This window comes from Streptomyces sp. NBC_00038 (assembly GCF_026343635.1).
GTDB lineage: Bacteria > Actinomycetota > Actinomycetes > Streptomycetales > Streptomycetaceae > Streptomyces.
The window spans coordinates 2,234,136-3,149,741 of record NZ_JAPELQ010000001.1 but is presented as its reverse complement, the minus strand read 5'-3'; the positions used below and the strand labels follow the sequence as shown (position 1 = coordinate 3,149,741).

At 70.3% G+C, this 915,606-nt stretch carries 800 protein-coding genes, 2 tRNA genes, 3 rRNA genes, 8 pseudogenes and 3 riboswitches (2 of these 816 running past the window's edge); of the genes and pseudogenes, 462 read left to right on the top strand and 351 right to left on the bottom strand.

Going from position 1 to position 915,606, the window contains the following annotated elements; all coding sequences use genetic code 11:
• The 4 genes in view from OG219_RS14420 to OG219_RS14405 are tightly spaced (at most 41 nt apart) and all read left to right on the top strand, a layout consistent with a single transcriptional unit that may run on beyond the window.
• Positions 1–234, top strand: the end of a protein-coding gene (locus OG219_RS14420; protein WP_266826552.1) for a sugar phosphate nucleotidyltransferase. The gene continues 480 nt to the left of window position 1, outside the view; 234 of the gene's 714 nt are visible here — the last part of the coding sequence; its start codon lies beyond the left edge, outside the window; it ends in the stop codon at positions 232–234.
• A gap of 9 nt (positions 235–243) precedes the next feature.
• Positions 244–1,158: an NAD(P)-dependent oxidoreductase gene (locus OG219_RS14415; protein ID WP_266826550.1), complete on the top strand. Its 915-nt coding sequence runs from the start codon at positions 244–246 to the stop codon at positions 1,156–1,158.
• Positions 1,155–1,850: a spherulation-specific family 4 protein gene (locus tag OG219_RS14410; protein WP_266826548.1), complete on the top strand. Its 696-nt coding sequence runs from the start codon at positions 1,155–1,157 to the stop codon at positions 1,848–1,850. The genes OG219_RS14415 and OG219_RS14410 overlap by 4 nt, the downstream gene beginning before the upstream one ends.
• A 41-nt stretch (positions 1,851–1,891) precedes the next feature.
• Positions 1,892–2,644: an endo alpha-1,4 polygalactosaminidase gene (locus OG219_RS14405; RefSeq protein ID WP_266836093.1), complete on the top strand. Its 753-nt coding sequence runs from the start codon at positions 1,892–1,894 to the stop codon at positions 2,642–2,644.
• Positions 2,645–2,734: 90 nt separating this feature from the next.
• Here OG219_RS14405 and OG219_RS14400 read toward each other — a convergent pair whose 3' ends face one another.
• The 6 genes from OG219_RS14400 to OG219_RS14375 form a co-directional block, all read right to left on the bottom strand.
• The gene (locus OG219_RS14400; RefSeq protein ID WP_266826546.1) at positions 2,735–4,180 is read right to left on the bottom strand and encodes an MFS transporter; all 1,446 of its coding nucleotides are present in this window, start codon (positions 4,178–4,180) and stop codon (positions 2,735–2,737) included.
• Positions 4,181–4,354: 174 nt separating this feature from the next.
• Positions 4,355–4,786, bottom strand: coding sequence for a heme-binding protein (locus OG219_RS14395; RefSeq protein ID WP_266826544.1), 432 nt, complete (start codon positions 4,784–4,786; stop codon positions 4,355–4,357).
• The gene (locus OG219_RS14390) at positions 4,783–6,390 is read right to left on the bottom strand and encodes a DHA2 family efflux MFS transporter permease subunit (RefSeq protein ID WP_266826542.1); all 1,608 of its coding nucleotides are present in this window, start codon (positions 6,388–6,390) and stop codon (positions 4,783–4,785) included. The genes OG219_RS14395 and OG219_RS14390 overlap by 4 nt, the downstream gene beginning before the upstream one ends.
• Positions 6,387–6,971 (bottom strand): NADPH-dependent FMN reductase, encoded by a 585-nt coding sequence (locus tag OG219_RS14385; protein ID WP_266826540.1) that lies wholly within the window; start codon positions 6,969–6,971, stop codon positions 6,387–6,389. The genes OG219_RS14390 and OG219_RS14385 overlap by 4 nt, the downstream gene beginning before the upstream one ends.
• A 137-nt stretch (positions 6,972–7,108) precedes the next feature.
• Positions 7,109–8,056 (bottom strand): fumarylacetoacetate hydrolase family protein, encoded by a 948-nt coding sequence (locus OG219_RS14380; protein ID WP_266826538.1) that lies wholly within the window; start codon positions 8,054–8,056, stop codon positions 7,109–7,111.
• A 618-nt stretch (positions 8,057–8,674) separates the two neighbouring features.
• The gene (locus tag OG219_RS14375; protein ID WP_266826536.1) at positions 8,675–9,526 is read right to left on the bottom strand and encodes a hypothetical protein; all 852 of its coding nucleotides are present in this window, start codon (positions 9,524–9,526) and stop codon (positions 8,675–8,677) included.
• A gap of 249 nt (positions 9,527–9,775) precedes the next feature.
• Between OG219_RS14375 and OG219_RS14370 the strand changes: the two genes are divergently transcribed.
• The 3 genes from OG219_RS14370 to OG219_RS14360 all read left to right on the top strand — a co-directional run bounded on the left by OG219_RS14370 (position 9,776) and on the right by OG219_RS14360 (position 13,300).
• Positions 9,776–10,534 carry an SDR family NAD(P)-dependent oxidoreductase gene (locus OG219_RS14370; protein ID WP_266826534.1) on the top strand — a complete coding sequence of 253 codons (759 nt, stop codon included), beginning with the start codon at positions 9,776–9,778 and terminating at the stop codon, positions 10,532–10,534.
• A 139-nt stretch (positions 10,535–10,673) separates the two neighbouring features.
• A complete protein-coding gene (locus tag OG219_RS14365) occupies positions 10,674–11,510 on the top strand; it encodes a FadR/GntR family transcriptional regulator (protein ID WP_266826532.1) in 837 nt (278 codons plus the stop codon).
• Between the two features lie 194 nt (positions 11,511–11,704).
• The gene (locus OG219_RS14360) at positions 11,705–13,300 is read left to right on the top strand and encodes a thiamine pyrophosphate-dependent enzyme (RefSeq protein ID WP_266826530.1); all 1,596 of its coding nucleotides are present in this window, start codon (positions 11,705–11,707) and stop codon (positions 13,298–13,300) included.
• Here OG219_RS14360 and OG219_RS14355 read toward each other — a convergent pair.
• Positions 13,290–13,643: a MazG-like family protein gene (locus OG219_RS14355; protein ID WP_266826528.1), complete on the bottom strand. Its 354-nt coding sequence runs from the start codon at positions 13,641–13,643 to the stop codon at positions 13,290–13,292. The two genes, OG219_RS14360 and OG219_RS14355, sit on opposite strands and share 11 nt — an antisense overlap.
• A 59-nt stretch (positions 13,644–13,702) precedes the next feature.
• Positions 13,703–14,275 (bottom strand): DoxX family protein, encoded by a 573-nt coding sequence (locus OG219_RS14350; protein ID WP_266826526.1) that lies wholly within the window; start codon positions 14,273–14,275, stop codon positions 13,703–13,705.
• A gap of 172 nt (positions 14,276–14,447) precedes the next feature.
• On the opposite strand from OG219_RS14350, the gene OG219_RS14345 reads away from it, so the two are divergent.
• Together OG219_RS14345 and OG219_RS14340 are read left to right on the top strand one after the other, a co-directional pair.
• Complete coding sequence (locus OG219_RS14345; RefSeq protein WP_266826524.1) at positions 14,448–14,774, top strand: nuclear transport factor 2 family protein; 327 nt, start codon at positions 14,448–14,450, stop codon at positions 14,772–14,774.
• 60 nt (positions 14,775–14,834) lie between these two features.
• Positions 14,835–15,839: an aldo/keto reductase gene (locus tag OG219_RS14340; protein ID WP_266826522.1), complete on the top strand. Its 1,005-nt coding sequence runs from the start codon at positions 14,835–14,837 to the stop codon at positions 15,837–15,839.
• 30 nt (positions 15,840–15,869) lie between these two features.
• Here OG219_RS14340 and OG219_RS14335 read toward each other — a convergent pair whose 3' ends face one another.
• Both OG219_RS14335 and OG219_RS14330 read right to left on the bottom strand, forming a co-directional pair.
• On the bottom strand, positions 15,870–16,592 hold the full coding sequence (locus tag OG219_RS14335; protein WP_266826520.1) for an ABC transporter ATP-binding protein: 723 nt from the start codon (positions 16,590–16,592) through the stop codon (positions 15,870–15,872).
• A 129-nt stretch (positions 16,593–16,721) separates the two neighbouring features.
• On the bottom strand, positions 16,722–18,176 hold the full coding sequence (locus OG219_RS14330) for an ABC transporter permease (RefSeq protein WP_266826518.1): 1,455 nt from the start codon (positions 18,174–18,176) through the stop codon (positions 16,722–16,724).
• A gap of 429 nt (positions 18,177–18,605) precedes the next feature.
• On the opposite strand from OG219_RS14330, the gene OG219_RS14325 reads away from it, so the two are divergent.
• Positions 18,606–19,754, top strand: coding sequence for a D-alanyl-D-alanine carboxypeptidase family protein (locus OG219_RS14325; protein WP_266826516.1), 1,149 nt, complete (start codon positions 18,606–18,608; stop codon positions 19,752–19,754).
• A gap of 291 nt (positions 19,755–20,045) precedes the next feature.
• Here OG219_RS14325 and OG219_RS14320 read toward each other — a convergent pair whose 3' ends face one another.
• On the bottom strand, positions 20,046–20,804 hold the full coding sequence (locus tag OG219_RS14320; protein ID WP_266826514.1) for an SDR family oxidoreductase: 759 nt from the start codon (positions 20,802–20,804) through the stop codon (positions 20,046–20,048).
• A gap of 145 nt (positions 20,805–20,949) precedes the next feature.
• Between OG219_RS14320 and OG219_RS14315 the strand changes: the two genes are divergently transcribed.
• Positions 20,950–22,596, top strand: coding sequence for an alkaline phosphatase (locus OG219_RS14315; protein ID WP_266826512.1), 1,647 nt, complete (start codon positions 20,950–20,952; stop codon positions 22,594–22,596).
• 7 nt (positions 22,597–22,603) lie between these two features.
• Here OG219_RS14315 and OG219_RS14310 read toward each other — a convergent pair whose 3' ends face one another.
• Complete coding sequence (locus OG219_RS14310; RefSeq protein WP_266826511.1) at positions 22,604–23,605, bottom strand: Gfo/Idh/MocA family protein; 1,002 nt, start codon at positions 23,603–23,605, stop codon at positions 22,604–22,606.
• A 92-nt stretch (positions 23,606–23,697) separates the two neighbouring features.
• Between OG219_RS14310 and OG219_RS14305 the strand changes: the two genes are divergently transcribed.
• The 3 genes from OG219_RS14305 to OG219_RS14295 all read left to right on the top strand — a co-directional run bounded on the left by OG219_RS14305 (position 23,698) and on the right by OG219_RS14295 (position 27,395).
• Positions 23,698–25,005: a multidrug effflux MFS transporter gene (locus tag OG219_RS14305; protein WP_266826509.1), complete on the top strand. Its 1,308-nt coding sequence runs from the start codon at positions 23,698–23,700 to the stop codon at positions 25,003–25,005.
• Positions 24,978–26,150: a serine hydrolase gene (locus OG219_RS14300; protein ID WP_266836092.1), complete on the top strand. Its 1,173-nt coding sequence runs from the start codon at positions 24,978–24,980 to the stop codon at positions 26,148–26,150. The genes OG219_RS14305 and OG219_RS14300 overlap by 28 nt, the downstream gene beginning before the upstream one ends.
• Positions 26,151–26,414: 264 nt before the next feature.
• Positions 26,415–27,395, top strand: coding sequence for a small ribosomal subunit Rsm22 family protein (locus OG219_RS14295; RefSeq protein WP_266826507.1), 981 nt, complete (start codon positions 26,415–26,417; stop codon positions 27,393–27,395).
• Here OG219_RS14295 and OG219_RS14290 read toward each other — a convergent pair.
• Positions 27,392–27,586 (bottom strand): DUF6243 family protein, encoded by a 195-nt coding sequence (locus OG219_RS14290; protein ID WP_266826505.1) that lies wholly within the window; start codon positions 27,584–27,586, stop codon positions 27,392–27,394. The genes OG219_RS14295 and OG219_RS14290 overlap by 4 nt on opposite strands.
• Positions 27,587–27,687: 101 nt before the next feature.
• On the opposite strand from OG219_RS14290, the gene OG219_RS14285 reads away from it, so the two are divergent.
• Positions 27,688–28,356: a TetR/AcrR family transcriptional regulator gene (locus OG219_RS14285; RefSeq protein ID WP_266826503.1), complete on the top strand. Its 669-nt coding sequence runs from the start codon at positions 27,688–27,690 to the stop codon at positions 28,354–28,356.
• Between the two features lie 171 nt (positions 28,357–28,527).
• A complete protein-coding gene (locus OG219_RS14280; protein ID WP_266826501.1) occupies positions 28,528–29,256 on the top strand; it encodes a bifunctional DNA primase/polymerase in 729 nt (242 codons plus the stop codon).
• 14 nt (positions 29,257–29,270) lie between these two features.
• On the opposite strand, the gene OG219_RS14275 is transcribed toward OG219_RS14280, so the two are convergent.
• The 5 genes from OG219_RS14275 to OG219_RS14255 all read right to left on the bottom strand — a co-directional run bounded on the left by OG219_RS14275 (position 29,271) and on the right by OG219_RS14255 (position 34,807).
• On the bottom strand, positions 29,271–30,293 hold the full coding sequence (locus OG219_RS14275; protein WP_266826499.1) for a hypothetical protein: 1,023 nt from the start codon (positions 30,291–30,293) through the stop codon (positions 29,271–29,273).
• Complete coding sequence (gene efeU, locus OG219_RS14270) at positions 30,241–31,131, bottom strand: iron uptake transporter permease EfeU (protein WP_266826497.1); 891 nt, start codon at positions 31,129–31,131, stop codon at positions 30,241–30,243. The genes OG219_RS14275 and efeU overlap by 53 nt, the downstream gene beginning before the upstream one ends.
• Positions 31,132–31,133: 2 nt before the next feature.
• Positions 31,134–32,402, bottom strand: coding sequence for an iron uptake transporter deferrochelatase/peroxidase subunit (gene efeB, locus OG219_RS14265; RefSeq protein WP_266826495.1), 1,269 nt, complete (start codon positions 32,400–32,402; stop codon positions 31,134–31,136).
• Positions 32,403–32,415: 13 nt separating this feature from the next.
• On the bottom strand, positions 32,416–33,558 hold the full coding sequence (gene efeO / locus OG219_RS14260; RefSeq protein ID WP_266826493.1) for an iron uptake system protein EfeO: 1,143 nt from the start codon (positions 33,556–33,558) through the stop codon (positions 32,416–32,418).
• Between the two features lie 217 nt (positions 33,559–33,775).
• Positions 33,776–34,807 (bottom strand): hemin ABC transporter substrate-binding protein, encoded by a 1,032-nt coding sequence (locus OG219_RS14255; protein ID WP_266826491.1) that lies wholly within the window; start codon positions 34,805–34,807, stop codon positions 33,776–33,778.
• Between the two features lie 199 nt (positions 34,808–35,006).
• On the opposite strand from OG219_RS14255, the gene OG219_RS14250 reads away from it, so the two are divergent.
• From OG219_RS14250 to OG219_RS14235, 4 genes are all read left to right on the top strand, one after another.
• Complete coding sequence (locus OG219_RS14250; protein ID WP_266826489.1) at positions 35,007–36,440, top strand: HtaA domain-containing protein; 1,434 nt, start codon at positions 35,007–35,009, stop codon at positions 36,438–36,440.
• 55 nt (positions 36,441–36,495) lie between these two features.
• The gene (locus tag OG219_RS14245; RefSeq protein WP_266826487.1) at positions 36,496–37,986 is read left to right on the top strand and encodes an HtaA domain-containing protein; all 1,491 of its coding nucleotides are present in this window, start codon (positions 36,496–36,498) and stop codon (positions 37,984–37,986) included.
• Between the two features lie 110 nt (positions 37,987–38,096).
• Positions 38,097–38,669: a hypothetical protein gene (locus OG219_RS14240; protein WP_266836091.1), complete on the top strand. Its 573-nt coding sequence runs from the start codon at positions 38,097–38,099 to the stop codon at positions 38,667–38,669.
• A 52-nt stretch (positions 38,670–38,721) separates the two neighbouring features.
• The gene (locus OG219_RS14235) at positions 38,722–39,369 is read left to right on the top strand and encodes a PhzF family phenazine biosynthesis protein (RefSeq protein ID WP_266826485.1); all 648 of its coding nucleotides are present in this window, start codon (positions 38,722–38,724) and stop codon (positions 39,367–39,369) included.
• A gap of 255 nt (positions 39,370–39,624) precedes the next feature.
• On the opposite strand, the gene OG219_RS14230 is transcribed toward OG219_RS14235, so the two are convergent.
• Positions 39,625–40,284, bottom strand: coding sequence for a heme oxygenase (biliverdin-producing) (locus OG219_RS14230; protein ID WP_266826483.1), 660 nt, complete (start codon positions 40,282–40,284; stop codon positions 39,625–39,627).
• Between the two features lie 204 nt (positions 40,285–40,488).
• Positions 40,489–41,346, bottom strand: a complete 858-nt coding sequence (gene map / locus OG219_RS14225; RefSeq protein ID WP_266826481.1) for a type I methionyl aminopeptidase — start codon at positions 41,344–41,346, stop codon at positions 40,489–40,491.
• A gap of 58 nt (positions 41,347–41,404) precedes the next feature.
• Here map and OG219_RS14220 point away from each other — a divergent pair, with 58 nt between their 5' ends.
• On the top strand, positions 41,405–41,641 hold the full coding sequence (locus tag OG219_RS14220) for a hypothetical protein (RefSeq protein ID WP_266826479.1): 237 nt from the start codon (positions 41,405–41,407) through the stop codon (positions 41,639–41,641).
• 246 nt (positions 41,642–41,887) lie between these two features.
• Here the strand turns inward: OG219_RS14220 and OG219_RS14215 are convergent, their stop codons facing one another.
• A complete protein-coding gene (locus OG219_RS14215; protein ID WP_266826477.1) occupies positions 41,888–42,490 on the bottom strand; it encodes a hypothetical protein in 603 nt (200 codons plus the stop codon).
• Between the two features lie 100 nt (positions 42,491–42,590).
• Between OG219_RS14215 and OG219_RS14210 the strand changes: the two genes are divergently transcribed.
• Genes OG219_RS14210 through OG219_RS14200 form a run of 3 tightly spaced genes read left to right on the top strand, consistent with a single transcriptional unit; the run spans position 42,591 to position 44,699 of the window.
• Positions 42,591–43,688 (top strand): exo-alpha-sialidase, encoded by a 1,098-nt coding sequence (locus tag OG219_RS14210; RefSeq protein ID WP_266826475.1) that lies wholly within the window; start codon positions 42,591–42,593, stop codon positions 43,686–43,688.
• Positions 43,689–43,725: 37 nt separating this feature from the next.
• Positions 43,726–44,454: an NADPH-dependent F420 reductase gene (gene npdG / locus OG219_RS14205; protein ID WP_266826474.1), complete on the top strand. Its 729-nt coding sequence runs from the start codon at positions 43,726–43,728 to the stop codon at positions 44,452–44,454.
• A 56-nt stretch (positions 44,455–44,510) separates the two neighbouring features.
• Positions 44,511–44,699: a hypothetical protein gene (locus OG219_RS14200; RefSeq protein WP_266826472.1), complete on the top strand. Its 189-nt coding sequence runs from the start codon at positions 44,511–44,513 to the stop codon at positions 44,697–44,699.
• Positions 44,700–44,718: 19 nt separating this feature from the next.
• Here OG219_RS14200 and OG219_RS14195 read toward each other — a convergent pair whose 3' ends face one another.
• Entirely contained in the window at positions 44,719–45,519 is an 801-nt protein-coding gene (locus OG219_RS14195) for a site-2 protease family protein (protein ID WP_266826470.1), read from the bottom strand.
• Positions 45,520–45,740: 221 nt separating this feature from the next.
• Between OG219_RS14195 and OG219_RS14190 the strand changes: the two genes are divergently transcribed.
• Positions 45,741–49,010: a BTAD domain-containing putative transcriptional regulator gene (locus OG219_RS14190; RefSeq protein ID WP_266826468.1), complete on the top strand. Its 3,270-nt coding sequence runs from the start codon at positions 45,741–45,743 to the stop codon at positions 49,008–49,010.
• A gap of 38 nt (positions 49,011–49,048) precedes the next feature.
• Here OG219_RS14190 and OG219_RS14185 read toward each other — a convergent pair whose 3' ends face one another.
• The 3 genes from OG219_RS14185 to OG219_RS14175 form a co-directional block, all read right to left on the bottom strand.
• Positions 49,049–49,873, bottom strand: coding sequence for an ABC transporter permease (locus OG219_RS14185; protein ID WP_266826466.1), 825 nt, complete (start codon positions 49,871–49,873; stop codon positions 49,049–49,051).
• Positions 49,870–50,895: an ATP-binding cassette domain-containing protein gene (locus OG219_RS14180; protein WP_266826463.1), complete on the bottom strand. Its 1,026-nt coding sequence runs from the start codon at positions 50,893–50,895 to the stop codon at positions 49,870–49,872. The genes OG219_RS14185 and OG219_RS14180 overlap by 4 nt, the downstream gene beginning before the upstream one ends.
• A 90-nt stretch (positions 50,896–50,985) precedes the next feature.
• On the bottom strand, positions 50,986–51,915 hold the full coding sequence (locus OG219_RS14175) for a sulfurtransferase (protein ID WP_266826461.1): 930 nt from the start codon (positions 51,913–51,915) through the stop codon (positions 50,986–50,988).
• A gap of 458 nt (positions 51,916–52,373) precedes the next feature.
• On the opposite strand from OG219_RS14175, the gene OG219_RS14170 reads away from it, so the two are divergent.
• The 5 genes from OG219_RS14170 to OG219_RS14150 all read left to right on the top strand — a co-directional run bounded on the left by OG219_RS14170 (position 52,374) and on the right by OG219_RS14150 (position 57,107).
• Positions 52,374–53,309 (top strand): ABC transporter substrate-binding protein, encoded by a 936-nt coding sequence (locus OG219_RS14170; protein ID WP_266826459.1) that lies wholly within the window; start codon positions 52,374–52,376, stop codon positions 53,307–53,309.
• Positions 53,310–53,438: 129 nt separating this feature from the next.
• Positions 53,439–54,476, top strand: coding sequence for an ABC transporter substrate-binding protein (locus tag OG219_RS14165; protein WP_266826458.1), 1,038 nt, complete (start codon positions 53,439–53,441; stop codon positions 54,474–54,476).
• On the top strand, positions 54,473–55,246 hold the full coding sequence (locus OG219_RS14160; protein ID WP_266826456.1) for an ABC transporter permease: 774 nt from the start codon (positions 54,473–54,475) through the stop codon (positions 55,244–55,246). The genes OG219_RS14165 and OG219_RS14160 overlap by 4 nt, the downstream gene beginning before the upstream one ends.
• Positions 55,243–56,037: an ABC transporter ATP-binding protein gene (locus OG219_RS14155; protein ID WP_266826454.1), complete on the top strand. Its 795-nt coding sequence runs from the start codon at positions 55,243–55,245 to the stop codon at positions 56,035–56,037. Before OG219_RS14160 ends, OG219_RS14155 begins: the two co-directional genes overlap by 4 nt.
• On the top strand, positions 56,034–57,107 hold the full coding sequence (locus tag OG219_RS14150) for a phosphotransferase enzyme family protein (RefSeq protein WP_266826452.1): 1,074 nt from the start codon (positions 56,034–56,036) through the stop codon (positions 57,105–57,107). Before OG219_RS14155 ends, OG219_RS14150 begins: the two co-directional genes overlap by 4 nt.
• Before the next feature lie 90 nt (positions 57,108–57,197).
• Here the strand turns inward: OG219_RS14150 and panB are convergent, their stop codons facing one another.
• The gene (gene panB, locus OG219_RS14145) at positions 57,198–58,085 is read right to left on the bottom strand and encodes a 3-methyl-2-oxobutanoate hydroxymethyltransferase (RefSeq protein WP_266826450.1); all 888 of its coding nucleotides are present in this window, start codon (positions 58,083–58,085) and stop codon (positions 57,198–57,200) included.
• 207 nt (positions 58,086–58,292) lie between these two features.
• Here panB and OG219_RS14140 point away from each other — a divergent pair, with 207 nt between their 5' ends.
• The 4 genes from OG219_RS14140 to OG219_RS14125 all read left to right on the top strand — a co-directional run bounded on the left by OG219_RS14140 (position 58,293) and on the right by OG219_RS14125 (position 63,197).
• Complete coding sequence (locus tag OG219_RS14140) at positions 58,293–59,885, top strand: MFS transporter (RefSeq protein WP_266826448.1); 1,593 nt, start codon at positions 58,293–58,295, stop codon at positions 59,883–59,885.
• A gap of 57 nt (positions 59,886–59,942) precedes the next feature.
• A complete protein-coding gene (locus OG219_RS14135; RefSeq protein ID WP_266826447.1) occupies positions 59,943–60,563 on the top strand; it encodes a TetR/AcrR family transcriptional regulator in 621 nt (206 codons plus the stop codon).
• Positions 60,564–60,793: 230 nt separating this feature from the next.
• The gene (locus OG219_RS14130; protein ID WP_266826446.1) at positions 60,794–61,831 is read left to right on the top strand and encodes an endonuclease/exonuclease/phosphatase family protein; all 1,038 of its coding nucleotides are present in this window, start codon (positions 60,794–60,796) and stop codon (positions 61,829–61,831) included.
• 145 nt (positions 61,832–61,976) lie between these two features.
• Positions 61,977–63,197 carry an MFS transporter gene (locus tag OG219_RS14125; protein ID WP_266826444.1) on the top strand — a complete coding sequence of 407 codons (1,221 nt, stop codon included), beginning with the start codon at positions 61,977–61,979 and terminating at the stop codon, positions 63,195–63,197.
• A 100-nt stretch (positions 63,198–63,297) separates the two neighbouring features.
• Here the strand turns inward: OG219_RS14125 and OG219_RS14120 are convergent, their stop codons facing one another.
• The 4 genes from OG219_RS14120 to OG219_RS14105 form a co-directional block, all read right to left on the bottom strand.
• Positions 63,298–65,334, bottom strand: coding sequence for an NAD(+) synthase (locus OG219_RS14120; RefSeq protein WP_266826442.1), 2,037 nt, complete (start codon positions 65,332–65,334; stop codon positions 63,298–63,300).
• A 120-nt stretch (positions 65,335–65,454) separates the two neighbouring features.
• Complete coding sequence (locus tag OG219_RS14115; protein WP_266826440.1) at positions 65,455–67,395, bottom strand: protease pro-enzyme activation domain-containing protein; 1,941 nt, start codon at positions 67,393–67,395, stop codon at positions 65,455–65,457.
• Positions 67,396–67,818: 423 nt separating this feature from the next.
• Complete coding sequence (locus OG219_RS14110; protein WP_266826438.1) at positions 67,819–68,442, bottom strand: DUF305 domain-containing protein; 624 nt, start codon at positions 68,440–68,442, stop codon at positions 67,819–67,821.
• A gap of 5 nt (positions 68,443–68,447) precedes the next feature.
• A complete protein-coding gene (locus OG219_RS14105) occupies positions 68,448–69,113 on the bottom strand; it encodes a DUF3105 domain-containing protein (protein ID WP_266826436.1) in 666 nt (221 codons plus the stop codon).
• Between the two features lie 300 nt (positions 69,114–69,413).
• Between OG219_RS14105 and OG219_RS14100 the strand changes: the two genes are divergently transcribed.
• Positions 69,414–70,775, top strand: coding sequence for a glutamine synthetase family protein (locus tag OG219_RS14100; RefSeq protein WP_266826434.1), 1,362 nt, complete (start codon positions 69,414–69,416; stop codon positions 70,773–70,775).
• A gap of 65 nt (positions 70,776–70,840) precedes the next feature.
• Here the strand turns inward: OG219_RS14100 and OG219_RS14095 are convergent, their stop codons facing one another.
• From OG219_RS14095 to OG219_RS14080, 4 genes are all read right to left on the bottom strand, one after another.
• Positions 70,841–71,668 (bottom strand): aminoglycoside N(3)-acetyltransferase, encoded by an 828-nt coding sequence (locus OG219_RS14095; protein WP_266826432.1) that lies wholly within the window; start codon positions 71,666–71,668, stop codon positions 70,841–70,843.
• 77 nt (positions 71,669–71,745) lie between these two features.
• Positions 71,746–72,186: a VOC family protein gene (locus OG219_RS14090; protein WP_266826430.1), complete on the bottom strand. Its 441-nt coding sequence runs from the start codon at positions 72,184–72,186 to the stop codon at positions 71,746–71,748.
• Positions 72,187–72,241: 55 nt separating this feature from the next.
• Positions 72,242–72,769, bottom strand: coding sequence for a pyridoxamine 5'-phosphate oxidase family protein (locus tag OG219_RS14085; protein WP_266826428.1), 528 nt, complete (start codon positions 72,767–72,769; stop codon positions 72,242–72,244).
• A gap of 99 nt (positions 72,770–72,868) precedes the next feature.
• Positions 72,869–73,612 (bottom strand): response regulator transcription factor, encoded by a 744-nt coding sequence (locus OG219_RS14080; protein WP_266826426.1) that lies wholly within the window; start codon positions 73,610–73,612, stop codon positions 72,869–72,871.
• A 209-nt stretch (positions 73,613–73,821) separates the two neighbouring features.
• Here OG219_RS14080 and OG219_RS14075 point away from each other — a divergent pair, with 209 nt between their 5' ends.
• The gene (locus OG219_RS14075) at positions 73,822–74,739 is read left to right on the top strand and encodes a hypothetical protein (protein ID WP_266826424.1); all 918 of its coding nucleotides are present in this window, start codon (positions 73,822–73,824) and stop codon (positions 74,737–74,739) included.
• An 88-nt stretch (positions 74,740–74,827) separates the two neighbouring features.
• Positions 74,828–77,830: a bifunctional [glutamine synthetase] adenylyltransferase/[glutamine synthetase]-adenylyl-L-tyrosine phosphorylase gene (locus OG219_RS14070; RefSeq protein WP_266826422.1), complete on the top strand. Its 3,003-nt coding sequence runs from the start codon at positions 74,828–74,830 to the stop codon at positions 77,828–77,830.
• A 75-nt stretch (positions 77,831–77,905) separates the two neighbouring features.
• On the opposite strand, the gene OG219_RS14065 is transcribed toward OG219_RS14070, so the two are convergent.
• Positions 77,906–78,907: a DMT family transporter gene (locus OG219_RS14065; RefSeq protein ID WP_266826420.1), complete on the bottom strand. Its 1,002-nt coding sequence runs from the start codon at positions 78,905–78,907 to the stop codon at positions 77,906–77,908.
• A gap of 71 nt (positions 78,908–78,978) precedes the next feature.
• Between OG219_RS14065 and OG219_RS14060 the strand changes: the two genes are divergently transcribed.
• Positions 78,979–79,902, top strand: a complete 924-nt coding sequence (locus OG219_RS14060; protein WP_266826418.1) for a LysR family transcriptional regulator — start codon at positions 78,979–78,981, stop codon at positions 79,900–79,902.
• Here OG219_RS14060 and OG219_RS14055 read toward each other — a convergent pair.
• Both OG219_RS14055 and OG219_RS14050 read right to left on the bottom strand, forming a co-directional pair.
• Complete coding sequence (locus tag OG219_RS14055; RefSeq protein ID WP_266826416.1) at positions 79,878–80,738, bottom strand: phosphatase PAP2 family protein; 861 nt, start codon at positions 80,736–80,738, stop codon at positions 79,878–79,880. The genes OG219_RS14060 and OG219_RS14055 overlap by 25 nt on opposite strands.
• 110 nt (positions 80,739–80,848) lie before the next feature.
• Positions 80,849–81,883, bottom strand: a complete 1,035-nt coding sequence (locus OG219_RS14050) for a LacI family DNA-binding transcriptional regulator (protein WP_266826414.1) — start codon at positions 81,881–81,883, stop codon at positions 80,849–80,851.
• Between the two features lie 478 nt (positions 81,884–82,361).
• Between OG219_RS14050 and OG219_RS14045 the strand changes: the two genes are divergently transcribed.
• The 4 genes from OG219_RS14045 to OG219_RS14030 all read left to right on the top strand — a co-directional run bounded on the left by OG219_RS14045 (position 82,362) and on the right by OG219_RS14030 (position 87,519).
• Positions 82,362–83,633 carry an extracellular solute-binding protein gene (locus OG219_RS14045; RefSeq protein ID WP_266826412.1) on the top strand — a complete coding sequence of 424 codons (1,272 nt, stop codon included), beginning with the start codon at positions 82,362–82,364 and terminating at the stop codon, positions 83,631–83,633.
• A 99-nt stretch (positions 83,634–83,732) separates the two neighbouring features.
• Positions 83,733–84,737, top strand: coding sequence for a carbohydrate ABC transporter permease (locus OG219_RS14040; protein WP_266826410.1), 1,005 nt, complete (start codon positions 83,733–83,735; stop codon positions 84,735–84,737).
• A 13-nt stretch (positions 84,738–84,750) separates the two neighbouring features.
• Positions 84,751–85,662 carry a sugar ABC transporter permease gene (locus tag OG219_RS14035; RefSeq protein WP_266826408.1) on the top strand — a complete coding sequence of 304 codons (912 nt, stop codon included), beginning with the start codon at positions 84,751–84,753 and terminating at the stop codon, positions 85,660–85,662.
• Between the two features lie 174 nt (positions 85,663–85,836).
• Positions 85,837–87,519: a glycoside hydrolase family 13 protein gene (locus OG219_RS14030; RefSeq protein WP_266826407.1), complete on the top strand. Its 1,683-nt coding sequence runs from the start codon at positions 85,837–85,839 to the stop codon at positions 87,517–87,519.
• Positions 87,520–87,578: 59 nt separating this feature from the next.
• Here OG219_RS14030 and OG219_RS14025 read toward each other — a convergent pair whose 3' ends face one another.
• Entirely contained in the window at positions 87,579–89,627 is a 2,049-nt protein-coding gene (locus OG219_RS14025; protein WP_266826406.1) for a carbohydrate-binding module family 20 domain-containing protein, read from the bottom strand.
• 192 nt (positions 89,628–89,819) lie between these two features.
• Between OG219_RS14025 and OG219_RS14020 the strand changes: the two genes are divergently transcribed.
• The 4 genes from OG219_RS14020 to OG219_RS14005 all read left to right on the top strand — a co-directional run bounded on the left by OG219_RS14020 (position 89,820) and on the right by OG219_RS14005 (position 98,917).
• Positions 89,820–91,202: an alpha-amylase family protein gene (locus OG219_RS14020; protein ID WP_266826404.1), complete on the top strand. Its 1,383-nt coding sequence runs from the start codon at positions 89,820–89,822 to the stop codon at positions 91,200–91,202.
• A 206-nt stretch (positions 91,203–91,408) separates the two neighbouring features.
• A complete protein-coding gene (gene pulA / locus OG219_RS14015) occupies positions 91,409–96,829 on the top strand; it encodes a pullulanase-type alpha-1,6-glucosidase (RefSeq protein ID WP_266826402.1) in 5,421 nt (1,806 codons plus the stop codon).
• Positions 96,830–96,900: 71 nt separating this feature from the next.
• Positions 96,901–98,520 (top strand): fused response regulator/phosphatase, encoded by a 1,620-nt coding sequence (locus tag OG219_RS14010; RefSeq protein WP_266826400.1) that lies wholly within the window; start codon positions 96,901–96,903, stop codon positions 98,518–98,520.
• 28 nt (positions 98,521–98,548) lie between these two features.
• Positions 98,549–98,917, top strand: a complete 369-nt coding sequence (locus tag OG219_RS14005; protein ID WP_266826399.1) for a 5-carboxymethyl-2-hydroxymuconate Delta-isomerase — start codon at positions 98,549–98,551, stop codon at positions 98,915–98,917.
• A gap of 6 nt (positions 98,918–98,923) precedes the next feature.
• Here OG219_RS14005 and OG219_RS14000 read toward each other — a convergent pair whose 3' ends face one another.
• From OG219_RS14000 to OG219_RS13985, 4 genes are all read right to left on the bottom strand, one after another.
• Positions 98,924–99,625 carry a TetR/AcrR family transcriptional regulator gene (locus tag OG219_RS14000; protein WP_266826397.1) on the bottom strand — a complete coding sequence of 234 codons (702 nt, stop codon included), beginning with the start codon at positions 99,623–99,625 and terminating at the stop codon, positions 98,924–98,926.
• Positions 99,626–99,681: 56 nt separating this feature from the next.
• Positions 99,682–100,704 carry a PDR/VanB family oxidoreductase gene (locus tag OG219_RS13995; protein ID WP_266826395.1) on the bottom strand — a complete coding sequence of 341 codons (1,023 nt, stop codon included), beginning with the start codon at positions 100,702–100,704 and terminating at the stop codon, positions 99,682–99,684.
• Positions 100,704–101,618, bottom strand: coding sequence for a metal-dependent hydrolase (locus tag OG219_RS13990; protein ID WP_266826393.1), 915 nt, complete (start codon positions 101,616–101,618; stop codon positions 100,704–100,706). The genes OG219_RS13995 and OG219_RS13990 overlap by 1 nt, the downstream gene beginning before the upstream one ends.
• Positions 101,619–101,706: 88 nt before the next feature.
• Positions 101,707–103,638 (bottom strand): hypothetical protein, encoded by a 1,932-nt coding sequence (locus OG219_RS13985; protein WP_266826391.1) that lies wholly within the window; start codon positions 103,636–103,638, stop codon positions 101,707–101,709.
• 314 nt (positions 103,639–103,952) lie between these two features.
• Between OG219_RS13985 and OG219_RS13980 the strand changes: the two genes are divergently transcribed.
• Complete coding sequence (locus OG219_RS13980; protein ID WP_266826389.1) at positions 103,953–104,390, top strand: hypothetical protein; 438 nt, start codon at positions 103,953–103,955, stop codon at positions 104,388–104,390.
• Positions 104,391–104,475: 85 nt separating this feature from the next.
• Here OG219_RS13980 and OG219_RS13975 read toward each other — a convergent pair whose 3' ends face one another.
• The 8 genes from OG219_RS13975 to OG219_RS13940 all read right to left on the bottom strand — a co-directional run bounded on the left by OG219_RS13975 (position 104,476) and on the right by OG219_RS13940 (position 113,151).
• Positions 104,476–106,041, bottom strand: coding sequence for a DUF1996 domain-containing protein (locus OG219_RS13975; protein ID WP_266826387.1), 1,566 nt, complete (start codon positions 106,039–106,041; stop codon positions 104,476–104,478).
• A 248-nt stretch (positions 106,042–106,289) separates the two neighbouring features.
• Positions 106,290–106,946: a response regulator transcription factor gene (locus OG219_RS13970; RefSeq protein WP_266826385.1), complete on the bottom strand. Its 657-nt coding sequence runs from the start codon at positions 106,944–106,946 to the stop codon at positions 106,290–106,292.
• Positions 106,931–108,202, bottom strand: coding sequence for a sensor histidine kinase (locus tag OG219_RS13965; RefSeq protein WP_266826383.1), 1,272 nt, complete (start codon positions 108,200–108,202; stop codon positions 106,931–106,933). Before OG219_RS13965 ends, OG219_RS13970 begins: the two co-directional genes overlap by 16 nt.
• Positions 108,203–108,504: 302 nt before the next feature.
• Positions 108,505–109,488, bottom strand: a complete 984-nt coding sequence (locus OG219_RS13960; protein ID WP_266836090.1) for an NAD-dependent epimerase/dehydratase family protein — start codon at positions 109,486–109,488, stop codon at positions 108,505–108,507.
• Between the two features lie 133 nt (positions 109,489–109,621).
• Positions 109,622–110,209: a winged helix-turn-helix domain-containing protein gene (locus OG219_RS13955; protein WP_266826381.1), complete on the bottom strand. Its 588-nt coding sequence runs from the start codon at positions 110,207–110,209 to the stop codon at positions 109,622–109,624.
• A gap of 391 nt (positions 110,210–110,600) precedes the next feature.
• Positions 110,601–111,629: a glutamine synthetase gene (gene glnII / locus OG219_RS13950; RefSeq protein ID WP_266826379.1), complete on the bottom strand. Its 1,029-nt coding sequence runs from the start codon at positions 111,627–111,629 to the stop codon at positions 110,601–110,603.
• Between the two features lie 366 nt (positions 111,630–111,995).
• Positions 111,996–112,667 (bottom strand): hypothetical protein, encoded by a 672-nt coding sequence (locus tag OG219_RS13945; protein WP_266826377.1) that lies wholly within the window; start codon positions 112,665–112,667, stop codon positions 111,996–111,998.
• A 124-nt stretch (positions 112,668–112,791) separates the two neighbouring features.
• Positions 112,792–113,151: an arsenate reductase family protein gene (locus OG219_RS13940; RefSeq protein WP_266826375.1), complete on the bottom strand. Its 360-nt coding sequence runs from the start codon at positions 113,149–113,151 to the stop codon at positions 112,792–112,794.
• Positions 113,152–113,399: 248 nt separating this feature from the next.
• Between OG219_RS13940 and OG219_RS13935 the strand changes: the two genes are divergently transcribed.
• On the top strand, positions 113,400–113,708 hold the full coding sequence (locus OG219_RS13935; RefSeq protein WP_266826373.1) for a hypothetical protein: 309 nt from the start codon (positions 113,400–113,402) through the stop codon (positions 113,706–113,708).
• Positions 113,709–113,761: 53 nt separating this feature from the next.
• Here OG219_RS13935 and OG219_RS13930 read toward each other — a convergent pair whose 3' ends face one another.
• Entirely contained in the window at positions 113,762–114,958 is a 1,197-nt protein-coding gene (locus tag OG219_RS13930; RefSeq protein ID WP_266826371.1) for a winged helix DNA-binding domain-containing protein, read from the bottom strand.
• A gap of 165 nt (positions 114,959–115,123) precedes the next feature.
• On the opposite strand from OG219_RS13930, the gene OG219_RS13925 reads away from it, so the two are divergent.
• The 3 genes from OG219_RS13925 (at position 115,124) to OG219_RS13915 (ending at position 117,655) form a co-directional block, all read left to right on the top strand.
• Entirely contained in the window at positions 115,124–115,651 is a 528-nt protein-coding gene (locus OG219_RS13925; RefSeq protein WP_266826369.1) for a hypothetical protein, read from the top strand.
• Positions 115,648–117,015, top strand: coding sequence for a DUF2252 domain-containing protein (locus OG219_RS13920; protein ID WP_266826367.1), 1,368 nt, complete (start codon positions 115,648–115,650; stop codon positions 117,013–117,015). Before OG219_RS13925 ends, OG219_RS13920 begins: the two co-directional genes overlap by 4 nt.
• Before the next feature lie 328 nt (positions 117,016–117,343).
• Positions 117,344–117,655: a hypothetical protein gene (locus OG219_RS13915; protein WP_266826365.1), complete on the top strand. Its 312-nt coding sequence runs from the start codon at positions 117,344–117,346 to the stop codon at positions 117,653–117,655.
• Between the two features lie 15 nt (positions 117,656–117,670).
• Here the strand turns inward: OG219_RS13915 and OG219_RS13910 are convergent, their stop codons facing one another.
• From OG219_RS13910 to glnA, 4 genes are all read right to left on the bottom strand, one after another.
• Positions 117,671–118,255 carry a hypothetical protein gene (locus tag OG219_RS13910; RefSeq protein ID WP_266826363.1) on the bottom strand — a complete coding sequence of 195 codons (585 nt, stop codon included), beginning with the start codon at positions 118,253–118,255 and terminating at the stop codon, positions 117,671–117,673.
• Positions 118,256–118,257: 2 nt separating this feature from the next.
• Positions 118,258–119,178: a zinc metalloprotease HtpX gene (htpX, locus tag OG219_RS13905; protein WP_266836089.1), complete on the bottom strand. Its 921-nt coding sequence runs from the start codon at positions 119,176–119,178 to the stop codon at positions 118,258–118,260.
• Between the two features lie 150 nt (positions 119,179–119,328).
• Positions 119,329–119,817 (bottom strand): hypothetical protein, encoded by a 489-nt coding sequence (locus OG219_RS13900; protein WP_266826361.1) that lies wholly within the window; start codon positions 119,815–119,817, stop codon positions 119,329–119,331.
• 140 nt (positions 119,818–119,957) lie between these two features.
• On the bottom strand, positions 119,958–121,367 hold the full coding sequence (gene glnA / locus OG219_RS13895) for a type I glutamate--ammonia ligase (RefSeq protein ID WP_266826359.1): 1,410 nt from the start codon (positions 121,365–121,367) through the stop codon (positions 119,958–119,960).
• 199 nt (positions 121,368–121,566) lie between these two features.
• On the opposite strand from glnA, the gene OG219_RS13890 reads away from it, so the two are divergent.
• The 3 genes from OG219_RS13890 to OG219_RS13880 all read left to right on the top strand — a co-directional run bounded on the left by OG219_RS13890 (position 121,567) and on the right by OG219_RS13880 (position 124,161).
• Entirely contained in the window at positions 121,567–122,034 is a 468-nt protein-coding gene (locus OG219_RS13890; RefSeq protein WP_266826357.1) for an RDD family protein, read from the top strand.
• A 140-nt stretch (positions 122,035–122,174) separates the two neighbouring features.
• Positions 122,175–123,344, top strand: a complete 1,170-nt coding sequence (locus OG219_RS13885) for an acyl-CoA dehydrogenase family protein (protein ID WP_266826355.1) — start codon at positions 122,175–122,177, stop codon at positions 123,342–123,344.
• Positions 123,345–123,660: 316 nt separating this feature from the next.
• The gene (locus tag OG219_RS13880) at positions 123,661–124,161 is read left to right on the top strand and encodes a flavin reductase family protein (RefSeq protein WP_266836088.1); all 501 of its coding nucleotides are present in this window, start codon (positions 123,661–123,663) and stop codon (positions 124,159–124,161) included.
• A 91-nt stretch (positions 124,162–124,252) separates the two neighbouring features.
• Here the strand turns inward: OG219_RS13880 and OG219_RS13875 are convergent, their stop codons facing one another.
• The 4 genes from OG219_RS13875 to lipB form a co-directional block, all read right to left on the bottom strand.
• Positions 124,253–124,954, bottom strand: a complete 702-nt coding sequence (locus OG219_RS13875; RefSeq protein ID WP_266826353.1) for a DUF4191 domain-containing protein — start codon at positions 124,952–124,954, stop codon at positions 124,253–124,255.
• A 66-nt stretch (positions 124,955–125,020) separates the two neighbouring features.
• A complete protein-coding gene (locus OG219_RS13870) occupies positions 125,021–125,218 on the bottom strand; it encodes a hypothetical protein (RefSeq protein WP_266464918.1) in 198 nt (65 codons plus the stop codon).
• A gap of 336 nt (positions 125,219–125,554) precedes the next feature.
• On the bottom strand, positions 125,555–126,520 hold the full coding sequence (lipA, locus tag OG219_RS13865; RefSeq protein WP_266826351.1) for a lipoyl synthase: 966 nt from the start codon (positions 126,518–126,520) through the stop codon (positions 125,555–125,557).
• 107 nt (positions 126,521–126,627) lie between these two features.
• A complete protein-coding gene (gene lipB, locus OG219_RS13860) occupies positions 126,628–127,425 on the bottom strand; it encodes a lipoyl(octanoyl) transferase LipB (protein WP_266826349.1) in 798 nt (265 codons plus the stop codon).
• 286 nt (positions 127,426–127,711) lie between these two features.
• Here lipB and OG219_RS13855 point away from each other — a divergent pair, with 286 nt between their 5' ends.
• Positions 127,712–129,151 carry a regulator gene (locus tag OG219_RS13855; RefSeq protein ID WP_266826348.1) on the top strand — a complete coding sequence of 480 codons (1,440 nt, stop codon included), beginning with the start codon at positions 127,712–127,714 and terminating at the stop codon, positions 129,149–129,151.
• A 3-nt stretch (positions 129,152–129,154) separates the two neighbouring features.
• Here the strand turns inward: OG219_RS13855 and OG219_RS13850 are convergent, their stop codons facing one another.
• Positions 129,155–130,525, bottom strand: coding sequence for an NAD(P)/FAD-dependent oxidoreductase (locus OG219_RS13850; protein WP_266826347.1), 1,371 nt, complete (start codon positions 130,523–130,525; stop codon positions 129,155–129,157).
• Between the two features lie 346 nt (positions 130,526–130,871).
• Complete coding sequence (locus OG219_RS13845; protein ID WP_266826345.1) at positions 130,872–131,633, bottom strand: peptidoglycan recognition protein; 762 nt, start codon at positions 131,631–131,633, stop codon at positions 130,872–130,874.
• 340 nt (positions 131,634–131,973) lie between these two features.
• On the opposite strand from OG219_RS13845, the gene OG219_RS13840 reads away from it, so the two are divergent.
• Together OG219_RS13840 and OG219_RS13835 are read left to right on the top strand one after the other, a co-directional pair.
• Entirely contained in the window at positions 131,974–133,158 is a 1,185-nt protein-coding gene (locus tag OG219_RS13840; protein ID WP_266826343.1) for a MarP family serine protease, read from the top strand.
• Positions 133,159–133,255: 97 nt separating this feature from the next.
• Positions 133,256–133,930, top strand: coding sequence for a TetR/AcrR family transcriptional regulator (locus OG219_RS13835; protein WP_266826341.1), 675 nt, complete (start codon positions 133,256–133,258; stop codon positions 133,928–133,930).
• Positions 133,931–134,009: 79 nt separating this feature from the next.
• Here the strand turns inward: OG219_RS13835 and OG219_RS13830 are convergent, their stop codons facing one another.
• On the bottom strand, positions 134,010–134,498 hold the full coding sequence (locus OG219_RS13830) for a GNAT family N-acetyltransferase (RefSeq protein WP_266826339.1): 489 nt from the start codon (positions 134,496–134,498) through the stop codon (positions 134,010–134,012).
• Between the two features lie 67 nt (positions 134,499–134,565).
• Between OG219_RS13830 and OG219_RS13825 the strand changes: the two genes are divergently transcribed.
• Positions 134,566–135,483 (top strand): TIGR01777 family oxidoreductase, encoded by a 918-nt coding sequence (locus OG219_RS13825; RefSeq protein ID WP_266826337.1) that lies wholly within the window; start codon positions 134,566–134,568, stop codon positions 135,481–135,483.
• Positions 135,484–135,649: 166 nt separating this feature from the next.
• On the opposite strand, the gene OG219_RS13820 is transcribed toward OG219_RS13825, so the two are convergent.
• On the bottom strand, positions 135,650–136,846 hold the full coding sequence (locus OG219_RS13820) for a M20 family metallopeptidase (protein ID WP_266826335.1): 1,197 nt from the start codon (positions 136,844–136,846) through the stop codon (positions 135,650–135,652).
• Positions 136,847–137,040: 194 nt separating this feature from the next.
• On the opposite strand from OG219_RS13820, the gene OG219_RS13815 reads away from it, so the two are divergent.
• The gene (locus OG219_RS13815) at positions 137,041–137,274 is read left to right on the top strand and encodes a hypothetical protein (RefSeq protein WP_266464949.1); all 234 of its coding nucleotides are present in this window, start codon (positions 137,041–137,043) and stop codon (positions 137,272–137,274) included.
• A 26-nt stretch (positions 137,275–137,300) separates the two neighbouring features.
• Here the strand turns inward: OG219_RS13815 and OG219_RS13810 are convergent, their stop codons facing one another.
• The 4 genes from OG219_RS13810 to OG219_RS13795 form a co-directional block, all read right to left on the bottom strand.
• Positions 137,301–137,819: a DUF4240 domain-containing protein gene (locus tag OG219_RS13810; RefSeq protein ID WP_266836087.1), complete on the bottom strand. Its 519-nt coding sequence runs from the start codon at positions 137,817–137,819 to the stop codon at positions 137,301–137,303.
• Positions 137,820–138,117: 298 nt separating this feature from the next.
• The gene (locus OG219_RS13805) at positions 138,118–139,089 is read right to left on the bottom strand and encodes a YafY family protein (protein WP_266826333.1); all 972 of its coding nucleotides are present in this window, start codon (positions 139,087–139,089) and stop codon (positions 138,118–138,120) included.
• A gap of 103 nt (positions 139,090–139,192) precedes the next feature.
• Positions 139,193–141,895, bottom strand: a complete 2,703-nt coding sequence (gene aceE / locus OG219_RS13800) for a pyruvate dehydrogenase (acetyl-transferring), homodimeric type (protein WP_266826331.1) — start codon at positions 141,893–141,895, stop codon at positions 139,193–139,195.
• A gap of 294 nt (positions 141,896–142,189) precedes the next feature.
• A complete protein-coding gene (locus OG219_RS13795; RefSeq protein WP_266826329.1) occupies positions 142,190–142,813 on the bottom strand; it encodes a GntR family transcriptional regulator in 624 nt (207 codons plus the stop codon).
• 279 nt (positions 142,814–143,092) lie between these two features.
• On the opposite strand from OG219_RS13795, the gene OG219_RS13790 reads away from it, so the two are divergent.
• Positions 143,093–143,758, top strand: coding sequence for a hypothetical protein (locus OG219_RS13790; protein WP_266826327.1), 666 nt, complete (start codon positions 143,093–143,095; stop codon positions 143,756–143,758).
• Positions 143,759–143,814: 56 nt separating this feature from the next.
• Here the strand turns inward: OG219_RS13790 and sucB are convergent, their stop codons facing one another.
• The 3 genes from sucB to OG219_RS13775 all read right to left on the bottom strand — a co-directional run bounded on the left by sucB (position 143,815) and on the right by OG219_RS13775 (position 148,955).
• On the bottom strand, positions 143,815–145,623 hold the full coding sequence (gene sucB, locus OG219_RS13785; protein WP_266826325.1) for a 2-oxoglutarate dehydrogenase, E2 component, dihydrolipoamide succinyltransferase: 1,809 nt from the start codon (positions 145,621–145,623) through the stop codon (positions 143,815–143,817).
• A gap of 106 nt (positions 145,624–145,729) precedes the next feature.
• Positions 145,730–147,118 carry a dihydrolipoyl dehydrogenase gene (gene lpdA / locus OG219_RS13780; protein WP_266464970.1) on the bottom strand — a complete coding sequence of 463 codons (1,389 nt, stop codon included), beginning with the start codon at positions 147,116–147,118 and terminating at the stop codon, positions 145,730–145,732.
• Positions 147,119–147,413: 295 nt separating this feature from the next.
• Positions 147,414–148,955, bottom strand: coding sequence for a leucyl aminopeptidase (locus OG219_RS13775; RefSeq protein WP_266826323.1), 1,542 nt, complete (start codon positions 148,953–148,955; stop codon positions 147,414–147,416).
• 390 nt (positions 148,956–149,345) lie between these two features.
• Between OG219_RS13775 and OG219_RS13770 the strand changes: the two genes are divergently transcribed.
• The 4 genes from OG219_RS13770 (at position 149,346) to OG219_RS13755 (ending at position 155,508) form a co-directional block, all read left to right on the top strand.
• Complete coding sequence (locus OG219_RS13770; protein WP_266826321.1) at positions 149,346–151,364, top strand: hypothetical protein; 2,019 nt, start codon at positions 149,346–149,348, stop codon at positions 151,362–151,364.
• 120 nt (positions 151,365–151,484) lie between these two features.
• A complete protein-coding gene (pelF, locus tag OG219_RS13765; RefSeq protein ID WP_266826319.1) occupies positions 151,485–153,005 on the top strand; it encodes a GT4 family glycosyltransferase PelF in 1,521 nt (506 codons plus the stop codon).
• On the top strand, positions 153,002–154,837 hold the full coding sequence (locus OG219_RS13760; protein ID WP_266826317.1) for a hypothetical protein: 1,836 nt from the start codon (positions 153,002–153,004) through the stop codon (positions 154,835–154,837). The genes pelF and OG219_RS13760 overlap by 4 nt, the downstream gene beginning before the upstream one ends.
• Positions 154,834–155,508: a spherulation-specific family 4 protein gene (locus OG219_RS13755; RefSeq protein WP_266826315.1), complete on the top strand. Its 675-nt coding sequence runs from the start codon at positions 154,834–154,836 to the stop codon at positions 155,506–155,508. The genes OG219_RS13760 and OG219_RS13755 overlap by 4 nt, the downstream gene beginning before the upstream one ends.
• A 7-nt stretch (positions 155,509–155,515) precedes the next feature.
• On the opposite strand, the gene OG219_RS13750 is transcribed toward OG219_RS13755, so the two are convergent.
• Positions 155,516–156,298, bottom strand: coding sequence for an adenosylcobinamide-GDP ribazoletransferase (locus OG219_RS13750; RefSeq protein ID WP_266826313.1), 783 nt, complete (start codon positions 156,296–156,298; stop codon positions 155,516–155,518).
• Between the two features lie 71 nt (positions 156,299–156,369).
• Between OG219_RS13750 and OG219_RS13745 the strand changes: the two genes are divergently transcribed.
• A complete protein-coding gene (locus OG219_RS13745; RefSeq protein WP_266826311.1) occupies positions 156,370–157,137 on the top strand; it encodes a hypothetical protein in 768 nt (255 codons plus the stop codon).
• Here the strand turns inward: OG219_RS13745 and OG219_RS13740 are convergent.
• From OG219_RS13740 to cobT, 3 genes are all read right to left on the bottom strand, one after another.
• Positions 157,074–157,775 (bottom strand): hypothetical protein, encoded by a 702-nt coding sequence (locus tag OG219_RS13740; RefSeq protein WP_266826309.1) that lies wholly within the window; start codon positions 157,773–157,775, stop codon positions 157,074–157,076. The genes OG219_RS13745 and OG219_RS13740 overlap by 64 nt on opposite strands.
• 38 nt (positions 157,776–157,813) lie before the next feature.
• The gene (locus OG219_RS13735) at positions 157,814–159,571 is read right to left on the bottom strand and encodes a phosphatidylglycerol lysyltransferase domain-containing protein (RefSeq protein ID WP_266826307.1); all 1,758 of its coding nucleotides are present in this window, start codon (positions 159,569–159,571) and stop codon (positions 157,814–157,816) included.
• 203 nt (positions 159,572–159,774) lie between these two features.
• Positions 159,775–160,929, bottom strand: coding sequence for a nicotinate-nucleotide--dimethylbenzimidazole phosphoribosyltransferase (gene cobT / locus OG219_RS13730; protein ID WP_266826305.1), 1,155 nt, complete (start codon positions 160,927–160,929; stop codon positions 159,775–159,777).
• 155 nt (positions 160,930–161,084) lie between these two features.
• Here cobT and OG219_RS13725 point away from each other — a divergent pair, with 155 nt between their 5' ends.
• On the top strand, positions 161,085–162,158 hold the full coding sequence (locus tag OG219_RS13725) for a class I SAM-dependent methyltransferase (protein WP_266826303.1): 1,074 nt from the start codon (positions 161,085–161,087) through the stop codon (positions 162,156–162,158).
• A gap of 134 nt (positions 162,159–162,292) precedes the next feature.
• On the opposite strand, the gene OG219_RS13720 is transcribed toward OG219_RS13725, so the two are convergent.
• Positions 162,293–163,495: a bifunctional adenosylcobinamide kinase/adenosylcobinamide-phosphate guanylyltransferase gene (locus tag OG219_RS13720; RefSeq protein ID WP_266826301.1), complete on the bottom strand. Its 1,203-nt coding sequence runs from the start codon at positions 163,493–163,495 to the stop codon at positions 162,293–162,295.
• 113 nt (positions 163,496–163,608) lie between these two features.
• Between OG219_RS13720 and OG219_RS13715 the strand changes: the two genes are divergently transcribed.
• Complete coding sequence (locus OG219_RS13715) at positions 163,609–163,824, top strand: hypothetical protein (RefSeq protein ID WP_266826299.1); 216 nt, start codon at positions 163,609–163,611, stop codon at positions 163,822–163,824.
• A 121-nt stretch (positions 163,825–163,945) separates the two neighbouring features.
• On the opposite strand, the gene OG219_RS13710 is transcribed toward OG219_RS13715, so the two are convergent.
• The 3 genes from OG219_RS13710 to OG219_RS13700 form a co-directional block, all read right to left on the bottom strand.
• On the bottom strand, positions 163,946–165,016 hold the full coding sequence (locus OG219_RS13710) for a S1C family serine protease (protein WP_266826298.1): 1,071 nt from the start codon (positions 165,014–165,016) through the stop codon (positions 163,946–163,948).
• A gap of 59 nt (positions 165,017–165,075) precedes the next feature.
• A complete protein-coding gene (locus tag OG219_RS13705) occupies positions 165,076–165,777 on the bottom strand; it encodes a bifunctional 2-polyprenyl-6-hydroxyphenol methylase/3-demethylubiquinol 3-O-methyltransferase UbiG (RefSeq protein ID WP_266836086.1) in 702 nt (233 codons plus the stop codon).
• Between the two features lie 83 nt (positions 165,778–165,860).
• A complete protein-coding gene (locus tag OG219_RS13700; RefSeq protein WP_266826297.1) occupies positions 165,861–166,487 on the bottom strand; it encodes a DUF3043 domain-containing protein in 627 nt (208 codons plus the stop codon).
• 309 nt (positions 166,488–166,796) lie between these two features.
• Here OG219_RS13700 and OG219_RS13695 point away from each other — a divergent pair, with 309 nt between their 5' ends.
• The 7 genes from OG219_RS13695 to OG219_RS13665 all read left to right on the top strand — a co-directional run bounded on the left by OG219_RS13695 (position 166,797) and on the right by OG219_RS13665 (position 175,629).
• Positions 166,797–167,591 (top strand): PspA/IM30 family protein, encoded by a 795-nt coding sequence (locus OG219_RS13695; RefSeq protein WP_266826295.1) that lies wholly within the window; start codon positions 166,797–166,799, stop codon positions 167,589–167,591.
• A gap of 21 nt (positions 167,592–167,612) precedes the next feature.
• On the top strand, positions 167,613–167,891 hold the full coding sequence (locus tag OG219_RS13690) for a hypothetical protein (protein ID WP_266826293.1): 279 nt from the start codon (positions 167,613–167,615) through the stop codon (positions 167,889–167,891).
• Between the two features lie 238 nt (positions 167,892–168,129).
• Positions 168,130–169,359, top strand: coding sequence for a sensor histidine kinase (locus tag OG219_RS13685; protein ID WP_266826291.1), 1,230 nt, complete (start codon positions 168,130–168,132; stop codon positions 169,357–169,359).
• Positions 169,356–170,039 carry a response regulator transcription factor gene (locus OG219_RS13680; RefSeq protein ID WP_266465025.1) on the top strand — a complete coding sequence of 228 codons (684 nt, stop codon included), beginning with the start codon at positions 169,356–169,358 and terminating at the stop codon, positions 170,037–170,039. Before OG219_RS13685 ends, OG219_RS13680 begins: the two co-directional genes overlap by 4 nt.
• Before the next feature lie 168 nt (positions 170,040–170,207).
• Positions 170,208–173,348: an efflux RND transporter permease subunit gene (locus OG219_RS13675; protein WP_266826289.1), complete on the top strand. Its 3,141-nt coding sequence runs from the start codon at positions 170,208–170,210 to the stop codon at positions 173,346–173,348.
• A gap of 227 nt (positions 173,349–173,575) precedes the next feature.
• Complete coding sequence (locus tag OG219_RS13670) at positions 173,576–174,691, top strand: glycoside hydrolase family 19 protein (RefSeq protein WP_266826287.1); 1,116 nt, start codon at positions 173,576–173,578, stop codon at positions 174,689–174,691.
• A 119-nt stretch (positions 174,692–174,810) separates the two neighbouring features.
• Positions 174,811–175,629, top strand: coding sequence for an NPP1 family protein (locus OG219_RS13665; protein ID WP_266826285.1), 819 nt, complete (start codon positions 174,811–174,813; stop codon positions 175,627–175,629).
• Positions 175,630–175,691: 62 nt separating this feature from the next.
• Here OG219_RS13665 and nadA read toward each other — a convergent pair whose 3' ends face one another.
• On the bottom strand, positions 175,692–176,876 hold the full coding sequence (gene nadA / locus OG219_RS13660) for a quinolinate synthase NadA (RefSeq protein ID WP_266826283.1): 1,185 nt from the start codon (positions 176,874–176,876) through the stop codon (positions 175,692–175,694).
• Between the two features lie 340 nt (positions 176,877–177,216).
• Between nadA and OG219_RS13655 the strand changes: the two genes are divergently transcribed.
• On the top strand, positions 177,217–177,573 hold the full coding sequence (locus OG219_RS13655) for an iron-sulfur cluster assembly accessory protein (protein WP_266465040.1): 357 nt from the start codon (positions 177,217–177,219) through the stop codon (positions 177,571–177,573).
• Between the two features lie 138 nt (positions 177,574–177,711).
• On the opposite strand, the gene OG219_RS13650 is transcribed toward OG219_RS13655, so the two are convergent.
• Positions 177,712–179,271 carry a hypothetical protein gene (locus OG219_RS13650; protein WP_266826280.1) on the bottom strand — a complete coding sequence of 520 codons (1,560 nt, stop codon included), beginning with the start codon at positions 179,269–179,271 and terminating at the stop codon, positions 177,712–177,714.
• Between the two features lie 179 nt (positions 179,272–179,450).
• Positions 179,451–179,660: a hypothetical protein gene (locus tag OG219_RS13645; RefSeq protein WP_266826279.1), complete on the bottom strand. Its 210-nt coding sequence runs from the start codon at positions 179,658–179,660 to the stop codon at positions 179,451–179,453.
• 146 nt (positions 179,661–179,806) lie between these two features.
• Here OG219_RS13645 and OG219_RS13640 point away from each other — a divergent pair, with 146 nt between their 5' ends.
• Positions 179,807–180,781: a carbohydrate kinase family protein gene (locus OG219_RS13640; protein WP_266826277.1), complete on the top strand. Its 975-nt coding sequence runs from the start codon at positions 179,807–179,809 to the stop codon at positions 180,779–180,781.
• Here OG219_RS13640 and OG219_RS13635 read toward each other — a convergent pair whose 3' ends face one another.
• Complete coding sequence (locus tag OG219_RS13635; protein ID WP_266826275.1) at positions 180,782–182,164, bottom strand: cysteine desulfurase/sulfurtransferase TusA family protein; 1,383 nt, start codon at positions 182,162–182,164, stop codon at positions 180,782–180,784.
• Positions 182,165–182,504: 340 nt separating this feature from the next.
• On the opposite strand from OG219_RS13635, the gene coxB reads away from it, so the two are divergent.
• From coxB to OG219_RS13615, 4 genes are all read left to right on the top strand, one after another.
• Positions 182,505–183,464, top strand: a complete 960-nt coding sequence (gene coxB, locus OG219_RS13630; RefSeq protein ID WP_266826273.1) for a cytochrome c oxidase subunit II — start codon at positions 182,505–182,507, stop codon at positions 183,462–183,464.
• Positions 183,461–185,200 carry a cytochrome c oxidase subunit I gene (ctaD, locus tag OG219_RS13625; protein WP_266826271.1) on the top strand — a complete coding sequence of 580 codons (1,740 nt, stop codon included), beginning with the start codon at positions 183,461–183,463 and terminating at the stop codon, positions 185,198–185,200. The genes coxB and ctaD (OG219_RS13625) overlap by 4 nt, the downstream gene beginning before the upstream one ends.
• A complete protein-coding gene (locus OG219_RS13620) occupies positions 185,197–185,595 on the top strand; it encodes a cytochrome c oxidase subunit 4 (protein ID WP_266826269.1) in 399 nt (132 codons plus the stop codon). Before ctaD (OG219_RS13625) ends, OG219_RS13620 begins: the two co-directional genes overlap by 4 nt.
• Before the next feature lie 129 nt (positions 185,596–185,724).
• Positions 185,725–186,987 (top strand): Ig-like domain-containing protein, encoded by a 1,263-nt coding sequence (locus OG219_RS13615; RefSeq protein ID WP_266826267.1) that lies wholly within the window; start codon positions 185,725–185,727, stop codon positions 186,985–186,987.
• A gap of 23 nt (positions 186,988–187,010) precedes the next feature.
• Here the strand turns inward: OG219_RS13615 and OG219_RS13610 are convergent, their stop codons facing one another.
• Complete coding sequence (locus OG219_RS13610) at positions 187,011–187,412, bottom strand: hypothetical protein (protein ID WP_266465069.1); 402 nt, start codon at positions 187,410–187,412, stop codon at positions 187,011–187,013.
• Positions 187,413–187,599: 187 nt separating this feature from the next.
• Between OG219_RS13610 and OG219_RS13605 the strand changes: the two genes are divergently transcribed.
• From OG219_RS13605 to OG219_RS13575, 7 genes are all read left to right on the top strand, one after another.
• Complete coding sequence (locus OG219_RS13605; protein WP_266465072.1) at positions 187,600–188,220, top strand: heme-copper oxidase subunit III; 621 nt, start codon at positions 187,600–187,602, stop codon at positions 188,218–188,220.
• Positions 188,221–188,285: 65 nt separating this feature from the next.
• Positions 188,286–189,092: a c-type cytochrome gene (locus tag OG219_RS13600; protein ID WP_266826264.1), complete on the top strand. Its 807-nt coding sequence runs from the start codon at positions 188,286–188,288 to the stop codon at positions 189,090–189,092.
• Entirely contained in the window at positions 189,092–190,159 is a 1,068-nt protein-coding gene (locus OG219_RS13595) for a ubiquinol-cytochrome c reductase iron-sulfur subunit (RefSeq protein ID WP_266826262.1), read from the top strand. The genes OG219_RS13600 and OG219_RS13595 overlap by 1 nt, the downstream gene beginning before the upstream one ends.
• On the top strand, positions 190,156–191,802 hold the full coding sequence (locus tag OG219_RS13590) for a cytochrome bc complex cytochrome b subunit (RefSeq protein WP_266826260.1): 1,647 nt from the start codon (positions 190,156–190,158) through the stop codon (positions 191,800–191,802). The genes OG219_RS13595 and OG219_RS13590 overlap by 4 nt, the downstream gene beginning before the upstream one ends.
• Positions 191,803–191,956: 154 nt before the next feature.
• A complete protein-coding gene (gene trpD, locus OG219_RS13585; RefSeq protein WP_266826258.1) occupies positions 191,957–193,021 on the top strand; it encodes an anthranilate phosphoribosyltransferase in 1,065 nt (354 codons plus the stop codon).
• Positions 193,022–193,146: 125 nt separating this feature from the next.
• Positions 193,147–193,263: riboswitch (SAM riboswitch) on the top strand.
• 187 nt (positions 193,264–193,450) lie between these two features.
• On the top strand, positions 193,451–194,812 hold the full coding sequence (locus OG219_RS13580) for an aminotransferase class V-fold PLP-dependent enzyme (RefSeq protein ID WP_266826256.1): 1,362 nt from the start codon (positions 193,451–193,453) through the stop codon (positions 194,810–194,812).
• A gap of 70 nt (positions 194,813–194,882) precedes the next feature.
• Positions 194,883–197,024: a PQQ-binding-like beta-propeller repeat protein gene (locus tag OG219_RS13575; protein ID WP_266826254.1), complete on the top strand. Its 2,142-nt coding sequence runs from the start codon at positions 194,883–194,885 to the stop codon at positions 197,022–197,024.
• Between the two features lie 13 nt (positions 197,025–197,037).
• Here OG219_RS13575 and OG219_RS13570 read toward each other — a convergent pair whose 3' ends face one another.
• Both OG219_RS13570 and OG219_RS13565 read right to left on the bottom strand, forming a co-directional pair.
• Complete coding sequence (locus tag OG219_RS13570) at positions 197,038–197,319, bottom strand: Lrp/AsnC family transcriptional regulator (RefSeq protein WP_266826252.1); 282 nt, start codon at positions 197,317–197,319, stop codon at positions 197,038–197,040.
• On the bottom strand, positions 197,316–198,047 hold the full coding sequence (locus OG219_RS13565; protein WP_266826250.1) for a rhomboid family intramembrane serine protease: 732 nt from the start codon (positions 198,045–198,047) through the stop codon (positions 197,316–197,318). The genes OG219_RS13570 and OG219_RS13565 overlap by 4 nt, the downstream gene beginning before the upstream one ends.
• A gap of 159 nt (positions 198,048–198,206) precedes the next feature.
• On the opposite strand from OG219_RS13565, the gene OG219_RS13560 reads away from it, so the two are divergent.
• The 5 genes from OG219_RS13560 (at position 198,207) to OG219_RS13540 (ending at position 203,656) form a co-directional block, all read left to right on the top strand.
• Entirely contained in the window at positions 198,207–198,446 is a 240-nt protein-coding gene (locus tag OG219_RS13560) for a hypothetical protein (RefSeq protein WP_266465096.1), read from the top strand.
• Positions 198,447–198,478: 32 nt separating this feature from the next.
• The gene (locus OG219_RS13555) at positions 198,479–199,828 is read left to right on the top strand and encodes an NYN domain-containing protein (RefSeq protein WP_266826248.1); all 1,350 of its coding nucleotides are present in this window, start codon (positions 198,479–198,481) and stop codon (positions 199,826–199,828) included.
• A 329-nt stretch (positions 199,829–200,157) separates the two neighbouring features.
• Positions 200,158–201,189, top strand: coding sequence for an NlpC/P60 family protein (locus tag OG219_RS13550; protein ID WP_266826246.1), 1,032 nt, complete (start codon positions 200,158–200,160; stop codon positions 201,187–201,189).
• Positions 201,190–201,405: 216 nt separating this feature from the next.
• Positions 201,406–202,428 carry an NlpC/P60 family protein gene (locus OG219_RS13545; protein ID WP_266826244.1) on the top strand — a complete coding sequence of 341 codons (1,023 nt, stop codon included), beginning with the start codon at positions 201,406–201,408 and terminating at the stop codon, positions 202,426–202,428.
• A 31-nt stretch (positions 202,429–202,459) separates the two neighbouring features.
• On the top strand, positions 202,460–203,656 hold the full coding sequence (locus OG219_RS13540; RefSeq protein ID WP_266826243.1) for a hypothetical protein: 1,197 nt from the start codon (positions 202,460–202,462) through the stop codon (positions 203,654–203,656).
• Positions 203,657–203,668: 12 nt separating this feature from the next.
• Here OG219_RS13540 and OG219_RS13535 read toward each other — a convergent pair whose 3' ends face one another.
• Positions 203,669–204,193: a PadR family transcriptional regulator gene (locus OG219_RS13535; RefSeq protein ID WP_266826241.1), complete on the bottom strand. Its 525-nt coding sequence runs from the start codon at positions 204,191–204,193 to the stop codon at positions 203,669–203,671.
• A gap of 116 nt (positions 204,194–204,309) precedes the next feature.
• On the opposite strand from OG219_RS13535, the gene OG219_RS13530 reads away from it, so the two are divergent.
• Positions 204,310–205,617, top strand: a complete 1,308-nt coding sequence (locus OG219_RS13530) for an MATE family efflux transporter (protein WP_266826239.1) — start codon at positions 204,310–204,312, stop codon at positions 205,615–205,617.
• On the opposite strand, the gene OG219_RS13525 is transcribed toward OG219_RS13530, so the two are convergent.
• Positions 205,581–206,774: a glycosyltransferase family 87 protein gene (locus OG219_RS13525; RefSeq protein WP_266826237.1), complete on the bottom strand. Its 1,194-nt coding sequence runs from the start codon at positions 206,772–206,774 to the stop codon at positions 205,581–205,583. The two genes, OG219_RS13530 and OG219_RS13525, sit on opposite strands and share 37 nt — an antisense overlap.
• A gap of 191 nt (positions 206,775–206,965) precedes the next feature.
• Here OG219_RS13525 and OG219_RS13520 point away from each other — a divergent pair, with 191 nt between their 5' ends.
• Positions 206,966–208,108: a glycosyltransferase family 4 protein gene (locus OG219_RS13520; protein WP_266826235.1), complete on the top strand. Its 1,143-nt coding sequence runs from the start codon at positions 206,966–206,968 to the stop codon at positions 208,106–208,108.
• A 180-nt stretch (positions 208,109–208,288) separates the two neighbouring features.
• On the opposite strand, the gene OG219_RS13515 is transcribed toward OG219_RS13520, so the two are convergent.
• Positions 208,289–210,085 (bottom strand): long-chain fatty acid--CoA ligase, encoded by a 1,797-nt coding sequence (locus OG219_RS13515; RefSeq protein ID WP_266826233.1) that lies wholly within the window; start codon positions 210,083–210,085, stop codon positions 208,289–208,291.
• A gap of 339 nt (positions 210,086–210,424) precedes the next feature.
• Here OG219_RS13515 and OG219_RS13510 point away from each other — a divergent pair, with 339 nt between their 5' ends.
• The 5 genes from OG219_RS13510 (at position 210,425) to OG219_RS13490 (ending at position 214,683) form a co-directional block, all read left to right on the top strand.
• Positions 210,425–211,180 carry a metallophosphoesterase gene (locus OG219_RS13510; protein WP_266836085.1) on the top strand — a complete coding sequence of 252 codons (756 nt, stop codon included), beginning with the start codon at positions 210,425–210,427 and terminating at the stop codon, positions 211,178–211,180.
• 123 nt (positions 211,181–211,303) lie between these two features.
• Entirely contained in the window at positions 211,304–211,744 is a 441-nt protein-coding gene (locus OG219_RS13505) for an SRPBCC family protein (RefSeq protein ID WP_266826231.1), read from the top strand.
• 226 nt (positions 211,745–211,970) lie between these two features.
• Entirely contained in the window at positions 211,971–213,143 is a 1,173-nt protein-coding gene (locus tag OG219_RS13500; RefSeq protein WP_266826229.1) for an ArsA family ATPase, read from the top strand.
• A gap of 58 nt (positions 213,144–213,201) precedes the next feature.
• Complete coding sequence (locus OG219_RS13495) at positions 213,202–213,675, top strand: DUF5304 domain-containing protein (RefSeq protein ID WP_266826227.1); 474 nt, start codon at positions 213,202–213,204, stop codon at positions 213,673–213,675.
• 54 nt (positions 213,676–213,729) lie between these two features.
• Positions 213,730–214,683, top strand: coding sequence for an ROK family glucokinase (locus tag OG219_RS13490; RefSeq protein WP_266826225.1), 954 nt, complete (start codon positions 213,730–213,732; stop codon positions 214,681–214,683).
• 80 nt (positions 214,684–214,763) lie between these two features.
• Here the strand turns inward: OG219_RS13490 and OG219_RS13485 are convergent, their stop codons facing one another.
• The 3 genes from OG219_RS13485 to OG219_RS13475 form a co-directional block, all read right to left on the bottom strand.
• Positions 214,764–215,534: an endonuclease/exonuclease/phosphatase family protein gene (locus OG219_RS13485; RefSeq protein WP_266826223.1), complete on the bottom strand. Its 771-nt coding sequence runs from the start codon at positions 215,532–215,534 to the stop codon at positions 214,764–214,766.
• 75 nt (positions 215,535–215,609) lie between these two features.
• Positions 215,610–216,236, bottom strand: a complete 627-nt coding sequence (locus OG219_RS13480) for a hypothetical protein (RefSeq protein ID WP_266826221.1) — start codon at positions 216,234–216,236, stop codon at positions 215,610–215,612.
• Complete coding sequence (locus OG219_RS13475; RefSeq protein ID WP_266826219.1) at positions 216,229–217,038, bottom strand: carboxylesterase; 810 nt, start codon at positions 217,036–217,038, stop codon at positions 216,229–216,231. Before OG219_RS13475 ends, OG219_RS13480 begins: the two co-directional genes overlap by 8 nt.
• A 175-nt stretch (positions 217,039–217,213) precedes the next feature.
• On the opposite strand from OG219_RS13475, the gene OG219_RS13470 reads away from it, so the two are divergent.
• The 5 genes from OG219_RS13470 (at position 217,214) to OG219_RS13450 (ending at position 222,261) form a co-directional block, all read left to right on the top strand.
• Entirely contained in the window at positions 217,214–218,008 is a 795-nt protein-coding gene (locus OG219_RS13470; protein ID WP_266826217.1) for a 1-acyl-sn-glycerol-3-phosphate acyltransferase, read from the top strand.
• A gap of 31 nt (positions 218,009–218,039) precedes the next feature.
• On the top strand, positions 218,040–219,311 hold the full coding sequence (locus tag OG219_RS13465; RefSeq protein WP_266826215.1) for a MacS family sensor histidine kinase: 1,272 nt from the start codon (positions 218,040–218,042) through the stop codon (positions 219,309–219,311).
• Positions 219,308–219,988, top strand: coding sequence for a response regulator transcription factor (locus tag OG219_RS13460; protein ID WP_266826213.1), 681 nt, complete (start codon positions 219,308–219,310; stop codon positions 219,986–219,988). The genes OG219_RS13465 and OG219_RS13460 overlap by 4 nt, the downstream gene beginning before the upstream one ends.
• A gap of 143 nt (positions 219,989–220,131) precedes the next feature.
• On the top strand, positions 220,132–221,160 hold the full coding sequence (locus OG219_RS13455) for a 6-phosphofructokinase (protein WP_266826211.1): 1,029 nt from the start codon (positions 220,132–220,134) through the stop codon (positions 221,158–221,160).
• A gap of 105 nt (positions 221,161–221,265) precedes the next feature.
• Positions 221,266–222,261 (top strand): 2-hydroxyacid dehydrogenase, encoded by a 996-nt coding sequence (locus OG219_RS13450; protein ID WP_266826209.1) that lies wholly within the window; start codon positions 221,266–221,268, stop codon positions 222,259–222,261.
• Here the strand turns inward: OG219_RS13450 and OG219_RS13445 are convergent.
• Both OG219_RS13445 and OG219_RS48250 read right to left on the bottom strand, forming a co-directional pair.
• A complete protein-coding gene (locus OG219_RS13445) occupies positions 222,213–224,093 on the bottom strand; it encodes an anthranilate synthase family protein (RefSeq protein ID WP_266826207.1) in 1,881 nt (626 codons plus the stop codon). The two genes, OG219_RS13450 and OG219_RS13445, sit on opposite strands and share 49 nt — an antisense overlap.
• Positions 224,094–224,210: 117 nt before the next feature.
• Positions 224,211–224,267: a trp operon leader peptide gene (locus OG219_RS48250; protein WP_078625594.1), complete on the bottom strand. Its 57-nt coding sequence runs from the start codon at positions 224,265–224,267 to the stop codon at positions 224,211–224,213.
• Positions 224,268–224,590: 323 nt separating this feature from the next.
• Here OG219_RS48250 and OG219_RS13440 point away from each other — a divergent pair, with 323 nt between their 5' ends.
• From OG219_RS13440 to OG219_RS13430, 3 genes are all read left to right on the top strand, one after another.
• Complete coding sequence (locus OG219_RS13440; RefSeq protein ID WP_266826205.1) at positions 224,591–225,604, top strand: glycoside hydrolase domain-containing protein; 1,014 nt, start codon at positions 224,591–224,593, stop codon at positions 225,602–225,604.
• 135 nt (positions 225,605–225,739) lie between these two features.
• Positions 225,740–227,095 carry a class II 3-deoxy-7-phosphoheptulonate synthase gene (locus OG219_RS13435; RefSeq protein ID WP_266465179.1) on the top strand — a complete coding sequence of 452 codons (1,356 nt, stop codon included), beginning with the start codon at positions 225,740–225,742 and terminating at the stop codon, positions 227,093–227,095.
• A 171-nt stretch (positions 227,096–227,266) separates the two neighbouring features.
• A complete protein-coding gene (locus tag OG219_RS13430) occupies positions 227,267–227,509 on the top strand; it encodes a bacterioferritin-associated ferredoxin (protein ID WP_266826203.1) in 243 nt (80 codons plus the stop codon).
• A 7-nt stretch (positions 227,510–227,516) separates the two neighbouring features.
• Here the strand turns inward: OG219_RS13430 and bfr are convergent, their stop codons facing one another.
• The gene (gene bfr, locus OG219_RS13425; protein ID WP_266826201.1) at positions 227,517–227,996 is read right to left on the bottom strand and encodes a bacterioferritin; all 480 of its coding nucleotides are present in this window, start codon (positions 227,994–227,996) and stop codon (positions 227,517–227,519) included.
• Positions 227,997–228,152: 156 nt separating this feature from the next.
• On the opposite strand from bfr, the gene OG219_RS13420 reads away from it, so the two are divergent.
• Entirely contained in the window at positions 228,153–228,785 is a 633-nt protein-coding gene (locus OG219_RS13420) for a sulfite oxidase-like oxidoreductase (RefSeq protein WP_266465188.1), read from the top strand.
• Between the two features lie 29 nt (positions 228,786–228,814).
• Here OG219_RS13420 and OG219_RS13415 read toward each other — a convergent pair whose 3' ends face one another.
• From OG219_RS13415 to thiO, 6 genes are all read right to left on the bottom strand, one after another.
• Positions 228,815–229,306 (bottom strand): DUF4396 domain-containing protein, encoded by a 492-nt coding sequence (locus tag OG219_RS13415; RefSeq protein ID WP_266826198.1) that lies wholly within the window; start codon positions 229,304–229,306, stop codon positions 228,815–228,817.
• 69 nt (positions 229,307–229,375) lie between these two features.
• A complete protein-coding gene (locus OG219_RS13410; protein WP_266826196.1) occupies positions 229,376–230,251 on the bottom strand; it encodes a deoxyribonuclease IV in 876 nt (291 codons plus the stop codon).
• Between the two features lie 85 nt (positions 230,252–230,336).
• Positions 230,337–232,292: a Stk1 family PASTA domain-containing Ser/Thr kinase gene (gene pknB, locus OG219_RS13405; RefSeq protein WP_266826195.1), complete on the bottom strand. Its 1,956-nt coding sequence runs from the start codon at positions 232,290–232,292 to the stop codon at positions 230,337–230,339.
• 249 nt (positions 232,293–232,541) lie between these two features.
• On the bottom strand, positions 232,542–233,336 hold the full coding sequence (locus OG219_RS13400; protein WP_266826193.1) for a thiazole synthase: 795 nt from the start codon (positions 233,334–233,336) through the stop codon (positions 232,542–232,544).
• Between the two features lie 3 nt (positions 233,337–233,339).
• The gene (gene thiS / locus OG219_RS13395) at positions 233,340–233,552 is read right to left on the bottom strand and encodes a sulfur carrier protein ThiS (protein WP_266826191.1); all 213 of its coding nucleotides are present in this window, start codon (positions 233,550–233,552) and stop codon (positions 233,340–233,342) included.
• On the bottom strand, positions 233,549–234,763 hold the full coding sequence (gene thiO, locus OG219_RS13390; protein WP_266826189.1) for a glycine oxidase ThiO: 1,215 nt from the start codon (positions 234,761–234,763) through the stop codon (positions 233,549–233,551). The genes thiS and thiO overlap by 4 nt, the downstream gene beginning before the upstream one ends.
• Positions 234,761–234,874: riboswitch (TPP riboswitch) on the bottom strand. (Overlaps the previous gene by 3 nt.)
• Positions 234,875–235,057: 183 nt before the next feature.
• Here thiO and OG219_RS13385 point away from each other — a divergent pair.
• The 5 genes from OG219_RS13385 to OG219_RS13365 all read left to right on the top strand — a co-directional run bounded on the left by OG219_RS13385 (position 235,058) and on the right by OG219_RS13365 (position 239,620).
• Positions 235,058–236,284, top strand: coding sequence for an NAD(P)/FAD-dependent oxidoreductase (locus OG219_RS13385; protein WP_266826187.1), 1,227 nt, complete (start codon positions 235,058–235,060; stop codon positions 236,282–236,284).
• A gap of 111 nt (positions 236,285–236,395) precedes the next feature.
• Positions 236,396–236,761 carry an Rv2175c family DNA-binding protein gene (locus tag OG219_RS13380; protein ID WP_266465206.1) on the top strand — a complete coding sequence of 122 codons (366 nt, stop codon included), beginning with the start codon at positions 236,396–236,398 and terminating at the stop codon, positions 236,759–236,761.
• Between the two features lie 91 nt (positions 236,762–236,852).
• Entirely contained in the window at positions 236,853–237,515 is a 663-nt protein-coding gene (gene thiE, locus OG219_RS13375; protein WP_266826185.1) for a thiamine phosphate synthase, read from the top strand.
• 156 nt (positions 237,516–237,671) lie between these two features.
• Entirely contained in the window at positions 237,672–238,595 is a 924-nt protein-coding gene (gene metF, locus OG219_RS13370; protein ID WP_266826183.1) for a methylenetetrahydrofolate reductase [NAD(P)H], read from the top strand.
• 56 nt (positions 238,596–238,651) lie between these two features.
• Positions 238,652–239,620, top strand: a complete 969-nt coding sequence (locus OG219_RS13365; RefSeq protein ID WP_266826181.1) for a hypothetical protein — start codon at positions 238,652–238,654, stop codon at positions 239,618–239,620.
• A gap of 54 nt (positions 239,621–239,674) precedes the next feature.
• Here OG219_RS13365 and OG219_RS13360 read toward each other — a convergent pair whose 3' ends face one another.
• The 5 genes from OG219_RS13360 to OG219_RS13340 all read right to left on the bottom strand — a co-directional run bounded on the left by OG219_RS13360 (position 239,675) and on the right by OG219_RS13340 (position 245,799).
• Entirely contained in the window at positions 239,675–241,183 is a 1,509-nt protein-coding gene (locus OG219_RS13360) for an NAD(P)/FAD-dependent oxidoreductase (RefSeq protein WP_266826179.1), read from the bottom strand.
• Between the two features lie 57 nt (positions 241,184–241,240).
• On the bottom strand, positions 241,241–241,855 hold the full coding sequence (locus OG219_RS13355; RefSeq protein ID WP_266826177.1) for a DUF4126 domain-containing protein: 615 nt from the start codon (positions 241,853–241,855) through the stop codon (positions 241,241–241,243).
• Between the two features lie 377 nt (positions 241,856–242,232).
• Complete coding sequence (locus OG219_RS13350; protein ID WP_266826175.1) at positions 242,233–242,862, bottom strand: TetR/AcrR family transcriptional regulator; 630 nt, start codon at positions 242,860–242,862, stop codon at positions 242,233–242,235.
• 35 nt (positions 242,863–242,897) lie between these two features.
• A complete protein-coding gene (locus tag OG219_RS13345) occupies positions 242,898–244,982 on the bottom strand; it encodes a YhgE/Pip domain-containing protein (protein ID WP_266826173.1) in 2,085 nt (694 codons plus the stop codon).
• The gene (locus OG219_RS13340) at positions 244,954–245,799 is read right to left on the bottom strand and encodes an ATP-binding cassette domain-containing protein (RefSeq protein WP_266826171.1); all 846 of its coding nucleotides are present in this window, start codon (positions 245,797–245,799) and stop codon (positions 244,954–244,956) included. Before OG219_RS13340 ends, OG219_RS13345 begins: the two co-directional genes overlap by 29 nt.
• A gap of 150 nt (positions 245,800–245,949) precedes the next feature.
• Here OG219_RS13340 and OG219_RS13335 point away from each other — a divergent pair, with 150 nt between their 5' ends.
• From OG219_RS13335 to OG219_RS13325, 3 genes are all read left to right on the top strand, one after another.
• Positions 245,950–246,489: an SAV_6107 family HEPN domain-containing protein gene (locus OG219_RS13335; protein WP_266826169.1), complete on the top strand. Its 540-nt coding sequence runs from the start codon at positions 245,950–245,952 to the stop codon at positions 246,487–246,489.
• A 210-nt stretch (positions 246,490–246,699) separates the two neighbouring features.
• Entirely contained in the window at positions 246,700–247,470 is a 771-nt protein-coding gene (locus OG219_RS13330; protein ID WP_266826167.1) for a methyltransferase, read from the top strand.
• Positions 247,471–247,745: 275 nt separating this feature from the next.
• Positions 247,746–248,144, top strand: coding sequence for a DUF3040 domain-containing protein (locus tag OG219_RS13325; RefSeq protein WP_266465234.1), 399 nt, complete (start codon positions 247,746–247,748; stop codon positions 248,142–248,144).
• Between the two features lie 352 nt (positions 248,145–248,496).
• Here OG219_RS13325 and OG219_RS13320 read toward each other — a convergent pair whose 3' ends face one another.
• From OG219_RS13320 to OG219_RS13305, 4 genes are all read right to left on the bottom strand, one after another.
• A complete protein-coding gene (locus OG219_RS13320; RefSeq protein ID WP_266826165.1) occupies positions 248,497–250,890 on the bottom strand; it encodes a DUF3488 and transglutaminase-like domain-containing protein in 2,394 nt (797 codons plus the stop codon).
• Positions 250,887–252,251, bottom strand: a complete 1,365-nt coding sequence (locus OG219_RS13315; RefSeq protein ID WP_266826163.1) for a DUF58 domain-containing protein — start codon at positions 252,249–252,251, stop codon at positions 250,887–250,889. Before OG219_RS13315 ends, OG219_RS13320 begins: the two co-directional genes overlap by 4 nt.
• On the bottom strand, positions 252,248–253,288 hold the full coding sequence (locus OG219_RS13310; protein WP_266826161.1) for a MoxR family ATPase: 1,041 nt from the start codon (positions 253,286–253,288) through the stop codon (positions 252,248–252,250). Before OG219_RS13310 ends, OG219_RS13315 begins: the two co-directional genes overlap by 4 nt.
• Positions 253,289–253,549: 261 nt before the next feature.
• On the bottom strand, positions 253,550–254,098 hold the full coding sequence (locus OG219_RS13305) for a carbonic anhydrase (protein ID WP_266826159.1): 549 nt from the start codon (positions 254,096–254,098) through the stop codon (positions 253,550–253,552).
• A 422-nt stretch (positions 254,099–254,520) separates the two neighbouring features.
• On the opposite strand from OG219_RS13305, the gene rsmH reads away from it, so the two are divergent.
• From rsmH to OG219_RS13225, 16 genes are all read left to right on the top strand, one after another.
• Positions 254,521–255,477 (top strand): 16S rRNA (cytosine(1402)-N(4))-methyltransferase RsmH, encoded by a 957-nt coding sequence (gene rsmH / locus OG219_RS13300; RefSeq protein ID WP_266826157.1) that lies wholly within the window; start codon positions 254,521–254,523, stop codon positions 255,475–255,477.
• 276 nt (positions 255,478–255,753) lie between these two features.
• Positions 255,754–256,299 (top strand): septum formation initiator family protein, encoded by a 546-nt coding sequence (locus OG219_RS13295; protein WP_266826155.1) that lies wholly within the window; start codon positions 255,754–255,756, stop codon positions 256,297–256,299.
• Between the two features lie 5 nt (positions 256,300–256,304).
• Entirely contained in the window at positions 256,305–258,257 is a 1,953-nt protein-coding gene (locus OG219_RS13290) for a penicillin-binding protein 2 (RefSeq protein WP_323183273.1), read from the top strand.
• Between the two features lie 187 nt (positions 258,258–258,444).
• On the top strand, positions 258,445–259,968 hold the full coding sequence (locus tag OG219_RS13285; protein ID WP_266836084.1) for a UDP-N-acetylmuramoyl-L-alanyl-D-glutamate--2,6-diaminopimelate ligase: 1,524 nt from the start codon (positions 258,445–258,447) through the stop codon (positions 259,966–259,968).
• Positions 259,969–259,972: 4 nt separating this feature from the next.
• Complete coding sequence (gene murF / locus OG219_RS13280; RefSeq protein WP_266826151.1) at positions 259,973–261,379, top strand: UDP-N-acetylmuramoyl-tripeptide--D-alanyl-D-alanine ligase; 1,407 nt, start codon at positions 259,973–259,975, stop codon at positions 261,377–261,379.
• The gene (mraY, locus tag OG219_RS13275) at positions 261,376–262,449 is read left to right on the top strand and encodes a phospho-N-acetylmuramoyl-pentapeptide-transferase (protein WP_266826149.1); all 1,074 of its coding nucleotides are present in this window, start codon (positions 261,376–261,378) and stop codon (positions 262,447–262,449) included. The genes murF and mraY overlap by 4 nt, the downstream gene beginning before the upstream one ends.
• The gene (gene murD, locus OG219_RS13270) at positions 262,431–263,858 is read left to right on the top strand and encodes a UDP-N-acetylmuramoyl-L-alanine--D-glutamate ligase (RefSeq protein ID WP_266826147.1); all 1,428 of its coding nucleotides are present in this window, start codon (positions 262,431–262,433) and stop codon (positions 263,856–263,858) included. Before mraY ends, murD begins: the two co-directional genes overlap by 19 nt.
• Before the next feature lie 146 nt (positions 263,859–264,004).
• Positions 264,005–265,369 carry a putative lipid II flippase FtsW gene (gene ftsW / locus OG219_RS13265; protein ID WP_266826145.1) on the top strand — a complete coding sequence of 455 codons (1,365 nt, stop codon included), beginning with the start codon at positions 264,005–264,007 and terminating at the stop codon, positions 265,367–265,369.
• A gap of 6 nt (positions 265,370–265,375) precedes the next feature.
• The gene (gene murG, locus OG219_RS13260) at positions 265,376–266,467 is read left to right on the top strand and encodes an undecaprenyldiphospho-muramoylpentapeptide beta-N-acetylglucosaminyltransferase (RefSeq protein WP_266826143.1); all 1,092 of its coding nucleotides are present in this window, start codon (positions 265,376–265,378) and stop codon (positions 266,465–266,467) included.
• 25 nt (positions 266,468–266,492) lie between these two features.
• Complete coding sequence (locus OG219_RS13255) at positions 266,493–267,278, top strand: cell division protein FtsQ/DivIB (RefSeq protein ID WP_266826141.1); 786 nt, start codon at positions 266,493–266,495, stop codon at positions 267,276–267,278.
• 275 nt (positions 267,279–267,553) lie between these two features.
• Positions 267,554–268,744: a cell division protein FtsZ gene (gene ftsZ / locus OG219_RS13250; protein ID WP_266465270.1), complete on the top strand. Its 1,191-nt coding sequence runs from the start codon at positions 267,554–267,556 to the stop codon at positions 268,742–268,744.
• Positions 268,741–269,478, top strand: coding sequence for a peptidoglycan editing factor PgeF (pgeF, locus tag OG219_RS13245; RefSeq protein WP_266826139.1), 738 nt, complete (start codon positions 268,741–268,743; stop codon positions 269,476–269,478). The genes ftsZ and pgeF overlap by 4 nt, the downstream gene beginning before the upstream one ends.
• A complete protein-coding gene (locus tag OG219_RS13240; protein ID WP_266826137.1) occupies positions 269,478–270,203 on the top strand; it encodes a YggS family pyridoxal phosphate-dependent enzyme in 726 nt (241 codons plus the stop codon). The genes pgeF and OG219_RS13240 overlap by 1 nt, the downstream gene beginning before the upstream one ends.
• A 130-nt stretch (positions 270,204–270,333) precedes the next feature.
• On the top strand, positions 270,334–270,975 hold the full coding sequence (locus tag OG219_RS13235; RefSeq protein WP_266826135.1) for a cell division protein SepF: 642 nt from the start codon (positions 270,334–270,336) through the stop codon (positions 270,973–270,975).
• A 62-nt stretch (positions 270,976–271,037) separates the two neighbouring features.
• Positions 271,038–271,322, top strand: coding sequence for a YggT family protein (locus OG219_RS13230; protein WP_028803186.1), 285 nt, complete (start codon positions 271,038–271,040; stop codon positions 271,320–271,322).
• Positions 271,323–271,368: 46 nt separating this feature from the next.
• Positions 271,369–272,562, top strand: coding sequence for a DivIVA domain-containing protein (locus tag OG219_RS13225; protein WP_266826133.1), 1,194 nt, complete (start codon positions 271,369–271,371; stop codon positions 272,560–272,562).
• Between the two features lie 377 nt (positions 272,563–272,939).
• Here OG219_RS13225 and ileS read toward each other — a convergent pair whose 3' ends face one another.
• A complete protein-coding gene (ileS, locus tag OG219_RS13220) occupies positions 272,940–276,083 on the bottom strand; it encodes an isoleucine--tRNA ligase (protein WP_266826131.1) in 3,144 nt (1,047 codons plus the stop codon).
• 606 nt (positions 276,084–276,689) lie between these two features.
• Between ileS and OG219_RS13215 the strand changes: the two genes are divergently transcribed.
• The 5 genes from OG219_RS13215 (at position 276,690) to OG219_RS13195 (ending at position 281,655) form a co-directional block, all read left to right on the top strand.
• Positions 276,690–277,724 carry a TraR/DksA C4-type zinc finger protein gene (locus tag OG219_RS13215; RefSeq protein WP_266826129.1) on the top strand — a complete coding sequence of 345 codons (1,035 nt, stop codon included), beginning with the start codon at positions 276,690–276,692 and terminating at the stop codon, positions 277,722–277,724.
• 88 nt (positions 277,725–277,812) lie between these two features.
• On the top strand, positions 277,813–278,472 hold the full coding sequence (gene lspA / locus OG219_RS13210; RefSeq protein ID WP_266826127.1) for a signal peptidase II: 660 nt from the start codon (positions 277,813–277,815) through the stop codon (positions 278,470–278,472).
• Between the two features lie 88 nt (positions 278,473–278,560).
• Positions 278,561–279,505: an RluA family pseudouridine synthase gene (locus OG219_RS13205; RefSeq protein WP_266465290.1), complete on the top strand. Its 945-nt coding sequence runs from the start codon at positions 278,561–278,563 to the stop codon at positions 279,503–279,505.
• A complete protein-coding gene (locus OG219_RS13200) occupies positions 279,502–279,969 on the top strand; it encodes a GNAT family N-acetyltransferase (protein WP_266826124.1) in 468 nt (155 codons plus the stop codon). The genes OG219_RS13205 and OG219_RS13200 overlap by 4 nt, the downstream gene beginning before the upstream one ends.
• A 99-nt stretch (positions 279,970–280,068) precedes the next feature.
• Positions 280,069–281,655 (top strand): Na+/H+ antiporter, encoded by a 1,587-nt coding sequence (locus tag OG219_RS13195; protein ID WP_266826122.1) that lies wholly within the window; start codon positions 280,069–280,071, stop codon positions 281,653–281,655.
• Positions 281,656–281,862: 207 nt separating this feature from the next.
• On the opposite strand, the gene OG219_RS13190 is transcribed toward OG219_RS13195, so the two are convergent.
• Complete coding sequence (locus OG219_RS13190; protein WP_266826120.1) at positions 281,863–282,981, bottom strand: mechanosensitive ion channel family protein; 1,119 nt, start codon at positions 282,979–282,981, stop codon at positions 281,863–281,865.
• Positions 282,982–283,113: 132 nt separating this feature from the next.
• Between OG219_RS13190 and OG219_RS13185 the strand changes: the two genes are divergently transcribed.
• Complete coding sequence (locus OG219_RS13185; protein ID WP_266826118.1) at positions 283,114–283,683, top strand: dienelactone hydrolase family protein; 570 nt, start codon at positions 283,114–283,116, stop codon at positions 283,681–283,683.
• A gap of 30 nt (positions 283,684–283,713) precedes the next feature.
• On the opposite strand, the gene OG219_RS13180 is transcribed toward OG219_RS13185, so the two are convergent.
• The 4 genes from OG219_RS13180 to OG219_RS13165 all read right to left on the bottom strand — a co-directional run bounded on the left by OG219_RS13180 (position 283,714) and on the right by OG219_RS13165 (position 288,539).
• A complete protein-coding gene (locus tag OG219_RS13180) occupies positions 283,714–285,384 on the bottom strand; it encodes an alkaline phosphatase (protein ID WP_266826116.1) in 1,671 nt (556 codons plus the stop codon).
• A gap of 162 nt (positions 285,385–285,546) precedes the next feature.
• On the bottom strand, positions 285,547–286,359 hold the full coding sequence (locus OG219_RS13175) for a thioredoxin domain-containing protein (RefSeq protein WP_266826114.1): 813 nt from the start codon (positions 286,357–286,359) through the stop codon (positions 285,547–285,549).
• A 94-nt stretch (positions 286,360–286,453) separates the two neighbouring features.
• Positions 286,454–287,143, bottom strand: a complete 690-nt coding sequence (locus tag OG219_RS13170) for a hypothetical protein (protein ID WP_266826112.1) — start codon at positions 287,141–287,143, stop codon at positions 286,454–286,456.
• Between the two features lie 67 nt (positions 287,144–287,210).
• On the bottom strand, positions 287,211–288,539 hold the full coding sequence (locus OG219_RS13165) for a DUF2252 domain-containing protein (RefSeq protein WP_266826110.1): 1,329 nt from the start codon (positions 288,537–288,539) through the stop codon (positions 287,211–287,213).
• 247 nt (positions 288,540–288,786) lie between these two features.
• On the opposite strand from OG219_RS13165, the gene dnaE reads away from it, so the two are divergent.
• Complete coding sequence (gene dnaE / locus OG219_RS13160; protein WP_266826108.1) at positions 288,787–292,323, top strand: DNA polymerase III subunit alpha; 3,537 nt, start codon at positions 288,787–288,789, stop codon at positions 292,321–292,323.
• A gap of 112 nt (positions 292,324–292,435) precedes the next feature.
• Here the strand turns inward: dnaE and OG219_RS13155 are convergent, their stop codons facing one another.
• Positions 292,436–292,615, bottom strand: a complete 180-nt coding sequence (locus OG219_RS13155) for a hypothetical protein (RefSeq protein ID WP_266826106.1) — start codon at positions 292,613–292,615, stop codon at positions 292,436–292,438.
• A gap of 224 nt (positions 292,616–292,839) precedes the next feature.
• Here OG219_RS13155 and OG219_RS13150 point away from each other — a divergent pair, with 224 nt between their 5' ends.
• The 4 genes from OG219_RS13150 to OG219_RS13135 all read left to right on the top strand — a co-directional run bounded on the left by OG219_RS13150 (position 292,840) and on the right by OG219_RS13135 (position 296,754).
• The gene (locus OG219_RS13150) at positions 292,840–294,057 is read left to right on the top strand and encodes an NYN domain-containing protein (RefSeq protein ID WP_266826104.1); all 1,218 of its coding nucleotides are present in this window, start codon (positions 292,840–292,842) and stop codon (positions 294,055–294,057) included.
• A 52-nt stretch (positions 294,058–294,109) separates the two neighbouring features.
• On the top strand, positions 294,110–295,135 hold the full coding sequence (locus OG219_RS13145) for an ABC transporter ATP-binding protein (protein ID WP_266826102.1): 1,026 nt from the start codon (positions 294,110–294,112) through the stop codon (positions 295,133–295,135).
• A 106-nt stretch (positions 295,136–295,241) separates the two neighbouring features.
• Complete coding sequence (locus OG219_RS13140) at positions 295,242–296,063, top strand: ABC transporter permease (RefSeq protein ID WP_266826100.1); 822 nt, start codon at positions 295,242–295,244, stop codon at positions 296,061–296,063.
• A 34-nt stretch (positions 296,064–296,097) separates the two neighbouring features.
• The gene (locus OG219_RS13135; protein WP_266826098.1) at positions 296,098–296,754 is read left to right on the top strand and encodes an AAA family ATPase; all 657 of its coding nucleotides are present in this window, start codon (positions 296,098–296,100) and stop codon (positions 296,752–296,754) included.
• Between the two features lie 253 nt (positions 296,755–297,007).
• Here OG219_RS13135 and ybaK read toward each other — a convergent pair whose 3' ends face one another.
• The 4 genes from ybaK to OG219_RS13115 form a co-directional block, all read right to left on the bottom strand.
• A complete protein-coding gene (gene ybaK, locus OG219_RS13130) occupies positions 297,008–297,508 on the bottom strand; it encodes a Cys-tRNA(Pro) deacylase (RefSeq protein WP_266826096.1) in 501 nt (166 codons plus the stop codon).
• A gap of 17 nt (positions 297,509–297,525) precedes the next feature.
• Positions 297,526–298,266 carry an LON peptidase substrate-binding domain-containing protein gene (locus tag OG219_RS13125; protein ID WP_266826094.1) on the bottom strand — a complete coding sequence of 247 codons (741 nt, stop codon included), beginning with the start codon at positions 298,264–298,266 and terminating at the stop codon, positions 297,526–297,528.
• An 11-nt stretch (positions 298,267–298,277) separates the two neighbouring features.
• The gene (locus OG219_RS13120; protein WP_266826092.1) at positions 298,278–299,297 is read right to left on the bottom strand and encodes a hypothetical protein; all 1,020 of its coding nucleotides are present in this window, start codon (positions 299,295–299,297) and stop codon (positions 298,278–298,280) included.
• Positions 299,298–299,492: 195 nt separating this feature from the next.
• Complete coding sequence (locus OG219_RS13115) at positions 299,493–301,073, bottom strand: oxidoreductase (RefSeq protein WP_266826090.1); 1,581 nt, start codon at positions 301,071–301,073, stop codon at positions 299,493–299,495.
• A gap of 181 nt (positions 301,074–301,254) precedes the next feature.
• Between OG219_RS13115 and hisD the strand changes: the two genes are divergently transcribed.
• From hisD to OG219_RS13065, 10 genes are all read left to right on the top strand, one after another.
• Positions 301,255–302,577, top strand: coding sequence for a histidinol dehydrogenase (hisD, locus tag OG219_RS13110; RefSeq protein WP_266826088.1), 1,323 nt, complete (start codon positions 301,255–301,257; stop codon positions 302,575–302,577).
• A complete protein-coding gene (locus OG219_RS13105; RefSeq protein WP_266826086.1) occupies positions 302,574–303,680 on the top strand; it encodes a histidinol-phosphate transaminase in 1,107 nt (368 codons plus the stop codon). The genes hisD and OG219_RS13105 overlap by 4 nt, the downstream gene beginning before the upstream one ends.
• On the top strand, positions 303,677–304,270 hold the full coding sequence (hisB, locus tag OG219_RS13100) for an imidazoleglycerol-phosphate dehydratase HisB (protein ID WP_055612125.1): 594 nt from the start codon (positions 303,677–303,679) through the stop codon (positions 304,268–304,270). The genes OG219_RS13105 and hisB overlap by 4 nt, the downstream gene beginning before the upstream one ends.
• A 4-nt stretch (positions 304,271–304,274) precedes the next feature.
• Positions 304,275–304,439, top strand: a complete 165-nt coding sequence (locus tag OG219_RS13095; protein WP_266826084.1) for a hypothetical protein — start codon at positions 304,275–304,277, stop codon at positions 304,437–304,439.
• Positions 304,430–305,077 (top strand): imidazole glycerol phosphate synthase subunit HisH, encoded by a 648-nt coding sequence (gene hisH / locus OG219_RS13090; protein ID WP_266826082.1) that lies wholly within the window; start codon positions 304,430–304,432, stop codon positions 305,075–305,077. The genes OG219_RS13095 and hisH overlap by 10 nt, the downstream gene beginning before the upstream one ends.
• Entirely contained in the window at positions 305,077–305,832 is a 756-nt protein-coding gene (priA, locus tag OG219_RS13085; protein ID WP_266826080.1) for a bifunctional 1-(5-phosphoribosyl)-5-((5-phosphoribosylamino)methylideneamino)imidazole-4-carboxamide isomerase/phosphoribosylanthranilate isomerase PriA, read from the top strand. Before hisH ends, priA begins: the two co-directional genes overlap by 1 nt.
• Positions 305,829–306,227 carry a RidA family protein gene (locus OG219_RS13080; protein ID WP_266826078.1) on the top strand — a complete coding sequence of 133 codons (399 nt, stop codon included), beginning with the start codon at positions 305,829–305,831 and terminating at the stop codon, positions 306,225–306,227. Before priA ends, OG219_RS13080 begins: the two co-directional genes overlap by 4 nt.
• A complete protein-coding gene (gene hisF / locus OG219_RS13075) occupies positions 306,224–306,979 on the top strand; it encodes an imidazole glycerol phosphate synthase subunit HisF (protein WP_266826076.1) in 756 nt (251 codons plus the stop codon). The genes OG219_RS13080 and hisF overlap by 4 nt, the downstream gene beginning before the upstream one ends.
• A 145-nt stretch (positions 306,980–307,124) precedes the next feature.
• Complete coding sequence (locus OG219_RS13070; RefSeq protein ID WP_266826074.1) at positions 307,125–307,712, top strand: transcriptional regulator; 588 nt, start codon at positions 307,125–307,127, stop codon at positions 307,710–307,712.
• A 13-nt stretch (positions 307,713–307,725) separates the two neighbouring features.
• Complete coding sequence (locus tag OG219_RS13065) at positions 307,726–308,988, top strand: MFS transporter (RefSeq protein ID WP_266826072.1); 1,263 nt, start codon at positions 307,726–307,728, stop codon at positions 308,986–308,988.
• A gap of 40 nt (positions 308,989–309,028) precedes the next feature.
• Here the strand turns inward: OG219_RS13065 and OG219_RS13060 are convergent, their stop codons facing one another.
• Positions 309,029–309,664 carry a TIGR03085 family metal-binding protein gene (locus tag OG219_RS13060; RefSeq protein ID WP_266826070.1) on the bottom strand — a complete coding sequence of 212 codons (636 nt, stop codon included), beginning with the start codon at positions 309,662–309,664 and terminating at the stop codon, positions 309,029–309,031.
• A 120-nt stretch (positions 309,665–309,784) separates the two neighbouring features.
• Between OG219_RS13060 and hisI the strand changes: the two genes are divergently transcribed.
• The 11 genes from hisI to lgt all read left to right on the top strand — a co-directional run bounded on the left by hisI (position 309,785) and on the right by lgt (position 319,065).
• Complete coding sequence (gene hisI, locus OG219_RS13055) at positions 309,785–310,189, top strand: phosphoribosyl-AMP cyclohydrolase (RefSeq protein WP_266826068.1); 405 nt, start codon at positions 309,785–309,787, stop codon at positions 310,187–310,189.
• Positions 310,190–310,200: 11 nt separating this feature from the next.
• The gene (locus tag OG219_RS13050; RefSeq protein WP_266826066.1) at positions 310,201–311,679 is read left to right on the top strand and encodes an anthranilate synthase component I; all 1,479 of its coding nucleotides are present in this window, start codon (positions 310,201–310,203) and stop codon (positions 311,677–311,679) included.
• A gap of 52 nt (positions 311,680–311,731) precedes the next feature.
• On the top strand, positions 311,732–312,385 hold the full coding sequence (locus OG219_RS13045; RefSeq protein WP_266826064.1) for a TIGR02234 family membrane protein: 654 nt from the start codon (positions 311,732–311,734) through the stop codon (positions 312,383–312,385).
• 181 nt (positions 312,386–312,566) lie between these two features.
• Positions 312,567–312,812: an HGxxPAAW family protein gene (locus tag OG219_RS13040; RefSeq protein ID WP_266826062.1), complete on the top strand. Its 246-nt coding sequence runs from the start codon at positions 312,567–312,569 to the stop codon at positions 312,810–312,812.
• A 91-nt stretch (positions 312,813–312,903) separates the two neighbouring features.
• The gene (locus OG219_RS13035) at positions 312,904–313,359 is read left to right on the top strand and encodes a DUF2752 domain-containing protein (protein ID WP_266826060.1); all 456 of its coding nucleotides are present in this window, start codon (positions 312,904–312,906) and stop codon (positions 313,357–313,359) included.
• 175 nt (positions 313,360–313,534) lie between these two features.
• A complete protein-coding gene (gene trpC, locus OG219_RS13030) occupies positions 313,535–314,344 on the top strand; it encodes an indole-3-glycerol phosphate synthase TrpC (RefSeq protein ID WP_266826058.1) in 810 nt (269 codons plus the stop codon).
• 76 nt (positions 314,345–314,420) lie between these two features.
• Complete coding sequence (gene trpM, locus OG219_RS13025) at positions 314,421–314,603, top strand: tryptophan biosynthesis modulator TrpM (RefSeq protein WP_266836083.1); 183 nt, start codon at positions 314,421–314,423, stop codon at positions 314,601–314,603.
• Between the two features lie 361 nt (positions 314,604–314,964).
• On the top strand, positions 314,965–316,251 hold the full coding sequence (trpB, locus tag OG219_RS13020) for a tryptophan synthase subunit beta (protein WP_266826056.1): 1,287 nt from the start codon (positions 314,965–314,967) through the stop codon (positions 316,249–316,251).
• Positions 316,248–317,063 (top strand): tryptophan synthase subunit alpha, encoded by an 816-nt coding sequence (gene trpA, locus OG219_RS13015; protein WP_266826054.1) that lies wholly within the window; start codon positions 316,248–316,250, stop codon positions 317,061–317,063. The genes trpB and trpA overlap by 4 nt, the downstream gene beginning before the upstream one ends.
• Positions 317,064–317,165: 102 nt before the next feature.
• The gene (locus OG219_RS13010) at positions 317,166–317,942 is read left to right on the top strand and encodes a thioredoxin domain-containing protein (RefSeq protein WP_266826052.1); all 777 of its coding nucleotides are present in this window, start codon (positions 317,166–317,168) and stop codon (positions 317,940–317,942) included.
• Positions 317,943–318,060: 118 nt separating this feature from the next.
• The gene (lgt, locus tag OG219_RS13005) at positions 318,061–319,065 is read left to right on the top strand and encodes a prolipoprotein diacylglyceryl transferase (RefSeq protein WP_266826050.1); all 1,005 of its coding nucleotides are present in this window, start codon (positions 318,061–318,063) and stop codon (positions 319,063–319,065) included.
• A 180-nt stretch (positions 319,066–319,245) separates the two neighbouring features.
• On the opposite strand, the gene OG219_RS13000 is transcribed toward lgt, so the two are convergent.
• From OG219_RS13000 to OG219_RS12970, 7 genes are all read right to left on the bottom strand, one after another.
• Positions 319,246–320,085, bottom strand: coding sequence for a CoA ester lyase (locus OG219_RS13000; protein ID WP_266826048.1), 840 nt, complete (start codon positions 320,083–320,085; stop codon positions 319,246–319,248).
• Positions 320,082–321,284, bottom strand: coding sequence for a CaiB/BaiF CoA-transferase family protein (locus OG219_RS12995; RefSeq protein WP_266826046.1), 1,203 nt, complete (start codon positions 321,282–321,284; stop codon positions 320,082–320,084). The genes OG219_RS13000 and OG219_RS12995 overlap by 4 nt, the downstream gene beginning before the upstream one ends.
• Positions 321,281–322,186, bottom strand: coding sequence for a ribokinase (gene rbsK, locus OG219_RS12990; RefSeq protein ID WP_266826044.1), 906 nt, complete (start codon positions 322,184–322,186; stop codon positions 321,281–321,283). Before rbsK ends, OG219_RS12995 begins: the two co-directional genes overlap by 4 nt.
• Positions 322,183–323,634, bottom strand: a complete 1,452-nt coding sequence (locus OG219_RS12985; protein ID WP_266826042.1) for an ADP-ribosylglycohydrolase family protein — start codon at positions 323,632–323,634, stop codon at positions 322,183–322,185. Before OG219_RS12985 ends, rbsK begins: the two co-directional genes overlap by 4 nt.
• A complete protein-coding gene (locus tag OG219_RS12980; protein WP_266826040.1) occupies positions 323,631–324,785 on the bottom strand; it encodes an ADP-ribosylglycohydrolase family protein in 1,155 nt (384 codons plus the stop codon). Before OG219_RS12980 ends, OG219_RS12985 begins: the two co-directional genes overlap by 4 nt.
• Before the next feature lie 7 nt (positions 324,786–324,792).
• Complete coding sequence (locus tag OG219_RS12975) at positions 324,793–325,896, bottom strand: ADP-ribosylglycohydrolase family protein (protein ID WP_266836082.1); 1,104 nt, start codon at positions 325,894–325,896, stop codon at positions 324,793–324,795.
• Positions 325,897–326,498: 602 nt separating this feature from the next.
• Positions 326,499–327,737 carry an ADP-ribosylglycohydrolase family protein gene (locus OG219_RS12970; protein WP_266826038.1) on the bottom strand — a complete coding sequence of 413 codons (1,239 nt, stop codon included), beginning with the start codon at positions 327,735–327,737 and terminating at the stop codon, positions 326,499–326,501.
• Between the two features lie 300 nt (positions 327,738–328,037).
• On the opposite strand from OG219_RS12970, the gene OG219_RS12965 reads away from it, so the two are divergent.
• From OG219_RS12965 to OG219_RS12955, 3 genes are all read left to right on the top strand, one after another.
• Positions 328,038–328,769 carry a VIT1/CCC1 transporter family protein gene (locus tag OG219_RS12965; RefSeq protein WP_266826036.1) on the top strand — a complete coding sequence of 244 codons (732 nt, stop codon included), beginning with the start codon at positions 328,038–328,040 and terminating at the stop codon, positions 328,767–328,769.
• 368 nt (positions 328,770–329,137) lie between these two features.
• On the top strand, positions 329,138–333,742 hold the full coding sequence (gene gltB, locus OG219_RS12960) for a glutamate synthase large subunit (protein ID WP_266826034.1): 4,605 nt from the start codon (positions 329,138–329,140) through the stop codon (positions 333,740–333,742).
• Positions 333,735–335,195, top strand: a complete 1,461-nt coding sequence (locus OG219_RS12955; RefSeq protein ID WP_266826032.1) for a glutamate synthase subunit beta — start codon at positions 333,735–333,737, stop codon at positions 335,193–335,195. Before gltB ends, OG219_RS12955 begins: the two co-directional genes overlap by 8 nt.
• A 132-nt stretch (positions 335,196–335,327) precedes the next feature.
• Here the strand turns inward: OG219_RS12955 and OG219_RS12950 are convergent, their stop codons facing one another.
• Both OG219_RS12950 and OG219_RS12945 read right to left on the bottom strand, forming a co-directional pair.
• Entirely contained in the window at positions 335,328–336,218 is an 891-nt protein-coding gene (locus OG219_RS12950; protein WP_266826030.1) for a chitosanase, read from the bottom strand.
• Between the two features lie 22 nt (positions 336,219–336,240).
• On the bottom strand, positions 336,241–337,161 hold the full coding sequence (locus tag OG219_RS12945; protein ID WP_266826028.1) for a rhomboid family intramembrane serine protease: 921 nt from the start codon (positions 337,159–337,161) through the stop codon (positions 336,241–336,243).
• 186 nt (positions 337,162–337,347) lie between these two features.
• Here OG219_RS12945 and OG219_RS12940 point away from each other — a divergent pair, with 186 nt between their 5' ends.
• Genes OG219_RS12940 through OG219_RS12930 form a run of 3 tightly spaced genes read left to right on the top strand, consistent with a single transcriptional unit; the run spans position 337,348 to position 340,298 of the window.
• Positions 337,348–338,067, top strand: a complete 720-nt coding sequence (locus OG219_RS12940) for a VWA domain-containing protein (RefSeq protein WP_266826026.1) — start codon at positions 337,348–337,350, stop codon at positions 338,065–338,067.
• Positions 338,064–338,621, top strand: a complete 558-nt coding sequence (locus tag OG219_RS12935) for a HutD family protein (RefSeq protein WP_266826024.1) — start codon at positions 338,064–338,066, stop codon at positions 338,619–338,621. Before OG219_RS12940 ends, OG219_RS12935 begins: the two co-directional genes overlap by 4 nt.
• 60 nt (positions 338,622–338,681) lie before the next feature.
• On the top strand, positions 338,682–340,298 hold the full coding sequence (locus OG219_RS12930; protein WP_266826022.1) for a cytochrome bc complex cytochrome b subunit: 1,617 nt from the start codon (positions 338,682–338,684) through the stop codon (positions 340,296–340,298).
• Here the strand turns inward: OG219_RS12930 and OG219_RS12925 are convergent.
• Together OG219_RS12925 and OG219_RS12920 are read right to left on the bottom strand one after the other, a co-directional pair.
• Complete coding sequence (locus OG219_RS12925) at positions 340,273–341,313, bottom strand: acyl-CoA dehydrogenase family protein (protein WP_266826020.1); 1,041 nt, start codon at positions 341,311–341,313, stop codon at positions 340,273–340,275. The genes OG219_RS12930 and OG219_RS12925 overlap by 26 nt on opposite strands.
• The gene (locus tag OG219_RS12920) at positions 341,313–342,458 is read right to left on the bottom strand and encodes an acyl-CoA dehydrogenase family protein (protein ID WP_266826019.1); all 1,146 of its coding nucleotides are present in this window, start codon (positions 342,456–342,458) and stop codon (positions 341,313–341,315) included. The genes OG219_RS12925 and OG219_RS12920 overlap by 1 nt, the downstream gene beginning before the upstream one ends.
• A gap of 86 nt (positions 342,459–342,544) precedes the next feature.
• Between OG219_RS12920 and OG219_RS12915 the strand changes: the two genes are divergently transcribed.
• From OG219_RS12915 to OG219_RS12905, 3 genes are read left to right on the top strand one after another with little or no spacing between them, the layout of a single operon-like run.
• Positions 342,545–343,336 carry an SDR family oxidoreductase gene (locus OG219_RS12915; protein ID WP_266826017.1) on the top strand — a complete coding sequence of 264 codons (792 nt, stop codon included), beginning with the start codon at positions 342,545–342,547 and terminating at the stop codon, positions 343,334–343,336.
• Between the two features lie 54 nt (positions 343,337–343,390).
• Complete coding sequence (locus OG219_RS12910) at positions 343,391–344,002, top strand: TetR/AcrR family transcriptional regulator (RefSeq protein WP_266465462.1); 612 nt, start codon at positions 343,391–343,393, stop codon at positions 344,000–344,002.
• 46 nt (positions 344,003–344,048) lie between these two features.
• Positions 344,049–345,206 carry an acetyl-CoA C-acetyltransferase gene (locus OG219_RS12905; protein ID WP_266826014.1) on the top strand — a complete coding sequence of 386 codons (1,158 nt, stop codon included), beginning with the start codon at positions 344,049–344,051 and terminating at the stop codon, positions 345,204–345,206.
• Here the strand turns inward: OG219_RS12905 and OG219_RS12900 are convergent.
• From OG219_RS12900 to OG219_RS12885, 4 genes are read right to left on the bottom strand one after another with little or no spacing between them, the layout of a single operon-like run.
• A complete protein-coding gene (locus OG219_RS12900) occupies positions 345,190–346,248 on the bottom strand; it encodes a nitronate monooxygenase family protein (RefSeq protein ID WP_266826012.1) in 1,059 nt (352 codons plus the stop codon). The genes OG219_RS12905 and OG219_RS12900 overlap by 17 nt on opposite strands.
• Complete coding sequence (locus tag OG219_RS12895; protein WP_266826010.1) at positions 346,248–347,078, bottom strand: CoA-transferase subunit beta; 831 nt, start codon at positions 347,076–347,078, stop codon at positions 346,248–346,250. The genes OG219_RS12900 and OG219_RS12895 overlap by 1 nt, the downstream gene beginning before the upstream one ends.
• The gene (locus OG219_RS12890) at positions 347,075–347,941 is read right to left on the bottom strand and encodes a CoA transferase subunit A (RefSeq protein ID WP_266826008.1); all 867 of its coding nucleotides are present in this window, start codon (positions 347,939–347,941) and stop codon (positions 347,075–347,077) included. Before OG219_RS12890 ends, OG219_RS12895 begins: the two co-directional genes overlap by 4 nt.
• Entirely contained in the window at positions 347,938–348,690 is a 753-nt protein-coding gene (locus OG219_RS12885; protein WP_266826006.1) for an enoyl-CoA hydratase family protein, read from the bottom strand. The genes OG219_RS12890 and OG219_RS12885 overlap by 4 nt, the downstream gene beginning before the upstream one ends.
• Positions 348,691–348,792: 102 nt before the next feature.
• On the opposite strand from OG219_RS12885, the gene OG219_RS12880 reads away from it, so the two are divergent.
• Together OG219_RS12880 and OG219_RS12875 are read left to right on the top strand one after the other, a co-directional pair.
• Positions 348,793–349,533, top strand: coding sequence for an SDR family oxidoreductase (locus OG219_RS12880; RefSeq protein ID WP_266836081.1), 741 nt, complete (start codon positions 348,793–348,795; stop codon positions 349,531–349,533).
• An 11-nt stretch (positions 349,534–349,544) separates the two neighbouring features.
• The gene (locus OG219_RS12875; RefSeq protein ID WP_266826004.1) at positions 349,545–350,465 is read left to right on the top strand and encodes an SDR family oxidoreductase; all 921 of its coding nucleotides are present in this window, start codon (positions 349,545–349,547) and stop codon (positions 350,463–350,465) included.
• 375 nt (positions 350,466–350,840) lie between these two features.
• On the opposite strand, the gene OG219_RS12870 is transcribed toward OG219_RS12875, so the two are convergent.
• Positions 350,841–351,566 (bottom strand): ankyrin repeat domain-containing protein, encoded by a 726-nt coding sequence (locus tag OG219_RS12870; protein ID WP_266826002.1) that lies wholly within the window; start codon positions 351,564–351,566, stop codon positions 350,841–350,843.
• Positions 351,567–351,644: 78 nt separating this feature from the next.
• Positions 351,645–352,541, bottom strand: coding sequence for a hypothetical protein (locus OG219_RS12865; RefSeq protein WP_266826000.1), 897 nt, complete (start codon positions 352,539–352,541; stop codon positions 351,645–351,647).
• 275 nt (positions 352,542–352,816) lie between these two features.
• Between OG219_RS12865 and OG219_RS12860 the strand changes: the two genes are divergently transcribed.
• Together OG219_RS12860 and OG219_RS12855 are read left to right on the top strand one after the other, a co-directional pair.
• A complete protein-coding gene (locus tag OG219_RS12860) occupies positions 352,817–353,599 on the top strand; it encodes a trypsin-like serine protease (RefSeq protein WP_266836080.1) in 783 nt (260 codons plus the stop codon).
• 290 nt (positions 353,600–353,889) lie between these two features.
• Positions 353,890–356,949, top strand: coding sequence for an endo-alpha-N-acetylgalactosaminidase family protein (locus OG219_RS12855; RefSeq protein WP_266825998.1), 3,060 nt, complete (start codon positions 353,890–353,892; stop codon positions 356,947–356,949).
• Here the strand turns inward: OG219_RS12855 and OG219_RS12850 are convergent.
• A complete protein-coding gene (locus tag OG219_RS12850; RefSeq protein WP_266825996.1) occupies positions 356,835–358,661 on the bottom strand; it encodes a beta-galactosidase family protein in 1,827 nt (608 codons plus the stop codon). The genes OG219_RS12855 and OG219_RS12850 overlap by 115 nt on opposite strands.
• A 96-nt stretch (positions 358,662–358,757) precedes the next feature.
• On the opposite strand from OG219_RS12850, the gene OG219_RS12845 reads away from it, so the two are divergent.
• The 8 genes from OG219_RS12845 to OG219_RS12810 all read left to right on the top strand — a co-directional run bounded on the left by OG219_RS12845 (position 358,758) and on the right by OG219_RS12810 (position 368,457).
• Positions 358,758–359,642 carry an AraC family transcriptional regulator gene (locus OG219_RS12845; protein WP_266825994.1) on the top strand — a complete coding sequence of 295 codons (885 nt, stop codon included), beginning with the start codon at positions 358,758–358,760 and terminating at the stop codon, positions 359,640–359,642.
• A gap of 54 nt (positions 359,643–359,696) precedes the next feature.
• Positions 359,697–360,065 (top strand): chorismate mutase, encoded by a 369-nt coding sequence (locus OG219_RS12840; protein ID WP_266825992.1) that lies wholly within the window; start codon positions 359,697–359,699, stop codon positions 360,063–360,065.
• Between the two features lie 139 nt (positions 360,066–360,204).
• Positions 360,205–360,735: a two-component system response regulator gene (locus OG219_RS12835; RefSeq protein ID WP_266825990.1), complete on the top strand. Its 531-nt coding sequence runs from the start codon at positions 360,205–360,207 to the stop codon at positions 360,733–360,735.
• Positions 360,736–360,833: 98 nt separating this feature from the next.
• Positions 360,834–363,326: an aminopeptidase N gene (gene pepN / locus OG219_RS12830; protein ID WP_266825988.1), complete on the top strand. Its 2,493-nt coding sequence runs from the start codon at positions 360,834–360,836 to the stop codon at positions 363,324–363,326.
• A 102-nt stretch (positions 363,327–363,428) separates the two neighbouring features.
• Entirely contained in the window at positions 363,429–364,262 is an 834-nt protein-coding gene (locus OG219_RS12825) for an NAD(P)H-binding protein (protein WP_266825986.1), read from the top strand.
• 223 nt (positions 364,263–364,485) lie between these two features.
• On the top strand, positions 364,486–365,841 hold the full coding sequence (locus OG219_RS12820; protein WP_266825984.1) for an aminotransferase class V-fold PLP-dependent enzyme: 1,356 nt from the start codon (positions 364,486–364,488) through the stop codon (positions 365,839–365,841).
• Entirely contained in the window at positions 365,838–367,256 is a 1,419-nt protein-coding gene (locus OG219_RS12815; protein ID WP_266825982.1) for a lysine N(6)-hydroxylase/L-ornithine N(5)-oxygenase family protein, read from the top strand. Before OG219_RS12820 ends, OG219_RS12815 begins: the two co-directional genes overlap by 4 nt.
• Positions 367,257–367,308: 52 nt before the next feature.
• Positions 367,309–368,457, top strand: a complete 1,149-nt coding sequence (locus OG219_RS12810; protein WP_266825980.1) for a GDSL-type esterase/lipase family protein — start codon at positions 367,309–367,311, stop codon at positions 368,455–368,457.
• 350 nt (positions 368,458–368,807) lie between these two features.
• Here the strand turns inward: OG219_RS12810 and OG219_RS12805 are convergent, their stop codons facing one another.
• Positions 368,808–370,613, bottom strand: coding sequence for a 5'-nucleotidase C-terminal domain-containing protein (locus tag OG219_RS12805; RefSeq protein ID WP_266825978.1), 1,806 nt, complete (start codon positions 370,611–370,613; stop codon positions 368,808–368,810).
• Positions 370,614–370,750: 137 nt separating this feature from the next.
• Here OG219_RS12805 and OG219_RS12800 point away from each other — a divergent pair, with 137 nt between their 5' ends.
• Together OG219_RS12800 and pyk are read left to right on the top strand one after the other, a co-directional pair.
• Positions 370,751–371,467 (top strand): SIMPL domain-containing protein, encoded by a 717-nt coding sequence (locus OG219_RS12800; protein ID WP_266825976.1) that lies wholly within the window; start codon positions 370,751–370,753, stop codon positions 371,465–371,467.
• A 175-nt stretch (positions 371,468–371,642) separates the two neighbouring features.
• Complete coding sequence (gene pyk / locus OG219_RS12795) at positions 371,643–373,079, top strand: pyruvate kinase (RefSeq protein WP_266825974.1); 1,437 nt, start codon at positions 371,643–371,645, stop codon at positions 373,077–373,079.
• Between the two features lie 56 nt (positions 373,080–373,135).
• On the opposite strand, the gene OG219_RS12790 is transcribed toward pyk, so the two are convergent.
• Positions 373,136–373,218: transfer RNA gene (locus OG219_RS12790), tRNA-Leu, on the bottom strand.
• Positions 373,219–373,317: 99 nt separating this feature from the next.
• Here OG219_RS12790 and OG219_RS12785 point away from each other — a divergent pair.
• Positions 373,318–373,974 carry an ANTAR domain-containing response regulator gene (locus tag OG219_RS12785; RefSeq protein WP_266465514.1) on the top strand — a complete coding sequence of 219 codons (657 nt, stop codon included), beginning with the start codon at positions 373,318–373,320 and terminating at the stop codon, positions 373,972–373,974.
• 75 nt (positions 373,975–374,049) lie between these two features.
• Here the strand turns inward: OG219_RS12785 and OG219_RS12780 are convergent, their stop codons facing one another.
• From OG219_RS12780 to OG219_RS12750, 7 genes are all read right to left on the bottom strand, one after another.
• On the bottom strand, positions 374,050–374,766 hold the full coding sequence (locus OG219_RS12780; RefSeq protein WP_266825971.1) for an ABC transporter ATP-binding protein: 717 nt from the start codon (positions 374,764–374,766) through the stop codon (positions 374,050–374,052).
• Entirely contained in the window at positions 374,763–375,674 is a 912-nt protein-coding gene (locus tag OG219_RS12775; protein ID WP_266825970.1) for an ABC transporter ATP-binding protein, read from the bottom strand. The genes OG219_RS12780 and OG219_RS12775 overlap by 4 nt, the downstream gene beginning before the upstream one ends.
• A gap of 5 nt (positions 375,675–375,679) precedes the next feature.
• Positions 375,680–377,506, bottom strand: coding sequence for a branched-chain amino acid ABC transporter permease (locus tag OG219_RS12770; RefSeq protein WP_266825969.1), 1,827 nt, complete (start codon positions 377,504–377,506; stop codon positions 375,680–375,682).
• A gap of 5 nt (positions 377,507–377,511) precedes the next feature.
• Entirely contained in the window at positions 377,512–378,444 is a 933-nt protein-coding gene (locus tag OG219_RS12765) for a branched-chain amino acid ABC transporter permease (protein WP_266825968.1), read from the bottom strand.
• A gap of 121 nt (positions 378,445–378,565) precedes the next feature.
• The gene (locus OG219_RS12760) at positions 378,566–379,795 is read right to left on the bottom strand and encodes a branched-chain amino acid ABC transporter substrate-binding protein (RefSeq protein WP_266825966.1); all 1,230 of its coding nucleotides are present in this window, start codon (positions 379,793–379,795) and stop codon (positions 378,566–378,568) included.
• 281 nt (positions 379,796–380,076) lie between these two features.
• Positions 380,077–380,709, bottom strand: coding sequence for a Tat pathway signal sequence domain protein (locus tag OG219_RS12755; RefSeq protein ID WP_266825964.1), 633 nt, complete (start codon positions 380,707–380,709; stop codon positions 380,077–380,079).
• Positions 380,706–381,149: a hypothetical protein gene (locus OG219_RS12750; RefSeq protein WP_266825962.1), complete on the bottom strand. Its 444-nt coding sequence runs from the start codon at positions 381,147–381,149 to the stop codon at positions 380,706–380,708. The genes OG219_RS12755 and OG219_RS12750 overlap by 4 nt, the downstream gene beginning before the upstream one ends.
• A gap of 72 nt (positions 381,150–381,221) precedes the next feature.
• Here OG219_RS12750 and OG219_RS12745 point away from each other — a divergent pair, with 72 nt between their 5' ends.
• A complete protein-coding gene (locus OG219_RS12745; RefSeq protein WP_266825960.1) occupies positions 381,222–381,923 on the top strand; it encodes a ceramidase domain-containing protein in 702 nt (233 codons plus the stop codon).
• Between the two features lie 46 nt (positions 381,924–381,969).
• On the opposite strand, the gene OG219_RS12740 is transcribed toward OG219_RS12745, so the two are convergent.
• Complete coding sequence (locus OG219_RS12740; protein ID WP_266825958.1) at positions 381,970–382,431, bottom strand: PaaI family thioesterase; 462 nt, start codon at positions 382,429–382,431, stop codon at positions 381,970–381,972.
• A gap of 78 nt (positions 382,432–382,509) precedes the next feature.
• A complete protein-coding gene (locus OG219_RS12735; RefSeq protein ID WP_266825956.1) occupies positions 382,510–384,789 on the bottom strand; it encodes an FdhF/YdeP family oxidoreductase in 2,280 nt (759 codons plus the stop codon).
• A 145-nt stretch (positions 384,790–384,934) separates the two neighbouring features.
• Here OG219_RS12735 and polA point away from each other — a divergent pair, with 145 nt between their 5' ends.
• Entirely contained in the window at positions 384,935–387,661 is a 2,727-nt protein-coding gene (gene polA, locus OG219_RS12730; protein ID WP_266825954.1) for a DNA polymerase I, read from the top strand.
• 281 nt (positions 387,662–387,942) lie between these two features.
• On the top strand, positions 387,943–388,923 hold the full coding sequence (locus OG219_RS12725; protein ID WP_266825952.1) for a serine hydrolase: 981 nt from the start codon (positions 387,943–387,945) through the stop codon (positions 388,921–388,923).
• On the opposite strand, the gene OG219_RS12720 is transcribed toward OG219_RS12725, so the two are convergent.
• Positions 388,844–389,698 (bottom strand): DUF4184 family protein, encoded by an 855-nt coding sequence (locus OG219_RS12720; protein ID WP_266825950.1) that lies wholly within the window; start codon positions 389,696–389,698, stop codon positions 388,844–388,846. The genes OG219_RS12725 and OG219_RS12720 overlap by 80 nt on opposite strands.
• 352 nt (positions 389,699–390,050) lie before the next feature.
• Here OG219_RS12720 and OG219_RS12715 point away from each other — a divergent pair, with 352 nt between their 5' ends.
• The 3 genes from OG219_RS12715 to OG219_RS12705 all read left to right on the top strand — a co-directional run bounded on the left by OG219_RS12715 (position 390,051) and on the right by OG219_RS12705 (position 393,075).
• Complete coding sequence (locus OG219_RS12715) at positions 390,051–391,772, top strand: lytic transglycosylase domain-containing protein (protein WP_266825948.1); 1,722 nt, start codon at positions 390,051–390,053, stop codon at positions 391,770–391,772.
• A 155-nt stretch (positions 391,773–391,927) separates the two neighbouring features.
• On the top strand, positions 391,928–392,062 hold the full coding sequence (locus tag OG219_RS12710) for an SPW_0924 family protein (protein ID WP_266825946.1): 135 nt from the start codon (positions 391,928–391,930) through the stop codon (positions 392,060–392,062).
• 20 nt (positions 392,063–392,082) lie between these two features.
• Positions 392,083–393,075, top strand: a complete 993-nt coding sequence (locus OG219_RS12705; protein WP_266825944.1) for a DUF3068 domain-containing protein — start codon at positions 392,083–392,085, stop codon at positions 393,073–393,075.
• Here the strand turns inward: OG219_RS12705 and hrpB are convergent.
• The gene (gene hrpB / locus OG219_RS12700) at positions 393,065–395,581 is read right to left on the bottom strand and encodes an ATP-dependent helicase HrpB (protein ID WP_266825942.1); all 2,517 of its coding nucleotides are present in this window, start codon (positions 395,579–395,581) and stop codon (positions 393,065–393,067) included. The two genes, OG219_RS12705 and hrpB, sit on opposite strands and share 11 nt — an antisense overlap.
• 4 nt (positions 395,582–395,585) lie before the next feature.
• A complete protein-coding gene (locus OG219_RS12695; RefSeq protein WP_266825940.1) occupies positions 395,586–396,428 on the bottom strand; it encodes a class I SAM-dependent methyltransferase in 843 nt (280 codons plus the stop codon).
• Positions 396,429–396,784: 356 nt separating this feature from the next.
• Between OG219_RS12695 and rpsA the strand changes: the two genes are divergently transcribed.
• From rpsA to OG219_RS12665, 6 genes are all read left to right on the top strand, one after another.
• Positions 396,785–398,287: a 30S ribosomal protein S1 gene (rpsA, locus tag OG219_RS12690; RefSeq protein ID WP_266825938.1), complete on the top strand. Its 1,503-nt coding sequence runs from the start codon at positions 396,785–396,787 to the stop codon at positions 398,285–398,287.
• Positions 398,288–398,497: 210 nt separating this feature from the next.
• Complete coding sequence (locus tag OG219_RS12685) at positions 398,498–400,105, top strand: FAD-dependent oxidoreductase (protein WP_266825936.1); 1,608 nt, start codon at positions 398,498–398,500, stop codon at positions 400,103–400,105.
• A 155-nt stretch (positions 400,106–400,260) separates the two neighbouring features.
• Positions 400,261–401,199, top strand: a complete 939-nt coding sequence (locus OG219_RS12680) for a PAC2 family protein (protein WP_266825934.1) — start codon at positions 400,261–400,263, stop codon at positions 401,197–401,199.
• 55 nt (positions 401,200–401,254) lie between these two features.
• Positions 401,255–401,860 (top strand): dephospho-CoA kinase, encoded by a 606-nt coding sequence (coaE, locus tag OG219_RS12675; protein WP_266825932.1) that lies wholly within the window; start codon positions 401,255–401,257, stop codon positions 401,858–401,860.
• Entirely contained in the window at positions 401,821–402,258 is a 438-nt protein-coding gene (locus OG219_RS12670) for a DUF3592 domain-containing protein (protein WP_266825930.1), read from the top strand. The genes coaE and OG219_RS12670 overlap by 40 nt, the downstream gene beginning before the upstream one ends.
• A gap of 217 nt (positions 402,259–402,475) precedes the next feature.
• Positions 402,476–402,856, top strand: coding sequence for a tetratricopeptide repeat protein (locus tag OG219_RS12665; protein WP_266465581.1), 381 nt, complete (start codon positions 402,476–402,478; stop codon positions 402,854–402,856).
• Positions 402,857–402,887: 31 nt separating this feature from the next.
• On the opposite strand, the gene OG219_RS12660 is transcribed toward OG219_RS12665, so the two are convergent.
• On the bottom strand, positions 402,888–403,154 hold the full coding sequence (locus tag OG219_RS12660) for a DUF6343 family protein (protein ID WP_266825928.1): 267 nt from the start codon (positions 403,152–403,154) through the stop codon (positions 402,888–402,890).
• Positions 403,155–403,240: 86 nt separating this feature from the next.
• Between OG219_RS12660 and OG219_RS12655 the strand changes: the two genes are divergently transcribed.
• The 3 genes from OG219_RS12655 (at position 403,241) to OG219_RS12645 (ending at position 405,660) form a co-directional block, all read left to right on the top strand.
• The gene (locus tag OG219_RS12655) at positions 403,241–404,239 is read left to right on the top strand and encodes an acyltransferase domain-containing protein (RefSeq protein ID WP_266825926.1); all 999 of its coding nucleotides are present in this window, start codon (positions 403,241–403,243) and stop codon (positions 404,237–404,239) included.
• 74 nt (positions 404,240–404,313) lie between these two features.
• Complete coding sequence (locus OG219_RS12650) at positions 404,314–404,991, top strand: bifunctional 2-polyprenyl-6-hydroxyphenol methylase/3-demethylubiquinol 3-O-methyltransferase UbiG (protein ID WP_266825924.1); 678 nt, start codon at positions 404,314–404,316, stop codon at positions 404,989–404,991.
• A gap of 213 nt (positions 404,992–405,204) precedes the next feature.
• On the top strand, positions 405,205–405,660 hold the full coding sequence (locus tag OG219_RS12645) for a DoxX family protein (RefSeq protein ID WP_266825922.1): 456 nt from the start codon (positions 405,205–405,207) through the stop codon (positions 405,658–405,660).
• A 127-nt stretch (positions 405,661–405,787) separates the two neighbouring features.
• On the opposite strand, the gene OG219_RS12640 is transcribed toward OG219_RS12645, so the two are convergent.
• Positions 405,788–406,324, bottom strand: a complete 537-nt coding sequence (locus OG219_RS12640) for an RNA-binding S4 domain-containing protein (protein WP_266825920.1) — start codon at positions 406,322–406,324, stop codon at positions 405,788–405,790.
• A gap of 170 nt (positions 406,325–406,494) precedes the next feature.
• On the opposite strand from OG219_RS12640, the gene OG219_RS12635 reads away from it, so the two are divergent.
• Genes OG219_RS12635 through OG219_RS12625 form a run of 3 tightly spaced genes read left to right on the top strand, consistent with a single transcriptional unit; the run spans position 406,495 to position 410,168 of the window.
• A complete protein-coding gene (locus OG219_RS12635; protein WP_266825918.1) occupies positions 406,495–407,862 on the top strand; it encodes a M20/M25/M40 family metallo-hydrolase in 1,368 nt (455 codons plus the stop codon).
• Complete coding sequence (locus OG219_RS12630; RefSeq protein WP_266825916.1) at positions 407,859–409,388, top strand: YfcC family protein; 1,530 nt, start codon at positions 407,859–407,861, stop codon at positions 409,386–409,388. Before OG219_RS12635 ends, OG219_RS12630 begins: the two co-directional genes overlap by 4 nt.
• A 33-nt stretch (positions 409,389–409,421) precedes the next feature.
• Positions 409,422–410,168, top strand: coding sequence for a uracil-DNA glycosylase (locus OG219_RS12625; protein WP_266825914.1), 747 nt, complete (start codon positions 409,422–409,424; stop codon positions 410,166–410,168).
• A gap of 48 nt (positions 410,169–410,216) precedes the next feature.
• On the opposite strand, the gene OG219_RS12620 is transcribed toward OG219_RS12625, so the two are convergent.
• Positions 410,217–410,864 carry a GntR family transcriptional regulator gene (locus OG219_RS12620; RefSeq protein ID WP_266825912.1) on the bottom strand — a complete coding sequence of 216 codons (648 nt, stop codon included), beginning with the start codon at positions 410,862–410,864 and terminating at the stop codon, positions 410,217–410,219.
• A 205-nt stretch (positions 410,865–411,069) separates the two neighbouring features.
• Here OG219_RS12620 and OG219_RS12615 point away from each other — a divergent pair, with 205 nt between their 5' ends.
• From OG219_RS12615 to OG219_RS12605, 3 genes are all read left to right on the top strand, one after another.
• Positions 411,070–412,542, top strand: a complete 1,473-nt coding sequence (locus tag OG219_RS12615; RefSeq protein ID WP_266825910.1) for an NCS1 family nucleobase:cation symporter-1 — start codon at positions 411,070–411,072, stop codon at positions 412,540–412,542.
• A 2-nt stretch (positions 412,543–412,544) separates the two neighbouring features.
• Positions 412,545–413,312 (top strand): aspartate/glutamate racemase family protein, encoded by a 768-nt coding sequence (locus tag OG219_RS12610; protein WP_266825908.1) that lies wholly within the window; start codon positions 412,545–412,547, stop codon positions 413,310–413,312.
• Between the two features lie 103 nt (positions 413,313–413,415).
• Positions 413,416–414,360, top strand: a complete 945-nt coding sequence (locus OG219_RS12605; RefSeq protein ID WP_266825906.1) for a glycoside hydrolase family 6 protein — start codon at positions 413,416–413,418, stop codon at positions 414,358–414,360.
• Here OG219_RS12605 and OG219_RS12600 read toward each other — a convergent pair.
• Both OG219_RS12600 and OG219_RS12595 read right to left on the bottom strand, forming a co-directional pair.
• A complete protein-coding gene (locus OG219_RS12600) occupies positions 414,357–414,776 on the bottom strand; it encodes a RidA family protein (RefSeq protein WP_266825904.1) in 420 nt (139 codons plus the stop codon). The two genes, OG219_RS12605 and OG219_RS12600, sit on opposite strands and share 4 nt — an antisense overlap.
• Positions 414,777–414,973: 197 nt before the next feature.
• Positions 414,974–416,116, bottom strand: a complete 1,143-nt coding sequence (locus tag OG219_RS12595) for an asparaginase (RefSeq protein ID WP_266825902.1) — start codon at positions 416,114–416,116, stop codon at positions 414,974–414,976.
• A 251-nt stretch (positions 416,117–416,367) separates the two neighbouring features.
• Between OG219_RS12595 and OG219_RS12590 the strand changes: the two genes are divergently transcribed.
• The 6 genes from OG219_RS12590 (at position 416,368) to OG219_RS12565 (ending at position 423,454) form a co-directional block, all read left to right on the top strand.
• Positions 416,368–417,528, top strand: coding sequence for a peptidoglycan recognition family protein (locus tag OG219_RS12590; RefSeq protein ID WP_266825900.1), 1,161 nt, complete (start codon positions 416,368–416,370; stop codon positions 417,526–417,528).
• A 192-nt stretch (positions 417,529–417,720) separates the two neighbouring features.
• Positions 417,721–419,592, top strand: coding sequence for an FUSC family protein (locus OG219_RS12585; protein WP_266825898.1), 1,872 nt, complete (start codon positions 417,721–417,723; stop codon positions 419,590–419,592).
• A 94-nt stretch (positions 419,593–419,686) separates the two neighbouring features.
• Positions 419,687–421,078, top strand: coding sequence for an amidohydrolase (locus OG219_RS12580; protein ID WP_266825896.1), 1,392 nt, complete (start codon positions 419,687–419,689; stop codon positions 421,076–421,078).
• A 65-nt stretch (positions 421,079–421,143) separates the two neighbouring features.
• Positions 421,144–422,328, top strand: coding sequence for a cytochrome P450 (locus tag OG219_RS12575; RefSeq protein ID WP_266825894.1), 1,185 nt, complete (start codon positions 421,144–421,146; stop codon positions 422,326–422,328).
• A 97-nt stretch (positions 422,329–422,425) separates the two neighbouring features.
• Complete coding sequence (locus tag OG219_RS12570) at positions 422,426–423,112, top strand: DUF899 domain-containing protein (protein WP_266825892.1); 687 nt, start codon at positions 422,426–422,428, stop codon at positions 423,110–423,112.
• 168 nt (positions 423,113–423,280) lie between these two features.
• Positions 423,281–423,454: a hypothetical protein gene (locus OG219_RS12565; RefSeq protein WP_266465633.1), complete on the top strand. Its 174-nt coding sequence runs from the start codon at positions 423,281–423,283 to the stop codon at positions 423,452–423,454.
• A gap of 21 nt (positions 423,455–423,475) precedes the next feature.
• On the opposite strand, the gene OG219_RS12560 is transcribed toward OG219_RS12565, so the two are convergent.
• The 3 genes from OG219_RS12560 to OG219_RS12550 all read right to left on the bottom strand — a co-directional run bounded on the left by OG219_RS12560 (position 423,476) and on the right by OG219_RS12550 (position 426,770).
• Complete coding sequence (locus tag OG219_RS12560; protein WP_266836079.1) at positions 423,476–425,338, bottom strand: ABC transporter ATP-binding protein; 1,863 nt, start codon at positions 425,336–425,338, stop codon at positions 423,476–423,478.
• Positions 425,339–425,655: 317 nt separating this feature from the next.
• Positions 425,656–426,120, bottom strand: coding sequence for a hypothetical protein (locus tag OG219_RS12555; RefSeq protein ID WP_266825890.1), 465 nt, complete (start codon positions 426,118–426,120; stop codon positions 425,656–425,658).
• Positions 426,099–426,770, bottom strand: coding sequence for an ATP-binding protein (locus OG219_RS12550; protein ID WP_266825888.1), 672 nt, complete (start codon positions 426,768–426,770; stop codon positions 426,099–426,101). Before OG219_RS12550 ends, OG219_RS12555 begins: the two co-directional genes overlap by 22 nt.
• Before the next feature lie 201 nt (positions 426,771–426,971).
• Here OG219_RS12550 and OG219_RS12545 point away from each other — a divergent pair, with 201 nt between their 5' ends.
• Together OG219_RS12545 and OG219_RS12540 are read left to right on the top strand one after the other, a co-directional pair.
• Entirely contained in the window at positions 426,972–427,832 is an 861-nt protein-coding gene (locus OG219_RS12545) for a helix-turn-helix transcriptional regulator (RefSeq protein ID WP_266825886.1), read from the top strand.
• Complete coding sequence (locus OG219_RS12540) at positions 427,833–428,096, top strand: DUF397 domain-containing protein (protein ID WP_266825884.1); 264 nt, start codon at positions 427,833–427,835, stop codon at positions 428,094–428,096.
• A gap of 142 nt (positions 428,097–428,238) precedes the next feature.
• Here the strand turns inward: OG219_RS12540 and OG219_RS12535 are convergent, their stop codons facing one another.
• The 4 genes from OG219_RS12535 to OG219_RS12520 all read right to left on the bottom strand — a co-directional run bounded on the left by OG219_RS12535 (position 428,239) and on the right by OG219_RS12520 (position 434,137).
• A complete protein-coding gene (locus tag OG219_RS12535; protein WP_323183272.1) occupies positions 428,239–429,096 on the bottom strand; it encodes a tyrosine-protein phosphatase in 858 nt (285 codons plus the stop codon).
• A 29-nt stretch (positions 429,097–429,125) separates the two neighbouring features.
• Positions 429,126–430,085, bottom strand: coding sequence for a hypothetical protein (locus OG219_RS12530; protein ID WP_266825882.1), 960 nt, complete (start codon positions 430,083–430,085; stop codon positions 429,126–429,128).
• Positions 430,082–432,493, bottom strand: coding sequence for a PEP/pyruvate-binding domain-containing protein (locus tag OG219_RS12525; protein ID WP_266825880.1), 2,412 nt, complete (start codon positions 432,491–432,493; stop codon positions 430,082–430,084). The genes OG219_RS12530 and OG219_RS12525 overlap by 4 nt, the downstream gene beginning before the upstream one ends.
• A gap of 234 nt (positions 432,494–432,727) precedes the next feature.
• Positions 432,728–434,137, bottom strand: a complete 1,410-nt coding sequence (locus tag OG219_RS12520; protein ID WP_266825878.1) for a PLP-dependent aminotransferase family protein — start codon at positions 434,135–434,137, stop codon at positions 432,728–432,730.
• Between the two features lie 47 nt (positions 434,138–434,184).
• Between OG219_RS12520 and OG219_RS12515 the strand changes: the two genes are divergently transcribed.
• Positions 434,185–434,697: a carboxymuconolactone decarboxylase family protein gene (locus OG219_RS12515; protein ID WP_266825876.1), complete on the top strand. Its 513-nt coding sequence runs from the start codon at positions 434,185–434,187 to the stop codon at positions 434,695–434,697.
• Between the two features lie 35 nt (positions 434,698–434,732).
• Here the strand turns inward: OG219_RS12515 and OG219_RS12510 are convergent, their stop codons facing one another.
• The 3 genes and pseudogenes from OG219_RS12510 to OG219_RS12500 all read right to left on the bottom strand — a co-directional run bounded on the left by OG219_RS12510 (position 434,733) and on the right by OG219_RS12500 (position 438,108).
• On the bottom strand, positions 434,733–436,223 hold the full coding sequence (locus tag OG219_RS12510) for a glutamate synthase subunit beta (protein ID WP_266825874.1): 1,491 nt from the start codon (positions 436,221–436,223) through the stop codon (positions 434,733–434,735).
• 147 nt (positions 436,224–436,370) lie between these two features.
• Entirely contained in the window at positions 436,371–436,850 is a 480-nt protein-coding gene (locus OG219_RS12505; protein WP_266825872.1) for a DUF1772 domain-containing protein, read from the bottom strand.
• A 555-nt stretch (positions 436,851–437,405) separates the two neighbouring features.
• Positions 437,406–438,108 (bottom strand): annotated as a pseudogene (locus OG219_RS12500) (DUF2293 domain-containing protein).
• Between the two features lie 171 nt (positions 438,109–438,279).
• Here OG219_RS12500 and OG219_RS12495 point away from each other — a divergent pair.
• The 3 genes from OG219_RS12495 to OG219_RS12485 all read left to right on the top strand — a co-directional run bounded on the left by OG219_RS12495 (position 438,280) and on the right by OG219_RS12485 (position 439,957).
• Positions 438,280–438,921 carry a uridine kinase gene (locus OG219_RS12495; protein ID WP_266825870.1) on the top strand — a complete coding sequence of 214 codons (642 nt, stop codon included), beginning with the start codon at positions 438,280–438,282 and terminating at the stop codon, positions 438,919–438,921.
• A gap of 59 nt (positions 438,922–438,980) precedes the next feature.
• Positions 438,981–439,376, top strand: a complete 396-nt coding sequence (locus OG219_RS12490; RefSeq protein ID WP_266825868.1) for a PPOX class F420-dependent oxidoreductase — start codon at positions 438,981–438,983, stop codon at positions 439,374–439,376.
• 152 nt (positions 439,377–439,528) lie between these two features.
• Positions 439,529–439,957 (top strand): CBS domain-containing protein, encoded by a 429-nt coding sequence (locus OG219_RS12485; RefSeq protein ID WP_266825866.1) that lies wholly within the window; start codon positions 439,529–439,531, stop codon positions 439,955–439,957.
• A 60-nt stretch (positions 439,958–440,017) separates the two neighbouring features.
• Here the strand turns inward: OG219_RS12485 and corA are convergent, their stop codons facing one another.
• Positions 440,018–441,145, bottom strand: coding sequence for a magnesium/cobalt transporter CorA (gene corA / locus OG219_RS12480; protein ID WP_266825864.1), 1,128 nt, complete (start codon positions 441,143–441,145; stop codon positions 440,018–440,020).
• Between the two features lie 200 nt (positions 441,146–441,345).
• Between corA and OG219_RS12475 the strand changes: the two genes are divergently transcribed.
• The gene (locus tag OG219_RS12475) at positions 441,346–442,140 is read left to right on the top strand and encodes a class I SAM-dependent methyltransferase (RefSeq protein WP_266825862.1); all 795 of its coding nucleotides are present in this window, start codon (positions 441,346–441,348) and stop codon (positions 442,138–442,140) included.
• A 52-nt stretch (positions 442,141–442,192) separates the two neighbouring features.
• On the opposite strand, the gene OG219_RS12470 is transcribed toward OG219_RS12475, so the two are convergent.
• The gene (locus OG219_RS12470; protein WP_266825860.1) at positions 442,193–443,140 is read right to left on the bottom strand and encodes a carbohydrate kinase family protein; all 948 of its coding nucleotides are present in this window, start codon (positions 443,138–443,140) and stop codon (positions 442,193–442,195) included.
• Positions 443,137–444,081: a pseudouridine-5'-phosphate glycosidase gene (locus tag OG219_RS12465; RefSeq protein ID WP_266825858.1), complete on the bottom strand. Its 945-nt coding sequence runs from the start codon at positions 444,079–444,081 to the stop codon at positions 443,137–443,139. The genes OG219_RS12470 and OG219_RS12465 overlap by 4 nt, the downstream gene beginning before the upstream one ends.
• A 65-nt stretch (positions 444,082–444,146) precedes the next feature.
• On the opposite strand from OG219_RS12465, the gene OG219_RS12460 reads away from it, so the two are divergent.
• Positions 444,147–444,575 (top strand): VOC family protein, encoded by a 429-nt coding sequence (locus OG219_RS12460; protein ID WP_266825856.1) that lies wholly within the window; start codon positions 444,147–444,149, stop codon positions 444,573–444,575.
• 45 nt (positions 444,576–444,620) lie between these two features.
• Here OG219_RS12460 and fdhA read toward each other — a convergent pair whose 3' ends face one another.
• On the bottom strand, positions 444,621–445,847 hold the full coding sequence (gene fdhA, locus OG219_RS12455; RefSeq protein ID WP_266825854.1) for a formaldehyde dehydrogenase, glutathione-independent: 1,227 nt from the start codon (positions 445,845–445,847) through the stop codon (positions 444,621–444,623).
• A gap of 147 nt (positions 445,848–445,994) precedes the next feature.
• Here fdhA and OG219_RS12450 point away from each other — a divergent pair, with 147 nt between their 5' ends.
• Positions 445,995–446,357 carry a cupin domain-containing protein gene (locus OG219_RS12450; protein ID WP_266465697.1) on the top strand — a complete coding sequence of 121 codons (363 nt, stop codon included), beginning with the start codon at positions 445,995–445,997 and terminating at the stop codon, positions 446,355–446,357.
• Between the two features lie 90 nt (positions 446,358–446,447).
• On the opposite strand, the gene OG219_RS12445 is transcribed toward OG219_RS12450, so the two are convergent.
• Positions 446,448–447,002: a methylated-DNA--[protein]-cysteine S-methyltransferase gene (locus OG219_RS12445; protein WP_266825851.1), complete on the bottom strand. Its 555-nt coding sequence runs from the start codon at positions 447,000–447,002 to the stop codon at positions 446,448–446,450.
• A 292-nt stretch (positions 447,003–447,294) separates the two neighbouring features.
• On the opposite strand from OG219_RS12445, the gene OG219_RS12440 reads away from it, so the two are divergent.
• From OG219_RS12440 to OG219_RS12410, 7 genes are all read left to right on the top strand, one after another.
• On the top strand, positions 447,295–448,161 hold the full coding sequence (locus tag OG219_RS12440; protein ID WP_266825849.1) for an MHYT domain-containing protein: 867 nt from the start codon (positions 447,295–447,297) through the stop codon (positions 448,159–448,161).
• Positions 448,162–448,201: 40 nt separating this feature from the next.
• Positions 448,202–450,331 carry an excinuclease ABC subunit UvrB gene (uvrB, locus tag OG219_RS12435; protein WP_266825847.1) on the top strand — a complete coding sequence of 710 codons (2,130 nt, stop codon included), beginning with the start codon at positions 448,202–448,204 and terminating at the stop codon, positions 450,329–450,331.
• A gap of 159 nt (positions 450,332–450,490) precedes the next feature.
• A complete protein-coding gene (locus OG219_RS12430; RefSeq protein ID WP_266825845.1) occupies positions 450,491–451,105 on the top strand; it encodes a TerD family protein in 615 nt (204 codons plus the stop codon).
• Positions 451,106–451,150: 45 nt separating this feature from the next.
• Positions 451,151–453,178, top strand: a complete 2,028-nt coding sequence (locus OG219_RS12425) for a TerD family protein (RefSeq protein WP_266825843.1) — start codon at positions 451,151–451,153, stop codon at positions 453,176–453,178.
• Positions 453,179–453,463: 285 nt separating this feature from the next.
• Entirely contained in the window at positions 453,464–454,453 is a 990-nt protein-coding gene (locus tag OG219_RS12420; protein WP_266825841.1) for a TerC family protein, read from the top strand.
• A 128-nt stretch (positions 454,454–454,581) separates the two neighbouring features.
• On the top strand, positions 454,582–454,884 hold the full coding sequence (locus tag OG219_RS12415) for a hypothetical protein (protein ID WP_266825839.1): 303 nt from the start codon (positions 454,582–454,584) through the stop codon (positions 454,882–454,884).
• Positions 454,885–454,956: 72 nt separating this feature from the next.
• Positions 454,957–456,057, top strand: a complete 1,101-nt coding sequence (locus OG219_RS12410) for a calcium:proton antiporter (protein WP_266825837.1) — start codon at positions 454,957–454,959, stop codon at positions 456,055–456,057.
• Positions 456,058–456,122: 65 nt separating this feature from the next.
• Here OG219_RS12410 and OG219_RS12405 read toward each other — a convergent pair whose 3' ends face one another.
• Positions 456,123–457,424 (bottom strand): MFS transporter, encoded by a 1,302-nt coding sequence (locus OG219_RS12405; protein ID WP_266825835.1) that lies wholly within the window; start codon positions 457,422–457,424, stop codon positions 456,123–456,125.
• A 60-nt stretch (positions 457,425–457,484) separates the two neighbouring features.
• The gene (locus OG219_RS12400) at positions 457,485–458,531 is read right to left on the bottom strand and encodes a S66 peptidase family protein (protein WP_266825833.1); all 1,047 of its coding nucleotides are present in this window, start codon (positions 458,529–458,531) and stop codon (positions 457,485–457,487) included.
• 102 nt (positions 458,532–458,633) lie between these two features.
• Between OG219_RS12400 and aroQ the strand changes: the two genes are divergently transcribed.
• Positions 458,634–459,107 carry a type II 3-dehydroquinate dehydratase gene (gene aroQ / locus OG219_RS12395; protein WP_266825831.1) on the top strand — a complete coding sequence of 158 codons (474 nt, stop codon included), beginning with the start codon at positions 458,634–458,636 and terminating at the stop codon, positions 459,105–459,107.
• Between the two features lie 53 nt (positions 459,108–459,160).
• Here the strand turns inward: aroQ and OG219_RS12390 are convergent, their stop codons facing one another.
• The 5 genes from OG219_RS12390 to OG219_RS12370 form a co-directional block, all read right to left on the bottom strand.
• The gene (locus OG219_RS12390; protein WP_266825829.1) at positions 459,161–459,913 is read right to left on the bottom strand and encodes an amino acid ABC transporter ATP-binding protein; all 753 of its coding nucleotides are present in this window, start codon (positions 459,911–459,913) and stop codon (positions 459,161–459,163) included.
• Positions 459,910–460,812 (bottom strand): amino acid ABC transporter permease, encoded by a 903-nt coding sequence (locus tag OG219_RS12385; RefSeq protein ID WP_266825827.1) that lies wholly within the window; start codon positions 460,810–460,812, stop codon positions 459,910–459,912. Before OG219_RS12385 ends, OG219_RS12390 begins: the two co-directional genes overlap by 4 nt.
• The gene (locus tag OG219_RS12380; protein WP_266825825.1) at positions 460,809–461,687 is read right to left on the bottom strand and encodes an ABC transporter substrate-binding protein; all 879 of its coding nucleotides are present in this window, start codon (positions 461,685–461,687) and stop codon (positions 460,809–460,811) included. Before OG219_RS12380 ends, OG219_RS12385 begins: the two co-directional genes overlap by 4 nt.
• A 437-nt stretch (positions 461,688–462,124) precedes the next feature.
• A complete protein-coding gene (locus tag OG219_RS12375; RefSeq protein WP_266825823.1) occupies positions 462,125–462,781 on the bottom strand; it encodes an MBL fold metallo-hydrolase in 657 nt (218 codons plus the stop codon).
• 9 nt (positions 462,782–462,790) lie between these two features.
• Positions 462,791–463,477 carry a maleylpyruvate isomerase family mycothiol-dependent enzyme gene (locus OG219_RS12370; protein WP_266825821.1) on the bottom strand — a complete coding sequence of 229 codons (687 nt, stop codon included), beginning with the start codon at positions 463,475–463,477 and terminating at the stop codon, positions 462,791–462,793.
• A gap of 223 nt (positions 463,478–463,700) precedes the next feature.
• On the opposite strand from OG219_RS12370, the gene uvrA reads away from it, so the two are divergent.
• Complete coding sequence (uvrA, locus tag OG219_RS12365) at positions 463,701–466,772, top strand: excinuclease ABC subunit UvrA (RefSeq protein WP_266825819.1); 3,072 nt, start codon at positions 463,701–463,703, stop codon at positions 466,770–466,772.
• A gap of 61 nt (positions 466,773–466,833) precedes the next feature.
• Here uvrA and OG219_RS12360 read toward each other — a convergent pair whose 3' ends face one another.
• On the bottom strand, positions 466,834–467,403 hold the full coding sequence (locus OG219_RS12360) for a YceI family protein (protein ID WP_266825817.1): 570 nt from the start codon (positions 467,401–467,403) through the stop codon (positions 466,834–466,836).
• 100 nt (positions 467,404–467,503) lie between these two features.
• On the opposite strand from OG219_RS12360, the gene OG219_RS12355 reads away from it, so the two are divergent.
• Complete coding sequence (locus OG219_RS12355; protein WP_266825815.1) at positions 467,504–468,358, top strand: helix-turn-helix domain-containing protein; 855 nt, start codon at positions 467,504–467,506, stop codon at positions 468,356–468,358.
• Between the two features lie 11 nt (positions 468,359–468,369).
• Here OG219_RS12355 and OG219_RS12350 read toward each other — a convergent pair whose 3' ends face one another.
• The 4 genes from OG219_RS12350 to OG219_RS12335 form a co-directional block, all read right to left on the bottom strand.
• Entirely contained in the window at positions 468,370–469,278 is a 909-nt protein-coding gene (locus OG219_RS12350) for a carbohydrate kinase (RefSeq protein WP_266825813.1), read from the bottom strand.
• Positions 469,275–470,420, bottom strand: coding sequence for a LacI family DNA-binding transcriptional regulator (locus tag OG219_RS12345; protein ID WP_266825811.1), 1,146 nt, complete (start codon positions 470,418–470,420; stop codon positions 469,275–469,277). Before OG219_RS12345 ends, OG219_RS12350 begins: the two co-directional genes overlap by 4 nt.
• A gap of 164 nt (positions 470,421–470,584) precedes the next feature.
• Positions 470,585–471,532 carry a hypothetical protein gene (locus OG219_RS12340; RefSeq protein WP_266825809.1) on the bottom strand — a complete coding sequence of 316 codons (948 nt, stop codon included), beginning with the start codon at positions 471,530–471,532 and terminating at the stop codon, positions 470,585–470,587.
• Between the two features lie 284 nt (positions 471,533–471,816).
• Positions 471,817–472,173, bottom strand: a complete 357-nt coding sequence (locus tag OG219_RS12335; RefSeq protein ID WP_266825807.1) for a response regulator transcription factor — start codon at positions 472,171–472,173, stop codon at positions 471,817–471,819.
• Positions 472,174–472,345: 172 nt separating this feature from the next.
• On the opposite strand from OG219_RS12335, the gene OG219_RS12330 reads away from it, so the two are divergent.
• Both OG219_RS12330 and OG219_RS12325 read left to right on the top strand, forming a co-directional pair.
• Entirely contained in the window at positions 472,346–473,716 is a 1,371-nt protein-coding gene (locus OG219_RS12330) for a sugar ABC transporter substrate-binding protein (protein WP_266836077.1), read from the top strand.
• Complete coding sequence (locus OG219_RS12325; RefSeq protein WP_266825805.1) at positions 473,713–476,472, top strand: nitrate- and nitrite sensing domain-containing protein; 2,760 nt, start codon at positions 473,713–473,715, stop codon at positions 476,470–476,472. The genes OG219_RS12330 and OG219_RS12325 overlap by 4 nt, the downstream gene beginning before the upstream one ends.
• 30 nt (positions 476,473–476,502) lie before the next feature.
• Here the strand turns inward: OG219_RS12325 and OG219_RS12320 are convergent, their stop codons facing one another.
• Entirely contained in the window at positions 476,503–476,691 is a 189-nt protein-coding gene (locus OG219_RS12320) for a hypothetical protein (protein WP_266825803.1), read from the bottom strand.
• A 189-nt stretch (positions 476,692–476,880) separates the two neighbouring features.
• Here OG219_RS12320 and OG219_RS12315 point away from each other — a divergent pair, with 189 nt between their 5' ends.
• The 13 genes from OG219_RS12315 (at position 476,881) to pgi (ending at position 493,291) form a co-directional block, all read left to right on the top strand.
• On the top strand, positions 476,881–477,552 hold the full coding sequence (locus OG219_RS12315) for a response regulator transcription factor (RefSeq protein WP_266825801.1): 672 nt from the start codon (positions 476,881–476,883) through the stop codon (positions 477,550–477,552).
• A 77-nt stretch (positions 477,553–477,629) separates the two neighbouring features.
• Positions 477,630–479,675, top strand: a complete 2,046-nt coding sequence (uvrC, locus tag OG219_RS12310; protein ID WP_266825799.1) for an excinuclease ABC subunit UvrC — start codon at positions 477,630–477,632, stop codon at positions 479,673–479,675.
• A complete protein-coding gene (gene rapZ / locus OG219_RS12305) occupies positions 479,672–480,700 on the top strand; it encodes an RNase adapter RapZ (RefSeq protein ID WP_266825797.1) in 1,029 nt (342 codons plus the stop codon). Before uvrC ends, rapZ begins: the two co-directional genes overlap by 4 nt.
• Complete coding sequence (yvcK, locus tag OG219_RS12300; protein ID WP_266825795.1) at positions 480,697–481,767, top strand: uridine diphosphate-N-acetylglucosamine-binding protein YvcK; 1,071 nt, start codon at positions 480,697–480,699, stop codon at positions 481,765–481,767. Before rapZ ends, yvcK begins: the two co-directional genes overlap by 4 nt.
• Entirely contained in the window at positions 481,758–482,747 is a 990-nt protein-coding gene (gene whiA, locus OG219_RS12295; RefSeq protein ID WP_266825793.1) for a DNA-binding protein WhiA, read from the top strand. Before yvcK ends, whiA begins: the two co-directional genes overlap by 10 nt.
• Before the next feature lie 185 nt (positions 482,748–482,932).
• Positions 482,933–485,884 (top strand): M14 family metallopeptidase, encoded by a 2,952-nt coding sequence (locus OG219_RS12290; RefSeq protein WP_266825791.1) that lies wholly within the window; start codon positions 482,933–482,935, stop codon positions 485,882–485,884.
• A gap of 191 nt (positions 485,885–486,075) precedes the next feature.
• Positions 486,076–487,086 carry a type I glyceraldehyde-3-phosphate dehydrogenase gene (gene gap, locus OG219_RS12285; RefSeq protein WP_266825789.1) on the top strand — a complete coding sequence of 337 codons (1,011 nt, stop codon included), beginning with the start codon at positions 486,076–486,078 and terminating at the stop codon, positions 487,084–487,086.
• Positions 487,087–487,213: 127 nt separating this feature from the next.
• Positions 487,214–488,425, top strand: a complete 1,212-nt coding sequence (gene pgk / locus OG219_RS12280) for a phosphoglycerate kinase (protein ID WP_266825787.1) — start codon at positions 487,214–487,216, stop codon at positions 488,423–488,425.
• Between the two features lie 5 nt (positions 488,426–488,430).
• Entirely contained in the window at positions 488,431–489,207 is a 777-nt protein-coding gene (tpiA, locus tag OG219_RS12275) for a triose-phosphate isomerase (protein WP_266825785.1), read from the top strand.
• Between the two features lie 125 nt (positions 489,208–489,332).
• The gene (secG, locus tag OG219_RS12270; protein WP_266465805.1) at positions 489,333–489,563 is read left to right on the top strand and encodes a preprotein translocase subunit SecG; all 231 of its coding nucleotides are present in this window, start codon (positions 489,333–489,335) and stop codon (positions 489,561–489,563) included.
• A gap of 242 nt (positions 489,564–489,805) precedes the next feature.
• Positions 489,806–490,141, top strand: coding sequence for an RNA polymerase-binding protein RbpA (locus tag OG219_RS12265; RefSeq protein WP_003957010.1), 336 nt, complete (start codon positions 489,806–489,808; stop codon positions 490,139–490,141).
• 156 nt (positions 490,142–490,297) lie between these two features.
• Positions 490,298–491,566: an MFS transporter gene (locus OG219_RS12260; RefSeq protein WP_266825782.1), complete on the top strand. Its 1,269-nt coding sequence runs from the start codon at positions 490,298–490,300 to the stop codon at positions 491,564–491,566.
• Positions 491,567–491,638: 72 nt separating this feature from the next.
• Entirely contained in the window at positions 491,639–493,291 is a 1,653-nt protein-coding gene (gene pgi, locus OG219_RS12255) for a glucose-6-phosphate isomerase (protein ID WP_266825780.1), read from the top strand.
• A gap of 253 nt (positions 493,292–493,544) precedes the next feature.
• Here the strand turns inward: pgi and pgl are convergent, their stop codons facing one another.
• The 5 genes from pgl to tkt are packed head-to-tail and all read right to left on the bottom strand — an operon-like array spanning position 493,545 to position 500,189.
• Entirely contained in the window at positions 493,545–494,327 is a 783-nt protein-coding gene (gene pgl, locus OG219_RS12250) for a 6-phosphogluconolactonase (RefSeq protein WP_266465811.1), read from the bottom strand.
• Positions 494,324–495,400 carry a glucose-6-phosphate dehydrogenase assembly protein OpcA gene (gene opcA, locus OG219_RS12245; RefSeq protein WP_266825778.1) on the bottom strand — a complete coding sequence of 359 codons (1,077 nt, stop codon included), beginning with the start codon at positions 495,398–495,400 and terminating at the stop codon, positions 494,324–494,326. Before opcA ends, pgl begins: the two co-directional genes overlap by 4 nt.
• On the bottom strand, positions 495,397–496,920 hold the full coding sequence (gene zwf, locus OG219_RS12240; RefSeq protein WP_266825776.1) for a glucose-6-phosphate dehydrogenase: 1,524 nt from the start codon (positions 496,918–496,920) through the stop codon (positions 495,397–495,399). Before zwf ends, opcA begins: the two co-directional genes overlap by 4 nt.
• Before the next feature lie 4 nt (positions 496,921–496,924).
• The gene (tal, locus tag OG219_RS12235; protein ID WP_266825774.1) at positions 496,925–498,067 is read right to left on the bottom strand and encodes a transaldolase; all 1,143 of its coding nucleotides are present in this window, start codon (positions 498,065–498,067) and stop codon (positions 496,925–496,927) included.
• A 34-nt stretch (positions 498,068–498,101) separates the two neighbouring features.
• The gene (tkt, locus tag OG219_RS12230) at positions 498,102–500,189 is read right to left on the bottom strand and encodes a transketolase (RefSeq protein WP_266825772.1); all 2,088 of its coding nucleotides are present in this window, start codon (positions 500,187–500,189) and stop codon (positions 498,102–498,104) included.
• Between the two features lie 377 nt (positions 500,190–500,566).
• Here tkt and OG219_RS12225 point away from each other — a divergent pair, with 377 nt between their 5' ends.
• The 3 genes from OG219_RS12225 to OG219_RS12215 all read left to right on the top strand — a co-directional run bounded on the left by OG219_RS12225 (position 500,567) and on the right by OG219_RS12215 (position 503,227).
• Positions 500,567–501,520: a heme o synthase gene (locus OG219_RS12225; protein ID WP_266836076.1), complete on the top strand. Its 954-nt coding sequence runs from the start codon at positions 500,567–500,569 to the stop codon at positions 501,518–501,520.
• Between the two features lie 120 nt (positions 501,521–501,640).
• A complete protein-coding gene (locus OG219_RS12220) occupies positions 501,641–501,997 on the top strand; it encodes a hypothetical protein (protein WP_266825770.1) in 357 nt (118 codons plus the stop codon).
• A gap of 123 nt (positions 501,998–502,120) precedes the next feature.
• Entirely contained in the window at positions 502,121–503,227 is a 1,107-nt protein-coding gene (locus OG219_RS12215) for an amidohydrolase family protein (RefSeq protein WP_266825768.1), read from the top strand.
• A gap of 157 nt (positions 503,228–503,384) precedes the next feature.
• On the opposite strand, the gene OG219_RS12210 is transcribed toward OG219_RS12215, so the two are convergent.
• Both OG219_RS12210 and OG219_RS12205 read right to left on the bottom strand, forming a co-directional pair.
• A complete protein-coding gene (locus OG219_RS12210) occupies positions 503,385–504,392 on the bottom strand; it encodes a heme A synthase (protein ID WP_266825766.1) in 1,008 nt (335 codons plus the stop codon).
• Between the two features lie 84 nt (positions 504,393–504,476).
• A complete protein-coding gene (locus OG219_RS12205; protein WP_266825764.1) occupies positions 504,477–506,921 on the bottom strand; it encodes a hypothetical protein in 2,445 nt (814 codons plus the stop codon).
• 424 nt (positions 506,922–507,345) lie between these two features.
• On the opposite strand from OG219_RS12205, the gene OG219_RS12200 reads away from it, so the two are divergent.
• Entirely contained in the window at positions 507,346–508,680 is a 1,335-nt protein-coding gene (locus OG219_RS12200; protein WP_266825762.1) for a glycosyltransferase family 4 protein, read from the top strand.
• Here OG219_RS12200 and OG219_RS12195 read toward each other — a convergent pair.
• From OG219_RS12195 to OG219_RS12180, 4 genes are all read right to left on the bottom strand, one after another.
• Positions 508,596–510,698: a glycogen debranching N-terminal domain-containing protein gene (locus OG219_RS12195; RefSeq protein ID WP_266825760.1), complete on the bottom strand. Its 2,103-nt coding sequence runs from the start codon at positions 510,696–510,698 to the stop codon at positions 508,596–508,598. The two genes, OG219_RS12200 and OG219_RS12195, sit on opposite strands and share 85 nt — an antisense overlap.
• Positions 510,699–510,775: 77 nt before the next feature.
• Positions 510,776–511,552 (bottom strand): ABC transporter permease, encoded by a 777-nt coding sequence (locus OG219_RS12190; RefSeq protein ID WP_266825758.1) that lies wholly within the window; start codon positions 511,550–511,552, stop codon positions 510,776–510,778.
• Entirely contained in the window at positions 511,549–512,472 is a 924-nt protein-coding gene (locus OG219_RS12185) for an ABC transporter ATP-binding protein (RefSeq protein WP_266825756.1), read from the bottom strand. The genes OG219_RS12190 and OG219_RS12185 overlap by 4 nt, the downstream gene beginning before the upstream one ends.
• Before the next feature lie 11 nt (positions 512,473–512,483).
• Complete coding sequence (locus OG219_RS12180) at positions 512,484–513,320, bottom strand: aminoglycoside N(3)-acetyltransferase (RefSeq protein ID WP_266825754.1); 837 nt, start codon at positions 513,318–513,320, stop codon at positions 512,484–512,486.
• A 160-nt stretch (positions 513,321–513,480) separates the two neighbouring features.
• Here OG219_RS12180 and OG219_RS12175 point away from each other — a divergent pair, with 160 nt between their 5' ends.
• From OG219_RS12175 to OG219_RS12140, 8 genes are read left to right on the top strand one after another with little or no spacing between them, the layout of a single operon-like run.
• Complete coding sequence (locus tag OG219_RS12175; RefSeq protein WP_266825752.1) at positions 513,481–514,212, top strand: metalloregulator ArsR/SmtB family transcription factor; 732 nt, start codon at positions 513,481–513,483, stop codon at positions 514,210–514,212.
• The gene (gene sufB, locus OG219_RS12170; protein ID WP_266825750.1) at positions 514,209–515,633 is read left to right on the top strand and encodes a Fe-S cluster assembly protein SufB; all 1,425 of its coding nucleotides are present in this window, start codon (positions 514,209–514,211) and stop codon (positions 515,631–515,633) included. The genes OG219_RS12175 and sufB overlap by 4 nt, the downstream gene beginning before the upstream one ends.
• Before the next feature lie 58 nt (positions 515,634–515,691).
• Complete coding sequence (gene sufD, locus OG219_RS12165; RefSeq protein ID WP_266825748.1) at positions 515,692–516,873, top strand: Fe-S cluster assembly protein SufD; 1,182 nt, start codon at positions 515,692–515,694, stop codon at positions 516,871–516,873.
• Entirely contained in the window at positions 516,873–517,193 is a 321-nt protein-coding gene (locus tag OG219_RS12160) for a bifunctional 3-phenylpropionate/cinnamic acid dioxygenase ferredoxin subunit (RefSeq protein WP_266825746.1), read from the top strand. The genes sufD and OG219_RS12160 overlap by 1 nt, the downstream gene beginning before the upstream one ends.
• A 7-nt stretch (positions 517,194–517,200) precedes the next feature.
• The gene (sufC, locus tag OG219_RS12155; RefSeq protein ID WP_266825743.1) at positions 517,201–517,965 is read left to right on the top strand and encodes a Fe-S cluster assembly ATPase SufC; all 765 of its coding nucleotides are present in this window, start codon (positions 517,201–517,203) and stop codon (positions 517,963–517,965) included.
• A complete protein-coding gene (locus OG219_RS12150; RefSeq protein WP_266465916.1) occupies positions 517,962–519,218 on the top strand; it encodes a cysteine desulfurase in 1,257 nt (418 codons plus the stop codon). Before sufC ends, OG219_RS12150 begins: the two co-directional genes overlap by 4 nt.
• A gap of 15 nt (positions 519,219–519,233) precedes the next feature.
• Positions 519,234–519,701, top strand: a complete 468-nt coding sequence (sufU, locus tag OG219_RS12145) for a Fe-S cluster assembly sulfur transfer protein SufU (RefSeq protein ID WP_266825741.1) — start codon at positions 519,234–519,236, stop codon at positions 519,699–519,701.
• Entirely contained in the window at positions 519,698–520,030 is a 333-nt protein-coding gene (locus tag OG219_RS12140) for a metal-sulfur cluster assembly factor (RefSeq protein WP_030039960.1), read from the top strand. Before sufU ends, OG219_RS12140 begins: the two co-directional genes overlap by 4 nt.
• Before the next feature lie 103 nt (positions 520,031–520,133).
• Here OG219_RS12140 and OG219_RS12135 read toward each other — a convergent pair whose 3' ends face one another.
• Entirely contained in the window at positions 520,134–521,105 is a 972-nt protein-coding gene (locus OG219_RS12135) for an AbfB domain-containing protein (protein ID WP_266825739.1), read from the bottom strand.
• A 314-nt stretch (positions 521,106–521,419) separates the two neighbouring features.
• On the opposite strand from OG219_RS12135, the gene OG219_RS12130 reads away from it, so the two are divergent.
• Positions 521,420–522,427, top strand: coding sequence for a sulfotransferase (locus OG219_RS12130; RefSeq protein WP_266825737.1), 1,008 nt, complete (start codon positions 521,420–521,422; stop codon positions 522,425–522,427).
• A gap of 3 nt (positions 522,428–522,430) precedes the next feature.
• Here OG219_RS12130 and OG219_RS12125 read toward each other — a convergent pair whose 3' ends face one another.
• Entirely contained in the window at positions 522,431–524,230 is a 1,800-nt protein-coding gene (locus OG219_RS12125; protein WP_266825735.1) for an endonuclease/exonuclease/phosphatase family protein, read from the bottom strand.
• Between the two features lie 288 nt (positions 524,231–524,518).
• Between OG219_RS12125 and OG219_RS12120 the strand changes: the two genes are divergently transcribed.
• The 8 genes from OG219_RS12120 to OG219_RS12085 all read left to right on the top strand — a co-directional run bounded on the left by OG219_RS12120 (position 524,519) and on the right by OG219_RS12085 (position 530,422).
• Positions 524,519–524,839 (top strand): multidrug efflux SMR transporter, encoded by a 321-nt coding sequence (locus OG219_RS12120; RefSeq protein ID WP_266825733.1) that lies wholly within the window; start codon positions 524,519–524,521, stop codon positions 524,837–524,839.
• Positions 524,839–525,384, top strand: coding sequence for a TetR/AcrR family transcriptional regulator (locus OG219_RS12115; protein WP_266825731.1), 546 nt, complete (start codon positions 524,839–524,841; stop codon positions 525,382–525,384). The genes OG219_RS12120 and OG219_RS12115 overlap by 1 nt, the downstream gene beginning before the upstream one ends.
• Before the next feature lie 89 nt (positions 525,385–525,473).
• Positions 525,474–526,070 carry an RNA polymerase sigma factor gene (locus tag OG219_RS12110; protein WP_266836075.1) on the top strand — a complete coding sequence of 199 codons (597 nt, stop codon included), beginning with the start codon at positions 525,474–525,476 and terminating at the stop codon, positions 526,068–526,070.
• 2 nt (positions 526,071–526,072) lie between these two features.
• A complete protein-coding gene (locus OG219_RS12105) occupies positions 526,073–526,975 on the top strand; it encodes a CU044_5270 family protein (protein ID WP_266825729.1) in 903 nt (300 codons plus the stop codon).
• Between the two features lie 79 nt (positions 526,976–527,054).
• Positions 527,055–528,044: a 2,3,4,5-tetrahydropyridine-2,6-dicarboxylate N-succinyltransferase gene (dapD, locus tag OG219_RS12100; RefSeq protein WP_266825727.1), complete on the top strand. Its 990-nt coding sequence runs from the start codon at positions 527,055–527,057 to the stop codon at positions 528,042–528,044.
• A gap of 195 nt (positions 528,045–528,239) precedes the next feature.
• The gene (locus OG219_RS12095) at positions 528,240–528,464 is read left to right on the top strand and encodes a hypothetical protein (RefSeq protein WP_266825725.1); all 225 of its coding nucleotides are present in this window, start codon (positions 528,240–528,242) and stop codon (positions 528,462–528,464) included.
• Between the two features lie 177 nt (positions 528,465–528,641).
• Positions 528,642–529,205 (top strand): SigE family RNA polymerase sigma factor, encoded by a 564-nt coding sequence (locus tag OG219_RS12090; protein ID WP_266836074.1) that lies wholly within the window; start codon positions 528,642–528,644, stop codon positions 529,203–529,205.
• Complete coding sequence (locus OG219_RS12085) at positions 529,202–530,422, top strand: WD40 repeat domain-containing protein (RefSeq protein WP_266825723.1); 1,221 nt, start codon at positions 529,202–529,204, stop codon at positions 530,420–530,422. The genes OG219_RS12090 and OG219_RS12085 overlap by 4 nt, the downstream gene beginning before the upstream one ends.
• On the opposite strand, the gene dapA is transcribed toward OG219_RS12085, so the two are convergent.
• Positions 530,423–531,325 carry a 4-hydroxy-tetrahydrodipicolinate synthase gene (dapA, locus tag OG219_RS12080; RefSeq protein ID WP_266825721.1) on the bottom strand — a complete coding sequence of 301 codons (903 nt, stop codon included), beginning with the start codon at positions 531,323–531,325 and terminating at the stop codon, positions 530,423–530,425.
• 171 nt (positions 531,326–531,496) lie between these two features.
• Here dapA and OG219_RS12075 point away from each other — a divergent pair, with 171 nt between their 5' ends.
• The 4 genes from OG219_RS12075 (at position 531,497) to OG219_RS12060 (ending at position 533,831) form a co-directional block, all read left to right on the top strand.
• Positions 531,497–531,631 (top strand): hypothetical protein, encoded by a 135-nt coding sequence (locus OG219_RS12075; RefSeq protein ID WP_266825719.1) that lies wholly within the window; start codon positions 531,497–531,499, stop codon positions 531,629–531,631.
• A complete protein-coding gene (locus OG219_RS12070) occupies positions 531,628–532,314 on the top strand; it encodes a hypothetical protein (RefSeq protein WP_266825717.1) in 687 nt (228 codons plus the stop codon). Before OG219_RS12075 ends, OG219_RS12070 begins: the two co-directional genes overlap by 4 nt.
• Before the next feature lie 126 nt (positions 532,315–532,440).
• The gene (locus OG219_RS12065) at positions 532,441–533,088 is read left to right on the top strand and encodes a helix-turn-helix domain-containing protein (protein WP_266825715.1); all 648 of its coding nucleotides are present in this window, start codon (positions 532,441–532,443) and stop codon (positions 533,086–533,088) included.
• 5 nt (positions 533,089–533,093) lie between these two features.
• Positions 533,094–533,831 carry an SRPBCC domain-containing protein gene (locus OG219_RS12060; protein ID WP_266825713.1) on the top strand — a complete coding sequence of 246 codons (738 nt, stop codon included), beginning with the start codon at positions 533,094–533,096 and terminating at the stop codon, positions 533,829–533,831.
• 75 nt (positions 533,832–533,906) lie between these two features.
• Here OG219_RS12060 and OG219_RS12055 read toward each other — a convergent pair whose 3' ends face one another.
• Positions 533,907–535,733: an endonuclease/exonuclease/phosphatase family protein gene (locus OG219_RS12055; RefSeq protein WP_266825711.1), complete on the bottom strand. Its 1,827-nt coding sequence runs from the start codon at positions 535,731–535,733 to the stop codon at positions 533,907–533,909.
• 364 nt (positions 535,734–536,097) lie between these two features.
• Between OG219_RS12055 and OG219_RS12050 the strand changes: the two genes are divergently transcribed.
• The 5 genes from OG219_RS12050 (at position 536,098) to OG219_RS12030 (ending at position 543,244) form a co-directional block, all read left to right on the top strand.
• Positions 536,098–537,531, top strand: coding sequence for a hypothetical protein (locus OG219_RS12050; protein WP_266825709.1), 1,434 nt, complete (start codon positions 536,098–536,100; stop codon positions 537,529–537,531).
• Between the two features lie 347 nt (positions 537,532–537,878).
• Positions 537,879–539,342, top strand: a complete 1,464-nt coding sequence (locus OG219_RS12045; RefSeq protein WP_266825707.1) for an alkaline phosphatase PhoX — start codon at positions 537,879–537,881, stop codon at positions 539,340–539,342.
• A 493-nt stretch (positions 539,343–539,835) separates the two neighbouring features.
• The gene (locus OG219_RS12040) at positions 539,836–541,425 is read left to right on the top strand and encodes a TROVE domain-containing protein (protein WP_266825705.1); all 1,590 of its coding nucleotides are present in this window, start codon (positions 539,836–539,838) and stop codon (positions 541,423–541,425) included.
• Positions 541,426–541,560: 135 nt separating this feature from the next.
• On the top strand, positions 541,561–542,202 hold the full coding sequence (locus OG219_RS12035; RefSeq protein WP_266825703.1) for a GntR family transcriptional regulator: 642 nt from the start codon (positions 541,561–541,563) through the stop codon (positions 542,200–542,202).
• Positions 542,203–542,227: 25 nt separating this feature from the next.
• Positions 542,228–543,244, top strand: a complete 1,017-nt coding sequence (locus OG219_RS12030) for a 1-aminocyclopropane-1-carboxylate deaminase (RefSeq protein WP_266825701.1) — start codon at positions 542,228–542,230, stop codon at positions 543,242–543,244.
• Here OG219_RS12030 and OG219_RS12025 read toward each other — a convergent pair.
• The gene (locus OG219_RS12025; protein ID WP_266825699.1) at positions 543,241–544,695 is read right to left on the bottom strand and encodes an MFS transporter; all 1,455 of its coding nucleotides are present in this window, start codon (positions 544,693–544,695) and stop codon (positions 543,241–543,243) included. The genes OG219_RS12030 and OG219_RS12025 overlap by 4 nt on opposite strands.
• A 137-nt stretch (positions 544,696–544,832) precedes the next feature.
• Here OG219_RS12025 and OG219_RS12020 point away from each other — a divergent pair, with 137 nt between their 5' ends.
• On the top strand, positions 544,833–545,399 hold the full coding sequence (locus tag OG219_RS12020) for a TetR/AcrR family transcriptional regulator (protein ID WP_266825697.1): 567 nt from the start codon (positions 544,833–544,835) through the stop codon (positions 545,397–545,399).
• 232 nt (positions 545,400–545,631) lie between these two features.
• On the opposite strand, the gene OG219_RS12015 is transcribed toward OG219_RS12020, so the two are convergent.
• The 7 genes from OG219_RS12015 to OG219_RS11985 form a co-directional block, all read right to left on the bottom strand.
• A complete protein-coding gene (locus OG219_RS12015; protein WP_266836073.1) occupies positions 545,632–546,825 on the bottom strand; it encodes a TerD family protein in 1,194 nt (397 codons plus the stop codon).
• A gap of 85 nt (positions 546,826–546,910) precedes the next feature.
• Positions 546,911–547,900 (bottom strand): zinc-dependent alcohol dehydrogenase family protein, encoded by a 990-nt coding sequence (locus OG219_RS12010; protein ID WP_266825695.1) that lies wholly within the window; start codon positions 547,898–547,900, stop codon positions 546,911–546,913.
• Entirely contained in the window at positions 547,897–548,754 is an 858-nt protein-coding gene (locus OG219_RS12005; protein WP_266825693.1) for a carbohydrate ABC transporter permease, read from the bottom strand. Before OG219_RS12005 ends, OG219_RS12010 begins: the two co-directional genes overlap by 4 nt.
• The gene (locus tag OG219_RS12000) at positions 548,751–549,695 is read right to left on the bottom strand and encodes a carbohydrate ABC transporter permease (protein ID WP_266825691.1); all 945 of its coding nucleotides are present in this window, start codon (positions 549,693–549,695) and stop codon (positions 548,751–548,753) included. The genes OG219_RS12005 and OG219_RS12000 overlap by 4 nt, the downstream gene beginning before the upstream one ends.
• Positions 549,692–551,062, bottom strand: coding sequence for a sugar ABC transporter substrate-binding protein (locus OG219_RS11995; RefSeq protein ID WP_266825689.1), 1,371 nt, complete (start codon positions 551,060–551,062; stop codon positions 549,692–549,694). Before OG219_RS11995 ends, OG219_RS12000 begins: the two co-directional genes overlap by 4 nt.
• A 111-nt stretch (positions 551,063–551,173) precedes the next feature.
• Complete coding sequence (locus OG219_RS11990; protein WP_266825687.1) at positions 551,174–551,944, bottom strand: DeoR/GlpR family DNA-binding transcription regulator; 771 nt, start codon at positions 551,942–551,944, stop codon at positions 551,174–551,176.
• Between the two features lie 292 nt (positions 551,945–552,236).
• Positions 552,237–553,046, bottom strand: a complete 810-nt coding sequence (locus OG219_RS11985; RefSeq protein WP_266825685.1) for an NAD(P)-dependent oxidoreductase — start codon at positions 553,044–553,046, stop codon at positions 552,237–552,239.
• Positions 553,047–553,349: 303 nt separating this feature from the next.
• On the opposite strand from OG219_RS11985, the gene OG219_RS11980 reads away from it, so the two are divergent.
• The gene (locus OG219_RS11980; RefSeq protein WP_266825683.1) at positions 553,350–554,291 is read left to right on the top strand and encodes a 5-dehydro-4-deoxyglucarate dehydratase; all 942 of its coding nucleotides are present in this window, start codon (positions 553,350–553,352) and stop codon (positions 554,289–554,291) included.
• Positions 554,288–555,454, top strand: coding sequence for a hypothetical protein (locus tag OG219_RS11975; protein WP_266825681.1), 1,167 nt, complete (start codon positions 554,288–554,290; stop codon positions 555,452–555,454). Before OG219_RS11980 ends, OG219_RS11975 begins: the two co-directional genes overlap by 4 nt.
• Here the strand turns inward: OG219_RS11975 and OG219_RS11970 are convergent.
• Both OG219_RS11970 and OG219_RS11965 read right to left on the bottom strand, forming a co-directional pair.
• Positions 555,430–556,626: an MFS transporter gene (locus OG219_RS11970; RefSeq protein WP_266825679.1), complete on the bottom strand. Its 1,197-nt coding sequence runs from the start codon at positions 556,624–556,626 to the stop codon at positions 555,430–555,432. The genes OG219_RS11975 and OG219_RS11970 overlap by 25 nt on opposite strands.
• 63 nt (positions 556,627–556,689) lie before the next feature.
• Entirely contained in the window at positions 556,690–557,658 is a 969-nt protein-coding gene (locus OG219_RS11965; protein ID WP_266825677.1) for an NAD(P)-dependent alcohol dehydrogenase, read from the bottom strand.
• Between the two features lie 162 nt (positions 557,659–557,820).
• Here OG219_RS11965 and OG219_RS11960 point away from each other — a divergent pair.
• Positions 557,821–558,401, top strand: a pseudogene (locus tag OG219_RS11960) (TIGR03086 family metal-binding protein).
• A gap of 21 nt (positions 558,402–558,422) precedes the next feature.
• On the opposite strand, the gene OG219_RS11955 reads toward OG219_RS11960, so the two are convergent.
• Positions 558,423–559,898: a short-chain fatty acid transporter gene (locus tag OG219_RS11955; RefSeq protein WP_266825675.1), complete on the bottom strand. Its 1,476-nt coding sequence runs from the start codon at positions 559,896–559,898 to the stop codon at positions 558,423–558,425.
• Positions 559,899–560,154: 256 nt separating this feature from the next.
• On the opposite strand from OG219_RS11955, the gene OG219_RS11950 reads away from it, so the two are divergent.
• The 16 genes and pseudogenes from OG219_RS11950 (at position 560,155) to OG219_RS11870 (ending at position 578,751) form a co-directional block, all read left to right on the top strand.
• A complete protein-coding gene (locus OG219_RS11950) occupies positions 560,155–560,859 on the top strand; it encodes a GntR family transcriptional regulator (RefSeq protein ID WP_266825673.1) in 705 nt (234 codons plus the stop codon).
• Positions 560,856–561,764 carry a dihydrodipicolinate synthase family protein gene (locus tag OG219_RS11945; RefSeq protein ID WP_266825671.1) on the top strand — a complete coding sequence of 303 codons (909 nt, stop codon included), beginning with the start codon at positions 560,856–560,858 and terminating at the stop codon, positions 561,762–561,764. Before OG219_RS11950 ends, OG219_RS11945 begins: the two co-directional genes overlap by 4 nt.
• Positions 561,752–563,482, top strand: coding sequence for an L-arabinonate dehydratase (gene araD / locus OG219_RS11940; protein ID WP_266825669.1), 1,731 nt, complete (start codon positions 561,752–561,754; stop codon positions 563,480–563,482). Before OG219_RS11945 ends, araD begins: the two co-directional genes overlap by 13 nt.
• 101 nt (positions 563,483–563,583) lie before the next feature.
• Positions 563,584–564,522, top strand: coding sequence for a carbohydrate ABC transporter permease (locus OG219_RS11935; protein ID WP_266825667.1), 939 nt, complete (start codon positions 563,584–563,586; stop codon positions 564,520–564,522).
• A complete protein-coding gene (locus tag OG219_RS11930; RefSeq protein ID WP_266836072.1) occupies positions 564,522–565,415 on the top strand; it encodes a carbohydrate ABC transporter permease in 894 nt (297 codons plus the stop codon). Before OG219_RS11935 ends, OG219_RS11930 begins: the two co-directional genes overlap by 1 nt.
• Positions 565,412–566,572, top strand: a complete 1,161-nt coding sequence (locus OG219_RS11925) for a Gfo/Idh/MocA family protein (protein WP_266825665.1) — start codon at positions 565,412–565,414, stop codon at positions 566,570–566,572. The genes OG219_RS11930 and OG219_RS11925 overlap by 4 nt, the downstream gene beginning before the upstream one ends.
• Entirely contained in the window at positions 566,569–567,420 is an 852-nt protein-coding gene (locus OG219_RS11920; RefSeq protein WP_266825663.1) for a PmoA family protein, read from the top strand. The genes OG219_RS11925 and OG219_RS11920 overlap by 4 nt, the downstream gene beginning before the upstream one ends.
• Positions 567,420–568,952 carry a glycoside hydrolase 43 family protein gene (locus OG219_RS11915; RefSeq protein ID WP_266825661.1) on the top strand — a complete coding sequence of 511 codons (1,533 nt, stop codon included), beginning with the start codon at positions 567,420–567,422 and terminating at the stop codon, positions 568,950–568,952. The genes OG219_RS11920 and OG219_RS11915 overlap by 1 nt, the downstream gene beginning before the upstream one ends.
• A gap of 40 nt (positions 568,953–568,992) precedes the next feature.
• Complete coding sequence (locus tag OG219_RS11910; protein ID WP_266825659.1) at positions 568,993–570,996, top strand: pectinesterase family protein; 2,004 nt, start codon at positions 568,993–568,995, stop codon at positions 570,994–570,996.
• 44 nt (positions 570,997–571,040) lie between these two features.
• A complete protein-coding gene (locus tag OG219_RS11905) occupies positions 571,041–572,393 on the top strand; it encodes a sugar ABC transporter substrate-binding protein (protein WP_266825657.1) in 1,353 nt (450 codons plus the stop codon).
• A 764-nt stretch (positions 572,394–573,157) separates the two neighbouring features.
• Positions 573,158–573,292: pseudogene (locus OG219_RS11895) on the top strand (rhamnogalacturonan acetylesterase); the annotation flags it as partial.
• A 31-nt stretch (positions 573,293–573,323) separates the two neighbouring features.
• A complete protein-coding gene (locus OG219_RS11890; RefSeq protein ID WP_266825655.1) occupies positions 573,324–574,634 on the top strand; it encodes a polysaccharide lyase family 1 protein in 1,311 nt (436 codons plus the stop codon).
• A gap of 2 nt (positions 574,635–574,636) precedes the next feature.
• Positions 574,637–575,743: pseudogene (locus OG219_RS11885) on the top strand (pectinesterase family protein); the annotation flags it as partial.
• A 12-nt stretch (positions 575,744–575,755) separates the two neighbouring features.
• Positions 575,756–576,682: pseudogene (locus tag OG219_RS11880) on the top strand (pectinesterase family protein); the annotation flags it as partial.
• Positions 576,683–576,742: 60 nt separating this feature from the next.
• Positions 576,743–577,855 (top strand): chondroitinase-B domain-containing protein, encoded by a 1,113-nt coding sequence (locus OG219_RS11875; protein WP_266825653.1) that lies wholly within the window; start codon positions 576,743–576,745, stop codon positions 577,853–577,855.
• Positions 577,856–577,956: 101 nt separating this feature from the next.
• Positions 577,957–578,751, top strand: coding sequence for an HAD family acid phosphatase (locus OG219_RS11870; RefSeq protein ID WP_266825651.1), 795 nt, complete (start codon positions 577,957–577,959; stop codon positions 578,749–578,751).
• On the opposite strand, the gene OG219_RS11865 is transcribed toward OG219_RS11870, so the two are convergent.
• Positions 578,748–580,958 carry a family 43 glycosylhydrolase gene (locus OG219_RS11865; protein WP_266825649.1) on the bottom strand — a complete coding sequence of 737 codons (2,211 nt, stop codon included), beginning with the start codon at positions 580,956–580,958 and terminating at the stop codon, positions 578,748–578,750. The two genes, OG219_RS11870 and OG219_RS11865, sit on opposite strands and share 4 nt — an antisense overlap.
• 237 nt (positions 580,959–581,195) lie before the next feature.
• Between OG219_RS11865 and OG219_RS11860 the strand changes: the two genes are divergently transcribed.
• A complete protein-coding gene (locus tag OG219_RS11860) occupies positions 581,196–582,353 on the top strand; it encodes a right-handed parallel beta-helix repeat-containing protein (RefSeq protein WP_266825647.1) in 1,158 nt (385 codons plus the stop codon).
• Positions 582,354–582,512: 159 nt separating this feature from the next.
• On the opposite strand, the gene OG219_RS11855 is transcribed toward OG219_RS11860, so the two are convergent.
• The 3 genes from OG219_RS11855 to OG219_RS11845 all read right to left on the bottom strand — a co-directional run bounded on the left by OG219_RS11855 (position 582,513) and on the right by OG219_RS11845 (position 585,783).
• Positions 582,513–584,195 carry a rhamnogalacturonan lyase B N-terminal domain-containing protein gene (locus OG219_RS11855; RefSeq protein ID WP_266825645.1) on the bottom strand — a complete coding sequence of 561 codons (1,683 nt, stop codon included), beginning with the start codon at positions 584,193–584,195 and terminating at the stop codon, positions 582,513–582,515.
• A 164-nt stretch (positions 584,196–584,359) separates the two neighbouring features.
• Complete coding sequence (locus OG219_RS11850) at positions 584,360–585,220, bottom strand: hypothetical protein (RefSeq protein WP_266825643.1); 861 nt, start codon at positions 585,218–585,220, stop codon at positions 584,360–584,362.
• Positions 585,217–585,783: a SigE family RNA polymerase sigma factor gene (locus tag OG219_RS11845; protein WP_266825641.1), complete on the bottom strand. Its 567-nt coding sequence runs from the start codon at positions 585,781–585,783 to the stop codon at positions 585,217–585,219. The genes OG219_RS11850 and OG219_RS11845 overlap by 4 nt, the downstream gene beginning before the upstream one ends.
• A gap of 256 nt (positions 585,784–586,039) precedes the next feature.
• Between OG219_RS11845 and OG219_RS11840 the strand changes: the two genes are divergently transcribed.
• Entirely contained in the window at positions 586,040–587,491 is a 1,452-nt protein-coding gene (locus OG219_RS11840) for an NCS2 family permease (protein WP_266825639.1), read from the top strand.
• Between the two features lie 81 nt (positions 587,492–587,572).
• On the opposite strand, the gene OG219_RS11835 is transcribed toward OG219_RS11840, so the two are convergent.
• Both OG219_RS11835 and OG219_RS11830 read right to left on the bottom strand, forming a co-directional pair.
• On the bottom strand, positions 587,573–589,021 hold the full coding sequence (locus OG219_RS11835) for a penicillin-binding protein 2 (RefSeq protein ID WP_266825637.1): 1,449 nt from the start codon (positions 589,019–589,021) through the stop codon (positions 587,573–587,575).
• Positions 589,022–589,122: 101 nt separating this feature from the next.
• Positions 589,123–589,896, bottom strand: coding sequence for an IclR family transcriptional regulator (locus OG219_RS11830; RefSeq protein WP_266466091.1), 774 nt, complete (start codon positions 589,894–589,896; stop codon positions 589,123–589,125).
• Between the two features lie 132 nt (positions 589,897–590,028).
• Between OG219_RS11830 and OG219_RS11825 the strand changes: the two genes are divergently transcribed.
• Positions 590,029–591,558 (top strand): aldehyde dehydrogenase (NADP(+)), encoded by a 1,530-nt coding sequence (locus tag OG219_RS11825; RefSeq protein WP_266825635.1) that lies wholly within the window; start codon positions 590,029–590,031, stop codon positions 591,556–591,558.
• Between the two features lie 48 nt (positions 591,559–591,606).
• Complete coding sequence (locus OG219_RS11820; protein WP_266825633.1) at positions 591,607–592,215, top strand: DUF1349 domain-containing protein; 609 nt, start codon at positions 591,607–591,609, stop codon at positions 592,213–592,215.
• A gap of 196 nt (positions 592,216–592,411) precedes the next feature.
• On the opposite strand, the gene OG219_RS11815 is transcribed toward OG219_RS11820, so the two are convergent.
• Complete coding sequence (locus tag OG219_RS11815; RefSeq protein ID WP_266825631.1) at positions 592,412–593,791, bottom strand: MFS transporter; 1,380 nt, start codon at positions 593,789–593,791, stop codon at positions 592,412–592,414.
• Positions 593,792–593,963: 172 nt separating this feature from the next.
• Here OG219_RS11815 and OG219_RS11810 point away from each other — a divergent pair, with 172 nt between their 5' ends.
• The 6 genes from OG219_RS11810 to OG219_RS11785 all read left to right on the top strand — a co-directional run bounded on the left by OG219_RS11810 (position 593,964) and on the right by OG219_RS11785 (position 599,120).
• Positions 593,964–594,902, top strand: coding sequence for a GlxA family transcriptional regulator (locus OG219_RS11810; protein WP_266836071.1), 939 nt, complete (start codon positions 593,964–593,966; stop codon positions 594,900–594,902).
• Positions 594,902–595,402 (top strand): GNAT family N-acetyltransferase, encoded by a 501-nt coding sequence (locus tag OG219_RS11805; RefSeq protein ID WP_266836070.1) that lies wholly within the window; start codon positions 594,902–594,904, stop codon positions 595,400–595,402. The genes OG219_RS11810 and OG219_RS11805 overlap by 1 nt, the downstream gene beginning before the upstream one ends.
• 75 nt (positions 595,403–595,477) lie before the next feature.
• Complete coding sequence (locus OG219_RS11800) at positions 595,478–596,197, top strand: DsbA family oxidoreductase (RefSeq protein ID WP_266825629.1); 720 nt, start codon at positions 595,478–595,480, stop codon at positions 596,195–596,197.
• 60 nt (positions 596,198–596,257) lie between these two features.
• Complete coding sequence (locus OG219_RS11795; RefSeq protein WP_266825627.1) at positions 596,258–597,343, top strand: aminotransferase class V-fold PLP-dependent enzyme; 1,086 nt, start codon at positions 596,258–596,260, stop codon at positions 597,341–597,343.
• A 54-nt stretch (positions 597,344–597,397) separates the two neighbouring features.
• Positions 597,398–597,994, top strand: coding sequence for an RNA polymerase sigma factor (locus tag OG219_RS11790; RefSeq protein WP_266466118.1), 597 nt, complete (start codon positions 597,398–597,400; stop codon positions 597,992–597,994).
• A 103-nt stretch (positions 597,995–598,097) separates the two neighbouring features.
• Positions 598,098–599,120: a maleylpyruvate isomerase family mycothiol-dependent enzyme gene (locus OG219_RS11785; protein ID WP_266825625.1), complete on the top strand. Its 1,023-nt coding sequence runs from the start codon at positions 598,098–598,100 to the stop codon at positions 599,118–599,120.
• 33 nt (positions 599,121–599,153) lie between these two features.
• On the opposite strand, the gene thpD is transcribed toward OG219_RS11785, so the two are convergent.
• The 5 genes from thpD to OG219_RS11760 form a co-directional block, all read right to left on the bottom strand.
• Positions 599,154–600,041 carry an ectoine hydroxylase gene (gene thpD / locus OG219_RS11780; RefSeq protein ID WP_266825623.1) on the bottom strand — a complete coding sequence of 296 codons (888 nt, stop codon included), beginning with the start codon at positions 600,039–600,041 and terminating at the stop codon, positions 599,154–599,156.
• Between the two features lie 5 nt (positions 600,042–600,046).
• On the bottom strand, positions 600,047–600,451 hold the full coding sequence (locus OG219_RS11775; protein ID WP_266825621.1) for an ectoine synthase: 405 nt from the start codon (positions 600,449–600,451) through the stop codon (positions 600,047–600,049).
• 54 nt (positions 600,452–600,505) lie between these two features.
• Positions 600,506–601,780, bottom strand: coding sequence for a diaminobutyrate--2-oxoglutarate transaminase (gene ectB, locus OG219_RS11770; protein ID WP_266825619.1), 1,275 nt, complete (start codon positions 601,778–601,780; stop codon positions 600,506–600,508).
• Between the two features lie 88 nt (positions 601,781–601,868).
• Positions 601,869–602,408, bottom strand: a complete 540-nt coding sequence (gene ectA, locus OG219_RS11765) for a diaminobutyrate acetyltransferase (protein WP_266825618.1) — start codon at positions 602,406–602,408, stop codon at positions 601,869–601,871.
• Positions 602,409–602,831: 423 nt separating this feature from the next.
• The gene (locus OG219_RS11760) at positions 602,832–603,932 is read right to left on the bottom strand and encodes an alanine--glyoxylate aminotransferase family protein (protein WP_266836069.1); all 1,101 of its coding nucleotides are present in this window, start codon (positions 603,930–603,932) and stop codon (positions 602,832–602,834) included.
• 193 nt (positions 603,933–604,125) lie between these two features.
• Here OG219_RS11760 and OG219_RS11755 point away from each other — a divergent pair, with 193 nt between their 5' ends.
• The 5 genes from OG219_RS11755 to OG219_RS11735 all read left to right on the top strand — a co-directional run bounded on the left by OG219_RS11755 (position 604,126) and on the right by OG219_RS11735 (position 608,439).
• On the top strand, positions 604,126–604,968 hold the full coding sequence (locus OG219_RS11755; protein ID WP_266825617.1) for an ABC transporter substrate-binding protein: 843 nt from the start codon (positions 604,126–604,128) through the stop codon (positions 604,966–604,968).
• Positions 604,965–605,798, top strand: coding sequence for an amino acid ABC transporter permease (locus OG219_RS11750; protein WP_266825616.1), 834 nt, complete (start codon positions 604,965–604,967; stop codon positions 605,796–605,798). Before OG219_RS11755 ends, OG219_RS11750 begins: the two co-directional genes overlap by 4 nt.
• A complete protein-coding gene (locus tag OG219_RS11745) occupies positions 605,795–606,607 on the top strand; it encodes an amino acid ABC transporter ATP-binding protein (RefSeq protein ID WP_266825615.1) in 813 nt (270 codons plus the stop codon). The genes OG219_RS11750 and OG219_RS11745 overlap by 4 nt, the downstream gene beginning before the upstream one ends.
• Positions 606,608–606,617: 10 nt before the next feature.
• Positions 606,618–607,709, top strand: coding sequence for an amidohydrolase family protein (locus tag OG219_RS11740; RefSeq protein WP_266825613.1), 1,092 nt, complete (start codon positions 606,618–606,620; stop codon positions 607,707–607,709).
• 70 nt (positions 607,710–607,779) lie between these two features.
• Positions 607,780–608,439, top strand: a complete 660-nt coding sequence (locus OG219_RS11735; protein WP_266825611.1) for a hypothetical protein — start codon at positions 607,780–607,782, stop codon at positions 608,437–608,439.
• Between the two features lie 79 nt (positions 608,440–608,518).
• On the opposite strand, the gene OG219_RS11730 is transcribed toward OG219_RS11735, so the two are convergent.
• Positions 608,519–615,481: a polymorphic toxin-type HINT domain-containing protein gene (locus OG219_RS11730; protein WP_266825609.1), complete on the bottom strand. Its 6,963-nt coding sequence runs from the start codon at positions 615,479–615,481 to the stop codon at positions 608,519–608,521.
• Between the two features lie 382 nt (positions 615,482–615,863).
• On the opposite strand from OG219_RS11730, the gene OG219_RS11725 reads away from it, so the two are divergent.
• Positions 615,864–616,769, top strand: coding sequence for an SCO1860 family LAETG-anchored protein (locus OG219_RS11725; RefSeq protein ID WP_266825607.1), 906 nt, complete (start codon positions 615,864–615,866; stop codon positions 616,767–616,769).
• A 253-nt stretch (positions 616,770–617,022) separates the two neighbouring features.
• On the opposite strand, the gene cobC is transcribed toward OG219_RS11725, so the two are convergent.
• The 6 genes from cobC to cobM are packed head-to-tail and all read right to left on the bottom strand — an operon-like array spanning position 617,023 to position 623,526.
• On the bottom strand, positions 617,023–618,114 hold the full coding sequence (gene cobC / locus OG219_RS11720) for an Rv2231c family pyridoxal phosphate-dependent protein CobC (protein WP_266836068.1): 1,092 nt from the start codon (positions 618,112–618,114) through the stop codon (positions 617,023–617,025).
• On the bottom strand, positions 618,092–619,030 hold the full coding sequence (locus OG219_RS11715; protein ID WP_266825605.1) for a sirohydrochlorin chelatase: 939 nt from the start codon (positions 619,028–619,030) through the stop codon (positions 618,092–618,094). Before OG219_RS11715 ends, cobC begins: the two co-directional genes overlap by 23 nt.
• Complete coding sequence (locus OG219_RS11710; RefSeq protein ID WP_266836067.1) at positions 619,027–619,629, bottom strand: precorrin-8X methylmutase; 603 nt, start codon at positions 619,627–619,629, stop codon at positions 619,027–619,029. Before OG219_RS11710 ends, OG219_RS11715 begins: the two co-directional genes overlap by 4 nt.
• 14 nt (positions 619,630–619,643) lie before the next feature.
• On the bottom strand, positions 619,644–621,389 hold the full coding sequence (cobJ, locus tag OG219_RS11705) for a precorrin-3B C(17)-methyltransferase (RefSeq protein WP_266825603.1): 1,746 nt from the start codon (positions 621,387–621,389) through the stop codon (positions 619,644–619,646).
• The gene (cbiE, locus tag OG219_RS11700) at positions 621,386–622,645 is read right to left on the bottom strand and encodes a precorrin-6y C5,15-methyltransferase (decarboxylating) subunit CbiE (RefSeq protein WP_266836066.1); all 1,260 of its coding nucleotides are present in this window, start codon (positions 622,643–622,645) and stop codon (positions 621,386–621,388) included. The genes cobJ and cbiE overlap by 4 nt, the downstream gene beginning before the upstream one ends.
• Positions 622,646–622,665: 20 nt before the next feature.
• Positions 622,666–623,526 carry a precorrin-4 C(11)-methyltransferase gene (gene cobM, locus OG219_RS11695; protein WP_266825601.1) on the bottom strand — a complete coding sequence of 287 codons (861 nt, stop codon included), beginning with the start codon at positions 623,524–623,526 and terminating at the stop codon, positions 622,666–622,668.
• A gap of 159 nt (positions 623,527–623,685) precedes the next feature.
• Between cobM and OG219_RS11690 the strand changes: the two genes are divergently transcribed.
• Entirely contained in the window at positions 623,686–624,414 is a 729-nt protein-coding gene (locus tag OG219_RS11690) for a ZIP family metal transporter (RefSeq protein ID WP_266825599.1), read from the top strand.
• Between the two features lie 17 nt (positions 624,415–624,431).
• Here OG219_RS11690 and cobI read toward each other — a convergent pair whose 3' ends face one another.
• Genes cobI through OG219_RS11655 form a run of 7 tightly spaced genes read right to left on the bottom strand, consistent with a single transcriptional unit; the run spans position 624,432 to position 635,294 of the window.
• Positions 624,432–625,163: a precorrin-2 C(20)-methyltransferase gene (cobI, locus tag OG219_RS11685; RefSeq protein ID WP_266825597.1), complete on the bottom strand. Its 732-nt coding sequence runs from the start codon at positions 625,161–625,163 to the stop codon at positions 624,432–624,434.
• Positions 625,160–626,605, bottom strand: a complete 1,446-nt coding sequence (locus OG219_RS11680) for a cobyrinate a,c-diamide synthase (protein ID WP_266825595.1) — start codon at positions 626,603–626,605, stop codon at positions 625,160–625,162. The genes cobI and OG219_RS11680 overlap by 4 nt, the downstream gene beginning before the upstream one ends.
• Positions 626,599–627,198: a cob(I)yrinic acid a,c-diamide adenosyltransferase gene (gene cobO, locus OG219_RS11675; protein WP_266825593.1), complete on the bottom strand. Its 600-nt coding sequence runs from the start codon at positions 627,196–627,198 to the stop codon at positions 626,599–626,601. The genes OG219_RS11680 and cobO overlap by 7 nt, the downstream gene beginning before the upstream one ends.
• Complete coding sequence (locus OG219_RS11670) at positions 627,198–629,195, bottom strand: putative cobaltochelatase (RefSeq protein WP_266825591.1); 1,998 nt, start codon at positions 629,193–629,195, stop codon at positions 627,198–627,200. Before OG219_RS11670 ends, cobO begins: the two co-directional genes overlap by 1 nt.
• Positions 629,192–632,845 carry a cobaltochelatase subunit CobN gene (gene cobN, locus OG219_RS11665; RefSeq protein ID WP_266825589.1) on the bottom strand — a complete coding sequence of 1,218 codons (3,654 nt, stop codon included), beginning with the start codon at positions 632,843–632,845 and terminating at the stop codon, positions 629,192–629,194. Before cobN ends, OG219_RS11670 begins: the two co-directional genes overlap by 4 nt.
• Positions 632,842–634,353, bottom strand: coding sequence for a cobyric acid synthase (locus tag OG219_RS11660; RefSeq protein WP_266825587.1), 1,512 nt, complete (start codon positions 634,351–634,353; stop codon positions 632,842–632,844). Before OG219_RS11660 ends, cobN begins: the two co-directional genes overlap by 4 nt.
• Positions 634,350–635,294 (bottom strand): cobalamin biosynthesis protein, encoded by a 945-nt coding sequence (locus OG219_RS11655; protein ID WP_266825585.1) that lies wholly within the window; start codon positions 635,292–635,294, stop codon positions 634,350–634,352. Before OG219_RS11655 ends, OG219_RS11660 begins: the two co-directional genes overlap by 4 nt.
• Positions 635,295–635,393: 99 nt before the next feature.
• Positions 635,394–635,536, bottom strand: a riboswitch (cobalamin riboswitch).
• Between the two features lie 271 nt (positions 635,537–635,807).
• Between OG219_RS11655 and OG219_RS11650 the strand changes: the two genes are divergently transcribed.
• Positions 635,808–636,032: a DUF397 domain-containing protein gene (locus OG219_RS11650; RefSeq protein ID WP_266825583.1), complete on the top strand. Its 225-nt coding sequence runs from the start codon at positions 635,808–635,810 to the stop codon at positions 636,030–636,032.
• A 252-nt stretch (positions 636,033–636,284) separates the two neighbouring features.
• Here OG219_RS11650 and OG219_RS11645 read toward each other — a convergent pair whose 3' ends face one another.
• The 5 genes from OG219_RS11645 to OG219_RS11625 all read right to left on the bottom strand — a co-directional run bounded on the left by OG219_RS11645 (position 636,285) and on the right by OG219_RS11625 (position 640,465).
• Positions 636,285–636,902 (bottom strand): hypothetical protein, encoded by a 618-nt coding sequence (locus OG219_RS11645; protein WP_266825581.1) that lies wholly within the window; start codon positions 636,900–636,902, stop codon positions 636,285–636,287.
• A gap of 43 nt (positions 636,903–636,945) precedes the next feature.
• Positions 636,946–637,800 carry a helix-turn-helix transcriptional regulator gene (locus tag OG219_RS11640; protein WP_266825579.1) on the bottom strand — a complete coding sequence of 285 codons (855 nt, stop codon included), beginning with the start codon at positions 637,798–637,800 and terminating at the stop codon, positions 636,946–636,948.
• A gap of 253 nt (positions 637,801–638,053) precedes the next feature.
• A complete protein-coding gene (locus OG219_RS11635) occupies positions 638,054–638,275 on the bottom strand; it encodes a hypothetical protein (protein ID WP_266466195.1) in 222 nt (73 codons plus the stop codon).
• 12 nt (positions 638,276–638,287) lie between these two features.
• Positions 638,288–639,520, bottom strand: a complete 1,233-nt coding sequence (locus tag OG219_RS11630; RefSeq protein WP_266825576.1) for an inorganic phosphate transporter — start codon at positions 639,518–639,520, stop codon at positions 638,288–638,290.
• Positions 639,521–639,721: 201 nt separating this feature from the next.
• Positions 639,722–640,465 carry a lysozyme gene (locus OG219_RS11625; RefSeq protein WP_266825574.1) on the bottom strand — a complete coding sequence of 248 codons (744 nt, stop codon included), beginning with the start codon at positions 640,463–640,465 and terminating at the stop codon, positions 639,722–639,724.
• Between the two features lie 197 nt (positions 640,466–640,662).
• Here OG219_RS11625 and OG219_RS11620 point away from each other — a divergent pair, with 197 nt between their 5' ends.
• From OG219_RS11620 to OG219_RS11610, 3 genes are all read left to right on the top strand, one after another.
• The gene (locus OG219_RS11620; protein ID WP_266825572.1) at positions 640,663–641,394 is read left to right on the top strand and encodes a class II aldolase/adducin family protein; all 732 of its coding nucleotides are present in this window, start codon (positions 640,663–640,665) and stop codon (positions 641,392–641,394) included.
• Between the two features lie 497 nt (positions 641,395–641,891).
• On the top strand, positions 641,892–643,019 hold the full coding sequence (locus OG219_RS11615) for a S9 family peptidase (RefSeq protein WP_266825570.1): 1,128 nt from the start codon (positions 641,892–641,894) through the stop codon (positions 643,017–643,019).
• A gap of 145 nt (positions 643,020–643,164) precedes the next feature.
• Positions 643,165–644,565, top strand: a complete 1,401-nt coding sequence (locus OG219_RS11610; protein ID WP_266825568.1) for a hypothetical protein — start codon at positions 643,165–643,167, stop codon at positions 644,563–644,565.
• Positions 644,566–644,595: 30 nt separating this feature from the next.
• Here OG219_RS11610 and OG219_RS11605 read toward each other — a convergent pair whose 3' ends face one another.
• Both OG219_RS11605 and OG219_RS11600 read right to left on the bottom strand, forming a co-directional pair.
• The gene (locus OG219_RS11605) at positions 644,596–645,009 is read right to left on the bottom strand and encodes a VOC family protein (RefSeq protein ID WP_266825566.1); all 414 of its coding nucleotides are present in this window, start codon (positions 645,007–645,009) and stop codon (positions 644,596–644,598) included.
• A 95-nt stretch (positions 645,010–645,104) separates the two neighbouring features.
• A complete protein-coding gene (locus OG219_RS11600) occupies positions 645,105–645,995 on the bottom strand; it encodes a neutral zinc metallopeptidase (RefSeq protein ID WP_266825564.1) in 891 nt (296 codons plus the stop codon).
• Positions 645,996–646,184: 189 nt separating this feature from the next.
• On the opposite strand from OG219_RS11600, the gene OG219_RS11595 reads away from it, so the two are divergent.
• The 4 genes from OG219_RS11595 to OG219_RS11580 all read left to right on the top strand — a co-directional run bounded on the left by OG219_RS11595 (position 646,185) and on the right by OG219_RS11580 (position 650,296).
• Positions 646,185–647,078 carry a hypothetical protein gene (locus OG219_RS11595; RefSeq protein WP_266825562.1) on the top strand — a complete coding sequence of 298 codons (894 nt, stop codon included), beginning with the start codon at positions 646,185–646,187 and terminating at the stop codon, positions 647,076–647,078.
• 91 nt (positions 647,079–647,169) lie between these two features.
• Positions 647,170–648,768: an ABC-F family ATP-binding cassette domain-containing protein gene (locus tag OG219_RS11590; RefSeq protein ID WP_266825560.1), complete on the top strand. Its 1,599-nt coding sequence runs from the start codon at positions 647,170–647,172 to the stop codon at positions 648,766–648,768.
• 383 nt (positions 648,769–649,151) lie between these two features.
• Positions 649,152–649,373: a helix-turn-helix domain-containing protein gene (locus tag OG219_RS11585; RefSeq protein WP_006123601.1), complete on the top strand. Its 222-nt coding sequence runs from the start codon at positions 649,152–649,154 to the stop codon at positions 649,371–649,373.
• A gap of 131 nt (positions 649,374–649,504) precedes the next feature.
• Positions 649,505–650,296 carry an enoyl-CoA hydratase/isomerase family protein gene (locus OG219_RS11580; protein ID WP_266825558.1) on the top strand — a complete coding sequence of 264 codons (792 nt, stop codon included), beginning with the start codon at positions 649,505–649,507 and terminating at the stop codon, positions 650,294–650,296.
• A 68-nt stretch (positions 650,297–650,364) separates the two neighbouring features.
• On the opposite strand, the gene OG219_RS11575 is transcribed toward OG219_RS11580, so the two are convergent.
• Complete coding sequence (locus tag OG219_RS11575; protein WP_266825556.1) at positions 650,365–651,087, bottom strand: nucleopolyhedrovirus P10 family protein; 723 nt, start codon at positions 651,085–651,087, stop codon at positions 650,365–650,367.
• Between the two features lie 87 nt (positions 651,088–651,174).
• On the opposite strand from OG219_RS11575, the gene OG219_RS11570 reads away from it, so the two are divergent.
• The 5 genes from OG219_RS11570 to amaP all read left to right on the top strand — a co-directional run bounded on the left by OG219_RS11570 (position 651,175) and on the right by amaP (position 653,584).
• The gene (locus OG219_RS11570; protein WP_266825554.1) at positions 651,175–651,657 is read left to right on the top strand and encodes an Asp23/Gls24 family envelope stress response protein; all 483 of its coding nucleotides are present in this window, start codon (positions 651,175–651,177) and stop codon (positions 651,655–651,657) included.
• 96 nt (positions 651,658–651,753) lie between these two features.
• The gene (locus OG219_RS11565) at positions 651,754–651,939 is read left to right on the top strand and encodes a hypothetical protein (RefSeq protein WP_266466246.1); all 186 of its coding nucleotides are present in this window, start codon (positions 651,754–651,756) and stop codon (positions 651,937–651,939) included.
• 3 nt (positions 651,940–651,942) lie between these two features.
• Entirely contained in the window at positions 651,943–652,326 is a 384-nt protein-coding gene (locus tag OG219_RS11560) for an Asp23/Gls24 family envelope stress response protein (RefSeq protein WP_266825552.1), read from the top strand.
• Positions 652,323–653,000 (top strand): DUF6286 domain-containing protein, encoded by a 678-nt coding sequence (locus OG219_RS11555; RefSeq protein WP_266825550.1) that lies wholly within the window; start codon positions 652,323–652,325, stop codon positions 652,998–653,000. The genes OG219_RS11560 and OG219_RS11555 overlap by 4 nt, the downstream gene beginning before the upstream one ends.
• A 5-nt stretch (positions 653,001–653,005) precedes the next feature.
• Entirely contained in the window at positions 653,006–653,584 is a 579-nt protein-coding gene (gene amaP / locus OG219_RS11550) for an alkaline shock response membrane anchor protein AmaP (RefSeq protein WP_266825548.1), read from the top strand.
• Between the two features lie 18 nt (positions 653,585–653,602).
• On the opposite strand, the gene OG219_RS11545 is transcribed toward amaP, so the two are convergent.
• The 5 genes from OG219_RS11545 to OG219_RS11525 all read right to left on the bottom strand — a co-directional run bounded on the left by OG219_RS11545 (position 653,603) and on the right by OG219_RS11525 (position 658,422).
• On the bottom strand, positions 653,603–654,358 hold the full coding sequence (locus OG219_RS11545; RefSeq protein WP_266825547.1) for an SDR family oxidoreductase: 756 nt from the start codon (positions 654,356–654,358) through the stop codon (positions 653,603–653,605).
• A 5-nt stretch (positions 654,359–654,363) separates the two neighbouring features.
• Positions 654,364–656,148: a glycoside hydrolase family 15 protein gene (locus tag OG219_RS11540; RefSeq protein WP_266825545.1), complete on the bottom strand. Its 1,785-nt coding sequence runs from the start codon at positions 656,146–656,148 to the stop codon at positions 654,364–654,366.
• Between the two features lie 92 nt (positions 656,149–656,240).
• On the bottom strand, positions 656,241–657,032 hold the full coding sequence (locus tag OG219_RS11535; protein WP_266825543.1) for an SURF1 family protein: 792 nt from the start codon (positions 657,030–657,032) through the stop codon (positions 656,241–656,243).
• Positions 657,033–657,115: 83 nt separating this feature from the next.
• The gene (locus OG219_RS11530) at positions 657,116–657,349 is read right to left on the bottom strand and encodes a hypothetical protein (RefSeq protein ID WP_266825541.1); all 234 of its coding nucleotides are present in this window, start codon (positions 657,347–657,349) and stop codon (positions 657,116–657,118) included.
• A gap of 89 nt (positions 657,350–657,438) precedes the next feature.
• Complete coding sequence (locus OG219_RS11525) at positions 657,439–658,422, bottom strand: DEDDh family exonuclease (protein WP_266825539.1); 984 nt, start codon at positions 658,420–658,422, stop codon at positions 657,439–657,441.
• Positions 658,423–658,671: 249 nt separating this feature from the next.
• On the opposite strand from OG219_RS11525, the gene OG219_RS11520 reads away from it, so the two are divergent.
• The 8 genes from OG219_RS11520 (at position 658,672) to OG219_RS11485 (ending at position 666,373) form a co-directional block, all read left to right on the top strand.
• The gene (locus OG219_RS11520) at positions 658,672–659,469 is read left to right on the top strand and encodes an acetoacetate decarboxylase family protein (RefSeq protein WP_266825537.1); all 798 of its coding nucleotides are present in this window, start codon (positions 658,672–658,674) and stop codon (positions 659,467–659,469) included.
• Positions 659,469–660,353, top strand: a complete 885-nt coding sequence (locus OG219_RS11515; RefSeq protein WP_266825535.1) for an SDR family NAD(P)-dependent oxidoreductase — start codon at positions 659,469–659,471, stop codon at positions 660,351–660,353. The genes OG219_RS11520 and OG219_RS11515 overlap by 1 nt, the downstream gene beginning before the upstream one ends.
• Positions 660,354–660,363: 10 nt before the next feature.
• Entirely contained in the window at positions 660,364–661,650 is a 1,287-nt protein-coding gene (locus OG219_RS11510) for an amidohydrolase family protein (protein WP_266825533.1), read from the top strand.
• Entirely contained in the window at positions 661,647–662,873 is a 1,227-nt protein-coding gene (locus tag OG219_RS11505) for an amidohydrolase family protein (RefSeq protein ID WP_266825531.1), read from the top strand. Before OG219_RS11510 ends, OG219_RS11505 begins: the two co-directional genes overlap by 4 nt.
• Positions 662,874–662,919: 46 nt before the next feature.
• Positions 662,920–663,618 (top strand): VIT family protein, encoded by a 699-nt coding sequence (locus tag OG219_RS11500; RefSeq protein WP_266825529.1) that lies wholly within the window; start codon positions 662,920–662,922, stop codon positions 663,616–663,618.
• 130 nt (positions 663,619–663,748) lie between these two features.
• Positions 663,749–664,621 (top strand): sterol desaturase family protein, encoded by an 873-nt coding sequence (locus OG219_RS11495; RefSeq protein ID WP_266825527.1) that lies wholly within the window; start codon positions 663,749–663,751, stop codon positions 664,619–664,621.
• A complete protein-coding gene (locus OG219_RS11490) occupies positions 664,618–665,289 on the top strand; it encodes a lysoplasmalogenase (RefSeq protein WP_266825525.1) in 672 nt (223 codons plus the stop codon). The genes OG219_RS11495 and OG219_RS11490 overlap by 4 nt, the downstream gene beginning before the upstream one ends.
• 40 nt (positions 665,290–665,329) lie before the next feature.
• The gene (locus tag OG219_RS11485) at positions 665,330–666,373 is read left to right on the top strand and encodes a zinc-dependent alcohol dehydrogenase family protein (protein WP_266825523.1); all 1,044 of its coding nucleotides are present in this window, start codon (positions 665,330–665,332) and stop codon (positions 666,371–666,373) included.
• Positions 666,374–666,425: 52 nt separating this feature from the next.
• Here the strand turns inward: OG219_RS11485 and OG219_RS11480 are convergent, their stop codons facing one another.
• Together OG219_RS11480 and OG219_RS11475 are read right to left on the bottom strand one after the other, a co-directional pair.
• A complete protein-coding gene (locus tag OG219_RS11480; RefSeq protein WP_266836065.1) occupies positions 666,426–667,436 on the bottom strand; it encodes a CopD family protein in 1,011 nt (336 codons plus the stop codon).
• A 136-nt stretch (positions 667,437–667,572) separates the two neighbouring features.
• Complete coding sequence (locus tag OG219_RS11475) at positions 667,573–668,955, bottom strand: CoA transferase (RefSeq protein ID WP_266825521.1); 1,383 nt, start codon at positions 668,953–668,955, stop codon at positions 667,573–667,575.
• A gap of 484 nt (positions 668,956–669,439) precedes the next feature.
• On the opposite strand from OG219_RS11475, the gene OG219_RS11470 reads away from it, so the two are divergent.
• Together OG219_RS11470 and OG219_RS11465 are read left to right on the top strand one after the other, a co-directional pair.
• Positions 669,440–670,492 carry a peptidase M10 gene (locus OG219_RS11470; protein ID WP_266825519.1) on the top strand — a complete coding sequence of 351 codons (1,053 nt, stop codon included), beginning with the start codon at positions 669,440–669,442 and terminating at the stop codon, positions 670,490–670,492.
• Positions 670,493–670,567: 75 nt separating this feature from the next.
• The gene (locus OG219_RS11465) at positions 670,568–670,909 is read left to right on the top strand and encodes a DUF6281 family protein (RefSeq protein WP_266836064.1); all 342 of its coding nucleotides are present in this window, start codon (positions 670,568–670,570) and stop codon (positions 670,907–670,909) included.
• A gap of 56 nt (positions 670,910–670,965) precedes the next feature.
• On the opposite strand, the gene OG219_RS11460 is transcribed toward OG219_RS11465, so the two are convergent.
• On the bottom strand, positions 670,966–672,492 hold the full coding sequence (locus OG219_RS11460; RefSeq protein WP_266825517.1) for a S8 family serine peptidase: 1,527 nt from the start codon (positions 672,490–672,492) through the stop codon (positions 670,966–670,968).
• Positions 672,493–672,870: 378 nt separating this feature from the next.
• Here OG219_RS11460 and OG219_RS11455 point away from each other — a divergent pair, with 378 nt between their 5' ends.
• From OG219_RS11455 to moaA, 3 genes are all read left to right on the top strand, one after another.
• A complete protein-coding gene (locus OG219_RS11455; protein WP_266466317.1) occupies positions 672,871–673,227 on the top strand; it encodes a DUF485 domain-containing protein in 357 nt (118 codons plus the stop codon).
• Positions 673,224–674,843 carry a cation acetate symporter gene (locus OG219_RS11450; RefSeq protein ID WP_266825515.1) on the top strand — a complete coding sequence of 540 codons (1,620 nt, stop codon included), beginning with the start codon at positions 673,224–673,226 and terminating at the stop codon, positions 674,841–674,843. The genes OG219_RS11455 and OG219_RS11450 overlap by 4 nt, the downstream gene beginning before the upstream one ends.
• Positions 674,844–674,990: 147 nt before the next feature.
• Positions 674,991–675,980 carry a GTP 3',8-cyclase MoaA gene (gene moaA, locus OG219_RS11445; RefSeq protein ID WP_266825513.1) on the top strand — a complete coding sequence of 330 codons (990 nt, stop codon included), beginning with the start codon at positions 674,991–674,993 and terminating at the stop codon, positions 675,978–675,980.
• On the opposite strand, the gene OG219_RS11440 is transcribed toward moaA, so the two are convergent.
• Positions 675,977–676,225 carry a hypothetical protein gene (locus OG219_RS11440; protein WP_266825511.1) on the bottom strand — a complete coding sequence of 83 codons (249 nt, stop codon included), beginning with the start codon at positions 676,223–676,225 and terminating at the stop codon, positions 675,977–675,979. The genes moaA and OG219_RS11440 overlap by 4 nt on opposite strands.
• 267 nt (positions 676,226–676,492) lie before the next feature.
• Complete coding sequence (locus tag OG219_RS11435; RefSeq protein ID WP_266836063.1) at positions 676,493–676,879, bottom strand: DUF3099 domain-containing protein; 387 nt, start codon at positions 676,877–676,879, stop codon at positions 676,493–676,495.
• Positions 676,880–677,124: 245 nt separating this feature from the next.
• Between OG219_RS11435 and OG219_RS11430 the strand changes: the two genes are divergently transcribed.
• Positions 677,125–677,400, top strand: coding sequence for a GlsB/YeaQ/YmgE family stress response membrane protein (locus OG219_RS11430; RefSeq protein WP_266825509.1), 276 nt, complete (start codon positions 677,125–677,127; stop codon positions 677,398–677,400).
• Positions 677,401–677,469: 69 nt separating this feature from the next.
• Here OG219_RS11430 and tyrS read toward each other — a convergent pair whose 3' ends face one another.
• Genes tyrS through OG219_RS11415 form a run of 3 tightly spaced genes read right to left on the bottom strand, consistent with a single transcriptional unit; the run spans position 677,470 to position 681,703 of the window.
• Positions 677,470–678,738 (bottom strand): tyrosine--tRNA ligase, encoded by a 1,269-nt coding sequence (gene tyrS, locus OG219_RS11425; protein ID WP_266825507.1) that lies wholly within the window; start codon positions 678,736–678,738, stop codon positions 677,470–677,472.
• A 44-nt stretch (positions 678,739–678,782) separates the two neighbouring features.
• On the bottom strand, positions 678,783–680,183 hold the full coding sequence (locus OG219_RS11420; RefSeq protein ID WP_266825505.1) for a metallopeptidase TldD-related protein: 1,401 nt from the start codon (positions 680,181–680,183) through the stop codon (positions 678,783–678,785).
• A complete protein-coding gene (locus OG219_RS11415; RefSeq protein WP_266825503.1) occupies positions 680,180–681,703 on the bottom strand; it encodes a TldD/PmbA family protein in 1,524 nt (507 codons plus the stop codon). Before OG219_RS11415 ends, OG219_RS11420 begins: the two co-directional genes overlap by 4 nt.
• Positions 681,704–682,013: 310 nt before the next feature.
• Between OG219_RS11415 and fabG the strand changes: the two genes are divergently transcribed.
• The 3 genes from fabG (at position 682,014) to OG219_RS11400 (ending at position 684,041) form a co-directional block, all read left to right on the top strand.
• On the top strand, positions 682,014–682,733 hold the full coding sequence (fabG, locus tag OG219_RS11410; protein ID WP_266825501.1) for a 3-oxoacyl-[acyl-carrier-protein] reductase: 720 nt from the start codon (positions 682,014–682,016) through the stop codon (positions 682,731–682,733).
• Between the two features lie 5 nt (positions 682,734–682,738).
• A complete protein-coding gene (fabI, locus tag OG219_RS11405; RefSeq protein WP_266825499.1) occupies positions 682,739–683,506 on the top strand; it encodes an enoyl-ACP reductase FabI in 768 nt (255 codons plus the stop codon).
• 190 nt (positions 683,507–683,696) lie between these two features.
• Positions 683,697–684,041, top strand: a complete 345-nt coding sequence (locus OG219_RS11400) for a hypothetical protein (RefSeq protein WP_266825497.1) — start codon at positions 683,697–683,699, stop codon at positions 684,039–684,041.
• Here OG219_RS11400 and OG219_RS11395 read toward each other — a convergent pair.
• Complete coding sequence (locus OG219_RS11395) at positions 684,025–684,732, bottom strand: FadR/GntR family transcriptional regulator (protein ID WP_266825495.1); 708 nt, start codon at positions 684,730–684,732, stop codon at positions 684,025–684,027. The two genes, OG219_RS11400 and OG219_RS11395, sit on opposite strands and share 17 nt — an antisense overlap.
• Before the next feature lie 88 nt (positions 684,733–684,820).
• Between OG219_RS11395 and OG219_RS11390 the strand changes: the two genes are divergently transcribed.
• The 4 genes from OG219_RS11390 (at position 684,821) to OG219_RS11375 (ending at position 688,057) form a co-directional block, all read left to right on the top strand.
• On the top strand, positions 684,821–686,278 hold the full coding sequence (locus OG219_RS11390) for an MFS transporter (protein WP_266825493.1): 1,458 nt from the start codon (positions 684,821–684,823) through the stop codon (positions 686,276–686,278).
• 114 nt (positions 686,279–686,392) lie between these two features.
• Positions 686,393–686,509: an SGM_5486 family transporter-associated protein gene (locus OG219_RS11385; RefSeq protein WP_266825491.1), complete on the top strand. Its 117-nt coding sequence runs from the start codon at positions 686,393–686,395 to the stop codon at positions 686,507–686,509.
• 206 nt (positions 686,510–686,715) lie between these two features.
• Positions 686,716–686,931, top strand: coding sequence for a hypothetical protein (locus OG219_RS11380; protein ID WP_266825489.1), 216 nt, complete (start codon positions 686,716–686,718; stop codon positions 686,929–686,931).
• 607 nt (positions 686,932–687,538) lie between these two features.
• Positions 687,539–688,057, top strand: coding sequence for a histidine phosphatase family protein (locus OG219_RS11375; protein ID WP_266825487.1), 519 nt, complete (start codon positions 687,539–687,541; stop codon positions 688,055–688,057).
• A 105-nt stretch (positions 688,058–688,162) separates the two neighbouring features.
• On the opposite strand, the gene serB is transcribed toward OG219_RS11375, so the two are convergent.
• Complete coding sequence (gene serB, locus OG219_RS11370) at positions 688,163–689,374, bottom strand: phosphoserine phosphatase SerB (RefSeq protein ID WP_266825485.1); 1,212 nt, start codon at positions 689,372–689,374, stop codon at positions 688,163–688,165.
• A 160-nt stretch (positions 689,375–689,534) separates the two neighbouring features.
• A complete protein-coding gene (locus OG219_RS11365; RefSeq protein ID WP_266825483.1) occupies positions 689,535–691,301 on the bottom strand; it encodes a streptophobe family protein in 1,767 nt (588 codons plus the stop codon).
• A gap of 240 nt (positions 691,302–691,541) precedes the next feature.
• Between OG219_RS11365 and OG219_RS11360 the strand changes: the two genes are divergently transcribed.
• Positions 691,542–694,034 (top strand): FHA domain-containing protein, encoded by a 2,493-nt coding sequence (locus OG219_RS11360; protein WP_266825481.1) that lies wholly within the window; start codon positions 691,542–691,544, stop codon positions 694,032–694,034.
• Positions 694,035–694,114: 80 nt separating this feature from the next.
• Here OG219_RS11360 and OG219_RS11355 read toward each other — a convergent pair whose 3' ends face one another.
• The 3 genes from OG219_RS11355 to OG219_RS11345 all read right to left on the bottom strand — a co-directional run bounded on the left by OG219_RS11355 (position 694,115) and on the right by OG219_RS11345 (position 696,980).
• A complete protein-coding gene (locus tag OG219_RS11355; protein ID WP_266825479.1) occupies positions 694,115–694,867 on the bottom strand; it encodes a transglycosylase SLT domain-containing protein in 753 nt (250 codons plus the stop codon).
• A gap of 299 nt (positions 694,868–695,166) precedes the next feature.
• Positions 695,167–696,288 carry an S-adenosylmethionine:tRNA ribosyltransferase-isomerase gene (locus OG219_RS11350; RefSeq protein ID WP_266825477.1) on the bottom strand — a complete coding sequence of 374 codons (1,122 nt, stop codon included), beginning with the start codon at positions 696,286–696,288 and terminating at the stop codon, positions 695,167–695,169.
• A complete protein-coding gene (locus OG219_RS11345) occupies positions 696,285–696,980 on the bottom strand; it encodes an SDR family oxidoreductase (RefSeq protein WP_266825476.1) in 696 nt (231 codons plus the stop codon). The genes OG219_RS11350 and OG219_RS11345 overlap by 4 nt, the downstream gene beginning before the upstream one ends.
• Before the next feature lie 189 nt (positions 696,981–697,169).
• Between OG219_RS11345 and OG219_RS11340 the strand changes: the two genes are divergently transcribed.
• The 4 genes from OG219_RS11340 (at position 697,170) to OG219_RS11325 (ending at position 699,778) form a co-directional block, all read left to right on the top strand.
• Positions 697,170–698,315, top strand: a complete 1,146-nt coding sequence (locus OG219_RS11340) for a GAF domain-containing sensor histidine kinase (RefSeq protein WP_266825475.1) — start codon at positions 697,170–697,172, stop codon at positions 698,313–698,315.
• Entirely contained in the window at positions 698,308–698,949 is a 642-nt protein-coding gene (locus tag OG219_RS11335) for a response regulator transcription factor (RefSeq protein ID WP_266466379.1), read from the top strand. The genes OG219_RS11340 and OG219_RS11335 overlap by 8 nt, the downstream gene beginning before the upstream one ends.
• Positions 698,950–699,094: 145 nt before the next feature.
• Entirely contained in the window at positions 699,095–699,343 is a 249-nt protein-coding gene (chpE, locus tag OG219_RS11330; protein WP_266466382.1) for a chaplin ChpE, read from the top strand.
• 195 nt (positions 699,344–699,538) lie between these two features.
• Positions 699,539–699,778 carry a chaplin gene (locus OG219_RS11325; protein ID WP_266825472.1) on the top strand — a complete coding sequence of 80 codons (240 nt, stop codon included), beginning with the start codon at positions 699,539–699,541 and terminating at the stop codon, positions 699,776–699,778.
• A gap of 224 nt (positions 699,779–700,002) precedes the next feature.
• Here the strand turns inward: OG219_RS11325 and OG219_RS11320 are convergent, their stop codons facing one another.
• On the bottom strand, positions 700,003–700,791 hold the full coding sequence (locus OG219_RS11320; protein WP_266825470.1) for a hypothetical protein: 789 nt from the start codon (positions 700,789–700,791) through the stop codon (positions 700,003–700,005).
• A gap of 121 nt (positions 700,792–700,912) precedes the next feature.
• Between OG219_RS11320 and OG219_RS11315 the strand changes: the two genes are divergently transcribed.
• The 3 genes from OG219_RS11315 to OG219_RS11305 all read left to right on the top strand — a co-directional run bounded on the left by OG219_RS11315 (position 700,913) and on the right by OG219_RS11305 (position 703,298).
• Complete coding sequence (locus OG219_RS11315; protein WP_266825468.1) at positions 700,913–701,704, top strand: ABC transporter ATP-binding protein; 792 nt, start codon at positions 700,913–700,915, stop codon at positions 701,702–701,704.
• Positions 701,705–701,797: 93 nt separating this feature from the next.
• Positions 701,798–702,232, top strand: a complete 435-nt coding sequence (locus OG219_RS11310; protein WP_266825466.1) for an NfeD family protein — start codon at positions 701,798–701,800, stop codon at positions 702,230–702,232.
• A 130-nt stretch (positions 702,233–702,362) separates the two neighbouring features.
• On the top strand, positions 702,363–703,298 hold the full coding sequence (locus OG219_RS11305; protein ID WP_266825464.1) for an SPFH domain-containing protein: 936 nt from the start codon (positions 702,363–702,365) through the stop codon (positions 703,296–703,298).
• 69 nt (positions 703,299–703,367) lie between these two features.
• Here OG219_RS11305 and OG219_RS11300 read toward each other — a convergent pair whose 3' ends face one another.
• The 3 genes from OG219_RS11300 to OG219_RS11290 form a co-directional block, all read right to left on the bottom strand.
• A complete protein-coding gene (locus OG219_RS11300; RefSeq protein ID WP_266825462.1) occupies positions 703,368–703,874 on the bottom strand; it encodes an HNH endonuclease in 507 nt (168 codons plus the stop codon).
• 145 nt (positions 703,875–704,019) lie between these two features.
• Positions 704,020–704,559: a YbhB/YbcL family Raf kinase inhibitor-like protein gene (locus OG219_RS11295; RefSeq protein ID WP_266825460.1), complete on the bottom strand. Its 540-nt coding sequence runs from the start codon at positions 704,557–704,559 to the stop codon at positions 704,020–704,022.
• A gap of 41 nt (positions 704,560–704,600) precedes the next feature.
• Positions 704,601–705,383: a sporulation protein gene (locus OG219_RS11290; RefSeq protein ID WP_266825458.1), complete on the bottom strand. Its 783-nt coding sequence runs from the start codon at positions 705,381–705,383 to the stop codon at positions 704,601–704,603.
• Positions 705,384–705,551: 168 nt separating this feature from the next.
• On the opposite strand from OG219_RS11290, the gene OG219_RS11285 reads away from it, so the two are divergent.
• The 6 genes and pseudogenes from OG219_RS11285 (at position 705,552) to OG219_RS11260 (ending at position 714,386) form a co-directional block, all read left to right on the top strand.
• On the top strand, positions 705,552–706,193 hold the full coding sequence (locus OG219_RS11285; protein WP_266825456.1) for a DNA-3-methyladenine glycosylase: 642 nt from the start codon (positions 705,552–705,554) through the stop codon (positions 706,191–706,193).
• Between the two features lie 556 nt (positions 706,194–706,749).
• A 16S ribosomal RNA gene (locus OG219_RS11280) occupies positions 706,750–708,277 on the top strand.
• 322 nt (positions 708,278–708,599) lie between these two features.
• A 23S ribosomal RNA gene (locus OG219_RS11275) occupies positions 708,600–711,722 on the top strand.
• Positions 711,723–711,860: 138 nt separating this feature from the next.
• A 5S ribosomal RNA gene (rrf, locus tag OG219_RS11270) occupies positions 711,861–711,977 on the top strand.
• Together the 16S, 23S and 5S rRNA genes form the textbook arrangement of a ribosomal RNA operon.
• A gap of 174 nt (positions 711,978–712,151) precedes the next feature.
• A pseudogene (locus OG219_RS11265) lies at positions 712,152–713,150 on the top strand (hypothetical protein); the annotation flags it as partial.
• Positions 713,151–713,567: 417 nt separating this feature from the next.
• Positions 713,568–714,386, top strand: coding sequence for a hypothetical protein (locus OG219_RS11260; RefSeq protein WP_266836062.1), 819 nt, complete (start codon positions 713,568–713,570; stop codon positions 714,384–714,386).
• 64 nt (positions 714,387–714,450) lie between these two features.
• Here OG219_RS11260 and OG219_RS11255 read toward each other — a convergent pair whose 3' ends face one another.
• Positions 714,451–715,740, bottom strand: coding sequence for a DUF1015 domain-containing protein (locus OG219_RS11255; RefSeq protein WP_266825454.1), 1,290 nt, complete (start codon positions 715,738–715,740; stop codon positions 714,451–714,453).
• Between the two features lie 72 nt (positions 715,741–715,812).
• Between OG219_RS11255 and OG219_RS11250 the strand changes: the two genes are divergently transcribed.
• The 4 genes from OG219_RS11250 to OG219_RS11235 all read left to right on the top strand — a co-directional run bounded on the left by OG219_RS11250 (position 715,813) and on the right by OG219_RS11235 (position 720,004).
• Positions 715,813–716,841: an HAD hydrolase-like protein gene (locus OG219_RS11250; protein ID WP_266825452.1), complete on the top strand. Its 1,029-nt coding sequence runs from the start codon at positions 715,813–715,815 to the stop codon at positions 716,839–716,841.
• A gap of 159 nt (positions 716,842–717,000) precedes the next feature.
• Positions 717,001–718,044, top strand: a complete 1,044-nt coding sequence (locus OG219_RS11245) for an iron ABC transporter permease (protein ID WP_266825450.1) — start codon at positions 717,001–717,003, stop codon at positions 718,042–718,044.
• Entirely contained in the window at positions 718,041–719,123 is a 1,083-nt protein-coding gene (locus OG219_RS11240; protein WP_266825448.1) for an iron chelate uptake ABC transporter family permease subunit, read from the top strand. The genes OG219_RS11245 and OG219_RS11240 overlap by 4 nt, the downstream gene beginning before the upstream one ends.
• Positions 719,120–720,004: an ABC transporter ATP-binding protein gene (locus OG219_RS11235; protein WP_266825446.1), complete on the top strand. Its 885-nt coding sequence runs from the start codon at positions 719,120–719,122 to the stop codon at positions 720,002–720,004. The genes OG219_RS11240 and OG219_RS11235 overlap by 4 nt, the downstream gene beginning before the upstream one ends.
• Before the next feature lie 12 nt (positions 720,005–720,016).
• Here the strand turns inward: OG219_RS11235 and OG219_RS11230 are convergent, their stop codons facing one another.
• Complete coding sequence (locus tag OG219_RS11230) at positions 720,017–720,364, bottom strand: SCP2 sterol-binding domain-containing protein (RefSeq protein WP_266825444.1); 348 nt, start codon at positions 720,362–720,364, stop codon at positions 720,017–720,019.
• Positions 720,365–720,406: 42 nt separating this feature from the next.
• On the opposite strand from OG219_RS11230, the gene OG219_RS11225 reads away from it, so the two are divergent.
• The 6 genes from OG219_RS11225 (at position 720,407) to OG219_RS11200 (ending at position 726,865) form a co-directional block, all read left to right on the top strand.
• Positions 720,407–720,712, top strand: a complete 306-nt coding sequence (locus OG219_RS11225; RefSeq protein WP_266825442.1) for a hypothetical protein — start codon at positions 720,407–720,409, stop codon at positions 720,710–720,712.
• 7 nt (positions 720,713–720,719) lie between these two features.
• Positions 720,720–721,535, top strand: a complete 816-nt coding sequence (locus OG219_RS11220) for a TlyA family RNA methyltransferase (RefSeq protein WP_266466428.1) — start codon at positions 720,720–720,722, stop codon at positions 721,533–721,535.
• Entirely contained in the window at positions 721,532–722,437 is a 906-nt protein-coding gene (locus OG219_RS11215) for an NAD kinase (RefSeq protein WP_266825440.1), read from the top strand. Before OG219_RS11220 ends, OG219_RS11215 begins: the two co-directional genes overlap by 4 nt.
• Before the next feature lie 138 nt (positions 722,438–722,575).
• A complete protein-coding gene (gene recN, locus OG219_RS11210; protein WP_266825438.1) occupies positions 722,576–724,306 on the top strand; it encodes a DNA repair protein RecN in 1,731 nt (576 codons plus the stop codon).
• A gap of 187 nt (positions 724,307–724,493) precedes the next feature.
• Entirely contained in the window at positions 724,494–725,252 is a 759-nt protein-coding gene (locus OG219_RS11205) for a hypothetical protein (RefSeq protein ID WP_266825436.1), read from the top strand.
• 476 nt (positions 725,253–725,728) lie between these two features.
• Entirely contained in the window at positions 725,729–726,865 is a 1,137-nt protein-coding gene (locus OG219_RS11200; protein ID WP_266825434.1) for a glycosyltransferase family 4 protein, read from the top strand.
• Positions 726,866–726,895: 30 nt separating this feature from the next.
• Here the strand turns inward: OG219_RS11200 and OG219_RS11195 are convergent, their stop codons facing one another.
• The 3 genes from OG219_RS11195 to OG219_RS11185 all read right to left on the bottom strand — a co-directional run bounded on the left by OG219_RS11195 (position 726,896) and on the right by OG219_RS11185 (position 731,906).
• Entirely contained in the window at positions 726,896–728,524 is a 1,629-nt protein-coding gene (locus OG219_RS11195) for a PucR family transcriptional regulator (RefSeq protein WP_266825432.1), read from the bottom strand.
• A 73-nt stretch (positions 728,525–728,597) separates the two neighbouring features.
• On the bottom strand, positions 728,598–729,983 hold the full coding sequence (locus tag OG219_RS11190; RefSeq protein ID WP_266825430.1) for an FAD-binding oxidoreductase: 1,386 nt from the start codon (positions 729,981–729,983) through the stop codon (positions 728,598–728,600).
• A 120-nt stretch (positions 729,984–730,103) separates the two neighbouring features.
• Positions 730,104–731,906 (bottom strand): glycoside hydrolase family 15 protein, encoded by a 1,803-nt coding sequence (locus OG219_RS11185; protein WP_266836061.1) that lies wholly within the window; start codon positions 731,904–731,906, stop codon positions 730,104–730,106.
• Positions 731,907–732,390: 484 nt separating this feature from the next.
• On the opposite strand from OG219_RS11185, the gene OG219_RS11180 reads away from it, so the two are divergent.
• The 15 genes from OG219_RS11180 (at position 732,391) to OG219_RS11110 (ending at position 749,232) form a co-directional block, all read left to right on the top strand.
• Positions 732,391–734,058 carry a CTP synthase gene (locus OG219_RS11180; RefSeq protein WP_266825428.1) on the top strand — a complete coding sequence of 556 codons (1,668 nt, stop codon included), beginning with the start codon at positions 732,391–732,393 and terminating at the stop codon, positions 734,056–734,058.
• Positions 734,059–734,185: 127 nt separating this feature from the next.
• The gene (locus OG219_RS11175) at positions 734,186–734,812 is read left to right on the top strand and encodes an NUDIX hydrolase (RefSeq protein WP_266825425.1); all 627 of its coding nucleotides are present in this window, start codon (positions 734,186–734,188) and stop codon (positions 734,810–734,812) included.
• A 182-nt stretch (positions 734,813–734,994) separates the two neighbouring features.
• Positions 734,995–737,076 (top strand): tetratricopeptide repeat protein, encoded by a 2,082-nt coding sequence (locus OG219_RS11170; protein ID WP_266825423.1) that lies wholly within the window; start codon positions 734,995–734,997, stop codon positions 737,074–737,076.
• A 172-nt stretch (positions 737,077–737,248) separates the two neighbouring features.
• Positions 737,249–738,364, top strand: a complete 1,116-nt coding sequence (ald, locus tag OG219_RS11165) for an alanine dehydrogenase (protein WP_266836060.1) — start codon at positions 737,249–737,251, stop codon at positions 738,362–738,364.
• Between the two features lie 389 nt (positions 738,365–738,753).
• Entirely contained in the window at positions 738,754–739,881 is a 1,128-nt protein-coding gene (locus OG219_RS11160; protein ID WP_266825421.1) for a ParA family protein, read from the top strand.
• Positions 739,866–740,441, top strand: a complete 576-nt coding sequence (locus OG219_RS11155; protein ID WP_266825419.1) for a hypothetical protein — start codon at positions 739,866–739,868, stop codon at positions 740,439–740,441. Before OG219_RS11160 ends, OG219_RS11155 begins: the two co-directional genes overlap by 16 nt.
• 19 nt (positions 740,442–740,460) lie before the next feature.
• Complete coding sequence (locus tag OG219_RS11150; protein ID WP_266825417.1) at positions 740,461–741,540, top strand: ScpA family protein; 1,080 nt, start codon at positions 740,461–740,463, stop codon at positions 741,538–741,540.
• Positions 741,537–742,193 carry an SMC-Scp complex subunit ScpB gene (scpB, locus tag OG219_RS11145; protein WP_266825415.1) on the top strand — a complete coding sequence of 219 codons (657 nt, stop codon included), beginning with the start codon at positions 741,537–741,539 and terminating at the stop codon, positions 742,191–742,193. The genes OG219_RS11150 and scpB overlap by 4 nt, the downstream gene beginning before the upstream one ends.
• The gene (locus OG219_RS11140) at positions 742,193–743,437 is read left to right on the top strand and encodes a pseudouridine synthase (protein WP_266825413.1); all 1,245 of its coding nucleotides are present in this window, start codon (positions 742,193–742,195) and stop codon (positions 743,435–743,437) included. Before scpB ends, OG219_RS11140 begins: the two co-directional genes overlap by 1 nt.
• 109 nt (positions 743,438–743,546) lie before the next feature.
• Entirely contained in the window at positions 743,547–744,506 is a 960-nt protein-coding gene (locus OG219_RS11135) for a sigma-70 family RNA polymerase sigma factor (protein WP_266825411.1), read from the top strand.
• Positions 744,503–745,111 carry a TIGR03086 family metal-binding protein gene (locus OG219_RS11130; protein ID WP_266825409.1) on the top strand — a complete coding sequence of 203 codons (609 nt, stop codon included), beginning with the start codon at positions 744,503–744,505 and terminating at the stop codon, positions 745,109–745,111. Before OG219_RS11135 ends, OG219_RS11130 begins: the two co-directional genes overlap by 4 nt.
• A 31-nt stretch (positions 745,112–745,142) precedes the next feature.
• A complete protein-coding gene (locus tag OG219_RS11125) occupies positions 745,143–746,579 on the top strand; it encodes an MFS transporter (RefSeq protein WP_266825407.1) in 1,437 nt (478 codons plus the stop codon).
• Positions 746,580–746,659: 80 nt separating this feature from the next.
• Complete coding sequence (locus tag OG219_RS11120) at positions 746,660–747,418, top strand: NUDIX domain-containing protein (protein WP_266825405.1); 759 nt, start codon at positions 746,660–746,662, stop codon at positions 747,416–747,418.
• Entirely contained in the window at positions 747,415–748,437 is a 1,023-nt protein-coding gene (locus OG219_RS11115) for an ADP-ribosylglycohydrolase family protein (RefSeq protein WP_266825403.1), read from the top strand. The genes OG219_RS11120 and OG219_RS11115 overlap by 4 nt, the downstream gene beginning before the upstream one ends.
• Positions 748,438–748,440: 3 nt before the next feature.
• A complete protein-coding gene (locus OG219_RS11110) occupies positions 748,441–749,232 on the top strand; it encodes a nucleotidyltransferase domain-containing protein (protein ID WP_266825401.1) in 792 nt (263 codons plus the stop codon).
• On the opposite strand, the gene OG219_RS11105 is transcribed toward OG219_RS11110, so the two are convergent.
• The 4 genes from OG219_RS11105 to OG219_RS11090 are packed head-to-tail and all read right to left on the bottom strand — an operon-like array spanning position 749,116 to position 751,645.
• A complete protein-coding gene (locus tag OG219_RS11105) occupies positions 749,116–749,901 on the bottom strand; it encodes a nucleotidyltransferase domain-containing protein (RefSeq protein WP_266825399.1) in 786 nt (261 codons plus the stop codon). The two genes, OG219_RS11110 and OG219_RS11105, sit on opposite strands and share 117 nt — an antisense overlap.
• A gap of 22 nt (positions 749,902–749,923) precedes the next feature.
• Entirely contained in the window at positions 749,924–750,334 is a 411-nt protein-coding gene (locus tag OG219_RS11100) for a Rieske (2Fe-2S) protein (RefSeq protein WP_266825397.1), read from the bottom strand.
• Positions 750,331–750,915, bottom strand: a complete 585-nt coding sequence (locus OG219_RS11095) for a DUF6529 family protein (protein WP_266825395.1) — start codon at positions 750,913–750,915, stop codon at positions 750,331–750,333. Before OG219_RS11095 ends, OG219_RS11100 begins: the two co-directional genes overlap by 4 nt.
• Before the next feature lie 46 nt (positions 750,916–750,961).
• The gene (locus OG219_RS11090) at positions 750,962–751,645 is read right to left on the bottom strand and encodes a hypothetical protein (RefSeq protein WP_266836059.1); all 684 of its coding nucleotides are present in this window, start codon (positions 751,643–751,645) and stop codon (positions 750,962–750,964) included.
• 187 nt (positions 751,646–751,832) lie between these two features.
• On the opposite strand from OG219_RS11090, the gene OG219_RS11085 reads away from it, so the two are divergent.
• The 6 genes from OG219_RS11085 (at position 751,833) to der (ending at position 756,884) form a co-directional block, all read left to right on the top strand.
• A complete protein-coding gene (locus OG219_RS11085) occupies positions 751,833–752,264 on the top strand; it encodes a YidB family protein (RefSeq protein WP_266825393.1) in 432 nt (143 codons plus the stop codon).
• Positions 752,265–752,382: 118 nt separating this feature from the next.
• Complete coding sequence (gene aroH / locus OG219_RS11080; RefSeq protein WP_266825391.1) at positions 752,383–752,745, top strand: chorismate mutase; 363 nt, start codon at positions 752,383–752,385, stop codon at positions 752,743–752,745.
• Entirely contained in the window at positions 752,742–753,827 is a 1,086-nt protein-coding gene (locus tag OG219_RS11075; RefSeq protein ID WP_266825389.1) for a prephenate dehydrogenase, read from the top strand. Before aroH ends, OG219_RS11075 begins: the two co-directional genes overlap by 4 nt.
• 135 nt (positions 753,828–753,962) lie before the next feature.
• Positions 753,963–754,658, top strand: a complete 696-nt coding sequence (cmk, locus tag OG219_RS11070; RefSeq protein WP_266825387.1) for a (d)CMP kinase — start codon at positions 753,963–753,965, stop codon at positions 754,656–754,658.
• On the top strand, positions 754,655–755,332 hold the full coding sequence (locus tag OG219_RS11065; RefSeq protein WP_266825385.1) for a 1-acyl-sn-glycerol-3-phosphate acyltransferase: 678 nt from the start codon (positions 754,655–754,657) through the stop codon (positions 755,330–755,332). The genes cmk and OG219_RS11065 overlap by 4 nt, the downstream gene beginning before the upstream one ends.
• Positions 755,333–755,408: 76 nt before the next feature.
• A complete protein-coding gene (der, locus tag OG219_RS11060; RefSeq protein ID WP_266825383.1) occupies positions 755,409–756,884 on the top strand; it encodes a ribosome biogenesis GTPase Der in 1,476 nt (491 codons plus the stop codon).
• A 62-nt stretch (positions 756,885–756,946) separates the two neighbouring features.
• Here the strand turns inward: der and OG219_RS11055 are convergent, their stop codons facing one another.
• A complete protein-coding gene (locus OG219_RS11055; protein WP_266825381.1) occupies positions 756,947–757,312 on the bottom strand; it encodes a hypothetical protein in 366 nt (121 codons plus the stop codon).
• A 74-nt stretch (positions 757,313–757,386) separates the two neighbouring features.
• Positions 757,387–758,160: a hypothetical protein gene (locus OG219_RS11050; RefSeq protein WP_266825379.1), complete on the bottom strand. Its 774-nt coding sequence runs from the start codon at positions 758,158–758,160 to the stop codon at positions 757,387–757,389.
• A 533-nt stretch (positions 758,161–758,693) separates the two neighbouring features.
• Here OG219_RS11050 and OG219_RS11045 point away from each other — a divergent pair.
• Together OG219_RS11045 and OG219_RS11040 are read left to right on the top strand one after the other, a co-directional pair.
• Positions 758,694–759,356: a transglycosylase family protein gene (locus tag OG219_RS11045; RefSeq protein ID WP_266825377.1), complete on the top strand. Its 663-nt coding sequence runs from the start codon at positions 758,694–758,696 to the stop codon at positions 759,354–759,356.
• 121 nt (positions 759,357–759,477) lie between these two features.
• Entirely contained in the window at positions 759,478–760,140 is a 663-nt protein-coding gene (locus OG219_RS11040; protein WP_266825375.1) for a transglycosylase family protein, read from the top strand.
• On the opposite strand, the gene OG219_RS11035 is transcribed toward OG219_RS11040, so the two are convergent.
• Genes OG219_RS11035 through OG219_RS11025 form a run of 3 tightly spaced genes read right to left on the bottom strand, consistent with a single transcriptional unit; the run spans position 760,037 to position 764,639 of the window.
• Complete coding sequence (locus OG219_RS11035) at positions 760,037–760,762, bottom strand: ABC transporter ATP-binding protein (protein WP_266825373.1); 726 nt, start codon at positions 760,760–760,762, stop codon at positions 760,037–760,039. The genes OG219_RS11040 and OG219_RS11035 overlap by 104 nt on opposite strands.
• A complete protein-coding gene (locus OG219_RS11030) occupies positions 760,759–764,157 on the bottom strand; it encodes an ATP-binding cassette domain-containing protein (protein WP_266825371.1) in 3,399 nt (1,132 codons plus the stop codon). Before OG219_RS11030 ends, OG219_RS11035 begins: the two co-directional genes overlap by 4 nt.
• Positions 764,157–764,639: a hypothetical protein gene (locus OG219_RS11025; RefSeq protein WP_266466545.1), complete on the bottom strand. Its 483-nt coding sequence runs from the start codon at positions 764,637–764,639 to the stop codon at positions 764,157–764,159. Before OG219_RS11025 ends, OG219_RS11030 begins: the two co-directional genes overlap by 1 nt.
• A gap of 136 nt (positions 764,640–764,775) precedes the next feature.
• Here OG219_RS11025 and OG219_RS11020 point away from each other — a divergent pair, with 136 nt between their 5' ends.
• From OG219_RS11020 to OG219_RS11010, 3 genes are all read left to right on the top strand, one after another.
• On the top strand, positions 764,776–765,312 hold the full coding sequence (locus tag OG219_RS11020) for a hypothetical protein (RefSeq protein WP_266825369.1): 537 nt from the start codon (positions 764,776–764,778) through the stop codon (positions 765,310–765,312).
• On the top strand, positions 765,287–766,573 hold the full coding sequence (locus OG219_RS11015; RefSeq protein WP_266825367.1) for an ABC transporter substrate-binding protein: 1,287 nt from the start codon (positions 765,287–765,289) through the stop codon (positions 766,571–766,573). Before OG219_RS11020 ends, OG219_RS11015 begins: the two co-directional genes overlap by 26 nt.
• A gap of 281 nt (positions 766,574–766,854) precedes the next feature.
• On the top strand, positions 766,855–767,901 hold the full coding sequence (locus tag OG219_RS11010; protein ID WP_266825365.1) for a YafY family protein: 1,047 nt from the start codon (positions 766,855–766,857) through the stop codon (positions 767,899–767,901).
• On the opposite strand, the pseudogene ctaD (OG219_RS11005) reads toward OG219_RS11010, so the two are convergent.
• Positions 767,813–769,471 (bottom strand): annotated as a pseudogene (gene ctaD / locus OG219_RS11005) (cytochrome c oxidase subunit I); the annotation flags it as partial. The gene OG219_RS11010 and the pseudogene ctaD (OG219_RS11005) sit on opposite strands and share 89 nt — an antisense overlap.
• 401 nt (positions 769,472–769,872) lie before the next feature.
• On the opposite strand from ctaD (OG219_RS11005), the gene OG219_RS11000 reads away from it, so the two are divergent.
• A complete protein-coding gene (locus OG219_RS11000) occupies positions 769,873–770,088 on the top strand; it encodes an I78 family peptidase inhibitor (RefSeq protein WP_266825363.1) in 216 nt (71 codons plus the stop codon).
• 106 nt (positions 770,089–770,194) lie between these two features.
• On the opposite strand, the gene OG219_RS10995 is transcribed toward OG219_RS11000, so the two are convergent.
• Positions 770,195–771,223 carry a phosphatase PAP2 family protein gene (locus tag OG219_RS10995; protein WP_266825361.1) on the bottom strand — a complete coding sequence of 343 codons (1,029 nt, stop codon included), beginning with the start codon at positions 771,221–771,223 and terminating at the stop codon, positions 770,195–770,197.
• Positions 771,224–771,462: 239 nt separating this feature from the next.
• Positions 771,463–772,668 (bottom strand): glycosyltransferase family 39 protein, encoded by a 1,206-nt coding sequence (locus OG219_RS10990; RefSeq protein ID WP_266825359.1) that lies wholly within the window; start codon positions 772,666–772,668, stop codon positions 771,463–771,465.
• Positions 772,669–772,958: 290 nt separating this feature from the next.
• Between OG219_RS10990 and OG219_RS10985 the strand changes: the two genes are divergently transcribed.
• A complete protein-coding gene (locus OG219_RS10985; RefSeq protein ID WP_266825357.1) occupies positions 772,959–774,566 on the top strand; it encodes an MFS transporter in 1,608 nt (535 codons plus the stop codon).
• Between the two features lie 179 nt (positions 774,567–774,745).
• Complete coding sequence (locus tag OG219_RS10980) at positions 774,746–775,936, top strand: acyl-CoA dehydrogenase family protein (RefSeq protein ID WP_266825355.1); 1,191 nt, start codon at positions 774,746–774,748, stop codon at positions 775,934–775,936.
• Between the two features lie 65 nt (positions 775,937–776,001).
• Here OG219_RS10980 and OG219_RS10975 read toward each other — a convergent pair whose 3' ends face one another.
• Entirely contained in the window at positions 776,002–776,442 is a 441-nt protein-coding gene (locus tag OG219_RS10975; RefSeq protein ID WP_266825353.1) for a cell division protein SepF, read from the bottom strand.
• A gap of 290 nt (positions 776,443–776,732) precedes the next feature.
• On the opposite strand from OG219_RS10975, the gene OG219_RS10970 reads away from it, so the two are divergent.
• Positions 776,733–777,923, top strand: coding sequence for a DUF5685 family protein (locus OG219_RS10970; RefSeq protein ID WP_266825351.1), 1,191 nt, complete (start codon positions 776,733–776,735; stop codon positions 777,921–777,923).
• 42 nt (positions 777,924–777,965) lie between these two features.
• On the opposite strand, the gene OG219_RS10965 is transcribed toward OG219_RS10970, so the two are convergent.
• Positions 777,966–778,928, bottom strand: coding sequence for an ABC transporter substrate-binding protein (locus OG219_RS10965; RefSeq protein WP_266825349.1), 963 nt, complete (start codon positions 778,926–778,928; stop codon positions 777,966–777,968).
• 513 nt (positions 778,929–779,441) lie between these two features.
• Between OG219_RS10965 and OG219_RS10960 the strand changes: the two genes are divergently transcribed.
• The 11 genes from OG219_RS10960 (at position 779,442) to OG219_RS10910 (ending at position 791,846) form a co-directional block, all read left to right on the top strand.
• On the top strand, positions 779,442–780,287 hold the full coding sequence (locus tag OG219_RS10960) for an amino acid ABC transporter permease (protein WP_266825347.1): 846 nt from the start codon (positions 779,442–779,444) through the stop codon (positions 780,285–780,287).
• Complete coding sequence (locus tag OG219_RS10955) at positions 780,284–782,092, top strand: FAD/NAD(P)-binding domain-containing protein (protein ID WP_266825345.1); 1,809 nt, start codon at positions 780,284–780,286, stop codon at positions 782,090–782,092. The genes OG219_RS10960 and OG219_RS10955 overlap by 4 nt, the downstream gene beginning before the upstream one ends.
• 67 nt (positions 782,093–782,159) lie before the next feature.
• Positions 782,160–783,041, top strand: coding sequence for an amino acid ABC transporter permease (locus OG219_RS10950; RefSeq protein ID WP_266825343.1), 882 nt, complete (start codon positions 782,160–782,162; stop codon positions 783,039–783,041).
• A 20-nt stretch (positions 783,042–783,061) separates the two neighbouring features.
• Positions 783,062–783,814, top strand: coding sequence for an amino acid ABC transporter ATP-binding protein (locus OG219_RS10945; RefSeq protein ID WP_266836058.1), 753 nt, complete (start codon positions 783,062–783,064; stop codon positions 783,812–783,814).
• A 58-nt stretch (positions 783,815–783,872) separates the two neighbouring features.
• Positions 783,873–784,850, top strand: a complete 978-nt coding sequence (locus OG219_RS10940; RefSeq protein WP_266825341.1) for an ABC transporter substrate-binding protein — start codon at positions 783,873–783,875, stop codon at positions 784,848–784,850.
• Between the two features lie 79 nt (positions 784,851–784,929).
• Complete coding sequence (locus tag OG219_RS10935; RefSeq protein ID WP_266825339.1) at positions 784,930–786,009, top strand: LLM class flavin-dependent oxidoreductase; 1,080 nt, start codon at positions 784,930–784,932, stop codon at positions 786,007–786,009.
• A complete protein-coding gene (locus OG219_RS10930) occupies positions 786,006–787,304 on the top strand; it encodes an NtaA/DmoA family FMN-dependent monooxygenase (RefSeq protein ID WP_266825337.1) in 1,299 nt (432 codons plus the stop codon). Before OG219_RS10935 ends, OG219_RS10930 begins: the two co-directional genes overlap by 4 nt.
• Positions 787,305–787,308: 4 nt before the next feature.
• Positions 787,309–788,091 (top strand): DUF1684 domain-containing protein, encoded by a 783-nt coding sequence (locus OG219_RS10925; protein ID WP_266825335.1) that lies wholly within the window; start codon positions 787,309–787,311, stop codon positions 788,089–788,091.
• Between the two features lie 440 nt (positions 788,092–788,531).
• The gene (locus tag OG219_RS10920; RefSeq protein ID WP_266825333.1) at positions 788,532–789,434 is read left to right on the top strand and encodes a S1 family peptidase; all 903 of its coding nucleotides are present in this window, start codon (positions 788,532–788,534) and stop codon (positions 789,432–789,434) included.
• Positions 789,435–789,613: 179 nt separating this feature from the next.
• Positions 789,614–790,462: a slipin family protein gene (locus OG219_RS10915; RefSeq protein ID WP_266825331.1), complete on the top strand. Its 849-nt coding sequence runs from the start codon at positions 789,614–789,616 to the stop codon at positions 790,460–790,462.
• Positions 790,463–790,763: 301 nt separating this feature from the next.
• Positions 790,764–791,846: a S1 family peptidase gene (locus tag OG219_RS10910; protein WP_266825329.1), complete on the top strand. Its 1,083-nt coding sequence runs from the start codon at positions 790,764–790,766 to the stop codon at positions 791,844–791,846.
• Between the two features lie 157 nt (positions 791,847–792,003).
• Here the strand turns inward: OG219_RS10910 and OG219_RS10905 are convergent, their stop codons facing one another.
• The 3 genes from OG219_RS10905 to OG219_RS10895 form a co-directional block, all read right to left on the bottom strand.
• Positions 792,004–792,987 carry a hypothetical protein gene (locus tag OG219_RS10905; protein ID WP_266825327.1) on the bottom strand — a complete coding sequence of 328 codons (984 nt, stop codon included), beginning with the start codon at positions 792,985–792,987 and terminating at the stop codon, positions 792,004–792,006.
• Entirely contained in the window at positions 792,984–796,448 is a 3,465-nt protein-coding gene (locus OG219_RS10900) for a DNA polymerase III subunit alpha (protein WP_266825325.1), read from the bottom strand. The genes OG219_RS10905 and OG219_RS10900 overlap by 4 nt, the downstream gene beginning before the upstream one ends.
• Before the next feature lie 225 nt (positions 796,449–796,673).
• On the bottom strand, positions 796,674–798,581 hold the full coding sequence (locus OG219_RS10895) for a PASTA domain-containing protein (protein WP_266825323.1): 1,908 nt from the start codon (positions 798,579–798,581) through the stop codon (positions 796,674–796,676).
• Positions 798,582–798,980: 399 nt separating this feature from the next.
• Here OG219_RS10895 and OG219_RS10890 point away from each other — a divergent pair.
• From OG219_RS10890 to OG219_RS10875, 4 genes and pseudogenes are all read left to right on the top strand, one after another.
• A pseudogene (locus OG219_RS10890) lies at positions 798,981–799,195 on the top strand (fumarylacetoacetase); the annotation flags it as partial.
• A 7-nt stretch (positions 799,196–799,202) separates the two neighbouring features.
• Positions 799,203–800,786 carry a bifunctional 3-(3-hydroxy-phenyl)propionate/3-hydroxycinnamic acid hydroxylase gene (locus OG219_RS10885; RefSeq protein WP_266825321.1) on the top strand — a complete coding sequence of 528 codons (1,584 nt, stop codon included), beginning with the start codon at positions 799,203–799,205 and terminating at the stop codon, positions 800,784–800,786.
• A gap of 231 nt (positions 800,787–801,017) precedes the next feature.
• Positions 801,018–801,935, top strand: coding sequence for an alpha/beta fold hydrolase (locus OG219_RS10880; protein WP_266825319.1), 918 nt, complete (start codon positions 801,018–801,020; stop codon positions 801,933–801,935).
• 91 nt (positions 801,936–802,026) lie between these two features.
• Positions 802,027–802,662: a TetR/AcrR family transcriptional regulator gene (locus OG219_RS10875; protein ID WP_266825317.1), complete on the top strand. Its 636-nt coding sequence runs from the start codon at positions 802,027–802,029 to the stop codon at positions 802,660–802,662.
• A 95-nt stretch (positions 802,663–802,757) separates the two neighbouring features.
• Here OG219_RS10875 and pknB (OG219_RS10870) read toward each other — a convergent pair whose 3' ends face one another.
• The 6 genes from pknB (OG219_RS10870) to OG219_RS10845 all read right to left on the bottom strand — a co-directional run bounded on the left by pknB (OG219_RS10870) (position 802,758) and on the right by OG219_RS10845 (position 810,427).
• Positions 802,758–804,740, bottom strand: coding sequence for a Stk1 family PASTA domain-containing Ser/Thr kinase (gene pknB / locus OG219_RS10870; RefSeq protein ID WP_266825315.1), 1,983 nt, complete (start codon positions 804,738–804,740; stop codon positions 802,758–802,760).
• A gap of 207 nt (positions 804,741–804,947) precedes the next feature.
• Entirely contained in the window at positions 804,948–805,583 is a 636-nt protein-coding gene (locus OG219_RS10865; RefSeq protein WP_266825313.1) for a TetR family transcriptional regulator, read from the bottom strand.
• 215 nt (positions 805,584–805,798) lie between these two features.
• Complete coding sequence (locus tag OG219_RS10860) at positions 805,799–806,152, bottom strand: DoxX family protein (RefSeq protein ID WP_266825311.1); 354 nt, start codon at positions 806,150–806,152, stop codon at positions 805,799–805,801.
• Positions 806,149–808,122 (bottom strand): acetoacetate--CoA ligase, encoded by a 1,974-nt coding sequence (locus OG219_RS10855; RefSeq protein ID WP_266825309.1) that lies wholly within the window; start codon positions 808,120–808,122, stop codon positions 806,149–806,151. The genes OG219_RS10860 and OG219_RS10855 overlap by 4 nt, the downstream gene beginning before the upstream one ends.
• 179 nt (positions 808,123–808,301) lie before the next feature.
• On the bottom strand, positions 808,302–809,252 hold the full coding sequence (locus OG219_RS10850; protein WP_266825308.1) for a fumarylacetoacetate hydrolase family protein: 951 nt from the start codon (positions 809,250–809,252) through the stop codon (positions 808,302–808,304).
• A 29-nt stretch (positions 809,253–809,281) separates the two neighbouring features.
• The gene (locus OG219_RS10845; protein ID WP_266825307.1) at positions 809,282–810,427 is read right to left on the bottom strand and encodes a VOC family protein; all 1,146 of its coding nucleotides are present in this window, start codon (positions 810,425–810,427) and stop codon (positions 809,282–809,284) included.
• Here OG219_RS10845 and OG219_RS10840 point away from each other — a divergent pair.
• A complete protein-coding gene (locus OG219_RS10840; protein WP_266825306.1) occupies positions 810,426–810,569 on the top strand; it encodes a hypothetical protein in 144 nt (47 codons plus the stop codon). The two genes, OG219_RS10845 and OG219_RS10840, sit on opposite strands and share 2 nt — an antisense overlap.
• 15 nt (positions 810,570–810,584) lie before the next feature.
• On the opposite strand, the gene OG219_RS10835 is transcribed toward OG219_RS10840, so the two are convergent.
• Together OG219_RS10835 and OG219_RS10830 are read right to left on the bottom strand one after the other, a co-directional pair.
• Positions 810,585–811,370, bottom strand: coding sequence for a DUF2993 domain-containing protein (locus OG219_RS10835; RefSeq protein WP_266825304.1), 786 nt, complete (start codon positions 811,368–811,370; stop codon positions 810,585–810,587).
• A gap of 103 nt (positions 811,371–811,473) precedes the next feature.
• Positions 811,474–812,112 carry a TetR/AcrR family transcriptional regulator gene (locus OG219_RS10830; RefSeq protein ID WP_266825302.1) on the bottom strand — a complete coding sequence of 213 codons (639 nt, stop codon included), beginning with the start codon at positions 812,110–812,112 and terminating at the stop codon, positions 811,474–811,476.
• A 190-nt stretch (positions 812,113–812,302) separates the two neighbouring features.
• Between OG219_RS10830 and OG219_RS10825 the strand changes: the two genes are divergently transcribed.
• Positions 812,303–813,919 (top strand): MFS transporter, encoded by a 1,617-nt coding sequence (locus OG219_RS10825; protein WP_266825300.1) that lies wholly within the window; start codon positions 812,303–812,305, stop codon positions 813,917–813,919.
• Positions 813,920–813,996: 77 nt separating this feature from the next.
• On the opposite strand, the gene OG219_RS10820 is transcribed toward OG219_RS10825, so the two are convergent.
• The gene (locus tag OG219_RS10820) at positions 813,997–814,371 is read right to left on the bottom strand and encodes a cupin domain-containing protein (RefSeq protein ID WP_266825298.1); all 375 of its coding nucleotides are present in this window, start codon (positions 814,369–814,371) and stop codon (positions 813,997–813,999) included.
• A gap of 100 nt (positions 814,372–814,471) precedes the next feature.
• Between OG219_RS10820 and OG219_RS10815 the strand changes: the two genes are divergently transcribed.
• Both OG219_RS10815 and OG219_RS10810 read left to right on the top strand, forming a co-directional pair.
• The gene (locus tag OG219_RS10815) at positions 814,472–814,918 is read left to right on the top strand and encodes a MarR family winged helix-turn-helix transcriptional regulator (protein ID WP_266825296.1); all 447 of its coding nucleotides are present in this window, start codon (positions 814,472–814,474) and stop codon (positions 814,916–814,918) included.
• A 173-nt stretch (positions 814,919–815,091) separates the two neighbouring features.
• The gene (locus OG219_RS10810; RefSeq protein ID WP_266825294.1) at positions 815,092–815,985 is read left to right on the top strand and encodes a triacylglycerol lipase; all 894 of its coding nucleotides are present in this window, start codon (positions 815,092–815,094) and stop codon (positions 815,983–815,985) included.
• Between the two features lie 52 nt (positions 815,986–816,037).
• On the opposite strand, the gene OG219_RS10805 is transcribed toward OG219_RS10810, so the two are convergent.
• Complete coding sequence (locus OG219_RS10805) at positions 816,038–817,069, bottom strand: lytic polysaccharide monooxygenase (RefSeq protein ID WP_266836057.1); 1,032 nt, start codon at positions 817,067–817,069, stop codon at positions 816,038–816,040.
• Positions 817,070–817,292: 223 nt separating this feature from the next.
• Here OG219_RS10805 and OG219_RS10800 point away from each other — a divergent pair, with 223 nt between their 5' ends.
• Positions 817,293–817,742, top strand: coding sequence for a GNAT family N-acetyltransferase (locus OG219_RS10800; RefSeq protein WP_266825292.1), 450 nt, complete (start codon positions 817,293–817,295; stop codon positions 817,740–817,742).
• 40 nt (positions 817,743–817,782) lie between these two features.
• On the opposite strand, the gene OG219_RS10795 is transcribed toward OG219_RS10800, so the two are convergent.
• Positions 817,783–817,917, bottom strand: coding sequence for a hypothetical protein (locus OG219_RS10795; RefSeq protein WP_266825290.1), 135 nt, complete (start codon positions 817,915–817,917; stop codon positions 817,783–817,785).
• 137 nt (positions 817,918–818,054) lie between these two features.
• Here OG219_RS10795 and OG219_RS10790 point away from each other — a divergent pair, with 137 nt between their 5' ends.
• Positions 818,055–818,678, top strand: a complete 624-nt coding sequence (locus tag OG219_RS10790; protein ID WP_266825288.1) for a bifunctional 2-polyprenyl-6-hydroxyphenol methylase/3-demethylubiquinol 3-O-methyltransferase UbiG — start codon at positions 818,055–818,057, stop codon at positions 818,676–818,678.
• A gap of 12 nt (positions 818,679–818,690) precedes the next feature.
• Here OG219_RS10790 and OG219_RS10785 read toward each other — a convergent pair whose 3' ends face one another.
• Together OG219_RS10785 and OG219_RS10780 are read right to left on the bottom strand one after the other, a co-directional pair.
• Complete coding sequence (locus OG219_RS10785; RefSeq protein ID WP_266825286.1) at positions 818,691–819,209, bottom strand: DUF402 domain-containing protein; 519 nt, start codon at positions 819,207–819,209, stop codon at positions 818,691–818,693.
• A complete protein-coding gene (locus OG219_RS10780) occupies positions 819,190–820,119 on the bottom strand; it encodes a GNAT family N-acetyltransferase (RefSeq protein WP_266825284.1) in 930 nt (309 codons plus the stop codon). The genes OG219_RS10785 and OG219_RS10780 overlap by 20 nt, the downstream gene beginning before the upstream one ends.
• Before the next feature lie 71 nt (positions 820,120–820,190).
• On the opposite strand from OG219_RS10780, the gene OG219_RS10775 reads away from it, so the two are divergent.
• A complete protein-coding gene (locus OG219_RS10775) occupies positions 820,191–820,559 on the top strand; it encodes a GntR family transcriptional regulator (protein WP_266825282.1) in 369 nt (122 codons plus the stop codon).
• Positions 820,560–820,721: 162 nt separating this feature from the next.
• On the opposite strand, the gene OG219_RS10770 is transcribed toward OG219_RS10775, so the two are convergent.
• Positions 820,722–821,816 carry a DUF5925 domain-containing protein gene (locus tag OG219_RS10770; RefSeq protein ID WP_266825280.1) on the bottom strand — a complete coding sequence of 365 codons (1,095 nt, stop codon included), beginning with the start codon at positions 821,814–821,816 and terminating at the stop codon, positions 820,722–820,724.
• 217 nt (positions 821,817–822,033) lie between these two features.
• Here OG219_RS10770 and OG219_RS10765 point away from each other — a divergent pair, with 217 nt between their 5' ends.
• Entirely contained in the window at positions 822,034–823,449 is a 1,416-nt protein-coding gene (locus OG219_RS10765; RefSeq protein ID WP_266825278.1) for a xylan 1,4-beta-xylosidase, read from the top strand.
• 33 nt (positions 823,450–823,482) lie between these two features.
• Here OG219_RS10765 and OG219_RS10760 read toward each other — a convergent pair whose 3' ends face one another.
• The 7 genes from OG219_RS10760 to OG219_RS10730 all read right to left on the bottom strand — a co-directional run bounded on the left by OG219_RS10760 (position 823,483) and on the right by OG219_RS10730 (position 833,234).
• Positions 823,483–827,325, bottom strand: coding sequence for a lipopolysaccharide biosynthesis protein (locus OG219_RS10760; RefSeq protein WP_266825276.1), 3,843 nt, complete (start codon positions 827,323–827,325; stop codon positions 823,483–823,485).
• Positions 827,318–828,115, bottom strand: a complete 798-nt coding sequence (locus OG219_RS10755) for a polysaccharide deacetylase family protein (RefSeq protein ID WP_266825274.1) — start codon at positions 828,113–828,115, stop codon at positions 827,318–827,320. The genes OG219_RS10760 and OG219_RS10755 overlap by 8 nt, the downstream gene beginning before the upstream one ends.
• Entirely contained in the window at positions 828,112–829,137 is a 1,026-nt protein-coding gene (locus OG219_RS10750) for a glycosyltransferase family 2 protein (protein WP_266825272.1), read from the bottom strand. The genes OG219_RS10755 and OG219_RS10750 overlap by 4 nt, the downstream gene beginning before the upstream one ends.
• Positions 829,134–829,952 carry a glycosyltransferase family 2 protein gene (locus tag OG219_RS10745; RefSeq protein ID WP_266825270.1) on the bottom strand — a complete coding sequence of 273 codons (819 nt, stop codon included), beginning with the start codon at positions 829,950–829,952 and terminating at the stop codon, positions 829,134–829,136. Before OG219_RS10745 ends, OG219_RS10750 begins: the two co-directional genes overlap by 4 nt.
• Positions 829,953–830,324: 372 nt before the next feature.
• Positions 830,325–831,419 carry a GNAT family N-acetyltransferase gene (locus OG219_RS10740; RefSeq protein ID WP_266836056.1) on the bottom strand — a complete coding sequence of 365 codons (1,095 nt, stop codon included), beginning with the start codon at positions 831,417–831,419 and terminating at the stop codon, positions 830,325–830,327.
• 1 nt (position 831,420) lies between these two features.
• Complete coding sequence (locus OG219_RS10735) at positions 831,421–831,849, bottom strand: hypothetical protein (RefSeq protein WP_266825268.1); 429 nt, start codon at positions 831,847–831,849, stop codon at positions 831,421–831,423.
• Positions 831,850–832,025: 176 nt separating this feature from the next.
• The gene (locus tag OG219_RS10730) at positions 832,026–833,234 is read right to left on the bottom strand and encodes a S8 family peptidase (RefSeq protein ID WP_266825266.1); all 1,209 of its coding nucleotides are present in this window, start codon (positions 833,232–833,234) and stop codon (positions 832,026–832,028) included.
• Between the two features lie 309 nt (positions 833,235–833,543).
• On the opposite strand from OG219_RS10730, the gene OG219_RS10725 reads away from it, so the two are divergent.
• Entirely contained in the window at positions 833,544–834,353 is an 810-nt protein-coding gene (locus OG219_RS10725) for an SGNH/GDSL hydrolase family protein (RefSeq protein ID WP_266825264.1), read from the top strand.
• Positions 834,354–834,389: 36 nt separating this feature from the next.
• Here the strand turns inward: OG219_RS10725 and OG219_RS10720 are convergent, their stop codons facing one another.
• The 4 genes from OG219_RS10720 to OG219_RS10705 form a co-directional block, all read right to left on the bottom strand.
• Positions 834,390–836,021, bottom strand: coding sequence for a serine/threonine-protein kinase (locus tag OG219_RS10720; RefSeq protein WP_266825262.1), 1,632 nt, complete (start codon positions 836,019–836,021; stop codon positions 834,390–834,392).
• A 57-nt stretch (positions 836,022–836,078) separates the two neighbouring features.
• Positions 836,079–837,809, bottom strand: coding sequence for a sulfite exporter TauE/SafE family protein (locus OG219_RS10715; protein ID WP_266825260.1), 1,731 nt, complete (start codon positions 837,807–837,809; stop codon positions 836,079–836,081).
• Positions 837,806–839,665, bottom strand: a complete 1,860-nt coding sequence (locus OG219_RS10710) for a lipopolysaccharide assembly protein LapB (RefSeq protein ID WP_266825258.1) — start codon at positions 839,663–839,665, stop codon at positions 837,806–837,808. Before OG219_RS10710 ends, OG219_RS10715 begins: the two co-directional genes overlap by 4 nt.
• A gap of 175 nt (positions 839,666–839,840) precedes the next feature.
• Complete coding sequence (locus tag OG219_RS10705; protein ID WP_266825256.1) at positions 839,841–841,373, bottom strand: DUF4331 domain-containing protein; 1,533 nt, start codon at positions 841,371–841,373, stop codon at positions 839,841–839,843.
• Positions 841,374–841,646: 273 nt separating this feature from the next.
• Here OG219_RS10705 and OG219_RS10700 point away from each other — a divergent pair, with 273 nt between their 5' ends.
• The 3 genes from OG219_RS10700 to OG219_RS10690 all read left to right on the top strand — a co-directional run bounded on the left by OG219_RS10700 (position 841,647) and on the right by OG219_RS10690 (position 843,359).
• Positions 841,647–842,189, top strand: a complete 543-nt coding sequence (locus OG219_RS10700; protein WP_266466700.1) for a sigma-70 family RNA polymerase sigma factor — start codon at positions 841,647–841,649, stop codon at positions 842,187–842,189.
• Positions 842,186–842,974: an anti-sigma factor gene (locus tag OG219_RS10695; protein WP_266825254.1), complete on the top strand. Its 789-nt coding sequence runs from the start codon at positions 842,186–842,188 to the stop codon at positions 842,972–842,974. The genes OG219_RS10700 and OG219_RS10695 overlap by 4 nt, the downstream gene beginning before the upstream one ends.
• Positions 842,975–843,089: 115 nt before the next feature.
• Positions 843,090–843,359, top strand: a complete 270-nt coding sequence (locus OG219_RS10690; RefSeq protein WP_266825252.1) for a hypothetical protein — start codon at positions 843,090–843,092, stop codon at positions 843,357–843,359.
• 642 nt (positions 843,360–844,001) lie between these two features.
• Here the strand turns inward: OG219_RS10690 and OG219_RS10685 are convergent.
• The 3 genes from OG219_RS10685 to OG219_RS10675 form a co-directional block, all read right to left on the bottom strand.
• Positions 844,002–845,210, bottom strand: coding sequence for a CaiB/BaiF CoA-transferase family protein (locus tag OG219_RS10685; RefSeq protein ID WP_266825250.1), 1,209 nt, complete (start codon positions 845,208–845,210; stop codon positions 844,002–844,004).
• An 87-nt stretch (positions 845,211–845,297) separates the two neighbouring features.
• On the bottom strand, positions 845,298–846,080 hold the full coding sequence (locus tag OG219_RS10680) for an ABC transporter permease (RefSeq protein ID WP_266825248.1): 783 nt from the start codon (positions 846,078–846,080) through the stop codon (positions 845,298–845,300).
• On the bottom strand, positions 846,077–847,081 hold the full coding sequence (locus OG219_RS10675; protein WP_266825246.1) for an ATP-binding cassette domain-containing protein: 1,005 nt from the start codon (positions 847,079–847,081) through the stop codon (positions 846,077–846,079). The genes OG219_RS10680 and OG219_RS10675 overlap by 4 nt, the downstream gene beginning before the upstream one ends.
• A 64-nt stretch (positions 847,082–847,145) precedes the next feature.
• Between OG219_RS10675 and OG219_RS10670 the strand changes: the two genes are divergently transcribed.
• Positions 847,146–847,868 (top strand): TetR/AcrR family transcriptional regulator, encoded by a 723-nt coding sequence (locus tag OG219_RS10670; RefSeq protein WP_266825244.1) that lies wholly within the window; start codon positions 847,146–847,148, stop codon positions 847,866–847,868.
• Between the two features lie 93 nt (positions 847,869–847,961).
• Here the strand turns inward: OG219_RS10670 and OG219_RS10665 are convergent, their stop codons facing one another.
• The 3 genes from OG219_RS10665 to hmgA form a co-directional block, all read right to left on the bottom strand.
• Entirely contained in the window at positions 847,962–849,146 is a 1,185-nt protein-coding gene (locus OG219_RS10665; RefSeq protein ID WP_266825242.1) for a type ISP restriction/modification enzyme, read from the bottom strand.
• Between the two features lie 24 nt (positions 849,147–849,170).
• Positions 849,171–849,920 (bottom strand): GntR family transcriptional regulator, encoded by a 750-nt coding sequence (locus OG219_RS10660; protein ID WP_266825240.1) that lies wholly within the window; start codon positions 849,918–849,920, stop codon positions 849,171–849,173.
• 105 nt (positions 849,921–850,025) lie between these two features.
• Complete coding sequence (gene hmgA, locus OG219_RS10655; protein ID WP_266825238.1) at positions 850,026–851,342, bottom strand: homogentisate 1,2-dioxygenase; 1,317 nt, start codon at positions 851,340–851,342, stop codon at positions 850,026–850,028.
• Positions 851,343–851,492: 150 nt separating this feature from the next.
• Here hmgA and OG219_RS10650 point away from each other — a divergent pair, with 150 nt between their 5' ends.
• The 9 genes from OG219_RS10650 to OG219_RS10610 all read left to right on the top strand — a co-directional run bounded on the left by OG219_RS10650 (position 851,493) and on the right by OG219_RS10610 (position 862,125).
• Entirely contained in the window at positions 851,493–852,098 is a 606-nt protein-coding gene (locus tag OG219_RS10650) for a hypothetical protein (protein WP_266825236.1), read from the top strand.
• A complete protein-coding gene (locus OG219_RS10645) occupies positions 852,095–852,724 on the top strand; it encodes a TetR/AcrR family transcriptional regulator (RefSeq protein WP_266825235.1) in 630 nt (209 codons plus the stop codon). Before OG219_RS10650 ends, OG219_RS10645 begins: the two co-directional genes overlap by 4 nt.
• Before the next feature lie 179 nt (positions 852,725–852,903).
• On the top strand, positions 852,904–855,162 hold the full coding sequence (locus OG219_RS10640) for a molybdopterin oxidoreductase family protein (protein WP_266825233.1): 2,259 nt from the start codon (positions 852,904–852,906) through the stop codon (positions 855,160–855,162).
• A 135-nt stretch (positions 855,163–855,297) separates the two neighbouring features.
• Positions 855,298–856,734: a CitMHS family transporter gene (locus OG219_RS10635; protein ID WP_266825231.1), complete on the top strand. Its 1,437-nt coding sequence runs from the start codon at positions 855,298–855,300 to the stop codon at positions 856,732–856,734.
• Positions 856,735–856,773: 39 nt separating this feature from the next.
• Positions 856,774–858,006: an MFS transporter gene (locus OG219_RS10630; protein ID WP_266825229.1), complete on the top strand. Its 1,233-nt coding sequence runs from the start codon at positions 856,774–856,776 to the stop codon at positions 858,004–858,006.
• Positions 858,007–858,108: 102 nt separating this feature from the next.
• A complete protein-coding gene (locus OG219_RS10625) occupies positions 858,109–858,717 on the top strand; it encodes a hypothetical protein (RefSeq protein ID WP_266825227.1) in 609 nt (202 codons plus the stop codon).
• Entirely contained in the window at positions 858,704–859,522 is an 819-nt protein-coding gene (locus OG219_RS10620; protein WP_266825225.1) for a class F sortase, read from the top strand. Before OG219_RS10625 ends, OG219_RS10620 begins: the two co-directional genes overlap by 14 nt.
• Positions 859,523–859,636: 114 nt before the next feature.
• Entirely contained in the window at positions 859,637–861,025 is a 1,389-nt protein-coding gene (locus OG219_RS10615; protein ID WP_266825223.1) for an aldehyde dehydrogenase family protein, read from the top strand.
• A gap of 17 nt (positions 861,026–861,042) precedes the next feature.
• On the top strand, positions 861,043–862,125 hold the full coding sequence (locus OG219_RS10610; RefSeq protein WP_266825221.1) for a Zn-dependent alcohol dehydrogenase: 1,083 nt from the start codon (positions 861,043–861,045) through the stop codon (positions 862,123–862,125).
• Between the two features lie 144 nt (positions 862,126–862,269).
• Here OG219_RS10610 and OG219_RS10605 read toward each other — a convergent pair whose 3' ends face one another.
• The 3 genes from OG219_RS10605 to OG219_RS10595 form a co-directional block, all read right to left on the bottom strand.
• Positions 862,270–863,202: a DMT family transporter gene (locus OG219_RS10605; protein WP_266836055.1), complete on the bottom strand. Its 933-nt coding sequence runs from the start codon at positions 863,200–863,202 to the stop codon at positions 862,270–862,272.
• A gap of 83 nt (positions 863,203–863,285) precedes the next feature.
• Complete coding sequence (locus OG219_RS10600) at positions 863,286–864,011, bottom strand: helix-turn-helix transcriptional regulator (RefSeq protein WP_266825219.1); 726 nt, start codon at positions 864,009–864,011, stop codon at positions 863,286–863,288.
• Positions 864,012–864,300: 289 nt separating this feature from the next.
• Positions 864,301–864,942, bottom strand: a complete 642-nt coding sequence (locus OG219_RS10595) for a TetR/AcrR family transcriptional regulator (RefSeq protein WP_266825218.1) — start codon at positions 864,940–864,942, stop codon at positions 864,301–864,303.
• Positions 864,943–865,009: 67 nt separating this feature from the next.
• Between OG219_RS10595 and OG219_RS10590 the strand changes: the two genes are divergently transcribed.
• The 3 genes from OG219_RS10590 (at position 865,010) to OG219_RS10580 (ending at position 867,292) form a co-directional block, all read left to right on the top strand.
• Positions 865,010–866,161, top strand: a complete 1,152-nt coding sequence (locus OG219_RS10590; RefSeq protein WP_266825216.1) for an acyl-CoA dehydrogenase family protein — start codon at positions 865,010–865,012, stop codon at positions 866,159–866,161.
• A gap of 134 nt (positions 866,162–866,295) precedes the next feature.
• Complete coding sequence (locus OG219_RS10585) at positions 866,296–866,583, top strand: YiaA/YiaB family inner membrane protein (RefSeq protein WP_266825214.1); 288 nt, start codon at positions 866,296–866,298, stop codon at positions 866,581–866,583.
• Positions 866,584–866,665: 82 nt separating this feature from the next.
• Positions 866,666–867,292, top strand: coding sequence for a TetR/AcrR family transcriptional regulator (locus OG219_RS10580; RefSeq protein WP_266825212.1), 627 nt, complete (start codon positions 866,666–866,668; stop codon positions 867,290–867,292).
• A 24-nt stretch (positions 867,293–867,316) separates the two neighbouring features.
• On the opposite strand, the gene OG219_RS10575 is transcribed toward OG219_RS10580, so the two are convergent.
• On the bottom strand, positions 867,317–867,778 hold the full coding sequence (locus OG219_RS10575) for a MaoC family dehydratase (RefSeq protein WP_266825210.1): 462 nt from the start codon (positions 867,776–867,778) through the stop codon (positions 867,317–867,319).
• A gap of 107 nt (positions 867,779–867,885) precedes the next feature.
• Here OG219_RS10575 and soxR point away from each other — a divergent pair, with 107 nt between their 5' ends.
• Positions 867,886–868,416: a redox-sensitive transcriptional activator SoxR gene (gene soxR, locus OG219_RS10570; protein WP_266825208.1), complete on the top strand. Its 531-nt coding sequence runs from the start codon at positions 867,886–867,888 to the stop codon at positions 868,414–868,416.
• A gap of 46 nt (positions 868,417–868,462) precedes the next feature.
• Here the strand turns inward: soxR and OG219_RS10565 are convergent, their stop codons facing one another.
• The 3 genes from OG219_RS10565 to OG219_RS10555 form a co-directional block, all read right to left on the bottom strand.
• Positions 868,463–869,530: an RNA ligase (ATP) gene (locus OG219_RS10565; RefSeq protein WP_266825206.1), complete on the bottom strand. Its 1,068-nt coding sequence runs from the start codon at positions 869,528–869,530 to the stop codon at positions 868,463–868,465.
• Positions 869,531–869,650: 120 nt separating this feature from the next.
• Entirely contained in the window at positions 869,651–870,370 is a 720-nt protein-coding gene (locus OG219_RS10560; RefSeq protein WP_266836054.1) for a 3-keto-5-aminohexanoate cleavage protein, read from the bottom strand.
• 120 nt (positions 870,371–870,490) lie between these two features.
• On the bottom strand, positions 870,491–871,096 hold the full coding sequence (locus tag OG219_RS10555) for a hypothetical protein (RefSeq protein WP_266825204.1): 606 nt from the start codon (positions 871,094–871,096) through the stop codon (positions 870,491–870,493).
• A gap of 331 nt (positions 871,097–871,427) precedes the next feature.
• Here OG219_RS10555 and OG219_RS10550 point away from each other — a divergent pair, with 331 nt between their 5' ends.
• Positions 871,428–874,223 carry a penicillin acylase family protein gene (locus tag OG219_RS10550; RefSeq protein ID WP_266825202.1) on the top strand — a complete coding sequence of 932 codons (2,796 nt, stop codon included), beginning with the start codon at positions 871,428–871,430 and terminating at the stop codon, positions 874,221–874,223.
• 188 nt (positions 874,224–874,411) lie between these two features.
• Here the strand turns inward: OG219_RS10550 and OG219_RS10545 are convergent, their stop codons facing one another.
• Both OG219_RS10545 and OG219_RS10540 read right to left on the bottom strand, forming a co-directional pair.
• Positions 874,412–875,740, bottom strand: a complete 1,329-nt coding sequence (locus tag OG219_RS10545) for a serine-threonine protein kinase (RefSeq protein ID WP_266825200.1) — start codon at positions 875,738–875,740, stop codon at positions 874,412–874,414.
• Positions 875,741–875,835: 95 nt separating this feature from the next.
• Positions 875,836–877,068, bottom strand: a complete 1,233-nt coding sequence (locus tag OG219_RS10540; RefSeq protein ID WP_266825198.1) for a DUF1343 domain-containing protein — start codon at positions 877,066–877,068, stop codon at positions 875,836–875,838.
• A gap of 226 nt (positions 877,069–877,294) precedes the next feature.
• Between OG219_RS10540 and OG219_RS10535 the strand changes: the two genes are divergently transcribed.
• Genes OG219_RS10535 through OG219_RS10525 form a run of 3 tightly spaced genes read left to right on the top strand, consistent with a single transcriptional unit; the run spans position 877,295 to position 880,351 of the window.
• A complete protein-coding gene (locus OG219_RS10535) occupies positions 877,295–878,059 on the top strand; it encodes an SDR family oxidoreductase (RefSeq protein ID WP_266825196.1) in 765 nt (254 codons plus the stop codon).
• Entirely contained in the window at positions 878,056–879,723 is a 1,668-nt protein-coding gene (locus tag OG219_RS10530; RefSeq protein ID WP_266825194.1) for a class I adenylate-forming enzyme family protein, read from the top strand. The genes OG219_RS10535 and OG219_RS10530 overlap by 4 nt, the downstream gene beginning before the upstream one ends.
• 34 nt (positions 879,724–879,757) lie before the next feature.
• Positions 879,758–880,351 (top strand): TetR/AcrR family transcriptional regulator, encoded by a 594-nt coding sequence (locus OG219_RS10525; RefSeq protein ID WP_266466797.1) that lies wholly within the window; start codon positions 879,758–879,760, stop codon positions 880,349–880,351.
• 36 nt (positions 880,352–880,387) lie between these two features.
• On the opposite strand, the gene OG219_RS10520 is transcribed toward OG219_RS10525, so the two are convergent.
• The gene (locus OG219_RS10520; RefSeq protein WP_266825191.1) at positions 880,388–881,104 is read right to left on the bottom strand and encodes a response regulator transcription factor; all 717 of its coding nucleotides are present in this window, start codon (positions 881,102–881,104) and stop codon (positions 880,388–880,390) included.
• 57 nt (positions 881,105–881,161) lie between these two features.
• The gene (locus OG219_RS10515) at positions 881,162–883,156 is read right to left on the bottom strand and encodes a sensor histidine kinase (protein ID WP_266825189.1); all 1,995 of its coding nucleotides are present in this window, start codon (positions 883,154–883,156) and stop codon (positions 881,162–881,164) included.
• 177 nt (positions 883,157–883,333) lie between these two features.
• On the opposite strand from OG219_RS10515, the gene OG219_RS10510 reads away from it, so the two are divergent.
• Positions 883,334–883,906 carry a hypothetical protein gene (locus tag OG219_RS10510; protein WP_266825187.1) on the top strand — a complete coding sequence of 191 codons (573 nt, stop codon included), beginning with the start codon at positions 883,334–883,336 and terminating at the stop codon, positions 883,904–883,906.
• A gap of 91 nt (positions 883,907–883,997) precedes the next feature.
• On the opposite strand, the gene OG219_RS10505 is transcribed toward OG219_RS10510, so the two are convergent.
• The 5 genes from OG219_RS10505 to OG219_RS10485 form a co-directional block, all read right to left on the bottom strand.
• On the bottom strand, positions 883,998–885,221 hold the full coding sequence (locus OG219_RS10505; protein WP_266825185.1) for an acyl-CoA dehydrogenase family protein: 1,224 nt from the start codon (positions 885,219–885,221) through the stop codon (positions 883,998–884,000).
• A gap of 6 nt (positions 885,222–885,227) precedes the next feature.
• A complete protein-coding gene (locus OG219_RS10500) occupies positions 885,228–886,250 on the bottom strand; it encodes a phosphotransferase family protein (protein WP_266825183.1) in 1,023 nt (340 codons plus the stop codon).
• A gap of 163 nt (positions 886,251–886,413) precedes the next feature.
• Positions 886,414–886,710: a hypothetical protein gene (locus OG219_RS10495; protein WP_266825181.1), complete on the bottom strand. Its 297-nt coding sequence runs from the start codon at positions 886,708–886,710 to the stop codon at positions 886,414–886,416.
• Between the two features lie 148 nt (positions 886,711–886,858).
• Entirely contained in the window at positions 886,859–887,191 is a 333-nt protein-coding gene (locus OG219_RS10490; protein WP_266825179.1) for a DUF202 domain-containing protein, read from the bottom strand.
• On the bottom strand, positions 887,188–887,580 hold the full coding sequence (locus OG219_RS10485) for a YidH family protein (RefSeq protein WP_266466824.1): 393 nt from the start codon (positions 887,578–887,580) through the stop codon (positions 887,188–887,190). The genes OG219_RS10490 and OG219_RS10485 overlap by 4 nt, the downstream gene beginning before the upstream one ends.
• Before the next feature lie 52 nt (positions 887,581–887,632).
• Here OG219_RS10485 and OG219_RS10480 point away from each other — a divergent pair, with 52 nt between their 5' ends.
• Positions 887,633–888,424, top strand: a complete 792-nt coding sequence (locus tag OG219_RS10480) for a hypothetical protein (protein ID WP_266825177.1) — start codon at positions 887,633–887,635, stop codon at positions 888,422–888,424.
• Here OG219_RS10480 and OG219_RS10475 read toward each other — a convergent pair.
• Together OG219_RS10475 and OG219_RS10470 are read right to left on the bottom strand one after the other, a co-directional pair.
• Positions 888,399–888,914: an NUDIX hydrolase gene (locus OG219_RS10475; RefSeq protein ID WP_266825175.1), complete on the bottom strand. Its 516-nt coding sequence runs from the start codon at positions 888,912–888,914 to the stop codon at positions 888,399–888,401. The genes OG219_RS10480 and OG219_RS10475 overlap by 26 nt on opposite strands.
• Positions 888,915–888,995: 81 nt before the next feature.
• On the bottom strand, positions 888,996–889,889 hold the full coding sequence (locus OG219_RS10470) for a DMT family transporter (protein WP_266825173.1): 894 nt from the start codon (positions 889,887–889,889) through the stop codon (positions 888,996–888,998).
• Positions 889,890–890,208: 319 nt separating this feature from the next.
• Between OG219_RS10470 and OG219_RS10465 the strand changes: the two genes are divergently transcribed.
• The 5 genes from OG219_RS10465 (at position 890,209) to OG219_RS10445 (ending at position 896,106) form a co-directional block, all read left to right on the top strand.
• Complete coding sequence (locus tag OG219_RS10465) at positions 890,209–891,864, top strand: FAD-binding dehydrogenase (protein WP_266825171.1); 1,656 nt, start codon at positions 890,209–890,211, stop codon at positions 891,862–891,864.
• A gap of 185 nt (positions 891,865–892,049) precedes the next feature.
• Positions 892,050–892,994, top strand: a complete 945-nt coding sequence (locus tag OG219_RS10460; protein ID WP_266825169.1) for a hypothetical protein — start codon at positions 892,050–892,052, stop codon at positions 892,992–892,994.
• Between the two features lie 52 nt (positions 892,995–893,046).
• The gene (locus OG219_RS10455) at positions 893,047–894,621 is read left to right on the top strand and encodes an APC family permease (protein WP_266825167.1); all 1,575 of its coding nucleotides are present in this window, start codon (positions 893,047–893,049) and stop codon (positions 894,619–894,621) included.
• Between the two features lie 101 nt (positions 894,622–894,722).
• A complete protein-coding gene (locus tag OG219_RS10450) occupies positions 894,723–895,496 on the top strand; it encodes a molybdopterin-dependent oxidoreductase (RefSeq protein WP_266825165.1) in 774 nt (257 codons plus the stop codon).
• A complete protein-coding gene (locus OG219_RS10445; protein ID WP_266825163.1) occupies positions 895,480–896,106 on the top strand; it encodes a cytochrome b/b6 domain-containing protein in 627 nt (208 codons plus the stop codon). The genes OG219_RS10450 and OG219_RS10445 overlap by 17 nt, the downstream gene beginning before the upstream one ends.
• Positions 896,107–896,108: 2 nt before the next feature.
• On the opposite strand, the gene OG219_RS10440 is transcribed toward OG219_RS10445, so the two are convergent.
• From OG219_RS10440 to OG219_RS10420, 5 genes are all read right to left on the bottom strand, one after another.
• Positions 896,109–896,771: a hypothetical protein gene (locus tag OG219_RS10440; RefSeq protein WP_266825161.1), complete on the bottom strand. Its 663-nt coding sequence runs from the start codon at positions 896,769–896,771 to the stop codon at positions 896,109–896,111.
• Between the two features lie 594 nt (positions 896,772–897,365).
• Entirely contained in the window at positions 897,366–898,391 is a 1,026-nt protein-coding gene (locus OG219_RS10435) for an L-idonate 5-dehydrogenase (RefSeq protein ID WP_266825159.1), read from the bottom strand.
• Between the two features lie 14 nt (positions 898,392–898,405).
• Positions 898,406–899,164 carry an SDR family oxidoreductase gene (locus tag OG219_RS10430; RefSeq protein WP_266825157.1) on the bottom strand — a complete coding sequence of 253 codons (759 nt, stop codon included), beginning with the start codon at positions 899,162–899,164 and terminating at the stop codon, positions 898,406–898,408.
• A gap of 10 nt (positions 899,165–899,174) precedes the next feature.
• On the bottom strand, positions 899,175–900,572 hold the full coding sequence (locus tag OG219_RS10425) for a gluconate:H+ symporter (protein WP_266825155.1): 1,398 nt from the start codon (positions 900,570–900,572) through the stop codon (positions 899,175–899,177).
• A gap of 36 nt (positions 900,573–900,608) precedes the next feature.
• Positions 900,609–901,136, bottom strand: coding sequence for a gluconokinase (locus OG219_RS10420; RefSeq protein ID WP_266825152.1), 528 nt, complete (start codon positions 901,134–901,136; stop codon positions 900,609–900,611).
• A gap of 148 nt (positions 901,137–901,284) precedes the next feature.
• On the opposite strand from OG219_RS10420, the gene OG219_RS10415 reads away from it, so the two are divergent.
• Entirely contained in the window at positions 901,285–901,986 is a 702-nt protein-coding gene (locus OG219_RS10415; protein WP_266825150.1) for a FadR/GntR family transcriptional regulator, read from the top strand.
• Between the two features lie 12 nt (positions 901,987–901,998).
• Here the strand turns inward: OG219_RS10415 and OG219_RS10410 are convergent, their stop codons facing one another.
• The 3 genes from OG219_RS10410 to OG219_RS10400 all read right to left on the bottom strand — a co-directional run bounded on the left by OG219_RS10410 (position 901,999) and on the right by OG219_RS10400 (position 907,733).
• Entirely contained in the window at positions 901,999–902,373 is a 375-nt protein-coding gene (locus OG219_RS10410; RefSeq protein WP_266825148.1) for a YchJ family protein, read from the bottom strand.
• 24 nt (positions 902,374–902,397) lie between these two features.
• The gene (locus tag OG219_RS10405) at positions 902,398–903,780 is read right to left on the bottom strand and encodes a M1 family metallopeptidase (protein WP_266825146.1); all 1,383 of its coding nucleotides are present in this window, start codon (positions 903,778–903,780) and stop codon (positions 902,398–902,400) included.
• 77 nt (positions 903,781–903,857) lie between these two features.
• Positions 903,858–907,733, bottom strand: a complete 3,876-nt coding sequence (locus tag OG219_RS10400; protein WP_266825144.1) for a Pls/PosA family non-ribosomal peptide synthetase — start codon at positions 907,731–907,733, stop codon at positions 903,858–903,860.
• Positions 907,734–908,306: 573 nt separating this feature from the next.
• Here OG219_RS10400 and OG219_RS10395 point away from each other — a divergent pair.
• On the top strand, positions 908,307–909,488 hold the full coding sequence (locus tag OG219_RS10395) for a N(5)-(carboxyethyl)ornithine synthase (RefSeq protein ID WP_266825143.1): 1,182 nt from the start codon (positions 908,307–908,309) through the stop codon (positions 909,486–909,488).
• An 83-nt stretch (positions 909,489–909,571) separates the two neighbouring features.
• On the opposite strand, the gene OG219_RS10390 is transcribed toward OG219_RS10395, so the two are convergent.
• Positions 909,572–909,659, bottom strand: a tRNA-Leu gene (locus OG219_RS10390).
• Positions 909,660–909,846: 187 nt separating this feature from the next.
• Here OG219_RS10390 and OG219_RS10385 point away from each other — a divergent pair.
• From OG219_RS10385 to OG219_RS10375, 3 genes are all read left to right on the top strand, one after another.
• Positions 909,847–911,172, top strand: a complete 1,326-nt coding sequence (locus OG219_RS10385; protein WP_266825142.1) for a M20/M25/M40 family metallo-hydrolase — start codon at positions 909,847–909,849, stop codon at positions 911,170–911,172.
• Between the two features lie 177 nt (positions 911,173–911,349).
• Complete coding sequence (gene chpH, locus OG219_RS10380; RefSeq protein WP_266466891.1) at positions 911,350–911,583, top strand: chaplin ChpH; 234 nt, start codon at positions 911,350–911,352, stop codon at positions 911,581–911,583.
• 151 nt (positions 911,584–911,734) lie between these two features.
• Complete coding sequence (locus OG219_RS10375) at positions 911,735–912,544, top strand: chaplin (protein WP_266825139.1); 810 nt, start codon at positions 911,735–911,737, stop codon at positions 912,542–912,544.
• Positions 912,545–912,644: 100 nt separating this feature from the next.
• Here the strand turns inward: OG219_RS10375 and OG219_RS10370 are convergent, their stop codons facing one another.
• Positions 912,645–912,833, bottom strand: coding sequence for a DUF5703 family protein (locus tag OG219_RS10370; protein ID WP_266466894.1), 189 nt, complete (start codon positions 912,831–912,833; stop codon positions 912,645–912,647).
• A 47-nt stretch (positions 912,834–912,880) separates the two neighbouring features.
• On the opposite strand from OG219_RS10370, the gene OG219_RS10365 reads away from it, so the two are divergent.
• The gene (locus OG219_RS10365) at positions 912,881–913,570 is read left to right on the top strand and encodes a hypothetical protein (protein WP_266466897.1); all 690 of its coding nucleotides are present in this window, start codon (positions 912,881–912,883) and stop codon (positions 913,568–913,570) included.
• 67 nt (positions 913,571–913,637) lie between these two features.
• Here OG219_RS10365 and OG219_RS10360 read toward each other — a convergent pair whose 3' ends face one another.
• Positions 913,638–915,606 carry the 3' portion of a helix-hairpin-helix domain-containing protein gene (locus OG219_RS10360; RefSeq protein ID WP_266825137.1) on the bottom strand. 260 nt of this gene lie beyond the right edge of the window, so 1,969 of the gene's 2,229 nt are visible here — the last part of the coding sequence; the start codon falls outside the window, past its right edge; it ends in the stop codon at positions 913,638–913,640.

Genomic DNA, 915,606 nt, shown 5'->3' with positions numbered 1-915,606 from the left:
GACTACCGGGTCTCCATGGGCGTCTACGGACTCACCCGCGACACTCTCAACGGGTACACCCCCGGGCTGCCGCTCGGCTTCGACGAACTGGTCCTGGACCTGCTCAAGGCCGAAACCCCGCCCGCCGCCTACGAGTTCGACGGCTACTGGCTCGACATAGGCCGCCCGGACGACTACGACAGGGCCAACGCGGAGTTCACCACGCGCCGCCCCGCCCTGCTCAAGGGAGTGTGACCCGGCATCATGCGCATCCTCGTCCTGGGCTCCACCGGATTCCTCGGCGGCCACGTCGCCGGGCAGCTGCGCACCCTCGCGGGTGTGCGGGTGCTCGGCGGCGGCCGCTCGGTGAACCCCGGTCTGCCCGTGAACCTCCCCGTGGACCTCGCCGCCATCTCCGTCGCCGGACTCGCACGGTCCCTGCGGGCCCTCGCCCCGGACACCGTCGTCAACTGTGCGGGCGCCGTCGGCGGTGACCCCGTACGCATGGCCGAGACCAACGCCCGCGGGCCCGCCGTACTGTGCGAGGCGCTGCGGGAGGCGGCCCCCGGCGCCCGTCTGGTCCACCTGGGATCGGCCGCCGAGTACGGGCCGACGCCCGCCGGGGAGACGCTCACCGAGAGTTCGCCGGTCAGCCCGCAGGGCACCTACGGGGCGACCAAGCTGGCCGGGTCGTACGCGGTGACGGAAGCCGGAGATACCGGCCTGGACACCGTCGTCCTGCGGGTGTTCAACCCGGTCGGCCCCGGCGCGCCCGCCGCCAGTCTGTCGGGACGGCTCGCGGAGGAACTGCGGCGCGCGGGGACCGACGGCACGGTCCGGGTCGGCGACCTGTCGGCGTACCGCGACTTCGTCGACGTACGGGATGTGGCGCGGGCCGCCGTGCTCGCGGCCACCGGCCCCGGCCCCCTGCCACCCGTCCTCAACATCGGCAGCGGCACGGCCACTTGCGCCCGGGACCTTGCTCAGGAGCTGGCGCGGGCCGCCGGATTCCAGGGCCGGATCGAGGAACGCGGCGCCGGATCGCAGCGGTCGTCGGCCGTGTCCTGGCAGCGGGCGGACGTGACCGCCGCCGCGGACGCCCTCGGCTGGCGGCCCGAACTGACACTGACCGACTCGCTCACCGGCCTGTGGGCCGAGCACACCCGGGTTCCGGCGTGACGGACCCGGCGACGGTCCCCGGCCGGGGCGGGCTGCTCGTCCCGCTCTACGTCCACCCCGCCGTGGACCCGGCCGCCTGGCGCGCCCTGATCCGCGCCGGTCCACAGGTCTACGGCGTCGTCCTCAACGTCGCCGACGGACCCGGCGCCAGCCCCGACCCGGCCTTCGTCGAGGCGGTCGCGCAGCTGCGCGAGGCGGACGTGCGGGTGTTCGGATACGTGGACACGGCATACGGCGACCGGTCGGTCCGCGCGCTCGTCGGCGACCTGCGCAGGTACCGCCGCTGGTACGACACCGACGGCGCCTTCCTCGACCGCACCGCCTCCGGCACCGGGCCGCTGCGCCACTACCGCCGGCTGGTGCGCGCCGCCCGGGTCTGCGGCTCCCGCACCGTCGTCCTCAACCCGGGCGTCCATCCGGACCCGGGCTACGCCGAGTTCGCCGACCTCCTCGTCACCTTCGAGGGCACCTGGAAGACGTACCGCCACGCCGATTTCACGGTGCCCGCCTGGACCGGCGCCCATCCGCCCGACCGCTTCTGCCACTTGGTGTACGGCGTTCCGGACGGGCTCTGCGATGTCGCTGCGCGCACCGCCCGGATGCGCGGGGCCGGCGTGCACTGCGCCGTCCCGGGCAGCGGCGCGAACCCGTGGAGCGGCCTGCCGCCGAGCTTGGAGAGGGAAGCGTCTTGAGGCACGCCGCACGGCCGGGATCCGCAACCGCCCTTGCCCTCATGGTCCTTGCCCTGCTCCTCGCGGGCTGCACCACCAACACCCCAGCCAAGTCCGGCCGTTGGCAGCCGCGCCCCGGCACCGCCTGGCAATGGCAGCTCAGTGGCCGGATCGACACCTCCGTACAGGTCCCGGTGTACGACATCGACGGCTACGAGAACAGCGCGGCCGTGGTCGAGCGCCTGCACGCCGACGGACGCAAGGTGATCTGCTACATCAACGCCGGTGCCTGGGAGGACTTCCGCCCCGACCACAAGGCCTTCCCCGCCGCCGTGCTCGGCAAGGGCAACGGCTGGGACGGCGAGCGGTGGCTCGACATCCGCCAACTCGACGTGCTGCGCCCCATCATGGCCAAGCGCATGGACATGTGCCGGGACAAGGGCTTCGACGCCGTCGAGCCGGACCTCCTGGACGGCTACACCAACAAGACCGGCTTTCCCCTCACCGCCGCGGACCAGCTCGCGTACAACCGCATGATCGCGGACCTGGCACACGAACGGGGCCTGGCCGTCGGGCTGAAGAACGACCTGGAGCAGATCCCGCAGCTGGTCGGGGACTTCGACTTCGCCGTCAACGAGCAGTGCGCGGAGTACGACGAGTGCGCGTCGCTCACACCGTTCGTCAAGGCACGCAAGGCGGTCTTCCATGTGGAGTACGAGGTGTCCACGGGGAAGTTCTGTCCCACCGCCGAGCGGCTGGGCCTCGACTCGATGCTGAAGCGGCTCTCGCTGGACGCGTGGCGGCGGGCGTGCTGAGCCCGAAGTGACTTCCTGTGAACGCCTCTTGAGGATCACCGTCACCTGGCCATCTCGACCTCTTCCTCCTCCACCACGCCCGGCGTGCCGTCACGCCTGCCGAGCGTGAAGCCCGGCAGTGCCACGAGGAAGGCGACGGCGGCCAGGGCGGCCGCGCCGATGAGGCCGGTCTGCGCGGCGGCGGCCCAGTCGCCGTGCGTGGCGGCGATCCGGCTGAAGAGCAGGGAGGTCGCCAGCGCCGTCCCGAGCGAGGTGCCGATCTTCATGCCGGTCTGGTAGACCCCGGCCGCGGTGCTGCCCTCCTTGCGCGGTACACGGTGCAGGGCGAGGGTCTGGTTGGCCGCGATGACGCAACCGGCGCCGCAGCCGGCCACCAGGAGCGGTCCGGCGAGCAGCAGCCCCATGGGCGTGCCCGGAGCCGGAGGAACCGCCGACCACCAGGGCCGTGGCGGCCAGCCCGACGGCGGTCACGGCGGTACCGCCGATCACCAGCGGGGGGCCGACGCGGTGCACGATACGGCCGCTGATCACGCCGCAGACCGCCGAACCGACGGTGAAGGCCACGATGGACAGCGCCGCGTGCAGCGCCGTGTAGCCAAGGCCCTGTTGGAGGAACTGGGTCAGGACGATGAAGATGCCCGTGAACCCGCCGTACAGCGAAGCCGCGACCAGCGTGCCCACCCAGTAGTGGCGCTCACGGAACAGGTTCAGGTCGACCAGCGGCTGCCGGCCCTGCCGTGCGACGGCGCGCTCCCGCAGGACGAAGACGACGAGGAGCGCGAGGCCGGTCCACGTCAGCCACCACCGGCGGTCGACCCAGTCCCCGCTCTGCAGCAGGGGCAGCATCACGGCCGTGACGGCGAGACCGAGGACCAGGACACCGACCAGGTCGAGCGTGCGGCGCGCCTCCACACGGTGGCCTTGCGGCAGCAGACGCAGGGCGAGGAAGAGGACGACGACGTCCAGCGGGATGAACGCGAAGAAGACCCAGCGCCAGCCCTCGCCCGTGCCGAAGACATGCAGGATGACGCCGCCGAGAAGCGGGCCGATCGCGGTCGACAGGCTCACCGTCGCGCCGTAGTAGCCGAAGGCGCGGCCCCGTTCGCGCGCCGGGTACATCTGGTGCAGCAGTCCGACGACCTGGGGGGCGACCAGTCCGGCGGCGACACCCCTGGCGAGCCGTGCCGCGTCCAGCCACACGGCGTCGGGCGCCACTCCGCACAGCACGCCGGTGACGATGAACAGCACCATCCCGATGACGAAGATCTTTCGCCGGCCGAACTCGTCCCCGAGGCGGCCCGCCGGGACCAGCATCAGGCCGAAGGTCAGCGTGTATCCGGCGAGCGACCAGGTGACGTCGGCGGGCGTCAGGTGCAGATGCTCCTCCATCGAGGGCAGCGCGACGGTCACGATGCTCACGTCGAGGAGGGTCAGGAAGGCGGCGGCTATGCAGATGAGCAGGGCCTGTGCGCGTCGCCTGGGGGTGAGATCGGGCGGGGTGGGTATCGCGGTTGTCGCGAGGTCTTCAGGCGTCATTGCCATGGTGCACCTCAGTTTCCCATCGGCTGTCCGTGCGGGCATTTCGATGCCGTGCGGGGCGCGCGGGGCGCCCCACGGGGAATGCGGCTCCTTGCTGGAGTACATCCGTGTCCGGTGGTGCTGACCGGGATCCGCCCCGTCCCGGGGGCGGATCCCGGCCGTCCGGCGCGGTCAGCCCGCGTCGGCCACCAGGCCGGCCTGTTCCACTCCGAAGACTGCGACGAGCTCGTCGTTCTCGGGCCGCTCTCCGCTGACGCCCACCGCGCCGAGCAGCTCGCCCTCCTTGTCCCTGATGAGCACACCGCCCCGGGAGGAGGCGATGCGGCCCTCGGAGATCGAGGCCAGGGCGGCGAAGAAGGCGGGGTCGCGGGTCGCGTGCCGCGCTCCGGCCGCGCCGCCCGAGCCGGTGCCGAGGCAGCCCCATGCCTTGGCGTGCGCGATCTGCGGGCGCAGGATGCCCGCGCCGTCCTCCCGCTTGACGACCTGGGGGTGGCCTCCCGGGTCGAGCACGGTGATCGTCAGGGGGCGCAGTCCCAGGTCGCGCGCGTGGCTCAGCGCGGCGTCGACGATCTCGGATGCCTGGGTCAGACTCAGACCGGTCATGGCTGTGGATCCTCTGCTTTCTGGCTGTTCTGGCTGTACTTGGTGTTCTTGGTGTTCTGGGTGTGCGGGGTGGTGGTGGCCGATGGAGCGGGTGAGGCCAGGGGGTCTCCTTCGTGGTGGGGTCGATGCTTGCGCCGGCCGGTCCGGGGAGGCGGGATCGTGCTCGCCGCGTCGGCGTCGCTGACCCGCGTGGCCGCGTACAGGCCCAGCAGGTTGAGCGCGGCGGCGGTGAGGAAGGCGGCGCGGTAGCCGGACATGTCCGGGGCGCTTCCGGTGCCGGACGCGCCGCCCGTGGCCGACACCAGGACGGTGGTGGCCACCGCGACTCCTGCCGCGCCGCCGATCCTGCGGCCGACGTTGAAGAGGGTCGAGGCCCGGCCGGAGGACGACGAGGTGACCGTGGCGAAGGACGCGGACTGGGTGCCCACGAACACCTGGCCGACGGAGAGGCCCATGGCGAAGAGCAGCAGCCGGACCCACCACAGACCGGTGTCCGTGTGCCACAGGCTCATCAGCGCGATGGTCGTACTCGTGCCGGCCGCGCCCAGCATCAGATGCCTGCGGGGGCGCAGCCTGCGGTAGAGCAGCCGGCTGGCGAGCTGTGAGCCGGTGACCACGCCCACGGCCTCGGCGAAAATGGTCAGTCCGGCGGCCAGCGGGGTCATTCCCCGCTCGTCCTGGAGGTAGAGCGTGACCGTGAACAAGGTGCCGAGGAAGGCCACCGACTGCACGGTCATCACCGCGGTACCGGACGCGAACAGACGGTCCGACAGCAGCCGTACGTCCATCATCGGGGACTCCTTGCGGAGTTCGACGACGATCATCGCGGCGATCAGGACGACGCCCAAGGCCACGCAGGCGGCGATCGGGGCCGTGGTCCAGCCCCGCTCGGGCCCCTCCGAGACGCCGTACATCAGCAGGCCGAGTCCGGACGCCGCGAGCAGGAACCCGGTCAGGTCGAAGCGCTCGGTGGGCCGGGCGGGCTCGTTGCGCAGGTACAGCACGCCGAACACGACCGCGAAGACGCCGACCGGCACATTGACGTAGAAGATCGCCCGCCAGGAGACCTCGGTGACCAGCAGGCCGCCGACCACCGGGCCGAGGGTGGGCGCGAGGCCGTTGGCGATGCTCAGGATCGCCGAGGCCCGCACCCGTTCCCCGGGGGCGAAGGCGCGCAGCAGCATCGCCATGCCGACCGAGGCGAGCATGCCGCCGCCCGCGCCCTGCAGGACACGGAACGCGACCAGTTCACCGATGCTCGTCGCCATCCCGCACAGCGCCGAGCCGGCGGTGAAGACGGCGACGGCGGTCAGCAGGGTGCGCTTGCCGCCGAAGCGGTCGCCGAGCCAGCCGGAGGCCGGGACGAAGACGGCCAGGCTCACCAGGTAGGAGATCGAGACCGTGTCGACGGCGGTGGACGGCACGGAGAAGGCGCGGCCGATCGACGGGAGCGCGACGTTGACGATGGTCATGTCCAGCGTGCTCAGGAAGAGCCCGGCCACGTAGACGACGCCGACCGCCACCTTCTGGCTGACGACGATCCGGGGGACGCGCCGCCCGTCCGGAACGTCACCGGCGGGCACCGCGACCGGGTCCCCGCTCACCCGACCGGGTCGCCGAGCCGGGCCGCGGAGAGCGTGACGGTCAGCTGGAGCAGCTCGTCCAGCATGGCCGACGCGTCCGCGTCCAGCCCGGGGGAGGATTCGAGGGTCCCACCTGCGGTCATCGCCGTCCGGATGGACGGGATGTGCACGGAGTGCGAGAGCGGCATCATCTTCAGCGCGGACACGACCGGGATCAGCGCGGTGACGGCTCTGGCACCGCCGGAGACACCGCCGTAGGCGACGAACGCGACCGGCTTGCCCGCCCACTCCTTCGCCAGGAAGTCGAGGGCGTTCTTGGTCGCCGCGTTGTAGCTGTGGTTGTACTCGGGGACGACGAACACATAGGCGTCGGCGGCGCGTACGGTCTCGCTCCAGCGCCGGGTGTGGTCGTGGTCGTACCGGCCGCGCTGCGGGGGGCGCGGCTCGTCGAGCAGCGGCAGGCCGACCTCGGCGAGGTCGACGAACTCTATGCCGAAGCCCTCGTGGCGGACCGCCAGGTCGTGGAACCAGGTGCCGACGGCGTGGCCGCGGCGGCCCGGGCGGGTGCTGCCGACGATGATCTGCAGGTGTGGTGCGGGCATGACCGACCTCCGGTGGCTCAGTGGGTGAGTGGCTCAGCCGCTCAGCCGCTCAGGCGCTCAGCGGCTCAGCGGCTCAGTGGTTGAGTGCCTCAGTGCCTCAGTGCCTCAGTGCCTCAGTGGGTGAGTGGCTGAGCCACTCAGTCGTCGAGGACGACTTTGTTCTCGATGACTCCGAGTCCTTCGACCTCTCCTCGGAGCACGTCGCCCGGTCGTACGAGGCCGTGGCGGAGCGGCGTTCCGGTCGAGAGCACGTCGCCGGGCACCAGGGTGAGCGCGGCGGTGAGCCAGGCCAGTTGCTCGGGAACGGAATGGAACATCTCGGCGGTGCTGCCGTCCTGTCGCAGCTCGCCGTTGATCCAGGAGCGGATGCGCACGTCGTGCGGGTCGGGGATCTCGTCGGCCGTGACGAACCAGGGCCCGGTGATCCCGTACGTGTCGAAACCCTGGGCGCGGTCCAGGCGGTTGCTGTCCAGCTCGGAGACGTCCCGCGAGCCCGTGTCGCAGAAGCCGACGTAACCGGCCACGGCCCGCATGGCGTTCTCGGGGGTGAGCCGGCGCGAGCGGCGGCCGATGACGACGGCCAGCTCCACCTCCGGGTCGACCCTCTCGGAGATGACCGGACACCGGAGCTCGTCGTGCGGTCCCGCCAGCGAGCCGATGGCCTTGAGGAAACCCCGGAGCGCCGGCTTCGGCTTGTCCTGGGAGCCGGGCGGCTCGTCCTCGGGCCGCCGGCGCGGGTAGTTGACCTGCACGCACCAGATGGTCTGCGGCCGTCCGACCGCCGGGCCGAGACGCCCGGCCTCGTCGGACCAGAGGCAGTCCTCGTGCAGCTCCCCGGTGTCGGCGTGGTCGACGGCCCACTCGAACACCGCCCGGACCGCGGTGAGTTCGGGATCCGCCTGGAGGAGCGCGGGCAGGTCACCGGGTACGTCGAGGCGGGAGCGGGCCAGGGCGTCGTCCCGGTGGACGCCCAGGGTCTCCAGCCGTCGTACGAACGCGGCCTGGACGTCGATGAGTTGGTGCGGGATGACTTCGGCGAAGCAGAGCCGGTCGCCGAAGGGGGTCCGCCGGGTGGCGATTTTCACAGGAGGGGGCTTTCTGTGAGTGCGGGTTGGAGGGGCGGTGGGGTGGGGGCTCCGGTCTGCCGGGTGACCGTCGGTCGGGAATCGGGGTAAGGGGCTTCCCGAGGTGCTGTTCGTTCCGGTGGTTGCCCTGCGAGGGCTGTCTGCCGGGGTGAACGGCCCACCGGGGCGGCAGTCGGCTTCCGGGGGAGGCCGCCCGTCAGGGGGCCCGGGGACCCGGCCATGACCCGGCAGGGACACCGCCGTCGACGACGGCCCGTCCGGCGGTCGCCCCGCCACCGGAACGCCGACCGACCGGAGCGCCGATCCAGCCCGGCGCGAGGCCCGCGCCGCGTCAGCCTCGCCCGCCGACGAACCGTGGGCGGCGGCAGGCGTCGCCGTACGGCTCCGACCGGCCGATACAGGCGTACGTCGATGATCAGCCCGTATCGGCGTACGGCCAGGAGCGACCGTGTCGGCGAGGAGCCACCGTGTCGGCGGGGACGACCGGTGTCGCCCTGGAGCCACCGTTCCGGCCCAGGGCAAGCCCGGCCGAAGACGGCGTACGGCAACCGCTCCCGTCCAGGAGCCGACCGTGCCGCCCCGCCGCCCCGCTAGGCCCGTGTCGGCGCACGGCCGTGCTCAGCCGTCGGCGGCGTCCTTGGCGTTCTCGAACCGGATGCCGCCGTCGGTGAGGGAGGTGACGAACTTGTCGTCGTCGGGCTCGACGGGCTGCTGGATCGGGGGGAGGCCGATGGTGAACAGGATCAGTTCCTCGGTGGCCGCGAAGCGGACCTTCTCCCCGGGGTCGGCGTCCACCGCACCCAGCTTGCTGACGGCGGTGTCCTCGATGGTGCCCGCGCCCGAGAGGACGACCGTCAGGCGGCGGGCGTCCTCGCTCTGCGAGACCCATTCGGCGCCGGCGTCGATCTTGAGGAACTCGATCCAGAACTGCCGCTCGGTGTAGGTGCCGATGGGCTTGTGCTTGACGCCGGTCCAGCCGGTCACCGGGAGCCAGTTGTAGTGGTCCGGGTTGCTGATCACGACGCCGTTGTAGCGCGGCTTGGGGAACCGCTGCTCGCGTACCGCGCGCTGTTCGGCCTGGGCCTCCTTGTTGTCGGGGCCGCGGCCGCGGCCGGCGCCCATGCCGAGCGCGGAGGCGCCGCCGAACTGCAGGACGAGCTGGAGTTGCTTGGGGTCGGTCAGCGGGTCGTCCTGGGGGCCGTAGGTCTGGCCCTCGGGGAAGTAGCCGACCTCGCCCTCGCGCAGGATGCCCTGCTCGCCCAGGTTCATGTCGCCGACCAGCGGCAGGCGGATCTGCTCGAAGGTGTGGCAGTGCCGGGGCATCAGGAAGTCGGCTTCCTGACGGCCCAGGATGTAGCGGTAGTTGTCCATGGGCTTGCTCCGGTCGCCCATGAGCAGGTAGTTGAACGAGACCGTCCCGCGGGGGTGGTCCATCTTGTACGCGTTCTCGTCGAACGGTGCGATCTTCATCGCGGTCCTCCGTAATCCGATGCGAGCCCGTGCGCGGCCGGTGCGTGTGGGGCGGCTTCGCGCCGATGGGCTGATGACTGTGTCCGTGACCGTCCGGGTCCTTCGGCGCTTCCGCGGGTCCCACCGCGGCGCGCTTTCCAGGTGACATCCGTTCGTCACTACAACCAAGAAACCTTCTTGGTAGGTTTGTGTCAAGGTAGGTGATGAGCTTTTCCTCGAATCGAGGGAACGAACCCGAAGGAGTGGGCCGTGGCCGAGCTTGATCTGAAGGGGACCGTCACCGTGGTGACCGGGGCTTCGAGCGGGATAGGCGCTGCCGTGGCGCGCGTCCTGGCGGCGCGGGGCTCGGCCGTCGCGCTGGTGGCCCGGCGCGAGGACCGGCTCGCCGCGCTGGCCGCGGAGCTGACCGCGGCGGGAGGGCGGGCGCTGTCGGTGCCGGCCGACGTGACCGACGCGGAACAGGCCCGCGCGGCGGTGGAGTGCGCCGTGGAGGCGTGGGGGCGGCTCGACATCCTCGTCAACAACGCCGGCGTGCCCCAGCGGGGCCCGCTGATGGACTCCTCGCCCGCGGAGTTCGACCGGGTGGTGGGTGTGAACCTGCTGGGCAACATGTACTGCGCGCACGCCGCCCTGCCGCACCTGGTCGAGGCGGCCGCCGGTGAGCCCCGTCGGGTCGCCGACCTGGTCAACGTCAGCTCGGTGGCAGGGCGCGTCGTCCACAAGACCACGGGCGTGTACAACGCGAGCAAGTACGGGCTCAACGCGTACACCGAGGCGCTGCGCCAGGAGGTGGCGGGCCGCCGGGTCCGCGTCTCGGTCCTTGAACCGTCCGCGGTGGAGACCGAGCTGTTCCCGCCGCGGGTCCGGCAGGAACTCGCGAGCAGGATAGGGACCTACGAACGCCTGAGCGCCATGGACGTCGCCGACGCCGTCGAGTACGTCGTGACTCGCCCCGCGCATGCCGCGGTGAGTGAATTGCTCATCCGCCCCAGCGAGTCGGAGCGCTGAACGATCGGAGCGCTGAACGAGCTGTGAAAGCCTTGAATTCAACCTACCTAGTAGGTTAGCTTTCTTGTTGGATGGGCCATCGAGGTCCCGGGCCATGGAGGTTCGGGGGACGAGGTCCAGAAACCCCCTTGGGAGTGTCATGTCCGTGCCTCATACCCCCGCGAAGATCTACCGCGGCCGGGTGGCCGACCAGATCGTCGAGGACCTCCGCGAGCAGATCCTCACCGGCGCCCTGCCGGACGGCGCGCGGCTGCCCTCCGAACGGGAGCTGGCCGCGTCGTACGACGTCAGCGCCCCCACCATCCGCGAGGCGATCCGCGTACTGACAGCGATGGGTCTGGTCACCACCCGCAACGGCAGCCGGGCGACGGTCAACGCGCAGGGCGACACCCTGCTCGCCGTGTCCATCGCCTCCGTCGTGCAGTTCGAGAAGGTCGGCGCCCGTGAGGTGATGGGCCTGCTCGCCGTGCTCAACGCGTACGCCGCCGAACTCGCCGCCGAGCACGCCTCGGACGAGGAGATCGCCGGGTTGCGGGCCGCGGCCGAGGCCGAGGCGAGTGCGACGGGCGAGGGCGTGGAGCGGTCCGCCGCCGCGCTCCAGCACTTCTTCGCCACGCTCGCCGAGATCTCCCACAATCCGCTGCTCGCCGCGCTGAGCCGGTTCATCACCGAGGTGCAGGTCGGGCTCGCGGTCAAGCTGTCCGCCAGCAGGGGCGGGGACTGGGGGCAGATCGCGGGCGCCCTCCAGCCCGAGCGGGTGAAGATCGTGGACGCCATCGCCGGCCGTGATCCCGCCGTCGCCGCTGCCACGGTGCGCAAATACCACCGGCGTGTGGTCGAGCGGATGATCTCCGTCCGCAAGGGGGAGGAGTCCGCCGGAACCGAGGCCGGCGCCACCGAGGCCCTGACCGCGTGGCTGCGGGCCAACGTGGGGCTGGGCGGCCAGGTCGCGAACCGAAGGAGCACCTTGTCGTGACGCGAGCGGTGGAGACGAGCGCGGTGCCGGAGGCAGAGGTCGAGGCAGAGGCAGAGGCGGAGGCGAGTGTGGTCGAGGCGAGCACGGCTGGGACAAGTGCCGTTGGCGCGCCGGCGGTTGGCACGCGTGCCGTTGGTACGACGGCGGTTGGTGCGAGTGCCGTTGGAGCGACTGCCGTTGAGGCAGACACCCCCGTGACCCGCACCGTCCGTGACGCCGCCTTCGACGTGCTGCGTCTGCACGGGCTGACCACCCTCTTCGCCAATCCGGGCTCGACGGAGGTGTCCCTGCTCACCGACCTGCCCGAGGACCTGGAGTTCGTACTCGCCCTGCACGAGGGCTCGGTGGTGGGCGCGGCCACCGGCTGGGCGCTGGCGCGCGAGGAGCCCGCGCTGGTGCTGCTGCACACGACGGCGGGCCTCGGCAACGCGGTGGGCGCGCTGGCCACCGCCCGCGTCAACCGGGCACCCCTCGTGGTTCTCGTGGGCCAGCAGGACCGCAGGCACCTCGCCCAGGAGCCGTTCCTCGCCGGGCAGTTGCACGGCCTGGCCGGCGACTACCCGGTCCGGGTGGAGTCGCCGGTACGCGCCCAGGACGTGCCCGGCGCCATCGGCCGGGCCGTGCACGCCGCCCGCGAGGGGAAGGGGCCCGCGCTGGTCCTCGTACCCATGAACGACTGGGCGGAGCCGGCCGAGGACCTGCCGGTTCCCGCGCCGGCCGTGCTGCGCCGGGCGGCGTCGGCGGACGCGTCGGTCGTCGCCGAGGTCGCCGCGCTGCTGGCCGGGGCCACCGCGCCGGCCCTCGTCGTCGGAGCGGGCGCGGACAGCGACGGGACCTGGACCGCGCTCGGCTCCCTCGCCGAGCGGCTCGACTGCCCGGTGTGGCAGGAGCCCTTCGGGGCGCGGGCCGGATTCCCGCAGGACCACCGGCTGTTCGCCGGACACCTGCCCGCCGACCGCCCGCGACTGCGCGCCACGCTCGCCCCGTACGACCTGGTGCTCTGCGTGGGCGCGCCGTTCCTGCGCCAATACCCGTACACGCCGGGGGAGTTGACCGGCTCCCGGGTGGTCGTCGTCACCGAGGACCCGGCCGAGGCGCACCGCGCTCCCGCCGAACTCGCGGTGGTCGCCGCGCTGCCGGACTTCTGCGACCGGCTCGCCCGCCGCACCCCGCCCAGGCCGCCGATATCGGAGCCGGCCGCGCGTACTCCGCATCCCGAACCACCCGCCCCCGGGGAGCGGTTGAGTCCCACCCACGTACTCGCGGCGCTCGCACAGCGCGTGCCCGCCGACACCGTGATCGTGGAGGAGACCCCCTCCTCCCGCCCCGACCTGCACGCCCTGCTGCCCGCCCGACGGCCGCTCGGCTTCCTCAGCGCCGCCATGGGGGGACTCGGCTTCGCGATGCCGGCCGCGATCGGGGTGCGCATGGGACAGCCGCGCCGCCCGGTGGTCGCCGTCGTCGGCGACGGATCCTCGCTCTACCAGATCCAGTCCCTGTGGACCGCCGCCCACTACGGCGTCGGCGCCGTCTTCGTCGTCCTCGCCAACGGCCGCTACGCGGTGATGGACCGGCTCGCGGACCAGCAGGGCGGCAAGCCGCCGTGGCCCGCCTTCGAGGAGGTCGACGTGGCCGGCCTCGCCGAGTCCCTCGGCTGCCCGGTCCGCCGGATCGACACCTACCCGGACCTGTGCGAGACGCTCGACGCGCTGTGCCCCACGCTGGCCGACCGCACGGAACCCCTCGTCATCGAGGTCGCGGTCTCCGCGGACGGCGAGTTCAGGCCCTGACGTCCGCCGACGACGGGCCGAGCGAGCGTTCCTCGACACCGGCCAGGTGCATGGTGAACACCTCGCGGGCGTCCGGAGCCAGGGTGCGCAGGGCGACCAGGGCGGTGATCGCGACGTCGCAGAGTTCGGACCGTACGTCGTCCCAGGTGTGGCTCGTGCCCTTGCGGGGGTTCTGGCCGGTCGCGCCGATCACCGCCTGCGCGACCTCGCCGACCTCCTCGGAGAGTTTCAGCATGCGCAGGAGGAGCAACTCCCGTCCGGTGTGCGCCTGGTTGGCGTCCAGCCAGGCGTACAGCCGGTCGATCGTGTCCCAGACGTCGTCTTCGTGAGCGCGGTCAGCCATGGGAGCAGCCTCCCATCCCCGGGACCGCGGCCGGATGCCCAATCGTCGGCCGGGGGTGCCTACTCGTCCACTTGCTGGCTGAACGCCTCCTCGTCGAACAGCGACTCCTGCTCGCCCTCAGCCAGCTTCCGCACCCGCTGGTTCCGCGCCCCCACGACCACCGCAGTGACCGCAGCCGTCACGCCAAGGGCCGTCGGTACCATCCAGCCGCGGTTCACCGCGTGCCCCAGCGCATGGTCGAGGGAGAGCCGGCCGGGACCGGTCACGGCGAGGCCCGCCGCCGTCAGGCCGAGGCTCGCCGCGTACTCGTAGCCGCCGCCCATGGCGAAGAACCCGTTCGGCGCATGCACCGCCGCCGCGCCCGCCATCGCGCCGGCCGCCGCCGCCCCGGCGGCGGGTGTCGCGAGGCCCAGTGCCAGCAGCACGCCTCCGCCCGCCTCGGAGAGGCCTGCCGCCGTCGCGCTCGCCTTTCCCGGCGCGTAGCCCATGGACTCCATGGCCGCCCCGGTGCCTTCGAGCCCGCCCCCGCCGAACCAGCCGAACAGCTTCTGCGCCCCGTGTGCGGCCAGCACGCCGCCCGTGCCCAGACGGAGCAGCAGCAGCCCCAGATCGCGTCGGTCGAAACAAGTCACGGTGACTCCCGGAACGGACGGAGTGAACAGACGGAGGGAACGGATGGAGCGAAGGTACGGAGTGAACAGACGGACTGCAGGGACTTCCACCGTCGCACCGATCACCCCACCCGACGCGCCCGCGCGGCCGTTCGGGTGGCGGGCCCGCGAGAGCGGTGTGACTCTGGCTGGCATGACGATTCAGGTAGCCAAACTCAGCGACCCGGCCGTCCGGGCGTTCGTCACCGCTGTGAACGCCCACGACCGCGACGCCTTCCAAGCACTTCTCGCCCCCGGCGCCACCATGTCCGACGACGGCTCCGACCGTGACCTCGCCGACTGGACCGACCGGGAGATCTTCTCCTCCCACGGCCACATGGACGTCGACAACGAGTCCAAGGGCGGCCTCTCCCTCATCGCCCACTACAGCAACGACACCTGGGGCGAGATGAAGACGAAGTGGAGCTTCACGGTCGACGACGGAGGCAGGATCTCCCGGTTCGAAACAGGCCAGGCCTGAAGCACCTTCCCGGAAAAGGCCTTGCCTTCGTGTGCACTCCAACTCCTAGCGTCCGGAGGCATGGAGACCACCGAGCACACCAACGGGACCAGGACACTGGGCCGCAGCGGCATCGAAGTGAGCGCCCTCGGCTTCGGCTGCTGGGCCATCGGCGGCGAATGGGCGACCTCCGACGGGCAGCCCCTGGGCTGGGGCAAGGTCGACGACGAGGAGTCCGTACGGGCGGTTCGCCGCGCCCTCGACCTCGGCGTGACGTTCTTCGACACCGCCGACGCGTACGGCACCGGGCACAGCGAGCGGGTACTCGCGCGCGCCCTCGGCAAGCGCCGCTCCGACGTGGTCGTCGCCACCAAGTGGGGCAACCTGATCGACGAGGAGCGCCGCATCGCCCTCGGCAGCGACGACTCCCCGGCGTACGCCCGCCGCGCGCTGACCGCCTCACTGCGCCGCCTGGACACCGACTACGTCGACCTGTACCAGCTGCACATCTCCGACGCCGACCCGGACCGTGCGGCGCAACTCCGCGACACCTGCGAGGAGTTCGTACGCGAGGGGCTCGTCCGCGCCTACGCCTGGAGCACCGACGACCCCGAGCGCGCGGCCGTCTTCGCGGCGGGCGAGCACTGTGCGGCCGTACAGCACCGCCTGAACATCCTCCAGGACGCACCCGAACTCCTGGCGCTCTGCGAGGAGTCGGACCTCGCGAGCATCAACCGCAGTCCCCTCGCGATGGGTCTGCTGACCGGGAAGCACGCGGCGGGGCGCGCCCTGGAGGCGGGGGACATCCGCAACGCGCCGCCCGCCTGGCTGCCGGGCTTCACCGAGAGCGCCGGCGCCGACCCTCAGTGGCTGGCCAGGGTCGACGCCCTCAGGTCCATCCTCACCAGCAACGGCCGTACGCTCGCGCAGGGCGCGCTGGCCTGGCTGTGGGCGCGCAGCCCGCGCACCGTCCCGATCCCCGGGTTCCGCTCGGTCGCCCAGGCCGAGGAGAACGCGGGCGCGATCGCGAAAGGGCCGCTCACCGCCGGGCAGTTGACCGAGGTCGACCGCGTTCTGGGACGGTGAGCGGCCCTCCGAAGGCCCTGCCGTACGGGGCTACTGGGCGAACTGCTGAGGGGCGGGGGCGCGGCGCACCGCGCCACCGCTCTGCTCCTTCAACGTGATCTGACCCTTCTTGATGGTCGCGAGGCGGGGCGCGCGGCGGGCGATGGACGAGTCGTGGGTGACCATGATGAAGGTCAGCCCGTACTCGTGCCACAGGCCTTCGAGCAGGCCCATGATGTCGTCGCGGGTGCCCTCGTCGAGGTTGCCGGTCGGCTCGTCGGCGAGGAGCACCTTCGGCTTCTTGACCAGGGCGCGCGCGATGGCGACACGCTGCTGCTGGCCGCCGGACAGCTCGGACGGGGCGTGCGTGAGGCGGTCGCCGAGGGCGACCGAGGCCAGCGCCTCGGCGGCCCGCTCGCGCCGCTCCTTGGGCTTCACACCGAGCGGCACGAGCGCGGTCTCGACGTTCTCCTGCGCGGTCAGCGTCGGGATGAGGTTGAACGACTGGAAGATGATGCCGATCTTCTCGGCGCGCAGCCGGGTCAGCTTGGCCTCGCTGATCTCGGCGAGGTTCACGCCGTCCAGTTCGACGCTGCCGGAGGAGGGGCGGTCAAGACCGCCGATCATCTGCAGCAGCGTCGACTTGCCGCCGCCCGTGGGGCCCTGGATGACGAGCTGGTCGCCGTCCTCGATGGTGAGGTCGATGCCACGCAGCGCCTCCACCGTCTCCTTGCCCCGCGTGTAGCGCTTGGTGACGCCAGTGAGCTTGTACATGAGTTCTCCGAAGATGAAGCAGGCAGGTGAAGAAGGAAAGGGGGGTGGGGCGCCGCGACCCGGGGGGAACGGACGCGGCGCCCCAGCTCAAGGGGTGTCCGGCCCGAAGACCGGTTGCCCGAGGGCGTGTTACTGGACGCTGCGCAGCGCGTCCGCCGGGCGCATCCGGGAGGCGCGCCAGCCGCCCATCGCACCGGCGATCAGACCGCCCGCGATGGCCAGGCCCGCCGCCAGCGCGATGGTCGTCATCGAGACCGGAGCGGAGAGCGCGATGTCCATGGTGTTGGACGCCGCCTGCTGGGCGCCAGGGCCGCCGCCGCCCATACGGCCGCCGCCACCCGCGCTCGCCGTGGAACCGAGCTCCGCGGTCAGCGTCGGGCTGATCGCCGTCACCGTGTACGCCGCGGCGAGACCGATGCCGATGCCGAGCGCGCCGCCGATCAGACCGTTCACGATGGACTCGCCGACGACCTGCCGGGTGACCTTGCGGGACGGCCAGCCGAGCGCCTTGAGGGTGCCGAACTCACGCACCCGGCGGGAGACGGCGGAGGAGGTGAGCAGCGCCGCCACCAGGAACGCGGCGATGAGCACCGCGATGGACAGCCACTTGCCCACGCTGGTCGCGAGGTTGGAGGCCGTGGACAGCGAACCCGAGACGGTGTCCGCGAGGTCGGCGGAGGTGGTGACCGTCGTACCCGAGATGTTCTTCTGGATGGTCGCCTTGACCGTGTCGATCTGCTTCGAGTCGGTCGCCGTGACGTAGATCGTGGTGACCTGGTCGGCCGAGTCGCCGAGCGTCTGCGCCTGCTTCAGCGGCAGGTAGACGTCGGTGGTCGACTCGCTGCTGTCGGGCGTCGCGATGCCGATGATGTCGTACTTGGTGTCGGAGATCGTGATCGTCTTGGCGATCGTGAGCTCGTTCTCCTTGGCGTACGAGGCGCTGACCACCGCGACCTTCGAGTTGGTCTGCGCGGTCGTGAACGTCGTGCCCGTGGTGATCTTCGACGTGGCGAGCGGGCCGAGGTCCTGGTTGGTGACGTCGACGCCCGCGACGGTGTACGAGTTCACGTCGAAGTTGGCGCCGCCGCCCTGCACGCGCGGCTGGCCGGTGGACTGGCCGCCCTGGCCGCCGCCCTGACCCTGACCGGAGGGCGCGGCGGACTCCGCCGTGCCCTGGGTGAAGGAGCCGTCGACCTTGGTGACGTTCAGGCTCAGCGCGCCGACCGCGCTCGCCACGCCCGACTGCTTGGCGACGTCGGTGACGAGCGAGGCCTTCAAGGCCTGCCCGCCCTGCGTCATCACGCGGTCCGAGCTCTGGGTGTCGTCGCTGTCGGAGCCCGCGTCGAACTCGAACCGGGGCCTGCCCGACTCGCTGTCCGTGGGCGCTGCCTGTGCCTTGGTGACCGTCATGTCGGTGCCGAGTCCGTACAGCGACGTCAGGACCTTGTCCTGGGCCTGCTGCATGCCGGCCGACACCGAGTTGACGGTGATGACCAGCGCGATACCGAGCGCCAGACCCAGGGCGATGACCAGGGCCGCCTTCTTGCGCCGGCTCAGCTCACGCTTGAGATAGATGCCAAACATCCCGTTCCTCAAAGGTTCTTGGCGCCCGCTGTGGGCGCGGCCACAAGCTATGGAGAAAGCTTTGAGTCGGCCTGAGTAAGGGATGTGTAAGAGCTGAGAAAGTGAGGCCCGTTATAAATGTTCCATCAGACAGCTGATTCCTAAGTTCCCTAGGGCTTAATGCCAGGTAGTGCCTGTTGAGTGGGTTCTTGGTGAAGAACAGCGGGCCCGCCCGGTGCGTATCTCCCGGTGGGACGGTGGATGGGCGTACGGGGCGGGTCCGCACTCTTTCCACCTGGGCACGCGCCCTATTCACATGGTGCGGCGTGCCGCCGCTGCCGCGTCCCCGCCCGCCGCCTTCGCGGGCTTTGCGGTTTCTTTGGAAGCGCAGTGGATTTCCTTTGTCACCCCGCCGTGCGGTGTCACAGACTGCCTTTGTACGGTCCCGGGATGCGTGATTCCACCCGGCTCTCCCGTCGTGCCGCCCTCGGCCTTGCCGCAGCCGCCGTCCCGCTGGCCGCCGCCGCACCCGCTTCGGCGGCCACCACGATCGGCGGTGAGCGGCTCGCCCGCACCGGCGTCCAGGTGAGCGGCGCCTCGGGCCTGCCCAGGGGCCTCACCGCCCGCTCCTGGCTCGTCGCCGACCACGACAGCGGCGAGGTGCTCGCCTCGTACAACGCGCACCGGCGCCTCGCACCCGCGTCCACCCTGAAGATGCTGTTCGCGGACACGGTCCTGGAGAGGTTCGAGCGGACCGAGAAGCACACGGTGACCGCCGCCGACCTGGCGGGGATTCCCTCGGGCTCCAGCCTCGTCGGCATACAGGCCGGAACCACGTACACCGTCGAGGAGTTGTGGCTCGGCGTCTTCCTGCGCTCGGGCAACGACGCGGTGCACGTGCTCAGTCACATGAACGGCGGTCTCGACGAGACGGTCGCGCAGATGCAGGCCAAAGCCGAGGATCTGCAGGCCCTGGACACCAAGGTGGTCAGCCCCGACGGCTTCGACCACGAGGGCCAGCTGTCCTCCGCGTACGACCTGACGCTCTTCGCCCGGCACGGCCTCGCCGGCGCCGACTTCCGCGGCTACTGCTCGACGAAAACCGCCGACTTCCCGGCCGGTGGCAAGAAGACCTTCCAGATCCAGAACACCGACCGCTTGCTGACGGGCGCGGACGGCGTGGCGGCGTACGACGGCCTGATCGGTGTCAAGAACGGTTACACGAGCAACGCGGGCAACACCTTCACCGGCGCGGCGACCCGCGACGGGCGGACCCTCCTCGTCACCGTGCTGCACCCGGAGAGCGGCGGCAGCGGCGTCTACGAGGAGACGGCCGCGCTGCTCGACTGGGGGTTCGGGAAAGGGGCCGGCGCCAAGCCCGTGGGCACGCTGGTCGAACCGCTCAGCGAGGGCGGCGGCGCGAGCGCGACGCCCACGCGGCAGGGGGCGGCCGGTGCTTCCGCTTCCAGTAAGGCGGAGCAGTCCTCGTGGGGGATGGCGGGTGGGGCCGGGGGAGCCGTCGTGCTGCTCGCGGGCGCGCTCGCCATGCGTATGCGCAGTCGCGGACGCGGTTCCGGGGGCGGCAGCCATCGCCGCTGACGGACGCGGAGGGTTCCTTTGTGGAGCAGCCGTCCGCGGACCGGTGCATACCCCGCGGTCCCGCGCGAGGTCCGCCCCCATCCCGGGCCGCGGACGGCTGCTCCTCCCCCCTCGGTATGGTCCGTGGTGTACACCGTGGCCGTACCGAAGTCTCGTGCTCCAAGTGTGAAGCTCTGATGGAGGAGATGTTGAGCATAAGCCCGCTACCGGGCTTTATGGTCCGGAGGTTCAGCTTCCGTTTGTGCAAGTTGAGGAGTTGACGAGGCGGGTGCGCGGCGAGGGGTGGACTTTTCAGCCACGTCCCACGTACGGCATCGCCGTCGCAAGCACCGTCGCGAACTGCACGTTCGCCTCCAGGGGCAGCTCCGCCATGTGCCGCACCGTGCGCGCCACATCGGCGACGTCCATCACCGGTTCGACCGCCGTCTCCCCGCTCGCCTGCAGGGTTCCGGTTCGCATGCGCTCGGTCATGTCGGTCGCCGCGTTGCCGATGTCGATCTGACCGCAGGCGATCCGGTACGGACGCCCGTCCAGGGACAGCGACTTGGTCAGGCCGGTCAGCGCGTGCTTGGTCGCCGTGTACGCGACCGAGTGCGGACGGGGCGTGTGCGCGGAGATCGAGCCGTTGTTGATGATCCGGCCGCCCTGCGGGTCCTGCTCCTTCATCCGCCGGTACGCCGCCTGCGCGCACAGGAACGCGCCGTTGAGGTTGGTGTCCACGACGTGCCTCCAGGCCTCGTACGGCAGCTCCTCGAACGGGACGCCGCCGGGGCCGAACGTACCGGCGTTGTTGAAGAGCAGGTCGAGCCGCCCGAAGCGGTCGTGTACGGCCGCGAAGAGGGCGTCGACGTCCTCGGGGCGTGAGACATCGGTCCGTACGGCGATCGAGGGCCCCTCGGGGGCGAGGGCGGCCGTCTCCTCCAGGGTCCCTGGCCGGCGTCCGGCGAGCGCCACCGACCAGCCGGTGCGCAGCAGTTCCACCGCCACCGCGCGACCGATGCCGGAGCCCGCTCCGGTGACCACCGCGATCTTCGTTTGCATGGCATTCATGGCCCCGCAGCGTACGTGAGGCTTTGAGCGGGGTCCGCCTTGCGGAACTCATCCGTCCGCCATCTGACTGTTGTGTACGCGCCAATCCCGCGTCGATCCCGGCCACTCCAATGACAGGCACCACAACTGTCAGGGGAGGGCCAAGATGACACCCGCAGCCCACAAGCATCCGTCTCCGCACGCCCCCGAACTCCGCGCCGTCGCCCGTCACATCGGCCGCCGCCGCTTCCTCACCGCCACCGGCGCGGCCGCCGCACTCGCCTTCGCCGTCAACCTGCCGACCGCGGGCGTGGCGAGCGCCGCCGAACTCGACGCGGCGAAGATCACCGAAGACCCCTTCACGCTCGGCGTCGCCTCGGGCGACCCGCAGCCCGGCTCCGTCCTCCTGTGGACGCGCCTCGCCCCGGTGCCGTACCAGGCCGACGGCGGTCTGCCCGCCGAACGCGTCACCGTGCAGTGGGAGTTGGCCCACGACGACCGCTTCCGCCGGATCGTCAGACGCGGCACGGCCACCGCACACCCCGAGTTCGACCACACCGTGCACGTCGAGGTCGGCCACCTCGCCGCCGACCGGGTCTTCTACTACCGCTTCAAGACGGGCAGTTGGATCAGCGAGACCGGCCGTACCCGCACCGTGCCCGCCACCCACGCCCAGGTGTCAGGGCTCAAGTTCGCCGCCGTCTCCTGCCAGGCCTACACGGACGGCTACTTCACCGCGTACGGCCATCTCGCCGAGGACGACGTCGACGTGGTCTTCCACCTCGGCGACTACCTGTACGAGTACGCGGTCAACTCCGTCGGCGGCTACCGCAACTACACCGACCGGGTGCTCCCCGACCTCTTCAACCACGAGACCGTGAACCTGGAGGACTACCGCCTGCAGTACGCCCTCTACAAGTCCGACCCGGATCTGCGCGCCGCGCACGCCGCGCACCCCTTCGTCGTCACCTGGGACGACCACGAGACCGAGAACAACTACGCCGACGACATCCCCGAGAACGACGTACCGCCGGAGGAGTTCCTGCTGCGCCGCGCCGCCGCCTACCGCGCGTACTGGGAGAACCAGCCGCTGCGCCGCCCGCAGCAGCCGGAAGGCCCCGACATGCAGCTCTACCGGCGGCTGAACTGGGGCCGGCTCGCCCAGTTCGACATCCTCGACACCCGGCAGTACCGCTCCGACCAGGCGTACGGCGACGGCCTCGACCTCCCCGGCCCCGAGATCGACGACCCGGCGCGCACGATGACCGGCGAGACGCAGGAGCGGTGGCTCCTTGACGGCTGGCGCGGCTCACGGGCCCTGTGGAACGTCGTGCCGCAGCAGGTGAACTTCGCGCAGCGCAAGCTCGACCTCACGCACCCGGCGCGGCTGTCGATGGACTCGTGGGACGGCTACCGGGCCTCGCGCCGCCGGATCCTCGACGGGGCCAAGGCGGCCGGGATCGAGAACCTGATGGTCCTCACCGGTGACGTGCACGTCGCGTACGCCTACGACATCAAGGACGACTTCGACGACCCCGCGTCCAGCACCCTCGGCACGGAGATCGTCGCCACGTCGATCTCCAGCGGCCGGGACGGCGCCGACAAGCCCTCGACCTGGGACACTTACACGGGAGCCAACCCGCACATGAAGCTCTACAACGGGCGGCGCGGCTATGTGACGGTCGAGCTGGGGCGGGAGATCGCGCGGGCCGACTTCAAGACGGTGAACGCCGTGACGACGCCGGGCGCTCCGATCACGACGGCGGCGTCGTTCGTGACGGAGGTGGGCGACCAGGGGCTGAAGCCGGCCTGAGGTCCCGCTAGTTGACCTCGCCCGGATAGCGGACGCCGATGCGGTCCCGGATCGTGTCGAGCGTCCGCATCACGGCGAGGGTGCCGTCGAGGGGGACCAGAGGGGACTCGGTCTCGCCGGCGCGCAGGGCTCGCATGACCTCGGCGGCCTCGTGCCTGAGGCTGTTGCGGGGGCCGTGCGTCGGTCCTGCCGTGAACTCCTCGGGCTCGCGGCCGTCGCGGTGCAGGACGAAACGGTCCGCGAAGAAGAAACCGTCGGGGATGTCGATGCGGCCCTCGGAGCCGGTGACCGAGGCGGCGACGGGCGTGCCGCCGTGAATGGAGCAGTGCACCGAAGCGAGAGCGCCGCTCTCCCAGGAGAGCAGTGCACCCGTCTGGAGATCGACGCCCTCGTCGGAGAGCACCGCTCTCGCGGAGATGTCCGAGGGCTCCCCGAGCAGCAGCTGCGCGAACGACACCGGGTAGACACCGAGATCGAGAAGCGCGCCGCCACCCTGCGCCGGGTCACGCAACCGGTGCGAGGGCGGGAACGGCCCCGCCAGCCCGAAGTCGGCCTGCACGGTGCGCACCTCACCGATCACACCGTCGTCGACGAGCGCCTTGAGCCGCCGGACCACCGGATTGCAGTACATCCACATGGCCTCCATCAGGAACCGGTCGTGCCGCCGCGCGAGCGCGACCAGCTCCTCCGCCTCGCCCGAGTTCAGCGTGAACGCCTTCTCGCACAGCACATGGCGCCCCGCCTCCAGACACATCCCGGCCGCGGCCCGGTGCGCCGAGTGCGGAGTGGCGACGTACACGATGTCGACGTCCTCGTCCTCGGCGAGCGACGCCCAGTCCCCGTACGCCTTCGGAATCCCGAACCGTTCCGCGAACGCCTTCGCCGAGGCGTCCGTCCGCGAGGCCACGGCCACCACCTCGGCGTCCGCCATGTCCACCAGATCCGCCGTGAACGCCGCGGCGATCCCACCCGTCGCCAGAATCCCCCACCGCACGCGATCCACTGCCATCCCCGGTCCCTCGCTCTGTGACCTCTGTGACCCCGAACACTCTGTTCGAACTGAGAGCATAGGTGGCGGATTACTCGGAGAGGGAGGGGCACATGCCCGAGCGTGGCCGTACCACGCGGGACCAGGACAGCGCGGAGGACGCCATAGAGACGGTGGCAGCCGTATCGCCGGGCGTACGGGACACCGCCGCCCTCCGCCGCACCGGACTCCTCGTCACCCTGCTCCTCGGCGGGCTCGCCGCCACGCCCCCGCTCGCGATGGACATGTACCTCCCGGCGCTGCCGGAGGTCACGAACTCCCTGCACGCCCCCGCCGCGACCGTGCAGCTCACCCTCACCGCCTGCCTCGCGGGCATGGCGTTCGGGCAGCTGGTCGTCGGCCCGATGAGCGACAGGTGGGGACGGCGCAGACCACTGCTCGTGGGCCTGCTCATCTACATCGTCGCCACCGCCCTCTGCGCCGTCGCCCCGAACATCGAGACCCTCGTCGCCTTCCGCCTCGCCCAGGGCCTCGCGGGCGCGGCCGGAATCGTCATCGCGCGGGCGGTCGTACGCGATCTGTACGACGGCATGGAGATGGCCCGCTTCTTCTCCACGCTCATGCTGATCTCCGGCGTCGCCCCGATCATCGCGCCGCTCATCGGCGGGCAGGTCCTGCGCGTCACCGACTGGCGCGGTGTGTTCGTGGTCCTCACGGTGGTCGGCATCGCGCTGACCGCGGTCGTCTGGTTCCGGCTGCCGGAGACCCTCGCGCCCGGTGAGCGGCACAGCGGCGGTGTGGGAGAGGCGCTGCGCGCGATGCGCGGACTGCTCGCCGACCGGATCTTCGCGGGCTACATGCTCACCGGCGGATTCACCTTCGCCGCGCTGTTCGCGTACATATCCGCCTCGCCCTTCGTCATCCAGGAGATCTACGGCGCCTCCCCGCAGACCTTCAGCCTGCTCTTCGGCCTCAACTCCGTCGGCCTGGTGATCGTCGGCCAGATCAACGGCAAGATCCTGGTCGGCCGGGTCGGTCTCGACAAGGTCCTCGCCGTCGGCCTCGCGGTCATCACGCTCGCCGCCGCCGCGCTGCTGCTGATGTCCACCGGCGTCCTCGGCGAGGCCGGGCTCGTTCCGGTCGCCGCCGCGCTGTTCGTGCTGATGTCCGCGATGGGCGTGGCCCTGCCCAACACCCAGGCACTCGCGCTGATGCGCGTCCGGCACGCCGCGGGTTCCGCTTCCGCGCTCCTGGGCACCTCCTCCTTCCTCGTCGGCGCGATCGCCTCACCCCTCGTCGGCATCGCCGGGGAGCGCACCGCCGTCCCGATGGCCGTCGTCCAACTGGCCGCAGTACTGGTGGCGGCCGCCTGCTTCGTGGGACTGTGCCGTCCCTGGCAGGGAAGACGCACATCGGACTGAAAGGCGGCGGACAGCTGAGCGCACCGAGACTGCGCATCGACTCACCGGAACGGGCCGGGCTCGACCCCGGAGAACTGAAGCACCTCGTACGGGAGGTCCACGCCCTCACGGGCGGGGCGGACCCCTGGGCCGCGGGCGCCGTACTGGTCGCCGGGCGCGGCCCGGTCATCGCCGTCGAGGAGGCCGCGGGGTGGGCGGTCCGCTACGCCTCCTACGACGAGGAGACGGACACGGGGGTCGAACTGCCGCCCGGGGCACGGGTTCCCATGACCGCCCGCACCCCCTTCGACCTCGCCTCCCTCACCAAGCTGTTCACGGCGGTCGCCGCGGTGCAGCAGCTGGAGCGGGGCACGCTCGGCATCGACGCGCGGGTCGGCGCGTATCTGCCGGACTTCCGGGCGGCCGCCGAACACGGCATCACCGTACGGCAGTTGCTCACCCACACCTCAGGGCTGCGGCCCGAACTCCCGCTGTACGACTGCCCGGACGACCGGGCGCGGCTCGAGATGCTCCGTGCGGAGGCGCCGGTGTCGGAGCCGGGGGAGTACGTCTACTCGGACGTGAACCTGCTCCTCCTCCAGTACGTCCTGGAGCGCACCACCGGGCGCACGCTCGACGTCCTCGTGCGTGACGGGATCACCCGGCCGCTCGGGATGACGGCCACCCGGTTCGGGCCGTGTCCGGGGGCGGCCGCGACGGAGGACCAGCGGTGGCCGTGGGCCAGGGTCGACCGGGGCATGCTCCGCGGTGTGGTCCACGACGAGAACGCCTGGGCCCTCGGGGGTGTGGCCGGTCACGCCGGCCTCTTCTCCACCGGCCGCGACCTCGCCGTCTTCTGCCGCACCCTCCTCGCGGGCGGCTCCTACGGCCCCGCCCGCATCCTCGGCCCCGACTTCGTCGAACTCATGCTCACCCCACCCGGCCTCGGCTTCGCCCTCGACCAGGCCTGGTTCATGGGGGCTCTCGCGGGGCGCGGTGCGGCGGGGCACACGGGGTTCACGGGGACGTCGCTGGTGCTGGATCCGGCGACGGACACGTTCGCGGTGCTGCTGGCGAATACGGTGCATCCTCGGCGCCGGGCCGCCGACAATGCGCCGAGGGCGGCGGTGGGGACTCGGGTGGCGCGGGCGGTGCGGGGGACTTGAGGGTTTTTTCGCCCCCTCCGCCCCTACCCGTCCCTTGCTCCCTGGGGGCTGCCGCCCCCAGACCCCCGCATCGCGCTGACGCGCTCGTCCTCAAACGCCGGACGGGCTAAAAGATCTCTAGCTCCGGCCGGGGAAAGTTTCAGCCCCTCCGGCGTTTGAGGAGCGGGGTCTGGGGCGGAGCCCCAGGAACAGGGACGGGTAGGGGCGGAGGGGGCGAAAACCCACCCCACCCCAGCCCCCACCCCCCAACCGTAGAATCACGACGTGAACGCCGCCGAAACCCTCCGCACCGCCCTGGCCGGCCTCCTCGACGGCCTCCCCCCGAAGGCGGCCACGCAGGCGGTCGACCGGCTGATCGCGAACTACCGGGGCGAGACCCCGACCCACACCCCGATCCTCCGCGACCGCGAGGACGTGGTCGCGTACGCCGCGTACCGGATGCCCGCGACGTTCGAGGCGGTACGCACGGCACTGGACGAGTTCGCGGACACGGCCCCGGACTGGGCGCCGAACAGCCACGTGGACGTAGGCGGCGGCACCGGCGCGGCGACCTGGGCGGTGAACGCCACCTGGGAGGGCACCCGCCCGGTGACGGTCCTCGACTGGGCCGAACCGGCGCTCGCACTGGGCCGGGAAATCGCCGCGGCGAACCCGGAGCTGAAGGCCGCCGAGTGGCACCGCTCTCGTATCGGAGCAGCGCTCACCATCGAGAGCACTGATCTCGTCACCGTCTCCTACGTTCTCGGCGAGCTGACCGACGCCGACCGCGCCTCCGTGGTCGACGCCGCCGCGTCCGCCGCGCAGGCCGTCGTGATCATCGAGCCCGGCACCCCCGGCGGCTACGCCCGCGTCATCGAGGCCCGCGACCGCTTGATCGACGCCGGGTTCCGGATCGCCGCGCCCTGTCCGCACAGCGCGGGCTGCCCCATCGTCCCCGGCGAGGACTGGTGCCACTTCTCGGCCCGCGTCAGCCGTTCCTCCCTGCACCGCCAGGTCAAGGGCGGCTCCCTGCCGTACGAGGACGAGAAGTTCAGCTATGTCGCCGCGACCCGCTTCCCGCCGGTCCCGGCCCCCTCCCGTATCGTCCGCAGGCCCCAGATCCGCAAGGGCCAGGTGCTCCTGGACCTGTGCGAGCCCGACGAGTCCCTGCGCCGGGACACGGTGACCAAGCGCCACGGCCTGCTGTACAGGGCGGCCCGCGACGCGGCCTGGGGCGACGCCTGGCCGCCGCCCCAGGGGGACTAACTCCGTTCCTCCTCCGCGTGGCCTTCCGTACGGCCCTCCTGCAGCCTGCGCAGCAGCTCCCGCTTCTGGCTCTGCGGATCCTGGCCCCCGCCGACCCGCTTGCCCCGGCCCCCGCCGCGCAGCGCCTTGCGGCCCAGGTTGCTGCGGGTTCCGCCGACGCCCAGCATGTTTCCGTTTCCGCCTCGGCTCATCCCGGGTCTCCCTCCGGATCACAACGAGACGGTTCGTCTCGTTCGATGCTTACCACTGTCCGGCGAGACGCAACGTCTTGTCAACCTGATAAATTCGCCCCATGGTCCAGACGCCCGGTCAGAAGTCCACCCCGTCCTCGGGTAAGCCCACCCCCGACTCCACCCGCCGCAGCGAGAAGTCCCGCCGCGCGATCTACGACGCCGCCCTCGCCCTCGTCGGCGAGGTCGGCTACCCGAAGACCACCATCGAGGGCATCGCGGCCCGCGCCGGTGTCGGCAAGCAGACGATCTACCGCTGGTGGTCTTCGAAGGCCGAGGTGCTCCTGGAGGCGTTCATCGACCTGAGCGCCCAGGCGGCGGAGGCCGCGGCCCGGCCCGAGATCCTGGGGGAGCAGGCGGCGTACGAGATCCCGGACACCGGCGATCTGGAGGCCGACCTCAAGCTGGTCCTGCGCGCCACCGTCGACGAGCTCCTCGACCCCAAGTTCGAGATCCCCTCGCGTGCGCTGGCCGCCGAGGGCGTCGTCAACAAGGAGGTGGGCGTCGAGTTCGTGACCAAGCTCCTCGAACCCCAGCTCCAGCTGTACGTGAAGCGGCTGCGCTCAGCCCAGGACGCCGGCCAGGTGCGCCAGGACATCGACCCGCGCATCGCCCTGGAACTCTTCGTCTCCCCGCTCGCCCAGCGCTGGCTCCAGTACACCGGGCCGATCACCTACGACTACACGGACGCCCTCGTCGACTACGCCCTCCACGGCCTCGCCCCGCGCTGAGCGGCCACCGGGACGGCGAGATAAATCACACCAAAGCATGCAAACAAGCCTGATTCCGGCCGAGAGCGCATCGCCCCCACCTACCCCGGATGTCAGCTCTGGCCACCCGGGGCGCAGGATGGTGGGACCATAGGGCAAGACGTGGGGAACTAGGGCTAGGCGAGGCGATACATGAGCGCAGAGTTCGGCAGCCGCTCCGGCGCGCAGGGCAGGATCTCCCAGTGGCTGCGTGGCCGCCGCCCCAAGGAGACCGCCAGTGACGGCAGCGGGCGTGAGGCCCTGCTGCTCGCCGCTGCCGCCGCCGGGCTGCCGCTCGCGCAGGCCGCGTACCCCTCCGGGTACCGGTGCTCCTGTGACCGCGTCGGTTGTCCCACCCCCGCGCGCCACCCCATCTCCTTCGCCTGGCAGACCCAGTCCACGACCGACCGCGCCCAGATCGAGCGGTGGGCCCGGCATCAGCCGCAGGCCAACTTCATCACCGCGACCGGCATGGTGCACGACGTCCTCGACGTGCCGCTGGACGCGGGGCGCGAGGCGCTGGAGCGGCTGCTCGCCTCCGGTATCGAGGTGGGACCCGTCGCCCAGTCCGGCGCCGACCGCATGCTCTTCTTCACGGCCACCCGCGGTACGCCCGAGGACGAGGACGAGTGGTGGCCCTGCGAGCTGGACTGCCACCCCGAGACGATGGACGAGCACCCGGGGCTGCGCTGGCACTGCCGCGGCTCGTACGTCCTGGTGCCGCCCGCCCAGCTCCCCGGTGACCTGACGGTCGACTGGGTACGGGGCCCCGAGCATCCCCTGCCGGATCCGCTCACCATCCTCGAAATCCTGACCGACGCCTGCGCCCGCTACGCCGGGGACGGCTCGGAGCAGCTGGCGGCCTGGCCCCACCGGGGCTGAACCGCTCGCCTCCGCTACTCGCCCTTCGCCCCAGTCAGCCCCTGCACCCGGCTCAGGAACTCCACCTGCTGGTCCCCCGACCCCTTCGCCGGGTCGAGGACCGCCTCGTTGGCGACGAACTCCAGGGTGAGGGACTGCTTCACCTCGCCCGTCATCAGGGCCTTGATGTTCGCGTCGGTGACGTTGATGTCGACGCCCTGAGCGGCGGTCTGCTTCTCGAAGTGGCGGGTGGTGAAGAAGACCAGCGCGCCGCCGTCCTTGGTGCGCAGCCCGACGGGCGCGTAGTCACCGGAGTTGAGCGGCTCGTCGACGTACTGCCGGGCGAGGCCCGGCTTGCTCTCGTTCTTCTCGCGCAGGGCCCGCAGCTCCGAGGTGTAGGCGCCGGGCGCGAAGGTGTCGCCGCCGCTCGCCAGATAGGTCGCGTACGCCTGGCCCAGCTTGTCCGGCTCGACCGCGAGGGCCGCGTCGTCCGCGGTGACCGGCTGCGCCCAGCCGTCCGCGTCCTTCTCGAACTCCGGTATGCCGTCGGCGGCGAGGACGGTCAGATACGAGGCCTCCCACACGTCGCTCGCGCTGCCCCGGGTGAACACGACCAGCCAACGGGTGTCGTCCGAGCCCTTGTTGGAGTCGGTGTCGGCCAGGAACCAGCGCGGCCAGCCCGCCTTCTCGGGGATGGTGAACTTCGCGTCGGTCAGCTCCAGCGGAGAGTGCGCCGCGTTGCCTTGCGGGCTGTTCTTCTGCCCGGCCTCCAGCTTCGCGCCGTCGATGTCGGCGAGCGGGCCTGTGACGTAGCCGGCGTCCAGCGAGCGGTCGTACGCCTTGTCCGCCTCGTTGTACGCCGTGGTGAAGTCCTCGAGCGCGCGGGCGGCCTCCGCCTGGGTCGCCGCCGGCACGATCTCCCGCTCCCCGTGCACCACCATGCAGCCACTCGCCGTCAAGGACAGAACGGTCACCGCGCCCGTCGCCAGGGCGAATTGGCCGCGACTACGAAGCCTTCGAATGGTGCGATCCCCGCGAACCCTGCGATCCCTGCTCATCAGGCGTCTTCACCTTCCCCTTCCCGGAGGCGAACCCTACCGGGGCGAGGAAAATCGCGAGAGTCGGGATCAGGTACAGCGCCCACACCGTGACCTGGAGGACGGTCGGATCGGGCTGGAAGTTGAAAACGCCCTTGAGGAGGGTGCCGTACCAACTGTCCGGCGGGATGGCGCCGCTGATGTCGAACGCCTTGTTCGTCAGGCCCGGCAGGAAGTCGGCCTCCTGGAGGTCGTGGAAGCCGTACGCCAGCACGCCCGCGGCGACCACGACCAGCATGCCGCCGGTCCAGGTGAAGAACTTGGCCAGGTTGATGCGCAGCGCGCCCCGGTAGAACAGCCAGCCGAGCAGCACCGCCGTGGCGAGGCCGAGCAGCGCGCCGAGCAGCGGCTTGAAGGTGCCGTCCTCGGAACCGGCCGCGTGCACCGACGTCCACACGAACAGCGAGGTCTCCAGGCCCTCCCGGCCGACCGCCAGGAACGCGGTGGCCACCAGTGCCCCGGTGCCCATCAGCAGCGCGGAGTCCAGCTTGCCGTGCAGCTCCGCCTTCAGATGCCGGGCTGTGCGCCGCATCCAGAAGACCATCCAGGTCACCAGGCCCACGGCGACGATCGACAGCGAACCGCCGAGCAGCTCCTGTGCCTTGAACGTCATCTCCTGCGAGCCGTACTCCAGGGCGAAGCCGAAGCCGAGCGAGATCAGCACCGCGACGGTGATGCCGATCCAGATCGGCCGCAGCGCTTCGCGGTGCTCGGTCTTGACGAGATAGGCCACCAGGATGCAGACGACGAGGCTGGCTTCGAGCCCCTCGCGCAGGCCGATCAGGTAGTTCGCGAACACGGCTACGCCTCCTTGGAGAACAGCGTCCGGCCCCACCAGTCGTCCTTGTCCCGGACGCCCGGTGGGATCGCGAAGACCGCCGAACCCACGTGCTGGATGTACTCGTTGAGCGGGTCGATGGCCAGGCTGCGCTGCACCGGGATGAAGCCGGTGCGCACATCGCGCTGGTATGCGAGGAAGAACAGGCCCGCGTCGAGGCGGCCCAGGCCGTCCGTGCCGTCGGTGAAGGAGTAGCCGCGGCGCAGCAGCGTCGCCCCGTCGTTGGAGTCGGGGTGCGCGAGCCGTACGTGCGCGTCGGGCTTCATCGCCTTCAGGAACGGCTCGTCGCGCTCCTTCGCCTTGCCGACGGGGGCGCCCTCGCCCTTGTCGCGGCCGAAGATGTCCTCCTGCTCCTGGAGCGGAGTGCGGTCCCAGGTCTCGACGTTCATCCGGATGCGCCGGGCGACGAGGTACGAACCCCCGGCCATCCAGGCCGAGTTCTTGTCGACGTCCTTCTCGTCCACCCACACGAACTTCTGCAGCCGGTCGGTCTCCGTCCCCGCGATGTTGCGGGTGCCGTCCTTGAAGCCCATGAGGTTACGAGGGGTCTGCGCTTCCGGCGTCGTCGAGGAGGTCTTACCGAAGCCCAGCTGGGACCAGCGCATGACGACCTTGCCGAAGCCGATCCGGGCGAGGTTGCGGATCGCGTGCACCGCGACCTGCGGGTCGTCGGCGCAGGCCTGGACGCACAGATCGCCGCCGCTGCGGTTCCTGTCGAGGTTGTCGCCCGCGAACTTCGGCAGGTCGACGAGGGCCTCCGGCCGTAGGCCCGCCAGGTCGAACTTCTCGAACAGGGACGGCCCGAAGCCGATGGTGAGGGTCAGCCGCGAGGGTTTGAGGCCCAGCGCCTCACCGGTGTCGTCCGGCGGCGCCTCGGCCAGACCGCCGTACGCCCCCTCGCCGACCGCCTGCCCGGCGGTGACCCGCCGCGCCGCCTCGGTCCAGTCCTTCAGCAGCTGGACGAACGCGGCGCGGTCGTCCGTCTTCACGTCGAACGCGGCGAAGTGCAGCCGGTCCTGCACCGGCGTCGCGATGCCCGCCTGATTCGCTCCGTGGAAGGCGATCGCGGCGCCCGACTCGGCGGCCGCCGGATCCACGTCGCTTCCCGTACGGGTCATGGCCACCGCACCACCGGCCGCGGCGGCACCGAGCGCGAGCCCGGCACCGCCCCAGCCGATCAGCGAACGCCTTGAGGGCGAGGGGCCGTTGGTGGTCTCCGTGGTGTCCGTCATGGGTGAGCCTCGCTTACTTCACGACGGCGGCGGCGAGCTTGGACAGGGGCTCGGCGAGCGCGTTGACCGCGTCCGAGAGCTCCTTGCGGTCGGCGTCGCCGACCTTGTCGTACGAGGTGAACTCGTAGGAGGTCTTGTCCTCGCGGTACTGGTCGAGCAGCGCGTTCAGCGCCGCGAACTGCTTGTCGAGTTCCTTCGTCAGCGCCGCGTCGTTCTCGGCGGCGACCGGCTTCAGGAGGTTGTACGACTCCTCCGCGCCCTCGACATTGGCCTTGAAGTCGACCAGGTCGGTGTGCGAGTAGCGCTCCTCCTCGCCGGTGACCTTGCCGGTGGCGACCTCGTCGAGCAGCTCCTTGGCGCCGTTGGCCATGGAGGTCGGGGTGATGTCGGCCTTGCCGACGCGCTTCTGCCAGTCGGTCAGGTCGGTGACCAGCTGGGCGGCGAGGGTCTTGTCCTCGTCGGTGATCTTCTTGTCCTGCCAGAGGGCCTTCTCCAGGCGGTGCCAGCCGGTCCACTCCTGGCCGTCCTCGAGGCCGTCGGCGCGGAAGTCGACCTTCGGGTCGATGTCACCGAAGGACTCGGCGACCGGCTCGGTGCGCTCCCAGCCGATGCGCGAGGGCGCGTACGCCGCCTTCGCGGCCTCCAGGTCGCCGTCCTTGACGGCGTCGGTGAACACCTTGACCTTGGGCAGCGTCTCGTCGGCCTGCGCCTGCGCGTACTTGCGGTAGGCGGCGACGGCCTTGTCGAGCCGCGGGTCGCGCTTGGCGACGGTGCCGCCGGTGGCCTTGACGTCCTGGCGGATGCCGTCGCCCTTCATGCCGGGCTTGCAGGCGATCGTGTAGTCGCCGGCCTTCACCTCGGCGGTGACCGTCTGCTTGGTGCCCGGGCCGATGTTCTCACGCTCGGTGACGATCCGGTCGTCCGGGAAGAGGAGGTAGATCTCGGTCACCTTGGAGCCCTTGTTCTCCACGGCGATCTCGACGTGCCCGGCGGGGAACTCCTTCTTGGAGACCTCGCACTTGGAGTCGGTGGCGGTCACTTCGATGAGGTTGTCATCGCTGGAGGAGGCATCGCTCTTCTCGGTGCAGCCCGTGACGGCGGTCAGGGCCGCCGCGACGGCGACGGCGGTGGCGACGGAGAGACGGACGGGGCGCATACGGGCTCCAAGGCGAGGGCACAGCGGGTCACAGGAAGTGCATAGATCCAGGTGAGGCCGACCTAACTTATCTGAGGCTTACCTGAGTGATACCCGCCCGTCCAGTGATTCAGCTCTCATGGACGGTGTATGGGCTCGGCTTGATCACGGTGGCTCAATCCGCACCCCATGGAACGGTAAAGAGCGGGTCAAAAGCCGCGGACTGTCAACCGGATTGTCAACTCCCATCCCCGTAGAGCTGCTTCACGATCGACTTCAGCACCTGGTCCGTGCGCGGCCCGTAGTTGAGGAGCACCCCGTCCTCGACCGACACGACCCGGCGCTCCATCCCGGCCGGGGTCTGCGCGACGCCGGGGATCTTGACGAGGCCGTCGACGCCGCCGACCGATTCGAGCCCCTTGGTCATCACGAGGATCGCGTCGGGGGCCGCCTGGGCCAGGGCCTCGGTGGTGATGGCCGTGAAGTCCTTCTCAAGACCCGCCTCGGCGCCCGCGTCGACCGCTCCGGCCGCTTCGAGCAGCGAGGTGGCTCCCGATCCCCTGCCGCCGATGAGATACACCGAGGCCGAGCCGCGGAGGTAGAGGAAGGCGACGCGCGGATGCTCCTCGCGGGTCGGAATCTCCTTGCGTACGGCGGCGATCCGGTCCTCCGAGCGCTGGGTGAGCCGCTTCCCGTCGGCCGGTACGCCGAGGGCGTCGGCCACCGTCTGGATGCGCGGGCCCACATCGTCCAGGCCCTGCGCCGGGGCGACGACGAGGACCGGGATGCCCGCGTCGCGGATCTGCTCCATGGCCTCGTCGGGCCCGGTGGTCGTCTCGGCGAGGACGAGGTCCGGCCTCAGGGAGAGCACGCTCTCCGCGGAGACGTCGTGGTTGCGGGTGACGACCGGCAGCTTCTCCGCCTGGTCGAAGGTGGCGGTGATGTCACGGGCGACGACCCGGTCGCCGAGCCCGAGCGTGAAGACGATCTCGCTGAGGCTGCCGGAGAGCGGGACGATCCGGTCGGCGGCGCGGACCGTCACCTTCTCGCCGTCGGACGAGCTCACGGTGACGGGCAGTTGGGGCTTCGCGGGGTCCGTCAGGGGTTCGACGCGGTTGGCGGAGGCGGCGGATCCCTTCGCGGATTCCTTCGTGGACGCCTCGCTCCCGGTCGAGCCCCCGCAGCCGGTCGCGGCCGTCAGAAGGGCGAGCGCGGACAGCAGGGCGCCCGCCATTCGTGTGCGCCGACGACGCACGGTCCCGTCCTTCATCCTCGTCCATCCATGCTCGTCCATCCATCCTCTCGGTCCGCTTCCGGTCGCTTTGGACCGCTTCCGGTCGCTGCCGGTTACGGCCGGCCGCTTTCAGTCGCTTCGGCCTCTTCCGACATCTGCCAGGGATAGCTTAGGTTAGCCTTACCTTTCCAGCCATGAGTGGCCGGTTACCGACCGCCGAACCCGGAGGACATCCATGCCCGTGCGCCTGAGGGCCCCGATCACCGCGGTGTGCGTGGCCGCGCTCGGAGCTCTGCTGGGGGCGCTGCTCCCCGCCACCGCCGCGCACGCCGCCGGCCGCAGCGTGCAGGGCGGGCGGCTCGACTGGGGCATCAAGTCCTCCTTCCAGAGCTATGTCACCGGGCCCATCGCCCAGGGGAGTTACTCCCTCACCGGCGGCGCCGCCACGGTCGGCAGCAGCCAGTTCCGCTTCCACTCGGCGACGGGCACCTACGACGCCGCCACCGGCGCCTTCTCCTCCTCCTTCTCCGGCGGGGTCCACTTCGTCGGGCACAAGGAGGACGACGGCACCTACCAGCTCGACCTCACCATCAGCCGCCCCACCGTCCGCATCTCCGGCGGCAGCGGCACCCTCTACGTCGACATCACCAGCAAGGCGAAGGGCACCGGGACGGTCACGACGTCCTCACAGGTGCCCTTCGCCTCCCTCTCCCTCGGCGGGATCGACATGAAGGGCGGCGGCAACTCCGTACAGCTCAACAGCCTTCCCGCCACGCTGACTTCACAGGGCGCGCAGTCCTTCGCCGGGTACTACACGGCCGGTACCGCGCTCGATCCGGTGAGCCTGTCCGCGGACGTACAGCCGGCGGCCACGCCGAAGGCGTCGAGCACGCCCACACCCACGCCCACGAAGTCCTCCGCGAAGAAGGAGACTTCGGGCGCGATCGCGAACGGCGCCGTCGACTGGGGCGTGCGCCGCACCTTCCGCGAGTACGTCACCGGGGACATCGCCCAGGGCAAGTGGACCCTGTCCTCGGGAGCCCAGGACGGCGGCGCCCTCTTCCGCTTCGCCGGCGGTGAGGGGACGTACAAGAAGGACGACCGCTCGCTGGAGGCGGAGTTCGAGGGCGCGGTGCGCTTCAGCGGCGAACAGGGTCTCGACCTGAAGCTGAGCGGCGTCCGGGTAGCCGTCGAGGACGCCAAGGGCACCCTCTATGCCGATGTGACCAGCGAGGACTTCACCGGCAAGAAGGTTCCGCTCGTCACCTTCACGGCAAAGGACTTCACCCCGAAGAACGACCTCGTCGAGCTGACCGAGGCGCCCACCAAGCTCACCGCCAAGGGCGCGAAGGCCTTCGGCGGGATGTACCAGGCGGGCACCGAGATGGACCCCCTCTCGCTCGCCGTCGCCCTCACCGACGCCTCGGCCCTGCCCGCGCTGCCCGACTTGGGCAGCTCGGCCACCGGGAGCGCGACCCCCTCGGCGCCGGAGACGGCCGCCGAAGCCAAGACCGACACGACCGAGGCCGCCGCGGACACCTCCGACGGCGCACCGGTCCTGCCCATCGGCCTCGCGGCCGGCGCCCTGCTGGTGGCGGGCGCGGCCTACGCGATCGCCGTCCGCAGGCGCCGTGGCCGCCAGGCCCCCGCAGTCCCTGACGAGGACTGAACCCCATTGCACCGTCCGCCACTCGGCGGACCACCCATCGAGGAGAACCACCTTCATGTCCGTCAGAGCCCGCCGCCCTCTCGCCCTCGCCGCAGCCGTCGCCACGGCCGCCGCACTGGGTGCCACCGTGCTCGCCACCGCCGGCGCGCCCACCGCCGCGGCTGCCGAAACCCCGCTCAGCGGCTACGAGTTGACGTGGGGCATCAAGCAGTCGTACCGCACGTACGTGACCACCTACGCGGCGGGCACCTTCACGGCGACGGACGGCGCCACGCAGGCCGCGGACAACGGCGCGTTCACCTTCGTCGACGGCACCGGCACCTACGACACCACGGCGCACACGCTCGACCTCGGCTTCAAGGGCAGCCTGAACATCGTCTCCCAGGCACACGGCTTCGACATCACCCTGTCCGACGTGAAGTTCGACAGCGCCACCACCGAGATCACCGCCGACGTGACGAAGACGACCACCTCGGCGACGGGCGCGACGCCGGTCACGACGAAGTCGGAGGACGCGCCGCTCGCCACGGTGACGGTCACCCGCGACATGAAGGACATGGCGACCAAGCTGACGGCTGAGGCGGCGGACATCCTCGGCAGCGCGTCCTACGCGGACGCGGCCGGGGACCCGCTGACGCTGGTGCAGAAGACGACGTCGCAGTCGCCGGACCCGGACCCGTCCGACTCGACTTCCCCGTCCCCGTCGAACTCCGACTCGACCTCTCCGTCGCCGTCGAACTCCGAGTCCGCTTCCGGGAGCGCGTCGCCGTCCCCGTCGGCGTCCGCATCGCAGACCCCGACCGCGGGCGAGATCACCGACGGCACGCTCGGCTGGGGCGTGAAGGAGTCCTTCCGTACGTACGTCGTGAGCGGCGTCGCCCAGGGCGAGATCACCGCGTCCGGCGGTGCGACCCAGGCCACCGGCAACGGCGTCTTCACCTTCGTGGACGGCACCGGCACCTACGACACCGACGCCGACACCCTCTCCGCCTCCTTCGAGGGCGCGGTGAACTTCAAGGGCCATGAGGACAACGGCACTTACGGCCTCGACCTCACCCTCAGCGACCTCAAGGCGGAGCTCGACGGCGGCACCGGCGAACTGACCGCCGACGTCGAAAGCCTCGGCGAGAAGTCCGAGGACGTCGTCCTCGCGAAGCTCAAGGCTCCGTCGGCCCAGCTGACGGTCGAGGACGACGTGATCGAGCTCGACGACGTCACGGCCACCCTGACGGACGCGGGCGCGGAGGCGTTCGGCGGCTTCTACACGACAGGCACCGAACTCGACCCGGTGGACCTGGCCGTGGCCGTCGACGAGGACGCCCAACTGCCGGGCGGCGACGACGAGTCGACCCCCAGTGCCTCGGCCACGTCCACCACCACGGGCGGCACCGGCACGACCGGCTCCACGACCGGCGGCGACACCGGTTCGCTCGCCTCGACCGGTTCCGACGTCCCGGCCGGAGCACTCGGCGCCGCCGCCGCGGTGACCGTCGCGGCGGGTGCGGGCGTGGTCCTCGCGGTACGCAGGCGCCGTACGGTGTCGTAGTCCCGCATCCATATCCATAGGCGCGACTGATGCAACAGCCCGCCCCAGCCCTGGCCGGCCGCTCGTCGGCGGTTCCGTGGGCCAGGGCGGGCTGAGACGCTCTGTGCGTGATGGAGCGAGCCGGTGAGTCGCGGGGCGAGGTTGTCAGCCCGGGGAAATACGCGCGTATCGAGAGGGAGCGAAGGTTCCTGCTGGCGGGGCCTCCCGCTCCTTCGTCGGTCACCGCCACGCGGGTGATCACGGACCGGTACCTGGTGGGGACGCGTCTGCGTCTGAGACGGGCCGAGCGTCCGGACATCGGCGGCTGCGAACTCAAACTCACCCAGAAGGTTCCCGCCGGTCAACTGGGCGCCGTCCAGGGGCTGATTACGAACACCTACCTGTCCCCGGCCGAGTACGACCTGCTCGCCTCGCTGCCCGCCGCGGTGCTGTCCAAGACGCGGTTCAGCGTGCCTCCCTTGGGAGTTGACGTCTTCGAGGGCCCGCTACGGGGCCTGGTTCTGGCGGAGGCTGAGTTCACCGGCGACGGGGAGGCACTCGGCTTCGTGCCTCCCCCGGAGTGCGTGGCCGAGGTCACGGACGATGCCCGCTTCACCGGCGGGAGGCTTGTCGGGACTTCTCGGGAGCGGCTTTTGGCGTGGCTGGGCGAGTTCGGAATCCGTCCATGCGCTCCTCAATGGTGAGGGGACGGGGGAGGGGGCGGGCTCCTTGTACGAGTGGTGTTTGAATGCCGGAGTGACTGATTACGACGTGCTGCGGGTCTTCTGCGGGCCCGGCGGGCGATACGGCAACGAGCTCGGGGTCGTCCGTGAGGGTTCCGTCATGCCGGACGTCGAGGAGCGGCAGGCGTTCGCCGCGAAGCTCGGGTTCAGCGAGACGGTGTTCGTGGACGACCCCGAGCGCGGGGTCATCGACATCTACACGCCCACCCTGCGGCTGCCGTTCGCCGGGCATCCGTGCGTCGGCGCGGGCTGGCTGCTCGATGTGCCCGAACTCGTCACGCCCGCCGGGGTGGTGGGGGTCCGGCTGGACGGTGAGTTCAGCTGGATCGAGGCTCGGGCCGAGTGGGCACCGGCGCGTACGGTGCGGCGGTACGACTCCGCCGCCGAGGTCGACGCGCTGCCCGTGCCGCCGTCCGGGGAGTGGATCTACGCCTGGGCGTGGGAGGACGAGGCCGCGGGGCGGGTGCGGGCGCGGGCGTTTCCCGGCCGGGACGACGGGATCGTCGAGGACGAGGCGACGGGGGCGGCGGCGCTGCTCCTTACGGCTCGGCTGGGGCGGGCGCTCAACATCGCCCAGGGGGCCGGGTCCCAGATACTTACGGCGCCGCAGCCGGGGGGATGGGTTGAGGTGGGGGGTCGGGTGCGGTTGGTGCGGGGGTGAGGGAGGGGTGTTTTTCGCCCCCGCCGCCCCTACCCGTCCCATCCGTTCCTGGGGGCTCCGCCCCCAGACCCCCGATCGCCCGAAGGGCTCGTCCTCAAACGCCGGACGGGCTGAAGACTCTCCGGCTCGGGCAGGATTTTCAGCCCCTCCGGCGTTTGAGGAGCGGGGTCTGGGGCGGAGCCCCAGAAGGATGGGACGGGTAGGGGCGGCGGGGGCGAAAGATCCCCGGCCCGGGCTCAAGGAAGGGTCATGCCCTCACGCCGTCAGCGGGAACTCTTCCCCCAGTGCTCGGAAGACCGCCGTGTTCAGGGCGAACGCCCGCTTGCACTCCGTCACGATCCGCTGCTTCTCCAGGTCGTCGGCGTGGATGCCGTCCAGGAGTTCGCGGTAGGTGCGCTTGAAGGCGGCGGGGTTGGTGATGTCCTCGAAGACGTAGAACCGCACGCCGTCGCCCTTGCGGGCGAAGCCCCAGGTCTGTTCTGCCTTGCCGCGGATGATCTGGCCGCCGGAGAGGTCGCCGAGGTAACGGGTGTAGTGGTGGGCGATGTAGCCGCCGGGCCAGGTGCGGGAGCACTCCGCGACGCGGGCCGCGTAGGCCTGGGTCGCGGGCAGGGCGGTGAGGGTCGCCTGCCAGTCGGGGCCCCGGAGGTGGGCGAGGTCGGCCTCCAGCGCGGTGCGGCGCATCAGTTCACGCTGGATGAAGGGCCCGGCCAGCGGGTCGGACGCCAGCTTGCCGGCGTCCGCCTCCAACGCCTCGTACACGAACCACAGTTGCTCGGTGTAGCGCGCGTACGCCTCGACCCCGAGCCTGCCGCCGAGCAGGTCGCTCATGAACGTCGAGGTCTCCGCCTCCGTGTGCTGCTCGTGCGAGGCGGTGCGGATGAGCGTCGAGAACGCTGTACCCGACGAGTTCATGGTGGACCTCCGGTGGTGAGGACAAGGCGACAGCCAGTCGGATTTTCTATGGTTAGCCTTACCTAAGTCAACTGGTTCCCGACGTCCTGTCGGTAAAAACGTACCCCGAATCCCGTCCGGGCCCACATGGAACAGCCCGCCCTGTGGACAGGGCGGGCTGAGGGCGGGCTGGTTGCCGCTCGGAAACTACGGAAACTAGGGAAATTACGGCAGGGTGAGGATCTCGGCGCCACTGTCGGTGACGACCAGCGTGTGCTCGAACTGCGCCGTCCGCTTCCGGTCCTTCGTGACGACCGTCCAGCCGTCGTCCCACATGTCGTACTCGTGCGTACCGAGCGTGAGCATCGGCTCGATCGTGAAGGTCATCCCGGGCTGGATGACGGTCGTCGCATGAGGGCTGTCGTAGTGCGGAATGATCAGACCGGAGTGGAAGGAGGAGTTGATCCCGTGCCCCGTGAAGTCCCGGACCACCCCGTACCCGAACCGCTTCGCGTACGACTCGATGACGCGCCCGATGATGTTGATCTGGCGGCCGGGCCTGACCGCCTTGATGGCGCGGTTGAGCGACTCTTGGGTCCGCTCGACGAGCAGCCGGCTCTCCTCGTCGACGTCACCGACGAGGTAGGTGGCGTTGTTGTCGCCGTGGACCCCGCCGATGTACGCCGTCACGTCGAGGTTGATGATGTCGCCGTCGCGCAGCACCGTGGAGTCGGGGATGCCGTGGCAGATGACCTCGTTGACGGAGGTGCACAACGACTTGGGGAAGGCCCGGTAGCCGAGGGTCGAGGGGTAGGCCCCGTGGTCGCACATGTAGGCGTGCGCGACCCGGTCCAGCTCGTCCGTCGTCACACCGGGTGCGATGAGCTTCGCGGCCTCGGCCATCGCCCGTGCGGCGATCCGCCCGGCGAGCCGCATCGCCTCGATCGTCTCGGGCGTCTGCACCTCCGGACCGGTGTACGGCGTGGGCGCGGGCTTGCCCACGTACTCCGGGCGCCTGATGTTTCCCGGGACGGGACGGGTGGGAGAGAGCTCCCCTGGTACGAGCAGCGACTGGCCAGACATGCCAGCGAGTCTAACCAGCGGGCGTGGGGGACCATGTCCGTGGCGAAAGGAGCCGGTCATGGCCCTCTTCAAGAAGCGCACCGTCGGCAAGCCCGGCGAGTGGTACTACTGCCTGGAACACAAGAAGGTCGAGGAAGGCCCCGACTGCCCGGGCAAGGACCGTTTCGGTCCCTACACCTCACGGGCGGAGGCCCAGCGCGCGATGGAGATCGCCCGGGAACGCAACCTCGAATGGGAGACGGACCCGAAGTGGCACGACGCGAAGGGCGCGGCGCCGGGGCCTGAGGAGGACTGAGGCCGCGGGTGGCACGTGCGGGGCGGGGTCCCGGTGTCCCCGTCGGAGGCGCCGCGAGCTACCTGCCGAACGCGCCGCGAGCTGTCCGCCGAACGCGGCGCGAGCTGTCCGCCGAAGGCGGCGAGGAGAGGCGAGTCGGGCGGGTGGGCGGGAAAGGTCTTTCGACGGTGCCCGCCGCAGGCGGTCAGGAAGACCGAGTCGGGTGGGCGGGCGGGCAAAAACCGCGAAGCGGCAAGCCCCCCCCGCTCACCACCGCACAGCCGGCGGATCCGTCAACTGATCCGCAAGCCGGGACAGCCGGTCCCGAATCCGCCGCCGCCCCCGCGGAGAAGGCAACGCATTCTCCCCAACCCCCGCACTCACAAGATGCTGAACCGTATCGAGGTCGAGCTCGGGCCCACCCGGCACGACCAGCACCTCATGAGCCAACGCCGGCAGCTCACCACCCCCCGCGGACAGCGCAAGCACAGTCGCCCCGGCCCGCCGAGCATCATGAACCCGCTCAAGCAGCGGACCCCCCGGCACCCCGGGCGACACGACAAGCAACGTCTCCCCACGCCGAGCGGCCTCGATACGCCCCAGCCCCACCGCAAGGTGGGCGGGCCCGGCCGCCCGCACCGCATGCCGCACCAGCGTCGGCGAAAGCTCCGGCGTCCCCGACCACGCCGCCTCGTCGACCAGATGCGCGGCGAGATGCCACGGCTCGTACTCCTCCGTGCCCACCAGCAGCAACCCGCCCCCGTACGACACCACGGACCCCCGCAGCACCCCGGCGAACCGCCGCGTGGCCCCCAACCACTCGGTCCCGGCAAGCACTTCACGCAACAACGCGACCCGTACGGCGTCCATGGAGACGGATCCTGCCGCAACCAGCCACTCGTGACCCGGAGTTCATGACGAATTCACCCGAGTTGGGGAGGGCGCCGATTCAAGCAGCAAGGAGAAACACATGACGAACAACGCGGCCACCGAGGAAATCGAGACGTCCGTTCCCTTCACGGCAGGCCAGGAAGGCTACGCGAGCTTCCGTATCCCGGCCGTCGTCGCCACCGGCTCCGGGACCCTGCTCGCCTTCTGCGAGGGCAGGGTCGGTTCCCGGGACGACTTCGGGAACATCGACATCGTGCTGAAGCGGTCCACGGACGGCGGCCGCACCTGGGGCCCGTTGCAGGTCGCCGCCGAGAACGGCGAGCACCTCTCGGGCAACCCCGCCCCCGTCGTCCTGGACACCGGCCGCGTCCTGCTCGTCCATGTCCGCAACACGGCCCTCGCCACCGAGGACGCCATCCGCCGCGGCAAGCTGTCGGCCGCCGACGGCCGCCGTGTCTGGGTCCAGCACAGCGACGACGAAGGCCTCACCTGGTCGAGGCCCGCGGACATCACCGCGCAGACGAAGAAGGACACCTGGCGGTGGTACGCCACCACGCCGGGCCATGCCCTCCAGCTGACCTCCGGCCGGGTCGTCGTCCCCGCCAACCACTCCCTCCCGCCGAAGGGCACGGACAACGGCACCGAGGGCAAGTACAACGGCGGCCACTGCCTGCTGAGCGACGACGGCGGCCTGACCTGGCGCATCGGATACGTGGACGACGACCCGAACGGCTACATCAACGCGAACGAGACCACCGCCGCCGAACTCCCCGACGGACGCGTCTACTTCAACACCCGCAACCACGCCACCGCCCCCGGCACCCGCGCCGACGCCCACTCCCGCGACGGCGGCGAGACCCTGGTCAAACCCTTCCGCCCGCAGGCCGGCCTCACCGCCCCCGTCGTCCAGGGCAGCGTGCTCCAGCTCCGCGACCCCGACCTGCTCCTCTACTCCAGCCCCGCCGCCCCCGGTTACCGCGCCCTGATGACCGTGCGCGCCTCCATCGACGGCGGCATCACCTGGCGCCCCGCGCACACGGTCGACGGACTGCCCGCCGGGTACTCCGACCTCGTACGCGTCGACACCACGACCGTCGGACTCCTCTACGAGACGGGCGACTTCGGCGCGTACGAGACGATCACCTTCCGCCGTATCCCCGTGACGGCTCTCACCTGACGCCCACCCGTCGGACCGGCGCACGTAAAGTCGGCCCATGACCTCTACTGACAGCGCACCGAACGCCGTACCGAACGCCGCTCAGAAGGCCCCCGCCAAGGACCCCTGGGACCTCCCCGACGTGTCCGGGCTCGTCGTCGGCGTACTCGGCGGCACCGGTCCCCAGGGCAAGGGCCTCGCCTACCGGCTCGCCAAGGCCGGCCAGAAGGTGATCATCGGGTCCCGGGCCGCGGACCGCGCGCAGAGCGCCGCCGAGGAGCTCGGGTACGGCGTGGAGGGTGCCGACAACGCCGAGTGCGCGCGGCGCAGCGACATCGTGATCGTCGCGGTGCCGTGGGAGGGGCATGGCAAGACGCTGGAGTCCCTGCGCGAGGAGCTGGCCGGCAAGCTCGTCGTCGACTGCGTCAACCCGCTCGGCTTCGACAAGAAGGGCGCGTACGCGCTGAAGCCGGAGGAGGGCAGCGCCGCCGAGCAGGCCGCCGCCCTGCTGCCGGACTCGCGGGTCGCCGCGGCCTTCCACCACCTCTCCGCCGTGCTCCTCCAGGACCCGGAGATCGCGGAGATCGACACCGACGTGATGGTCCTCGGCGAGGAGCGGGCCGACGTGGAGATCGTGCAGGCGCTCGCCGGACGCATCCCCGGCATGCGCGGCGTCTTCTCCGGGCGGCTGCGCAACGCCCACCAGGTCGAGTCCCTGGTCGCCAACCTGATCTCGGTGAACCGGCGCTACAAGGCCCACGCGGGCCTGCGGGTGACGGACGTCTGAGCCGCGTGGGGGACACTGGTGGCAAGCAGTGTCCCCCCGACAGGAGCCGATGTCCCATGCCCCGCCTCGCCGTCTACGCCCTCGCCGTCTGTCTGCTCTCCGTCGCCGCGGCCGTGGTCTCCTTCGTCCAGGGCAGCCTGCTGGGGATCGTGTGGGTGCTGATGGCCGGACTGTCGTCGAACATGACGTGGTACTACGCCCGGCGCGGCAGGACGCGTGGCGACTCCGGATCCGTCACGAGCTGACGGTTCACGAGCTGACGGCTCACCGGTCGACGGTGCAGTACTCGTTGACGTCGCCCCAGAAGCGGTACAGGTTCTGGCCGCAGTAGCGATCGACGTCGTCGATGCCCAGGCCGCCCAGGATCCAGTAGATAGCGTCGAAGAACGCGGCGTTCACCTGCGGGATGAACAGCACCCCGAACACGGCGAGCAGGCCGAACGGCGCGAACGGCTCCACCTGGCGGCGGATGTTGTGCGACAGCCAGGGCTCGATCACGCCGTAGCCGTCCAGGCCCGGCACCGGCAGGAAGTTCAGGATCGCCGCCGTGACCTGGAGCAGCGCGAGGAACGCCAGCGCGTAGCGGAACGGGCCCGGCACCCCGTCCAGGGCGTCCAGCCAGAACGGGGCCGTGCAGACGATCGCGAACAGGACGTTGGTCAACGGGCCCGCCGCCGAGATCAGACTGTGCCTCCAGCGACCCTTGATCCGGCTCCGCTCGATGAAGACCGCACCGCCCGGCAGACCGATCCCGCCCATGATCACGAAGATGACGGGCAGCACGATGCTGAGCAGTGCGTGCGTATAGGCGAGCGGGTTGAGCGTCAGATAGCCCTTCGCCCCGATCGAGATGTCCCCGCTGTGCAGGGCGGTGCGCGCGTGCGCGTACTCGTGCAGACAGAGCGAGACGATCCACGCGGCCGTCACGAACAGGAACGCGGCCAGTCCGGGCTGCTCGGCGAACCCGGTCCAGGTCGCCCAGCCGGTCACCGCCGTCACAGCCACGATCCCGATGAAGACGGGGCTGATCCTCCGGTCACTGCGGCGGGTCGCTGCGGTGGTCATGGGGCTCCCTGGACTGATACGCATGAGCTCGGCCTGCCCGACCGTACCGGGCGCGTTCGGAAAACGTCTCGCGATCGTCCATTGGTTCCGGGGAGGGTGGGGGGATGGGGCCCTGGCAGGTGTTCCCGTACGAAGGACCGGGCCGTCCGGTGCCATGACCAGGCCGGCCTCCTGGTCGAAACCCCTGTGCCCGATCCCCGCCCCTGACGCCACCGGAGACAATGGACCCCGTGCGCTACCGCATCCTCGGCACCACCCAGGCACTCCGCCCCGACGGCACGCCCGTCCCGGTCGGCGGGGCGCGGCTGCGTGCCCTGCTGACTGTGCTTGCGCTGCGGCCCGGGCGGACCGTGCCGGTGTCCGTCCTGGTCGACGAGGTGTGGGACGGGGAGCCGCCCGCGGACGCATCCGCGGCGGTGCAGGCGCTGGTCGGGCGGCTGCGCAGGGCGCTCGGCGCGGGCGCGGTGGACTCGGTGGACGGCGGCTACCGGCTCACCGCGGGCGCGGACGACATCGACCTGCACCGGTTCGAACGGCTGGCCGGTGAGGGAGCCCGCGCGCTGGCCGACGGCGACCCCGCGAAGGCGGCCGTCGTCCTCGACGACGCCCTCGGGCTGTGGCACGGCCCGGCCCTCGCCGACCTCCCGGACCGCACCGCCGAGTCGGCCCGCTGGGAGACCCGCCGCCTCGACGCCCGCCGCGCCCGCTTCACCGCGGCCCTCGCCCTCGGCGACGCCGAACGGTCACTGCCCGAACTCACCGCCCTCTGCGACAGCCACCCCCTCGACGAGCCCCTCCAGGCCCTGCGCCTGCGCGCCCTGCGCGACGTGGGCCGCCCGGCGGAGGCCCTGGCCGCGTACGAGTCCGTACGACAGCTCCTGGCCGACCGCCTCGGCTCGGACCCGGGCCCCGAACTGCGCGCCCTGCACGCCCAGTTGCTGGACCCGGCGCACACGAGCACCCCCACCTCGCAACCCGCCCGCCCCGGCAACCTCCGCGCCCGTCTCACCTCCTTCGTCGGCCGCGAGGCCGACATCGACACCATCCGGGGCGATCTCGCGGCGGCACGGCTCGTGACGCTGCTCGGGCCCGGCGGGGCGGGGAAGACCAGGCTGTCGCAGGAGGCGGCGGAGACCGTGGCCGACGCGGCGCGGGACGGGGTGTGGCTCGCCGAACTCGCTCCGGTGGACGACCCGAAGGCCGTCCCCGAGGCCGTGCTCACCGCCGTCGGCGCCCGCGAGACCGTGCTGCGCGGCGCCGGCGCCGAGGAGATGCGGGCCGTCTCCGAGCGCCACGACGACCCCCTCAACCGGCTCGCCGAGCACTGCGCCAAGCGCCGCATGCTGCTCATCCTCGACAACTGCGAGCACGTCGTGGACGCCGCCGCACACCTCGTCGAGGAGCTCCTCGAGCGCTGCCCCGGACTGACGGTGCTCGCCACCAGCCGTGAACCCCTCGGCGTACCGGGGGAGTTGCTGCGCCCCGTGGAGCCGCTGCCCGAACCCGTCGCGCTGCGGCTGCTCGCCGACCGCGGGGCGGCGGCCAGGCCGGGATTCCGGATCGACGCCGATGACGAGACCGCTGCGGCCGCCGCCGAGATCTGCCTGCGCCTGGACGGACTGCCGCTCGCCATCGAACTCGCCGCGGCCCGGCTGCGGATGCTCACCCCGCGGCAGATCGCCGACCGCCTCGACGACCGGTTCCGCCTGCTGACCTCGGGTGCCCGCACGGTGCTGCCGCGGCAGCAGACGCTGCGCGCCGTCGTGGACTGGTCCTGGGATCTGCTCGACGAGGACGAACGCGACGTACTGCGGCGGCTGTCCGTGTTCGCGGGCGGCTGCGATCTCGCCGCCGCCGAGGCGGTCTGCGGACCCGCCGCACTGGAGTCGCTGGGTTCCCTTGTCGACAAGTCCCTTGTCGTGGCCGCCCCTTCGGCCGACGGAGGGATGCGCTACCGGCTCCTGGAAACCGTCGCCGAGTACGCGGGCGAGCGCCTCGACGAGTCCGGCGACCGCCCGCCCGCCGAGCGCGCCCACCTCACCTACTACCGCGAACTCGCCCGCACCACCGACCCCGTGCTGCGCGGACACGGCCAGGCCGCGGCGATCGCGCTCCTTGAACGCGAGTACGAGAACCTGCGCACCGCCCTGCGGCACTCCGTGGCCGAACGCGACGAGCAAGAGGCCATCTGCCTGGTCCTGTCGCTGAACTGGTACTGGCAGATGCGCGACCAGCGCATCGAGGCCCGCACCTGGTCCGCCGAGGTCATGGCCCTCTTCCCCGACCCGTTCGCACCGCCCGTGCGCCAGGCCGCCCCGCTGTACGAGAGCTGCACGGCCGATCCGCCGCCGCTGCGCCCCGAGGTCCTGGAAGAGGCACGGCGGGGCGTGCACCTCGTCCATCTCGCCGGTATGGACATGGACTTGGCCACCTGGCAGTCCCCGGACGGCCAGGAAAGGCTGCGCATCATCGCCGAGACCTACCGGCCTGGCCTCCCGCAGACCTGCCGAAGCCCCGGCAGCCTCTGGTTCTACGCCGTCCTGCTCACCGGTGACATGGACCGGATGCGCTCCGTCATCGACGTGACCATCACCGCGTGCCAGGAGCTCGGCCTCGAATGGGAACTCGCCGTCGCCCTCCAGATGCGCGCCAACGTCCTCGCCAACCGCGCCGACTGGGCGGGCGACGCGGCCCGTGACGCCGACCAGGCGCTGGAGATCTTCGGCCGCATCGGCGATGCCTGGGGTGCCGCCGAGGCACTCTCGGCGCGCGGTGAGGCCCGTGAGCGCAAGGGCGAGTACGGGCCTGCCGCCGCGGACTACGCGGAGGCGAAGGCGTACGCCGAACGGCTCGGCGCCCGCTCCCAGGAGGCGGTGCTGAGCGTCCGCCTCGGCAGCATGTTCATCGAGCTGGGCGAGCCCGAGCGGGGCGAGCGGATGCTGCGCGAGGTGCTGGCGCAGGGCCAGGGAGCCGTCAACGAGGCCATGCCCGCGGGCCGGCTCTTCCTCACCATGTGGCTCGGCCGCACCGGCCGGATCGACGAGGGACGTGAGCAACTACGCCTGCTCCGTGATGAGTTCGCGGCCAGCTCGTTCGTCATCTTCGACGGGTACGTGATCGGCATCGAAGCCTGGCTGGACGCGATCGACGGACGGTACGCGGAAGCCCGGGACAAGGCGCGGCTGGCCCTGGAGCGGTCCGTGGACCCGCTGTCGCGGATGGTCGCGCCGAACCTGATCTCCGCACACCTGACCACCGCCGTCATCGCCCTCACCGGCCTGTACGGCGCAGACCGCGCCCGCGACGCGGCCCGACTCCTGGGCGCCGCCGACCACTTCCTGCCGCCGGGCCACTTCGCGGCCCCGGCCGAGGACGAGATGCGCACCAGGGCGGAGGCCGGCCTGCGGGCCCTGCTCGACGACGCGGCGTACGAGGCCGCGTACGCCGAAGGCGGCGGGCTCTCCATGGAGGAGGCCGCCGCCCTCATCTGACGCGGACCGGACCGGGCCCTCGCTCCGACTGCCCAACGTCAGCTCTTGGTACGGAACTTGTGGATGGCGATCGGCGCCATCACCAGCGTGAGCACCGCCGTCCAGCCGAGGGTCACCCACAGGTCGTGCGTGACCGGGCCGCCCACCATCAGACCGCGCGTGGTGTCCGCGAGCGAGGACAGCGGGTTGTAGTCGGTGAAGTTCTGCAGCCAGCCGGGCATCGTCTGCGTCGGGGAGAAGATGGACGACCCGAACTGCAGGGGCATCAGGACCAGGAAGCCCATGGCCTGCACGGACTGGGCGTTCTTCATCGTCACACCGAGGACCAGGAAGATCCACATCAGGGACGAGCCGAAGAGGGCGGAGAGCCCCACGGAGGCGAACAGGCCCGGCCAGTTCGTGATGTCGAAGCCCACGAGTACGCCGACGACCATGAGGATCGCCGTCGCGACGAGCATCCGCATCAGCTCGACCACGATCTTGGCGAAGAGCACGGAGCCCTGGCCGATCGGCAGGGTGCGGAAGCGGTCCATCACCCCCTTCTGGAAGTCCTCGTTGAAGCCGGTGCCGACGGCCATCGCGATGTTCATGCAGGTCATAGCCATCAGACCGGGCACCACGTACTGCACGTACTGGTCCTGGCCGCCGCCCAGCGACTGACCGATGGAGCCGCCGAAGACGTACACGAAGAGCAGGGTGAAGACGACCGGCATCAGGATGGCGTCGAACATCGACTCCGGGTCCTGACGGATCCACAGCAGGTTGCGGCGGACCAGGGCGCCGATGTGCCGCGCGTGCGCGCGCGGGGTGATGCGGGCCTCGTCCTTCACGGCGAGGGGGGCATCGATGACGGCGGTACTCATGCGGAGACCTCCTCGTAGGCGCGGGCCGGGGTGCTGTCCTGCGGGGCACTGGCCTTGTGGCCGGTGAGGGACAGGAACACCTCGTCCAGACTGGGCAGTTCGGTGCTGATCGAGGCGATGGTGATGCCGCGCGCGGTGACCGCGCCGACCACGGCGGTGAGCTGCTCGTCGCTGAGGATCGGGACCAGGACGGTGCCGCTCTCGATGTCCACGGCGGAGGTGGCGAGGCCGGTGAGGCCCAGCTCGTCGAGCATCCCGGCCAGCGGGCGCAGCTCCAGCGGGTCCACCGGGCGGACCCGCAGCGTACGGCCGCCGACCTTCGCCTTCAGCTCGTCGACCCGGCCGCTGGCGATGACCTTGCCGTGGTCGATGACCGTCAGCTCGGAGGCCAGTTGCTCGGCCTCCTCCATGTACTGGGTGGTGAGCAGCACGGTGGCGCCGTCGGCGACCATCCGCTTGACCTCCAGCCACACCTCGTTGCGGGTGCGCGGGTCGAGGCCGGTCGTCGGCTCGTCCAGGTACAGCACGGCAGGGCTGCCGATCATGGATGCGGCGAGGTCGAGGCGGCGGCGCATACCACCGGAGTACGTCGCCGCCGGGCGCTTGGCGGCCTCGGTGAGCGAGAAGCGCTCGAGCAGCTCGTCGGCACGCCTGCGGGCGTCCTTGCGGGGCAGATCGAGCAGCCGCCCGATCATGTAGAGGTTCTCCCAGCCGGAGAGCTTCTCGTCGACCGCGGCGTACTGGCCGGTGAGCCCTATCACGCGGCGCAGCTGCCGGGGCTGCTTCAGCACGTCGTAACCGGCGACCGTCGCCCGACCGGAGTCGGGGGTGATGAGGGTGGACAGGATGCGGACGAGGGTGGTCTTGCCGGCGCCGTTGGGCCCGAGCACACCGCGGACGGTGCCCTCGTGCACGTCCAGGTCCACACCGTCCAGCGCCTTGGTCTCGCCGTAGTGCTTGACCAGCCCCCGTACGCTGACGGCGGCCCTGCCGCCTGTGGGGTTGTTGTCGATTCGCGTCATGACCATCAAGGTGCCAGCCGCCACCGACAAACCACCTACAGCTCGCCTACAGCCGCCTACACGCCACCGACACCACGGTGTCCTCCCAGGTCAGCCCTGTTGTACGAGGGGCCGCGCGGGGTCGGCCGACCACTCCTCCAGGGAGCCGTCGTACAGCGTGACGTCGTCCCGGCCGAGCAGTGTCAGCGCGAGGGCGGCGCCGGCCGCCGAGATTCCGCCGCCGCAGTACAGGACGACGGGGGAGGCGGCGTCGTCGAGCACCGCCCCGACGCGCGCGGCGAGTTCGGCGCGCGGCAGGAACCGTCCCGCCTCGTCGAGCAGCCCCCGCCCGGGCAGGTTCAGGCTGCCGGGGATGTGCCCGCGCCGCGAGTACCGGGTCGGCGCGCTGCCGTCGAACCCGGACTCCGGAAGCGCGCAGACGAGGGTGCCGGGCCGCTCGCCGCGCAGGACGGCGTCGACGTCGGGGAGAGCGGCCCAGGCGTGGGGGAGGGGGACGGGCGTGAGAGGTCCCGCCGCTGCCGGAGCGGGCTCCTCCTGCTCGCCGAGGACCGGCCGTCCGGCCGCCTCCCAGGCCTGCAGACCTCCGTCGAGTACCGCCGCCGGCACGGAGATCGCCCGCAGCATCCACCACAGCCGGGCCGCCCAGATGCCGCCCCCGCTGTCGTACGCGACGACCTCGCTGCCGTCCCGCACACCGAGCCGTTGCAGCGCGGCGGCCAGCGCCTCCGGTGCGGGAACCGCGAAGTGGTACGGCGCCTCGTGGTCCGAGAGCTCGCCCGTGAGGTCCGCGTGGCGGGAGCCCGGGATGTGCCGCTCGGCCCACTGGGCGTGGCCGCTGCCGGAGCTGTAATCCCCGTCGTGGCCCGGCGACGGAAGCAGCGCGGTGGCGTCGAGGACGACCAGCCGGGGGTCGTCGAGACGGGCCGCGAGCCAGGCGTCGTCGACCAGCGGTCCGGGAAGCAGCGGTCCGGGGAGAGGGAGTCCGGGCAGCGGGAGTCCGGAAAGCGGGGCGTCGGTCATGGCGGGGATGCTAACCCGAGGGCATGTGCGGAGCACGCCTGAGCTGGGACATCTCGCTGGCTGGGCAGATCGGTCCCACATGGTGGATCACGCTTGCGCAGGCATGGATGCCGGGGGTTATGGTTTCGGCCATCTACGCGGGAGCCCCTACCCGGTTGGGCTGAGAGGGCGTCTGGGATCCGAGTCGGCGTTGTCCGGCGACGATCCCCATGGGAACGCCGACCGCACCACTTGAGCCTCGGAGACCACTGCCCGATCCCGGTCGGATCGGACGACGGCCTCCGTGCCCCGCGTAGGAGTACCGCATGTCCTCAGCAGTCGAGCAGCAGTGTCCCCCGGCGCCCGCCGCGGCGGCCCGCTCCTGTTGTTGACCCACGCGGTCTCCCCCTCCCCTCCTTCTTTCCCCACCAGGCCCGCACTCCCGAGTGCCGCCCTGCCGTCCGCGGAGTTGTCTGCCGATGTCGCACGTCCGAGTCATGCTCGACTACTTCCACCCCTGGCCGAATTCCGCCGGTCTGTACGTCGCCCGGGACCGCGGCTGGTACCGCGAGGCCGGCCTCGACGTGGAACTCGCCGTCCAGGATCCGGGACGCGGTGACACCCTGGAGTACCTGACCCGCGGCGAGGTGGACTTCGGCATCTTCCCGCCGAACCGCCTCCTCGCCCGCCGCGCCGCTGACGGCTCACCACTGCTCGGCGTCGCCGCCGTCAACCACCGTGCCCTGGAAGCGATCCAGACCGCCCGCTCGACCGGGATCACCCGCCCCCGCGACCTCTCCGGCCGCCGCCTCGCCTACAACCCGACTCCCCGCGGCCGCGCCATGGTCCGCCACCTCGTCGCAGCCGACGGCGGCGACCCGGACACCGTGATCACCGTCGACGCCGGCTACCGCGAACTCACCGTCGACGACATAGCGGCCGGCGAAGCCGACGCCACCTTCGGCAACTACTGGTCCTGGGACGCCCTCCGCGGCGACCTGCCCGAGACCGATCGGCTGACCTGGCCGGTCGACGAGATCGGCGCCCCCCGATACCACAGCTACCTCCTCGGCACGAGCGAAGCCTTCGCCGAAGCCCGCCCGGACCTGGTGCGCGCTTTCCTGTCCGCCACCGCCCGCGGCTACGCGGCCGCGGCGGCCGAACAGGACCGCACCCGCGCCCTGTTGGAGCGCGTGATCCCCTACTTCTCCCGCCCCCTGATCGCCCGCTCCCTCGCCCTGGTCGCCCCGACCTGGACCGGCGCCGACGACCGGTGGGGCGTGATCGACGAGACCCGCATGGGCCCGTACGCCGACTGGCTCGCCCGGCACGGCGCCATCGCGCACGCCCGCGACTGGGCGTCCTCGTACACCAACGACCTGCTCGAAGCCCATGCCCCGGCGGCCGCCAAGTGACCTGCCAGGCAAGGGATCTGACGAGGCGTATGGCCGTGGACCTGATGCGGGTCAGCAGCGCGCTGTGTCGGGCGTGAGCAACACCGCCACGTCCCCGTCATCGCCGCGCCGCCCCCTTCGAGGATCCCCATGAGACGCCGTACGTCCGCCCTGCTCGCCATATCCACCACCGCCGCCCTCGCCCTGACCGGCTGCGCCTCGGGCGACTCCACGTCCGCCGCCGCCGAGGACGGCACCACCACGGTCACCCTCGCCCTGGACTGGACCCCCAACACCAACCACACCGGGATCTACGTCGCCCAGCAGAAGGGCTGGTTCAAGGACGCCGGCATCGACCTGAAGATCGTGCCGTACGGCACGACCGCGCCCGAGACGCTGGTCGCCAACCACAAGGCGGACTTCGGCATCTCCTACCAGGAGGGCGTCACCACCGCGCGCGCCGCGGGCCAGGACATCAAGTCGGTGTACGCCGTCACCCAGAAGACGAACGTCACGGTCTCCGTACGCGCCGACCGCGACGACATCACGTCCCCCAAGGACCTGGACGGCAAGACGTACGCGGGGTTCGGCGCCCCCTACGAGAAGGCCCTGCTCCAGAAGGTCATCCAGGCGGACGGCGGCAAGGGCGACTTCAAGCAGATCACGCTCAACACCTCGGCGTACGCGGCCCTTTACGCGGGCAAGGCCGACTTCGCGATGCCGATGCCGACCTGGGAGGGCCTGGAGGCCAAGGAGACGGGCAAGCCGCTCAAGTACTTCGCGCTCGCCGACTACGGAGTCCCGGCGATCTACTCGACCCTCATCGCCTCCTCCGGCCAGTACCTGAAGGACAACCCGGAGATCGCCAAGAAGTTCCTCGCCGCGGTCGACAAGGGCTACGAGTACGCCGCCGATAGCCCGGACCAGGCCGCCGACCTGCTCATCGCGGCCAACAAGAGCACGCTCACCAACACCCAACTGGTCAAGGAGAGCGAGCAGTTGCTCGCCAAGGAGTACTACCGGGCCAAGGACGGCACCATCGGCACCCAGAGCGCCGAGCGCTGGCAGGACTTCGCCGACTTCGACTTCAAGTCCGGCCTGCTGACCGACGCGAACGGCAAGAAGCTCACCAAGGCCCCCGACGCCTCGGAGTTCTTCACCAACGACTATCTCCCGGCCGCCCGGTGAGAGCGGCACTGCGTGCCGTCTGGCCACCCCTCCTCGTCCTCGCCGTCGTGGTCGGCGGCTGGCAGACGTACGTCACCGCCGCCGGCGTCGACCCGACGGTGCTGCCCAGCCCCGACCGCGTACTGAACCAGGGCTGGGCCAACCGCACCGACCTGTGGGACCAGACCCTGCCCACCCTCCAGGAGACCCTGCTCGGCTTCGCGCTCTCCTTCGCCGCCGCCTGGCTGGTCGCCGTGATCCTGGACTTCTCGGCCGCGGCCCGCCGGGGCCTGTACCCACTCCTGGTCGCCTCGCAGACCATCCCGATCGTCGCCGTGGCGCCCCTGCTGATCATCTGGTTCGGCTTCGGGCTGCTGCCGAAGATGCTGGTCGTGACCCTGACGACGTTCTTCCCGCTCGCCGCCAACCTGGCGGCGGGCTTCGCGTCCACCGACCGCGACGCCATGCGCCTGCTGCGCTCGCTCGGCACCGGCCGCTGGCGCGCCTTCCGGCTCGTCCGCGTCCCGAGCGCGCTGCCGCACTTCTTCACCGGGCTGCGCGTCAGCATCACCTACGCCGTCGTGGGCGCCGTCTTCGCCGAGTACGCGGGCGCCGAGAAGGGCCTCGGCATCTACATGCAGGCACAGAAGAGCGCGTTCCGCACGGACCTCGTCTTCGCGGCGGTCGTGGTCACCGCCCTGCTGAGCATCGCCCTGTTCCGGGCGACCTATCTGCTGCAACGGCTCGTCCTGCCCTGGGAACGGACGCTGCTGAAGGAAGGCCGGACATGAGTCTCCAAGTACGAGGAGGTCTCCAAGTACAAAGTGCCGGAAAGGCGTTCGGGCCACTCGAAGTGCTGCGCGACCTCGAACTCACCGTGGAACCAGGCGAGTTCGCAGCCGTCATCGGCCCGAGCGGCAGCGGCAAGAGCACCCTGTTCAACCTGATCTCCGGCCTGGACACGCCCACTTCGGGCGAGATCCTCATCGACGGCGCCCCCGCGTCCGTGGCCTCCGGCAAGGTCGCGTACATGCCCCAGAAGGACCTGCTGTTCCCCTGGCGCACGGTGCTCGACAACACCGCGCTCGGCCTGGAGGCCCAGGGCGTACGGAAGAAGGAGGCGCGGCGCCGGGCGGGCGAGCTCTTCGAGGCCTTCGGACTCGACGGCTTCCAGTCCTCCTACCCCTTCCAGCTCAGCGGCGGCATGCGCCAGCGCGCGGCCCTGCTGCGCACCGTCGTCCTGGAGCGCCCCGTACTGCTGCTCGACGAGCCGTTCGGCGCGCTCGACTCCCTCACCCGCACCGAGATGCAGCTGTGGCTGGCCGACATGTGGCAGCGCTACCGCTGGACCGTCGTCCTCGTCACCCACGACATCCGCGAGGCCGTCCTGCTCGCCGACACCGTGCACGTCCTCTCGCCACGCCCGGCTACTGTCGTCGAGCGTGTCGAGGTGCCACGCTCGGGCCCGCGCGGCCTGGAGGCCCTGACCGAACCGGAGTTCGCGGCGACCGAGCGGCACCTGTTCGACGCGCTGAGCGGCCGGCCGAACAAGATTGAGCAGGACAAGGTGGTGACCGGATGAGCGGCCTGCTGGCCCACGGCATGGGCACCGACCCCGTCGCCCCCGACTGGCCGCCGCTCACCGACGCCGAGGTCGAGGCCGTCGTCGGCCCCGCGCGGGTGCTGTGGCGCAGCCCGCGCCCGCTGTCCGCAGCCGCCCTCGTCGACCGTGGCGGACGGCGGCTGTTCGTGAAACGCCACCACCGCGACGTACGCACCCTCGAAGGCCTGGCCGAGGAACACGCCTTCCTGCGCTACCTGCGCGAGCGGGGCGCGCCGGTCGTCGAGGTGCTGGGCGCCGAGGCGCGCGGGGAGTGGGTGTACGAGGTCCACTCGGCCGGGACCGGGACGGACCTGTACCGGGACGCGCTGTCCTGGTCGCCCTTCGTCTCCGTACGTCATGCCCGTGCCGCCGGTGCCGCACTGGCCCAACTGCACCTGGCCGCAGAGGGGTTCGAGGCCCCACGCCGCCGCACGCAGCACCTGGTCTCCTCCTTCACCGTGTTCGCGGCGGTCGACCCCGAGGCCGCCCTGGAGGCCTACGCGGCCGGGCGCCCGGCGCTCGCCGCCGCGTTGGCGCGCCGCCCCTGGCGGGACGACCTGCGCGAGGTCCATCTCCCCTTCTACGAGCGCCTGTTGCCCTACCTCAGCCGTCTCGCCCCGCTCTGGACCCACAACGACTGGCACGCCTCGAACCTGCTGTGGGACACGGCGTCCGGCGAGGTGTCCACCGTCCTCGACTTCGGCCTCAGCGACCGCACGACCGCCGTCCACGACCTGGCCACCGCCATCGAGCGCAACACGGTGCAGTGGCTGGACCCGTCCCGCCCGGTCCGCTTCGAGGACGTGGATGCACTCCTCGACGGCTACACGTCGGTACGCCCGCTCAGCGCGGTCGAGTCGGCCGCCCTGCCCGAACTGCTGCCCCTCGTGCACGCCGAGTTCGCGCTCTCCGAGATGGGCTATTTCCACGGGGTGACCCGGTCCGCGGAGAACACGGCGCTGGCGTACGAGTACTTCGTGGGGCATACGCGGTGGTTCGCGGGGGAGGACGGGGCGCTGCTGCTGAAGAGGGTGCGCGAGCGCGTGTAGAAACGGCGACGACCCGTCGACGGGGGAAGTTCGACGGGTCGCCTCGTTGCCGCAGTGGCTCGGTGGACCTCGCAAGGCCCTTACTTGATCTCAGTGCACGGAGTGCTCGTCCAGCGGGAACGTTCCGCCGATGACGTCGTCGGCGAACGCCTTCGCCGCGTTGCCCATGACCTCGCGCAGGTTGGCGTACTTCTTGACGAACTTCGGCATCTTGCCGCCGGTCAGCCCGAGCATGTCGGTCCAGACGAGGACCTGCGCGTCCGTCTCCGGGCCCGCGCCGATGCCGACCGTCGGGATGTGCAGGGTGCGGGTGACCTCGGCGGCCAGCTCGGCCGGGACCAGCTCCAGGACGACGGCGAACGCGCCCGCGTCCTGGACCGCCTTGGCGTCGCGCAGCAGCTGGTTGGCCGCCTCCTCGCCGCGGCCCTGCACGCGGTAGCCCATGGAGTTCACGGACTGCGGGGTCAGCCCGATGTGGGCCATGACGGGGATGCCCGACTCCACGAGGAGCTCGATCTGGCGGTGCGAGCGCTCGCCGCCCTCCAGCTTCACCGCGCCGACCCCGGCCTCCTTGACGAGGCGGGTGGCCGAGCGCAGCGCCTGGACCGGTCCCTCCTGGTAGGAGCCGAAGGGCAGGTCGGCGACGATCAGGGCGCGCGAGGTGCCCCGTACGACCGCGGCCGACAGCATGGTCATCTCGTCCATGGTGACGGGCACGGTGGTCTCGTACCCGAGGTGGCAGTTGCCCGCCGAGTCGCCGACGAGCATGACCGGGATGCCGGCCTCGTCGAAGACGGACGCGGTCATCGCGTCGTACGCCGTGAGCATGGGCCACTTCTCGCCGCGCTCCTTGGCGGCGGTGATGTCGCGCACCGTGATACGTCGGGTGCTCTTGCCCCCGTACAGCGCCTTGCTGCTGTCGGTGGACGGGCGCACACCCTCCGTGGGCTGCTCGGCGGCAGCCGAAAGCTGCGTCATCGCAACGGCTCCTTCTGTCATCTCGAGGCGCCCTGACGGCGTCCCCGGATCACCTCCATGGTGGCACCTCGTGCCAATCGCGGCTAGACCGGGCCCCAGACCCACCCGGGGGGTCTCATCCCTGCGACCTAGGTCTCTTCGCAAGGTCTCCGTAAAGCATTTTCGATACGAGACGGTGCCGTATCGAATATCGCTAGGCTGTGCCGCATGACAACTTCCGCTCCCGCTACCGAACGACACGTGTCCGAGGCGGTGCACAAGCGCCGCTGGGCCATCCTCGGCGTGCTCATGTTGAGCCTGCTGATCGTGGTGCTCGACAACTCGATCCTGAACGTCGCGATCAAGACGATCTCGACCCCCGAGCCCGTCGGCCTCGGCGCCACCCAGGGCGAGCTGGAGTGGGCCATCAACGCCTACACGCTCGTCTTCGCCGGACTGCTCTTCACCGCGGGCCTCCTCGGCGACCGGCTCGGCCGCAAGAAGATGCTGCTCGCCGGTCTCGCCGTGTTCGGCATAGGTTCGGCCCTGGCCGCCGAGTCCGGCTCGCCGGTCCAGCTCATCGTGTTCCGCGCGGTGATGGGCTTCGGCGCCGCGTTCGTGATGCCCGCCACCCTCTCCGTCCTGATGAACGTCTTCGAGCGCGACGAGCAGCCCAAGGCCATCGGCATCTGGGCCGGCGGCGTCGGCCTCGCCATCGCGATCGGCCCGATCACCGGCGGCGTACTCCTGGACCACTTCTGGTGGGGCTCGGTCTTCCTGGTCAACGTCCCGATCGTGATCATCGCGATCGCCCTGATGATCTGGCTGGTTCCCGACTCACGTGACCCGAACCCCGGCCGTGTCGACCCGATCGGCGTCGTCCTGTCCGTCGTCGGCCTCGTCCTGCTGGTCTACGGCATCATCAAGGGCGGCGAGCTGGCCGACTTCACCGATCCGACGGTCCTCCTGACCATCGCGGCCGGACTCGCGGTACTGATCGCCTTCGTCGTGTTCGAGAAGCGCAGCGACCACCCGTCCATCGATGTCACCTACTTCAAGAACAAGGTCTTCTCGGCCGCGATGTCCGCCATCGCGCTCGTGTTCTTCGCGCTGATGGGTGTGACCTTCTTCTCGGTCTTCTACACGCAGAGCGTGCGGGGCTACTCGCCGCTCCAGACCGGTCTGTTGATGCTGCCGCTCGCCGTCGCCCAGCTCATCTTCGCGCCGCGCGCCCGCCTCGTCGTCGACCGGTTCGGCAACAAGGCCACCTGCACGGCGGGGCTGCTGATCATCGCCGCGATGCTGGCCGCGTTCGCCACGCTGGAGGCGGACACGCCGATCTGGATCCTGGAAGTCATCTTCTTCTTCATGGGCACCGGTATGGCGCACATCATGACCCCGACCAGTGTCGTGATCATGCAGGCCCTGCCGCGCGAGAAGGCGGGCTCCGCGTCCGCCCTCAGCAACACCTTCCGCCAGGTCGGCGGCGCACTCGGCATCGCCGTCCTCGGCTCCGTCCTCTCCGCGGCCTACCGCAGCGGCATCGAGGACAAGCTCTCCCTGGTCCCTGCCGGCCTCCGCGACGCCGCCGGCGGGTCCATCGAGGCCACCCTCGGTGTGGCCGCCCGGCTCGGCCCCGAGGGCAAGGCCCTGATCACCCCCGCCAACGACGCCTTCCTGCACGCCATGCACGTCACCGCCCTGTGCGGCGCGGGTGTCGCCGTCATCGGCGCGTTGGTCGTGTTCCTGTTCCTGCCGGGCCGGACTCCCGCGCCGCAGGAGGGCGAGAAGGAGGTGGAGTTGGTGAAGGCGGAGCACTGACCAGCCGCGTACACCAGGGAGAATCACCCCAGGTCCGACAGAGAAACGGAGTTCGACGTGAGCCTCGCCGGCAGCCAGGACAGGCAAGAGGGCCCCCCGAGGGGACGCCCCCGCAGCGAGGCCGTGGAACGCTCCATCCTCGAAGGCGTGATGAAACTCCTGGAGGAGGGCGTGCCCCTCGGCGAGGTCTCCATCGAGCGCGTCGCCCGCACCGCGGGCGTCGGCAAGGCGACCATCTACCGCCGCTGGAGCGGCAAGGAGGAACTCTTCGTCGACGTCCTGCGCGCCGCCGAGCCCCCGGACCCGGAACTCCCCGGCACCTCGATGCGCGACGACCTCGTCGTCCTCCTGGAGTCGCTGCGTCTTCGTGCCCTGGCCAACCGCTCGTCGGCGATCCTGCACAACGTCTACGTCCAGATGAAGAGCAGCCCCAAGCTCTGGAGCGCGTACCACACGACCGTCATCCACCCCAGGCGCCGGATGGGCCAGGAAGTCCTGCGCCGCGGACAGGAGAACGGCCAGCTCCGTGCCGACACCGACATCGAACTGCTCTACGACATGTTCGTCGGCCCCATGCTCGTACGCACCGTGATGCACCCCGAGTCCGCACTCCCCGAGGACCTCGCGGAGCAGATCGTCGACAGGGTGTTGGAGGGACTGCGCCCCGCCAAGCCGTAGCCGCCGAGGCGACCGCTCACGCCACTCTGCGCACATGTTTTCTGACGGGCCGAATGTGCCGGTTTCGTCACAGGGGAGGCGTTCCACCTCCGCATTCGGAACTCCGGAAGCGAAGTTGTACGTCCTCGTGCCCGTACGGCCGTCATGGGACGGCAGGAACGACACGGATCATCCCCTAGGGTCGTAGCCGCGGGGCAGTCGGTGTGCACGGCAAGTTGTGAGGCGACGGTATGGCGCAGGCGTATATGACGGAGACGGGCAGCGGCGGCCAGGGGCCCGACCGCAGAGGGTCCCGGCTTCGGCGCCTGCTCGACGGCTGGCGCGGCGACCGCGGCATCTGGCGCCGCGGTCTGATCCTCGCCGCGCTCGCGGCGATCCTCTCGCTGGTGATGGTGCTGCACTCGCGGATCCCGAACGTGATCGGAAACCTCGGCAGCCTCACGGAGACCTTCCTGCCCTGGTTCGGGCTCGCCGTGCCGGTCCTGCTGATCCTCGCCTTCGTACGGAAGTCGGCGACCGCCCTGATCGCCGTGCTGCTGCCCGCGATCGTCTGGCTGAACATCTTCGGCGGGCTCCTCACCGACAAGACCGGCAGCGGCGGCAACCTGACCCTCGCCACGCACAACGTCAACGCGGACAACCCGGACCCGTCCGGCACCGCCGCCGACGTGGCCGCGTCGGGCGCCGACGTCCTGGCCCTCGAAGAGCTGACGGCCACCGCGGTCCCGACGTACGAGAAGGCGCTCGCGTCGACGTACAAGTACCACTCGGTGGAGGGCACCGTCGGACTGTGGAGCAAGTACCCGCTGACCGGTGTCGAGCCCGTGGACATCAAGCTGGGCTGGACCCGTGCGATGCGCGCGACGGTGGCGACGCCGGAGGGTCCGATCGCCGTGTACGTCGCCCACCTGCCCTCGGTACGGGTGAAGCTGGAGGCCGGGTTCACCGCCCGCCAGCGTGACAAGAGCGCCGACGCGCTGGGCGAGGCGATCGCCGCCGAGCCGATCAAGCTGGTCGCGCTGCTCGGCGACCTCAACGGCACGATGAACGACCGCGCCCTGAACGCCGTCACCGCGCAGATGCGCTCCACGCAGGGCGCGGCGGGCAGCGGCTTCGGCTTCAGCTGGCCCGCGTCGTTCCCGATGGCCCGGATCGACCAGATCATGGTCAAGGGGATCGAGCCGGTGACCTCGTGGACCCTGCCCGAGACCGGCAGCGACCACCTTCCGATCGCCGCCCGCGTGAAGATCTCGGCAACCGGGTCTTAACCTCCTGGAATACTGGGCCTGAGAGGCTTTGTTCCACAGATGAACTTACGCGTCCCGTGCACATCGGTGTGCACGGGCGCAGCCCTGCGCGCACGTACGTCCCCACGCACCGCCGCGCGCCCGCAATTCCCTTGAAAGGCCCCTCATGCCTCTGGCCCTGCTCGCCCTCGCCGTGGGCGCCTTCGGCATCGGCACCACCGAGTTCGTGATGATGGGCCTGCTGCCCGACGTCGCGGACGACCTGCACATATCGATCCCCACCGCCGGCCACCTGGTCTCCGCCTACGCGCTCGGCGTGGTCATCGGCGCCCCGCTCCTGGCCGCGGCCACCGCGCGCGTGTCCCGCCGCAAGGTCCTGATCGGCCTCATGCTCCTCTTCGTCGCCGGCAACGCGCTCTCCGCCCTCGCCCCCGACTACCACTGGCTCATGGCAGCCCGTTTCCTCAGCGGCCTGCCGCACGGCGCCTTCTTCGGCGTCGGCGCAGTCGTCGCCACCAGCCTGGTGGCCCCCGAACGCAAGGCACGCTCCGTCTCGCTGATGTTCCTGGGCCTGACGGTCGCGAACGTCGTGGGTGTACCGGCCGCGACCCTCATGGGCCAGCACATGGGCTGGCGCTCCACCTTCCTCGGCGTCAGTGTGATCGGCCTCCTGGCCGTGGTGTCACTGGCGCTCCTCGTCCCTCGCGACAGCACTCACGGGCCCGCCGCGGGCCTGCGCGGCGAACTTGCCGCCCTGCGTTCGCTCCCGGTCTGGCTGGCCCTCGGCACGACGGTCGCCGGCTTCGGCGCGCTGTTCGCCGCGTACAGCTACATCACACCGATGCTGACGGACGCCGCCGGGTACGCCGACTCGAGCGTGACCCTGCTCCTTGCGCTGTTCGGTGTCGGCGCCACGGCGGGCAACCTGCTGGGCGGGCGTCTGGCGGACCGGTCGATGCGGGGCACGCTCTTCGGCGGCCTGGTCTCGCTCGCGGCGGTCCTGGCACTGTTCCCGGTACTGATGGCGACGGCGTGGAGCGCCGCGCTCGCAGTGGTCCTGCTCGGCACGGCGGCGTTCGTGACCAGTTCGCCGCTGCTGCTGATGGTGATGGAGAAGGCGTCGTCGGCCCCGTCCCTCGCCTCCTCGGCCAACCAGGCCGCGTTCAACCTGGCCAACGCCGGGGGCGCGTGGATCGGGGGGCTCGCGCTCGCAGCGGGCCTCGGCGTGACGTCCCCGGCGGTCGTGGGCGCGGGGCTGGCCGTGCTGGGGCTGGGAGTTGCCGGGGTGGCCTACGTGGTGGACAAGCGGGGCCCGGTGTCAGTGGGCGGCCGGGAGCGTGTGGTGGCCTCGCATGTGCCGGAGCACGCGGAGTCGGTGCACCACTGAGCGTTTCTTCGCCCCCGCCGCCCCTACCCGTCCCGTCCTCGGGGGCTCCGCCCCCGAACCCCCGCTCCTCAAACGCCGGAGGGGCTGGATTGTCCCCGGCCTAGTCGAAGCGGGCAAGATCCCGCAGCCAGACCGTCGCCGAACTGTCCGACGGTGCTCGCCAGTCGCCTCGCGGTGACAGCGAACCGCCCGCCGAGACCTTCGGCCCGTTCGGCATGGCCGAGCGCTTGAACTGCGCGAACGCGAAGAAGCGACGGCAGAACACCTCCAGCCACTGCCGGATCTCCGGCAGGTCGTACGCCACTCGCTTGGCCTCGGGGAAGCCCGGCGGCCAGGCGCCGGCGTCCGCGTCGTGCCAGGCGTGCCAGGCCAGGAAGGCGATCTTCGACGGCCGGAAGCCGTAGCGCAGCACATGGAACAGGGTGAAGTCGTGCAGCGCGTACGGGCCGATCTTCGACTCGGTGGACTGCATCTCCTCACCCGGTACGAGTTCCGGGCTGATCTCGGTGTCGAGGATCGCGGCGAGGATCTTGCCCGCCTCCTCGCCGAACTGGTCGCTGCCGATGACCCAGCGGATCAGATGCTGGATCAGCGTCTTCGGCACTCCCGAGTTGACGTTGTAGTGGCTCATCTGGTCGCCCACGCCGTACGTGGACCAGCCGAGCGCCAGCTCCGAGAGGTCACCGGTGCCGAGCACGATGCCGCCGCGCTGGTTGGCGAGCCGGAACAGGTAGTCGGTGCGCAGTCCTGCCTGGACGTTCTCGAAGGTGACGTCGTACACCGGCTCGCCGGAGGCGAACGGGTGGCCCATCTCCTTCAGCATCAGCCGGGCGGTCGGCGTGATGTCCAGCTCGGCCGCGGTGACGCCGAGGGCGGCCATCAGCCTGTGCGCGTTGTCCTTGGTGTGGTCGCTGGTGGCGAAGCCGGGCAGCGTCCAGGCCAGGATGTCGCTGCGCGGACGCCCCGCCCGGTCCATCGCACGGGCGGCGACGATCAGCGCGTGCGTGGAGTCGAGCCCGCCGGAGACCCCGATGACCACTTTCGCGCCACCGATCGACGCGAGCCGCTGCTGCAGGCCGGCGACCTGGATGTTGTACGCCTCGTAGCAGTCCAGGGCCAGCCGGTCGGGGTCCGCGGGCACGAACGGGAAGCGCTCGATACGCCGCCGCAGGCCCAAGTCACCGGTGGGCGGGTCGAGTTCGAACGAAACCGTCCGGAAGTCGGCCGTACGGGCGCCATGCGTGCGCCGGTTGTCGTCGAAGGTGCCCATCCGCTGCCGCTCCTGCCGCAGCAGGTCGAGGTCGACGTCGGCGACGGCGAACTGGTCGTCGAGCGGGAAGCGGTCGGACTCGGCCAGCAGCACCCCGTTCTCGTAGATCAGGGTCTGGCCGTCCCAGGACAGGTCGGTGGTCGACTCGCCAAGACCGGCCGCCGCGTAGACGTACGCGGCGAGGCAGCGCGCGGACGCCGAGCGGCACAACAGCTTGCGGTCCTCGGCGCGGCCGACGGTGATCGGGCTGCCGGAGAGGTTGGCGAGGACGGTCGCACCGGCCAGGGCCGCCTCGGCGCTCGGCGGCACCGGCACCCACATGTCCTCGCAGATCTCCGTGTGCAGCACCAGCCCTGCCACGTCGTCCGCCGCGAACAGCAGGTCCACGCCGAACGGCACCGACTCCCCGCCGACCCGGATCGTGCCGCCGCGCTCACCGTCGCCCGAGGCGATCTGCCGGCGCTCGTAGAACTCCCGGTAGTTCGGCGGGTACGACTTGGGCACGACACCGAGGACCCGGCCGCGGTGCACGACCACCGCGCAGTTGTAGACCCGGTCGCGGTGGCGCAGCGGGGCACCGACGAGCAGCACCGGCAGCAGCTGGGCCGATCCCGCCACTACGTCCCGGAGCGCCTCCTCGACCTGGTCGAGCAGCGCGTCCTGGAGGAGCAGGTCCTCGATCGAGTAGCCGCACAGCACCATCTCCGGGAAGACGGCGACGGCCACGCCCTCGTCGGCGCATCTGCGCGCGTGGCGCAGGACCGCCTCGGCGTTGGCGTGCGGGTCCGTGATGACGGTGTGGCCCGTACAGGCGGCGACGCGTGCGAAGCCGTGCTGATAGGGCGACCGGAAGTTCAGTGGAGGCACGAGGATCAGTGTAATCGTCAGAGCGACGCGATGGGGTGGCGGGCGCCGGGCGGCACCTCGCGCCCCCTGGACGTACGCCCGCCCCCGACGAGACCTCCGTCGGGGGCGGGCGCGTGGACCTCAGCGGCGGCGGAACGACTGGACGTAGCCGCTCGCGGGCGTACCCACCCCGGTGACGTCGTCGTACCCCTTCACAGCGTGAAGCGAGCTGTCCTTGCCAAGGCTGCGAACAGACGTGGTGAGCCCGTCCGTCGCGTCATATCCGTTGACGAAGTCGACGCGTGCCACGGCGAGCCCGGCCCCCGTGGGGTTGTCCGTGACGTCGTGGTACGCCTTCGAGCCGTACTTGGCGTAGATCGCCGGGTTGGCGAAGCCGATCGACTTACCGCCCCGAGCCTGCTGGGCCAGCGCCTGGACACCCGCGATCACCGGCGCGGCGAGCGAGGTGCCGCCGATCCGGTACTCGCTGTAGGCCTGCGACCCGTCCGGCTGGGTCTGCGTCTGGCCGACCTTGAATCCGGTGTTGGGATCGGCGACCGCAGAGATGTCCGGCACGGTACGCATGGCCGCCGTACCGTTCGCCTTGGCAAGCGAGTCCGGGACGACACCCTTCTGGTAGAAGGGCTGCGACACGGTCTTGCTGGTGCCGCCACCCGCGCCGGAGGTGAACGCACCCGGGAAGTCCGTCCAACTCTTCCCATCCGCCGACAACACGGCCCGCTCGGTGCCCCAGCCGGTCTCGAACTGATACTTGTCACCCTTGCCGACCGCCAGCGAGGTACCGCCGACAGCCGTCACCCACGCCGAGTTGGCCGGGGTGTCGACCTGCTTCGTACCGGTGTTGGCGACCTCGTCGCCGTTGTCGCCGGAGGAGAAGTAGAAGCCGATGCCCTCGACCGCGCCGAACTGGAAGACCTGGTCGTAGGCGGCCGCGATGTCGGGCGTCTCGTTGGCCTCGATGTCGCCCCAGGAGTTGGAGACGATGTCGGCCAGGTGCCCGTCGACGATCTTGTTGAGCGAGTCGAGCAGATCGTCGTCGTAGCAGGAGGCGGCACCCACATAGGTGATGCTCGCGCCGGGCGCGACCGCGTGCACGGCCTCGACGTCGAGGGTTTCCTCGCCGTACCAGCCCGCGGCCCCGCACTCCTCGGTCTTCGTGTAGTGGCTGGGCAGCACCTGGCGCAACTGACCGCTGCTGTACGCCGCGTCGCCGTGCTTCTTGGCATAGGTGGCGGCGTCGTACGCGATGGTCGGCGAGGCGTACGCGTCGGTGATGGCGACCCGCACCCCCTTGCCGGTGCTAGTGCCCGCCCCGTAGGCGGCGCGCAACTGCTTGCCGGTGTAGCCCTGGACGGCGTACGGGATCTTCGTGCCGTACGCGTCCGGCAGCGTGCTCGCGATGTTCGAGCCGTAGTACGAGGAGAACGGCCCGGCGTTGTTGAACACGGCGTCCGGCGGCGGAAGGGTGTCGCTGTGCGTCGCCTTGTGCGGGGCGTTGTCCAGGCCGGTGACGGTCAGGACGGCGCCGTCCAGGGCGGCCGGCGCGGAGGCCGTCTTCGACGGCGCACGGTAAGTCTTCGTGCCCTTGGCGTAGTTGTGCAGCTGGGTGTCGAACGCCTTCTCGGCATCGGCGACATCACCCGTCACGGAGACGTAGTGCTGCGTGGAGCCGGTGACCTTCAGACCCGCCGACTTCAGCCACGAAGTCACCGCGGCGACCTGCGCCTCGGTCGCGCCGAAGCGATTCTGCGCCTGCGTGGCGCTGAGGTAACTCCCGTACGAGGCCGACTCCGGGTCGGACACGGCCTTGGCGTACGCGGCCAGACCGGAGGCGTCCCGGCCGGCGAGGTAGACCCGGGCGGAGACCTGGGAACCGTCGGCCGTGGCGCCCTTGTCCGCCTTGGCCGTCGCCCAGGTGGGCTTCGTACCCGCGAGGGTGTCCCGGCTCGGACCGTCCGCCGCCTGGGCCACGGGTATGCCGAACGCCAGCGCCCCGGCGAGCAGGGGCAGTGTCGCTGCCATGCTCACCCCGGCGCGCAGCACTGCGCGGTTGGATCTCATAAAACCCCCTGCGATGTGGTTCGTCGCATGTAGTGGTCGGTTCGGTGATCCGCACAGACCCCTGCGCCACATGGGTGCACAGGGAATGGATCACGCGATGGAGGCCACTCTGACGATGAACCGTCCATGCCAGGGAAATGAACAGCCCAAGGAAACCCCAAGTGGCCACTTCCGACGGACATTTGGGACGGCACGCAACACGAACCACCAAAACTGACGATCTGTCAGCGAATGCCGGAGGGAGGCACAGCCCGCAGCCGAAGACGCACGGGAGGGGCCGGGGGCCGGTACATCACAAGCCCGTCGCGTACGTTCGCGTCACCGGACGCTCCCTACTCGCCCAAGGTCTGATCCGGCGGCGACGGGCGGATGTACCGGCCCCCGGCCCCGCCCCCCCCACAAACCCCAGGCACCCGGCCGGGACTACGCCCCCCGAGCCTCCAGCATCCCCGCCATAAGGTCGATCTCGGACTGCTGCGCCTCCACCATCCCCGTGGCCAGCCTCCGCTCCACCCCGACCTCACACTTCTCCACACACCCCTCGGCCATGTGGATCCCACCCTTGTGATGAGAGGTCATCAACCGCAGATAGAAGACCTCGGCCGCCTCACCGCTCAGCGTGTCGAGCTTCTCCAGCTCGGTATTGGTCGCCATGCCGGGCATCAGCGCCCCGTCCTCACCGGAGACCATCCCGTCCATGCCCATCCACGCCATGGGCCCGTCCGAAGACACCTTCGGCAGCTCCCACAGATCGAGCCAGCCCAGCAGCATGCCCCGCTGGTTGGCCTGCGTCTGCGCGATGTCGTACGCGAGGCGCCGTACCTCCACGTTCTTGGTGCGGTCCCGCACGATGTACGACATCTCGACGGCCTGCTGATGATGAACCGCCATGTCCCGGGCGAACCCCGCGTCGGCGGAATCGGCAGCGGGAACGACGACCGCCGAGTCGCCACTGCCCCCCACCCCGTCAGCGACCGCATACGTGATCGCCCCGGCCGCGACGAGCACCGCCGCCGCGGCCCCCGAGATCCAGCCGATCTGTTTCATCCGGTTCACTGGGACAGTCCGCCGGTGCACGCGGCACCCGGCTCCGGCGTCTGCTCGCCCTGCACGAAGGACTCGAGGAACTTGTCGACGTTGGCGTCGGTCGCGCTGGTCACGGTGCGCTGCTTGCCCCACGCACTGAGCATGATCGGGTCCGCCTGGTCCTCGACGGGACTCATCAGTGTGTACGGGGTCTTCTTGACCTTCTCCGCGAGAGCCTTCACGTCGGCGTCCGCGGCCTTGCTGTTGTACGTCACCCAGACCGCGCCATGTTCCAGGGAGTGCACGGCGTTCATGTTGTCGACCGCCTTGGTGTAGACGTCGCCGTTGCAGTTCATCCAGACCGCGTTGTGGTCACCGCCGACGGGGGGCTCCATCGGGTAGTCCACGGTCTTGGTGACGTGCGTCTGGGAAAGCTTCTCGCTCCAGGTTTTCACCCCGTCGGAGCCCGTGGTGAAGCGCCCCGAGGCCGCCTTGGAGTCGCCGGCGGTGTCGTCCTTGTCGGACTGCGACTGGACGAGGACGACACCACCGACGACGAGCCCGGCGACGACGACCACACTGGCGCCGATCACGAGGATCCGGTTGCGACGCTCGCGGGACTGCTCGGCGCGGCGCATCTCCTCTATGCGGGCCTTGCGCGAGGCGCTGCTCGTGTTCTTCGCGGAACCCATGGCGAGTCCTTATACGTGGGGGACGGTCGGGACAGCTGATCGTAGTGGGACAGGGGCCGCCCATTACAGATGAGCCCCCGAGCAGGCACTATGGGCATCAGAGCAGAACCAGAGCGGGATTCGGCAGAGGTTCGGAGTGGGACACCTGCCGTATGCGAGGCGTTCACACCGAGGTCGGCCGGCCGATCAAGGTCGGCAACGCGCATGAAATGCTGTTGTGGTGGGATGCTCAGGTGCCCCGACCGTCCCCGAGGCGTGGGAGCAGGCGGCCTGACCAGCAAGGATGGGTGGAAGCGGAAGATGGACAAGCAGCAGGAGTTCGTGCTCCGGACACTGGAGGAGCGTGACATCCGGTTCGTACGCCTGTGGTTCACGGACGTACTCGGCTTCCTCAAGTCGGTGGCCGTGGCCCCGGCAGAGCTGGAACAGGCCTTCGACGAGGGCATCGGCTTCGACGGCTCGGCGATCGAGGGCTTCGCCCGCGTATACGAATCGGACATGATCGCCAAGCCGGACCCCTCGACCTTCCAGGTCCTGCCGTGGCGCGCGGAGGCCCCGGGCACGGCCCGGATGTTCTGCGACATCCTGATGCCGGACGGCTCCCCGTCCTTCGCGGACCCGCGCTACGTCCTCAAGCGCACCCTCACGAAGACCTCCGACCTGGGCTTCACGTTCTACACCCACCCGGAGATCGAGTTCTTCCTGCTGAAGGACCGCCCGCTGGACGGTACGCGGCCCACCCCCGCGGACAACTCCGGCTACTTCGACCACACCCCGCAGAACGTCGGCATGGACTTCCGCCGTCAGGCGATCACCATGCTGGAGTCGATGGGCATCTCCGTCGAGTTCTCGCACCACGAGGGCGCGCCGGGCCAGCAGGAGATCGACCTGCGGTACGCCGACGCGCTGTCCACGGCGGACAACATCATGACGTTCCGCCTGGTCATGAAGCAGGTCGCGCTGGAGCAGGGCATTCAGGCCACCTTCATGCCGAAGCCGTTCTCAGAGCACCCCGGCTCGGGCATGCACACGCACCTCTCGCTCTTCGAGGGCGACCGCAACGCGTTCTACGAGTCCGGCTCGGAGTACCAGCTCTCCAAGGTCGGCCGCTCCTTCATCGCGGGCCTGCTGAAGCACGCCGCGGAGATCTCCGCGGTCACCAACCAGTGGGTCAACTCCTACAAGCGCATCTGGGGCGGCTCGGAGCGCACCGCGGGCGCCGGCGGCGAGGCCCCCTCGTACATCTGCTGGGGCCACAACAACCGCTCCGCCCTGGTCCGCGTCCCGATGTACAAGCCCGGCAAGACGGGCTCGGCACGGGTCGAGGTCCGCTCCATCGACTCGGGCGCGAACCCGTACCTGGCGTACGCGATGCTCCTCGCCGCCGGCCTCAAGGGCATCGAAGAGGGCTACGAGCTCCCCCCGGGCGCCGACGACGACGTCTGGGCCCTCTCCGACGCCGAACGCCGCGCCATGGGCATCGAGCCCCTGCCCCAGAACCTCGGCGAGGCCCTGACCCTCATGGAACGCAGCGAACTGGTCGCCGAAACCCTGGGCGAACACGTCTTCGACTTCTTCCTCCGCAACAAGCGCCAGGAGTGGGAGGAGTACCGCTCCGAGGTGACGGCGTTCGAGCTGCGGAAGAACCTGCCGGTGCTGTAAGCAGCTTTGACACGACACGTAGGGCCGACGGCAGCGAACCGTCGGCCCTACGGCGTCTCCCAGAACTAGCGGCCGACGACCCGATGCCCGGGAAACCACCCCTGCGCGAAATCAACCGCGTCCACGAACCCCGCCACCCGGCACTGAGCCGCCCCCACCGTGCCGACCCGCACGGCCGCCTCCGCGCCCAACCCCGCGCCCTCGAACTCCGCCCCCAGCGCCCCGAAATCGCTGTCGTCCAAGGCGACATCGTCGTACTCCCACCACTGGCGCCGGCCGTCGCGGCGGACCACGCACCTGTAGGTCCGATGGGGAGGGGAGTCGACTCGGTACTCGCCGAGATGGAAGGCGGTGCACCTGTTGAAGCCGACGCCGATGAGCAGGATCTGTGCGCGCAGCTCGTACAGCTGGGCCAGAGGTGAGCTCTCGCCCAGGAGGCAGTCGGGGCGATGGCCGGCGGTGATCTTCGCGGCGTGGGGGCCGAGGGCGGAAAAGGAGGTCTGGGGGTGGGCGCTGCGCAGGGAGTGTGGATGGAGTCGGGTGGTCTCGGCCAGGATTCCCACGTCGGTCGACGGGGTGGTCGCCGGGTCGAAGGGTGGCATGTTGTCCCGGAAGGTGGTTCGGGCCTCGTCGCTCAGGCCGCGGACCCGTTCCAGGTGGGCGGTTGACGTGGACGAGTTGTCCGAGGTGAACGCGGGAACGACGACGGTGCCGTCAGGACCGAGCACGCGCCGCAGCGCGCGGAGCACGGTGGCCGCTCCTCCCTCGACCTTTCCGAGGGAGCGCAGGGAGGAGTGCACCAGCAGAACGCCCCCCTCGCCGATTCCCAGCTCGGTGAGCTGGTGAGCGAGCTGTGACTCAGTGAGTGCGGGCCCGCTGGAAACTGCGCTCAAGGTTCGTCGTCCCCTCCGCCGCAAAGCCGCGGCGCCAAGGCACCGCGGCTTTCCCGCGTCGTGTTGCTGCTGGTGAACTACTGCCGCTGCGCGGCCAGTTCACCGAGCAGCGTGTGCAGAGGCTTGGCCGCCCGCTGCCGGTACTCCTGGATCGCCCAGCCGTTGCCGTCCGGGTCCTTGAAGTACATGAATGTGGCGCCGTCCTCCGGCGAGAAGGCCTGCGGCTCGCTGACGTCGAGACCCCGCTCCCTCAGCTCCTCGTACGCCACCTTGGCGTCCTCCACACACAGCTGCATACCGTGGTACGTCCCCGGCTGCGGCGTCCCCGTCGGGATCGGGAGGCCGTCGATGAGCGCGATGGAACATCCGGACCCGGGCGGCGTCAGCTGCACGATCCGCACGCCCTCCATCACCTCTCGGTCGAGGTCCACGTGGAAACCGACCTTGTCCCGGTAGAACTCCTTGGCCCGGTCCACGTCGGTGACCGGCAGCATGATCACTTCGAGGGTCATGTCCATGGGACGACTCCTTTGTCGTACGACGTCATGTGCTGGATCTACTGCATCTGCTGCATCACTCGAACCGCCAGCGCGTCTGGCTGAACGGCTCCCCCTTACCGAACCCGAAAGCGGTGCGGGGCGCCACAGCGAAGACAAGAGCGGGGCCGCCCTCTCCCTGGAACGTGCCCTGGAACTCGGCATCCTCCCGTACCTCGAAATGCCACTCGGGGCCGTACTTCTCCTCCCACGCCTTGGCCAGGCCGCGCAGCCGGGCGTGGTCCGTGACGCGGACCGCCTCGCCCTCGACGACGAGGTCGTAGCCCTCGGCCCAGGTGTTGGTGCCCGTGGTGAGGACGACCTGCGGATTCCCGGCGAGGTTGAGGGCCTTGCGCTCCTGCGCGCCGGTGGCGAAGTGCAGCGCCCCGTCCTGCCAGACGCCGATCAGCGGCGTCACATGCGGTCGCCCGTCCGGCCGTACCGTCGACAACCAGTACAGCTCGGCCGCGGTCAGCCGCGCCACGGCCTCCGGCCAGGGGGTCGCCGCCGCTCCGGGGCTGCCGTAGCGCGGGTCGATCTCGGTCTGCGGTGCCACATCGGACATGGCTCTCCTCCTTGGAACGACATGGTCCCTTCAGAGGAGAGACCTCGCACGACAGCGGGATTCATCGGTGCCCGTGCGCGAACCTCCGGGCCGCTCGGCTCAGGGCGTCTCTTGTTCCGGGAACACCCGGGCCAGCGCAGCCGTCCGGCTGGACACCCCGAGACGGCTGAAGGCGTTCTCCAGGTGCTTGCGGACGGTGCTGGGCGAGACGGAGAGCTGTTCGGCGATCTGCCGGGTGTTCAGTCCGAGGGCGAGGCAGCGCAGGACATCGAGTTCGCGGTGGGTGAGGCGGACCGGGGGGCGGCGTCTGCGGGCCGCCTCTCGGTAGAGCTCGTACACGTGCGGCGCCATCAGTTGCAGTGTGAGCATTTCGCGGTCTGTGAACGGCTTCGGGGCCTCGCGGAAGAACTGGAAGACGCGCGTGCGGTTCGGGGCGGTGGGCAGGGTGATGGTCGCGATGCTCTTCATCGGAGCGATGAACTCGGTGTAGATCGCCAGGCCCGTCAGCCGGCGCACCGACATGAAGTCCGTCAGCTGTGTGGTCTCGGGGCTGCTGTGCGGCCGCGAGACCTGTAGGCACTGCAGATGCTGGTGGCGCCAGCGCCAGTAGCCGTCCACCAAGTCCTCGCCCGGGTCGTCCGGGTCGGTGTCCTGCTGGCTGAAGCAGAGCCGGGTCGGGATGTCTATCTCCGAGAAGCTGGCCGAGTCGGCGTCGACGAGCCGTTGCAGACCGAAGAGCAGGGACCTCGGGGGCACGTCGTCCGAGAGACCCTGCCGGGCCTCGTCCAGGACGTCCGCCATGCGCCGCAGATGGGCCTCGGCCGTCGGTCCGGTTGCTGACATGGCGGCCTCCCGGGGCCGGTCTTCGCCTGCTGCGAATGTACGCCTCCGGGGTGCCCCGGCGGGCCGGAGATTCGTCAAATGCCGAATGGGCTACGGACGTTGGCGGGCGCAGTCTCGACACAGACGGTCGTTCGGCCGTCGGGGGATCCAGAGACCCAGAGGCACCCATGCGTTCTCACCTGCGCACTCATGCTGTGCGCATTCATGCTGTGCGTACTCACCGACACGACAACCCGCACGGCGATTCGCACGACAACCCGCACCCTCCGCTGCGCCACCCCGCGACCCTCGTCGGCGCCGCCGCCGCCCTGGTCGCCGCTCTGCTGGGCACGGGGTGCGACCCGGCGCCCGGCGCCGCGGCCGCCTCCGAGGCGAAGGGAGCCGGTGCGGCGTTCTCCGCCGTGCGCTTCGCGGTCGACGCGCGCGGCGGCATCCAGGTTTCCGGGGCTTCCCGGACGGCCGTCGCGCCGGCGGGCACGCACGTGGTGTCCGCGGGCCGCGCACACCCCTTCGCCCGGCCCGCCGGCAAGCTGCTGGTCGTGCTGCGGCACTGGCCTCAGGCGGTGACGGAACGGGCCTCCCGAGCGGGGGCGAGGGCACCCGAGCTGCTGCCCCCGGAAGAGGTCCAGGCCGAGACGGGATTCCTCGTCGACACGGCGCAGTGGGTGCGAGCCGATCTCGACGGCCACCCCTTGCAGTGGCTCCGCCGCGACACGATCCGCATCGACACCACCAACGCCGCCTCCGGTGACCTCGCCCGGCTCACGCTGTCCGCACCGCACGGGGGTCGGCCCGGGCAGCCCGCACCGCCACCGAGCGGCCCCGCGTGCGTGGACCTGGACCAGCGGACCAACCGCAATGTGGTGCTCCCGGCGGTCGAGGCGGGCGCTCCCGTCACGGACGTACTGGCGAGCCTGCGGACGCAGTGCCTCAAGGTCCAGTACGCCTCGCACTCCGGCGGTGCGCGACCCGGCACCGTACGACAGATCCTGGTTCCGCTCACCGGGCAGCCGCTCGCCGTGGCCGTCGCACCGCCTCCCGACGGCATCGACGTCCCGGGCCGCACCCCCGGCAGCACGGTGCGGGTGGACCCGGGCCGTCCGGCGACGATCGTGGTGGCCCGCTGAACGCCCCCTGCTGCGCTCCCGGCGCTCGTACCGGGCTCTCCGGTTACGCTCAAGGTCGTACGACCTTGATCCGACGGGAGGGCCGAGGATGACGGCGCCGGGGCGCAGGAGCAGTACCTTCACGCGGCTGCTGCGGCACGGTTTCACCGATCCGTCGGGCGCCGAGCGGCTTCTGGAGAGTGTCGAGCTGGCGCCGATAAAGGCCGATCCGGTGCTCCTCGACGCGCTGGGGGCCACCGCCGACCCGGATCTGGCGCTGCTCGGGCTCGTACGACTCGTCGAGGCGCAGGACGGGCGCCCGGAGCGGCATGAACTGCTCGACACGCTCATCGCGGCGAAGCCGCTGCGGGACCGGCTGCTCGGTGTGCTCGGCGCCTCCGCGGCACTCGGTGACCATCTCGCCCGGCACCCGCACGACTGGCAGGCGCTCGTGACGTACGAGCCGCAGGACCTGCATCCCGGGGTGGAGGAGTTCGAGCGGGGGCTCGCCGAGGCGGACGACCCCGTCACGCTGCGCGTCGCCTACCGGCGCTGCCTGCTCTCCATCGCCGCGCGTGACGTGTGCGGCACGACCGATCTCGCGCAGACGGCCGCCGAGCTCGCCGATCTCGCGACGGCGACCCTGCGTGCCGCGCTCGCCATCGCCCGGGCCGCCGCGCCCGACGACGCCGCGCTGTGCCGGCTCGCAGTCGTCGCGATGGGCAAGTGCGGTGGCCACGAGCTCAATTACGTGTCCGACGTCGATGTGATCTTTGTGGGGGAGGCGGTGGAGGGAGCCGATGAGGGCAAGGCGATCCAGGCCGCCACCCGGCTTGCCTCGCATCTGATGCGGATCTGCTCCGAGACCACTGTCGAGGGCAGTATCTGGCCCGTCGACGCGAACCTGCGGCCCGAGGGCAGGAACGGGCCGCTCGTACGGACGCTCAGCAGCCACCTCGCGTACTACCAGCGCTGGGCCAAGACCTGGGAGTTCCAGGCGCTCCTCAAGGCGCGGCCGGTGGCAGGCGACCTCGTGCTCGGCGAGAGCTACGTCGCCACGCTCGCGCCCCTCGTCTGGCACGCCGCCGAGCGCGCGAACTTCGTTCCCGACGTGCAGAAGATGCGGCGCAGGGTGGTGGAGAACATCCCCGTCGCCGAGGTCGATCGTGAGCTGAAGCTCGGGCCGGGAGGCTTGCGGGATGTCGAATTCGCCGTGCAGCTGCTGCAGTTGGTGCACGGGCGGGCCGATACGTCGCTGAGGAGTGGGACCACCCTTGACGCGCTGAAGGCGCTGGCCGCCGGTGGGTATGTGGGTCGTGCCGACGCCGTGCAGCTCGACGAGGCGTATCGGTTTCTGCGGTCCATGGAGCACCGGATACAGCTTTATCGGCTGCGCCGGACCCACCTCGTGCCCGAGGAGGACGCCGATCTGCGGCGCATCGGGCGGTCGTTGGGCCTGCGCGCCGATCCCGTCGTCGAGCTGAACCGCGAGTGGAAGCGGCACGCTGCCGTCGTACGTCGGCTGCACGAGAAGCTCTTCTACCGGCCGCTGCTCGATGCCGTCGCCCAACTCGCCCCCGGCGAGACCCGGTTGAGCGCCGACGCGGCTCGGGAGCGGCTGGTCGCGCTCGGGTACGCCGATCCGGCGGCGGCGCTTCGGCATCTGGAGGCGCTGGCTTCCGGGGTGTCCCGCAAGGCCGCGATCCAGCGGACGTTGCTGCCTGTGCTGCTGGGGTGGTTCGCGGATTCCGCCGACCCGGACGCGGGCCTGCTCAACTTCCGCAAGGTGTCGGACGCGTTGGGCAAGACCCCTTGGTATCTGCGGCTGTTGAGGGACGAGGGTGCCGCCGCCGAGAATCTGGCGCGCGTGCTGTCCGCCGGGCGGCTCGCGCCCGATCTGCTGATGCGTGCCCCCGAGGCCGTCGCCCTGCTCGGCGACGGGGACGGGGGCCGGGGTGGGCTCGAACCGCGGACCCGTGCCCATCTGGAGCAGGAGATCCTCGCGGCGGTGGGGCGGGCCGCCGGGGGTGAGCAGGCGGTCACGGCGGCGCGTGGGGTGAGGCGGCGGGAACTGTTCCGTATCTCCGCCGCCGACATCGTTGCCTCGTACGGCACCGAGGAGAATCCTGCCGTCGCCGACCAGGGGGCGCTGGTGGATCTGGTTGGTGGTGCGGTCTCCGATCTGACTGCTGCGACTCTTGCCGGGACGCTGCGGGCCGTCGTGCGGGACGGGTGGGGGGAGACCCTTCCTACTCGGTTCGCCGTCATCGGCATGGGGCGGTTCGGGGGGCATGAGCTGGGCTACGGGTCCGATGCCGATGTGCTGTTCGTGCATGAGCCCCGGGACGGTGTTGACGAGCAGGAGGCGTCTCGGGCCGCCAATGGTGTTGTTTCCGAGATGCGGCGGCTGCTTCAGATTCCGAGTGCGGATCCGGCGTTGATGATCGATGCGGATCTGCGGCCGGAGGGGAAGTCCGGGCCGCTTGTGCGGACGCTCAATTCTTATGAGGCGTACTACCGGCGCTGGTCGCTGGTGTGGGAGTCGCAGGCCTTGCTGCGGGCCGAAGTCGTTGCCGGTGACGCGGACTTGGGGCGGCGGTTCATCGAGCTGATCGATCCTCTGCGGTATCCGGCGGAGGGGCTCGGGGACGATGCCGTACGGGAGATTCGGCGGCTCAAGGCCCGGATGGAGTCGGAGCGGTTGCCGCGGGGGGCGGATCCGACGCTGCACACCAAGCTGGGGCGGGGTGGGTTGTCCGACGTCGAGTGGACTGTGCAGTTGCTGCAGCTTCGGCATGGGTGGGTGGAGCCGGGGTTGCGGACCACCCGGACTCGGGAGGGTCTTGCTGCGGCTTGTGCTGCGGGGCTCCTTGCCGGAGAGGATGCGGGGATTCTGGATGAGGCTTGGGTGTTGGCTACGCGGGTGCGGAACGCGGTGATGCTGGTGCGGGGGCGGGCCGGGGATACGTTTCCGTCCGATGGGCGGGAACTTGCCGCCGTGGGGCGGTACTTGGGGTATGGGCCCGGGCATGTGGGGGACATGCTCGACGACTATCGGCGGATTACTCGGCGGGCTCGGGCGCTGGTGGATGAACTGTTCTACGGGGCGTGAGTCTCGGCCCGGGCGCCTTGGGGTTCGGTGGGGGGTCGGGGCCGGGGGCCGGTACATCCGCCCGTCGCCGCCGGATCAGACCTTGGGTGAGTAGGGGAGCGTCCGGTGACGCGAACGTACGCGACGGGCTTGTGATGTACCGGCCCCCGGCCCCTTCCGTGCGTTCGCGGCTGCGGGTGCGTCGGGGGTCGCTGCTTGCTCTGGTCGTTTCGGGTTTTTGCGGGACATGGCTACGCCTGTCAGGACTATGGCCATGCCTGTGATTACTCGTAGGCCTATTTGTTCGTCCAGGATCAGGGCGCCCAGGGCTATTGAGACGACTGGGAGCAGGTAGCCGACTGTTGCTGCGCTGGTGGGGCCCTCTTCGGCGATCATGCGGTAGTTGAGGTAGAAGGTGATGCCTGTGCCGAAGATGCCCAGGATGGTGATGGAGAGCAGGGCTGTGGCGTCTGCGTTGGTCACCGTGCCTGCTGTGGGGAGGGCCAGGGTGCTCCAGGCTGTGGCGGTTAGGAGTTGGGCTGCCGATACGGCCAAGGGGGCGCCGTGGGTGGTGAGGTGGCGGGCCATGTATGCGAAGGCGATTGCGTAGCTTGCGGCGGCTGCCAGCAGGGCCCCGGCTCCCCAGCTGGTCAGGCCTTCCTGGTTCCAGGGGGCGAAGATCAGGAGTACGCCGGCGAAGCCCAGGAAGAGGCCGGTCAGGCGTAGGGGGTGGAGGCCTCGGTCCGTGCCGACGGAGAGGCCGATGACTAGGGACCAGAGGGGGGTTGTTGCGTTCAGGACGCCTGCTATGCCGGAGTCGACGGTCTGCTCGCCTATTGCGAAGAGGGCGAAGGGGATGGCGTTGCAGAGCAGGGCCGCGACGGCCAGGTGGGTCCAGAGTTTGCGGGTGCGGGGGAGGTGTTGTTTGGCCCTGTGGGCCAGGAACAGGAGTACTGCTGTGCCCAGGGCGCAGCGCGTGATCGTGATGTGGGCGGGGGACAGGCCGTGGTTCAGGGCCAGTTTGATCCAGAGGAAGCCCGAGCCCCAGAGGAGAGCGAGGGTGGCCATGCGGAGGGAGGACGCGAGGTGGCGTGGCATGCGTTTACGGTCCAGTAATTTACTTGTGAGGACAAGTGAAGGGTTTTGCATGCACTGTTAAGCTGTGCTGCATGCTTGATGTGAGGCGTATGCAGGTTCTGTCAGCTGTGGTGGGGTGTGGGTCCGTTACCGCTGCCGCGGCTGATCTCGGGTACACGCCGTCTGCCATCAGCCAGGCGATCGCCGCTCTGGAGAAGCAGGCCGGGGTCGAGCTTTTGGAGCGGGTCGGGCGTGGTGTGCGGCCTACCGCGGCGGGGGTGTTGCTTTCCGAGTACGCCGATGTCATCGGGCGGCAGGTGGCCGAGGCGGAGACCGCTCTCGGGGATCTGCGGGCCGGGCGTACGGGGCGGCTCGCGGTGCGCTACTTCGCCACGGCGGGGGCCTCGCTGGTGGCTCCTGCCATTGCCCGGTTCCGGGGCGAACATCCTGGTGTGCAGGTCGAGTTGAAGCTCGTCGATCCCGAGGATCCGCTGCCCGACGTGAAGGAGGGGCGGGCCGACCTCGCGCTCGTCGTGCGGCCGCCCGATGACTCCGGCGGGCCCGAAGGCGTACGGCTGGAGCGGCTGCTGGATGATCCCTACCGTGCCGTCCTGCCCAAGGGGCACCGGCTCGCAGGGAAGCGTGCACTGGAGCTGGCGGAGCTCGCTGATGAGCCCTGGGTCGGGAGTGAGTGGCCGGGGTCCTGTCTTGATGCTCAGCTCGACGCTTGTGCCGTGGCCGGGTTCCGGCCCCGCTTCGTGGTCGAGAGTGAGGACTATGTGACCGCTCAGGGGTTTGTGGCGGCTGGGTTGGGGGTTTCGCTCATTCCCCGGCTCGGGCTGGGGGGTCTCCATCCGGATGTTGTCATCCGTGAGGTGCGTGATCCTGAGCCTCGGCGGGCTATTTATGTGGCGGTGCGGGAGACGGCTCCTGAGCAGCCTGCGCTGCGGGGGCTGATCGACTGCTTGCGGGAGGCGGCCCGCCTGTCGAGTCAGGCTTTGATCGGCAGCAGCTGAGCTCCGCGTGTTCCCGGCACCCATCGGGGCAGCGCGTATGGCAGTGCGCCGTACCAGAGCCTTGCCACCGTGAAGCCGAAGGCCAGGCAGAGCATGCCGCCGACCGCGTCGAGCCAGAAGTGGTTGGCCGTGGCGACGATGACCACCAGGGTCGCCGTCGGGTAGAGGAGGCCCAGGATGCGGGCCCAGGGGGTGGAGGCCAGGGCGAAGATCGTGAGGCCGCACCACAGGGACCAGCCGATGTGCATGGACGGCATCGCGGCGTACTGGTTGGACATGTGCTTCAGGTCGCCGGAGGCCATCGAGCCCCAGGTCTGGTGGACCAGGACCGTGTCGACGAAGCTGCCGCCGTTCATCAGGCGGGGCGGCGCGAGCGGGTAGAAGTAGTAGCCGACGAGGGCCACCGCGGTGGTGGCGAAGAGGGCGAGGCGCGTTGCCGCGTAACGGCCGGGGTGCCAGTGGTACAGCCACACCAGAACACCCAGCGTCACCACGAAGTGCAGCGTCGCGTAGTAGTAGTTCATGCCGATGATCAACCATGTCACCGAGTTCACGGCGTGGTTGAGGGACTCCTCGAAGGCGATGCCGAGTTGGTGCTCCGCATGCCAGATCCAGTCCGCGTTGCGCAGGGCTTGTCCCCGCTGCTCCGGAACCGCGTTCCGGATCAGTGAATACGTCCAGTAACTCACCGCAATGAGCAGGATCTCGAACCAGAGGCGGGGGCGACGCGGGGTCCGCAACCTGCGCAGGAAACGCTGCCCCGCTTTCTCCTCCGCGACGGGCTGTGGAGGGGCCTGCTCCCGGCCTTCCAGTGTCGTCACGGTTGTCTCACCCATAGACACAGAGTCTGCCAGAAAAGCCTTCCCCCACCGATCATCCCTTGGTCGGGTCCCGGTCGCATGTTCTACGACGAGAGGAGGCCGACCGTGCTCCTTCTCAGGGAGGATTACGGGCGGTTTCGGTCCCCAGGTGCCGAAGCGGTCGAACCGCGCACCACCAGCTCCGGCATGAACACGAACTCACTGTGCGGCGCGGGCGTCCCGCCGATCTCCTCCAGCAACGTCCGTACCGCCGCCTGTCCCATGGCGGGCACCGGCTTGCGGACCGTCGTGAGCGGCGGGTCGGTGAAGGCTATGAGCGGGGAGTCGTCGAAGCCGACGACCGAGACGTCCTTCGGGACGTCCAGACCGCGCTGACGTGCCGCCCTTATCGCGCCGAGCGCCATCATGTCGCTCGCGCACACCACGGCCGTACAACCGCGGTCCATGAGTGCGGAGGCCGCTGCCTGGCCGCCCTCCAGCGTGTACAGCGAGTGCTGGACCAGTCGCTCCTCGATGTCGGCGGGCAGCAGCCCCAACTGCTCCTGCATCGTGCGTATGAAGCCCTCGATCTTGCGCTGCACCGGCACGAACCGCTTGGGGCCGAGCGCGAGTCCGATGCTGGTGTGGCCGAGCGAGACGAGGTGGGTGACGGCCAGGGCCATCGCCGCGCGGTCGTCCGGCGAGATGAACGGCGCCTGGACCTTCGGCGAGAAACCGTCCACGAGGACGAAGGGGACGCCCTGGGCGCGCAACTGGTCGTAACGCTGCATGTCCGCGGAGGTGTCGGCGTGCAGGCCCGAGACGAAGATGATGCCGGCGACGCCCCGGTCCACCAGCATCTCCGTCAGCTCGTCCTCGGTGGAGCCGCCCGGGGTCTGGGTCGCGAGGACCGGTGTGTAGCCCTGCCGTGTCAGCGCCTGGCCGATGACCTGCGCCAGGGCGGGGAATATGGGGTTCTCCAGCTCCGGCGTGATCAGGCCCACCAGGCCCTCGCTGCGCTGCCGCAGACGTACGGGGCGCTCGTAGCCCAGCACGTCGAGCGCGGCCAGGACGGTCTGGCGGGTGGTCGCGGCGACGCCCGGCTTCCCGTTCAGGACGCGGCTGACAGTCGCCTCACTGACCCCCGCCTGGGCTGCGATGTCGGCAAGCCGTGTGGTCACAGGATTGGACTGTACCGGCCGGGTCTCACCTTGCCCACCAACCAGACGCCGTGTGCGGGCGGTTGAACGGCCCGCTCCGGGCTGCTGCGTCATCGCGCTCCCTCGTGTAGTGGTCGGCTCGGCGTCCCGGGCGTGCGCCGCGGGAAAGGGTGGCCAGGGGGTGGCTCCTGCAAGGCGCTGACGGGGTGATGATCCTCGCACCCGGCAGGTGTGGCAAGAGCTTGCAGAGTCTTGCACAGGGGGTCGCATGTCTGCTGAGCGGCCTTGTACAGGGGTTTCGGGCCTCTGGGGTGGAGGTCACGGGCACGTAACTCTCGGCAGTCCTTGCACTTTTTTGCTGCAAGGTCTTTCGCGTCGCTTACAACGCTGTTACGTTCACGTCGCCCGGCGGACGCAACGGCGCAGTCGGCAAGTCGGCAAGGGGAGCGGGCGGGACCGCTGCCTCAACCACTCGGGCTTTCACCCTCAAGGAGATCTCATGCGGCGTGGCATAGCGGCCACCGCGCTGGTGGCGTCCATCGCCCTCGCGGCGACGGCCTGCGGCGGCAGTGACAGCGGCAGCGACAAGTCGGACGGCCCCACCACCATCACCTGGTGGGACACCTCCAACGCCACCAATGAGGCGCCGACGTACCAGGCCTTGGTCAAGGAATTCGAGAAGGCCAACACCGACGTCAAGGTCAAGTACGTCAACGTGCCCTTCGACCAGGCGCAGAACAAGTTCGACACAGCCGCCGGTGCCAGTGGCGCCCCGGACGTGCTGCGTTCCGAGGTCGGCTGGACCCCGGCGTTCGCCAAGAAGGGCTACTTCCTGCCGCTGGACGGCACCGAGGCCCTCGCGGACGAGAGCAAGTTCCAGCCCAGCCTGATCGAGCAGGCCAAGTACGACGGCAAGACGTACGGTGTGCCGCTGGTCACCGACACGCTCGCCCTCGTCTACAACAAGGCGATCTTCGAGAAGGCCGGCGTCGCGGCTCCCACCACCTGGGCCGAGCTCAAGACCGCCGCCGCCACGATCAAGAAGAAGACGGGCGTCGACGGCTACTGGGGATCGACCCAGGCCTACTACGCGCAGTCCTTCCTCTACGGCGAGGGCACCGACACCGTCGACGCCGACGCCAAGAAGATCACCGTCAACTCGGCCGCCGCGGTCAAGGGCTACGAGACCTGGCAGGGCCTCTTCGACGGCAGCGGCCTGCACAAGGCCGACACCACCGTCGACGCGTACGCCCACATCCAGGAGGCGTTCGTCAGCGGCAAGGTCGCCTCGATCATCCAGGGCCCGTGGGAGATCACGAACTTCTACAAGGGCTCGGCCTTCAAGGACAAGGCCAACCTCGGCATCGTCAGCGTCCCGGCCGGCTCCACCGGCAAGGCGGGCGCCCCGACCGGCGGCCACAACCTCTCGGTGTACGCCGGTTCGGACAAGGCCCACCAGGAAGCGTCGCTGAAGTTCCTGAAGTTCATGACCTCGGCGACCTCCCAGGAGACGATCGCCCTCAAGAACTCCACGCTGCCGACCCGCGACGACGCCTACACCGCCGACGTCAAGGCCGACCCGGGCATCGCCGGCTACCAGACGGTGCTCGTCAACGCCCAGCCGCGCCCGGCGCTGCCCGAGTACAGCTCGCTGTGGGGCCCGCTCGACATCGAGCTGAACAAGGTCGCCGCCGGCAACGAATCGCTGGACAAGGGCCTGAGCACCGCGGAGACCGCGATCGCCAAGCTGGTCCCCGACTTCAGTAAGTGACCCCGTGTGGCCGCCGGATCTGCCTGAACTGGGGGGACAGATCCGGCGGCCATCGGCCTGCGTGCGCCCAACCCCTGATCTTCCAGAAGGTGTCGAACCATGACAGTCGTCATCGACCGCGCGACCGGTAAGCGCCGTGGTGACCGAGGGCCGCGCCCCGGGCCGCTCCAGCGTCTCAAGCACGGGTACCAGAAGTTCTGGTACGCGTACGCGATGATCGCTCCGGTGGTCATCGTGCTCGGCGCGCTGGTGCTCTACCCGCTGGTGCGGGGCATCTACCTGACGTTCACGGACGCCAACAGCCTCAACTCGGCCCGCCAGATCGGCGTCAACCACATCGACGCCACCTACAAGTTCATCGGCCTGGACAACTACGCCGACATCCTGTGGGGCCCGACCTCGTACGACCGCTTCTGGTCGCACTTCATCTGGACGATCGTGTGGACGGCGCTGTGCGTGCTGCTCCACTACGCCATCGGGCTCGGTCTCGCCCTGCTGCTCAACCAGAAGCTGCGCGGGCGCACCTTCTACCGGCTCATCCTGGTGCTGCCGTGGGCCGTACCCACCTTCGTCACCGTCTTCGGCTGGCGCTTCATGCTCGCCGACAACGGCATCATCAACTCCGCCCTCGACGCGCTGCATCTGCCGTCGCCGCTGTGGCTGGAGGAGACCTTCTGGCAGCGCACCTCCGCCATCATGGTCAACACCTGGTGCGGTGTGCCCTTCATGATGGTCTCGCTGCTCGGCGGTCTGCAGTCCATCGACTCGACCCTGTACGAGGCCTCCGAGATGGACGGCGCCAACGCCTGGCAGCGCTTCCGGCACGTGACGCTGCCGGGACTGCGGCCCGTCAGCTCCACCGTCGTACTCCTCGGCGTCATCTGGACGTTCAACCAGTTCGCCGTCATCTTCCTGCTCTTCGGCGACACCGCCCCGGACGCGCAGATCCTCGTCACCTGGGCCTACTACCTGGGCTTCGGCCAACAGCCGCGCGACTACGCGCAGTCGGCCGCCTACGGTGTCCTGCTGCTGTCCATCCTGATCGTCTTCACCTCCGTCTACCGACGCTGGCTGGCCCGCAATGAGCAGCAGCTCGCGAACTGAGGCAGGAGCCCCCATGAGCACCACACTTCAGAGCTCCGCTCCGGCGGACAAGGTTCCCACGGACCACGCCTTGCCTCCCCGCAAGTCGCGCCGGCGCGGTGAGAACAGCCTCGCCGGGTCGATCACCTCGCACGGCATCCTGATCGTCGCCAGCCTCGTCGCGCTGTTCCCGATCGCCTGGCTGGTCTACCTGTCCCTCGGCCCGGACAAGGACGACTATCTGCACCCCGGGCGCATCTTCGGCAAGATGACGCTCGACAACTACGCGTTCGTGCTCCAGCACACGCCGTTCTTCGACTGGCTGTGGAGCACGCTCGTCGTGTCGCTCGGCACCACCTTCATCGGGGTGCTGGTCGCCGCAACCACCGGCTACGCGGTCTCCCGCATGCGCTTCCCCGGCTACAAGAAGTTCATGTGGGTCCTGCTGGTCACCCAGATGTTCCCGGTCGCCGTACTGATGGTGCCGATGTACGAGATCCTTTCCGAACTCCAGCTCATCGACAACTACTTCGGCCTGATCCTCGTCTACTGCTCGACCGCCGTGCCGTACTGCGCCTGGCTGCTCAAGGGCTACTTCGACACGATCCCGTTCGAGATCGACGAGGCGGGACGCGTCGACGGGCTGAGCCCCTTCGGTACCTTCGCGCGGCTGATCCTGCCGCTCGCCAAGCCGGGCCTGGCGGTTGCCGCGTTCTACAGCTTCATCACCGCGTTCGGCGAGGTCGCCTTCGCCTCGACGTTCATGCTGTCCGACACGAAGTACACCTTCGCCGTCGGTCTGCAGAGCTTCGTCAGCGAGCACGACGCGCAGCGCAACCTGATGGCCGCCACCGCCGTGCTGGTCGCGATACCCGTCTCCGCGTTCTTCTACCTTGTGCAGAAGAACCTGGTGGCCGGCCTCACCGCGGGCGGCACGAAGGGCTGACGCCCGCTCGGAAGCTCCCGCGCGACCCTGTCGCGCGGGTGGCGGCCGCGGTGACCATCCGACCCCGCTGTCACCGCGGCCGCCTCGTCCCGTTGTCTCCATACACGCCCATGACCCGAATCCCCCACTCTCGGCTCCGCTCGACCGGGGGACCCCCATCGCATCAAGGACGCCATGAGCCAGCACTCCACCGACCAGGCCCCGACCTCCGTCCTCGCCACCGTCGCCGCACATCGCGACTGGTGGCGCGACGCGGTGATCTACCAGGTCTATCCGCGCAGCTTCGCCGACAGCAACGGTGACGGCATGGGCGACCTGGAGGGCGTACGTTCCAGACTTCCCTACCTGCGCGACCTCGGCGTGGACGCCGTGTGGCTGAGCCCCTTCTACGCCTCGCCGCAGGCCGACGCCGGCTATGACGTGGCGGACTACCGGGCCGTCGACCCCATGTTCGGCAACCTGCTCGACGCCGACGCCCTGATCCGCGACGCCCACGAGCTGAGCCTGCGGATCATCGTCGACCTCGTCCCCAACCACTCCTCCGACCAGTACGAGTGGTTCAAGCGGGCCCTCGCCGAGGGGCCGGGTTCCCCTCTCCGGGAGCGCTACCACTTCCGGCCCGGCAAGGGCGAGAACGGCGAACTGCCGCCCAACGACTGGGAGTCCATCTTCGGCGGCCCCGCCTGGACGCGGGTCACCGAGCCGGACGGCACCCCGGGCGAGTGGTACCTGCACCTCTTCGCGCCCGAGCAGCCCGACTTCAACTGGGAACACCCGGCCGTCGGCGACGAGTTCCGCTCCATCCTCAGGTTCTGGCTCGACATGGGCGTCGACGGCTTCCGCATCGACGTGGCGCACGGACTTGTGAAGGCGGAGGGCCTGCCGGACCTGGGTTCCCACGAGCAGCTGAAGCTCCTGGGCAACGATGTCATGCCGTTCTTCGACCAGGACGGCGTGCACGACGTCTACCGCCAGTGGCGCACGATCCTCGACGAGTACTCGGGCGAGCGCATCTTCGTCGCCGAGGCGTGGACCCCGACCATCGAGCGCACCGCCAACTACGTGCGCCCCGACGAGCTGCACCAGGCCTTCAACTTCCAGTACCTGGGCACTCATTGGGACGCACCCGAGCTGCGCTCCTGCATCGACCGCACGCTGGACGCCATGCGCCCGGTCGGCGCCCCCGCCACCTGGGTCCTTTCCAACCACGACGTGACCCGGCACGCCACCCGCTTCGCCAACGAGGCCGGGCTCGGCACCCAGATCCGCACCGCGGGCGACCGCGAGCTGGGCCTGCGCCGGGCACGGGCGGCGACCCTGCTGATGCTGGCGCTGCCCGGCTCCGCGTACCTCTACCAGGGCGAGGAGCTCGGCCTGCCGGACGTCGTGGACCTGCCGGACGAGGTGCGCCAGGACCCCGCCTACTTCCGGGGCGCGGGCCAGGACGGCTTCCGCGACGGCTGCCGGGTGCCGATCCCGTGGACCCGCGAGGGCTCCTCGTACGGCTTCGGAAGCGGTGGCAGCTGGCTGCCGCAGCCCGCCGAGTGGGCCGAGCTGAGCGTCGAGGCGCAGACCGGCGCGGCGGGCTCCACCCTGGAGCTGTACCGCGAGGCGCTCGCCGTCCGGCGGGAGCGGCGCGACCTCGGCGCGGGCGACTCCGTCGAGTGGCTGAGGGCACCGGAGGGCGTACTCGCCTTCCGCCGCGGGGAGTTCGTCTGCACCGCCAACACCGGCACCGAGGCGGTGACCGTCCCGGCGTACGGCCGCGTGCTGATCGCCAGCGGCGAGGTGACCCTCTCGGAGGACGGCGGCGAGGCGAAGCTGCCGGCGGACGTCACCGTGTGGTGGACGGTCTGACACGCGTGTGAGCGGTGCCCCGGTCCACGGGGCACCGCTCATCTCCTCGCAGGGCCTGCCTACTTCCAGGTGTCGGTCACGCTGTAGCCCGCCCCCGAACCCGTGCTGTAGGTCCGGTTGGCGCCCGACTCCCACGTCACGTTCCCGGACGCGTCCTTCTTGATGTACTTGTACTCGAACGACGTCGACCTGGGCACGATCGCGAGCCTGCCCCAGTACGGGTAGGAGGCGGAGGAGAGCGGGATCGCGTCGGCGGTGTTCCAGGAGCCGAGTGACGGGATCGAGCCGACGACGTACACGTTGGTGCCGGAGCTGGTCGTGGCGTTCACGCCGAAGGTCACGTCTGTGGCGTTGGCGCTCGCCACGTTCCAGGAGCTGTTGGTCGCCACGGCCGAAGTGCCCGTGGTGAGCGTTCTGTTGGCGTTGGACTCCCAGGTGACGTTGCCGGAGCCGTCCTTCTTGATGAACTTGTACTCGATGCTGCTGTTCTGCGGCACGGAGACGTCCGTCTTCCAGACGGGGTAGCCGGCCGAGGAGAGCTTCACCGCGCTGGACGTGTTCCAGCTGCCGAGCGCCGAGACCGAGCCGACCACGTACACATCGGTGCCGGAGGTCGTCGACGCGTACTCGTTGAAGGTGGCCGTCACCGTGCCGGTGCCCGGATCGGTGCTGCCGCCGCCGCAGTTGACGGTGCAGATGTAGTCCGGGTCGTAGAAGGCGACCGCCCCCTTGGCCGGCACGGTGAGTGTGGCCTTGCCGCCGGTGACCGTGACCGTCGTGGCGCCGCCGTCGATCACGTTCGGGTAGGTGCCGTCGGCGAGACCGGTCGTGTACGCGTACGTGTTCGCGCCGGAACTGTTGTTGATGGCGACGAACCCGGCGCCGCCCCGGCCGAAGCCGATCACATTGGACGCGGGGGACTGCCAGTTGGCGACGGAGTAGCCGGTCGCCGCGTTGTGCCAGCCGACCATGCCCGAGACCGCGGTGTCGCGGTCCAGGCAGGACCAGCCGCTCGCGCAGTTGGTGTCGGTGACGAAGCCGCCCGAGTTCGGCGGGGCCTCGTCGCTCTGGCCGAAGGTCCAGCCGGCGTAGACGGACGGTGTGCCGTAGCCGCGGGCCAGCTGGAAGACGTTGGCGAGCACGGCTGTGGAGCCGTCCTTGTAGCTGAGCGAGTAGCCGTTGCGCTCGGTGTCGTGGTTGGTGACGAAGGTGTTGGAGTTCGCCTCGGTGGCCAGCCCCCAACTGCTCCCGAAACTCGACAGGTTGGCGATGTCGCCCTGGAACTGCGACTTCACCTGGGAGGCGAAGGTGAAGTCGAGGACGTCACCGGTGCCGTAGTACTCGTCGAGCGAGGGCGGGGTGCCCGGGTAGATCTCCTGCGTGATGTACGGCGCCGAGCCCGAGGTCGTCGTATGCAGACCGGCGACGATGGCGCTCATGTCGGCGGCCTCGATGTGCTTGGCCGCGTCCACCCGGAAGCCGTCGACACCGAGGTCGATCTGCTGGTTGAGGAAGCCGATGATCTTCGTGCGGACGCCGCTCTCGGCGGTGTCCAGGTCGGGCAGGCCCAGGAGTTCGCAGTGCTGGACCTGGTAGCGGTTGGTCCAGTCCGTGATCGTCGTGGTGCAGTCGTTGCTGTCGGCCGGGTCGTAGTCCGGGGTGTCGTACTTGCTGGTGAGGACGGTGCCGTTGTAGCCGGTGCCGGTCTGGGCGGCGGTGTGGTTGATCACGGCGTCCGTGTAGACCTTGATGCCGGCGGCGTGGCAGGTGTCGACCATGGTCTTGAACTGGGTCGCCGTCCCGAAACGGCTGTTCAGGTTGTACGCGTACGGCTGGTACACGTCCCACCAGTAGAAGTTGGACTGCTTGAGCGACTCGGCGGGCGGCGCGACCTGCACCGCTCCGTATCCGGCCGGGTCGAGCACATCGGTGCACTCGGCGGCGACCGACTTCCAGTTCCACTCCCACAGGTTGGCGATCACATCCCCGTTGGGTATACCGGTGTCGGCCGCGGCGGCCTGCTGGGCGGGCAGCGCGGCAAGACCGCCGACAGCCAGTGCGGCGGTCAGCAGCAGCCTGGTGATCCTTCTGCGTCTTAAGGCCATCATGGTGCGGCTCCTCCTCGGATCCGGCCGGCTCGACCGGGACGCGCGGGGCGTCGGCTCGTGTGGAGCGTGGGACCGCCGAAGGGTCCGCGTCAATACAGGAGTTGGAAGTTCTTTCGACATCTTGCTGAAACTTGTCTGCAAGAGATACGTTCCGATCCCCCCACCCGCACAAGGAAGTGCAGGAGCACTCACATGGCAAGGAAAACGCTTGCCGCCACGCTCGCCCTCGCGGCGGGCCTGGCGGTCACGGTGGCCGTACCCCCAGGCACGGCGGCGGCCTCCCCGCCCGGCACCAAGGACGTCACCGCCGTCCTCTTCGAGTGGGACTTCGACTCCGTCGCGACGGAGTGCGCCAGCCGTCTCGGCCCCGCCGGGTACGGCTTCGTCCAGGTCTCACCGCCCGCCGAGCACATCCAGGGCTCGCAGTGGTGGACCTCGTACCAGCCGGTCAGCTACCAGATAGCCGGGCGGCTCGGCAACGCCACCGACTTCCAGGACATGGTCACCGCTTGCCACAACGCGGGCGTGAAGGTCGTCGTCGACACGGTCATCAACCACATGTCGGCGGGCAGCGGCACCGGCACCGGCGGTTCGTCGTACACGAAGTACAACTACCCGGGTCTGTACTCCTCGTACGACTTCGACGACTGCACCGCCAGCATCAGCGACTACACGAACCGCACCAATGTGCAGAACTGTGAGCTGGTCGGTCTCGCGGACCTGGACACGGGCGAGTCGTACGTCCGCTCCGCCATCGCCGGCTACATGAACACTCTGCTCGGCTACGGTGTCGACGGCTTCCGCATCGACGCGGCCAAGCACATGCCGGCGGCCGACCTCGCCAACATCAAGTCCCGGCTGAGCAATTCGAGCGTGTACTGGAAGCAGGAGGTCATCTACGGCTCGGGCGAGGCCGTCCAGCCGACCGAGTACACCGGCAACGGCGACGTCCAGGAGTTCCGGTACGCGTACGACCTCAAGCGGGTCTTCAACAACGAGAACCTCGCCTACCTGAGCAACTACGGCGAGGGCTGGGGCTACATGAGCAGCGGTGTCTCGGCCGTCTTCGTCGACAACCACGACACCGAGCGCAACGGCTCGACCCTGAACTACAAGGACGGTGCGAACTACACCCTCGCGAACGTCTTCATGCTCGCCTGGCCGTACGGCGCCCCGGACGTCAACTCCGGCTACGAGTGGTCCAGCACGGACGCCGGACCGCCCAACGACGGTACGGTCAACGCCTGTTGGCAGGACGGCTGGAAGTGCCAGCACGCCTGGCCGGAGATCCAGTCGATGGTCGCCTTCCGCAACACCACCCGCGGTGAGTCGGTCACCAACTGGTGGGACAACGGCGCCGACGCCATCGCGTTCGGCCGCGGCTCCAAGGGCTACGTGGCCATCAACCACGAGTCGTCCTCGCTGACCCGCACCTACCAGACCTCCCTCGCGGCGGGCACGTACTGCAACGTCCAGAGCAACACGACCGTCACGGTGAACAGTTCGGGCCAGTTCACGGCGACGCTCGGCACGAACACGGCGCTGGCGATCTACTCGGGCAAGTCCAGCTGCTGAGTGGTGGCAGAAGAGGGCCCGTTCACCGACGTCCTGGTGAACGGGCCCTTTGTCCGAGCCGGATGTGAAAGTTCTTGCCATCGGTTTCAAGACTCTTGCTGTAAACCTTTCGTAAGCGATACGGTCACGCCGGCGCCCGGCAACGAAGCCGAGCCGCGGCGTGGGGTCGGACCCGAATGAGCCGTAATCGCAAGGAGTTCAGGCCTGTGATACCGAGATGGTCGGCGCCCTGGGCGCACCGCACCCCCCATCACACCGCGCGGCGCGGACGGATCGCGGCTGTCGCCGTGGCCGCCCTCGCCGCAGCACTCGTCCAGCCCGTCACGGCCGGCGCCGCGACTCCGCCCGCGCCTCCGTCCGACGCGGCCCTCGCCAAGACGGCCGCCCGCAACGACGCGACCCGCGAGCAGTTCTACTTCGTCCTCCCGGACCGCTTCGCCAACGGCGACACCTCCAACGACGAGGGCGGCCTGACCGGTTCACGTCTGTCGACCGGCTACGACCCCACCGACAAGGGCTTCTACCAGGGCGGCGACCTCAAGGGCCTGACGAAGAAGCTCGACTACATCAAGGGCCTCGGCACCACCTCCATCTGGATGGCGCCGATCTTCAAGAACCAGCCCGTACAGGGCACCGGCGACAACGCCTCGGCCGGCTACCACGGCTACTGGATCACCGACTTCACCCAGGTCGACCCGCACTTCGGCACCAACAAGGACCTGGAGACGCTGATCTCCAAGGCCCACGCCAAGGGCATGAAGGTCTTCTTCGACGTCATCACCAACCACACCGCTGATGTCGTCGACTACGAGGAGAAGTCCTACGGCTACCTCTCCAAGGGCGCCTTCCCGTATCTGACGGAGGACGGCGAGCCCTTCGACGACGCCGCCTACGCAGGCAGTACAGCCGGTTCGCAGGACTTCCCCGAGGTCGACGCGGACTCCTTCCCGCGCACGCCGACCGTGACGGCCGCGAAGCAGGACGCCAAGGTCCCGTCGTGGCTCAACGACACGACGATGTACCACAACCGCGGCGACTCCACCTTCGCCGGCGAAAGCTCCGAGAACGGCGACTTCTCCGGCCTCGACGACCTGTGGACCGAGCGTCCCGAGGTCGTCAGCGGCATGGAGAAGATCTACGAGAAGTGGGTTCGCGACTTCGACATCGACGGCTTCCGGATCGACACCGTGAAGCACGTCAACATGGAGTTCTGGACGCAGTGGGCCACCGCCCTCGACGCGTACGCGGCGAAGCAGGGCCGCGACGACTTCTTCATGTTCGGTGAGGTCTACTCCGCCGACACGTCGATCACTTCGCCGTACGTCACCGAGGGGCGCCTCGACTCCACGCTCGACTTCCCCTTCCAGGAAGCGGCCCGCCAATACGCCTCCCAGGGCGGCAGCGCGCAGAAGCTGGCCTCGGTCTTCGGCGACGACTACAAGTACACGACGGACAAGGCCAACGCGTACGAGCAGGTCACCTTCCTCGGCAACCACGACATGGGCCGCATCGGGTACTTCCTGAACCAGGACAACCCGAACGCGACCGACGCCGAGCTGCTCAAGAAGGACAAGCTCGCGAACGAGCTGATGTTCCTCAGCCGCGGCAACCCGGTCGTCTACTACGGCGACGAGCAGGGCTTCACCGGCGCGGGCGGCGACAAGGACGCCCGCCAGACGATGTTCGCCTCCAAGACCGCCGACTACCTCGACGACGACGAACTCGGCACTGACCGCACCCACGCGAGCGACGCCTACGACACGAGTGCACCGCTCTACAAGCAGATCAGTGCTCTCGCGAAGCTCCGCAAGGACAACCCCGCCCTCGCTGACGGCGTCCAGACGGAGCGGTACGCCGCCGACGGCGCCGGTGTCTACGCCTTCTCCCGTACGGACGCGAAGACCGGCACCGAGTACGTCGTCGCAGTGAACAACGCCGGCGAGGCGAAGACGGCGACCTTCGCCACGGGCTCGGCGGACATGAGCTTCCGCGGGATCTACGGCACCCAGGACACCGTCACCAGCACCGCCGACAGCAAGGTCACCGTCACCGTCCCGGCCGGTTCCTCGATCGTCCTCAAGGCCGCGGGCAGGCTCGGCGCACCCGCCGCGAAGCCGGCGCTCACCCTGAAGGCACCGGACGCGGGCGTCACCGGCACCGTCGAGCTGAGTGCCGACGTCACCGGCGGTCAGCTCAACCGTGTCGTCTTCGCCGCCCAGGTCGGCAACGCCAAGTGGCAGACGCTCGGCTCCGCCGACCACGCCCCGTACAAGGTCACCCAGGCCATCGGTGAGGACGTACCGGCCGGAACCGCCTTGCGCTACAAGGCAGTTGTCATCGACTCGGCCGGACGCACCTCGAGCGCCACCGCCACCTCCGTCACGGGCACCCCGCCCGTCGAAGAGGTCCCGACGGCCTCCTCGCGCGACTACGCGATCGTCCACTACAAGCGCACCGACGGCGACTACACCGACTGGCGGCTCTACGCCTGGGGCGACCTCGCCGACGGCGAGGCGACGACCTGGCCCGAGGGCCACGACTTCATCGGCCGCGACGCCTACGGGGCCTTCGCCTACGTCAAGTTGAAGCCCGGCGCCTCCAGTGTCGGCTATCTCGTGATCGACAAGGACGGCAACAAGGACGTCTCCGCCGACCGCACGATCGACGTCACGAAGACGGGCGAGATCTGGGTCGAGCAGGGCAAGGAAGCCGTCCTCACCGAGAAGCCCGACTACCCGGCGCAGGACAAGACCAAGGCGGTCGTGCACTACCACCGCGCCGACGGGAACTACGACGGCTGGGGACTGCACGTCTGGACGGGCGCCGCGACGGGCACGGACTGGTCGAAGCCCCTGGAACCGGTGGACACTGACGCCTATGGCGCTGTGTACGAGGTGCCGCTCGCCGAGGGTGCCACCAGCCTCAGTTACATCCTCCACAAGGGCGACGAGAAGGACCTCCCCACCGACCAGTCGCTCGACCTCACGGCGAACGGCCACGAGGTGTGGCTGTTGAACGGCCAGGAGAAGTACCTGCTCCCGCAGCCGGCGGGCAGTGCGGCCGCGCTCGACCTGACCACGTCCAAGGCGGTCTGGATCGACCGGAACACGGTCGTCTGGAACGGCTCCGAAGCGGCCGTGTCCACGCAGCTGCTCTACTCGCGCGACGGTTCGATCGCGGTGAAGGACGGCGCGCTGACCGGTGACGCCAAGTGGCTCCGCCTGTCCAAGTCCACCCTCACCGACGCCCAGAAGACCGCCTTCCCGCACCTCAAGGACTACACCGCCTGGACCGTCGACCCGCGCGACCGGGACAGGGTCCGTGAAGCGCTGAACGGTCAGATCGTCGCCTCGCAGCGCGCCGTGAACGGAGCGGTGCTCGCGGCGACGGGCGTCCAGATCGCGGGCGTACTCGACGATCTGTACGACGCGACGAAGGCGGACCTCGGCCCGACCTTCCGCAACGGCGTACCCACGCTCGCCGTCTGGGCGCCCACCGCACAGAGCGTCTCCCTGGACCTCGACGGCTCCACCGTCGCCATGAAGCGGAACAGCACCACCGGCGTCTGGTCCGTCACCGGCAAGAAGTCCTGGGCGAACAAGCCCTACCGGTACGTCGTCAAGGTGTGGGCGCCGACCGTCCAGAAGGTCGTCACCAACACGGTCACCGACCCCTACTCGGTGGCCCTGACCGCCGACTCCGAGCAGAGCCTCGTCGTCGACCTGGACGCCAAGTCCCTTGCCCCGAGCGGCTGGTCGACTCTCGAGAAGCCCGCGGCGGTGGCGCTGAAGGACGCCCAGATCCAGGAGCTGCACATCCGGGACTTCTCGGTGGCGGACTCCACTGCCGAGAACCCGGGCACCTACCTCGCCTTCGCCGACAAGGACAGCGACGGCTCCAAGCACCTGCGGGAACTGGCCAAGTCCGGCACCTCGTACGTGCATCTGCTGCCCGCGTTCGACATCGCCACCATCCCCGAGAAGAAGTCCGACCAGGCGACCACCGACTGCGACCTCGCCTCCTACCCGGCCGACTCCGACAAGCAGCAGGAGTGCGTGGCGAAGATCGCCGCGAAGGACGCCTACAACTGGGGCTACGACCCGTACCACTACACCGTTCCGGAGGGCTCGTACGCGACCGACCCGGACGGCACGGACCGTACGGTCGAGTTCCGCCAGATGGTCAAGTCGCTGAACGAGGACGGCCTGCGGGTCGTCATGGACGTGGTCTACAACCACACCGCTGCCAGCGGTCAGGCCGACACGTCAGTACTCGACAGGATCGTGCCCGGCTACTACCAGCGGCTCCTCGCCGACGGCAGCGTCGCCAACTCCACCTGCTGCGCCAACACGGCGACCGAGAACGCCATGATGGGCAAGCTGGTGGTGGACTCGATCGTCACCTGGGCCAAGGAGTACAAGGTCGACGGCTTCCGCTTCGACCTCATGGGCCACCACCCCAAGGCCAACATCCTCGCGGTCCGCAAGGCCCTCGACGCGCTCACCCTGGCCAAGGACGGCGTCGACGGCAAGAAGATCATCCTGTACGGCGAGGGCTGGAACTTCGGCGAGGTGGCCGACGACGCCCGCTTCACGCAGGCCACGCAGAAGAACATGGCGGGGACGGGCATCGCGACCTTCTCCGACCGTGCGCGTGACGCCGTACGCGGCGGCGGCCCCTTCGACGAGGACCCCGGCGTCCAGGGCTTCGCGTCCGGCCTCTACACCGACCCCAACTCCTCGACCAGCAACGGCACTTCGGCCGAGCAGAAGGCCCGCCTGCTCCACTACCAGGACCTGATCAAGGTCGGGCTCAGTGGCAATCTCGCCAAGTTCAGCTTCACCGACACCAGCGGCAAGGAGGTCCAGGGCTCCGAGGTCGACTACAACGGCCAGGCGGCCGGATACGCGGACGCGCCCGGAGACGCCCTCGCGTACGCCGACGCGCACGACAACGAGTCCCTATACGACGCCCTCACCTACAAACTGCCCGCGGCGACGAGCGCGAGCGACCGGGCCCGTATGCAGGTCCTGGCCATGGCGACGGCCACCCTCTCGCAGGGCCCGTCCCTCTCCCAGGCCGGCTCCGACCTGCTGCGCTCCAAGTCCCTGGACCGCAACTCCTACGACAGCGGTGACTGGTTCAACGGCATCCACTGGAACTGCCAGGACGGCAACGGCTTTGGAGGCGGGCTGCCGATGGCGGCCGACAACGCCTCCAAGTGGCCCTACGCCACACCGCTGTTGACCTCCGTCAAGGTGGGCTGCGACCAGATCGACGGCACCTCGGCCGCGTACCAGGATCTGCAGAAGGTCCGTACGACGGAGAGCGTCTTCTCCCTCGCCACGGCCGACCAGGTGCAGTCGAAGCTCTCCTTCCCGCTGTCGGGGACGGACGAGACACCCGGCGTGATCACGATGGAGCTCGGCGACCTCGTCGTCGTCTTCAACGCGACCCCCGACAAGCAGGAGCAGACGGTCGACGCACTGGCCGGGACTGCGTACGCGCTGCATCCGGTGCAGGCGGCGGGCGCGGACTCCACCGTCAAGTCCTCTACGTATGCGGCGAATTCGGGCACGTTCGCCGTTCCGGGACGCACTGTGGCGGTATTTGCGCGGACTTCCTGAAAAGGGCATTACCTTGGTGGGGCAGACCCCGAACCCCGGTCTGCCCCACCGGCGTGTCCAAAGGCTGGCAGATGGATGTCAACGGCAAGCGGACAGATACGACCGTGCTGGTCGTGGACGACGTGGCGGCCAGCCGGTACGCCATGAGTGCCGTGCTGCGGCGCGCCGGTTACCAGGTCGTCCCGGTGGCCAGCGGATCCGAGGCGCTCGTCGAACTCGACGTACGGCTGCGCAAGGGCGCCCTGCCCGACGTGGCGCTCATAGATGTGGGCCTGCCGGACATGAGCGGCTTCGAGCTGTGCCGCCGGCTCAAGGCCCGGCCGCACATGGCCGGACTGCCCGTCGTGCACTTCTCGGCCGCCTCCGTCGCCCCGGCCGACCGGTGCGAGGGTCTTGACGCGGGCGGCGAGGCGTATCTGACGGTGCCCGCCGAGCCCGAGGAGATCGACGCGGTCGTCCGGGCCGCGGTGCGCGCCGCACGGCTGCGGGCCGACGACCAGGCGCTGGCACGGCGGCTGACGCGGCTGGCGGAGACGATCGTCGCCATCCAGACGGCACGCTCACCGCAGGAACTCGCCGACGCCGCCGCCGAGGGCACCGCGCGGCTCACCGGCGGTCCCGCCGCCGTCTTCGTCCTCGGCCCGGACGACGAGCTGTACCGCGCCACCTCACGCGACCGCACCTCGCTCGCGATGCCGGACGAGGGCGCCCACCGGACCGTGGCCGGTCTCCTCCGGCGGCTCACCCGCGGGCAGGCCGGGGTGCGGATCACCACGGTGCCCGCGCCGCTGTGGCCCGCCGGGTTCTTCCGGCCACAAGTGCAGCACGACGCCCGGATGGCGCTGATCCCCATCCAGGACGGCAGGGCCGCGGTGTGCCTCGCGACACCCACCCGCGGGGTGCGCCGGGTGAACCCCGAGGGCGAGGCCCTGGTCGCCCGGCTCGCCGAGGCCACCGCGCTCGCCGCCGAGCCGCTGCTCATGTACCAGGTCGAGCGGCACGTCGCCCTCACCCTCCAGCACAGCTTCCTGCCCCAGCCGCACCGGCTGCCCGACCTGCCGGGCCTCGACGTCGTGGTCCGGTACGTGCCCGCGTCCCAGGAGACCGAGATCGGCGGCGACTTCTACGCGGCCCTGCGCACCGACGAGGGCGTGCTCGCCGCGGTCGGCGACGTCGTCGGGCACTCGCTGGAGGCGGCCACCGTCATGGTCGAGATCCGGCACGCCCTGCGCGCCTACTGCGTCGACGAGAGCGACCCGGCCGTGCTCGCCGAACGCCTCGACCGGATGCTCCAGCGCTACCACCCCGACGTCACCGCCACCGTCTGCCTGCTCCTCATCGACCCGGCCACCGGACGCACCCGCATCGCCAACGCGGGCCACATCCCGCCGCTGATCATCCGGGACTCCGGCAGTGCCGACTACGCCAAGGCCGCCGGACCGCTGCTCGGCGTGGGCCTGCCCCACCCGCCGCCCACCGAGCTGTTCCTCGAACCCACCGACCGGCTCCTCATGATCACCGACGGCCTGATCGAGACCCGGGGCACCGACCTCGCGGCCTCGATGGAGCAACTCCGCGCGGCCGCCTCCGGTGCCCTGCCCGGCCTGGACGCCCTGTGCGACACGCTCCTGGCCTCCTTCGGCCGCGACCGGGAGGACGACATCGCGCTGCTTGCGCTGCGGCTAGGGTGATCGGGATACGTCTAGAACAGGAGTGCCCATGCCGCAGATCACCGTCGAACGCTCCCCAGGGCTCGATCACGTCGACTGGAACGCCTTCGCGCTCGCGCTGCACCCGGTTGTCGTCGAGGTGGCGGCCGCGCGGCTCGAGGCGTGCAAGACGCGGGTCCTGCGGACCGAGGACGAAGTCGTGGGAGACGCGGCGGTAACAGGCACAAGCGGGCCCGCCATCGTGCACGTCACGCTCGCCCTCCTCCCCGGCCGCACCGACGAGACGAAGGCCCAGCTCACCGAAGCCGTACTGGACCTGCTGCGCAAGCACATCGAGCCCGAGGACGGGGTCACGGCGGTCCACGCCTCCGCCGAGGTACGCGACCTCGACCCGTCGTACCGGAAGTACGAGGAGTAGCAGCCCTTACGCGGCCGGCGGTGACGCCAGCGCGATCAGCCGGACGACGAGGTCGCTGAACGGCCCGTCGCCCGGCTCGCCCTTGAGCGACTCGCGCAGCAGCTCGGTCAGTTCCTCGTCGTAGGCGGCACTCACCGCCGCCAGCGCCCCGAAGTCGTGCACGAGCTGCCGTTCCAGCTCGGCGCGCGGGATGCGCCGTCCGTCCAGCCAGATCAGCGCCGTCGACTCGACGAGCGAGATCCATGAGCGGATCACCAACTCCAGCCGGGCGGGCGGGTTCTCGACATTCATGTGCGAGAGGATCTGGATGTACGCGGCCTGTCGCACCCCGTCGACCAGCGCGTTGGTGGTGGACGAGCCGACCGCCGGACCGCCTCGCATCAGCGCCGCGAAACCGGGCCCGTGGTCGTCCACGAAGTCGAAGAACCGATGCATCACCCGCAGCAGCCGCGAGCCCAGCGACCCCTCCTCGGGGACCATGAACCGTCCCGCGAGATCGTCCGAGGCGCGCTGCAACGCCGCCTCGTACAGGCTGAGTTTGCCGGGAAAGTAGTGGTAGACCAGCGGTCGCGAGATGCCCGCGGCCGCGGCTATCTCGTCGATGGAGACCTCTTCGGGCGAGCGTCGGCTGAAGAGTTCGAGGGCGACGCCGATCAGCTGCTGCCGCCGCTCCTCGACACCCATCCTGCGGCGTACCCCGGTTGTCATACGAACACCTTACCGATCGGATCCGGCCCGGAACGGGCCGGTCCGCCCTCGGCGGTTCACATGTCCAGCACGATCCTCCCACCGCGTGCCCGCGATACACAGATCAGCATCGAGTCGCCACGCTCCGCATCCGTCAGCAGTTCGTCCCGGTGCTCGACCTCCCCTTCCAGGACCCGCTGTTGGCAGGTCCCGCAGAACCCCTGCTCGCAGGAGTACGCGGTGTTCGGCAGCTCAGCGCGTACGGCGGCCAGTACGGACGAGTCCGCCGGCACCGCCAACGTCCGCCCGCTGCGCCGGAGTTCGACCTCGAAGGCGCCGCCGGTGGCGGCGCGGGGCGCGAACCGTTCCAGATGGACCGCGGGGAACCGCTCCTCCACGGCGGCCATCAGCCCGTCCGGACCGCAGCAGTAGACCGCGGCCCCCTCGGGCACGTCCGCGAAGAAGACGCCGAGATCGGGCCGCCCCTCCACGACGGTCACCCGGCCCTCGCCCAGCTTCTCGACCTCCTCCAGGAACGGCATCGAGGCCCGCGTCCGCCCGCAGTACAGCAACCGCCACTCCACACCGTCGGGAAGGGTCCGCAGCATCGGCAGCACCGGGGTGATCCCGATGCCGCCCGCGACGAAGACGTACGACGGGGCCTCGACGAGCGGGAACCGATTGCGCGGCCCGCGCACCTCCAGCTCCACGCCCTCCCGCACCCCCTCGTGCACCTCGCGCGAACCGCCCCGCCCGTCCTCGACCAGCCGGGTCGCGACGGTGTACGACGAGGTGTCCGCCGGGTCGCCGCACAGCGAGTACTGCCGCACAAGCCCCGACGGCAGCACCAGATCGAGATGCGCCCCGGGCTCCCAGCGCGGCAAGTCCCGCCCTGCCAGGCGAAGTTGTACGACCCCCTCGGCGACCGGCTCGTACGAGCGCACCGTCAGCCGCAGCGCACGCGACCGCGGCCGCCCGGACACCGGCTCCTCCAGGGCGGGCAGCGGCCAGAGCGGCGAGCCCTGGATACGGCGGCGCATCGCCCGCCTGGCGAGCAGCGCGGCGCCCGCGACCACCGCGACGGTCCCGAGCCGGGGCATCACGCGCCCCCCGTCTCCGCGGCGAGCGCGGCCCGCGCCGCGGGGGAGGAGGCGAGATAGGAGACGGCCTGCTCGGTCGACCCCTCCTGGGAGGGGTGGTAACTCCGGCTGAGATAGCGCGGTATGGACTTGAGCATGTCCCCGGTCGACGGCAGCACTCCCGCCTTCCCGCTCACGTAGAAGTCCTTGAAGCTCGCCCTGCCCGCCGTCAGCGTCGGGTCGTTCGCCATGAAGAACCGCGCGCCGCGCTGCCACAGGAACACGAGGGCCGTGAACGCGGTCGCCCAAGTCCGCGCGCGCCGCCGGTAGTCCCCGTCGACGTGCATGAACAGCTCGAAGGCCACGGCCCGGTGCTCGACCTCCTCGGCGCCGTGCCAGCGCAGCAGATCCAGCATGGTCGGATCGGCGCCCCGCCGGTCCAACTCCTCCGCGTTCAGCACCCAGTTGCCCAGAAAGGCGGTGTAGTGCTCGATCGCCGCGATGATGGCGACCCGCTCCATAAGCCACCACTTGCGGGCCCTGCCCGGCGGCAGCGTCCGGTCGCCGAGCAGCTTCTCGAAGAGCCAGTCGACCTGGGCGGTGTACGGCGTCGGGTCGAGCCCGAGTTCCCTGAGATGGGGGAGTACCTCGTCGTGCGCCTGCGCGTGCATGGCCTCCTGGCCGATGAACCCGATGACGTCCTCACGCAGCCGCTCGTCCCGGATGTACGGCAGCACCTGCTTGTACACATGCACGAACCAGCGCTCACCGGCCGGCAGCAGCAGGTGCAGCACGTTGATGGTGTGCGTGGCGAACGGATCGCCGGGCACCCAGTGCAACGGCGTGTCCTCCCAGGAGAACGACACCTTGCGCGCCTTCAGGGGTATCCGCTCGGAGTCCACCGGCTGGGGCAGCCGGGCACGGGTGTTAGACATGCCGTCAATGTACTGACGGGTAGTCGCGGGGAGAACCCCCGTGCACCGACTTGTTGACGCGTGTGTCAGCTAGACGTCGCGGACAGCCTCAGCGCAGCCCGGTGATGTCCCGCCCGTCCTCCAGGCTCCCCTTCAGCTCGGCCTGCGCCCCCTGCTTGGTCCGTACGGCGAGCAGGGCGCCCTGCGCCGAACCGGTCACCCCGCCGCTCGCGCTGACCGAGGCGGTGTCCTTGCTGCCGGCCGCGAGGAGATACCAGGTCCCCGCACCCGACTTCCACAGCACGCCCGCCAGCACATGGGGGTCGCGGGAGCCGCACGCGGGCGAGTTCTCGGCCTTCGCGGCGACCGCCCCGTACGCCCCGCCCGGCGTCTGGAACTGCGCGAGGACGCGCGTGCCGCCGCCCCGCCAGGTGTCGGCCCGCGTGCACACCCAGGTCGCGCTGCCGCCGGCGTCGGGCAGTTGCTGGCGCGCGTACTGCCAGGCGTTCACGGACCGCACGCCCTGTGAGCGCACGGAGGCCAGCGAGCAGGCGAACGGCGCCCAGTTCCGCAGCCCCTCGGCGCCGGACGCCTCGCCGGACGCCGAGGGACGGCCCGAGGTGAGGTGCGCCGGGATCAGCTCGCCGAGGTCGGTCAGCAGGCGCGTGCCGGAGTTGTCCTTCAGTTGCAGCACGTTCCATGAGGTGCACGCGCCTGACCGCTGGGCCGGGCTGGCCAGCGGGGTGGTGACACCGTCTTCCGAGAGGGTGAGGTCCATCGCACCGGAGGACGGTTTCATCAGGTCCCGCTCGGTGGCCTCGGTCACCCAAGGGGCCGTCAGATAGCGGACGTTGCCGTCGGTCCGGCCGAGGACCACCGCCTCCGCCTCAGCTCCCCTCGCCCCGTCGACGCGGGCGAAGTCGAGGGCCGCGCCGTTCGTGCCGTCCGTCGGCTCGGCGTACCGCGCGACGCGCAGACCGTCGTAGAGCAGCACCACGCGCGCCTGGTCCACCTCGCCCGCGTACAGGAGCTGCGGCGGTCCGGGCGGCGCTCCGGACGGGGTGCCGGGGGTCGCCGAGACCGCCACGGACTCGCCGGGTCGCGCCCACACGGCGAGCGCGCGCCGCAGCAGCGCGCTGTCCCCGGTGAGGTTCCCGCGCGCGGGCCACACGGAGAAGTCGGTACGTGCGGACGACTGCCAGGCGCCCGCCGCCACCATCGTCAACTGCGCCGGATCCAGGGCGGCCTGGGCCGCCGGGTTCTGCGCGTACGGCGGCGCCGCGGCACCGTCGGGCCCCCACCCGTCGCCGGGCAGCCCGAGCAGCGCACCGCACACCACGACGGCCGCGGTGGCGGCGAGCGCGGCCTTCATGTGCTGCCTGCGCCGCATCAGATCGGTGGGCCGTGCGTGCAGCGAACAGGGGTCGAACTCAGGGGAGTCGAGCAGTGAGTCCTGCGCCTCCACACCGGCGGCCACCGCGAGCGCCCCGCCCGGGTCGTCGACGCCCGCCGCCGTCAGCACCTTCCGTGCGTCCGCCTCGGACAGCTTCTCCAGGCCGCGCAGGACGTACGCGGCGCGAGCGGGCCCGGAGAGCGCGGACAGCCGCTGGTCCAGGGCGAGTTCGTCGGCGCCGCCCGAACGCGGGAAGAGCCTGAGCCCCCACACCTGGGGCAGCAGCGGCGGCAGCTGGGACCGCTTCGGCCACGCCCACCGTGCAAGCGGCAGGCCCGCCTCCAGTGCCGTACGCACCACTTGGAGGCGTACGAAGGCGTAGCCCGGGTCGCCGTCGCGGCCGCCGCCCGTCTGCTGGGCCGGGATGACCGTCGCGTCACCGGACGTACGGCCCCGGGGCAGCGCGCGCTGGGTGAGGGCGTGTGCGGTCAGCACCCGGCGGTTGCGGCCGAGGCTCGGCGGCAGCACCAGATAGGCGAGCCGGACCAGTCGCGGATAGTGCTCGACGAGCGCGGCCTCGGCCTGCTCGACGTCGACGACCGGGCCTGAGGCGGGTGCGGGGCGCGGGGCTACATCCTGTGACTGCACACACGCAAAACGAGCGACGCGGGGGTTGGTCACCCGCCGTCCGCTACTCGGGCTCGGCCAGGAGCCGCGCATGGCTCGCCACCGACCGCTGACAGTGCGGCAGTTGGGGTGCGAGAACGCTGATCACCGTGGGGAGACCCGCCGCGTCGTCCCCCACTGCCCTATGGGCGTGGGAGGTGCCCAATCGTCATAGTGTGCCCACCGGGGCTCCTGATTTGAGCGCTGGGCGTGCGGGAGCCGTATCCAGGGCAAGGGCCCTTGTTCGACAGGGCTCCCGGCGGCATGGGCGCCGACACAGACGGAGGTACGTAGGTATGAGGTTGACGCGACCGAAGCTCGCGGTGGCCGGAGCCGTGGTGGTGCTGGCGCTCACCGGCTGCGCTGCCGAGGACACCACCGAGGACACGACCGACGCGGTGCCGGCCGCCGCGACCGGCAGCCTGGAACACATCGCGAGTGAGGCGGGCTGCGACCCGAACCTCACCACTGACGCGGACGAGATCCGCCAGGCCACCTGCAAGAACACCGACGGCAAGTTCATCCTCGCGACCTTCGCCACCGACCGTGGCCAGCGCGAGTGGATCAACGGGGCCAAGGACTACGGCGGGTTCTACCTGGTCGGCCGCAAGTGGGTCGCCGTCGGCGAGCAGAAGGTGGTCAAGGCGCTGCGCGGCCAGCTCGGCGGGACCCTGGAGGTGGGCACTGATCACAGTGCGACACACGGCGCGACGCACTCCGCTCACGCGGGCTGACCGCGCAGGGTGGGGGGAATGCCGAAGGCCGGCGGTGGAAATCACCGCCGGCCTTCTTCAGTGGTTCCTCAGGTTCCTCAGTGGATCACGTGCACTTCTGGCCGGTGTTGATGCACTTGACCATCTTGTTCATCGTGTTCGTGGAGAAGAAGTTGATGAAGTCGTTGTGGTCGGTGATCGGCTTGTGCAGGTTCTCCGGGAAGGAGTCGACCGCGAACGGGTTCACGACCGTGCCGTTCTCGATGGTCGGGGCGGGAACGTCGTAGACCAGACGGACCTGGAGCTGGGGGATCGCCTGGAAGCCGTTGGCGCAGGTGCCGTCGGCCTGGACGAACGCCACGTGCGTGCGGTGGTTGGCGCTGTCGATGTTCTGGCCGTCCCAGCAGCTCTGGAAGTTGGTGGTCCGCACCACGTCACTGCCCTCGGGGCAGATCGGGTACTTGTCCTCCAGCTGCACCTTGTTCTCGAAGCCGGTGCAGCTCCAGTTCGTGTTGGCGTTGGCGTTGCCGTTGATGAAGGCCTTCGCGTCACCGGTGATGATGCGCAGGGCGGTCGGCATCGCGACGACGTTGCTCGTCTTGTTGCCGACGAACTTGAGCTGGGCCTTGACGGGCTGCAGGATCTTGCCCACGTTGCCCTCGGTGCCGCCACCGGCGTTGTTCTGGTCGAAGTCCTGCGTACCGTCCTGCAGACGGAGTACCGGCCAGAAGTACGAGGACTTGTCGCCCTGGTTCTGGCAGGTGGTGTCGGCCGCGGCCAGGTCCTCGTCGCTCGCGAAAGCGTCGTTGTTCTGGTTGCCGACGTAGTCGTGCAGGTGGTGGGCGCCGTTGGTGACACCGGGGGCGACGATCACGTTGTCCGTGTTGTGGTTGTCGTTCCCGTTGGTGCCGCACTTCGTGGTGAAGGTGCCCTTCGAACCGGACCTCCCGTTCGCGGGGAGACCGTTCGCGCCCACGCCGAGCTGGGCGTTGGCCTGGACGGTGGTGATGTCCACGAAGTCGTCGGCCGACGGGCCGTTGCCGCCCTGACCGCCGTTGACCGGGGGAGCCTCCTCACCGGCGTCGTCCCCGCCGGTGTCCTCGCCGGGAGCGGGACTCTCGGCGTTCTGGTCGTCCCCGCCCTGGTCCTGACCGTCGCCGTTCTGGCCGTCCCCGGCCTGACCGTCGTTGGTCTGCGGCTGTTCCACAGCCTGTCCGGTACAGGGGGCGAGACCGTCCAGCGAGTCCGGGGCGTTACCGCCGACCCGGGTGATCTCCAGCTGGATGCGGTCGATGATGTTCGCGCGCCGGTCCTTCAGCGGTTGGAGCACCGCGTTCTGGACGAAGCTCGCGTCCCGGGTCTGCGCGTCCCGGGTGGTGGCCAGACGCTGGTAGGCCTCGGTTATCTGCTGGTCCAGCGTGGCCAGTTCACCGTCGACCTCCCCACGCGCCTGGTCGGGTACATCGGTGAGCTGCTGACCGACATCGGGGCAGTCGATCGTGGCCACCTGAGCGGCGGCGGCCTTGGTGCTGTTCTGTGTGGTGTTCTTCTCGTGAGCCGAGGCGTAGAAGTTCGCCCAGACCAGACCGCCTCCCCCGATCGCGAGGGCCGCGGATGCGGCCACAGCGCGAACGGCCAGTGGCGAACGTCGTTTTCGTGCATTGCGTCCCATGGAACTCCTCAGACTTCCTTGCGGGGCAGCGGAGGCGCCCGACAGGAGTGAAGCGGCTCCATTCCATACGCATGAGGCGTGTGGGGTGTTCAGAAACCCTGGAAAATCTTAGAAGTTCGTGAGGTCAATTCCGTCACAATGGGCGCAGAAGCCCCCGATTCTCCGGGAGTTGATCTCCCAAAACAGGTTTGTAACAGCGCTGAATGATATTCAGCGCCGCTGAATACCTGTCAACGCCGCCGACGGTGTCAATGGTGTCCGTGGTCGAGATAGGCGAGTACCGCGAGTACGCGCCGGTTGTCGTCATCCGAGACCTCTAGTCCCAGTTTGGCGAAGATATTGGAGGTGTGTTTCGCGATCGCCCGTTCCGTCACCACGAGTTGACCCGCGATCGCCGCGTTCGTGCGCCCTTGCGCCATCAGCTCCAGCACCTCCAGCTCGCGCGGGGTGAGCCGTCCGAGCGGCTGGTCGGTGGTCGAACGCCGCGACAGCAGCTGCTGGATCACCTGCGGATCCATGGCCGTACCCCCTCCCGCGACCCGTCGTACGGCATCGATGAAATGCTCCGCGTCGAACACCCGGTCCTTGAGCAGATAGCCGATCCCGCCCGTGCCGTCGGCGAGCAACTCCCGCGCGTACAACTGCTCCACGTGCTGGGACAGGACGAGCACCGGCAACCCGGGCCGGTTCCGGCGGGCCTCAAGGGCGCACTGCAGCCCCTCGTCCGTGTGCGAGGGCGGCAGCCGTACGTCGACCACCGCGACGTCCGGCTCCAACTCGGCCAGCGCCCGGCTGAGTTCGGGCCCGCTCTCGACCGCCGCGGCGATCTCGAAGTCGTACGCCTCGAGCATCCGGACCAGTCCGTCGCGCAGCAGGAACAGGTCTTCGGCTAGGACAACTCGCAAGGGATCTCCATGGTGACCATGGTGGGACCGCCCGCGGGGCTGCTGACGGCCAGGACGCCGTCGAATGTACCCAGTCGCCGGTCGACTCCGGTGAGCCCGGAGCCCGCGTCGAGCCGGGCGCCGCCCATGCCGTTGTCGGTGACCGCGATGCGCAGCATGCCGTCCCTGTGGTGGACGTCCACCCACACGCGCTCGGCGCCGGAGTGCTTGACCGCGTTGGTCAGCACCTCGCTGACGGCGAAGTACGCCGCGGACTCCACCGGCGCGCCGGGCCTGCCGTCGAGCTCGACGTCCACCTCGCTCGCGAGGGGCAGCCGCAGCGCCAACGCCCGTACGGCGTCGCCGAGTCCGCGCTCCGCGAGTACGGGCGGATGGATGCCCCGCACCAGATCCCGCAGCTCGGTGAGCGCCTCGGCGGAGGACTTGCGGGCCTGCGCCAGCAACTCCTTCGCCTTCGCCGGGTCCTTCTCGACCAGCGCCTCGATGGTCCCCAGATCCATCCCCATGGCGACCAGCCGCGCCTGTGCCCCGTCGTGCAAGTCCCGCTCGATACGCCTGAGTTCGGACGCCGAGGAGTCGACGGCGTCGCGCCGGGTCTCGGTCAGTACGCGTACCCGCTCGGCGAGTTCGCCCCCGTCCGGGGCGAGCACGGAGCGGGTGAGCAGGAAGTGGACGCGCAGGAGGGGCGGGGTGAGGTAGTAGGAGGCGGCGAGGAGCGCCGCGCCGAGTGCGCCCGCGAGGAGCGCCGTGCCCTGTCCGGAGACCGGCACGAATCCGTACCACCAGTCGCCGCCCGTCGAGTCCGTCAGGACGCGCCACAGGCCGAGCGGGAGCGTGAAGCCCTCCAGGGGGTAGAGCAGCAGTACGGCCGGGAGCAGCGCGGTGACGAAGCCGGCCGTCATGTCGACCGGCAGCCACGCCAGGTCCCGCCACGTCGCCGGATCCCGGAGCATCCGGAAGCAGCGTTCCCATGGGTTGGCCTTCTTGGGTATCGGCCGGTACGTGGCCGGGATCCGTACGCCGCACCACTCCGCCGCGATCGCTCGCCGCCAGTTCGCGAAGGCGCGTACGCCGGTGAGCACCCACGGTGTCGTGACGACCCCCACGCCGATCGGGACCAGCGCGATCGACACGACCGCCAGCACGAACAGGGCGATCGACCCGGCCAGCCCCACCACACAGACCAGGAGCCCCCGTCCCCCCGCCACGACGACGTCCCGCGCTCGCGCCCGCACCCGGCTGCTCTCCGTATCCATGCGCCCAGTCTCACCGACCGGGTCGGGCGGGTCACTGGGCCGAGCACCCCGGCGGGGGGTGGTGGTGGGTGCACCCCTTGGTTTTTCGCCCCCTCCGCCCCTTCCCGTCCCGTTCCTGGGGGCTGCCGCCCCCAGACCCCCGCATCGCGCTGACGCGCTCGTCCTCAAACGCCGGACGGGCTAAAGACTTCTAGCGCCGGCCGGGGAGAGATTCAGCCCCTCCGGCGTTTGAGGAGCGGGGGTTTGGGGGCGGAGCCCCCAAGGGACGGGAATGGGTAGGGGCGGAGGGGGCGAAAAACATCTCACCTCAGACCCAGTACCTTCGCCTCCGTCGCAGGATCAAGCCCCACCGCCGGCCGGTCGGCCCGTTGGGGTGCAACCCCGCCGAGACTCTGGAGCCAGCTCCAGGTGTCGGCGACGGTCTCCGACACCGGTCGGCACCGAAGCCCGGCCCCGATCGCCCGAGACACATCGGCCCCGTGCAGCGCATCGTGCAGCTCGCTCCCACCCGGCACCCACACCGGCAACTGCCCCCACGGCTCGACCCCGGCCCCGAGAATCACGGACGCCTCGGTCCACCGCAGATCCCCCTCACCCCCGGTGACCTGGACGCACGCGTCGAGGAGCCCGCCCATCGTCGTATGCCCAGAAGGAGAGACCAGGTTGTACGCCCCACCGAGCCCCCGCTCCACCGCCCCGAGGATCCACTCGGCGAGATCGCGGACATCGATGTACTGGAGGGGGAGTTCACGAGGCCCGGGAGCAAGGACGGGCCCGCCGCGGGCGACACGGTTGAGCCACCACGGCAGGCGCCCGACGTTCTCGTACGGCCCGAGGATCAGCCCGGCCCGCACCAGCAGCGCCCCCTCCGCCCCGGAGGAGTCGAGCGCGGCCAGCTCACCGCCCCGCTTGTCCCGCGCGTAGTCGGTCTGCTCGGCGTCCGCGGACGCCCCGTCGACGAGGGCGGCGTCCTCGTCGCCCCCGCCGGTCCGGGGCCAGGCGTACACGGAGCGGCTGGACACGTACACATACCGCCGGACCCGGCCGGCCAGCAGCCGCGCCGTGTCCCGTACGGCCCGCGGCGCCGCCGACCAGGTGTCGACGACGACATCCCAGTCACCCTCCGCAAGCGCCGCGAGCCCGTCGGGCGCGGTGCGGTCGCCGTGCAACGACCGCACCCCGGCGGGGGGTTCGTGCCGCCCCCGGTGGAAGACGGTCACCTCCCAGCCGCGCCCGAGCGCCGCCTCCACGACCGCGCGCCCCGCGAACTCCGTACCACCCAGCATCAGAAGTCTCATACCGACGACTCTGCCCGGACGGCCCGCCGCAGGGAACGGAAATCTGCTGACAGAAGATCGGCCGTGAGCGGTGTCGAAGCCGAAGCCGAAGCCGAAGCCGAAGTCGCAGTCGACCGCAGGGTCAACGACCGGTCGGCGGCGTGTATTTGTAGCCCACGCGCCGCACGGTCTGGATCGTCTGCCGGTGCTGCGCGCCGAGCTTGCGCCGCAGCCGGGCGACGTGGACGTCGACGGTCCGCCCGTCGCCCACGTGCCCGTAGCCCCACACCGTGGTGACCAGCTGGTCCCGGGTGTGCACTCGGTGCGGGTGCGCGACGAGGTGGGCGAGGAGCTCGAACTCCAGGTATGTGAGGTCGAGTTGCCTCCCGTCGACCTGGGCGGTGCGCTGCACGGTGTCGATGCGGACGAGCGGGTTGCCACCGCCGACGGTGCCCGCGGTGTCGAGCGGCTCGGGCCGGTCGGGCACGGCGACCGGCAGCAGGGGCTGCTGGTCGGCCGGCACGAGGACCAGGTAGCCGATCATCGGCGGCTGGCCAGGGAGCACGGGCAGGGTGTGCGGGGGAGCGGGCAGCCAGGTGGCACCCGGCGGCAGGAAGTCGGTGACGTCCACCACCTCGTCCCGGTCGACGGCACGCAGTCGGTGCCGTCCGGCGGTGGAGGTGGTCGCGGGAGCGGTCGCGAGGGAGGAGAAGGAACGGGTGTTCGCCATGAGAGGTCAGCTCTTTCGCGCGAGAAGTTCGTCGGGAAGATCGACGGCCGCGAGTTCGTGGTCGGGACCGTCAAGGACGTACGTCGTGCGCGCTGGCCGGAGGCCGGGTGTCGGCTTTAGAGGGCCCGCGCGTTCATCGCGCGACAACACACCCGGTCGAAGTCATGGTGCTGACGGGAAGGCCAGAACGGCTCGAGGTCATGGCGACCCGTCGCGGTGTACTTCTGGAAGCTGGCCATGTCCCCATTGAAGCAGAACCCGGCGCCGGGCAGGAGAGTCCTCTCACCGGTCGGACGCTTCCTTGGCGTGAACTTGATACTGCAAGCTCGTGAAACAACGCGAAGAGGCGCCCACCGCGACGGTGGACGCCTCTTCACACGAGCGGGGCGGATCAGATCTGGCCGGCCTTCTCCAGAGCGGTGCAGCACGTGTCGACGATCAGACGCGTCACGAGGTACGGGTCGACGTTGGCGTTCGGACGGCGGTCCTCGATGTAACCCTTGCCGTCCTTCTCGACCTGCCACGGGATACGGACCGAGGCACCGCGGTTGGAGACGCCGTAGCTGTACTCGTTCCACGGGGCGGTCTCGTGCAGGCCCGTCAGACGGTCGTCGATACCGGCGCCGTAGTTCTTGACGTGGTCCATCGGCTTCGAGCCCTCGCCCAGCGACTCGCACGCGGTGATGATCGCGTCGTAACCCTCGCGCATCGCCTTCGTGGAGAAGTTGGTGTGCGCGCCCGCGCCGTTCCAGTCGCCCTTCACCGGCTTCGGGTCCAGCGTCGCGGAGACGTCGAAGTCCTCGGCGGTGCGGTAGAGCAGCCAGCGGGCGACCCACAGCTGGTCGGAGACCTCCAGCGGGGAGACCGGGCCGACCTGGAACTCCCACTGGCCGGGCATGACCTCGGCGTTGATGCCGGAGATGGCGAGACCGGCCTTGAGGCAGTTCTCCAGGTGCGCCTCGACGATGTCACGGCCGAAGATCTCGTCCGAGCCGACGCCGCAGTAGTAGCCGCCCTGCGCGGCCGGGAAGCCACCCTCGGGGAAGCCGAGCGGGCGGGCACCCTTGAAGAAGGTGTACTCCTGCTCGATGCCGAAGATCGACTCCTGCGCGGCGAACTTCTCCGCGACCTCGACCAGCGCGGCACGGGTGTTGGACTCGTGCGGCGTCATGTCGATGTTCAGGACCTCGCACATGACGAGGACGTCGTCGCCGCCGCGGATCGGGTCCGGGTAGGTGGCGACCGGCTTGAGTACGCGGTCGGAGGCGTGACCCTCGGCCTGGTTCGTCGAGGAACCGTCGAAGCCCCAGATCGGGAGCTCGGCACCCTTGGCGTCGTCGGCCAGTATCTTCGTCTTCGAACGGAGCTTGGCCGTCGGCTCGGTGCCGTCGATCCAGATGTACTCAGCCTTGAACGTCACGGGCCACATCCTTCGGGGGTGGGTCTTCAGTCGCACTTGCGGGTGCAGCGGCGCTGCGGCACTGAGGCGCCGCGTAGATGCAAGGCAGCCTGTCAACAGGCGATTTCCCGATCATTGCTCGAATGTGAACCCCGTGTTACCTGAGCTGTGTGTGCCCGTTGTCACTCGGCATCACTCGACGGGGGCGCTCGCGACCGCGACCGGCGGCCCTGCCGGTCGGTCGTGCAAGGTCCATCTGCTTGCCCGGGGTGCCACCGCTCGTATGCGATGGGTTTGCGGGCGCGTACGGCGAAGGGGCCCTGCCGCTCCTGGCCGGATAGCGGCAGGACCCCGGTCATGCGGATCCCGTCAGTTCAAACGGTCCCGTCAGCCCACCTTCTCGATCAGCGCGTTGCGGATCAGGAACTTGCCGGGCTCCCGGACCAGCTCGAAGGCCTCGTTGTTCAGCAGGGCACAGCTTCCGGAGGTCGCGGTGACCTCCACGGTCGTGGACTTGTTGTTGTCCAGGTTCGTGACCTTGAGCAGCGTCCCGGCGGGGAACTGGTTGCTGGACGCGGCCGGGGCGCCCGCCTCTCCGGAGAGGGTGACGGTCGAGCCGTTGCAGACCTGCTCGCCGGTGGCGGCACCGGCGCCGGCCTCGGCCCCGGTGTCCTCGGCGGGGGCGCTCTCCGCGGGGGCCGAGGCTGCCGGGGGAGTGGAGGCCGCGGGCGGCGCGACGGTCTGGGAGCCCTGAGCCGACTCCCCGACCTCGCAGCCGGACGCTTCCTGCTGGACCTTGATCTGCGCGAGGACCGCTTCGCGGTTGGCGATCCGGGCTTCCGACTGCGCGTCGGGGGCGGCCCGCTGGTCGGCGATGAACTTCTCGTTGTTGCCGAACGCGGTGGCCAGTCCCTGACAGACCGTCGAAGACGCCGCGTTCTGCACCGACGACGCGTTAGAGGTGGCGGCAAAGGCGAACGCCCCGCCTCCGGCCACGGCCGCGGCGCTGACCAGCAGTGCGAGCTTCTTCTTGGTGCTGAGGGTTCTCCTGCGCGACATGAGCGCCTCCTGTGTGCGGGGGTGCGGTACGTCGCTAGGTACGAGATGCCGAACAGAGTTACTCAACAGTTACAGGAGTCACCGAAGTAACGTAGGTCACAAGGGAGTTGGCGGCTGGTAGGAGCTACCGGGACAAGGCATCCCGTACCGCCTCGTCGCTGCGTGCCACGAGGGCCGACCCGTCGTCCGCGGTGATGATCGGCCGCTGGATGAGCTTGGGGTGCTCGGACAGCGCCTTGATCCACTGCTCCCGTGAACCGGCGTCCCTCGCCCACTCCTTGAGCCCCAGCTCCTTGGCGACGGCTTCCTGGGTCCGCGTGATGTCCCACGGTTCGAGCCCCAGCCGCTCCAGTACGTCACGGATCTCGTCCTGCGCCGGTACGTCCTCCAGGTAGCGGCGCACTGTGTAGTCGGCGCCCTCGGCATCGAGCAGGCTGATGGCGCTTCGGCACTTCGAACAGGCCGGATTGATCCAGATCTCCATGCCGCACACGATACGTCGCCGGCCCGGGTTCCGCCGTTGCGCCTGAGGCCGTCCTGTTCGAATTCACGTCGTCCCACGCGCACCTCGTAAACCTGCTGTGACGCTGCGGCAATTACCGTGCCCACCTGGCCATTTGGCGGACGCTGTGGACTCCCCGGATGTCAGTGGGAGCCGGTAAACTGGTAGCAGTGTTCGAGGGAGCCGCCGGGGGTCCGGAGGGTTCCCTGACCGCGACAGGAGGAGAGTCCGTGCCCGCTGCCGCACTGAAGCCGCTGCCCACCCAGTCCACTTCCAAGAGGGCGGTCCTGCTGGACCTGCCGTACGAGCCCGTGGAGAAGCGCCCGCTTCCCCCGGGGCGCCCCCGCGATTGGTACGTCACGCACAACCGCCGGCTCAAGGCGATGCGCCTCGCGATCGCCCTGCTCGACTCCGGCGTCTACATGCCGAACCAGGCCCGCAACGAGAAGATACGCACCACCGCACAGCAAATCGGTGTCCACCCACCGTCGGACATCACGTGCCACATGGTGCGGGCGCTGATGAGGTACGCGCGCTGATTCCCGGGTGCCGGGTGCCTTGCTTCCGGCAGGGCACCCGGCATCGGGGTGGCTCACCCCGCCCCCAACTCCCGCTCCAACGGCGTCCGAAACCGCGGAGTGATCCGCGTCGAGCCCAGCCAGGCCCCCAACCGCGCAGCCTCTGCCGAGATACCCTCCCGAGCCTCCCGCCCGACCCCGCCGGTGTCCAGCAGCCGCCACACCACCTCACCGGAGGCCCGCTGCGACCACCCCCCGACCACCCGCCCGTCCCACCACACCGTCGGCCCGACATTCCCGCTGCCGTCGAAGAGGGCCGACCGCAGGGCCGGGTCGAGATACCAGTCCCGCTCCTGCCACCCCATGGCCGTCGGATCAAGCCCGGGCAGCAGCGCGGCCCACGGCTCCGCGGGCCCGGCGACCGGCCCGTCGTCACCATCGGCCACGTACCCCGTGACCCCGCCGTCGAGCTGCACCGCCACCGCCCCGACCGCGGCCAGCGATCGACGTACGTCGGTGACCTTCCAACCCGTCCACCACTTCAGGTCCGCCTCGGTCGCGGGCCCGCACACCCGCAGCCAACGCCGCAACAGCTCGGCCTGGGCCTCGCCGACCGGAAGCCCGGGATGCGGCGGAGCGACCGCCCAGCGGAACTGGGACGACGTCCACGAACCCAGCGGACGCCCGCGCACGACCCGCCCCTCGACACCGAGCACCCGCATCAACCGCGAGGACACGGACTGCGGACTCTCGTAACTCTTGCCGGCCCCGTACGTGAACTGCTCCTTCAACCGCGGTTCGTCCCGGGTGAGTTCGTTCACGGTGGCCTGCCCGCGCCGGGCCAGCGCGGCGAGCGCGGACGCCTCGACCTCCGCGAGCCACTCCCCGGTCAGCCGGCCGTCACTGCCGGTCGTCATGTCCTTGACCAGCCCGGCACGGGCCTTCGCGGCGATGACGAGCCCGGTCGACGCGTGCACCACGGCGGCGAGCCCGGTCGGGAACACGAACACGGTGTGCCGCATGCCGTGCATCCGCACCAGCGTCCGGTCCTCGTACAGCGCCCGCTCGACCTCCGCCACCGTCTTCCCGGCATCCGCCAGCCGCGCGCCGACCGCCAGATACACCGTCGCCGGATCGGTCCCGTGCAGCGCGACCAGCGACTCGGCGACCTCCTCGGGGCTCTCCGCCCGCGCGGACACCGCGAGCCGATGCCCCAGCGCGAGCCGAGCCCGCCGCTCCGCCACCCCGATGTGCCGCCGCTGTCCGCCCATGCGTCTCCACCCACCCGTAGTACGCCGTCGTTCCCATCCCCATCCTCGCGCGCAGCTCACCCGATCGCCGTACCCGGCATGCGTACGCCCCGCTCCCCGCCTTGACTGAGGCAACCGCGAGGAGCGGAATCCGGAGGAGCACGAGGGACGACGTCGGGAGACGCGATGAAGAGGCACGACGTACGAGGGCTGGCCCTGGCGGTGGCCGCGACGGCGGCCCTGGCCGCGCCCCTCACCGGCTGCTCCGACGACACCACCCCCTCCGACGCCGCCTCCAAGGCCGCGTCCGCCGCCTCCGAGGCCGCGTCCGCCGCCTCCGAGGCGGGCGACGCGCTGTCCTCCGCCACGGCCGAGCTCGGCGACACCCTCGCCTCCGCCACCGCCGAGGCCGGCCAGAAGTTCGACGAGTTCAAGAACGGCGTGAACGCCAAGGGCGACGTGAAGGTCGGCGGCGTGAGCACCGACTCCGACGGGCGCGCCACCGCGAAGGTGACCGTCACCAACTCCGCCTCCTCGTCGAAGTCGTACGCCGTGCAGATCGACTTCCGCGACCCGAGCGGCAACCTCCTCGACACGGTCGTCGTCACGCTGAACGACGTCGCGGCGAGCGCCGCCAAGGACGCCACCGCCCGCAGCAACCGCACACTCTCCGGCGACGTCACCGCCGAAGTGGCCCGAGCCGTGCGGAAGTGACGGCCGTGGCCCCGATCGGCGCCACGGCCACCCCGCAGGACCGCGCCGCACAGGGCAGAGCGGCCCGCAAACGCGTCTCCCGTTCCGCGCACGCCGCCTGGATCCCCGGCGCCGACCGCCCCGACCCCGTCGCCGTACTGGAACGGCAGGGCAGGGACCGGCTGCCGGAGCTGCTGCCGATCCGGTACGGGAGGATGACGGCGTCGCCGTTCGCGTTCCTGCGCGGCGCCGCCGCCGTCATGGCCGCCGACCTGGCGGCCCAGCCGCACACCGGGCTCAAGGTGCAGCTGTGCGGGGACGCCCACCTCCTCAACTTCGGCCTGTGCGCCTCCCCGGAGCGCACCCTGCTCTTCGACCTGAACGACTTCGACGAGACGCATCCGGGCCCCTTCGAGTGGGACGTCAAACGGCTCGCGGCCAGCGTCGCGGTGGCGGGCCGCGAGAACGGGCACACGGAGGCGCAGGCCCACAGCGCGGCCCAGGCCGCGGTGGGGGAGTACCGCCAGGGCATCCGGCAGCTCGCGGGGAAGGGCGAACTGGCGGTCTGGTACGAGCGCATCGACGCCGACCGCCTGCTCCCGCTGGTCCGCTCGGCCCACCACCGCAAGCGGGTCGAGTCGAGCCTCACCCGCGCCCGCCGCCGCACCAGCCTGCACGCACTCGGCAAACTCACCGAGACCGTCGACGGACGCCGCCGCATCGTCCAGGACCCGCCCCTCCTGGAGCCGGCCGGAGTCACCGACATGGCCTCGCTCCGCAAGATCTTCAGCGACTACCGCTCCACACTCTCCGAGGAACGCCGCCTCCTCCTCGACCGCTACCGCTTCGTCGACGCCGCCCGCAAGGTCGTCGGCGTCGGCAGCGTCGGCACCCGCTGCTTCATCGTGCTGCTGGCCGGACGGGACGCGGACGACCCGCTGTTCCTCCAGATCAAGCAGGCCGGCAGATCCGTACTCGAAGAGCATCTGCCCAGCGGCCCGTACGTCCATCCAGGGCACCGGGTCGTCGCGGGGCAGCGCCTGCTGCAGGCGGCGAGCGACATCTTCCTGGGCTGGATGACCGGGCCGCAGGGACGCGCCTTCTACTGGCGGCAGTTGCGGGACATGAAGGGCTCCGCGGACGTCGCCGGCATGACCCCCGACGCGCTGCTCGCCTACGCCCGCCTGTGCGGCACCGCCCTGGCCCGCGCCCACGCCCGCTCGGGCGACCGCATCGCGATCGCCGCCTACCTCGGCGGCGCCGACACCTTCGAACGCGCCGTCGCGGACTTCGCACTGCGCTACGCGGACCAGAACACCGCCGACCACGCCGCCCTGGGTGCCGCCGTGACGGCGGGCGTGATCAGGGCGACACAGGACGTGTGAGGCAGGCAGCCACCCGGATTGCTCATGCGGGACACCTCTTCACGCCGTATGCCGATTCTGTTCGGCTCTGTGGCGATAAGTGAAGGGGCGCAGGTGAGGGATATGTCGAGGGAAATACAGATGCGCGCCGATGGCTCGCTTCCCTACGCTGGACAGGCGTTCCGGAGGCGCTGAGCACCGCTTTCCTCCCGAGGGGCATCAGCGGGCGGACTCAGGGCTAGTCTCTACGCACCGACGGGCGGCAGCCTCCCCCAGCGCCCCCTCGGTCATTCGGCAAGACCTTCACGCCATCAAGATCCAGTCACCCACGCATGCAAGGAGTCCCGTCATGGGCACCTTGATCATTTCAGCGACCGCGATCCTGGTCGTCATGGGCTTCTCCAACCACGTCCTCTGGCTCGCGGCGATCGCCCTGCTCTTCCTGTACGTCCGCTACGGCCGCACCGGGGGCGGCACCTCGGCGGCGTCCGCGCCCAGCTCGGCACCGAGCGCCTCCTCGGGAGGCGCGTCCGGATCCGGGGGCCGCGCGGACTCCACCTATCGTGCCTACCGCGCCCGCCGTGACCGTCAGGCCAAGTGGGAGCGCCGCTACCGCCGCGAACGTCCGATGGAGGCGCGGCGCCAGGAGCGGCAGAAGTAACAACGGTGCCCCGGGTCACAGACCCGGGGCACCCCAGATCGGGAACCAGCGGCTCAGGTCCTGCTCGATCCGCAGATCGTCGGCCAGCGCGGCCTTGATCTGCAACTCCAGCGCGTTGTCCCGCTGTTGGCCACCGCCGGCCACCGGCGCGAAGGGATAGAACGTGCCGCGCTTGTAGAGATAGACGAGCCCGAGCCGCCGCTGGTCGGCGCCTTGGAAGCCCGCCACCGAGCAGAGCAGCTGCGGCCCGAAGCCGGCGCCCTCCAGCGCGCTGTTGACCGCGTGCAGATCACTCACGAGCGCGGGCAGATCGTCGCTCTCCCGCCGCGAGACCAGCCACGAGTACCCGTACTCGTCCCGGCTGACCTCCACCGGAGGGCCCTGGCGCTCAGCGTCCGCGTCCAGCAGCTCCTGTACCTCCTTGTGCGCCTCGGCGAAGGCCGCACCCTCGACGGTCGCGAAGCACACCGCACCCGTCCCCGTCGGAGTGAACCCGGCGGCCGCCTGCAAGGTGATGGCGGCCGACGGCAGGGCGAAGAGCTGGTCGAGGTCGGGCGCGACGGGTCTGCTGCGCCCCAGCAGGATGTCCAGGAGCCCCATGCTCAGCCCGCCTTCCCCGGTGTCGCCGCCTCACCCAACTCCGCGGAGATCCGCGCCAGTTGTTCGAGCCGCTGCTCCAGGCTCGGGTGGGTCGAGAACAGCCGCGCGATACCCGGTTCGGCGCCGAGGGCGGGCGTGAAGTAGAAGGCGTTGAAGGCCTGGGCCGTCCGCAGGTCCTTGGACGGGATCTTCGCGATGTCCCCGGTGACCTTGGTCAGCGCGGACGCCAGTGCCGAGGGCCGTCCGGTGAGCTGGGCCGCGGCCCGGTCGGCGGCCAGCTCGCGGTACCGGGACAGCGCCCGGATGAGCATGAAGCTGATCGCGTACACGGCCGCGGAGACCGTCATGACGGCCATGAACACCAGGGCCGTGTTCTGATCCCTGCGCCCGCCGCCCAGGAGCTGCGAGTAGAAGGCGAACCGGACGATCAGCCCGGCGATCACCCCGAGGAAGGAGGCAACGGTGATCACCGCGACGTCCTTGTGCGCCACATGCGACAGCTCGTGCGCCAGCACCCCTTCGAGCTCATCGGGCTCCAGTCGCCGCAGCAGCCCGGTGGTCACACAGAGCACCGCGTGATCGGGGTTCCGCCCGGTCGCGAAGGCGTTGGGCATGTCCATATCGGAGACGGCGACGAGCGGCTTAGGCATGTCGGCGACGGCACACAGCCGGTCGACCACCCCGTGCAGCTGCGGATACTCCTCACGCTCCACGATCCGCCCGCGCATCGCGAACAGCGCGATCCGGTCCGAGAACCAGTACTGCGCCCCGAGGAACGCCACCGCGATCACCACGACCAGCACCCAGGACTTCATCAGCGCGATCAACGCGGCGATGAAGGCCACGTACAGCAATCCGAGCAGAAACAACGTGACCGTCATCCGCACGGTCAACCGCCGATCGCTCTGGAACCGGCTCTGCATCATGCATCACCCCACACTCGGGCACTCGTCCCGCTTTCCATTGTGCGCCCGGGTGCCCCCATGGACAGGCCCCGATCGGCTCCGCAGCGGGCAAAGATCTGGCCTGTCAAGAGCCACTTATTTATGGGGAGCACACGCGGGGGAGGTGGCTCAGAAAGGGGGCGGTGCCGCCTTGAAGTCCTCGCCGCCGTAGAGGGACTCGTAGTGGATCTCGATCACCAGCCGTTGGGTGATGAGCTCCCAGAACCAGTCGTGCTCGTCCTCGCTGAATTCGTCGAGGTGCAGCAGGAAGGCGGACTGCCCCGCGAGGACGACGGCACCGGGTCGCAGGGAGTAGACCTTGGGCCACACCGGCAGCCTTTCCGAGACACGATCATGGGCGTGATGGTTCCAGTGCCCGATGTCCTCGCCGTCGAGTCGAACCACGGAGTTGGTCACGATGGCCGGACCGAGGCCCGCGTTGATGACCTGCAGGCCCGCCTTGCGGTCTTCGTATCCCTTGATGCGTCGCATCACCAGCAGGGGCTTGACGGACTGGCGGTTGTGTAGCCGGTTGGCTCGGGTCTGGGAGTAATTGACCCACAGAGAGCCGAGCGCTATCGCCGTCGCCGATATGGCCGTGATCGTGTCCGAGTTCACTTGGCTGCCCCCCCCCCACGACGCCGAGACCGTAGTCCTTCCCAGCCGCCCCGGTCATAACTCGCCACCGGACAGCACATCGGCCGTGCCCCTCCCGAAGGGAAGGACACGGCCGAGGACGTACGGCAGGTGCGACGTGCTTACACGTCGTAGTACAGCTCGAACTCGTGCGGGTGCGGACGCAGCTGCAGCGGAGCGATCTCGTTCGTGCGCTTGAAGTCGATCCACGTCTCGATCAGGTCGGACGTGAAGACGTCGCCCGCGAGGAGGAACTCGTGGTCGGCCTCAAGGCGGTCGAGGACGGCCGGGAGGGAGGTCGGGACCTGGGCGACGCCCGCGTGCTCCTCGGGGGCCAGCTCGTAGAGGTCCTTGTCGATCGGCTCGGCCGGCTCGATCTTGTTCTTGATGCCGTCCAGGCCCGCCAGGAGGAGCGCGGAGAAGGCGAGGTACGGGTTGCCGGAGGAGTCGGGCGCACGGAACTCGACGCGCTTGGCCTTCGGGTTGGAGCCCGTGATCGGGATACGCATCGCGGCGGAGCGGTTGCGCTGCGAGTACACCAGGTTGACCGGCGCCTCGAAGCCCGGCACCAGGCGGTGGTACGAGTTCACCGTCGGGTTGGTGAACGCGAGCAGCGACGGGGCGTGCTTGAGGATGCCGCCGATGTAGTAGCGGGCCATGTCCGACAGACCCGCGTAGCCGGCCTCGTCGTAGAAGAGCGGGGTGCCGCCCGCCCACAGCGACGAGTGGACGTGCATGCCCGAGCCGTTGTCACCGAAGATCGGCTTCGGCATGAAGGTCGCGGTCTTGCCGTTGCGCCACGCGACGTTCTTCACGATGTACTTGAAGAGCTGGAGGTCGTCGGCCGCGGCGAGCAGCGTGTTGAACTTGTAGTTGATCTCGGCCTGGCCCGCGGTGCCCACCTCGTGGTGCTGGCGCTCGACCTGGAGGCCGGACGCGGCCAGCTCCAGGGAGATCTCGGCACGCAGGTCGGCGAAGTGGTCGACCGGCGGGGTCGGGAAGTACCCGCCCTTGTAGCGGACCTTGTAACCGCGGTTGTCCTCCAGCGCACCGGTGTTCCAGGCGCCGGCCTCGGAGTCGATGTGGTAGAAGGCCTCGTTCGACTTGGTGTCGAAGCGGACGCTGTCGAAGACGTAGAACTCGGCCTCGGGGCCGAAGTACGCGGTGTCGGCGATGCCGGTCGACGCGAGGTACGCCTCCGCCTTCTTCGCCACGTTGCGCGGGTCACGGGAGTACTGCTCGCCCGTGATCGGGTCGTGGATGAAGAAGTTGATGTTGACCGTCTTGTCGCGGCGGAAGGGGTCGACGCGCGCGGTGGACAGGTCGGCGCGGAGCGCCATGTCGGACTCGTGGATGGCCTGGAAGCCGCGGATGGAGGAGCCGTCGAAGGCCAGTTCCTCGGTCGGGTCGAAGGCCTCTGCCGGCAGCGTGAAGTGCTGCATGACACCCGGCAGGTCGCAGAAGCGGACGTCGACGAACTTGACGTCTTCGTCCTTGATGAACTTCTTGGCCTCGTCGGCGTTCTGGAACATCCAGCTCCTCCTACTCCCGCCCACTGTGGACCGGGGTGGTAGTTCGTTCGTGCGGCCAGTGCGGTGGCACACGCTGAGCCCGACCTTAGGGACGGGTGATTTCTCAAGCGTGACCCATTTGTTTCGCCCAAGTTAACCGGATCAGGTCCGGCATACCCCACCTGTCCACATGCCAAAACGACCGCAGTACCGTGGACGGGTGGACAACAGGGATGCAATCGGATCATGGCTCTCCGGACCGCGCGAGGCCTTGGAGAAAGCCGGTGTCGAGCTCGGTTACCGCGGTGAGCAGCTCGGTCTGCCCGAGCAGGGCCCCGGCTCGATCGCCCGCCCCGGACGCCGCCTCGGTGCCCTCGTCGTCGACTGGGCCCTCTGCCTCTTGATCGCATACGGCCTGCTCACTGACGGCTACGACCAGGCCACCGGCAACTGGGCCCTCCTCCTCTTCTTCACCCTCGGCGTCCTCACCGTCGGCACGGTCGGCTTCACCCCCGGCAAGCGCCTGTTCGGCCTGCGGATCGTCCCCGAGAACGGCGGCCGTCTGAACCCCCTGCGCGCCGTCCTGCGCACCGCGCTCCTGTGCGTGGCGATCCCGGCCCTGATCTGGGACCGCGACGGCCGTGGCCTGCACGACCGCCTGGCCCGCACGATCGAGGTCCGCAGCTAGCGACTGTCTCCAGCCGGCGATTGTCCTTGCCGGTTGTGACGCCGGTCGGGTGACGGATCGCCCCGACCGGCTCGGGGTCCGGTCGGTGATGAGCCGTGCCGGGGACACTGCGTCCATTCCCGGTGGAGGTGGTGGACAGCATGTCGCACGACAGCAAGTCGACGATCGTGGCCCGAGCGCCGCAGGTAGCCGAGATCGCGGCCCAGTACAGCGACGAGGCGGAAACCGCCCGTCAGCTCTCGCCGCAGGTGGTCCGCGCCGTGCGGGACGCCGGGTTCGCGCGGCACTTCGTACCGGTCGCCCACGGCGGCGAGACCGGCGGTTTCGCCGAGCTGACCTCGGCGGTGGCGCTGGTCGGAGAAGGATGTACGTCAGCGGCCTGGGCGGCCTCGCTGGCCGCCTACGCCGGGCGGTACGCGGCGTTCCTGCCCGAGGCGGGGCAGGCGGAGATCTGGGCGGAAGGGCCTGACGTGGTGCTGGCCGGCGCGCTCATGCCGTCCGGCAAGGCTGAGCCCGTCGCCGGCGGCTGGCGGCTGAGCGGTGAGTGGAAGTACATCAGCGGGGTGCACTTCGCCGACTGGGCGCTCGCCTGCGCGGCCGTACCGGCCAAGGACGCCGAGAACCCTCCGGAGCGGCCCGAGGTGCTGTTCTTCGCGGTGCCGCGCGCCGATTTCTCCATCGAGGACACCTGGTCAACCGTGGGCATGCGCGGCACCGGCAGCCACACCCTCCTCCTCTCCGACGTCTTCGTGCCCGAGCATCTGACCCTGCCGCGGTCGGCCGTCCACGCCGGCCGCGCGCCCGCCTCCGACGCCCGCTGCCACATCGTCCCGATGTACGCCGTGAACGCCCTGCCCTTCGCCGCCCCGCTGATCGGGGCCGCCCGAGGCGCACTGCGCGCCTGGATCGCGCGGACCGGACAGCGCGTCGACCGCCGGGGACGGGCCGTCCGCGAGATGCCGTCGGCGCAGGTCTCGCTGGCCCGCTCGGCCGCCGAGGTGGACGCCGCCGAACTCCTCATCCTGCGGACGGCGGCGGTGGCCGACGGCACGGAGTGTCCGCCGGAGGGCGAGGCAGCGGTCCGCGGCGCCCGGGACCTCGCGCTCGCGGTGGAACTGCTGGTCTCGGCGGTCGACCGGGTCTTCCGCGCGAGCGGGACGTCGGGGCAGTCCTCGTCCGACCCCGTACAGCGGTTCTGGAGGGATGTGAACAGCGCCGCCTCGCACGTGGCGCTGTCCTTCGAGACCACCGGCGCGGCCTACGGCGCCTGGGCGCTGTCCGGCGACAAGCCGGCCGAGCCGGTGCGATGACCGCGTCCCCGCGCGATGCTTTTGGCACCCGTTCGGCGGTATCTCCTGAACGTCGCCCGCCCGGGGTGCGGGGTCAGGAGTGCCGCGTCGCCGCAGGTGGTGAAGGCTTCCGGGAGGCCATTCGTCCGGTTGCCCGTCCGGGACGGCGACGGCATAGTCGTCCTGGATGCGCGTGACATCCCGAACACGGTCGGTGGCCGCCACATTGCCGTAACCGACATCAACGATCGCCACGAATGCGGCCAGGCAGAGCGCTCACCTGTCAGTCCTCCGGGAGTTGACGATGGTTCAGCAGATCGATGGCGGTTCGGCCGCCATGACGGATCGCCAGGACGCGGTGGGTGCCGAGGTGGCCCCCGAGCAGTTCCGTGCCGCGATGGCGCGCTTCCCCTCGGGCGTGGTCGTGGTGACCACCCGTTGCGCGGACGGCACCCCCCGGGGATTCACGGCCAGCTCCTTCTGCTCGGTGTCGCTGGAGCCGCCGATGATCCTCGTGTGTCTGGCGAACTCGGCCGACTCGGCGGCGTCGTTCGAGTGCTGCGACCGTTTCGCGGTGAGTGTGCTGGCCCCGGACCACCGCCCGCTCGCACTGCGCTTCGCCACCAAGGGCACCGACAAGTTCGCGTCGGGCGGGCTGTGCCTCAGCCCCGACGGGCTGCCGACGGTCGAGCGGGCGCTGTCCGAGCTGGACTGCGCGGCACACGCCCGGCACCCGGCCGGGGACCACACGGTCCTGATAGGCCGGGTGGAAGGCGTCCGCCTCGGCGAGGGATCCCCGATGGTGTACTACGACCGGGCGTTCAGAACCCTGGCCTGACACAGAGCCCCTGACGCAGAGCCCGACACAGCCCCCGACACAGAGATGCTCCCCGTCATCCACATGACGGGGAGCATCGGAACAAGACTTGTCAGCGCATCTTGCCGCCGCGCGGCATGCGCATCCCCTTGGGCATCGGCCCCTTCGGCAGCGGCATGTTGCTCATCAGGTCGCCCATCGCGCGCAGCCGGTCGTTGGTCGTGGTGACCTGGGGGCCGGTAAGGACGCGCGGCAGCTTCAGCATCGTCGTGCGGAGCTTCTTGAGCTCCACCTGACCCTCGCCGGTGCCCACGAGAATGTCGTGCACGGGGACGTCCGAGACGATCCGGGCCATCTTCTTCTTCTCGGCGGCCAGCAGGCTCTTCACCCGGTTCGGGTTGCCCTCGGCCACCAGCACGATGCCGGCCTTGCCGACCGCGCGGTGCACCACGTCCTGGCTGCGGTTCATCGCCACCGCCGGGGTCGTGCTCCAGCCTCGGCCGATGTTGTCCAGCACGGCCGCGGCTGCGCCCGGCTGGCCCTCCATCTGCCCGAACGCGGCTCGCTCGGCCCTGCGCCCGAAGACGATCGCCGTCGCGAGGAAGGCGAGCAGGAGGCCGAAGATGCCGAGATAGATCGGGTGGCCGATCAAGAAGCCGATCGCGAGGAAGACACCAAGGGTGGCAATTCCGACAGCCGCGAGTACAAGACCGATCTTGGAGTCGGCCTTGCGGGTCATCTTGTAAGTCAGAGCGATCTGCTTGAGTCGCCCGGGTTCGGCAGCGGCGTCCGCTGCGCTTTCCTTCCTCGCCATGCCTGGAAGTCTACGTGGCCCTGGAAGCGCCGACGACGGCAGTACCGAGGGGGAGCGGGACGCGGGTTACGAACGCGTCGCGACGGCTTCCAGTACGCGCTGTGCCTCGACCCTGTCCTTGGCGTGGCGGCGGTCCTCCAGGACGGAGGTCCAGGCGTTGCGACGGGCGGTGCGCTGGCCGCCGCTCATCAGGATCGACTCGACGGCACGGAGTGCATCGGTGAACGACGGGATGGCGGTGGCGCGTACGGGCGCAGCCTGCATGATGGTGTTCCCTCCTCGGGTTGGCGGCTCTGGCGGGTGCTTCACGTGGCGTAAGACCAGGGTCACTGATTGGTGTTACCAGGGCGTGACCGACCGGTCAAACGCCAATGAAACCTTGATGCACCAGCCACGATCGCTGACGCGCCCCTGACAGCGTCCTCATCTGCGGGGAAGGCCTCCACTGTGCTGAACGAGCCATTGTGAAGGGGGAGTTGCTTGTGCGCCGATTCACACAAAAGCGGTGGCACTCAGTGCCACCGCTCTCGTTGATCGCTCGGTTCGGTGTGTCCGGCCGCCTAGGCCGTACGGGGTCCTCGCACGTGTCGGTACGTCGGCTCAGACCGCCTGCGAGGCGACGTACGCGCCACGCTTCTCGATGGCCATCTGGTACAGCCGCCCGGCACGGTACGAGGAACGCACCAGCGGGCCGGACATGACACCGGAGAAGCCGATCTGCTCGGCCTCCTCCTTCAGCTCCACGAACTCGTGCGGCTTCACCCAGCGCTCGACGGGGTGGTGGCGCACCGAGGGACGCAGGTACTGCGTGATCGTGATCAGCTCGCAGCCCGCCTCGTGCAGCTGGCGGAGCGCCTCGCTGACCTCCTCGCGGGTCTCGCCCATGCCGAGGATCAGGTTCGACTTCGTGACCAGACCGTAGTCGCGGGCCTCGGTGATGACCTTCAGCGAGCGCTCGTAGCGGAAGCCGGGGCGGATGCGCTTGAAGATCCGGGGGACCGTCTCGACGTTGTGCGCGAAGACCTCGGGGCGTGAGGAGAAGACCTCGGCGAGCTGCTCGGGCTCGGCGTTGAAGTCGGGGGCCAGCAGCTCGACCTTGGTGCGGCCGGCCTCACGGCCCGAGGTCTGCGCGTGGATCTGGCGGACCGTCTCCGCGTACAGCCAGGCTCCGCCGTCCTCCAGGTCGTCGCGGGCGACGCCGGTGATCGTGGCGTAGTTCAGGTCCATCGTGACGACCGACTCGCCGACCCGGCGGGGCTCGTCGCGGTCCAGCGCCTCGGGCTTGCCCGTGTCGATCTGGCAGAAGTCGCAGCGGCGGGTGCACTGGTCTCCGCCGATGAGGAAGGTGGCCTCGCGGTCTTCCCAGCACTCATAGATGTTGGGGCAGCCCGCCTCCTGGCAGACCGTGTGCAGACCCTCGCTCTTCACCAGGGCTTGCATCTTCGTGTACTCGGGACCCATTTTCGCCCGGGTCTTGATCCACTCGGGCTTGCGCTCGATGGGGGTCTGGGCGTTCCGGACCTCCAGGCGCAGCATCTTGCGTCCGTCGGGTGCGACTGCGGACACATCGGCTCCCTGTAGCTTCGATTCTTCGGCGTACACCAGGGTACGCCCGTTCGTTTTCGGTCTCAGAGACGGGCAACCCTGCGGAACAGGGGCCCATTCCCGCTGGGCTACGCCGACGCCCGCTCGATCTCCCGGGGCAGCAGCTCCGCATTCTCCAGTACGTCCCTCAGATGCCGCTCGGCCACCGGCAGGACCTCGGCGATCGTCACGTCGCGGCCCAGTTCGTTCGCCAGGGACGTGACGCCGGCGTCACGGATGCCGCACGGGATGATGCGGTCGAACCACACGTTGTCCGGGTTCACGTTCAGTGCGAAGCCGTGCATCGTCACGCCCTTGGCGACCCGGATGCCGATCGCAGCGATCTTGCGGTCCTCGCGACGCTGGCCGGCGTTGGAGGGGGCGTACTCGGGGCCGTTGAGCCGGGCGTCGAACTCCTCGTCGTGCAGCCGCGGGTCGAAGTCCAGGGAGAGGCCGCCCAGCGCGGGGCGTTGGTCCACCGGATCGCCCAGCACCCACACCCCGCTGCGGCCCTCGACGCGGCTCGTCTCCAGGCCGAACTCCGCACACGTACGGATAAGAGCATCTTCCAGACGTCGTACGTGTGCTACGACGTCCACCGGGCGCGGCAGCTTCTGGATCGGGTAGCCCACCAGCTGACCGGGGCCGTGCCAGGTGATCTTGCCTCCGCGGTCCACGTCGATGACCGGGGTGCCGTCGAGGGGCCGCTCGTTGTCCGCCGTGCGCCGGCCTGCCGTGTAGACCGGCGGGTGCTCCAGGAGGAGACAGGTGTCGGGGACCTCGTCCAGGAAACGGGCGGCATGCACGCGCCGCTGCTCGTCCCAGGCCTCCTGGTACTCGACGGCCTCCGCACCGAATCCCATACGGACGAACCGCAACTCACTCACGGCAAGCGCCTCCCTAGAAGCTTTGTCAGGCACGCGGAACAAGCGAAGTACCTGCGTCAGGCATGTAACGCGCCCACGCCACTGTACGTCCGGCCGATGCCCGTCAGCCCGGTGGCCAATCCTCACACGATCGGATGAATGCCCGTCGAATTGTGCGACCACGCGCTCACGCTCCGCTACATTCGCGCCGTTCAACAGGCCAAAAGGGCTGCTCACAGGCAATCCGGGCCACCTCGGCGGCCCCAAGGCCGCGCAGAGGCCCGAAAGGCAGGAGACCGCACCGCAGATGACGGAACGACCCGCGCAGCGCACCCCCAACCGCCAGCTCGCCGCGCTCATCGCAGAAGCGGGGTTCTCCAACGCAGGTCTCGCCCGTCGCGTGGACCAGCTCGGCCTCGAACACGGCCTGGACCTGAGATACGACAAGACCTCGGTCACCCGGTGGCTGCGCGGCCAGCAGCCGAGAGGGACCACGCCCGCACTCATCGCCGAGGTGTTCACCCGCCGCCTCGGACGCCGGCTCAGCGCACAGGACCTCGGACTCGACGCATGCGCCCCGGTGTACGCGGGGCTGGAGTTCGCCGCGACCCCCGAAGAGGCCGTCGACATCGTCAGCGGCCTCTGGCGCAAGGACTCCGGCAGCCACGCCGAACTGCGCAAGATCGCCTTCACCCCGGCGGGACTCGTCGTCCCCAGCCGGGACTGGCTCATCGGGAAGGCCGACGACCGGGTGAGCCGCGGCGACCCCGGGCCCGGACGCGTCCCCGTGCAGGGCCGCCCCGCCGTGCCCCGGCAGCGCAACCAGACCGAGCGCGGCCCCGGGCAGAAGGTCAGCGGCGGCGACATCGCCGCGCTGCGCTCGGTGGGCGAACTCTTCCGCACCCTCGACCACGCCTACGGCGGCGGCCACGCCCGCCAGGCCCTGGTCCGCTACCTGGAGCACGAGGCCGAGCCGATGCTGCGCGGCGCGTACGGCGAGCAGACCGGGCGGCGCCTGTTCGCCGCCACCGCCGACCTCACCAGGCTCGCCGGCTGGACCTCGTACGACATCGCCGCGCACGGGCTCGCCCAGCGGTACTTCGTCCAGGCGCTGCGGCTCTCACAGGCGGCAGGGGACCGGGCGTACGGCTCATATGTCCTGGTGACGATGAGCAGGCAGGCCGTGTATCTGGGGCACGGGCGGGAAGCCGTGCAACTCGCGCGGGTCGCCCAGCAGGGCGTCGGATCGGCGGCGCCGCCCGTCATGCAGGCGATGCTGCACGCCGTCGAGGCGCGCGGGCACGGGGTGCTGGGGGAGGTGCGGGCCTGCACGGCGTCCCTGGTGCGCGCCGAACGGGCCCTGGAGGCGGCTCGCTCCGGCGACGAAGTCCCTTACTGGGCACGGCACTTCGACGAGGCTCAGCTCGCCGACGAGTTCGGGCACTGCCATCGGGATCTCCAGCAGTACCGGGCCGCCGCGCAGCACGCCGAGCGCTCGCTGCAGTTGCGGGCGCCCGGCTATGCGCGCAGCCGGCTGTTCTGCCGTGTGGTGCTCGCCTCGGCGCGGCTCGGGCTCGGGGAGCTCGACCAGGCCTGCCAGTTGGGCGCCGAGGCCGCCGTGCAGGCGGTGGAGATGCGGTCGGTCCGGGCCGTCGAGTACGTACGGGACTTCGAGCGGCGGCTCGAGCCGTACCGGGACGCGGCGCCCGTACGCGGGTACCGCGAGCGGGTGGCGGCGCTGGGCTGAGGCTCAGGCCGCCGACTCCAGGGGCTCCTCCAGTAACGCCGGGCGGGAGGAGCCCAGGTCCATGAGCACGGCGTGGGCCGCCCGGCGGGCCGAGTGCAACGCGCCCTGGACGGTGCTCGTGTCGCGGTGGTCGCCGCAGACGTACAGCCCCGCCAGGAGCCGTACCGGGCGGCGCAGGTCGTGCGGCGGGGGCATCGCGGGGACCGCCTCGGGGTCGTGGTGGACCGCGAGGAGCTCCCAGCGCGCTGTCGACGTCCCGTAGAGGCGGGCCAGTTGGGCGCGGACCGCCGCGTCCAGGTGGGCGGCGGCGGGTGGAGTGCCGAGCACGGTCGAGGAGATGAGGGCCCGTCCGGCCGGCGCGCGGGTCGCGTCCACCTGGCTGATGACCGCCGTGTGGGCCACCGGGCCGCTCCTGTCCGCGTCCAGCAGCAGGGCGCCCTCCGAGAGCGGGGGCTCGTCCGTGGTGTGGTGCAGGACCGTCACCGGATGGAAGGCGGGCATGTGGAGCCCGGGCAGCAACTCGGCGGCCGCCCGCGCGCCGGTCGCCAACAGGACGGCCCGGCAGGTGATTTCACCGTGGTCCCGCGTGGTCACGCTGGTCGTGGAGACCGTGCCGACCTGGACGCCCGTGTGGACCGTGCCCGGCGGGAGCGAGGCCGCGAGAAGTTCCGGAAGCGTGTCCGCGCCGCCCTCCGGCAGACACAGGCGGCCCGTCGCGAAGGAATGCAGCGCCAGGTCCGCGCAGCGGCTGGAGGTCTGGAGTGCCGGGTCGCAGAGCAGCGCGGCGAGGAGGGGGCGCAGGAAGCCGTCGACCGTGCGGGGCGGGAGGCCCCGGGCGGCCAGCGCCTGTGCCGCGGGGAGATCGGGGCGGGCGAGGAGGCGGGCCGGTGGGATGGCAGCGAGACGGGCCAGCGCGGTGGAGAGACGGGTCTGGTCGAGGGGGCCGCCGAGGGGGCCGGGGCGGGGGGCTCCGCCCGGGGGGCGTGGCCGGGGGAGGCGGGGGGCGCTCGCCAGGGCGCGCGCGGCGGTGAGTGCGCCCCTTGCGCTCCGGGGAGCGCTGGGGGCGGCCGCGCGGTGATGCCGGCCGTCGCTGTGCAGCAGGACGCCCGGCGAGAACGGGCGCAGGGTCAGGGTGTTCAGGCCCGGGGTGCGGCGTAGTTCGGGGTACGCCGTGGAGAGGAGCCGGCCCGCGCGGTCGAGCCGGAAGCCGTCGACTTTTTCCGTGGACATGCGGCCGCCCACGTTCTGGGCGGCCTCCAGGACCGTGGCAGTGAGGCCTGCCCTGGTCAGATGCTGGGCGGCTGCGAGGCCGGCGACCCCGGCCCCCACGATGACGACGTCCACGTCTTGCGCCAGGCGAGCGGGCTCTAGCACGTGCTCCTCCTCGAGGTTGCGCGGCGGCCTTGCCGGGTGGGGACGTCATGCCCCCAACGGGCTCCAGGGATACCCGAGTTCGGATCGAGGGTAGGGGCGTGTCCGCCGGGGGCAAGTCGCGCGGGGGCCGTGCACGGTCGCATGGGGGTGCGTGGGGGTGGGCCCGGGGTGGGTTTTCGCCCCCTCCGCCCCTACCCGTCCCGCACTTCCGGGCTACGCCCGGTTTCAGCCCGTCCGGCGTTTGAGGACGAGGCCGTTCAGGCCGACAGCGGGGGTCTGGGGGCGCAGACCTCAGGTACGGGACGGGTAGGGGCGGAGGGGGCGAAAGAATCCCGCAGGCCCCCGCTCACCGCCCCTGAAGGCGCGCCGCCTGCTCCCGGATCGCCGGCAGGCGGGCCGTCAGCGCGGCGCCCGGGCAACTGGTCATGAAGCCGTCGTTGTGGCCGGCCAGAGTGGGCAGCACGGCGGACGTCCCGGCGGCGAACCGGGCGAGGTTGTTGCTGGACACCAGCCGGACGGTGGCACGCGGATCGACGTCCGAGAGACCGAGCTTCCACGCGGTGAGCGCGGCGATCGCGTCGGTCATCGCCCGCGGCACCGGCGTCCCCGCCGTGAACGTACCGATCGCCGCGACCCCGGCCGTCCGATGGTTGAAGCCCTGCGCGTGCGCCCCGGTGACGGGCCGGTCGACGCCCCCCGCGCGGCCCTCGTAGATCGTGCCGCAGCGATCGACGAGGAAGTTGTACCCGATGTCGTCCCACTGCCGGGCGCCGGTCTGCCCGGCGTACAGGTAACGGATGATGCGGGGCGCGTCGGCGCAGTCGTACCCGTTCGGTGAGTCGGTGTGGTGCACGAAGACGGCGACGACCCGGTCGTCGTAGCGGGCGGGCGGCTGGTCGTGTGTGCTCTCGGCGTCCAGCCACCGCGACCGCGGCACGATGGGCGGCTTGGCCGCGGGATGGACCACGGCGGGCCGGGCGGCGACCGGCGGCCGCGCCGGACGGTCCCCCGTACGGCCCACCCGCACGGCGCACACGACAAGCAGCAGGACGGCGACAAGGCCGGGCACACACGCGAGCCCGACGAGAACCGCCCGCGGCAGCCGCACCCTCCGTGACCGGGCACGCGGCGACCACGCGCCGCGGGACCGCGCACTCCGCGGCCGATCCCCCCGCGACAGGGACAGGGACGAGAGGGGCAGCCGGCGCACCGCACGCCTCGCCCGCCCCCCACCCCGTATTCGTGCCCCCCGCGTCTTCCGGAAGACACGCATGCACTCACCCTGACCCGGAACCGCGCCCCCCGCGATGTGTGTTGTGCCACCCGGTGGAACCTTCGCGGAACCATCGGCCCGGTCCGGGACGTTTTTAGAGGTCCAGGCACCCGCGCGTGCCTGATCACTGGGCCCGCGTCACGCGTACTAGGGGGCCCGAGAGAAAGGCGGCCCCGTGGACCTGCTCGACCTCCTGCTGTTGCTGGTGATCCTGGCCTACGCGGCGTCCGGCTACCGTCGCGGCCTGGTCGCCGGCTGTGTCTCGCTGGCCGGTTTCGTGGGCGGCGCCGTCATCGGCGTATGGGTGCTGCCCTGGATGATGGACCTGGTGGAGCCGGGGACACCCGGGGCCACGGTGACGGCCGTGCTGACGGTGCTCGTGCCCGCCGTGCTGGGCCACGAACTGATGGGACGGCTCGCGCTGAAGCTGCGCCGCGAGCTGGACACCGGGCCTCTGCGGGTGGCCGACGGAATCGGCGGGGCCGCGGCGAACACGGTCGCCGTGCTCCTGGTGGCCTGGGTGGCCGCGAGCGTCCTGGGCGCCTCCTCGTCCGCCGTCGTCACCCAGTCGATCCGCAACTCCGCGCTCCTTGGCGCCGTGCAGGACGCGATGCCGGAGACCACACCGACCTGGTTCTCGCGCGCGACCTCGGCGCTCACCGAGGCGGGCTTCCCGCAGGTCTTCAACCCCTTCGAGAACGAGCCGGCGGCCGGTGTCGCGAAGCCCTCCGGGGACAGCGTCACGGCGACCGCGACGAACGCCGCCAAGCTGAGCACCGTGAAGGTCGAGGGCGTCTCGGGCAACCAGGGCCGCGAGGGCAGCGGCTTCGTCTACACCTCGGAGCACGTGATGACCAACGCCCATGTGGTGGCGGGCATCGACGAGCCGACCGTCCGGGTGGGCGGCGTGGGCCGCGCGTACGAGGCGACGGTGGTGCTCTTCGACCCGCAGAAGGACGTCGCGGTCCTGTACGTCCCGGGCCTCGAGGCGCCCGTGCTCCCCTTCGACGACACGGCCACGCGCGGCGACTCGGCGGTCGTGGCGGGCTACCCGCAGGACGGCGGGCTCGACCTCCAGGCCGCCACGGTCGCGAGCCGGATCGACGCGACGGGCCAGAACATCTACAGCACGGGCACCGTCACCCGCGAGATCTACTCGATCCGCTCCACCGTCCGCCCCGGCAACTCCGGCGGCCCGCTCCTCACCACCGACGGCAAGGTGTACGGCGTCGTCTTCGCCCGCTCGACCTCCGACGACGAGACGGGTTACGTCCTGACGGCGGACGAGGTCGCGGGCGACGCCCGGCAGGCGGCGAACGCCACGGCGGCGGTGGACACGGGCGACCTCATCGCCTCCTGACGCTCGGAAGCGGGGGCCGACGGCCCGCCTGCGTGGCACGTTTTGCCATGTCGGCGTAAAGCGCCCCCGCACCGTTTCCGGGCGTACTCTTTCTCCGGTGAGCAGCCAGCCGTCCCCCGCACCGCCCGCCCGCTCCCTGACCGAGCGACGCAAGGCGGCGACCCAGCTCGACATCGCACGCGCGGCGGCGGAACTCTTCATGGAGTACGGCCCCGGCGGCACCACGGCGGAGGACATCGCCCGCCGCGCCGGAGTCGCGCTGCGCACCTTCTACCGGTACTTCCGCAACAAGCAGGACGCCGTCGGCCCGCTGCTCTCCGCCGGCGGAGACCACTGGCGCGACCTGCTCGCGGCGACGGAACCGGGAACAGCGCTTCCCGAAGCACTGGAGAAGGCGATCGAGGAGGCGCTGTCCAGCCCCGACGAACACGCGGCCGAGGGCCTGAACCTGACCCGCGCGCTGCTCCGGGCGGCCGTGGACGACCCGGCCCTGCGCGCCGTCTGGTACCGCGTCAACCAGGACTCCGAGGAGAAGCTGATCCCGGTGGTGGCCCGTCTCTCCGGTGCCGAGGCGGACCCCCTGGAGGCCCGCCTCGCCGCCGCGGCGGCCACGGACGCGATCAGGGTCGCCCTGGAGGCCTGGGCGGAGACGGACGCGGACGTGCGGGGGCCGGGCTCCCCGGCCGAACTGGCGGTGCGGTGTCTGCGTCAACTCATGGGCGGAATGGGTCCGTTGCTCGCGGGCAGTCCGGCGGGGGGAGAGAAGGGCTGATCAGGGTGGGCACCTCAGGGTCAGACGGGCACCTCAGGCTCAGGAGGGCACCTCGGGCTCAGGAGGGCGCACCTCAGGTTCAGAGGTGACGCCCCATCAGTACGTCATCCACGTACGAGCCTTCGAGCAGGAACTCCTCCGGCAGGATCCCCTCCACCACGAACCCCTCGGACTCGTAGAGCTTCCTGGCCGGGGTGTTGTGCCCCAGCACGCGCAGCGTGATGCGCCGGGCCCCCTGTCGCCGCGCCTCCTCCTGAGCGGCCCGCAGCAGCGCCCGCCCGACCCCGGCACCGCGCGCCTCGTCGGCGACGACCAGGCCCTGGACCTGCCGCACATGGGAGTTGCAGGGGAGGGGGGTCGGGAACCCCAGCCGGATGTAGCCGACGACCTCGTCGCCGAGCTCGGCGACGAGGTGATCACGCGGCCCGAACCGCTCGTTGTAGAAGGGTTCGTACGGCGGACTGGGGCGCGGCGTGACGGCGTGCAGCGTGGACCAGGTGACGCGGTCGAGTCGGCCGAGCGTGTCCTCGTCGTCGAAGGCGGCGAAACGTATATGCGGAACCGGCATGAGGATCACTGTACGGCGGCCCTGTCCGGCCCCGTGATTTCCTGACCGGGCGCGGCAGTATGGACCCATGAGCGACTCACCCCTTGCCCCCGGTTCCCGCGTCGCGATCGCCGGTGCGTCCGGCCTGATCGGGTCGGCGCTGGCGCGTTCCCTCACCTCGGACGGATACGAGGTGATCCGCCTCGTCCGCCGCGCGCCCGCTGGGAAGGACGAGATCCAGTGGGATCCGGAGGGCCACCGGCTCGACGCGGCGCGACTCGAAGGGTGTGCGGCGGTGGTCAATCTCGCGGGGGCAGGGGTCGCTTCGCGGTACTGGACCAAGGCGTACAAGGCGAAGATCCGTTGCAGCCGGGTGCTCGGCACGAAGACGCTGGCCGACGCGGTCGCCTCGCTCGACTCGCCGCCGCGGGTGTTCGTCAACGGCAGTGCGATCGGGTTCTACGGGGACACCGGCGGGCGGGCCGTGGACGAGTCGGCGCCCGCCGGGGACGGGTTCCTCTCCTCCCTCTGCGTGGAGTGGGAGGGGGCGACGGCTGCCGTCCAGGAGGCGGGGGTCCGCACGGTCCTCGTCCGTACGGGGCTGGTGGTGGCCCGCAAGGGCGGGGCCTGGGGGAAGCTCTTCCCGCTCTTCAAGGCGGGGCTCGGGGGGCGGATGGGGTCCGGTGGCCAGTACTGGAGCTTTGTCTCGCTGCACGACGAGGTGGCCGCGATCCGGCACCTGATCGACACCGAGTCGCTGTCGGGTCCATTCAACCTGACGGCCCCCGAGCCCCTCACCAACCGTGAGATCACCGAGGCGATGGGGCGCGTCCTGCACCGACCCACCGTCCTCGCGACGCCGGCCCCGCTTCTCCGCCTCGCCCTCGGCGGCATGTCCGACGACATCCTCGGCAGCCAGCGGGTCCTTCCCACGCGCCTTCTCGAATCGGGCTTCACCTTCGCGTTCCCGACGATCGAGGGGGCGTTGCGGGCGGCGCTGCGGTGACGAGGGTTTTCGCCCCCTCCGCCCCTACCCGTCCCATCCTTCGGGGCTCCGCCCCGTTTCAGCCCGTCCGGCGTTTGAGGACGAGGCCGTTCAGGCCGATAGCGGGGGTCTGGGGGCGGCAGCCCCCAGGAACAAGGGACGGGTAGGGGCGGCGGGGGCGAAAAAACTACGCCCGCACCCGCCGCCACGCCATCTCCGCCAGCACCGCCGCCCCCGCCGGTATCGCCGCGTCGTCGAACACCGCGTACGCGGAGTGGTTGAACGGAGCCGTCGCCGGGTCGGTGCCGGGCGGGCAGGCGGACAGGCCCAGTTGGACTCCCGGGGTGACCGCGGTGACGCGGGAGAAGTCCTCCGACGCCATGATGGGGTGCTCGGCGGTGTACCAACCGGCCTCGCCGTACAGGTCGGTCACGACCTCACGGCCGAGGTCCACCGCCTCCCGCGCCGCGATCATCGCGGGGTAGATCTCCTCCGCGGACACATCGGCCGCCACACCCCAGCCGTCCGCGATCCCCCGCACGAGCCGCACCGCACGCGGCAGGAAGTCCGCCATCGCCTCCGGTGAGGTCGAGCGAACCGTCGCCTCGAACTCGGCGGTCCCCGGGATGATGTTGAGCTTGGTACCCGCCGCGAAGACACCGACGGTGAGTACCACCGGGTCGAAGACCGAGGTCGTACGGGTGACGAGGTTCTGGAGGGCGAGGACCATCTCGGCGGCGACGGGGACCGGATCGGCCGCGGAGTGAGGGGTGGATCCATGGCCGCCCTTGCCGCGCACGGTGACCTTCAGTTCGGCGTTGCCCGCCGTCTGCGTCCCCACGCGGCCGTGGAAGGTGCCGCACTGAGCCCCGTTGGACATCACATGCACCGAGTACGCACCGACGAGCGGCGAACCCGCGGCCTCCAACAGCCCTTCCCCGATCATCAGCCCGGCCCCGTCGTACCCCTCCTCACCCGGCTGGAACATGAAGACGACCGTGCCCGGCAGCTCCTGCCTCCTGGCGCACAGCAGCCGCGCCGCGCCCACCAGGATCGCCACATGCTGGTCGTGCCCGCACGCGTGCATCACCCCGTCGAACCGCGACCGGTAGGGGACTTCGGCCAGCTCCTGGAGCGGCAGCGCGTCCATGTCGCCGCGCAGCAGCACCGCGGGGCCCGGGCGCCCGCCGCGCAGCACGGCGACCACCGAACCGAGCGCCTTGCCGCGGCTGATCTCCAGCGGCAGCCCGGCGAGCGCGCCGAGCACCTTCGCCTGGGTGAGCGGGAGTTGGAGACCCGTCTCCGGCTCGCGGTGCAACGCGTGCCGCAGCAGCGTCAGTTCGGGGGCGATGGCTTCGGCGGCTGCACGGAAGGAAGGGGTCATGGGGTGGGCGGCTCCTCAACTCTGGTCGCTGGTACGGAAACCCTGGTCGCTGATACCGATCGTCGCCGAAAACTCCGGCGAGCGTGCACAGCCGAAACCACCGCGACAACCACAGCCACGCCGCAGGTGGCTCACAGAATTCCCAGAGCCGGGCGTCCTACCGTCGTCGTACGCACTGACTGGAGGTGGGGATCATGAGCGGCAGTCGTAGGCAAACCCCAGAGAAGGGTGCCGGCTGGGCCAGGGCGGCGCGCGGTCCGTGGACGGTGGTCTGCGCGATGGTGACGGTCGTCCTGGGGCCGGCCGCGGTCACGGCGTCGGCCCTGGACCAGGCCAACGCGGCACCGATGTACCACGCGGTGAAGCTCGACCAGACGCAGGCGTACATCCCCTCGGACACCGGTCGCCGGAAGACTCTGGCGACCTGAGGTTCCTGAGCGCCTGATCCGCTGGTTCAGCCCCTGAACCGCTCCCACAGCTTGGGGTAGGTCTCCGCGAGCGCCGACTCGTTCTCGAAGTCGACCGGTGTACCCTCCGGCTCGGGCGGCGCGGGCGGAATGCCCAGGTCGGGGGCGACGACTCCGGTGAGCTGTTCGTACGCCTCGTCCGCCGAGTAGCCCAGTTCCTCGCCGTCGCCGTCGATCTCCTCGTCGAAGTCGTCCACGAGGTCGGCGAGCGAGTCGGGGTCGTGCACCGCGCCCTCGAAGACCTCCCGGCCCTGGCCGATCAGCCAGCACCGGAAGAAGTCGAAGGCGTCGTCGCTGGCGCCGTCGAGCAGTACCCAGGCCGCGCCCCACAGATCCCAGCGGTAGGCACGGTTGTAGCGGGACTCGAAGTGCCGGGCGAAGTCCAGGACCGAGTCCGGGTCCGTCTGGAGGAGCCGCTCGACGAGCAGGTCGGCCTGCTCCTCGGGGTCACCCTCGGCGCCCTCACGGGTCGCGTCCACCAGCTCCCAGAACTCCGTCTCGTCCATCACGGGTCAAGCATCGGGCCTGGACGGGAGGGACGCACGTGGAGTGCCGCAGATTGTTATGCGTGCACATGCCGAAGGTAAAACCGCCGGTTCGGGCGGATTTCCGAGGGGGCCGTGTCATCTGGCCGAGACGGGCGGGTGGGTGGGAGACCCGTCGCGGAGCGGCGGAGAAGGGTGCTGGGGAGCGGGGCGAGTCGGGTGGGTGGGTGGGAGAGCCGCCGCGGAGCGGCGGGGATCGGCGCCGGAAAGGCGCGGTCACCGGTACAAGGCGGCGGGGATCGGTGCCAGAAAGGCGCGGTCACCGGTAAAGGGAGGCCAGCCGAGCCGCGTCCCCCGCGAAGCGGTCACGGAGCGCCGCCGGGGACAGTACCTCCACCTCCGCCCCGAGCCCCGTCAGCTGCGAATGGGCGACCTCCTCGGACTCGACGGCGAGGGCGACGGTCACCCGGCCCCCGCTGTCCGGCGAGCCGCAGGCGGCCAGCGCCTCCCGTGCGGACGCGGGATCGACGACGTACGGAAGTCTTCGCACGCCCTCGGCAGACAGCCGTACGACGACCTCGGCCCGCAGGATGGACCGGGCGAACTCCTCGGCCCGCTCGGCCCAGAATCCCGGCAGGTCGAACCCCTCCTCCCGGCTGAAGCGGTCCGCGGCGCCGTCCACCGCCGTGAACCGGTCGATCCGGTACACCCGGAAGGAGCCCGCGTCCGGCACCCGCGCGCACAGGTACCAGACGCCCGCCTTCAGCACGAGCCCGTACGGCTCGAGGTCCCGCTCCACCTCGGCCTTCCCGCGCCGGTAGCGCGCGGTGATCCGCCGGTCGTCCCAGACCGCGTCCGCGACCGTGGGCAGCAGCTCGGGCGCCTTGGGCTCGCTGAACCAGGCTGGCGCGTCCAGATGGAACCGCTGCGCCACCGTCCGAGAGGCGTCCCGCAGGGACGGAAGCAGCGCCGCGGACACCTTCAGCCGGGCCGCCGAGGCCGCGTCCTCGAGCCCCATCTCGCGCAGCGCCCCCGGCACCCCGCTCAGGAACAGCGCCTCCGCCTCCCCGCGCGCAAGCCCGGTCAGCCGGGTCCGGTAGCCCCCGACCAGCCGGTACCCGCCGGTCCGCCCCCGGTCCGCGTACACCGGGACCCCCGCCTCCGACAGCGCCTGCGCGTCCCGGGTGATCGTCCGCTCGGACACCTCCAGCTCCCGAGCCAGCTCAGCGGCGGTCATCGACGGCCGCGACTGGAGCAGCAGCACCATCTTGATCAGGCGGGCAGCACGCATACGTTCATGATGCCGCGCCCCACTGACACCGAAGGGCACGCGCCCCACCGACAGCGAAGGGGCACGGCAACCGCCGTACCCCTTCGCCTGAGAACTCCGGAACCTACAGTCCGTACCGCTCCCGCGCTTCCTTCACCGCCGTGGCCTTGACCTCACCACGGCGCGCGAGCTGCGCGAGCGCCGCGACGACGATCGACTCCGCGTCGACGCCGAAGTGGCGGCGGGCGGCGTCACGGGTGTCGGACAGACCGAAGCCGTCGGCACCGAGCGAGGAGTAGTCCTGCTCGACCCACTGCGCGATCTGGTCCGGGACCTGGCGCATGTAGTCGGAGACCGCGAGGACCGGGCCCTCGGCGCCGTGCAGCGCCTGGCGGACGTACGGCACCCGCTCCTCACCGCGCAGCAGCGCCGCGTCGGCGTCGAGGGCGTCGCGCCGCAGCTCGGTCCAGGAGGTCGCGGACCACACGTCGGCGGCCACGCCCCACTCCTCCGCCAGCAGCTTCTGAGCGGCGAGGGTCCAGTGGATCGCCGTACCGGAGCCGATGAGCTGGATGCGCGCGGCGTTGGCGGCCGGGGAAAGCCCCGCCGACTCGGCCGTGTTGAAGCGGTACAGGCCCTTGACGATGCCCTCGTCGATACCGAGTCCGGCCGGCTTGGCGGGCTGCGGGATCGGCTCGTTGTAGACCGTCAGGTAGTAGAAGACGTTCGGGTCCTCGCCGGGCGCCGCCTCGCCGTACATCCGGCGCAGACCGTCCTTGACGATCGTCGCGACCTCGTACGCGAACGCCGGGTCGTACGACATGGCCGCCGGGTTGGTCGCCGCGATGACGGGGGAGTGGCCGTCGGCGTGCTGCAGGCCCTCGCCCGTCAGCGTCGTGCGTCCTGCCGTGGCGCCGACCAGGAAGCCGCGGCCGAGCTGGTCGCCGAGCTGCCACATCTGGTCGGCCGTGCGCTGCCAGCCGAACATCGAGTAGAAGATGTAGAACGGGATCATCGCTTCGCCGTGCGTGCTGTACGCGGTGGACGCGGCGATGAAGTCCGCCATGGAACCGGCCTCGGTGATCCCCTCGTTGAGGATCTGGCCGTCCTTGGCCTCCTTGTAGTACATCAGCTGGTCGCGGTCGACCGGCTCGTACGTCTGGCCCTTCGGCGAGTAGATCCCGAGGGACGGGAAGAGCGACTCCATACCGAAGGTGCGCGCCTCGTCGGGGACGATCGGCACCCAGCGCTTACCGGTCTGCTTGTCGCGTACGAGGTCCTTGACCAGGCGTACGAACGCCATGGTCGTCGCCACGTTCTGCGAGCCGGAGCCCTTGTCGAAGGACGTGAACGTCTTGTCGGCGGGGGCGGGCAGCGGCGCGAGCGCGTGCGTACGGCGGGCCGGGGCCGGGCCGCCGAGGGCCGCGCGGCGCTCCTGGAGGTAGCGGACCTCGGGGGAGTCGGCGCCGGGGTGGCCGTAAGGCACCACACCGTCGACGAACTGGCTGTCGGAGATGGGCAGTTCGAGCAGGTCACGCATCTGCTTGAACTCGTCCGTCGACAGCTTCTTCATCTGGTGGTTCGCGTTCTTCGACGCGAAGCCCTCGCCCAGGGTGTGGCCCTTGACCGTCTGGGCCAGGATCACCGTCGGCGCGCCCTTGTGCTCGACGGCCGCCTTGTAGGCCGCGTACACCTTGCTCGCCTCGTGACCGCCGCGCGAGAGGTGGAAACACTCGAGGATCTTGTCGTCGCTCAGCAGCTGCGCCATCGCGACGAGCGCCGGGTCCTTGCCGAAGAAGTCCTGGCGGATGTAGGCGGCGTCGCGGGTCTGGTACGTCTGCACCTGGGCGTCCGGTACCTCGCGCAGGCGGCGTACGAGCGCCCCCGTCGTGTCGAGCCGGAACAGCTCGTCCCAGGCCGAGCCCCACAGCGACTTGATGACGTTCCAGCCGGCGCCGCGGAACTGCGCCTCCAGCTCCTGCACGATCTTGAAGTTGGCGCGGACCGGGCCGTCGAGGCGCTGCAGGTTGCAGTTGATGACGAAGGTCAGGTTGTCCAGGCCCTCGCGGGAGGCCAGCGCGAGTGCCGCCGTCGACTCCGGCTCGTCCATCTCGCCGTCGCCGAGGAACGCCCACACGTGGGACGCGGACACGTCCTTGATGTTGCGGCTGGTGAGGTAGCGGTTGAAGCGCGCCTGGTAGATCGCGGAGAGCGGGCCGAGGCCCATCGACACCGTCGGGAACTCCCAGAGCCAGGGGAGGCGGCGCGGGTGCGGGTACGAGGGCAGGCCGTCGCCGCCGGACTCGCGGCGGAAGTGGTCGAGGTGGTGCTCGGTCAGCCGGCCGTCGAGGAAGGCGCGGGCGTAGATGCCGGGGGAGGCGTGGCCCTGGATGTAGAGCTGGTCGCCGGACCCGTCACCCTCCTTGCCCTTGAAGAAGTGGTTGAAGCCGGTCTCGTAGAGCCAGGCCGCGGAGGCGAAGGTGGCGATGTGGCCGCCGACGCCGTATTTGCTGCCTCGTGTCACCATCGCGGCCGCGTTCCAGCGGTTCCACGCGGTGATCCGGTTCTCCATCGCCTGGTCGCCGTCCGCGACGGGCTCGGCGGCGGTGGGGATGGTGTTGACGTAGTCGGTCTCAAGCAGCTTGGGCAGCGCGAGACCGTTGCCCTCGGCGCGCTCCAGTGTGCGGCGCATCAGGTACGCGGCACGGTGCGGCCCGGCCGCCTGGGTGACGGCGTCCAGGGAGGCCTGCCATTCGGCGGTCTCCTCGGGGTCGCGGTCCGGGAGCTGGTCGAGCTCGCTCGGCTGGATTGCGGTGGGGTCGGTCATTGCGCCGCCTTCCGGATGCGGAGGGGGGTTCCCTCGTCGGTAAGGGGTTTTCGGGTGCCCTTGATGTCTTTGGCAGGACAGGGCGGTGGGCTCTGGTGGGAGCCCGGGGTGACTGTAACTCCCTGATCGATGATCGATCAAAGGGTTCCAGGGGAAAACTTCTCCAGATCGGGAAAGTCGGCACGGGGTGCCTTCAAGGCGGGCACCGGGTGCCTTGGATTCAAAGGGTTTTCGCAGGTGAGCGAGGGTGCGCTCCGCTGTGTCACGTGCGTGGAGGTGTGTGTGTCACGCACTTCAGGCGCGCGGCGCGCAACCCAGTACGTGCGCCTTCACCAGGTCCGCGATCAGCGGGTCCCGGCGGCGGAATGCGTCCACAAGGGCCTCATGCTCCTCCGCGTACGACTGCTGTACGGTCCCCAGCCAGCGGATGGACAGGGCCGTGAACACCTCGATGCCCAGGCCCTCCCAGGTGTGCAGCAGGACCGAGTTCCCGGCCGCCCGGACCAGCTCCCGGTGGAAGCCGACGGTGTGCCGGACCTGGCCGGTCCCGTCGGACAGCCGGTCGGCCTCGTAGAGCGCCGTGACGTGCGGCTCCAGGGCCGAACAGTCCAGGGCGAGCCGCTCGGCCGCCAGCTCCGCCGCGATGGCCTCCAGACCGGCCCGTACGGGATAACTCTCCTCCAGGTCGGCCGCGGTCAGATTCCGTACGCGGACGCCCTTGTTGGGCGCCGACTCGATCAGCCGCAGCGACTCCAGCTCGCGCAGCGCCTCCCGCACCGGCGTCTGGCTGACCTCCAGCTCGGTCGCGATCCGCCGCTCCACGATCCGCTCGCCCGGCTTCCAGCGCCCGCTGACGATCCCCTCCACGATGTGCTCGCGGATCTGTTCGCGCAGCGAGTGGACGACGGGCGCGGTCATGAGGGCTCCTTGCGCAGGGGGCGTGCCGGCCCCAAGGGCGTTTGACGTTTAGACAATAAGGCCGCGCCCCCGCCGAGGAGAGGCGCACAGGGGCGCTTTCGCGCAGGTGAGACGAGACTTACACGCTCGCAGAGCTGCGCCATTTGTAAAGACCCGTACCGGGTGCGGTGCGGAGGTGTCACGTCCGTGTCACCCCGTGAACTCGCGGGGCCCGCACGGCGTGGGGGTCGGCACAGGGGTCGCCGACAGGGGCGCCGCTGGGCACAGCAGGGGGACGACATGAACGAGCGCGGGCTTCGCCGGGCGATGGCGGCAGTGGTGGCAGGGCTGGTTGTGAGCTTGACGGGATGCCAGCAGATGGCCACGGGGGCGGCGGCGGAGCCGAGCGGAGGTACCGGGACCGTCGTCGGGTTGGCTGGGCAGCGGCAGCCCACCGGCTCCGGCGGCGCCTGCGTCTTCGTCAAGCCGGACGGCGCGCAGAAGTTCGGGCACGTCGGCTGGGGCTTCCGGGTCACGGGCACGAACCGCTGGGTCTACGGCGCGGTGGAGAACCCGTCTGGCAAGCTCCACACCCCGCCCGGCGGCGACATCGGCGCCTGGCACGCGGAGGGCACGTACGCCCGCATGCTCAGCGACATGTCCCGGGACGCGTACTACCCCGGCAGGTCGGAACACCCGTACAGCCGCTTCCGCTGCACCGGTTCCGCGAAGAGCGATGTGCCGGCCGCCCGGGCGATGATCCGCAAGGTCGAGGCCCGCGGCTTCCTCGTCGGCAGGGACCCGAAGACCGGCAGGCTCACCTCGTGGGACTGCCTCGACGCGACGTACGACGTCCTCAGGGCGTACCGGACAGAGCGGCTGACGCCCGCCGCCAAGCTGTCCATTCCGAACGTGTGGGTGGAGACGCTGTGGGGCTGGTCGGACAAGACGCTGAAGCCGCGCTAGAAATGCGATGCCCCCGCCCGGAAGTTCCGGACGGGGGCATCGCACAAGCGGTTCGGTTACAGGCCGAGCTCGACCTCGAACTCGCCGGCCTCCAGGATCGCCTTGACCGCGGTCAGGTAACGGGCCGCGTCGGCGCCGTCCACCAGACGGTGGTCGTAGGAGAGCGTCAGGTACGTCATGTCGCGGACGCCGATGACGGTGCCCTCTTCCGTCTCGATGACGGCCGGACGCTTGACCGTGGCGCCGATGCCCAGGATCGCGACCTGGTTCGGCGGCACGATGATCGTGTCGAAGAGCGCGCCGCGCGAGCCGGTGTTGGAGATGGTGAAGGTCGCGCCGGACAGCTCGTCCGGGGTGATCTTGTTGGCCCGGACCTTGCCCGCCAGGTCGGCGGTGGCCTTGGAGATACCGGCGATGTTCAGGTCGCCCGCGTGCTTGATGACCGGGGTCATCAGGCCCTTCTCGGAGTCCACCGCGATACCGATGTTCTCGGTGTCGAAGTAGGTGATCGTGCCCTCTTCGACGTTGATCCGGGCGTTGACGGCCGGGTGGGCCTTCAGCGCCTGGGCCGCCGCCTTCACGAAGAACGGCATCGGGGAGAGCTTGACGCCCTCGCGGGCCGCGAAGGAGTCCTTCGCCTGCGCGCGCAGCCTCATCAGCCGCGTGACGTCGACCTCGACGACCGAGGACAGCTGGGCCTGCTCGTGCAGGGCCTTCACCATGTTGTCGCCGATGACCTTGCGGATGCGGGGCATCTTGACGGTCTGGCCGCGGAGGGGAGAAGCCTCCAGGGTCGGCGCCTTCTTGGCGGCAGCAGGGCCCCCGGCAGTCACAGCAGCGGCCGGAGCCGGAGCGGCGGCGGCCTTCTTCGCGGCCTCGGCGGCGGCGATGACGTCCTGCTTGCGGATACGGCCGCCGACGCCGGTGCCCTTGACGGTGGCCAGGTCGACGCCGTTCTCGGCGGCGAGCTTGCGCACCAGCGGGGTCACGTACGCGCCTTCGTCACCGGAGACCGCGGCGGGCGCCGGGGCCGGGGTGACGGGGGCGGGCGCCGCGACCGGCGCGGGAGCCGGGGCCGCGGGCTGGACCGGAGCCGGGGCGGCGGCCACCGGAGCGGCGGGCGCGGGAACCGGGGCAGCGGGAGCCACGGGGGCGGGCGGAGCAACCGGGGCCGCGGGGGCGACCGGAGCCGGGGCAGCGGCCGCGGGAGCGGCCGGAGCCGCCGGGGCAGCCGCGGCCGGAGCCGCGCCGGGAGCGCCGACGACGGCCAGCTTGGCGCCGACCTCGGCGGTCTCGTCCTCACCGACCACGATCTCAAGCAGTACGCCGGCGACCGGCGACGGGATCTCGGTGTCGACCTTGTCCGTGGAGACCTCGAGCAGCGGCTCGTCCTCCGCGACCTCCTCGCCGACCTCCTTCAGCCAGCGGGTGACGGTGCCCTCGGTGACCGACTCGCCCAGTGCGGGCAGTACGACATCGGTACCGGAGGCACCACCGGCCGGAGCGGCAGGGGCGGCGACGGGGGCGGGGGCAGCCGGAGCCGCGGGGGCCTCGGCCACGGGGGCCGGGGCGGCAGGGGCGGCCACGGGCTCGGCGGCGGGGGCCGGGGCGGCCACGGGCGCACCCGAGCCGTCGTCGATGACGGCCAGCTCGGCGCCGACCTCCACCGTCTCGTCCTCGGCGACCTTGATGGAGGCGAGCACACCGGCTACGGGCGAGGGGATCTCGGTGTCGACCTTGTCGGTCGACACCTCCAGCAGCGGCTCGTCGGCCTCGACGCGCTCGCCCTCTGCCTTCAGCCAGCGGGTGACAGTGCCCTCGGTGACGCTCTCGCCGAGCGCCGGAAGGGTTACGGAAACCGCCATGGTTTCTGTTGCTCCTTACGAATGGTGCGGAAGTCTGTGGTCGTCGCGCCCAGGTGCGACGCGTTGACTGACGTACGGCCGGTGGCTGATGTGCAGCCGGGGCCGGTCAGTCGTGCGAGTGCAGCGGCTTGCCCGCGAGGGCCAGGTGGGCCTCGCCGAGCGCCTCGCTCTGCGTCGGGTGCGCGTGGATGAGCTGCGCGACCTCGGCCGGCAGCGCCTCCCAGTTGTAGATCAGCTGGGCTTCGCCGACCTGCTCGCCCATACGGTCACCGACCATGTGGACGCCGACCACGGCACCGTCCTTCACCTGGACGAGCTTGATCTCGCCCGAGGTGTTGAGGATCTTGCTCTTGCCGTTGCCCGCGAGGTTGTACTTCAGAGCGACGACCTTGTCCGCGCCGTAGATCTCCTTGGCCTTGGCCTCGGTGATACCCACGGAGGCGACCTCGGGGTGGCAGTACGTCACCCGGGGGACACCGTCGTAGTCGATCGGAACGGTCTTGAGACCGGCCAGACGCTCCGCCACCAGGATGCCCTCGGCGAAGCCGACGTGCGCGAGCTGGAGCGTCGGGACCAGGTCACCGACGGCGGAGATGGTCGGGACGTTCGTGCGCATGTACTCGTCGACCAGGACGTAGCCGCGGTCGATCGCGACGCCCTGCTCCTCGTAGCCCAGGCCCTGCGAGACCGGGCCGCGGCCGACGGCGACGAGCAGCACCTCGGCCTCGAACTCCTTGCCGTCGGCAAGGGTGACCTTGACGCCGTCGGCGGTGTACTCGGCCTTCGAGAAGAAGGTGCCCAGGTTGAACTTGATGCCGCGCTTGCGGAACGCGCGCTCAAGCAGCTTGGAGGAGTTCTCGTCCTCGAGCGGGGCGAGGTGCTTCAGACCCTCGATGATCGTGACGTCCGTACCGAACGACTTCCACGCGGAGGCGAACTCGACGCCGATGACGCCGCCGCCGAGCACGATCGCGGACTGCGGAACGCGGTCCAGGACCAGCGCGTGGTCCGAGGAGATGATGCGGTTGCCGTCGATCTCCAGGCCCGGCAGCGACTTCGGCACGGAGCCGGTCGCGAGGAGCACGTGGCGGCCCTGGATGCGCTGGCCGTTCACGTCGACCGACGTCGGGGAGGAGAGGCGGCCCTCACCCTCGATGTACGTCACCTTGCGGGAGGCGATCAGCCCCTGCAGGCCCTTGTACAGACCCGAGATGACCCCGTCCTTGTACTTGTGGACGGCCGCCACGTCGATGCCCTCGAAGGTGGCCTTCACACCGAACTGCTCGCTCTCGCGGGCCTGGTCGGCGATCTCGCCCGCGTGCAGCAGGGCCTTGGTCGGAATGCACCCACGGTGCAGGCAGGTACCGCCGACCTTGTCCTTTTCGATCAGGGCGACGTCCAGACCCAGCTGGGCTCCGCGCAGCGCCGCGGCGTAACCGCCGCTACCGCCGCCGAGAATCACTAGGTCGAAAACGGTGCTGGCGTCGTTCGCCACGTCACGTCCTCCATGCATGTGCGCCTCACGCCGGTCAACTGCGACCGGGCGGCGGCTGGTGTCCGGCCGCTCTTTCTCCGGCCCTGTGGTGGGGGCCCTGTCCTGCCGAGAACCCATCTTCGCACTTGTCGGGGACGAGCGAGACGCCGGGCCGGTGTGTGACACGTCCCACCTTGGCGGACCAACGGACAAAACGGCCCCGGGTGACTTTGTCACCCGGGGCCGTGGAGCGCGCCTTTAGGGGCGCGGGGAACTGCGCGAGCAACCACGACGGACCCGCAGTCGCCCCACGTTGCTAACCGAGATCCCCCGCGGCGGTCAGTTCGGCAAGACGCACCAGAGTCCGCACGGCCGACCCCGTACCCCCCTTGGGCGTGTAACCAAAGGGCCCGGCCTCATTGAACGCGGGCCCGGCGATGTCCAGGTGCGCCCAAGTGATCCCCTCACCCACGAACTCCCGCAGGAACAGCCCGGCGACCAGCCCGCCACCCATCCGCTCACCCATGTTGGCGATGTCGGCGGTGGGGGAGTCCATCCCCTTGCGGAGGTGCTCCGGCAGCGGCATCGGCCAGGACTCCTCGCCGACCTCCTCCGCGGCCTCGACGATCGAGGCGCGGAACGCGTCGTCGTTCGCCATCACACCGAAGGTGCGGTTGCCGAGCGCCAGCACCATCGCCCCCGTCAGCGTCGCCACGTCGACGATCGCGTCCGGCTTCTCCTCGGACGCCTTCCACAGCGCGTCGGCGAGGACGAGACGGCCCTCGGCGTCCGTGTTGAGGACCTCGACGGTCTTGCCGCTGTACATGCGCAGCACGTCACCGGGGCGGGTCGCGGAACCGGAGGGCATGTTCTCGGCCAGCGCGAGCCAGCCGGTGACGTTGACCTCGAGACCCAGGCGCGCGGCGGCGACCACGGCGGCGAAGACCGCCGCCGCACCGCTCATGTCGCACTTCATCGTCTCGTTGTGCCCGGCGGGCTTGAGGGAGATGCCGCCCGAGTCGTAGGTGATGCCCTTGCCGACGAAGGCGAGGTGCTTGGTCGCCTTGGCGGAGGTGTACGACAGCTTCACCAGGCGCGGACCGGCGGCCGAGCCCTTGCCGACGCCGAGGATGCCGCCGTAGCCGCCCTTGTCGAGGGCCTTCTCGTCGAGCACCTGCACCTTGATGCCGTGCTCCTTGCCGGCCGCGCTGACGACGGCGGCGAAGGACTCCGGGTTGAGGTCGTTCGGCGGGGTGTTGATGAGGTCGCGGGCGCGGTTGAGCTCCTCGGTCACGGCGGTGGCGCGCGCGATCGCGGCCTTGTACGCCGCGTCGCGGGGCTTGCCGCCGATGAGGGCGACCTCGCCGAGCGGCGCCTTGCCGTTCTTGGCGCCGGCGCCGTTCTTCCCGTTCTCCTTGTACGCGTCGAAGGCGTACGCGCCGAGGCGGGCGCCCTCGGCCACGGCGCCCGCGTCGGCGGGGTCCGAGATCGGCAGGGCGAACGCGGCCTTCTTGGCACCGGCGAGGGCGCGGGCGGCGGCACCGGCCGCGCGGCGCAGCGCCTCGGCGCCGTAGGTGTCGTCCTTCTCCGGGACCGCTCCCAGGCCGACGGCCACGACGACCGGGGCCTTGAAACCGGAGGGCGCGGGCAGCTTCGTCACCTCGCCCTCGCCGCCCGTGGCGCCGAGGGTCTCCAGGATGCCGGCGAGCCCGCCGTCGTACGCCTTGTCCACGGCCTCGGCGCCCGGGGCGACGACCAGTCCCCCGGACTTGGAGGCAGAGCCCTTCGCGACACCGACGACGATCGCGTCGGCCCGCAGACCGGACGCCGCGGCGGTGCTGAGAGTGAGAGCAGTCACGGTGGTGAAATCTCGCTTCCGTTGAAATTGCTTCGGCCGAGTGGGGATGGGTCGACCGGGCCCGACGATCGACCCTAGATCCGGCCCTGAGGGCGGTCCCTACCGGGGCGGGCGAGTACCCGTGACGAGCCTACGCTCGGGGCCGGGTTTCGCTCATTCTTGCGAGCATTCACCGTCTGGTGGCGTCATGGCCCTTTCGCGCCTCTCACTCCCGGTGACCTGAGTAACACTCATCGTGTTCCGGTGGGCGCGACGCTCACTGCTTCGCGACATTTCCACAGATCCTCCTCGGTTCGACCGAGTCAGGCCGTGTTCAGCCGCGCTCAGCCGTTTTCGGCTGTGTTCAGCCGTGTTCGGCCAAAAGGGGATCTTCGAGGGGGAGAGCAACAAATGACGCAATATTCGTGCGGATGGAGACGAGCGTCCGCCGTCCTGGCGGCCGCCGGTCTGCTGGCGCTGGGTCTGGGGGCACCCGGCGCGTCCGCGGCGACCACACCGCGCATCGATCTCAAGGTCCTGGTCGTCGACAACGGCGCGGGCCAGGTCGGCGCCATCACCGCCGAGCTGAAGAACACCGGCATCCCGTACACCCTCGTCAGCCTGGACGCGCCGGGCCGCCCGACCATCGACGCGGCGTTCCTGAGCGACACGGTGAACGGCACCCCGCGGGCCAAGTACCAGGGCGTCGTCATGCCGAACGAGGCACCGTTCGGCCTGGGTCCGGCCGAGCAGACCGCCCTGGAGACCTACGAGAGGACGTACGGCATCCCGCAGGTCGACGCCTACACCTGGGCGCACCCCGGGGTCGGGCTCGACTACACCGACCAGAACGGCGGCTGGTCCGGCACGCTGGACGGCGCGCGGACCCAGGTCACCGCGGCCGGCACGGCGGGCCCGTTCGGCTATCTCGACGGGCCGCTGACCTTCGAGGACAACGACCCGTCGGTGCAGGAGAGTTACGGCTACGCGGCCCACCCGAGGGACGGGTTCACCAGCTACCTGGACGCACCGACCGGCGGCACCCTGCTCGGCCAGTACGCGCACGACGGGCGCCGCGAACTCGTGGTGACCTTCGCGTACAACCAGAACCAGCAGCAGTTCAAGCTGCTGGCCCGCGGCATCGTCGAATGGCTGACCCAGGGCATTCACCTCGGACAGAGCAGGAACTACTTCTCCGTCCACGTCGACGACGTCTTCGCACCCGACGCCCGCTGGGACACCGAGCGCAACTGCACGCCCGGCGACATCGACTGCGTCGGCGGCGGCGAGGAGGCCGCGCCGATCCGCATGACCGCGGCCGACGCGGTGTACGCCGCACAGTGGCAGCAGGCCAGCGGCTTCACCCTCGACATGGTCTTCAACGCGGGCTCCGGCGAGGAGTGGAAGACCGAGAACGGCGGCACCGACGCCCTCACCACCCAACTGCTCGCCGACAGGGCCAAGTACCGCTGGGTGAACCACACCTACACGCACAAGTTCCTCGGCTGCGTGCAGAACACCGCGACGGTGCCGTGGAGTTGCGCGAAGAACGCGGACGGCTCGACCCAGTACATGAGCCGGGCCGACATCTCCGCGGAGATCGCCAACAACTACAACTGGGCCCAGTCACACGGTCTGTCGACCGACCGCACCGAGCTGGTGACCGGCGAGCACTCGGGTCTGAAGACGCTGCCCCAGCAGCCCGCCGACAACCCGAACCTCGCGGGCGCCCTGTCCGCGAACGGCGTCAAGTGGACGGGCTCCGACAACTCCCGCGAGCCCGCTCAGCGCGCCGTCGGCAGCGCGCTGACCGTGCCCCGCTATCCGATGAACGTGTACTACAACACCGGTACGGCGCAGGAGATGGCCGACGAGTACAACTGGATCTACACGTCCAGGGCCGACGGCGGCAGCGGCATCTGCGAGAACAACGCCACGTCCACGTGCCTGTCGGCACCGCTGGACACGGCCACCGGCTACGCGTCGTACATCGTCCCGCGGGAGGCCCGCACCGCACTCGGGCACGCCATCGGCAACGACCCGCGCCCGCACTACGTGCACCAGTCCAACCTCGCCGAGGGCCGGATCCTGTACCCGGTCCTGGACCAGGCGCTCGCCGGCTACAAGGCGCTCCACGCCGACAACACCCCGCTGGTGAACCCCCGGCAGAGTGCGGTCGGCACCGAACTCCAGCGCCGTACCGCCTGGGGGGCGGCCGTCGCGAACGGCAAGGTCACGGCGTACCGCGTCGGTACGAAGGTCACGGTCACGGCTCCGTCCGGAACGCAGATCCCGGTGACCGCACCTGAAGGGACCAAGAAGCAACTCCTGCTCGGAACCGCCGCGTTCGGCACGCCGTACGCGGGCAAGCGCTCGGCCTGGACCACGCCGGAGCTCCTGCAGTCCGCTCTCACGCTGAACCTGCCGTAGGGGGCAGCGCCCCGAAGGGGCGCGGGGAACTGCGCGACCGGCCACGACGGACAAGCGGTCGGCGTGCGGTCCGCAGTTCCCCCTGGAACATCCGCATAAAACAGGGGGAGCCGCGCAGCGATGCGTACAGGCCGTCATGTCACCATGCTCACCGAAGGTACCTATCCGCATGTCCACGGCGGGGTCAGCACCTGGTGCGACCAGCTCGTGAAGGGCATGCCCGAGGTCGACTTCCACATCGTCTCGCTCACCGGCAGCGGCCGCGAACCCGTGACCTGGGAGCTGCCGCCCAACATCCGCCGGCACACCTCCGTGCCGACCTGGGGCCCGCGGCCGGGGCACACGCGGGCGCCGCAGGGCCGGGCCCGGCGCCGGTTCATCGACACGTACGAGCGTTTCCTGCTGTCCTTCCTCGACCCGGACGCGCACTGCGACTTCGGTGAGGCGCTGTACCGGCTGGCCGAACTGGCCCGCGACGGAGGCCTGTCGGCGGCCCTGCGCACCGAGGCCGCGCTGCGCTCGCTGATGTGGATCTGGACGATGCCGCATCTGCCGACGGCCGCCGCACGCCCCACCGTCCACGACGCGCTGACGGCAACGGACCTGCTGGAGCACGCACTTCGCCCGCTCGGCATCCGCATCCCCGAGGACTCCGTGGCCCACGCGGTCAGCAGCGGCCTGGCCACGCTGCCCGCCCTCGCCGCGCACCGACTGGACGGGGTCCCGTTCCTGCTGACCGAGCACGGCATCTATCTGCGCGAGCGCTACCTCAACTACCGCAGCGGCGAACAGCGCTGGCCCGTCAAGGCGTTCATGCTCGGCTTCTACCGCGAGCTGAACACCCTCGGCTACCGGGCGGCCGACCTGATCACCCCGTGCAACCAGTACAACCGCCGCTGGGAGGAGCGCGGCGGCGCCGAGGCCGACAGCATCCGCACGGTCTACAACGGCGTCGACCCGGCCGCCTTCCCGCACGCCGGACCCGAGCCCGAAGTCCCCACCCTCACCTGGTGCGGCCGCGTCGACCCCATCAAGGACCTGGAAACACTGCTCCGCGCATACGGCATGGTGCGCGCCGAAATGCCCGAGACCCGACTGCGGCTGTTCGGGCCGGTACCGCCAGGCGGGGAGGAGTACCGCACCCGCCTGGAGAAGCTCGCCGCCGAACTGGGCGTGACCGACGGGCTCACCTTCGAGGGCCGCATCAGCGAGGTCTGGCGCGCCTACGCGGCAGGCCATGTCGTGATGCTCTCGTCGATCTCCGAAGGCTTCCCCTTCTCGATCATCGAGGCGATGTCCTGCGGCCGTACGACGGTCTCCACCGACGTCGGCGGTGTCCGCGAGGCCGTCGGCGACACCGGTCTCGTCGTCCCTCCGCGCGAGCCGGAGAAGATGGCCGCCGCCGCGCTGACCCTTCTGAAGGACGACCGACGCCGCCTGGAACTGGGCGAGTTGTCACGCCAGCGGGTCATCGAACGGTTCACACTGCGCCGTTCCGTGGACGCCTTCCGCACCATCTACCAGGAACTGGCGGGCCTGCCCGAGGTGTACGAGCCCACCGTCGAGACCGTCGCCGACTGGACCGTCGAACTGCGCGACCCCTGGTACCAGGCGGTCGCCACGGACGGGACCGGCTGGTGAGCGGTTCGCTTCGCACGCCGCCCGGCGCACACGGGGAAACACTCCCGCACGTGCCGCTCCAACGCCGCACGCCGAGCTGGGCGCAGCCGGACCCCGTCGACGAACTCGCCATACGCATGGGGGACTTCATAGCCGCGGCCGTCCACCCCGACGAGATAGCCGCGCTCCTGGAGTCCGACGGCATGTCGGACGACCAGATACGCGAGCGCTACGGCATGAAGAACTCCTTCGCCCTCGCGGAGGAACTGTACGAACGGGTCGAGCGCCACTACCCCGAGCCGGCAGGCCCACCCCACGACCCCTGGCAACTCGGCCTCCTCGGCTGCCTGTTGCGGGGTGTCGTTTTCGCCCTGCCGGGCCTCGGATACGTACTCGGGGCGCCACTCCTCGCGGGCCCCAAGGGCGAGTTCGGGCTCCCCGCCGGCACGGTCCCGCTGCTCGCCGGGGCGCTGTGCGGCTGGACCTGGAACCAAGGGCTGGCCCACCGGGCGTACTCCCTGCTGGGGCTGGGCGACCGCTCGGCAGCCCGCCGCTCACTGCTCGTCGGCGCGCCGGTGGGCGTGCTGCTCGGCTCCCTGGTCGCGCTGGCCGCGGCGGGCACGGCCGCACCGACGGCGGTGGCCTTCGCCGCCGGACAGTCCTGCTATCTCGGCGCCGCCACCGTACTGCTGGTGATGGGCCGCGAACGGGCCCTGCTCGCCGCCCTGCTGCCGATGACCGCGGGCGCGGTCCTGGCCATGCTCCATCCGGTCCCCGACCTGACGAGACTCCTCCTGCTGACGGGCTCACTGACAGCGGTCGCCCTGCTCGCACTGCTCGAAGTGGCGCCTTCCGTACGGGAGTCGGGGGACGGCAGCTGGTCCGCGGGGCTCGCGGCACTGCTGCCGTTCGGGACGCTGGGCGGGGTGACCTGGCGGCGCCCGGCCACGACCGGGTCGACGACCACGAGTGGTGAACGTGGGCGGGCAGATGGCCCCAACGGAGACCGCGGACGGCCGAACCGTGGCCACGACGACCGTCCGGCGGCCCGTGACGCTCCGCGCAAGGCCCGCATCACGCCAGGCGCCCGGGGTGCGAGCCTGCGGGCGCTCGCTGAAGCGGCGGGCTCTCGCGGTACCGCCGCGATCCGCGGCGACCGGTCGGCGGCCCCTGCTGCTCCGCGCAGGGCGCGCGTCGTGCCCGGCGTTCGGGGCGCCCGTCTGCGGTCGCTTGCCGAGGCGGCGCGCCCTCGCCGTACCGCGGCCCCGTGGCTCGCCGGCTCCCTGCCCTACGCCCTCTTCGGACTCGGCAGCGGAGTCCTCGTGCTCTACGTGGCGCTCGGCGACGTACTGGCAGGCGACGCGCACACCGCGGTGGCCGCGCCTGCCGCGGTCGCGCTGACGCTGAGCATGGGCCCGGCCGAGTGGCTGCTGTTCCGCTTCCGCAGCGGCAGCCTCGCCGGGCTGCGCTCCAGCGGTACGTCGAAGGACTTCTGGCGCACCACGTCCGGCACCCTCGTCCAGTGCCTCACCGGGTACCTCGCCGCGCTGCTCGCGCTCGGCCTCGCCACGTCCGCACTGTGGCCGCACGCACCCGTGGCGACCGGCGGCGTACGGCTCGCCGGACTGCTCCTGCTCGGCGTGGTCCTGTGGACCGGACTGCTGCTCCAGTCCTTCGGCGCCGTCCTGAGCACCGCCTCGGTCTGCTGCGTCGCCGCGCTCGCCCAGACCGTGGCACTGGCGGCGCACGCCGGAAGCCCGCACTGGGTGGGCCTGATCGTCAACGGCGCGGCGGCCGGCGCCCAGACCGGGCTCGTCTGCGGCCTGTTGGGAAGGGCGACCGCCCACCGATGAACCCGCCCGGCAAGTCCCTCCTCGTGCCCTACTACGAACACCCGTCCGTCCGCCCCGCCGAATGGGAGGCGCTGATCGCCGCCGCACCCCGCCTCCACGCCGTCGTGCTGAACCCGGCCAGCGGCCCCGGCGAACGCCCCGACCCGGCGTTCGCCGCGGTCGCCGAACGGCTGCGCGCCGTGGACGTGCGGGTGCTCGGCTACACCGACACGGACTACGGCCGCAGACCGTGCGCCGCCGCCGTACGCGACCTGTCACGGCACCGCTCCTGGTACGGAACCGACGGCGTCTTCCTCGACCAGGTCGCCTCGGGAATCGCCGGGTTCGCGTACTACCGGCGGCTCGCGACAGCCGCCCGGGGGCTGGGCTGCGGCACCCTCGCCCTCAACCACGGCACGGCGCCGCACCCCTCGTACGCCAGGATCGCCGACGTACTCGTCACCTTCGAGGGCACCTGGGACACGTACCGGGAGGACCGCCCGCCACCGTGGACGGGTACCGGGACGCGGCTGTGCCACCTCGTCCACGGCGTGCCGGCGGGCGTCGACGTGGCGGAGTCGGCCCGCGCGCGGGGCGTCGGCCTGCACTGCGCGGTGCCGGGCGCGGGCGAGCACCCATGGGGAACGCTGCCGCACGGGCTCGGGCTGGGTGAGGCGGGTCCTGCGGCCTGAGCCGACGTCAGCCGAGCGACAGCACCACGAGCGCCGTCGTCGCCGCCGTCTCCGCCAGGCCGCCGAAGACGTCGCCCGTGATGCCGCCGAAACGGCGCGTGCAGTGGCGCAGCAGCAGTTCGGCGGCGACGCAGGCGGCGAGGACCGCGAGCGCGGCGCGTGCGAGGTCGTACGTCCCGAGGAGCGCCCCCGCACCCGCCGCCGCTCCGACGACCACGGCCGCCACCAGCAGCGCCCCGCGCACCGGCACCGTGCCCGCCACCGCCGCGCCGAGGCCCTCGGGGCGGGCGGGCGGCACCCCGGTGCGGGCGGCCAGCGTGAGGGCGAGCCGCGCCGCGGTCGCCGAGACGACGGCCGCGAGCACGCCCCGGGCCCAGGAGGTGTCGTACGCCTGGAAGAGTGCGGCCACCTGGGCGAGCAGCACGAAGAGCAGGGTGATCACCCCGAACGGGCCGATGTCCGACTGCTTCATGATCCGCAGCGCGTCCTCGGCGGGCTTGCCGCTGCCGAGCCCGTCCGCGGTGTCGGCGAGCCCGTCCAGGTGCAGACCGCGGGTGAGCGCGGCCGGTACGGCGGCGGTGGCCACGGCGGCCAGCAGCGGGCCCGCGCCCATCGCCAGCAGCGCCACCCCCACCAGCGCCGCGCCCGCCCCGACGACCAGCCCGGCCACGGGCGCGCACAGCATCCCGCCGCGCGCGGCCGCACGGTCCCAGCGGGTCACCGTCACGGGGAACACGGTGAGGGTGCCGAAGGCGAAGCGGAGGGCGTCGGGGAGGGGGGTCTTGGACACCGGCGCAGGTTACCCGGGGGTCCCGGGGGCCCGTACGGCGGCCATGGACAGTCGTGGATAAAGTGCGCGATATGGGTCATTGGTTGCAGCGGAACATCATCGAGCCGGGGAAACTGCCGCTGCTGCTGGCGCTCGCCTCCTTCGTGCTGACCTTTGTGATCACCCGGGTCATCGTCCGGATGATCCGGGCCGGCAAAGGCCCGTTCGGCAATGTGAAGGCGGGCGGTCTGCACATCCACCACGTCGTCCCCGGCGTCGTGCTGACGGTGATCGGCGGTTTCGGGGCGGTGGCCAGCAGCCGGTACGGATTCGGTGCGGCCGTGTTCGCCGTGGTGTTCGGAGCGGGTACGGGCCTGGTGCTCGACGAGTTCGCGCTGATCCTGCATCTCGACGACGTCTACTGGACCGAGGAGGGGCGCAAGAGCGTCGAAGTCGTAGTCGTCACCGCGGCCCTCGTCGGGCTGGTGCTCGGCGGATTCCTGCCGTTCGGCGTCAACGACCTCACCGATGAGGAACTCCAGGACCGGGGCGGCGTGATCGTGAGCATCCTCGTGAACTTCGGTATCGCGCTGCTCGCCCTGAGCAAGGGCAAGGCCCGCATGGCGATCTTCGGCGTCATCGTCCCGTTCGTCGCCATCGTCGGCGCGGTCCGGCTGGCCCGCCCCGGCTCGCCCTGGGCCAGGCGCTTCTACCGGCGCCGGCCGCGCGCCCGGGCCAAGTCCACCCTGCGGGCGTACCACCACGACCGCCGCTGGGCGGGCCCCAGCCGAAAGCTTCAGGAATGGATCGGCGGCAAACCGGACCCCGAGCCCGTCCGTTCGCTGCCCGGCGCTCGGTGACGCCACGCGGACGTCCCGCACAGCAGCAGCACCACGGCGATGGCCGCGAGATGTTCCTCGCCCGCGAGGTTCTCCTTCAGCGCGACCTCGACGAGCATCGCCGCGATCACCAGACCGCCCGTGAGGTACGCGCGACAGCGCCAGCACACGAAGACGGCCAGACCGACCACGGCCGCCGAAGGACCGGTGTCGACCACCAGCCGGTCCGCCGAGGGCAGCCCGAGCGGACCGCCGGGGCCCAGCGCGATGCCGATGCGCGCGTAGAGCGTGCCGGCCGGCGTGGCGGCGTACGCGATGACGAGGGTCCGCCACCGGCCGAGACAGATCTCGGCGATCCCGAACACCAGGAGGAGCTGCGCGAGCGCGCCCCACACCGGGAGATCGAGGGCCGGTACGAAGAGGGAGAGCGGGGTGCGTGCGAGGGCGAGCGGGAGCGGGTCCTCGGCGCGGACCGAGCCGATGTCCTGGACGAACCGGTAGCCCCAGGACTGGTTCTGGACGAACTGGAGGGCGGCCGTCAGACAGACCGTCCCGATGGTCATGGGGATCGCCCGCCACCGCTCCCTGAGAAGCGCCTCGCGCACGGTGACGTACACAAGCCCCCATTCGGCGCGGGCCCAGCGGGCGAGCGACCTCACCTCTGCGACTTCATCCGTGTGTCCTCACCCGTGCGACTTCATCCGTGCGACTCCAGGTGCTTTCGGTGCAGCCACTTCGGCAGGCCCGGCGCCTCCAGGAACCCTTCGGCGCGCGCGGACGCGACGCCGATGCGCAGCAGGTCCGCGCTCTTCTCGAAGAGCAGGAACCGCGGCTCCCAGATGGGCCGGTACTTGGCGTTGGCGCGGTAGAGCGACTCGATCTGCCACCAGCGGGAGAAGAAGCTGAGCAGGGAGCGCCACAGCCGCAGCACCGGCCCCGCGCCGAGGCGTGCACCACGTTCGAAGACCGAGCGGAACATGGCGAAGTTGAGCGAGACCTGGGTGATCCCGATCTCCTGGGCGCGGTTGAGGAGTTCGATCACCATGAACTCCATCAGCCCGTTCTCGGAGTCGCGGTCGCGCCTCATGAGGTCGAGGGAGAGTCCGTGCGGCCCCCACGGCGCGAAGGACAGCACCGCCCTCAACTCGCCGTCCCCGTCAGTGCATTCGAGCATCATGCACTGCCCGTCGTCGGGGTGGCCGAGCCGCCCGAGCGCCATGCTGAACCCGCGCTCGGTGGCGCCGTCGCGCCAGTCGTCGGCGCGTTCGAGGAGGTACGCCATCTCGTCGGCCGGGATGTCCTGGTGGCGCCGGATGCGCACCTCGTACCCGGCGCGCTTGACCCGGTTGTAGGCCTGCCGGACGGTGCGCATGGCCCGTCCGTCGAGCGTGAACTCGGCGGTCTCCACGATGGCTTCGTCGCCGAGTTCCAGGGCGTCCAGGCCGTGCCGGGCATAGACGGTGCCCGCCTCCTCGCTCGCGCCCATCACCGCCGGGATCCAGCCGTGCTCGCGCGCCTCGGCGAGCCAGGGTTCGATGGCACCGGGCCAGGCCTCCAGATCGCCGATGGGATCGCCGGAGGCCAGCGAGACCCCGCCGAGGACGCGGTACACGACGGCCGCCTTGCCGGTCGGCGACCAGACCGCGCTCTTCTCGCGGCGCAGGGCGAAGTAGCCGAGAGAGTCCCGGTCGCCGTATCTGTCGAGCAGCGCCCGCAGCCGTCGCTCGTCGTCCTCGGTGAGCGGGTCGACGGCGCGGCGGGAGCGGAAGGCGGCGTAGAAGACGGCGAGGATCAGCAAGGTGCTGAGCACGTTGATGGTGACGTTGACCCAGTTGGGCGTGGTGATCCCGGGGAAGCGGGAGTCGTCGGCGGCGACCGAGACGAGCCGCAGGAGTCCGTAGCGCCAGCGGTCCAGGAAGGTCGAACGGTGCGCGTCGTGGGCGTGGTTGGTGACCGTCACCAGGAACGCGGCGAACAGCGAGGTGACCAGCAGCCCGCCGATCGCGACGGCCGCGGCCAGCTTGGGATTCGACCGGTCGCCCTTGGCGTAGAACTCCCGGCGGCCGACGACGAGCGACGCCACGAAGGCCGCGGTCAGGAGGCACGAGATCCAGTTCTGCGGGTACCGCCGGATCTCCGGGAACGCCAGCGCGAAGGCGAACAGCACCAGGAACAGCCCGCTGAGCACGAGGTTCAGGATCCACGCGGCCCGCTTCCGGCGGCGCATGGTGATCGCCAGGAACATCGTGAACACGCCGGACGCGAATCCCGCCGTCAGCAGATACGGGGTGAAGTAGTTCTCGGTGTTGTGCCGCCGCAGATCCTGCCCGAAGGAGACCCACACGGCACTCAGAAAGTTCACGAACGTGACAACACGCAAGTACCAGACCGCGAAGGAGGCGGCCCGCTGGGCGGCGCCCCGTTCCCGATTGGCGACAATTCGGGCATCTCCCATAAGTGGGGATGATATGGGGCGCCGGGCGGGCTAAAGGCTTCTAGCGCCGGCCGACGAGAGATTCAGCCCCGGCCCGGCGAGAGATTTCAGCGCTGGCCGGGGAGAAATTCAGCCCCTCCGGCGTTTGAGGAGCGGGGTCTGGGGCGGAGCCCCAGGAACAAGGGACGGGTAGGGGCGGAGGGGGCGAAAACCCGCTACCCCGGCTACTCCGCTTCCTTCTCCTGGCCGACGACCTCTTCATGACCCGAGGCCTCTTCCGCGTCCGGGACCTCTTCCGCGTCCGGGACCTCTTCCGGGCCCGCGGCCTCGGGCGAGGCCTTCTCCGGAAGCTCCGCTGCCAGCGCGGCCGCCGCCTGGACGAGGGGAAGCGCGAGGAGGGCGCCCGCACCCTCGCCCACCGTCACCCCATGGTCGAGCAGCGGCTCCAGAGCCATCCGGTCCAGGGCCTTCGCCTGCGCCGGCTCCCCACTGTTCTGACCGGCCAGCCACCAGTCCGGCGCCCGGAAGGCGACCCGCTGCGCGACCAGCGCGCAGGCAGCCGCCACCACCCCGTCGAGGATCACCGGCATCTTCCGCACCGCGCTCTGCAGCAGGAACCCGGTCATCGCCGCGAGATCCGCCCCGCCGACCACCGCGAGCAACTGCAGCTGATCCCCGAGCACCGGCCGGGCCCGCCGCAACGCGTCCCGCACGGCGGCGCACTTGCGCATCCACGCGAGGTCGTCGATGGCAAGCCCGCCCCGCCCGGTGACCACGGACGCGTCGGTCCCGCACAGCGCGGCGACCAACACGGCCGCCGCGGTGGTCCCGCCGACACTGATGTCGCCGAGCACCACCAGATCCGTACCGGAGTCGGCCTCTTCGTCCGCGACGGCGACACCCGCGCGGAACGCCGCCTCCGCCTCCTCCGCCGTCAGCGCGTCCTCGACGTCGATACGACCCGAACCGCGCCGCACCCGATGCCGTACGACCTCCTCGGGCAGCCCCTCCGGCTCGCAGTCCAGCGCCATGTCGACGACACGCACCGGAACGCCCAGCCGGCGGGCGAGGATCGACGCCGGGCTCGCGCCCTCGAGCACAGCCCGCACCAACTGGTCGGCGCTGCCCGCGGGCCGTGCCGACACACCGAGTCCGGCGATCCCGTGGTCGCCCGCGAACAGCACCGCGCGCGGGTGCTCGATCGGCCGCACCGGCACCGCGCCCTGCGCCGCCGCCAGCCATTCACCCAGGTCGTCGAGGCGGCCCAGTGCGCCGGGCGGCACGATCTGGCGCTCCCGGTGCGCCTCGGCGTCGCGGCGGACGCCTCCGTCGGGACGCTCGATCAGATCGGTGAAGTCGTCGAGATTAAGCGAGCTCATTCGCCGAACAGTACCGGCACCGATCGAACACGGCTGCGCCACGTCGGTGCACCTGAGATCGCCATCCGCTACGTACCTTTTGTGTCGGATTGTCGTACGGCTTTCGTGCGGCTCTTCGCCCCCCACAGGAGCACGCAGGAACAACAGGAGCACCCATGCCCCCCACCCCGCAGCCGACCGCCGAACGCCGCGCCGCCTGGATGAGCGAACTCGCCCAGGGCACCGACCGGTTCCACGAACCGCGCCGGGACGACTGCCCCTGGTGCGGCTCGAAGCGGCTGCGCACCCGGCTCCGCACACCGGACCTGCGGCAGCGCAAACCCGGCACCTTCGTCGTCGACGAGTGCGGGGACTGCGCCCACGCCTTCCAGAACCCCCGGCTGACGGCCGAGGGAGTGGCCTTCTACCACCGGGACTACCACCCCGACCTCCAGGCGGACGCACACGACGGCCTCGCCGAGCGGATCCTCGCCGCCCGCGCCGGACACGGCCGCCATCTGGCCGCCGCCCGCGCGATGCTGCCCCACCCCGAACCGGAGAGCTGGCTCGACGTCGGCACCGGGCACGGATACTTCCCCGCGGTGGCCAAGGAGATCCACCCGTACACCGCCTTCGACGGGCTCGACCCCACCCGGCGCGTCGACAAGGCGCGGGCCGCCGGACGGGTGGAGGAGGCGCACCGCGGCAGGCTCACCGACCCGGAGATCGCCGAACGGCTGCGCGCCCGCTACGACGTCGTCAGCATGTTCCACCACCTGGAGCACACCCCCGACCCGCGCGAGGAACTGCGCGCCGCGCTGACCGTGCTGCGCCCCGGCGGACACCTCCTCGTCGAAGTCCCGGACCCCGACTGCGCGTTCGGCCCGCTCCTCGGCAAGTGGTGGGTGTCGTACGGCCAGCCGCGCCACCTCCATCTGATGCCGCTGCCCAATCTGCTGGCGGAACTCGAATCGCTCGGCTGCGTCATCGTCTCGACGGATCGCCGAGAACCGCACATCCCGTACGACCTCTCAGGCGCCCTCGCGCTGGGCCTCAGCCGTGTTCTGCCCGGCCTCGACGCGCCGTGGCGGCCCGCTCCGCCCACCGTCCTCCAACGCCGCCTGCGTACGGCCCTGACGCGCGCGTCCGCCCCCCTGCTCGCCTCAGCCGTCGCCCTGGACCATGTGCTGGCCCCCCTCTTCCGCCGCACCCGCTTCTCGAACGCGTACCGCGTCATCGCCCGCCGCTGAAGCCTTGCCCGCTCCGCGGTCCCGCCTTGGCCCGCTCCGCGGTCCTTCTCCCCGCCGCTCCGCGGCGTTTCCCCCGCCCACCCGCCCCTTCCGCCCGCTCCGCGGCCCCCACCACCGCGCCGCTCCGCGGCCCCTCACCCCCGTAGCGACACCGCCTGCCCCGCCACCACCAACAACAAATGCTCACACTCCGCCCCGAACCCCGCGTTCAACCGCCCAAGTTCATCCCGGTACCGCCGCCCCGAAGCCGTGGCCGGCACGATGCCCGAGCCGACCTCGTTGGAGACGGCGACGACCGTGCGGCGGGTCCGCCGGACGGCGGTGGTCAACTCCTCCACGCGGGCGCGGAGTGCGCGTTCCCCGCCGCCGGACCACTCCGCGTCGTCCCAGGCGTTCACGGAGTCCATCGCGTCGGTGAGCCAGAGGGAGAGGCAGTCGATGAGGAGGGGGGCGCCGTTCTCCGCGAGGAGGGGGACGAGGTCGCAGGTCTCGGTGGTGCGCCAGGAGCCGGGGCGCCGCTCGCGGTGGGCGTGTACGCGCGCGGCCCACTCGTTGTCGCCGTTGCGGGTGCCGCCCGTCGCGACGTACAGGACGTCGGGGAAGGCCTCGAGGCGCCGTTCCGCCTCCACCGACTTGCCCGAGCGCGCGCCGCCGAGCACGAGCGTGCGGCGCGGCACGTCGGGGACGTCCTCGTAGACGCCCACGTCCAGCGTCGACCCGTCCGGCACCGCACGTGCGCCGGCCGCCGCGAGCCGCCGCCGCAGTTCGGCCCCCGGCGGCACGTCGTGGTCGAGATGCACCGCGATCACGTCCGTCGCCGGACCGGCGGCGCCCACCGCGCGCAGTTTCGCGAGGGCGTCGGGGCGCCCCACGACATCGGCGACGACCATGTCGTACGGCGGGTCGCCGTTCACGTCCAGCCCGGCGGGCGCCGCGCCCGGCGGCAGGTACAGCAGCCGCTGCCCGTCTGGCCCCGTCACCGCGTACCCCGTGCCGGGCGCGTCCATCGGCACGGCCCGTACCCGGTGTCCCGTCAGCAGCGCCAACTCCCTCCCGTCGGGCACCCGGCCGGGCTGCGGCAGCCCGGCCGGCACCTCGACCGCGGGGCCGTCGTGCGGGTGCGAGAGCAGTACCTGCCGTACGCCGCCCAGCGAGTGCCCGGAGCGGGCGGCCGCGAACGCCGCGCCGGGGGTGAGGTCGAGCAGCAGCGTGCCGTCGACGAGCAGCGCGGTCGCCGCCCGCGCGTGCTCGCCGAGCGCGGTCGCGCAGGCCGCGCAGGGGCAGTCGGGGCGGGGCAGGCCGTCTGGGGCGCCGGTGCCGAGCAGAGTCAGTTCCACGGGGATGATTTTCGCGTGTCCCCGGAGGTCTTGCAGGTCCGACTAGGCTTCGGGCAGGAGCCGGATCTTGTCCGGCTTCCGCTGTGCAGTGTGCTCATACCTGGGAGGCGTACATGGCGGCATGGACGTGGCGGTTCGAGAAGGCCGACGGGACAGAGGTCCAACCCGTGGTGCAGCCCGAGGAGTTCACCACGCAGGGGGACGCGGAGTCCTGGATCGGCGAGGTGTGGAAGGAGCTCCTTGAGGGCGGTGCGGAACAGGTGTTCCTCTTCGAGGACAGCACACAGATCTACGGGCCGATGAGCCTGCACGCCGCTTCCGAGGCGTAGGCCGGTCGAGGCTGCCGGGCCTGCGTGCGGCTTCGGAGGCGCAGGCAGGCCGGGGCCGCAGCCGGGTGCCGGGGTTCCGCCCCCGGCACCCACGTGCCGACCCACGTGCCCACCGCCGTCTCTACTGCTCGCCCAAGGTCACATCCACCGTCTTCTCGCTCCCGTCCCTCGTGTACGTCACCGTCACCTTGTCGCCCGGCTTCTCGGCGGCGAGTGCCTCGGAGAGCGAGGTGACCGTGGTGATGTCGGTGTCCCCGAGCTCGGTGATGATGTCGCCGGGCTCGATGCCCGCCTTGTCGGCTGCGCCGCCGCTCTTCACCTCGACCACGGCGACCCCCGCGGCGGCCTGGTAGTCGTCGTCGACGACCGTACGGGCCGTGATGCCGAGCGCCGCCCGCCCCGAGTCGGTGACCCTGCCGTCCTCGATGATCTGGTCGGCGACCTTCGTGACCATCGACGCGGGGATCGCGAAGCCGATGCCGGGCGCCGTGCCGGCCCCGAGGGTGGGATCGGTCGCGGCGAGTGTGGGGATGCCGATGACCCGGCCGTCGAGATCGACCAGCGCGCCGCCGCTGTTGCCCGGGTTGATCGCCGCCGAGGTCTGCACCATGTTTGCGATGGTGGCGCCGGTCCCGCCGTCACCGCTCCCCTCGCTGACGGTGCGTCCGGTCGCCGACACGATGCCCTGGGTCACGCTGGACGACAGCCCGAGCGGCGACCCCATCGCCAGCACGATCTGGCCGACCTGCACCTTGGAGGAGTCCCCGAAGGCCGCTGCCTTGAGCCCGTCCGGCACCTTGTCCAGCTTGATGACGGCGAGGTCCTGCTGCGGGTAGGCGTAGACGAGCGTCGCGGTCTGCTCGTCCTCGTTGTTGGCGGTCGTGACCTTGAAGGTCTTCTCGTCCCCGACCACGTGCGCGTTGGTGACGATGTGCCCCTTGTCGTCGTACACCACCCCGGACCCCAGATCGCTGCTCGCCTGGATCTGCACCACCGACGGCAGTACGTCCTTGATCACCTTCAGGTAGTCGTCCTGGAGGTCGTTGGCCGCGGCCGGGGCCGCCGCCTGCGTCGTCGTGTCGTCCTTCGCGGGCGACGACCCTGAGCCGGAGCAGCCGGCGATCAGAGCGGCGGAGCAGACGAGCGCGGCCAGCGGGAGGTACAGCCGGGCACGGGTACGGGAGGCATCCATGCCCGAAGTGTCCCTTTCGGGGAGTTGCCCCGACCTGTGATGCGCACCCGAACGGGTCGTCAGCCCCGCACCCCGCACAGGTGCAGCAACGCCGCCACCTGGCGATAGGGATCGGTCCGCCCGGCCCGTTCCTCCGCGGCGAGGAGACCGTCCAGGTCCGCGGGGAGGGAGGCGCCGTCGGCCGCGGTGTCCGTGAAGACCCGCACGCCGTACCAGGCGCGCAACGGCGCCCCGATGCCGGCGAGTGTCGACGTCAGCGTGGAGAGCCGGTCGGCGCGCACGTCGAGGCCGAGGCGATTCGTGTACGCGGTGGTGTCGAAGGCCGTCAGCGCCGCCGCCCAGTCCCCGGAGAGTCCGGACCGCATGGCCAGCGCGTCGGCGTTCCGTACGAGCAGTGAGAGCAGCCCGCCGGGGGCCAGCATCCGCGCGAGGCCCGCCAGCAGCGGGTCGGGCTCCTGGACGTACATCAGTACGCCGTGGCACAGCACCACGTCGAAGCTGCCCGGCAGGAAGTGGACGCCCGTCTCGCGCCCGTCGCCCTCAATGAGGCGTACGCGTCCCTGGATGCCCTCGGGCTCGGCGGCCAGTGCCTGACGGGCCACGGCGATCATCTTCGCGTCCTGCTCGAGCCCGGTCACCTGATGCCCGGCCCGGGCCAGCCGCAGCGCCTGCGTGCCCTGGCCCATCCCGACGTCCAGCACCCGAAGCCGCTGCCCGACGGGATACCGCCCGGCTATCTGCTCGTCGAGCTGCCGGGCCACCAGCTCCTGCCGTACGACATCACGCAGTCCGCCCAGCTTGCTCAGCCAGGCATCCACCGCGCCCCCGGAGAAAGATGTCGCGCTCAGGGCCGCTCTCCGCGCTTGACCTGCGGCTTCGGCAGCCGGAGTCGACGCATCTGGAGAGTGCGCATCAGCGCGTAGGCGACCGCGCCCTTCTTGGGTAGGTCGGGGTAGCGCGTGCTCAGCTGCTTCTTCAGGCGGATCGCGATGCCGATCGAGTCGACCACGATCAGCAGGATGACCACGAGCCACAGCAGTAGCGCGATGTTCTGCAGCGAGCCCACCCGCACCATGCTCAGCACGAGGATGAGCACGGCCAGCGGCAGGAAGAACTCGGCGATGCAGAACCGCGAGTCCACGAAGTCGCGGGCGAACTTCCGCACCGGGCCCTTGTCGCGGGCGGGCAGATAGCGCTCGTCGCCGTTGGCCAGCGCCTGGCGCTGCCGCTCCATCGCGGTGCGACGCTCGTCGCGATTCCGCTTGGACGCCTCCTTGCGCGTCGTCGGCGTGTTCGCCACGCTGCGACGCTGGGTCTGGGCCTCACTGCGCTTGGGCGTGGGGCGGCCCTTGGGGGCCTGCGGGTCACGGGTCTGCTTGGAGTCGGTCACGCCCGCCTTGTCGGCGGGGGCCTTCTCTTCCTTGGCACGGCTACGGAACACAAAACCCAAGGGTACGCGGTGTGCGCGCATGGACGTCATTCGAGTGGGGAACGATCCGGCAACACCGTACGTCTGTACTGGGAAAGTACTGGGACAGACGGGACGTTGCGCATGGTTTCGCCGGGCGGGCTCGCAGGGATTCCCCAGGTGTTCCGCAGGAACCCCTGGTGGACCCCGAGATCCACCTACTCCCTACGCCGGAGCGGCGTCGTACGCAGTCGTCCTTGGGGATGAGCGCATCCGTCCCCGAACAGTGCGGTAATGGATGCAGGGCCCGTACTGTGGGTTCTGTTGCAGTACCTGGAGCTGGAGTCCGTCAGAAGGGGGCGCGCGAAGCCCATGAGCGGTGTCATGAAGCGTATGGGGATGATCTTCCGCGCGAAGGCGAACAAGGCCCTTGACCGGGCCGAGGACCCGCGCGAAACCCTCGATTACTCGTACCAGAAGCAGCTGGAGCTGCTCCAGAAGGTGCGCCGCGGTGTCGCCGATGTGGCGACCAGCCGCAAGCGCCTGGAACTGCAGCTGAACCAGCTCCAGAACCAGTCCTCCAAGCTGGAGGACCAGGGCCGCAAGGCGCTCGCCCTTGGCCGTGAGGACCTGGCCCGTGAGGCGCTGTCGCGCCGGGCCGCGCTCCAGCAGCAGGTCACCGACCTGGAGACGCAGCACCAGACCCTCCAGGGCGAGGAGGAGAAGCTCACCCTTGCGGCGCAGCGGCTCCAGGCCAAGGTGGACGCCTTCCGTACGAAGAAGGAGACCATCAAGGCCACCTACACCGCGGCGCAGGCGCAGACCCGGATCGGGGAGGCCTTCTCCGGCATCTCCGAGGAGATGGGCGACGTCGGCATGGCGATCCAGCGTGCCGAGGACAAGACCGCGCAGCTCCAGGCGAGGGCCGGCGCGATCGACGAGCTGCTCGCCTCGGGTGCCCTCGACGACCAGTCGGGTCTGGCCAAGGACGACATCCAGACCGAGCTGGACCGGCTCTCCGGTGGTACGGATGTAGAGCTGGAACTGCAGCGCATGAAGGCCGAGCTGGCCGGTGGTTCCGCGGCGAAGCCGGCGATCGAGGGCGGCACGGGTCAGGGCCAGTCGCAGTCCCAGCCGCAGGACACCCCCCGCTTCGACAAGCAGTAGCCCACGCCTTAGGAGGGCGACATGATCGTACGGATCATGGGGGAGGGGCAGGTGAGGCTGGACGACGTCCACCTCACCGAACTGAACAAGCTGGACGACGAGCTGCTCGCCGAGATCGAGAGCGGCGACGAGTCCGGCTTCCGCCGCACGCTGGGTGCCCTCCTGGAGGAGGTCCGCCGCCTGGGCGCTCCGCTCCCCGACGACGCACTGGAACCGTCGGAACTGATCCTCCCGTCCCCTGACGCGACCCTCGCGGAGGTCCGCGAGATGCTGAGCGACGACGGCTTGATCCCTGGCTGACGGCTGCGGGCGGACGTTTTTCGCCCCCTCCGCCCCTTCCCGTCCCGTTCCTGGGGGCTGCGCCCCCAGACCCCCGCTGTCGCGCTGACGCGCTCGTCCTCAAACGCCGGACGGGCTGAACCGGGCGTAGCCCGGAAGTGCGGGACGGGTAGGGGCGGAGGGGGCGAAAACCCACCCGCCCGGCAGCGCCGGCCGGCACCCGTTCCAACCCCCGCAACCGCCCCGTACCGTGAACGGCGTGAGCACCCCCCTAGAGCGCACGAGGTGCCGAGCCCGCGCCCACCCCTTGGCGGTGGACGCCACGCTCGCCGCAGGCGTCCTCGCCTGCATGCTGGCCGGCTCCTTCGTGGACCCCCACGCGGAGAACGGCGCGACCTGGATCACCCGCACCCCGAACGCCCTCAGCCTGACCCTGATGGTGCTCGGCGCGGCAACCCTGGTCTTCCGCCGCCGCGCCCCGATGACGGTCCTCGCCGCGACGGGCACCGTCTCCCTCGTGGAGCTGGTGGTCGGCGACCCCAGAGCCCCGGTCGCGATGTCCGCCGTCGTTGCCCTCTTCACGGTGGCCTCGGCCACGGACCGCCACACGGCGTGGCGCGTGGGCCTGCTCATGATGACCGTCCTGACGGGGGCCGCGATGCTGGCGGGCCCGCTGCCCTGGTACGCCCAGGAGAACCTGGGCATCTTCGCGTGGACCGGCATGGCCGCCGCCGCGGGCGACGCCGTACGCAGCCGCCGCGCCTTCGTGGACGCCATAAGGGAACGCGCCGAACGCGCGGAGCGGACCAGGGAGGAAGAGGCCCGCCGTCGCGTGGCCGAGGAACGGCTTCGCATCGCCCGCGATCTGCACGACGTAGTGGCGCACCACATCGCCCTGGTCAATGTGCAGGCCGGAGTGGCCGCGCACGTGATGGACAAGCGGCCCGACCAGGCCAAGGAGGCGCTCGCTCACGTACGCGAGGCCAGCCGGTCCGCACTCAACGAACTCCGCGCCACCGTCGGCCTGTTGAGGCAGACCGGGGATCCGGAGGCGCCCACCGAGCCGGCTCCGGGGCTCGGACGCCTCGACGAGCTCGCCGACACCTTCCGCAACGCGGGGCTCCCGGTGGAGGTGGCCCGCGCCGAGCAGGACGCCGGCCTGCCCGCCGCCGTGGACCTCGCCGCGTACCGCGTGATCCAGGAAGCCCTCACCAATGTGCAGAAGCACGCGGGCCCGGAGGCGAAGGCCGAGGTCAGCGTCGTACGGGTGGGACCGAACGTGGAAGTGACCGTTCTCGACAACGGGCCCGGGCAGTCCGCCGAGCACGCGCCGCAGGAGGGCGGCGGGCACGGGCTGCTCGGCATGCGCGAGCGGGTCACCGCCCTCGGCGGGAGCTGCACGGCCGGTCCCCGCTACGGAGGCGGCTTCCGGGTCCATGCGATCCTTCCGGTCAAGAACCTCACGCCTGCCAGGGGGGCCTCCGTATGACCATCCGTGTCCTGCTCGCCGACGACCAGGCGTTGCTGCGCAGCGCCTTCCGGGTGCTCGTCGACTCCGAGCCCGACATGGAGGTGGTCGGCGAGGCGTCCGACGGCGCGGAGGCCGTACGGCTGGTGCGGCAGGAGCGGGCCGACGTGGTGCTCATGGACATCCGGATGCCGGGGACCGATGGGCTGGCCGCCACCCGGCTGATCACCGCCGACCCGGGGCTCGCGCACGTACGGGTCGTGATGCTGACGACCTTCGAGGTCGACGAGTATGTGGTGCAGTCGCTGCGCGCGGGCGCGTCCGGGTTCCTCGGGAAGGGGGCCGAGCCCGAGGAGCTGCTGAACGCGATCCGGATCGCGGCGGGCGGCGAGGCGCTGCTGTCCCCGGCGGCCACCAAGGGGCTGATCGCGAAGTTCCTCGCGCAGGGTGACGGCCTGGACGACGAGCGGGATCCCGCCCGCGCCGAGCGGCTCGACGCGCTCACCGGCCGCGAGCGCGAGGTGCTCGTGCAGGTCGCGGGCGGGCACTCGAACGACGAGATCGCCGAACGCCTCGAAGTGAGCCCGCTGACGGTGAAGACGCACGTCAACCGGGCCATGGCCAAGCTGGGCGCGCGGGACCGGGCCCAGCTCGTCGTGATCGCGTACGAATCGGGGCTGGTACGTCCAAGGGTGGAGTGAGCTCCACCGGGGCGTACTGCGGCCGCAGTAGGAGCCGCATAAGGAAATGGACCTGGGGGCGACGGATCGGCCACCGGTGATGGCTCAGGGTGTGAGGCGGGGCGCTCAGATGTGCCCCTCCTGCCGCGCACACCTCAGAAGCCACCACAGAAGAGAGACCCGCCACCCATGTCCTGGCTGTCCCGATTCAGCCTCGCGCAACGGGCCCTCATAGGTCTGATGTCGATCGTCGCGCTCGCCTTCGGAGCGATCGCGATACCCCAGCTCAAGCAACAGTTGCTGCCCACCATCGAACTGCCCATGGTGTCCGTGCTCGCGCCGTACCAGGGTGCCTCTCCCGATGTGGTCGAGAAGCAGGTCGTCGAGCCCATCGAGGACAACCTCGAATCCGTCGACGGCATCACGGGCGTCACCTCCACGGCCAGTGAGGGCAACGCCGTGATCATGGCGTCCTTCGACTACGGAAACGACACCAAGCAGCTCGTCGCCGATGTCCAGCAGGCCGTCAACCGGGCCCGCGTCCAGCTCCCGGACGACGTCGACCCGCAGGTCATTGCCGGTTCGACGGACGACATCCCGACCGTGGTCCTCGCCGTCACCTCCGACAGGGACCAGCAGGCGCTGTCCGACCAGCTCGACCGGACGGTGGTGCCCGACCTGAAGGGCATCGACGGGGTCGGACAGGTCACCGTCGACGGTGTGCGCGACCTCCAGGTCACCGTCACGCCCGACGCCACGAAGACGGCGAAGGCCGGGCTCACCTCGGCCGCGATCGGCCAGGCGCTTCAGGCGGGCGGCGTGACCGTCCCGGCGGGCTCCTTCGACGAGGACGGCAGCAACCGCACCGTCCAGGTCGGCGGCGGCTTCACCTCGCTGAAGCAGATCCAGGACCTGATGGTCACGGGCGCCCCGGGCAAGAAGCCGGTACGCCTCGCCGACGTCGCCACCGTCGAGGAGGAGCAGGCCACCGCCGACTCCATCACGCGTACGGACGGCGAGCCGAGCCTCGCCGTGAACGTCACCATGGACCACGACGGCAGCGCGGTCGCCATCTCCGACGCGGTCCAGGACAAGCTGGCGGACATGCGCAAGGACCTGGGCGCGGGGGCGACGATCACCGTCGTCAGCGACCAGGGTCCGGCCGTGAAGAAGTCCATCGACGGTCTGACGACCGAGGGCGCGCTGGGTCTCCTCTTCGCCGTCCTGGTCATCCTGGTCTTCCTGGCCTCGATCCGCTCGACCCTCGTCACCGCGGTCTCGATCCCGCTGTCCGTGGTCCTCGCGCTGATCGTCCTGTGGACCCGCGACCTGTCGCTCAACATGCTCACGCTCGGCGCGCTCACCATCGCGATCGGCCGGGTCGTCGACGACTCGATCGTCGTCCTGGAGAACATCAAGCGGCACCTCGGGTACGGCGAGGAGCGCGAGGAGGCGATCCTCAAGGCGGTCCGCGAGGTCGCCGGCGCGGTCACCTCCTCGACCCTCACCACGGTCGCCGTCTTCCTGCCGATCGGTCTCACCGGCGGCATGGTCGGCGAGCTGTTCGGCTCCTTCAGCCTGACGGTCACGGCGGCGCTGCTCGCGTCCCTGCTCGTCTCGCTGACCGTCGTACCGGTGCTGTCGTACTGGTTCCTGCGCGCCCCCAAGGGCACCCCGGCGGACGCCGAGGAGGCGCGCCGCAAGGCCGAGGAGAAGGAGGCGCGCAGCCGTCTCCAGCGCTTCTACGTTCCCGTGCTGCGCTTCGCGACCCGGCGCAGGCTGACGAGCGTGGCGATCGCGATCGTCGTCCTCGTCGGCACGTTCGGCATGGCGCCCCTGCTGAAGACCAACTTCTTCGACCAGGGCGAGCAGGAAGTCCTCACCGTCAAGCAGGAGTTGAAGCCGGGCACCAGCCTGGCGGCGACCGACGCCTCGGCCCAGCAGGTCGAGAAGATGCTCGCCGGCGTGGACGGCATCAAGGACTACCAGGTCACCATCGGTTCGTCCGGTTTCATGGCCGCGTTCGGCGGTGGCACGGACACCAACCAGGCCTCGTACCAGGTGATGCTGGAGGACTCGGCCTCGGCCGACGAGGTCCAGGACCGTATCGAGGAGGGGCTCGGCAAGCTCTCCGGTGTCGGTACGACCACGGTCGCGGCCGGGGACGGGTTCGGCAGCCAGGACCTGAGCGTCGTCGTGAAGGCGGCCGACGCGGACGTCCTGCGCGAGGCGGCCGAAGAGGTCCGTGACGAGGTCGCGAAGCTGGACGACGTCACCGACGTGACGAGCGACCTGGCGCAGAGCGTCCCGCGTATCTCGGTCAAGGCCAACTCCAAGGCGGCGGCGGCCGGTTTCAACGACGCGACGCTCGGCGCGGCCGTCGGTGAGGCGGTGCGCGGCACGACGAGCGGCAAGGCGATCCTGGACGACACCGAGCGGGACGTCGTCATCAAGTCGGCGAAGCCGGCTCGGACGCTCGCCGAGCTGAAGAACCTGTCGCTGGGTGCCGTGAAGCTCGGTGACATCGCGACGGTGCAACTGGTCGACGGTCCGGTCTCCATGACCCGGATCGACGGGCAGCGGGCCGCCACCATCACGGCGAAGCCGACCGGTGACAACACGGGCGCGGTCAGCGCGGACCTCACCTCGAAGCTGGACGCGCTGAAGCTGCCCGCGGGTGCGACGGCGGAGATCGGCGGTGTCTCGCAGGACCAGGACGACTCGTTCGCGGCGCTGGGCCTGGCGATGCTGGCGGCGATCGCGATCGTCTTCATGCTCCTTGTGGCGACGTTCCGTTCGCTGATCCAGCCGCTGATCCTGCTCGTGTCGATCCCGTTCGCGGCGACCGGCGCGATCGGTCTGCTGGTCGCCACCGGCACTCCGATGGGTGTCCCGGCGATGATCGGCATGCTGATGCTCATCGGCATCGTGGTCACCAACGCCATCGTGCTGATCGACCTGATCAACCAGTACCGCAAGCAGGGCTACGGCACGGTCGAGGCGGTCGTCGAGGGCGGCCGGCACCGGCTCCGTCCCATCCTGATGACAGCGCTCGCGACCATCTTCGCCCTTCTTCCGATGGCCCTCGGCGTCACCGGCGAAGGCGGATTCATCGCCCAGCCGCTGGCCGTGGTCGTCATCGGCGGCCTGATCACGTCGACGCTGCTGACGCTCCTGCTGGTGCCGACGCTGTACACCGTGGTCGAACTCCGCAAGGAGCGGCGGGCGAAGAAGAAGGCGGCCAAGCGGGCTGCGAAGTCCGGTGGGACGGCTGCCACCGCTGCCACCGCGGGCGACGAGGACAAGTCACCGGAACCTGCCGGAGTCTGACCTTCCCGCCTCTCGACGGGCCCTGGTCCTGGCGCAACTCGCGTCAGGACCAGGGCCCTTTGGCCATTCTGTGGCCTGTTCGGACGCCGTTCCCAATTGGTCCATACCAGAGCCTTGACGCGGTTTCGTTCACGCCTTAAAACAAGCGGTGAAGGACTTGCGAAGGTTCAACCCCCCTCTTTCGACTCCCCACTTGAGCGCAAAACGGCGAAAGGTATGACATGGGCATGAGAAACGGCTGGAGGCGTGCGGCCTACGCCGCCGCCTGCTCCCTCGTCGTGGGCCTGCTGAGCGTGCTGCCCGCGTCTCCCGCCGCGGCCGCCACCGGCCAGATCAGCGGTCTTGCGGGCAAGTGCATCGACGTGGCGGGCGCTTCGAGCGCCAACGGCACCGCGGTGCAGCTCTACGACTGCAACGGCACCGGCGCCCAGCAGTGGAACGTCGGCTCCGACGGCACCATCCGGGCGCTCGGCAAGTGTCTGGACGTCTCGAACAACTCGACCGCCGACGGCGCGCTGATCCACCTCTGGGACTGCGTCGGCGGCGCCAACCAGCAATGGGTCGTGACGGCCGCCCGCGACATCGTCAACCCCGCTGCGAACAAGTGCCTCGACGTCGCCGGCAACAACTCGGCCAACGGCACCCGGCTGCAGATCTGGACCTGCACCGGCGCCGCGAACCAGAAGTGGACGGCTCCGGCCACCGGCGGTGGCGGCACCCCGAGCGGATTCGTCGTCACCGAGGCGCAGTTCAACCAGATGTTCCCGAGCCGGAACTCCTTCTACACGTACAGCGGTCTGACGGCCGCCCTGAGCGCCTACCCGGCGTTCGCCAACACCGGCAGCGACACGGTGAAGAAGCAGGAGGCCGCGGCCTTCCTCGCCAACGTCAACCACGAGACCGGCGGTCTGGTCCACATCGTGGAGCAGAACACCGCGAACTACCCCAACTACTGCGACTGGGGCCAGTCCTACGGCTGCCCGGCCGGCCAGGCGGCGTACTACGGCCGCGGCCCGATCCAGCTCAGCTGGAACTTCAACTACAAGGCCGCGGGCGACGCGCTCGGCATCGACCTGCTCAACAACCCCTGGCTGGTGCAGAACGACGCCGCGGTGGCCTGGAAGACCGGCCTCTGGTACTGGAACACCCAGAACGGTCCCGGCACCATGACCCCGCACAATGCCATGGTCAACGGCGCCGGCTTCGGCCAGACCATCCGCAGCATCAACGGCTCCCTGGAGTGCGACGGGCGCAACCCCGCGCAGGTCCAGAGCCGCGTCGACGCCTACAACCGCTTCACCGGGATTCTCGGCGTCACGCCCGGAGCCAACCTCTACTGCTGACGGCTCCCTTCCCCGCGTGACCTCACTCGCCACCGCCGCACCTCACGGCGGTGGCGAGTTGGTGCGCCCCCCTGTCCGACCGCAAAAGCAATCCGGTTCCCCCCGATCTAAGGACCGTCATGAACGCCCCCCGCGGCCCCCTCCGCACCGCCGTCCCGCACCGCACGATCCTCGGCGCACTGGCCCTCGCCGTGCTCGGCACCTTCGCCTCCGCCCCCACCGCCAGCGCGAACGAGCCGCTGGAATGGAAGGGCAACCTCAACGACTTCATCGCCGCGGGAGCCCCTGACTGGCAGTTCGCCCGTGCCCTCGGCAACGACACCTGCTGGCCGTCGAGCGCCTTCGTCAACGGTGACCAGCAGGCGCCGCCCGCCGAGCTGAAGCCGTGGCCGGACACCGACTACGGCTGCGCCGCGCCCGGCACCTACTTCCCGACGTACACCACGGTGAAGACCTGCTTCGGCACCGAGGTGCGGGTCATCTACACGCTGTTCTTCCCCAAGGACGGCTTCAGCGGTGTCATCGGCCACGCGTACGACTTCGAGCACGTGGTCACCACCTGGAAGTACGCGGGCGACAACAAGTGGACCCGCTCCTCGCTCCTGCTCAGCTCCCACGGCGGCCACAAGACTCTGTCCGACTGGACCAAGGTCGAGTCGGCCGACATCAACGCCGACAACTGGGGCTACGGCAAGGAGCGGCCCAGCGTCTACGTCGGCTGGGGCAAGCACGCGATGTTCAACAACCAGGGCGGTCTGACGGACTGGCTGTCGCAGACCACCGACAACGAGTACCGGCACGCCGACTACGCGGGGGACAACACCTCGTACGTGATCGTCGAAGAAGGCAGCGCGATGGCCAACAAGTTCGACGAGTACAACTGGGGCAGCGCGAGCAGCGACCCGACGCAGGTCTCGCGGGACCTCTGCAACTACTAGGGCGATGAGTAAGGGGCGTCGGCAATGGCCGGCGCCCCTTACCTACCCAACAGCCGTACGGACTACGGCAGCGCCAGCATCCGCTCCAGCGCCAGCTTGGCGAACTGCTCCGTCTCGCGGTCCACCTCGATGCGGTTGACGAGGTTGCCCTCCGCCAGGGACTCCAGGGTCCACACCAGGTGGGGGAGGTCGATGCGGTTCATGGTCGAGCAGAAGCAGACCGTCTTGTCGAGGAAGACGACTTCCTTGTCCTCGCTCGCGAAACGGTTCGCGAGCCGCCGTACGAGGTTCAGCTCCGTGCCGATCGCCCACTTGGAACCGGCCGGAGCCGCCTCCAGGGCCTTGATGATGTACTCCGTGGACCCCACGTAGTCGGCCGCCTCGACGACCTCGTGCTTGCACTCGGGGTGCACCAGGACGTTGACACCGGGGATCCGGGCGCGCACGTCGTTGACCGAGTCGACCGAGAAGCGGCCGTGCACGGAGCAGTGGCCCCGCCACAGGATCATCTTCGCGTCCCGCAGCTGCTCGGTGGTGAGGCCGCCGTTCGGCTTGTGCGGGTTGTAGAGGACGCAGTCCTCCAGAGCCATCCCCATGTCGCGGACGGCGGTGTTGCGGCCCAGGTGCTGGTCGGGGAGGAAGAGCACCTTCTCGCCCTGCTCGAAGGCCCACTCCAGGGCGCGCTGGGCATTGGAGGAGGTGCAGATCGTGCCGCCGTGCTTGCCGGTGAACGCCTTGATGTCCGCGGAGGAGTTCATGTACGAGACGGGCACCACCTGCTCGGCTATCCCGGCCTCCGTCAGCACGTCCCAGCACTCCGCGACCTGCTCGGCGGTGGCCATGTCGGCCATCGAGCAGCCCGCGGCGAGGTCCGGCAGGACGACCTTCTGGTCGTCGCCGGTCAGGATGTCCGCGGACTCCGCCATGAAGTGCACGCCGCAGAACACGATGTACTCGGCCTCGGGGCGCGCGGCCGCGTCCCTGGCCAGCTTGAAGGAGTCGCCCGTGACGTCGGCGAACTGGATGACCTCGTCGCGCTGGTAGTGGTGGCCGAGCACGAAGACCTTGTCCCCGAGCTTCTCCTTGGCCGCGCGAGCACGCTCCACCAGGTCCGGGTCGGACGGCGAGGGCAGGTCTCCGGGGCACTCGACACCGCGCTCGCTCCTCGGGTCGGCCTCGCGGCCGAGCAGCAGCAGGGCGAGGGGCGTCGGCTGTACGTCGAGCTCCTGGGTCTGGGCGGTGGTCACGACACGCACCCTTTCTGTTCTGCGGCTCGCCGGCTCGTGGGAGCGATCCGGCGGGACATGCGGGACAAGCCTTTTCGTCGAAATGACGTTATCTATCATAACTGCTTCACGTCACTTTGACGACGGCCATAACGTCGATGTGACGTGAATCCCGGACGCCGCTACGGCAGGTGGCGTGCGGGTGTCCGTGGGGTTGTCCACAGGCCGCTGTCCGCGCTTGTGGGCATGTGCGAGCATGAAGGGAGAAGGCAAAGACACGCGCTCGGCCCGGAATGAATCCGCGGCCCCGCCGGTTGGCACTGTCGGCAAGCAGTCTCCGTACAACCCGGGAGAGAAGCAGATGTCCGTATCGGACGAGACCACCACCGTGAACGACGGCATCATGCTGTCCGAGTCGGCCGCGGCCAAGGTCAAGGCCCTGCTCGACCAGGAAGGCCGCGAGGACCTGGCGCTGCGCGTCGCCGTTCAGCCCGGCGGCTGCTCCGGCCTCCGTTACCAGCTCTTCTTCGACGAGCGCTCCCTCGACGGCGATGTCGTCAAGGACTTCGGCGGCGTCAAGGTCGTCACCGACCGCATGAGCGCCCCGTACCTGGGCGGCGCGTCCATCGACTTCGTGGACACCATCGAGAAGCAGGGCTTCACGATCGACAACCCGAACGCGACGGGCTCCTGCGCCTGCGGCGACTCCTTCAGCTAAACCGCGCTCACGGTCGAGCGCCCGGCTCACCGCTGCCCGCGTACGAAGGCGGCGTCCCCCTCCGACAGGGACGCCGCCTTCGCGTGCTCGCAGCCGCTTTTCACGGCCGATTCGGGGACCGCGGCGACCTGGCCGCCGCTACTGCGGCTGCGCCGACTTCTCCACGGCGCCGGCGCCGAGGTCCGTCCCCTTCGGGATCTCCTTGCCGTTCGTCCCCACGACCGTGCGGTCACCGAGCGGCTCGTCCAGTTGCACCGTGAGGTCGATCGCCTTCGCGATCATGATGCAGACCTTGCCCGGCTCCGACGTACCGGTCACGGTGACCGTCACCTTGCCGGAACTCTCGCTCGCCGAGGCCGCGTACTTGCTGCACACCCCGCCCCAGAAGCTCACGGTCAGGTCCTTGCCGTCGGCGGTGTAGCCCTCCACCTTGACGTCACTGGACGTGGTCGACCCGGTCAGCGAAGGCGTGGGGGCCGGGGTCGGGTCCTGGGCGGCCTTCGGCGAGACCAGGTACTGCGGATCGACCGCCGGATGCGTCACCGTGAGGACGTCCTCCGCGCCCGCGGACCGCACCTCGAACAGCCAGGACGGCACCAGCGCCTGCCGCCCGTCCACCGAGTGCACCGCCAGCCCGAACGTGGCCTTCTCGACGGTCACCGACGCGGGCGACGGTGGCACGGTCGACGCCTCGCACGGCACCTCGTCCCGGTCCTTCAGCGGTACGGGGCTGGCGCAGCCCCCGATGCCATTGGCTCCGCCGCCCGAGGCCGACGCCGCCCCGTTCATCAGGTCCAGGGTCTCCTGCGCGGTGATGACGGGGTACGTGTCCCCCTTCACCGGCGCCTTCAACTGGCCGCTGCCGCCGAGGATCTTGCCCTCGGAGCTGACCTGGATGCCGGTCGTCCAGCCGTAGGTCGGCAGCCCGCCGAACACCGGGTCCGCGTTCACCACCCGCACCCGGTCGTCGTTCATGAGCTGAGTGGCGTCCAGCTTCGCGTCGTCCTGGCCGACGGCCTTCAGTACGGGGGCGGCCGCCTTCTTGGCCTCCTCCTCGCTCACCGCCCCCGGACGCAGACCGGCGAGGCCGCTGGACCCGACCGGGACACAGCGCTTGTCCTTGGGGCAGTTGTCGGTCCCCGGCAGATACGAGCTGTACGTCCAGGTCCCCGGCGAGACCTTGCTCACCCGAAGGTTCGGCTCCGCGGCGTCGTTCGTGGCGCCGACCGTCCAGTCGGCCCCGTCCGTCCGGGGGGTGCCCGCCACTCCGAGCGCCTCGGCCAGCCGCGCCACCTCGGCCTTCGTCACCTCGCCCTTCGCCGTGTACACGGGCGCGGAGTCCGGGCCGTCGGGGAGCTCGCCGTCCACGCGATAGGTCGCTCCGTAGGGGTTGGGCTCACCGGGCGCGATGCCGTTGGTGTCGCCCGTACCGCCGTCCGTGTCACTCGCCCCGTTCTCGGAGTACCCGTCGAGGGCGAGTGCCGGGGGAGTGCCGTCGCCGCCGGGTGTCCCGGAGCCGCTGCCGCCGTTCCCGCCGCCGGACGCGGTCGTGGCGAAGTACGCCCCGCCGCCCCCGACGAGCAGGACCGCGGCCGCGACCGAGGCGACGGCCACCGGGGAATGCCGCCGGCGCGGCTTCGCCGTCTCGCCACCCTCGGCGGAATCGGTCGCCTCGTTGTCCGGTCGCTCGGTGCTCACCGCATCGCTCCTTCGGCTCCACTGCTGTCCAGACGACCCGGCCCGTTCAATACGGGGCGCCGAAAAAGGGCGCTGAGGGTCGTATACCGCATCCCCTTTACGGGGGACAGCGATGGGACGCAGCGGGGGAGCGCACGGTTCCCTGTGAGCGCTGTTTCAGCCCGCCTTTTCCAGGTTCGTCAGTCGCCGTAGTCGGACATCGCGTCCAGCAGCCGGGCCGAAGTGGAGGGCACCGTCACACCGTGGATGAGGGAGGGCGGGACGGGGAGGACGGTGACAGGGGCGGGCGCGGTCCAGTGCTCGGCCATCCGCGCGCAGTCCCCGCGCAGTGAAGCCAGATCGCCTTCGAGGTCTTGCGGAGCGGTGCCGTGGACCTTCAGGTTTGTCATAGCGGCACCGTAGGCACGGTTCAGCCCGCGAAGAAAGATCTACTATCGGGTAGTTTTTGCCGCTTCAAAGCCCGCGCGTCGACCGGGTAGCGTGAACTGTCAACGCCAGCCCTTCCACATCCCCCTCGCAGGAGTGTGTCCTCGCCGTGCGTATCGCAGTCACCGGCTCCATCGCCACCGACCACCTCATGACCTTCCCCGGCCGTTTCGCCGACCAGCTGGTCGCGGACCAGCTGCACACGGTCTCCCTCTCCTTCCTGGTCGACAACCTCGACGTACGCCGAGGAGGGGTCGGCGCGAACATCGCCTTCGGCATGGGCCAGCTCGGCACCAAGCCGATCCTGGTCGGCGCGGCGGGCTCCGACTTCGACGAGTACCGCGCCTGGCTGGACAGGCACGGCGTCGACACCGGCTCCGTACGCATCTCCGAGGTGCTGCACACCGCGCGCTTCGTGTGCACCACGGACGCCGATCACAACCAGATCGGCTCCTTCTACACGGGCGCCATGAGCGAGGCCCGCCAGATCGAGCTCAAGGCGGTCGCGGACCGCGTCGGCGGTCTCGACCTCGTCCTCATCGGCGCGGACGACCCCGAGGCGATGCTGCGCCACACCGAGGAGTGCCGCACCCGGGTGATCCCCTTCGCGGCCGACTTCTCCCAGCAGATCGCCCGGATGAGCGGCGACGACATCCGGATACTGCTGGACGGCGCGACGTACCTCTTCTCGAACGAGTACGAGAAGGGCCTCATCGAGTCCAAGACCGGCTGGACCGACGAGGAGATCCTCGGCAAGGTCGGCCACCGCGTGACGACCCTCGGCGCGCAGGGCGTACGCATCGAGCGCGCCGGCGAGGACCCGATCGAGGTCGGCTGCGCCGAGGAGGAGCGCAAGGCCGACCCCACGGGCGTCGGCGACGCGTTCCGCGCGGGCTTCCTCTCCGGCCTCGCCTGGGGCGTCTCCCACGAGCGCGCCGCCCAGGTCGGCTGCATGCTCGCCACGCTGGTCATCGAGACGGTCGGCACGCAGGAGTACCAGCTGCGCCGCACCAACTTCATGGACCGCTTCACCAAGGCGTACGGCCATGACGCCGCCGCCGAGGTCCAGGCCCACCTGGTGTAACTAGGACACCCGGCGGACCACGTACACAGAGCCGTGGTCCGCCGGCTCCTCCCCGACGTACTCCTGCCCCCGCATCTCGCACCACGCCGGAATGTCCAGGCGCGCCGCCTCGTCGTCCGCCAGCACACGGACCGTGCCGCCGACCGGGACGTCGCCGATGACCTTGGCCAGCTCGATGACCGGGATCGGACACCGCCTGCCCAGGGCGTTCACGACGAGCGAGCCGGAGGCGGCGGGCGTCTTCGCCGGCGCGGCCGGGGCGCCCAGCTTCTCCCGTACGGCGGAGACCGCGGCCGGCAGCACCGACAGGAACCGGTCGACGTCCGCCTCCGGGACGCCCGGCGGCAGCGACACCCGGACATTGCCCTCGGTCAGGACACCCATCGCCTTCAGGACATGGCTGGGCGTCAGCGTGCTGCTCGTGCACGAGGAACCCGAGGAGACCGAGAAGCCCTCCCGGTCCAGTTCGTGCAGCAGGGTCTCTCCGTCGACATAGAGACAGGAGAAGGTGACGACGCCGGGCAGCCGGCGTTCCGGGTCGCCGACCACCTCTACGTCCGGGACCAGTTCGGGCACCCGCAGCCGGATCCGGTCCGTCAGTTCCCGCAGCCGCGCGCCCTCCACGGCCGCCTCGGCCCGCACGGCCCGCAGCGCCGCCGCCGCGGCCACGATCCCGGGAATGTTCTCGAACCCGGCCGCCCGCCCCGACTCCCGCTCGTCCACGGGCCCTTGGGGAGCGAACCGCGCGCTTTTGCGTACGACGAGCAGCCCGACCCCCGAAGGTCCGCCCCATTTGTGGGCACTTGCCGTGAGCAGGGACCACTCGCCCTCCACCCGGCCCCAGCCCAGCGACTGCGCCGCGTCCACCAGCAGCGGTACGCCCGCAGCCCGGCACGCCTCGGCCACCGCGGCCACCGGCTGCTCCGTGCCCACCTCGTGGTTGGCGGACTGCAGACAGGCCAGCGCCGTGTCGGGACGCAGGGCCGCCGCGTACACCGAAGGGGACACCGCGCCCGTACGGCCGACCGGAACCTGGGTCACCGACCCGCCCGCCGTCTCGTGGACCTCGGCCGAATGGAGCACCGAAGAATGTTCGACCGCTGACACGATCAGGTGGCTTCCCACGCGCCGTCGCCCGGCCAGCGCGCCCGCGATCCCGGAGTGCACCGCCCGCGTACCCGACGAGGTGAAGACCAGTTCGTCCGGGCGACAGCCCACCGCGTCGGCCGCCGCCTCACGCGCCGCGTCGAGCAGCAACCGGGCCCGCCTTCCCTCCCTGTACAGACGTGCGGGATCCGCCCACCCCTCGTCAAGGGAGGCCTGCAGGGCCTGCCGGGCAACGGGATGGAGAGGAGCGGCGGAAGCAGCATCGAAGTAGGACACACAGCAACGCTAAATCCTCCGGTCAGGTGGGCGCCCCCATAGGGGCGCGGGGAACGGCGCGATCAGCCACAACGAACGAGCAGCCGCCATACGAGAGCCACCCCCCGAGCCATCGGGCGCCCCAAACCCCCCGTCAGAAGCAGCCCAGGACAGGGCAACCCACCCCCTCCGCCAAACCCAGCGGCGCGTTGCGCCCCCCTCCCCGCGCGACCCCAAATAGCGTCCAGTAGGGTTTGCTCCGCATAAACATCCAAACCCCTGCCCGTGTGCCAGGGCGGCGAGCGACCAGCGAGAAGGCCGTAGCCAACCAGCGCGGGCGAGACTCTCGGGAAGGCGCTACGTGAGTCCCAACGGCTCCGACCGCTCGCCGCGGCGCCCGATGCGGCGGAAGCTGCTGCAGGCAATGACTGCGGGCCTGGTCCTGGCTACCGCTACCGGTTGCACATACAAGGACTTTCCCCGCCTTGGTTTTCCCACCCCGGTCACGGAGGAGGGTCCGAGGATCCTCTCCCTCTGGCAGGGCTCGTGGGCGGCCGCGCTCGCCACGGGCGTGCTGGTCTGGGGCCTGATCCTGTGGGCTGTGTTCTTCCACCGGCGCAGCCGTACCAAGGTCGAAGTTCCCCCGCAGACCCGGTACAACATGCCCATCGAGGCGCTGTACACCGTGGTCCCGCTCATCATCGTCTCGGTGCTGTTCTACTTCACCGCCCGCGACGAGACGAAGCTCCTCAGCCTCGACAAGAAGCCCGACGTCACCATCAACGTCGTCGGCTACCAGTGGAGCTGGGGCTTCAACTACATCGAGAACGTCGACGGTTCCACCGGTGACGCGACGACCGACAAGAACCTGGACGCCATTCCGGACCGGTTCAAGGAAGACTTCCCGGCCAACGCCGGTGGCGTCTACGAGGTCGGCACGCCGGGCGAGCGGAACCCGCAGACCAACAACCCCGGGCCGACCCTCTGGCTCCCCGAGGGCAAGACGGTCCGCTTCATCCTCACCTCGCGTGACGTCATCCACTCCTTCTGGGTGGTGCCGTTCCTGATGAAGCAGGACGTCATCCCGGGCCACACCAACTCCTTCCAGGTGACCCCCAATGCGGAGGGCACCTACCTGGGCAAGTGCGCCGAACTCTGCGGCGTCGACCACTCCCGGATGCTCTTCAACGTGAAGGTCGTCTCTCCCGAGCGCTACGAGGCCCACCTCAAGGAGCTCGCGGAGAAGGGCCAGACGGGCTACGTCCCGGCCGGCATTGAGCAGACGGACCCCGAGAAGAACCGGGAGACGAACAACCTGTGAGCATCCTCAACGAACCTCAGGGTGCCGCCGACGCAGCCGAAGACTCGTACGAGAACGAGCTGCCGGTACGGCGCAAGCAGCCCGGCAACGTTGTGATCAAGTGGCTCACCACCACTGACCACAAGACGATCGGCACGCTGTATCTGGTCACGTCGTTCGCGTTCTTCTGCATCGGCGGTGTCATGGCGCTGCTGATGCGCGCCGAGCTGGCCCGTCCCGGCACGCAGATCATGTCGAACGAGCAGTTCAACCAGGCGTTCACGATGCACGGCACGATCATGTTGCTGATGTTCGCGACGCCGCTGTTCGCCGGATTCACGAACTGGATCATGCCGCTGCAGATCGGCGCGCCCGACGTGGCGTTCCCGCGGCTGAACATGTTCGCCTACTGGCTCTACCTGTTCGGCTCGCTCATCGCGGTCGGTGGCTTCCTCACCCCGCAGGGCGCGGCCGACTTCGGCTGGTTCGCCTACAGCCCGCTGTCGGACGCGGTCCGCTCGCCGGGCATCGGCGCCGACATGTGGATCATGGGTCTGGCCTTCTCCGGCTTCGGCACGATCCTCGGCGCGGTCAACTTCATCACCACCATCATCTGCATGCGCGCCCCCGGCATGACGATGTTCCGCATGCCGATCTTCGTGTGGAACGTGCTGCTGACCGCGGTGCTGGTCCTGCTCGCCTTCCCCGTGCTCGCCGCCGCGCTGTTCGCGCTGGAGGCGGATCGGAAGTTCGGGGCACACGTCTTCGACGCCGCCAACGGCGGGGCATTGCTGTGGCAACACCTCTTCTGGTTCTTCGGCCATCCAGAGGTGTACATCATCGCGTTGCCATTCTTCGGAATCATCTCCGAAGTGATCCCGGTGTTCTCGCGCAAGCCGATGTTCGGCTACATGGGCCTGATCGGCGCCACCATCGCGATCGCGGGCCTCTCCGTGACCGTGTGGGCGCACCACATGTACGTCACCGGTGGCGTACTCCTGCCGTTCTTCTCCTTCATGACGTTCCTCATCGCCGTGCCAACCGGCGTGAAGTTCTTCAACTGGATCGGAACGATGTGGAAGGGGTCCTTGAGTTTCGAGACCCCGATGCTCTGGGCCACCGGCTTCCTGATCACCTTCACCTTCGGTGGTCTGACCGGTGTCATCCTGGCCTCGCCGCCGATGGACTTCCACGTCTCGGACTCGTACTTCGTGGTGGCGCACTTCCACTACGTGGTCTTCGGCACCGTCGTCTTCGCGATGTTCTCCGGCTTCCACTTCTGGTGGCCGAAGATGACCGGCAAGATGCTCGACGAGCGCCTGGGCAAGATCACCTTCTGGACGCTGTTCGTCGGCTTCCACGGCACGTTCCTGGTGCAGCACTGGCTGGGTGCCGAGGGCATGCCGCGTCGTTACGCGGACTATCTCGCGGCCGACGGCTTCACCGCGCTGAACACGATCTCGACGATCTCCTCGTTCGTGCTCGGCCTGTCGATCCTGCCGTTCTTCTACAACGTGTGGAAGACCGCCAAGTACGGCAAGAAGGTCGAGGTCGACGACCCGTGGGGCTACGGCCGTTCGCTCGAATGGGCCACGTCCTGCCCGCCGCCGCGGCACAACTTCCTCACCCTGCCGCGGATCCGTTCGGAATCCCCGGCGTTCGACCTGCACCACCCGGAGATCGCCGCTCTCGACCAGCTCGAGAACGCCGGTCACGGTGAGAAGGCTCTCGCCGGCGGCAAGGAGGCGGGCAAGTGAAGGTCCAAGGCAAGATGTTCCTCTGGCTGGCGGTCTTCGTCCTGGCCATGGCGATCGTCTATGGCGTGTGGTCGAAGGAGCCCGCCGGCACCACGGCGCTCTTCCTGGGCTTCGGCCTGTGCGTCATGATCGGCTACTACCTGGCCTTCACGGCCCGGCGGGTGGACGCGCTGGCGCAGGACAACAAGGAAGCCGACGTCGCGGACGAGGCCGGTGAGGTGGGCTTCTTCAGCCCGCACAGCTGGCAGCCGCTCACGCTCGGCATCGGCGGAGCGCTCGCCTTCCTGGGCGTCGTCTTCGGCTGGTGGCTGCTGTACTTCTCGGCCCCGGTCATCATGATCGGTTTGTGGGGCTGGGTCTTCGAGTACTACCACGGTGAGAACCGCACGCAGTAGCACGCGATGATCACCGGGAGCCCGGACACTCCGTCAGGAGTGTCCGGGCTCCCTCGTTTGCCACGCCATATGTCCCTCGCACGGCTCACTCGGCGCGCCGTAGCCGACGGCGGTTCATAGCGTGAGCGCATGAACCACTCACCGCGATTCCGCACGGTAGCCAGCTGCACCACGCTGCTGGTCGCCCTCGGCGCGGGCGTCACCGCCTGCGGCTCCGACGGCCACCCGCTCTCGGCCAAGCCGTACGACGCGGCGGGTCAGATCTCCTTCAACGGCCCGTCCGGCGACAGCCGCAAGGCCGACCCCGACAAGCCCCTGGAAATCACCGCCGACGGTGACGACGGGCGCATCACCGACGTCACGGCCACGGACGCGTCAGGGCGCTACGTGGCGGGCGAACTCTCCGCCGACGGCGGCCGCTGGCACAGCACCTCGCCGCTGGCCGCGGGCGCCCGTTACACCGTGCGCGTGAGCACGGAGGACGAGGACGGCGCACCCGGCCGCAAGGTCATCGACTTCGACACCAGCACCCCCAAGACGAAGAAGCGCCTGAACGTCACCTTCGGGCCCGAGGCGGGCAAGTACGGCGTCGGCCAGCCCGTCACGGCCGAACTGAGCGTCCCCGTCAAGGACAAGGCCGCCCGCGCCGTCGTCGAGCGTGCCCTCAAGGTCGACTCGAAGCCCGCTGTGGAAGGCGCCTGGCACTGGGTGGACGACAAGACGCTGCACTACCGCCCCAAGGAGTACTGGCCCACCCACGCCACCATCCAGGCGCACAGCAACATCGGCGGCATCAAGGTCGCCGAACGCCTCTGGGGCGGCGAGGCGAAGCCCCTGAAGCTCACCATCGGCGACCGCCTGGTCGCCGTCACCGACGCCTCCGCGCACTCGATGACGGTCTACCGGAACGACGAGGCGATCAACGAGATCCCCGTCACCACCGGCAAGCCCGGCTTCGAGACCCGCAACGGCGTCAAGGTCGTACTGGGCAAGGAGTACTTCGTACGGATGCGCGGAACCAGCATCGGCATCGCCGAGGGCACCTCCGACTCCTACGACCTGCCCGTGTACTACGCGACGAGAGTCACATGGAGCGGCGAGTACGTGCACGCCGCGCCCTGGTCCACCGGCTCCCAGGGGTACGCCAACGTCAGCCACGGCTGCACCGGAATGAGCACGGACAACGCTGCGTGGTTCTACGAGACCTTCCGCGAGGGCGACATCGTCAAGGTCATCAACTCGTACGGCGAGGACATGGACCCGTTCGGCAACGGCTTCGGGGACTGGAACGTCACCTGGAAGAAGTGGCGCAAGGGCAGCGCCCTGGTGGGCGGAGCCCCCGAGGGCCCGTCCCCGCAGGACCGGGCCAGGCTGCGCCCCGAGTCCGTGTGAGACCGGGGCGCGGAGAGCCTCTCTCAGGCGCCCGCGAGGGCCTTCCGCCGCAGCAGGGAGGCCAGCGTGGCGGCGAACTCCACAGGATCGACCGGCAAGGTCACCGCGGCGTCCGCACGGCTCCACGTGGCCAGCCAGGCGTCCTGGGGCCGCCCGATCAGCACGAGGACGGGCGGGCAGTTGAAGATCTCGTCCTTGATCTGGCGGCAGACACCCATCCCGCCCATCGGCACGGCCTCGCCGTCCAGTACGCAGACGTCGATCCCGCCCTTGTCCAGTTCCGTCAGGACGGCGGCGGGCGTCGCGCACTCGATGAACTCGACCAGCGGAACGTCGGTGGCCGGCCTGCGCCCGGTCGCGAGCCGCACCTGCTCCCGGGTGTTGGAGTCGTCGCTGTAGACCAGCACCGTGGCGGTCGGCTGCATTCTTCCTCCGAGACGTCGGCGTCATCGAGACGGGACGGACAAGGTCCGCTGGGCGGATGCTACTCCTCCGAACACCTCGTCAACACTGGTTCGGACAGGGCTTCGATGGGCCATACGGGCTGGACACACCCCATCAACACTCCGAACGGCACCCCCCGGGGTGAGGGCGGGATAAGCGACCGACATAATGTCGGTCGTGGCGACAGCAACGACAGTAGAAACCGGGCACGCGCACCCGTCGGTCAATCGGCCGAACCTCACCAGCGTCGGAACCATCATCTGGCTGAGTTCCGAGCTGATGTTCTTCGCGGCCCTCTTCGCGATGTACTTCACCCTGCGATCGGTGACCGGGCCGGATCACTGGAAGGAAATGGCGTCAAGCCTGAACTTCCCGTTCTCCGCGACGAACACCACGATCCTGGTGCTCTCCTCCCTGACCTGCCAGCTCGGCGTGTTCGCCGCCGAGCGCGGGGACGTGAAGAAGCTCCGGATGTGGTTCATCGTCACCTTCATCATGGGTGCGATCTTCATCGGCGGTCAGGTCTTCGAGTACACCGAACTGGTCAAGAAGGACGGGCTCTCGCTCTCCTCCGACCCGTACGGCTCGGTGTTCTACCTGACCACCGGCTTCCATGGCCTGCATGTCACGGGTGGCCTGATCGCCTTCCTGTTCGTCCTCGGCAGGACGTACGCGGCCAGGAAGTTCACCCATGAGCAGGCGACCGCCGCCATCGTCGTGTCCTACTACTGGCACTTCGTCGATGTCGTCTGGATCGGCCTCTTCGCCACGATCTACATGATCAAGTAATCGGGCCCACCGCCCGAAAACATCCAGAAGCATCGACGCAGAAGATCCTGACACCGGGGTAATCCGTGAAAAAGCTCTCCGCACGACGACGCCATCCGCTGGCGGCGGTCGTCGTCCTACTCCTCGCGCTGGCGGCCACCGGGGGGCTGTACGCCGCGTTCGCACCCGCGAGCCAGGCGCAGGCCGACGAGACCGCCCAGTCCCTTGCCATCGACGAGGGCAAGAAGCTCTACGCCGTGGGCTGCGCAAGCTGCCACGGCACCGGCGGTCAGGGCAGTTCCGACGGTCCGAGCCTGGTGGGCGTCGGCGCAGCCGCCGTCGACTTCCAGGTCGGCACCGGCCGTATGCCGGCCCAGCAGCCGGGCGCGCAGGTCCCGAAGAAGAAGGTCATCTACTCGCAGGCCGAGATCGACCAGCTCGCGGCGTACATCGCCTCGCTGGGCGCCGGTCCCACGGTGCCGACCGAGAACCAGGTCAGCCCCGAGGGCGCGGACATCGCCAAGGGTGGCGAACTCTTCCGTACCAACTGCGCGCAGTGCCACAACTTCACCGGCAAGGGCGGTGCGCTGTCCGAGGGCAAGTTCGCGCCGGACCTGGAAGGTGTTTCCGCCAAGCACATCTACGAGGCCATGCAGACCGGCCCGCAGAACATGCCTTCCTTCCCTGAAACGATCATGTCGGAGCAGAACAAGAAGGACATCATCGCGTACCTCGACGCGGTCAACGGTGACGACACCGTGGAGCCGGGCGGTCTCAGCCTGGGCGGCCTCGGGCCGGTCAGCGAGGGCCTGTTCGCCTGGATCTTCGGACTCGGTGCCCTGATCGCTGTCGCCGTCTGGGTCGCCGCTCGGACCGCAAAGGCCAAGAAGTGATGAGTAGCCAAGACATTCCAGAAGAGAACCTGCCCGCCGAGCGGGCCACCGACGACCATGGACACGGTGCCGTGTCGGTCGCGAACGAGAAGGACCCGTTCGCCGACCCGGGGCTGCCGCCCCACGAGCACCGCGTCCAGGACATCGACGAGCAGGCAGCGAGGCGCTCCGAGCGTGTGGTCGCCTTCCTGTTCACGCTGTCGATGGTGGCCACGGTCGGTTTCATCGCCTCGTACGTGGCGATCCCGGCCGACGAGGCCGTCTACATCTTCCCGATCGGGCACGTCAGCGCGCTCAACTTCGCGCTGGGCATGACGCTCGGCGTAGCGCTGTTCTCGATCGGCGCGGGCGCGGTCCACTGGGCCCGCACCCTGATGTCCGACGTGGAGATCGCCGACGAGCGTCACCCGATCGAGGCGTCGCCCGAGGTCAAGGCCAAGGTCATGGCCGACTTCAAGGACGGCGCCAAGGAGTCCGCGCTCGGTCGGCGCAAGCTGATCCGCAACACGATGTTCGGTGCGCTGGCCCTGTTCCCGCTCTCCGGCGTCATGCTGCTGCGCGACCTCGGCCCGCTGCCGGGTACCAGCCTCCGCCACACCATGTGGCGCAAGGGTCTGCAGCTCGTCAACATGAACACGAACGAGCCGCTGCGTCCCTCGGACGTCGTCGTCGGCTCGCTCACCTTCGCCAAGCCCGAGGGCCTGGAGGAGCACGACGAGGAGTTCCAGACCGAGATCGCCAAGGCGGCCCTGATGATCGTCCGGCTCCAGCCGGACAACATCAAGGACAAGCAGGAACTCGAGTGGTCGCACGAGGGCATCGTGGCGTACTCGAAGATCTGCACCCACGTCGGTTGCCCGATCTCCCTGTACGAGCAGCAGACGCACCACGTCCTCTGCCCGTGCCACCAGTCCACCTTCGACCTCTCCGACGGTGCCCGAGTGATCTTCGGCCCGGCCGGTCACGCCCTGCCGCAGCTGCGCATCGGTGTGAACGCTGAGGGCTACCTCGAGGCGCTCGGCGACTTCGAAGAGCCCGTCGGTCCTGCTTTCTGGGAGCGCGGATGAGCACTACGAAAACCCCCGACTCGGGCGAGTCGACCTCGCGGGAGAAGGCACCGGCGGGCGAGCGCGTCGCCGACTGGGCGGATGGCCGGCTGGGGATCTACTCCCTGGCCAAGACCAACATGCGCAAGATCTTCCCCGACCACTGGTCGTTCATGCTGGGTGAGATCTGCCTCTACAGCTTCATCATCATCATCCTCACGGGTGTGTATCTGACGCTGTTCTTCCACCCGTCGATGAACGAGGTGACGTACGACGGAAGCTATGTCCCGCTGCAGGGACAGCTGATGTCGGAGGCGTTCAACTCGACCATGCACATCTCCTTCGATGTGCGCGGTGGTCTGCTGATCCGGCAGATCCACCACTGGGCGGCGCTGATCTTCCTCGCCGGCATGTTCGTGCACATGATGCGCGTGTTCTTCACGGGTGCGTTCCGCAAGCCGCGTGAGGTCAACTGGCTGTTCGGCTTCCTGCTGTTCGTCCTGGGCATGTTCACCGGCTTCACCGGCTACTCGCTCCCGGACGACCTGCTCTCCGGCACCGGTGTGCGCTTCATGGAGGGCGCGGTCCTGTCCGTGCCGGTCGTGGGCACGTACCTCTCGTTCTTCCTCTTCGGCGGCGAGTTCCCGGGCGGCGACTTCGTGGCCCGCTTCTACTCGATCCACGTACTGCTGCTGCCGGGCATCATGCTCGGTCTGGTGGTCGCCCACCTGATCCTGGTCTTCTACCACAAGCACACGCAGTTCGCGGGCCCCGGAAAGACGAACAACAACGTCGTCGGCATGCCGCTCCTTCCGGTCTACATGGCCAAGGCCGGAGGCTTCTTCTTCCTGGTCTTCGGTGTCATCGCGGCCGTCTCGGCGATCGCCTCGATCAACCCGATCTGGACCATGGGCCCCTACCGTCCGGACCAGGTGTCCACCGGCGCCCAGCCCGACTGGTACATGGGCTTCTCCGAAGGCCTGATCCGATTCATGCCGGGCTGGGAGATCAACCTCTGGGGCCACACGCTCGTCCTGGGCGTGTTCATCCCGCTGGTCATCTTCCCGCTGGTCCTGGTCGCGATCGCGGTCTACCCGTTCATCGAGTCCTGGGTCACCGGCGACAAGCGCGAGCACCACATCCTGGACCGCCCGCGCAACGTCCCGACGCGTACGGCCTTCGGTGTCGCGTGGATCACCTGGTACATGGTTCTGCTGATCGGTGGTGGAAACGACCTCTGGGCCACGCACTTCCACCTGTCGATCAACTCGATCACCTGGTTCGTAAGGATCGCGTTCTTCGTCGCGCCTGTCCTCGCGTTCGTCATCACCAAGCGGATCTGTCTCGGCCTTCAGCGCCGGGACCGGGACAAGGTGCTGCACGGCCGCGAGTCGGGCATCATCAAGCGCCTGCCGCACGGTGAGTTCGTCGAGATCCACGAGCCGCTCAGCCAGGCGGCTCTGCACACGCTCACGGCGCACGAGCAGTACGAGCCGGCCCAGATCGGCCCGTCGGTCGACAAGAACGGTGTCGAGCGCAAGGTGAAGGGCTCGCAGAAGCTGCGCGCCAAGCTCAGCAAGGGCTACTACGGGGAGGACCAGCAGATCCCCAAGCCCACCGTCGAGGAGTACAAGGAGATCACGAGCGGCCACGGCCACCACTGATCTCCCCGACGATCCTCGCTGATCGCCACGGCTGGAGCCCCGTCCATTGCATGGACGGGGCTCTTTGCCGTCTCCCGGGCTGGATAGGGTGGACTCACCCCTACGTACGGGGGTGAGTCCACCCTCGTACCTCTCTGAGAACCCAGGAGCGACCATGAGCGCTGTGAACCCCGCTGGAGGCGACACCGCGGCGGGCCGTTCCTGGCCGGCGTTGCTGAACGGCCTGCTCGACGGCCGTGACCTGAGCGCGGACGACACCGCCTGGGCGATGAACCTGATGATGCGCGGTGAGGCGACCGACGCGCAGATCGCCGGGTTCGCGGTGGCGCTGCGGGCCAAGGGAGAGACCGTCGAGGAGATCACCGGGCTCGTACGGATGATGTACGAGCACGCCAACGTGATCGAGGTGCCGGGGGAGACCGTCGACATCGTCGGCACGGGCGGTGACGGGGCGAAGACCGTCAACATCTCCACCATGTCGGCGATCGTCATCGCCGGTACGGGCGCGAAGGTCGTCAAGCACGGCAACCGGGCGGCCTCCTCCGCCTCCGGCGCGTCCGACGTCCTCGAGAAGCTCGGGGTCAACCTGGAGCTGACGACCAAGCGGGTGGCAGAGGTGGCCGAGGAGGCCGGGATCACCTTCTGCTTCGCGGTGAAGTTCCACCCGGCGCTGCGTCATGTGGGCGCCGCGCGCGGGCAGTTGGGCATCCGTACGGTCTTCAACGCGCTCGGTCCGCTGACGAACCCGGCACGGGTCAAGGCGCAGGCGGTCGGCGTCGCGGACCCCCGCATGGCGCCGATCGTGGCAGGCGTCTTCGCGGAGCGCGGCAACTCCTCACTGGTCTTCCGCGGCGACGACGGGCTCGACGAGCTGACCATCACGTCCACGTCCCGGGTGTGGGTCGTACGGGACGGAAAGGTCACCGAGGAGACCTTCGACCCGAGGGACGTCGGTATCGACCTGGTCCCGATCGAGGCGCTGCGGGGCGCGGACTCCACGTACAACGCGGACGTGGCGCGCCGGCTGCTCGACGGCGAGACGGGCCCGGTGCGGGACGCCGTACTGCTGAACTCGGCGGCGGCGCTGGTCGCCCTGTCGCCGGACGGCGGGCCGCTCGCGGACCAGATCCGCGTAGGGATGGCGAAGGCGGCTGAGGCCATCGACTCGGGGGCGGCCAAGCGGACGCTGGAGCGGTGGGTGGCGGCCACCAACGCGTAGCGCCTGTGGCGACCGACGCGTTCGCGATGCGGAGGGGCCGGACCGAAGAGGTCCGGCCCCTTTCGCGTTCCGGGATCCGGACACGGGTTGCGGTGTCGTGATCGGGTCGCGTAGGTTTTTCGGCAGGTCATGAGTGACAGTCATGAGGCCCCGGCCGACTGTCCAGCAACCCTCCGTCCGTGGCGGGGTGCTCCGGGTGAAGACCAGGCCGTAGGCAGCGAGGTCTACGGCAAGCGCGGACCCCTCGCCCTCGATTGAGGGATGGAGCCCAGGGGTCCTGGTCATTCGAGGGAGCCTTCTGTGAGCAAGCGAATGCGATAGGGCGCAGAGCCCCTCTTCGCACACCCCTTTCACTTTTTCCCGCGCTGAGCCGTACGTCCCCGTACCCGCTCGCGTGGTGATTCCCTCTGCCTCTCACAGGAGCTCGCCATGTCCGTCTCCACCGTTGCCGCCGACCAGACCGTCTGTGCCCAGCTGCCCGTTCTGGGCCGTGATGTCACCGTCCCGCTCGTCACCGGTGGCGAGGTCACGTACGCCGCTCTCGACTACGCCGCCAGCGCCCCGGCCCTCCAGCGCGTGTGGGACGACGTGGCCGCGTACGCCCCCTACTACGGCAGCGTGCACCGTGGAGCCGGATACCTGTCCCAGCTCTCCACCGACCTCTTCGAGAACTCCCGCACCACCGTCGGCGAGTTCCTGGACTGCCGGGAGGACGACCAGGTCGTCTTCACCCGGTCGACCACCGACTCGCTCAACCTGCTCGCCGGGGCCCTTCCGGCCGACTGCCAGGTCTTCGTCTTCGAGACCGAGCACCACGCCTCGCTGCTGCCGTGGCGGGACGCGCGGGTGACCTACCTGAACGCCCCGCGTACGCCGGAGGAGGCCGTCGCGACCCTGGAGGACGCGCTCGCCGGCCGCGACCCGCTGGGTCCGGCCCTCGTCTGCGTCACGGGCGCCTCGAACGTCACCGGTGAGCTGTGGCCGGTGCGCGAACTGGCCGCGGCCGCCCACGCGCACGGCGCGCGCATCGTCCTCGACGCCGCGCAGCTCGCCCCGCACCACCCGGTGTCGGTGCGCGACCTCGACGTCGACTGGGTCGCCTTCTCCGGGCACAAGCTGTACGCCCCCTTCGGCTCCGGTGTCCTCGCGGGCCGCTCCGACTGGCTGCGCGAGGCCGAGCCGTACCTCGCGGGCGGCGGGGCCAGCCGCAAGGTGTCCCGGCGTACGGACGGCGGCGTCGACGTGGAGTGGCACGAGAGCGCCGCCCGGCACGAGGCCGGCTCGCCGAACGTGATCGGCGTGTACTCGATCGCGTCCGCCTGCAAGGCGCTCACCGAGGCCGGCTTCGACACGCTCGTCGCCCGTGAGCAGCAGCTCATCGAGACCGTCCGCGCGGGTCTCGCCGAGGTGCCCGAGGTACGGGTCCTCTCGCTCTTCGGCGACGACGCCCCGCGCGTCGGCGTCATCTCCTTCGTCGTCGAGGGCTGGAACAGCTCGCACTTCGCGGCCGCGCTGTCCGCCGAGTACGGCATCGGGGTGCGCGACGGCCTGTTCTGCGCCCACCCGCTGGTGCGCACCCTCCTCGGCAGCGACCCCCAGACCCAGGGCGAGTGCGGCGCCCCCGAGGCCGCGCCCGGCGAGAAGTCGCTCAACGCCATCCGCGTCAGCTTCGGCGCGGGCACGCCGGACGAGCACGTCGAGCGTTTCGTCCGCGCGGTCAAGGAGCTCGTCAGCGATGGCGCGAAGTGGAACTACCGTACGCAGGACGGGCGTTGCGTCCCGGCCGTGTGATCGCCTGACAGGAGCACGGCGTATACGCTCCCCCTCGGCGGCCGTACGGCAAACAGGGGAGTTGCGGGGAGTGCAGGCGCTGCGGGAGACGGATCCACGGCGGATCGGTCCGTACGAGGTGCTCGGGCGGCTCGGCTCGGGCGGGATGGGCGAGGTCTATCTCGCCGAGTCACGGGCCGGACTCCGGCTGGCCGTGAAGGTGGTGCGGGCCGAGCACGCGGAGGACCGCACCTTCCGTGCCCGGTTCCGCCAGGAGGTGCGGGCCGCGCAGACCGTCGGCGGGACCGGGACGTACACCGCGCGGGTGGTCGACGCGGACCCCGAGGGTGAACGGCCCTGGATGGCAACGGAGTTCGTCGACGGGCCGAACCTGCGCGACGCGGTCCTCGACGGCGGGCCGCTGCCCGAGGACGCGGTGCTCACCTTCGCGGCCGCGCTGGGCGAGGCCCTCGCCGCGATCCACGCCAAGGGCATGGTGCACCGCGACCTCAAGCCCTCCAACATCCTGCTGGCGCCGGACGGCCCGCGGGTCATCGACTTCGGGATCGTACGGGCGCTGGAGGCGACGGCTATGACCCGCACCGGCACCATGGTCGGCTCGGTCGGATACGTCTCGCCCGAGCAGATCCGCAACGGCTCCGAGGTGGGACCGCCGAGTGACGTCTTCGCACTGGGCGCCGTACTGGCGTACGCGTCGAGTGGCCGCGAGCCCTTCGGGGAGGGCCAGGACTCGGTGATCCTGCTGCGCATCATGACGCGGGACTTCGATCTCTCAGGGGTCCCGGCGCGATTGCTTCCGCTGGTCGAGGCCTGTCTGCGGGAGGAGCCCGGGGAGAGGCCCACCCCGGAGGAAGTGGTCACGGCCGCCGGACACACGGCGGCCTCCCTGCGGGCGGGGCTGCGGCCGGGGTGGCTGACCCCCGCACCGGCGACGGCCGCGGGGGACGAACGGTGGCTTCCGGAGCGCGAGTCGGGCGAGGGAGAGAGCCGCGTCGAGTACGTCGCCCCGGTGACGGTCGCGGGTGCTTCGGCGCCGGACATCGCACCGGCACCCGAACGGCCTTCGCGGAGGCGGCTGTTGACGGCTGCCGCGAGCGGGACGGTGGTCGCCGCCGCCGGGGGAGCCGGCTGGTGGCTGTGGCTGCGGAGGCCCGGGCAGGAGAGCGGAACACAAGGAGTGGGGTCCCCGGAGTCCCCCGACACCGCATCCGCGGCGGGCGTGGACAATCCCGCCGCCCTTGCCTGGCAGTACGACGCTGCCGGGCTCGGCGGCATGTACGGACCCTGCGTCGCCGTGTCGCCGGACGGCGAGGTCGTCTACCTCGGGGACGCGAACGGGAAGCTGCACGCGCTGTCCCGTGCCGGCGGGCGGAGCTGGGCGCTCGCGCTCGGCGAGGAGGTGTCGACGCCCGTCGTCACCCCGGACGGGATCTTCTGCGTCGTCTGGGACCAGGAGAGGGTGCGGCGCCGGCTGTGCGCGGTGGACGCGGCGGGCAAGCTCAAGTGGACCAGCACCCTCGGCGAGAACGGCTACGAACCGCCCGTCCTCGCGGGTGCGGGCGTCGTGGTGGCCACCGGCGACACCGACGCGGGAGGGCTGCGCTGCTACGCCGCCGACGGCACCGTGCTGTGGAGCACTACTACGCCCGCCGGTCCGAACGGCACCCCCCTGGTGGCGGGCGACGTGATCTACACCGGCACCTTCGGCGACAAACTGGTGGCCCTGAACGCCGCCGACGGCACCGAGGTCTGGGCGGTCGCCACGGGCCTCGACATCGGCCCGCCCGCGCTGGTCGGCGAGACCCTTGTCGCCGAGTCGGGCGGAGAGGCGAACCGGCACGCCTTCGGCCTGGACGGCAAGGAGCTGTGGGCCCTGTCTGCGGACAGCGCCGGGTCGATGGTCGCCGGGAACCGGTCGCTCGCGATCATCACCGGGCAGGGCACCGTCGAGGCGATCAAGGCGGCCGACGGCTCCACCGCGTGGACGTACGAGATCGGCGGGGACTGGCTGCCGGGACCGGTGGTGGCCGGAGACCGTATCTATGTGCGAAGCGGGCTCGTCCTGTGCGCCCTGGGCCTGGACGGCAAGCCGCTGTGGAGCGAGGCGCTCGGCAAGTCGACCGGGCAGGACCAGCACAGCCCGGTGCTGAGCGGCAAGCGCCTCTACGTGCCCTCCGGGGGCGGAATCGCCGCCGTGGACGTCAGCGCCTGACCGGGACCGGCTCTCAGCCGTCCAGACCGATCGCGAACGCCGCCTCCAGGTCGTGCTGGGAGTACGTGCGGAACGCGACGTGGGTGTCCGTGCCCTCGACGCCCGGGATCTTGCTGATCATGCCGGGGATGACGTCGGCGAGGTCGTCGTGGGCCTTCACGCGGACCATGGCGATCAGGTCGTACGTACCGGTGACGGAGAAGACCTCGCTGACGCTGTCGAGGGCGGCGATCGATTCCGCGATCTCGGGGATCCGGTCGACGCTGGTCTTGATGAGCACGATCGCGGTGATCACGGCTGGTTTTCTCCCTCGGGGGCCGCGGCTGGGGTTTTCACTCTAGCCGTACGGCCGAAGCGCACCCACGCGTAGACGAAGCCCAGCGAGAAGCCCACCAGGTGGGCCAGATAGGCGACCCCGGGGCCGGCCGAGACGCGGCCCGCCGCCAGCCATTGCAGGGTCACCCAGAAGGGCAGCACCACCCAGGCGGGGAAGCGCAGCGGCAGGAAGAAGAGGAACGGGAAGAGACTGGTCACCCGGGCCTTGGGGAACAGGTACAGGAACGCGCCGAGCACCGCGGAGATCGCCCCGGAGGCGCCGACCAGGGTCTGCTGGGACTCGGCGTTGGCGGCCGCGTAGCCCAGCAGGGCGAGATAGCCGCAGCCCAGATAGAAGAGGGCGAACTCGACGTGCCCCATGCGTTCCTCGGTCATCGCCCCGAAGACGTAGAAGAAGAGCATGTTGCCGAGGAGGTGGAGCCAGCCGCCGTGGATGAAAAGGGCCGTGGCGGGAGTGAGCGCCGCGCGCGCGTCCCCGGTGAACAGTTCGGAGGGCACCACGCCCCAGCGGCGGAAGTAGGCCCGCTGGGCGGCCAGCAGCTCGTCCCCGGTGCCGTACACCGGATTGAGTCCCGAAGCCGGGCCGATCACGAAGATCAGGCAGCACAGGACGATCAGCCCGTACGTCACCGGCGCCGACCGAACCCGCACCGTCCTGCCGACCGTCGTACTCCAGTTGCCGATCATGGTGCAGAGCATGGCGTAACCGGACGGATGTGCACAGACCGCCTCGCCGCAGTGGACGGCCGAGCGTCGAGTACCCGCCAGGCCTTAGGGTTACGAGCCATACGCACCAGGGAGACTGGTGCGGTACGGACACCAGAAGGAAAAGGAAAGCGACACCACATGACGGTTCCCCTCCCGACTGCCGAGACCCGGTGGCGCTGCACGCTCTGCGGCAACCTCACGAGGTTCGACGTGACCCGCTCGTCGAAGGTCGTCGAATATGTGCACCTCGACCTCGCCGGGGAACCCAAGGTCGAGGAGCGCGAGGTGGTCAGTGAGACCATCGAGTCGGTGCGCTGTCGCTGGTGCAACGCGTTGGATCAGGTGGAACTCGTGGACAGGCCGGGTGCCGGCTCCTGAGGGAGCGGGCCCCACTGATATTGGGGTGACGGATGGTGGAGACCACAGGCGGGGAGCCGGACGACGGCGCCGCCGAGGTGCTCGACCGTCCGCTGCCCGACGGCGTGCGCCGGCGGGTCGTGCAGATCGTCTCCGACGGCTTCGGCGGGCTGACCATCGGCGAACTGCCCACGCAGCTGCGGCAGTTCGCGCGGTTCGCGCCGAACCGGCGGGCCAAGTTCGCCGGTAACGCGATGGCCTCCGCGCTGGAGACGGACCCACTCTTCAGGCAGCGTATCGCCGAAAAACTGAGAGAGGCGCAGTCGGAGCTGACCGGCGCCCTCGACTCGGGCGCGCCGCCCCCGGCCGCGGATCCGCTGGACGTGGCGGCCGCGGCCTATGTGCTGCGCCCCGCGGGTTGGGTGAAGCTGGTGGCCGCCGCGGGCGAGGAGGCCCTGCGGGCGGACGCCGAGCGCGCCGACGAGGAGAGCCGGGCCGAGCTGGAGCGGCTGCGCCAGGAGCTCGCGGAGGCCCGCGGCCATACGAAGGCGGAGACCGAACGGCTGCGTACGGAGCTGGAGTCGGCGAAGAAGGAAGCCGAATCGCTTCACCGCAAGCTGCGCGGCGCCCTCAGTGACGTCAAGCGCGGCGAGGCGGCCGTGCGCAAGCTCCAGGCCGAGACGGACACCGCGCGGGCGGAGGGGCAGGCCCAGCTGTCCGCGGCCGAGAGCGAGGCCCGGCGGCTCAAGGCGCGGCTCGGGGAGGCCGAGGCGGCCCTGGAGGCGACACGGAGGGCGGCGCGCGAGGGTCGCAGCGTCGAGGACATGCGCGTACGGCTGCTGCTCGACACGGTGCTCGAGGCCACGCAGGGGCTGCGGCGGGAGCTCGCGCTGCCGCCCGTCTCCGTGCGGCCCGCCGAGACCGTCGACGCGGTCGAACCGGGGCGGATGACGCCGAAGGACATCGCCGCCCGCGCGCTGTCCGAAAACGACCCCGCGATCCTCGACCAGCTGCTCGCGCTGCCGCAGGCGCATCTGGTCGTCGACGGCTACAACGTCACCAAGACCGGCTATCCGCAGATGCCGTTGGAGAAGCAGCGGCTCCGGCTGCTCGGGCAGCTCTCGCAGCTCGCCGCGCAGACCGGCGCCGAGGTGACGTGTGTCTTCGACGGGGCCGAGCTGGCCGCGCCGGTGCTGCTCGCGCCGCCGCGCGGGGTGCGGGTGCTGTTCTCCAAGCCCGGTGTCACGGCGGACGAGTTGATCCGCCAGCTGGTGCGCGCCGAGCCGCCGGGGCGGCCGGTCATCGTCGTCTCCACCGACCGTGAGGTGGCCGACGGGATCGCCAAGGCGGGTGCGCGGCCGGTGGCGTCCGTGGTGCTCCTCAAGCGCTTCTCGCACGGTTAGCCCGCGTGGGCCGACGCGTTCGGCCGGATGCGGCGTACGCCCCAAAGGCAACCTACGCACCATGCGTAACGTCTGGGCGTGATGCCCGGATTGGCGAAACCTTCACGCAACGTACTGTCAAATGGGCATTACTGCATGTGAGTTGTGTGCAAAGAATGCGCTCGGTGACCGAGATTTTTCCCATCAGGATTTGAACTGATCACAAGAAGGTCACTAGGGTCAGGCCTCGAACCTCCGCTCGGGTGATCACTCATTGGGAGTGACGGTGGAGGGGGCCCCGCCCGTCGGAGCAATCGGCAGGCGGCTGGAGGAAGAAGGAGCTCGCCTTCGTGGCGTCCCACCGTCGTCCCAAGCAGCCGAGCCGCACCCGTGTGACCGTGCTCACCACCGCCGCGGCAGCCGCCGTGGTCCTCAGCGCGAACGCCGCCAACGCCGCGCCGAGCGAGAAGCCGAGCGTCGACGAGGTCAAGACCAAGGTCGACAAGCTTCAGGAGGAGGCCGAGCAGGCCTCCGAGAAGCTCAACGGCGCCACGGAGAAGCAGGACAAGCTCCAGAAGCAGATCGACACGCTCCAGGACAACGTGGCCCGCGGCCAGGAGGAGCTCAACGACCTGCGCGACGGCCTCGGTTCGATGGCCACCGCCCAGTACCGCACCGGCGCCATCGACCCCTCCGTGCAGCTGTTCCTCTCCGCGGACCCGGACGACTACCTCGACAAGGCGTCCACGATGGACCAGCTGAGCAATCAGCAGGTCGAGACGTTGAAGAAGGTCCAGGAGAAGCAGCGTTCGCTCGCCCAGCAGCGCGAGGAAGCCTCCGAGAAGCTCAAGGACCTCGCCGACACCCGGACCGAGCTCGCCAAGAACAAGAAGGAAGTTCAGGCCAAGCTCGCCGAGGCGAACAAGCTCCTCAACACCCTGACGGCCGCGGAGCAGGCGGCCCTCGATGCGAAGGAAGCGCAGGCCAGCACCGCCGCCCAGGCCGCCGCAGCCGGGGCCGGCGCTCCCGCCTCGGGCCGTGCCTCCTCCGCGTACGCCGCCGCGCAGTCCAAGCTCGGCTCGCCGTACGTCTACGGCGCCTCCGGCCCCTCCTCGTTCGACTGCTCGGGTCTGACCTCCTGGGCCTTCGCCCAGGCCGGTATCGCCATCCCCCGTACCTCGCAGGCGCAGGCCAGCGCCGGTACCCGGATCTACTCGCAGAGCGATCTCCAGGTCGGCGACCTGGTCATCTTCTACAGCGACCAGCACCACGTCGGTTTCTACGCGGGCAACGGCCAGGTGCTGCACGCCCCGCGCTCCGGCACGGTCGTGCGCTACGAGTCGATAGGCAACATGCCCTTCCAGTTCGGCGTCCGCATCTGACGCACCCGCTCCCAGGAGCCTGTCGCCACGCCGCCCAAACGGGCGAATCGCGGTGACTCGAGCTGACCCCACACCCCGTCGGTGACCTGCGTCTCCGGCGGGGTGTCACGTTGTGTGCCCGCCGGGGTCTTTGGCCGGTGCGTAGTCGCACGGCTACTGTCTGCCGCGTTTCCCCCAACTCCGGGGGAGCGTCAGCGGAAGGGAGAGCGGCTACTCGTGGGGTCCCATCGCCGCTTGGCACAGTCCGGCTTCGACCGGGGCGTCGGCGCCGCCGGTTTCGCCGTCTGCGTGATGTCCGCCGCCGCCGCGGCCCTCGGCGCCGTACCGGCCGCCGGAGCGCCGCAGGACGACACCCGGGCCGAGGTGGACCGCCTGTACGAGCAGGCCGAGAAGGCCACCGAGGAGTACAACCAGGCCGACGAGCGCGCCGACTCGCTGCGCGAGCAGGTGAGCGACGCCCAGGACGAGATCGCCCGGCAGCAGGAACGCATCAACACCATGCGGGACGCGCTCGGTTCGCTCGCCGGGGCTCAGTACCGCTCGGGCGGCATCGACCCGTCCCTCGCGCTGCTGTTCTCCGACGACCCCGACGACTACCTCGACAAGGCCGCCGTGCTCGACCGGATCAACGCCCACCAGGCCGGCGAACTCAAGGACCTCCAGTCCGCCATGCGCGACCTCGCCCAGCGGCGCGAGGAGGCCACCGGCAAGCTCGCCGAGCTGGAGAAGAGCCGCAAGGCCGTCGCCCAGCACAAGCGCACCGTCGAGCAGAAGCTGACCAGGGCGCGGCAGCTGCTCAACGCACTGCCGGACTCCCTGCGCGACGCCTACGACCGGGCGTCCCGCTCCGGGCGCTCCGACATGCCCGACTTCGGGGGCGCGGTCCCCGCCTCGGGGCGTGCGGCCGCCGCCGTCGCCGCGGCCCGCTCCGCGCTCGGCCGTCCGTACGTGTGGGGCTCCAACGGGCCAGGCGGCTTCGACTGTTCGGGCCTCATGCAGTGGTCGTACGGGCAGGCCGGGGTCGGTCTGCCGCGCACCTCACAGGCCCAGCGGAACGCCGGACGGCAGGTGCCGCTCGCCCAGGCACAGCCCGGCGACCTGGTCGCCTACCGCGACGACGCCAGCCACATCGCGATGTACATGGGCAACGGGCAGGTGATCCACGCGCCCTACCCGGGCGCGCCCGTCCGCTACGACCCGGTGGGCATGATGCCGGTCTCCTCGGTCACCAGGGTCTGACCCCGCGCGAACTCACCGTACGATCGGGAACGTGGCTGGTCGAAGGCGCGCGTCGCGAGCGGGGCTCTCCCTGGTGCTGTTGCTCGCCGTGCTGGTGGGCTGCGGCGGCACCACCGCCTCGGACACCGCGCAGGCCGAGGTGCAGCGGGTGCTGGACCGGCGGGCGGCGGCCGTCCTGGACCGGGACGAGCCGGCGTACCGGGCCACCGGGCAATCGGCCACCTCCGTCGCCGAGTTCGGGAATCTCCGCGACGTCCCGCTGGCGGCCTGGTCGTACCGCGTGACCGGCTTCCACCGCTCCGGCGACCGGGCCACCGCCGACGCCGAGCTGAGCTACCGGGTCGAGGGCTACGACAAGGCGCCCGTGACGGCCGCCCGCGACCTGGGCCTGACCCGCAGCGACGGAAAGTGGTACGTCGTCTCGGACGAGCCCGCCAAGGACGCGAGCGAGCAGTTGTGGGAGCAGGGGGCGGTGACGGTCCTGCGGGGTGAGCACAGCCTCGTGATGGGGGTCGGGCAGTCGGACGAGCGGCTGCGCGACTACGCGGACATCGCGGACCGTGCCGTGCCCGCCGTGTCCCAGGCGTGGGGCACCGACTGGTCGGCCCATGTCGTCGTGCTCGTACCGAAGTCGCTGGAGGGCATGGCGGGGCTGCTGGGCGCCGAGGCGTCCGGATATCAGGGCATCGCGGCGGTCACCACCGGCGAGGCGGGTGCCTCGGCGAAGGCGCCCGCGGACCGGATCATCGTCAACCCCGACGCGTACGGCGTCCTCGGCGACTTCGGCAAGCAGGTCGTCCTCACCCACGAGACCACGCATGTCGCCACCCGCACCCACACCACCGCCGCCACCCCGCTGTGGCTCTCCGAGGGCTACGCGGACTGGGTCGGCTACCTCGGCAGCGGGCGCACCGCCGCACAGGTCGCGCCGGAGCTGGAGCGCGCCGTCGTGGACGGGCACGTCCCGGCCGCGCTGCCGAAGGACGCGGACTTCGGGTTCTCCGGGGACGCGGGGAAGCTGGCGCAGGCGTACGAGGGCGGCTGGATGGCCTGCCGGCTGATCGCCGACCGCTGGGGCGAGGTCCGCCTCAACGACTTCTACCGGGCCGTGGGTGAGCACGAGAAGCGGTCGGGGGCGGTCGAGGACGCGCTGCGGGATGTGCTGGGTACGACGCCGGAGGAGTTCACGGAGCTGTGGCGGGACTATCTGCGGGCGCAGCTCGGCTGAGGCTCGGCCGATTCAGCCCTCCAGCTGTGTGATGGCCTCCGCCAGCCACTTGCGCTCCGCCTCGCCCGTCGCCCGCGCCACCCGGAGCATGCCCTGCCGGAAGAGGTCGTCGGTCTCCTCCGCCCGTACGGGTTGGCCGTCCCGGTAGAAGAAGCTCGCGGGCGTGTCCAGGAACTCCTTGCGGCGGCGCAGCACCGCGGCCTGCTCGCGGGGGTCGGGGAGGTGGCGCAGGAACGCCAGCAGCGTGTTGAAGCGGACCTGGTCGGTGATCTCCGTCTGCTTGGGGTGGCGCAGCCGCTCCAGGAGGTCCTCGCGGCCCCGGTCGGTGAGCGACAGGATGCGGCGGGGGGCCGCGCTGCTGCCCGGCTCCGCGTGCTGGTCCAGCTTGCCCGCGGTGATCAGGCGGGTGATCGCCGGGTAGAGGGCGCCGTCGCTGACCGGGCGGACATGGCCGCTCAGCGCTTTGATCCGCTCCTTCAACTCGTAGCCGTGCAGGGGCTCTTCGGACAGGAAGCCCAGGATCGACAGCTCCAGCATGCGGCGACTCCTCGTGGACGATGCGGCCGATGTTGACGATTGCGCGTCTCGCCCTTGGCATGCTACCTCTTATCGAGCTACCTCTAAACGAGGTATCTCGCATCGAGGGAGTCCGTGTGAACGCCCATCGCAAGCAGCTCATCGCGCTCGCCCACCCCGTCTACCTCTCCCTGCTCGCCTCCGTCGCCGCCGGGATCATCAACACCGTCTGGGTCTCCCGGCTCGGCGGCGACGCGGTGGCCGCCGTCGCCGTCGCGACCAACGCCGAGAACGTGCTGCTCGGCGTCGCCCTGGTCTTCGCCTCCGGTACGACCGTCCTGGTCGCGCACGCCCGAGGCGCCCGGGACCCGGGGGCGGTCCGGGCGGCCGTCCGCGGGGGCTGGGCGCTGTTCGCGGTGGTGACGCCGGTGGTCGCCGTGGGCGGATACCTGCTGCGGGAGCCGCTGGCCCGGCTCGTCCTCGGCGGCGACGGACGCGCCCTGTCCCTCGCCGTCGGGTACTTCGCGATCTCCCTGCCGGGCATCGCCGTCTTCTTCGCCCAGAACCTCGTCGACGGCATCCTGAAGGGCACCGGCGACACCCGCACCCCGATGCGCCTGGCCCTCCTCGCCAACGGCCTGATCCTCGGACTCGACCCGCTGCTCATCCAGGCGTACGGCGTCCAGGGCGCCGCCGTGTCGACCGTGCTGTGCCGCTGCGTGGCCCTGGCGGCCGGGGTGCGCGCCCTGCGCCGCAACGGGCTGCTGCGCGAGTCGGCGGGCTCCCCGCCTTCGGAGGCCACCGGAGCCGCACTCCGGCGCACCCTGACGACCGGGCTGCCGATGTCCGCCGACTTCACCGTGCGGCAGGGCGGGGCGCTCGTCCTGGTCGCGATCGTGGCCCGGCTCGGGGTGACGGCGGTGGCCGCCTACTCCATCGCGTACAAGGTCATGTACGTCGCGACCATGGCGTTCTACTCGGTCCGGCAGGCCGCTTCGATCCACACGGCGCACCTGCGGGGCGCGGGCCGCGACGAACGCGGTGCCGTCGGACGGCAGGCCGTACTCGTCTCGGGGGCGGTCGGACTGCTCGCGGCGGTCCTGCTCGGTGTCCTCGCGCCCTGGATCATGGCGGCCTTCGGTGCCGGACCCGAGGTCGCGCACCAGGGGGTGCTCTTCCTGTGCTGCGTCGGGCCCTACCTGGTCCTGCTGGCCTGCTTCATCGCGCTCGGCGGGGTCTTCGAGGGGAGCGGGGGAGCGCCGCTGCTGCTACGGGTGACGCTGCTCGGGACGGTGGTCCAACTCCCGCTCGCCTACGCCTTGTCGGGGCTGGGGCTGCCCGGGATCTGCCTCGCCCTGGCGCTGTCCATGACGGTGCAGTGCGCCGTACTCCGGGTGTGGGCGGGGCGTCAGGACGCCGAGGTCTCCTTGGTGCGGGCCGCCTGAGCGGGGAGCGCCAGGGAGGGCTCGGAGACCGTGTCGCGCCAGAGCAGCACGGCGGCGGTCACGGTGGCGATCACGAGGAGGCCGTTGCGGACGAAGAGGAGGGTGACGCCGAGACCGTCGCTGACCACGACGTGCGAGAACCAGACCGGGAACTCCAGGACCGTCACGAACGAGGCGATCAGCACCAGGCCGACCGGCAGACCCATCCGGCTGCCCCGGAAGCACAGACAGACGGCGGCGAGTCCGACCAGCCACACCATGTACTGCGGGCTGATCACCCGGCTCGTGGTCGTGAACATCAGCACCGCCACGAACGCGGCGTCGGCGAGCGTGTTCGCCAGGAACCGTTTCGCGCACAGCCGCCACAGCAGCAGCCAGCCGAAGGAGACCGCGGTGAGCACCAGCGCCACCGTGCTCACCAGGTCGACGCCGTCGCCGAGGAACTCCACGGAACCGTAGTTGAGCAGCACCTGCCCGTCCCAGCCGTACTGCCGGGCCACATGGAAGACGAGGGAGCCGAGCGACTCCACCTCGGTGCCCCGGTCGCGCTGGAAGGTGAGGAAGGCGAAGGCGCCCGGCATCGACACCGAGAACAGCACCGCGATCCCCGCGGCGGAGACCGCCGCCGCGGCCCACGCACGGCGCTTGACGGCCCCGACGAGCAGCAGCACAGGCCACACCTTCAGCATCGCCCCGAAGCCCACGAGCGCCCCCATCACCCGCGGATGGCGCGCTCCGGCGAGCAGCGCCGCCACCGCGACGGCCGTCACCATCACGTCGTACCGCGCGTACACGGTCGGCCCGAGCAGCGGTACGCCGATCACCCACACCCAGGCGCCGCGCAGCGACTTGCCGGAGCGCAGGCCCGCGTACTGGAGGAGTCCGAACACCACGAGGTCCGCGAGGAAGGCCAGCACGAAGAAGGCCGACGCGTAGTCGAGGAAGGGCAGCAGCCCGGGGGAGAGGATCGGCAGGGCGGCGGCCGGCGGGTACTGCCAGGTGACGTCGTCCAGCGGGAAGGTGCCGGTGCGCAGGACCTCGTACCAGCCCTGGTAGATCACCGAGACGTCGCTCGTGACGTCCGGGCCCGGGAAGACGAAGACCCTGAAGACGAAGAGCAGCAGTACCAGCCTGGTCAGGCCCCAGGTTGCCGGCATCGCGTACGGGAACCTCGCCCCCCTTGCGCCCGTCATTCGCACCTGGCCCTTGTTCGTCCGGATCTCGCACGTTCCGGCGAGTGCTCCGTGGATATGTTTTGGCGGGGTCATGATGGCGCGCGGTGCTGTGCGGAAGCCATCAAGCGCGGCCGTGCGGAGCTGTGAGTATAGGTTCGCTAGTGTCGAACACGATGCACAAGACCCTGATCGTGACGAACGACTTCCCGCCCAGGCCGGGCGGCATCCAGGCCTTCCTGCACAACATGGCGCTGCGTCTGGACCCCGAGCAGATCGTCGTCTACGCCTCCACCTGGAAGCGCGGCCGCGAGGGCGCCGAGGCCACGGCCGCCTTCGACGCCGAGCAGCCCTTCACCGTCGTACGGGACCGCACGACGATGCTGCTGCCCACACCCGCGGCCACCCGGCGCGCCGTCGGACTGCTGCGGGAACACGGCTGTACGTCGGTGTGGTTCGGGGCGGCGGCCCCGCTCGGCCTGATGGCGCCTGCCCTGCGCCGGGCCGGCGCGCGGCGGCTCGTGGCGACCACCCACGGGCACGAGGCCGGCTGGGCCCAACTGCCTGCGGCACGTGGGCTGTTGCGCCGGATCGGCGAGTCCACGGACACCATCACCTACCTCGGGGAGTACACGCGCTCCCGGATCGCCGCCGCGCTCACCCCGGACGCGGCCTCGCGCATGGTCCAACTGCCGCCCGGCGTCGACGAGAAGACCTTCCACCCCGGCTCGGGCGGCGACGAGGTCCGCGCCCGGCTCGGGCTCACCGACCGCCCCGTCGTCGTCTGCGTCTCGCGGCTCGTCCCGCGCAAGGGGCAGGACACCCTCATCCTCGCGATGCCACGGATCCTGGCCAAGGAGCCGGAAGCAGTGCTGCTGATCGTCGGCGGCGGGCCGTACGAGAAGCAGCTTCGGGGGCTCGCGCACGAGACCGGTGTCTCCGACTCCGTCCGTTTCACCGGCGCGGTGCCCTGGTCGGAGCTCCCCGCCCACTACGGCGCGGGGGACGTCTTCGCGATGCCCTGCCGTACGCGGCGCGGCGGGCTCGATGTGGAGGGGCTCGGCATCGTCTATCTGGAGGCGTCCGCGACGGGGCTGCCGGTTGTCGCCGGCGACTCCGGGGGCGCGCCGGACGCCGTCCTCGACGGCGAGACGGGCTGGGTCGTCCGGGGCGGTTCGCCTGAGGAGGCCGCCGACCGTGTCACCACCCTGCTCGGCGACTCCGAGCTGCGGCGCCGGATGGGGGAGCGGGGGCGGGAGTGGGTCGAGGAGAGGTGGCGCTGGGATCTGCTGGCGGGGCGGCTGCGGGAGCTGTTGTAGGGCCTGTTGGGGTGCCACTTGAGGGCTTATGGCGACTGCGGGTAGTCGCGGGCTGGCCGCGCAGTTCCCCGCGCCCCTGGCGGGGCAACGCCCCGTTCAGGGGCGCGGGGAACTGCGCGAGCAACCAACCACGGCCGGTACGCCGCAGGGGAACCCCCACCCCTACGGCGAGTAGGCACGTCAGCCCCGGTAAATCGCCTCAATTTCGTCGGCGTAATCCTTGGCAACCACATTCCGCTTGAGCTTCAGAGAAGGGGTGAGATGCCCCGACTCCTCACTGAACTGCTCAGCGAGGATCCGGAACTTCCGTACCGACTCCGCCTTGGACACCGCGGCGTTGCCGTCGTCGATGGCGTCCTGGATCGCGGCCAGCAGATCCGCGTCCTCGCGGAGCGACACCGCGGTCGAGCCGGCAGGCTTCCCGTGCTCGGTGGCCCAGCGGCCCAGGAACTCCTCGTCGATGGTGACCAGCGCGCCGACGAACGGGCGCCCGTCGCCGACCACCATGCACTCCGCGACCAGCGCGTGCGCGCGGATGCGGTCCTCGATCACGGCCGGGGCGACGTTCTTGCCGCCCGCGGTGACGATGATCTCCTTCTTGCGGCCGGTGATCCGGAGGTAGCCGTCCTCGTCGAGGGTGCCGATGTCACCGGTGTGGAACCAGCCGTCGGCGAGGGCCTCGGCGGTCGCGGCCTCGTTGTTCCAGTACCCCTTGAACAGGTGCTCGCCGTGCAGCAGCACCTCGCCGTCGTCCGCGATCCGCACGACGGAGCCGGGCAGCGGCTGGCCGACCGTGCCGATCTTCTGGCGGTCCCACGGGTTGAAGGCGGTCGCCGCACAGGACTCGGTCAGGCCGTAGCCCTCCAGGACCGTGAAGCCGATGCCGCGGAAGAAGTGCCCGAGGCGCTCGCCGAGCGGGGCGCCGCCGGAAATCGCGTACTCGCCCTTGCCGCCCAGTACGGCCCGCAGCTTGCTGTAGACGAGCTTGTCGAAGGTCTTGTACTTGATCTTCAGGCCGAGAGACGGGCCCGAGGGGGTGTCAAGGGCGCGGCTGTACGCGATCGCCGTGTCCGCCGCCTTGTCGAAGATCTTGCCCTTGCCGTCGGCCTGCGCCTTGGCGCGCGCCGAGTTGTATACCTTCTCGAAGACGCGCGGCACACCGAGGATCAACGTCGGCCGGAACGAGGCCAGTTCGTCGGTGAGGTTCTTGATGTCCGGGACCATGCCCAGCTTGATCGGCGCCATCATCGGCGCGACCTGCACGAGCCGCCCGAAGACGTGCGCGAGCGGCAGGAAGAGCAGCACCGAGCACTCGCCCGTACGGAACAGGGGGCGCAGCCGCTCCACGATGTTGCCGCACTCGGCGAAGAAGCTGCGGTGGGTCAGGACGCAGCCCTTGGGGCGGCCGGTCGTCCCGCTCGTGTAGACGATGGTCGCCGGGTCGTCGGCCTTGGCGAGCGAGCTGCGCTCCTCGACCGTCTCGTCGGTGACGTCCTTGCCGGCGCGGCCCAGCTCCTCGACGCCGCCGCCCTCGATCTGCCACACCTGCTTCAGCGCGGGCAGCCGGTCACGCACCGACTCCACGGCGGCCGCGTGCGCGTCCAGCTCGACGACGCAGGCGGTCGCGCCCGAGTCGCTGAGGATCCACTGCACCTGCTCCGCCGAGCTGGTCTCGTACACCGGCACGGTGACCGCGCCCGCGCTCCAGATCGCGAAGTCGAGCAGCGTCCACTCGTAGCGGGTACGGGACATCAGGCCGACCCGGTCACCGGGCAGCACGCCCGACGCGATCAGACCCTTGGCCGCGGCCCGTACCTCGGCAAGGAAGACGGTGGCGGTGACATCCGTCCACGCGCCGCCGACCTTGCGGGCGATGACAGCAACGTCAGGATGCTGCGCGGCGTTTCTGCGGACGATGTCGGTCAGATTTCCGTCCGCAGGGACCTCGTACAAAGCCGGAAGGCTGAACTCGCGCAAGACTGCTGCTCCTCATAGGGCGCCGACGCCACGACTCTGTGTGCTGCGACGGTGCGGTCCAAGGCTCGGGCAGGCACTCAGAGAGATCATTGTTGAAATCCTGAGTACGACTGGACTGCCCGGACGTTACCCGTCGGTATGGCTTCTTCGACAGGGGGGTCCGACGAGATGTTCGCTGCGTCACACAGGTTGGTGTTCCTTTGCGCACAGTAGTCCACGGCTTTCTTGACTGGCCAGTAACCGCAGGTCCGGCCCCCTTCTATTCACGTATGCCGCACAGGCCTACGCTTGATCGTCATGGCACCCACACCAGGCGGTAACCGCAGGACGCGCATTCATGTGGTCAGTGACGTGCACGGCAACGCGCGTGACCTGGCCAGGGCCGGCGACGGTGCGGACGCGCTGATCTGCCTCGGTGACCTCGTACTCTTCCTCGACTACGCCGACCACTCGCGCGGAATCTTCCCCGACCTCTTCGGCGTGGAGAACGCGGACCGCATCGTCGAACTGCGCACCGCCCGCCGCTTCGAGGAGGCGCGGGACTTCGGGGCCCGGCTGTGGTCCGGCATCGGCTCGGACCGGGCCGCCGCCATCGAGAAGGCGGTGCGCAAGCAGTACGCCGAGATGTTCGGCGCGTTCCCGACGCCGACGTACGCGACCTACGGCAATGTCGACATGCCGATGTTGTGGCCGGAGTACGCCGGACCCGGCACGACGGTCCTCGACGGCGAGCGGGTGGAGATCGGCGGCCGGGTCTTCGGCTTCGTCGGCGGTGGACTCATGACGCCCATGCGCACGCCCTACGAGATCAGCGACGAGGAGTACGCGGCGAAGATCGAGGCGGTCGGCGAGGTCGACGTGCTGTGCACGCACATCCCGCCGGAGGTCCCGGAGCTGGTCTACGACACGGTGGCCCGCCGCTTCGAACGCGGTAGCCGTGCCCTCCTGGACGCGATCCGCCGCACCCGGCCCCGCTACTCGCTCTTCGGCCATGTGCACCAGCCGCTGGCGCGGAGAATGCGGATCGGGGCGACCGAGTGCGTGAACGTGGGTCACTTCGCGGGCTCCGGGCGGCCGTGGGCCCTGGAGTGGTGAGCCCGCCGCCCTCCCGTACCCGGTGCGGGTGAATGCGCCCCGTCCGGTGCGCGGTAGCCTTCACGCTGCACACACGTGCGCACCACCCTCCCTCACCGGACCGTATCTGGAGGAGCCACGGCGATGGCTGAACACACCAGTTCGAGCATCACGATCGAGGCGGCACCGGCTGATGTCATGGCGGTCATCGCCGACTTCGCCCGCTACCCGGACTGGACCGGCGAGGTGAAGGAGGCGGAGGTACTCGCCACGGACGACCAGGGCCGCGCCGAGCAGGTACGTCTGGTCATGGACGCCGGCGCCATCAAGGACGACCAGACCCTCGGCTACACCTGGACCGGCGACCACGAGGTCTCCTGGACCCTGGTCAAGTCCCAGATGCTCCGCTCCCTCGACGGCTCGTACATCCTCAAGCCCACAGGCACCGACGCCACCGAGGTCACCTACCTCCTGACGGTCGACGTCAAGATCCCCATGCTCGGCATGATCAAGCGCAAGGCCGAAAAGGTCATCATCGACCGCGCGCTGGCCGGCTTGAAGAAGCGGGTGGAGGAGACCAACTAGCCCTTGCCGGAGATCTTTCAGCTCGTCCGGAGATCTTTCAGCCCGTCCGGCGTTTGAGGACGAGCCCTTCGGGCGAACGGGGGTCTGGGGGCGGAGCCCCCAGGTACGGGACGGGTAGGGGCGGAGGGGGCGAAAAAGCCCCTACGCCGGCACAGGCGCCGGGTGCCACGAAAACGGAGCCCACCCCGCCAAGGCGCCCCCGCCAGCCCAGGTACCGTTCACCCTCATGCGCACCCTCCTGATCACAGGCCCCGGCGGCACAGGCCGTACCACCGTCGCCGCGGCCACCGCGCTGAAAGCCGCCCGCGAGGGCACCCGCACCCTGGTCCTGAGCGCCGACCGCACGGACACCCTGGGCGCCGCCCTGGGCGTACGGACAGGCCCCGCCCCAGTGGAGGCGGGCCCCAACCTCACCGCCTGGCGCCCCGACGCCGCAGAGCGCTTCCGCGCCGACCTCACCGCCTTCCAGAACCGCGCAGGCACCGCCCTGGACCTGCTCGGCGCCGCCCGCCTGGACGCCGAGGAAGTCACCCCCCTCCCCGGCGCCGAGGAGCTGGCCCTGCTCCGCGCCCTGCGCGACGCGGCGACCTCGGACACGTACGACCTCCTCGTCGTCGACCTCCCCCCGACCCCCCAGGCCCTCGCCCTCCTCGCCCTCCCCGAGGAACTCCGCCGCTACCTGCGCCGCCTGCTCCCCGCGGAGCGCCAGGCGGCCCGCGCCCTGCGCCCCGTCCTCGGCCGGCTCGCGGGCGTCCCGATGCCCTCGGAGTGGCTGTACGAGACGGCGGCCCGCTGGGACATCGAGCTGGCCGCCGTGGAAGCGGTCGTCGAGGACCGCGCCACGACCGTACGGCTGGTCGCCGAGCCGGGGCCGGCAGGCACCGACGCCGTACGCAGTGCCGGCACGGGCCTCGCCCTGCGCGGCCTCTCCGTCGACGCCCTGGTGGCGAACCGCGTGCTGCCCCATGCCACGAACGACACCTGGCTCGCCGCGCTCGCCGCCCAGCAGCGCAAGGCACTCGACGAGTGGCAGGAGACGTACGACGTCCACGAGGTTCCGCACCGCGGGCACGACCCGCGCGGTACCGACGACCTCGGCGCGCTCCCCGTACCCGGTGTCGTCAACGAAACGCCGTCCCCCGTCGAGTGGCCCCTCACCGACCACCTCGCCGACGAAGGCGTCCTCGTCTGGCACATCACGCTCCCCGGCGCCATACGCGAGGAGCTGGACCTCATCCGGCGCGGCGACGAACTCGTCGTCACCGCCGGGCAGTTCCGCCGGATCGTGCCGCTGCCCTCCGCCCTGCGCCGCTGCACCGTCGACGGCGCCGCCCTGCGCGAGGGCGAGCTGAGGATCCGATTCGCGCCGGACCCCGATCTGTGGCCACGGACACGGTGAACCGCGTACCTCCGTTCGGGTAACGTCGGAGGGACGAAACGTAGTCAGGAGAACCGCCATGAGCGAAGAGCGCCCGACGTCCGACGCCGCTCAGGAAGCGACTGACGAGGTCCGTGCGTCCGACGTCGATGCCGACGCCTGGGCGACCGCGACCGCCGAGGATCTCGCGGCGGAGAAGGCCCGCCGCCGCGCTCAGTACGGCGCACCGCCCGGCTCGGCCGCCGAGGAGCTGCGCAAGCTCGTCGACGCCGTCGCCGACAAGCTGTCCGGAATGCAGTCTCCGCTGCTCGGAGCGGTCGCGGGCGGTGCCGCCCAGCAGATGGTCAACCAGGTGGTCCAGCAGGCCAAGGCCGCCGTCGAACCCGTCATGGAGCGCAACCCCGACGTCTTCGACCACCTCGCGGCCGCGGGCACCGAGCTGCTCGCCGCCTATCGCTCGGCCGTCGAGGCACAGGAACGGCGCTGGACGTCCCGGGACACGGATCCTCGCGACGAGGGCACCGGTCCAGGCGAACACATCGACTTGGACTAATGGCAGCTCGGGTACGGTTGGCCGTAGCGGGGCTCGACCGAAACTGAGGGATTCATGGGACTCACCATCGGCGTCGATATCGGCGGCACGAAGATCGCGGCCGGTGTGGTCGACGAGGAAGGCAATATCCTCTCGACCCACAAGGTGCCGACCCCCACCACACCGCAGGCCATCGTGGACGCCATCGCCTCCGCAGTGGAGGGTGCCCGCGCCGGGCACGAGATCGTGGGCGTGGGCATCGGTGCCGCCGGCTACGTGAACCGCCAGCGCTCGACGGTCTACTTCGCGCCGAACATCGACTGGCGGCAGGAACCGCTCAAGGCCGAGGTCGAAGCGCGGGTGGGGCTGCCGGTCGTCGTCGAGAACGACGCCAACGCCGCCGCGTGGGGCGAGTACAAGTTCGGCGCCGGCAAGGGCCACCGGAACGTCATCTGCATCACGCTGGGCACGGGTCTCGGCGGCGGCATCATCATCGGCAACAAGCTGCGCCGCGGGCACTTCGGGGTGGCCGCCGAGTTCGGGCACATCCGGATGGTGCCGGACGGGCTGCTGTGCGGGTGCGGTTCGCAGGGGTGCTGGGAGCAGTACGCCTCCGGGCGGGCGCTCGTCCGGTACGCCAAGCAGCGGGCCAACGCGACACCCGAGAACGCGGAGATCCTGCTCGCGCTGGGCGACGGCAGCCCCGACGGCATCGAGGGCAAGCACATCTCGGTCGCCGCGCGCCAGGGGGACCCGGTCGCGGTGGACTCCTACCGCGAGCTGGCCCGCTGGGCCGGTGCCGGTCTCGCCGACCTTGCCTCGCTCTTCGACCCGTCCGCCTTCATCGTCGGTGGCGGTCTGTCGGACGAGGGCGAGCTGGTTCTCGACCCCATTCGTAAGTCGTACAAGCGTTGGCTGGTGGGGGGCAACTGGCGGCCCGTCGCCGATGTCATCGCGGCGCAGCTGGGGAACAAGGCTGGGCTTGTGGGGGCCGCGGACCTGGCCCGGGAGCCGGACCCGATCATGTGACGTCCGCTGTGTGATGCGCGCCCGCCGTGCCCCTCGGGGTCGGCGGGCGTCGTCGTGCCCAGCGTCGTCGGGCGCGGCTCCTACCCGGCGGGCACCTTGAGGGCGGCCAGCACCGGCAGGTGATCGGTCGCCCTCCTGAGGTCACCCTCGGTCACACCGTCAAGACCCAGCGGAACCCCGCACCCCAGGACCTCCACACCCTCCGTGGCGAAGATCGCGTCGATACGCTGGTGCGGGTCCTCGGGAGTGGAGGTCTGCTCAGCACCCCAGGGCCGGGTGGCCCAGCCGTCCTGAAGGGCCCCGGCAAGCCGCTTGAAGGTGCGCCCGTCCGGCCGCTCATTGAGGTCGCCCCCGACCACGGCATGCGGAGTGCCAAGACGGGCCAGCCGGTCGAGGAGCATGCCCCCCTGTTCGTAGCGCTCGTCCTTCTGCAGCGAGAGATGACAGCTCAGAACACCGAGGCGGGCCCCACCGAACCGGACCACCGCGGTGGCGAACCCACGCCGGTGCAGCCCGGGCGTGAGCGGAAGCAGAACATCCTCGGTCCGCTCGACCGTCGCCCGCAAGGAGCACAACAACGCGGGCCCGGACGCGGTGGCCCCACCGGACAGGACCATCTGCCCGGAAGCCGCCGCAAGCCGGGCCAGCTTCTTCCGCCACCGGAAGAACCGCGGAGCCTCCTGCACCAGCACAAGGTCGGGCGCACAGGCACCGATCACCCGCGCGAGCGCATCCGTGTCATCGCGCATCGAACGGATGTTGTAGCTGAGGACCCGGACAACAGCCGAACCATCGGATTCAGTACGGGAGTTGGGCAGCGCCCTGATCCCACTGGACGAGTTCGTAGGCATGGCGATCAAGATACGACAACGCAGCCCCAGGCACCTGGCACGCCCCGCAGCCGCCCATCCACGGAAGCGGCGCGGTCAGACCACTGCGCCCCGGCCGGGGTCGTCGCCGTCCTCGTCGTCGCTCTTCATGCGTGTCACCAGCGTGGCGAAGCCGCCCAGGAAGCCGCCGATGCCGAGGGTGGCGAGCCACCAGGTCATGTCCCAGCCGAGCAGGACGGCCAGCAGGAGCAGCACGGGGCCGCCGAGGACTGCCAGCCACGCGAACTTGGCCGTGGCGTCGGCCGAGGGGAGCGGGGGTGGCTCGGGTGGTACGAAGTGGCCCTCGTCGGTGTCGTCGAAGTCGTCGTCCGTGGGCTCGGGGGACTCGAAGTCACGCGGGCCGGCCACGCCGGGGGCGAAGGCCACGGAGCTGCCGAGGGGCTTTGCGGGCTTGTCTCCGGGCTTGTCCTCGGCCTTGTCGTCCTGGCTCTGCTTGTCCTTGTCCTTGCCCGTGTCCGCGTCGTCGTTCGTCTCGGGTTCGAGGAGGGCCAGGTCTTCCACCGACTTGAACGGTTTCGCGCCGGGCGGGTCCTTGGGCTCCTCGCCGTAACCGGAGACGATCGCCTCCCATGCGGCCTCCTCGTCGAAGGGCACGCTCTGCTCATCGCCGAGGGGCACGCCCTTCTCCTCGGAATCGTCGCGGTCCGCCTCGTGCTCAGCCACCGGTGGCCGTCCCTTCCTGCTGAACCCCTCGACCGGCGTCGGACTCCTTGCCGACGCCGGGTGCGAGCCGGCCGATGAACGCGTAGCTCTCCTCGAAGATCCGGTCCGCGTCGTGGTCCAACGTCGCGACGTGGTAGCTCTGTTCCAGCAGGATCTCCGTCACGTCCGTGGACGACACCCGGCTGAGGATCCGCTCCGAGTCGACGGGCGGCACCACATGGTCCTGCGGGCTGTGCAGGAGCAGCATCGGCTGCGTGACCTGCGGCAGCTCGCCATCGAGCATTCGGTAGAAGTTGCGCATCGAGTGCGCCGCGTGCAGCGGCACCTTGTCGTAGCCGATCTCGGCGCCGCCCTCTTTGGCGATGTCGCTCGTGATGCCGGGCACCGTGCGCACGAAGTGCCGGAGCACCGGAAGGGCGTGTGCCGCCAGGCCGTGCACCTTGTTCGCGGGGTTGACGACGACGATGCCGCTCACCTCGTCCCCGTGCTTCGCGGCGAGCCGCAGGGTCAGCGCGCCGCCCATGGAGAGGCCGAAGACGAACACGTGGGCGCACCGCTCCCGGAGGGCGCGCAGCTCGCGGTCCACCTCGGCGTACCAGTCCTGCCAGCCGGTGAGCTGCATGTCCTCCCAGCGCGTGCCGTGCCCGGGCAGCAGCGGCAGCGCGACGGTCAGACCGCGCTCGGCGAGATACTCCGCCCAGGGGCGCAGCGACTGCGGGGAACCGGTGAAACCGTGGCACAGAAGGACGCCGACCTCTCCGCCTTCATGGCGGAACGGCTCGGCTCCAGGAAGGACCGGCACCTTCGGTCTCCTGTTCGTGAGACGGGCGGAAGCAAGAAATGGCCCCGGGGCTTCGAGGCGTACTTCACCGTACGCGACCGCACTGACACCGACCAGGGTCGTCGGGGCCTTTGACAGTGCTCCGGGTTAAGGTCTGACCTACGACACAGGAGGCACTCGGTTGATCTACGGCGCAATGAAGTTTTCCATCGGAGGGCCGCTGAAGCTCGCCTTCAGACCCTGGGTGGAAGGCCTCGAGCACATCCCCGCCGAGGGCCCCGCCATTCTGGCGAGCAATCATCTGTCGTTCTCGGACTCGTTCTTCCTGCCCGCGGTCCTCGACCGCAAGGTCACCTTCATCGCGAAGGCCGAGTACTTCACGACGCCCGGCATCAAGGGCCGGATGACCGCCGCCTTCTTCAAGGGCGTCGGCCAGCTCCCCGTGGACCGCTCCGGTGCGCGCGGCGCGGGCGAGGCGGCCGTCAAGAGCGGTATCGGCGTCGTCGAGCGCGGTGAGCTGTTCGGTATCTACCCGGAGGGCACGCGCTCGCCCGACGGCCGTCTCTACCGCGGCAAACCCGGCGGCCTCGCGCGCGTGGCGCTCGCCACCGGAGCGCCCGTCATTCCGGTCGCGATGATCGACACCGAGAAGATCCAGCCGCCGGGCAAGGTGATGCCCAAGCTGATGCGCCCGGGCATCCGCATCGGCAAGCCGCTCGACTTCAGCCGCTACAACGGCATGGAGCACGACCGTTTCGTGCTGCGCGCCGTGACCGACGAGGTCATGTACGAAATCATGAAGCTCTCCGGCCAGGAGTACGTCGACGTGTACGCGACGGCCGCCAAGCGGCAGCTCGCGGAGGCGGCGAAGGCCGAGAAGCAGGCGCACAAGGAAGCCGAACAGGCGCAGAAGCAGGCGGAGAAGGCCGCGAAGGACGCCGAGGCCGAAGCGGCTGTCTCGGCGGCTGACACGGAACGGGCCGGCTCTTAGGCGAGTCCGTCAGGGGTATGGGGTGGGGGACATGGCCAAGCGCGAGCGAGTCATGAGGATGTCGGTCGAGCAGCCGCTGTGGCGTGCGCTCAGCGGCTACCGCGTGCTGACGATGCTGTACGCGACCGGGCTCTTCGCCACCGCGTACGACGAGTTCGACCGGCCCTGGGTGGCCATCGCCTACTACGTCGTCCTGTTCGTGTGGACCATCGCGACCCTTCCCCGGGTCGCCAACGCGGCCAGCTGTACCAAGCGGTTCCTCGCCGCCGACCTGACCATCGCGCTCACCGGCATCCTGCTCACCCGGGTCGCCGACAGCGCGGCCCGGATAGACGCAGGCGGCCCGACCCTGCCGTCGATATGGACCGCGGGATCCGTCCTGGCGTTCGCGATCAAGGGCGGTTGGCGCTGGGCGGCCTTCGCCTCCACGCTCGTCGCGGCCGCCAACCTCGTCCACCGCGGCGCTCCGACCCGCGACACCATCCACAACGTGCTCCTCGTCTGGGTCGCCTCCATCGCCATCGGATACGTCGTCGAGGTCGCCCGCGCCTCCGAGGCCACCCTCGCCCGCGCCCTGGAGATCGAGGCCGCGACCCGCGAACGGGAACGCCTGGCCCGCGACATCCACGACGGCGTGCTCCAGGTCCTCGCCATGGTGCAGCGGCGCGCGTCCGCCCTCGGCGGCGAGACCGCCGAGCTGGGCCGGATGGCCGGTGAGCAGGAGGTGGCGCTGCGCACGCTGGTCTCGGGCGGCCTGGTGCCCGTCTCCCGGGTGTCCGAGGACGCCGCGCTCGGTGCCGTCGTACGAGCCGTCGACGAACCGGGCGACGACGAGGATCCCGCGGGCCCCGTCGACCTGCGCGGGCTCCTCGCCCCCTACGCCGCCGCGCGCGTGACGCTCTCCGAGCCTGGCGCGCCCGTGCCGCTCGCCCCCGCCGCCGCCAAGGAGCTGGCCGCGGCTGTCGGTGCCGCCCTGGACAATGTCCGCAAGCACGCGGGTGCGGACGCCAGGGCCTGGATCCTGGTCGAGGACGAGCCGGACGCGGTGATCGTGACCGTGCGCGACGACGGCCCCGGCATCCCGGAGGGGCGGCTCGCCCAGGCCGAGGGGGAGGGGCGGCTCGGCGTCGCCCTGTCGATCCGCGGCCGGCTGCGCGAGATCGGCGGCGCGGCCGAGCTGATCTCGGTCCCGGGGCAGGGCACGGAGGTCGAGCTGAAAGTGCCGAAGGCGCCGACGGATTCGAAGGCGCCCAAGGGTTCGAAGGGTTCGAAGGTTTCGCGGGGGAAGGTGGAGCGGGCATGAGTGAGCAGCGCAAGGATCCGATCAGGGTCATGGTGGTGGACGATCACCCCATGTGGCGCGACGCCGTCGCCCGCGACCTCGCCGAGGCCGGGTTCGACGTCGTCGCCACCGCGGGCGACGGCGAACAGGCCGTGCGCCGCGCCCAGGCAGCCGCGCCCGACGTCCTCGTCCTCGACCTGAACCTGCCCGCCAAGCCCGGCGTCCAGGTCTGCAAGGAACTGGTCGGCGCCAACCCGGCGCTGCGCGTCCTCGTCCTGTCGGCCAGCGGTGAGCACGCCGACGTCCTGGAGGCGGTCAAGTCCGGCGCGACGGGCTATCTGCTCAAGTCGGCGTCCACGGAGGAGCTCACCGACGCTGTGCGCCGCACGGCCGTCGGCGATCCGGTGTTCACGCCGGGCCTCGCCGGACTGGTCCTCGGCGAGTACCGCCGGCTCGCCTCCGACCCCGGGCCCGCCACGGGCGGCGACCAGCCCAGGGCCCCGCAGCTCACCGACCGCGAGACCGAGGTGCTCCGCCTGGTCGCCAAGGGCCTCAGCTACAAGCAGATCGCCGAGCGCCTGGTCATCTCCCACCGCACGGTCCAGAACCACGTGCAGAACACCCTGGGCAAACTGCAACTCCACAACCGTGTCGAACTCGTTCGCTATGCCATAGAGCGCGGCCTGGACGACGCGTAAACCACGGGTTACCCACCTTCGAGTGAAGGTCAGTGATCAACTCCCGCACAATTCACCGGAATTGACCTTCCGCACCATACTGAAGTGACCTGGATCACTATTAGCGTGAGTCCCGTCAGCCAACCGTGGCGAAGGGACTTTCCATGCGGGTCGGAGTACTGACCGGAGGCGGCGACTGCCCCGGGCTCAACGCCGTCATCCGAGGCATCGTCCGTAAGGGCGTGCAGGAGTACGGCTATGACTTCGTCGGCTTCCGGGACGGCTGGCGGGGTCCGCTCGAAGGGGACACCGTCCAGCTGGACATCCCGGCCGTGCGCGGCATCCTGCCCCGCGGCGGCACCATCCTCGGCTCCTCGCGCACCAACCCGCTCAAGGTCGAGAACGGCATCCGCCGGATCAAGGAGACCCTCGCCAAGCAGGATGTCGAGGCGCTCATCGCGATCGGCGGCGAGGACACGCTCGGCGTGGCCGCGCGCCTCACCGACGAGTACGGCGTCCCCGTCGTCGGCGTACCGAAGACCATCGACAACGACCTGTCCGCCACCGACTACACCTTCGGCTTCGACACCGCCGTCAACATCGCCACCGAGGCGATCGACCGGCTGCACACCACCGCCGAGTCGCACATGCGCGTGCTCGTCTGCGAGGTGATGGGGAGGCACGCGGGCTGGATCGCCCTCCACTCGGGCCTCGCTGGCGGCGCCAACGTCATCCTCATCCCCGAGCAGCGCTTCGACGTGGAACAGGTCTGCTCCTGGGTGACCTCCCGCTTCAAGGCCTCGTACGCCCCGATCGTGGTCGTCGCAGAGGGTGCCATGCCCAAGGACGGCGACGTGGTCCTCAAGGACGGCTCGCTCGACTCCTTCGGGCACGTCCGGCTCTCCGGTGTCGGCGAATGGCTGGCCAAGGAGATCGAGAGGCGCACCGGCAAGGAGGCCAGGACCACGGTCCTCGGGCACGTCCAGCGCGGGGGCACCCCCAGTGCCTTCGACCGCTGGCTCGCCACTCGCTTCGGCCTGCACGCCATCGAGGCCGTCCGGGACGGCGACTTCGGCAAGATGGTCGCCCTGCGCGGCACGGACATCGTCCGCGTCCCGATCGCGGAGGCCACGGCCAAGCTGAAGACGGTGGACCCGAAGCTGTACGAGGAGGTCGGGGTCTTCTTCGGCTGAGGCGGCCGAGGCCGCGGGTCCTGCCGCTCCGGCGACCCGGCGACCTGGGGTTATGGGCCGTATATTCGATATTCGGCCCATAACCCTCCAGGACGGGAGAAGCCGGTGGAGATTCTGGCGTTCGGTGTGCAGTCCGACGAGAGGCCCCTGATCCAGAAGGCCTTCGCGGGACACCACGACGTCCGCTGCCTCGACGTCTTCCTGACCGAGGACACCGCTCCCATCGCGGCCGGCCACGAGATCATCTCCACCAGCGTCAACTGCGGCCTGGGCAACCACGTCCTGCAGACCCTCGCGGCCGGCGGCACGCAGATGATCGCCCAGCGCTCCACCGGCTTCAACAACATCGACCTCGACGTCGCCGAGCGCCTCGGCATGACCGCCGCACGGGTCTCGTACTACTCGCCGTACTCGGTCGCCGAGTTCGCCTGGACCCTCGGCATGGCCGTCAACCGCCGTATCGTCCGCGCCGCCACCCGCACCCGCGACTTCGACTTCCGTCTCGACGGACTGATGGGCCGCGACATGCACGGCCGCACCGCGGGCGTCCTCGGCACCGGCAAGATCGGCGAGGCGTTCACCCGGATCGCCCACGGCTTCGGCATGAACCTGCTCGGCTGGGACGTCGCCGAGAACCCGGCCTGCCTGGACCTCGGCATGAAGTACGTCCCCAAGGAACAGCTCTTCGCCGAGTCCGACCTGATCACCCTGCACGTCCCGCTCATGCCCGAGACGCAGCGCCTCATCGACGCCGCCGCCCTGCGCACGATGAAGGACGACGCGATCCTCGTGAACTCCAGCCGCGGTGGTCTGATCGACACCGCGGCCCTCGTCGACCAACTGCGCGAGGGCCGCTTCACCGGCGTCGGCCTCGACGTGTACGAGGCGGAAGCCGGGCTCTTCTTCCTCGACAAGTCCCTGGAGGCCGTCGAGGACGACACCCTGGCCCGCCTCGTCACCTTCCCGAACGTCCTGGTCACCTCCCACCAGGCGTACTACACGGTGGACGCCGTCGGCCAGATCATCGACACCACCCTGGGCAACGTCCTCGACTACACCGCGGGCCGCCGCTCGGAGAACGTGCTGGTCCCGCGCAGCTGACCCAGCAACTCACCCACGATCCCGGTGCCGCGCAGCGACAGCACCGACTCCGGGTGGAACTGCACGCCGGCGAACCCTGGCCCACGCAGCGCGTGCACCTCTCCCGCCTCACTGCGGCTGACCTCGATGCCATGGGCGGCCAACTCCCTCGCGGCCTCCTCGTCGCACCGCGCCACGAAGCTGTTGTAGAAGCCGACGGTCTCCGTCCGCCCGAAGAGGTCGATCCCGGTCTGCGCGCCCTGGTAGGGCACTTCCTTGCGGACGATCTCCAGCCCCAGTTCGGCCGCGATCAGCTCATGACCCAGACAGACGCCGAGCACGCCGTGACGGTGGGTGCGCAGCACCTCGGCGGTCAGCCCGCGCAGGAAACGCATCTTGGGGTCGTCGGCGTCGCCCGGATCACCGGGCCCCGGACCCAGGATCAGCGGCCCCTCGTGGGCGAGCGCGACCTCCCGCAGCCCCGGCTCGTCGTAGCGCCGCACCGTCACGTCGAGCCCCGACGACCGCAGCACATGCGCGAGCATCGCCGTGAACGTGTCCTCGCCGTCCACGACGAGCGCGTGCCCCTCCAGCGCGTCGGTCCGCTCCTGCATCCGCAGCCAGAACGGCGCCAGCGAGCCCCGTCGCCCGTCGAGCGCCGCCTGCACCCGCGGATCGTCGGCCAGCTTCGGCCGTACGCCCTCCTCGCGCGGCCTGCCCTCCCGCACCCCCAGAGCCGCCAGCACCCCCGCCGCCTTCGCATGCGTCTCGGCGACCTCGCTCGCGGGATCCGAACCCCGTACGAGGGTGGCGCCGACCGGCACCCGCAGCCGCCCGTCCGCGTCGATGTCGGCGGTCCGGATCAGGATGGGGGAGTCGAGGGTCTGGGCCCCGCCCGCGTCCCGTCCGACGAGGGCCAGCGCGCCCGCGTAATAGCCCCGCCCGCCGACCTCGTGGCGCTCGATGACCCGGCACGCGTTCTGCACCGGCGACCCGGTCACGGTGGCGGCGAACATGGTCTCGCGCAGGACCTCCCGTACGTCCAGCGACGACCGGCCCCGCAACTCGTACTCCGTGTGCGCGAGATGGGCCATCTCCTTGAGCCGCGGTCCGATCACCACCCCGCCCATGTCACCGACCGTGCACATCATCTTGAGCTCCTCGTCGACGACCATCGAGAGCTCTTCGATCTCCTTGCCGTCGGCGAGGAAGGCGAGCAGATCCTCGGGCGTGGGGCCCCCGGCCGGGTAGCGGTACGTCCCGCTGATCGGGTTCATGACGACCGTGCCGCCCGACATCCGCACGTGCACCTCGGGGCTCGCCCCGATCAGCGTCCGTTCCCCGGTGTGCACGACGTACGTCCAGTACGCGCCCCGCTCGCCGACGAGCAGCCGTCGGAAGAGGGCCAGCGCGTCGGCCTTCCCGAACCCCGGGATCTCACCCTCGTACGTACGCCGGATGACGAAGTTCGCGCCCTCGCCGCTACCGATCTCCTCGTGGAGCACGCGCCCGACGATCCCCGCGTACTCCTCGTCGGCGACGTCGAAGCCGCCGCCCTCGACCCGCACGTCGTGCGACGGCAGCTCCGCCAGGGCTCGGTCCAGCGGCAGTTCGTACGTCTCCTCCGGGGTCAGCACCGCGAGCGGTGTGCCGTCGTCGCGGACGTCGAAGCCGCGTTCCCTGATCTGGCGGTAGGGGATCAGCGCGAGGCCCTCGTCGGGGAGGTCGGCGAGGCGTTCGCAGGTGCTGACAGGGCCGAGCAGGACCTCGACCGTGTCGTGGTCATGGCCAGAGGTACGGCGGCGCAGCAGGGCGAACGGGCGGGGATCGTCCAGCAGGTCGAGCAGGTTCATCGGTCCTGTTCCTTCTCACTCGGAGATCGGAGAGATCGGAGAGGCAGGAGGAACGGGCTCCGGAAACGCCGAAGGCCGCCCCTCGGGCGGCCTTCGCGAAGTTTTGAGTACGCGCAGTCAGCGGGCCGCCGGATGAGCGGTCCACCACCAGGTCTGGGTCGAATGCGCGAACATGCGCCGCACCCTACCCGACGCCGGGGGCCGGGCAACAGCGTGAACCGCGCGGGCACGGGGTTCGGACTGCACGGTCGGCGGCCATTGATGGGTTCACAGCCCGACCGAGGAGCCCGACCGAGGAGAGAGTCATTCACGCAGCTCGTTCACCCCTGTCCCGCCGGAGCGGCGCACGCGCGCTCACGGCCCTCGCCGCAGCCGCGGTCCTCGCCGCCGGCTGGCCCGGCGCCGCCCAGTCGGCCCCGCGCCCCGCCGAATCCGACGACACCAGCCAGGTCGGCTACCGGGGCCACGAGTTCACCGTCCCCGCCTCCTGGCAGGTCGTGGACCTGGCGGAGAACCCGGAAGCCTGTGTCCGCTTCGACCGGCACGCCGTGTACCTCGGCACGCCCGGCGGCCGGCAGGACTGCCCGGCGCGTCTGCGGGGACGTACCGAAGCACTCCTGATCCAGCCCGCCACCGCCGCCGGAAGCGCCGTCACCGAGAACCGCACGGCCCACACCTACCGGGCCGATGCGGACCGCATCACCGTGACCGCCGCGTACGGAGACGACCGGGGGAGCATCCAGCGGATCCTGCGCAGCGCCGGTCTGCCCGTCTCCGCCGCGCAGGCCGAGCAGACGGCCGTGGCGCCCGTCCCCTCGGACGCCACCTCGTTCCGGGGCGAGGGCTTCGACGCCTGCACCGCGCCGAGCCAGTCGGCGATGAACGCCTGGCGGGACGCGTCCGAATACGGCGCCGTCGGCATCTACATCGGCGGCCTCAACCGCGCCTGCGCCCAGCCGAACCTCACCGCCGGGTGGGTGCGGACGCAGTACGCCAACGGCTGGCGGTTCTTCCCGCTGTACGTCGGCCGGCAGCCGTCCTCCGACGGCGGCAGCTGCGGCGGTGGCTGTGCGTCGATCACCGACCCGGTGCCGCAGGGCACCGCGGCCGCCGACGACGCGGCCAAACAGGCCGCGGCGCTGGGCCTCGGCAAGGGGTCGGTGATCTACAACGACCTGGAGCACTACACCCGCGGCTCCACCGTGACCGCCCGGGTGCTCGCCTACATCGGGGCCTACACCGAGCGCCTGCACCAGCTGGGCTACCGCTCGGGCGCGTACGGCAGCGTCTCGTCCCTGATCACCGACCTGGTGGCCAATGTGAAGACGATCACCCCGCCGGACGTGATCCACTTCGCCCGCTGGAACGGTGAGTCGACGACCACGGACCCGTCGATCCCCGCGAAACTCTGGCCCGACCACCAGCGCATCCACCAGTACGTGGGCGACACGACCGAGACCCACGGCGGTGTGAAGATCAGCATCGACCGCAACCGGCTCGACGTGGACTAGCCGCCTCTCGCCTGTTCCGGGCGGCCGTACGCACCCGTCGTACGGCCGCCCGGAGCGCGCCCCGATCGAGCGCGCCCCGTCTCAATTGATGAGCAGGTGAATGGACGCCCGACACGACCCCGTAATGTTTACGGGGTGACCGTGAACGCTGATTCCCAAGCCATCGCCGCCAAGGCGACCTGGCGAGACCTGCCCGCGGCGCAGCAGCCCGAGTACCCCGATGCCGAGGCTCTGCGCGATGTGATCGCGGACCTCGAGTCGTATCCGCCGCTCGTCTTCGCGGGCGAGTGCGACCAGCTGCGCGCCCGTCTGGCGGCCGTCGCGAAGGGCGACGCGTTCCTGCTGCAGGGCGGCGACTGCGCCGAGTCGTTCGACGCCGTGAGCGCCGAGCACATCCGCGCCAAGCTCAAGACCCTGCTCCAGATGGGCGCTGTCCTCACCTACGCCGCCTCCGTGCCGGTCGTGAAGGTCGGCCGTATCGCGGGCCAGTACTCCAAGCCGCGCTCCAAGGGCACCGAGACCCGCGACGGCGTGACCCTGCCGACCTACCGCGGCGACTCGGTCAACGGCTTCGACTTCGACGAGAAGTCCCGCATCCCGGACCCCGAGCGCCTGAAGCGGATGTACAACGCCTCCGCCTCCACGCTCAACCTGGTGCGCGCCTTCACCACCGGCGGCTACGCCGACCTGCGCCAGGTGCACGCCTGGAACCAGGACTTCGTGAAGTCGTCCCCGTCCGGGCAGCGCTACGAGCAGCTGGCGCGCGAGATCGACAACGCGCTGAACTTCATGCGGGCCTGCGGCACCGACCCGGAGGAGTTCAAGACCGTCGAGTTCTACGCCTCCCACGAGGCGCTGCTCCTCGACTACGAGTCGGCGCTGACCAGGGTCGACTCGCGTACGGGCCACCTGTACGACGTCTCGGGCCACATGGTGTGGATCGGTGAGCGCACCCGTCAGCTGGACGGCGCGCACATCGAGTTCGCCTCGAAGATCCGCAACCCGATCGGCATCAAGCTGGGCCCGACGACGACGGCCGAGGACGCGCTGCAGTACATCGAGCGCCTCGACCCGGACCGCGAGCCGGGCCGTCTCACCTTCATCGTGCGGATGGGCGCGGACAAGGTCCGCGACAAGCTGCCCGAGCTGGTCGAGAAGGTCACCGCCTCCGGCGCGACCGTGGCCTGGATCACCGACCCGATGCACGGCAACACCTACGAGGCGGCTTCCGGCCACAAGACCCGCCGCTTCGACGACGTGCTGGACGAGGTCAAGGGCTTCTTCGAGGTCCACAAGGGTCTGGGCACCCACCCGGGCGGCATCCATGTCGAGCTCACCGGTGACGACGTCACCGAGTGCGTGGGCGGCGGCGACGAGATCTTCGTCGACGATCTGCACCAGCGCTACGAGACGGCCTGCGACCCCCGTCTGAACCGGAGCCAGTCGCTTGACCTGGCCTTCCTCGTCGCGGAGATGTACCGCGACCAGTAGCGGGCGGACAGCTGTTTCGGCTGTTACAGGAGCGTGAAGTGGGGCGCGGATCACATACGATCCGCGCCCCACGGCACTTTTACGGTTCCTGACAGGCGGGTAAGGTTAGGTTAGCCTCACCGATCATCGGGATGGCACGACCTACGAAATCCCCGTCGGGAGGTGGACCGCGTGTACGTCTGCAACTGCTTCGGTGTCACCGAGGCGCAGGTGAAGAAGCACGCGGAGGGCGGTGCCTGCACCCCCCGCCAGATAGCGTCGGAGTGCAAGGCGGGCACGGACTGTGGTTCGTGCGTCCGCCGAATTCAGGCCCTGCTGGGCCGGGGCGCGTGCCCGCGCCGCGAGCTGGTGGACGAGGGCCGGCCGGTCCTCTCCGAGCTCCCGGTGTCCGCGTCGCTGGACGAGGCCGCCTAGCGGGCCGTCAGCTGTCCGGCTGCTCGATCTGCTGCGCGATGTAGAGCGCCTCGCCGAGCTGCTCGACCAGCTCGAGCTGCGTGTCCAGATAGTCGATGTGGTGCTCCTCGTCCTCGAGGATGTCCTCGAAGATGTTCGCCGACGTGATGTCGCCCTTCGCGCGCATCACCTCGATTCCCCGCTTGAGGCGGTCGATCGCCTCGACCTCCACCTGCCGGTCGGCCTGGAACATCTCGGTGAGGGTCTGCCCCACTCGCACATGGAACAGCCGCTGGTAGTTCGGCAGGCCGTCCAGCATGAGGATGCGCTCGGTGATCTTGTCCGCGTGCTTCATCTCATCGATGGACTCAGAACGCGTGTACTTGGCGAGCTTGGTCCAGCCTTTGTTGTCCTGGATGCGGTAGTGCAGCCAGTACTGGTTGATCGCCGTCAGCTCACCGGTGAGCTGTTCGTTCAGGAACTCGAGGACCTCGGGGTCGCCCTGCATCGCAGAGGCTCCTTCCAGGAAGGGAAGTTGGCAGGTTGCGCCGCATCCTTGCACCGGCTTCCGGAGGGCGTCCAGTAAGTGCATGCTTAGTAGGAGTTGCCCGAATCCGACTTTGGCTGGTCATGTGCACTGCCCCAGGTCTGTCAGGATGGAGTCATGGGTCAGCCGGTGGAGCGTGAATCTGGAGAAGCGGCACAGTCGGAGCTTCCACCGGGGCAGCGACTGCAGCGCGGCTGGCCGGTCACGCACTACGGGCCCGTACCCAAGTTCCGCCCCGAACGCTGGGAGTTCAGGGTCTTCGGCGCCACCGCCGACGGTGAGAAGCACTGCTGGACCCACGAGGAGTTCACGGCCCTGCCGTACGCCTCGGTCGTGGCCGATCTGCACTGCGTCACGAAGTTCAGCATGATCGGGGCCGAATGGGGCGGCATTCCGGCCCGTACGATCCTGGAGATCGCCCCGCCGGCGCCCACCGTCACTCATGTCATGGTCTGGGCCGAGTACGGGTTCAGCTCCAACCTCCGCCTCGACGACTTCGCCTCCGACCGCACGATCTTCGCCACCCACAAGGACGGCGAACTGCTGACGGCGGAACACGGCTTCCCGCTCCGCCTCGTGGTGCCGCAGCTCTATGCCTGGAAGGGCCCCAAGTGGGTCCGCGGCGTCGAGTACATGACGGCGGACCGCCGCGGCTTCTGGGAGGAGCGCGGCTACCACAACGTCGGCGACCCGTGGCGCGAGCAGCGCTACTCGTACCAGGAGGAGCCCGGGGACGGCCCCGAGCTCTGAGTCCCGGCTGATTCCCGCTCCTGCGCCGGTCAGTGGTACTGGTGCACCACCGCATGGCCCTTGCCGCGGCCGATCATCCACTTGTTGACCGGGGTGGTGATCACGAACGCGGCGGCGAGTGCGATGGCCAGAACCCACCAGAACGCCGCGTCCGCGAGCTCCGCGTCCATCGCGCCCGGCCACAGGACGACCACGCCGTTGTCGATCAGCTCCATCACGGCGATGGAGAGGGTGTCGGCGGCGAGGGCGACCCGGATCGCGGCTTTCAGGCCGATGCCCGCCTTCAGTACGCCTTGCAGCGTGAGCAGGTAGCCGAAGAAGAAGGCGAGAGTAATCGCCAGGACGAGCGTCGGCACGTTGCCCCAGCCGAACGCCGTTCCGATCACCATGCCGAGTACCTCACCGATGGCGCAGCCGGTGAGGCAGTGCAGGGTCGCCTGGGCGGCCGTGGACCAGGTGACCTTGCCGATGCCGTGAGCATGGCCTTCGTGCGTGTGCCCGGTGTGCGCGTCGTGCTGCATGAGAAGCCCCCGGAGTCAGGTAGCGGTTCCTGTCGCGAGCAACAACTACATACCCCCTAGGGGTATTCCTCACTCCCGGAGTTTCTTCAGGCGCTCGATGTCCCCGGCGTGCCCCTCCTTGCCGCCGGGCGTCTCGATGATCAGGGGTACGCCCTCGGTGGCCGGGTGGGTCATCAGGGCGCGGAACGGGTCCTCGCCGATATGGCCGGAGCCAATGTTCTCGTGGCGGTCCTTGTGGGCGCCGACCACATCCTTGGAGTCGTTGGCGTGGATCAGCTTGAGCCGGCCCTCGCCGACCGTGTCCACCAGCAGGTCCAGGGTCTGATGCATCCCGCTCGGACCGGTCAGATCGTGGCCCGCCGCGTAGATGTGGCAGGTGTCGAGGCAGACACCCAGCTTCGGATGGGCGTCCAGCGCCTCGAAGTACGGTCCGAAGTCCCAGGTGCGGGAACAGAGCGAAGCGCCCTGACCTGCGGTCGACTCCAGGAGGAGGAACGGGTCGTCGTCGTGGGTCAGCTCGTCGAGCAGCGGCAGCAGGTGTTCGCGCACCTGTGCGAGGGCCACGGAACGCTCCCTGCCCCCGGTGGCGCTCCCCGTGTGCACGACCACGCCCAGCGCGCCGATCTCCCGGCCCCTGCGCAGCGAGTGCCGCAGCGACTCCACGGACTTTTCTACCGTCGCCTCGGTGTGCGAGCCGAAGTTGATCAGATACGGGGCATGGACGTACGCGGGGATCGAACCGGCGGCGCAGGCCGCGCGGAACGCTGCGTCCTCTTCGGCCCGCCGGGGGTTCCCGGCGGGAGTCGCCCAGCCGCGCGGGTTGGCGACGAAGACCTGGACGGTCTCGGCCTTGAGCTCGCGGGCGTAGCTCAGGCCGACGGAGTTGAGGCCGCCGGCCACAGGGACATGGCCGCCGACGGGGTTGCGGAGCTGCTTGCTGGTCACACTTGTCAGGGTGTCACGCGCGCCCGCCCGCCCCGTCGGCGGACCTCGTGGTCATCGGTCGGCTCACTGGTCGGCGTGGTGCGGCTCAGTCGATCTCGATGGTGATCGTCGAGCCCTTGGGCGCTGTGTCTCCGCCGTCCACCGACTGGCTCTTGACGGTGTTCCCGAAGAGGTTGAGCAGTCCGCGGTCCTCGTCGACCTGGAACCCGGCGTCCTCCAGGGTCTGCTTCGCGTCGTCGACGCTGTCGCCCACGACGTCCGGGACCTCGATCATCTCGGGACCCTTGGAGATCGTCAGCGTCACCGTGTCGCCCTCGGCGGCCTCATTGCCCCCGCCGGGGGACTGCTCGGCGACCAGACCCTTGTCGAACTCCGAATTGACCTGTGCGGAGGCGATCTTCACCTTCAGACCCGCCTCCTCCAGCTCCGCGGTGGCGTCTTCGACCGACGCTCCCGTGACGTCGGCCACCTCCACCGGGCTGCCCTTGCTGACGGTGATCGCGATGGCCGAGCCCGCGTGGCGCTCGGTGCCCGCCTCCGGGTCCGTGCTGATCACCGAGCCGTTGGGAACGTCGTCGCTGAACTCCCGGGTGACCAGGCCCGCCGCCAGGCCGCCGTCCTCCAGCGCCGCCTTCGCCTTGGCCAGTGTGGAGCCCTGGAGGTCGGGCACCTTCACCGTCTCCGGGCCGTCGGAGATGGTCAGGTTCACGGAGTCGTTGTCACGGATCTTGGCGCCGACGTCCGGGTCGCTGCTGATGACGGTGCCGCGCTCCACGGTGTCGCTGTACGCGTGCTCGACCTCCCCGAGGTCCAGCCCGGCCGCCTCCAGCCGGTCCTTGGCCGTCGTCTCGGACACCGCCAGGACGGCCGGGACCTTGGTGAACTGGCCGGAGTTGATGTACCAGACGCCCGCGCCGACGCCCAGCACCAGCAGGAGCGCCGTGACGATCGCGAGCACCCCGCGTCGGGAGTTGCCCGGGGCGCGCCGCGAGGGCGGGCCCGGCTCGGACGCGAACTGGCTGGTCCGCTCGAACCGGCTGGTCGCGTTGAGCACGGCGGCATCGGCGTACTCGGCGGGCTCGTTCACCGGCAGCGGGCGCGGCACGGACAGCGAGCGCGGGATCACACTCGTACGGTCCTCGGCGTTGTGGTGACCCGTGGCGAGGGCCTGCGGCGGTACGGCGTCGAGCTGCTCGGCGCTGAGCCCTGCCCGCGCCTCAAGCACCTGTCCCAGCAGCGCCACCGCGTCGTGCGGGCGCACCGCGGGGTTGCGCGCGGTCGCGGAGGTGACCAGCTCGTCGAGCTGGTACGCCAGCCCCGGCACGGCGGCCGACGGCGGCGGTACGTCCGCGTGGAGGTGCTGGTAGAACACCTGGGCGGGGGAGTCCCCGGAGTGCGGCTTGTCGCCGGTGAGCATCTCGTAGAGGACGATTCCGCAGGCGTAGACGTCGACGCGGGCGTCGGCGGTGCCGTGCTCGATCTGCTCGGGGGCGAGATACGAAACGGTGCCGAGGACGGCGCCCGTCGTGTTCGTCACGGTGTCCACGGCCCGTACGAGCCCGAAGTCCGCGACCTTGACCCGGCCGTCGTCCCCTATGAGGACGTTCTCCGGCTTCATGTCGCGGTGCACGAACCCGGCGCGGTGCGCGGCGCCGAGCGCGGCGAGCACCGGCTCCAGGATGTCGAGCGCGGCCCTCGGCTGCAGGGCTCCGCGCTCGCGCAGCACGTCACGCAGGGTGCACCCGGCGACGTACTCCATGGCCAGATAGACGTACGACCCGTCCGTCCCCTGGTCGAAGACCTGCACCACATTGGGGTGCGCGAGCCGGGCCACCGACTTGGCCTCGCGGATGAACCGTTCCACGAACGAGCCGTCGGCGGCCAGGGCCGGGTGCATCACCTTGAGGGCGAGCACGCGGTCGAGGCGGGTGTCCAGGGCCCGGTAGACCGTGGCCATCCCGCCGACCGCGATGCGCGCGTCCACGCGATAGCGGCCGTCGAGCAGCTGCCCGACAAGCGGGTCCTGAAGGGTCGTATCCACGCAGGTGAGTGTACGAGCCGCCACTGTCACCCCCCACCCGTTCAGCCGATACCGGAGCTGTACTGCAGCCGAGCTGTGACGCACGCCGCACGAGCTGGGCGGCATGCGTCAGCCGCCCGTGGCGGGGGACCCCCACGGGAGTCAGCCGCCGACGGCGGGGACCCCCACGGGAGACCCGCACCTTTCAACGGGGTGGAAACGGGCGGTGCGCGGGCGGGGAAGTCCTGAGGCAGCAACCACGGACGGCAGTCAGAAGGCAGGCCGCTCAGGATCCAGCCGGGCCAGCCCCTCCGCAGGAGACGACGCCTCGGCGAAGTGCCGCCGAGGAATCCGCCCCGCCCGGTAGGCGAGCCGCCCCGCCTCCACCGCGTGCCGCATGCCCTCGGCCATGAGCACGGGCTCCTGCGCCCGGGTCACCGCCGAGGCGAGCATCACACCCGCACACCCCAGCTCCATCGCGAGCGCGGCATCGGACGCCGTACCGGCCCCCGCGTCCAGAATGACCGGCACGCGCGCGTGCTCCACGATCAGCTGGAAGTTGTGCGGATTGCGGATCCCGAGCCCGGACCCGATGGGCGAACCCAACGGCATGATCGCGGCGCAGCCGACGTCCTCCAGCTTCCGCGCGAGGACGGGGTCGTCGTTCGTGTAGGGCAGCACGGTGAACCCGTCGTCCACCAGCGTCTCCGCCGCGTCGAGCAGTTCGATCGGATCGGGCAGCAGCGTGCGCTCGTCGGCGATCACCTCCAGCTTGATCACGTCGGTGCCGAGAGCCTCACGCGCGAGCCGGGCGGTCAGCACGGCCTCCCCTGCGGTGAAGCACCCCGCCGTGTTCGGCAGCACGCGGATGCCAAGCCGGTCGAGCACGGACAGCACCGAACCGTGCACGGAAGCGTTCACGCGCCGCATCGCGACCGTCGTCAGCTCCGTGCCGGAGGCGACGAGCGAGCGCTCCAGGACGTCGAGGCTGGGCGCACCCCCCGTACCCATGATCAGTCGGGACGAGAAGGACGTACCACCGAGGACAAAGGGATCGTCGGCCATGGGTCAGCCTCCTTGGACGGCGGTGAGGACTTCGACGCGGTCTCCCTCGGAGAGGGAGGTGGACGACCACTGCCCGCGCGGGACGACGGTTTCGTTGAGCGCGGCGGCGACACCGGACGGGGCCGGGGTGAGCGCCGCGACGAGCGTGTCGAGAGCGGTGCCCGCGGCGATCCGCCGCCGCTCTCCGTTGACGAAGACGCTGACGAGGATGTTCATGCGGGCTGCTCCGTGAGGGCCGGGCTGAAGCGCTTGGGGGTGAAGGGGCGTGCCACTTCCGGGAGTTCACCGGTGGTCAGGGCATGCGCCATCGCGTCACCGGTGACGGGGGTCAGCAGGACGCCGTTGCGGTAGTGCCCGGTCGCCAGCAGGAGCCCGTCGAGCTCGGTGGGGCCGAGCAGCGGCGCGTTGTCGGGCGACGCGGGGCGCAGTCCGGCGCGCGTCTCGGTGAGCGGCAGTTCGGTGATCCCGGGAACCAGCTCATGGGCGTCGCGCAGCAGCTCGTAGACGCCGCCCGCGGTCACCGTCGTGTCCCAGCCCAGCTCCTCGCTGGTCGCGCCCACGACGAGCTCGCCGTTCTCGCGCGGCACCAGGTAGACATGGCTGCCGCGGACGACGGCACGCACGGTCCGGCTCAGGAAGGGCGCGTACGGCTTCGGCACGGTCAGCCGCAGCACCTGGCCCTTCACGGGGCGCACGGGTGGCAGTACGGCGTCGGGAACGCCCGCGAGGCGCCCGCTGAGACTCCCCGCGGCGAGGACCACCTGCCCCGCCGCCAGCTCCGTACCGTCCGCGGTGACGACTCCGGCCGCCCGGTCCCGTACGACGGTCAGGCGCTCGGCCCACGTCCGGCGGAACACCACTCCGGCCCGCTCGCACGCCGTGACCAGGGCCTTGGCGAGCCGGCGCGGATCGACCTGGTGGTCGCCGTCGACCCGCAGCCCGCCGCGTACGCCGGGCGCGAGCATCGGTTCGAGGCGGCGGCACTCACGCCCGCTGAGCCACTCCGAGTCGAGCCCCGACCGACGTTGCAGGGCGTGCAGTTCGCGCAGGTGGGCGCGGTCGTCGGCGTCGAGCGCGACGGCCAGGGTGCCGCACCGGCGGTAGCCGAGGTCCTGGCCCGTCGCCTCGGTGAGTTCGGCGGCGAAGTCCGGGTAGCGGTGTGCGGAGGCGAGGTTGAGGCCCAGCAGGGTCTGCTCGCCGTAGTGCAGTTCCGTGACGGCGGCGAGCATTCCGGCCGCGACCTGCGCGGCACCACCGCCGGGCTCGGGGTCCACGAGCGCGGTCGTGAACCCGCGCTGCGCGGCCCGCCAAGCCGTCACAAGACCGATGATTCCGCCCCCGATGACAAGGACGTCTGAAGTGCTTGATGTCTGCGATGCGAGACGTGCGTCTGATGTCTGGGATGTGTCTGACGGTGTACGCGACATGGGCGTCCAGCCCCTCCCTTCGCCGGCATGACCCGGATCAGGTTCGTACGGTCGGAGGCCGTCCCAGCCTCCCTCTCAGCCCGGTGCGTCCGGACTCCCGCGAGTGCTTTACGTCGGCCAGCCTAGCCCGCTGCCGTATGTCTCAGTAAGGGAGCCCGCGTCCATGGCCCGTTCGCTCGACGGCCTCGTCCTGTCCCCGGTCGCCGACCAGGCACAGGTCAGGATGGGCGATGTGGAACAGGTCACCGAGCACGCCCACTGACTGACAAATTGTCAGCTGTCTATGGTGATCAGGTGACCGAGAAGACGCGGGTTCAGGAGCGGACGGTACGGCAGGTCGTCGTCGTGGGCGCGGGCATGGCGGGCGTGCAGACCGCGGTCGCCCTGCGAGAACAGGGCTTCGACGGCGGCGTGACGCTGATCGGGGCGGAACCGCACCAGCCGTACGACCGGCCGCCGCTCTCCAAGGCCGTGCTGCTCGGCAAGGCCGAGGGCTCCGCCTTCGACATCGACTTCGAGGCGCTGGGCATCGAACTGCAGCTCGGACGCGAAGCGCTCGGCGTACGCCCTCAGGACCATGAGCTGGACACCGCCACGGGCCCGGTGCCGTACGACGTCCTGGTCCTCGCGACCGGCGCGGAACCGATCCGGCTGCCGGGCGCGGAGGGCGTCCCCGGGGTCCATCTGCTGCGCACCCTGGACGACGCCGAGCGGCTGCGTCCCGTTCTCGCCCAGCAGCACGACATCGTGGTGGTCGGGGCGGGCTGGATCGGTGCCGAGTTCGCCACGGCGGCGCGTGACGCGGGGTGCGTGGTGACCGTCGTCGAGGCCGCCGACCGGCCGCTCGCCGGGGCGCTGCCCGCCGAGGTGGCCGCGCCGATGGCCGCCTGGTACGCGGACAGCGGGGCCTCATTGCGTACCCACGCGCGCGTGGAGCGCGTCGAGCCCGGCGCGGTGGTCCTGGACGACGGCTCCCGGGTGCCCGCGGATGCCGTGGTCGTCGGCATCGGCGCGCGCCCCGCCACCGCCTGGCTCAGCGGCTCGGGCATCGAGCTCGGCGCCCACCGCGAGGTCGTGGCCGACGACCATCTGCGCACCTCCGCCCCGGACGTCTACGCGGTCGGCGACTGCGCCTCCTTCCCTTCGGGCAGGTACGAGGACCGCCTTCTGGTCCACCACTGGGACAACGCCCTCCAGGGCCCGCGCACGGTGGCGGCGAACATCATCGGCGAGTCCCCCGTCGCGTACGACCCCGTCCCGTACTTCTGGTCCGAGCAGTTCGGCCGCTTCGTCCAGTACGTCGGTCACCACGCGCCCGCCGACACCACCGTCTGGCGCGGCGACCCGTCCGGCGCCGCCTGGACGGTCTGCTGGCTCCACGACGGCCGCCTGGTCGCCCTCCTGGCGATCGGCCGCCCCAGGGACCTGGCCCAGGGCCGCAAACTCATCGAGGCGGGCGCCCTTATGGACCCGGAGCTGCTGTCGGACCCGGCGCGCCCGCTGAAGACGGCGACGGCGTAGGCGGAACGGGTCCACCGTCGGGGAGCCGTCTTCGCAGGTTTTGGGCGCTTTGCGCCCGGTCGGGCCGGGACTCGGGTACCGAGTGTCAGTCCGGGATGGCAGGCTTGTCCCGTGACCGAGATTGACGCAAAGATCGATGCTCTCGTCCCCGCCTGGCTCACCCTCCCCGACATCGCCGAGCAGTTCGGTGTCGAGGTGACCCGAGTCCGGCAGCTGGTCAAGGAGGGCCAGGTGATCGCCGTACGCCGTGGTGAGAACCGCGCGCTGCACGTCCCCGCCGCCTTCATCGACGGGGACAAGGTGGTCAAGGGCCTGACAGGCACCCTGACGCTCCTGCGGGACGACGGTTTCTCCGACGAAGAGATGCTCGAGTGGCTCTTCACCCCCGACCCGAGCCTGCCCGGTACCCCCGCGCAGGCTCTCAGCGAGAATCGCGGCACGGAGGTGAAGCGTCGCGCCCAGGCGCTCGCCGTCTGACCTGAACCAACCGTCCGACGTTCGGACCACGGCGGCCACGGACCACCCCGGCCGCCGTGGTCCCCACGCACCGACAACGGGGGATGCACCCATGCCCGACAATGCCGCCGCAGCCGCACGAGCCCAGCTCGCCGACGCCCGCGTGTACCTGTGCACGGACGCCCGCAAGCGCCAGGGCGACCTCGCCGATTTCCTGGACGTGGTGCTGGAGGGCGGTGTCGACATCGTGCAGCTGCGCGACAAGGGCATGGAGGCGGCCGAGGAGCTGGAGCACCTCCAGGTCTTCGCGGACGCCTGCGCACGTCACGGCAAGCTCCTCGCGGTCAACGACCGGGCGGACGTCGCCCACGCGGTCGGTGCCGACGTGCTCCATCTGGGCCAGGGCGACCTCCCGGTTCCCGCGGCCCGCGCCATCCTCGGCGACGAGGTCCTCCTGGGCCGCTCCACGCACGCCGAGTCCGAGGCCGCGGCAGCCGCCGTCCAGGAGGGCGTGGACTACTTCTGCACCGGCCCCTGCTGGCCGACCCCCACCAAGCCCGGCCGCCACGCACCCGGCCTCGACCTGGTCCGGTACACGGCCTCGCTGGGCACCGACCGCCCCTGGTTCGCCATCGGCGGCATCGACCTCGGCAACCTCGACGAGGTGCTGGAGGCGGGCGCCCGCCGCGTCGTCGTCGTACGGGCGATCACTGAGGCGGACGACCCGGGAGCGGCGGCGGGAGAGTTCGCGAAGCGGCTGCGCGGTGCGGTGTGAAGCTGTCCGAGTAGCGGCGCGAAGCCGTCCGACTAGCGGTCCGATGGCCTGAAAAGCTGTCCAGAAACTGTCCGAGGGGTGGACAAGAAGTCGACAAATCGGACAATTCTCGGTTGTTCGGTTGGGGGACCCGATCCCCCTGGCTAACCTGCGGGTATGGCCCTCGGATCTGCTTCCACCAGGACTGACCGCGCACGAACCGTGCGCGACATGCTCGCGACCGGCAACAAGACGTACTCGTTCGAGTTCTCCGCGCCGAAGACCCCCAAGGGCGAGCGGAACCTGTGGAACGCGTTGCGCCGGGTCGAGGCGGTCGCACCCGACTTCGTCTCCGTGACCTACGGAGCCGGCGGATCCACGCGTGCGGGCACGGTCAAGGAGACCCAGCAGATCGTCGTCGACACGACGCTCACCCCGGTCGCCCACCTCACCGCGGTCAATCACTCCATCGCGGAACTGCGCAACATCATCGGCCAGTACGCGGACGCCGGGATCCGCAACATCCTCGCCGTCCGCGGCGACCCGCCCGGCGACCCCATGGGCGACTGGGTGCCGCACCCCAAGGGCCTGACCTACGCGGCCGAACTCGTCCGTCTCATCAAGGAGTCCGGCGACTTCTGCGTCGGCGTCGCGGCCTTCCCGGAGATGCACCCGCGCTCCGAGACCTGGGACATCGACGTCGAGCACTTCGTCGACAAGTGCCGCGCCGGCGCCGACTACGCGATCACGCAGATGTTCTTCCACCCCGAGTCGTATCTCCGCCTGCGCGACCGCGTCGCCGCGGCCGGCTGTGAGACCCCGGTGATTCCAGAGGTCATGCCGGTCACGAGTGTGAAGATGCTGGAGAGGCTCCCGCAGCTCAGCAACGCCTCGATTCCGGACGTCCTGAAAGAGCGAATCCTCACAGCCAAAGCCGATGCAGCGGCTGTACGCTCCATTGGCATCGAGTTCGCGACGGAGTTCTGCGCGAGGCTGCTGGCCGAGGGAGTCCCCGGACTGCACTTCATTACGCTCAACAACTCCACGGCGACGCTGGAAATTTACGACAATCTGGGTCTGCACCACCCGCAGCAGGCCTAGACCGGTCGCACCCACGTACGACACACTGCGTAGCGGCCACTGGGAGAGGGGCGTACATGGGCTGGACGGTCCTCTATATCGCGTTCGGCATCGTCGCACTGTGGCTGCTGGGCGAGGTCCTGCTGCAGTACAAGGCGCGGTTGCGCTACCGGCTGCTCGCCTTCGCCGGCTTCCTCGGCGTGGTCCTCGGCGTGCTGATTCCCTCCGTGATTGTCATCGGTCTGGGCGCGGCTGCCTTCGCGGTCGGCCAGACGTACGTCACGCTGTCGTTCCGCCGCGGGTTCGCGGCCGGCTGGGCCGTCGGCAACCGCCAGGGCGCCGACAAGATCAAGAGCAAGCGCCGCCGCGGCGAGCCGGAACACCAGGATCCGTCGCTGGAGGTCTCCGGCCTCGAAGCGACCGACGGCATGGTGAATCCCCAGGACGACGAGTACGCCGGCGAGGACAACGTCTTCTCGCCCGCACAGTCCGACCGCTTCATGCCGCCCGGCTCAGGCAGGCCCAACGCCGCCGAGACCACCGCCGTCTACGAACCGCAGCCCCTGCCCGACGACACCGGCTCGTACGGCATCTACGACGCCAACGCGTACGCGGCAGCGGCCGACCAGTCCTACGAGGCCACCAGCGACCAGTCCTACGCGGCCGCCGCCCAGGCCCAGGACCAGCAGGCCTACGCGTACGACGGCTACTCCGGCTACGACCAGCAGCAGTACGGCTACGACAACGGCCAGCAGCAGTACGCCGCCTACTCCGACCCGTACATCGGCACGCAGACGTACAGCGGTGCCTCGTACGACAACACCACCTACGGCGGCGGCGAGCAGCAGCAGTACACGCAGCAGGGCTACGGACAGGACCAGTACGCCACCGGCACCTACGGCGCCGAGACCACCCCGCCCGGCGGCGTCTGGGTGCCGCAGCAGCGCACCGACGAGTACGGCGGCGAACTACCGCCGGAGCAGCCGTACCCGTACCAGGAGAACGGCAACGGCACCGGGTACGACGAGCAGCAGTACCGGTACTGAGTGGCGGCCCGCACCTGACCTTGCGCGGGCCTCCTCCCGTTCAGCGCACCGGGGTCACTGCGAGCCCCGGAACTCCGGTCCTTCCACGATCAGTCCGGCCACCAGCGCGCCCGACATGCCCGCGTGCGGCAGACCGCCACCGGGGTGGGCCCAGCCGCCGGCCGCGAACAGGCCTGGCAGGCGGGTGCCGTTCGCGGGATGCAGCAGGGTCCCTGCCGCGCCCGCCAGCGAAGGCGCCGGTATGCCGCCGCCCTGCGCGCCCGTCTCCTCCTCCGTGTGCACGGGAGTGCGCACCTCGCGCCACAGCACCCGTTCACCCAGCCCGGGAACGGCCCGCTCGGCGGCGGCGACCATGCGGTCCGCGAAGGCGTCCGCCGCTCCGGCCGCCGTCCAGTCGTGATGGACCTGGGACGGCACCGTCGCCGTGAGCACCACGGACTCGTGCGCGTCGTCCGGGCGCAGCCGCGGGTCGTCCGGCCGGTCGACCCACACGGTCGGCCGCTCGGGCGGTGTACCGAGTCCGAAGAGGTCGAGTTCCGGCTCCCGGTCGGTGGTGTGGACGACCGTGCGGTGCGCGGCGCCCGCCTCACGCGCGCCGCGCAGCGCGAGACAGACCACGACCTTGCCGGAGAAGAGGGCCTCCGGGTTCGGCTCCACGTCGTCCCCCACGTACAACTCGGGACGGCTCATGCCGCTCAGTCGCCAGGGCCCGGTGCCGACGACCGTGTCCGCCTCGGCCACGGTCCCGTCCCGCAACTCGACCCCCGCTGCCCTGCCGTCCTTCTCGACGATCCCCTTGACCTCGGCGCCGAAGACGAACTCGACCTTCCGCGCGAGACACCGCTCGTACACCGCGCGCGCCAACTCCCGTACGCCGCCGCGGACATACCAGGTGCCGAAGGCGTGCTCCATGTACGGCAGTACGGCGGCGCTCGCCGGGGCGACGCGCGGGTCGAGCCCGCAGGCGAGGGCGTGGCTCTCCAGGAGGGCCGTCAGGCGCGGGTCGCGCAGCTCCCAGGCGCCGACCTCGGCGAGGGTGCCGGCCCGCCGGGTGCGCAGCAGCCGCTTGTGAGGCACCGCGGGGTAGGGGTCGCGCTCGGCGAGCACCGACCAGTTGGGCCACAGCGGCTCCTCCAGGAGCGGCCTGCGCGTGCGGTCCCAGGCCTCGCGCGCCCGCACCAGGAAGTCACCCCACCGCTCGCCCGCGCCCGCGCCGAGCGCCTCCGTCAGCGCGGTGACGACACCCGCGCGGGACGCGTTCGGCAAGGAGACGTCCGTGCCGTCCGCGAAGACGTGCCGCGACGAAGGGTCCACCTGGACCAGCTCGACGCACGCCTCCAGCGGCTCCTTGCCCGTCTTGAGGAACAGATCGCGGTAGACCGCGGGCAGCGCAAGGAGCCCCGGACCCGTGTCGAACGCGAAGCCGTCGCGCTCGAAGCGGCGCACCGCTCCGCCGTACGTCGCCGTGCGCTCGTACACCACCACCCGGTGGCCCGCGACGGCCAGCCGGGCGGCGGCCGCCATCGCGCCCATCCCGGCGCCCATCACCGCAATTCGTGCCATGCCAGGGACTTTATCGGCCGCCACTGACAGTCCCGCCCCGGCCCTTTCGCGCAGGGATCAGCCTGGTGGCTCGGCCACCCGTGCCGCCAGCCGTCTCTCCTCCCGGCGCTGGGCCCTGCGGCGCAGGAACCGTCTGATCCGCGAGACCAGGAAGTAGAGCACCACAAGGCCGGAGATCAGCAGAACGCCCGCGATGATCGCCGCGGCCTCCGGATGGAACATCGCGAAGGTGAGGATCCCGGCCACCCCGAGGTCCTCGGCGGTGCTCATGAGGATGTTGCTGAACGGCTCGGGCGAGGTGTTGATCGCCATGCGCGTGCCGGCCTTGACGGTGTGGCTCGCCAGCGCCGTCGAACCGCCGATGGCCCCGGCCGCCAGATCGGAGAGCGAACCGCTCTGCCCGGCGAGCAGCGCCGCGACCACCGCGCCGGACACGGGCCGGATCACGGTGTGCACCGAGTCCCACAGCGAATCCACGTACGGGATCTTGTCGGCGACCGCCTCACAGAGGAAGAGAACGCCGGCTGTGACGAGGATCTCAGGGCGCTGAAGCGATTCCGGGACCTCGTCGCTCAGGCCGGTCGCGCCGAAGATGCCGAGGAGCAGCACCACCGCGTACGCGTTGATGCCGCTGGCCCAGCCGCTGGTGAAGACCAGGGGGAGTACGGACACGGGGGCGATCGTAACCAGTCGGCAACGGTGCGTCCTGGGCCTGAGTGCGTACGGCTGAGTATTCGTACCTAGCCAGTGAGATGAGTACGCGCGCGGATGGGCCCGACCTGCGTGAACGGGAGAGTGGAGACACGGAAAGGGGCGCGGCTCCGGTACCGCCGACACGGGGCGGCGGAACGGTTCTCGCGCCCTTGGCCGCTCCTTCCGCCGATTCGTCGGCGGGAGCGAGGCACGGGGGCCCGGGGATGACCGGACGGGGCCCAACGGGGGATCGGGGGGAGCACGGGGGAGCACGGCGAAGCGCCGGTTCGACTGGCCCGCGGGGGACGCGGCCACATCGGACCGGCGCTTTCGTGTGCGCGCTCGTTTGCCGGTCGCTAGCGGTTGCCGCTCACACGCCCCTGGAGCAGCCGTGAGAGGGCCGCGTGGACGTCGTCCAGGGAGCGCTCGGGCTGGAAGGCCTGCCAGTCCAGGGCGGCCACCAGGACCATGCCGACCAGCGCGGAAGCCGTCAGCGGGATGTCGATCTCGTCGCTGAGCTCGCCGTTCGCCACGCCGTCGCGCAGGACGCCCTCCACGACCGCGACCGCCTGCTGCCGGACCACCATGAGCGTGGACTGCCAGGCCCGGTTGGTGCGCCACAGCTCCGCCACGTAGAGCTGCGTGAAGGCCGGATAGCGGTCGATGAAGACGAGCCCGGCCCGGATCATCGCGTCCAGCGCGTCGACCTTGCTGCCGCCGTCCCGGGCGGTCTTCTCGGCAGCCTCCCGGAGGGAGGCGGTGAGGAGGCCGACGCCGTGCCGAAGCAGCTCTTCGAAGAGGACGGATTTGCTCGCGAAGTTGTAGTAGACCGTGCCCTTCGCGACCCCGGCCCGCTCGGCGATCTCGTCCACCGTGGTGGCGGAGAAGCCCTGTTCGGCGATCAGGGTGACGGCCGCCTCGTAGAGCTTCTGCCGGGTCGCCTCGCGGCGGCTGCCGCCGCCTGCCGTGGTGTTGCTGCTTTCCATGACCCTGATTGTCACAGGAGCGGTCCCGTGCGCGGTCACAGGCTCAGCTCCGGGTGCAGCCGGTCGAGCGTCCACACCTGCTTGCGGCGCGCGGACAGGGCGGTGAGAGCCAGTGCGCCCGCGGTGAAGGCCGCCAGGACGGCACACGCCTGCCAGACCGGCCCGAGGCCGCCTCCCGTAATGAGCCTCCTGAGGGCGTCGACCACGTAACTCATCGGCAGGAAGGGGTGGATCGCGTTGAAGAAGTCCGGACTGGTCTGGACGGGGTACGTGCCGCCGGCCGAGGTCAGCTGGAGCATCAGGAAGGCGAGGACGAGGATCCGGCCCGCCGCTCCGAAGCGTGCGTTCAGCCATTGCACGATCGCCGCGAAGCACGCGGTCACCAGGAACAGGAAGCCCACCGTCCCGGCCGCGTGCGCCATCTGCAGGCCGATCGCCCAGTGCAGCACGGACATCAGGGCCGCCGTCTGCAGCACGCCTATGGCGGCCACCGGCAGCCAGCCCGCCAGTGCGATGCGCCAGGCCGAGGCGCCCGCCGCGAGCGCGCGCCGGTTGAGCGGCTGGATCAGCATGTACGCCACCATCGCGCCCACCCACAGGGACAGCGGGATGAAGTACGGGGCGAAACCGGTGCCGTAGTTGGGCGCCTTGTGGAGGTCCTGCGAGGCGAGCCGCACCGGGTCCGACATGACGTCGGTGCGCTGGTCGCGGTCCTCCTTGTCGTAGTCGGGGATCTGGTCGGCGCCGTCGTGCAGTCCGTCGGCGAGCGTCCCGGAGCCGTCGGCGAGCTTGTACAGGCCGGCGTCGAGGTCGTTCGCGCCCGTCTTCAGCTTCCCCACGCCCGTGTCGAGGTCCGCCGCACCGGTCTTGGCCGTACCGAGTCCCGAGTGCAGCGTCTTCGCCCCGTCGGCGACCTTCCCGGCGCCCTCGTTCAGGTCGTTGATCCTGGAGACGGCGTCGGCGAGGTCCTCGGAGAGGTTCGGCGAGCGGTCGGCGAGCGCCTGGGCCTGCTTCTGGAGCATGGCCAGATTCTTGTCGAGCTTGTCTAGATCGCCGTCTTGGTCCGCGATCAGTGTGTTCACGTCGTCGGCGACCGTGGCCACGTCCGCGGCCGCCTGCTTGGCCTTCTTCAGGTCGGGGCACGCGGCGTCGGGGACCGGCAGGGTCTCGCAGCGTGCCTCGTAGACCGTGTTCAGCGCGGCGGAGGCGGTGTGCGCGCCCTTGGCGGCGGCCGGGGCCGTCTTCACCAGGGTGCCGAGGTTGGCGCGGATCCCCGAGGCGGCGTCGGCGACCAGCTGGGCCGTGTCGCCGATCGACTTCTCGTTGTCCTTGAGGAAGGGGCCCACCTCGTCAGCGACCCCGTTGACCTTGTCGGCCAGGGTCTGCGTGCCGTCCGCGACCTGCCGCGAACCGTCCTCCAGGTCACCCGCGCCCGTGTTGAGCTTCTTCAGGCCCGTGGAGAGCTTCCCGCTGCCCTTCTTGGCGTCCTTCAGCCCGTCCGCGAGATCCTCGGCCCCTTTCTCGGCCGTGCCGATCCCGCTCTCCAGCTTGTCGGCCCCCTTGGCGGCCTTCTCGGTCTCCCCGTGGATGTCCGAGAAGGAGACGTAGATCTTGTCGAGGAAGGACCGGGAGGTCTTCGTGGACGCGGCCGAGCGCACCTCGCTGAACACCGTCCGGGAGATCTGCCCGACGATGTAGTTGTTCGCGTCGTTCGTACGCACCTGGAGGGCGCCCGTCTCCGGCGACTCCCCGGAGCTGGAGGCGATCCGCTCGCTGAAGTCGCCCGGCATGGTCAGCGACAGGTAGTACGTGCCGTCCTCGACGCCCGTCCGGGCCTCCGCCGCGCTCACCTCGTGCCACTCGAAGGTGTCGCTGTCGCGCAGCCCCTTAATGATGTCGTCGCCGGCCATGACCTTCTTGCCCGCGGCGGTCGCCCCCTTGTCGGCGTTCACCAGCGCCACGGGGATGCGGTCGAGACGGCTGTACGGGTCCCAGAACGACCACAAGTAGAGGGCGCCGTAGAGCAGGGGCAGCAGCAGGAGCGCGGCCAGCGCGGCGCGCGGGAGCTTGCCCCTGCCGAAGCGCCTGAGCTCAAGCGAGGCCAGTTTCGGCGAACGCATCGGCCGTCTCCTTGTTGTCGTTCTCGTGGTTGTCGGTGTTCTCGGCGTGCTCGTCGCCGTGTTGCTGCTCGGCTGCGGTTTCCGGCTCGGCCTTGGGCTCGGTGGACACGACGACGGCGTCCTTGGGGGCCTCGCTGCACACCGCGACGACCGTGGTGCCGGACTCGGCGAGCGACCTCAACAAGACCCATGCCTCGACCCGTTCGGCGTCGGACAGCTTGAGGTCGAGGTCGTCGACGGCGAGCAGGCGCGGACGTCCGATGAGAGCCAGCGCGACGGACAGCCGCAGCGCCTCCAGGCGCTCCAGGTCGCGTACGGACGTCCGGGAACCCTTGGGCAGCGTCTCCCGGTCGAGTCCGGCGGCCGTCAGCGCGGTGTCGATCCGCAGTTTCGCCTCGGTCACCCGGTCCCTGCGGGGCCGCAGCAGCCCCCGCAGTGAACCGCCGAAGCGCCGTTGCAGCAGCGCCCGTTCCAGCAGATGCTCCCCGACGGTCAGAGCCGGATCCAGGTCGGTGACGCCCGGGACATGGGCCGGAGCGCTGATCCGGCGCACCGCGGACATCTGCTTGGGCAGCCGGAAGGAGCCGACCGTGGCCTGCCCCTCGGTCGGCTTCATCCGCCCACTGAGCGCGAGCAGCAGGCAGGTCCTGCCGGAACCTGACGGTCCCTCGACAGCGATCAGCGAGCCGGGCTCCGCGGCGATGCCGATGCCGCGGAAGGCCCAGCCGCGCGGGCCCTTGAGCCCGAACCCCTCGGCGCTGACGGCGACTCCATGGTGCTCGCCCACAGTTCCCCCTCTTCGAGCCGGAACCGGCATCGCCGGTTTTTGAACTGACTGGTCAGTGCAAAAACTAGCTCGAACCTTCGATCGAAGCAAAAGCCCAGGTCAGGACGGATTGTCAGTGGCATACCTCACGATGGACACATACGGCCACAGAGCCGTCACACAGACGACAGGAGGTTCGTCATGGCCAACTCATCCGCAGCCGCCTCCCACCGGCGCCGCGCCACCGGCCCTGCCCCCTCACTGACCGGCCCGGCGAGCGACGTGCACCCCGTGCTCCGCCGGACCACGGCCCCGCCCGCCGCCCTCGAACTCCTCGCACAGGCCCACGCCGGACTCGACGAGGCGACCGCCCTCGACACACCCAACGAGCGCTATGCGACGGCCCACTTGGCCGCCCTGCGCACCGCCGCGGCCGTCCTCGCCGCGCGGGGACGCCCGGAACCCAGCGCTCGACGCAGGGCACGCATCCGGAGCGCCTGGGAAGTGCTCCCCGAAATCGCGCCCGAACTCGCCGAGTGGAGCGCGCTGTTCGCCGCCGGAGCGACCCGCCGTGCCCGCGCCGAGGCGGGCATACAGGGCGCGGCCGGCAGCCGCGACGCCGACGACCTGATACGCGACGTGGCGATGTTCCTGCGCCTCGTCGAGCGGATGCTGGTGCTGCAGCCCGTGCTGCCCCAGCCCCGGCAGGACGGAGACCGGCAAGTCCCGGACGCGGGCTGACCGGCACGGCGGCCGCGAACCGCCGCTTCCTCGGGCGAGCCGCACGGTCCACCGCATCCACCCTGTGACTCCGGAGCGGTCGGTAATGACTCGCTGCGCTGCCCATTAGGGTGGAAGCGCCTGAAGCCTTCCGCCCCGCAAGAGGGCCCGGGAGGCCCCCCGATCGCTCCGCCGTGCAAGAGGCGGTGCCGCGCCGAGGAGTCAACTGCCGTGTCGGACCCGATGCGCCCCCGCGCTTCTCTCCGTACCGCCGTGGTCTGGGAGGTCCTCAAGGACGCCCTGGACCGCCGGGTCAAGGCCACGGGGCGGGATGCCCTGGACGTCCTCGACACCGGAGGCGGCAGCGGCAACTTCGCGGTGCCCGTGGCCCGCCTCGGCCACCGCGTCACCGTCGTCGACCCCAGCCCGAACGCGCTGTTCGCGCTGGAGCGCCGGGCCGCCGAGGCCGGAGTCGCCGACCGTGTGCACGGCGTCCAGGGCGACGCACACGGCCTCTTCGACGTCGTCGAGCGCGGTGGCTACGACGCGGTGCTCTGCCACGGAGTCCTGGAGTACGTGGACGACCCGGCCAACGGCGTCCGCAACGTGGTGGACGCGCTGCGCCCCGAAGGTGTCCTCAGTCTCCTCGCCGCGGGCCTGGGCGGAGCCGTGCTGGCCCGCGCCCTCGCCGGGCACTTCACGGAGGCCAGGCAGGCGCTCGACGACCCGGACGGACGCTGGGGCGAGGGTGATCCCGTACCCCACCGTTTCACCGCCGAACAGCTCACCGCGCTGGTCGAGGGAGCAGGCCTGAAGGTCGCCGCCGTACACGGGGTGCGGGTCTTCGCGGACCTGGTCCCCGGCGTCCTCGTGGACACCGAGCCCGGGGCCCTGGAAGCCCTGCTGAAGCTGGAGGCGGCAGCCGCCGAACTCGCCGCGTTCCACTCCGTGGCGACGCAGCTTCATGTGCTCGGTGAGACGCAGGGGGCCGGTGAGCGCTGAGCCGCCTCCCGTGGTGCGCCGCTGATCAGGGGCTGGGCTGCAGATGGAGTACGCCACAGGCCCCCCGATCGGGCGCTCGGCGCCGTATGATCGAGGGAGACCGTTCGGCATGACGGGCCGTTCGCTGGGGAATGCACGCCTCAGTGGATTCGGCTGTCATGGCGGGTTCCGGTTGGCTAATTGGCGCAGAGGGGCGGGTTTCACGGGGGCGATTCCCTGCCTATCCTGAAGGGGACCCCCGGTCGCCCCGGCGACTGCACGATGAGGAGGACTCCGTGCCGCTCTCGGAGCACGAGCAGCGAATGCTCGAGCAGATGGAGCGAGCGCTGTACGCCGAAGATCCCAAGTTCGCGACAGCGCTTGAGGGAAGCGGGCTGCGTACGTATACCCGGCGACGGGTCTACCAGGCGGTCGCGGGCTTCCTGGTGGGTATCGCGCTCCTCATGGCCGGAATGGTCGCCGTGCAGATCTGGCTAAGCGTGGTGGGATTCCTCGTCATGCTGGGCTGCGCGGTGCTTGCCGTCACCGGTTGGCGCAAAGCCCCCAAGCCGGGTGAACAGCCGACCGCGCCAGGCGCGCCGGCCGCCCGCAGCCAAGGCCGACAGCGCCGCTCCATGATGGACCGCATCGAACAACGCTGGCAGCGTCGTCGCGACGACCAGGGTGGCCAATAGCCCCCGAGCGCCGCGGTCAATGACATCGCCTGAGGGGGTGTCCACCAAGTCCGGTGGACACCCCCTCACGCACGCCCTGAACCGCGCGTTGCGGCAGTCGAGGCCCAGCTGTGGGCATGCGTGCCGCGAGGGCCGGCAGCCCACCCACCCGTCTGTCGTAGCTGTGGGCATGCGTGCCGCTAGGGGCGGCGCCCGTCCCAAAAGAGCGGCACCCCGTACAGCGCCGGGCTACGCGACCCACCCCCGACCCAGCCCCAACGCAGGGCTGCTCCGCAACAGGTACGCCCGGTGCCGATGCCTGTGCGGCCCTCGCCCTCATTCAGGGCAAGGGCCGCACACAACGCACGGGTCGTCAGCCGTTCTGTCCCGAAGGCCGCCGCAGCAAGGTCTCTCGCCGGGCCGCCAGGCGGGCAGCCAGAGCCGTCCAGTGGTCCGACGCCGCCCACACCACCCGGATGGCTGAGCGGGGAGCCAGCAGTGCACGGAGACGGGCCGGACGGCTCGCCAAGGTGCGGAAGCCGTCCGCGATCTGACGGGCGTCCTCGGCGAGGCCCGCCGTCGGACGGGGATGCGGAGCGTAGAGCACCTGCTCCACAGCCGCCGCCACCCGGTGCACCGCGTCCGCCGCCGTCGGTTCGAGGAGCCCGAGACGGACGATCCGCGCGGCAGCCTTGCGAGGCGTCTGCGAGTCGTCCGGCTCGATTCCGTAGTCCCACGCCGTATCGGTCACTTCCAGCCAGGCACTCAGCGTGTACACCGCCGCATCCGCGTCGGTGCGCCCGTGCGCGCCGAGCCGCACGGCCCGTATCCGCATGCGCCACAGCATCGGCAGCAACGGCACCCCCAGGACCAGGAGTCCGGCCAGGGCCAGCCCCAGGATCTGGAGCCACGGCATACCGCCGTCGTCGGAGCCCACCGCGGCCAGCGCGGACTCGCTTGCGCACGCCTCGAGCTTCTTCTCCTGCGCCGTGCAGCTCTCGCTCGCCGACGCCGAGGCGGCCGGCGCATCGGACGCCGACTGCGTCGGCTGAGGCGCGGCCGGCAGATCGGTGCCGGACGTCTCCGGCTGGGTGTAGTCCGGAACCGAGCCCCGGTTCGGGGTCGGCTCGAAGCGCGTCCAGCCCACCCCCTCGAAGTACAGCTCGGGCCAGGCGTGCGCGTCCCGCAGCCCCACCGTCATCGAACCGTCGGGCTGCGCGGAACCGGGCGTGAAGCCCACCGCCACGCGGGCCGGTATCCCCAGCGTGCGGGCCATCGCCGCCATCGCGAAGGAGAAGTGGACGCAGAAGCCCTCCTTGTCCTTCAGGAAGCGCGCGATCGCGGCAGAACCGCTGCCGACCTGCACCTCCGTGTCGTACGTGAATCCGCCGCTCACGGCGAAGTAGTCCTGGAGCTTGACCGCCTGCTCGTAGTGGTTGGCCGAGCCCGCGGTGACCTCGCGCGCGGTGTCCGCCACCACCGAGGGCAGCGAATCCGGCACCTGGGTGAACTCGCGCTTCAGAGCCGGATCCGGTTCAGGCGCGGTCGCGAGCTGCTCCGCGGTCGGCTGCACGAGCAGGCTCGTGACCTCGTACTGCACACCTCGCGTGTTCTGGCCGTGGTCCCCGACGAGGGTGCGCCCCACCGGCTCGTACCGCCAGCTGCCGTCGATGTCCACCTGGGTGGCCGGATAGGGCATGGGGAGCCAGTCCTGCGCGTACCAGTCGGCCGCCGAGACACGGGTCTGGATCGCGGTCCGCTGGACGCCGCTCCCGAGACCGTTCGGCGTCGGGAACGTGTCAGGCACGTCGATGATGTGCCGCTGGGCCGGCTTCCAGGCCGTGCCGTCGAAGTCGTCCAGGGAGACGATCCGCAGATACATGTCCTGGGTGTCGTCGGTGTTGGTGCGGTACGACATGACCTCGCGGTCCTCGTCCACGTTCAGACTGTCGCGGAGCGAGACCAGCGGGTTCACCGCGGAGATCGTGCCACCGCCTCCGGAACCCGAGCCCACGCCCGTCCCCGCACCGTCCAGCAGACCGCCGTCGAGCGAGGGCAGGGCGAGCGGCACCACCAGAGCGATGCCCAGCGCCACCGCGCCGATGCGCCGCCCGGTGCGCACGGGTGCGACGGCGCCGCTCGAAGGTTCGGGGCCCGGCGTGCGGGTCGCCGCCCCGCCGAAGACGCGGCCCCACTGCGAGAGCCGGTCGCGGCCCTCGGCCAGCAGCAGCATCAGATAGCCGGCGGCCGCGAGCAGGAACCACAGCCATGCGGCACCGCCCCCGGAAAGCCCCGCGGCGACCGAGTACAGCGCGAGCAGCGGGAGTCCCGCGGGAGCCGCGCTGCGGAACGTCACCGCCAGCGCGTCCACCGCGAGCCCGATCACCAGGACACCGCCGACCAGCATCAGCCGGATGCCGTCGGACAGCGGCGCCGGAATCGCGAACCGTCCGACGTCGTCCCCGCCCGCCTGCAGCAGCACCCCGAACTGGTTGAAGGCCTCGGGCCCCGGGATGATCCCGAGGAAGGCCTGCTGCCGCGCGAAGACCAGCGTCAGCAGCATCAACGTCACCAGCGCCTGCACCGCCACGGTCAGCGGCCGGGCCAGCGGAACCCGCCGGGTCAGCGCGCCCGCACCGGACTGGATCGCCAGCAGGAACGCCGCCTGGAAGAGCCAGGTCGCCGGATCCACCAGCGGCAGCAGAGCACACGAGGCCATGAGAGTGGCCGCCGCCGCGAACAGCGCCAATCGCGCCCGCCCGCTCATGAGCCACCACCCCCCGCCGTACTTCCCGTCGACGCGACGCCCGTGCGCTGCCTGTCCGCCTCACGCCACAGGTCGGCGATCCCCGCCCCCCGTGGCACCCTCACAGCCGTCCAGCCCGCCTCGCGCAGCATGCGCAGTTGATCCTCGCTCTTGTCCAACGGCCCGGGGACATCGGCCGGTTCCCGCATCCATGCCTCACTGTCCAGCAGGAAGGCGACGGCCCCGCCGCTGCGCTGGCGCATCTTGGCGAGCACCGTCGCCTGTTCCTCGTCCAGATCGCCGAGGAAGGCGATCAGCAGCCCTTCGTTCCCGCCGCGCAGCACGTCGTACGCACGAGACAGACCCGTGCCGTCCGAGTGGTCGACGACGGCGAGGGTGTCCATCATCATCCCGGCCGCGTCCGCCGACTCCTGGCTCGCGCCCGCGAAACCGTCCGCGCCCTCGCCGGGCACCGAACTGCCGGTGTCGGTCAACAGCCGTACCGAGAAACCCCGTTCGAGCATGTGGACCAGCGACGACGCCGCGCCCGAAACCGCCCACTCGAAGGCCGAATCCGGACCCGCGCCCTCGAACGCGATGCCCCGGGTGTCGAGCAGCACCGTGCAGCGGGAACGCTGCGGCTGCTCCTCGCGGCGGACCATCAACTCGCCGTAGCGCGCGGTCAGGCGCCAGTGCACCCGGCGCAGATCGTCGCCGTAGCGGTAACCGCGCGGGATTATGTCGTCCTCGCCCGCCAGCGCCAGCGAGCGCTGCCGCCCGTCGCCGTACCCCTTCGCCTCACCGGTCAGCCGCACCGGCGGCAGCGCCTCCACGCGCGGGATGACCGTCAGGGTGTCGTACGTCGAGAAGGAGCGCGTCAGCTCGCACATCCCGAAGGGGTCCGTGAGCCGCAGTTGCAGCGGGCCCAGCGGATAGCGGCCGCGCAGGTCCGAGCGCACCCGGTAGGACACCTCGCGGCGGCCACCCGCCTCCACCCGGTCCAGGACGAACCGGGGCCGCGGGCCGAGCACGTACGGCACCCGGTCCTGGAGCATCAGCAGTCCGGTGGGCAGCCGCGAGACATTATCCATGCGCAGATGGACCCGCGCCTCGGAACCGGCGGGCACGCGCGCGGGGGCGAGCCTGCGGCTGCCCGCGACCCGGTAACGGGTGCGGTACAGCACGGTCGCGCACACCAGCGGCAGCACCGCCAGGAGCAGGCCGACCCGGAGCAGATCGCTCTGCCCCAGGACGTACGCGCAGATCGCGGCCGCGACTCCGGCGGCCAGGAAGGAGCGGCCCCGCGTGGTGAGCCCGGCGAGCGCTGTGCGCAGCCCGCCCTTGTCCTCCTCGGCGGTGTACCCCGTCCCTCCTTGCGTCATCCAAGCCTCCGGGGCGGCTGCTGGCCGTAGGCGGTGGCACCGCGGCCCACCGTGAAGCCGGACTGCTGCTGGGGCGCGGCGGGAACGGGGATGCGCTGCAGGATCTCCTGGACGACCTGCTCGGCCGTGCGCCGGTTCAGCTGTGCCTGTGCCGTGGGCAGCAGACGGTGGGCCAGGACCGCCACGGCGAGTGCCTGGACGTCGTCCGGCAACGCGTAGTCCCGGCCGCTCAGTGCTGCGGACGCCTTCGCCGCGCGCAGCAGATGCAAGGTGGCACGCGGTGAGGCGCCGAGTCTGAGATCGGGGTGCGTGCGCGTGGCCCCGACCAGCTCCACCGCGTACCGCCGGACGGCGTCGGCGACGTGGACCGAGCGGACCGCGTCGATCAGCTTCACGATCTCGTGCGCGTGCGCCACCGGCTGGAGGTCGTCCAGCGGATTCACCCCGCCATGGATGTCCAGCATCTGCAGCTCGGCCTCCGCGCTGGGATAGCCGATGGAGACACGGGCCATGAAGCGGTCGCGCTGGGCCTCCGGAAGCGGGTAGGTGCCCTCCATCTCGACCGGGTTCTGGGTGGCCACCACCATGAAGGGGCTGGGCAGTTCGTAGGTCGTCCCGTCGATGGTGACCTGGCGCTCCTCCATCGACTCCAGGAGTGCGGACTGTGTCTTGGGCGAGGCCCGGTTGATCTCGTCGCCGATCACGATCTGAGCGAAGATCGCGCCCGGCTTGAACTCGAAGTCCCGGCGCTGCTGGTCCCAGATGGACACACCTGTGATGTCCGAGGGCAGCAGGTCGGGAGTGAACTGAATACGCCGCACCGAACAGTCGATGGACCGTGCCAGCGCCTTGGCGAGCATGGTCTTGCCGACGCCAGGGACATCCTCGATCAGAAGATGACCCTCGGCGAGCAGCACGGTCAGCGAAAGCCGTACGACCTCAGGCTTGCCTTCGATCACTCCTTCCACCGAACTGCGGACACGCTCCACAGTGGCGGTCAGATCTGTAAGGCTCGCTCGATCGTCATAGGTCGTCACCCGGCCCTCCTCGGCCCTTTCTCGGGCCGACGCCCTGTGCGGACCGGCCCACCCCAAAACACGGACACCAAGCGGGAAAAGTTCCGCGTGACGCCACACCCGCATTCTTGTTGCCGTTACCGGTTCGTGTCATCCGCCTGTGGATAACTGGCCGCGATATGTCTGCCTTGCGGTCTTTTAGTCGTCCCTGGTTCATGATTTTTAGTGAACAGAGGCTCCCACGAGGCCCAGAAAGCCACCGTGAAGGCTCGATGAAGATTGTCAGACCGGGTCGATCTCGCGCAGCAGACCCGTAGTGACGTCGAAGACGAAGCCGCGTACGTCGTCGGCGTGCAGGAGGAACGGAGAGGTGCGCACGCGCTGCATCGACTGCCGTACGTCCTGTTCGACGTCGCGGAAGGCCTCGACCGCCCAGGCGGGGCGCTGACCGACCTCCATCTCCAGATCGTGCCGGAAGTCCTCGGTGAGGGACTCCAGACCGCAGCCGGTGTGGTGGATGAGGACCACGCTGCGGGTGCCGAGCGCCCGCTGGCTGATCGTGAGGGAGCGGATCACGTCGTCGGTGACGACTCCGCCCGCGTTGCGGATCGTGTGACAGTCGCCCAGCTCCAGGCCGAGCGCGGCGTGCAGGTCGAGCCGGGCGTCCATGCACGCGACCACCGCGACGTGCAGGACGGGACGGGCGTCCATCCCCGGATCGGTGAAGGCGGCGGCGTACTGCTGGTTCGCGTCGACCAGACGGTCGGTCACCGTGCCGTCGCTGGATATGGCGCCTTCGGGCTCGGTGGGAACGGATGCGGAGGTCGTCATACCTATGACGGTACTGGTCACATATGAAGTGGTCCTGCGGTGAGAGGGGACAAAGAACGTCATCGTGGCTTGTTGTGAGGTAACCCACACGGGCGGTGTCGGCTCGCCCGTATGGGTTGTTCTTTCCGATTCACGGCTTCATCGGGAGCGGGACTCACGACGCGCATGCCGGTTGATTGACCGCGAGACACCGTGGACTAAAGTGACGCGAAGCGGGAGGCGAGGCTCTCCCTGCTGGACTGTTTTCCCCGGAGACCCGGCGATTTTCCGGCGTTTCCCCGCGTGCGCGGTGCGTACGTACGGCTCGGCCTCCTCCCGCTCCCGGTCGGCTGACGCCACTCTCCCGGCGCCAGCGGCCTCCCCTTCTCGAGCGGGCGGGGACCCGGCGGTGCGTGCCGCCGCGCCGGATCTGAGAGGGCCCCTTGAGCCAGAGTCGACACGTCCCGGTGATGCTCCAGCGGTGCCTGGACATGTTGGCCCCGGCACTCACCGGGCCCGGAGCCGTCGTCGTCGACTGCACCCTGGGACTCGGCGGCCACAGCGAAGCGCTCCTCACCCAGTTCCCCGAAGCCCGTCTCGTGGCACTGGACCGCGACAAGGAGGCGCTGCGCCTCTCCGGAGAGCGGCTCGCCCCCTTCGGAGACCGTGCGACCCTCGTGCACGCCGTCTACGACGAACTCCCCGACGTACTCGACCGCCTGGGCATCCCGCGCGTCCAGGGCATCCTGTTCGACCTGGGCGTCTCCTCCATGCAACTCGACGAGACCGACCGCGGGTTCGCGTACGCGCAGGACGCTCCGCTCGACATGCGCATGGACCAGACGACCGGCATGAGCGCCGCCGAGGTGCTCAACACCTACCCGCCAGGCGAACTGGTGCGGATCCTGCGGGCGTACGGCGAGGAGAAGCAGGCCAAGCGGATCGTGTCGGCGGTCGTGCGTGAACGGGGGAAGGAACCCTTCAGCAACAGCGCGCGCCTCGTCGAGCTGATCCGCGACTCGCTTCCCCAGGCGGCCAAGCGGACCGGCGGTAACCCCGCCAAGCGCACCTTCCAGGCGCTGCGCATCGAGGTCAACGGCGAACTCAGCGTTCTGGAGCAGGCGATCCCCGCGGCGGTGAAAGCGCTCGCCGTCGGCGGCCGGATCGCCGTCCTGTCGTACCACTCGCTGGAAGACCGGCTGGTCAAGCAGGTGTTCGCGGCCGGCGCCGCCAACACGGCGCCGCCCGGACTGCCGGTCGTGCCCGAGCGCTACCAGCCCCGGCTCAAGCTACTCACGCGCGGTGCCGAACTTCCCACCGAGGAAGAGGTCGCGGAGAACCGGCGAGCGGCTCCCGCCCGGCTGCGGGGGGCGCAGCGCATCCGCGAGGAAGCCGAGTGAGGTGCGGGGAGAGGGAGGACGAGTGAGTCGGAAACCCGAACTCGCGGGGTCGAGGGAGTGGGACATCCCAACTCGCGGGCCGCGACTCGGTGCGGCATCCAAACTCACGGGACCGAGTGGGTTGGGGATCCAGACGCGTTGTCGGCGTCCGGGTAGGACATCCGAACTCACGGAGCGGAGCGAGTTGGGGATCCCGACCCGCGAGGTGACATGGGTGGGAGATTCGAACTCGCGGCGCGGCCGTGAGCCGGGAAACCGAACCCGCAGGGAGGGCGCGTGAGCAGGAAACCCGAACTGAGAGGGCGGGCCGCCAGGCTCGCCCGGCTTCTCCCGGCCGGTGCCGGGACGGCCGCCCGTACCCCCTTCGTCCTACTGGTCGTGCTCCTGCTCGGCGGCGGCCTCATCGGGCTCCTCGTGCTGAACTCCGCCCTCAGCGCAGGGTCGTTCCAGCTCGACGACCTGCAGAAGGACACCAAGAGTCTGACCGACGAGGAGCAGGCGCTCCAGCGGGACGTGGACGCCTACGCCGCCCCCGACGCTCTCCAGCGCCGAGCCCGCGAACTGGGCATGGTCCCCGGCGGCGACCCGGCCTTCCTCAACCCGGACGGCACCGTCAAGGGCGTCCCGGGAGCGGCCGCCCAGCAGTCCGCCGCACGTAACCCGGTGGTGCGCCCGCCCGAGGTCCTCGCCCCCGCGCCGAGCCCGACGCCGACCGCGCCCCCGACGCCGACCCCCACCCCGACGCCGTCCACGGCCGCCTCCTTGGCGCAGCCGTCGGCGGCCACCCCGTCCGCACAGCCCTCCACGATTCCCGGCAGGTGACGGAAGTGTCCGACAGGGAACCGCCGCGCCGCCGAGTGCCCGGCCCCGCCAGGCCCGTACGACCCTCGGGCCAGCGGCGTCCGGGCCCCGGCGCCCGCCCCGCGCGCCGCCCGGGCGCGCCGAGGCCGGCCGGCCCCCGTGTCATCAGGCTCGGCAGCCCACGCCCCCGGCTCCGCATGGTCAGTCTCGCGCTGACCCTGGTGATGATCGCCTTCGTAGTGCGGCTGCTCCAGGTGCAGGCCGTGGACGCGAGCACGTATGTCGCCAAGGCCGAGCAGAACCGGTACGTCGGGCGCACGCTGGCCGCCGAACGCGGCGGGATCACGGACCGCAACGGCGTAGAGCTGGCGACCAGCGTGGACGCTTACGACATCACGGCCGACCCCACGATGTTCACGCAGAAGGCCACGAAGACGCCGGACGCGCCCGAGCAGGCCGCGGCGCTGCTCGCCCCGATCCTCGGCCAGGACGCGGAGACGGTCACCAAGAAACTGAAGACGAAGAACACGCGCTACACCCTGCTCGCGAACCGTCAGACCCCTCAGGTCTGGAAGCAGATCAAGGACCTGAGGAGCACGCTCGCGGTCAAGGCCGAGACCGACCCGAGCACGGTCAACGTCCTCGCGGGCATCGTCGCGGTCCCCGCCAGCAAGCGTGTGTACCCGAACGGGGATCTCGCCGCCGGGATACTGGGCTGGGTCAACGCCGACGGCAAGGGCGGCGGCGGGCTCGAACAGGAGCTGAACAAGGAACTGGCCGGCAAGGACGGCGAGATCCGGTACGCGCAGTCCGGGGGCCTTCAGGTGCCCACCGTCGGCTCCACCGAGACACCCGCCGTGGCCGGCTCCGACTTCGAGCTGACCATCGACCGCGACATCCAGTGGGCCGCGCAGAACGCCATCACCGAGCAGGTGAAGGAGTCGAAGGCGGACAGCGGGTACGTGATAGTGCAGGACACGCAGACCGGCGAGATCCTCGCGATGGCCAACTCGCCCGGCTTCGACCCGAACGACCTCTCCCAGGCCGACCCGGCGGCCCTGGGCAACGGGGCCGTCCAGGACGCGTACGAGCCCGGCTCCACCGCCAAGGTCATGTCGATGGCCGCCGTGCTGGAGGAGAACGTCGCCACGCCCGCGACGCATGTGGTCGTCCCCAACCGGCTGCAGCGCGGCGACCGGCTCTTCCAGGACGACATCGACCACCCGACCTGGAACCTGACGCTCAACGGAGTGCTCGCCAAGTCCAGCAACATCGGCACCATCCTGGCGGTCGGCCAGCTCGGCAAGACGCAGACGGAGGCCAACAAGGTCCTCTACTCGTATCTGCGCAAGTTCGGCATCGGCAGCTACACCGGCCTTGACTTCCCCGGCGAGACCAAGGGCATCCTCGCGCCCCCCGAAGACTGGTCGACCTCGCAGCAGTACACGATTCCTTTCGGCCAGGGCGTGTCGCTCACCGCGCTGCAGGCGGCGTCCGTCTACTCGACGATCGCCAACGGCGGCGTACGCGTCGAGCCGACGCTGGTGCGCGGTACGGAAGGGGCCGACGGCCGCTTCACACCCGCCCCCGAGCCCAAGAAGACAAGGGTCGTCAGCGAGAAGACGGCGAAGACCCTCGCCCAGATGCTGGAGTCCGTCGTGGACGACGAGCAGGGCACCGGCACCAAGGCGCGCATTCCCGGCTACCGGGTCGCGGGCAAGACGGGTACGGCCAACCGCGTGGATCCGGCCACCGGCAAGTACAACGGCTACACCTCGTCGTTCGCCGGATTCGCACCCGCCGACAACCCGCGGATCACCGTCTACTGCGCGATCCAGAACGCCACCCAGGGCAGCTACTTCGGCGGCCAGATCTGTGGACCCATCTACAAGGAGGTCATGGAGTTCGCCCTGAAGACTCTTCAGGTACCGCCCACCGGGGCCAAGGCCGCGAATCTCCCCGTGACCTTCACACCCTGATCAGCACGGAAACAGCCAGGAACCGCTCGTGACAACGATCACCCCCGATCCCGGGAACCACGCCGTGCCGCACACCCCGCCGCACGGCCCGTCCACGCCCTCACTTCGCTCCGGCGGGGGTGCGCCCGGTACGCTCACCGCCGTGCCAGACGCTGATCAGTCCCAAACCACCCAGAAGGGCGTTCCTGTGACATATCCGGGGCCGCCACGACCGGTTCAGAACCCCGCCACCCCCCTGGCGGAACTCGCCGATCAGCTGGGTGCCCAGAAGCCGCAGGGCACCGCTGTGGAGGTCACGGGCATCACCCATGACTCCCGCGCCGTGCGCCCCGGCGACCTGTACGCCGCGCTGCCCGGTGCCCGCCTGCACGGCGCCGACTTCGTGACGCAGGCGGCCGGACTCGGCGCCGTCGCCGTGCTGACCGACCCGACGGGCGCCGAACGCGCCGCGGCCACCGGGCTGCCGGTCCTCGTCGTGGACGACCCGCGCGGGCAGATGGGCGAGCTGGCGGCCACGATCTACGGCCACCCCGGGCGCGACCTGCTCCAGATCGGCATCACGGGTACCTCCGGCAAGACGACCACGGCCTACCTCGTCGAGGGCGGCCTGAAGACGGTCCGCTCCACCGGCCTGATCGGCACGGTCGAGATGCGCATCGGCGACGAGCGCATCAAGTCGGAGCGCACGACGCCCGAAGCGACCGACCTCCAGGCGCTGTTCGCGGTCATGCGCGAGCGCGGCGTCGAGGCGGTCGCCATGGAGGTCTCCAGCCACGCGCTGGTCCTCGGCCGGGTCGACGCCTGCATCTTCGACATCGCCGTCTTCAACAACCTCAGCCCGGAACACATGGAGTTCCACTCCGACATGGAGGACTACTTCCGGGCCAAGGCGCAGCTCTTCACGCCCAAACGCAGCAAACTGGGCGTGATCAACCTCGACGACGAGTACGGGCGCCGGCTGGCCAAGGAGGCCACCGTCCCCGTCGTCACCTTCTCCGCCGAGGGGCACCCCGACGCCGACTGGCGCGCCCAGGACGTCGAAGTCGGCCCCATGGACTCGACGTTCACGGCCGTCGGCCCCAAGGGCGAGCGGGTCACCGCCAGGTCGCCGCTCGCGGGCCCCTTCAACGTGGCGAACACGCTCGCCGCGCTCGTCTCCCTCGCCGTGGCCGGACTCGACCCGCAGACCGCCGCCGACGGCATCGCCGCCGTACAGGGCGTACCGGGCCGCCTGGAGCGCGTGGACGCGGGCCAGCCCTATCTGGCCGTCGTCGACTACGCGCACAAGACGGACGCCGTCGAATCGGTCCTGCGCGCGCTGCGCAAGGTGACGGCAGGTCAGCTGCACGTGGTGCTCGGCTGCGGCGGCGACCGCGACAAGACCAAGCGCAAACCCATGGGTGCCGCCGTCGCCCGGCTCGCCGACACCGCCGTACTGACCTCCGACAACCCCCGCTCCGAGGACCCCCTCGCGATCCTCGCCACGATGCTCGCGGGCGCCGCCGAGGTGCCGCAGCACGAGCGCGGCGAGGTCCAGGTCTTCGAGGACCGGGGCGCAGCCATCGCCGCCGCCGTCGCCCGCGCGCGGCCCGGCGACACCGTACTGATCGCGGGCAAGGGCCACGAGCAGGGCCAGGACATCGCCGGGGTGGTGCGTCCCTTCGACGACCGCCAGGTGCTTCGCGAAGCTATCCAGAAGACCCAGGGATGAACTTGTGATCGCCCTCTCCCTCGCCGAGATCGCAGCAGTCGTCGGCGGGCAGACGTACGACATACCGGATCCGGCGGTACAGGTCACCGGACCCGTCGTCATCGACTCCCGACAGGTGAAGGACGGCAGCCTGTTCGCCGCCTTCGTGGGCGAACGCGTGGACGGCCACGACTTCGCCCGGGCGGTCGTCGACGCGGGCGCGGTCGCCGTGCTGGCCTCCCGGCCCGTCGGCGTCCCCGCGATCGTCGTGGCGGACGTACAGACGGCCCTCGGCGCCCTCGCGCGCCATGTCGTCGAACGGCTCGGTGCGACCCTCGTGGCGCTGACCGGTTCGGCCGGCAAGACCAGCACCAAGGACCTCATCGCGCAGGTCCTGCGCAGCAAGGCACCCACGGTCTTCACACCGGGCTCGTTCAACAACGAGATCGGGCTGCCGCTCACCGCGCTCAGCGCCACCGAGCAGACCAGGTTCCTGGTGCTGGAGATGGGCGCCCGCGGCATCGGCCACATCCGGTACCTGACGGAACTCACCCCGCCGCGCATCGGTCTCGTCCTCAACGTCGGCACCGCCCACATCGGGGAGTTCGGCGGCCGCGAGCAGATCGCGCAGGCGAAGGGCGAGCTGGTCGAGGGCCTTCCCGAGGACGGCGCGGCGATCCTCAACGCCGACGATCCCCTCGTACGCGCCATGGCATCCCGTACGAAGGCGCGCGTGATCCTCTTCGGAGAGTCCGACGAAGCGGACGTACGCGCCGAGAACGTCCGTCTCACGGAGAGTGGACAGCCTTCCTTCAGCCTTCGCACACCCTCCGGGTGCAGTGACGTGACCATGCGCCTGTACGGTGAGCACCACGTGTCGAACGCGCTCGCCGCGGCCGCCGTCGCCCATGAGCTGGGCATGTCCGCAGACGAGATCGCAGGTGCGCTCTCCGAGGCGGGCACCCTCTCCCGCTGGCGGATGGAGGTCACCGAGCGCCCGGACGGCGTGACGGTCGTCAACGACGCCTACAACGCGAACCCCGAGTCCATGCGAGCCGCCCTGCGCGCGCTCGCGGCCATGGGCAGAGGGCGTCGTACGTGGGCGGTGCTCGGTCAGATGGCCGAGCTCGGGGACGAGGCGCTCGCCGAGCACGACGCGGTCGGGCGGCTCGCCGTCCGGCTCAACGTCAGCAAGCTCGTCGCGGTCGGGGGCAGGGAAGCGTCCTGGCTCCAACTGGGCGCATATAACGAGGGTTCGTGGGGTGAGGAGTCGGTGCACGTGTCCGACGCACAGGCGGCTGTCGACCTGTTGCGCAGTGAACTGCGCCCAGGGGACGTCGTGCTCGTGAAGGCGTCCCGGTCGGTCGGGCTCGAACGGGTGGCGCTCGCGCTGCTCGACAGCGGCGTTGAGGGTGAGGTTGCCGCCCGATGATGAAGCAGATCCTGTTCGCAGGAGTCATCAGCATGTTTCTGACCCTGATCGGCACCCCGCTGCTGATCAAGCTCCTGGCCCGCAAGGGCTACGGCCAGTACATCCGCGACGACGGCCCGCGCGAGCACCACGCCAAGCGCGGTACGCCGACGATGGGTGGTATCGCCTTCATCCTGGCGACGATCATCGCGTACTTCATGTCCAAGGTGATCACGGGCTACGCGCCGACCTTCTCGGGTCTGCTGGTGCTCGGCCTGATGGCGGGCATGGGCCTGGTCGGCTTCCTGGACGACTACATCAAGATCGTCAAGCGGCGCTCGCTCGGTCTGCGGGCCAAGGCGAAGATGGCCGGGCAGCTGATCGTCGGCATCAGCTTCGCCGTCCTGGCACTGCAGTTCGCGGACAACCGCGGCAACACCCCGGCCTCCACGAAGCTCTCCTTCGTGCAGGACTTCGGCTGGTCCATCGGCCCGGTGCTGTTCGTGGTCTGGGCGCTGTTCATGATCCTGGCCATGTCGAACGGCGTGAACCTGACGGACGGTCTGGACGGCCTCGCCACCGGCGCCGCGACGATGGTGTTCGGCGCCTACACCTTCATCGGTGTCTGGCAGTTCCAGGAGTCCTGCGCCAACGCGCAGACCCTCACCAACCCGGCCGCCTGCTACGAGGTACGAGATCCACTGGACCTCGCGGTCGTCGCCTCGGCCCTGATGGGCGCCTGCTTCGGCTTCCTGTGGTGGAACACCTCGCCGGCCAAGATCTTCATGGGTGACACCGGTTCGCTGGCCCTCGGTGGCGCGCTCGCCGGTCTCGCGATCTGCTCCCGCACGGAGTTCCTGGTCGCGCTCCTCGGCGGTCTCTTCGTCCTGATCACCATGTCGGTCGTCATCCAGGTCGGCTCCTTCCGGATGACCGGCAAGCGAGTCTTCCGAATGGCGCCACTCCAGCACCACTTCGAACTAAAGGGGTGGTCCGAAGTCCTTGTCGTGGTCCGCTTCTGGATCATCCAGGGCATGTGCGTGATCGTGGGTCTGGGCCTCTTCTACGCAGGATGGGCAGCCAAGAAGTGACCAACTGGCAGGGCAGTCACGTCACCGTCGCCGGCCTCGGCGTCTCCGGGATCCCGGCGGCCCGTGTGCTGCACGGCCTCGGCGCGGTCGTCACGGTCGTCAACGACGGCGACGACGAGCGCTCCCGGGCGCAGGCCGCGGACCTGGAGGCGCTCGGCATCACCGTGCGCCTCGGTGACGGCGCCACCCTGCCGGAAGGCACCGAGCTCATCGTCACCACACCCGGCTGGAAGCCGGACAAGCCGCTGTTCGCCGCGGCCGCCGAGGCCGGCGTCCCCGTCTGGGGCGATGTGGAGCTGGCCTGGCGGCTCAGGGGCCCGGACGCGGCTCCATGGCTCGCCGTCACCGGCACCAACGGCAAGACCACCACCGTGCAGATGCTCGCCTCGATCCTGAAGGCGGCAGGGCTGCGTACGGCGGCCGTCGGCAACATCGGGGTCTCGCTCCTCGACGCGGTCCTCGGCGAGGAGACGTACGACGTCCTGGCCGTGGAGCTGTCCAGCTACCAGCTGCACTGGGCGCCCTCGCTGCGCGCCCACTCCGCCGCCGTACTGAACCTCGCGCCCGACCACCTCGACTGGCACGGCTCCATGGAGGCGTACGCCGCCGACAAGGGCCGTATCTACGAAGGCAATCGGGTCGCCTGCGTCTACAACGCGGCCGACAAGGCCACCGAGGACCTGGTCCGCGAGGCGGACGTCGAGGAGGGCTGCCGGGCGATCGGCTTCACCCTCGCCGCGCCTGGGCCCTCCCAACTCGGTGTCGTGGACGGCATCCTGGTCGACCGCGCCTTTGTCGACAACCGGCAGAAGAACGCCCAGGAGCTCGCGGAGGTGTCGGACGTCAATCCGCCCGCCCCGCACAACATCGCCAACGCCCTTGCGGCGGCGGCCCTGGCACGTGCCTTCGGGGTGCCCGCCGCGGCCGTACGGGACGGTCTGCGGGCCTTCCGGCCGGACGCCCACCGCATCTCGCACGTCGCCGATGTGGACAGGGTCGCGTACATCGACGACTCCAAGGCCACCAACACCCATGCGGCGGAAGCCTCTTTGGCCGCGTACGAGTCGATCGTGTGGATCGCGGGCGGGCTCGCCAAGGGCGCGACCTTCGACGAGCTGGTCGCCAAGTCGGCAAAGCGACTTCGGGGTGCCGTGCTGATCGGTGCCGACCGGGCCCTCATCCGGGAAGCGCTCGCGCGACACGCGCCGGAAGTACCGGTCGTCGACCTCGACCGGACCGACACTGGGGCGATGCTCGCGGCGGTTCAGGAGGCGCGGGGGCTCGCTCACGCGGGCGACACGGTGCTGCTGGCGCCGGCTTGCGCCTCCATGGATATGTTCGCCAACTACAACAAGCGCGGTGACGCTTTCGCGGAAGCGGTTCGCGAACTCGGCGCCGCGAGCGCCTGACGGCGGGTCTGAGCCGCTGTCCCGGGCGCCCGGGATCCTTGGGAGCGACGCGTGACGCCATCGTGGTCGGTGCTTCGCCGGCGGCTTTCCGCCGGTGGCACGGCGCTGTGCCAGCCTGTCCCGCCCCGCGGCGACAGGAGCCGCTGATGCCCGGCAGTCGTACCGGCCGCCCCCCTGTCCAGCGGGCCTCGAAGCGGCCCGCCGCCGCCCGGCCCCCGCGCGACAACCCCGTACGCACCCTCTACGTACGCGCCCGCAAAGCCTGGGACCGGCCGCTGACCGCGTACTACCTGATCCTCGGCGGCAGTCTGCTGATCACCGTGCTCGGCCTTGTGATGGTCTACTCGGCCTCGCAGATCACGGCGCTCCAGCTGTCGCTGCCGGGGTCCTACTTCTTCCGGAAGCAGTTCCTGGCGGCCTGTATCGGTGGCGTGCTGCTCTTCGTCGCCTCGCGGATGCCGGTGCGGCTGCACCGGGCGCTGGCGTATCCGATGCTGGCGGGCTCCGTCTTCCTGATGATCCTGGTGCAGGTGCCGGGGATAGGAGTGGCGGTCAACGGCAACCAGAACTGGATCTCCGTCGGCGGCCCCTTCCAGCTGCAGCCCAGCGAGTTCGGCAAGCTCGCGCTCGTGCTGTGGGGCGCCGACCTGCTCGCCCGCAAACAGGACAAGCGGCTGCTGACGCAGTGGAAGCACATGCTGGTGCCGCTGGTTCCGGTGGCCTTCATGCTGCTCGGGCTGATCATGCTCGGCGGCGACATGGGCACGGCGATCATCCTCACGGCCATCCTCTTCGGGCTGCTGTGGCTGTCCGGAGCGCCCACCCGGCTCTTCGCGGGTGTGCTGTCCATCGCCTTGACGCTCGGTTTCATCCTCATCAAGACCAGCCCGAACCGGATGGGCCGCCTCGCCTGCATCGGTGCCACCGACCCCGGCCCCAACGACCAGTGCTGGCAGGCCGTGCATGGTATCTACGCCCTCGCCTCCGGCGGGCTCTTCGGGTCGGGGCTCGGCGCCAGTGTGGAAAAATGGGGCCAACTGCCCGAAGCGCACACGGACTTCATCTTCGCCGTCACCGGGGAGGAACTGGGCCTGGCGGGGACGCTGTCGGTGCTCGCCCTCTTCGCGGCTCTAGGCTATGCGGGTATCCGCGTGGCCGGACGCACGGAGGACCCCTTCGTGAGGTATGCCGCGGGAGGCGTGACCACCTGGATCACGGCGCAGGCCGTGATCAACGTCGGTGCGGTGCTCGGTCTGCTGCCGATCGCCGGTGTCCCGCTCCCGCTGTTCTCCTACGGGGGTTCCGCCCTGCTGCCGACCATGTTCGCCATCGGGTTGCTGATCGCCTTCGCGCGCGAGGACCCCGCCGCGCGGGCGGCGCTCGCGATGCGGCAGCCTCGCTTTGGCAGAAAGCGGGCTGCGGTGAGAGGCTCCGCGGGGGCCGCGGGGCCTCGGAGATGGAACACAATGCGACGGCGTGCCTCGGCGGCGCGTTCGTCCGGAGAGCGGTGAATTTCGGTGCATGTCGTACTCGCCGGCGGGGGGACCGCCGGCCACATCGAGCCCGCGCTGGCCCTCGCGGATGCCCTGCGCAGGCAGGACCCGACCGTGGGGATCACGGCTCTGGGCACGGAGCGCGGCCTTGAGACCCGACTCGTACCCGAGCGGGGCTACGATCTCGCGCTGATTCCCGCCGTCCCGCTGCCGCGCAAGCCCACCCCCGAGCTGATCACCGTCCCCGGGCGGCTGCGCGGCACCATCAAGGCGGCCGAGCAGATCCTGGAGCGCACCAAGGCGGACGCGGTCGTCGGCTTCGGCGGCTATGTCGCGCTGCCCGGCTACCTCGCGGCCAAGCGCCTCGGTGTGCCGATCGTCATCCACGAGGCCAACGCCCGGCCAGGCCTGGCCAACAAGATCGGTTCGCGGTACGCGGCCCAGGTCGCCGTCTCGACGCCCGACAGCAAGCTCCGCGGCGCCCGCTACATCGGCATCCCGCTGCGCCGCTCCATCGCCACCCTCGACCGGGCCGCCGTACGCCCCGAGGCCCGCGCCGCGTTCGGCCTCGACCCCGCGCTGCCGACCCTGCTCGTCTCGGGCGGCTCCCAGGGCGCCCGCCACCTCAACGAGGTCGTCGAGCGGGTCGCTCCCTACCTCCAGCAGGCCGGTATCCAGATCCTGCACGCGGTCGGCCCGAAGAACGAACTGCCGCAGGTCCACCAGATGCCGGGAATGCCCCCTTACATCCCGGTACCGTATGTGGACCGGATGGACCTCGCGTACGCCGCGGCCGACATGATGCTCTGCCGCGCGGGCGCGATGACCGTCGCCGAACTCTCCGCCGTCGGGCTCCCCGCCGCCTACGTCCCGCTGCCCATCGGCAACGGCGAACAGCGGCTGAACGCCCAGCCGGTGGTCAAGGCCGGCGGCGGACTCCTTGTCGACGACGCGGAACTGACGCCCGAGTGGATCCAGGGCAACGTCCTGCCCGTGCTCGGCGACCCGCACCGGCTGTACGAGATGTCCCGCGCCGCCAGCGAGTTCGGCCGCAGGGATGCCGACGACCTGCTCGTCGGCATGGTGTACGAGGCGATCGCCTCACGCCACCGCTAGGAACGTATGAGGGAAGGCAGGGAGCGTGGCCGGACCGACGACCGCCGAGCGCGGTGAACGGCAGAAGCTGGAGTCCGGCCCGCCCCGGCCGCCGCGTATCGGGCGGTTGCCCAGGCCTCGTACGCTCATCATCCTTATGATCGCCGCGGTGTTGCTCGGCGCCGCCTCCGTGTGGGTCCTCTACGGCTCGAGTTGGCTGCGCGTGGAGCGTGTTTCGGCCTCCGGGATGCGGGTGCTGACGGATCAGCAAGTGCGAGAAGCCGCCGGTGTTCCGGTCGGATCCCCGCTGATTTCCGTCGACACCGAGGCCATTGAGGAACGGCTGCGCCGGAAATTGCCCCGAATTGACTCGGTTGATGTCGTCCGATCCTGGCCGCATGGAATCGGACTGAAAGTGACCGAGCGCACCCCGGTCCTGATTGAAGAAAAGGGCGGAAAGTTCGTCGAAGTGGACGCCAAGGGCGTGCGATTCGCGACGGTTTCGGATGCTCCGAAGAGCGTGCCCCTGCTGGAATTGACAGTGTCTCAGTCGGCAGGCCTGCGCCGCTTCGGGACCGACCGGCTGGTGCGCGAGGCCGTGACGGTCGCCGGTGACATTCCGGCCGCCGTCGCCCGCGACACCCAGGTCGTCAAGGTCCGTTCCTACGACTCCATCTCACTGGAGTTGAAGGGCGGCCGCACCGTCGAGTGGGGGAGTGGCGAGAAGGGCGCCGCGAAGGCGCGTACGCTCACCGCTCTCATGAAAGCCGCTCCCGGGGCGCGGCACTTCGACGTAAGTGTTCCCACCGCCCCTGCGTCATCGGGGAGTTGACGCACATCTGCGCAGGCCAGCACCCTGGTTGGGCACTGCTACGGCTGATCACATAGGGTGAAAAGAAAAACGGGAGGTTCGGCGTGTTCGTTGAACGTGCGCCACTTGTCGACTTAGTGTCCTGTTCGGAAGAGTCCAAGGAACAGACACACTGGTAACCCTAAACTTCAACGTTAGGGTTCGGGTCGGCGTTCGGACCGTCCCATTCGGCATCAGTCGTCGGATCGCGAGCGTGCGAGGCGACGACACGTAACTCGAGGCGAGAGGCCTTCGACGTGGCAGCACCGCAGAACTACCTCGCAGTCATCAAAGTCATCGGTGTCGGCGGCGGTGGTGTCAATGCCATCAACCGGATGATCGAGGTCGGTCTCAAGGGCGTCGAGTTCATCGCCATCAACACCGACGCGCAAGCTCTGTTGATGAGCGACGCCGACGTCAAGCTCGACGTCGGCCGCGAACTCACCCGCGGACTCGGCGCCGGAGCCAACCCGGCCGTCGGCCGCAAGGCGGCCGAGGACCACCGCGAGGAGATCGAGGAGGTCCTCAAGGGGGCCGACATGGTCTTCGTGACGGCCGGCGAGGGCGGCGGCACCGGCACCGGCGGCGCACCCGTCGTGGCCAACATCGCCCGCTCGCTGGGCGCCCTCACCATCGGCGTGGTCACGCGCCCGTTCACCTTCGAGGGACGGCGCCGGGCCAACCAGGCGGAGGACGGCATCGCCGAACTCCGCGAAGAGGTCGACACCCTCATCGTCATCCCGAACGACCGGCTGCTGTCCATCTCGGACCGCCAGGTCTCCGTCCTCGACGCCTTCAAGTCGGCGGACCAGGTCCTGTTGTCGGGTGTTCAGGGCATCACCGATCTCATCACCACGCCCGGTCTGATCAACCTCGACTTCGCCGACGTCAAGTCCGTGATGTCCGAGGCGGGTTCGGCCCTCATGGGCATCGGCTCGGCGCGCGGCGACGACCGCGCGGTGGCGGCGGCCGAGATGGCGATCTCCTCGCCGCTCCTGGAAGCCTCCATCGACGGCGCCCGTGGCGTGCTGCTCTCCATCTCCGGCGGCTCCGACCTCGGTCTCTTCGAGATCAACGAGGCCGCCCAGCTGGTGAGCGAGGCAGCGCACCCCGAGGCCAACATCATCTTCGGTGCGGTCATCGACGACGCCCTCGGCGACGAGGTGCGGGTCACCGTCATCGCCGCCGGCTTCGACGGCGGTCAGCCGCCCTCGAAGCGGGACACCGTCCTGGGGTCGTCCTCGGCCAAGCGCGAGGAGCCCACTCCGGTGCGGTCCTCCGACAGCCGTCCGTCCTTCGGCTCCCTCGGCAGCGTCACGCCGAAGGAGACGTCGGCGCCCGCCCCGGAACCGGTGAACGAGATTCCGGTCTCCCCGCCGGTCCCGCCGTCCCGCTCGTACTCGGACAGCGCGGCCGAGGAGCTGGACGTGCCGGACTTCCTGAAGTGATAGGACAGCGCTCCGGAACGAGCACAGTGAGCGGCGCGCACTTCGTCTTCACCGACAGGTGGGGCGGGGTGAGCGCCGTTCCGTACGAGGAGCTCAACCTCGGCGGAGCGGTCGGCGACGACCCCGCCGCCGTACGCACCAATCGTGAACTGGCCGCCAAGTCACTGGAACTGGATCCGGCCAGGGTGGTCTGGATGAACCAGGTGCACGGCAGCGACGTCGCCGAGGTCGGCGGGCCGTGGACCACGCGGCTCACCCCGCCGGTCGACGGTCTGGTGACCACCACCCGGGGCCTCGCCCTCGCCGTGCTCACCGCCGACTGCGTCCCGGTCCTGCTCGCCGATCCGGTCGCCGGAGTGGTCGCCGCCGCGCACGCGGGGCGGCCCGGCATGGTCGCCGGGATCGTGCCCGAGGCCATCGAGGCCATGGAGTCGCTCGGCGCGGAGCCCGCGCGCATCGTCGCCCGCACCGGTCCCGCCGTCTGCGGCCGTTGCTACGAAGTGCCGGAAGCGATGCGCGCCGAAGTCGCCGCCGTCGAACCCGCGGCGTACGGCGAGACGAGCTGGGGTACACCGGCGGTCGACGTGGTCGCCGGAGTGCACGCGCAGCTGGAACGGCTCGGGGTCCACGACCGGGAGCGGTCGCCGGTGTGCACGCTCGAATCGCGGGATCACTTCTCCTACCGTCGCGACCGCACCACGGGGCGGCTCGCGGGATATGTCTGGCTGGACTGATGGGCATGACGGACCGTAAGGCTCAACTCGCCGCAAATCTGGCGAAGGTGGAAGAGCGCATCGCGGCGGCGTGCGCGGCCGCCGGGCGCAAGCGTGAAGAGGTGACCCTGATCGTGGTCACCAAGACCTACCCCGCCAGTGATGTGCGGATCCTGTCGGAACTCGGTGTGCGGCACGTCGCCGAGAACCGCGATCAGGACGCGGCGCCCAAGGCGGTGGAATGTTCCGATCTGCCCCTTTCATGGCATTTCGTCGGTCAGTTGCAGACCAACAAGGTGCGTTCCGTGGTCGGTTACGCGGATCTCGTGCAGTCCGTCGATCGTTCCAAGCTCGTCACGGCTCTGTCGAAGGAGGCGGTGCGGGTGGAGCGCGAGGTGGGGTGTCTCATCCAGGTCGCGCTGGACGCGGAGGAGGACGGCCGGGGAGAGCGGGGAGGCGTGGGAGTCGGTGGAATCGAAGAGTTGGGCGACCTCGTCGCGAACGCTCCGGGGCTCCGGCTCGACGGGCTGATGACCGTCGCGCCGCTCACCGGGATCTACGCGGGACGCCAACAAGCGGCGTTCGAGCGGCTGATGGATTTGTCGACTGCTATGCGCCGCACGCATCCTGCTGCGAACATGGTGTCCGCAGGGATGAGTACGGACCTCGAACAAGCCGTGGCGGCCGGAGCGACACATGTACGCGTCGGTACTGCGGTACTCGGAGTCCGACCCAGGCTCGGGTAACGTCGCCAAGAAGTCGGACCACAGCAGAAAATATGGTCATTACCGCCGATGGGCGGGCATAACGACCTCGTGGATCGCGGGCACTTGGCAACTCGTCAGCCGATCCACCACAGAGCGGAGGACTCAGAGCATGGCCGGCGCGATGCGCAAGATGGCGGTCTACCTCGGCCTCGTGGAGGACGATGGGTACGACGGCAGGGGATTCGACCCCGATGACGACTTCGAGCCCGAGCTCGACCCTGAGCCCGAGCGGGACCGTCGACGGCATGAGCCGTCGCATCAGTCACACCAGGCGCATCAGTCCCAACGGGACGAATCGGTACGAGTGGTGCAGCCTCCGGCGCAGCGCGATCCGGTGCCGCATTCCGCTTCGCTGGCCGCGGAATCCGGGCGTCCGGCGCGAATCGCCCCCGTGGCGTCCATCACACAAGAACGTCAAAGCATGGAGAAGAACGCCCCGGTGATCATGCCCAAGGTCGTGTCCGAGCGAGAGCCTTACCGGATCACCACATTGCACCCCCGGACCTACAACGAGGCCCGTACCATCGGGGAACACTTCCGTGAGGGCACCCCGGTGATCATGAATCTGACTGAGATGGATGACACAGATGCGAAGCGACTTGTCGACTTTGCGGCCGGTTTGGTGTTTGGTCTCCACGGCAGCATCGAGCGGGTGACGCAGAAGGTGTTCCTGTTGTCGCCTGCTAACGTCGATGTCACGGCGGAGGACAAGGCTCGTATCGCAGAGGGCGGGTTCTTCAACCAGAGCTGAGACGCTGGACCGGAGTCAAGGTACGGAAACGTACGGAAACAGGGGAGAGGGAAGCACGGATCATGAGCGTGGTCGGGCAGGTTCTCTACATCGCGCTGATGTGTTTCCTCATCGTGCTGATCTTCCGGTTGGTCATGGACTACGTCTTCCAGTTCGCCCGCTCATGGCAGCCCGGCAAGGCGATGGTGGTCGTTCTGGAGGCCACCTACACTGTCACCGATCCACCGCTCAAGCTTCTGCGGCGGTTCATTCCGCCGCTGCGTCTCGGGGGCGTGGCGCTCGACCTGTCCTTCTTCGTACTGATGATCATCGTCTACATCCTGATCTCCGTCGTGAGCCGGCTGTGAACGATACGGTCTTGCCGAATGCCGACGACTACGTTGAGGTGAAGAGATGCCGTTGACCCCCGAGGACGTGCGGAACAAGCAGTTCACGACCGTCCGCCTCCGAGAAGGCTATGACGAGGACGAGGTCGATGCCTTCCTCGATGAGGTCGAAGCCGAACTGACTCGCTTGCTCCGCGAGAACGAGGACCTGCGCGCCAAACTGGCGGCGGCCACGCGCGCGGCTGCGCAGAACCAGCAGCAGGGCATGCGCAAGCCCCCCGAGCAGCAGGACCAGCAGCAGGGCCCGCCGCAGGGTATGCGCGGTCCGGGTGCCCCCGTGCCCGCCGGCATATCGGGCCCGCCGCAGCAGCAGATGGGCGGCCCCATGGGCGGCCCGCCCCAGCTGCCGAGCGGTGCGCCGCAGCTGCCCGCCGGTCCCAGTGGCCAGGGTGGTCCGCAGGGCCAGGGCCCCATGGGTCAGGGTCCGATGGGTGGGCCGATGGGCCAGGGCCCGATGGGTCAGCAGGGTCCCGGCCAGCAGATGCAGCAGCACCCTGGCCAGATGCAGCCGCAGATGCAGCAGCAGATGGGTGGCCCGATGGGCGGACCCATGGGTGGCCCCATGGGCGGTCACGGCCCGCAGATGGGTCAGCCCGGTCAGGGTCCCGGTGGCGACAGCGCCGCCCGCGTCCTCTCGCTGGCCCAGCAGACCGCCGACCAGGCGATCGCCGAGGCCCGCTCCGAGGCCAACAAGATCGTCGGCGAGGCCCGCAGCCGTGCCGAGGGCCTGGAGCGCGACGCGCGCGCCAAGGCCGACGCGCTGGAGCGGGACGCCCAGGAGAAGCACCGCGTCGCGATGGGCTCCCTGGAGTCCGCCCGTGCCACGCTGGAGCGCAAGGTCGAGGATCTGCGCGGCTTCGAGCGCGAGTACCGCACCCGGCTGAAGTCCTACCTCGAGTCCCAGCTGCGTCAGCTGGAGACCCAGGCCGATGACTCGCTGGCTCCGCCGCGGACTCCGGCTGCCGCGTCGCTGCCGTCGCCTTCCGCGCCCTCCATGGCTCCGGCCGGTGCGAGTGCGCCGTCCTACGGTGGGCCGATGGGTGGCGGTCCGGCTCCGGCCGGCCCCTCCTACGGTGGGCAGCAGCAGATGTCTCCGGCGATGACGCAGCCGATGGCGCCGGTGCGGCCGCAGGGGCCGTCGCCGATGCAGCAGGCTCCCTCGCCGATGCGTGGGTTCCTCATCGACGAGGACGACAACTGACGGCCTGCGGTACGCCTTAGGCGTCGGCAGCGTTCAGGGCGGGGCCCCCGGTTTCGGGGGCCCCGCCCTTTTGCGCGTCTTCCTTGCGGGCAGCTGTGCGGGGTACGCAACGCCGAAGGCCCGGGGCCACCAAGATTCTTGGTGGCCCCGGGCCTTCTTGTGCGGGTTGTGGGGGCGGGGGTGGGGGTTGTTCGCCCCCTCCGCCCCTTCCCGTCCCGTTCCTGGGGGCTGCGCCCCCAGACCCCCCTGTCGCGCTGCGCGCTCGTCCTCAAACGCCGGACGGGCTGAAACCGCGGCCCCCACGGGTGGGTGGGGGATAGGGATGGCGTCGTCTCGTCCTCGAACGCCGGGCGGGTCAGCCCGCCCGACGTTCGGTGTTACGCCTTGCGCAGGCGGAACGTCAGGGACAGGGGCTCGTCCGTGAACGGGGGGCCGTAGGTGTCGTCCGCCTCGGACTGGGCGAAATCTGTGGCGAGGACCTCGTCGGCGATGAGGGGGGTGTGTTCGGTGAGGGCTGCGATGACTGCCGGGTTCGTGGAGGTCCAGCGGAGTGCGATGCGGTCGGCCACGTCGAGGCCGCTGTTCTTGCGGGCCTCCTGGATCAGGCGGATCGCGTCACGGGCCAGGCCCGCCTGGCGCAGCTCGTCGGTGATCTCCAGGTCGAGCGCGACGGTCGCGCCGGAGTCGGATGCCACCGACCAGCCCTCGCGGGGGGTCTCTGTGATGATCACCTCGTCCGGGGCCAGGGTCACCGTCTCGCCGTCGACCTCGACCGAGGCCGTGCCCGCGCGCAGGGCGAGGGAGAGGGCGGCGGCATCGGCTTCCGCGACGGCCTTCGCCACCGCCTGGACGCCCTTGCCGAAGCGCTTGCCCAGGGCGCGGAAGTTCGCCTTCGCGGTCGTGTCGACCAGGGAGCCGCCGACCTCGGAGAGCGAGGCGAGGGAGGAGACGTTCAGCTCTTCGGTGATCTGTGCGTGCAACTCGCGGTCCAGGGTCTCGAAGCCCGTCGCGGCGACCAGCGCGCGGGACAGCGGCTGGCGGGTCTTGACGCCCGACTCCGCGCGGGTGGCGCGGCCCAGCTCCACGAGACGGCGTACGAGCACCATCTGCTTGGACAGCTCCGGGTCGATGACGGACAGGTCCGCCTCCGGCCAGGAGGAGAGGTGTACGGACTCGGGGGCGCCCGGGGTGACCGGCACCACCAGGTCCTGCCAGACCCGCTCGGTGATGAACGGGGTCAGCGGGGCCATCAGGCGCGTGACCGTCTCGACGACCTCGTGCAGGGTGCGCAGCGCCGCCTTGTCGCCCTGCCAGAAGCGGCGCCGGGAGCGGCGTACGTACCAGTTGGACAGGTCGTCGACGAACGCCGACAGGAGCTTTCCGGCGCGCTGGGTGTCGTACGCCTCCAGAGCCTGCGTCACCTGGTCGGTGAGCGCGTGGAGTTCGGACAGGAGCCAGCGGTCGAGGACCGTGCGGTCGGCCGGGGCCGGATCGGCCTCGCTGGGCGCCCAGTTGGACGTGCGCGCGTACAGGGCCTGGAAGGCGACCGTGTTCCAGTACGTGAGGAGCGTCTTGCGGACGACCTCCTGGATGGTGCCGTGGCCCACGCGGCGCGCGGACCACGGGGAGCCGCCGGCCGCCATGAACCAGCGGACCGCGTCGGCGCCGTGCTGGTCCATCAGCGGGATGGGCTGCAGGGTGTTGCCCAGGTGCTTGGACATCTTGCGGCCGTCCTCGGCGAGGATGTGGCCCAGGCAGACCACGTTCTCGTACGAGGACTTGTCGAAGACGAGCGTGCCGACCGCCATGAGGGTGTAGAACCAGCCGCGGGTCTGGTCGATGGCCTCACTGATGAACTGCGCCGGGTAGCGGCTCTCGAAGAGCTCCTTGTTCTTGTACGGGTATCCCCACTGCGCGAACGGCATCGAACCCGAGTCGTACCAGGCGTCGATGACCTCCGGGACGCGGGTCGCGGTCTGCGCGCACTGCGGGCAGGGGAACGTGACCTTGTCGATGTACGGGCGGTGCGGGTCCAGGTTCGACTGGTCGGTGCCCGTCAGCTCGGAGAGCTCCGCGAGGGAGCCGACGCAGGTGAGGTGGCCCTCCTCGCAGGTCCACAGCGGGAGTGGAGTGCCCCAGTAGCGGCTGCGGGACAGCGCCCAGTCGATGTTGTTGTTCAGCCAGTCGCCGTAGCGGCCGTGCTTGACCGACTCCGGGAACCAGTTGGTCTTCTCGTTCTCCTGGAGGAGGCGGTCCTTGATGGCCGTGGTGCGGATGTACCAGGACGGCTGCGCGTAGTAGAGGAGCGCGGTGTGGCAGCGCCAGCAGTGCGGGTAGCTGTGCTCGTACGGGATGTGCTTGAAGAGCAGTCCGCGTTCCTGGAGGTCCTCGGTGAGCTTTTCGTCCGCCTTCTTGAAGAAGACACCGCCTACGAGGGGGACGTCCTCCGCGAAGGTGCCGTTCGGACGGACGGGGTTCACCACGGGCAGGCCGTACGCGCGGCAGACCTTGAGGTCGTCCTCACCGAAGGCGGGGGACTGGTGGACCAGACCCGTACCGTCCTCGGTCGTGACGTACTCGGCGTTGACCACGTAGTGGGTTTCCACGTCCGCCGGGAACTCCACCAGCTCGAACGGACGTTGATAGGTCCAGCGCTCCATCTCGGCGCCGGTGAAGGTCTCGCCGGTGGTCTCCCAGCCCTCGCCGAGGGACTTCTCGACGAGCGGTTCGGCGACGACGAGCTTCTCCTCGCCGTTGGTCGCGACGACGTAGGTGACGTCGGGGTGCGCGGCGACGGCGGTGTTGGAGACCAGCGTCCACGGGGTCGTCGTCCACACCAGGAGTGCTGCCTGGCCGGCGAGCGGACCGGAGGTGAGCGGGAAACGGACGTACACGGACGGGTCGACGATCGTCTCGTAGCCCTGCGCCAGCTCGTGGTCCGACAGACCCGTCTCGTCGCGCGGGCACCACGGGGCGACGCGGTAGTCCTGGACCAGCAGACCCTTGTTGAAGATCTCCTTCAGCGACCACCAGACGGACTCGACGTACTCGGGGTCCATCGTGCGGTAGGCGTCGTCGAGGTCGACCCAGTAGCCCATGCGGTCGGTGAGCTCGGCGAAGGCGTCTGTGTGGCGGGTCACGGACTCGCGGCACTTGGCGTTGAACTCGGCGATGCCGTACGCCTCGATGTCCTGCTTGCCGGTGAAGCCGAGCTCCTTCTCCACGGTGAGTTCGACCGGGAGGCCGTGGCAGTCCCAGCCGGCCTTGCGGGCCACGTGGTAGCCGCGCATGGTGCGGAAGCGCGGGAAGACGTCCTTGAAGACGCGCGCCTCGATGTGGTGGGCGCCCGGCATGCCGTTCGCGGTGGGCGGGCCCTCGTAGAACACCCATTCGGGGTGGCCCTCGGACTGCTCAAGGCTCTTGGCGAAGATCTTCTGCTCGGCCCAGAAGTCGAGCACGGCGTGCTCGAGGGCGGGCAGGTCGACCTGGGCGGGCACCTGGCGGTACGTCGGCGCTGTCATCAGCGAACTTCCTCCAACGGACTTTCTGCCTTCCGTCGGAGGGACGAGAGCCTGTGCGGCTGCCTAGCAGCCGCTGCGGACGCCGTGTGCGGCGCGCTCCCGCGGTACCACCCTCCTTGGCTCTCCGGTGCTCTGTGTGCGCCGGTGAGCCCCCTCATTGGGGTCGCGATACCGGGTCTACCGGCCTTGGCCGCTGGGCCCAGGCTTTCTTCCGGCGGCTCCGGGGTGATCTTCGCATCGCGCTCGCCCCCGGGCTTCCACCGCCCCCGGGTCGCTCTTGGCCGCTTACGCCGCTACTCGTCCCCATCCACGCTTCTCGCTGCGCCCAGTGTACGGCGCCGCGAGGACAGCGGCCGACCGGTTTCCCGGGGTGCCCCGGTGGCCTGCGAAGTGACCCGAATGGCGAGGTGTGGATGTCCGGATCCTGGGACACCGGACTCGGCGGATTACCCGGCGGGGAGCTGGGCACAACGCTTGCAGGCTTGTCGCGCGGGACCCGCGGGGCGGACGAATCGCTGGTGTGCCCCGTTGCCGCGGGCCAGAAGTCGATTTATCGTCCCAGCACGATTCGCGAGCAAGATCACGATATGTGAAGGGGCCGCGGCCATGGTGGCGAAGAAGACCGCCGTACAGCAGTCGGCGTCCGGCAGATCCACGGGTCCGGCGGCCAAGGATGTGGGTGGGAAGAAGAGCGCGCAGGGGACACCGGCGGAGGGCGGTGCCGCCGCCAAGCCGGTGAAGAACGCGTCCAGGACGGCTGCCAAGGCGTCCAGGGCGGCCACCAAGAAGACGGCCACCTCTGAGGCCGCCACCTCTGAGGCCGCCACCTCTGAGGCCGCCACCTCTGAGGCGGCCACCTCGAAAACGGCCACTCCGAAGGCGGCGGTTTCGAAAACGGCGGCCAAGAAGGCCACCGCCAAGAAGTCCACGGCAAAGAAGGCCCCTGCGAAGAAGGCGGTGGCCAAGAAGACCGTCGGGAAGAAGGCCGCGGTGGCGGAGGCCGTTCCGGAGGAGACCGGGGCGGCGAAGGGCGGTACTACGAAGAGGGCCGGTGCCAAGCGCGCCGCCAAGAAGAGCAGCAGTACGGCGAAGACGGCGGTCGCTTCCGCGGCCCAGGGCGCGGCCCAGGCCGCGAAGACGACGGGAGCCACGACGGTGGTTGCGAAGAAGACTCCTGGTACGGCCACGGCGGCGAAGAAGCCCACCGCTGTCCCCAAGGCGCGGGTCTCCGCGGTGGTGGAGCCCGGCGAGCTCGCGGTGCGCCCCGGCGAGGACCCCTGGACCCCCCAAGAGGTCGCGGAGGCACGTGCGGTGCTCCAGTCCGAGGCGCTGCGGCTGAGTTCCGAGATCACCTCGTCCGAGGAGGCGCTCGCGGGCCTGATGCGCGACTCCGGCGACGGCGCGGGCGACGACCAGGCGGACACCGGCACCAAGAACATCACGCGCGAGTCCGAGATGGCGCTCAACGCCAACGCGCGCGAGATGCTGGAGCAGACCGAGCGGGCGCTGCAGCGCCTCGACGCGGGCACGTACGGACTCTGCGAGAACTGCGGCAACCCCATCGGCAAGGCGCGGATGCAGGCCTTCCCGCGCGCCACCCTGTGCGTCGAGTGCAAGCAGAAGCAGGAACGCCGCTACTGAGCGGCGCGGGAGGGCTCCTGCGCACGTGGGCGCCAGGGGGCGTGTCGTACCCTCGTCCTCAGTCAGGAACCTAGGTTGAGGGACTCACGTGGCAGAGGCGGAGCGCATCATCGGTACGCCGGACATCCCAGGGGCGGCGGGATCCGGGCCGGAGCAGTCCGACGAGAACGCGGCGTCGGGCGACGGCTCCGGCTCGGACGGGTCGGCCCCGGCCGAGGGGTCCGGCGCGGACGGGACCGCGACCCCGGACGAGCGGCCCAGGGGCAAGCGCAGGATCGCCGTCCTGTTCGCGGTCGCCGCCCTGGCGTACGTCCTCGACCTCGTCAGCAAGATGATCGTGGTCGCGAAGCTGGAGCATCACGACTCGATCGAGATCATCGGGGACTGGCTGAAGTTCGAGGCGATCCGCAACGCGGGCGCGGCCTTCGGTCTCGGTGAGGCCTTCACCATCATCTTCACGGTGATCGCGGCGGCCGTGATCGTGGTGATCGCGCGGCTGGCGCGCAAGCTGTACAGCCTGCCCTGGGCGATCGCGCTCGGCCTGCTGCTCGGCGGCGCGCTCGGGAACCTGACCGACCGGATCTTCCGCTCGCCGGGAGTCTTCGAGGGTGCGGTCGTCGACTTCATCGCGCCCAAGCACTTCGCGGTCTTCAACCTGGCCGACTCGGCGATCGTGTGCGGCGGCATCCTGATCGTGCTGCTGTCCTTCCGGGGGCTCGACCCGGACGGGACCGTCCACAAGGACTGAGTCTCCGGGCCGGCGTACGGAGCCTCCGAGCGCACTGACGTTCGGGCTGTGGTCGGGCGGTGTCGGAGCCGTCCGGCATACTCGACGGGTGAGCACCATTCCCGAGATCCGTAACCTGCCCGTGCCCGACGGTCTGGAGGGCGAGCGTGTCGACGCCGCCATCTCCCGTATGTTCGGCTTCTCCCGCACGAAGGCCGCCGAGCTCGCCGCGGCGGGGAAGGTCACGGTCGACGGCTCGGTGGTCGGGAAGTCCGAGCGGGTGCACGGCGGTGCCTGGCTCGAGGTGGAGATGCCGCAGGCCCCCGCCCCGGTGCAGATCGTGGCCGAGCCCGTCGAGGGCATGGAGATCATTCATGACGACGACGACATCGTCGTGATCGTGAAGCCGGTCGGCGTCGCCGCGCACCCGAGCCCCGGCTGGACCGGGACCACCGTCATCGGCGGCCTCGCCGCCGCGGGCTACCGGATCTCGACCTCCGGTGCCGCCGAGCGCCAGGGCATCGTGCACCGGCTCGACGTCGGCACCTCGGGCCTGATGGTGGTGGCCAAGTCGGAGCGCGCGTACACGTCGCTGAAGCGGCAGTTCAAGGAGCGCGTCGTCGACAAGCGCTACCACTCGCTGGTCCAGGGCCACCCGGACCCGATGAGCGGCACGATCGACGCTCCGATCGGGCGCCACCCGAACCACGACTACAAGTGGGCCGTGACGGCGGAGGGCAAGCCGTCGGTCACGCACTACGACCTCATCGAGGCGTTCCGTGCCGCCAGCCTCCTCGACATCAAGCTGGAGACGGGGCGTACGCATCAGATCCGTGTGCACATGTCGGCCCACCGGCACCCGTGCGTGGGCGACCTGACGTACGGGGCGGACCCGACGCTCTCCAAGCGGCTCGGGCTCACCCGGCAGTGGCTGCACGCGGTGCGGCTCGGCTTCGAGCACCCCGGTGACGGGCAGTGGGTGGAGTTCGAGAGCGGCTACCCCGAGGACCTCCAGAAGGCGCTCGACAAGGTCCGCGAGGAGAGCTACGCGTGAGTGTGTCGTACGAGGTGCGGGTCGCCGAGGAGGCAGCCGACCGCGAGGCCTGCTTCGCGGTGCGCAAGGAGGTCTTCGTCGGCGAGCAGGGCGTGCCCGAGGACATCGAGTACGACGCGTACGACGAGGGGGCCCTGCATGTGCTGGCCGTCCGCGAGGACGGGTTGCCGCTGGGCACCGGACGCCTTCTGTACGGCGAGGAGGCCGCCGCGAAGACCGACGGTGACCTGACCGTCGGCTCGCTCGGGCGGCTCGCCGTGAAGCGGGAGACGCGTGGGCTCGGCGTCGGCGCCGCGATCGTGACCGGCATCGAGGACGCTGCACGCGAGCGTGGACTCGCCGCGGTGGATCTGCACGCGCAGACGCATGCCCTGGGGTTCTACGAGCGGCTCGGATACGTGGCGTACGGCCCGGAGTTCCAGGACGCCGGCATCGCGCACCGGGCGATGCGCAAAGCGCTCTGAGCGGTGCCGCGAGCTGTCGCCGCCGCTTTGTCGTAGGCGCGTGGCACGCTTGAGGTCTGGATCTTCCTTGATCGCCCAGACCTCGCCGGAGCGTTGACCGTGGATCAGTTGGCCCTGTTGTTCGCGCTGTTGCTCGGGGCCGTGCTGAGCGTCCCGCTGGGAGACCGGCTGGGGCTTCCCGCGCCGGTGCTGATGACGCTGCTCGGGATCGTCCTCGCCGTGCTGGACTTCGTGCCCAACGTGGACATCCCGCCCGACCTGATCCTGCCCGCGCTGCTGCCGCCGCTGCTCTACGCCGCGGTGCGGCGCACGTCATGGAGACAGTTCGCGGCCAACAAACGACCGATCTTCCTGCTGGCCGTGGCGCTGGTGTTCGTCACCACCGCGGCGGTGGCCATGGTCGCGAGCGCGATCGTGCCCGGGTTGCCGATCGCCGCCGCAGTGGCGCTCGGTGCCCTCGTGGCGCCGCCCGACCCGGTCGCGGCGACCGCCGTCGCCGGTCAACTCGGGCTGCCGCGCCGACTGGTGTCGACCCTGGAGGGGGAGGGGCTCTTCAACGACGTGACGGCCATCGTGCTGTACCACGTCGCGATCGCCGCGGTGGTCAGCGGAAGCTTCTCGCCGTGGCGGGCCGGCCTCGACTTCGTGCTGTCCGCCGTCATCGCGCTCGTCGTCGGTCTCGTGCTCGGCTGGGGCACGAACAAGCTGATGGGCCTGCTCGACGACGCCACGCTGCACATCGGTCTGACGCTGCTCGTGCCGTTCGCCTCCTATGTGCTGGCCGAGGAGTTGCACGGGTCCGGGGTGCTCGCGGTGCTCATCACGGCGCTCTTCCTGGCCGAGTACGCCACCGATGCCGACGACGTCCTGATCCGGCTCGCCGGGCAGTCGTTCTGGGACGTGGTGGACACACTGGTCACCGGGGTCGCGTTCGGGCTGATCGGACTCGAACTGCACAACGCGATCAGGACCGCGTCCGGGCGGTGGGGCGAGATGCTCGGGTGGGCCGGGGCGATCGTCGCCGTCGTCGTGTTCGTACGGCTGGCGTGGCTGCTGCCGGCGACCTGGCTGACGCGGCGGCTGCATGCGAAACGGGACTACGACGAGGACATTCCGATCTCGTGGCGAGAGACCGTCGTGATGTGGTGGGCGGGGATGCGCGGGGTCGCCTCCGTGGCCCTCGCGCTGGCGATTCCGCTCAAGACGGACGACGGGTCGGCGTTTCCCGACCGGGACGAGATCGTGTTCATCGCGTTCGGGGTGATCATGGCGACGCTGGTACTGCAGGGGCTGACGCTGCCCTGGATCGTCAAGAGGCTCGGAGTGCAGGCCGACACCAAGGCCGAGAAGGCCTTCGAGAGAGAGCTCGCGGTGCGCGCGGCCAAGGCCGCGCGGGGGAGGCTGAAGGAGATCGAGGCGGTGGAGGAGCTGCCGGACGAGGTGTCCGAGCAGTTGCGGCGGCGGGCGCTCGACATCGGGCTGCGGATCAGTCCGGAGGCGGGGGAGGGGGAGCGCAGGGAGGGGCATGAGCAGCGGGTCCGGCGGATCAAGAGATTCCGGCGGATTCAGGGGGAGATGATGAGCGCGGCTCGGCATGAGGTGTTGTCCGCGCGGAGTGAGCCGGGGGCGGATCCGGAGATCGTGGACCGGGTGCTGCGGCATCTGGATGTGCGTAGCTTGCGGTGACGCGGCGCTGGGCCTGGGCGGGTTCTCTCCCGCCCGCGCACCGCCCGCTTCTGCCCCGATGACAAGTGCACGTCTCCCGTGGGGGATTCTCGCCGTTGGCGGCTGCGGGTTCGTACGATCGGCTGCTGCCGCGTACCCGCGTACCCGCGTACCCGCGTACCCGCGTACCCGCGTACCCGCGTACCCGCGTACCCGCGCGCCTGCGCGTCAGCCCCTCCCCGGGCCCGTCCGCGGCGGCGGTTCGTGGGCCCGGCCGCGGTCCGGGCGCGGGGCCTGGCCGTTGGTGTGGCCCGGTGGCAGCGCCGCGTCCGCCGTGTTGACGCGGGGGAGCGCGTAGGGGTGCTCCTCGGTCAGCCAGCGGATCATCCGCTCGCGGACCGTGACCCGTACCGTCCAGATGTCGTCCGCGTCCTTGGCGGTGACCAGGGCGCGTACCTCCATGGTGTTGGGTGTCGAGTCCGTGACGGCCAGTCCGTAGTCGCGGCCGTCCCAGGCCGGGCACTCGCGCAGGATGTCCCGCAGCTGCTCGCGCATCGCGTCCACGGGTGCGGAGTGGTCGAGCTGGAAGAAGACGATGCCGGTCATCTGGGCGCTGCCGCGCGACCAGTTCTCGAAGGGCTTGGAGACGAAGTACGAGACCGGCATCGTGATCCGGCGTTCGTCCCAGGTCCGGACCGTCAGGAACGTCAGTGTGATCTCGTCGACCGTGCCCCACTCGCCGTCCACCACGACGGTGTCACCGAGTCGCACCATGTCCCCGAAGGCGATCTGCAGCCCCGCGAACATGTTGGCGAGCGTCGACTGGGCGGCGACACCGGCGACGATGCCGAGGATGCCCGCCGAGGCCAGCAGGGAGGCACCGGCGGCGCGCATCGCCGGGAACGTGAGCAGCATCGCGGCGACCGCCACCACGCCCACGACCGCCGAGACCACGCGCTGGATCAGCGTCACCTGCGTCCGCACCCGGCGGACCCGCGCCGGGTCGCGGTGGGCGTTCGCGAAGCGCGAGTACGAGGTCTCGACGATCGCCGTCGCGATCCCCACGATCAGCCAGGCGGTGGACCCGATGAGGACCAGCGTCAGGATCCGGCCGATGTCGGCCGAGTACTCGCGGGCGATCTGGGCCTGGTCGTACGAGCCTCTCAACAGAGCCACGCACAGCACGAACTGGAAGGGGACGCGGGCGCGGCGGAGCCGGCCCCACAGCCCGGTCTCGCTGTGCCGGGCGTCGGCCCGTCGCAGCAGGAGGTCGACGGCCCACCCGATGAGCAGCGTGAGCACGACCGAGCCACCGAGGACGATCAGAGGGCGCAGCACGTTCTCCATGCCTGAGACCGTAACCGGCTCAGGGGGCTCATGAACATGAGTTCCCGGTCAGGTCCGGGTTCGGGGCGGGATCCGGTCCGACGTACGGCCTTGAGCAGGGCGTTGTCAGTGCCGGCTGGCACCATGGAGCCCATGAACATCATGCTCTTTCACTCGACCTACGGGCTCCGGCCCGCGGTGCGCGCCGCGGCGGACCGGCTGCGCGCGGCGGGCCACGAGGTGTGGACGCCCGACCTCTTCGAGGGGCGCACCTTCGAGACCGTGGAGGAGGGCATGGCCTTCAACGACGGGATCGGCAAGGACGAGCTGCTCAGACGCGCGGTGCTGGCCGCCGCGCCCTACTCCGACCGCGGCCTGGTGTACGCGGGATTCTCGCTCGGCGCCTCCGTCGCGCAGACCCTGGCGCTCGGCGACGAGAAGGCCCGCGGACTGCTGCTCCTGCACGGCACCTCGGACATCGCGGCGAGCGCGTCGGTGGACGAGCTGCCCGTCCAGCTGCATGTCGCCGAGCCCGACGCGTTCGAGACGGACGACTGGCTGAGCTCCTGGTACCTGCAGATGCGGAGAGCCGGGGCCGATGTGGAGGTCTACCGGTACGCCGGAGCGGGGCACTTGTACACCGACCCCGATCTTCCCGACTACGACGCGGAGGCCGCCGAGGCCACCTGGAAGGTGGCGCTCGGCTTCCTCGACAGCCTGTGACAGTACAGATCTTCGGGGTCCTCACACCGGTCACACCGGGTCGTACGTCCGCTCCACCTTCTGCGTGCCGCTGCGTGTGCGGTACGAACGTGCCCAGGACGAGGTCGCGTTCACCTTCGTTCGGTCGGAGAGCACGTAGTAGTCCATCTGTGCTCGGTCGGCGGTGATGTCCAGGACGCCGTAGCCGTGGCGGTCGGTGTCGACCCAGTGGACGTGCCGGTTGGCGGCGCGGATGATCGGCGCGGCGATGGCCGAGACGGAGCCCTCGGGGACCTTGACGAGGTCGTCGAGGTTGTCGGAGGTGACCGAGGTGACGACGAACTCCGTGGCCGCCGACGCGGACAGCGGGTACGTACCGGCGTTCACCGGCACGTCGTTGGCCCAGGCCATGTGGATGTCGCCGGTCAGGAAGACCGTGTTGCGGATCGCGTTGGACCGCAGGTGGGCCAGGATCTCGCGGCGGTCGTCCGTGTAGCCGTCCCACTGGTCGGTGTTGAGGGCCAGGCCCTCCTTGGGGAGGCCGAGCAGCTCGGCGAGCGGCTTGAGGAGGTCGGCGGCGAGCGAGCCGATGGCGAACGGCGAGATCATCACCGAGTTGCCGACCAGCCGCCAGGCGGTGTCGGAGGCCTTGAGCCCCGACTTCAGCCAGTCGAGCTGGGCCCGGCCGGTGAGCGTACGGTCCGGGTCGTCGACCGAGCCGCTGCCCGTGGACGCCTGCTGGGAGCGGAAGGACCGCAGGTCGAGCAGCGAGAGATCGGCGAGCTTGCCGAAGCGGAGGCGGCGGTAGGTGGTGCCCGCGATCGCGGGGCGCACCGGCATCCACTCGAAGTAGGCCTGCTTCGCGGCGGCCTGGCGCGTGGACCAGGTGCCTTCCGTGCCCTCGGTGTGGTTCTCGGCGCCGCCCGACCAGGCGTCGTTGGCGAACTCGTGGTCGTCCCAGATGGCGATGACCGGGGCGACGGAGTGCAGGGCCTGGAGGTCGGGGTCGGTTTTGTAACGCCCGTGCCGGGTGCGGTAGTCGGCGAGGGTGGTGATCTCGTTGGCCGGGGCGTGCGGGCGTACGACGGTGTCGCGGGTGCCGTACTCGCCGGTCGCGTACTCGTAGATGTAGTCCCCGAGGTGCAGCCAGGCGTCCAGGTCGCCGCGCGCCGCGAGATGGCGGTACGAGGAGAAGTAGCCCGCCTCCCAGTTGGCGCAGGACACCACGCCGAAGCGCAGGCCGGTCACGGCGGCGTCGGCCGCAGGGGCGGTGCGAGTGCGGGCGGACGGTGAGTCGGTGCCGCCGGCGGAGAAGCGGAACCAGTAGTCGGTGGCCGGCCGCAGGCCGCGGATGTCCGCCTTCACGGTGTGGTCGGAGGCGGCGGAGGCGGTGGTGGACCCCTTGGCGACGACCGAGCCGAACGCCTTGTCCGTGGCGACGGTCCAGCTCACCTGGGTGTCAGGGCCGAGCCCGGAGCCGGGTATCGCCTCGGCGGTGGGTGTCACCCGGGTCCACAGCAGAATGCCGTCGGGCAGCGGATCGCCGGAGGCGACACCGTGCAGGAAGGCCGGGGCCTCGGTGGCCGCGCGGGCCGGGAGGGCGGCCGCGAGGGGCCCGGCGAGGACGGCGGTGGCGGCCGCGGCCTTGACGACCGTACGGCGGCGCGGGGCGCGGGAGTTGACGGCGCCCGAGGGATCGGATGATCTGAAGCGACTGGTCACGAGCGAGCAGGTTACCGGCCAGTACAAGACGAGAGCGGGCGAACTCCGAAAAGTTCGCCCGCTCTTCGACTGCTGGACCCGTCAGGCTCGCAAAGTCTGCGGACCTTGCGACTGCAGGACCCGTCAGGCCCTCGAAGTGCAGACCGTGAGCCCGCTGGACCGTCAGGCCTTGAGCGCCGCGTCGATCGCCGTGGTGAAGTCGGCCACCGTCATCGGGGCGTTCTGGCCGTCGGAGCCGGTGAGCGTCTTGCCGTCCATCTTCAGGGTCGGCGTGCCCGTCACTCCGCTGTCGTCGAACTTGGCGGACATCTCCAGCGCCCACTTGTCGTAGGTGCCGTCCTTGACCGCCGTCTGGAACTTGGTGTTGTTCTTCAGCGCGGAGACGGTGTCCGCCACCTCGATCAGGTACGAGTCGTCCTTGAACTTGTCGTCGGTCTCCTCGGGGTGGTACTTCGTCGAGTACAGCGCCGTCTTGTACTCGAGGAAGGCCTCGGGGCTGACGTTCAGCGCGGCGCCCAGGGCGCTGAGCGCGTTCTTGGAGCCCTCACCGGACAGGCTGTTGTCGAGGAACGAGGCGCCGATGTACTGGACCTTGTAGTCGCCGTCCTCGATGCCCTTGTCGACGGTCGCGCCGACGGTCTGCTCGAACTGGGCGCAGATCGGGCAGCGCGGGTCCTCGTACATCTCGAGGGTCTTCTTGGCGGTGCTCTTGCCGACGACGACCGTCGTGCCGTTCGTGCCGGTGGTGTTGGCCGGCTTGACGAGCTTGTCGTCCTTCGCGGCCTCCCAGTAGTCGGGCTTGTTGCCCTGGACGACCGCGTAGCTGATGCCGCCGGCTATCGCGAGGACGCCGACGATGGAGCAGGCGACGATGACCTGGCGCTTGACCTTGTCGCGCTTGGCCTGACGCTCGCGCTCGACGCGCAGTCGCTCACGGGCCGCCGTCTTCGCGGCCTTGCTGTTCCGCTGGCTCATGTTGGTGATCTCCATGTGGGACGCGCACACGTCGTACGCGGGATACGTATGGGGGACTGCTGGTGCTCAGGTGTTGTCGCTCAGGCGGGCTTGTTCACGCGAAAGCGAGGGAGCTCGGCGGTCCGCGCCGTCCCAGGGAGTGCACGAACAGGCGCGTGCGCGCGGTGGCCGCCCGGCGGGTGGGGCGCGCAGGCCGGCGTACCGGGGCGAGCAGCCGTACCGTCACCGCGGCGACCGCGATCAGCAGCGGCCGGAAGGTGGACGCGGCCGCCGCGCGCAGCAGTTGCTCAAGGGCACGTTCGCCGCGGCGCAGCCAGGCGGCGGCGAGGAGTCCGACGCCGATGTGCGCGCCGAGCAGCAGCCAGGCGGCGGTCGGGTCGGCGTGGGTGAGCAGGGCGGCGGCGCGGTCGCCGGAGGTGCCGGTCACCCGGGCCAGCGGGGTGCCCACGGCGCCCCCGCCGCACAGCACGTCGAAACCGACCGAGCGTAGCGGACCCGCGACGGGGCCGCCCGCCCTGCCGTAACAGACGTGCTGGCCCGTGGTGAAGACGGTGTCGGCGGCCAGCTCCAGCGGTATCAGCAGGGCGGCGATCCGACCGAAGCCGCGCTTGCGGCCCCCCAAGGCGTAGGCGAGGACGAAGACGGCGGCGGCGATCGCGGCCACCGTCCCCATCGGCAGCGGGACCCGGGACAGCAGCACGTGCGACGCGGTGCTGAGCGTCACGACCATGGCCGTGAACAGCGCCGCGCGTACGGCTCTGAGCTGGGTCCCGGATATGTCCATAGCGGGGAGAGTGTGTCACGAGCTCCTGTAGGAGACCCCTAAAGGGTCCCTGTGAGTTAGTCCCCCGCTACAGACCCGGAATCCGTCCGTTACGGAACAGGTCCACGAAGATCTGGTGGTCGCCGCGCGCGCGTGCGCCGTAGCTGTGCGCGAAGTCCACCAGGAGGCCCGTGAAACCGTCCTCGTCGGCCGCGATCGCCGCGTCGATGGCCCGCTCGGTGGAGAACGGCACCAGCTCCGAGTGGCCGCTCTCGTCGTCCGCGGCCGCGTGCATCGTGGCCGTGGCCCGGCCGAGGTCCGCGACGACCGCGGCGATCTCCTCGGGGTCGTCGATGTCGCCCCAGTCCAGGTCCACCGCGTACGGCGACACCTCGGCGACCAGCTGGCCCGCGCCGTCCAGTTCGGTCCAGCCGAGCCACGGGTCGGCGTGCGCCTGGAGGGCGCGCTGGGAGATCACCGTGCGGTGGCCCTCGTGCTGGAAGTAGTCGCGGATCGAGGAGTCGATGATGTGCCGGGAGACGGCGGGGGTCTGGGCCTGCTTGATGTAGATCACCACATCGTTCTCCAGGGCGTCGGTGGCGCCCTCCAGAAGGATGTTGTACGAGGGGAGCCCCGCCGAGCCGATACCGATGCCGCGCCGGCCGACCACGTCCTTCACGCGGTACGAGTCCGGGCGGCTCAGCGAGGACTCCGGCAGCGTCTCCAGGTAGCCGTCGAAGGCCGCGAGCACCTTGTAGCGGGTCGCCGCGTCCAGTTCGATGGAGCCGCCGCCGGGTGCGAAGCGGCGCTCGAAGTCACGGATCTCGGTCATCGAGTCCAGCAGCCCGAAGCGGGTCAGCGAGCGGGCGTCGCGCAGCGCGTCCAGGAGCGGGCCCTCGGCGGTGTCCAGCGTGAAGGGCGGCACCTCGTCGCTCTTGGCGCCGGTGGCGAGGGCGTGGATGCGCTCCCGGTAGGCGGCCGCGTAGGTGCGCACCAGGTCGGAGATCTGCCCGTCGCTGAGCGCCTTCGCGTAGCCGATGAGTGCCACGGAGGCCGCGAAGCGCTTGAGGTCCCAGGTGAAGGGGCCGACGTACGCCTCGTCGAAGTCGTTCACGTTGAAGATCAGGCGGCCCTGGGCGTCCATGTACGTGCCGAAGTTCTCGGCGTGCAGGTCGCCGTGGATCCACACGCGGGAGGTGCGCTCGTCCAGGTACGGGCCGCCCCGCTTCTCCTGCTCCAGGTCGTAGTAGAACAGGCCCGCGGTGCCCCGGTAGAAGGCGAAGGCGGAGGCCGCCATCTTGCGGAACTTCACGCGGAACGCGGCCGGGTCGGCGGCCAGGAGCTCGCCGAAGGCGGTGTCGAAGACGGCGAGGATCTGCTCGCCGCGTTGCTCGTCGCTGAGCTGCGGGACCGACATCGCTGGGTGCCTCCTGGTGCAGGTGGTGCATGACGTGTGAGGACAGGTGTCCCGTCCACTTACAACGTGCGACGGAACGCCGGAGTGCCCGGATTTCCCGGACGAAGGTACGCGCTCGGTGCACGAGTACCCGCATGAAGGTACGTGTGATGGCCCGCGGAGTGTCAGTGCCCCGGCATAGACTTCGACGCTGTCCGCCAGACTGTTCGCAGCCTGTCGCCAATCGTTCTTCTTGGAGGCCGAAGCCGTGTCAAAGCCGCCGTTCACGCACCTGCACGTCCACACCCAGTACTCGCTGCTGGACGGTGCCGCGCGGCTCAAGGACATGTTCAATGCCTGCAATGAGATGGGCATGACGCACATCGCCATGAGCGACCACGGCAACCTGCACGGGGCGTACGACTTCTTCCATACGGCGAAGAAAATGGGCGTCACGCCGATCATCGGCATCGAGGCGTACGTCGCCCCGGAGTCCCGGCGCAACAAGCGCAAGATCCAGTGGGGCCAGCCGCACCAGAAGCGCGACGACGTGTCCGGTTCGGGTGGTTACACGCACAAGACGATCTGGGCGGCGAACAGTACGGGCCTGCACAACCTCTTCAAGCTCTCCTCGGACGCGTACGCCGAGGGCTGGCTGCAGAAGTGGCCGCGCATGGACAAGGAGACGATCTCCAAGTGGTCGGAGGGGCTCATCGCCTCCACCGGCTGTCCTTCCGGCGAGCTCCAGACGCGCCTTCGCCTCGGCCAGGCCGACGAGGCCCTGAAGGCGGCCGCCGAGTACCAGGACATCTTCGGCAAGGACCGGTACTTCCTGGAGCTGATGGACCACGGCATCGAGATCGAGCGCCGGGTCCGCGACGGCCTCCTGGAGATCGGCAAGAAGCTCGGCATCCCGCCGCTGGTGACGAACGACTCGCACTACACGTACGCGCACGAGGCGACCGCCCACGACGCGCTGCTGTGCATCCAGACCGGCAAGAACCTCTCGGACCCTGACCGCTTCCGCTTCGACGGCACCGGCTACTACCTGAAGTCCACGGACGAGATGTACGCCGTGGACTCCTCGGACGCCTGGCAGGAGGGCTGTGCGAACACCCTCCTGGTGGCCGAGCAGATCGACACGGCCGGCATGTTCGAGGCGAAGAACCTCATGCCGAAGTTCGAGATCCCGGAGGGGTTCACCGAGGTCACCTGGTTCAAGGAGGAGGTCCGCCTCGGGATGAACCGCCGCTTCCCCGGCGGCGTCCCGGACGACCGGCAGAAGCAGGTCGAGTACGAGATGGACGTCATCATCCAGATGGGGTTCCCGGGGTACTTCCTCGTTGTCGCGGACTTCATCATGTGGGCCAAGAAGCAGGGCATCGCGGTCGGTCCCGGCCGTGGTTCGGCGGCCGGTTCGATCGTCGCGTACGCCATGGGCATCACCGACCTCGACCCGATCCCGCACGGTCTGATCTTCGAGCGGTTCCTCAACCCCGAGCGCGTCTCCATGCCCGACGTCGACATCGACTTCGACGAGCGCAGGCGCGTCGAAGTGATCAGGTATGTGACGGAGAAGTACGGCGCCGACAAGGTCGCCATGATCGGCACGTACGGAAAGATCAAGGCGAAGAACGCCATCAAGGACTCCGCGCGCGTCCTTGGCTACCCGTACGCGATGGGCGACCGCCTCACCAAGGCGATGCCCGCGGACGTCCTCGGCAAGGGCATCGACCTCAGCGGCATCACCGATCCCGCCCACCCGCGCTACGGCGAGGCCGGCGAGATCCGCGCGATGTACGAGAACGAGCCGGACGTGAAGAAGGTCATCGACACCGCCAAGGGCGTCGAGGGCCTGGTCCGGCAGATGGGCGTGCACGCCGCCGGCGTCATCATGTCCAGCGAGCCCATTGTCGACCACGCCCCGGTGTGGGTGCGGCACACGGACGGCGTGACCATCACGCAGTGGGACTACCCGCAGTGCGAGTCGCTCGGCCTGCTGAAGATGGACTTCCTCGGCCTGCGCAACCTCACGATCATGGACGACGCCGTCAAGATGGTGAAGTCCAACAAGGGCGTCGACCTCGACCTGCTGGCCCTGCCGCTCGACGACCCCAAGACCTTCGAACTCCTCCAGCGCGGCGAGACCCTCGGCGTCTTCCAGTTCGACGGCGGCCCCATGCGCTCGCTGCTGCGCCTGATGAAGCCCGACAACTTCGAAGACATCTCCGCCGTCTCGGCGCTCTACCGTCCCGGCCCGATGGGCATGGACTCGCACACGAACTACGCGCTCCGCAAGAACAAGCTGCAGGAGATCACGCCGATCCACAAGGAGCTGGAGGAGCCCCTCCAGGAGGTTCTGGCGGTCACCTACGGCCTGATCGTCTACCAGGAGCAGGTGCAGAAGGCCGCCCAGATCATCGCCGGGTACTCGCTCGGCGAGGCCGACATCCTCCGCCGCGTGATGGGCAAGAAGAAGCCCGACGAGCTGGCGAAGAACTTCACCATCTTCCAGGCCGGCGCCAAGAAGAACGGCTACAGCGACGAGGCGATCCAGGCCCTGTGGGACGTCCTGGTCCCCTTCGCCGGCTACGCGTTCAACAAGGCGCACTCCGCCGCGTACGGCCTGGTCTCGTACTGGACCGCGTACCTGAAGGCGAACTACCCCGCCGAGTACATGGCGGGTCTGCTCACCTCGGTCAAGGACGACAAGGACAAGTCCGCGGTCTATCTGAACGAGTGCCGGCGCATGGGCATCAAGGTGCTCCCGCCGAACGTGAATGAGTCGGAGCAGAACTTCGCCGCCCAGGGCGACGACGTGATCCTCTTCGGCCTCTCCGCCGTCCGCAACGTCGGCACGAACGTGGTCGAGTCGATCATCAGGAGCCGCAAGGCCAAGGGGAAGTACGGCTCCTTCCCCGACTACCTCGACAAGGTCGAAGCGGTCGCCTGCAACAAGCGGACCACCGAATCGCTGATCAAGGCGGGCGCCTTCGACACGATGGGGCACACCCGCAAGGGCCTCACCGCGCAGTTCGAGCCGATGATCGACAACGTGGTGGCGGTCAAGCGCAAGGAGGCCGAGGGGCAGTTCGACCTCTTCGGGGGCGGCGACGAGGACACCAGCGAGCCCGGCTTCGGACTCGACGTCGAGTTCACGACCGACGAGTGGGACAAGGTCTATCTGCTCGCCCAGGAGCGGGAGATGCTCGGTCTGTACGTCTCCGACCACCCGCTGTTCGGCCTGGAGCACGTGCTGTCCGACAAGGCGGACGCGGGCATCTCCCAGCTCACCGGAGGTGAGCACGCGGACGGCGCGGTGGTGACCATCGGCGGCATCATCTCGGGCCTCCAGCGCAAGATGACCAAGCAGGGCAACGCCTGGGCCATCGCCACGGTGGAGGACCTCGCCGGTTCCATCGAGTGCATGTTCTTCCCGGCGACCTACCAGCTGGTGTCGACCCAACTCGTCGAGGACGCCGTGGTGTTCGTCAAGGGGCGCCTCGACAAGCGCGAGGACGTGCCGCGCCTGGTCGCGATGGAACTCCAGGTCCCGGACCTGTCGAACGCGGGCACCAACGCGCCTGTGATCCTCACCATCCCGGCTACCCGGATCACCCCGCCGATGGTGAGCCGGCTCGGTGAGATCCTCAGCCACCACAAGGGCGAGAGCGAGGTCCGCATCAGGCTCCAAGGCCCGACCAAGACCACGGTTCTGCGGCTCGACCGGCACCGGGTGAAGCCGGACCCGGCGCTCTTCGGTGACCTGAAGGTGCTGCTCGGCCCGTCCTGCCTGGCCGGCTGACACCTCCGGTTGATCGGCGTACACGAGGGGCGCATCCGAATCCGGATGCGCCCTTCGGTGTGTGCCTGGGCCTCAGCGGCCCCGTGGGGCTTCAACAGCCCTGCGCCGGGCCTTAGTTGTGGCCGAAGCGCTTCTGGTGCTTACGGGCGACGTCCGCTGGGCTGCCCTGGGACTGCGGCATCGGCGACTGCTGCGCCTCCGTCGAGGACCTCTCGGCCTGCTCCTGCGCACGCTCGGCCTGCGAGGAGCGGTCCTGCTGGCCGCCCTGCTTGCGGTTCTTGTTCTTGGCCATGGTGATTGCCTCCTACGGGGGGTTCTAGGGGCCAGGGCCGGGACCAGACTCACATAGGCTGAGAAGTGGCGCATTTCGGAGAATTACCGTGCGTAATAAGCCCTGTCGGAGGGTGATACTCCGATCCGCCACGCCGAAGATCGAGTTCCGGCCGTTAACCTCCGCGAGGTCGGGCAGACTCGAAGGAAGCCCAAAGCAAACCTCCCGGAAAGAGGGTGGACCGCGTGGACCGCTGCATCGTCCTGGTGGACGCCGGGTATCTGCTCGGGGCTGCCGCCAGCCTTCTCGCCGGGGACTCCTCCCGTTCCCGGATCACCGTCGACCACGCCGCCCTCATCCAGGGCCTGCGCGAACGCGCCGAGTCCGACACGGAACGGCCGCTGCTGCGCATCTACTGGTTCGACGGCGCCCCCGACCGGGTACCGCAGCCGGAGCACCGCAGGCTGCGCGTGATGCCACGTGTCACGGTGCGGCTCGGCGCCCTGACCCGTAGCGACGGGCGGTGGGCGCAGAAGGGCGTCGACGCCGCCATGCACGCCGAGCTGACCGAGCTGGCCCGCAACCGAGCCTGCTCCGACATCGTCCTGGTGACCGGCGACGGTGATCTGCTGCCGGGCATGATGGCCGCCAAGGAGCACGGGGTCGCCGTACACCTGTGGGCCGTGCAGGCGGCCGACGGGGACTACAACCAGTCCGAGGACCTGGTGGCCGAAGCCGACGAGCGCCGCGTGCTCGACCGGGCCTGGATCACCAAGGCCGTACGGGCCAAGGAGCTCGGCGGGATCTGCGCGCCGCCGCCCGCGCCGCGCCCCGAGATCGCCGCGATCCTCTCCGCGCCGCTGCCCGAGTCGGCGCACGCCGCCGCGGCCGAGCGGTCGGCGCCGGACACGGAGCACGGCCCGGCGGCCGAGTCGCCGAACGGCACGGAGGAGCGGGTGCCCGCGCCCAAGGGCGTGCCCACCCCGAAGGACCTGGCCGCGCTGCGCGCGCCCGGCCCGCAGCCCGCCCAGCATCCCGCGAGCGCGACCCTGCGCTGGTCCTCCGACAAGGGCTGGGTCGAGCGCCCCGGGGGCGCCGCCGAGTCCGCGGAGGCCGCCGCGCTGCCCACGCTCGCCCAGCTCACCTCCGCCGAGCAGCGCTGGGCCGACCGCGAGGAGGACATCACGACGGTCGGCGGTGATCCGTACGAGGTGGGGCAGGTCTTCGCGCGCCGCTGGATGGAGCGGCTCACCGACCAGAGCCATCTGCAGAAGCTGTCCGCGATGTATCCCCGCGTTCCGCACCGGGTGGACGGAGAACTGCTGCGCTACGCGGCCCGCTTCGGGCTGCTCACGCACAAGGACGACCAGATCGACGAGCACGACCGGTACGCGATCCGGGCGGGGTTCTGGCGCGAGATCGACGTGCGTACGGCGGCGGAACACGCGCCCGTGGGGGAGTGAGCCGAGGCCCCGAGCGCATAACGGGGCATCGGACCCCGTAGTCTCGTCCATCGTGAGTACGCGCACGGCAGGGGCAGTCCGCAACGGGCACAGGGGTGATGTCGTGTGCTCGGTGCGCGGTCTCACCAAGACCTACCCGGCCATGCGCGGACGACGGGGCACCCCCGGTACACCCGAGGTGCGGGCCAACGACGAGGTACGGCTGGACGTCCGGCGCGGTGAGATCTTCGGGCTGCTCGGGCCGAACGGCGCCGGCAAGACGACCCTCGTACGGCAGCTGACCGGACTGCTGCGTCCCGACAGCGGCAGCGTGGAGATCCTCGGGCACGACATCGTGCGCCACCCCGAGCGGGCGGCGCGGCTCCTCGCGTACCTCGGACAGGAGTCCACCGCCCTCGACGAGCTGACCGTGTCGCTCGCCGCGGAGACGACCGCGCGGCTGCGGGGGCTGGAGCTGCGTGCGGCGCGGGCCGAGCGGGACGCCGTACTCGACGAGCTGGGCCTCACCTCGATCGCCGCCCGCCCCCTGAAGAAGCTCTCCGGCGGGCAGCGGCGGCTCGCGTGCCTCGCCACCGCCCTCGTGGGGGAGCGGCCGCTGCTCGTCCTCGACGAGCCGACCACCGGCATGGATCCCGTCGCCCGCCGAGCCGTCTGGGCCGCCGTCGACCGGCGCCGGGCCGAGCACGACACGACCGTCCTGCTGGTCACCCACAACGTCATCGAGGCCGAGACCGTCCTCGACCGGGTCGCCGTCCTCGACCGGGGCCGGGTCATCGCCTGCGACACCCCGGCCGGGCTGAAGGAGCAGGTCGCGGGCGCCGTACGGGTCGAACTGGTCTGGCGTGAGCGTGCCCCGCTCGACGTTCCCGAGGTCGCCGCGCTGCGCGAGCACGCCGTCGAGTCCGGACGGCGCTGGACCCTGCGGCTCGCCCCCGAGGAGGCCCGCGCGGTCGTCGCCACGGTCACCGGGGGCGCCGCCTTCGCAGCCCTCGACGACTTCACGCTGGCCACGCCGAGCCTGGAGGATGTGTATCTGGCGCTCGGCGGCGACACCACACAGGGGCTGGTGAAGGCGTGAGGGCCTTGGGTGTGGACGCCTTGAGTGCGGGGGGCGCGGAATCCGTACGGACTGTCGTGGGCCTCGAGAACAGGACTGCTGCCGGAGTGAAGAGGAGCAGCTCGACGTGAGTGTCGTACCCGCTGAGGTGCTGCCGGGCAGTGCGCTGCCCGTGGCCGAGGACGTCCCCGAGGCCGCGGAACTGGGGCCTCGCGCGCGGCTGTGGCCGTCGCTGGCCGCCGTTTACCGGGCGCAGCTGTCCCGGGCGCGCGTCGCGCGGATTCCGCTGCTGTTCGTGGCCACCTTCCAGTCCATCGGGATCATGATCCTGATGCGGGGCGTGGTGGACGGCGGCGGTGAGGCGCAGGCCGTGGTGGCCGGGTCGTCGGTGCTCGTCGTGGCCTTCGTCGCCCTCAACCTCCTGGCCCAGTACTTCGGACAGCTGCGCGCCAGCGGCGGGCTCGACCACTACGCGACGCTGCCCGTGCCACCGGCCGCGGTCGTGCTCGGCGCCGCGGGCGCCTACGCCTCGTTCACGGTGCCCGGGACCATCGCCACCGCCGTCTGCGGCTGTCTGCTCTTCGGGCTGCCGATGGCCAACCTGTGGGTGCTCGTCCTGGTGATCCCGCTCTCGGGCGCCGCGCTCGCCGGGCTCGGTGCGGCCTTCGGGCTGCTCGCGCCGCGGCCCGAACTCGCCACGCTGCTGGGGCAGTTGGGGATGTCGGCGGCGCTGCTCCTCGGCGTGCTGCCGGCTGACCGGTTGCCGACGGTCGTGCAGTACGGGCGGGATCTGCTGCCCTCGACGTACGGGGTCGACGCTCTCGCGCGGACCTTCGACGCGCATCCCGACTGGGCCCTCGTCCTCGGTGACCTCGCTGTCTGCGCGGGTGTCGGGGTGGCCTCGCTGGCCCTGGCGACCTGGGCGTACCGCCGGGCGGCCGTCCGGTGACGCGGCTGACAGGCGGGCCTGGCACGATGTCAGGGTGACCGCTCCGCTGACTCCGCCTCCGCCGCCGCATCATCAGCCCTCGCACGACCCCTGGCAGGTTCCGCCCGCCAATGGTGTGGTGGAGGCCGCCGGATATGAACAGGACGGCCCCGGGATGAAGACCGAAGTGCGCGAGGCCGCCGTGATCGCGGTGGCCGTGGCGCTCGGCGGGGTACTGCTCGGGGTGCTGTGGTGGTGGCTGGCACCGTCGGTGCCGCTGATCGCCGACGACACCGCGGTGTACCTCAAGGACACCGAGGGGGAGCAGGCCATCGGGGTCGACGGAACGTTCACTCTGCTGGCGCTCGCGTTCGGCGCGGTGAGTGCGCTGGCCGTGTTCCTGTGGCGGCGGCGCGGGGGTGTTCCGCTGGTCGTCGCTCTCGCGGTCGGCGGGCTGCTCGGCTCGCTGCTCGCGTGGCGGATCGGGATCTGGCTCGGGCCCACCCAGGACGTGGTGGCGCATGCCAAGGAAGTGGGCAAGGACGTCACCTTCTCCGCGCCGTTGAAGCTGGGTGCGAAGGGGGCGATGTTGGCGTGGTCCCTGTCTGCCCTCGTGGTGCACCTTGGGCTGACCGCTTTGTTCGGGCCGCGGGATCCTGATCCGTATCTGAGCCCGTACGAGACGGCGCCGCCTGTGCCTCCGGCGGGTTGACCGGCAGGTGGGGGGTGGGGGTGGGTTTTTCGCCCCCTCCGCCCCTTCCCGTCCCTTGTTCCTGGGGCTCCGCCCCAGACCCCGCTCCTCAAACGCCGGAGGGGCTGAAAATCAAACGCCGGAGGGGCTGAAAATCTTCAGGCCGGCCGGTGGCCGTGGTTGGAGCGGCGTTTCCTGATGCGCCACTTGCGTTTTCGCGTTTTCTTCGACATGCCCCTCGTGCTTAACCGAGGACGGGGCGTTCGTCGAGGGGTCACGCACGGCCGATGGGCGCGCAGACCGCTTCCGTGAGATCGGTCAGGTCGGAGGGGGAGAGTTCCACCTCCAGGCCGCGGCGGCCCGCCGAGACGCAGATCGTGGTGTGGGCGGCGGCCGAGGCGTCGAGGACCGTGGGGAGCTTCTTGCGCTGGCCGAGGGGGGAGATGCCGCCGCGGACGTACCCCGTGGTGCGCTCGGCCGCCGCCGGGTCCGCCATCGCGGCACGCTTGCCGCCGACCGCCGTGGCCAGGGCCTTCAGGTCGAGGGAGCCGGCCACCGGGACGACCGCGACGACGAGGGCGCCGTCGACGTCCGCGACCAGCGTCTTGAAGACGCGGTCCGGGGAGACGCCCATCGCCTCGGCCGCCTCCTCGCCGTACGAGGGGTGCGCGGGGTCGTGCTCGTAGGCGTGGACCGTGTACGGGACGTCCGCCGCCGTCAGAGCCACGGTCGCCGGAGTGCCCCCGGCCTGCTGCTTCTTCGACTTCTTCGCCAAGGTGCCGATGCCTTACGTCAGTTGAGACTCGTCGGGCCGCGCGTCAGGTCCGACGCCGGCAACGACGGCAGATTACGGATGATCGCGGTCTCCGCGCGCAGGAGTTTCAGCTCCTCGCGCAGGCGGGCGGCGGTGTCCGGGGTCCCCAGCAGCCGCTGCTTCGCCGGGATGTCCAGCATCACGGCGGCGGCCACCAGGTAGGAGACCACGGCCGGCTCGTCCGGGAGGTCGGCGCCGGTGGACAGGGAGCGCTCCCGGGCGCCCGCCAGACGCTTCTGGTACTGGCGGAAGGCCCGCAGGACGCCCTCGGCGAGCGCGCCGGCCTCCTCGCCCGGGTCCTCGGGCAGTTCCTCCAGCTCGGCCGTGAGGAACGCGCCGGAGCTGTCGACCGAGACCAGCCGCACGCGCGTCGTCCCAGTCGCCAGCACCTCGAAGCTGCCGTCGGCGCGCTCCCGGATGGTCGCCGCGTCCGCGATGCAGCCCACCTCGTGGAAGGCCTTGGCCGGGTCGTCGCCGAAGCCCGCGGCGGGCCCGCGCTCGGGCACCGCCGTCTGGTCCGGCATGCCGGGGGCGGTGGACGCGACCTCGTGGCCGTCGCGGATGGCGACGACGGCGAACCGGCGCGGTTCGTCCTCGGGGGTCTTGAGCAGATCACGCATCATGGCGCGGTAGCGCTCCTCGAAAACGTTCAGAGGAAGCACGAGCCCCGGGAACAGAACCGAGTTCAGGGGGAAGAGCGGAAGCCGCACGGTGGTCACGACGGGAAAGCCTAATGGTCGCCGGAGCGGGCGCGTCCGCCGTGCTCACTCCGTGGATGCAGGGGCATGCCCGCGGCGACCTCCAGACGCACGCCGTCCCGCAGTTCCAGGAACTGGCCCAGGGGGTCGTCCGAGACCCGGTCCCAGGGGAACGACGTCGCGTACGGGCCGATCAGGCGCAGCTGCTCCAGGGCGTCCTCCCAGCGCTCCAGCCTGACCAGGACGTACGCCAGCAGGTTGCGGACCTCCGCGGGCCACGAGTCCCCGGCGGCGTACGTCGCCGAGACCGCGATCGCGAGGTCGGCCGCCGCGTCGAGGCGCTCGTGCAGCACCAGCGCCCCGCCGCCCTCGGTCAGGTAGGCGAAGGCGGCGCGTACCGGCAGCGCCTGCACCAGGGAGCCGGGCAGCGCGTCCTGCGCGGCCCGCTCGGCGAAGTCGAAGCACTCGCGGTGCGAGCCGTACCAGGCGGCCGACAGATACCGCAGGGCGGCCACATGGCAGCCGTAGTGGTGCGGGGAACGGCGTACGGCCTCGCCCCACAGCTGCTCGAACTCGGTGTGCCCGGCGTTCGTGCCGCGGGCCTGGTCGAGCGCGATCCGCCAGGGCACCGGGTCACGCGGATCGCCCTCCGCCGCGGCGGCGATCAGCGGGCCGACCTCGCGCAGCAGCTCGACGCGGGCCGGGGACTCCCAGCCCCGGGACACCGCCAGCTGGGCCTTGACCAGCAGGGCGTCCGGGTCGTGCGGGGAGGCGTCCTGCCATGCCCGGAGCCACTCGTCGCGGGAGCGCGCGAAGGTGGCGAGGCGCGTCGCGTACCGGTCGCGGTCCTCCCACTCGGCGGCCTCACGTGTGGTGGTGAGCAGCTTGGCCGCGGGGTTGTAGTCGCCGCGGCCGGCCGCGACGAGGACGGGACCGAGCCGTTCGTCCGGGGCGTCGAGCAGTACCTCGTCGTCGGCGGGAAGTCCGGCGGCGAGGCCTGAAGCGTTCCGGGCCATCCGGGCGGTACGGATGAACGCGCGCAGCAGTGCCATGGTGGAGACCATTGAAAACCGCAGGTCGGAGCTGTACCAGGGGGGCGCGGTGAAGCTTTCGTAACCGTCAATAGGTTGTAGGGGAGATGGTCAAGGACGAGTAAAAGGTGACTGATGTTCTACTGGTAGTTCCCTGTCATGGGCCTGTCAGCAACCTGTCGGCCGGTGAGCCCGCAGCCGCAGGTCAGGCGTGCGTCAGCCGCGCCGCAGCAGCCGTGTCGCCCCCGCCGCCACCGTCGTCGCCAGGATCCAGCCAAGGAGGATCACCACCGCGGACAGCCACTGCCAGCCGCCGCGCAGCTGCCAGAAACCCATCTGGCCGAGGTCGATCACCGGCAGCAGCAGGTCCAGGGCGAACAGCGAGGAGTTCCACGGCGGATGCTCGCCGCTCTTGATCGGCGGGTGGCTGGCGTGCGAGAACGCGACCGAGGTCGCCGCCCACAGCACCGCCATCCACAGGGCGGCCCGCCCCGGCCGGTACCCGTAGGCGACCGTCCAGTCCTGCGCGTACCCCCAGAGCTTGGCGGCCAGCGGCAGCGTCTCGCGGCGGCGGCGCTGCTTGGCGAGCAGCACCTCGCGGGCGTCCTCGTCCTCGCCGGAGTTGCGCAGCACGGTGGCCAGGCGCTCGTACGGCTCCGGGTTGTACTCGGCGGTCGCCGCCGCCACCCACTCCAGGCGCCGGGTCAGCGGGAACGCGCCCTGCGGCACGAGGTTCTCGTAACCGAAGCCGCCCATGTGGAGGCCGCCGGGCCCCGGCCAGCTGGCCGCCCTGTCGACCAGGTTGACCACCTTGGCGCCCGACAGCACCACCTTGCCGCGCTCCGGCCGCTCCCCGAGGAAACGCAGCTCGGGCGTCTGGACCCGGCGCAGCGACAGCTCCTGGTCGTCGTCGAAGGTGAAGCGGGCCCGCTCCAGGTCGAGCGCGTCCCCGAACCGCCCGTCGTCAAGCCGGATCCCGCCCTGGCACTCGAACCGCTGCACCACCGTGCCGCGCGCCGGGGTGGTCCCGCTGGTCAGGATGGGATTACCGACTCCCGCGGGGGTCATGTACAGCGTGCGGTTGACGGTCAGCTGGGGGGCGTTCAGCGCGAGGCGCGTGTACGGGTTGCTCAGCTTGCTGCCGCGCAGGCTGAGCGAGACGCCGACGGTGGCCCCGCGCAGGCTCAGCTCGCCGTGCGACTCCAGCATCTCGGCCTGGAGGTCCTGCCCTACGGTCATGCCGTCGCCGGTGATCGATCGTCCGCGCCGGTCGCGGTAGACCACGGCCTGGTTGAGCAGCAGATCCGTGCCGATGTGTGCGTCTGTCAGGCGTACCCCGTTGTGGAAGCGGCAGCGCGGCAGATGCAGGTCGCCCTCGGTGTGCACGCGGGCCGCTTCGAGGCGCGGCACGGAGCAGTTCACCAGTCGTACGGTCTGGAACCGGGCCTCCGGTAAGAGGATCTCCTTCTCGAACCGGCACGCCTTCAGCTCGACGTACGGCTCCACGGTGCCGCCCGCCAGATCGAGCACGTCGGTGATCTGCACGCCGGTCAGTTTCAGGGAGGCCACCCGGCCCTGGAGTGCGGGGGGCCCGTCGAGCAGCAGCCACGCCACGATCCGGGCCCGCACACTGCGCTCGGGACCCCAGGGATGGCCGCCGTGCGGATCGTCGGCGGTCGTGTCCCCGCTGCGCAGGTCGTACACGCTGCCGTTGCGGAAGGACTGCCACATTCCGGCCTCGGCGGCGGTCAGCTCGTCCGGCAGGTCCCCACTTCGGATGCCGGCACCCTCGGTCACGACTTTTCCCTTCCTCCCCAGCTACAGACGTCATCCCCAGCTACTCGCGGGTTTCGGACAACCGTTCAATGCCCGCTGAGTGACGCCCCGAACGCTAATGGTGAAGCTGATCTTCCGGGGCTTGTATCAGCCATTGATACAGGCGTCCGGCGCCTTATCGCCGTCTGAGAGAATTGGGCACGTGATCTCCCGAATCGATCTGCGCGGCGATGCCCTCCCCGAGGGTTCGGCCCTGCGCGACCTGCTGCCCCGAGCCGACTTCGACGTCTCGGCCGCCCTGGAGAAGGTGCGTCCGATCTGCGAGGCCGTGCATCATCGGGGAGACGCGGCGCTGATCGACTACGCGGAGAAGTTCGACGGGGTCAAGCTCGATCAGGTGCGGGTGCCCGCGGAGGCGCTGACGCAGGCCCTCGAGCAGCTCGATCCCGCCGTGCGCGCGGCCTTGGAGGAGTCCATCCGCCGCGCCCGACTGGTCCACCGCGAGCAGCGCCGTACGACGCACACCACCCAGGTCGTGCCCGGCGGCTCGGTCACCGAGAAGTGGGTGCCGGTCGACCGGGTCGGGCTCTATGCGCCCGGCGGCCGGTCCGTCTACCCGTCCTCCGTGATCATGAACGTCGTACCCGCGCAGGAGGCCGGCGTCGAGTCGATCGCCCTCGCCTCCCCGGCGCAGGCCGAGTTCGACGGCCTTCCGCACCCCACGATCCTCGCCGCCTGCGCGCTGCTCGGCGTCGACGAGGTGTACGCCGCCGGTGGCGCGACCGCCGTCGCGATGTTCGCGTACGGCACCGAGTCCTGCACGCCCGCCAACATGGTCACCGGCCCCGGCAACATCTGGGTCGCCGCGGCCAAGCGCTACTTCGCGGGCAGGATCGGCATCGACGCCGAGGCCGGTCCGACCGAGATCGCGATCCTCGCCGACGAGAGCGCCGACCCGGTGCACGTCGCCTCCGACCTGATCAGTCAGGCCGAGCACGACCCGCTGGCCGCCGCCGTCCTCGTCACGGACTCCGTGGAACTGGCCGACGCGGTCCAGAAGGAGCTTGAGCCGCAGGTCGCGGCCACCAAGCACATCGAGGACCGGATCGTCCCCGCGCTGGGCGGCAGGCAGTCCGCGATCGTCCTCGTCGACGGCGTCGACGAGGGCCTGCGGGTGGTCGACGCGTACGGCGCCGAACACCTGGAGATCCAGACGGCCGACGCGGCTGCCGTGGCCGACCGGGTGCGCAACGCGGGCGCGATCTTCGTCGGACCCTGGGCCCCGGTCTCCCTCGGCGACTACGCCGCCGGCTCCAACCACGTGCTGCCCACCGGCGGCTGTGCCTGCCACTCCTCGGGCCTGAGTGTCCAGTCCTTCCTGCGCGGGATCCACATCGTGGACTACACGCGCGACGCCCTCGCTGACGTCGCCCACCACGTGGTGACGCTCGCGGAGGCGGAGGACCTGCCCGCGCACGGCGCGGCGATCAAGGCGCGGTTCGGATGGAAGGTGCCCAGCAAGTGACCGGGATCGACGATCTCCCCGTACGCGACGAGCTGCGCGGCAAGACCCCCTACGGCGCGCCCCAACTCGACGTTCCCGTACGGCTCAACACCAACGAGAACCCGTACCCGCTGCCCGAACCGCTCGTCGAGCGGATCACCGAGCGGGTGCGCGAGGCCGCCCGGAACCTGAACCGCTACCCCGACCGGGACGCGGTGGAGCTGCGCACCGAGCTGGCCAAGTACCTGACGAGGACCGGCAAGCACCCGGTCGGCGTCGACAACGTCTGGGCGGCGAACGGTTCCAACGAGGTCATCCAGCAGCTGCTGCAGACCTTCGGCGGACCCGGCCGGACCGCGATCGGTTTCGAGCCCTCGTACTCGATGCACGCGCTCATCTCGCGCGGCACGGGGACGGGCTGGATCTCCGGTCCGCGGGGCGAGGACTTCACGATCGACCTCGCCGCCGCAGAGCAGGCCATCAGCGAGAACCGGCCGGACGTCGTCTTCATCACCACCCCCAACAACCCCACGGGCAACGCGGTCCCGCCCGAGACGGTCCTCGCGCTGTACGAGGCCGCGCAGGCGGCGAAGCCGTCGATGGTGGTGGTCGACGAGGCGTACGTCGAGTTCAGCCACGGCGACTCGCTGCTGCCGCTGATCGAAGGTCGGCCGAATCTCGTCGTCTCGCGGACGATGTCGAAGGCGTTCGGCGCGGCCGGGCTGCGGCTCGGCTATCTCGCCGCGCACCCGGCGGTCGTCGACGCGGTCCAGCTCGTACGGCTGCCGTACCACCTGTCCGCCGTCACACAGGCGACCGCGCTGGCCGCCCTGGAGCACACCGACACCCTGCTGGGATACGTCGAGCAGCTCAAGGCCGAGCGGGACCGGCTGGTCGTCGAACTGCGCGCGATCGGCTACGACGTGACCGAGTCGGACGCGAACTTCGTGCAGTTCGGGCGGTTCGCCGACTCCCACGAGGCATGGCAGAAGATCCTCGACCGGGGCGTCCTGGTCCGGGACAACGGCATCCCGGGGTGGCTGCGGGTCACCGCCGGAACCCCCGCCGAGAACGACGCGTTCCTGGACGCGGTCCGTGAACTGAAGAAGGAGCAGAGCGCATGAGCCGCGTCGGAAGAGTTGAGCGGGTGACCAAGGAGACGTCGGTCCTCGTCGAGATCGATCTCGACGGAACCGGCAAGGTCGATGTGTCGACAGGAGTCGGCTTCTACGACCACATGCTCGACCAGCTCGGCCGGCACGGTCTGTTCGACCTGACCGTGAAGACCGAGGGCGACCTGCACATCGACTCGCACCACACCATCGAGGACAGCGCCCTCGCGCTCGGCGCCGCCTTCAAGCAGGCACTCGGCGACAAGGTGGGCATCTACCGCTTCGGCAACTGCACGGTCCCGCTGGACGAGTCGCTCGCCCAGGTGACCGTCGACCTCTCCGGCCGCCCCTACCTCGTGCACACCGAGCCCGAGAAGATGGCGCCGATGATCGGCGAGTACGACACGACGATGACCCGGCACATCTTCGAGTCCTTCGTCGCGCAGGCCCAGATCGCGCTGCACGTGCACGTGCCCTACGGGCGCAACGCGCACCACATCGTGGAGTGCCAGTTCAAGGCGCTGGCCCGCGCGCTGCGGTACGCCTCCGAGCGCGACCCGCGCGCCGCCGGTATCCTCCCCTCCACGAAGGGCGCGCTGTAAAGCCATGACAGGCCTCAACACCATCCTCATCGTCGTCGGGCTCTTCCTCCTCGGCGGTGTCTACTCCTTCGTCAAGCAGAAGATGCCGATGAGCCTTATCGTGCTGCTCTCGATCGGCGCCGCGATGTGTCTCGTGGCGGGGGTCCTCCGGTTGGATGTGTGGAATTGACCGCGCCGAAGAAGGTCGTCGTCTTCGACTACGGATTCGGGAACGTACGGTCCGCCGAGCGGGCCCTCGCCCGCACCGGTGCCGAGGTCGAGATAACGCGTGACTACGACAAGGCCATGAACGCCGACGGGCTGCTGGTGCCGGGTGTCGGCGCGTTCGCCGCCTGCATGAAGGGCCTTCGTGAGGCCCGCGGCGACTGGATCATCGGCCGTCGGCTGGCCGGCGGGCGCCCGGTCATGGGCATCTGCGTCGGCATGCAGATCCTCTTCGCACGCGGCATCGAGCACGGCGTGGAGACCGAGGGCCTCGACGAGTGGCCCGGCTCGGTCGAACCGCTCCAGGCCGAGATCGTGCCGCACATGGGCTGGAACACCGTCGAAGCCCCGGCCGCCTCGCAGCTCTTCGCGGGTCTCGACGCCGACGCGCGCTTCTACTTCGTGCACTCCTACGCCGTCCACGACTGGTCCCTCGAAGTCGGGAACCCGCTGATACGGCCGCCCCTGGTCACCTGGTCCACGCACGGCAAGCCCTTCGTGGCGGCCGTCGAGAACGGCGCCCTGTGGGCCACCCAGTTCCACCCCGAGAAGTCCGGCGACGCCGGAGCGCAGCTGCTGAACAACTGGATCGGAACCCTCTGATGTCTTCCAAGTCCTCGGACAAGCCCTCCGGAAAGCTCGAACTCCTCCCCGCCGTCGACGTCCGCGACGGACAGGCCGTCCGGCTCGTGCACGGCGAGTCCGGTACGGAGACCTCGTACGGCTCCCCGCTGGAGGCCGCGCTGGCCTGGCAGCGGTCGGGGGCCGAGTGGCTGCACCTCGTCGACCTGGACGCCGCGTTCGGCACCGGCGACAACCGCAAGCTGATCTCCGAGGTCACCGGCGCCATGGACATCAAGGTGGAGCTGTCCGGCGGCATCCGCGACGACGACACCCTGGCCGCCGCGCTCGCCACCGGCTGCACCCGCGTCAACCTCGGCACCGCCGCCCTGGAGACCCCCGAGTGGGTCGCCAAGGTCATCGCCGAGCACGGCGACAAGATCGCGGTCGGTCTCGACGTACGCGGCACGACGCTGCGCGGCCGCGGCTGGACCCGCGACGGCGGCGACCTCTACGAGACCCTCGACCGCCTCAACTCCGAGGGCTGCGCGCGGTACGTGGTGACCGACATCGCCAAGGACGGCACGCTGCAGGGCCCCAACCTGGAGCTGCTGCGCAATGTGTGCGCGGCTACGGACCGCCCGGTCGTCGCCTCGGGAGGCGTGTCCTCCCTGGACGACCTGCGCGCCATCGCCGAGCTCGTGCCCCTCGGCGTCGAGGGCTCGATCGTCGGCAAGGCCCTGTACGCGAAGGCGTTCACCCTGGAAGAGGCCCTGACAACGGTGGCGGCCCTGTGAGCGGCGTACGGCGGGTCTCGACCGGCGCGCCCTGGGAGGAGGCCTTCGGGTACTCCCGCGCGGTGGAGCTGCCGAACGGTCTGGTGCTGGTCGCCGGGTGCACGTCCGTGATCAACGGCGAGATCGCCGCGGGCGACCCGTACGAGCAGACGGTCAACTCCTTCAACGTCGCGTTCGCGGCCCTGGAGCAGCTCGGCCTCGGCCGCGACGATGTTGTCCGTACACGTATGTACATCACCCACGCCCGTGATGTGGAGGACGTGGGCCGCGCCCACAAGGAGCTGTTCGACTCCGTCCGCCCCGCCGCATCGATGATCATCGTCTCCGGTTTCGTGGACCCGAGTCTGGTCGTCGAGGTCGAGGTGGAGGCGTACCGGGAGGCCTCCGAGTCATGACGCTCGCCGTACGAGTCATCCCCTGCCTGGACGTCGACAACGGCCGGGTCGTCAAGGGTGTCAACTTCCAGAACCTGCGCGACGCCGGCGACCCCGTCGAGATGGCCAAGGTGTACGACGCCGAGGGCGCCGACGAGCTGACCTTCCTGGACATCACCGCGTCCTCCGGCAACCGCGAGACCACGTACGACGTGGTGCGCCGCACCGCCGAGCAGGTCTTCATCCCGCTGACCGTCGGGGGCGGTGTCCGCACCGCCGAGGACGTGGACAAGCTGCTGCGGGCCGGGGCGGACAAGGTCGGGGTCAACACGGCCGCGATCGCCCGGCCCGATCTCATCCGCGAGATCGCCGAGCGGTTCGGGCGGCAGGTGCTCGTCCTGTCGGTCGACGCGCGCCGCACCCCGGAGGGGGCCTTCGAGGTCACCACCCACGGCGGGCGCAAGGGCACCGGCATCGACGCCGTCGAGTGGGCGCACCGGGCCGCCGAGCTGGGCGCAGGGGAGATCCTGCTCAACTCGATGGACGCGGACGGCACGAAGGACGGCTACGACATCGAGATGATCGAGGCCGTACGCAAGCACGTGACCGTTCCGCTGATCGCCAGTGGCGGCGCGGGGCGGCTCGCGCACTTCCCGCCCGCCATCGCCGCGGGCGCCGACGCGGTGCTCGCCGCGTCCGTCTTCCACTTCGGGGATCTGCGGATCGGTGAGGTGAAGGAGACGCTGAAGGGGGCGGGGTATCCCGTTCGCTGAGGTCGTCCGCCTTTGAGCCCCGGCCGGTTGGTGGCCGGGGCTCAGCTGTGTGCGGACACCGTCGAGACGCGCCGTCGCGCAGACGTGAAAGAGAAGTTGCGCAATTTTAGTTGCGCAATTTTTCTTTCACATCTACGTTAGGGGCATGGCAAGCAAGGAGAACCGCCGCATCACGGATGTGGGCACGCTCAAGGCCCTGGGGCATCCGCTGCGGATGAAGCTGTACCGGGCGTTGAACGTGACCGGCGCCGCGACCGCCTCCCAGTTGGGCGAACAGGTCGACGAGGCGCCCTCGCTGGTCAGCTACCACCTGCGCAAGCTCGCCGAGCACGGGCTGATCCAGGAGGCCGAGCCGCGCAGCGGGGACGGCCGGGAGCGCTGGTGGGAGCCCGCCTCGGACGGTGTGACCGTCCGGGGCGTGGACTTCCGGGACGCGCCCGAGAGGGAGGCCGCGCACCTGGCCTTCACCCGGCTCTTCCACGAGGAGCGCGGCGACCACTACCGGCGCTACCTCGACGAGCGCGCCACCTGGCCCACCGAGTGGAACGACGCCGCCGCCGACGCGGAGGCCACGCTCCGCCTGACGGCCGCCGAACTCGGCGCGCTCAAGGAGGAGTTGCTCACGGTCATCAGGAAGTACGACGACAAGGGCCGCGCCGACGAAGCGGCAGGCGCCACCGAAGGGCGCGAGAACGTCGCGCTGCACATGTACGGCTTCCCGTTCCGCCCCTGAGAGGACGCGTTCCGTGACCACGACCACCCTGCGCCAGGCCTCGGCCCCGGCCGCCCCCGCCGCTCCCGAAAAGCCCGCCCACCGCGACGGCAACGTGCTGCGCTGGCTCGGCGCCTACACCGCGTCGATGGTCGGCGACAACGTCTACTACATCGCGTTGTCCTGGGCGGCCGTCCAGGCCGGTACGCCCTCGCAGGCCGGTCTCGTGATGGCCGTGAGCGCCGTGCCGCGGGCGCTGCTGATGCTGGGCGGGGGAGTGGTCGCCGACCGCTTCGGACCGCGGAAGGTCGTCATCGGCAGTGACGCCGTGCGCTGCGCGGCCGTCCTCGCGGTGGCCGCGCTGCTGTTCGCGACCGGCCCGGGGCTGTGGCTGCTCGCCCTGCTCGCCATCGTCTTCGGCACCGTCGACGCCGTCTTCATGCCCGCCGTGGGCGCCCTCCCGGCGCGCGTCACGAGCCGCGGCCAGCTCGCCCGCGTCCAGGGCATGCGGGGCCTCGCGATCCGCTTCGCCAACGTGGTGGGCGCCCCGCTCGGCGGCCTCTGCGTGGCTCTCGGCGGCGCGGCGGCGGCCTTCGGACTCGCGGGGATGCTGATCGCCCTGTCGGTGCCGCTGCTGGTCTCCGTACGGATGAAGGACCTGCCCGCCGACGGCAAGGCCGCGGAGCGCACCGCGTGGCGAGACCTCCGCGACGGGCTGCGGTACATACGCCGGCACCCCGTCCTCGCGCCGCTCATCGCCGCCATCGCGCTCGGCGACCTCGGCTTCGTCGGGCCGCTCAACGTGGGGCTGACCCTGCTGGCCGACCAGCGCGGCTGGGGCGCCTCCGGGATGGGCTGGGTGCTCGCCGGGTTCGGGACCGGTGCGGGGGCCGCCGCCATGCTGCTGACCGTGCGGGGGCGGCTGCCGCGCGCGGGGCGGCTGGCCGGGGTGGCGATCCTGGCGGGCGCGGTGGCGATCGGCTCGCTCGCCTACGTACCCACGCTCGCCCTCGCCGTCGGTGTCGCCCTGCTCATCGGGCTGCTCGCGGGCCTCAGCGGCGCGCTGTGCGGAGCGCTGCTGCAGACCCAGGCCGACCCCGCCTACCTGGGCCGGGTCGGCTCCGTCTCTGGCATCGTCAGCCTCGGCCTCGCACCGCTCAGCATGCCGGTGACCGCCGCCGCGATCGGCTGGTGGGGCACCGGGCCCGTCTTCGTCACCAGCGCGGCGGTCTGCGGGCTCGGTGGAGTGCTCGCCCTGTGCGTGGCTCCGCTGCGGCGCGCCGAGCTTCCGAAGTAGCGGGTCCTCGCCGAAGCAGCCGCCCGATGCGGAGCAGCGGTCAGAGACCGAGCTGCTTCGCCTCGTGCAGCTTCGCGATCGCGTCCTTGTCGCCCTCCAGCTCGACATCGGCCACCTGCTGCCGCCCGAAGGCGAACATCAGCAGCTCCGAGGGCTCGCCGGTCACCGTCACGACCGGCGTGCCCTTGTGCGCGACCGCCGTCTGGCCGTCCGGCCGGCGCAGCACAAGCCCTGTAGGGGCGCTGCGTCCCGTCAGCCGGGCCGTGCGCTCCAGACGGGACCACAGGGCGTCCTGGAAGACCGGGTCGAGGGCGCGCGGTGTCCAGTCGGGCTGCGCACGGCGTACGTCCTCGGTGTGGACGTAGAACTCGATGGTGTTCGCCGCCTCGTCGATCTGCTTCAGCGAGAACGGGGAGAAACGCGGCGGGCCCGTACGGATCAGCTGGATCAGCTCCTCGTACGGCTTCTCGGCGAACTCCGTCATCACCCGCTCCAGCCGTGGCGCGAGCTGCTTGATCCAGGTTCCGCCCGCGGCGTCGGCGCGGCGCTCGCGCACCACCACGTGCGCGGCGAGATCACGGGTGTTCCAGCCCTCGCACAAGGTGGGGGCGTCCGGGCCCTCGGCCTCCAACAGGTCGGCGAGGAGAAGTCGTTCACGCTTCGCATGGGTCGACATACAGCCAGCCTACGGCTACCCCCACACTCCGCCCAGTGGACAGTGGCGGACGGGGGGTCATGCGGTCCGGCCTGTGGACAACTGCCGGGCCCGTCCCACCGGCGCGGCACAATGGAGCGCATGACCAGCACGCCCCCGCCCAGCAGCCTGGACCCCGAGATCGCCGCGCGTCTCAAGCGCGCCGCCGACGGGCTCGTCCCCGCCATCGCCCAGCAGTACGACACCGGTGAGGTGCTGATGCTCGGCTGGATGGACGACGAGGCGCTGCATCGCACGCTCACCACGGGCCGCTGCACGTACTGGTCGCGCAGCCGCCGGGAGTACTGGGTCAAGGGCGACACCTCAGGCCACTTCCAGCACGTGAAGTCCGTCGCCCTGGACTGCGACGCCGACACCGTCCTCGTGAAGGTCGACCAGGTGGGCGCGGCGTGTCACACCGGCGCCCGGACCTGCTTCGACGCCGACGTACTGCTCGGCGTACCGCTCCAGGACGCCGATTCCGGCGTACCGGCACGGGATCAGTAAGGTCAGCCGCCATGGACCTCGAGACCTTCCGCAAGCTGGCCACCGACCGCCGTGTGATCCCCGTCAGCCGCAAGCTCCTCGCGGACGGTGACACGCCGGTCGCGCTCTACCGCAAGCTGGCCGCCGAGCGCCCCGGCACCTTCCTCCTGGAATCCGCCGAGAACGGCCGCTCCTGGTCCCGCTACTCCTTCGTCGGCGTCCGCTCCGCCGCGACCCTGACCGAGCGCGACGGGCAGGCCCACTGGCTCGGCACCCCGCCCGTCGGCGTCCCCGTCGACGGGGATCCGCTCGCCGCCCTGCGCGCCACCATCGAGGCCCTGCACACTCCGCACGGCGAGGGCCTGCCCCCGTTCACCGGCGGCATGGTCGGCTACCTCGGCTACGACATCGTGCGCCGCCTGGAGAAGATCGGCCCCGGCGAACGGGACGACCTGAAGCTCCCCGAGCTGACCATGCTGCTCACCAGCGACCTCGCCGTCATGGACCACTGGGACGGCTCGGTCCAGCTGATCGCCAACGCGATCAACCACAACGACCTCGACACGGGCGTCGACGAGGCGTACGCGGACGCCGTCGCGCGCCTGGACGCCATGGAGGCGGACCTCTCGCGCGCGGTCTCCCAGCCGCCCGCCGCGCTGCCGCCCTCCGAACTCCCCGAGTACACCGCGCTCTGGGGCGGCCCCGACTACCAGGACGCCGTCGAGGACATCAAGGAGCGCATCCGGGCCGGCGAGGCCTTCCAGGTCGTCCCCTCCCAGCGCTTCGAAACGCCGTGCACGGCAAGCGCGTTGGACGTGTACCGGGTGCTGCGGGCGACCAACCCCTCCCCGTACATGTACCTCTTCCGCTTCGACGGATTCGACGTCGTCGGCTCGTCCCCGGAGGCCCTCGTCAAGGTCGAGGACGGGCAGGCGATGGCGCACCCCATCGCGGGCACCCGGCCGCGCGGCGCCACCGTCCAGGAGGACCAGGCCCTCGCAGACGAGCTGATCGCCGACCCCAAGGAGCGCGCCGAGCACCTCATGCTCGTCGACCTGGGACGCAACGACCTCGGACGGGTCTGCGAACCCGGCTCCGTCGAGGTCGTCGACTTCATGTCCATCGAGCGGTACTCGCACGTCATGCACATCGTCTCGACGGTGACCGGCCGGGTCGCGGCGGGCCGCACCGCCTTCGACGTCCTGACCGCCTGCTTCCCCGCGGGCACCCTCTCCGGCGCGCCCAAGCCGCGCGCGATGCAGATCATCGACGAGCTGGAGCCGTCCCGCAGGGGGCTGTACGGCGGCTGCGTCGGCTATCTCGACTTCGCGGGCGACTCCGACACCGCCATCGCCATCCGTACGGCCCTGCTGCGCGACGGCACGGCCTATGTGCAGGCCGGGGCGGGCGTGGTCGCCGACTCCGACCCGGTCGCGGAGGACAACGAGTGCCGGAACAAGGCCGCCGCGGTGCTGCGCGCGGTGCACACGGCGAACCGGCTCGGGCAATAGGACGAGTCTCACGTGAACCCCGGGTGACGGTTCGCCCGGGGTTCAGGCGATAGTGGAGTACGTGACTGCTGTTCCGCACCCCCGATCCGAATCCGCCGGACCCGCCAGGTCCGGCCGCCGAAGCCTCGCCGTCGCCCTGCTCAGCGGCGCCCTCGGCGCGGCCGTGGCGCTGCTGGCGACCCGCCAGAACTGGTCGGCGGGCACCGCGACGGTGGCCGGCGGCGACTTTCCGCTGACCGCCTCCGGCAGCGACGTCACGGGCGTGCCCGCGGCGCTCGCGATAGTGGGCCTCGCCGCGCTCGTCGCCGTCTTCGCGGTACGCCGCTCCGGACGCTTCCTCGTCTCCGCGCTGCTCGCGCTCTCCGGCGCGGGCATCGTCGTCGCGGCCGTGCTCGGCGCCGGAGACAGCTCCGCGCTCGACGAGAAGGCCGCGGCCGCCTCCGGCGACACCGCCGCAACCGCCGCCGCGCTCAGCCACACCGCCTGGCCGTACGTCGCCGCCGCGGGCGGCGCCCTCATCCTCCTCGCGGGTCTCCTCGCGCTGCGCTACGGGCGGCTGTGGCCCGCGATGTCGGGCCGCTACGAGCGCGACGGGGCGCCCCGGCCACGCAAGGCCAAGCCGGTCGACCCGGACCGCCCCGAGGACATCTGGAAGGCGCTCGACCGGGGCGAGGACCCGACGGGTCCTGACCCGGCAGGGACCTGAGTCACCCGGGTCCCGGTCCTCGGGGGGACTTCAGGACCGGGGCTTTCGTCACGACCCGGCGGAACCGACGCGCGAGGAGAGACCCCCCGCTCACCTCATGCCCGCGAGTACGGGACAATGGTCGTCGAGCGTCCGACCCACCACACGTACGCAGCACATACACAGCAACGAGGAGCAAGTCATGGCGGGCAGCAGCCACGGTCACACCCCGGCCGCCTGGACCGGTGTCACCATCGCCTTCATCGGGTTCTGCGTCTCCGGCGCCTTCACGGTGCTGGCCGACCCGCTGGGCTTCTGGGCCGGTCTGGTCATCGTCGGCCTCGGTGGTGTCGTCGGCATGGTGATGCAGGCGGCGGGCCTGGGCAAGACGAAGGCCAAGACCGCGCACCCGGCCCGTGAGCGCGAGGCCGTCGGCGTCGAGGGCTGAGCGTCCCGTAGACCTGGTGAGAGGCGGTTCCGGCGCAGGTACCGGGGCCGCCTCTCGCACGTACGGGCGTTCCGGGCGGGGGAGGGGCAGAATGCGTGGGGTGAACGCCGAATCCCAGAGGGTGGCACAGGGCGCGGAGTCCGGAGCCGGCGCCGTACTGCGGCGGCTCGCCGTTCCCGGCGGGGTGCTCGCGGCCGTCGTCGGTGCCTTCGCGTACGTCGGAGCCGTCGACCCCAACCAGCCCGGGCACTACCCGGTCTGCCCGCTGCTGCGGCTCACGGGCGTGTACTGCCCCGGCTGCGGCGGTCTGCGCAGTGCGCACGCCTTCATCCACGGGGACTTCGCGGCGGCGCTCACGGACAACGCGCTCGCCGTCGTGGGCTATCTGGGCTTCGCGGTGGTGTGGACCGTCTGGGTGGTCCGGTCGGTGCGCGGGCGTCCGGCGGGGATCGAACTCGGGCGGGTTCAGCGGTGGACCGGCGGCGCTTTGGTGCTGGTCTTCACGGTTGTCCGGAACCTGCCCTTCGGTGGCTGGCTGCACCCTTGATCAAATGACAAAGGTCCAGGTAGTGGGACCGGCGTCAACCGGATGCGAGGTCTACGCCTTCCTCCGGATACCATCGCAGTGACGCGTCTGACACGTCCTAGCCGTCCGAGGCGGTGAACCCGGGTCAGCTGCTCAACCGCTTCAACTCTCCACCGCAGGGAAGGGGGCCGCTCGCGTGAGTGTGCTCGACGAGATCATCGACGGAGTCCGTGCCGACCTCGCGGAGCGGCAGGCGCGCGTCAGCCTCGACGAGCTCAAGGAGCGCGCGGCGAAGGCTCCGGCGGCCAAGGACGGCGTGGCGGCCCTGCGTGGCGACGGCGTCAAGGTCATCTGCGAGGTCAAGCGCTCCAGCCCGTCCAAGGGCGCGCTCGCCGCGATCGCCGACCCGGCCGCCCTCGCCGCGGACTACGAGGCGGGCGGCGCGGCCGTCATCTCGGTCCTCACCGAGCAGCGCCGCTTCGGCGGCTCGCTGGCCGACCTGGAGGCCGTCCGGGCCAAGGTCGACATCCCCGTGCTGCGCAAGGACTTCATCGTCACGTCGTACCAGCTGTGGGAGGCCCGTGCGTACGGCGCCGACCTCGCGCTGCTGATCGTGGCCGCCCTCGACCAGTCCGCCCTTGAGTCCCTCATCGAGCGGGCCGAGTCCATCGGGCTCACCCCGATCGTCGAGGTGCACGACGAGGACGAGGCCGAGCGGGCGGTGGACGCCGGCGCGAAGGTCATCGGCGTCAACGCGCGCAATCTCAAGGACCTCAAGGTGGACCGCTCCACCTTCGAGCGCGTCGCCCCCGAGATCCCGGCCGGCATCGTCAAGATCGCCGAGTCCGGCGTCCGCGGCCCGCACGACCTCATCGCGTACGCCAACGCCGGCGCCGACGCGGTCCTGGTCGGCGAGTCCCTCGTCACCGGCCGCGACCCCAAGACGGCGGTCTCCGACCTGGTAGCGGCGGGGGCCCACCCCGCCCTGCGCCACGGACGGGGCTGACACCCCGGTGCCCACCTCGCCCCACGCCACCGCCGCCTATCGTCCGGGCCTGCGCCCCGACGGGGGTTCGGCCTGCGTGGGGTCGGCCGTGCCGCTTCCGGCCGCACAGGACGCCTACGCCCGCCTCGCCCGGGGCTGCCGCCCGCGTGGCTGCCGGGCGCCCGCGCGCCGTGTCCACGGACGCCGCGTCCGCTATGTCATCGGCGATGAGCCGGGCCAGGTCAACGGCATGCGATGGCGCCTCGCGCACGCACGCTGACGCCGTTCCGGGCGGTTTCACCCTGCGGGTGAGCCGACCGGACCCTGCACGGTCGGTCCACGCCGGTGGGCCTTTCCGCCCTCGCGGCGGGAGGAACCCGGCTCCGCCGTCCGGCTCGGGTCCCGCCCGGTTCGGCACGGCCGATCACCGCCGTCGGGTTTCTCGCCGTCGCGGCGGAGAGAACCGCCCTGCGGCGCCCGTCCCGGCCAAGCCTGGGTGGGAGAGTCGGCGCGGCTCGATCGGTCCGGCGAAGGTGCTCCCCAGCGGGGCCCGTCGCCGGAGGCATGCGTGCGTACGTCGTCGATAACGTGAACCCCTGTCCGACCTGTAACCGGGGCCGACGCCCCTGCGAGGTAGCCGCATGCCCAGCGAGTTCTTCATTCCCGACCCCGAGGGTCAAGTTCCCAGCGCCGAGGGGTACTTCGGCGCGTACGGCGGCAAGTTCATCCCGGAGGCGCTGGTCGCCGCCGTGGACGAGGTCGCCGTGGAGTACGACAAGGCGAAGTCCGACCCCGAGTTCGCCCGTGAGCTCGACGACCTGCTCGTCCACTACACCGGGCGGCCCAGCGCGCTGACGGAGGTGCCGCGCTTCGCCGAACACGCCGGTGGCGCACGGGTGTTCCTCAAGCGGGAAGACCTCAACCACACCGGATCTCACAAGATCAACAACGTCCTCGGGCAGGCCCTGCTCACCCGGAGGATGGGCAAGACGCGCGTCATCGCGGAGACCGGCGCGGGCCAGCACGGCGTCGCCACCGCCACCGCCTGCGCCCTCTTCGGCCTCGAATGCACCATCTACATGGGTGAGATCGACACCCAGAGGCAGGCTCTCAACGTGGCGCGCATGCGCATGCTGGGCGCCGAGGTCATCGCCGTGAAGTCCGGCAGCCGGACGCTGAAGGACGCCATCAACGAGGCCTTCCGCGACTGGGTCGCCAACGTCGACCACACCCACTACCTCTTCGGGACCGTGGCCGGGCCCCACCCCTTCCCCGCCATGGTGCGCGACTTCCACCGGGTCATCGGGGTCGAGGCACGGCGGCAGATCCTGGAGCGCGCCGGACGGCTCCCCGACGCCGCCGTCGCCTGCGTGGGCGGCGGATCGAACGCCATCGGGCTCTTCCACGCGTTCATCCCCGACGCCGGGGTACGCCTCATCGGCTGCGAGCCCGCCGGACACGGCGTCGAGACCGGTGAGCACGCCGCGACGCTGACCGCCGGTGAGCCCGGCATCCTGCACGGCTCGCGGTCCTACGTCCTCCAGGACGAGGAAGGCCAGATCACCGAGCCGTACTCGATCTCGGCCGGTCTGGACTACCCGGGCATCGGACCCGAGCACGCCTACCTCAAGGACAGCGGCCGCGGCGAGTACCGCGCGGTCACCGACGACGCCGCCATGCAGGCCCTGCGCCTGCTCTCCCGCACCGAGGGCATCATCCCGGCGATCGAGAGCGCGCACGCGCTGGCCGGAGCCATCGAGGTCGGCAAGGAGCTGGGCAAGGACGGGCTGATCATCATCAACCTGTCCGGACGCGGCGACAAGGACATGGACACGGCCGCCCGCTACTTCGGCCTGTACGACACCGACGCGTCCGTCGCCGCGGACGCCGAGGGCGAGAACGCCGAGATCGAGGGGGACGCCAAGTGAGCGGCAACATCCAGCTGTTGAGTGACGCCCTCGCCGGTGCCAAGGCGGAAGGGCGGTCCGCGCTCATCGCGTACCTGCCTGCCGGGTTCCCGACCGTCGACGGCGGGATCGCGGCCATCAAGGCCGTCTTCGACGGGGGTGCCGACATCGTCGAGGTCGGTCTGCCGCACAGCGACCCCGTCCTCGACGGCCCCGTCATCCAGACCGCCGACGACATCGCCCTGCGCGGTGGACTCAAGATCGCCGATGTGATGCGGACGGTCCGGGAGACGTACGAGGCGACCGGCAAGCCGGTGCTCGTGATGACGTACTGGAACCCGATCGACCGCTACGGAGTCGAGCGCTTCACCGCCGAACTGGCGGAAGCGGGCGGCGCCGGTTGCATCCTGCCCGACCTCCCGGTGCAGGAGTCGGCGCTGTGGAGGGAGCACGCGGAGAAGCACGGGCTCGCGACCGTCTTCGTCGTCGCGCCCAGCAGTAAGGACGCCAGGCTCACCGAGATCACCGCGGCGGGCTCCGGCTTCGTGTACGCGGCCTCGCTGATGGGCGTCACCGGCACCCGTGCGTCGGTGGGCGCCCAGGCGCAGGACCTGGTGCGGCGCACCAAGGCCACCACCGAGCTGCCCGTGTGCGTCGGCCTCGGCGTCTCCAGCGCCGAGCAGGCCGCCGAGGTGGCCGGCTTCGCCGACGGCGTGATCGTCGGGTCCGCGTTCGTGAAGCGGATCCTGGACGCGCCGGACGAGGCGGCCGGCCTTGAGGCCGTACGCGCGCTCGCCGCCGACCTTGCGAAGGGTGTGCGAGGAGCGCTGTAACAGACGGCGACCGTGTGTACGTAACGGACAATCCGCTCACTCGAACGGGTGGACCTGGGACCGGGGAGGCGCGCTGCGCCTCCCCGGTTCGTTCTGCCGGATGTGAGCGAGAAGAACCGTGACGGAAAGCGCAATGCCCGCGAGCGGCTGGCAGTCGAGCGAGAGAAGCAGAAGAGCGCGGAGAAGCGCCGTCGGGCGCTGATCGTGGGGGCCTCGGTGGTCTGTGTCCTTGGCCTGGCCGCGGTGATCGGCGTCGTGGCCGCCAACTCCGGCAAGGACAAGAAGAGCGACGCCTCCGGCCCGGTCGTGACGCCCTCGGGCGCGACGGGCAAGGACAGCCTCGCGATCCCCGTAGGCAAGGACACCGCGAAGTCGACCCTCACGGTGTGGGAGGACTTCCGCTGCCCGGCGTGCAAGTCCTTCGAGACCGCCTACCGCTCGACGATCCACGAGCTGGTGAACGCCGGCCAGCTGAAGGTCGAGTACCACCTCGTCACGATCATCGACGGGAACATGGGAGGGAGCGGCTCCCGCAAGGCCGCCAACGCCGCGGCCTGCGCCCAGGACGCCGGGAAGTTCACGGCGTACCACGACGTGCTGTACGAGAACCAGCCCGAGGAGACCGACGACGCCTTCGCCGACAACGGCAAGCTCATCGAGCTGGCGGGCAAGGTCGAAGGCCTGGACACGGCCGCGTTCCAGAAGTGTGTCAACGACGGCACGCACGACAGCTGGGTCGTGAAGTCGAACGCCGCCTTCCAGACCAGCGGTTTCAGCGGCACGCCGACCGTGCTGCTCGGCGGCACGAACATCTACGCGGACCAGTCGATGACCCCGGCGAAGCTGAAGCAGATGGTGGAGGCGGCGAACAAGGGCTGAGCCCTTTGTGGACGTGTGTGCCCCCGGCTTCCCGCAGGCCGGGGGCACCTCCCGTTATGGAGCCGTTGCCGGGCTGCTTGCCGTGGGTCGCGTCGGGCACGGTAGCGTCGACCCTGCCATGGAAATTGCCTACATTCCCAGTCCGTCGCAGGGTGTGCTGCATCTCGGCCCCATTCCGCTGCGCGGCTACGCGTTCTGCATCATCATCGGCGTCTTCGTAGCCGTCTGGCTCGGCAACAAGCGCTGGATCGCCCGAGGTGGGCTGCCCGGCACGACGGCGGACATCGCTGTCTGGGCCGTGCCGTTCGGCCTGGTCGGCGGTCGGCTCTACCACGTGATCACGGACTACGAGCTGTACTTCAGCGAGGGCCGCGACTGGGTGGACGCCTTCAAGATCTGGGAGGGCGGGCTCGGTATCTGGGGCGCGATCGCGCTCGGTGCGGTGGGTGCGTGGATCGGCTGCCGCCGACGCGGCATCCCGCTGCCCGCCTGGGCCGACGCCCTCGCTCCCGGCATCGTCTTCGCGCAGGCCATCGGGCGCTGGGGCAACTGGTTCAACCAGGAGCTCTACGGAAAGTCGACGGACCTCCCCTGGGCGCTGAAGATCACGTCCTCGACGGACGGCCGGGTGCCGGGGCTGTACCACCCGACGTTCCTGTACGAGTCCCTGTGGTGCGTCGGCGTCGGCTTCCTCGTCATCTGGGCGGACCGCCGCTTCAAGCTCGGGCACGGGCGGGCCTTCGCGCTGTACGTCGCCGCGTACTGTGTCGGCCGCTTCTGGATCGAGTACCTGCGCGTCGACGAGGCCCACCACGTCCTGGGCATGCGTCTCAACAACTGGACCGCGATCGCGGTGTTCATCCTCGCGGTGGTCTACCTCGTGCTCTCGGCACGGATGCGGCCTGGGCGCGAGGAGGTCGTGGAGCCGGCCGCGGTGGCCTCCGGCGGGGGTGACAGCGAGGACGGCGGTGAGGCCGACGGTGATGCCGTCGACCTGGAGAAGTCCGAATCGGCCGACGCGGAGTCGGCTGACGCCGAGGCCCCGGAGTCCGACGAGGTCTCGGAGTCCGACGAGGCCTCGGAGCCTGCGGAGGACGAGGCCGGGTCGGCCAAGAAGAGCTGACGGTTTTCTGTACGTCGAAGGGGGCGTCGCATCTCAGGATGCGGCGCCCCCTTCGCGTGCCCGCGCCGGGTTCCGTGGGCTCGGCACCGCCGGGACGGGTACGCCGTGGCCGAGCGCCGTCGCGGCGGGAAGCAGTGGCCCGCCGCGCTGCGGCGGGCCACTGCTTCCAGGACGCCCGCGTCAGCTCCTTCGGTGTGCCAGCGCCAATGTGCGGTGGGCTCCTGCCACCACCGCCGCGTCGATGAAGCTGCCGTCGGGGAGGGCCTGGGCGCCGGGGTCGGTGGCGGCTGCCTTGAGGACTGCCTCGGCGGTTTCGATTTCTTCCGGGGTCGGGAGGTAGGCCTGCTCGATGACCGGGAGCTGGCGGGGGTGGATGGCGGTGCGGCCGAGGAAGCCGAGGGTGCGGCCGTGGGTGCAGGAGGCGGCGAGGCCGTCGAGGTCGCGGATGTCGGGGTAGATGGACTGGGCGGGCGGGGCCAGGCCGGCGGCGCGGGCGGCCACCACCACGCGGGCGCGGGACCAGTCCAGGCCCGCGTCGCCCCGTACGCCCAGGTCCGCCCGCAGGTCGGCCTCGCCGAGGGCGATGCCGCGCAGGGCCCGGTGCGAGGCCGCGATGGTGAAGGCCTGCTCCACGCCGAGGGCCGTCTCCAGGAGGGCGTAGAGCGGGATCGCGCCGCCGCCGGAAGGGGTCGCGCCCTCCGCGACCCGTACGACGTCGGCGGCCGAGGTCACCTTGGGCAGGCGGAGTCCGGACAGGCCGGGCAGCGGGGAGAGGGTCTTGAGGTCGGCCTCGGCCTGGGGGCTGTCCAGGGCGTTCACGCGGACGTGGACCGGGACGGGCGGGGGCTCGGAGAGGAGTTCCGCGGTGGCGGCGCGAGCGTACTCCTTGCGGTCCGGGGCGACCGCGTCCTCCAGGTCGACGAGAACGACGTCCGAGCCCGACACCAGCGCCTTGGCGACGACCTCCGGGCGGTCTCCGGGGACGTACAGCCAGGTGAGGGGGAGGGACCCCGCGGTCACAGGGCTCCCTCCGCTCGCAGGGCGTCGATCTCCCGCTCCGTCAGGCCGAGTTCGCCGAGGACCGTGTCGGTGTCCGCGCCGTGCGGGCGGCCCGCCCAGTGGATCGCGCCGGGGGTGGAGGAGAGCCGGAAGAGGACGTTCTGCATACGGAGGGGGCCGAGTTCGGGGTCCTGGACGGTGGTGATGGTGTCCAGCGCCTCGTACTGCGGGTCCGTCATCACGTCCCGTACGTCCTGGATGGGGGCCACCGCCGCCTCCGCCTTCTCGAAGGCCTCCAGGACTTCGGCGCGGGTGCGGTCGGCGATCCACGCGCCGACCGCCTCGTCCAGGACGTCCGCGTGGCGGGCGCGGTCCGCGCCCGTCGCGAACCACGGTTCGTCGATCAGCTCCGGGCGGCCGACCAGCCGCATCAGGCGTTCCGCGATCGACTGGGCGGAGGTGGAGACCGCGACCCAGGAACCGTCCGCCGTGCGATAGGTGTTGCGGGGAGCGTTGTTCGCCGAGCGGTTGCCGGTGCGGGGCTGGACGTGGCCCAACTGGTCGTACCAGAGCGGCTGCGGGCCGAGCACGGTCAGGATCGGTTCGATGATCGCCATGTCGACCACCTGGCCCTCGCCGGTCCGCTCGCGGGCCGTCAGCGCGGTCATCACTGCGTACGCCGTCGCAAGGCCCGCGATCGAGTCGGCCAGGCCGAACGGCGGCAGGGTCGGCGGGGCGTCCGGCTCGCCGGTGATCGCCGCGAAGCCGCTCATCGCCTCCGCGAGCGTGCCGAAGCCCGGGCGGTGCGCGTACGGGCCGAACTGGCCGAAGCCGGTGACCCGGGCGAGGACGAGGCGGGGGTTCACGGCCGAGAGTTCCGCCCAGCCGAGGTCCCACTTCTCCAGCGTGCCGGGGCGGAAGTTCTCGATGACGACGTCGGCGGTGGCGGCGAGGCGGAGGAGGGTGTCGCGGCCGCCCGGCTTCGACAGGTCGAGGGTGATCGTGCGCTTGTTGCGGCCGAGGAGCTTCCACCACAGGCCGACGCCGTCCTTCGACGGGCCGTGCCCCCGGGACGGGTCGGGCTTGGCCGGATGCTCGATCTTGACGACCTCCGCGCCGAAGTCGCCGAGCATGGTCGCGGCGAGCGGGCCGGCGAAGAGGGTGGCGAGGTCGAGGACGCGCAGGCCGGTGAGGGGTGCTTGCCCCGGGCGCGTGCTCATGAGGTGGCTCGCGACGTCACGGCCGCGTCGATCTCGGAGCGGTACGGCATCGAGGACGACGCCCCTGCCTTCTGCACCGAGAGCGCGGCGGCGGCCGATGCCCAGGTGAGGGCCTCCGGCATCTCCCGGCCCTCGGCGAGCGCCACCGCGAGGGTGCCGACGAAGGTGTCGCCCGCACCGGTCGAGTCCACGGCGGTCACCCGGGGCGCGGGCACGGTCAGGGGGTCGGCGCCGCGGGCCGCGTACAGGCTGCCCGCCGATCCCAGCGTGATGACGACCTCCGGGACCTGGTCGAGCAGCGCGGCGGCCGCCGCGTGCGGGTCGGTGATGCCGGTGAGTGCGGCGGCCTCGTGCTCGTTGGGCACCAACAGGTCGATGGTGGCGAGGAGTTGGGGTGGCAGCGGCTGGGCGGGGGACGGGGTCAGGATGGTGCGTACGCCGTGGCTGCGGGCTGCCTCGGCGCCCGCGAGGACCGCGGACTGCGGGATTTCGAGCTGCAGCAGGAGGGCGTCGGCGGTGGCGATGAGGCCCTCGTCGCCGGGGGCGAGGGCGGCGACCGTGGCGTTCGCGCCCGGGATGACGACGATCGCGTTGCCGCCCTCGTCGTCGACGACGATGTGCGCGGTGCCGGACGGGCCCTCGGTGGTGCGCAGATGGTCGGTGTTTACGCCCGAGTGCTCCAGCGTGGAGCGGAGCTGGCTGCCGAAGGCGTCGTGGCCCACCGCGCCGATCAACGAGACGTCGGCACCCGCGTGCACCGCGGCCACCGCCTGGTTGGCGCCCTTGCCGCCGGGGATCGTACGGAACTCCCGGCCCGTCACGGTCTCGCCGCGCTGCGGGGCCTTGGCGACGTACGCCACGAGGTCCATGTTCGTGGAGCCGAGAACGGCGATGTGGGTCATGGGCGGGGTGCCTCCCGGCGGGTGAGCTGGTGGGTCAGCTGGGCGAGGGTGTCGAAGCCGGTGCCGTTGAAGTCGGCGATGGACGTGGCCAGTCGGTTCTTCAGGGGAGTGGTCCAGCGGTCGGGGATCGCGGCGGGGGATCCCGCGAGCAGGCCCGCGATGCTGCCCGCCGTGGCGCCGTTCGAGTCCGTGTCCCAACCCCCGGACACCGCACGGCAGATGGAGCCGGAGAAGTCGCCGTCCCCGTGGGTGAGGGCGGCGGCGATCAGGGCGGTGTTGGGGATGGCGTGGACCCAGTGGTAGGTGCGGTGGGTGGTGTGCAGTTCGTCCACGACGGAGTCGAAGTCCTCTGTCGTACGGGCGAGTTGGACGGCGTGCCGGACCGCCTCGGCCAGCCGGGAGCCGGGCGGGACCACCGTGAGGCCGGTGCGCAGGCAGGCGTGGACGTCGCTGCGTCCGGTGGCCGCCTCGGCGATCGTGGCCGCCGTGAACATCGCCGCGTACACGCCGTTCGCCGTGTGGGTGAGGGTGGCGTCCCGGTGGGCCTGTTCCGCGGCGGCCGCGGGGTCGCCCGGGTTCGTCCAGCCGTGGACGTCCGCGCGGATCAGGGCGCCGATCCATTCGCGGAACGGGTTGCGGTGGCGGGCGGTTCTCGGGGGTTCGATGCCGGTGAGGAGGTTGCGGTAGGCGATGCGTTCTGCGGTGAACGTGCGGCCTGCGGGGAGTTCGTCCAGCCAGAGGCGGGCCACGTCGGTGGTGGTGAAGTCTCTGCCGTGGCGTTGGATCAACAGGGTGTTCAGGAGGGGGTAGTTGAGGTCGTCGTCCTCCGGCATGCCGTCGATGTTCTCGGCGAGGGAGGTTGGGGCGGAGCGTTTGTTCCACGGGTGGGCGTGGGTGAGGTCTTCGGGGACGCCCTTTGCTGTGAACCAGGTGTGCAGGGGCCAGTTTCCGGTGGCTTGGGCCAGTGCTCGGATCCCTTGTAGGGGGAGCTTTTCTACTGGTTTGCCTAGTAGGCAGCCTGCGGCTCGGCCTAGCCAGGCGGCTTCCAGGCTGGCCTGGGTGGGGGCTGACGTGGGGGTGGGTGCGCAGCCCGGCGTTTGCGGGGTGCCGCCTGCGCCCACCCGTGCCGCCCCAGCGGCACGATTGCCCGCAGCTGGTGACGGCCAGTTCGGGCAGTGAGCCCTGATTCGCGCCAGGTCTGTCGGCTCGTGGTCCGCCAACCTGCTTGGCAGGTCTGCCAGTTCGTCCAAGAGGTCCTCTGCGAGGACCCGGAGGTACGGGGACGTCGGAGTTGGGGACGCTCCCGCGCGGGGCGGGGCCTCCGGGCCGCCCGCTGCTCGCCAGCGGGCTGCGATGGCTGAGGGTTCGCGGCCGTCCTGGGTTGCCTGGGTTAGTTCGTGGCCGAGGAGGTCCTCGGGCTGGACCCAGGTGAGGCGGAGGGGTGTCACCGTCGGTCCGCCAGTGCGGCGTACGCCGTCTCGTGTGTTCGTCGGCGGCGTACGTCCCGTTCGAAGATCTCTTGGGTCACTTCCGTGAGTGACTTCGCCGGGGTTTCGAGGTCGAGGCGGCTCGCCTCCGCGACCGTCTTGGCCCAGTCGCGGGGGATCTCGGAGCCGAGGGCGCCCGCGAGGGCGCCGGACATGGTGGCGATGGAGTCGCAGTCGCGGCCGTAGTTCACGGAGCCGAGGACCGCGTGGCCGTAGTCGCCGCCGGAGATGACCAACATGCCCAGGGCGATGGGGAGTTCCTCGATCGTGTGCAGCCGGGAGGGGCGGCGAGCGCCGAGGGAGGGGGACCGGTAGTCGGGGCCCACCGTGTCGTAGGGGGCCACCGCCTCGCGCATCGGGCCAAGGGCCGACTCGAAGTTCGTGTGGCGGGCGGCGACTTCGCAGACCGCCTCGATGGCGTCGCGCGTGCCGTCCTTCGCCAGGGCCAGGCAGGTGTCGACCACCGAGGCGGGGGTGGCCCCGGGGACGCAGGCCGCCGCCACCGCTGCCGCGAAGACTCCGGCGGACTCGCGGCCGTACGAGGACTGGTGGGCGCCCGCGATGTCGAGCGCCTCGGCGTACGCGCCCGCAGGGTTGGCCGCGTTGACCAGGCCGACCGGGGCCATGTACATCGCCGCTCCGCAGTTGACGATGTTGCCGGTGCCGGCCTCCCGGGGGTCGACGTGACCGTAGTGCAGTCGCGCCACGAGCCACTTCTCGGCGAGGAAGATCCGCTGGAGAGGGAGAGCTTCGGCCTCCAGCTCGGGGATCCAGCGCGGGTTGCCCAGGAGGTCGGGGACCAGGTGCTCGGCGACCGCGTACGCGTCGAGGTGGTCGCGGACGGTGGCGTACACGCGTACCAGCGCATGGGTCATCAAGGTGTCGTCGGTGACGTGCCCGTCGCCCTTGTGGTACGGGGCGATGGGGCGGGCGGTGCGCCAGGCGTCGCCGTTCCAGGGACCGACGATGCCGTGGACCCGGCCGCCGTGGCGTTCCACGATCTGCTCGGGGGAATAGCCCTCGACGGGTCCGCCGAGGGCATCGCCGACAGCGGCGCCGATCAGGCTTCCGGTGATCCGCTCTTCCAGACTTGCTGCTCCTTTGGGCGTCATGCCCGAATCATCCCTCTGGGGTGCTCAGTTCCGTCGCTTCCAGAAGGTCGGCGAGTCCGATCAGGTCCGTGCCGGTCAGGCGGGGGAGGGCGCAGCCGGAGAGGGTGCGGCAGGCGTCGCGCCAGGAGGCCGGGATTGCGTCGCCGCCGCCGAGTGCGCCGGTGAGCGCGCCCGCGAGGGCCGGGGCCGAGTCGGCGACGCGGGACAGGCACGCGGCGGCGGGCACCGCCTCGGCGATCCGGCCGCGTGCGGCGGTGGCGAGGGCGAGGGCCACGGGGACGGTTTCCGCCGCCGCGATGCCGTAGCTGTACACATGGTCGACGATCTGGTGCTCCAGCAGGGGGACCAGGGCGAATGTGCCCTCGCTGTCGCGAGCGAGCTTCAGCGCGTGGCGGGCGTTGCGGCCGATCTCCGTCGACTCGGGGAGTTCGGCGAGAGCGGCGTCCGCGCAGGCGTCGACGTCCGCTCCGGCGAGGGCGAGCGAGATCGCGGCGGCCATCGCGCGGGCGCCGTGCACGCCGTCGCCGTCCTGGGTGTAGCGGGCGTCGAACTCGGCGAGTTCGGCGGCGAGACGGGGGTCGCCCGGGTGTGCCACGGCGAGCACGCAGGCCCGTACGCAGGCCGCGTCGTCGAAGTAGTGCGGGTTGTCGTGGCCGGTGGCGGGCGGGCGCAGGCCGGTGGCGAGGTTGCCGAGTCCGGCCCGTACGGAGATCCGGGCGCGGAGCGGGAGCAGGGCCGATTCGACCTCGGGGGCGCGTTCGGCCGCCGCTGCGACCTCGCTGGCGATGGCGTTCCACGACAGGTCGATGGCCGCGCGCATCCGCCGCTCGCGGCTCAGGTCCCCGAGCGCGGTCGCGTCCCCGGCCCGCAGCACCGCCTCCGCCGCGAACGCCGCCCACTCCGCGTCGTCCGACGGGCCCAGCCGCAGCGGCTCCGGCGGTTGGTTCAGCGCGATCGGCACGGGCAGCGTCGTCGTCGCGTTCTGCTCCGCGAACGTGTCCAACTCCCGCGTCAGCCGCCGCGTCCACTCGGGCATCCGCGCGGCCCGATGCCGGGCCGCGGGCCAGCCTGCCGCGTCGCCTGCGGCGAGGCCGAGGAGGAGGCCTTCGATACGGCGGGGCCGCCCTGGGAGGGCGGCGGCTCTCGTACCGCCGGGGGCGGGGGCGGCTGCGGCGACGAGGCCCACCGCCGGGGCGGTGACTGCCGAACCGTCGGAGCCCGCCGAGGGGGCGGGGGCCGTGCTGAGGGCGAAGCCCGTGGGGAGGGCGGTGGCTGCGGCGATGGCGGGGTTCGTCGCGAGGGCGACGCCTGCCGAGGGGGCGGAATCCGTTACGAGGGCGGAGTCCGAGAAGGTGGCGGTGCCCGCCGGGTGGGCGGAGTCCGTGGGAAGGGCGGTGCCTGCGGAGAGGCGGGAATCCGGGGAGGGGGCATGGTCCGCTGAGCGGGCGGAAGCGCCCGGGGAGAGGGCATCGTCTGCCGAAAGGGCAGTGTCTGTGGTGCGGGTGGAAGCCGTCGCGGGGATGGGGTCGGTGAGGGGGATGTCTGTGGTGAGGGCGGGGTTCGTCGCAGGGTTGGAGTCTGTGAGGGTGGAGGCCGTCGTGGGGGCGGAGGCCGCGAGGGCGTTGTCCATGGAGAGGGCGGAGTCCGTAGCGGGCGCGGAGTCCGCTGAAGGGGCCGGGCCCTCGTCCGGTTCGTCTCTCACCAGGCCGGGGTTCATCGCTGCACCTCGTCCTCGTCGGCGGCGAGGACGAACGCGTCCGGGGCGAGGCCGGGCCACGTGCCGTCCGGGCCCGCGTCCGGCGCGAGTTCGCGCTGGTCCCGTACCGGACCAGCCCACTCCCGTACGGACTCACCTCCCTCCCGCGCGGGCCGGCCGGCCTCTCGCGCAGGCCCGGCCCAGCCCCGTACGAGCCCGCCCTCATCCCGTACCAGCCCTCCCGCCCCCCACTTCCCGTCGTCCCCGGGCGTGAGCAGCTCTGCCACGTCCAGTACGTGGTGTCCCGCCATGGAGGGGAGGCAGCTGCCGACCGCGGGCCCGATCGCTGCGGACCAGGCGGCCGGGATCGAGGAGGCGCCGCGGGTTGCTCCCGCGAGTGCGCCTGCGACTGCGGCTGTCGTGTCCGCGTCGCGGCCCATGTTGACGGCGGTGAGGACGGACTCGGTGAAGTCGCCGTCGGCGGCCGCGTACGCGCCGAAGGCGAGGGCCACGGCCTCGGGTGCGAGGTCGGTCCACGGGTAGCCGCCGATGACGACCGCGGAGCGGACCGCGCGTTCGCCGCGGTGGGCGACGGCGACCGCGCGGCGCAGTGAGCGGGCGGTCCAGGAGTCGTCCGGGATGACGGCGAGGGCGGAGGCGACGACGGCGATGGTCGGGGCGCCCGCCATGGCCGCCGCGACCCCCGCGGCGACCGCCTGGCCGCCGTAGATGCCCTCACCGTCGTGGCTCACCGAGCCGTCGATCGCCACCAGGCGGGCCGCCTCGGCGGGGCGGCCCGCGGCGAAGACGCCGAAGGGCGCCGCGCGCATCGCGAGCCCGTCGCTCCAGGCGTGCCGGTGCTGGGCGGAGATCGGTGCGGCGAGGCCGCGGCGGAGGTTCTCCAGGGTGCCCCGTTCGCTGAAGCCGGCGCCCCGGAAGGGGCCCTCGTCCCGGTCCGCGATCCACTGGTGCCAGGCCGCCTCGACATGGCTCACGGTGAGCGCCGAGCCGTGCCGGGCCAGCAGCAGGCCCGAGAAGATCGCGTACTCCGTGTCGTCGGTCCCGGCCGGGTGCTCGGCGACGTACCCCGTGATCCGGCCCCACTTCGCACGGATCTCGGAGGGCTTCATGTTCTCGGCGGGCGCGCCGAGGGCGTCTCCCACGGCGAGGCCGAGCAGCGCGCCGCGCGCCCGTTCGCGGAGTCCGGCGGCGTCCCCGGGTGCCGGGGCCGAGGGAATGCAGGCGATGGAAGCCATGGGTGCTTCTCCTCTCAGGGCTCCATCGCCGCCGTTCGCGACGAGTCGACGCGCGGAAACCTGGGAAACCCGCGCGGAACCCTTTGCGGATCTGTCCCACCTACGCGGTTCACCAGAGCCTCGCGCACCTCAGCATCACCCGGTCGACATCTGCGCGTCACTTGGCACGGATGAGCGAAAGACCGTAAACGTGCAGGTAAGCGCAGCCTTTCCTTGCTGGCGGGTGCGAAATTCTCGGCGTAGTTTGGTGGTTATCAAAAAGTAGAACCAGTCCAAGATGAGTATCTCAAGGGGACCCGCATGGCCATCATCGAGACCGAGGCGACGCTGCACGAGGCGCACCGCGACAACCACACCCACCGGGACGTCAACGGTGGCTGGCTGCGCCCCGCGGTGTTCGGTGCGATGGACGGTCTCGTCTCCAACCTCGCCCTCATGACCGGCGTCGCCGGTGGGGCCGTGTCCCATCGGACGATCGTCATCACCGGGCTCGCGGGTCTCGCGGCCGGCGCCTTCTCCATGGCCGCAGGCGAGTACACCTCCGTCGCCTCGCAGCGCGAACTCGTCGAGGCCGAACTCGACGTCGAGCGCCGGGAGTTGAGGAAGCACCCGAAGGACGAGGAGCGGGAGCTCGCCGAGCTGTACGAGGCTCGCGGTGTCGATCAGGGGCTGGCGCGCGAGGTCGCGCGGCAGCTGTCCCGCGACCCCGAGCAGGCCCTGGAGATACACGCCCGCGAGGAGCTCGGCATCGACCCGGGCGACCTGCCCTCGCCGACCGTCGCCGCGGTGTCGAGCTTCGGCTCCTTCGCGCTCGGCGCCCTGCTCCCCGTACTGCCGTTCCTGCTCGGTGCGACCGCCCTGTGGCCTGCGCTGCTGCTCGCGATGATCGGGCTCTTCGCGTGCGGCGCGGTCGTGGCAAAGGTGACCGCGAGGTCCTGGTGGTACAGCGGGCTGCGACAGCTCGCTCTCGGTGGTGCCGCGGCGGGTGTGACGTACGCCCTGGGCAGTTTGTTCGGTACGGCCGTAGGATGACTCGTCGGGCACCTATGCAAGGGACTGCATAAGTAGCCGTTACTCGGCGGTTTCGAACGCTTAACCACTGGGCATGAGCCGTAAGCGCTGTGGGCAATGAGGCCCGCTCTGCACAACCGTGGCGGGTGACGTTGCCTGCCACGCTCCGGGCCGACGGGCACTGATCTGTCCGCTTAGGCCCCCTTAACTTCCACCGCTGCGCGCGGTACCCCCGCCGCGACCCTCCGGTGTCCGCATGTTGGAACGCAGTATCCGGTTCCCGAGAACCGCCCCATCATGTAACCTGCACGAAATTTTGCGCACATAAAGCAGAGGGCCAACGTCGTCCCTCGGCACTCGCATATGCCACGACGACGACGGGAGAGCCGATGCGTACGCCGCGCCAGCCGTCCCAGCACTCCACGAATGGCCAGAAGTGGTCCTTCATGGATGCTCGCCCTGCAGCGCAGGGTATGTACGACCCCCGCAACGAGCACGACGCCTGTGGCGTCGGCTTCGTGGCCACCCTCACCGGTGAGGCGAGCCACGCGCTGGTCGAGCAGGCGCTCACGGTTCTGCGCAACCTGGAGCACCGAGGAGCCACCGGCGCCGAGCCCGACTCGGGCGACGGCGCGGGCATCCTCTCCCAGGTGCCGGACGCCTTCCTCCGCGAGGTGGCCGGATTCGAGCTTCCCGCGGCCGGTGCGTACGCGGTGGGTATCGCCTTCCTGCCCGAGGACGGCATCACCGAAGCCGTCTCACGGATCGAGACGATCGCCGCCGACGAGGGCCTCACCGTCCTCGGCTGGCGCGAGGTCCCGATCGCTCCCGAGCTGCTCGGCGCCACCGCGCGTTCGACCATGCCGGTCTTCCGTCAGGTCTTCGTGACCGACGGCGGACTGTCGGAGGGCATCGACCTCGACCGCAAGGCCTTCGTGCTGCGCAAGCGCGCCGAGCGCGAGGCCGACGTGTACTTCCCGTCGCTCTCCGCCCGGACCATCGTCTACAAGGGCATGCTGACCACCGGCCAGCTGGAGCCCTTCTTCCCGGACCTGTCCGACCGCCGCTTCGCCTCCGCGATCGCGCTCGTGCACTCGCGGTTCTCGACGAACACCTTCCCGAGCTGGCCGCTCGCCCACCCGTACCGCTTCGTCGCGCACAACGGCGAGATCAACACGGTCAAGGGCAACCGCAACTGGATGGCGGCCCGCGAGTCCCAGCTCGTCTCCGACCTGTTCGGAGCCGACGACAAGCTCGACCGGATCTTCCCGATCTGTACGCCCGAGGCGTCCGACTCCGCCTCCTTCGACGAGGTGCTCGAACTCCTGCACCTCGGCGGCAGGTCCCTCCCGCACTCCGTGCTGATGATGATCCCGGAGGCGTGGGAGAACCACACCTCCATGGACCCGGCCCGCCGCGCCTTCTACCAGTTCCACTCCACGATGATGGAGCCCTGGGACGGCCCGGCCTGTGTCACCTTCACCGACGGCACCCAGGTCGGCGCGGTCCTCGACCGCAACGGCCTGCGCCCCGGCCGCTACTGGGTCACCGACGAGGGCCTCGTCGTCCTCGGCTCCGAGGTCGGCGTCCTCGACATCGACCCCGCGAAGGTCGTCCGCAAGGGCCGCCTGCAGCCCGGCAAGATGTTCCTCGTCGACACCGCCGAGCACCGCATCATCGAGGACGACGAGATCAAGGCCGGCCTCACCGCCGAGAAGCCGTACGCGGAGTGGCTGGAAGCCGGCGAGATCGAGCTCTCCGACCTCCCCGAGCGCGAGCACATCGTGCACACCCACGCCTCGGTCACCCGCCGTCAGCAGACCTTCGGTTACACCGAGGAAGAGCTGCGCATCATCCTCGCGCCGATGGCGAACACCGGCGGTGAGCCGCTCGGCTCCATGGGCACGGACTCGCCGATCGCGGCCCTGTCCGAGCGCCCCCGGCTGCTCTTCGACTACTTCACCCAGCTGTTCGCGCAGGTCACCAACCCGCCGCTGGACGCGATCCGCGAGGAACTCGTCACCTCCCTGCGCTCCTCGCTGGGCCCCGCGAGCAACCTCCTCGAGCCGACCGCCGCGTCCTGCCGCAGCGTCACGCTGCCCTTCCCGGTGATCGACAACGACGAGCTGGCCAAGCTCATCCACATCAACGCCGACGGCGACATGCCGGGCATGAAGGCCGCGACCCTGTCCGGCCTCTACCGGGTCTCCGGCGGCGGCGACTCGCTTGCCGCCCGCATCGACGAGATCTGCACCGAGGCCGACGCAGCCATCGAGAACGGCGCCCGGCTGATCGTCCTCTCGGACCGGCACTCGGACGCCGAGCACGCGCCGATCCCGTCGCTGCTGCTCACCGCCGCCGTGCACCACCACCTCATCCGCACCAAGCAGCGCACCCAGGTGGGCCTGCTCGTCGAGGCGGGCGATGTCCGCGAGGTCCACCACGTGGCCCTCCTCATCGGCTTCGGCGCCGCGGCCGTCAACCCGTACCTGGCGATGGAGTCCGTCGAGGACCTCGTCCGCGCGGGCACATTCCTGCAGGCCGTCGACGGCGGGGCCGAGCAGGCCATCCGCAACCTGATCTACGCGCTCGGCAAGGGCGTCCTCAAGGTCATGTCCAAGATGGGCATCTCGACCGTCGCCTCCTACCGCGGCGCCCAGGTCTTCGAGGCCGTCGGCCTGGACCAGGCCTTCGTCCAGAAGTACTTCAGCGGCACGGCCACGAAGATCGGCGGAGCCGGTCTCGACGTCGTCGCCAAGGAGGTCGCCGCCCGCCACGCGAAGGCGTACCCGGCCTCCGGCATCGCGCCCGCGCACCGCGCCCTCGACATAGGCGGCGAGTACCAGTGGCGCCGCGAGGGCGAGCCGCACCTGTTCGACCCGGAGACGGTCTTCCGCCTCCAGCACTCCACGCGCACCGCCCGCTACGACATCTTCAAGAAGTACACGGGCCGCGTGAACGAGCAGTCCGAGCGCCTCATGACGCTCCGCGGGCTCTTGGGCTTCAAGTCGGACCGCGAGTCGATCTCCATCGACGAGGTCGAGTCGGTCGAGGAGATCGTCAAGCGCTTCTCCACCGGCGCCATGTCGTACGGCTCCATCTCCAAGGAGGCGCACGAGACCCTCGCCATCGCCATGAACCAGCTGGGCGGCAAGTCCAACACCGGTGAGGGCGGCGAGGACGCGGACCGTCTCTACGACCCCGCGCGCCGTTCGTCGATCAAGCAGGTCGCCTCCGGCCGCTTCGGTGTCACGTCCGAGTACCTGGTCAACGCCGACGACATCCAGATCAAGATGGCGCAGGGTGCCAAGCCCGGCGAGGGCGGCCAGCTGCCCGGCCACAAGGTGTACCCCTGGGTCGCCAAGACCCGGCACAGCACCCCCGGCGTGGGCCTCATCTCCCCGCCGCCGCACCACGACATCTACTCCATCGAGGACCTGGCTCAGCTGATCCACGACCTCAAGAACGCCAACCCGCAGGCCCGCATCCACGTGAAGCTGGTCTCCGAGGTCGGCGTCGGCACGGTCGCCGCGGGTGTCTCCAAGGCGCACGCGGACGTGGTGCTCATCTCCGGCCACGACGGCGGTACGGGCGCCTCGCCGCTCACCTCGCTGAAGCACGCCGGCGGTCCCTGGGAGCTGGGCCTCGCCGAGACCCAGCAGACCCTGCTGCTCAACGGCCTGCGCGACCGGATCGTCGTGCAGACCGACGGCCAGCTGAAGACCGGCCGTGACGTCGTCATCGCCGCGCTGCTCGGCGCCGAGGAGTTCGGTTTCGCGACCGCGCCGCTCGTCGTCTCCGGCTGCGTCATGATGCGCGTCTGCCACCTGGACACCTGCCCGGTCGGCATCGCCACGCAGAACCCGGTGCTCCGCGAGCGCTTCGCCGGCAAGGCCGAGTACATCGTGAACTTCTTCCGCTTCATCGCCGAAGAGGTCCGCGAGATCCTCGCCGAGCTGGGCTTCCGCACCATCCAGGAGGCCGTCGGCCACGCCGAGAACCTCGACGTGGAGCGGGCGATCACCCACTGGAAGGCGCAGGGCCTGGACCTGACCCCCCTCTTCTACGTGCCTGAGCTGCCCGAGGGCACCCCGTTGCACCAGGTCATCGAGCAGGACCACGGCCTGGAGAAGGCGCTCGACAACGAGCTGATCAAGCTCGCCGCCGACGCGCTGGCCGCGGACTCCGCGACCGACGCCCAGCCGGTCCGCGCCCAGGTCGCCATCCGCAACATCAACCGCACGGTCGGCACCATGCTCGGCCACGAGGTGACGAAGAAGTTCGGTGGCGCGGGCCTGCCCGACGACACCATCGACATCACCTTCACCGGCTCCGCGGGCCAGTCCTTCGGCGCCTTCGTACCGCGCGGTGTCACGCTGCGCCTGGAGGGCGACGCCAACGACTACGTCGGCAAGGGCCTCTCCGGCGGCCGGGTGATCGTCCGTCCCGACCGGGGCGCCGACCACCTCGCCGAGTACTCGACGATCGCGGGCAACACCATCGCGTACGGCGCGACGGGCGGCGAGATCTTCCTGCGCGGCCGCACCGGCGAGCGCTTCTGCGTCCGCAACTCCGGCGCGACGGTCGTCTCCGAGGGCGTGGGCGACCACGGCTGCGAGTACATGACCGGCGGTCACGCGGTCGTGATCGGCGAGACGGGACGGAACTTCGCGGCCGGCATGTCCGGCGGCATCGCGTACGTCCTCGACCTGAACCCCGAGAACGTGAACGTCAGCAGCGTCGGGGCCGTCGAGGCCCTCGGCGACGCCGACGCCGCGTGGCTGCACGATGTGGTGCGCCGGCACGCGGAGGAGACCGGCTCGACGGTCGCCGAGAAGCTCCTCGCCGAGTGGTCCGCGTCGGTGGACCGCTTCAGCAAGATCATCCCCAGCACGTACAAGGCAGTGCTCGCCGCCAAGGACGCCGCCGAGCGAGCCGGACTCCCCGAGTCCGAGATCACCGAGAAGATGATGGAGGCGGCGACCAATGGCTGATCCCAAGGGCTTTTTGAACCATGGCCGCGAGGTCGCCAGGACCCGTCCGGTGGACGTGCGTCTCAAGGACTGGAACGAGGTCTACGTTCCGGGCTCGCTGCTCCCCATCATCAGCAAGCAGGCCAGCCGCTGCATGGACTGCGGTATCCCGTTCTGCCACAACGGCTGCCCGCTGGGGAACCTGATCCCCGAGTGGAACGACTACGCGTACCGCGAGGACTGGTCCGCCGCCTCCGAGCGCCTGCACGCCACGAACAACTTCCCGGAGTTCACCGGCCGCCTGTGCCCGGCTCCGTGTGAGTCGGCGTGCGTGCTCGGCATCAACCAGCCCGCCGTGACCATCAAGAACGTCGAGGTCTCGATCATCGACAAGGCGTGGGACAGCGGCGACGTCGCGCCCCAGGCCCCGGAGCGCCTCTCCGGCAAGACGGTCGCGGTCATCGGCTCGGGTCCGGCCGGTCTCGCCGCCGCCCAGCAGCTCACCCGGGCCGGCCACACGGTCGCCGTGTACGAGCGCGCCGACCGAGTCGGCGGTCTGCTGCGCTACGGCATCCCCGAGTTCAAGATGGAGAAGCGGCACATCAACCGGCGTATCGAGCAGATGCGCGCGGAGGGCACCAAGTTCCGCACCGGCGTGGAGATCGGCCGCGACATCGACGCGACGAAGCTGCGCAAGCGGTACGACGCCGTGGTCATCGCGGCGGGCGCGACGACCGCCCGTGATCTCCCCGTCCCCGGGCGGGAGTTGACGGGCATCCACCAGGCGATGGAGTACCTGCCCCTCGCCAACAAGGTCCAGGAGGGCGACTTCGTGGCGCCCCCGATCACGGCCGAGGGCAAGCACGTCGTGGTCATCGGCGGCGGCGACACGGGCGCGGACTGCGTGGGCACCGCCCACCGCCAGGGCGCGGCCTCGGTCACGCAGCTGGAGATCATGCCGCGGCCCGGCGAGGAGCGGAACCCGGGTCAGCCCTGGCCGACCTTCCCGATGCTCTACAAGGTCACCTCCGCGCACGAGGAGGGCGGCGAGCGCGTCTACGCCGTCTCCACCACCCACTTCGAGGGCGACGAGGACGGCAACGTCCAGTGGCTGCACCTCGTCGAGGTCGAGTTCATCGAGGGCAAGCTGACCCAGAAGCCGGGCACGGAGCGCAAGATCCCCGCCCAGCTGGTGACGCTCGCGATGGGCTTCACGGGTACGGACGTCGAGAACGGCCTGGTCTCCCAGTTCGGCCTGGAGCTCGACGCACGCGGCAACATCGCGCGTGACGCCGACTTCGCGACGAACGTCCCCGGCGTGTACGTCGCCGGTGACGCGGGCCGCGGCCAGTCCCTCATCGTCTGGGCGATCGCGGAGGGCCGCTCGGCCGCCCGCGGGGTCGACCGCTTCCTGACGGGGGTCAGCGAACTCCCGGCCCCGATCCGCCCGACGGACCGCTCACTGATGGTCTGACGCTCCACCCCAACAGACGTCCCGTACAAAGGCGTACGGAACTGAACGCGGCGCTCGCCTTGTCCCCGACCGGACGGTGGTGAGCGCCGTGGTGCGTCCCGGCCCTGCCCGGCCTGACTGCCGGGTCGCGGGTCAGGGCACCCGGAACGTTTCTCCGTACACCTTCCACTCCAGCGGCGTGTCCAGGCCGAGGTTCCCGTCGTACAGGAAATTCCGCTGGGCCGTGTCGACACGGGTCGTGTCGAGATGGACGTCGTCGGCCTTCATCGCCTTGCGGCGGATGTCGAGGAAGATGTCGAGGTACGACTTCTCGGAACCGCCCTGGGAGGGCGTGTCGGCCTCGGCCATGGCGCGGTCGCGCAGGCCGTAGAAGCCGTCGGCGCCGGTGCCGGGGCCGTGCAGGACCATCGCGTCGTAGTAGATGAACTGGCCCAGCGTGCCGAGGCCGTCGAGTTTGGCGAGGCGGACCGCGGGATCGAAGTACACGCTGTCGCGCTCGGAGTCCTGGGCGGCGCGGAAGGCACCCACCGAGGCTTCCTCGCGCCAGGCCGCCGGAAAGCCGTCGAGGCCCTCGTGGGAGTCCGTGCCGTCGACCTTGCGCAGGGCGGGCAGATAGCGGGCGAGGCCGTTGTCCGGGTGGGACTTCGTGTAGTCCTCGACGAGCGTGAGCAGGTCGTGGGTGCCGGTGCAGAAGCCGACGATTCCCGCCGTGTAGCCCTGGCCGTCGCCGATGTCCTCGACGTAGGCGTACGTGCTGCGCCAGTTCAGCGTGGAGTTCTCGGCGCTGGCCACGAGCTTCTGGGCCAGCTCCTTCTTGTCCGGCGCGGCGAGACCGGGCGGCAGGTCCGCGATCAGTGCGTCGTCGGCCGCCTGCTCGGACAGGGACTTGGCGTCGGGCCCGGGCTGCTGCGACGCGGTCGCCTGGGCCTGCGCCGTACCCGCGTGCTCGGGCGAGACGAGGTAGACCGCCGCCGCGGCGAGGAGCGGGACGGCGGCGAGCAGCAGGCAACCAGCGCGTTTCATGGGGCTCACAGTAAACGCAGACCTACGCTGTCCCGTTCTTCAGTTCGATAACTTTCGCTGCCGCCGACACCACAAGGAGCACCAGCAGCCCCACGCACACCGCCGCCTGTATCGGCGTCCGCCGCCGGTCACGGGGTGCGTACGCGTACGCGAGAGTGACCGCGCCGCCCACCAGCAGACCGCCGAGGTGGCCCTGCCAGGAGGTGAGCCCAGCGGAGATCAGCAGCCACAGCAGCAGGCCCGCCATGAAACGGTTGACGCTCTGCATGTCCGCGCCCAGCCGGCGGGCCATGACGTAGTACGCGGCCCCCAGGCCGAAGATCGCACCCGATGCGCCGAGCGTGGGCGTGTTCGGCGCGATCAGCAGCACGAGGACCGAGCCGCCGAGCGCCGACAGCAGATACAGCGCGACATAGCGGACCCGGCCGAGCTGGGACTCCACGACGCGGCCGATGTTCCACAGCGACACCATGTTCATCACGATGTGCAGAACCCCGAAGGTGCCCTCCGTGGGCGGCAGATGGAGGAAGGCGCCGGTGAGCAGCCGGTACCACTCCCCGTCCACGACACCCTCCGCGTGGAAGTCCGAGGGATAGACGGCCTGCCAGACGTAGTGCAGACCGTCCGACCCCACCAGACCCGCGCCCAGCATCTCGAACCGGTCCACGATCGCAGGGCGCACCAGCTCACCCACGTAGGCCAGCACATTGAGCGCGATCAGTACGTACGTCACCACGGGCGCCGTCGAGATCCGGCCGCCGAAGGCGGTGCGGGCCTGTCTCACCGACCGGACGCCCTCTTTCACGCACTCCGGGCACTGGTGACCGACGGCCGCCTCGCGCATGCAGTCCGGGCATATGTAGCGGTCGCACCGGGTGCAGCGCACATGCGACTCCACCTTGGGGTGGCGGTAGCAGGTGGTGACGGCGGACTCGGGCTCCACGTCGGCTCCTCGGGAGATGTGTGCGGGTGACAGCGGGACGGTGAGCCGGTGGGGCTGCGGCGAACAAAATAGCGAACACTGGGGTGCACGTGGGACGGCAGGGGTCTGCGGTGCCTGCCCGTGCCTGCCCGTGCCTGTGGTGACGTAATCTCGGCCTCTGCAACCCTCGCGCGACGGGAGCCCCGCATGGCCGGAATCAGCCTCACCAAGGTGGCGGAGACCGCGCCCGCGCTGGTCAGTCTGTACAAGAGCGCAGGGGTCTCCCTCACCAAGCACGGGCTGAGCGGGCAGCGGGCCGCCGTGTACCTGGTCGTGGACTACTCGGGGTCGATGAAGCCGTACTACAAGGACGGCAGTGTGCAGGCGCTGGCCGACCGGGTGCTGGGGCTCTCGGCGCACCTGGACGACGACGGGACGGTGCCGGTCGTCTTCTTTTCGACCGACATCGACGCCGTCACCGACATCGCCCTCGTCAACCATCAGGGACGCATCGAGCAGATCGTGTCCGGGCTCGGGCACATGGGCAAGACCAGCTATCACCTCGCCATGGACGCGGTCATCGACCACTACCTGGACAGCGGCTCCAAGGACCCCGCCCTCGTCGTCTTCCAGACCGACGGCGGACCGATCAACAAGCTCGCCGCCGAACGGTACTTGTGCAAGGCGGCGAAGCTTCCGCTGTTCTGGCAGTTCATAGGGTTCGGGGATCCGGGGAGCAAGCAGTTCGAATTCCTGCGCAAGCTGGACGAGTTGCCGGTGCCGCAGAAGCGCGTCGTCGACAACGCCGGGTTCTTCCACGCCGGTTCGGATCCGCGGCGGGTGTCCGACAGCGAGCTGTACGACCGGATCGTGGGGGAGTTCCCGCAGTGGCTGGCGGCGGCGTGGGCGCAGGGGATCGTCCAGTGACCGTGCGTCTCCTGCCCGCCGTCGAACGGCTCGCCGTGCCCTGGAAGAACGGGGGCGGGGTGACCCGCGAGATTGTGGCCTCGCCCGAGGGCGCGGGCATGGACGACTTCGACTGGCGGGTGAGCCTCGCGGAGGTCGCCGCGGACGGGCCGTTCTCGGCCTTCCCCGAGATCGACCGCACCCTCACCGTCGTCGAGGGCGCGGGCATGGACCTGACCGTGGGAGGGGAGCGGCGGCTCGTCGACTCCCGTTACGTACCCCAGGACTTCAGGGGCGACGTCCCCACCGACTGCCGGCTGCTCGACGGCCGGGTCGTGAACTTCAACGTGATGTGGCGCCGGGGAGCCGGTCGCACGGCCCCGACGGTCGCCGTCGTACGCGGCCGCCTGCCCCTCCCCGCCGCGCCCGTTCTCGTGGTCGCCCTCGACGGGAGCGCCGAGGTGGCCGGGCTGACCCTGGGGCGGTACGACGCCGCGCTGCTCACCGGCGAGGAGGCGGCCGTGCTGCACGCGATGGGCCGTACCGCCGTGGTCGGTGTCACTCCACGAGGTTGAACCCGTTGGCTTGGCCGGGACGCCGTGCCACCCTGAGAGGAGCCGAGGGGAAGGCTACTCATGGGCGCGCGACCGGTGCAGCCGGCCAAGGGCGAGCGGCTCGCGGACTGGGCCGACGGGCGGCTCGGGCTGTACCCGTTGGCCAAGGCCAACCTGCGCAAGGTCTTTCCGGACCACTGGTCGTTCATGCTGGGCGAGGTCTGCCTCTACAGCTTCATCGTCCTGATCCTCACCGGCGTCTACCTCACGCTGTTCTTCGAGCCGAGCGGGATCGAGGTCGTCTACAACGGCTCGTACGAACCCCTCAACGGCGTCATCATGACGCGGGCGTACGAGTCCACACTCGACATCAGCTTCGACGTGCGCGGCGGACTGCTGATCCGGCAGATCCACCACTGGGCGGCGCTCGTGTTCGTCGCCGGGATGCTCGTGCACATGATGCGGGTGTTCTTCACCGGCGCGTTCCGCAAGCCGCGCGAGGTCAACTGGGTCTTCGGCTGGACCCTGTTGTTCCTCGGGATCATCACCGGCCTGACCGGCTACTCGCTCCCCGACGACCTGCTCTCGGGCACCGGCGTCCGCTTCGCGCAGGGCGCGATCCTGTCGGTCCCGGTCGTGGGGACGTACCTCTCCTTCTTCCTCTTCGGAGGAGAGTTCCCGGGCCACGACATCATTCCGCGCTTCTTCCCGATCCACGTGCTCCTGCTGCCCGGAATCATGCTGGGCCTGGTGGTCGCCCATCTGATCCTGGTCATCTACCACAAGCACACGCAGTACCCCGGTGCCGGACGGGACGAGAAGTCCGTGGTCGGCATGCCGTTCATGCCGGTCTACATGGCCAAGGCGGGCGGCTTCTTCTTCCTGGTCTTCGGGGTGCTGTCGATGATGGGGGCGATCGCGACGATCAACCCCGTGTGGGCCTTCGGTCCCTACCGTCCCGACCTGGTCACCACCGGCGCCCAACCCGACTGGTACCTCGGCTTCTCCGAGGGACTGATCCGGGTGATGCCGGGATGGGAGATCAACGCCTTCGGCCACACACTGGCGTTGGGCGTCTTCATCCCCTTCTCCCTCTTCCCGCTGATCATGCTGGCGATCGGCGTGTACCCGTTCATCGAGGCATGGATCACCGGGGACACCCGCGAACACCACATCCTGGACCGGCCGCGCAACGCGCCCACCCGCACGGGTCTCGGCGTGGCCTGGCTGAGTCTGTACGCGGTGTTGCTGATCGGCGGCGGCAACGACATCGTGGCCACGCATCTGCACCTGTCGATCAACTCGATCACGTGGTTCGTGCGGATCTCCTTCTTCGCCGTGCCGGTGCTCGCCTTCGTCGTCACGCGGCGGATCTGTATGGGCCTGCAGCGCAGGGACCGCGACAAGGTGCTGCACGGACGGGAGTCGGGCACCATCAAGCGGCTCCCGCACGGCGAGTTCGTCGAGGTCCACGAACCGCTCACACAGGCACAGCGGTTCGCCCTCACCCAGCATGACCAGGCAGCGCCGTACGAGGTGGGTCCGCTCGTCGACGCGAACGGTGTCACCCGCCGCGTCGGTCCCTCGCGCAAGCTGCGGGCGCGACTCGCCCGGGCCATGTACGGGCCCGGCACGCAGATCCCGAAGCCGACGGCGGAGGAGTACCGGGAGCTCACGAGCGAGGAGCACCACCACTGACAGCGCTGAGGACTTCGGCCCTGCACTCGGCCGGGCTGCCCCACGCGGTGCGCAGGGCACGGGCCTTGGTGAGCCAGAGCGACAGGTCGTACTCGGCCGTGTAGCCGATCGCGCCGTGCAGCTGCAGCGCCGTACGGGCGGTCGCGTACGCCGCCTCACCCGCGGCGACCTTGGCCGCCGCGACGTCGGCCGGTGCCATGGACAGCGCCGCGCCGAACAGCAGGGGCCGCGCGAACTCCAGGGCGATCTTCGCGTCCGCCAGCTGGTGCTTGACGGCTTGGAACGAGCCGATGGGGACGCCGAACTGGGTGCGCTGCTTGACGTACCCCACCGTCCGGTCGAGGAGGGCGAGTCCGACACCGAGTGCCTGGGCGGCGGTGGCGAGCCGGGCCCAGGTGAGTGCCTGGGTGGCGGCGCGGGTCACCTGGGGGCCGGTGGCGAGGAGTTCACCGGTGGTGTGGGGGAGGGTGAGGTGGCGGGCGGGGTCGAGGGAGGGGCGTGCTGATCCCGTCGGACCGTTGCCGCCGAGGTGCAGGCGGGTGTCTGGTGTGGTCCGGTGGACCTCTGCGGGGGCTCCTGGGGAGCTCACCGAGAGGTGGATGTCCGCCGCTTCCGCGTCCAGGACGAACGGGCCCCCGCCCGGCAGGGCCACCGTTGCCAGGGCCTGGCCCGAGGCCAGCGCGGGCAGCAGGCGCTTGGCGGGGCCCGACTCACCCAGCTCGGTGAGCAGCGCGGCCGCGGCCACCGTCTCCACCAGTGGGCCCGGCACCCCGTGGCGGCCCAACTCGACGAAGGCGACGGCCAGTTCCACGGGAAGGGGGCCCACCCCCTCGTACGCCTCCGGTATCGCGAGTGCGAAGACGCCCGCGTCGGCGAGGCGGGACCACAGGGCGCGGCCGGGGGTGTGGTCGCCGTTGGCCCAGGCGCGTATGACCTGCGGGGTGTCCGCCGCCGTCAGCAGCGCGTTCAGCGAGTCGGCGAAGGCGCGCTGCTCGGGGTCGAGGAGGAAGCGCATCAGCGGCGGCCCTTCGGGAGGCCGAGGAGGCGCTCGGCGATGATGTCGCGCTGGATCTCGTTGGTGCCGGCGTAGAGGGGTCCGGCGAGGGAGAAGACATAGCCCTCGGACCAGTCGGTGTCCGCCAACTCGCCCTCCGGGCCCAGCAGATCGAGTGCCGTCTCGTGCAGCGCGATGTCGTACTCGGACCAGAAGACCTTGTTCAGGCTGGACTCAGGACCGATCGGCTCCCCGGCGGCGAAACGGGAGGCGCCGGCGTAGGTGAAGAGCTGGTAGGCGCGGGCGCCGATCACCGCGTCGGCCACCCGGTCGCGCAGGGCCGTGTCCGCGGGGTCGCCATGGGTGCGCCAGAGGTCGGCCAGCCGGTCGGCGGCGGCCAGGAAGCGGCCAGGGGAGCGCAGCGTCAGACCGCGTTCGTTGCCCGCTGTCGACATGGCGACCCGCCAGCCTTGACCCACCTCCCCGATCACGTCCTCGTCCGGGACGAAGACGGAGTCGAGGAAGAGCTCGGCGAAGGCGGGTCTGCCGTCCAGGCGGCCGATCGGGCGGACCGTCACACCCGGTGCGCGCAGGTCGAACATCAGGTAGGTGAGGCCCTGGTGGGGTTTCGGGGTGTCCGGCTCGCTGCGGAACAGGCCGAACGCGCGGTCCGCGAACGCGGCCCGCGACGACCACGTCTTCTGCCCGCTCAGCAGCCAGCCCCCGTCCGTGCGCACCGCGCGGGAGGTGAGCGAGGCCAGGTCGGAACCGGCCTCGGGCTCGGACCACGCCTGCGCCCAGATGGTCTCGCCCGTGGCCATCGGCGGCAGAACGCGCGCGCGTTGCTCCTCAGTCCCGTGGTCGAAGAGGGTGGGAGCCAGCAGGTTGATGCCGTTCTGGCTGACCCGGCCCGGCGCGCCCGCCGCGTAGTACTCCTCCTCGAAGACCAGCCACCGGACGATGTCCACGCCCCGGCCGCCGTACGCCGTCGGCCACGACACCACCGACCAGCGGTCCGCGGCGAGTTCGGACTCCCACGCGCGGTGTGCGGCGAAGCCCTCCCCGGTCTCCAGGGAGGGGAGGGGGACGGGCGGCACATGGGCCGCGAGCCAGGCCCGGGCCTCGGCGCGGAACGCCTCGTCGGCGGGGGAGTGGTCGAGATCCATCGGCAGCACCCTTCGGCGGCACCCTTGGGGGGAACCCTTCGGCGGCAACCTTCCCTAACAAGTGTTTGGTAGGTTAGCGTGGAGCCATGAGCGACGTCGAGAGTCCGGCGTACGTATCCGGGCACGGGCTGCTGAAGGGGCGCACGGCCGTCATCACCGCCGCGGCCGGCGCCGGCATCGGCGGAGCCACCGCGCGCAGGTTCCTCGAAGAGGGCGCCCGCGTGCTGATCGGCGACACGCACGCGCGGCGGCTCAAGGAGAGCGCCGAGGCCCTGGCAGCCGAGTTCGGTGCCGCGAGTGTCGCCTCGCTGCCCTGCGACGTCACCGACGAGGACCAGGTCCAAGCCCTCTTCGGCACGGCTCGGGAACTGCACGGAGGCCTGGACATAGTCGTCAACAACGCCGGTCTCGGCGGTACTTCGGCCCTCGTCGACATGACGGACGAGCAGTGGTCGAAGGTGCTCGACGTGACGTTGAACGGCACGTTCCGGTGCACGCGGGCGGCCCTGCGGATGCTCAAGGAGCAGGCCGGTGGCGGAGTCGTCGTCAACAACGCCTCCGTCGTCGGCTGGCGGGCCCAGGCCGGGCAGGCGCATTACGCCGCCGCGAAGGCCGGGGTCATGGCGCTCACCCGCTGCGCGGCGATCGAGGCCGCCGCTTACGGAGTGCGGGTCAACGCCGTGTCACCGAGCCTCGCCATGCACCCGCACCTGGTGAAGGTGACCACTCCGGAACTCCTTGAGGAACTGACGGCGCGCGAGGCTTACGGGCGGTACGCCGAGCCCTGGGAGGTGGCCAACGTGATCGTGTTCCTGGCTTCCGGCTACTCCTCGTACATGACCGGGGAAGTCGTGTCCGTCAGCAGCCAGCACGCGTAGGGGCGAGGCGGCCGGCATGCGTGGTTACGAGGAGCGCAGGACCACAATGGGTCCGTGCCTACCAAGAAGAAGCCCCAGGTGACCGCCTCGCCGGAGCGGCGCCGCGAACTGCTCGACACGGCCGCCGAGGTCTTCGCCGAGCAGGGCTACAACGCCACCACCGTACGCAAGATCGCCGACCAGGCCGGAATGCTCGCGGGCAGTCTCTACTACCACTTCGACTCCAAGGAATCGATGCTGGAGGAGATCCTGCGGACCTTCCTCGACGAGCTCTGGGACGGGTACGACACCGTCCTGGACGCCGAACTCGGGCCCAGGGAAACCCTGGAGGCCCTGGTCACCGAGTCCTTCCGGGAGATCGACCGGCACCGCGCCGCCGTCGCGATCTACCAGAAGGAGTCCAGACACCTCGCCGCGCAGCAGCGCTTCGCGTTCCTCACCGAGTCGCAGCGCAACTTCGAGAAGGCGTGGCTGAGCACGCTGGAGCGCGGTGTGGCCGCCGAGGTCTTCCGGGCCGACCTCGACATCCGGCTCACCTACCGGTTCGTGCGCGACACCGTGTGGGTCGCCGCGTCCTGGTACCGGCCCGGCGGGCACCACAGCCCGGAGGAGATCGCCCGGCAGTACCTGTCGATGGTGCTCGACGGGATCTCCGTACGCGAATGACCCATGTCCGCGAGCCCCATGTCCGCATTTCCCTGAGGGAGTTGTCATGGCCGAGGCCTACATCGTCGAAGCGGTCCGTACGCCCGTCGGGCGGCGCAGGGGAGGCCTGAGCGGCGTCCACTCGGCCGACCTCGGCGCGCATGTCCTCAAAGCCCTGGTCGAGCGGTCGGGTGTGGACCCGGCCGCCGTCGAGGACGTCGTCTTCGGATGCCTCGACACGGTCGGGCCGCAGGCCGGGGACATCGCACGCACCGCCTGGCTGGCCGCCGGGCTGCCCGAGGAGGTGCCGGGAGTCACCGTCGACCGGCAGTGCGGATCCTCCCAGCAGGCCGTGCACTTCGCCGCCCAGGGCGTCCTGTCCGGCACCCAGGACCTGGTGGTCGCCGGCGGCGTCCAGAACATGAGCCAGATACCCATCGCCTTCGCCTCCCGCCAGGCCACCGAACCGCTCGGCCTCACACAGGGCCCCTTCGCGGGCAGCGAGGGCTGGCGGGCGCGCTACGGCGACCGGCCCGTCAACCAGTTCCACGGCGCGGAGCTGATCGCCGCCAAGTGGGGCATCAGCCGCCTGGACCAGGAGGAGTTCGCCCTCCGCTCCCACGAGCGCGCGATCCGTGCCATCGACGAGGGCCGCTTCGCGCGCGAGACCGTGGCGCACGGGGAGGCCACGGTCGACGAGGGCCCGCGCCGGGACACCTCGCTGGAGAAGATGGCCGCCTTGAAACCGGTCATCGACGGTGGCACCGTCACCGCCGCCTGCTCCTCCCAGGTCTCCGACGGCGCCGCCGCGATGCTCCTCGCCTCCGAACGGGCCGTACGGGAACACGGGTTGACCCCTCGCGCCCGCGTGCACCACCTCTCCGTACGCGGCGAGGACCCCATCCGCATGCTCTCGGCCCCCATCCCGGCCACCGCGCACGCCCTCAAGAAGACCGGCATGTCCATCGGCGACATCGACCTCGTCGAGATCAACGAGGCCTTCGCACCGGTCGTCCTCGCCTGGCTCAAGGAGACCGGCGCCGACCCGGACAAGGTCAACGTCAACGGCGGCGCGATCGCCCTCGGCCATCCGCTGGGCGCCACCGGCGTGAAGCTGATGACGACCCTGCTGCACGAACTGGAGCGCACCGGGGGCCGGTTCGGGCTCCAGACCATGTGCGAGGGCGGCGGTCAGGCGAACGTCACCATCATCGAGCGGCTCTGAGCAGCTCCAGGGACTTCAAGGTCTCCTCGGCCTCGGTCATGATCCGGTCCACCAGCTCCGTGCACGAGGGCAGGTCGTCGATCACCCCGGCGACCTGCCCCGACGCCATCACCCCGAGGTCCGTACGCCCGTCCACCATCGCGGACTTGAGCAGCATGGGCGTGTTGGCGGCGAGGAGGACCTGGCTCCAGGACAGGTCCTTGCCGTGCTTCATCGCGAGGCCGTCGCGGATCATGGCGGGCCAGGAGAGGCCGGACATCTTCCGGAAGCCGGCCGCCCGGCGGACGGCCTGAGCGAGAGCCCTCGTACGGCCCGACTTCTCCAGGGAGTCGACGAAGTCCGTACGCAGCATGCGGTGCGGGAGGCCGTCGACGGCCGTCGTGACCGTGACGTCCTTGACCGTCGCCGCCAGGTACCTCGCCTTCACCGCGTCCGGGACCGTCGAGTCGGAGGTCAGCAGGAAACGCGTGCCCATGGCGATGCCCGCCGCGCCGAACGCCAGCGCGGCCACCAGCCCCCGCCCGTCGTGGAAACCGCCCGCCGCCACGACCGGTATGCCGACCGCGTCCACCACCTGCGGCAGCAGCACGGTCGTCGCCACCTCCCCGGTGTGCCCGCCGCCCTCACCGCCCTGCACGATCACCGCGTCCGCACCCCAGGCGGCCACCTTCTCGGCGTGCCGGCACGCTCCGACGGAGGGGATGACGACCACGCCCGCGTCCTTCAGCTCCGCGATCAGCTCGCGTGAAGGGGCCAGCGCGAAGGAGGCGACGCGTACGCCTTCGTCGATGATGATCCGCACCCGGTCGCCCGCGTCCCCCGCGTCGGCCCGCAGATTCACGCCGAACGGCGCGTCCGTGCGGGACCCGACCTCCCGTACGGCGTCCCGCAGTTGGTCCACGGTCATCGTCGCGGAGGCCAGGACGCCCAGTGCGCCCGCGTCCGCCGTGGCGGAGACCAGGCGGGGGCCCGCCACCCAGCCCATGCCGGTCTGCACGATCGGGTGGCGGACGCCGACGAGTCGGGTGAACGCGGTGTCCATCAGCGGTCCCCGGCTTTGGCCGGCCCGGTCCCGGCTGATCCGGCCTCGGCGGCCCCGGTCTTGGCGGCGCCGGTCCCAGCGGCCCCGGGAATCGGGCCGGCCCCAAGAACCTCGCGGTCCCGAGCGCCCGACGGGTCGATGACCTCGCGGATCAACTCCAGCTCTGCTGGGGTCGGTTCGCGGGTGTACGGCACCTCGTCGGGGACGTACAGCTCGAAGCCCGTCGCCTCCCTGACCCGCTCGACGGTGACGCCCGGATGCAGCGAGGCGAGGCGCATCGAGTGGTCGGGGGTGGCGAAGTCGAAGACGCCGAGGTCGGTCACCACACAGGGGATGCGGTGGAAGCGGGTGGCACTCGGACCCGCCGCGGCGGCGCGGTCGTACCCCACCCCGCACACCATGTCGACCTTCGGGACGAAGACGCGCCGGGAGTGCTTCGGGATCCAGTAACTGGTCGGATTGTTGAGGGTGTTGACCGGTGCGCCGCGCACGCCGAGCAGTTGGCGCTTCGGCCTGGCCCAGTCGCCGACGCACGAGATGTTCTGGTTGCCGAAGCGGTCGATCTGGCTCGCGCCCATCATCACGTGCCGGCGCCCGCCGGTCACCATCGTCAGGTGCTGCCGGTACGGCAGCCAGCCCTCCGGGGTCCCGTCGAGGCCGACGAGCATCGCCTCGCCGTCGGTCAGCAGCAGATCGGGGGAGAAGGTGCGCTTGGCGAGGCGGGCGCCGATGGACGGGATCAGGCCCATGGGGCTGGCGAGCACCTCGCCGTTGTCCCGCCAGGCCTCGGCACACGCGATCACGCAGTACTCGGCCGGTGTCGGACTCACTGGTGCCGCTCCTTCTGCCAGGCCTGGACGGTGCTCTGATAGGCGTGCTCGTCGCCGCCGAGGAACCGCTCGGCGAACTCCGCGTACGGCGTGGTCGCGTAGAGCTTCTGGAAGGCCTCGTCGCGTCCGTAGTCCGGCGCGCAGGACGTGAAGTGCGCGCCGTTCGGTGCCTCGACGACACCCGTCACGCTCGACCGCTTGAGCAGCAGGGTCTGCGGCGCGGCCTCCTTGGTCAGCTCCGCCGTGTCGACGATCCGCTCGCAGGAGACGTACGCCGCGTCCGCCGCCTCGCAGAACAGGTCGTCGAAGTAGGGGTCGGGACCCAAGTACTGGCCGTTGCCCGCGCGGTCCGCGCGGTTCATGTGGACCAGGGCCGCGTCCAGCCGCAGGGCGGGCATGGCGACGAACTCCTCCCTGACGCCGGTGAGTTCATCGGCGTAAGGCGAAGTGACCGTCCGCAGGCCGGGGTTGACCCGCATCACGTCCGAGCCGAGCCCGGAGCGCACCGGCAGGAAGGGCAGCCGGTTCGCGGCGGCGTGCAGTCCCCACATGAACGACGCCTCGTCGACCTCCATCAGCTCGAAGGCCCCGCGCTCGCGCGCCGCGCGGTAGTGCGGTTCGAGCGGGATCGAGTCGAGGGTCGCGAACGGGGTCACCAGTTTCCGTATCCGCCCGGCGGCGGCGAGCAGGCCCACGTCCGGGCCGCCGTACGAGACGACGGTGAGATCGGTGATCCCGGACCGGAGCAGTGCTCTCACCAGGGCCATCGGCTTGCGGCGTGAACCCCAGCCGCCGATGCCGAGGGTCATCCCGCTCTCCAGGCGGCCCACGGCTTCCTGGGCCGACATGGTCTTGTCGCTCACTGAGTGGCCTCCTTGCCGAAGCTGTCACGGACGCGGTCGGCCACCCCGCTGAGAGCGGCCTCGTAGGTGAAGCCCTGCTCGAAGCGGTAGCTGCGGCGTACGTCGACGGGGTCGATGCCGTTGATGGCGGCCTTGGCGAGCCGGACGAGACGGCCGTCCTTCGCGGCGATCTCGCGGGCCAGCTCCAGGGCGGCCGCGCGCAGTTCGGCGCGCGGCACGACCTGCCACACCGAGCCGTGTGCGTGCAGCTCGGCCGCGGTCGCGGTGCGCGAGGTGTAGTAGAGGACACGCATCAGGTGGTGCGGGACCAGGCGGGCCAGATGGGTGGCCGCGCCGAGCGCGCCGCGGTCCAGCTCGGGCAGCCCGAAGGTGGCGTCGTCGCTCGCCACGATCGCGTCCGCGTTGCCGACGAGGCCTATCCCGCCGCCCAGACAGAAGCCCTGAACCGCCGCCACCACCGGCACCTCGCACTCGTACACCGCCGCGAACGCCTCGAAGCAGCCGCGGTTCGCGCCTATCAGGGAGTCATGACCGGTGGTGTCCCGCTGTATCTCCTTGATGTCCACGCCCGCGTTGAAACCGCGGCCCTCCGCGGCCAGCACGACGCAGTGGATCCCGGGGTCGCGGCCTGCCGCGCGGACGGCGTCGGCCAGGTCGAACCAGCCCCGCACCGGCAGCGCGTTCACCGGTGGGAAGTCGACCGTGACGACGGAGATCCCCTTTTCCGGGGTCGAGGTGGAGACACCCATGGGCACATCAGCTACCTTCAGCTATCTTTCCACCAAACGTTTGTTAGGTGCGATTTCGAAGCTAGCAGCGAATGCATCCCAGCGGGAGGGCCTGTGGACAACGTGGATCTCGGCGGCAGGACCGTCGTCGTCACGGGCGGCACCCGAGGGGTCGGGGCCGGGATCGCGCGGGCCTTCGTGCGGGCGGGCGCCGACGTCGTGGTCTGCGCGCGCAGGCCGCCCGAAGTGCCGGTCGAGGGCGTCGGGTTCGCGTCGGTGGACCTGCGTGACCCTTCCGCCGTCCGCGACTTCTTCGACGCCCTGCCCCGGCTGGACGTCCTGGTCAACAACGCGGGCGGTTCCCCCTACCAGCCGCTCGCGGAGTCCGACGCCGAACGCCACACCCGCGTGATCGAGCTCAACCTCACCGCGCCGCTGACCGCCTCCCTCGCCGCCTACCGCCATCTCCAGCGGGCCAAGGGGGCGGTCGTGATGATCGGCAGCGTGAGCGGTACGCGGCCCTCGCCCGGCACGGCGGCGTACGGGGCGGCCAAGGCGGGCCTGGAGAACCTGGCCCGTTCGATGGCCGTCGAGTGGGCCCCCGACGTCCGGGTCAACACCCTCGTCGTCGGCATGGTCCGCACCGAACGCTCGCACCTGCACTACGGGGACGAGGACGCGGTCGCCGCCGTCGCGCGGACCGTGCCGTTGGGCCGCCTCGCCGAGCCGTACGACGTCGGAGAGGCCGCCGTCTTCCTCGCCTCCGACGCCGCCGCGTACATCAGCGGGGCCTCGCTGCTCGTCCACGGGGGCGGGGAGCGGCCCGCCTTCCTCGACGCCGCGACCGCCAACAAGGAGAGCTGAGGAGAGTTGGGATGAGTGCACCGTTGCTGTGTGAGGGGCGGGTCGTCGTCGTCACGGGTGCGGGCCGCGGGCTCGGCCGGGCGCACGCGCTCGCGTACGCCGCCGAGGGGGCGCGGGTCGTCGTCAACGACCTCGGGGTCGGTCTCGACGGCACGCCCGGGCCCGGGTCTCCCGCCGGGCAGGTCGTCGACGAGATCCGCTCGGCGGGCGGGACGGCGGTCGCCCACGGGGGCGATGTCGCGACGACCGAGGGCGCCGCGTCCCTCGTGCGCGCCGCCCTGGAGACGTACGGGCGCCTCGACACCCTCGTCAACAACGCGGGGTTCCTGCGCGACCGGATGCTGGTCAACCTCGACGAGGACGACTGGGACGCCGTGATGCGGGTCCATCTCAAGGGGCACTTCCTGCCGTTGAAACACGCGGCGGCGTACTGGCGGGCGGAGGCCAAAGCCGGGCGGACGCCTCTCGCCCGGGTGGTCAACACCAGTAGCGGGGCAGGGTTGTTGGGGTCCGTCGGGCAGGGGAACTACAGCGCGGCGAAGGCCGGGATCGTGGGGCTGACGCTGGTTGCCGCGGCCGAGTTGGGGCGGTACGGGGTTCAGGTCAACGCGGTCGCTCCGGCCGCGCGGACGCGGATGACCGAGCGGGTGTTCGCGTCGACCATGGCCGCGCCTGAGGGTGGCGCGGGCTTCGACGCGATGGCGCCGGAGAATGTGTCGCCGTTGGTGGTGTGGCTCGGGTCCGGAGGGTGTGCCGGGGTCACCGGGCGGGTGTTTGAGGCCGAGGGCGGGAGGATCACTGTGATGGAGGGGTGGCGGGCGGGGCCCGGTGTGGACAAGGGGGCGCGGTGGACTCCGGAGGGGGCGGGGGATGCCGCCTTGAAGTTGCTGGCGGGGGCGGAGGTGCCGGGGGCGGTGTACGGGGCTGGGTGACGTGGCTTTTTCGCCCCCTCCGCCCCTTCCCGTCCCGTACCTGGGGGCTGCCGCCCCCAGACCCCCGCTATCGGCCTGGACGGCCTCGTCCTCAAACGCCGGACGGGCTGAAAGATCTCTCCCCGGCCGGGGATGAAAGGCGGAGGCCCCGTGGGTGGGTGGGGAATCGGGATGGTGCGGTCTTGTCCTCGGACGCCGGACGGGCTGAAGGATCTCTCCCCGGCCGGGGCTCGAAGATCTGCCGCCCGGGGCTGAACGATTTCAGCGCCGGGCGGGGAAAGTTTCAGCCCCTCCGGCGTTTGAGGAGCGGGGGTTTGGGGGCGGAGCCCCCAAGGGACGGGAATGGGTAGGGGCGGAGGGGGCGAAAAAAGATCCTCACCCACCGAGAAGGGTCACTATCTCCGCGTGCCCCGTCTGCTGGTCGTTGCCCGCCATCGGGCGGCCCTCCGCGTCGAGGATCTGGACCTCGATGATGACGCCCCCGTCGGCCGGGTAGCGGTGGGTGACGGAGGGGCGGTCGGGGCCGTAGGCCTGGCGCAGGCCTGCGCGGAGTTCGGCCTCCACGTCGAGGGCCAGCCAGCGGCGCGCCTCCGCGAGGGCCTCGGCGCGGGACTGCGCACCGTGCGTGAGGAGGGCGCGTACGCAGCCGGGCGCCCCCCGCCGCGCGGCCGCGACCAGCGGGGGCTCACCGCTCGGCCCGGCCCGGTCCGGATCCGCGCCGCCCGCGAGGAGCGCCTCCGTCACGGCGACATGACCGCACCGCAACGCCCACGCCAGCGCGGTGAACCCGTGCTCCTCCACCGTGTCGGGATCGGCCCCGGCCGAGAGCAGGGCACGTACGACCTCCGTGTGCCCGCCGCACGCCGCCCCGCACAGCGGAGCGTCGGAGCCCGCGCTGAGCCGGTCGGGCGCGGCGCCGGCCGCGAGGAGCAGCCGTACGATGTCGGGCTGGTCGCTCACCGCCGCCAGGTACAGCACCGTCTGGCCGTCCTCGTCCACGGACTCCGGATCCGCGCCGGCGCGCAGCAGCCGTACGACCGCGTCCTCGTCACCCTCGTACACAGCGGTGAAGAGAAGCGCCGTGGGGTCGTTCGTGCTCATCCTTCGACCCTCGCTCCCGAAGGCCGGGTGAGGCAAAGGCTTTTGGGGTGTTCTGCCTCACCTCTTACGTCTCGCCACCTACGTGTCGCACTCCAGCACCGTCCGGCACAGCGCGCAGCGTGCCCGTACCCGGCCGCGTACCGGCACCCTGATCCGCTGGTGGCAGGTCGGGCAGGGGAACGAGACACGCAGCGGGCCGCGGCCGTCGGGGGTGAAGGTGTAGGGGACGCCGGGCCCTGGGCCGGGGGTGTGGTGGTCCTGGGCGTAGCGGCGGTCCTTGGCGTAGCGGTGGCGGCCCGCCCAGCCGGCGGCGGTCAGCGGGGGCTGCTGCTCGTCGCGGCGGGCCTGCGCCATGCCCTTGTTGTACGCGGTGTACGCCTGCGGGCTGGTGAACCAGATCGAGGGGTCCTCGCCGAAGACCAGCGCCCGCTTGGCGAGGACGTATCCGAACTCCTCCGGCGTCAGATAGCCGAGCTTCTGCGAGGAGTCCGCGTCCTCGCGGAAGGCGTCGAGGAGGAGCCAGCCCGCGCCGAGGTAGGTCGCCGCGGTGTCCGTGAGGATCTCGGTGTCGCGGGTGCCGGGGAAGTCGAGGCCGAGGCGGTGCAGGTAGACGTGCATGACCTCGTGGGCGAGGGCCGCGCCGATGTCCCGGCGGTGGGTGCGGAACCGGTCGTTGAGTTCGATGAAGTACTCGGGGCCCGCGGCGAGTTCGACGTTCGCCGCGTGCGTCATCTCGCGGAAGCCGACGATCATCCGGGCGTCCGGCAGGTGGTAGTGGCGCACCATTTCCTGGGCCACGCGCTGCGCGCCCAGATGCAGGTCGTCGGTGTCGCTGAAGGCCACGTCGGCGGGGGCCACGCTGGTCGCGAAGGTGTGGATGGTGTCGTACGAGAGCCGTTTGTAGAGCGCGGTGATCGAGGCCCGCACCGTGTCGAGGTGCGGGTAGCCGTGCTCGACGGGTCCGCCGTTCGCCACGTCCGCACCCCCTGAAGACGCCGGGACCGACTTCCACTGTAGGCCGGGGGTCCGCCGGGCGGCGGGGTGCGGGCGGGGGTGGCTGACCCGAGGTGGCCGGAATGGTGCCCTTGCCGGGGGCGCGGGGGGCTCTCCATAATCCGCAACAGCTTGGCAGGAACATGCCATGCATCCGGGTCGTCGGCGCTACCGGTGCCGCGGCCCAGTGCTGTGCGTGACGTGCGGCTCCCCCGCCGCGCGTTCAACCCCCCACGAAGGGAAGCACGTTGAAGTTTCTGAAGAGATTCACCGGCGTCAAGAGAGCGCTCGCCATCGGCGCCGTCCTTCTCGCGGCCGTCTCGCTCCAGCCCCTCTCCAGCGCGCAGGCCGCGCCCGCGCCCGTCGTCGGCGGAACCCGCGCCGCGCAGGGTGAGTTCCCGTTCATGGTCCGGCTCTCCATGGGCTGCGGCGGCGCGCTCTACACCCAGCAGATCGTGCTCACCGCCGCGCACTGCGTGAGCGGCACCGGCGCCAACACCAGCATCACCGCCACCGCCGGTGTTGTCGACCTCCAGTCCACCACCGGCCGGGTCCAGGTCAAGTCCACGTACGTCTACCGGGCCCCCGGCTACAACGGCAACGGCAAGGACTGGGCGCTCATCAAGCTCGCCTCGCCCATCACCACCCAGTCGACGCTGAAGATCGCCACCACCACGCAGTACAACACCGGCACCTTCACCGTCGCGGGCTGGGGCTCGGCCTCCGAGGGCGGCGCCCAGCAGCGCTACATGCTGAAGGCGACCGTGCCGTTCGTCAGTGACGCCACCTGTCGTTCGTACAGCGGCTACAGCGGCCTCGTCGCGAGCGACGAGATCTGCGCCGGCTACGCGGCCGGCGGCGTCGACACCTGCCAGGGTGACTCCGGCGGCCCGATGTTCCGCCGGGACAGCGCCAACGCCTGGATCCAGGTCGGCATCGTCAGCTGGGGCATCGGCTGCGCCCGCGCCAACGCCCCCGGCGTCTACTCCGAGGTCTCGACGTTCGCATCGGCGATAGCCAGCGCCGCGGCAACGCTCTGACTCTCTGACGCCACACGCGCAGGTTTGTAGGCGCCCGCGACCCGCCTCGGTCGCGGGCGCCCACCGTTGGGCGGGCCGTACGGAGGGCATTCCGGGCGGTCATCAGGACGGCACTTCCACCAGGTGTCGAAGCCAGGTCCCTAGCGAGGTCCCTGAAGCGTCCGTTCCGTTAGTCCAACTGCTGTCCCTCCTTTGTCCATGGGCACGTTCATGTCACGCGCCGCAGGCTGACGGCACGGAACGCCGCCCCCAGGAGGAGTGCCTTGCAGCCCTCAGACATGCCCTCAGCCATGCCCGCAGACACCTTCATCCCCAGCCGTCGTGCCGTCGTCGCGGCCGGAGCCGCAGCGGGGGTCGGGGTCGCGCTCGGCGTGCCCGGCACGGCCACGGCGGCCGCGGGCGACGACCTCGCCATCCGCTCCGGCGCCCTCGAAGTCCGCGTCGCCGCCGCCTTCCCGCGGATCGTCTCCTACATCGACCGGGCCACCGGAGCCGTCCTGCACGGCCAGGAGGACGAGCTCACCACCGTCCTCGTCGACGACGTCGCGCGCACCCCGACGGTCACCGCGACCGCGGGCGGCGACCGCGTCACGTACCGGCTCGCCTTCGACGGCGGCGCCACCATCGACGTCGAGATCGTGGTCGACGGCTTCCGGGTCACGTGGCGGGTCACGGCCATCGCCGACACGACCACCCTCCCCGTGGGCACCCTCCACATCCCCGGCCTCTCCCTGCTCTCGGTGCGCAGCGACCAGCCCGGCGCCCAGCTCCTCGCCGCCCGAGTGGGCCTGGACAAGGCCGCGAGCGGCGACACCCTCGTCACTCCGACCGCCGAGACCCCGGCGCAGGCGGCGACCGGATGCGCGTACGCGGTCCTCGCGCACAGCACGCTCGGCGGCGCGATCGAGACGAACACCGTGTACGACAAGCCCGCCAACACCGCGGGCGCCACCTGGGAGAACGGCCGGTTCTGGCGGCGCACCATCCGCAAGGACGGCTATGTCAAGGTCCAGCTCACCCCCGGCCAGTGGACCCACCGCGCCGCCACCGCGACCGAGACGGAGCCCCTCCCGTACGCCACCGTGATCGTCACCGGTGACCGCAACGGCGACGGAGCGGTCGACTGGCAGGACGCGGCCATCGCCTTCCGCGACATCATGGTCAATCCGCTCGGTGCCGACGAGCAGTACCTGCGGGTCGTCCCGCACATCCCCTTCAACTTCGCCTCGCAGGCCACCAATCCGTTCCTCGCCACCCTCGACAACGTCAAACGGATCTCCCTCGCGACCGACGGGCTGCGGCAGTTCACGCTCCTCAAGGGCTACCAGTCCGAAGGCCACGACTCAGCCCACCCCGACTACGCGGGCAACTACAACAAGCGCGCGGGCGGCCTCGACGACCTCAACACCCTTGTCCGCGAGGGCAGGAAGTGGAACAGCGACTTCGCCGTCCACGTCAACGCCACCGAGTCGTACCCCGTGGCCAACGCCTTCTCCGAGACCCTCGTCGACAAGACCAACGAGCAGTGGGACTGGCTGGACCAGAGCTACCGCATCGACCAGCGCCGCGACCTCGTCTCCGGGGACGTCGTCAAGCGCTTCGCCGACCTGCGCGCGGACACCGACCCCGCCCTCAACACCATCTACCTCGATGTCTTCCGCGAGTCCGGCTGGACCTCCGACCGCCTCCAGCGCGCCCTGCGCGACCAGGGCTGGCACGTCACCACCGAGTGGGGCCACGGCCTGGAGCGGTCCGCCCTGTGGTCGCACTGGGCGACCGAGACCGACTACGGCCCCGACACCTCACGCGGCATCAACTCCCGCCTGATCCGCTTCATCCGCAACCACCAGAAGGACGTCTTCGCCGACAAGTGGCCCACCCTGCTGGGCATCGCCCGCATGGGCAACTTCGAGGGCTGGACCGGCAAGACCGACTGGACCTACTTCTACGACCTGATCTGGGCCCACTCACTGCCCGCCAAGTACCTCCAGGCGTACCCGATCAGGACCTGGGGCGAGCACGAGATCACCTTCTCCGGGCCGGTGTCCACTTCGGTGTCCGACACGGACGGCACCCGCCGCATCACCACCGACGGACGACTCGTCTACGACGGCGGCACCTACCTCCTGCCCTGGGAGCCGAAGAAGCCCACGAAGCTCTACCACTACAACCCGGCGGGCGGCGAAAGCAGTTGGCGGCTCCCGCGCGCGTGGGAGGGCCTTTCCCGGGTCGCCCTGTACCGGCTCACCGACCAAGGACGGGTGTTCCAGTCCTACGTCCCCGTAAGCGCCGGCAAGGTCACCCTCGACGCCGCACCCAAGCAGCCGTACGTCCTCTACCGCACCCGCGTCGCCGACGCCCCCGCCCCCTCCTGGGGCCAGGCCACCCCGCTGACCGACCCCGGCTTCAACTCCGGCTCACTGAAGGGGTGGACGGTCACCGGGCCCGCCTCAGTCGAGCTCAGCGACCTGGGCGACTACGAGCTGGTGATCGCCTCCGGTGGCGCGGCCGCCGTCTCGCAGCGGCTCACCCGCCTCAAGCCGGGCCCCTACGCCGCCTCCGTGCAGGTCGAGGTGGGCGAGAACGCCGGTGACACCCGCAAGGCGTCGCTCCAGGTGCGTACCGCGGACGGCGTCACCGCCGCCAACTGGACCCGGACGTCCACCGCGGTCAACCATGTCGCGGCCGACCGCAAGCACGGCACCCGCTTCCAGCGGATGTTCACGTACTTCACCGTGCCCGAGGGCGGCGGCCCCGTCGACCTCGCGCTGCGCGCCGACGCGGGGCACGCGCGCGTGCGGTTCGACAACGTACGCGTCGTGCCGGCCGTCAGAAGCGCCAGGCAGGGCGCCCTCGTCTTCGAGGACTTCGAGAACGTCCCGCAGGGCTGGGGCCCCTTCGTGAAGGGCGACGCGGGCGGCGCCAACGACCCGCGCACCCACATCGCCCAACGCCACGCGCCGTTCACCGGGCGCGGCTGGAACGGCAAGGCGGTCGACGACGTCATCGACGGCTCGGAGTCCCTCAAGTCGCGCGGCGAGAACGACGGCCTGGTCTACCGGACCGTGCCGCACACGGTCCGGTTCGAGCCGGGGCGGCGCTACCGGGTCGCCTTCCGCCACGAGAACGAGACGGCCGGGCAGTACGCCTGGATCACCGCCGTCGACCAGGGAGCGACGACGACCGAACTCGACCGCACGGACCTGCCGGTGGCGAGTGAACCGACGGAACTGGCCTACGAGTTCACCGCGCCGGCCGAGGGTGAGGCCTGGGTGGGGCTGCGCAAGATCGTCGACGGCGGCTCCGCGGAGTTCTCGCTCGACTCCTTCGAGGTGACCGAGGTCTCCTGAGACCCCGGAGCCTCCTGAAGCTCCAGGACCCACACCTCGTTGACGCCCTCGCGCAGCACAGGACCGGGGACGTACAGCGAACGCTGCGGGCCCACGGACCAGTAGCGGCCCAGATTGAAGCCGTTGATCCACACGAAACCCCGGGTCCAGCCCGGGAGTTCGAGGAAGGCGTCCCCGGCGCCGCGCACCGTCACGGTGCCGCGGTACAGGCCGGGGGCGCCGTCCGCGGGGAGCTCGCCGAAGGGGACCGGGCCGACGTCGTCGAGCGCGTCCAGCCGCAGCCCCCGCGCCCGTACCCCGTGCAGATACTGCCGTTCGTGCAGGATGCCTCCGGTGATGCCCTTCGGCTCGCCGCTGCGAGGCCCGTAGTTGACCCTGCCCAGGGACTCCACCCACACCTCCACGCGCGCGTGCCCCGCGACGGGCTCCTTGAGCCGTGTGTCCTCCTCGGTCAGCACCCCGGCCGCCGCCCCGTCGACGTACACCACCGCCAGATCCCGCAGCCCGCGCAGGGTGAGCGGGTACGGCTGCCGGGGGCCGGGCACGGTCACCTCGTACTTCACCAGCCCCCGGTCCACGTCCAGTTCCTCGAACGTGGGCGGCACGGGGTACTCGGCCTCGGGACCGCCCAGCGCGTCCAGCACGGCGTCCAGGGCGGCCCAGCCATGAAGTTCGACCGGCGCCGGCCCGGCGAGCGCCGCGGGCGCCGGCGGCACCTCGGGCAGCGGCCCGTCCGCGTACTGGGCGAGGATCTCCCGGAAGCGCCAGAACTTCTCGGTGGGCCGCCCGAGTTCGTCGATGGGCGCGTCGTAGTCGTAGGAGGTGACGTCGGGCTCCAGAGGGCCGTCGTGCAGCGCGCCGCCGCCCCGGTTGGCGCCGGCCCAACCCGCGAAGTTCGTACCCCCGTGCGCCATGTAGAGGTTGACCGACGCACCGCACTCCAGGATCTCCCGCAGCGCCCCCGACGCGTCGTCCGCATCCCGTACGACATGACCGGCGCCCCAGTGGTCGAACCAGCCGCACCAGAACTCCATGCACATCAGCGGCCCCTGGGGCTGGTGCCGGCGCAGTGTCTCGAAGGCCACGCGCGCGTGGGAGCCGAAATTGGCGGTCGCGAGGATTCCGGGGATCGAACCGCCGGTGAGCATGTGGTCCTCGGGGCCGTCCGAGGTGAACAGCGGCACGCTCACCCCCTCGGCGCGCAACAGGTCGGCCAGCCACTGCAGATACACCTGGTCCGAGCCGTAGCTGCCGTACTCGTTCTCGACCTGCACCATGAGTACCGGGCCGCCCCGGTCGATCTGCCGGGGCACGATCTCGGGCAGCAGCCGGCCGAACCAGCGCTCCACCTGCCGCAGATACTCCACGTCCCGGGTCCTCGGCCGGCCCGGCAGCCAGTGCGGCAGCCCGCCGTTCTCCCACTCCGCGCAGATGTACGGGCCCGGACGCACGATCGCCCACAGGCCCGCTTCCTGGGCCGCGTCCAGGAAACGCCCCAGCTGCTCCACGTCGCGGAATTCGCCGGGCCGCGGCTCGTGCAGATTCCACGGAACGTACGTCTCCACGCAGTTGAGCCCCATCGCCCGCAGCATCCCGAGCCGGTGCCCCCACAGCTCCTCGCACACCCGGAAGTAGTGCAGCGCGCCGGACAGCAGCCGCACCGTCCGCCCGTCCAGCAGAAAATCCGTGTCCCCCACCGTGAACTCGCTCATGGGCCCACCCTGACCTCTGGCGACGGCCCGGTCCATGGACAAAGATCAAGGCTGGTTGGACAGACCAAAGGAGCCGAAGGGGAGGGGCGGGAGCGGATGTACCACACCTGGATGCGCTATTTCACCCCCGACCCCGCCCACCACCGGCTCGGTCTCGTCTGTCTCGGCGTCGGCCTCCAGTACGGCGAGCTGCCCACCGTGGGGCCCCGCACCCTCGACCACCACGTGGCCGTCGTGATCAGCGCGGGCAGCGGCTGGTACCGGACACCCGACGGGCACCGCCTCTCCGTCACCGCGCCCGCCCTGATCTGGCTCGTACCCGGGGTACCGCACCACTACGGGCCCGACTCCGGCTGGGACGAGTGCTTCGTCGACTTCACGGGGCCCGCTACGGCGACGTACACCGAACTCGGCTACATCCAACCGGGCCGGCCCGTCGTGCCCCTCTCCGACGCCTCCGGCGCCCGCGCCGTCGTCGGCCGCATCGCCCGCGCCGCCCGCCGCGGCAACCCCCTCCTGGAGGTCGAGACGGGTGCCGCCGTCCACGAACTGCTCGTCGCGCTGCGCCGCGCCCGCGCCGATCTGGCGCCCGACGGCTCCCCGGTCCTGGGGGCCCTCGCCCGTGACGCGTTCCAGCCACTGTCCGTCGCCGAGCACGCGGCCCGGCACGGCATGACCCCCGCCGAACTGCGCACCGCCGTCCGCCGCGCCGCCGGACGCAGCCCCAAGGACTACCTGCTCGGCATCCGCCTGGGCCGCGCCAAGGAACTGCTCGCCGCCACCGACCTCCCCGTCGCCGCGGTCGCCCGACAGGTGGGCTACGACGATCCCGCCTACTTCTCCCGCCTGTTCACCCGCCGCGTCGGCATGGCACCAGTCCGCTTCCGGGAACAGCAGGGCCGTACGGTGCCCGGCGGCTGGAGCGACCGGATACCGGATCCCGACGATCCACCCATGATCGAGCGTCCGCCCGACACATAGGGAGCGCCCACACGCTTGTAGGGAGTGTGTGCACGCCACGTAGGGTTGGTCCCCATGACCACCAGCAACACCAACGAGGCGACCGGCGGCGCGGGCCCCCGGGTCGACCCGGCCGTCCGCGCCGAACTCGACCGGCTGCGCGACAGCATCGACAACATCGACGCCGCCGTCGTCCACATGCTCGCCGAGCGCTTCAAGTGCACGCAGCAGGTCGGCCACCTCAAGGCCGCCCATCAGCTGCCGCCCGCCGATCCGTCCCGCGAGGCCCACCAGATCGCCCGGCTGCGCAGCCTCGCCGAGAACGCCAAGCTGGATCCGGCCTTCGCCGAAAAATTGCTCAATTTCATCATCGCCGAGGTCATCCGGCACCACGAGCGCATCGCGGACGGCACTGTCGACACCATTGCCGACACGGGGGAGTGACACCGGCCCGCCCCACCGTGCATCCTGCGCTGAGCGCTCTGCGCCGCGTTTGTGCCGAGCACTCCTTCTCCACCGCGGGCGCACGTCGTGAGTCCGTGCGGGCATAAGCTGGTATGTCCAAACGAGGGGACGTCGGGCCATGCCTTCGGACGCCAAGATCCTCATCGTCGACGACCATGAGGACACGCTGTACGCCCTGGAGAGCGCCCTGGCCCCGCTGGGTTACCACCTGTCACGGGCGACCAGCGGCGACGAGGCGCTCAAGGAGGTCCTGCGCGGCCAGGTCGGACTGCTCGTCCTCGACGTGCGCATGCCCGGCGTCAGCGGCCTCGACGTCGTGCGCTACATGCGGCGCGTGGGACAGACCCAGCACATACCCATCATCCTGGTCACCGGCTTCGGCCCCGACGCCGAACTGACCGCCACCGCCTTCGGCCTCGGCGTCGCCGACCTCGTCATGAAACCCATCGACCCCTGGGCGCTGCGCACCAAGGTCCGCTACCTGTACGACACCCACCAGCGCTACCAGAGCCTGGAACGCGAAGTGCGCGAACTGCGCGCCCTGGTCAAGGAACACACCCCGGACCCCGCCCTCGCGCACCCCGACACCCGCGTCCCCCTCCAGCGCGAGGCCCGCCACGGGAAGCTGAGGCAGGACCGGACCTCGTAGCAGGGAACAGGTCCGGACCTCGTCATCAGGGCCGGGGGCAAAGGCCGTAAAGCGGGCCACCTCTGTGCGCTGTCGGACCCATCAGGCAGCATGTCCCCATGTCCGTACTGACGCGCGACGAAGCGCAGACCCGTGCCAAGCTCCTCGACGTCCACCACTACGGGATCGCACTCGACCTGACCGGCGGCGACGACACCTTCGACTCCCGGACCGTCATCCGGTTCACGGTCCGCGCCGACGCGGACACCTTCGTCGAGCTGAAGCCCGCCGAGCTGCGCTCCGTCACCCTCGACGGGCAGCCCCTCGACCCCGGGACCCTCGACGAGAACCGGCTGCCGCTCAAGGGACTGACCGCCGGCGAGCACGAGCTGCGCGTCGACGCCGCCATGCGCTACTCCCGCACCGGCGAGGGCATGCACCGCTTCACCGACCCCACCGACGGCGAGACCTACCTCTACACCCAGCTGTTCATGGAAGACGTCCAGCGCGTCTTCGCCGCCTTCGACCAGCCCGACCTGAAGGCCGTCTTCGAACTGTCGATCACCGCCCCCGAGGGCTGGACCGTCCTCGCCAACGGCGTCACCGAACACCTGGGGGAGGGGCGCTGGGAAGCCGCCGCGACCCCGCTGATCTCCACCTACCTCGTCGCCGTCGCCGCGGGACCCTGGCACTCCGTACGCACCGAGCACCGCGGCCTCCCCTTCGGCATCCACTGCCGCCGCTCGCTTGCCCCCTACCTGGACGCCGACGCCGAGGAGATCCTCGACGTCACCCGCGCCTGCTACGACCGGTACCACGAGAAGTTCGACGAGCCCTACCCCTTCGACTCCTACGACCAGGCGTTCGTCCCCGAGTTCAACGCCGGCGCCATGGAGAACCCCGGACTCGTCACCTTCCGCGACGACTTCATCTACCGCTCCGCCGTCACCGACACCGAGCGGCAGACCCGCGCCATGGTCATCGCCCACGAGATGGCCCACATGTGGTTCGGCGACCTCGTCACGCTGCGCTGGTGGGACGACATCTGGCTGAACGAGTCCTTCGCCGAGTACATGGGCTACCAGACCCTCACCGAAGTGACCCGGTTCACGAAGACCTGGACCGAGTTCGGCGTCAGCCGCAAGCCCTGGGGCTACGACGCCGACCAGCGCCCCTCCACCCACCCCGTCGCGCCCGACCCGGACGCCGTCCCCGACACCGCGTCCGCCATGCTCAACTTCGACGGCATCTCCTACGCCAAGGGCGCCTCCGCACTGCGCCAACTCGTCACCTGGCTCGGCGAGAAGGACTTCCTCGCCGGCATCAACACCCACTTCGCCCGCCACAAGTTCGGCAACGCCACCCTCGCCGACTTCATCGACTCGCTCGCCGGGGCGACCGAGCGGGACGTGCACGCCTGGGCCGACGCCTGGCTCCGCACCACCGGCGTCGACACCCTCACCACCACCGTGACCGACGACAGGCCCGGCTGGTCGCTCACCGTCGACCGCGACGGCAGCCGCCCGCACCGCGTCGAGGTCGGCCTCTACGACCTCGAACCCGCCGACGGCCGCACCCTCGTCCCGCGTGAGCGCATCAGCCTCGACCTGCCCATGGGCGACGCGGCCCAGAGCTTCCCCGGCCGCCGCCCCGCCCTGGTCGTCCCCAACGAAGCGGATCTGACGTACGCCAAGATCCGCCTCGACGGGACCTCCCTGGAAACCGTCCTGCGCGGCCTCTCCGCGATCCCCGACGGACTCACCCGCGCGGTCGTCTGGAACACCCTGCGCGACATGGCCCGCGACGGTGAACTCGCCCCGGCCGCCTACCTGGAGACCGCCGCCGCCCACCTGCCCGAGGAGACCGACCTCGCGCTCGTCCAGGGCGTCCTGTCCTTTGCCGCCGCACAGGTCGCCGACCGCTATGTGCGCCCCGAAGACCGCCCCGCCGCCCTCGCCGTCCTCACCTCGCTGTGCCGCGACCTCATCCGCCGCACCGAGGACGGCTCGCACCCCGGCCTGCGCCTCACCGCCGTACGCCACTTCATCGACGTCGCCGCCCACCCCGACACCATCAGCGCCTGGTTCTCCGAGGGCACCGTCCCCGGCGGCCCCGAGCTGGACCCCGAGCTGCGCTGGCGCATCCTGAGCCGGCTCGCCGTCCTCGGCGCGATCGACGACGCCGTCATCGACGCCGAACTCGTCCAGGACCCCAGCGCCACCGGTCAGGAGGGCGCCGCCCGCTGCCGCGCCGCGCTGCCCGACCCGCAGGCCAAGCAGGCGGCCTGGGAGGCGATGTTCACCACCGACGACCTCTCCAACTACCTCTTCACCGCCACCGCCCAGGGCTTCTGGCAGCCCGAACAGGCCGACCTGGTAAGGGAGTACGTCGAGCGCTTCTGGCCCGACGCGGTGGCCCTCGCAGCCCGCCGCGGCCCCGCCATCGCCGAAGCCGCAGGACGCTGGGCCTTCCCCGTCCACGCCGTCACCCCGGAGACCCTCGCCCTCGGCGAGGCCTGCCTCCGCGACGCCGACCCCATCCCGGCCCTGCGCCGCAAGCTCGCCGACCAACTGGACGACCTGGGGCGGGCGTTGCGGGTCAGGGAGGCGTAGGACCGGCGGTCCGGGAGCCGGTTCCCGCAAGATGATGCGGCGGGCTGATCATCCCTCCTAGGCTCGGGGAGGCAGGGATGATCAGCCCAAGGAGGAGAACGCATGATCGTAGTGACCGGTGCCACCGGGAACGTGGGCCGTGCGCTCGTCGACCGTCTGGTCGCCGAGAACCGGCCCGTGCGGGCCCTGACCCGGGATCCGGAGCAGGCCACGCTCCCCGCGGCGGCCGAGGTCGCGCGCCTCGACCTCACCGACCCGGCAGCCCTCTTCAAGGGCGCGTCCAAACTGTTCCTCCAGGTACAGGCCACCGGTGACCGGGCCGGAGCGGTGCTCGACGCGGCCCGTGCGGCGGGCGTCCGGCACGTCGTGATGCTCTCCTCGGGGATCATCCGGGAGGGCGCCGACGAGACCCACCCCATCTACGCCTGGCACGCCGCCGTCGAGAGACAGGTCCGCGACAGCGGCGTGGAGTGGACCTTCCTGCGCCCCAACGCGTTCGCTGCCAACGCCCGCCAGTGGGCCCCGCAGATCCGCTCCGGCGACACCGTCCGCGGCCCCTTCGCAGGCGCCCTCACCGCGCCCATCCACGAGGGCGACATAGCCGCCGTCGCCGCCCGCGCCCTCCTGGACGACGGTCACTCCGGCGCCGTCCATCGCCTCACGGGCCCCGCCGCGGTCACCACCGGCGAGCAGATCGCCGCGATCGGCAGTGCCCTCGGCCGCGAACTGCGCTTCGTCGAGGTCCCGTCCGAGGAGGTGGGCCGGGACCTCTTCCCGCACGTCCCGCCGCAGATGCTCCCGGGCGTCCTGAAGTCCCTCGCGGCCACCGTGGGCATACGCCCCGAGATCACCAAGACGGTCGAGGCGGTCACGGGCTCCCCGGCCCGCACCTTCGCCGAATGGGCCGTCGACCACCGGGCCGACTTCACGGGCTGAGCATTCAGGGCCTGTTCCGCCGGACAGGCCCTTGCCCCAGGTCGATGCGCGGCGTCAACCCGGCCCGCGCGCACGACTCCTAGCACCTCGGCCGCCCCAACACATTTCCTCCGTACGGCAGTACCCCCTTTTGGGTCGGATCGTTGTCCTTCGCGGGCGCGCCGACCCGATCTGCGTACAGGCTTGGACTCCACCCTGCCGCGCGCCCATCGGAGGACACCCCATGAGCAGGCCGCACCTCGCCTCAGGTCCCGAAGGCCCCGGCGCGCTGCGGCCGTTGCTCGACACCGTGCTCGACGCGTTGCGCGAGGGCGGCGAGGCGAGGGGAGGGCCGCTGCCCGCCGGAGGACCGGAGGCGGTGACACGGCGGGTGCGGGACGCGGTCGGCGACGTACTGCCCCGGCAGGGCAGCGACGACGCCCTGCACACCCTCGTACGAGCCCTCGCCGAAGGCGCCGCGGACCCCGCCCACCCGCTGTGCGCCGCCCACCTGCACTGCCCGCCCCTCGCCGTCGCCACCGCCGCGGACCTCGCCGTCTCCGTCCTCAACCCCTCCCTGGACTCCTGGGACCAGGCCCCCGCCGCCTCCGAGCTGGAGGCACTCGTGACATGGACGCTGGCGCGCGAAGTCGGCGCGGCGGACGCGCTCGTCACCACCGGCGGCACCGAGTCCAACCAACTCGCCCTCCTCCTCGCCCGAGAGGCACACGGCGGCGTGCGGCTCGTGTACGGCGCCAACGCCCACCACTCCCTGCACCGCGCCGCCTGGCTCCTCGGCCTGCCCGACCCCGTCGTCGTCCCCGCCCCCGCCGGCACGATGGACCCCGCCGCCCTCTGCGAAGCCCTCACCGAGCTGCCGGGCCCCCTGCTCGTCGCCGCCACCGCCGGCACCACCGACGCCGGGCTCATCGACCCGCTGCCCGAGATCGCCGACCTGTGCGCGGCCCACGGCGCCCGCCTCCACATCGACGCCGCCTACGGCGGAGGCCTCCTCTTCAGCGACCGGCACCGCGGCAGGCTCGACGGACTCGCCCGCGCCCACACCGTCACCCTCGACCTGCACAAACTCGGCTGGCAGCCGGTCGCCGCGGGCCTCCTCACCGTCCGCGACGAAGGCGACCTCGCCGCACTGGAACACCGCGCCGACTACCTCAACGCCGACGACGACACCGAAGCGGGCCTCCCCGACCTCCTCGGCCGCTCGCTGCGCACCACCCGGCGCCCCGACATCCTCAAGATCGCCGTCACCCTGAAGACACTGGGGCGGGAAGGGATCGGCGAGCTCGTCGACCAAGTCTGCGCCCGCGCACAGGAGTTGGCCGACCTCATAGCCGCCCACCCCGGCTTCGAGCTCTACGACCGGCCGGTCATCAGCACCGTCCTCTTCCGGCCCGCCGAAGCCACCGACGACGCCGTCGCCGCCGTACGCCGCACCCTCCTGCACGAAGGGCGCGCCGTCCTCGGACGCGCCGCCCTCGACGGCCGCCTGTGGCTCAAGGCCACCCTCCTCAACCCCCACACCCGGCCGGGCGACCTGGCCACGCTCCTGAAACTGGTGGAAGGACACACCCCCCGATGAGCCCGACGCCCAATCCCCCACACCCCGCCGCCGTTGCACCCCGCGACCTGGTGGGCATCGGCATCGGCCCCTTCAACCTCTCCCTCGCCGCCCTCGCCCATCCCCTCGCCGAACTCGACACCGTCTTCTACGAACAGCGCCCCGGCTTCGACTGGCACCCCGGCCTCCTCATCGACGGCGCCACCCTCCAAGTCCCCTTCCTCGCCGACCTGGTGACCCTCGCCGACCCCGCCAGCCCCTGGTCGTTCCTCAACTACCTCAAGGACCGCGACCGCCTCTTCCCGTTCTACTTCGCCGAGCGCTTCCACATCCAGCGCGCCGAGTACGACGCCTACTGCCGCTGGGTCGCCGACAGCCTCCCCGGACTCCACTTCGGCCACCAGGTCGACGCCGTCCGCTGGAACCCCGAACGGGCCCTGTTCGAAGTCGACTTCAGCCAACTCGACACCGACGGGGAAGCCGAATCCCTCGGCCGCTCCTACACCCGCAACATCGTCCTCGGCGTCGGCACCGCCCCCAACATCCCCGAACCCCTCAAGCCCCTCGTAGCGGCCCCCGGCGTGCCCGTCATCCACGCCGCCGACTACCTCAAGCACCGTGAGCAGTTCCTCACCGCCGAACACATCACCGTCATCGGCGCCGGACAGTCGGGGGCGGAAGTCTTCCTGGACCTGCTGCGCAACCGGCCCGCCGGACGCGAGAAGATCCACTGGCTGGCCCGCACCGAGGCCTTCGCGCCCATGGAGTACTCCAAGCTCGGTCTGGAGCACTTCACCCCCGACTACACCCGCTACTTCCACAACCTCACCGAACCCGTCCGCGACCGGCTCGTCGCCGCCCAATGGCAGCTCCACAAGGGCATCGACGCCGACACCATCGCCGCCATCCACGACGAGCTCTACCGCCGCACCCTGCACGGCGGCTGGCCCGACGCCGTCCTCACCCCCGCCGTCACCGTCCGCACCGCGGGCCGCGTCGCCACCACCAAGGTCGAACTCCACCTGGAACACGTCCAGCAGGGCGCCCGCTCCCGCCTCACCACCGACGCCGTCGTCCTGGCCACCGGCTACCGCGAACGCCCCCTCGGCCGCATCCTCGCCGGACTCGACCCCTACCTGCGCCGAGACAGCTCCGAACGGCCCCGCATCGACGACCAGTTCCGGCTCGTCCTCGACCCCTCCGTCACCGGCCACGTCTACGTCCAGAACGCCGAACTCCACACCCACGGCGTCGGCGCCCCCGACCTCGGCCTCGCCGCCTGGCGCAGCGCCACCATCCTCAACTCCCTCACCGGTAAAGACCCTTACCCGCTCCCGCGGCGAACGGCCTTCACCAGCTTCGGACTCGAACAGCAGCCACAGATCCCGTCCGCCCGCCAGGAACGCACCCTGACCCCCCTGGTGGAGGGCAGGTAGGAAGCGCGGGCAGCGGCGGAAGAAGTCCGACGGCGGGGATGTTGGGCCCGGCATGACCACCGCATGGATCGCCGCGTACCGCTCCGCCCTCGTCAGCCCCCACGAGACGCTCCATGTCCTCGAACCCCGCGGCTTCGCCGACCAGACCGTACGCCAGGCCCTACGACTGGCCGGCGGCGGCGAAGCCTTCCGGGTGCGGCTCAGCAACCGCTACGGCAGGAGACCGCTGGAGATCGCCCGGGCACACATCGCCGAACGGACCGAGGGCCCCGGCATCGCCCCCGCGACAGACACCGCACTGCTCTTCGAAGGCGCCGCGCGCATCACCGTCCCGGTCGGCGAGGAGATCGTCAGCGACATGGTCGAGCGGGCCGTGCACGCGGGGGAGGAGCTCGTCGTCAGTCTCCATCTGCCCGGGGACACGGGGCTCACCACCTACTCCGCCGTGCCGTACGACATTGGATACGCCGCCCCCGGCGACCAGTGCCGTGCCGAAGTCCTCAAGGACACCGAGGAATTGACGACCGGTCACTTCATCGCCGGTGTCGATGTGCTCGCACCGCGGGACACCCGTATCGCCGTCGCCTTCGGGGACTCCTGGCTCGAAGGCGCGTTCACCACCCCCGGCACCGACAGCAGCTTCCCCGCCCAGCTGAGCCGCCGCCTCGCCCGCGGCTGGATCGTCAACCACGGCATCTCCGGCAACCGCCTGCTCACCGACGAGATCGGCGATCACCTGCTGGCACGGGTCGGGCACGACGTACTCGACGTGCCCGGCGTCAGCCACGTCCTGATCCACATCGGCCTCAACGACCTCGGCCAGCCCGGATTCGTCGCCCATCCCGAACCCGGCACACTCCCCACAACCGACGAGTTCATCGCCGGACTCACCGTTCTCGCCGACCGCCTCCACACCGCCGGACTCACCGTCATCGGCTCCACCATCGGCCCCTACCGCGGCACCGTCTACGAGGGCTACGACAGCGAGACGGGCCAGACGGTACGCGGCGAGGTCAACGCCTGGCTGCGCGGCGGCGACCACCCCTTCGACGCGATCACCGACATCGCCGCCGCCGTCGCGGACCCGGACCGAGCCGACCGGATCCGCGAGGAGTTCAACGCCGGCGACGGCCTGCACATCAACGACGCCGGCGCGAAGGCCGTCGCCGACGCCTTCGACGTATCCCTCCTGAACCTGTAGGATACGCCTTCCCTTACGGGCCGGGCCGGGCGCCGGTCAGATCGGCCGGGCAGCAGGGAAGCAGGCGGAAACGCACAATTGACTTGCGCCGAATTGCCTTGCCCGACAGGCGGGAATGCTCTATCGGAAATACCGGCCAAACGCGGGTGTGCCTTGTTCCAGGCGATCTCGGAACGTGGGAATTCGCCGCTTTCCAGTCCTGACCCTGCGACGGGTCAAAACCCTCTGAGCCAGGTCCGATCCCGGTCTGCTCCGGTTGAGCAGCCGGTGCGTCCGCGTCCATCACATCCCACCCGATGGCCGGCCCGACGAACCGACTGCCCAACCTCCCCGCAGAGCCCCTCGCGGTCCTAGAAGACGGGCGTGCCGTCCCGCGTCAGCTTCCAGTCCACCGAAGCGAACTCCGCCGGGTTCAGCGAACCCTTCGCGGTCACCCACTCCGCGATCCGCGTACGGATCTCCGTCGACTCGGCCCACACCTCGGTCGCCGACGCCACGTGCGGGAAGGCGCCGCCGCCATTGGCGCGGTAGTTGTTCACCGCCAGCACGAACTGCTGCGCGTCGTCCAGCGCCGCACCGTTGTACGTCAGGTTCTTGATCCGCGAACCCTCGGCCTGCGCGATGTCGATGTCGTACTGCAGACCCGACACGTAGTCGTAGTTGTAGTCAGGGCGGTTGTTCGCGTTCGTCAGCTTCGCCGTGTCGATCACCGCGTCCGCCGCCGTACGCACGAAGTAGTTCGCCGAGTACTCCAGGTACGCCCGCACCTGCGCGCCCGTCATCACCTTCGCGACCAGCGTGTTGTCGTACACGTACAGGCTCGACAGGTCCCGGATCGTCACGTTCCCGGCCGGGATCTCCGACGTACGCGAGAACGGCGAGGCCTGTGCGATCACCGGCAGCGAGGCGTACTCCGTACCCACGAGCGCCGCCTTGACGACGTCCTCCTGCACCTTGGTGATCAGGTCGATGATCGCGGCGTCCTTGTACCGCGCCTCGACCGTCGTCAGAGTCTCCGTGGCCGTACCGACGACCTGGTTGACGTACGCCACCACCACGTCGTGCTCGTCCTTGAGCAGCTTGGTGATCTTCGGGTCGTCGACGACCGAGTTCGAGTTGCGGACCGACGCGGCCACCGACTCGACCGTCCACCTGCCCTTGTCGAAGACCAACTCGAAGTCGAAGAGGGACAGGCGCTCCGCGTAGGCCAGCGGCTCCGAGAGGACCACCGTCTTGCCGGTCGCCGTGTTGGTGACCTTCAGCTCCGGGATCTCCACATGCGCGTGCCCGACCAGGATCGCGTCGATACCCGGCACCTGCTGCGCCACCAGCGCCGCCGAGTTCTCGATGTACGGCAGCTGGTCACCGTACGACGACGTGCCGGACGAACCGGAGTGCGCCGACACCACGACGACGTCCGCACCCATCGACCGCAGCTTCGGCACCCACTTCGCCGCCTGCTCCTCCAAGCCCGGGAACGTCAACTTGCCCTGGACGTAGGCCTTGTCCCAGATCGCGATGCCCGGGTTGGTGAGACCGAGAACGGCGACCTTGACCGGCGGCGCACCCGGCACATGGAACTTCTTCATGAAGTACGGCGGGAAAGCGGGCTTGAGCGTCTTCGCGTCCAGCGCGTTCGCACCGAGCAGCGGGAAACGGCACTGCTCCTCGAACTTCCGCAGCGTCTCGATGCCGTAGTTGAACTCGTGGTTGCCGAGGGCCACCGCGTCGTAGCCGATCGCGTTCATCGCCTGCGCCATCGGGTGGACCGGACCGCCCTTGGCGGTGATCGGGTCGACCTTCGCGTAGTAGTACGTCAGCGGGGTGCCCTGGATCGTGTCGCCCGCGTCCAGAAGGAGCGTGTTGCCACGGCCCTTCTCCTTGCGGACCGCGTTCACCAGCGTCGAAATCCGCGCCAGACCCTGCGCGTTGCCCGCCGTGTCCTTGTACTCCGCGTCCTTGAAGTAGTCCCAGTTGAAGACGTGACCGTGCAGATCGGTCGTGCCCATCACCGTCAGGGAGTACCGCTTCACGGGCTTCCCGCCCTTCTTCGCCTCGGCCGCCTCGGCAGCGGGAGCCGCCACCGACCCGGCCAGCGCCACCCCCGCCCCGGTCACGGCGGACTTCTTCAGGAACTTACGGCGGTTCAACGACATCTCAGCGACTCCTCGGGAAACGGTCAACGACGCGCGTAGATTCTGGCTCACGAGCCACCACCGCAACAGGTCCGGAAGGTTTCGATCTGGTGACCTGTGGGCACCCCAACCGGCCTCCCAGTGACAGAGTGGGACGTATGGCACCCACCGCAGAGGAACCCCAACCCGCCCTCCCCTACGGCACTCCCGACTCACCCCGCATCGCGGTGCGCGGCGAAGCCCGCCTGGAAGTCGACCCCGAGATCGCCCGCATCGGCATCACCGTCAGCGCCCGCGGCACCGACCGCCGCGACGCCCTCAGCGACCTCACCCGCCGCAACACCACCGCACTGGACCTCGTGAAGTCCTACGGCGACGCGGTCGAACACGTGGAGACCGGTGCCTTCTCCATCAGCCCCGAACTCACCAAGCACGGCCGCGGCGAACGCATCCGCGCCTACCACGGCCGCGTCCACATCACCGCCGAACTCACCGACTTCACCGCCCTCGGGGAACTGACGACCCGGCTCGCGGACCTCGACCTCACCCGCGTCGACGGACCCTGGTGGGCCCTGCGCCCCGACTCGCCCTCCCACCGCGAGGCCCGCAGGCAAGCCGTCCGCGAAGCCGTCCAACGCGCCCGCGAATACGCCGAAGCCCTCGGCACCACCCTCTCCGCCCTCGTCGAACTCGCCGACATCGGCGCCGAGAACGCCCCACCGCCCTACCCCGCGGCCCCCGGCCGCGCCATGCGCTCCATGGCCTACGCCGCGGACGCCGCCGAAGAGGCCGCCCCCCTGGACCTCGAACCCCAACGCCAGCGTGTCTACGCTCAGGTCAACGCCCGTTTCACCATGGCACCGCCCCAGCTCTAACCCCACGGAGGCGTTATCGGAATTGTGGCCGAGGGTGTACTGAAAGCGACCGCCCGCGCTCATCAGAGCACCCCGGCGCACAATTCAACGCTTGTCAATAACCCTTCACGCAAAGGTTGTTGAGTAGTCATGCGGCACCAATTCCCTACCCGTCGGTAAGGCCTACGCTCGAAACATGCGCCGAGCAAAGATCGTCTGTACATTGGGCCCCGCCACCGACTCGTACGACCAGATCAAGGCACTGGTCGAAGCCGGAATGGACGTAGCCCGCTTCAACCTCAGCCACGGCACCTACGCCGACCACGAGGAGCGCTACCAGCGCGTACGCAAGGCCTCCGACGAGTCCGGCCGCAGCGTCGGCATCCTCGCCGACCTTCAAGGCCCGAAGATCCGACTCGGCCGCTTCACCGAAGGCCCCGTACTGCTTGAACGCGGAGACACCTTCACCATCACCGTCGAAGAAGGCTTCGAAGGCGACCGCCAGACCTGCGGCACCACCTACCCGGGACTGGCGGGAGACGTCACCACCGGGGAGCGCATCCTCGTCGACGACGGCAAGGTCTGCCTCGAAGTCACCGCCGTCGAGGGCCCCCGCGTCCACACCACCGTCATCGAAGGCGGCATGGTCTCCGACAACAAGGGCCTCAACCTCCCCGGCGTCGCCGTCTCCGTCCCCGCCCTCTCCGACAAGGACGAAGCGGACCTCCGCTGGGCCCTGCGCATCGGATGCGACGTCATCGCCCTGTCGTTCGTCCGCAGCGGCCGCGACATCGAGGACGTCCACCGCATCATGGACGAAGAAGGCCGCCGCCTCCCCGTGATCGCCAAGGTGGAGAAGCCGCAGGCCGTCGAGAACATCGACGACATCGTCGCCGCCTTCGACGGCATCATGGTCGCCCGCGGCGACCTCGGCGTGGAAATGCCGCTGGAGCAGGTCCCGATCGTCCAGAAGCGCGCGATCAAGCTGGCCAAGCGCAATGCCAAGCCGGTCATCGTCGCCACCCAGATGCTCGACTCGATGATCGAGAACTCCCGCCCGACCCGCGCGGAGGCCTCGGACGTCGCCAACGCCGTCATCGACGGCACGGACGCCGTGATGCTCTCCGGCGAGACGAGCGTCGGCAAGTACCCGATCGAGACCGTCCGCACGATGGGCCGCATCGTCGAAGCCGCCGAAGAGGACATCCTCGAAAAGGGCCTCCCGCCCCTGACCGAACGCAACAAGCCCCGCACCCAGGGCGGCGCCGTGGCCCGTGCCGCCGCCGAGATGGGTGACTTCCTCGGCGCCAAGTTCCTCGTCGCCTTCACCCAGTCCGGGGACACCGTCCGCCGCCTCTCCCGCTACCGCTCCCCGATCCCCCTGCTCGCCTTCACCCCGGCCCAGGAAACCCGCTCCCAGCTCAACCTCACCTGGGGCGTCGAAACCTTCCTCGGCCCCCATGTCGACTCCACCGACGCCATGGTCGACCAGGTCGACGAGCTGCTTCTGAAGTACGGCCGCTGCCAGAAGGGCGACATCGTCGTGATCACTGCCGGCTCCCCGCCCGGGGTCTCCGGCTCGACGAACCTCGTCCGGGTGCACCACATCGGCGAGGACGACAGCCCCAAGTAGTCACTACGAAAAGCGGAGGTTCACCGTGTGTGAACCTCCGCTTTTTGTGCAGAATGTGCCGGGTGCGGGATTCGAACCCGCAAGCCCTTTCAGGCAGAGGTGTTTGAGACCTCCGTGTATGCCGTTCCACCAACCCGGCTCAAGTGGCTGCCCGGAAGCATACCGGGTCACCGCAGCTCGCTGCAGCTAGGTAGGCTCTTGGGCAGCAGCACTGCCCGGCCCGTAATGAGGAGCCCCCGTGACCGCCCCCGAGTCGCCCCAGCCCGTAGACGCGCCCGACGACGACAAGTCGCACGTGCCTCCGCTGACGACCCGCGTCGTCATCGCTGAGGACGAGGCGCTGATCCGTCTCGACCTCAAAGAGATGCTGGAGGAAGAGGGCTACAGCGTCGTAGGAGAGGCGGGCGACGGTGAGCAGGCCGTCGAGCTGGCCCGGGAGCACAAGCCCGACCTGGTGATCCTCGACGTGAAGATGCCCAAGCTCGACGGGATCTCGGCGGCGGAGAAGATCGCCGAGGAGGGCATCGCCCCGGTGCTGATGCTGACCGCCTTCTCGCAGCGCGACCTGGTCGAGCGGGCGCGTGACGCCGGCGCGATGGCGTACCTGGTGAAGCCGTTCAGCAAGAGTGACGTGGTGCCGGCGATCGAGATGGCGGTGTCGCGGTTCACGGAGCTGAAGCAGCTGGAGCAGGAGGTCGCGGACCTCAGCCAGCGGCTGGAGACCAGGAAGCTGGTCGACCGCGCGAAGTCGGTGCTGCAGACCCAGTACGGGCTGACCGAGCCGGCCGCCTTCCGGTGGATCCAGAAGACCTCGATGGACCGGCGTATGTCGATGCAGCAGGTCGCCGAGGCGGTCATCCAGGACGCCGAGGAGAAGAAGTCCGCGAAGGGCTAGCCGGACCAAGCCGCACGGAAGAGGCCCGCACCCCCGGCAAAGGGGGTGCGGGCCTTCTCGTACGCGCGGAAGGAGCTAGTCCTCGCCCAGGTACGCCTTCCGGACGGACTCGTCGTGCAGGAGGTCCTGCCCGGCGCCCGAGAGGACGATGCTGCCCACCTCCATGACGTGTCCGTGGTCGGCGAGGGAGAGCGCCGCCTGGGCGTTCTGCTCGACGAGGAGGATCGTCGTGCCCTGTGACTTGAGCTCGGCGATGGTGGACATGATCTTCTGCATCATGATCGGCGAGAGGCCCATGGAGGGTTCGTCGAGCATGAGCAGCTTGGGCTGGGACATCAGCGCCCGGCCCATCGCCAGCATCTGCTGCTCGCCGCCGGAGAGGGTTCCCGCGGCCTGCTTCCTGCGCTCCCCGAGGATGGGGAAGAGGTCGTAGGCGCGCTGGATGTCCTTCTCGATGGCCGGCTTGTCGTCGCGGAGGAAGGCGCCGAGCCGCAGGTTGTCCTCGATGGTCATGCGGGGGAAGATGTGCCGCCCCTCGGGGGAGTGGGCGAGCCCCAGCGAGACGATCTGGTGGGCCGGCGTCTTCTTCAGCGACTTGCCGTTGAACTTGATCTGGCCGCCGACGGGCTTGAGGAGGCCCGACAGGGTGCGCAGGGTCGTGGTCTTGCCGGCGCCGTTGGTGCCGATGAGGGTGACCACCTCGCCGGCTTCCACCTTGAAGGAGATGCCCTTGACGGCCTCGATCTTGCCGTAGGCGACTCGGAGGTCCTCGACTTCGAGCAGTGCGGTCATCGGTCGGTCTCCTTGCCGGGCGCGGCGTCCGTCGTGGTGTCGGCGTTCGCCTCGGCGGCCTCGACCTCGGCGACCTCTTCGTCACCGGGGGCGTTCTCGAAGGGTTCGCCGAGGTAGGCGGCGATGACGCGTTCGTCGCCCTGGACGGTCGCGCTGTCGCCCTCGACGAGCTTTTCGCCCTGGACGAGTACGGCGACGCGGTCGCAGAGGTTGAAGATGAACCGCATGTCGTGCTCGATGACGAGTACGGCGATGCCCATGTCGCGGATGGCGAAGACGAGTTCCTCGGTGGCCCGGGTCTCCTGCGGGTTCATGCCGGCGGTGGGCTCGTCGAGGAGCAGGAGGCCCGGCTCGCTGGCCAGGGCTCGCGCGATCTCGAGCTTGCGCTGCTCACCGTAGGGGAGGTTCCTGGCGAGGTGGTCGCGCTTGGCGGCCAGCCCGATGAACTCCAGGAGCTCCATGGCGCGCTCTTCGGAGGCCTTTTCGGCCTTCTTGAAGCCGGGGCCGCGCAGGAGCGCGGACCAGAGGCCTTCCTTGGTGCGGGTGTGGCGGCCCACGAGCACGTTTTCCAGGACCGTCATGTTGGCGAAGAGACGGATGTTCTGGAAGGTGCGTGCCACGCCCGCCGCGGTGACCTTGAAGGACTTCGGCGGCAGGACGTCGCCCTTGTAGCGGACCTCGCCCTCGGTGGGGATGTAGAGGCCGGTGAGGCAGTTGAAGAAGGTCGTCTTGCCGGCGCCGTTGGGGCCGATCAGTCCGACGATCTCGCCGCTGTTGACGGTGAGGTCGACATTGCGTACGGCGGTGAGGCCGCCGAAGCGCATGGTGACGCCGCGGGCGTCGAGTACGACTTCGCCGGGGGCGTTGGCGCCGGAGGAGGCTGCCGGGGTGGTGGTCTCGGTAGTCATGGTGGTCAGACCCCTGCCTTGCTGAGGACTGTGGGTGCTTCCGCGTCTTCGTGGAACTCGAGCTGGCGGCGCCGGTTCGGGATGAGGCCCTCAGGGCGGAAGCGCATCAGCAGGACGAGCGCGAGACCGAAGGCGAGGAGCTGGTAGTCGTCGAGGAACTGGAGCTTGGCCGGGATGAGGTAGAGCAGTGCGGCGCCGACGAGCGGTCCGCTGATCGTGCCCATGCCGCCGAGGACGACTGCCGCGAGCAGGAACGCCGAGTTGGGAGGAACGACGGCGGCGAAGGTGTACTGCTCGGGCGTCACGGTGTAGGTGACATGTGCCTGCACCGTACCGGCGAGCCCGGCGAGGGCGGCACCGAGGGCGAAGGCGATGAGCTTGACCCGGAAGCCGTTGATGCCCATGGCGAGGGCGGCCGTCTCGTCCTCGCGGATGGCGATCCAGGCGCGGCCGATACGGGAGTCGCTGCTGCGCCGGAAGACGACCACGACGACCAGCGTGATGAGGAGCATCAGCAGGAAGTAGTTGGCGAACCGGGCGATGGTGAAGCCGGCGAAGGTGTGTTCCGCGCCGAAGTCGAAGCCGAGGATGTTGAGGTTCGGGATCGACGCGATGCCGTTGGAGCCGTTGGTGACGTCGGGGCCCGAGGTGCCGTCCATGTTGAGGACGGTGATGCGGAAGATCTCACCGAAGCCGAGGGTCACGATGGCGAGGTAGTCGCCGCGCAGTCGCAGGGTGGGCGCGCCGATGAGGACGCCGAAGATCATGGCGACGGCGGCGCCGAGCAGGGCCGAGGCCCAGAACGGGAAGTGGACGTCGAAGGGGGAGGACGGGGAGCCGGAGACCATGGCCGCGGTGTAGGCGCCGACGCCGAGGAAGGCGACGTATCCGAGGTCGAGGAGGCCGGCGAGGCCGACGACGATGTTCAGGCCGAGGGCGACGGTGGCGAAGATCAGGATGTAGACGCCGATCGTCGCGTACTGGTCGTCGGACTGGGTGAAGGGGAAGGCCGCGGCGGCGGCGAACGCGCCGAACATCGTCACACTGCGGTGCTTCGCGGTAAGGGCGGAGATCCGGCCCACGAGGCCGGCCTTGGCCGCGGCGGCGAAGCTGAAGCCCGTGATGATGAGGAAGCCGATGAAGAGCTCGTCGTACTCGGTGCCGATGCCGTAGGTGAAGACGATCAGACCCAGGGCGAGCGCCGCGACGATGATCAGGATCTCGGCGTACGCGGGCAGCTTGCGGGCCGGGGTGGCGGTACCGGAGGCGAAGGCGGCCTTGACGACGGCGACCTTGTTGCGTACGTCGAGGAGGAACTGCTCGCGGGGGGTGTCCTCGGGGTCGCCGACGTCGGGCTCCGGCCGCCGGAACGGCAGGGAGAGCGCCCCGAGGAGGGAACCGAGGGTGGCGATGGCGACGATGTAGCCGCCGGGTTCGAGGTTGACGACGCCGCCGAGCTGGACGGTGATCGCGATGACCGTGAACCAGGCGGTGGCGAAGGTGCCGAGCGAGGCGAGCTTGATGGCGCTGGAGGCGCCCGCGGGTACCAGCCAGCCCAGGCCCTTGACGCCGTACGAGGCGAGGCCGAACAAGGTGGTGAGGGCCCCGCCGATGAGGACGAGGACCTGGAGGCCGCCCGGGTAGCCGTAGACCGTGAGGTCACCGGGGAACTCGTCGGTCCAGGTCCAGGCGAGGAAGGCGGAGACGACGGCGAGGGCGCCGCCACCGGTGGCGAGGGCGCGGCCGATGGTGGGGGGGATGGCGACGAGGCCCTTGAGCTCTCCCGGGTTCGGGGTGCTGGGCGTCTCGGGAGCGGTGGTCTGTGTGGTCATCGGTGTCACGCCCTGTCCGCCACGCGCTCACCGAGCAGGCCCTGTGGCCTGAACAGGAGCACGAGGATGAGGAGTACGAAGGCCCAGACGTTGGCCCAGGACTGGCCGCCGAGCTGCGACATGCCGGGGACGTCGGCGATGTAGGCGGTGGCCATGGTTTCGGCGAGGCCCAGGACGAGGCCGCCGATCATGGCTCCGTAGATGTTGCCGATGCCGCCGAGGACGGCGGCGGTGAAGGCCTTGAGACCGAGGATGAAGCCCATGCGGAAGTCGATCTGGCCGTACTTGAATCCGTAGGCCACGGCTCCGACGGCGGCGAAGGCGGCACCGAGGGCGAACGCGACCACGATGATGCGGTCGGTGTTGATGCCCATGAGCTTGGCGGTGTCCGGGTCCTGCGCGGTGGCCTGCATGCCGCGTCCGGTGCGGGTCTTCATCACGAAGTAGGCGAGGATCGCCATGCTGATGGGCGCCGCGACGAAGAGGAAGACGTCACCGGTCTGGATGGTGACGCTGCCGATCTCGAAGGGCCCGCCGGGGATGCTCGGGAAGGTGATGGCGGACTTGGCGTCCGGGTACCAGGCCCATACCGCCTGCTGGAGGGCGAGGGAGAGGCCGATGGCGGTGATGAGGGGGGCCAGCCGTGGCGCGCCGCGCAGCGGGCGGTAGGCGAACCGTTCGGCTCCCACGGCGATCGTGGTGGAGACGAGGATGGCGCCGATGAGCATCAGGGGCAGCGCGAGCCACATGGTGGTGCCGTCGGGCAGGATGTACAGGTAGACCGTGAGAGCGCCGAAGGCCCCGGTCATGAAGATCTCGCCGTGGGCGAAGTTGATGAGCTGGACGATGCCGTAGACCATTGTGTAGCCGATGGCGACGAGCCCGTACATGGATCCCAGTAGCAGGCCATTGACCAGCTGCTGCGGCAGTTCGTTCACCGCATGTCCTCCGAGACGTTCGGACGTCGGATGTTCGACGAGTGGGGGCCGGATGCGAGTCCGCGCGGGGCGCCTGTGGTGCAGCGCCCCGCGCGGCTCGTATGTGGTGCGGGTGTGGGGGTCAGCCGGTGTAGGTGCCGGACTTCACAGCCTTCCAGGCACCGTTCTCGACCGCGTAGACGGTGAGCTGCTTGTTGGTCGCGTCACCGAACTCGTCGAAGGAGACCTTGCCGGTCACACCGTCGAAGGAGACGTTCTGCATGGCAGCGGTGACCTTGGCACGGGCGTCGCTCGGAAGCTTGCCGTCGTTGTCCTCGACGACCTTCTTCACGGCCTCGATGATCGCCCAGGCCGAGTCGTAGGAGTAGCCGCCGTACGCCTCGTAGGCCTCCTTGTAGCCCGCGGCCTCGTAGTTCGAGACGAACTCCTTGGCGGAGGCGAGCTCCTCGACCGGCGCGCCGACCGAGGTGGCGAGGTCGCCGGTGGCGCTGGCGCCGGCCAGCTTGATGAAGTCGGCGCTGTAGATGCCGTCGCCGCCGACCACCGGGATCTTGGCGCCCGCGGCCTTGATCTGCTTGCTGAGCGGGCCGGCCTGCGGGTACTCGCCGCCGTAGTAGACGACGTCCGCGCCGGAGCTCTTCACCTGGGTGGCGACCGCGGAGAAGTCCTTGGTGTCCGGGTCGATGTGCTGGGTGCCGGCCACGGTGCCGCCGAGCTTCTTGAACTCCTCGGTGAAGGTGGCGGCCAGACCGGCGCCGTAGGTCTTCTTGTCGTCGATGACGAAGACCTTCTTCTTCTTCGAGTCGTTGTAGACGTACTGCGCGGCGAACGGGCCCTGGATGGCGTCCGTGGTCGCGGTGCGGAAGTACGACTTGTACGGGCGGGTCTTCGTGCCGGTGTTCCACTCCGTGCCCTGGGTGAGGGCCGGGTTGGTGTTGGCCGGGGAGACCTCGACGAGCTTGGCGTCGTCGAAGATCTTCTGCATGGACTCCGCGACGGAGGAGTTCAGCGGTCCGACCACGCCGAGGACGGCGTCGTCGGCGACGAGCTTGGAGGCGTTCTGCTGGCCCGAGGAGGGCAGCGCCTGGTCGTCGAGGGCTTCGATCTTGAAGGTGACGCCGTCGACGTACTTCTGCTCGTTGGCCTGCTTGGTCGCGAGGTCCACGGAGTTCTTGATGCCGAGGCCCAGAGCGGACAGGTCGCCGGTCAGCGGGGCGTCGATGCCTATGGTGACAGTGGTGCCACTGTCGTCCGAGCTCGAGCCTTCGTCGTCGCGCGAGCCGCAGGCGGTAAGGGTGAGTGCTCCCGCCGCCAGCGCGGCGGTGATGGCGATGAACGAACGTTGACGCACGGTCAGTCCTTTCCCTGGCGCGGCCCTCCCCCATGGAAGCGGCCGAGTCGAGCGCTGAGCTGAGCCGAAATGATTTCGAATCCCTGGCGCGGTGACTGGGCGTGACTCTAAGCCGGTGATGGGAACAACGAGGAGGGTCTGGGGAAGGCTGTGACGCTCTTGTTATGACACGAGGTAATGCAGAGCGGTACTGAGTGGGTGGAACAGCGGAATTCAGGCTGATTCGCCCTGTCCGCATGCTGAGAACATGCAGGACCTGACGGGGTGTGTTCAGGAGTGTTCTACGGTTTTGCTGATGACGTGGAATTGTTGCCGCAGGCTACCTGGAGTGCTTCCGAGAGGTCTTGTGCGTATAGATCACCCAGGATGAAGCTGTGCACTTGTATTGCGTGCGTATTACGCAGAGTTACGTCCAGGAAAGGGAGTCCGGCGTTCCGGGGCACTTTCGCGCAATCGTTGACGTGCACGGTGATCGTGATCCTGTGGGGAGAACCGGCCCTAGTCCGGAACGGGGGGTGGGGATCCGAGGTGAGGGAGAAGCCGGCGGAGGGCTGTTCGATCCGCAGCACGGTGACCGCGGGGCCGGAACGCACGGTGAGCTCCACCGCGAAGGTGAAGGCCCCGCGCGGGTGGTTCGGAGACGGGTCCTCCTTGCCCGCGTAGGCGACCTCGGTGACCTGGGAGGGGTACGGCGGGGCGGGCGGCGGAGGCTGCCGGGGCCGGGTGGCGTAGAGATAGCCGCCGACGACGAGGACGGCCGCGGACATCCCGGCGGCGAGCGTGGCGCGGCGGTGCCGGGCGTACAGCCGCGTGAGCGGCCCGCGCGGGACCTTGGGGCGTGGCGGGGTCTCCGGATCCGGGGTGTCCCGTGCGAGGGTGCCTTCGCCCGGTTCGACGGGGCCGATGCCGCTCACTGCCAGGGACCTCCGCTCGGGTCGCCGTCGCGGTAGCTCTCCGCGCACAGCTCGCGCGCCCGGCGGTCGATCAACTGCTCGGCCGCCTCCTCGCCCTTGCGCTTCTCCTCGGCCCGGGCGGCGTCCACGACCTTCATCAGGATCTCGTACTGCCCGTTGGACAGGCCCATCGACTGGTAGTCCCCGTAGGAGTTCTGGTCCAGAGCCTCTCGCGACCAGAACGAGACGAGTTGGGCGCACAGGTCCTCGGGAGGCGTTTCCTCGGGCGGCGTGTCCGCGGGAGAAGCAGACGGTGACGGTGTACCGGAGCCGGTCCGCGAGGCCGTCGTCGTCCCGTCCTCCGCGCCGGATTCCCCGCACCCGGTGAGCAGGACGCCGGTGAGGAGAGTCAGTCCCGTCCCGAGAACTGCCCGCGTCCAGGTGGCTCCTGCCGTTCCCATACCTTGACGCTAAGGGGCCCGGTGCCCGGGATCAACGGATGCGGACCGGACAGGCCGGACGGGATGAGGACCGTGAACTGGAACGAGCACCTCGACGAGTACTGCGAGCGGGGATCGGCGGCCTTCTGGGCCGAGCCCGTCAACGCGTTGACCAACCTCGCCTTCCTCGTCGCGGCGTTGGCGATCTGGCACACCCTCAGGTCCTGTCGGTCCGTGCCCACGAGCATCGGGCTCCTGGCCCCCCTCATGGCGCTCATCGGCATCGGCAGCTTCGCCTTCCACACGCTGGCGACGCGGTGGTCCCAGGCGCTGGACGTCGTGCCCATCACGCTGTTCGTGCTCTTCTGCCTCGGGTGCGTCCTGCGCTGGTTCTACGGCCTCGCCTGGCGGCGGTGCGTGCTCGCAGTGGCCGGGTTCGGGGCCCTCGCCGCCGTGTTCGGCGTGCCGGCCGTCGGGTTGATCCCCAACCGCTCCGGCATGTACGTCCCCGTGCTGCTCCTGCTGACCGGTCTGGCGGTGACGCTGCGCGGGTCCGCGGACGCGGGCCGGGCCGCCCACTGGCGGCAATTCGCCCTGGCGGCAGCGGTGTTCGCCCTCGCGCTGGCCGCCCGCACGGTGGACGAGGAGGTCTGCGGCGCGTTCCCGCTGGGCACGCACTTCCTGTGGCACACCCTCGACGGCGTACTGGTCTTCCTGGTGTCCAGCGCCCTCGTCCGCCGCTGGCGCCGACTGGCGGACGCGGACCGGGACCGGCTCGCCGCACCCGCTCCGTAGCGGCCAGGCACCGGCGGGTGTCACCACCGGTGCCGAAGCGTCCGGGTCAGCCGGTGGGGGCGTCCTTGAGCATGCAGGTCAGCCGGGCGGAACAGACGCGCTTGTCCGCCTCGTCCGTGATGACGATCTCGTACGTCGCCGAGGACCTCCCGCGGTGCACGGGCGTGGCCACACCCGTGACAAGGCCGGAGCGCACCCCGCGGTGGTGCGTGCAGTTCAGGTCGACGCCCACGGCGAGCTTGGAGCTGCCGCCGTGCAGCATCGCGCCGATGGAGCCGATGGTCTCCGCGAGGACGGCGGAGGCGCCGCCGTGCAGGAGGCCGTAGGGCTGGGTGTTGCCCTCCACCGGCATCGTGCCCACGACGCGCTCGGCGGAGGCTTCGAGGATCTGCACGCCCATGCGCTGGCCGAGGTGGCCCGCCGAGAAGAGTGCGGGCAGGTCGACGCCGAGCGCCGCGTACTCGTCGATGACCTCTTGCGGGAACTTCACGGTGTGCTGCTCGCCCATCGGGCCCGACTCCGTCCGTCGTGGATCACTGTGTGCGGATCGCTGTGGATCGATCCCACCGGCTCACTGAGCAAACGCTCAGTCGGTTGCCGATTGTTCCAGACGTACGACGACGGACTTGCTGGCAGGGGTGTTGCTGGTGTCGGCGGTCGCGTCCAGCGGGACCAGGACGTTGGTCTCCGGGTAGTAGGCGGCCGCGCAGCCCCGGGCGGTGGGGTAGTGCACGACGCGGAAGCCGGGTGCGCGGCGCTCGACGCCGTCCTTCCACTCGCTGACCAGGTCGACGTACGAGCCGTCGGCGAGGCGGAGTGCGGCGGCGTCCTCCGGGTTGACGAGGACGACCCGGCGGCCGTTCCTGATGCCCCGGTAGCGGTCGTCCAGGCCGTAGATCGTGGTGTTGTACTGGTCGTGCGAGCGCAGGGTCTGCAGCAGCAGCCGGCCCTCGGGGAGCTTCGGGTACTCGACGGGCGCGGCCGTGAAGTTGGCCTTGCCGGTGGCCGTGGGGAAACGCCGTTCGTCGCGCGGGGCGTGCGGGAGCGCGAAGCCCGAAGGGTTCGCCACGCGCGCGTTGAAGTCCTCGAAGCCGGGGATCACCCGCGCGATGCGGTCGCGGACGGTCGCGTAGTCCTTCTCGAACTCCTCCCAGGGCGTACGGGATTCATGGCCGAGTACGCGACGCGCGAGCCGGGCGACGATGGCCGGCTCGGACAGCAGGTGCTCGCTCGCGGGCTCCAGGCGGCCGCGTGAGGCGTGCACCATGCCCATGGAGTCCTCCACCGTCACGAACTGCTCGCCGCCGCCCTGGAGATCACGCTCGGTGCGCCCCAGGGTCGGCAGGATCAGGGCACGCGCGCCCGTGACCGCGTGCGAGCGGTTCAGCTTCGTCGACACGTGCACGGTGAGGCGGGCGCGGCGCATGGCCGCCTCGGTCACCTCGGTGTCGGGCGACGCCGCCACGAAGTTGCCGCCCATCGCGAAGAAGACCTTCGCGTCGCCGTCGCGCAGCGCGCGGATGGCCCGTACGACGTCGTAGCCGTGCTCGCGCGGCGGCGCGAACCCGAACTCCCTCTCCAGGGCGTCCAGGAAGGCCGGGGCGGGCCGCTCGAAGATGCCCATCGTGCGGTCGCCCTGCACGTTCGAGTGGCCGCGGACCGGGCACACGCCCGCTCCGGGTCGGCCGATGTTGCCGCGCAGCAGAAGGAAGTTGACGACCTCGCGGATCGTCGGCACGGCGTGCTTGTGCTGGGTGAGGCCCATGGCCCAGCACACGATCGTGCGCTCGGAGGCGAGGATCAGGCGAAGGGCTTCGTCGATCTTCTCCCGGGTGAGACCGGTCGCGGTCAGGGTCTCGTCCCAGTCGGCGGCCCGGGCGGCTTCGGCGAACTCCTCGTAGCCGTGGGTGTGTTCGCCGATGAACTCCTCGTCGAGGGCGCCCTCCGTGTCGAGGATCAGCTTGTTGAGGAGGCGGAAGAGGGCCTGGTCGCCGCCGAGGCGGATCTGCAGGAACAGGTCGGTGAGGGCCGCGCCCTTGAGCATGCCCTGGGGGGTCTGCGGGTTCTTGAAGCGCTCCATGCCCGCCTCGGGCAGCGGGTTGACCGTGATGATCTTCGCGCCGTTGGCCTTGGCCTTCTCCAGGGCGGAGAGCATGCGGGGGTGGTTCGTGCCCGGGTTCTGCCCGGCGACGATGATCAGATCCGCCTTGTAGAGATCGTCCAGAAGGACGCTGCCCTTGCCGATGCCGATGGTCTCGGAGAGGGCGGAACCCGACGACTCGTGGCACATGTTGGAGCAGTCCGGCAGGTTGTTCGTGCCGAGCTCGCGGGCGAACAGCTGGTAGAGGAAGGCCGCTTCGTTGCTCGTACGCCCGGAGGTGTAGAAGAGGGCCTCGTCGGGGGAGCCGAGCGCGGCGAGTTCCTCGGCGACGATGTCGAAGGCCCGCTCCCAGGGCACCGCTTCGTAGTGGTCGGCGCCCTCCGCCAGATACATGGGGTGGGTGAGGCGGCCCTGCTGGCCCAGCCAGTAGCCGCTGCGGCTGGCGAGGTCGGCCACGCTGTGGGCGGCGAAGAAGTCCGGGGTGACCCGGCGCAGGGTCGCCTCCTCGGCGACCGCCTTCGCGCCGTTCTCACAGAACTCCGCCGCGTGCCGGTGCTCCGGCTCCGGCCAGGCGCAGCCCGGGCAGTCGAAGCCGTCCTTCTGGTTGACCCGCAGGAGGGTGAGCGCGGTGCGGCGCACGCCCATCTGCTGCTGGGCCATGCGCAGGGTGTGCCCGATCGCCGGCAGCCCCGCTGCCGCGTGCTTCGGCTCGGCGACCTGTGGCGCGTCCTGAACCGGATCGCTCTTGGGCGGCTTGCTGGCCATCGCGGGGACCCCTTCAACTGCACGTGTGATGCACATCCACCTGCGTGTGTGATGCACGTCTCCGATCCTCGCACGAGGCGCCGACAAGGACCGTGCCGGACCGCGAGGGCTCTCACTGTCAGTGGCACGTGGCAGGATCGGGGTCGTGGCAGAAACAGCATCGAAGAAGAGCGACAAGACCTCCGGCGAGACGCGTCCCCGGCTGATGCTCATGGACGGGCACTCGCTGGCGTACCGCGCGTTCTTCGCGCTGCCCGCGGAGAACTTCACGACGGCGACGGGCCAGCCGACGAACGCGATCTACGGCTTCGCGTCGATGCTGGCGAACACGCTGCGCGACGAGGCGCCCACGCACTTCGCGGTGGCGTTCGACGTCTCCCGCAAGACGTGGCGCTCCGAGGAGTTCACCGAGTACAAGGCGAACAGGTCGAAGACCCCGGACGAGTTCAAGGGCCAGGTCGAGCTGATCGGCGAGCTGCTCGACGCGATGCACGCCGAGCGGTTCGCGGTCGACGGTTTCGAGGCCGACGACATCATCGCGACGCTCGCCACGCAGGCCGAGGCCGCGGGTTTCGATGTGCTGATCGTCACCGGCGACCGCGACTCCTTCCAGCTGGTCTCCGAGCACACGACGGTGCTGTACCCGACGAAGGGCGTCTCGGAGCTGACCCGCTTCACTCCGGAGAAGGTCTTCGAGAAGTACGGGCTGACGCCGGCGCAGTACCCCGACTTCGCGGCGCTGCGCGGCGACCCGTCCGACAACCTGCCGGGCATCCCCGGTGTCGGCGAGAAGACGGCCGCGAAGTGGATCAACCAGTTCGGTTCGTTCGCGGAGCTGGTCGAGCGTGTCGACGAGGTCAAGGGCAAGGCCGGGCAGAACCTCCGCGACCACCTGGAGGCGGTGAAGCTCAACCGCCGTCTCACCGAGATGGTGAAGGACGTGGAGCTGCCCAGGACGGTCACCGACCTGGAGCGCGCCGCGTACGACCGCAAGGCCGTGGCGATGGTCCTGGACACCCTGGAGATCCGGAACCCGTCGTTGCGTGAGCGGCTCCTCGCCGTCGACCCGGGCGCAGAGGAGTCCGAGGAGACGCAGCCGGTCGCCGAGGGCGTCGAACTCGACGGCACGGTGCTGGGCGCGGGCGAGCTGAAGCCGTGGCTCGCCGAGCACGGCACGGAGGTCCTGGGGCTCGCCACGGTCGACACCTGGGCGCTCGGCGCGGGTTCGGTGACCGAGGTCGCGCTCGCCGCCGCCGATGGCGCTGCCGTGTGGTTCGACCCGACGCAGCTGGACGAGGCCGACGACACGTCGTTCGAGAAGTGGCTCGCCGACCCCGCCAGGCCCAAGGTCATGCACAACGCCAAGGGCGCGATGCGGGTCTTCGCCGAGCACGGCTGGACCATCGAGGGCGTGTCCATGGACACCGCGCTCGCCGCGTACCTGGTCAAGCCGGGGCGCCGTTCCTTCGCCCTCGACGCACTGTCGCTGGAGTACCTCGGCAGGGAGCTGGGGCCCACCGCCGCGGCCGACGGGCAGCTCGCCTTCGGCACCGACGACCAGGCCGAGGCCGACGCGCTGATGGTGCAGGCCCGCACGATCCTCGACCTGGGCGAGGCGTTCGGCGAGAAGCTGGAAGAGGTCGGCGCGGCCGATCTGCTGCGCGACATGGAGCTGCCGACGTCCGCCCTGCTGGCCCGTATGGAGCGGCACGGCATCGCGGCCGACCGCACGCATCTGGAAGCCATGGAGCAGATGTTCGCGGCAGCCGTGCAGCAGGCCGTGAAGGAGGCGCACGCCTCCGTGGGCCACGAGTTCAACCTCGGCTCGCCCAAGCAGCTCCAGGAGGTCTTCTTCGGCGAACTCGACCTGCCCAAGACGAAGAAGACGAAGACGGGCTTCACGACGGACGCGGACGCGCTGGCCTGGCTGGCCGGGCAGACCGACCACGAACTGCCGGTGATCATGCTCCGCCACCGTGAGCAGGCGAGGCTCCGGTCGACGGTCGAGGGCCTGATCAAGACGATCGCGGTGGACGGCCGCATCCACACCACCTTCAACCAGACGGTGGCCGCCACAGGCCGCCTGTCGTCCACCGACCCGAACCTGCAGAACATCCCGGTCCGCACCGACGAGGGGCGCGCGATCCGCCGCGGCTTCGTGGTCGGCGCGGGCTTCGAGTCGCTCATGACCGCGGACTACAGCCAGATCGAACTGCGCGTGATGGCCCATCTGTCCGAGGACGAGGGCCTGTTGGAGGCGTTCACCTCCGGGGAGGACCTGCACACCACGGTCGCCTCGCAGGTGTTCTCCGTGGAGCGGACCGCGGTCGACGCGGAGATGCGGCGCAAGATCAAGGCGATGTCGTACGGACTGGCGTACGGTCTGTCGGCCTTCGGCCTCTCCCAGCAGCTGAACATCGACGCGGGCGAGGCACGCGGGCTGATGGACACGTACTTCGAGCGGTTCGGCGGCGTACGCGACTATCTGCGCCGGGTTGTCGACGAGGCGCGTGCGACGGGGTACACGGAGACCCTGTTCGGCCGCCGTCGCCACCTTCCCGACCTCAACAGCGACAACCGGCAGCGGCGTGAGACGGCTGAGCGGATGGCTCTCAACGCGCCCATCCAGGGCACGGCCGCCGACATCGTCAAGATCGCCATGCTCAAGGTGGACAGCGCCCTGCGTGACGCCGATCTCAAGTCCCGGATGCTCCTCCAGGTCCACGACGAAATCGTCCTGGAGATCGCTCCCGGCGAGCGCGCCAGGACTGAGGAACTGGTCCGCCGTGAGATGGCGTCCGCGGTGCAGCTCCGGGCGCCTCTGGACGTGTCCGTCGGCTCCGGGGGCGACTGGGAGTCGGCTGCGCACTAGCGCTCCGCTGGGTTTGCGGTTCGTTCACTGCGAGCCGGGGCGCTCCGCTGTGTTTGCGGTTCGTTCGCTGCGGGCCCGGTGGGGGCTGGTCGCGCAGTTCCCCGCGCCCCTTCGGGGCGCTGCCGAACCGCACCGGACTTCGCCGGCCGCGTTCAGCTTGACCGGGCGGACCCCTGGGTCCGCCGGGGGGCAGCCGCCCGGAACCTTGAGGTACGCCCGGCGTCACCCGCGTGGCCCCCGCAAAAGCGCCCCCCGCCCGAGGCGCCCGTAAGGATGCGGGCATGGGTATACGCATGCTCAACCGCCACACGGCCATAGCCACGGCCGTCGTCTCGGCGCTTCTCGCGCCGATACCCGCGGTCGCCGCGCACGCGAGCACCGCGCAGGTGCCCGCGGCCTGCCGCTCCACCCGTGACCCCGACCTCGCCGCCCGGATGTCCCGCGACCTCCGGGCGGCGCTGTCGTCCCGCCAGGGCACCGTCTCCGTGGCGGTGCACGACGACGACACCGGCCTGACCTGCGCTCTTGCGAGCGTGCGCCAGTACGACTCGGCGAGCGTCGCCAAGGTCGTGATCATGGAGGGCGCCCTGCGCAGGGCGGAGGAACTCGGGCGCAAACTCACCGGCTGGGAGCTGGCCAACGTCCGCCCGATGATCACCAGGTCCGACAACCCCGCCGCCCTGCGGCTGTGGACCGACCTCGGCCACGCCTACCTGGGCCGCATCCTGGCCCGCGCCGGGACGAAGGGCACCGCCCTCGGCCCGAAGGGCTACTGGGGCCTGACCCGCACCACGGCGGCCGACCAGATGCGGTTGCTCGCCGTGCTCACCAACTCCCGCTCGTTCCTGAAGACCCGCGCCTACGGCCTGAAGCTGCTCAGCCAGGTCCGCCGGGACCAGCGCTGGGGCGTGCCCGCCGGCATGCCGCGCGGCATGAAGGCCCACGTCAAGAACGGCTGGCTGCCGCGCGCGACGCACGGCTGGCGCGTGCACAGCGTCGGCGCGTTCACCGGCCCCGACCGCACGTACCGCATCGTCGTCCTCTCGCACGACAACCCGACGATGGCGTACGGCGTGCGCACCATCGAGCGCATCGCACAGGCCGTCCACCGCGGACTCAACCAGAAGCGCGGCCTGGCCGACGGGCGCGGCATGGTGCAGAGCCCCACCCCGGAGAGCGCGATCAGCGAGGAGTCGGACGGCTCGGCTCCGTACGAGCCGCTGCCGGGCTGGGACGAGCCGGAGCGGGACGCCACAACCTGACCCCCACCGCGTACAGCGCGAGGCCGAGCACGAGCCCGGCGCCCGCGCCGAAGCACAGCGTCGGGATCCACTCCCAGGGCTTCGCATCGGTACCCCGGCCGGCGATCCAGAGCGAAGCCCGCTGCACCGCGCCCACCAGTGCGCAACCCCCGATCACGGCACCGGCCGCCCACCGGTCGGAACCGGACAGCACGGGCACCCCCACGGGCTCGCCCGACGGCGTCCGCCGCACTGCGAGGAGCACGAAGAGCGCGATGACGACGGCCGCCACCGCCGAACTGCCGTACTGCACGTACCAGTAGAGCGGCGAGCCCCCGGCCTCCCGTCCCAGGAAGGGCAGCAGCTCCACGCCCCACCGGCCGTGATGCGTGAACGCGTCCCACACGACATGCGTCAGCGCGCCGAGCGCCGCCGAGACGTACCACCTCAACACCTGCGACGGACGCAGACGTCCACGTGCCGCCCCGCAGCGCAGCAGACCCGCGACACGCCTTTGCCGCGCCCGCGGCAGCAGCGCCACCAGCGGCTCACGCAGCACCAGCCACGCGCCCACGAGCGCCCAGGCGACGAGCACGTCGAAGGTGAACACCCCGGTGAAGGAGTGGGTGAAGGCGCCGAACTCCATCGCTCCGGACAGCACACTTGCCGCGTAATAGGTCATGTCGGGAGCGAACGAACCGGCCACGAGGACCGCCGGCACCAGCCGGCCGCGGCCGCTTCCGTCACCGCGCACAGCGGGCAGCACGGCCGCGGCATGGCTGAGAGTGAAGGGCAAGTCGTCCCCCTGCGGCTCACGTTGGCCGGGTATGTCGGTCGCGGCGGTCACCTGCGCCCTGCGGGCGTCCAGTATGAGGGACGCATGAGAACTGTTCGGGGGGACACCCTGTCGGTGGCCCACCGCACAATCGGACATGGCCAACTGGTGAAAATCGGGCACGAACGGGTGCCCGGGCGACTGGAGTTGTCGTAGGGTCACCTGGGTCGCCGTGCCGGGGAGCGCGGTGGAATGCCGGCGGAAAACGCAGAAGAAAACGCACCAGAAGAAAACGCACCAGAAGCAAGCGCACAGGTGCAAAGGGCACGGCAAGAAGGCGCGTAAGCGGTTGTCCATGGGAGGGACTCACTCAATGGTGGCGCATTTCGGTACGAGGCTGCGCAAGGGAGCGATGACCACGGCCGTGGCCGCGGCCGCTGTCGCGGCTCTGTCCGCTTCCCAGGCCCCGGGAGTGACCACCGACGGCCAGGGCAGACAGACCACCGGCGCCGACGCCGAGTCCACGCCCGACGGTAACGGCGACGGCAGCGCCACCGGCAACTCGCCGTACTACACGGACCTTCCGCCCCTGAACACCCCCGTCCCGACGCCGACCATCGGCACCCCCGCCGCGACCGGCGAAGCCGAGGCAGGCATACCCGCGACCGTCCTCGACGCCTACAAGAAGGCGGCGGGCTCGCTCAGCGCGTCCAAGCCGGGCTGCAACCTCCCCTGGGAGCTCCTCGCCGCGATCGGCAAGGTCGAGTCGGGCCAGGCCCGCGGCGGCAACGTCGACGCCGCCGGCACCACGATCACCCCGATCCTCGGCCCGGTCCTCAACGGCAACGGCTTCGCGAACATCAGCGACACCGACGGCGGCGCGTACGACGGCGACAGCACCTACGACCGCGCGGTCGGCCCGATGCAGTTCATCCCGTCCACCTGGGAGTGGGCGGGCGAGGACGGCAACGGCGACGGCAAGAAGGACCCCAACAACATCTACGACGCGGCGCTCGCGGCGGGCAACTACCTGTGCCGGTTCAGCTGGGACCTGTCCGACCAGGCCGACCTCAACAGCGCGATCCTCAGCTACAACAACTCGACGGAGTACCTCAACACCGTCCTGTCGTGGCTGGAGTACTACCGCAAGGGCACCCACGAGGTGCCGGACGGCACGGGCACGCTGCCCGAGAACCGCAGTGACGACTCCGACGGGGCCACCACCTCGCCGAGTCCGAGTCCGACGCCGACCACGCCGACCACGCCGAGCACTCCGAAGCCGACCACTCCGGCGACAGGCGGCGGTTCCACGAGTCCGACGCCCACCCCGACCCCGCCCGGCCCGACGCCCACCACTCCCACCCCCACCTCGACGGTGGACCACCTGGAGGACGCGGGTACCGGGAAGCTCACCGCGACGGCCGGCGACACGTTCGGCGAGAACGTCGCCGTGCGGACCGAGACCAAGGCGGGCACGGCGGTCGCCAAGGTCCGGGTGCGGTTCACGATCGTCGGCGACACCACGGACGCCACCTTCACCGGCGGCGAGACCGTCGCCACGGTCGTCACCGACAGCGCCGGCACGGCCACCGCGCCCGCGCTCGTGGCGGGAGAGACGACCGGCGACTTCATCGTCCGCACCACCGTCGTGGGCCGCACGCTGACCGGCCTCGACTACACGGCGAGCGTCACCGCGCGCCAGGCCGACACCCTCGTGCGCACCAGCGACACCGCACTGACCTGCGTGCCGGGTGGCGAGTTCGCGGACCAGGTCGAGGTGAAGGCCACCTACGACGGCGCCGTCGCGGACAAGGTCGCGGCCACCGCCACCCTCATCAAGTCGGCGGACGACGCCACCGAGAACGACAAGGGCCCGTACTTCAAGGACGCGGACGGAAACACCGTTCGCACCCTCACGGACCTCACCACGGACGCCGACGGTCTGCTGAAGCTCCCGAAGCTGTACGCGGACGACACCACCGGCACGTTCCTGCTCCGCATCACCACCACGGGCGGCGCGACGCTCACGGTCGAGCTGACGGTGGCCGCGGCGGCCACCCCGGAGCCCGAGCCGGAGCCGACGGCCACGTCGTAGTCCGTACGCGCACGGTCAGGGCGCCCCTCCGCTTCCGGCGGAGGGGCGCCCTCGTCGTTGTGTGTGCAACGTGTTCTCATCTCGCCCCGCCGTTGCTACGGTGCCGGACCTGACGACGTATCAGTTCCAGTTCCCGGCCCTCGGGGAGGCCCCGCATGCGCGCCCTCACAGCCGCCGCGATCGGTCTCGCCGTGGCGCTCGCCCTGGTGTTCACGATCACCGCCATGGGCTCACCGGCGGGCAAGACCTCGCCGAAGCCGATGCTCACCACCGTCCCCGAACACCCATAGCGCACAGGGAGGACGCCGACATGCGCCGCAAGGTCAGCCTGGTCCTGCTCGCCTTCGCCGTGTTCTTCGCGGCACTGTCCCCCCTGCTGCACTGGTACGCCTTCCCGCGCCTGGCCAAGGTCCCCGCCGACCAGTACCAGGACATGGTCCTGGAGGCGAAGGACGCGACCCTCCTCGACTACGGCACCATGACGGCCAAGAAGGTCCCCAAGGTCACCATCGTGCAGACCCTCAAGGGCAACGTCGAAGCCTCCGAGAAGATCGAGAAGACCGCGGGCCGCGACGTCGTCGTCTGGGACTCCCTTTCCTACGTCCAGGGCCCCGACGGGGAGATGGTCTCCAAGCTTCCCGAGCGCTACATCTTCGACGCGCACAGCCAGGACCCCGTCCACGCCACCGGCGAGTCGGTCGACGGCGACCCCGTCACCCGCGAGGGCATCGAGTTCAAGTGGCCCTTCAACACGGAGAAAAGGGACTACGAGTACTTCGACGCGCAGACCCGCACCTCGGCCCCCATCCACTACAAGGGCACCCAGAACTTCCGGGGCGTAGACGTCTACTACTTCGAGCAGACCATCCCCTGGACCAAGGTCGAGTTCCCGAAGATCCTGCCCGTGGAGGGCGTCACCCCGGAGTCGATCGCCAAGACGGGCACCACCCGCTGGTACACCACGGTCCGCAAGTTCTGGGTGGAGCCGGTCACCGGAGCGCCCGTCTACGGCGAGGAGATCCACCAGGAGGAGCTGCGCGGCGGCACCCTCCTGGGGGACCGCGACAAGGTGACGGCGTTCTCCGGGCACGTGAAAATGCGCGAGGACTACATCGAGTACACCGTCGACCTGGTCAAGTCGAACCGCACCCTGGTCCTGATGATGACCACGTACCTCCCCTGGGGCTTCCTGATCCTCGGCGCGGGACTCCTCTCGCTCTCCCTCTACCTGGAGGCACGGAGCCGCCGCGGCGGCGATCCCGCGCCCACGGACGCCGTGGAACCCGAACCGGTCACCGCCTGAGCCGCGCGTTCGTGTACCGCGTCGGCTCGGCGGTCGCCGGGTCCTCGGGCCACGGATGCCTGGGGTAGCGCCCGCGCAGTTCGGCCCGTACGGCCTTGTAGCCGTCCCTCCAGAAGGAGGCCAGGTCGGCGGTGACGGCCGCGGGCCGCCCCGCGGGCGAGAGCAGATGCACGAGTACGGGCACACCGGCGACGCGGGGCGTCTGTGCCAGCCCGAACATCTCCTGCAACTTCACGGCAAGGACGGGCCGTTCGGGGTCCGCGTAGTCGATCCGGATCCTGGACCCGCTGGGTACCCCGATCCGCTCGGGCGCGAGCTCGTCGAGACGGGCGGCGTCCCCGGTGGCCCAGGGCAGCAGACGGTTCAAGGCCTGCCCCGCCTCGATCCGCGCCAGATCGGCCCGCCGCCGGGCGCGGCTCAGCTCCGGCTCCAGCCACTCGTCCACGCGCGCGTGCAGCGCGTCGTCGGACACGTCGGGCCAGGGGTCGCCCAGGTGCAGCCGCAGAAACGCGAGCCGCCGCCGCAGCACCTCGGCGTCCGCCGACCACCGCAACAGGCCGAACCCCTCCTCCCGCAGCCCTTCAAGAAGCGCGTCCCGTACGAGCCCGGCGTCGGCGTTCTTGATCGGCCGCACCGCCAGCTCCACGGCCCCGAGCCGCTCGACCCGCCGCGCGACGACGTCGCCGTCGGCCCAGTGGACCTCGTCGCCCTTGGAGCGCAGGCTCGCCGCGGCCCGCATAGCGGTCTCCTCGTCGATGACGGCCGCGAGTCGCACGCGCGCGTGCCCGGCGCCGACGGGCCGGTCCGCGACGGCCACGGCGAGCCAGGGCGCCCCGCGCAACCCCGAACCCTCCGACACCTCGGCCCGGGTCCCCGAGACCATGAGGTGGGACCCGCCCCGAGCCCGCGCGACCCGTTCGGGGAAGGCCAGGGCGGCGACGAGGCCGGCCACCCGGTCGTCCCCGGCACCCGGCTGAGAGGCACCGGCCGACGATCCGGTGAGGGCCGTGGACGACGTGCGCAGACGGCGGGACTCCGTGCGCCAGCGGGCCGCGTAGGCGTCGCCGCCGCGCCGGGCCGCCCGCCAGGCCGCCGCCAGATCGTCGCCGTACTCCCGTGGCGGCTCCTCGCTCAGGAGGGCGACCACCTCGGCGGCGCGGTCCGCGCCGACCACGGGAGCCGCGTCCAGCAGGGCCCGGGCGAGTCGCGGATGCAACCCGAGCCGGGACATGCGCACACCCCGCTCGGTCGCCCGCCCCGCGGCGTCCACGGCACCCACGGCCGACAGCACCGTGCGCGCCGCGGCCATCGCGCCGCCCGGCGGCGGGTCGAGGAGCGCGAGCCCCGACGCGTCCGGATCGCCCCAACAGGCCGCCTGCAGAGCGAACGCCGTCAGGTCGGCCACCTTGATCTCGGGCGCGGGGAAGCGGGTGAGGCGCACGTCCTCCGCCTCTGACCAGCAGCGGTACACCCGCCCCGGTGCCTCACGACCGGCCCGCCCCGCCCGCTGCCGCCCCGCCGCCTGCGAGGCCCGTACGGTCGCCAGCGCGCTCAGACCGCGCGCGTGGTCCACCCGCGGCTCCCGCGCGAGCCCGGAGTCGACGACCACCCGGACCCCCGGAACCGTCAGCGACGACTCGGCCACCGAGGTGGCGAGGACCACCCGGCGCCCCGCCCCGCCCGAGAGCACCGCGTCCTGCACGGCGGCCGGCGCCCGGCCATGGACCTGGAGCACCTCGACACCGCCGAGATCCCCCAACTGCCCGGCGACCCGCGCGATCTCACCCACCCCGGGGAGGAAACACAGGACGTCCCCCTCGTACTCGGCCAGCGCCCGGCGCACCAGCGACGCCACATGTGTGAGGAGTACCGGGTCAACGCGCATCCCATGGGGTGGCCGCACAGGGCGCACGGGCGGCGCCCACACCACCTCGACCGGATACGAGACCCCCTCGGCCTCGACCACGGGCGCGTCGCCCAGCAGCTGGGCCCACCCCTCGGCGTCGGTCGTCGCGGACGCGGCCACCAGCCGCAGCTCCGGGCGGAGGGCCGCCCGCACGTCCAACAGGAAGGCGGCCACCGTGTCGGCGTCCAGATGCCGCTCATGGCACTCGTCGAGCACGACCACGTCGACGCCCGTCAACTCCTGGTCCCGCTGGAGCCGTTGCAGCAGCACACCGGTCGTGACGACCTCCACGCGCGCGCGTGGACCCACGACACGCTCCCCGCGCACGGTGTACCCGACGCTCTCGCCGACCTTCTCCCCGAGCAGCCACGCCATCCGCCGCGCGGCCGCCCGGGCGGCGATACGGCGCGGCTCCGCGACGACGACACGGCGTACCGGGCCCTCGTCCAGCAGTCCGGCCAGCGCCAGGGGCACGAGGGTCGTCTTGCCCGTACCGGGCGGTGCGACGAGGACCGCCGCGCCGTGCGCCTGAAGGGAATCGCTCAGGCCGGGCAGCGCGCCGCGTACGGGCAGCAGGTCCAGGGCGTCGTAACGGATCACCCGCTCAGTCTCGTACGCAGACGAAGATCGCCGTGCCCGGGATCAGATTCCCGCGCAGCGGGGACCAGCCGCCCCACTCCTGGGTGTTCCACGCGGGCCACTCCGGCTCGACGACGTCCAGGAGGCGGAAGCCGCCGGCCACGATGTCGCGGACGCGGTCGCCGATCGTCCTGTGGTGCTCGACGTACACCGCGCGGCCCTCCTCGTCCTGCTCCACGTACGGAGTGCGGTCGAAGTAGGAGGAGGCGACCGACAGACCCTCGGGGCCCGGCTCGTCGGGGAAGGCCCAGCGGACCGGGTGCGTCACCGAGAAGACGAAACGGCCGCCGGGACGCAGCACCCGGCGCACGTCGCGCAGCACGCGCACCGGGTCGGCGACGAACGGCAGCGCACCGTACGCCGAGCACGCCAGGTCGAAGGAGCCGTCCGCGAACGGCAGGGCGCCCGCGTCGGCCTCCACCAGGGGCACGGTTCCGCCGATCCGCAGTGCGTGCTGGAGCTGGCGGTGGGAGAGGTCGAGGGCCACCGGGCGCGCCCCCTGCCCGGCCAGCCAGCGCGAGCACTGGGCCGCGCCTGCGCCGATCTCCAGGATGTCCTTCCCCTTGAGGTCCTCCGGCGGGCCGAGCAGCTCGGCCTCCACCTCGTCGAGCCCCTCGGGGCACCACACGAAACGGTCGTCTCCGAGGAAGGTGCCGTGCTCGGTCTGGTACTCGTCCGCGTTCCGGTCCCACCAGCCGCGATTGGCGCGGGAACTCTCCGTGACATCCGCGTCGCGTCGGGTGGCTTCGGGCTCGAACGGTTCGGGCTCTTGGATGATCGGCTCCCTCGTCGTACTCTTCCGTCTCAACCCGTCTCGGGAACGTCACGGCAGGGGCGAAGTACGGCCCGCGTGGCCTCGTGAGACAGGTCTTGTGCCGGGTATGCGGCGATCCGCCCCGGGTGTGCGCCTTCGCGCATTGACCCTGTCCGGCTGCCCCCGTATGCTACAAGTTGCGCTGCGGGCCTGCGCACCTCAGACGTAGCAGGTTGCGCTCGCATCTGTATGTATGACCCCTCGGTTTTCGGGGCGCCACCGGCGGTGTTTGTCACAAACACCCTCCGGATCCGGCGCTTCCTTGGCTGTCCGGCCTTCTGCAGAGCGAAACGGGCTCCCGGCGTAAGCAGTACCTACGACTCACTGTCCGTACCGGAGCCCTTTCCCACATGACGAGCAGCACCGAGACCACCGCCACCACTCCGCAGGTTGCGGTCAACGACATCGGTGACGAGGAAGCATTCCTCGCCGCGATCGACGAGACGATCAAGTACTTCAACGATGGCGACATCGTCGATGGCGTCATCGTCAAGGTTGACCGGGACGAGGTTCTCCTCGACATCGGTTACAAGACCGAAGGCGTGATCCCGAGCCGCGAGCTCTCGATCAAGCACGACGTCGACCCGAACGAGGTCGTCGCCGTCGGCGACGAGATCGAGGCCCTGGTCCTCCAGAAGGAGGACAAGGAAGGCCGCCTGATCCTGTCCAAGAAGCGCGCTCAGTACGAGCGTGCCTGGGGCACGATCGAGAAGATCAAGGAAGAAGACGGCATCGTCACCGGTACCGTCATCGAGGTCGTCAAGGGTGGTCTCATCCTCGACATCGGCCTCCGTGGCTTCCTGCCGGCCTCCCTCGTCGAGATGCGCCGCGTCCGCGACCTCCAGCCGTACGTGGGCAAGGAGCTCGAGGCCAAGATCATCGAGCTGGACAAGAACCGCAACAACGTGGTCCTGTCCCGCCGTGCCTGGCTCGAGCAGACCCAGTCCGAGGTCCGCCAGACGTTCCTCACGACCCTGCAGAAGGGTCAGGTCCGCTCCGGCGTCGTCTCCTCGATCGTCAACTTCGGTGCGTTCGTGGACCTGGGTGGTGTCGACGGTCTGGTTCACGTCTCCGAGCTCTCCTGGAAGCACATCGACCACCCCTCCGAGGTTGTCGAGGTCGGCCAGGAAGTCACCGTCGAGGTCCTCGACGTCGACATGGACCGCGAGCGTGTCTCCCTGTCGCTCAAGGCGACGCAGGAAGACCCGTGGCAGCAGTTCGCCCGGACGCACCAGATCGGTCAGGTCGTCCCGGGTAAGGTCACGAAGCTCGTTCCGTTCGGCGCGTTCGTCCGCGTGGACGAGGGCATCGAGGGTCTGGTCCACATCTCCGAGCTGGCCGAGCGCCACGTGGAGATCCCGGAGCAGGTCGTCCAGGTCAACGACGAGATCTTCGTCAAGGTCATCGACATCGACCTCGAGCGCCGTCGCATCAGCCTCTCGCTGAAGCAGGCCAACGAGGCCTTCGGTGCCGACCCGGCCTCGGTCGACTTCGACCCGACGCTGTACGGCATGGCCGCGTCGTACGACGACCAGGGCAACTACATCTACCCCGAGGGCTTCGACCCCGAGACCAACGACTGGCTCGAGGGCTTCGAATCCCAGCGTGAGGTGTGGGAGACCCAGTACGCCGAGGCGCAGCAGCGCTTCGAGCAGCACCAGGCGCAGGTCATCAAGTCCCGCGAGGCGGACGCGCAGGCCGAGGCCGAGGGTGCTGCCGCCCCCGCCGCCGGTGCTGCCGCGGGCGTCACGGGTGGTTCGTACTCCTCGGAGTCGGACGACACCTCCGGCGCCCTGGCGTCGGACGAGGCCCTGGCCGCCCTCCGCGAGAAGCTGGCCGGAGGCCAGAGCTGATCGCTTGAGCCGGCTCCAGCTGGTCGGTGAGTAACTGCGGGCCCGCACCCTTCTGGGTGCGGGCCCGCAGTGCGTTTCCTTTGCCCTGCGCGGGTGTCCGCTGTGTCGCCGGGGTTGCAGAAACGTGGGGGATACACGAGCAACGGACGTGCCGTAACGGGACGTTGGGAGGCTTCCCTGATCGATCAAGATCGACAGAGGAGCCGAGCCATGGCAGAACTTCAGAGTGGGCCGGGTGCGAGCCGGCGTTCGTTCCTGCGCAATGTGGGTCTCACCGGTGGTGCGGGCGCGATGTTCGCCACCATGGGAGCCCTCGGTCTCGCGCCCAACGCGCAGGCCGCGGAGCGTGAACAGCCCTTCCGCGCCCTGAAATCGAGCGACTTCACCCTCACCGGGCGCGGCGCCGCCAAGGTCGTCATCGTCGGCGGCGGCATCGCCGGACTCGCGGCGGCATACGAACTGGGCAAGGCCGGCTACGACTGTACGGTCCTGGAGGCCAGGGACCGCACCGGCGGCCGCAACTTCACGGTCCGCGGCGGTGATTCGACCACCGACCTCTACGGCAACACCCAGAAGGCCCGGTTCAGCGAGGGCCAGTACATGAACGCGGGCCCCGCCCGCCTCCCGCAGTGGATGGTCACCCTCGACTACTGCCGCGAACTGGGCGTCCCCATCGAGGTGTTCACCAACACGAACGCGGACGCGTACATCTACAACGAGTCGACCGGCATGACCAAGCCGATGCGGTACCGGACCGCGAAGGCCGATGTCTACGGCTATGTCTCCGAGTTGCTCGCCAAGGCCACCGACAAGGGTGCTCTCGACAAGGAGCTGACCGCCACCGACCAGGAGAAGCTCGTCGAGTTCCTCAAGGACTTCGGGGAGTTGGGCGACAAGCTGGCTTACGAGGGCGGTGAGCGCCGCGGATACACCACGGTCCCGGCGGCCGCCGGAACCCCCGGCGTGCTCCTCGGCGACGTCCAGTCCGCCTCCGAGGTCTTCGCCAGCGGGGTGGGCCGCTACTTCTCCTTCGAGTTCGGGTTCGACCAGGCGATGCTGATGTTCCAGCCGGTCGGCGGAATGGACCAGATACCGCGCGCGCTCACGAAGGCGATCGGGGCCGGGCGCATCCGTACAGGGGCGGCCGTTTCGAAAATCACCGACAAGGGGAGTGGCGTCACCGTCACTTACACCCAGGGCGGCCGCACCAGGTCCATCGACGCCGACTACTGCATCGGCGCCCTGCCGCCCAACATCCTCGCCAAGATCCCGCACAACCTCGGCTCCGGAGTGCAGAGCGCCTTGGAGGCGATCACTCCCTCGTCGGCGGGCAAGATCGGGCTCGAGTACCGCTCCCGGTGGTGGGAGCTGGACCACAAAATCTACGGCGGTATCACCGAGACCGACCAGGACGTCACCCACATCTGGCACCCCTCGTACGGCTTCCACGGCGAGCGGGGCGTGATGATCGGCTACTACAACTACGGCGACGACGCGGACTCGTACGCGAAGCTCACCCCCAAGGCCCGCGAGACGCGTGCGGTGGCCGCGGGCGTGAAGATCTACGGCGAGAAGTACCGCACCGAACTCGCGTCCTCCTTCTCGCACCACTGGCGCCAGACGCCCCACCTGGAGGCCGCCTGGCACGACACACCGGGCGGCCCCGACGACGCCCGCTACAAGCCCCTGAACGAGCCCACCGGACGCGTCTACTTCGCGGGCGACTGGCTCAGCTACACCGACGCCTGGCAGCATGGCGCGTTCACGTCCGCGCGCAAGGCGGTCACCGCGCTCCACGCGCGCGTGCTGTCCGCGTGACGCTCCTGTAGTAGTTCGTGACCGTTCGCAGTCGTCTTTCCAGCCGCTCGTGGAGGCTGAAAAGTCGGTAAGAGGTGACCGTGTGGAGCGCTGGAGGGGAATGCCCGCGCTCCACACCACGTTGTGCAGTACGAACACGAGGAGGAGCGGTCACAGTGCTTGATCCGCAGGGTTTGTACGCATGGGAGCCGAAGGGCTTGGCTGTTGTCGACATGGCGCTCGCCCAGGAGTCGGCAGGACTGGTCATGCTCTACCACTTCGACGGATACATCGACGCGGGCGAGACCGGCGACCAGATCGTCGACCGGTTGCTCGACACGCTGCCCCACCAGGTTGTGGCGCGTTTCGACCACGACCGGCTTGTTGATTACAGGGCCAGGCGTCCACTGCTGACGTTCAAGCGCGACCGCTGGACCGACTACGAAGAGCCGACCCTTGATGTACGGCTCGTACAGGACGCCACCGGCGCGCCCTTCCTGCTGCTCTCCGGCCCCGAGCCGGACGTCGAGTGGGAGCGCTTCGCCGCCGCCGTCCAGCAGGTCGTGGAGCGGCTCGGCGTACGCCTCTCCGTGAACTTCCACGGCATCCCCATGGGCGTCCCGCACACGCGTCCCGTGGGCCTCACGCCGCACGGCAACCGCACCGACCTGGTGCCGGGCCACCGCAGCCCCTTCGACGAGGCGCAGGTCCCCGGCAGCGCCGAGGCGCTCGTCGAGTACCGCCTCATGGAGGCGGGGCACGACATCCTGGGCGTCGCCGCGCACGTGCCGCACTACATCGCCCGCTCCGCGTACCCCGACGCCGCGCTGACCGTCCTGGAGTCGATCACCGGCGCGACCGGCCTGGTGCTGCCCGCGATCGCGCACTCCCTGCGCACCGAGGCGCACCGCACGCAGACCGAGATCGACCGGCAGATCCAGGAGGGCGACGAGGAGCTCGTGGCCCTCGTCCAGGGCCTTGAGCACCAGTACGACGCCGCCGCGGGCGCGGAGACGCGCGGCAACATGCTCGCCGAACCGGTGGACATCCCGTCGGCCGACGAGATCGGGCTGGAGTTCGAGCGGTTCCTGGCGGAGCGGGAAGGCGAGGGCTGACCCCTCGCCGGGGGCTCAGGGGCCGTTGTCAGAGGCGGGCCCTAAGCTTCTGGGCATGCTTAAAGTGGGCCTGACCGGTGGTATCGGCGCCGGCAAGAGCGAGGTTTCGCGGCTGCTCGTCGAGCACGGCGCGGTGCTGATCGACGCGGACAGGATCGCGCGTGAGGTCGTCGCGCCCGGAACTCCCGGGCTCGCGGCGGTCGTCGAGGCCTTCGGCGAGGACGTGCTCGCACCGGACGGAGGCCTGGACCGGCCGAAGCTGGGCTCGATCGTCTTCGCCGACCCGGAGAAGCTCGCCACCCTCAACTCGATCGTGCACCCCCTGGTGGGCGCCCGCTCCCGCGACCTGGAGAACGCCGCCTCCGAAGACGCCGTCGTCGTGCACGACGTGCCCCTCCTCGCCGAGAACGGCCTTGCCGCGCTGTACGACCTCGTGATCGTCGTCGACGCCAGTCCCCGCACTCAGCTCGACCGTCTCGTACGGCTGCGCGGCATGACCGAGGAGGACGCCCGCGCGCGCATGGCCGCCCAGGCCACCCGCGACAAGCGCCTGGAGATCGCCGACGTCGTCATCGACAACGACGTACCTCTCGAGGACCTGGAGCGCCGCGTACGGGAGGTATGGGCAGACCTCGTGGAGCGAGCGGCCAGGGCGACCTGAATGGGGGTGGGGGAGTGGTCGTACTCGCGGCCTTGACCGCTCTGGGCGGCCTGCTGGCGCTGCTGGCGGGGGCGTACGGCCTGCGGCAGACGCGGCGCATCAGCGCGGCGGGGCAAGTCGCCGAGGCGTTGGTGAAACCTCCGCAGCCGGGCCTGGACCGGCCGTTGCTGCAGTTCGAGACGGCGGACGGCCGCGTGGTGGAGGTCGTGTCGCCGGTGCCGCGCAGCCCGCGTCAGCCGCTGCCCGAGGGCGGTCACATACGTCTCGCGTACGACGCCGACGACCCGCGCGAGACGGTGCTGCTCGGCAGTGAGCGCGCCGGAGCGGACTGGGCGTTCGTCGCGGCGGGCGGGGCGCTGATCGTGCTGGGCCTGGTGCTCGGGCGGCTCGCTCTGTGACGATGTCCGACGGCGGGCGGCGGGCGGCGCAGGCCGGCGGCCGCGGATGGGTGTGACGACGAGGGCGGACGCCTCAGAGCGACGGACGATGGGCGTCCTGTGGCGACGAACGATGAGTGCCCAGTGACGACGACGATGAGCGCCCAGTGACGATGACCATGGAATAGGGGCCCCCGATCGGGGCGTTGAACCCGTGCAGTGAGGGAAGGACTCAGCCGTGCCCGAGACCAGCGGTTCCACCGGACGTACTCCGGAGACGCATGTCATCGACTTCCGCGCCGCCGAGCAGCTGCTCGCCGCCCGCGATCCGCGGGGCGCGGTGAAGCTGCTCGATTCAGTCATCGACGCGCATCCGGAGAACACGGCCGCGCGGCTGCTGCGCGCGCGTGCCTTCTTCGCCGCCGCGCAACTGCGTCCCGCCGAGCTGGAGTTCACGATCGTTCTGGAGCGCGAGCCGGACAACGCGTTCGCGCACTTCGCGCTCGCCCGCACCTATGAGCGTCAGCTCCGCCCCGAGCAGGCGAAACGCCACTTCAGGCTGGCGGCGGCGCTCGATCCGAAGCCGCAGTATCTGGAAGCGGCGCGCTTCGACTCGTAGGTCCCGGTAGCTCTCGCGGGCTCTGAACCGGTCACGGGTGGTGTTGTTCCGGTGGGCGGTACGGCGGGATGTCGCGGCCCGGCTGGTAGTGCGGGCCCTGGTGGATGTGCCGCAGGACGATGGCCATGTCCACGGTGACAATCACCCACAGCACGCCGCAGGCGGCTGCCCATCCCGGCCGCCCGGCCAGGGCGAATCCGGCGGTCCCGGCGGTCGCCCAGATCAGGCCCCAGGCGCTCAGCCAGAAACGCATCCGCAGAGCACTGCGCGCTGTCGTCGGTTCACTGCCTGTACGCATCCGGATCACTACTCCTACCCGGAAAACGTACTCTTCGTGGTGCACGTTCACCACGGGACGACGGTCGGACGACGGGGGAGGCGAAGGTGCTGCTGGAGGCGCTGCGGGCGGACGCGAGGCTCGCCGACTGGCTGAGGGATCTGGAGAGCGAGGGCGCGCCCGGCGTTGAGGCGCTGCTACCGGACGCGGACGAGCTGCCGGACATCCTGCTCGACCTGACCGTGGCCCATGAGCACATCAACGAACTCGTCGCGCTGCGGGCCCGGTTGGTGGCGGACCCGGGGGCGATGACACTCCTCGCGCGGTGCGTCCGCCGCTTCGTGCGGGACATGGGGGAGATCGGCAAGGGGTGGGAGCCGCCTCCGTTCCCGGCGTCGACCGGTGCGCTGGGGCGCTGCTTCCACCTGTACGTCTTTGTCGCGGCGCTCCCGTTCGTGCGCGCCTATCACCGCTCGCGCGGTATCCCGGACGACGTGTCCCGGCACACCCTCGCCGACCTCGGCCGGCATGTGGCCGTGCACCACCGACGGCTCGGTACCTCTGGGCTGCTGTTCCCGTGGTGGATCTCCCTGCACTTCCACGGTGAGCTGTTCCAGCTGGGCCGGTTGCAGTTCCAGCGGGCGCGGCTGGGGCAGCGGATGGGGCGGGCCGTCGCGGTGACGGGGCCGGGCGGAGGGCCCGCTCCAGGGCCGGGCGACTACTGCCTGAGCCTGCACATCACCGACTTCCATGGCCCCTTGAGTCCGGCCGCCTGCGACCGTTCGCTCGCCCTGGCACGGGAGTTCTTCGCCCTGCACTACCCCGACGAGCGCTACGACGTCGCCATCTGCCACTCCTGGCTGCTCGATCCGCAGCTCAAGCGGTACCTGCCGGCGGACTCCAACATCGTCCGCTTTCAGGACCGCTTCGAGGTCGCCTACGAGGAGACGACCCCGGACGACGGGGTGCCCGTCGGCTTCGTCTTCGGTGATCCGGAGCTGCCGGTCGAGCGACTGCCGCGGCGCAACAGCGTCGAGAGGGCGGTGGGGGATCATCTGCGGGCGGGTGGGCATTGGTACGGGGGGCACGGCTGGTTCGCGTTGTGATCCACCCGAAAGAGTGATGGCGGGGTGGGAACGGCCGTGCGGAGGCCGCCCGTTGGACGGGTATGAAGATTGAGATGCGTGAGGGGTACGAGGGAACCGGACCCGGTGCGATCACTCCGGACGGCTGCGCGGTCGAGCTGTATTCGCGTCTGTCCATCGGTGACGAGCCGGACATCATCAGCGCGGCCGTGCCGGCGGGCGCGCACATCCTGGAACTGGGCAGCGGGGTGGGGCGGGTGACCCATCCGCTTCTGGAGCGCGGGTTCACCGTCACGGCCGTCGACGAGTCGGCCGAGATGCTGGAGCGGGTCCGAGGGGCGCGCACGATATGCAGCCCGATCGAGGGCCTCGACCTGGACGAGACGTTCGACGTGGTCATGCTCGCGTCGTTCCTCGTGCACGCCGGGGACGTCGAGGTGCGGCGCGGGATGCTGGAGACATGCGCAGGCCATGTCGCGGAGGGCGGCTGTGTGTTGATCCAGCGAGAGGCGGCGGACTACCACACGAACGTGCCCCGTGAGCGACTCGACCCCACCGGCTTCACCATACGGGTCGTGTCGGCGGAACCGGTCGGCGACGGGGTCGACTCGGTACGTGCGGAGTACCTGTTCCCGGACGCCACGTGGACGCAGACGTTCCTGGCACGACCGCTGACGAAGGAGCAGTTCGAGGATGCGCTGGGGGAGGCTGGGCTGAAGGTGGACCGGTATCTGACGGAGGACGGGGTGTGGGTGAGGGCGGTGAAGAGCTGAGCTGTTCGGCTTGGGGAGGGGGTTTCAGCCCGTCCGGCGTTTGAGGACGAGCCCTTCGGGCGATCGGGGGTCTGGGGGCGGAGCCCCCAGGAGACGGGAACGGGCAGGGGCGGAGGGGGCGAATCAAATCCCTTCCCACGCCGATGAGTTCCGGACACCCACCCGGTCTACCTCTGTGAAAGCAACAGCGACCGCTTCACACAGGAGACCCCGATGTCCGAGACCATCGTCCCCGTCACCTCCGTCAGCCGCGCCTCCTCCGCCACCACCGCCGGAACCTCCCACAGCCGCGGCGCCCGGATCTCCCTCGGCGCCCTGCAGATCACGCTCGGCCTCTTCTTCGCCCTCGCGAGCGCGCTGCCCAAGCTGATCGCGCACCCGTCGGCGGCCGAGGGCTTCGACAAGCTCGGGTGGGGCAGCACGGGGATGTACATCATCGGCGTGCTCGAACTCGCCGGTGGTATCGCGCTGTTGATCCCGCTGCTGTCCTCGGTGGCGGCGGTGTCACTCAGCGCGCTGATGGTCGGTGCGTTCATCGTGAACCTCACGGTCCTGCACGGTCCGTACGTGGCGACACCGCTCATCCTGATCCTGCCGCTGGCGTTGATCGCGTGGGCCCGCCGGAGTCACACCACGGAGCTGCTCCGCCTGGTGCGACGACGGGCGTGACCACAGGCCGGCCGACGGCCGGTACGACGTCGAGGGCGTCCCGCTGGTTCTGGGGCGCCCCCGACGTCGTACCGGCCAGTGGTGTTCCTGGACTCGGGTGTTCTCCTGGGCGCCGGTGGCCGTGGGTTCAGGAGCCGTCGGATCCGGCCTGTGGGCCCGAGAGACCCCGCAGGCGTTCCATCTCGCGGCGGTCGCGCTTGGTCGGGCGGCCGGCGCCGCGGTCGCGGATGCCCGCGGGGGCGATGGCCTCGCGCGGCGGGGGCGGCGGGCTGTTGTCGACGAAGCACTCGGCGGCGACGGGCGGGCCGACCCGCTTGCGGATCACGCGCTTCACGATGACGACCCGCTCCCGGCCCGCGTGCCGCAGCCGTACCTCGTCGCCGACGCGCACGGCGTACGCGGGCTTGACGCGCTCGCCGTTCACGCGGACGTGCCCGCCCCGGCAGGCGGTGGCACCCATCGAGCGGGTCTTGACCAGACGCACGGACCAGATCCAGCTGTCGACCCGCACGCTCTCGCCGCCGGCCGGGCCGGCGGCCTTGGCCGCGGCTACGGCATCGGCCGAGTCGCCCGCGTCCTTCTTCTCGACACCCTTCTCGACGCCTTTGTCGACATCTGCGTCGGCACCCGCATCGACGTCGACGTCCGCACCCTCTGAAGCCATGCCTCGACTTTAGTCCCCCGGCCCGGGCGGGCCGGGGGAATTTCCGTCGCACGGCTCACCCCGGATGCGACGGCTCGGGGGAGCCCGGAGGCTGTTGCCTGAGGTCGTCCGGACAGCAGTAGGCGGCACAGGCCGCAGCAGGCAGCAACAGGAAACAGCGAGGGGCACACGTGGAGACAGCAGCGAAGGTCGACGCGTTGATGGACGGCCTTCGCGCCGACCTGGAGAGGCTCGCCGCCATTCCCTCCGTCGCCTTCCCCGGATTTCCGGCCGAGCCGGTCCAGGAGGCGCACGATCTCCTCGTACGGCTGCTGCGGGAGGCTGGTGTCGAGCGGATCGACCGTATCGACCTCCCCGACACCGCCCCCGTGATCTTCGCCGAGATCCCGCCGCCGAGCCCGGACGCGCCCACCGTCCTCCTCTACTCGCACTACGACGTGCAGCCGCCCGGCGACGAGAAGCTGTGGTTGTCGCCGCCCTTCGAGCCGACGCCCGTCGAGGGCGGACTCAGGGCGCGCGGGATCGCCGACGACAAGTCGAACGTGATCGCGCATCTCGGGATGCTGCGGGCGTACGAGGGGCGGCCGCCGGTCGGGGTGAAGATCGTGTTCGAGGGGCAGGAGGAGTACGGCAGCCCCTTCGACGACTATCCGCCGAGTGATCCCGAGCGGTTCGCGTGCGATGCGATGGTCATCGCGGACCTGGGAAATCTGCGGCCGGGCACGCCCACGCTGACCACCGGGCTGCGCGGCGCCTCCGAGGTGATCGTCGAGGTCCGCACGCTCGAAGAGCCGCGCCACAGCGGGGAGTTCGGCGGCGCGGCACCGGATGCGCTGCTGGTCCTGTTGAAGGCGCTGTCGACGCTGCACGACGTGCACGGTGACGTGGCCGTGGCGGGGCTCAGGCGGGAGGAGTGGACGGGGACGACGTACAGGGAGGACGAGTTCCGGAGCCTGGCCGGTGTACGGGAAGGGCTGCCGCTGATCGGCAGCGGGAGCCTCGGTGAGCGGCTGTGGAGCGGGCCCGCGATCACCGTGATCGGACTGGACGCGCCGGGCGTCGAGCATGCCGCGTCGGCCGTCGTGCCGTACGCCCGCGCCAAGCTCAACCTCCGCTTCCACCCGAAGCAGGACGCGAAGGAGGCGCGGGCGAGGCTCGTCGAGCATCTGCGCTCGCTGCGGCCCTTCGGCATCCCGCTCACCGTCACGCCGGGCGACACGGGCCCCGGCTACGAGGCCTCGACCGGCGGTCCCGCCTACCGTGCCGCCCTCACGGCGCTTCGCGAGGCCTGGGGCGAGGACGCTTCGTACGTCGCGACGGGCGGTTCGATCCCGCTGGTCAACGGGCTGGCCCGGGCCGCCCCGAACGCCGAGGTGCTGCTCTTCGGCGCGCAGGACAGCATGTGCAATCTGCACGCCCCCAACGAGCGTGTGCTCTTCTCGGAGCTGCGCAACACGGTGGTGGCGATGTGCGCCTTCGTACGGGAGTACGCGGCCGGCTTCCGGGGCGAGGGGGCGTCTGCCGAGGGGACGTCGTGACCACCACCGCGACCGAAGAGCCGCAGCATGAAGAGCCACCGCACAAACGGAAGTTCACCTTTCCCAGCGCGCTGACCGTCCTCGCCATCGTCACGATCGCGGTCTGGGCGCTGGCGTTTCTGATCCCGGCCGGGCAGTACGACCGCGACGACGCGGGCGCACCTGTCCAGGGCACCTACCACCGGGTGGACTCCGGCCAGAGCTTCGTCGACCGGCTCAACGACCTCTTCCTCTCTCCCGTCAACGGCCTCTACGGCGTCCAGGACGAGAAGAGCGGGCAGGTCGGGCCCGACATGGCAGGTGAACTGTACGGCAGCGCGGGCGTGTTCCTCTTCGTGCTCGCCATCGGGGCCTTCATCACCGTCGTCTTCGCCACGGGCGCCCTCGACCGGGGCATCGGCCGGCTCGCCCACCGGCTGCGCGAGCGCGGGGCGTTGCTCATCGCGGGAGTGATGGTGGTGTTCTCCGTGCTCGGCACGGTGGAGGGCTTCGCCGAGGAGACGCTCGGCTTCTACGGGCTGATCGTGCCGTTGATGCTGGCACTCGGGTACGACCGGATGGTGGCCGTCGGCACGATCATTCTCGGCGCCGGGATCGGCGTGCTGTGCTCGACGGTGAACCCCTTCGCGACGGGTGTGGCCTCGTCCGCCGCGGACATCTCGCTCGGTGACGGCATCGTGCTGCGGTTCGTGATGTGGGTGGTGCTGACAGTGGTGACGATCGCGTACGTCGTCCGGTACGCGCGGCGCGTGCAGCGGAACCCGGACCGGTCGCTCACCGGGTTCCTGCCCGGCGACCGCGAGCAGGCGAGCGAGGCCGCGGGCGTGGTGCCCGAGCTGACCGGCCTGCACAAGGCGGTCCTGGTCGCGACGGCGCTGGTCTTCGCCTTCATGATCTTCTCGGTGGTGCCCTGGGCGAGCGCGCTCACGGGCGAGGCGGACGCGACACCGTACGGCTTCGAACTCGGCTGGTCCTTCCCGCAGTTGGCGGCGCTGTTCCTGTGTGCGGCGGTGCTGATCGGGCTGCTGGCGCGGATGGGCGAGCAGAAGCTGAGCGCGACGATCATCCAGGGCGCGGCTGACTTCATCTCCCCGGCGCTGGTGATCGTGCTGGCGCGCGGAGTCACCGTGATCATGAACAACTCGAAGATCACCGACACCGTGCTGCATTCCATCGAGGGCGTCGTGAAGGGCACCTCCTCCGGCGTCTTCGCGATCATCGTCTTCGTCGTGAACCTGCCGCTGGCCTTCCTCATCCCCTCCACCTCGGGCCACGCGACCCTGGCCATGCCGATCCTCGCCCCGCTCGCCGACTTCGCGGGAGTCTCCCGCGCGGTGGTCGTCACCGCCTGGCAGTCCGCAAGCGGCTGGATGAACCTCTGGGTCCCCACCACCGCCGTCACCATCGGCGGCGTCGCCCTCGCCAAGGTCGGCTACAACAAGTACCTCCGTTTCATCTGGCCGCTCCTCGCCATCCTGTTCCTGCTGATCTGCGGGTTCGTGGCGGCCGGTGCGGCGATGACCTGACCGCCCTGACCGCCCCGGTCGTACGGTGGTGGCATGGACGTCGGCGGTCTTGCGGAGCTGGACGGGCGGATCACGGGGTGCCGGGCCTGTCCCCGCCTCGTGGAGTGGCGTGAGGACGTGGCCCGTACCAAGCGCGCGGCCTTCGCCGACGAGACGTACTGGGGGCGGCCCGTCCCGGGGTTCGGACCCGCCGACGCGTCCCTGCTGATCGTCGGCCTCGCGCCCGCCGCGCACGGCGCGAACCGGACCGGGCGGATGTTCACTGGGGACCGCTCCGGCGATGTGCTCTACGCGGCGCTGCACGACGTGGGGCTCGCGTCGAGGGGGACCGCGGTGAGCGCGGACGACGGGCTGGAACTGTACGGCGTACGCATCACCTCGCCCGTGCACTGCGCTCCGCCGGCCAACAAGCCGACCCCGGACGAGCGGGACGCCTGCCGGCCGTGGCTCGTGCGGGAACTGGAGCTGCTGCGGCCCTCACTTCGGGCGGTTGTCGTACTCGGAGCCTTCGGGTGGCAGGCCGCGCTGCCCGCCTTCGCCGAGGCGGGGTGGACGGTGCCCCGGCCCCGCCCCGCGTTCGCGCACGGAGCGCGGCTCACCCTCGGGGCGCCGCGCGCGCCCGGGGCGCCGCTCGCGTCCGGCTCGATCGAGCTCTTCGGATGCTTCCACGTCAGCCAGCGCAACACCTTCACCAGGCGGCTGACCCCCGCGATGCTGCGGGAGGTCCTGAGCGCGGCGGCGGATGCGGCGGGGCTGCCTACGAAGCCGCACCCGGGCTAGTCGCTTGAGGGGCGCCAGCTGTATGGGTTCGCCGGCCGTACGGGTTCGCTAGCCCTCCCCGAAGAGATGGCGCACCGTCGACCGGTAGTTGGCCTGGACGTGTGCGAGGGCGTGGGCGCGGGCGCGGTCCGGGTCGCCGGATGCGATGGAGTCGTACAACTCGTGGTGTTCCGTGAGGAGTTGGGGCCACTCCTCGTTCTGCCGGGTGAGCCAGCGCAGGCGGCCGTCGACGGGTTCCATGACGGAGATCAGCAGGCTGTTGCCCGCCATGGCGAGGATGCGGTCGTGGAAGCGGGTGTTGATGTCGGTGATGGTCTCGGCGTCCCCGGCGCGGGTCGCGGTCGCCGCCTGGTCGAGCAACTCCCGTAGTTCCGCGAGGTCTTGAGGCGTGGAGCGGGAGGCGGCGAGCCCGGCGGCGTAGACCTCTAGGGCCTCGCGGAGTTCGAAGAGTTCCTTCACGTCGGTCGGGGTCAGCCGGCGCACCACCGTGCGGCGCGGCGTCTCGAAGTGCACGAACCCTTCGCCGACCAGCGAACGGATCGCCTCGCGGACCGGGACGCGGGAGACCCCGAAGCGCTCGGCGAGCTCGCGTTCGACCAGCCGGTCGCCGGGGCGCAGCCGTCCGGCGATGATCTCCTGCCGCAGCGCGGCGAGAACGCGCTCCCGCACCGCACCCAGGGGTTCGATCTTCGTCATGGGTCCATGTTCGCCGACTTCGGGGGTGTTTTACGGAGTCGTAACTGCAAGGACATGGGCGGGCGTCATCGGCGGCGGGACCATGACGACAGTTTGGTATACCAAAGGCGGGCTAAAGCCAGCCAAAGCCACGTCAATGCCACGCCGAAGCTGTACCGAACAAGACCGAAAGGCCGCCTTCCGTCCCCTCGCCCATGGAGGCCCCGTGTCCCTCGCCGACCGTGCCGAAGCCACCGGCACCGCCGCGTTCGTCCCCGATCCCCGCCTCACCAACGAAGACCTCGCGCCCGCGCAGAAGCGGAACTGGAAGGTCTTCGACCTCTTCGCCATGTGGATGTCCGACGTCCACAACCTCGGCAACTACACGTTCGCGGCAGGCCTGTTGGTCCTCGGCATGAACGTCTGGCAGATCTTCACGTCGCTGCTCGTCGGCTTCGTGATCATCTACGTCGGGATGAACCTGATGGGCCGGGTCGGGCAGCGCACCGGTGTGCCCTTCCCCGTCGTCAGCCGCATCAGCTTCGGCGTCTGGGGCGCCAACATCCCCGCGCTGATCAGGGCTGTCATTGCCATCATGTGGTACGGAATCCAGACCTATCTGGCGTCGGTCGCGGTAAACGTGATGCTGCTCGCGGCCTGGCCCGGCCTGGAGTCCTGGACCCACCACTCCTTCCTCGGCCTGGACGCGCTCGGCTGGGTGTCGTTCGTCGCGCTCTGGCTGATCCAGGCAATGATCATCAGCCAGGGCATGGAGTCGGTCCGCAAGTTCCAGGACTTCTGCGGCCCGGCCATCTGGCTGGTGATGATCGCGCTCGCCATCTGGGTTCTCGCCAAGGCCGGTTGGACGATCTCCCTCACCTCGACCCCGCACCCGGTGTCGGTCGGCGAGCAGTGGCGGCAGTGGTTCGGCGCGATCGGGCTGATCCTCGCCACGTACGGCACCCTGATGCTCAACTTCTGCGACTTCTCGCGCTTCGCGCCCGGCTACAAGACCGTCAAGCGCGGCAACTTCTGGGGCCTGCCCATCAATTCGACGGCCTTCGTGATCGTCTCGGTCATCGTCACGGCCGGTTCCATCGAGGTGTTCGGCGAGGCCATCACCGACCCGGCGCTGCTCGTCGCCAAGGTCGGCAACACCTGGGTCCTCGTCCTCGGCGCCCTGACCTTCGCCATCGCCACCATGGGGGTCAACATCGTCGCCAACTTCGTCTCACCGGCGTACGACCTCGCCAACGTCTGGCCGCAGAAGATCACCTTCAGGATCGGCGGCATGATCAGCACGGTGGCCGCGCTCCTGGTGACCCCCTGGAACCTCTTCTCCAACCCCACGGTCGTCAACTACTTCCTCGGCGGCCTCGGCGCCTTCCTGGGACCGCTGTTCGGCGTGATCATGCTCGACTACTACTGGGTGAAGCGCGGCCGCGTCGACGTCGACCAGCTCTTCAACGCCCAGCCGGGATCGCCCTATTACTACCGGAAGGGCGTCAACCCCAAGGCCCTGTGGGCGTTCCTGCCCTCCGCGGCCGTCGCGGCGGTGCTCGCGCTGGTGAAGGACTTCAGCGACGTGGCCCCGTACTCGTGGTTCATCGGGACGGCGCTGGCGGCCGGACTGTACGCGGTGCTGTGCCGCTCGGAGCGCGCGGCCGCCGAGACCGCCCCCGCCCCTGTGGAGGGCTGAGCGTGCGGATCGTCGTCACCAACTGCAACACGACGCAGGAGATGACCGAGGAGATCGTACGGGGTGCCCGGGCCGCCGCAGGCCCGGGCACCACCGTGACCGGACTGACGCCCGCCTGGGGACCGGAGTCCGCGGAGGGCTGGCTCGACAGTCACCTGTCGGCGGCGGCCGTCCTCGACACCCTGCGGACGTACGAGGGTCCCTACGACGCCGTCGTCATGGCCGGGTTCGGGGAACACGGACGCGAGGGCGCCCGGGAACTCGTCGACGTACCCGTCGTCGACATCACCGAGGCAGCCGCCCATCTCGCGTGCCTGCTCGGTCGGCGGTACGGCGTCGTCACCACCCTGGAGCGCTCGCGCGGCCAGATCGAGGACAGCCTGCACGCGGCCGGGGTCGCCGCCCACTGCGCCGCCGTCGTCGGCACCGGGCTCGGCGTCCTCGACCTCGGCGACGCCCAGCGCACCGAGGAGGCCTTCGTGACCGCCGCCGAGCGGGCCCGGGCGGCCGGCGCCGAGGTGCTCGTACTCGGGTGCGCCGGGATGACCGGGCTGCAGCGGGTGGTGGGGGAGAAGCTGGGACTGCCCGTCGTCGACGGGGTGGCCGCGGCGGTCAAGCTCGCCGAGTCGCTCGTCGCGCTGGGGCTCACGACCAGCCGGGCGGGGAGCTATGCGAAGCCGTTGGCGAAGCGGCGGACGTGGGGTTCTCCCCGGGGGATGGGGACGGGGACGGGCGCGAGTACGGGTGCGGGCTCGCCTCCGTCGGAGTGATCCTGCGGCGACCCGGCCGTGGACGGCAGGGCGCCGGCGGGCCCTGACCGCACCCTCTGGGGAGGACCGGACAGCCGGCCCAACCCCGTGAACGGAGCCGCCCGTGCCGTCGCTGAGAGCACTCCTGGCCGCCGCGCTCGTCGGTCTCTGCTGCACCGGTGCCTCCGGTGCCGTCGACGACCCCTTCTGGGTGGACCCCGACTCCCGCGCCGCCCGGCAGGCCGCCGAGTGGCGGGCCACCGGACGCACCGCGGACGCCCTGCTCATGGACCGCATCGCCATCCGCGCCCAGGCCGAGTGGCTCAACGGACCCGGCCCCGAAGCGGTCGTACGGGACCGTACGACCGCGGCCGCGCGCCAGGGACGTACGGCTGTGCTCGTCGCCTACTACATTCCGAACCGCGACTGCGGTGCCTACTCCGGCGGAGGAGCCCCGACCGCGAGGGCCTACCGCACCTGGGTCGACGAGTTCGCGGCGGGCCTCGGCGACCGGGGCGCATACGTGATCGTCGAACCGGACGCCGTGGCCCAGCTGGTGGCGGGCTGCACCCGGGTCGTGGCGAAGGAGCGGTACGCGCTGCTCGCGTACGCCGTCGACCGCTTCAAGCGGCAAGCGGGCACCCGCGTCTACCTCGACGCGGGCAACTCCGCCTGGATCCCCGAGACATGGCGCATGGCTGACGGATTGACGGAGTCGGGGGTCGCCGGCGCGGACGGCATCGCGCTCAACGTCTCCAACTTCCAGACGAACGCGGCCAGTTCAGCGTACGGGAAATCGCTGTCGGAGGACCTCGGCGGCACCCACTTCGTCGTCGACACGAGCAGGAACGGCAACGGGCCCTACACCGGTACGGATTCCTGGTGCAATCCGCCGGGCAGGGCCCTGGGTACGCCGCCGACCGCCCGGACGGGGGATCCACTGATCGACGCGTATGTGTGGATCAAACGGCCGGGGGAGTCGGACGGGACGTGCCGGGGCGGGCCGGCGGCCGGGCAGTGGTGGGAGTCGTACGCGCTGGAGCTGGCGCGGAACGCGGGTACGCCCTAAACGCGGTCCGTCTCCGGCTCCGGCACTACGGCGGTCGCCGTGATCTCCACCAGTTGGCCGGTGTACCCGAGGCAGGCCACCCCGATCAGCGTCGACGAGTGCGGGCCGACGCTGAGCCCGGACGCCTCGACGACCTCCCAGACCGCGGACAGCACCGCAGGCTCACTGCCGACGACGTACACGTCGGTCGACACGACATGTGCCATGTCGCTGCCTACCGCGCGCAGTTGCTCGTCGAGGTTGGCCAGCACCTGCTCGGCCTGCCGTACGGGATCGGCCTCGCCGACGATGTTCCCCTTGGCGTCGAGGGGTACGGACCCGGCGAGGAAGGCGAGTTTGGTGCCCGCTTCGACCACGGACGCGTGGGAGTAGAGGGGTGGGGTGAAGAGGCTGGGGACGGTGACGCGCTGGACCATGCGGGCTCCCGGGGATCTGCGGCTTCGGCCCGGATTGGGCCTTCGGCGGCGGCGGTGGGCAACCTGCCGATGATGTGGGGCATGGGGGCGGGGCCGCATCCGAATATCGGGTCCACGAATATCGGGTCCACGTCGAGGGGTCGAGTCGCCCCGACCCACTGCCGGCACGCCCCTGCCCGCGGACCGGCAGTCGCCCCTCACTTCGTGGTGAACTGCGCCGTCCCCAGCGTCGCGAACCACGTCCGTATCTGCTTCTCGTCGTCCGTCGCCGCGAGTGAGAGGAGCAGGAGGAGCCGGGCCTTCTGTGCGGTCAGATCCTCTGCGCCGATGACGCCGGTGGTGTCGGACGAGCCGTACACCGCCCCCGAACCGGTACGGGTGGTCGACGCGAACGTCACCCCCTTCTTCACCGCCTCGGTCCGCGCGGTCGTCATCGCGGGCGAGATACCGCCGGCGCCCGTGCCCGCGGTGACGATGCCCTTCGCCCCGGCGTCCGCGAACGCCGTGATCGCCTCACCGCCGGCGTCCTGGTAGGAGTACGCGATCTCCACCCTCGGCAGAGGCGTGCTCGACTTGTCACTCACCTTGCCGACGATCCGGTCCAGGTCGAAGGGTGTACGCCAGCTCGCCTTGCCGCACTTCTGGACGCGGGCCGGCGCCCGGTTGAGCCGGATGTTGTCCTGGTCGATGACGCCGAGTTCGCCGGAGGGGCCGCTCTCGAAGGTGTCCATGCGCAGAGCGTTGGTCTTGCGGACCTCCCGCGCGGCCTGGATCTGGTCGTTGAGCATGACGACAGTGCCGTAGCACTTCGTCTTGTTGCTCGCGGCCAGCTTGATCGCGTTGTAGAGATTGGCGGGCGCGTCGGTACCGATGACCGTCCACGGCCGCATCGAACCGGTGAGGATCACCGGCTTGTCGCTGCGCACGGTCAGGTCGAGCCAGTACGCGAACTCCTCCATGGTGTCCGTACCGGTGGTCACCACCACCGCGTCGTTCTTCTTGAGCGCGGCGTCGACGGACGCGGTGAGCTTGCGGTAGTCCGCGATGGAGTACCCGCTCGACCCCTTGTTCCCGAACTGCTCGGTCGTCACATCGGCGAGCCCGTCCACCTCGGGCCGCAACTCGTCCACCATCTTGGAGATCGCGAGCTGCCCCGACTTGTAGTCCTGGAAGGAGACGCGGCTGGTACTGACTCCGGAGATGGTGCCGCCGGTCCCGATCACGGCGACCTCGGGCACATCCTCCTTCTCCTTGGGCTGGGCACTCGCGCTGGACAGCGAGACCCCCGCGGCGACGGCGAACGTACAGAGCAGGGCGGCAGTACGGTGGGCGATCTTCACGTAACACGGCTCCTAGCAGGTCGGCGACAGACGCTCGCCGCCGACCGTAGGAAGCGGTGTTTTCCCAGGCGTTGCGTGTACGTGTCAATTACCGTGCGTCGGCGTCGAGTTCGAATGGCAGGTGGAATTCGCGGACAACGTGGGCGGGAGAGGGGTGCATCCGGTGACTGTGCCGGGGCGTGTGGGGCGAGGCGGTAACCCGGAGCCGTAGGCTCCGTTGAATCTCCAAGGAACCTCGAAGGACGCCTCCCATGACTGTTCCCCCCACCTCCCACCGCGTCCGGTCCCGTGTCACACGGCGCGGGCTGATCGGCGCCGCGGGCGCGGTCGCGGCAGGCGCCGCGCTCACACCCGTCGTAATGGCGAACACCACGTCCGACACCACGTCCGGCACGACGTCCGACACGACGGACTCGGGCGCCACCGACGCCAACGCCGGGGCCGGTACGACCTCCGAGACCTTCCCCAGGACCCGCGCCAAGGCGGCCACCGGCGAAGCGCCCGTAGAGGCGGCCTTCCCCATCGGCTACGTGGGTGTGAGCTGGGCCGGCACGAGCGAAACCGCGGGCGGCGGCATCCGGCTGACCGACGCGGGCGGAGGCAAGGGAGCGTGGAAGTCCCTGAGCGGCAGCGGCTGTTCGGGCAGCAACGGCGGCGCGCTGCTCATCCCCGCCGACCAGGCTTCCGGTTACGAGCTGAAGGCACCGGACGGTGCGAGCGGTCTGCGCTCGCTGGCCCTCGACACCACCCGGGGACCGCAGCGCGAGGTGGCCGTACCCAAGGACACGACCCGGATGCGGGGCGTCGCCTATCTGTCGCGCGCGGCCTGGGGCGCGGACGAGTCGCTGCGCTTCAAGGCGGACGGTACGGAGAACTCGCCGACGGTGTACTACCCGTTCCAGACGATCACGGTCCACCACACCGACACCCCCAACGGCGACCCGGACCCGGCAGCCACGGTGCGCGCGATCTACCAGTTCCACGCGGTCACCAACGACTGGGGCGACATCGGCTATCACTTCCTCATCGACGAGAAGGGCCGTATCTACGAGGGCCGTTACTCGGGCGCCGACGGCATCCCCGCGCACGACGCCGCCGGCAAGCTCGTCACCGCCTTCCACGTGGGCGGCTTCAACTCGGGCAACCTCGGCATCGCCCTCCTCGGCACCCTGGTCGACCAGGGCCCGACCGACGCCGCCCGCACAGCCCTCACCCGCCTGGCCCGCGTCCTCACCCGCCTCCACGGCGTCGACCCCAAGGCCCAGGCCACGTACACCAACCCGGTCAACGCCACGAAGAAGGACGTCCCCGAAATCAGCGGCCACCGCGACTGGATGGAGACGGACTGCCCGGGCGGGACGATGTACGGGGAGCTCGCGGCACTGCGGGAGGCGGTGGCCGGCGGGAACTGACTCCCGCTCCAGACTCAGTATTCGCCTTCATACAGGGGTTGCGTTCATAAAGAACGCGGCGCCCACGTGAAGCGTCACCTCGCCGAAACACTTGCGTCCCATTCCCTCCAGCAACGCGATCTACCGTAGGCACCACAACAGCCCGGCCGATGTCGCCCGAAGGCGCCCCCGCCCTCGCCCGACAGGAGCCCCGTGCCACTCCCCAGCGTCGCCCTGCCGCCCTGGCTCGCCCATGCCCTGCGCTCCCAGCGGGGACCCGTGCCCTGGAGTGCGGTCGTCCGGGGTGCGCTGGCGGCCGGGCCGCTGCTGCTCGTGGCGGTGGTCGCCGGGCGGCCGTCCGTCGGAGTGGTCGCCGCGCTCGGGGCCATGCTCGCCGGGATCAACGACAGGCCGGGGAGTCGGCGGGCCGCGGTCAGGAGGATTGGGGTGCCCGGCCTCGCGGGGGCCGGAGGGCTGCTCGTCGGGTCGTACGCCGGACAGCATGTCGGGGCGGTGGCCCTCACCCTGTTCTTCACCGGCCTCGGGCTCGTCGCGGGCGGTATGAGTGCCGTCGGGCCCGTCGCCTCCGGGGCCGGGACGCAGCTGCTCGTGGCCTGCGCCATCGGGGCCGGGATGCCGCTGCCCGAACCCGGGTGGCAGCGTGCGCTGTTCTACCTCGCCGGTGCCGCGTGGCTCATCGGGCTGCGGCTCGCGCTGCCGACGACCGCGGTCACCGCCGGTGACTACCGGTTCGACGGCGAGCGGGACGCCGTCGGCGCCGTGTACGAGGCGATCGCCGAACTGCTGGCCGCCGCCGGCGGGCCGGATGCGAGCCGCCGCCGCGTCGCCCTCACCGCCGCGCTCGACCACGCGCAGGACGCGCTCGCCGGGCCCCGGCTGCGGCGGTACGCCAGCTCGGGGGCCGAGCGGCGGCTGCACGCGCAGTACGCCGCCGCGCTGCCGCTCGCCGAGGCCGCGACCGCGCTCGCCTGGGTGGGAGAGACGGTGCCCGCGCGGGCCGCGGAAGGACCCCGGCGGCTCGCCGCCGCCGTACGGACCGGCGCGCACACCGGACCACTGCCCGCGCCCTCCCGCTCCGCGCCCGCCCTGCGCGCCCTCGACGACGCGCTGCTGCACGCCGCCGAGGCCTTCGACGGGGGCGGCACCGGAAGGAACCTGCACACCCGGCGCCGTACCGCCCTGTCCCTCGCGCGCACCGCCTTCGGCGCGGGAGGGCGTGAGTACGGGCTCCGCGTCGCCCTCTGCTTCGGCGCCAGCGCGGGCGTGGCGCAGGCCCTGCACCACGCCCAGTGGTACGGGAACCACTCCCACTGGTACTGGCTCCCCGCGACCGCCGTCTTCCTCGTCAAGCCCGACCTCGGGCCGCTCGCCTCGCGCGTGCTGTGCCGGGCGGCGGGGACCGTCCTTGGCGCCATCGTCTTCGCCGGGCTCGCCGCACTGCTGCCCAGGCCCGCCGGGCTGGTCGCCGTCGTGGCCGTCTGCGGCGCCCTGATCCCCGTCGCCACGCGGCACTTCGCCGCGCAGACCGCTGTCGTCACCGTTCTCGTACTCGCCCTCGTCATGGTCGCGGGGGAGCCGCCGGCCGCCTGGAGCCGCATCGGCGAGACGCTGCTGGCCTGCGGGATCGTGCTGCTCGTCGGGCATCTGCCGGCGCTCGGGCAGCGCGGGGGGACGGTACGGGCCCGGCTCATCCGCGCCGTGGAGGCAGCGGACGCCTACCTCGCGCATGTGCTGAACGAGGGCACGACGGACGACAAGGCCGGCCGCTGGGCCCTGCGCCGCGAGGCCTATCGCGCGCTCGCCGAGGCCCGCGCCGCGATCGACCTCGCCGCCGCCGAACTCCCCGCCCTCGCACGGCACGCGGAGGGCACGGACGAGGTGGCGGCCACCCTCGAACGGCTCGTCGACACGACCACGGCGTGCGCCGTCCAACTCGACGACAACGGGCGGCTCACACCCCGCCACACCGAGCGGATCGCCGAACTCCTCCACGAACTGGCCGAGGGGCGGGTGCGGGCGGGGCTGCGCGTGAAGCACGGGCCCGAGGTGCCCGTCGCCGTGTGACGTCGAGGGCTCGGTACGGGGGCCATCAGGGCGGCCGGCTCCGGATGCGCGGTTCCTGTCCCCCGGTGGCACGACCCCGTCGTACGGTGACGCAATGACGCCGTCTTCCGCGACTCCGTCCCCGGCCTCCGCCGCGCAGGGCCCCGCCGATCTCCTCATCACCGGATGCACCGCCCTCGTGCACGACGACCACGAGGAGGCCGTCTTCGTCGAGGACGCCTCGATCGTCGTACGAGGGGGGGTCATCGAGGCCGTCACCGGCGGTGCGTCCGCCGTGGACGCCGTCGAGCGCATCGACGCCCGTGGCCAGGTGGCGATGCCCGGCCTCATCAACTGCCATACGCACTCGCCGATGGTCGCGCTGCGCGGCATCGCCGAGGATCTGCCCGCCGAGGAGTGGTTCAACGACTTCATCTGGCCGATCGAGTCCAACCTCACCGCCAGGGACGTGGAGTTGGGGGCACGGCTCGCCTGCGCCGAGATGATCCGCGGCGGGGTCACCTGTTTCGCCGACCACTACTTCTCGATGGACACCGTCGCCGCAGTGGTGGCGGAGAGCGGGCTGCGCGCGCATCTGGGGGAGGCGTTCTTCTCCTCGGGAGGTCCCGAAGGCCGGGAGAAATCACTGGAGTTCGCGCTCCGGCACCGGGGAACGGCCGACGGCCGCATCACCACCGCACTCGCCCCGCACGCCCCGTACACCGTGGACGACGCCGACCTCGCCGCGACCGCCGAACTCGCCCGCGCACACGGCCTTCCCGTACACCTCCACGCCTCCGAGAGCCGCGACCAGACCGACAACAGCCTTGCCCGGCACGGCCGTACACCCATCGAGATCCTGGAGCGGACCGGGATCCTCGGCACCGGCACCAGTGTGCTCATCGCGCACGGCACCGGCATCGTCGAGCGCGATCTGCCTGTGCTGGAGCGAGCGGTTGCAGCGGGCTCCGTCGCCGTCGCGACCGCGCCGCGCGGGTACTTGAAGTTCGCGTGGGGTCCGACGCCGGTGCGCGCCCTGCGTGAGATCGGTGTTCCCGTCGGGCTTGCCACGGACGGGGCCGCCTCCAACAACTCCCTGGACGTGTGGGAGGCCATGGCGCTCACCTCACTCGTCCAGAAGTCGACCGAGGGCGATCCACGGTGGCTGACATCCCGTCAAGCCCTGCACCACGCGACGCTCCAGAGTGCGCGGGCCGTCGGTCTCGGCGAGCGGGTCGGAAGCCTCGCGCCGGGGCGTCGGGCCGACATCATCCTGGTGGACCTCACCGGGCCGCACACCCAGCCGGTGCACGACCTCGCGGCCACGCTCGTGCACAGCGCCCGCGCCGGCGACGTACGGACGACGATCGTCGACGGCCGGGTGCTGATGCGGGATCGCGAGCTGCTCACACTCGACCTCCCCTCCACCGTAAGGGAGTTGGGGGAGCGGCTGCCCGCACTGATCGACCGGAGTCACGGGAAGCGGATCCAGGAGTACGACACCTGATCCAGGACCACGACACCTGATACAGCCGCGCGCGACGCCCGATCCCCAGTGCCTAGGCTGGAGCCATGTCCACCCCACAGGACCCCGCAGCGGGCCTCATCGACAACCCGTACGCCGTCTACGACCGTCTCCGTGACACCGCCCCCGTGCACCGCATCGCCGGAACGGACGGCAACCCCGCCTGGCTCGTCACGCGGTACGACGACGTACGCGAGGCCCTCGCGAACCCGCTGCTCTCGCTGGACAAGCGGCATGCGCTGCCCGGGAGTTACCAGGGGCTGGCGCTGCCGCCGGCCCTCGACGCCAACCTCCTGAACATGGACCCGCCCGACCACACCCGCATCCGGCGCATGGTGGTACGGGCCTTCACCCCGCGCCGGATCGAGCAGCTGCGCACCCCCGTCAGGGAGACCGCCGACCGGCTCCTCGACGCGCTCGGACCGCACGGCGGGACGGACCTCATCGCCGCGTACGCCGCGCCTCTTCCCATCACCGTCATCTGCGATCTGCTCGGGATTCCGGGCGAGCACCGCCGGGACTTCCGGGTCTGGACGGACGTGCTCGTCGCACCCGACCCGGCACGCCCGGCGGCGGCGAAGGAGGCGGTCCTGGCCATGCTCGGGTTCTTCACCCAACTCCTCGCGGCCAAGCGGAAGGAGCCCGCGGACGATCTGCTCTCGGATCTGATCGCGGTACGGGACGAGGGCGACCGGCTCACCGAGGACGAACTGATGTCGCTCGTCTTCCTCATCCTCTTCGCCGGATACGAGAACACGGTGCAGCTCATCGGCAACGCCGTCCTGGGGCTGCTCACCCACCCCGACCAGCTGGCCGCACTGCGGGCGAACCCCGACCGACTCCCCGCCGCCGTCGAGGAGTTCGCCCGCCACGAAGGGCCCGGACTGCTTGCCATCCGGCGCTTCCCCGTCGAGGACGTGACGATCGGGGGCGTCACCGTCGCCGCGGGCGAGACCGTCCTGCTGTCCCTGTCCGCCGCCAACCGCGACCCGCGCCGCTTTCCCGACCCCGGCCGGCTCGACCTCGGCCGCGACGCCTCCGGTCACCTCGCGCTCGGCCACGGCATCCACTACTGCCTGGGCGCGCCGCTGGCCCGCCTGGAGACGGAGATCGCCCTGTCCGCGCTCCTGGAACGCCTCCCGGACCTCGCGCTCGACGCCGACCCGGCCGAGCTGCGGTGGCGGCCCTCCCTGCGCGCCCGCGGCCTGCTCGCGCTTCCGGTGACGTACTGACGCCGGGAAATCTCTCCAGAAAATCCCGGTACCGCCGATGAGTTCCGCTCCTCCCACCGGTCCACCCACAGAAGGCACCGTTTCGTAGGAGGGGCACATGACGCTTCCGCAGATCGTCTCGCGCAACGAGTGGCGCGCCGCGCGCGAAGAACTGCTGGCCAAGGAGAAGGCCGCCACCCGTGCGCGGGACGCGCTCAACGCGGAGCGGCGTGGGCTGCCGATGGTCGAGGTCGACAAGGAGTACGTGTTCGAGGGCGGCGACGGGAAGGCGACGCTGCTCGACCTCTTCGACGGACGGCACCAACTCGTCGTCTACCACTTCATGTTCGCGCCGGAGTGGGACGCCGGCTGCCGCAGCTGCTCGGCGTTCCTCGACCAGATCGGGCACCTCGCGCATCTGCGGGCCAGGGGTACGGAGTTCGCCGCCGTCTCCCGCGCACCGCACACGAAAATCCTGCCCTTCAAGGCGCGCATGGGCTGGACGGTGCCGTGGTACTCGTCGTACGACAACGAGTTCAACTACGACTACCAGGCATCCTTCGGCGGCGAAGAGCCCTACGAGCGGCCGGGGATGAGCTGCTTCCTGCGGGAGCGTGACCGTGTCTTCCACACGTACTCGACGTACGAACGCGGACTCGACGGGCTCGGCTCCACGACCAGCCTCCTCGACCTCACCGCGCTGGGAAGGCAGGAGGAATGGGAGGAGCCCAGGGGGCGCTCATCGGCGCTGGGAGCACCCGCGGGCAGTGAACGGATCCGGTACCACGACGAGTACGCGGACTGATTCGCGTACGGCTCGACGCATCCGCAAAAGGTGTGAACGGGTCGAAAACACCCTCACATCGAACCTGCGACGAAGTGTCGACTACGTCTCAGTACCGTCACGTAGCGAGCCGTTCACCCCATGGATGGCGTTTAACTCTACGAGAGCAGCGCTACGTGGAGGTACAAGGTGAACGGGCGAACGGTGCTGGAGCGCTTCCCCGCAGGTGGGCCGCGTGGGTCCTGGCCCGCGGAGGAGTTCGCGCAGGCGCGTCGCAAGGAGGGCCAGGCCGTGGAAGTGGTCATGGATCTCTCGACGGACGCGTTCTTGGTGGTTCTGCGTGTCGGCGACCTCGTCGAGTGAGGCGGGCGGCCTCCCCGGTGATCAACCGGCTTCCCTGGTGGCCACCTTCGCGGTGAACTGCCCCGCCTGGAGCGAGTACAGCTCCGCGTAGACGCCACCCGTGGCCAGGAGTTCGTCCGGGCTGCCGGACTCCACGAGGCGGCCTTGGTCGAGCACGTGCACGAGATCGGCGTGGCGTACGGACGCCAGCCGGTGCGTGATCAGGATGACGGTCTGGCCGGTGCCCGCCAGCGCCCTGATCTTCTCGAAGACCTCCAGCTCGGCCCGGGCGTCGAGCGCCGCCGTCGGTTCGTCCACGATCAGGATGGCGCCGCGCCGGTACGCGGCCCGCGCGATGCCGAGCCGCTGCCACTGCCCGCCCGACAGCTCGTGACCGCCGCTGAAGCCGCGGGCGAGGAGCGTGTCGAGACCGCGGGGTAGATCCGCCACGACGTCCTCCGCTCCCGCCTCGGCCACCGATGAGGCGAGTCGCTCGTCCGTGAGCGGCGCCGAGGCGCGGCCGACCGCGACGTTGACGCGGGCCGTGAACGGCCACCGTTTGAAGTCCTGCGCCACCATCGCGATGCGCTCGGCGAGTTGATGCCGGTCGGCGGTCGCCGCGTCGACGTCGTCCCACAGGATCCGGCCGCTCTGGGGCGCGTACAGGCCCGCGAGCAGCTTCACGAGCGTCGTCTTGCCCGAGCCGTTCTCGCCGACCAGCGCCACGATCTTGCCGAGCGGCACGTTCAGGGTCACCTCCGCGAGCGCGGGCCGGGTCGAGGTGCCCGGATAGGTGAACGTGACGTTCTCGAAGCGTATTTCGCGCGGATCGTCGGGGAGCGGATCGCCGCCCACGGGGATCGCGCGCTCGGCCGCCTCGACGTACAGGCGCTGCAGGTCGCCCACGAACAGGCCGTCCTCGTGTAGGGCGTTGACCTCCAGGACGAGCGTGCCGAGGCTCGCGGAGCCGGTGCGGATCGCGATCACCGCCGTACCGGCGACGGAGAGTGCCATCGCACCGGCGAGCAGCAGTCCGCCGAGGGTTGCGTACGTCGCCACGGTGGCGAGGCCGGTCCAGGCCGCCGCGATCAGGCCGGTGCGGGCGGAAAGGCGTGCCAGGCGCGCCTGTTCGGCCTCGGCGGTCTCCGACATCGAGCGGTAGTGGCGCAGCAGGAACGGGCCGACGCCGTGCACCCGGATCTCCGGAGCCGCGGCGGGCTCGGTGAGCAGGTTGCTGATCAGGCGCCCGGCGCGGATGTGCTGCACCCAGGTGTGGAACGACTGGTAGTGGCGCCGGGCGTTCGTCAGCGCGCTCCACGCGCTCGGCAACGTCATCGTCACGAGCAGCGGCAGCAGCACGGGATGCAGCACGGTCAGGACACCCGCTGCCGCGCACAGCGAGATCATCGCGTTCACGACCCGGGCGGCGATCGTGATCATGCGGCGGGCGGAGTGGGCGCCGTACTGAGCGGTGTCGAGCAGCTTGTGGAAGGCGTCGTCCTCGATCGCGGCCAGCTCCACGGCCGCCGCTCGTTCGAGATACAGCTCGGTCGCGACCCGCTCGACCTTCGGCTCGAGCCGCCCGGTCGCGTACGTCGACGCGGCCCGCAGCAGTGCGGCGAGCAGCATCACGGCGGCCACGACGATCAGCGCCGGTAGCGCCCCGCGCAACCGGTCCTCGACCGGGCCGCTCGCCAGCAGCCGCCCCAGCACGCTGTTGACGGCCAGCAGACTCACCGCCTGTGCCGCGCCGCGGGCCAGTTCGGCGCCCAGCACGATACGGGCGGCGCGGCGGTCCGCCTTCCAGGCGAGCCGGAAACTGGACGTGAGCAGGGACGGCAGCCGCGTCACCATGGCGCGGAAGTTCAACTCGAGGAAGGCGTCGGAGTGTTGGGACCAGCCCATGTCGTAGCGGAGCGGACCGCCGAAGAGCAGGTGCTCCGATTCGGACGCTGCCGGTTTGTCGTCGTCCCGCTCGCCGCGCCGGGCAGTTCTCCGCCAGGCCCACTTCCGCGCCGCTGGATCGGGTGCCGGTTTCCCCGCCGGCTCCCGTACGGACTTCCTCGCGGACTTTCTCACCGTTGGCCTCCCCCGGAGTGGACGAACGGTGCATTCCCCAGGAACGGGGCGCTCCACCCGGGGCGGCCGCGGAGTTTCGCGGCAACCGGCGCACTTCGGATACCGGCGCACTCGGTTGCGCCGGTGAGACCCGGTCGGGGGACTTACGCGCTGATCGGACGCGACCAGACGGGTGTCGTTCCCGTCACCTGGCACACGGCCAGATAGAGGGGGATCGGCGGGGTGTAAGGAACGGTGCCGGCGGGCTTGTGGATGAGCCCGGGGGTGTGGGGTGCGTCGGGTACGACCGCGCCCGTGGCGTAGTGCGCGGGCGCCGGCCACTCAAGGGCGACGTCGGAGTCGGAGGGGACGATCCACCACCAGTTCGCCCGGTCGGCGTAGACACAGCCCACGCGGGGCAGCCGCGGCAGCAGCAGCGGTCCGAACCGGGCGGGCACCGACACCGCGTCGCACCCCAGCGGCACGGTCATGCCCTCGGGCACGAGGAGACGTCTGAGCGGCCCGGACGCCTGCTGCGTGCGCTTGAGGCGGACGAGTGTGTCCAGGCTCAGGACCTGCGCCCGGGGCCCCGCGACCGACGTACCCCTCACAACACCATCCCCCAGCATGCTTCCGTCCCGGCGCCCCGGCCGTCGGCCGGAGGCTTCTTCGCGCTCCACCCGAGGTCGGAGCGGGGCTCGGTGTCCACGTCACGCCGACTGGTCGAACGCTGGTTCGAAGAGTGCTCCAGCTCCGCCCAGACCAGCAGCCCGGGGCCCGTCTCCTGAGCCCCCCAGGCTCTGCACATGGCCTCGACGAGGAGCAATCCCCTCCCGTGCTCCTCCTCGGGCCGCTGGGGCGAGGGGCGCGGCTCACCCGGGGCGCAGCCCTCGTCACGTACGGCTATCCGCACCAGGTCGTCGTCGTGGTGCAGCTCGCAGACGACCCGCTCACCGGCGGTGTGCACGATCGCGTTGGTGACCAGCTCGGAGATGACGAGGGTCGCCGAGTCGCAGGTGTCCTCGCACACCGCCCAGCCGGACAGCCAGGCGTCGGTCAGACGTCTGGCCCGGGCCACGGAGCCCGGGTGCGCGGCCAGCTCGAAGCGGAACCGGCGCTCGGCGGCCACACCGGAGCGAGGCCCGGCGACGGCACGGAGACCGGATCGGTCCTCGGTGGCGGCACCGGGACCAAGGCGGTCCTGGGCGGCGGCGCCGGGACCGCAGCGGTCCTCGGCGGCGTCTGTTCCTAACGGCACGGACGGAGTCACGCTTGCCACTATCGCCCCGCCGTGAACACTTGGCAAGAGCCACTATGAAAAATGCAGAGTGCTGTGTGACTCCGTGAAGGCGCGTGGCACACTGCTCGCAACAGCACGCCGAGCGGCGCCAGTTGGGATCGTGGAACGGACCCCGAACGGCGCCGTCCGGACTGTCAGGACCCTGTGAACCGCCTGTGAGTCACCCTGTGGAGGTGGGACGTGAGTGAACCGCGGTCCGCGCCGACGGTCGGCCAGGTCGTTCTCGGCCGACGCCTGCTCGACCTGCGGGAACGCGCGGGTCTCAAGCGTGAGGAGGCCGCGCGTGTGCTGCGTGTCGCACCCGCCACGGTCCGCCGCATGGAGATGGCAGAGGTCTCCCTCAAAATTCCCTACCTCCAGCTCCTTCTGAAGTCGTACGGCGTCTCCGACGAAGAGGCGGACGCGTTCGTCCTCCTGGCCGAGGAGGCGAACAGGCCGGGCTGGTGGCAGCGGTTCCACGACATCCTGCCGGGCTGGTTCTCGATGTACGTCAGCCTGGAGGGCGCGGCAGCCCTGATCAGGCAGTACGAACCCCATTTCGTGCCCGGCATCCTGCAGACCGAGGAGTACGCGCGTGGCGTCCTGAAGGCGGGCGCCATCGGCCAGACGAGACCCGAGGACATCGAGCGCCATGTGGCGCTGCGCATGCAACGCCAGGATCTGCTCACTCGTGAGGATGCACCCCGGATCTGGGCCGTGATGGACGAGACGGCCCTGCGCCGCCCCATCGGCGGCCCCGAGGTGATGCGTGCCCAGATCGACAAACTGCTCGAGGCCACGAAGCTGCCCAACCTGACGCTGCAGGTGATCCCGTTCTCCTCGGGACCGCACCCCGGCACGTACGGGCCCTTCGTGCTCTTCCGATTTGCCGTGCCGGAACTCCCGGACATGGTCTACAGCGAGTACCTGACCGGCGCCGTCTACCTGGACGCGCGCTCAGAGGTGGCGACCCACCTCGAGGTCATGGACCGCATGGCGGCTCAGGCCGCTACTGCACATCGCACGAAGGAGATCCTCCGGGATCTCCGCAAGGAGCTGTGAATGGAACGCATGAAGTCGCGGATACGCAACGCGCGCATCTACAACGGAATGCCCGCCCGTGAACTGGGCAGCGAGGGCTGGCACAAGCCGTGGAGCGGCGGCAACGGAGGCAACTGCCTGGAGGCGATGAAGCTCGCGGACGGGCGCATCGCGGTCCGCCAGTCGGCGGACCCGGACGGACCCGCCCTGATCTACACGCCCGGTGAGATGACCGCGTTCATCCAGGGGGCGAAGGCGGGGGAGGCGGACTTCCTGCTGTCCTGAGTTCTGCTGCCCTTATGTCCTTCTGTCCTGTTCACGTTGTGCTTTCTTTGTCTCAACTCCCTAATCTTGGTGCTGACTTGATCACTTGCCATGGCATGGACTTACGGGGCGGTGGCGCGCAAGCGGTGACGCCGGCCTAGAGTCAGGACCACATGCGGCGTGGTGCGTCCACCAGGCGGCTGATCGCGATCACCGGGAACGGTGGCTGGTCCGCGTGGTCCGGGCCGAGACTCAGCCCGTAGTAGATCTGCTCGATCGACGGCGGTCCGACCGCGAGATTGCGCCGGACCGCCGCCGGCGGCGACTGCTGTCCGGTCCGTACGAGATACGCCGCCGCCATCGCCCCCGTACGGCCGACCCCCGCACCGCAGTGCACGAACACCGGCCCCGATGCCTCGCCGACCACCTGGAGGAAGCGCTCCACCTGGCCGGGCGTCGGGGTCTGCCCGTCCCGGACGGGCAGCCGTACGACATCGAGTCCGGCCCTGTGGGGACCGGCGAGCTGGGCCGCTGTGAGGTCTTCGGCGCGCAGATCGACGACCGTGGTGACACCGAGGCGCGCGAGCGCCCGGTAGCCCTCGGGCGAGGGTGCGGCCCCCCGCCACAACGTCCCCTGCTTTCCGACGGGTTGGAAGTTGTGGACCCCTTGCACCGAGTGCGTTCCTTCGGGCGCAGGGGTCTCCTCGCGGGCCCAGTACGACAGCGCCAGGACGCCGAGCGCGCCGGTGGCCCACAGGGCGAGATAGCCGAGGGTGACTCCGACGAGGTACCGCAGGATCGTTCTGCGCAACCGGCGTGCGGGCAGGGCGCGTTGGGGCGGGGGTGCGGTGACGACAGCCATGGGCGACCCGGGGTGATCGGGGACGATGGGCGCGTTCGCATCGTAACCCGGGGCGGCGATATGGGCGTTGTGCGTACGACGCGTGCCGGGTCCGGTATCGGCCTCGGCCTCGGCCTCGGCCTCGGCCTCGGCCTCGGCCGCGGAGCCGGGCGCCGGCATCGGGTCCGGCCCGGTCGTCGGCGCTCGGCTCAGTCGTCGTCCGCGTCCGTGTCTCCGATGCCGACGACCGTGAGGTGGGTCCGGTCGACGCTCGCGTCCTCCAGACAGCCGGTCAGCCTCATACGGTCGTGGTCGGTGAGCGCGGGCCGCACGACACCGGCGTACAGGCCGTCGCCCAGGCTGCCGAGGGTGGCCCGGCTCAGTGGCACGGACGTCGAGTCCCGGCAGCGTTCCCAGAGTTGGTGCGCCGCGAGGGTCCCCCGCTCCGCCGTCATGTCCTTGCCGCGCATGTCGATCCGGACGAGTACGGAGGTCGCCTCGGAGTCGTTCCCGTGCTCCTCGCGGGTCTGGGTGAGCTCGGCGAGGGCGCCCACGAGCGCGGTGAGCAGGACGGCACCGACGACGCCGGCGGCGATCAGGCGCACGGTGCGGCCCCGGTCGCGCCGGGCGCCGATCGGCGGCAGGTCGTCCAGGTCGGTGTTCCCTGCTGTGTCCGGCGCGGCCAGGATCGCCAGCCGCCCGGCGAGGTGCCGCTCGGCCGACGGCCGTGCCGTGACCGACGCGATCCGCTGCACCAGCCAGGCGAGCCCGGACAGCAGCACCCCGGTGACCATGAGCACGGGCACGAAGACGTACGAGTGGCTGCCGGTGTCGTCCAGCCAGCGGAACCGGTCGTTCGACGGTTCCCCCTGCCGCAGCCGGGCGAGTACGTCCTCCTGCCGCGACCGGCCCGACGCGTCCTGTCGGTGGAGTCGGGCGAACGCGTCCTCCTGGCGCCGGTCGGTCTCGCGCATCCGCTCCTCGATCCGCTCCTCGATCCGCGAAAGCCGCCCGAGCAGCACGATCCCGAGCAGCATCACCTCCACGACGAGCAGCAACACCCCGCAGAGGATGGCCCGTTGCCACTGCCACCGGTACAGGTAGATGACGACGTACACGCCCGCGCCCGCGGCGGCCGAGCCTCCGAAGAGGTACGCGACGCGCCTCATCGCGCGGCCCCCGACACCTGGCCGGTCAGCAGATGTACGTCACCAGTGGTGCCGTCGACCGTGAGGCGGGAGCCCGGCCGGAACCGGAGTACCGCATCGTCCGCGCCGACGACCGTGGGCAGGCCGAACTCCCTTGCCAGCACGGCGAGATGGGACAGCGGACTGCCGGTCTGGGCCACCAGTCCCGCGAGACCCGGCAGGAGCGGCGCGAGCGTCGGGTCGAGGGTGCGTACGACGAGGACGGCGTCCGGAGGGCGGGGTCCGATGCCGTCCCAGGCGGTACCGGCGGCGCGTCCGCCGGCCACACCGCGCGCCCCGTCGCCGGTCCGCCGTCGTTCGGCGATGACCACGCCGCCGTCGGCCAGCCGGAACGCGTCGGGGAGCGGAGCGGACACGGACCGGGGGAGCCGTTCCTCCACGTCCCCCGGCAGCCGAGCGCCCTCCAGCGCCGCGACGAACTCCTCCCACCGCAGCAGCCCGACGCGCCCCGCATCGCTCAGCCCGCCGCGAACCGTCAGCCTGAGCGCCCCCTCACGAACCAGCCGCACCTGCAACTCCTGCACCCAGCGGATCCGGAGGCGGAGGGTTTCACGCGGGGGGAGTGGGCCGGGGGAGGTGCGGCGGAGGGTGGCCACGGTGGCGGGACTGGCGCTGTATTGCCCGGAGTTGGGGGCGTGATCGCCGCCTCGTCCGGCCTCCTCGGCCGCGCGCCGCAGGGTCGCGTCACCAGGGCCCGGCCGGGTCTTGTTCCCCAGGGCCTGCCGGGTTCCGGTTTCGTCTCCCGCGCCTTGCCGGGGTCCAACTTCGTTTCTCGCGCCCTCCCAGGTTCCGGTTTCGTCTCCCGCGCCTGGCCGAGCTCCGATCACGTCTCCCGTGCCGCGCCGGATCCGGGTCTCGTCCCCCAAGCCCCCGGGCAGGCGCAACTCCCCCCGCAGGCTGGGCGCCACGAGCGCGAGGACCACCGGCTCCGCGGCCACGATCCGGTTGTCGGGGACGCCCTGGGCGCGGGCTTCCGCGAGGGCGACGAGGGCGGTGCCCGCGGCCGTGGTCGTGCGGTTCTCCGGGAGCAGGGCCCCGGCCAGGGCTTCCTGGGCGTGCAGGGAGACCAGGGTGACGCGGGTCCAGCGGAGGGCCGCGACGAGGGCCGGCCTGGGGAGTTGGACGGGCGGCGGGGTCTCGGTGAGCCGGCGGTCGACATCCGCGACGAGGTCCATCGCCAGGCCCGGGAGCGCCGCGGTCAGCCGGCCCACCCGCCAGGCCGCGCCGAGACGGCGGGCGCCGGGCGCCGGGTTGAGGAACGCCAGCCGGCGGTGGGCAGCGGGTACCACCCCGAGCAGCCGCAGATCCGCGGCGGCGCGCCCGCCGACCGCCGTGACGACCGGCATCGCCCGCAGCTGCCGCCGTGGCGCGCTGCCTCCGATGTCGAGCGCGGCGGCGAGCCCGCGTGCCATGGGCGCCAGCCACAGATCCTCCTCCAGTGGCTCCAACTGTCCCGGCAGCGTCTCCGCCACCGGCCCGGGCCCGAGCAGCCGTGCCCGGCGCGCGGGCCGTGCCGCCATCGCCGTGATCGGGCGGCTCTGGAACAGCCACAGGCGCCCGTCCCCGTCGAAGCCGAACTCGATGTCCTGGGGGCCGCCGAACACGCGCCGGGCGCGCCGCGCGAGCCGGGCCAGACGGCGCAACTGGGCGGAGGTGAGCGGCGGTTCGTGCTCCGGAGAGGCACCGCTCGGCGGTTCCGTCCGAAGGGCCCGGCCCCATCGGTTCAACGAGTAGTTCGTGCCGGGCTGTTCACCGCTGACCAGAGTGTCGGGACCGCCCCGCACCGCGCTCACCAGCATCCGGTCCGCCCGCCCCTCGACCGGATCCGCCCCGAACAGGACACCTCCGACGCGGGCGCTCAGCATCGGCTGCACGAGCACCGCCATCGGCGCGGTGCTCCCGTCGGACCGGTGGGCCGAGTCGAGAACGGTCCGTATCGCCGTTCGGAAGTCCCGCCAGCCGCGTACGTCGAGCACGGAGGCGAACTGGCCCGCCAGGGAAGATTCTTGCGTGTCCTCCTGCGGAGACGAGGACCGTACGACGAGGGGCCGGGCACCACCACGGGAGAGCTCGTGCCAGGCGTGGCGGAGGGCGGCGGGATCACCCGAGGTGCCGGAGACACCGGAGACACCGGAGACACCGGAGATACCGGAGGTTTCGTACGGAACCACGAACCCGGGAAGCACCGGCAGCCCGGCGCGTGCCGCTCGCGCGAGATGCGCGGCCTTGGAACCTGCGAACTGGGGGAGTGCGGCCGTGGGTTGATCCAGGGGGACGGCATCGAGGCCGCGCGCCGCGAGCGCACTCCCGCCCCTGAGCTCTTCCCCGTCGCGCGCCCCGTCTTCATGACGTTCATCGAGCGTTGTCATCGCTCACCCTCCAGGACCGACCGTCAACAGGGGGGACGCGCGGGGGTGGCCCTGCGCCTGACGACGGAACGAAGGATTGGGGGCGGGCCACCGTCATGACCGGTTCACGGCCGCGACAGCAACACGCCTCCTACGCTCAATGATCCCACCGTGGTTGGTTTGTATGTCGGTTGGAGGTCACTTTCTGGCCAGCGACGGCCGGCGACAACCGGCGACGACCGGTGGCGGCCCGGGTCACCCCGGTGGCAGCACCCCGCACAACGCGTCAAGTGCTGCCCCATAGGCGTGCTCAGCAGGCGTCGCGTACCCGACGACAAGGCCGTCCGGCGCGGACATCACCGCCTGCGGATGCCGGAACTCGCTCAGCCCGTCGAGCGCGACGCCCTGCCAGACCGCCGCCTTGACCGCGGACTGCTCGGTCCCCGGGGGCAGTCGCAGCACCGCGTGCAGCCCGGCCGCGATGCCGGTGACCTCGATGTGCGGGGCCCGTGCGGCGAGCGCGGCGACGAGACGGTCACGGCGCCTCCGGTACCGCTGCCGCATGCGCCGCACATGACGGTCGTACGACCCGGAGGCGATGAAGTCGGCGAGCGCGAGCTGATCGGGTACGCCCGCCCAGGCCTCCCGCTCGCCCTTGACCGCGAGCACACCATCGACGTACCGCTCCGGAAGGACCATCCAGCCGAGCCGCAGCGCGGGCGACAGGCTCTTGCTGACCGAGCCGATGTGGATCACCCGCTCCGGGTCAAGGCCCTGCAAGGCGCCGACCGGCTTGCGGTCGTAGCGGAACTCCCCGTCGTAGTCGTCCTCCAGGATCACGCCGCCACGCGCGCGTGCCCAGTCGATCACGGCTGCACGCCGTTCGGGGTGCAGCGGTCCGCCGGTCGGGAACTGGTGCGCGGGAGTGAGCAGTACGGCCCTATCCCGGCCTAACTCGCCGACCTGGGCGCCGTCTTCGTCCAGGGGCAGCGGCAGGGTCCGTACGGACGCGGCGGTCAGCAGCTCGCGGTGGAAGCCTAGGCCGTACGACTCGACGGCCAGTGGGCCCCGTAGCACCGCGGGAAAGAGCAACCGCAGGGCATGCGCGAAACCGGAGCAGATCACGATCCGCCCGGGCTCTGCGCGCACGCCACGCGCGCGTGCCAGGTACTCGGCGAGCGCGTGACGCAGTTCGACGCGGCCCGCCGGATCGCCGGGCCCGAAGGCCTCGTTGGGCGCCTGCTGGAGGGCCCGCCGGTAGGAGGCGAGCCAGGCGGTGCGCGGGAACGAGGACGCGTCCGGTGTGCCCTGCCGCAGGTCGTGCCGTGGTCCACGCGCGCGTGGAGGTGCCTTTTTCGGTACGCGCGCGGGGGCGCCCTGCGCTTCGGCGCGCTCCGCGACCCGCGTGCCCGAGCCCTGCCGGGCGGTCAGCCAGCCCTCGGCGACCAGCTCGGCGTACGCGTCGGCGACCGTGTTGCGCGCGACGCCCAGGTCGGCCGCGAGCGAGCGGTACGGCGGCAGCCGGGTGCCCGGCGTGAGCCTCCCACTGCGTACGGCCTCCCTCAGGGCACGGATCAGCACGGCCCGCCGCCCACCGGACCCGGCCATCTCCAGATGCAGGTCAGCACCGATCCGCTCCGCCGAATTGACCCATGTTTCTGCCACAAAAATGCACCCTACAGCGGGTCTATTGGGCCCGTAGATTCATGGTCATGACGACGAACACGAACACGAGCGCGAACTTCGCTGAGGCTGCCGGAACGGCCGTGGCCGAAAACGCCCGCCTCGACTTCGCGAAGTCCGCCCCGAAGGTCTTCCGGGCGCTCATCGGCTTCGACGCGGCGGCCCGCGACGGACTCGACCCCGCCCTCGTCGAGCTCATCCAGATCCGCGCCTCGCACCTCAACCACTGCGCGTACTGCCTCCACATGCACACCAACGACGCCCGCAAGGCCGGCGAGAGCGAGGACCGGCTGCACATGGTCGCGGTGTGGCGCGAGGCCCGCCACTTCTTCACGGAGAAGGAGCGCGCCGCCCTCGCCCTCACGGAGGCGGTCACCCTGGTCGCCGACGGAGGCGTCCCGGACGACGTCTACGCACAGGCCGCGGCGGTCTTCGACGACCAGGAACTGGCCCACGTCCTGGCACTGATCCTCACGATCAACACCTGGAACCGGGTGGCGCTGTCGACGGCGAAGGTGGCGGGCACGGACGAGCGCGGCTGACGAGTGCCGCTGACGAGCGTGCCTGACGGGTCCGCCTACACCGTCATCGGGCGGTCGTACGGCCCGATCGGTGCCGGCAGCCGCGAGTTGCCGCCCGTCAGCCTGCGGTCCACCGCGGCCGCCACCGCGCGGCCCTCGGCGATGGCCCACACGATGAGGGACTGGCCGCGGGCCGCGTCCCCGGCGGCGTACACCCCGGGGACGTTGGTCGCGAACTCCGCGTCACGGGTGATCGTTCCGCGCGGATCGAGGGCGAGCCCCAGCTGGTCGATCAGGCCGTCGTGTCGGTCGGGCCCGGAGAAGCCGAGCGCGAGCAGCACCAGGTCGGCGGGGAGCGTCCGTGCGGAACCGGGAACCGGGCGGCGCCCGGCGTCCACCTCGACGAGGTGCAGCGAGCGCACATGTCCGGCCGCGTCCCCGGTGAAGCGGAGCGTGGACGCGGCGAAGAGCCGCGCGTCCGCGTCCGCCGCGGGCGCCGTCTCCAGCGCACCGGCCTCCTCGTGCGCGGCCGAGAGCCGGTAGATCTTCGGATACGTCGGCCAGGGCTCGGCGTCCTCGTCGCGCTCCGCCTCCGGCTGCGCGTAGATGTCGAGTTGGGTCACGGACGCCGCGCCCTCACGTACGGCGGTCCCCAGGCAGTCCGCGCCGGTGTCCCCGCCGCCGACGATGACGACATGCTTGTCGGCGGCGGACAGCGGAGACGTCTCGAGGTCGCCCTCACAGACCCGGTCGGCGAGCGGGAGGTACTCCATCGCCTGATGAATGCCTTGCAACTCCCGCCCAGGTACGGGTAGTTCACGCCAGGCAGTCGCGCCCACGGCAAGGATCACGGCGTCGTAGCGCGCCCGCAGCTCCGCCGCCCCGATGTCCCGCCCGACCACCGTCGACGTACGGAACTTGGTTCCCTCCGCCCGCATTTGACCGAGTCGCCGGTCCAGATGCCGCTTCTCCATCTTGAACGCCGGGATCCCGTACCGCATGAGCCCGCCGATCCGGTCGGCCCGCTCGTACACGGCGACGGTGTGCCCGGCCCGCGTCAACTGCTGCGCCGCGGCGAGCCCGGTGGGCCCCGACCCGATGACCGCGACCGTCCGCCCGGAGAGCCGGTCCGGTGGCCGTGGCGGTGTGAGACCGTCCGCCCAGGCGCGGTCGGCGATGGCGACCTCCACGTTCTTGATGGTGACCGCCGGCTGGTTGATCGCGAGCACGCAGCCTGCCTCGCACGGCGCGGGGCACAACCGCCCGGTGAACTCGGGGAAGTTGTTCGTCGCGTGCAGCCGGTCGCTCGCCGCCCGCCAGTCGTCCCGGGAGACGAGATCGTTCCACTCGGGGATCAGATTGCCCAGCGGACAGGCGTCGTGGCAGAACGGGATCCCGCAGTCCATACAGCGGTCGGCCTGCCTGCTGATGATCGGCAGCAGCGCCCCGGGGACGTACACCTCGTTCCAGTCCCGCACCCGTTCCCCGACGGGCCTGCGGGGGTACTCCTCGCGCGGAGTGGTGAGAAATCCCTTGGGATCGGCCATGGCCGTCTCCCTTGCGTACACGTAGGGGCACGGCGCCGCGCAGCTGTCGGACGTCCTCGGCCCACGGCCTTCGGGCGGCACTCCTTTCCCGCCACGATACGTCGCCTCCGTGGGCCCCGCCGCTCAGCTGAGGACTCGGACGACGACTCACGCGAGGGCAAGGACGTACGAGATCGACGCGGCGGCTGCCGCGGCCGTGCGCACGTGGTTCCACACCGTCCACTCGCGCACGTACGTGGGCCAGTACGCGGCGGCCTCCGGGCTCCCGGGGTCCATCTTGGCGAGCGCGTCGTTGCGCGGGACGTTCGCGGCGATGGTCACCCCGAAGCACCCGAACAGATACAGCGCACTGCCCAGCAGCAGTTCCACCGTCCCCTCGTCCGGCCACAGCACGAACGTGACCACCGCGAGGACGGCGCACAGCAACGCCGACCCGATGAACGCCAGCATGAACGCCGGCCGCAGCACGACCACATTGATCGACTTCATCGCGGCGACCCCCTGCGCGGGCGGCAACTCGGCGAGCGCCCGCATCACGAACGTCGAGAACCCGTAGAACACCCCGGCCACCAGCCCACAGCCGAGCACACCCAGCAACGTAAGCACGAAGTACGGCCCATCGATCATGTCCACTCCCACATCGACCCCAAAGTCCATCACCACTAGTGAAAGCCCGGACGGCGACGGTGACCATGGCCGAGGGACGCGGAGACATGTGTGAGCGTCCAGCCCACGGGACCTTCTGACGCCGAGCAGAGATCTTTCAGCCGGTCCGGCGATCGAGGGCGAGGCGGCGCCGTCCCGATCCCCCACCCACCCGTGGAGGCCGCGCTTTTCAGCTCCGGGGAGATCATTCAGCTCGTCCGGCGTTTGAGGGCGAGGCGGTGCCATCCCGATCCCCCACCCACCCGTGGGGGCTGCCGCTCTTCAGCCCGGGGTCGGGGAAGGTCTTTTCAGCCCGTCCGGCGTTTGAGGACGAGCGCGTCAGCGCGACACGGGGGTCTGGGGGTGGAGCCCCCAGGTACGGGACGGGTAGGGGCGGAGGGGGCGAAATCCCGCCTCTACGTCGGTGCGGGCGGGCCGGTCGCCCGGGACGAGGCAGCCCGCCGGGCCTGAATCGGGCCGGGATCAAGCGTCCGGCGATGGAGCCACCCAGCACGGTGAGGTGCCCGCACGCACCAGTCACGGCGCCACCTCCCCGCCACGCCACCCCCGCAGCACGTCCTCCACCACCCCCGAGATCCGCCGCCGCGCCTCATACCGAGGCAAGCCACTCATCAGCAACTGGTCATACCCCGTGTCCGCGTGCCGCACGGCCGCCCGCACCGCCGAGCCCACCGCGACCTCGGACAACGCCCGGCCCGCGGCACTGCGCCCGACCTGCCCACTCCCGCGCACCGAGGCATGCGCCGCGATGTCCCGCGCCCGGTCGCCCGGACAGCCGGGAAACATCCGGCGGATCTCCCGCTCGAACGCCTCCGTGAACCGCAGATCCTCCGCCTCCCGCCGCCTCCCGCCGCCGCGCGTCCCGCGCCCGGCGCCGCCGCCGGGCCTCCGCGTCCGCCAGGCACCGTTCCTCGGCCCGGGCGAGCGCCGCCTCCTCGACGAGCACGCCCTGCCGCTCGTACCGGCTCCTGCGCCGGTTGAACCGCACCACCACAGCCGACAGCGCACTCCCCTCCCGCGACCTCCGCGTCAGCGCGGTGTCGCCCCGCGGCAGGAACACCAGATGCCCGAGATCCGCGCAGTCCAGGCACCGCGGCGCCCCTTCCTCCAGTACCAACAGCGTGAGCGGCCCGGTCCGGCACTCGGCACACTGCCGCTTCTTGAGCGGCTGGACCACGAGAAGTCCGGTGCGGTGCGCGGGAGTTGTGATCGGGCCCATACGTGTTTCCTTCCCCCGTCCGGCCCGGGATGTACGTCGTCGGCGGGCCATCCCCAGGCAGCCACCGGATTCGGGCAACCCGGATGCCGCTCCCCGACGCCGCTCACGCCTGGAGTGCCACGCCCCCAGACCCTCGCCACGCCTACGAGATCGCATCCTGATGGCGGCATCATGGGCCCTGTGCGACTCGAAGCGATCACCTGGGAACGGCTCGGCGACCTCCTCGCCGAGCGGCTGCTCGACCTGAAACCGGACGACGGCAGCCCCTGGCCGCGCATCGCCTTCGACGGTGCCCCGGCCGCCCGCCCCGGCGACCTCGCACACCGAGTCTCCGAGGCGCTCCGCATACGCGGCCGGTCCTCGCTGGTGGTCGGCACGGAGGGCTTCCTGCGCCCCTCGTCGCTGCGGCTTGAATACGGCCGCGAGGACGTGGAGTCGTACTACGACGGCTGGTTCGACACCGGCGCGCTGTGGCGCGAGGTCTTCGGCCCCCTCGAACCCGGTGGTGACGGCCGCGTCCTGCCCGACCTCTGGGACCCGGCCACCGACCGCGCCACCCGCAGCCCGTACGCCCAACTCGCGCCCGGCAGCCCCCTGTTGCTGCACGGCCCCTTCCTCCTTCGCCACTGGTTCCCCTTCGACCTCAGCGTCCATGTGCTCCTTTCCCAGGGCGCACTCCGCCGCCGTACCCCCGAGGCCGAGCAGTGGACCCTCCCCGCCTTCGCGCGCTACGAGACCGAGACCGACCCGGGTGCCACGGCCGATGTCCTGGTGCGCGCCGACGACCCGCGCCATCCGGCGTGGAACGGCTGATCGCGATCAGTTGCGCGAAACCCTTCTGCATGCACGTGCATGTAGTTATGCTGATGGTCATGACGATCTCCTTCGGTGAATCGGCCCGCGCTCTCCTCGATGCCAAAAACTTCGCCAGCGTCGCCACCCTCGGCCCCGGCGGCGCTCCCCAGAACTCGGTGGTCTGGATAAAACGTGAGGGCGACACCGTGCTGTTCTCCTCCACCGCCGGACGCCAAAAGGTGCGCAACCTCCAGCGGGACCCCCGCATCAGCCTCTCGGTCTTCGACCTCGCCAACCCCTACACCTCCGTGGAGATCCGCGGCACCGCCGAGATCCTCCCCGACGACGCCAAACGCCTCCCGTACGAGCTCTCGCACAAGTACCTCGGCATCGACCCGCCGGCGGAGAAGGGCGACGAGGTCCGCGTGATCATCCGCGTCGTCCCGCAGAAGATCGTCGGCTTCTCTGTCTGATCCGGCTGATCCGGCTGATCCGGAACCGGGAACTCTGACCCGAAACCGGGAACTTCCGGGTGCGTTTCTCCGGGCGCGCGGCGAGAATGTAGGGCGCCGGGACTAGCGGTGCGTTCGCGCCGCGCCGGCCGTCCGGCACCGGGAGGTACTTCATGACCACCGCCGGAGACATCATGCACCGTGGTGCCCAGTGGATTCCCGCCCACGAGACCCTGGACCGCGCCGCCCAGCTGATGCGTGAGCTCAATGTGGGCGCCCTGCCCATCAGCGACGAGAACGAACGGCTCTGCGGCATCCTCACGGACCGCGACATCGTGGTCGGGTGCGTGGCCATGGGCCACGACCCGGCACGGGTCACCGCGGGCGAGATGGCCCAGGGCACTCCGCGCTGGATCGAGTCGGGTGCCGACGTCGGCGAGGTGCTCCAGGAGATGAAGGGGCACCAGATCCGCCGGCTCCCCGTGATCGAGAACAAGCGCCTGGTCGGCATGATCAGCGAGGCCGACCTGGCCCAGCACCTGACGGACGAACAGCTCGCCGCCTGGGTCGAGAGCGTCTACGCGAGGAGCGCGACGAGCTGACCTCGTCGATCCGCGCGCTCTCGTCCGGTCGGCCGTACCGGGCGAGAGGCGTTCTGGGCCTCACAGCCAGCCGTTGCGTCTGAACCCCCGGTACAGGACGAGGCAGGCGACGGTGATCGCGCTGATGACCAGCGGGTAGCCGTACCGCCAGTGCAGCTCCGGCATGTTGTCGAAGTTCATGCCGTACACCCCACAGACCATCGTCGGCACGGCGATGACCGCCGCCCACGCCGTGATCTTCCGCATGTCCTCGTTCTGCGACACCGTGACCTGTGCCAGGTGTGCCTGAAGGATGGAGTTGAGCAGCTCGTCGAAGGCGGCGATCTGCTCGGTGACCCGCATCAGGTGGTCGGAGACGTCGCGGAAGTAGGCCTGTATCTCCGGGTCGATCACCCGTATCGGCCGGGTGGTGAGCTCCTGGATCGGGCGGGCGAGCGGAGCCACGGCCCGCTTCAGTTCGAGGAGTTCACGCTTGAGCTGGTAGATACGGCCCGCGTCGGCCCGTGCGCCGTTCTCGGCGAAGACATCGGCCTCGACCTGGTCGATGTCCGCCTGGACCGAGTCCGTGACATTCACGTAGTCGTCGACCACATGGTCAGCGATCGCGTGCAGCACCGCGGCCGGCCCCTTGGAGAGCTGTTGGGGATCGGACTCCAGCTCCTCGCGCAGCGGGCCCAGCGACCCGTGCCGTCCGTGCCGCACCGTGATGACGAAGTCGGGACCGACGAAGACCATGATCTCGCCGGTGTTCACCACCTCGCTGGTCGCCGTCAGTTCCTTGTGCTCGACGTAGCAGACCGTCTTGAACACGGCGAACAGCGTCTCGTCGTACCGCTCGAGTTTCGGACGCTGATGGGCCTCCACCGCGTCCTCGACGGCCAGGGGGTGCAGGTCGAAGAGGTCGGCGATGCCCGCGAACTCCCGCTCCGTCGGCTCGTGCAGCCCGAGCCAGACGAAGCCGTTGTCCTTCTTGCGGATCCGCTCCACGGTGTCGACCAGATCGCGGCCGCCGGGGACTCTGGCGCCGTCCTGGTAGGCCACGCAGTTCACTACTGCCGTACCCAGCGGGGACCTGGCGTGGTGGCTCAGGTCGACACGGGTGTGTCGCCGTGCCAGCCGCGCCACCTTGCGGAGGCCGCTGACCTTGTCGAGGCCCGCGACCTTCCGCAGATTCCCTGCCATGGACATCTGGATCTCCTTGCGTGGATCCCCTCGCGCCGCACTTTGCGCCTTGGCGTGCCAGTTTGCCAGGCCGGTTCGATCGCCGGGGAAGCCTGTGGGAACGGAGCATTCCGTTCCGGTTCACCGACACGGCTGGCTGTGGGTGAGTGTCGCCAACGGGAGCGTCGGCGATTCCGGACAAGCGGTTCAACTGGGATGATCTCGCCATGACGCGAACCGACGGGTATCTCCTCGACAACCGGCAGACCGAGGCGGGACAGCGCTTCGACGCCTTCGCCACTCTCTTCGACCCCACGACGTTCCGGCACATCGAGCGCTTCGGCATCGGGTCCGGCTGGCGCTGCTGGGAGGTCGGCGCGGGCGGCACGTCCGTGGTGTCCTGGCTGGCCAAGAAGGTCGGTCCCACCGGACGGGTCATCGCGACCGACATCGACACGTCGTTGGTGGCCCCCGCCGCCCGCCCGCCGGTCGAGGTACGCGTCCACGACGTGGGTGCCGAGGAGCCGCCGGGTGAGGGCTTCGACCTCGTGCACGCACGGCTCGTGCTGGTTCATGTGCCGGACCGGGAGCGGGCGTTGCGGTCGATGATCAAGGCTCTGCGGCCCGGCGGCCGGCTCCTCGTCGAGGACGCCGACCCCGCCTTGCAGCCGCTGCTCTGCCTCGACGAGTACGGCCCCGAGCAACAGCTCGCGAACCGGTTGCGCCAGGGACTGCGCAGCCTGCTCGCGGAGCGCGGCGCCGATCTCGCGTACGGCCGTAAACTCCCGCGCCTGCTCCGCGAGGCCGGGCTGCGCGGCGTGGAGGCCGACGCGTACTTCCCCGTCACCTCGCCGGCCTGCGCCGAGCTCGAATCCGCGACGATCCGCCAGATCCGGGACCAGCTCGTCACCACGGGCCTCGCCACCCACGAGGAGATCGACCGCCACCTGGCCAACGTGACCTCCGGTTCCCTGGACCTGACGACGGCACCGATGATCTCGGCCTGGGGGCGCAAGGTCTAGGAGTACCGGGGGCCGCAAAGGCTAGGAGTAAGGGGAGTCGGCGAAGGCGCCGTCACGCACTCGCCGGCGGTCTCCCTCCGACCCGTTCCACCGCCATCGCCCCCGCCCCGCACCCCTCCACCGCTGCCTCCTCGGGCTCCGCGCCCGAGAGCAGGGCGGCGAGGAACGCTCCGGTGAAGGCGTCGCCCGCGCCCGTGGTGTCGTGGGGTGTGGCGGGCGATGCCGGAACACGGGCGTGGACGGCGCCCGCACGGGCCACCAGGGCTCCGTCGCCGCCCTGCTTGGCGACGACCAGGGGGACGTGATGGCTCAACTTGGCCGCCGCGTCCGCCGGATCGGGCAACCCCGTCAGCAGGAAGGCCTCGTCGCGGCTGGGCAGCAGGACGTCGACGCCCTCGGCGAGTGCGAGGAAGCGGTCCACGCCCAGTTGCGTGAGGAACCCCGCCGATGCCGGGTCCAGGCTCACCGGCACGCCACGCGCGCGTGCCGACTCCAGCGCCACCGACACCAGCCCCCGCCCCGACTCGGAGAAGAACAGGTAACCCGAAAGATGCAGCCGCGCGACCCCGTCGAGCAACGCGGCCGACCAGTCGCCGGGTTCGAGCCGCAGCGCGGCCCCGCTGTCCGTGAGGAACGTGCGCTCCGCCGAAGCACCCGTGTCCACCAGGCAGACGACCGTTCCCGTCGGCGCCTCCGGATCGACGACGAGCAGGGGACGCACCCCGCAAGCCGTCAGCTCGCGCTCGTGCCATACGGCCGCATCCGCACCCACCCGTCCCAGCAAGCGCACGTCCGCGCAGCCCCAATACGCCGCCCAGCACGCGACGTTGCCGCCCGCCCCACCCGGCAGGGTACGTACCGTGGCGGCGGTGTCGGTGCCCGCCGCGAGTGGCCCGTGGTGCCGGGCGACGACGTCGGTGACCACGTCACCGATGACGAGCAGCGCCCCCGTGGGCGCGCTTCCGCCGAGCCCGGCAGCCGCCTGATCCGTCCTGCTCACGCCGCCCCGGCCCAGGCGGCCGCGATCCGACCCGCGAGGCGTACGTTGCCGCGTACCGCCGCGAGGTTGGCGCTCAGCGAGGCGCCGTCCGTGTGCCGCACCAGATAGTCGAGCAGGAACGGCGTCACCGCCTGCCCTGTCACACCCTCCGCCTCGCACGCGTGCAGCGCGTCGGCGAGCACGCGCGCGTGGAGCGCGGGATCGAGCTGCTCCTCTTCAGGGACGGGGTTCGCGACGATGAGCGCCGACTCGGGACCGTCCAGCGTGTCCTGCGCGCGCATCACGTCCGCCACCTGCCCGGGCGACTGAAGCGTCCACTCCACCGGGTGCCCGGAGTCGGACAGGTAGAAGCCGGGGAACCGTTCCGTCCCGTACCCGGCCACCGCCACGCCCAGCGTCTCCAGGCGCTGCAACGTCGCGGGCACGTCCAGGATCGACTTGACGCCCGCACACACCACCGTGATCCGGGTACGCGCAAGAAGGCCCAGATCGGCGGACTCGTCCTGCGTCAGCGTCCACTCCCGGTGCACCCCGCCGAGCCCGCCCGTCGCGAACACCCGTACGCCCGCGCGGGCGGCCAGCAGCGCCGTCGCGGACACGGTCGTCGCCCCGCTCGCTCCCGACGCCACGGCGAGCGGCAGATCACGGTGCCCGAGCTTGCGGATCCCGTCTTCGTTGGCGACGCGCTCCAACTGCTCCTTGTCCAGTCCGACAAGGGGCTTCCCGTCGAGCACGGCGATCGTCGCGGGGACGGCGCCCTCCTGCCGTACGACATCCTCCAGCTCCAGAGCGACCTGCAGATTGCGCGGGCGCGGCAACCCGTGCGCGATGATCGTCGACTCCAGGGCCACCACCGGCCGGCGCGCGTCGAGCGCCTCTCGCACCTCTTCGGACACCACGATCACGCGGCTGCCTCCTGTTGGTCGGTCGTCTTTCCTCATCTCTGGCGAGCGGCACGCCAGGTCAAACCCTTGCGACCGCCGCCGCGCGCCCCCAGCCTGGGGGCATGACGGACAACTCGACACGTCTCGACCATGTCGTCCTCTGGGTACGCGATCCGGTCGCCTCGGCCGGCTTCTACGAGCAGGCGGTCGGCCTGGAGCCCCTGAGGGTCACCGAATTCGCCGCGGGAAAGGCGCCGTTCCCCTCCGTACGCCTCAATGAAGAGACCATTTTCGATCTGATGCCGCTCCCCATGGCGGCGTACATGAACATGGTCCCCGGAGGTGCCGACAGCGCCGGCCACCCGGTCAACCACGTCTGCCTGTCCCTCCAGGGGAACGATTTCCAGGCGCTGCGGACACGTCTGGAGGAGCGGGCCGTCCCCGTCTCGGAATTCTCGTACGACTCCTTCGGCGCCCGCGGAATGGCCAAGCGCAGCTTCTACTTCCGTGACCCGGACGGAAACGTCTTCGAGGCGCGGCACTACGAGTAGCGCGCGAAGGGGTGCCCACGCGCGCGTGGGCACCCCTTCAGGACCTCAGACCGGCCGTACGCCGGCCAGTGCCCCATGCGGATCGAGTACGTACTTGCGGCTGGCGCCCTGGTCGAACTCGGCGTAGCCGCGTGGCGCGTCGTCCAGGCTGATCACCGTGGCGTTGACCGCCTTGGCGATGTGCACGCGCTCGTGCAGGATCGCCTTCATCAGCCCCCGGTGGTACCGCATCACCGGGCACTGCCCCGTGGCGAAGCGATGGCTCTTCGCCCACCCCAGGCCGAGCCGCACCTTCAGCGTCCCGGTCCGCGCGTCCTGGTCGATCCCGCCAGGGTCGTCCGTGACGTACAGCCCGGGTATGCCCAGGGCGCCGCCCGCGCGCGTGATGCCCATCAGCGAGTTCAGGACGGTCGCGGGCGCCTCCTGGGCGTTCGGGCCGTGGGCCCGGGCCTCGAAGCCGACCGCGTCGACCGCCGCGTCGACCTCGGGCTCTCCGAGGATCTGCGCGATCTGGTCCTCCACGCTGCCGCGTGACACGTCGACGGTCTCGCAGCCGAAACTCCGTGCCTGGGCGAGGCGTTCGGCGTTGAGGTCCCCGACGATGACGACCGCGGCACCGAGGAGCTGCGCCGAGGCCGCGGCTGCGAGACCCACCGGGCCCGCTCCGGCGACGTACACCGTCGAACCGACCCCGGCGCCCGCGGTGACCGCGCCGTGGAAACCGGTCGGGAAGATGTCCGACAGCATGGTGAGGTCGAGGAGTTTCTCCCGTGCCTGTTCCCGGTCGGGGAACCGCAGCAGGTTGAAGTCCGCGTACGGGACCATGGCGTACTCGGCCTGCCCGCCGACCCAGCCGCCCATGTCGACATAGCCGTAGGCGGCGCCCGGCCGGGCCGGGTTGACGTTCAGGCAGATGCCGGTCTTGCGCTCCTTGCAGTTGCGGCACCGCCCGCAGGCGATGTTGAACGGCACCGAGACGATGTCCCCGACCTCGATGAACTCGACGTCCGGGCCGCGTTCCAGTACCTCTCCGGTGATTTCGTGTCCGAGGACCAGCCCCTCGGGCGCGGTCGTACGGCCCCGCACCATGTGCTGGTCACTTCCGCAGATGTTGCTGGCGAGCACCTTGAGGATGACCCCGTGCCGGCACTTGCGGCCGACGTTGTCGGGTGCCACTCCCGGCCCGTCCTGCAGTTCAAGCGTCGGGTGGTCGATGGTCCTGACCTCCACCGCACCCGGCTTGAGATACGCGACTGCCCTGTTTCCGCTCATGCCTGATCGCCGTCCCTTCGGCCCCGTTGCTTCGGACGCCAGCGGCTGTGCGCATGGCGGAGTCTGCTACCAGGCGTGCGGTCCGGCCACCCTTCGCGCCAGGGCTTTCTGGTCCCTGATGACGGCTTGCCCTTAAGGTGACCGCTCATGACCACGAACACCCAGGCCACGCCGTCCTTCGCTGTGCACATCCCCGATGCCGAGCTCGAGCCGGAGCCGCTCGACCCGGCCCAGATCGTCTCCGGCGACCCGGTCGTGACGGGCAAGGTGCTGTGGGAGTCGGCCGACGGCAAGCAGCTGCGCGGCATCTGGCAGATCACGCCCGGTGTGGTGACCGACACCGAGGCGAACGAGCTCTTCGTTGTCGTGAGCGGCCGCGCCACGATCGAGGTCGAGGACGGTGACGTCATCGAGGTGGGTCCTGGCGACGCGGCGATCCTGCGCGAGGGCGACCGCACGACCTGGACCGTCCACGAGACGCTCCGCAAGGCGTACCACATCAGCCTCTGAGGGCCTGCTCGGCGCGGAGCCCGCACCGCTCTGGGGACACCGCAAGGGCGTGGCTCATCGGTGAGTCACGCTCCCGCCCGCCGAGGGTGGTCAGAACAGCGGCTCCGGAAGCACCCCCTCCAGCGCGAGAAGCTTCCGCTTGGTCTCCAGCCCGCCCCCGAAGCCCCCGATACCGCCGTCGCGCTCGACGACCCGGTGGCACGGCACGACGACCGGCAGCGGGTTCGAGCCCATGGCCACGCCCACGGCCTGCGCCGCGCCCGGCTGGCCGACCCGGCCTGCCAGGTCGCCGTAGCCCACGACCGCGCCGTACGGGACGCCGGACGCCAGCTCGCGCAGCACCTGGCGGTTGAACCCGGAGATCAGCGACCAGTCCAGCGGCAGCTCGAAGTCACGCCGCTCGCCCGCGAAGTACGCCGTGACCTGACATATCGGCTCGGCCAGGAGCGGGGAGTCAGGTGCCTCGGCCGGCTCGCTGCCCAGGCGTGAGGCAAGCCGGTCGAGCGCCTTGTCGCGCACCGCGTCCGTGGCGTGGAACACGACGTTCACCAGGCCGTCGTGCGTCGCCGCCAGCAGCAGCGGACCGATGTCCGTGCCGACGACGGTCCACACGACCTGCTGCTCGTTCTGCCCGTGGCTGTTCATGCGATCCACCGTACGGCGCACCACTGACAACGCCCGCGGCGCGGACACCGGCACAGGTCCGCGGGCATGTGTACCCCCGGGCGCGGGATGGCCACATCTTGAATGGGGTCGGCCAAGTCCACACACTGGCGCCGCACAAGTGGGGCGAGGCCGTGTTTCTTTGCCGGAAAATCGTTCGACCCCTCCGGTGGGGGTCATACTCTCTGCCTCAACCCTGACCGTTCTTACGGTTCCGAGGGTGGGGGCAATTCAGAAAATTCCGGGCGAAACCGGGCGGGAAGGATAGCCGCGCATGCAGGGCACGGTCGACGGCTTCAGTTACGGACTCGTCACACCGGTAGTGGCATATCTCATGGCCTGCCTGGGGGGAGCGCTGGGGCTGCGCTGCACCACCAGATCGCTGCTCGTCGCCCGTTCCTGGCGGGCCGGCTGGCTCGCGCTCGGCTCGGCCGCTATCGCCTCGGGCATATGGACCATGCACTTCATCGCCATGATGGGGTTCACGGTCGAGGAGACCCCGATCCGCTACGACAAACTGCTGACGTTCGCGAGCCTGGGCGTGGCCATCGTGATGGTCGGCATCGGGATCTTCATCGTCGGCTACCAGGGAGCCACCGGAACGGCGCTCTTCACCGGAGGCACCATCACCGGCCTGGGAGTCGCCTCGATGCACTACCTGGGCATGGCGAGCATCAGCCTCAACGGGAAGCTCGAGTACAACACCCTCACCGTCTCCGCCTCGGTCGTCATTGCCGTCGTCGCAGCCACCACCGCCCTGTGGGCGGCCGGGCAGGTCAGGGGATTCCTCTGGAGTGTGGGCGCCAGCCTCGTCATGGGACTCGCCGTCACCGGCATGCACTACACCGGCATGGCCGCCCTCAGCGTCCATCTGCACAGCACGTCCAGCACTCCCGTCGGGGACTCGTCCGCCGCCCTGATCGCGCCCATGATGATCGGCCCGCTGGTCTTCCTCTGCCTGGCGGGCGTCGTCGTGATGTTCGACCCCCTGATGGTCATGGGGAAGCCCGACTGGACACCCAAGGACAACAGGCCGGGCATCCCCGCCCACCCGGCCGTCCCGCACCCCGGTAGCCGCCCGCCGCTCCGCCCCGGCCGGGACCGTGGACGCAGGAGCTCCCGCACCCCGCAGAACTGGTGATCCGGCACCGTTGTCAGTGCGGGGTCGTACGGTTGATTCCATGCGGCCCGTATCCAAGATCGAACGTTCGGTGGCGCCCTTCGAGGTCGTCAGCCCCTACCAGCCGAGCGGTGACCAACCGGCGGCCATCGCCGAGCTGGAAAAGCGCATCCGCGCAGGTGAGAAGGATGTCGTCCTGCTGGGTGCGACCGGCACCGGCAAGTCCGCCACCACCGCGTGGATGATCGAGAAGCTCCAGCGCCCCACGCTCGTCATGGCACCGAACAAGACCTTGGCCGCCCAGCTGGCCAACGAGTTCCGCGAGCTGCTGCCGAACAACGCCGTCGAGTACTTCGTCTCGTACTACGACTACTACCAGCCCGAGGCCTACGTCCCGCAGTCGGACACCTACATCGAGAAGGACTCCTCGGTCAACGAGGAGGTGGAGCGCCTGCGCCACTCCGCGACCAACTCGCTGCTCACCCGCCGCGACGTCATCGTGGTCGCCTCGGTCTCCTGCATCTACGGCCTCGGTACACCGCAGGAGTACGTGGACCGGATGGTCCAGCTCAAGGTCGGCGACGAGATCGACCGCGACGACCTGCTGCGCCGCTTCGTGGACATCCAGTACACGCGCAACGACGTGGCCTTCGCGCGAGGCACCTTCCGGGTCCGCGGCGACACCATCGAGATCTTCCCGGTCTACGAGGAGCTGGCCGTCCGCATCGAGATGTTCGGCGACGAGATCGAGGCCCTCTCCACGCTCCATCCGCTCACTGGCGAGGTCATCAGTGACGACACCTCGCTGCACGTCTTCCCGGCGTCCCACTACATCGCGGGTCCCGAGCGACTGGAGCGCGCCGCCAACGACATCGAGAAGGAGCTGGGGGAGCGCCTCTCCGAGCTGGAGAAGCAGAGCAAGCTCCTGGAGGCCCAGCGCCTGCGCATGCGTACGACGTACGACCTGGAGATGCTCCGCCAGATCGGCTCCTGCTCCGGCGTGGAGAACTACTCGATGCACTTCGACGGCCGCGAGCCCGGCTCCCCGCCGAACACGCTGATCGACTACTTCCCGGACGACTTCCTGCTCGTCCTCGACGAGTCGCACGTCACGGTCCCGCAGATCGGCGCCATGTACGAGGGCGACGCCTCCCGCAAGCGCACCCTCGTGGACCACGGTTTCCGGCTGCCCTCCGCGCTGGACAACCGTCCCCTGAAGTGGGAGGAGTTCCAGAAGCGCATCGGGCAGACGGTCTATCTGTCGGCGACCCCGGGGAAGTACGAACTCTCGCGGGGGGACGGCTTCGTCGAGCAGATCATCCGCCCCACCGGTCTCGTCGACCCCGAGGTCGTCGTCAAGCCCACCGAGGGCCAGATCGACGACCTGGTGCACGAGATCCGCAAGCGCACCGAGAAGGACGAGCGCGTCCTGGTCACCACGCTCACCAAGAAGATGGCCGAGGACCTCACCGACTACTTCCTGGAGCTCGGCATCCAGGTGCGCTATCTGCACAGCGACGTCGACACCCTGCGCCGAGTCGAGCTGCTGCGGGAACTGCGCGCGGGCGAGTTCGACGTCCTGGTCGGCATCAACCTCCTCCGTGAGGGCCTCGACCTGCCCGAGGTCTCCCTGGTGGCGATCCTCGACGCCGACAAGGAAGGGTTCCTGCGGTCGGGCACCTCCCTCATCCAGACCATCGGCCGTGCGGCGCGAAACGTGTCCGGCCAGGTCCACATGTACGCCGACAAGATCACCCCGGCGATGGAGAAGGCCATCGACGAGACCAACCGCCGCCGGGAGAAGCAGGTCGCCTACAACAAGGAGAGGGGCATCGACCCGCAGCCTCTCCGCAAGAAGATCAACGACATCGTTGCGCAGATCGCCCGCGAGGACGTCGACACCGAGCAGCTGCTCGGCTCGGGCTACCGCAAGGGGAGCGAGGGCAAGGGAGCCAAGGCCCCGGTGCCCGCGCTCGGCGGGAAGGCGGCCAAGTCCGCCAAGGGCAAGGGCAAGGAGACGGTTCCGACCGACCGTCCCGCGGCCGAACTCGCCGGGCAGATCGAGGAGATGACGGCGCGGATGCGTGCCGCGGCGGCCGATCTCCAGTTCGAGATCGCGGCTCGGCTGCGTGACGAGGTCTCCGAGATGAAGAAGGAGCTGCGGCAGATGAAGGAGGGCGGGCTCGCCTGACGCCCTTATACCGGTGCCGGACCCCGGCCTGTACGCACTGTGTTGCAAGACCGACACAAAGTGCGCCCCAGGGTTCGGCACTGTCAGTGCCGCTGCGTAGGGTTCTGGTCATCCGTGGACTCCGCGGAAACAGGGGACAGTTCGAGAGGGGATCAACGCGTGGTCGACGTATCCAAGGGCGGTACGCCCGGTGGGCCTGGCGTCAATCTGACCAAGGGTCAGGCCATCAGTCTGGAGAAGAAGGGCGGGGGCACCCTCACCGCGGTGCGGATGGGGCTCGGCTGGCAGGCGGCACCCCGGCGCGGCCTGTTCGGCTCGCGCACCCGGGAGATCGACCTCGACGCCTCCGCCGTGCTGTTCGCCGACAAGCAGCCTGTCGACGTCGTGTTCTTCCGTCACCTCGTCAGCGACGACGGCTCCGTGCGGCACACCGGTGACAACCTCGTCGGCGGTGCGGGTCAGGGGGGCGACGACGAGTCGATCCTCGTCGACCTGCAGCGCATCCCGGTCCACATCGACCAGATCGTCTTCACCGTGAACTCCTTCACGGGCCAGACGTTCCAGGAGGTGCAGAACGCGTTCTGCCGTCTGGTCGACGAGACCAACGGCCAGGAGCTCGCCCGCTACACGCTCGCAGGCGGTGGGCAGTACACGGCCCAGATCATGGCGAAGGTGCACCGGGCGGGTACGGGCTGGCAGATGACGGCCATCGGCACGCCGGCCAACGGCCGCACGTTCCAGGACCTGATGCCCGCGATCCTGCCGCAGCTGTAGGCAGCCCGGCGCGCAGCACACGAAGCGACATAGGGGGACAAGGCGATGACGGCCGAGCTGGTCCGGGGGCAGAACCATCCGCTCTCCCAGGTCCGTCTTGAGGTCCGCGTTTCGGCCGGCAAGCCGATCGTGGCCGGGGCCACGCTCAGCGATGAGCAGGGCAGGGTCCGCGGCGTCGAGTGGGTGGCCCACCCGGGCGCGCCCACTCTGCCCGGGCTCGAGGTCTCCAGGCAGGCGGCGGCCGACCACCGCCTCGCGTTCGACCTGGACGCCCTGTCGGAGGCGGTGCACCGGGTGAGTGTGCTGCTCGCGCTGCCTTCCGGGGTCGGCGGCCCGGTCCGGTTCGGAGCCGTCGCCGCCCCCTTCGTCGCGGTCACCGGGCTCGACGGCTCCGAGGTCGCCAGCTACACCGTCACCGGCCTGGACGCCGAGTCGGCCGTTGTAGCCCTGGAGCTCTACCGCAGACAGGACGCGTGGAAGGTCCGCGCGGTCGGCCAGGGATACGCGGGCGGTCTCGCCGAACTCCTCGCCGACCAGGGCCTGCCCGAAGCGCGGCAGCTCGCGGGCAGCATCAACGAGGCGGTGGCCCAGGGACTGGCCCGCTCGGTGGCGGCGCCCCCGCCCCGTACGCCGGACGCGGACCGTTCACGACAGGCGGCCACCTCGGCGACGGGAGGGGACCAGCCGTACGCGGGACCGCCCCAGGGCGCCTCCGGGAACGTATCGCCACCGCAGTCCCCGTACGACCAGCCCGGTGCGCAAGGCAACACCGCCCCGCAGGCGAACTACCCCGCGGGCGCTTCGCAGCCCGACTCGTCCGCCGTCACTCAGCCGTCCGCCCCCGTCGCCGGTGGCCCGATCAATTACAGCCACCCCGGCCGGCAGAACCCGGCGCCGCCTCCGCCCCCGCCGACCGCACCACCCGCACAGCCAGGGCAGCCCGCCCAGCCCGTCGCGGGCGACGCCACCGGCTGGTCCATGGAGGAGCGGCTCTACAACCAGGTGTGGGGCATGTTCGAGGACCTGGCCCGCACCACCGCCGCGTACCGCAGCGCCGTCGACTTCGCCGACTCGCGGATGGAGCAGGAGCTCGACAAGGTCCTGTCCGACCCGCGCAGCCGGATCGGCGGGCAGGGCGACGCCGCGCGCGAGGCGGCTCAGGCCAAGCACGCCCAGTTGGTGGACCAGGCCCGGGCCGCCCTCGACCGGGATCTCGCGCAGCTCGGTGCCGAGGCCGATGTCGTCGAGCCCGCGCTGCCCACCGCGTACGCGCGCTGGGACAACCCGGTCTGGCACGCCTACCGGGTGCCCATGGAGGTTCCGATGGCCCTGCGCCTGGGTGATCTCCGTCTGCCCGAGAGCGAGAGTCTGAGCATTCCGATGCTGGTCCGGCTGCCGTTGGAGCGCGGGCTGTGGATCGACAGCGGCCGCGCCGCCCTCGGCGACTCGCTCACCGACTCCGACGAACTGCGTCGCCTCGCCATGGACACGGCGGTGGCGCATGCCGGGCGCCTGCTCGCCGTCCATCCCGCGGGCGAGTTCACGGTGCACGTCATAGATCCGGCCGGTTCCGGCGCCACGTCCCTCACGCCGCTGGTGCGGTCGGGAGTGCTCGACGGCCAGCCCGCCGTCGGAGCCGCGGGGGTGGCCGACGTTCTGGCCCGGCTCACCCAGCGCGTCGACCTGGTGCAGATGGCGGTCCGCGGGGGAGCGGCCGACTCGCTGCCCCCGGACCTCGACACCGCTGAACAACTGCTGATCGTCAACGACTTCCCGCACGGTTTCGACGACCGCGCCGTGACCCAGCTGCGCTATCTCGCCGACGAGGGGCCCGCCGTGGGCGTCCACCTGATGATGGTGGCCGACCGGGAGGACGCCGAGGCCTACGGACCGCTGCTCGACCCGCTCTGGCGCTCGCTGCTGCGACTCACCCCGGTGCCCGACGACCACCTCGCCGACCCCTGGGTCGGGCATGCCTGGACGTACGAGCCCGCGCTCGTCCCACCGGGCAGTCAGGTGCTCCAGCAGGTCCTCACGCAGGTTGCGGCGGCCCGCCGTTCCTGGAACCGCTGAGCCCTTCAGGGGGTGTACCAAGGATCGGTAAAGTCCCCTGACCTGTGGACTTGGTCTTTCTTTTACTGATCTCTTTACCTTTCCTTGGTAGTTCGGGTACTGTTTTCCTCACGGAGGGGAGTACTCCCTATCTACTGCGGCGTACCCGTCAATACGGATCAGGCCAGATCCCGGGGCGTCGGTCCGCAGGCACCGGGCGCATCACGCGCCACGGCCGCCACGGGCGGAAGAGACCTCCAGCAGCGACGACGCTGAAATCTGCCGTTACGAACTGCCGGAGGCGCAGTGGATGTTTCCGTGACCCTATGGGTCCTGACGATCGCGGGCCTTGCCGCCCTCATCGCCGTCGACTTCTTCATCGGCCGCAAGCCGCATGACGTATCCATCAAGGAAGCCGGAATCTGGACGATCGTCTGGATCGCCCTGGCCGGAATGTTCGGGCTCGGACTGCTCGTCTTCTCCGGCGGCCAGCCCGCCGGAGAGTTCTTCGCCGGCTTCATCACCGAGAAATCGCTGAGCGTCGACAACCTCTTCGTCTTCGTCCTGATCATGGCGAAGTTCGCGGTGCCCACGCAGTACCAGCAGCGGGTGCTCCTCGTCGGTGTGCTCATAGCCCTGGTCCTGCGCGCGATATTCATCGCCGCCGGCGCCGCGGTCCTCGCGAACTTCGCGTGGGTCTTCTACATCTTCGGCGCGTTCCTCATCTACACCGCCTGGAAGCTGATCCAGGAGGCCCGGGCCGACGACGAGGACGAGGATTTCGAGGAGAACCGGCTGCTCAAGGCCGCTGAGCGACGCTTCGGCGTGGCCGACCGCTACCACGGCACCAAGCTGTGGATCCAGCAGAACGGCAAGCGCGTCATGACGCCGATGCTGGTCGTGATGCTCGCGATCGGCACCACCGACGTGCTCTTCGCACTGGACTCGATCCCCGCGATCTTCGGCCTGACCCAGGACCCGTACATCGTCTTCACGGCCAACGCGTTCGCGCTGATGGGTCTGCGACAGCTGTACTTCCTCATCGGCGGCCTGCTCAGGAAGCTGGTCCACCTCAGCTACGGCCTGTCGGTCATCCTCGGCTTCATCGGAGTCAAACTGGTGCTGCACGCGCTGCACGAGTCGGGGGTTCACGTCCCTGAGATCTCCATCCCGGTCTCCCTCGGCGTGATCTGCGCCGTCCTGGTCGTCACGACGATCACCAGCCTGATCGCCTCCAAGAAGCAGGCGGCGCGGGAAGAGACCGAGGGCGCTCCGAAGGACAGCATCGACGTCTGACCATCCCGGACGTAGGAACAACCATCCCCGGGAGCGGTACGCGGCGAATTGCCGAGCACCGCTCCCGGTGCTTGCTTGGGTCCTGAGCGCTCCCCGGCCAGGGGAGGCCCGGCCGGGTGGAGGCACCCATGAAGTTCGTGCAGATCATCGACTTCGAGACCGAGCGCATGGACGAGATGCGGGAACTGGTGGAGCAGGCGGCCCAGCGCGCCGCGGGCCGCACCGGCGGTCCCACACACCGTCTCGTCCTTCAGGACCGCAACGTGCCCAACCGCTATCTCGTGCTGATCGAGTTCGAGTCGCACGAGGACGCGATGCGCAACAGCAACGACCCGGAGACGACCAAGATGGCGGAACAACTGGCCGCGCTGTGTACCAGGCCGCCCTCCTTCACCGACTGCGACGTACGCGAGATGACCGAGCTGAAGTAACGGCCCGGTCCCGGGACAGGAGCCCCGCATCACCGGAATGCGGGGCTCCTGTCCGCCTGAAAGGATCACTGCATGATCGTTCGGTTCCGGTCACTCACGACGCAATGGACGTCCGTCGTACCCGTGATCGCGCTGGTCCTGCTGGCTTTCACCTGGGGGCGCGACCTGCCCGCCGCGGTCGTCGCGCTGGTGACGGTGGTTCTCGCCGGAGCGGTGCTGGCCGCCGTGCACCACGCCGAAGTGATTGCACACCGGGTCGGGGAACCCTTCGGCTCACTGGTCCTCGCCGTCGCCGTCACGATCATCGAGGTCGCCCTCATCGTCACCTTGATGGCGGACGGCGGCGACAAGAGCTCGACCCTGGCCCGCGACACGGTGTTCGCGGCCGTGATGATCACCTGCAACGGCATCGTCGGGGTGTGCCTCCTCGTAGCCTCACTGCGTCACGGCCTGGCGGTCTTCAACGCGGAGGGCACCGGGGCCGCCCTCGCGACCGTGGCGACGCTCGCCACGCTCAGCCTGGTGTTCCCTACCTTCACCACCAGCAAGCCGGGCCCGGAGTTCTCCACGGCCCAGCTCACCTTCGCCGCGCTCGCCTCGCTGGTCCTGTACGGCCTGTTCGTCACGACCCAGACCGTGCGCCACCGCGACTACTTCCTGCCGATCACCCGGCAGGGCGAGGTCATCAAGGCGGACGACCACGCCGACGCCCCGTCCGCCCGTACGGCCGGAATCAGCGTGGGCCTGCTCGGCGTGGCCCTCGTCGGCGTGGTCGGCCTCGCCAAGGGCGTGTCGCCCACCATCGAGTCCGGGGTCGAGGCGGCCGGTATGCCGCACTCCGTCGTCGGTGTGATCATCGCCCTGCTCGTGCTGCTCCCCGAGACCATCGCCGCACTGCGGTCGGCCCGCCGCGACCGTGTGCAGACCAGCCTCAACCTGGCTCTCGGCTCGGCGATGGCCAGCATCGGACTCACGATCCCGGCCGTCGCGCTGGCCTCCGTCTGGCTCTCCGGACCGCTCGTGCTCGGTCTCGGCTCCACCCACATGGTGCTGCTCGCGCTGACCGTGGTGGTCAGCTCCCTGACGGTGGTCCCCGGGCGCGCCACGCCGCTGCAGGGCGGTGTCCATCTGGTGCTGTTCGCGGCGTACTTGGAGCTGGCGATCAACCCCTAACGATGAACCCTTAGCGATCAACCCCTTAAAGCCCGTCGCCCGGTGGTTCGTGCCGCAAGTGGTCCTCACTCCGCGGCCGGCACGACCGCCAGCCGCGGCACCGGCCGTGTCTCCGGCAGCAGTGCGAAGCACCCCAGGCTGAGCAGTGCGATCCCCGTCAGATAGGCGGCCACACCCCAGGGCACGCCTTCTCCCTGGGCCACCGCCGTAGCCACGATCGGGGTGAGCGCGCCCCCGAGGACCCCGCCCAGGTTGTAGCCCACCGCCGCTCCGGTGCAGCGCACCCGGGGCTCGTACAACTCCGGCAGATACGCGGCGATGACGGCGAACATCGTGATGAACGAGATCAGCGCCACCAAGAAGCCGAGGAACATCAGCAGGGGTTCACCGGTCGACAGCAGCGCGATCATCGGGAACATCCACAACGCCGCGCCCGCGCAGCCCACCAGACACAGCGGCCGCCGTCCGTAGCGGTCACCGAGCAGCGCCATCAAGGGCGTCAGGGAGCCCTTCACCACCACGGCGGCCATGATGCAGGACAGCATGACGGTACGGCTCACCCCGAGCCGCTCGACGCCGTAGGCGAGCGCCCAGGTCGTCACCGCGTAGAACACCGCGTATCCGACCGCCAGGCCGCCGGCCGTCAGCAGCACCAACCGCCAGTGATCACGCACCACTTCGGCGAGCGGCACGCGCGCGTGGTCCCGCATCTCCAGGAACTGCGGGCTCTCCACCAGCGAACTGCGCAGCCACAGCCCCGCCGCCGCGAGCACCCCCGCCGCCCAGAACGGCACCCGCCACCCCCATGCCGCGAACTGTGCGTCGGACAGGGTCATGGACAGCACCAGCATCACGCCGTTGGCCAACACGAACCCCAGCGAAGGGCCGATCTGCGGGAAGCTCGACCACAGTCCGCGCCGCTCGGCGGGCGCGTGCTCGGCGGTCAGCAGCACCGCCCCGCCCCACTCCCCGCCGAGTCCGAGCCCCTGCAGGAAACGCAGCACCAGAAGGAGTACGGGAGCGGCCACACCGATCGTGTCGTACGTCGGTACGCAGCCGACGGCCACAGTCGCCGCGCCGGTCATGAGCAGTGAGGCGACCAGGACGGGCCGCCGTCCGTGCCGGTCCCCGATGTGCCCGAAGAGCACCGAGCCGAGCGGGCGTGCGACGAAGCCGACGCCGAACGTCGCGAAGGCCGCCAGTGTCCCCGCCAGTGGAGAGAACGTCGGGAAGAACAGCGGCCCGAGGACCAGCGCGGCCGCGGTGCCGTAGACGAAGAAGTCGTAGAACTCGATGGCCGTCCCGGCGAGCGAGGCGGCCGCGAGCCGGAGCATGGAAGGTGTCTTAACTGTGTGTACGTCTTGCATGCCGCGTCAACTACCCACGGTGATCGGCGGTTACGGGGGCGTGCGGAGGCTCGTTCCGTGTCAGTAGGTGACCGTGATGCGCCGGGCCGGCCCGTCGACGCGGATGGTGCCTCCATAGGGGATGACGATCTGCGGATCGGTGTGACCGAAGTCCACATCGAGGACGACCAGCATGTTGGGCGCATATATGTCGATGGCTCGGAGCACCGCCTCGTGCTGCTCCCGTACGTAACGGGCTCTGGCATCGGCGTCGTTGGGCTGCTCGAACGACCACGCCTTGGGGCGGCCCATCAGGAGCGCCGCGAAGCGTTGCAGCAGACCGCGCTCGCCCATGCTGCGCAGGATCCAGAAGACGTCGCTCGCTCTCGGCATGTCCTCCGAGGTCTCCAGGAACAGCACATGACCGTCGTACACGGAAGGATCACGGGCGATCTCGCGGTCCGCCATCAACAGCCAGGACAGGATCTCGACGTTGCCGCCCCAGGAACGGCCCTCGACGACGCGGTCCGGGCGATGCCAGGTCCAGCCCCCGCCCGGTTCCGTCGGCGGCTCGGATTCGAAGGTCGCCGGGTCCTCCCAGGGGCTGTTGACCTCACCGAATCGGTCGGCAGCGCGCAGCTCGTACGGCCCGGAGGTGAACAGCGCTGCCCGCAGCGACTCGGCGGTCAACGGGTCCATGGCACCGGGGCGACCGAGCTCGCACATCACCGATCCGCCGTGGTAGCCGACGATTCCGGTGTTCCACAGGTACGCGAGGAGGTTGGTGTTGTCGCTGTACCCGAAGAACGGCTTCGGGTTCGCGCGGATCAACTCCCGGTCCAGCAAGGGCAGCACGGTGATCTGGTCGTCACCGCCGATGGAGGAGATGACGGCCTTGACCGTCGGGTCGGCGAACGCCGCGTGGATGTCGTCGGCACGCTCCTGAGGTGTCGAGCCCATCTTCCGGGTCGCCGGATACTCGACCGGTTCGAGGCCGTACTCCTTGCGCAACCTCTCCAGCCCCAGCTCGTACGGAAGCGGGAGGAGCCCGGGGAGTCCGGAGGACGGCGAGATGACCGCTACCTGGTCGCCCGGCGAGGGCTTGGGAGGGTACGAGGGCGTCGTCATGACGGGAGGGTAAGGGGCGGTACCGCGTTGGCGCACCGTGATAAACCGGGTCTGAGCAGCGGTCCTCAAAGGACCGGCAGACCTGGAAGGACCGGAGGAACTGTGCCCCGCACACTCGCCAACGCCCCGATCATGATCCTCAACGGGCCCAACCTGAACCTTCTCGGGCAGCGCCAGCCGGAGATCTACGGCTCGGACACGCTCGCCGAGGTCGAGGCCATCTGCGCCAAGGCGGCGGCCGTGCACGGCGGCACGGTGGACTTCCGCCAGTCCAACCACGAGGGCGAGTTGGTGGACTGGATCCACGAGGCACGCCTGAACCACGCCGGGATCGTGATCAACCCGGCCGCCTACTCGCACACCTCCGTCGCGATCCTGGATGCCCTCAACACCTGCGACGGCCTTCCGGTGGTGGAGGTCCACATCTCCAACATCCACCAGCGCGAGGAGTTCCGGCACCACTCGTACGTCTCCCTCCGCGCCGACGGAGTGATCGCGGGATGCGGTGTGCAGGGGTACGCCTTCGCGGTGGAGCGGGTCGCGGCGCTCGCGGGGACGGGGCGGACGGAGGCCTGACGGCGTGGGGTGGACGGAGATCCGCCGGATGCGGGGCGCGCGACCGCCGTGTGTCAGAGCCGCCCCGCCTCCACGATGCGCCGCAGGAAGCGCTGCGTCCGCTCCTGCTGCGGGTTCCCGAAGAGCTCCTCGGCCGTGCCGCGTTCAAGGACCACGCCGCCGTCGAGGAAGCAGACCTGGTCCGCGATCTCGCGGGCGAAGCCCATTTCGTGCGTGGCCAGGACCATGGTCATGCCGTCGTCCTTCAAGTCCCGGACGACGGTGAGCACTTCGCCCACGAGCTCCGGGTCGAGGGCGGCGGTGATCTCGTCCAGGAGCAGCAGCCGCGGGCGTACGGCCAGTGCGCGGACGATCGCCGCCCGTTGCTGCTGGCCACCGCTCAGCCGGTCCGGATACTCGCCCGCCTTGGCGCCGAGTCCGAGCCGGTCGAGCAGCTCACGGGCGTGCGCCTCCGCCTCCGCGCGGCTCACGCCGTGCACACGGCGCGGAGCGAGGGTGATGTTCTCCAGGACGGTCATGTGCGGAAAGAGGTTGTACGCCTGGAAGACCACGCCGATCCGGCGGCGTACCGCGTCCTGGTCGGCTCGTGGATGGGTGATCTCCTCGTCGTCCAGCCAGATCGCTCCGTCGTCGATGTCCTCAAGGAGGTTGGCGCAGCGAAGCAGGGTGGACTTGCCGGAGCCGGAGGCGCCGATCAGGGCGGTCACCGTGTGCGGGGCGACTTCGAGGTCGACGTCCCGCAGTACGACCGACTCACCGAAGGTCTTGCGGACGGACTCCATGCGCAGAACCGGAGCGGCGGTCATATGGTCCCTCCCTGTGCCCGCTGACGGTCCATCCGGGCCGTGACCCAGTCCGTGAAGCGGGTCATCGGGATGGTCAGTGCGACGAAGACCAGTCCCGCGACGATGTACGGCGTGTAGTTGAGGCTGCGGCCCACGATGATGTCCGCGGCGCGCACCGCGTCGACGGCGCCGCCGATCGAGACGAGTCCGGTGTCCTTCTGGAGGGACACCAGGTCGTTGAGGAGGGGCGGCACTTGGCGGCGTACGGCTTGGGGGAGTACGACGAACCGCAGCGACTGCCGGTTGGTGAGGCCGAGCGAGCGGGCCGCGGCGCGTTGCGAGGGGTGGATGGATTCGATGCCCGCGCGGAACACCTCGGCGACGTAGGCCGAGTACGTGAGCGTGAGCGCCGTACCGCCCAGCAGGATCGGGTCCACCGTGACGCCCTGGAGCCGCAGCGCGGGGACGCCCAGGACCACGATCATCAGGTTGATGATCAACGGGAGACCGCGGAAGAAGTCGGTGTACGCGGCGGCCAGCGCCCGCAGCGGGAAGAAGACCGGCCCGCGCAGGGTACGGGCGATGGCGATCAGCATGCCGAGGACGAGCACCGCGGCACCGCAGATCAGGAGCAGGCGGACGTTGAGCCACAGCCCTTCCAGGACCTTGGGGAACGCCTCGCGCGCGTACTGCGCGTTGAAGAACGTCTCCTTGGTGCGTGGCCAGCCGGGCGCGTTGACGACGACGAGGTACAGGACGACGCCGGTGATCAGGGTGGAGAGCGCCGCGATCGCGGTGGCGCGGCGGGAGCGGGTGCGCTTGTAGCGCTCCCGCTCGATCCGCCGCTGCGACGGGACGTACGCCTCGCGCATGTCCCCTTCGCCGGATTCGCTGCCGGGCTCGTCCTTCACGACCGTCACTTGAGTACGGGAGCGTCGACGGCGTCGGACAGCCACTGCTTCTCGATCGAGGCCAGCGTGCCGTCCTCGCGCAGGGTGTCCACCGCATCGGTCACGCACGAGGTCAGCGCGCTGCCCTTGTCGAGAACGAGCCCGAACTGCTCGGGCGTGCCACCGATGTTCTCGAACTGTCCGACGATCTTCGCGTCCGTCACCTCGGCCGCGGTGATGTAGAAGGCGGTCGGCAGGTCGACCACGATGGCGTCGACCTGGCCGTTCTTCAGCGCGGACTTGGCCTGGTCGTTCTTCGCGTACGCGGCCGGGGCCTCGGTCGGCTTCACGACGTCGTTGATGTAGTCGAGGCTGGTGGTGCCGACCTGGGCGCCCAGCTTCACGTCCTTGAGGTCCGCGATGCTCGTCGCCTTCGCCGCCTTGGAGTCCTTCAGCGCGATGACGGCCTGCCGGACGTCGTAGTAGCCGGACGAGAAGTCCACGGCCTTCTTGCGCTCGGCGCTGATCGACACCTGGTTGATGTCGAAGTCGAAGGTCTTCTCACCGGGCGCGAAGGCCTTGTTGAAGGGGACGCTCTGCCAGACGACGTCGCTCTCGGCGTAGCCCAGCTGCTTCGCCACGGCGTACGCGACCGCCGACTCGTAGCCCTCGCCGTTGGCCGGCTTGTCGTCCTTGAACCACGGCTCGTACGCGGGTTCGTCGGTCGCGATCGTCAGCTTGCCCGACGTCTCGGTGGCCAACTTGCCCTTGTCGCAGGCGTTCGCGGAGGGCGATGCGTCCGCGTTGTCCTCGGGCTGCGGGGCGCAGCCCACGGCGACGACGGCGAGCAGGGCGACGGTGGCGGCGGACGCGGTGCGGCGCAAGGCGCGTTGGGCGAGAGGCATGGCGGGAGAGTGACAGTGCGGCGTCCTCTTTGTCGAGGTCACAAGCACAACTGTCCGCATAGTGGGAACGGGTGTTGCGTTCTTGTGAACGCACGCTAGAAGGTCCGCCGAGCGTCCCGTTGAGACCCTTCGCCGGGGCCGCCGGCCGAGGGCGGGGATCGATAGGCCGGCGGCCCATCCGCGCAGGAGCCGTCATCCTGCACGGGGCTGCACCCATTGGACTGCGCCGGGGCGTACACCGGGAGCGCGCGCGTGGCACCGGCGCGTGTGCTCGGTTCACACGGGGCGCGTGATTACGAAGCGCGTGGGGGCGCGTGTGTGTGGCTCACGCGCGGGCGTACGCCCGACTGGCGTGCGCGGGGCAAGTGCGCGCGATGTGCGCTGGGCGCATACGCCCGGACTCGCGCCCCGAATCAGGGTTCACCACCCTGCGGGGTTCACCACCCCCGCGCGCGCCACTCCGGCAGATGGGGCCGCTCCGCGCCCAGTGTCGTGTCGTTGCCGTGGCCCGGGTAGACCCAGGCCTCGTCGGACAGCGCATCGAAGATCTTCGTCTCGACGTCGTGGATGAGGCTGGCGAACGCCGCCGGGTCCTTGCGTGTGTTGCCCACACCGCCCGGGAAGAGGCAGTCCCCCGTGAACACATGCGGATGCCCGTGCGGGTCGTCGTAGACGAGCGCGATCGAGCCCGGCGTGTGCCCCACCAGGTGGCGCGCGGTGAGTTCCACGCGCCCCACCCGGATCGTGTCGCCGTCCTGGACCGGGACATCGGTCGGCACCGGGATGCCGTCGACGTCGTCGCGGCCCGCGTAGGTGCGGGCGCCCGTCGACGCCACGACCTCGGCGAGTGCCTGCCAGTGGTCGCCGTGCTGGTGGGTGGTGACCACGGACGCGATGCCGTCGTCGCCGATCAGCGTGAGCAGGGTCGAGGCGTCGTTGGCCGCGTCGATCAGGAGTTGCTCGTCGGTCGCCCGGCAGCGCAGCAGATAGGCGTTGTTGTCCATCGGGCCGACCGCGACCTTGGAGATCATCAGGTCCTGCAACTCGTGCACATCGGCAGGGCCGCCGACCTTCACCGCTCCGCTGTACGTCATGTCGGCAGCCTATAGCGGCGGGAGGGCGGGGAGCGGGCCGCCGTCGGCGGTCAGCGCCGAACCGCCGCGGCGCCCGGCGAGCCAGCCGAGCAGGTCCGCCCGGCGGCCGGTGACGGTGATCGGTTCTCCCTCGCGGCGGCCGGAGGGAATCAGGCGGCCGTCGTCCTCCTCGATCACGAACGCGGGTACGTCGGGGTGGCCCCGGAATCGGTCCGCAAGGAAGTCGATCTCGCGCTGAGTGAACTCCTCGGGGAGGTCCTCCAGCTCGTACCCGCTGCCCAGATCCACATGGTGCAGCTCGACCTCGACCCACCGCCGGAACGGAACCCTGGACGCGGAGTCCGTGACCCCGTTGCGCAGCTCCACGGTGCGGGACCAGTCCGCGGGCACGGCGCCGGCCTCCTGGAAACGCTCGGCGCTCTCACGCACGTCTGTGAGCTGCACGTTCAGGGGGCGTGGGGCGTCCCGTTCGATCTCGGAGTCGCGGGCCTCCCCGGAGACGTACATGGGCCGTCCGGCGAGGACGTTCACCAGAGCGTCCGCGTTGCGGGCGAGGTGGGCGAGGACATGGCCGCGGCTCCAGCCGGGAAGCCGTGACGGCTCGGCCGCGGAAACGTTGTCCAGTTTGGCTGCTGCGGTGAGCAGCCGTTCGGTTGCGTCACGTACAGACGCCAGGTCACGCACATGATCGTTCATGGGCTCGACGATAGCCCCGCCACACGTTCGGGTGAAGGCCGTTGACCAGCCCCGCAAATCGAATGCACGTGCTATAGGCTCGGGCGCGGCGTCGGGCATGCTGGATGGCCCGGGATTGTTGTGAACCAGGGAAACCGACCCGGCGCTGTCAGTGGCTCCCCCTAGTCTGAAAACGATGGGGGCCTCGCCCCTGTCACTTCTCTCAAGAAAGGTGCGGACCGGCGTGGCCGACCGTCTCATCGTCCGTGGAGCGCGCGAGCACAATCTCAAGAATGTCTCGCTCGACCTTCCGCGCGACTCGCTCATCGTCTTCACGGGCTTGTCGGGGTCGGGCAAGTCCTCCCTCGCCTTCGACACGATCTTCGCCGAGGGGCAGCGCCGCTACGTCGAGTCGCTGTCCTCGTACGCCCGGCAGTTCCTCGGGCAGATGGACAAGCCGGACGTGGACTTCATCGAAGGCCTCTCCCCGGCGGTCTCCATCGACCAGAAGTCGACCTCGCGCAACCCGCGCTCGACGGTCGGCACCATCACCGAGGTCTACGACTACCTGCGCCTTCTCTTCGCACGCATCGGCAAGCCGCACTGTCCCGAGTGCGGCCGCCCGATCACGCGCCAGTCGCCGCAGGCCATCGTCGACAAGGTCCTGGAGCTGCCGGAGGGGAGCCGCTTCCAGGTCCTGTCGCCGCTCGTGCGCGAGCGCAAGGGAGAGTTTGTCGACCTCTTCGCCGATCTCCAGACCAAGGGGTACAGCCGTGCCCGGGTCGACGGCGAGACGATCCAGCTCACCGAGCCGCCCACGCTGAAGAAGCAGGAGAAGCACACCATCGAGGTGGTCATCGACCGCCTCACGGTGAAGGACGGTGCCAAGCGCCGCCTGACCGACTCCGTGGAGACCGCCCTCGGCCTGTCCGGCGGCATGGTCGTGCTCGACTTCGTCGACCTCCCCGCCGACGACCCCGAGCGCGAGCGCATGTACTCGGAGCACCTGTACTGCCCGTACGACGACCTGTCCTTCGAGGAGCTGGAGCCCCGCTCCTTCTCCTTCAACTCGCCCTTCGGCGCCTGCCCCGAGTGCACCGGTATCGGTACGCGCATGGAGGTCGACGCCGAGCTGATCGTCCCGGACGAGGACAAGTCCCTCGACGAGGGCGCCATCCACCCGTGGTCGCACGGGCACACCAAGGACTACTTCGGCCGTCTCGTCGGCGCCCTCGCCGATGCGCTGGGATTCCGGACCGACATCCCCTTCGCCGGTCTTCCGCAGCGCGCCAAGAAGGCCCTCCTCTACGGGCACAAGACGCAGATCGAGGTCCGCTACCGCAACCGGTACGGACGCGAGCGTGTGTACACCACCGCTTTCGAGGGGGCCGTCCCCTTCGTGAAGCGGCGGCACAGCGAGGCCGAGAGCGACGCCAGCCGCGAGCGCTTCGAGGGCTATATGCGCGAGGTGCCCTGCCCCACCTGTGAGGGCACCCGCCTGAAGCCGCTCGTTCTCGCGGTCACCGTCATGGAGAGGTCGATCGCCGAGGTCTCCGCGATGTCCATCAGCGACTGCGCTGACTTCCTGGGCAAGCTGAAGCTCAACGCGCGCGACAAGAAGATCGCCGAGCGCGTGCTGAAGGAGGTCAACGAACGGCTGCGCTTCCTGGTCGACGTCGGCCTCGACTACCTGTCCCTGAACCGGGCGGCCGGCACGCTTTCCGGCGGCGAGGCCCAGCGAATCCGGCTGGCCACCCAGATCGGCTCCGGACTCGTCGGCGTCCTGTACGTCCTCGACGAGCCCTCCATCGGCCTGCACCAGCGCGACAACCACCGCCTGATCGAAACCCTGGTCCGCCTGCGCGACATGGGCAACACGCTCATCGTCGTCGAGCACGACGAGGACACCATCAAGGTCGCCGACTGGGTCGTCGACATCGGCCCCGGAGCGGGCGAGCACGGCGGCAAGGTCGTGCACAGCGGTTCCTTGAAGGAACTGCTGAGCAATCCCGACTCGATCACCGGGCAGTACCTGTCGGGCAAGAGGGAGATCCCTCTTCCGGACATCCGCCGCCCCGCCGACCCGAGCCGCAGGCTCACCGTGCACGGCGCCCGGGAGAACAACCTCCAGGACATCGACGTGTCCTTCCCCCTCGGTGTCCTCACGGCCGTCACCGGCGTGTCGGGCTCCGGCAAGTCGACTCTGGTCAACGACATCCTGTACACGCACCTGGCCCGCGAGCTCAACGGTGCGCGGAGCGTTCCGGGGCGGCACACGCGCGTGGACGGCGACGACCTCGTCGACAAGGTCGTGCACGTCGACCAGTCGCCCATCGGCCGCACCCCCCGGTCCAACCCGGCGACGTACACCGGAGTCTTCGACCACGTCCGCAGGCTGTTCGCCGAGACGACCGAGGCGAAGGTGCGGGGCTACCTGCCCGGCCGCTTCTCCTTCAACGTCAAGGGCGGCCGCTGCGAGAACTGCTCAGGCGACGGCACCATCAAGATCGAGATGAACTTCCTGCCGGACGTGTACGTCCCCTGCGAGGTCTGCCACGGGGCGCGCTACAACCGGGAGACCCTGGAGGTCCACTACAAGGGCAAGTCCATCTCCGAGGTCCTCGACATGCCGATCGAAGAGGCGCTCGGCTTCTTCGAGGCCGTGCCCGCGATCTCCCGCCACCTCAGGACGCTCAACGACGTCGGTCTCGGCTACGTCCGGCTCGGCCAGTCCGCGCCGACGCTGTCGGGTGGTGAGGCGCAGCGAGTGAAGCTGGCCTCCGAGCTCCAGAAGCGGTCGACGGGACGCACGGTGTACGTGCTCGACGAGCCGACCACCGGTCTGCACTTCGAGGACATCAGCAAGCTCATCACGGTGCTGTCCGGCCTGGTCGACAAGGGCAACACGGTCATCGTCATCGAGCACAACCTCGACGTCATCAAGACCGCGGACTGGGTCGTCGACATGGGTCCCGAGGGTGGCAACGGCGGTGGTCTCGTGATCGCCGAGGGCACGCCCGAGGAGGTCGCCGGGGTTCCGGCCAGCCACACCGGCAAGTTCCTGCGCGAGGTCCTCGGCGCAGACCGGATCAGCGACGGGACTTCCGTGAAGGCCCCGCGCAGGGCGGCGGCCAAGAAGACCGTGGCGGCCAGGTCGACCCCGACGAAGACGGCCACCAGGGCCGTCAACAACACGGCGACCAAGAAGGCAGCCGCGGCCACGAAGAAGACGGCCACAAAGGCGACGACCACAAAGACGACGGCCACGGAGAAGGCGACCCCCGCGAAGAAGACCACGCGGGCCCGCAAGGCCTGACAAGTCATCAAATAAGCGGCGCCCCACGGGAACTCCCCGTGGGGCGCCGTCCGTTGCACAGTCAGCCGCCCTGTTCCTGCGGTTCGACGAACTGCATGTCCAGTTGAACCTTGACAACATCACCGAGGAATCCGGTCCCGAAATCGAGGCCGAAGTCGCTGCGCCGGATCTCGCCCGTCGCCTCGAACCCAGCGTGCCTGCGACTGTCGACCGGGGAGTCCACCACCCCGCCGAACTCGACGGCGAACGTCACCGGACGGGTCACGTCCCCGATGGTCAAGTCCCCTTCCATCGACCACTCCTCACCGTCGCCGGACACCCGGGTCGAGCGGAACGCCATCGTCGGACGCTTCTCGACGTCGAGCAGCTCGGCCGAGCGTGTGTGCGCGTCGCGGTCCGGGTTCCCGGTGTCAATGGAGGCAAGAGCGATCTCGGCGCTCACCCTCACATCGTCGGCCGTCCCACCGACGTACAGTCCGGCCTTCACCTCACCGAAGCGTCCGCGCACCTTGGCGATCCCGAGGTGGCGAATGGTGAAGTTGACGGCCGAGTGAAGAGGGTCGAGTTCCCAGTCGCCGGTGGCGAGCGGCAGTGAAGCGGCATGCGCGGTCGTGGAGTTGTCGTAGGTCATGGCTCCACCCTGCGCCGACCGGAGAGCGGGAGGGAGACCGGGCGGATGGTGGTAGTGACAGGGCCACGATCCGGTGACGCACACGTTGTACGTTCTACCGGTGAGCGACAACGAGTTGGGCACCTTCCTGCGCGCACGCCGTGAAGCGATCACACCCGCCGAGGCCGGGCTGCCGACCGGGCCGCGCCGTCGTACGCCCGGGCTGCGCCGCTCGGAGCTGGCCACGCTCGCCGGGATCAGCGTCGAGTACCTCACCCGGCTCGAACAGGGCCGCGACCGCAATCCGTCGGCCCAGGTGCTGGGCGTGCTCGCCGACGCGCTCGGTCTGCCGGTGGCGGAGCGGATCCTGCTGCGCCGGATCGTCAAGGAGGCCGGCCACGACGCCGTGCTGTGCTCCGCGGCGGCGGCGCCCACCCGCACCGTCCGCCCGACAGTGCGGGCGATGCTGGACGGGCTGGAGCCCGCACCTGCCGTGCTCATCAACTGGATCGGCGACATCCTCGCGTACACCACCGGCTATCGAAGCCTCGCCGGACCGCTCGGAGTGCTCGACGGGCAGCAGCCCAACATCCTCCGGTACGTGTTCACCGACGAGCGGGCGCGCGCGGCCTACTCCGACTGGGACCGGCTGGCCGACGAACAGGTCGCGTACCTCAGGCATGAAGCGCCGCTCCACGACCCTCATGTCACCGCCATGGCAGATGAGCTGACGGTGACCGCGGGAGCCCCCTTCGCCGACCGGCTCGCCGCCGTACCCGCCCTGCCGCGGCGTGCCGGGACCGAGCTCGTCATCCACCCGGAGGCCGGCCCGCTGCGCCTGGCGTACGAGACGCTCGCCCTGCCCGACGACGGTCACCGCATGGTCGTGCACCTTCCCGCCGACGACGCCACGGCCACCGCACTGGACCGGCTCAACGGGCGCCGGCCAGGGGCACTGCGGGCCGTCAGCGGCTGAGGGACGGACCGTCAGACGTTGAGTTCGGATGCGTACGGGGGTTCCGCTCCCGCTCGGGAGCAGGTGATCGCCGCCGCGCGGGCCGCGAAGCGCAGCAGGTCGGTCCAGCCCTCGGGGCCCAGGTCCGCCAAGGCCGCTGGGGACAGGGCGTCGCGTGCGGCCAGGCCGTGCAGCAGTGCCGCGTTCACCGTGTCGCCGGCGCCGATGGTGTCCACCACCTCGACCTCTTCGCCGGGCACGGAGTGCGCCGAGCCGTCGCGGGTGAACGCCGTCAGACCGTCGCCGCCCTGCGTGATCACCACGGCGGCGGGACCGGACGCCAGCCACTCGCGCGGGGTGCCGCCGAGCCAGAGGGCGTCCTCCTCGGAGAGCTTGAGGAGGGCCACCGACGGGAGCCAGCTCTTGAACCGGGCCCGGTAGGCGTCCGCGTCGGGGATCAGTCCGGCCCGGATGTTCGGGTCGAGGGTGGTGAACACGCCCCGGGCGGCGGCGGTTCGCATCAGCTCCTCGTACGCGCTCGCGCCCGGCTCCAGGACGAGCGAGCAGGTGCCGAAGGACACCGCCCTTGTCTCGTCCGGGAGTTGGGCCGGGGCCGTGAAGAGGCGGTCCGCCGTGCCCTCGACGTAGAAGGAGTACGAGGCCGAGCCGTCCGCGCCGATCGAGGCGACGGCGAGGGTCGTCGGCTCCGCTCCGCGCTGCACGGACGACACATCGACGCCCGCCTCGCGCAGCCCGTTCAGGAGTGCGTCGCCGAACGCGTCGGACGAGACCCGGGAGCAGAAAGCCGTGGGGGAGCCGAGGCGGCCCAGTGCCACGGCGGTGTTGTAGGGCCCGCCGCCGAGCGCCGGTTGCAGGCCGACGAGCGCGCCCGCGCCCTGCGGTACCAGATCGATCAGGGCCTCACCGGCGACGACGATCACGACACGGGTCCTTTCTCGGTGCTCTGGGGGCGCCCGGGGCTCGCGAAAGCCCCGGGTTTCTCAGGATCCTCGGGGCAGCCGCACGAGGTGCGGTGGACGAGGGTGGAGGGCAGCCGGACGGTACGGCCCGGACGGCTGGGCGACGCGAGCCGTTCCAGGAGCAGCCGGACGGCCTGGGTGCCGATGTCCTTGCTGGGCTGGGAGATCGCGGTCAGCCGGGGAGTGAACAGGTCCGCCCAGGCGAAGTCGTCGAAGCAGCACAGCCCCAGGTCGTCCGGCACGGACAGGCCTCGCTCGCGCAGGGCGCGCAGTGCGCCGATCGTCATGGCGTTGTTGCCGGTGACCAGCGCGGAGGGGGGTGCCGCGAGGGAAAGCAGCGCGTGGGTGGCGCTCTCGGCGGCGGCGGACTGCGAGTCGCCGTGCGCCACGAGCCGTTCGTCGTAGGGGAGTCCGGCGTTCGCGAGGCCGTGCCGGTATCCGGAGATCCGCTCGGTCGTGGTGCTGAGCCCGGGCAGGCCCGCGACCAGGCCGATGCGTTTGTGGCCCAGTTCCGCCAGATGCGTGACCAACTGCGCCATGGGTTCGGCGTTCTCGGCGCAGACCTGGTCGAAGCGGAAGGAGGTGCCGTGAAGTGCGCCCGAAGAGTCGTCGGCGGGCGACTCGGCGGGTATGCCGGCGGGTGTATCGGTGGGCGTGTCGACCAGCCGGTCCAGGAACACGGTCGGCACGTCGTGTTTTCCGAGGTAGGCCAGCAGTTCGTCCGGATCCGCAGAGGGCGCGACGATCATGCCGTCGACGCGGCGCTCGTGCAGCAGTTGGACGACCTTCCGCTCGTGTTCGGGGTCGTCGTGCGGATCGGCGATGAGCAGGCCGTAGCCGTGCTCCAGCGCTCCGGCCTCGACCCCCTGCAGGATTTCCGTGAAGTACGGGTTGCTGATCGCCGACACCGCGAGACCGATGGACCGTGTGCGTGAGGTGACCAGAGAACGGGCCAGGGTGTTGGGCGTGTAGCCGAGCGCGTCCATCGCTTCGAGCACCGCCTGGCGTGTGGCCGGCCGCACGGGACGCGTGTCGTTGAGTACATGCGAGACCGTCGCGGTGGACACGCCGGCGCGCTGGGCCACATCGACCATCGTCGCCATGCGTTTCCTCCCCTGGGACCCGGTTCCTCGCGAGGGAACCTATCCCATCAGGAGGCACACGTAAACGCTTACGTAAGCGTTTACGTGTGCCTGGGTCACGCACCCACCCCGCGCCGGACGTGCGGTTGCCGGATGTGCCCGCCCGAGCCGGTGACCGGGAGCGGCTACTCCCAGTCCCACCCGATCCCCACGATCCCCGACCGCACCCGCGGCTCGACCAGGTGCACCGAGCGATGGTGACCGCTCAGCGCCAGTTCCTGGCGGCCACTGCGCGGGGCCGCCGCCGAGTGCTGGGTGAACCGGTGGCAGCGCACGGGCAAGGTCTCCTCGGCGAACCGCACTTGGAGGGCGTACTGCCCGCCCGCGAAGCTGAATCCGCGTACGTACTCGCTGGACACCCCGGCCGTGCCGTCGTCGAAGCCGTAGCGGAAGAGGTACGTGTCGCCCGGGCGCAGCCGTGTGTCGAAGAGCAGCTCGGCCACGAGCACTCCGGTGTCCCGGTGCCAACGCACGCGCCCCGTACGACAGTTCTCCAGAGCGCGTACCGCCATCCGCTCCGGAGCGCAGCCCGGGTCGCCATGGTGGATGGCCACATAGCGGTCCACGCCCTCCTTGTGTGCGCGAACTATGTGGTGCGACTCGCGGCCCATCAGCTCGCGGTGCGCGCCTATGCGTACGCATTCGTGGTGGCCGAGCGTGTGCAGCCCGCTGTCGAGGGGCGACTCCAGCTCGGCAAGAAGCTGCTCCAGGACGCCGGAGGCCTCCACGAGAGCGCGGTAGGAACGGCCCGCGGGGCGATCCGGGGCGGGGTGCTCTTCGGCCTTGGCGAGCAGTCGGATCAGTGACTCGTCCGGGAGTTGGAGGATCTCCTCCAGGGCGCGGACGGCACGCAGCGACTCGGGGCGCTGCGGGCGCCGGGCGCCCTGCTGCCAGTAACTCAGGCTGGTCACCCCGACCTTGACCCCGTACCGCGACAAGTGGTGCTGTACCCGCTGCAGGGGCAGCCCGCGGGCGGCGATCGCGGCGCGCAGCGCGATATGGAAGGGGCCGCCCCGCAGAGCCGTCTCCAGTTCCGCCATGGCGAGGTCCGCGTGCTGTGTGCCGTGCCGCATGCAGGGGCCTTTCTGTGAATGCTCACGACGGCTGGTCAGGCCGCTCGTGCGGGTGGTCGGGGCCACCGGGTCGGCGCGCGGGGTCAGTTCACGCGCGCGTGTCGCCGTTCGCGGCCTCAAGTTCCACCGCATTGAAGCGTGTTGACCAAGCCGCGACAACACCTGATGCGCAACACGCGCCTCAGCAGTCACTCAACCCCGGCGTCCATGCGGCCGCATGCTCGCGACCGGCGGTCGTCCAACCCTCGCGTCCAGGCGACCGTACGCCCGCCCCCAGCAGTCACCTAGCCCTCGCGTCCAAGCAACTCCCGTATCGCCGGCGCCGAAAGCGCCGACTTGTGGAGGAAGCCGTGGGCCGGGCTGGCCGCGACGAGTTCCTGGAAGTCCTCCAGAGAATGGGTGGAGAGGAGGATGACGGCGGGTACATCGCCCGCGAGCCGCCGCACCACGTCGAAGCCGTTCTCGCCGTCGAGGTCGATGTCGACCAGGGCGACGTCCGGGGACAGCTCGGCGACTCGTGCGAGGGCTTCCGCGCCCGTCGAGGCGATACCGACGACCTGCACCCCGCCGTGTTCGAGCAGAGCACGCGCGGCCTCCAGGAACTGGGCGCTGTCGTCGACGAGGAGACAGCGCATGGACATGCTGGCAGCTTCTCAACGGGTGGACCGGTGCGCCTTGCAGCTAGCCGGAAAGTGCTGAAGTCCTTTGCCGGAAGCGGAGTTTCACGCTCACGGAGAGCAGCGGCGAGTCACGGGCGGTAGCATGTCGATGCCCTGGGGTGGCCGTGTCCCGCCGGTCGTATGGGAGTTCACGATGGAGTTGCTCCAACGGAAACCAACGCGAACCCGGCGGGTGTTCCTCTCTGGAGCGCTCTGTGCGGCCCTCCTTCTGGCCGGATGCGGTGGGGGAGGGGACGACGGAAAGCGTCCCGGGGCGCGCGGGGACACCACGTGCGACGGAGAGCTCAACGGAACCACCGACATCACCATGTGGTTCCATGCGGGCCCGAGCGGGGAGTTCGAAACGCTGCGCAGTCAGGTCAAGGACTTCAACGCCGGGCAGAAGGCCGTACGGGTCGAACTGATCGCGCTGCCCGAGGAGCGCCCGTACACGGATCTGGTCGAATCCGCGGCCGCCAGCGGCGAACTGCCCGACCTGCTCGACTTCGACGGCCCGAACCTCTACAACTACGCCTGGTCCGGCAAGCTCAAGCCGATCGACTCGTGTGTGCCCGACAGCGTGAAGAAGGATCTGCTGCCCTCGATCCGCGAACAGGGCACCTATGCGGGCCGTTTGTGGGGTGTCGGCACCTTCGACTCCGGCCTCGGCCTGTACGTACGCCCCTCGATCCTGAAGAAGGCCGGCATCCGTGTCCCGAGCGGCCCGGACGACGCCTGGACGGCCACCGAGCTGACCGGCATCCTCCACAAACTCCGCGGACAGGGCTACGAGCGCCCGCTCGACCTCCGGCTCAACTACTCGTCCTCGGGCGGCGAATGGAACACCTACGGCTTCGCGCCCGCCGTCTGGTCGGCCGGCGGCGATCTCATCGACCCCAGGACGCACCGCACGGCCGACGGGTTCCTGAACAGCCCGGAAGCCGTCGAAGCGCTCACCACCATGCAGAGTTGGTCCAAGGAAGGGCTGATCGATCCCGACAAGGACGACAAGGCCTTCACCGGGGGGCGCAGTCCGATCTCCTGGGTCGGGCACTGGATGTACGGCGAGTACACGAAGGCGTTCCCTGGTGACGTGAAGATCGTCCCGCTGCCCGACTTCGGTGAGGGCACGGTCACCGGCATGGGGTCCTGGCAGTGGGGTGTCACCACCGGAGCCACCGACGGCGACGCGGTCTGGCGCTTTCTCGCCTATCTGCTCAAGCCCGAGCAGATCCGCCGTATGACGCAGGCGAACGGGGCGATCCCGGCGACGAACAGCGCCGTGAAGATCTCGCCGGCCTTCGCCGAGGGCGGCCCCGAGCGTCTGTTCATCGATCAGCTGAGGACAGTGGCGAGGCCACGCTCGCAGACGCCCGCCTACCCCGCCGTGACCCTGGCCTTCTCCAAGGCCTTCGCGAAGATCGTCGTCGAACACGCTCCGGTCAAGGCCGCACTCGACCGGGCGGTCAGCGAGATCGACAAGGATCTGGCCGATCACCAGGGTTACCCGGCCGACGGGCCATGAGATTCGCTCCCGGTGTGCGGGGCGCCCGCCTCCTCGTACGCCGCCGCCGGCGCCCCGCGCGCGTGGCAGGTGCCCGCCCGCCGCTGCTCGCGCGGCTGCGGGTGCGCACCAAGCTCATGCTGCTCGTCCTGCCGCCGGTCGCCGGGCTGCTCGCCTTCACGGTCCTCTCCGCGATGGCCCAGTGGAACGAGGCGCGCACCCTCAAGGACTTCAAGGCCTCGACCGAGGTGTCCTTCGCGACAGCCGGGTTCTACGAAGCCGTCGCCCGCGAACGCCTCGCCGAGGTCCTCGCCGAGGCCGCTCCGGACCGGGCGGACACGGCGGCCGATCGGGACGCGGCCCGGCGGGCCACCGACCGCGCACTCGCGGCCGCCGAGGGCGCCGCCTCCGGACACGAGGGGCAGCCCGACGTCTCCGGCGTCCTCGGGTCCGTGGACAACCAGCTCCACGCGGTCCGTGTGGAGTCGGGCGGCGGTGCGCTCACCGCGGCGCAGATCGAACAGAGGTACGCGACCGTCGCGACGTATCTGCTCGACACCGTCCGCCGCCTCGACTCCGGCCGTCCCACGCGGGCCTCGGGCCGCGCCGGTGACGCCTATCTGGCGGTCCTGGGCGCCATCGAGGCCGCCGAGCGCGAACGCGCCGCGCTCACCGCCCTGCTCGCGACGCCCCACCCGGACGGCCAGGGCGCCTCTGCCGACCGCTGGTCCGCCCTGGAGGCCGCCCAGCTCGACACCTTCCGCCAGACCGCCTCAGGGCCGCTCCGCGCCAGCCTCGCGGGCGTGCTGCTGCAGCCCGCCGGCCGCACCGTGCGCGCGACCCGGGAGACCCTCCTGGCAGTCGAGGGCGCACAGCTGCGACTCCCCTCCCTGGAGCGCTGGCTCACGGCCTCCGGCGACCGGCTCACCGCTCTGCGCGGCATCGCGCACGACGCGGCCGGCGAACTCGCCGCCGACGCCGACCAGGGTCTGAAGGCGGCCCAGGCCCGGGGCGAGCGCGAACTCGCCCTCTCCGTAGGGGTCCTTTTCGCCGTGACCGTCCTCGCCCTGGTCCTGGGCCGCTCCATCTCGCGGCCGCTCAGCGAGGTGTCCGAGGGCGCCAAGGCCCTCGCCGAGGGCGACCTGTCGTACGACGTCCACTACAAGGGGCGCGACGAGATAGGTGTCGTCGCCGACACCTTCCGCGAACTCCATGTGACCAGCGAGCGCCTCGCTGCCGAGATCCGCACCATGAGCACGGCGATCGACGACAACCGGCTCGGCCATCGCGCGGATGTCGCCGCGTTCGACGGCACCTGGGCGCAACTGCTGGGGGGCATGAACGGCACTATGGCGTCCTTCGCCGCCGCGCACGGCCGGCGTCGCATGGCCGAGCGGGAACTGGCGAGCATCTTCCACCTCTCCCTGGACCTGCTGTGCATCTGCGGGACCGACGGCTACTTCAAGCGGCTGAACCCTGCCTTCGAGTGGACCCTGGGCCACCCCGCAGGCACGCTGCTCGCCAAGCCGTGGCTGGAGTTCGTCCACCCGGCGGACCGGGCACGCACGCGTGCCGTCCTCGACCGCCTGGCGAACGGCGCCGAGTCCGCCGAGTTCGAGAACCGCTGCCTGCGCGCCGACGGCACCGAGCGCTGGCTGCAGTGGAGTGCCCGCCCGGTGCGCGGAGAGGGCCTCGTCTACGCCGCCGCGCGCGATGTCACCGAGAGCCGCCGCGCCGACCGCGAGCAGGCCGCGCTGCGCCGTGTCGCCACCCTCGTGGCCCGCGGCGACCCGCCGCACGAGGTGTTCGCGGCGGTCGCGCGCGAAGTCGGAATGGTGCTGAGCACGGGCCCTGCGGCCGTCCTGCGGTACGAGGCCGACGGCGCCGTCACGGTTCTCGGCTCGGCCGACGCGGATACCGGCGCGGGTGAGGAGGCGGCCGCAGAGGTGGCCCACACCCGCGGTCCGGCCCGCGCCGGACGCTCGGTCGGCGCCCCGATCGTCGTGAACGACCGCCTGTGGGGTGCCGTCGTCGCGGCCTCCACGGGCCCGGAGCCGCTGCCTCCGGGCACCGAGTCCCGGCTCGCGGACTTCACCGAACTCGTCGCCACCGCCATCGCCAACGCCGACAGCCAGGCCCAGTTGAGAGCCTCACGCGCGCGCGTGGTGGCCGCTTCGGACGCGTCGCGGCGCCGTATCGAGCGCGATCTGCACGACGGTGTCCAGCAGCGCCTCGTCTCGCTCCAGCTGGACCTGCGGACGGCCGAGTCGATGATGGAGGACCGATCGGCCGATGTCTCCCAGCAGTTGGCGCACATAGGCAAGGGCCTCGACGACGCCTTCGAGGACCTGCTGCAGATCTCCCGCGGCATCCACCCCGCGATCCTCTCCAGAGGCGGTCTGGGACCCGCCCTGCGAGCCCTCGCCCGCCGCTCCGCGGTCCCCGTGGAGCTGGATCTCCTGCTGCCCGCCGACCGCCTTCCCGAACGGACCGAGGTCGCCGTCTACTACGTGACCTCCGAATGCCTCACCAACGCCGTCAAGCACGCGCGCGCCACGGTCGTACAGGTGGAGGCGCGGACGCACGACGACGTCTTGGAGGTGACCATCAGCGACGACGGGAGCGGTGGTGCCGACCTGGGCGGCGGCTCCGGTCTCATCGGGCTCGTGGACCGCGTCGAGGCGATCGGCGGCAGGCTGGGCATCACCAGCCCACCGGGAAGCGGCACGACCCTGACCGTACGGCTGCCGCTGCGGGAACCGCCGACGGACGTGTGACCGCCTGGGGCGCACACCTATGAGCGGCGCTTATGAGCAAGCGGTGCCGTCGCGCCGCACCAGCCGCAGGCCCTTGGCGCGCACGATGTCGGGATCCCGCGGGTCGAGGGCGTCGCGGAAGGACCGCACCTCGTGCTCGTACTCGTACGGGCGGACGCGGACCGACCGCCGTCGTTTCTCGATCCGCGTCCGCCGCATCTCCCGCTGCCCTTCTGCCAAGTGGCCCGCCGTCCCTCGCCCGGGACGGCCGGCCCCTTGCATCTGCACTGGTTCGAGCATGGCCCCGCGATGTCCGCGTGTCGTCACCGCCAGCCCCCAATTCCGCTTCCGGCTAGCCGTAACCCCCGCGTTCCGGCAGGCTGTTGGGGGCGAATCGCGCCACTCACGCGGGTAACGGAAGCCGGGACCATGGACGCCAATCAGCAGCCCGCGCGGGGACGGGTCGTCCTCGCCGACGACGACATCCTGCTCAGGGAGGGCCTCGCGAGTCTCTGCGAGCGCGTCGGCTACGAAGTGGCCGGGCAGGCCGGTGACGCCGTACGGCTCCTGGAGCTGGTCGCCGACGAACGCCCGGACCTGGCGATCATCGACATAAGAATGCCGCCCCACCACTCGACCGAGGGCCTCAAGGCGGCCCGCACCATCCGAGACCTCCACCCGGCCACCGGCATCCTGGTCCTGTCGGCCTACGTCGAGGTCGAGGACGCCCTGGAGCTGCTGGCCGGGGGCCACAAGGTCGGGTACCTCCTGAAGAGCCGGGTCACGGCCGTGGACGAGTTCATCGAGTCGCTCGACCGGATCCACCGGGGCGGTTCCGTCGTCGACCCCTCCCTGGTGCGGGAACTGTTCTCGGCCCAGCGGCGCGACGACCCGCTGTCCTTCCTCAGCGGCCGCGAGCGGGAGGTTCTCGCGCTCATGGCGGAGGGCCGCTCCAACGCCGGCATCGGCCGTCGGCTGTGGGTCACAGAGGGCACCATCGAGAAGCATGTCCGCAGCATCCTGGGCAAACTGCACCTCCCGGAGGCCGCCGACGACCACCGCCGCGTCCTGGCCGTCCTGACGTTCCTGGAATCGCGCTGAGACCTGCCCTACGTTCTGTCCACAGGCGGAGCCGGGAGGCCGCCGTGGTGTCAGCCCTCGCCAGTAGGGTGTGAGACATGGCCGACCCCTCCAGCTACCGCCCCAAGCCGGGACAGATCCCGGACTCTCCCGGGGTGTACAAATTCCGCGACGAGCACCGCCGGGTGATCTACGTCGGGAAGGCGAAGAGCCTGCGCCAGCGCCTGGCCAACTACTTCCAGGACCTGGCCGGACTCCACCCACGCACCCGCACCATGGTCACCACGGCCGCGTCGGTGGAGTGGACGGTCGTGTCCACGGAGGTCGAGGCGCTGCAACTGGAGTACTCCTGGATCAAGGAGTTCGACCCCCGTTTCAACGTCAAGTACCGCGACGACAAGAGCTATCCGTACCTCGCGGTGACGATGAACGAGGAGTTCCCGCGCGTGCAGGTGATGCGCGGCCACAAGCGCAAGGGCGTGCGCTACTTCGGTCCCTACGGACACGCCTGGGCGATCCGCGACACCGTGGACCTGCTGCTGCGCGTCTTCCCCGTACGCACCTGCTCCGCCGGCGTCTTCAAGAACGCCGTCCGCACCGGCCGCCCCTGCCTCCTCGGCTACATCGGCAAGTGCTCCGCCCCCTGCGTCGAGCGCGTCTCCGCCGACGAACACCGTGACCTGGCCGAGGAGTTCTGCGACTTCATGGCAGGGCGTACGGGGACGTACATCCGCCGCCTCGAGAAGCAGATGACGGACGCGGCCGAGGAGATGGAGTACGAGCGGGCGGGCCGCCTGCGCGACGACATCGAGGCCCTGAAGAAGGCCATGGAGAAGAGCGCGGTCGTGCTCGCCGACGCGACCGACGCCGACCTGATCGCCGTCGCCGAGGACGAGCTGGAAGCGGCCGTGCAGATCTTCCACGTACGCGGCGGACGTGTGCGCGGCCAGCGCGGCTGGGTCACCGACAAGGTGGAGGCCGTCACCACCGGTGACCTCGTCGAACACGCGCTCCAGCAGCTCTACGGGGAGGAGACGGGCGACTCCGTCCCCAAGGAGGTGCTCGTCCCGGCGCTGCCCGACCCGGCGGAGCCCGTCCAGGAATGGCTGACCGAGCGCCGCGGGTCGAACGTCTCCCTCCGCATCCCGCAGCGCGGCGACAAGAAAGCGCTCATGGAGACGGTGCGACGCAACGCACAGCAGTCCCTCGTCCTGCACAAGACCAAGCGCGCCTCCGACCTGACCACCCGCTCCCGCGCGCTGGAGGAGATCGCCGAGGCACTGGAACTGGACGGCGCGCCCCTGCGGATCGAGTGCTACGACATCTCGCACCTCCAGGGCGACGACGTCGTGGCGTCGATGGTCGTCTTCGAGGACGGGCTCCAGCGCAAGAGCGAGTACCGGCGCTTCCAGATCAAGGGCTTCGAGGGCCAGGACGACGTCCGGTCCATGCACGAGGTGATCACCCGCCGCTTCAGGCGCTACATCGCCGAGAAGGAGAAGACGGGCGAGTGGGCGGACGGCGAGAACGCGCTCACCGAGGACGACGGGCGCCCCAAGCGCTTCGCCTACCCCCCGCAGCTCGTGGTCGTCGACGGCGGCAAGCCGCAGGTCGCGGCCGCGAAGAGGGCCCTGGACGAGCTGGGCATCGACGACATCGCCGTCTGCGGCCTCGCCAAGCGCCTGGAGGAGGTGTGGCTGCCCGAGGACGACGACCCGGTGGTCCTGCCCCGCACCAGCGAGGGCCTGTACCTGCTGCAGCGGGTCCGTGACGAGGCCCACCGCTTCGCGATCACCTACCAGCGCGTCAAGCGGGCCAAGCGCTTCAGGTCGGGCCCCCTGGACGACGTGCCGGGCCTGGGCGAGACGCGCAAGCAGGCACTGATCAAGCACTTCGGTTCGGTGAAAAAGCTGCGATCCGCGACAATCGACCAGATCTGCGAGGTGCCCGGGATAGGCCGTAAAACGGCCGAGATGATCGCCGTGGCCCTCGCCCAGGCGGCCCCGGCCGCCCCCGCCGTGAACACGGCGACTGGAGAGATCATGGAAGACGAGGAAGACGGGGCGCCCGAAACGACGGCGGGCTCCCCGGAGGAGCCCGTGACCGCGGGCGCCTCGGACAAGCGACGGGGGCAGGAGACATGAGCGAGAACGAACGACAGGAACACGAACCAGGGACCGACGACGGTCGAGCGAGCGAAGTACGGACCGACGGCCAGGTGAACGAACCACAGCCCGACAACGGTGCGGACGGTACCGACAGCGCACAGGAGAGTACGACGGTGGACACGACCGCGGTGCCCGACGCCGCCATCCCCGAGCTGGTGATCATCTCCGGGATGTCCGGCGCCGGCCGGTCGACGGCGGCCAAGTGCCTGGAGGACCTCGGCTGGTTCGTCGTCGACAACCTGCCACCCGCGCTGATCCCCACCATGGTGGAGCTCGGCGCCCGCTCCCAGGGCAACGTGGCGAGGATCGCGGTCGTCGTCGACGTACGAGGCCGGCGCTTCTTCGACAACCTCCGCGAGTCCCTCGCCGACCTGGCGTCCAAGAGCGTCACCCGGCGGATCGTCTTCCTGGAGTCCTCCGACGAGGCGCTGGTGCGCCGCTTCGAGTCGGTGCGCCGCCCGCACCCCCTCCAGGGCGACGGCCGCATCGTCGACGGCATCGACGCCGAGCGTGAACTGCTGCGCGAGCTGCGCGGCGACGCCGACCTGGTGATCGACACCTCCAGCCTCAACGTGCACGAGCTGCGCGCCAAGATGGACGCCCAGTTCGCGGGCGAGGAGGAGCCCGAGCTGCGGGCCACCGTGATGTCCTTCGGCTTCAAGTACGGCCTTCCGGTCGACGCCGACCTGGTGGCGGACATGCGGTTCCTGCCCAACCCGCACTGGGTCCCGGAGCTGCGTCCCTTCACCGGCCTCAACGAAGAGGTCGCGGCGTACATCTTCAACCAGCCCGGCGCCAAGGAGTTCCTCGACCGCTACGCCGAGCTGCTCCAGCTCATCGCGGCCGGATACCGCCGTGAGGGCAAGCGCTATGTGACGATCGCGGTCGGCTGTACCGGCGGCAAGCACCGCTCGGTCGCCACCGCCGAGAAGCTCGCCGCCCGCCTCGTCTCCCAGGGCGTGGAGACCGTGGTCGTGCACAGGGACATGGGTCGCGAGTGACCGGACGTGCCGCTCTGCGGCTGAGCAGGCTGCGCCGGGTGACCCCCGAGGGCCAGGGCGGCAAACCCGCGGTGGCGCGCGGTGCCAAGCCGCGCCGCCGCGGTACCCAGCCCAAGGTCGTCGCCCTCGGCGGCGGCATGGGCCTGTCCGCCTCGCTCGCCGCACTGCGCCGGATCACCGGCGACCTCACCGCCGTGGTCACCGTGGCCGACGACGGCGGCTCCAGCGGGCGCCTGCGCGACGAACTGGGCGTGCTACCGCCCGGCGACCTGCGCAAGGCCCTGGCCGCGCTGTGCGGCGACGACGACTGGGGCCAGACCTGGGCCCGCGTCATCCAGCACCGCTTCCAGTCCAAGGGCGACCTGCACGAGCACGCGGTCGGCAACCTGCTGATCGTGGCCCTGTGGGAGCAGCTCGGCGACCATGTGCAGGCCCTGGACCTGGTCGGCAGGCTCCTCGGCGCGCACGGCCGGGTGCTGCCCATGTCCGCCGTACCCCTGGAGCTCCAGGCCCTGGTCAAGGGGCACGACCCGGACCGGCCCGACGACATCGACACCGTGCGGGGCCAGGCCACCGTGGCGCTCACACCCGGTGAGGTGCAGTCCGTGCACGTCGTGCCGCACGACCCGCCCGCGGTCCCCGAGGCCGTCGCGGCGGTCCTCGACGCGGACTGGGTGGTGCTCGGACCGGGCTCCTGGTTCTCCTCGGTGATCCCGCACCTGCTCGTGCCCGAGCTGCTCGACGCGCTCATCCAGACGAAGGCGCGCCGGGTACTCTCCCTGAACCTCGCCCCGCAGCCCGGAGAAACCGATGGCTTCTCTCCGCAGCGTCATTTGGAGGTTTTGGGACGACACGCCCCTAAACTCGCCCTGGACGTGGTGCTGGCCGACGAGGCCGCCGTGCCCGACCGCGACTTGCTCACCGATGCCGCCAAGCGGCTCGGCGCCGCGGTCGAGCTGGCGCCGGTGGCCCGGACCGATGGATCTCCGAGGCACGACCCGGAGCTGTTGGCCGCCGCGTACGACCGTATTTTTCGGATGCATGGAAGGATCGGCCCATGGCGATGACGGCAGCGGTGAAGGACGAGATTTCCCGGCTCCCCGTCACCCGGACCTGCTGCAGAAAGGCGGAGGTCTCCGCCATTCTGCGGTTCGCCGGCGGCCTCCACCTGGTGAGCGGCCGGATTGTGATCGAGGCGGAGCTGGACACCGCGATGGCGGCGCGCCGGCTGAAGCGGGACATCCTGGAGATTTTCGGCCACAGCTCCGAACTGATCGTGATGGCCCCCGGCGGTCTGCGCCGCGGCTCCCGCTATGTCGTGCGCGTTGTCGCGGGCGGCGACCAGCTGGCCCGCCAGACGGGACTCGTCGACGGCCGCGGACGCCCGATCCGAGGCCTGCCCCCGCAGGTGGTCTCGGGGGCGACCTGCGACGCCGAGGCGGCCTGGCGCGGCGCGTTCCTGGCGCACGGCTCGCTCACCGAACCGGGCCGCTCGTCCTCCCTGGAGGTCACCTGCCCCGGCCCCGAGGCGGCGCTCGCCCTGGTCGGCGCGGCGCGCAGGCTCCAGATCGCGGGCAAGGCCCGCGAGGTCCGCGGCGTGGACCGCGTGGTCGTACGGGACGGAGACGCGATCGGGGCGCTGCTCACCCGGCTCGGCGCCCATGAATCGGTGCTGGCCTGGGAGGAGCGGCGGATGCGCCGCGAGGTCCGCGCCACGGCGAACCGTCTCGCCAACTTCGACGACGCCAACCTGCGCCGCTCGGCCCGTGCCGCCGTCGCCGCGGGCGCCCGGGTGCAGCGTGCCCTGGAGATCCTCGCCGACGAGGTGCCGGAGCACCTCGCGGCCGCGGGACGACTGCGTATGGAGCACAAGCAGGCCTCGCTCGAGGAGCTGGGAGCGCTCGCCGACCCGCCGCTGACCAAGGACGCCGTCGCCGGCCGTATCCGCCGTCTGCTCGCGATGGCCGACAAGAAGGCCCAGGACCTGGGCATCCCCGGGACGGAGTCGAACCTCACCGAGGAGATGGCGGACAACATGGCCGTCTGAGCCCCGTGCGGCAGCCTGGCGGACAACTGACCGGGCGGAGCGCGTAGTTCATGCCGGAAGCTGCTGGTGCCGATTCGGGCACCAGCAGCTTTTTGCCTCTCTTTGATGCCGTCTTGACATGATCATGGAGCGTGACCAGCCTGGCGTCTGCGCACAGATGTGCCGGACAACTGCAAGGGGGGCTCATGAGACGAAGAGCGAGATCGATCCTCGCCGTCGCTGCACTCATGCTGGGCGGGGCGAGCCTGGCGCCCATGGCTCAGGCGGACAACGGCAGTTCGGCCGACCCGGCCGCGGACGCCGTCAAGGTGTTCCGCGCCGACGTCACACAGGAGCAGGTACCCCTGCTGCTGGCGGCCGGTCAGGACGCACACGAACTCGGCGAGCAGGTACCGGAGAAGGGCACCGCCGAGGTCGAGGTCTACCTCACCGACAAGCAGGCGGATCAGCTGGAGGACAAGGGCGTCGACCTCGCCGAGCACAAGGTCTCGGCGAAGGCGCTGGCGCGGGTGGCGGCCGCGGGGGACGGTGTGTACCGCCCGTACAGCGGAGCGGGCAATCTCCAGGAGGAGATCGTCAAGACCGGCCAGGCCCACCCCGACCTCACCAAGGTCGTCTCCATCGGAAAGACCCTCCAGGGGCAGGACATTCTGGCGCTCAAGCTCACCAAGGGCGCCAAGAAGACCAAGGACGGCGCCAAGCCCTCCGTGCTGTACATGTCCAACCAGCACGCCCGTGAGTGGATCACGCCCGAGATGACACGGCGTCTGATGCACTACTACCTGGACAACTACTCGACGAACAAACGCATCAAGAAGATCGTCGACTCGACCGAGCTGTGGTTCGTCATCTCCGCCAACCCCGACGGCTACGACTTCACGTTCGACGCCGACGGTGACCGCCAGTGGCGCAAGAACATGCGTGACGTGAACGGCGACGGCGCCATCACCACCGGCGACGGTGTCGACCTCAACCGCAACTTCGCCTACAAGTGGGGCTACGACGACGAGGGTTCGTCGCCCAACCCCACCAGCCAGACGTACCGCGGCGCGAGCGCCGGCTCCGAGCCCGAGACCAAGGCACTCGACGCCTTCGAGAAGCGCATCGGCTTCACGTACGGCATCAACTACCACTCCGCGGCCGAACTGATCCTCTACGGAGTCGGCTGGCAGGTGGCGACCCCGAGCCCGGACGACGTGCTGTACGAGGCCCTGGCGGGTACGCCCGAGAACCCCGCGATCCCGGGCTATCGCCCGCAGGTCTCCTCCGAGCTGTACACCACCAACGGTGAGGCCGACGGCCACGCGTCCAACGTCAACGGCCTGGCGATGTACACGCCCGAGATGTCGACCTGCCAGACCGCGTCGAACATCGACCCGAACGACGCCTGGAACGCGGCCGACTGCGAGTCGATCTTCACCTTCCCGGACGACGAGAAGCTGATCCAGCAGGAGTTCGCGAAGAACGTCCCGTTCGCGCTCTCCGTCGCTGAGAGCGCGGTCCACCCCGACCAGCCGTCCTCCTCGCTCGGACTGAAGGCCGCCGACTTCACGCCGGCCGCCTTCTCGACCTCGTACTCGCGCGGCGCCGACCAGGAGATCTCCGTCGTCGCCCGGAAGTCCGTACGCGACAAGGAGCTCAAGTACCGCGTCAACGGCGGCCGTACGTGGGACCAGGCGCTCGAGCCCTGGGAGGGCGGCGAGACCTTCGGAGGCGAGGACAACCTCTACTTCGACGAGTATCGCGCCCTCGTCCAGGACGGCGTCCCGGGCGACAAGGTCGAGGTGTGGTTCACCGGAGAGACGAAGAGCGGAAAGCCCACCTCCAGTGAGCACTTCACGTACACCATCGCCGAACGGCCCCGCGCCGACACCCTTGTGATCGCCGAGGAGACCACGAGCGCCACCCAGACCCAGGCGTACGTCGACGCGCTCAAGGCCAACGGCCGCAAGCCCCTCGTCTGGGACGTCGCGGCGCTGGGAGCACCCGACGCGCTCGGCGTGCTCGGCCACTTCAAGACGGTCGTCCACTACACGGGCGCCGACCGGCCGGGTTACACCACCCAGCTCCAGCTGCGCGCCTATCTCAACGAGGGCGGCAAGCTGATCGAGGCCGGCGAGCAGGCGGGCGGTACCGTCGCACTCCCGGGCGCTCTGACGAACGACTTCAGCCAGTACTACCTGGGCGCCTACTCCCGTACGACGACTCCCGGGGCCACGGCCTTCACCGGGTCGGGCAAGCTCGCGGGCGCCGCCGGAGCACTCGGTGACGCACCCGGCAACCCGCTCAACGCGGCGGGTGCCTACAGCGTCACCTCGGACACCCTGCCCGCGGCGACGTTCCCCCAGTTCACGAGCGCGGGAGCGGGACAGTACCCGGGGACCGTCAATCCGTACGGCCCCTACGAAGGCGCGTCCATGGCGGCCGTCACCCATTCCGACTACGCCTGGAACCGCCTCACCCGCACTATCGACCTCACCGGGGTGAGCGCGGCCGACGCGCCCACGCTGCGCACGCAGCTCCTGTGGGACACCGAGGAGGCGTACGACCACGCCGTGCTGGAAGCGCACACGGCCGGGGCCGACGACTGGACCACGCTCCCGGAGAAGGGCGGCGCCACCAGCACTGCCGTTCCCGCGGAGTGCGAAGCCGGCTTCTTCATCCAGGGGCATCCCGCCCTCACCCGCTATCTGACCCTGGGCGCGGGCGCCTGCACGCCCACCGGCACCAGCGGCTCCTGGAACAGCTTCACCGGAGCCTCCGACGGATGGCAGCAGGTCAACTTCGACCTCTCCGCGTACGCCGGAAAGACGGTGGAGGTGTCGCTCAGCTACATCACCGACCCGGGCTCGGGCGGTCACGGAGTTCTCGCCGACAACGCCGCTGTCGTCATCGGCGGCACGGCCGGCGCGATCGAGGGCTTCGAGACCTCGCTCGGCCCCTGGAGCGTCCCCGGACCGCCCGCGGGCAGCCCGGCGGTCGTCCAGGACTGGGGGCTCTCCGGTGAGCTCTTCAAGACGTACGGAGCGGTCACCACGGACGACACCGTGCTGCTGGGCTTCGGCCTGGAGCACGTCACCGCGGCGGCCGACCGGACGGCCCTCATCGGGAAGGCTCTCGCCGCGCTGAAGAGCTGACTCTGCGTGACAATCGCATGAACATGGCGGGCGGTCCGTACCCCTACTGGTGGGTACGGACCGCCCTGCCGTGTATGCGCCGACTCGATGTCACCCCGGGGGCCTCAGGGAGGTAGGGTCGTAGGCGGTCGGGGACATCCCATACAACTCGCCGACATCTGAGTCGGCGTACCTAACGAGGAGATCGGTTCGTGACGATCCGCGTAGGCATCAACGGCTTTGGCCGCATCGGGCGCAACTACTTCCGCGCGCTGCTGGAGCAGGGTGCTGACATCGAGATCGTGGCTGTCAACGACCTGGGTGACACCGCGACCACTGCTCATCTTCTGAAGTACGACACCATCCTGGGCCGCCTCAAGGCCGAGGTGACGCACACCGCCGACACGATCACCGTCGACGGCCACACCATCAAGGTGCTGTCCGAGCGCAACCCCTCCGACATCCCGTGGGGCGACCTGGGCGTCGACATCGTCATCGAGTCGACCGGCATCTTCACCAAGAAGGCCGACGCCGAGAAGCACATCGCCGGCGGCGCCAAGAAGGTCCTCATCTCGGCTCCGGCCAAGGACGAGGACATCACCATCGTGATGGGCGTCAACCAGGACAAGTACGACGCGGCCAACCACCACGTCATCTCCAACGCCTCCTGCACCACCAACTGTGTGGCGCCGATGGCCAAGGTTCTCGACGAGAACTTCGGCATCGTCAAGGGCCTGATGACGACGGTCCACGCGTACACGAACGACCAGCGCATCCTGGACTTCCCGCACTCGGACCTGCGCCGCGCCCGCGCCGCCGCCGAGAACATCATCCCGACCACGACGGGCGCCGCCAAGGCCACCGCCCTGGTCCTCCCGCAGCTCAAGGGCAAGCTCGACGGCATCGCGATGCGCGTCCCGGTCCCGACCGGTTCCGCCACCGACCTCGTCGTGACGCTGCAGCGCGAGGTCACCAAGGACGAGGTCAACGCCGCGTTCAAGAAGGCCTCCGACGACGGCGACCTCAAGGGCTACCTGACCTACACCGAGGACCCGATCGTCTCCTCGGACATCGTCGGCGACCCGGCCTCCTGCACCTTCGACTCCTCCCTGACCATGGTCCAGGAGGGCAACACGGTGAAGATCCTCGGCTGGTACGACAACGAGTGGGGCTACTCCAACCGCCTCGTCGACCTCACGGTCTTCGTCGGCGGCCAGCTCTAAGTCCCAGAGCAGGCAACTCGATGTGAGTCAGGGCTCGGGCAGCGCACGCCGCGCTGTCCGAGCCCTGTGCTACGTAGTGATCGATCAGCCCTCTCGGATCTGAAGAGCCCTCCCTAGGAGTCCCTTTATGAAGACGATCGACGAACTTCTCGCCGAAGGCGTGGACGGCAAGCGGGTCTTCGTCCGCGCCGATCTGAACGTGCCGCTCGCCGACGGCCTCATCACCGACGACGGCCGCATCCGCGCCGTCCTGCCGACCGTCCAGGCCCTCGCGGACGCGGGCGCCAAGGTGGTCGTCGCCTCGCACCTGGGCCGCCCCAAGGGCGCCCCGGACCCGGCGTTCTCCCTGCTGCAGCCCGCCGAGCGGCTCGCCGAACTCCTCGGCGCCCCCGTCGCGTTCGCCCAGGACACCATCGGCCCCGCCGCCCACGACGCGGTGAACGGCCTCCAGCCCGGCCAGGTCGCGGTCATCGAGAACCTGCGCTTCAACGCCGGCGAGACGTCCAAGGACGACATCGAGCGCGGCGAGTTCGCCGACCAGCTCGCGGCCCTGGCCGATGTCTACGTAGGCGACGGTTTCGGCGCGGTGCACCGCAAGCACGCCTCCGTGTACGACCTTCCGGCGCGCCTTCCGCACTACGCCGGCTACCTCATCGCCACCGAGGTCGGCGTCCTGAAGAAGCTCACCGAGGACGTCCAGCGCCCCTACGTGGTCGCGCTCGGCGGCTCCAAGGTCTCCGACAAGCTCGCCGTCATCGACCAGCTGCTCGGCAAGGCCGACAAGCTGCTCATCGGCGGCGGCATGGCCTTCACCTTCCTCAAGGCGAAGGGGTACGAGATCGGTGCCTCCCTGGTCCAGGAGGACCAGCTGCCCGCCGTCACCGAGTACGTCGAGCGCGCGGCGAAGAACGGCGTCGAGCTGCTCGTCCCGGTCGACGTCGTGGTCGCGGCCCAGTTCCCCGACCTGAAGACCAAGGCTCCGTCCAACCCGACCACCGTCGCCGCGGACGCCATCCCGGCCGACCAGATGGGCCTGGACATCGGTCCGGAGTCCCGCAAGCTGTACGCCTCGAAGCTCACCGACGCGGCCACCGTCTTCTGGAACGGCCCGATGGGCGTCTTCGAGCACCCCGACTACGCCGAGGGCACCAAGGCGGTCGCCCAGGCCCTTCTCGACTCCCCGGCCTTCACAGTCGTCGGCGGTGGCGACTCCGCCGCGGCCGTCCGCATCCTGGGCTTCGACGAGACGGCATTCGGCCACATTTCGACCGGTGGCGGCGCCTCCCTCGAATACCTCGAGGGCAAGACGCTCCCCGGCCTCGCCGCACTGGAGGACTGACCTACATGAGCACGCGCACGCCGCTGATGGCGGGCAACTGGAAGATGAACCTCAACCACCTCGAGGCCATCGCGCACGTCCAGAAGCTCGCGTTCGCCCTGGCCGACAAGGACTACGAGGCCTGTGAGGTCGCCGTCCTGCCGCCCTTCACCGACCTGCGCTCCGTGCAGACCCTGGTCGACGGCGACAAGCTCAAGATCAAGTACGGCGCCCAGGACATCTCGGCGCAGGACTCCGGTGCCTACACCGGCGAGATCTCCGGCCCGATGCTGGCCAAGCTCAAGTGCACGTACGTGGCGATCGGCCACTCCGAGCGCCGGCAGTACCACGCCGAGACCGACGAGATCGTCAACGCCAAGGTGAAGGCCGCCTACAAGCACGGCCTGACCCCGATCCTGTGCGTCGGCGAAGAGCTGGACATCCGCGAGGCGGGCAACCACGTCACGCACACGCTCAGCCAGGTCGAGGGCGGACTCAAGGACCTCCCGGCCGAGCAGGCCGAGTCGATCGTGATCGCGTACGAGCCCGTCTGGGCCATCGGCACCGGCAAGGTCTGCGGCGCCGACGACGCCCAGGAGGTCTGCGCGGCGATCCGCGGCAAGCTCGCCGAGCTGTACACGCAGGAAGTGGCCGACGCCGTCCGTATCCAGTACGGCGGCTCGGTGAAGTCCGGGAACGTCGCGGAGATCATGGCGAAGCCCGACATCGACGGTGCGCTGGTCGGCGGTGCCTCCCTGGACGCCGACGAGTTCGTCAAGATCGTCCGTTTCCGGGACCAGTGAGCCGAGGGCTCGCGGCCGCGAGTATGCGGTAGCGGCGATCCGTCGTACCCTAGCGGGGGCCAGGTGGGCAGCCACCCGGCCCCCGTCGTCCGTCCAGATCCGAGGAAGTTGGTCCAGCCGTGGTTATGGGGTTCTCGATCGCCCTGATCGTCTTCAGCGGGCTGTTGATGCTGCTGGTGCTGATGCACAAGGGCAAGGGCGGCGGCCTCTCCGACATGTTCGGTGGCGGCATGCAGTCGTCCGTCGGTGGCTCCTCGGTCGCCGAGCGCAACCTCGACCGCATCACCGTGGTGATCGGTCTGCTCTGGTTCGCGTGCATTGTCACGCTCGGCATCCTGATGAAGGTCAACAACTGACCAACGGCCGACATTGGCCGTCCCACATCGGTACAACTGCACATTACGCACGCACTTTGCGCACGTAAGGCCCCATGTTCGGTACGCGACGGAAATCGCGACCTATCATGGGGCTTGCGTCTAGGGGCGGGGGTGTAACTCCAATCACTGGACGCGCGTTGGGCCTTACGTAGACTGAGGCGCTCGCAGCGAAGCGTCACGCCGACTCGCTTCGCGGCACCATCACGCAGGGAGTTACGACCGTGGCAAGTGGCAACGCGATCCGAGGAAGCCGGGTCGGGGCGGGGCCGATGGGCGAGGCCGAGCGTGGCGAGTCCGCGCCTCGGCTGCGCATCTCCTTCTGGTGCTCCAACGGGCACGAGACGCAGCCCAGCTTCGCCAGCGACGCGCAGGTTCCCGACACCTGGGACTGCCCGCGCTGCGGCTTTCCCGCCGGACAGGACCGGGACAACCCGCCGGACCCGCCGCGCACCGAGCCGTACAAGACGCACCTCGCGTACGTACGGGAGCGGCGCAGCGACGCGGACGGCGAGGCGATCCTCGCCGAGGCGCTCGCCAAACTGCGGGGCGAAATCTAGTAGTTGAAACCGGCCGGGTACCCACGGGTGCCTGGCCGGAGCCGTATCGCTTACGGGTGCCGACGTGACCCACGTGCGGCCCCTTCCCCTGCGCCGAGATCGATTGTCAGTGGTGCCCTCTACGGTTCTTGAAGTGGCGGAACCGAAGGGGGCGTTGTGACGACGACGGACGTGGCGGAGGTAGCGGCGCCCGCGTGGCGCGGGGGATTCGGGCGGCTGTGGACCGCGGCTGTGGTGTCGCGGTTCGGGGACGCATTGCGGACCGCCGCGCTGCCGCTGCTCGCCGTGCAGCTCACGGACGATCCGTTCGTCATCGCCTCCGTCACGGCCTGCGGATATCTGCCCTGGCTCCTCTTCGGCCTGCTGGGCGGGGCGATCGCCGACCGGGTGGACCAGCGGCGCGCGATGTGGGCGGTGGACGCCGTACGCGGCACGCTGGTCGCCGGCTTCGCCCTCGCCGTCGGGCTGGGGCACGCGTCGATCGTCCTGCTGATCACGCTCGCCTTCACACTGACCACCCTCCAGACCCTCTTCGACAACGCTTCCACCGCCCTGCTGCCGTCCCTGGTGGACCGTGCCGCCCTCGGCAGTGCCAATGCCCGGCTGATGACCGGGCAGCAGCTCGCCGGCGGCCTGCTGGCGAGCCCCCTCGTGCCGCTCCTGCTCGTCGTCGGGGCCGCCATGCCGTTCGCGGCAGACGCGGTCACCTATCTGCTGGCCGCAGCGCTCGTGGCCTCCCTGCGGATACAGATGCCCGAGCGGCAGCCCCGCCCGGCCGGTAGCACCCTGCGAGCCGAGATAGCCGCAGGGCTGCGCGCCCTGTGGAGCGACCGTGTGCTGCGCGCCATGTGCGTGGCCACCCTGCTGTGCAACATCGGCATGGGCGCGCTCATCGCCACCCTCGTGCTCCATGTGACGGGCTGGCTGCACGCGGGGAACGCGGAGTACGCGGCCGTGATGACCGCGTTCTCGGTCGGCAGCCTGGCCGGGGGAGTGCTGGCCCCGCGGCTGGCGCGCCGGGTCGGACGGGCCCGGAGCCTGTTCCTGGGCGGCTGCGTCCAGACCTCTGCGCTGGTGCTCATCGGCACGGTCCGGCACCTGGGCGCCGTCGTCGTGGGCATGGCGCTGCTTGGAGCGATGAACATGGTGTGGAACGTCAATCAGGTCACGCTGATGCAGCAGCGCAGCCCGGACGCCATGGTGGGCCGCATCAGCTCCGCGTTCCGCACGGCCTCGACCTCCGGGGCGCCGGTCGGTGCCCTGCTCGGAGGTGCTGTGGCGGGGGCGTACGGGCTGAACGGGCCCGCGCTGTTCGCGGCCGTGCTGTTCGCACTCGCCGTCACTTCGCTGATACCTGCGTGTCTGCCCGACGTATCTGTTGTTGAGCCGGGCGACGGTGCTACGACAGCTCACGTCAAGCCCTGATCAATTAGGTTGGGACCGGCAGCGGGGCAAGGTACGCAGCAGCACAGGCAGGAAAGAAGGCGGAAGTCCGAGATGAACGCAGAAAGCCGTAGCAGGCTCAACCAGACCCCCGAGTGGACCGCGCTGGCCAAGCACCGCGAGGAGCTCGAGGGGACCCACCTGCGCGACCTGTTCGCCGCCGATCCCGGGCGCGGTACCGGATACACGCTCGAGGTCGGCAATCTGCATGTCGACTACTCCAAGCACCTGGTCAACGACGAGACGCTGAGGCTGCTGCGTGAGTTGGCCGCGTCGACCGACGTCTTCGGGTTGCGGGACGCCATGTTCCGCGGCGAGAAGATCAACACGACCGAGGACCGCGCGGTGCTGCACACCGCGCTGCGTGCCCCGAGCGGCACGGTCGTCGAGGTCGACGGCGAGAACGTCGTACCGGCCGTGCACGCGGTGCTCGACAAGATGGCCGGCTTCTCCGAGCGCGTCCGCTCCGGCGAGTGGACCGGCCACACGGGCAAGCGCATTCGCAATGTCGTCAACATCGGCATCGGCGGCTCCGACCTCGGTCCGGCGATGGCGTACGAGGTGCTGCGCTCCTTCACCGACCGGGAGTTGACGGTCCGCTTCGTGTCGAACGTGGACGGCGCCGACCTGCACGAGGCGGTACGGGACCTCGACCCGGCGGAGACGCTGTTCATCATCGCCTCGAAGACGTTCACCACGATCGAGACGATCACCAACGCGACCTCGGCCAGGAACTGGCTGCTGACCGAGCTGAAGGCCGGTCAGGAAGCCGTCGCCAAGCACTTCGTGGCGCTGTCGACCAACGCGGAGAAGGTGTCGGACTTCGGCATCGACACGGCGAACATGTTCGAGTTCTGGGACTGGGTCGGCGGGCGGTACTCGTTCGACTCGGCGATCGGTCTGTCCTTGATGATCGCCATCGGGCCCGACCAGTTCCGGTCGATGCTCGACGGGTTCAGGATCGTGGACGAGCACTTCCGCACGGCGCCCGCCGAGTCCAACGTCCCGTTGCTGCTGGGCCTGTTGGGCATCTGGTACGGCAACTTCCATGACGCCCAGGCGCACGCGGTGCTGCCCTACTCGCACTACCTGTCCAAGTTCACCGCGTACTTGCAGCAGTTGGACATGGAGTCCAACGGCAAGTCGGTGGACCGGGACGGAGTTCCGGTGGAGTGGGAGACGGGTCCTGTCGTGTGGGGGACGCCCGGCACCAACGGGCAGCACGCGTACTACCAGCTCATCCACCAGGGTACGAAGCTGATCCCGGCCGACTTCATCGGCTTCGCCGAGCCCGTCGCCGATCTGCTGCCCGGTCTGGTCGCCCAGCACGACCTGCTGATGGCGAACTTCTTCGCGCAGACGCAGGCGCTGGCCTTCGGCAAGACGCCGGACGAGGTGCGGGCGGAGGGGGTGCCGGAGGAGCTGGTGGCGCACAAGACGTTCAAGGGCAACCACCCGACGACGACGATCCTCGCGCGTGAGCTGACGCCGTCGGTGCTGGGGCAGTTGATCGCCCTCTACGAACACAAGGTGTTCGTCCAGGGCGCCGTCTGGAACATCGACTCCTTCGACCAGTGGGGGGTCGAGCTCGGCAAGGTGCTTGCCAAGCGGATCGAGCCGGCGCTGACGGAGGGGGCGGAGGTGCCTGGGCTTGATGCGTCAACGACGGCGCTTGTGGCCAAGTACCGGGAGCTGCGGGGGCGTTAGCCGGGTGGGCGGTGGGTTTTTCGCCCCCTCCGCCCCTTCCCGTCCCGTTCCTGGGGGCTCCGCCCCCAGACCCCCGTATCGCGCTGACGCGCTCGTCCTCAAACGCCGGACGGGCTAAAGACTTCTAGCGCCGGCCGGGGAAATTTTCAGCCCCTCCGGCGTTTGAGGAGCGGGGGTTTGGGGGCGGAGCCCCCAAGGGACGGGAATGGGTAGGGGCGGCGGGGGCGAAAAAAATCCCCCGCCGCCCCTACCCTCACGCCGAAGCCGGCGGATACAGCGATCGCGGCAGCTGGGAAGCCGCTGCCGCGTCCAGGAGCCACAGGGTGCGGGAGCGGCCCTGGGCGCCGGCGGCCGGGGCCTGTACCTCGCCCGCGCCCGACAGGGCGATCGCCGCGGCCTGGGCCTTGTCCTCGCCGGCCGCCAGCAGCCACACCTCGCGCGCGGAGCGGATCGCGGGGAGGGTGAGGGAGATCCGGGTCGGCGGGGGCTTGGGGGCGCCGTGGACGCCGACCACCGTGCGTTCGGTCTCCCGTACCGCGGGCAGCTCGGGGAAGAGCGAGGCCACGTGGGTGTCCGGTCCGACGCCCAGCATCAGGACGTCGAAGGTGGGGACGGAGCCGTGGTTCTCGGGGCCCGCCGCCTTCGCGAGCTCGGCCTCGTACGCCTCCGCCGCGGCGTCCACGTCGGAGCCGTACGGGCCGTCCGACGCGGGCATCGCATGCACCCGGGCGGGATCCAGCGGCACGGAGTCCAGGAGCGCCGCACGGGCCTGCGTGTCATTGCGGTCCGGGTCGCCCCCGGGCAGGAACCGCTCGTCGCCCCACCACAGGTCGAGGCGGCCCCAGTCGACGGCGTCCCGGGCGGGGGCCGAACTCAGCGCTGCCAGGAGCCCGTTGCCGTTGCGGCCGCCCGTGAGCACGATCGAGGCGTAGCCGCGCGAGGCCTGCGCGTCCACGATCTTCGTGATCAGCCGGGCCGCGGCGGCCTGCGCCATCAGCTCCTTGTCGCGGTGGACGACCAGTTGCGGAGTGCTCACTTGGCCGTCCCCTTGGCCGGGGGCATCTGCGCCGGAGTGGGCCGGCCGACATCGCCGCCGGAGGACGCCGACTTCTTCGAGGCCGAGTCCGACACGGCGGACGCCGGAGTCCGGGTGGGCAGCGGAGACTTCTCCGCCGACGACGGAGTCCCTCCCAGCCGGTCCACCCCGAACCGCAGAGCCGACGCGTAGGTGTCGTCCGGGTCGAGCCGGCGCAGTTCCTCCGCCATCAGCTCGGAGGTCTCGCGGCGCTTGAGCGCCACCGCGCGGTCCGGCTGGCCCTGCAGCGTCAGCGTGGCCATCGCTCCGTCCGGGCGATGCAGCGTGACGGGACCACCGGTGGTCTCCAACCGCACCTGGGTCAGCCCAGGACCGGAGGAGACCCCGCGGCGGACGTGCACATGCAGCCGGTCGGCCAGCCACATGGCGAGCAGTTCGACGCTCGGGTTGAACTCCTCGCCCGAGACCTCCGCCGAGATGACCTCGCAGTCCACCTGGTCGAGGGCGGCGGCCAGCATGGAGCGCCAGGGGGTGATCCGGGCCCACGCCAGGTCGGTGTCACCCGGCTCGTAGTTCTCGGCGCGGGTGCGCAGTTCGTCGACGGGCTTCTCCGACGAGTAGCTGTCGGTGACCCTGCGCTGCCCCAGGGCCCCCAGCGGATCCTTGGCCGGGTCGCTCGGCGAGCCCACCGGCCACCAGACCACGACCGGCGCGTCCGGCAGGAGCAGCGGGAGCGCGACGGACTGGGCGTGGTCCGCGACCTCGCCGTAGAGCCGCAGGACGACAGTCTCGCCGGTGCCCGCGTCCGCACCGACGCGCACCTCGGCGTCGAGGCGCGACTGGGTGCGGTCACGCGGCGAGCGGGAGACGCGCTTGACGACCACGATCGTGCGCGAGGGGTGCTCACGGGAGGCGTCGTTGGCGGCCTTCAGGGCGTCGTACGCGTTCTCCTCGTCGGTGACGATGACGAGGGTGAGCACCATGCCGACGGCGGGGGTGCCGATGGCCCGGCGGCCCTTCACGAGCGCCTTGTTGATCTTGCTGGCTGTGGTGTCCGTGAGATCTATCTTCATGGGCGACGCCAGCTCCGTCCGTCTCGCTCGAGCATTTCGTCCGCCTCGACGGGTCCCCAGGTGCCCGAGGGGTACTGGGCGGGCTTGCCGTGCTTGTCCCAGTACTGCTCGATCGGGTCGAGGATCTTCCAGGACAGCTCGACCTCCTCGGTGCGCGGGAAGAGGTTCGAGTCGCCCAGGAGGACGTCGAGGATCAGGCGCTCGTACGCCTCAGGGCTCGACTCCGTGAAGGACTCGCCGTAAGCGAAGTCCATCGAGACGTCCCGGATCTCCATGGAGGTGCCGGGGACCTTGGAGCCGAAGCGGACCGTGATGCCCTCGTCGGGCTGGACGCGGATGACGATCGCGTTCTGGCCCAGCTCCTCCGTGGCCGTGTGGTCGAAGGGGGAGTGCGGGGCGCGCTGGAAGACGACCGCGATCTCGGTGACGCGGCGGCCCAGGCGCTTGCCCGTCCGCAGGTAGAAGGGGACCCCGGCCCAGCGGCGGTTGTCCACCTCCACCTTGATGGCCGCGTACGTGTCGGTCTTCGACTTGGGGTCGATGCCGTCTTCCTGGAGGTAGCCGACGGCCTTCTCGCCGCCCTGCCAGCCGGCCGCGTACTGTCCGCGGACCGTGTTCCTGCCCAGGTCCTTCGGCAGCTTCACGGCGCCGAGCACTTTGGTCTTCTCGGCGGCGAGCGCGTCCGCGTCGAAGGAGGCGGGCTCCTCCATGGCGGTGAGCGCCATCAGCTGCAGCAGGTGGTTCTGGATGACGTCACGGGCGGCGCCGATGCCGTCGTAGTAGCCGGCGCGGCCGCCGATGCCGATGTCCTCGGCCATCGTGATCTGTACGTGGTCGACGTAGGACCGGTTCCAGATCGGCTCGAACATCTGGTTGGCGAAGCGGAGCGCCAGGATGTTCTGGACGGTCTCCTTGCCCAGGTAGTGGTCGATGCGGAAGACCTGGTCCGGGGCGAAGACCTCGTGCACGACCGCGTTGAGCTCCTCGGCCGACTTGAGGTCGTGTCCGAAGGGCTTCTCGATGACCGCGCGGCGCCAGGAGCCGTTCGCCTGCTCGGCCAGGTGGTGCTTCTTCAGCTGCTTGATGACCACCGGGAAGGCGGACGGCGGCACGGAGAGGTAGAAGGCGAAGTTGCCGCCCGTGCCCTGTGCCTTGTCCAGCTCGTCGATCGTGGTGCGCAGCCGCTCGAAGGAGTCGTCGTCGTCGAAGGTGCCCTGTACGAAGCGCATGCCCTGGACGAGCTGCTGCCAGACCTCCTCGCGGAAGGGCGTGCGGGAGTGTTCCTTGACCGCGTCGTGGACCTCCTGTGCGAAGTCCTCATTGGCCCACTCGCGCCGGGCGAATCCGACGAGTGAGAAGCCCGGCGGGAGGAGACCCCGGTTGGCGAGGTCGTATACGGCGGGCATCAGCTTTTTACGTGACAAATCGCCCGTGACGCCGAAGATGACCAGGCCCGACGGCCCCGCGATACGCGGGAGCCGTCGGTCTGCGGGGTCACGCAGCGGGTTGCTGCTTGACAAGGTTTCAGCCCTCCGAGGGGGCGAGGCGCTGGAGCTCTGCCTCTGTCGACTTGAGCAGGTCGTTCCAGGACGTCGCGAACTTCTCGACGCCCTCGTCCTCCAGGAGCTGGACCACGTCGTCGTACGAGATCCCGAGCTTCTCGACCGCGTCGAGCTCGGCACGGGACTGCTCGTACGTACCGGCGATCGTGTTGCCGGTGATCTGGCCGTGGTCCTCGGTGGCCTCGAGCGTGGCCTCCGGCATGGTGTTCACCGTGTTCGGCGCGACCAGGTCGTCGACGTACAGAGTGTCCTTGTACGCCTTGTCCTTGACGCCGGTCGAGGCCCACAGCGGGCGCTGCTTGTTGGCCTGCGCCTTGTCGAGGGCGGCCCAGCGGTCGGAGGGCTGTGTCGAATAGTCGCCAGAGGCGAACACCTCCTCGTACGCCTCGTAGGCGAGCCGCGCGTTGGCGAGACCCGCCTTGCCACGGGCGGCCTTGGCGGCGTCCGTGCCCAGGGCGTCGATCCGCTTGTCGATCTCGGTGTCCACGCGGGACACGAAGAACGACGCCACCGAGTGGATCTTGGAGAGGTCGAGGCCGGCGGCCTTGGCCTTCTCCAGGCCCGCGAGGTAGGCGTCCATGACCTCGCGGTAGCGGGCGAGCGAGAAGATCAGCGTGACGTTGACGCTGATGCCCTTGCCGATGACCTCGGTGATCGCGGGCAGGCCCGCCTTGGTCGCCGGGATCTTGATGAGGGTGTTGGGGCGGTCCACCAGCCAGGCCAGCTGCTTGGCCTCGGCGACGGTCGCCGTCGTGTTGTGGGCAAGGCGCGGGTCGACCTCGATCGAGACCCGGCCGTCCTGGCCCTGGGTGGCGTCGAAGACCGGGCGCAGGATGTCGGCGGCGTCACGGACGTCCGCCGTCGTGATCATGCGGATCGCCTCTTCGACGGTGACCTTACGGGCGGCGAGCTCGGTGAGCTGCTGCTCGTAACCGTCGCCGCCGGCGATCGCCTTCTGGAAGATCGACGGGTTGGTGGTGACGCCCACGACGTGCTGCTGGTCGATCAGTTCGGCGAGGTTGCCGGACGTGATCCGCTTGCGCGACAGGTCGTCCAGCCAGATCGCGACGCCTTCCTCGGAGAGGCGCTTGAGTGCGTCTGTCATGGAAATTGCATCTCCTACGTGTCGTGTACCAGCGTCAGCGCTGGGCTGCGGCGATCGATTCCCGGGCGGCGGATGCGACGTTCTCGGCAGTGAAACCGAACTCGCGGAAGAGCACCTTGCCATCCGCCGAAGCACCGAAGTGCTCCAGCGAAACAATGCGTCCCGCGTCCCCGACGAACCGGTGCCAGGTGAGACCGATACCGGCCTCGACCGAGACCCGCGCCTTCACCGAAGGCGGCAGGACGCTGTCCCGGTACCCCTGCTCCTGCTCGTCGAACCACTCCACACACGGCATGGACACGACCCGGGTCGGGATGCCCTCGGCCTGGAGCTGCTCACGCGCCTCGACGGCGACGTGCACCTCGGAGCCGGTGCCGATGAGGACGACCTCGGGCGAGCCGCCCTCGGCCTCGAACAGCACGTAACCGCCCTTGGCGGCATCCTCGTTGGCCTCGTACGTCGGTACACCCTGGCGGGTCAGCGCGAGGCCGTGCGGGGCACCCTTGCCGAACACCTTGGTGTAGCGCTTGAGGATCTCGCGCCAGGCGATCGTGGTCTCGTTGGCGTCCGCGGGACGGACGACGTTCAGACCGGGGATCGCGCGCAGCGAGGCCAGGTGCTCGACCGGCTGGTGGGTCGGACCGTCCTCGCCGAGCCCGATCGAGTCGTGCGTCCACACGTACGTCACCGGCGCGTGCATGAGAGCCGACAGTCGCACCGCGTTGCGCATGTAGTCGGAGAACACCAGGAAGGTGCCGCCGTAGATACGGGTGTTGCCGTGCAGCGCGATGCCGTTCATCTCGGCGGCCATCGAGTGCTCGCGGATACCGAAGTGGATCGTGCGGCCGTACGGGTTCGCCTCAGGCAGCGGATTGTCCGCCGGCAGGAAGGAGCTCGTCTTGTCGATGGTCGTGTTGTTCGAGCCCGCGAGGTCGGCGGAGCCGCCCCACAGCTCGGGGATGACCGCACCGAGGGCCTGGAGGATCTTGCCGGACGCGGCACGGGTGGCGACACCCTTGCCCGCCTCGAACACCGGAAGCTGCGACTCCCAGCCCTCGGGCAGCTCACCCGCGGCGATGCGGTCGAACTCGGCGGCACGCTCCGGGCTGGCCGTACGCCAGGCCGCGAAGCCCTTCTCCCACTCGCCCTTGGCCTCACGGCCGCGGTCCAGGGCCCCGCGGGTGTGCGCGAGGACCTCCTCGGCGACCTCGAAGGTCTGCTCCGGGTCGAAGCCGAGGACGCGCTTGGTGGCCGCGACCTCGTCGTCGCCGAGCGCCGAGCCGTGCGCGGCCTCGGTGTTCTGCGCGTTCGGGGCGGGCCAGGCGATGATCGAGCGCATCGCGATGAACGACGGCTTGTCCGTGACCGCCTTGGCGGCCTCGATCGCGTTGTAGATGGCGTGCGGGTCGAGGTCGCCGTCCGGCTTCGGGGCCACGCGCTGCACATGCCAGCCGTACGCCTCGTAACGCTTGACGGTGTCCTCGGAGACCGCGGTCTCGGTGTCGCCCTCGATCGAGATGTGGTTGTCGTCCCACAGCAGGATCAGGTTGCCGAGCTGCTGGTGACCGGCCATCGAGGAGGCCTCGGCGGAGATGCCCTCCTGGAGGCAGCCGTCACCGGCGATCGCGAAGATGAAGTGGTCGAAGGGGGACTCGCCCTGCGGCGCGTCCGGGTCGAACAGGCCGCGCTCGTAGCGGGTGGCCATGGCCATGCCCACCGCGTTGGCGATGCCCTGGCCCAGCGGGCCGGTCGTCGTCTCCACACCGGGGGTGTGCCCGTACTCGGGGTGACCGGGCGTCCTGCTGCCCCACGTCCTGAAGGCCTTGAGATCGTCCAGCTCCAGGCCGAAACCGGCCAGGTACAGCTGGGTGTAGAGGGTCAGGGACGAGTGGCCCGCGGACAGCACGAAACGGTCGCGTCCGGTCCAGTCGGGGTCCGCCGGGTCGTGCCGCATCACCTTCTGGAAGAGGGTGTACGCGGCGGGCGCCAGGCTCATCGCCGTACCGGGATGGCCGTTACCGACCTTCTGTACGGCATCGGCGGCCAGGACGCGGGCGGTGTCCACAGCCCGCTGGTCCAACTCGGTCCACTCGAGGTCTGTGGTGGTCGGCTTGGTGCTCACCCTGGGTCAGGGCTCCTCTCCACATGTTCCACATGTCGAATGCCGGCGCGCGTGCGCCCACCGGCCGTTGTCGAGCCTACCCCCGTAAGTACGTGCGTTTTTTCGAGTCATTCCAGACTGCCGGGAGTCGCCGGGATCCGCCTCCCGACTGGTCCATTCCGCATTCGGCAAGTGAATACGGAGCCGCTCGTCCGAGTGCTCAATCGAGCTTCGTCACGCCCGTTGCGCGTGCGTCGCCACGCCTCCGGTGGGACGTCCGCCAACACGACCCACCCCCGCGAATGTCGGGGTATGGGCAACGTCTACAGTGGCGTGGTACGCGCGAGCCTTTACGGGGAGTTCACACCCGGGGGCTTGCTGGGATGTCTCTGTCAGGGGTGTGCGTGACGGCCGTCGAATCCCGTCCACCGGGGGTGCTCGGGACGAGCAGCAGCCCGAAACATCGGCCGTTCGGGGCCCGTGTCATGGCCTTCGTGGCGTTGACCAAGCCACGAATCATCGAGCTGCTGCTGATCACCACCGTCCCGGTGATGTTCCTGGCCCAGCAGGGGGTGCCCGACCTGAAGCTGGTGCTCCTCACCTGCCTCGGCGGCTACCTCTCGGCGGGCGGCGCCAACGCGCTCAACATGTACATCGACCGGGACATCGACGCGCTGATGGACCGGACCTCGCAGCGCCCGCTGGTCACCGGCATGGTCAGCCCGCGCGAGTGCCTGGCCTTCGGCCTCTCGCTCGCCGTGGTCTCCACGCTCCTGTTCGGCCTGACGGTCAACTGGCTCTCGGCCTGGCTCGCCCTCGGCGCACTCCTCTTCTACGTGGTCGTCTACACGATGATCCTCAAGCGCCGTACGTCGCAGAACATCGTCTGGGGCGGCATCGCCGGCTGCATGCCCGTCCTCATCGGCTGGTCGGCGGTGACCAACTCGATGTCGTGGGCCCCGGTCATCCTCTTCCTCGTCATGTTCTTCTGGACGCCGCCGCACTACTGGCCGCTGTCGATGAAGGTGAAGGACGACTACGCGCGCGTGGGCGTGCCGATGCTTCCGGTCGTCGCCTCCAACAAGGTGGTCGCCCGGCAGATCGTCCTCTACAGCTGGGTGATGGTCGCCGTCTCGCTGCTGCTCACCCCGCTCGGCTACACCGGCTGGTTCTACACGGCGGTCGCCCTGGTGGCCGGCGGCTGGTGGCTGTGGGAGGCGCACGCGCTGCAGAACCGCGCCAAGGGCGAGGCGACGGGCGGCAAGCTGAAGGAGATGCGGCTGTTCCACTGGTCCATCACCTATGTGTCGCTGCTGTTCGTGGCGGTCGCGGTGGATCCCTTCCTCCGCTAGGCCTCTCCGGGATTCAGTCCTCTCTGGGATTTCGACGGGATTTCGACGGGCGGGGTGCGTGGTCAAAGCCACGCACCCCGCCCGTCGCCGTTTGATCTACCCGTCGGTAGCATCCTGGCCATGGCAGACACGCAGCAGGTTGACGAGGGCACCGACGCCAAGCAGGCCGCCAAGGCCGAGCGCAAGGCCGCCAGGCTCGCCAAGGAGATCGCCGCCTTCGCCGAGAAGCACGGCGGGGCCGAAGGCCATGTGGAGTACATCGGGCAGCGCGGCGCCCGGATCGTGCTCGTCGGTGCCGACGGCGGCTGGGGCGACCTCGTGGCTCCCGCGTACGCGATCGCCGAGCAGGCCGTGAAGAAGGCCGGAATCACTGTTCATGAAGAGTTCGACGGGGAGTTCGCGGCGAAGGTGAAGACGGGGCCGTACGAGTGGAAGCGGATGGCGGGCATTCAGCTCGGCGCTCCGAGCAAGGGCTGACGATCACGCGTCCGGAGAGGCCGACAACCGTCGGCTCTTCGCACGGGGTGTGTGCAAGCAACACCTGATACCCGGTTCACCCGTTAGGACCTGAGAAGGCACGGTCCAGTCGCGGGAGTCCGGATGATCGAAACGCCGTCCCTGGTGGACCAGTACTGCCATGGCGTACTGAGGACGGAGCTGGGCCTCGGCACCTTCGAGGCCCACCTCGCCAGGACCGAGGGCCCGCCTGCCCCGGGCACCACCTTCTTCGACACCCAGACCGGTTTCGCGGTACGCCGCTGGTGTCCGCCGCTGCTCGGTCTGGAGCCGCACTGTCCGCCCGCCCGCTATCTCGCCCGGCGTCGCGAACTCGGCGTACTGGAGTCGGGCCGCAGGCTGCTGCGCGGCAGTGGCATCACGACGTATCTCGTCGACACCGGGCTGCCCGGCGATCTGACCGGCCCTGGCGAGATGGCTTCCTCCGGTGCGGCCGACGCGCATGAGATCGTGCGCCTGGAGCTGCTGGCCGAACAGGTCGCGGACACCTCGGGCACGGTCGAATCGTTTCTCGCCAATCTCGCGGAGTCCGTCCACGGCGCCGCCGCGAACGCCGTGGCCTTCACCTCTGTCGCGGGCGTACGGCACGGTCTGGCGCTCGCGCCCGAGCCGCCGGGGCCGGGAGAGGTACGGGGTGCCGCGGGGCGCTGGCTCGCGCGGCGCCGGGTGGGCGGGGCGCTCAGCGACCCGGTGCTGCTCAGACACCTGCTGTGGATCGCTATCGCCTCGGGCCTGCCGCTCCAGCTCCATGCCGGACTCGGCGAACCGGGCCTGCGCATCGACCGCACCGACCCCGTCCTGCTCACCGACTTCGCCCGCGCCACGGCCGGGCTCGGCACCGATCTGGTCCTGCTGCACGGCTACCCGTACCACCGGCACGCGGCGCACCTCGCCGGGGTCTTCCCGCATGTGTACGCCGACCTGGGCGCCGCCCTTGTGCGCACCGGGGCGCGGGCGGCGGCCGTGTTCTCCGAGATCCTGGAACTGGCGCCCTTCGGCAAGCTCCTCTTCTCCAGCGGCGCACATGGGCTGCCCGAACTCCATGTGGTCGGAGCACGCCTGTTCCGCGAGGCGCTCGCCCGGGTGCTCGGCACATGGGTCGCCGAGGGCGCCTGGTCGCTGGCGGACGCGCAACGGGTGGCGGGGCTCATCGCGGCCGGGAACGCGCGGCGGGTGTACGGGGTGGAGTGAGCCCTCCAGGCTCGATCTCATGACCGACGCGGACGGCGGTACGGGGATCCGGCCCCGCCGTGGCTGTCCCGCCGGCCGAGCTGACCAGGGGGCTACCTGAGCCCCGCGATCGACGGCCTGGTCACTACGTACGCCACGTACGCCACGTACGACGGGTTCACGCGCGTGTGAGCGTCGTTTCGGTGGAAGGGCCCGGCACGTCCGCCAGGGTCTCCGGTCGTTCGCGCAGCGACAGCAGGACCCGGAGGACGCCGATCCACACCAGGCAGGAGCCGAACATGTGGAGGCCGACCAGGGCTTCGGGGAGGTCCGTGAAGTACTGGACGTAACCGATGACGCCCTGCCCGAGGAGGATGAGGAACAGGTCGCGGGTGCGGTCGAGGGGGCCCTTGGGGGCGTCGACGGCCTTGAGGACGAACCACAGGGCGAAGGTCAGCGTCACGACGATCCAGGCCAGCACGGAATGCAGCTTGGTGACGTTCTCCCAGTCCAGCGGGATGCGTTCGACTTCGCTCGAGTCGCCGGCGTGCGGGCCCGCGCCGGTGACGACCGTGCCGAGCGCGATCAGCAGGATGGTCGCGGTGACCAGCACCCACACCATCTGCTGCACCGGCTTGCCGACGAGGGGGCGCGGCGCCGCGTCGCCCTCGCGGGTGCGCTGCCACATCAGGGCGGCGACGGTGATGAGTGCGGTGGCCAGGAGGAAGTGGACCGCGACCGTATACGGGTTGAGGCCGACCAGCACGACGATGCCACCGAGCACCGCGTTGCTCATGGCGATCCAGAACTGCGCCCAGCCCAGCCGGGTCAGACCCCGCCGGTACGGCTTCTGCGAGCGCGCGGCGATGGTCGCCCAGCCGATCGCCGCGCACAGCACGTACGTCAGCATGCGGTTGCCGAACTCGATGGCGCCGTGGAAGCCCATCGCGCTGGTCGCGGTGAGCGAGTCGTCGGTGCACTTGGGCCAGGTCGGGCAGCCGAGGCCCGAACCCGTGAGCCGTACGGCACCACCGGTGACCACGATCACCACGGCCATGACGAGCGCGGCCAGAGCCGCGCGCTGCACCGTCCGGTTCGTCGGGGTCCAGCGTTCGGCGATGAAGGCGAGCGGGTTGCGCACGGCGGCTACGGCGTCGGCTCGGGTCACGTTTGGCACGGGCTCCATGCTAGGCCGGGGCTTGTGCATGAATTCACGCGGGGTGGGCATGTCCGGACAGATCGCGTGCGCGGCTCTTGGGCTGGACGAAGGCTACGTGTGTGTGGGCGTCCCGCCCCCGATCGCGTCCTTGATGTGCTGTGCACGGGTACGGAAGTCCGCCGCCCGCTGTGCGTCCGTGGTGCACAGGGCCAGCCGCTCGTACACGGCGCTCAGTGAGGGATGGACGTCGCTCAGCCGTCCTCGGATGATGCGCTCGGCTTCGTGCAGTGTGTCCTCCGCGCCCGGTCGGTCACCGGTGCTGAGCAGTACCGGGCCGAGTCGCGACAGCGTTTTGGCGCGGTAGTGGTGCCCGCGTCCGTATCGGGCGACGTAGATGCCTTCGGCCTCGCGAAGCGTCCGCAGGGCCTGTGCCGTCCGGCCCTGCGCGTGTTGCAGGGAGCCCAGCTTGTTGAGACAGGCGGCGTATTTGTGGTCCTCGGCCTCGCGGCGCTTGCGGTGCAGCTCGACGACGGGGGCCAGCAACTCGGCGGCTTCCCGCAGGCGTGCGCGTGAGTCCCGGCGCAGGCGCCGCCACAGCAACGGGTTGTAGGTGTCGCGGGCGCGGGCACGGAGTTCCTCGCCCTGGCGGCGGCGTACGTCCGCGAGGAACTTGGCGACCTGGGAGGTCTCGAAGTCGTCGGGGCCGCGGTTCGCCCGGAAGGCCGAGAACGCTTCGGACAGCTCCCGCTCGGCGGTCTCCAGATCCCCGCGGTCCTGCGCGACGATCCCGGTGTCACGCTGGAGCATGGCCTTGAAGACCAGATGCTCCCGGGGTTCCTCGCCCCGTCGCGGGATCCTCCTGGCGGCTCGTTCATAGCAGCTGAGCGCCTCGGCGAGCTGGCCGGCGTTCCGGTGGATCATGCCGACCTCCTGCTCGGCGATGGCCCAGTCGAGCCCGTCCCACTCGGCGCCGTGGCGCTCGTAGATGTCTATCGCCTGTTCCACGGCTTCCAGCGCCTCGGCAAATTGGGTGTCCTCGCGCAGAATGCCGCCGAGCTGCCGGAGGCACTGGGCCCGTAACGGGAGGAAGGCGGGATCGTCCGGTCGGCGCAGACACTGGTCCAGTGCCAGGCGGCACTGCGCCTCGGCGTCGTCGAGATGCGCCAGCAGATAGTGCTGGCGGGCCACGGCGAGCTGCGCGGTGGCGAGCCCCAGGGCGTCACCGGGGTGGGTCTCGCGGAGTGCCGCCTCCTTCTCGAAGTACTCCAGGGCGTGCACCCAGTCGCAGCGGTGCTCCTGGTAGATGCCGACCCGGTGCAGCAGCCTGGCCAGGGCCTTGGGGTCGCGGGCCGCCCCGTACTCCTGGTCGTCCGTGTCGGCTCCCCACACCAGCTCGGCCGACACCGCCTCGACATGCGGCATCAACGTCTCACAGGCGGCACGCTCGTCCAGCAGCTCGGGTGCCACGGGGAACGCGGCTTCAAGGAGCTGCACCGCGGACTGTGACCAGAGCAGCCTGGCCTGGGTGTCCATGCCCTCACGGACGAAGAACTGGACCTGCGGATGCATGGCGTAGATGACGCTGGCGACCCGGCTGTCCCCGCTGCGGCTGAGCAGCGAGTGGTTGGACAGTCTCCGGACCACGCGGTTGAAGGCGGCCTGGTCCTCCATCACTTCCCTCAAGGGCGAGGGGATCACCAGGGGATGGCGCAGCAGCATGTCCCGCCGTACGTCCTCCGACGCGAGGAAGGCGCACAGCCGCATGAGGTCCTCGGCGACCGGCTCGGCGGAGACGATGCGTTCGATCGAGAGCCGGAAGGTGGCGGCGGCGCTGCTGATGGGATGGCCGGGGAGCCGGCGCAGATACTCCTTCACGGAGATCTCGGCATCCGCGATGTACGCCCCTGCCTGGTCCAGGGCGAGGGGCAGCCAGTGCAGCTGGGTGCCCAGTTCGACCAGCGCCCTTTCGTCGTCCTCGGCGCCGATCCGCTTGGTCAGGAGGGCGAGTCCGTCGTCGGCGTTCAGGTCGGGCAGTGCGATCCGCTCGACCGAGTCGGCGGGGAGGTTCTCCCAGCCCTCGCGCCGCTGGGTGGTGATGAGTACTTCCCCGTGTCCCGTCCTGGGCAGGAGCGAGGGTCGCACGTCGTTCGTCTGCTCGTTCAGCGGGCCCAGGCTGTCGTCCTGCGCGTCGTCGTAGACCAGGACCCAGCCGGGAGTGTCCCGCAGCCTGCCCCAGAGCCGGTTGAGCATCACGCTCTTCGAGTTGTGCTCCGGTATGCCCAGACAGGCGGCGAGTTCGAGCAACTCGCCCATGAGCCGTTCGTAACTGGAGGCGTGGAGCCACCAGACCAGCGAGCGGTGCTGGCGCAGACGGCCGTCGGCATAAGCGGCGGCCAGTTGGGTCTTGCCCAGCCCGGCCCGCCCGTGCACCACGCACACCCGCATTCCGCTGTTGCGTTCCCTTGGCCTCAACGCCTCTGAGACAGCCTTGAGTTCGTCGCTACGACCGGTGAAGTAGCGCGAAAGGGTGGGGAGATTGGGCGGAGGTACGTACATCGGGTCATGGTCCGCGCTGCCGATGGCGGAGGGGGTGGGGCGGGAGCGATGTACGAAGTAACCGGTTATCGCCGAAACGCCGCCCAGAGCACCGGCACTTGAGGCCAGGAAGATGAGGGGCGTTCCGTGGGTGTCCTGTGCGAGGACGGATAAAAAAACCGCCCCTGCCCCGGTCAGGGAGCTGAGAGCGGTGTTGAAGCGACGCCGGGCTACGAGTGAGCCGTTGCGGTCGCCTAATCCCCAACGCCTCACCTGTATCGCCATCGTGCCCCCCGGTCGCCGCGCGTGTACTACAGTCCATTGTCCTCGCCGGTGGCGCACGCAACCAGGCAACCGCACGGAACCAAGCCGCGTCTATCAGTGTCCTCATCCTGTACTAGTCGTTGATTCTGCGTTTCGGGCATCTACGACTCGCGGAGGCGCGGTGGGCCAGCAGCAGGCAGGATCCGGTGGGGCGGCCAATGCCCAGCAGGGGCAGAAGCTGCACATCGGGCTGGTCCACTGGTCGTTCCCACCCGTCGTCGGTGGGGTGGAAACCCATCTCTGGGACTACTCCAAGGCGTTAGTGGGCCGGGGCCATCGGGTCACCGTGTTCACCGGATCGGTCGGCGCCCTTCGGCCGTGTGACGGCGTGAGGGTGATCCGGCACAAGCTGCTCGATCTGTCGGTCGGTCATGAGGACAACGAAGCGAGTTTGAAGGAACTGCGCGAGTGGTTCCGCAGCGGGCTCACAGCGTCCGGCGACCCCATCCGGCTGGTCCATGGCCACAATCTGCACCACTTCTCCAGCGTCCCGGCACGTGCTCTGAAGGCTCTTCAGAGCGAACTGAACCTCGTGCTGCTGCACACGTATCACAGCCTTTGGCGCACCGACGCGGACGATCGGATCGCGAGGGAGTGTGCCGTTTGGGACGTCCATCACGCGGTGTCGGAGTTCCTGGTCAGCGAGTGCACAGAGGTGCTACGGCAGGAAGTGCAACGCACTTATCTGGGCGTGGACACGCTCCAGTACAAGAGCATTCCGGAGGTCGAGGACGAGCCAGGTTTGCATCCGGTCGTTCTGCTGCCGGCCCGGCTCATCCCCAACAAGGGCGCCGAAGTGGCGATCTTGATGCTGAAGCTCCTCGTCGAGCGTGCCAAGGGATGCGAGGGGGAACTGGCCTTGCTGCGCCCCCGGCTGGTCCTCACGGACCCGTTCGAGACGGTCGACTTCCACGGTGAGCGCGGTCAGTTCCGCGGCGAACTGTCCAAGCTCGTCGAGGAGTGCGAGCTGACGGAAGGACCGGGGCAGGACGTCGAGTTCAGGCCCGCAGGCATCGAGGACATGCGGAAGCTGTACCAGGAGGCCACCGTCGTGGTGTACCCCTCGCGCTTCAAGGAGCCCATGGGCCTCGCCCCTCTGGAAGCGATGTGCGCGGCCCGTCCCGTGGTGGCCACCGGTGCGGGAGGGCTGGGTGAAGGCGGCAGCACGCTGGTCGTCCGCGACAAGGACGCGAAGAAGCAGGCGTCCCGCTTCGCCGACGAGTTGTGGCCCCTGCTCACCGAACCCTCGCTGGCCAGGAAGACCGGACATGCGGCCCGCAAGCACGTCCGTGCCCACTTCGACCTGGAACGGGCCTACGTCAAACCGATGCTCGCCGAATACCGGAGACTCCTGGCGGCAGGCCCCGACTCCTACGAGTCCGCCACCCGCCAGCCCTCCGGCAGCCCCGAGACCCTGGCCGCCCCCTCCCTGTCCACTTCGACGGTCAGGCGCTGACCCGCGAGGACCAGCCCACGCACCGTCATCGGCCACTGCGGCACGGGGCGTACGTGCAGCGTTCGGCTGGTGACGTCGGGCCTCAGGCCGAGCAGGGCGGACAGTACCGCCACGCCTGAGGCCGCCGACCAGCCCTGCGGACGGCAGGCGGCCGGGTAGGCGAGCGGTGCGGGGGAGTCCTCGGTGCGGGCGTCGCCCGCGTACAGCTCGGGCATGCGGTAGGAGAAGTAGGTGGCGGCGTCCAGGAGGCCGTCCACGAGTCGGCTTGCCTCCTCGTGGCGGCCGGTCGCGCACAGACCCTGTATGGCGATCGCGGTGTCGTGGGTCCACACCGAACCCCCGTGATAGCTCAGCGGGTTGAAACCGGGTACGGCGGCCGAGCGGCTGCGCAGTCCCCAGCCGGAATTGAGTTCGTCGTCCGCCAGCCAGGCGGCGATGTCGCCGGGGCCCTCGGGGTCGAGGATGCCTGTTGACAGCAGTTGGCCCATGTTCGACGCAGGACCGCTCACTGGCGTGAGTCCCTGGCCCACGGCGATGGCCACGTAGCGTGACGCGGGGCCGTTCCTCGTGGGTATCCAGAAGGAGTCGGCGAAGCGTTTCCGCAGGCTGTCCGCCCAGACGAGCAGGCCTTGGGCGGCCTCGCGGTTGCCACGGCTGTTCAGCAGTGAGGCGAGCCCCACGGCCGCCTCGTACGCGTATCCCTGGACTTCGCAGAGAGCCAGCGGGGGTTCGATGTGCCGGCCCTCGGCGTCGCGTACCGCGTCGTCGCTGTCCTTCCACGACTGGTGGCGGAGGCCTCCGGCGCGCGGGTAGTAGCGCAGCAGTCCGTCCTCGTCGCGGCCGCTGGACTTCACGACCCAGTCCATGGCGCGCTCCGCGTGGGGCAGCAGGGCGGTCACGTCCTCGTCGGACAGGCCCCAGTGCCAGGCCTCGACCAGGAGTGTCACGAACAGCGGTGTGGCGTCCACGGATCCGTAGTAATACGCGGGCAGGTGCAGGCCGTGGCCGTGCTGGGCCTCCGCCGGGCGCAGTTCGTGCAGGATCCTTCCGGGTGCCTCCTCGCGGTAGTGGTCGTGCACCCGTCCCTGTCGGCGGGCCAGTGCCCAGAGGGTGCCGCGGGCCAGGTCCGTGCCCAGCGGCAGCATCATCCGCGCCGACCAGATCGAGTCCCGGCCGAAGAGCGTGAGGTACCAGGGGCAGCCCGCGGCGATGAACTGGTCCTCGGGTCCGGTGTCGGCGGTGCGCTGCGGGTCGGCGAGGCGCAGCGCACGGAGATCGCCGAGCCCCCGCCTGACCAGCCCCATCAGCCGCCGGTCGCCGGTGACCACCGGGTCGTTCCAGGGAGCGGGGGTGGTGGGCGCGACGGGGTGTCCCGGCGGTGTCGGCACCGCGCGGCCGGTGACGGCGAGTTCGACCTGCCAGCTCTCTCCGGGGCGCAATACCACCAAGGGCCAGGTCATGGTTCCCCCTTCGGGGCCCCCGGAGGTCTCGGGCTTCGGGCCGGACACCACGGTGATCCGGGCACGGCCGCCGGGGGAGCGCCAGGCAAGGGAGGACAGGGCCGCCGCGCAGCGCAGTACCGGGCGGCTGTGTCCGCGCTTGACGTCGGCGATGTCCGCGAGGTCCGACGCAGCAGCCAGCTGCACATGTAATCGGCGTTCGGCGGTGCCGATGTTGCGCAGGGATATGGTCTCGCCGCTGCCGGCGGTCCGGATGCGCTCGACGATCAGCGTCGGGTCGTCGGTCCGGTCCCGTGGGTAGCGGTGGACGGCGGTGAACCTCACCTGGTGCGGGCCCAGGGGCTGGACACCTATGGGTTCGGGTTCGCGCTCGTCCAGGAGCAGGCACAGCGTGTGCAGCAGACGGCGGTCGTGGTCGTAGAAGCCCTCTGCCCGGATGCCTCTCAGCTGCCCGTCACGGGACGAAGCGGCGAACGCCGGCGCGGCGACACAGAAGACGACGTCGTGCAGCAGCGGTTGCAGAGCACGCTGACCCGAGGCTTCCACGGACTCGAACACGGAGCGTCTCTTCCCACTCCGTGCGAACGTCACTCCCGCGAGACGTCAGGACGGCCGGGCGCCGTTCCCCCAGGGCGTCACTCCCAGCGGAAGAACTTCCCCGCCGCCGCCAGCCCCACGACTGCCCACACCGCCAGGATCCCCAGGTCCCTCCACGGCATCCCGGCCCCGTGCTGGAGCACATCCCGCAATCCGTCCGACAGGGCCGAGATCGGCAGCAGGCCGAGGACGTCCTGGGCGCCGGAGGGGAACTTGTCGAGGGGGACGATCACGCCGCCGCCGACGAGGAGGAGTAGGAAGACCAGGTTCGCGGCGGCCAGGGTGGCCTCCGCCTTCAGGGTGCCGGCCATCAGCAGGCCGAGGCCCGAGAAGGCGGCGGTGCCGAGGACCAGGAGGAGCAGGACGGCGAGGGGGTTGCCGTGCGGGGACCAGCCGAGGGAGAGGGCGATCACTGTCAGCAGGATCACCTGGAGGATCTCCGTGACCAGGACCGACGCCGTCTTCGCCGCCATCAGGCCCCAGCGGGGGAGCGGTGAGGCGGCGAGCCGCTTCAGGACGCCGTAGCGGCGTTCGAAGCCCGTGGCGATCGCCTGGCCCGTGAACGCCGTCGACATCACGGCGAGCGCGAGGATGCCGGGGGCCAGGAAGTCGACCGCCTTGCCGGAACCCGTGTCGACGATGTCCACCGCGCTGAACAGGACCAGCAGGAGGGTGGGGATGACGACCGTGAGGAGGAGCTGCTCGCCGTTGCGGAGCAGCATCTTCGTCTCGAGGACCGCCTGCGTGGCGATCATCCGGGGGAGCGGGGCCGCCCCGGGCTTCGGGGTGTACGTACCGGCGGTGGCGGTGGTCACGAACGCAGCTCCTTGCCGGTCAGTTCCAAAAACACGTCTTCGAGTGTGTGGCGTTCGACGGAGATCTTCTCCGGCATCACCCCGTGCTGTGCGCACCAGGACGCGACCGTCGCGAGCAGCTGCGGGTCGACCTTGCCGCCGACCCGGTACGAGCCGGGCGTCAGCTCCGCAGCCGTGCTGTCCGCCGGGAGGGCCTTCAGCAGGGACGCCACGTCGAGCCCCGGACGGCCGCTGAAGCGCAGGGTGTTCTCGGCGCCGCCGCGGCACAGTTCGTCGGGGGAGCCCTTGGCGATGACCTTGCCCGCGTCGATGATCGCGACGTCGTCCGCGAGCTGTTCGGCCTCGTCCATGTGGTGTGTGGTGAGGATGACCGAGACACCGTCGGTGCGCAGGTCGCGGACCAGGTCCCAGGTGGCCAGGCGGGCCTGCGGGTCGAGCCCCGCCGTCGGCTCGTCGAGGAAGACCAGCTCGGGGCGGCCGACCACGGCCATCGCCAGTGCGAGGCGCTGCTGCTGGCCGCCCGACAGCCGCCGGTACGTCGTACGGCCGCAGCTTTCGAGACCGAGTCGTTCGATCAGCGCGTCCACGTCCAGCGGGTGCGCGTGGAGTTTCGCGACGTGGCGGAGCATCTCGTCGGCCCGCGCGCCCGAGTAGACGCCGCCGGACTGGAGCATGACGCCGATCCGCGGGCGCAGTTCCCCGGCCTGCCGGACCGGGTCGAGGCCCAGGACGCGCACCGTGCCGGAGTCCGGCTTCCGGTACCCCTCGCAGGTCTCGACCGTGGTCGTCTTGCCGGCGCCGTTGGGTCCGAGTACGGCGGTGATGCCCGCCTCGGCGACCAGGTCGAGGCCGTCCACCGCGGTCTTCCTGCCGTACCTCTTCACCAAGGCCTGGACCTGGACCACGGGCTCGCTTCGCATGAGGAGCAAGTCTAGGGACGGGTCCGGGGTTCTCGGGCACGGGGTGCCGCATCCACGTACGGCTCCCGTGGCCGGTGCAGCGCGAGCCAGCGCTCGGCGTACGCCACGGCGTCGGCCACGGGGAACAGCCGTGTGCCGGCCGCGCCCACCTTGCCCCGTACGACGGGACGGTCGCGTTCGAAGTCGGAGCCCAGCTCGTCGAAGCGCTCGGAGCTGATCGACACCTCCGTCACCTCCTCCCAGCCGCCCGGGGACGGCCGACCCACCTCGACCAGCGGCGACGGGATCCGGTATTCGGCCAGGTGGAAGGCGGTGCACGTGTCGTATCCCGCGCCGAGCAGCAGCACCCGGGCACCCATCTCCTCCAGCCGGGCCAGCGGGCTGCGCTCCCCGAGGCGGCAGTCCGGCGCGTGGCCCTCGACGACCGCCGCCGCGCCCGGGCCGATCGCCGCGAACGAGGTCTGCGGGTGCGCGCTGCGCAGGGCGCCGGGCCAGGTGCGTACGGTCTCCGGGATCACGCCGACCCCGCGTGCGGGGGTGACGAGGGGGTCGTACGCGGGCATCGCCGCCCGGATGGCCGACCACCATTCCTCGGGTACCGGCGGATTGCTCCACAGCGCCGGGTCGGAGAGGTCGCCGGACTGGGTGGGGACCACCAGGGTCCCGTCGGGGCCGAGGGTGTCGAGCAGTCCCTGGACGACGGCGACGGCTCCGCCGCAGACCCAGCCGAGAGAGCTGAGCGAGGAGTGCAGAAGGAGCGTTTCGCCTGGGCGTACACCTAACGACAGCAGCTGTGCCGAGACTGTGCCTCGGGTGACGAGTGGGCCGGTGGGAGGGGGTGTCGGCATGGTTCGGCAGTGTCCCCGAGAGCCCGGCCCGGCGCCACCGAATTGATCGATCAAAGATCGTTTCCGCAGGTCAGCTTAGGTATACCTAAGTGATGCACGGCACCGTCCACGCTTCGGGCGCGGCTTGTCAGGCTCTGAGGAATTACGCAACAATGGCGTTGTGAAAAACGTTGGCGAGGCTCCGCAGGAGGAACTCGCGACCGGTGAGCGCTCCACGCGCAACCGCGTCGTGCGCTCCATCCTGGACCACGGCCCCTCGACGGTGACCGACCTCGCCGGACGGCTGGGACTGACCCCGGCCGCCGTACGTCGCCACCTCGACGCACTCGTCGCCGACGACATCGTGGAAGCACGTGAGCAGCGGGTGTACGGAGCGCGCACGCGCGGCCGCCCCGCCAAGGTGTTCGCCCTGACCGACTGCGGCCGGGACGCCTTCGACCAGTCCTACGACAAGCTTGCCGCGGACGCCCTGCGCTGGATCGCCGAGCGCGAGGGCGGGGACGAGGCGGTCGTCGCCTTCGCCCGCGCCAGGATCGCCGCACAGGCGGGCGCGTACCGAGCGGCCATAGCGGCCGCCGCCCCCGAGAAGCGCACCGAAGCCCTGGCCAAGGCCCTGAGCGAGGACGGGTACGCTGCTACGGCGCGTAGCGCACCGGTCGGCGAGCAGCTCTGCCAGCACCACTGCCCGGTCGCCCATGTCGCCGAGCAGTTCCCGCAGCTGTGCGAGGCGGAGACCGAGATCTTCTCGCAGCTGCTCGGCACGCATGTGCAGCGGCTGGCCACCATCGCCCACGGCGACGGCGTGTGCACCACGTTCATCCCCAAGATTTCCAAGGCCGTTTCCGATCTACCCAACGCATCTGCAAGTACCGCCGGGAGGAACCCCGCATGACGCTCCCCATCGAGGAGACTGCCCACCCCGAGCTCGACGGGCTGGGCAACTACGAATACGGCTGGGCCGACTCCGACGTGGCCGGTTCCTCTGCCAAGCGAGGGATCAACGAGGACGTCGTCCGCGACATCTCCCAGAAGAAGTCCGAGCCGGAGTGGATGACCAAGCTCCGTCTCAAGGGCCTGCGCCTGTTCGAGAAGAAGCCCATGCCGAACTGGGGCTCGGACCTGTCGGGCATCGACTTCGACAACATCAAGTACTTCGTGCGCTCCACCGAGAAGCAGGCGGCGTCCTGGGAGGACCTGCCCGCGGACATCAAGAACACGTACGACAAGCTCGGCATCCCGGAGGCGGAGAAGCAGCGCCTCGTCGCCGGTGTCGCGGCCCAGTACGAGTCCGAGGTCGTCTACCACCAGATCAACGAAGAGCTCGAGGCGCAGGGTGTCATCTTCATGGACACCGACACCGCGCTGAAGGAGCACCCGGAGCTCTTCAAGGAGTACTTCGGGACCGTCATTCCGGTCGGCGACAACAAGTTCGCGTCGCTGAACAGCGCCGTGTGGTCCGGCGGCTCCTTCATCTACGTGCCGAAGGGCGTGCACGTCGAGATCCCGCTCCAGGCCTACTTCCGTATCAACACGGAGAACATGGGCCAGTTCGAGCGGACGCTGATCATCGTCGACGAGGGCGCCTATGTGCACTACGTCGAGGGTTGTACGGCGCCGATCTACTCCTCGGACTCCCTGCACTCCGCGGTGGTCGAGATCATCGTGAAGAAGGGCGGCCGCTGCCGCTACACGACCATCCAGAACTGGTCGAACAACGTCTACAACCTGGTCACCAAGCGCGCCGTGGCGTACGAGGGCGCGACCATGGAGTGGATCGACGGCAACATCGGCTCCAAGGTCACCATGAAGTACCCGGCCGTCTACCTGATGGGCGAGCACGCCAAGGGCGAGACCCTGTCCATTGCCTTCGCGGGCGAGGGCCAGCACCAGGACGCCGGCTCCAAGATGGTCCACATGGCGCCGAACACCTCCTCCAACATCGTGTCGAAGTCCGTGGCACGCGGTGGCGGCCGTACGTCCTACCGCGGTCTCGTCGAGATCGGCGAGGGCGCCCACGGCTCCAAGTCGAACGTGCTGTGCGACGCGCTGCTCGTCGACACCATCTCCCGCTCCGACACGTACCCGTACGTCGACGTCCGCGAGGACGACGTGTCCATGGGTCACGAGGCGACCGTCTCCAAGGTCAGCGACGACCAGCTCTTCTACCTGATGAGCCGGGGCATGACCGAGTTCGAGGCGATGGCGATGATCGTGCGCGGCTTCGTCGAGCCGATCGCCAAGGAGCTGCCCATGGAGTACGCCCTCGAGCTCAACCGGCTGATCGAGCTCCAGATGGAGGGCGCGGTCGGCTAATCGCCGATCGCCGTCCCCGTCAAGCCACTCACGCAAGAAAGCGAGCAGACCGACAGCCATGGCTGAGGCTCAGAACATTCCGGTGGGGTCCACCACCGCCGGGCAGATCGCGGTGGCCGCCGAGTCGACCGTCGCCACGCGCATGAGCGCGCCCCCGTCCTTCGACGTGGCGGACTTCCCCGTCCCCCACGGCCGTGAGGAGGAGTGGCGGTTCACGCCGCTGGAGCGGCTGCGCGGGCTGCACGACGGCACCGCGGTCGCCACCGGTGACGGCCTGAAGGTCGACATCGAGGCGCCCGAGGGCGTCCTCGTCGAGACCGTCGGCCGTGACGACGTCCGGCTCGGCAAGGCCGGCACCCCCGTGGACCGGATCGCCGCCCAGGCGTACTCGGCGTTCGAGAAGGCCGGTGTCGTCACCGTCCCCAAGGAGACGGTGCTCACCGAGCCGATCCGCATCGCCGTGCACGGCGAGGGCGGGGTCGCCTACGGCCACCAGGTCGTCGAGCTGGGAGCCTTCGCCGAGGCCGTCGTCGTCATCGACCACACCGGTGACGCCGTCCTCGCCGGAAACGTCGACTACATCCTGGGCGACGGCGCCAAGCTCACCGTCGTCTCCGTCCAGGACTGGGACGACAAGGCCGTGCACGTGGCCCAGCACAACGCGCTGATCGGCCGGGACGCCACGTTCAAGTCGTTCGTGGTCACCTTCGGCGGCGACCTCGTACGCCTGCACCCGCGCGTCGCGTACGCCGGCACCGGCGGCGAGGCCGAGCTCTTCGGCCTGTACTTCACGGACGCCGGTCAGCACCAGGAGCACCGCCTCCTGGTCGACCACAACGCCCCGCACTGCAAGTCGAACGTCGCCTACAAGGGCGCGCTCCAGGGCGAGGGCGCCCACGCGGTGTGGATCGGTGACGTCCTCATCGAGGCCACGGCCGAGGGCACGGACACGTACGAGATGAACCGGAACCTGGTTCTGACCGACGGCGCCCGGGTCGACTCCGTGCCGAACCTGGAGATCGAGACGGGCGAGATCGTCGGCGCGGGTCACGCGTCCGCGACCGGCCGCTTCGACGACGAGCAGCTGTTCTACCTGATGGCCCGCGGCATCCCGGCCGACGAGGCCCGCCGTCTGGTGGTCCGCGGCTTCTTCGCCGAGCTGGTCCAGCAGATCCGAGTCGACGACATCCAGGAGCGCCTTCTCGCCAGGATCGACGAGGAGCTGGAGGCGTCGGTCTGATGAGCACGTTCGTACGCGCCTGTGGGCTGAGCGAGCTGGAGGAGGACACCCCGAAAAGGGTGGAACTCGACGGCACGCCGGTCTCGGTCGTGAAGACCGAGGGGGAGGTGTTCGCGATCAACGACATCTGCTCGCACGCGAACGTCTCGCTCTCCGAGGGCGAGGTGGAGGACTGTCAGATCGAGTGCTGGCTGCACGGCTCCAGCTTCGACCTCCGCACCGGCAAGCCGTCCGGCCTTCCCGCGACGCGCCCCGTCCCCGTATACCCCGTAAAGATCGAAGGGGACGACGTGCTCGTCTCCCTCACCCAGGAGTCCTGAGGAACCCATGGCAACGCTTGAAATCCACGACCTGCACGTCACCGTCGAGGCCGACAACGCCACGAAGGAGATCCTCAAGGGCGTCGACCTGACCGTGAAGCAGGGCGAGACCCACGCCATCATGGGCCCGAACGGCTCCGGCAAGTCGACCCTCGCCTACTCGCTCGCGGGCCACCCGAAGTACACGATCACCGGCGGCACCGTCACCCTCGACGGCGAGGACGTCCTGGAGATGTCCGTCGACGAGCGCGCCCGCGCGGGCCTGTTCCTGGCGATGCAGTACCCGGTCGAGATCCCCGGCGTCTCCGTCTCCAACTTCCTGCGTACGTCCGCCACGGCCGTCCGCGGCGAGGCCCCCAAGCTGCGTACCTGGGTGAAGGAGGTCCGGGAGGCCATGGAGCGCCTCAACATGGACCCGGCCTTCGCCGAGCGCAACGTGAACGAGGGCTTCTCCGGCGGTGAGAAGAAGCGCCACGAGATCCTTCAGCTCGAACTGCTCAAGCCGAAGGTCGCGATCCTCGACGAGACCGACTCCGGCCTGGACGTCGACGCCCTGCGCGTCGTCTCCGAGGGCGTCAACCGCGTCCGTGAGAGCGGCGAGGTGGGCACCCTGCTCATCACCCACTACACGCGCATCCTGCGCTACATCAAGCCCGACTTCGTCCACGTCTTCTCCGCGGGCCGGATCGTCGAGTCCGGCGGCGCCGAACTCGCCGACAAGCTGGAGAACGAAGGGTACGAGGCTTACACGAAGGGTGGCGTATCCGCGTGACGCAGCTGCCGGGCCTCCTCGACACCGAGGCGATCCGCAAGGACTTCCCCATCCTGGACCGTCAGGTCCACGACGGTAAGAAGCTCGTGTACCTGGACAACGCGGCGACTTCGCAGAAGCCGCGCCAGGTGCTGGACGCCCTGAACGAGTACTACGAGCGGTACAACGCCAACGTCCACCGCGGTGTGCATGTGCTCGCGGAGGAGGCCACGGCGCTGTACGAGGGCGCGCGCGACAAGGTCGCCGCGTTCATCAACGCGCCGAGCCGCGACGAGGTGATCTTCACCAAGAACGCCTCCGAGTCGCTCAACCTCGTGGCCAACATGCTCGGCTGGGCCGACGAGCCCTACCGGGTCGACCACGAGACCGAGATCGTCATCACGGAGATGGAGCACCACTCCAACATCGTGCCGTGGCAGCTGCTCTCGCAGCGCACGGGCGCGAAGCTGAAGTGGTTCGGTCTCACCGACGACGGCCGCCTCGACCTCTCGAACATCAACGAGATCATCACCGAGAAGACGAAGATCGTCTCCTTCGTGCTCGTCTCGAACATCCTGGGCACCGTGAACCCGGTCGAGGCGATAGTGCGCCGGGCTCAGGAGGTCGGGGCCCTGGTCCTGATCGACGCCTCGCAGGCCGCGCCGCACATGCCGCTGGACGTACAGGCCCTCCAGGCCGACTTCGTGGCCTTCACCGGCCACAAGATGTGCGGCCCGACGGGCATCGGCGTCCTCTGGGGCCGTCAGGAGCTGCTCGAGGACCTGCCGCCGTTCCTGGGCGGCGGCGAGATGATCGAGACCGTGTCGATGCACTCGTCGACGTACGCTCCCGCCCCGCACAAGTTCGAGGCGGGCACGCCCCCGATCGCCCAGGCGGTCGGTCTCGGCGCGGCGATCGACTACCTGTCCGCGATCGGCATGGACAAGATCCTCGCCCATGAGCACGCGCTCACCGAGTACGCGGTGAAGCGGCTCCTGGAGGTCCCCGACCTGCGGATCATCGGCCCGACGACGGCCGAGGACCGCGGCGCCGCGATCTCGTTCACGCTCGGCGACATCCACCCGCACGACGTGGGCCAGGTCCTCGACGAGCAGGGCATCGCCGTCCGGGTCGGACACCACTGCGCACGGCCGGTCTGCCTGCGGTACGGAATTCCTGCGACCACACGAGCGTCGTTCTATCTGTACTCCACGCCGACCGAGGTCGACGCACTGGTCGACGGGCTGGAGCACGTACGGAACTTCTTCGGCTGAGGAGCTGGCTGAGTCGTGAAGCTTGATTCGATGTACCAGGAAGTCATCCTGGACCACTACAAGCACCCGCACGGGCGCGGTCTCCGGGATGGCGACGCCGAGGTGCACCACGTCAATCCCACGTGCGGCGACGAGATCACGTTGCGCGTGAAGTACGACGGCGACCGGATCGCGGACATCTCGTACGAGGGGCAGGGCTGCTCCATCAGCCAGGCCTCGGCCTCGGTGCTGAACGAGCTGCTGGTCGGCAAGGACCTGGCCGACGCGCAGAAGACCCAGGAGACCTTCCTGGAGCTGATGCAGTCCAAGGGCCGGATCGAGCCGGACGACGCGATGGAGGAGGTGCTGGAGGACGCGGTCGCGTTCGCCGGCGTCTCCAAGTACCCGGCCCGGGTGAAGTGCGCGCTGCTCAGCTGGATGGCGTGGAAGGATGCGACGGCCCAGGCACTGGGCTCGGACGCCGCCGAAAGGAAGACGGCATGAGCGAGACCATTGAGATGAAGCCGGCCTCTGAGGAAGAGGTCCGTGAGGCGCTGTACGACGTCGTCGACCCCGAACTGGGCATCGACGTCGTCAACCTCGGCCTCATCTACGGCATCCACATCGACGACGCGAACATCGCGACGATCGACATGACCCTGACGTCCGCGGCCTGCCCGCTCACCGACGTCATCGAGGACCAGGCCAAGTCCGCCACGGACGGCATCGTCAACGAGCTGCGCATCAACTGGGTCTGGATGCCGCCGTGGGGCCCGGACAAGATCACGGACGACGGGCGCGAGCAGCTTCGGGCGCTCGGGTTCAACGTCTGAGTTCCGCGTGTTCAACGTCTGAGTCGCGCGTGTACGTGTGTGGCCCCCGGCAGTGCGCCGGGGGCCACAGCTGTTTCCGGGGCTCAGCTCCGGTCTTCCGGGCTCAGCTCCAGTTCCCCAAGCCCTTCACCAGCCGGAACGTCCAGTCCTCGCGGTCGTCACGGTCGTGCCGGTGGTTGTCGCGTCCGTCCGGACTGTCCAGGCGCAGCTGGAAGTCGTCGTGGTGCAGGTAGCGGCCCGGGTAGTTGACCGACTCCAGCATGATCGCGCCGGAGGATGACGTCGGCCGGGGACAGAAGGTCGCATCCTTCTTGAAGAGGTCGGAGCCGTCGTTGTGCTCGGCGCGCAGGACGAATTCGCGGTGGCGGAGGTAGTTGCCGGCGACGGTGACGAAGGAGTAGCAGGAGGGGTCCGCGAGTCCCTTGACCCGCTTGAAGCTCGAGTTCTGCTTGGCCGCGGCCGAACTCTGGGAACTCACCTGGTCGAGCCCCACGACGCTGTTGCTCACGCGCCAGTACCGGTCGGGGTAGTTGACCGACTGGACCGACGTCAGCGCGGAGACGGCCGCCGGGGGCTTGCTGGACGTGCTGGGCTTCGGCGCCGGGGTGACGGGCTTGCTGTCGGATCCCTGTCCCGAGGGCTTCGGTGAGGCGGCGGCCGGCGCGGGGGAGGACAGGCCGGTCTTGCCGCTCGGTGCCACGGCCGCCTCGGTGGCCGAGGCGGAGACACCGGGTACGAACGGGACGCCCGTGTCGGAGGCGGGCCGGTTCGCCCGCTCCTGTGACGGTGTGTCAGCACCGCTGTCCAGTACGGCGATTGCGGTGGCGGTGGCGACGAGCACCGCTATGGCGAGCCCGCCGGCCAGCCACAGTCGCCGGGTGCCCGGCAGTCGTGCCTCCTCCGGAGCCTCATCGGGTTCCCAGGGCATCGGGATCTTTGCGAAGGGCGGCAGCTCCGCCGGGTAGGGGGCGCCTTGCGGTGTGGGACTCCAAGCGGCGATCTCCGTTGAGGGGATGGGTCTCTCCGCGAAGCCGGTGGGCTGGTCGGGCCCGGGCTCCGGGTTCTTTTCTGGCATGCGCGTTCCTCCAGCGTCGCCCATGGCGAACGCGGATTCGTCTTCTGGTCTGGGCCAGGAGCATCTGGTCTTGGCACAAGAGAGGGGCGCAGGCACGTGAACGGCGGTAACCGTGGGGAACACGTGCGCGACTGGTGAAACAGTAGTGGACCGGATGGGCTCCGAGCAGCCGTTTCCCTCAGTGATCCAGCGGAATTCCCGGCCCTGCCGCGCGCGGGGACGGCGTGCGGCGGCACCCCCGGCGCCCCGGAGTTCACACGGCATTCTCAGCGCCGTCCCAGGCCGGGCTCATGGCGGCGCGACAGTCTGGGGCCGTGTCTGCTTCTGTACGACCCGTCTTCGTCCTCGGCTGTCCCCGCTCGGGGACGACACTTCTGCAGCTCATGCTGCACGCCCATCCGCGGATCGCGCTGCCGCCCGAGACGCGTTTCGTGCTGCCCGCGTACGAGGGGCGACTGGGTTTCGGGGATCTGCGGGAGCGGAGCAACCGGGCCGGGCTCGCACAGTGGATCACCGGGCGCGAGGAGACACGGTTCCACGAGCTGGGGGTGGACGCCAAGCGCGTGGCCGAGCGGATCACCGAGGGGCCGCCGACGCTCGGGTCGGCGCTGGGCATCGCGCTCAAGGCGTACGCCGAGGAGCACGGCAAGGTGCGCTGGGGCGACAAGCGGCCCGCGTACGCCCTCCATGTGCCGGAGATACTGCGACTGTTTCCCGACGCGCAGTTCATCCACCTCGTCCGCGACGGACGGGACTGCGTCGCCTCGCTGCTCGGCATGCCCTGGTGGCATCGCGGCTTCCACGAGGCCGTGGCCACCTGGGCTCAGGTCATGGACACCACGCGGACCTGCGCGCGGAAACTGGGCCCCGGCAGTTGGCACGAGCTGCGCTTCGAGGACCTCGTGGCCGATCCAGAGAGCCAACTCAGGGGAGTGTGCCGGTACTTGGGGGAGGAGTACGCCCCCGAGATGCGTGAGCCGTACCGGGTCGCCGAGGTGGCGGTGCCCGCCCGCAAGACCTGGCACCGCCGTACGCACGGCGCCCTGGACAGCTCGCGGGCGGGAAGCTGGACCAACCGGCTGACCCCGGCTCAGATCCGGTTGTGCGACGACGTGTTGGGCGACCGGCTCACCTCGTACGGCTACGAGCTCGCCGGCGCCGTCCGCCCCGACCCGGCCGAACTGCTGCGCTACCGGCGGGTGGAGATGCTGCGACGGGCCGCCCACGCCAAGCGGCGGATGTTCGACCGCCTGGCGCGGGTGCGCGAACCGGGGCCTGTGGCCTGTCGGTTGACGGCCACAGGCTCGGAGTTCAGAGCCTGACCGCTAGGGAGTGATCCGGACGACCTGCGGGTCGTGGTCGCTGGTCTGGTCCGGGAACTCGCTGTTGATGTGGACGAGGTCGTAGTCGTACGAGGTGATGGCGGAGCTGACCAGGGTGTGGTCGAGGACCTGGGAGTTGCCGTCGTAGACGTAGGTGTACTGCTGCGAGGCGGGCAGGGTGTCCACCAGGTCGGTCAGTACACCGCCCTTGAGGGTCGAGACGGTGGTGGAGAACTGGTAGTCGTTCAGGTCGCCCAGCACGATCACGTTCGCCGTGGACTGGGCGGCGAGGATCGAGTCGGTGAAGGAGTTGACCTGCGCCGCCTGGTTGGTGCGCTGGGTCTCCGAGGCGCGGGCCGGGTCCTGGTACTGGCTGTGCAGTGAGTAGTCCTCGCCCTTCGACACGAAGTGGTTGGCGATCAGGAAGAACTTCTCGCCGCCGAAGGTGAATTCGGCCGCCAGCGGCTTGCGGCTGGCCGACCAGGCCGAGTTGGAGGGCGCGATCCGGCCCGGGTTGTAGGTCAGCTGGGCCAGACCGCCGCTGGTGGTCACCGAGTTCGCGGTGGTGGCCGTCGCGGTGCCGCGGGCGGTGAAGCCCACACGTGCGGGGTTGTAGAGGAAGACCTGCCGGATGTTGCCGCCGGTCTCACCGCCGTCGGCGTCGTTCGTCGGGTTGATCTGGGTGTACGAGTACGTGGGTCCGCCGGCGGCAGTGATCGCGGAGATCAGCGTGGACAGGGTGGTGGTGGCCGAGACCGTACCGTCGTCCGTCGCGCCGTTGTTGTCCTGGACCTCCTCCAGAGCCACGATGTCGGGCGACTTGAGGTTGCCCACGATGCCCGAGGCGAGCGCCGTGAACTTCGAGGCGGCGTCGGTCGGGTCGAGGTTCTCCACGTTGTACGTCGCCACGGAGAGCTGGCCCGTCGACTGCGTGGCCGTGGTCTCCTTGGCGAGACCGCCCGAGGTCACCGTGCCGAGCGTGGTGGCCTGGAGGGTGTAGCCGCCGTACGCGATGTAGTCGAGCGGCCCGGTGGCCCCGGAGAGTGTGTCGCCGACCTTCGCCGTCGGGAAGGCCGTCGACAGCAGCGTGCCGATCTGGACGCGGCCCGAGTTCTGGCTGCTGTACGAGGAGTAGAGCGAGCCGCCGCGCGCCGAAGTCACCTGTGTGGGCTTGACGTTGACCCACAGCTCGGCGTACTCGTTGCTCGCGCCGACGACCGGCGCGCTGCCCACCGTGACGCGCATGCCCTCCAGGGACTCGTAGTAGTCCAGGGCGTACGTCGCCGGGGCGAGCGTGAACGAGTTGATGGAGCCGCCGCTGTTGGTGCGCGTGTAGGTGGCGGGGACCGTCGCGTTGCTGATGGTCGTAGCCGAAGGCAGCGTGTTCCCGGTGGAGTTGGCGGTCCACGTGGCGCCGGAGATCTCGGTGAGCGACTGGCTGCCGTTGGCGGAGCCGGGGTAGTACTCGGCGACCGTGCCGGTGACCGTGACGCTGTTGCCCACCGCGGTGCTCGGCGTCGTCGAACCCTTGTAGACGAAGACCGCGTCGCTGGTCGCAGCGTTCCCGTCACCGCTCGCGCTCTGGATCCAGAAGCCGCGCGAGGAGCCGGTGGAGCGGATCGCGGTGACGATGCCGGTGGTGGTGACCGAGGTGCCGTTGTACGGGGAGATGCGGGTCGATCCCTGGAGGGCGGAGATCGTGACGGTGGCCGCGTGCGCCGGGTGGGGGAGGGCGACGAGCGCCCCCGACGCGACGAGAGCGGCTGCCATGGCGCGAGCGCCGAGCCCGAGTGTTCTGTCCATGTGCGTCCCTTCAACGAGCGGAAGAGCGGGGGGAGTTGGTGCATGGACGTGCGTGACTGCTTGCTTGACCGGTCGCGCAGATTTCTAAGGGCTGGGTGTTACCGGCCGATGTACGGACGGTGTTCTACGCGTGTCGTCTACGCGCGTCAATCATGGTGGGCGGAAATCCGTCCGGAATGTCGACCTGGGCTGTGTGTCGGCTGTTTCTCCGCTGTGCTCACCGACCCTCCGAGGTCCAGCGACGCCCGTTGTGTACAGGCGTACGCAACGATGTGTACACTCGTACGCATGGGATACGTACTGCTCGCCGGAGCCATCGCCGCGGAGGTGGCCGCCACCACCGCCATGAAGTACAGCGACGGCTTCAGCAAGTTGTGGCCGTCGCTGGTGACCCTCCTCGGGTACGTCATCGCGTTCGTGCTGCTCGCGCAGACCCTGAAGACCGTCCAGGTCGGCACGGCCTACGCGATCTGGGCCGGGGCCGGGACCGCCGTCATCGCCGCGATCGGCATGGTGTTCCTCGGCGAGGGGCTCAACGCCGCGAAGCTCGCCGGGATCGCGCTGATCATCGGCGGGGTCGTGCTGCTGAACCTCGGCGGGGCGCACTGATGGCGCGCCGGTACGACCCCGAGCGGCGCCAGCGGATCATCGACGCGGCGATCCGGGTCGTGGGCGCCAAGGGCATCGCCGGACTGAGCCACCGCTCCGTCGCCGCCGAGGCCGATGTGCCGCTCGGCTCCACCACGTACCACTTCAAGACCCTCGACGAGCTCATGGTCGCCGCGCTCCGCCAGGCGAACGAGGGCTTCGCCAAGGTGGTCGCCTCGCGCGGCGGCATCGAGGACCCGCGCACCGACCTGGCCGCGGAACTCGCGGGCCTGATGGGGGAGTGGCTGGCCGGCGACCGCACCGGCGTGGAGCTGGAGTGCGAGCTGTATCTGGCCGCGCTCCGCCGCCCGGCCCTGCGCCCCGTCGCCGCCGAGTGGGCCGCGGACCTCGTCGAGCGGCTGACCCGCCGCACCGACCCGGTCACCGCGCGGGCACTGGTCGCGATGCTGGACGGACTCTGCCTGCAGGTGCTGCTGACGGACGTGCCGTTCGACGAGGAGTACGCGCGGACGGTGCTGGCGCGGATCGTCGACGCGGGGGCGTGAACCCGACGCGTGGGCGTGAACCCTTTTCGCGTCCGCGGGGAACAGCGGGTGACATGCTCACCCCGATCACGCCCACGGAGGCCACCGACTTGACCGGACCACCAGATCCAGACGCGTCCCAGGACGCCGAGGTCGTCGCCCAGTCGCTGGACGAACCCGAACTCTTCGCGCGCCTCTACGACCGCTACGCCCCCGACATCCACCGTTACGCGACGCGCCGCCTCGGCGTGGGAGCCGCCGACGACATCACCGCGGAGACGTTCCTCATCGCCTTCCGCACCCGCGTCCGTTACGACACCGACCGTCCCAACGCCCGGCCCTGGCTCTACGGCATCGCGGGCAACCTCATCGGCAAGCAGCGCCGAGCCGAGGTGCGGGCCCTGCGGGCGCTGGCCCGCACCGGACACGACCCGGTCGCCGAGTCCTGGGCCGAGCGTGCCGACGCCCGGGTCACCGCGCAGTCGGCGCACGCCCCACTCGCCGGGGCGCTGGTCGGTCTGTCCGCCGGTGACCGGCATGTGCTGCTGCTCGTGGCCTGGGCGGATCTGACGTACACCGAGGTCGCCGAGGCGCTCGGCATCCCCGTCGGCACCGTCCGCTCCCGGCTCAACCGGGCCCGCCGCAAGGTCCGTTCGGCGCTCGGCGCCGACCCCGCATTCACGCTGGACACCACGGAGGTGGTCTGACCATGGACGAGATGACGACGGTCCGTGAACTGCGTGCCGGGGCCCCCGAGGCGACGCGCGCACAGCTGGCGGCCGGACGGCAGCGGCTGCTAGGGGAGCAGGCCCGAGGCACCCGCCCGTACGGGGTCCGGGTCAGCCGGCGGTACGCCGTGGCCGGGGCGGTGGCCGCGATCACGGTGGTCGCGGTGATCGGCACGCAGGTGCTCGGCGGCACCGAGGGCGTCCAGCCGGGCGCCGGACCGGGCTACACCCTCAAGTTGGGCAGCGCGAAGGCCCTGCTGAACGACGCCGCGGACGTGATCGCGGCCGGCCCCGCGGTCACCGCCCACGACGGGCAGTGGATCTACACGAGGACCGTCGAGACGAACGTCACGGACGACGAGAAGCCCGGACCGCAGACCAGCGAGAACTGGACGAAGTACGCCGATCCGAAGATGGAGGACGGCCGGGCCGGCGACGACCACTCGCCGAGGGAGGAGTACGAGTTCCTCAAGAGCCTCCCGGACGACCCGGCGAAGGTACGGGCGAAGGCACGCGCCTTCTTCTACGTCACCGACGACTCCGAGACCCGTACGGAACACGAGTACCGGGCGCTCACCACGGTCCTCAGCCGCGCTTACGTCTACGACCCCGAAGGGCTCGCCAAGATCTACCGGGCGCTGGCCACCATCCCCGGAATCCGGGCCAAGCAGGTCCAGGACGCGGCCGGGCGTGACGCCGTCGCGCTGTACCTGGGGAGCAGCGGGAACGAGACACTGATCGACCCGAGCACCTGCCTCTACTCCGGAATCCGCTTCGTGGCAGGGAGCGCCGGCTCGGAGCCGGATCTGAAGAAGGGTGACGTGATCATCGACGTCGCCCGTCTCTCCCTGGCGGTGGTGGACAAGGAGGGCGAACGGCCCTGAACCGTCCGGTGCGCCCGGCACGTGAGATGCCGGGCGCACCGGTTCGCCCGCGCGGGCCCCGCCAAGTTAGGTTTCCCCTATGACCGACACGACTGCACCCCGCACCACCGGCGCCGTTGCCGCCGGGCTTGCCACCGTCGCCGCCGACGGCACCGTCCTCGACACCTGGTTCCCCGCCCCCGAGCTCTCCGTCGAGCCCGGTCCGGCCGGCACCGAGCGGCTGTCCGCCGAGCGTGCCGTGGAGCTGCTCGGCGAGGGCGCCGCGAAGGCCATCGGGCCCGACGCGCGCCGAGGTGTTGAAGTGGTCGCGGTCCGTACGGTCATCGCATCGCTGGACGAGAAGCCGATCGACGCGCACGACACCTACCTGCGCCTGCATCTCCTCTCGCACCGCCTCGTACAGCCGCACGGCCAGAGCCTGGACGGCATCTTCGGGCACCTCGCCAACGTCGCCTGGACCTCGCTCGGCCCGGTCGCGGTGGACGACGTGGAGAAGGTGCGCCTGAACGCCCGGGCGGAGGGCCTCCACCTGGCCGTCACGTCCATCGACAAGTTCCCGCGCATGACGGACTACGTCGCGCCGAAGGGCGTCCGCATCGCCGACGCCGACCGTGTCCGCCTCGGCGCGCACCTCGCCGCGGGCACCACCGTCATGCACGAGGGCTTCGTCAACTTCAACGCCGGTACGCTCGGCACCTCGATGGTCGAGGGCCGCATCTCGGCCGGCGTCGTGGTCGGCGACGGCTCCGACATCGGCGGCGGCGCGTCGACCATGGGCACGCTGTCCGGCGGCGGCAACGTCCGCATCACCATCGGCGAGCGCTGCCTGATCGGTGCGGAGGCGGGCGTCGGGATCGCACTCGGCGACGAGTGCGTCGTCGAGGCCGGTCTGTACGTCACCGCAGGCACCCGCGTCACGATGCCGGACGGACAGATCGTCAAGGCCCGCGAACTCTCCGGTGCCTCGAACATCCTCTTCCGCCGCAACTCGGTCTCCGGAACGGTCGAGGCGCGGCCGAACAACGCGGTGTGGGGCGGGCTGAACGAGGTCCTGCACAGCCACAACTGATCGCGCCGCACCCACAGTTCGCGACGGGCGCCCCCTCACAACATGGCGTGAGGGGGCGCCCGCGTGTGCTCCGCGCTCCAACACCACATGATCACTTATGGGTTACTCAGCGTGACCTCGGGGCGGTTTCGGCAGATGAACGGGTGCACGCAGGATCCGATCAGAAGCCGAACCGATGAGACGAGGGGTTCAACGATGACGAACGAGTGGGCGAGGGCCGGGGTCCGTCCGCTGACCGGACTGCTGGCCGTGGCGGCGCTGTGCTCGCTGTCGTGCGGAACCGCGCACGCCGACGAGACCAACACCGGCTCGCACAACGGCCCCCGGATCGGGTTGGTCAACACCGGCCAGATCGACGACCCGATGGAGGACGTGCTGGAGCACTTCCTGCTGTTCGGCGACGGGTACAAGTGGGACTGACGCGGCTTGCCGCACCGGGCCGGGGCCCGTACCGCGCACGGACGCGGTACGGGCCCCGGCCCATTACCGTGTGCCGACAACTTTTTTCACGTCAGGTGGCATAGCGGGACGCCGCCGCGCGCGTCACAAGGGGCACAGGGGCGGCGCACAGGTGCCGTCGGGGAAGAGACGGTGACGATGGATGGCGCGGGGCTGGAGAGTTTCCGGGAGTTCGTGGAGAGCCGGTCGTCTGCGTTGTTGAAGACGGCTGTGCTGCTCAGCGGCGGGGACCGGCACGCCGGTGAGGATCTGCTGCAGAGCGCGCTGGCCAAGGCGGCCGGGCGGTGGCAGCGGATCGACGAGCCCGAGGCGTATGTACGGCGGATTCTCTACCGTCAGCAGGTCAGCCGCTGGCGACTGAAGTGGCGCAGACGTGAGGTCACCGTCGCCGAGCCGCCCGAGGCGGGACTGCCCGGCTCCGACGCCACGGCCGCCGCCGAGCTGCGCGTGGTGATGCGCCATGCGCTGTCCCGGCTCACCGCGCGCCAGCGCACCGTGCTCGTGCTGCGCTACTTCGAGGACCTGCCCGAGGCCGACGTGGCGCGGCTGCTGGGCTGCTCCGTGGGCACCGTACGGTCCACCACCCACCGCTCCCTGGCCCGCCTGCGCACCCTCGCGCCCGAACTCGGGGCCCTCGGACCGGCCGCCACCGAGCAGCCGCAGCCGTCCCGTGACTATGCGCCCGTGGAGGTGCGTCCGTGAACGTCGAGGAACTCGTGCGTGACTCCCTCCGGGAGCAGGCCGTCGAACAGGCCCCGGCGGGACCGGGGTTCGCCGACCGGGTGCTCACCGCCCGCCGACGCCGCCGTACCCGTACGCTCGCGTCCGTCGCCGCGGCCACCGCCGCCGTGGTCGCCATCGCCGTCGCTGTGCCGCTGCTGGACTCCGGCAAGGACGACGTGCGGCCCGCGGGCCTGCTGGACGGCAGCGGAACCAGCGCGCATCCGGACCAGTCGCCGCCGCGTGACCTGATCGCGGCGGGGAACGTGGCGCTGGCCGCGTACTACACGGCGGAGGTCGTCGCGCAGACGGACGACCGCGGTGTTAACGCCCGCACCTACTGGCTCCTCGATCAGAGGACCGGGCGGTACGAGAAGGACGACCGTTGGTCCTTCGTCGCCGTCGCCCCCGGCATGAAGACCGCTGCCGTACTGGAACGGGAGCTGCCCGCCCACCGGATCGGGCTGCTCGACCTGACCACCGGGAAGGTCCAGCGGTGGATCCCGGTCGTCCCCGGAGTCGGAGGGCTGGCGTTCTCGCGCGACGGGCAGAAGCTCGTCGCGACGACGTACGGCGAGAACCCCGACCTGCGCAAGTGGGTGACGAGCTCCGACGGGGAGGCCGCTTGGATGTCGTCCTTCGGTGGCCAGTCGAGCCGGACGGGCTTCCTCGTCCTCGACCTCGCCGGGGGCGGCGGGGGCATGTGGAACAAGGTCCCTGCCGGCCGTGACATCAACGGCCGCGAGGACTTCGCGTTCAGCCGTGACGGCGGGTTGGTGTACTCGCGGATCGTCGGAGAGCGTGCCGGGATGCAGCAGTACTACGAGCTCGGGGGCGACGCGGTCGACGCGCCCGCGAACGAGCGGTACCTGCGGTGGGACGTCGACGCACGGCTGTCCCCGGACGGCACGCTCGCCGCGGGCGGCTTGGCGAAGGAGGTGCCCGACAAGTCGTACTCCGCGATCCGTGATCCCCGTACCGGCAAGGAGATCACCAAGGTGCGCGGGGGGACGCTGCTCGCCTGGGTCGACGACCATCGGCTGATCGCCTGGGAGCGGACCGCGGGCTCGGAGCTGTACCGGCCGCAGCTCGTGCTGGTGACGATCGGCAGCGACAGGACCGTACCGCTGAGCGGGGTGCGGGAGCAGAACGTGGACCTCTCCCGGCAGGAGTGGGAGCCGGTCTTCGCCGAGCGCTGATCAGCAGGCCGTGAACTCCTCGTAAGCCGCCCGCAGTCCGTCGACCGCCTCGCGGCCGGCGGGCCGCAGCGGTGCGCGGACCGGGCCCGCGGGCATGCCCAGTTCGGCCAGGAGGCCCTTGGCGGTGACGGTACCGGGCAGGCCCGCCGACATCATCAACTCGATGAGCGGCGTGGCCCGTTGCTGGAGGCGGGCGGACACGGGGGTGTCGCCCGCCTCGAACGCGTCCAGGATCGCCCGGAGTTGGGCCGGGACCACGTTCGCGACCGTGCTGACGTAACCGGCGGCGCCCACCGCGTACAGCGCGAGGATGTGCTCGTCGCAGCCCGCGTAGTACGCCAAGTCTGTGCGGTCCAGCACCTTCTGGGTGCCGAGGAAGTCGTAGGAGCAGTCCTTCACCGCCACGATCCTCGGGTGCTCGGCGAGGCGGATGATCGTGTCCGGCTCGATGCGGGTGCCGGTGCGGCCCGGGATGTCGTACAGCGCGAGTGGCAGGCCGGACGCGTCCGCGATCTCCCGGAAGTGCGCCTCCAGCGCCTCCTGAGGGGGCTTGCTGTAGTACGGCGTGACCACCAACACGCCGTCCGCGCCCGCCTTTTCGGCCTCCAGGGCCAGTTCGACGGTGTGCCGGGTGTCGAAGGTGCCCACGCCCGCCACGATCGACGGCCGCTCCCCGACCGCCTCGCGGACCGCCCGCACCAGCGCGGACTTCTCCGCGTCCGTCGTGGTCGGCGACTCACCCGTGGTCCCGGACAGGACCAGCCCGTCGCAGCCCTCGGAGACCAGTCGGTCGGCGAGCAGCTGTGCCCCGTCGAGGTCCAGCGCACCCTCCTCGGTGAAGGGCGTGATCATGGCGCAGAGGGCGCGGCCGAAGGGGGGAGTGCCGTGAGGTGAGGTGGTCATGGGAGTAGTGTCGGCCTCCCGATCGTGAAGCTCCACTTAATTCTTCTACGAGGTATGGGCAATGGACGCTAATCATTTGGCGGGCGGCCCTGTCGAGGCCCTAGTGCCAACTCGGGCCCCCATGGGTCACCATGGCGAGGACGGAGTCGACGGCAGATCGCGGGAGGCGTCATGAGGCTCGGCAAGGCACTCGCCACCGGAGTCGCGGAAGAGAAGGCCCACGTGCAGGACGAAGAGCTTCAACTTCCTGAGGAAATCCAGGAGTTGGAGGCGTCCGCGCCCGAAGAGGTTCCGGTCGCCCGATGAGGCTGCGGCTCCCCGAGGAACGCCCGACGGAGCCGCCGACCGGATACAAGATCGCCCACCCGGTGCTGTCCCAGGACGGCACCCGGGCCGGGTTCACCGGCGTCTCGCTCGGCGGCGCACTGCCGTACGGAGTGCTGGACGAGGCGGGCTGCGTCTACGGGCGGCGGCACCGGGCGCCGCACCGCCGCTGCGACTGCGGCTTCCACTGCGTGCACGAACGGGCCACCGCCGAGGCGCTGTTGTGTACCGCCGAACACCGGGCGGCCGTTCTCCTCGAAGTCTCCGTCCTGGGTTCCTACATCCGTTTCGAACGCGGCTTCCGCTATGCCCGCCAGCGGGTGCGGACCGCGACCGTCGGCCCGTGCACGTGCGGCGCCGTGGCCGGCGCGCTGGCCGACGCGGGCTGGGGCAGGCCGGGTTGGCGCGCCCTGACGGCGGCGTGCGCAGGGTGCGTACGCGGTCGTACGTCGCTGTCGCTCGCCTCCTTCGCGCGGCTGGCCGGGGACGGACTGCGGGTCCGGGCCGCCGCCGGGGGTGCGGTGGACGTGACCGGCGGGCTCGGCACGGCCTCCGGGCTCGGGGTGTCCGAGCTGGTCGCCGAGGCGGCCCTGTTGCAGGCCCGACTCGACTGGTTCCAGAGTCAGTTGGCCCGGCTTGACGAGCGCGGGACGCAGTCCGGCTGATCGCCTGCCCGGGTGGAGAGCGATCGTACGCCCATTGAATCGAACTGGTGTGCGGCACGCTCATGGAACACCACCGACGACTCCAACCGTCTGGACAAAAAAAGTTTTCGGTGAGACGGTGGAGTCATGTTGGACGTGACCGTGATCGAGGACGCAGAGGCCGCCGCCGTCTCGCTGGACCCGATAAGGGCCAGACTGCTGGCGGAGCTGGCCGCAGGGCCCGCTTCGGCCGCCATGCTGGCCGGCAAGGTCGGGCTGCCCCGGCAGAAGGTGAACTACCACCTCAAGACGCTGGAGCGGCACGGTCTTGTCGAGCTGGCGGGCGAACGCCGCAAGGGCAATGTCACCGAGCGGCTGATGCGCGCGACCGCCGCGTCGTACGTCATCTCGCCGCTCGCGCTGGCCGCCGTACGGCCCGATCCGGACCGCTTCCGGGACCAGCTGTCCGCCCGCTGGCTGCTCGCGCTCGGCGCCCGGCTGGTGGGGGACGTCGGTTCGCTGATCACCGGCGCGGCGAAGGCCCGCAAGGGGCTCGCCACGTACGCGCTCGACGGCGAGGTGACGTTCGGCTCGGCAGCCGACCGCGCCGCGTTCATCGAGGAGCTGACGGCGGGTGTCAGCGGGCTGATCCGCAAGTACGACGCACCCGACGCCGAAGGTGGCAGGAGCCACCGGATCGTCGTCGCGGTCCACCCCACGCTCCGCCCCACGGGCGAACAGGGGACCCCAGCAGCCGAATTGCCCATCAGTGCCGATGTCAGTACCGAGGAGTGACCACCATGTCCAAGGAATTCGAGAGCGCCCACGAGATCGAGATCGACGCCACGCCGGAGCAGGTGTGGGACGCGATCACCGAAGGAGTCGGCGGCTGGCTGTGGCCGATGGAGGCGCCCGAGCCGCGCGAGGGCGGCGCCGGCCCCTTCGGGTCCAAGATCACGGTCTGGGACCCGCCGCACCGCTACACGAACCGTGTCGAGGACGTCGACGGCATCTCCCAGCAGACCCTCAATCAGCTCGACTACACCATCGAGCCGCGCGAGGGCGGTCGCCGGGCCTGGGTGCGGTACGTGCACAGCGGCATCTTCGTCGACGACTGGGACAACCAGTACGACGGTGCGAACAAGCACAACGCCTTCTACCTGCACACCATGGGCGAGTACGTGACGCACTTCCGTGGCCGCCCGCTCGCGTTCGCCACCTTCGAGGGACCCGAGGCGTCCACGGCGTCCGACGCCTTCACCGCCGTAGGACGTGCGCTCGGCCTCGCGGACGACACCGCCGTGGGTGCGCGTGTGCAGGCCCGCGGGCCCGAGGGCGAGCTCCTCGACGCCGTACTCGACTACCGCAACCCGTACTTCATCGGACTGCGCACCGACAACGCCCTCATCCGCTTCTTCGGGCGCAACCACTGGGGCGCGCCGGTGGGCATCAGCGTCCACGACTTCGCGCCCGACGCCGACGGCAAGCGCAACGAAGCCGCCTGGCAGGGCTGGCTGAACGGCGTCTTCGCCGCGTGAACCCGGGCTGTGATCCCGGGCATGGGATGAGCCCGGCCCCCCGGACGACGGGGCCGGGCTCATCCGTACACGGGGTTACGGCTTGAACCGCAGCACCTGCGGGTCGTGGTCGCTGATCTGGTCGTTGAACTCCGAGTTGATGTGCACGCTGTCGTACTCGAAGTCGCAGCCCTTGTAGATCGAGGGGCTGACCAGGATCTGGTCGAGGACCTGGCTGTTGCCCTGGTAGTCGTACGTGTAACGCTCGCTCTTGGGCAGCGACTTGATCGCCGACCAGAGCGCGCCGTCGTCCTCCAGGAGCTGCGTCGTGTCGGAGAACTCGAAGTCGTTGATGTCGCCGAGAGTGACGACGTCCGCGTTCTTCTGAGTAGCGAGGATCTCCTTGACGAAGGTGTTCACCGCGGTCGCCTGGAGGTGGCGCTGGGTCTCCGAGCTGCGCGTCGGCGGCTGGTACTGCGAGGTCAGACCCTGGTCGCCGCCCTTCGACGCGAAGTGGTTGGCGATCACGAAGACCGTCTTGCCGCGGAAGACGAACTCGCCCGCGAGCGGCTTGCGGCTGGTCGTCCAGGCCGTGTTGGCCGGGTCGATGCGGCCGGGGGAGGCCGTGAGGGCCGCCTTGCCGTTCACCTTCGTGACGCCCACGGCGGTCGTCGCGTCGCCGCCCGCGCGGTCCGTGAAGGAGACCCGCTCCGGGTTGAACAGGAACACCTGGCGGATGTTGCCGCCGGGCTCGCCGCCGTCGGTGTTGTTCTGCGGGTCGATGGAGCGCCACTCGTACGCCGGGCCGCCCGCCGCGACGATCGCGTCGATCAGCTTCTGCACGGTCTGGTCGGCGGCGACCGTGCCGTCGTTCTTCGCGCCGTTGTTGTCCTGGATCTCCTCCAGGGACAGGATGTCGGGCGACTGCAGGTTGTCCACGATCGCGGCCGCGTGCTCCTCGAAGGAGGCGTCGCCCGGGTCCAGGTTCTCGACGTTGTACGTCGCCACGGCCAGCTCGCTCCGCGACTGCTTCTGCGTCGTCTCGCGCTCCAGGCCGCCTGCTTCCAGGGTGCCGATCTGGTTGGCGACGAGGGTGTAACCGCCGAACTGGTTGTAGTCGAGCGGGCCCGCGGTGGTGCCCGTGAGCTCGTCGCCCACGTTCGCGGTCGGGAAGTCGGCGGTCGCGCCGAGCGACTGGATCTGCAGCCGCCCGGTGTTCTGCGAGGTGTACGAGCCGTACACCGTGCCGCCGCGGCGGTTGGCGTTCTCACGCGGCTTCACCGTGACCCACAGCTCGGTGTACGGGTCGGTCGCGGTGACCACGCGGGCGTCGGAGACCTGGACGTTCATGCCCTCCAGGGACTCGTAGTAGTCCAGGGCGTACTTCTTCGGCTCCAGGGCGAGGCCGTTGACCGAGCCGCTCGCGGCCGTGTCGCCGGCGGCGGTGTAGACGCCCGGGACCGACTTGGCGTTCACGACCGTGGCCGCCGGGACGGCGTTGCCGCTGGAGAGCACGGTCACCACCGGCTTGGTGATCTCCGTGATCGTCTGGTTGCCGGACGAGGCGCCGCCCGGGACGTACTCCGAGATCGTGCCCGACACCGTGACCGAGTCGCCGACGGCGACCTTCGGGACGGAGCTGGTGAAGACGAAGACGCCCTCGCTGGTGGCCGGGTTGTCGTCCGCGTTCGGGTCCTGGATCCAGAAACCCCGCGACGAACCGTAGGTGCGCACGCCGGTGACGATGCCCGCCACGTCCGTGACCGCCTGGCCCGCGTACGGGGAGATCCGGGTGGTGCCCTGGATATCGCGAATGTGAATGGTGTCCGCGTGGGCCGGTGTGGTGAGCACCACGGCGGAGACGGTGGAACAGACCGCGGCGACGGTCAGCGCGCCTATGCGCGCGGTTCTCTTGCTCGGCAAGGGAATCCCTCCGGGGACGTACTTGAGCGCCGGGACGAGGGTGGAGCGGTGGGGGAGCGCGGCCTGCGTGGGGGCCGGTGACGCGCGTAGAAGCAGGTGGGCTTGGCGACCGTCGTACTTCTACGCGCGTCAATCTCGTGCGTGGGCGGGGGAGTTGTCAAGGTTTCAGCGGTGTACGTCGCCTGTCAGGGACATGAACCGGGCGGCATGGGTGGAAATCCGTCTAGGCTGAGCCGTCGGTGCGGCGCTTGCACTGCCGGTGTTGCTTGGATGGCTTGCGCCGCTTCCGTCGGGTGGTGGCGATGCCTGCCCGCATTGCCTGCCCGCACCGCATGTCCTGCTTGTCCGGAGGAGAACCCAGCTGATGTCAGACAGCTCCCCCTTGCCGCCGGTGCGGCTGCACTCCGAAGCGGAGCTGGCGCGGGACGCGCTCGCCGCGCCGCTGCTCTCCCGCGCCGCACGCCTGGCCCGCTGGGCCGGTCCGGACACCCGGGTCGGCGCGGGCGGCGAACTCGCCGAGGAACAGCTTCCGGCGGCCGCCGCCGAACTCGGGCTCGACGGCGACGAAGCGGCCGCGTTCGCCAGCGAGGCCTGGCGGGTGGCCGTGGACATCGGGCTCATCGAGATCGTGGACGAGGAGGAGGGCACGGTCACCGCGGGCGAGGACCTCGCACAGCTCACCTCCGGGGCGCCGCAGGACGTCCTCGGAGTGTGGCTGGGCGCACTGGACACGGTGCTGGCCGACGCGAGCGTGCCCGACCTCGACGACCTCGTCGGCGCGATGGAGGACGGCCGGGAGGTCGACCTCTCCTCCCTGGACTGGGATCCGGAGGCGGAGGCCGAGTTCCTCGACGGGGTGCTCGGCAACCTGTACCTGCTCACCGTGGGCGAAGAAGGGCCCGACCAGGGTCCGGTGCCGCTGCCCGCCCTCGCCGCGTCGATGATCGTGCCCGACGACATGGGGGAGCCGACCAACGACGTCCTGGAGCAGGTGTCGGACGCGATGATGCGGCTCGACGACCAGTTCCGGCTCCTGGAGCCCATCGGGATCGTCGACTTCCAGCCGGTCGACGAGGCGCTGATGGCGGAGCCGGACGAGGAGCCCGCGGAGCCTGCGGCCTTCGACGACACGGATGTCACGCGCTACGGGATGGTACGGCTGACCCCGCTCGGCCTGTACGGGATCCGGGCGCGGCTCCTCGAAGCGGGAATGTCCGCCCCCGCGGTCGGGGACCTGGCCGACAAGGGGGCCGACGCGCTCCTCGACGGCACGTCCGCCTTCCCGCCGGCCGCGGCACAGGCCGAGACCGAGCAGTGGCTCGCCAGGCGTGAACCCCTGCCCGCCGCACGGGAGTTGCTCGCCGCGGCCCGCGGAGCCGACGCCGGGGCGCCGCTGCGCCGCCTCCGCTGTCAGCAGGCGCTCTCCCTCGTCGGCATGGAGGCGGAACCGGCCCTCCGTGAAGTCCTCGACGACGCCGAGCTGGGCGGGCTCGCACGGGTCTGGCTGAGCGAGCACGGGGCGGCCGACGTGCCCGTTCCCTCCGAGGCGATGGTCTTCTGGCTCACCATCGACACCCTGGCCGCGCAGCTCGCGGCCGAAGGCAACTCGGCGGAACTGCAAGCCCTCGTGGAGGGTCTCTCCCAGCAGCACAGCGGCTTCTTCGCCGCGGCCTGGCGGGTCGAGCACCCGGCCACGCCGGACGTGCTGGAGGCGATGGGGCGGCTGCACCCGGACAAGAAGGTGGCCAAGGAGGCCCGTAAGGCGGCGTTCAAGGCGCGGTCGCAGCAAGGGGGTTGAGGGGTGGCGGGGCGGCGGTGCGGCCGTGGAGTGGTGACGGTGTGGTGAGGGGCTGAGGGCGCGGTACGGCGGCAGGGGAGAGGTTTGGCCCCTGCCGCCGTGCCGCGCCCTCGTCCGGAATTCACTACGAGTTTTGGCGTGATCTGTGCGTGTTGGCCGTGTTTACGAGGATTGCCCGGAAACCATGGCTTCGAATGCGGGCGGTTCGGACGGGTTCACGGAAGCGGGACATCGGAAGTCTGCCCCCGTTCAACTCCCGTTCAGGCGTGGGCGGGACCGTGTGGCCGAAACGAGGTCCGCCACCCCGCCCCCCACGACAGTCCCACTCCACCGTCACAGGAGAAAACATGTCGCTCACCCGCAGGGACTTCGCCAGTAAATCCGCGGTCACCGGTGCCGGTGTCGTGCTGGCCGGCAGCGTCGGCGCCCTCGCCACCGCGCCGAACGCCCTCGCGTCCACGGAGACCGAGACCGACAGTGAAGGCGTGGACGCGGAGTCGGCGGACCAGAAGCACGGCGTCGGCTACGGACCGCTGATCCCCGACCCGAAGGGCCTGCTGGCGCTGCCCGCCGGGTTCTCGTACCGCGTCATCACCTACAGCGGGAAGACCAAGCTGGAGTCGGGCGAGTTCACGCCGTCCAACCACGACGGCACGTCCACCTTCGACGGCCCGCGCGGCACCACCCTACTGGTCAACAACCACGAGCTGGCCGGTCCCCGCGCCAACTGGCCCCACCCGGTGCCGCTCACCGAGGGTCTGGTCTACGACCCGGCCGCGGCCGGCGGCTGCACGGTCGTCGAGATCCGCCCCGGCGGCCAGGTCGCCGAATGGGTCGGCGTCGCGGGCACCGCCACCAACTGCGCGGGCGGCAACACCCCTTGGGGCACCTGGCTCACCTGCGAGGAGACCGAGGACAAGACCGGCACCAACGGCTTCACCAAGGACCACGGCTACGTCTTCGAGGTCGACCCCGAGGACCGCCGCCGCAACAAGAACCCCAAGCCCATCAAGGCGCTCGGCCGCTACGCCCACGAGGCCGTCGTCGTCGACCCCAAGCGCGGCCGCCTCTACCTCACCGAGGACGCCTCGGGCCCCAACGGGCTCCTGTACCGCTGGACCCCGCCGCAGGGCTTCGAGCACGGACACGGGCAGCTGGCCACCCTCGCCGACGACGCCGGCGCGTACCAGGCCTTCAAGTGCTTCGACTCCGGCGGCAAGTTCGTCGACGACCTCTCCCGCGCCACGAAGATCGGCACGGTGTACGGCGTGGACTGGGTCGACGTCCCCGACCGTGACGCCAGGACGGTCTCCGTCCGCAAGCAGTTCACCACAGGCCAGGTCACCCGCGCCCGCAAGCTCGAAGGCATGTGGTGGGGCGACGGCGGCGTGTACATCGTCTCCTCGTACGCCCGCACCGAGAGCCCCGGTCAGGCGCACGACGGCGCCGTCTGGTTCTACGACCCCAAGCGCCGCACCCTGACCCTGAAGGTCCTGATCGGCGTGAACCCCGACCCGTCCGTCGACGGCGCCTTCGACGGCCCCGACAACATCACCGTCTCCCCGTACGGCGGGCTCGTCATCGCCGAGGACGGCGAGGGCATCCAGCACCTGTTCGGCGCCACCGACAGCGGCCGTACGTACCCGATCGCACGCAACGAACTGAACATCGGCACCGAAGCGGACCCGGAGTACAGCGAGTTCACCGGCGTCACGTTCTCGCCCGACGGCAAGACCCTGTTCGCCAACATCCAGGTGCCGGGAATCATGCTGGCCATCAAGGGCCCCTGGAAGCGCCAGAAGCGCGGCTAGTTAATTCGCTCGCCCGTCCCGCGGTACGCCTCTTACAGTGATGCATGTCCAGGTGCGAAGGCAGGACCTACTTCCACTGATAATGGGGCGGCCGCGGGTTCGAGTCCCGTCACCGGTACAACGCGCCGGTGTAGCTCAGGGGTTAGAGCACCTACGTCGGTTCCGCCGGCTTTGAACTCTGGACACCACAACTTCATGCACCTCCCGGTGCGAAGGCTGCGGCTACTTCTCTCGACAAGAATCCAGGCCGCCGCCGACTTTGATCTCGGGAGGCGCAGCTCATGGTGTGTGCCCGGTGCGCAGGCAGCGGATACTTCGGGAACTGGTGGGGAAGATTCCTCGTGCGGGTTCGAATCCCGTCATCGACCCCGGGTCGGTGTGGCGGAATGGAAGACGCGCCAGTTATAAGCGACCGTCGCCGATTCCGACCTCGGGCACACTCCTTTTGCTGCGCCTCCCTCCGATACACCAATGAATTCGGGGGGAATTCACCATGGCACGTTTCAACATCAAGTCCGCGAAGGCTCAGCCCACTTCGCGTGTGACGTCGACGGGGCGTGTGCTCCGTACCTATCAGGGCGGCCGTGGTCAGGAGCGTGACCCGCGTTCCGAGCTCTTTCTGCTCGCCGTGGCCAACTTCGTTTCGCAGCGGACCTTTTACGAGACCGGCGCGGACCGCGACGACCGGTTCGCCGTGCTGGTGCGCGAGCTCGCCGTCGCCGACCCGTCGTGGACGGCAGCCCTGCTCGGCTGGCTCCGCGGCGAGGGCAACCTGCGTACGGCCTCGATCGTGGGCGCCGCCGAGTACGTGAAGGCGCGCCTCGACGCGGGCGCCACCGATGGTGACGGCCCGACGAACCGCCAGGTCATCGCCTCCGTACTGCGACGCCCGGACGAGCCCGGCGAGCTGCTCGCCTACTGGACCTCCCAGTACGGCCGCAACGTGCCCAAGCCCGTCAAGCGGGGCATCGCCGACGCCGTACGACGTCTCTACAACGGCAAGTCGCTGCTGAAGTACGACACCGCGTCCAAGGGGTACCGCTTCGGCGACATCCTCAACCTGGTGCACGCGGCGCCGGACCCCGGCAAGCCGTGGCAGGGCGAGCTGTTCCAGTACGCGCTGGACCGGCGGCACAACCCGGACACCGCCGTGGTGCCCAAGTCGCTGCCCGTACTCGCGGCCCACCGTGACCTGATGGCGCTGCGGCCCGCCAAGCGGCGCAAGGTCGTGACCGGAGCGCACGGCGCGCAGCGCCTGGCGGAGGCGGGCATGACCTGGGAGGCGCTGGCCGGCTGGCTGCAGGGACCGATGGACAAGGCGGCCTGGGAGGCCGTCATCCCGTCCATGGGTGCGATGGCGCTCGTCCGGAACCTGCGGAACTTCGACGAGGCGGGTGTCAGTGACGAAGTGGCGGCTCAGGTCGCCGCGAAGATCAGTGACCCGGCCGAGGTGGCGCGCTCGCGGCAGTTCCCGTTCCGCTACCTCGCCGCGTACCAGCACGCGCCCTCGCTGCGCTGGTCGTACCCGTTGGAGCAGGCGCTCGGCCACTCGCTGGCCAATGTGCCCGCGCTGCCGGGGCGGACGCTCGTCCTCGTCGACCGGTCGGGCTCGATGTTCTTCTCGCGGCTGTCGGACCGGTCCGAGCTCAACCGGGCCGACGCGGCGGCGATCTTCGGTACGGCGCTCGCACTGCGGGCGGCGGACGCGGATCTCGTCGAGTTCGGTACGAGCAGCAAGCGTGTGAAGTTCCGCCGCGGTGAGTCCGTGCTGAAGGTGCTCGAGCGCTTCGGCGACCTCGGCGGCACCAACACCACCGAGGCCGTCCGGCAGCACTTCAAGAAGCATGACCGGGTGCTGATCGTCACCGACGAGCAGGCCGCGGCCAGCCACTACGGCGACCCGACCGAGCAGGTCCCGGCGCAGGTGCCGGTCTACACGTGGAACCTGGCTGGGTACCGGGCGGGGCACGGTCCGTCCGGGCGGGGGAACCGGCACGTGTTCGGAGGGCTTTCGGACGGGGCCTTTCGGATGGTGCCGCTGCTGGAGGGGGCTCGGGACGCGGACTGGCCTTGGGCCTGTTGAGTGAGTCCCGTGTGAGTGCGGCCCGTGCTTCGGTGCGGGTCGCACCGTTTTGTGCGTCGCGCACTGGCGTGGGTCGTGGTCTTCTGCGGGTCGCACTCTTGTGCGGCGCTGATCTGACATCTAACATTTCAGTTCATGGAAGCGATACCCCGGACCCTGCTCAGGGACCGCGCGTACGAGGCGATACGGGACGCCATCGTGGCCGGCGACATCGCGCCGGGCGCCGTCGTGCGGGACGCCGAGCTGGCCGAGCGGCTCGGGCTCTCGCGGGCGCCCGTCCGGGATGCCTTCTCCCGGCTCGTCGACGAAGGCCTCCTTGAGTCCAAGCCGCAGAGCTATACGCGGGTGACCCCTGTGGTCGCAGCCGATGTGCGGGACGCCGCGGCCGTCGTCGGCGCCATGCATGAACTGGTCACGCGGGCCGCCGTGCCCCGGCTTCTCGCCGACCACGTCGGTGCCATGCGGGACTCCAACGCGCGGTTCGCCGCGGCCGTGCGCGATGGTGACGTGTCCGCCGCGCTGCGTGCCGACGACGAGCTGCACGACGTACTCGTCCGGGTGAGCGGGAATCGTGCCGCCGCCGCCACCATCGCCCGCTACACCCCGCTCATCCGGCGCCTGGAGCGGCGCCGGTTCGGCGAGGGCGGCAACTGCCGTTCGGCCGGGCTGCACGACCAGCTGATCGACGCCTGCGCCGGCGGCGACGCGGACGAGGCCGTCCGCGTCACGGCGGAGATCTGGCGTGGCCTCGAAGACCTGGCCGATCTCGATACCTGATCCTGATCCTGACCGTGGAGGACCCATGTCTCTTGCTTCGTACGCCCGTTACCCTCTGCTCTTCGGTCCCTCGCCCGTGCACCCGCTGGAGCGGCTCACGAAGCACCTCGGTGGCGCCTCGCTCTGGGCCAAGCGCGAGGACTGCAACTCCGGTGTCGCGTACGGCGGGAACAAGACCCGCAAACTGGAGTACCTCGTCGCCGACGCGCTCGCCCAGGGCTGCGACACCCTCGTCTCGATCGGCGGGGTCCAGTCCAACCACACCCGTCAGGTCGCGGCCTGTGCCGCGCGCGCCGGGCTCAAGTGCGTGCTGATTCAGGAGAGTTGGGTGGAGTGGCCCGACTCCGTCTACGACAAGGTCGGGAACATTCTCATCAGCCGGCTCGCCGGGGCCGACGTACGGCTGGTGCGGGCCGGGTTCGGGATCGGGTTCAAGGAGAGCTGGGAGCAGGCGCTTCGGGAGGTGGAGGAGGGGGGTGGCAAGCCGTACGCCATTCCGGCGGGGGCCTCCGATCATCCGCTGGGCGGGCTGGGCTTCGCCGGCTGGGCTTATGAAGTCGCCGAGCAGGAACGGGAGTTGGGGGTCTTCTTCGACGCCGTCGTGGTGTGTTCGGTGACCGGGTCGACCCAGGCGGGCATGGTCGCCGGGTTCGCCGCCCTGGAGGAAGCGGGTGGGCGGTCGCGGCGCGTCATCGGGATCGATGCGTCGGCCGCGCCCGCCCGTACCCGTGAGCAGGTCGCCCGGATCGCCCACGGGACGGGGCAACTCATCGGTGTGGAGAAGGAGTTGACCGAGGCGGACGTCGAGTTGGACGAGCGGTATCACGCGGGGACCTACGGGATACCCGACGAGGCCACGCTGGACGCGATGCGGCTTGCCGCCCGGACGGAGGGGATGGTCACCGATCCCGTGTACGAGGGGAAGTCGATGGCCGGGATGGTGGATCTGGTGGCGCGGGGGGAGATCGCGGGGGACTCGACCGTGTTGTACGCGCATCTGGGTGGGCAGCCTGCGCTGAATGCCTACAGTGCGTTGTTCTAGGCGGCGGTCTTCGGCTTGGCGGTCCTGGTCGGCTTGGTGTCGGTGATCACGAACGCCGACAGCAGTAGGGCGGTGAGCGCGATCAGTGAGCCGACGCCGAACGCGCGCGCTGCGCCCTCGGTGAGGATCTCGGAGGGTGACTCGGTCGCGTGCCGGGTCGCCGTGCCGTAGACGGTGACCAGGATGGAGAGGCCCAGTGTGCCGCCGAGCCACTGGAGGGTCTGCAGCAGGCCGGAGGCGGCGCCTGCTTCGCGCGGTTTGATGCCCGCGAGGATCGTCACGTTGAGCGGCATGAAGCTCAGGCCGACCCCCACGCCGATCAGGAGCAGTGGGCCGAGCAGACCGGTCAGGTACCCGTCGCCCGGTTCGAGCCGCCACAGCCACCCGGCCGCACCGGCGAGCAGAGTCATGCCGGTGAGCAGCACCGGCTTGGCGCCGAGGCGCGACAGGAGCCGCGGTACGAAGCGCACGACCGTGAACATCGCCAGGGTCATCGGCAGGAACGCGAAGCCCGCCCGCAACGGGCTGTACTCCAGGACCCGTTGGCAGATCAGGGTGAGAAAGTAGAACGCGCCGAACATTCCCGCGGGCAGCAGCAGGACGCCCGCATAGCCTCCCGCGCGGTTGCGGTCGGCAAGGAGGCGCAGCGGCATGATCGGCTGGTCCGCGCGGGACTCGATCAGGGTGAAGCCGATGAGCAGGGCCGCCGCCGTGCCGAAGCCGAGCTCCGCCTGTGTGTCTCCCCAGCCCTCCTCCGAGACGCGGATGAACGCGTACACGAGCGAGCTCATTCCGGCCGTGCCGGTGAGCGCACCCGCCAGGTCGAACCGGCCCGTGTGGCGCGGGGTTTCGGTCACGAAGCGGGGCAGGGCGAGGGCCACGCCGACGCCGATCGGTACGTTGATCAGCAGGGACCAGCGCCAGGACGCCCACGAGGTGAGCATGCCGCCGAGGACCAGGCCGATGGAGGCGCCGATGCCGGCCATGGAGGTGTAGATGCCGAGGGCGTGGTGGCGGCGCGGGCCCTCCGGGAAGTTGGTGGTGATCAGGGCGAGGGTGCTGGGGGCGATGAGTGCGGCGCCCACGCCCTGGAGCGTGCGGGCCGCGAGCAGCCAGGTGCTTTCGGTGGCGAGGCCGCCGAGCAGGGAGGACGCTGCGAAGAGCAGGGCGCCGGCGGTGAGCGTACGGCGGCGGCCCGCGATGTCGCCGGCGCGGCCACCGAGGAGGAGCAGGCCGCCGAAGGCGAGCGTGTAGGCGTTGAGGACCCAGGACAGGCCGGTGGGGGTGAAGCCGAGATCCTGCTGGATGTCCGGTAAAGCGACGTTGACGACAGTGGAGTCGACGCCCACCATCAGGTAGGCGGCGACGATGACGAACAGGACGGCGCCGAGCCTGAGTGACTGCCGGGACGCGGCTTCGGGTGGGATGGTGCTGGTGGACGGGGTGGACATGGGATGCTCCCTGTCTGGTGTCCCCGGATGAGGTGTGCGCGGGCAGCATTGGCCGCGCGCGGCAGTAAGCGGGGACTGTCTCCGTTTGACTCTCGGTAAGATACGGAGAGGGTCCCCGGTTGGCAAGGAGTATCTGAATGGCGCAGGTCAAGCCGATGCGGGCGGATGCGCGGCGGAACTATGAGCGGCTGCTCCAAGAGGCGGCGGTTGCCTTCGCCGAGCATGGGGAGGGTGCGTCGCTCGACGACATCGCGAAGAAGGCCGGGGTCGGGTCCGGGACGCTGTACCGGCACTTTCCTACGCGGCAGGCGTTGTTGGAGGCCGTGTACGTCGACCGCATCGAGGCGATCGCCGCTCGTGCGGATGAGATCGCGGCGGGGTTGCCGCCCGGCGAGGCGCTGGTGGAGTGGCTGAACGAGCTCAGCATGTCCATGATCCAGGTGCGTGGGCTGAAGGCGTTGCTCGGGTCGGCCGTCACGGATGGGAGCTCCGCTGTGGTCACCGCGTGCGGGGTCTCTGTGAAGGGGGCCGCCACTCGGCTCGTTGACGCGGCTCAGCGGGAGGGGACGCTGCGGGGGGACGTGTTGCCGATCGAGGTGTTGCGGTTGGCCCATGGGGTGGCTACCGCGTCGGAGTTGGCGAATGGTGGGTCGGCGCACATTCGGCGGTACTTGTCGCTGCTTACGGAGGGGCTTCGGGCGTAGCGGGTCTCGCCCACGGGGGGTGGGGTGGGTCGGGGGCGTGCCGGTACGTCCAAGCCCGTCGCCGCCGGATCAGGCCTTGGGCAAGTGGAGACGGGTTCGGTGACGCGAACGTACGCGACGGGCATTTTGGACGTACCGGCACGCCCCCTTCCGTTGTCTTGTGGGTGCGAGTGCGGGAGGGGGCGGGGCGGTGGGGCGCCGGGTCCGGTGTGGCGCGTGGGGGGCGGTGTGGTCAGAGGGACTGGGCCGCCGGCTTTACCATTCCGCGGACTGTGCGGGACTTTACGAAGTCGCCCAGGGCTGTCATTTCCCATTCGCCGGAGAACTGCTTGATGAGCTTGGCCATGATTACGCCTGTCTGGGCTTCGGCGCTGGTCAGGTCGAAGCGGACCAGTTCCTCGCCTGTGGCTGCGTCCAGGAGGCGGCAGTAGGCCTTGGCCACCTCGGTGAACTTCTGGCCGGAGAAGGAGTTGACCGTGAAGACCAGGCCCGTGACCTCCTGGGGGAGACGGCCCAGGTCTACGACGATCACCTCGTCGTCTCCGCCGCCCTCGCCCGTGAGGTTGTCGCCGGAGTGCTTGATCGCGCCGTTGACGATGGAGAGCTTGCCGAAGTAGCAGCTGTCGATGTGGTTGCGCTGCGGGCCGTACGCGATGACCGAGGCGTCCAGGTCGATGTCCTTGCCGCGGAACGCGGGCTCCCAGCCGAGGCCCATCTTGACCTGGGAGAGCAGCGGGCGGCCGCCCTTGACCAGGGAGACGGTCTGGTTCTTCTGGAGGCTCACCCGGCCCTTGTCCAGGTTGATCTTGCCGGAGGGGGGAGGGGTGGGGGCGGCGGTCGCGGTGGGGGGAGCGGGCGGGGGCGGCGGGGTCGTCACCTGGGGTTGTGCGACAGGGGCGGGCGGGGCCGTCGGCTGGGGTGTGGGCGGGGCCGGTTCCTCGACCGAGACGCCGAAGTCCGTGGCGATGCCTGCCAGGCCGTTGGAGTAGCCCTGGCCTACCGCTCGGGCCTTCCAGGCGCCGTTGCGGAGGTAGACCTCCACGATGACCAGGGCCGTCTCCGAGCCCAGCTGGGGCGGGGTGAAGGACGCCAGTACGGAGTTGTCGTCCGCGTTGCGGATCGTGGCCGTGGGTTCGATGCCCTGGAAGGTCTGGCCCGCCGCGTCCGGGCTTGCCGTGACGACGATCTTCTCGATGCCCGGGGGGACCGCGGTCGTGTCGACCACGATTGCGTCGGGGGCCGTGCCGCCGCCCGAGCGGTAGGTCACTCCCGGGCCCGTGGGCTGGTTGTAGAAGATGAAGTCGTCGTCGGAGCGCACCTTGCCGTCGGCGGTGAGCAGCAGGCTCGAAACGTCGAGCCGCACCGGGGCGGCGACGTCCACCGTCACGCGGGCGACGGGGAGAGGGATGTTCGAGCCGGGGGTCATAGCTGTCATGACTGGGGTAACGAGCGGGGGCGCTTTACCGTTCCCTTACCTGAGGAAGAGATGGCTCGGGCGCCCCCATTCGTACCTATGGCACTACTACGATCTTCCTTCCCACTCCCGACGCGAACTGCTCCAGCGCCTGCGGGTAGCTGGTCAGCGGCATGCGGTCGCTGATGAAGATGTCGGGGTCCAGGACACCGGTGGCGAACAGTTCCGCCGCTCGTTCGAAGCTGTGGAGCACTGCCATGGAGCCGGTGATCGTGATCTCTTGGTTGTAGATGCGGTACGGGTCGATGGTTACGCGGGTCGCGTAGTCGGCCACGCCGAATTGGAGGAAGGTGCCGGCCTTTGCGACGCGGTTCAGGCCGTCCTGGATCGCTGCTGCGTTGCCGGTTGCGTCGATGACCAGGTCCCAGCCCTGGGGGCGGTCCAGTTCGTCGGCGGTCGTGGCGGAGGAGGAGACTCCCAGTAGTTGGGCCGTCGACAGGCGCTGCTGGTTGAGGTCCACCATGTCGACGCTTGCGGCTCCTGTGCGCTTCGCCAGTTCCAGCATCATCAGGCCCATCGTTCCGGAGCCGTAGATCAGGACGTGGGCGCCCAGGCGGGACTGCAGGACGTCGTAGCCGCGTACCGCGCAGGAGAGCGGTTCGACGAGGGCCGCGTCCTGGGTTCGCACGTGTTCCGGGAGCTTGACGCAGTTGGCCACTGGGGCGACGGCGAACTGGGCGGCTCCGCCGGCTGTGGTGACGCCGATCGCTGCCCAGCGTTCGCAGAGGTTGTTGTGGCCGGTACGGCAGTAGCGGCACTCGTAGCAGTAGAGGGAGGGGTCCACGGCAACCTGGTCGCCGACCGAGAGTTCCGTTACCTGGGTGCCTACGCCTACCACCTCGCCCGCGAACTCGTGACCCGGCACGATCGGCAGCTTGGGAGCGAACTCGCCCTGGAGGATGTGCAGATCGGTGCCGCAGAGGCCGCAGGCGGCGACCTCGACGACGACCTCTCGGGGGCCCGGCGTCGGGTCCGGGACCTCGGCCACCACGGCGCGGCCGACGGACTCGATGACTGCGGCCTTCATTTCACGGCTCCCAACGACAGGCCCTGGACCAGCTTGTCCTGAGCGGCGAACCCCGCGGCGAGCACCGGCAGGGAGATGACGAGCGAGGCGGCGCACACCTTCGCCAGGAACAGGCCCTGGCTGGTGATGAAGCCGGTGAGGAAGACAGGGGCCGTTTCGGCCACCACGCCGGTGAGGACCCTGGCGAAGAGGAGTTCGTTCCAGCTGAAGATGAAGCAGATCAGGGCTGTGGCGGCGATGCCCGGCAGCGCGATGGGGGCCACCACGCGGGTGAGGATCGTCGGCAGCCTCGCGCCGTCGATGTGTGCGGCCTCGATGATCGCGACCGGCACCTCGGAGAGGAAGGACTGCATCATCCACACGGCGATCGGCAGGTTCATCGCGGTGTAGAGGATGACCAGCGTCCAGATGTTGTCGAGCATGCCGGCGTTCTTGGCGAACAGGTAGATCGGGAGCAGGCCCGCCACCACCGGCATCATCTTGGTCGACAGGAAGAAGAACAGGACGTCCGTCCACTTCTTCACCGGGCGGATCGACAGCGCGTAGGCGGCGGGAAGCGCCAGCACCAGGACGAGAATCGTCGACGCGATCGAGGCCGTGGCCGAGTTGATCAGCGCGGGCCAGGGGCTCGCCCCGCCGTCCACGCCGAAGAACTCCCGGTAGCTGTCGAAGGTGAGGGAGGCGGCCAGCGACGGGGGGTTGGTGGCCGCGTCGGCCTCGGAATGGAAGGAGGTGAGGAGCATCCAGAGGATCGGAAGGACGAACAGGATGCCCGTGAGCCAGGCGATCACGCCCAGCGCGGTTCCCTTGCGCGCGCGCCTGCGCGGCGGGGGTGTGGTCACTGTGGTGGTCATGAGCGGGACTCCCTGAAGAGCGACGACACGACGCGCAGGGCGAAGGTCGCGAGGATGAGTGATCCGATCACGACGAGGACGCCGGCTGCCGAGGCCAGGCCGTACTCGTGCGCCTGGTAGAAGGTCTGGTAGATCGTGTAGGGCAGGTTCGCGGTGCCGAGCCCGCCGGAGGTGATCGTGAACACCGCGTCGAAGTTCTGCACGATGTAGATCGACCCCAGCAGTACGCCGAGCTCCAGATAGCGGCGCAGGTGCGGCAGGGTGATGTGGACGAACAACTGCCAGTCGCTCGCGCCGTCCATGCGCGCCGCCTCGATCAGCTGGGGGTCGCGGCTCTGCAGCCCCGCGAGCAGGATCAGCATCATGAACGGCGTCCACTGCCAGACCAGTGAGGCCTCGACCGCGAGGAGCGGGGTGTTCGAGATCCAGTCGGGCTGTGGTGCGCTGTCGCCGCCGATCCAGTGCAGTACGCCGTTGAAGAGGCCGTACTCGGGGTTGTAGAGCACGTGCTTCCACAGCAGCGCGGCCGCGACGGGGACCAGCAGGAACGGTGCGATGAGCATCGTCCGCACCGCTCCGCGGCCGGGGAACTTGCGGTCCAGGAGCAGCGCGAGCAGCAGGCCGAGGAACAGGCTGGCCAGTACCACCGCGACGGTGAGCAGGATGGTCGTCCACACCGACTTGCGCAGGTCGGCCGTGGTGAGGACGTCGGCGTAGTTGCTGAATCCGGTGAGGTGACGGTCGTTCGGGTAGAGGGCGTTCCAGTCGAAGAACGAGTACACCAGGGTGGCCACGAACGGCAGCTGCGTCACGACGATCATGAATATGAGAGCCGGCAGCAGCGGTGCTCGGGTGGCCCAGGCACGCATGCGGTTCGACGGTGGTGCCGGCCGCGGCGGCTTGCCTGCCGCCGCGACTCGGGCAGTGGCGGTGATGGTCATGACCCCTCGTACTTCTTGCCGACCTGCTCGGCGAGCTCCTGGGACTTCTGGAGCGCGCTGTCGACGGACTGCTTGCCGGCGATGGCCGAGCTGATCTCCTGGGAGACCTTGGTTCCCAGGTCCGTGAACTCGGGGATGCCGACGAACTGGATGCCGGGCGCCGGGCGTTCCTGCACTCCCGGGTTCTCGGGCTCCGCCGACGCGATGGCCTCCCGGGTCACGTCCGCGAAGGCAGCGGCATCCTTGCGGTACTCCGGGATGTCGTAGGTGGAGGTCCGCTTGCCGGCCGGGACGTTGGCCCAGCCGATGCTCTTGCCGACGAGGTTCTCGTAGTCCTTGCCGGACGCCCAGGAGATGAACTTCCACGCGTTCTCGGCGTTGTCGGAGGCCTTCTGGATGCCCCAGGCCCAGGTGTAGAGCCAGCCGGAGCTCTTCGTCTCCTCGACCGGCGCCGGGACGTAGCCGATCTTGCCCTTGACCGGGGAATCGGCGGCCTCCAGGGAGCCCGCGCCCGCGGTGGCGTCGTACCACATGGCGGTCTTGCCCTGCGTCATGTTGTTGAGGCACTCCGCGTAACCGGACTGGGCGGCGCCCGCCTCGCCGTGCTTGCGGACGAGGTCGACGTAGAACTGAGTGGCCTTCTTGAACTCCGGCGAGTCCAGCTGTGCCTGCCAGTCCTTGTCGAACCAGGTGCCGCCCATGGTGTTGACGACGGTGGTCAGCGGAGCGATCACCTCGCCCCAGCCGGGCAGACCGCGCAGGCAGACGCCCTTCATGTCGGACTCGGCGGCGTCGATCTTGGCCGCGAAGTCCGCCACCTGGGTCCAGGTGGGGTTGGCGGGCATGGTCAGCCCGTTCTTCTCGAAGATGTCCTTGCGGTACATCAGGAACGACGACTCGCCGTAGAAGGGCTCCCCGTAGAGCTTGCCGTCCTCCGCGGTGAGGGCCTCGGTCATCGGCGGCAGGATGTCGGCCTGGTCGAAGGCCTTGTCGCCCGCGACGTACGAGTCCAGGTCGTGCAGCCAGCCGTTCTTGGCGTAGATCGGGATCTCGTAGTTGCTCAGGGTCGCGACGTCGTACTGGCCGGCCTGGTTGGCGAAGTCCTGGCTGATCTTGTCGCGGACGTCGTTCTCGGGGAGCACGGTGAAGTTCACCTTGATCCCGGTGTCCTTGGTGAAGTTGTCGGCGGTGAGCTTCTGCAGCTCCACCATCTGGGGGTTGTTGACCATCAGGACGTTGATCGAGTCACCGCTGGAACTGGTGGAGCCTCCGGCTCCTGAACACGCGGCGAGCAGTGGGGTGATCAGCGTTCCTACGGCAGCCGCTATCACGAGATTGCGAGGCTTCCGGCGGCTCTTGGTTCGCATGGGATGCTCCTGGGCGTATGGGGAGATAAGGGGTGGGGACGGCTCTGGCGGTGCCTTGGTGGAGGGTGAGTTGGGTTTCCGGACGGGGGTGATCGGGCTGTCGGGCTGGGATCAGACGCGGATGACCTGGGGTCCTTGCATCGCGTAGCGGTGGGCTTCGGACGAGGGGAGCTGGCTGCTCGTGACGATCGCTTCCAGTTGTGAGACGTCGGCGAACCGGCAGAAGCTGACCGCTCCGAACTTGGTGTGCACTCCCGCGAAGACGGTGCGCCGGGAAGCGCGGATCGCCTGGGCCTTGACCTCCGAGACCGCGGGGTCCGGGGTGGTGAGGCCGTGGTCCCGGGAGATGCCGTTGGCGCCGATGAACGCCAGGTCGATGACGAACCCGGCGAGCATCTTCGTCGTCCAGTGATCGACGGTGGCGAGGGTGCCGGGGCGTACCCGGCCGCCCAGCAGGAGCACGGTGGTGTTGCCGACCTCGGCGAGTACGCCCGCGGTGGCGAGGGAGGCGGTGACCACGGTCAGCGGCCGGTCGCGGGGCAGCGCCTCGGCGATGAGCTGAGGGGTGAACCCCTCGTCGACGAAGACCGTCTCGGCGTCCCCGAGCAGTTCGGCCGCGGCTAGGGCGATCCGGCGCTTCTCGGGGACATGGCTGGTGGCCCGGAACGCGAGTGTCGTCTCGAAGCCCGCGCTCTCCACGGGATAGGCGCCGCCGTGGGTGCGGCGGATCAGTCCGTGGTCCTCCAGGGCGCGGAGGTCGCGCCGGACGGTCTCCTTGGCCACGCCCAACTCGGCGGCGAGCGTGGTGACATCGACGGCACCCGTACGGCGGGCGGCCTTGATGATCTCGCGCTGTCTCTCTTCCGCAGTCATGGCCGACACCTGCCTCTCCGCTGCTCCGGCACTGCCCGTTCGGGCCGTGCTCGGGCCTTGGGGGAAGTTTTACAGCCGGTTTGCGACGCTGACCAGGCCTGTTACACGCCCGATGGTGCCCGTCTCCGCCCGTTTTCCTGGCGGACTGCCCGCCTCGGACCTGGGCCGGACGTGAGATCGGGCAGCGAGCGTGCCCGAATGAGGGAGCGGACGGGCCCGTTCGGTGCCCGTCCGCTCAAGGAGTGCCGGTGAAATCACGGTCCGTAGTCGGACGTCGTCGCCCGAAAGGGCGGTGCCTCTGTCAGTACGGCCAGATCGGCGGGTGCGTGGTGAAGTGGCCGCCCAGGTGTGCGTGGTCCGGGTTGTCCGGGTCGAGCTCGCCCTGTTCGGCGATGAGCTTCTCGGCGTACGGCTCGGAGTCGTCCCGCGGCTCGTAACCCAGCGCGCGGGCGGTCGCGAGGTCCCACCACAGGCGGGTGTTGGCGGACGAGCCGTAGGCGACCGTGTGCCCTACGTCCTCGGCGGTGAGGGCCGCGTGGAAGAGCCTGGCGCCGTCCTCGGGGCTCATCCAGACGGAGAGCATGCGCACGCTGGTGGGCTCGGCGAAGCAGGAGCCGATGCGGACCGAGACCGTCTCCTGGCCGTGCTTGTCCCAGTAGAACTGGGCCAGGTCCTCGCCGAAGGACTTCGACAGACCGTAGAAGGTGTCCGGGCGGTGCGGTGTGTCGATGGGGATGAGGGGGTCGTCGCCCTGGGGGCGCGGGGCGTAGCCCACCGCGTGGTTGGAGGAGGCGAAGACGATCCGTCGGACGCCTTCCTCGCGTGCCGCCTCGTACAGGTTGTACGTCCCCTCGATGTTCGCCTTGAGGATCTTGTCGAACGAGGCTTCCAGGGAGATGCCCGCGAGGTGGATGATCGCGTCGACACCCCGGACCGCCTCGCGCAGCGCCGCCCTGTCGGAGAGGTCCGCGGTGATCGCGTCCGGCTCGCCCTCGATGGGGAGCAGGTCGAGGAGGCGCAGTTCGTAGCCGTACTCCGGCAGCAGCCCCCGCATCAGGGTGCCGACGCCGCCGGCGGCGCCGGTGAGCAGGACGGTGCGGGGAGCGGGCATCCTCGGGTCTCCTTGGATCGATCGTCAGCTTGATCAGGTTGCGTCACCAGACGCCAAGCATGCGCATGTGTGTACCACATTCACATCCATGGACACGCTAAGGATTGTCGACGGGCTGCGTCAAGTCTCGCGCGGAGGCGGGAAATCCGCCTCCGTGTTGCGAGTTCGTGCGCTTGACCGGCCCCAAGGTCGCGGCTTAGCGTGGTCGCGTTCAGAAATATGGACGTGGATCAGAAACGTGCACTGAGAGAACATGCATCGAGAGACGCGCACCGTGAAGCGTGCACCGCTTAGGGAGAGTCCGTGACGTCAGCCCCCCTTGCCGCTCGGCTCAGCATCCCCAGTGGGCCGCTGTTCTTCCCTGTCACCGCGTACGGTCCCGACGGCGGCGTCGATCTGGACGTCTACCGGGAGCATGTGCGGCGCGGTGTCGAGGCCGGAGCCGCCGCCGTCTTCGCCTGCTGCGGCACCGGGGAGTTCCACGCGCTCGCGCCCGAGGAGTTCGAGGCGTGCGTGCGGGCGGCGGTCGAGGCGGCGGACGGACGCGTGCCGGTCGTCGCGGGCGCTGGGTACGGGCCGGCGCTCGCCGTGCGGTTCGCGCGGCTCGCGGAGGCGGCCGGGGCCGACGGGCTGCTCGCCATGCCGCCCTATCTCGTGGTGGCCGGGCAGGAGGGGCTGCTGCGGCACTATCGGGAGCTCGCGGCGGCGACAGCGCTGCCGGTCGTCGTCTATCAGCGCGACAACGCCGTGTTCACACCGGAGACCGTGGTCGGGCTGGCCCGTACCGAGGGGATCATCGGGTTCAAGGACGGGCTCGGGGACCTGGACCTGATGCAGCGGATCGTGAGTGCGGTGCGCAGCGAGGTGCCGGGGGAGTTCCTGTACTTCAACGGGCTGCCCACGGCGGAACTGACCGGCCTCGCCTATCGGGGGGTGGGCATCACGCTGTACTCGTCCGCCGTGTTCTGCTTCGCTCCCGAGATCGCCCTCGCCTTCCACAAGGCGCTCAACGCCGGGGACGACGAGGTCGTGAACCGGCTGCTCGACGGCTTCTACCGGCCGTTCGTCGATCTGCGCGCCCAGGGCCGCGGATACGCCGTCTCACTCGTCAAGGCCGGGGTGCGCCTGCGGGGGCTGGACGTGGGTGAGGTGCGGCCGCCGCTGCACGAGCCGACCGAGGACCATGTGAAGCAGCTCGCGCAGCTGATCGAGCGCGGGTACTCGCTGATCGAGGAGGGCGTGTGAAGGCGTCGGCGTTCGTCTACCCCTGGGACGTCAACGGAGACCCGGAGGCCGCCGGGCGGATCGCCGGGCTCGGCGTCCGGCAGGCGACGCTCGCCTCCGCGTACCACTCCACCCGCGCCCTGACGCCACGGCACCCCAGGCACCGGATCGTCACCGCCTCGCACGCCGCCGTGCTCTACCCTGCCGACGAGCGGTGGGAGGGGCGGCGGCTCCGGCCGTACGCGGCAGGGGACTGGGCGCCGGGCGACGCGTACGGGGCGGCCGCCGACGCGCTCGCCGGGGCCGGTCTCGACGTACACACCTGGGTGGTGCTCGCGCACAACTCCCGTATGGGGGAGGAGTTTCCGGACACCTCCGTGGTCAACGCCTACGGGGACCGCTATCCGTGGGCACCGTGCATCGCCCAGCCCGGCACGCGCGCGTACCTGGTCGAACTGGCCGTCGAGGCGGCGGTGCGGCCCGGGGCCGGGGGTACGGAGCTGGAGTCCCTCGGCTGGTACGGGCTCGCGCATCTCCACGCCCACGACAAGACGGCGGGGGTGGGCCTCGGGGAGGCCGGGCAGTACCTGATGTCGCTGTGCTTCTGCCCCTCGTGCCGCGAGGGCTACGCGCAACAGGGGCTGGATCCCGAGGAGTTGGCGATCGCCGTCCGGCGCGCTCTGGAGCCCGTGTGGCGGGGTGATACTCCGGCCGGGGGCTGGGAGGCCGTGGAGAAGCTGCTCGGGAGTGAGCTCGCCGGGGCCACGCGCATCTGGCGGGACTCCGTGGCGCGCTCGCTCCAGTCGGAGGCGGTCGCCGCGGTGCGCGCGGCCGCTCCGGAGGGGTTCCGGATTCTGCTGCACGCGGACCCGGTCTCGTACCACTGCGGAGCGAATGCCGGGGTGGATCCCGAGCACGTTCTGTCGGTGGCCGATGGTGTCGTCGTGCCCTGCACCGGCGGTTCGGGGCTGCTGACTCCCTTTGCCGACAGGGGTGTTGGCGGGAGCGTGCTGGCGGCCAACTTCACCGTGGTGAGCGGCATGGGCGGCCGTCCGGCGGCTCTGGGCGAGGACGTGGCGCGAGCAGTCGGGAAAGGGGCCGGCGAAGTGCGGCTGTATCACGCGGGGTTGGCGTCCGACGAGGATCTGTCGCTGGTGACTCAGGCCCTCTCGCGGCTCGGCTGAGGCCCGAGCAGGGGCACCACCGTCACCAGTCGCACCGTCCCGAGTACCGCCAACAGCACCTGGTGGTCGACGAGTTCGACCAGGCCCGCTCCCAGCGCGAGACCTATCGCGTTCGGAGCGAACATCAGGGTGTTGGCGGTCGCGGTCGTACGGCCCAGAAGTGCGGTCGGGACCTCGCGCTGGACCGCGGTGAGCGCCGCGATCAGCACGCACGGGAGGCCGATGCCGACCACCGCGGCCGAGGCGAGGACCACCGCGTCGTACGGGAGCGCACGAGCCGTCACCGCCAGGGCGGTGAGCGCGATGCCGTACCCCGCGAACCGTTGCTCGCCCAGGCGGCGCAGGAGAGGACCCGCGGCCAGGCCGATCGCCACCGAGCCGGCGCCCTGGACGGCGTACAGGAGACCCACGTACGCGGGTGAGTGGCCGAGGCCCTCGACGACGGCGTAGACCGTCGCGCCGTTGACGCCCGCGAAGAACATGGTGGTGCCGCCTGCCAGGACGAGGGGGCGCAGCCGGGGGTGGGCCCAGAGATGACGGGCGCCTTCGGCGGTCTGCGTGCGCCAGCTCGAGGTGGCTTTGGGCGGCGGGGTCTCGCGCAAGCGCAGGAGGGCGTATACGCCCGCGGCCAGCGCGAACGTCACGGCGTCCAGCAGTGCGACCCGTGCCCCGCCGTACACCGCGTACAGGCCCGCCCCGGCGAGCGGGGCGACCAGTTTCATCCCCTCGTTGGCCGTCATGCGCAGGCCGTTGAAGTCGCCGAGGAGGGACTTGTCGACGGCCGAGGCGATCAGCGCCGACTCCGCCGCGTCGTGGACGACGCCGGCGGCGCCGTAGACCAGGAGCACCGCGAAGAGGATCCACAGGCGGTCCGGCGCGTCCACGGCGAAGAGGGCCGGCAGCAGCGCGGCCGGAAGCAGGTTCGCCGCGATGAGGAGCGGCCTGCGGCGGACGCGGTCGGCGAGGGTGCCCAGGGCGGGGCCGATGAGCGTGGGGGCCCAGAGGGCGAAGACGCAGAGGGCGGCCAGGCCGTCCGAGCCGGTCAGGTCCTTGACCCAGATGCCGGACACCAGCCACAGCGCCGACGAGCCGAAGCCGGAGACCACGACCGCGCTCAGATACAAACCCGCGTTGCGGTCCCGCAGGACGCGCGTGACTGTCCATGTCGCCATGGCTCGTCAGCGTTGCGCTAAGGCGGGCGCTCAGGGATCAGGCAGATGCCTTATAAGGCGCCGTCAGATCGTGATGACCAGCTTGCCTCGCGGATGGCCGCGCTCCAGGTGCCGGATGGCGTCGGCGGCCTCGGCGAGAGGGTAGGTGCGGTCGATGGCCGGGGTGATCTTTCCGTTCTCGGCGAGGTCCTTGAGGGTCAGGAGGTCCTCGTGGCGGGTGAGGGAGACGAGGTTGCGGAAGTTCTGGCCGACGAAGGGGGAGAGCAGGGAGGCCCGGATCTCGCGGCCCATCCCGCCGAAGAAGGCGCTGCCGCCCTCGCCGCCGACCATGACTAGGGTGCCGCGCGGGGCGAGGACGCGGCGCAGGTGGGGCAGCGGGCGCAGGCCCGCGCAGTCGACGACGACGTCGTAGCGGGCGGATCCGGCGGTGACGTCCTCGTGGGTGTAGTCGAGGACGTGGGCGGCGCCCAGGGAACGTACGAGATCCGTGTTGGTGGGACCGCAGACTCCGGTGACCACCGCGCCGTACATCGCGGCCAGCTGGACGGCGAAGGATCCGACACCGCCGGAGGCACCGATGACGAGAACCTGATCGCCCGGCTTGGGGCGGCCCTTCCCCTGCAGCGCCTGGAGGGCGGTCATGCCGGAGACGGGGAGGGCGGCGGCCTGTTCGAAGGTGACGTCGGTCGGCTTGAGCACCAGCCTGCGGGCCTTGGCGCGCGCGAACTCGGCGAACGAGCCGTCGCAGTTGCCGAACACCTCGTCGCCCGGCTTGAACTCGGTCACCTTCGCGCCGACGGCCTCCACCCGCCCGGCGCCGTCCCAGCCCCGCACGGGGTTCTTGGGCCTGCGGACTCCGAGGACGACACGGGCCACCAGGGGCCTGCCCGTCATGAGATGCCAGACGCTCGGGTCGACACCGGCGGCGCGCACCTCGACCAGCACCTCGTCGTCCCGGGGTACGGGTCGGTCGATCTCCCGCAGTTCCAGCAGGTCGGCGGTTCCGTACGCATCCTGGACGATCGCTTTCACGACGGCTCTCCTTCTCGCGGGCCTCTGCCATCGAGGATCCCGGCGGTTCGAACGCCTGAACAGCATCCTGAGGGCAATCTTGAGGGAGGGAGCGATGAGTTTCCGTACGCTCGCCGGTCTACCCCATGAGTGGAGACGTGTACGAGCTCTGAGGAGAAGCGGATGACCGACCGGATTCCCGACCTGGGGCCGCAGGCCCGGATCGTCGCGAGCCTCGCGGCGGGTGTGACCGACGAGCAGCTGGCGGGCGGGACCCCCTGTCCGGAACTCGCGGTGCACAACATGCTCGGGCACCTGCTCGGGCTCGCCGCCGCGTTCCGGGACGCCGGGCGCAAGGATCTGGGGCCCACCACGGACACCAGCCCGACCTCCGCCGGGACGTCGGGCCCGGCTGGCGCGAGGCGCTGCCCGAGGTGATGGACGAGCTCGCCGAGGCCTGGCGCGACCCGGCCGCCTGGACCGGGGAGACCCGGGCCGGCGGTGTGTCCCTGCCGGGTGCGGTCGGGGGCGCCGTCGCCACCAACGAGCTGGTCGTGCACGGCTGGGACCTCGCGCGGGCCACCGGCCAGGAGTACGAGCCCGATGCCGCCGCCCTGCGGATGTCGTACGAATTCCTGCTGGCCTCGGCCGAGGATCCGAGCCGCGGCGAGATCTTCGGGCCCGTGGTGCCGGTGCCCGACGACGCGCCGCTGCTGGATCGCACCATCGGGCTCAGCGGACGGGACCCCTACTGGAAGCCGTAGGCGTCGCCGCGGATCAGGGCATCAGGGAAACGGGAGCGTGCGGGCGAGCAGGGTGACGAGGACGAGCACGAGGGGGAAGCAGACCAGGAACATCGCGAAGGTGTAGCCCATGATGTCGCGGGCCTTGAGTCCGAGAATCGTCAGCGTGGGCAGCATCCAGAACGGCTGCAGCAGGTTGGCGCTCGCCTCGCCGAGGTCGTACACCACGACTATCCAGCCCTGGTTCACGCCCAGTTGGTTGCCCGCGTCCAGGACGTACGGCGCCTCGATCACCCACTTGCTGCCGCCGCTGGGGACGAAGACGCCGAGGACGCAGCTGTAGACGGCGATGAAGGCCGGATAGAAGAACTCGTTCGACACCGACACCAGCCAGCCGGCGATGGTCTTGCTCAGCCCGGTGAAGGCGATCATGCCGAAGATGCCGCCGTACAGCGGGAATTGGAGCAGGACGCCGGACGCGGCGGGCGTGCCGTCCTTGACCGCCTGGGCGAGCCGGACCGGACGCCAGTGCAGGATCAGGGCCAGCAGGATGAGGATCAGGTTGATCGTGTTCAGGTCGAGGGCGTTGAGCGCGTTGCCCTCGGCCTCGGCGAAGTGCCGTGCCAGGTACCAGGCGCCGAGCACGAAGAGCAGGATCGCGAAGACCGGGCTGTGCTCGATCCACTCCCCGGGCCTGCTGCGGCGCAGCAGCGTGCGTTCCTCGTCGACGCCGGGACCCAGTTCGATGCCCAGCTGTTCGGCGGTCTTCGCGTTCTCGGGGGAGGGGGACAGCAGCCAGGCCGTGCCGACCGCGACCACGAAGACGATCGCCGTGGCGACGATGCCCTGCCACAGGAAGATGGTGTCCGTCAGCGGGATGAGGCCGCTGCCCCGCCCCTCGGCGATGACCTCCTGGACGGCGGGCGGACTCGACACCGCGCTGGCCACCTGGAGCGCCGCCGAACCGGACAGGCCCTGGGCCCACACGGTGCCGAGACCGAGGAAGGCCATCGCGCCGAGCGCCCGGTAGTCCACGCCCGCGACCCGGCGGGCGATCTCCTTGGCGAGGATCGCCGTGAAGATGAGGCTGAAGGCCCAGTTCAGGTAGGCGCTCACCATGGCGACGGCCGCGGTGAACGCGATGGCGACGCGGGGGGTGCGCGGTACCCGCGCGATCCTGGCGATCAGCCGGCCGACCGGCGGGGAGACCGCGACCGCGTACCCCGCGATAATGATCATCGCCATCTGAAGCGTGAAGGTGATCAGGGACCAGAAACCCTGTCCCCACGCGTCTATGAGGCCGTATCCGGTGGTCGCCGCCGGATCGGACGGCGCGCCCCACAGCTTCTCGCCGGTCGCGAGCCCGAGCGCGAAGACCGCGAACGTGCCCACAAGGACGAAGCCGAGGGCATCGGGCAGCCACTTCTCGGTGAAGGCGGTGAAGCGCAGCGCCATGCGCGCCAGCCAGTTCTCCTTGCGCACCGTCAGTTCCGGTTCCTGCGAGGGCGCCGTGGTCATGGAGGGTCCTCCTGGGCTGTGGGGGTGCCGAGGATCCTGGGCTGTACGCGGTCAAAGTGACAATGGTGGGGCCCCACATACTCCTGAGCCGGTTGATGTGGAGTCTCACCGTCCGGGTTCCGTCCGCCCGTTGCTCGGACTTCTTTTGTCAGAAGCGTTGACGAAGCACCGGCGCGCTCCTACCTTCAACGCGTCGTACTTCGTACGTCATATATGAGACGCGATATGTGAGATCCGAGAGATCCGAGAGGCGCGCATGACCTCTGTGCCCACGCCGATTCCGTCCCGCACGCAGTTCGTGCTGGAAGGGATCAAACACCGCATCCTCACCGGGCAGTTGACCCCGGGACAGGCTCTGGTCGAGACCGAGCTCGCCGCACAGTTCGGGGTGTCCAAGACACCCGTGCGGGAGGCGCTCAAGACCCTGGCCGGTACCGGGCTCGTCGTGATGAACCAGTACAAGGGCGTCACGGTGCGCATGGTGGACGCGGACATGGCGCGCGAGGTGTACGACGTACGGCTGCTGTTGGAGCCGGAGGCACTGCGCCGTGCCGTCCGTCGTGAGGCCTCGCTCGACGCGGCGCGCGACGCCCTGACCCGCGCCGACGAAGCGGCCGACACCGCCGAACGCTCCCTGGCCAACCGGGAGTTCCACCGCGCCCTGTACGTGCCCTGCGGCAATCCGCTGCTCGGCCGGATGCTCGACGAAGTAAGGGACCAGGCCGCGCTGGTCTCCGCAGTCGCCTGGGCAGCCAACCCCTCCTGGGAGCGCGAGGCCGCCGAACACCGGGAGATCCTGCGGCTCGCCCTCGACGGTGACGCCGACGGCGCGGCCGCCGCGCTGCACGCGCACATCGAGTCGTTCGTGCAACGGGCCTTCCCCCAGGGCCAGGACGAGGCCTTTCCCCAAGGCCAGGACGAGGCCTTCCCCCGGGGCCGGAAAGAGGACGGACAGGCATGACAGCGACGTACGAGACCCAGCGGGCGGCGCTCGCCGAGGTCGTGGCGATCCCCGTGACCCCGTTCGCGCAGGACGGGACGATCGACCGCGACACCCACCGGGCCCTGCTGCGTCGACTGCTCGAAGGAGGCGTCAAGACCCTTACGCCGAACGGCAATACGGGTGAGTTCTACGCCCTGACACCCGAAGAGCGGCAGCTCGTCACGGAGTTGACCATCGAGGAGACGCGCGACCGGGCCGTCATCCTGGTCGGGGTCGGGCACGACGTGCCGACCGCCGTGGCCTCCGCGCGGCACGCACGCGAGCTCGGTGCCGAGATGGTGATGGTCCATCAGCCCATACACCCGTATGTGTCGGAGGGCGGCTGGGTCGACTACCACCGGGCGATCGCCGAGTCCGTGCCCGAGCTGGGAGTCGTCCCCTACATCCGCAATCCGCTGCTCCCCGGTGAACGGCTGGCCGAACTCGCCGACGACTGCCCCAACGTCGTCGGTGTGAAGTACGCCGTGCCGGACGCCGCCCGCTTCGCCGCCTTCGCGCGGGACGCGGGGCTCGAACGCTTCGTGTGGGTCGCGGGTCTCGCCGAGCCGTACGCGCCCTCGTACTTCTCGGCGGGCGCCACCGGCTTCACCTCGGGGCTCGTGAACGTCGCCCCGGCCGTTTCGCTGAACATGATCGAAGCGCTTCGATCCGGCGACTACCCGGCCGCCATGAAGGTCTGGGAGCAGATCCGCCGCTTCGAGGAACTGCGCGCGGCGAACGCCTCCGCCAACAACGTGACCGTCGTCAAGGAGGCCCTGGCCTCGCTCGGCCTGTGCCGCCGAGACGTCCGCGCGCCGAGCAAGCCGCTGCCCGAGGACGAGCGCGCGGAAGTCGCCGCCATCGCCGCGGGATGGTCCATATGAAGCGCCCCGAGGACCTCAGAAGCCATCAGTGGTACGGCACGGAAGGGCTCCGCTCCTTCAGCCACCGGGCCCGGACCCGCCAGCTCGGCTATCTGCCCGAGGAGCACCTGGGCAAGCCGGTCATCGCGATCCTGAACACCTGGTCCGACATCAATCCCTGCCATGTGCACCTGCGGGACCGGGCGCAGGCCGTGAAGCGGGGGGTGTGGCAGGCCGGGGGCTTCCCGCTCGAGTTCCCGGTCTCCACGCTCAGCGAGACCTTCCAGAAGCCGACCCCGATGCTCTACCGCAACCTGCTCGCGATGGAGACCGAGGAACTGCTGCGGTCCTACCCCGTGGACGGGGCCGTGCTGATGGGCGGCTGCGACAAGTCCACGCCCGCGCTCCTGATGGGCGCCGCCTCCGTCGACCTGCCGGCCGTCTTCGTGCCCGCCGGGCCCATGCTGCCGGGGCACTGGCGCAATGAAGTCCTCGGCTCCGGCACCGACATGTGGAAGTACTGGGACGACAAGCGCGCCGGGCTCATCGGGGACTGCGAGATGACCGAGCTGGAGAGCGGGCTCGCCCGGTCGCCCGGTCACTGCATGACCATGGGTACTGCGTCCACGCTGACGGCCGCCGCCGAGGCGCTGGGGGTGACGGTGCCGGGCGCGTCCAGCATCCCCGCCGTCGACTCCGGGCACGACCGGATGGCCGCCGCCTCGGGGCTCAGGATCGTCGAACTCGTCCACAAGGACCGGAAGTTGTCCGAGCTCCTCACCGCGGAGGCCTTCGAGGACGCCGTGACGACCGTCCTCGGGCTCGGGGGTTCCACCAACGCGGTGATCCATCTGATCGCCATGGCCGGACGCGCGGGCGTCACGCTCACGCTCGACGACTTCGACCGGATCGCGCGGACCGTGCCGGTGCTCGCCAACGTCCGCCCCGGCGGCGGCCCTTACCTGATGGAGGACTTCCACTTCGCGGGCGGCCTGCCCGGGTTCCTGTCGCGGATCACCGATCTGCTGCACCTGGACCGGCCGACGGTGTCGTACGACAGCATGCGCGAGCAGCTCTCAACCGCCCAGGTCCACAACGACGATGTCATCCGGACCAGGGAGAACCCCGTCGCCGACGAGGGCGGAGTCGCCGTCCTGCGCGGCAACCTCTGCCCCGACGGCGCGGTCATCAAGCACATAGCCGCCGAGCCGCACCTGCTCAAGCACACCGGCCCCGCCGTCGTCTTCGACGACTACAAGACCATGCAACGGACCATCAACGAGCCCGACTTGGGCATCACCGCGGACAGCGTGCTGGTGCTCCGCAACGCAGGGCCCAAGGGCGGTCCGGGCATGCCCGAGTACGGGATGCTGCCCATCCCCGACCATCTGCTGAAGCAGGGGATCAGGGACATGGTGCGGATCTCCGACGCCCGGATGAGCGGCACGAGTTACGGCACCTGCGTGCTGCACGTGGCACCCGAGTCCTACGTCGGCGGCCCGCTCGCGCTGGTGCGCACCGGCGACACGATCACCCTCGACGTCGAGGGAAGGTCGCTCCAACTCCAAGTGGACGACGAGGAGTTGGCGCGGCGCCGGGCGGAGTGGACACCGCCGCCCGAGCGGTACGAGCGCGGCTACGGAGCGCTCTACAGCGAACAGATCACCCAGGCGGACACCGGCTGCGACTTCGCGTTTCTGGCCCGGCCGGGCAAGGTGCAGGACCCGTACGCGGGCTGAGGGGACACGAATCCCCCGCCCACTGTGGTCGAGATGTCGAACGACGTACGCGAAGCGCTTCACCACGATGACGCTTCCATGCACAGGAACGGAGAACAGTCATGGCCCAAGCCGCAGCCGTGGCGAAACAGCCCGCGGCGCCACCCCGGCGGCGCCGTGGCTCAGCGACGCCCCGCAGGCTCCCGTATCTGCTGATCGCCCCGGCGGGCCTGCTGATGCTGGGCTTCATCGCCTACCCGGTCATCAGCGTCTTCTACTACAGCCTGCAGAACTACAACCCCACCAAGCCGTGGCGGAACGGCTACGCGGGCTTCGACAACTTCGTGCACGCCTTCACCGACGACCCGCAGTTCTGGGACACGCTGACCTTCAGCGCCAAGTGGGTCTTCGTCGAGGTCGGACTGCAACTCCTCTTCGGTCTCGCCCTCGCGCTGATCGTCAACCAGACCTTCGTCGGGCGGGCGATCGGCCGCGCGCTGGTCTTCTCACCCTGGGCCGTCTCCGGAGTGCTGACCTCCGCGATCTGGGTGCTGCTCTACAACTCCCAGACGGGTATCACCCGTTACCTCGCCGACGCGGGCATCGGCACGTACGGCACCAGCCTGCTCTCCGACACCTCGACCGTCTTCCCGGCCGCGGTCGTCGCCGACCTGTGGCGCGGAGTCCCCTTCTTCGCGATCCTGATCCTCGCCGACCTCCAGTCCGTCTCCAAGGACCTGTACGAGGCCGCGGAGGTCGACGGCGCGAGCCGCTTCCGGCAGTTCCTGCACATCACCCTGCCGCACCTGAAGGACGCCATCGTCCTGTCCACGCTGCTGCGCGCGGTGTGGGAGTTCAACAACGTCGACCTGCTCTACACCCTGACGGGCGGCGGACCGGCCGGCGAGACGACCACCCTTCCCCTCTACATCGCCAACACCAGCGTCGACGCCCACAACTTCGGCTACGCGTCCGCCCTCACTACCGTCGCGTTCGTGATCCTGCTGTTCTGCTCGATCGTCTACCTGCGGCTGAGCAAGTTCGGAGGCGGAGACAAGTGATCACCAAGGAGGCCGTCGAGGTCACCCCCGCCCCCGCACACGTGAGGGCCGAGCCGCAGCGCCCACGGAAGAACCGCCGCGCCTGGGACGAGGTCCCACGCTGGCAGATCTACGTTCCGCTCGGCATCTACCTGCTCTTCACCCTCATCCCCTTCTACTGGATCCTCCTCTTCGCGCTCCGCCCGGCCGGCTCCACCTCGCTCGTGCCGTGGCCCATGACCTTCGAGCATTTCGACAAGGTGTGGACCGAGCGCAGCTTCGGGACCTACTTCCAGAACAGCATCCTCGTCGGCGTCGCCACGCTCGTGATGACCACGGTCGTCGCGCTCGCCGGCGGATACGCCCTCGCCCGCTTCGACTTCAGGATCAAGCGCGCCTTCATGCTCGCGCTGCTCTGCTCCCAGTTCGTGCCGGGCGCGCTGCTCCTCGTCCCCCTCTTCCAGATCTTCGCCAAGCTCCAGATGCTCAACTCGCTGGGCAGCGTCATCATCGCCGAGACGGTCTTCCAGCTGCCCCTGTCGATGATCCTGATCAGCGGGTTCATCAGGAACGTGCCGTACTCCCTGGAGGAGGCCGCCTGGGTCGACGGCTGCAACCGCTTCACCGCCTTCCGGGTCGTCGTACTGCCGTTGCTGCGGCCCGGGTTGATCGCGGTCGGCTCCTTCGCCTTCGTGCACTCCTGGAACCACTTCCTGTTCGCCCTGATGTTCCTCAGCAACCAGGACAAGCAGACCCTCCCCGTCGGCCTCAACACCCTGATGAGCTCCGACAGCGTCGACCTGGGCGCGCTCGCGGCGGGCGGCATCATCGCCGCCGTACCGGTCGTCATCGTCTTCGCGTTCATCCAGAAGTGGCTGATCACCGGCTTCAGCGCGGGGGCGGTGAAGGGATGAGCACGCTCAGGAAGACACTTCCGGTGCCGGTCGTCCTCGCCGGGGCCCGCGGTCACGGCCGCTGGCATCTGGAGAACATCCGCCGGCTCCAGGACAAGGGGCTTGTACGACTGGCGGGCGTCTGCGAGCTGACACCGCTGACCGAGGAGGAGCTCGACTCGGATCAACTCCCCGAACAGTCCGCCGACTTCGGCGCCCTCCTCGACTCCACCGGCGCCGCGATCGCCGTGATCTGCACGCCCATTCCCACCCACACCGACCTGGCGCTGACCGCCGCCGCGAAGGGCGTACACCTGCTCCTGGAGAAGCCGCCCGCGCCGTCGTACGCCGAGTTCCGCAGGATGGCCGACGGGGTCGCCGCCGCCGGAGTCGTCTGTCAGATCGGCTTCCAGTCGCTCGGCTCGCACGCCGTGCCCGCGATCCGGAAGCTGATCGCCGAGGGCGCGCTCGGCCCGGTCGTCGGGATCGGCGCGGCCGGGGCCTGGGCGCGCGATGAGGCGTACTACCGGCGGGCACCCTGGGCGGGCAGACGGCGCATGAACGGCGCCGATGTGATCGACGGAGTGCTGACCAATCCGCTCGCGCACGCCGTCGCCACCGCGCTGGCCCTTGACGGTTCCACCCGCGCCGAGGACGTCGAGCGGATCGAGACCGAGCTGCTGCGGGCCAACGACATCGAGTCCGACGACACCTCGTGCGTGCGCGTCACCACCGCGAAGGGCCGTATCACCGTCGCCGCCACGCTCTGCGCCGAGCGGCCCGACGAACCGTACGTCCTGGTGCACGGCGCCAGCGGGCGGATCACCTTCTGGTACAAGCAGGACCGCGTGCTGGTGCAGCGGTCCGGGCGCGGCCCCGAGGAGCTCCAGTACGACAGGACGGACCTCCTCGAAAACCTCGTCGAGCACCTGACGGACGGGGCCGAGCTGCTGGTCACCCCCGCATCGACGGGTGCGTTCATGAAGGTCGTCGAGGCGATCCGGCAGGCCCCCGACCCGGTCGAACTGCCCGCGGACGCCTGGGAGCTGCTGCCCGGGGAGAACCGCCGGGTCGTCCACGGCATCGACGGACTCGTGGCCGCCGCCGCCGACACCCTCGCCCTCTACTCCGAGCTGGGCGCCTCCTGGGCGCTCCCGAACGAGGTGAGCACGCGATGAACCCGATGAACAACGACTCGCTGGTCCTGCGGATCGGGGACCGCCCGGTCGGCCGTTACGTCACCCGGCCCGAGCTGTCGCCCCGTCATTCGCCGCGCCCGTATCTGCACCCCGTCACCACCCTGGCCGGCACGGCTGTCACCGAGCTCAGCCCCGCCGACCACGCACACCACCTCGGCGTCGGTGTCGCCGTTCCCGACGTCGAGGGGCACAACTTCTGGGGCGGGCGCACCTATGTACGCGACCAGGGGCCGACGGAGCTGGACAACCACGGCGCCCAGCGGCACCTGAGCTTCCAGCTGCGCGACCCCGACGGCTTCGTGGAGGAGCTGCGCTGGGCGGCGGCGGGCGGCGAGCTGCTACGGGAACGGCGTACGGTCGCCGCCACCGAACTCACCGACACCGCCTGGGCGTTGGACTTCACCTTCTCGCTGACCAATACGACCCCGGACGCGCTGTCTCTGGGCAGCCCTGCCACCAACGGGCGGCCCGGCGCGGCCTACGGCGGCTTCTTCTGGCGCGCCCGCAAGGAGGCCGGAGCGCCGCACGTCTTCACCGCAGGTACCGAGGGCGAGGACGCGGTGCACGGCAGCCGCGCCGACTGGGTCGGCCTCGCGGGCGCCGGCTGGACCCTCGTCTTCGCCGGGGCCACCGAACAGACCCGCCGCGACCCGTGGTTCGTACGCACCACCGAGTACCCGGGCGTCGGCTCCTCCCTCGCCCACGACCAAAGGCTGCCGATCGCGGCCGGGGAGACGGTCGTACGGCGGATCGTCACCGTCGTCGCCGACGGCCGCCTCGGACGGGGCGAGGCCGCGGCGCTCGTACGGAAGGCGGTGAGCCCCTGATGGCCCTGCCCTCCTCCGACCTCTGCGACGGCACCTACCGCAACCCGGTCCTGGACGCCGACTGGTCCGACCCCGACCTCCTACGTGTCGGCGACGACTTCTACCTCACCGCCTCCAGCTTCGGCCGCGTCCCGGGCCTGCCGCTGCTGCACTCGCGCGACCTGGTCAACTGGACGCTCGTCGGGCACGCCCTCCAACTCCTCGAACCCGCCAAGGAGTTCAGGAAGCCGAGGCACGACTGCGGAGTGTGGGCGCCGTCCCTGCGACACCACGACGACCGCTTCTGGATCTTCTGGGGCGACCCCGACCAGGGCATCTTCCAGGTCAACGCCCCCGAGATCAGGGGACCTTGGACCCGCCCGCACCTCGTCGAACAGGGCAAGGGGCTCATCGACGCCTGTCCGCTGTGGGACGAGGAGAGCGGCGAGGCGTATCTCGTGCACGCCTGGGCCAAGTCCCGCTCCGGGGTCAAGAACCGGCTCACCGGACACCGGATGCGGCCCGACGGCACCGGACTGCTCGACGAAGGCAAGGTCATCGTCGACGCCGACCGGCTGCCCGGCTGGTTCACGCTCGAAGGGCCCAAGGTCTACCGCCACGACGGCTGGTTCTGGATCTTCGCCCCCGCCGGGGGAGTGGAGACCGGCTGGCAGGGCGCCTTCCGCTCGCGCGACTTCTTCGGCCCCTACGAGGAGCGGGTCGTCCTCGAACAGGGCGGAACCGAGGTCAACGGACCGCACCAGGGCGGCTGGGTGCGCACGCAGCACGGCGAGGACTGGTTCGCGCACTTCCAGCAGCGCGGCCCGTACGGGAGGGTCGTCCACCTCCAGCCGATGCGCTGGGGACCGGACGGCTGGCCGGTACTCGGCGACGAGGGTGCCCCCGTCGCCGTACACAAGAAGCCCGATCTGCCGACCCAGCCGCCGTCCGCGCCCGCCACCGACGACGACTTCCCCGGCGGCCGGTACGGACGCCAGTGGCAGTGGACCGCCAACCCGCAGGACGGCTGGGCCACCCAGCACTCCGCCGACGGACTGCGGCTGACCTGCGTACGGACCGTCGACGCGCACGATCTGCGCAAGTTACCGAACGTCCTCACCCAGCGGCTGCCCGGGATCGCCGCCACCGTCGAGGTCGAACTGTCGCTCAACAGCGAGGACTTGGGAGCCAGGGCCGGGCTCGCCGTCCTCGGGGACGCCTTCAGCTGGATCGGGCTCCAGCGGGTGGAGGAAGGGTCGGTGCAGCTCGTGCACCGGTTCGCCGAGTCGGTCGCCGAGCGGGAGCGCGAGGGCGCGCATCCGGTGGCGGCGCCCGAGGGACGGGCACGGCTCTGGATCGAGATCGGCGCCGGAGCGCGCTGCCGTTTCTTCTACGACGTCGGCGCCGGCCGGCGGCCCTCGGGCCTGGTCTTCGCCGCCACCCCCTGGCGCTGGGTCGGCGCCCTGCTCGGACTCTTCGCGCTCGCGCCCGTCGGCGGGGGACACGCCGGCGCGGCCTCGTTCACGCAGTTCCGCATCACCGCGACCCCCTGAGGGTCACTTCCTGCCATCCGTACGCCTGTTGGGAGCCGCAATGACGCACCTCCATAGCAAGCGCTTGCCGGGGTCGCCGCCCCTGGGGAGAACCCTGGCCGCCGTGGTGGGCCTGGTGGCCGCCCTGGCCCTGGGGGCGATCGGCCAGGCGAAGGCCGCCGCACCCGTACCGGACCGCGCTTCCGGGACCGCCTCGTCGGCCGACCGCTGGACCGACCGGGCCCACGGATTCGCCTCCCTCGACGGCGGCACCACAGGCGGTGCGGGCGGCAAGGTCGTCACCGTCACCGATCAGGCCTCACTCGCCCGGTACGCGGCCGCCGAGGAGCCGTACATCATCCGGGTGTCCGGGGCGATCGCCGTCGAACCCTTCGGCTCGGACATCGTGGTGGCCTCGGACAAGACGGTCATCGGCGTCGGCGACACCGGCGAGATCGTCCACGGGGAGCTTCATCTCAACCCCGGCACCCACAACGTGATCATCCGCAATCTGACGATCCGGGACTCCTACGTCGAGGGCGACTGGGACGGCAAGACGCAGGACTTCGACGCGATCCAGATGGACACCGCCGACCACGTGTGGATCGACCACAACAGGTTCACGCACATGGGTGACGGGCTGCTCGACATCCGCAAGGACAGCCAGTACATCACCGTCTCCTACAACCGGTTCGCCGACCACAACAAGGCGTTGGGGATCGGCTGGACGACCAATGTGCTCACCCAGATCACCATCGACCACAACTGGTTCACCGGCACGAAGCAGCGCAACCCGTCCGCCGACAACTGCGCCTACGCGCACCTCTACAACAACTACCTCTCGGCGCAGGTCGATGACGGCGATCCGGTGTGGACGTACGGCAACTGGTCGCGCGGCCAGACAAAGATGGTCATCGAGAACAGCTACTACGACGGTGTCCAGCACCCCTACCAGGCCGACGCCACCGCAGAGTTGGTGCAGCGCGGTTCGATCCTGCGGAACGCCGCCGGGCGGCACGACGAGTGGGGTGCGGCCTTCGAACCGCGGGACTTCTACGACTACCGGCTGGACCCGGCTTCCGCCGTCCCGGCCCTCGTCACCCGCTTCTCCGGGCCGCAGAAGAGGATCGGCGCCGTCGAACTGAACGTCCCCGCCGACTATCCGACGGTCCAGGCCGCCGTGGACGCCGTCCCGGACGGCAACGACAGCGCGGTGACCGTGTCGATCGCGCCCGGAACGTACCGGGCGAAGGTGTTCGTCCCCGCGACCAAGCCCCGGATTCTGCTGCGGGGGACCGGACAGGACCGCTCCGACACCGTCATCGTCCACGACACGCCCGCCGCGTACGGCGGTTCCACCGGGAGCGCCACCGTACGGATCGCGGCGAACGACGTCACGGCGCGCAACCTCACCTTCAGCAACGACTTCGACGAGGCCGCGCACGAGCTGAACGGTGAGCAGGCCCTCGCGATGAAGACGACGGGTGACCGGATCGTCTTCGAGGACACGGCCTTCCTGGGCAACCAGGACACGCTGATGACCGACAGCCCCAGCCTGACCGCCATCAGCCGGGTCTACCTCCGCGACTCGTACATCGAGGGCGATGTCGACTTCATCTACGGACGCGCGACCACCGTCGTCGAGCGCTCCGTCATCAAGGCGCTCAGCCGCGGTTCGGCCACCAACAACGGCTACATCACGGCCGCTTCGACCTGGAAGGGCAACCCGTACGGGTTCCTGATCACCCGGTCGAGGATCGTGAGCGACGCCCCCGCCGAGTCCTTCCACCTTGGCCGGCCCTGGCACCCCGGCGGCGAAGTCGACGCCGTCGCACAGGTGTTGATCCGGGACACCGAACTGCCGGCCGCGGTGAAGTCCTCGCCGTGGACCGACATGAGCGGCTTCTCGTGGAGGGACGCGCGATTCGCGGAGTACCGGACGTACGGGCCCGGTTCCGCCGTCACCGCCGACCGGCCGCAGCTGCCGGACGCCGACGCGGCCGCGTACACGGTCGCCGACTACCTGTCCGGGGCCGATGGCTGGGCGCCCTACGCCCACCACTGACCTCTGCACACCACTGTTCCCATCCAGAAGAAGAGAGCCGATCAATGAAGATCAGTATTCGCAGAAGCAGCCGAGGCGGGCGACGTGCGGCCGCGGCCGTCGCGGTGAGCGCCGTGCTCGCGCTGACCGCCACCGCCTGTGGCGACGACGGCAGTGGTGCCGGCGGCGACAAGGGCGACGAGGGCTCGGGCAAGGGCGAGATCACCTTCTGGGACAACAACACGGCCGTCCGCCGTGACATCTGGATGGAGATCATCAAGGACTTCGAGAAGAAGTACCCGGACATCAAGGTCAACTACGTCGGAGTGCCCGCCGAGAACGTCCAGTCCAAGTACGACACCTCCATCCAGGGCGGCGGCCTGCCGGACGTCGGCGGGGTCGGCGCCGCGATGCTCGCCGGGATCGCCGCGCAGAACGCCCTCGAACCCCTCGACTCGCGCCTGGCGAAGAGCTCGCTCAACGGCAAGCTGAACGAGGGCATGGTCGAGTCGGTGACCGCCGCGGGTGGCCAGGAGCAGCTGTTCACGATTCCCACCTCGGCCAGCAACGGTGTGCTGTACTACCGCACCGACCTGTTCGAGGCGGCGGGCCTGGAAGCGCCCACCACCTGGACGAAGTTCTACGAGGCCGCGGACAAGCTGACCGACCGGGACAAGAACGAGTTCGGCTACACCATCCGCGGCGGCGCGGGCTCCATCGCGCAGGCCCTGGACGCGATGTACGGCCAGACCGGGATCACCGAGTTCTGGAACGGTGACAAGACCACGGTCAACGACCCCAAGAACGTGGCCGCGTTGGAGAAGTACGTCGCGCTCTACAAGAAGGACACCCCCGAGGCGGACGTCAACAACGACTTCACCAAGATGGTCGCCCAGTGGGACAGCGGCAAGATCGGCATGCTGAACCACAACCTGGGCTCCTACCAGGACCACGTGAAGGCGCTCGGCGTCGACAAGTTCCGTGGGCTCGCGAACCCGACCTCGGACGACGGCACGCGCGTGCAGGTCTCCAACCCCGTCGACGGGCTCGCTCTGTTCAAGTCCAGCAAGAACAAGACGGCGGCGTGGAAGTTCATCGAGTTCGCCGCGTCGCACGAGTCGAACAGCAAGTGGAACGAGTCCGCTGGGGCGATTCCCTCCAACACCGAGGCCGCGCAGGACGCTTGGATCGACGAGGCCGAGCCTACGAAGCTCGCCGCGGAGGCCTTGAGCAGTGGCAGCACCAAGATTGTGCAGCTGCCGTACTACCTGCCGGACTGGAACACGATCTCCAAGGCTGACAACGAGCCGAATTTCCAGAAGGTGTTGCTCGGGAAGATGTCGGCGGAGGAGTTCCTCGACACGGTTGCCGAGCAGCTCAACACCGCTCAGGCCGAGTGGGCGGCACAGCAGGGCTGACGTTGATGCCGCGGGTCGGTCCGTGGTCTGAACCGTTGTGTTCCGGCCGCGGGCCGGCTGTGGCTGGTCGCGCAGTTCCCCGCGCCCCTGAAGGGGCGTCTCCGTAACGGCTGTTGAAAGGTGCACCTCTGTGTCCCTTACCCGCAGACAGAGCACCAGCGCGGCCCTCGCTGCTGCCGCCGCGGCGGCTCGTACGAGCCGCCGCACCCCCATCCTCTACAACACGGGTGACTCAACCGCCACCCAAAGTGCGCCGACGCTGCCCCCGAGACCGGCTGGGGCATGGCCCTCCCGAGCAGGACAACACGCACTTCAACCGTTCCTAGGTTGGTTGGCCAAAGTAGGCCAACTCGGCACTCGCGCCGCAGCGTGGGTGCTTGCCGCCCGAACGGTCTTGGCAGCGGGGTGCGGGTGCTACCCGGTCAGGCGACGGCCGTCTGACGCTCCCCGAGGGGTGCCGCGGCCGGTCCGAACCGGGGCGGTTCCGCCCCTTTTGGCCCGCTCACGGACGATCCGGATCAGCCCTTTGGTAGCTCACCCGGCACGATCCTCTGGTCGTGCGGCCCCCACGAAACAACCGAGGGGTTTAGCGGGTCACACCTTCCAGTCCCCGAACCCTCCCGCAGCCGGAGCTGCAGTGAGCGGATCTCGCCAGCGAAGCTACGCGCCGCGCCACCCGACACACCACCGAAACCTCAACCATCACCCCATCGAGTGACAACGCACAGTGAAGAAGTGATCCAACCCGGCGCAAAACAGTTACCAACCCGCCCGGGGCGATCGCCGTGGCCCGTCTGGTCGCCGCCGGGCTGCTGCACCGGAGGGTGCTCGCGCCCCGGGACGTACGCCGTCTCGGCGAAGAGTTTCCCGAGTCGTGGATCACCTGGCCCACCGCCTGACCTCCTGATCCGACGGAAAGAGAGCCGCACAATGAGTACACAGGTATGTCATGCACGCGTCATAGCCTCGCTGGTCGGGTGCACCGCGCTGGTCTTCGCCCTCACGGGCACCACGGCGCAGGCGCACACCGGCGATCCCGGCCGCCAGGCCCTCGCCGCCGGTGACGGCTGGGGCTCCGAGGGCGCCGGCACCACCGGCGGTTCGGACGCCGACGCCGACCACGTCTACACGGTCACCACCTGGGCCGAGTTCAAGGCCGCGCTCGCCGCGGGCGGAACGGCACCGAAGATCATCAGGGTCAAGGGCACGATCGATCCGGTCGCCGAGGGTTGCGCGGCCTTCGAGGCGGAGGGCTACGACTTCGCCGCCTATCTGGAGAAGTACTCGCCTGAGAACTGGGGTCTGGACACCGACCTCTCCGGGGAGCCCGCCGACAGCCCCGAAGGGCTGCGCGCGGTCTCCGCCGCCAACCAGGACAAGGTCATCAAGGCGAACGTCCCCGCCAACACCACCATCCTCGGCGTCGGCAAGAACGCCGGGATCAGGGGCGGCAGCCTCCAGATCAAGGGCGTGGACAACGTCATCCTCCGCAACCTCACCTTCGAGGCCCCGCTCGACTGCTTCCCGCAGTGGGACCCGACCGACGGCGCGACCGGCGCGTGGAACTCCGAGTACGACGCGGTCGTCGTCTACGGCTCCACCCATGTGTGGATCGACCACAACACCCTGAGCGACGGCCGCTACCCCGACAGCACGCTGCCGACGTACTTCGGTGAGGTCTACCAGCAGCACGACGGCCTCCTCGACATCGTGCGCGGCGCCAACTACGTGACGGCGTCCTGGAATTCCTTCCAGGACCACGACAAGACCCTGATGATCGGCAACAGCGACAGCGCCGCCTCGACCGACACCGGCAAGCTCAAGGTCACGCTGCACCACAACCTCTTCGAGGGCATCGTGGAGCGTGCGCCGCGCGTCCGCTTCGGGCAGGTCGACGCGTACAACAACCACTTCGTGGTCGCCGAGGGCCAGTCGTACTCGTACTCCTTCGGCGTCGGTATCGCCTCGCAGCTGTACGCCGAGAAGAACGCCTTCTCGCTGCCGGACGGCATCAGCGCCGCCAAGACCCTGAAGAAGTGGAGCGAGGCGCCGCTCACCGCCGAGAGCAACTACGTCAACGGCGCGCTCGTCGACCTGATCGCCGTGCACAACGCGGAGATCCCGGCCGAGACGCTCCAGTCCGGCGCCGGGTGGACGCCGACCCTGCGCACGAAGGTGGACTCGCCGAGGGCCGTTCCCGGCATCGTCGACCACCGTGCGGGCGCCGGAGAGATCTGCTGACCATGGCCGAACTCCCGCTCAGCAGAAGGGCGTTCATCGTCGCGAGCACCGGAGCCGCACTGGCTCTCGGGCTCGCGGCCCCCACCGCCCGATCCCTGGAACGCGCCCCCTTCGGGCGCTACGGTTCGCCGTCCGCACGCCTCACCGGACAGACCCTGTACGTCCACCCGGGCGGCCTCGGCGACCACACCACCGTCCAGGCCGCCGTCACCGCCGTGGCCGGTCGCGGCCGTACGCTCGTCGTCGCGCCCGGCATCTACCGCGAAACCGTCGCCGTCGGCATCGACCGCACGGAGATGACCTGGATCGGCGCCTCCGAGAACCCGCGCGATGTCGTGATCGTGTACGACAACGCCAACGGCACGCCCAAGCCCGGCGGCGGCACCTACGGCACGACCGGGTCCGCGACCACGACCGTGCAGGCCGATGGATTCACCGCCCGCTGGATCACCTTCGCCAACGACTGGCTGCGCGCCGAACACCCCGGGATCACCGGCACCCAGGCCGTCGCCATCAAGGTGCAGGGCGACCGCTCGGCCTTCGAGCACTGCCGGTTCCTGGGCCACCAGGACACGCTGTACGCCGACTCGATGGCGCTCGGCACCGTCGCCCGCCAGTACTTCGCGCACTGCTACATCGAGGGCGACGTGGACTTCGTCTTCGGGCGCGCGACGGCCGTGTACGAGCATTGCCACTTCCACACCCTGAACCGCACCGACCTGGCCACCGCCCCGTACGGCTTCGTCTTCGCACCGTCCACCGCCGTCGCCAACCCGCGCGGCTACCTGGTCACACGGAGCCGTGTCACCAGCGGGGCCCCGGACGCCTACTACAAGCTGGCCCGCCCCTGGGTGCCCGGCTCGGACACCACGGCCCGGCCCATGCTGACCGTCCGCGACACACGTCTCGACGCCGGCATCGACGCGGTGGCGCCCTACACCAACATGTCGGACACCTATCCGTGGCAGAGCCAGCGGTTCGCCGAGTACCACAACACGGGTCCAGGGGCGGAGATCGGCGTCCCGGCCAACCGGCCTCAACTCACGGACGAGCAGGCCGAGTTCGCGACGCGCGAGGAGTATCTCGGCGACTGGGCGCCCTGGCGTGGACGCACTCTCCAGGTCCGTCCCGGTGGCTCCGTCCAGGCCGCCGTGGACGCCGTGACCGGCCCCGGTTGGACGATCGTCGTGCACCCAGGTGTTTATCGCGAAGTCGTCAACATCCCTGCAAACAAAGGGGACTTGACGATCCGTGGTGCCAGTCGCGACCCGCGCACCGCCGTCATCGTGTACGACAACGCCAACGGGACGCAGAAGCCGGACGGTTCCGGGACGTACGGCACCGCGGGCTCCGCCACCTTCACCTCGGCGGCGCCCGGCCTGACCGTTCGCGAGTTGACGATCGCCAACGACTGGCTGCGCGCGGACCATCCGGAGATCACCGGAACGCAGGCCGTCGCCGCGTACGTCACCGGCGACCGCTCGCACTTCTCCCAGGTACGGCTGCTGGGCCACCAGGACACCCTGTTCGCGGACACCACGGCGCTCACCGCCTTCGACCGGCAGTACTACCGCGACTGCTACATCGAGGGCGACGTCGACTTCGTCTTCGGGCGGGCAACCGCCGTCTTCGAGCGCTGTCACTTCCACACCCTCGACCGGGACGTCGCCTTCAGACCCGAGGGGATGGTCTTCGCGCCCTCCACGGCCCGCGCGAACCCGTACGGCTTCCTGGCGGTGGGCGGCCGGATCACCTCCGGCGCCGAGGACGGGGCGTACAAGATCGCGCGGCCCTGGGTGCCCTCGTACGAGACGACGGCCTGGCCCTCGCTCGTCGTACGGGAGACGCGACTCGGCGCCGGCATCGACGCGACCACGCCCTACATCAACATGCGCGAGGCCTACCCGTGGCAGACCATGCGCTTTCGCGAGTACCGCAACACCGGCCCCGGCGCGGAGATCACCGTGCCGGAGAACCGTCCCCAACTCACGGACGCGGAGGCCGAGACGCACACCCGTGCGGCCTATCTCGGCGACTGGCGCCCGTGAAGCACCAGAGAGTCCCGAACGAATCGCTGAATCGCTGAATCGACGAAAGGACCGCACTCCATGTCTCGTCGTACCGCTCTCTCCCTCGGCGCCGCCCTGGCGCTGGGCGGGGGCCTCGCCGCACTCCCCACCCAGGCCCAGGCCGCGACCGTCGTCGTGGACACCACCGCCGAGCTGACCAGCGCGATCTCCGGCGCGACGGCAGGCACCGTCATCCAGGTGCGCGCCGGCACGTACTACCCGACGGCCACACTCCAGTCGACGGCCAACGGCACCTCGTCGAGCCCGGTCACCCTCCAGGCGTACGGCTCGGAGACGGTGAAGATCGACGGCTCCTCGCTGCCCGCCGGCGGCTGGATCTTCAAGCTGACCGCCGACTACTGGAACGTCTCGGGCATCACCTTCCAGAACTCGCCGGACAGCGCCGTCGTCTGCCAGTCCTGCACCGGCACGGTGTGGAGCAACATCAAGACCATCAACGGCGGCGACTCCGGCTTCACGCTCACTGGCGACGGCACCGTCAACAACACGGTCAGGAACATCGACTCCTACGGCCACTACGACGCCGCCACCCATGGCGAGAACGCGGACGGTGTGGCCGTGAAGTTCGGCTCCGGCACCGGGAACCTGATCACGGGCGCCCGCCTCTACAACAACTCGGACGACGGCATCGACTTCTGGTCCTTCTCCTCGCCCGTCACCGTCGAGCACACCTGGGCCTTCGGCAACGGCAGGAACCGCTGGTCCGACTCGGCCTTCGCGGGCGACGGCAACGGCTACAAGCTGGGCGGCGACGGCGAGGTCGTCGCGCATGTCGTCAACAACTCCGCCGCCTGGGACAACGCGGGCAACGGCTTCACCGAGAACTCCAACGCCGGTGCGATCGTCATCAACCGCACCACCGCGTACGCCAACGGCAAGTACGGCTACTACTTCGCCACCAGCTCCGCGAAGCTCGGCAAGAACCTGGCCGTGAGCAACGGCTCGGCGGCCGTCTCCAAGGGCTCCTCGGTGACTTCCGCGGGCAACAACTGGGACTCGGGCATCTCCACCCCGTCCTTCATCTCCACGGACGCGTCGACGACGTACAACTCCCGCCAGTCCAGCGGCGCGTTGCCCGCGACCACGTTCCTGACCACGGGGTCCTCGACGATCGGCGCCACGATGAACTGAAACCGGCCAGGGAGCGCGAGGCCTAAAGGTTGTCTATGGACTCGGTAACCATCAGGCAACGAGTCTCGCGCTCGGGCGGGTTACGCGCGTAGAAACCTGTCATGCATAAGCCACTGCGTATAGCGGCCATCGCCGCCACCTGTGCCGTCGCCGGTGCCGCCCTGTACGGCACCGGTGTCGCCACCGCCGACCAGTCGACGGCGAACAGCACCACCGAGCCCCACAACATCGGGCTCCTGGTGCAGGAGATCGACACCTACTACGGCACCACGCTCGACAGCAATGGCGTGTACCAGGCGTCCAAGGACAGCCCGTACGCCAAGGACCTCGCGCGCATCGAGGCCGACGCGAAGAAGTACATCAAGAAGGTCGCGGACAAGGCGAAGCACAAGGGCGAGAAGCCCGCGGTCGTCTTCGACATCGACGACACGCTGCTGCTCTCCCTCGACTACGAGAAGAAGTCCAACTACACGTACAGCTCGGCCACTTGGGCCGAGTACGTGGCCAAGGCCGATCGTCCGGCCGTCTTCGGCACCCCCGGACTCGTCGCGTACGCCGAGTCCAAGGGTGTCGAGGTCTTCTACAACTCGGGCCTCAAGGAGTCGCAGCGCGCCTCCGCGGTCGCGAACCTGAAGAAGGTCGGCGCCGACATCAATCTCGACGCCGACCACATGTTCCTCAAGGACGCGGCCAACCCGCCGTCGTACCTGAGCGCCTGCGCCACGGCCGCCGCCTGGAACTGCACCACCGTGCAGTACAAGTCCGGCACCCGCAAGCACATCGAGTCCCTCGGGTACGACGTCGTCGCCAACTTCGGCGACCAGTACTCGGACCTCGAAGGCGGCTACGCCGACAAGACGTACAAGCTCCCGAACCCGACGTACTACGTCAGCTAGTTCGTAGATACGGGCTTGATCGACCCCAGGGTCGGCACCACCGGCTCGATCGTGCCGTCGGCCGCGAACGTCATGCGGTCGATGGTCGTCTCCCGGTGTGTGCCGTCGCCACCCGGCTTGCCGGGACCGTTCAGGGCGAACCGGTGGTAGACGATGTACCAGTCGTCCGTGCCGGGGGTGTTCACCACGGAGTGGTGGCCGGTCCCCTTGATGCCGTACTCGGGGCGCTTGGACAGGATCGTGCCCCGCTTGGTCCACGGGCCGAGCGGGGACGGTCCCGTCGCGTAGGCGACGTGGTAGTTCTCGCTGCGGGTGTCGTCCTCGGACCACATGAAGTAGTACGTGCCCTGGCGTTTCACGACGAAGGTCCCCTCGCGGAAGTCCGCCTGGGTGATGTCCTGCACCTTCGTCGCGTCGAAGGACACCATGTCGTCGTTCAGCGGCACGACATAGCCGCGCCCGTTGCCCCAGTAGAGATACGACTGGCCGTCGTCGTCCGTGAACACCGCCGGGTCGATCATCTGGCCCGACAACTGCCCCTTCGCCACCAGGGGTTCGCCCAGTGCGTCCTTGAAGGGACCGGCGGGGGAGTCGGCCACCGCGACACCGATCGACTGCTCGGCGCAGAAGTAGAAGTAGTACTTGCCGTCGCGCTCGGCGATCGCCGGAGCCCAGGCGTTCTTGTCGGCCCACGACACGTCGGGACCCAGGTTGAGGATCACGCCGTGGTCCTTCCAGTGGACCAGGTCCTTCGACGAGTAGGCCTTGAAACTCGTCCCGCTCCAGCCCGGGTAGCCGTCCGTCGTCGGATAGATCCAGTAACGGCCGTCCAGGTACTGGACGTCCGGGTCGGCGTTCAGCCCGGGAAGCACGGGACTTCGCGTGGGCACCGCCTCCACCGTCCACGTCCGGCTCGTTCCGTCCGCCGCCGTCACGGTGTACTTCTGGGGCTTGCGGAAGTCCCGGCGGGTACCGGAGGCGGGCGTGACCGTCGCACCCGCACCGACCCACAGGCGCGGGGCAAGGCCCGACAGCTCGGCGTCCGCCTTCATCGGCAGCACCACCTTCGAGGACGCCTCGGTGACGAGGGCGTACCCCTTCTGCCCGCGTGCCGTCGCGTCCACGACCGACGCCGGGCTCACCGGATACGCGGCCATCAACCGGTCGTACTCCGCCTGCGTCACCGGCATCACCGTGCCGTGCCGAGGGCTGGCCGGCAGCTGGTAGTCCGTCGACATCGTCCAGTCACCGGAGTCGAGGTCGGTCGTCTCGAAGGGGACGTAGCCGCGGCCGCCGTACTCGTCGATGAACAGGTACCACTTGTCCTCGGTGTTGGACTTGAAGACCGTCGGGCCCTCGCCGCGGTCGATAGAACCGCTGCCGATGCAGTCGGCGACGAAGTCGTACGAGGTGTCGGTGAGGCTGGTCGACTTCTCACCGGTGATGAACTTCGAGCAGGGGCTGGAGGAGGTGGGGTCGCGCTCGTCCTTGGTGTAGCGGTAGTAACTGCCCTTGTTCTTGATGACGGTCGAGTCGATCACCGAGTAGCCGGGGTCGTCCCAGACCTTCGGTTCGCTGAAGGTGCGGAAGTCCTTGGTGGTGGCGTACAGCATCTTGTTGTACGTCGATCCGGTGTGGTCCGGGTCGTCCTCGGCGTAGAGCTTCGAGGCCCAGAAGACGACGTACTCGCCGAGCGACTCGTCCCAATAGGCCTCCGGGGCCCAGGTGTTGCCCGCGGTGTCCGGGGAGACCTTCACCAGGCGCTGGTCGGTCCAGTGGACCAGGTCGGTGGACTCCCAGATCATGATCGACTTGCTGCCGTGCCGCTGGACGTAGTCCCAACTGCCGCTGGAGTTGCGGTACATCTTCAGGTCGGTGGCGATCAGATAGAACTTGTCGCCCTCGGGGGAACGGATCACGAACGGATCGCGCAGCCCCTTCTCGCCCAGCTCGGAGGTGAGGACGGGCCGGCCGGCGTTCAACTCCCGCCAGTGCAGCGGGTCGTTGCCGCGGCTGAGGGCGTAGCGGATCTGCTCGCCGTCGGCGGTGCCCTCGCCGGTGAAGTAGGCGAAGAGGTAGCCGGCGTACTTCTGCTTGTTCACGTGAGGTGCTCCGGGTTGAGCGGCGGGGCTTGGCGGGGCGGCGAGCAGGCCCAGGAGGAGGGCGAACAGGGGGAGCAGGAGCGTGCGGGCGGTGCGGCTTCGCATGACACATCCTGTGGGGGTCTGATGGATTCTGTTGGATGAACCGTCTTCGGAGTGTCAACAGTTGGGGACGGTGCGTCAATCGGTGTGGGCGGGACGGGAGCGAGCGAAAATTTCGATCGTTTTCGCGGGGGCTCGGCAACCCTTTGCGCCACGGCGGCGACCAGAGAACAGAAGCGGGCCGGGGCGGCCCCTCCGGCCCGCTTCGTCACCCCCATTCCCCAGGAAAGGAACCGCCCCGTGCGTCAGAGCATCGGACGCCATCGCAAGACCCGCACGCTCTCGATCGCCGCCGCGGTGGCCGTCGCCGCGGGGGCGGGTGGCGTCTACCTCGGCCTCTCGGACAGCGGCGAAGCGCAGGCCGCGGGCACCACGGTCACCGTCTCCAGCACCGCTCAGCTGGAATCGGCCGTCGCGAACGCCGCCGCCGGTACGACCATCCAGGTGCGCGCCGGTACGTACACCCCGGCGAACACCCTCAAGTCCACGGCGAACGGCACCAGTTCGGCCCGGATCACGCTCACCGCGTACGGCAGCGAGAAGGTGAAGATCGACGGCTCCAAGCTGGCCGCCGGGTCCTGGCTCGCCGGCATCTACGGCGACTACTGGACCGTCCAGAACATCACCTGGCAGAACTCGCCCGCCCAGGGCTTCGTCGTCACCTCGTCCGTCGGCGGCATCTTCAAGAACCTCGTCACCGCGAACAACGGCGACTCCGGCTTCACCCTGCGCGGCGACGGCACGACGAACAACCTCGTGCAGAACCTGGACAGTTACGGCAACTACGACGCCGCGGGGCACGGGCAGAACGCCGACGGCATCGCTGTGAAATTCGGGTCCGGCACCGGGAACAGGATCACCGGCGCGCGGCTCTACAACAACTCGGACGACGGCCTCGACCTGTGGCAGTTCTCCTCGCCCGTCACCATCGAGCACTCCTGGGCGTTCGGCAACGGCAAGAACCGCTGGAGCGACGCGGCCTTCGAGGGCAACGGCAACGGCTTCAAGCTGGGCGGCGGGGGTGTCACCGTCGCGCACGTCGTGAACAACAACTCGGCCTGGGACAACACGCTGAACGGCTTCACCGAGAACTCCAACACCGGGGCGATTGTGCTGAACCGGAACACCGCGTATGCCAATGCCGAGGCGGGGTTCTACTTCGCCACCGGTAAGGCGCGGCTCGCCAGGAATCTCGCGGTGGGTAACAAGGGGGGCCTGGGGAAGCTCGGCTCCTCCACGGTCTCCGCGGCCAACAACTGGGACAGTGGTGTTGCCGCGCCGTCCTTCAAGTCGACTGACGCCACGACGGCGTACGCCTCTCGGCAGTCGAGCGGGTCGCTTCCCCCGACCACGTTTCTTACGACTGGCTCCACGGCGATTGGCTCGACCATGAACTAGGCCGGTTCGCAGGCTGCGGGCCGTATGTGGCTGGTCGCGCCCACGCGGCGGAGCCGCATATGTCACAGCCCCGCGCCCCTGAAGGGCCGCGCCCCTGAAGGACGCGAACGCCCCGTCGGTCGTCACCGGCGGGGCGTTCCTCTGCCGGCCGAGGGGGGCTCAGGCCAGCAGATCAATGCAGTCGAACGACGTGCCGGGGCTCAGGAACGCCGAGCCCGTCGAGCCGCTGACCACGTTCAGTTTCAGCACGTTGTACTGGCTGACATCCGTTTTCCACGCACTGGAAGGGACGTTGAAAACGAACGTCTGGTTGTTTCCCCGGTAGGAACCGGTGGTGAGCGAGCGTGTCGAAGGCTGCGTGGGCGCCGAAGGGATCGGCGACACCCAGTCGTTGACGCTCACCCGCGGACGGCCGTTGATGTACGCGTCCGTCACCCCGACGCGCAGGGTGTGCGCGGCGGCGGCCTGCGCGGCGGTCAGCTTGAAGTAGAGAAGGATGCCGTCGTTGACGTCCTTCCAGATGTACGCCGGGAAGGACGCGGCCTCGCCGCCGCTGCCGATGGTGACGTTGCCCGTCCACTTGGCCGCGCGGGCGTCGGAGGGATGCGCGTACGTCATCAGCTCGGCGTTCTTGAACTCGCCGGGCGTGCCGTCCCAGTCGCCGAGCCGCCAGATGGCGGAGGCGCTGCTCGGATCGCCGCCGATGGTGAGGCTGTTCAGGGCGGTCGAACCGCCCGCCGTCACCGTCACCTGGCGGGTGTGGACGGCGAGTTCACCCTTGAAGACCGTGAGGGTGTACGTCCCCGGCAGCATCCCCTTGCAGGAGAAGGCGCCCGTGCCGGCCGCGGCCTTCGCCCAGTACTGCGCGTCGGAGTTGGCGAAGCCCACCGTGTACGCGTACTTCGCGTCCATGCCCTTCAGGCCGACGCCCGCCACCCTCCCGCGGCCGCCCTTGCCCACCCAGCCGGTGATGCCGAGGCCGTCCACCCACGAGGTGTCGAGGTTCGCGTGGAACAGCGACGAGGAGGGCGCGCCGCCGTCCGTGAAGTCGAGGACGTACGGGCCCTGCAGCCCGTAGCGCTCGGGCTCCGTCTGGGCCTGGTTGTAGTGCAGGATCTCGTACAGCGCCGCTCCGCCGTCGTTCGAGTGGCGCAGCAGCGAGCGGTAGAAGGGGCCGCCGGAGGCCTTCTCGTGGTTGGAGCGGACCAGCCACAGGGCGGCTGAACCGGTAGTGAAGCCGATGTGGTCGTAGTCGATGACGCGCTTGCCCGAGTAGTGCTTGGAGTGCGTCGTGCCGTCCGCGCGCTTGAAGACGTCACTGGCCTCGATGACCGAGTCCGAGGCCTCGATCCAGGAGTCCGGGCCCTCGTTGGGGAAGACCCCGGCCTTGAGGCGGACGATGAAGCGGGTCGCCGTGAAGGACGCGTCGGCCTTGTCCGTCCACAGGTAGACGCTGTTCTGGCCGCTGCGGGCCGCGATCCACTGGGTGATCGAACCGTGCGCCACCTTCACCAGGATCGTCGACCCGGACAGCTTGATGGTCACCGTGGAGGCGCCGAGCCCGGACTCCACATGCGAGTGCCTGCCGCCGTAGCCCTCGTACTCCTTGCCCTTGTAGGCCAGCGACGTGATGTCGCCGGTGGACTTGGAGACCTTGAGGACGAGCGAGGCTCCCGTGGTGATCACGTAGTTGGAGCCGTCGTCCGTGTAGCCGAAGGTCGCGGCCGAAGCGGAGGAGAGGAGGCCGGTGCCCGCCGCGACCGCGGCACCCGTACCGGCCACGCCCACGGCGGACGCGGCGAGCAGGCGGCGCCGGGTGAGATGTCTCTTGTGCGCGCTCATCGACGGCGCTCCGTCGTGCGGCGGCGTACGCGCGGTGCAACTCGTGCAGTCATGAACCAGTGTTCCTTGAGTGGGAGGAGGGCCTTGCGTCTCCTGGTCGCCACTGCTGAGGAACGGGTTGCCGTGTCCGCAGGACTTCTTTACAGAAGTTCCCTACTGGTCGCCTACGAGTCGCCCTCGTCGGTGCTCTGGCTCGCGAAGTCGCCCGCCACGTCCAGCTGTTGGTCCGCGGTCCCCGCGGTCGCCGCATAGCCGTCGTCCTTGGCGTCGCGGCCGCCGCGGTCGTGGTCGTACTGGCCCGCGAACACCCACTCGCCCGGCCAGATCGTGTGGCCCGGCTTGAGCACCCAGGTGTAGACGAGGAACCCGTCCTTCTCGACGACCGTCGTCGTGAAGTCGTCCTCGGGTGCCGATCGCCAGGCGCCGGCGTTGGTGACCCCGCCGGTCTGCTCGACCTTCAACTCGACGGTGAGCGAGGTGAGTTCCTTCGAGTTCTTGAGGGTCACATTGCTCTGCGCCCAGAACTCGTTGCTGTGCGGGTCGACCGAGCCGTCGGACCACAGCGGCCCGTCCTCGCCGCCCGCGTCGGCCGAAAGATCCGCGGCGGGCGCGGAGGTCTTCGGCGACGGGGTGGCCGACGGGGACGAACTCGGCGTCTCCTGCGGCTTCGACGCACCGGAACTGGGCGTGGGGGCGGGCGGGACCGGCGCCCGGCTCGTCGCGTCCGGCGAGACCTCGGGCGTCGGTGAGACCGCGACGGTCTGCTGCGGGGGCTCGTCCTTCACGGCCGAGGCGACCGCGTAGCCGCCCACCGCGAGAACGCCGGCGACCGCGGCCGTGGCGCTCACGACCCGGGCCCAGCCGAACACCGGCGGACGCGTCGCACGCCGCACGGGCCGGTCTTCGGCACCCGCCATCCCGCGCTCGACCCGGGCCAGGATGCGCGCGCGGTCGGGCTCGTGCGCCTCGGCCGCCTCACGCAGCCCGGCGCGCAGCTCGTCGTGCACGTCCTGCGCCTTCCTCATCGGTCCCTTCCTCCGGCTCCGCCCGTGGGCAGCACTCCCACGTGCACCCGCATCGGCGCCTCGTCGGTGCCGAGGAGCCGCTTCAGTTCGGCCATGCCCTTCGACGTCTGGCTCTTCACCGTACCGACCGAGATGCCCAGGGCTAGCGCGGTGTCCTTCTCCGAGAGGTCGAAAGCATGCCTCAGGACGACACACGCGCGCTTGCGGAACGGCAGTCTGCGCAGGGCGTCCTGGACATCCACCACGCCGGGTATGTCGGGGTTCTCCGTCTTGTCGTCGCGCTGCGACCAGAACAGGGTGATCCGCCGGCGCTCGCGCACCGCGCTGCGGATCCGGGTGCGGGCCAGGTTGGCGACCACACCGCGCGCGTACGCCGCCGGATGGTCCGCCGCGCGTACCCGGTCCCAGCGGTGCCACAGTGCGAGCAGCGCGTCGGCCGCCAGATCGTCGGCGGCGTCCGGCTCGCCCGTCAATAGGTGGGCCAGGCGGGCCAGTTCGGCGTAGTGCCGCTCGAAGAAGGCGTGGAACTCCACGGAGGCGGCGTCGTCGACGACAGTGCCCACGGGACCTCTCCTCGCTGCGACTTCCGGCGCCGGTGAAGGCGCGTGCGTATACGGCTCCCCTGTGTCACCCGTGAAGAATTGGTGTGCCCGTGGGGCGAGATGCGAGAGCGTACCAGCCACTCGTACGGAGCTTCGAACGACGTATGGCAGGCCGAACTCGATTCCGTAACACGGGGAAAACCTGAAAGCGGTTCAACGCGGGAACAATCCAGCCAGCATCCGCACACCCAGCACGCAGGCAACGAGGAGTATCGCCATGTCCGATTCCCAGAAGGTGGCCGACCGGCCAAGTGCCGCGCCACCCCCGGCGAACAGCATCGACCAGTTCTTCAAGATCTCCGCCAGGGGCTCCACCTTCGGCCGTGAGATACGCGGCGGCTTCGCCACGTTCTTCACGATGGCCTACATCCTTGTCCTGAATCCCATCATCCTGGGCAGCGCCAAGGACAAGTTCGGCCACCAGCTCGACGCGGTCCAACTGACCACCGCCACCGCCCTGGTGGCCGCGGTCATGACGATCATCATGGGCGTCGGCGGCAACCTCCCGCTCGCGCTCGCCGCGGGCCTCGGCCTCAACGCGGTCGTCGCCTTCCAGATCGCCCCGCTGATGAGCTGGGACGACGCGATGGGCCTGATCGTCCTCGAAGGCCTGCTGATCTGCGTGCTGGTGGTGACGGGGCTGCGCGAAGCCGTCATGCACGCGATTCCGCAACCGATGAAGCAGGCGATCAGCGTCGGCATCGGCCTCTTCATCGCCTTCATCGGCTTCGTCGACGCCGGGTTCGTCACCCGCATCCCGGACATCGCGCAGACCACCGTGCCGGTGCAGCTGGGCGGCACGGGCCTGCTCTCAGGGTGGCCGGTCCTCGTCTTCTGCCTCGGCGTGCTGCTGACCATCGGGCTGCTCGCGCGCAAGGTCAAGGGCGCGATCCTGATCAGCATCGTGAGCATGACGATCGTGGCGATCATCATCGACTCGATCGCCGACATCAAGAGCTGGGGCCTGACCACACCGAAGGTCCCCGACGACATCGTGGCCTCACCCGACTTCGGACTGCTCGGTCACTTCAGCCTGTTCGGCGCCTTCGGGGAAACCGGAGCCATCACCGTCGTCCTCCTTGTCTTCACCCTGGTCCTGTCCGACTTCTTCGACACCATGGGCACGGTCGTCGGCATCAGCGCCGAGGCGGGCCTCCTCGACGAGGAGGGCAAGGTGCCCAACCTCGGCCGCGTGCTGCTCATCGACGGCGCCGCCGCGGTCGCCGGCGGCGCGGCCTCGGCGTCCTCCTCGACCTCGTACATCGAGTCGGCGGCGGGTGTCGGCGAGGGCTCCCGCACCGGCTTCTCGAACCTGGTCACCGGCGGGCTCTTCGCGTTCGCGCTCTTCCTGACCCCACTGCTCACGATCGTGCCGCTGCAGGCCGCCGCGCCCGCGCTCGTCGCGGTCGGGTTCCTGATGATGACGCAGGTCAAGCACATCGACTGGGACAAGTACGAGATCGCCATCCCCGCGTTCCTGACCATCGCGGTCATGCCGTTCACGTACTCGATCACCAACGGGATCGGCGCCGGGTTCCTGGCGTACGTCCTGATCAAGACGGTCCTCGGGAAGGCCAAGGAGGTGCACTGGCTGCTGTGGGGAGCTTCGGCGCTGTTCCTGGTGTACTTCGCGATCGACCCGCTTGAGCAGTTGTTCGGCGTGAAGTGACGCGCAAGCTCGGCATCGAATGACGTGAAGGGCCGCCCTCCAGGGGTGCGAGGGCGGCCCTTCCGTACACGTGGTGGCTGCTCAGTCCTTGAGCGCCGCCTGCATCATCGCCTTGGCCACCGGCGCCGCGAGGCCGTTGCCGCTGACCTCCGAGCGGGCCGCGTCCGACTGCTCGACCAGGACCGCCACGGCGACCTCCTTGTCGTTCGAGTCGGACTTCGCGTACGACGTGAACCAGGCGTACGGCGTCTGGCTGTTGTTCTCGCCGTGCTGGGCCGTACCGGTCTTGCCGCCCACGGTCGCGCCGGAGATCTGCGCGTTCGTGCCCGTGCCGTCCTCGACGACCGTCTGCATCGCGGACTGGAGCTGCTGGGCCGTGGAGGAGCTGACGATCTCCTTGGTCTCCGTGCTGTCGTCGTAGTTCGTCAGCACATTGCCGTCGGAGTCACTGGTCTGCGACACCATGTGCGGCGTGACCAGCTTGCCGTCGTTCGCTATGGCGGCCGACACCATGGCCATCTGGAGCGGGGTCGCGGTCACATCGAACTGGCCGATGCCGGTGAGCGCGGTGGACGACTTGTCCATGTCGGACGGATACACGCTGGTGTACGCCCGCACCGGCACGTCCTGCGACTCGTCGTTGAAGCCGAACTTCTCGGCCTGTGTCTTCAGCTTGTCCTGGCCCAGGTCGACGGCCATCTTCGCGAAGACGTTGTTGCACGAGTACTGCAGCGCCACCCGGATCGAGGCGTTCTCGCAGGGCGCCGACGCGTTCTCGTTCGCCAGCTCCGTGGTCGTGTCCGGCAGCGTGTACGGGTTCGGGCTGTCCGTCTTCGCGTCCACGTCCGAGTACAGCCCGTCCTCCAACGCGGCCGCCGCGACGACCAGCTTGAACGTCGAGCCCGGCGGCAGCGGCTGGCGCAGCGCCCGGTTCGTCATCGGCTTGTCCGCGTCCTTGGTCAGCGTCGTCCAGGCGTCCGTGTCGCCCGCGCTGAGCTGCGAGGGGTCGTACGACGGGGTGGAGACCACCGCGAGGATCTTTCCGGTCGTCGGGTCGATCGCGACGGCCGCGCCCTTCTTGTCGCCGAGGGCCTCGTACGCCGCCTTCTGTACATCCGGGTCGATCGTCGTGACCACGTCACCCGGGTCGGCGCGCTTGTTGGTGATCGTGTCCAGCGGGGTCTTCAGCTGGATGTCCGTGCCGTCGAGCAGGTCCTGGTAGATGCCCTCCAGCTGCGTCGCCCCGTACACCTGCGAGCTGTAGCCGGTCACCGCCGCGTACAGACTGCCGTCCGTGTACGTGCGCTTGTACTTGAGGTCTCCCGTCGTCTCCGCCGAACCGGTGATCGCGTCTCCGGCCACGATGATGTTCCCGAGCGGGTTCGCGTACTGCTCGATCGCGTTCCGCCGGTTGTCCTTGTCGTCCGCGAGCGCCTGGCCTTCGTAGAACTGCACCCATGTCGCCCTGACCAGCAGGGCGAGCACGAGCAGCAGAGTGAAGACGGCGGACCGCCTGATCGTCTTGTTCATCCCGCTCAGAAAGACGAGCGGGCGGGAGGGAATCGTTCCCTTCCGCCCGCATTTCTCATACACCGTTCATGAAGCCCGCCGTCCGTGAGCGGGCTCCCCGGTCATAGCCTCCGCGTCGCCAGCGTCAGGCGGTCGCGGGCGTCGAACAGCGCGTCCTTCACCATCTGCTCATGCGCGGGGGTCAGGCGCGCCACGGGCACCGAGCAGCTGATCGCGTCGCGGGCGGGCGTCCGGTACGGGATGGCGACGCCGAAGCAGCGCAGGCCAAGCGTGTTCTCCTCGCGGTCCACGGCGAAGCCCTGCTCCCGGACCTGGTGCAGCTCCTGGATGAGCTTCTCCCGGTCGGTGATCGTGTGCTCGGTGAGCGCCGGCAGGGTCTCGGGGAGCAGCTTGCGGACCTGCTCGTCGGTGTGGGTGGCGAGCAGCGCCTTGCCGAGCGAGGTCGAGTGCGCCGGGAGGCGGCGGCCGACCCGGGTGAAGGGGCGCAGATAGTGCTGCGACTGCCGGGTGGCGAGGTAGACGACGTTCGTGCCGTCCAGGCGGGCCAGGTGGATGGTCTCCGTCGTGTCGTCGGAGAGGCGGTCAAGGGTCGGGCGGGCCGCGGCGACCACCTCGTCGCCGTCGATGTACGAGGTGCCGACAAGCAGGGCCCGTACGCCGATGCCGTACCGCGTGCCCGTCGCGTCCGTCTCGACCCAGCCGAGCTCCACGAGCGTGCGCAGCAGCATGTACAGGCTGGACTTCGGATAGCCGACGGCCTCCTGCACGGAGGCGAGGGAGTGCATACCGGGCCGGCCGGCGAAGTACTCGAGCAATTCAACGGTCCGCACCGCGGACTTGACCTGCGCCCCGCCGCCTGTCTCGACTGCCGACATCGCCCTTGACCCCTTCGTTGGACGGGAAATAGTCTCCAACAGCATATTCACCATCAGAGACAGCGTTCAGCATATCGAACGCCCCTGGTGAGTGACACAGAACTGCGGCATCACATCTTGGAGGGACCCGCGGTGGCAGCAGCACCAGTCTGGAGTGTCGACCCCCGAACCGGGAAGCAGCGGGAACAGGTTGCGGTGGAGGCCACAGCCCAGGAGGTCGACGAGGCCGTCCGCGCCGCGCACGCCGCGCGCCCCGCCCTCGCCGACCGCACGGTACGCGCCGCCTTCCTGCGCACCGCCGCCGACCTGCTCGAAGGCTCCAAGGACCACCTCGTCGAGGCCGCGGACGCGGAGAGCGCGCTCGGCCCGGTCCGGCTCACCGGCGAACTCGCCCGCACCTGCTACCAGTTGCGGGCCTTCGCCACCATCGTCGACGAGGGCGCCTTCCTCGACGTCGTGATCAACCACCCCGACGACACCGCGACCCCGCCGATCCCGGACCTGCGCCGCTACAAGGTGCCGCTGGGCGTCGTCGCCGTCTACTCCGCGTCGAACTTCCCCTTCGCCTTCTCGGTCGCCGGCGGCGACACCGCGAGCGCGCTGGCGGCGGGCTGCCCGGTCGTCGTCAAGGCCCACCCGGACCACCCGGGGCTCTCCGAGCTGGTCGCGGCCGTACTGCGCCGGGCCGCCGCCCGGCACGACATCCCCGCGGGCGTCGTGGGCCTGGTCCACGGCTTCGAGGCGGGCGTCGAACTGGTCAGGCACCCGCTGATCTCGGCGGCGGGCTTCACCGGTTCCGTACGCGGCGGCCGTGCCCTCTTCGACGCGGCGGCCGCGCGCCCCGTGCCGATTCCCTTCCACGGCGAGCTGGGATCCCTCAACCCCGTCGTGGTCACCGAGGCCGCGGCGGCCGAGCGCGCCGAGGCGATCGGTGCCGGGCTCGCGGGCTCGATGACCCTGGGCGTCGGCCAGTTCTGCGTGAAGCCGGGGCTCGTCCTCGCCCCCGCGAGCGCGGCGGGCGACCGGTTCGTCAAGTCCCTCACGGACGCGGTCAGCGACACCGACGCGGGCGTCCTGCTCGACCACCGCATGCGCGACAACTTCATCGCCGGTGTCGCCGAGCGCGCCCAGCTCCCCGACGTGGACGCCCCGGTGACCCCGGGCGCCGGCAGCGAGCACACGGTGAGCCCCGGCTTCCTGACCGTGCCCGCGCGGAAGCTTGCCACCGAGGGTGAGCACGACCTGCTCCTGGAGGAGTGCTTCGGCCCGCTCACCGTGGTCGCGCGCTACGAGGACGAGGCCGAGGCCAGCGCGGTCCTCTCCCGTCTCCCCGGCAACCTCACCGCGACCGTGCAGCTCTCCACCGAGGAGGCGGCGGGCAAGGGGCGCGGCGCGGAGATCCTCGCCGAGCTGACCCCGCTCGCGGGCCGTGTCCTGGTCAACGGCTGGCCGACCGGCGTCGCGGTCGCTCCCGCCCAGCACCACGGCGGCCCGTACCCGGCGACGACGTCCACCTCGACCTCCGTCGGCGGTACGGCCATCGAGCGCTGGCTGCGTCCGGTGGCGTACCAGAACGCGCCCGAGGCGCTGCTGCCGCGGGAGCTCCGGGACGACAACCCGCTGGGGCTGCCGCGCCGTTACGACGGCCGGCTGGAACGCTGAGTGAGAGCCGCCCGGGACACGCCAGGGCAGGCCTGGGACACTCGGCGGATGGACGTCGAACTTCCCGAACTCCCGTTCCGGCTTCGCACCTACGGGCCTGACGGTCACTGGTCCTACGAGGACGGGGTGCTCACCGGCTGGGCGGGCGCGCGGCAGGACCGCTTCGTGCCGCCCACCGGTGAGGCTCTGGACGCCGCCTCCGACGCGCCTCGCCTGCTCGGTGCGCCGGAGGGCGACTTCCAGCTGATCGCGCGGGTCACCGTCGGTTTCTCGGGCTCCTTCGATGCGGGCGTGCTCTACGTCCACGTGGGGGAGCGGGCCTGGGCGAAGCTCTGCCTGGAGTACTCCCCGGATGTCCCCACCGTCTGCACGGTGGTCACCCGGGGGCACTCCGACGACGCCAACTCCTTCACCGTCGACGGCAGTTCCGTCTGGCTCCGCATCAGCCGCACCGGCCGCGCCTTCGCGTTCCACGCCTCTCGCGACGGCGCCCACTGGACCTTCGTCCGCCTCTTCACTCTCGGCGACGAGAAGGAGACCGGGGCTGCTCTGGTCGGCTTCATGACTCAGTCCCCCATGGGGGAGGGCTGCGTGGTGACGTACGACGGGATCGAGTTCCGGCCGAACTGGCCGCGGGACTTGAGAGACGGAAGCTGATTTCGCCCCCTCCGCCCCTACCCGTCCCGTACCTGGGGGCTGCCGCCCCCAGACCCCCGCTTTCGGCCTGGACGGCCTCGTCCTCAATCGCCGGACGGGCTGGAGATAGCCTCTCCGGCGTTTGAGGAGCGGGGGTTTGGGGGCGGAGCCCCCAAGTGACGGGAATGGGTAGGGGCGGAGGGGGCGAAACAACTCCCTAGCGCGCCACCCGCAACCCCACCGAAGCCACCGCCGTCGCAGCCAGCGCCCCCGCACTCAACGCAAGACTCACCCGCAACCCCGCCTCGAACCCCCCGGACACGAGCGACCCGAACGCAGCGATGGCAAGCCCCCCGGAGACCTGCCGGGCCGAGTTGAGGACCCCCGCCGCCAGCCCCGCCCGGTCGGAGGGCACCGCATCCATCATCACCGCCGTCAACGGCGGAATCGTCAACGCGCACCCCAGAGCCATCGGCACGAGAAGCACAGCCACCACCACAGGCGGGGTGGACGCGTCGATGTACAGCAGGACCAGCAGCCCCACCACCGCCAGCGACTGACCGAGGACCATCGGCAAACGCGGCCCGAACCGCCCCGCCAGCTTCCCCGCCGTGATGTTGGTGACGGCGATGAGCCCGGTCATCGGGAGGAACATCAACCCCGCGTACAGCGCCGAACTCCCCTGGACCTGCTGGAAGAACAGGGAGAAGAGGAACACCACGCCGTAGAAGGCCACGCTGCACGCCGCCCCCGCCGCGACGGCCACACTCACGTTCCGGCAGCGGAACAGCCCCAGCGGCACGACCGGATGCGCCTGCCGCGCCTCGACCCGGACGAAGACCAGACCCGCGCCCACGGCCACCACCAGCGAGACCACGCCCGCCGTACCGCCCTCGATGACCGCGAAGGTCACCGCCGTGAGGGTCACGACCGCCGCCAGCTGTCCGGGCAGGTCCAGCGGCGCGGGCCGGCGCTCCGAAGCAGGCGCCCGGACAAGGAGCGCCAGCGCCACCGCCCCCAACGGCACATTGATGAAGAAGATCCCCCGCCAGTCCCACACCGTGGTCAGCGCACCGCCCGCCACCGGCCCGAGCGCCACCGCGACCGACCCGCCCGCCGCCCACAGGGCAACGGCGCGTGCCCGCTTCGCGGCATCCGCGTACGCCTGCCGCACCAGCGCGAGCGAGGCCGGCAGCACCACGGCCGCGGCGGCGCCCTGTACGACGCGCGCACCGACCAGCACCGGCAGACTCGGCGCGAGCCCGCAGGCCACGGACGCCAGAGTGAACACCGTGATCCCGATCCCGTACGCGCGGCTCGCCCCGGCCCGGTCCGAGAACGCCCCGGTGGACAGCATCAGCGCCGCGAAGGACAGCGTGTACGCGTCCACGACCCACTGCAGTCCCGACATCCCGGCCCCGAGCGTCGCCCCGATCGACGGCAGCGCCACGTTGACGACGGACGCGTCGAGTGTGATCAGCGCGAAGCCGAGGAGGGCGGCGGTGAGCGTGAGGGCGGGGGAGCGCCCCAACTTGGCGGAAGCATCGAGGACTTGATGGGTGGGAGACCCGGTTTCGGTGGTCTGGTTGGTCGACATGCCTCCATGCTGCGGATCTGCGCGGCGGTACAGTAGTGGCCTGAATGCCATACGTCCGGAGGTTCTGGCCATGGCCCGATCGACCACCTCGACCACCTCGACTCCTTCGAGCCCCTCGACCCGGTCGAGCGGCCCCCGCCGCGTGGCCGTCGTCGCGGCGACGCCCGTCTCGATGTTCAACCTGGCCATCCCGGAACTCCTGCTTGACAAGGTCGAGGTCGACGGTGGTCCGGGCTACGAAGTGGTCATCTGCGCCCCGGAACCGGGCCCGGTCCCCACCACCGGCGGCCTCGACCTGTACGTTCGGCACGGTCTCGACGTCGTGCGGGACGCGGACATGGTCGTGATCGTGGGCACCGGGCAGCGGTACACGCCCGACCCGCGAACGGTCGGGGCGGTGCGGGAGGCAGCCGCCGCGGGCAAGCGGATCGCGTCCATCTGCAGCGGCGCGTTCGTGCTCGCCGAGGCGGGCCTGCTGGACGGCCGCCGGGCCACGACCTACTGGAACCAGGCCGAGGAACTGCGCAGGCGGTACCCGCGGATCGACCTCACGGACGACGTCCTCTATGTGCAGGACGGTCAGATCATGACGTCGTCCGGGTACGCCGCCGGAATCGACCTCTGCCTCCACATCGTCCGCACCGACTACGGCGCCGCCGTCGCCAACGAGGTGGCCCGCACCGCGCTGGTCGCCCCCGTACGGCCAGGTGGCCAGACCCAGTTCACCCAGACACCGCTGCCGCCCGAGCGCGGCACCGCCTGCGCCGACACCCGCGGCTGGGCGATGCGCAACCTCGACAAGCCGCTCACCCTCACCGACCTGGCCCGCCACGCCGGCGTCAGCGTGCGCACCCTCACCCGCCGCTTCCACGCCGAGAGCGGCGTCAGCCCTCTCCAGTGGCTCCTCCACCAGCGCATCGAACGCGCCAAGGAACTCCTGGAAACGACGCACCTGCCCATGGACCAGGTCGCTCACGCCAGCGGCCTGGGCACCGCCGACTCGCTCCGCGCCCATCTGGTCCGGCGTGCCGGTCTGACGCCCAGCGCGTACCGCACCCAGTTCAGCCGCCTCGGAACCACACCGGAGTCGGTCACGTCCTCCGCTGCGTGATCAGAACCCACCGCACCCTCGGTTCCCTGCTGATCAGGACCGCCCTGCCCAGCGAGGCCACCGCCATCGCCGAGCTGCATACCCGGGCCCGCGCCACCTACTATCCGGACGGCCTGCCGCAGGACGGCTTCGACTGGCCCGCGCGCTGGCGTGGCGCCATCGAGCGCCCGGACGGCCACGTCCTGTGCGCGGTGCGCGACGGACATCTCGTGGGCATCGCCTCCTTCCGCACCGCCGAGAACGACCCCGCCGACACCGTGACCCTCTTCCAGTTCCACGTCGACCCGGACCACTGGAGGACCGGCATCGGCGCGGACCTGCACGCGGCCTGCGTGGAGGAGTGGCAGGCCGACGGGAAGCGCACCGCCACCCTCGACGTGCACGTCGACAACGAGCGCGCCCAGGCCTTCTACGCCCGTCAGGGCTGGGCCCGGGACCGGGATCCCGTGGCGGGCGAGCACCATGTGACGCTCGGTTTCACGGTGAGCACGGGGGAATGAGCCGCGCCGCTTGAACGTTCACACAGTGAGCGGAGGGCGCCTCCGTACCCGTACGACCTGGAAAGAGCCGAAGACATGCGCGTCGAGATCTGGAGCGACATCGCCTGCCCCTGGTGCTACGTGGGCAAGGCCCGCTTCGAGAAGGCGCTCGACGCCTTCCCGCACCGCGACCAGGTCGAGGTGGTGCACCGTTCCTTCGAGCTCGACCCGAACCGGGACAAGGGCGACATCCAGCCGGTCTTGAAGATGCTGACCAAGAAGTACGGCATGAGCGAGGCGCAGGCGCAGGCCGGCGAGGAGAACCTGGGCACGCAGGCCGCCGCCGAGGGGCTCGAGTACCGCACCCGGGACCGCGACCACGGCAACACCTTCGACATGCACCGCCTGCTCCACTTCGCCAAGGCGCAGGGCAGGCAGGACGAGCTGATCGGCGCCCTCTACCGGGCGAACTTCGCCGAGGAGCGGTCCGTCTTCGGTGACGACGAGCGGCTCGTGGAGCTGGCCGTCGCCGCCGGGCTCGACAAGGACGCGGCCCGCGAGGTGCTCGCCGACCCCGCCGCGTACGCCGACGACGTGCGCGCCGACGAGCGCGAGGCCGCCGAGCTGGGCGCGAACGGCGTGCCCTTCTTCGTCCTCGACCGCAAGTACGGCGTGTCCGGCGCCCAGCCCGCCGAGGTCTTCGCCCAGGCGCTGACGCAGGCGTGGGGCGAACGCCCGCCGCTGAAGCTGATCCAGCAGGCCTCCGACGACTCCGAGGTCTGCGGACCGGACGGGTGCGCCGTACCGCAGAACTGAAAAGCGCAGGTCGGAGGACATGTATAAGCAGTCCTTGGCGGATCCACGTAGAAATCGGCAATGGACGGGGAGTTCACGGGGCCGCAGAGTGGTCGTATGGAGACCTTCGAGACTCTCGTACGTGCCGAGTTCACCCCGAAGAACACCTACCTGAACACCGCGAGCACCGGGCTGCTCCCGGTCCGCGCGGTGGACGCCATGCGGGCCGGCGTCGAGTCCGTGGCGGCAGGGCAGCCGCAGGACATGTTCGCGGACGTGGAGGCGGCCAGGGCCGCCTTCGCACGACTGGTCGGCGTCCCGGACCGCAGGGTCGCGGCCGGGGCCTCGGTCGCCGTCTACACCGGCCTGATCGCCGCCTCGCTCCCCGAGGGCGCCGAAGTCCTCACCGCGGAGGCCGACTTCACGTCCGTCGTGAACCCGTTCCACATGCGCCGCGACCTCAAGGTACGCACGGTGCCGCTGGAGCGGATGGCCGAGTCGGTGCGCCCGGACACGGCGCTCGTCGCGGTCAGCGCCGCACAGTCCGCCGACGGACGCATCGCCGACCTGCCGGCGATCCGTGAGTCCGCGCGCGAGCACGGGGCCCGTACGTACGTCGACGTGTCCCAGGCCGCCGGATGGCTGCCGATCGAGGCGGACGCGTACGACTACGTCTCCTCCGTCGCCTTCAAGTGGCTCGTGTGCCCGCGCGGAGTGGCCTTCCTGGTCGTTCCGGAGGACCTCGGCGGGCTCATCCCGGTCTTCGCCGGCTGGGTCGCGGGCGAGCATCCCTGGGACAGCTGCTACGGCCCCGTCGAGGAACTCGCCCACTCCGCACGGCGGTTCGACGAGAGCCCGAGCCTCTTCTCGTACGCGGGCGCCCGGCACTCCCTCGAACTGATCGAGGAACTGGGCGTCGACACCGTACGCGCCCATGACCTCGGCCTCGCCGACCGCTTCCGCGCGGGCCTGCACGGACTGGGTCACGAACCCGTCGCCGCCCCCGGCTCGGCCATCGTCTCCGTGCCCGGACTCGGCCGCCTCCAGCCCGAGTTGAGCCGAGCCGGAGTGGAAGTCTCGGACCGGGCGGGCAACTTGAGGGCCGCCTTCCACCTGTACAACACCGCCGCCGATGTCGACCGACTGCTGGACGTCCTGTCCGGCTGAGCGCCTTGCCCACTGGCGCGGGGTGCGCGGGGGCGCTAGGAAGGGCACCACGAGGTGGTGGTGCCGGTGGAACCTACGCTCGCGGACGCCGAGTTGCATCGGCGGCTGGTGTACGGGGACGAGTCCGCGCTCGGCGAGGTGTACGCCGCGTACGGCGCGCTCGTGCGAGGGGTGGCCGTCCGGGTCACCCGCAGCCCGGCCGCCGCCGACGATGTCGCGCAGGAGGTCTTCGCGCAGCTGTGGAGCAGGCCGTACGCCTTCGACGCGCGCCGCGGCTCGCTGCGCACCTGGCTGTCCATGCTCGCCCACCGGCGGGCCGTGGACTGGGTGCGAAGCGAGGCCCGGCACCGCAAGGACGTCCGCGCGGACGACTCGGCGCTGCACGCCATCCCCGACGCCGCGCCCGGCCCCGACGAGACGGTCGTCGACCGGGAACGCTCGCTGCTCCTGCACACCGCCCTCGCCGAACTCCCGGGACCCCAGCGCGAAGTGGTCCACCTCGCCTATTTCGCGGGCCGCACCTACCGCCAGGCCGCGGTGGAGCTCGGCATACCCGAGGGCACTGCCAAGACCCGGCTGCGCTCGGCCCTGCGCAAGCTCGCGGAGTCCCTTGCCGATCCACCGGATCCGGCACTGGAAAGGGGTGCGTGATGGCGGCGGGGGTGGCTCCGGGCGGGCCTGGCGTGCGTATGGTGGGCTCAGCGGGGCGAGGTGCGGCCGCCATGCCGGCCATGTCCCGGAAGGGCGGCATGTGATGAGCACCGAGCACGAAGACGTACGGGACCTGCTGGCGGCCTGGGCCTTCGGCGCGCTGCCGGCCGCCGAACGGCGGACGGTCCCCGCGCATCTCGCCGACTGCGAGTCCTGCGCGGCGGAGGCGGAACGGCTGCGGGAGACGGTCCGGATCCTGGACGGGCCCCCGGGAGCAGCCAACGGCTCACAGGAGTCCGGGAGCGCACTCGCCCTCGCCCTGCGCACCCGGCCCGCGGCGCCCCGGGTGGCCCCGCACGCCGCCCCCTACGCCGCCGCGGTCGCCGGACTGCAGTCGCTGCTACGGGAGTTGGACGGACACGGACCGTGGAGTACGCCGGTCGTGCACGACTGGGACGTGCACAGCACCGTCGCCCACCTGATCGCCGCCGACGAGCCGTTGGCCACCAAACTCGGCCTCGACGCGCATGTGCCGGCATCGGCGCCCGTGCCGGAGGGGACGCGATGGGAGGACGTCTGGGCCGCGCGGAGCGCCGACGTGATCGCGTACGAGCAGGGGCGTACGCCCGAGGAGACCGTCGCCGCGTGGAGTGCGCGCGCCGGGGCGCTCCTCGCCACGCCCGAGGCCAGGGACTCCGAACTGGCCTCCGTCGCCACGACGTTGATGGGTGTACGGCTGCCCGTCGCGGACCACTTCGTCGTGCGGGCCTTCGAGGCGTGGATCCACACCGACGACATCGGGCGCGCCCTCGGGCTCCCCGTGCCCCCGCCGCCGGATCCGCACCTGTGGCAGCTCGTCCGCCTCGCCGTCCGCATCCTCGGCATGGCGCTGGGGTCCGCGGCGCCCCCGGTGCTGTTCGCGGTGACCGGGGCAGGCACCGACGCCCAGTGGGTGCTGGGCTCCGAGGACGAGCCCGTACGGGCCGAACTCGTCCTGGATCCCGTCGACTTCTGCCTGCTGGTGGGCGGCCGGTACACACCCGAGGACGTACCGCGGGGCGCGGTGGGGGACGACGCCGCCGTCGCCAACGTACTGACGAGGGCGGCGTCACTGGCCTGGCTGTAGTTCACCTCACCGGTGGCTCACCGCACAGGCGACTCACTTCACCGGCGTGAAGTCCCTGGCCCCGATGAACTCCGGCCGCCGCACCGGCGCCGCGAACGGCTCCACGGCCGCGTTCTCCACACTGTTGAACACGATGAAGACGTTGCTGCGCGGGAACGGGGTGATGTTGTCCCCCGAGCCATGCATGCAGTTGCAGTCGAACCAGGTCGCCGAACCGGCCCTGCCCGTGAAGAGTTTGATGCCGTGCCGGGTGGCGAACCGGGTCAGGGCCTCGTCGGAGGGCGTGCCCGCGTCCTGCATCTGGAGCGACTGCTTGTAGTTGTCCTTCGGCGTGGCCCCCGCACACCCGAGGAACGTCTTGTGCGACCCCGGCATGATCATGAGGCCGCCGTTGGTGTCGTAGTTCTCGGTCAGCGCGATCGACACGGACACGGTCCGCATGTTCGGCAGACCGTCCTCGGCGTGCCAGGTCTCGAAGTCCGAGTGCCAGTAGAAGCCGCTCGCCCCGAAGCCGGGCTTGACGTTGATCCGCGACTGGTGGACGTACACGTCGGAGCCGAGGATCTGCCGGGCCCGGCCGACGACCCGTTCGTCGCGCACCAGGCGGGCGAAGACCTCGCTGATCCGGTGCACCTCGAAGACGGACCGGATCTCCTGCGACTTCGGCTCGACGATGGACCGCTCGTCGGCGCGGATCGCGGGATCGGTGATGATCCGCTCCAACTCCTGCCGGTAGACGGTGACTTCGTCCTCGTCGATGAGCTCCTCAACGGGGAGGAAGCCGTCGCGCTCGTACGCCTGGAGCTCGGACACCGCGATCGGGCCCGGGGTGCCGGGGGCGCCCCAGACGACCGGGTCCCGGCGGGGCGCGGACACCTCGGTGGCGCCGCGGCTCGGATAGAGATCGGTGAGCGTGGTCATGGGATTCAGACCTCCTCGGGTTCGGTCAGCAGGGGATAGACGCCGTTCTCGTCGTGGTCCTCCCGTCCGGTGACGGGCGGGTTGAAGACGCAGACGCACCGGAAGTCGGTCTTGGGACGCATCGTGTGGCGCTCGTGGCCGTTCAGGAGGTACATCGTCCCCGGCGTGATCCAGTGCGTCTCGCCGGTCTCGTCATTGGTCAGTTCGGCCTCGCCCTCCACGCAGAGCACGGCCTCGATGTGGTTCGCGTACCACATCGACGTCTCGGTACCCGCGTACAGCGTCGTCTCGTGGAGCGAGAAGCCGACCTTCTCCTTGGCGAGGACGATGCGCTTGCTCTCCCAGGTGCCGGACGCGGCCTTCACATGCCGGTCGGTGCCTTCGATGTCCTTGAACGAACGGACTATCACGGTGACTTACTGCCTTTCTGCTGGTGCTGTACACGCGGTTGGTGCCGTACGCGGTCAGGCGACCGTCTCCCGTACGGCGCGGGCGAGGGTGCGCAGCCCCTCGTCCAGCTCCTCCGGCGTGATCGTCAGCGCCGGAAGCAGCTTGACGACCTCGCTCTCGGGGCCCGAGGTCTCGACGAGCAGCCCGAGTTCGAAGGCGCGCTGCGCTATGCGGCCCGCGCGCTCCTTGTCCTTGAACTCGATGCCCCAGACGAGGCCCCGTCCCCGGTACTCCTTGACGTCGGCGAGGTTCTCCTCGGTGATGGAGATCAGCCCCTGCTCGACCTGCTCGCCGCGGGCGCGGGTCTGCTTCTCCATGGCGGAGCCGTCGGTCCAGTACGCCTCCAGGGCGGCGGCGGCCGTGACGAACGCCGGGTTGTTGCCGCGGAAGGTGCCGTTGTGCTCGCCCGGCTCCCAGATGTCCAGCTCGGGCTTGAACAGGCACAGGGACATGGGCAGTCCGTACCCGGAGATGGACTTGGACACGGTGACGATGTCGGGCACGATCCCCGCCTCCTCGAAGGAGAAGAACGCGCCCGTACGCCCGCAGCCCATCTGGATGTCGTCGACGATCAGCAGCATGTCCTGGCGCTCGCACAGCGCGGCGAGGGCCCGCAGCCACTCGGGCCGCGCGACGTTGATGCCGCCCTCGCCCTGCACGGTCTCCACGATCACGGCGGCGGGTTTGTTGAGCCCGGAGCCCTGGTCCTCCAGGAGCCGCTCGAACCAGAGGAAGTCCGGGACCTGGCCGTCGAAGTAGTTGTCGAAGGGCATCGGGGTGCCGTGCACGAGCGGGATGCCGGCGCCGGCCCGCTTGAAGGCGTTGCCCGTCACGGCGAGCGAGCCCAGCGACATCCCGTGGAAGGCGTTGGTGAAGGACACGATCGCCTCGCGCCCCTTCACCTTCCGCGCCAGCTTCAGCGCGGACTCGACGGCGTTGGTGCCCGTCGGCCCCGGGAACATGACCTTGTACGGCAGATCGCGCGGCCGCAGCACGACCTTCTCGAAGGACTCCAGGAACGCGCGCTTGGCGGTCGTCGACATGTCGAGACCGTGGGTGACACCGTCCCGCTCCAGATAGTCGATCAACGCCCGTTTGAGTACCGGGTTGTTGTGCCCGTAGTTGAGTGATCCGGCGCCCGCGAAGAAGTCCAGGTACTCATGGCCGTCCTCGTCGTACATCCTGCTGCCCTGCGCCCGGTCGAAGACGGTGGGCCAGCTGCGGCAGTAGCTCCGCACCTCCGACTCCAGGGTCTCGAAGACGCTCAGGTCGGGCTGGGTGATGGTCACAGCGAATCTCCTCCTGGGAGACGAAGTCGTGGGGGGTTCGAAGTCGTGGGAGTTCGAAGCCGGGTGGGGGTTCGAAACCGGGTGGGGTTCAGAGCGACAGGGGCCCGATGCGGTACAGCACCTCGGGGTCGTGCGCACCGTCCGGGAACTGCCCCGCCTGGAACAGCACTTCACGCTCGACACTCGCGCCGTGGCGTGCGGCGTACGAGGTGAACAGCCGCTCGGAGGCGGTGTTGCCCGGCGTGATGGTGGTCTCGACGGCCGTCGTCCGCCGCTCCCCGGCGACCCGCGCGGTCAGACCGTCGAGCAGGGCCCCTGCGAGACCGCGCCCGCGGCGGGCGCCGTCGACGGCCACCTGCCACACGAGCAGCGTGCCCGGCCGCTCGGGCCGCACGTACCCGGTGACGAATCCGACGGGCGCGCCGTCCGCGTCCCGCGCCACCGCCGAGGTGCCGGCGAAGTCACGGCACCACAGCAGATAGCTGTACGAGGAGTTCAGGTCGAGGGTCCGGGAGTCCTTGGCGATACGCCAGAGTGCGGCCCCGTCGGCCACCTCCGGACGGTCGATCCGAAGGCCTTCCGGCATTTCCAGGAATTCCGCTTGCGGGTCTGCGTGTGCAGCAGTCATGCGGATTGAATTTACCGAGGGAAATTTGAAATTGCATTGCCCCACGGGGTTACGCACAAGGTGCCCGCGTGTTATCACGCGGGCGCGTCGGCCGCACGAAACGGCTCCATTTTATCCCGTTTTAAGCGTAAAATTCACCACGAAGTGGACGTCTTGTGGAGTGCGTCACAGCCACGTAATCGCCACGAGATGTGCCCGAATTACGAGGTTGGCGTTCGCGAAATCTTAGCGTTTACGCACGAAAAAAGCGGGCAGGAGAATATGGGAAGCTGCGCTGAATTAACAACAGGATAAGGGTGCGCATATTCTTTTTCAGCCCGTCCGGCGTTTGAGGACGAGCGCGTCAGCGCGAAACGGGGGTCTGGGGGCGGAGCCCCCAGGTACGGGACGGGTAGGGGCGGAGGGGGCGAAAAACCCCACCGCTCACCCCCACGCCCCGGCCACAGCCCGCCGAGCCGCCTCAAGGTCAACGGCCAGCCCCGCCTCGGCCAGCGCAGCGCCCAGCGCCGCAAGGCTGGAGTGCACGACCCCCCGAGTCGCATCGGGCCCGTAGTGGTTCACCCGGATCATCGACTTCGCGAGCGCACCCCCGCCCGCGACCAACGGCAGCACCGGATCCGCGGCCAGCGCCTTGGCGACGAGCCCGGACGCGTCGACCCCCGACGGCGCCCGCAGCGTCGTGGCGACGGGTGCCGCGTCCACCGCCTCGTACACATACGGCTCAAGCCCCCCGCCCAGGGCGAGCGCCCCCGCCCGGGTGGCCGCCGCGGCCGAAGCGTGCCGCGCCATCACCGCGTCGAGCCCCTCGCCCTCGATCCGCTCGACACACGCCTCGAGGGCCAGCATCTCCAGCTGCGCGGGCGCGTGCAGCAAGGCCTTCCGGCCCCCGTCGACCCACCGCTGCTTCCAGTCGAGGAGCGAGAGGTAGGACCGGCGCGGAGCCGCGGGATTGGCGGCCATCCGCGCCCACGCCCGCTCGCTCACCGACACGGCCGACACCCCGGCGGGCCCGCCCATCGCCTTCTGCGCCCCGATCACGCACAGGTCGACACCCCACGCGTCCGGCAGCACCGGCTCGGCCCCGATCGACGCGACGGCGTCGAGGTAGAAGAGCGCCCCGTGCTCCCGTACGACCTCACCGATCTCCGCGACCGGGTTCGTGTTCCCCGTCGCCGCCTCCGCGTGCACCAGTGACACGAAGTCGATCGACGGATGCTCGGCGAACGCCTCCCGCACCTGGGCGGCGGTGACAGCCGTGTGGAAGGGCACCGCCAGGTCGATCACCGTCGCCCCGCAGTCCCGCAGCCAGTCCCCGAAGGTCTGCCCGTAGGGACCGGTGATCACATTGAGCGCGGTCGTGCCGGGACCGGCGGTGCCACGGATGGCTCCCTCCAGCGGCAGCAGCGCCTCACCCTGCATGATCACGACGTCCTGCTCGGTGGAGAGCAGCCGCGCGACCCGGTCCTCGATCGACGCGAAGTGCGCCGCGCTGAGCGGGGCCAGGTCCAGGAAGGGGTGGGTCACGACGGTGCTCTCTTCGCTCACAGGGTCTAACGGGGCCCTTGGGGGGCAATGGATCAGAGGGTAACCGGCGACACCGCACCGGCTCGGACCGGCGACTTCTGAGGCCGGACGGCGCGGTGACCATCGGATTGATTTGAGTGAGTCAAACCTTTCCTTATAATCAGAACTCTCAGTCCCCCCACAGGAGGTCTCCGTGAACTCGGTCCTCGGACGCCGAACCCGCTTTCTGGCCGCCACCACCGCGACGGCCGGGCTGCTGCTCGTGGCCGGCTGCTCCTCGGACGACGGCGGCGGCTCGACCACCGTCAAGGGCGTCAAGCTCGTCAAGGCGGGTCAGATCACCACCTGCACCCACCTCCCGTACCCGCCCTTCCAGTCGGAGATCGACGGCAAGGTGCAGGGCTTCGACGTCTCGCTGATCGACCTGGTCGCCAAGGACCTGGGTGTGAAGCAGGAGTTCATCGACACGCCCTTCGAGAACTTCAAGACCGGCGCGTTCCTCAACTCCGGCGAGTGCGACCTCGCCGCGGCCGGCATGACGATCACCGACGAGCGCAAGAAGAACGTCGACTTCTCGGACCCCTACTTCGAGGCGACGCAGGCCGTCCTGGCCGACAAGAAGAGCGGCATCACCTCCTTCGCCGACCTCAAGGGCAAGAAGGTCGGCACCCAGGCCCAGACGACCGGCGAGGACTACGCCACGAGTCACGGCCTCGACCCCGTCTCCTTCGAGTCCTCCGACGCCCTCCTCAACGGCCTGCGCACCGGCCAGGTCCAAGCCGTCATCATCGACTACCCGGTCGTCCAGGGCTGGCTGAAGGACAAGGCCAACGCGGACGCCTTCGAGGTCGCCGACAACATCAACACCGGTGAGCAGTACGGCTTCTCGGTGAAGAAGGGCAACACCGCGCTCGTCGACGCCATCAACAAGGCGATCGCGGACGCGAAGGCCGACGGCACGTACAAGACGCTGTACGAGAAGTGGATCGGCCCGTACGACGCCGCCGCGGCCTCCGCCTCCCCGTCCGCCTCATGAGTGGAGCCGACGCACAACTCCAGCCCCGCAAAAGCGGCCTGACCCGGCGTCAGAAGCGGGCGCTGTCACGCGGTGTCCAGTACGTCGTGTTCGTCGCGGCCGTGGTCGCCTTCGCGGCCACGGCCGACTGGGGGCGGCTGAAGAACCAGTTCGCGCAGTGGGACCTGGTCACGCAGATGTTCCCCGACGTCATCACGATGGCGCTGAAGAACACCGTGCTCTACACCATGTCCGGGTTCGTCTTCGGACTCGTGCTCGGCATGGTCGTCGCCCTGATGCGGCTGTCCCCGGTGGGCCCCTACCGCTGGGTCGCCGGCATCTACATCGAGATCTTCCGCGGCCTGCCCGCCCTGCTGATCTTCGTGTTCGTGGGTGTCGCCGTACCGCTGGCGTTCCCGGGCACGGAGATCCCCGGCGGCACCTACGGCAAGGTGGCCCTGGCCCTCGGCCTGGTCTCGGCCGCCTACATGGCCGAGACGATCCGCGCGGGCATCCAGGCCGTGCCCAAGGGACAGATGGAGGCGGCCCGTTCACTGGGCTTCTCGCACGCCCGGGCCATGGTCTCGATCATCATTCCGCAGGCGTTCCGCATCGTGATCCCGCCGCTCACCAACGAACTCGTCCTCCTCTTCAAGGACTCCTCGCTGGTGCTGTTCCTCGGGGTCACCCTGGAGGAGCGCGAACTCACCAAGTTCGGGCGCGACCTGGCGAGCCAGACCGCCAACTCCACGCCGATCCTGGTCGCGGGCCTGTGCTATCTGCTGGTCACGATCCCGCTCGGCTTCGTCGTGCGCCGCCTCGAGACGAAGGCCGGGGAGGCCACCAAGTGAGCACGTCCGCGACACCAGAGATCCAGGTCAAGGGCCTGCACAAGTCCTTCGGCGACAACGAGGTGCTGCGCGGCATCGACCTGGAGATCGGCTCGGGTGAAGTCGTCTGCGTCATCGGCCCGTCCGGCTCGGGCAAGTCCACGCTGCTCCGCTGCGTGAACCTGCTGGAGGAGCCCACCAAGGGCGAGGTCTTCGTCGGCGGTACGGAGGTCACGCACCCCGACGTCGACATCGACGCCGTACGCCGCCGTATCGGCATGGTCTTCCAGCAGTTCAACCTCTTCCCGCACCTGTCGGTGACCGACAACCTCACGCTGCCGCAGCGCCGGGTACTGAGGCGGGACAAGGCCGAGGCCGCCAGGATCGCCGCGGAGAACCTGCGGCGCGTGGGCCTCTCCGAGAAGGCCGACGCGTACCCCTCCTCCCTCTCCGGCGGCCAGCAGCAGCGCGTCGCGATCGCCCGCGCCCTGGCCATGGGCCCCGAGGTGATGCTCTTCGACGAGCCCACCTCGGCCCTCGACCCCGAACTCGTCGGCGACGTACTCGCGGTCATGCGGATGCTCGCCGACGAGGGCATGACGATGATGGTCGTCACCCACGAGATGACCTTCGCGCGCGAGGTCGCCGACCGTGTCGTCTTCATGGACGGCGGCGTGATCGTCGAGGAGGGCGCCCCCGCACAGGTCATCGGCAACCCGGGCCACGAGCGGACCCGCCACTTCCTGTCGCGCCTGCTGGACCCCGCGATGGCGGACGTGGAGGAAGAGGTCTCGGACCAGGTGGGCAAGGGGGACCAGGGCCCCAACTAGGGTGCAGTCCATGAGCGATCGCACCGTGCTGCACGTGAGGGGACGGGTCCTCGTCGGGCCCGAGGACGTCCGGGACGAACTCTGGGTCGTCGGCGGGAGGATCTCGTACGAGCGCCCCGCCGGCGCCCGTGACATCCGTACCGTCGAGGGCTGGGCCCTGCCCGGCCTCGTCGACGCGCACTGCCACGTGGGGCTCGGCCTGCACGGCCCCGTCGACGCCGACGTCGCCGAGAAGCAGGCGCTGACCGACCGCGAGGCGGGCACCCTGCTGCTGAGGGACGCGGGTTCGCCCTCCGACACCCGCTGGATCGACGACCGCGCAGACCTCCCGAAGATCATCCGTGCGGGCCGGCACATCGCCCGAACCCGCCGCTACATCCGGAACTTCGCGCACGAGATCGAGCCGGAGGACCTCGTCGCGTACGTCGCCCAGGAGGCCCGTCGCGGCGACGGCTGGGTCAAACTCGTGGGCGACTGGATCGACCGCGGCACCGGCGACCTGAGCGCCTGCTGGCCCCGGGACGCCGTCGAGGCCGCGATCGCCGAGGCGCACCGCCTCGGCGCCCGCGTCACCGCGCACTGCTTCGCCGAGGACTCCCTGCGGGACCTGGTCGAGGCGGGCATCGACTGCGTGGAGCACGCGACGGGCCTGACCGAGGACACCATCCCCCTCTTCGCCGAGCACGGCGTCGCGATCGTCCCCACGCTGGTGAACATCGCGACCTTCCCGCAGCTCGCGGCCGGCGGCGACGGGAAGTACCCCAAGTGGTCCGCGCACATGCGGCAGTTGCACGAACGGCGCTACGACACCGTGCGCGCCGCGTACGACGCCGGGATCCCCGTCTACGTCGGCACCGACGCGGGCGGCTCGCTCGCCCACGGCCTCGTCGCGGGCGAGGTCGCCGAACTCGTCACCGCCGGCATCCCGCCCGTCGAGGCGCTGTCGGCCACGACGTGGGGCGCGCGGCGGTGGCTGGGACGGCCGGGGCTCGACGAGGGGGCGCCCGCGGACCTCGTGGTGTACGACGGGGATCCGCGGGCGGACGTACGCGTGCTGGCCGCCCCGCGACGGATCGTGCTGAACGGGCGGGTCGTGGGTTAGGCGCCACGGGATCCCCGGGATCCCGGTACAGAGAGAGTCACTTGCCTTCAACGAGGGAGCGCTGGCGGAGATGATCGATCCGGCAACCATCGACGTGCCCGAATTCCTGGAGCGCTGGTACGGCCCTCCCGACGGCCCGTCCGGGACGCTCCCCACCACCTGCGACTGGCTGCCGGCCTCCCTCAAGGAGTGGCACAGCCTCGCGTCCCGGTGGTCGGCCCCGCTCATGACGGTGAACCGGATGATCGCCCCGGAACAGGTGAAGGCGGGCGACGACCGCACGGCCGTCTTCATGGAGGACGCGACCGGTGACTGGCGGTGGGCGTTCGGCACCGCGGATCCGGACGTGGTCCACGAAGCCGAGCTCTACGAGCCATGGCAGCGGTGCCCGGAGAGCCTCCCGGAACTCCTGACGCACAGCGTCCTGTACGAGGCCACGTACACGGGCAGTTCGTGGCGGGAGTGCGCCCAGGTGGAGGAGCACCGGCTCGACTCCGTCCTCGCGCCGATGACACGGATCGCGTTCGGCGGCTGGGGTTCGCCCCGACCCGGTGGCCGGATCTTCATGAGCGACACCCTGGTCGCCGCGACGGGGCCCGCGATGGCCCCCGGAAGCCCCTGGGAGAACAGGCCGGGATTCGCGGAGGTGCGCGTGGCCACCACGGAGCCCGAGCGTCTGGCCTACCTGGACGACATGACCGACATCCCTTGGATCAAGCCGTTCACCTGACCGCCGTCAGGCAGGCCATCGGCCCCGGCAACACGAGGTCGCCGGGGCCGATGAGCGCGGAGCGGGATGAGTCAGACGGTCAACGCCCCAGGAAGGGCAGTTGACGGATCGCACCCCCCGCGTCCCGGAAGATCACCGTCAGCGTCGCGCCCGACGGCAACATGGTGGGCAGTGCGGCCGTGCATCCTCCGCAGACGTAGTTGCCGCTGATGAACAGCCGGGCCTCGGTGGCACCTTGGGCCCGCATCGCGCCCGCCGCCTGCGCTTCCAGGTGGTGGAAGTTCTGACTGGTCGCTCCGGGCGGAAGGTTGCCCGCGTAGGACGGGCTGAGGTTGCGGCTGCCCGAGGACACGGGGATCGGACCGTTCCAGCCCGGCAGGTGCAGGGCGCCGGTCATGCCCCCGGGGTTCGCGAACTGGTTCGCCGCGTCGGCCGCCTGTTGCAGTCCCTCTTCGAGATCGTCCGGACCGCAGCCGTTGTGTACGAGGACCGGACTGCCCCCGGCCACCACGTAGTAGGTGTGGACCCCGGCGACCGTGAGGTTGTGGACGGTCGCCTTCGCCGACCAGGGGTCGACGGCCGTGATCTGGATCCAGCTCCCGCTGCCCGTGCTCAGCCACTGCCCGGGCTTCAGGTCGCCGGCATCCACCCAACGGCCCACGTCGGGCAGCCAGAACGGGTGGCCGTCCGTGGCCGTGATCGTCGACGTGGCGTCCCCGGCACGGCCGTCGGTGTCGACGGTGAGCCTGACGAGGTGCTTGGCGCCCTTGCCGGTGATGGTGGCGGTCACCGCACGGGACCGGGTGTCGTCGGTCTCGACGTCGGAGGCCGCGACCCGGTCTCCGACCAGGATGTCCTCGATCGCCTTGGTGGTGCCGTCGGCCATCAGGACCTGGGTGCCGGGAGTGAAGCTGTTGCGGACCTTGCAGCTCGCACCGCTGCTGGGCGGCTGCTCCGGAACCTTCGGCGGTGCCGGGGCCGGGGCGGGCACCGGATTCGCCGGAGCCGGAGCCGGAGCGGCGTTGGCCGGCGGAGCCGCGTTCGCGGGCGGGGCGGCGCCCGCCGGGGGAGCGGCGCCGGCCGGCGGCAGGGCGTTGTCGGCCGTACGGCGGACGTCGTTGGCGGCATCGACGGCGTCGATCACCTCGTCGCCGTACTTGACCGCCTTGGCCGCCGAGGCGCCGTACCCCGCGAACGGGATCGCCGAGGCGCAGGACAGGCCCGCGTCCACATAGTTGCCCTCGGCCGCGTACCAGCCGCAGTTGGCGAGGTCGGCGATCTCACCGACGGCCGGGATCAGGCCGACGACGTCCAGGGCCAGGTGACCGATGTCCGACCACGACATCCCGAACAGGTGGCCGTCGATCTCGACGAACGAGACCGGGTTGCCGCCCGCGAAGGCGTACCGGTTGCCGGTGAACGGGTCGGTCGTCAGGCCCATGTCGGCGAGCGCGCCGCCGTACATGTCGCGGGTCAGGAACCGGTTCAGACCGGGGTCGTAGGTCCGGAAGCCCATGTCGTAGGTGCCGGACGTGGAGTCGAAGCGCTTGCCGTTGAACCGGTAGGAGTTGTACGGCTCCTCGCCGCCCGACCCGGGCTTGTCGGCGCCGGTGAACTGGGCGTTGTCGTTCTTGCCGTACGCGGTGTAGCCGTACGTCGCCTTGGTGTTGCCGTCCTTGTCGGTGAGCGCCTCGACGTCACCGTGGGGGTGGTAGGCGTACTGGGTGGTCTCGGGGTCCTTCTCCTCCTCGTCCTTGATCTGGGTGAGTTTCTGGCCCCAGGAGGCGTACTGGAAGGACGTCACGGACTCGTCCGTCACTTCCTCCCGCAGGGACAGGGAGGTGATCCCGAGATACGTGAAGAGGGTGGTCTTCGCGTCGTCGCCGCTGCCCTGGGACTCCTTGACCGTGCGGTCGAAGGCGTCGTACGTCATCCGGGTCGTCTTCGCCGCGTCGCCGCTGCCCGCGGTGATGGAGGCGGGCCGGTCGAAGCCGTCGTAGCGGTACTTCTGGATGGTCTCGCCGCCGAAGGAGACGGTGTCGAGACGGCCGAGCGGGTCGTAGTTGTACGTCGAGGAGGCGCCGTCCTCGGTGGAGGTGAGGAGCCGGTTGCGGTCGTAGCGGTGGGTGGTCGTGGTGTCGTCGACGGTCTGCCGGATCACATTGCCGGCGGCGTCGTGCCGGTACTCCTCCGTCGCCTCGTCGTCGCCCGTCTTCGTCACCTTGGCGATGCGGTCCTGCGGGTCGTAGCCGTACGCGTAGGTGTTGTCGACGGTGTCGCCGTGGTCGTCGGCGTCCATCACCTTGAGGACGTCCTCGAGCTTGTGACCGTTGGCGTTGTAGGTCAGCGCGTGCTCGGCGACGACGGTGCCGTCGGACTTCTTCTCGCTCGTCCGCTTCGTCGCCCCGTCGAGGTAGTAGTCGACGGTGAGGACATTGCCGTTGGGCTTGGTCTGCTCGGCGAGTTCACCGCGGGAGGTGTACTCCAGGCTGGTCACCTGCTGGTCCCCGGCCGTCGGAGAGGCGGCGTTGGTGATCCGCTCCACCCGGTCCAGGACGTCGTACTCCAGCTTGCTCCAGGTCAGGTCGTGCGTGGTGGTGAGCGTGTTGCCGTTGGCGTCGTAGGTCAGCTCGGCGGTGTTGCGGACGGAGTCCCCGTCGTGCTCGACGACCTTGGTGAGCTGGTTGATCCCGTCGTAGCCGAGGGTGTAGCGGTCGACCTCGACGCCCGGGCTGCGGTCGGTGATCTCGGTCTGGTTGCCGTTGGCGTCGTAGCGGTAGGAGAAGTCCTTGTTCTCGTTGTCGGTGTCGCCGGAGTTGTCGCGGACCAGCCGCACCGCGTCCGCGACGACGGCACCGGTCGCCTTGTCCGTCAGGGTGACGGCCTGGCCGGCGTTCTCCTCGAAGGCGTACTTGCCCAGCGACCGCCATTCACCCGGGAGTTCGGTCTGGTCGAGGGTCTTCTCCTCGGTTCCGTCCTTGTGTTTGATCTCGTACGTGGCGTCCTTCGCCGCGCCCTCGACCTTCGGGTTGCGGACGTAGACCGTGTAGGCGCCGTTCTGCGGGATGTTCAGCTGCCACACGAACCGGGACTCGCCGGACCCCGCGGCATGGGTCTGCGCGTTGAAGCCGTACGAGCCCTCGGCGGTGACCTCGTCCCAAGTCCCCTGCGTCGCCGTGTTGTTGACGTCGGAGTTGTCGACGAGCGCGACCTGGAGACCGACCGGGACGCCGTTGTCCGACCGGGACTTCAGCGCGCCGCTCGGATAGAAGGAGGAGTTGAGGGTCCGGGAGACCGAACCGCCCGCGCTGGTCAGGGTGTTCTGGATCTGCTGGCCGAGTTCGTTGTACTCGTAGGTGTTCTTGATGTCGAAGGCGTCGGTGGACGTCCGGATCCAGCCGGTGTCGAAGTAGCTGTACCGCGTCTCGTTGCGGACGGACTGGCCCTCCGACGGCGGGGCGCTGACCTTCACCGGCCGGCCGACCTGGTCGTACTCGTAGGTCGTCCGGTCGGGCTTGTTGTAGCGCTCGTCGTCCGGGTCGTAGGGGGTGAGGGTCTCCTTGACCCGGTTCAGTTCGTCGTAGACGGTCTCGGAGGCGAAGTCCTCGGGGTCCCCGCCCGTCTCGACGCCGCGCGGGGTGATGACCCGGGTCTGGTTGCCCGCCTCGTCGTACTCGAAGCGGGTGGTGCGGAAGACGGTGTCGTCGCCGTTCTTCTCGTGCGGGGTGCGCGCCTCGACCAGGGCGGCGCGTGCGTCGAGGACCAGCTCGGCGCGGTTGCCGTCGGCGTCCGTGGTGGCGGTGGTCAGCCCGTCCCAGTCGTAGGTGCTCGTCGTCGAGCTGCCGGTCGCGTCCGTCGTCTCAAGGAGCCGGTGGTCGAGGTCGTAGCGGAACCGGCTGGTGTAGTCGTCCGGATCCTGGCTCTCGGCCTTGCGCGCGTCGACGACCTCGACCAGATCGCCGACATCGTTGTACCCGGCGGTGGCGTGGTGACCGGCCGCGTCCTCGGTCGCGATCCGCTGGTAGATCTCGTTGTAGGTGATCTTCGTGGTGTAGTCGTCGGGGTCCTCGGTCAGGGTGCCCTTCGGCTGCGTCGAGGTCAGCTGGTTGCCGACCTTGTCGAACGTGTACGTCGTCCGCCGCAGCGGGTCGCCGGCCTCGTCGCCGGGCTGCACCAGCTCGACCTGCTGGTCGGCGGCGTCGAAACGGCTGGTGCTCGACGCGCCGTTGGGGGAGGTGAACTCGACGGTGTTGTCGTTCCTGTCGTACACCGGCGCCGGTGTGACGAGGAAGTCGCCCGCCTCCTGGTCCTTGGGGATCCGGTTCTCCAGCGGACGCCCGAACAGGTCGTACGTCTGCGTCGTCGTCGCCCCGTTGGCCTCCTCCAGCTCGGTCACGTTGCCGCGCACGTCGTACGTCGTCCGCGTCCGTTCGCCGAGCGCGTCGACGATGGTGCGCGGATAGCCGGACGGGTCGTAGTCCTCGAACCGTGTGGTGTGCTCGTTGGCGTCGGTGGCGGCGGTGAGCCGGCCCCGCGCGTCATAGGTGCTCGTCGAGGTGTAGTCGCCCTCGGGCTCGGTCGTGACGCCCTTGGGGTCGGTGACCGAGGTCAGATTGCCCACGGCGTCATGGCCGAAGCGCCAGACCCGGCCCTCGGGGGAGACCCGCTGTGCCAGGTCGGCGATGTAGCCGTTCTCGCCCGTGGCGTACGTGAGGGCGGCGGCGGGCCGGTCGTTCTCGACCGCCTCGGCGTCCCTGACCTCCAGCGGATAGCCGGTCTTGGGGTCGTACTTCCAGGTCCGGGTGGCGCCGTTGTTCTCCTCCAGGCGCGTGACGTTGTTGTCCGCGTCCCAGGCGAGCCTGGTGGTCTGCCGTTTGGCGTTGGTGAGCTTCACCGGCCGCCCGTAGCTGTCAAGCAATTGAGTGCTCGGATTGCCCTCGGCGTCGGTGACGACGGTCTGCGCCGCCTTGCCGTCATGGCCGTCCGGGTCCGCGTAGCGGTAACCGGTCAGGCCGCCAAGGCGGTCCTTGATCGACTTGGTGTACCCCAGGTAGGGCAGCTGGTCCTTGTCGTCGTGCGGGCCGATGTAGTCGAGCTCGGTGGCGTGACCGAGCGGGTCGGTGACCCCGACCAGCTTGATGCCCGGGTGGTCGAGCTCCTTGCCGTAGGTGAACCCGAACTCCTTGCGCAGCTTGTCGTCCGCGCCCGCACCGTCCGTCAGCCGCCCGAGCAGCCCCTTCTCGGTGAACGTGAGGTCGATCCGCCGCCCCGAGATGTCGGTGACGGAACGGACCTTGTCGATGATGAACGGGTTGAGGAGGTGGTCACCGGTGCGCAGCTCGCCGTCCTTGTCGAGGTACGAGTACGGCTCGCCCTTCTCCCAGTAGTCGACGGTGAGAGTGCGCCGGCCCTCGGCGTCGGTGACGTACTTCAGCAGCTTCTGGCCGAGCAGCCGCTGCTCGTAGGTGAACTCCATCCGGTTGCCGTTCTTGTCCACCATGGCGCTCGGATAGCCCTGGCAGTCGAAGAGGAACCGGGTGCGGTCCGGGCGCAGGAACTCCCAGGCCTCCCGCTCGTGCGGGTGCAGCAGGCAGCTCTTCTCCAACTGCCTGACCTTGAAGTGGACCCCGGACGGGGAGTCCCACTCGCCCTTCTTGTTCTTGCTGAAGACATGGCTGGTGCCGTCGCCGTCGGTCATCGTGATGCGGGCCGGCAGCAGTGCGGAGGGATGGAAGTCCAGCGGGGTGCCGAGCCGGACGGGCGAGGAAGCCTGCAGGGACCAGCCCGGTCCGGCCGGAGTGGAGGAGGCGTCCTGCGAGTTGTAGGAGAGCCGCAGGAAGGTCGAGAAGCCCAGGGACGGGTTCGAGAAGGCGTTGTACGACCAGACCGCGTTCCCGGCGTAGAGGTTGCTCGTCAGGGCGGAGCCCGCGCCGGTGTTCTTGCCCGCGTAGGAGTAGAAGTCCTCAAGACCGAGCTGGTCGGAGGTCGGGTACTCGGCGGTCACCTGGTGCTTGGACGGCGGCACCCCGTCGGTCTCGGAGAGCCACTTGCCGGTGGCCTTCTCCCGCAGGTCCCACTCCAGGCCGAAGGTCAGCCGCTTGTCGAGCGGGTCGATCAGGACCGGCGCCTTGAGCTGCGCGTCGAAGGTGACGGAGCCGCCCGGAGGCACGTCCTGGGGGAGCGGGGTGGCGTCCTTGTTGAGGAGGTTGGTGACGTCCTTGCCGTCCAGCGTCCAGCGGTACGACAGGACGCGCTCGCCCTTCTTCCACACCGTGCCGGTGGTGTTGGTGAGCGTCGCCTCGACGGTGGAGGTCTCGCCGGGGACGACCCGCGCCGGCGTGTACGGCAGGAAGTACGTCTCGGCCTCGGGCGCGGCGAGCAGCTTCTCGCCCTGGGCGACCTGCCCGAGGGCAGGCAGCTCAACCGCGCGGACCGGGCTGGTCAGCAGCTCTCCGCCCTTGGTGCGCACGGCGACGAGATAGTGGTACGTCCTGCCCTCGTCGCCGACCGGCGCGGGGGACGCGGAACGGTCGGCGAAGGTACGGGTGTCGCGGTCCACCGGGGCGAGAAGCGTCTCGGCGGTCGGCTTGAAGTCCTTCGCGGTGGAGCGGTGGACCTCGTACTCCTGAAGGTCCTTGCCCGGGTACGGAGTCCAGACGAGGTCGGCACCGGTGGCGTGCGCCGTGCGGGGTTCCTCGATCCGTACGCCGTCGGCCTCGCCCGCGGCCGCGGGGCGGACGGAGCCGGCGCCCCGGGTGCGGTCGAGGGCGATACCGGCGGGCCGTTCGCCCTTGAGCGGGTCCTCGTTCCTGTCGTCGCCGCGTTCGCTGTTGGGGCGCCAGCCGTCACGTGGATCGCTGGTGTCGGGGCCGGACGCGGCGGCGGGTCTCGCCTTGTCCTGGACGGTGGGGGCCGCCGGGGCGGCGGCCACGATCATCGCCGACGCCACGATGCCGATCACCGCGGTGCGGAGGCGGGAGCGGCGTAAGGGGCGGTGGAGGAAGGGGGCGAAACGGATATGGGTGCGGTCTGAGGTTGCCATGTGGTGGGCTCCTTGTCCCCGTGGGCACAGCGGACGCACAGGAATCGCCAAGCGCACCTGTCCTATCAGGACCCTCCAAAAGCTTGTCAAGAGCATGCAAAATGGAAAGGTGAGTTCCGGACTGTGAGCGATGTTGACGGGGCGTGACGTGTCGGCTCGCCGTCTCGTTGAGCACTTTCACCCCGCGCGCGGGGTGGTGACCGGCGCGCCGGTCGATATGGGGGTGTGAGGGTGGCGTCGTGGAACATCCGTGCCTGGGCATTCGAATGCGCACACTAAAAAGCCACGTTGGAGTGAAGTCACGCAGGATCGCTCACGGTTCACTCGCTGTGCGTAATCCTGACCGGGTCCCAAGCATGTCTCTTACGAGGGGTCCCCCACCTTGAACGGCAACAACTTCCGCATGCCCGCACGCCGGTTCGCCACCGTCGCCGCCGCGACGGCCCTGGCCGCAGGTCCCGCCGCGCTCGCCGGGGCGGTGTCCGCGCACGCGACCGATGACACCGACCAGCAGGGCCGCGCGAGCGCCGTCGTGCTGCGTACCGGGCTCGACGTGTCCCTGCTCAACAAGACGCTGAACGTTCCGCTCACCGTCTCCCTCAACGAGGTGCGGGCGCCGCAGAGTTCCGAAAAGACCGCGCTCACCGCCCGGTTGGAGGGCGTCGAAGGCGGAAAGCCGTTCAGTGTGCTGGGTGCGGAGGTCGCCGCCGCGAAGGCGACGGTGTCCTCTCGGAAGGCCGAGGGGTACACGAACCTCGCCCATGCGAAGGTCCATGTTCCCGGGCTTCCGCTGCTCTCCCTCATCGAGGTCGAGTCGGTCACCTCGAAGGCGACCTGCGAGGCGGGCAAGAAGCCCGTGGCCACGTCGAATCTGCTGGGCGGGGTCACTGTCCTAGGCAAGAAGGTGACGCTGTCCGCCGGCGGCCCGACCGCGGTGGACGTGCCCGGCGTCGGCTCCGTCCGGCTCGACCTCTCCAAGACGTCGACCACGTCCCGCACGGCGGCCGCGTCCGCGCTCGAACTCAAGGTGTCCATCAACCCGTTGAAGCTGAATGTGGCCGAGGTGGAGGGGACGGTGACGCTGGCGGGGGCGACGTGTGAGGCGCCGGTCGTGTCCGACGCGTCCGACGCTCCCGTGGCGGGCGTGGAGCCGCACGGGGCGCCTGCGGAGGCGGGGCTTGCGGAGACGGGGGGTGGGGCGATGGCGCCGTATGTGGTGGGTGGGGCGGTTGTGTTGCTTGCGGTGGGTGGGGGAGCGGTGGCTTTGGGGCGGCGTAGTCGGGGGTGAGGGAAGGGTTTTTTCGCCCCCTCCGCCCCTACCCGTCCCGTTCCTGGGGGCTGCGCCCCCAGACCCCCGCTTCGCCCGAAGGGCTCGTCCTCAAACGCCGGACGGGCTAAAAAGATCTTCCCTGGCCGGGGCGAAAGATTTCAGCTCCGGCCGGGGAAAGTTTCAGCCCCTCCGGCGTTTGAGGAGCGGGGTCTGGGGCGGAGCCCCAGGAGCAAGGGACGGGTAGGGGCGGAGGGGGCGAAAACCACCCCCGTCACCCCCCAACCACCGTCACCGCCCGATCCAACGCCAGCAAGAACCCGTTCACAGTCACCCGGTCCCGAACAGCCAGCCGAATCCACTCCTCACCCAGCCCGGGAAACGTGTCCCCCCGCCGCACGGCGAACCCCAGCCCCCGCAACTGCCGCCGCACAAGGCCGGCCCGAGGCAGCCGCACCAGCACGAACGGCCCCTCCGGAGGCTCCACCACCCACAACCCGTCCGCCTCGAACTCCTTGAGCCCAGCCACCAGATGGGCCCGATCCGCCGCAACCCGATGAGCAGCGTGCGCGGCCTCCGCGAGCGCCCGGGAGGACACACACGCCGAGGCCGCCGCAAGCGCGGGCGTGGACACCGGCCACAACGGCTGAGCCCGCTCCAGCTGAGCGATCGTCTCGGCGGCGGCGAGGACGTAGCCGATACGAAGCCCGGCCAGCCCCCACGTCTTCGTGAGGCTGCGCAACACCACGAGCCCGGGCACATCCGTCCGCCCGGCGAGCGCCTCCCGCTCATCCGGCACGGCGTCCATGAACGCCTCATCGACGACCAACGTCCGCCAGGGCCGAGCGAGTTCGGCGATCAGACGAGCCGGATGCAGCACGGACGTCGGATTGGTCGGATTCCCGATCACGACGAGATCCGCGTCCTCGGGAACGGCCGCAGGGTCGAGCCGGAAACCGTCCTCCGCGCGGAGCAGAACACGGTCGACGGAGTGCCCGGCATCCCGCAGCGCAGCCTCGGGCTCGGTGAACTGCGGATGCACGACCAGGGGCCGGCGCACCTTCAGGGCACGCGCGAGCAGCACGAAGGCCTCGGCGGCCCCCGCGGTGAGCAGCACCCGCTCGACGGGCAGCCCGTGCCGCGCGGCCACCGCGGCCCGCGCCTCCCGCCCGTCGGGATAGGCCGCGAGCCCGGTCAGCGAGGCGGCGATCCGCTCGCGCAGCCACTCGGGAGGCGTGTCCGCGCGGACGTTCACCGCGAGATCGACGAGCGCCGAACCGTCGTCGCGCACCTCGGCGTCCCCGTGGTGCCGCAGATCGTGTGCGTCGCCGTCGGACGCGCCCTCAGTGTGCGTGGGAGTGTGCATGGCCTTCATGGTGGTGTCCGTGGTGTCCGTGGTGGTGGTCACCGTCGTCGTCGGGATGGAAGTGCGGCTGCTGGGGCAGGCCGACCTTGTCCTCGAAGCCGGGCAGGGCGATGCGGTAGACGCAGGAGTCGCAGTTCATCCGCAGGTCGCCCCGCACGGCCTCGCGGTAGCGCTCCATGACCAGGTCGAGCAACTCCGGCTCGGGACCGATGACATCGGCGGAGCGCACCTCGACGTCCGGATGCGCGGCCGCCCAGCCCTCGGTCTGCTGGCGCACCCGGTCCGGCAGGATGCCGGTGAAGAGGAAGTAGGGGAGGACGACGATCCGGCGCGCGCCCAGCTTCACGCAGCGGTCGAGCCCGGACGGCACATCGGGCGCGGCCAGCGACACGAACGCCGTCTCGACGCCCGCGTAACCCCGGCCCTCCCACAGCAGCCGGGCCGCCTTGAGCACCTCGGCGTTGGCGTCCGGATCGGTGGAGCCGCGCCCCACCAGCAGGACGGTCACATCCGCCCGGTCCTGGGGAGTACGGGAAGTGGAGCCGAGGGCCTCGTCGAGGCGCCGTTCGAGGACGGCGAGGAGCGCCGGGTGCGGGCCCAGCGGGCGCCCGTACGTGTACGAGATCCCGGGGTGCCGCTCCTTCTCACGGGCCAGCGCCGCAGGGATGTCCCCCTTGGCGTGCCCGGCGGACACCAGCATCAGCGGAACGGCGGCGAAACGCCGTACCCCCTGCTCGACCAGCTCGGCCACGGCGTCACCCAGCGGCGGCGGGGACAGCTCGATGAACCCGCCCGCGACGGGCAGTTCGGGGTGCCGGCGCCCCAACTCCCTTACGAAGTCACGGAAGGCCTCGGCTCCGGCCGCATCCCGGGTGCCGTGTCCGGCGATGAGCAGGGCGGGGGACGGGGTGGTCACGATTTCTCCTTAGCGGGCTCGAAAGCCTTGGATACGGGGTGGTACAGCAGGGCGTTGAGCGCCGCCGCGGCGACCGCGGAGCCGCCCTTCTCGGACACGTTGCTGACCGAAGGCAGCCCGCTCTCGCGCAACGCGGCCTTGGACTCGGCCGCGCCGACGAAACCGACGGGCAGACCGATGACGAGCGCCGGGTCGGCGTTCAGGGTCAGCAGTTCCTCCAGGGCGGTCGGCGCACAGCCGATCACCCAGAGCGCGCCGGGCCCGACATCCTCGTACGCGAGCCGGATCGCGTGTGCCGAACGGGTCAGCCCCGGGCCGGACTTGGCGTCCTTCAGGCGGCAGACGGTGTCGCGGCGGGTGATGCCAGCCGCGACCATCTCGACGTCGACGACGACGGGCGCCCCGGCGTGCAGCGCGGCATGCGCCCGCTCCAGGGCGTGTTCGTCGGTGACGAGATCCGCCGCGTAGTCGAGGTCGGCCGCGGAGTGGATGACCCGTTCCACGACCGCCCGCGTCAGCGGCGGGAAGTGCGAGGTGTCCAGGCGCGTGCGCAGCCGCCGGAAGGACTCCTGCTCGATCGGGTGCACCACTCGGGGCACCCCGGTCGTAGCGCTCACTTGGCCTCCTCCTGCCAGCGGTAGCCGCGCGGCGTCACCATACGGCCGGCGACCTCACGGGTCGCCGTGTTGCCCACGGTCACCACGGTCATCATGTCCACCGTCGCCGGGTCGAGTCCCGAGAGAGTGCTGAGACGACTGGATTCGTCCGGCCGTGAAGCATTCCGTACGACACCGACCGGCGTCGTCGGCTCCCGGTGCTCGCCGAGGATCGCCAGCGCCTTGGGAAGCTGCCAGTCCCGGCCCCGGCTGCGCGGGTTGTAGAACGTCACGACGATGTCGGCCTCGGCCGCCGCCCGTACCCGACGCTCGATGACCTCCCACGGAGTGTGCAGATCGGAGAGGCTGATCGACACATGGTCGTGCCCCAGCGGCGCGCCCAGGATCGCCGCCGCCGCCAGCGCGGCCGTCACCCCGGGCACCCCGACCACGTCGATGTCGTCGGACGCCTCGGCCAGCGCGGGCGACGCCATCGCGTACACCCCCGCGTCCCCGCTGCCGATCAGCGCGACCGCCTGCCCGCGCCGGGCCTCCGCGACCGCCGTACGCGCCCGCTCCTCCTCGGCGCCGAGCCCCGACTCCAGAACGCGGGTACCCGGACGCAGCAGATCGCGGATCTGGTCGACGTACTGGTCGAGCCCGACGAGCACGGACGCCCGCCGCAGCTCCGCCTTCGCGCGCGGCGTCAGCAGATCACGGGCACCGGGCCCGAGCCCGACCACCGCGAGCCGACCGCGCGCGACCCGGCGTACGACCGCACAGGTGGCCATCGCCGGCTGCCCGTCCGCACGTACCGACTTCCGCTTGGGCACGAGGAGTTCACCCCCGCCCACGAGCGCCGCGGCCTCCGCGACAGAGGGAGTGCCGACGGCGGCGAGCGGCGCGTCCGAGGGGTTCGGCACCTCGACGCCCGCCAACTCCTCGGCGCCGTACGTCACCACGGGCACCCCGAGCCGCTCGGCGGCTCCGACGATGCCCGGCTCCCCGGCCTTGGCATCGACGGTCGCGAGTTCGGCGACGGACTTCACCGACAACCCGGCGTCCCGCAGGGCGTCTTGGACGAGCCCGAGGACTTCGTCGACGGGGGCACCCTTGGAGGCGCCGATGCCGATGACGAGGGAGGGTGGACGGAGGATCACTTCACGGTCGGCGGGCTCAAGGACACGGTCGGTGAGGAAGATCCGGTACCGCTGTGGGCAATCGTCCCGCAGGGCGGGACGGGTGGGCACAGCTTCCAGCGCCGGGCTCCCCACATTCGACGGCAGCGCAGGCAGAGGCCAACTGACCAACGCCTCAAGCGCAATGGGCTCCCCGTCCAACATGGCCCGAGAAACCCCGGCGACGTCTCCCTCCACAGGAAACCCGAGCGTATCCAGCCCCGGCACCCCGACGGAGTCGGTCGCAGTGGTCACCACAGGCTCGGCCCCGAGCAACTCACCCACCTCGCGGGCGAGTTCATTGGCGCCACCCCCGTGGCCCCCCACGAGGGACACGGCGAACCGCCCGCCCTCGTCGACGCACACGACCCCCGGGTCGGACGCCTTGTCGCTCAACAGCGGAGCCAGTAGCCGCACAACGGCCCCCGTCGCAAGAAAGCACACGACTTGGTCGCACTCGGCGAACGCCCGCCGAACGGCGTCCCCGACGGACCCCTCGTACACCCGCGCACGCGTGGGCCAAGCCGCGGCCAGCCGGTCACGGGCAGCCGCGCCCGCCGCCGTGGCGGAAATCAGGCCGATCACTGGGGGACTCCTTCGGTACAGGCCGGAGGCCGGACGCCCCACAGCAGAAAAACGGGATTGGTGGCCGCGAGCCGGTCGACGCCACCCGGCAGCGGCGCGAGCCGGGAGGACTGCAGCAGTACGCCGCCGCAGTCGAACCCGGCACCGGTGAGCGCGTCCCGGGCCGCGGGAACCCGGTCGAGGGCGGCCATGGCGATGACGACGGCCCGCCTGGCCCGCCGCGCGCAGGCCGTGACGATGGCGGGCAGTTCGCGCCCGCCGCCGCCGATGAAGACCGCGTCCGGGTCGTCCAGATCGGACAGCACCGTCGGCGCGGCGCCGTGCACGACCTGTACGTCGACGCCGTGCGCCTCGGCGTTGGCGCGGATGCGGTCGCAGCCGTCCCGCGTCTTCTCGATCGCGGTGACGGCGGCACCGAACCGCGCGCACTCGACGGCGACGGACCCGGAGCCCGCGCCGACGTCCCAGACCAGTTCGCCGAGCCGCGGCCCGATCCGGGCCAGCGCGAGTGCCCGTACCTCGAACTTGCTGATCATCGAGTCGCGGTGGGCGAACTCGCTCTCGTCCAGGGCCCATTGGACGGGTCCGGCGGACGGCCCGGCCATGGTCCGCACGGTGGCGAGGGCACGCGACTCGTCCAGGCACAGGACGACGCTCACCGCCGTACCCCAGTCACGGGCCGCGGCCTCCGCGGGCGTGACCCGCTCCACGCGCTCGTGCCCGGGGTTGCCCAGGGCGCTCGCGACGAAGAGCACACGGTCCCCGCAGCGGTAGGCGAGCGCGGCGCCCAGCTCCGCGGGTCCCGAGCCGGGACCGGTCAGCACGGCCACCTTCGGCTGCGACCGGCAGACGTTGACCGCCGTACGCAGATCACGGCCGTGCGCACTGACCACCACGGCGTCGTCCCAGGGCAGCCCCAGCCGGGCGAAGGCGGTGGCGACGGACGAGACACCGGGCCGGACGTCCAGCCGCTCCGCCCCGAAGCGTTCGGCCAGCGCCCGCACGATCCCGAAGAACCCGGGATCACCGGAGGCGAGCACGACGACCCGCCCCTGCTCGTCCACCTTGTTCACGTATCGCTCGATCTCGTCGAGCGCGGGTGCGAGCGGACCGAGCACGACGCGCTCCGCCCCTTCCGGCAGCCGTGCCGCCGCCAGATGCCGCCGGGCCCCGACGACGAGCCCGGCCTCGGCAACGGCGGACACCGCCTCGGGAGGCAACGGCGCCCCCGTACCCGTACCGAAGACGGTGATCACACCTGTCCCCACCGCCGTGGTCACGATGGACTGCCCTTACGAGCCGCACTGCGAGCCGCGCTGCGAGCCGCGCTCCGCTCCGCGCGCAGTTCCGCACGCGCCCGCGGGTCGGCCTTGCGGAACTCGTGGAAGTGACCGGGGTGGTAGAGGTGCGAGCGCGTGCCGCTCGCGTCGAGCGCGGGGCCGACCAGGAAGAGGGTGTGCTTCCAGAGCTTGTGCTCCTTGACCGTCTCCTCCAGCGTCTCGATCGTGCACTTCACGAGCAGCTCCTCCGGCCAGGTCACCTGGTACGCCACCACGACCGGCGTGGACGTCGGATAGCCGCCCTCCAGCAGCTCGCGCACCAGCTGACCGCTGCGCGCCGCCGACAGGAACAGCGCCATCGTCGTCCCGTGCCGGGCGAACTCCCGTACTTCCTCGCCCGGCGGCATCGGCGTCTTGCCGCCGCCGAGCCGGGTGAGGATCACGGACTGCGCGACCTCGGGAATCGTCAGCTCGCGCTGCGCGAGCGCGGCCACGGCGGAGAAGGACGAGACACCCGGGATGATCTCGGTCTCGACCCCGATGTCCGCACACCGGTCGAGCTGCTCCTGAGTGCCGCCCCACAGCGCCGGGTCGCCGGAGTGGATGCGGGCCACCTTCAGCCCCTCCTCGGCGGCCCGCTCGTACACGGCCACGACGTCCTCGAGGGACATCGTCGCCGAGTCCAGGATCTCCGCGCCCTCGCGCGCGTGGTCGAGGACCTCCGCCTGCACCAGGCTGGCCGCCCAGATCACGACGTCGGCCTCGGCGATGGCGCGCGCGGCGCGGAACGTCAGCAGGTCGGCGGCGCCGGGGCCGGCACCGACGATCGTCACCTTGCCGGTGGGGGCATCGGCCATGGGATGGGGTCCTCTCCTACAGAACATGCGGAACATGCGGAACATCAGTGCGCTCGAACGGTGCGTGCGTGACGCGTGCGTGACGAAACTTCAGGGCGTACACGCGGACACGGGGCCACGGGCGTGCGTGAACGGCGGTTGATCGGATAGCAAGGGGCTATGGCGGTCCTCGTCGCGCTCGGCGCGTTCCTGATGACGCTGGCCGGCGGCTGGACGGCACAGCGGGTGACCGACCGCCGTCATCTGGTCCTCGGCCTGGCCGGCGGGCTGATGCTCGGCGTGGTCGGCCTGGATCTGCTGCCGGAGGCGCTGAGCGCGGCGGGCGACGAGGTGTTCGGCGTACCGGCCGCGCTGCTGCTGTTCGTGGCCGGATTCCTCCTCGCCCACCTGGTGGAACGCCTGCTGGCCGCCCGGCAGGCGGCGCACGGCGCCGAGGAGAACGGCGGCCGGGCGCCGGAGGTCGGCCTGACGGCGGCCGCCGCGATGGTCGGCCACAGCGCGATGGACGGCGTGGCGATCGGCGCGGCCTTCCAGGTAGGCGGCGGAATGGGCCTGGCGGTGGCCCTCGCCGTGATCGCCCACGACTTCGCGGACGGCTTCAACACCTACACGCTCACGAGCCTGTACGGGAACGACCGCCGCAAGGCGATCATGATGCTCGTGGCCGACGCGGTGGCCCCCGTGGCCGGCGCCGCCTCGACGCTCTTCGTCACCATCCCGGAGCGACTGCTCGGCTGCTATCTCGGCCTCTTCGGCGGCGTGCTCCTCTACCTCGCCGCCGCCGAGATCCTCCCCGAGGCACACCACGAACACCCCGCCCGCTCGACCCTGCTGTGCACGATCGCGGGCGCGGGCTTCATCTGGCTGGTGGTGGGCCTCGCGGGCTGAGCCCTCGCCGGGACGGCTCACAACTTCCCGCCGCGTCCGCCCTCGCGCCGCGCGGGCGCGATGAGCGTGGAGAGGTAGGGCAGCGGCCCGCCGTCGAGTTCGGCCGCGGGCCGGATGGACTCGTTCTCGAGACCGAGCGCGGACCCCCACACGGCGTCGTCGAGCCGCCCGGTCTCGCGCAGCGCCTTGGCCACTTCCTGGGCCTGCCGCCCGAACTTGTACGCGACGACGGTGCCGGGCCCGTTCAGGGCGTCCTTGAGCACGGCCGCCCCCGCGGTCACCGGAACGAGGGTGAGCGGCTCGGTCCCCTCCGTGAGCACCGCCCCCGACCGCGCGGCGAGATCCTGCATGGCGGTGATACCGGGCACGGTCTCGACGACGGTCCCCGGCACCAGCTCCGCGATGGTCTGCGCGAGATAGGTGAACGTCGAGTACACGTTGGGATCGCCGATGGTGGCGAAGGCCACGGTCGCGTGCGCCCGCAGCAGCCCGGCCACCCGCTCCCCGGCAGCGTCCCAGGCGGCCTCACGCCGCCCCCGGTCGGTCCGCTCGTTCAGCGCGAACACGACCCGGACGACCTTCTCCTGGGGCACGTAGTGCAGGACGGTCGCCTCCGCTCGCCCCCGCTCTCCCGTGTCCATCACGGGTACGACGACGACCTCGGCGGCGCGCAGAGCGTTGACGCCCTTGACGGTCACCAGCTCCGGGTCGCCGGGCCCGACCCCGACCCCGATCAGCTTGCTGCTCATGACGTCAGGCACCTCTCCACGAACCGACGGGCGACACCGGGCTCCGACGCCCAGTGCGTGTGCAGATAACTCGCGTGCACACCTTGTTGTACGAAACCTTCGACCCGCTTCCGAGGGGCGTGCACCCCCCAGGCGGGAGCCGCCCCGGCGCCGGGCTCGACCACGGTCCGGTGAAACTCGTGCCCGCGCATCCGCGTCCCCGCCACGGCGAGCACACTGTCGGACACGGCGACGGCGTCCCGGTATCCGAGCGTCAGCCGCTCGTCCATACGGGCCTTGGCGTCGATGACCCCGCACATGGGCTGCCCGTCGAGCTCACGCGACAGATACAGCAGCCCGGCACACTCGGCGGCGACCGGCGCCCCACGCTCGGCGAGCGCCGCAACAGCCTTCCGCAACGGCTCATTGGCAGACAGCTCAGGCGCGTACACCTCGGGGAACCCGCCTCCGATGACCAACCCGCCGACACCTTCGGGCAGTTGCTCATCACGGAGAGGGTCAAAGGTGACGACTTCGGCCCCGGCGGCGGTGAGCAGCTCGGCGTGTTCGGCGTAGGAGAAGGTGAAGGCGGGCCCTCCGGCGACGGCGACGATTGGTGTTTTTAGCCCGTCCGGCGTTTGAGGACGAGCCCTTCGGGCGAAGGGGGGTTCGGGGGCGCAGCCCCCGAGTTCGGGAACGGGAAGGGGCGGAGGGGGCGAGGAAACAACAACCTCAGCCACATCCCAAGCCGCACCCGACAACGCGGGAGCACTACGCGCCAACGCAAGCAGCGCCCCGAGATCACACCCCTCCCGCACCTGCGAGGCCATCGCGCCAACCGCCGAAACGGCCTCCGCCCGCCGCTCGGCAACAGGCACCAGCCCCAGATGCCGAGAAGGCGTATCCACCTGAGGAGCGCGCCGCAGAACCCCGAGCACCGGCACCCCGGACTCGTCGAGAGCCTCCCGCAGCATCACCTCATGCCGCTCGGACCCCACCTTGTTCAGAATCACCCCGGCCACCCGCACCTCGGGATCCCAGGACGCGAACCCATGCACCAACGCGGCCACGGACCGAGCCTGCGACGAAGCATCGACAACCAGCACCACCGGCGCCCGCAGCAACTTCGCCACATGAGCCGTGGAGGCCAACTCCCCCTCCCCGGCGGCCCCGTCGTACAGCCCCATCACACCCTCGACAACAGCGACATCGCACCCCCGGGCCCCATGCCCGAACAACGGCGCGATCAACTCCGCCCCACACAGATAGGCGTCGAGATTCCGCCCCACACGCCCGGTGGCGAGCGCGTGATACCCGGGATCGATGTAGTCGGGCCCCACCTTGTGCCCGGACACGGCGAGCCCCCGCGAGGCGAACGCCGCCATCAGCCCCGTGGCAACGGTGGTCTTGCCGCTGCCCGACGAAGGCGCGGCAATGACCAGCCGAGGAACGGAAATCACCACTCGATGCCCCTCTGGCCCTTCTGACCGGCGTCCATCGGATGCTTGACCTTGGACATGTCGGTCACCAGATCGGCGAACTCCACCAGCTTCTCGGGAGCGTTGCGCCCGGTGATCACCACATGCTGGGTCCCAGGCCGGTCCCGCAGCACGGCCACGACCTCGTCGACGTCGATCCATCCCCAGTGCATGGGGTAGGCGAACTCGTCCAGCACGTACAGCTGGTACGTCTCGGCGGCGAGGTCCCGCTTGACCTGCTCCCAGCCCTCGCGCGCCTTCTCCTCGTTGTCCATCTGGGAGTCGCGCTGCACCCAGGACCAGCCCTCGCCCATCTTGTGCCAGTCGACGGACCCGCCCTCGCCGCTGGCGCCGAGCACCCGCAGCGCGTTCTCCTCGCCGACCTTCCACTTCGCCGATTTGACGAACTGGAACACCCCGATGGGCCACCCCTGATTCCAGGCGCGCAGGGCGAGCCCGAACGCGGCGGTGGACTTCCCCTTTCCCACCCCCGTGTGCACCACGACGAGCGGCCGGTTCCGCCGCTGACGTGTCGTCAGCCCGTCGTCCGGCACGACACTCGGCTGCCCCTGCGGCATTACGCGGCCCTCCTGCTGTTGCCCTGCACGTCCCTGACCAGACCGGCGATGGAATCGGCCCGCAACTCGTCCAAGGTCACCGCGGTGCCCCCGAGCTCCACAGCGAGCTGCCCGGCAAGACCCAGCCGTACGGCCCCCGCCTCGCAGTCCACGACCACGGACGCGACCGAGTCGGCCGCGAACAGCCGCGCCGCACGCCCCGCGAGCGTCACCGGCTCCGGGCCACCCGTGGCCCGCCCGTCCGTCACCACGACGACCAACGGCCGCCGCGCGGCATCCCGCAGCCGCTCGACCCGCAGCACGTCGTGCGCCCGCAGCAACCCGGCCGCGAGCGGTGTCCGCCCACCGGTGGGCAGCGATTCGAGCCGCGCGGCGGCCGCGTCCACCGAAGAGGTGGGCGGCAGTGCCACCTCGGCGGCGGACCCGCGGAAGGTCACGAGCCCCACCTTGTCCCGCCGCTGATACGCGTCGAGCAGCAGCGAAAGCACCGCACCCTTCACGGCACTCATCCGCTGCCGCGCCGCCATCGATCCGGAGGCGTCCACGACGAAGAGCACGAGGTTCCCCTCACGCCCCTCCCGAGTGGCCTGCCGCAGATCGTCCCGCCGTACGACGAGCCCGCGCCCCGACCGCCCGCGCGCCAGCTGATGCGGCGCCGCGGCCTGCACGGTCGCCGCCAAGTGCAGCTTGGTGAGCGCCCCTTGGGGCCGCCGCGACCCTGTCGTCCGCCCATGCTCGGTCCGCGCCCGCGAACGCCGCCCGGCGGCACCCTCCCCGAGCCCCGGCACGCTCAGCACCTTCGTACGGAAGGGCTCGGCGGCCCGTACGGGGGACTGCTCACCGCCGCCCTGAGGCTGCCCACCCTCGCCGGACTCGGCCTGCGCAGGGGCTTCGCCCGGCCCGGAACCGTCATCGGGGTCTTCCTGCGGAGGCTGCCCGCCGCCACCGGGCCCGTCCGGATCCGGATCGTCTTCGCCCTCGCCCTGTCCGCCGAACTCCTCCAGCGTCTCGTCGAGCTTGTCCTCGTCAAGTCCCGGCGCGTCGAAGGGATTCCGCCGCCGCCGGTGCGGCAGCGCGAGCAGCGCCGCCTGCCGTACGTCCTCCGCGAGCACCTCGGTCCGCCCGGCCCACGCGGCCAGCGCGGTCGCCGTCCGCGCCATCACGATGTCGGCGCGCATACCGTCCACCTCGAAGGCCGCGCAGGTCGCCGCGATCTGCCGCAGCGCGCCGTCCCCGAGCAGCACGGACGGCAACAGCTCACGCGCCGCCACGATCCGCGCCCGTACGGCCGACTCCTCGTCGTCCCAACGGGCCGCGAACCCCTCCGGATCGTCGTCGTACGCGAGCCTCCTGCGCACCACCTCGACCCGCTGATCGGGCTCCCGCGAGGCGGCGACCTCGACGGTCAGCCCGAACCTGTCGAGCAACTGCGGCCGCAGTTCCCCCTCTTCGGGGTTCATGGTCCCGACGAGCAGGAAACGGGCGGCATGCCGTACGGAGACACCCTCGCGCTCGACGTACGAGGCACCCATCGCGGCCGCGTCCAGCAACAGGTCGACCAGGTGGTCGTGCAGAAGATTGACCTCGTCGACGTACAGGATCCCGCGGTGCGCGTCGGCCAACAGCCCCGGCTCGAAGGCCTTCACGCCCTCCGCGAGCGCCCGCTCGATGTCGAGGGCACCCACGAGCCGGTCCTCGGAGGCACCGACTGGCAGCTCCACCATCCGCGCGGCACGCTTCGTACCGGGCCCGACCTCGTGCGGCCCGTCCGGGCAGGCGGGATCGGGGGAGGCCGGCGCACACGAGAACCGGCACCCGGCGACGACGTCCACCTCCGGGATGAGCACCGAAAGGGCGCGCACGGCGGTGGACTTGGCGGTGCCCTTCTCGCCGCGCACCAGCACGCCGCCCACCGCGGGCGACACCGCGTTCAGCAGCAGCGCGAGCCGCAGGTCGTCCTGGCCGACAACGGCCGTGAACGGAAAGGGAGTACTCACTGGTCGTCGCCCTCCAAGTCGCCTTCGAGCTCCAGATAGGTGGCGCGCAGCCGCTCAAGGGTGTCAGCGTCGGGCTCGGCCCACAGCCCGCGGTCGGCCGCTTCAAGGAGCCGTTCCGTGATCCCGCGCAGCGCCCAGGGGTTGGACTTCTTCATGAAGTCCCGGTTCTCGGGGTCGAAGACGTACTCCGCGCTGAGCTTCTCGTACATCCAGTCGTCCACGACCCCGGCCGTCGCGTCGTACCCGAAGAGGTAGTCGACGGTCGCCGCCATCTCGAAGGCGCCCTTGTAGCCGTGCCGCCGCATCGCCGCCATCCAGCGGGGGTTGACCACGCGGGCGCGGAAGACCCGGTGGGTCTCCTCGCCGAGGGTCCGCGTCTTCACCTGGTCGGGCGTGGCGGAGTCACCGACGTACGCCTCGGGGCTGGTGCCCGTCAGATGCCGCACCATGGCGACCATGCCGCCGTGGTACTGGAAGTAGTCGTCCGCGTCGACGAGGTCGTGCTCGCGGGTGTCGACGTTCTTGGCGGCGACGGCGATGCGCTTGAACGCGGTCTCCATGTCGCCGCGCGCCGCCCGCCCGTCGAGCCCGCGCCCGTACGCGTAGCCGCCCCACACCGCGTACACCTCGGCGAGGTCCGCGTCGGAGCGCCAGTTCCGCGCGTCGATCAGCGGCAGCAGTCCGGCCCCGTACGCGCCCGGCTTCGAGCCGAAGATGCGGGCCGTCGCGCGCCGCCGGTCCCCGTGCTCGGCGGTGTCCTCGTCGGCGTGCTTGCGTACGTAGTTGCCGTCGGCGGGCTCGTCCAGCTCGGCCACCGCGCGTACCGCGTCGTCGATGAGACCGACCACGTGCGGGAAGGCGTCTCGGAAGAACCCGGAGATACGGACCGTGACGTCGATCCGCGGCCGGCCCAGCTCTTCGAGGCTCACGATCTCGAAGCCCGTCACGCGCCGCGACGCGTCGTCCCACACCGGGCGGCAGCCGAGCAGCGCGAGGATCTCCGCGATGTCGTCGCCCTGGGTGCGCATGGCGGAGGTGCCCCAGACGGTGAGGCCGACGGACGTCGGGTACGCGCCGGTGTCGCTCAGGTACCGCTGGATCAGCGAGTCCGCGAGGGACTGTCCGACCTCCCAACTCAGTCTGGACGGGATCGCCTTGGGGTCGACGGAGTAGAAGTTGCGGCCGGTCGGCAGGACGTTGACCAGCCCGCGGGTCGGGGACCCGGACGGACCCGCCGGGATGTATCCGCCGTCAAGTGCCTTGAGGATGTGTCCGATCTCGTCCGTTGTCTTCGCCAGCCGCGGTACGACCTCGTCGCAGGCGAACTTCAACACCGCGACGGCGTCCGGGAGTTCGACGCCCACGACCTCGCGTACGAGAGCGGGGACGGCCGCCGCATCCCAGCCGCGTTCCTCCATGCCCTCCGCGAACCGGCGGCACAGCTGCTCAAGGAGGTCGATGGCGTCGGCGCCGGACCGCGCAGGCCCCTCGACCAGCGAGGTCAGCCCGTCCGGCACCTTCACCGGTGCACCGGGCTCGCCGAGCAACTCCTTCTCGACCAGGCCGAAATGCTCGGCGAGGCAGGCCCGCAGACCGGGCAGCGCGTTGGCCGTACCGCCCCACACCTGGGAGGCCCGCAGCACGGCCAGTACGAGGTTCACGCGCGGTTCGGCCTCCGGGCCGCCGCCGAGAATGTGCAGGCCGTCCCTGATCTGCACGTCCTTGATCTCGCACAGATAGCCGTCGATGTGCATGACGAACGAGTCGAAGTCGCCGTCGTCCGGCTGGTCGTCGACATGCAGGTCGTGGTGCAGCTCGGCCGCCTTGACCAGCGTCCAGATCTGCGCGCGCACGGCCGGCGCCTTCGTCGGGTCCAGGTCGGACACGAGCGCGTACTCGTCGAGGAGCTGCTCCAGCTTCGCCAGGTCGCCGTACGTGTCCGCGCGCGCCATCGGCGGTACGAGGTGGTCGACGACCGTGGCGTGCCCGCGCCGCTTGGCCTGGGTGCCCTCGCCGGGGTCGTTGACGATGAAGGGGTAGATGAGGGGGAGCTCACCGAGGACGGCGTCGGGCGCGCAGCCTCCGCTGAGGCCGAGCCCCTTGCCCGGCAGCCATTCCATCGTGCCGTGCTTGCCCATGTGGACGACGGCGTCGGCGCCGAACGAGTTCTCCAGCCACCGGTACGCGGCCATGTAGTGGTGCGACGGCGGCATGTCCGGGTCGTGGTAGATCGCGATCGGGTTCTCGCCGAAGCCGCGCGGCGGCTGGATCATCACGACGACGTTCCCGAACTGGAGGGAGGCCAGCACGATGTCGTCCCCGTCGACGTACAGGTTGCCCGGGGGCTCGCCCCACGCCTCGACCATCCCGTTCCGCAGCTCGGGGTCGAGCTTGTCGAACCAGGCCTGGTAGTCGGCGAGCGGCACGCGTGCGGGTGCCGAGGCGAGCTGTTCCTCGGTCAGCCACTCGACGTCGTGGCCGCCGGCCGCGATGAGGCGGTGGATCAACTCGTCGCCGTTGTCCGGGTATTCGGTCAGGGAGTACCCGGCGCCCCGCAGCGCGTCTAGCACCCGCACCGCCGAGGCGGGCGTGTCGAGACCCACCGCGTTCCCGACCCGCGAGTGCTTCGTCGGGTAGGCGGTGAAGACGAGCGCGAGCTTCTTGTCCTGGTTCGGCTTGTACTTCAACCGGGCGTGGCGCACGGCGATTCCGGCGACGCGCGCGGCCCGCTCGGGGTTGGCGACGTACACCGGGACATCGTCCGGGCCCTGCTCCTTGAAGGAGAACGGCACGGTGATGAGCCGTCCGTCGAACTCCGGGATCGCGACCTGCATCGCCGCGTCCATGGGGGAGAGGGCGGCGTCGGAGGCCTCCCACGCGGCATGCGAGGAGGTGAGGCAGAGCCCTTGCAGCACAGGGATGTTGAGGTCGGCGAGCGCCCCGATGTCCCAGGCTTCCTCGTCACCTCCCGCGGAGGCCTTCGAGGCGTGGGCGCCGCCCGCCGCGAGGACCGTGGCAACCAGGGCGTCGGACTTGCCGAGGATCTCGTACAGCCCCGCGTCGGCATCGCGCAGCGAACCGCAGTACACGGCAAGGGCGTTGGCACCCCGCGCCTCGATCGCGTCGCACAGCGTGTCGACGAAGGCGGTGTTGCCGGACAGCTCGTGCGCCCGGTAGAAGAGGACGCCGATCGTCGGGCGCCCCTCGACGAACGCACGCTCGCCGTGGACGCCGAACTCGGCCGTCTTCCGCGGCTCTTCGAAGCCCTCGCCGGTGAGCAGCACGGTGTCGGAGAGGAAGCGGGCCAGCTCGGTCAGGTTCTCCGGGCCGCCCTCGACGAGATAGCGCAGCGCCTCGGCGACCACACCGGCGGGCACGGACGACTCGGCCATCAACTCCGCGTCGGGGACGGACTCCCCGCCGAGCAGGACGGTCGGAATGCCCGACGCCTTGAGGAAGGCGAGCCCGTCCTCCCAGGCACGCTTGCCGCCAAGGAGCCGTACGACCGCGAGGTCCGCGCCCCTGACGAGCTCGGGGAGTTCGGCGGCGACGTCCACCCGGGTCGGATTGCCGATCCGGTACGCGGCGCCGGAGGCCCGGGCCGCCAGCAGATCCGTGTCGGCGGTCGACAACAACAACACTGTGCTCATGCGGGCGCTCCCGGTGGAATGAAAGGCAGTCCTGTCGGCGCGCCGGACTCGATGAGCCGCCACAGCGCGTCCGTATCCGCGTGTTCCTCGATCAGATCGCCGAGCCGGTCCAGCTGCTCCTCGCGCAGCGCCGCGAACGACGTACTGGCGGCCGGCACGAAACGACGGCCCGCGGCGGCCGCCACCTCGCGCAGGAAGGCGCGCCGGAACTCGTCCGACTCCAGCGAGCCGTGCCAGTGCGTGCCCCAGACCTCACCGACCCGGCACCCGTCCAAGAAGGGCTCTCCGCCGGTGACTTGGGCGACGCCATGGTGGATCTCGTACCCCTCGACGGGCTCGCCGAGGGCTTCGCCCACGGGCCGCGTGAGCGTCTTCTCCCGCGCGAACCGCACCCGTACGGGCAGCAGCCCGAGCCCGTCGACATGACCTGCCCGCGACTCGACCTCGTCCTCGATGTGCTCGCCGAGGAGCTGGAAGCCGCCGCAGATACCGAGCACGGGCCGCCCCTCGGCGGCCCGTCGCGCGATCGCGTCCGCGAGCCCGCGCTCCCGAAGCCACTCCAGCGCCTTCACCGTCCCCCGGGTCCCCGGTACGACGACGAGGTCCGCGTCGGCCAACTCCTCGGCCCGGTCCACGAAACGCACGACGACACCCGGCTCGGCGGCCAGCGCGTCCACGTCCGTGAAGTTGGACATCAGGGGGACGGCGCAGACGGCGACCCGCAGGATGTCCTGGCCGACGGGGTCGGCCACCACCGACTCCCGGACCGTGCCCCGCATCGAAACCCGCAGCCCGTCCTCCTCGTCGATCCCGAGGCCGTGCTGGAAGGGCAGCACGCCGTACGAGGGCCGCCCGGTGAGCCCGTGGAGCATGTCGAGCCCCGGCTCCAGGAGGGAGACATCCCCGCGGAACTTGTTCACGAGGAACCCGGCGACCAGCTCCTGGTCCTCGCGCGAGAGCAGCGCGACCGTCCCGAAGAACGACGCGAAGACGCCCCCGCGGTCGATGTCACCGACGACGAGCACGGGCAGCCGCGCGTTGCGCGCGATCCCCATGTTCACGATGTCCGTCCGCCGCAGATTGATCTCGGCCGGACTCCCCGCCCCCTCGCAGATCACCGCGTCATACGTGCCCCGCAACTCGGCGAGGCACTCCAGCACGGTCCCGAGCAGCGCTTCCTGCCGCCCTCCGTGGTAGCCGCGCGCACTCATCTCACCCACGGGCTTCCCCATGAGCACGACCTGACTGCTCCGGTCGCTCCCCGGCTTCAGCAGCACGGGATTCATCAGCGCGGTCGGCTCCACACGAGCGGCCTGCGCCTGCATGGCCTGCGCCCGCCCGATCTCGGCGCCCTCACGCGTCACGAAGGAATTGAGCGACATGTTCTGCGCCTTGAAGGGCGCGACCTTGACGCCCTGGCGCACCAGCCACCGGCAGATCCCGGCGGTCACGACGCTCTTGCCCGCGTCGGAGGTGGTTCCGGCGATCAGCAGCCCGCCGCCGCTCATGAGTTCCCTCCCCGGGGCCTCAGCAGCCGCCCGGCGACACACACACCCAGCGCGAGCCAGCTGACGCGCCGCGACAGCCGTACGGCCCGCTCGATGTCCCCGACCGCGACGGCGCGGCCCTTCCCGTTCAGTACCGGCCGGTGCTCGACCCTTCCCCCGTAGGCGAGGGTCCCGCCGAGCCGCACACCGAGCGCCCCCGCGAACGAAGCCTCCACGGGCCCGGCGTTGGGGCTCGGATGCTTGCAGGCGTCCACCCGCCAGGCGCGCGCGGCGCCCCGCGGGTCGTCTCCGGCGGCGGCCGCGAGAGCGGCGGTGAGCCTCGCGCCCGGCCAGCCCGCGACATCGTCGAGCCGCGCGGAAGCCCAGCCGTAGCGCCGGTACTTGGCGGACTTGTGCCCGACCATCGCGTCGAGCGTGTTGACGGCGCGGAACCCGACGAGCCCGGGAACGCCGGCCACCGCGCCCCACACAAGAGCCCCCACCACGGCGTCGGAGGTGTTCTCGGCGACGGACTCGACGACGGCCCGGGCGATCCCGTCCGCGTCGAGCGACTGCGGATCCCGCCCGCACAGATGCGGCAGCCGCTCCCGGGCCCCCTCGACATCGCCGGCTTCGAGCGCGCCGCCGATCGCGCGGGCCTCCCGGCCCAGCGAGGTCCCCCCGACGACGGCCCAAGTGGCGGCGGCGGTCAGTGCGATGGAGGCGGTACGGGATCCACGTACGGAACGACTCGCGAGCGCCGCGAGCCCGGTGGCGCCGCCCGCGCACACGGCCGTGTGCAGTGCGCCCCACCCTCGGTGGTCCCGCCACAGCACCCGCTCGACGGCTCCCGCGGCGCGTCCGAACGCGGCGACCGGATGGCCCCGGCGGGGATCGCCGAGCAGCAGGTCACCGAGAAGGCCGGCGGCGGCGCCGTACGCGAAGACGCGATCGGCACGCACCGGTTCAGCCGACCGTCAGGTCGGGCACAACCGTTGTTCGCATGGCACTTGGGCAGCCGCGCATGGCGATATGTCCTCACTCAGGGTGTCCGCGCCCTGGTTCGAAGAGACCGACGGTGAGAGTTCCTGGCTTCCGGGGATGTCTTCCCCGGTGACAGTGGCGGGACCGCGCCGGATTCGCACCGGCTTCCTCTCTTGCCGCCGTACTTGGCTCCGGCAGTCCACCATGGGGTTGGAAGACCCGTCAACTTGCTGTTGACCTGGGGCGAAGGAGTGTGCTGAGACCCACACAGGGTCGGTTTTCCCCTAGGCCGACAAAAAGAGCTTTCATAGACTGGAATGTGACAATCGGGGAGCGGTTCGAGGGTGGTTGCTTCCGCGTTGTGGCGTGGTGGGGCGGCTCACGGTGGCCCTCTGTGCCGACCAAGATCACGGCGCTATCGTGGCTCGACATGGGGGACAGAGATGGACGCGCATCGGGGGACGCCGGCTCTCGGGCAGCAGGAGGTAGGCGTGCGCAATGAAGACTCAAGCGGGTTCACCTGGCGCAAGAGCAGCTACAGCGGAGCCGATGGCCAGTGCGTCGAGGTGGCGTTCGTCGGGGGCGCGGTGATCATCCGTGACTCGGGGAAACCGTTCGAGTCGTATATCGCCTTCCCCGGCTGGCACTGGCAGGCGTTTGTGACGGCTTTCGCCGACTCGGACCGTCTCGTCGGCCCAGGGGGATCCGAAGGCTGAGGGGGAGACATATGACTGATCATCATTTGACCGAGATCCGGCACGTGGCCAACGGCCTGCGCGGGGGAGCGTGGAAGGCCTCCACGTCGCTGGGGACCGTGCTGATGTGCGCGGTGCTCGGCGCCGCGGCCGCCTTGACCGGAGCGGCCGCCTCACTGCTGGTGGACGGCTTGGCCGCGCGGCTGGCTACCTGGGTGGCGGTGGCCGCGGCGGCTGCTGTCGCCTCCGGCCTGTGGTGGGGTTTCGCGGAGTTCAGGAAGGACCGTCCGCCGACTGCCTGTCCGCCGGCAGCTCGGGCCGCTGAGCGGGGATCACGGCCCGGCGGTCGTCGCTGAGCGTGGGTTCCGTCGTCCCGGCCTGCGCTATCAGCTTGGTCAGCTGACGGCTCAAGGCGACCACCGGGGTCATGACGACCCCGGTCGCGGTGCCCATCAGCCACGGGTTGGTCAGCCGGCAGGCGGCCATGACGGCGAGCAGCCCGGCGAGGCCCACCACCAGGACCAGGATGCAACCGGTGCAGTAAAGGATCTTCGTGATGAAGACTCGGAGGTGATCGTCCGTGAGATGACGTTCCAGGGTGTCCATCCGGTCCGTACGACCCTGGTCTGCCATTGCGTCACGGACGAGCTGGTTGTAGGAGAGGTCGGCGACGGGGGTCTGCCACAGCGCCGAGTCGGCGGAGGGGGTGTCGTCGGCATCGGAGTCGCCGCCTTCACCTCCTCGTCCGCCGCCGTCGTCGGACGGATGACCGGCACCGGTGGTGGGCTCAGCGGTCCCTTGGGTACCATCCGCACCGCCAGTACGCCAGGGTGCCCGCCCGATGGCAGTGAAGACCTCCCGCCACCACTCATTCCACGCGGCTGGCAGCATACAAGGCCTCCTTGCTTCTCCCGGGCTCCTGGGGCCCCGGAGGTCAGCTGCTGTCGATACCGTCCCTGATCCGGCTGATCAGGTCCGTGGCCTGCTCTCCGCCCAAGGCGATCTCGCGGAGATACTCGAAACACTCCTGGTGGCGCACGATCAGTTCGTGCTCGTCACGGGTCGACTTGTTCCCCTGGGCCTCCAGATAGAGGAGGTCGTCGTCATCCATGAAGCCGAGCAGGATGAAGCTCTCCAGGGTGGAGTAGTGGGCGCCCGAGGTGAAGGGGAGCACCTGGAGGGACACCTTGGGGCGCTTCGAGACGTCGATCAGGTGCTGCAACTGGGCACGCTGCACACGCGGTCCGCCGACCTGCCGGTGCAGTGCGGCCTCGTCGACGACGAAGAAGGTCCACGGCGGATCCTCGCCTTCCATCGTGCGTTCCTGCCGCGCGGTACGCAGCTCCACGATGCGCCGGGCTCGCTCCTCGTCCACCCGCGGCGCGAGTAGCGCCATCGCGTATTCATCGGTCTGCAGAAAACCTGGTACCACGATCGGGTTGTACGTACGGATCGACGCGGCGGCGCTTTCGTATCCGAGGTACTGGCCGAAACCCGGCCCCAAAATGTCGTTGTACTCCACCCACCAGCTGGCGCCCCGCGAACCGCGTGCCGCTTCCTCCAGCTCCGCGACGCGCTTGGGGTCCGTCACCTCGTACTGCCGGAGCAGAGCGCGCAGATCGGTGACCGAGAGGCTGACCGTGCCCTGCTCGATGCGCATGATCTTGGAGAGTGACCAGTCGAGGGCATGGGCGGCCTGCCCCTGTGACTGCTCCGTGGCCTCGCGGGCCTTGCGGAGCGCGATCCGCAGTCTGCGGCGATTCAGGCTCGGGTCGACATCCCTCGGCATGGTGGCTCCTCGCTCTCGTCGTGACCGCTCCATGCCGTGGCATATGGCAGGGAGCCGTATGTTCGACCGACGCTATCAGAGAGCTTGGTGGCATTATGCCATATGTCACTTCGCTGCATCGCATGCACTCGATCGGGTGAGGGGCATGGGGCTCAGGGGCAGAAAAAAGCCGGATGGGACGCACTTGGAGAGTGCGTCCCATCCGGTTTCGGCCTTTTTGTGACCGGCCGCGAGGCTGTGGTCGGGGAGACGGTCAGGCCACGATCAGATAGATCCCGTACGCCACCGCCGCCGCGCACGCCGCGAAGCAGGCGTACGCGCCGGTGACCGCGAGAGCGGCGGAGCCGCCCTGCGCCGAGGCCGACTCGCGCTTGGAGAGGCCGACGATGCCCAGGGTGAAGAGGCCGACGAGGGCCACGGTGGACACGAGGCTGACTCCGAAGACGGAGCCGAGGGCTGCCCAGTCGATGTGCATGCTGTTCGTTCCTTACACCGTGGCCGGAGCGGTGGGCTCCGCGTCCGGGGACGGGATGGTGGCCTTCAGGTCGCCGGTGAGCGGGCCCGCGGGGGGCGGGGTGACCGCGGCGATCGCCGCGGTGACGACGCCCGAGGGCTCGGCGTCGACCTCGTTCACGTTGTCGATGGTCACCGGCTGGCGGCGCGACAGGTGCCAGATGGTGCCCGCGCCAGCCACCAGGAGGGCGCCCGTCAGGACGATGCCCCAGGTGCCCTGCTTGGTGAGGAACTCGGCGCCCGCGCCGACCAGGCCGGCCGCCGGGAGCGTGAGGCCCCAGGCGATGAACATGCGGTTCGCGGTCGACCAGCGGACGACGCCGCCCTTGCGGCCGAGGCCCGAGCCCATCACGGCGCCGGAGCAGGACTGCGTGGTGGAGAGCGAGAAGCCCAGGTGGGAGGAGGCCAGGATGACCGTGGCCGCGCTGGTCTGGGCGGCGAAGCCCTGCGGCGGCGCGAGGTCGGTGAGGCCCTTGCCCATGGTGCGGATGATGCGCCAGCCGCCCAGGTAGGTGCCGAGCGCGATGGCCATTCCGGCCGAGACGATGACCCAGGTGGGAGGGTTCGAGTCCGGCGCGATCACGCCGCCGGTGACCAGCGCGAGGGTGATGATGCCCATCGTCTTCTGCGCGTCGTTCGTGCCGTGGGCCAGCGAGACCAGGCCGGCGGAGGCGATCTGACCTGCGCGGTACCCCTTGGCGGTCGCCTTCTCGTCGGCGCGGCTGCCGATTTTGTACGTCAGCCGGGTGGCCAGCATCGCGGCGAGTCCGGCCACGACGGGCGCGGCGATCGCGGGGAGCAGCACCTTGGTGATGACGGTCGAGCCGTTCACCGACGACCAGCCGGCCGACATGACCGCGGCGCCGATGAGGCCGCCGAAGAGTGCGTGGGAGGAACTGGACGGAAGACCCAGAAGCCAGGTCAGCAGATTCCACAGGATGGCGCCGACGAGCGCCGCGAAGATCACTTCGGTGCGTATGCCCTCTTCGTTGATGATGCCGCCGGAGATCGTCTTGGCGACCTCCACGGAGAGGAAAGCACCGACGAGATTCAGCACGGCGGACATGGCCACCGCCGTCTTCGGTCTGAGAGCGCCGGTCGAGATGGTCGTCGCCATCGCATTGGCGGTGTCGTGGAAACCGTTCGTGAAATCGAACACGAGAGCGGTAACGATCACGATTCCGAGGAGGAGCGTGATGTGTTCCATTAACCCAGGCTTCTGTTGGACGTCAGTGGCAGGAGGACCGTAGGCAACCTGAATGAACGGAAAGTGAACTGGCGGGGCATTGAAAGTGTCTCATGTGTCGAGCCACCCCTTCGATGGTGCTGAAGGGGTGGCTCGATGGCTGTTTCGGTGCCCGGCTCGACGTCTCGAACACAGGCGGAACAACGGATTCCGGTACTTGCGCTACCCCCTGGCGAGCTTCTTGAGCTGGGCGGTGGAGCCGTTGAAGAGATTCTGGTCACCCGGCAGGCTGCCGCTGTTGTCGTACTGCCAGAAAGTCCAGAAGGACCAGCCGGCCGGCAGCGCTCCCGCGGTCGCCGAGTCGTAGCGCGCTAGCCACAGGGAGTGGTTCGCACCGAAGGCGCGGCTGCTGCCGGTGCAGGTGTTCCACCAGTGCGTGGTCGTGTAGATCACCGGACGGCGTCCGGTCTGCCGTTTGGTCTCGTCACTGAACGCCTTGATCCAGCTCACCATCTTGGCCTTGGTCAGGCCGTAGCACTTGTTCTTGCCGTACGGGTTGTACTCGATGTCGAGCGCGGGCGGCAGCGTCCACCCGTCCCCGCGCCAGGCGCCGCCGTTGCGCACGAAGTGTGCGGCCTGGGCGGTGCCGGACGACTTGTTCGGCAGGGCGAAGTGGTAGGCACCGCGGATGATGCCGGCGCCGCGCGCCCCGTTGTACTGCTGGCTGAAGTAGGGATTGCGGTAGGTGTGGGACTCGGTCGCCTTGACGTAGACGAACTGTGCGCCCTTCGCCTTGGCGCTCTGCCAGTCGACGTTCTTCTGGTGCGAGGAGACGTCGTGCCCCTTGGGCTTGCCTGCTGCGGATGCGGGAGCCTCGGCGAGAGCGGTCCCCCCGACGGTGAGCGCCGTGACGGTGGCCGCGATGACGCGGGCGCGGTGGCGGGACGGTCTGTGATCACGAGCCATATTTCCCCCCGGAATGGCGACGTGCGTGACAAATCCCCCAGAGGCTACTGGAAGATCATCGAAAGCTCGTCGATCTCCGGCCAATCCCCCACAGAGGGTCGATCTATGCCCATATGCGATCTTACGGACGCGTGGATTCCGCCCTAAAGTGCCCTCGCCGACGCCGCGTTGGCGACAGTGCCTGGCAGGATCGCGGCATGGCTGAACAGCGGCGGGACGCGCGGGGCGATCGGGGCGGGCGGGAGGGCGCACAGGTGGCGCGTGAGCGGCACGCGCCGGATGTGCGGGGCGCGGAGGAGCGGGCGTGGGACGAGCTCGTCGCGACGGCCCGCCGCACGGTGGCCGACGGGCTGGTCGTCGGTACGTCGGGCAACGTCTCGGTACGCGTCGGGGACACGGTCCTGGTCACGCCGACCGGAGTCCCGTACGACCGGCTGACGCCGGGCGACATCGTCGGCGTCGACCTCGACGGCCGACAGGTGCGCGGTTCGCTCCTTCCGACGAGCGAACTGCCCATGCATCTCACCGTCTACCGTTCCAGCGACGCCCGCGCCGTCGTCCACACCCACGCCCCGCACGCGACGGCCGTCTCGACACTCGTCCCCGAGCTCCCGCTGATCCACTACATGGCGGGCGATCTCGGTGGCCCGGTCCGTGTTGCCCCCTATGCGACCTACGGCACCCCGGAGTTGGCCGAGAACATGCGCCAGGCCCTCACCCACCGCACCGCCTGCCTCCTCCAGAACCACGGCACGATCGCCCACGGCTCGTCCCTCGGCCAGGCCTACGACCGCACCGCCCAACTGGAGTGGATGTGCCGGGTCTGGCTGACAGCTTCCTCGGTACCGGGACTGTCGCCCTCGCTGCTGACACGGGAGCAGGTGGAGGAGGCGGGGGAGCGGCTCAAGGGGTATGGGCAACGGGGGTAGGGGGCTGCGTTCGTGGGGTTGGGAGTTCCTTGTGGGGGACTGGTGGGGTGAGTCCTCAGGCGGTGGGACGACTGGGCGGGCGAGCTCGCAGGCGGGCGGGGCGGACGGCGCGCTGGAGGTTCTCCACCTGCGCGAGGGCGGGGGTTGGTGCCCCTTGGCGCTCCGCCAAGCGGGGCTCGACCCCGCCGCGCCGGGCGGCGGGGTCTTTCCGCCGCAGCGGCGCTCGACCCGGACGCACCGATTCGGCGGTGCCGAACCATCCGGCGGCCCGGCGTTCCGTCCGTGAGACAGCGCGGACGAATCTCCCCGCCGTGGCGCGCCGAAAGCCCCTGCGCCCCGCATCACCTTGGCCCGCAGCCGACCCCGAAGCCCCCGACGGGCCCGTGGGCCCGCAACACCCACACCACCGAAAACAACGGCCCCACCTCGCCGCGAAGACGTCATCCCGAGCCCCGCTCCCGCTGGCCGATAACGGGCTCCCCCGGGAGACTGAACGCGTGCGCACTGTCAAAGCGGCGGCCGCAGCCGTCACCGTAGCCATCGCCGCGGGCGCGGCCTCCGTCGCGGCGGGCCGGTTCGCCAGCGACGCCGCGCTGAAGGCGTCGCCCGGCAGGCCGCTGCCCACCGAGCCCCGGCTCACCGTGCACGCCACGGCGGCGGGCGGGATCACGCTCACCCGTGCCCTGGCCTCGCTGCGCCCGGGCAGGTACGGCCTCGCCGGCGACGGCTCCCACGCGGTCGTCGGTCCGGTCATGGAGGCCACGCCCCACCCCGCCGACACGGTCGTACGCCGCCTGGACCGCGTCACCCACGGCACCCTGGAGCCCGGCGACAAAGTGTGGCTCACTCCGAACGTCCACATCGGCAACCCGAGCGCCGCCCTCGGCCTCGACCACGCCGACATCGACGTCCCGGGCGAACTCGGCTCCCTGCCCGCCTGGTTCGTGCCCGGCGTCCGTGACACCTGGGTGATCACCGTGCACGGCCTGGGCACCACCCGCGAACACCCCATGAACGTGCTGGAGTTCCTGAACCGCCACCAGTTCCCGGTACTCGACCTCGCCTACCGCGGCGACCTCGGCGCCCCCCGCTCCCCGGACGGTCTCAACCACCTCGGCGAGACCGAGTGGCGCGACCTCGACGCCGCGATCCGCTACGCCGTGCGCTACGGCGCCGACCAGGTCGTCCTGTTCGGCTGGTCCACCGGCGCCACGATGGCCCTGCGCGCCGCCGCGCACTCCGCACTGCGCGAGCGGATCTCCGGCCTCGTGCTGGACTCACCCGTACTCAGCTGGGAGACCACGCTGCGCGCCCTCGCCACCGCCCGCCACACCCCCAGCGCCCTGCTGCCGCTCGCGGTACGCGCCGCCCAGGGCCGCACGGGCGTACGCGGCGACCGCATCGAGAACGCCGCGCACCCCGACCACCTCAAGGTGCCGACCCTGCTGGTCCACGGCCCGGACGACACCATCGCCCCCTGGGGCCCCTCACGCCGCCTCGCCGAGCGCCGTCCGGAGCTGGTCACCCTGCGCACGGTCCCGCACGCCCCGCACGGCGCCATGTGGAACGCCGACCCGGAAGGCTACGAAGAGGCCCTGCGCCGATTCCTCACACCGCTGATGTAGAAGCTGCGGAGGGGCTGTTTTCGGCCTGTCCGCCGTGCGCGGACGGGCCCGTTCCGGCTGAACGGGGGCTTGCGGGCGGGGCCCTCGGAAGGGCCAAGCCTCATTCCGTTTGGGTTTTCGGACTGTCAACCGGAAGACTGCACCCGTGACGTCCCGTAATCCGCGCGACTCCAGGCTCCGACTCGTCCGCCCGCGGCCCCTGGCTGCCGCCCCCCGAGCGGTGACCCAGCGCCGCTCGCCCCGCCCCGCACCGCGTCCGCCCGAAGGCACTCCGCCGCCCGGGGAACTGGCCCGTATGGCACGCACCGGCCTGTCCGACGCGGCCCGCGTGGCCCGCTGGGCCGACGCCGCACTCGGTCCCGGGCGCGACGGCGCGACGCCCGACGGCAAGGGCACCCTCTCCGACGCCTCCGCCGAACGGGCCGCCGCCGAACTGGGGCTGACCCCGGTTCAGGTCCGCGCGGACTGGGACACCGCACGCCTGGCGGGCCTCATCGAGGTGCACGGCGGCAACGCCCGCCCGGGCTGGCGCCTGCGCGCCTGGAACCGCGACGACAGCGCCGTACTGCGCGGCTGGGTCGCCCTCTTCGACGCCTGGTCGCTGGCCTATCCCGAGCCCGCGGACCACGAACCGTCCGCCGTCGCCGAAGTCGTCTCCGCGATGCCCCAGGTGCTCTCCTTCCTCCAGCTCTCCGCGGGGCCCGTCCCCATGGAGCAACTCCTCGACCTGCTCGAACAGCGCGTCACGGAACTGCGCACCGAGCGCTGCGAAATCCCCTACGGCCCCCAGCCCGAACCGGTCTCCCAGGCCGCCGCTGAGAACACCCCGCTCGCCCCCCTCCTCGACTGGGCCCTGCATGCCCTGGCCTCCGTGGGCGCCCTCACCTGCGCCGACGGACAGGCCACCCTCACCCCGCTCGGCAGCTGGGCGGTCTGGGTCAAACTGGAGCAGATCTGCGTCGCCGCGCAGAGCCCCGCCGGGAACATCGAGGCCTCCGCCGAGGACATGCTCCGCGGCTGCGCCCAGCTGCGCCCGAACGCGGCCCGCGCCGAGTACCGCGCATGGCTCGCTGCCCGCCCCGTCGGCAGCGCCGTCACCGAACTCCTCGACGCCGCCCGTGGCGAGGACGCCCTCACCCGCGGGCTCGCCTTCGAGGCGCTGCGCGTGGTCGGCGCCCCCGCCGAACCCGATGTGCGGGCCGTCGCCGAGGAGACCTCGCTGCGCCCCTATGCCCTGCTGTGGCTCGCCGTGCACGACGGCCACGACCCCGAGGACGCCCACGAGGTGCTCACCCGCACGGAGGCCACCTGGCTCTGGGTCGACACCGCCGCCGCCGTCGCCGACCACGGGGAGGCACCGCTCCTCGTACGCCACCTGGAATCAGCGGTGCAGCCCACCGTGCCCATGCTCCTCGACGAGGTGCGCGCCGTCGGGCACCCCCGCACCGTGCAGGTCCTGGTCGCGCTCGCCGCCGCCCACCCGGACCCGGCGCTGGCCAAGGCCGTCCGCCGGGCCGCCTTCCAAGTGCACACCGGAGGGAACTGACCGGACGCCCGGCGCTTGCCCGGGAGGCGCCTACGCCGCTATCTCGGGGGCGTACGTGCCGAAGCTCCAGATGTTGCCCTCGATGTCCCGGGCCATGTAGTCCCGCGAGCCGTACTCCTGGTCCGTCGGGGGCATCAGGATCTCCGCGCCGTGGTCCACGGCCTGCTGGTGGTGTGTGTCGACGTCGTCCACGACGACATACACCCCCATCGGGCCCGCGCCCTTCATCGCGCCGTCGAAGACGCTGCCGGTGCCCTTGGAGCCGAGCATCACCGCGCCGTTCCCCTGCGTCAGCTCTGCGTGCATCACCGCGCCGTCCTCGCCCTCGTACACCGACAGCTCGGTGAAGCCGAAGGCCTCCGTGAGCTGCCTGATCGCCGCCTTCGCGTCCGCGTACAACAGTGTCGGGTAGATGCTCGGGCGCCCGCCGTCGATGCCTGCCATGCCGATCACTCCCTCTCGTCCCACCGCCGGAATCCGATCCGCTGCCCAGTCTGGCACCGGGCACTGACAACGCCCCGGCGAGCGGCCGCGAGGGCTCAGCGGAAGGTGTTGCACTGGGCCATGTCGCCGGTGCTGTAGCCCTGGTGGAACCACTGCTGCCGCTGCTCGGCCGAGCCGTGCGTCCAGGTCTCCGGGGTCACCCGGCCCTGGAACCTCTCCTGGATCCGGTCGTCGCCGACGGCCGCCGCCGCGTCCATGCCGTCGCGGATGTCGGCGTCCGTGAGGCTCGTCATCAGCGGCTTGCCCGTCGACGGGTTCTTCGTGGTCGTCGCGTGGTGCGCCCACACCCCGGCGTAGCAGTCGGCCTGCAGCTCGACCCTCACCGAGTTGCTGTTCGCGCCGGTCACACCGTCCTGCGACCTGCCCAGCGTCCCCATCAGGTCCTGCACATGGTGCCCGTACTCGTGCGCCACCACGTACGCCTGCGCGAACGGGCCGCCGCTGGAGCCGAACTTGGTGCGCAGCTCGTCGAAGAAGCCCAGGTCCAGGTAGACCTTGCGGTCGCCCGGGCAGTAGAAGGGCCCCACGGCGGAGGTCGCGGTGCCGCACGCCGTGCCGACGCGGCTGCCGAAGAGGACCGTGGGAGAGCGCGTGTAGGTGCCGCTGCGGCGCGCGAACTCCTGCGTCCAGTAGGTCTGCACGCTGTTGACGACCGCCACGATGCGGCAGTCGTCCTTGGTGTTCGCGTCCTGCCCTGTCCTGCACGTCTGCTGTACCTGCGCGAGCGACGACGCGGTCACCGCGGGCTCGTCGCTGCCGGAGGAGAGTCCGAGCTGGTCGGGGCCCACCCCGAGGAAGAGCCCGAGGAGGAGCGCGATCAGCCCGGCGATGCCGCCGCCCACGGTCGCCTTGCCACCGGGGATCCGGCTCCCGCGCACGTCCTGCACCTCGGAGGTGTCCAGGTCGGCGTCGTCGTCGAACTGCATGGGCGCACCACCCTCTGCCGTACGTCGCTCCGTGGCGCCATCCTCGTACGCCCCCAGGACCCCGGCCCCGAGCGGAGGTCCGAACGGGGGACGCCCCCGCCCACCCGCCGTGTCCCGGCAGCCACTTCGCCGGCCCACGCCTACGCTCTGCGCCTGATCCGTGGACCGAATGGGCGAAGAGGGGGAAAGGTGGTTGTTCTACCGGTCGAGGTGACGGCCCCGCACCCGGACGCGGCACCACCCCGACCTCCGGACGCGGCACCACCCCGCCCCCCGGCCGACGAGCCCGCCCCGCAGGGGTCCGCGGCCCTGCCACGCCCCGCGACCGTGCCGCCCACGGAATCCGCGCCCCAGGACCACCCGTGTCACCCCCGCTCCCGCCCCCTCCACCGTCTACTCCCCCCGGCCCTCGCCCTCCTCCTCGCGGTCCCCGTAATCGCCGCGGCGTACCAAGCCAGGCCCACCCCCTACGGGGACCACATCACCGTCCACGCGCGCGTGGAGCACGAGGCACGGCCGCCGCTGCGTACGACGAGGGACGCCGTCGAGGCGTACGACACGGAGACAGGTCGCCCTCGCTGGACCTACGCGCGGGAGGGCCGTCGTCCGCTGGCCGTGGTCCCCGCGCGCGGGGAAGCGATCGCGATCTGGGACGACGGGCTGGTCACCGACACCGCGCGCGGCGACGGCGGCGCGGTGCGCTGGCACCGGGCCCTTCCGGGCACCTCGCCATGGCTCGCGGACCACGGGGGGAACGGTGTACTGCGGCCTCTCGGCGCCCGCATGCTCGCCGTCGTCACCCCGCAGCGCATCGCCGCCTACCGCATCGCGGACGGCGATCTGCGCTGGGTACTGCCCGCCGGACGGGGATGTGAGTTCGCTCCCGCGCGCGCTGTGCGCCTCGGTACGGCGCTCCTGATCGCACAGCCCTGCCCCGCCGACGCCGCCACCGGCTCCTGGACCGGCGAGATCATCGCGGTGGACGACCTCGGCAGGATCACCCCGGACCGCACGCCCCTGGGCAATGAGCGTCACAGTGCCGGACACCCGAACGCAGAAAAAATGGTTGCACGGCCCCGTTAGACTTGGCCCATGGCCATTCTCCTCGCGCATTAGACGGCGGGAACGTCCTCAGCCGTCCACCCCGCCAACAACCCTGCCCTGGAGTCTGTCCGTGATCTCCGCCTCCGGTATCGAGCTGCGCGCCGGCGCCCGTCTCCTCATCGAGTCCGCCACCTTCCGTATCGCCAAGGGCGACCGCATCGGCCTGGTCGGCCGCAATGGCGCGGGCAAGACGACGCTCACCAAGGTCCTCGCAGGTGAGGGCACCCCCGCCGGTGGCAACGTCACCCGCTCCGGCGAGGTCGGCTACCTGCCCCAGGACCCGCGCACCGGCGATCTCGACATACTCGCCGGCGACCGCATCCTCTCCGCCCGGGGCCTCGACACCCTGATCCGCAAGATGCGCGAGAACGAACAGCGCATCGCCAACGGCTCGGGTGCCACGCGCGACAAGGCCATGCGGCAGTACGAGCGCCAGGAGACGGAGTTCCTCACCAAGGGCGGGTACTCCGCCGAGGCCGAGGCCGCCACCATCGCCGCCGCGCTCAACCTGCCCGACCGGGTGCTCCACCAGCCCCTGCACACGCTCTCCGGTGGTCAGCGCCGCCGTATCGAGCTGGCCCGCATCCTGTTCTCGGACGCCGACACGCTCCTCCTCGACGAGCCGACGAACCACCTCGACGCCGACTCGATCGTGTGGCTGCGGGACTACCTGAAGACGTATCGCGGCGGCTTCATCGTGATCTCCCACGATGTCGACCTCGTGGAGACGGTCGTCAACAAGGTCTTCTATCTGGACGCCAACCGCGCCCAGATCGACGTCTACAACATGGGCTGGAAGCTCTACCAGCAGCAGCGCGAGGCCGACGAGAAGCGCCGCAAGCGCGAGCGGCAGAACGCCGAGAAGAAGGCCGCCGTACTGCACTCGCAGGCCGACAAGATGCGCGCCAAGGCCACCAAGACGGTCGCCGCGCAGAACATGGCCAAGCGGGCCGACCGGCTGCTCGCCGGACTCGACGCGGTGCGGGTCTCCGACAAGGTCGCCAAGCTGCGCTTCCCGGAGCCCGCGCCCTGTGGCAAGACCCCGCTCATGGCCGAGGGTCTGTCGAAGTCGTACGGCTCCCTGGAGATCTTCACCGACGTCGACCTGGCCATCGACAAGGGCTCACGCGTCGTCATCCTCGGCCTGAACGGTGCGGGCAAGACGACTCTCCTCAGGCTCCTCGGCGGCGTCGAGACGCCCGACACCGGCTCGGTCGTCGAGGGCCACGGCCTCAAGCTCGGCTACTACGCGCAGGAGCACGAGACCCTCGACCCGGAGCGCACGGTCCTGGAGAACATGCGCTCCGCGGCCCCCGACCTGGACCTCGTCGAGGTCCGCAAGACGCTCGGCTCGTTCCTGTTCTCCGGGGACGACGTGGACAAGCCGGCCAGCGTCCTCTCCGGCGGCGAGAAAACCCGTCTCGCGCTCGCGACCCTCGTGGTCTCCTCCGCGAACGTCCTCCTCCTCGACGAGCCGACCAACAACCTCGACCCCGCCAGCCGCGAGGAGATCCTCGGCGCGCTGCACACCTACAAGGGCGCCGTCGTCCTCGTCACCCACGACGAGGGCGCGGTCCAGGCGCTCGAGCCGGAGCGCATCATCCTGCTGCCCGACGGTGTCGAGGACCTGTGGGGCGCGGACTACGCGGACCTGGTGGCCCTCGCCTGAGCCTGCGGGCCTGTCCCTGAGCCCCGGGCGGCCGGTCAGCGCCGCTTGATCGAATGACTGATCCACTGCGTATGGATCATTCGGCCGATCCGTGATCCATCAATGGTGTGAGATCTCCTCGTACCGAGGTGTGTCCTACATCGATTTTCCGGCCGAGCCCTTTGATCCCAAGGGCTCGGCCGTTCTGCGTCTCTGACCTGGCACTTCACGGATGAACCCGTTCGGCCGTATGGACACCACACGGCGGAATCACAGATTCCAGTCGTGGGGATGGGCTCCTGTCGTCAAAACCTTGTCTTACGGACCTTGCCGAATGGGTGGCCATGAGGCCCGGGAGGGGTGATCATGAGAGTCCAGAGCGCACTTCCCATGAGGAGGCACGGGTGGCCGAGACTCTGAAGAAGGGCAGCCGGGTAACCGGCGCCGCGCGCGACAAGCTCGCGGCAGACCTGAAGAAGAAGTACGACTCCGGTGCGAGCATTCGAGCGCTGGCCGAAGAAACCGGCCGTTCGTATGGCTTCGTGCACCGGATGCTCAGCGAATCGGGCGTCACGCTTCGTGGGCGTGGCGGAGCGACGCGGGGCAAGAAGGCCGCCTCGGCCTGAGGCCGGGCGTCCCCATCGGCTTCGGTGGTGACCACCCGGTCGGTCCGGTGATCGACCGGGTGGTTACTGTGCAGTCACTTAAGGATGTCGTCATTCGGCATCCGCTCTGACCGCACGCATCGGAGGCGTCCATGGCTTCGCTCGACCCCGTTCTCGACAAGGACGGCGTACGGCTCACCGTCGACGATTCGGTCGCCACGGTGACGCTGACCAACGCGGCCAAGCGCAACGCCCAGAGTCCCGCGCTGTGGCGGGCGTTGACGCAGGCCGGTCGGTCACTGCCGGGCACCGTCCGTGTGGTTGTGCTGCGCGCCGAGGGCAAGTCCTTCTCCGCGGGGCTCGACCGGCAGGCGTTCACGCCCGAGGGCTTCGACGGCGAGCCGTCGTTCATCGACCTCGCGCGCGGCTCCGACGCGGAGCTGGACGCGACCATCGCCGAGTACCAGGAGGCGTTCACCTGGTGGCGGCGCAGCGACCTCGTGTCCATCGCCGCCGTCCAGGGGCATGCCATCGGTGCGGGGTTCCAGCTTGCCCTCGCTTGTGACCTGCGCGTCGTCGCGGACGACGTGCAGTTCGCCATGCGCGAGACCAGCCTGGGCCTTGTGCCCGACCTCACCGGGACGCATCCGCTGGTGAGCCTCGTGGGGTATGCCCGTGCGCTGGAAATCTGCGCGACGGGGCGGTTCGTGTTGGCCGAGGAGGCCGAGCGCACGGGGCTTGCCAACCTTGCGGTGCCCGGTGGGCAGCTTGATGACGCGGTACGGGACCTCGTCGGGGCGTTGGTTGCGGCGCCGCGGGATGCCGTCGTTGAGACGAAGGCGTTGTTGCGCGGGGTGCAGGATCGTACCTACGAGGAGCAGCGTGGCGCCGAGCGTGCCGCTCAGGCTCGCCGCCTGCGCGACCTTGCCGGTGTGGGGGACTGAGGCCGTTCGCCGGCTGCGGGCCGGTGGGGGCTGGTCGCGCAGTTCCCCGCGCCCCTGAAGGGGCTTCTCTAGTGGGCCGTGGTTACCAGTACCGCCACTGATGGGGTGTCCTTCAGGGTGTTTGTGACTGCTGTTCTGACCTCTCGGGCCACATCGAGGGCTCGGCCGGAGACTGCCACTTCGATGCGGACGTGGCGGCGTGGCAGGGCTGAGTCGCCACCCCGGGAGTCCTGGATGTGTACCGGGCGTCCCAAAGTGTCCGTCAGGTGGATCACGCCCGGGACGGACAGGGTGGCGATGGCGACCCGGGATTCGTCGGCGCCCGTCGGCTCGGCGGCCGGGTGCTCGTCGTCCCGCGGTACGGCCGCGGGGGTTTCGTTGGCGTCCAGGCCCGTGACCCGTAGGTCCACCTCCGTGACCGTCAGACCGAGCCGTTCCGTGGCCGCCGTGGCCAGGGACTGGCGCAGGCGGGCCGCCGTCGTCGGGAGAGGTTCGACGCCGGGGGCCGTGGGGTCCGCCGAGGCCGTGAACTCCGCGGTGATGCGGAGGGGGCCCGGCGGCAGCGCGCTGGGCGGCGGGGGCACCGCGGGCTCGTACGACTGGTCGGGGTCGGCGAGCGCGATCCGGAGCGTGCCGAGGCGTACTCCGCGTACGGGAGCCGCCGCGTGCCGCAGTACGGAGTCGGCGGCGCCCTCCGTGATCCACGCGCCGTCGCGCGGGCCGCCGAGGGGCAGCAGCCTGCCGAGTCCGAGCTGATGCCGTACAACCTGAGCCCACCCGTCCGCCGTCATTGCTCCAGCCTGCCGCATCCCCGGCGCGGGAGCGGGCAACCCCACTTACTGTGGGCGAAGGACGACGACCGAAAGGGATGTACGGCGATGACCGACATGACGGAGCGGAAGCGGCCGGAGACCCCCGACGGCGAGAAAGAGCCGCTGGGGACGCGCAAGCCCACCAAGCGTGGCGGTGGTGACCCCGCGACCCGCGGGCGGACCACCATCGCGGACGGAGTGGTGGAGAAGATCGCCGGGCTCGCGGCCCGCGACGTACTCGGCGTGCATGCGATGGGAAGCGGGCTCAGCAGGACCTTCGGGGCGGTGCGGGACCGGGTGCCCGGCGGTACCAAGTCCGTCTCGCGGGGTGTCAAGGCCGAGGTCGGGGAGCTGCAGACCGCGCTCGACCTGGAGATCGTCGTCGATTACGGCGTGTCGATCGCGGACGTGGCCCGCGCCGTGCGGGAGAACGTCATCGCGGCCGTCGAGCGCATGACCGGACTCGAGGTCGTCGAGGTCAACATCGCCGTCAGCGACGTGAAGCTGCCGGACGAAGAGGACGAGGAGCCGGAGTCGCGACTCCAGTGACACCCTGGACGCTGAATAGACCAACCCCGCCACCAGACCGCTCGAACCAGCCACCAATCCGCTCGAACCAGCCACAGAACTGCTGAGGAGCGCACCATGAGCTTGGCCGTGATCGGCATGATCGCCGGAATGGCGCTGGGCTTCGCCGGGTACTTCGGGGGCTTCGGGGCCTTCCTCCTGGTGGCGGCCCTCGGTGCCATCGGCTTCGTCGTCGGTCGGTTCCTCGAAGGGGACCTGGACGTCGGTGACTTCTTCCGTTCCCGCGACGACCGGCGGCGGTGACGCGTGCCCTCTCAGCCCGACCGGCTCGGTGAGCTACGGCGGCGAGCTACGGACATCGCGCCGGCCGAGCGGGGCGCGACCCGGATCGCCGACCGGGTCGTGGCGAAGATCGCCGGGCAGGCTGCGCGCGAGGTGCTGGATGCGCTGCCCCCTGACGCCGCGCCCCCGCACGCCACGGTCGTCGTACACCACGACACCGCCCGCATCCGCGTCAGCCTCGAACTCGACTATCCCTCCGACATCGGTGGCCGGTGCAATGCGGTGCGTCGTCATGTCGCCGAGCGGGTAGATGCGTTGGCGGGGATGGAAGTACCGGAGGTGGCCGTCCAGGTGGAGCGGCTGCATCTGGTGCAGGCGCCCGGCGCGGCACACGGGAGGACGCAATGAGCGAGTCCCAGGGATCCGAGGGCAGTACCCAAGGGCTGCCCGTGTTGGAGAAGGCCGCCGAGACCGAACTCGGCCAGTCCGCTTCCGCGGCGGCCTACGAACCGCTGCCCACCCTCGATGACGAAGGCGGGGGAGAAGGCCGCTTCTGGTCGGCGCGCCGCGTCCCCGCGGGGATTCTCGCGGTGCTTGTCCTCGTCGGCGCGGGTGCCTTCCTGTACGACGTCGCGGCCGTACGCGCCGACCGGCCCGCCATGCACTGGCGCAGGTCGCTGGCCCAACAGCTCGCCGAACGCCCCCTCGACGACACCTGGGTGCTCGTCGGCGCCGGAGTGGCCACGGCCGTCGGGCTCTGGCTGATCGTCCTGGCGGCGACGCCGGGACTGCGCGACGTACTGCCGATGCGGCGCACCCACGCCGACGTACGGGCCGGTCTGTACCGGGACGCCGCCGCGACCGCGCTGCGCGACCGGGCCATGGAGGTCGCCGGAGTCCAGTCGGTCCGCGTCCGTACGGGACGGAAGAAGGTCGACGTCCGGGCGGTCTCCCACTTCCGTGAACTCGACGACGTACGCGCCGACTTGGACGCCACCCTCGCCGACGGCATCAAGGGGCTCGGCCTTTCCCGGCCGCCCGCCCTGTCGGTGCACGTCGCCCGCCCCCGCCGGAAGGGATGAGACGGATGCTCCGGATCGTCAACCGCGTACTCCTGGGCGTCATCGGGCTGGCGCTGTTCGTCCTCGGCGGCTCGGTGCTCGCGGTGGGGCTGGGTGCGAACCCGCCTTCGTGGTGGATCCACGACGGGCGGCACGACGTGCTGCTCAGCGACGCGGACCGCGCGCGGTGGCGGGACGAGGGCTGGTGGTGGCCGGTGGTCATCTCCGTCCTCGCGCTGCTCGTGCTGCTCGCCCTGTGGTGGCTGTCGGCGGTGCTGCGGCGGCGCCGGCTCGCCGAGGTGCTCGTCGACACCGGCGACGGCGAGGGTGCGCTGCTGCGCGGGCGGGCCCTGGAGGGCGTACTGGCCGATGAGGCCGGGCAGTTGGACGGCGTCCAGCGGGCGCAGGTCCATCTGACCGGGCGGCGCAGCGGCCCCGAGGCGCGTGTGCAGCTGCTCCTTGAACCACACGTGGACCCGGGGCAGGCGCTGCACTCGCTGACCACGGAGGCGCTCGCGCACGCACGCGACTCGGCGGGCCTTGCCGCGCTCCCCGCCGAGGTGCGCCTCCGCGGGGTCAAACACCGTGCCGAGCGCGTGAGTTGAGCCTCGCGGACAGAGTCCCTAGAACCCGCTCCGCATGCCGCCGTCCACCGGCAGCATGATGCCCGTCAGGTACGACGCCGCCGGGGAGAGCAGGAACGCGGCCGTGCGGCCGAACTCGTCCGGAGTGCCGTAGCGCCGCAGCGGGATGCGGGACTCGTTGGCCGCGCGGGTCGCGTCCGGGTCGGGCGAGAGGCCGTCCAGCTCGCGGACGCGGTCCGTGTCGATGCGGGACGGGAGCAGGCCGAGGACGCGGATGCCGCGCGGGCCCAGCTCGTCCGCGAGGGATTTGGCGAAGCCGGCGAGGCCGGGGCGCAGCCCGTTGGAGATCGTCAGACCCGGGATCGGCTCGTGCACGGAGGCGGAGAGCACGAAGCCGATGACGCCGCCCTCGCCGAGCTCCGCGGCGGCGGTGCGGGCCAGCCGGACCGCGCCGAGGAAGACGGACTCGAACGCGGCCGTCCACTGCTCGTCCGTGTTGTCCGCGACGAACCCGGGAGCCGGGCCGCCGACGCTGATCAGGATGCCGTCGAAGCGGTGGAAGTGCTGCCGTGCCGCCTTGATGAGCCCAGCGGCGGCCGCGGGGTCGGCATTGTCGGCGGCCACCCCGACCGCGTTCGGGCCGAGCGCGGTCGCCGCCTCGGTGACGGTCTTCTCGTCGCGCCCGGTGATGACCACCTTCGCGCCGTCGGCGACGAGTTCACGCGCGGCGGCGTTGCCCAGGCCACGGGTGGCTCCCGTGACGACGTACACACGGTCCTTCAGTCCAAGATCCATGGCCCCTATTCTGTCCCCTCGCCCCCGAACAGGGCGAGGGCGGTGCTCACCAGGCCGATATGGCTGAACGCCTGCGGGAAGTTGCCCAGCTGGCGGCCGGCGAGCGGGTCGTACTCCTCGGCGAGCAAACCCACGTCGTTGGCCAGCGCCACCAGCCGCTCGAACAGCTCGCGCGCCTCCCGCGTACGGCCCGTCAGATGCAGCGCCTCCGCGAGCCAGAACGAGCAGGCAAGGAAGGTGCCCTCGCCCCCCGGGAGTCCGTCGACCTCGCTCTCCTCGACGCTGTAGCGGCGCAGGAAACCGCTGTGGCCGAGCTCGTCGCGGACCGCGTCGACCGTGCCGATCACCCGGGGATCGTCGGGCGGCAGGAAGCCGACGCGGGGGATGAGCAGCAGTGAGGCGTCCAGCTCGCGCGAACCGTAGGACTGCGTGAAGGTGTTCCGCTCCGGGTCGTAGCCGCGCTCGCACACCTCCTGGTGCACCTCGTCCCGCATGGCACGCCAGCCGTTCAGGTCTCCGCCGAGTCTCGGGTCGTCCTCCAGGGCGCGTACGGCGCGGTCGGCGGCCACCCAGGCCATCACCTTCGAGTACACGAAGTGCCGGCGCGGGCCGCGCACTTCCCAGATCCCCTCGTCCGGCTGCCGCCACGCGGTGCGCAGGAACTCCATCAGCGCGACCTGGACCCGCCACATGTGCGGTTTGACGGGCATGCCCGAACTCCGGGCCAGCGAGAGCGAGTCGATGACCTCGCCGTACACGTCCAGCTGCAACTGGTTGACGGCGTCGTTGCCGATCCGGACCGGGCTCGAGCGGGCGAAGCCGGGCAGCCAGGGGATCTCGTACTCGGTCAGCCGGCGCTCGCCGGAGAGGCCGTACATGATCTGCAGGTCCGCCGGATCGCCCGCGACCGCGCGCAGCAGCCAGTCGCGCCAGGCCTCGGCCTCCTCGTGGTAGCCGGCCGACAGGAGCGCGCCGAGCGTGAGGGTGGAGTCGCGCAGCCAGCAGTAGCGGTAGTCCCAGTTACGGACGCCGCCCAGCTCTTCGGGCAGCGAGGTGGTGGGGGCGGCCACGATGCCGCCGGTCGGCTCGTAGGTGAGGGCCTTGAGGGTGATCAGGGAGCGCATGACGATGTCCCGGTGCGGGCCGTCGTAACGGCAGCGTGCCGACCAGGCCTGCCAGTCCTCGACGCTGACGCGCAGCGCCTCGAAGGGATCGCAGAGCGGCGGGCGCGGCCGGTGCGAGGGATGCCAGGTCAGGACGAAGGCGACCTTCTCGCCCTCGGCGACCGTGAACTCCGAGTGGGTGCGGAAGTCCTTGCCCCAGGTGTGCACGGGCGGCTCGCTGCGCAGCCACACCGCGTCCGGTCCGGCGACCGCCACCCGATGGCCGTCCGCCCGGCGCATCCACGGCACGACGAGGCCGTAGTCGAAGCGCAGCCGGAGCAGACCGCGCATGGTCACCCGGCCGCTCAGTCCCTCGACGATGCGTACGAGATCGGGGGAGCGGTCGCGCTGCGGCATCAGGTCGGTCACCCGGACCGAGCCCTCGTCCGTGTCCCACTCGGTGTCGAGCACCAGTGTGTCGGGCCGGTAGGCGCGCCGGGTGCAGTCGCCCGCACCCTTGGGCGCCATCCGCCAGTGGCCGTGCTCGTCGCCGCCGAGGAGTGCGGCGAAGCAGGCCGCGGAGTCGAACCGTGGCAGACACAGCCAGTCGACGGAGCCGTCCCGTCCTACCAGCGCGGCGGTCTGTTCGTCCCCGATGAGCGCGTAGTCCTCGATGCGTCGTTGCACGGTGGACGGGTTCCCGAGCGGGAGGCCGGTCAATCGGGCCGCCAGAGTGGCGTGGATGCAGGTCCCCGGGCTCCGCGGACCGGGCTCCGGTGCTAGACGGGTGCCGGAGCCGTCTCCGGTGTGGCCTGCGCCGCCGCTGCCTCCGCCCGGTCACGGCGTTCGCGACGGACCAGGATCACCCAGCCCACGGGGACGCCCGTCGAGAAGAGCCACCACTGGACCGCGTACGCCATGTGCGGACCGATGTCGTTGTGCTCGGGGGCGGGGATCAGCTCGGGGATGTCGCCCTTGGGTGTCGGGGCGGTCTGCTCGACGTAGCCGCCGAGGACCTGCTTGCCGAGCCGCTTCGACTCCTGCTCGCTGTTGATCAGCATGACCATGCGGTCGGGCAGGCCCTGGACGTTCTTGATGCCGCTCTCGGCGGTCGTCTCGTCGGGCATCAGCCGTCCGGTGACGGTGATCTCGCCCGTCGCGGGCGCCGGGATCTTCGGGAACGCGCTCTGCGCGCCGTCCGCCGCGATCCAGCCCCGGTTGACCACGAGGACCCGGCCGTCGTCCAGGACGAACGGGGTCAGGACGTGGTAGCCGACCTCACCGTCGGAGTTGGTGCGACGGCGTACGACCTCCTCGTGCGCGGTGTCGAAGTGGCCCTTCGCGGTCACCCGGCGGTAGAGGTCGTCGTGCGTGACGGTCTGCCCCGGCGCGGTGAGCGACTCGGCGGGCACCGGAGTGGCGCCGAGGGAGTTGGCGATCACCGTGTTGAGCGCCACCTTGTGCTCATGGCGGTGCAGCTGCCAGAAGCCCAGCTTGATCATCGTGGGGATGAGCGCGAGGGCCAGGAGGGTGAGAATCACCCACTGCCGGGACAACAGGAAGCGGTACACCCCACGACCGTACAACTCGGTCGTGGGGCGTTTTGAGGGGGGTACGCGTCGAACCGGGCGCGGAGCCCGGCTCCGGGGGAGGCTCAGACCTTGTCGATGATCCCCACCTTCCCCTCCGCGCGGGCGCAGTGCCCGCCGCAGAACCAGTGGCCCTCGACCTCGACCCCCTGGCCGATGATCTGGACGCGACAGTGCTCGCAGATGGGGGCCATCCGGTGGATCGCGCAGGAGAAGCAGTCGAAGACGTGCACCACGCCCTGCGCGTGCACCTCGAACGACATGCCGTAGTCATTGCCACATACTTCACATCTCGCCATGCGCCACAGGGTGGGGCGCCGAGGCGGCGCGGGCGAGCGGACGCCGGGCGAGTCGCCCCGCAATCACCCGTCTGACGGGCCCACCTCGGTCAGGCCCGCCGCCCTGACGCCGGCTCCACATCCCGCAGCAGCTGCCCGAACGCCGCCTCGTCGATCACCGGCGTCCCGAACTGCCTGGCCTTGACCACCTTCGACGTACTGGAGTCCGGGTCGTTCGTGACGAGCAGGCTGGTGAGCCGGGACAGGCTCGTCGCGACATGCAGCCCGGCCTCGACGGCGCGGTCCTCCAGCAGTTCGCGGTCGACGGAGGTGTCTCCGGAGAACGCGATCCGCATGCCCTGCTTGAGTGGTTTGTCCTCTTCGTAACGGCCCGGGTTGGGATAGGGGCAGGCGGGGCGCTTGCGTGAGGGCCGCCAACTCCCGGACGGGTAACTGCCGGACTGCTGCCGCCCGATCGACGGGGCGGAGGACCACTCCGTGAGCGGACGGCATTCGAGGAGGGGCAGCCGGACACCGCGGTGCGCGGCGGCCTGCAGGCTCGGCCGGAACGCCTCGGCCAGCACGCGCGCGTCGTCCAGAGCGTGGTGCGCCCGCTGCTGTACGACACCGAAGTGCGCGGCGAGCGACTCCAGCTTGTGGTTGGGCAGCGGAAGTCCCAGCTCCTTGGAGAGCGCGATGGTGCACAGCCGCTGGCGTACCGGCGCCTCACGCTCAGCGCGTGCGTACTCCCGCGCGATCATCGACCAGTCGAAGACCGCGTTGTGCGCGACGAGCACGCGGTCCGCGAGCCGGGCGGCGAACTCCTCGGCGATCTCCGGGAAGAGCGGGGCGCCTTCGAGTACGTCGCTCGTCAGGCCGTGGATCCACACAGGGCCCGGATCCCGCTCCGGGTTGACCATCGTGTACCAGTGGTCCTCGACCTCACCGCGCGCGTCCAGCCGGTAGACGGCCGCCGAGATTATCCGGTCGTCCCGGGCCAGGCCTGTGGTCTCCACGTCGACGACCGCGTACCCCTGTGGATACGCGGCCGGCCAGGAGACTGGGGACGCTGCGGTGGTCAGGTCTTCGAGCATGGTCACTGAGAATACGGGGCGCGACTGACAGTCCCGTCCCCGACTCCGCACTCTTCGGAGTACCCGTCAGAAGCGCACGGCGCGGGCGGCCCGTGCGGCGAGCGCGGGGAGTTGCGCGGGTTTCTCCCGAGTCCCGCCCGCGCGGGATCGGAGCGAAGCCCGGTGCGCATGGCTATGGACCTTTGGCCCGCCTGGTGCCAACGTGCTGCGCGCCCGGTGGACGACGGCCTGCGAAGGGCGGTACGAGACATGGCACGAGTGAGGTACGGCGCACGGACCGAGGCGGAGATCGCCGCCGCGCGCACAGCGAGCTCCAAGCTCCCCGACATCTGGTCGACCGGCGTGGTCGCCGTCTGGGAGAGCGACCCGGACGCGGTCGCGGCGGTCCTGCCGCCCCCGCTCAAACCCACCGGGCGGCCCCTGGTGCGGGTCAACATCAGCAAGGTCGACCTGCCCGGATACCCGCTGGGCGCGGGCTCGTTCGCGGTCGCCGCCGCGCACGACGGCGTCGAGGGCTGGTACCCGCTCGTCATGCCGATGACCCATGAACGGGCCCTCATCGGCGGGCGCGAGGTCTTCGGGGAGCCCAAGAAGCTCGGCGAGGTGACCGTCGAGCGCGAGGGTCTCGTCGTACGCGCCTCACTGGCCCGGCACGGCATCGCGTTCGTAGAGGTACGCGGCGCCGTCAGCGGTGACCTGCCGCTGCCCGAGCCCGCCCAGAAGACCGACTTCTACTTCAAGTTCCTTCCCGCGGTGGACGGTTCGGGCTTCGACGCCGAGCCGGTCCTCGTGCACTGCGTGCGCAACGAGAAGGTGCGCAAGCTGGAGCGCGTGACCGGGGACGTCGTGCTGCGCGAGTCGATGTACGACCCGGTCGCCGACCTCCCCGTACGGCGGCTCGTCGAGATCACCCTCGGCGAGAAGACCACCGACCAGCGGGGCCGGGTCGCCGAACGTGTGAGCGCCCAGGCCCTGTTGCCGTATATCCACCAGCGCTACGACGATCCGCAGCAGATCCTCGACGGGCCGCCCGAGGGGAGCGTCTGATGGAGCTGCGCGAAGGGCAGGTCGCCGTCGTCACCGGCGCGGCGAGCGGCATCGGGCTCGCGATGGCGCGGCGGTTCGCCGCCGACGGGCTGAAGGTGGTGCTCGCGGACGTCGAGGAAGGGGCCCTGGAGAAGGCCGCTTCCGGGCTGCGGGAGGACGGGGCCGAGGTGCACGCGCGCGTGGTGGACGTCGGGGAGCGCGCGGAGGTCCTGGCGCTCGCCGAGGACGCGTACGAGACGTACGGCGCGGTGCACGTGCTGTGCAACAACGCCGGTGTCGGCTCCGGAGCCGAGGGCCGGATGTGGGAGCACGACCCGAACGACTGGAAGTGGGCGTTCGCCGTCAACGTCTGGGGCGTCTTCCACGGCATCCAGGCGTTCGTGCCGCGGATGATCGCCTCGGGCGAGCCGGGGCACGTGGTCAACACCTCGTCGGGCGACGGCGGGATCGCCCCGCTGCCCACCGCCTCCGTGTACGCCGTGACCAAGGCGGCCGTCGTGACGATGACCGAGTCGCTGTACGCGCACCTCAGGGCGGAGCACGCGCGCGTGGGCGCCTCCGTGCTCTTCCCCGGGCCCCACATGCTGCGTACGGGCCTGTGGGAGTCGCACCGCAACCGGCCGACGCGGTACGCCAAGGAGCGGCCCAGGAAGACCCCGTACCGCAGCCTCGACCAGTGGGAGGCCGCGATGAAGGAGGCGGGCCAGGAGGTGCGGTTCACGCCGGTCGAGCAGGTCGCCGACCTGGTGGCGGACGGCATCCGTGCCGACCGCTTCTGGCTGCTGCCCGAGAGCGAGCACAGCGACCGGCAGATCCGGGCGAGGTCGCAATCGATGCTGGACCGGGCCGATCCGGCGTACCTGGAGAACTTCATTCTGGATTGAGGGAGTCGTGATGACGGACCCGCAGGACCCGTACCTGATCATCTCCTCCGACTGCCACGCGGGCCTCCCCACCGAGGAGTACCGGCCCTATCTGGACGCCCGCTTCCACCGGGCCTTCGACGAGTTCCTCGCGGGGCGTGACGCGCGCCGCGAGGAGATGACGCGGCTCGGTGTCCGGAACGAGGCGTTCGCGGACAAGTGGTTCCAGGACAACGAGGAGGGCCTGAAGGGCGGTTGGGACAGCGCGCAGCGGCTCAAGGAGCTCGACGGCGACGGGGTGGCCGCCGAGGTGGTCTTCCCCGACGCGGACGCGGTGGACAGCCGGACGGCCGCTCCCTTCGGTGTGGGCCTCGGGCTCTCCGGCGACCAGGACCCGGAGCTGGGCATGGCGGGCGCGCAGGCGCACAACCGCTGGCTCGCGGAGTTCGTCGGGCAGAACCCCGAACGGCACTGCGGGGTCGCCCTGTTGCCCATCACCGGCGACGTCGCGCGGGTCGTGGGCGAGGTGTACCGCGCCAAGGAGTCGGGGCTCGGCGCCCTGATGATCCCCTCCATGTGGGTCGACAAGGCGCCGTACCACGACCGCCGTTACGACCCGGTGTGGGCGGCGGCGGCCGAGTGCGGCATGCCGGTGGTGACCCACTCCGGGGCCGCGCCACGCCACGAGTACGGCGACCACCTGGGCATCTATGTGAGCGAGGTGACCTGGTGGCCCGCCCGGCCGCTGTGGTTCCTCCTCTGGGCGGGGGTCTTCGAGCGTCATCCGGGGCTCAAGTTCGGGGTGGCGGAGTCGGGTTGCTGGTGGCTGCCGAACCTCCTCTGGTTCATGGACCGCCTCTACCTGGGTGCGCACGGCGGCAAGAAGCTGTCGCCCTTCGCGGAGCTGAAGCGGCCCCCGCACGAGTATCTGGACCGTCAGGTCTTCATCTGCGCGACGAACACCAAGCGCCGTGAACTGGCCCAGCGGTACGAGATCGGCGTCGACAACATCCTCTGGGGCAGCGATTTCCCGCACCCCGAAGGCACCTGGCCCGACACGCGCGCGTGGCTGTCGAAAACCTTCCACGACATACCGGTCGAGGAGACCCGCCGCATGCTCGGCCTCGCGGCGGCGGAGGTCTTCGGCTTCGATGTCGAACAACTGACCCCGCTCGCCCGGCGCATCGGCCCGACCCCCGCCGAACTCGGCCAGTCCGACCACCAGTCGGCCGTCGAGGCGTCCTGGGCGCGCTCGCGCGAGGTGGGCCGCCACTGGCTCACCGACCACGACTTCCCGACTCTGGGGGTGACCCCGTGAACGATCGCTACACCGTCGTCTCGGCCGACTGCCATGCGGGCGCCGACCTCCTGGACTACCGGCCGTACCTGGCCAAGGAGCACCACGAGGACTTCGACTCCTGGGCGGCCACCTACGTCAACCCGTACGAGGACCTGCTCGCCGACACGGCCGACAGGAACTGGAACTCCGAACGGCGCCTTGCCGAGCTGGAGGCGGACGGGATCGTCGCGGAGGTCGTCTTCCCGAACACGATCCCGCCGTTCTTCCCGTCGGCCTCCCTGATGGCGCCCGCGCCGACGGCGGAGGAGTTCGAGCGCCGGTGGGCCGGGCTGCGGGCCCACAACCGCTGGCTCGCCGACTTCTGCGCCGCCGCGCCGGGCCGCCGCGCGGGCGTCTTCCAGATCCTGCTGAACGACGTGGACGAAGCGGTGAAGGAGATCCGGTGGGCCGCCGGCGCGGGGCTCAAGGGCGGGCTGATGCTGCCCGGCACACCCCCGGGCTCGGGCCTGCCCGAGCTCTACTCGTCGACGTACGACCCGATCTGGGCGGTGTGCGCGGAGCTCGGCGTGCCCGTGAACCACCACGCGGGCTCGGCCTCGCCGCCACTGGGGGACGAGCCCGCCGCGCGTGCTGTCTTCATGGTGGAGACGACCTGGTTCTCGCACCGGGCGCTGTGGCACCTGGTGTTCGGGGGCGCGTTCCGCCGCCACCCGGAGCTGCGGCTCGTCCTGACCGAGCAGGGCTCCGGCTGGATTCCGGGCGTGCTCGACATGCTCGACTACTACCACGGCCGACTGGTGGCAGCGGCGACGAGGTCGTCCACCGCGGAGTCCAAGTTCGGCGCGGGCCTGGCGGCTTCGATGGGCAAGGGGCCCTCGCAGGTCTGGCGCGACAACTGCTGGGTCGGCGCGAGCTTCATGCGCCCCCACGAGGTGCCGCTGCGCGACCGCATCGGGCTCGACAAGATCATGTGGGGGAGCGACTACCCGCACGACGAGGGCACCCACCCCTACTCCCGGGAGGGCCTGCGGATCGCGTACGCGGGTCTGCCGCAGGAGGAGATCGCGGCGATGGTGGGCGGCAACGCGGCCCGCGTGTACGGCTTCGACCTCGGCTTCCTTGACCCGATCGCGGCCAAGGTGGGACCGACCGTGGAGGAGCTGGCGGAGCCGCTGGGGGAGCCGCCGGCGGACGCCACGAGCCCGGTGTTCGCGAAGGGAGGATCGGTACGGGTGTGGTGACGGGTCGATACGTCACCGGTGGCGCCCGGGGTGCGATCCTCCCCGTGTGACGGAACCTACGCACGACGAGGCGCACGGCGGCAGCCTCGGTTCACGGCTCAACTGGCTGCGGGCCGCCGTCCTGGGCGCCAACGACGGCATCATCTCCACCGCGGGCATCGTCGTCGGCGTGGCCGGCGCCACCAGCGACCGCCAGACGCTGCTCACGGCGGGGCTCGCGGGCCTGCTGGCCGGGTCCATGTCGATGGCGGCGGGCGAGTACGTGTCGGTGTCCACACAGCGGGACTCCGAGAAGGCCGCGCTGGAGCTGGAGAGACGGGAGCTTCGGGAACAGCCGGAGGCCGAACTCGAGGAACTGACCGAACTCCTGGAGGAGCGGGGTCTGACCCGGGACGTGGCCCGCGAGGCGGCCGAGCAACTCACCGAGCGGGACGCGTTCAGGGCCCACGCGCGCGTGGAGCTCGGCATCGACCCCGACGACCTCACCAACCCGTGGAACGCGGCCTGGGCGAGCTTCCTGTCGTTCACGGTCGGCGCGCTCCTGCCGCTGCTCGCGATCGTCCTCCCGCCGAGCGACTGGCGCGTGCCCGTCACCGTGGTGTCGGTCCTCGCCGCCCTGGTCCTCACCGGGTGGGCGAGCGCGGGCCTTGGGGCGGCGGACCCGCGGCGGGCGGTGCTGCGGAACGTGGTCGGGGGCGGGCTGGCGATGGCGGTGACGTACGCGGCGGGGGTCTTGCTGGGGTGAATCCGGCCGGGGCCCTCGCGCAGAGCCCCGGCCATTGGCGGAGATCACCAAGAAGTAAGCGCGTACCGCCGGTAATACTTGTCGGTAACAACCCCTAGCCGGGGCTCACCAGCGGTCCTACGGTTCACCCATGCCGAACCTGCCCGATGTCGTGCTGTGGTCGATACCCGCCTTCCTGCTGCTCACCGTGATCGAGATGGTGAGCGTCAGGATCCATCCCGACGAGGACGCCGCGGGGTACGAGGCGAAGGACGCCGCGACGAGCGTCGGCATGGGACTCGGCTCCCTCGCCTTCGACTTCCTGTGGAAGATCCCGATCGTCGCCCTCTACACGGCGATCTACGAACTGACGCCCCTGAGCGTCCCCGTCCTGTGGTGGACCGTCCCGCTGATGCTGCTCGGACAGGACTTCTTCTACTACTGGTCGCACCGCGGGCATCACGTCATCCGCATCCTCTGGGCCTGCCACGTCGTGCACCACTCCAGCCGGAAGTTCAACCTCACCACCGCCCTGCGCCAGCCCTGGACGACCTGGACCGTCTGGCCCTTCTACGTCCCGCTCATCGCCCTCGGCGTGCATCCGGCGGCGCTCGCGTTCTGCTCGTCCGCGAACCTCGTCTACCAGTTCTGGATCCACACCGAGCGCATCGACAAGCTGCCCCGGGCCTTCGAGTTCGTCTTCAACACGCCCTCCCACCACCGCGTCCACCACGCCTCCCAAGGCGGCTATCTGGACCGCAACTTCGGGGGCATCCTCATCGTCTGGGACCGCCTCTTCGGGTCGTTCACCGAGGAGACCGAGCGGCCCGTCTACGGGCTCACCAAGAACATCTCCACGTACAACCCCCTGCGCGTCGCCACCCACGAGTACGCCGCCATCGCCAGGGACCTGAAGGCGGCGGGCAGTTGGCGCGAGCGGGCGGGGCGGGTCTTCCGCGGGCCCGGCTGGCAGCCCGCGCCGGCGGCCGCTCCGAAGACGCCGGTCACGGAGCCCGTCGCGTGAACCCACGCCTCGCGCGCGTGCTCCTCGTCTCCTTCGGCGCGGCGGCTGCCGCGGACCTCGTCTCCCTGGCCGCGGACTTCGACCCCGGGCACATGCTCGCGAAGCCTCTCCTGATGCCCCTCCTCGCCGCCCATGCGGCCGCACGCGGCGGACCCCGGCTGCTCATCGCCGCGCTGCTCTTCGGCTGGGGCGGCGACACCCTGCTCCTCCTCGACGCCGAACCCGCCTTCCTCGCGGGGATGGCGTCCTTCGCGGCGGGGCACGTCTGTTACCTCGCGCTCTTCAAGAGCGCTCCACGCGCGCGTGGAGCATGGCTCGCCGGTGCGTACGGCATCGCCCTCGCCGCCACCGTCACCCTGCTGTGGCCCGGCCTGCCCGCCGAACTGCGCCTCCCCGTCGCCGGATACAGCCTGCTGCTGACCGCGATGGCGTACGGCGCGACACGGCTGGGGCCCGTAGCGGGTGTGGGCGGCGCCCTCTTCATGCTCTCCGACACGCTCATCGCGACCGGGGTCGCCGACTGGCCGCAGCTCCCCAGGCCCGACTTCTGGATCATGCTCACGTACGTCGCCGCCCAGTTCCTGCTGGTCAACGGCGTGCTGGGCACCCTCGGCGCGCGTTCGGCGCCGATGGCGGCGTACGGTGAGATGCGCTCAACCACCCCCTGAGCGCATCTCACCGTCGCCCCGCACGAGAAGGACCCTCGCCATGCGCGCCACCACCATCCACGCCCCGTACGACATGCGCGTGGAGGACGTGCCCGAGCCCGTGGTGCAGCTGCCCACCGACGCGGTCGTGCGGGTGCTGCGGTCCTGCATCTGCGGCAGCGACCTGTGGGCCTACCGCGGCGAGGCGGCCCGGCAGCCGGGGCAGCGGATCGGGCACGAGTTCCTCGGCATCGTCGAGGAGACCGGCTCCGAGGTGACCGGCGTCAAGCGCGGCGACCTGGTCGTGGCCCCCTTCATGTGGTCCGACGGAGTGTGCGACTACTGCCGAGAAGGGCTCACCACCTCCTGCGAGCACGGCGGCTTCTGGGGTGCCGTCGGGTACGACGGCGGGCAGGGCGAGGCCGTCCGCGTCCCCTACGCCGACGGCACCCTCGTACAACTGCCCAAGGACGCGGCCTCGGACGACCACCTCCTGTCGGCGCTGCTCACGCTGTCCGACGTGATGGGCACCGGCCATCACGCGGCGCTCGGCGCGGGGGTCCGGAAGGGCTCCACCGTCGCCGTCGTCGGGGACGGCGCCGTCGGGCTGTGCGCCGTGCTGGCCGCCAAACGGCTCGGCGCCGAGCGGATCATCGCGCTCGGCCGCCACCAGGTGCGCACCGACATCGCGCGCCTCTTCGGAGCCACGGACATCGTCGCCGAGCGCGGCGACGCGGCCGTCGAGGCCGTCCGGGAGCTGACCCGGGGCCAGGGCGCGCACTGTGTCGTCGAGGCGGTCGGGACCGAGCAGTCCATGAAGACGGCCGTGAACATCGCCCGCGACGGCGGCGCCATCGGCTTCGTCGGGGTTCCGCACGGCAGCGGTACGGGGCTGGATCTGGGCGTGATGTTCGACCGGAACGTCGCCCTGCGGGGCGGGGTCGCGCCGGTGCGCGCGTACATCCCGGAGCTGCTGCCCGACATCCTCGACGGGACCATCGACCCGTCGCCCGTCTTCGACCGGACGGTCGGCATCGAGGACGTGCCCGAGGGCTACAAGGCGATGGACGAGCGCACGGCTCTCAAGGTGCTCGTCACCAACTGACGCCGTTCGCCGGGCAAGGCGCTGGTCAGCGGGCTGGCGCCGTCCGTCGGGCTCACCACCGGATCGGCAGCGGCAGCGCCGTCAGTACGCCCGAGACCACGACGACCATGCCCAGTGCCAGGACCTCCGCGCGCGCGGGGGAGCAGGCGCTGAGCGGGTCCGTGGCCCGGCGCAGCCGCAGGCGCGCCCACAGGGCCAGGACGGCCACGGCGAGCACCAGGAGCATCTTGGCGAGCAGTGTCCGCCCGTACGCCGTCGTCGTCAGCTGGTCCAGGACCGTCCCGGGCGGCATCCGGCGCAGCGCGCTCCAGGTGCCCGTCGCGGTGAGCACCGCGAACAGGACGGCCGCCACGCGCGCGTAGAGGCCGAGCAGCGCGATCCCCGTCTCCGTAGGACCCGATTTCCGCAGTGTGCGCAGCATCCGCAGGACGTACAGCAGACCGCCCACCCACAGCGCCGCGCAGATCACGTGCACGAGCGTCAAGCCGGAGCCGACCAGTGGGCTGTCCTCCGTCGGGGGGTGGGCGCGCAGCGCCTCCGCGACGGCCACCGCGGCCAGCGGCCACACCTGGAGGGCGGGGCGGCGGTAGAAGGCGCAGAGGCCGGCCACCCCGAACGCGTTGACCTCCAGGAGCGCGAGCTTGCCCTCCCGGGTCTGGTAGAGCCCGCCGACGTCCATGTCGGAGAGGTGATGGGGCAGCAGATTCCCGGTGGCCACGACCGAGGCAAGACCGAGCGCGGCCACGAAACCGGCGGCCGCGGCGAACGGTGCCCAACTGCGGGGCGCGTCCTCCAGAGGCGCACCCACGTGGCGGGCCAGCCGGGCCGCGAACAGTTCGCCCGCGGGGACGCACAGCGCCGCGAACAGCACCGCGCGCAGCAGGGCGATGCCCCCGGCGCCGGGGGCCGCGGCCTCTCCGGTGCCGTCCAGCGCGGTGCGCGGGCCGAGCAGCGGGATCAGGGCCGCCACCGCCACCAGGGCGAGCAGGGCCACGGCCCGTCCGGTGGCGCCGCGCCGCGCCGGCTCGTTCGCGTCGGCCACCTCGGCGGTGGGTCTTATCAACGTCACCTCAAGATCTTCACCAGTTGTCACAGATCGGGGCAAGTGCAGGGAAACAACTGGCGGAACGGCATTCCGCCCATGGGTACGTCTCCGGTCGGCGGGCGACTCAGAACCGTACGTCCGTCGTCCGGGCGGTTCAGGCCCGGGCCCAGCGGGCCGAGTCCGTCCCCAGCGGAACCGGCGGCCGTGCCCAGTCGTGCGGCCCGCCCGCGAAGGACACCGGTGGCCGGGCGTACCGCAGACGCCCCAGGTCGCTGTCGGTCTCGGCGAGCCAGGGACCCGGTTCGTACGAGCCGTCCGCGGGCCCGGGGGCGAGCCCGCCCACCAGCCACGCCGCCGTCTGCGCCAGCGCCAGCCGTACGAGCCGGGTCCCGCCCTCCTCCGCCTGCTCGGTGAGCGAACGCAGCACCGCGGCGGCCAGCAGATACCCCGTGCCGTGGTCGAGGGCCTGCGCGGGGAGCGCGCCGGGCCGCTCCACCGAACCCTCCGTCACCGCGATCCCGGTGGCCACCTGCACCAGACTGTCGAAGCCCCGCCGCCCCGCCCACGGCCCGTACCCGCCCCACGCCGACAGCTGCGCCACCACCAGCCCCGGCCGCCGCTCGGCCAGCGCCTCGGAGGTGAGCCCGAACCGGTCCAGGGCGCCGGGCCGGTAGCCGGTGACGACGACGTCGGCCCCGGCGAGCAGCTCCTCGAAGGCCTCCCGGTCGCCGGGGAGGTCGAGATCGAGGGAGGCGGACCGCTTGCCGAAGCCCGTGTCGGCGTGCTGGTCGGGGAGTTCGGGCAGTCGCGGCGAGTCCACGCGCAGGACGTCGGCGCCCAGCAGGGCGAGCGTACGGGTCGCGACCGGGCCCGCGATGACCCGCGTGAGGTCCAGGACGCGTACGCCCGCCGCGGGCAGCAGCGGATCACCGGCGAGCGGCGCGAGCATGCGTACCGGCGCGTCGCCGACCCGCTCCCGGCTCAGCAGCGGCCTGCGCGCCACCGCCGCCCCCTGCTCGTGGGCCGCCCACTCCTTCGCCGTACGCAGGGCGACGGCGAGGCCCCCGGCCGCGCACACCGTGTCCTCCACGTCCACGGCGGACCGCTCCGCGAGGCGACCGGCGACGGCGTCCACCGACGCGTCCCCGGGCAGCCCGAGCGCGCCCAGCAACCGCGCCCGGTGATGCGGATAGTTCGCGTGCGTCCGCACCCAGCCGTCCGCAGCGCGCCAGAACCGGGACAGCGGCGCGAAGTTCACCGGCGCCCGCCCGTCGACCAGCAGATGCCGCTCACTCACGAACGCCGTGGCGACGGCCCCGTCGTCGACCCGCACCTCGGGCACGTCGGCGAGCCCTGCCCGCAGCGCCCCCAGCTCGGCGCCCGCCAGCGCGCAGGCCCCGACACAGGCCCGCGCCAACTCCCGTACGGGCAGCCGTGCTTCCAGCACCCCACCCCGTGCGACGTTCGAGATCCGCGGGACCAGGGCGGGATCGCCACCCAGGGCCGACCAGACGAACTCGGTGTCCTCAGCAGTCATAGAGGCACTATGCCGGGTGTACTGAATCAATATGTCGACCCGGGGTGACAGCGAAGGCATGCCGGGGCGGGATTCCGTGAGTCGGGAACAGGCCGTTCCGGCCCGCTGTCCTGCCTCCCCACGTTTCGGATGTTCCGGAATCCGCCCGGTACGTCGGCACGGGCGACCCGCGGGCGGAACGGGAAGCAGCGGAACACCAACCGGAATCGGCAGAGACAGCAGGGCATGTTCAGGCTTGCGGACGACGACCGGGCGTCGGCCATGGCTCCGCATGCCGGCGCACCGCCGTGAACAGCCGTCCGGCGCAGAAGTCGCGCCGGAGAGCCCGTCCTTCGCTGCGCGATCATTTGTCTTGAACTGTGAAAGTTTTGCGATCAATTGGTGACTACTCTCCACTGACATTGATCAAGTCCCGTACGGCGGAGCCGAGTTCAGGGGGTGGAGAGTGGCTGGGAGAAACCCAGGGCTCGTAGGAAGATCGGTCATGGCGTTCGCGCTCGTGGCCGGATTGTCGGCCTTCGCCGGCAGCGCACAGGCGGGTACGACCGAGTGCAAGCTTCCCGAGACGGGGGAACTGGGCGTCGAGCAACTGCCCACCGGTTCGTCCGTGATCACATGCGGCGCGGTCGGACGGGTCGTCGTCCACGACGGTGCCGGTGTGACCGTGCCCGAGCCGGGCATGGCCGTGAGCGTCGACATGCTCACCGTGGACGGCGAGTCACACGGGTTCACGCTGGAGGTCGCGGCGGACGGCAAGATCTCCTACCTCCTCGAGGGAGCCACCGCGGACTCCTCCACCGCCGGCTACGACATGCCCGAGTCGACGACACCCGACCCGGCGTCCGACGTCCCGGCGGAGGCGGACACGGTCACCGACTCCGCTGACTCCTCCACCGAGGCCGAGGTGGCCGACGTGGACGCCGCCGCCTCCCCGTCGGCCTGCAGCGACGGCGCGTACAAGACGGACGACCGCAAGGAGTACGGCACCTACACCTGGTACATCGGCGACGGCGGTCTGCCCGCCGGGCTGTCCAAGAACGACGCCATATACGTGTTCATGGACGCCCTCGACAACATCACCGACAGCTACAACAACTGCGGCTACACCGACTCGGTCGGCGCCAAGGAGAACTACCTGGCCACCACCAGCCGGGAGGCGAGCGTCAACAAGAGCAGCCAGTGCACCGGCCAGGACGGCCTGAGCGTGTGGGACGCCGGCGACATCAAGGACACCGCCGTCGCCACGACCTGTTCGTACACTTGGTCGATGCCGGGGGTGAAGAACGATCTGCGTGAGGCCGACGTCCGTTTCAACACGTACGACAAGGACTTCACGAACAAGCCGACCAGCACTTGCGCGAACAGGTACTTCGACGTCCGCTCCGTCGGTACGCACGAGGCCGGACACATCTTCGGGCTCGGTCATGTCGGGGCGGGGCACGAGAACCTCACCATGTACACGGATTCGTTCAGGTGCAAGACGATCGCCAGGACGCTCGGCAAGGGCGAGATCCTGGCGCTGCGCAGTGTCTACTAGGCAGCCCCCATGGAGGCGTCGATGAGATGGTCCGGGCGATCCGCGGTTCTGCCACTGATGTTGACGGCGTTGGCCGTGGCAGTCGCGGCGTGCACGACGAGCAGCAGCAGTGACGGCGACGGGGCGGCGTCCTGCGCCTACCGGATCCTGTACCAGGACCGGACGTACGAGGACGTCGCGGACGTGACGTTCAAGGCCGGCGGAAAGCTGGGCACCGCCACCCACCCGGCGTGCGACGACACCGGCGGTCAGGACGAGACCCTGCCGGCGGACACGATGACGGCCTACGAGGTGGACGGCATCCCACCCGAGATGGCCATCGCGGTCGGCGACACGCCTGCGGACGCGCGGCTAGTCGCCGTCTACTCGAACAAGGAACTGCCGCCCGAGGTGCAGAAACTGATCGACGGATCCTGACACGCCGGTGCGGGGCGTCACCGCCCCGCACCGGTCGGGCCTGCTTGTCGCCGCGGCTACTTGACCGCCCGCAGCGCGTTGATGATCCCGGCCCCGTAGAAGCCGTTCAGGCGCTTGCCGCCCACGCAGGTGGCGTCGACGACACCGTCGCCGTTCCCGTCGTACGGGTCGGTCGGGCAACCCGGGTTGTCGGCCTGGGCCTTGAGGAGCGCCTGCAGCTGGGCCGGGGTCGCCTTGGGGTACTTGGACTTCAGCAGCGCGGCCACGGCCGCGGCGTGCGGCGACGCCATCGACGTGCCCTGCAGGAAGGCGTACTGGTTGTTCGGCATCGTGGAGAGGATGCGGCCGTTCTGCGACGGCGTGTCCGGGATCTGGTAGCGGTCGCCGCCCGGCGCCGCGACGTCGACGACACCGTAGCCGTAGCTGGAGAAGTACGACTTGGTGCTGTTGACGCCGGTCGAGCTCACCGTGACGACACCCGGCAGCTGGGTCGGGATGTCGAAGCACTCGTGCGGGTCTATCGTGCGGGGCACCGGCGTCGAGTCGTCGGGGCTGGACTCGTCGACGAGGGCGTCCGAGTCGAGGTCGTCGTTGGAGTTGCCCGCCGCGGCCACATTGAGGGTGCCCTTCTTCTGGGCGTACAGCTGGGCCCGGTTCACCGCGTCGACGATCGCCCGCTGGTCGGGGTCGTCCATGCAGTTGTAGAGCCACGGGTCCACGTAGTAGCTGTTGTTGGTGATCTCGACGCCGTGGTCGGCGGCGAACACGAAGGCGCAGACGACGCTCTCCGGGAAGAAGAGCTGGCCGGCGTCCGGCTCGGCCACCGTGATGCCCGCGACCTTCACACCCGGCGCGACGCCCGCCACACCGATGTCGTTGCGGGCCGCGGCGATCTCACCCGCGACATGCGTGCCGTGGTAGTGGTCGGCGTCCACGGGGCGCCAGGCGCCGTACGTCGTGTCCGGCTTGCCGCCCACGCAGTTCGCGGACTGCGAGGCGGAGAAGTTCGGGGCGAGATCCGGGTGGGTGTCGTCGACGCCGGTGTCGATCACGGCGACCGTCACGTTCCTGCTGCCCGGGTTGATCTTCGCGGCCTTGTCGGCGCCGATCGCGCGCAGGTCCCACTGGTCGGCCTCGAGGGGCTCCGCGCCCGCCGCGGCGCTCTGCGACAACTCGGCGGCGTCCGCGGCCGAGAGCATCTGCGCCGCGCCCTCGTCCGTGGTCCCCGCGGCGGTCAGCGGCGCCGTCCGCGTCGCACCCGCCGACTGCACTCCGCGGGCCTTGCGGATCTGCTCGCCGAAGGCCGGGTTGGCCGAATGGACGACGATCACACCGATCTTCTCGTACGCGATGACGACGGTGCCGCCGGCCTTGGCGATGGCCTTCTTCACCGACGCGACCGTGCGGTGGTCGGCCTTGGTGTTGACCACGTACGGCAGGACCGGGCCATCCGCGCTGGTCGCGGCGGTCGCCGCGAGCGGGGCGGCCGTGGCGGCACCCGGCAGGAAGCCGAGCGAGGCGGTGAGCGACAGAACGACCGGCACCGCGAGGGCGAGGCGGCGTCTGGAACGCAGATGAGCCATGGGATCTCCACATCATCCGGAAAACGAGCTGCCCGAACACGGGTGGTGCCCGGGCAGGTACATGACGGAGTGGTGCAGGCCGAAGCTACCTCCCGCCCGACCTGGCCAGCAATGACTTCCGAGAACGACTTCCGAAAGAAACGATGCGAGTTGAACCGGTCCATGCGTGGCGCCGTGACGTTGAGCAGGGAGCACCAGCACGATCGTGCCCCCTGTTGGATCACGCCCGTGGACACCTGACATCGCCGTCCGGACCACGTGGTCCGCGTAAACGTGAGGTCAGAAACAGCCATGTCCGTGCCCAGCCCGTCCCCGTCCGCGAGCTCCGACTCGCCCCCGTCCACCGTCGTCACCGCACCCGCAACGCGAGGAGACTCCGTGGCTACCGACGCACCGCCCCCCTCGAAGACAGAACCCCACGCACCCTCCACCCAGGAGTTCATCGAGGTGCAGGAGAGCGCCGAGTTCGGTGAACTGCGCCGCTCCCACCGCTCCTTCGCCTTCCCGCTGACCATCGGCTTCATCGCCTGGTACCTGCTGTACGTCCTGCTCTCGAACTACGCGGGCGACTTCATGGGCACCAAGCTCTTCGGCAACATCAATGTCGCCCTGGTGCTCGGTCTCGCCCAGTTCCTCACCACGTTCCTCATCGCCTGGTGGTACTCGCGGCACGCCGCCGCGAACCTCGACCCCAAGGGCGAAGCCATCAAGTCCCGGATGGAGGGCGGCGAATGAGCCCCCAGTTCGTTCTCGCGGCCGGTGAAGCCAGCGAGCACCGGCCGCTGATCATCTCCCTGTTCGCGGTGTTCGTCGTGGCGACGCTCGTCATCACCGTCTGGGCGGGCCGCCAGACCAAGGACGCGGCCGACTTCTACGCCGGCGGGCGCCAGTTCAGCGCCTTCCAGAACGGGCTCGCCGTCTCCGGCGACTACATGTCCGCCGCGTCCTTCCTCGGCATCGCGGGCGCCATCGCCCTCTTCGGGTACGACGGCTTCCTGTACTCCATCGGCTTCCTGGTCGCCTGGCTGGTGGCGCTGCTCCTGGTCGCCGAACCGCTGCGGAACTCCGGCAAGTACACGATGGGCGACGTGCTCGCGTACCGGATGCGCCAGCGCCCGGTCCGTACGGCGGCAGGCACCTCCACGATCGTCGTCTCGATCTTCTATCTGCTGGCCCAGATGGCGGGCGCGGGCGTCCTGGTCTCGCTGCTCCTCGGCATCACCAGCGACGCGGGCAAGGTCGGCATCGTCGCGCTCGTCGGCCTGCTGATGATCGTGTACGTGACGATCGGCGGCATGAAGGGCACCACCTGGGTGCAGATGGTCAAGGCCGTCCTGCTCATCGGCGGCACCCTGCTCATCACCTTCCTGGTGCTGCTCAAGTTCAACTTCAACATCTCCGACCTGCTCGGCTCGGCGGCCAGCAACAGCGGCAAGGGCTCGGCCTTCCTGGAGCCCGGCCTGAAGTACGGCCTCACGACCACGTCGAAGATCGACTTCATCTCGCTGGGCATCGCGCTGGTGCTGGGTACGGCCGGTCTGCCGCACATCCTGATCCGCTTCTACACGGTCCCGAACGCCAAGGCCGCGCGGAAGTCCGTGAACTGGGCGATCGGCATCATCGGCGGCTTCTACCTGATGACCATCGCGCTCGGCTTCGGCGCCGCCGCCCTCATCTCGCAGGACGAGATCATCGCCTCCAACAAGGCGGGCAACACGGCGGCCCCGCTGCTCGCGCTGCACCTCGGCGGCGTCGATTCGGCCTGGGGCGCGATCCTGCTCGCCACCATCTCGGCGGTCGCCTTCGCCACGATCCTCGCGGTCGTCGCCGGTCTGACCCTGGCCTCGTCCTCCTCCTTCGCGCACGACATCTACGCGAACGTGATCAAGAAGGGCACGGCCACCGAGAAGGAAGAGGTCAGGGCGGCCCGCTACGCGACCGTCGCCATCGGCGTCGTCTCCATCGGGCTCGGCGCCCTCGCCCGCGACCTGAACGTCGCCGGCCTGGTCGCACTCGCCTTCGCGGTCGCCGCCTCCGCCAACCTGCCGACGATCCTCTACAGCCTCTTCTGGAAGAAGTTCACCACCCAGGGCGCACTGTGGTCGATCTACGGCGGTCTCACCACGGCGGTCGGCCTGGTGCTGTTCTCACCGGTGGTCTCGGGCAAGGCCACGTCGATGTTCCCGGACGTCGACTTCCACTGGTTCCCGCTGGAGAACCCGGGCATCATCTCGATCCCGGTCGGCTTCCTGCTGGGCTGGCTCGGCACCCTCCTCTCGAAGGAGGAGCCGGACACCGGCAAGTACGCCGAGCTGGAGGTTCGCTCCCTCACCGGTACCGGAGCGCACTGATCACTCCATGGTGACGGCCGCGTCGTAGATCTCTACGACGCGGCCGCGCCGTGTCTCGTGGGATCGGGCCTCTCACGATGTCAGTCCTGTCACGTAGGCTCGCTGGTGTCTGACAGAAATGAACCGCATCGAGGGGAGGGGGCCCACGTGCTCATCGACACCTACGGCCGGGTGGCCACCGACCTGCGCGTCTCGCTGACCGACAAGTGCAACCTGCGTTGCACGTACTGCATGCCTGAAGAGGGCCTGCAGTGGCTTGCCAAGTCCGAGCTGCTCACGGACGACGAGATCGTCCGCCTCATCGGCATAGCCGTCACCACCCTCGGCATCACCGAGGTCCGCTTCACCGGCGGCGAGCCCCTGCTGCGCCCCGGCCTCGTCGGCATCGTCGAGCGGGTCGCCGCCCTGGAACCCCGCCCCCAGATGTCCCTGACGACCAACGGCATCGGCCTCAAGCGCACGGCCGCGGCCCTGAAGGCGGCGGGCCTGGACCGGGTGAACGTCTCGCTGGACACCCTGCGCCCCGACGCCTTCAAGACCCTCACCCGCCGTGACCGCCACAAGGACGTCATCGACGGCCTCGAAGCCGCCCGCGACGCCGGCCTGACCCCGGTCAAGGTCAACACGGTCCTGATGCCGGGCCTCAATGAGAACGAGGCCCCGGACCTGCTGGCCTGGGCCGTCGAGCACGACTACGAGCTGCGCTTCATCGAGCAGATGCCCCTGGACGCCCAGCACGGCTGGAAGCGCGAGGGCATGGTCACCGCCGGTGACATCCTCGCCTCGCTGCGCACCCGCTTCGAACTCACCGAGGAGGGCACCGCCGAGCGCGGCTCCGCCCCCGCCGAGCGCTGGCTCGTCGACGGCGGCCCGCACCGCGTCGGCGTGATCGCCTCGGTCACCCGCCCGTTCTGCTCGGCCTGCGACCGTACGCGTCTCACGGCCGACGGCCAGGTCCGCACCTGCCTGTTCGCCCGCGAGGAGACCGACCTGCGCGCCGCCCTGCGCTCGGACGCCCCCGACGAGGAGATCGCCCGCATATGGCGGCTCGCGATGTGGGGCAAGAAGGCGGGATCCGGCCTGGACGACCCGACGTTCCTCCAGCCGGAGCGGCCGATGTCGGCGATCGGCGGCTAGCGGGCTTCGTCCGAGTCCGACTCCCACTCCGCCAAGGGCACCACGTCCTTGAGGAACCCGCGTACACCAAGGAACTTGGAGAGGTGCTCGCGGTGGTCCTCGCACGCGAGCCACGTCTTGCGGCGCTCCGGAGTGTGCAGCTTCGGGTTGTTCCACGCGAGCACCCACTCCGCGTCGGCGCGGCAGGCCTTGGCCGAGCACTGGGGAGTGGAGGGGGAGTCATCGGGGAAGAACGGGAAGGTCACGCCCCCACCCTAGACGGCGCCGGGGCGGCTCCGGAAACAGCTCCGTAATGGCGACGCCGAGCAGCCACGGGGGGAGCTGCCCGGCGTCGGTCCGTCGCTCCGACGGGGGATGCGGAGCGCGTACGAAGTATGTCACGGGGGACCCGGTGCCTGGCACCGGAACAACATGATTGATCTGAGCTTTTCTTGAGCTTGGTGCCTGCTTGGATTCCGTTTCCGGCGGATCCTCCATGGTCGGCCCGGGGGCGGCGGAGGGCCGGGTGGGGGTCAGCTCGGGTCGTGCGGTTCGGCCCGCAGCCGCGTCCCGGGGTCGGCCGCGACATCCTCGGGCACGGAGTCCGCGAAGCCCTCCTGCCTCGGTGGCGCGATCATCGGACGGGTGGGTGCGGCGACGAACGTCGACGGCAGTGACGGCGCGTTCTCGCGGCCCGCGTTGGCGATCACCACGGAGATGTACGGCAGGAGTATGCCCAGTACGAGGGCAACAAAAGCGACATGGCGCTCGACGTTCCAGAGGGTGGCGGCGAGGATCACGGCGACCGTGCGGACGGACATCGAGATGACATAGCGGCGCTGCCTGCCCCGTACGTCCTCGTCGAGCCCCTGCCTGGCCCCGGTGATCCGGAAGACCTGGCTGTCGCTCCGCTTCCGCAGCACGTTCCACCACCCGCCTGTGTCGGACTCTCCACGGCCCGTGCCCGGTCCGGACCCGGTCAGGGAAGCAGGCCCGAACACGCTCCACGTTACGCCGTGGCTGCGTCGTCTTCGAGACCGGGGCCTGTTCCGACGGGCCGGACTTGCTGCGTCGTACCGCGTATGGCTCCGCCCGACATGCGCCGTATGGCGGACAGGCCGAAACTGGGCGTACTGCTCACGTAGAGCCGTACTAGGAGGCAGACATGGGCTGGTTGTGGGCGATCATCGTCGGGTTTGTGCTGGGCCTGCTGGCCAAGGCCATTCTTCCGGGCAAGCAGCACAGCCCTCTCTGGCTGACCACCGTTTTCGGCATCATCGGCGCCATCGTCGGCAACGCGATCGCCCGCGGCATCGGGATCGACGAGACGAGCGGCATCGACTGGGGCCGGCACGGGCTGCAGCTGGCGGCCGCGGTCGTCATCGTCTTCCTCGGAGACATGGCCTACATGGCAGTACGGGGCAACAAGCAGAAAGCCTGACCTCGCGTACGTACGGCGAAGGGGCGAACCCGTCACGGGCCCGCCCCTTCGCCGTACGTACGCGAGACCTCAGCCTCCCGTGACCTCCACCGCCGCCAGGTTCTTCTTGCCGCGGCGCAGTACCAGCCAGCGCCCGTGCAGCAGGTCCTCCTTGGCGGGGACCGCGTCCTCGGCGGGGACCTTCGCGTTGTTCACGTACGCGCCGCCCTCCTTGACCGTGCGGCGCGCGGCCGACTTGCTGGCCACCAGGCCGACCTCCGCGAAGAGGTCCACCACCGGAGCGAGCTCGGCGACCTGGACGTGCGGCACCTCGGAGAGGGCCGCGGCCAGCGTCTTCTCGTCGAGCTCGGACAGCTCGCCCTGACCGAAGAGGGCCCTGGACGCGGCGATCACAGCGGCCGTCTGGTCGGCGCCGTGCACCAGCGTCGTCAGTTCCTCGGCGAGCGCGCGCTGTGCGGCGCGGGCCTGGGGGCGCTCCTCGGTCTGCTTCTCCAGCTCCTCGATCTCTTCGTGGGACCTGAAGCTGAAGATGCGCAGGAACTTGGAGACGTCCCGGTCGTCCGCGTTCAGCCAGAACTGGTAGAACGCGTACGGCGTGGTCATCTCGGCGTCCAGCCAGATCGTGCCGGACTCCGTCTTGCCGAACTTGGTGCCGTCCGCCTTGGTGATCAGCGGGGTGCCCAGCGCGTGCACCACGGCCTCCGGATCGACCCGGTGGATCAGGTCGGTGCCCGAGGTGAGGTTGCCCCACTGGTCGCTGCCGCCGGTCTGCAGCGTGCAGCCGTGCCTGCGGTACAGCTCCAGGAAGTCCATGCCCTGCAGGATCTGGTAGCTGAACTCGGTGTAGCTGATGCCCGCGTCGGAGTTGAGCCGCCGGGAGACGGCCTCCTTCGCGATCATCTTGTTGACCCGGAAGTGCTTGCCCACGTCACGCAGGAACTCGATGGCCGACAGGCCCTGGGTCCAGTCCAGGTTGTTGACCATCACCGCGGCGTTCGGACCCTCGAAGTCCAGCAGCGGTGCGATCTGCGCGCGCAGCCGCCCCACCCACTCGGCGACGACCTCGGGGGAGTTCAGCGTGCGCTCGGAGTTCGGCTTCGGGTCACCGATCAGGCCGGTGGCGCCGCCGACCAGGCCCAGCGGGCGATTGCCCGCCTGCTGGATCCGGCGCATCGTGAGGATCTGCACGAGGTTGCCGAGATGCAGGCTGGGCGCGGTCGGGTCGAAGCCGCAATAGAACGTGACGGGACCGTCCGCGAACGCCTTGCGCAATGCGTCCTCGTCAGTGGAGAGGGCGATCAGCCCCCGCCACTGCAGTTCGTCGACGATGTCCGTCACGGTTCTCGTATCTCCTTGGAAGGTCCGGTCGAGCTCGTACGAGGTTATACGCCCTGACTGACAGAGCTCATATTGAAGTCCGGGATGCGCAGCGCGGGCATCGCAGCCCGAGTGAACCAATCGCTCCACTCGCGCGGCAGAGTCTTCTCGGTCCGCCCCGCCTCCGTCGCCCGCCCCAGCAGGTCCACCGGCGACTCGTTGAACCGGAAGTTGTTGACCTCACCGACGACCTGGCCGTTCTCGACGAGGTAGACGCCGTCCCGGGTCAGCCCGGTCAGCAGCAGGGTCGCCGGGTCGACCTCGCGGATGTACCAGAGGCAGGTCAGCAGCAGACCGCGCTCGGTAGCGGCGACCATCTCCTCCAGGGAGCGGTCCGCGCCGCCGTCCAGGATCAGGTTGCCGATCGACGGCGCCACCGGGAGCTTGGTCAGGCCCGCGCTGTGCCGGGTGGTGGACAGGTGCTTCAGCTCGCCGCTGCTGATCCACTCGGTGGCTTCGAGGGGCAGTCCGTTGTCGAAGACCGACGCGTCGTCGCCGGAGGAGTGCGCGAGGACGAAGGGGGCGCACTCCAGGCCGGGCTCGTTCGGGTCGCTGCGCAGAGTCAGCGGCAGCTCGGTGAGCTTCTCGCCGACGCGGGTGCCGCCACCGGGCTTGCTGAACACCGTCCGGCCTTCTGCCGCGTCCCGGGCCGCCGCCGACCACAGCTGGTAGATCAGCAGGTCCGCGACGGCGGTCGGCGGCAGCAGCGTCTCGTAGCGCCCCGCCGGCAGGTCGATGCGCCGCTCGGCCCAGCCGAGCCGTACGGCCAGCTCGGCGTCCAGCGCGGCCGGATCGACGTCCTTGAAGTCCCGTGTCGAGCGCCCCGCCCACGCCGAACGCGTACGGTCCGGCGACTTGGCGTTGAGCTCCAGCGTCCCCTTGGGCTGGTCGTGCCGCAGGCGCAGCCCCGTCGACGTACCGAGGTAGCTGGTCACGAGCTCGTGGTTGGCGAACCCGTACAGCTCGCGGCCGCCCGCACGCGCGCGTGCGAAGGATTCGCCGAGCGCCGGCGCGAAGTCGGCGAAGACGGCGGACGAAGTCTCGGCCGGCGCGTCCGTGAAGTCGGGTGACTCCGGCACGCCGTTGACCAGCGGCTGGGCGTCCTCGGCGGGACCGGCGCCGCGCGCGGCGGCCTCGGCGGCCCGCACCAGCGGCTCCAGCTCGTCGGCGGTCACGGCGGAGCGGGAGACAACCCCGGACGCGGTGCCCTCGCGGCCGTCGACGGTGGCGATGACGGTGAGCGTGCGCCCGCGCGTGACGCCGTTCGTGGTCAGCGCGTTGCCCGCCCAGCGCAGGTTCGCGGTCGACTCCTCGTCGGCGATCACCACGCAGCCGTCGGCGCGGGAGAGTTCGAGGGCGCGCTCGACAACCTCGTGCGGCTTGTTCGTACGAGACGTCGTGCTCATCGACCGGCCTCCTGCGTGGTGTTGAGAATGTTGACGCCCTTGAAGAGGGCCGACGGGCAGCCGTGCGAGACCGCCGCGACCTGACCCGGCTGGGCCTTGCCGCAGTTGAAGGCGCCGCCCAGGACGTACGTCCCCGGGCCGCCCACCGCGGCCATCGAGCCCCAGAAGTCGGTGGTCGTCGCCTGGTACGCGACATCGCGCAGCTGGCCCGTGATCCGACCGTTCTCGATCTTGAAGAACCGCTGCCCGGTGAACTGGAAGTTGTAGCGCTGCATGTCGATGCTCCAGGACCGGTCACCGACGACGTAGACGCCCCGGTCCACGCTCCCGATCAGATCCTCGGTCGACAGCCCCGCGGGATCCGGCTGGAGCGACACGTTCGCCATGCGCTGCACGGGCACATGGCCGGGGGAGTCGGCGTACGCGCACCCGTTGGAGCGCTCGAACCCGGTGAGCTTCGCGATGCGCCGGTCGAGCTGATAGCCGACGAGGGTTCCGTCCTTCACCAGATCCCAGGACTGCCCGGCCACGCCCTCGTCGTCGTACCCGATGGTCGCGAGCCCGTGCTCGGCGGTCCGGTCACCGGTGACGTTCATCAGCTCGGAGCCGTACCTCAGCTTGCCCAGCTGGTCGAAGGTGGCGAAGGAGGTCCCGGCGTACGCCGCTTCGTAGCCGAGCGCCCGGTCCAGCTCGGTGGCGTGCCCGATGGACTCGTGGATGGTCAGCCACAGGTTGGACGGGTCGACGACGAGGTCGTACACCCCCGCCTCCACGCTCGGCGCGCGCATCTTCTCGGCGAGCAGCTCCGGAATCCGCTCGAGCTCGGACTCCCAGTCCCAGCCGGTGCCCGTCAGGTACTCCCAGCCGCGTCCGACCGGCGGCGCGATGGTCCGCATCGAGTCGAACTCGCCGCTGGACTCGTCGACGGCGACGGCGTTGAGCTGCGGGTGCAGCCGTACGCGCTGCTGTGTGGTCACGGTCCCGGCGGTGTCCGCGTAGAACTTGTTCTCGTGCACGGTCAGCAGCGAGGCGTCGACATGGCTGACGCCGTCGGCCGCGAGCAGCCGCGAGCTCCACTCCGCGAGCAGCCCGGCCTTCTCCTCGGCCGGTACGGAGAAGGGGTCGATGTCGTACGCGGAGATCCACGTCTTCTCGGCGTGCACCGGCTCGCCCGCCAGCTCGACGCGCTCGTCGGACCCGGCCGCCTTGATCACCTGGGCCGACAGCTTCGCCATCGCCACGGCCTGCGACGCGACCTTCGCGGCCGCGTCCATCGTCAGGTCCACCCCCGACGCGAACCCCCAGGTCCCGCCGTGCACCACACGCACCGCATACCCGAGGTCCGTCGTGTCCGAGGACCCGGCGGGCTTGGCGTCCCGCAGCCGCCACGCCGCGCTGCGCACCCGCTCGAACCGGAAGTCGGCGTGATCGGCGCCCAGGGCACGGGCCCGCGCGAGCGCGGCATCGGCCAGGGCGCGCAGCGGTAGTGCCGTGAAGGCTTCGTCGATGGAATGAGGCACGGAGGTCTCCCTGCTGTCGTGGCCTGTCGGTCCGATCATGTCGCGCGGGCGGGCCCGGAGGCCACGCCTTTCCGCTGCCGGCCGCGCCTTTCGGTCGGCCGGTCGCCTCTTTCGGTCTGCGGACCGCGCCTCTCGCCCTGCGGACTATCGCTTTCGGTCGGTCGACCACGGCTTTCTGTAGGAATCCGACAGCGAGTCACCTGAGCCACTGTCGGTGCCCGATTCTTCGCGGGCCGGACCGGACCGATAGGTTTTCGAGTAAGGCGCCTGTCCTGCAGGGGCTCCAGACTGTTATTGAAAGGGTGATCCGTTGAGCCGCTCGGTTCTCGTCACCGGAGGCAACCGGGGCATCGGCCTCGCCATCGCCCGCGCGTTCGCCGAGGGCGGCGACAAGGTCGCGATCACATACCGTTCCGGTGAGCCGCCGACCGCCCTCACCGAGTTGGGCTGCCTCGCCGTCAAGTGCGACATCACCGACACCGAGCAGGTGGAGCAGGCCTACAAGGAGATCGAGGCCGAGCACGGTCCGGTCGAGGTGCTGATCGCCAACGCGGGCGTCACCAAGGACCAGCTCCTGATGCGCATGTCCGAGGAGGACTTCACGTCCGTCCTCGACACCAACCTCACGGGCACCTTCCGCGTCGTGAAGCGCGCCAACCGCGGCATGCTGCGCGCCAAGAAGGGCCGTGTCGTCCTGATCTCGTCGGTCGTCGGCCTGATGGGCGGCCCCGGCCAGTCGAACTACGCCGCCTCCAAGGCCGCCCTGGTCGGGTTCGCGCGCTCGCTCGCCCGTGAACTGGGCTCGCGCAACATCACCTTCAACGTCGTCGCGCCCGGCTTCGTCGACACCGACATGACCAAGGCGCTCAGCGACGACCAGCGTGAGGCCATCATCAAGCAGGTGCCGCTGGGCCGTTACGCGCAGCCCGAGGAGGTGGCCGCGACGGTGCGGTTCCTGGCCTCGGACGACGCCTCGTACATCACTGGAGCCGTCATTCCCGTAGACGGCGGATTGGGCATGGGTCACTGATCACCATGAGCGGAATTCTCGAGGGCAAGCGCGTCCTGATCAGCGGTGTGCTGATGGAGTCCTCCATCGCCTTCCACGCCGCCAAGCTGGCCCAGGAGCAGGGCGCCGAGATCATCCTGACCGCGTTCCCGCGGCCCACGCTGACCGAGCGGATCGCCAAGAAGCTCCCCAAGCCCACCAAGGTCATCGAGCTCGACGTCAGCAACGACGAGCACCTCGCCCGCCTGGCCGACCTGGTCGGCGAGGAGCTGGGCGGCCTCGACGGCGTCGTGCACTCCATCGGCTTCGCCCCGCAGGACGCACTCGGCGGCAACTTCCTCAACACCCCGTTCGAGTCGGTCGCCACCGCCATGCACATCTCCGCCTTCTCCCTGAAGTCGCTGACCATGGCCTGCCTGCCGTTGATGCAGAACGGCGGCTCCGTCGTCGGCCTCACCTTCGACGCGCAGTACGCCTGGCCGCAGTACGACTGGATGGGCCCGGCGAAGGCCGCCCTGGAGGCCACCAGCCGCTACATGGCGCGTGACCTGGGCAAGCAGAACATCCGCTGCAACCTCATCTCCGCGGGCCCCATCGGCTCCATGGCCGCCAAGTCCATCCCGGGCTTCAGCGACCTGGCCGCCGTGTGGGACAGCCGCTCCCCGCTGGAGTGGGACCTCAAGGACCCGGAGCCGGCCGGCCGCGGCATCGTCGCCCTGCTGAGCGACTGGTTCCCGAAGACCACGGGCGAGATCATCCACGTGGACGGCGGTCTGCACGCCATCGGTGCGTGACTTCCCGTAGATTCGCGCACTTTCTCCTACGAGGCCGAATTTCTCGTACGAGGCCGACGCCCCGTCTCCCGCAGCGCGCGGGGAGCGGGGCGTCACCCGTTAGGCCTATTTGACGGGCATCCGGGACGGCGTACCACGCACGCTGGAAGGACGCACCGCCCCGCAGCCGTACGGCCGAGGAGGTCCCCTTGTGCGCCTTTCCCGCCATTTCGCTCCGCTGTTCGCCGCTGTCGCTCTCGTGACGGCTCTGCCGTCCGACGCCGTGCCGCACACGCGCGTGGGGTCCGAGAATCCGGCCGTGCCACAGCCGTTCGGCGCCGAGTGCCGCACCACGGTCACCGGCTCGCAAGCCGTCGCGTACTGCCACAACCCCTACGTGGACACCGATCGCGTACGCCTGCACATCGAGTGCGACCGCTGGTGGGACATCGACAGCGACGGCGCCCCCGTCGGCGCGGGGCCGGCCGAGACCGTACGACTGACCGGCCGGTGCTGGAAGGAGATCCGGTCGGTCTGGGTCAGCCACCAGAAGTGACGTCCGGCTCCTTCGGGTCGAGCCGTCCCGGGCGGCACAGGAAGGGATAGCCCCCGGCCTCCCTGGCGGCCGTTTCCGCGTCGCCCTCGCGGATCGCGTCCACGAGCCTGGCGTGGTCCATGTACGTCTCCGGCGTCAGCTCCTCGCCGACGTCCTCGCGCAGCCAGTCGCGCAGCACTTCGCCCAGGTCCGCGTACATCGCCGACATGACGTCGTTGTGGGACGCGGCCACCACCGCCAGATGGAAGGTCGCGTCGGCGGTCACGAAAGCCTCCGCGTCACCCGACTCCCAGGCCTCCTCGCGGCGTACGAGCAGGCTGTCCAGCTGCTTGAGATCGCGCTCGGTGCGCCGCTCGGCGGCCAGCTTCGCGGCGCTCGACTCCAGCGTGGAGCGCAGTTCGGCGATGTGCCGCGGATCGGCGTCGGCAAAGCGGCGGTGCATCACGCCCGCCAGCTCGCTGGTCGCCACCACGTAGGTGCCCGAACCCTGGCGGATGTCGAGCAGACCGTTGTGCGCGAGCGCGCGGACGGCTTCGCGGACCGTGTTGCGGGCGACGCCCAGCTGCTCGACCAGCTCCGGCTCGGTGGGGATGCGGGAGCCCACCGGCCACTCGCCCGAGGTGATCTGGTTCCGCAGCTCGGCGATGACCTGCTCGGACAGCGCCGAACGGCGGGGGTGGCTCAGCGGCATGACGGTCCTTCGTGCGGGGCCGGAGGCTCCGGAGACTAGCGCAAGGGGATTGGACAACCAATCATCCCATGATTCTATGATGGGGGACATGGCAAGCGAGGAGACCCGGACGATGACGTCCACACACATACGCAGCTCCGCAGGTACGGAGACGGAGACCGGGACCGAAACGCCCGCCACGCGCGCGTGGATGACGCGGCTGGTGGTCGTCGGCATCGTCCTCACGGCCGTCAACCTCCGTCCCGCGATCACGAGCCTCGGCGCCCTCCTGGAAGAGGTGCGCGACGGGCTCGGCATGAGCGGCAGCGTCGCCGGGCTGCTCACCTCCGTGCCGCCGCTCTGCTTCGCGGTCTTCGGGGCCATGGCCCCGCGGCTCGCCCGCCGCTTCGGGCCCGGCGCCGTCGTCTGCGCGGGCATGGCCGCTATCGCGGCGGGCCTGGCGATCCGGCCGTACGCCGGGAACACGGCCGGCTTCCTGGCCGCCACCGCGCTCGCGCTCATGGGCATCGCCGTCAGCAACGTCCTGATGCCGGTGATCGTCAAGCGCTGGTTCCCGGAGCGGGTCGGCTCCATGACGGGCCTGTACTCGATGGCCCTCGCGCTCGGCACCGCGTCCGCGGCGGCGGTGACCGTGCCCATGACCGGCGCCCTGGGCGGCAGTTGGCGGTCCGGGCTCGTGGTGTGGGCGGGTCTTGCGGCGGTGGCGGTACTGCCGTGGATACCGCTCGCACGGGTTCGGGGGGCCGGACCGGAGAGGGGTGCCGCCGGTCGGGCGCAGCAGGGTTCCTCCGTGTTCGGTGTTCCTGGCCGGCGGGGGTCTGCCGCATCCGGGGGCTCCGCCCCGCAGAGGCATTCCGCGGGGGCCTCCGTGGGCACCGGCTCCGTCCCGCAGAGGCATTCCGGGGGGTCCTCCGTGCGTACCGGCTCCGTCCCGCACGAGCCCGATGCGCTGCGGATCACCCGGAGCCGTACCGCCTGGGCACTCGCCGTGTTCTTCGGGCTCCAGGCCACCGCGGCGTACATCACGATGGGCTGGATGGCACAGATCTTCCGTGACGCGGGAGTCCCGGCGGGCACCGCGGGCCTGCTCCTCGCCGTCACGATGGTGATGGGCGTGCCGCTGGCCTTCGTCATCCCGCGCCTCGCCACGCGCCTGCCCCACCAGGGGCCGATCGTGGTCGCGCTCGGCCTCTGCGGTCTCGCCGGATACGCGGGCCTCTACCTCGCGCCGGCGGGCGGCGCCTGGGCCTGGGCCCTGCTGCTCGGCGTCTCCAACTGCGCCTTCCCGCTGGCCCTCACGATGGTCGGCATGCGGGCGAGGACCGGCGCGGGCGTGGCCAAGCTCTCGGCCTTCGCGCAGAGCGCGGGCTATCTGCTCTCCATCCCGGGACCGCTCCTCGTGGGCGTGCTCTACCAGCACAGCGGCGGCTGGGGGCTGCCCCTCGCGCTCATGGCCGGGCTGATGGTCCCGCAGATCGCGGTGGGCGTCCTCGCGGGCCGCAACCGCACGGTTGAGGACGAGGCCGCACGCCGATCCCGCGCGTGAGGGTCCGATGTGGCTCGTGTCCGCCCCCTGGTCCTGCCGGCGAGGGTCCGATTCCGCCCGTGAGGTTGCGACCCCACCCGTGAGGGTGCGGGCGAAGGGTGCGAGACTGGGCGTATGCCAGTGCTCGATCCGAACCCCCCGAACGGCCAGAAGAAGATGCTCCTCGTCTTCGGCACGTTCCTCGCCATCACCGTGATCATCGGCATCATCGCGACGATCGCCTCACCCTGACCGCCCCGCCGTCACTGTGCCCGGCGAGGTCCTCGAGACGCACGCTCGGCGGCCATGGTGGGGCTAGCACCACCATCCCCTAGGGGGTGAGTGTCAGGGTCAAGTGGGTGGATCACCGGATGGGTTGAGGGCTCCGGATTCCGTAACTTCGAGTTGTGGCCGCGAGGACGCGGCCCACGGACCACTCGAAGACCCACGGAGGCGGCATGTCGGCCCCTACGCACATCCCGCCCCACCCGGCGACCAAGGTCCGCGTCGACATCCGGCTGCCCTGGTGGGCCCTCGCGCTGCCGACGCTCGCCTTCGTCACCCTGCTGCTCCTGATACTCAATCCGGTGGACGCCCACGCGGCGGGCGGCGCCCCCGCGATCACCGACGTCTTCGAGCACGTCCAGCGGACGGTCCTGCACACGGCACCGTGATCCGGCGCGCAGGCACCATGAGCCGCCAGCCGCCAGCCGCCAGCCGCCAGCCGCCAGCCGCCAGCCGCCAGCCGCCAGCCGCCAGCCGCCAGGCACCGTGGCCGTCCGCGCCACGCACTGTGAGCTGTCCGCGCGACAAACTGCGCTCCGCCGCGCAGCGGGCGCAACCTCGCCCCAGCCGACCGCCGCGCTCCGCGGCGCGCCATGCGCCGTAAGCCGCTCCAAGCCGACCGGCCGCGCGCCATGCGCCGTAAGCCGCTCCAAGCTGACCACCGCGTTCCGCCACGCGCCATGAGCCCTCCGCGCCCAGTGCCGCAATCCGCCGCCCAGCAGGGCCAGGACCTGCCCCGTGCCCGGCACCGTGCTCTGCTCCGCCCCATGCCGCCACCGTGAGTACGTTCGAGCCAAGCGCCCGCTCCCCCGCCCAGCAGGGGCCACACCCCGCCCCGCACCAGGCGCCGTAACCCTCAGGCCAGGACGTTCCCACCGCTCAGCCCGGCGTCCCCAACCGCCCCGTACCCCCGCCCCAGGAGCCCCCATGGCCCCTCCCGGGTGAGCGAGTCAACTCCCTGCGCCCCATGGCGTGTTTCATGCGAAGCTGGGACGCATGAGCGTCGCAGAACCCCGCAGGATTGTCCTCTTCCGGCATGCGAAAGCCGACTGGCCACAGGTGTCCGACCACGAGCGGCCGCTCGCCGACCGGGGCCGCAAGGACGCAGCCGTCGCCGGACGCAAGCTGGCCGACACCGGCATCCCCTTCGATCTGGCCCTCTGCTCCACCGCGGCCCGGACCCGCGAGACCTGGAAGCTCGCCGTCCACGAGCTCGCGCACCGGCCGAAAACGGTCTACGAGGAGCGGCTCTACGAAGCCTCGCCGGGCGAGCTGATCGCCGTACTCAACGAAACCCCCGAAGACGCGCAGGACGTGGTCCTGATCGGCCACAACCCGGCAGTACAGGGCCTCGCCGACATCCTGGCCGGACAGGCCGAGGGCGACGCCCGCACCCGGATGAACGGCCGCGGCTTCCCCGCCGCCGCCTTCGCGGTGCTCTCCTTCGACGGCTCCTGGAAATCCCTGGAGCCCGGAGTGGCCACACTGATCGACTACTGGGCGCCGAGCGAGTAACCCGACCGAACCAAGAGACGGGGGCCCGGCACCACCACGGTGCCGGGCCCCCGTCGCGAGCAGCCTGCACTCAGCAGCTCAGCAGCTCAGCAGTGACTCATCGGCTCAGTGGTCGTCCAGGTGCATGTCCGCCGCCTCGACCTCTTCGCGCGTGACGCCCAGCAGATACAGAACGGTGTCCAGGAACGGGAAGTTCACGGCGGTGTGCGCGGCCTCGCGTACGACCGGCTTGGCGTTGAACGCGACGCCGAGGCCGGCCGCGTTGAGCATGTCGAGGTCATTGGCGCCGTCGCCGATCGCCACCGTCTGGGCGAGCGGCACACCCGCCTCGGCGGCGAACCGGCGCAGCAGCCGCGCCTTCCCCGCGCGGTCCACGATCTCGCCGGTGACCCTTCCCGTCAGCTTCCCGTCGGCGATCTCCAGGGTGTTGGCCTGAGCGAAGTCCAGCCCCAGCCGCTCCTTGAGGTCATCGGTGACCTGCGTGAACCCGCCGGACACGACGCCGACTTGGAAGCCGAGCCGCTTCAGCGTACGGATCAGCGTGCGCGCGCCCGGCGTCAGCCGTACCTCCTCGCGCACCTTGTTCACCACGGAGGCGTCAAGGCCCTTCAGGAGCGCCACGCGCGCGTGCAGCGACTGCTCGAAGTCCAGCTCTCCGCGCATCGCGGCCGCCGTCACCTCGGCGACCTCCTGCTCGCAACCGGCGTGCGCGGCGAAGAGCTCGATCACCTCGTCCTGGATGAGGGTCGAGTCCACATCCATGACGACCAGGCGCTGCGCCCTGCGGTGCAGCCCGGCCGCGACCACCGCGACATCGACGCCGAGCCCCGCGGCCTCGGGGGCCAGGGCGGTGCGCAGCGTCTCGGTCTCGGTACCGGACACGGCGAACTCGACCGCCGTCACGGGGTACTTGGCGAGCCGGAAGATCCGGTCGATGTTGCCGCCGGCCTTCGTGATCCGCGCGGCGATCGCGGCCGTCGACTCCGCCGTCAGCGGATGCCCGAGGACGGTGACGAGCGAGCGCCCGAGCCCGCGCGGCCGGTTGTCACCGTGGCCGGAGATGATCTCCGCCTGCATCTTTATCGACTCCGCCCAGCTGTGGACGGTCGCCCGCAGATCACCTTCGAGCCCGCCGGGCGGCTCGGTCACGAGCGCGCACAGCACCATCCGGCCACGGGTGACGACCTGCTCGATGTCGACCACGTCGACGGAGTAGGCGGCGAGGGTGTCGAAGAGTCCGGCGGTGATTCCCGGCCGGTCCTTGCCGAAGATCTTGACGAGAAGTGTGGGGACATCAGAGGTCTGCGATGCGCTCATGGTGGTATCCACCGTATCGGGCACCCTGTGCCTTCCGCCCCTGAGGTCCGCCCTGCGGACAGGAAACACTGGGTGTCCGCTTCATGGCGTGGGCATGTCCCGGCAGCGACGGCCACCGAGGACGGCAGTCGCGCCACGCACCGGTCGCTCCGGGCGACGCTCAGTCCCGCCGCCGGGCACTCCCCGGTGGCGGCGGCCCCTCCTCGGGCGGGGGCGGCGGCGGAGGAGGCGCGCTCCGCGACCGCGGCCGCCGCTTCGACGGCGCGGGCGGCGGCGTATACGGCCCGATCACCGTCGGCGCGCCGTAGACGTCGGGCGGCCGCGCCCGCTCGGCCCGCCGGCCGCCCTCGGGTTCCCGCAACTCGTCCGGGATCCGCAGATACGGATTGGTGTCGGGGTTCGGCGCCCGGTGCGGTGTACCCGGGCTGTACGGTCCCGGCTGCCGGGGGAGTTCCGCGGCCCCCTGAGCGACCGGAGCCGTCACGTCACCCCGTGCCAGCGGCGCCGCCCGGTGCCCGGCGGCCCCGCTCGCGTACGCCAGCAGCGCCCCCACCGCCCCCGCGCCCGCACCCCACAGGGCGCCGAGCAGCAGCGCCATGCCCAGCTGCCCGTGCAGCTCGATCCCCGCGCCGAACGCGTCGAAGCCGAGCACCGACAGCGAGGCGTCCACGGACACCTCCGTCAGCCACGCCAGCAGCGGCAGTGCCAGCGCCGTCACCACCCCGAGCCGAAGAGCGCAGCGTCCTGCGAAGCCGAGGGCACTCTGACCCCGTACATCTGTGGCCCCCGGCACTCCGGCAACGGCGGCATCCCGTGCCCGTACAAATGGCGTACGCGCGGCGGCCAGTACGCCCGCGAACAACATCATCATCGCGGCCGCGACCCCCAACAGCCAGACCCGTCCGTCCAGTTCGGCGAGACGGCCGAGCGTGACGGGCTGGTCGGAGTTGATGCTGAGCAGCTCGTCCACGGGGTCCGGCAGCAGTTTGGCGAGTTCTCCCGTGGCCTGGCCGTCGATGGGTACGAGGAGGCCGATCGGGATGCCGAGCCACACCCCGTTGGGTGCGCCGAGCAGGGCGGCGCCCGCGATCCGCTTGGGGTTGTCGTCGCTGATCGCCGCGTACCCCGCCGCCGCGAACCCGGCCAGGACCGCCACCAGCAACACCGTGACCAGCGCGGACGCGGCCGGCCTGACCACCCGGTGCACGGCCTCCCAGCCGCGCGGCAGAGGCGTACGCCGAGAGGCCAGCAGTGCGATCACCAGGATCCCGGCCGCCCAGGCCGCGCCGCCGAGCAGCGTCGGCACGGTGTCGACGGTGAACCCCACGGCCGCCTTCGCGTCCACCAGGTCGCCGATCTGGTCGGGCAGCAACCCCCCGATGTCCCCGATGTCACCGAGCCCGCCGGGAAGCTGGTCCGTGATGTCGCCTAGGCCGCCGCCCCCCGTCACCTCGTCGAGCCCGAGCTCGCTCCCGTCGATGGTGATGATGTCGTGGCCGGCCCAGGCGAGCCCGCCCAGCATCGCCACGAAGAGGACGACCACCGAACCCGCGCGCGCGAGGAGTTCGGACGGCGCGATCACAACTCCCGCTCCGCGCAGGGAACGTAAGAAGAACCACGACAGCAGGAGCGCGCCCACGAGGCCCACACCCAGTGGCGTGATCTGTATGGCCGTGGTCGCCTCCGCCCCTTTCAGGCCGAAGGCCGACACATCGCCGGACGGCGTGACCGAACCACCCGCCCCAAGCGCCACAACCGCAGCGGTCATCGGCCCCAGCGAGCCCGCCGCGTCCGCGCCGAGCAGATGCAGGCCGAGCGCGGCAGTGCCCGCCATCCCGATCAACGCCCAGCTCACAGCTGCGACCGCGGACAGCAGTACGTCTCCCCACGGAATCCGCCCGCTGTGCTCAGTGGTCTCGATGCTCATCATCAGCCCCCCGATCCGCGCCGCGGCGAACCACCGCGCATGTCCCCCTCGCGTGGGATTACCACTCTCCGGGCCGGTTTCAACCCCGTCAACGGAAACGGGCAACCCGCCCGTACGCACCCTTCACAAGGCCCGACTTTCGGTCAGGGGGCTCCAACTGAAATAGTTCCCCACGATGTTCGACATCCCTAGACTCCCTGTGATGGGGCAACTTCGGGGGACAACTCAGTGGGGCATGGAGTGCCGGAACTCGTACTGGAATTGAATGGAAGGACCTGGACGCTCGACGCGTCCAGGCCATACACCCTCGGACGTGATCCGCAGGGGGACATCGTGCTCGACGACGCCAGGGTGTCCTGGCGGCACGGCACGATCAGTTGGGACGGCCGTAGCTGGGTCATCGAGGACCACGGCAGCACCAACGGCACGTTCGTGCAGGGGCAGCGGATCCACCAGATGGAGATCGGCCCCGGCTCGGCCGTGCACCTCGGCAACGCGACCGACGGACCGAGCCTGAAACTGTCCGGCGCCGCGGCCGCGGTCGCGCAGCCGCAGCAGCCGTTCGCGGCGCAGGGCGCGAGCCCCGGCTGGGCTCAGCAGCCGCCGCAGCAGCAGGCTCCGGAACAGGGCTGGCAGCGGCCGCAGCAGGCCGCGAACATCCCGCCGCAGCAGGGACCCGGTGGAGGCGCGGGGGCGCCGCCGGTCTACGGCGACCGCAGCCCGACCACGTTCCACCAGTTCTCGCTCGGCCGCGTGATGCGCATCGGCCGTGCCCTGGAGAACGAGCTGGTCGTCTCGGACCTGCAGGTCTCGCGGCACCACGCCGAGTTCCACGCGACGCCCGACGGCCGCTGCGAGATCCGCGACCTCGGCTCGCACAACGGCACGTACGTCAACGGTATGCCGATCGCCAAGGGCGGTTCGGCGCTGCTCGGCCCGAACGACATCGTGGGTGTCGGCCACTCGACGTTCCGCCTCGTCGGCGACAGCCTCGAGGAGTTCGTCGACACCGGTGAGGTCTCCTTCTCGGCCCGCCACCTGACGGTCACCGTCGACGGCGGCAAGCAGATCCTCAAGGACGTCTCCTTCGGCGTACCCGAGAAGTCGCTCGTCGCGGTCATCGGCCCCTCGGGCTCCGGAAAGTCGACGCTCCTGAAGGCGCTCACGGGCTACCGCCCGGCCAACGAAGGTGACGTCCTCTACGACAACCGGAACCTGTACAAGCAGTTCGCCGAGCTGCGCCAGCGCATCGGTCTGGTCCCGCAGGACGACATCCTGCACAAGGAACTGACCGTCAAGAAGGCCCTCAAGTACGCGGCCAAGCTCCGCTTCCCCGCCGACACCACGGCGCAGGAGCGCGACGCCCGTATAGATGAGGTGCTGCGCGAGCTGAAGCTGGACATCCACAAGGAGAAGAAGGTCACCTCCCTCTCCGGTGGCCAGCGCAAGCGTGTCTCCGTGGCCCTGGAGCTGCTCACCAAGCCGTCGCTGATCTTCCTGGACGAGCCGACCTCCGGCCTCGACCCGGGCATGGACCGCGACGTCATGCAGCTGCTGCGCGGCCTCGCCGACGACGGCCGAACCGTCCTCGTCGTCACGCACTCCGTGGCCGAGCTGGCGATCTGCGACAAGCTCCTGGTGATGGCGCCGGGTGGCGCGGTGGCGTACTTCGGTCCGCCCGAGGAGGCCCTCAACTTCTTCGGCTACGAGACCTGGGCCGACGTCTTCTCCTCCTTCGAGAACTACCGCGACTACGACTGGGCGGGCCGCTGGAAGGGTTCGCAGCACTTCCAGATGTACGCCGCGGACATCGACGCCGTCGCCGCGCAGTCGGTGCACATGCCACCGCCGCAGTCGATGCGCCCGCCGAAGCCGCAGGGCTGGCTCTCCCAGCTGTCCACGCTGGTCCGCCGCTATACGTCGGTCATCGTGTCCGACCGGGGCTTCCTCGGCCTGATGGTGATCCTGCCGGCCGTCCTCGGCGTGGTGAGCGTGCTCATCCCCGCGGAGTTCGGGCTCGCCCTCGGCCCGAAGAACGGCAACCCGCCGTTCTCGAACCGCGACGGCAGCACGATCCTGCTGATCCTCGCGGTGGGCGCGTGCTTCGCCGGTGCGGCCAACTCGGTCCGTGAGCTGATCAAGGAACGGGTGATCTACGAACGGGAGCGGGCGACCGGCCTGTCCCGCTCGGCGTACCTGATGTCCAAGGTCATCGTGCTCGGCGTGATCACCATCCTGCAGGGTCTGATCATCGGCGCCATCGGTCTCTTCTCGCGCGGCGACAAGCTGCCCGCGGAGGGCCTGCTGCTGAAGAGCGCGCCGGCCCTCGAACTCACCTTGCCGATCATGGCGCTCGGCTTCACCTCGATGATGTTCGGCCTGATCATCTCCGCGCTCGTGAAGACGGCCGAGAAGACCATGCCCCTGCTGGTGATGTTCGCGATCGTCCAGGTCGTCTTCACCGGCTGCCTCTTCCAGCTCTTCGACAAGGTCGGCGTCGAGCAGCTGGCCTGGCTGATGCCCTCGCGCTGGGCGGTCGCCGCGGCGGGCACGACAGCGGACCTGAACGTCCTGCTGCCGTATCAGCCGGGCAAACCCGGGGACCCGCTGTGGGACCACGAGCTGAGCCAGTGGATCATCGACATGGGTGTGCTGATCGCCATCGGCGTGATCTGCGGCTTCGTGGTCGCGCGGCTGCTGCGCCGCCACGAGCCCGAGGTCATGCGCAAGTAAGCGCGCGGGCACGACTGAAGGGCGGCACCCCAGCAGGGGTGCCGCCCTTCGGCGTACGTGTCAGAGCTCCGCGCCCGGCCTCAGTACGCGCTGTTGACGTTGTCGATCGAGCCGTACTTGTCGGCCGCGTAGTTGGCGGCGGCGGTGATGTTGGCGACCGGGTCGTACTGGCTCCAGGCCGTGCCCGCGACGTGGTATGCGTCGAAGGTCGGCTTGATGACCTGCAGCAGACCGATCGACGGGGTGCCGTTCTGGGCGTTGACGTCCCAGCCGTTGATGGCGTTCGGGTTGCCCGTCGACTCCCGCATGATGTTGCGGTACAGACCGTCGTAGGTACCCGGGATGCCGTTCTTCGACATGATGTCGAGGGACTCGCGGATCCAGCCGTCGAGGTTGTTGGCGTACGTCTTCACGGCGACGGTCTCGACCTCGACGCGCGCGGTGGAGCGGCTCGCGGCCTGCTCCTTCGCGCGCGCTTCGGCGGCCTTCTTCTTGGCGGCGGCCGCGGCGGCAGCCTTCTTCTTGGCCGCTGCCTCAGCGGCCTTCTTCTTGGCGGCGTCGGCGGCCTTCTTCTTCGCCGCGATGTCCTGGGCCTTCAGGTCCGCGCCGGCCAGCTGGTCGGTGACGCTGGCCTTCACGTCCTTGATCTGCTGCTCGCTGTAGGCGACCTGACCCGTGGAGACGCTGGCGTCGGTCGTGGTGGTCCCCGCGTTGCCGGGCACCAGGGAGAAGGCGAGGGCGGCGGCACCGAGGGTCGCGACACCGGCGATCGAAAGCTTGTGGACCTTGGTCAGCTTGGGACTATGACCAGGAGTGGTGGTGTTCTTGGGCATGACTGATGGACCTCTTCGAATAGCGCGGAGGTCGCTCCCGGTCCGGTGGGGACAGAGTGTTTCCGGAACAAGCGCCGCGGGGTGGAAACCCGCGGCGCTGAGCGACGGAGGCCATTCTTAGCGGTCGCAAAATCCCGTGGCAAAGGTGTGACGTACGAAGCTGGATAGTGGACCCTGTAAGGGCAAATCGGGACAGACTGTCACGCCTTTCCCGCTCACGTACGTCCCCTTTATCTCCTATGCCCCCTAGTACGTGATGTGCGTCCCGTGCGCGGGGTCACACCGGCCCGACACCGGTCTCACCAGCAGTTGCTGGAGCAATGCCCTGAGTGAGGGTTCTCGTCCGGGAGGATGAGGTGCACGTCCCCGAACTCGTGCCAGAGGTAGAGCCCGCTCAGCGCCTCCTCGTAGCTGCGGTCGACCGCAGCCCCTCCCGCGATCGCCTCCAGCATCAGCAGATGCGAGGCCTCCGGCTCGTGCAGCCCCGTCAGCAGCCCGTCGACCACCCGCACGCCGCGCTCAGTGGTCACCACGAGGTCCGTCCAGCCCTCCCGCGCCCGGACCACCCCGTCGGCGCCCGCCGCGGACTCGACGGCGCGTACGGCCGTCGTACCGACCGCGACGACCCGGCCGTCTCCCGCCTTCACCGCGTTGATCAGCCGCGCCGACGCCGGAGGCACCTCGTACCTCTCCGGGTACGGCGGCTCGTGCGACTCCGCCGACGCGACCCCGGTGTGCAGCGTGATCGGCGCGAACTGCACACCCCGGCTCACCAGCTCCGCCACCAGGCGCGGTGTGAAGGGCCGCGCCGCGCTCGGCATCTCCGCACTGCCCGAGCCGTCGGCGGACGGCAGCGCGAACACCGTCTGATAGACGGACAGCGGCTGGTCCCTCTCCGTATAGGAGTAGCGAATGGGACGCCCGTGCCGCCGCAGCAGCCGAGGTACGTCCGGATCCGACACCCGCCCCCACCACAGCCGCGGGCTGTGCGGGGCCAGCGGCTCCTCCAGTACGAGGCGTACGTCCCCGGGGAGGTGCACCTCCGTCCCCGCGGGCCCGCCCGCACGCGCACGCGTGGTGCCCCTTCCGTCCGGATCCCGCAGCTCGACGGCCCACCGCCCGTCATCACCCCGCGTGGAGAAATGCACCACTACGCGCGCGCGCCCGACCCTTCCGTCGACGGCGGCCGCCAGAGTGGGGGAGACGTTGACGACGAGCAGGTCCCCGGCTCTCAGCTGCAGCGGCAGCTCCACGAACTCGTGGTGCGAGACCTCGGTACCGCGCGAGACGAGCAGCCGTACGGAGTCCCGGTCAAGCCCCGCCCCCCGCTGCTCGACCGGCACCCGGGCCGACAGCTCCTCCGGAACGCTCCCCCACTCGCGACCGCGCCCGAACGGGGGGACCCCCATCACGGTCGTCATCGAGTCTCCAGCAGAGCGGGAGCACCGTAACGACCACTGACCGGGCGCCGGTCGAGCAGCCGCAGAAAGGCCGGAACCACACTGTCCGGCGCCGGCCGCGGATCGTCGTCTTCCGGTACGGCCGCCGCGTACAGGTCCGTCCCCATGTCCCCGGGGTCGACCGCCCAGACCCGCAGCCCCGGCTCCTCCTCGGCGAGCACCGCCGACAGATGGTCGAGCGCTGCCTTCGACGCCCCGTACCCGCCCCACGTCTCGTACGCCTCGGCGCCCGCGTCCGAGCTGATGTCGATGACCGTGCCCGCCCGCGCCGCCCGCAGCAGGGGCAGCGCCTCCTGGATCAGACCCAGCGCGGCGACCACGTTGACCTCAAGGGCCTGCCGCAGCCCGTCCAGCGACAGACCCTCCAGCCGTACGAGCGGTTCGGCACCCAGCGCGCTCGCGTTGTTCACCAGGAGGTCGACGCCCCCGAGCTTCCGGGCCGCCGCCACCAGCTCGGCGCGGTGTCCGTCGTCCGTGACATCCCCGGGCAGCGCCTCCACCCGCGTCCCGTACGCGGACAGCGCCACCGCCGTCTCCTCCAGCACCCCCGCGGTCCTGGCGTCGAGCACCAGATCCCAGCCGCGCCCCGCCAGGGCCGCACCGAGCGCCCGCCCCAGCCCCTTCGAAGCCCCCGTGATGATCGCTACCGGCATGACCCACACGTCCCCTCGTCCTCGACCGCCTCCGATCGGCGATGACCTCAACGTAGGAACCGGACCGCCCCCGCCGCCTCGTACGCGGGTCGCGAAGATCCGGGGCCCTTTGCCCTAGGCCCAGCGGCCTAGGCGACCGCAGCCACAGGTCCGATACGGGTTGTCACACCCCGCCGGTACGTTGGGGTCATGAGTCAAGGCCCCCGGTCCGGTCTGTACGCGGTCAGTGCCGCGCTGCTGGCCATGAGCAGGCACCTAGAGGTGCGCGACGTCCTCAAGACGATCGTCGCCTCGGCCCGCGAACTGCTCGACGCCCAGTACGCGGCGCTGGGGGTCCCCGACGACCACGGAGGCTTCGCCCAGTTCGTCGTCGACGGCATCAGCGACGCCCAGTGGAAGGCCATCGGCCCGCTCCCGCGCCAGCACGGCATCCTCGCCGCGATGCTCCACGAGGCCCGCCCCGAGCGCCTCGCCGACGTCCGCAAGGACCCCCGCTTCGAGGGCTGGCCCGGCGCCCACCCCGACATGTCCGACTTCCTCGGCCTGCCGATCCGCGACGGCGACGAGGTCATCGGTGCGCTCTTCCTCGCCAACAAGAACTGTCCCAAGCCGGACGGCAGTTGCGGCTTCACCGAGGACGACGAGGAACTCCTGACGATCCTCGCCCAGCACGCGGCGATCGCTCTGACGAACGCCCGCCTCTACGAGCGCAGCCGCGAGCTCACCATCGCCGAGGAGCGCTCCCGGCTCGCCCATGAACTCCACGACGCCGTCAGCCAGAAGCTCTTCTCCCTGCGCCTCACCGCGCAGGCCGCCGCGGCCCTCGTCGACCGCGACCCGGCGCGCGCCAAGGGCGAACTCCAGCAGGTGGCCGCGCTCGCCGCGGAGGCGGCCGACGAACTGCGAGCCGCGGTCGTCGAGTTGCGCCCCACCGCCCTCGACGAGGACGGTCTTGTCGCCACCCTGCGCACCCACATCCAGGTCCTCGACCGAGCCCATTCCGCCCGCGTGACCTTCAGCAGCTGCGGCGTACGAGCGCTGCCCGCCTCCCAGGAGGAGGCCATGCTGCGCGTCGCCCAGGAAGCCCTGCACAACGCCCTGCGGCACTCCGGAGCGCCCCAGGTCGACGTCACCCTGGAGCGGTACGGACAGGGCGCCGTCCTGCGCGTCACCGACAACGGCAGCGGCTTCGAGCCGACGGCGATACGCAGTGCGGGACGCCACCTGGGCCTGGTCTCCATGCGCGACAGGTCGAGCGGGGTCGGCGGCACGCTCACCGTGAAATCGGCGCCCGGAAAGGGCACCACGATCGAGATGGAGGTCCCTGGTGGCTGACGCAATCAAGGTGCTGCTCGTCGACGACCACCAAGTGGTCCGCCGGGGTCTGCGCACCTTCCTGGAGATACAGGACGACATCGAGGTCGTGGGAGAGGCGTCCGACGGCGCCGAAGGAGTCGCCCGCGCCGAGGAGTTGAAGCCCGACGTCGTCCTCATGGACGTCAGGATGCCGGGCATGGACGGCATCGACGCGCTGCGCAAGCTCCGCGAACTCACCAACCCCGCACGCGTGTTGATCGTCACCAGCTTCACCGAGAAGCGCACGGTCGTCCCGGCCCTGCGCGCCGGCGCCGCCGGGTACGTGTACAAGGACGTGGACCCCGAAGCGCTCGCCGGCGCCATCCGCTCCGTGCACGCCGGGCACATCCTGCTCCAGCCCGAGGTGGCGGGTGTTCTGCTGTCCCAGGAGGAGGTCAACTCGGGTCAGGGGAGAGGGGGTTCACTCACCGAGCGGGAGCGCGAGGTGCTCGGCCTGATCGCGGACGGCCGCTCCAACCGCGAGATCGCCCGCGCGCTGGTCCTCTCCGAAAAGACCGTCAAGACGCATGTCTCGAACATCCTGATGAAGCTCGACCTCGCCGACCGTACGCAGGCCGCGCTGTGGGCCGTACGGCACGGTGCGGCCGGGTGACCGGCAATTCGGAGGGTCTCGCTCCGGGCTGAGATTCATACCGTCGTGTGTATGTCCCCCGAATGGCGCAACCTCTGTGGATCTCGGCCGTTCTCCAGTGCGTGCTGCGGCGACTTGCCGCAGTGATCGCTAGGAGGGCTCAGAAGTGAAGAACCTGAAGAAGGCCGCAGCTGTCACGATGGTGGCGGGTGGCCTCGTCGCCGCCGGTGCCGGTTTCGCCTCCGCCACGGACGGTGGCTCGCACGCGGACGGCAAGGCCGTGGGCTCGCCGGGCGTCGTCTCGGGCAACCTCATCCAGGCCCCGGTCCACATCCCCGTGAACGCGGTCGGCAACAGCGTGAACGTCATCGGCGTTCTCAACCCGGCCTTCGGCAACCTCGGCGTCAACCACTGAGGTCCGCACCGGACCGATCATGACCGCCCGGCCCCTGGGTGCCCCCGGGGGCCGGTCAGGTTGTCCGCTGGTCGGCCCAATGGACCGAATGGGCAGTTCAGTGAGGGCCCCCGTGTCATAACGGATGTTTCAGGCGTTCCTCAGCGTACGACCCGCGGCCGGGTCGGATCCGCAATCGCAGGAGGAACGCTTCTCATGAACATCGCCAAGAAGGCCGCTGTGGCCCTCACCGTCGCCGGTATCGCCGCGGGTGCCTCAGCCGGTGCGGCTGTCGCCGACGCGGAAGCCGGGGCCGAGGCCGTGAAGTCGCCGGGCGTCGCCTCGGGCAACGTCGCCCAGCTCCCGATCCACATCCCCGTCAACGTCGTCGGCAACACCGCCAACCTGATCGGCGCGCTGAACCCGGCGTTCGGCAACACGGGCGTGAACGACTGAAGTCCGCCACCAAAGAAGAGCCCCACGACCGAACCAGGTCGGCGGGGCTCTTTTTGCTGCCGCCTTAGCTGCGGACACGCGTGCCGCTTGCAACCGCCCGTCTTAGCTGTGGGCATGCGTGCCGCTAGGGGCGGCGCCCGTCCCAAAAGAGCGGCACCCCGCAAACGCCGGGCCGCGCACCCACCCGAGCTCAGCCCCAACCCCGGGTGACGAAGAACCCCCGCTCAGCGAACCCCCCGCTCCCGCTCCTCCACAAACGCGTTGTACGCAGCCACCTGTGCCCGCCGCCCCGTCCGCTCCACCGGCCGCAACGCCTCCGCCCGAGCCGCCATCTCCGACGCACTCACAGCCCCACCGTGCCCGTTCTCGTAAGCGACGGAGATCAGCAGCCCAACCCGCTGGGCAAGCTCCAACACCCGTACCGCACGCGGCGGATACCCCGGAGCCAGCACCTCGCGCCCCCGCTCCGCCCGAGCCCGATACGCCTCGACCGCCGCCTCGGCAACCGGCCCCGACCCGGCCACATCCAGCCGCGACAACACCTCCGTGGCGTCCCGCAACGCCTCCGCCAGCTCCCGCTCGGCCTCCCCGAGGGACGGCACGTCGGCCGGCGGCGCCTCCCGCACGGCGAGGCAGTGCCAGACGACCTCGACATGGACATCGCCGTCGGGCCCGGCCTCGTACACCTCGGGCACGAGCCCGAGCGCCACCCCGTGGCAGATGACGGCCTCCTCGGCGTCGAGGGCGCGCGCGTTGAATTCCGGCGGTCCGCTGAGCCCGAGCGGATGCCCCGGCGCGGGCAGCGCGACCCGCAGCCCGGTCACCCCGAGCGCGCGCAGCCGGCCGAGAGCGAGCGTGAGGCCGACCGGCCCCGTCTCGCCCGGCAGCCCCTCGACCCGGTGCACCGCGTCCTCCCCGACGATGGCGAGGACCGCGTCATCCGGTGAAATAAGTCCGGCCAAAAGGGCATTTCCCCATGCGGCCAGCCGTCCTGAGCGTGGTTCCGAGAGCATGCCTCCACCCTAAGGACCGACCGATGGAATGGAGCGGCCGACTGGTGGCGTAGGTTTTCCCTGGGGGCTGCGTCCACAGACGTAAGCGACGGCCGAGACTGCAATGGGAGACAACGCGCTCATGAGCGATGTACTGGAGCTGGAGGACGTATCCGTGGTCCGCGAGGGCCGGGCTCTGGTGGACCAGGTCTCCTGGTCGGTCAAGGAGGGCGAGCGCTGGGTCATCCTCGGCCCCAACGGCGCCGGAAAAACGACCCTCCTGAACCTCGCCTCCAGCTACCTCTTCCCCAGCCAGGGCACCGCCACCATCCTCGGCGAGACCCTCGGCAAGGTCGACGTCTTCGAGCTGCGCCCCCGCATCGGTGTGGCCGGTATCGCCATGGCCGACAAGCTCCCCAAGCGCCAGACCGTCCTGCAGACCGTGCTCACCGCCGCGTACGGCATGACCGCCGGCTGGCACGAGGACTACGAGGACATCGACGAGCAGCGCGCCCGCGCCTTCCTCGACCGCCTCGGCATGAGCGACTACCTGGACCGCAAGTTCGGCACGCTCTCCGAGGGCGAACGCAAGCGCACCCTCATCGCCCGCGCCCTGATGACGGACCCCGAGCTGCTGCTCCTGGACGAGCCCGCCGCGGGCCTCGACCTCGGTGGCCGCGAGGACCTCGTACGCCGTCTCGGCCGCCTCGCCCGTGACCCGATCGCCCCCTCCATGATCATGGTCACGCACCACGTCGAGGAGATCGCCCCCGGCTTCACCCACGTCCTGATGATCCGTCAGGGCAAGGTGCTCGCCGCAGGCCCCCTGGAGCTCGAACTCACCTCGCGCAACCTCTCTCTCTGCTTCGGCCTCCCGCTCGTCGTGGAACAGGTCGGCGAGCGCTGGACCGCGCAGGGCCTGCCCATGTCCTGACCGCGCAAACCTCGGGAAGCCCCCGGTAAGAAGCGTGTTCCAACCTGATCGGCGCCCTGTCCGCGGCGGGACCCGCGGTCCTACCATGACCATGTGGACGACATCAACGCATGGGTGTGGTGGCTGATCGCCGCGGCCGGGCTCGGTATCCCGCTCGTCGTGACCGCGATGCCGGAGTTCGGGATGTTCGCGGTGGGCGCCGTCGCCGGCTCGGTCACAGCGGGCCTCGGAGGCGGTGTCGTACTCCAAGTCGTCGTCTTCTCCGCCGTATCGGTCGCACTGCTCGCCGTCGTACGCCCCATCGCGGCCCGGCACCGTGCCCAGCAGCCCCAACTCGCCACAGGCATAGAGGCGTTGAAGGGCAAGCAGGCGGTAGTGCTGGAGCGGGTCGACGGCACTGGCGGCGGCCGCATCAAGCTCGCCGGGGAGATCTGGTCGGCGCGCTCCCTCGATTCCGGACAGGCCTACGAGGTAGGCCAAGAGGTGGACGTCGTGGACATCGACGGAGCCACGGCGATTGTCATGTGACCTCGCACGACGCAAGTGAACCGAACGCCCCACAGCACAGACGACTGTCTGTCACACTCGTCCAGCAAGATCTTCAACAACCATAAGATCTTCAGGAATTACCGAGCGGAGAAGGGTACGGGGAGCAACGATGGAACCGATCATCATCGTCCTGATCATTCTGGTGGTGTTGGTCTTCATCGCCCTGATCAAGACCATCCAGGTGATCCCACAGGCCAGTGCGGCCATCGTCGAGCGCTTCGGCCGCTACACGCGGACACTGAACGCCGGACTGAACATCGTCGTCCCGTTCATCGACTCGATCCGCAACCGCATCGACCTGCGTGAACAGGTCGTGCCCTTCCCTCCGCAGCCGGTGATCACCCAGGACAACCTGGTCGTCAACATCGACACCGTCATCTACTACCAGGTGACCGACGCCCGCGCCGCGACGTACGAAGTGGCCAGCTACATCCAGGCGATCGAGCAGCTCACCGTCACCACGCTCCGCAACATCATCGGTGGCATGGACCTGGAGCGGACCCTCACCTCCCGCGAGGAGATCAACGCGGCCCTGCGCGGCGTCCTCGACGAGGCCACCGGCAAGTGGGGCATCCGCGTCAACCGCGTCGAGCTCAAGGCGATCGAGCCGCCCACCTCCATCCAGGACTCGATGGAGAAGCAGATGCGCGCGGACCGCGACAAGCGCGCCGCGATCCTCACCGCCGAAGGTATCCGCCAGTCCGCGATCCTCACCGCCGAAGGTGAGAAGCAGTCCGCGATCCTGCGCGCCGAAGGTGAGGCCAAGGCCGCCGCCCTGCGCGCCGAGGGCGAGGCCCAGGCCATCCGTACGGTCTTCGAGTCCATCCACGCAGGAGACGCCGACCAGAAGCTCCTCGCCTACCAGTACCTCCAGATGCTCCCGAAGATCGCCGAGGGCGACGCCAACAAGCTCTGGATCGTGCCCAGCGAGATCGGCGACGCGCTCAAGGGCCTGAGCGGCGCCATGGGCAACTTCGGCCCGATGGGCGGCGGTTCGGGTGGCGGAGGCACAGAGCGCCGCGAGAAGCCTTCCGTCACCGACTGACGAACGCGCGTGTACGTGTCTGGGGCCCGCCTTCTCATTGGAAGGCGTGCCCCAGACACGTACGACGGTCTACGCGGCCGGCTGCACCAGCCACTGCGGCAGCGCGTCGAAGTCGTCCCGGCCGAGGGCCAGCAGCATCGCGTCCGCCGGCGTCGGCTCGAACGGCTGCCGCAGCAGCGGCATACCCGCCTGATCCGGCGTACGGGCCGCCTTGCGGTGATTGTCCTCCGCGCACGAGGCGACCGTGTTCAGCCAGGAGTCCTGACCGCCCTGCGCCCTCGGCACCACGTGGTCCACGGTCGTCGCCCGCCTCCCGCAGTACGCGCACCTGTGCCGGTCGCGGATCAGCACACCGCGCCTCGACCACGGAGCTTGTCTTCGGAACGGCACCCGGACATATCGGCACAGCCTGATCACCCGGGGCACGGGTATGTCGAGTGCGGCTCCGCGCATACGGAGTTCGGGGTGGGCCTGCTCGACGACAGCCTTGTCCTGCAGCACCAGAACGACGGCTCGGTTCAACGTCACCGTCGACAGCGGCTCAAAGCTCGCATTCAGCACCAGCGTGTCCCGCATCCAGCCCACCTCCTATGCGCTCAAGCCCACTCCCCGGCGGGCTTGGATCAACTCTGGCCGGGCACGCCGAGATGGACAACGCAATAAAAAATGCCCGCCCCTGATCACTTCCAAGACCAGGGGCGGGCAAACGTTCAGTGAACCCTCAGCTGTCCGCGGGTGCCGCGTACTCAGCGATCAGCTGGGCTCGTGCCAGGGTGTGGAACCGCAGATTGAAGCCCACGACCGCGGGCGACGCATCCGAATCAGGACCGAGCTTCTCCTGATCCACGGCATACACCGTGAAGACGTACCGATGCGCCGGATCCCCGGGCGGCGGCGCGGCGCCACCGAAGTCCTTGGACCCGTAGTCGTTGCGCACCTGCACCGCGTCTTCGGGCAGCCCCTCGAACTTGCCGGTACCCGCGCCCGCAGGCAGCTCGGTGACCGACGTCGGGATGTCGAACACGGTCCAGTGCCAGAACCCGCTCCCCGTAGGGGCGTCCGGGTCGTAGCAGGTCACGGCGAAACTCTTGGTCTCCGGCGGGAAGCCCTCCCAGCGCAACTGCGGCGAGGTGTTCCCCGCCGCATAGACCTGAGCGTCCTTGAGCGTCGCACCCGGCTCGACATCATCGCTCGCGACCGTGAAGGACGGCACGGGCGGATGGAAGTCGTGGGGGAGCGGCGGCCGCTTGAGCTCGGTCACCTCGGTACCTCCTGATCGGTGGTGACGGTTCCCGGCCGAGCCTAGAACCAGCTGCGCTTGCTGCCGACCTCCGACAGCCACTGGTTGAGGTACGCGGCCCAGTCCGTGCCCTGGTAGTCGTGCAGCCCCACCTTGAAGGAACGGAACGAGTCGCTGCCCTCACTGAAGAGGCCCGGCTTCTTGTCCATCTCCAGGATGACGTCCATCTCACGGTCGTCCGCGACGAAGCTCAGCTCCACCTGGTTCAGCCCGCGGTACTGCGACGGCGGGAAGAACTCGATCTCCTGGTAGAAGGGCAGCTTCTGCCGCGTACCCCGAATGTGTCCGCGCTCCAGGTCCGCGTTCTTGAAGCGGAAGCCCAGCTGGATGAACGCGTTCAGGAGCGCCTGCTGCGCCGGCAGCGGGTGCACGTTGATCGGGTCCAGGTCACCCGAGTCGATGGCGCGCGCGATCGCCAACTCGGTGGTCACACCGATGTTCATCCCGCGCAGCGGCTGACCGTCGATGGTGGTGATCGGCGTCTCCCACGGGATCTCAAGCCCGAAGGGCACCGCGTGCACACCATTGGCCTGCAGCTCGAAGGCCCCGCCGAGCCGCAGTTTGGTGAACTCGACGTCCTGCTTGTACTCCTGATCCTGGCCCTCGACCTCGACCTTGGCCTGCAGACCGACCGACAGACCCTCGATCGCCTGGGCAACGGACCCTCCTTGGATCCGCACCTCACCCTGGACGACGCCGCCCGGAACGGTGTTGACCTCGGTCAGAACCGTCTCGACCGAAGCCCCACCGGCCCCCAGGCTCGCAAGCAGCCGCTTGAACCCCATGTCACTTCCTCCCCAGGCAACGCCTGTTCTGTCCTGATGTCTGTCTGAATCCCTTGATCCCTACAAACGCGATCCGACCGCGGCCGGTTCCGCGCCCTCACCCTTGCAAGGGGGACGCCCCCTGACCACCCCGCCGACACGCACCCATCTGGACTACGCTCGGACGCCATGATCGCGGCCACTGACCGTACGCCCCTCACACGCGAGTTCTTCGACCGCCCTGTACTGGATGTCGCCCCCGACCTCCTGGGGCGCACCCTGGTACGCAGCACCCCGGACGGTCCGATCGAGCTCCGCCTCACAGAGGTCGAGGCGTACGACGGCCCGAACGACCCCGGCTCGCATGCCTATCGCGGACGCACACCCCGCAACGACGTGATGTTCGGTCCGCCCGGACACGTGTACGTCTACTTCACCTACGGCATGTGGCACTGCATGAACCTGGTGTGCGGTCCGGAGGGCAAGGCCTGTGCGGTCCTGCTCCGCGCCGGCGAGGTCACCGAGGGTGCAGAACTCGCCCGCAAACGTCGACTCTCGGCCCGAAATGACAAGGAACTGGCCAAAGGGCCCGCCCGCCTGGCCACGGCCCTGGACGTGGACCGCACCCTCGATGGCACCGACGCCTGCGCCCCCGAGGGCGCTCCACTGACCCTCCTCACGGGCACCCCTGTCCACTCCGACCAGGTACGCAGCGGTCCCCGTACCGGGGTGGCAGGTGACGGGGGCGTCCACCCATGGCGCTTCTGGATCGCCAACGACGCAACGGTGAGCCCTTATCGAGCCCATACGCCCCGACGTCCCCGAACTTGACTCGCCCCTGGGGGGTCCGTAATGTAGCCCGAGCCGCTTGAACCGGTTACGGCGTTCAGCCAGCAGCCGAGAGCGGCCAACCCACTACCTACGACTCCCCTCGGCGGGGGCGAATTCGGCGTGCCTGCATGCCTTAATTCGAACTCGCGGAACTCGATTATGAGTTGCGGAGGGAATCGGCTAACGTAGTGAATGTCGAAAGGCCGGAACGCGAAAGCGCTCAAAGGCCCGAGATAAACCCGCCGACAGGGAATCGGACACGAAAGAGTCTGATAGAGTCGGAAACGCAAGACCGAAGGGAAACTGCCCGGAGGAAAGCCTGAGAGTCTCTCGGGTGAGTACAAAGGAAGCGTCCGTTCCTTGAGAACTCAACAGCGTGCCAAAAATCAACGCCAAGTTTGTTGATACCCCGTCTCCGGCCATCATGGCCGGGACGAGGTTCCTTTGAAGAAAAACATCAGCGAGGACGCTGTGAACTCTTCCGATTATTCCTCGGGAGGGTTCCGCTCTCGTGGTGTCGCCCCGCAGTCTTTAATTAGACGCAGTCGGGAAAACATTCACGGAGAGTTTGATCCTGGCTCAGGACGAACGCTGGCGGCGTGCTTAACACATGCAAGTCGAACGATGAAGCCCTTCGGGGTGGATTAGTGGCGAACGGGTGAGTAACACGTGGGCAATCTGCCCTTCACTCTGGGACAAGCCCTGGAAACGGGGTCTAATACCGGATAACACTCCTCTGGGCATCCAGGGGGGTTGAAAGCTCCGGCGGTGAAGGATGAGCCCGCGGCCTATCAGCTTGTTGGTGAGGTAGTGGCTCACCAAGGCGACGACGGGTAGCCGGCCTGAGAGGGCGACCGGCCACACTGGGACTGAGACACGGCCCAGACTCCTACGGGAGGCAGCAGTGGGGAATATTGCACAATGGGCGAAAGCCTGATGCAGCGACGCCGCGTGAGGGATGACGGCCTTCGGGTTGTAAACCTCTTTCAGCAGGGAAGAAGCGAAAGTGACGGTACCTGCAGAAGAAGCGCCGGCTAACTACGTGCCAGCAGCCGCGGTAATACGTAGGGCGCAAGCGTTGTCCGGAATTATTGGGCGTAAAGAGCTCGTAGGCGGCTTGTCGCGTCGGTTGTGAAAGCCCGGGGCTTAACCCCGGGTCTGCAGTCGATACGGGCAGGCTAGAGTGTGGTAGGGGAGATCGGAATTCCTGGTGTAGCGGTGAAATGCGCAGATATCAGGAGGAACACCGGTGGCGAAGGCGGATCTCTGGGCCATTACTGACGCTGAGGAGCGAAAGCGTGGGGAGCGAACAGGATTAGATACCCTGGTAGTCCACGCCGTAAACGGTGGGAACTAGGTGTTGGCGACATTCCACGTCGTCGGTGCCGCAGCTAACGCATTAAGTTCCCCGCCTGGGGAGTACGGCCGCAAGGCTAAAACTCAAAGGAATTGACGGGGGCCCGCACAAGCAGCGGAGCATGTGGCTTAATTCGACGCAACGCGAAGAACCTTACCAAGGCTTGACATACGCCGGAAAGCATCAGAGATGGTGCCCCCCTTGTGGTCGGTGTACAGGTGGTGCATGGCTGTCGTCAGCTCGTGTCGTGAGATGTTGGGTTAAGTCCCGCAACGAGCGCAACCCTTGTTCTGTGTTGCCAGCATGCCCTTCGGGGTGATGGGGACTCACAGGAGACTGCCGGGGTCAACTCGGAGGAAGGTGGGGACGACGTCAAGTCATCATGCCCCTTATGTCTTGGGCTGCACACGTGCTACAATGGCAGGTACAATGAGCTGCGATGCCGCGAGGCGGAGCGAATCTCAAAAAGCCTGTCTCAGTTCGGATTGGGGTCTGCAACTCGACCCCATGAAGTCGGAGTTGCTAGTAATCGCAGATCAGCATTGCTGCGGTGAATACGTTCCCGGGCCTTGTACACACCGCCCGTCACGTCACGAAAGTCGGTAACACCCGAAGCCGGTGGCCCAACCCCCTTGTGGGGAGGGAGCTGTCGAAGGTGGGACTGGCGATTGGGACGAAGTCGTAACAAGGTAGCCGTACCGGAAGGTGCGGCTGGATCACCTCCTTTCTAAGGAGCACTTCTTACCGATCCCTCCGGGGTGAGGTCAGAGGCCAGTACATCGGCGTACGTCCGGTGCTGGTTGCTCATGGGTGGAACGTTGATTATTCGGCACCTCGGTCCATCTCGGGCTGCAAGTACTGCTCTCTTAGGAGGGCGTGGAAAGCTGATCACGAGTGGAGTGGGGTGTCGGGCACGCTGTTGGGTGTCTGAAGGTACGGCCGCAAGGTCTGGATCTTCAGTTGCCGGCCCCAGTGAACTCGCCCGTGAGGGTGGGGTGGTGGGTGGTTGGTCGTTGTTTGAGAACTGCACAGTGGACGCGAGCATCTGTGGCCAAGTTTTTAAGGGCGCACGGTGGATGCCTTGGCACCAGGAACCGATGAAGGACGTGGGAGGCCACGATAGTCCCCGGGGAGCCGTCAACCAGGCTTTGATCCGGGGGTTTCCGAATGGGGAAACCCGGCAGTCGTCATGGGCTGTCACCCATACCTGAACACATAGGGTATGTGGAGGGAACGCGGGGAAGTGAAACATCTCAGTACCCGCAGGAAGAGAAAACAACCGTGATTCCGGGAGTAGTGGCGAGCGAAACTGGATGAGGCTAAACCATATGCGTGTGAGACCCGGCAGGGGTTGCGTATGTGGGGTTGTGGGATTTCTCTTTCACGGTCTGCCGATCGTGAGACGAGTCAGAAACCGTTGATGTAGGCGAAGGACATGCGAAAGGTCCGGCGTAGAGGGTAAGACCCCCGTAGTCGAAACGTCAACGGCTCGTTTGAGAAACACCCAAGTAGCACGGGGCCCGAGAAATCCCGTGTGAATCTGGCGGGACCACCCGCTAAGCCTAAATATTCCCTGGTGACCGATAGCGGATAGTACCGTGAGGGAATGGTGAAAAGTACCGCGGGAGCGGAGTGAAATAGTACCTGAAACCGTGTGCCTACAAGCCGTGGGAGCGTCGGAGTGCATGCTTGCATGTACTCTCGTGACTGCGTGCCTTTTGAAGAATGAGCCTGCGAGTTTGCGGTGTGTTGCGAGGTTAACCCGTGTGGGGAAGCCGTAGCGAAAGCGAGTCCGAATAGGGCGTTTTAGTAGCGCGCTCAAGACCCGAAGCGGAGTGATCTAGCCATGGGCAGGTTGAAGCGGCTGTAAGAGGTCGTGGAGGACCGAACCCACCAGGGTTGAAAACCTGGGGGATGACCTGTGGTTAGGGGTGAAAGGCCAATCAAACTCCGTGATAGCTGGTTCTCCCCGAAATGCATTTAGGTGCAGCGTCGTGTGTTTCTTGCCGGAGGTAGAGCACTGGATAGGCGATGGGCCCTACCGGGTTACTGACCTTAGCCAAACTCCGAATGCCGGTAAGTGAGAGCGCGGCAGTGAGACTGTGGGGGATAAGCTCCATGGTCGAGAGGGAAACAGCCCAGAGCATCGACTAAGGCCCCTAAGCGTACGCTAAGTGGGAAAGGATGTGGAGTCGCACAGACAACCAGGAGGTTGGCTTAGAAGCAGCCACCCTTGAAAGAGTGCGTAATAGCTCACTGGTCTAGTGATTCCGCGCCGACAATGTAGCGGGGCTCAAGCGTACCGCCGAAGTCGTGTCATTCCAGCACATACCCCCAACGGGGGCTGGGATGGGTAGGGGAGCGTCGTGTGCCGGGTGAAGCCGCAGCGGAAGCTAGTGGTGGACGGTTCACGAGTGAGAATGCAGGCATGAGTAGCGATACACACGTGAGAAACGTGTGCGCCGATTGACTAAGGGTTCCTGGGTCAAGCTGATCTGCCCAGGGTAAGTCGGGACCTAAGGCGAGGCCGACAGGCGTAGTCGATGGATAACCGGTTGATATTCCGGTACCCGCTGTGAAGCGTCAAACATTGAACCAGGCGATGCTAAGTCCGTGAAGCCGTCCCGGACCCTTCGGGGAAAGGGAAGTGGTGGAGCCGACGGACCAGACCTGCAGTAGGTGAGTGATGGGGTGACGCAGGAAGGTAGTCCATCCCGGGCGGTGGTTGTCCCGGGGTAAGGGTGTAGCCCGTCATCTAGGCAAATCCGGATGACACGAGGGTGAGACCTGATGCCGAGCCGATTGTGGTGAAGTGGATGATCCTATGCTGTCGAGAAAAGCCTCTAGCGAGTTTCATGGCGGCCCGTACCCTAAACCGACTCAGGTGGTCAGGTAGAGAATACCGAGGCGTTCGGGTGAACTATGGTTAAGGAACTCGGCAAAATGCCCCCGTAACTTCGGGAGAAGGGGGGCCATCACCGGTGATAGCACTTGCTGCTTGAGCTGGGGGTGGCCGCAGAGACCAGCGAGAAGCGACTGTTTACTAAAAACACAGGTCCGTGCGAAGCCGTAAGGCGATGTATACGGACTGACGCCTGCCCGGTGCTGGAACGTTAAGGGGACCGGTTAGTCACTCTTCGGGGTGGCGAAGCTGAGAACTTAAGCGCCAGTAAACGGCGGTGGTAACTATAACCATCCTAAGGTAGCGAAATTCCTTGTCGGGTAAGTTCCGACCTGCACGAATGGCGTAACGACTTCTCGACTGTCTCAACCATAGGCCCGGTGAAATTGCACTACGAGTAAAGATGCTCGTTTCGCGCAGCAGGACGGAAAGACCCCGGGACCTTTACTACAGTTTGATATTGGTGTTCGGTTCGGCTTGTGTAGGATAGCTGGGAGACTGTGAAGCTCGAGCGCCAGCTCGGGTGGAGTCGTCGTTGAAATACCAGTCTGGTCGTGCTGGATGTCTAACCTGGGTCCGTGATCCGGATCAGGGACAGTGTCTGATGGGTAGTTTAACTGGGGCGGTTGCCTCCTAAAGAGTAACGGAGGCGCCCAAAGGTTCCCTCAGCCTGGTTGGTAATCAGGTGTTGAGTGTAAGTGCACAAGGGAGCTTGACTGTGAGACCGACGGGTCGAGCAGGGACGAAAGTCGGGACTAGTGATCCGGCGGTGGCTTGTGGAAGCGCCGTCGCTCAACGGATAAAAGGTACCCCGGGGATAACAGGCTGATCTTCCCCAAGAGTCCATATCGACGGGATGGTTTGGCACCTCGATGTCGGCTCGTCGCATCCTGGGGCTGGAGTCGGTCCCAAGGGTTGGGCTGTTCGCCCATTAAAGCGGTACGCGAGCTGGGTTTAGAACGTCGTGAGACAGTTCGGTCCCTATCCGCTGCGCGCGCAGGAATATTGAGAAGGGCTGTCCCTAGTACGAGAGGACCGGGACGGACGAACCTCTGGTGTGCCAGTTGTCCTGCCAAGGGCATGGCTGGTTGGCTACGTTCGGGAGGGATAACCGCTGAAAGCATCTAAGCGGGAAGCCTGCTTCGAGATGAGTATTCCCACCCACTAGATGGGTTAAGGCTCCCAGTAGACGACTGGGTTGATAGGCCAGATGTGGAAGCCCAGTAATGGGCGAAGCTGACTGGTACTAATAGGCCGAGGGCTTGTCCTCAGTTGCTCGCGTCCACTGTGTAGTTCCCAGACAACGAACGGTTGTGCTGGCTGAACAGTTTCACTAATTCAATTGAAAAGTGTGCTTGTTCGCTGCCCGTTCGAGGCCTCGCTTTTGCGGCGGGGTGTCTGACAGGGTTTCGGTGGTCATAGCGTGAGGGAAACGCCCGGTTACATTCCGAACCCGGAAGCTAAGCCTCACAGCGCCGATGGTACTGCAGGGGGGACCCTGTGGGAGAGTAGGACGCCGCCGAACAAATCTTGAGGACCTCTGGTCCCAGCGACTCGCTGGGACCAGAGGTCCTTTTTTGTGTTTTGAAACAAACACAGCCCGAAGCGCGCCGGGTACCCGGCTGCGCGAGAATGACTTGCGGTACCGAAGACAGGAGTCACCATGTCCACCAACTCTCCCGATGAGCGACCGGAGCGCGACCAGCGACGCCGGGACAGTGGTGACCGCGGTGGCTACCGCGCGGGCCCGCGCCGCGACAGCGATCGCCGTGAAGGCGACCGCGGCGGTCAGGGCCGGCGCGACGACAGGAGCGCCGGCGACCGTGGTGGTTTCCGTCGGGACGACCGTCCCGCCGCCGCCCCTCGCCGTGAAGACAACCGGCGTGATGACAACCGCCGCGATGACAACCGTGGTGGCGGCGGATTCCGCGGCCGCGACGACCGGCGGGAGGGCGACCGCGGTGGGCGTCCGCCGTTCCGGCGTGACGATCGTCCCAGCGCCCCGCGTCGTGATGACCGTGGAAGCGGTCGCGAGGGGGATCGTCCGGCGTTCCGTCGTGACGACCGTCCCAGTGGTGGCCCGCGGAGGGATGACCGTCCCAGCGCCCCTCGCCGTGATGACAACCGTGGTGGCGGGTTCCGTCGTGACGACCGTCCCAGTAGTGGTCCGCGTCGTGATGATGACCGTGGCGGTAGCAGCTTCCGTCGTGATGATCGGCGTGACAGCGGGGACCGTGGTGGTTTCCGTCGGGACGACAACCGTGGCGATGCCCGTCGTGACGACCGCCGGGACGACCGTCCGGCCTTCCGCCGCGACGACAGGCGTGACGACAACCGAGGCAGCGGAGGCGGCGGATTCCGTCGCGACGGGGATCGTCCGCCGTTCCGGGGCGGCGATCGCCCGAGTGGCCCGCGCAGGGATGACCGTCCCAGCGCCCCTCGCCGTGATGACAACCGTGGTGGCGGGTTCCGGCGTGACGACCGTCCCAGCAGTGGTCCCCGTCGTGATGACGACCGCGGTGGTAGCGGCTTCCGTCGTGACGACCGGCGTGACAGCGGGGACCGTGGTGGCTTCCGTCGCGATGACAACCGCCGTGATGACAACCGTGGTGGTGGGTTCCGTCGTGACGACCGGCCCAGCAGTGGTCCCCGTCGTGATGACGACCGCGGTAGTGGCTTCCGTCGTGATGAGCGTCCGAGTAGTGGTCCGCGTCGTGATGATGACCGTGGCGGCAGTGGGTTCCGTGGTGATGATCGGCGTGACAGCGGGGACCGTGGTGGTTTCCGTCGGGACGACAACCGTGGCGATGCCCGTCGTGACGACCGCAGGGACGACCGTCCGGCCTTCCGCCGCGACGACAGGCGTGACGACAGCCGAGGCAGCGGTGGCGGCGGTTTCCGTGGTCGTGACGACCGCGGTGCCGGCCCGCGTCGTGATGACAGGGGCGAGCGCCCCGGTGGCTTCCGAGGCCGGGACGACCGGCGTGGTGACGACCGGCGCGGTGGCGGCGGCTTCCGTGACGACCGTGACCGGGACCGTGAGCCGATCAAGCGGCTGCCGATCCCCGAGGACGTCACCGGCGACGAGATCGACAAGGACGTACGTCAGGAGCTGATGAGCCTCCCGAAGGGGCTTGCCGAGGATGTCGCCAAGAACCTGGTGATGGTCGCCCGGCTCATCGACGAGGACCCCGAGGGCGCGTACGGCTACTCGAAGGTTGCTCTGCGTCTGGCGTCGCGTGTCGCCGCCGTACGGGAGGCGGCCGGTTTCGCCGCGTACGCGAGCCAGAAGTACAGCGAGGCGCTTGCCGAGTTTCGGGCAGCGCGCCGTATGACGGGTGGCGTGGACCTCTGGCCGGTCATGGCGGACTGCGAGCGTGGTCTTGGCCGGCCCGAGAAGGCGCTGGAGATGGCCGGTGCGCCTGAGGTTCAGAAGCTGGACAAGGCCGGGCAGGTCGAGATGCGTCTCGTGGCCGCCGGTGCGCGACGGGACATGGGCCAGATCGAGGCCTCCATCGTGACTCTCCAGAGCCCGGAGCTCGCCTCGAACTCCGTGCAGCCCTGGACCGCGCGGCTGCGTTACGCCTACGCCGACGCGCTGCTCGCCGCCGGTCGCGAGGGCGAGGCGCGCGAGTGGTTCGCGAAGGCCATCGAGTCCGACAAGGACGGCAGCACGGACGCTTCCGACCGGCTTGCCGAGCTGGACGGCGTCGAGTTCGTCGACGCGTTCGTCGAGGACGAGGACGAGGACGAAGACGAGGTTGAGGACGAGACGGCGGCGACGGACGTGCCGGCTCCGATCGAGTCCAAGATCGAAACAGTGACCGAGTTCGAGGACGAGGACGAGGACACTGAGGACGAGCGGACGACGGACGACGGTGACGGCGAACAGGACGGCGACGAGGACGGTTCCAAGGCCGCGCCCCAGGACTGACGCCACGCAAGAGACGTAGACGCGGACGGGCGGGACTCCGGAAGGGGTTCCGCCCGTCCGTGTTTCAGCGTGCGAGTGCCCGCAGTACCAGGCCCGAGGCCGGTTTCGGGCCGAACGACGTCGACTTGCGGGGCATGGTGACGCCCTGGCGGGCGAGGTCGCGTACGACGTCCTCGCGGACCGGATGCATCAGGACCGCGGTGCCGCCGTCGCGCTCCGCCTTGTCGACCGTGGCCGCCGTGTCGTGGATGTACGCGATGTGCTCGGGCGAGTCCTCCGGGATGCCCCAGACGTGTTCGAGGAGCGTGGCGTGCAGGACGGTCGCGTCGAGGGTGCGCCAGGCCTCGGGGTGGTCACCCGGGATCGTACGGGCGAGGAGGTCGGGGGACGGGCGGTCGACCAGGTGGAAGGCGCCGTCGCCGGCAAGGAGGAAGGCGTTTCCGTCCGCGGCTGCCGCGGCCAGGGCGTCCAGGGCCTCGGAGAGGGGGACGTCGAGGTGGCGTATGCGGAAGGAGCCGGTGAGGGCGGCCAGTGCTTCGGCGACCGGCAGGCGGTGCAGGAGGCGGTGGATCGCGCGGACGCGGAGCGGGTAGCGCGTGGTGTCGACCAGGAGGACCAGGCCGTAGTCCCAGGGGCTGGGGGAGGGGTGCTCCGCGCGTAGACGCAGATACGTCGCCCAGCGGTGGTGGCCGTCGGCGATGAGGGCCTGGTGGTGACCGAGATCTGTCTGGATCTCGGCCAGGTCCGCGGGGTCGGTGACCGCCCACAGGCGGTGGCTGAAACCGTCCTCCGTGGTGGTCGAGAGGAGCGGCGGGTGCTGGGCGGTGCGCTCGATGACGGCTGCGGTGCCGACCTGGGAACCGTTGCCGCGGTAGGTCAGCAGCAGGGGTTCGAGGTTGGCGGAGGTGGCGCGCATCAGGGCCGCGCGGTCCGCGATGACGTGCGGCATCACGTCCTCGTGGGGGAGGACGACGCCGTCCGACGGCTCCGACAGGCGCAGGGCGCCGATGATGCCGCGTTGCAGCATGCCGCCGTCGCGCTGTTCGTAGACGTACAGACCCGGCTCGGTGTCGGTGGTGAGGACGCCCTCGGACAGCCAGCGGTGCAGGGTTTCGGCCGCCTGCTGGTTGCGCGCGGTGGGGGTGGAGTCCTGCGGGAGGATCAGCCGGACGATGTTGTGCGGGTCCGCGGATTCGAGGTGCAGCAGACCGTCCGGCCGTACGACGACGTCGTACGGCGGTGAGGTCACGGCGGCCAGGCTGCCGACCCGGTCGGGGTCGTAGCGCAGGCCCCGGAAGGGGTTCAGATCAAGGCCCATGCGTGCGGGTACGTGCGCGGGACCTGCATAGTTCATTCAGGCATCGTAAGTGTGTCAGTGGCATGCGCGATGATCGGGGCAAAGGGATCGAACGAGGAGCGATGCGGAATGAGTCAGACCGTAAGGACGCGGCCCGAGGGCAGTGCGCAGGCCCTGAGTGAGGCGTACGACACGGCTCTGCTCGATCTGGACGGGGTGGTGTACGCGGGCGGGAACGCGATCGCGTACGCGGTTGAGTCGCTCGGCACGGCCCGTTCGGGCGGGATGCGTCTCGCCTACGTCACGAACAACGCGCTGCGGACGCCTGATGTAGTGGCCGGGCACCTCACGGAGCTGGGGATACCGACAGAGGAATCCGACGTCATCACCTCGGCGCAGGCCGCGGCGCGGCTCATCAGCGAGCAAGTGCCCGCCGGCGCGCGTGTGCTGGTCATCGGAGGTGAGGGGCTGCGGGTCGCGCTGCGTGAGCGCGGGCTCGAACCGGTCGAGTCGGCCGATGACGATCCGGCCGCTGTCGTCCAGGGGTTCGGTGGCCCGGATCTGCCCTGGGGGCGCTTCGCGGAGGCGTGCTACGCCATCGCGCGCGGGGTTCCGTGGTTCGCGTCCAACACCGATCTGACGATCCCGAGCGCGCGCGGGATCGCCCCGGGGAACGGCGCGGCGGTGGAGGTCGTACGCATCGCCACGGGCGCCGAGCCGCAGGTGGCGGGGAAGCCGCTGCCCCCGATGCACCGGGAGACGATTCTGCGGACCGGTGCCGAGCGGCCGCTGGTGGTCGGTGACCGGCTGGACACGGACATCGAGGGAGCGTTCAACGGTGAGGTGGACTCGCTGCTCGTGCTGACCGGCGTCACGGACGGCGCCCAGCTGCTCGCCGCCCCGCCGCAGCACCGGCCGACGTACGTCGACGCCGATCTGCGCGGTCTGCTCACGGGGCAGCAGGAGGTCGTCGAGGTGACCGGGGGCTTCCGCTGTGGCGGCTGGACGGCGACGGCCGGGAGCGAGCGGCTGGATCTGGAGGGGGATGGCGAGGCTCTCGACGGGTTGCGGGCGCTGTGCGCGGCGGCGTGGTCGGCGGCCGGGGACGGGACGTGCGAGCTGGACGGGGGGAAGGCGCTGGCGCGGCTGGGGCTCTGAGCGCGCGGAGGGCTCATCGGGCGCGACCAGGGAACGGCAGGGGAGCGACAGGGCGGCGGCAAGGGGAGCGCCAAGAGGAGCAACAGCGGGAGCAGCAAGCGGCTCATCAGGGGCGACTCGGGATCGAGGCGCAATGGGAGGGTAGGCTAACCTAACTGCGTGTTGGTTGACAGTCCCCCTGAAGAGCGCGCGGAGACCGCCCCCGCGCCCCCAACCCGCCGGGCGATACGTGCTTTTGGGCTCCTCGCGTCCGTCGGACTCCTGGTGCTCGTCGCGTTGGCGAGCATCGCGATCGGCGCGAAGGCGCTGCCGCTGGACGAGGTCTGGCACGGCCTGTTCCACGACTCGGGGACGTACGCCGATGTCGTGGTCGGCGACCGGCTCTCCCGTACCGTGCTCGGCCTGCTGGTCGGCGCCGCGCTGGGGCTTGCGGGAGCCGTTCTCCAGGCGCTCACCCGTAACCCGCTGGCCGACCCCGGACTGCTCGGGATCAACGCGGGCGCGTCCGCCGCGGTCGTCACCGCCATCACGTTCTTCGGCGTCACGAGCCTGAGCGGCTACGTCTGGTTCGCCTTCTTCGGGGCGGCCGCGGTCGGCGCGCTGGTCTGGTTCCTCGGCGGCAGCCGGGGGGCGACCCCGGTGCGGCTCGCGCTCGCGGGTACGGCGATCAGCGCCGCGCTCTACGGCTATCTGCAAGCCGTGATGATCATGGATGACGCCGCGCTCGGCAAAATGCGCTTCTGGACGGTCGGTTCACTGGCCTCGGCCACCGACACCACCATCAGGCAGGTGCTGCCGTTCCTGGCGGTCGGCACGGTCCTCGCGCTGGCCCTCGCCAGGCCGCTGAACGCCGTGACCATGGGCGACGACACCGCCCGCGCGCTCGGCGCCAACCTCAACCGCACCCGCGCGCTCTCCATGGCCGCCGCGACCGTACTCTGCGGAGCCGCGACCGCCGCCTGCGGGCCGATCGTGTTCGTCGGTCTGATGGTCCCGCACGTCGTCCGGTCCTTCACCGGGCCCGACCTGCGCTGGATCCTGCCGTACGCGACCGTGCTGTCGCCCGTGCTGCTCCTCGGCGCCGATGTCGTCGGACGGATGGTGGTACGGCCCGCGGAGTTGCAGGTCGGCATCGTCACCGCGGTCCTCGGCGGCCCTGTCTTCATCTATCTCGTACGACGGCGGAGGACGGCGCAGCTGTGACCACCACACATGATCCGGCCACCCGCCCCCCGGCCCTCCGTGTCCGGGGTACCCGAGCCGTTCGGACGCGCGGCGGGCTGTCGGTCCGGTTCGACGTCCGGGCGTTCACCGTCGTCGTCCTGCTGATCGCGGCCGCGCTCGCCGCGAGCGTCGTGCTGATCGGCACCGGCGACTTCCCGATCTCGTTCGCGGACGTCCTCAAGACGCTGTTCGGCGAGGGGACCGCGATCCAGGAGTACATCGTCGGCGACCTGCGGCTGCCGCGGGTCCTCGTCGGTCTGCTGGTGGGGGCCTCGCTCGGGCTCGGCGGGGCGGTCTTCCAGTCCATCTCCCGCAATCCGCTGGGCAGTCCGGACGTGCTCGGCCTCAGCCAGGGCTCGACGGCCGGCGCGCTCATCATGATCGTGCTGTTCTCGGGGAGCGCGAACCAGGTCGCTCTCGGGGCGCTCGTCGGCGGACTTGTGACCGGTGCCGCCATCTATCTGCTCGCCTGGAAACGAGGAGTGCACGGTTATCGACTGGTTCTGGTCGGTATCGGTGTCGCCGCGATCGTCACGGCGGTCAACGGCTATCTGATCACCAAGGCCGACATCGTCGACGCGGCCCGCGCGATCGTCTGGATGACCGGCTCGCTCAACGGCCGTGACTGGACCCAGGTATGGCCGCTGCTCATCATGTGCGCCGTCCTCGTACCCCTTGTCCTCGGCAACGCGCGAGGGCTGCGCATGATCGAGATGGGCGACGACGTGTCGTACGCGCTCGGAGTGCGGGTCGAGCGGACGCGGCTGCTGCTGATGGTGGCCGCCGTACTGCTCACCGCGGGCGCCACCGCGGCCGCGGGGCCGGTCGGCTTCGTGGCGCTCACCTCGCCGCAGCTCGCCCGGCGGCTGACCCGCTCGCCGGGGCCGAACATCGTGCCCTCCATGTGCATGGGCGCAACCCTGCTGATCGTCGCGGACTGGGCCTCGCAGCGGGCCTTCGGCGCCGACCAACTGCCCGTCGGTGTCGTGACCGGGGTCCTGGGCGGGGTTTATCTGCTGTGGCTTCTTGTCACGGAGCGGAAGGCGGGCCGGATATGAGCGCCGCAGCGAACGAGAACACCAAGAGGAGCACCAGCACCGTGAACCGCCTGTCCGCCGAGAACGTCACCCTCGCCTACGACCAGCGCGTCATCGCGGAGAAGCTGTCGGTGGAGATCCCCGACAACTCATTCACCGTGATCGTCGGCCCGAACGCCTGCGGCAAGTCGACGCTGCTGCGCGCCCTTTCACGGATGCTCAAGCCCTCCCAGGGGCGGGTACTGCTCGACGGACAGGTCATCCAGTCGATGCCCGCGAAGAAGGTGGCCAGGACGCTCGGGCTGCTGCCGCAGTCGTCGATCGCGCCCGACGGGATCACGGTCGGCGACCTGGTCGGCCGGGGCCGCTATCCGCACCAGGGGCTGCTGCGCCAGTGGTCCACGGAGGACGAGAGGGTCGTCCAGGAGTCGATGACCTCGACCGGAGTCGCCGAGCTCGCCGATCGCTATGTCGACGAACTGTCGGGCGGACAGCGGCAGCGCGTGTGGATCGCCATGGCCCTCGCTCAGCAGACACCGCTGCTGCTCCTCGACGAGCCCACGACCTACCTCGACATCCAGCACCAGATCGACGTCCTCGACCTCTGCGCCGAACTCCACGAGGAACAGGGCCGCACCCTGGTCGCCGTGCTGCACGACCTCAACCACGCCGCCCGGTACGCCACCCACCTCATCGCCCTGCGCGAGGGCGAGGTCATCGCCGAGGGCGCGCCGGGCGAGATCGTCACGGCCGGCCTGGTCGAGGAGGTCTTCGGGCTGCGCTGCCAGGTCATCGACGACCCGGAGACGGGGACGCCGCTGGTGGTGCCGGCCGCGCGCAAGGCCCGTACGGTCGCGTCGGACTCGGCCAAGGCGTCGGTGTCGGTTACAGAAGGGTCCTGAGGCGGAAGTCGGCTACAGAAGGGTCCTGAGCCGGAACAGGTCGCGCAGGCCCGCCTCCAGCTTCACCCGGCCCGAGCCCCAGGCCTTCGCGAAGTTCAGCTCGCCGTTCACCATCGCGACCAGGTCGTCACCGCTCATCGTGAGCCGGATCTGGGCCTTCTCGGCCGGCGGGCCCTGGAGTGTGTCGAGCACCTCGATCCGGCCGTCCCGGAGACGTCCTACGAAGGTGATGTCCAGGTCGGTGATACGGCAGCTCAGCGAGCGGTCCAGGGCCGCAGCGGTGCGTACGTCCCCTTCGGCGCTCGCCATGTTGTCCGAGAGCTTCTCGAGCGCCGTGCGGCACTCCTCAATCGTCGCCATCGTGATCGACGGTACCGCAGGGCTTCGCGGTAGCGTCGGGGCATGAGCGACTCAGTGCCGGAGATCCCGTCTCCGCAGGACGAGGTCCCGGAGCCGGAGGTTCCGGTCGATGCCGGCCCCGCGTACGACCTTGCCACCCCCGCCCCGCTGAACGTGCCCCGCACACCCACGGGCAATGCGGAGATCGACGCCCAGCTCGACCGGCTGGCCGACGCCGACCACCTCGCCACGGACGGACACATCGAGGTGTACGAGGATGTACACCGGGGGCTGCGTGACGCGCTCACCGCGCTCGACGCCCGCCCGGGACCTCCGGCGCCCCCGACGACGTACGACCGCAGGAGCTGAACCGAACGTGGCAGGAGTGGCACGCCGCCGCCTGGATGCCGAGCTGGTCCGCCGCAAGCTCGCCCGCTCGCGTGAGCACGCCGGACAGCTGATCGCCGCGGGGAGGGTCACCGTGGGCAAGACCCTCGCGGTCAAGCCCGCCACGCAGGTGGAGACCGCGGCCGCGATCGTGGTCACCCAGGACGACAGCGACCCGGACTACGTCTCGCGCGGCGGACACAAGCTCGCCGGTGCGCTGGAGGTCTTCGTTCCGCAGGGGCTGAAGGTCGAGGGACGGCGGGCGCTGGACGCCGGAGCGTCCACCGGCGGCTTCACCGACGTACTGCTGCGCGCGGGCGCCGCCCATGTGCTCGCCGTCGACGTCGGCTACGGTCAACTTGCTTGGTCTCTGCAGAGCGATGAACGCGTCACCGTCAAGGACCGTACGAACGTACGCGAGTTGACGTTGGAGGCGATCGATGGGGAGCCCGTGGATCTTGTTGTCGGGGATCTGTCCTTCATCCCGCTCGGCCTGGTGCTGCCCGCCCTCGCGCGGTGCGCGGCGCCCGACGCCGATCTGGTGATGATGGTCAAGCCACAGTTCGAAGTGGGGAAGGAACGGCTCGGGAGCGGCGGTGTCGTGCGCAGCCCGGAGCTGAGGGCCGAGGCCGTACGCGGTGTGGCCGCGCGTGCCTGGGGGCTCGGGCTCGGTGTGCGGGGGGTCACGGCCAGCCCGTTGCCCGGCCCGTCGGGCAATGTCGAGTACTTTCTGTGGCTGCGTGCCGGGGCACCCGAACTCGATCCGGCAGACGTTGACCGTGCAGTGGCGGAGGGGCCGCGTTGACACAGACCCGAGCTCGTACTGTTTTCCTGCTCGCCCACACCGGGCGGCCCGCTGCGATCCGCAGCGCCGAACTCGTCGTCCAGGGGCTGTTGCGCTCCGGGATCGGCGTACGGGTGCTGGAGGCGGAGGCCGCCGACCTGCCGCTGCCACCGGAGGTGGAGCTGGTCAAGGAGGCCACTCCGCAGTGCCTCGACGGGTGCGAGCTGCTGATCGTCCTCGGCGGTGACGGGACGCTGCTGCGCGGCGCCGAGTTCGCCCGGGCTTCCGGGGTGCCGATGCTCGGCGTCAACCTCGGGCGCGTCGGCTTCCTCGCGGAGGCCGAGCGGGATGACCTCGACAAGGTCGTCGACCGGGTGGTGACCAAGGCGTACGAGGTCGAGGAGCGGATGACCGTCGATGTCGTCGTGCACCAGAACGGCGACATCGTGCACACCGACTGGGCGCTGAACGAGGCCGCCGTGCAGAAGGTGTCCGCCGAGAAGCTCCTCGAAGTGGTGCTGGAGATCGACGGGCGGCCCGTGACCGGCTTCGGCTGCGACGGGATCGTCTGCGCGACGCCGACCGGCTCGACCGCGTACGCCTTTTCCGCGGGCGGACCCGTGGTGTGGCCGGAGGTCGAGGCGCTGCTGATGGTGCCGATCAGCGCCCACGCGCTGTTCGCGAAGCCGCTGGTGACCTCGCCGGATTCGGTGCTCGCCGTGGAGGTGCTGCCGCACATCCCGCCGGGGGTGCTGTGGTGCGACGGGCGGCGGACCGTGGAGTTGCCGCCGGGGGCGCGCGTTGAGGTTCGGCGAGGGGCTGTGCCGGTGCGGCTGGCCCGGCTGCATCACGCGTCGTTCACGGACCGGCTGGTGGCGAAGTTCGCTCTGCCGGTTTCCGGGTGGCGCGGGGCACCGCACTAGCGGTTCGCCCTCGGGCGGGGCGCGTTCCACTCCCGTGGGTGACAAGGCACCCTTTGTGGTCCCTTGTCACCTGCGGCTTCGCGGTAACGGGGCGGGGGCCGTCGCACATCCCGGGCCCGACCTCGTAAGGTCGTGTCCGTGTTGGAGGAGATGCGGATACGGTCGCTCGGAGTCATCGACGACGCGGTGGTCGAGCTGTCGCCAGGCTTCACCGCCGTGACCGGTGAGACCGGTGCGGGCAAGACGATGGTGGTCACCAGCCTCGGGCTGCTGCTGGGCGGGCGCGCCGACCCGGCGCTCGTGCGGATCGGAGCCAAGAACGCGGTCGTGGAGGGACGGATCACCGTACCCCCGGGCGGGACCGCGGTCGTACGGGCCGAGGAGGCCGGAGCCGAACTCGACGACGGGGCGCTGCTGATCAGCCGTACCGTTTCCGCCGAGGGGCGCTCACGGGCGCACCTGGGCGGACGCTCCGTGCCGGTGGGGGTGCTCGCCGAGCTCGCCGACGAGCTCGTGGCCGTGCACGGTCAGACCGACCAGCAGGGGCTGCTCAAGCTGTCCCGGCAGCGGCAGGCGCTCGACCGGTACGCGGGGGACGCGGTCGCCGTGCCACTCGCCAAGTACGCGGGCGCCTACCGCCGGCTGCGCGCGATCTCGGGCGAGCTGGACGAGATCACCACGCGCGCGCGTGAACGGGCTCAGGAAGCCGACCTGCTGCGCTTCGGGCTCGACGAGATCGCGGGGGTCGAACCGCGAGCGGGCGAGGACGTGGAGCTGGCCGCCGAGGCCGAGCGGCTCGGCCACGCGGAGGCGCTGGCGTCGGCCGCCACGGTCGCGCACGCGGCGCTCGCGGGCAATCCCGAGGACCCTGAAGGCATCGACGCGGCGACGCTCGTCGCGGGCGCGCATCGGGCGCTCGAGGCCGTACGGTCGCACGACTCCGCGCTCGGCGCGCTGTCCGGGCGGATCGGCGAGGTCAACATCCTGCTGCGCGATGTCGCGGGGGAACTGGCCGGGTACGCCGACGACCTCGACGCCGACCCGCTGCGGCTCGCGGCGGTCGAGGAGCGCCGGGCCGCGCTCACCCAACTCACCCGCAAGTACGGCGAGGACATCGACGCCGTGCTCTCCTGGGCCGAGCAGGGCGCCGCACGGCTCCTCGAACTCGACGGCGACGACGAGCGGATCGACGAACTGACCGCCGAGCGGGACGCGCTCCGTGCCGAACTGGGCGGACTCGCCCAGGGGTTGACGGAGGCCCGTACGGAGGCCGCCGAACGGTTCGCCGCCGCGGTGACCGCCGAGCTGGCCTCGCTCGCCATGCCGCACGCGCGCGTGTCGTTCGAGATCCGGCAGACCGACGACCCGGAGGGCGTGGAACTCGGCGGCCGAACGGTCGCGTACGGTCCCGCAGGCGTCGACGAGGTCGAGCTGCTGCTCGCCCCGCACCCCGGCGCGCCGCCCCGGCCCATTGCCAAGGGCGCCTCCGGCGGTGAGCTCTCGCGCGTGATGCTCGCTGTGGAGGTCGTCTTCGCGGGTACGGATCCCGTGCCGACGTATCTGTTCGACGAGGTCGACGCCGGAGTCGGTGGCAAGGCCGCGGTCGAGATCGGGCGGCGGCTCGCCCGGCTCGCGAAGACCGCGCAGGTCGTGGTCGTCACGCATCTGCCGCAGGTCGCCGCGTTCGCCGACCGGCAGTTGCTGGTCGAGAAGACCAACGACGGGTCCGTGACCCGGTCCGGGGTCAAGGTCCTGGAGGGTGAGGACCGGATCCGCGAGCTGTCCCGGATGCTGGCCGGGCAGGAGGACTCGGAGACGGCTCGGGCACATGCGGAGGAGTTGCTGGCGACGGCCAGGGCCGACGGGTAGCCGTCGGCGGGCGGGGGGTATCTCCGCCGCTCCGCGACGGTGCCTTGACCGCTCCGCGGCGTGGCTTTGACCGCTCCGCGGTCCGTTCTCCGCCGCTCCGCGGCGTTTTCCCGCCCGCCCGCCCTTGTTTGCCCGCTCCGCGGTCCCCGTATCCGGCCCGCTCCGCGACCCTCCTAAAGTTGCGCGCATGATCACACGCAATGGCAGGACCGCCGCATTCGGAACCGCCCTCGCCCTCACCCGCGCCGGAATCACCGCGTTGCGCGCCAAGGCGCCGGGTGGCCCCAGCCGTTGGGAGCGTGAGAACTACGCCGGGCGGACCGTCGAGCTGTACGCCGGCCCCGCCGCTGCCGTGGGGGCGGCGCTCGGGGCGGCGCGGGCCCATCGTGCGGCGGGGTTCGCCGTGCTGGCTGCCGGTGCTTGTGGTGCGTACGACGATGTCGCTGGGGCGGGTGATCCCCGGCGCGGGTTCCGGGCGCACTTGGGGGCGCTGCGGGACGGTGAAGTGACCAGCGGGGCGGTCAAGTTGTTCGGGATATCGGCGGCGGGGCTGGTGGCGGGGGCGATGCTCAAGGAGCGGGCCCTCGACAAGCTGCTCGCGGGTGTGGTGATCGCCGGGACCGCGCACTTCGTCAACCTCGTGGATGTGCGTCCTGGGAGGGCTGCCGGTGTCGTACTCGCCCTGGGGGCGCCCGGGTTGCTGCGAGGCGGGACCGCGGGGCAGCTGTCCGCCGTGTCGATGGGCGCCGCCACGGCCGTACTCCCCGACGACCTAGGCGAACGCGCGATGATCGGCGACACCGGCGCCCACGCGCTCGGCGCGGCCCTGGGCACCGCCATCGCCGCGGGCAACGGCCGGGCGGGGCTCGTCGCGCACGCCGCGGCACTGGTGGCGGCGACGGTGTACGGGGACAAGGTCAGCGAGGTGGCGCGGTCACTGGGGTGAGCGACGATGCGCGGGCTTGTGCGGCTCGCCCGTCACCTGTGCCGCTGATCCGCGGTCCGCTGCACCTGCGGTCCGCGGCACCGCGGTCCGCTGCACCTGCGGTCCGCGGCACCGAGGTCCGATGCGCCGCCGCCCGCCGCCCGCCGCCCGCCGCCCGCCGCCCGCCGCCCGCCGCCCGCCGCCCGCCGCCCGCGGAGTGCCTTCCGCGGCCCGCCGTCCCACGTACAGCGGCCCCCCGGACAAACCCGCACGAAAACCCGCCACTTCTCACTCATGTGAGTGACTGAAGCCCCCGAGTTGCCCACGCCGTCGCGATCGCGTTCGGGCGGCGGTGCCGGAACGCCCGTGCGGCCTGGCATCCTTGGCGTTGTACGCGGAGCGCGACGTGCGGTACACCCCCTCTGTACGTTTCTCCGCAGGAATCTTCTGTACGTTTCTTCGTGACCGTCCGACGCCGAACCAGGAGCCCCGGCCACGTGAGCCACGTGAGCAGCCACTCACCGCACGGCCAGTCGCCGCTGCGCACCGTCCAGGTGCTCGGTGGCGGGAGCGCGGGCAGCAGCGCGCATGTGCGGTCGCTGGCCTCGGGTCTCGTCGCCCGGGGCGTGCGGGTGACTGTGTGCGCCCCCAGCGACGCCGATCACGTGTACGGGTTCAGCGGGGTGGGCGCGCGGCACGTTCCGGTGCCGCGCAGCAGCGATCCCGCCTCCGTGGCGGCGCTGCGGACGGCCTGCGCGGACGCCGACCTGGTGCACGCGCATGGACTGCATGCGGCGCTGAGGGCCGCGTTGGCGCTCAGTGGGCGGCGTATCCCGCTCGTCGTCACCTGGCACACGCGCTCGCACGCCGAGGGTGCACGGGCGCATCTGCTGCGCCTCCTCGAACGGCGGGTCGCCAAGGCCGCCGCCGTGGTTCTCGGCACGTCCTCCGACCTGGTGGACCGGGCCCGCAGCAGGGGCGCTCGCGACGCGCGGCTCGCCGCCGTCGCGTTCCCGGTGCCGCGCGGTTCCGTCGAGAACGGGGACCCCGACCGGCTGCGGCACAAGTCGCGAGCCGAACTCGGCGCCACCGACCGCCCGTTGCTGATGGCCGTCGCCTCCCTGGACCGGCACCGCGGTTACGACACCCTGCTGGACGCCGCGCGCGCGTGGCGGGACCTCGATCCCCTGCCGCTGCTCGTGATCGCGGGGGAGGGGCCGCTCCGGACGGAGCTGCAGCGCCGTATCGAGGACGAAGGCCTGCCCGTCCGGCTGGTCGGGCGGCGCGACGACATCACGGAACTCCTCGCGGCGGCCGATCTCGCGCTGCTGCCCAGCAGTTGGGAGTCCCGCTCCGTTCTCGCGCAGGAGGCCCTCCATGTGGGCGTGCCGCTCGTCGCGACCGCCGTCGGCGGCATCCCCGAACTGGTCGGCGACGCGGCGGAACTCGTCCCGTACGGAGACGCGGAGGCGCTCGCCGAAGCTGTCGTACGCCTTCTCGACGATCCCGCGCGCCGGGAACTCCTCAGGGAGAAGGGTGTCCGACAGGCCGCCACCTGGCCGACCGAGGACGACACAGTGGCCCAAGTGCTGAGTGTCTACGACGAGTTGACGCAGGCGCGACCGCTTCCCTGAGCGGGCCCTGCGCCCCTACGACACATGCCTCTATGACACATGCCTGCGCGCGCGCAGCGCCAGGCTCAACGCCAGTACCGTCTGCGGGTCGTCCAGGTCCGTGCCCAGCAACTCCCCGATCCGGGCCAGCCGGTTGTAGAGCGTCTGGCGGTTGAGGTGCAGCTCCCGGGCTGTTTCCGCCTTGCGGCCCGCGTGGGCCAGGTACGTCTCCAGGGTGGGCAGGAGCGGCGGCTTGGAGCGGTTGTCGTGGTCTCGCAGGGGGCCGATGGCGCGGTCCACGAAGGCCGCCAGGTCCGGGTGGTCGCGCAGGCGCCACAGGAGCAGGTCGATGTCGAGGCGGCGGGCGTCGTACCAGGGGCGGTCGGTCAGGCCCTGCGCGGCCGTCGCCGTCTCCGCCGCGTGCCGCAGGCCCGCGGAGGCCGCCGCCCAGCCGCCCGCGACGCCGACGACCACCACGGGCGGCTGCGCGCCGGGCCGCTGCATGCCCGCGCGCTCCACGCCCGCCCGCAGCGCCGCCGCGACCCGGTCCGCGACGGCCGAGCGTTCGGACTCCGAGCGCAGGCCCAGCAGGAGCGGGACACGGCCCTCTACGGGGCGTACGCCGAGCAGGACGGGCACCCCGACCGAGGCGAGCTCCTCGGCGACCGCGCGGGCCAGGACCGCCCAGCCGCCGCCGGGGGAGAGGCCGTCGGCGAGCCGCATCACCACCGGCAGGAGCGGGCTGCTGCCGGGCTTGAAGCCCAGTACCCGGGCCTGCGCCGGCGCGTCCTCGGCCTCGATACGGCCCTCGGCGAGGTCGGTGAGGAAGTCGCCGCGTCCGCGCGCCGCGAGCTCCTCCTCCTGGCGGGCCTGCATCAGGACGACGGCCAGGATGCCGGCGGCCCGCTCCGTCGCGAGCCGGTGCACCGGGGCGACCGGGGCGTTGACGGGCAGCAGGACCAGCCGGGCGCGGACCGAGCCGGTGCCGGGGCCGCCCCCGGGCACGTCCACGAGTGTCGTCCCGGCGGGCGGTTCCTCCTTGTGCTGGCCGCGCAGCCCCTCCCAGACCTGGAGCGGATCGGCGCCCGCGCCCCCGGACCCGGCGGCGTACAGGAGTTGTCCCTCCGCCGTCTCCAGGAACACCGGGTTGCCGCTGAAGTCCGCGAGAATGCCGAGGACCTGAGGTACGCCGCCCCCGCCGAGCAGGGCCTCCGTACATCGCCGGTGCACCTCCTCGGCCTGCTGGAGCAGGGCGTAGTGGCCGTTGACGATCTCGGTGTGGATCTCCTCCGTGACGGCCACGAAGGGCACCTCGCGGTGCAGCTGGACGAGCGGGAGACCGGCGGACCTGGCCGTGTCCACGAGGGCGGCGGGCAGCCGGGTGAAGCGCGGGCCGAGCTCCACCACGAGGGCCGCGATACCGCGCTCGGCCAGCGTGCGGACGAACGCGCGCTGTTCGGCGGGGCGGGTGCCGAGGCCGTACCCCGTGGTCAGGAGGAGTTCGCCGCCCTTGAGGAGCGAGGCGATGTTCGGGACCTCGCCCGCGTGCACCCAGCGCACGGTGCGCTGCAGCCGGTCGGCTCCCGCGAGGATCTCCGGGAGCCCACCGCGCAGCCCGGGCAGCTCCAGTGCCCGCTGCACGGTGATTCCGGCGCCCTGGGTGTCGTAACGGCTGTTCATGCTCCCGGACGCTACCCGCGGACGCGGCCCGGAACATCTCCGGCCCCTGGCGTGCGCTGCCCTTGGGGAGTGCTCAGCCTGGCACCGGGGCGATGTTGTGGTTGAAGCGGAAGACGTTGTCGGGGTCGTATTCCGCCTTCACCGCGGCCAGGCGCCGGGTGTTCTCGGCGCCGAGGCCGGCCACCACCCGGTCGGCGCCCTCGTCGCCGATGAAGTTGAGGTAGACCGCGCCGGTGCTCCACGGCTGGACGGCGGAGCGGACGCCCTTGACCCACTGGACGCAGCGTTCGTCGTCCGCCGGGTCCTCCCAGACGCCGAAGGGGTGCACGGCCCAGGGCGCGTCCCGGTAGGGCACCGGGAATTCGGTGGGGCCCGTGGCGATCGCGCCGCCCTGCGGGAACAGGACGTGTTGGGTGGTGGGTACGGGAACGGTGTCGCCGAGTGCGCAGAAGACGTCCACGAGTTCGTCGGGGAGACCGGTCAGGTACTCGGCGGACCAGTAGTTCCGCATGCCGGGCGGGTCGTCGAGCATGCACTGGAAGTCCACGTAGGGGAGGGCGGTGACGACCTCGGCCTCGTGCGGCAGCGCAAGGAGCGGCTGGGCGAGTTTGCGCATGTCCTCCTCGCCGCCCGCGTACGTCAGGAGGGCGGCGCACAGCGGCTTGCCGACCAGGTGCTCGGGGATGAACTCCTCGGGCGGGCCGGTCAGGTAGATGACGCCGCCGCTCGCCTCCTGCGGTGCCGTCGAGATGATCTCGCGATAGAGGCCGACCACCTCCGGGCCGCTCTCCGGCGGGTACATCAGCATGGCGATGGAGAACTCGGGCAGCTCGTGCAGCTTCAGGGTCAGCGCGGTGGCGATACCGAAGTTCCCGCCGCCGCCGTGCAGGGCCCAGAACAGTTCCGGGTTCTCCGCCTCGGTGGCGCGGACCGTCCTGCCGTCGGCCGTCACCAGCTCGACGCCGAGCAGATTGTCCACGGCTAGACCGATGGTCCGGTCGAGCCAGCCGCTGCCGCCACCGAGTACGAAACCGCCGACGCCGGTGGTCGAGACGCGTCCGCCGGTGGTCGCGAGGCCGTACGGCTGGGTGGCGTGGTCGAGATGGCTCATGAGGGCGCCGCCCTGGATGCGTACAGACCGGGATCCGGGGTGGACCGTCACCTCGTGCATCCGGCGCAGGTCGACCACCAGACCGCCGTCGTTCAGGGCCATGCCGGCCACGCTGTGGCCGCCGCCGCGCACCGCGATCGGGAGGTCCAGCTCCCGCCCGAAACGCACGGAACGGACGACATCGGCATCGTTCGCGCACTGTGCGATCACCGCCGGGCGCCGGTCGATCATCCCGTTGTACACCGACCGGGCCTCGTCGTAGCCCGGGTCGTCGGGGGCGAACACCTCGCCGGACAGATCCGCACGGAGCGCGGCGAGGGCCGCGCCCGCCTTGGAGAGGGGAGCCATGGCAGCCGACCCCTTTCAGCAGGGGACAGGACTGCTCTCAGCGTAGGCGGGCGCGGTGGATTGGGCGCGTTCAGAAGGATTCAGACGCGTTCATCCACATTGAGGCGCATTGCTGCGCGTTCAGCCTCCGTACGCCCCGCTGGCCGTCAGCCGCAGCGCCGTGTCGATCAGCGGAACGTGACTGAAGGCCTGCGGGAAGTTGCCGACCTGGCGCTTGAGCCGGGGGTCCCACTCCTCGGCGAGCAGGCCCAGGTCGTTGCGGAGCGCGAGCAGCTTCTCGAAGAGCTTGCGGGCCTCGTCGACCCGACCGATCATCGCGAGGTCGTCCGCCATCCAGAACGAGCAGGCGAGGAAGGCACCTTCGTCGCCCGCCAGGCCGTCCACGCCGGCCTCTTCGCCGCTCGTCGGGTAGCGCAGGATGAATCCGTCCGAGGTCGACAGCTCGCGCTGGATTGCCTCGATCGTGCCGATCACGCGCTTGTCGTCGGGCGGTAGGAAGCCCATCTGCGGGATGAGGAGCAGCGAGGCGTCCAGCTCCTTGGAGCCGTACGACTGCGTGAACGTGTTGCGTTCCTTGTCGTAGCCCTTCTCGCACACGTCCCGGTGGATGTCGTCGCGCAGCTCGCGCCACTTCTCCAGCGGACCGTCGGCGTCACCGGACTCGATCAGCTTGATGGTGCGGTCGACGGCGACCCAGGCCATCACCTTGGAGTGCACGAAGTGGCGGCGCGGGCCGCGGACTTCCCAGATGCCCTCGTCCGGCTGGTCCCAGTGGTCCTCCAGGTAGCGGATCAGCTTGAGCTGGAGGAGCGAGGCGTAGTCGTTGCGGGACAGGCCCGTCATGTGGGCGAGGTGCAGGGCCTCGGTGACCTCGCCGTACACGTCGAGCTGGAGCTGCCCCGCGGCGCCGTTGCCGACCCGTACGGGTCCCGAGTTCTCGTACCCGGGAAGCCAGTGGAGCTCCGCCTCGCCCAACTCCCGTTCGCCCGCGATGCCGTACATGATCTGCAGGTTCTCGGGGTCGCCGGCGACCGCGCGCAGTAGCCATTCGCGCCAGGCGCGGGCCTCCTCGCGGTAGCCGGTGCGCAGCAGCGAGGAGAGGGTGATGGCCGCGTCGCGCAGCCAGGTGTAGCGGTAGTCCCAGTTGCGTACGCCGCCGATCTCCTCCGGGAGCGAGGTCGTGGGCGCGGCGACGATGCCGCCCGTGGGCCCGTACGTCAGGGCCTTGAGCGTGATCAGGGAGCGGACGACGGCCTCGCGGTAGGGGCCGTGGTACGTGCACTGGTCGACCCAGTCGCGCCAGAACTCCTCGGTGGCCTCAAGCGACTCCTCCGGCTCGGGCAGCGCGGGCGGCGCCTTGTGCGAGGGCTCCCACGAGATGGTGAACGCGATCCGGTCACCGGGCGCCACCGTGAAGTCGGCGTACGTGGTCAGCGCCTTGCCGTAGGTCTCGCAGGCGGTGTCGAACCACACCGAGTCGGGACCGGCGACGGCCACCGTCCGGCCCTCGTGCTTGTGCACCCAGGGCACCACACGGCCGTAGCTGAAACGCATCCGGAGCGCGGAGCGCATCGGGACCCGGCCCGTGACGCCCTCCACGATCCGGATCAGCTGCGGCGCGCCGTCACGCGGGGGCATGAAATCGGTCACGCGGACCGTGCCGCGTGGGGTGTCCCACTCGGATTCCAGGATCAGCGAGTCGCCGCGGTAGGTACGGCGCGCCGCTGTCGGCGGTTTGGCGTCGGCCGCGTGCGCCGGGCCGAGCCGCCAGAATCCGTGTTCCTCCGTGCCGAGCAGTCCTGCGAAGACGGCGTGGGAGTCGAAGCGGGGCAGGCACAGCCAGTCGACTGTGCCGTCCCGGCAGACCAGCGCGGCTGTCTGCATGTCTCCGATGAGTGCGTAGTCCTCGATGCGCCCGGCCACGTGCATCTCCAGTCGAACGGCCACGTCACCCCCTGAGGGGCGGTTGCTCTTGCGGTCAAGGGAACGTTGGTAGTGCGTCGCAACGTTGGTTTGTGTGTGTCGTTACGAAACGTCAATTAGTCGGTGCGATTGTCGTTGCGAAACGAACTGACGAGCTCTCGTGTTCCGGGATACGGACGGGGATGGTGCCGTGTGTCGGCCGGGCTCGGCAGCGAGTGTCCGAGCAGGATACGACGCACGTGGAAGATCCGCGTGCCGCTCCAGGTAACCCGGCTGGGCCGATCGAGTGAGTGGCGTGTGGGGCGCGTGGCGACTTGTGTGCGGAGCGTGGCCGGAAGCAGCCTCCTCCCGTCGCTGATACCCTGGTAGCCCGTGGACCGGTGGGAGAAAAACCCCCGAACCGCAGCGACGGCGCCTCCGGAAATCTCCGGACACCATGCCGGCACGCACCCCAGACCGCGACCACGGGAGCCCCCTCTTGGCCATGACGCCCGCTGCTTTTCGAAACCATGCAGCCACGACGACAAAGCACATCTTCGTCACCGGGGGTGTCGCCTCCTCCCTCGGCAAGGGCCTCACGGCCTCGAGTCTGGGTGCACTGCTGAAGGCGCGCGGCCTGCGGGTCACCATGCAGAAGCTCGACCCGTACCTGAACGTGGACCCGGGCACCATGAACCCCTTCCAGCACGGTGAGGTGTTCGTCACCAACGACGGCGCCGAGACCGACCTCGACATCGGACACTACGAGCGCTTCCTCGACGTCGACTTGGACGGCTCCGCCAATGTCACTACAGGCCAGGTGTACTCGACGGTCATCGCCAAGGAGCGGCGCGGCGAGTACTTGGGCGACACCGTGCAGGTCATCCCGCACATCACCAACGAGATCAAGCACCGCATTCGCCGTATGGCCACCGATGACGTCGACGTAGTCATCACGGAGGTCGGCGGCACGGTCGGCGACATCGAGTCCCTGCCGTTCCTGGAGACGGTCCGCCAGGTCCGTCACGAGGTCGGCCGCGACAATGTGTTCGTCGTCCACATCTCGCTCCTCCCGTACATCGGCCCCTCCGGGGAGCTGAAGACGAAGCCGACCCAGCACTCGGTTGCGGCCCTGCGCAACATCGGTATCCAGCCGGACGCGATCGTGCTGCGCGCCGACCGCGACGTCCCCACCGCGATCAAGCGCAAGATCTCGTTGATGTGCGACGTCGACGAGGCGGCCGTGGTCGCGTGCATCGACGCCAAGTCGATCTACGACATCCCGAAGGTGCTGCACACCGAGGGCCTGGACGCATACGTCGTCCGCAAGCTGGACCTCCCGTTCCGCGACGTGGACTGGACGGCCTGGGACGACCTGCTCGACCGTGTGCACAACCCGCTCCACGAGATCAACATGGCGCTCGTCGGCAAGTACATCGACCTGCCCGACGCCTACCTCTCGGTGACCGAGGCGCTGCGCGCCGGCGGCTTCGCCAACAAGGCCCGCGTGAAGATCAAGTGGGTCACCTCGGACGACTGCAAGACCCCGGCGGGCGCGGCCAAGCAGCTCGGCGACGTCGACGCGATCTGCATCCCCGGCGGCTTCGGTGACCGCGGCGTGTCCGGCAAGGTCGGCGCCATCCAGTACGCCCGCGAGAACAAGATCCCGCTGCTGGGCCTCTGTCTCGGCCTGCAGTGCATCGTGATCGAGGCCGCCCGCAACCTGGCCGACATCGCGGACGCCAACTCCACCGAGTTCGACTCCGGCACCGCCCACCCGGTCATCTCCACCATGGCCGAGCAGCTCGACATCGTCGCGGGCGAGGGCGACATGGGCGGCACCATGCGCCTGGGCATGTACCCGGCGAAGCTCGCCGAGGGCTCCATCGCGCGTGAGGTGTACGACGGCAAGGAGTACGTCGAGGAGCGCCACCGTCACCGCTACGAGGTGAACAACGCCTACCGCGCCGAGCTGGAGAAGAAGGCCGGTCTGCAGTTCTCCGGAACCTCGCCGGACGGCAAGCTCGTCGAGTACGTCGAGTACCCGCGCGACGTCCACCCGTACCTGGTCGCGACCCAGGCGCACCCCGAGCTGCGCTCGCGTCCGACCCGCCCGCACCCGCTCTTCGCGGGCCTGGTCAAGGCCGCGGTGGCACGCAAGACGGGCAAGTGACGCAAGGGTTGTACGGTGGCCGGGGTGTGTGCCTTTCGAGGCGCGCACCCCGTTTTCCGTTGCGGGTACAGGTAACGGTTTCTTGTGCGGGGCCGGCTTCTTTTTTGCACGTGTGGGAGGACAGGGCATGACCATCAAGGACACCGCCGAGGAGTGGGAGATCAGGGCGAGTGAGACCCCCTTCGTCGGCAACAAGACCTCGGTCCGCACGGACGACGTGGTCATGCCCGACGGATCGGTCGTCCGCCGCGACTACCAGGTCCACCCCGGCTCCGTGGCCATCGTCGCCCTCGACGACCAGGACCGCGTCCTGGTGCTGCGCCAGTACCGCCACCCCGTCCGCCACAAGCTCTGGGAGGTCCCGGCCGGACTCCTTGACATCCCAGGCGAGAATCCTCTGCACGCCGCCCAGCGCGAGCTCTACGAAGAGGCCCACATCAAGGCCGAGAACTGGCGTGTCCTGACCGACGCCTACACCACGCCCGGCGGCTGCGACGAGGCTGTCCGCATCTTCCTGGCCCGCGACCTCTCCGAGGCCGAGGGACAGCGCTTCGAGGTCGAGGACGAAGAGGCCGACATGGAGCTGGCCCGGGTCTCCGTCGACGAGCTCGTACGGGGCGTACTCGCCGGAGAGCTGCACAACAACTGCCTCGTCGTCGGCGTACTTTCGCTGGTCGCCGCGCGGCACGGCGGCGGCCTCGACGCGCTGCGCCCGGCGGAGGCGCCGTGGCCGGCGCGGCCCTTCGAGGTCTGACGGCCTGCCGGCGCCCGCCTGACACCCGTCTGACGCAGACAGTCCTACGATCGCCTGATCCGATCGGGGGATGTACCCGCCGCGCTCCGCACGGATCGTCGCAGAGCGTGAACTAGGCTCTGAAAACGCCCCGTCCGGAAACCCGGCGGGTTTGCGCGTGCAGTGGGACGGGAGTGTGGCCCGTGACGGATCAGGCGGTGGACAACGGCGGCACGAAGGTGTCGGCAGAGGGGCAGCGCCCGGCTGCCGAGTCCGCTCCTACGGAGAGTCAGTTCCTGGGTCGTACAAGAGAGTTGAAGGAACTCCGGGCCGACATCGAGCGCGCGGGCCTGGACACCATCTCGGGCCGCAAGGCGCCACGCGCGCGCGTGCTGCTCATCGCGGGCAAGCCCGGCTCGGGCCGCACAGCGCTCGCCGAGGAGCTCGCGGAGCAGGTCGCCGAGAGTTACCCCGACGGTGTGCTGCGGGCCAAGCTCACCGAACCCGACGGCACCCCGGTCCCCACCGAGCGCACCGCACGGGAGCTGCTCACCGCCCTGGAGCGCCCCACGCAGCCCGGGGCGGGCGCCGAGGACCTCGGCGAGTCGCTGCGCGAGGCACTCGCCGTCCGCCGCGTCCTGCTCGTCCTCGACGACGCGGCCGACGCCGAGCAGGTCGACGCCCTGCTCCCGGACACGCCGGAGTGTCTGGTCGTCGCCGTCTCCGGCGGGCCGCTGACCGGCATCGCGGACGTCCGCCCCTGCACCCTCGGCGGCCTGGACACCAAGTCCGCCCTCGACCTGCTCGGCCGCTTCACCGGCTCGGTGCGCATCACCGTCGACCCGTTCGCCGCCGAGGGCCTGGTCGAGCTGTGCGCGGGCCAGCCCGCCGCCCTGGTGCTCGCCGGCGGCTGGCTCGCGACGCGCCCCCAGGCGGCTGTCGCCGACCTCGCCAAGCAGCTGCGCTCCGACGGTGAGGAGGGCTCGCCGCTGGCCCGCGTCTTCCGGCTCACGTACGCCTCGCTGCCCAGCGCCGCCGCGCGGATACTGCGACTGCTCTCCCTCGCCCCGGCCGGTCTCGTCGACCCGCACACCGCGTCCGCGCTCGCGGGCTGCTCGGTCAACGCCGCCCGCACCACACTGGACGACTTCGCCGCGCTCGGCCTCCTGCGGCCCGTGGAGTCGCCGCTGCCGCAGTACGAGGTGCCGGGCTGCCTGCTGCCGCTGCTGCACGCCCTCACCGAGACCCATGACCGCCCCGCCGAGCTCCAGCTGGCCCGCGCCCGGATGCTGGAGCGGACCGTACGGCTGCTGGTGTCCTGCCGCGCCATCACCGAGACCGACAGCTCGCCGGCCCGCGAGAAACTCGCCGGGATGCCCCGCGCCCTGCGGTTCCCGAACCCCCGGGCCGCCGCCGACTGGCTGCGCATCCGGCAGCCCGCGCTGCTCGCCTCGGCCCGCCTCGCGGTCGCCGACGGCGAGCTGGACACGCTGGCCCGCCGCCTCATGGCCGCGCTGGTGCGGGCGATGGTCGCGCATGTCGGTACGCAGGCGGCGGCGCCCGAGCTGTACGGCATCCACCGGCTGGTCCTGGACGTCGCCGAGCGCCGGAAACTGCCCCGCGAGAAGGCCGCGGCCCTGTTGAACCTCGCGGATCTGGACGCGCAGACGGGTCGTACGGCGGACGCCCTGGTCCGCTACCGGGCCGCCCTCGACGCCGGACGCGAGGCGAACGACCCGTATGCGACCGGCCGCGCGATGGAATCCGTAGGCGGCGCCCACCAGGAGCTCGGGGACTACGACCGGGCGGCCGACTGGTACGGGCGGGCGCTCGCCGACCGGCTCGCCCGCGACGAGCGCGTGGACGCCGCCCGGCTGTACGGCCGGATCGCCACCGCGCACACCTACGCGGGCCGCTACGGCGAGGCGCTGCGCAACTGGCGGGCCGCCGTCGCCGGGCACCGCAAGAACGGCGATGTGGCAGCCCAGGCAAGGGCGTTGAGCGAGATGGCACGTGTCCAGGAGTACGCCGGGCGGCCCGAGGAGTCGCTGCGCACCTGCCAGGAGGCGGCCGAGTGGGCGCGCCGTGCCGACGACGTACGACTGCAGGCCGCGCTGCAGCTCAGGCTGGCCGACACGCTGGACCGGCTCGGCGACCCGGCGGCGGCCCGGCTGCACCGGGGTGCGGCCGAGCGCATGCTGGGTGATGAGCTCCCGGAGAGCGCATCGGCCAGGGAACAAGACGCTAACGCCTGCGAAATCCGTAGTACATCCGAAGAAGATTGATGCATTGAAAGGCTAGACAGAGGGAATCCCTTCATTAGACTGGCTCCGCCGCGTTCTTTCGTGGTGTCTCCCGTTGTGCTGCCGTACGTCGGGTATGACATGCAATGCCCCGGCTCGCATCGCCTCGGCATGCACAGCCCCAGAACCCTCTGAGCCAAGGACCGTGATCGACGTGAAGGTCGGCATCCCCCGCGAGGTCAAGAACAACGAGTTCCGGGTGGCCATCACCCCCGCCGGCGTGCACGAGCTGGTGCGCCACGGCCACCAGGTGCTCATCGAGAAGAACGCCGGCGTCGGCTCCTCGATCACGGACGACGAGTTCGTCGCCGCCGGTGCGCGGATCATCGCCACCGCCGACGAGGTCTGGGCCACCGCCGACCTGCTGCTCAAGGTCAAGGAGCCCATCGCGGAGGAGTACCACCGCCTCCGCAAGGACCAGACGCTCTTCACGTACCTGCACCTGGCGGCCTCCAAGGAGTGCACGGACGCGCTCGTCGAGTCCGGCACCACGGCGATCGCATACGAGACGGTCGAGCTGCCCAGCCGCGCGCTGCCGCTGCTCGCCCCGATGTCGGAGGTCGCGGGCCGCCTCGCCCCGCAGGTCGGCGCCTACCACCTGATGCGCTCGGTCGGCGGCCGTGGCGTGCTCCCCGGTGGTGTCCCCGGCACGCAGCCCGCGCGGGCCGTCGTCATCGGCGGCGGGGTCTCCGGCTGGAACGCGACGCAGATCGCCGTCGGCATGGGCTTCCATGTCACGCTGCTCGACCGCGACATCAACAAGCTGCGCGAGGCGGACAAGGTCTTCGGCACCAAGGTCCGGGCGATCATGTCCAACTCCTTCGAGCTGGAGAAGGCAGTGCTGGACGCCGACCTCGTCATCGGCGCCGTCCTCATCCCGGGCGCCAAGGCGCCGAAGCTCGTCACCAACGAACTTGTTTCGCGAATGAAGCCGGGAAGTGTTCTTGTCGACATCGCGATCGACCAGGGTGGCTGCTTCGAGGACTCGCGTCCGACCACCCACGCCGAGCCGACCTTCCCGGTCCACAACTCGGTCTTCTACTGCGTCGCCAACATGCCCGGCGCCGTGCCCAACACGTCGACCTACGCGCTCACCAACGCCACGCTCCCGTACATCGTGGAGCTCGCGAACCGCGGCTGGGCCGAGGCGCTGCGTCGTGACCCGGCGCTCGCCATGGGTCTCAACACCCATGACGGCAAGGTGGTTTACCGCGAGGTCGCGGAGGCGCACGGCCTCGAACACGTCGAGCTCGAGTCCCTGCTCGGTTAAGTCATCAACGGGTAAAAAGGCGATACGTCAACACGCGTCGTCAACACCGCACACCCGGCCGGACCTTGCCCGACAAGGTCCGGCCGGGTGTGTGTCGGGTCACTTTGTGACACTCGTTCAACTCGCCGCGAACGTAACTCTTTAACCGATTCGTACACCGGTGAAACCTGCCGTGCGACGGCCTTACGCCCTTGACAGAGGGGTGTTCGGTTACCGACACATCGGGTCGGGTCCGGCGGATTGTGTTGCTGCGGACCGGTGACACGCCATAGAGTCGCCAACCGTCGGCATGGTGCCACGCTGACCTATCGAGAAGTTTCCTGGTCACCAAGGAGGTAAGACGACTTGTGAATGAGTCGACATTTACTCCCGGGGGTGGTCAACCAGGAATGCCGACGCGGGGCCAGGGCCCCACGGGGCTCGAGGCTGTCGGCTCCGTCGCTGTCCGCACCTTCGCAGCCCAGAAGAGTCCCCGGATGACTCAGACAGCACACCCGAGCATGGATGGCCATCACGTGAACGCCATGGCCGGCAACGGAAGTGGCGAGAACCGCACCCACTTCGCCGACTACGACGAACTGCCCGAGGGGCACTTCTACGACCCCGACGCCGAGTACGAGCCCGATCCCGAGTACGCGGCCACGCTCGCGCCCGACGCGGCCCGTCAGCGCCGTGAGCGCGTCGGTCCGACCGGGCGCCCGCTGCCGTACTTCCCGATCCCGGGCCCGCTGACCGACCACGGCCCCGCGACGATCATCGCGATGTGCAACCAGAAGGGCGGCGTCGGCAAGACCACGTCGACCATCAACCTGGGTGCCGCGCTCGCGGAGTACGGACGCCGGGTCCTGCTCGTCGACTTCGACCCGCAGGGCGCGCTCTCGGTCGGTCTCGGCGTCAACCCGATGGAGCTCGACCTCACGGTCTACAACCTGCTCATGGAGCGGGGCATGGTGGCCGACGACGTGCTCCTGAAGACGGCGGTCCCGAACATGGACCTGCTGCCCAGCAACATCGACCTGTCCGCCGCCGAAGTGCAGTTGGTGAGCGAGGTCGCGCGCGAGTCCACACTCCAGCGCGCCCTGAAGCCGCTGATGGCCGACTACGACTACATCGTGATCGACTGCCAGCCCTCGCTCGGCCTGCTCACCGTCAACGCGCTGACGGCCGCTCACAAGGTGATAGTGCCGTTGGAGTGCGAGTTCTTCGCACTGCGCGGTGTCGCGCTGCTCACCGAGACCATCGAGAAGGTCCAGGAGCGGCTCAACCCCGAGCTGGAGCTCGACGGCATCCTCGCCACGATGTACGACTCCCGCACGGTGCACAGCCGTGAGGTGCTCGCGCGCGTGGTCGAGGCCTTCGACGAGCACGTCTACCACACGGTCATCGGGCGCACGGTGCGCTTCCCGGAGACCACCGTCGCCGGAGAGCCGATCACCACGTACGCCTCCAACTCCGTAGGTGCCGCCGCTTATCGTCAGCTCGCCAGGGAGGTGCTCGCCCGGTGTCACGCCGAGTGAGTCTGCCGGGGGCCGACGAACTGTTCCGTACCACCGGGGGAATGGCGCTCCAGTCGTCCTCGCCCTCGCGCCGGACCAACGGCGAGGCCCGGGTGCCGGCACCCGCGGGCGAGAGCGACGCGGCGGCCGCCGGGGAGGACGCACCGCAGTCGGTGCCCGTCCAGGGCGGTGACGGTGAGGGCGACGAACATGTCGCGGCCGACTCCGGCTCGGGGGGCTCCCGCAGCCGGGGTGCGGCTCCGGAGCGCTCGGGGCCAGGTCAGGCGGCGCAGGAAGGTTCTGCCGCCGGGCAGTCCTCGCGCAAGCGCGGGCGGGGCCAGGGGCAGGGACAGGGGCGTCGGCAGCCCAGTGGCCGGGAGCGCCACGACGAGAAGATCACCGTGTACGTCTCCGCCGAGGAGCTCATCGATCTCGAGCACGCCCGTCTGGTGCTCCGGGGCGAACACGGGCTCGCGGTCGACCGTGGGCGGATCGTCCGTGAGGCGGTCGCCGTCGTCCTCGCCGATCTCGAATCCCGTGGGGACGCGAGCATTCTCGTACGACGGCTTCGTGGGCGGTAGGAGGTAGCCTGCGAGCGCTATGCCCTCGTACGACGCTTCCGTCCCGTCCGCCGGCCCTGGTGCCGGTCGTCGGCGTGTTCTGGGGCAGGGTCCTGGGACGCCCTCGGCTCCGGTCGAGGAAACACTCCCGGCTCCGGTCGAGGAACCGGTGGTGCCTCCTGTGGAGGCCGAGCCGGAGCCGCTCGCTCCTGTCGAGCCCACGCCGGAGCCGGCACCCGAGCCCGAGGCAGAAACCGGGGCTCCCGCTGAGGACGAGGCTCCCGCAGAGCCCGACGACGGTGTCTTCAAGGTGCGGCTCGCGAACTTCGAGGGGCCCTTCGACCTGCTGCTTCAGCTGATCTCGAAGCACAAGATGGACGTCACGGAAGTGGCGCTGTCGCGCGTCACCGACGAGTTCATGGCGCACATCAGGGCGATGGGGCCGGACTGGGATCTGGACCAGACGACCGAGTTCCTCGTCGTCGCCGCCACGCTGCTCGATCTCAAGGCGGCACGGCTGCTGCCGTCGGCCGAGGTCGAGGACGAGGCGGACCTGGCGCTCCTGGAGGCGCGGGACCTGCTCTTCGCGAGGCTGCTGCAGTACCGCGCGTACAAGCAGATCGCGGACATCCTCCAGGCCCGGCTGGAGGAGGAGGCCCGCCGCTACCCCCGTACCGTCGGTCTGGAGGACCATCACGCCGAGCTGCTTCCCGAAGTGGTCATCAGCATCGGCGCCGAGGGGTTCGCCAAGCTCGCCGTGAAGGCGATGCAGCCCAGGCCCAAGCCGCAGGTGTACGTCGATCACATCCACGCGCCGCTGGTCAGTGTGCAGGAGCAGGCGGGGATCGTGGTGGCGCGGCTGAAGGAGCTGGGGGCGGCCAGTTTCCGCGACCTCGTCGACGACACCGACGACACCCTGACCGTCGTGGCCCGCTTTCTCGCCCTCCTCGAGCTGTACCGCGAGAAGGCCGTGGAGCTGGACCAGGAAGAAGCCCTCGGGGAGCTCGTCGTGCGCTGGACCGGTGGGGACAGTGACGAGCAGCCGAGGGTGACGGACGAGTTCGACCGGCCGCCCGAGGTGCCCAAGCCCGAGGTGCCCAAGGAGGAGAAGAAGGCGTGAGCGAGGACACCACCGAGATCCCGGAGGGGCCGCGCACCGTCGCCGACCTCGATCTCAAGCCCGCCCTGGAGGCCGTACTCATGGTCGTGGACGAACCCGCGACCGTGGAGCACCTCTCGAAGATCCTCGAGCGGCCGAAGCGGCGGATCGCGGCTGCTCTGCGCGAGCTGGCCGACGAGTACACCGTCCAGGGACGGGGCTTCGAGCTGCGGCTCATTGCCGGGGGCTGGCGGTTCTACTCACGGCCCGAGTACGCGGCGGCCGTCGAACGCTTCGTCCTGGACGGGCAGCAGGCCCGGCTCACCCAGGCGGCCCTGGAGACCCTGGCGGTCGTCGCGTACCGTCAGCCGGTCAGCCGATCCAGGGTCTCCGCGGTCCGCGGAGTGAACTGCGACGGCGTGATGCGGACCCTCCTGCAGCGCGGTCTGGTCGAGGAGGCGGGCACGGAACCCGAAACAGGTGCGATCCTGTACAGGACGACGAACTACTTCCTGGAGCGAATGGGCCTGCGCGGCCTGGACGAGCTCCCGGAGCTCGCGCCCTTCCTCCCAGAGGCGGACGCGATCGAAGCCGAGACGCTGGAAGGGGTCCCGTCGTTCGATCCGGATGCACCGGATGCAGATGCAGACGACACGACGACGACGGAACTTTGATGCGAAGCAGTGGCAGCGGTAGTGGCAGGAACAGCGGCGGGCGCGGCAACCCCCGCGGGACCGGTGGGGGCGGCAACGCCCGCGGGTCCGGCGGCGGTGGCGGCGGTCCGCGCGGGAGCGGTGGGGGCGGCGGTCCCCGCGGTTCCGGCGGCGGCGGTGGCCCCCGCGGTTCCGGCGGTGGCGGCAACCCCAGGACCGCCGGTGGCGGCGGTGGCGGCGGTGGCTCCCAGCCGAGGAGCGCGGGAGGGCGCGACGACAAGCCGAAGCGCGCCGGCAAGCCCCGTCCCGAGGAGCGCCGCTACGACGTAGGCCCTTCGGCGACCCACGAGGGCCCGAAGTCCGGTCGCGGCAACGCGGCCCGCGGCGGCGCCAAGGGCGGCCCGAAGCAGAGCCAGCAGCGCGGCGGCCGTACGGAGCCCGCGCGCTCCCGCGAGTTCGAGACGCGGGCCGAGGAGCGCAACCGCGACCGGTACGCGGGCAGGCCGGAGATCAAGACGCCCAAGACCCACCCCGGGGCCGAGGAGGAGGGCGAGCGCCTGCAGAAGGTGCTCGCGCGCGCCGGCTACGGCTCGCGGCGTGCCTGCGAGGAGCTGGTCGAGCAGTCGCGGGTCGAGGTCAACGGCGAGATCGTCCTGGAACAGGGCATGCGCGTCGACCCCGAGAAGGACGAGATCAAGGTCGACGGGCTGACCGTCGCCACGCAGTCGTACCAGTTCTTCTCGCTGAACAAGCCCGCCGGTGTCGTCTCGACCATGGAGGACACCGAGGGCCGTCAGTGCCTCGGCGACTACGTGACGAACCGCGAGACGCGGCTCTTCCACGTCGGACGGCTCGACACCGAGACCGAGGGCGTCATCCTGCTCACCAACCACGGTGAACTGGCGCACCGCCTGACCCACCCCAAGTACGGCGTGAAGAAGGTCTACCTCGCGCACATCGTGGGCCCGATCCCGCGCGACCTGGGCAAGCAGCTCAAGAACGGCATCCAGCTGGAGGACGGTTACGCGAAGGCGGACCACTTCCGCGTCGTCGAGCAGACCGGCAAGAACTACCTGGTCGAGGTGACCCTGCACGAGGGCCGCAAGCACATCGTGCGCCGCATGCTCGCGGAGGCCGGCTTCCCGGTCGACAAGCTGGTGCGCGTCTCCTTCGGCCCGATCACCCTCGGCGACCAGAAGTCGGGCTGGCTGCGCCGCCTGTCGAACACCGAGGTCGGGATGCTCATGCAAGAGGTCGACCTCTAGGGCCTCTAGGGGTGACCGCCGTTTCGGCCGGTTCCGGGATTGCCCCGGGACCGGCCGATGCGTTTTCGGCTCCCCGCCGGTCTGTACCGGTGAGCGAAGGGAGCGCGCGATGGGCGCCACGACGGAGCGCGAGGAGTTCGTACGGCTGACCGGCCCGTACCGGCGGGAGCTGCTCGCGCACTGCTACCGGATGCTCGGGTCGGTCGACGACGCCGAGGACCTGGTGCAGGAGACGTATCTGCGGGCCTGGCGGTCGTACGAGGGGTACGAGGGCCGGGCGTCCTTGCGGACCTGGCTGCATCGGATCGCCACGAATACGTGTCTGACGGCTCTGGAGGGCCGTGTGCGCCGTCCGCTGCCCTCCGGGCTCGGCGGGCCGGGAGACGCGCCTGAGGGGCCTCTGAGGGCCCCTGTGACGGATGTCCCGTGGCTGCAGCCGCTGCCGGACGCGCTCGTGGACCCGGCGACCGTCGTGGCGGCGCGGGGGAGTCTGCGGCTCGCACTCGTCGCCGCGCTGCAGAACCTGCCGGCGCGGCAGCGGGCCGTGCTGATCCTCCGGGACGTGCTGGCCTGGCGGGCGCCCGAGGTCGCCGCACTGCTCGGGACCTCCACGGCGGCGGTCAAAAGCAGCCTCCAACGCGCGCGTGCCCGGCTCGACGAGTTGGCGCCCGACGAGGAACTCGTCACCGAACCCGACGGCCCCGAGGACCGCGAGCTGCTCGACCGCTACATGGCCGCCTTCGAACACGCCGACATGGACGCGCTCTTGGGGCTCCTCCAGGACGGCGTCGAGCTTGAAATGCCCCCCTACCCGGACTGGTTCAGCGGCAAGAAGGACGTGATGCGCTTCCTGGGGACGCGGGTCGGCTACGCGGGGCGCCTGCGGATGGTGCCCACGCGGGCCAACGGGCAGCCGGCGGTGGGGGCGTACGCGCGTGGCGAGGACGGGGTGCACCGGGCGCACTCCGTGCAGGTTCTCGACGTGAGCGGTGCGGGCATCACCAGGATCACCGCCTTCTTCGACACCGGGCTGTTCGAGCACTTCGGGCTGTCCCAGGTGCTCTCGTGAACTCCGGGGAGCTGCTGGAGCGGTCGCTGGCGTATGCGCTGGGGAGCGTCGCCGTCGTGGTGCCGGGGAGCCTCGGGCGGGCCACGCCGTGTGCCGGGTGGGACCTGGGGGAGCTGCTCCGGCATCTGGACGACTCGGTGGAGGCGCTCTACGAAGGCGTCGCCGCAGGGCGTGTCGGGCTGTGTCCCTCGCCGGCCGCCGCCGATCCCGTGTGTGCCTTCCGGGAGCGGGCGTGCGCACTGCTCGGCGCCTGGGCGGTGATGTCGGGCGAGGTGCCGTCGGCCGAGCCTTCCGTGGGTGTGGGGGACCGGTCGCTGGATCTCGGGCTCCTGGCGGCCGTCGGCGCCGTCGAGATCGCCGTACACGGATGGGACGTGGCGCAGGCGTGCGGGCGGTCGCGGCCGATTCCGCCGGCCCTCGCCGCCGAACTGCTCCCCGTGGCGCGGTGGTCCGTGGCGGACGCCGACCGGGGTGTGCGCTTCGCCGAACCGGTCGGCGCGCCGTCGTCCTGGCCACGGCCCGAGGACCGGCTGCTGGCCTTCCTGGGGCGGCGTCCGAGCCCGCCGCGATTCCTTTCCGGACCGGGCCCGGTCTGCCTTCCGTGAGTGATCCCCCGACCTCACGAAAGGAACCGTCATGGCTGACACCCTGCGTGTCCCGGTCCGCGAACCAGCCGCCGGTGCCGCTCCGCCACGGCGGGTGTGGACCGTCGTTCTGGCCGCGCTCGGAGCGCTGCTCTGCTCCCTCGACGTGGTGGTCGTCGTCACCGCGCTGCCCACCCTGCGGGCCGAATTCGGGGCGAGCCTGTCCGAACTGGAGTGGACGCTCAACGCGTACAACCTGGTCTTCGCCTGTCTCACTCTGACCGGCGCCGCGCTCGGCGACCGGTTCGGGCGGCGGCGCATGTACGTCGTCGGGCTGGCCGTCTTCACCCTGGCCTCGGCGATGGCCGCGCTCGCCGGCGGCCCGGGCCAGCTCATCGCCGCCCGCGTGGTCCAGGGCGCAGGAGCGGCCGTCCTGCTGCCGCTCACGCTGACCCTGATCAGTGAGGCGTTCCCGGCCGAGAAACGGGGCGTGGCGATCGGCGTGTGGGGCGGCGTGACCGGACTCGGGGTCGCCTCGGGGCCCGTGCTCGGCGGCGCCGTCACCGAGGGCCTGTCCTGGCAGTGGATCTTCTGGCTGAACGTGCTGCTCGGGCTCGCGATGCTTCCCCTGGCCACCGTCAAACTCCGCGAGAGCTACGGTCCCCGTCCCCAACTCGACGCCGTGGGCCTGCTGTTGGCGGCCGCAGGCCTGACCGGGCTGGCCTGGGCGCCGGTACGGGCGCCCGAGGCGGGCTGGGGGAGTGCCGAAGTGCTGGGCGCGCTGGCCGTCGGAGTCGTGTTCCTGACGGCCTTCCTCGGCTGGGAGCGGCAGCGGGCGCGGTACCCGATGCTGCCGGTCGCGTACTTCAGGCGGCGCGGCTTCTCCACCGCCAACGGCACGATCTTCCTGATGTTCATGTCGCTGCTCGGCTCGATCTTCATGATCACGCAGCTCTTCCAGCTCGGCCTGGGCAATTCTCCGCTGGAGGCGGGCGTCCGGATCCTCGTGTGGACCGGTATGCCGCTGGCCGTCTCGCCGCTCGCGGGCGCGCTTGCCGACCGGTTCGGGAACCGGCCCTTCATGCTGACCGGCCTGGTCCTCCAGGCGGTCGGACTCGGGCTGCTGGCGCGGCAGATCGAGCCCGGCGTCGGCTACGGCAGCCTGGTCGTGCCGCTGATCCTCGCCGGCATCGGCATCTCCCTGGCCTTCCCCACCATCGCGAACGCCGTGACCTCGTCGGTGCCGCCCGGCGGCGCGGGCGTGGCGGCCGGCGTCAACAGCGCGCTGCGCGCACTGGGCGGCGTTTTCGGAGTAGCCGTCGCCGCGGCCGTGTTCAGCCGGTACGGGGGCTACGGCTCGGCGGAGGCTTTCGTCGAGGGGTGCGGGCCCGCGCTGTGGGTGTCGGCAGGGGCCGCTGCGGCGGGAGCGGCGGTGGCGGCGTTCGCACCCTCCCGACCCGCCAACAAGGCCTCGAAGCAGCCCAGTTAAAGGGTTGTGTGAGCCCGCCCACCTCCTTATAGTCGTAATGACTATTAGTCGTTCTGACTATAAATAGGGGGTGGGTGGGCGTGCTCGCACGGGAAGGCCGCGCGCCTGGCGGGAACGCACCCGAGGGCTACGACAAGTACGCGTTCGAGCCCTTCGCCGTCACCGTCGACCTCGCCGTCCTGACCGTCCGTGCGGGCGTGCTCCAGGTGCTGCTCGTCGAGCGCGGGCAGGAACCGTACATGGGCCGCTGGGCGCTCCCCGGCGGCTTCGTGCTGCCGCACGAGTCCGCGGAGGCGGCGGCCCGGCGCGAACTCGCCGAGGAGACCGGCCTGTCGGACATCTCCGGGCTCCACCTCGAACAGCTGAGGACGTACAGCGAACCCCGCCGCGACCCCAGGATGCGCGTCGTCTCCGTCGCCTTCGCCGCGCTGCTCGCGGACCCTCCCGAGCCGCACGGCGGCGGTGACGCGGCGCAGGCCCAATGGCTGCGCTACAACGCGCTCGGTCCGCTCGCCTTCGACCACGACCGGATCCTCGCCGACGCCCACGACCGCATCGGCTCCAAGCTCGAGTACAGCTGTCTCGCCACGTCCTTCTGCCCGCCCGAGTTCACCCTCGGAGAGCTGCAGCAGGTGTACGAGACCGTGTGGGGCACCGCGCTCGACCGGCCCAACTTCCGGCGCAAGGTCCTCGCCACGCCGGGCTTCGTCGACCCGGTCCCTGGTGCCGCACGCCTCACCGGAGGCCGCGGCAAACCCGCCGCGCTGTACCGCGCGGGCGGCGCCAAGACCCTGCACCCACCCCTGCTGCGTCCCACCCAGGAAGGACGACCCACATGACCACCACGACGCTCGCTAAACGTGCCGCCACCGGATCCCTGCTCGGCCTCGCCCTCGGCGACGCTCTCGGGTTCCCGACCGAGTTCAACTCCGTGCCCGCGATCCTCGCCAAGTGCGGCCCCTGGCGCGAGATGGACCTGCCCAGGCCCGCGATCGTCACCGACGACACCCAGATGACGCTGGCGCTGGCACGCGGACTGCGGACGGCCATGGACCGCGGCCTGCTCGGCCCGCTGCGGATGGAGCGGCCGGTGCGCGAGGAGTTCGTGGACTGGTACCAGTCGCCCGAGAACAACCGCGCGCCCGGCCGCACCTGCCTCGTCGCCTGCAACCTCCTGAAGAACGAGAAGCGGCCCTGGCAGGAGGCCAGCCAGATCGGCTCCAAGGGCTGCGGCGCCAACATGCGCGTGGCGCCCGTCGGACTCGTACGCGGGCTGAGCGAGGAACAGCGCGCGGGCGCCGCGCAGTTGCAGGCCGCCCTCACCCACGGGCACCCCACGGCGCTCGCCGCCGCCGACCTCACGGCACACGCGATCTGGCTCCTCGCGAACGGCACCGAGCCGATGGGACTGGTCGGCCGGCTGCGGTCGTACGCGTACGAGAACCGTCACCACTACCACTCGCGCTGGCTCGGCGACCTGTGGACCCGCGGCCAGGACCCCACGCCGGAGCACTTCATCGGGCGCGGCTGGGACGAGTGCCTGGAGATCCTCGACCACCTCCGGCACGCCGTGCGCACGGTCTCGCCCGAGTCCGACCCGTGCCTCGCCACCGGCGGGGGCTGGGTCGCCGAAGAGGCGCTCGCCACCGGCCTGTTGTGCTTCCTGCTGTTCGTCGACGAGCCCCTCACCGCCGTACGCCGGGCCGCCTGCACCTCCGGCGATTCCGACTCCATCGCCTGCCTCACGGGCGCCTTCGCGGGCGCCTACCACGGCTCGGACGCCTGGCCGACGTCCTGGGCCGACCGCATCGAGTACCAAGGCGACCTCATGTCGCTGGGAGCGCTCTGGGACGCTTGAGGGATGACCGACCTCCTCGACATCGACCTCAAGGCGGTGGTGTCCGAGCAGCCCGATCCCGTGCTGTTCGCCACCGTCTCCGGAGCACACCTCTACGGCTTCCCGTCCCGCGACTCGGACGTCGATCTGCGGGGCGTCCACCTCCTGCCGGCGGCCGAACTGGTCGGGCTGCGCGAGCCGGAGGAGACCCGCTCCCGGATGTGGGACCGGGACGGCGTCGAGATGGACCTGGTCACCCACGACCTGCGCAAGTTCGTACGGCTGATGCTGCGCCGCAACGGCTATGTGCTGGAGCAGCTGCTCTCCCCGCTCGTCGTGCACACCACCGACGCCCACCGGGAACTGGCGGCTCTCGCCCCCGGCGTCCTCACCCGTCATCACGCCCACCACTACATGGGGTTCGCGACCACGCAGTGGCGGCTCTTCGAGAAGACCGGCGAACTCAAGCCGCTGCTCTACACGTTCCGCGTGCTGCTCACCGGCATTCATCTGATGCGCAGTGGCGAGGTACAGGCCGATCTTCGCGCGCTGATCGGGGAGACCGGGGCTCCCGCCTATCTGCCGGACCTCATCGCCGCGAAGGCGGAGCGGGAGCACGGGGCCGCGGACGTCCGCCACGCGCGCGTGGAGGCCGATGTGGAGCGGCTGCGCATTCTGCTGGACGAGGCGCAGGGCCTGTCAGCGCTGCCCGAGGCTCCGTCCGCGTACGACGCCCTGCACGCGTTCGTCGTCCGGGTCCGACTGGAGGGTCTCCGAGGCGGTCCGGAAGGTTTCAGGGGTCGACCGGAGGGCTGAGGCTCGGCGGGTGCGGACGAGGAAGTCCTCGACGCGGGAGTGGTCCGGCTCGGCGGGGAGGGGACTGCGGTCGGCCGCATCGTCCGACTCCATCGCCAGGCGCGTCATCCACGTCTCAACCCGCGGCCACGGAACCTCGCCCCGCTTCACCGCCAGCAGCGGTGCGCGCTGATCGCCCACGTCGATCGTCAGCTCGCCCGTGAGCAGCAGATCGCGGGCGCTCATCAGAAGCCGAAGCAGATGCATGGCGTGCTTCCAGCGGGGGGCGCCGTACTGACGTACATCGGCGTCCAGCTTCTTGCGCTGGCCGAGCGCGTAGCGCGTGAACGTCTCGTGGACCCGCAGGGAGAGGAACGCCTCGCGCAGGGCGAGGAGTTCGCGGCCCGTGTCGTCGACGTGCTCCACGACGGGGGAGTGCAGGCACTCCAGGATGTTCGGGTTCGCGCGCAGGGCCAGCTCGCAGAAGCGCTCCAGCTCCCAGCTGAACTGCTCCTCGGCCGGGCCCTCGACATGGGTCGGCGGCTTCTCGAAGCGCCAGAAGAGCGGGGTCGGGGCGAGGAACACGCCCCGGCGGTCCGTGTCGCTGGTGTCCGTGGCCAGGCCGAAGGCGCGCGAACCCATCACGCAGGAGTAGATCGTGTGGTCGCGCACCAGGGCCTGGGGATCCATGTCCGGGAGCGTACGTGCCGCCTCACGCCAGGCTGATCGAATTTCCCTCGACCTTGATCTGCTTCTCGGCCAGCGGCTGGGTCGCGGGCGGGTTGGCCACCGAGCCGTCCTCGATGCTGAACTTGCTGCCGTGGCAGGTGCAGTTGATGGTGCCGTCCGAGACGTTCGCCACCGGGCACTGCTGGTGGGTGCAGATGTTGGTGAAGGCCTTGAACTGGTCCTTCTCCGGCTGGGTCACCACGACCTGCTCGTCCTTGAAGATCTTGCCGCCGCCGACCGGGATGTCGGTCGTCTTGGCCAGTACCTGTCCGGCGGAGGCGGAGGCGGACGAGGAGTCGCCGCTGTCGTCGCCGCCGTACTCACTGCAGCCCGCGACGAGAGCCGCCGCGCCGCTCGCGAGAAGAATCGTGCGCCTCGTCGGGCGATGGGTCATGTCGTCACTCCGAAGGTGCGGAAGAACCAGAGGGCGGACGTCAGCCAGATGACGGTGAGGACGGCGAACACGAGTCCGCCGACGATCGGCAGCAGCCAGCCGGGCAGTCGCTCCGAACGGAGCAGCAGCATCTTGGCACTGAAGGCACCGAAGAAGAAGCAACCCAGGAGAGAGTGCCACAAAACGCGCGATTCGTACGTCTGATAGCCGAGCGCGTACAGACAGTGCACCGCGACCGGCACCGACACCAGGAACGCGATCCGCCCCGACCAACGGTGCAGCACCGCCGACCAGCTCGGCCCCGGCAGCTTCCCGTACACCATGAACGCCGAGACGACCTGGATGAGCGCGAAGGCGAACGCCACCGTCGCCAGCCATGACTTCACGGCGCCCGTGCTGCTGAAGCCGGCGATGTTGAATGCCGTCCCCGCCGGGTCGTGGACCTTGCCGTACACCCCGAGGCCGACCGCCACCGCCCCGGCGACCAGGACCGGGACCAGATAGCGGGCCGGGTGCGGACGGCCGGGTACGGGCTGCGGAGGAGGGAAGGCCTGGGTGGCGGCGTTCGGATCCACGGTCATGAACGGCTCCCTGCACGAGAGGGGGTCGGATGAGGGGAACGAGAGGTCACGGGGTGACGGGCTCGGCGGTGAGCTGCTCCCCGTCGATCGTCACGGCGCCGGTCTCCGGGTCGATGTCGGGCGCCGCCGAGGGCTCGCCGTCGCGGTTGACGATGCCGACCTGATCGCGGCCGTCGCCCTGCAGCACGACCCAGCCGCCGTCGACCAGGGCGCCGCGCACGGTGGCCGTCGCCCGGTAGAGCCCGGACGGCTTGACGGCCTTGTCGGCGGTGAAGCCGTAGCGCTGCCCTTCGAGGTCGACGGTGCCGCGGATCCGCTTGCTCTGGAGCGTGCCGTTCAGCTCGGCGCCGTTCTTGCCGGTGAGCTTCATCGTTCCGTCGTCCTCGATGTCGCCCTTGAGCCAGGACTCCTTGTCGTGGCCGTCGCAGAAGTACGCGATCGCCTTGCCGTCGCGCACGGAGACCGCGACCGCCGAGGAGTCGTCGTCGGTACGGCCCGCGTAGTCGGCGTTGGGCGGCGCGCTCTTCGACGGAGTCGGCGACGCGGTGGTCTTCGTGGGTGACGGGCTCGGCGTCGCGCTCGACTTGGGGCTCGGCGAGGTGGACGCGGCGGGCGCCTCCACTTGGGACGACGAGGCGCTCTTCGTCCCCGTCGTCGCGTTGAGCGACAGCAGGAACAGGCCGAGCACCAGTCCCGCGAGAAGGGTGAGAACGGGTCCTGGACGCTTCATACGGGCCATACGGGCCTCCCCCGAGGCGAGTCTCCCGCTATGAGAGCGGATCCACGCCCCGGCGTCCAGAGGCGCACGGGTGTGTTCTCACTACAAGTGGCAGAATAGGGCGATTCACGTGACATTGGCAGGGTCTCAGGCCGGGCGGTGACCTGCTCCCGGCCGCACTCGAAAGGCGTGACCAACCATGGCGGGTAACGATCTCGGCAGCCTGCTCGGCGGTCTCCTCGGCGGCGGCCAGGGCGGTGCGTCGGGCGGTTCCGGCGCGGGCATCCTGGGGGCGCTGCTCCAGTCCCTGGCCGGCGGCTCGGGGAGCGGTTCGGGCAGTGGCGGCAACCCCCTGGGCGGACTCCTGGAGATGCTCACCAGATCCGGGCTCACCGAGCAGAAGGACTCCTGGGTCGGCACCGGCCGGAACCAGTCCGTGACCGGCGCCCAGATCCAGCAGGCGCTGCCCGACGAGACCCTCAAGCAGGTCGCCGAACAGGCCGGCGTCACCCCCGACCAGGCCGCGACGTCGATCGCCGAGACCCTGCCCCAGGCGGTGGACAAGCTGTCCCCGAACGGCGAGCTGCCGTCCGCCTCCCTCGAAGACCTCATCAAGGCGCAGCAGGTCTGACGCCCTGTGCCGCGTGCGCGGCTGCCGTCTCGTCAGGCGGGCGCCGCGCACCGGCGCGTTGCGGGCTGACTACGCTGGTGTGACAAGACGTGTACGTACATCAGCAAGGAGCATCACCGTGGCGGTACGAGCGGTCCGGGGCGCCGTCCAACTGGAACGGGACGAGGCCGGCCACATGGACGAGCAGGTCAGCGAGCTGCTCACCGCCGTCCTGGAGCGGAACGGCCTCACCACGGACGACCTGATCAGCATCTGGTTCACCGCGACGCCCGATCTGCACAGCGACTTCCCGGCGGCCGCCGCGCGCAAGCTCGGCATCGTCGACGTACCGCTGATCTGCGCGCAGGAGCTGGAGATCGAGGGCGCGATGCCCCGAGTCGTACGACTCCTCGCGCACATCGAGTCCGACAAGCCGCGCGCCGACATCGCGCACGTCTACCTGGGCGCCGCGGGCGCACTCCGCAAGGACATCGCCCAGTGAGAACCGCCCTCGTCATCGGAACCGGACTGATCGGCACCTCCGCCGCCCTGGCCCTCGTGGGCCGCGGCGTCGTGGTCCACCTCACCGACCACGACCCCGAGCAGGCCCGTACGGCTGCCGCGCTCGGCGCCGGCACGGACGAGGCGCCCGAGGGGCCCGTCGACCTCGCGATCGTGGCCGCACCGCCCGCGCACGTGGCCGCCACGCTCGCGGACGCCATGCGGCGCGGCGTCGCGCGCGGCTACCTCGACGTGGCGAGCGTCAAGGGCGGCCCGCGCCGGGAGCTGGAGGCACTCGGCCTCGACCTGTCCTCGTACATCGGCTCGCATCCCATGTCGGGCCGCGAGAAGTCGGGTCCGCTGGCCGCCACCGGGGACCTCTTCGAGGGGCGCCCGTGGGTCCTGACGCCCACCCGGGACACGGACACCGAGGTGCTCAACCTCGCCCTCGAACTCGTCTCGCACTGCCGTGCCGTACCGGTCGTCATGGACGCGGACGCCCACGACCGGGCCGTCGCGCTGGTCTCCCACATGCCGCACCTGTTGTCCAGCATGGTCGCCGCGCGCCTGGAGCACGCCGAGGAGGCCGCCGTACGCCTCTGCGGCCAGGGCATCCGTGACGTGACCCGTATCGCGGCCTCCGACCCCGGGATGTGGATCGACATCCTGTCCGCGAACCCCGGCCCGGTCGCCGACCTCCTCTCGGACGTCTCCGCCGACCTCGACGAGACGGTCCAGGCCCTGCGTGCCCTCCAGTCCTCCGACGAGGCCAAGCGGCGCGAGGGCGCCACCGGCATCGAGGACGTCCTGCGCCGAGGGAACGCCGGCCAGGTCCGCGTTCCCGGCAAGCACGGCTCGGCGCCGCGCGACTACGAGGTCGTGGCCGTCCTCATCGACGACCAGCCCGGTCAGCTCGCCCGCATCTTCGCGGACGCCGGGATGGCGGGGGTCAACATCGAGGACGTACGCATCGAGCACGCGACCGGGCAGCAGGCGGGTCTGGTGCAGCTGATGGTGGAGCCGAAGGCTGCGCCGGTGCTGAGTGCCGCGCTGCGGGAGCGGGGCTGGGCGCTGCGGCAGTAGCCCCCGCGCGACAGCTCGCTCGTGATGGCCCCTGGAAGGGCCAGTAAGCCGGGGTCCGTGGAGCCAGTAACCTTGTGCGGGGCGCGCTCGTGTCCCGTACAAGCCTCCGCCCCGCACCAGGAAGGTGTTCCCACCGTGGAAAACGGCGCCGCCCGGACCGTACCGGCTGTGATTGTCGCGATTGACGGCCCCTCCGGCACGGGCAAGTCGAGCACCTCGAAGGCCGTGGCCTCACAGCTCGGGCTGAGCTACCTGGACACCGGCGCCCAGTACCGGGCGATCACCTGGTGGATGGTGAGCAACGGGATCGACGTCACGGACCCGAGCGCGATCGCCGCCGCGGCGGGCAAGCCGGAGATCGTCTCGGGCACCGACCCGGCCGCGCCGGCCATCACCGTCGACGGGACCGATGTCGCGGGCCCGATCCGCACGGACGAGGTCACCTCCAAGGTGAGCGCGGTCAGCGCGGTGCCCGACGTGCGCGCGCGGATCACCGAGCTGCAGCGTTCGATCGCCGCCGGCGCGGAGACCGGGATCGTCGTCGAGGGGCGTGACATCGGGACGACCGTGCTGCCCGACGCCGACCTGAAGATCTTCCTCACCGCGTCCCCCGAGGCGCGCGCCGCCCGGCGCAGCGGCGAGCTGAAGGGTGCCGACATCAACGCCACCCGCGAGGCCCTGGTCAAGCGGGACGCGGCCGACTCCAGCCGCAAGGCGTCCCCACTCGCCAAGGCGGACGACGCGGTCGAGGTGGACACCTCCGACCTCACACTCCAGCAGGTCATCGAGTGCGTCGTCACCCTCGTCGAGGAGAAGCGGGCCGCGAAGTGACCGAAGCACCATCGGTACGGGGTGCCGAGGTCGGGCGCCGTATCGGCGTCGGACTGATGTACGGGCTGTGGAAGCCGCGCGTTCTCGGCGCCTGGAAGGTTCCCGCGAGCGGCCCGGTGATCCTGGCCGTGAACCACGCGCACAACATCGACGGACCGATGGTCATGGGCGTGGCGCCCAGGCCCACGCACTTCCTGATCAAGAAGGAAGCGTTCATCGGCCCGCTCGACCCCTTCCTGCTCTCCATCGGTCAGCTGAAGGTGGACCGCTCGGTCGCCGACCGCACGGCGATCACCGGGGCGCTCGGCGTCCTGGACAACGGCGGCGTCCTCGGGATCTTCCCGGAGGGCAGCCGGGGCGAAGGGGACTTCGCCTCGCTGCGGGCCGGGCTCGCGTACTTCGCCGTACGCAGCGGGGCGCCGATCGTCCCGGTGGCGGTACTGGGAAGTTCCGAGAAGAGCAGCCGGTTGATAAAGGGGCTGCCCCCGCTGCGCAGCCGGGTCGACGTCGTCTTCGGCGACCCCTTCGAGGCGGGCGACGGCAGCGGACGGCGTACGCGCAAGGCGCTCGACGAGGCGACCGTACGCATCCAGAAGCAGCTGACCGCGCACCTGGAGGACGCCAGGCGTCTCACCGGACGCCGGGAAAACGCCGGGCGCCCCACCGGGCACTAGGCGACACTTGAGTAGTGGATCTCCCGATGTGCGGGCGGTCCACCGATCACCACGAAAACGACGAGGTACGGACTTCATGAGCGACCACATCCAGCCCGACGGCTCGGCAGAGCACGAGCACGGGGCGCTTGGCGATGCCGAGTACGCGGAGTTCATGGAGCTCGCCGCGGAAGAGGGCTTCGACGTCGAGGACGTCGAGGGCGCGATCGGGGAGGCGGGCCACGGTCCGCTGCCCGTGCTCGCCGTCGTCGGCCGTCCCAATGTCGGCAAGTCGACCCTGGTGAACCGGATCATCGGCCGCCGCGAGGCCGTCGTCGAGGACAAGCCCGGCGTCACCCGCGACCGCGTCACCTACGAAGCCGAGTGGGCGGGCCGCCGCTTCAAGCTGGTCGACACCGGCGGCTGGGAGCAGGACGTCCTCGGCATCGACGCGTCCGTGGCCGCGCAGGCCGAGTACGCGATCGACGCGGCCGACGCGGTCGTCTTCGTCGTCGACGCCAAGGTCGGCGCCACGGACACCGACGAGGCGGTCGTACGACTGCTGCGCAAGGCCGGCAAGCCCGTGGTCCTGTGCGCCAACAAGGTCGACGGCCTGAGCGGCGAGGCCGACGCCTCGTACCTCTGGGCCCTGGGCCTCGGCGAGCCGCACCCCGTCTCCGCGCTGCACGGCCGCGGCACCGGCGACATGCTGGACGCCGTCCTGGAGGCCCTGCCCGAGGCGCCGGCGCAGACCTTCGGCACCGCGGTCGGCGGACCCCGCCGTATCGCCCTCATCGGCCGCCCGAACGTCGGCAAGTCCTCGCTGCTGAACAAGGTGGCCAACGAGGACCGCGTGGTCGTCAACGAGGTCGCGGGCACCACCCGTGACCCGGTCGACGAGCTCATCGAACTCGGCGGTATCACCTGGAAGTTCGTCGACACGGCGGGCATCCGCAAGCGCGTCCACCTCCAGCAGGGCGCGGACTACTACGCCTCGCTGCGTACGGCCGCCGCGGTGGAGAAGGCCGAAGTCGCCGTCATTCTCATCGACGCGTCCGAGACCATCTCGGTCCAGGACCAGCGCATCGTGACGATGGCCGTCGAGGCCGGGCGTGCGATCGTCCTCGCCTTCAACAAGTGGGACACCCTCGACGAGGAGCGCCGCTACTACCTGGAGCGCGAGATCGAGACGGAGCTCCTCCAGGTCGCCTGGGCGCCGCGAGTGAACGTCTCGGCGCGCACCGGGCGGCACATGGAGAAGCTCGTCCCGGCGATCGAGACGGCCCTGGACGGCTGGGAGACGCGCGTCCCGACCGGCCGTCTGAACGCCTTCCTCGGCGAGCTGGTCGCCGGCCACCCGCACCCGGTCCGCGGCGGCAAGCAGCCCCGCATCCTCTTCGGTACGCAGGCGGGCACCAGGCCTCCGCGGTTCGTGCTCTTCGCCTCCGGCTTCATCGAGCACGGCTACCGGCGCTTCATCGAGCGTCGCCTGCGCGAGGAGTTCGGCTTCGCGGGGACGCCGATCCACATCTCGGTGCGGGTGCGCGAGAAGCGCGGCGCCAAGAGGAAGTAGCCACAAACGGCGATGGGGGCGGCTCCTCAAGGAGCCGCCCCCATCGCCCTTTGTTCTGGCCCTCAGAGACCCCTGCGCGGCGCGGGCGGCAGCGCGGCCGGGACGTGGTGCATTCCGGTGCTGTGCTGCTGCCGCCCGCTCGTGTGCTGCCGCGCGGAGTACGCACCCGCGCTGTACGAGCTGTAGGAGTTGTGCGGGCTGTACGAGCTGAACGAGTTCGTGCCCTGCGGGAGGCTCCCGAAGGCCGCGAAGCCCAACTCCTCCTCGCCGTGCCGGTCGCCGGGCAGGGCCCTGAAGGACTTGACCCACTCGGCGTACAGCGCGTCGTAGATCGGCGTGGCCGATGGGCCGCCCGGAGGATCCTGGGCCGGTCGCACGGACTGGACCGGCTGGAAGGGCTGGCGGCGGGGGACGTCGTAGGTGTGCACGTACGTGCCAACGACCCCGCCGCCGGACGGATACTGCCCTGTGCGCCCGAACTGGCGCAGGCAGGGCGGAACGCTCAGGTTCCGGCGAGCGGCAGTGCGCTCCCTACGAGCTTGCCGTTGGCGGCGGCCTTGTCCAGGGCGTCGCGCAGCAGGTCCTCGCGGGGCTGGCGGCCGATCGAGCCGACCGGGGCCGCGAACAGGAGCACCTGCTGGTGCTTGTTGGCGGCCGCGCGCCAGCTGTCGGCGACCTGGAGCGCCTGGTGCGCCTGCCACCAGGCGACGGGCGAGCCGCCGCCGGTGCCCGGCTGGAGCACGGCGTGCAACTGACCGGCGGCGAGCAGCACGGACCAGCCGTGCAGCACGGGCGGTACCGAGTTGAGCTGGGTCACCGGCATGAAGCCCTGCTCGATGAGGAGGGGCAGGAAGTCGTCGCCGATGTCGGTCGAGCCGGGGCGCACGATGGGCCCGGTCGGTTCGACGACGAGCGCCGGGTGCAACTCGCCGTTGATCAGGACGAGTCCGCTGGTGACCCCGAGCACGGCCTGCTCGGACCCGGCGCCGGCCGGCCCGCCCTCGGCGGTGATCGAGCGGACGGCGCCCTGGAGTTGCTCCTCGGTGACCTGGACGACCTGCGAGGGCAGGCAGGACGCGTGGGCGAAGGCTAGGACTGCGGTCTCGTCGCCGATGAACAGGACGGTGCTGGTGCGCTCCTGTTCCGAGTCGCCCTGGGTGCGGCAGGACGTGCAGTCGTAACTGCCCGGGGCGTTCTCTCCGGCGAGCAGCCGGTCGGCTTCTTCGTCGCCGATCTCGGCGCGTACGTCGTCGCTGACGTCGAGCATGCGCGGCACGGTGGCTCCTCGGGATGCGGTGCGTGGCGTCGCCGGGTGGCTCCCGGCTCATGAGCCGGGGGGTCCCCGGCTCATGAAGATGACAACGGGCGATCTGTGGCGGGAGTCACGCCCGGGAGCGAACGGAATCGAACCATCCGGCGCGCAGGGTGAGGTCACCTGCGGAATTCGTCACTCCGAGCCAACTTCTAGGTGTACCAGGGAAGTTGGTTCGGTGAGGTGGGTCACAGATCGTCAGGGTGACGGGTCGACAAATCATGAAATCACCCAATGAAGTGGGTGGCTGAAAATCGACGATACCCTCGGTAACGGCTAACTGGCCTCGAATGACAAGGAGTTGGTTGATATCGGGCGACGGGCTCCATAGATTCCTCGACCGTGTGCAACGAGCACCGCTCGGGTACGTCCGCCGGCCGAACCAGCCAGCTCGCAGCACAGCCTCCGGCGGACGGGGCGGAGCGCGACAACCGTGTCATACGCGCAGGGAGTCGCGCCCCGTCCTGGGGGACCCCGGGTCCGTGGAGAGGAATTACATGTCCGCGTGTGCCGAGAACAACACTCATAAAGGTCGTACGACGCGTACGACCGCTGTCCTCGCCGGGGCGGCCCTGCTCGCCCCGCTCGGACTGCTCGCCGCGACCGGCAACGCCGCCGCGGCCGACAGCGGAGTGTGGGACCGCATCGCCCAGTGCGAGAGCGGCGGAAACTGGCACATCAACACCGGCAACGGCTACTACGGAGGGCTCCAGTTCTCCGCAAGCACCTGGCGCGCGTACGGCGGTGCCGCCTACGCGGCGACCGCCGACAACGCCTCCAGGGAAGCCCAGATAGCCGTCGCCACCAAGGTCCAGCGCGCACAGGGATGGGGCGCGTGGCCCACCTGTTCGGCGCGGGCCGGAGCGTACGGAAGCGCGCCCGCGTCCTCGGGCGCCGGGTCGGCCGGAGGCTCGGCCACCAAGAAGTCGACACCGAAGTCGGCGCCCGAGTCGGCCCCGTCGAAGGCGCCTGCGCGCCCGGCAGACGACCACACGAACCGGAGTTCGTCCCGTGGCGACTACACCGTCCGCAGCGGCGACACGCTGAGCACGATCGCAGCGTCGCACGGGACCACCTGGCGGAAGATCTACGCCGCCAACAAGGCAGTCATCGGCGGTGATCCCGACCTGATCCTGCCCGGGCAGCGGCTCGACCTCTGAGCCCCTCCCGTCGCCCTTGAGAGCGGGGGTCCTGTCCGGTCGGTCCGCCGACCGGGTGGGGCCCCGGCCGGGCCTGGCGCGGCTGGCCGGGCGCGCGTGGCGGGCTGCCTAGCGTGGGCCGATGCATCCCACGCGGTTCCCATCGACCATGCCGGGCAAGTGCGTTCGGTACGCGGCTGTGATCGCCGCCGCGCTGGCCGTACTCGCCCCTTCCCGAGCGACGGCCGCGCCACCGCCACCGCTTCCCGGCCCTCAGGCGGCCCGGGTGTCCTACGACTGCGTCAAGGACCAGTGGCCCTGGGGCTGCCTCGCCGACTGCGAGAGCAGCGGCCGCTGGGACGCGAACACCGGGAACGGCTTCTACGGCGGACTGCAGTTCTGGCAGCCGACCTGGAAGGAGTTCGGTGGCCTGAAGTACGCCGCGCGTGCCGATCTGGCCACGCGCGCGGAGCAGATCACCGTCGCCGAGGGGGTGTTGGCGGCCCAGGGATGGGAGGCCTGGCCCGTCTGTGCCAAGAGGTACGGACTCCAGGGCCGTACGCATGTGGTGAAGCGCGGCGACACGCTCTCGTCGATCGCCCGCAAGTACCAGGTCAAGGGCGGCTGGCAGGCGCTCTACAAGGCCAACAAGCAGATGATCGGGGCCTATCCGGACCGGCTGAACGTGGGCACACTGCTCGTCATCCCGAAGGGTTCGGGCGGCGCCCGGATCTCGGTCCGTGCCCTGTTCGGCCCGCCCCTGTCACCCCTGGCCCCCGTGTCGCTTCGGCCGCCTCTCCGCTGAACACGACCGCGCCGCGGCGCAGTTCGTGGACGTACACCGTCCGGCCGGCCCTCTCGAGCAGGCCGGGCGGCACCCGCTGTTCCGCGACCACCACGCACGCGTCGAGGCCGCCGAGCAGCTCGTACGTCCGTGCCGCGACCGTCGGTGACATGCCCTGCGCGGGCTCGTCGACGAGCACCACGCGCGCGCGTGCCAGCAGGGCGCGGGAGAGGGCGAGCATGCGCTGCTCCCCGCCGGAGAGGGTGCCCGCACGGCGGGGGAGGAGGGGGAGGAGCTCGGGGTAGGCGTCGAGGGCGGCGGTGAAGTCGTGCTCGGGGGCGGCCAGTTCGAGGTTCTCGCGGACCGTGAGCGAGCCGAAGACGGCCCGGCGCTCCGGGACGAGGCACAGTCCGCGCCGGGCGCGTTCGTAGGCGGGCAGCCGGGTGACGTCCACGCCGTCCCAGACGACGGCGCCGCCGGACAGGGGTACGGCCCCCGCGAGGGCGCGCAGCGCGGTCGTACGGCCGGAGCCGTTGCGGCCGAGCAGCACGGTGACGCCGGGGCCGGGGGCTACGAGGGTCACGCCGTGCAGGGCCTCCAAGGGGCCGTAGCGCACGCGCGCGTGGCGCAGGGCGATGCTCATCCGCCGGTCCCCGTCTCGAGTACGCGGTCGGCGGGCCCGGAGGTGACGATCCGTCCCGCGGCCATGACATGGACGGTATGGGCCAGGTCGGCGACCAGATCGAGATCGTGCTCCACGACCAGCAGGGCCATGCCGTCCGCGGCGAGGGCCCGCAACACGCGGGCGAGGGCGGCCACTTCACCGCTGTCGAGCCCCGCGGCGGGCTCGTCGAGCAGCAGCACCCGCGGATTCCCGGCGAGCGCCCGCGCCAGCTCGACACGCCTGAGCGTCCCGGTCGGCAGCCCCGCCGCGGGCAGCGCCCGCACCGGCCCGTCGAGCCCGAACAGGCGCAACGCCCGCTCCACGGCCCCCGGATCGGGGATCCGCCCCTGCTCGGCACCCACCCGAACATTCTCGGCCACGGTCAACGAGGGGAAAACCGCCAGCTGTTGAAAGGTCCGCGCGATCCCGAGCCGAGTCCGGGCGTGCGCGGCCCGCCGGGTGATGTCACGCTCCCCGAGCAGCACCTGCCCGCGCGCCGGGCGCAGCGTCCCGGCGAGACAGTGGAAGAGGGTGCTCTTCCCCGCGCCGTTGGGACCCACTACGGCGGTGACCCGCCCGGGCCGGACATCGAGGTCGACACCGTCGAGAGCGGTGAAACCCCCGTACGTGACGTGGAGCCCGCGGGCGCGGAGGCTGGTGGGCTCCAGAGGGGGGTGCGAGCGGCGGGGTGCGGCCCGCGAGGCCGAGACGCCACCCGCCGGGCCGGGCGGTGCTGTGGCGTCCCCGCGCGCTTGCGCGGCGCCACCCGCCCGCACGGCACCGTCCGGTCGGCCAGGGGGCCGACCCGGATCCTGGGCGGACGCACGGCTGGGCCGTGGTCCGGAGTCGTCCCGTCGACTCCGGGGCTCGCCGGGTTCCGAGTCGGGAGCATCACCGCGCGGCTGTGCCGTGCTTCCCGGTTGCTCGGTGTCTGACGCTTTTCCGTCGGTTCCAAGGGTGTTGGGCGGTGTGGCGACATGGCGGGGTGTTTCGGCGCTGGTGTGGTCGGGCGGGAGTTCACCAGGACCGTCGGCAGGGGCATTGCCCTGTGGTTGCCCGGTGTCTGGCGTCTTCCCGTGGGTTCCGGGCTGTCCGGGGGTGTTGGGTGGCGTGGCGGCATGGAGGGGTGTTTCGGCGCTGGTGTGGTCGGGCCGGGGTCCGCCCGGACCGTCGGTCGAGGTGTTGCCCTGTGGTTGCTCGGCGCCTGGTGCCTGACTGTCGATGCCTGGCCGCTCGGTACTGGTGAGCGGCGCAGTGTCGGGGGGCGGCTCGGCGCCGGGCCCCGGGGGTGTTTGGACCGGCTCGGAGAGGCCGCGTTGTCCGGGTGGTTCCGGGTGCCGCTGCCCGGAGGGTGCCGGCCTCGGGGCGAGGGGGCGGTGGGAGCCGGCCGGACCGTGTCCGCGCTCGGGTACCCCTGGTACGCCCAGGAGCCGTCGGCCCGGCTCGCCCGGTGCGTGCCGCCTCGCGGATGTCATCGCGGTGGCACCCGCCGGTACCAGTTCCCCGGCCATCCTCGGTCGCACCGGCCGCAGTTGCCGTCGTACGCGGGCCCCCAAGGGCGTGAGTGTCGCCCGGCGGCGCAGGCGCAGCCGGGAAGCCGCGGTGCGCAGGGCCTCGTACGGGCCTCCGGGGAAGCGGCCGACGAGGACGGCCAGTACGCCGATGAGGGCCGCCGCCACTCCGCCGCGCGCCCCCGCGTCGAGCCCCACGAGCAGGGCCGCGGCGGCGAGGGCGCCGAGCACGCTGTCGGCGCCGAGGACGACGACCGCGGCGAACCAGAGGAGGCCGCGGACGGGGTCGTACGCCGTCGCGTCGAAAGCGCGCAGGCCCATGCCGAGCATGCCGCCGCCCAGCGCGGCCAGGGCGGCGCCGGCCACGAAGGCGGTCAGTTTCAGGGCAGGAACGCGGACTCCCGCCGCCGACGCGCCCGACTCGTGGTCGCGCATCGCGGCCAGGGCCCGGCCCGTACGGCCGCGGCGCAGTATGCCTGCGGCCAGCAACGCGCAGGCCAGTAGGGCCAGTTCGAGCAGGTAGTACGCGCGGTCGCCGTCGAAGCCCGCCGGGCGGTCGAGGGACAGGCCGGAGACGGCGTACGGCTGGGCGAAGACGAAGCGGCTGACGCCGACGCCCACCGCGAAGGTGGCGAGGGCGAGGGCCAGACCGTGGCGGCTGATGGCGGGCCAGCCGGTCAGGAGACCGAGCGGGGCGACCAGGATCACCGCCACCGCGAGCGCGGCCAGTTCCGGGAGCCGCGGCAGGCCCGGGAAGCGGCCCGCCGCCAGCAGGGCCGTGAAGAGGGCGCCCAGACCCGCGTACGCCGCCTGCCCGAGCGAGATCTGGCCGCCGCGACCGGTGACCACGACCAACGACAGCAGCACCACGCCCAGCGCCGGCACCTGAACCGACGTATGCAGGTCCGAGCCCGCGAAGCCCAGGGGCAGCAGGAAGAGGACGACCGCCACGATCCATGCACCCGGCGGCGTCGCCACGCGGGCCGTCGCCGTGCGCGGGAGCGCGTCGCGGGTGCCGATGCCGGGAAGGACGAGGGCCGCGATCAGGAGCGCGACGACGAACAGGTTCGCGCCGACCGCCTGGAGCAGCGGCTCACCCCAGCCGGACGGGTGCAGGCGGGTCAGCTGGCTCTGGGCGACCCCGATGCCCAGCGCCACCACGACGGCCACCGGGAGGCTGCGCATCCGGGCGACCACGGCGACCGCGAGCACCTCCATGACGAGCAGGGGCATGCCGTACGGGTCGAGGCGTACGTAGGGGGCGAGGAGCACGCCCGTCAGACCGGCTGTGAACGAGCCGAACGCCCAGCCCGCCGCGGCGACCCGGTCCGCGTCGATGCCGCCGAGTACGGCGAGCGAGCGGTCGTCGACAACGGCGCGCAGCTCCGTGCCGATGCGGGTCCAGCGAGTGACGGCACCGACTCCCACGGCCAGCGCGACGGCCACCGCCAACTGCCCCCACGGGTCCGCCGACACCAGCGTCGGCGCGTCCGCCCGCGCCCCGGTGCCCCACACCAGGGCGGCTCCGCCGACCAGCAGGACGAAGACGCCGATGGACGCGACGAGCGTCTGCGCGGGGTCACTGCCGAGGACGGACAGCGGTCGGAACACGAAACGCTCCAGGATCACGCCGATCGCCGGGGCCACAAGGAGCAGCGTCACCGCGGCGCCCAGCCACAGCGGCCAGCCCCACTCGACCGTGAACTGGCGCAGCAGATACGCGCACACCATCGCGATCGCGCCGTGCGCGAAGTTGAGCACGCCGGTCGCCCGATGGGTGACGATCAGCCCGATCCCGGTCAGGGCGGCGGCGCTGCCGACCGAGAGACCGGCGAGGGTGAGGTCGTACGTCAGTGACGCCATCAGTCGTCCGGATCGGCGGCGGACGGTTCGCAGATCGGGCAGGGCCCCAGTTCCCCGCTCGCCAGCAGCAGCGAGTCCACCGGCACGGCCTCCGCCTTCCCGGCGACCAGCGGGCAGTCCGCGCGATGCCACAGCGTGCCGCCCGGCACCGTCAGCAGCTCGCCGCTGACGGCGACGGGCACGGCCGCGGCCTGCCCGGACTCGTCCACGTCGGCGGGCTCCGCCGCGACGAGGAGCCCGTACAGCTCCTCCACGCGTGCCGCCGCGAGCGCGTTCCTGCCGTGGGTGAGCAGTACCGCGCCCGCGATGATCAGGGCGGCGCCGGGCACCGTGCACGAGGCGAGAAACGGCAGCTGCCGCTCCGCGTACCGCTCGCCCGAGATGCCGTACCAGCCGATCACGCACAACACCGCTCCCGCGGCGAGCGCGGCCCACCCCGCCCACAGGACGGGGTGCACAGTCCGCAGTCGAGCTGTCCGCATCCGGGGCTCCAGCACGTCGTGTGTTTGGTCCGTTGACTGTCCATGTCAGCCAATGGCTTGCACTATGCCTTCTGCAAGCTGACCCTGAAAGCACCGGGCGCACCTGGGCCCGGTCCGACACCCGGTGGTGAGCCAGATGGTTCTCGGGACAGACCTCAGGCGGGGGAACGGCCGGGGGGTGGCGGCAGCGGTGGTCCTGTTCCTGGCCGCGGCCCTCACGGCGTGCAGCGACGAGAGCGGCGGCGGTGACACGAACCCGCCCACCCCCTCCGTGGAGCAGTCCACCAGTGCGGAGCCCAGCCCCACGGCTCCGGCCGATCCCGCGGCGGCCGAGCAGGAGATCAAGGAGAACTGGGAGAAGTTCTTCGACCCGGCCGTCGCACAGAAGGACAAGACGGCCGTCCTGGAGAACGGCGACCAGATGACCCAGGTCCTGGAGGGCTTCAGCGGCGATCAGCGCGGCCAGCAGGTGAAAGCCGAGGTCGAGAAGGTCGAGTTCACCTCGCCGACCGCTGCGAACGTGACGTACTCGCTGCTCCTGGAGGGCGCGACCGCGCTGCCGGGCGCCTCCGGAACGGCGGTCGAGCAGGACGGCACCTGGAAGGTGTCGGTGAACACGCTCTGCGCGCTGGTGCAACTGAGCGGTAATGCGTCGCCGGGCCCGGGCTGCTGAGGCCCTCGCCGCGGGCCTGCTGCTCCTGCTGAGCGCGGCCTGCGGCAGCCGCCTCCCGGAGAGCGACTTCGAGAACCGGTCCACGCCCACCCGGCAGGGCGACACCGCCCCGATCCGCGTCGGGATCATCACCAGCGCCACCAGCCCCGTCGGCGGCTCCGCCTTCACCGGGCCGCGCGATGGGGCGAAGGCCTACTTCGACCGGCTCAACGCGCGCGGCGGCATCGGCGGGCGCCCCGTCGAGGTGCGGCTGTGCGACGACGGCGGCAGCGGGGTCGGCAACAACGAGTGCGTGCACCGGCTCGTCGACGAGGACAAGGTCGTCGCTCTCGTCGCCACCACCGCCCTCGACTACGCGGGCGCCCCTCGCGTGTCCCACGCGCGCGTGCCCGACATCGGGGGTCAGCCCATCGGGCCGGCCTACGACACCTATCCGTACCTCTACGGGATCTACGGCAGCCTCGCCCCTCGCGCGGGCACGCCCGGCTGGGACGGTGAGCTGTACGGGGGCACCGAGGTCTACCGCTACTTCAAGCGCGAACAGGGTGCCCGCACCGCCGCCGTCGTCTCCTACAACCAGTCCGCCTCGGCCGCCTACGCCCGGCTCGTCGCCCAGGGCCTCAAGGCCGAGGGCTACAAGGTCGTCACCGAACAGGTCGACTTCGCGCTCCCCAACTTCCGTGCCGCCGCGGCCGACCTCAAGGAACAGGGCGCCGACCTCGTCTTCGACGCCCTCGACACGCATGGCAACGCCCAGCTCTGCGAGGCCATGGACGCGGTCGGGGCCTCGGTCATCGCCAAGGTCACCAACGTGCAGAACTGGACGTCCGCCGTTGCCTCCGACTACAAGGATTCGCCGCGGTGCCGCAACGCGCTGTGGGCGACGGGGGCCAGTCGCAACTACTCGGACACCGGGGATGCGGCCGTACGGGAGTTCCGGGACGCGACGGAGGGGCTGAAGACCCACTCCCAGTGGCAGTTGGAGGGGTGGGCTGCCGCCATGTGGTTCTCGGACGCGGCCGAGTCTTGTGCGTCGACGGGGGTCACGCGCGCGTGTGTAGACCGGTTCATGAACCGGGGGGAGCCGTACAGCGCCGACGGGCTGCTGGTTCCTGTCGTCTACGACCGGCTGTCCGAGCCGCCTGCGACGCGCCGTACGTGTGTCTCGGTGGCCCGATGGGAGGACGACCGGGGCTGGGTCTCCCAAGGGGACATGAACAGCAACTGCTTCGAGGTGCCGCAGCTGGGTTATCGGCCTTGAGGGGGTGAGCTGGGGGTGGGGTGGTTTTTTCGCCCCCTCCGCCCCTTCCCGTCCCGTTCCTGGGGGCTGCGCCCCCAGACCCCCGCTGTCGCGCTGACGCGCTCGTCCTCAAACGCCGGACGGGCTAGAAATAGCCCCTCCGGCGTTTGAGGAGCGGGGTCTGGGGCGGAGCCCCAGGAGCAAGGGACGGGGTAGGGGCGGAGGGGGCGAAAAAACCACCCCACCCCCAGCCCCGCCCTTGCGGACAGCCGCTGTCCGCAAGGGCTGCCAGACTCACACCCATGTTGGAGACATCGGCACGACTGCTGCGCCTGCTCTCGCTGCTGCAGGCCCACCGCGAATGGTCCGGGGCAGACCTGGCGGACAGACTCGGGGTCACGCCCCGGACCGTGCGCCGTGACGTGGACCGGCTGCGCGAGCTGGGCTACCCCGTCAACGCCAGCCCCGGCACGGGCGGCGGCTACCAGCTGGGCGCGGGCGCCGAGCTCCCACCGCTGCTGCTCGACGACGACGAGGCGGTGGCCGTGGCGGTCGGCCTGCGGACGGCCGCTGGGCAGGGCATCGAGGGCATCGGCGAGACCTCCGTACGCGCGCTCGCCAAACTGGAGCAGGTGCTGCCGCACAGGCTGCGCCGCCGCGTGGGCGCCCTGAACGCGTTCACCGTGCCGATGCTGCGCGGCCCACAGCCGTCAGCCATCGACCCGGCCGTGCTCACCGAGCTGGCCCACCTCTGCCGGGACGCCGAGCGGCTCCGCTTCGACTACCGCAGCCATGACGGCGCGCCCACCCGCCGTACCGTCGAACCGCACCGCCTGGTGTGCACCGAGCACCGCTGGTACCTGGTCGCCTGGGACGTCGACCGCGGGGACTGGCGTACGTTCCGGGTGGACCGCATCACGCCCACGCCGCCGCACGGACCGCGCTTCACGCCCCGTACGCCACCGGCCGAGGACCTGGCGGCGTACGTCTCCAAAGGAGTCTCCACGCGCGTGTACGCCTCGCATGCCGTCATCAGGCTGCTGGTGTCCATGGAGGAGGCCGCCGAGCGGATCTCGCCCTCCGCCGGGACGCTGGAGGCGGAGGGGAAGGACAGCTGCATCCTGCGTGCCGGGGCAGCGAGCCTCGATGTGATGGTGCTTCACGTGATGATGACCGGCTTCGAGTTCGAGGTGGTCGAGCCCGCGGAACTCACCGGGGCGATCAGGACGACGCGGGACCGGCTGTCCCGGGCCCTGGAGCGGGCTCAGGAGCCGGGGACACCGCCGCGTACTGGGGATGGTGCAGGTCGAACGCCGGGGACTCGGAGCGGATCCGGGGCAGCGTGTTGAAGTTGTGCCTCGGTGGCGGACACGAGGTCGCCCACTCCAGGGAGCGGCCGAAGCCCCAGGGGTCGTCGACGTCGACCTTGGTGCCGTACTTGGCGGTCTTCCAGACGTTGTAGAGGAACGGCAGCGTCGACATGCCCAGCAGGAACGCGCCGATCGTCGAGAGGGTGTTGAGTGCCGTGAAGCCGTCGGCGGCCAGGTAGTCGGCGTACCGGCGCGGCATGCCCTCGGCGCCCAGCCAGTGCTGCACCAGGAACGTCGTGTGGAAGCCGACGAAGAGCGTCCAGAACTGGATCTTGCCGAGCCGTTCGTCGAGCATCTTGCCGGTGAACTTGGGCCACCAGAAGTAGAAGCCGCCGAAAGTCGCGAAGACGACGGTGCCGAAGACGACGTAGTGGAAATGGGCGACCACGAAGTACGAGTCGGTCACATGGAAGTCGAGGGGCGGCGAGGCCAGGATCACCCCGGTCAGGCCGCCGAACAGGAACGACACCAGGAAGCCGACGGCCCACAGCATGGGGGTCTCGAAGGACAGGGACCCCTTGAGCATCGTGCCGGTCCAGTTGAAGAACTTCACACCCGTGGGCACCGCGATCAGGAACGACATGAACGAGAAGTACGGCAGGAGCACGGCGCCGGTCGCGAACATGTGGTGCGCCCACACGACCACCGACAGACCGGTGATGGCCATCGTCGCGGCGACCAGCGTCAGGTAGCCGAAGATCGGCTTCCGGCTGAAGACGGGCAGGATCTCCGTGATGATCCCGAAGAACGGCAGCGCGATGATGTAGACCTCGGGATGCCCGAAGAACCAGAACAGGTGCTGCCACAGCAGCGCCCCGCCGTTCGCCGCGTCGAACACCTGCGAACCGAACCGCCTGTCCGCCTCGAGCACCAGCAGCGCCGCCGCCAGCACCGGGAAGGCGAAGAGGATGAGGATCGAGGTGAAGAGGGTGTTCCAGGTGAAGATCGGCAGCCGGAACATCGTCATGCCGGGCGCGCGCATCCCGATGATCGTCGTGATGAAGTTGACCGCGCCGAGGATCGTGCCGAAGCCGGCCAGCGCGAGCCCCATGATCCACATGTCGGCGCCGATGCCCGGCGAGCGCTCCAGGCTGTTGAGCGGCGCGTAGGCGAACCAGCCGAAGGCGGCGGGACCGCTGGGTACCAGGAGCGAGCCGAGGACGATCAGGCCGCCGAAGAGGAACAGCCAGTACGACAGCATGTTCAGCCGCGGGAAGGCGACGTCCGGGGAGCCGATCTGCAGCGGCATGATCTCGTTGGCGAACCCGGCGAAGGTCGGGGTCGCGAACAGCAGCAGCATGATCGTGCCGTGCATGGTGAACATCTGGTTGAACTGGTTGTTGTCGATGAGCTGCAGACCGGGCCGGGCGAGTTCGGCGCGCATCAGCAGCGCCATCAGGCCACCGATCAGGAAGAACGCGAACGACGTGATCAAGTAGAGGTGCCCGATCTTCTTGTGATCGGTGGTGGTCAGCCAGTCGATGATCACGCGCCCCGGCTGCTTGATCCGTACGGGTCGCGCTGCCGCCTGCGCGGTGTCCGTCCCCATCGCTCGCCCCTTCGTGATCGCCTTCCGGGCCTGCTGAGCTCACGCCATGATGCTCGCGTCGCCCCGTGCTCCGACAGAGGGCGTGCGGGGGTTGTGTGCTGGAACCGTGTATTTCCTATGCGGCGTCAGCTTCCGGGACACGCCCCGGAATCGGAATGGAAAGGCCGCGCAGCACGACCGGCTCCGCACATTCCAATGGGCTATTCGGGACGGCGTCACCGTAGTCCCGAATTACGTTCGAAGGCGTGCGAAACACCTACCGAACCCCCCGTACGTGTGACGGAGTTCGGCTGAAACGCGTGTCGTGGTCCTGTGACAGAAATGTGACCGGTGAGGGATAAGCGGCGCATGGTGCGGGGTTGGGCTTCCCCAGTGGCGAAGGGCCGCCTAACGTGGCGTTCATGGCACCCATTCCCACTCCTCCCGCAGAGCCCCAGGACAGTACGGAGACCTATGTCGGGCTGGAGGCGAGAAGCGCCGAGCGCCGTGCCCGTGAGCGCGGCTGGTCCACGGTGCGCTCGCTGCCGCCCGGCACGATCATCACCATGGAGTACCGCGCGGGGCGGCTGAACTTCGAGGTCAGTGACGGCAGGGTGACCCGCTGCTGGAAGGGCTGACGGCGCCGCCGACGGAGATGTGCGAAGGCCCCCGGCTCGTCAGGAGCCGGGGGCCTTCGCGGTGCGGGGACAGGCTGTGCGTACCGGCCCCGCGGGTTCTGTGTGCTCAGCCGCCTGTCGCGGGGCGGACCGGGGTGCTGCTGGTCGTGCGCGGCACGCGGTCCGAGTGCGGCGGACGGCGGCTGCCGATCGGTGTGACCGGGGTGCGCTCGGAGCGGGCCGTGTGCGGGCCCGGAGCCAGGTAGACGGGCGCCCGGGGCGGGAGGGAACCGCTGACCGTCTCGCGCGCCGGAGCCTCCCCGTCCACGTTGGTGGGCTGCGTGACCATGACGGGCACGCCGACCGGAGCGGGCGCCTGAGCAGGCGCGGGACGGGCACGGCGGGCGCGCCAGGAGTCGCGCAGGGCGAAGATCCAGACCTCGGCGCGGGCGATCATCGGCTCGACCCAGGGCAGCGCAAGCAGGATCAGCAGCCCCGCCGCCCAGCCCAGGACCACGTCGCTCAGCCAGTGCGTGCCGAGGTAGACGGTGGTCAGACCGACACCCAGGGAGACCACGGCGGAGACCGCGGACAGCCAGCGCCTGGCCCGCGGGGTCGAGGCCAGATAGGCCAGGATTCCCCAGGTCACGACGGCGTTCGCGGTGTGACCCGAAGGAAATATATCGCCGCCGAGACCCATCTCGCTCGAGCCGATCGTGGTCGCGTAGTGCGGGCCGAGGCGGCCCATGCCGATCTTGGCGGCGCCGACCGTGATGTTCAGCAGCAGCAGCGAGGCGCCCAGCGTGAGCAGCGGGCGCAGGGTGTGCTGCCGCCAGGAACGCCAGCCCAGCCAGGCGCAGACCATCACCGCGGTGGGGCCGCGCTGGCCGAGCACCACGTAGTAGTCGAGGAACGCGTGGATCTCCGGCCACTGCTGATAGGGCCGGAAGAACATGACCTGCCAGTCGAACCGGACCAGCCACGACGTGATCGCCACGGCCCACACAATGGCCAAGTAGAAGGCCAGGGTTGCCGCGAAGAGCACAACCCTGTGCCGACTCATCTTCGGCACATCGATGTGGGCCGGTCGTTCCGGCTCACGGTCCAGCCGGGCGAAGACCCGGTCCAGACGGTTGAGGGTTCGTTCGGTACGCACTCAATCGACGTTACAGCGAGTGAGCTCCGTTCAAGGTCGAATCACTCGCTTTGTGATGACGATGTGATGTGGGATTCCTCTCAGGATGATGTCAATTTCCAATGAATCGCTAATCCTCCCTGGCCGGATCCTTCAATTCCATCGATCAAGTGTGAGTTCGGTTTTATGTCTCTTATATTTCCGTTCACCTGGAACTGGTGTGGAATTCTCTGGCCGCTCACCGGTCGTCATGGAGTCGATCATGGCGGCCCGGTGCCGTTCAGCCAGAAGGCCCCGTAGACCGCCGAGGCCACCGCCACGCCGCCGAGCACCAGCGCTGACCTGGACGTTCGCAGCCGGGACAGGGCCACCGCGAGGGGCAGCAGCAGGGGGAACGCGGGGAGCAGAAGGCGCGGTTTCGAGCCGAAGTAGCCCGACGCGCACAGGGCGAGCGCGGTGACGATCCCCGCGTACACCAGGAGCGGCAGCGGCTGGCCCTGCCGTACGCACGTCACGTACAGCCACACCACCAGCGCGACCCCGACGATCAGCCCCACGCCGGCCAGGGCGGAGGGGAAGGACGTGAACTTGTCGCCGACGAAGCGGGCGAAAGCGTACCCGCCGTCGAAGCCGTTGCCCCACCCCGCCTGGACGTCGAGGTAGCCCAGCGGCCCCCCGCCCGTGCGGTGGCCGACCCACAGGACGTACCCGGCGGCGCCGAGGGGCGCGATGAGCATGCCGAGGGCGCGCCGCCACGCGGGGGCGCCGTCCGGATGCGGCGCACTTCGATTCCGTCCGTACGAGGTGTCCGGAGCGGTCGGCGTGTCCCGTACGAACGAGGTGATCGCCGCCACCCACAGGGCCGCGACGACCGCGGCGCCCACCGGGCGCGTCAGGCCCGCGAGCGCGGCGAGCGTGCCCGCGGTCAGCCAGCGGCCGGTCAGTACCGCGTAGAGCGACCAGGCGGCGAGCGCCGTGAACAGGGATTCGCTGTACGCCATCGACTGCACGACGCCGATGGGCAGCACCGCCCACACGAGCACGGCGCAGACACCTGCCCGGCGCCCGTACACATGGTCCGCGACCGCGAAGATCCCCCAGGCCGCGGCGAGCGAGGCCAGTGTGCCGACGAGCAGGCCCGCGTCCGCGTACGACAGCGGGGTGAGCGCCGAGACGAGCCGTTCCAGCCAGGGCAGCAGCGGGAAGAACGCGAGATTCGAGTGCACGTCGCCGTTCGGGAGGCGGACCTCGTAGCCGTAGCCGAGGCCGGCGACCCGGGTGTACCAGAGCGAGTCCCAGCGGGCGGTCAGCAGCGTGTGGGCGCTCTTGCCGTTCGCCGCGCTCCAGACGGCCAGGGTGATGAGGCCCAGGGCGCGCACGGCCGCGTAACCCAGGAGGGCGGGCGCGGCCCGGCGCAGGGCGCCCGTGCGGGGCGGCGTCACTACGGGCGTCTCAAGATCGGTCACGGGCTCGATTATCGGCGGCCCGCGGAACCGGGGGACCCGCCGGGGCGTGCTGCCCCAAGGGGAGCCCGGCCCTTCAAGGCCCCGCGTGCCAGGTGGAGCGTGGCGTACGCCACACCCCCTTGAGAGGAACGTGAGAGGTCCGCCACGCGTCATTGGCGGGAACTCGCGTACGCTGACGGCTCACTCGCCTTTGTTGCGTGGGCCGGGATTCCGCTCTCCCAGGCCGCAACCGCAGGGAGTCCCCACCCCGCGGTCCCGCCGAACGCGAGGGAACATCTGGGAGGTAGTGCATGTCCGGGACGACTACGGCCGCTGCGCGATGCCGTCGGGAGACCGGGGTCGGTGCCAACCGCTGGGTCGTCCTTGTCGTCCTCTGCGTCAGCCTGCTCCTTGTCGCCCTCGACGCCACCGTGCTGCACGTCGCGGTGCCCGCGGTCACCGAGGACCTCAAGCCCGGCGGGATAGAGCTGCTCTGGATCGTCGACGTCTACCCGCTCGTCTGCGCCTCGCTCCTCATCCTCTTCGGCACGCTGGGTGACCGCGTCGGCCGCCGGCGGATCCTTCTCCTCGGGTACGCGCTCTTCGGCGTCGCCTCCGGACTCGCGGCCCTCGCCGACAGCGCGCAGGTCCTCATCGGCGCGCGCGCCCTGCTCGGCGTCGGCGGCGCGATGATCATGCCCGCGACGCTCTCCATCCTGCGCCAGGTCTTTCCCGACCGGCGGGAGCGGGCGCTCGCGATCGGGATCTGGAGTGCCGTGGCCGCCGTGGGCGCCGCGGTCGGACCGCTCCTCGGCGGTTTTCTGCTGGAGCACTTCTGGTGGGGGTCCGTCTTCCTCATCAACATCCCGCTGATGCTGGTCAGCCTGCCCATCGGGCGACTGCTGCTGCCCGAGTCGAAGGGCGACGGGAAAGGGCCCTGGGACGTCGTCGGCGCGCTCATGGGCGCGGCCGCACTCTTCGGGATCGTCCTCGGTGTGAAGCGGCTCGGCGGGGGCGAGGCGCCGTTCAGCCCGTTCACGCTGGTGCCACTGCTGGCGGGTGCGGCGCTGATGGTGGCCTTCGTACGGCGGCAGCGGCGGCGCGAGCATCCGCTGGTCGATCTGCGGATGTTCTCGCGGCCCGCGTTCAGCACGTCCGTCTGCTGCATCGTGCTCGCCATGCTCGCCCTGGTCGGTCTTGAGCTGATCGCCGCCCAGTACCTGCAGCTCGTGCTCGGCCTTTCGCCGCTGGAGACCGGGCTGCGACTGCTGCCGCTCACCGTCGCGGCGATGGCGTCGGGGCTCGCCGGGGCGAAGATGCTGCGGCGGTTCGGGCCGCGCGCGATGGTCTGCTCCGGGTTCTGCATCACCGCGGCCGCGGTCGTCATGCTCACGCCGATGGGCGGGCGTGACAACACGGGGCTGCTGCTCTTCGGGTTCATGCTTCTCGGGTTCGGGCTGGAGATGACGCTCTTCGGCGCGTACGAGTCGATGCTCAGCGAGGCTCCTCCGGCGCAGGCCGGCGGGGCCGCGGCGATCGGGGAGACCTCGTACCAGCTGGGTGCCGGGATCGGGATCGCGCTCCTGGGGAGTGTGATGAACGCGGCGTACACGCCACGGCTGTCGTCGGTGCCGGGGGTTCCGGCTTCCGATTCCAAGGCGGCGGGGCACTCCCTGGGAGAGGCGTACGAGGTTGCTGCGCGGCTTGGCGGGCATCCTGGTGCTGCCCTGCGGCATGCCGCTCGGGACTCCTTTGTGCATGGGCTGCATGTGACCCTGCTGGTCAGCGCGGGGCTGTTGCTGCTCGGGGCCGCCATGGCGTTGAGGCTGCCGCGGGTCATGGAGTGCGGGGCGCCTGCGGCGGGCTCGGCGGAGATTCCGGCGCCCCGGGAAGTCGCGGCATCCCGCGTGCCCGTGTAGTTCTCCCGCCCGCGCACCGCCCGTTCAGCCTCGTTGCGAAGTGCTGGTCTCCCGTGGGGGTGATCCGCCGTCGGCGGCTGTCCGTCCGTGGGTCACTGGACGTACGGGACACTGCGTCGTAACGTCGGCGCCGTATTCGTAACTAGCGGCGCTAGTTTTAGAGTTCCGGAGGCTGTGCCATGTCCGCGTCCTCGAAGTTGCCACCCTTCGACCCCGCCGACCCCCTCGGTATCGACGACCTTCTGGACTCGGAGGACCTGGCGATCCGCGACACCGTGCGGGCGTGGGCCGCGGACCGGGTGCTGCCTTACGTCGCCGAGTGGTACGAGAAGGGGGAGCTGCCCGGGATCCGGGAGCTGGCGCGGGAGTTGGGCGGGATCGGGGCGCTCGGGATGTCGCTCCAGGGGTACGGGTGCGCGGGGGCGTCCGCCGTGCAGTACGGGCTCGCCTGCCTGGAGCTCGAGGCGGCCGATTCCGGGATCAGGTCGCTGGTGTCCGTGCAGGGGTCACTCGCGATGTACGCCGTCCACCGGTTCGGCTCGGAGGAGCAGAAGCAGCGGTGGCTGCCCTCCATGGCCTCCGGCGACGTCATCGGGTGCTTCGGACTCACCGAACCCGACCACGGGTCCGACCCGGGCTCCATGCGGACGTACGCCAAGCGCGACGGCGGGGACTGGGTCCTCAACGGGCGGAAGATGTGGATCACCAACGGGTCCGTCGCCGGGGTCGCCGTGGTGTGGGCGCAGACCGACGACGGGATCCGCGGGTTCGTCGTGCCCACCGACGCGGCCGGGTTCTCCGCTCCGGAGATCAAGCACAAGTGGTCGTTGCGGGCCTCCGTCACCAGTGAGCTGATCCTGGACGACGTACGGCTGCCCGCCGATGCCGTGCTGCCGGAGGTCACCGGGCTGAAGGGGCCGCTGGCGTGTCTGTCGCACGCGCGGTACGGGATCGTGTGGGGCGCGATGGGCGCCGCGCGGGCCAGTTTCGAGGCCGCCGTCGAGTACTCCAAGACGCGCGAGCAGTTCGGGCGGCCCATCGGCGGCTTCCAGCTCACCCAGGCCAAGCTCGCCGACATGGCGGTCGAACTGCACAAGGGGATCCTGCTCGCCCATCATCTGGGGCGGCGCATGGACGCGGGGCGGCTGCGTCCGGAGCAGGTCAGCTTCGGGAAGCTCAACAACGTGCGGGAGGCGATCGAGATCTGCCGGACCGCCCGCACCATTCTCGGCGCCAACGGCATCTCGCTCGAATACCCCGTGATGCGGCACGCCACGAACCTGGAGTCGGTGCTCACCTATGAGGGCACCGTCGAAATGCATCAACTCGTGCTGGGCAAGGCGCTCACCGGACTCGATGCCTTCCGGTAAGAACTCGCAACCCCGGAAGAACCCGCAAGGACCCCGGCAAGGCAGGGCCGGTGAGCGGCCCTGCCTCAGCTCTGGTTGAAGAAACCGTCCTGCTGACGGCTCGCGGCCTCGCCGCTGACGATCTCCGTGTTGGCAGGGGTCAGCAGGAAGACGCGGGTGGCGACCCGTTCGATCGTGCCGCGCAGGCCGAAGGTCAGGCCGGCCGCGAAGTCCACCACGCGCTTGGCGTCGGCGGGCTCCATGGCCGTGAGGTTGATGATGACCGGGACGCCGTCCCGGAAGAGTTCGCCGATTCCACGTGCGTCCCGGAAGCTGTCCGGGGTGACCGTGCCGATCCGGCGGCCCTTTTCCTCCGCCGTCTCGGACGCGACCTTCACACGAGGGTCGGTGACCCAGGCATCGCCGGTCGCCTGGCCCTCGGCGTAGTTGTCGTCGTCGTAGTAACGCTCGTCATCGTTGTCGTCGACGAGGCCAAGCCAGGCACTCGCCTTGCGCACCGATCCCATGGACGCCTCCTCTCACAGCGGTCTTTCTTGCTTTCCGCATCCCCATGGTCGTCCATGATGCGGATGTCGCGCCAAGTGGATAGACGCCGCGCGGGGGTTTCGTGACGGTACTGGTGCACAGCGAATACGTCGAGAGCCCGCGTTTCCCAAGGGTCTTGCTGTGTACGGCTGCTGACTAGGAGTGAAATATGATTCTTCACGGCGTATGGGTGACGAGCGGTGCGTACGGGTGAACGGGGTGGTCGATACGATGCCGCAGCTCAACGTCGTACAGGTCACGGGGGAGTGTCGTGTTCGGAATAGTCAGGCCCTGCCGGCACCGTCTCGGTGAGGGGCTCAAGACCCAGTGGATGGCGCATTTGTGCGGGCTGTGCCTCGCGCTGCGCGGGGACCACGGTCAGTTCGCCCGGGTCGTCACGAACTATGACGGGCTGCTGGTATCGGTTTTGACGGAGGCTCAGGCCGAGCGCGTCACCGGGTGGCGGCGTACGGCGGGGCCCTGTCCCTTGCGCGGTATGCGCACCGCGTCCGTCGCGCAGGGCGAGGGCGCGCGGCTCGCCGCCGCCGTCTCGCTGGTGCTGGCGTCGGCCAAGGTGCGCGACCACGTGGCGGACGGGGACGGGCTGTTGGCGCGCAAGCCGGTGGCGCTCGCGGCGCGTCGGGTCGCCAGGAGCTGGGGGCGCGCCGGTGCGCGTACCGGCGCGGAAGTCGGGTTCGACACCGCGGTGCTGGTCGACGCGGTGGACCGGCAGATCGGTGTCGAGGCGCTGGCCGGGCTCGGGACGCCGCTGCTGACCGTCACCGAGCCGACCGAGACCGCGACCGCCGCGGCCTTCGCGCACACCGCCGTACTCGCCGGGCGACCCGGCAACGCCGTGCCGCTCGCCGAGGCCGGGCGGCTCTTCGGGCGGCTCGCGCATCTCCTGGATGCCGTGGAGGACAGGGAAACTGACGCCGTGTCGGGAGCCTGGAACCCGCTGACGGCCACCGGCACGTCGCTCGTGGAGGCGCGGCGGCTCGCGGACGACGCGCTGCACGGGATACGGCTGGCGCTGCGCGAGGTCGAGTTCAGTGACGACAGGCTGGCGCACACCCTGCTCGCGCACGAGCTGCGGAACTCCGTGGACCGCGCCTTCGGTACGAGCTCGTGCGCACACGGGTTGCATCAGGCGGACGTATACGGCCCGCCGACCGGACCGTACGCGCCGCCCGGCGGCCCGGGCGGACCGCCGCTTCCCCCGGAGCCGCCGCACCGCGACCGGCGCGGGCTCGTCGCGGGCTGCCTGGTGTGGGCGGGACTGGCCTGTACGTGCCAGATGTGCTGTTGCGAGTACGAGGACCCGTGGTCCAGAGAGCGCAGGGAAGGGCCCTGCGCTCAGTGCAACGGCGACGGTGGGTGCGGCGACTGCTGCAGTTGCTGCGGCGATTGCTGTGACGGGTGTGATGGCTGCGATGGGTGCGACTGCGGCTGCAGTTGCTGAGTTTGGGGCCGGCTGAGTAGGGGGCCCTGCTGAGTAGTGGGGCTAGTCCTTGATCTCCGGTGGTGAGATCTCCGACTTCTCGATCTCCGAGCCGGTCGTGCCCCACTTCTTGAGGATCTTGTCGTACGTCCCGTCCGCGATGAGTTCGTTCACCGCGGCCTGGAAGGCGGGCGCCAGCTTCGTGCCCTTCTTGAAGGCGAAGCCGACGTCGAGGCGGTGGTACTCGTTGAGGAACTTCACGCCCTCCTGGTGGGCGACCGCGTAGCGCAGGCCGTTGATCGTGCTCATCACGATGTCGCTGCGGCCCTGTTGCAGCGAGGACCAGATCGCGCCCTGCTCGCTGTAGGTCTGCACCTTGTACGCGTCCTTGCCGGCGTCCGTGCAGACCTTCTTGTTGTCCTCCAGGGTCGCCTCGAAGGTCGTGCCCGCGGCGGTCGCGACGTTCAGGCCGCACAGCTGCTTCAGGTCGGTGATCTTCGTCAGTTCGCTGTCGTCGCGGGTGGCGAAGCCCTGGCCGTCGTTGACGTAGGTGACGAAGTCGATCGTCTTGCGGCGCTCGTCGGTCACGCCGAAGTTGCCGATGCCGAGGTCGTACTTGCCGCTGTCGAGGGCCGGCAGGATCGCCTCGAAGCTCGCGGCCTCATAGTCCAGTTCGATGCCGAGGGTCTTCGCGACCGCGTTGGCGAAGTCGACGTCCTGTCCGGCGAGGGTCTTGCCGTCCTCCAGGTACGAGGTGCCCGGCGGCTGACCGGAGACGCTGACCGCGATGCTGAGACCGGTGGTCCCGGAAGGCAGCAACTTGGCCGCCGCCGCGTCCTTCTCGACGGACGAGAGCACGTCCGCTGTAGGGATTCCGTCGTTGTTGACCGCGGCCTGGGCGTCGGTTCCGCCGGAGCCCGTGCTTCCCGAGTCACCGGAACCGCACGCCGTGAGCAGCAGCGCCACGGAGGTGACCAGGGCAAATGGGATGAAATGGCGACTACGGGGTCGCGAGGGCGTACTCATGGCGTACGGATCTCCTGAGCAGGCGGAAGACAGACGGAAGGCAGGGAGTAAGCAGGCAGAGGGCAGCCGGGAAGGCGGCGGGAAAAGAGAGCTCTGTGCGCGAGGGGAGCGCGGGATACGCGTGTGAAGGCGTGGGCATCGGCGCTCAGGCGGCGCCGGAGAAAAGCAGAAAGCGCCCGTCAGAGAGGGCGCCAGAGGTCAGCTCAACAGGAAGAGGACCACACTCGACCGAAGTCGATGTGGGAGCGCGTGACCAGCCACTGCTGCGAATGCATGGGGTAAGTGGAACAGGCATCCGTTTCTGCGTCAACTGACATGAGACGTAGCGCTCACAGTGTGGACACCCTTGACAGGGACGGGAAACGGCCCCGTACTCTCGACGGACGGCCATGCTGAGGGGCTCGGCCGTGGGGCGTCCTCGTGGCGCGCCGTGTGGTCCGTACGGTCCCTGTGGCCGTGCGGCCCGTGTGAAGGCATCACCGTGTTCGACTCGACGCATCACGGAGCCTTCGCATGTCCTCCGACACCCTTACCAAGGTGGCCGCACCGGAAGATGCGGTGCCTTTGCGCATCGTCCCGCAGCGCCGTCTGGGCCAGTGGACCGCCGCCGTCGTCGTCCTGGTCCTGCTCGGGCTCGCCCTCAACTCCGTAGTGCGCAACGACGCGTTCCAGTGGGACGTCGTGGGCGACTACTTCACGACCGCCGCGGTCCTGCGCGGACTCTGGCTCACCCTCTGGCTGACCGCGCTCGTGATGGCGCTCGGCTTCGCCCTCGGCACCCTGCTCGCCGCGTTCCGGCTCTCCTCCAACCCCGTTCTGCGGGCGGTGAGTTGGGGATACGTCTGGCTGTTCCGCTCGATGCCGATCCTGGTGCAGCTGCTGTTCTGGTTCAACATCGGAGTGCTGTACCCGGAGATCCTCGGGATCAAGACGGTGAACCTGCTCGGCCCGGTCACCGTCGCCATCGTCGGCCTCACCCTGCACGAGGCCGCGTACGCCGCCGAGGTGGTGCGCGGCGGCATCCTCTCCGTCGACCGCGGCCAGATCGAGGCCGCGCAGGCGCTCGGGCTGAGCCGGTGGCGCCGCTGGTGGAAGATCGTGCTTCCGCAGGCGATGCGCTCCATCGTGCCGCCGGCCGGAAACATGCTGATCGGCACCCTCAAGGGCACCTCCATCGTCAGCGTCATCGCCGTACAGGACCTGCTCTACTCGGTGCAGCTCGTCTACCACCGCACCTACCAGGTCATGCCCCTGCTGATGGTCGCCACGCTCTGGTACGTCATCGTCACCTCGGTGCTCAGCGTCGGCCAGTACTACGTGGAGCGGCACTACGCGCGCGGTTCGGAGCGCACCCGATGAGCGCCGGACGGCCCTCGCTGGTGATCGTGGGAGCCGGGCCGCGGGGGACCGGTGTCCTGGAGCGGATCGCCGCCAACCTGCCTGAGCTGTACGGGGATTCGGGCGCGCAGGGCTCCGGGGGCGTCGCAGTTCTCGGTGGCTCCGCGGGTTTCGACATCCATCTCGTCGACCCCTATCCGCCGGGCGCCGGACGCATCTGGCGCGAGGAGCAGTCGCCGCTGCTGTGGATGAACTCGCAGGCCCAGGACGCCACGATGTTCACCGATGAGACGGTGGCGATGGACGGGCCGCTGCTCGAAGGCCCCACGCTGCACGAGTGGGCCGGCCTCGACGGGCGCGTCTTCGCGGACCGGCAGCGCCAGGGCACGTACCTGCGCTGGGTGTACGAACGGGCCGTGGCCGCCCTGCCGTCGGGCGTCCGGGTCCAGCACCACCCGCGCCGCGCACTGCGCGTCGAGGGACCCCGTGGCGGTCGCCAGCAGGTGTGGCTGGAGGGCCTGCCTCAACCGCTCCACGCCGACCTCGTGGTCCTGGCGCTCGGTCACCTCGACGCCGAACTCGACGACGAGCAGAGGGAATTGGCGGCGTACGCGGAACGCCATGGGCTGGTGCACCTGCCGCCGGACTTCACCGCCGACAGCGACCTGTCCGCGCTGGAGGCGGGCGAACCCGTTCTCGTGCGCGGCTTCGGGCTCGCCTTCGTCGACCTGATGGTGCTGCTGACGGAGGGGCGCGGCGGACGTCACGAGGGAGAGACGTACATCCCGTCCGGGCGTGAGCCGATCCTCCACGTCGGCTCACGGCGCGGGGTGCCCTACCACTCCAAGATCGGCTACGACTGGGAGGGCGAACGGCCGCCGCTGCCAAGGTTCTTGGGGCCCGCGGAGATCGACGAGCTCCTTGCGCGCCCGGAGGGATTCGACTTCCGGCGTGATGTCCTGCCGCTGGTCGAGAAGGAGCTGGGGTTCGCGCACTACCACCGGCTGTTCGCGGCCCACCCCGAGCGGACGCGGATGGCCTGGAGCGACTTCGAGGAGAAGTACGCGGCCTCGGACGCTGCCGAGATCCAGGCACTGGTGGCGTCCGCCGTTCCCGATCCGGTCGACCGGATCGACCTCGCCGCCCTCGACCACCCGCTCGACGGGGTGCGGCACACCTCGTACGAGGAACTGCAGACGGGCCTGCGTGCTTACATCGAAGGGGACTTGACGCGGCGTCACGACCCGTCGAACAGCCCGGACCTCGCCGTCTTCCTCGGACTGCTCTCCGTATACGGTCAGTTGGTCCGGCTCGGTGACATCGGCCCGTGGTGGCACGGCTTCTTCAGCTATCTCGCCTCCGGGCCGCCCGGACCGCGGCTGCGGCAGATGCTGGCCCTGTCTCGGGCCGGGATCTTGAAGTTCGTGGGCGCGGACATGACCGTCACCGCCGAGGACGGCGTCTTCCGGGCGGGCAGTGCCACCGTGCCCGGCGCGACGGTCGAGGCCCGCGCGCTCGTCGAGGCACGGCTGCCGCACCCCACGGTCGAGCGCACCAGCGACCAACTGCTGCGCGAGCTGTACGCCGACGGGGCCGCCGCGACTCCCGAGGGACTGCTCGCCGTGGACCCCGCCGACGGCCGGGTCCTGGACCGCTCCGGCACCCCGCACCCCCGGCGCTTCGCGCTCGGCCCGCACACCGACGCGCGCGGCTCGGGGGCGTTCACCCGGCCGCGTACCGGAGGGCCGGCCTTCCGGCAGAACGACGCGGCGGCGCGTGCCGTGCTGGCGTTCCTGCGCGCGCTGTCCTGTCGGTCCGCGGCCTGACGCTCCGCGGTCCTGTCCGGCCGCGGCCTGACGCTCCGCCCCCTCCCACCATGCCCCGAGGAACCCCATGTCTTTGACCAGTGATCCACCCCTGTCCAAAACGGCCTCCGAGCCGGAGGACCTCGGCGTGCTCAGGGTGGTGCCCGTCCGGCACCCCTGGCGCTGGGCCGCCATCGCCGCCACGGCGGTGCTCCTCGCGCAGTTCGTCCACGGACTCGTCACCAACGCGGGTTGGGAGTGGGAGGTCTTCGCCGAGTTCTTCACCGCCGAGGTCGTCCTGAAAGCGGTCTGGACGACGCTGCAACTCACCTTCTACGGAACGGCGTTGGGCTTCGCGCTCGGTATCGTGCTGGCCTTCATGCGGCTGTCGCAGAGCCGGTTCCTCAAGGCCGTGGCCTTCGGCTATGTCTGGGCGTTCCGGTCGATCCCGCTCATCGTCCAGCTCTTGTTCTGGTTCAACCTGGCCTACCTGTACCCGGAGTTGCAGTTCGGGATCCCCTTCGGGCCGGGGTTCTACTCCTTCGACACGATGGGCCTGGTCGGGGCGATGAGCGCGGCCGTGCTGGGACTCGCCCTGCACCAGGCCGCGTACGCCGCGGAGATCGTGCGCGGGGGCGTACTCGCCGTGGACGGTGGGCAACTGGATGCGGCGGCCGCGCTGGGCATCCCGAAGCTGCGGCAGATCCGGCGGATCGTGCTGCCGCAGGCGATGCGCTCGATCCTTCCGAACGCCGCCAACGAGGTGATCTCCCTCTTCAAGGGAACCTCCATCGTCTCCGTCATGGCGATCGGCGAACTCTTCTACCAAGTCCAGGTCATCTACGGGCGCAACGGCAGGGTCGTACCCCTCCTGATGGTCGCCACCGCCTGGTACATCCTCCTGACCAGCGCACTCTCCGTCCTCCAGTACTACGTCGAACGTCACTACGCCAAGGGAGCCGTGCGATGAGCGCGCCCACGACCTCCGTCATGGTCGACATCAAGTCCGTACACAAGAGCTTCGGTTCGCTGGAAGTGCTCAAGGGCGTGGACCTCGAAGTGCGGACCGGCGAGGTCACCGTCGTCCTCGGTCCTTCCGGGTCCGGCAAGTCGACGCTGCTGCGCACCATCAACCATCTGGAGAAGGTCGACCAGGGCTGGATCAGCGTCGACGGCACCCTCGTCGGATACCGGCGCTCCGGCGACAAGCTGTACGAGCTGCGCGAGCGCGAGATCCTCAGGCAGCGCACCCAGATCGGCTTCGTCTTCCAGAACTTCAACCTCTTCCCGCACCTCACCGTGCTGGACAACATCGTCGAGGCGCCGGTCTCCGCGCTGAAGCGGCCCCGCAAGGACGCCGTGGAGACCGCGCGGAAGCTGCTCGGACGGGTCGGGCTCTCCGACAAGGCCGACGCCTACCCGAAGCAGCTGTCCGGCGGTCAGCAGCAGCGGGTCGCCATCGCCCGGGCGCTGGCCCTGGAGCCGAAGCTGCTGCTCTTCGACGAGCCGACCTCCGCGCTCGACCCCGAGCTGGTCGGTGAAGTCCTCGACGTCATCAAGGACTTGGCCCACCAGGGCACCACGATGATCGTGGTCACGCACGAGATCGGCTTCGCCCGCGAGGTCGCCGACACCGTTGTCTTCATGGACGACGGCCGCGTCGTCGAGCAGGGCGCCCCCGGCGACGTACTCGACAAGCCGCAGCACGAACGGACCCGTGCGTTTCTCTCCAAGGTCCTCTGAAGCCCCGTTCCTTCTGGAACGTCTCTTGAAATCCCTTATCCCTCATAGGAGTTCGCCCATGCTGTCCCGACGCACCTTCGCAGTCTCCATCGCCGCCCTTGTCACCGCTCCGCTGCTCAGCGCCTGCGGCGGTGACAGTGACGCGGCGACCGGGACGGGCGGCTCGGACACCAAGAAGGTCGGCAACATCAACGTCAGCCCCGACCAGAACCGCGTCCGAGGCAAGAAGGTCGACTCGATCGCCGCGCTCGTGCCGGCGGCCGTCCGTGAACGCGGCACGCTGAAGCTCGGCCAGAGTGCCGACGCCTCGCCGCCACTCGGGTTCTACGCGACCGACGACAAAACCCGGATCGGCTCGGAGATCGACCTTGCGACGCTCGTCGCGGACACCCTCGGCCTCAAGCTCGACAACGAGGAGGTCTCCTGGGAGAACCTCTTCGTCGGGCTCGACAGCGGCAAGTTCGACGCCGTCTTCTCCAACGTCACCGTCACCGAGGAACGCAAGGAGAAGTACGACTTCGCGACCTACCGCCTCGACAACATCGCGTTCGAGGCGAAGAAGGGCGTCGACTGGACGGTCAAGGAGCCCAAGGACGTCGCGGGCAGGACCATCGCCGTCTCCTCCGGCACCAACCAGGAGAAGATCCTCGTCGACTGGAGCAAGCAGAACGAGGACGCCGGTCTGAAGCCCGTGGACATCAAGTACTACCAGAAGGACACGGACTACTACCTGGCGCTCCAGTCGGGACGTATCGACGCCTATCTCGGCCCGAGCCCGTCCGCCGCCTACCACGTCGCGTCCGCCGGCCAGACCGAGATCGTCGGCACGCTCTCCGGCGCCGGCGACAAGCTCCAGGGCAAGATCGCGGCCACCACGAAGAAGGACAGCGGCCTCGTGGAGGCCTACGCGGCGGCCATCGACCACGTGATCGAGAACGGTACGTACGCCGAGGTGCTCAAGCGCTGGGGGCTGACGACCGAGGCCGTCGAGAAGTCCGAGATCAACCCCCCGGGTTTGCCGAAGACCGAGTCGTAGTCCGTGCGGGGGGCGGCGGGATCCGCACAGATCCCGCCGCCCCCTTGCTCCTCTGCTCCCCGCTGAAAGGTTCCACTCAATGACCGCACCGAACGGCCGGGCGCTGCTGCACCTGGCCGCCGCTCTCGATCAGCGGGCGGCCTACGATGCCGCCTCCTACGTGGAGTTGGCGCAGCTCGCGGAGCGTGGGGCGTTCGACTTCGTGACGCTCGGCGACACCTTCGCGCGGCCGGGGCCCGACGCGCTCGCCGTGCTCGCGCGGGTCGCGCCCGTCACCCGCCGGGTCGGCCTGGTGCCGACCGTGACCACCACGCACACCGAGCCCTTCCATGTGCAGGCGGCCGTGGCGACCCTCGACTGGGTCAGCCATGGGCGGGCCGGCTGGCGGATCGACGTCTCGACGTCCGAGGGCGAGGCGCGGCTGTTCGGCCGACGGCATGCCGCGCCCGCCGACGCGCTGTGGCGGGAGGCCGGTGAAGTCGCCGACGTGGCCGCCCGGTTGTGGGACAGCTGGCAGGACGACGCCGAGATACGCGACGAGGCGACCGGCCGCTTCATCGACCGGGACAAGCTGCACTACGTCGACTTCGAGGGCCCGACCTTCTCGGTGAAGGGCCCCTCGATCGTGCCGCGACCCCCGCAGGGCCACCCCGTCCGGGTCGTCGACGCGACCGAGAGCCACGCCCGGCAGACCGCGGCCCGGTACGCCGATGTGGCGCTCGTACGGGTCGCGCGCCCGGCGCAGGCCCGCGCGGTACGGGCCGAACTGCGGGACGGGGCCGCGCGGTTCGGGCGCGACCCCGACGACCTGCGGGTCCTCGCCGGACTCACCGTCGACCTCGGTGACGGCGAGCACGCGGCCGAGCCGGGCCACGGCGGCGGCGGACCCCGGCAGACCGCCCAGGGCCCGCTGTACCGGGGCGGCCCCGTCGACCTCGCCGACCTGATCGTCTCCTGGCACGAGGCCGACGCCGCCGACGGCTTTCACCTCACGCCGGTCGAACCACTCCGTGACCTGGAACGACTCGTCAACGGAACGGTGGCGCTGCTCCAGCACCGCGGCCTGTTCCGCACCTTCTATCCGGGCAGCACCCTCCGGGAGCACCTGGGGCTCGCCCGGCCCGCCAACCAGTACGCCGTGGCAGGGGGAACGTCATGACCGTACGCAAGCAGCTGCACCTCGCCGCCCACTTCCCGGGCGTCAACAACACCACCGTCTGGGCCGATCCGCGGTCCAGTTCCCAGATCGACTTCGCGTCCTTCGAGCATCTCGCGCGCACCGCCGAACGCGGTCTGTTCGACTTCTTCTTCCTCGCCGAGGGGCTGCGGCTGCGCGAGCACAAGGGACGTATCCATGACCTGGACGTGGTGGGACGGCCCGAGTCGATCACCGTGCTCAACGCGCTCGCGGCCGTCACCGAGCGGCTCGGGCTCGCCGCCACGGTCAACGCGACCTTCAACGAGCCGTACGAACTCGCCCGCAGGTTCGCCACGTTGGACCATCTGAGCGGGGGCCGGGCGGCCTGGAACGTGGTGACCTCCTCGGACGCCTTCACCGGGGAGAACTTCCGGCGCGGCGGCTTCCTGGACCGGGCCGACCGCTATACGCGCGCTGCCGAATTCCTCTCCACCACAAGGGAGTTGTGGGATTCCTGGACGCCTGAAGGGCTGCCTCGCCCCTTCGCTCACCGAGGTCAACACTTCGACATCGCGGGGGAGTTCACCGTGCCGCGCTCACCGCAGGGGCACCCAGTCGTCATCCAGGCCGGGGACTCGCCGCAGGGCCGTGAGTTCGCGGCGTCGGCCGCCGACGTGATCTTCACGCGGCACGGGACCCTGGAGGCGGGCCGGGAGTTCTACGCCGACGTGAAGGGGCGGCTCGCGAAGTACGGGCGGGCGCCCGAGGACCTCAAGATCATGCCCGGGGTCACGGTCGTGCTCGGCGACACCGCCGCCGAGGCTCAGGAGCGGGCCGCCGAGATCCGCCGCCTACAGGTCTCGCCGCAGCACGCGATCCTCGCCCTTGAGCAGATCTGGGGCGTCGACCTCTCCTCGTACGACCCCGACGGGCCCCTTCCGGACATCGACCCGGATCCGGAGTCGGCTCTGGTGCAGGGGCGCGTGAAAATCGCCGACCCCTTCGCGATCGCCGAGAAGTGGCGGGCCCTGTCGCGCGAGAAGGGCCTGTCCATCCGGCAGACCATGATCGAGGCGGGCGGCCGGCAGTCCTTCATCGGCACTCCGGAGTCCGTCGCCGCCGAGCTCGACGAGTTCGTGACGAAGGACGCCGCCGACGGCTTCATCCTCGTACCGCATCTGACACCCGGCGGCCTCGACGAGTTCGTGGACCGGGTGGTGCCGCTGCTCCAGGAGCGCGGCGCGTTCCGTACGGAATACACGGGCACGACGCTGCGCTCACACCTCGGGTTGCCGGATCCGGTGTGGAAGGGTTGATCACATGACGACGGACGCATCCGAGGACTGGAAGCACTGGCACGAGCACCGCGGCGAGAAGGTGTCCGCGCCCCATGGACCGCTCGCTCTCACGGGCACCCACTGGATCGAGGACCACCCGGAGGGGCGACTTCCGGGTATCCCGGGGCGATGGACCGCCGGGGACGACGCGGTCGTACTGACGGCGACGGCCGAGGACGGCCTCACCGTGGACGGGGAGCCCTTCACCGGTGAGGTCACGCTCGGCGCCGACCTCGGTCCGGCGGGCGAGGCCCGTGTCGGCCACGGCGAGCGCCGGTTCGTCGTTCTGGTGCGGGAGGAGATCTGGGGCGTACGCGACTTCGACCCCGGCTCGCCCGCGCGGCAGGCCTTCAAGGGCATCGAGGCGACCGAGTACGACCCGCGCTGGTCGGTGCCGGGGCACTTCACGCCGTACGGCGAGAGCCGCACCGTACGCGTCGAGAACGCGGACGGACGGGCGCGCGGGCTGGGGCTAGGCGGGGTGCTCGCCTTCACCCTCGACGGACAGGACCTCACGCTTCAGGTCTCGGTCGAGGGCGACGGCTCGCTCTGGGCTGTGTTCGCCGACTCCACGAGCGGGGAGAGCAGTTACCGCTTCCGGTTCCTGCGGCCCCCGGCGCCCGACGCCGAGGGGCGTACGACCGTGGACTTCAACCGGACCGTGCTCCCGCCGTGCGCCTTCGCGGACCACTTCATCTGCCCGTTCCCGCCGCCCGGGAACACCCTGGGTACGGCGGTCGAGGCGGGGGAGCGGAACCTGCTCTGAGTCGTCCGGTTTCCGGCATGCGCGCGCCGACGGTGGTCTTCGTCGGCGCGCGTTCGCGCGGCCGGACGCATCTCTCTGTGAATTGACTGTGTGCATGACAGGAATGCGCCATTCTCGGCCAGTGCCCCGCTCGCCCGGTGGTCGTGCTCGATGAGGGCGGCGCTCGCCGGTGGTCACTGCGGTGACATGGTCAATGGCTGTCAACACGCGTAGTTCCCGGGCATGGCCGGTGCAAGATCAACCCTCTTGCGCAGTTGGTCAGTTGAACCCTGCATGACCGAAAGGGGCCCTTGCGGACATTGGTCGCACGGTCGAATACTCCCCCTCAGCGCTTCCCAGGAGCACGGCTTGTCCGGAATCCGGGCAGAGGTGTCTCTGGCTGCGCCTCACGGGCCCCGACCCCACGCGGGCCCCACGACTTCCCTTCGGAGGAACGAAACGTGAGGATCAAGCGCACCACCCCCCGCAGCGGTATAGCGAGACGGACCCGGCTGATCGCCGTGACCACCGGACTCGTGGCCGCAGCTGCTGTCACCATCCCCACCTCGAGTGCGAGCGGCGCTGAGCCCTTCAGCGCTTCCGAGTTGAAGAGCGCCAGTTCCTCGGTGCTCAAGGCCGATGTTCCCGGCACCGCCTGGGCGGTCGACGCGAAGACCAACAAGGTCGTCGTGACCGTCGACAGCACCGTCTCCGCGGCGGAGATCGCGGAGATCAAGGAGACCGCGGGCGGCAACGCCGGCGCCCTTCAGATCAAGCACACCCCCGGCAAGATCAACAAGCTGATCCAGGGCGGCGACGCCATCTACGCGACCAGCTGGCGCTGCTCCCTCGGGTTCAACGTCCGCAGCGGCTCCACGTACTACTTCCTGACCGCCGGTCACTGCACCGACGGCGCGGGCACCTGGTACTCCAACTCCGGCCGTACGACGGTCCTCGGCCCGACCGCCGGCTCCAGCTTCCCGACCAACGACTACGGTCTGGTGCGCTACACCAACACCACGATCGCCAAGGCGGGCACCGCAGGTGGTGTGGACATCACCAGCGCGGGCACTCCGGCCGTGGGCGCCACGGTCTACCGTGACGGCTCGACCACCGGCACGCACAGCGGCCGGGTCACCGCCCTCAACGCGACCGTCAACTACGGCGGCGGCGACATCGTCTACGGCATGATCCAGACCACGGTCTGCGCCGAGCCCGGCGACTCCGGCGGCTCGCTCTACTCCAGCTCCGGTATCGCCTACGGTCTGACCTCGGGCGGCAGTGGCAACTGCACCTCCGGCGGCACGACCTTCTTCCAGCCCGTCGTGGAGGCCCTGAGCGCCTACGGCGTCAGCGTCTTCTAGACCGGCACCATCCTGATCAGCGCAGACATCTGATCGGCACTCGCACGACCTGACCGTGCAGCCGGCAACAGGCGAGCCCCCGCACTCAACTGACGTGCGGGGGCTCGCCCTTGCTCGGGTGACGGAGTTACCGTCGACGTACATGCCTGATGCGCCCACTTCGGACCCTGGGGGCCGTAATGGTGGAGGAGCTGGTGGCGGCGGGAGTTTCCGTCGCGTCGGTGGGGCTGGTCTATGTGATGGCCGGGGCCCGTGTCGTCAAACAGTACGAACGGGGCGTGGTGTTGCGGCTCGGCCGCCTGCGCACGCAGGTGCGCGGCCCCGGGTTCACGATGATCGTGCCCTTCGTCGACAAGCTGCGTAAGGTCAATATGCAGATCGTGACGATGCCGGTGCCGGCGCAGGACGGCATCACCAGGGACAACGTCACGGTCCGGGTGGACGCCGTCATCTACTTCAAGGTGATCGACGCCGCCGACGCCGTCATCCAGGTCGAGGACTACCAGTTCGCGGTCTCGCAGATGGCGCAGACTTCGCTCCGCTCGATCATCGGCAAGAGCGATCTCGACGATCTGCTCTCCAACCGCGAAAAGCTCAACCAGGGCCTGGAGTTGATGATCGACAGCCCGGCGGTCGGCTGGGGTGTGCAGATCGACCGCGTCGAGATCAAGGACGTATCGCTGCCGGAGACGATGAAGCGCTCGATGGCCCGGCAGGCCGAGGCCGACCGGGAGCGCCGTGCCCGGGTCATCAACGCCGACGCGGAGTTGCAGGCGTCGAAGAAGCTGGCGGAGGCCGCCGGGGTGATGTCCGAGCAGCCCGCCGCGCTCCAACTGCGGCTGCTGCAGACGGTGGTGGCGGTCGCGGCCGAGAAGAACTCCACGCTCGTACTGCCCTTCCCGGTGGAGCTGCTGCGGTTCCTGGAACGGGCGCAGCAGAGTCCGGCACCTCCGGCGGCAGCGCCTCAGCAACCGGTGCAGGAGCAACTCCCGCCCGCCGAGCCCCCGATGGAATCTGGCTCCGAGTAGTCGAAAACAAGACAGGACTAGACCTCACAGGCTGCGCAACGGGCACTCGCACGCAGTGTTTGCACTGGGAACCCACGTGGCCTGACCACACAGGGTCAAGTCCGTGGGGGCGCACGCCCGTTGTCTACGCGCGTCCTGAAGTCGACCTTGTGTGCCCCCTGTCAGGCTGGGAATAGTGGGTGACGAACAAATTGGCATGGACGCGGCCTTTTCTGTTGTGAGCCGGGTACATGTCCGTACGCCTTCCGGTCGGAGAGGTCCCCACAACCTCCCGGCCGCTCCCCCCACAGGAGGACGTAACTTGAAGCACCGACGCATACCCAAGCGGCGTGCCGCCGTGGCAGGTGCGGGCATCGCCGCACTGGTCGCCGCGGGAGTCACCTTCCAGACTGCGAACGCGAGCGAGGTGACGAAGACCCCCGCGCCCGAGACCCTCTCGATCGCGGCGGCCGGAAAGCTCGCCTCGACCCTCGGCAAGGACCTCGGATCCGACGCCGCGGGAACGTATTACGACGCGAAGGCCAAGCTTCTCGTCGTCAACGTGCTCGACGAGACCGCCGCGAAGACCGTCCAGGCGGCCGGCGCCCAGGCCAGAATCGTCGAGAACTCCCTCGCCGAGCTGACGAGCGCCCGTACGACGCTCAAGAACGACGCGACCATCCCCGGCACCTCGTGGGCGACCGACCCGGCGACCAACAAGGTCGTCGTCACCGCGGACAGCACGGTCTCCAAGGCCGAACTCGCCAAGCTGACCGAGGTCGTCGAGGGACTCGGCTCCAAGGCCGAACTCCAGCGTACGAAGGGGGAGTTCAAGCCCTTCATCGCGGGCGGCGACGCCATCACCGGCGGTGGCGGCCGCTGCTCGCTCGGCTTCAACGTGGTCAAGGGCGGCGAGCCGTACTTCATCACCGCGGGGCACTGCACCGAGGCGATCTCGACGTGGTCGGACTCCAGTGGCACCGAGATCGGCACCAACGAGCAGTCCAGCTTCCCGGACAACGACTACGGCCTGGTCAAGTACACCGCCGACGTCGACCACCCGAGCGAGGTCGACCTCTACAACGGCTCGGCGCAGGCCATCACCCAGGCCGGCGACCCGACCGTCGGCCAGTCGGTGACCCGCAGCGGTTCGACGACCCAGGTGCACAGCGGCACGGTCACCGGCCTGGACGCCACCGTGAACTACGGCAACGGCGACATCGTCAACGGGCTCATCCAGACGAACGTCTGCGCCGAGCCCGGTGACAGCGGCGGCTCGCTCTTCTCGGGCTCCACCGCGATCGGCCTCACCTCGGGCGGCAGCGGCGACTGCACCTCCGGTGGAGAGACCTTCTTCCAGCCGGTCACGGAGGCACTGTCGGCGACGGGGTCCTCGATCGGCTGACGGCTTCACCGCATTTACCGCTTCACGGCTTCACCGCTTCACTGAAGAGACGGAGTCCCGTCCCCGCGCGCGTTGCGGGGGCGGGGCTTTCTCGTGTGTGGCGTGCTGCGGGCGTACTGCCGACCCGGGGGCGGGCGTACCACCGCGGAAGCCGGTTTCATGCGACGCCGGGTGTCACCGCTCCTGCCGGACGCACCGTCCCGGGGCCGAACCGGTCCCGGGCGCGATCAGCGGCGGCCTCGATGCGGCGGGCTTTCTCGTCGATCGGATCGAAGGCCAGTTGGTGGGAGGCCAGTTCGGCGGCGATCAGGTCCTCCGCCCGCAGGGAGAGGGTGCGGACGCGGGCGCGCTGAAGGGCGAGCCGGTCGTGGAGCTCGTAGGCGAGTGCTGTCAGGGAGCGTGTGTGGGCGGTGGGTTCGCTCAGCTTCCGGGTACGGGTTGTCGTCGAACGGTCTGCGTAGCGGACGCTGAGGGTGAGGGTGCGCGCGGCCTGGGACTCGGCGCGCAGCTGCAGACCGAGGCGGTCGGTGAGTGAGAGCAGGGCGGCGCGCTGCCGTTCCCGGTCCAGTTCGTCCTGGGGGAAGCGGTGTTCGACGCTTATCGAGCGGGACGCCGCTGAGGGGATCACCGGTGTCGGGTCGAGGCCACGCGCCGCGTCATGGAAGCGGCGGCCGGCAGTGGCGCCCAGGATGCGCTGCAGCGTGCCGAGCGGTGCGGCGGCGATCCTGCCGACGCTGTCCAGGCCGTACGAGGACAGGGTGCGGGCGGTCGCAGGGCCCACACCTTGTAGCGCGGCGGCGGGCTTCTTCGCGAGGAAGGCGGTGACCGTGTCGATGTCGTCGGGCAGGGTGCGCACCGCCGAGGGCGGGCCGTCGGCCGCGACCATGCGGGCGAGCAGTGGGTTCTCGGCGACCCCGACCGTCGAGCGGAGCCCGTACAGCCCTCCCGTGCGTGCCCGGATGCGCTCGGCCAGTGCCGTGGCGTCCGTGCCGAAGTAGCGCAGGCTGCCGGAGACGTCGGCCAGTGCGGCGTCCGGTGGCAGCGCCTGCACCACGGGGGTGTACTCGGCCAGCAGGGCGAGAAGACGGCAGTGGATCCGCTCGTCCGACAGGTCGTGGAAGTGGATGTAGAGGATGCTCATCCTGCGCTCCCCGGGCTCTGGTGCCACAGCTTGCGGCTCTGCTTGACGGACTCGCCGGGCGGCTGCAGGTCCGCCCACGGATGCAGCGCGTAACCGGTCTCCAGCTGGAGGCTGCGTTTGCTTGCGCCTCTGCCCGGCGGCGGGCCGGTCCGGGTGAGCTGTTCCGTCACCGCCGACAGGCCGCCTTCGCTGCGCAGCTCGGCCAGTTCGGTGAGGTCCCAGGCGGCGGAGCCGGTCACCGACAGTGCCTTGCCGCTGCCTCCGCCACGGCGCTGCACCACGCCGCGCACGAGCAGCAGCCAGGAGTGGAAGACGGTGTGCGCGCAGGCGTCATGGCTGTCCTCGAAGAACGCGCAGTCCACCAGGCCTGTCGTGTCGTCGAGCGTGGTGAAGATGACCCGCTTGCCGGAACGGACCGGCGGGGTCTGAACGGCCCCTTTCGCGCCGGCGACGAGCACTACTTGCCCGTGCGGCAGGTCTTTCAGCTGCTTCGCGGAGACCGCGCCGAGTTCCTCCAGCAACTCCCGGTAATCGCCCATGAGATGGCGGGAGGCGTCCATGCCGAGCACCCCGAGCTCGGCACCGAGCCGCTCGACATCGTCCAGGTCGGGCAGGTGGGCAGGGGCGACCGCACTCTGGGACCCGTCGGTCGCACCCAGCGTCAACTGTCCTTGTGAAGAGTGCTGTTGGCCGCGATGCAGCTCGGCGAGGTGCAGAAGGAGGTCGCGGCGGTTGCGGCCGAAGGCGTCCAACGCACCGACCTGGGCGAGGCGTTCGGCAACCGGCCGGGACGGCCGGGCCCGGGAGACGAAGTCCTGGAGCGAGCTGTACGGGCGCCCCGCGACGATCCGCTCCGCCTCTCTCTCGCTCATCCCGCGTACGTCGCACAGGGCGAGCCGGATCCCGTGGACGGGCCGATCACTCCATTCATCAGACACCAGTTCGATTTTATAGGCGGCATCCGACGCGTTCACATCCAGCGGCAGGATCGGCACCCCCCGCCGCCGGGCATCCGCGAGCAGCAGCCGCTTCGGATACATTCCGGGGTCGTGTGTGAGGAGCCCGGTGTAGAAGGCGGCCGGATGATGGGCCTTCAGCCACGCCGACTGGTACGAGGGCACCGCGAAGGCGACCGCATGCGCCTTGCAGAAGCCGTACGCCCCGAACGCCTCGACGATTTCCCAGGTCCGCTTGACGACCTCCTCCTCGTATCCGCGCTTGCGCGCCTCCTGTGCGAACCACGCCTGTACTCGTCCGACCTGGTCGGCGTTCGACAGCGCCCGCCGCGTGTAGTCGCCGAAGGCCAGGGTGCAGCCGGTCATGACCGACAGGATCTTGATGATCTGTTCGTGGAAGACCACCACGCCGTGCGTCTCGCGCAGCGCGGGCTCCAGGTCCTGGTGCGGACAGCGGGGCGCCTGCCGCCCGTGCCGGGCCTTGATGAACGGATCGACCATGTTGGCCGCGACCGGTCCCGGCCGGAACAGCGAGATGTCGACGACGAGATCGTGGAAGGTCTCGGGCTGCAACCGGGCGATGAGGTCGCGCTGGCCGGGTGACTCGGTCTGGAAGCAGCCCAGAGTCTGCGAGGACTTGATCAGCTGGAACGTCTTCGGGTCGTCCGGCGGCACCTGGGTGGCGTCGTCCAGGTCGATGCGGTGCCCGGTGGTCCGCTCGATCTCGGTGACGGCGTGCGCCATGGCGGACTGCATGCGTACCCCGAGCACGTCGAGCTTGAGCAGCCCGAGGTCCTCGACGTCCTCCTTGTCGAACTGGGACATCGGGAAGCCCTCGCCGCTGGTCGGCATCACGGGAGTGCGGCGCAGCAGCGTCGCGTCGGAGAGCAGCACGCCGCACGGGTGCATGGCGATGCCGCGCGGGAGCGCGTCCAGGGCCTCGACCAGGTCCCACATGTGCGGGCCGTACGCCTCCGGGTCGATGCCGCGCAGCTCCGGCAGTTCCTGCAGGGCGGCACGGGCATCCCGGGCCCGGATGTGAGGAAACGATTTTGCAAGCCGGTCCACCTCGGCCGGGTCCAGGCCGAGGGCAAGGCCGACGTCGCGCACGGCGTGCCGCACCCGGTAGGTCTCCGGCATGGACACGGTGGCCACCCGCTCCGGGCCGAAGCGGTCGATGATCGCCCGGTAGACCTCCAGGCGGCGGGCGGACTCCACGTCGATGTCGATGTCGGGCAGCTCCGCGCGCTTGTCGGACAGGAAACGCTCCATGAGCAGACCGTGTTCGACAGGGTCGGCGGTGGCGATCCCGAGGAGGTGGTTGACCAGGGAACCCGCGCCGGAGCCGCGGGCGGCGACCCGGATGCCGAGTTCGCGGGTGTCGGCGACGACCTGGGCAACGGTGAGGAAGTACGAGGCGTATCCCATCCGTTCGATCAGGCGCAGTTCGTCCTCGAGGCGCTCCCAGCGGTGGCGGTCGCGGTCGTAGTGGTGCAGCAGCATGGCGGCGGCGCACTTCGAACGCAGCACTCGCTCGGGGGTGCGCCGATGGGCACCGACGAGCCCCGGTTCGGGGAAGTGGACGCGGCCGAGTCCCAGATCGTCCTCGGGGTCGACACGGCAGGCCGCGGCGGTCTCCTCGGTGACCTCGAGCAGCCGACGGGCGGTGTTCGCGCGGTATCCGGCGGCCTCGGTCACCTGCTCGGCGATACGAGCCATGTCCGCCGTGGGCTTGAGCCACCGCTCGCCGCAGTCGCGCTCGCCACGCGGATCGATCGGCACCAGGCGGCGCGCGGAGTCCAGGACGTCCGCGACCGGGCCCTGGCCGGGGTCGGCATAACGCACGGCATTGCTCAGGACGGGCGTGATCCGCTGGTCGACGGCGAAGCCGAGAGCACGGGCCGCGAGCCGCAGCGAACCGGGGCCGGTACCGCTGCGGCCATGGCAGACGACCTCGATGCGCAGTGCCGCGTCCTCGTACCGCTCCCGCCAGGGCGCGAGCAGCTGCGCGGCGCGGTCCGGGCGCCCCGCCGCCAGAGCACGGCCGACGTCCGAGGCGGGGCCCAGCAGCACGGTGAGGTGTTCCCCGCCGAGGGCGTCCCAGGGCAGCGAGGGGCGCTTGCTGCCCGCCGTGTCCGCGTGTGCGGCACTCACCAGCCGGCACAGTTCGGCCCAGCCGCGGGCCCCGTCCCGGGCAAGGAAGACCACGCGCTGCGCCGACTCGTCGACGAAGGCACCGCCACGAGCCGGTGCGCGTCGCCGCTGCGTGCGTCCAGCCGCTTCGGGGGGCGCCTCTACCGCGAGATCCACCCCGAACAAGGGGCGGATGCCGGCCCGGCCTGCGGCCTTGGCGAAGCGGACGGCGCCGCCGAGGGTGTCCCGGTCGGTCAGGGCGACCGCGTCCATTCCCCGCTCGGCGGTCCGCTCCGCAAGCTGCTCGGGGTGCGAGGCGCCGTACCGCAGGGAGAACCCGGAGACGGCATGCAGATGCGTAAAACCGCGCATCCGTACCACCTCGCCACTGACTGCCCCCTGTCTCCGCATCGCCACTCCGGTCCCTCCGGGGTGGTGACACCACAATAGACCAGCATCGAACATGTATGCGATTCGAAGCGGGTGCCGCACTCGAGGCGCTCGGCAGCGCCTCATCGCCGGGTTCCATGACGACGGACCATGGACGAAGCCAGAGCCGGACCGCGGCGACATTGCTGTTGCTGGTGCGGAACAGGCTCACGGGAGGGGTAGCGGCAACGGAGGTTCCGGGCCGTCAGGGCCACGGCTGTTGCCCCCTGTGCCGCCGCCCGATGCCGTGCCCTCCTCCGGCTGATCGGTGCCGGCGTCCTCCGTGACGACGACCACGGTGCTTCCCACCTCAACTTCGCTTCCCGCCTGCGGAGTACTCGACATCACCACGGCATCGGTGGCCCGGGAGTGCCCGCCGGCAACACTGACCTGAAGGCCGAGCGCGCTCAGCTCGTCATGGACCTCGGCCAGTGTCTTGCCGACGATGTCAGTCGGTATCCGCACGGTCCGCACGGTCTTGGCGACCTTGACGTCGATCGCCGTACCCGGCTCAACCTCCTCGCCCGCGGTTGGACTCTGCCCGACCACGGTGCCGGACTCGCGGCTGCTCTCCACCGCGGTTGTGCTGCCCAGTTCCAGGCCCCGCGCGGCCAGCAGTTTTCCGGCCTCGTCCGTGGTCACGCCATTGAGGTCAGGGACCGTGGCCTTGGCAGCCGCCCTGGCCACCCTCAGGGCCACCTCGGTGCCCTTCTCGGCCTCCTCACCTCCGCCGGGTTCCTGGCTGAGCACCGACCCTGGGTCCTCATGTGAATCGACGTGCCGCACCGTCACCTTGAAGCCCTTGTCCTCCAGGATCCGGGACGCGTCGTCTTCGTCCTTGTCCGTGACATCCGGCACTTCTACCTTGGGTGCCCCCGTCGAGATCGCGACAGAGATTGCCTCGCCCTTGGCGAGTTCCCCCTCCTTGGGGCTCTGTTCGCAGATGTGGTCCTTCGGTTGGTCGGCGCAGGGTTCCCGTCTGTCGACGGTGACGGTGAGATCGACATTGTCCGCCGCGCGCCGGGCCTCCTCCAGGGTCCGACCGACAAGGTTGGGTACATCAGCCTTGCCGTCATCGGCCGTACCGCGCTCGATCATGAACCAGCCCAGGACCAGCGCCATGATGACGACAGCCACGCCCGCCGTGATCAGCGCGGCCCCTCCTCCGCGGCTGCGGCCCGCCTCCGGACCGGAGAAGTCGTCCGCGAAGTCGCCCTCCATCGGCGGTGATTCGGCACGCGACACGAGCGGTTCCGCACGGAGGTAAGCCTCGATGTCGGCGAGCATGCGCTCGGCGGACTGGTGGCGATGGGCGGGATCCTTCTCCAGAGCCCGAAGGACGATCGCGTCAACCCGGGGGCCTACCTCGGGGTTGTACACGCTCGGCGGGCTCGGGGTCTCCTGGGTGTGCTGGTACATCAACGACATCGGCGTCTCGCCGGTGAACGGCGTGCGGAAGGCGAGCAGTTCGTACAGAAGGCAGCCGGTGGAGTACACATCGGACCGGACGCCGATCTCCTGCCCCATCGCCTGTTCCGGTGAGAGGTACTGGGCGGTCCCCATGACGACGGATGTCTGTGTCATGCCGACGTCCCGCGTGTCCCTGGCAATCCCAAAATCCATCACCTTCACCTCTCCGGTCGAGGTCAGCATGACGTTGGCCGGTTTGATGTCCCGGTGAACGATGCCGTGCTGGTGGGAATGGGCGAGGGCGCGCAGGACACCCGCCGTCACTTCCAGGGCACGTTGGACAGTCAGTGGCGGCCCTGAGTCCAAGGCCTCCAGCAGAGTCACGCCGTCGACGTACTCCATTACGAGGTACGGCGTCCCCGTCCCGTACGTCGTGTCCTCGCCCGTGTCGTACACCGCCGCGATCGCGGGGTGGTTGAGCGACGCGGTGGACTGAGCCTCCCTCCGGAACCGCTCCTGCAGTCCCGGCTCGTGGGAGAGATCGGCGCGCAGGGTCTTCACGGCCACGCTCCGGCCGAGCCGCCGATCATGACCAAGGTGTACCTCGCCCATGCCGCCGGAGCCGAGCAGCGAGCGCAGTTCGTACCGGCCGCCCAAGAGGGTCACCGGATGAGCCTGGTGGGGAACGGTCACGTCTTCTGGTCCGCCGAGATTCAAGGCTTCTCCACAAGGTCGGAGGTGCGGGCGGGAGCCATGGCGCGACAACATAATTGCACATCGTCGGGCAATTAGATGCCGGACGCCGGACGTCAGAGGTCGGCGATGGGCATGGAGTCAACGCGGCCGCATGATACATAGTCTCGCCAGTTCTGATGAAACAATCACATCACAAAGGTCGATCTATTGACGATCTAATTACCAGAGTTGATAATTTCCTCATTACGGCAACGTTGCTGGGAGGGCACCATGCGCAAAACATGTGTGGCGGGAGCAGCCCACGTCGCGAGGCTCTCCCGGGAACGTCACGGTGCGCAGGGCCCTCTGCGCGGGTGTGGTCGCGCCACCTCGGTCAACGGTGGTCTGCACCAGGACCGCGCCTTCACCGACATGATCGTCCGCCCGGCACCGGCCCGCACCCTGCTCGCCCGCTCCAGACCCTGGACCCGGCGACCTCCTGCTCCGGTGACGTGATCACGGCGACGATCGCGACCCCGGACGGTCGGACCGACCTCGGTGATCCACGCACACCCGTCACGCACGCCAAGCAGAACCCGAAATGAGCCGCACATGAGCGCCGAACACCACCTGCCGCACACCCCCGTCGTCATCATCGGTGCCGGACCAGTAGGCGTCACCGCCGCCCTCCTCCTCGCCCGGCACGGAGTCCGCAGCGTCATCCTGGAACGCCACCAGGACATCTACCCGCTGCCTCGTGCCCTCGTCGTCGACGACGAGGTGCGCAGGATCCTCCAGGCCGCGGGCGTCGGCGAGGCGTTCGCCGCGATAGCCCGACCGGGCAACGGTCTGCGGCTGCTCGACGCCCGGCACCGGGTGATGGCCGAGTTCCGCCGCCTTGAGCAGGGCCTGCACGGCTATCCGCAGACCAGCATGTTCGAGCAGCCCGCACTGGAGCGACTGCTGCGCGACGCCCTGGCCGGACGCCCGGAGTGCGAACTGCGGAGCGGGGTCGAGGTCACCGGCATCGGGCCGGACACCGAAGGTCCGGTGCGCGTGACGTACCGCGCACACGACGGAGAGCATCACCTGTGGGCCGACGCGGTCCTCGGCTGCGACGGCGCGAACAGCCTCACCCGCGAGGCCATCAGCGCCGTATGGGAGGACCTGCGCTTCGACGAACGCTGGACCGTCATCGACGTGCGCACGACAGCCGACGTCCGCTGCTGGGAGGGCGTCGACCAGGTCTGCGACCCGGACCGGCCGGCGACCTTCATGCGCGTCGGTGAGGACCGCTACCGCTGGGAGTTCCGGCTGAAGGACGAGCACGAGCCGGTCGGCGAGCTGGTCGCCCCGTGGCTGCCGCCCTCGTACGACGGGGACTTCGAGGTCATCCGCGGGAGGGTGTACACCTTCCGGGCGCGTATCGCCGACCGGTGGCGAAGCGGACGGGTCTTTCTCCTCGGCGACGCGGCCCACCTCATGCCGCCGTTCATCGGACAGGGGCTGTGCTCGGGATTGCGCGACGCGTACAACCTCACCTGGAAGCTCGCCCGCACCCTCCAACAGGGCGCCGACGAGCGGCTGTTGGACACCTACGAGAGTGAGCGCAAGCCGCACGCACGGCATGTGATCCGGCTCGCGGTCGCCATGGGCTGGGCCATGACCGGCGGTCAGGACGGCGCCGCCGCGATGCGCCGCAGGCTTCTGGCCGTGGCCTGCCGGATACCCGGCCTGGCCGAGGCGGCCGGCCGCGACCTCAGCCCGGCACTGACCTCCGGGCCTCTCGTGGGACGCCGTACCCGCCGGGGCAGCCGCCTCGTGGGATCCCAATGCCCGCAACCGTGGATCGACACCGACGGGCGGCGGGCCCGTCTCGACGAGGCGTTCGGCGACACGTTCACCATCCTGACCGCCGCCGAACCCTCTCCCTCGCTGAAAGCACTCGCCCACGGGCTCGGCGTCCGGGCAGTGCCCGTGGCCGAGCTCCGCGACGACGGCACCCTCGCCGCTTGGCTGCGGCGGGGCCGCGCCGACGCCGTTCTGCTGCGGCCCGACCGCGTCGTGATGGACGTTGTCCCGGCGGGCGGCCGGGACTTCATCGACACAGCCGTCTGGGCACCATTTCTCTGCACCACTCGCGGATCCGTCGAGCAGACCGAACTCGCCGCTCTGTCGGGGAGTGCCACGCGATGATCGCGCGCCAGGCGGCCAACCCGTCGTGGACCCCAACTCGGATTCCGCCGCAAGCAGCGGAATCACGAACATCTCCCTTTTGAGCCCGTCATTCAAGGCGGGCTGCCGCACCCGAGCCAGGAAGTTCTGGAGGACTCCGCCATGTTCCATGACACAACTCCGTACGAGTACACAACGCCTCCGTCACGTGTCCACGCGGGACTGGAAAAGGCGTTCGACAGGCTGTCCAGGGTGGACCAACTCCTGCCTGAGCTACCCGAAACGCCGCCACGTGCCCCCGACGCGGACGGCGACGAGGAGCGTCTGGGCAAGATCACCTTCACGCACCGATTCGTCGACTCACCCGGTGACGGCGAAACTGTGCGTTGGCACTACGTCGAGGGTGGTCCTGCCCATGCTCCTGTTGTCGTCTTCCTTCACGGCGTACCTGACTCCTGGTGGCAGTGGCACTACGCCCTTGAGGCCCTCGGCTCCGACTACCGCTGCCTGGCCATTGACCTGAAGGGCTACGGACAGTCGGAGAAGGGCACCGGTGACTTCCGTCAGGAGGGAGTTGCCATCCAGCTCGCAGCCCTGCTGGACCAGCTTCGGATAGAGCGGTTCAGCCTGATCACGCACGACAGGGGGACTCCGGTCGGCGACCACCTCGCGGCGCTGATGGGGAACCGCGTCATCCGCTACGGCCGGGGACAGCAGCACCTCTGGCACCTCCATCCCGACCTTCATCCCCAGCAGGAAATGTTCACCTCGCCCGACGCTCATTCCATGCTGGCCGATGCCCGCCGACTCGTCGTCACCGCCTACTCCCTGCTCACTGAACGCGAAGTGAAGGAATCGGACCTGGTCCGGACTGTGCAGGAGTTCAGCTACGACGGCATCAGTACTGCCGTTCCCCGCTATTTCAACTCTTCATCGTTCCGTCAGGAATGGGTCGAGCGACGTACCCGACTCATCCCCCAGTGGAAGTGCCCCGTCTTGCTACTGCAAGGAGCGGACGACCCCGTCCAGCCCCGCGAGTTCTATACCGATCCTCTGGTTGTCGCGAAGCTCCCACAAGGAAGCGGTGTGCATCTCTTCGATTCCGGCCACTTCTGGCCTTTCGAAGCTCCCGAGGAGACAGTCACCGTACTTCGGGAATTCCTCAAGTAGCAGTCTGCCGCCGGAATTGGGCCCCATCGGCGATGTACTGACTACCTCATCAGAACTGTGGCGGATGGGGCATATTGATAGAGTCGCACGTATGCCCACGTCAGCGCCTCCCCGTAACCGCTTCGAACGACGCCGCGCCGAGACTCGTCAGGCGCTCGTCCGCGCGGCCCGGCAGATACTCGCCGAGACGGGCGACACCAGCGCGAGCATCCAGACGATCGCCGACCGGGCGGACGTCGGCTTCGGCACCTTCTACAACCACTTCGAGTCGAAGGCGGAGCTGTTCGACGCTGCGGTGCGGGACGCTCTCGAAGAGCTTGGCCAAGCCTTCGACGAGTACCTGCAAGACGTCGATGACCCTGCGGAACTCGTCGCGGGCGGCTTCCGCCTCAGCGCGCGCCTGGCCGACTCCCGGCCCGAGCTGATGCAGGTCCTGCGCCACCGCGGGCTCAGCCACCTCCACTCGGACTCGGGCCTGGCGCCGCGCGCCATGCGCGACGTGGAGGTCGGCATCGCCTCCGGTCGTTTCACCATCACCGACCCGACCGCCGCGGTGACCGCCCTGGGCGGTTCCTTGCTGGCACTGGTGGAGCTCCGGTTCGCCCGACCCGAGCGCGATGGCGACGAGGCGGCGTCAGGCCTGGTCGAAATGCTGCTGCGCATGCTGGGCGTCCCGCCCGAGGATGCCCGTGAAATCGCCTGGCGCCCGCTGCCCGATCTCGACTGACGAGGAAGCGCCCCGGACATCCTCGCCCCCGCCCGCGACAGGGCCACCACCATCCTGACGTCGGGCGTTGGTGACGTCAGGACGGTGGTGAGGTCTCACTGACCGCCGTCCGCCGACGACGATGTCGCTGTTGTCGGCGCCGTCGCCGTGTCGCCGGCCGGTGTCCCGTTGTCCGACGACTCGTCACTCGTGTCCTCGGTCACGACGATCACGGTGCTGCCCGCCTCGACCTCGCTCCCCGCCACCGGGGTGCTCGACGCCACCACGGCGTCGGACGCCTGGGAGTACCCGGAGGCGACACTGACCTGGAGTCCGAGCCCGCCCAGTTCGTCCTGGACCTCGGCGAGGGTCCTGCCGACGATGTCGGTGGGGATCTGTACGGTCTCCACGGCCTTGGCGACCTGGACGTCGACCGTGGAGCCGGGCTCGACCTCCTCGCCGGAGGGGACGCTCTGGCCGACGACAGTGCCGGCCTCGGCTCCGCTGTCGACCTCCGTCGTGTCGCCCAGCTTCAGGTCGTGCTCGGCCAGCAGGTTCCGGGCCTCGCTCGCCGTGTTGCCGGTGAGGTCCGGGACCGTGGACTTCTCGGCCTCCTTGGCCACCGCGAGGGTGACCTCGGTGCCCTTCTCGACCTTGTCGCCACCCTCGGGATCCTGCTTGAGGACGGTGCCGGGGTCCTCCGAGGACTCGACGTGCCGGACCTTCACCTTGAAACCCTTGTCCTCCAGGATGCGGGACGCGTCGTCCTCGTCCTTGTCGACGACATCCGGCACCTCCACCTTCGGCGCGCCGGTGGAGACAGTCACCGACACGGCCTGCCCCTTGTCGAGTTCGCCGTCCGCCGGACTCTGCGTGCAGACGTGGCCCGTGGGCTGGTCGGCGCACGACTCCCGCTTCGCCACGGTGACCGTGAGGCCGACGTTGTCCGCCGCGTTCCGAGCCTCATCGAGAGTCCTGCCGACCAGAACCGGAACGGTCACCTTGCCGTCGTCGGCCGCACCCCGGCCGAACATGAACCAGCCGACGACCAGCGCCGCGACCAGGACGGCGACGCCGGCCACGACCAGCGCCACGCTGCCCCGGCGGCGCCCGGGCTCCTCCTCGCCACCGTGCGAGTCGTCACCGTCGAATGAGTCGCCGGTCCCTTCCGTCCGGGGCGCGGCACCCGCCGCCGACGGTCTCGCACTCAACTGTGCCTCGATGTCACCGAGCATCTCCGTGGCGGACTGGTAGCGGTACCAGGGATCCTTCTGAAGGGCGCGCAGGACGATCGCGTCCACGTCGGGACCGATCTCGGGGTTGTAGAGGCTCGGCGGGTGCGGAGCCTCCTGGATGTGCTGGTACATCACCGCGATCGGCGTCTCGCCGGTGAACGGCGTGCGGAAGGTGAGCAGTTCGTACAGCAGGCAGCCCACCGAGTACAGGTCGGACCGGGCGTCGATGTCCTGCCCGAGCGCCTGTTCCGGCGAGAGGTACTGGGCGGTGCCGATGACGACGGACGTCTGCGTCATGCCGGTGTCCCGCGCGTCGCGGGCGATCCCGAAGTCCATGACCTTGACCCGACCGGCCCGCGTCAGCATGACGTTGGCCGGCTTGATGTCCCGGTGCACGATGCCCTGCTGGTGGGAGTGGGCGAGGGCCCGCAGGACGTCGGCCGTCAGGCTCAGGGCGCGTTCGACGGTCAACGGCGGTCCGGAGTAGAGGCTTTCGCGCAGGGTCGTCCCGTCGACGTACTCCATCACGAGGTACGGCAGCGGGAAGCCGGCGCCCTCCCATCCGCCGCCGTACGGCATGGAGGCGTCCTCGCCCGTGTCGTACACCGCGGCGATGGCCGGGTGGTTGAGCGATGCCGTCGACTGCGCCTCCCGGCGGAACCGTTCCTGGAACACCGGGTCATGGGCGAGATCGGCGCGCAGGGTCTTCACCGCGACAAGACGGTCGAGTCGGACGTCGTGCGCGAGGTGCACTTCGGCCATACCCCCGGAGCCGAGCAGCAGGCGCAGCTCGTACCGGCCGCCGACGACGGCCACCGGCACCGGGTGGGAGAAGGTCAGGTCGTCTGGTCCGCCGAAGTTCACTGGCTTCTCCACTACGGGTCGGGAAGGCGGGGCCTGAGCAGGGGTCGGCAGCACGCCGACCCGTCAAGCCACAGGAGCACCATCAGATAATTGCACATCCGGGGGTAATTAAAGAAGCGGTGGCGCATGTGACAAGACCCCGGCGCCTTCGCGCCGGGGTCCGTTCGAACCTCCGTGTCCACAGCCGCGCCGCGGCTCAGCCGTCGGCTACGGTCCCTCCGCGGCCGTGGCGGCCACGTCGTCGACCACGACGCGCGCCTGCTTCTCCGGCACACCGGCCGCGATGAGCGTGGCGACGGCCGTACGCGTCCCGTCGTCCTCCAGCGCCCCGGTGTTGACCGCCTCCAGCAGAGCGACCGTCATCGCCTCCAGACCGGCGCTCAGCACCGCGGGTGGCAGATGGGAGGGGAAGACACCGTCCCGCTGCCCCCGCTCCACGATGGCCGTGCCCTTGACTCGGGTGGGTTCGAGGATCTCGGCGACACGTTCCATGCCCAGGTCCCGCTGGGCGAGCGCCAGGAGCATCCGGTACCTGTCACCCACCGGCCAGATCGACAACGAGAAGCGCGCCAGCGCCCGCTCGGCAGGCTCCGCGACCTTCTCCGCAGCCGAAACGGCGGCCTGAAGAGCCTCGGCGGCCTCCTCGGCCAGCGCCTCCAGGAGCGCCGCTCGTCCGGGGAAGTGCCCGAAAAGGGTGCGCCTGACAACACCGGAGGCGCGGGCCAGTTCCTCCAGGGTGATGTCGGGGTTCCGCCCGAGCTCCTCGCGCGCGGTGGCCAGGATGCGCGCCCGGTTGGACCGTGCATTACGTCGCTGCGGCACACGGCCAACAGGCTGGGACACGGAAGAACCTCGATGAAAGCCGGACGAAGAACGGGCAGCCCATTCTGACATGCAAGCCCCGGCCCGATCCGTGACCGCACCCGACGATCGGCCCGCCTCATCAGGCAGGTCGCCCGCCCCGTCGGACAGGTCTCCTTGATGCCGGAACGCGCCTTCTACGGGCATGCGGTCGGAGTCGACGCAGACCTTCGTGAGACGGCGAAGATCCCGAGCCGTCAGCCGGCGGCCACCGCCACCCCGGCGTACGCCACCGCCGCCACGGCCAGCGCAGCGGCGGGCAGGGACCGGACCGGCGGGTCACCGTGGCGTAGGTGAACCACCGCGGCCGCGGCCATCAGCAGCGCCAGCCCGATCGCGGCGGCCACTCCGACCCGCACCGAAGCCAGCCCGAGCAACAGTCCTGCGGCCCCGGCCACCTCCAGGGTGCCGATGACTCGGTAGAGACCCGATGACATGCCGAGATGCGCTGCCGCCTGGCGCATGAACGCCACCGCGGCGATCTTCGCCAGCCCCAGAGGGAGGAAGACGAGGGAGAGCACGACGGCGAGGGCGATCTGTGCGGTCGTCATACGGACCTGTCCCGGCGTTCGGCGCCCAGGCGGACGTAGTAGTCGATGAGGTCGGGCTCGTCCACGGCGGCCGGGTTGACGACCTGCTCCACCGAAGCGCCCTGGAGCAGACGTTTGACCGGGACCTCAAGTTTCTTGCCGGTGCGGGTGTGCGGGATGCCCGGGACTTCGAGGATCTCGTCCGGTACGTGGCGCGGGGAGGCTCCACTGCGGATGGCGTCGCGGATCTTCTCCCGGAGAGTGTCGTCCAGAGGTACCCCGGCCGCGGGGACCACGAAGAGCGGCATCCAGTAGCCGCCGTCGGGCTCCTCCGCGCCGATGACCAGGGCCTCGCTGACCTCGGGGAGACGCTCGACGACGTCGTGGATGTCGGCGCTGCCGAGGCGTACGCCGTTGCGGTTCAGCGTGCTGTCCGAGCGACCGTGCACGGTCACCGAACCGTGTCCCGTGACCGTGATCCAGTCGCCGTGCCGCCACACGCCGGGGTACGTCGAGAAATAGGCGTCGTGGTAACGGCGGCCGTCGACGTCGTTCCAGAAGTACAGCGGCATCGACGGCATGGGCCGGGTGACGACCAGCTCGCCGACCTGGTCCACTACCGGGAAGCCCTCGGGGTCGTACGCCGCAAGGGACACGCCCAGATGGGGAGCCGACAACTCCCCTGCCCAGACCGGGGTGTTGGGTGCGCTACCGGCGAAGCCGGACACCACGTCAGTGCCGCCGCTGATCGAGGCCAGCAGCACGCGCTCGCCCACGTGGTCGCGGACCCAGGGGTAGGCCGAGGCGGGCAGCGCGGAGCCGGTGCAGCCCACCACGCGGACGGACGACAGGTCGTGTCCGGACGGGTCGATGCCGAACTTGGCCATCCCCAGCAGGTATTGGGGGCTGGTGCCGAAGACGGTGACCCGGTGACGCGCGGCCAGCTTCCACAGGATGTCGAGGTTGGCGAGCGGCGCCGGGCTGCCGTCGTACGTGCACGTCGTGGCACCGGTCAGCAGCGTCGAGGCGACCAGGTTCCACATCATCCAGTGGGTGGTGGTGTACCACAGGAGGCGGTCTCCGGGGCCCAGGTCGGAGTGCAGGCCCAGGGTTTTCAGATGCTCCAGCAGCACGCCGCCATGGCCGTGGACGATGCCCTTGGGCAGGCCGGTGGTACCGGAGGAGAACACGACCCACAGAGGGTGGTCGAACGGCACCGGCGTACAGGCGAGTTCCTCGGTGCGGGTGGACGCGTCCTCCCACGGGACGACCAGCGACGGGTACACCCTCGACGGCCACGGCAGACCCACGTGGTCCACCAGCAGCGTCGCCTTCAACGTCGGCAGCGCGCCCGCGAGTTCGAGGGCGGCGTCGCGGCGGTCGTGGGTGGTGCCGTTGAAGAGGTAGCCGTCGGCAGCGATCAGCACGGTGGGTTCGAGCTGCGCGAACCGGTCGGCGGCCGCCTGGGGCGCGTAGTCCTGGCCGCAAACCGACCACACGGCACCCAGGCTCGCGGCAGCCAGGAACGCGACGATCGCGTGCGGGGTGTTGGGCAGGTAGCCCACCACCCGGTCGCCCGCCTCCACGCCCAAGTCGCGCAGGGTCGCCGCGACGGAGGCGACCTGGGCACGCAGCCGTTCTCCCGTGACCTCGTAGCCGGTGCCGGTCTCGTCCAGGGCGATGATCGCCGGACCGTCGGAGGGCAGGTTGCGCAGGGCGTGGTGGGCGTAGTTGAGGGTGGCACCCGGAAACCAGCGGGCGCCGGGCATGGTCTCCTCGGCCAGCACCCGCTCGTACGGGGTGTCCGCGTCGACGTCGAAGTACTCCCACAACGCGCCCCAGAAGCCCGTCAGATCGGTGACCGACCAGCGGTGCAGAGCCGCGTAGTCGGTGCCGTCCACGCCGACACGGCGGGCGAAGTCCACGATGCGGCTGCCGGCGACGGCCTGCGGATCAGGTGTGGTGAAGGGTTCCGGGTAAGGCCTGATCATTGTGCGGCTCTCCTCAACAAGCTTTCCTCGACGGTCCGTTGGGACATGTGGGGGTTGCGCGCGGTGCGCGGAGGCGATGCCCGGGCCGTGGCGTCCATCAAGTCCCGGCCCCCGGCCGCGACGACGTCCATGACGACGCGATCAGATGTGGCAGGTCGTGCTCGGCGCTCATGTGCGGCTCACTTCGGGTTCTGCTCGGCGTGCGTGACGGGTGTGCGTTGCTCACCGAGTTCGATCCGGCCGTCCGGGGTCGCGATCGTCGCCGTGATCACGTCTCCGGTGCGCAGGTAGTGCGGGTTCTTGGCCTGGGTCTTGAAGAACGCCTTCCACTTCACGGCGGGTGGCAGGAGTGCGCCGATCTTCTCGACCGGCTTGGGCGGTGCTTTGAGGGCGGTGCCGCCGGGGGTGCCGGTGAGCAGCAGGTCGCCGGGGTCCAGGGTCTGGAAGCGGGCGAGCAGGGTGAGGGCCTGCGCCGGGCGGACGATCATGTCGGTGAGGGTGCGGTCCTGACGCAGATCACCGTTGACCGACAACTTCAGCCGCAGATCGAGGAGATGGGTGAAGTCCTCCGGCTCAAGGAGCGCCAGGTAAGGGCCGGTCGGCGTGAAGGTCGGGTACGACTTGCTCTCGTAGAACTGCGTCTTGGTCAGCTGTACGTCACGCGCGCTGACGTCGTTGGTGATCACGAGTCCGGCGACGTACGACGGCAGGTCCTGCTCCTCCACCACGGTGCCCACCGGCAGCGGTGCGCCCATGACGAGGCCGAGTTCGATCTCGTAGTCGAGGAACTTCACGTGGGGCGGCCGGACGATGCTCTCGCGTGGGCCGCTGACCGAGCCGGACGCCTTGCGGAAGAAGGCGGGCGGAATGTCACCGGTGAAGCCCGAATCGCGGGCGTGGCTGCGGTAGTTGACCATCTGGGCGACCACCCGGCAGGGGGTGGTCACCGGGGTGAGGGCCACCAGGTCGGTGACGGGCGGGCCCGCCTTGCCCGAAAGGGCTGCCTCTCGCACGGTGGCACGGTCGGCGATCAGTTCGGCGGTGGTGACGGCCTTGGTGTCGACGAGGACGGCGCGGTCGCCGAGGACGACCCACCAGCCGTCGGCGGTGCGCAGGACGTTGGTGCTCATGTCATTGCCTTTGTCGGAGGGGGTGGAGGTCAGGAGTTGGCGGCCTTGAGCAGACCCAGCAGACGCGCCGGGTCCATCTCGTTGTCGCCGCGCAGGGCCTGGATCACATCGCGGACCCGTTGCGGCGAAGGGCTCGTACCGAGGAAGTCCCTGGTGGCCGGTGGGCCCCACTGGGCCAGCCCGCTCGTCGACATGGGCGCCCAGCCGGGTTCGAGGTCGCAGGAGAACAGGTCGCCGTCGGCGAAGTGCTCCAGCATGAAGCGGTCGGGGTCGCGCCAGTAGTCGAAGAGCTGGCTGCCCAGGATGTGCCGCCCGATGCCCCAACTGTGCTTGTATCCGCGCTCGTTCAGGTACTCGCCACCGGCCGCGATCGAGTCGAGGTCGGTCACCTGATAGGCGGAGTGCACATAGCCGTTGCCCGGTCCCAGATGCATCGCCAGGGTGTGGTGGTCGGCCGGCAGGTTTCCCAGATCGCAGCGCAGGAACGCCATGGACGGGCCGCGCTCGCGCTGCCCGTCCAGGAACAGGAAGTCGGACACGATCATCCCGAGGGTGTCCAGGTACCAGTCGAGGGCCCGGGCGAACACCCGCGTCTCCAGCACCACATGGCCCAGCCGCTGGATACGGGACGGCTCCCGCGGCGGGCGCTGAGTGGTGTTCGTACGACGGTGTTCGGTGCCGAAGTTGAGCAGCAGCGGCTGCTGTTCCGGTAGCTCCGGGAGCCGTTCGGCGCAGTGCACGACCCGCACCGGGAAACCGGACGGGTCGAGCAGGCCGACCGTCTTGCCGCCGCCGGGGACGTCCGCGTCGCGCACGTCGGTGCCGGTGGCCCGGGCCAGCCGGTCCAGGTCGGCCCGCTCGGCCGCGCGGAACGCCGGGCCGATGAAACGGGACGCACGCCCGCGCCGGATCACCATGCAGGGCGAGCCGGCGAAGCTGCCGCGCAGCCACAGCTCACCCTCGGTGCGCGCGGCGACGTGGAAGCCGAAGTCGCGGGCGAAGACCTCGGCCCGGTCCAGGTCGGGCTTCTCGAATTCGAGCCAGGCCAGGTCCGCCACCTTGATCACGGGATTCCGGGATCTGCCCGGATGCTCGCCGCGCAGGGCTCCCTGCTCGCTGTGGAGGTCCTGGTGGGCCGTCTTGACTTCAGCCCCGTTGACATGGATTTCAGACATGGTGCCCTCCGTGCAACATTGCGGCAATGAGGGAATCATCAAGTGTGACGGTCTTGGCGTCAAGGTGTTCATGGCCGAAAATGATGAATTCATCAGTACTGCTATCCCGGTCGCCCTCATGCTGGACTCGGCGCACGACTGATCACGCCCCCCGCCCCTACGTGCTGGACGACGAGCTCGGCCGGAAGGTGACCGAGCGGCCGGTGAAGCGGGCGTCGATCCCGTTCGCCGTGGTGGTGACCGACCGCAGATGCAGCCCCTCGGGTACGTTCCGCACCGGAATGGGCTCCTCCAAGGCCTTGTCGAGCAATGTCTTCAGAGGGGGGAGTAGTTCGCCCTGGACGACACGTACGTCGCTGAAGGCGATGCGGTTCCCCGGCGCCGCCGAAACGGCCGCACCAACGGTCACGTCTCCGGCGAGCGGCAGACTGATCGTCGCGTTGATCCGGCCCGGTTCGTCGCCCTGTGAGACGTCCAGGCCGAGCGCGCCTGAGACGTCCTCGTACGACAGGAAGGCGGTCGCCTTCACGCTGCGGGCATGCGCCTCATCGGCGCTGCCCGAGGCCCTCACCCCGTCCAGGCCGACGGTCAGTTCCGTCACCGGCAGGGGCCGCGTCGTATCGTCGGCGGGTATGTCATGGGCGGTGAGTTCGACGTGCCGCAGGCTGCCCCCGGCCAGTTGGGTCAGCACGGGGAAGCCGCTGACGTGCACCGAAGGCCGCTCAGCGGTTCCCATGCCCTCCTGGAACGCCTCGGCCATGCGGCTCTCCGCGCGGGCCGCGGCGACCCGGTCGACCACGACGGCACCGATCAGCAATGCCGCGAGGGATGCGGCGACGACGATCCGGCGCCGCCGCCTCGGCGCCGGCGGGCTCGCGTGGACGGCGGTGTCGCCGTAGGACGGCGCACCGACGGGTTCGTCATATGACTGGGACTGGTACATGGGTGTCCTCTTCGGGAAACGCGCGTGGGAAGTTCTTCGGGAGTGCGTCTGGGCGTCAGGTCGGCAATGCGTCTGAGCCTCATGCCGGCAATGCGTCCGGGGCTCAGGAGCCGATCCACTCGGACCGGCCGAGTCTTCGGACGCGGGCGACGGCGAGGCCGTCGTCCACCCCCATCGCGATCAGGGCGGCGGTCGCGGCACGTGTGCCGTCGTCGGTCCAGGTCCCGGCGTTCACGCACTCCAGGAGCCCCAGCAGGTGCCCCTCCAGTGCTCGGCTCAGCGGGCCGGGCGGAATGCTGGTCTGGAAGACCCCCTGCCGCTGCCCCCGGGCGATGATCGCCGCTGCCGTGTCGCGTGCGGGGGCGAGGACCTCGGCCACCCGCTCGGCCCCGAGGTCCTGGGGAGCGAGCCGGAGCAGCATGCGGTAGCGGTCACCGACGGGCCACACCGCGAGGACGAAACGCGCCAGCGCCGTGACGACGTCCGACGCACGATCCTCCGGGATCGCGAGTGCCTGCCGCAGCGCCCGCGCGGCGTCCTCCACCAGCCCCTCCACGAGCGCCGCCCTGCCGCTGAAGTGGCCGTAGACCGTACGACGCACCACACCTGCCGCCTCGGCGATGCCACCGACGCTGCTGTCGGGATCGCGGCCGAGTTCCTGCCTTGCCGCTTCAAGGATCCGGTCCCGCGTGAGGCGGGTACGGCTGCGTCCTGCGGCGTCTGTGACGTATGCGCCGGTCATGTCGGGACCTCCGGTCGCCGGTGGGAGGACAGCCCGATAGTTGCACACCAACGGGCAATAAACTAGTCTGCACATCGATGGGCAATTAATTGCTCGCGGTGCCCCAGAGGCCGATGGCCGCCCCCGCACCGCTCACCCCGATCCGCGAACCTCCGAAGCCTCCGCTTCGCCTCCTGCCGAGGAGCTTTCGATGCCGCTCGTTGTCAACACCCCCGTCGAGAAGATGACGGAGCCCTATCCACGGCGCTGGTGGGGACTGCTGGTGCTTTGCCTGAGCCTGCTGATCGTCGTCATGGCGAACACGTCACTGATCGTGGCCGCGCCGGACATGACCAAGGACCTGGGTCTGTCCAGTAGCGACCTGCAGTGGGTCATCGACGGCTACACCGTCCCGTACGCCGCGCTGATGCTCGTACTGGGCTCGATCGGCGACAAGTACAGCCGTCGCGGTGCACTGATCCTGGGCCTGCTGATCTTCGCGAGTGGTTCGGTGATGGGCGGCCTGGTCGACGAAGCCCACCTGGTCATCGTCGCCCGCGCGATCATGGGCGTCGGCGCCGCCGTCGTCATGCCGGCCACCCTGTCCCTGCTGGTCGCGATCTTCCCCAGAGGCGAGCGGGCCAAGGCCATCACGGTCTGGAGCGCCACCTCCGGCCTCGCCATCGCCGCCGGCCCACTGATCGCCGGCTGGCTCCTGGAGAGCCACGCCTGGGGCTCCGCGTTCCTGATGAACGTCCCCCTCGCGATCGTCGGCATCGCGGGCGCGCTGCTCCTGGTGCCGCCGTCGAAAGCGCAGAAGATGGGCGCCATCGACTATGTCGGCGGCCTGCTTTCCATCGTCACCGTCGGCTCCCTGGTCTACGCGACCATCGAGGGCCCGCACTTCGGCTGGGGCACCGGCCCGATCGTCGCAGCCGTGGTCGCCGTTGTCGGCCTGGCGGCCTTCGTCGCCTGGGAGCTGCGCCACCCGCACCCGATGCTGAACGTGCGCAAGTTCAAGGAGCGCCCCTTCAGCGGATCCATGCTCGCGGTGCTGTTCTTCTTCTTCGGCACCTTCGGCGCGATCTACTACTCCACCCAGTTCCTGCAGTTCGTCCTCGGCTACAACGCTCTGGAGACGGGTGTACGGCTGCTGCCGCTGGCCGGAGCGGTGTTCCTCGGCGCCGCGGTGACCGGGCGCGTGGCCCCGAAGCTGGGGGTGAGGCTGGTGGTGGGCACCGGCATGGTGATCGGCACGGCGGGCGTCTTCCTGCTCACGCGGATCGAGTCGGGCTCGGCGTACACCGACTTCCTGGCGCCTCTGTTGATGCTCGGCTTCGCCATCGGCCTGAGCGTTGCCCCGGCCACCGACACCATCATGGGGTCCTTCCCCGAGTCGGAGCTGGGCGTGGGCGGCGGCGCCAACGACACCGCGCTGGAACTCGGCGGCTCCCTGGGCATCGCCATCCTCGGCTCGCTCCTGGCCACCTCCTACAAGGACAAGCTGACCGGCCTGGTCGGCGGTCACCTCCCGGCCGCCGCGATGGACACCGCCAAGGACTCGGTGGGTGGTGGCCTCGCCGTCGCCGAGCAGGTCGCGAAGACCCCGACCGGCGGACTCCAGCAGGCCCAGATCCTGGTCGACGCGGTCCACGAGTCCTTCGCCCACGCCATCGCCCACACCAGCCTCTTCGGCGGCATCATCATGGCCGCCGGAACCCTGATCGTCATCGCCGTTCTGCCCGGCCGCAAGCACACCCACAAGCAGCGACCGGCCGAACAGGCCGTGACGGAAGCCGACCGGGACGAGGAGAGCACCGTGCAGTAGTCCCCGCGCGCCCAGGGGCCTGGCCCGGCCTCCTTCAAGAGGCCGGGCAGCAGCGCTCGACTTGCTCGCCCGTCAGGTCAGTTGGCCCACGGCGGAGTGATGACCGTGCCGTCGGCCAGCTCCGCCCGGAGGCCGATGGACGTGGTGACCCAGGAGGTCGCGGTCTCCTGGGTGGGGTTCTCGACGCCGAACGTCGCGCCCGGGTTGATGATCACCGTGTCGCCCGCGGTGATCCGCTCGGCGTGGCCGTCGAGGGTGATCAGCAGTTCGCCGGAGAGGAGATGGAAGATCTCCTCCCGGTTGACGGTGTGCACGGGGGCCTTGGTCCCGGCGGGGATCTCGCCCCGCCAGGCGCACAGCTCCTTGCTGCCGGTGCGGGGAGTGGCGTACGAGACGAAGCGGGCGCCGTGTATCTCGTGGACGAGGCCTTCGGAGGAGCGGACTACGGGCATACGGATCTCCCTCAGCGATGGGTATGTAGTCAAGCGGCTTGACCACTTGATACATAGTCAAGCTACTTGACCAAGTCGTCAAGGGTGTTTCAATGCTTCCGTGCAGAACTCCGAGGCCATGGCCCTGTCCGCCGTCCTGCTCGCCGCCGCCGGTGAGCTGACGCAACGCATCCATGAAGGCGTCGTCGCCCGGGGGTTCGAGGGGGTGCGGCCCGCCCACGGCTTCGCGTTCGCACGGCTCGCACCGGACGGGGCGACGGTCACCGACCTCGCGGCGCATCTCGGGGTCACCAAGCAGGCCGCGAGTCAGCTCGTCGACGAGGTGGTGCGCAAGGGGTATGTCGAGCGGCGGCCGCATCCCGATGACGCGCGCGCCCGGCTGCTCGTGCTGACCGAGCTCGGCTGGGCCTGCACGCGTGCGGCGGAGGAAGCGGCGGCGGAGGCCGTTCGGCCGTGGGTCGAACTGCTCGGCGAGGGTGAAGTTCGGGCGTTGCGCGACCGTTTGGCGCGCATTGCGCCCTACGGTCCCATCAGGCCCGCCTGGTGACGGTTCGTCAGTGGCTCTATCACAGCCACCGACTACCGCTGGAAGTTTTTACTGACGCGTAACTTCACACTTGGACTACTCACTCGTAACTTGACGAGTGAACAGCATCCTCGTGATCCGGATCACAGGGCGTACGCCGTCGCAACTCCCTTGAGCCGCAAGGAGATCACACGATGCTGCCCTGGAAGCGAATGCTCAGACCGCTGGCCGCGCTCGTTCTGACCGCCACGGTCGTCATCGTCCCCACCGCCTCCGCCACCGCCACCGCCACCGCTGTCCCTGCCACCGCCGCCGAGGCCGCCGCGGCGAGCAGCGGCTGGAACAACTACTCCTGCAAACCGTCCGCCGCCCACCCCCGCCCCGTCGTCCTCGTCCACGGCACCTTCGCGAACTCCGTCGACAACTGGCTGGCCCTCGCGCCCTACCTGGTGAACCGGGGCTACTGCGTCTACTCCCTCGACTACGGGCAACTGCCCGGAGTCCCGCTCTTCAACGGCCTCGGCCCGATCGACAAGTCGGCCGAGCAGCTCCAGGTCTTCGTAGACAAAGTGCTCGCCGCGACCGGCTCGGCCAAGGCCGACCTCGTGGGTCATTCGCAGGGCGGGATGATGCCCCGCTACTACCTCAAGTTCCTCGGCGGAGCCGCCAAGGTGAACGCCCTCGTCGGCATCGCGCCCGACAACCACGGCACCACCCTCAGCGGCCTCACCAACCTGCTGGCGTACTTCCCCGGCGCCGAGGACCTGCTCTCCACGGCGACTCCGGCACTCGCCGACCAGATCGCCGGATCCGCGTTCCTGACCAAGCTCAACGCGGGCGGCGACACCGTCGCGGGCGTCCACTACACGGTCATCGCCACCAAGTACGACGAGGTGGTCACGCCGTACCGCTCACAGTTCCTCACCGGATCCGACGTCCACAACGTCCTGTTGCAGGACCTGTGCGCCGTCGACCTCTCCGAGCACGCGGCGATCGGCCTCATCGACCGCATCGCCTTCCACGAGGTGGCGAACGCGCTCGATCCGTCCCACGCCACCGCGACCACCTGCCTGTCCGTGCTCGGCTGAGCACGCGGCCGGGGTCTGTCCGGCCTGAGCCGCCGGACAGACCCCGCAAGGCCTAGCGGCCGTGGCGTCCGCCGCTCACCGCGCGGCGCCGGACCGAGGCGAACAGTGTTGCCGCGCCGAGTGCCAGGGCGGCGGCACCGCCGACCGCGAGGTACGGGGTGGTGCCGTCTCCGCCGGTCTCGGCGAGGTTCTCCGAGGCGCCGGCCGCCTGGGCCTCGACCTGGGTGGCAGGGGTGGAGGTCTCCGCGACCGGGGAGGCAGTGGTGGGTTCCGCGGACGTACTGGCGTCGTTGTCGCCGTGGCCGCTGTGCTCGACGGTCGACTTGTCGGTACCGGCCTCGATCTGCTCGTCGGAGGGCGCCGAGGCGGTCGGGGCGGGGGCCGGAGAAGCGGTGGTCGTCGTGCCGCTGCCGCTGTCACCGCTGTCGTCACTGGTGCCGCTGTCGCTCCCGCCGTACGTGATGTCCGAGCAGGAGTAGAAGGCCTCGGGGCTGTCCGAGCGCTGCCAGATCGCGTACAGCAGCTGCTTGCCGGAGCGCTGCGGGAGGGTGCCGGAGAAGGTGTAGAAGCCGCCCGACGCGGCCGGGTCGGTGGCCGAGGCGACCGGATTCTGGAGATCCAGATCGTCCCAGGCCAACGGCTGCGACGGGTCGTAGCCGGCCTTGGTGACATAGACCTTGAAGGTGCCCTTGTGCGGCGCGGTCACCCGGTACTTGAAGGTGTACGAGCCACTGCTCACGCTCGTGGCCGGCCAGTCCTCGCGGGCCAGGTCCAGGCCCTTGAACTCGTCGCTGTTCGCGCTGCACAGCTTGCCGTCCGGGATCAGCGCCTGGTGCTGCCCGTTCGCGTCGCCGATGCGTATGCCGTTCCAGTCGTAGAGCGCCTGCGTGCCGCCCGCCGCGACAACCGCCTTGCAGGCGGCCGACTTGGGGCTCTCCGGACCCTCCGCGTAGCACTGGGAGACCCGGCTGACCGGGTCGCCCATCGTGCCGTGCGCGGCGGCCGGCGCGGCGGCGAGCGCGGTGAGAGCGAGCGGGGCGACACCGACGACGGCGATCGCGGCGGCCTTGCGGCGAGTGGGCATGGCGGCGGTCATGGGGGAACTCCTCGAAACGTCCCGGATGCGTGGGCTGAACCTGTGGGCCGAACCCGTGGGGGCGATCAGCAAGCTAGCCCGAAGAAACCGCGAAATCGCCTGCTGGAGGCGGGAGATGGAGATCCTTATGGCGGCGTTAAGGGAGCGCTGAGACTGCGATCAGGTAGGTAGCGTTCGCGCCATGACAGATGCACCGAGAGAGGCAGATGCCTTGAGTGACTTCGTTGTCCGTCCGGCCGTCGCTTCCGACGTACCAGCGGTGAAGGCCGTGACCGACGCGGCGTACCACCACTACATCGAACGCATCGGAGTGGTGCCGCAGCCCATGGAGGCGGACCACGCGGCGAACGTGGCGGCGGGGCGGGTGTTCGTGACCGGGGAGCCCGTGACGGGCCTCGTGGTGATCGAGGCGTACGAGGACCATCTGTACCTCGACAGCATCGCCGTCCGTCCCGACGCCCATGGAAAGGGCGTGGGACGACGGCTGCTGGCGTTCGTGGACGCACACGCGCGCGCCCTCGGACTGCCCGAGGTCAGGCTCTACACGAACGCGATGATGTGGGAGAACCAGAAGATCTACCCGAAGTACGGGTACGAGGTCACGGAGCGGCGCGTGGACGGTCCGTACGACCGCATCCACTACCGCAAGCGGCTCATCTGACGGTTCTCGGGGTTCTCATGGCCGGGCGGGCAGGCGGCCCTCACCCGTCCGGCCACCACGTGCGAGCGATGTCCTTTCGGATCTCCGGACGCTCGACCGGGCGCTCGTCGGCCTCGTCCCGCACGCGGCGGGTGTCCGACTTCCTCAGGGGCTTCTGCAGGGTTACGCGGCGCATGGCTGCCTCCTTGCGTCTACCTATGTCCGCGGTGACACGGAGGTAGACCCTTTCGGGGAGAGTTCCTCATCGGTCGCGATCTGTCTGTGGTGCCAGTCACGATTCGACTGTCAGTGGTGACTGTCACCCTGGTGCACATGGCGAGTAACAACGAGATGAATCCAGTGATTCCAGGGGCTGACGTCGACTGGGACGCCGAGTCCGTCACCTTCGACGAGGAGCCGGACCACGGGCTGCGCGATCCCGTCGTACGGGAGGCCTGGGCGGCCCGGTTGCGGACGTGGCTGCCGGAGCGGCCCTGCGACGTCCTCGACCTGGGCTGCGGCACCGGCAGCCTGTCACTCCTCGCGTCCGGGTGGGGGCATCACGTCACCGGGGTCGACTTCTCGCCGGGCATGGTCGACCTGGCCCGCGCCAAGCTCGCCGGGCGTGACGCGGTGTTCCTGGTCGGTGACGCGGCGGTACCGCCCGTCGGTGAGCAGCTGTTCGACGTCCTGCTCTGCCGCCATGTGCTCTGGACGCTGCCCGACCCAGGGCGCGTCCTGCGGCACTGGTGCGGACTCCTTCGCCCCGGCGGGCGGCTCGTCCTCGTCGAGGGCGTCTGGGGGACGGTGAGCCCGGTCGGCATATCCGCCGACCGGCTCACCGCGCTCCTGGAGCCCCTCGCGGCGGACGTCCGGGTGGAGCGGCTCTCGGACGACTCGCGGCTGTGGGGGAGGGAGGTCGAGGACGAGCGGTACGCGGTGGTGGCCGGCCTCTGAGCGAAAGGCCTTCTAGGTCAGCAGGTCCTCGAAGTCACCCTTCCGGGCGAGGAGTTCGAGTTCGTCCAAGGCGTTCTCGGCGGCGGTCGCGGCCGCCGGATCCGTGGTCTTCAGGCCGCTCGCGGCGAACTCGTCCTCGTCCAGGCGGAGTACGGCCGTGCCGTCGGCGGAGCGCCACAGGTCCAGGTCGAGATCCTCGACGACCAGCTCGACCGCGGCACCCCTGGAGGTGCCGGAGACGACGGCCGGGCGGGTGATGTCGCAGTACCAGCCCTTCAGTACGCCCTCGGCGTCGCGGACCTCCTTCACCGCGTACCAGCGGTCCCGCCAGTAGTACTCGGTGAAGACATCGCCCGCCTCGAAGCGTACGAAGCCGAAGTCGCGGACGCCCTCGCCCGCCCACGGCGCCCGTACGGTGACGCGGTTGCCGTCGTCGGCGAGCAGCTCGGCGGGGTAACGGATCTTCGTACGGCCCGCCTTGACGAGGACGATCTCCAACCGGGGGAGGGAATCAGCCGAGTTCGCGGACATAGCGCACCTCCGTCGCGCAGATCTCGTAGCCGAACCACTTGTTGATCGCGATCATCGGTCCGTTGCCGCTGTCGTTGCCCGTGAACGCCTCCGTGAAGCCGGCGGCGCGGGCGCGGCGCAGGGAGTCGTTCTTGGCGAGTTTGGCGAGGCCGCGGCCGCGGTGGGCGCGGGCGGTGCCCGTCATGACCGTGCCGTAGCGGGTGCCGCCGTCCGTGCGGGCCGCGCTGAACGCGGCGGGGCGGCCGTCGACGACCGCGACCGAGGTCAGCTCCGCGCTGAAGAGGGGGTGGTTCCAGGTCTCCTGGAGCCAGGCCTCGTAGTTCGTGAACTCGTAGTCGACGTCGCTGGGTTCGTCCGCCGTCGTCTCCGCGTCCAGGTCGAACAGGGGGCGCGGATCGGCGGCGTAGTCGGAGGCCCTGCGGAGTTCGACGCCCGGGGGGAGGGCCTCACGGGGTGGCAGGACGCCGTTCGCCAGGTCCAGGCGGAGGAAGTGCGCGGAGCGGCTCGCGCGGTAGCCGTGCTTCTCGGCGAAGGCGCGGTTGGCGGGGGAGTCCAGGACCCAGGCGAAGAGCTTCGTGGCGCCCATTGCCGTCAGGTGCTCCTCGGCCGCGCGGACCAGGAGCGAGCCCGCGCCCCGGCGTGTGCTGTCCGGAGCGACATACACGTTGAGATAGCCCTGGTCGGCCTCCGGGCTGTCGTGCACGATGCCGACGTTGGCCGTGCCGATCGCTTCGCCGTCCTGCTCGGCGAGCAAAGGCCGGTAGTGGGCGTCGGGGTGAGCGTGGGTGGCGTCGTAAGCGACGGAATCGGGGGTGTGCAGCATGAAGGGGAGGGCGAGGTGGCGGACTCGGGCGAAGCCCTCGGCGTCCCGCCGGTCGTCGGGTCGGACGTCACGAACGATCACTGTCATGAAGACGCACGCTACGCGTGGGCTGTGTACGGGTGCCTCTCATTTTCCGCCGGGTGCGGGACAATCGGCCCGTGACGCTGAAGATCCACATTGATGAGGGGGCCGCGCCCTACGAGCAGGTGCGCGCCCAGATCTCCGAGCAGGCCCGGTCCGGGGCGCTTCCGGTCGGCTACCGGCTGCCCACCGTGCGGGGGTTGGCCGAGTCGCTCGGCCTCGCCGCGAACACGGTCGCCAAGGCGTACCGGGCGCTGGAGGCGGACGGGGTGATCGAGACGCGGGGCCGCAACGGGACGGTCGTGGCCGCCGCGGGCTCGGCCGCCGAGCGCGAGGCGGCGACGGCGGCGCAGGCCTACGCCGAGCGCGTACGCCGCCTGGGCCTCACGGAGTCCGCCGCGCTGGACGCGGCGCGCGATGCCCTGCGGGCGGCGTACGGGGGGTAGGGGCGCCTGGACGCCGGGGGCGCTTGGGAGTCGTATACGCGGATGGGGCGCCCAGGGCCCAGACGGTCCCCGCCGGGCCGGATCGGCTGCGAAGGGTCCGGCACCGCCGAAGACCGCCGTCGTGGCCGATCGCCGTCCCGGCGGGGTTCGACTGGCCGCCCCCTACAGATACAGCCCCGCGTCCGCCCCCTCCCGCGGATCCGGTACCTGCGTCGGAGAAGTTCCCCGGCGGAGCGCGTACAGCTCCGCCAGGGTCGCGCCCTCGCGGGAGACGCCCTCTTCGGTGCCGAGCCAGTTCACGGCCTCGCGGCGGGTCAGCGGGCCGACCTCGATACGGGCGAGGCAGCGGCCGGGGCGGACGACGGCCGGGTGGAGGCGCTCCAGGTCCTCGTTGGTGGTGACGCCGACGAGGACGTTGCGGCCCTGGCCGAGCAGGCCGTCCGTGAGGTTGAGCAGGCGTGACAGGGCCTGGCCCGCCGTGTGCTTGGCCTCGCCGCGGATCAGCTCGTCGCAGTCCTCGAGGAGGAGCAGCCGCCAGCGGCTCTTCCCCGTGCCGTCCTCCTCGCCGATCGCGATGTCCATCAGATATCCGACGTCGGAGAAGAGCCGCTCGGGGTCCAGGACGCAGTCCACCTGGCACCAGTCGCGCCAGGAGCGCGCGAGGGTGCGCAGGGCCGAGGTCTTGCCCGTCCCGGGCGGGCCGTGCAGCAGGAGCAGCCGGCCCGCGATGTCCTCCGGGGTCGTCTTCATCAGGGTGTCCATCGCGTCCGCGACCGGCGTGGTGTAGTTCGGCCGCACCTCGTCCCAGGTGCCGGCCGAGATCTGGCGTGTGGTGCGGTGCGGGCCGCGGCGCGGGGACACGTACCAGAACCCCATCGTCACGTTCTCCGGCTGGGGTTCGGGCTCGTCGGCCGCGCCGTCCGTGGCCTGGTCGAGGACCTTCTCGGCCAGCTCCGTACTGGTCGCGGTGACGGTGACGTCGGCGCCGCGGTTCCAGCGGGAGACGAGCAGGGTCCAGCCGTCGCCCTCGGCGAGTGTCGCGCTGCGGTCGTCGTCGCGGGCGGAGCGCAGCACGCGGGCGCCCGGCGGGAGCAGCGTCGCCCCGGACCGTACGCGGTCGATGTTGACGGCGTGCGAGTGAGGCTGCTCGCCCGTCGCGAAGCGGCCGAGGAACAGCGCGTCGATGACGTCCGACGGTGAGTCGCTGTCATCGACGTTGAGCCTGATCGGCAGAGCGTCGTGTGGGTTGGCAGACATGCCGCCATGATCCGTCACCAAGGGAACCCGTGCACTCGATTTCCGCGGCCTGGTCCCAGTTGTCCTTCGTGCGGGGCCCCAGCTCAACCGGCTTTCGGCCTGGTGTCCGAGAGGCGCCCGCGAGGCGGCCGGTGTCGCAGCCGTCGCGGAACGGGGCGGAGCCGCGACCATCCGGAACCTGTTCCCCCGCCGACCCCCGCCGTTACTGTTGCCCTTGATGGGACGTCATGGGTGGAATTCGGCAACTCGGCGGTGGCGGCTCACCGCGGTGCTCGGCGTGGGAGCGGTCGCGCTGGCCCTGCTGGTGACCCTGCTCAACACCCTGCCCGGGGACGGCGCGGGCACCGAGGGCACGACCCGCGACGGGGACAAGGTGCACGGCACGCCCGCCGCCCCGGCCGGGGCGGCGGAGCCGGAGGTCGGCTGGGGCTTCACACACACCCAGTTCAGCGCCGACGAGGGCCCCGCCGCGGCCACCGGGCGCGTGGAGGGGCTGCTCTCGAAGCAGCCGCTGCCGCAGATCCAGCACATCATGGGCTGGGGGGCCGGTAACCCCGAGCCGTCCAAGGGGCGTTACGACTTCGTCGAGATGGACCGCCGTGTCGACTTCATGCGTGCGTCGGGCGGCACCCCGGTCGTCACCCTGTGCTGCTCCCCGGACTGGATGAAGGGCGGCGAGTCCGGCGACACCGACTGGAGCGAGGCCGCTCTGGAGACCGCTCCGGACCCCGCGCACTACGACGACTTCGCCGCGCTCGCCGTGACCGTCGCCAAGCGCTATCCGGACGTACGCCACTTCATCGTCTGGAACGAGTTCAAGGGTTTCTGGAACGACTCGAAGGCCCGCTGGGACTACGAGGGCTACACCGAGCTCTACAACCTGGTCTACAAGGCGTTGAAGAAGGTGGACGAGGACATCATGGTCGGCGGGCCGTATCTCGTCATGGACAGTCTCGACCCGCGTCAGACGCATGACGCATCGCCGACCGTGAAGGGCTCCTGGGGCACCATGGACCAGCGTGTCCTCGACGCCTTCGACTACTGGAACAAGCACAAGGCGGGCGCGGACTTCGTCGTCGTCGACGGGTCCAGCTACACCAACGACGACGAGCTGCTGCCCGACGAGTTCGCGGCCACCGACAAGTTCACGGCCGTCGGCGAGTGGGTGCGGGAGCGGACGGGCGACCTGCCGCTGTGGTGGGCCGAGTACTACGTCGAACCGGCCGACGGCGACGACGAGCGCGAGGGCTGGTCCGAGACCCGCCGTGTCGCCGTCCAGGCCGCCGGTCTGATCGCGATGGCCCGCGGCGGCGCCACCTCCGGCTTCTACTGGAACCCGGAGAACGAGAAGGGCCCCGACTGCGCGGGCTGCCTGTGGACGCCGACGGACAGCGCGGACGGCGGTGAGGCCCTGCCGATGCTCGACCTCGTCTCGCGGTTCGGCAGGGAGTTCCCGCCGGGGACGGCGTACGAGACGGTGTCCGTCGCAGCCGCCGACGTGCCCCGCGTCCGTGTCCTCGCCACCGACAGGACGGTCCTCGTCGTCAACACGCTGGACCGGTCGATCAGCGCCAAGGTCGACGGGAAGCAGCTCGAGTTGGGCGCGTACGGCGTGAAGTGGCTTGAACGCTGAGCCACTTCACCCTCGTATCCGCTGGGCACACGTCTACTTCATCGTCAGGAACCGCTGCACCAGCGAAGCCAGCAGCACCGCGAGCAGCGGCAGCGAGAACCAGAAGCTGCTCTGCAGCCACCGCAGTTGCCGCACACTGGGCCGGACCGCGACCCGTACGGCTTCCCTCGCCGTCAGCAGCACGATGAGCGCGACGGCCGCGAGACCCCCCACGACCGACCACGGCGTCCACGTCACCTGAGGCCCGATCGGCCCCGGATCGGCCTTCGGGATCTCGCCCTCGGGCTGCTTGCGCAGTGCGTACATCGTGACGTCGTCGTTGACGAAGACCTTCTTCAGTTCCTGTCGTTCGTCGAGGTTCTTGAGGAGCCGGGTCTGCCAGGTCGGTGAATAGCCCACGTCCAGCTGGAGGTAGACCACCTGACTGCGGTTGATCATCAGGTACGAGTTCAGGCCCGCGTCCTTGAGCGCCTTGACCAGGCCCGACACCAGGACCGGATCGACGGGCGCAAGGGTGGGCAGGTACTCCACCTTCTCCATGTCCCGCGCGCCCCACGGAATCGAGGGCGTGACGTTCTCGACGGTGTCGTTGCTCATCCACAGCAGCCGTACTGTCGGATCGTCGTGCGCGTACACGTAGTCCATGGCGGCGACTTCGCCGGGCCTGATCCGCTCGAAGGGCTCGTTGCCCCAGCGGGCCACCAGGAAGCCGCCCATGAGGACCAGGCCCGCCATCAGGGCGGCGAGCGGTGCGAGGCTCACGCGGTCCCTGTCCCGTTCCTTCGCGGTGACGCCGGTGCGCGGGAAGAGGGCGAGTGCGGCGAGCATGGCCGCGCCCGGGAGGGCGAACATGAAGACGCGCAGGGCCATTTCGCCGCCGTACGACTGCATGCCGAAGCCCAGGAACGGCACGAAGGTGAGGACGAGCAGCGAGCGCTCGCGGTACTTGTTCTCGCGGCGGCGCCACCAGCCGTAGCAGGCGAGGGTCATCACGCCGGCGGCGAGCAGCACGCGAGTGTAGAGGACGAGTTTGTGGGTCGAACTGCCGCCCTCGATACGCCCGGAGACCGACGAGGACACATTGCCGCCCACGCCGCCGACCCCGCCGAACAGCTCGTTGAAGTGCCCCGACCAGTAGGGCTCGGCCATGAAGCCGACCCAGACGGCGACCAGTACGGCGAACAGGATGGGCAGGCCGCGCAGTTCGGAGCGGCCGACGAGGACGAGGACCGCGAGGACGCCCAGCATCACGAACGGGGTGAGCTGGTGGGCCGGTACGGTCGCCGCGAACAGGCCGATCAACACCATGAGCAGCACGGCCTGTTGGCGCCGGTTCGTCGGCTCGACCTCGGCCTCGCCGGGCCGCCTCTTCGTCCAGAGGACGCGCGGTGCCCGGAACCAGACGAGGAGGATCGCCACGAAGGCGAGGTACAGCAGATACGTGAAGCCCTGCGGGGAGAAGTAGTCCTGGCCGACCCAGCCGCTGAGTACGAAGATCCAGATGCCGGTCCACTTGGCGCGCCAGCTCGCCCGCATCGAGCGTACGAGCAGGAACATCGGTGCCAGGTAGAGGAGTTGCATGGCCAGCGGCCACCAGCGGATCACTTCGGTGAGGTCCCTGACCCCGCAGGCCTTCGCGACGAACGCGGCCGCCGCGAAGAAGCCCGGCCAGCTCCAGCGGGCGTCCAGGTCGGGTACGGCGGATCCGGTGCGGTCGATGTAGTCCAGGAATCCCAGGTGCTGCCAGGCCGTCGCGAACCGCGGCTCGGTCTCGATCACCGCCGGGAGCGCGTGCAGCGAGACCACGGTGGCGAGCAGGGTGACGAGGAGGAGCCCCTTGTGTTCGCGGGCCATCCAGAGCAGTGAGGCGAAGACCGTGATCAGGAGGGCGGCGCCGACGAGGGTCGGCAGGGGCAGCACGGAGATCAGGCCGAGCCCGCCCATGCGGTCCAGGGCACTGTCGTCGAGGGTGAGTGCGGGGACCCAGTAGAGGAGCAGAGCGGAGATCAGCATGCAACCGAGGACCACCCCCGGTTTGGTCGGGTGGCGTAGCAGCTCGCGCGGGGACGGGGGTGGGTCGTCCGTGCTGTCCGCCGACTGCGGGCTCGTCGTGGCTGGTCGCGCCCACGAGGCGGAGCCGCCGGATGTCACGCCCCGCGCACCTGGAGGGGCGCTGTCCGCGCCCTCCGCCTCGAAGGGGGCGTCTATCTCCGGAGCCTCCGACGGGCCCAGCGACGCCTCCGAACCCGGCTCCCGTGCCTCCACGGGCAGCCCGACCACCGACGGCTTCGTTCCCTGCGCCCAGGTCGGCCGGTGAACGGGCCGCACCGCCGGTGAGCCGGTGGGTGGCGTCCCCGGTCCCGGCCGCACGTCCGGCCGGCGCTCCAGGTGGTCGAAGTCGACATGGAGGCCCAGGGTGAGGGTGTCTGCGTCCAGCGCCCACGCGGGCCCGCGCTTCGACGTGGGCACCTCGCGCGCCCCCAGGTCGGCGAGGTCCCCGTCCGGTGCCGCGCCCGCGGGCACCTCGGCGGGCGCGGTCCGCAGGATCCTGTACAGCCGGGGCGCGGAGATCGTCACGATCACGGCGAGGCTGGCGACCTCCGCGACGCCCGCGCCGGTCAGCCCCATCCGGGGGAGGAGGATCACCGTCAGACCGAGCACCAGGGCGCACAACAGGCCCTGGAGCCAGGCGAGTCCGGCCGTGCGGCTCTGGGCGCGCAGGACCGCGAAGTACGTCTCCATGACGACCCGCAGCAGCCCGCCGATGGCGAACCAGCGCAGCAGCGGTGTCGCCGCGTCCGCGTACCCCTGGCCGAAGACACGCAGGATGAACGGCGCGCCGAGGAACAGCAGCGCGCCCACCGGCAGCATGATCCGCGCCATCCGCTTGAGCGCGGCCCGGGTGTTCGAGGCCAGCCGTGCCGGATCGTGCGAGCCCTCGACGGTGAGTGAGGCGCCCATGTTGATGGCGAGCAGGTTGACCGTGCCGCCGATGGTCGCGGTGATGTAGAAGTACGCGTTGTCGGCGGAGCTGACCTGAGAGGCCACGATCACCGGGACGAGGTAGACCACGGCGAGGGAGAACAGCGAGCCGGTGTAGTCGCCCGCGAGGAAGCGCCCGATCTCCTTGATCGAGGGGGCTTCGGTGTCCTCCTTGGTCGCCTTCACCTGGCGGGGGACCAGGCGCCGGAAGACCAGCCAGCCGAGCGGCACGGCGGACATGGCGATCGCCGCGACCCACGACACGAAGACGCCCGTCGCGGGGATCGCGGAGGCCAGGGCGACCAGCAGCACCAGCTTCACCGCGGAGAACACGGTGTTGCCGACCGGCACCCACAGCGCGCTGCGCAGGCCGGTCAGCACCCCGTCCTGGAGCGTCAGCAGCGACCAGGCGACGACCGCGAGGACGAAGCCGAGGCCGGGCAGCGGTCCGTGCAGGAACCGGTACGAGGGTCCCCAGACGCTCAGGGTGAGCAGGAAGACGACGGCGGCCGCCGCCACGACCACCGAACTGCCCGCGTACGTACGGAAGATGAGGCGCCCGGTGGCGCGGCCCGCGACCGGGATGAAGCGCGCCAGGGCGCCCGTCAGCGTCACCGCGGTGAGTCCGGCGAGGAGCTTCATCGCGGCGATCGCGGCGGAACCCTGGCCGACCGCGGTCTCGGAGTAGTAGCGGGCGGCGACCAGCCAGTAGCCGAGCCCGAGCACCGCGGAGATACCGGTGTTGAGCATCAGGGCGTAGGCGTTGCGGAACAGCTGGTTTCCTCCGCTCCCGCCCTTGCCCCGGCCGGGCAGGCGGAGTCGGCGGCCCGTGCGCCGTGCGGGCGCCTCGGCGGTGGGCGATGAAGCGTCGGTGGTGGTCGTCGTGTCAGACACGGGAACTGATGGCCTTCCGGCGGACCTGTCGTGCTCTTCGGACCATGGCGTACCCCTTGGTGAGGGCGCGGTCCCTGGCGAAGTTGAGGGCGATCGCGCGGCCTTCGACCAGCCGCTCGAACTCCTCGATACCGGTGCTGCGGCGCACCGTGACGCGCTGCAGGGCGTACGGCCCCTGGCGGCGGCGCGCCAGAGCGTTGCCGACGGCGAGCGCCTGGGCGAAGCCCGCCGCACGCACCGCATGGCGCACCCGGCGGCTGGAGTAGCCGTACGGGTACGCGAACGAGGCGGGGCCTGCGCCCAGTTCGTCGGCGATGATCTCCCTGCAGCGCAGCACCTCGAACCGGAGCGCGTCCTCGGCGAGCTGGTCCATCTGCGGGTGCGTATGACTGTGCCCGCCGATCTCGACCTGTTCGGCGGCGAGTTCGCGCACCTGGTCCCAGTCCAGCATGGTGTCGAGGCTGCCCCCGGTGTCGTACGCGCCCCTGATCCACCCCGTCGAGACGAACAGCGTGGCCGCGAAGCCGTGCTTGGCGAGCACGGGCAGCCCGTGCCGGTGCACGCCCTCGTAGCCGTCGTCGAAGGTGACGAGGACCGGCCGCTCAGGCAGCGGTCCGCCCTCGCGCCAACTCGCCGCAAGGCGCGCCGTGCTGACCGGGGTGAACCCCTGCTCGTAGAGCAGCGCCATCTGCTCGGCGAAGGCGTCGGGTGTGACGGACAGTTCGCGCGTCGCCTCGTTGGGCTGGTGCGCGATCGAGTGGTACATGAGGATCGGCACGGGTGCGTTCATGCCGCGGCCTCCTCGTCGTCGGTCGCGGTGGACGGGGGCCCTTCGATCTCCACGACGGAGAACGTGGCGCCGCCCCTGCGGGCCCGGATGCTTCCGAGTGCGTACCCGCCCGCGGCCGTCAGGACTCCGGCGACGATGGCTCCCGCGCGGCCCGCGCCGCCCGGGCGTGCCAGTACCGCGTCCCGCAGTCCGCGGGCGACTCCGGCGGGCAGCACCCGGGTGGTGTAGCGGCGCTCGGACTCAAGTCCCTTGTCCGCGCCGACACTTCGGGCGACGAGGGCTTTGGAGAGGCCCTCGGCGTACGCGCGGGTGCGGAAGTACGCGAAGTGCTCGCGTACTTCCGGCACCCGGTGGTGGATGACCGCCCGGTCGTCGATCAGGAGGATCGCGTCCGGTCTGGCGCGGGTGAGGCGGATGCACAGCTCCGTCTCCTCGCAGCCCAGCGGGCGTTTGTCGCCGTCGCGGCCGATGCCGGTCGCGAAGCCCCCGGCCGCGTCGAACGCCGTACGGCGGAACGAGGCGTTGCCGCCGAGGACGTTGCGGACCTGGACCCGGCCCGGGGGCAGACCCCGGTACGTGCAGCCCACCACCCAGTCGAACTCCTCGGGGAACCAGGCGGGCCGGCGTCCCGACGCCCAGATCGGCATCGTGCGGCCGCCGACGGCCATGACCCGCGGATCCGCGTAACCCGACGCGAAGTACCGCAGCCAGTCCCGCTCGGCGACGGCGTCGTCGTCGAGGAAGGCGATGATCCCGCCGCGCGCGGCGGCGATGCCGGTGTTGCGGCCCGCGGACAGGCCGCGGGGGCCCGCGTTGGCGAGCACCCGCACCCCGTCGGTCTCCTTGTACTCCCTGGTCAGCCGCTCCAGGAGGGCGGCGTTGTGGTCCACGACGAGGAGCGTTTCCAGCGCGGGCAGGGACTGCGCCCCTACCGAGGAGACCGCCGCGAGGATGTCCTCCCAGCGGTCCTCGGTGTAGACGCAGACGACCACCGAGATACGCGCGATGTCATGCTCGCTCAAGACACCTCTCCCCGGCCCGAGTTGAGCTGAGCGGCGTGCGGCCTGCGGCGCAGCGCACGCCGGTTGGAACGCTCCTTGAGGATCACCTTGAGGACCCGGATCCCGTCCCGCACGGCCCGCAGATTGCTGGAGCCGTGGATGCGGAGGTACTCGTGGCTCGGGATCTCCTGGACCTTGAGACCCGCCTTGACGACCCGGATGTTCATCAGGGTCTCGACCTCGAAGCCGGTGCAGTCGAGCTCGATCTTGTCCAGGCAGTGCCGCCAGAACGCGTTGTATCCGTAGCAGAGGTCGGTGTAGCGGGCGCCGAACTTGGCGTTGACGGCCGCGCACAGCACATGGTTGCCGAGCTTGCGGATCGGTGTCATGTCGGACGTGCCGCCGCCGTTGGCGAACCGCGAGCCCTTGGCGAAGTCCGCCCCGGACACCAGTGCCGAGACGTACGACACGATCTCGTTGCCGTCGGCCGAGCCGTCCGCGTCGACCATCACGATGATGTCGCCGGTCGACGCCTCGAACCCGGTGATCAGAGCATCCCCCTTGCCCTTTCCGCGCTGCTTGACGACCTTGACGTCCGGCCACAGTTCGCGGGCCACTGCGACGGTGTCGTCGGTGGAATTGCCGTCCACAAGAACCACTTCGTGAATCCAGTCGGGAAGTGTCTTGAAGACGTACGGAAGATTGTCGGCCTCATTCATGGCCGGAATCACCACACTCACCGGTGGCGCAATGGCCAGGTGAGAGGAGATCGGCCGGTATTTGGCGGCCATGGTCGGATCTTGGCCCGAAACCGCTGGGCGCAGGACTGAGCTCATGGTTCTGGTCCCTCTCGTCCGGTGGACCGCCCGCCCCTGGGCGGTCCGGCTCTTTGTCCGGTTCGAAAGGGGGGTTCTCACTTACGGCACAACGAAATTGATCTCCGTGCTTGCCGGGTGAGCTGGCAAAGCTGCCGGCTTTCAGAAAACGCAAAAGCCGGTCGCGCGGACGACTCGGCACAAGTGGTCACCGAGCACGGCACCCCCCTACCGCGCCCCGCTCCGGGCCGTCGTCGCGATCTTGAGCCCTCCCCTAGATCGCATATGCGTTGATGGCCCGATGCGGGTGAGATGTACGACGGTATTGATGAATGAGACCGTATGGCAAGACCTGGAACGAAGGCCTCGCATTTTTGATGGTTTGACCGTTACCTAATGCCTCGAACGGATTTTGCCCATCCGCTTGAGGATCCTGTCGGCCGGCTCGAAAAGCTCCGGCCTGGCCAGCACCGCATTGCGCAGTGCCCGGACCGGGGCGCGGCGCGCCCTGTGCCCGATGGCGATCGGATGACGCCGGGTCACCCACCCTTCCGACACGGCGAGTTCCCGTGTCTTGAGGGAGTCCTTGTATTCCTTCTGGCCCCGCCCAAGATCCAGATAGGCAATTCCGTCGGCGGCGGCCGCCTCGGCCATGCGCAAATGCAGGATCAGCCCCGGTGAGTATTTCGAGAACGCCGGATCGTACGCCGGGAACCAGCAGGCCAGAACGCGTCCGGAGCGCAGCCCGAAGTGCCCGGCGACCGGCTTGCCGTCCGCGTACAGCACCGACAGGATCCCCGCGAACTGCTCGGAGCGGGTGTGGAAGAGCTGCTGCACCAGATGCGTGATCCAGGGGTGCGCGAAGCGGTCGCTGCGCCCGGTCCTGCGGTACTGCGCGGACTTCCACTCCATCAGGGTGCGCAGCGCCTCGGGGTCGCGCTCGTCGTGGACGTAGCGCACCTCGCCGGCGTCCCGGCCGAGCTTGCGCTCCTTGGCGAGCGTCGTCCTGGTGAACTTCGGTGACCGCTCGCGCAGTTGGCCCAGATACGTCTCGTACCCCTGGTCGACGTCCATGACCGGGGAGGGGAAGGTGCCGGAGGCGCCCGCCTCGAACGGCGCCTGCCCTTCCACCAGGTGGTCGAACTCCCAGACGGCGAGTCCGCAGGCGCGCAGCAGCTCGTGGGCGTCCCAGGTGAAGCCGGGACGGTGCACGACCCCCTGGCAGTCCGAGACGCCGATGCCGACGGCCCGGCCGATGCCGGTGCCGGTGCGCTGGAAGGGGAAGTACGCCACTCCCTCGCCGTTCTCCCGTACGACGGCGATCCGCACGCCGCGTCGGCAGCGGCCCACCGCGAGCGCGAACTCGGGGGACAGGAACGGGTTCGCCAGCTCGGGCGAGCCGTTCAGATGGGCCTTCGACTGCAGGGCGGTCCACGCCGCCCGGTCGGCCGCTGTCAGCTCGCCGGGACGGTACACGCTGATGCCCACGTCAGGAGGCCCGCCCGCTCGAGGCACGGCCACGCGGTCTCCGTACCAGTACCAGCAGGAGTATGAGGGTGCTGATCGCGGTGACGGCCGCGATCCCACCGGGCACCGACCACTGGTGCAGGGCCAGCATGCCCTGGGCCACCAGCATGTTGACGGTGACCCCTCCGGCGACCGAGGCCAGGACGCGGCCGAACGGTTCAAGGCCGCGCAGCGCGGCCACGATGGCGGCCGACGGCGCGGCGAGCAGGAAGAACAGCGTCAACGGCCCGCGCAGCGGTGAGTCCACGTCGGCGAACGCGAGGATCGCGCCGACGGCCCCCACGACCGTCGCGGCACCGGCGAGCAGCGGCAGCAGGTCCCTCCCCGGACCCTGCCCCGTCTCCTCCGCGATACCTGATGAAGATGTGCTGATGCGTCGTATGGTCTGCATTGGCGACTTTGCCCCCCGAAGCGCCGGATGCCGGGCTTCAATGTCGCGCAGCGTACGCGTGGCCGTCAAGATGCGGAAGCCGTTCGCGAGACACACCCCCGTCCGTAGAACAACGGTTCCCCGGAGGCGCCGGCTGCCTCCGGGGAACTGCCGTTCACATCAGGTGAGTTGGAGCCTTACGGGACGAGCTTGAGGAGCTTGTTCGGCGAGCCGGTGCCCGCGCTGGTGACCACGTTGGACGTGGCACCGTTCACCAGGGCCGTGGAGACCTGCGCCGGAGTGGCGGAGGTGTGGCTCGCGAGGTAGATCGCGGCCGCGCCCGCGACGTGCGGCGTGGCCATCGACGTACCCGAGAGCGTCGCGGTGGCGGTGTCGCTGGTGTTGTAGCCGGCGAGGATCGAGGAGCCGGGGGCGAAGATGTCCAGGACCGAGCCGTAGTTGGAGTAGCTGGCCCTGGCGTCCGTGCTGGTGGTGGCGCCGACCGTGATCGCCGTGGCGACCCGGGCGGGGGAGTACGAGGAGGCGTTGGCGTTGCTGTTGCCCGCCGCGATCGCGTAGGTCACGCCGCTCGCGATGGAGTTCGCCACGGCCGTGTCCAGCGTGGTGGAGGCGCCGCCGCCGAGTGACATGTTGGCGACCGAGGGACCGCTGTGGTTGCTGGTCACCCAGTTGATGCCCGCGATGACGCCCGCGGTGGTGCCGGAGCCGGCGTTGTCGAGCACGCGGACCGCCACGATGTTCGCCTTCTTGGCGACACCGTAGGTGGAGCCCGCGATGGTGGTGGCCACATGGGTGCCGTGGCCGTTGCCGTCCTGGGCGACGCTGTCGCCCTCGACGGCGTCGTAGCCGTAGGCGGCGCGCCCGGAGATCTGGGTGTGCGTGATGCGGACGCCGGTGTCGATGACGTACGCGGTCACGCCGGCACCCGCGGTGTCCGGGTAGGTGTACGTGGTGGAGAGCGGCAGCGCCGCCTGGTCGATGCGGTCCAGGCCCCAGGGGGCGCTGGTCTGCGTGGTGTCGGTGAGGTGGACCGTCTGGTTCTGCTCGACCGTGGCGACCGACGGGTCGGCGGCGAGTCTCGCGGCCTCCTCCGCCGAGAGGGTGGCCGTGTAGCCGTTCAGCGCGGCGCCGAACGTCTTCTTCACCGTGCCGCCGTACTCGCTGATCAGTTCCTTGCCCTCGCTCGAAGAGGCCTTGAAACCGGCCGTCTTCTTCAGCGAGATGATGTAGCTGTCCTTGATGGCCGTGGGGGAGCCGGCGGCGAGCACCGTGCCCTTGGCCGGGGCGGCCTGGGCAGGGAGCGCGGTGAATCCGCCTACAAGGGCTGCGGTCGCCACGGAGGTTATCGCGGCGATCCGGATCTTCTTGCTACGCAGTTGTGCCATTACGAGGGAGTCCTCCTCGGGCGGCGGCGCCTGGGTGGGGCGCGCGCGTGTGGGGGTGCGCGAGATCGGGCGCACAGCTCGGAGTGTCGCGTTCCACCTCGGGCCGAGGTAAAGACTCGGTGATCTCCCGGTTCGACTCAAGGGAGTTGACCCCTTGTCACGACTCTGTCATGAGCACGTAATCAAACTCATGGCGAACACACAGGGTAGTGACCGGAAAGGCCCTGAAAGTCTTGGCATGGACACTTCCTGTCAACACGCGTAGCTGGTACGAAAGTTATGGCAGAGATCCTGCTAAAGGGAGGTTCCATGAGACGTTCCCGAATTACGGCATACGTGACCTCACTCCTCCTCGCCGTCGGCATCGCCCTTACCGGGGCCCCGGCGGCGCAGGCGTCCTCAACCCTTGCGGCCACCGGCTATGTGGCCCTCGGTGACTCCTACTCCTCCGGTGTCGGCGCGGGCAGCTACATCGGCTCCAGCGGCGACTGCAAGCGCAGCACGAAGGCGTACCCCTACCTCTGGGCGGCCGCGCATTCACCCTCGTCGTTCAGCTTCACGGCTTGCTCCGGCGCTCGTACGGGTGATGTCGTCGCCAACCAGCTGACCCCCCTCAACTCCTCCACCGGCCTCGTCTCCGTCAGCATCGGCGGCAACGACGCGGGCTTCGCCGACGTCATGACGACGTGTGTGCTCCAGTCCGAGAGCTCCTGCCTCTCGCGGATCGCCACGGCGAAGGCGTACGTCGACTCGACACTCCCCGGCAAACTCGACACCGTCTACTCGGCGATCAGCGCGAAGGCCCCGTCCGCCCATGTGGTCGTCCTGGGCTACCCCCGCTTCTACAAGCTCAACGGCAGCTGCCTGACCGGCCTTTCGGAGGCCGAGCGAGCCGCGATCAACGGCGCCGCCGACTATCTGGACAGCGCGATCGCCAAGCGTGCCGCCAACCACGGCTTCACCTTCGGCGACGTCAGGGGCACCTTCACCGGCCACGAGATCTGCTCGGGCAGCGCCTGGCTGCACAGCGTGAACTGGCTGAACATCGGTGAGTCGTACCACCCGACCGCAGCGGGCCAGTCCGGCGGCTATCTGCCGGTCTTCAGCGCCGTGGCCTGACCTCGCCGTGGCCTGACCTGGTTGTGGTCTGACCCCCTAGTAGGGAGAGGCGGTAGCGGAGGCCCCGTCCGTCGGGGTCTCCGTCACGCAAGCAACCGAGAACGGCACCGAGTTGGACGTGGCGTGCACAGGACTGCGGACCTCCACGCCGATCTTGTTCTCGTACGTCCCCGACTCGTCGTACGTCGTCACGACGACCGACTTCTGCTGGGTCCTGCCGCCGTTCGCGGGGAACGACAGGGTCTTCCAGCCCGGGTCCGACACCTCGCCGGTCTCCGTCACCCAGCGGTACTGGACCTCCGCCGGTACCCGGCCGACCGTGAACGTCGCCGTGAAGGTGGGTGCTTGTGCTTCGGGAGGCGGGCAGGCGCCGGAGTAGTCGGTGTGCGCGCCGGCGACCGTCACCTGTACGGACTGGGCGGGCGGCGGCGTGGTCTTCCGGCTCTCACTGGGCGGCGGGCTGCTGGACGTCCCTGCGCCACTCGCACCCTGGTCGCTCCCGCTGTTGTCGTCCCCTGTCTCCGAACTCGCGCCGCCCGCACCGTTGTTGGTGCCGCTGCTGATGGCGGCACCCCCGCCGCCGTCCCCGTTGTCGCGGTTCAGCAGGGCGTACGTCAGTCCGGCCAGCGCGAGGGCCAGTGCCACCATCCCCGCGATCAGGACGACGGCGGCGCGGCGATTGCGGTCGGGCTCCGACGTGGTGGTGGTCGCGGGAACGGTGGCGGAAGCCGACGGGTACGGCGACGGCGGTGTCGATCCGGGGGGAGCCTGGGGGAACGCCGCGACCGTCGGCTGTTCCTGGCTCGGGGGAGGCGGGCCGAAGCCCGGGGTGGCCAGGGTGCCCCCCGCGGCGATGATCCGCAGGTCGTGCTCGGCCTGCTCGGCGGTCAGCCGCTCGGCCGGGTCCTTGGCCAGCAGCCCCTCGATGACCGGGGCGAGCGGGCCCGCGCGGTGCGGTGTCGGCAAGGGCTCGTCGACGATGGCCCGCAGGGTGCTCAGCGGAGTGTTCTGCCGGAAGGGCGAGTTGCCCTCCACCGCCGCGTACAGCAGCACCCCCAGCGACCACAGGTCCGACTCGGGACCGGGGGTGCGGCCCAACGCCCGCTCAGGAGCCAGGAACTCGGGCGAACCGATGACCTCGCCGGTCATGGTCAGCGCGGAGCTGCCCTCGACCATCGCGATACCGAAGTCCGTCAGCACGATCCGTCCGTCGTTCGACATCAGGACGTTGCCCGGCTTCACATCCCGGTGCAGCACCCCGGCCTCGTGCGCGGCACGCAGCGCGGCGAGCACCTCGGCGCCGATGTGCGCTGCCCGCTGCGGGGGGACCGGGCCCTCGGCGTCCAGCAGATCGGAGAGGGCCAGGCCCCGGATCAGCTCCATCACGATCCAGGGGCGGCCGTCCTCGGTGGCCACGTCGTACACCGTCACCACATTGCGGTTCGAGATACGGGCGGCCGCCCATGCCTCCCGCTCCAGACGCGCGTACATCCGATCGACGTCGTGCGCCGGGATCCCGGCGGGCGCCCGGACCTCCTTCACGGCGACCTCGCGCTGGAGCACCTCGTCACGGGCGCGCCACACCGTGCCCATGCCGCCTTCGCCCACGGGCGACAGCAGCCGGTAGCGCCCCGCGATCACACGCTCACTGCCCGGATCTTCGGACACGGGTGTCCCCCATTTCGTATCCGTTGCGCATCCGCGTGATTTCTCCCCAAAAGTAGCTCAGCCGAGGACGGATGCCGCCCCCCTGAACACCAATCCAGCCCCAAGGGCTACGACCACCAGCGCCGATCCCAGCGGCGCCGTCCTTCGCAGCAGGGCCACGACCGGCCCGCCGGCCAGCCGCGGGCGGCGGGCCAGCGCCCGGGTCACCCCGTCGCCCAGCTTCACGACGGCGAACCCGGCCGCCGTGAGCGTCAGCGCCAGCCCGACGCCGTACGCGAGAACGAGGAGCAAGCCGAACCACGCCTGTCCCAGCGCCGCGGCGCCCACCAGGACGACCACCGCCGAGGGACTGGGCACGAGCCCCCCGGCGAAGCCGAGCAGGATCGTGCCGCGGACGGTGGGGGCGATGGCGTGGGTGTGGGTGAAGCCGCCGTGGGTGTGTTCGAGGGGGCGGGGGGTCCGCTTGGCCTTTGGGGCCAGGGCCGGGGCCGGGGCGGGCTGGTGGGTGTGGGGCTTGTGGTGGGGGGCGGCCTCGGCGGACGCGTGGGCGTGCGCGAGGACCAGGGGGCGTTCGTGCTGCTCGGCGTGCTCGTGGTCGTGCGGGTGGTCGGGGTGCGCGTGGCCGTGGTCGTGCGCGTCACCGTGTTCATGGTCGTGCGCGTGGCCATCCGCGTGGCTGTGCGCGTGCCCGTGGTCATGGTCGTGCGTATGCCCGCCCCCGTGGGGGTGTCCGTGTCCGTGCCCAGGTGCCCGGTTGCGCCAGGCCCGGCGTACGAGCGTGGCGCCCGCCAGCGTCACCAGGAGACCGCTCGTCACACCCAGCCAGGCGATCACGGAGGGCGCCGCGGCCGAACCGGCCGTGATCAGGAGGCCGAGGGCGACCACGCCCAGGGTGTGGGTGACCGTCACCGAGGCGGCGAGCGGCAGGACGTCACGCAGGCCCGCCCGGCCACCGCGGGCCGCCGCCGTCGCGGCCATCAGGGTCTTGCCGTGGCCCGGCGCGAGCGCGTGCAGGGCGCCGAGGCCCACCGCGATGAGCAGGGCGAGGGCCGCGAAACCGATCGTCAGGTCGTGGCGGGCCACCAGGGAGTCGAGCGCCTGTGTCCAGCGGTCGGCGCCGCGTGGGAGGACCGAGTCGGCCGGCGCGTTCCGGCCGTCCTCGACCAGCGCGGGGCCACCGGCCCGCACCCGCAGCGACGCGGACGCGGTGTCGGCCGGTGACGAGAGCAGTTCCTGCGGGTACTCGGTGAGCTGCCGCGACACCGATTCCTTCGGTACGTCCGAGGCGGCGAGCGTCATCCGGTCGCCGCGCGCCGTGATCTCCCGCCAGCCCGGCCCCTTTTCTGCCCCTGCGCCCCGGAAACCGACGTCCACGGTGTCCTGTTCGGGGAGCGCGGCCGTCAACCGGCATTCCACGCGCAGGGTGTTGAGCCCCGCCTGCCCGGGCCGCACACGCGCGACGCTCGTGCCGACGGTGAGCGGGACCTCGTTCCCGCCGACGGTGACCTCGCTGTCGCGCGCGGCCGTCTCGCACCGCTCACGGGCCCAGTCCGTCATCCCCAGCTTCTTGATCTGCGGCTCGGCCTGGGTGGCCGGGATCTCCGCGAGGTCCTCGACATGGTCCACCCTCAGCTGTCCGGGGGCGACGACCAGACCGTCGTACCGATTGACCGTGAAGTTGCCGAGCGGATGCGCGCTCGCGTGTCCGGAGGGGACGAGGACGAGCGCGCAGGCGGCCGTGAGGACGGCCGCGCAGGATCCGAGCGCGCGGCGGAGTGTACGGGTCACTTGTCGGCCTCCAGCGCCTTGCGGGCCGCGGTGGCGCCCAGCGGTGAGAATCCCGGGTTGAGGTCGAGGGCCGATTTCAGGGAGGCGTCGGCCTCCTTCCCGTGGCCGGTGGCGCGCTCGATCATGCCGCGGTGGTAGAGGAAGGACGCGTTGCGGTAGCCGGTGGCCGTCGCTTCGCGGGCGTACGGCAGGGCTTCCTCGTCACGGCCGTTGACGTGCAGCGCCCACGCCAGGGCGTCCGCGGTGTGCACGGTGTGGCGGCGGGCCCACTCGGCGCGGGCCGCCTTCAGCGCGGCCTCCTTGTCACCGTGGTCGGCGGCGGCCAGGGCGGTGTCGAGGTCGGCGTTGACGCCGTTGGCACGAGCCAGCGAGACCCAGGCGTCCACCAGGGTGTACTGGTCTCGCGCCTTCTGCGCGTCACCCTCCTTGCCGCGTGCCTCGTACAACTCGCCCAGTTCCACGAGTGGTTGGGGCAGCGGATAGCGCTCCACGACCTGCTCCATGCCGGTGATCGCCGCCGCGCGGTCGCCCTGCGCCGCCTGGGTGCGGGCCCGGCCTTCCAGTGCGGGGAGATAGGTGTCGTCGGCGGCGAGCGCGCGGGCGTAGTACGTGAGCGCCGAGTCGTACTCGCCCTGGTTCCAGGCGAGTTGGCCGAGCGCGGTCGCCACGTACGTGACGTCGCCGCGGGTCGTCGCCGTGTCCAGCGCCTGCTCCAGGACGCGGCGGGCGGTCTTCACATCGCCGCGCAGCTCCTGGACGTACGCGTACCGCGTGAAGACCGGGACACCCGGGCGGCGCGAGTCGGCGGTGTCGGCCGCCTTCGACGCGTCCTCGTAGCGGCCGAGTTCGACGAGCGCGTCGATACGGGAGGCGAGGGCACGCTCGCTGTACGGGTTCTGCTTCAGCGCCTGGTCGGCGTAGTTCAGGGCGCCGGTGAAGTCGTGCCGGGCGGCGGCCAGGGCGGCACGGCCCGCGAGCGCGGGATCGTTGTCGGGGCGCAGCTTCAAAGACCGGTCGAGCGCCTGCTGAGCCTGCGGGTACCGGGAGGGATCGCCCTTCGTGCGGGCCTGCTCGATGTACGCGAGCCCGAGCGTCGACCAGCTGCCGAAGTCCCTGGGCTGGGACCGGAGATGGGCCTGCAGAGCGGTGATGCTCGCGTCGAGATCCCCGCCGGCCAGCAACTGCGGCGACACCCCGACGGGGACGGACGCGACGGTCGCCGCTCCGCCGTCGTCCCGTACGGCCCCGACCACAATGGCACCGGCGGTGAGAGCGACGGCCAACGCGGATGCGCAGAAGGCGAGTTGGGCCATGTGTCGGCGGCGGCCGGAGGCGGACAGCCGACGGACGGCGGCGACGCGCTCGTCGGTGACGGCGTCGGACACGGCGTCGGTCGTCTCGTCCGTCACCTCGGCGGCGGCCGTGTCGGTCATCTTGTCGTCTGCCCCGGTGACGGCCTTGCCGGTTGCATCGTCGCCTGGCTTGTCGACGGCCGTGTCGGTGGACTTGTCCCCTGCCGCCGTGGCGGTCCTGTCGGCCGCCGGGGCGGCCGCCCCGGTCGTGGCCTCGGCCTCGCAGGCACCCTCGTCGGTCGCCGGATCGCCTGCCCCGGTGGCGGTCTCGTCGATCGCCGGGGCGGCCGCCTCGGTCATGGCCTCGGCCTCGACTGCATCGTCGTCCGCCTCGGTCGTGGCCCCGGCCTCGCTCGCGGCCGGGCCCGGTGCCGCGGTCTCGGAACCGGTGCCGGCCCCCGTGGCACCCACGGGGCTCTCCTCGGGCATGGCCTCCGCGGCGCGGTCCGCGGGCTCGCTGCCGCGTTCGCTCTCCGGCGCGCTGTCGTTCGTACGCGGGGACATGCCCTCTCCTCAAAGTCCTTGGTGGAAACGGTCGTTGTGGGGGCGGAGCGGCGCGGCCCGCGCCGTGGGGGATGGATACGTGCGGGCCGCGCCAGTCGGTGGGCCGGGTCGACGGACCCGGCCGGGGATCGGTGCAGCCGGGTCAGTGGCCCGGCTGCGGATCCGTGAACCGGGGTCAGTAGGCCCGGTTCATCCGTCGGCGCCACCACAGGAGGCCGGTGCCGATCAGCAGGAACCCGGCCGCACCCGCCGCCGCGGAGCCCGCGATCAGCATGGTGTCGGTCCCGCCGGAGGACCCCGCGGGCTTCAGCGCGTCACCGAGCTGGCTACGCACGTCGGTCCCGCTGGTCGTGCCCTTGGCGAGTGGCCCGCGCGAACCCGAGGTCGGGTTGGCCAGGTACGGGAACGTGTGGCCGAACTTCTTGTCGTTCTTGTCGACCGCGTCGCCCAAGTCGTTCTTGGAACCGACCAGTTCACCCTCGACGACCTGCAGCGCGATGTCCAGCACGTCGTCGGTGAGCCGACGCCCGTTCGGGAAGCCCGCGGTGTCGCCGTCCAGCACACCGAGCCGCTTGGGCTTGGCCACCGGCTTGATCGAGGTGTTGAGCCGCAGTTCCTCCGCCGGGGTGACGTGGGGCGGCTGGTTGAGGCCCTCCACACCCTTCAGGAACACGTCGACGAGGTCGTTGCGCGGCTCCGTCGGTGCCGGGATCTTGTAGATCGCCTCGATGAGCTTCGGCAGCTCCGGGTTGGTCACGTTCTTCAGGAAGTCGCCGTCGTTCCAGGGCGAGGACGCGTTGAACTTGTCCTTGTCCTTGATGGGGTTGACGACCTCGTTGACCAGCGGCATACCGAGCCGGGAGACCTGCGTGAAGTGACCACTCGCGTCCTTGCGCTGAGTGGTGGACCAGATGCCGACGATCGGCTGTTCGGCCGACTCCTGGATCATGTGACTTGGCACCTGCAGGGCTATCGAGTTGACGTTGTAGCCCTTGAGGGTGTCCCGCCCGACCTCGGACAGGTTGCCGCCGTACAGCAGGTCGAAGACCCGCAGATCCAGGAAGAACGGGTCGTCCGCCTGGCCGGCGAACGTCGTCGAACCCCCCGCGAGCTCGTGGACCGCCTGGTCGCGCAGCTTGCCGTAGTCCGGCATCGACGCCTTGCCGACGTTCGACGGGGCCACCGGCACATCGTCCGCGACCTTCGTCTTCGAGATCAGCTTCTGGTTCTTCAGCCGCAGCAGATCGATGTCGTACGTCTGCGTGATGTTGAGGTCCGGGTCGTCGAGGCTGTCGACCGCACCCGTGTTGTACAGGAAGGTGTCGCCGTTCTTGACGTGCGTCTTGAACGTGTAGCGGTAGAGCAACTCGCCCTGCGCGTCACCGTTGTTGTCGATGTGGATGTCGTACTGGGCGTCCTCGGCGAACGTGAAGAAGTTCGGTCCGCCGGCCGGTTCCTCGAAGGGGATCCAGTTCGCCACGATGGTCGTCGTATCCGGTTTGTCCGGGCTCACGAACGCGTACACGTCCGTGTTGTCGTACTGCGGAGCCCCCGAGATCAACGGGGCCTCCCGGTGGCTGGAGGCGGAGGCCGCCCCCGGTACCAACACGGTCACGCCGGCGGCTGCGAGCCCCCCGGCGGCCAGCGCACCACAGACGAGGGTCGCGAGACTCCTGCGCCCCGCGCCACTCCTGAAGATAGGTGTCATGCCGTCCGTCCTCACGTCCCAATTGCCTGACGCACGCCATTCGGAGCGGTCGCCGGGGTGGATTGGTCGAATCCCAAACGTTCTTACGGCGGGTTTCACAGCTTGTTTCAGCGGAGAGCACTGTTTCTCCAGAGGTTGTCGCGGCGACAAGTCCGTTTCCCCGGCGGCGGACCCGCGTTTTCGGTTCCCTGATCCGTAACCCATCCGTGGGCGCGCTCGCTGCGAACACGTAAGTGAACGGACGGGCCGTACGCGGCCGGAGAGGGGGAACGGGTGGAGGCGGACGAACTCCTGGTGCTCGTGGCCGGAGGCAACCAGAAGGCATTCGAGGAGCTGTACGGACTGGTGTCCGGGCCGGTGTTCGGACTGGTGCGCCGCGTGGTGCGGGACCCCGCCCAGTCGGAGGAGGTGGCTCAGGAAGTGCTGCTCGAACTCTGGCGCTCCGCCGCGCGGTTCGACCCGGGGCGAGGCAGCGCCCTGTCCTGGATACTCACCCTCGCGCACCGGCGGGCCGTCGACCGGGTCCGCAGCGCCCGTGCCGCCACCGAGCGCGAGCAGCGCGAGGGACAGCGCGCCCACCACCCCGCCTTCGACCAGGTCGCCGAAGAGGTCGAGGCCGGACTCGAACGCGAGTGGGTCCGCCGCTGCCTCGACCGGCTCACCGCCCTGCAGCGCCAGTCCGTCACCCTCGCCTACTACGACGGCTACACCTACCGTGAAGTCGCCGAACGGCTTTCCCTGCCGCTCGGCACGGTCAAGACCCGCATGCGCGACGGACTGACGCGACTGCGCGACTGCCTGGGAGGTGTCGCATGAGTGTTCTCGACCGTCTGCTGCGCCGTGACCTGCACTCACTGGCCGCGCCCTACGCGCTGGACGCCCTCGAACCCGAGGAACGCCGCCGCTTCGAACGCCACCTGCGCGACTGCCCGCGCTGCTCCGCGGAGGTCCGGGCGCTCGCCGAGGACGCGATGCGCCTCGCCTGGTCCACGGCCGCGCCGGCGCCGGCGGCACTGCGGGACCGGGTGCTGACCGCCGTACGGACGACACCGCAGGAGCCGTCGCCCTTCCACGCGCCCCGCGCGCGGGGGGCTCATCAGCCCGTACGCGCGCGTGGACCCCGCTTCCGCCCGCTTCTCGCACCGCTCGCCACGGCCACGGCCGCCGCCGCGCTCGTCGTCGCCTCGCTCTTCGCCGTGCAGGCGACGCGGACCCAGGACCAACTGGACCAGGAGCGCGCCCAGGCACGTGAGATCGCCCACGTTCTCGCGGCGCCCGACGCCCGCGCGGCAGGCGACCGGGACGCTGAGGGGCGCGGTATCGGCGTGGTCGCCTCCGCGTCGGAACGGCGCGCCGTCGTGACACTCAGCGGGTACGGCACCCCCTCCGAGGGGCGCGTGCACCAGCTGTGGCTCATGCGCCCCAACGAAAATCCGCGCTCCCTCGGACTCTTCGACGGTGACACGCCCTTGGTCGCCGACGGACTGAATACGACCGCTACGTCACTCGCTGTCACGGTCGAACCCCCGGGCGGTTCCGTGCAGCCCACTACCGCACCAGTTGTCCAACTCGCCCTGGAATCGGTTGGATTCGGAGAGTAATCGTCAACACCCTTACAGGGAAGGTGAATCATGTGCCCGCGATACACGAGTGCCACGAGGGAGCGATAGGGTTAGCCTGCCCGGGCCGGGTGGACTCGTACGGGTGGGGAGTGACATGGAACAGATAACAGTGCGCAGCAGGGCACGTGTCCCTGCGATCACGTGCGGGAGCAGCGCGACCAGTTCGCGCCTCGACCGCCATCTCGCTGTGCTGGGTGGCCCTGCCATCCCGCAGCGCGAGACGATCGAGGCGACCTCGCTGATGCGCGAGCTCACCTCGCGTGACACCGCGCACGACAGCAGCAGCAGGGTTGCGCGAGTGAGGCGGGTCTCGCTCTTCGCACCGCTGAAGCGGCTGCGCCGTTCGCTGTTCGGCGGCCGCTGAGCAGCGGCTGGCACCGGCGTTCCCGACCCGCGCCCGGCGGACCACCGACCCGGCGCAGCGCTGCGCTTCCGCGCCCGTCATCCCCACGGCACGCAGCAACGCCCGGTGAACCACCGGACGCGGGTCTCGCCACACCCCCCGTCGATCCCCGCGTGCCCGCCTTTCCACCGCCCGGCGGCAGCGAGACCTGAACTCCCACCCGGGTCTGCTCTGAGCGTGGCTCCGGCCATGCCCGCCGTATCGCCGACGCGTATGTCGGCCCTCCCGCCGCCCGGCGGCAGCGAGACCTGACCTTCCACCCGGGTCTGCTCCGAGTGTGGCGTCGGCCGTGCCCGCCGTGTCGCCGACGCGTATGTCGGCCCTCCCGGCGGCAGCGAGACCTGAACTCCCACCCGGGTCTGCTCTGAGCGTGGCTCCGGCCGTGCCCGCCGCATCGCCGATGCGTATGTCGGCCCTCCCCATCGCCTGGCGGCAGCAAGTTCCGGCCCCTCACCCCGATGTGCTCTTCGGGTGCGGCTCGCGTCACGTTCGCCCGGTCGACATCCGCGGCGCGGCCGTGCCCGCCGTATCCCCGTCCCCGGCGCCGGGGCATCCGCCTCCCCATCCGTCGGCGTCATCGGCGGCGGAACCCCGCCCGCCCCCTCACCGAGCCACGCCGTCCCGCAGCAACCCCCTGACATCCGCGTCCGTCATCCCCAACTCCCGTAGCACCGCTCCTGTGTGCTCCCCGAGCCGGGGTACCGCCCCCATGCGTGCCTCCTCCCCGCCCGGCAGCGTGATCGGCGGCAGCAACGCCCGCAACGGACCCACCGGTGAGCCGACTTCCCGCCACCGGTCCCGGGCCGCCAGCTGCGGATGTTCCGCGACCTCGTGTACGTCCCTCAGACGTGCGCACGCGATGCCCGCGCTCTCCAGCGCGGTCACCGCTTCATCGGCGCCGAGCGCGCCCAGGGCCTTCGCGACCAGCGCATCGGTGCGCGCCCGGTTGGCGACCCGCGCCGGGTTCGTCGCGTACGCCGGATCGTCCGCCAACTCCGGCTGGCCAAGCACCTGTTGGGCGAGCCGCCGCCACTCCCGGTCGTTCTGCACGGAGAGCAGCACCCGCCCGCCGTCCGCCGTGGGATAGGCGTCGTACGGCGCGATGACGGCGTGCGCGAGACCCGTGCGCGCCGGGGGAGTTCCTCCGTGCATCACATGGTGCAGCGGATGCCCCATCCACTCCGCGAGCGCCTCCAGCATCGACACCTCGACCGGGCCCCCGCGCCCTGTCGTACCGCGCCGCACGAGCGCCGCGAGCACCCCGGAGAACGCGTACATGGCCGCCGCGATGTCGGCCGCCGGAATCCCCGCCTTCACCGGCTGCTCCGGCGTCCCCGTCACCGACACGAGCCCCGCCTCGCACTGCACGAGCATGTCGTACGCGCGTTTGCCGGCGTACGGCCCCGACGCCCCGTATCCCGAGATGTCCACGGCGACCAGCCGAGGATGCGCGGCGCAGAGCGCGGCCGCGTCCAGGCCGAGCCGCGCCGCCGCACCCTGCGCGAGGTTCTGCACGAAGACATCCGCGTCCGCGACGAGACGGTGTACGACATCGAGGCCGCGCGGGTCCTTGAGGTCGAGCGCGATGGACTCCTTGCCCCGGTTGCACCACACGAAGTGCGAGGCGAGACCGGCCGCCGCGGTGTCGTAGTCCCGGGCGAAGTCCCCGCCGTCGAGCCGCTCGACCTTGATCACGCGGGCGCCGAGGTCGGCGAGCTGGCGGGTCGCGAAGGGCGCCGAGACGGCCTGTTCGACGGCGACGACGGTGATGCCCTCAAGGGGGAGGGGGAGTGGCTGCATGCGGGGGATCATGTCTCCCGCGTCGAGTCTTTGTCATCCGTGGAGGTGGACGGGCGAACGTCCTGGGCGCGGCCGGCCGGATGGGGGGCCTCCCGCGGCTCACCGACCGCCGTGTGCGTACCTGCGGACGGCGAGCGGCAGGAACACCGCGATGAGCAGCGCGCACCAGGCGAGCGACCCGGCGACGGGATGTGTCACCGGCCAGGCGCCGTCCGCCGGTACCGGCGCGTTCCCGAACAGGTCCCGCATCGCGGTGGTCACCGCGCTGATCGGGTTCCACTCGGCGATCGTTCGCAGCCAGGCCGGCAGATTGTCCGTGGGGATGTACGCGTTCGACAGCAGCGGCAGCATGAAGGTCGCGGCACCGAGCTGCCCGGCAGCCTCCTCGCTCCGCGAGGCGAGGCCCAGCAGGATGCCGACCCAGGTCATCGCGAACCGGAACAGCAGCAACAGCCCTACGGCGCCCACCGCTTCGAGCGCCGACCCGTCGATCCGCCAGCCCACCGCGAGCCCGACCAGCATCAGCGGCACCATACCGACGGTCGTGACGACGAGGTCGGCGGCGGCCTGCCCGAGCGGTACGGCGGCCCGGCTCATCGGCAGTGTGCGGAAGCGGTCCATGACGCCCCGGTGCGAGTCCTGGGCGGCCTGGAACATGCCGGTCATGATCCCGTTGGCCGCGGTCGCCACCAGCAGCCCGGGGACCAGGAAGGCGCGGTACTCCTGCCCGGGATTCGCGAGCGCGCTGCCGAAGACATAGCCGAAGAACAGCAGCATGTTGATCGGCATGGCCTGGGTGAGGATGAAGAGCCCGGGGCTGTGCCGCATCCGCCGCAGGTTCCGGCCCAGCATCGCGGTGCCGTCGTACGCCAACGCACTCATGTCACAAGCTCCTTGTGGTCGGTCGGGCCGGCGGGCAGACCGGCGGTCGGGTCGGCGGGCAGGCCCGGGGTCAGACTTCCGGTGAGACGCAGGAACACGTCGTCGAGCGTCGGCGGACGAAGACTCGCGTCGAGCAACGGCACCCCGGCGGCGTCGAGTTCGCGTACGAGACGCGGCAGCGTGAGGGTCGGGTCGGTGGTCACGGCGCCCACCGCGCGCCGCTCCTGGTCGAACGAGGGTGCGTTGCCGGTCAGTTGGTCGAGGACGGCCGCCGCCCCGGGCAGCGCCTCCGCGTGGGCGACGACCACCTCCGCGTAACTGCCGATGAGCGCCTTGAGTTCGGCGGGTGAGCCCGTGTGGGCGACCCTGCCCCGGTCCACGAGCGCGATGTCGTCGGCCAGTTGATCGGCCTCCTCCAGGTACTGCGTGGTCAGCAGCACGGTCGTGCCCTCGCCCTTGAGCGCGTGCACGGCCTCCCAGATCTGGTTGCGGCTCGCGGGATCGAGCCCGGCGGTGGGCTCGTCCAGGAAGAGCACCTCGGGGCGCCGGATCAGACTCGCCGCCAGGTCCAGGCGGCGCCGCATACCGCCCGAGTAGGTGGACGCGGGCCGGTCGGCGGCCTCGGCGAGCCCGAAGCGGTCGAGGAGTTCGGCCGCCCGCGCCGCCGTGCCCCGCACCCGGTGCAGCCGTGCGAACAGCCGCAGGTTCTCGCGCCCGGTGAGGTCGCCGTCCACCGAGGCGTACTGCCCGGTGACCCCGATCGAGCGGCGTACGGCACCGGCGTCCCGTACGAGATCGTGCCCGGCGACACGCGCGGACCCCGCGTCCGGTCGCAGCAGTGTGGTGAGCAGCCGTACGGCCGTGGTCTTGCCCGCGCCGTTCGGCCCGAGAATCCCGCAGACCGTGCCCTCGGCGACCGCGAGGTCCAGCCCCCGGACGGCATGGACCTCCCCGAAACGCTTCTCCAGACCTTCACTAAGTACAGCGTACGTAGTCGTCATGGGTGGACCATAGCGCACTACGTACGGTGTACGTAACTAGGATGGGTTCCGAGGTGATCGACCGATGCCAGGGCGCAGTGCCGTACCCGAAGTGATCTGGGCTCGTCCCGAGCGTGCGGGCCGTGGTCCGCGGCCTGCCTTCAGCCGTGCGGACATCGCGGCCGCCGCGGTGCGGATCGCGGACGCGGAGGGGCTCGACGGGGTCTCCATGCGGCACGTCGCGGCCGAACTCGGCTGCGGCACGATGTCGCTCTACAACTATGTCCCGCGCAAGGAGGACCTGTACGAGCTGATGGTCGACGCCATCAGCGGCGAGCACGACAACTGGGACCCCTCGGGCGACTGGCGCGCCGACATGCTCCGGGTCGCCCACCAGACCCGCACCCTCATGCACCGCCACCCCTGGCTGCCGCGACTGATGTCCCCGGTCTACGGCTTCAGCCCCAACGCGCTGCGCTACCTGGAGCACTGTCTGACCTGCCTCGACCCCCTCGAAGCGCCCTACGGCACGAAGTTCGAGCTGATCGCGATGGTCAACGGCGTCGTGACGACCTACGTCGGGAACGAACTGGCCACCGCGGAGCGGACCCGCTCCCTGCCCTGGTCCGAGGAGCAGGAGAACGCGGTCCGGATCGGCTATCTGGGCGGCCGGATCGCCACCGGCGCGTATCCGCGGCTGGCCGCGGCGTTCATGGAGGACGCCGGGCCGATCGACCTGGAGGCGGTGTTCGAGCGGGCGCTGGGGCGAGTACTCGACGCGTTTGCGCTCCGCTTGGAGGACGGTTAGAAACTCCGGGTCGTTTGGAGACTGCGGGCCGTCTGTGGCTGGGCGCGCAGTTCCCCGCGCCCCTGACGGGGCGCTGTGCCTCAGGTAGGTCCGTCAGATCAGCGCGAACTGGCCTTCCGGGCCTTCCTCGTGATGGTCGAGCACCGAGGCGGGTCGGCGTGCCGCGTCCGCCACCGGGAGCACGCCCGCCTTGCGCAGCTCGGCGGCTGTGATCGGCGCTCCGGTCTTCAACTCGGCCCGCTGAGGCCGCAGTTCCGCGAGCAGCGCCAGTACCGTGACGATTTCGAGCAGCTCGGACGTCCAGGCCTGCGGCCAGGTGGCGGGCCGGATCGCCTCCAGGGTGCCCGGCTCGGGCGGCTCCGTCCGGGCCGCGAACCACTGCTCCAGTACGCGCTCCCCGCCCACCTCGAAGTCCCAGGCCTCGGGCGGAACGGGGGAGATCCGGCCCTCGTCGAGAAGGAGGGCCTCCTCGTCGCGGTCGTAGTGCACGTCGACCGGGAGCGCCGGGAGCGGGGAGCGGACGTACGGGCGACGGCCCCCGGGGAGCTTGGGACGCTCCCCGTCACGCCGCATCAGCCACAGCATCCGGCGCCCCAAGTCGACGCCGTGCGCCCAGAGTTCGGGGTCGGCGGTGAGCGGGACGGCGGGTCCGGTGCGGCCCGCCCGTGCGATCGCCACCGTCCAGGCGAGGACGTCGACGGGTTCGGGGGAGTGGCCGAGGCGGGTGCGGAGGTGGTCCAACAGGCCCGGCGCCAGGTTCGGTTCGAGCCCGCCGGGGCGACGGTAGAGGGGCCGGACGCGGCCTCCGCGACCGGCGCTCAGGGGCAGCACGGAGGCGATCAGCAACACCGGCCCCGACGACTGAGGCACCACCGTCTGCTCGACCACGAACAGCTGCCGCTCGTCGGCGACCCGCCACAACTCCGGACGCGCCGCGTCGATCAGCCGGTGGTCCGGAATGAGCCACTGCTCGTCGAAAGGACCGTGCAGCACACGCACCGGCTCCGCACAGGGACCCGACTCCCGCGTCAGCCGGCCCGTCCCGCTCGCCTGCCCCGGCAACTGCGCCACCGCCGAACGCGGCGTACGCGAGCGCGTGACGCCGAACAGCGCCTCGCGCTCCGGCCCTTCGGCCTTCACGAGCGCGTCCCACCGCGCCCTCAGGGACACGGCGTCGGGAGCCGTCGGCCACCCCCGGCCCAGCCTCGGCGGAGCGGCCGACCACGGCATGAGGTCCGCGAGGAGCGGAGCGTCGTCGTCGTGCGTCACGCTCGGCATCGTACGACGTGGTCCACGACGTGGTCAGTGGGCGTCGAGGGTGACCGTGAAGGAGAAACGGTCACCGCGGTAGAGGATGCGGGCCACATCCAGGGCGCGGCCGTCCTCGCCGTGGGTGACGCCCGTGTAGTGCAGGATCGGGCTGAGCAACGGGATTTGGAGCAGCCGTGCAGTCTCCGGGTCCGCGAGCCGGGCCTCCACCGTGTCGGTGATCCGGCTGATGCGGACGCCCACCACATCGCGCAGCACCTTGGTCATGGGCCAGCGCACCAGGTCCTCCGGGTCGATCAGCGCCGCCAGTTCGGGACGCACGTAGTTGCGCGCGTGGTTCGTCGGCTCACCCGTCTTCTCGTCGCCGCGCAGCCGGTGATACGAGCCCACCTCGGCCAGATCGGGGAAGTACTCGGCGAGTTCGGCGGACACGGGCACCGCGCCGTGGTCGAGAAGCTCCGTCGTCATCCCCGACTGCTGCGCCACGATCGCGTCGACCGAGCCAAGGAGCCGCACCGGCGCACCCCGCTGCGCGGTGGGCTCGATGAACGTGCCACGCCGGCGATGGCGCGTGATCAGCCCCTCGTTCTCCAACTCCTTGAGCGCCTGCCGCATGGTCAGCACGCTCACCCCGTAGTGCTCCGCCAACTGCTCCTCGGTGGGCAGCCGCAGCGGGTCCTGGGCGGAGCGGCCGAGTATCGAGGCACGCAGCGACTGCGACACCTGATACCAGAGCGGCAGCTTGCGGTTCAGGACGATCGAATCCGGGGCGAAGGAGGTCACGAGGGTATCCGTACCGGTCGTGGGCGTTGAGTGCAACGGGCGATGACGATCAGCGCGACGGGCGGAGCGCCGTGGGCGACGGGAATCGGGCCCGGGCCACGACGGTCATTCGGCAGCGCGGAAGTGCGGCTGGAGGCCCTGCCACACGTCGTCGTACCTCTGCTGGAGGTGCTCCGCGTGCGCCGCCTGCGCCGTGGCGGTCACCGGCCAGCGGGTCTCGAACATGAAGGCGAGCCCGTCGTCGACCTTCTGCGGCCTGAGCTCGGCGGCGGACGCCCGGTCGAAGGTCTCCCGGTCCGGACCGTGCGCCGACATCATGTTGTGCAGCGAACCGCCCCCCGGTACAAAACCTTCCGCCTTGGCGTCGTACGCCCCCTTGATGAGCCCCATGTACTCGCTCATCACATTCCGGTGGAAGTACGGCGGCCGGAACGTGTCCTCGCCCACCAGCCAACGCGGCGCGAAGACCACGAAGTCGACACCGGCCAGCCCCGGGGTGTCGCTCGGCGAGGTCAGCACCGTGAAGATCGACGGGTCCGGGTGGTCGTAGCTGATGGTGCCGATCACATTGAAACGGTGCAGGTCATAGATGTACGGCACGTGGTTGCCGTGCCAGGCGACCACGTCCAGCGGCGAGTGGTCGTACGTCGCCGTCCAGAGGTTGCCGCAGAACTTGTTCACCACCTCGACCGGACCCTCGACGTCCTCGTACGCGGCCACCGGCGCGAGGAAGTCCCGTACGTTCGCCAGCCCGTTGGCGCCGATCGGCCCCAGGTCGGGCAGCTGGAAGGGCGCCCCATAGTTCTCGCACACATAACCGCGGGCACTCTCGTCCAGCAACTCCACACGGAAGCGGACACCACGCGGGACAAGCGCCACCTGTCCCGGCTCCACATGGAGCAGCCCGAACTCGGTGCGCAGCAGCAGTCCGCCGTGCTCCGGCACGATCAGCAGTTCGCCGTCGGCGTCGCTGAACACCCGCTCCATCGAGGAGTTGGCGTAGTACAGGTGCACCGCCATGCCCGTGCGCTGGGTGGCGTCGCCGTTGCCGCCGAGGGTCCAGAGGCCGCTGACGAAGTCGGTGCCGGCCTCGGGCTCCGGCAGCGGGTTCCAGCGCAGCCGGTTGGGGTCGGGCACGGTCTCCGCGAAGGGGGCCGTACGGAGCGCGCCGTTGTCCGTACGCGTGAACGCGGGGTGCGCGGCCGACGGACGGATCCGGTACAGCCACGAGCGCCGGTTGCGCGCCCTCGGCTCGGTGAACGCCGAACCGCTCAACTGCTCCGCGTACAGCCCGAGCGGTCCCCGCTGCGGCGTGTTGCGGCCGTGCGGCAGGGCCCCCGGGACCACCTCCGAGCTGTGTTCGTTGCCGAATCCGGTCAGGTAGACCAGCCCCTCGGCGGTCTTCCTCGCGTCCCCGCTCATGATCACTCCCTTGCACCTGATTCCTATGCTCAACCATAGGAATCAGCTCCGGCGCACGCAAGAGGGCGTACGACTCAGGGGTCGCTGTTTCGCCAGGAACCCGACCTCAGGGGGATCCGAGTGTCAGTGCGATGTTCTACGCTCCCCGGCATGTCGTGGACGCGTGGACTGCTCGCCGCGCTCGCGGTCTGCGCCCTGCTCGGCGGACCGGCGGGCTGCGGCACCGGTGATGCGCACGAGCGGAAGGACGGAGCATCGGCCTCGCCCGTGGGTGAACTGCTCGACGAGACCGACGAGGCAGGGCGGCGCTACCGCGAGATCGACGAGAAGGGCGCACCCGAGGTCGCCATCGAGGTCCAGCCGGACACCGACGGCGGCTGGGACGTGCGACTGACCGTCGAGCACTTCCGCTTCTCACCCGCCGGCACGCGCTCGAAGGCCGTCCCGGGACGCGGCATCGCCCTCCTCTACCTCGACGGCCGGGACATCGCCACCCTCCGCACAGCCGAGTACCACCTCCCCGGCGACCTCGTCCCCCGCGGCACGCACCAGGTCACCGCCCGCCTCTACGCGGACGACCGCACCGTGTGGGCCGTGGACGACGAGCCGGTCGAGAGCACCGCGGACGTCACGTCGTCGCAGGCCAAGGAGACGTCGTACACGACCGAACCGCCGGAGCCCTCGATGAGTACGAGCGGCAGCGAGGCCCGTACTGATACCGGAGGTTCACCGGACCCCGGCGGAAAGGCATCATGAAGCCCGTGCCCCATGCGACCTCGCTGCGCCGAGCGCCCGTGCAACGCCGCAGCGCAGAACGACTGACCAGAATCCTCGACGCCTGCGCCGACCTCCTCGACGAGGTCGGCTACGACGCCCTGAGCACCAGGGCCGTGGCCCAGCGGGCCGGCGTACCCATCGGCTCCGTCTACCGCTTCTTCGGCAACAAACGCGCGATGGCCGACGCGCTCGCCCAGCGCAATCTCGAGCACTATGCCGACCGCGTCACCCACCGCCTCCGGGAGACGGACGGCGAGCGGGGGGCCCCGGGAGGCTGGCGCGCGGCCGTGGACGCCGTACTCGACGAATACATAGCCATGAAGCGCACCGCGCCCGGCTTCTCCCTCGTCGACTTCGGCAACCAGATCCCGGTCGGCTCCCGCGCCGAACCCAACACCCGCGTCGCCGACCGCCTCACCGAACTCCTCTCCGGCTACCTCGAACGCACCCCCGACGAAGATCTCCGCCGCGTCTTCCTGATCGCGGTCGAAACCGCCGACACCCTCGTCCACCTCGCATTCCGGCTCGCCCCCGAGGGAGACGAACGGATCATCGAGGAGACGCGGGTACTGCTCCGGGCTTATCTGGAACGGGTTCTCGACTGAGCTGTCGGAGCGCCGGGCGACCGGCCGTACCGGTGGCCCAGGCCCCCAGATACCCACCCGGGGGCCGGCTCGCGGATTTCCGACCTGCCCCCCGGAGAGCCCTCCCCAGCATGCCTACCGGTCGGTATGCTCGGCCCCAGTCCGTGTGCCAACGCTGCCACCGCCTCCGGGAGGACTCCGTGTCCCGCACCACCGGCACCACCCCCGACACCCGCACCGCCCTGCGCATCTGCCCCCTGTGCGAAGCCACCTGCGGGCTGACGCTCACCATCGAGGGCACCCGGGTCACCGGCGCCCGGGGCGACCGCGAGGACGTCCTCAGCAAGGGGTTCATCTGCCCGAAGGGCGCCTCCTTCGGAGCCGCCGACGGCGACCCGGACCGGCTGCGCACCCCCCTCGTACGCAAGGACGGCGAACTCCACGAAGCCACCTGGGAAGAAGCCTTCGACGCGGTGGCCGCAGGGCTGCGACCGGTCGCCGAGCGGTACGGGCCGCACGCCGTCGGCGTCGTCCTCGGCAACCCGAACGTGCACACCATGGCCGGCGCCCTCTACCCGCCCGTCCTGCTCACCGGCCTCGGCACCCACAGCATCTTCACCGCCTCCACGGTCGACCAGATGCCCAAACACGTCTCCAGCGGACTGCTCTACGGCGACGCCAACGCGATCCCCGTGCCCGACCTGGACCACACCGACCACCTCCTGCTCATCGGCGCCAACCCCCTGGAATCCAACGGCAGCCTCTGCACCGCCCCCGACTTCCCCGGCAAACTCAAGGCCCTACGGGCCCGCGGCGGCACACTCACCGTCATCGACCCGCGACGCACCCGCACGGCCAAACTCGCCGACCGGCATGTGGCGATCAGGCCCGGTACCGACGCGCTGCTCCTCGCCGCCATGACGCACGTCCTCTTCGAAGAGAAGCTCGCCGAACCCGGCGACCTCACCCCGTACCTCCAGGACATCGACGAACTCGCCGAAGCCGTACGGGACTTCACCCCCGAAGCCGCCAGTGAGGCCTGCGACGTCCCCGCCGACACCATCCGCGCCCTCGCCCGCGAACTCGCCGCCGCACCCAACGCCGCCGTCTACGGCCGCATCGGCAGCTGCACCGTTCCCCACGGCACCCTGGCCAGCTGGCTCGTCGACGTCCTCAACATCCTCACCGGCAACCTCGACCGGCCCGGCGGCGCCCTCTTCCCCCAGGCCGCCACCGACAAGACCCCCCGACCCACCGGCCCCGGACGCGGCTTCGCCCTCGGACGCTGGCACTCACGAGTGAGCCGACACCCCGAAGCCAAGGGCGAACTGCCGATCGCCGCCCTCGCCGAAGAGATCGACACCGCCACCGAACAGGGCGAGCCGATCCGCGCGATCATCGCCGTCGCCGCCAACCCCGTACTCTCCGCACCCGACGGCGACCGCCTCGACAAGGCCCTCGGCTCACTGGACTTCATGGTCAGCGTCGACCCGTACCTGAACGAGACCTCACGCCACGCCCACGTCGTGCTCCCCCCGCCCCCGCCCTCACAGAGCGCCCACCACGACTTCGCCTTCAACACCCTCGCCGTACACAACCAGGTCCGCTACACCCGCGCCCCCGTCCCCCTCGAACCCGGCCGCATGGCCGAGACCGAGATCCTCGCGCGCCTGACCCTGGCCGCCACCGGCATGCACGGAGCCGACCCGTCCGCCCTCGACACCATGGTCATCGCCGGCACACTCGGCAAGTCAGTCACCGAGCCCCACTCACCGGTGCACGGCCGCGACCCACAGGAACTCGCCGGCCTGCTCACCGGCGACAACGGCCCCGAGCGACGGCTCGACATGATGCTGCGCCTCGGCCCGTACGGCGACGGCTTCGGCGTACGACCGGACGGGCTGAGCCTCGCGAAACTGCTCGCACACCCGCACGGCATCGACCTCGGACCCCTGCGGTCGCGACTGCCGCAACCGCTCAAGACCCGGAGCGGCAGGATCGAGCTGCTGCCCGCACCGATCGTCGACGATCTTCCGCGACTGCGGACCGCCCTGCGTGAACGCCCGACGGCCCTCGTCCTCATCGGCCGCCGCCACCTGCGCTCCAACAACAGCTGGATGCACAACGTGCCCGCCCTCACCGGCGGCTCCAACCGCTGCACCCTGCACATCCACCCCGAGGACGCCGAACACCTCGGACTCGCCGACGGGGCGGCCGTCCGCATCAAAGGCGCCGGGGGAGAGGTCACAGCCCCCGCCGAGGTCACGGACACGGTGCGGCGCGGAGTGGTGAGCCTGCCGCACGGCTGGGGACACAACCGCCCCGGCACCCGGATGAGTCACGCCGCACTCGACCCCGGAGTCAACGTCAACCAGCTCCTCGACGGCAGCCTCCTGGACCCCCTGTCGGGGACCGCCGTCCTCAACGGCGTACCCGTCGAGCTGACACCCGTGAGCTGAGCAAAGCTGTGACCTGGAGTTTTGCGCTTATTGCTCGCGTGTCAACGTCTTGTTAAGACTTGCGCACCCGACCTAACGTCACTCGCACCGCCGTCCCAGGTGGGAGTTCAAGGGCGAACGTTAGGTATCCAACTCATGCTGACCATCCTCGGCTTCACCATGATCGCGACCTTCCTGGTCCTGATCATGCTGAAAAAGATGTCGCCGATCGCGGCGCTCGTGCTGATTCCGGCACTCTTCTGTGTGTTCGTCGGAAAGGGCGCCAAGCTCGGTGACTACGTCATCGACGGCGTCACCAGCCTCGCCCCCACCGCGGCGATGCTCATGTTCGCGATCGTCTACTTCGGAGTGATGATCGACGTCGGGCTCTTCGACCCGATCGTGCGCGGCATCCTGAAGTTCTGCAAGGCCGACCCGCTGCGCATCGTGGTCGGCACCGCCGTGCTGGCCGCCATCGTCTCCCTCGACGGCGACGGCTCGACCACCTTCATGATCACCGTCTCGGCGATGTACCCGCTGTACAAGCGCCTCAAGATGAGCCTCGTCGTGATGACCGGCGTCGCCGCCATGGCCAACGGCGTGATGAACACCCTCCCCTGGGGCGGCCCCACCGCCCGCGCCGCGACCGCCCTGAAGCTCGACGCCAGCGACATCTTCGTACCCATGATCCCGGCCCTCGCCGTCGGCCTCCTCGGCGTCTTCGTGCTCTCGTACGTCCTCGGCCGCCGCGAGCGCACGCGGCTCGGCGTGCTGACGCTGGACGAGGTGCTGGAGCCGCAGGAGACCGAGACGGTTCTGGTCGGTGCGGGTACGGGTACGGGTGCCACCAAGGGCGGCTCGGTCGACCTCGGCAAGAAGGCCGTGAGCACCGGTGGTTCGGGCTCCGGCACGGACGCCGACGCCGACGGGTCCGAGGAGGAGGACGACGGCTTCGCCGTCCTCGACCCCAACCGTGCCACCCTGCGCCCCAAGCTCTACTGGTTCAACGCGCTGCTCACGCTCACCCTGCTCACCGCCATGATCATGGAGTGGCTGCCGATCCCGGTGCTGTTCCTGCTCGGCGCCGCCCTCGCGCTCACCGTCAACTTCCCCCACATGCCCGACCAGAAGGCCCGCCTCGGCGCCCACGCCGAGAACGTCCTCAACGTCTCCGGCATGGTCTTCGCCGCCGCCGTCTTCACCGGCGTCCTCCAGGGCACCGGAATGGTCGACCACATGGCCACGTGGCTCGTCGACATCATCCCGGCCAGCATGGGCCCGCACATGGCCCTCGTCACCGGCGTGCTGAGCCTCCCGCTCACCTACTTCATGTCGAACGACGGCTTCTACTTCGGCGTCCTGCCGGTCCTCGCCGAGGCCGGTGCCGCCCACGGAGTCACCCCGCTGGAAATGGCCCGCGCCTCGCTCGTCGGCCAGCCTCTGCACATGTCGAGCCCGCTGGTCCCGGCCGTGTACGTCCTGGTCGGCATGGCCAAGGTCGAATTCGGCGACCACACAAGGTTCGTGGTGAAGTGGGCCGCGCTCACATGTCTGATCATCCTCGGGGCAGGACTGTTGTTCGGGATCATCTGACGCTCGTACCCGTACGACTCCTCCAGGAGGTAAAGAACCATGGGCCCCGGTGGAAACCGCGGCTGGCTGCTGCGCCTCGTCATCGCCTTCAGCTTCGCTCAGGGGGCGGTGTCGATGGCGCGGCCCGCCGTCTCCTACCGGGCCCTCGCCCTTGGCGCCGACGAGCGCGCGATCGGCGTGATCGCGGGCGTCTACGCCCTCCTGCCGCTCTTCGCCGCGGTACCGCTGGGCCGCCGCACCGACCACGGCCGCTGCGCACCGCTGTTGCCCATCGGCGTCGTGCTCATCGCGGGCGGCTGCGCCCTCAGCGGCAGGGCGAATTCGCTCACGGCGATGGCGGCGTGGAGCGGAGTGATGGGACTGGGCCACCTGTGCTTCGTGATCGGCGCCCAGTCGATCGTCGCCCGTCAGTCCGCGCCGCACGAACAGGACCGCAACTTCGGCCATTTCACCATCGGCGCCTCCCTCGGCCAGCTGGTCGGTCCGATCGCCGCGGGCACTCTCATCGGCGGTTCCGACATGGCGGGCACGAGTGCGCTGGCCCTGCTGGTCGCGGGCGGGGTCGCCGCGGTCTCGTTCACCTCGCTGTGGCGCATCGAGCACCGTACGCCCGCCAAGTCCCGTACGGCACAAGGCGACCGCGTCCCCGTGGGCCGCATACTGCGCACCCGGGGTGTCCCCGCGGGCATCTTCATCAGTCTCGCCGTGCTGTCGGCGACGGACATCCTTACGGCGTATCTGCCGGTCGTTGGTGAGCACCGGGGCATCGCGCCGTCCGTGATCGGCCTGTTGCTGAGCCTGCGAGCGGCGGCCACGATCGCCTGCCGGCTGGTGATGACGCCGATGCTGCGGCTGCTGGGCCGGGCCGCGCTGCTCACCGTGACGTGTCTGGTGGCGGGCTTGCTGTGTGCGGGCATCGCGCTGCCGGTGCCGGTGTGGGCGCTGGCTGCCATGCTCCTGGTTCTCGGGTTCTGCCTCGGCGTCGGTCAGCCGCTGTCCATGACGACGGTCGTCCAGGCGGCCCCCGACGGCGCCCGTTCCACGGCCCTGGCCCTGCGGCTGACCGGCAATCGGCTCGGCCAGGTCGCCGCCCCGGCCGCCGCGGGCCTGGTCGCCGGAGTCGCGGGGGTGGCCGCGCCGTTCGTGATGCTGGGTGCGCTGTTGCTGGTGTCGTCGGGGATCGCGCTGCGTTCGCCCGCGAAGCCGGAGGCCGCGGGCGGTGGTGAGCCCGCCCGTAGTCGGGTGCCCCTGCGCCGTAAGAGCGATATCTGACGGAGTGTCGGGCGCTGCTGCCGCTTTTTCCGGCGCAGATGTGAAAGGGAATCAGGTGTATGTGCAATTTGTATGACAATCACCTGATTCGGAGGAACTCGCATGCCCACCTCGTCCCTTCCAGGCCGTCGCCGGAGTGCCGTCGCCCTCGCGGCCCTCACCGTCGTGGGATCCGCCCTGACCGGAGCCTCGGCCGCTGTCGCCGCTCCCGGTGACAACGGCACCGTCAAGGTCCATGTGGTGGGCACGGCCGTCGAGGCCCGCCTGAACCAGCCCAAGGTGTGCCTGTTCTACCTCGACGCCTTCAACTTCGACGTGGCGGAGGGCATCACCTGGACCCTCGTGACACAGCCCGCGGTCACCGGCGGCGCCACCCTCGGCGGGAAGATCACCCTCGACACGGGTGCGGGCCGGACGGCGAACCTGACGCTGCCCGACGGGCAGTACAAACTCACCTGGAAGATCGACGGCGGCAACGGCGCCGGCAAGCACAAGGTCTTCAAGGTCAACTGCCCGGACCGCCCGGGTGGCGGCCCCGGCGGACCCGGCGGTGGTCCCGGCGGACCGCACGGCGGGCCCCCTGCGGGCGGTGGCGGCCTCGCCCACACCCAGGACTTCGCGCCGGTCGCCGGGGCGGCGGCCGTAGGCCTTGTCGTGGCAGGGGGAGCCGTGTACCTCCGGCTGCGCCGCCGCCCCGATGGCGCGGCGTAGACGCGCCCGCAGGCCCTGGTACCGGACGCGCGCCTACCGCCTGACACGGACCCTCGTGATGTCCGTCTGTCTGGTGGTGGGCGGCGTCTGGTGGGCGGGGGAGGACGAACCCACGGACGCGGCCGGGACCTCGGCCCCGGTTCCTGTCGCCGCTGACAACGGCGACGGCGCGCGCGGCGCGAAGTCCCACCGTGCCGAAGGTGACGGCGAAGGGCGCGGTACGAAATCCCACCGTGCCGATGCCGATGGGCGCGGCGGCGCGAAACCCGTCCGCCCCGCGCCCACCAGGCCGGCCCGACCCGCCCGGCCGAAGCCCCCGCCCAGGCCGTTGCCCCGCTCCCCGGCGGCCTCGTTCGCCATCCCGTACCTCGGCCTGGAGGCACCGGTCATCGGCCTCGGGCTCGACCGGGAGCGGCGGCTCACCGCTCCTCCGGTGGACGACCCCAAACTCGTCGGCTGGTACAAGGACGGACCGACGCCGGGCGAGCCGGGCACCGCTGTCGCCGTCGGCCACCTCGACACCAGGACCGGGCCCGCCGTATTCGCCGGGATCGGCCAACTCCGGCCCGGCAGACTCGTCGAGGCCCGGCGCGCCGACGGGCGGACCGCCGTCTACACCGTGGACGCGGTGAAGACGTACGAGAAGGCGCACTTCCCCAACAAGGAGGTGTACGGGGACAGGGGGCGCCCCGAGCTGCGTCTGATCACGTGCGGCGGCACGTACGACCGGAAGAAGGGGTACGCCAGCAATGTCGTCGTCTTCGCGCATCTCACGGATACGCGGGGCCGCGCACGCGGTACGTGAGCCGGTGACCGCGTGAAGCTTCTCGGGCACTTGGGCACCCTGGCACCCTGGTGCCGGAAAACTAACACCGCTAGTTTGAGGGCGGGCGACGCTGCCCTGCCCGGGAGGAACACGATGAAGGCTCATCACGGCATGTACATAGGCGGCGAGTGGCGCCCCGCCGCCGGCGCGGACACGATCGAGGTCGTGAACCCGGTCGACGAGCAGGTGATCGGCCGGGTCCCCGCGGGTACCGCCGCGGACGTCGATCACGCCGTACGGGCCGCCCGTGCCGCCTTCCCCGGCTGGGCCGCGACCCCGCCCGCCGAGCGGGCCGCGAAGCTGGCCGCCCTCCGCGACGTGCTCGTCGCACGCAAGGAGGAGATCGCGGAGACCGTCACGGCCGAGCTCGGCTCGCCGCTGCCGTTCTCGCAGGCGGTGCACGCGGGGGTGCCGGTCCTGGTGGCGGGTTCGTACGCCGAGCTGGCGGCGACGTACGCCTTCGAGGAGAAGGTGGGCAACTCGACCGTCTACCACGAACCCGTCGGAGTGGTCGGCGCGATCACGCCCTGGAACTACCCGCTGCACCAGATAGTCGCCAAGGTCGCCCCGGCGCTGGCGGCCGGCTGCACGGTGGTCCTGAAGCCGGCCGAGGACACCCCGCTGACCGCCCAGCTCTTCGCCGAGGCGGTGGCCGAGGCGGACCTTCCGGCGGGTGTCTTCAACCTCGTCACCGGCCTCGGCCCGGTCGCGGGTCAGGCGCTCGCCGAACATCCGGACGTGGACCTGGTCTCCTTCACCGGTTCCACGGCGGTCGGCAGGCGGATCGGCGGGACGGCCGGTGCGGCGGTCAAGCGGGTCGCCCTCGAACTCGGCGGCAAGTCCGCCAATGTCATCCTGCCGAGCGCCGACCTCGCCAAGGCCGTCAACGTCGGCGTCGCCAACGTGATGTCCAACTCCGGTCAGACGTGCAGCGCCTGGACCCGGATGCTGGTGCACACCTCACAGTACGAGGGGGCCGTCGGGCTGGCCGCCGCGGCCGCGGCCAAGTATGGCGATCGCATCGGCCCGGTCGTGAGCGCCAAGCAGCGGTCCCGGGTGCGGAGTTACATCGAGAAGGGTGTCGCCGAGGGCGCGCGACTGGTCGCGGGCGGACTTGAATCCCCGCGCGAGCACGGGTACTTCATCAGCCCGACCGTCTTCGCCGACGTCACACCGGACATGACGATCGCCCAGGAGGAGATCTTCGGGCCGGTGTTGTCGATCATCCGGTACGAGGACGAGGAGGAAGCCGTCCGGATCGCCAACGGCACGGTGTACGGGCTCGCGGGCGCCGTCTGGGCGGCCGAGGAGGCGGAGGCGGTCGCCTTCGCGCGGCGACTCGACACCGGGCAGGTCGACATCAACGGAGGACGGTTCAACCCCCTGGCCCCGTTCGGGGGTTACAAGCAGTCGGGCGTGGGGCGTGAGCTGGGCTCGCACGGGCTGTCCGAGTACCTCCAGACCAAGTCCCTTCAGTTCTAGGCCTCAGGAGCACGCACGTGGTTCGCGCAGCTGTACTTCCCGCCGTGGGCGCCCCTCTGGAGATCGCCGAGATAGACCTGCCGGAACCCGGTCCCGGCCAGGTCCGCGTGCGGCTCGCCGCCGCAGGGGTCTGCCACTCCGACCTCTCCCTGTCCGACGGCACCATGCGGGTGCCCGTCCCCGCGGTCCTCGGCCACGAGGGCGCCGGGACCGTCATCTCCGTCGGGGACGGCGTCACGCACATCGCGCCGGGCGATGAAGTCGTCCTCAACTGGGCGCCGTCCTGCGGCAGTTGTCACACCTGCTCGCTGGGCGAGGTGTGGCTGTGCGCCAACGCGCTGAGCGGCGCGGGTGACGTCTACGCCCGGCGCACCTCCGACGGGAGCGATCTCCACCCCGGCCTGAACGTCGCCGCGTTCGCCGAGGAGACCGTCGTGGCCGCCGGATGCGTACTCCCCCTGCCGGACGGCGTACCCCTCACCGACGCCGCCCTCCTCGGCTGTGCCGTCCTCACCGGATACGGTGCCGTCCACCACTCCGCCAAGGTCCGACAGGGCGAGACCGTCGCGGTGTTCGGGGTCGGCGGAGTCGGTCTCGCGGCGCTGCAGGCGGCCCGGATCGCGGGCGCCTCGAAGATCGTCGCGGTCGATGTCTCACCCGCCAAGGAGTCGCTCGCGCGCGACGCGGGCGCCACCGACTACGTCGTGGCCTCCGACACCACCGCCCGCGAGATCCGCGCCCTCACCGGCAAGCAGGGCGTCGACGTGGCCGTCGAGTGCGTGGGCCGCGCCGTCACCATCCGCACCGCCTGGGACTCCACCCGACGCGGCGGCCGCACCACCGTCGTCGGCATCGGCGGCAAGGACCAGCAGGTCACCTTCAACGCCCTGGAGATCTTCCACTGGGGTCGGACGCTTTCCGGTTGCGTGTACGGCAACTCCGACCCGGCGCGGGATCTGCCGGTACTGGCGGAGCATGTGCGGGCGGGACGCCTGGACTTGGGGTCACTGGTCACGGAGCGCATCGGGCTGGAGGGGATTCCGGGGGCGTTCGGGAACATGGTGGCGGGGAAGGGGGGACGGGCGGTGGTGGTCTTTTAGAGGGCGGCGGTTTCGTTCCGGGGCTGGGGTTTCAGCCCGTCCGGCGTTTGAGGACGAGCGCGTCAGCGCGATACGGGGGTCTGGGGGCGGAGCCCCCAGGAGCAAGGGACGGGTAGGGGCGGAGGGGGCGAAAACCGCCCGGGCTCAGGCCCGGTCGGGCTCCCGCTCCGGCTCCGGCGCGGCCACCCTCGGGCGGGACCGGGACACCGCCACCCCTGCCAGGCACAGCACCCCGCCCGCGAGCGTCAGCAGCCCGGGGACCTCGCCCAGGAACAGCCAGGACATCAGCACCACCAGCGCCGGCACCGCGTACGTCGTCGCCCCCATCCGGCTCGCCGTCGTACGGGCCAGCGCGTACGCCCACGTGGTGAACGCCAGCGCGGTCGGAAACACGCCCAGGTAAAGCATGTTGAGCGTCGCGGACACGGGCGCGTCCGCCGCTTCGTGGACGAGTTGTCCGGCGAACGGCAGGCATGCGACCGCCCCGACGAGGCAGCCGAACGTCGTGGCCTGGAGCGGGCTCGCCAGGCCGAGGACGGGCTTCTGGGCGACGACCCCGGCCGCGTAGGTGACGGCCGCGAGCAGACACAGGACGACCCCGAGGACCGAGGAGCCGCCCCCGCCGGACATCGAGAGCCCCACGGCGACCGCCCCCGCGAACGACACCGCCATCCCCGCGAGGAGGCGCGGCGGCATGGCGTCGCCGAGCAGCCTGGCACCGAGCAGGGCGATGAGGATCGGGCCGATGTTCACGACGAGCGCGGCCGTACCGGCGTCCACCTGTTGCTCGCCCCAGTTGAGGGCCACCATGTAGACGCCGAACCAGAGCACGCCGGATACGGCGATGCCCCGCCAGGCCGGACGCGGTGGCCAACCCTCCCTGCGTACGAGGCAGATGGCGCCCAGCGTGACGGCGCCCGCCAGCAGCCTTCCGAGGGCGAGCGCACCCGGCGAGTACGAGGCACCCGCGCTCCTGATCGAGACGAAGGCCGAGGCCCACAGCACGACGGTGACGGTCGCGGCGCCCGCGGCGAGTCTGTCGGTTCGCCGGGCGGTGCCTTGGGCCGGGGTGGTCATCATGCTCCTGAGGCTAGGTGGGCGCGGAGGCGGGGTCTGGCGGATTTCGGACGCTGTGCCTGGGGGGACGGTGCCGCCCTCGTTCAGTGCAGCGCCGTGGCCTCGATGCCGAGGAGGTCGGTGAAGGCCCGTTCGCCTTCGGGGGTGACCTTGACCGCTCGCTCCGAGCCGATGCGTACGCACCAGCGCGCGTCCAGCGCATGGCGGCACAGGGCCGCGCCGGCGGTGCCCGCGAGGTGGGGGCGGCGTTCGGTCCAGTCGAGGCAGGCGCGGGTGAGAGGGCGTCTGCCCGTGCGGTCCAGGTCGATGCCGGCGGTGTCGAACCAGCGGAGGCCGGCGTCGGTGAGCGCGAAGCCGGTGTCCTGGCGGAGGAGGCCGCGGTCGGTCAGGGCGTCGGTGAGGGTGATGCCGAGGCGGCCGGCGAGGTGGTCGTAGCAGGTGCGGGCGCGGGACATCGCGGATCCGGCGCCGGCCTCCCGCAGGGTGCGGGGGCGTCTGTCGGCGGTCGGTGCGACCTGGGCGGCGAGATCCTCGACGAGCTGGGCGACGCCGGTGTCGGCCAGCCGTACGTATCGGTGCCGGCCCTGTCGCTCCTCGGTGAGCAGGCCGCCCGCGACCAGCTTGCCGAGGTGCTCGCTGGTGGTGGACGGGGCGACTCCGGCGTGCCGCGCCAGCTCGCCGGCGGTCCATGCCCGGCCGTCGAGCAACGCCAGCAGAATGCAGGCCCGCGTCTCATCTGCAATCAGCCCTGCCAGCGCCGCCAGTCCCGGGCCTGCCGGATTCCTCGCCCTTGTCATGCCGTCCAGCATGCGCTGGGAACGGTTCGGCGGGCACCGAAGGGTGGTGGTGGGTGGTGGTCTTTTCGCCCCCTCCGCCCCTGCCCATTCCCGTCACTTGGGGGCTCCGCCCCCAAACCCCCGCTCCTCAAACGCCGGAGGGGCTGAATCTTCCCCCGCAGACCTTTCAGTCCCGGCCGGGGAGAGATCTTTCAGCCCGTCCGGCGTTTGAGGACGAGGCCGTCCAGGCCGAAAGCGGGGGTCTGGGGGCGGAGCCCCCAGGAACAAGGGACGGGTAGGGGCGGAGGGGGCGAAAAACCCCTCACTCCCCCCGCCCCAGCCCCTCGAACCGCACCGCCAACCCATCCAGCAACGCCCTCAACCCCACCTCGAACGCCCGCTCGTCGATCTTCTCCTGGTGCTCCGCGAGGAGATGGGCCTGCCCGAGGTGGGGATAGTCCGCGGGATCGTACGCCGCCGCGTCGTCGACGAAGCCGCCGGCGAAGGAGTCGAGGGCGGAGCCCATGATGAAGTAGCGCATCAGCGCGCCGATGGACGTGGCCTGCGACGGCGGCCACCCCGCCTCGACCATCGCGCCGAAGACGGCATCCGCGAGCCGGAGCCCGGCAGGCCGCCGCCCGGGCCCCCGCGCAAGGACCGGCACGATGTTCGGATGGTCGCGCAGCGCCGCCCGGTAGGACACGGCCCAGTCGTGCAGCGCCGTACGCCAGTCACGCCCGTCCTCGAACATCGACAGGTCGACCTGCGCGCTGACCGAGTCGGCGACCGCTTCCAGGATCTGGTCCTTGGTCGGGAAGTGGTTGTAGAGGGAGGGCCCGCTGACCCCCAGTTCGGCCGCGAGCCGCCGCGTGGAGACGGCGGCCAGTCCCTCGGCGTCCACCAGCGCACGTGCCGCGCCGACGATGCGGTCGGTGCTGAGGAGGGGCTTGCGCGGTCGGGCCATGGCGCACATAGTAGGGCTGCGCCTGGAAACTAGCAGTGCTAATTAAAATGTAGTGGGGTGACTCGTCATGAACCTGGAGCTCAGCGAGGAGCAGACCGCCGTCCGGCGGCTCGCCAAGGACTTCGTGGACCGCGAGATCGCCCCGCACGTCATCGAGTGGGACCGCGCGGAGGACGTCGACCGGTCCATCGTGAAGAAGCTGGGTGAGGTCGGCTTCCTCGGGCTCACGATCGACGAGGAGTACGGCGGCAGCGGCGGCGACCACCTCACGTACTGCCTGGTGACGGAGGAGCTGGGCCGCGGCGACTCCTCCGTGCGCGGGATCGTGTCCGTCTCGCTGGGCCTCGTCGCCAAGACGATCGCGTACTGGGGGAGCGAGGAGCAGAAACGCCAGTGGCTGCCGGGGCTGACCTCCGGCGAGTACGTCGGATGCTTCGGGCTCACCGAGCCCGGCACCGGCTCGGACGCGGGCAACCTCGCGACGAAAGCCGCGCGCGACGGCGACGACTACGTCATCAACGGCACCAAGATGTTCATCACGAACGGGACTTGGGCCGATGTCGTACTCCTCTTCGCCCGGTCGACCGACGCCCCGGGACACAAGGGCGTCTCCGCCTTCCTCGTACCGACCGACACTCCGGGACTGTCCCGCCGCACCATCCGCGGCAAGCTCGGACTGCGCGGGCAGGCCACGGCGGAACTGGTCCTCGAGGACGTGCGCGTCCCCGCTTCGGCGATGATCGCGCCGGAGGGCAAGGGCTTCGCCGTCGCCATGTCCGCGCTCGCCAAGGGGCGGATGTCGGTGGCCGCGGGCTGTGTCGGCATAGCCCAGGCGGCGCTGGACGCGGCGGTGGCGTACGCGACCGAGCGGGAGCAGTTCGGCAAGACCATCGCCCATCACCAGCTGGTGCAGGAGCTGCTCAGCGACATCGCCGTGGACGTGGACGCGGCGCGCCTGCTGACCTGGCGGGTCGCCGATCTCGTCGACCGCGGGCTGCCGTTCGCCACCGAGTCCTCGAAGGCCAAGCTCTTCGCCTCCGAGGCCGCCGTGCGGGCCGCGAACAACGCCCTCCAGGTCTTCGGCGGCTACGGCTACATCGACGAGTACCCGGTGGGCAAGCTGCTGCGCGACGCCCGCGTGATGACCCTCTACGAGGGCACCAGTCAGATCCAGAAGCTGGTCATCGGGCGGGCGCTGACAGGGATTTCGGCCTTCTGAGATCGAGGCCACGGCACTGCACCGGACGAGGGCGACGGGGTCCCGGTGTCCGGATGCCGGCCGGGGTGTTCTGAGTACGCGTCTGAGTATCCGGGCGGATGTGGGCCGCAGGACCACGGCCGATCCTGTTTCCCATGAGTGAGACACCGGTCAAGCAGCAGTCCACCGCGGCCTTCTACGGCCAGGCGGTCGCCTCCTTCGCCATCGCCATGGTCGCGACCGCCATCGGCATCTTCAAGCTGGACGCCAACGCCTGGGTGCGCTCTTTCCTGGGAATCGCCGTCCTCTACCTCGTCACCTCCGCCTTCACCCTGGCCAAGGTGATCCGGGACCGTCAGGAGGCCGGGCAGATCGTCAGCCGGGTCGACCAGGCGAGACTCGAGAAGCTGCTCGCCGAACACGACCCCTTCGAGAAGCTCTGATCCGCCCTGAGCGGGCATGCTAAGCGCTCGCTCAGGTTCGGGGGTATGGTGTCACCCTGCCAGTGGAAGGGGCGAACCAGCGATGAGTACGGCGGAGGAGACGGCCGGCGGCGAGACGCAGCCGTGGGCCGAGGTCACCCCGGACGCGGCCCGGCGGCTGCTCGTCGCCGCCGTGGAGGCCTTCGCCGAGCGCGGGTACCACGCGACGACGACCCGGGACATCGCGGGCCGCGCGGGCATGAGCCCGGCCGCGCTGTACATCCACTACAAGACCAAGGAAGAGCTGCTCCACCGGATCAGCCGGATCGGGCACGACAGGGCGGTCGACATTCTGCGGACCGCCGCGGAGGGTGACGGCAGCGCCGCCGAGCGGCTCTCGGACGCCGTGCGGTCCTTCGTACGGTGGCATGCCGCGCAGCACACCACCGCGCGCGTCGTGCAGTACGAGCTCGACGCACTCGGTCCCGAGGCGCGTGCGGAGATCGTGGCCCTGCGGCGACAGACCGATGCCTCCGTGCGCGGCATCATCCAGGACGGTGTCGCGGCGGGCGAGTTCGACGTGCCCGACGTGCCGGGCACCACGCTCGCGGTGCTCTCGCTCTGCATCGACGTGGCACGCTGGTTCAACGTCAACGGGCTCCGGACCCCGGACGAGGTCGGCGCGCTCTACGCCGACCTCGTACTGCGGATGGTGGGGGCGAAGCCGTAGCCGCGTGGGGCCGGCCCGGAAGTCTCAGAAGTAGTAGCGGGACACCGACTCCGCCACGCACACCGGCTTGTCGCCGTCCTCGCGTTCGACCGTCACCGTCGCCGTGACCTGCACACCGCCACCGGCCTCGGCGACCTCCGTGAGGACGGCGGTGGCGCGCAGCCGCGAACCCACCGGGACGGGCGCGGGGAAGCGGACCTTGTTGGTGCCGTAGTTGACGCCCATCTTCATGCCCTCGACGCGCATCACCTGCGGCACCAGCGCGGGGAGCAGCGAGAGCGTCAGATAGCCGTGCGCGATGGTCGTGCCGAAGGGGCCCGTGGCGGCCTTCTCCGGGTCCACGTGGATCCACTGGTGGTCGCCCGTGGCGTCCGCGAACAGATCGATCCGCTTCTGGTCGATCTCCAGCCAGTCGCTGTGGCCCAACTGCTCGCCCACGCCCGACTTCAGCTCGTCGGCGGACTTGAAGATCCTCGGCTCTGCCATGTCCCTGGCCTCCCGCATGTCAATGTCTAAGCGACTGCTTAGCATGGTCGGGTGCGGGCCGGTTGTCAACGGACCGGACGGGTGGCGAGGTGGGTAGGGTTGGAGGGGTGCCCCAGATCCCTGAGAAGATCCACGAGCTGACCGTCGGCCAGCTGTCGGCGCGCAGCGGCGCCGCAGTCTCCGCCCTGCACTTCTACGAGTCCAAGGGCCTCATCAACAGCCGCCGGACCACCGGGAACCAGCGCCGCTACCACCGCGACGCACTGCGCCGCGTCGCCTTCGTGCGCGCCGCGCAACGCGTCGGCATCCCGCTCGCCACCATCCGCGAGGCGCTCGCCGAACTCCCCGAGGAGCGCACCCCGACCAAGGAGGACTGGGCCCGCCTCTCGGAGGCCTGGCGCTCCGAACTCGACGACCGCATCAAGCAGTTGAGCCGCCTGCGGGACCATCTGACGGACTGCATCGGCTGCGGCTGCCTGTCCCTGGAGACCTGCGTGCTCTCCAACCCGGACGATGTCTTCGGCGAGCGCCTGACAGGCTCCCGCCTCATGGCGGAACGCGCCCGCCCGGCCACCGGACCGGACAAGCGCGCCACTCCTCCCGCCGCGCCGCAGAAGGAGCCCGAGGACTGCCGCTGAACGGCGGGCTCCGTACATCCGACCCGTAGGTCTGCTCGTACTCCGCCTACTCGTACTCCGTGCCGCCCTTCCGTGTCAGATACGCCGGGCTGACCGCCTTCGCGATGGCCCGGCCACCCGTCACCGGGCTGTACCGCTCGGCGGCAGGACGTACGACGACACCCTCGCGCAGATGCAGTTCGCGCCCGGAGACGGTCTCCCGGCCCGAGGCGATCTCCAGGACGCGGTCGATGTCGTACGGACCCTCGTACAGCCTTGGAACCAGCGGCAGTTCGCCGTCGAGGAGCGCCGCCGCGTCCAGCCAGCGGATCTCGCCGTCGATCTCCGCGGACACGTCGAACACGGCGTAACCGAGCGTCTCGCGGCGGCCGTCGGCGCCGTACGTCAGGTCCTGTACGCCGGCTCCGTACACCTCGCCGAAGATGCCGACCCGGCGCGCGCCGAGCCGTTCGGCGAGCCGGGCGGCGGCTTCCGGAACGCCATGGCCGTGCACGGCTCGCCAGTACAGATTGCGTGGATCCTCCTTCAGGGCGAGGGACTTGGCGCCGAAGCCCTTGGAGGAGACATGGACGCGGCCCTCGTCGGCGAGGTACGTCAGCAGGCAGGCAGAACCGTGCAGCTTCTCGGTCAGGACGACCGGCTCGCCCGGCGCGAAGATGTCCGGGTACCGCTGGATGTTCTCGATGTCGACCCAGGGAAGCAGATCGGTCGCGGACTCGACGTCGCCGTTCATCGTGGGCGGGATCGGCGGCACCCACTTGACGATGCCTAGGGCCTCCGCGAAGTCGGTCCCGTCCTCGGCGGCCTTCGTCAGGTCGACCTCCGCCAGCGCCTGCGGGCGGCAGACGATGCCCTGCGACAGCTCACCGCGCAGCCGTACGGCCTTGACCCGGTCCGACCTGCTCCCCGCGAGCCGCCCGGTCAGGCCCAGCTCTTCGATGAGCCCGGCCGGGAGCACGGACTGCTCCGGGATGTAGACGGCCCGCTCGCCGGTGCGGTAGGCGCCCTTGGCGACGACGGCCCGGTACAGGCCCACCTGGGCCAGTTCGAGGGCGTCGGCGTTGGGATGCTCATGGATGGTCAGCACTTCGGCGGTGACGCGCAGCGTCGACATCGGGGACTCCTCGGGTTCCTCAGCTGTGTTTCATCGCCCCCAACTGTCCGGACGGGAAAGGGCTGGAGCGAGCGGATTTGCGGCTGGTAGCGTCGGGATCTTCGGCCGCGTTGGCCTGCCCTACGACGAGCGCCGAGCCTGCCCGTGCTGATACTGAACGAGGCCATGGGCGACCAACTGACCGTTGGACATGGCCAGTTCACCATCCGGCAGCAGCAACGTGTCCTCCAGGCCGATCCGGGTGGCGAGCCCCAGTCGCCCCGCGAGTCGCAGCACCGGCCAGGTGCCGCCGTCCATGCCGTGCAGCAGGACGGGGCGGCCGTGGGCGGTGCCCAGGTCGGAGAGCAGTGCGTGGGCAGACTTCTCCGCGGTGTCGGGCGAGGTGTCCATCACCTCGGCGAGGACGCGCAGCACCCGTGGTCCGAGAGGTGACGTCGCGAACCGCGCGGCGCCCTCCGTGCCGGACCAGATGCCCGCCTCCACGCCGATTCCGCGGTCCAGGAGCGCCGCCGCGAGTTCCTCGGCGCCCGGCTCGTGCCAGTTGACCGAGGCGTGGTCGGGCAGGACGGTCCAGGAGCGGACGCGCTCCAGGCGGGCCGCGGGGTCCGGCTCGGCCCAGGCGCCGGTGGTCACGCCGACCGGGACGCGCACCCGTGCCCGTATTGCTTCCAGCGTCGGAGTGAGCGCCTTCGGCGACAAGGTGTCGTCCCCGCAGGGAGACTTGGGGTGGACATGGATGTCCGACGCTCCGGCCGCGGACTCGGCCATGTCCCCGGGCGACAACGGCACGAAGGCGCCGTCACCGGCTCCCCGGGTTCCGTTCACACAGACCTGCACCATGCCCTCGATAGTGGCACCCGCCACTGACAACTCCGGCGCGGGGAACTGCGCGCCCGGCCACGAACAACCCGCGGCGGACGGCTCACCCGCAGTTCCCGGCCGGCCGATCCGGCCGAACACTCACGCCGATGCGAGCAGCAGCTGTCCGCGCCGGGCCTCCGCCAGCGCCTCCGGGGTGAGAACAGGCCGCGGCACCACTATTCCGCAGCGCGTGCAGACAGGACCCGACGACGGTTCGTGTGCCAGGTCGTACTTCCAGTCGAGGCGCCCGCCCGCGCACACCGGGCACACCGCACCCGGCTCGCGTTCCAGTGCGGCGATCAGCCGGCGCAGTACCTCGGCCAGTGGTTCATGGGGGTGGACCCGCGGGTCGTCGCACCACGCGACGCCGAAACCGCCCCAGGTCAGCCGGTGCCAGTCGTCCACGGTGCCCGGCCTGCGCAGCCCGTCGTGCTTCTCTTTCTTGCGCCGCTCCGCGAACCCGGCCTCATAGGCGAGCCAGACGGAGCGGGCTTCCTCCAGTTCGTCCAGTGCGGCCACGAGCCGCGCTGGATCGGGGGAGCGGTCCTCGGGGCCGAAACCGGCCCGCGAACTCAGATGGTCCCAGGTCGCCCGATGCCCGTAAGGGGCGAACCTCTCAAGGCACTTGCGCAGTGAGTAGCGCCGCAGTGCCAGATCACTCCTCGGATCTCGCACCTGTCTCGCCAGACTCCGGAAACCGGCCATCGCCCTGCACCTCCGTCACACCTGCACCTGTACTTCGGTCACTTCGGCGTCGTCGTTGTACGGACTTCGCCGAATAGACGTATCGACAAGCGATTCGGCTCCATCCGATTTCCGATGACCACCCATAAGCCATCTGCCGAACCCCTCATGGCCTACCCCTGAACCCTGTGAGCTGCCTGTTGTCCGTCTGTCCAATGCCGCGACGGGCGGCGCGCCGTGAGGCGGGGAGCTCCCAACGGACACCCCAATCCCAAAAAGTGACGCATGTTCACCTTCAAACGCGGGGATACCGGCGGTAACGTCCGGCCCACCCCCGTCGCGAGGAGCTGCCATGACACGGCGCATCCCACGCACCATCCTGGACAGACTGAGAACTCCCCGCAGATTGCCCAAGTTCCTGAAGGCAGCATCCGTATGCCTTCTCATTGCCGGTCTTTTGTCTCCCCTTACCCAAGCGTCTGCCGCGGGGACGGCGGTCACGGCGGCCGCCGCCAACGACTACTGCGGCGCTCAGTGCTCCGACATCCTGCCGCCCGGTGAGAACGGCAACGCGACCCTCGCGCAGATCCTGCTCAACCAGGTCTTCGGCTCCCAGCCCGCTCACGCCGAGGACCAGCTCGGCCCCTACGCGAACCTGGCCTCGGGCTACTCCGGACTCACCGACGCCAAGATCAACACCTTCTTCAACGACGCCTCGTTCGGAGTCGCCGCCGACCAGGTCGAGTCGACCACGAACCCCGCCGGGCGCACCGACGTCACGATCGTCCGCGACAAGAAGACCGGCGTCCCGCACATCACCGGCACCACCCGCTACGGCACCGAGTTCGGCGCCGGATACGCCGCCGCCCAGGACCGGCTGTGGCTGATGGACGTCTTCCGGCACGTCGGACGCGGCAAGCTGACCCCCTTCGCGGGCGGTGACCCCTCCAACCAGGGCCTTGAGCAGCAGTTCTGGCGCAGCGCGCCGTACACCGAGGCCGATCTGCAGGCCCAGATCGACAGCGCCACCGCCAACAACGGCGCCCGCGGCCAGCAGGCCCTCGCCGACGTCACCGCCTACGTCGCCGGCATCAACGCCTACATCGACGCCTCCGACAGCGGCCGCTACTTCCCCGGCGAGTACGTCCTGACCGGCCACAAGGACTCCATCACCAACGCCGGAACCATCGAGCACTTCAAGCTCACCGACCTGGTCGCGCTGGCCTCCGTCATCGGCGCGCTCTTCGGCTCCGGAGGAGGCGGCGAGGTCAGCAACGCGATCTCACTCCTCGCCGCCCAGTCCCAGTACGGAGTGACCGAGGGCACCAAGGTGTGGGAGTCCTTCCGCGAGCGCAACGACCCGGAAGCCGCCCTCACCCTCCATGACGGCCAGAGCTTCCCGTACGCGACGAAGCCCGCGGTCGCACAGGGCCAGGCACTGCCCACCGCCGGCACGGTCGCCGAGGAGCAGCTCGTCTACGACCGCACCGGCAGCGCCGCCACCACGACGGCCACCGCCACCTCGACCGCGGCGGCCGCCACTGCCCTCACCTCGGCCAAACGCGGCATGTCCAACGCCCTCGTGGTGAGCGGTGATCACACCGCGAGTGGCCACCCGATCGCCGTCTTCGGTCCCCAGACCGGCTACTTCGCGCCCCAGCTCCTGATGCTCCAGGAGATCCAGGGCCCGGGAATCAGCGCCCGCGGCGCCTCCTTCGCGGGGCTGAGCATGTACGTCGAACTCGGTCGCGGCCAGGACTACTCCTGGAGCGCGACCACCTCCGGCCAGGACATCATCGACACGTACGCCGTCGAGCTGTGCCAGGACGACTACCACTACCTCTACCACGGCACCTGCACGGCCATGGAGAAGATCGAGCAGACCAACTCCTGGGTGCCCACCACCGCCGACGGCACCGCGGCGGGCTCGTACCGCATGCAGGTCTACCGGACCAAGTACGGCCCGGTGACCCATCGTGCGACGGTCGACGGCAAGAAGGTCGCCTACACCAGCCTGCGCTCCTCCTACATGCACGAAGCCGACTCGATCATCGGCTTCCAGATGCTCAACGACCCCGACTACGTCAAGAGCCCGGAGACCTTCCAGGCCGCGACGCAGCACATCAACTACACCTTCAACTGGTTCTACGCGGACTCGTCGCACACCGCGTACTACAACAGCGGCAACAACCCGGTGCGCGCCTCCGGCGTCGACGCCGAGTTCCCGGTGTGGGCGCAGGCCGCCTACGAGTGGCAGGGCTGGAATCCGGCCACGAACACCGCCACCTACACCCCGGCGTCCGCGCACCCGAACGACATCGACCAGGACTACTACATCTCCTGGAACAACAAGGTGGCCCAGGACTACGCGACGGCTCCCTGGGGCAACGGTTCCGTCCATCGCGGCAACCTCATCGACGACCGGGTGAAGAAACTCGTGACCGCGGGTGGTGTGACCAGAGCCTCGCTCACGAAGGCGATGGCCGACGCGGCGGTCGCCGATCTACGGGCCGAGGACGTGCTCCCGGACCTGCTCAAGGTCGTCAACAGCCAACCAGTCACCGATACCGCGGCCGCGGCGGCGGTGAGCAAGCTGTCCGCCTGGGTGACGGCCGGGTCCAAACGCACGGAGACCTCGTTCGGCTCGAAGACCTACGCCAACGCCGACGCGATCCGCATCCTGGACGCGTGGTGGCCGCTGCTGGTGAAGGCCGAGTTCGAACCGGGTCTCGGCACCGACCTGTACACCGCGATCACCACCAGCCTCCCCATCGACGAGGCGCCGTCGGCCGGGCACGGTCCGACCGGCTCGCACGCGGGAAGTTCCTTCCAGTACGGGTGGTGGAGCTATGTCGACAAGGACATCCGGTCGGTGCTCGGTGAGTCCGTGCAGGGCCCGCTGGCGCAGAAGTACTGCGGCGGCGGCACCCTCGGCGGCTGCCGGGACATCCTGATCAGCACCCTCAAGACCGCGGCCGGCAAGACCGCGGCCCAGGTCTACCCCGGTGACGCCCAGTGCTCGGCGGGCGATCAGTGGTGCGCCGACTCGATCGTCCAGCGGACGCTCGGCGGCATCAAGCACTACAGCATCAGCTGGCAGAACCGTCCGACCTACCAGCAGGTGGTGGAGTTCACTTCGCACCGGTGACGGGGCAGTACCTACGGCTGTTGGCCAACGGGCGTTTGTCTACGTTCGTTGGGCAACAGGTGTTTCGTCTACGCCCGTTGGCCAACGAGTGTTGTGCCAACGGGTGTTGGCTGACGCGGATGGTCAACAAGCGTTGGCCTACGACTGTTGGTCCACGCCCGTTGGTCCACGTCCGTTGACCGGCAAGGTCACCGCACGCGCCCCGCAGCCAGCATCACCTGCGCCAGTTCCCGGTGACAGATGTCGCTGTGGGCTCCGGACGGGGACCCGCCGCGTTTCACCACCGAGGCGGCGTCGATGTTCACGCATCCGGTGGCGGGCAGCTTCGCCTTCAGGGCCTCGGCCAGTGTGAAGGCGCGGGTGCCCGCCACCGCCTGCACCCCGTCGTGCCCCATCGCGCCCCACTCGGGGCCCAGCTTGCGGCCGATGCCGATCCCGAAGTCCGCCGTGACCGTCCGGGAGTCGTTCGCCATCCGGGAGGCCAGCGGATAGATCGTCCCGAGTGCCGAGTCGAAGCGGGAGTAACAGCACACCAGAGGGCCGTCGATGCGGTTCTGTCGGCCGTTCAGCGCACCGCTGGCTCGCGGGTCGTGCGGCAGTCGCGCCGCGAACGCATAGTGCGAGAAGGCTCCTTGGAGCAGTGTCACGGACTTCACCGCGCGCACGCCCTCGGGCAGTCCGCGCAGGGCGAAGGAGACCAGCCGCCCGCCGAAACTGTGCCCGACGAGATGGACGCGCACCTCAGGTGAGGCCTTGGCGAGTCGTCCGATCACGGGACCGAGGCCGCGCTCACCGACCGTGCCGGCCCGTCGCTTCATCGCGTAGTAGGTGGCCTGGCGCAGCAGTTCGTGCGCGCCGTCCCACAGGCGCGGCATGGCGAACGAAGCGCCGCCGGGGCCCTCGAGCTCGGCCAGTGCCTGCGCGAACTCGCCGCAGACCGTCGCCGTGTCCCCGAAGAGCATCAGGGGGTCGCCCGCCGGTTCCCCCTCCGTCAGCGTGTCCGCGGCGAAGGAGGCCTGCGGCCCCCCTGGCCGGACCTCGACGAGCAGCCGTACGAGACGGCCGAACTCCTCCAACGAGGCTTCCTCGTCCGGCTGTTGGTCCAGGAGCCGGGCGATCTGCTCGACGATCGTCGCCCGGCCGGGGAACACCTCGAGAAGGGAGTGCCGGGTGCCCTTGTCGAGCATCGGCCGCGCGGTCGCGGGGACTTCGGCGGCCACCGACGGAGGCAGGTCGGGGATCGGCTCGTCCGAGAACCGCATCGAGGGCCACAGCACACCCACGTACCCCAGGCGGGCCTTCGGCACGAGCGCCGGGACGGGTTCGAAGAAGCGGCTGTAGAGGCGGGTCGCGCCGGAGCGGTCGGTGTTCCAGCCGTGCGAGAAGACGATCAGGTCGCCGACCTTGCGCTGCGCCAACTCCTTGACCAGCCGGTCCCGTTGCCGGGCGTCCACGTCTCCGTCCGCGTCGAAGGTCAGTTCCCAGTACGGAGTCACACTCATTTCCGGATCGGTCATGACGAAGCCCCCTTCGGCCCCCGTAGGCGGTGCGATGTGGGCGCATCGTCCTGCGGGCGGCTGAGGTTGGCCATACGCCGGGCACTGGGCACACTTCATCGATACACGAGGTACTCCTTGCGCACGCTCCGGAACGCCGCCAACTCGCCCTGCCAGGCGGCCACGACCTCGTCGGCCGTCGCCCCCGCGTCGATCATCGTGCGGACACTCGTGGACCCGGTCAGCTTGTCGATCCAGTTGTCGGCGCGCCAGGCGAAGCCGCTCCAGACCTTCTTGGCGGTCACCAGGAGGGCGATTCCGGTGCGCACGGGGTCGTACGCGGCCCGGTCGTGCACGTGGATCTGCACCCCGCCGATGGTCTTGCCCTGGAACTTGGAGAAGGTGGGAGCGAAGTAAGCCTCCCTGAAGTGCACGCCAGGCAACTCGAGTTGGCCGACCGCTGCGGCCCAGCTCCCGTCGACGCCCTCCGCGCCGAGCAGCTCGAAGGGGCGGGTCGTGCCCCGTCCCTCGGACAGGTTCGTCCCCTCGAAGAGACAGGTCCCGGAGTACACCAGCGCGGTGTCGGCCGTCGGCATGTTCGGGCTCGGCGGTACCCAGGGGAGACCGGAGGCGTCGTAGAACTCCGACCGCCGCCAGCCCGACATCAGCACGGTTTCCAGTACCACCGGTGTCGTCAGGAACTCCCCGTTGAAGAGCCGTGCCAGCTCCGCCACCGTCATCCCGTGCGACTGCGCGATCGGCTGCCGTCCGACGAACGTCGCGAACTCCTTGTGCAGGACGGGGCCTTGGGCCGTTCGTCCGGTCACCGGGTTCGGCCGGTCCAGCACCACGAAGCGCTTGCCCGCCAGCTGGGCCGCCTCCATGCAGTCGTACAGCGTCCAGATGTACGTGTAGAAGCGCGCGCCCACGTCCTGGATGTCGAAGACGACGGTGTCCACGCCGGAGGCGGTGAAGATGTCGGCGAGGGGCCGGCCGCTCTTCAAGTACGTGTCGTAGACGGGCAGTCCGGTCGCCGGGTCGTCGTAACGCCCCTCGGAGCCGCCCGCCTGCGCGGTGCCGCGGAAGCCGTGCTCGGGGCCGAAGACGGCAGTCAGGTTCACACGGTCGTCGGCGTGCATGACGTCGACGATGTGGCGTACGTCGCGGGTGATGCCGGTGGGGTTGGTGACGATGCCGACGCGTTGCCCGTCGAGGGGGGTGTAGCCGCCTGCGGCGAGGCGTTCGAAGCCGGTGCGCAGCCGTGTGCCGGCCTCTGCGGTTGAGGGAACCGCCGCCAGGCCCGCTGCGGTGGTGCCGGCGGCGAGCAGTGTCCGTCTGGACAAGCGCATGGTGTGACCTCCGTGATCGCGGAAGGCTGACACAGGCACGCTAGGCGCTTCCGCCGGAAGTTCGTAGGCTGCGGGCCGCCTGTGGCCGGTCGCGCCGTTCCCCGCGCCCCTGGACTGGGTGCAGTCGCCCTTCTCACAGGGTGGCGGGCGCCCTTCCCTCGCTACATACCGACTGGTTAGTCTGGCGATGCAGCAGAGCCGATTCTCGTCGCGTCGAAGGAGACCGATGGTGGAAGCCGTGCAGGATGCCGGAGTGATCGTCACCGGAGCGGGGGGCGGTATCGGGGCCGCGCTGGCCCGCCGCTTCGCCGCCGCGGGGGCCAGAGTCGTGGTGAACGACCTGGACGCCGTCAAGGCGAAAGTGGTGGCCGACGAGATCGGCGGCATCGCGGTCCCGGGCGACGCGTCCGCGATCGTGGCCGAGGCCCGGGACGCCCTCGGCGGCACGGTCGACGTGTACTGCGCCAACGCGGGCCTCGCCTCGGGCGGGACCGAGGCCGCCGACGACAAGGTCTGGGCGCTCGCCTGGGACGTCAACGTCATGGCGCACGTCCGCGCGGCCAATGAACTGCTCCCGGCCTGGCTGGAACGCGGCAGCGGCCGATTCGTCTCCACGGTGTCGGCGGCCGGGCTGCTCACCATGATCGGCGCCGCGCCGTACGCCGTCACCAAGCACGGTGTGTACGCCTTCGCCGAGTGGCTGTCGCTGACGTACCGCCATCGCGGCCTGAAGGTCCACGCGATCTGTCCGCAGGGCGTGCGCACGGACATGCTCGCCGCCACCGGCAGCGCGGGCGACCTGGTGCTCCAGCCCACCGCCATCGAGCCCGAGGACGTCGCGGACGCCCTGTTCGCGGGCATCGAGGAGGACCGCTTCCTGATCCTGCCGCACCCCGAGGTCGCCGGGTACTACCAGGCGCGGGCCACCGACCCCGACCGCTGGCTGACGAACATGAACCACATCCAGCAGAAGTGGGAGTCCGGCCAGTGACCGTCTCCGCGTACGCCGCCCAGCCCTGGCTCGCCCTGCTCAACGATGTCCAGCGCGCACCGGTGAGCCCCGCCGACTCCCTGGTGCACGCCCTGCGCGCGGCCGTGGAGACGGTGCCGGACCGCCCCGCCCTCGCCTACTTCGACGGGCGGCTGAGCTACCGCGAGGTCGACGAGCTGAGCGACTCCGTCGCCGGGCACCTCGCCGCCCGTGGCCTGGAGCGCGGCGACCGGGTCGCGATCCTGCTGCAGAACTCCCCGCACTTCGTGCTCGCCCTGCTCGGCGCCTGGAAGGCGGGCGCGACCGTCGTGCCGGTCAACCCCATGTACAAGTCGGGAGAGGTCGCCCACGTCCTACGGGACGGCGAGGTCGCGGCGCTGATCTGTTCCGACCGAGCCTGGGACGCGTATCTGCGCGAGACGGCCGCCGACTCGCCCGTACGCATCGCACTCACCGCCTGCGAGTTGGAATTCCAGACCCGTAACGACGCGCGCGTGCTGACCTTCGAACGGCTCCCGCAGGCATCGGACGCCGAAGACCTCGTGGCCGTCGCCCGGCAGGGCCACAAGGCGCCCGGGGACCGCGATCCCGGCCCGGCCGATGTCGCGCTGATCAGCTACACCTCGGGCACCAGCGGCGCCCCCAAGGGGGCCACCAACACGCACGGCAACATCATGTACAACGCCGAACGGCAGCGGACCGGCCTCGACCTGCCCGAGGCGCCCGTCTACTTCGCGATGGCGCCCCTGTTCCACATCACCGGGATGGTCTGCCAGCTCGTGGCCTGTCTCAACAGCGCCGGGACGCTGGTCCTCGCCTACCGCTTCGAGGCGGGTGCCGTCCTCGACGCGTTCGCCGAGCACAAGCCGCTCTACACCGTCGGCCCGTCGACCGCCTTCATGGCGCTGGCCGCGCACCCCGCCGTCACGCGCGAGCACTTCGCCTCCTTCCGGAACATCTCCTCCGGCGGCGCGCCGCTGCCGCCCGCCCTGGTCGAGAAGTTCCGCGCCGGCTTCGGGCCGTACATCCGCAACGGCTACGGACTCACCGAGTGCACCGCCCCCTGCGCCTCCGTACCGCCCGCCCTGGAGGCTCCCGTCGACCCGGTCTCCGGGACGCTGGCCGTGGGCGTGCCGGGCCCCGACACCGTCGTACGCATCCTCGACGACCAGGGCCAGGAGGTGCCGTTCGGCGAGCAGGGCGAGATCGTCGTACGGGGGCCGCAGGTCGTGCCCGGCTACTGGCGCCGCCCCGAAGCCACCGCCGAGACCTTCCCGGACGGCGAACTGCGCACCGGCGACATCGGTTTCATGGACACCGAGGGCTGGCTCTACGTGGTCGACCGCAAGAAGGACATGATCAACGCGTCCGGCTTCAAGGTGTGGCCGCGCGAGGTCGAGGACGTCCTCTACACGCACCCCGCGGTGCGCGAGGCGGCCGTCGTCGGGATACCCGACGGCTACCGCGGCGAGACCGTCAAGGCGTACGTCAGCCTGCGCCCGGGCGCCGATGAGGTCCCCGAGGCGTTCGCCGCGTACTGCAAGGAGAGACTGGCCGCCTACAAATATCCGCGGCAGGTGGAGATCCTGCCCGACTTGCCGAAGACGGCGAGTGGGAAGATCCTCCGTCGGGAGCTGCGTTCCCGGTCGCAAGAGACCCAGTAGACAGCCAGGACATCGAGGAAGGCAGGTGGCGGCAGTGCCCAGGACGACGGACGGTGACGGTACGCCCGTCCCGCAGCGGCTCTTGGCCGCCGCCACCCGGCTCTTCGCCGAGCAGGGCTACGACCGCACCTCCGTGCAGGAGATCGTCGAGGCGGCGGGCGTCACCAAGGGAGCGCTCTACCACTACTTCGGCTCCAAGGACGACCTCCTGCACGAGGTCTACGCGCGCGTGCTGCGCATCCAGCAGGAGCGCCTCGACGCCTTCGCGGACTCCGACGCGCCCGTCGAGGAGCGGCTGCGGGGCGCGGCGGCCGACGTGGTCGTCACGACGATCGACAACCTGGACGACGCGTCGATCTTCTTCCGCTCCATGCACCACCTCAGCCCCGAGAAGCACAAGCAGGTACGCGCCGAGCGCCGCCGGTACCACGAGCGCTTCCGCGCGCTCGTCGAGGAGGGCCAGAAGAAGGGCGTCTTCTCCACGGCCACCCCCGCCGACCTGGTCGTCGACTACCACTTCGGCTCCGTGCACCACCTCTCGACGTGGTACCGCCCCGACGGCCCGCTCACCCCGCAACAGGTCGCCGACCAGCTGGCGGACCTGCTGCTGCGCGCGCTGCGGCCCTGAGGAGCTGAGGGCCTGTGCGGCTGAGGTCCTGAGGGGCTACGGATCCACGGTCGGCCCGAGTCCCGCCTCGCGGGCCCAGGCCGCCGCCTCCGTGCGGTCCGCCACGCCCAGCTTCGCCAGTACCGCCGACATGTGGTTGCTGACCGTCTTCGGGGACAGTCCGAGCCGGGCCGCCACCGTCGCGTTGGGCGTCCCTGCGGCAATCAGTGTGAGCACGTCCCGTTCGCGCGGGGTGAGCGCAGGGCACGGGTCGGGCTGAGGCAGCGGACGGCTGAGCTGCCCGAGTACGCGCCGCGCCACACCCGGACCGAAGATCGCCTCCCCGGCGGCCACCGCTCTGATCGCCCGGACGATCTCGTCCTGACCGGCGCCCTTGAGCACATAGCCGCGGGCCCCGGCGCGCATCGCCGCGAACACCGAGTCGTCCTCCTCGACCATCGTGAGCATGAGCACCGCCACCGCGGGCGCCACCCGGCCGATCTCCCGGGTCGCCTCGATGCCGTTCATGTCCGGCATCCGGATGTCCATCACGACCACGTGCGGGCGCAGGGTCACGGCGGCCCGCACCGCCTCCCGCCCGCCGGAGGCGACCCCCACGACGGACACTCCGGGCGTCCCGTCCCGCACCGACTCCAACAGCGCGGCCAGCCCCGTACGCACGACGGGGTGATCGTCGGCGAGTACGACCCTGAGCGCACCCTCGACTTCGCCACCACCACGCGCCCACGCCGGCTCCGCGTGCTCCGACTCCATTGCCCGCCTCCCCAGCCGTTCCACGAAATCCAGGTCGCTCGTGCGGTTCCCGCCCCGTTACGGCGGCTCCCCGAGCGGCAGTGTCGCCGCCACCCGCCCCCGCCCCACCACACAGCTGCCGCCGAGTTCCGCGGCGCGCTCCTGCATCGAAGTGATGCCCACCCCGGGGCGCCATGCCGTCTCCCCGTCCACCGGGGAGCCGTCGTCGCAGACCTCGAGGCGCAGGCCGTCGCCGATCTCGATGCGGAGGTCGACGCGGGTGGCACGGGCGTGCCGGGCCGCGTTGGTGAGGGCCTCGGTCGCGATGCGGTACGCGGCGACCTCCACGGCGGCGGGCAGCGGCGGCAGCAGGTCGGGGGCCCGCACCCGGATGACGATGGGAGTGCCGTCCGCGCGCCAGGACAGCCGTGCCGAGCGTTCGCGCAGGGCACCGAGCAGCCCCAGCTGGTCCAGGTCCGGCGGACGCAGTCCGTCCACCAGTCGGCGGATCTCCCCGACCGCCCCGCCGATCTCGGCCCGCAGCTCGGCGAGCAGCCCGGCCGCCCGCTCCGGATCGAACGCGAGCAGATTGCGTACGGCGTCGGCCTGGAAGGCGGCCCCGGCGAGCGTCGGCCCGAGCCCGTCGTGCAGATCCCGGCGGATCCGGCGACGCTCCTCCTCCCGCGCGGCGACGATCCGCTCCCGGGAGAGCTGGAGCTGCCGGGACAGATCGGTGGCGTGCAGGGCGGCCGCCAGCGGCACCGCGAGCAGTTCCAGCACCGCGAGATCGGCCGGCGTGACCTGCTGCTCGCCGGGCCGCAGCCCGATCACCAGCTCACCGACGCGACGGCCGTCGTAGTCCAGCGTCACGACATGTGTGAGCTTCCCCGGAGTTCCCCAACTGCCGCTCGGCTCCCCGGACTCGGCCGCCAGACGGGCGTACGGCAGCCGCAGTCCCTCGCCCACCGCCTCGGACACCGCGCCGACGCCGCCCCCGGCCAGGCGCTCGCCGATCCGGGAGACCGCGCGGACCGGGTCGTGGCGGTCTCCGTAGAGGGCTCGGTCGACCGTGCGCTGCAGCAGACGGCGGGCGGGCTCGAAGGAGACGGCGAGGACGACGGAGATGAGGGCGGGTCCCAGCAGTTCGGGATGGGGGTCGAGGAGCGACTGGAGGAACGTGACGAGGCCTACGTAGGCGGTGACCACCCCGACGGTGAGCGCTCCGTACAGCAGCCCCCGGGAGACCACGAGCCGGATGTCGAGCAACTCGTGCCGGATCACCGCGATCATGATGGCGATCGGCAGTAGCAGGGTGCCGTACGACGTGTAGACCGGCGGGAAGCCGAAGACCTGCAGCATGATGCTCAGCAGCAAGGGCAGTACCCCGGCGAGCAGCCACAGAAGCCGGCGGCGGTCCTGTTCCCCGCCGCGGCGGTAGCGCAGCCACATGACGGCCATGACGGCGACCAGGACGAGACAGGCCTTGACGGTCACCACGCGCTGGAGGACGGGCAACCAGTCCGGTGACACCGGGAAGTACGACGGCTGGGCTGGGGTGCCGTCGTAGAGCCCCCAGTCGTAACGAGACCAGTAGGCGATGTCCAGGGGCGACGCCACCAGTTGGGCGATCAGCGCCCAGCGCCAGCGGCGGCCGGGCAGCCGCCCGTCGGGAAACAGGAAGAACACGATCACGAACGCCGTCGAGCTCGCGACGATCCAGGTGTGCCGCCCGATCGTGGTGAGCACGTGCAGCGCCTCGGGGGACCAGCCCGCCCGCAGTCCTTCGACGGCAAGGCCGGTCGACAGGCCCGTGAACGCGTGTCCCAGCCCGTAGACGATCAGCAGCCATCCGATGGGATTGCGCGGACGGTGCAGCGCGATCACCGTGCCGCAGACGGGATAGGCGAGACCGACCGCCAGGTCGATGACCATGTCGTAGTGGATCAGGTCCGCCCCGGACACCCCGGCGACCGCCAACGCCCCCGCACCGACGGTGACTTGCGCCAGCGCCAGGACCAGCAGCACATACGCCGTGACAGCGCGCCGCCGGCTTCGCCCGTACTCGTCCTCCATGTGAGCCATCGTCCTGGCCGGACGCCCGGGTGTCATGGGAACGGTTCCCGGTCCACCCGGGAGAACTTCCGGCGACCGCCCGGCGGTACCCCCTCAACTCCCGGGCCCCCACGGCCCGATGCTCGTAGGAGCGGGCCGGTGGAAGAGCCGCCGGACCGGCAACGGGGGAGAACAGTGATGCTTTCAGTCAACCGGCGTCTGGTGGGCCTCGCCATGGGCTCGGCACTTGCTCTCGGCGGCACGGTGGCCGTGCCCGCCGCGACGGCCGCTCCGGCGGGGGCACCGTCGGCGTGCGGCCACTTGCTCAGCAACAGTTACATCTACGAGCGCTGGAGCGATCTGGGCGGCGTGAACGGCATGCTCGGCTGTCCGCGGACCAACGTGCTGACCGTCAAGTCGGCGAACGGGACGAAGCTCGGCAAGCGGCAGTACTTCGACAGCGGGAACGTGACCTTCTCGCCCCGTCAGGGCCAGGAGATGGTGGTGGCCGCCTGGGAGCGCAACGGCTACGCGTACTTCAACTGGGGCCCCACCGACCCGTACCACTACGACGTGTTCCTGGTCCGCTACACCAGCGCCGCCGACGCGGGCGGCACGCAGGTCACTCTGCGCGGCGGCACCTCCGGCGGGATGTGGGTCCAGAAGCACACCTCTGGGACCTACAGCTTCAAGGTCGAGGGCTGCGACAAGGGCACGTTCGGACTGAAGTGCCGCCAGGGGTGGACGCTCTCGGCGACCACCCGCAACTGACCGACACCGCTCGGGGGAGAGGGCCGGTGAGGGCGTGTCGGCCCTCACCGGCCCTCGTGTCGCAGGCGCTCACCGCACGCCTGCCTCGGCGTCACACGTACTTCTTGATCTCCCGGTGGGCCAGCGACCGCTGATGCACCTCGTCCGGTCCGTCCGCCAGCTTCAACGTCCGTGCGCTCGCCCACAGTTCGGCCAGCGGGAAGTCCTGGCTGACGCCGCCCGCGCCGTGCAGCTGAACCGCCTTGTCGAGGATGTCGACGACCGTGCGCGGAGTGGCGATCTTGATGGCCTGGATCTCGGTGTGGGCGCCCTTGTTGCCGACGGTGTCCATCATCCAGGCGGTCTTCAGGACCAGCAGGCGCAGTTGCTCCACGGAGACACGGGCATCCGCGATCCAGTTCTGGACCACGCCCTGCTGGGCCAGCGGCTTGCCGAAGGCCGTACGGGACACGGCCCGCCGGCACATCAGCTCGATCGCCCGCTCGGCCATCCCGATCAGCCGCATGCAGTGGTGGATACGGCCGGGGCCGAGCCGGGCCTGGGCGATGGCGAAGCCGCCGCCCTCCTCGCCGACCAGGTTGGTCACGGGGACCCGGGCCTGATGGAAGACGACCTCGGCGTGCCCGCCGTGGGAGTGGTCCTCGTAGCCGTACACCTGCATGGCGCGCCGGACCTCGACACCGGGGGTGTCGCGCGGCACGAGCACCATGGACTGCTGGCGGCGGATGTCGGACCCCTCCGGGTCCGTCTTGCCCATCACGATGAAGATCTTGCAGTCCGGGTTCATCGCCCCGGAGATGTACCACTTGCGGCCCGTGATGACGTACTCGTCGGAGCCGTCGGAGGACCGCTCGATGCGCGTGGTGATGTTCGTGGCATCGGACGAGGCCACCTCGGGCTCGGTCATCGCGAACGCGGAGCGGATCTCACCGGCGAGCAGCGGCTCCAGCCACTGCTTTTTCTGCTGCTCGTCGCCGAACTGGGTGAGCACCTCCATGTTGCCGGTGTCGGGCGCGGCGCAGTTCAGCGCGGTGGGCGCCAAGTGCGGGCTGCGGCCGGTGATTTCGGCGAGCGGCGCGTACTGGAGGTTGGTGAGGCCGGCGCCGTACTCGGAGTCGGGGAGGAAGAGGTTCCACAGTCCCTGCCTGCGGGCCTCGGCCTTCAACTCCCCGACCACGGCCGGGGTGTCCCACGGCGAGGCCAGCCGAGCGCGCTGCTCCTCCGCGACGGCCTCCGCCGGATAGACGTACTCGTCCATGAAGGCGAGCAGCTTCCCGCGCAGTTCCTCGGTGCGGGCGTCGAATGCGAAGTCCATGGCGGATCAGCCTTCCTGAAGGGTGGTCAGGCCGTGCTCGATGAAGACGGGGGTCAGTTCGCCGATGCGGTCGAAGCCGGCGCCGACCGTCTGGCCCTGCGTGTAGCGGTAGTGGATGCCCTCCAGGATCACGGCGAGCTTGAACCACGCGAACGCCGTGTACCAGGGGACGGCGGACACGTCGCGCCCCGAGCGCGCGGCGTACCGCTCGACGAGCTCGGCCGGGTGCGGGTGTCCGGCGGCCGAAGCGGTCGTGCTGATGGGGGAGTTGGGCATTTCGAGAGGGATGCTGTACATCACCAGCAGGCCCAGGTCCGTGAGCGGATCGCCCAGCGTGGACATCTCCCAGTCCAGGATCGCGTTGATCCGGTCGTCGGCGCCGATCAGCACGTTGTCGAGCCGGTAGTCGCCGTGCACGACCGCGGGTGCGGGGGAGTCGGGGAGCGCCCGGCCCAGTGCCGCGTGCAGTTCGTCGATCCCGGCCAGCTCCCGGTTCCTGGACGCGTCCAACTGCTTGCCCCAGCGGCGCAGTTGGCGGTCGAGGAAGCCCTCCGGGCGCCCGAAGTCCGCGAGGCCCACCTCGGCGGGATCCACCGAGTGCAGCTCGACCAGCGTGTCCACGAGCCCGAGCACCGCGTCGCGGGTGCGCTCAGGGCCGAGCGGCACGAGTTCCTCGGCGGTGCGGTACGGCGTGCCCTCCACGAACTCCATGACGTAGAACGGCGCTCCGAGCACCGACTCGTCCTCGCACAGGATCACCGGGCTCGGCACCGGCACCGCCGTGGGGTGCAGTGCGCTGATCACCCGGTGTTCGCGCTTCATGTCGTGCGCGGTGGCGAGCACATGGCCGAGCGGGGGCCGCCGGACGACCCACTTCGCGGTGCCGTCCGTGACCGCGTAGGTGAGGTTCGACCGTCCGCCTTCGATCAACCGGCCGGTCAGCGGACCGTTCACCAGCCCGGGCCGCTCACGGTCGAGCAGGCCCTGCAACTGGTGGAGATCGAGACCCGGCGGGTGGTCTGGGCGCATCTTTGCTCCTCGGCACACGGAAATCACGTAGTGACCATGATGCCGACCAGTCGGTATGTCGTCCAGCGGGTGAACGAAACGTGATCGGCGTCTCCCCTCCCGGGAGCCAAGGTAGCCAGGGCGGCCGGGGAGATGAGGGGGAGACGCCGAGGATCCGGACCGCCTAGTGGTCGTCCCAGTGCCCCTCGTGCTCGGCGTGCCGGTGCCCGTCGTGCACATAGTCGACGTGGTCGCCGTGCTCGACCGCGGGGTGCCCGCAACCGTCGCCGTGCTGGTGACCGTGCCCGTCGTGCGCGGTGTGACCGCTCGGCTCGCACTCGTCCCAGTGCCCGGAGTGCTCCCGGTGGAGGTGCCCGTCGTGCGCGTAGTCGACGTGGTCGCCGTGTGGCACGGCGGTGTGACCGCAGGTGGGGCCGTGGGCGTGCTCGTGCGCTGAGTGCTCCGCGTGGAGGGTGGTCATCGTGCTCACCTTCGGAGGTGGTGGGGAGTGGGAAACGACGTCAGGCTAGCGCCAGAAAGCATCCTAAATCGTGCCATTCCGACTCGCGTGCCGACGCCGCCCGGGCCACCTCGGAACACCAGCGCCACCTCAGAACACCAGCGCCACTTCAGAACACCAGCGCCGCCGCGCACACCGCCAGCGCCACCGTGCACAGCGTCGCGACCGTCGCGTGCCGGGGCGCGAGCGCGGGCGGTCCGCCCGGGCCCGGCGCGGTGAGCACGCGGATACGGCGGTGGGCGATGGCCAGGAAACCCAGCCAGAGCGCGCAGCACAGGGCGCAGACCACGACTCCGGTCACCGACAGCCCGCCGTGCAGCGTCGTCTTCGCGGCGAGTACGGCGGCCACCGTGCTCGACAGGGTCGTACGCCGCCACGCGAGCCTCGTACGCTCCGGTTGCAGGCCCGGGTCACGCTCCCGTTCCCGGGCGGGCGCGGTCATCCTTCCCAGCCGAAGAGGACGACGACGACCATGGCCACGGCGACGACCGCGACCGCGATGCTCAGCACGGCCGGGAAGCGCGACACGGGCAGGTCTTCGCCTTTGCGCATCGCGATCTCGCACCGCACCCAGTGGTTGACGGCCCGCAGCGAGCAGAGCACGCCCGCCGCCAGCAGGGCCAGAGCGAGGCCGACACGCCATCCCCACCGCAGGTCCGGCAGGAACTGGTCCACCGCGAAGCCGCCGCCGATCAGCGCCAGCGCGGTGCGCAGCCACGCCAGAAAGGTCCGCTCGTTCGCCAGTGAGAAGCGGTAGTCGGGCGTGCTGCCCTCCGCTTCGACGTCCCGGGGCGCGAACCACAGCTGGACGTTCCGTACGAATTCGATCACGCCCTGGACCCTACCGGGAGCGTTGTCAGTGCGGCTCGCTACCGTTCGAAGCATGGACGTTCCCCTGTCATTGGCCCGGTACGCCGAGCCCGGCCACGGCATCGCCCCCGCCGAGGAGTTGCTCGGGCTGGCCGGCTTCTGGCCCGCCTACTTCCTCCCGGGCTGGGACGAGTTCATCGAGGAGCCCGGACTCTTCGGCGCCGACGAGGCGGACGTCGACGCCGCGACCGAGGCGCTGTACAGCGCGCGGGAAGTCTGGCCGGCCTACCGAATACCGCTGGCCGGCGGGCACTTGCTGTGGATCGTCCACCGCAACTTCCCGGACGACCCCGGCACTGACTACCTGATCACGCACCCCGACTGGGACCGGGATGCGCCCCTGGCCTCGCTGGAGGGCCACTTCAGCGGCCCGGGGCTGTCCTGGCCCGAGCTGGTCGCCGTCGCCGACTCGGCCCCGGCGCGGGCCGAGGGCGTACGCGACCCCGCGCTGCGGCTCCTCCTCCTGCTGCCCGCGTTCGGGGACGCGGACGTGCCGGTGGCCGAGGCGGAGTCGAGGATCTCCGGCGCGCTCACCTCCGTGGGGGTCGAGCCGCAGGCCGCACCCGGAGTGGCCGAGCGGCTCCTCGACCACCCGTTCTGGGACGGGCCGACGTGGGTGACGCAGGGTGGGAGCCCGCTGAGCGGTGGCGCGGCCGGACCGAGCCCCCTCGCGGTGTGCGACGGGCGCTACAGCCCGCGTGTCCTGCCACTCGCCCTGGGCGGCACACCCGACCACGCGCGGGCGCTGGCCGACGCGCTCGGCGGGGGAGCGGATCGGCTCAGCTCAGCGAGCGATAGTCCCTGAGCCGCTCGTACGCCGCCAAGCCGTCGGGGACCCAGGTCCAGTCGGTGAGGCGGCGCTCCACCTCGTCCTCGGGAAGGAACCGGTGCCAGGCGACCTCTTCGACCTGCGGGTCGACCGGGAGCTCGCAGCGGACCTCGTAGACGGCGGACCACCAGGTCTGGCCGGCCCCGTTGTCGTACAGGAACTTGAAGAGGGGAACGGGACGGGGCAGCCCGGAGACGCCGAGCTCCTCCTCGGCCTCCCGCAGGGCCGCGTCGTCGTAGGTCTCGCCCGCGCCGACGACTCCGCCGACGAACATGTCGTACAGGGAGGGGAACACCAGCTTGGTGGGCGTCCGCCGGTGGACGAAGATCCGGCCCTCGGCGTCCCTGGCCTGGATGAACACGCACCGGTGGCGCAGGCCGAGCGCATACGCCTCGCCGCGCGGGGACTGCCCGATAACCTGGTCGTTCTCGTCCACGATGTCGAGGATCTCGTCGGCGGCACTCATGGCCTCATCCAAGCAGGACCGGACCGCATCCAAACAGGACCGCACCGCGCGGGCCGACCGGCCCGAGGTCGCCCGTCTCCGTCAGTGCGGCTGAAGATCCAGCGTCGGCTTCGCCGCGGACGTCCCGCGCGGCATCGCCGGATGCAACCCGAGCAGCACGATCCCCACCACGACGGCCGCGAGCCCCGCCGCCTCCCAGGCGAGCGCCCCGGCGTCCGTACGCAGCTGGTCCCCGAGGAATCCGACCCCGCAGACGATCCCGGCAATCGGCTGCGCCGCGGTGAGCGCGGGCAGTGACATCCGCAGCGGCGCGGTCTCGAAGGCGCTCTGCACAAGGACCAGGCCCGTCACGCCGAGGACGAGAACCCCGTACGGCTGCCAGCCGGTGAGCAGCTCGGACCAGCCGCCGTCGCCGAAGCGCTGCGAGCTGACCCGGGTGAGCGCGTCCTGGACGCCGTACAGCAGACCCGCGGCCAGCGAGAGCAGCACGGGCATGGAGCTGAGCCGGGTCCGCTTCGCGTACGCGGTGAGCAGCAGCGCGATCCCCACCATGACCCCGATGATCAGCCAGTGCCGCAGGGGATCAGTGACGGCGTCACCGCCCTCCGGCTGCCCGGCGACGATGAACGCGCTGACCCCGCCCGCGAGCAGCAGGAGCCCGGCCCAGCCCTGCCGGCCCAGCGGCTGCTTGGTCTGGTGGCGGGAGAGCGCGAGCGCGAAGAGCAGGTTCGTCGCGAGCAGGGGCTCCACCAGGGAGATCTCGCCCTTGCCCAGGGCGATCGCGCCGAGGACCATGCCGCACACCATGAGCCCGATGCCGCCCAGCCACCGGGGCACCCGGACGAGGTCGAGCAGCAGGCGGGGGGAGAGGAAGTCGCTCAGGGGGGCGTGCGAGGCGGCGTTCTGCTGGAGCACGAACCCGAAGCCCAGACAACAGGCCGCGCTCACAGAGAGGACCAGAACGAGAACCGACACGCTGTGTACCTCGATACATCGGGAGTCAGTGCGGGCCACGGGTGCGTATCGCGCCGACTGTAGTGCCACGGGCCGGGGCCTGCCCCCGACAGTACCCGGATCCGGGCAGTTGACTCGGTCACTCTTCTTGCCGAAGGATCTGACCGATCAGTAACAACGAGTGGTCGAGCACCATCGGCGACCACCGCCTTCCACACCTCAAATGTCTCATCAACCTGCGACGAAGCCGATCGGTTCGTGACGAACCTCATGACCAGCCTCATGGGGAACTTCAGGCCCACACCGATCCGGTCAGTCGGAATGCCGAGAGGACGGGCCCATGGCCTACGACGCAGATGTGATCGTGATCGGAGCGGGCCTCGCGGGGCTCGCAGCGACCGCGGAGCTCGTCGACGCAGGCCGCAAGGTGATCCTCCTCGACCAGGAGCCCGAGCAGTCGATCGGTGGCCAGGCGCACTGGTCCTTTGGCGGGCTCTTCTTCGTGAACTCCCCCGAGCAGCGCCGCCTGCGGATCAAGGACAGCCATGCCCTGGCCCTCCAGGACTGGATGGGAACGGCCGGTTTCGACCGTGCCGAGGACCACTGGCCGCGTCAGTGGGCCGAGGCGTACGTCGACTTCGCGGCCGGCGAGAAGCGCTCCTGGCTGCACCAGCAGGGCGTCCGTTTCTTCCCGGTGGTGGGCTGGGCCGAGCGCGGCGGCTACGACGCCAACGGGCACGGGAACTCGGTGCCCCGCTTCCACATCACCTGGGGGACGGGCCCCGGCCTGGTCGCACCCTTCGAGCGGCGCGTGCGTGCGGGCGTCGCCCGAGGCCTCGTACAGCTGAAGTTCCGGCACCGCGTCACCGCGCTGTCCCGCAGCGCGGGCGCCGTCGACACCGTCACCGGCGAGATCCTGGAGCCGTCCGGCATCGAACGCGGCCAGGCCAGCAGCCGCACGGTCAGCGGCGCGTTCGAGCTCAAGGCCCAGGCGGTGATCGTCACCTCCGGAGGCATCGGCGGCAACCACGACCTCGTACGCGCCAACTGGCCGGAGCGGCTGGGCAAGCCGCCGGAGCGGATGGTCGCCGGTGTGCCCGCGCACGTCGACGGCAAGATGCTGGCGATCGCCGAGGAGACGGGCGCGCACCTCATCAACCGCGACCGCATGTGGCACTACACCGAGGGCATCCAGAACTGGAACCCGATCTGGGAGAACCACGGCATCCGCATTCTGCCGGGGCCGTCCTCGCTCTGGCTCGACGCCCGCGGCAAGCGGCTGCCGGTGCCGCTCTTCCCCGGCTTCGACACGCTCGGCACCCTCGAACACATCATGAAGACCGGGTACGACTACACCTGGTTCGTGCTCGACCAGAAGATCATCGGCAAGGAGTTCGCGCTCTCGGGCTCGGAGCAGAACCCCGACCTCACCGGCAAGTCCATCAGGGACGTCATCGGGCGGGCACGCGCCGATGTGCCCGGTCCGGTCAAGGCGTTCATGGACAACGGCGTGGACTTCGTCGTCGAGAAGGACCTGGGCGCGCTCGTACGAGGCATGAACGCGATCACCAAGGAGTCGCTCATCGACGAGGCCGCGCTGCGCCACGAGATCGTCGCGCGCGACCGGGAGATCGCGAACCCCTTCACCAAGGACCTCCAGGTGATGTCGATCCGCGGCGCCCGCAACTACCTCGGCGACAAGCTGATCCGTACGGCGACCCCGCACCGCATCCTCGACCCCAAGGCCGGCCCGCTGATCGCCGTCCGCCTCAACATCCTGACCCGCAAGAGCCTCGGCGGCCTGGAGACCGACCTCTCCTCGCGCGTGCTGACCGAGGGCGGGGACCCGCTGGAGGGCGTGTACGCGGCGGGGGAGGCCGCCGGGTTCGGCGGCGGCGGAGTCCACGGCTACCGCTCGCTGGAGGGCACGTTCCTCGGCGGCTGCCTGTTCTCCGGGCGTGCGGCGGGCAGGGCGGCGGCCAAGGCGGTGAACTGACCCCCGTGTGGTGGACGGGAGCGGGCTGTGGGATCAACACCCCGGCCCGCGAGGGTGGTTGAAACGTTGTAGCGATCCGGTGAATCGTGTAGAGAATCCGGCCGCACTTGACGGGAACCTATGGCTCCGGCTTTGCTGTGCGTGATCAGTCCCTGACAAACCGCGCCCAGTGAGGAAACGCCGCGGTGTCGCCACCCCCGCCATCCCTCGGCCGCGGTCGCAAGCGCGCGGCTCAGGCCTTCGACGCCGCGCTCGACGACGCCGAACTCGTCGCCGCGCGCGCCTCGTTGAACCAGGGGCGATGGACCGCGGTCCGCGCGCTGCTCGCCGGAACCGGAGACGACTGGGACCGCCGGGGCCATCGCGTCACCGTTCTCGCGCAGGAGCCCGCCGCGCTCGCCTGGGTCCGCGACTGGCAGCTCGCCGAACCCGAGTCCGGCGACGCGGCCGTGCTGTTCGGCTGTGCCACCGTGCAGCAGGCACTGAAGGGGAAGGAACGCCCGGAGCGCGCCCGCGAGGCCTGCCGCACGGCCGCGGCACTCGTGCCCGCCGACCCCACGCCCTGGCTCGGCCTGCTCATCCTTGAGCGCTCCATCGGCGGCGAGGAGGACGTGGTCCGGCTCTTCGACGAGGTGCGCCACCGATACGCCGATCACCATCACGCCCACCATCTGATGGTCGCGCGGCTGGCCGAGCGCGGCGCCAAGGCGGGCCAGGACCCGCTGCACGAGGTCTACGACTTCGCCAACTGGGCCGCCGAACAGGCCCCCGCCGACTCGCCGTTGGCCATTCTCCCGGTCGTCGCGCACGCTGAGCGCTTTCGCGTCCTGGCCGGCGCCGAGTCCGCCGACCCGGTCGCCTCGGAGCACTGGCTCGGGCGCCGGGCCCGCCAGGTCATGAAGGCCGCCTTCGACTGGTGGCTGGAGTGGGAGCGCGACGACCACCCGCGCCGCCACGTCGACCTCAACTTCCTTGCCCACGCCAAGTTCTGCGAGGGCCGGGCCGCCGAGGCCGCCGCCCTGTTCCACCGCATCGGAGAGCACGCCACCCCGACGCCCTGGTCGTACCCGGACCGAGATCCCTACCTTGCCTTCCGTGCCGCACGCGACAGCGCGCTCGGCACGGTCTGAGCGCCACCCCCCGAAAACCGGACATCCGAACATCCGAAAGGACAACCCCGCGATGACGACGGGCAGTTCGAGTACGTCGAGCACATCGAGTACGGCCGGCGCGGGCGGACCGGCCACCGCCGAGGCCGGCATCAGCACCTTCAAGGGCCAGGACCGCGCACTGCGCGCCGACCGGCTCGGCACGGGAGGACTGCTGCTCTCCGTCCTCGCGGCGACGGCACCACTCATGGTGGTCGCGGGTGTCATGCCCACCACATTCGCGGTCATCGGCATCGTCGGGCAGCCGCTGCTCTTCGTCATCCTCGGCGTGGTCCTGGTGCTCTTCAGCGTCGGGTACGCCGAGATGAGCCGCCACGTCCACAACGCCGGAGCCTTCTACGCGTACATCTCGCGCGGCCTCGGCGGCACCGCGGGGGCAGCCGCGGCGCTGGTCGCGCTGGTCGCCTACAACGCCCTGCAGGTCGGCATCTACGGCATCTTCGGCTTCGAGGTCTCCGGACTGTTCGCCACCTACCTCGAACTCGAAATCGCCTGGTGGATACCGGCGTTGGCGGCGGCGCTCCTGGTCGGCGCGCTCGGCTGGCTGAAGATCGACGTCAACGCGCGCGTGCTGGGCGTACTGCTGATCGTGGAGGTGGCCCTGGTCGTCATCTTCGACCTCGCCGCCGTCGCCGACCCGGCGAAGGAGGGCCTGTCGCTGCACGCCTTCAACCCGGACACCCTCACCGGTGCTGGGGTCGGCACCGCGCTCTGCTTCTGCATCGCGGCCTTCCTCGGCTTCGAACAGGCCCCCGTGTACGCCGAGGAGACCAGCAAGCCGCACATCCTGGTGCCGCGCGTGATGTTCTTCGCGGTCGGCGGAGTGGCCGTCTTCTTCGCGCTCAGCAGCTGGGCGTTCACCATCGCGGCGGGCCCCTCCGGGATCGTCGGCGCGTCCCAGGAACAGGGGCCGGGCCTGCTGTTCTCCCTCACCGAGTCGCGGCTCGGCGGCACCTTCACGGACGTACTGCACGTCCTGTTCGTGACCGGCATGTTCGCGGCCATGCTCAGCTTCCACAACGTCGTCGCGCGGTACACCTTCGCCATGGGCCGGGAGGGACTGCTGCCGTCCGCCTTCGGCCGGACCACGGGCACGAGCGGTGCCCCCGGCACCGGCTCGCTGCTCCAGACCGCCGTGTCCCTGGTCGTCGTGATCGGCTTCGCGATCGCTGACGACAAGCCGATCGGTGACCCGACCGCGCCCGTGCTGCAGCTGTTCACCTGGGGCGGCAACATCGGCGCGCTCGGCGTGATCCTGCTGATGGCGGCCGCCTCGCTCTCCGTCATCGTCTTCTTCGCCCGCCGTGGCGCCGCGCGGGCCCAGGCCTGGCGCCTTGCCACGGCTGCGGTCTCGGGCACCGCCCTGCTCGTCATCGCGGTCTACACGGTCAAGGACTTCGACGTCCTGGTCGGGGCGGGCCCGGGCTCCACGCTGAGCTGGCTGCTGCCGTCCATCGTCGGGGCGGCGCTGGTCGCCGGCCTGGTCCAGGGCCTGGTGCTGCGCTCCCGCAAGCCCGAGGCGCACGCCCGGATCGGGCTCGGCAACGAGGCGTTCCAACTGGACAAGGCGGCGGAATCCGCTTCCTGAACGGCACCCTTGCTCAACAGCGCGTAATAAGTGGTTACGGAATTCTGACGAGCACCCGCCGCCCCTGGCCCTTTGGGGGTCGCGGGTGCTCGAATCAGTAGGTGAACTCTGAACATCCCGGCGAGCGGGAGCCGGAACGACCGCGAGCCCGGGAACCGGAACACCCCGAGGAGCGCGGAGCGCCGGTCGGCCGCCGGGTGTTCCTCGGCACACTCGGACTCGGCGCCCTCGGCGTGCTGGCCGCCCCCACACTCCAGCGAGGCCTCGAATCCTTCCTCGCCGGCGCGTCCGACAAGGACCCCACCGGACTGACGGGCCTGCTCCCCAACGGCGGCGGCTTCCGCTACTACTCGGTGGCGTCGTCCGTCCCGCACAAGGACGCGACCGACTACCGCCTCACCGTCGACGGCCTGGTCGACCACCCCACCTCGTACACCCTCGCCCAGCTGAAGGCCCTGCCGCAGACCCGGCTCGTGCACGACGTCCAGTGCGTCACGGGCTGGCGGGTGCCGGGCACCCCCTTCGAGGGGGTCCGCCTGTCCGACCTCCTGGACGCCGCGGGAGTGCGCTCCACGGCCGGGGCGATCCGTTTCACCTGCTTCGACGGCATGTACACGGAGAGCCTCACCCTCGAACAGGCCCGGCGCCCCGACGTCCTGGTCGCCCACCGCATGCAGGACAAGGCCCTCGGCCACAGCCACGGCGGCCCCGTCCGCCTCTACGTCGCCCCCATGTACTTCTACAAGTCCGCCAAGTGGCTCTCCGGCATCACCGTCACCGAGGACGTCCGTCCCGGCTACTGGGAGGAACGGGGCTACGACGTGGACGCCTGGGTCGGCCGCTCGAACGGACGCGACGATGAACCTACGAGTTGACCACAGCCCGGCCCTCGCCTCCCGCGTACGGCGCTTCAGCCGCACGGAGAGCTGGGTGCACCGGGTGACGGCCCTGCTCATGGGCGTGTGCGTGGTGACCGCGGCATGCCTGTACGTCCCCCAGTTCGCCGAGCTGGTCGGCCGCCGCGAGCTGGTGGTCCGCATCCACGAGTGGGCCGGCCTCGCCCTGCCCGTCCCCGTCCTGGCGGGCCTCGCCTCCCGCGCCTTCCGCGCCGACCTGGGCCGGCTCAACCGCTTCGGCCCGCACGACCGCGTCTGGCTGCGCGCCGCCCTGCGCCGCGACAAGCGGCACTCGGCCCGGCCCGCGGGCAAGTTCAACGCGGGCCAGAAGGTCTACGCGGCCTGGATCGCCGGGGCGACGCTGGTGATGGTGGGCACGGGGCTGATCATGTGGTTCACCCACCTCACCCCGCTGATGTGGCGCACGAGCGCGACGTTCGTCCACGACTGGCTGGCCCTGACGATCGGTATCGTGCTGGCCGGTCACATCGGCATGGCGCTGGGCGATCCGGAGGCGCGACGGGGCCTGCGGACGGGCTCGGTGAGCCGGGAGTGGGCGGAGCGCGAGCATCCGCTGTGGCGCCGCTGACCTCACGGCGACGGTGACGCGGAGCCGTTGCCGGTGGTCGCCTGCGGGCAGACGCTCGCGGGCGCGCCGGGCGACTGGGCGGGGTCAGGGGCCACGACGGTGAAGGCGTTCTCCTTGGTCGCCGAGGCGCCGTACCGGACCGTCACGCTGACGGACTTCGGATACTGCTCGGTGGCCAGGCTCGGGGCGGCGACGCAGATGACCGCCCGGTCGCCGGACCCCGACACGAGCTGCGGGCCGGTTCCGAGAGGCTCGCCGTCGATGAGGACGGTGGCGTTGGTCCGCAGCTCCCCGTGGTCGAAGTAGGTGTCGTGGACCTCGATCGTGACGGCGTCGCCCGGCCGTGCTTCCGTGCGGTCGACCACGTTCACCGCCGCGATCTCGAAGTCGCAGGCGTTCCTGCCGGGCGGAGAACTCGTCAACGGCACCGTGGCCGACGGGTGTTGTCGGTGGAATTGCAGGATCCCGCCCAGTACGGCGTACGCGGCGCGGTCCTTGCAGGTCCTGAGCCCATCCGCGGCGGCGGCGTAGTCCGAGGCCGCGTCGGCCCAGCTGCCGCCCTGGCCCTGGACGGCGGCGCAGGCGTTGGCCAGGCCGTGGAGTATCCGCCAGCCGGCCTCCGCCGAGATGCCCCGCAGGGTGTCCCGGCAGTCGGAGGGGGTCATGCGGAGGTCGTCGTAGACGCTCTCGGGGTCGGGTGCGTTCCCGGCGTCGGGCGAGCCCGGGCCCGGCGGGAGCCAGGCGGGGGCTTCGACAAGGCCACCAACGCCGGGAGTGCTGGGAGGACTGGGAGTACTGGAACCGCCGGGAGTGCCGCCCGAGCTTCCTGAGCCGCTGCTCTCGGCGGATCCACCCGAATCACCGGATCCACCCGGTCCGTCGGACCCGCCGGACACGCTCATCGAGTCGTTGTCAGGTGGCTGCGCGGTGGGCGCACCAGCGGCTGTCCCCGTGTCCGTTCCCCCACTCACTGCCCCGCCCGGCCGGCTCGTCCCGCCCCCGAAGGAGCCGTCCCGCCCGCCGCCGTGGTCTTCGCAGGCGAGCGCCGTCGTGATCGCCAGGGTGCCCGCCAGGCACACCCCCGCTATGCGCACTCCGAGCGAAGCCCCCATGACACCCCCGATGCCATCGCCCCTGGGCGCCACGGAACAGGCAGGCGGCCGTGGGCGGCCCCGGGGACAGGTCTCCCATCATGGGACCGTCGCCGCCCGGCGGGAAGCCGATTCCGCCAGGCAGCGACAGCAGTGGCCAGAGGTTGCTCAGGAGGCGAAGTCGAGCAGCACCTTGCAGGACCGGCCGCGGTCGGCGGCAAGGGTGAACGCCGATTCGGCCTCCCGCACCGGCACCACCGCGCTGATCAGCCCGTCGAACGCCGGCTCGGCCGCGAGCAGCGTCAGCGCGTCGTCGAACTCGGTGTCGAAGCGGAAAGCGCCCCGCAGTTCGATCTCCCGGCTGACGACCAGGTTGCCCGCGAAGGAACTCAGCCCCGGCGGCAGCATGCCGAGCTGCACGACGACCCCGCCACGCCGTACGAGGCGCAGGCAGGTGTCCAACCCCGCGGCGACACCGGACGCCTCGATGGCGACGTCGACCTCCGACGGCCACCCGGGATCGCCGGGGTCGTCGGCCCGTACGACCGGGTCCGCGCCCGCCGAGGCCGCGTACGCCAGTGCCTCCGGCAGGAGATCGGTGGCCGTCACCCGAGCGGCGCCCGCCGCCTTCGCGGCGGCCACCACGAGGCAGCCGATGGGCCCGGCCCCGGTCACCAGCACATGCCGCCCGGCCACCGAGCCGGCCCGCCGTACCGCGTGCAGCGCGACGGACAAGGGCTCGGCGAGCGCCGCCCGCCGCAGGTCGAGCCCGGCGGGCAGTGCCCGCAACTGCTCGGCGGGCACGGTCACTTGGGCGGAGAACCCGCCCTGGACGTGCGGCATCCGCGCCGCGCTGCCCAGATACCGGGTGTCACGGCACACGTTCCGGCGCCCATCGGCACACTCGGGACACACACCGCACGGAGTCGCGGGGTGCACGGCAACAGCCGTACCCCGTACGGGACCTGATGCACCGTCACCGTACGACAGTACGGTCCCCACGACCTCGTGTCCGAGCACCATCGGCTCCCGCAGCCGGAAGTCGCCGACCCCGCCGTGCCGCCAGTAGTGCAGGTCGGACCCGCACACTCCGCCGTACCGGACGGCGACGAGCGCCTCGCCGGGGCCGGGGGAGGGCACGGGCAGTTCGTCGACCCGCAGGTCGCCCTGTCCGTGGATCACGCAACCGAGCATCTCCGAGGCCCCTTTCACAGCACGCTCGTCATGCCGCCGTCGACGTACAGCACCTGCCCGCTGACGAAGTCCGCCGCGGGAGAGGCGAGGAACAGCACCCCGCCGACCAGGTCGTCCGTACGGCCCCAGCGCCCGGCCGGCGTACGCCGCCGCACCCAAGCGCTGAACTCCTCGTCGGCCACCAGGGGTTGGGTCAGCTCGGTCTCGATGTAACCGGGCCCGAGCCCGTTGACCTGCACCCCGTGCGGGCCCCAGTCCGCGCACATGCCCTTGGTGAGCATCTTCAGCGCGCCCTTGGTGGCCGCGTACGGGGCGATGCCCGGACGGGCGACCTCGCTCTGCAGGGAGCAGATGTTGATGATCTTCCCGTGGCCGCGCTCGGTCATCCCGCGCGCGGCCTCACGCCCGACGAGGAACGCACTCGTCAGGTTCGTGTTCAGGATCCGGTGCCAGTCGGAGTCCGTGAACTCCAGGAGCGGGGCCCGCAGTTGCATGCCGGCGTTGTTGACGAGGATGTCGAGCGGGCCCACCCGCTCCTCGACATCCGCTATTCCGGCGGCGACCGACGGACCGTCGGTGACGTCGAACGCCGCGGTGTGGACCTCACCGGGCAGCTCGGAGGCGGCCTTGCTGAGCCGTTCGCCGTCGCGCCCGTTGAGCACCACCGTGCAGCCGGCCTCCGCGAGGCCCCGCGCCAGCGCGAGACCGATGCCGCGACTGGACCCGGTGACCAGCGCCGTACGGCCGCTGATGTCGAACAGAGGGTGACTCATACCCGTACCCCTAAATCACCAGTGAGAGCAGCAGGACCAGACCGCCCGCCACCACCGAGATGATCGTCTCCATGACCGACCACGTCTTGATGGTCTGGCCCACGCTCAGGCCGAAGTACTCCTTGACCAGCCAGAACCCGGCGTCGTTGACATGGCTGAAGAAGAGCGAGCCCGCGCCGATCGCCAGCACCAGGAGGGAGACGTGCGCGGTCGACATGTCGGCCGCGAGGGGCGCGACGAGACCGGCCGCCGAGATGGTGGCCACGGTCGCCGAACCGGTCGCGAGCCGGATCGCCACCGCGATCAGCCAGGCCAGCAGCAGCGCGGGTATCGACCAGTCCTTGGAGATGTCCAGGATCATCTGGCCCACACCGGAGTCGATCAGCGTCTGCTTGAAGCCGCCGCCCGCGCCGACGATCAGCAGGATGCCCGCGATCGGGGCGAGCGACTTCTCGACGGTCGTCGACAGCCGGTCCTTGGTGAAGCCGGCCGCGCGGCCAAGGGTGAACATGCCCACGATCACGGCGGTGAGCAGCGCGATCAGCGGAGAGCCGACGACGTCGAAGACACGCTGGATCATGTGCGTGGGGTCGTCCACGACGATGTCCACCAGCGCCTTGGCCAGCATCATCACGACCGGAAGCATGATGGTCGCGACGGTGGCGCCGAAGCCGGGGCGCTTCTCCAGCTCCTCGGAGGCGCGGGCGGGGATCATCTTGTCGGGGGCCGGGACGTCCACCCACCGGGCGGCGTACTTCGAGAAGACCGGACCCGCGATGATCACCGTGGGGATGGCGACCAGGATGCCGAGCGCCAGCGTGAGGCCGAGGTTGGCGCCCACCGCGTCGATCGCGACCAGCGGGCCGGGGTGCGGCGGGATCAGGCCGTGCATCACGGACAGGCCGGCGAGGGCCGGGATGCCGATGCGCATCAGGGAGTAGTTGCCGCGCTTGGCGACCATCAGGACGACCGGGATCAGCAGCACGATGCCGACCTCGAAGAACAGCGGCAGACCGATCACCGAGGCGATCAGCACCATCGCCCACGGCATGGCGCGCCCGCCCGCCTTGGCGAGGATCGTGTCGACGATCTGGTCGGCGCCGCCGGAGTCGGCGAGCAGCTTGCCGAGGATCGCGCCGAGGGCGATCAGGACGCCCACACCGGCGACGGTCGAGCCGAGTCCGGTGGTGAAGCTGACGATCACCTTGTCGATCGGTGCCCCGGCGAACGCGCCGAGGGCGAGCGAGCCGATGGTCAGGGCCAGGAAGGCGTGCAGCTTGAACTTGGTGATGAGCAGGACGATGACCGCGATGCCCGCAAGCACGGCGATACCCAGCTGAGCATGGCCCGCCGAGGTGATCGGCTCGACGGTGTCCGCTGCCAGCATCTCGACGCTGAGTCTGGTCACGGTGGTTCCTTACGTGGGGAAGATAGCCAAAAGGGGTTAGTTGGAGGGCTGAGGCAGGTCGCGGAGGGCGGCCACGGCCCGCTCGGTGATCTCTCCGGGGTCACCGGATACGTCCACGGCGACACCCGCCTCGTCCTCCTCCAGGGGCTGGAGGGTGGCGAACTGGGAGTCGAGGAGCGCCGTGGGCATGAAGTGCCCCTGGCGGTGCGACATCCGGTCCTCGATGAGTGCGCGGTCACCGGTGAGGTGCACGAACACGACCCCGGGCGCCGCCGCCCGCAGCCGGTCCCGGTAGCCGCGCTTCAGCGCAGAGCTGCTGACCACCCCGCCGAGCCCCGCCCGCTCGTGCGCCCAGCGCCCGATGGCGTCGAGCCACGGCCACCGGTCGTCGTCGGTGAGCGGGGTCCCGGCCGACATCTTGGCGATGTTGGCCTGCGGGTGGAAGTCGTCGCCCTCGGCGTAGGGAACGCCGAGCCGGGCCGCAAGCAGGGGACCGATGGTGGTCTTCCCGGTGCCTGCGACGCCCATGACCACGACGACGTGGGGGGTCTGCGTCAGCTGCATCGTGCTCTCGCTGTCTTCATCGTCTTCGTCGACACCTGAGACATCTGATGTCGACGCCACTGAAACCCATTAGGTACGACAAATTCAAGAGTCTGTGACATATAAGTCTGACTTTTTGTTCCGAGCCGCGGACTCGTACGCTGGCCCCATGAGCACACGGGGCCGGGGCCTGCACGAACATGTACTGGGGACCCTCGGGCCGGCGATCACCGCGGGCGAGTACCCGCCGGGCAGCGTGCTGCGCACGGACGAACTCGCGCAGCGCTTCGAGGTGTCACGCTCCGTGATGCGTGAGGCGGTCCGGGTGCTCGAATCCATGCACCTGGTCGAGTCCCGCCGCCGCGTCGGCGTGACGGTCCTCCCCAAGGTCGAATGGAACGTGTACGACCCTCAGGTCATCCGCTGGCGGTTGGCCGGCGCCGACCGCCCCCACCAGCTGCGTTCGCTCACCGTGCTGCGCTCCGCCGTCGAACCGATCGCCGCGGGCCTCGCCGCCAAGTACGCCACCGCCGCCCAGTGCGCCGAACTCACCGAGTGCACCCTCGGCATGGTCGCCAACTCACGCGGCCACCAGCTGGAGGGGTATCTCGTCCACGACGTCGCCTTCCACCGGGTGATCCTCAACGCTTCGGGCAACGAGATGTTCGCCCGGCTCGGCGACGTCGTCGCCGAGGTCCTGGCGGGCCGCACCCACCACGAAGTCATGTTCGAGGACCCCGACCCCGCCGCCGTCACCCTCCATGTCCAGGTCGCGGAGGCCGTCCGCGAGGGCGACGCGGCCCGCGCCGAGGCGCTCACCCGCGAGATCACGGTGGGCGCGCTCCAGGAGCTGGACATACTGGCGCCGTAAGCGCCGCAACGGCTACTGGATGAAGTCGCCGTCCACGTACACCCACGCTCCGTCGACCCGCTCGAAGCGGCTGCGCTCATGCAGCGAGCCGCCCCGGTAGGAGGCCCGGAAGGTCACGGTCCCCGCCGAGTGGAACGCGGAGCCGTCACCCGTCTCCAGGATCTCAAGACCGGTCCACCGCATCCCGGGATCGAAGTCGACGGACGAGGGCCGGGTGCGCGGGTGCCAGGTCCGCAGCAGGTACTTCTCGTCCCGCTGTACGAAGGCGGCGTACCGCGAGCGCATCAGCGCCTCGGCGGTCGGCGCGGCCGCGGCGCCCGCGTGGAAGCGCCCGCAGCACTGCTCGTACGACTGGGGGAGCCCACACGGGCAGGAGCGACTGGTCATGGCTGCGAATGAATCTCTCTGCGTCTACGCCGAGTCGGCGTTGGTCGGCGGGTAGGTGGGCCGCGCCGGAAGCCGTGAGGCCGCGGGCGAGGGCAGCGGAGGGAGCGCCCTCTTGTCCAGCCATGCGGCGAACAGGTCGTCCAGGGGTTCGGCCGCGTAGCGGGTCACATGTGCGGTGAAAGCGGCTGTCGTGACTGCGCCGCCCCGGTGCTGGGTGGCCCAGCCCCGCAGCATGCGGAAGAAGTCTTCGTCGCCCATCGCGCAGCGCACCGCGTGCAGGACGAGCCCGCCGCGCTCGTAGAGCCGGTCGTCGAACATCAGCTTGCGCCCCGGGTCGGACAGACACAGGTCCTGCGGCAGCGCGGACAGCTTCCGGTGGGCGGCGGCGGCGAGTTGCTGCGCCGCGCGGCCGCCGGAACGCTCCGACCACAGCCACTCCGCGTACTTGGCGAACCCCTCGTTCAGCCAGATGTGCCGCCAGTCCGCGATGGACACGCTGTTGCCGAACCACTGGTGCGCCAGCTCGTGCGCGATCAGCCGCTCCGAACCCCGCGCCCCGTCCAGGTGGTTGGCGCCGAACAGCGACAACCCCTGTGCCTCGACGGGGACATCGAGCTCCTCCTCCGTCACCACCACCGCGTACTCGCCGAACGGATAGGGCCCGAAGAGATCCTCGAACAGCTCCATCATCGCGGGCTGCCGGGCGAAGTCCCGGGAGAACTCGGAGAGCAGGTCCGCGGGCAGATGGCCGGTCTGCGGCACGCCGCCGAGGCCCGGGTCGCCGAGCAGCACCGTCTGGTACTTCCCGATCGAAAGGCCGACCAGATAGCTGGACGTGGGCGCCGACTGCTCGTAGACCCAGGTGGTGGTCGAGGCCCGCGTCGTACGGGTCAGCAGCCGGCCACCGGCCACCACCGAGTACGCGGACGGAGTGGTGATCGAGATCTGGTACGCGGCCTTGTCGGCCGGGCGGTCGTTGCACGGGTACCAGGAGGGTGCGCCGACCGGCTGGCTCGCCACCAGGGCCCCGTCCTCCAGCTCCTCCCAACCGAGCCCGCCCCAGGGGCTGTTCACCGGCTTCGGATTGCCGGCCCAGTGCACCTCGACGGTGAAGGCGGCACCGGCCCGGATCGGCTTCGGGGGGCGGATCCGCAGTCGGCCGCCGCGGTGCGTGTAGTGCGGTGCCTTGCCGTCGACACGGACCCGGCCGATCCGGAAGTCGGCCAGGTTCAGGTGGAACTCGGTGAGCGGGGAGCGGCCCGCTATGGCGTTGAGCCGCACGGTGCCGGAGAGCCGGTTCGGGCCAGGGCGGTAGTCCAGCGCGAGTTCGTACCGGTGCACCCGGTAGCGGGGATCACCGTTGGCCGGGAAGTACGGGTCCGATCCCACTGTCTGCTGAACGCTCACTGCTGCGTCTGCTCCCTGCCCTGTGCTCGTACGACGTGCCGGTACACCGCCCTTCGTATCCGATCCGGCCTTCTCTTCTATGAACGCCATGACTCGATCGGGTTGCCCAGCCAGCGGGTGTCGTCGGGAACGGACTCCGCCGCCATCACGAGCGACGCGGGACCCAGTGTGGAGCGGGCCCCGACGGTGCTGCCGGGCAGGACGATTCCGCCCGGGCCCAGGGTGGCGCCCTCACGGAGGACAACAGTATCCGTCCGCAAGATCCGGTCGTGGAAGAGGTGAGTCTGCAGGACACAGCCCCGATTCACGGTGGAAGCATCGCCGAGCGACACCAGGTCCGTCTCGGGCAGCCAGTAGCTCTCCACCCAGGCGCCCTTGCCGATCCGGGCACCGAGCCCGCGCAGCCACGCCGTCATCAGCGGCGTACCCGGCACGGAACCGGCCAGCCACGGCACGGCCACCACCTCGACGAAGGTGTCCGCCAGCTCGTTGCGCCACACGAAGCTGCTCCACAGCGGGTGCTCGCCCGCCCGGTGCCGCCCCACGAGTACCCACTTCGCCACGATGGACAGCACACACGCGAGCACACCCACGCCGAGCAGCACCACACCGGCGAGCGCCCAGGCCCAGGCCCCCAGCGCACTCAGCGCGGCCACCGTCAGCACGGCGAGCGCCGTCGAGCAGAACACCGGCACGATCCGGCACAGCTCCACCAGACCGCGCGCCCACAGCAGATGCGCGGGCGGGTCGTAGGTACGGCTCTGATCGCCGCCCTGCGTGGCACGCGGCAGCTTCATCGGCGGCAGCCCCAGATAGGAGCTGCCCTTCTTCGCCTTCTTCGGCGTCGCCGACAGCACCCCGACAAGCCCGCCGTCCGGCACGCTGCGGCCCGGCGCGGTCATCCCGGAGTTCCCGAGGAACGCCCGGCGCCCGATCTCGGCCCGCCCGATCTTCACCCAGCCACCGCCGAGCTCGTACGGCGCGGTGAGCGTGTCGTCCGCGAGGAACGCGCCCTCACCCACGGTGGTGAGGCTCGGCAGCGCGAGCACCGTGGAGACCTCGGCGCCCCGCCCGATCTTCATCCCGAGCAGCCGCAGCCACACCGGCGTGATCAGCCCGGCGTACAGCGGGAACAGCGTGTCCCGCGAGCGGTCCATCAGCTGCGTGACCGTCCAGGCCTGCCAGCCGATCCGGCTGTGCGTCGGATACGTACCCGCGCGCAGCCCCAGGCTCAGCAGTCGTACGGCGATGAGGAGCAGCAGCGCGTACGCGAGGCCGAAGGCGAGCGTCGCCGGCACCAGGGCCACCGCCGCACCCCGCAGGGCTTCAGCGAGCCCGGCGTCCGCGCTCACGAACTCATGCGCCACGAGCAGCGCGGCAAGGCCCGCGACCAGCGGCAGCGCGGACAGCGCGAAGCCGGTCACGCCGTACATCACGCGCCAGTACGTGCCACGCGCCGGGCGCTCCTTGGGCCAGGCCCGCTTCGCCTTGCCGAGCTTGACGGCGGGCGCTCCGGCCCAGCGCTGCCCGGTTGGAACATGCCCGGCCACGGCGGATCCGGGGGCCACCTCGGCCCGCTTGCCCACCCGCGCACCCGGGAACAGCAGGCTGCGCGTACCGACCACGGCGTGCGCGCCCACCTTCACCGGGCCGATCTCCAGCCGGTCACCGTCCAGCCAGTGCCCCGACAGGTCCACCTCGGACTCCACGGCCGCACCCCGGCCCAGCTTGAGCATGCCGGTCACCGGCGGCAGCGAGTGCAGGTCCACGTCGGGGCCGATCTTGGCGCCCAGGGCGCGCGCGTACCGCTCCAGCCAGGAGCCGGTCAGCGAGGTCGCGCCACTGAACTCGACCAGCCGCTCGGCGGTCCAGAGCCGCAGATGCACGCTCCCACCGCGCGGGTGGCGGCCCGCCTTCACGCCCCGCAGCAGCAGCCGCGCACCGCCCGCGGCGATCGCGAGCCGCCCCGGCGGGCTGAAGAGGACGAGGGCCCCGGCGGCGACGAGCCACCACGAGGCCGTCGGCGCCCACGGATAGGGCCCGAACCAGTGCAGTACGTTCCCGAGCGCGGCCAGCGCCACCGTCCAGCGCAGGCCGAGCAGGGTGAACAGCGGGATCAGCAGGAGGAGCTGGGTCGCCTTGGTCCGCAGCGGGACCGGCGCGATGACCCGCTCGGCGCCGTCGTCCTGCCGGGACTTCTCCAGGTGCCGGGCCAGCTTGCGCAGGGTGGGCTGCTGGTAGATGTCGAGGACGGCGGCGCTGGGATAGCGGGCGCGGAGCTTCGTCGTGAGCTGGGCGGCGGCGAGGCTGCCGCCGCCGATCGCGAAGAAGTCGTCGGACGCGGTGGCGACGGGGATGCCGAGGACCTCGCTCCACTGCTCGGCGAGCCAGGCCTCGGTGCCGTACAGCTGCTCCTTCGCGCCGCCGGTCTCCAGGTTCTCCAGCGGCCAGGGCAGCGCGTTGCGGTCGACCTTGCCGGACGTCCGGGTCGGCAGGTCCTCGACCGGCGCGAGCAGCGGGACCAGGGCGGCGGGCAGCTCGGCGCGCAGTTTCTCGACGGCCGTGGCATGGTCCCAGCCGTCCTGGGTGACGACATAGCCGACGAGCAGCTGGTTGCCGCTGCGCGCGGTCCGTACGGCGGCAGCGGCACCCGCGACACCGGGCAGCGCCTGGAGTGCGGCGTCCACCTCGCCGAGCTCGATCCGGCGCCCGCCGAGCTTGATCTGCTCGTCGGCCCGCCCGAGGAAGATCAGCCCTTCGGGCTCCGCCTTGACCAGGTCACCACTGCGGTACGCCCGCTCCCAGCCCAGCGACTCCAGCGGCGCGTACTTCTCCGCGTCCTTCTCGGGGTCGAGATAGCGGGCGAGCCCCACCCCGCCGATGACGAGCTGCCCGCTGTCGCCCATCGCGACCGGCTCCCCGGCCTCGTCGACGACGGCCAGCTCCCAGCCGTTCAGCGGCAGCCCGATCCGGATCGGCTCCTCGCCGGTCATCAGGGAGGCGCAGGCGACGACGGTCGCCTCGGTGGGCCCGTAGGTGTTCCAGACCTCGCGGCCCTCGGTCACCAGCCGCTGCACCAGCTCGGGCGGGCAGGCCTCGCCGCCGAAGATCAGCAGCCGGACCTCGTTGAGCGCCTCGGGCTCCCAGAGGGAGGCCAGCGTCGGCACGGTCGAGACGACGGTGATCTCCTGCTCCACCAGCCAGGGCCCCAGATCGGCGCCGCTGCGCACCTGGGAACGCGGCACGGGCACCAGACAGGCGCCGTAGCGCCAGGCCAGCCACATCTCCTCGCAGGAGGCGTCGAAGGCGACGGAGAGGCCCGCCATGACCCGGTCGGCGGGCCCGATCGGTTCCTCGGTCAGGAAGAGGTCCGCCTCGGCGTCGACGAAGGCGGCGGCGCTGCGGTGACTGACGGCCACGCCCTTGGGCTTGCCGGTGGAGCCCGAGGTGAAGATGATCCAGGCGTCGTGCTCGGTGCCGGGCCGCGCGGCGGGCACCTCGCTCCTGCCGGTGACGGTCAGCTCGTGCCCGGCCCCCACGACCGCGCGCACCTGAGCCTCCCCGAAGACCAGCTCCGCCCGCTCGTCCGGATCCTCGGCGTCCACCGGCACATAGGCGGCGCCGGCGGCCAGCACGGCGAGGATGGCGACGTACAGGTCATTGGTGCCGGAGGGGACGCGGACGCCGACCCGGTCGCCGAGGCCGACCCCGGCGTCCGCGAGCCTGCGGCGCAGCGCCTCGACCTCGACGGCCAGCGCACGGTAGGTGAGCGAGCGCTCGCCGTCGTCCAGGGCGGGCTCGTCGGGGTACGCCCGGACAGAGGCGTCGAGGATGTCCACGAGCGTGCGCGGAGAGGCGGCGGAGGAGGCGGAGAAGCGCGCGCGGTCACCGAACTCCGCTCGCACCTCCTCGTCGAACAGAGCGAGCGCAGGGCCTTGCTCTAGGGCTGCCATCGGGTCCTCACGTGGTGTTCCCGGAGCGTCCGGGGCGCTGGTGGGCCCGCAGGTACGCCTGGGGATATTCCGGTCCAGCTCCAAACAAGCGTGAAATTTTAGTACGACGCTAGTCGCGTACCTGCACGTCAGCCATGTGAGGAGGCGTCGGGGAGCCCCTGGAACCAGTGATTCCGGTGCCCTGGTGGTGCTCTGACGTGGGGATCTGTCACTCTGACGAGATCTGCCCCACATCTTGCCGTAACACGTCGTACGGCAATGCAATGGGTCCGGTTCCACCCGGAGTTGGTGACCTGCGCTCTTCGCCCTGCGCACGTCAGCGGGGTTCGAGGAGCCCGCAGGGGAGTACGGTTGCGGGTACCGAGCGCATTTCGCACGCCGTCATCCGTCACAGCGTCGCCCTCGGGGAACGGCAAGGCCGGAGCACCTCGTGCCCGGCGGAAATGGGCCGCCCCATGACTGCTCGCTCGACCTCCCGCACTGAGTTCCGTGTCCCGTTCCGCGCCCCGAGTTAGCGGGCTTCCCCGTTCACAAGGTGCTCCGAACGACAACAACTCAATGACGAGGAAGCGTATGAGCCGCACGAGCCTGATGAGTCTGGGAGTCCTTGCCTCCTCCAACAAGGAGAACGAGTTCCGACTTCCCCTGCACCCCGCGCACCTCGGCCGGATCGGCCCGGACGTACGCGAGAAGATCTTCCTTGAACGCGGCTACGGCGAGCGCTTCGGCGTCGCCGACGACGCCCTGCGACCGCTCGTCGCCGGTCTGCGCTCCCGCGAACAGCTGATCGCCGAGTGCGATGTCCTGCTGCTGCCCAAACCGATGCACGAGGACGTCGCCGAGCTGCGCCGGGGCCAGGTGCTGTGGGGATGGCCGCACTGCGTGCAGGACGACAAGATGACCCAGCTCGCCATCGACCGGCAGCTGACCCTCATCGCCTGGGAGGCCATGAACCACTGGACCTCCACGGGCGCCTTCAGCGTCCACGTGTTCCACAAGAACAACGAACTCGCGGGCTACTGCTCGGTGTTGCACGCCCTGCAGCTCGGCGGGCTGACCGGCAGCTACGGGCGCCGGCTGCGCGCGGTGGTCATCAGCTTCGGCGCCACGGCGCGCGGAGCGGTCACGGGCCTGGGCGCCATGGGCGTCTCCGACGTCACCGTGCTCACCCAGCGCGCCGCCGCCGCGGTGGCCTCGCCGATGCCGTCGGTCGTGATGGGGCACTTCGAGGAGCAGGCGGACGATCCGTCGAAGCTGCGGGCCATCACCGCGGCCGGCTCCGCGCCGCTCGCGGAGTACCTGGCCGGGTTCGACATCATCGTCAACTGTGTCCTGCAGGACACAGACGCGCCGCTGATGTTCGTCAACGACGAGGAACTCGCCCAGTTCAAGCCGGGGACCTTCTTCGTCGACGTCGCCTGCGACGAGGGCATGGGCTTCGCATGGGCCCGCCCGACCACCTTCGGCGACCCCATGCCCACGGTGGGTCCTGGCTGCCACTACTACGGGGTGGATCACAGCCCTTCCCACATGTGGAACTCCGCCACCTGGGAGATCAGCGAGGCGCTCCTTCCCTACCTGCGCAAGGTCATGAGCGGCCCCGCGGCATGGGAGGCCGACGCCACGGTCAGCAAGGCCATCGAGATCCGCGACGGCATCATCCAGAACCCGAAGATCCTTTCCTTCCAGCACCGGGCGGCCGCCTACCCGCACGCCCCCGCGATCCCGGCACAGGCCCCGGCGCTGGCCCGCTGACGGCCGCGCGGAGTCGACGCACGACGACGAAACGCGAACGGTGCCGGCGGAGAATCCGCCGGCACCGTTCGCACAGAACCATCTGGTGTCCGAGGGGGGACTTGAACCCCCACGCCCGTTAAAGGGCACTAGCACCTCAAGCTAGCGCGTCTGCCATTCCGCCACCCGGACAAGGTGTCTGTCGCGCGGGGTTTCCCTCGCGGCGACAGAGGAAACATTACCAGGCTTCCGAGGGCGCCCGATCACGCCCCGTTCCCGCGTGAACGGCGTGTGACGGGCCGGGTCCGGCCTTGGACGGGGCGGGGGTCGGAGAGAGGATGAGGGGGGACCACCAGCAGTGACAGTGGGAGGAAGCAGCGTGAGCGAGTCGAACACGGCCAGGGGCGTCTCTGGCGAGGACGAGGTCGTGGACCTCTGTCGCGAGCTGATCCAGATCGACACCAGCAACTACGGGGACCACTCCGGGCCCGGTGAGCGCAAGGCCGCCGAGTACGTCGCCGAGAAGCTCGCCGAAGTGGGGCTCGAACCGCAGATCTTCGAGTCCCACCAGGGGCGCGCCTCCACGGTCGCCCGCATCGAGGGCGAGGACCCCTCACGCCCCGCGCTGCTCATCCACGGCCACACCGATGTCGTACCGGCCAACGCCCAGGACTGGACCCACCACCCCTTCTCCGGCGAGATCGCCGACGGCTGTGTGTGGGGCCGGGGCGCGGTCGACATGAAGGACATGGACGCCATGACGCTGGCGGTCGTACGGGACCGGCTGCGCAGCGGGCGCAAGCCGCCCCGCGACATCGTCCTGGCGTTCCTCGCGGACGAGGAGGCTGGCGGCACCTGGGGTGCGCGGCATCTGGTCGACAAGCACCCGGACCTCTTCGAGGGCGTCACCGAGGCGATCGGTGAGGTCGGCGGGTTCTCCTTCACGGTCAACGAGAAGCTGCGGCTGTATCTCGTCGAGACCGCCCAGAAGGGCATGCACTGGATGAAGCTGACCGTGGACGGCACCGCCGGGCACGGTTCGATGATCCACAAGGACAACGCCATCACCGAGCTGTCGGAGGCCGTCGGCCGGCTCGGGCGGCACAAGTTCCCGGTCCGCGTGACGAAGACGCTGCGGCACTTCCTCGACGAACTCGGCGACGCGCTCGGCACCGAGCTCGACCCGGAGAACATGGACGCGACGCTCGCCAAGCTCGGCGGCATCGCCAAGCTCATCGGCGCCTCCCTGCAGAACACCGCCAATCCGACCCAGCTGGGCGCGGGTTACAAGGTCAATGTGATTCCGGGGCAGGCGACCGCGCACGTCGACGGGCGTTATCTGCCGGGCTACGAGGAGGAATTCCTCGCCGACCTGGACCGGATTCTCGGCCCGAAGGTGAAGCGCGAGGACGTGCACGCCGACAAGGCGCTGGAGACCACCTTCGACGGGGCCCTCGTCGACGCCATGCAGACCGCGCTGTCCGCCGAGGACCCGATCGCGCGCGCCGTCCCCTACATGCTGTCGGCCGGAACCGACGCCAAGTCCTTCGCCGACCTCGGCGTCCGCTGCTTCGGCTTCGCGCCGCTGAAGCTGCCGCCGGAGCTGGACTTCGCGGGCATGTTCCACGGGGTCGACGAGCGGGTGCCGGTCGACGCGCTGAAATTCGGTGTACGCGTGCTCGACCGCTTCATCGACGCTTCCTGAACGGGCCGGGCTGTGCGGTGAATTGGCCCACTGAAACGCGACTTCACTATTCGCCAGCCTGTGCGGAATTGACTGAGAAGAGTGAATGAGACGATAAGCGCGTAGCCCCATTACTTCCCCCTCGTTACAGGTGATGCGATCCGAAGCTGGGATCGCATTTGCCAACAAGGAGGAATAATGATCAAGAAGATCGTCGCCGCTGCGGCCGCCACCGGTGGTCTGGTTCTCGCGGGTGCGGGCCTGGCCGTCGCCGACTCGGGTGCCCAGGGTGCCGCTGTGGGTTCCCCGGGTGTTGCCTCCGGCAACGTCATCCAGGTGCCCGTTCACGTCCCGGTGAACGTCTGCGGTAACACGGTCTCGGTGATCGGGCTGCTGAACCCCGCCTTCGGCAACACCTGCATCAACAAGTGACGTTGCACCTCATCCCATGAGGGTTTGAGCTCGTCGGCCCCGGAGCGCGTGCCATGCGCTCCGGGGCCGACCGGCTTTTCCGCGCACGCGTCGGTCGGGTGCGTGCGCGTTCCGGATGGTCCAAGCCAAGGGCGAAGGCAGGGATATAGCTATGCGACAGGTCACCCGCAAGGGCCTGATGACCGTGGCGGCAGCGAGTGGCGTACTCGCCGTCACCGGCGGTCACGCACATGCCGACTCGGGTGCGAACGGCTCCAGTTCGGACTCGCCCGGCGTGCTGTCGGGCAACACGGTGCAGGCGCCGGTGCACGCGCCGGTCAACGTCTGCGGCAACACCGTGAGCGTCGTGGGGCTGCTCAACCCGGCGATGGGCAACAAGTGCGCCAACAAGGGCGGCGGGAGCGGTTCGTCCGGGGGCGGCTACGGGGATGGAGGGTCTCACTCCGGTGGTGGCTCGCAGGCGGGCGGGCACGCCGGTGACTCACCGGGTGTCGGCTCGGGCAACCACGTGCAGGTGCCGGTCGACGTGCCGGTCAACATCTGCGGCAACAGCGTGAACGTGGGCGGCATCGGCAACGCCGTGACGGGCAACGAGTGCGGGAACGGGACGGGCGGCGGGCACTCCAGCACCCCGCCCGGCGGCGGACCCGAGGCGCCGACTCCGGGCAAGCCGTGGCAGCCGGGACACCCGGGCGAGCCCGGCACTCCGGGGACGCCGGGCCACCCGGTTACGCCGGGGACCCCGGGCAACCCCGCCGGGCCGGTCGGCTGGGGCGAGCAGAATGCCGGCGGCTCCGCGCACGCCGACCACCTGGGCGCGCGGTCCGTCACGCAGCCCGAGGGCGTCGAGCAGCTCGCCCACACCGGCGGTGACCTGCCGCTGGGCGTGATCGTCCCGGCGGGTGTCGGCGCACTGCTCGGCGGCGCCGTGCTGTACCGCAGGGCGCGATCGGCGGCGTAACCGGCACAGGTATGAGTAGAACGTCACAAACCTCTCCGTGGTGAGCGGAACGGATCCGGCCCCGCACTGGCGGGGCCGGATCCGTTTCAGCCTCTTTCGCTCACCATGTCGCGCGCATCTGACGGATGATCCGCCGACGCAGCCGCACCTTGCGGCTGCCGTCGCGCAGCAGGCTCAGACGGTCCAACTCCCAGTGTCCGTACTCCGCATGGTCTGTCAGCAGGCGTGTAGCGTCCTTGCGGGAAACCCCGCGTGGCACGTACACGTCGACAAATTCGTATTCCGGCATCGCATCTATTGTGCGGGCAGAGGCTCTGTACGGATAGCGTCTGCACTATGTCTGATGCTGTGCAGCCCACCGCTGCCGAGGTACGCGCCGCCGCCGAGGCGATCAAGACCGCGCTCGACCGTCACCTGGCCGCGGTCGAGCGCAGGACGGGCGATGACGACCCGGCCGTATACGAGGCGTTCAACGAGCTGGCCGCCGCGGCCGAGGAGTACGACGAGCTCCTCTACGACCGCTACGACGAGGTCACGCCCTTCGAGATCCCCGGTTCGGAAGACACGCTGCCGCCGTACACGGGCCCGGAGGAGCCGAACGCGCTGAGCGTGCTGATCCGCCGGGACTACGCGGTGGTGGAGCCACAGCGCCTGCTGGCGCAGGCCCAGCGGGTGGAGGCCGTGGAGGAGGACGGAGCCAGTGTGAGCGCGGCCTTCGACGCGGCGGCCGGCACCGTGCACGGGGCGCTCGGTGTCCTGTTCGGCGAGTTCGAACCGGACGAGATCGCTTCCCGGCACAAGGAGTTCGGCCTGGAGGAGGGGGACTCCACGCTCTGGGTGACAGCCGCGGACGAGGCCGCCGAGCCCGGCGAATGGCTGGAGGCCCCGTTCGAATCGATCGACCCGCAGCGCGTGGTCTGCCGCTTCGACGTCAGTGCCGTCTTCGACGACGATTCGGACGACGAGGATCTCGAGGACGACCTCGGCCCCGACTCCGATCTGGAACCGCTGGACGCGGATCGCTGAGCCGAGCCTTTTGTACGGGGTGGCGGTCACCGGAGCCCGGTGACCGCCACCTTTGTGCGTACGGGGTTCAGCTCGCCGCCGGCGCGGGCACCGGCACCTGCGCTTTGAGCAGGGCGGGCAGACGGGTCGTGCGCGGCTTCTGCGGGACCTCCGCCACCGCCCGCGCCAGGGCCTGGTCCACCCCGTGGACCACGGACAGGTGGCGCTCGGCGCGGCCGAAGGCCGTGTAGATCCAGGGCCTCGTCAGGGACTGCGCGGCGTCACCGGGGAGCACCACGACCGCGGCGGGCAGGCGCAGGCCCACCGCCTGGTGCGCGGTGAGCGCCCAGCCGTGCCGCACGGACTGCTCCACCCGCTCCTTGGGTACGACGACGGGGGCGCCCGCGCACTCCAGGTGCAGCCCGTCGGCGTCGGCCTTCACCACGTGCCCGGGCACCGTACGACCCGGCTCGGGGGAGTACGCGATCCGGTCGCCCGGGTCGAAGCCGCCGAAGCGGCCGGGGCCGGGGTTGAGCCGCTCCTTGAGCGCGGTGTTCAGCGCGCGCGTGCCGGCCGCGCCGCCGTGCCCTGGAGTGATCACCTGTGTCTGCTCGGCGGGGATGCCGATCGCGCGGGGTACCGAGTCCGCCACCAGCTGTACCGTGCGGTGCACCGCCTCACCGGCGTCACGCACCGGGACGATCACGACCTCCTTGCCGGGCGCCTCGACCTGGTTCAGCTCACCGATCCCGATGCCGGACACCAGCTCGCCGATGGGCCCGGGGTCCGGTGTCCGCGAGGCCACCTGCGGGCAGACGCGAGCGGCGAGAAGGTCCGCGAAGACCCGCCCGGGACCCGCCGACCACAGCACCCCCGGGTCCCCGCTCAGCACCAGCCGCGCCCCGTCCGGCAGCGACTCGGCCAGCATCGCCGCCGTCTCGACATCGAGCTGCGGCGCGTCCAGGACGACGAGCAGGTCGAGGGCGAAGGCGCCTTCCGGATCCCGTCCGGGGCCCTCGGCGCCGGATAGCAGACCGGCGACCGTGATCTCGGGCCGGTCGTGGTCGGCACCGCCGTCCCGCGGCGCTCCCGTGTCCTCCGTCGCCCCGAGCAGCGCGGCGAAGCGGCGGCGGCCGTCCGGCGTGTGTGCGGCGGCGTACGCCCGCAGGCCGAGCCCCCTCGCCGCCGCGACCAGCGCCGCCGGTTCCGCCCGGGACGCCTCGCCGCCGGTGTGCAGGACGATGCCGTGACCCGCTACGGCGCGGATCAGTTCCGCGGTGGAACCGGACGCGGAACCGGCGGCGGACGCCCAGTCGGTCGCGTCCTCCTTCGGCAGGGAGTTGACCACCCGGGCCAGGCCGTCGGCGAGACTCTCCTCGGCCAGGGCGTACTGCTCCAGGCCGACGAGGACGCGGACCGGGCGCTCCTCGGGTTCCTCGTCCCCCTCCGGCGCGGGGGCCGCCGTGTCGGGGGTGTCGAGCGCGTCCTGGAAGACCAGGGCCTCGCCCTCGGCGAGGGCGCTCTGCACGGCCGCGTCCGGGTCCGGCACCGAGCGCTGGGCGAGCGCGGCGGCGAGCGCCGACGCGTCGAGGGCGGTGTGCCCCGCGATCGCCGCCTGCTCGAGGAGCCACACGGTGAGCGCCCGGCCCCGCCGCTCGTCGTCCGGGCCGCACTCCGCGCCGAGCAGCGCCCGGGCGAACTGGTCGGCCTGCTCGGGCCGCACCCCGGGGACCCGCAGCAACTGCCAGGGGTCCTCGCGCAGTTGATCGTCCGCGCCCTCGCCCAGAGCGGCGGCGACCTGCGGCGCGAGTGCGTCGGGCGCACCTCCCTCGGTGAGTACCGCTCGTACGGTCCCGACGGCCTCCGGCGCGACGGCCGACGGCGCACCGGCCGGGGCGAGAACGGGCTGAGGCCGCCGCACGGGCTCCGGCGCGGCACCGCGGGGCGCCGGCTCGGGTTCACGGAACGCCCTGGCCACGGGCTTCTCGCCACTCTCCACGGCCCGTACGGCGGCGAGCAGATCGGCGGCCTTCCCGCTGAGCTTGGCCCCGGCCTCG

Excerpts from the sequence above, each read along its gene's own strand:
- OG219_RS14415 (WP_266826550.1), top strand. The coding sequence starts at position 244 with ATGCGCATCCTCGTCCTGGGCTCCACCGGATTCCTCGGCGGCCACGTC.
- OG219_RS14405 (WP_266836093.1), top strand. The coding sequence starts at position 1,892 with ATGGTCCTTGCCCTGCTCCTCGCGGGCTGCACCACCAACACCCCAGCC.
- OG219_RS14400 (WP_266826546.1), bottom strand. The coding sequence starts at position 4,180 with ATGACGCCTGAAGACCTCGCGACAACCGCGATACCCACCCCGCCCGAT.
- OG219_RS14395 (WP_266826544.1), bottom strand. The coding sequence starts at position 4,786 with ATGACCGGTCTGAGTCTGACCCAGGCATCCGAGATCGTCGACGCCGCG.
- OG219_RS14385 (WP_266826540.1), bottom strand. The coding sequence starts at position 6,971 with ATGCCCGCACCACACCTGCAGATCATCGTCGGCAGCACCCGCCCGGGC.
- OG219_RS14375 (WP_266826536.1), bottom strand. The coding sequence starts at position 9,526 with ATGAAGATCGCACCGTTCGACGAGAACGCGTACAAGATGGACCACCCC.
- OG219_RS14365 (WP_266826532.1), top strand. The coding sequence starts at position 10,674 with ATGTCCGTGCCTCATACCCCCGCGAAGATCTACCGCGGCCGGGTGGCC.
- OG219_RS14355 (WP_266826528.1), bottom strand. The coding sequence starts at position 13,643 with ATGGCTGACCGCGCTCACGAAGACGACGTCTGGGACACGATCGACCGG.
- OG219_RS14345 (WP_266826524.1), top strand. The coding sequence starts at position 14,448 with ATGACGATTCAGGTAGCCAAACTCAGCGACCCGGCCGTCCGGGCGTTC.
- OG219_RS14340 (WP_266826522.1), top strand. The coding sequence starts at position 14,835 with ATGGAGACCACCGAGCACACCAACGGGACCAGGACACTGGGCCGCAGC.
- OG219_RS14335 (WP_266826520.1), bottom strand. The coding sequence starts at position 16,592 with ATGTACAAGCTCACTGGCGTCACCAAGCGCTACACGCGGGGCAAGGAG.
- OG219_RS14330 (WP_266826518.1), bottom strand. The coding sequence starts at position 18,176 with ATGTTTGGCATCTATCTCAAGCGTGAGCTGAGCCGGCGCAAGAAGGCG.
- OG219_RS14325 (WP_266826516.1), top strand. The coding sequence starts at position 18,606 with ATGCGTGATTCCACCCGGCTCTCCCGTCGTGCCGCCCTCGGCCTTGCC.
- OG219_RS14320 (WP_266826514.1), bottom strand. The coding sequence starts at position 20,804 with ATGAATGCCATGCAAACGAAGATCGCGGTGGTCACCGGAGCGGGCTCC.
- OG219_RS14315 (WP_266826512.1), top strand. The coding sequence starts at position 20,950 with ATGACACCCGCAGCCCACAAGCATCCGTCTCCGCACGCCCCCGAACTC.
- OG219_RS14310 (WP_266826511.1), bottom strand. The coding sequence starts at position 23,605 with ATGGCAGTGGATCGCGTGCGGTGGGGGATTCTGGCGACGGGTGGGATC.
- OG219_RS14305 (WP_266826509.1), top strand. The coding sequence starts at position 23,698 with ATGCCCGAGCGTGGCCGTACCACGCGGGACCAGGACAGCGCGGAGGAC.
- OG219_RS14290 (WP_266826505.1), bottom strand. The coding sequence starts at position 27,586 with ATGAGCCGAGGCGGAAACGGAAACATGCTGGGCGTCGGCGGAACCCGC.
- OG219_RS14285 (WP_266826503.1), top strand. The coding sequence starts at position 27,688 with ATGGTCCAGACGCCCGGTCAGAAGTCCACCCCGTCCTCGGGTAAGCCC.
- OG219_RS14280 (WP_266826501.1), top strand. The coding sequence starts at position 28,528 with ATGAGCGCAGAGTTCGGCAGCCGCTCCGGCGCGCAGGGCAGGATCTCC.
- OG219_RS14275 (WP_266826499.1), bottom strand. The coding sequence starts at position 30,293 with ATGAGCAGGGATCGCAGGGTTCGCGGGGATCGCACCATTCGAAGGCTT.
- efeB (WP_266826495.1), bottom strand. The coding sequence starts at position 32,402 with ATGACGGACACCACGGAGACCACCAACGGCCCCTCGCCCTCAAGGCGT.
- efeO (WP_266826493.1), bottom strand. The coding sequence starts at position 33,558 with ATGCGCCCCGTCCGTCTCTCCGTCGCCACCGCCGTCGCCGTCGCGGCG.
- OG219_RS14255 (WP_266826491.1), bottom strand. The coding sequence starts at position 34,807 with ATGAAGGACGGGACCGTGCGTCGTCGGCGCACACGAATGGCGGGCGCC.
- OG219_RS14250 (WP_266826489.1), top strand. The coding sequence starts at position 35,007 with ATGCCCGTGCGCCTGAGGGCCCCGATCACCGCGGTGTGCGTGGCCGCG.
- OG219_RS14245 (WP_266826487.1), top strand. The coding sequence starts at position 36,496 with ATGTCCGTCAGAGCCCGCCGCCCTCTCGCCCTCGCCGCAGCCGTCGCC.
- OG219_RS14240 (WP_266836091.1), top strand. The coding sequence starts at position 38,097 with ATGGAGCGAGCCGGTGAGTCGCGGGGCGAGGTTGTCAGCCCGGGGAAA.
- OG219_RS14230 (WP_266826483.1), bottom strand. The coding sequence starts at position 40,284 with ATGAACTCGTCGGGTACAGCGTTCTCGACGCTCATCCGCACCGCCTCG.
- map (WP_266826481.1), bottom strand. The coding sequence starts at position 41,346 with ATGTCTGGCCAGTCGCTGCTCGTACCAGGGGAGCTCTCTCCCACCCGT.
- OG219_RS14220 (WP_266826479.1), top strand. The coding sequence starts at position 41,405 with ATGGCCCTCTTCAAGAAGCGCACCGTCGGCAAGCCCGGCGAGTGGTAC.
- OG219_RS14215 (WP_266826477.1), bottom strand. The coding sequence starts at position 42,490 with ATGGACGCCGTACGGGTCGCGTTGTTGCGTGAAGTGCTTGCCGGGACC.
- OG219_RS14210 (WP_266826475.1), top strand. The coding sequence starts at position 42,591 with ATGACGAACAACGCGGCCACCGAGGAAATCGAGACGTCCGTTCCCTTC.
- npdG (WP_266826474.1), top strand. The coding sequence starts at position 43,726 with ATGACCTCTACTGACAGCGCACCGAACGCCGTACCGAACGCCGCTCAG.
- OG219_RS14200 (WP_266826472.1), top strand. The coding sequence starts at position 44,511 with ATGCCCCGCCTCGCCGTCTACGCCCTCGCCGTCTGTCTGCTCTCCGTC.
- OG219_RS14195 (WP_266826470.1), bottom strand. The coding sequence starts at position 45,519 with ATGACCACCGCAGCGACCCGCCGCAGTGACCGGAGGATCAGCCCCGTC.
- OG219_RS14190 (WP_266826468.1), top strand. The coding sequence starts at position 45,741 with ATGGACCCCGTGCGCTACCGCATCCTCGGCACCACCCAGGCACTCCGC.
- OG219_RS14185 (WP_266826466.1), bottom strand. The coding sequence starts at position 49,873 with ATGAGTACCGCCGTCATCGATGCCCCCCTCGCCGTGAAGGACGAGGCC.
- OG219_RS14180 (WP_266826463.1), bottom strand. The coding sequence starts at position 50,895 with ATGACGCGAATCGACAACAACCCCACAGGCGGCAGGGCCGCCGTCAGC.
- OG219_RS14175 (WP_266826461.1), bottom strand. The coding sequence starts at position 51,915 with ATGACCGACGCCCCGCTTTCCGGACTCCCGCTGCCCGGACTCCCTCTC.
- OG219_RS14170 (WP_266826459.1), top strand. The coding sequence starts at position 52,374 with ATGTCGCACGTCCGAGTCATGCTCGACTACTTCCACCCCTGGCCGAAT.
- OG219_RS14165 (WP_266826458.1), top strand. The coding sequence starts at position 53,439 with ATGAGACGCCGTACGTCCGCCCTGCTCGCCATATCCACCACCGCCGCC.
- OG219_RS14155 (WP_266826454.1), top strand. The coding sequence starts at position 55,243 with ATGAGTCTCCAAGTACGAGGAGGTCTCCAAGTACAAAGTGCCGGAAAG.
- OG219_RS14150 (WP_266826452.1), top strand. The coding sequence starts at position 56,034 with ATGAGCGGCCTGCTGGCCCACGGCATGGGCACCGACCCCGTCGCCCCC.
- panB (WP_266826450.1), bottom strand. The coding sequence starts at position 58,085 with ATGACGCAGCTTTCGGCTGCCGCCGAGCAGCCCACGGAGGGTGTGCGC.
- OG219_RS14140 (WP_266826448.1), top strand. The coding sequence starts at position 58,293 with ATGACAACTTCCGCTCCCGCTACCGAACGACACGTGTCCGAGGCGGTG.
- OG219_RS14130 (WP_266826446.1), top strand. The coding sequence starts at position 60,794 with ATGGCGCAGGCGTATATGACGGAGACGGGCAGCGGCGGCCAGGGGCCC.
- OG219_RS14125 (WP_266826444.1), top strand. The coding sequence starts at position 61,977 with ATGCCTCTGGCCCTGCTCGCCCTCGCCGTGGGCGCCTTCGGCATCGGC.
- OG219_RS14115 (WP_266826440.1), bottom strand. The coding sequence starts at position 67,395 with ATGAGATCCAACCGCGCAGTGCTGCGCGCCGGGGTGAGCATGGCAGCG.
- OG219_RS14110 (WP_266826438.1), bottom strand. The coding sequence starts at position 68,442 with ATGAAACAGATCGGCTGGATCTCGGGGGCCGCGGCGGCGGTGCTCGTC.
- OG219_RS14105 (WP_266826436.1), bottom strand. The coding sequence starts at position 69,113 with ATGGGTTCCGCGAAGAACACGAGCAGCGCCTCGCGCAAGGCCCGCATA.
- OG219_RS14100 (WP_266826434.1), top strand. The coding sequence starts at position 69,414 with ATGGACAAGCAGCAGGAGTTCGTGCTCCGGACACTGGAGGAGCGTGAC.
- OG219_RS14090 (WP_266826430.1), bottom strand. The coding sequence starts at position 72,186 with ATGGACATGACCCTCGAAGTGATCATGCTGCCGGTCACCGACGTGGAC.
- OG219_RS14085 (WP_266826428.1), bottom strand. The coding sequence starts at position 72,769 with ATGTCCGATGTGGCACCGCAGACCGAGATCGACCCGCGCTACGGCAGC.
- OG219_RS14080 (WP_266826426.1), bottom strand. The coding sequence starts at position 73,612 with ATGTCAGCAACCGGACCGACGGCCGAGGCCCATCTGCGGCGCATGGCG.
- OG219_RS14070 (WP_266826422.1), top strand. The coding sequence starts at position 74,828 with ATGACGGCGCCGGGGCGCAGGAGCAGTACCTTCACGCGGCTGCTGCGG.
- OG219_RS14065 (WP_266826420.1), bottom strand. The coding sequence starts at position 78,907 with ATGCCACGCCACCTCGCGTCCTCCCTCCGCATGGCCACCCTCGCTCTC.
- OG219_RS14060 (WP_266826418.1), top strand. The coding sequence starts at position 78,979 with ATGCTTGATGTGAGGCGTATGCAGGTTCTGTCAGCTGTGGTGGGGTGT.
- OG219_RS14055 (WP_266826416.1), bottom strand. The coding sequence starts at position 80,738 with ATGGGTGAGACAACCGTGACGACACTGGAAGGCCGGGAGCAGGCCCCT.
- OG219_RS14045 (WP_266826412.1), top strand. The coding sequence starts at position 82,362 with ATGCGGCGTGGCATAGCGGCCACCGCGCTGGTGGCGTCCATCGCCCTC.
- OG219_RS14040 (WP_266826410.1), top strand. The coding sequence starts at position 83,733 with ATGACAGTCGTCATCGACCGCGCGACCGGTAAGCGCCGTGGTGACCGA.
- OG219_RS14035 (WP_266826408.1), top strand. The coding sequence starts at position 84,751 with ATGAGCACCACACTTCAGAGCTCCGCTCCGGCGGACAAGGTTCCCACG.
- OG219_RS14030 (WP_266826407.1), top strand. The coding sequence starts at position 85,837 with ATGAGCCAGCACTCCACCGACCAGGCCCCGACCTCCGTCCTCGCCACC.
- OG219_RS14025 (WP_266826406.1), bottom strand. The coding sequence starts at position 89,627 with ATGATGGCCTTAAGACGCAGAAGGATCACCAGGCTGCTGCTGACCGCC.
- OG219_RS14020 (WP_266826404.1), top strand. The coding sequence starts at position 89,820 with ATGGCAAGGAAAACGCTTGCCGCCACGCTCGCCCTCGCGGCGGGCCTG.
- OG219_RS14010 (WP_266826400.1), top strand. The coding sequence starts at position 96,901 with ATGGATGTCAACGGCAAGCGGACAGATACGACCGTGCTGGTCGTGGAC.
- OG219_RS14005 (WP_266826399.1), top strand. The coding sequence starts at position 98,549 with ATGCCGCAGATCACCGTCGAACGCTCCCCAGGGCTCGATCACGTCGAC.
- OG219_RS14000 (WP_266826397.1), bottom strand. The coding sequence starts at position 99,625 with ATGACAACCGGGGTACGCCGCAGGATGGGTGTCGAGGAGCGGCGGCAG.
- OG219_RS13995 (WP_266826395.1), bottom strand. The coding sequence starts at position 100,704 with ATGCCCCGGCTCGGGACCGTCGCGGTGGTCGCGGGCGCCGCGCTGCTC.
- OG219_RS13990 (WP_266826393.1), bottom strand. The coding sequence starts at position 101,618 with ATGTCTAACACCCGTGCCCGGCTGCCCCAGCCGGTGGACTCCGAGCGG.
- OG219_RS13980 (WP_266826389.1), top strand. The coding sequence starts at position 103,953 with ATGAGGTTGACGCGACCGAAGCTCGCGGTGGCCGGAGCCGTGGTGGTG.
- OG219_RS13975 (WP_266826387.1), bottom strand. The coding sequence starts at position 106,041 with ATGGGACGCAATGCACGAAAACGACGTTCGCCACTGGCCGTTCGCGCT.
- OG219_RS13965 (WP_266826383.1), bottom strand. The coding sequence starts at position 108,202 with ATGGATACGGAGAGCAGCCGGGTGCGGGCGCGAGCGCGGGACGTCGTC.
- OG219_RS13960 (WP_266836090.1), bottom strand. The coding sequence starts at position 109,488 with ATGCTGGGTGGTACGGAGTTCGCGGGGCGCGCGGTCGTGGAGGCGGCG.
- OG219_RS13955 (WP_266826381.1), bottom strand. The coding sequence starts at position 110,209 with ATGGCGAACACCCGTTCCTTCTCCTCCCTCGCGACCGCTCCCGCGACC.
- OG219_RS13945 (WP_266826377.1), bottom strand. The coding sequence starts at position 112,667 with ATGTCGCGCAGGAGAACCCTCAGCACCAAGAAGAAGCTCGCACTGCTG.
- OG219_RS13940 (WP_266826375.1), bottom strand. The coding sequence starts at position 113,151 with ATGGAGATCTGGATCAATCCGGCCTGTTCGAAGTGCCGAAGCGCCATC.
- OG219_RS13930 (WP_266826371.1), bottom strand. The coding sequence starts at position 114,958 with ATGGGCGGACAGCGGCGGCACATCGGGGTGGCGGAGCGGCGGGCTCGG.
- OG219_RS13925 (WP_266826369.1), top strand. The coding sequence starts at position 115,124 with ATGAAGAGGCACGACGTACGAGGGCTGGCCCTGGCGGTGGCCGCGACG.
- OG219_RS13915 (WP_266826365.1), top strand. The coding sequence starts at position 117,344 with ATGGGCACCTTGATCATTTCAGCGACCGCGATCCTGGTCGTCATGGGC.
- OG219_RS13910 (WP_266826363.1), bottom strand. The coding sequence starts at position 118,255 with ATGGGGCTCCTGGACATCCTGCTGGGGCGCAGCAGACCCGTCGCGCCC.
- htpX (WP_266836089.1), bottom strand. The coding sequence starts at position 119,178 with ATGCAGAGCCGGTTCCAGAGCGATCGGCGGTTGACCGTGCGGATGACG.
- glnA (WP_266826359.1), bottom strand. The coding sequence starts at position 121,367 with ATGTTCCAGAACGCCGACGAGGCCAAGAAGTTCATCAAGGACGAAGAC.
- OG219_RS13885 (WP_266826355.1), top strand. The coding sequence starts at position 122,175 with ATGTCGCACGACAGCAAGTCGACGATCGTGGCCCGAGCGCCGCAGGTA.
- OG219_RS13880 (WP_266836088.1), top strand. The coding sequence starts at position 123,661 with ATGACGGATCGCCAGGACGCGGTGGGTGCCGAGGTGGCCCCCGAGCAG.
- OG219_RS13875 (WP_266826353.1), bottom strand. The coding sequence starts at position 124,954 with ATGGCGAGGAAGGAAAGCGCAGCGGACGCCGCTGCCGAACCCGGGCGA.
- OG219_RS13870 (WP_266464918.1), bottom strand. The coding sequence starts at position 125,218 with ATGCAGGCTGCGCCCGTACGCGCCACCGCCATCCCGTCGTTCACCGAT.
- OG219_RS13855 (WP_266826348.1), top strand. The coding sequence starts at position 127,712 with ATGACGGAACGACCCGCGCAGCGCACCCCCAACCGCCAGCTCGCCGCG.
- OG219_RS13830 (WP_266826339.1), bottom strand. The coding sequence starts at position 134,498 with ATGCCGGTTCCGCATATACGTTTCGCCGCCTTCGACGACGAGGACACG.
- OG219_RS13825 (WP_266826337.1), top strand. The coding sequence starts at position 134,566 with ATGAGCGACTCACCCCTTGCCCCCGGTTCCCGCGTCGCGATCGCCGGT.
- OG219_RS13820 (WP_266826335.1), bottom strand. The coding sequence starts at position 136,846 with ATGACCCCTTCCTTCCGTGCAGCCGCCGAAGCCATCGCCCCCGAACTG.
- OG219_RS13815 (WP_266464949.1), top strand. The coding sequence starts at position 137,041 with ATGAGCGGCAGTCGTAGGCAAACCCCAGAGAAGGGTGCCGGCTGGGCC.
- OG219_RS13810 (WP_266836087.1), bottom strand. The coding sequence starts at position 137,819 with ATGGACGAGACGGAGTTCTGGGAGCTGGTGGACGCGACCCGTGAGGGC.
- OG219_RS13805 (WP_266826333.1), bottom strand. The coding sequence starts at position 139,089 with ATGCGTGCTGCCCGCCTGATCAAGATGGTGCTGCTGCTCCAGTCGCGG.
- aceE (WP_266826331.1), bottom strand. The coding sequence starts at position 141,895 with ATGACCGACCCCACCGCAATCCAGCCGAGCGAGCTCGACCAGCTCCCG.
- OG219_RS13795 (WP_266826329.1), bottom strand. The coding sequence starts at position 142,813 with ATGACCGCGCCCGTCGTCCACTCGCTGCGCGAACAGATCCGCGAGCAC.
- OG219_RS13790 (WP_266826327.1), top strand. The coding sequence starts at position 143,093 with ATGAACGAGCGCGGGCTTCGCCGGGCGATGGCGGCAGTGGTGGCAGGG.
- sucB (WP_266826325.1), bottom strand. The coding sequence starts at position 145,623 with ATGGCGGTTTCCGTAACCCTTCCGGCGCTCGGCGAGAGCGTCACCGAG.
- OG219_RS13770 (WP_266826321.1), top strand. The coding sequence starts at position 149,346 with ATGACGCAATATTCGTGCGGATGGAGACGAGCGTCCGCCGTCCTGGCG.
- pelF (WP_266826319.1), top strand. The coding sequence starts at position 151,485 with ATGCGTACAGGCCGTCATGTCACCATGCTCACCGAAGGTACCTATCCG.
- OG219_RS13755 (WP_266826315.1), top strand. The coding sequence starts at position 154,834 with ATGAACCCGCCCGGCAAGTCCCTCCTCGTGCCCTACTACGAACACCCG.
- OG219_RS13745 (WP_266826311.1), top strand. The coding sequence starts at position 156,370 with ATGGGTCATTGGTTGCAGCGGAACATCATCGAGCCGGGGAAACTGCCG.
- OG219_RS13735 (WP_266826307.1), bottom strand. The coding sequence starts at position 159,571 with ATGGGAGATGCCCGAATTGTCGCCAATCGGGAACGGGGCGCCGCCCAG.
- cobT (WP_266826305.1), bottom strand. The coding sequence starts at position 160,929 with ATGAGCTCGCTTAATCTCGACGACTTCACCGATCTGATCGAGCGTCCC.
- OG219_RS13725 (WP_266826303.1), top strand. The coding sequence starts at position 161,085 with ATGCCCCCCACCCCGCAGCCGACCGCCGAACGCCGCGCCGCCTGGATG.
- OG219_RS13715 (WP_266826299.1), top strand. The coding sequence starts at position 163,609 with ATGGCGGCATGGACGTGGCGGTTCGAGAAGGCCGACGGGACAGAGGTC.
- OG219_RS13710 (WP_266826298.1), bottom strand. The coding sequence starts at position 165,016 with ATGGATGCCTCCCGTACCCGTGCCCGGCTGTACCTCCCGCTGGCCGCG.
- OG219_RS13700 (WP_266826297.1), bottom strand. The coding sequence starts at position 166,487 with ATGCGCGCACACCGCGTACCCTTGGGTTTTGTGTTCCGTAGCCGTGCC.
- OG219_RS13695 (WP_266826295.1), top strand. The coding sequence starts at position 166,797 with ATGAGCGGTGTCATGAAGCGTATGGGGATGATCTTCCGCGCGAAGGCG.
- OG219_RS13690 (WP_266826293.1), top strand. The coding sequence starts at position 167,613 with ATGATCGTACGGATCATGGGGGAGGGGCAGGTGAGGCTGGACGACGTC.
- OG219_RS13680 (WP_266465025.1), top strand. The coding sequence starts at position 169,356 with ATGACCATCCGTGTCCTGCTCGCCGACGACCAGGCGTTGCTGCGCAGC.
- OG219_RS13675 (WP_266826289.1), top strand. The coding sequence starts at position 170,208 with ATGTCCTGGCTGTCCCGATTCAGCCTCGCGCAACGGGCCCTCATAGGT.
- OG219_RS13670 (WP_266826287.1), top strand. The coding sequence starts at position 173,576 with ATGAGAAACGGCTGGAGGCGTGCGGCCTACGCCGCCGCCTGCTCCCTC.
- OG219_RS13665 (WP_266826285.1), top strand. The coding sequence starts at position 174,811 with ATGAACGCCCCCCGCGGCCCCCTCCGCACCGCCGTCCCGCACCGCACG.
- OG219_RS13655 (WP_266465040.1), top strand. The coding sequence starts at position 177,217 with ATGTCCGTATCGGACGAGACCACCACCGTGAACGACGGCATCATGCTG.
- OG219_RS13645 (WP_266826279.1), bottom strand. The coding sequence starts at position 179,660 with ATGACAAACCTGAAGGTCCACGGCACCGCTCCGCAAGACCTCGAAGGC.
- OG219_RS13615 (WP_266826267.1), top strand. The coding sequence starts at position 185,725 with ATGAACCACTCACCGCGATTCCGCACGGTAGCCAGCTGCACCACGCTG.
- OG219_RS13610 (WP_266465069.1), bottom strand. The coding sequence starts at position 187,412 with ATGCAGCCGACCGCCACGGTGCTGGTCTACAGCGACGACTCCAACACC.
- OG219_RS13605 (WP_266465072.1), top strand. The coding sequence starts at position 187,600 with ATGTCGGTCGTGGCGACAGCAACGACAGTAGAAACCGGGCACGCGCAC.
- OG219_RS13595 (WP_266826262.1), top strand. The coding sequence starts at position 189,092 with ATGAGTAGCCAAGACATTCCAGAAGAGAACCTGCCCGCCGAGCGGGCC.
- OG219_RS13590 (WP_266826260.1), top strand. The coding sequence starts at position 190,156 with ATGAGCACTACGAAAACCCCCGACTCGGGCGAGTCGACCTCGCGGGAG.
- trpD (WP_266826258.1), top strand. The coding sequence starts at position 191,957 with ATGAGCGCTGTGAACCCCGCTGGAGGCGACACCGCGGCGGGCCGTTCC.
- OG219_RS13580 (WP_266826256.1), top strand. The coding sequence starts at position 193,451 with ATGTCCGTCTCCACCGTTGCCGCCGACCAGACCGTCTGTGCCCAGCTG.
- OG219_RS13565 (WP_266826250.1), bottom strand. The coding sequence starts at position 198,047 with ATGATCGGCAACTGGAGTACGACGGTCGGCAGGACGGTGCGGGTTCGG.
- OG219_RS13560 (WP_266465096.1), top strand. The coding sequence starts at position 198,207 with ATGACGGTTCCCCTCCCGACTGCCGAGACCCGGTGGCGCTGCACGCTC.
- OG219_RS13555 (WP_266826248.1), top strand. The coding sequence starts at position 198,479 with ATGGTGGAGACCACAGGCGGGGAGCCGGACGACGGCGCCGCCGAGGTG.
- OG219_RS13535 (WP_266826241.1), bottom strand. The coding sequence starts at position 204,193 with ATGCTGGAGCTGTCGATCCTGGGCTTCCTGTCCGAAGAGCCCCTGCAC.
- OG219_RS13525 (WP_266826237.1), bottom strand. The coding sequence starts at position 206,774 with ATGCCGGCAACCTGGGGCCTGACCAGGCTGGTACTGCTGCTCTTCGTC.
- OG219_RS13520 (WP_266826235.1), top strand. The coding sequence starts at position 206,966 with ATGCACAAGACCCTGATCGTGACGAACGACTTCCCGCCCAGGCCGGGC.
- OG219_RS13505 (WP_266826231.1), top strand. The coding sequence starts at position 211,304 with ATGGCTGAACACACCAGTTCGAGCATCACGATCGAGGCGGCACCGGCT.
- OG219_RS13500 (WP_266826229.1), top strand. The coding sequence starts at position 211,971 with ATGCGCACCCTCCTGATCACAGGCCCCGGCGGCACAGGCCGTACCACC.
- OG219_RS13495 (WP_266826227.1), top strand. The coding sequence starts at position 213,202 with ATGAGCGAAGAGCGCCCGACGTCCGACGCCGCTCAGGAAGCGACTGAC.
- OG219_RS13490 (WP_266826225.1), top strand. The coding sequence starts at position 213,730 with ATGGGACTCACCATCGGCGTCGATATCGGCGGCACGAAGATCGCGGCC.
- OG219_RS13485 (WP_266826223.1), bottom strand. The coding sequence starts at position 215,534 with ATGCCTACGAACTCGTCCAGTGGGATCAGGGCGCTGCCCAACTCCCGT.
- OG219_RS13470 (WP_266826217.1), top strand. The coding sequence starts at position 217,214 with ATGAAGTTTTCCATCGGAGGGCCGCTGAAGCTCGCCTTCAGACCCTGG.
- OG219_RS13465 (WP_266826215.1), top strand. The coding sequence starts at position 218,040 with ATGGCCAAGCGCGAGCGAGTCATGAGGATGTCGGTCGAGCAGCCGCTG.
- OG219_RS13460 (WP_266826213.1), top strand. The coding sequence starts at position 219,308 with ATGAGTGAGCAGCGCAAGGATCCGATCAGGGTCATGGTGGTGGACGAT.
- OG219_RS13455 (WP_266826211.1), top strand. The coding sequence starts at position 220,132 with ATGCGGGTCGGAGTACTGACCGGAGGCGGCGACTGCCCCGGGCTCAAC.
- OG219_RS13445 (WP_266826207.1), bottom strand. The coding sequence starts at position 224,093 with ATGAACCTGCTCGACCTGCTGGACGATCCCCGCCCGTTCGCCCTGCTG.
- bfr (WP_266826201.1), bottom strand. The coding sequence starts at position 227,996 with ATGCAGGGCGACCCCGAGGTCCTCGAGTTCCTGAACGAACAGCTCACC.
- OG219_RS13420 (WP_266465188.1), top strand. The coding sequence starts at position 228,153 with ATGGGTCAGCCGGTGGAGCGTGAATCTGGAGAAGCGGCACAGTCGGAG.
- OG219_RS13415 (WP_266826198.1), bottom strand. The coding sequence starts at position 229,306 with ATGCAGCACGACGCGCACACCGGGCACACGCACGAAGGCCATGCTCAC.
- OG219_RS13400 (WP_266826193.1), bottom strand. The coding sequence starts at position 233,336 with ATGGCCGACGATCCCTTTGTCCTCGGTGGTACGTCCTTCTCGTCCCGA.
- thiS (WP_266826191.1), bottom strand. The coding sequence starts at position 233,552 with ATGAACATCCTCGTCAGCGTCTTCGTCAACGGAGAGCGGCGGCGGATC.
- thiO (WP_266826189.1), bottom strand. The coding sequence starts at position 234,763 with ATGTCGCGTACACCGTCAGACACATCCCAGACATCAGACGCACGTCTC.
- thiE (WP_266826185.1), top strand. The coding sequence starts at position 236,853 with ATGCCCGACAATGCCGCCGCAGCCGCACGAGCCCAGCTCGCCGACGCC.
- metF (WP_266826183.1), top strand. The coding sequence starts at position 237,672 with ATGGCCCTCGGATCTGCTTCCACCAGGACTGACCGCGCACGAACCGTG.
- OG219_RS13365 (WP_266826181.1), top strand. The coding sequence starts at position 238,652 with ATGGGCTGGACGGTCCTCTATATCGCGTTCGGCATCGTCGCACTGTGG.
- OG219_RS13360 (WP_266826179.1), bottom strand. The coding sequence starts at position 241,183 with ATGGCACGAATTGCGGTGATGGGCGCCGGGATGGGCGCGATGGCGGCC.
- OG219_RS13350 (WP_266826175.1), bottom strand. The coding sequence starts at position 242,862 with ATGGAAAGCAGCAACACCACGGCAGGCGGCGGCAGCCGCCGCGAGGCG.
- OG219_RS13345 (WP_266826173.1), bottom strand. The coding sequence starts at position 244,982 with ATGCGTTCGCCGAAACTGGCCTCGCTTGAGCTCAGGCGCTTCGGCAGG.
- OG219_RS13340 (WP_266826171.1), bottom strand. The coding sequence starts at position 245,799 with ATGCCGGTTCCGGCTCGAAGAGGGGGAACTGTGGGCGAGCACCATGGA.
- OG219_RS13335 (WP_266826169.1), top strand. The coding sequence starts at position 245,950 with ATGGCCAACTCATCCGCAGCCGCCTCCCACCGGCGCCGCGCCACCGGC.
- OG219_RS13320 (WP_266826165.1), bottom strand. The coding sequence starts at position 250,890 with ATGAGCGGGCGGGCGCGATTGGCGCTGTTCGCGGCGGCGGCCACTCTC.
- OG219_RS13315 (WP_266826163.1), bottom strand. The coding sequence starts at position 252,251 with ATGACGCAAGGAGGGACGGGGTACACCGCCGAGGAGGACAAGGGCGGG.
- OG219_RS13305 (WP_266826159.1), bottom strand. The coding sequence starts at position 254,098 with ATGACGACCTCCGCATCCGTTCCCACCGAGCCCGAAGGCGCCATATCC.
- mraY (WP_266826149.1), top strand. The coding sequence starts at position 261,376 with ATGATGAAGCAGATCCTGTTCGCAGGAGTCATCAGCATGTTTCTGACC.
- murD (WP_266826147.1), top strand. The coding sequence starts at position 262,431 with ATGGGCAGCCAAGAAGTGACCAACTGGCAGGGCAGTCACGTCACCGTC.
- ftsW (WP_266826145.1), top strand. The coding sequence starts at position 264,005 with ATGCCCGGCAGTCGTACCGGCCGCCCCCCTGTCCAGCGGGCCTCGAAG.
- OG219_RS13240 (WP_266826137.1), top strand. The coding sequence starts at position 269,478 with ATGGGCATGACGGACCGTAAGGCTCAACTCGCCGCAAATCTGGCGAAG.
- OG219_RS13235 (WP_266826135.1), top strand. The coding sequence starts at position 270,334 with ATGGCCGGCGCGATGCGCAAGATGGCGGTCTACCTCGGCCTCGTGGAG.
- OG219_RS13230 (WP_028803186.1), top strand. The coding sequence starts at position 271,038 with ATGAGCGTGGTCGGGCAGGTTCTCTACATCGCGCTGATGTGTTTCCTC.
- OG219_RS13225 (WP_266826133.1), top strand. The coding sequence starts at position 271,369 with ATGCCGTTGACCCCCGAGGACGTGCGGAACAAGCAGTTCACGACCGTC.
- ileS (WP_266826131.1), bottom strand. The coding sequence starts at position 276,083 with ATGACAGCGCCGACGTACCGCCAGGTGCCCGCCCAGGTCGACCTGCCC.
- OG219_RS13215 (WP_266826129.1), top strand. The coding sequence starts at position 276,690 with ATGGTGGCGAAGAAGACCGCCGTACAGCAGTCGGCGTCCGGCAGATCC.
- OG219_RS13190 (WP_266826120.1), bottom strand. The coding sequence starts at position 282,981 with ATGGAGAACGTGCTGCGCCCTCTGATCGTCCTCGGTGGCTCGGTCGTG.
- OG219_RS13185 (WP_266826118.1), top strand. The coding sequence starts at position 283,114 with ATGAACATCATGCTCTTTCACTCGACCTACGGGCTCCGGCCCGCGGTG.
- OG219_RS13175 (WP_266826114.1), bottom strand. The coding sequence starts at position 286,359 with ATGAGCCAGCGGAACAGCAAGGCCGCGAAGACGGCGGCCCGTGAGCGA.
- OG219_RS13170 (WP_266826112.1), bottom strand. The coding sequence starts at position 287,143 with ATGGACATATCCGGGACCCAGCTCAGAGCCGTACGCGCGGCGCTGTTC.
- OG219_RS13165 (WP_266826110.1), bottom strand. The coding sequence starts at position 288,539 with ATGTCGGTCCCGCAGCTCAGCGACGAGCAACGCGGCGAGCAGATCCTC.
- OG219_RS13155 (WP_266826106.1), bottom strand. The coding sequence starts at position 292,615 with ATGGCCAAGAACAAGAACCGCAAGCAGGGCGGCCAGCAGGACCGCTCC.
- OG219_RS13120 (WP_266826092.1), bottom strand. The coding sequence starts at position 299,297 with ATGGCACTGCTGCGCGCGTTCATCCGTACCGCCCGGATGGCCCGGAAC.
- hisB (WP_055612125.1), top strand. The coding sequence starts at position 303,677 with ATGAGCCGCGTCGGAAGAGTTGAGCGGGTGACCAAGGAGACGTCGGTC.
- OG219_RS13095 (WP_266826084.1), top strand. The coding sequence starts at position 304,275 with ATGACAGGCCTCAACACCATCCTCATCGTCGTCGGGCTCTTCCTCCTC.
- priA (WP_266826080.1), top strand. The coding sequence starts at position 305,077 with ATGTCTTCCAAGTCCTCGGACAAGCCCTCCGGAAAGCTCGAACTCCTC.
- hisF (WP_266826076.1), top strand. The coding sequence starts at position 306,224 with ATGACGCTCGCCGTACGAGTCATCCCCTGCCTGGACGTCGACAACGGC.
- OG219_RS13070 (WP_266826074.1), top strand. The coding sequence starts at position 307,125 with ATGGCAAGCAAGGAGAACCGCCGCATCACGGATGTGGGCACGCTCAAG.
- OG219_RS13060 (WP_266826070.1), bottom strand. The coding sequence starts at position 309,664 with ATGTCGACCCATGCGAAGCGTGAACGACTTCTCCTCGCCGACCTGTTG.
- hisI (WP_266826068.1), top strand. The coding sequence starts at position 309,785 with ATGACCAGCACGCCCCCGCCCAGCAGCCTGGACCCCGAGATCGCCGCG.
- OG219_RS13050 (WP_266826066.1), top strand. The coding sequence starts at position 310,201 with ATGGACCTCGAGACCTTCCGCAAGCTGGCCACCGACCGCCGTGTGATC.
- OG219_RS13040 (WP_266826062.1), top strand. The coding sequence starts at position 312,567 with ATGGCGGGCAGCAGCCACGGTCACACCCCGGCCGCCTGGACCGGTGTC.
- OG219_RS13035 (WP_266826060.1), top strand. The coding sequence starts at position 312,904 with ATGCGTGGGGTGAACGCCGAATCCCAGAGGGTGGCACAGGGCGCGGAG.
- trpB (WP_266826056.1), top strand. The coding sequence starts at position 314,965 with ATGCCCAGCGAGTTCTTCATTCCCGACCCCGAGGGTCAAGTTCCCAGC.
- lgt (WP_266826050.1), top strand. The coding sequence starts at position 318,061 with ATGGAAATTGCCTACATTCCCAGTCCGTCGCAGGGTGTGCTGCATCTC.
- OG219_RS12995 (WP_266826046.1), bottom strand. The coding sequence starts at position 321,284 with ATGAGCACGCGCCCGGGGCAAGCACCCCTCACCGGCCTGCGCGTCCTC.
- rbsK (WP_266826044.1), bottom strand. The coding sequence starts at position 322,186 with ATGACCCACATCGCCGTTCTCGGCTCCACGAACATGGACCTCGTGGCG.
- OG219_RS12980 (WP_266826040.1), bottom strand. The coding sequence starts at position 324,785 with ATGACGCCCAAAGGAGCAGCAAGTCTGGAAGAGCGGATCACCGGAAGC.
- OG219_RS12970 (WP_266826038.1), bottom strand. The coding sequence starts at position 327,737 with ATGGCTTCCATCGCCTGCATTCCCTCGGCCCCGGCACCCGGGGACGCC.
- OG219_RS12965 (WP_266826036.1), top strand. The coding sequence starts at position 328,038 with ATGGCCATCATCGAGACCGAGGCGACGCTGCACGAGGCGCACCGCGAC.
- gltB (WP_266826034.1), top strand. The coding sequence starts at position 329,138 with ATGCGTACGCCGCGCCAGCCGTCCCAGCACTCCACGAATGGCCAGAAG.
- OG219_RS12955 (WP_266826032.1), top strand. The coding sequence starts at position 333,735 with ATGGCTGATCCCAAGGGCTTTTTGAACCATGGCCGCGAGGTCGCCAGG.
- OG219_RS12950 (WP_266826030.1), bottom strand. The coding sequence starts at position 336,218 with ATGAAACGCGCTGGTTGCCTGCTGCTCGCCGCCGTCCCGCTCCTCGCC.
- OG219_RS12940 (WP_266826026.1), top strand. The coding sequence starts at position 337,348 with ATGGCCGGAATCAGCCTCACCAAGGTGGCGGAGACCGCGCCCGCGCTG.
- OG219_RS12930 (WP_266826022.1), top strand. The coding sequence starts at position 338,682 with ATGGGCGCGCGACCGGTGCAGCCGGCCAAGGGCGAGCGGCTCGCGGAC.
- OG219_RS12925 (WP_266826020.1), bottom strand. The coding sequence starts at position 341,313 with ATGCGCTTCCTCCTCGACCCCGAGCAGCGCGCCTTCGCCGACTCGCTG.
- OG219_RS12920 (WP_266826019.1), bottom strand. The coding sequence starts at position 342,458 with ATGGATCTCGACCACTCCCCCGCCGACGAGGCGTTCCGCGCCGAGGCC.
- OG219_RS12915 (WP_266826017.1), top strand. The coding sequence starts at position 342,545 with ATGAGCGACGTCGAGAGTCCGGCGTACGTATCCGGGCACGGGCTGCTG.
- OG219_RS12905 (WP_266826014.1), top strand. The coding sequence starts at position 344,049 with ATGGCCGAGGCCTACATCGTCGAAGCGGTCCGTACGCCCGTCGGGCGG.
- OG219_RS12900 (WP_266826012.1), bottom strand. The coding sequence starts at position 346,248 with ATGGACACCGCGTTCACCCGACTCGTCGGCGTCCGCCACCCGATCGTG.
- OG219_RS12885 (WP_266826006.1), bottom strand. The coding sequence starts at position 348,690 with ATGGGTGTCTCCACCTCGACCCCGGAAAAGGGGATCTCCGTCGTCACG.
- OG219_RS12875 (WP_266826004.1), top strand. The coding sequence starts at position 349,545 with ATGAGTGCACCGTTGCTGTGTGAGGGGCGGGTCGTCGTCGTCACGGGT.
- OG219_RS12870 (WP_266826002.1), bottom strand. The coding sequence starts at position 351,566 with ATGAGCACGAACGACCCCACGGCGCTTCTCTTCACCGCTGTGTACGAG.
- OG219_RS12855 (WP_266825998.1), top strand. The coding sequence starts at position 353,890 with ATGCCCGCAGACACCTTCATCCCCAGCCGTCGTGCCGTCGTCGCGGCC.
- OG219_RS12850 (WP_266825996.1), bottom strand. The coding sequence starts at position 358,661 with ATGAGCGAGTTCACGGTGGGGGACACGGATTTTCTGCTGGACGGGCGG.
- OG219_RS12845 (WP_266825994.1), top strand. The coding sequence starts at position 358,758 with ATGTACCACACCTGGATGCGCTATTTCACCCCCGACCCCGCCCACCAC.
- OG219_RS12840 (WP_266825992.1), top strand. The coding sequence starts at position 359,697 with ATGACCACCAGCAACACCAACGAGGCGACCGGCGGCGCGGGCCCCCGG.
- OG219_RS12835 (WP_266825990.1), top strand. The coding sequence starts at position 360,205 with ATGCCTTCGGACGCCAAGATCCTCATCGTCGACGACCATGAGGACACG.
- pepN (WP_266825988.1), top strand. The coding sequence starts at position 360,834 with ATGTCCGTACTGACGCGCGACGAAGCGCAGACCCGTGCCAAGCTCCTC.
- OG219_RS12825 (WP_266825986.1), top strand. The coding sequence starts at position 363,429 with ATGATCGTAGTGACCGGTGCCACCGGGAACGTGGGCCGTGCGCTCGTC.
- OG219_RS12820 (WP_266825984.1), top strand. The coding sequence starts at position 364,486 with ATGAGCAGGCCGCACCTCGCCTCAGGTCCCGAAGGCCCCGGCGCGCTG.
- OG219_RS12815 (WP_266825982.1), top strand. The coding sequence starts at position 365,838 with ATGAGCCCGACGCCCAATCCCCCACACCCCGCCGCCGTTGCACCCCGC.
- OG219_RS12810 (WP_266825980.1), top strand. The coding sequence starts at position 367,309 with ATGACCACCGCATGGATCGCCGCGTACCGCTCCGCCCTCGTCAGCCCC.
- OG219_RS12805 (WP_266825978.1), bottom strand. The coding sequence starts at position 370,613 with ATGTCGTTGAACCGCCGTAAGTTCCTGAAGAAGTCCGCCGTGACCGGG.
- OG219_RS12800 (WP_266825976.1), top strand. The coding sequence starts at position 370,751 with ATGGCACCCACCGCAGAGGAACCCCAACCCGCCCTCCCCTACGGCACT.
- pyk (WP_266825974.1), top strand. The coding sequence starts at position 371,643 with ATGCGCCGAGCAAAGATCGTCTGTACATTGGGCCCCGCCACCGACTCG.
- OG219_RS12780 (WP_266825971.1), bottom strand. The coding sequence starts at position 374,766 with ATGACCGCACTGCTCGAAGTCGAGGACCTCCGAGTCGCCTACGGCAAG.
- OG219_RS12775 (WP_266825970.1), bottom strand. The coding sequence starts at position 375,674 with ATGACTACCGAGACCACCACCCCGGCAGCCTCCTCCGGCGCCAACGCC.
- OG219_RS12770 (WP_266825969.1), bottom strand. The coding sequence starts at position 377,506 with ATGACCACACAGACCACCGCTCCCGAGACGCCCAGCACCCCGAACCCG.
- OG219_RS12750 (WP_266825962.1), bottom strand. The coding sequence starts at position 381,149 with ATGGGAACGGCAGGAGCCACCTGGACGCGGGCAGTTCTCGGGACGGGA.
- OG219_RS12740 (WP_266825958.1), bottom strand. The coding sequence starts at position 382,431 with ATGGGCGAGCAGCACACCGTGAAGTTCCCGCAAGAGGTCATCGACGAG.
- OG219_RS12735 (WP_266825956.1), bottom strand. The coding sequence starts at position 384,789 with ATGGCCAGCAAGCCGCCCAAGAGCGATCCGGTTCAGGACGCGCCACAG.
- OG219_RS12725 (WP_266825952.1), top strand. The coding sequence starts at position 387,943 with ATGGGTATACGCATGCTCAACCGCCACACGGCCATAGCCACGGCCGTC.
- OG219_RS12715 (WP_266825948.1), top strand. The coding sequence starts at position 390,051 with ATGGTGGCGCATTTCGGTACGAGGCTGCGCAAGGGAGCGATGACCACG.
- OG219_RS12710 (WP_266825946.1), top strand. The coding sequence starts at position 391,928 with ATGCGCGCCCTCACAGCCGCCGCGATCGGTCTCGCCGTGGCGCTCGCC.
- OG219_RS12705 (WP_266825944.1), top strand. The coding sequence starts at position 392,083 with ATGCGCCGCAAGGTCAGCCTGGTCCTGCTCGCCTTCGCCGTGTTCTTC.
- rpsA (WP_266825938.1), top strand. The coding sequence starts at position 396,785 with ATGACGAGCAGCACCGAGACCACCGCCACCACTCCGCAGGTTGCGGTC.
- OG219_RS12685 (WP_266825936.1), top strand. The coding sequence starts at position 398,498 with ATGGCAGAACTTCAGAGTGGGCCGGGTGCGAGCCGGCGTTCGTTCCTG.
- coaE (WP_266825932.1), top strand. The coding sequence starts at position 401,255 with ATGCTTAAAGTGGGCCTGACCGGTGGTATCGGCGCCGGCAAGAGCGAG.
- OG219_RS12670 (WP_266825930.1), top strand. The coding sequence starts at position 401,821 with ATGGGCAGACCTCGTGGAGCGAGCGGCCAGGGCGACCTGAATGGGGGT.
- OG219_RS12660 (WP_266825928.1), bottom strand. The coding sequence starts at position 403,154 with ATGCGTACAGGCAGTGAACCGACGACAGCGCGCAGTGCTCTGCGGATG.
- OG219_RS12650 (WP_266825924.1), top strand. The coding sequence starts at position 404,314 with ATGCGTGAGGGGTACGAGGGAACCGGACCCGGTGCGATCACTCCGGAC.
- OG219_RS12645 (WP_266825922.1), top strand. The coding sequence starts at position 405,205 with ATGTCCGAGACCATCGTCCCCGTCACCTCCGTCAGCCGCGCCTCCTCC.
- OG219_RS12640 (WP_266825920.1), bottom strand. The coding sequence starts at position 406,324 with ATGGCTTCAGAGGGTGCGGACGTCGACGTCGATGCGGGTGCCGACGCA.
- OG219_RS12625 (WP_266825914.1), top strand. The coding sequence starts at position 409,422 with ATGGACGTCGGCGGTCTTGCGGAGCTGGACGGGCGGATCACGGGGTGC.
- OG219_RS12620 (WP_266825912.1), bottom strand. The coding sequence starts at position 410,864 with ATGACGAAGATCGAACCCCTGGGTGCGGTGCGGGAGCGCGTTCTCGCC.
- OG219_RS12600 (WP_266825904.1), bottom strand. The coding sequence starts at position 414,776 with ATGGTCCAGCGCGTCACCGTCCCCAGCCTCTTCACCCCACCCCTCTAC.
- OG219_RS12590 (WP_266825900.1), top strand. The coding sequence starts at position 416,368 with ATGACTGTTCCCCCCACCTCCCACCGCGTCCGGTCCCGTGTCACACGG.
- OG219_RS12580 (WP_266825896.1), top strand. The coding sequence starts at position 419,687 with ATGACGCCGTCTTCCGCGACTCCGTCCCCGGCCTCCGCCGCGCAGGGC.
- OG219_RS12575 (WP_266825894.1), top strand. The coding sequence starts at position 421,144 with ATGTCCACCCCACAGGACCCCGCAGCGGGCCTCATCGACAACCCGTAC.
- OG219_RS12570 (WP_266825892.1), top strand. The coding sequence starts at position 422,426 with ATGACGCTTCCGCAGATCGTCTCGCGCAACGAGTGGCGCGCCGCGCGC.
- OG219_RS12560 (WP_266836079.1), bottom strand. The coding sequence starts at position 425,338 with ATGGGCTGGTCCCAACACTCCGACGCCTTCCTCGAGTTGAACTTCCGC.
- OG219_RS12555 (WP_266825890.1), bottom strand. The coding sequence starts at position 426,120 with ATGCTGGGGGATGGTGTTGTGAGGGGTACGTCGGTCGCGGGGCCCCGG.
- OG219_RS12540 (WP_266825884.1), top strand. The coding sequence starts at position 427,833 with ATGGAACGCATGAAGTCGCGGATACGCAACGCGCGCATCTACAACGGA.
- OG219_RS12535 (WP_323183272.1), bottom strand. The coding sequence starts at position 429,096 with ATGCCGGCGCCCGGCTCCGCGGCCGAGGCCGAGGCCGAGGCCGAGGCC.
- OG219_RS12530 (WP_266825882.1), bottom strand. The coding sequence starts at position 430,085 with ATGAGGCGCGTCGCGTACCTCTTCGGAGGCTCGGCCGCCGCGGGCGCG.
- OG219_RS12525 (WP_266825880.1), bottom strand. The coding sequence starts at position 432,493 with ATGACAACGCTCGATGAACGTCATGAAGACGGGGCGCGCGACGGGGAA.
- OG219_RS12515 (WP_266825876.1), top strand. The coding sequence starts at position 434,185 with ATGACGACGAACACGAACACGAGCGCGAACTTCGCTGAGGCTGCCGGA.
- OG219_RS12510 (WP_266825874.1), bottom strand. The coding sequence starts at position 436,223 with ATGGCCGATCCCAAGGGATTTCTCACCACTCCGCGCGAGGAGTACCCC.
- OG219_RS12505 (WP_266825872.1), bottom strand. The coding sequence starts at position 436,850 with ATGATCGATGGGCCGTACTTCGTGCTTACGTTGCTGGGTGTGCTCGGC.
- OG219_RS12495 (WP_266825870.1), top strand. The coding sequence starts at position 438,280 with ATGGGCCCTGTGCGACTCGAAGCGATCACCTGGGAACGGCTCGGCGAC.
- OG219_RS12490 (WP_266825868.1), top strand. The coding sequence starts at position 438,981 with ATGACGATCTCCTTCGGTGAATCGGCCCGCGCTCTCCTCGATGCCAAA.
- OG219_RS12485 (WP_266825866.1), top strand. The coding sequence starts at position 439,529 with ATGACCACCGCCGGAGACATCATGCACCGTGGTGCCCAGTGGATTCCC.
- corA (WP_266825864.1), bottom strand. The coding sequence starts at position 441,145 with ATGTCCATGGCAGGGAATCTGCGGAAGGTCGCGGGCCTCGACAAGGTC.
- OG219_RS12475 (WP_266825862.1), top strand. The coding sequence starts at position 441,346 with ATGACGCGAACCGACGGGTATCTCCTCGACAACCGGCAGACCGAGGCG.
- OG219_RS12465 (WP_266825858.1), bottom strand. The coding sequence starts at position 444,081 with ATGAGGAAAGACGACCGACCAACAGGAGGCAGCCGCGTGATCGTGGTG.
- OG219_RS12460 (WP_266825856.1), top strand. The coding sequence starts at position 444,147 with ATGACGGACAACTCGACACGTCTCGACCATGTCGTCCTCTGGGTACGC.
- fdhA (WP_266825854.1), bottom strand. The coding sequence starts at position 445,847 with ATGAGCGGAAACAGGGCAGTCGCGTATCTCAAGCCGGGTGCGGTGGAG.
- OG219_RS12450 (WP_266465697.1), top strand. The coding sequence starts at position 445,995 with ATGACCACGAACACCCAGGCCACGCCGTCCTTCGCTGTGCACATCCCC.
- OG219_RS12445 (WP_266825851.1), bottom strand. The coding sequence starts at position 447,002 with ATGAACAGCCACGGGCAGAACGAGCAGCAGGTCGTGTGGACCGTCGTC.
- OG219_RS12440 (WP_266825849.1), top strand. The coding sequence starts at position 447,295 with ATGCAGGGCACGGTCGACGGCTTCAGTTACGGACTCGTCACACCGGTA.
- uvrB (WP_266825847.1), top strand. The coding sequence starts at position 448,202 with ATGCGGCCCGTATCCAAGATCGAACGTTCGGTGGCGCCCTTCGAGGTC.
- OG219_RS12425 (WP_266825843.1), top strand. The coding sequence starts at position 451,151 with ATGACGGCCGAGCTGGTCCGGGGGCAGAACCATCCGCTCTCCCAGGTC.
- OG219_RS12415 (WP_266825839.1), top strand. The coding sequence starts at position 454,582 with ATGAAGTTCGTGCAGATCATCGACTTCGAGACCGAGCGCATGGACGAG.
- OG219_RS12410 (WP_266825837.1), top strand. The coding sequence starts at position 454,957 with ATGATCGTTCGGTTCCGGTCACTCACGACGCAATGGACGTCCGTCGTA.
- OG219_RS12405 (WP_266825835.1), bottom strand. The coding sequence starts at position 457,424 with ATGCAAGACGTACACACAGTTAAGACACCTTCCATGCTCCGGCTCGCG.
- OG219_RS12400 (WP_266825833.1), bottom strand. The coding sequence starts at position 458,531 with ATGACGACGCCCTCGTACCCTCCCAAGCCCTCGCCGGGCGACCAGGTA.
- OG219_RS12390 (WP_266825829.1), bottom strand. The coding sequence starts at position 459,913 with ATGACCGCCGCTCCGGTTCTGCGCATGGAGTCCGTCCGCAAGACCTTC.
- OG219_RS12380 (WP_266825825.1), bottom strand. The coding sequence starts at position 461,687 with ATGCCTCTCGCCCAACGCGCCTTGCGCCGCACCGCGTCCGCCGCCACC.
- OG219_RS12375 (WP_266825823.1), bottom strand. The coding sequence starts at position 462,781 with ATGACGTACAGCGGAGCGGTGAAGGTCGGCGGCCCTGCCGATGTGCAC.
- OG219_RS12370 (WP_266825821.1), bottom strand. The coding sequence starts at position 463,477 with ATGAACGATCATGTGCGTGACCTGGCGTCTGTACGTGACGCAACCGAA.
- OG219_RS12360 (WP_266825817.1), bottom strand. The coding sequence starts at position 467,403 with ATGACCTACGACAACTCCACGACCGCGCATGCCGCTTCACTGCCGCTC.
- OG219_RS12345 (WP_266825811.1), bottom strand. The coding sequence starts at position 470,420 with ATGGCGACGATGGTCGATGTGGCCCAGCGCGCCGGCGTGTCCACCGCG.
- OG219_RS12340 (WP_266825809.1), bottom strand. The coding sequence starts at position 471,532 with ATGCGGCACGGCACACAGCACGCGGACCTCGCCATGGCGGAACTGGAG.
- OG219_RS12335 (WP_266825807.1), bottom strand. The coding sequence starts at position 472,173 with ATGTCCATGCGCTGTCTCCTCGTCGACGACAGCGCCCAGTTCCTGGAG.
- OG219_RS12330 (WP_266836077.1), top strand. The coding sequence starts at position 472,346 with ATGGAGTTGCTCCAACGGAAACCAACGCGAACCCGGCGGGTGTTCCTC.
- OG219_RS12325 (WP_266825805.1), top strand. The coding sequence starts at position 473,713 with ATGAGATTCGCTCCCGGTGTGCGGGGCGCCCGCCTCCTCGTACGCCGC.
- OG219_RS12315 (WP_266825801.1), top strand. The coding sequence starts at position 476,881 with ATGGACGCCAATCAGCAGCCCGCGCGGGGACGGGTCGTCCTCGCCGAC.
- uvrC (WP_266825799.1), top strand. The coding sequence starts at position 477,630 with ATGGCCGACCCCTCCAGCTACCGCCCCAAGCCGGGACAGATCCCGGAC.
- rapZ (WP_266825797.1), top strand. The coding sequence starts at position 479,672 with ATGAGCGAGAACGAACGACAGGAACACGAACCAGGGACCGACGACGGT.
- whiA (WP_266825793.1), top strand. The coding sequence starts at position 481,758 with ATGGCGATGACGGCAGCGGTGAAGGACGAGATTTCCCGGCTCCCCGTC.
- OG219_RS12290 (WP_266825791.1), top strand. The coding sequence starts at position 482,933 with ATGAGACGAAGAGCGAGATCGATCCTCGCCGTCGCTGCACTCATGCTG.
- pgk (WP_266825787.1), top strand. The coding sequence starts at position 487,214 with ATGAAGACGATCGACGAACTTCTCGCCGAAGGCGTGGACGGCAAGCGG.
- tpiA (WP_266825785.1), top strand. The coding sequence starts at position 488,431 with ATGAGCACGCGCACGCCGCTGATGGCGGGCAACTGGAAGATGAACCTC.
- secG (WP_266465805.1), top strand. The coding sequence starts at position 489,333 with ATGGGGTTCTCGATCGCCCTGATCGTCTTCAGCGGGCTGTTGATGCTG.
- pgi (WP_266825780.1), top strand. The coding sequence starts at position 491,639 with ATGAACGCAGAAAGCCGTAGCAGGCTCAACCAGACCCCCGAGTGGACC.
- opcA (WP_266825778.1), bottom strand. The coding sequence starts at position 495,400 with ATGAAGATAGATCTCACGGACACCACAGCCAGCAAGATCAACAAGGCG.
- tal (WP_266825774.1), bottom strand. The coding sequence starts at position 498,067 with ATGACAGACGCACTCAAGCGCCTCTCCGAGGAAGGCGTCGCGATCTGG.
- OG219_RS12220 (WP_266825770.1), top strand. The coding sequence starts at position 501,641 with ATGGCAGACACGCAGCAGGTTGACGAGGGCACCGACGCCAAGCAGGCC.
- OG219_RS12215 (WP_266825768.1), top strand. The coding sequence starts at position 502,121 with ATGATCGAAACGCCGTCCCTGGTGGACCAGTACTGCCATGGCGTACTG.
- OG219_RS12210 (WP_266825766.1), bottom strand. The coding sequence starts at position 504,392 with ATGGAGCCCGTGCCAAACGTGACCCGAGCCGACGCCGTAGCCGCCGTG.
- OG219_RS12205 (WP_266825764.1), bottom strand. The coding sequence starts at position 506,921 with ATGTACGTACCTCCGCCCAATCTCCCCACCCTTTCGCGCTACTTCACC.
- OG219_RS12185 (WP_266825756.1), bottom strand. The coding sequence starts at position 512,472 with ATGCGAAGCGAGCCCGTGGTCCAGGTCCAGGCCTTGGTGAAGAGGTAC.
- OG219_RS12180 (WP_266825754.1), bottom strand. The coding sequence starts at position 513,320 with ATGCCGACACCCCCTCCCACCGGCCCACTCGTCACCCGAGGCACAGTC.
- sufB (WP_266825750.1), top strand. The coding sequence starts at position 514,209 with ATGACGCTCCCCATCGAGGAGACTGCCCACCCCGAGCTCGACGGGCTG.
- sufD (WP_266825748.1), top strand. The coding sequence starts at position 515,692 with ATGGCTGAGGCTCAGAACATTCCGGTGGGGTCCACCACCGCCGGGCAG.
- OG219_RS12160 (WP_266825746.1), top strand. The coding sequence starts at position 516,873 with ATGAGCACGTTCGTACGCGCCTGTGGGCTGAGCGAGCTGGAGGAGGAC.
- sufC (WP_266825743.1), top strand. The coding sequence starts at position 517,201 with ATGGCAACGCTTGAAATCCACGACCTGCACGTCACCGTCGAGGCCGAC.
- OG219_RS12140 (WP_030039960.1), top strand. The coding sequence starts at position 519,698 with ATGAGCGAGACCATTGAGATGAAGCCGGCCTCTGAGGAAGAGGTCCGT.
- OG219_RS12135 (WP_266825739.1), bottom strand. The coding sequence starts at position 521,105 with ATGCCAGAAAAGAACCCGGAGCCCGGGCCCGACCAGCCCACCGGCTTC.
- OG219_RS12125 (WP_266825735.1), bottom strand. The coding sequence starts at position 524,230 with ATGGACAGAACACTCGGGCTCGGCGCTCGCGCCATGGCAGCCGCTCTC.
- OG219_RS12120 (WP_266825733.1), top strand. The coding sequence starts at position 524,519 with ATGGGATACGTACTGCTCGCCGGAGCCATCGCCGCGGAGGTGGCCGCC.
- OG219_RS12115 (WP_266825731.1), top strand. The coding sequence starts at position 524,839 with ATGGCGCGCCGGTACGACCCCGAGCGGCGCCAGCGGATCATCGACGCG.
- OG219_RS12105 (WP_266825729.1), top strand. The coding sequence starts at position 526,073 with ATGGACGAGATGACGACGGTCCGTGAACTGCGTGCCGGGGCCCCCGAG.
- dapD (WP_266825727.1), top strand. The coding sequence starts at position 527,055 with ATGACCGACACGACTGCACCCCGCACCACCGGCGCCGTTGCCGCCGGG.
- OG219_RS12095 (WP_266825725.1), top strand. The coding sequence starts at position 528,240 with ATGACGAACGAGTGGGCGAGGGCCGGGGTCCGTCCGCTGACCGGACTG.
- OG219_RS12090 (WP_266836074.1), top strand. The coding sequence starts at position 528,642 with ATGGATGGCGCGGGGCTGGAGAGTTTCCGGGAGTTCGTGGAGAGCCGG.
- dapA (WP_266825721.1), bottom strand. The coding sequence starts at position 531,325 with ATGACCACCTCACCTCACGGCACTCCCCCCTTCGGCCGCGCCCTCTGC.
- OG219_RS12075 (WP_266825719.1), top strand. The coding sequence starts at position 531,497 with ATGAGGCTCGGCAAGGCACTCGCCACCGGAGTCGCGGAAGAGAAGGCC.
- OG219_RS12070 (WP_266825717.1), top strand. The coding sequence starts at position 531,628 with ATGAGGCTGCGGCTCCCCGAGGAACGCCCGACGGAGCCGCCGACCGGA.
- OG219_RS12065 (WP_266825715.1), top strand. The coding sequence starts at position 532,441 with ATGTTGGACGTGACCGTGATCGAGGACGCAGAGGCCGCCGCCGTCTCG.
- OG219_RS12060 (WP_266825713.1), top strand. The coding sequence starts at position 533,094 with ATGTCCAAGGAATTCGAGAGCGCCCACGAGATCGAGATCGACGCCACG.
- OG219_RS12050 (WP_266825709.1), top strand. The coding sequence starts at position 536,098 with ATGTCAGACAGCTCCCCCTTGCCGCCGGTGCGGCTGCACTCCGAAGCG.
- OG219_RS12045 (WP_266825707.1), top strand. The coding sequence starts at position 537,879 with ATGTCGCTCACCCGCAGGGACTTCGCCAGTAAATCCGCGGTCACCGGT.
- OG219_RS12040 (WP_266825705.1), top strand. The coding sequence starts at position 539,836 with ATGGCACGTTTCAACATCAAGTCCGCGAAGGCTCAGCCCACTTCGCGT.
- OG219_RS12035 (WP_266825703.1), top strand. The coding sequence starts at position 541,561 with ATGGAAGCGATACCCCGGACCCTGCTCAGGGACCGCGCGTACGAGGCG.
- OG219_RS12030 (WP_266825701.1), top strand. The coding sequence starts at position 542,228 with ATGTCTCTTGCTTCGTACGCCCGTTACCCTCTGCTCTTCGGTCCCTCG.
- OG219_RS12025 (WP_266825699.1), bottom strand. The coding sequence starts at position 544,695 with ATGTCCACCCCGTCCACCAGCACCATCCCACCCGAAGCCGCGTCCCGG.
- OG219_RS12020 (WP_266825697.1), top strand. The coding sequence starts at position 544,833 with ATGGCGCAGGTCAAGCCGATGCGGGCGGATGCGCGGCGGAACTATGAG.
- OG219_RS12015 (WP_266836073.1), bottom strand. The coding sequence starts at position 546,825 with ATGACCCCCGGCTCGAACATCCCTCTCCCCGTCGCCCGCGTGACGGTG.
- OG219_RS12010 (WP_266825695.1), bottom strand. The coding sequence starts at position 547,900 with ATGAAGGCCGCAGTCATCGAGTCCGTCGGCCGCGCCGTGGTGGCCGAG.
- OG219_RS12005 (WP_266825693.1), bottom strand. The coding sequence starts at position 548,754 with ATGACCACCACAGTGACCACACCCCCGCCGCGCAGGCGCGCGCGCAAG.
- OG219_RS12000 (WP_266825691.1), bottom strand. The coding sequence starts at position 549,695 with ATGACCATCACCGCCACTGCCCGAGTCGCGGCGGCAGGCAAGCCGCCG.
- OG219_RS11995 (WP_266825689.1), bottom strand. The coding sequence starts at position 551,062 with ATGCGAACCAAGAGCCGCCGGAAGCCTCGCAATCTCGTGATAGCGGCT.
- OG219_RS11985 (WP_266825685.1), bottom strand. The coding sequence starts at position 553,046 with ATGCCCGCTCCCCGCACCGTCCTGCTCACCGGCGCCGCCGGCGGCGTC.
- OG219_RS11970 (WP_266825679.1), bottom strand. The coding sequence starts at position 556,626 with ATGGCGACATGGACAGTCACGCGCGTCCTGCGGGACCGCAACGCGGGT.
- OG219_RS11955 (WP_266825675.1), bottom strand. The coding sequence starts at position 559,898 with ATGACCACGGCGCCCTCGCAGGAACCGGAACTGACGGTGCGCAAGGAG.
- OG219_RS11950 (WP_266825673.1), top strand. The coding sequence starts at position 560,155 with ATGACCTCTGTGCCCACGCCGATTCCGTCCCGCACGCAGTTCGTGCTG.
- OG219_RS11945 (WP_266825671.1), top strand. The coding sequence starts at position 560,856 with ATGACAGCGACGTACGAGACCCAGCGGGCGGCGCTCGCCGAGGTCGTG.
- araD (WP_266825669.1), top strand. The coding sequence starts at position 561,752 with ATGGTCCATATGAAGCGCCCCGAGGACCTCAGAAGCCATCAGTGGTAC.
- OG219_RS11935 (WP_266825667.1), top strand. The coding sequence starts at position 563,584 with ATGGCCCAAGCCGCAGCCGTGGCGAAACAGCCCGCGGCGCCACCCCGG.
- OG219_RS11925 (WP_266825665.1), top strand. The coding sequence starts at position 565,412 with ATGAGCACGCTCAGGAAGACACTTCCGGTGCCGGTCGTCCTCGCCGGG.
- OG219_RS11920 (WP_266825663.1), top strand. The coding sequence starts at position 566,569 with ATGAACCCGATGAACAACGACTCGCTGGTCCTGCGGATCGGGGACCGC.
- OG219_RS11915 (WP_266825661.1), top strand. The coding sequence starts at position 567,420 with ATGGCCCTGCCCTCCTCCGACCTCTGCGACGGCACCTACCGCAACCCG.
- OG219_RS11910 (WP_266825659.1), top strand. The coding sequence starts at position 568,993 with ATGACGCACCTCCATAGCAAGCGCTTGCCGGGGTCGCCGCCCCTGGGG.
- OG219_RS11905 (WP_266825657.1), top strand. The coding sequence starts at position 571,041 with ATGAAGATCAGTATTCGCAGAAGCAGCCGAGGCGGGCGACGTGCGGCC.
- OG219_RS11890 (WP_266825655.1), top strand. The coding sequence starts at position 573,324 with ATGAGTACACAGGTATGTCATGCACGCGTCATAGCCTCGCTGGTCGGG.
- OG219_RS11875 (WP_266825653.1), top strand. The coding sequence starts at position 576,743 with ATGTCTCGTCGTACCGCTCTCTCCCTCGGCGCCGCCCTGGCGCTGGGC.
- OG219_RS11870 (WP_266825651.1), top strand. The coding sequence starts at position 577,957 with ATGCATAAGCCACTGCGTATAGCGGCCATCGCCGCCACCTGTGCCGTC.
- OG219_RS11865 (WP_266825649.1), bottom strand. The coding sequence starts at position 580,958 with ATGCGAAGCCGCACCGCCCGCACGCTCCTGCTCCCCCTGTTCGCCCTC.
- OG219_RS11855 (WP_266825645.1), bottom strand. The coding sequence starts at position 584,195 with ATGAGCGCGCACAAGAGACATCTCACCCGGCGCCGCCTGCTCGCCGCG.
- OG219_RS11850 (WP_266825643.1), bottom strand. The coding sequence starts at position 585,220 with ATGAGGAAGGCGCAGGACGTGCACGACGAGCTGCGCGCCGGGCTGCGT.
- OG219_RS11840 (WP_266825639.1), top strand. The coding sequence starts at position 586,040 with ATGTCCGATTCCCAGAAGGTGGCCGACCGGCCAAGTGCCGCGCCACCC.
- OG219_RS11835 (WP_266825637.1), bottom strand. The coding sequence starts at position 589,021 with ATGAACAAGACGATCAGGCGGTCCGCCGTCTTCACTCTGCTGCTCGTG.
- OG219_RS11830 (WP_266466091.1), bottom strand. The coding sequence starts at position 589,896 with ATGTCGGCAGTCGAGACAGGCGGCGGGGCGCAGGTCAAGTCCGCGGTG.
- OG219_RS11820 (WP_266825633.1), top strand. The coding sequence starts at position 591,607 with ATGGACGTCGAACTTCCCGAACTCCCGTTCCGGCTTCGCACCTACGGG.
- OG219_RS11815 (WP_266825631.1), bottom strand. The coding sequence starts at position 593,791 with ATGTCGACCAACCAGACCACCGAAACCGGGTCTCCCACCCATCAAGTC.
- OG219_RS11810 (WP_266836071.1), top strand. The coding sequence starts at position 593,964 with ATGTTCAACCTGGCCATCCCGGAACTCCTGCTTGACAAGGTCGAGGTC.
- OG219_RS11800 (WP_266825629.1), top strand. The coding sequence starts at position 595,478 with ATGCGCGTCGAGATCTGGAGCGACATCGCCTGCCCCTGGTGCTACGTG.
- OG219_RS11795 (WP_266825627.1), top strand. The coding sequence starts at position 596,258 with ATGGACGGGGAGTTCACGGGGCCGCAGAGTGGTCGTATGGAGACCTTC.
- OG219_RS11785 (WP_266825625.1), top strand. The coding sequence starts at position 598,098 with ATGAGCACCGAGCACGAAGACGTACGGGACCTGCTGGCGGCCTGGGCC.
- thpD (WP_266825623.1), bottom strand. The coding sequence starts at position 600,041 with ATGACCACGCTCACCGATCTCTATCCGAGCCGCGGCGCCACCGAGGTG.
- ectA (WP_266825618.1), bottom strand. The coding sequence starts at position 602,408 with ATGACTGCTGCACACGCAGACCCGCAAGCGGAATTCCTGGAAATGCCG.
- OG219_RS11750 (WP_266825616.1), top strand. The coding sequence starts at position 604,965 with ATGAGTGGAGCCGACGCACAACTCCAGCCCCGCAAAAGCGGCCTGACC.
- OG219_RS11740 (WP_266825613.1), top strand. The coding sequence starts at position 606,618 with ATGAGCGATCGCACCGTGCTGCACGTGAGGGGACGGGTCCTCGTCGGG.
- OG219_RS11735 (WP_266825611.1), top strand. The coding sequence starts at position 607,780 with ATGATCGATCCGGCAACCATCGACGTGCCCGAATTCCTGGAGCGCTGG.
- OG219_RS11730 (WP_266825609.1), bottom strand. The coding sequence starts at position 615,481 with ATGGCAACCTCAGACCGCACCCATATCCGTTTCGCCCCCTTCCTCCAC.
- cobC (WP_266836068.1), bottom strand. The coding sequence starts at position 618,114 with ATGCACACTCCCACGCACACTGAGGGCGCGTCCGACGGCGACGCACAC.
- cobM (WP_266825601.1), bottom strand. The coding sequence starts at position 623,526 with ATGGCCGATGCCCCCACCGGCAAGGTGACGATCGTCGGTGCCGGCCCC.
- OG219_RS11690 (WP_266825599.1), top strand. The coding sequence starts at position 623,686 with ATGGCGGTCCTCGTCGCGCTCGGCGCGTTCCTGATGACGCTGGCCGGC.
- cobI (WP_266825597.1), bottom strand. The coding sequence starts at position 625,163 with ATGAGCAGCAAGCTGATCGGGGTCGGGGTCGGGCCCGGCGACCCGGAG.
- cobO (WP_266825593.1), bottom strand. The coding sequence starts at position 627,198 with ATGCCGCAGGGGCAGCCGAGTGTCGTGCCGGACGACGGGCTGACGACA.
- cobN (WP_266825589.1), bottom strand. The coding sequence starts at position 632,845 with ATGAGCACAGTGTTGTTGTTGTCGACCGCCGACACGGATCTGCTGGCG.
- OG219_RS11660 (WP_266825587.1), bottom strand. The coding sequence starts at position 634,353 with ATGAGCGGCGGCGGGCTGCTGATCGCCGGAACCACCTCCGACGCGGGC.
- OG219_RS11645 (WP_266825581.1), bottom strand. The coding sequence starts at position 636,902 with ATGCTGCCAGCCGCGTGGAATGAGTGGTGGCGGGAGGTCTTCACTGCC.
- OG219_RS11640 (WP_266825579.1), bottom strand. The coding sequence starts at position 637,800 with ATGCCGAGGGATGTCGACCCGAGCCTGAATCGCCGCAGACTGCGGATC.
- OG219_RS11635 (WP_266466195.1), bottom strand. The coding sequence starts at position 638,275 with ATGCACATCGACTGGGCAGCCCTCGGCTCCGTCTTCGGAGTCAGCCTC.
- OG219_RS11630 (WP_266825576.1), bottom strand. The coding sequence starts at position 639,520 with ATGGAACACATCACGCTCCTCCTCGGAATCGTGATCGTTACCGCTCTC.
- OG219_RS11625 (WP_266825574.1), bottom strand. The coding sequence starts at position 640,465 with ATGGCTCGTGATCACAGACCGTCCCGCCACCGCGCCCGCGTCATCGCG.
- OG219_RS11620 (WP_266825572.1), top strand. The coding sequence starts at position 640,663 with ATGGCTGAACAGCGGCGGGACGCGCGGGGCGATCGGGGCGGGCGGGAG.
- OG219_RS11605 (WP_266825566.1), bottom strand. The coding sequence starts at position 645,009 with ATGGCAGGCATCGACGGCGGGCGCCCGAGCATCTACCCGACACTGTTG.
- OG219_RS11600 (WP_266825564.1), bottom strand. The coding sequence starts at position 645,995 with ATGCAGTTCGACGACGACGCCGACCTGGACACCTCCGAGGTGCAGGAC.
- OG219_RS11580 (WP_266825558.1), top strand. The coding sequence starts at position 649,505 with ATGGCTTCGCTCGACCCCGTTCTCGACAAGGACGGCGTACGGCTCACC.
- OG219_RS11575 (WP_266825556.1), bottom strand. The coding sequence starts at position 651,087 with ATGACGGCGGACGGGTGGGCTCAGGTTGTACGGCATCAGCTCGGACTC.
- OG219_RS11570 (WP_266825554.1), top strand. The coding sequence starts at position 651,175 with ATGACCGACATGACGGAGCGGAAGCGGCCGGAGACCCCCGACGGCGAG.
- OG219_RS11565 (WP_266466246.1), top strand. The coding sequence starts at position 651,754 with ATGAGCTTGGCCGTGATCGGCATGATCGCCGGAATGGCGCTGGGCTTC.
- OG219_RS11555 (WP_266825550.1), top strand. The coding sequence starts at position 652,323 with ATGAGCGAGTCCCAGGGATCCGAGGGCAGTACCCAAGGGCTGCCCGTG.
- amaP (WP_266825548.1), top strand. The coding sequence starts at position 653,006 with ATGCTCCGGATCGTCAACCGCGTACTCCTGGGCGTCATCGGGCTGGCG.
- OG219_RS11545 (WP_266825547.1), bottom strand. The coding sequence starts at position 654,358 with ATGGATCTTGGACTGAAGGACCGTGTGTACGTCGTCACGGGAGCCACC.
- OG219_RS11530 (WP_266825541.1), bottom strand. The coding sequence starts at position 657,349 with ATGGCGAGATGTGAAGTATGTGGCAATGACTACGGCATGTCGTTCGAG.
- OG219_RS11525 (WP_266825539.1), bottom strand. The coding sequence starts at position 658,422 with ATGCTCGAAGACCTGACCACCGCAGCGTCCCCAGTCTCCTGGCCGGCC.
- OG219_RS11520 (WP_266825537.1), top strand. The coding sequence starts at position 658,672 with ATGGCACGAGTGAGGTACGGCGCACGGACCGAGGCGGAGATCGCCGCC.
- OG219_RS11515 (WP_266825535.1), top strand. The coding sequence starts at position 659,469 with ATGGAGCTGCGCGAAGGGCAGGTCGCCGTCGTCACCGGCGCGGCGAGC.
- OG219_RS11510 (WP_266825533.1), top strand. The coding sequence starts at position 660,364 with ATGACGGACCCGCAGGACCCGTACCTGATCATCTCCTCCGACTGCCAC.
- OG219_RS11495 (WP_266825527.1), top strand. The coding sequence starts at position 663,749 with ATGCCGAACCTGCCCGATGTCGTGCTGTGGTCGATACCCGCCTTCCTG.
- OG219_RS11485 (WP_266825523.1), top strand. The coding sequence starts at position 665,330 with ATGCGCGCCACCACCATCCACGCCCCGTACGACATGCGCGTGGAGGAC.
- OG219_RS11475 (WP_266825521.1), bottom strand. The coding sequence starts at position 668,955 with ATGACTGCTGAGGACACCGAGTTCGTCTGGTCGGCCCTGGGTGGCGAT.
- OG219_RS11470 (WP_266825519.1), top strand. The coding sequence starts at position 669,440 with ATGGCGTTCGCGCTCGTGGCCGGATTGTCGGCCTTCGCCGGCAGCGCA.
- OG219_RS11460 (WP_266825517.1), bottom strand. The coding sequence starts at position 672,492 with ATGGCTCATCTGCGTTCCAGACGCCGCCTCGCCCTCGCGGTGCCGGTC.
- OG219_RS11450 (WP_266825515.1), top strand. The coding sequence starts at position 673,224 with ATGAGCCCCCAGTTCGTTCTCGCGGCCGGTGAAGCCAGCGAGCACCGG.
- OG219_RS11430 (WP_266825509.1), top strand. The coding sequence starts at position 677,125 with ATGGGCTGGTTGTGGGCGATCATCGTCGGGTTTGTGCTGGGCCTGCTG.
- OG219_RS11420 (WP_266825505.1), bottom strand. The coding sequence starts at position 680,183 with ATGAGCACGACGTCTCGTACGAACAAGCCGCACGAGGTTGTCGAGCGC.
- fabI (WP_266825499.1), top strand. The coding sequence starts at position 682,739 with ATGAGCGGAATTCTCGAGGGCAAGCGCGTCCTGATCAGCGGTGTGCTG.
- OG219_RS11395 (WP_266825495.1), bottom strand. The coding sequence starts at position 684,732 with ATGCCGCTGAGCCACCCCCGCCGTTCGGCGCTGTCCGAGCAGGTCATC.
- OG219_RS11390 (WP_266825493.1), top strand. The coding sequence starts at position 684,821 with ATGGCAAGCGAGGAGACCCGGACGATGACGTCCACACACATACGCAGC.
- OG219_RS11385 (WP_266825491.1), top strand. The coding sequence starts at position 686,393 with ATGCCAGTGCTCGATCCGAACCCCCCGAACGGCCAGAAGAAGATGCTC.
- OG219_RS11380 (WP_266825489.1), top strand. The coding sequence starts at position 686,716 with ATGTCGGCCCCTACGCACATCCCGCCCCACCCGGCGACCAAGGTCCGC.
- OG219_RS11375 (WP_266825487.1), top strand. The coding sequence starts at position 687,539 with ATGAGCGTCGCAGAACCCCGCAGGATTGTCCTCTTCCGGCATGCGAAA.
- serB (WP_266825485.1), bottom strand. The coding sequence starts at position 689,374 with ATGAGCGCATCGCAGACCTCTGATGTCCCCACACTTCTCGTCAAGATC.
- OG219_RS11365 (WP_266825483.1), bottom strand. The coding sequence starts at position 691,301 with ATGAGCATCGAGACCACTGAGCACAGCGGGCGGATTCCGTGGGGAGAC.
- OG219_RS11355 (WP_266825479.1), bottom strand. The coding sequence starts at position 694,867 with ATGCCCAAGAACACCACCACTCCTGGTCATAGTCCCAAGCTGACCAAG.
- OG219_RS11350 (WP_266825477.1), bottom strand. The coding sequence starts at position 696,288 with ATGACGACCGTGATGGGGGTCCCCCCGTTCGGGCGCGGTCGCGAGTGG.
- OG219_RS11345 (WP_266825476.1), bottom strand. The coding sequence starts at position 696,980 with ATGCCGGTAGCGATCATCACGGGGGCTTCGAAGGGGCTGGGGCGGGCG.
- OG219_RS11340 (WP_266825475.1), top strand. The coding sequence starts at position 697,170 with ATGAGTCAAGGCCCCCGGTCCGGTCTGTACGCGGTCAGTGCCGCGCTG.
- OG219_RS11325 (WP_266825472.1), top strand. The coding sequence starts at position 699,539 with ATGAACATCGCCAAGAAGGCCGCTGTGGCCCTCACCGTCGCCGGTATC.
- OG219_RS11320 (WP_266825470.1), bottom strand. The coding sequence starts at position 700,791 with ATGCTCTCGGAACCACGCTCAGGACGGCTGGCCGCATGGGGAAATGCC.
- OG219_RS11315 (WP_266825468.1), top strand. The coding sequence starts at position 700,913 with ATGAGCGATGTACTGGAGCTGGAGGACGTATCCGTGGTCCGCGAGGGC.
- OG219_RS11305 (WP_266825464.1), top strand. The coding sequence starts at position 702,363 with ATGGAACCGATCATCATCGTCCTGATCATTCTGGTGGTGTTGGTCTTC.
- OG219_RS11300 (WP_266825462.1), bottom strand. The coding sequence starts at position 703,874 with ATGCGGGACACGCTGGTGCTGAATGCGAGCTTTGAGCCGCTGTCGACG.
- OG219_RS11290 (WP_266825458.1), bottom strand. The coding sequence starts at position 705,383 with ATGGGGTTCAAGCGGCTGCTTGCGAGCCTGGGGGCCGGTGGGGCTTCG.
- OG219_RS11285 (WP_266825456.1), top strand. The coding sequence starts at position 705,552 with ATGATCGCGGCCACTGACCGTACGCCCCTCACACGCGAGTTCTTCGAC.
- OG219_RS11260 (WP_266836062.1), top strand. The coding sequence starts at position 713,568 with ATGAGCCTCCCGAAGGGGCTTGCCGAGGATGTCGCCAAGAACCTGGTG.
- OG219_RS11255 (WP_266825454.1), bottom strand. The coding sequence starts at position 715,740 with ATGAACTATGCAGGTCCCGCGCACGTACCCGCACGCATGGGCCTTGAT.
- OG219_RS11250 (WP_266825452.1), top strand. The coding sequence starts at position 715,813 with ATGAGTCAGACCGTAAGGACGCGGCCCGAGGGCAGTGCGCAGGCCCTG.
- OG219_RS11235 (WP_266825446.1), top strand. The coding sequence starts at position 719,120 with ATGAGCGCCGCAGCGAACGAGAACACCAAGAGGAGCACCAGCACCGTG.
- OG219_RS11230 (WP_266825444.1), bottom strand. The coding sequence starts at position 720,364 with ATGGCGACGATTGAGGAGTGCCGCACGGCGCTCGAGAAGCTCTCGGAC.
- OG219_RS11225 (WP_266825442.1), top strand. The coding sequence starts at position 720,407 with ATGAGCGACTCAGTGCCGGAGATCCCGTCTCCGCAGGACGAGGTCCCG.
- OG219_RS11205 (WP_266825436.1), top strand. The coding sequence starts at position 724,494 with ATGATCACACGCAATGGCAGGACCGCCGCATTCGGAACCGCCCTCGCC.
- OG219_RS11195 (WP_266825432.1), bottom strand. The coding sequence starts at position 728,524 with ATGAACAGCCGTTACGACACCCAGGGCGCCGGAATCACCGTGCAGCGG.
- OG219_RS11190 (WP_266825430.1), bottom strand. The coding sequence starts at position 729,983 with ATGGCTCCCCTCTCCAAGGCGGGCGCGGCCCTCGCCGCGCTCCGTGCG.
- OG219_RS11180 (WP_266825428.1), top strand. The coding sequence starts at position 732,391 with ATGACGCCCGCTGCTTTTCGAAACCATGCAGCCACGACGACAAAGCAC.
- OG219_RS11175 (WP_266825425.1), top strand. The coding sequence starts at position 734,186 with ATGACCATCAAGGACACCGCCGAGGAGTGGGAGATCAGGGCGAGTGAG.
- OG219_RS11160 (WP_266825421.1), top strand. The coding sequence starts at position 738,754 with ATGCCGACGCGGGGCCAGGGCCCCACGGGGCTCGAGGCTGTCGGCTCC.
- OG219_RS11150 (WP_266825417.1), top strand. The coding sequence starts at position 740,461 with ATGCCCTCGTACGACGCTTCCGTCCCGTCCGCCGGCCCTGGTGCCGGT.
- OG219_RS11140 (WP_266825413.1), top strand. The coding sequence starts at position 742,193 with ATGCGAAGCAGTGGCAGCGGTAGTGGCAGGAACAGCGGCGGGCGCGGC.
- OG219_RS11135 (WP_266825411.1), top strand. The coding sequence starts at position 743,547 with ATGGGCGCCACGACGGAGCGCGAGGAGTTCGTACGGCTGACCGGCCCG.
- OG219_RS11125 (WP_266825407.1), top strand. The coding sequence starts at position 745,143 with ATGGCTGACACCCTGCGTGTCCCGGTCCGCGAACCAGCCGCCGGTGCC.
- OG219_RS11115 (WP_266825403.1), top strand. The coding sequence starts at position 747,415 with ATGACCACCACGACGCTCGCTAAACGTGCCGCCACCGGATCCCTGCTC.
- OG219_RS11110 (WP_266825401.1), top strand. The coding sequence starts at position 748,441 with ATGACCGACCTCCTCGACATCGACCTCAAGGCGGTGGTGTCCGAGCAG.
- OG219_RS11105 (WP_266825399.1), bottom strand. The coding sequence starts at position 749,901 with ATGGATCCCCAGGCCCTGGTGCGCGACCACACGATCTACTCCTGCGTG.
- OG219_RS11100 (WP_266825397.1), bottom strand. The coding sequence starts at position 750,334 with ATGACCCATCGCCCGACGAGGCGCACGATTCTTCTCGCGAGCGGCGCG.
- OG219_RS11095 (WP_266825395.1), bottom strand. The coding sequence starts at position 750,915 with ATGACCGTGGATCCGAACGCCGCCACCCAGGCCTTCCCTCCTCCGCAG.
- OG219_RS11090 (WP_266836059.1), bottom strand. The coding sequence starts at position 751,645 with ATGAAGCGTCCAGGACCCGTTCTCACCCTTCTCGCGGGACTGGTGCTC.
- OG219_RS11085 (WP_266825393.1), top strand. The coding sequence starts at position 751,833 with ATGGCGGGTAACGATCTCGGCAGCCTGCTCGGCGGTCTCCTCGGCGGC.
- der (WP_266825383.1), top strand. The coding sequence starts at position 755,409 with ATGAGCGACCACATCCAGCCCGACGGCTCGGCAGAGCACGAGCACGGG.
- OG219_RS11045 (WP_266825377.1), top strand. The coding sequence starts at position 758,694 with ATGTCCGCGTGTGCCGAGAACAACACTCATAAAGGTCGTACGACGCGT.
- OG219_RS11040 (WP_266825375.1), top strand. The coding sequence starts at position 759,478 with ATGCATCCCACGCGGTTCCCATCGACCATGCCGGGCAAGTGCGTTCGG.
- OG219_RS11035 (WP_266825373.1), bottom strand. The coding sequence starts at position 760,762 with ATGAGCATCGCCCTGCGCCACGCGCGCGTGCGCTACGGCCCCTTGGAG.
- OG219_RS11030 (WP_266825371.1), bottom strand. The coding sequence starts at position 764,157 with ATGGCGTCACTGACGTACGACCTCACCCTCGCCGGTCTCTCGGTCGGC.
- OG219_RS11025 (WP_266466545.1), bottom strand. The coding sequence starts at position 764,639 with ATGCGGACAGCTCGACTGCGGACTGTGCACCCCGTCCTGTGGGCGGGG.
- OG219_RS11020 (WP_266825369.1), top strand. The coding sequence starts at position 764,776 with ATGGTTCTCGGGACAGACCTCAGGCGGGGGAACGGCCGGGGGGTGGCG.
- OG219_RS11015 (WP_266825367.1), top strand. The coding sequence starts at position 765,287 with ATGCGTCGCCGGGCCCGGGCTGCTGAGGCCCTCGCCGCGGGCCTGCTG.
- OG219_RS11010 (WP_266825365.1), top strand. The coding sequence starts at position 766,855 with ATGTTGGAGACATCGGCACGACTGCTGCGCCTGCTCTCGCTGCTGCAG.
- OG219_RS11000 (WP_266825363.1), top strand. The coding sequence starts at position 769,873 with ATGGCACCCATTCCCACTCCTCCCGCAGAGCCCCAGGACAGTACGGAG.
- OG219_RS10985 (WP_266825357.1), top strand. The coding sequence starts at position 772,959 with ATGTCCGGGACGACTACGGCCGCTGCGCGATGCCGTCGGGAGACCGGG.
- OG219_RS10980 (WP_266825355.1), top strand. The coding sequence starts at position 774,746 with ATGTCCGCGTCCTCGAAGTTGCCACCCTTCGACCCCGCCGACCCCCTC.
- OG219_RS10975 (WP_266825353.1), bottom strand. The coding sequence starts at position 776,442 with ATGGGATCGGTGCGCAAGGCGAGTGCCTGGCTTGGCCTCGTCGACGAC.
- OG219_RS10965 (WP_266825349.1), bottom strand. The coding sequence starts at position 778,928 with ATGAGTACGCCCTCGCGACCCCGTAGTCGCCATTTCATCCCATTTGCC.
- OG219_RS10960 (WP_266825347.1), top strand. The coding sequence starts at position 779,442 with ATGTCCTCCGACACCCTTACCAAGGTGGCCGCACCGGAAGATGCGGTG.
- OG219_RS10955 (WP_266825345.1), top strand. The coding sequence starts at position 780,284 with ATGAGCGCCGGACGGCCCTCGCTGGTGATCGTGGGAGCCGGGCCGCGG.
- OG219_RS10950 (WP_266825343.1), top strand. The coding sequence starts at position 782,160 with ATGTCTTTGACCAGTGATCCACCCCTGTCCAAAACGGCCTCCGAGCCG.
- OG219_RS10945 (WP_266836058.1), top strand. The coding sequence starts at position 783,062 with ATGGTCGACATCAAGTCCGTACACAAGAGCTTCGGTTCGCTGGAAGTG.
- OG219_RS10940 (WP_266825341.1), top strand. The coding sequence starts at position 783,873 with ATGCTGTCCCGACGCACCTTCGCAGTCTCCATCGCCGCCCTTGTCACC.
- OG219_RS10935 (WP_266825339.1), top strand. The coding sequence starts at position 784,930 with ATGACCGCACCGAACGGCCGGGCGCTGCTGCACCTGGCCGCCGCTCTC.
- OG219_RS10930 (WP_266825337.1), top strand. The coding sequence starts at position 786,006 with ATGACCGTACGCAAGCAGCTGCACCTCGCCGCCCACTTCCCGGGCGTC.
- OG219_RS10925 (WP_266825335.1), top strand. The coding sequence starts at position 787,309 with ATGACGACGGACGCATCCGAGGACTGGAAGCACTGGCACGAGCACCGC.
- OG219_RS10915 (WP_266825331.1), top strand. The coding sequence starts at position 789,614 with ATGGTGGAGGAGCTGGTGGCGGCGGGAGTTTCCGTCGCGTCGGTGGGG.
- OG219_RS10905 (WP_266825327.1), bottom strand. The coding sequence starts at position 792,987 with ATGAGCATCCTCTACATCCACTTCCACGACCTGTCGGACGAGCGGATC.
- OG219_RS10900 (WP_266825325.1), bottom strand. The coding sequence starts at position 796,448 with ATGCGCGGTTTTACGCATCTGCATGCCGTCTCCGGGTTCTCCCTGCGG.
- OG219_RS10885 (WP_266825321.1), top strand. The coding sequence starts at position 799,203 with ATGAGCGCCGAACACCACCTGCCGCACACCCCCGTCGTCATCATCGGT.
- OG219_RS10875 (WP_266825317.1), top strand. The coding sequence starts at position 802,027 with ATGCCCACGTCAGCGCCTCCCCGTAACCGCTTCGAACGACGCCGCGCC.
- OG219_RS10860 (WP_266825311.1), bottom strand. The coding sequence starts at position 806,152 with ATGACGACCGCACAGATCGCCCTCGCCGTCGTGCTCTCCCTCGTCTTC.
- OG219_RS10855 (WP_266825309.1), bottom strand. The coding sequence starts at position 808,122 with ATGATCAGGCCTTACCCGGAACCCTTCACCACACCTGATCCGCAGGCC.
- OG219_RS10850 (WP_266825308.1), bottom strand. The coding sequence starts at position 809,252 with ATGAGCACCAACGTCCTGCGCACCGCCGACGGCTGGTGGGTCGTCCTC.
- OG219_RS10840 (WP_266825306.1), top strand. The coding sequence starts at position 810,426 with ATGGTGCCCTCCGTGCAACATTGCGGCAATGAGGGAATCATCAAGTGT.
- OG219_RS10845 (WP_266825307.1), bottom strand. The coding sequence starts at position 810,427 with ATGTCTGAAATCCATGTCAACGGGGCTGAAGTCAAGACGGCCCACCAG.
- OG219_RS10835 (WP_266825304.1), bottom strand. The coding sequence starts at position 811,370 with ATGTACCAGTCCCAGTCATATGACGAACCCGTCGGTGCGCCGTCCTAC.
- OG219_RS10830 (WP_266825302.1), bottom strand. The coding sequence starts at position 812,112 with ATGACCGGCGCATACGTCACAGACGCCGCAGGACGCAGCCGTACCCGC.
- OG219_RS10825 (WP_266825300.1), top strand. The coding sequence starts at position 812,303 with ATGCCGCTCGTTGTCAACACCCCCGTCGAGAAGATGACGGAGCCCTAT.
- OG219_RS10820 (WP_266825298.1), bottom strand. The coding sequence starts at position 814,371 with ATGCCCGTAGTCCGCTCCTCCGAAGGCCTCGTCCACGAGATACACGGC.
- OG219_RS10810 (WP_266825294.1), top strand. The coding sequence starts at position 815,092 with ATGCTGCCCTGGAAGCGAATGCTCAGACCGCTGGCCGCGCTCGTTCTG.
- OG219_RS10805 (WP_266836057.1), bottom strand. The coding sequence starts at position 817,069 with ATGCCCACTCGCCGCAAGGCCGCCGCGATCGCCGTCGTCGGTGTCGCC.
- OG219_RS10795 (WP_266825290.1), bottom strand. The coding sequence starts at position 817,917 with ATGCGCCGCGTAACCCTGCAGAAGCCCCTGAGGAAGTCGGACACCCGC.
- OG219_RS10790 (WP_266825288.1), top strand. The coding sequence starts at position 818,055 with ATGGCGAGTAACAACGAGATGAATCCAGTGATTCCAGGGGCTGACGTC.
- OG219_RS10785 (WP_266825286.1), bottom strand. The coding sequence starts at position 819,209 with ATGTCCGCGAACTCGGCTGATTCCCTCCCCCGGTTGGAGATCGTCCTC.
- OG219_RS10780 (WP_266825284.1), bottom strand. The coding sequence starts at position 820,119 with ATGACAGTGATCGTTCGTGACGTCCGACCCGACGACCGGCGGGACGCC.
- OG219_RS10770 (WP_266825280.1), bottom strand. The coding sequence starts at position 821,816 with ATGTCTGCCAACCCACACGACGCTCTGCCGATCAGGCTCAACGTCGAT.
- OG219_RS10765 (WP_266825278.1), top strand. The coding sequence starts at position 822,034 with ATGGGACGTCATGGGTGGAATTCGGCAACTCGGCGGTGGCGGCTCACC.
- OG219_RS10755 (WP_266825274.1), bottom strand. The coding sequence starts at position 828,115 with ATGAACGCACCCGTGCCGATCCTCATGTACCACTCGATCGCGCACCAG.
- OG219_RS10745 (WP_266825270.1), bottom strand. The coding sequence starts at position 829,952 with ATGAGCTCAGTCCTGCGCCCAGCGGTTTCGGGCCAAGATCCGACCATG.
- OG219_RS10735 (WP_266825268.1), bottom strand. The coding sequence starts at position 831,849 with ATGCAGACCATACGACGCATCAGCACATCTTCATCAGGTATCGCGGAG.
- OG219_RS10730 (WP_266825266.1), bottom strand. The coding sequence starts at position 833,234 with ATGGCACAACTGCGTAGCAAGAAGATCCGGATCGCCGCGATAACCTCC.
- OG219_RS10725 (WP_266825264.1), top strand. The coding sequence starts at position 833,544 with ATGAGACGTTCCCGAATTACGGCATACGTGACCTCACTCCTCCTCGCC.
- OG219_RS10710 (WP_266825258.1), bottom strand. The coding sequence starts at position 839,665 with ATGTCCCCGCGTACGAACGACAGCGCGCCGGAGAGCGAACGCGGCAGC.
- OG219_RS10705 (WP_266825256.1), bottom strand. The coding sequence starts at position 841,373 with ATGACACCTATCTTCAGGAGTGGCGCGGGGCGCAGGAGTCTCGCGACC.
- OG219_RS10695 (WP_266825254.1), top strand. The coding sequence starts at position 842,186 with ATGAGTGTTCTCGACCGTCTGCTGCGCCGTGACCTGCACTCACTGGCC.
- OG219_RS10690 (WP_266825252.1), top strand. The coding sequence starts at position 843,090 with ATGGAACAGATAACAGTGCGCAGCAGGGCACGTGTCCCTGCGATCACG.
- OG219_RS10685 (WP_266825250.1), bottom strand. The coding sequence starts at position 845,210 with ATGATCCCCCGCATGCAGCCACTCCCCCTCCCCCTTGAGGGCATCACC.
- OG219_RS10680 (WP_266825248.1), bottom strand. The coding sequence starts at position 846,080 with ATGAGTGCGTTGGCGTACGACGGCACCGCGATGCTGGGCCGGAACCTG.
- OG219_RS10675 (WP_266825246.1), bottom strand. The coding sequence starts at position 847,081 with ATGACGACTACGTACGCTGTACTTAGTGAAGGTCTGGAGAAGCGTTTC.
- OG219_RS10670 (WP_266825244.1), top strand. The coding sequence starts at position 847,146 with ATGCCAGGGCGCAGTGCCGTACCCGAAGTGATCTGGGCTCGTCCCGAG.
- OG219_RS10665 (WP_266825242.1), bottom strand. The coding sequence starts at position 849,146 with ATGCCGAGCGTGACGCACGACGACGACGCTCCGCTCCTCGCGGACCTC.
- hmgA (WP_266825238.1), bottom strand. The coding sequence starts at position 851,342 with ATGAGCGGGGACGCGAGGAAGACCGCCGAGGGGCTGGTCTACCTGACC.
- OG219_RS10650 (WP_266825236.1), top strand. The coding sequence starts at position 851,493 with ATGTCGTGGACGCGTGGACTGCTCGCCGCGCTCGCGGTCTGCGCCCTG.
- OG219_RS10645 (WP_266825235.1), top strand. The coding sequence starts at position 852,095 with ATGAAGCCCGTGCCCCATGCGACCTCGCTGCGCCGAGCGCCCGTGCAA.
- OG219_RS10635 (WP_266825231.1), top strand. The coding sequence starts at position 855,298 with ATGCTGACCATCCTCGGCTTCACCATGATCGCGACCTTCCTGGTCCTG.
- OG219_RS10630 (WP_266825229.1), top strand. The coding sequence starts at position 856,774 with ATGGGCCCCGGTGGAAACCGCGGCTGGCTGCTGCGCCTCGTCATCGCC.
- OG219_RS10625 (WP_266825227.1), top strand. The coding sequence starts at position 858,109 with ATGCCCACCTCGTCCCTTCCAGGCCGTCGCCGGAGTGCCGTCGCCCTC.
- OG219_RS10620 (WP_266825225.1), top strand. The coding sequence starts at position 858,704 with ATGGCGCGGCGTAGACGCGCCCGCAGGCCCTGGTACCGGACGCGCGCC.
- OG219_RS10615 (WP_266825223.1), top strand. The coding sequence starts at position 859,637 with ATGAAGGCTCATCACGGCATGTACATAGGCGGCGAGTGGCGCCCCGCC.
- OG219_RS10605 (WP_266836055.1), bottom strand. The coding sequence starts at position 863,202 with ATGACCACCCCGGCCCAAGGCACCGCCCGGCGAACCGACAGACTCGCC.
- OG219_RS10600 (WP_266825219.1), bottom strand. The coding sequence starts at position 864,011 with ATGCTGGACGGCATGACAAGGGCGAGGAATCCGGCAGGCCCGGGACTG.
- OG219_RS10595 (WP_266825218.1), bottom strand. The coding sequence starts at position 864,942 with ATGGCCCGACCGCGCAAGCCCCTCCTCAGCACCGACCGCATCGTCGGC.
- OG219_RS10590 (WP_266825216.1), top strand. The coding sequence starts at position 865,010 with ATGAACCTGGAGCTCAGCGAGGAGCAGACCGCCGTCCGGCGGCTCGCC.
- OG219_RS10585 (WP_266825214.1), top strand. The coding sequence starts at position 866,296 with ATGAGTGAGACACCGGTCAAGCAGCAGTCCACCGCGGCCTTCTACGGC.
- OG219_RS10580 (WP_266825212.1), top strand. The coding sequence starts at position 866,666 with ATGAGTACGGCGGAGGAGACGGCCGGCGGCGAGACGCAGCCGTGGGCC.
- OG219_RS10575 (WP_266825210.1), bottom strand. The coding sequence starts at position 867,778 with ATGGCAGAGCCGAGGATCTTCAAGTCCGCCGACGAGCTGAAGTCGGGC.
- OG219_RS10565 (WP_266825206.1), bottom strand. The coding sequence starts at position 869,530 with ATGTCGACGCTGCGCGTCACCGCCGAAGTGCTGACCATCCATGAGCAT.
- OG219_RS10560 (WP_266836054.1), bottom strand. The coding sequence starts at position 870,370 with ATGGTGCAGGTCTGTGTGAACGGAACCCGGGGAGCCGGTGACGGCGCC.
- OG219_RS10555 (WP_266825204.1), bottom strand. The coding sequence starts at position 871,096 with ATGGCCGGTTTCCGGAGTCTGGCGAGACAGGTGCGAGATCCGAGGAGT.
- OG219_RS10550 (WP_266825202.1), top strand. The coding sequence starts at position 871,428 with ATGACACGGCGCATCCCACGCACCATCCTGGACAGACTGAGAACTCCC.
- OG219_RS10545 (WP_266825200.1), bottom strand. The coding sequence starts at position 875,740 with ATGACCGATCCGGAAATGAGTGTGACTCCGTACTGGGAACTGACCTTC.
- OG219_RS10540 (WP_266825198.1), bottom strand. The coding sequence starts at position 877,068 with ATGCGCTTGTCCAGACGGACACTGCTCGCCGCCGGCACCACCGCAGCG.
- OG219_RS10535 (WP_266825196.1), top strand. The coding sequence starts at position 877,295 with ATGGTGGAAGCCGTGCAGGATGCCGGAGTGATCGTCACCGGAGCGGGG.
- OG219_RS10520 (WP_266825191.1), bottom strand. The coding sequence starts at position 881,104 with ATGGAGTCGGAGCACGCGGAGCCGGCGTGGGCGCGTGGTGGTGGCGAA.
- OG219_RS10515 (WP_266825189.1), bottom strand. The coding sequence starts at position 883,156 with ATGGAGGACGAGTACGGGCGAAGCCGGCGGCGCGCTGTCACGGCGTAT.
- OG219_RS10510 (WP_266825187.1), top strand. The coding sequence starts at position 883,334 with ATGCTTTCAGTCAACCGGCGTCTGGTGGGCCTCGCCATGGGCTCGGCA.
- OG219_RS10505 (WP_266825185.1), bottom strand. The coding sequence starts at position 885,221 with ATGGACTTCGCATTCGACGCCCGCACCGAGGAACTGCGCGGGAAGCTG.
- OG219_RS10500 (WP_266825183.1), bottom strand. The coding sequence starts at position 886,250 with ATGCGCCCAGACCACCCGCCGGGTCTCGATCTCCACCAGTTGCAGGGC.
- OG219_RS10495 (WP_266825181.1), bottom strand. The coding sequence starts at position 886,710 with ATGACCACCCTCCACGCGGAGCACTCAGCGCACGAGCACGCCCACGGC.
- OG219_RS10490 (WP_266825179.1), bottom strand. The coding sequence starts at position 887,191 with ATGACCGCGCCCGCCCGGGAACGGGAGCGTGACCCGGGCCTGCAACCG.
- OG219_RS10480 (WP_266825177.1), top strand. The coding sequence starts at position 887,633 with ATGGACGTTCCCCTGTCATTGGCCCGGTACGCCGAGCCCGGCCACGGC.
- OG219_RS10475 (WP_266825175.1), bottom strand. The coding sequence starts at position 888,914 with ATGAGTGCCGCCGACGAGATCCTCGACATCGTGGACGAGAACGACCAG.
- OG219_RS10465 (WP_266825171.1), top strand. The coding sequence starts at position 890,209 with ATGGCCTACGACGCAGATGTGATCGTGATCGGAGCGGGCCTCGCGGGG.
- OG219_RS10455 (WP_266825167.1), top strand. The coding sequence starts at position 893,047 with ATGACGACGGGCAGTTCGAGTACGTCGAGCACATCGAGTACGGCCGGC.
- OG219_RS10445 (WP_266825163.1), top strand. The coding sequence starts at position 895,480 with ATGAACCTACGAGTTGACCACAGCCCGGCCCTCGCCTCCCGCGTACGG.
- OG219_RS10440 (WP_266825161.1), bottom strand. The coding sequence starts at position 896,771 with ATGACCCCCTCCGACTGCCGGGACACCCTGCGGGGCATCTCGGCGGAG.
- OG219_RS10435 (WP_266825159.1), bottom strand. The coding sequence starts at position 898,391 with ATGCTCGGTTGCGTGATCCACGGACAGGGCGACCTGCGGGTCGACGAA.
- OG219_RS10430 (WP_266825157.1), bottom strand. The coding sequence starts at position 899,164 with ATGAGTCACCCTCTGTTCGACATCAGCGGCCGTACGGCGCTGGTCACC.
- OG219_RS10420 (WP_266825152.1), bottom strand. The coding sequence starts at position 901,136 with ATGCAGCTGACGCAGACCCCCCACGTCGTCGTGGTCATGGGCGTCGCA.
- OG219_RS10415 (WP_266825150.1), top strand. The coding sequence starts at position 901,285 with ATGAGCACACGGGGCCGGGGCCTGCACGAACATGTACTGGGGACCCTC.
- OG219_RS10410 (WP_266825148.1), bottom strand. The coding sequence starts at position 902,373 with ATGACCAGTCGCTCCTGCCCGTGTGGGCTCCCCCAGTCGTACGAGCAG.
- OG219_RS10400 (WP_266825144.1), bottom strand. The coding sequence starts at position 907,733 with ATGGCAGCCCTAGAGCAAGGCCCTGCGCTCGCTCTGTTCGACGAGGAG.
- OG219_RS10395 (WP_266825143.1), top strand. The coding sequence starts at position 908,307 with ATGAGCCGCACGAGCCTGATGAGTCTGGGAGTCCTTGCCTCCTCCAAC.
- chpH (WP_266466891.1), top strand. The coding sequence starts at position 911,350 with ATGATCAAGAAGATCGTCGCCGCTGCGGCCGCCACCGGTGGTCTGGTT.
- OG219_RS10375 (WP_266825139.1), top strand. The coding sequence starts at position 911,735 with ATGCGACAGGTCACCCGCAAGGGCCTGATGACCGTGGCGGCAGCGAGT.
- OG219_RS10370 (WP_266466894.1), bottom strand. The coding sequence starts at position 912,833 with ATGCCGGAATACGAATTTGTCGACGTGTACGTGCCACGCGGGGTTTCC.
- OG219_RS10365 (WP_266466897.1), top strand. The coding sequence starts at position 912,881 with ATGTCTGATGCTGTGCAGCCCACCGCTGCCGAGGTACGCGCCGCCGCC.